Here is a 922,746-nt window from a genome sequence, read left to right as displayed (position 1 = left end):
GCTGCACAAGCTGGGTGAACCCTTCTACACGAACAAGGAGAAAGGAACCGGTCTCGGTCTGATGGTAAGCCAGCGGATTATCGAGAGCCATCGCGGAACAATGCTGATCGAAAGTGAGTTGGGCAAGGGGACGGTCGTCACGATTACGCTGCCGCTGGCTTCCGCAGAGGAAGCTGCGGACTCCGGAGAAATGACGGATTTGGCCGATTAGCCGCAGGCAAGGCGGCTTGAATTTACAGAGGCGGGTGGATAAGATAACAACATGAGAATCAACAAATTTATCAGTGAGACAGGATATTGCTCCCGGCGCGAAGCGGACAAGCTGGTGGAGTCGGGGAAAGTGACGATTAACGGCGTCACCGCCGTGCTGGGCAGCCAGGCCGAAGCGGGAGACGATGTGCGAGTCGAGGGAAGGCCGATTGCGCCTAAGCCGACCAAACACGTCTATATCGCGCTGAATAAGCCGGTAGGGATCACGAGTACGACGGAGAGTCATGTTAAAGGCAATATCGTCGATTTCGTCGGACATCCGGAGCGGATCTTCCCGATCGGCCGCCTTGATAAAGACTCTGAAGGGCTGATTTTGCTGACGAACGACGGGGATATCGTCAACAAAATTTTGCGGGCCGAAGGCAAACATGAGAAGGAATATATTGTGACGGTGGAGCGTCCGATGACGCCCGGCTTCTTGAAGGCGATGAGCGAAGGCGTGAAGATTTTAGGCCAGATGACCTTGCCCTGTAAAGTGACCCGGGTTTCGGACCGGGTGTTTCGGATTATTTTAACGGAGGGGAAAAACCGGCAAATCCGCAGGATGTGCAGCGCGCTAGGTTATGAGGTGCGCAAGCTGCAGCGGATCCGGATTATGAATATCCACCTGGGCGGGCAAAAGACCGGCACTTGGCGGGACCTGACCGAGCGGGAGAAGCGGGAGCTCGGCGAAGCGCTGAACTATACGCTGACCTAAAAAACGAATCAAGAGCGAACGAAGGCAGACCCTCTGACGTGAGGGTCTGCCTTCGTGGTTTGCGCGTATGCCGCCGCTTAATGCGCCGCAGTAACGCCAAGCTGTTGATTCCTGTCCACATATTTGCGGATGATCGAGACTTCAACCCGGCGGTTTTGGGCTCTTCCTGCTGCCGTATCGTTGCCGGCGACGGGGTGATATTCGCCGTAGCCGATCGCGCTGAATTTCTTCGGATCCAGGTTGGAGTTCAACAGCAGGATCTTCATGAAGTTCAAGGCGCGCTCCGCGCTCAAATCCCAGTTGGACGGGAATTCATAGGTGGAGATCGGGACGTTGTCCGTATGCCCGGAAACGATCACCTCATAGTCCGGAAACTCCTGCAGCATCGTCGAGATCGCTTTGGCGAGCTGACGGGATTCCGGCTTGACCTCGGCTTTACCCGAAGCGAACAACGCTTTGTCGCTAATGGTGATCATTAATTGCGATTGGTTGAGCTTTGTATCGAGATCGTCGGTCAGCCCGTTTTGTTTAATATAATTGTCCAGCTGCCGCTTTAGGGCCTCCAGGCTTTCCTGTTCCTTGCGCATCAGCTCGCTGTTGTTCTTGATCATGGAAGAGGATTCCGGCTGCTTGTCCAGTCCGTTGGACGAATCCTGTTTTTCGGTCATGGACGTTTGGTCCAAAATGCTGACGCTTCCGGTAAGGATACTATTGAACGCCTGGCTCATTTCTTCAAATTTCTTGGCGTCGATCGTACTCATGCCGAACAAGACGATGAACAGCGCCAGCAGCAGCGTCATTAAGTCGGAATAAGGAAGCAGCCAGCTTTCGTCGGCATGCTCCTCGTGATCCTGGTGTTTATTCTTTTTGCTCACCTTCATTTACCCCCTTTTCTAAAATTTCCGCACGTTCGGCAGGGGTTAAGAACACGGCCAGCTTCTGTTGAATGGCGATGGTGGATACGCCGGATTGAATCGACAGCAGTCCCTCCACCATCATTAATTTCACTTCCATCTCTTTTTTGGAGAGACGTTTCAATTTATTGGCGATCGGATGCCACAGCACATAACCGGTAAAAATACCAAATACGGTGGCGATAAAAGCGCCGGAAATCGCGTGGGACAATTTTTCGATATCACTCATATCCGAAAGGGCCGCAATCAGACCGACGACGGCGCCGAGAACGCCTAGGGTCGGCGCATACATCCCAGCCTGGGCAAAGATCTGCGCCCCGACTTTATGCCGTTCTTCGGTAGCCGCAATGTCTTCCGTAAGCACGTCCTGAACGAATTCCTGGTCGTTGCCGTCGATGATCATGCGCATGCCTCCGCGCAGGAAGTCGTCATCGATTTCTTCGACTTTCGCTTCCAAGGCCAGGAGTCCTTCGCGCCGGGTAATCGTGGCCCACTCCGTAAACAACGTAATCAATTCAGCTTTGGTGATCATCTTCGGTTGAGAGACGATCAATTTAAGCAGCTTGGGAAACTTTTTCATATCCGCCATAGGGAAGGCCATGAACAGCGACGCCGCGGTTCCGACGAATATGATGACGAAGGCCGCTGGGTTGGAGACCAAGCTTCCAATAGGCGCACCTTTTAGAAACATCCCTACAATGAGCGCAACGAATCCAAGAATAAGTCCGATAATCGATGAAATTTCCATTGTACACCTCGTCCTTGAGTTAAATTGAATCCTTTCTTTCTTTCCGCATCCTTGCGGAAAAGACGTTACTGCTGCCTAAAAAAAGATTTATCTATTTTATCGACAGTTTTCCCTTTTTTTTTAAGTGGTTTTTTCAGGTATAATAAGATCATAGCCTGAATACCAGGGCTATCAAGGGAGGATATCACGGTGGGAGTAAAGCACGGAAGAGATTATGAATATATTTTGGCCGACCTGACAAAAGCGGTGGGCCGGATTTCCGATAGCTACCTTTTCTTTGATATGGAATCGTCGGAGTGGGCGGGATTGGCGGACGAGGAGCGGGCCGAAGTGCAGGAAGCGCTGGCTGAAGACCTGTTTTTTGCGTTAGGAGCGGAACCCGTTCTTGAGGTGGGGAGCGCGATCGTTATTTATGATCCTGAGGGGCACCGCATCAATTTTCTGATCGGGGACGAAGAGCTTACTTCCGTGGCTTTGATCTAGAGAGATTTGGTTTGGCACGGGATTCCGTGGTAAAATAGTTAGTCAGGAAGCATTACGCATGTTCAGGTTGTATGTGGAATAAAATAGTTGAGGACGGGGCCGGAAGCTTAGGTCCCGATGCGCCAGGGGATGCTTACATAACTAGGAGTTCTTGAAGAGAACGGGGAGGATAAATGATGCCGTTTACACCGCAAGAAGTACAAGCGCATTTGGAAAAGCTGGAAGGCTGGGAACTTGAGGAAGGACGATGGATCTTCCGCAAATATACGTTCTCCAATTTTATGAAAGGCATTGCTTTCGTGGATGAGGTGGCTGCGATTTCGGAAGCGTTTAATCATCATCCGTTTATTACGATCGACTATAAAACCGTGACTCTTCGGCTGACTTCATGGGAAGAAGGCGGAATTACGGCAGTGGATATTAAAGAAGCGCAGCAATATAACGAGGCGTTCGAGAAAATGCGCGCCGCGGATTAGGCTAGGCAAAAAACGCCCGCCGGAAACGCTCAAGTTTCCGGCGGGCGTGCTTTTCATGTGCCGTTATTTTTGCCGTTATTTTTTCTCCGCGAGCCACATCGCGACGTTGGCAATTTCTTCATCCTTGAGCCGATCCTTGAAGGAAGGCATCATTCCGCCTTTGCCTTTGGTGATAATGCCGTAAAGCTGGTCTGCCGTCAGTTCTGCGCCGATCTTTTGCAGATTCGGTCCCGCGCCCCCTTGCAACTGATCGCCGTGGCAGGTGATGCAGTTTGCTTTTACGGTGGCTTCGGCTTGTGCCGCATTCATCGTAATTTCAGGCAATTGCGGTTTGGCTTCCTTGGCGGCCTGCTCCCGGCTCGGCAGGGTGAACATCAATACGATGGCCATAGCGCAAGCCACGAAGAACAATCCGCTCATGATCCACTTTTGCATTCCAATCGCCCCTCCTATGTAAGCTACCTTTTCCATTATAACGGAACATGCCGCTCGATCATAGTCTTTGTGTCAAAAATAGGAACAATTCCGTCGTGATTGCGGTAAAGTTTGTAATAAACTTCATAGCAAGTCCGATCTAATGGATCGGGAGCATTTTTAGGATGAGGGGTGAGACCCTCGATACACCATGCAATAAAAAGGCTTGGAGATGCCGCCAGGGGTCATTTTGTCGTAAAGGTCCGTGATGGTGAAGCCGGCCTTTTGATAAGCGCGAATCGCCCGGGTGTTCCACGTCAGCACTTCCAAATCGATCTCATGGCCCGGTTTCCGCCGCAGCGCCTCCTCGACGATCGCCGTTACAAACCGTTTGCCGAGCCCTTGTCCGCACAATTCCGGCTTCATACCGATACCGAGCCGCGTAACCCTTTCCAACGGGAAATATTGGGCAAATCCGGCGAGTTCTCCGTTCTCGTCCAGCACGGACACGTATTGCTCCGCTCTGATCGCCGGGTTGCCGAATTCGACATCGAGCGCTTTCATTTGTTCCCAAGGAAGCCAGCTGTAAACATCATAGGGAGAATCGTACCGCCAGGTGCAGATTTCTGCGCCGTGGCTCTCTTCCATGGGAACGATGCGAAACTGAACAATCGGTTTATCCATTGGGATCCTCCTTTAAAAACGGCATTCCTATTACCCTCACTCTAACGGGATTTACTTGACTTGTAAAGGTTCTGCCGTCTCTCGGACACCTGTGGATTTATGGAAATCAACAAAAAATCGGTAACCTTTTGGCGTGTCGCTTCGTTATATAGATAGGGATGAAAAAAACCGCAAGCCAATTCCGAAGATAAGCTTACGGCTGACAGGTCATGCGGAGCGAAATTAAGCGCCGGCGGAGGTTCAGGATTCCGCGGCGTATACGGAATAACCGTATTTGCTGAGCACCCGCTTCGCGCCAACGAAGCGGTTCTGGTAATAACTGCTGCTCAATTTGTCGATCCGGATTCCTTTGGATGAAGAGGCATGGGCAAATTCTCCGTCGCCAACGTAGACGCCCACATGCGATACTTTTCCGCCACCCAGGGTGTTAAAGAAGACAAGATCGCCGGCTTGCAGCTTGCTTTTTGATACCGGAGTTCCTACCTTGTATTGGGCCGTGGATACGCGAGGAAGCGTAACGCCCATTTGTTCGAACACATACCGCGTAAACCCGGAGCAATCAAATCCGGCCGTACTGGTGCCGCCGTATTTGTAAGGCGTGCCGTACACGGAATTGACGATGTTGGAGAGCGACGTTTCCTGCTCGTCCGCAAAGGCGCTTCCCGTTCCCAGACTGAAACATAGAGCCAAACTCGTTACCGCTGCTGCTAAAGTCTTTCTCAAGATGTCTAACTCCTTCCAAGGCCTGCGAGGTTAGCTTAAGGATTCGGTTGAAGGCTCCCTATGATCCCTTTGAAGCGGGATCAATTCACCCTGACTGATGTGGTTCCCCCGTTTCCCGGGTGCGGGGAATTCGGCAGTTTCATGTAGTATGCACCCAAAAACGACGTCACAACAAAAATTACAAAGTTGTTACTATTTCTGTTGGTCATTTTACCAAAGTGGGCCAACATTGGCAAGTTTCCCGGCAAAAAGGATGCTTTTGGCCTGTGTGAGGAGCGGAGTGATCTGGGTATTGATTCCTAAGGGGGATCATCCGTAGACAGGAAAAACCCGCAGGAGACGTGGTATCCCAATCATCCCTGCGGGTTTGTCGAATTCGTTATGGATTGCGACTACTGTTCGGCTGTCACAGCTTCAAATTTCTCGGAGCTCATAATGCGCTTAGCTCCAACATACCGCTTCTCGTAGTAACTTTCGCTCAGTTTGCTGATGACAACTCCTTTGGAAGAAGAGGCATGCGCAAATTTGCCGTCGCCGACATAAATACCAACATGAGATATGCCATCGCCGGAAGTGTTGAAGAACACCAGATCGCCTGCGATTAATTCATCCTTGGAAACGCTTGTTCCCATCTCAAATTGGGAGCCCGATTGATGAGGAAGATCGATGCCGAGCTTGTTAAATACATACATCGTAAATCCGGAGCAATCAAAACCGGACGTTGTTGTTCCGCCTGCGGAGTAAGGAGATCCGAGGCCTTCTTCAATGGCGCTGTCCAGTTTGGAATCCGCGAAAACGCTGCCGGTTCCGATCGTGAAAAGCAATGCAAAACTTACTGCTGTTACGGTCAAACGCTTTTTCAAGAATTATGCTCCTTCCAATGCCTACGAGGTTAGCTTAAGGATTCGGTTGAAGGTTCCCTATGATCCCTCGCTTACGAGATCAATTCACCCAAAGTGGTTCCCCCGTTTCCCCGGCGCAGGGAATTCGGCTTTGATTTCTCACCTGATAAGACTTATTCGACGTAACTTGCTATTTTCCTGCCAAAGATGACAAAAATAATTACAAAACTGTTACTGAAATTGTGTTGCTGTTATTTTAACAAAGACAGGGATCATTTGGCAATGGTTAATTCGCGAGACTAAGAGGGGAAAACCTGACACAAGGCCTTCGCAAAGTCGCGGAGGCCTTGTGCCGTAAAGGTTTCAGAGAGATGAAAAAATTTTAACTTTTCTCGGTTTTTGTCTGCCAGAGGCGATATTGCGAGGTGACCTGCCAAATTTTAAAAGCGCTGCGACAGAGAGGATAGGTTTGCTGGAGGATCAGCGCCAGCATTCCGGTCCAGATCCAGGAGACCGTTCCGAACAGCAGGAACACGCCCAGCCCGAATGCGCCCAGTATGCAGGAGATCCCGATGCCCTGAAGAAGGTGCCGGAAGCAGACGAGGAGGGAACCCCAGACGCTTGATTTGAACAAGTACCCAAATTGTACGTAGAGAATGCATTGTCTCACCAGCCAGCCGTATACGAACCAGCCCAGGATGTAGATGAGACCCTTCAGCAGCGGGGCCATCTGTCCTCCGGCCCCCAGCAGATGCGGCCATAAAACAAGGAGCTTGGGAATAACCCAGAAGGCCGGGATAATGATTAAAATAAGTTCAATGGCATAAAACAGGACAACCGGCTTCCAGAATTCTTTCATTCCGCGGAACAACGGCAGTCCGTGTCCACGGCTCTCGGAGGGGACAAGCCCGTATAGAATTCCCGCTTGAATAAGAGGCGTGAGCAGGAGGCGTAGGACCGCCATGCCGATCAGCAATCCTAAATAGAGGCGGACGTCCGGATTGCTCCCCAAATGGATACGCCCTTCCAGCAGGAACAGAATTCGGCTGAGTTGCGTGGGCGGCGGATCCGGATGCCTTTGCAGTAGCGCGGTAACGGCGGTATCGACCAGGCGGTACAAAAACAATCCCCACAGCAGTTGATACAGGAACAAAATGATGACGGAGGGAAACTGGCTTTTCAGCAGGCTCCACCCCTGACGCACATAAGTCATATTTTCACCTCTTAAAAGTTTTGCGAGCGTTGCTTTACTCGATATGCTTCGAGCAAAACTACTTCAGAAGCATAAGCTGAGTTCTGCCGGCGTTTACCATATAAGTGTTCCGAGCAGGGCTTCCAGCAGCTTGGTCACGCTCATATTGGAGCGCGAAAGAAGGGGCTCGGGTACTTCCGTCTTCAAATAATTGTTGATGTGTTTGTTTTCGACCACCAGCGAATAGTCGGGATCGATTTGCACCCAAGCAAGCGGTTCCTTGTATTGCAGTTTAAGCTCGACGCGGCTGTCCTCGCCTCTCCATTGTTTTCGCACCGTATGGCCGTCCTTGAACGTGAACTGCAAGGGTACCTTCGGATAGGTCGCCCCTCTGCGGGAGATGACGACGGTGGATTCGTAAACGGCGGTCCCGTCCTGGAGGAGCGGATTCACCGTGATTTTGTCGACGGAGAAGTCGGCCATTTTGCCATCGTATACATACTGCGAAAAATAGTTTTTCCAGCTGCGCCCGGTGACCTGTTCGACCACCCGCTGGAAATCGGCCGTCGTTGGATGTTTAAAGCGGTACTTGTGGGCGTATACCGTTAAAATGCGCTTCATCGTTTTGCTTCCCACCTGGCGTTCAATATCGAGCAAAATAAGCTTGCCGCGGTAATAGACATTTTTGGTATAACCGTCGCTGGATCCGTACTTCCAGGCGTTCTGGGTCAGCGGAGCCGGTGAGGAAATCAGGGCGGCCTGGATCGGGAGCGCCGGGGTGATGCCGAACTCCTGCTCCATTAATTTGTCCTCCGCATAGGAAGCGAAGCCTTCATCCAGCCAAGCCTCTTCAAATTCATTGCTAGCGATCATGCCGTAAAAAAACTGGTGCGCGATTTCATGAATGACCGTCCGCTCCAGCTCATCGTAACCGGGAGAATCGCCGCTAGCGCCAAAAGCGGTCACAAGCGTCGGGTATTCCATCCCGCCGGCTCCGTTTCCGTCCGCGGGGGGCACCACGATGGACAGGGTGGAATAAGGATACCGTCCGTACCACCTGCTGAAATTGGACAAAGCCGATTTGGCCGCATAGAAGTAGCGCTCTTTCAAATCCTGATGGGCGGGGTCCAGGTAAAGCTTGATCCGCACGCCCGGCACCTCGGAGGAGGAAAAAGGCTCTTCCGCGTAAATGAAATTGGGGGAAGCCGCCCAGGCGAAGTCATGAACATCGTCGGCGTAAAACTGCACCGTTTTCCGTCCGCCTTTGACGGCGGCTTTTTTCGTCTGAAATCCGGTAGCGGCAACGGTATAGGCTTCAGGCACATTAATTCTCACGCTGTATATGCCAAAGTCGGCATAGAATTCGGAATTTCCGTGGTATTGATGGAGATTCCAGCCTTCCGCCGCGCGCCCCCGGGTGCCCGCAGGCTCATACACGCTGATTTTCGGAAACCACTGCCCGGCCATCACGAAATTCCCCGCCGTCCCCATCCGCGCAAAAACCTTCGGCAGCTTGACGGTGAACTTCATCTTCAACGTAAGGCTTTCCCCGCCTTGAACCGCTACGGGCAGACGGACTTTGGCCAAAGTTTTGTCCTTCGCGTTGCCGTCATCCGGCTGCACATACTGCAGCCGGTGGAGCAGGGAAATGCCGTCCGTCGTCCGCAGCTCGGTGATTTCCATGGAGCCCCAGCCGTCCTTAGGCATGATATCTCCGCGCAGCTTGCCGCCCGATTCTTTCATAAACGTGGTGTCCGGTGAGGAGAAGGCGTTAGGGTACAAGTGCAGATAAATTTCGTTGACCGTTTTTTTTCCGGGATGGGTCCATGTCAACGTCTCCGTGCCGATAAGCGTTCCGTCCCGTTCATTAAGCGCAACGTCGATGTGGTATTCGGCGACCCGGTTGCTGAGCACCTCCGCCTTCGGCTGTTGAATGCTTTCGGCCTGCGGTGCGGCCGGGGTTTGTCCGGTTTTTTGGACGACCTTGGGCTTGCCCTTTTCCGGGGCGAACGAAGCCGCATTTTCCGGGCCCGCGTGGAGGGCATACCCAGCCGTTCCGAGAATTAAACACAAAGCAAGGATGGAAATGCCATAGATCTTAGTACGTCGGGTCATACAATGGATACCTCCCGTTGACAAGCATCTACAGCATGTATATGTTTGCTTTTGGCAGATTATTAGCTAAAATTGAATTAATCAATAAGGCCCCAGATTCACGATAATGGAGGACATTATGGATCAATCACCAAAAACGGGTAAAAAAATCTTCGCCCTGAATATCATCAGCAACGATGAGAAAAGTAAGCATAAAGGTTTTGGCGCAGGCTCCATCGATTTGAACAGCATGTCACCGGTCATCATCGACGGCGATGAAGCGTACATCGATGTCGGGGCGATGCACGCCAAAAGTAAGGTGGAAAAAGGCATCAAATTTTCGATGAACCGGGAGGATGTCCCGAACGGACGGCAGGTTTGGATCGTCTGGGTCGCGGTCGACCGCGGACCGGAAGGGCAATTTTACGGCGGGATGACCGCCTGCGAGATGTGGATCGATACAGAGGCGCGGCGCGGCTGGAAAATCCTTGCCGACCACGTCAATAAAATGGACTACGCCCTGAAGCGGCGGGTCATCCTGGAGGGATTGACGGCGGCGCAAAAAGCGGCGCTTAAAAACCTGTTGATCGATACCAACGCCGAGTGGTGGGAGCGCACGCCGGAAGAGCTGAAGAGCGCATTGAAAGCTTAAAAGTCCGTGAGATGCAGATAAAAAACAGTGAACCCTTGCCGTCCAGCCTGCGGCAAGGGTTCACTATTTTTTTCGGCATATATGGAACCTATACCTCAACTTTCGCAGAGCAAAAATTAGCTTGAGTCCCTGGGTTGAAAGCTTGAGGATAGGGAAGTGGGGGTGGACGGTAGATCAACACTCCCTGTCCGGAGACTTTGCACGATTATCCCGTTTGATCAGGTAGCAGAGAAACAGACAAGCTCGGGAGAAGATATATTTGGTGGAGAAGCAGATAGGTTCGAGATAATTTAGACGGCCTTAGGAGAAGAAATCAGGTTTAGAGGGGTGAAGCAGACCGGACAAGAGATCAAGACAGGAAATCAAGAGAGGAAATCAAGACAGGGGATCAAGGACAAGACGCAAAGGAAACGAAAAGACCGTGATTTTGTTGTAGCCTGAACTCCTTCCATCTGCAGCAACGCCCGCACTGTTCATGGTAACCCCTACCCATTAAATTGATCTTCATCAAGTACCCCTACCGTTCCAGCGTCCTGATCAGGCTGCTGCCCCAAGAGGCTGGTTCGGTTGGCGTGCGATCAGCCGGCGGTAAGGGATCGCCGGAATCGCCACACAAATGCGCAGCAGCTTCTGCCGCATTGTTTCTTCCTCTCCTTGCAGGCGCAGCCGACGGCGCCCGGTGTATTCGTTCAGATACGCCTGCAGATGCTTCAGTCCCAAGGCTCCATACGTACTCTTCAGCGATTCCCACGCCTCTCTTACCACTTTCCGCAAGGGCACATACAGCCGAAAGGCCTGAGGGAACGACTGCACCGCCGATGTATGGACATCCACATGCCCGCCAATAAACGCGATTAGATCGTGACGGTTTGCCCTTTTTTCGCCTCCCCGCTTATGCGGTACCAGGCGGATTTTGACCTGCTCCGGCTCGCCCGACTCCGTGACTGTGCATCCCGCTACGACCGCCGAGGCATACGGATGTGAAAGCTGACACCGGGACGGATTACGCCCATACTGATCGCTGTTCACCTTCACGTCTCCGGAAAGCAGCTCCCGGGCATCGAACTCCCCCACGGCATGGCGTATTTTGTGCAGCATTGACCAAGCGGTCTTGTAGGTGACCCGGACCACCTTACTCAGCCGCAGCGCCGAGATGCCTCCCTCAAGCAGGAATAAATCCAGGGCCTCGAACCACTTGAGCAAGGGCAAATGCGTTCCTTCAAAAATCGTGCCGACCAAAGGCGACGTTTGATGCTTGCACTTTCCGCACTCGAATAAGGGGATATGCCGGGAAGTCAGACGGCTGCACCAGGTGTGATCACAGCGCGGGCAGACAAAGCCGCTTGGCCACTTCATCGCGATTAGCGCCTCCATGCAGTCCTGTTCGCTGTTAAAACGGTTGCTGAATGGCTGAAGTTCCGTTCCCGCATTGATCTCCATGTTTGCTCGCCCCCGAATCAAGAATACACGAACATAAGTTCCGTTTATTTCATTATACCAAACACACGTTCCCTTATCAAGCTAAAAATTTCACCTTAACCGCCTCATTTTTTCCTCAGCTTTTTTGTGTTTTTTCTTCTCTTTTTTTGGAACCCTTGACTTGCTCTAGCCCCACCCCTGCTCCCTGTTCCTTAACGAAGGGGATAATCGTGCAAAGGCAGACAGCAGGCAGGGACACCAAGACACGAACGCTTTAGACAGTCCTTTTGGACAGCCCCCTCACCTGGCGTCGATTTGTGACACTCCTCGAGACGGCCACGGTGCAAAAGGTAGATACACTAACCTCGCCGAATCGTGAAGCCTCTACATCGTTGACGTTTCCTCAACGAAGTAGCCCAAAAAGCTGTGAAGACACTGTCCGCCAATGATTCAACGTCACTTAAACCCGGCCAATTTTGCTTAGACAAATAACGCCTCCTCACAACCATTAGAATGGGGAATAGGTCTTTTTTTGTAAAATAGCCGCAGCTACAACTGTTAAATCTCCGGTGGGCACAATTTCGATTTCGAAAATCTTTTATTAATCGGTTTTCTTAGAAAGTACTGGTAAGATCAAACGATTTGCCGCCTTCTGGGCTTAAATTGAAACCCTCTCAATCGAAATGGAGAATGGAGCCGGTCCGCCCGGTGTAGGCCAGCCCGTCATCAGCGTTGAGACCGTTGATTTGAATCCATTGGATGTCGTCCTCTTGGCGAATGATTTTGCGTGTTTCATCGGTTGATCCTCCTACTGAACAAGTAGATACGTAGAATTAAACGGATGAAACACGCCAAAGTTGTGGGATAAAATGGAATCCAGTCCTATTCCTAATTCGTCCAAACAACGGCCTGCTTATCAACGACCGAAACGTACGGGTTATCGCGGAGATAAAATCGCCATGGCTTTTCGGTATATTCCGCGGCGTAAGCGATATTGATCCGCGGCGCCTGCATAACGGCGCCGCCGGGCGCGCCGTCTCCGGCTTCCAGCCACAGCGCCGCCCCGGGCTCGCGGAGCGGCACGCCGTTCAGCGACTTGTCGATGTCCAGGGCACGGCACAGCCTGCCCGGTCCTCCCGACAAGTCGACCGGACGGCGTGCGTTCGTGCCGCGGCGCTGGCGCATCAGCGCTTCATCGGCCGGGGACAGCGGCTCCACGGCGCGGATCAGCACCGCCTGCGGATCGTCCGGCACGCCGGTAACCACGTTTAGGCAGTTGTACATGCCGTAAATCAGGTAAATATAGGCGATGCCACCCTCGCCGAACATCACCTCGGTGCGTGCGGTGCGGCGCCCGCCGAAGGCGTGGCTGCCTTTATCCTCCACGCCTCCGTAGCTCTCGGTTTCCACGATGCGGCAGCGGATGTCGCCGTCCTCCGTCCGGCGGACCAGCGTGTGCCCCAGAAGCAGAGGGCCGGCTTTCAGGGCGGTGAGCCGATAAAACTCCGGAGGCAGCGGGCGGCCGGGGATGATTTTTTTCGCGATTTGGTTCATATCCAAGGGAGTCTCCTTTAAAGAGGTGTTTGAAGTTGCATTTTAAGCTTTGCAGTTACAAACTAAACTCCTTTTTATGGTATAGAACCGGGCGCGTTTCGTCCACACATCATGAGAGTGCCGCCTACCCGCTTCAGTCCATCCACCAGCGTTTCAAATCGTTCCACCAGGAATGGGTTTCCCGCTTCTCCGTCTGAGCCGGTTCCGGGAGCGGCTCCGGCTTTCCTTCCCCGTGCGCTTCGCAGTATTCCGTCGGTTCGGTTCCCTGGATGAACACCTCCAGCTTCTTGTCGGGGCAGTCCGTCGTCGCCAGCTTGCCGGTCTCCGGGTCGATATAGACGCTGACGACACCGTCGGGAATCGGAAAAATTTTCGGCGGCACTTTCTCCAATGCTTTTTCCGTATATTTGGCAAAAATCGGCGCAGCCTTTCGCGATTCCGCGGTGCCGAGCGTTTTGCCCTTGTCGTACCCGACCCAGACGGCGGTGGACAGCTCCGGCGTAAAGCCGACAAGCCAGGCGTCCGTGCCGGTCGTGCCGGTTTTGCCCGCCACCGGGCGCTTGATTTCGCCCGCCACCCGGTTCCCGGTGCCCCCGGTTTCAAATACGCTCTCCATTAGGCTGGTTAGCACGTAAGCCGCCGCCGGATCGACGATTTGCTCGGGCTTGGGCGTTTTGGCCTCGTACAGTACGCGCCCGCTGGAGTCGGTGATTTTCAGCACGGCCACCGGTTTAACGCTCCGGCCCTGATTGCCGATCACCGCAAAAGCGGTGGCCATTTCGAACGGGCTGACCGGGGATGTGCCCAGCGCCAGCGACGGCACCGGCTGCAGCGGGCTGGTGATCCCCATTTTCCGGCCCAGCTCGATCACCTGTTCGGCGCCGACGGTCAAAATCGTGTTGACGGCGTAAATGTTGTCCGAGTGGGCGATCGCCTGGCGCATGTCGATTTCTCCCAAATATTTGTCCCCAAAATTTTTCGGACTGTAGGTTTTGCGGTTGTCGTCATAATGAAACAGCGTGGGCTGGCTGCTGAACTTGCTGGCGCTCGTCATTTTGCCGGAGGCCAGCGCGGACAAGTACATGATCGGCTTAAAGCTGGAACCCGGCTGGCGGGTCGTGGCAAAGACATGGTTGTATTGGCTCTGCTTGTAATTGGCCCCGCCGACGAGCGCCTTGACGTATCCGTTGCGCGGATCGATGGAAATCAGGGCGGCTTCCAGCTCCGGCGTGTTCCCCAGCTCCGAGGCCACGGCCGCCTCCGCCGCCTGCTGGGCGTCCGGATCGAGCGTCGTGTAAATGTTCAGCCCGCCATGCTCCAGCAGCGTTTCATCGAACCCCAGTTCATCCACCACGACGCTGCGGATGTAATCGCGGAAGTAAGGAGCTTTGTCCACGGGATTTTGCTGCTTCGGCGACTGAAAGGCCAGCATCTCGTCATAGGCGCGATCCGCCTCCTCCCGGGAAATGTCCCCGGTAGCGACCATGGCCGAGAGTACGGTGCGCTGCCGGTCTTTGGCGTTTTTCATATGATTAAAAGGCGAATAATACGTGGGCCCCTTGGGCACTCCGGCCAGCATGGCGCTTTCGGCCAGGCTCAGGTCTTTGGCGGGCTTGCCGAAGTACATTCGCGCGGCGGCCTCGATTCCGTATGAGCCGTGGCCGTAGTAAATTTCGTTCAAATACATGCGGAGGATGTCGTCCTTGTCGTATTTCATTTCCAACTGGGCCGTGTATAAAGCCTCTTTAATTTTTCGCGACCAGGTCCGCTCATGGCTGAGAAACAGATTGCGGGCGAGCTGCTGCGTCAACGTGCTGGCCCCTTGAACATTGCCCATCTCCTTTAAATTTACAAGGGCCGCACGGGCCATGCCTTTCAAGTCAAAGCCGAAATGATCGTAAAAATGCCGGTCTTCGGTTGCCAGTGTCGCCTTGATCAGCCAAGGTGAAATCTCCGGGAGATCCACGCTTTCGCGGTTTTTGCCGCCGTCCGAAAAAACGGCGATCGTGTTCCCCTTGCTGTCGATCAACTGCGAGTTTCGGTCGGAATCCGCCAGGGGCAGATCGGCCTGATACAGGTATAGCAGCAGGATGCCAGCGGCGCATACGCCCAGCAGTCCGGCGCCGAGCGTAAGCTTGAACAGCAGCCGCCAAGCCCGGCGGGGCTTGCGCTGGTGGTATCTGTCACTGCGAGCGAGTTTCTGCACGGAAGGGCTCTCTCCTTTCAAAGCTCTATACTGAACCGTTGCTGCGGTGTTCCCGAACCGTTTCTTTTTAGTATGGGAAAGTTTGGGGGAGATCATTCATCGGAGCCGTTTCAATACGCTAGTCATTGCCAATCGGGCTAATATCCGAGTTGCTTTAAGCGCTTAGGCGGATCGTGTGTTATTATCTTTTTGTTTGGTACAATATAGGAAGTGAGCTTTGCTGCAGCGCGAACTGGAAAACGGCCCCGGCCGAACACTATTCTGGCGGAAAGAAGGTTGGTACGATGGAACTGTGGTTTACGGAGAAGCAGACGCCGGTCTTTGGCATTACGGCGAAAATACGCGAAACGCTGGTCACGGAAAAAACGGAATTTCAGGACCTGGCGATGATCGATACCGAGGAATTCGGGCGGATGCTGGTGCTGGACGGCATGGTGATGACGACGGTCAAAGACGAGTTCGTTTATCATGAAATGATGGCCCATCCGGCGCTCTGCACCCATCCAAACCCGAAGCATGTGCTAGTGGTTGGCGGCGGCGACGGCGGGGTGATCCGCGAAACGATCAAGCATCCGGAAGTGGAAAAGGCGGTGCTGGTGGAGATCGACGGCAAGGTCATCGAATATTCGAAAAAATATTTGCCGGAAATCGCCGGCGCGCTGGACAACCCCCGGGTTGAAGTTCAGGTGGCCGACGGCTACATGCATATTATAGAAAGCAAAAATAAGTACGACGTCATCATGGTTGATTCTACCGAACCGGTGGGACCTGCGGCGCCTTTGTTCGAGCGCGGATTCTACCAAGGCATTTACGAAGCGTTGAAGGACGACGGCATCTTCGTTGCCCAGACGGACAACCCCTGGTTTAAGGCGGATTTGATCCAAAGAGTGAACAAGGACGTCAAGGAGATTTTTCCGATCGTCCGCGTATACGGAGCCAACATTCCCACCTACCCGAGCGGATTATGGACGTTCACAATGGGCAGTAAGGTGCATGACCCTCTGGAAGCGAAAGAGTCGAAAATCCCCGAGCTGGATACCAAATACTACACGCCGCGGATTCACAAGGCCGCGTTTGTGCTGCCGAAATTCGTGGAAGACCTTGTGAAATAGGGACGCCGCATGAGACCGATCTCTTGCCAATCTCGGCAACGTGTTCATTTGCAGCTTTTGTGAAGCAGACAAGGAAAGCATCCGTTCGTCCTGCCTTGGGCGGCGGATGCTTTTTTTGTTGGCGTGGGACTTTTTGAATAGGTCAGGGGTTGGGAAAACATGCCATTCGTACCATGAGCAATGCAACCTGAGTATGATAGTATGAATTATGTCATTATTTGTTGAATTAAGGCGGGATGGCAATCAAATGAACAGAACTCTACGAAACGCAATGGCATACGCGATGATGATATTGGTGGTTCTCGTTGCCGGATGGTTATTTTACGGACTGCCTGGGAATAAATCGCACTCCTCCGACTACGGACAAAGGGGGGATCAGGCGGCGGAAATGCCGGCCGACCCGGCGGATTCCGCGGTGAAGCAGCCGGACGCGGCCGAATCTCCTTATTTGCTGGATCATCTTCCTTTTAAGGAAGAGGATGTCACCGCGGTTACGGCCAAGTCGGACAGCGGCAGCGTGCAGGTTCCCGCGGAGCGGCAGGCGGCGCTGCTGCAATCGCTGCGGCTTACCGATATGCAGGGGGCGGCGGTGAAGGAGAGCCCGGAGGCCGAGCGGAAGCCGGTAGTCTTGCAATTTGCGTTAAAAAATTCAAGCTACGAGCTAACCTATGACCTGGCGCTGAATGCTTTTCAATATGACGGACACGCCTATTACGCCGATGATCAAGTGCTGCTGCTGATGCAGGGGCTTTTCCGCGAAAACGGGCAACTGGCTTCGCTCGATGCGCTGCTGGAGCAGGCGCGAGTAGAGCAGGAACAGGCCGGCGCCGCGGAGCCTCAGGCGCTGGAAGCCACCCGGGCCGAAGTGGACGGGCTGGACTTCGATGGCTGGGAGCGGCGGCTTGCGGAGGAACCGGCGGAGAATGTCCTGTGGGAAAAGCCGTTTTACGATGACAGCGCGGGGCGGGTAAAACAGGCCAGACTGTATAAGGATGGCGTGCTGGCGCTGAACCGGATCATCGTTTTCACGGCGGCGGACCATCAAACCGCGGACGGAGTCAAAGCCGGCATCGGAGAGGACGACGTGATGGACAAGCTGGGGCCCCAGGCGCTTAAGCTGGTAAGCCGCTGGAGTTACAAGGTCGGGGATTATTATCGGTTCCATGTGTACTTCCAGGACCGAAAAGTAAAATACGTCGTGTTAAGCCAGCCTTTGTAAGGCAGGACGAGCCGCTGATGAAGCGGCTTTTTTAGTTGTTAAGAAGGACGGGCGCCAAACGCGGGCATACTGTGCATATTGAATTGCCGGGACGAACTGGATATAGTAGTACAGTAAGAAACGATGTAATATATAGAGTACGGAATGAGGGTTTGATGCGTATGCCGGAGATGCGCCCGGTCAAGCTTGTGTTGACGAGCCGGCAGGGACAAGACGAGACGGTGCAGTCCCTGACAGGAAATGCGATGATTCGGGACGGAGCGGTCTACATCCGTTATAATGAGCCGGTGACGGAGCCGGCCGGCGGGATAACGCGAACGATGGTTAAAATTACCGGGGAAGAACTGAAGATCATGCGGCACGGGGACGTGGAGGCGGAGCAAACGTTCCGCGCCGGACAACGGCTGCCGGGTTTTTACCGCTCCCCATTTACCCGTTTTAACTTGTCTACCGATACCGTAAAAGTGGATTCCCGTCTGAATGGCGTGGCCGGCCTGGTCACCTGGGAATACGATTTGTACGTATATGAGGAGTTATCGGGACATTTTGCAATCAGTTTACATATACAGGAGGAAGTTTGATATGCCACACAATCCGTTGGAACAAATGAACCAGGCGTTAAAGGAAGCGATTCTGGAGGCGATCGCCGCCGCCGGGCTGGCGCAGCCTGAGGAAATCCCGGCCATCGTGCTGGAAGTGCCGAAGGACAAGGCGCACGGCGACTTCGCCACCAATGCGGCTATGCAGCTGACGCGCATCGCGAAGAAAAACCCGCGTCAAATCGCCGAAGAAATTTTGGCCAAGCTGGATTATTCGAAAGCCGGGATCGAAAAGGCGGAAATCGCCGGTCCCGGGTTCATCAATTTTACGCTGGGCAAAGGGTATCTGTACCCGATCCTGCTGGAGGTTTACCGCGCGGGGGAAAACTACGGCCGCATCCAGCAAGGCAATGGGCAAAAGGCCCAGGTCGAATTCGTCAGCGCCAATCCGACGGGCAGCCTGCATTTGGGCCATGCGCGCGGCGCGGCGGTCGGCGACGCGCTTTGCAACTTGCTGGATTTCGCCGGATACGAGGTAACGCGGGAATATTACATCAACGACGCCGGGAACCAGATCGCCAACCTGAGCAAATCGATCGAAGCCAGATACCTGCAGGAGCTTGGACAGGACGCGGAAATGCCGGAAGACGGGTATCACGGCGAAGACATTAAAGGCTTCGCCCGGGAACTGGTGGCGGAACAAGGCGATAAGCTGCTGTCGATGGAGCCGGAGGCGCGTGCGGCTTTTCTGCGCAAATATGGGCTGGAGAAGGAACTGGCGAAAATCAAACGCGACCTTGAACGTTTCCGGGTCCGCTTTGACGTATGGTTCAGCGAAACTTCCCTTTACGAGGACGGGCAGGTGGAAGCTTCGCTCGCCGAACTGCGCGAGAAAGGCCAAACCTACGAGCAAGAAGGGGCAACCTGGCTCAAAACGACGGATTACGGCGACGACAAAGACCGCGTGCTGGTGAAAAACGACGGCACCTACACTTATTTGACCCCGGATATCGCTTATCACCGGAACAAATACGACCGCGGGTTCGACCGCATCATCAACATTTGGGGCGCCGACCACCATGGCTATATTCCGCGCGTCAAGGCGGCGATGCAGGCGATCGGCAAGGATCCGGAGAAGCTGATCGTGCTGATCGCCCAGATGGTCAGCCTGTTCCAGGACGGCGAGAAGGTGAAAATGTCCAAACGGACCGGCAAAGCGGTTACGATGGTGGACCTGATGGACGAAGTGGGCGTCGACCCGATTCGCTATTTCTTTACGATGCGCAGCATGGACTCGCATCTTGATTTCGATATGGATCTGGCCGTTTCGACTTCGAACGAAAATCCGGTCTACTACGTGCAGTATGCGTATGCGCGGATCTGCAGCATTTTCCGCCAGGCCGAAGAACAGGGCATCAGCGTACCGGCGCCGGAAAACGCTGACCTAACCAAGCTGACGGCGGAGCATGAATTCGATCTGCTGCGGAAAATCGGCGAGCTGCCGGAGGAAATCGGCGTCGCGGCCGCCAACTACGCGCCGCACCGGCTGGTGCGCTACGTGTATGACCTGGCTTCGCTGTTCCACAGCTACTACCGGGCGGAGCGCGTCATCACCGACGACGCGGAGCAAACCGCGGCGCGGCTCGTGCTGCTCGGCGGCGTGCGGACGGCGCTCGCCAACGTGCTTGGCTTGATCGGCGTGTCCGCGCCGGAAAAGATGTGATTGTTGCGGCCCGGCCTTGGCTCCCGGGCGAAATGCAAGCCGCCTCTCCACGGTGCTACGGGGGAGGCGGCTTTTTGGTGCGCGGCCGCGCCTGTCCGCTCTGCCGGGCCGGCCATGCCCGTGCCGCTGCACCGGCCTCCCGGCGCCGGGCCTAGCTCCGCCGGGGCTTGGCGCGCAGCAGGCGGGCCGCGCTGACCTCGCCGGCGCCCTTTGCCTTGGCGCTGCTGGCGGAAGGGAGCGGGCGCGCGGTACGGCGCAGGCGGCGCTTGATCTCGCCCGGCTTCAGGTCGGGCTTCAGCGCCAACAGCAGGGCCACGGCTCCGCTGACGTGGGAGGTGGCCATGGAAGTGCCGCTCATCTCGCGGTACCCTCCGCCCAGCCACGAGGACGTTATTTTTTCGCCGGGGGCGTAAATGTCGATGTACGGGCCGTAATTGCTGAAGGAGGCGATGCGGCCGTCCCGCCCGGTAGCCCCGACCGAAATGGTCAGAGGATACCGGGCCGGGTAATCGGCGCTCCGGCCTTTTTTATCGTTTCCGGAGGAGGCCACGACAACGATCCCTGCGTTATGGGCTTTGCGAATGATGTTCTGCAGGGCTTCGCTGTTGCTTTTCATTCCGAAACTCATATTCACAATATGCATCCGGTTGCGGACGCACCAGTCGATCCCCAAAATAATATCGGAAACGTACGCGGATCCGTTATGATCAAACGCTTTAACAGGAAAGATCAGCGAGCGAGGGGCCACGCCCATCATGCCTTGCGATCCGCCCGAAGCGGCGATGGTGCCGGCAATATGCGTGCCGTGGCCGTTGTCGTCGTAAGGAAGGCTAATCCGATTCAGCAAATTGATCCCCCTTGCCAAAGAGTGGCGCAGGTCGGGATGGGCGAAGTCGGCCCCCGTGTCGATCACGCCGATGCGAATCCGGTATCCGGTCGAGACGGACCACGTTTCCGGCGCGCCGATGCGTTTTACTCCCCAGGGAATCCCGGAATTTTGCCCTTTGCCGGAAGGAGCGGGACTATGAACGCTGACTCGGGAATCCTCCTCGACGGAAAGGCCGAATCGGGAGCGGGCCGCTTCCCCTCGCAAGCCAAGGGGACAAATCAGGGCCTGCAGCAGCGGCGAGGTTCGGATTTGCCGCAGCGCCGGATGCTTTCGCTTATGCTGAAACAACTGACGTACGCATTCGGCGTATTCGGCCGGATGCGGGAAGCGGATGATGTAGCGTCCGCTTTTTCCGGAGGTGTCGACATGTTCGTTCAAATAACGCAGAAATCCGGAATAGTCCATATTCAAGTAGCCCCTCCTGACGAAGCGTGTTGCAGTATAGTATGACAATCCTCTCTCCAGCGAGTGGGGAAGAGTCCTGTTTTGCGGGAAATGGGCCTCTGACGGAAGTTAGGCTGCAACATGGCGTGTCAAAGCGGGAATCTGGACATAGGATGAAGGGAAGGCCGTTTTGGCGGCTTTCACCAACCTTGGGAGGGCCGCCAAGCCTTCTTTAGGGGAGGGTACAGTCAAGGGGCGGAGAACCGCGGGTTCTTCGCCTCCTTCCATTTTGCGGCCAAGACGCCTCGGAGGGCGGGCAACATGGCGGATGCGCTTCCGGTCCTGTTTTTAAAACTTGCAATTTAGTGGCAAATAGGTTTTACTAATGTGTGATATGGATATGTTAGTGAAGGAAAACGATCCGCGAGGGACGGTTTCGCCTTTGCTTTATAGTGAACTATTTGCGTGAGAGGAAGTGTCCGTAACGTGAGTACCCCGCTCAATTTGAACATCGACCCGGAGAAGGTTCAGGAAATCCCTATGGTCGACTTGGCCTTTATGATTCTGAAAGCGGCGAACACGCCGTATTACTACCGCGACCTGATGAACGAGGTTGCCAAGCTCCGCGGTATGACCGAGGAACAAATCAACGAAGCGATTGCTCAACTCTATACGGAAATTAATATCGACGGACGGTTTGCTTGCGTAGGCACCAATCTGTGGGGCCTTAAGCGCTGGTACCCGATCGACCGCTCGGAGGATCCGGTGGCCAGCTCCAAACGTCCGCGCATCATTAACGATGACGACGACGATCTGGAAGACGAGGATTTCGTGGAGGAAGAAGACGGATACATCTCCGACGAGGACGAAGACTACGACGCCTTGGACGAGGATGGGGACGACGAATTGTTCCCGGACGACGACGAAGACGATGTGGATGACGTCGAGGACGACACCCTGCTGGATGATGAGGAATTGGAGGACGAGGACGCCCTCGTCGACGAAGAAGACGAAGTGGAAAGCGAAGACGAGTACGACGACAGCGATGACGACGACTTGTAATGGGCTAGGACGTTTTTTTACCCGTTTTCCATGCGATAAAACGCCTTGAATTGTTCAACGCGTTCCCGCGGCGCCTCACTTGACACGGACAGGGGTAACGGGTAAACTATTGCATGGGCTTATGATTCAAACTTATAAAATAACGAATTTTCAAAAAAGTGCCCCGATTAACTCGGGTGTCACTTTTTTGTTTTTTTTATGCGCATTTGGCTATGCCGCCGTTTGTTGGGTTACGCTAATGATCGCTAACGATCCAAAGTTCCCGAATTTCTGGAGTCCAATTTTTTTGAAACATGTACTATCTTTAGGAGGTTTTTAGCTGTGGCAAAATACATTTTCGTGACAGGCGGGGTCGTATCCTCGCTAGGGAAAGGAATTACGGCTGCGTCGCTGGGCAGGCTGCTTAAGAACAGAGGCTTGAAGGTAACGATCCAGAAATTCGATCCTTATATCAACGTCGATCCGGGGACGATGAGCCCCTATCAGCACGGCGAAGTGTTCGTCACCGACGACGGGGCCGAAACGGACCTTGATCTTGGCCATTACGAACGGTTCATCGACATTAATTTATCGAAGAACAGCAACGTAACGACGGGGAAAGTTTACTCTTCGGTCATCGGCAAGGAGCGCCGCGGAGAGTATCTCGGCGGTACGGTGCAGGTGATTCCGCACATTACGAACGAAATCAAAGAGCGCGTGTTCCGCGCCGGGCGCGAAGCGGGTTCCGACGTGGTCATTACGGAAATCGGCGGCACCGTCGGCGATATCGAAAGCTTGCCGTTCCTCGAGGCGATCCGCCAGATCAAAAGCGATATCGGACGCGAGAACGTCATGTATATCCACGTGACGCTGATCCCGTACATTAAAGCGGCCGGCGAAGTGAAGACAAAGCCGACCCAGCACAGCGTCAAGGAGCTGCGGAGCATCGGCATTCAGCCGAACGTGATCGTCTGCCGGACGGAGCATGCCCTGTCGGACGACATCAAGGGGAAGATCGCCCAATTTTGCGATGTCGACCCCAGCGCAGTGGTGGAATGCCGGGATGCGGATACGCTGTATGAAGTACCGCTGAATCTGCGCGACGAAGGGTTGGACGAAATCGTCGTCAACCATCTCAAGCTGACGACGCCGATGCCGGATATGCGCGAGTGGGAAAGCCTTGTCGAGCGGATCAACAAGCTGGAGAAGACGGTGGAGATCGCCATCGTCGGCAAATACGTCGCGCTGCACGACGCTTATTTGAGCGTGGTCGAATCGCTGTCCCACGCCGGATTTGACGCAAATAGCGACGTGAAGATCCGCTGGGTGAACGCGGAAGAGGTGACGGACGCCAACGTGGCCGAACTGCTGCAAGGCGTCGGCGGCATTCTGGTGCCGGGCGGCTTTGGCGACCGGGGGATCGAAGGCAAGATTACGACGATCCGTTACGCCCGGGAAAACAAGATTCCGTTCTTCGGTATTTGCCTCGGCATGCAGGTGGCGGTGATCGAATACGCCCGTGCCTTGGCCGGCCTGCAAGGCGCCAACAGTTCGGAAATCAATCCTTCCACCGAGTATCCGGTCATCGATTTGCTGCCGGAGCAGAAGGATATCGAGGATCTGGGCGGAACGATGCGGCTCGGTTTATATCCTTGCAAGCTTGCGCCGGGTTCCCTGGCCATGCAGTGCTATAACGATGAGCTGGTGTACGAAAGACACCGTCACCGGTATGAGTTCAACAATGCCTACCGCGAAACGCTGGAACGCGTGGGGCTGCGCATTTCCGGCACTTCCCCGGATGGGCGGCTGGTCGAAATTATCGAACTGCCGGATCATCCTTGGTTTTTGGCGGTACAGTTCCATCCGGAGTTTACGTCCCGTCCGAACCGGCCGCAGCCGTTGTTCCGCGAGTTTGTCAAAGCTGCGATTACCCATTTGTCCTAAGCCCTGTTGGGCGTGGCTCCGCGTTTGCCGGTTAGGCGGCACGGCGCGGAAATAGGCCGGGTTGTCCCGCTCTTCCCTCCGGCCCGAGGCACCTGTCTGAAATCCGGCCTGCGAAATTTTAAGTCTCTTTTTTCCAGTAGAGAAGGGATTTCCAAATTAAGGGCGAATATCTTAGTATTACCAGGATTACAGGGTTGATTCGGTGGGAGGGTTTTTCCGTGGAAGAGAAGAAAGTGTTAATTGTCGACGATCAGAACGGTATCCGCATTTTATTGATGGAAGTCTTCAGCAGCGAAGGGTATAAAACGTTTCAGGCGGCCAACGGCAAAATGGCTTTGGAAATCGTCCGCAGCGATTCGCCGGATTTGGTGCTTCTCGACATGAAAATCCCGGGAATGGATGGAATTGAAATCCTCAAGCACATCAAAGAGGTCAATCCGGACATCAAAGTCATTATGATGACGGCGTACGGCGAGCTGGACATGATTAAGGAAGCGACCGATCTCGGGGCCCTGATGCATTTTACGAAGCCTTTTGACATTGATGAAATGCGAGTGGCGGTGAACATGCTGCTGAAAGGCGGCGCCGTCATTTAGTTGGTAGTGAACCTCCTTGAGGAGTTCTGGGCGATTTACGCTTGGGGTCCGCGAAGGGAGGTTCTTTTTTTTCATGCAGGAGGGCATCCGCTTGGGTGGTGCAAGGCCGGATAACGCTCGAGGGACCGGTTGACTCGGGATATGGTTGGTGGCGGTACGGCTGACCAAATGCAAAAGTGCAGGCGATTATTGTCGAAACAGTTCAATATGGCCGGTTCAAATGCAAAGATGCATTTCATTTTCGCCGATTTGATCAAAATTCCCCCCAGGCTCCATTTTCAAATACACTTTTGCATTTTATCGCTCTAAGTATCCGAATTCGGCACATTTCGAATGCACTTTTGCATTTCGTGAGAGTTGGTATATTCTGATTCGCATAGCCGGATTTCCGTTCCCCTATATACATGGGCCTTGCCGCTTCTCCCGGCGAAAGTGCTTGCTCCCGCAACCCGGAAAGCTCCAATAGTAATTTTGACAAGTTGTGGTATAATAAAAAAGTGTGTGAATGTCGGCTAAATAAGATAAAATCCCACATCCTTAGGAGGATTGAAACCAATGCCATTAGTATCGATGACAGACATGTTGAACAAAGCGCTTCAAGGCAAATACGCAGTGGGTCAATACAACATCAACAACCTGGAATGGACCCAAGCGATTCTCGCTGCCGCCGAAGAAGAGAAGTCCCCGGTAATCCTTGGCGTATCCGAGGGTGCAGCCCGCCATATGAGCGGCTTCTACACCGTTGTTAAAATGGTGGAAGGCTTGCTGCATGACATGAAAATTACCGTTCCTGTAGCCATCCATCTTGATCATGGTTCCAGTTTTGATAAATGTAAGGAAGCGATCGACGCCGGATTTACTTCCGTTATGATCGACGGCTCCCACCATCCGATCGACGAAAACATCGCCATGACGAAGAAAGTCGTTGAATACGCTCATGCCAAAGGCGTTTCCGTAGAAGCGGAAGTCGGTACCGTCGGCGGTCAGGAAGACGATGTTTCCGGCGGGATTCAATATGCCGACCTCAACGAATGCATCCGCATCGTAAATGAAACTGGAATCGACACGCTGGCTCCGGCACTTGGCTCCGTGCATGGCCCTTACCATGGCGAACCAAACCTCGGCTTCAAAGAGATGGAAGAAATCCGCGACGCGGTCAAGCTGCCGCTCGTATTGCACGGCGGGACAGGCATTCCTACCCATGACATCCAAAAAGCGATTTCGCTCGGCACTTCCAAAATCAACGTAAATACGGAAAATCAAATCGAGTTCACCAAGGCGGTTCGCGAAGTGCTTGCCGCAAAACCGGACGTATACGATCCGCGTAAGTACATCGTTCCGGGCCGCGACGCCATCAAAGCTACGGTTATCGGGAAAATCCGTGAGTTTGGTTCCAACAACAAAGCCTAAGGGCTTTTGGTAGGCTTGCATACCTTCCTGTACGGGGAGCGTTGTCCGGTGTCATCGGACCGCCCCGGGGAACTGGCTGGTCCAGCTGAATAAGGTGACTTGGAAAGTACACCGCTTGTCGGTGTCTTTCCATTTTCACCGCAAATAACGTGGCTTAGGTTCGTTTGCCGACGCAAATACGTAGGGGGATCCTTGAACTTATGGAGAAATTAATGATCCGTGGCGGACGTCCGCTGCGCGGCAGCGTCTCGATTAGCGGCGCTAAGAACAGTGCGATCGCGTTGATTCCGGCTGCGATTCTGGCGGAATCGGAGGTCGTGCTCGACAACCTGCCGGTTCTGAGCGATGTGGCCGTGTACGCGGAAATTTTGGGAGAGCTCGGAGCCCGAGTTCAGTGGGAAGGCAACCAGATGCGCATCGATCCCGCCGACATCAGATCGATTCCGATGCCCAATGGACCCGTCAAGAAGCTGCGCGCTTCCTACTATATGATGGGAGCCTTGTTAGGACGATTTAAAGAAGCGACGATCGGTTTGCCGGGCGGCTGCAATTTTGAGCCCCGTCCGATCGACCAACATATCAAAGGATTTGAAGCGCTTGGCGCAACCGTGACGAATGAGCACGGATCGATTCACCTGCATGCCAAGGAGCTGCGCGGAGCCAAAATTTATTTGGATGTCAGCAGCGTCGGGGCAACGATCAATATTATGCTGGCGGCTACGCGAGCCAAAGGCGCAACGATTATCGAAAACGCGGCCAAAGAGCCTGAAATTATAGATGTAGCCACCCTGCTGAATTCCATGGGGGCGATTATTAAAGGCGCCGGAACGGAAACGATCCGGATCGAAGGCGTCACGGAGCTTAGAGGCTGCCGTCATTCCATTATTCCCGACCGAATCCAGGCGGGCACCTATATGATCGCGGCGGCCGCCACGCGCGGCGACGTCCTCATCGACGGGGTGATCCCCAAGCATCTTGAGGCGTTGACCGCCAAACTGCTGGAAATGGGCGCTGAGGTCGAAGAGTTGGATGAGAGCATCCGCGTTATCGGCCAATCCGCTTACGGACATGTCGATGTCAAGGCATTAGTCTACCCCGGTTTTCCTACCGATATTCAGTCCCCGATGACAAGTCTGCTAACTCAGGCCAACGGCGTAAGCGTGCTGAGCGACTTTGTTTACAGCAACCGGTTTAAGCACGTCCCGGAGCTGGTGCGTATGGGAGCGAAAATCCGGGTGGAGGGCCGTTCGGCGATTATCGAAGGTTCCAAGCTGAATGCGGCTAAAGTGAAAGCGGCCGATTTGCGCGCCGGTGCGGCGCTCGTAGTGGCCGGTTTAACCGTAGAGGAAGGGATTACCGAAGTATCCGGCGTTGAACTAATCGACCGGGGCTACGACCATCTCGTTCCTAATTTGCGGGCTTTGGGGGCGGACGTTTGGCGAGAGGCGGAATAACTTTTTCGCCCCTTGCATAAGTTCCCAAAGAACGGGAATAATAGGGTCAGAAGTCTATTATTTTATTTTTACTTCATAGATTCCAAAAAAATTGAATAGGTGGTTATTTTATTATGGATCTGCAAATCGCCGATTTGGAAGGGATGAAACTGACCGAGCTGTACAAGCTTGCGAAGCAGTATCAGATTCCTTATTACGGCCAGTTGAAAAAGAAAGAATTGATTTTCGCAATTTTAAGGGCGCAGGCAGAACAGAGCGGGCTGATGTTTATGGAAGGCGTGCTCGAGATTTTGCCGGAAGGGTACGGTTTCCTAAGGCCGATCAATTATTTGCCCAGCACGGAAGACATTTATATTTCCGCTTCCCAAATCCGCAAGTTCGATCTGCGTACGGGGGACCTCGTCTCCGGGAAGTGCCGGGCTCCGAAAGAAAATGAACGGTATTTCGGACTCCTTCAAGTCAACGCCGTCAACGGAGAGGATCCCGCCGCTGCCTCCGAACGGCTGCATTTCCCGGCGCTTACTCCGCTTTATCCGCAGAAGAAGCTCGTGCTGGAAACTTCCCCAACCCACTTATCCACCCGCATCATGGATTTACTTGCCCCGGTCGGACTCGGACAACGCGGTTTGATCGTGGCGCCGCCAAAAGCAGGGAAGACGCTGCTGCTCAAAGAAATCGCCAACAGCATTTCCACCAACAATCCCGATATCGAGTTATTCGTATTGCTGATCGACGAACGTCCGGAAGAAGTGACGGATATGCAGCGTTCGGTAAAAGGCGAAGTCATCGCTTCGACGTTCGACGAGCTTCCGGAGAATCATATCAAGGTGGCGGAGCTGGTACTGCAGCGCGCATTGCGGCTGGTGGAGCACAAGAAGGACGTCGTGATTCTGCTGGACAGCATCACGCGGCTCGCCCGGGCGTACAATCTGGTCGTTCCGCCGTCCGGCCGCACGCTTAGCGGGGGGATTGATCCTGCGGCTTTCCATCGTCCGAAGCGGTTTTTCGGCTCGGCCCGGAATGTGGAGGAGGGCGGCAGTCTGACGATTTTGGCGACCGCGCTGGTCGATACGGGGTCGCGTATGGACGATATCATTTACGAGGAATTTAAAGGCACCGGCAACATGGAGCTGCATTTGGACCGCAAGCTGGCGGAGCGCCGTATTTTTCCGGCCATCGACATCCGCCGTTCGGGAACGCGCCGCGAGGAAGTACTGTTGACCAAGGAAGAGCTCGATACGATCTGGTCGATCCGCAAAAACATGAACGATTCCTACGACTTTGTGGAAGGATTCCTCAAGAAGCTGCGGGATTCGAAGACAAACGCGGAATTTCTGGCTTCCTTCGATACGGCGGGCGGCTCGCCATCCGCAAGCGGAAACGGGGGAGCACGCCGTCCGGTACGGACCGGTTCCGCTTCATCTTCGCCGCGGATGGGTTCGTCGTAGGCGAAAGCCGGTTCGGCGCACGGTTGGGGCGTATAATGTTTAATATTGCCTAGTGAAGAGGAGAACATCATGCATTTAGTTTATGCCGACGCTGAGGGACAGGTTTATGATCATCCGGCGCTGTACGGGCTTGCCCGGAGCGGGGATATGGTCGTGGAAATTTTGGAGGATGAGTTGATCCCGCTGCCGGAGGGCGCTACGCTGGTGGGCCTGCCTTCCACACGGCCGATCGGGATGGATCCGGACACGGGCGAGATGAAACCGCTCCCCGGCGATGTGCAGGCCGTGGGGGCTTTGCTGCCGCAAGGATACACGCGGCTATGTCTTCCCGGTTATATCAAAACCGATAAAGAATACAAGCTGCCCTTGTTCGGTTACTCGGCGGTGGTCTGGAAGGACGGGCAATTTTATGTGACGGCCCGGCAGTCGGACGATCCTGAGAAATGGAATCCGCTCAATTGCGATCCGCTTGAGTTAAAAAATCAGGTGAAGGCTTTTAAAACGCGTTATCCGGAGAATCGGCTGTACGAGCATTTGTCGAACTGTGCGCTCGGCTATGAGTGCCTGACGGCTTCCAATACGTTTTTGAACCGGTGGGAAGGGGCCGTTCCGGTATCTTACTCTTGCAATGCGGGCTGTTTTGGCTGTATTTCCGAGCAGCCGGACGACAGCGGATTTGTGGCGCCGCAGACGCGGATGAATTTTCGCCCGCGCGTGGAAGAGCTGGTCGAAGTGATGCTGGAGCATTTGAAAACGCCGGAATCGATTATCAGTTTCGGCCAAGGCTGCGAAGGCGAGCCTTCCACGCAAGCGAAGCTGATCATCGATGCGATCCGCGAGGTGCGGCGGCAAACCGATATGGGCTACATCAACATCAATACGAACGCGGGGCTCTCCGATCATATCCGCGGCATCGTTGACGCCGGGCTCGATTTGATGCGGGTCAGCACGATCAGCGCGCTGGACGGCCATTACAACGCGTACTACAAACCGCGCGGCTACACGCTTGCCAACGTGGAGAAGTCGCTAAAGTACGCGGCGGAGCAGGGAGTATACACCTCGATCAACTATTTGATTTTTCCCGGCGTCACCGACCGGGAGGAAGAGGTTGAGGCGATGATCGAATTCGCCCGCCGCACCAAGCTGAAGCTGATTCAGCTCCGCAACTTGAACATCGACCCGGAAAGCTATCTGGAGCTGATCCCGAAAGCGCAGAGCGAGATCCTTGGAATGAAACAAGCGATTGAAATTTTTCAGGAAGAATTGCCTGACGTGGTGATCGGCTCGTATACTCATGTGCCTCCGGCCGAGCTGGCCCGTGTCAAAGCCAAGGTGCATGGATAAAACAGGTAATTGCGCTGGCGGTATTAGCCGTGCTATAATGCTTTTATGTGTCATTATAACTCTGGGCACGATCTGAGGCTCAGGGCGGAAAGAGGTGAAAGTGATGAAAGAAGCTATTCAACCCAAATATCACGTGACTACGGTTACTTGCGCTTGCGGCAACACCTTTGAAACGGGTTCCGTTAAACAAGAACTGCGCGTTGAAATTTGCTCCAACTGTCATCCATTCTTCACAGGGAAGCAGAAATTCGTGGATGCCGGCGGACGTGTGGATAAATTCAAAAAGAAATACGGCATCTAAGTTCATACAACTGGAATTTAGAAACTATGACGAGGAACGTCTCTCTCCATCATCTGATGGCGGGGGGCGTTTTTTTATATTTAGTGAAGTATTTTTGTTGGAGTTTCCGCTTTTGAGGAGTAAGAAAACCTGCAGCTTAGCGCGGCATTACTTCGGAGGTTTGCTAGTTTATGGCGGCGGGAAGGGCGGGAAGATTACAACATGCGCCAGGAGGTGCTGATAATTCTTAATAAGGTGGAGGTGCTGTGTGGTGGAGTTTGAAGCTGTACATAAGGAGTGGCTTAAAGCGCATATGAAACTCCGTTCCGGCGAACGCAAAGCACGCTTGGAACGGGGGCACGGGCATGGTGAGGAATGTTTTGGCGTAATGTGTGGTGGCCGCTGCGGAGGAACCTGGACGGCTTGCATCCGGAATATGAAATTATGGATTGGAGGGGCAGATCTTATTTTGCCGATTTTGCATGGCTGACCGAAGCGGTAAAGTGGGTCATCGAAATTAAAGGCTACGGCCCGCATGTTCGCGATATGGACCGAGGCGGTTATTGCCGTGAACTAAATCGGGAGCTTTTCCTGCAGGCGTTAGGGTTTCGAGTGATCTCATTCGCTTACGATGACGTAGAACGGCATCCCGAATTGTGCATCACGCTGCTGCGTATGCTGCTCAGCCGATACGAGGCGACTCGTTTGGCTGGTTTGGGAAAGATAGCCTTAAAATCTACGCTGCTGTTTGCCGCGCAGTTAGGCAAGTCGGTACGGCCAAAGGATGTGGCGGAGCATCTGGGTGTTAGTCATCGGACGGCAGTCCGCTATTTGCAGCAGTTGTGCCAAATGGGCTGGCTGATCCCGCAATTAAGCGGGTCGTCAGGGCGGGTATTGATGTATGAGGTCATACGGAGAGACTGGGATGCATTTGAGTGGTAGATGGTAGATGGTAGGCGTTAGTTCGAGGCAGGTGGTAGAGGGAAGAGTAGTATAAATGAATGAGTGAGTGATGAGCGGTGACGCGGCTGGATAATTCGAAGGGATGGTTTATTTGCTCCAGCTCCAGCTTCGGCCTCGGTTGCAGGCTCAAGTGCAAAAGTGCAGTTGAAATGGCCGAATTCGAGTTATTTTTAGCTATGAAGTGCAAAAGTGCATTTGAAAATGGGGTCTGGAGACAAATTTGATCAAAATGACGGAAATGGCCTGCACTTTTGCATTTGAATCGTGTAAACGGGTCCGTTTGGAGTGAATGAACTGCACTTTTGCATCTCGCAATTTTGAAATAAGGAGATAATGTATGGTAACAGCGGAATTTTGGCACGGCGTGTATAGCCCGGAACAGTGTGGATATCGGAACAAGGTGTTGTGCACCGGAACAGTGTGGACATTGGAACATGTAGGCATCGGAACAAGATGGGCAACTCTAAACAACATTGGCAACTCTAAACAACATTGACACAATTCTAGACAATATTAACAACTCAGAACAACATGGTCGACTTAGCGCGACGTGTTCAACCTGGCACGGCATGGTCCCAGCCGACTGCAGCCGATAGCCTTGCCGCTGCGGACATGCAGCGCAGTCCTAAACCAAAAACAGGCTGGAGAGCAGGGGGAGGCCCCCCTTCACTACAGCCTGTACTTAAGACGTTTGTTTTGTTAGACACGCTGCACCGCTTACTTCTTAAATTCAACGCTTTGTTTGAGGCTTGTCCATTCCTCGCTGCTGATCAGCCCCAGCCGCCATAGGGCGATGCCTTTTAAGTCATAGCGCTTGGCCAAACCGGTCAAGGTTTTGACGGAGTTTTTATTTTCGCTGTTGAGGTTCAGCCCGAGGAGAAGCTTGCTCTTGCTCGTTTCCTTCAGTGCCAGCCGAATCGCTTCATCCACTTTATCCGCCGGTTCCGGGTTGCCGGTAGTTTGCCCTGCGCGATAATCATAAGCCATAATAATGAGTTCGTCGGCGATTTTTCCTAGCTCTTTATAATCATAACCTTGGTAAGACGAGTTCAATGGATGAAGCGCCAGCGAGAGCTTTAAACCGGCCGACTTCGTTTCCGTTGACAGCTGTTTGACGAAGGCGGTAAAAGCTTTGCGGGTGGCCGCTTTGTCGGTTGTCAGCCCCAATCCCTCAAAGTCGAGTATGATGCCTTGAAAAGCTTTATCCTGCGCAGTGCTGACCATATCGGTTATCGCCTGCCGGCGCATCTCCGGATCCTCGACTACTTTGGTCAGTTCCCCTTTGGTATCGCCTGCGTAAACCATCAGGTACGGTATAGTGCGGGAGGCGGCAGCGTCGGCGATCAAACTGTCCGGCGTGGTGTCGCCGGCAGCTTCCGGCATTCTGAAGTCCTTGCCGGAGAGGGTGAAATTACCGGTCTCGTCGATCCGGCTCCAGCCGAACGCAACGGCATCCAGGCTTGGAATCGCCGCAACGTCCGAAAAGGACGATATCGCATAGAAACCCAGCGTGTACATCCTTTCCTGCGGCGAGGTAATAGATACCGTTCGCGTAGATTGATCCCAGTCGACATTCGCTCCAAACTGCTGGCTAAAGAAGCTGAGCGGAATCAGCGTATTGCCATCGACGGAGCGGGGGGCTACCGCCAGCGTCACGGAGGAACCGTTAACCTTGGCTGTTTTATTATCCAACGTCAGCTGTACGCGGATTCCTTCCGGACCCGTGCCTTTGACGGCGGTAATCGTTTTGGCGGCCTGATTCCATGTGACTTGAATTCCTAGAGATTCGGATATTGAACGAAAAGGAACCATGGTCGTGCCATCAACGATGATAGGTTCGCCGGAAAAAGCCAGCGGGTATCCGTCCAGCATAATTTGCACCTTTGCGGCTGCGTTTGCCTGAGGAAGTCCAGCCCCGGTTATGCCTCCGGCCAAAATGGCAGCTGCAAGGAAAAGTTTCCCGATCGGTTTCATTCGTTTCTCCTCTCGTTTTCTAAAACTTTTCTTCCATTCTACTAATATATCAGAATTATACCAGAATAGGAGAGAAGTTGCATGGGCGGATGGCGGTATCGGTCCGTGCGGGCGGTTTGGCAGCGCCGCCAAGTTCTTCCCCTTGGTTGCATTTTATACAGGCATGAGATATACTTATTCTCACCGTGCTAGATGGGGAGGTAGCGGTGCCCTGTAACTCGCAATCCGCTGTAGCGAGGTTGAAGTCCTGTTAGAGGTCTTGCCGATGTGAGGTCCGGTCTTTACGACAGACGTTGACGGACGGGTCCTCCGCAAAGAGTACCTGTGAACCTGGTCAGGTCCGGAAGGAAGCAGCCATAAGCAGCACCACTCTTGTGCCGGAGGGTTGCCTGTCCCGAGTTATGCCGTAAAGGTGCCGCTCGGATCGCAATGATCAATAACAGGTGCACGGTTTACATAGCGCATAACGAAGACACCTTTTGCCTGCGGGTTGGGGTGTTTTTTTATGTAAAAAATGGTTGATCCCGGTTGATTGCGGATTAGAAGTTTTGCTCGTCCCGGGAGTATAGTATAATAAGGAAACGACAAACGTCGCTTACTGGAAGGAAAGAGGTGCCGCATATGGAGCATGTTGCGCTGTACCGCGCTTGGCGGCCGCAGTCGTTTCAAGACATGGTGGGGCAACAGCATATTATCCGGACGCTGCAAAATGCGATTCGCGAACAGCGGTTGTCTCACGCCTATCTGTTCAGCGGTCCGCGGGGGACGGGTAAAACCAGTGCCGCCAAAATTTTGGCCAAGGCCGTGAACTGCGAAAAAGGGCCGACCGCAGAACCGTGCAACGAATGCGATGCATGCCGGCGAATTACCGCCGGAGCGGTCATGGATGTGCTTGAAATTGACGCCGCTTCCAACCGGGGGGTCGAAGAAATTCGCGATCTGCGCGAGAAAGTGAAATATGCCCCGACGGAAGTGCGGCAGAAGGTTTATATTATCGATGAAGTTCACATGCTGACCACGGAAGCGTTCAATGCGCTCCTCAAAACGTTGGAGGAGCCGCCGCCGCACGTCATGTTCATTTTGGCGACGACCGAACCCCATCGGCTGCCGGCTACGGTTATTTCCCGCTGCCAGCGCTTTGATTTTCGCAGGGTTTCCTTAGAGGAGCAAAGCGAGCGTTTGAAACTGATCTGCGAAAAAGAAGGCATCAACGCCGAAGATGAGGCTATCCAGTATATCGCCCGATTGTCCGACGGGGGGATGCGCGACGCGCTCAGCATTTTGGACCAGATTGCGTCCTTCTCCGGCGGACAGGTTTCCTACCGGCAGGTTCTGGAAATGACCGGGGGAATCGCCTCCCGGCAGTTTGCCGAACTCGCTCAAACGCTGTTGGCCGGCGATGTCGGCGGCATGCTGCAAATGATCGACGGATTTATGCAGGAGGGCAAAAGCGCCGATAAATGCATGGAGAATCTCCTTTACTATTTCCGCGATTTGCTGATGGTGAAGATGGTGCCGCAGGCGGACAAGTTGACGGAGCGCGTGCTGGATCCCCGGGATTTTGCGGAAATCGCGGAATCTTTTTCGAAATCGCAGCTGTTTAAGATCATCGATACGTTAAATCACTATCAAACGGAAATGAAATATGCGGTTCAACCGCAAACGTTGTTCGAGGTGGCGCTCCTGAAAATCTGCACGATTCCTAAGGAGGATGCCGGCGGGACTTCGGCGGGCGCGCGCGGCTCCGCGGCGGACGCTTCGGAGGTCGGCCAGCTGAGACGCCAGCTTTCCGAGCTTGAAGCCAAGCTGGAACGAGCGCTGCAGGGAGGATTGCCGGCGGGAGCCGGAGGAGGCGGCGCATCCGGGGCGGCGGCGGGCAACCGTCCGGCTGCCCGAAGTTCCGCTCCGCGGGTCGCGTCTAAAGCCAAGATCCCGTCCAATTTGGACCGGTATATCGCCGAGCGGCATAGTCCGGCTTTTATGGAGGTTCAGAATAAATGGAATCAGATCCTGCAGGCCGTTAAAGAGGAGAAAGTCACCATCCATGCCTGGTTTATGAACGGCGAACCGGTTTCCGTGCTGGAAGACTCTGTTTTGGTCGCTTTCAAGAACGATATTCACCGCGAAACGACGGAGAAACCCGCTAATAAGCAGCTCATCGAAAACGTGATGGCGCGCCAGCTTGGCAGCTCTTGCCGCCTGGTGACGATGATGCTGAAGGACTGGAACGATGCGATTCAGGGAGCGGCGGAGCCGCCCAAGGAAGCGTTCGAGCTGGAGCCCCCGCCCGAGGATGGCGGAAGCAGCAACAGCAAGGAGCCGTGGGTAGACGAAGCGCTGAATTTGTTTGGCGATGATCTGGTCGTGATCAAGGAATGATTTTGCCGGAGAAGCGCATCGTATTTTATGGTATGTTTACAGTGTTGCAATCCCGAAATTCTGACCAATTAAAGGAGATGTGAATCGCGTGAACAATATGAATCAAATGATGAAACAAGTGAAAAAAATGCAGGAGCAAATGCTGAAGGCGCAAGAGGAACTCGGCAGCAAAACGGTGGAAGGCAGCGCGGGCGGCGGTGTCGTTACGGTCCAAGCGAACGGACATAAAAAAGTGCTGTCCCTGACCATTAAACCGGAAGCGGTCGATCCGGATGACGTTGAAATGCTGCAAGACCTCGTGCTCACCGCAGTTAACGATGCCCTGAACAAAGCGGAGGAGCTTGCCAATCAGGATATGGGCAAGTTTACGGGCGGCATGAAGATTCCCGGCCTGTTCTAATTTTTCAACTGAAGGAGAAAGCCCAAATTGTATTATCCCGAACCGATCGCGAAGCTGATCGACGCTTTTACCCATTTGCCCGGAATCGGCCCCAAAACGGCCGCAAGGCTTGCTTTCCATGTTCTGCACATGAAGGAAGACGATGTGATCGATTTCGCCAAAGCTTTGGTGAGCGTGAAGCGAAATCTTCACTATTGTTCTGTTTGCTGCAACATCACGGACACCGATCCTTGCCGAATCTGCCAGGATAAGACTCGCGATCCGTCCGTCATTTGCGTGGTGCAGGAATCGAAGGATCTGGTGGCGATGGAACGCACAAAGGAGTTCGATGGCTATTACCACGTGCTGCAGGGAGCGATTTCGCCAATGGAAGGCCTGGGTCCGGACGATATCCGGCTAAAAGAGCTGTTAAACCGCTTAAGCGATGAGCGCGTCAAAGAGCTGATTTTGGCGACGAACCCGAATATCGAGGGCGAGGCTACCGCCATGTACATCTCGCGGCTCGTTAAGCCGTTTGATATCCGTGTAACCCGAATCGCTCACGGCTTGCCGGTCGGCGGGGACCTGGAATATGCGGATGAGGTAACGTTGTCCAAGGCGCTGGAAGGCAGACGCGAATTAAATTGATGCCGGCATCATGAACAAAAGGACTTTGTACCCTGAATTTACGTTCGGGGGCAAAGTTCTTTTTTTATTTCGGAATTTCCTCTAACGCTAATCGCGTTCCTGCTGCATGGAGAGTGTGCCGGCAGACATTTTTTATGCCGGTTCGAGGTTCTAAGTTTGTCCGCTTGCCTATAGACATGAAATAAACCGGATTGAGGAGGCGATCGGACTTGAAGCTGTGGGGGATCTGGAATGCGGATCGCGAAGCTGTTTTGCGGATGGACGAGATGATGAAGAACAAGCAGCAGATCTATATGGAAGTGGTCAAGGCGCATAAGGAATGGGAGCGGGCTTATACCGCGTTCCAGGAGGCGATCGGCACGGATGAGGTGGACGTGGCGATCTACACGCTTGAGGCGGCGGAGAGGAGATATCAAATTCAGCTAAGAACGGCAAAACAGGCAAACGTGGATTGGAACGTATTCCGGAACGGATCGTTTTGGACGAATTAGTCTATAATCGGTTCTTATTCTAATGGGGGATGAGTTATGAGGCTTGTATTGACCTGCGTTCTTGTAGCTTCGGCTGGGCTGCTTTTGTACGTTTTGCTTTCGCGAAAACCGGGTTTTGTCTGGTTGACGCGTTTAGGGCTACACATGGTTCTTGCGGCGTTGGGCATTTACGTCATAAATTTTTCGGGTTTGCTGACGGAAGTATACATTCCCTTAAACCCTGTAACCATAAGCACTGTACTTGTCCTAGGTTTGCCGGGCGTCGCATTGCTGGTGGGATTGAAATTAACCATGATCTAACAGTTGACTCCGCTTTGTTTTGTATGGTACATTATTAATCGCTTCTTCACGAGGTCAGGCTGGACAAGGTTGTTGAGCAAATAACTTTTAAAAAAAGTGTTGACTAAAGAATGAAGAGTATGATATATTAAAAAGGTCGCTGCTGAAATGAAATTAGCGACAAAATAAGATGATATTGAGCATGGCGTTATGCCGAATTGAATATCATCGTGAATGGTTTGATCTTTGAAAACTGAACAACGAGTGAGTATTAAATGAGAATTAAAATTCTCGTCAGTAACTGATTGAGCTAATCGCTCTTTCGAATAAACTTGGATGATTCGTTCATCCAACCTTTATTGGAGAGTTTGATCCTGGCTCAGGACGAACGCTGGCGGCGTGCCTAATACATGCAAGTCGAGCGGACCTGATGGAGTGCTTGCACTCCTGATGGTTAGCGGCGGACGGGTGAGTAACACGTAGGCAACCTGCCCGTAAGACCGGGATAACTACCGGAAACGGTAGCTAATACCGGATAATCAAGTCTTCCGCATGGGAGACTTGGGAAAGGCGGAGCAATCTGTCACTTACGGATGGGCCTGCGGCGCATTAGCTAGTTGGTGGGGTAACGGCTCACCAAGGCGACGATGCGTAGCCGACCTGAGAGGGTGAACGGCCACACTGGGACTGAGACACGGCCCAGACTCCTACGGGAGGCAGCAGTAGGGAATCTTCCGCAATGGACGAAAGTCTGACGGAGCAACGCCGCGTGAGTGATGAAGGTTTTCGGATCGTAAAGCTCTGTTGCCAGGGAAGAACGTCCTGTAGAGTAACTGCTACAGGAGTGACGGTACCTGAGAAGAAAGCCCCGGCTAACTACGTGCCAGCAGCCGCGGTAATACGTAGGGGGCAAGCGTTGTCCGGAATTATTGGGCGTAAAGCGCGCGCAGGCGGCTGTTTAAGTCTGGTGTTTAATCCTGGGGCTCAACTCCGGGTCGCACTGGAAACTGGACGGCTTGAGTGCAGAAGAGGAGAGTGGAATTCCACGTGTAGCGGTGAAATGCGTAGAGATGTGGAGGAACACCAGTGGCGAAGGCGACTCTCTGGGCTGTAACTGACGCTGAGGCGCGAAAGCGTGGGGAGCAAACAGGATTAGATACCCTGGTAGTCCACGCCGTAAACGATGAGTGCTAGGTGTTAGGGGTTTCGATACCCTTGGTGCCGAAGTAAACACATTAAGCACTCCGCCTGGGGAGTACGGCCGCAAGGCTGAAACTCAAAGGAATTGACGGGGACCCGCACAAGCAGTGGAGTATGTGGTTTAATTCGAAGCAACGCGAAGAACCTTACCAGGTCTTGACATCCTTCTGACCGCTGTAGAGATATGGCTTTCCTTCGGGACAGAGGAGACAGGTGGTGCATGGTTGTCGTCAGCTCGTGTCGTGAGATGTTGGGTTAAGTCCCGCAACGAGCGCAACCCTTGACTTTAGTTGCCAGCAAGTGAAGTTGGGCACTCTAGAGTGACTGCCGGTGACAAACCGGAGGAAGGTGGGGATGACGTCAAATCATCATGCCCCTTATGACCTGGGCTACACACGTACTACAATGGCCGGTACAACGGGAAGCGAAGGAGCGATCTGGAGCGAATCCTAGAAAAGCCGGTCTCAGTTCGGATTGCAGGCTGCAACTCGCCTGCATGAAGTCGGAATTGCTAGTAATCGCGGATCAGCATGCCGCGGTGAATACGTTCCCGGGTCTTGTACACACCGCCCGTCACACCACGAGAGTTTACAACACCCGAAGTCGGTGAGGTAACCGCAAGGGGCCAGCCGCCGAAGGTGGGGTAGATGATTGGGGTGAAGTCGTAACAAGGTAGCCGTATCGGAAGGTGCGGCTGGATCACCTCCTTTCTATGGAGTACCTCGTTCCTGTTACGGAACGGTACAAATACAAAATCAGGTCTTAGGCCTGTTACTCACTCGTTGGTCAGTTTTGAGAGTTCAAACTCTCATGCGTTTGGTGATGATGGCGGAGGGGTTCCACGCGTACCCATCCCGAACACGACCGTTAAGCCCTCCAGCGCCGATGGTACTTGGACCGAAGGGTCCTGGGAGAGTAGGACGTCGCCAAGCGCAGCCCATTTTTGGGTGCATAAATAAATATTGTTATGGGCCCTTAGCTCAGTTGGTTAGAGCGCACCCCTGATAAGGGTGAGGTCGGTGGTTCGAGTCCACTAGGGCCCACCATAAATCCCATAACATGTGCTGCGTGTTTTTTTTGGTGGAAGTCACCGATGATTCATTCGGAATCGCCTTCACAGCAGGTGTTAATTTTTGGGATAAATATATGGGGCCATAGCTCAGCTGGGAGAGCGCCTGCCTTGCAAGCAGGAGGTCAGGAGTTCGATCCTCCTTGGCTCCACCATAATTTATTATTTCCAACACTTACCGGTTGAACGGTAAGGCAGGAGATGATAAGATATTATTCTGCCGGTAAAACGGCGAAGAAACTTGATCCTTGAAAACTGGATAACGAAACGAAATTTGCGTTTTAGAACAATCCTTTTAGCTGAACTTGTGTCAACACAAGTGAAGATATTAGTGGTTTGATATTTTCCTTCGGGAAAAATCATGGTTAAGCTACTAAGAGCACACGGAGGATGCCTAGGCGCTAGGAGCCGAAGAAGGACGTGGCGAACAACGAAACTGCCTCGGGGAGCTGTAAGCAAGCATCGATCCGGGGATGTCCGAATGGGGAAACCCGGCTAGGGTAATACCTAGTCACTCATCACTGAATCCATAGGTGGTGAAGAGGCATACCAGGGGAACTGAAACATCTAAGTACCCTGAGGAAGAGAAAACAATAGTGATTCCGTCAGTAGCGGCGAGCGAACGCGGATTAGCCTAAACCGAAGAGCTTGCTCTTCGGGGTTGTGGGACGTCTCACATGGAGTTACAAAGGCGGAGGTTAGACGAACAGGTCTGGAAAGGCCGGCCAGAGAAGGTAAAAGCCCTGTAATCGAAAGTCTCCGCCCTCCGAGACGGATCCCGAGTAGTGCGGGGCACGTGAAACCCCGTATGAATCCGCCAGGACCATCTGGTAAGGCTAAATACTCCCTAGCGACCGATAGTGAAGCAGTACCGTGAGGGAAAGGTGAAAAGCACCCCGGAAGGGGAGTGAAAGAGAACCTGAAACCGTGTGCTTACAAGAAGTCAGAGCCCATTTTAGGGGTGATGGCGTGCCTTTTGTAGAATGAACCGGCGAGTTACGTTTGCAAGCAAGGTTAAGCTGAGAAAGCGGAGCCGCAGCGAAAGCGAGTCTGAATAGGGCGAATTTAGTTTGCAGGCGTAGACCCGAAACCGTGTGATCTACCCCTGTCCAGGGTGAAGGTGCGGTAACACGCACTGGAGGCCCGAACCCACGTACGTTGAAAAGTGCGGGGATGAGGTGGGGGTAGCGGAGAAATTCCAATCGAACTCGGAGATAGCTGGTTCTCCCCGAAATAGCTTTAGGGCTAGCCTCGGTGTGACAGTCGTGGAGGTAGAGCACTGATTGGGTGCGGGGCCCGCAAGGGTTACCAAGCTCAGTCAAACTCCGAATGCCATAGACTGATTCACCGGGAGTCAGACAGTGAGTGCTAAGATCCATTGTCAAAAGGGAAACAGCCCAGACCATCAGCTAAGGTCCCCAAGTGTGTGTTAAGTGGGAAAGGATGTGGAGTTGCACAGACAACCAGGATGTTGGCTTAGAAGCAGCCACCATTTAAAGAGTGCGTAATAGCTCACTGGTCGAGTGACTCTGCGCCGAAAATGTAACGGGGCTAAACACACCACCGAAGCTATGGCTTGAATCGACTTCACTGCTTCTTTGAGGCGGTGATAACCAGGTACATTTTTGCCGAAAGCAACCGATGAATATTGTTCAAAGGTTTCGGCCAAATGCACCTCGGGGTTAAACACAGGACTTCGAAGCAGGAGTGAAGTCGATTCAGGGGTAGGGGAGCGTTGTATGAGGGTTGAAGGTGTACCGGAAGGAGCGCTGGACTTCATACAAGTGAGAATGCCGGTATGAGTAACGAAAAGATCAGTGAGAATCTGATCCGCCGAAAGCCTAAGGGTTCCTGAGGAAGGTTCGTCCGCTCAGGGTAAGTCGGGACCTAAGGCGAGGCCGAAAGGCGTAGTCGAAGGACAACAGGTTGAAATTCCTGTACCACCGTAATCCGCTATGAGCGATGGGGTGACGCAGGAGGGTAGTGACGCGGGGCGATGGAATGCCCCGTCCAAGCAGTGAGGCTGGTGTGTAGGCAAATCCGCACACCGTAAGGCTGGGCTGTGATGGGGAGGGAAAATTTACAGTACCGAAGGTCATGATCTCACACTGCCGAGAAAAGCCTCTAGCCAGGAGAAGGTGCCCGTACCGCAAACCGACACAGGTAGGCGAGAAGAGAATTCTAAGGCGCGCGGAAGAACTCTCGTTAAGGAACTCGGCAAAATGACCCCGTAACTTCGGGAGAAGGGGTGCCCCGGTAGGGTTTATAGCCCGAGGGGGCCGCAGTGAAAAGGCCCAAGCGACTGTTTAGCAAAAACACAGGTCTGTGCGAAGCCGCAAGGCGAAGTATACGGGCTGACGCCTGCCCGGTGCTGGAAGGTTAAGGGGAGCGGTTAGGAGTAATCCGAAGCTGTGAACCGAAGCCCCAGTAAACGGCGGCCGTAACTATAACGGTCCTAAGGTAGCGAAATTCCTTGTCAGGTAAATTCTGACCCGCACGAATGGCGTAACGACTTGGGCGCTGTCTCAACGAGAGATCCGGTGAAATTTTAATACCTGTGAAGATGCAGGTTACCCGCGACAAGACGGAAAGACCCCATGGAGCTTTACTGCAGCTTGATATTGGACTTTGATACGATTTGTACAGGATAGGTGGGAGCCTAGGAAGTGGGAGCGCAAGCTTCCATGGAGGCGCCGTTGGGATACCACCCTGATCGTATCGGAGTTCTAACCCGGTACCGTGATCCGGTACGGGGACCGTGTCAGGCGGGCAGTTTGACTGGGGCGGTCGCCTCCTAAAGAGTAACGGAGGCGCCCCAAGGTTCCCTCAGAATGGTTGGAAATCATTCGCAGAGTGCAAAGGCAAAAGGGAGCTTGACTGCGAGACTGACAAGTCGAGCAGGGACGAAAGTCGGGCTTAGTGATCCGGTGGTACCGCATGGAAGGGCCATCGCTCAACGGATAAAAGCTACCCTGGGGATAACAGGCTTATCTCCCCCAAGAGTCCACATCGACGGGGAGGTTTGGCACCTCGATGTCGGCTCATCGCATCCTGGGGCTGAAGTAGGTCCCAAGGGTTGGGCTGTTCGCCCATTAAAGCGGTACGCGAGCTGGGTTCAGAACGTCGTGAGACAGTTCGGTCCCTATCTGTCGTGGGCGCAGGAAATTTGAGAGGAGCTGTCCTTAGTACGAGAGGACCGGGATGGACGCACCGCTGGTGTACCAGTTGTTCCGCCAGGAGCACAGCTGGGTAGCTAAGTGCGGACGGGATAAGCGCTGAAAGCATCTAAGCGTGAAGCCCCCCTCAAGATGAGATTTCCCAATTAGTAAGACCCCTTGAAGACGACGAGGTTGATAGGCCTGAGGTGGAAGTGCAGCAATGCATGGAGCTGACAGGTACTAATCGGTCGAGGGCTTATCCAAAACTCTACCCACCAAAGTGACGTGAAGCTTCGAAGCTGAGTCCGAGTACTTTGGCGGGGCCCAAAAATATACCCCAAAAAGTGACGCGAGGCTTCGAAGGTAATTCCGATTACTTTTCGGGGACCCCGGGAACTGAATAGGGCTAACACGCAAATCAAGTTTCGTATCCAGTTTTCAAGGATTAACCTTGAATTTATGGCTTGGAGAGATACCCAAGTGGCTATAAGGGGACCCTCTGCTAAGGGGTTAGACTGCGTAAGCGGTGCGAGGGTTCGAATCCCTCTCTCTCCGCCATTTGTACAAGCTTATCATATGGCGGCGTAGCTCAGCTGGCTAGAGCGTACGGTTCATACCCGTGAGGTCGGGGGTTCGATCCCCTCCGCCGCTACCAATAATTTGATTTGGAGGCTTAGCTCAGCTGGGAGAGCATCTGCCTTACAAGCAGAGGGTCGGGGGTTCGATCCCCTCAGCCTCCACCATGAACTATTTAATCGTTATTTTAGACCGTGCCGGTGTAGCTCAATTGGTAGAGCAACTGACTTGTAATCAGTAGGTTGGGGGTTCAAGTCCTCTCGCCGGCACCATGTGATTCCTTTTTACTGCGGAGCCGTGGTGTAGAGGCCTAACATGCCTGCCTGTCACGCAGGAGATCGCGGGTTCGAATCCCGTCGGCTCCGCCATTATATTCTTGAATATTTCCACAATAAAGTGGGAAAGTTATCAACTTAACCGCTTTATTTTTTTGGCTAATTACGTAAGGCTCGGTAGCTCAGTCGGTAGAGCAGAGGACTGAAAATCCTCGTGTCGGCGGTTCGATTCCGTCCCGAGCCACTTTATGCCCCCTCTTTGGATCGTATTCGGGCAAAAAGGGCAGCATATACTACAGTATGGAGGCTTAGCGAAGTGGCCAAACGCAGCAGACTGTAAATCTGTTCTCTTACGAGTTCGGTGGTTCGAATCCATCAGCCTCCACCAGTTTTTATGAGCCATTAGCTCAGTTGGTAGAGCACCTGACTTTTAATCAGGGTGTCGAAGGTTCGAGTCCTTCATGGCTCATCAAAAGTCGTTGACCTTTGGGTTGGCGGCTTTTTTATATTATTGGGGTTTAATGGGCCCCATTCTGAGCATTAATTGCAAATCATACAACTAACCTTATAGCCATTTGCCCCATCATTCGTTTACTTGCATTTCATGCAAGTAATTCCTCTTTTTTTAGCTTCTTCTTCGAGAAATGGCGGAATTATTGCAGGTTTTACACTTAAACAAGCACTACGGCATCATTTCCGAATAGTAACCGTATATTTTGCAACTATTCCACTCGACCGCAGACCTCAAGAAAGCAGGAGCAGGAAGCAGGTACGCACTGGATTTCTATTCTATTGGATATTTCCAACCAGTGCGTTGCGCCCGTCGCGAGAACCATTCACCTAAACATCGTCAAATTTATAGTTAAAAGCCCGGTTGTGATAAAATAAAATGAACGAACGTTAAATATGGATAGATGGGAAAGGCGCAATATGGAGATTAAAAAGCTGAAGCAGCAGGTGGAGAGTATCATCGGCGCTCCAATTACGGAGTCGACTTGGGATGTTCAAGTCTGGCGCGAGACCGTGCAGGCGAGTAACGCAGGGGAAAACGGGCCTTTACGCAAGGATGGACGGATTGTTTGGCTTTGGAACATGAAGGCGGACGCCGTTCAGGTGATGCTGGCGGACGCGGGACAAGTGACGGAAGCGGAAGCGATGCTGATTCAGTTGTTGTTATCTGTGGCGCGTGATCAGCGGTCTAAAGGCGCCCCTTTAAAACAGGACGACGAATCCCGGAGTATCCAGCTTGGAGAATGGTTGCTTGAGCGTATGGGCCGCCATGAAATCAATTTTTCTGTTCCGAATGAATTTCCGATTAAGTCCCGGTTAAAAGGACAGATGCTCCCCTTTCTGTTAAGTTGGGATCACATAGGTCAGGGACAGACGGTTTCTTTTGCAAAGCTCCATAAACTGCTGCGCAGTTATTTTGGCGGGGATGTCGTGTTAGTTCCGCTAAAAGAGGAATGGCTGATCCTGCTCGGGGAGGAGCTTTTGACGAACCTGCGCGAGGAAAGCGAAGAGGGGGCCGAGACGGAAAAGGATATGCTCGGAGCGTTATGCCAGGGATTGTACGAACTTATTACGAATGAATGGGTCGGCGGCATTCATATCGCCGTAGGCAACGCGCTGGTTGAGGAAAACGGGCTGACGTCGGCCGCATTGGCGTTGCACCAGACCATGACCCTGGGACGTATTTTTAATATTACGAAAAAAATTCACCTGCCGTGGGAGCTAAAGCTGGAGCAGCTGGTGTACAGCATTCCGGAAGAAGAGAGGCTGCATTTCATCAAAGAGACCGGGGATCACGCCAAAGTATTCGAAGATGAGGAGACGCTGACCACGCTGGAAACTTTTTTTGAGCTGGACTGCAACGTCAGCGAAACCGCAAAGCGTCTATATATTCACCGGAATACGCTGCTGTACCGGATCGATAAGTTCAAGCAGGAAACGGGATTGGACGTCAGGACGTTTCGCGACGCCGTTTTGGTGAAATTGGAGCTCTTATTGTATAAAGTGACGAAAACCCGGTAGTTTTTTTGTGCAGTTTGTGGATGGATGGGTTGCCCCCTATCGATTAAGATATAAATATAAAATGTATCCGATTACATGAAGTCGATAAGCATCATACCAATTCATTTAACGGGAGGCAAAAATCCATGGCAGGCGTACGCTTAGAACACATTTTCAAGAAATATCCGGGTGCCGAGAAGGCAACAGTGGCAGACATCAACCTCGACATTAAAGATAAAGAATTCCTCGTGCTGGTTGGACCGTCCGGTTGCGGTAAATCCACGACCCTTCGTATGATCGCCGGGCTTGAAGAAATTACCGACGGCAAACTGTACATCGGCGACCGCGTCGTCAACGACGTAGCTCCGAAAGACCGCGACATCGCGATGGTATTCCAATCTTACGCTTTGTATCCGCACATGAACGTTTATCAAAACATGGCGTTTGGTTTGAAATTGCGTAAAGTGAAGAAAGACGAAATCGACCGCCGTGTTCGCGAAGCGGCAAAAATCCTCGATATCGAGCATTTGCTCGACCGCAAGCCGAAGGCTCTGTCCGGCGGTCAACGTCAACGGGTTGCCTTGGGCCGCGCTATCGTCCGCGATCCTCAAGTGTTCCTGATGGACGAACCGCTTTCCAACTTGGACGCTAAATTGCGCGGTCAAATGCGCGCCGAAATCACGAAGCTGGTTAAACGTCTGGAAACGACTTGCATCTACGTAACACACGACCAGATCGAAGCTATGACGATGGGCGACCGGATCGTTGTTATGCATGACGGCATCATCCAACAAGCCGCTTCTCCGGAAGAACTTTACAACCAGCCGGGCAACATTTTCGTAGCCGGATTTATCGGTTCGCCTACGATGAACTTTGTAAACGGTAATTTGGTGGAAGAAGCCGGTGCCGTTCGATTCAGATCAACTAATTTGGATGTTGTTGTGCCTCAAGGCAAAGCTACCATTCTTAAAGATAAAGGTTATATCGGCAAAGACGTGATCATGGGGATCCGTCCGGAAGATATCCATGAAGAGCCGGTATTCCTGGAAGCTTCTCCGCAAACGGCGTTCACAGCCAACGTGTACCTGACGGAAAACCTGGGCCACGAAATGCAGTTGTACCTGAACGGCGCAGGCAGCGACACTTTGATCGCCCGCGTAGACGGCCGCTCCAATACGCGTGAAGGCGATAACGTGAAGCTGGCCATCGATATGAACAAAATCCATATCTTTGACAAAGAAACGGAACGCAACGTATTTTTCAACTAATTCGTTAGCAATGAAGAAACCGCCCCGAAGGGCGGTTTTTTGCTGTGATGTGAGAAACCCGTTTGCGAAATCGGGGCAAAAATAGCGGGCATCGGATGAAAGAGAATAATCTGAAAATGGTATATTGCTCCGAAGATTGATTTACGTTGCAATTTCCATTACGATGAATACATTGGAAGATCTAAGCGTATGGTGAATTTGTGTTCTTTTACACCGGATAATGGTGCTGGAGACTAGGACAGACTGTTTAGTCTGGATCGCTTGTAGGGGAAAGGAAGAACAACATGGCTAAAAAAGTAAAAGTGTCGGAATTGGTCAACCAATTCGGGCTCGAGGTCGTTTCCGGAGAGCAGGGATTAAAACGGGCGATTACGGTAGATGATCTGTACCGCCCGGGCTTGGAAATGGCCGGCTATTTTGAATACCATCCGCCGGAGCGGGTGCAGATTTTGGGGAAGACGGAATTAGCCTTCTACGAAATGCTTCCGGTAAACGAACGGAAGGAACGGATGGAACGATTGTGCAGCAGCGATGAGACGCCCTGCATTATTGTCACCCGCTCCTGGGAAGTACCGGAGGAGCTTATCCAAATCAGCTCGATTAAGCAAATCCCCGTACTGCGAAGCAGCATGGCGACAACGATCCTGTCAAGCCGGATCACCAGCTTCCTGGAGCGGAAATTGGCCCCCACGGCAACGATTCACGGGGTGCTTGTCGATGTGTACGGGGTGGGCATGCTTATCACCGGCAGCAGCGGCATCGGGAAAAGCGAAACGGCGCTGGAGCTCGTAAAGCGCGGCCACCGCTTGATTGCCGACGATGCCGTGGAAATCCGCCAAACGTCCGACAACCAGCTGCACGGTTCGGCGCCTGAGCTGATCCGGCATCTGCTGGAAATCCGCGGCGTCGGCATCATCAACGTCATGACGTTGTTTGGCGCCGGGGCGATCCGCAACAACAAACGGATACAGCTGGTCGTTAAGCTGGAGGCTTGGCAGCAGGAGAAGCAGTATGACCGGCTGGGGCTTGATGAGGAAACGACGCGCATCATCGACACCGACGTGCCGCTGGCAACGATTCCGGTGCGTCCCGGGCGGAACCTCGCCGTGATCCTTGAGGTGGCCGCGATGAACTTCCGTCTCAAACGGATGGGGTATAACGCGGCGCTGCAATTTACGACGAAGCTCACGGAGACGATTGCGGAAGATATCGACGATTTGGATTAGGAGCGTGAACGATGGGTACCTTGTTATTGGACCCGATAGCTTTTTCTATCGGTGCTTTGAAAGTGCATTGGTATGGCCTGATTCTGGGAAGCGCCGCTTTGGTCGGACTTCTGCTGGCGATCCGCGAAGGGAAGCGCTTTGGCATTTCCCAGGAGTTTTTTATGGACTTGCTGCTCCTCGGCGTACCGTCGGCCATTATCGGCGCGAGAATTTATTTTGTCGCGTTTATGTGGGAAGACTATAAGGACAACCTGTGGGATATTTTTAAAATCTGGAACGGCGGCATCGCGATCTACGGCGCCCTGATCGGCGCCATCATCTGCGCGGTCATCTTTGTACGGCGGCGCGGGTACAACTTTTGGCGGATCGCCGACATTTGCGCGCCTTCCCTGATCGTGGGGCAAATGATCGGACGCTGGGGCAACTTCGTCAACCAGGAAGCCTATGGCGGACCGACGACGGAAAGCTTTTTGCGGGACCATTTGCATCTCCCGTCCTTTATCGTCAATCAGATGAACGTGGCCGGGACCTATCATCATCCCACGTTTTTGTATGAATCTTTGTGGAACTTGGCGGGCCTCATTTTGCTGCTGATTTTGCGCAGACAGAAATTTTTGCGGGCCGGGGAGCTGTTTGCCTCCTATTTTATCTGGTATTCCATCGGCCGCTTCTTCATCGAAGCATTGCGTACGGACAGCTTGGCGTTTCAGGGTGCGGCCTGGCTGGCGGCGTTCGTAAACGGATTGTGGACGCCGATGACTTGGCTCGGCTTTGAACAGGGGTATCTTGCCCCTTCTTACGGCAATGTGAGAATTTCGCAGCTGCTTGCTCTGTTTATTGTGGTGGCCGCCGTGGCATTTATGATTATTCGCCGCCGAACCGTACGTGCTTTGCCGCATTACAGCGATCCGATCGTTTCGACCAAAGCGGCTGCAGCGGAAAAATTGTCGGCGATGGAGTCGGCCGAACCGGAGCAAGCCGAGTCTATTTCCGATAAAACGGAGGAACTGCCGGACAGCCCAGAAGAGAAGAAGGAGTAGCTGCTGCATGATTGACACGGTGTTATTTGATCTCGATGGAACGATTATCGATACAAATGAATTGATCATTACGACTTTTTTGCATGTCATTCAGAAAAATCAATTGCGTCCTCACACGCGGGAGGAAATCATCCCGTACATGGGGATGACGCTTGAGCACCAGCTGCAAGTCTTCTCGGGCCGGGAAGAGGTTGCGGACCTGGTCGCCGATTACCGGAAATACAACCGGGAGCGTCACGACGAACTGGTCGGGGAGTTTCCTTATGTCAAGGAAGTGCTCGGCAAACTCCATGACCGGGGGATTACGCTTGGCGTGGTGACGACGAAGATCAGGGAAACGGCCATGCTCGCCTTGGAACGGTTCGGGCTGCTGGAGTATATGCAAGCGATTGTGACGGTGGAGGATGTCGAGCATCCGAAGCCTCATCCCGAACCGATTTTGACGGCGCTGGAGCAGCTCAAGGCCAGTCCGGACCGGACATTAATGGTCGGCGACAGCGCAGCCGATCTGCAGTGCGCGCATGCCGCCGGAGTTCTTTCGGCAGGCGTGGCCTGGTCGCTCAAAGGCGTGGAGGAGCTGCAAAAATACGAGCCTGATTTTATCCTGAAAGACATGACCGATTTGTACGGCGTGTTAGGCTGGGAGCCCGTGAATCCGTGAGAAAGGTGAAGCGTTATCCGGTCGAAGGACCAAACGCATTGTGGCAGCTTTACCGGACGGTGAGCCCGTGGAAGGGCGTACGGAATTTTATTTTTATCCAACTTTCGCGTTATTGTCCGGTATTGTCCTTAAAAAACGCGATTTACCGCCGCGTTCTCGGCATGAAGGTCGGAGAGCACACCGCTTTTGGCCTGATGGTGATGGTGGACGTGTTTTTTCCGGAATTGATCACGATTGGCCGGAATTCGGTTATCGGCTATAATACGACCATTCTGGCGCACGAGTATTTGATTAAAGAGTATCGGCTGGGCGAAGTGCAAATTGGCAACGAGGTAATGATCGGGGCCAATTGCACGATTTTGCCTGGCGTAACGATCGGAGACGGCGCGGTGGTCGCCGCCGGGTCGGTTGTACATAAGGATGTGCCCGCGGGCGCTTTTGTCGGCGGCAACCCGCTGCGGGTGCTCGAGCGGAAAAGCCCGGAGGGAGCGGACCCTGAGGGTAAGTAATGCTCAAGGAAATCCATGATCGAAAAAGGCCGCCTCAAGGTCAGATAACCATCTGCCTAGGCGGCTTTTTCGGCTGTTATTTTGGCTCAACCATGAAATATGGCCTCTGCATCCCGGTTCTCCAGCCTTTCGCTAATGGTTGTAATCACGCTTATTTGGCTGAAAAGACGGGAATTCAATTTCTAACGGTTGCAGGTGCGCTTATTGGGGTGAAAAAGGCCCGGATTCATAGAAATAAGGCAAAATAAGCTCTATAGCAACCGTTAAATTTGGTTCCCCTTACATTTTATCGAAATAACGTCGCTGGCAACCGTTACAACGACGGCCCCGTTAAAGGGCGGCACTGTTGGTTATTTTAATTTAAGTTTGAACTCCTTGGGCTGATAATCGCTTGTCCCCCAGCCATCAACTTGCAGGGTGACTTCGTTCCAATCCTCGTAATATAGACTGTCAAATACGATGGCTGAGCTTGCATATTTGCTGGCGCATAAATGCTGAATCTTTGGACTCGCCTGAACCTGATAAATTTTCCAACGTATAGAATACGATCATGGTCTGGTTGTCCGCCAATACCCCGTCCACGGTAACCTTATAACCCCCTCTCTCTTCCACAACCGGGCTCCTTCCCTTTCTTAGCATAGTTCGTGGAGCGCCGAAGCAATCCCGGCCGGGGAATTCAACGCTCTATATAAAGACGCCGCAAGGATATAAACGGTTTTATTTAAAAATTGAAGTGAAGGAAATAGTTTGACAATTTGAAAAGAGGTTTTGAAAACAAAAGGAGATGCGAGTATAGTTAATAAGGCGGTGCATGTAACCTTTTCATGGAAACGAGCGTCTAATTTCATGGGTAAACGTAATTTTTACATAACGATTAGGAGTTGATCTAGTGAACAAAGTGGTCAAGGAGCGATTGCCGCAGCTCGACATATTTCGCGCAATTGCCATTTTTGCAGTCATCCAGGTGCATTCTTCTTCATTTGCGGCTGCGGAGCAAGCGCTGACCTCACCGATTTATTATTTTTATAGTTGGATGAACATCTTTTTTAAGTTTGGCACTCCTACTTTCATATTTTTGAGCAGTTTCGTCCTCTTCTATAATTACTATGACCGGCCAATCAATAAAGAGCTTGTCGGCGGGTTTTACAAGAAACGGCTGCTTAATATTATTCTGCCGTACATTTTGGTTTCTTGTTGTTACTTTCTGGTGGTAGCGATCCAACGTCATGATTTAATCGCCAACTCCAAAATGTATGAATTGCAAAAACTGGTCAAGGGACTGTTAACGGGCACGTCTTACACCCATTTATATTTCGTATTTATCAGCATTCAGTTTTATATTCTGTTCCCGCTTTTGCTTTGGCTGTTTAAATCGTTCCGCAACAGCAAAGTGCTGATCGCGTTGATTTTGCCGGCGGGACTGGCCATTCAGTGGGCTTTCGTGTTCTTGAACAAATACCATCTTCATTTGCCGAATAAGGGAAGTTACGCCCCGACTTATATGGCGTACTACTTTATGGGAGCCGCGGTCGCCATCTGCTTCGACCGAATCAAGGGTTGGCTGCAGACCGACTGGCGCGACATGTCCCCAAAACAGCGGATATTGACGGCCGCAATGTGGATCGGTTGGTTAGCGGTCGCTTTTACCCATATTCAGCTATGGCATACCTACCGTCTAGGACTAAGCAGGCCCAACACATTTTGGTTCGAACTGGCCTGGAACGTGCAGGCCATGTTCTCGGCAATGGTGCTGCTGAGGGCGGCCTTTTTCATTCACCGTAGGGGTTCGGCATTTTGGAAAAAAGCTCTGACCCGGTTGGGCGAACTGTCATTTGCCATCTATTTGTTCCATCCAGCGGTTTTGCTCGTATACCGGGTATTCCGCACGAATAAAAATCTGCCCGGAGATTCTCCGCTCTACTTGCCGTACATCATCGGCGGGTCGTTGTGCGCGTTGTTTATCTCCTGGGTGTTCGTGCAATTTTGTTTTCGCAGGTTGCCTTTTGCCTGGCTGTTCCTGGGGAACGTCCCGGCTTCCCTTCGCAAAAAGAAACTGCCGAAACAGCCTGACGGCGGTCAAACTCCGTCGGTTAACGCGAATTTGTAATACGTTTCAAAGACCCGGCCCGGGACGGCCGGGCTTTTCTTTTTGTTCGGGTTCGGGGAATAATAAAAAGAGGGGCATATTGGCTTGTACCGCGTTTCGGCGCATTGACGGTTTCAAAATAAATATGATAAGATAGGCCATATCCTTTAATTTGGTAGTATGGTAGCACTTTAATATATTAAAGTAAATAAAGCAACCAATGAGCGGGTGAGGTGAAGGTTTTGTCTAAACCAAAAGGATTTGAAAAACCGGCGGGCGTCCGGGATTATCTGCCTTTCGCCGTGGATAAGCTGAGGGCGATCGAGCGGCGCATCCTCGATTGCATGGAGGGCTGGGGATACCGGCAAATCATGACGCCGACGATGGAATATTACGATACGGTGGGCGTAGCCAGTTCAACATCGGATCAGAAGCTGTTTAAACTGTTGAACAACCGGGGGACGACGATGGTCCTCCGTTCGGATATGACCGCCCCGATCGCTCGGGTCGTCGCTTCGCTGCTCAAAGAAGAGCCGCTGCCTTTAAGATTGTCTTATCATGCGAACGTATTTCGGGCGATCGAAGAGGAGGCGGGGAAGGAAGCTGAGTTTTACCAAACCGGCGTGGAACTTGTCGGCGATGACTCGCCCGATGCGGACGCGGAGGTGGTCGCGCTGGCGGTGGCCTCCTTGCAGGCGGCCGGGGTCAAATCGTTCAAAATCGCATTAGGGCATGTCGGGTTTCTGAACGGGCTGCTGGAAGAGGCCATGCCCGGGCGCGAAGACATCCGCGATGTGCTCAAAGACGGGCTGCTGCACCGCGATTTCGTCGGCTACCGTGAAACGCTCGCCGGGCTTGCTTTGGAGGAGCGGCAGCGCGATGAACTGGAAGGGATTTTACGGCTGCGCGGAGGCAAGGAGATTTGCCGCCAGGCGCTGGAGCTGAGCGAAAATCCGACCGCCAAAGCGGCGGTAGAGCATCTTAGCCGGGTTTGGGACGCGTTGGAGGATTTCGGTGTGGCCGAGCATGTGATGATCGATCTGACGATGATCGGGGATTTTTCGTATTATACGGGCATGACGTTTGAAGGATATGCCGCCGAGCTCGGCTTTCCGGTATGCAGCGGCGGGCGGTACGACAATTTGCTGCAGCAATTCGGGCGGCCGGCTCCGGCGACGGGCTTCTCGCTGAAAACGAACCGGATTTTGGACGGCGTCGACGGGATTTCGGCCGAGCGGGAGCTGCCGATCTTGCTGCAATACGATGCACCGAACCGGAAGCGGGCTTTTGCCGAAGCGGAGCGGCTGCGCCGGGAGGGGCGAAGCGTGCTGATGCGGCATGCGGGCGCCGTGAATGAGCTGCTGCCGGGGGGCGCCCGTACGGGGCCGCTTGGACCGTTGTACGGCGAAATCCTCACGATCACGAGCTTTTGACCGGACTTTACTTTGCAAGCAAGGGTACGAAAGGAGGGCTACGGGCTTGGGACAAATTATTAAAGTAGCGATGCCCAAAGGGCGCATTTATAAAAAAGCGGCGGCCCTGTTCCGCGAAGCGGGGATCGATATCCCGCACGACGTCGACGAGACCCGCAAGCTGGTCATTCCGCTGCCGGAGATCGGCATGGAATTTATTTTGGCGAAGCCGGTGGACGTTCCGACATATGTGGAGTACGGGGTGGCCGATATCGGCATCGTCGGCAAAGACGTGCTGATGGAGGAGAACCGGGATGTGTACGAACTGCTTGACCTCGGGATCGCCCGCTGCCGGATGTCGGTGATCGCGCTGCCCGACTGGAAGCCCGGCATTCAGCAAAGAGTGGCGACGAAGTATCCGAACGTGGCGTCGCAGTTTTTCCGGGAGCAGGGACAGCAGGTGGAGGTTATTAAACTGAACGGCTCGATCGAGCTGGCGCCGCTGATCGGCCTCGCCGACCGCATCGTCGATATGGTGGAAACGGGGCAAACGTTAAAGGAAAACGGGCTGGTCGAGCTTGAACGGATCTTTGACATCACCAGCCGCCTGATCGCCAACCGGGTAAGCTACCGGATGAAAAACGCGGAAATTCAGGCGGTGTGCGACGCGCTGGCCCAAGTGATCGTACGGGATCAGGTAAAGGCGTAAGCAGCGCAGGCTCGAAAGATATCAAGACCAATCTAAGTTGAGCTAAAGAAGGGAACGGGAATTAGTCAAGAAGGGCCAATATTATAGAAGGATGAACGAGGCGGGGGGAATGGCGAATGAAAATAGTGTCGGCGCAGGAGTTTGATTTGCGGCGGGAGGTCGAATACGGATCGCCGGAGCAAAACGAAGCGGTGCGCGCGATCGTCAAAGCGGTCAAAGAGCAGGGCGACGCGGCTTTGCTGGCGTATACGGAAAAGTTCGACGGTATGAAGCTTGAGGCCGCTTCGCTGAGGGTGACCCAGGAGGAGCTGAAGGCGGCGTACGACGCCGTGGAACCGTCGTTCGTTCAGGCAATCGCGGCGGCGGCGGACAACATCCGCCGTTTTCACGTCAGGCAGAAGCGCAATTCGTGGATGGACCTGCAGCCCGACGGAAGCTTGCTGGGCCAGATTATCCGGCCCTTGAAGCGGGTCGGCGTGTACGTTCCCGGCGGGAAAGCTGCGTATCCTTCCTCCGTGCTGATGAACGTCATCCCGGCGCAGGTGGCCGGCGTGCCGGAGATCGTGATGGTGACGCCACCGGCGACGGGCGGCAAAGCGGGCATCGACCCGTACATCCTCGTCGCCGCCGCCGAGGCCGGCGTGCACGAAATTTACCGGGCCGGGGGGGCGCAAGCGATCGCCGCGCTCGCTTACGGCACGGACACGATCGCGCCCGTCGATAAAATCTGCGGGCCGGGCAACATCTACGTCGCGCTGGCCAAACGCGAAGTGTACGGGGCCGTCGATATCGACAGCATCGCCGGCCCGAGCGAAATCGCCGTGCTGGCCGACGACAGCGCCGATCCCGCCTATGTGGCGGCGGATCTGTTGTCCCAGGCCGAACACGATGAAATGGCGTCGGCGATCCTGGTGACGCCGTCGGAGGCGTTTGCGCAGGCGTGCCTAGCGGAGATTCAGCGGCAACTGGCGGAATTGCCGCGGCGGGAGATCGCCAGTGCAGCGGTTGAACGGTATGGGGCGATCATCCTCGTCGATTCGATCGAAGATGGCATTCGTGCGATCAACCGGCTGGCGCCGGAGCATTTTGAGCTGATCGTGGAGAATCCGATGAATTACCTCGGTTTGATCGAAAACGCCGGGGCGATTTTTCTCGGTCCGTACAGCTCGGAGCCGGTCGGTGATTATTACGCCGGTCCGAACCATATCATTCCGACGAACGGGACGGCAAGGTTCTCCTCGCCGGTCGATGTGGACGATTTTATTAAGAAATCGAGTTTGATTTATTACAGCAAAGAAGCGCTCCTTTGGAACGGGGCGACGATTATGGAGCTGGCGCGCCGGGAAGGGCTGGAGGGCCACGCCCGGGCGATTGAAATCCGGCTGAATAAGGAAGGAAAGGCGGGAAACCAAGATGGCGGCAAACAATGAGGCAGGAACGGTACGGAAATCCGGCGTGAGCCGGAAAACGAATGAAACGGACATTCAGTTGGAATTTGCCCTGGACGGCAGCGGCCAGACCCGTTTGGAGACGGATGTGGCGTTTCTGAACCATATGCTGGATTTGTTCACGAAGCATGGCCAATTCGATCTGTCGGTACGGGCTAACGGCGACATTGAAATCGACGACCATCACACGGTCGAGGATATCGGCATTTGCTTGGGACAGGTGATCCGGGAAGCGCTGGGCGACAAAAAAGGAATCAAACGCTATGCCAGCGTTTTTATTCCGATGGACGAAGCGCTTGCCCAGGTCGTGATCGATGTCAGCAACCGTCCGCATTTTGAGTACCGGGCGGAGTATCCGTCGGACCGGGTCGGCAGCTTTGAGGTGCAGCTTGTTCACGAGTTTCTGTGGAAGCTGGCGCTGGAAGCGCGGATTACGCTGCACGTGATTGTCCACTATGGGCAAAATACGCATCATATGATCGAAGCGGTGTTTAAGGCGCTCGGGCGGGCACTTGACGAGGCTACGGCCATCGATCCGCGCGTCAGCGGCGTGCCGTCGACGAAGGGAGTGCTGTAGCGATGCGGATCGCAATCGTCGATTACGGCATGGGCAACCTGCACAGCGTGGGCAAAGCGGTGGAGCGCCTCGGCTACGAGGGGATCGTCACGGGCGACGAGGCGCGAGTTTTGGCAGCGGACGGCGTGCTGCTGCCGGGCGTCGGCGCTTTCGGCGACGCGATGGAGCATCTGCGCGCGTCGGGCCTGGACGCGGTGGTACGGCAGGCTGCTGCGAGCGGCAAACCGCTGCTCGGCATCTGCCTCGGGATGCAGCTGCTCTTCGACGAGAGCGAGGAGCATGGACGGAACGAGGGCCTGGGCTTGCTGCCGGGCAGGGCGGTGCGCTTTGCGGGCGGCGCGGGGTTGAAGGTGCCGCACATGGGCTGGAACCGGCTGGAATTCTTACAGCCGGAAAACCCGCTGCTCGCCGGGCTGGAGGAAGGGCACGTGTACTTCGTGCACTCCTACCATGTGCTGCCCGAGCGGCGGGAGGACCTGCTGGCCGTCACGGACTACGGCCACCCGGTCACGGCGATCGTCGGCCGCGGCAACGTGTACGGGATGCAGTTCCATCCCGAGAAAAGCGGCCAGCTTGGGATGGCGCTGCTGCGGAACTTTCTGGCGCTCGTGGAGCGCCGTGCCGGCAGCGGGGCGGGCAGCTTGCGGCGGTAGGCCGTGGTGAGGCTGGCGGAGACGGGCCGGGCGGGCGGTGAGCTCGGCAGGCGTCTGGGAGAGGTGAGCCGGCGGCCGCACGGCGGTAGTGGGCGGGGAGCGTGCAGCCTGAGGCGGTAGGCCGTGGTGAGGCTGGCGGACCCGGGCCGGGCGGGCGGTGAGCTCGGCGGGCGTCGGGAGCGGAGAGCCGGCGGCCGCACGGCGGTAGTGGGCGGGGAGCGTGCAGCCTGAGGCGGTAGGCCGTGGTGAGGCTGGCAAACCCGGTCCGGGCAAGCCTGCTCGGTGGCAGTAGCGTTGCAGAAGATGATTCTAACGGTTGCCACAACCGCTATTTGTGCCCAAAACGTTGATTTCAAATTGTAACGGTTGCCATGGCGCTTATTTCGCTGAAACCCGGTCATTTTCACTAGATTAAGGGAAATAACAGCGCTCGCAACCGTTAGAGTTTGGAAAAGGTCTTTTTTCGTAAAATAGCGCCTGCTACAACCTGCTACAACCGTTATTTCCGGCGGGCGTGGGTGATAGTCGATAGTATCGGCTCGAAAACCTGAGCTTTGGCGAAATCCGGAAAGTACGTATCAGGGCAACAAGTTGTCCTTCTGTAAGAGTTAATGCAGCGCTAGTGGATCACTGCTGGCTCATTAGCGGTAATTTTTGGCCTTATATGGACTCGATTTCCGGCCTGGCCGTAAATAGCGGTAAAAAATGGTCTTATTTTCACCAGAGCGCTCCCAAAGGCCCCCCAATCGCTCCCGTTTGAGAAAATAACGACAAAAATGTCCGCTATTTCGGGCCAGTCTCGGAAAAGTGCCAATATAGCGCCATAAATTACCTTTATTTTTCAAGGAAATTTATTTGCGGCGGGAGGAGCAGAATCCGATGTCATCATTTACAATATATCCGGCGATCGATATCCGGGGCGGCCAGTGCGTCCGTCTTGTGCAGGGCGATTACGACCGGGAAACTGTGTATAACGCCAATCCGGTGGAGGTGGCCAAATCCTGGGAAGCCCAGGGCGGCGCGTTTATCCATGTGGTCGATTTGGACGGGGCCAAGGCCGGTCATCCCGTCAATGACGAATTGATCGGCGAGATCGCCCGCAGCGTGCAGGTACCCGTGCAGGTAGGCGGCGGGCTGCGCACGCTAGAGGACGTGAAGCGGCTGCTGGCGCTGGGCGTCAGCCGGGTCATTCTCGGCACGGCGGCGATCGAGGACCGGGCCTTTACGGAGGCGGTGCTGGGCACCTACGGGGACAAAGCGGCGATCGGCATCGACGCTCGAAACGGGTTCGTGGCGACGCGCGGCTGGCTGGAAACGTCGGAGGTTCAGGCCGAAGCGCTGGCGAAGGAACTGGCGGGCAAAGGGGCGGAGACGTTTATTTTTACCGATATTTCCCGCGACGGGATGATGCAGGGGCCCAACGTCGAAGCGATTTTATCGCTCGCCAAGGCCTCCGGCAAAACGGTGATCGCCTCCGGCGGCGTTACGGTGCAGGACGATTTGCTCCGTCTGGCCGCACATGCGAACGAGGGCGTAGGCGGCGCGATCGTCGGCAAAGCGCTGTATACCGGCAACTTCGAGCTGGTGCAGGCGATTGCCGCGATTCAAGCTTTGAAGTAGAGTGAGGCCAGGTTCTAGGGCCATCCGATCCAATTTTCCAAGCTGGATCCAAGTTGAAGCAGAAAGGAAGTCGAATCACCATGCTCGCAAAGCGAATTATCCCCTGTCTGGACGTCAAGGACGGCCGGGTCGTCAAGGGCGTCAATTTTGTGAACCTCCGCGATGCCGGAGATCCTGTGGAGCTGGCGGCGCTGTATGACCGCGAGGGAGCGGATGAGCTCGTGTTTTTGGACATTTCCGCCTCGCATGAAGGGCGGGCCACTATGGTCGAGGTCGTAAAGCAAACGGCTGGAGAAATCGCCATTCCGTTTACGGTAGGCGGGGGGATTTCCCAGGTGGATGATATGAAGCGCCTGCTGCGGGCCGGGGCCGACAAGATCGGGATCAACACGGCGGCGGTGCTGAACCCGCAGCTGATCTCGGACGGCGCACGCCGTTTTGGCTCGCAGTGCATTGTGGTGGCCGTGGACGCCAAATTCAACCCCGACTGGGGCGAATGGGAAGTGTACACCCATGGCGGCCGCAAGGCGACCGGAATCCGCGCGCTCGCATGGGTGCGGGAAGCCGAGAAGCTTGGCGCGGGAGAAATTTTGCTGACCAGCATGGATGCCGACGGCACCAAGGACGGATTTGATCTGCCGCTGACCCGGGCGGTTGGCAGGGCGGTGGGCATTCCGGTGATCGCTTCGGGCGGGGCCGGGGACATCGACGATTTTTACGAGGTGTTCACCGAGGGGCAGGCGGACGCGGCGCTAGCGGCGACGATTTTTCACTATAAAGAAATTGCGGTTCCGGATCTGAAAAAAGATCTGAAAGCCAAAGGGGTGGAGATACGATGACGGAAAATCAACCGTTGCAATATACATGTTCGATCGAAGAACTGGAGAAAACGATCAAATGGGACAGCCAGGGGCTCGTTCCGGCGATCGTACAGGATGCGGCCGGCAAAGAGGTGCTGATGCTGGCGTATATGAACCGCGAGTCGCTGCGCAAATCGCTGGAGACGGGGCAAACCTGGTTTTGGAGCCGGTCCCGCGGAGAGCTGTGGAACAAAGGGGCGACTTCGGGCAACACGCAGCGGATTGCCGCGCTTCGCTACGACTGTGATGGCGATACGCTGCTGGTGGAAGTTCATGCGAACGGTCCGGCTTGCCATACCGGTGAAAATACTTGCTTTTACCGTACGGCGGCAACGGCGGACGTAGGTGGAGCAGTGGCGTCAGTAGCAGGAGCGGGGACAGCGGAGGGTGCAACAATGTCAGCGGTGTCCGGGGCAGCTCCTCAGTGGGCAGGCTCCGGGGAAGGCTCTAGCGGGCCCGGTGACAGCCTTGCGTCCCAGGCGAACGGCTTAGACCGTTTCGCGGTGCTCGCCGAGCTGGAGCAGCTGATCGCCGAGCGCTACGAGCAGCGGCCGGAAGGGGCTTACACGACTTATTTGTTCGAGAAAGGGCTCGACAAAATCCTTAAAAAGGTCGGCGAGGAAACGGCCGAGTCGATCATCGCGGCGAAAAACGGCGACAATGACGAGCTGCGGTACGAGGTGAGCGATTTGATTTACCACTTGCTCGTTCTGCTGCGTGAGCGGGGTTTGCCGCTGGACGAAATCATGCGGGAACTGGAGCGGCGCCATGAGCGTCCGCGCCGCGACTAAGCGGGGGGAGGAAGGCCTTAAGATGCTGATCGATTACCATACGCATCATGACCGCTGCGGACACGCCGTCGGCAAGCTGGAGGAATACATCCGGCGGGGGATTGAAATCGGCTTATCCCAGATCGGCGTATCGGATCATATGCCGCTGCTGCATGTCGATCCGGCCGATTATTATCCGGAGATGGCTATGCCGCTGGACGAGCTGCCGCGTTACGTGGAGGAGGCCTTGGCGCTGAAGGAGAAATACCGCGGCCAAATCGAGGTAAAGGTCGGGCTGGAGGCCGATTACATCGAAGGCTGGGAAGAACGTATCGAAAGCATCGTTCGCGGTTATCCTTGGGATTATGTGATCGGTTCGGTGCATTTTCTCGGGGAATGGGATGTTTCGGATTTCCGTCAAGTGCACCATTGGGAAGGCCAGGACGTTTTCGCGGTCTATGAACGGTATTACGATGCTGTAACCAAGGCGGCAAAAACGGGCTTTTACGATATTATGGGCCACTTGGACGTCATCAAGCGCTTTGGATATAAACCGGAACCTGCGCTCCAAGAGGAAAACGTACGGCTGGAACGTCAGGCGCTTACTGCCGTGGCGGAAGCCGGGGTGGCCATGGAGCTGAACGCCTCCGGGCTGTCCAAGCCTTGCGCGGAAATGTTCCCGAGCGAGCGGATATTACAAATGGCGATCGGGCTGGGGATTCCGCTGACGTTGGGCTCGGATGCGCATGATCCGAACAAGCTCGGCGAACATCTGGATACGGCGCGGGCGGCTCTGTACAATCTGGGGGTTCGTGAGCTGGCGGCGTTTGCAGGGCGGCGAAGAACGATGGTGCCGCTTCACCCGTAGGAGGGCTTAATAGAGGTTGTTCAAAAAGTCATCTTTCCATGACAAAGCCGTTCATGAAGTGGATCGGGCGTCGAATCTTGAATTCAGCCGGGTGGGGATATGCTTCCGAAGCATGTTCCCTACGGAAACATTTCAGTTGCTCACGTAGGCTCACTAAGCTTATGCTTCCGAAGCCGTTTTCTCCGAAAACGTTTAGCTCCGCTACTCAGTCCCTAGCTTCATCCGACTAAAGCGTTTTGAAAAAACGCATATCGGAAGCATACGCTTCGGTCCTGAAAACCCGACTTTTTGAACACGGGTTTAAAGCCAACCGGAGCAGGAATTAGGCATGTATGTCGCGAAAATGGAACACTATAGGAATCAGAAGCTCGGGCGCTTCAGCCTAATTTATCGATATTCCGGGAGGATGTTATGGAAGGCAAAATGCGAATTTTCTCCGGTTCGTCCAATCCGAAGCTGGTGGCGGACATTTGCGGGCGGCTCGGCGTGGAGCCTGGGAAAATCAAGCTTTCGCGGTTCAAAAGCGGGGAAATCTACGTCCATTATGAGGAGAGCATCCGCAATTCCGACGTGTTTCTGGTTCAGGCGCTGTCCCACCCGACCAACGAGCTGTTCGTGGAGTTGCTGGTGATGATCGACGCGGCCAAGCGGGCTTCCGCCCGGACGGTTAATGTGATCCTGCCATATTACGGCTACGCCCGCCAGGAGCGCAAGTCGGCGCCCCGGGAGCCGATCTCGGCCAAGCTGGTAGCCGATGTGCTGACGACGGCGGGGGCCAGCCGGGTGGTCACGATCGACCTGCACGCCCCGGCGATCCAGGGCTTTTTCAACATCCCGGTCGATCATCTCACTGCGCTTGATTTGATGACCGAATATTTGAAATCCCGGAATATCCCGCGTCCGGTAATCGTATCGCCCGATGCCGGCCGGGCTTCGATGGCCGAAAAGCTGGCGAATGGGCTTGATTCTCCGTTTGCGATCATGATCAAAAAGCGTCCGGCCCACAACCAGTCGGTGATCACGCACGTGATTGGCGATGTGGCGGGACATACCCCGATCATTATCGAAGATTTGATCGACACCGGGTCGACCATCGTCAACGTCGTGGAAGGGCTGAAGGAGAGGGGGGCGGAGGATGCATACGTGTGCGCCACGCACGGATTGTTTTCCGGCGAGGCGCTGCAAAAGCTGCAGCACGAAAACATCCGCGAGGTCGTGGTGACCGACTCGATCGCGCAGCCGGAGCATCTCCCCCACTTTAAGGTGCTCTCCGTTGCCCCGATGCTGGCGAAGGCCATCCATTTTATTCTGGAGGGCGGGTCTATCGCCGCTTTGTTTAAAGATCGCGGGATTTGATTTGTAATAAGCGTAAAACTGGAACGGCGGACCGTCGGCCTTAAAAATAGCGGCACTTTATGTACTTATTATCGGGAGCCTTGCCATGTTCACCTCATTAGGGGCATTTTTTGCCCTTATATTATTTCGTAAGGAGGACCGCCGGCTTATCGGCGGATTTTCCTGCATCTACCGCATCTACCGCACCTACCAGCTACCACAGCTACCACAGCTACACTACCACTTCTATCGCTTAACCGCCTCCACCACTTCTATCGCTTCTTCTGCTTGGCTGCGGCCTGTTCGCGGTTTTCGGCGGCCCGGAATCGGACGATCCGGCCGATGAGTTCCAGCGGCAGTGGTTCGTCCAAGGGGAATTGCACAGACCCTTTGGCATTTTTATACCCGGCCAGCTCGGCTTGAAATTCCTCAATCCCGCTGGGGGTGGGGTAAAAACCGATATGGTTTTTGAAAGCGGCAAAATGCACGAGGTTTTTGCCGGCCAGCGCAAAGGTGGGCATTTGGTAGCTGATTTTCTCGATAGCATCCGGCGCGGCTGCCTGGATCGTGCTGCGAATTTGCTGCAGCTTGCCGCAAACGTCCGCCGGAAACTGGGCGATATATTCATCGATTGTGGCAAATGTCCGCTTGCTTTCTTCCATAAGTCCTCCTTGGGCGCCCTTTCCGGGGTTTTATTTTTTCTTCCTAATCGACCTAACCGCCGTCCATATCACAATCACCAGCAATATGATAAACAGCAGGCTGATGATCGTATTTTCCCAGACAAAAGTCATCGATTATCTCGCCCCCTTATCTTCGGCCGGCTTACTTCACCGCCCGCATAAAATCGTCCAGTTTGTTGCCCTTTACGTAAATGTCCGGCTTAATGTGCGCGTTCATGATATTGTTCTGCTTGACGTTCCAATAGTGGTTTACGACATAGACTATGATGCGGTTTCGCTTGTCTTCAAAAACTACCTGGCCCACGCCTTTGCCGAAGGTGTCGCGGCCGACGACCGTGACGTTGTTCAGGTACGTTTTGAGCCCCAGGGTCAAAAGCTCGGCGGCGCTGGCCGTATTTTCGTCGACGAAAATATAGATCTTCTTGAATCCGGTATGGGACGCGTCGGAATAATAGCTGCTGGTGTAGCCGTCCTGGTAAATGATCGTGCTGGTCACCAGGTCGGGCAGCAGCACGTCCAGCATGGCATTGGCGCTATAGGACAGGCCGCCGCCGTTGCCGCGCAAATCGAGGACCAACGTTTTGTCTTCAGGATTCGGAATCCGGTCCAGGAGCTGAATGAATTGATCATCGGTCGTCTCCGTAAAGCTATCGAAGGCAAAGTAGTACGTATTTCCCTTTTCTTTATAAGTGATATTGTCGTCCCGAGCCGCCGTCATTTGGTCGTACGCGTCTCCATAGATCGCAAAGGTGAACCTGTCGTCCGCCAGCTTGGCGTTGTTAATCGTCCGTCCGATCTGTTCAACGGACAGGCCGGGTTGTTTCAGCTTCTCCAAGGCCTGCTCCAATTGATCGCCGCTCTTCCGGTACAGGTAATTGTCCAGGAAAAATTGGCGGACCCGTCCGCCTAGCGGTTCCTGCTTCTCTTCGAGCGAGCTTTGCACATAAAGGGCCGTCGAGTCTTCGTCGTAGATTTTCAGCGCCCGGTTGCTATACTCCTTGGCCTTCGCATCGTCCTCAAGCAGCAAATAAGCGTAGGCGATCTGCGCCAACGATTCATAATCTTCGGGGTTGAGGTGTACCGCTTGTTCGAAATAGGGGATGGCCTCCTCATAATTTTCCAGCTCAAGCTGGCATTGTCCGATGTACCAAGGAATATCAGGGTGGCTGAACGCCAGATCGGCAAGCTTTTGGCCGAACTCGACGCACCGGTAGTATCTTTTTCCCCAATCCAGCGCTTTGAGCTTGTAAATATAGCCGGTTTCGTCGGCCGGATCCAGCTTGATCGCCCGTTCGAAATACGGGAGCGATTCGAGGTATAATCCTTGATCCAGATAGGCGTTGCCCATGGCATTATGAATTTCCGCCGCGTCCGGGCTCTTCGCGTACACCGCCTCGGCCTGGTCCAGATCCCCCTGGGCGCTGGAAGTCCAAATCAGCCATGTGTATACTTCCGGTTCGTCCGGGAACTTATTGAGCAGCCGGTTAAAATGGTCCGCCGCCGTATCGTAATCGCCGTTATCGTAGTACAGTTCGCCCAGCTTCAGCTGAGCTTCCGGAAGATCGGGGAATTTCTCCCCGGCCTGTTTGTAGAACCGCTCGGTTTCTTCGAACTCCGCGGTTTCTTCCAGCAAATATCCTTTGATCATGTACCCTTCGTAGCTATCCTCATACTTCTTGAAAAAGGAATCGGCAAACTTCACCGCTTTTTCATCCCGGTCCAGCGCCAGAAGGGAGTCGATAACCATTTCCGCCGCGTCGGTATCGGACGGCACGAGCTCCAGATACTTTTTGAATTGCGCCAGCGCTTCCTCGTAGTCGCCTTCCTCGTAGGAAACCAAACCCATGCCGTAAATGGCGCTTTCGCTCCGGCTGTTCAGCGCAACGGCCTGCTTATAGCTGGCCAGCGCCTCCTCGTTCCGGCGCAGACCGTTCAGCGCGTTCCCTTTGTTGACGTACTCCACATCGGTATTGGGGAGAATCAACAAGGATTTCTCGATATAATCAAGCCCTTTGGCATAATCGCCCAATTCGTTGTAAGCCCAGCTTATATTGTTAAAAGGAGAGTCGATCAACTCCGAACGCTCGACCTCCCGCTTCAGATCTTTAAGCTCCGGATCGAGTTTATAGACGTATTCTATGGCTTTGTTCAAAAACGGCAAGGCGTCTTCGTACGCGCCCTCTTCGATCTTCTGGTAGCCCTTTTGGTTATTGTCGGAAATCTGCTTCTCCAAACCGTTAAGCGCGGACGGGCTGTCCTGATCCAGGCATCCCCCCAGAATGCCGCCGCCCGCCAATACGGCAGCCACTACAAAAGCTCTGATTCTGCTTCGCAAAAAATCCCCTCATTCTGCCTCATTCTAAATAATAATTCTGCTAACTAATTCTGCGCTTTTTTCCGATTTTCCTCTTGCCTCCAAAAAACCGTTATTTTCCGCACGGATTTCCCATGGGAGGACAGCTTTACCTATGGTATACTGTGTGTTGGAGAGTTTACGACCACGTACTAAGCTGACGATATGATCTTATAACATAGAATGCATCAATTAAAAACCAGAGGAGGTGCCTTGCTTGCACGAGAAAAAACAACCGTCCGGGGATATGCGCGGGAAAGTGCTGCCGCTCTCGATGGATGCGGGCTTTTTCTTTGAGAGAGCCGTCTCTTCGTTAGACCGCTATCACTACGACAAGGCATTGAAATATTTTCGCAAAGCCGTGGAGTACGAGCCGGAAAACCCGGTGAACCACTGCAATATGGCGGGAATTCTTTCGGAGATGGGAGATTATGAGGCATCCAACGAGGTATTGGCCACCGTGCTTCGGGATATCGATCCGACCATGACGGAATGTTATTTCTACATGGCCAACAATTACGCCAATATGGACTTGTTTGAAGCGGCGGAGGAAGCGCTGGTGACGTATTTGGAGGAGGATGCCAGCGGCTATTTCCTGACCGAAGCGGAAGAGATGATGGATCTGCTCCAATACGAGCTGGATCGTCCGACCAAGCTGAAAAGCATCAAGTCGAGGGAGGGCTTGTACGAGCACGATCAGGCCAGGGCCCTGCTCGAGGAAGGCAAGTTCAACCAGGCGGTGAAGCTGCTGGAGGAACTGGTGCAAGGCCGCCCCGATTTCCTGGCCGCCCGCAACAACCTGGCGCTTGGCTATTATTACCTCGGGCATTTTGACAAGGCGATGGGTATGGTGCATGAGGTGTTGGCGCAGGATCCCGGCAACCTGCACGGGCTGTGCAATTTGGCCGTGTTTTATCAGCATGAGGGGAATCGGGAAGCGATGGAGGAACTGGCGGAACGCTTGAGCAACATCGTGCCGTTTCACCAGGAGCATGTGTTCAAGCTGGCTACGACGATGGGCATGTTGGGCCGGCACGAGGCGGCCTTCGGGCACTTCAAGCGGCTGCTGCAGAACGAAGAGATGCGCCGTGAACCCAGCGTTTCCCACTATGCGGCGGTAGCCGCTTATTACACCGGGCGGTACGCCGAGGCGCGGAGGCTGTGGCAGCACGTGAAAAGGCTCGATCCCGGCTCCTCCGTGGCCGGCTTTTATCTGGCGCAGCTGGATCAAAGCGGCGGCGGGGATGAGGCATCCAAGCCGTTTTCGGTCAATTACCAGTACCTGCTGCCGTTTGAGGAGCAGCTTAAGCGTTGGGAGACATCCGAAGACGGCTTCCCTGCCGATCTCAAGGACAACCCGCTCGTCCGCTCCTCGTTCTTCTGGGCGCTGCGCCACGGGGATGCGAAGACGAAGCTGCAGGTCATTCAGGCGCTGGGCCTGATCGCCGACCAGGAGGTTGAGGAAGCGCTGCAGGCTTTTTTGCTGGAGCCGGAGGAAGATGAGTACTTGAAGGATATGGCTCTTTTTGTGCTGCGTAGTCTGGGCGTGAGCAAAATGCTTCCGGTTCGCTTCGGGGCGGCCACAACGATGGTCGATCCTAGCCGCGTGACGACGAAGCTGCCGGTTTGGGAGCGCGAGTGGCAATCGGTGATCAACCTGGCGATGAGACAGATGCGGCCCAGCTATGATCTCCAGCAGCAGCATGATATGGAGACGCTGTGGGTTGATTTTTTGACCCGGCTCTATCCGGATACGCCGAAAATTACGCACTTGGAAGGCTGGGCGGCGGCGCTGGAGTATTTGACGGCCAAAATGCACCGCCGGCCCGTAACCTATGAGCAGGTGGCGAGCAAATACAATATTTCCGCTTCGACGGCCCGCCGGTATGCTTCGCGGGTCGATGAAGTGTGCGGCGTGAAAGAGAAAATCGAGGCGATTTTTCCATCGGTACGGTAGTTGCGGGGGTAAGTCGGTCCAACTTGGGGAAAACTTGTAATGGCGAATCAATGGCATGAATGGCAAGCATGGCGGATTGATTTTTATTTCTAAGGGAACCAAGGAGGTAGACATGATGCGTAAAACGATGGTGATCGGCACCGGTCCGGCCGGACTGACGGCGGCGATTTATTTGGCGCGGGCCAATTTGAGCCCTATTGTGATTGAAGGGACGCAGCCGGGAGGGCAGTTGACCACGACGACGGAGGTGGAGAACTTCCCCGGCTTTCCGGAGGGTATCATGGGTCCCGAGCTGATGGACAATATGCGCAAGCAGGCGGAACGCTTCGGCGCCGAGTTCCGAAACGGCTGGGTGGAAGGAGTCGATTTCTCGAAACGTCCGTTTAAGGTGAAGCTTGAAGGCGGCGAGGAACTGGAGGCGGAGTCGGTCATTATCTCCACGGGCGCTTCGGCCAAGTATCTGGGCATTCCGGGCGAGCAGGACAACGTCGGGCGCGGCGTAAGCACCTGCGCGACGTGTGACGGATTTTTTTTCCGCGGCAAAAAAATCCTCGTCATAGGCGGCGGCGACTCCGCGATGGAGGAAGCGAATTTCCTGACCCGGTTTGCCACCGAGGTGACGGTGGTGCATCGGCGGGAGGAACTGCGCGCTTCGAAAATCATGCAGGATCGCGCTAAGGGCAACGGGAAGATCAGCTGGGCGCTGAACCGGACGCCGCTTGAAGTGGTCACGGACGAAACCGGGACCGTGAAGGGATTGAAGGTCCGCAACAACGCAACCGGCCAGGAGGAACTGTTGGAGGCGCAAGGGGTGTTTGTAGCGATCGGCCATACGCCGAACACGAAATTCCTGGGCGGGGCGGTCGAAACCGATGATCACGGCTACATACTAGTGAAGCCGGGGACGACGGAGACGAATGTGCCGGGCGTGTTCGCCTGCGGCGACGTGCAGGACATGCGCTATCGCCAGGCGATTACGGCGGCGGGTTCGGGCTGCATGGCCGCGATGGACTGCGAGAAGTTCCTCGAAGGCAGCATGGTGCACGATTGGAGCGGAAACTAAGGGAATTGGAAGCTAAGGAGCGATGAACTAAGAGAAGTGGGATGTAAGAAAACGGAGTTTAAGATAGCGGATTTAAGAAGAGGCGCCGTTAGGGCGCCTTTTTTGGCGTGTATAAACGGGGGAGTGGCTTGAAGGAAGGGCGGCTTGACTGGATCAAATGCAAAAGTGCATCTCATTTGAGGGTATTCGATAAAAAAGGTGTTTTGGCCGAAAATGAACTGCAATTTTGCATTTGACGAACCGTTTTTGGGGCATATGGGCGCATATGAAATGAACTCTTGCATTTCGTGGGGGAGGGGCTTCGCATAATTTCAGATGGTAAGATACACCTTATGCAGTCCGCCGGCCCTTAGACCGGCGGACGCATTGGCGGCCAAGCGCCGTATTGGTGTATCAGTCGGAAATGGTTGCAGTCGAGCGGAACGTTATCTTGCCGTTCTCCGCTGCAAATTCATAAATTTTACCGCGGTATTTGATGCCTTGCACGCGGCAATCGCCCCACGGCGGCAGTTTAGGGGACATTTCCCCGTTCAGCGGCGGATACAGGTTCAAACCGCCGAACAGTACGGCGGCGGCCGGCATGCCGCTCCATCCCTGCAAATCCGAACCTTTTCCGTAGACCGGGTCATAATACTCCACCGGCGTCAACCAGCCGCGCTCCAGACCATAAGTGAACCAGCGTGTCAGCGGATACTCCCAGTCGTCACGGCGATGGCGGAGCTTGGCCCAAGCGTACATCCCGCTAAGGTAAGGCCAATCGCTCCCGTTGTGATAACGAAACGGGTAGGCGGATTTTTCGACCAGATGCTGCGCGTGCGAATATTGCGGGAATACGGTCATTACTCCCCAGTCTCCGAACGGCTGTTCATCGTTGTTGCGGCTTTCCAGCCGCGCGGTCAAAATGTCCAACACCCGGCGCTGATCCGTCTCGGCGCCTATGCCGAACAGCGGAGCCAGCGACTGTTCGATGGAGACGTTGTTTTCCGTCAATCCCTCGCCGCCTACATTCAAATAATTTAGGTACCCGGTTTCGTCGCTCCAAAGATACTGGCGCAGCCCAAGCTCGAGCCGCTCTGTCTTGGCGTCCCACTGCTTGCGATCGTCTCCGTTGGCCGGCCAAGTTTCAACAAATTGCATGATTTCCGCATAACATCGGCGGGCGCGAATGTACAGCAGTACATCGTAGGCAACGATGCCCTGGCGAACCACGTTGTCGCACCAATCGCGGCGGTTGTCCGGTTTGATCATCTGCGGCAGCGCCTCATCGGTGATGCCCTCCAGCTTGCCGAGACAGAGGCTGGCCAGTTCCAGAACGGTCCGCCCGTTTACCTGTTCGCTGAGCAGGCCGGCATCATGCGTCCAGGCCAAATAGTCATGCAGCATCATCACAAAGAAGGAGGGAGAGTCATAGTGGTCCGGCCAAAACTGCTCGTAGGCTTCTTTCAACACATTGTAGATCACTGCGCTCGGGCAGGATCCGTCGGGGCCGATGCCTTGGGCTAGCGTGACGATTTCGTTTCTGACCCATTCCGGCTTAAATGGCAAAAGCGGCAGCACCGTCCAGTAACCGTCCCGGAAATAAGTCCGCGAAGGACTCTGGTAGTTCACCCCGGCATAAAAAGCGGCGAAACGCCCCCCGCTTTCCTTGTACATGGAATGAGACACGTTCAGGCAAGCGGCGACCAATGAATTGAGCGTCCGCTGGCCGCTGGCCGTAAAGCTCTCCCGCAGCCAGGCGCGGTATGACTCTGCCGCCAATTGGGCCGAGTCGGCTCCTTTGGCCAGAACTTCCGCCGCCAGCGGCTGCATACCGCCGGAAAAGGTCAGTGTGAATACGGCCGTCGCCCCGGGCTCGATCTCGTCCTTGAAGTCCAGAATCATACGCGGACCTTCCTGCTCGATATACTCAGCCTTGTGGCTGGAGGCCAAATGAATCCGGTAGTCGTCGCCAAGCTGGGCCTCCCACTGTGTCCGCGCCTCATTCCAAACTTCCTTTATCTCCATCGCCCGGTAGGTTCCGTTTTTGGCGGCCATTGCCGCCATATGGCTTTTGAGCTCCCACAGCATTCCGTGGCGCAGGTAAAGCCTGGCCGCGGCGTTACCTTCGTTTCTGAATGTAAACCGAACATACACCGCGTTGTCTTCGTCATTGCAGAATTGCTGCGCCGAGACGGCCACCCCGTCAAGCTCGGCTGAGGACCGGAAATCGATTTCCATCATTCTCCCCAGGACGCGAACCGTTTTGCGGTGTTTCGCCGGCAGCCTTCGCCCGTTAACTGACCAGGCCGTAAACCAACTGTTCTCGTTCAATATCGACCATTCGCCGGCCACTGAATACTTGGACACGCCGCCGTTGCCGTCAAACTGGGCCAGCAGGCGGCGGTTGGACACATCGTATTGGGTGATGCCGTACCAATAATGTTCCGTAACAATCGCGTGTTGGTCTGAATAAGTTCTAATTGACACTGCAAACATCTCCCATCAAATTTAATCGAAATTACTTGGAAGAACCTTGAGACAGTCCTCCGACGAAATGCTTCTGGAAAAAGAGAAACAAAATAATAATCGGCACGATGGCGATGATGGTGTAAGCGGCCATCGGCCCGATCTCGCCCATTCGTTCTCCCAATGCGCTGCGCAGGCCCACGGGGATCGTCCGCATTCCGTCCGAGGAGGTCAAGGTCAAGGCGATCAGGAATTCGTTCCATGTACGGACGAATACCAGAATCGCTGCGGCGGCCAAGCCGGGCCGAACCAGAGGCAGCAAGATAGTAAAGAAAATCCGCATCCGCGAGCAGCCGTCAATCATTGCCGCTTCTTCAATCTCCTTGGACAATCCTTCAAGGAAATCTTTCATGACGAAAATGACCATCGGAATGCCGGTCGCCGTATAAACGAGGATGATGCCCGCCAGGGAGTCAAGCAGACCGAGGGAATGCATCAGCACGTACAGCGGGATCACCGTCAGCAGAGCGGGAATCATCCGTACGGAGAAGATCGCCATGAAAATCGCGTTGCGGAACGGGAAGCTGAGTCTTCCGAGCGCATACCCTGCCAGGGAACCGACCAGCAGCGACAAAATCAGGGACACGCCGGTCACGATCAGGCTGTTCGTAAAATAAGTCACAATCGGCGAATTGACGGCAGCGCTCATATAGTTGCTCCCGGTTGGATCCTTCGGGAAAAGGGTAGGGGGAAAGCTGTTCCACTCGATCTGCGGCTTGAGGGACAGCATCAGAATCCAGAGCAGCGGAGCCAGCGAGATGATTGCCCAAGTCACGGCAGGTACATAGGTGAGCACGGCCCAAGTGCGGTTTGATCGACGTTTCATTTGTCAGCCCTCCTTCCTTCTCAGCATTCGGTAATACACGACACTCATGAACAAGTTGATCAGGAACATCAGCACGGCAATCGTCGAGCCTTTTTCAAATTGCCCTATCTTGAACGCCGTATTGTACATCTGAATGCCCAGCAGATTGGTCGATTCGAGCGGGCCGCCGGCCGTTAGGGCATACACCAGGTCAAATTCGTTAAAGGTACTGGTGGTAATCCATACCAACGTCACGAGAATCGTCGGCTTCAGCAGCGGCAGCGTAATGTACCAGAGCTGCAGCAGTTTGTTGGCTCCGTCAATCATGGAAGCTTCATAAACGTCATTTTGGATGGATTGCAGTCCGGCAAGCAGCATGATCATCGAAAACGGCATGCCAAACCACACGTTGGCGACGATGACCATATTCATGGCATTCTCCACGCCAAGCCAGGGAATCGGCTCGGAAATGACGCCGACGGACATCAGCATGTAATTAAGCAGACCGGTCCGGTCGGAGATGTAGAACAATTGGAAGATGACGGCGACCACGATCGGCGACAAGATCCATGGAATGACAATCAGGCTGCGCAGAAAACCGTTGATTCGAAACGTCTTTTTCAAACTGAGCGCTAACAGGAGGCCGAGCCCGAACTGAAAGACGACAGACCAGAACGTAAACACGGCAGTTTTCCACAGCGGGAGCCAGAATACGGAGCTTCCTAGAACTTCTGCGTAATTTTTCAGACCGACAAACGTGCGGTCGAATACAAGAAATTTGCTATTGTAAAAGCTGAGGTACACGGCATAAAAAGTCGGGTAAAAAGCGAATACGCCGATAAACGCCAGCACCGGGAGCAGAAAAATGAGCGCTATCGTCCATTCCTTTTCCCATCTCCACTTCTCGGGCTTTAAAGAGGATTGTATATTGGCTTGCCTGTAAGTCCGCTCCTCCATCATGGGTGGCTCCTTTCGCTTCAAAAATAGAAGGGAGGCCCGGTTCCGGATGTCGCCGGACCTCCAAACGCGCCGTTAACGACTATTGGGGAATCTTTTTCTGCGCGTTGTCGAGCGCTTCCTGCGGCGACAGTTGACCGCCAAGGACTTGCTGAACCGCTTCGCGGTACGCCTTGGATATGACTTCGTACTTGTCCGTTTTGGCGCGCGGACGGGCGTAAGGCATAATATCGACAAAGCTTTGAAAGATCGGGTCGGAGGTGAAGACCTCGTCCTGATAAGCGGACAAGCGCATCGGCATGTTGCCGGTGCCGTTTTTGAAGATTTCGATTTCATGCTCCGGCGAGGTTACCTTTTCAATCCATTTCCAGGCCGCATCTTTGTTTTGGGAGTTGTCGAACACTACCCAGGTCCCATAACCTACCGCCGTGGCCGGACTATCGGCAGATGCGCCGTCAGGCACCGGAATGGCGGCGGAGCCGAGCTTGTCCGTCAAATTGCTCTGCCCGAGGAAATTGGCATCGCTGCGCCATTCCCAGGACCCGACGATCGCCATGGCCGCCTGACCGCTGATGATGCTGGAGGCTACTTCCTTTTTCGTTTTCATGTAGCTATCGGGAGGTGCTACTTTCTCCTTCGCCACCAGATCGGACATAAACTGCACGGTTTGCACGACCGGAGCGCTGTTCAGTGTCGGCTTGCCGCTATCGTCGACGAAATCCCCACCCAGAGCCCAGATCCAAGGCAAGGAACGCATGGACGTGTGCTCCGAGTCGCCGCCGTTCAAGGCAAAGCCGTACTGAATTCCTTCCGATTTGCCGGCTTCCATCAGTGCTTTGGCGGCAGTTACAAGGTCGCTCCAGGTTTTCGGCGGCTGTAGTCCCGTCTTTTCCAACAGATCTTTTCGATAAAGCAGCGTTCTTACGTCGCCGTCGCCGGGAATTCCATAAACCTTCCCGTCGAATACGACGGAATCCCACACTTTTTCTGGAAAATCGCTGGACCCGTCCCATCCGTTGGTATATGAGCTTAGATCCGCCAGCATGCCGGTTGCCTGGAATTCGGCCAGCCATTGTCCATCCAGGAAGGCAACGTCCGGCAGGTTGTCTGCAGATACGGCCGCGAGCAACTTGGTGCGGAGCGAATCATTAGTGATCTTTTCGATTTTCAGCTCGACGTCCGGGTTTTCGGCCTTATAATCGGCGATGACCTTGTCCATCGGTCCGCTAATTTCGGCTTTGTATGGGTCCGCCCAATCCCAAATCACAAGCTCTTTCTTGTTATCCCCAGCCGAACTGCCGGGGTTTCCAGAACTGCCGGGATTGGAACCGCATCCCGTTAGGGTCAATGAACCTGCCAAAATGAGACTTGCCAAGGTGATCCATAATCTTCTTTTCATCCTTGATTCCTCCCTAGAATGGATGTTTTCAATCTCTTCACTGCACCAGCAACGGCGCCGATCGCGCCCGCTTCATTGCCCAGCTTGGCCGGAACGATCGTCGCTTCGATCGGCGTAAACCCCCTGACTTTCGAACGAACGGCATCTAAATAGACATTGCCCGCTTCTGCTACACCACCTCCAATCACGACTAAAGCAGGATTTAATATGGAAATGGCATTGGCGATGCCGATAGCCATATGGGTAACCGGCTCTTCCAGAATGCTCCAGGCCACCTCATCTCCTTGCGCCGCTGCTTGGAGAACATGCTTCGCGTCGATACGGGATATATCGCCCTGCACCAGATCGAGGATGGGCGATTTTCGCTCCCGGGCGGTGAAAAATTGCCGCGCCCGCTGGCCGATCGCCGTTCCCGAAGCCGTCTGTTCAAAATGACCGAATCGGATTTCCGGTTTCGCTTGTGTTGCAGCGGATTCTGGAGCGGGAGCTTCAATCACAAAATAGCCCAGTTCACCGGCCGAATGCGCGGAGCCTTTGTACAACTCGTCGTTCAACACCAGCGCGCCGCCGATTCCAGTGCCGACCGTGACCATGAGAAAGTGTTGAGCACCGGCCGCCGCACCGCGCCATTTTTCCCCCATCGCGGCTACATTGACATCATTGTCCAGATACAACGGGCCCTTAAAAAACTTGCGGATGCTTTCCTTCACATTGGCACGGACCCAAGGGAATGCCGGAGCATTGGTTAGAACCCCTGTCTCCTCGTCCACAACTCCCGGGAAACCGAAGCCCATGCCCGCGATCGCTTCGCTGCCTTGTCCCGTTTCCTTCGCCATCGCTTCGATCTCGCCAATCAGCCTTTGAAAGAAAACATCGGGATCGGCATCCGGCGATGTGGCGATTTTTCGTTTTGACAGCACCTTGCCCGTCAGATCGGACAGGATCAGCAAGGTTTTAGTTCCGCCGACATCAATGCCGGCAATCAGTATTTCCGGGGTGGATTCATTCAGCAACATTATCCCTCGCTTTGTTCGCTAGTAAGTTGTCTTTAATGTATTCCAGGGTATGGGCAACCGCTGTTTGGATCGCTCCTTTCAGCACCGATTTGCTGCGCAGCGCCGTGCATTTCAGTTCGGGCTTATCCTTAAATTCCGCCGCGATGATCTCTTTCAGAAAAGGAAGCATAACCTCGCCGTTCTCTCCGACTGAACCGCCGAGCACGACCAGCCGGGGAGCCAAAACAACGCAAAGGTTATGGATCCCTCTCGCTACGATTCGGCTGTACTCCCCGATGATTTGCAGTGCCGCCGGGTCTTCGCTCCGCGCTGCCGCGAATATATCCGCCGTCTCCATCTGCGCATGCCCCCGCAGTACGGATGGAATATCGTCCCGGCGCAACACGGCTTCGGCGAGCGAGAACAGCCCGGCTTCGGAGATGCGTTCCTCCAGCCTGACATCCGGCTCGATCAGCATCTCGCCGAATTCGCCAGCTGCCCCGCCGAGCCCGCGCAGCAGCTTGCCGTCAATCATCAGGCCGGCGCCGATCCCGGCATCGAGTGACAAATAAGCGAACAAGCTGCTTCCCGCCGCTGCCCCTTCCTTAAATTCCGCGAGCGCTGCCAGGTTCACGTCATTTTCCAAAATAATGCGGCAGGGAAACACCCGAGCCAAGGAAGCCTTGCTGAGATGCTTCTCAAGTCCGCGGAGCTTCGAAACCATAATCGACAGCTCGCCTTGTTCGTCCACCACGGCGGGGACGCCAATCGCCATATGGATCACTTTATTCCAACCGATCCCTTGACCGGACAAGAGCGCCTCGGCCTTAGCCTTCAGTTCTGCCGTCAGTGAAGCTGGCTCATTCGTGTCCCGAATAGCGTACTGGTGCTCCGCCATCGTTTCGCCAAGGAGGTTCGATAGGGCTAAGTGAATGTGATCGGCGGCGATCTCTGCGGCCAGCGCATAATGGCTTGAGCCATTAAATTCGATCAATGTCGGCTTTCTCCCAGGTCCACTCTCGCCGTGGCCCACCTCCCTGATTAAACCGGAAGCGAGAAGGTTGGCGATGGCCGAGGACACTGTAGGCTTGCTGAGCCCGGTAATTCGACTGAGGTCCGCTCTGGAGAGCCGTCCATGCTGAAGAATAAATTCCAAGGCAATCGTTTCGTTCATGCTTCTGATTAATTGCGGATTCCCGATCGTCGCATTTTTCATCGTGTCTAGCTCCATTTCTTTTCACTTTAATTAGTAATATTTACTAACTAATATGGATTTCGATCAGTTAGTAAAGAAACTTTACTTATTGTACAAAAAAATATACTTTTCTCTTGGCCTTTTTTAATTTTAAAAATATTATAGAGGCCAAAATTTCATTATGTCAATATATTTTACATGATAATCTTTAAAACAATAGATTTTCAGAAAATTGGGTGAAAATATGTTAGAAAACATTACATTATTTCTGAAATTTCATCTTTTTTTCAAAAATGAATGCGCATACAAATTAAAGACCTTCCTTCGGGCGTACGGCATGTCTTTCTTGGTCACAATCCTCGGGACAGTGGACGGATTCCTGATGTCTAGCATGCTGGCTTACAGGCGCTATGAAAAGGCAAGGGGTAGCTGCAACGGACCTGAATAACGCTCCAAAACAGGGGGAGTAAAAATTGTAAACGGACCGAACAGACCTTATTTCCTTCAAATTCGCTCTAGTGGCCTCAATTGGAGCCCAATAAAGGCTGCTGAGTCCGTTTCAGCGGGAAATCCCGGGAAATGAGGGATAAGGTTGTTACGGCCCGTTAGCGGTTGACACGTGGATGCAGACGGGGGCCGAAGCCGTCTTTTCGAAAAGCGTGTTGGTGTCTGAGGCCTTTACAAGTAAGAGCGCCGTTAATAGTTGGCCGTTAAACGGCCTTCCGGCGGAAATACAGGATGCCCGCGGCGAGAAAAATCAGGAAGCTGCCCAGCACTGTGATAAGCAGGTTTTCTATGGGCAGATTAAACGCCCCGTAGTCGGCTTCCCCTTTCGGCATCATCGCCAGAATCGGCTGGGCCCACGGATAAAACGGAGCGACTTTGTCCGAGTTGACGATCAGCATGTTCGGAATCGTCAGCGAGACGTTGACGGCGAGCGGGGCGGCAAAGCTGGACCAGGCCAGCGAGACGCCGAGCTGCAGCGCCACCAGCGGCAGGCAGGCGACCAGGCCGCCGATCAGGCTGACGGCGATCATGCTCCACGGAATCGGCCAAGCGAGGCCTTGCACCTGAGAGACGATCAGCAGCATGACCAGAAAGATAAGCTGGGTCGCCGCCAACAAGGAAATCACGACGGTAAATTTGGCCATATAAACGGCCGGGCGTGAAACGGGCAGGACGAGCAGCTGTTTCCAGCCGCCACCGGTATGCTCGTAGCGGCAGATGAACGAAGCGAACAATCCGGCCATGATCGGCAGAAACAGCATAGCGTGCAGCATGGACATCCCGCCGAGGAGCGCCGGCCAGGCGTCGGCCCCGTCCGGCAGGTTCATGAGAAGGCCGATCAGGGTGGATAGCAGGGGGCTGGCGAGCAATACCAGCCAAAGGCGGGAACGCGACATTTTGAGCCGCTCCGCGGCAAGCACGTTCAGAAACGTTTTCATGTCAATCCACATCCTTTCGGTTGAAATGAACGAGTCCGGCCAGCAAAATCACCGCGCCGACGGCGATGCCTAGCGCCACGAACCATTCGCGATGCGGACCAAGATACCCGAACACCGGCCAGTTGAGCGGGAACCACTCGGACAGGTCCAGCGTAAACGGGGATACGAGCGACAGGACCACGCCAAGCGATACGGGCAGCGACGGGTTGCGGTAAGTGAGCGAAAGCCAGAGCTGCAATGCGAGCAAGGGCAGCGCGGCGAACAGCGGGAAAAACCCGATCCGCGCCAAATCCGCCAGAGGTATTCCATTCAGGGCGAAGCCAAAAACAAGGCCGAGGATTATCGTGGCGATCGGCAGCAAAATGCAGGAAACGGACAGCAGCAGCAAACAGAGCAGGAACTTGGCGCCGAATACGGCCGTGCGGGAAATCGGCAAAGCCAGCAGCTGTTTCCAGGAGCTTAGTTGATGCTCGACATTCGCCACCAGGGAACTGACCAGCGTGCAGCCGAGAAACAGGGCGATCGGGACGAACCCGGAAATGTTTTTTAACAGTCCTCCCCAAGGGTCGTCGGCGTACCTCTTCATCAAATAGTCGAAGCGGAGTCCGAAATTCAGCGCCTGCATGGCTACGAGCCCGAGCGGGGCGAGAAAGATCAGGAACCATATGCCTTTGCGGCGGATTTTCAGAAAGTCCGCCGACAATGCGCGCAGCATCATAGGGAGCTCCCCTCCCCGACGATCCGCATGAAGATGTCCTCCAGGGACTTTTTCTTTTGCTCGACCCGGTAGACGGCGTGCCCGTTCTCCACCAGGGCTTTCACCAAACGGGCGACCTGCGCGTCAGCCAGGCCGGGGAACTTGAGCGTACCGTCCTGTAGTTTCCCGACCGTCCCCAAATCGCGGGCGATCCACAGGGCCGCATCGGGCTCGGAGACGACCAGCTCCATATCGTGCGCCGCAGTGAGGCGCAGGTTGTCGATCGTGTCCTGGAACACCATCTGGCCCTGACGGATAATGCCGACCGTATTCGCCATCAGCTCCATTTCCCCGAGCAGGTGGCTGGAGACGAGCACGGTGATGCCGTACTGCTTCGGCATGTTTTTGATCAGCTCGCGGATTTCGTGGATCCCGGTCGGGTCAAGGCCATTCGTCGGCTCGTCCAAAATAAGCAGCTCGGGGCTGCCCAGCAGGGCGGCGGCGATGCCAAGCCGCTGCTTCATGCCGAGCGAGAAGCCCTTGACCGGGCGGCGCGCTTCGCCGCGCAGCGAGACGATGTCGAGCACTTCGTCGATGCGCGATTTCGGCACCTCGAGAATGCGGCGGATCGCTTCCAGATTGTCGATCGCGCTCAAATGCCCGTAATAGGACGGCGATTCCACCAGAGACCCGATCTTGCGCAAAATAGCCAGTTTGTCTTTGCGCAGGTCTTTGCCGAACATGCGGATCGTCCCGGCCGTCGGCTGGATCAGCCCGAGGAGCATCCGGATCGTCGTCGTTTTCCCGGCCCCGTTGGGCCCAAGGAAACCGTAGATGTCGCCTTTGGCGATTTTCAGACTTAAATCGTCCACCGCGGCGCGGCCGCGGTATTTTTTCGTTAAACCTTCCGTTTGAATGATCAGTTCATTCACGATTTATCACCTCGGGAAACATGATACCGCGATGAGTTTAAACGGGAAGGTGGGGCAAGTTTAAGTTTTGTTTAAATGTTGCGGAAGCGGCCGGCCGGGAAAAATGTATACGCGCGTGCCCGCGCTCGAAGACTCCGTCTCCCGCGCCAGGCCCATTTCCCGGAGCAGCAGGTCGACGATCTGCAGGCCGAGACCGGCCCCTCCGGAGGGCGAATCGGCGTTCATGCCGGGGCCGCGGTCGCTGATCGCCAGGGCGATGGCCTCCCCGCGCGGCTGCAAGGAGATGCCGACATAACCGCCGGAGCGGGCGTACCGCACCAGGTTCTGGAACAGGTTATCCAGGACGCGGCGGAAGCCCTGAGCGTCGATGTTCCAATATAAAGGCTGATCCGGCAGCTCGATGTCGGCGGCGATGCCTTCTTTTTCCCAAAGCGGATACCAGGCCGCCGCGCTTTCCCGCACGAGCCGCAGCACGTCGAGTTTTTCCGGCGACATGGCGTACCTGCCCGAAGAAAGCAGGCTGTAAGACAGCAAATGATCCATCAGGCCGGACAGGTCGCCTAGTTTGGCTTCCATCAGAGCCAGCGATTGCCGGCCTTGTTCCGTCAAAGGCTCTTTGCGCAGCGTGTACAGATGCCCCCCCAGCACGGTCAACGGTGTCCGCAAATCGTGGGACAACTGGCTGATCAGGTTTTTGCGCAGCTCCTCTTCTTCGCGCTCCCGCTGGCGGCTGTCCTGAAGCTCGTAGACCATATGGTTGAAGGCCTGCTCGAGCCGCCCGATTTCGTCCGGCCGTCCTTCCTTGACCGGGGACGGCAGCCCGGAGGGCCCGGGGTACGTCATGCCGGCTTCCAGGCGCAGCAGTCTTTTGCGGATATTGCGAAAAAACAAATACGACAGCAGCACGAAACAGGCCAGCATGATTCCGAGGAACGCGCCGTAAAACCGTCCGTCGTTCCGGTCCGAAATGTCCCTGGTCATGAATTTGCGCGGGAGCTCGAACACCATAAATCCCTGGTTCGCCCGCTCGTCCCCGCCAATAAAGGCCACAACGGTAAACGGGTCGGCATTGACCCGCTTTTTCATAAAGGCGATCGCATCTTCCAGCGTCCACTTTGCCGGCACATTTGCTTGCTTGGGGACTTGCAGCCGGGTTGTTCCGGATGAATCCACCCAATACAGCGCGGCGTCCGGATACTGCCCTTTCCATGCTTTGAGCCGGGCGTCGATCGTCTCCGGGCCGGCAGCCCGCAGCGCTGCCGCTTCCTTGTGCCAGGCCGTTTCAATATCAAGCCCGCTGCCGTAATAGGGGCGCGTGGTATCGCCGGTTTGCGGGGGGTACAGCAAAATGTTGACGCCCCAGGAAGCGAAAAAGCTGATCGGAATGAGAACGGGGATAAGAACTAACGCCATCATCAAGATCAGGACGTAACCGGTAAGCAGCGATTTCCGGTATTTTCGGACGGGGCGCAGCTTCATGCTCTCACCCGGTAGCCGATGCCGCGGACCGTCTCGATGACTTCGGGATTGGCCGGGTCGCGTTCCAGCTTCTCGCGCAGGTGGCGGATATGGACCATCAGCGTTTTATCTCCATCGAAATACGGCTCGCCCCAGACAGCTTCGTAAATTTGTTCCTTGGTCATAATCTGCCCGAGATGGCGCAGCAGGTAGGTGAAAATGTGAAACTGCTTGCCGGTAAGAACGATTTCTTCGCCGTTGTCCTCGTTGATGATCCGATTTTCTTTTTCATACACGAGCAGATGTTTGATCTGCAGCGTTTCTTCGGCCGGGCTGCCGCTGCGGCGCAGCAGTACCTCGATCCGGGCGGCCAGCTCGTCCGGGTGGAACGGCTTGGTCAAGTAATCGTCCGCGAACCGCAGCCCCTGCAGCTTGTCGTCGATCGAGGTGCGCGCGGACAACATCAGCACCGGCAGGTTCGGGAACCGTTCTTTGATCCGGCTGCCGACGGTGAAGCCGTCGAGCCCCGGCAGCATGACGTCGAGAATGACGAGCTGGCAGTCCGCGGCTTGCTCCACCGCCCCCTCCCCGTTAGTTAGCCAAGTGACTTTAAAGCCCCGCTCCCGCAGGTTTTGGCTGACCCACTCTCCGATTTCGATATCGTCTTCTATGTATAACAAATTGACATTTGGCATCAAAACCCCTCCTGTCTCTATTGTGGCAAAATCGCTTCAAAAAAGAAACAGCGCGAAATCCCTTGAAGTTTGTGATCGGAATCACAAGACCCGGTATGGCCTCGTGTTACTTTTTAGTTGTGAGAATGTTTATCACTAAAATTTGAAACAGCCAAGCTGATCTAAATAAAAAAAGAGGAGGAACCGGAGATGAGCGAGTTGATCAACAACCGGGAATACGGCGCAAACCGGGGGGATGGCGAGCCGGAGCAGCGCCGCCGCCAGGAACTGCTGAAGCAAATCATTAAAGAGCTGCATCAGGGGAAAAGCGTGGATGAGGTGAAGGCGCGGTTTGAAGAGGCGGTCGGCGACGTGACAGTCGCGGAAATATCGGCGCTGGAGCACGCCTTGATGGAGGAAGAAGGCATTCCGGTGGCGGAGGTGCAGCGCCTTTGCTCGGTGCATACGGCGATTTTCAAGGGCTCGATCGAGGAAATCCACCGTTCGGCGAAGCCGGAGGAGCAGCCCGGGCACCCGGTGCATACCTTCAAGCTGGAAAACCGCGAGGTTGAACGGCTGGTCAATTTCAAGCTGCGGCTCCATCTCGATAAATTCCGCAAGGAGGATAAGGAGGAGCTCGTTTTTAAGCTGCTGGACGATTTAAACCTGCTGTTGGACCTGGACAAACATTACAGCCGCAAGGAAAATCTGCTGTTCCCCTATCTTGAGAAGTACGGGATTTACGGGCCGACCAAGGTGATGTGGGGCGTCGACGACGGCATCCGCGCCATGATCAAGGAAACCAAAGCCAAGCTGGCCAGCGGAAGCGCCGATAAGAACGGGTTCGCCGATGCCGATAAAGAAACGGTTTGCATCGACCTGGAGCGGATCATCACGGAAGTAAATGAGATGATCTTTAAGGAAGAAAATATTTTGCTCCCGATGGCTCTGGAGAAGCTGACCGAAGACGAGTGGGTCAAAATCGCCCGGGAAAGCGATGTGATCGGGTATTGTTTGACGGCGCCCGAGCAGGAATGGGTCCCGGAAAGGGTAACGCTGGAGTCCGGTAACGGCGATGCCGGGGAAGGCGGTCTGGAGGGCGGCGCGTTGGCGGAGCAGGGGCATGGCGTACCGCAAGGGTACGTCAAATTCGACACCGGCATCCTGTCCATGGAGCAGCTGGAAGCGGTGATGAACCATTTGCCGGTTGACCTGACGTTTATCGACGAGAACGACGTGGTCCGGTACTTTTCCCACGGTAAAGAGCGCATCTTCGCCCGGACCAAAGCCGTGATCGGCCGCACCGTGCAGAACTGCCATCCGCCGCAAAGCGTGCATGTGGTCAACCAGCTGCTGGAGGATTTCAAGGCCGGCCGTAAGGACGTCGAGGATTTTTGGATTCCGGTCAAAGACAAGTTCGTCTATATCCGGTATTTTGCGGTGAGAAGCGAGGACGGCCGTTACCTGGGCACGTTGGAGTTTACGCAAAACATCGCCCCGATCCGCGCTTTGGAAGGGCAAAAACGGATTTTGTCCTGACCCGTCTCGGGTAAAGTTTGTTCATAAATAGCTTGACGGTGAAGCCCCTGATGTTCGCGCCTTCGCGAATGCCGGGGCTTTTTGCTTGGAGGGGAGCATGCGGCCTGCGTTTTTGTGGAGGAGCGGCCGGTTCTTGTTAGGGTGAAACATCGGCCTTCAAAAATAGCGACATTTTATGTACTTATTATCCAGAGGCAGGTTTGTCCACCCCCATTAGCGGCATTTTTTGCCCTTATTTTCCTAAGAATGGTCCGGAACGCGGGTATTTCCTTGCGATTCGGGAAAATAGCGGCATAAATTTCCTTTATTTCTCATTGAACGGGGATATTGGCGGAATAACGACATTTTTGGTACTTATATTTTTGGGAGGAGTTTTCTTAGGTGCGTTACTCGGTTTCCATGAGTTATGTCACACCGGAATCCCTTGTCTCGACAGGGGTTTGGCGTTTCTTGCCTTCACTTGACCGAAAGGAAGGGTTCGCTTATAGTTGGTACGTAGGAGTATACTACGGGGCGGCATGCGCGTACCCGTTGTTCTGGCAGCATATTATTTATGATAAAGGTGGCTTGTGAAATGTCTGAAAAAATCTACATTGGTGTCGACCTGGGCGGTACGGCCATAAAAGTCGGCATTTGCAATGAAGAAGGACAGCTCCTTCATACCTATGAAGGCCCGACGGAAACCGAAAAGGGCGCCGATACGATCGTAAACAACATTGAGCGTTATGTCCGGCTGGTCGTGGAGCAGTCTCCGTTCTCCTGGGATCAAGTGGCCGGCGTCGGCGCAGGGGTCGCCGGGTTTACGAACGTCCGCGAAGGCATCATTATTCTGGCGCCGAATGTAGGTTTGAGAGATTTCCATATTCGCGAGATTTTGGAACAGCGATTGGGCAAGCCGATCAAAATAGACAACGACGCCAACGTGGCGGCGCTGGGCGAAGCCTGGGGCGGCGCGGGGAAAGGCGTCGACAACTGCGTCTGCTATACGCTGGGAACCGGCGTCGGCGGCGGCATCATCATCGACGGTAAAATTTATCAAGGCTTCTCCGGCATGGCCGGCGAGCTGGGTCATATGTCGGTCGTTCCCGACCTGGAAGCGATCGGCTGCGGCTGCGGCCAAATGGGCTGCCTGGAGACGGTCTCCTCGGCGACCGGCATCATTCGCATGGCCAAGGACGCCGTAGCCCGCGGCGACCGCACCTCGCTGGCGCAGGTGGAGAACATCATGGCCAAGGACGTGTTTGACGCGGCCAAGGCCGGCGACGAAGCGGCGATCCGCATCGTCAACCGCGCCGCTTTCTATCTGGGCAAATCGCTGGCGGCGGTGGCCGTGGTGCTTAATCCGGAGCTGTTTATCATCGGCGGCGGGGTGTCCAAGGCGGGCGATATTCTGTTTAACGAAATCCGCAGCGTGTTCGCCAAGCTGACGCCGGAGCCGGTGCAGCGGGGCGTGAGAATCGTCCCTGCCACCTTGGGGAACGATGCCGGCATGGTTGGCGCCGCCGGCCTGTTCCTGCGTTCATAAGCGGATTTGGTTGTTAAGCCGATATAGATTTCAGGACTTTAGGATATGGAGAATTTGCGGGAGGGAATAACGATGCCGGATATTGAAACGAGTCCAGTTGCCAACCTGATCATTATTACGGGCATGTCGGGTGCGGGGAAGTCGCTTGCCGTACGGAGTTTGGAGGATCTCGGTTTTTTCTGCGTAGACAATCTGCCTCCGGTACTGATTCCCAAATTCGCCGAATTGATTGAGCAATCCAAAGGGAAAATCGCCAAGGTAGCGCTTGTGATCGACTTGCGCGGGCGGGAATTTTTTACGGCGCTTGAAGAGTCGCTCGGTTACATTAAAAACCACTTCACCATCAAGTGCGAAATCCTGTTTCTGGATGCCACCGATTCGGTTCTCGTCCAAAGATACAAGGAGAGCCGCCGCCGTCACCCGCTGGCGCCGGAAGGCATGCCGCTCGACGGGATCAAGCTGGAGCGCAAGATGCTGCATGAGCTGCGGATGTCGGCCACCCAGGTGATCGATACCAGCAACATGAAGCCGGCCCAGCTGAAGGAGAAGATCATTTCCCGATTCTCCCATTTGGAGAGCAGCAACTTATCCGTCAATATTACTTCGTTTGGATTTAAATACGGCATCCCGATTGACGCCGACCTGGTATTCGACGTTCGCTTTTTGCCCAATCCGCATTACATTGAGCAGCTTCGCCCACACACGGGACGAGACAGCGACGTATATGAATATGTTATGAAGTGGCCGGAGACGCAGCAGTTTTTGAGCAAGCTGCTCGATATGCTGCATTTCCTTATGCCGCAATACCACAAAGAGGGCAAAAGCCAGGTCATCATCGCGATCGGCTGCACCGGCGGCAAACACCGTTCGGTGGCGATCGCCGAATATTTGGGCCGGATGCTCGGAACCAGTGAAACGGAATCGGTTCGCGTGAGCCACCGGGACGAAGGACGGGATCGGCATTAAGAGAGCTCCCACTGGCGTGGACTCAAGTTAAGAGGTGAACCATTAGTGATACATCGGGCCAAGGAAGAAAGGGTTCCGCGGATCGTCGTGATGGGCGGGGGAACCGGTTTATCCGTCATGCTTCGCGGATTGAAAGAGAAACCGCTCGATATCACGGCTATCGTAACCGTAGCCGACGATGGGGGCAGCTCGGGAATTCTTAGAAGCGAACTGCAGATGCCGCCTCCGGGCGACATTCGCAACGTGCTGACGGCGCTGGCCGACGTTGAACCGCTGCTGTCGGATATGCTGAACTACCGGTTTGCGGCCGGTTCGGGACTAGCCGGGCACAGCCTGGGCAATTTGATTCTAGCGGCGATTACGGACATATCCGGCGATTTCGTGACGGCCGTGCGCGAGCTCAGCCGCGTATTCGCCGTCCGCGGGCGCGTGCTGCCTGCCGCCGGCCAGGCCGTCGTGCTGCATGCGGAGATGGAGGACGGTTCGATCGTCACCGGCGAATCGAAAATTCCCGAGGTTCGGGGGAAAATCAAGCGTATTTTTCTGGAGCCGGAGGAAGTGGAGCCGCTGCCTGAGGCGGTCGAAGCGATCCGGGAGGCGGACGCTATTTTGATTGGACCGGGAAGCTTGTACACCAGCATTATTCCGAATCTGCTCGTGCCGAAGCTGGCGGAGGCGGTATTGGAAAACACATCGGCGATCAAAATATTTATATGCAACGTCATGACCCAGCCGGGGGAAACGGACGATTATACGGTGAGCGATCATCTGCAGGCGGTCTACAATCATGTCGGGAAGCACTTATTCGATTATGTCATCGTAAACGACGGGGAGATTCCGGCGCAGGTGCAGGATTTTTACGCCGAGAAAGGGGCTAAACCGGTGCAGGTCGACTGGGACAACGTCACCGGTCAAGGCTATAAGGTCATCGCGGACACGCTGGTGTTGTTCCGCCGGTATTTGCGGCATGATGCCGACAAATTAAGCCATCATATATATCAACTGGTCCAAGACTGGATTTTGCGAAAGAGGTGAGTCCCTTGTCATTTGCGGCGCAAACCAAAAAAGAGCTGACCATGGTCGAAGCCTCCGCTTGCTGCGAGCAGGCCGAGTTATCGGCGCTGATCCGGATGAACGGTTCGGTCCAGGTCTCCAACAAAAAGGTCGTGCTGGACATCTCGACCGAAAACGCCGCGATCGCAAGGCGGATTTATTCTTTGCTCAAGAAGCATTTTCAGATTCACACCGAACTGCTCGTGCGCAAAAAAATGCGTCTCAAGAAAAATAATGTGTACATCGTGCGGATCCCCGGGCGAGTGGAAGAAATTTTGAAGGAACTGAAAATCGTTTCCGAAGGATTTGTTTTCACGCCGGGGATTAATCCGGAGCTCACCCGGAAAAACTGTTGTAAGCGGGCTTATTTGCGCGGCGCGTTTATGGCCGGCGGTTCGGTAAACAACCCGGAAGGCTCCTCCTACCATCTGGAGATCTCCTCGATGTATGAGGAACACTGCAAAGCCCTGGTCGAGCTGGCCAACGAGTTCCATTTGAACGCGCGCTGCATCGAGCGCAAAAAAGGTTTTATCCTGTACATCAAGGAAGGCGAGAAGATCATCGAGCTGCTGAACATCATCGGGGCTCACCAGGCGCTGTTCAAGTTTGAAGATGTGCGGATCATGCGCGACATGCGCAACTCGGTCAACCGTATCGTCAATTGCGAAACGGCGAATCTGAACAAAACGATCGGCGCCGCCGTCCGTCAGATCGACAACATCAAGCTGCTGCAAAAGGAAGTAGGCCTGGAGAATTTGCCGGATAAGCTGCGCGAAGTCGCCGAGATCCGCTTGGCCCATCCCGACATGAATTTGAAAGAAGTGGGCGAGCTGCTGAAGGGAACGGTCAGCAAGTCCGGGGTGAACCACCGGCTGCGCAAAATCGACGAGCTGGCGGAAAAAATTCGCGGGGGCTAAAGCGGTTTTGCTAGTGTGTAGCACGTTGTGTATGATATAATGATATAAATTATAATGACCACGAATTTGTAACTGATGATTGAATTCGTATAGGGGGTAAGTTTTCATGGTTAGAAACCCGGTTACCGTTCGATTGAAAACGGGACTGCACGCTCGGCCGGCTGCGCTTTTCGTTCAGGAAGCGAATAAATATTCTTCGGAAATTTTCGTTGAAAAAGACGATAAAAAAGTGAATGCCAAGAGCATTATGGGGATTATGAGTCTGGCCATCAGCACCGGTACTGAAATTTACATTAGTGCGGAAGGCGCGGATGCAGAACAGGCTGCAAACGCTTTAATCAATTTGGTCAGCAAAGAGGAATTGGAGAACCAGTAATCACCGGATTTTCATCGGAAACAAAAGGATGGTTCCGCTTCGCGAAGCGGATTCATCCTTTTTTGTCGTTACGTTAGAAATCGGCGTTTGGACTGAAAAATCAGTTGGCCAATCACTTGTTTGGAGCTAAACACGCTTATGCATCCCGGATCTGCAAACAACATGTCGCTTTGGCGCTAACGGTTGTAATGGCGCTTATTTAGCCAAAAAGCCGGGATTCCAATTTCTAACGGTTGCAATCACGCTTATTCGGGCGAAAAGGGCTCGAATCCGCAGCAAAAAGGCAAAATAAGCTCTGCCGCAACCGTTAGATTTATTTCCCCTGCATTCTAACGAAATAACGGCAATCACAACCGTTGCTATGAACGTTTTTGTCAAGCCCTCCGTGTGAGAGGTGCCTGAGCACGTGGCGCGAGAGCAAAAATGCGAGCGACGGTCGGCACGCTGCTATCCGTGGGTTGGTACCACATGTTATGCCTTCGTCAAGGAGAGCTCTTGCAAGCTAGAAGCGCACGTTCAGTTACTCACCTAGTGCAAACGGTTGACGCAAATTCTCTCCCGGAACCTTCGTTTGCTCCCGGGCCTCGTGCTCAGGCGTGAGCTTGTCAAGCGCTTTTCTTGACAAGCGGTTAGGTTCAAATCAACACTTTTCCTATTCCTCATTGGAAATGAGGAACGCCTCACGGCGAGTGTGGGGGTGCAGGGGGCAACGCTCCCTGCGTCTCCCCAAAGGGGACGGAAGGGGCGTTAGTTAGCCACCGGTTGTTCCACCGTTCGAGCAACAGCCCATATGAACCCGGTTAGCTCCCTGGCCACCGCGCCTACGGCCACATTTTTGTGTTTGTTCTTTCCAAAAATGAGATGACGGTATTTGTAATGCAATCTTTCTTGCGCTTTCCACGACAACAGTTGTATATCGGCCGGCATGCCATCCAAACGCTTGGCGAGATCTCCTTTCACCGCAGGCCGATGACGGTAGCTCCAGGCGGATTCCACCAAGGATCGGCGCAAGCGCCCGTTACCGGCTTTGGTCATACTTCCGCGCCGAGTACTCAGGCCGGTTGAACTCTCACGAGGAACCAACCCTAAATACGCCATGAGTTGGGCCGGGGAGCGGAAGCGAGTAAATGAACCGATCTCAGCAGCTAGAGTGACGGCCGTCAGTAGTCCAATCCCACGCAGGGACTGAAGCACCCGAATCAGAGTTGCCTTGGAGCCGACCGTGGCTTGCTGAACCAAGGCTTTTTCCAAACGCCCCATCCGCTGCTCGATCTCATTTAAGGTATGGAGCATCTCGTCGAAGGCTACTTGCATGGGCTCATAAGGGAATGTCAGTTGCTCCAGCCAGGAACGGTACTTCCGGGTCCAACGACGCTTTATCGTAGCCGGCGGTTCGATGTGATGGCGGAGCAGGAACTTCAATATCCGCTGGCGTGCCCGATGCGCGTCCTCTTTGGCGGCCTCCCGGGCGCGAACCAACTCCCGCAAAGCCTCGTCTTCCCGCTCCGGGACGTAGACAGGAGTCAATTCTCCTGCACGAAACGGACGGGCAAGCTGCTCGGCGTCCCGTCGATCCGTCTTCACGTGATCGCCAGGGCGTTTGGGAATAAGCGACGGAGCAATGACAACGCAATGGGCTCCCATGGAGGTGATCCAGCGATAGGTTTCGTAACCTGTCGGACCTGCCTCATAACAAAACGATAGCGTTTCGGCCGGTCCCAGTTCTTTGATCAGCTTGCGCAGCGCCGCCGGAGTGTGAGGAATGCTCCCGTAATAGCGAGGAGTTTCACCGCTTGCATCTGCAATAGCAACCGAAATTTTTTCTTTGGATACATCTAAACCGACGAATTTTGTGGTAGACTGCATAGTATCAGCTCTCCTTTGCTATGTAGCTCTGAAATGGTTTGGTTTTCACTATCCATTTTAACCTACGAGATGTAGCAATATGGAGGGCTGTCTTTTGTTTACGTTCATCATAGCTAGAATGACGGCCTCGCTCGACCTCGTTTAAAGGAGCTGCACTTATATCCGCAAAAGTAAGGGTTTTCAAATCAAAGGGCAGCCGGAGCGAAATTTATCCGCCGATTATTTTCATATGCTGCAACATTTGTCCGCGGGGCGCGTTTAGTAGTTAAAATCCACCACCATTGGAGGTCATGAGTTATGAAAATGTGGTTAAAGCCTGCTGCGTCCATTTTGATTGCCGGTTCCCTGTTGATGGGAGGGGCATACGTCAACGGTTCATGGGGGTTGGTCGGAACGGCCAATGCCGCCGAGAGCAATTTTCAAACCAACGTAGTCAGCGTTCAAGGAAAAGGCGAGATTACGGTGAAGCCGGATGTGGCTTATTTGTCCATCGGCGTCGTCACCAAAGCGAAAACGGCCCAGGAAGCGCAGAAAACGAACGGCGAGAAAGCGGCCAAGCTGACCAAACTGCTTAAGGAAACTTGGGGCATTAACGAAAAAGATATCCAAACCGGTCAATTCTCGGTCCGCCCCGATTATACGTATAACGATAAAACAGGAGCGGAATCCATCAACGGGTATACGGCCCGTTATTCGCTGGATGTGACCTACCGCAATCTGGATAAGGTGGGAGAACTCCTGGATGCGGCTTCCGCTGCGGGGGCCAATCAAATCGACGACATTCGCTTTGGCGCCGAGAAACCGGAGCAATACGAAGAGGAAGTCATCCAAAAGGCAATGGCCGATGCGGGCCGGAAAGCGAACATCCTAGTCAAAGCGGCCGGCCGCACGTTGGGCCAGGCGGTAAGCATTAGCCTGGAGAACGCCAGCATGCCGAGCATTTCGGTGCAGTACAAGGCGGTTAACGAGGTTGCCATGGACAGCGCGGGAAGCACGCCCGTAGAAGCAGGAGAAATCGAGTTGCGGACGACGGTCAACGTGGTTTATGAGATGAAGTAAGGCTGCGATAGCTGGAGCCGCCTCCGTGTGTTTGACGGAGGCGGCTCCACTTTATGCAAATCTCTTGGTATATGCAAGCTTTAATCTTGCTTATGCACAAGCTCGGTCTCTCCGGTCGTCACTTCAATCATGATCCATAAGGCAAGCTTAAAACCGTATACAAAGGACGCTTCGGCGTACATGGAATCCGATTGGGAGCGTAAGTCCAATAATTCTTCGAGCTCTTGAAAATCGTGTTCAGACAGCTTGTCTTTCCACATAAGTATTGTATCGGATATTTTACGATTTAAAGGACGATACTCTGGATTTCTGAGAGAGAGTGCGCCGCTTCCTTTTATTTTTTGAGGTCGTCATGGATCTTATGGATACCTTTTCGGATGATTTCAGAACGTGAAGTATTTAACTCTTTTGCGCTGTCATCCAGTTTTTCCAGTGTAATCTTATCTACCCGAACACGCAGCATAGTATCCATAGGATTGTCCGTTTTCGGCCCCGGTTTCTTCTTAGCTACCAACATATCACCTCCAATTCGTAGCTACAAGATAAGTGCAGATCTGTAGCTACGAATTGTCAACTTTGATATTAAATATAAATTGGGAATTTTTATGACAAAAAACAACCGTCCATTCATTCTTGGTCCATGGTTGAATGGAATAGTTGCAAAATGTACAATTATTTATCCGGATTGCTGCTACAGCGTCTGATTAAGTGTAAAACCTGCAGTTACTCCGCTATCTTTCGAAGAATGAGGCTAAAAATGAGAAATAAATGTATGAAATGCAATTAAACGAATGAATCAGGAGATGGATGTAAAGTTAGTTGTATGATTTGCAATTAATGGTCAGTGCCCAGCCCGTCAAGTATGCTTTTGCCCGCCATCTGAAAGGGCGAAGAAATAAATAAGCCGCAGTGGTTTGCAGCTTTGTCAAGGCTAAGATTTTATTCGTACTCCGTCTGTAGAATTTCAAAAAAGATCGGAATCCATATAGAAAGTCCAAATCACTCTAACCCCGGAGCGGAAGCTCCGCCGGTCAGGGTGATTTTTTTCGATTTGGGGTTATTTGTATGAGGCTGGGTTAATTTACCGGAGGATATTTCCGAAATATAGGGATAGATGGTCTAATTTCACAAAATTGATGCTTCGGAAGCAGAAGGAGGAACAGGGATGTCGTTTATGGATGAAAAGATTACCCAACTGATCAATGAAGTGGAGCAATCCATGGTTCCCCGCTCGATTACGGACGGAACGGTAAAAATCGGCAAGCGGTATTATGAATTTACGTTGCAGTCTTATTATGAGGATAAACTTTCCCTCTACCTTCCTGCTGACTTTGAAGAGATGCCCCAGGAATTCCGCTCCATCAAGTATCCGTATGAGCAGCGGCCCGAAATTATAAGAAGCGACGAGGCGGGGGCCGTAAACTTTACGCTGAATCGGGTCAAAGTTGACCTCAAAGATGAGATGGTCGAAGAGCTCACAGCAGACATGAAAACGATGATTCAAAAATCGAATCCTTCCCATATTTTCTATAACAGCGGGGTAGAGACCGTCGGCGGGAAAACGTTGGGATACTTTGAGTTCAAAAATATGGTGATTGACGGTGCCCTGTTTAATATCATGTATTTCCTGGAATTTGCCGGCAAGATCCTGATGGGAACTTTTTGCTGCCGGTATGAGGACTACCCGGATTGGCGAGATATCGCCTATCAGGCTGTTCGCAGCATTACGGTCAAGGCGGAGGATGAGGGAGGGGCGCAAGTATGAGTGAAGCGGTTTATACGTCGGCCCATATCGTGGTGTCCCATTACAAGTTCGAGAGAATTACGGAGCTCGTCATCCATAAATCGATGAACGACCATGGGAAGCTGCTCCTCAGCGGCATTATTTCCGAAGACCTGAAGGATAAGTACATAGAACAAGCGGAGGCCAGCGATACCATTCAGGTGGCGGTTCAGGATCAGGACAAACCGATCCCGCTGTTTTACGGAGTCATTACGAATATTTCCGTTCAGGCCACCCGGGGAGTAAGAAGCATTACCATAGAGGCGCATAGTCTCTCAGTCCTGATGGACATTCGCAAGAAGACCCGATCTTTTCAGAACAAAACGTTAACGTATAAAAGTTTATTCCACCGCTTGATCGCAAGCTATCCCGATTCGGACCTCATCGATGAAGCGTCTCAAGGTAAAACCATCGGCGGGTTGCTGGTTCAATACCAAGAGACCGACTGGACGTTTTTGCGGAGATTGGCTTCGCATTTTCATGCTTCTCTAGTTCCGGTCAGCTCCCAACCTGGCGTTAAGCTGTATGTGGGAGTGCCGGAAGGCGATAATCCCCGGAAGCTGGATGAATATAACTACTCCATGAAAAAAGATTTGCAAGATTACAAACTGAAATCCGAGAACGGTGTCGAGGATATTTCGGAGCAAGACAGCATCTGTTACACGGTAGCCAGCCACAAGCTGCTGGAATTAGGTGATGCCGTAACGTTTCAGGGGCGGACATGGTATGTCGGCCGGGTGGAGACGAAGCTGGAGAACGGCGTGCTGAGCAGCTTATATGATTTAAAAGATGCCAAAGGCTTGCGCTGCCGCACGGAATATCCTTATGTGCTTGCGGGAACGTCGTTATTCGGGACGATCCTTGACGTGGCCAAAGATAAGGTGAAGGTGAAGCTGCATATCGATCAGGATCAACCGGTAAATGAAGCGATGTGGTTTGCTTATTCGACGGTTTATTCCTCACCGGACGGGAGCGGCTGGTATTGCATGCCGGAAGTGGGGGATGAAGTGCGGCTTTATTTTCCGGATGAGCAGGAGAAACATGCTTTTGCCGCAAGCTCGGTCGATACGGATTCGGCAAATCCGCAGAATCGAAGCGATCCGGCGGTGAAGAGCATCAGCACCAAATACGGGAAAGAAATTGTGTTTAAACCCGGCGCGGTTGAAATTATCGGCGGGGGTCAGCTGTTGATGAGGCTCACCGACGATGGCGGGATTGAAATTAACAGCGACAAGAAAATTTCGCTATCGGCCATGGAGGATATTGAAATTACCGGCGGCGCCAAAATTCTGATTCAGGGGGAGTCGGGTATTGAATTCATTCAAGGAAACACGTCGCTGAAAGTGGAGGACGAGGTGACGTTTACCGGGGGCCGGGTGAATATCAAATGAGTTCGGTCATGAGCCGTGAAGAGGCGCTGGGTTTGTTTTTGGAGAATCATGTGCTGGATCGTTGGCAGGGAGACTTGGAGACGATTTCAGAGACCTTTATTAAAAATCAAGATTCCATTAAAGCGGGATTCGTCGGCGTCATGGACGCGGTTTGCCGAAACGGCGCCGGGTTTCAAGATACGGGAGTGAAGGGAGAAATCCAGTTTATTTACCTTTCTATACTGCGTACAAGTGTAAAGGAGCATCGGGCTGACTACCGGATCGACCTTTATGATGAACGCTGGTTTTTTGATCCGGTAGAGTGTTCTTTGAACTGGCAGGCCGATTTCATTTTCGCTCCATTATTTCACAGAATGCGGGAGCTGGACCAGCTCAAATCAGGCTATGCCCGGAAAGTATCGTCAATGGACATTGAGCGGATTTTGCAAATGGAAGCGGCGCGCTATCATCTGGTCGCTATCGAGTTTATGCGAAGTATGGTTCCGGCCGTTCTCGATTGTGAAGGCTGCAAGCTGCTGGCGAAGAAGCCAAATCTTTGCATCTTCGCGGGAGAATATCGGGATCGCAGCGAGATCATTTACGGGCAGCCGGAAGCAGGACAAGCAGGAATCGCGGAGGAGCCGTGATAGGAGGAGGCAAGCCATGGATTACTTTGTGATGCAACAGGATGAACGTTATGCTGATGTGCCCGTCTTACAACATATTCGGCAAAAAATCGATATCCGCCATATGAACCGCTTGCAAGCCCACCACATCGCGGATACGACCATCTTTCAGGTGAAGGCCACTTCCGAGACCGAGTACCCGGATCTGCTCAGCGATCAGCTTTTCCTGGTGTCAGAGCCATTGAAGAAGCTGATTGCCATGTACGAGCCGGATTGCATGTTCAAGCATATTCCGCTCATGGATCATTTTAACGGCAAGCAGACCCTGTACTTTCTGCCTTTTTTTGAGGAAGTGGAAGCGCTAAGTCCACGTAGTGAATTTAACGCAGATCGCAGCGTGATCAAGAAGCTGGTGCTTCAAGGCGAAAAAGTGGCGAAGAAACGGATATTCCGCGTGCGGGAAAGCGAGAAACCTCTGATCATGGTCCGCTTGGATGTGGCAGAGAGCATCATGCGACGGGATTTGGTCGGGGTCAGCTTGAAGAAGGTTGCTGTAGAGTGAACTAAATACTGGTGTGAAAGGGGCGAGAAATGATGGATAAGTACGAGTATGCGGTTCGCGGCGCAAAAATTTTTTGCGAATGCGGTTCGCATGTCCGGAGGCTGAATTTACCGCAAAGCCATGGGGCCTTTGTTAACGACAAGCCGATGATGAATGAAGCGGACTGCGTTCCCGAGGTGAATATTTCGAGCTTCGGGACATGCGACAGTCCGAAAAATGAGAGTGGCGAGACGGTTTATTTGATCTCAATGGATGGTAAAGAAATTCAAGGGACACCTTGTAAATTTGCTTTATTGTCTGGTGGGAAATGGGAGAAAACCAAAGAGCAGGCCAAGGTCGATGAGAAACCGGCGTTGACTACGGAGTCGGAATTACACTGCTCGTTAGGCGGGACGATCCGGTTTAACAGCAGCGGCCAACAGGAAGCGGATTAATATAACGCAGCAAACATTCAGCGTACAAGCGGAGGCGACGGACAGCATGACAAGTTATGCGATCGGGGGCTAGTGGATATGGTAGGGTATGAAAGCATAAGCGTTGCATCACCGTACCGGATTAAGGTCGTTCAAGATATTCAAATGGAATGCAAGCCGAATGAGCATGGGCGGTTGTTCATCCGTGGTGTTGCCGATGATCAGGATCAGACGAATGCGGTGCTCAAAGCCTCTGCGGAGGATCGGATTGAGGTTTTTGCAAGCCAGGAATCGGGGGAGGGCAAAATGTTTAGCGGCCTGATCTCCGCCGTACAGACCAAGCATCACAACGGGGTTTATGTGGTCGAGGTGGAGGCCGTTTCCGGCACAAGCCAACTGGATGTCCAGAAGCGGCGCAGGTCTTTTCAGGATTCCCGGATGACCTATGGCGAGCTTGTACGAAATGTGTTGAAAGGCTATGCCGGGTCCGATGTGATTCAATTGATCGGCGATAAAGAACCTATTGGCCAACCTATTGTCCAGTATGACGAAACGGATTGGGAGTTTCTGAAACGGATGGCGAGTCATTTTGAGACGGTTTTATTCAGTGACATTTCCGAAGCCAAACCGCGGCTTTACATCGGGGTGCCCAGCAGGAACAGCTTTCGGCTTCCGGATGATTTGCCGTATACGGCAAGCAAAGATTTGCTCGCCTATCAGGAGGCTATGGCGGCGGGTTCATCTCCGTTGCATTCTACGGACTTTTTTACTTATGAGGTAAGAACGGGGGAGCGTTACTCGATTGGCGATGGGGTTCTTTTTCGCGAGAAACCGCTGGTGATTAGCGAAATAAAAGCCGGCATGGATCAGGGCCAACTGATGTATACTTACCGATTATCGAGAAGCGAAGGGATTCGCCAAAACCGGATCCGGAATCGTCAACTGGTTGGCGTCTCGCTGAACGGCAAGGTGCTCGATGTCAAAGGCCAGCAGGTCAAGCTGCATCTGGAAATCGATGAAGAGCAGCCGCCGGCCGCGGCTTATTGGTTCCCTTTTGCTCCGCCAACGGGGAATGTGATGTATTCGATGCCCCAGAAGGGTACGACGGCCAGTCTTTACTTTCCGAATGATGCCGGAAGTAAGGCGAAAGTCATCGGGTGTGTGCGTACCAATGGAGAGGACTGCAGCAAAACGGGGAATCCGCAAAACCGCTACTTTGGTACCGAACATGGCAGCGAGCTTGAAATGACGCCGACTGCGATCAATATCGTGAGCGGCTCTAAAGAGCCGTTAAAGATTAGCTTTGACGACGCGGCAGGCGTTACCCTGACGAGCCATCGGAAGCTTATGATGAACGCCGGTGAGGAGATTTCGCTATATACGCCCAAACGAGTTGTCTTCCGGACGACCAATATGATTTTGGTCAAGAAATTAAGCAAGCAGAGCGGGTTTACGCTGGAAAGCGAGTACCATGTATTGGGAAGCCAGGTCAAATTGGTTGGAGCTGACCGGACAACCTATTCCAAATATGATGACGATATTCAGACCTATACGCCGCCGAAGGAAGAAAAGAAGGGCTGGGGCCTCTTCGATACAGTTTTGGCCGCCGTGGCCGTTGTCGTGGTCGTCGCTTTGGTGGTCGCCGCTACTGTGGTGACCGGTGGAGTCGCCGGAGCCATATTAATGGGCGCGGCTTGCGGAGCCGTTGCCGCCGTGGGTGCAACCGCCGTCGGCGACTTGGCCCGCGGCGAACTGAGCAGCGGCGCTACCTACTTGAGGAGCGCGGTAACCGGGGGGATTGTCGGAGCCGTAACCGGCGGACTCTTTGGCCCTATTGGCGGGGCCTCATCTAGTTTGGCTCCGATGACCGCAAGTCAGCTAACGAGTGCATATACAGGCATGCTTGCTACCGGTTTTGCCAGTGGATATACTGACTATGTATTGACGGAATCCATCAATGGAAGAAGACCAACTTTTTCGGGTGCATTAACTGCTGGCGCTTATGGCGCTATGTTCTCCGGCGCATTAGTACTCTTCAAGCCTATTAAGAACGCGATGCAAGGCCTTTTCCAAAAGGGAATTAAGCCTAATACGGCCACATTGAACAGGCCGACTCCTATCGAGGAGTTGGAGGTTAATAATAATCGTAAACCGGAAGTGGAGGATGGGCCGAACCGGGGGCCTAGGGGGACAGGTGATCCTTTAAACGACTATCAACGATTGATGAGTAAAACAGATGCAGCAAGAAACTCATTACCACCTAAATATCAAGAAGTGGATTTGACAGGATTTAAAATCGGTAATATTGCATATGCCGAAGTGAATATTCCAAACCATTTTGAAGGAGAAATAAAGTCATTCAGCAAATATGGGAACCTTAACAAAAAAGGAGAGGTGACATCAGTACCTGGCTGGGTTTCATCGAAAAAAATAGAAAATAGGAAATACCATGAAGATGTACTAAAAGTAAACTCGGACAATCAAATTGATTTGACGAATGGATATTTAAGAGATAAAGATACAGAGTATAAAATAATAGAGGAAATAAGTGATAAACTAAAGGATAATTATAATGCTGAAGGAGTTATACATTTATCTACTGAAAGAAATGTATGCTTGAGTTGCGACAACGTACTAAAATCATTTAGTAAAGATTATAAAAATATTACGCTTTATATCTATGATTCTCTAGGAAATGTATATAAACTGAAAAATGGTTCTGTTATTACGGAATGAAATAATTGAAGAGAGAGGGGATACATATATGGAACATGGATCATTTATGCAATACGAATTTGAGTTTCCGAATGAATATACTCATGAGCTAGTAATGAATATAGGCGACATAATGCAGATTCCCGTTGATTTAACTAAAGACAATAAGATGAAACATATACAAGATTATGAATCTGATACAGAGATTATTCGCTTAATAAAGGATCCTAAGGACCCACACAGTTTTATTTTAATTAAATTTAATAAAAAGGACTGGTATTACGCAATTGTGATAAGATGTCAAGAAAGTATACATCAAAGAGTAAAGCAGGTTTTGATTGACTTGAATGAACAGATTGTAGAAGAGTATGGTGACTCACCATATGAAAAAATTGAAAATGTCATCTCTAATAAAAACACTCTATTAAGTAAATTTCTTGAAAGGTACCCTTTGCCTATTTAATTAAATGAGAACGATGGGACTAGATGAAGGGAAAATTAATCATTAACAATAAAGAGATATTTCATGGAATGAGTAGCGGAAGTTTTATAAATATATTTTCATCTGAAGTAAATAGCTATGTCAATGGAGATATTGAAAGATATAATTTTAAAAATCCACAAATTATTGATGGATTACAATTGTGGTTGAGAATTGTATTTAAAAAGAAATGTATATCATCTATTGAGTTGAAAAATGCCGACCCCAAACTAAAAAATTCTTATGACAATTGGTCAGAAGATAAAATAGAATTAAAAAGAAAAAGTCATGATGAATGGTTAATGAATCAATTAGGTGAACCAACTGAAAGAAAGCTGGCATGTATAAAATATGATTATACTTGGGGTGAGATATTATCATATTTTGATCCAAAAGGTGGGGATACTGGGATAGCAATAAATTATCATAAACAGGATGCATAAAGTGTCTATATAAGTTGAACCAAAAAACATTTAGTGTGTTTGGTCACTTTCTAAGCAAGGCAACGACGAAGCGAAATTACTTGAGGATATTTCCATGGATCAAAGGCTCATTCCGACTTGACTACAAGTTAGGAATGAGCTTTTTTGAAGAGAATAAGCCTTTTTACATTTTAGAAAACAAATGATAGTACGGATTTTTTCTTCAAATAATAGCAAAAGGGGCGGTGTCCATGAGTCAAAAGTTAACTTATGAAGAAATAACCGATTTATTTGATGAGACTTTTCAAGAGTATAAAGATAAAAATTTGAGTAATCTTGAGGCATTGGCCAAAACATACGAGGATCTTGAGTTAATCATGAGTAAGGGGGACCTTGAAAAAGCTACGGTATTAATAAGATATTGTGAACTGGTATTAAAGCAACCTTATGTATTTTATAAATCAAAAGACTACTTGTTACAATATTTAAACGAAATAGACTATGACTCTTTAGAACAAGAACTATCGAGTATCCAATATCAAGACTGATTACACGAAAAGTTCAGGTTTTATACAATCTCAACAATAAGCCTGTAACTAATAATGCGAGAGCCATGTGGTACTATGATGAAATGACCAATGAAGTTAATCGTTACTATAGTTCTATTTCTTCAGATAGTGAAACAAAGGATGTAATAGCTAAAGTCGTCCTTGACCGTTTTAAAAGGGATTGTAGAAATACAAAGAGTGAAAAAATTGTGGTTTACACTACGCTTGCTGAACGTTTACTAAATGATAGTTTGACGGAGTCCATTGAATATCAGAATATTAAAAATACTCTAAAGGAATTTAATGTTGATGAGGTAGGCGAACAACTTTCTAATGATGAAAAACAAAAGCTTCAATTGCGAATTAGGAGAGTATTAAATCATCTTTCGGACGATACTCATTAGGAGGCTAGGGCTGATATTTTTGATCCTGCTACTCGGCCAAATCCTGATGTTGACAAATTACTAGGAGATTTAAAAAATGATTACGTGCGAAAAATGGTCTATAAAAGAAGGTTATCTAAGAAATTTCAGTGAGTATTTAAAGCTTTTTAATGTTGAACTTTGCGAGGAAATGATATTTAGCAAGTAAGAAGCTGATAAGAAGGAAATAATTGGTTCACATGTTTTTAAGGATGGTAGTATTTTTGCTGTGTTTTCTTATACTGATGAGATTCAAATAGTTTTACATAATAATATCTACAATCTCAGTAACTCTAAATTTACGATGGATTTTGAAAATCTTAATGATGAAGCTCGTGTATTCAGACTAAGAAATAACGGTAAGGTAGTATACGAGGTAGAATATCAGCGGGAAAAGTAGTTGATTTCGACCCATGGAGTAATGAAGATGATGTTGACTTCTTTGCATGGCTAACAAAAATGCACACTCAAGGAAGGTTCGAGGTTCTTTATAACAGATAAGAAAACCGGGGATTTATTATAAAAGAGTATAAATTGTGAAACAGAAGATACAGATAATATTTGCATGCGTTTTGCGATAGTCGAGCCGCCTCCGTGTGTATGTCGGAGGCGGCTTTATTTTATCAAATCTCTTGGTACGTGCAGGCTTTAATCTTACTAACGCACAAGCTCCGTATCTCCGGTCATTACTTCAATCATGATCCATAAGGCAAGTTTAAAACCGTATACAAAGGACGCTTCGGCGTACATGGATCCGCTTGGGAGCGTAAGTCCAACAATTCTTCGAGCTCTTGAAAATCGTGTTCAGACAGCTTGTCTTTCCACATAAGTATTGTATCGGATATTTTACGATTTAAAGGACGATACTCTGGATTTCTTGGAATAATTAGTTCAGCCGGGTTAATATTCCCGTCAAAAAGTTCTTCCAAAATGCTTTTCATATACGACATCCTTTCAGTCTCTTATATTTGCAATTCCTTGAAAGGACCGACTGCACATGATAGGATATTTATGCAGTCTGCCTTTTAGGTGATTGCAGGTGGGAAGTGGCGTGGTTCTTTGTCGAGAGTGCGCCGCTTCCTTTTATTTTTTATCGTCCAACTTATGAATAGCTTGCCTAACACCCTCTGAACGCTCAATATTATTGTTTTTGCAGTACTTATCCAGTTTTTCAAGCGTATCGTTGTCCATTCTAATGGTAATTTTGTTAGGCTTTGGATTGTCTGTTGGACGACCCATTTTCTTGTCGGCCAAACACTCACCTCCTACTTTTGCCGGACATAAGTATTGTACATTTATGTCGGACATAAGTCAACGGATAGATTCAGTGTTAAATAACTAATGAAGGAAAGACGATGGAAGACATGGCACTTATGAAAGTGGACCAGCAGCAGAAGGACCAACTCCTCAACAATTATTTGTGAAAAATGGTTCTTGGGAAGAGTTCATTTTTGGGTCGGTAAGAACCAGTCCAGCTATGGATGTACTTACAGGATTATACAAACAATAGGAGGCTACAAATTAATGTTTGAGGAAGTGTGGCATTATAAACCTCGACGACAAAGAAATAGTGTAGTTGATTGATCAAAATTATAACCGGAGTGTTAAAAATGACTGAGTATTTCAGAGATTTCACCTTTTATTCTCTTCATCATTTTGAAAATGCACAAAACATTGGATGGATGAATAAAGCAAATGATTATAGCAAAGGGAATGTATCAAGTGAGTTTATTGAAAACTTGTTGTTGTACGTAAAAAATCCTTTTAACGAAATAAGAATGGTTCCCATAAAATCAAACTCAACTGACTTCACTGCATTAGGATCATTTGAAATTCGAGTAATCACTAAAGATGGTAAACAGAAATTCGCAGCCCCCAGCATGATACTTCATTATGTAATTGAGCATAACTATTGCCCTCCAGAAGAATTTATGAGTGCCGTAATTAATGGACCCAAGCCAGGATCGAACGAGTATGAAGCATATGAGAAACGTTACAATATTGATTGTTTATGGGGGGAACAAGATGATATAGTGGTTATCTCTGAAAAACTAAGGAACGGTGTCTTAAATAATGATAGAAAATTAATTTATGATCATTCTGCTTTTTGTAACATAATCACAAAGGACGGATCATTATTAAATGTTGCAATTAAATCAAGAAATGTAGAATTGGTAAAAGATTTAATTTTATTAGGGGCCGATTTGAATAAATTCAGTGGCATTGAATTGAATAATGCAGTTGCTGAATCTGAAAATGAAATTGTTAGACTGTTGTTAACCCATAATATTATGATTGATGTGAGCACTCCTAAATCAAATCCGCTTTTTACTGCTATTCGCAAAGGTAATTATGAAGCATCTAAGATATTGTTGGAATATGGAATAGATGCTAATGTAAAATATACAAATGAATTCATGAAAAATATGGATGCATTTACTTTGGCGGAACGCTGTAAACAAGATCGTATTGTTGAATTACTTGAGGGATATATTGTTCAATAAGCATCATGCAGAAGCTCCATTTAAAACTTGACAAACATACCACCAGCATTGGAGGTTCTTGGTCCGCCCTTATTGGCTAGCCCGGATCAACTGAGGATTCTTGAGTCCATGTCTACAGTCGAAGCTATTTATACACAACCTAAGAGTGACTCAGAAGTCTATATTTTGTGAATCATAACAACGGCTAAGCCCCCCTTCTTCCCGATGCGGAGAGGGGGCTTTTTAGCATGCATGGGAACACAAGCGGCGAAAGAGCGGGGACAATCCCGTAGTCATCCCCACCATGTTCCTGTACAATGGAGTGAAAATAAACAGGACCGGCGGAAGGAGTGTGGACAGCGTGTCTTTCCGGTTCAAGCCGCTTAAATCTTGGAGTCTTCGCGCTAAAATTTTGCTGATCTTTCTGCTGCTCATTTCGATTCCGCTTAGTCTGCAGGGCGTGGCGACCTACGTGGATTTTTCCAGCTCCATTGAACGGAGAACCTCCGATTATACCGCGCAATTGGTGGATCAGATCAACCGGAATTTGGACCGGACGCTGATGGAGATGCAGAGATTAACGCTGATGCCTGTATACGATTCGGGGGTATTGTCCATCTTGCGCAAGTATGGGGGAGAGGACAGCCTGCATCAGCAGCCCACGGTGGAGGAGCGCTCCAAAATGCAGCTTTATATCGCCAGCATGACCTTCGACAGGCCGGAAATCGACAGCATCCAAATTTTTGCGGGAAGCGGTTACACTTTCTCGAGCCTGGCGCCAAGTGCGATCGCTGCTTACACGGACGTGGAGGGGCAGCCCTGGTACTCCAGGGTGGAGGAAGCGAGGGGCGCCTGGGTGCTGCTTCCGCCGCACCGGCCCTCTTACTATCTGGACGGCAATCAAAGCTATTTTTCCGTAGCCCGGCTGATCCGTGAGCCCAATACAAACCGGACGCTTGGGTTAGTCAAAATCGATCTGAAGCAGACGCTGTTCAAGCAGCTTGTCGATAATGCCAGGATGGAGGAAAACGGCGGGATCGTGGTGCAAAACAGCCGGGAAGAACTGTTCTACACGGCGCCTGCGGAGAAAGATACGGAGACGTCCAAGCTGCTCCCGGATCGTATCCGCGAGCTTTCCGGACGTTCGGAAACGGCCAGTCAGCTTCTCAAAATGGAAGGGAACGAGTATTTGGTCGTCTCCAACTATTCAAAATATTCCGATATCAATATCGTCAGCTATATTCCGGTGGCGTCCTTGCTTGTGGAGACCAAGGAACTTCGCAATTTTACGCTTCTCGCCGGTATGGTCTGCCTCGCTTTGGCCGGGGCTTTTGCCACCTATTTCTCCTATCGTCTAACCAAACCTCTTGGAACGCTGGTAAGGAAAATGCGGCTTGTGGAGCTCGGGGATTTCAAACAGAGCGTGCCGGCGGTGACCGAGGATGAAATCGGCCGGCTCGGCTCCGGTTTTAACCGGATGGTGGAAGAAATCGACCGGCTCGTTCATGAGGTGTACGTACTCGGCATGAGGGAAAAAGAGGCGGAATTGGCCGCCCTGCAAAGCCAGATCCATCCCCATTTTATTTATAATACGCTGGAGTCGATCAGCATGCTTGCCCGGCAGCATGGTAATGAGGACGTCTCGGAAATGACCACGGCTTTGGGCAGGCTGATCCGCAGCGCGGTTGAGCAGGATCAAAGCCTCATCCGGCTTGGCGAGGAGCTTGAGACGGCCGAATCCTATATTCACATCCAAAAAATGCGTCACGGTTCCAGGCTGCGGGCCATGTTTGATATCGAAGAAGGGCTGGACGATTTCCTGGTCCCGAAACTGCTGCTCCAACCGCTGATTGAAAATGCGATCATGCACGGGATCGGAGACCGTGAGCAAGGGGGAACGGTATATGTAACCGCCGCACGCTTTGAGGATGAGGTGCTGCTGACCATCGGAGATGACGGGCGGGGCATGTCGGAGGAGGAGTTGGCAGCTCTGCGGGGTTTATTGGAGGAGGCTGGAGCTGCTGCTGCAAAAATGCCGGCGACGCCGTTACACGGTCATGGAGTGGCGCTTAAAAATATCAAGCAGCGCTTGCTGCTGATTTACGGCAGCGACTGCGATTTCGAAATCGATGGAAGCTTGGGGCAAGGCACGGCTTTTACCATAACACTGCCGTTCGTGACACAAAAGGAGCAGGAGGTCGGCATCGGATGATCAAGCTTATGCTGGTGGAGGACGAGGATATTATCCGTAAAGGAATTCGCGATTTGATCGGCCGCGCGGCCCCCGATTTTGAGGTCGTATGCGAAGCCGCTCACGGGAAGGAGGCACTTGCTTACCTGGAACGCAATGTAGTGGATGCAATCATTACGGATATCCGGATGCGGGAAATGGACGGGCTGCAGATGGTGGAAAAGCTGCGGGCCGCGGGTCATAGGATGCCGATCGTCATTGTCAGCGGCTACGGAGATTTTGTTTATGCGAAAAAGGCGCTGCAATTCGGGATCGCCGATTATCTGTTGAAGCCCATAGACCGTAAGGATTTTGCGGCTGTTTTGGACAAGATTCGGCTAACCTTGAATCCTTCAAATGGAGATGCGGGTGGAGCCGGGCCCGAAAGCGAGCCGGGCGGAGGGCCGTCAAGCAGCGAGGGGCGCAGGATTATCCGCAAGCTGAAGACTTATATCGCCGAACATCCCGACGGCGATTTGCGCCTGCAGACGTTAGCGGGTATGGTGCACCTTAATCCCTCTTATCTTAGCCAGCTTTTTAAGCAAGAGGAAGGCGGGAATTTGTCCGATTATATCGCCGAAACGCGCATCCGGCGCGCTTGCAAACTGCTGGAGACAACGAAACTTAAGGTTTACGACATTGCCCGTTTATCGGGATATCAGAGCCCGAAGCATTTTATGCTAGTGTTTAAACAGCATACCGGAATGACGCCCGGAACCTATCGGGAACAGAAAGGAATGTAAGACTACATAACATTATACGTTATGTAGTCCTTTTTTTTATGGGCAAAAACCAGAAAAACCTAAAAAAATCGTACCTTTTCTGAAGGTTTGGTGATTTTTTATAGGTTCACATGTCAATATAATTAACCTTAGAACTTGAATATGAATATGAACCATGCAGAGGGGGAAGCGGTATATGAAAAAATGGTTGACCGGATTGTTGACATTGACACTTGGGGTGGCGCTGATCGGCTGCGCCGGACAAAAACAGCCGAATAACACGGCTGAAGAGGCTGGAAGCGCCGGCGGCGAGAAGGTCCTGCTCAAATTCGCGACTTGGGGAAATCCGGCGCAGCTCGAGCTGTACAAAGGGTTGACCGACGCGTTTACGCAGCAGCATCCGAATATTGAGGTGCAAATCGACACGATCCCGTTTGCGGACTACCAGCAAAAAATGTCCGTGCTGGCGGCAGGCCGGGAGCTGCCCGACATTGCCTGGGTATCGGAGCGGATGGTGCCGCAATTTATGGCTAACGACATTCTGGCCGATGTCTCGGATATCGTTCAGGATGAGGCTTTTGACAGCGCTGACATTATCCCTTCGACGCTTGAACTGTTCCGTCAGGACGGCAAGCTGTACGGGTTGCCGTTTTCCACTCCGCCCAGCGTGGTGTTCTATAACGAAGATTTGTTTAAGCAAGCGGGCTTAAGTACGCCAAACGAGCTTGCGGAAAAAGGAGAATGGACGTGGGAAAAGTTCGAAGAAGCCGCAAAAGCGATCAAGACGAGCGCTGCTTCGCCGAACGTTTACGGGGCTAACTTTTTCCGCGACTGGAAGACATGGATTATCCTCGCTTCGTATTCCTGGTCCAACGGAAGCGGGCCGTTTAATCCGGAGATGACGGAATACACCTGGAACGACCAATACGGGGTTGAAACCCTGGAGATGCTGAAGCGCATGATGTTCACGGACGGTTCGCATCCGAAGGCGGGAGAGCAGGTTAATTTCGAGTCCGGGCAAATCGGCATGATTTTCGACAACTACAGCTTTGTGTCCAAGGCCAGAGAGATTCAAAATTTCCAATGGAGCATCGCGCCGATGCCGGCGGGCTCCAAAGGCAGCGTTCCGATGATGGGTCAGGCCGGCTACGTGCTGTTTAAAGACGGAAAACATCCGGAGGAAGCCAAGGAGCTGCTGAAATTCCTGGCCGGCAAAGAGGGCGTGCAGAAGACTTCGGCTTTCTTCGTGCCGCCGCGCCAATCGGTGCTGAATTCGGAGGAGTTCCTGAACGTGGAGGGCAATCCGGACGCCGGGCACATCAAGCAGGCGGTCATCGACGAAATGCCTAAAGCGGTCGTGCAGCCGGGGCATATCCGCTGGCAAAACATCGACACGGAGATTTTGACGGGCTTTGACGCGCTGTTTGCCGGGCGGAGCGAACCGCAGCAAATTCAGGATGAGGTAAAAAGCAAGGTGGATGCCCTGCTGAGCAAATAGAGGCAGTTTTTGAGCATAGGGGGAACGGGCATGAATCGTTTGGATCAAGCATTAAACGGAAAGCCGGGGCTGCAGCTGTTCGTCAGCCTCCCGGCCAACGACATCAAGCTTGCGGAGGCAGCGTTGGCCGCAGGGGCCGACGGTCTGAAGGTGCATATCAACGTGGGGCACCGGGCCAGCGGCAATCGCTTCGGCGCGTTGGAGAGCTACGCCGGCATCTTCAAGGAAATCCGCTCCCGCTTTGACGGGCCTTTCGGGATCGTCCCCGGAGGGGCGGTGGAAGAGGTAAACCCGGAGGAAATCGCCCGACTGCCGGAGCTTGGTATTGATTTTTACTCAATCTACGCCTTTCACCACCCTTCTTTTCTGCTGCGGGTTCCGGGGTTGGCAAAAACGTTTGCGATCGACAGCGGGTTCGACCGGGGTATTGTGGAAGGGGGAAGGGCTTTCGGGGTGAGCGCGCTTGAGGCTTCCATCGTTCCCGGCAATGAATACGGAACCAGGCTGACCCTTGCCGATCTGCTCCATTACCGCTGGCTCGCGGCACACGGCGGATTGCCGGTCATTGTGCCGACCCAGCGTAAAATCGCCCCGGAGGATATTCCGGCTTTGGCCGATAGCGGCGTCAAGGTGCTGCTGGTTGGGGCGGTGGTTACGGGCAATGAAGCGGAAGGAATTCGCCGGGAAGTTGCCGCTTTGCGAAATGCGATCGATCGTCTGTAGAGGGCGCTCATCCTGCGGCTGCTATGCACGAGGCTCCGAAAGACAGGAGGAAAAGCGACATGACGACACTTGAAACGATAAAACCGGCAAGGCCCGGCCGTCCGTTCGGAAGGAAGGAGAGGAAGGCCGGTTCCTTAAACCGGGGGGACAATTTAACGGGCTGGCTGTTTGTGCTGCCGATGGTGCTGGGGTTCGTCCTGCTACTGTTTGTCCCGTTAATTATGGCGCTTTATATGAGCTTTACCGATTGGCCGTTGTTGGGCGAGGCTAACTTCATCGGGTTCGAGAACTACCGCGCTGTCGCGGGGGACGCGGAATTTTGGCGGGTGCTGGGCAATACGCTTTACTTTGCCGCCGGGCTTGTTCCGCTGAACATTATTTTGGCCTTGCTGCTTGCGCTTCCGCTATCGAAAAATATTCGCGGGGCGGGCTTTTTCCGGACCTTGATCTTTATTCCGGTCATGACCTCGCTGGTGGTCTGGTCGATTGTCTGGAAATATATGTTTGCCACGGATTCCGGGTTCATTAACCAACTGCTGAGTATGATCGGCATTACCGGACCGGCCTGGCTGTACGATACCCGGCTTGCCATGCCCGTGGTCATTGTGACCAGTCTGCTGAAAAATGTCGGTCTGAACATGGTGCTGTTCATTGCCGCGCTGCAGCAGGTTCCGGCCCAGCTCTACGAGGCCGCCAGGATCGACGGGGCCGGGAGAATGCGGATCTTTTTCCGGATTACCGTGCCGATGATTACGCCGACGATTTTTTTGACCATGATGATGACGATTATCGGTTCGCTGAAGGTGTTCGGACAAATCTATGTGATGACGCAAGGAGGACCGTCCGGCAGCACCAAGGTGCTGGTCTATACGATTTGGGAAAGAGCCTTTAAGCTGTTCGAATTCGGATATGCTTCGGCGCTGGCTTATGTGCTGTTTGTCATCACCCTGCTGCTTACGCTGGTACAATGGCAGATGAGAAAAAGGTGGGTTCTGAATGAAAGCTAGTCTATTCGCCAAAAAAAATAGCGCGGCAGGCGGGAACCTGTTCCATTATGTGCTGCTGCTCGCCGTGTCGGTGGTGATGATGACCCCGTTTGTCTGGATGGTTTCCACTTCGCTCAAGCAGCCGGCCGACGTGTTTGTATTTCCGCCGCAGCTGATACCGTCGCCGGTACGCTGGGCGAATTATGCCGATGTGCTGGAGACGATCCCGTTTCATCTGTTTTACGGCAACAGCGTGTATATCGCCCTTCTGGTCACGGCGGGAACCGTGCTTTTCTCCTCCATGGCCGGATATTCTTTCGCCCGGATTCCTTTTTGGGGGAGAAGCCTGGTGTTTCTGCTGCTGCTCAGCACGATGATGATTCCGAACGAGGTCATCGCCATTCCGATGTTTCTGTTTATGCGGGAGCTGGGATGGATCAATACGCATTTGCCGTTGATTATTTTGCCTGTGTTTGGCGCGGGCGGCGTGTTTGGGGTGTTTGTGATGCGCCAGTTTTTTCTAGGGATTCCGAAGGAGCTGGAGGAGGCGGCGATGATTGACGGCTGCTCGCGGCTGCGGATTTATTCTACGATCATGCTGCCCTTGGCGAAACCCGCGATCGCCACACTGGTCATTTTCACGTTTTTGACGAGCTGGAACGATTTTTTTGATCCGCTGATCTTTATCAACGACCGCAAGCTGATGACCTTGCCGCTGGCATTATCGCTGTTTACCGACGAGTCGGGGACGTCGTGGCATCTGCTGATGAGCGCTTCGGTCATGGCGACCTTGCCGCTGCTGATCGTGTTCTTTTTCGCGCAGAAGCAGTTTATCGAAGGAGTGTCGATGACGGGGCTGAAGGAATAGCTCGGGGAGGCCGGTTCAGTATACTAAAAACGACTACAGGGAGGCAGAAAGAAATGGATAGCAGGACTCGGATGATGGAAGCGGACGTAGTGGTTACCGGAGCGGGACCGGCGGGGATTGCCGCCGCCATCGCTGCCGGCAGGCAGGGGGCCAGCGTCATCCTGATCGAACGGTACGGGTTCGTCGGCGGGATGTCTACGGCCGCCGGGGTTTATCCTTGGATGACCTTCCACACGCAGCGCGGGGAACGGGTCATCGGCGGCATCGCCCAGGAGATCGTGGAACGCCTGATGGAGCGCGGCGGCTCGCCCGGCCATCTGCGCGATACCGTTGGCTTCGTGCACACGTTGACGCCGTACCATCCAGAGATATATAAGGTGCTGGCCGTTGATATGCTGCGCGAAGCGGGGGTGAAGCTCGTCTCGCATAGTTTTGTCGACGAGGTGGAGCGTGAGGGCGAACATATCCGGTCCGTGACCCTTACCGGAAAATCGGGGCGGATCAAGGTGAGCGGTGCGATGTTCGTCGACGCGTCCGGAGACGCGGACGTCGCTTATCTGGCGGGGGCGCCGACGCTTCAGGGGCGCGAGGGCGACGGGCTGTCGCAGCCGATGACGATGAAGTTCCGGATGCGGGGCGTTGACGTGGAGGCGATTCGGAAGGCGATGCTGGCCGATCGCGAAAATTTTTACCACAAGACGCCGTTTGCCGAGCTGGAGATGGGAAGTATTCCGCTCACGGGGGTTTCCGGCTTTTATAAGGAGTGGAAGGCTGGCGGGGTGCCGATCAACCGCGATCAGGTCCTGTTTTTCATCGGACCGGAGAAGGACGAGGTGCTGATCAACTGCACGCGGGTTCAAGGCTTAAGCGCAACCGATGTCGAGGAACTGACCTTGGCGGAGGAGGAAGGGCGCAAGCAGGTGCTGATGATGGCGGAATTTTTGCAAGCGCGGGTGCCTGGGTTCGCCAAGGCCTCTATTTCTTCGGTCGCGCCCCAGATCGGCATCCGAGAGTCGCGCCGGATCGACGGTCTGTACCGGTTGACGATGGAGGACGTGGTGGCGGGACGGCATTTTGAAGACGGTATTGCGAAGAGCGGTTATCCGGTCGACTTGCATGATCCGTCAGGCAAGGGGGTCATGGCGGCTGCCATCGAAAATGACGCTTCCTACAGCATTCCTTACCGCTGCCTCGTGGCGCGAGGTCCGGTGAATCTGCTCGCGGCGGGACGCTGCATATCCACCACGCACGAAGCGCTGGCGACCACGCGCTTGACGCCAAGTTGCATGGCTACGGGAGAAGCGGCGGGTACGGCGGCGACTCTAGCTTGCAAAGCGGGGATCGCCGCGGCGGAAGTGGATACATCGCAGCTCCGGGAGATGCTGCAGGCCCAAGGGGCAATTGTGTAAAGGGGACGGGGGCTGGCGCCCCCCTTCTTATACCATAGGCGGCTTCGCGGGAGGCTGGATGCAAAAATCAGGCTGCCCGAGGCCCCGCTGGGACCCCTTCACCAGAAAATAGCGGCGCTTTATGGTCCTATTTTTCGGGTTGGAGCCTGATCATCGCCATTAGCGGCATTTTTTGTCCTTATTTTTCAATGGATAGTGCGAAAAGCGGCTATTTCCCGACGATTCGCAAAAATAACAGCATTAATGTCCTCTATTTCGCTCGAAGTGGGAATTTCGCCGAGATAGCGCCATTTTTTGCTCTTATATTTTTCGCTGAGTATTTCGACAAGCTAAATCAATACGCGAATGAGCTTCCTATTTTCCCCTCTGTGTAAAATCCCTAGAAAAGTGTTGTAACCCGCGCCAAAACAAGGTATAGTGAATATGCAAAAAATGAATCGGTGAACCTGCTAAAGCCATACCAATGGATATGGCTTTTTTTTCTTAAGATAAATATAAGTGTAAACTTCGAAGTTGCCGCGTCTTTTTATCATAAGAAAAACGCCGCTAAACGCGGTTATACTTCCTGTGGGAGCGCGCCGTGGGGCGTCTTCCCATGACAGAATGACTAAAGGAGTTGATGCATCGATGATTGAACTGGCTGCGGTGGAAAAACACTTTGCGGGTCAGGTTGTCGTGCATCCGCTATCGCTCACCATAAAGGAAGGGGAATTCCTGACCTTGCTGGGCCCGAGCGGCTGCGGCAAGACGACGATTTTGCGCATGATAGCGGGTTTTGAACATCCGACGTCGGGGAAAATCCTGCTGGATGGGACCGATCTGACGAATCTGCCTCCCAACCGCCGGGATTTGAACCTTGTGTTCCAGCATTATGCTTTGTTCCCGCATATGACGGTTGAGGAGAATATCGCGTTTGGTCTGAAAATGAAAAAAATGCCGGCAAAACAGCAGAAGGAACGCATTCAAGAGGCGGTGGAGATGACCCAGTTGACCGCACTCGTCAAGCGTTACCCGCACCAGCTGTCCGGCGGGCAGCAGCAGCGCGTGGCAATCGCCCGGGCGATCGCCAACAAGCCGCGCGTGTTGCTGCTGGACGAGCCGCTTGGAGCGCTGGATCTGCAGTTGCGCAAAAGCCTGCAGGCCGAGCTGAAGCAGCTGCAGCGCAGCTTGGGCATCACGTTCGTATATGTAACGCACGACCAGGAGGAAGCGATGATGATGTCCGACCGGATCGTCATCATGAACAGCGGCCGGGTGGAGCAAATCGGTACGCCGCGCGAAATTTACGCTTCCCCGGCGACGCTGTTTTCGGCCACTTTTGTTGGCGAGAACAATATTTTTTCGCTGGACGGACGGCTGTTTGCGGTGCGGCCGGAGAAACTCCGGACCGTCTGCGGCAGCGGCATGGCCAGCGCCAAAAGAACCGGCGAAGTGCAGGATGTACTTTATTTGGGGAGCGTTCATAAATTGATCGTCCAGCTGGATAACGAGCCGATGACCGTTTCAATCGTGCTGGACGCGGCGGATGACCATCCGTATCAAGTCGGCGAGCAAATCGGGGTGGATTGGAAGCCGGAGGACGAGGTGATCATCGGGTCATGAAAAAATCGAGCCTGAGCCTGCTCCCGGTTCTACTGTGGCTGAGTTTGTTTCTGGTGGTTCCGATGCTGATCGTCGTAGGCATTTCCTTCATGGGCCGCGACAGTTTGGGCAATGTGGTGCTGGACTTCAAATTCGACGCCTACGCCATGTTTTTCGATCCGCTTTATTTGGGGATTTATTGGGATACGATCGTTTTGTCCGTCCTGACGACCGTCTTCTGCCTGCTGCTCAGTTACCCGTTGGCTTATTATATTGCGAACGCCGGTCCGCGCATGCAAACCTGGGGACTGGTGCTGATTACGGTGCCTTTTTGGATCAATTTCCTGATCCGCACTTACGCCTGGGTGCTGCTGCTTCGTACCCAAGGGGTTGTCAATGAACTGCTGCTGGACTTCGGTTTGATCGCCGAACCGCTGCAGATGCTATATACGCGGGGCGCGGTGCTGCTCGGCATGGTATACACGTTTATTCCGTTTATGGTGTTGCCGATCTACGTTGCCCTGGAGCAGATGGATAAGAAGCTGCTTGAGGCCGCCAGTGATTTGGGCGCTTCGCGTTGGCGGGCGTTTTGGCATATTACGCTGCCGCAGACGAAATCGGGGATTATGACCGGATCGGTGCTGGTTTATGTGTCGACGACCGGCATGTTCGTCGTCACGGACATCCTGGGCGGCGCGAAGTCGGCGATGATCAGCAACATCATTCAAAGTCAGTTCCTCGGGGCGCGCAACTGGCCGTTCGGCTCGGCGCTGTCGGTGATCTTCGTCATCACCTCGCTGATTCTGATCGGACTGTTTAACCGGGCGATGACCTCAAGGTACCAGACCGTGCGGGAGGTGCGCTCATGAAGACGAAAAGCCATCCGCTGCTGGGCATCCATTCCCTGATCATGATGATTTTCATTTATGTGCCGATCGCGTTTATCGTCGCCTATTCGTTCAACAGCTCGAGGCTGGCCGCGGATTGGAGCGGGTTTACGTTCGATTGGTACGTGTCCTTGTTCGACAACCGGCATGTGATGGAGGCGCTTAGCAACAGTTTGACCGTAGCGGTCGTTTCCACGATCGTTTCTACGCTGCTGGGCACTTTGGCCGCGCTGGCCATGCGCAAGGTCGGCAGAAGGACCAAGGCCGGTATGGGCGGGCTGCTGTATATGCCGATTATCGTCCCGGATATTATTATGGGTTTGTCCTTGCTGGTGCTGTTTACTCAGCTTCATATGCCGCTGGGCAAAATAACGATTATGATCGCACACATCACGTTCAGCTTGTCATATGTTTATGTGGTCGTCTCGACCCGGCTGTCCGGTATGAGCAGCCAACTGGAAGAAGCCGCCCAGGATTTGGGCGCCGGGACCTGGCAGACGTTTCGTCACGTGACCCTGCCGCAAATTTTGCCCGGCATTGTCTCCGGGGCGTTGATCGCTTTTACGCTGTCGCTGGACGACTTTATGGTTAGCTTTTTTGTCAGCGGACCAAATTCGACAACGTTGCCGATTTATATCTACGGCCAGGTGAAACGGGGTATTTCCCCGGAAATTAACGCGCTTTGTACGATTTTGATCCTGGTCACGGTAACGCTGATCTTCTTGGCTCAATTTGTGCTGAACCGCGGCAAGGGGCAAAAGAAACAGTCGGTGTTGCCGTTTTAGGAAGCGCTGGACGTGCTGGCTGATGCACTGGACAAAGGGGCTGGCTGGTGCGGACACATCCTGCCCCGGCGAACTTTGGAGGCGAGGGCAAAACACCTCAATTGGAGCGTAATAACGTCTGCGTCTGCGGAGACCGTTAGGGCCAATACTATTAGGCCAGATCTAATCTGACAAGATACATTTTCTAGCTAACACCAATATTCTAACGGTTGCCACAAGCGCTATTTGTTCCAAAAACGTTGATTTCAAATTGTAACGGTTGCCATAGCGTTTATTTCACTTAATTCCGGCTATTTTTGCTTGGATTCAGGCAAATAGCTGCGCTCACAACCGTTAGAGTTTAGAAAAGGTCTTTTTTCGGAAAATAGCCGCTGCTACAACCGTTAGATCCGTTCCGGGAAGCTCTTTCGGGAATCTTGGGCAAAAGTGAATGCAACGCAACAATATCATGATGAAAGAAGAGGAAAGGAGACTGAGAATTGAAAAAAATGAAATGGGCCGGCTTGCTGCTGGCGGTAACGATGATGGTGGGGCTGCTGGCTGGTTGCGGCGGCGGCTCGTCCAAGGAGACGCTGAACATTTACAGCTGGGCGGACAACTTCGATGAGGAAGCGCTGGCGCAATTCGAGAAGGAATACAACGTGAAGATCAATTACGACGTGTTCGCCAACAACGAGGACCTGCTGGCCAAGATCAAAGCCGGCGGGGGCGGCTATGATTTGATTCAGCCTTCCGACTATATGGTGGCCACGATGATCAAACAAGATCTGCTGGCTCCGCTGGACATGGCCAATATTCCGAATTTCGCAAACGTAGCTGACGCTTATAAAAATCCATCATACGACCCCGGGAATAAATACTCGATCGTGTATACTTCCGGCGTAACGGGGATCGCCTACAATAAGAAGTATGTGAAAGACGAAATCGACAGCTGGGAAGACCTGTGGAACCCCGAATACGCGGGCAAGGTGATCCTGCTGGACGACAACCGTGAAGTCATCGGCATGGCGCTGAAAAAGCTCGGTTACTCCAACAGCTCGACCAATGAAACGGAAATCACCGCGGCTGTCGACGAGTTGAAAAAACTGCTGCCGAGTGTGTTAGCCTTCGACACCGACAACATCAAGCAAAAGATGATTCAGGAAGAGGGCTGGATCGCGACGGTATGGTCCGGGGACGCTTCCTACATTGCCAAGGATAATCCGGATGTCGCTTATGTGGTGCCGAAGGAAGGCGGTACGATCTGGTCGGACAACTACGCGATTCCGAAGGACTCCCAGCACAAAGAGCTGGCTGAGAAATTCATCAATTTCATGCTGGATCCGGAAGTCAGCGCGAAAAACTACGAAGCGATCGGCTACAGCGACCCGAACACGAAAACGGCGGAATTCCATAGCCAGGAATATATGAACGACAAAATGATCAATTTGACCAGCGATGAGCTGTCCCGCACCGAGTGGCTCGGCGATGTGGGTGACAAGCTGCAGGTTTACGACCGCTACTGGACGGAATTGAAGAGCGGCCGCGAGTAACGGTTGACATAGGAACAGTGTCATGGATTTCCCGAGGCGCGGGACATGGCACTGTTCTTTTTTTGCGGCGGCAAGCTTAAGCAGGACTTTCACCCGGCCAGGTGATAATGGGGGTATCCTAGCAAAGGGGCGGCTAAATCAAATGAAACCGAACAACATGAGAGTTATGGGCACGCTCTTGACGATTGCAAGTTTGTGCATGAACGGCATGGCTGCCGGAGTTCCGGCACCGCCTACAACTGCGGTTAAGGGGCAGACCATGCGTCCCGCGTCTAAGGCGTCCGGCAAAGCGCACATCACGAATCACACACCCAGTTGCTGCCGCCGGGCGCGAATCCACTTGAATAATCATAATCGAGTTTTGTTCTTGCGTTTCGGGATAAAACGGTTACAATTAAATCAACTAGTAATGTTAACGTTAACATGCATTTGATATTATGGAATCTATCAGGCTGAAAAACGAAGGGAGCACGGAGAAATGGCCAAAACGTTTCTGGGGAAAAATTTTTTGCTGAACAGCGATACGGCGAAGGAGTTGTATCATCAATATGCCAAGGAGCTGCCGATCATCGACTATCACTGCCATCTGAGCCCGCAGGAGATTTACGAGAACAAGAAATTCCGCAACATTACCGAGGCCTGGCTGGGCGGCGACCATTACAAGTGGCGGGTGATGCGCGCCTGCGGCGTTGACGAGGAACTGATCACCGGCGGGGCGGGCGACTACGACAAGTTCCTGGCATGGGCGAAAGTGGTGCCGCAGTTGCTCGGAAATCCGCTGTACCATTGGACGCATCTGGAGCTGCAGCGGTTTTTCGGCATCGACGAGCTGCTGAACGAACGGACGGCGCCGGCGATTTGGGAGCGGGTCAATGCCCTGCTGCAGGGCGAAGGGTTTGGCGCGCGGGATCTGATCAAGAAATCGAAGGTCACCGTCGTATGCACCACCGACGACCCGGCGGATTCGCTGGAATATCATTTCAAAATCAAAGAGCTGGAGGATTTCGACACGAAGGTGCTGCCAAGCTTCCGGCCGGATAAATTTTTGGAGATCAACCGCGATACGTTCAAACCTTGGCTAAGCAAGCTGGAGGCGGCGGGCAAAGCGGTGGACAGTTATGGCGCGCTGCTGGAGGCTCTGCGGGAGCGGATTGAATTTTTCCATCAAGCTGGGGGCCGGGTGTCCGACCATGCGCTGGATACGATGGAATACCAGGAGACGACGCTGCGGGAAGTGGAGGCGATTTTCGACAAGGCGCTCAAGAAAGGCAGCGTCACCCCGGCGGAGGAGCGGAAGTACAAGTCCTACACGATGCGTTTCCTAGGTAGGGAGTACGCCGAGCGTGGCTGGGCGATGCAACTGCACATCCATGCGCTGCGCAACACGAACAGCGCGATGCTCAAACGCCTCGGACCGGACACCGGCTACGACGCGATCAATGACGGTCCCGTCGCCGCCGCGCTGGCCGGCTTGCTGAACGCACTGGAACGTGACGGGGCGCTGCCGAAGACGATTTTGTACTCGCTGAACCCAAACGATTATCCGGCGCTCGCCAGCATTACGGGCTGCTTCCAAAGCGGCGGCGTCCCGGGTAAAATCCAGTTCGGCACCGCCTGGTGGTTCAACGACAACAAGGACGGGATGATCGAGCAAATGAAGACGCTCGCCAATCTCGGCGTGCTGGGGCAGTTCATCGGCATGCTGACCGATTCGCGCAGCTTCCTGTCCTATACGCGGCATGAGTACTTCCGCCGTTTGCTCTGCGATGTACTCGGCGATTGGGTGGAGCGGGGCGAAGCGCCGAAGGATTTCGAGCTGCTCAGCACCATGGTGACCGATATTTGTCACGATAACGCCAAACGGTATTTTGCGTTTCCGGAGTAGAAAATGAAAGGACGGCCGGATGGGCTGTCTACGGTGAATATTTAGGGGAAGGCTGACGGCAGTGCAGCCTTCCCCTTTGTTTTGCTGCGGCACCTAGGCAGGAATGAGGCGGATTTCGTGATACTGCCGGATGGATGATTCAACCAGTATCGATAAAAGGAAGTGGCTATTCAGGCAGTTTTATTTTTGTAAAATAATAAAAGGGAAAATATAGTATAAAATTACCAACATTTATGATATATTTATATATGTTAGAAAAAAAATTATAAGGAGTGATTCTATGAAAAAGGTTACAAGTTTAGTTTTGTCAATTGTTTTTTTGCTGACTCTATTTGGGGATACCAGTTTTGCTCAGTCTGCTTCCTTGGATGGGAAAATTATCTATAGGGCCGATGAAATAACCGATATCGATTTGCTTTTTGAAAGAGCCAAAAATGGAGTCACTGATGAAACAGATAATAACTTCAAGGAGCACATGTCAATACTTGGGGCGGTATCGGATAATGATGTGATAAGACACTTTTCTACAACTCAAAAATTATTAGAGGTGAAAAAGAATAATGAGACAATCGAAAACTTTAAAATTGTCTCATTTGTTGTTGTCTCTGAGAATGATGATAGTGGAATTATTCGACCTTTCGGTAGTAAAGATGAGGAGCAATGGGATGGAACATACGGTATAAGAGCTTATTCAACTGTATACTTTACTAGATCTAGAAATGGAAATTTATACACTTACACGCTAGATTCTGTTTCTGGTGGATGGGATAATATTGACAGCCAATACAGATTGTCTGACCGTCATGTTAGATATGGTGTAACAGGAAATAGAGCAGGGGGAGGGGTTGTGGTGAAGCACGCAGATAAATATCCGACTGGCAATAGTTTCTCATACGATGCTACTTCTGCTATGTCCTATCCCGTTGAAAGTAAGGTTGTAATGGGCCTAAATTCCTACATTACAATTAAACGTGGAACTGACTCAACATGGGAACTAGCTCATCAGAATAATCTTGAATATAATAATTAAGCATAAAATGTTTCGTAGATAATTTTTGAAAAAACTCCAATCTTGGGATGATTAAATATCTTCCTAAGATTGGAGTTTCTTTTCTTCATTTATGCTATTTTAAATTAAAGGTTTCCTCAGTATTATCCCATTTTATTGTAATTTTTATTGAATTATTTTTGCTTGATATTGCGCAACCTGAGCAGGTCACTGGTACTTTTATTGTTCCTTTTTGTAGAGAGATTTCTGTTATTTTGGTATTTTTACCATTATTATCTATTAACAACTCATCAACAGTATTATTTTTCATCTTTTTACCTTTAAAGCGGAATTCATAAGTGCCCTGTTCACTACTGGTTTTAGTATTAATTGTCGATTGATAGCTCCCTTTCCAATTGGTACTCTCACCACTAAAGTTAAGAGTTGTACTGCAACTTACCAGCAACATTAAAACTGAAAAAATAAGAAAAGTTTTTTTTATTGTATCTCACTCCTTTCCTTATACCTAATTTTAACTCTCCTACATTAATTATGCAATTCATAAAACCTGCGTAGGAATTATTGGGAAAATATTCAATTCGAGCATTCTCATGCTATCAGGCGGGCCCCAGTCTTTAACGGTTTTTTTATGTTTAGACATCTAGGACAGATTTCAAAAAACTGATTCCTTAATTACGATTTCCACCGGGATCAGCCGGAATTCGTTTACGTCCGCGAGCCCGCGGTTAGTAATGCGAAGCTCCGGAATGACCGGCAGGGCGATCAGCGAAAACGTCATGAACGGCGCGTTCAGCGGGCATCCGAGCTGCTGCCAGGCGGCCCCCAGCTGCTTGACCTGCGCGGCCACCGTTTCCAGCGGCTGCTCGGACATCAGGCCGGCGATCGCCATCGGCACGGCGGCCAGCACCTGCCCGTCCTGCACGGCGATCATGCCGCCGCCCAGCTTGGCCAGCTCGTTCGCGGCGAAGGCCATGTCCTCAGCGTTTGCGCCCATCACGAGCAGGTTGTGGCTGTCATGCGCCACCGTGGAGGCGACGGCGCCCCGTTTCAGCCCAAAGCCGCGGGTAAACGCTAGCGAAATATCGCCGGAGCCGTGATGGCGGTCGATGCAGGCCAGCGTCAGGACGTCCTGCGCCGGGTCCGGCTGAATGAATCCGTCCGCCACTTTCAGGCTGGCGGTTCCTTTTTGCGTGCGCGCGCTGTTTTCGATGACGTCGATGACATGAACTTTCGTCTCGGCCTTCCCGCTTTGGCTGGCGAGCAAGAAATCGCCCGGCTTCAAAGGGCGGGCCAAATGCACTGAATTTCGCGCGCGTTCCGGATACGGATACGCCGGGAAAGGCACGCGCAGCTCTCCGCTATCGTAAACGACGGTCCCGTCCGCAATCACGGTGGACGGCTCCATCCGCTTTAGATCGGAGATCAGCAGCAGGTCGGCGCATTTTCCCGGGGCGATGCCGCCCACATCAGCGTCCACCTTGAAATAACGGGCCGTGTTGATCGTGCTCATCTGAATCGCGGTGACTGGCTCCACGCCTTCCTCAATGGCCCGGCGCACGACATGGTTCATGTGGCCTTTTTCGATCAGCGTCTGCGGGTACACATCGTCGGTGACCAGCATGATATTGGCCGTATCCGCATGGTCTTCGGTCACGACCTTGATCACTTCCTTGACGTCATGCCAGGCGGAGCCCTCGCGGATCATCAAATGCATGCCGAGGCGCAGCTTAAGCAGCCCCTGCTCCCGCGTGACCGTCTCGTGGTCGGAGGTGACGCCGGAGGCGATGTACGCCTGCAGCATGAGCTTGTCATCGCTGGGGAAATGGCCTGTGACCGTTTTTCCCGCTTCCATCGTCGCTCGGATCTCTCCGCTCATTTTCGCATCTCCGTAAACGACACCAGGGAAGTTCATCACTTCGCCCAGCCCCTCTACACCGTCCCAGGTCATGCCTTCGGCGATGTCCTTGGCTTCCAGCGCCGCCCCGGCGTCCTCCAGGTGGTCGGTGGCCGGCACGCAGGACGGGAACGTGGTGAACACCTTGAGCGGCAGTCCCCGGCCTTCCTCATGCATCCAGCGCACGCCTTCGGCGCCAAACACGTTGGCGATTTCGTGCGGATCCATAAAAACGCCGGTCGTCCCTTTAGCCAAAGCGGCCTTGGCAAACTCGGTCACCGACAGCATCGTGCTTTCCACATGCATATGGCCGTCCAGCAACCCCGGGGCGATGTAACGTCCCGCGGCGTCGATCACGGCCGTCTCCTCGCCGATCGTATGCCCGGCGTCCCCAACGTAAGCGATACGTCCTTGGGCCACGGCGACATCCGTATGCGGCAGCAGTTCCCCGGTGTATACATTAACTAAGGTGCCGTTTTTGACGACCAAATCGGCTTTCTTTTTCCCGACGGCCACTTCCGCCAAAACCCGGCTTACCTCGTACAGCTTTTTTCTTGCAGCAGGTTTCATTCCCCGGTTCACTCCTTTACTGTTCGCTAAAATAGCGCCTTAAAACTCTTCAGTTCTTACGCCTAATCATAACAAAAAAGGCCGCCCTTAGAACAGTGGAGACTGTTCAGGGCAGCCCTTGCCTTTAAGAGGTTGTTCAAAAAGTCCGCTTTTGATCACGAAGTGAATCAAGAAGTAGTTCGGCATCGAATCTTGAATTCAGCCGGGCCTTCCGGTGCTCACGTACCCAAAACGTACGCTCCGCTCCTTAGTCCCTAGCTTCATCCAATCTTCTCGGTGCTTAAAACCGAACTTTTTGAACACACATTTTAAGGCTCGGCTTTAAGCTTTCGCCGGATTTACTTTTTCGATGACTTGGTCGACCAGGCCATACTCTTTGGCTTCGAGAGCGCTCATGAAGTAGTCGCGGTCGGTGTCTTTTTCGATCCGTTCCAGCGGTTGGCCGGTGCGCTCCGCGAGAATGTGGTTCAACTTGTCGCGCATCTTCAGGATCCGGCGGGCCCGGATTTCAATGTCCGTTGCCTGGCCTTCCGCGCCGCCGAGCGGCTGGTGGATCATGATCTCGCTGTTCGGCAGGGCGTAGCGTTTGCCGGGAGCGCCGGCGTTCAGCAGGAACGCGCCCATGGAAGCGGCAAGGCCGACGCAGATCGTGGAGACATCCGCTTTGATGAATTGCATCGTATCGTAAATGGCCATGCCTGCGGTAATCGATCCGCCGGGGCTGTTGATGTAGAGGGAGATGTCCTTCGTCGGATCTTCCGCATCCAGAAACAACATTTGAGCGATGATGGAGTTGGCCACGACGTCATTGACTTGCGAGCCCAGGAAAATGATCCGGTCCTTAAGCAGTCTGGAATAAATGTCGTAGGCGCGTTCGCCGCGGTTGCTTTGTTCAACGACCATAGGAATATAACTCACCGATAAAACCTCCTTAAATTTGGATTCGGTTCGATCAATCATCAGAATTGACGGAAACGATCGATAATAACCTCATCATAAACAATTTATTCGCAAAAGTCAAAGATAGTCAAACTCAAGGGATAAAAAAAGCCCGATGTCATTTATGCAGTCATTCAGGCGATGAAACTCAGCGTTCGGTTATTAGGCAGTTAGTTAAGTATGGCGCGCCCGCGAGGAATCGAACCTCGATCTCAGGCTCCGGAGGCCTACGTCATATCCATTGGACCACGGGCGCAAATCACAAATTTAGCGTGCAAAATTGATTATATGGTATCGTCAAAGGAAATGCAAGTGGTATTTATTAGCATGGGCAAAATTCGCAGCAGACTAGCGCTGGCTTATTATGCGCTGAACCATCTCAGCAAAATTATTTGCCCCGAGTACGCTGCGTATTACTTCTGCTTCAAGCAAGGAACGCCGTGCACACGGCCGTTTAAAAATACGGACGGCTCGACTGAACTCCAGATGGCCCTACCCCTACTTATTTACGGTCGCTGAACCGCTTTTGGATAATCACCGCCGTGCCTGATGCGCTCTCGAAATTCAGGTTTATTTAGCTTCTTAATTCAGTAATTAAAGTAAAAGTAAGGGAAGTGTAGCTTTCAATATGCCTAAACTGGCAAGAACAACAAATAGCGCTATAATGGGTGCAAATATTTTGGAATAAAGAAACTTATCTTTTTTCCCATATTCGACCCCCTTAAAATGATATGGAGTATAAAAATTTTATACCCATATCATATAGTCCTTATTTCATTTTCTGTATAGTTATAAGCAGGAACAGAAAACGCTTTTTCAAATAGAACTTCAGCCTCATTAATAGAAAGTGCTTGAATTTGCTGAATCTCTCGAGCAGAAGAATTTCGAAATGTGTTAAAGCGCAGGGAAATCCTCTTCTCAATGTCGGCATTATTGAATGTCACCTTGGCTGCTTTTCCTTTTTTGCTCAAGAGTAAGGACCGCGGTATCTACGGCTTCTTGTCCCTTCACTTCCACCTCGGCAAGTGCCTCATCCAAGGTTATTTCATTTTGCAGAAGCTTGTCCAATGCGCCTTGGGCAGCGTCCTGAAAGGCATCGAGGATCTCGGCATCAACTTGGGTATACAGGTCTGCATAATTAGGATTTGCTTTAAGGGAGTAAAGAGGAGACAAATCATGATCTCCAACCGGTTCCACGTACTCGGTTACAGCAGGCAGCCCGTAATTTGGCTGGTTCTTGGCCAATAGTTGGCTGTTTACCGGATCTCCGGCTATAAATTTAACAAGTTTCATCGCTTCGGCTGCATGTTCTGTGCTTGAAGAAACGCCAAAAAAGTCAAATATTTCGTAGAAATTCATATAATCCGGATTCAAAGGGTCCACCGGAGCTGTAACCATTCCCCAGTCGATCAAGGTAGCTCCTTCAAAATGGGAGAACGGCTCGAAATCATATGCAAAAGCATTGGAACTAATGGTCATAGCGGCATTTTCAGTTAAAAACTTGGGGTGTTCCATCGAATCGGCTTCTTCTCCCTGATCATAAACTGCCCCGGCGCGAAAAGCTTTCACCGCGGCGGTCCAGATGGACTTCCATTTATCCGTATTCATCGTGACCTTCATGGTTTTTGGATCGAGATAAGTCAGGTTTTCCGTTTGACCGGCTTTTAAAATAAAGTTCATGGTAACATTGCGATAATAGTTCATTTGTATTCCATAAAGGGATTTTCCTTGATCATCTTCTGTCGGGAACCGTTCGGCTAATGCAAACACCTCTTCCCAGGTCATTCCGTTTTGCGGGTATGGGATATGATAAGCATCAAATAGCTTCTTGTTATAATAAAGCGCCTCGCTATGAAAAGTAGGCGGAAGAGCATAATACTGGCCGTTATCCGACGCAGCTTCCAAAAGCGACGTAACAATCGGAGAAAGGTCGCCGGATTCCGATCCATTGGTGAACGGGGGAGAAATCGGTTTTAAAATCCCCTTTTCAATAGCCGTCTTATACTGCTCCATACCATTGATGTAAATAACATCCGCTTCACGATTCCAACCCGTTTCTTCGGATACCGGATCACTTGGAATCACTTGAACATCGATATTGGGATATCTGTTTTCAAAAGCATAACCAAAATTAACATAAAATTGCTTGGCGGACGGATAAGCAACTTTGAGGACGACAGGCTCCTCCGGCTGACGCGTTTGGCAGCTTGATAATAAGACTGTCATAAGCGCCAAGCCTATAAATGTACGCGTTATTTTATACATGTTCTGATCCCCTTTATTATAAACGGGTGCAGTTTAGGAAAGCTTGTTCCGCCGACTCCCGACCTTCCCGTACTAGAAATTCACTCGCTGGACAGCATGCGATCAACGTAGGCATTGATCAGGTTATACGCCTGCTCGGAAACGGCATTTTCTTCTTTTGAGGGCTGCAGCATGTAGAAGGCTTCGATATTTTTGTCGGCATTCCCTAATGAAATATAATCGGCCAGCGAAGAAAACCCGTATACGGAACGGTATTCCCACTCCGCCACTTTGCCGGACAAGAAAAATCGGATCAACTCCCAGGCCGCCTCAGTTTGCGTCGAGTTGGCGGGAATCGCCCAAAGTCCCCCTAACGAAATATGATGACTGATTTCCGGAGAGCCTGGACTGACCGGCATGGTGGCCAGTTTCCACTTGATATCGGAGCCTTGCTGCTCTACAACTTTAAAATCTTCGTAATTAACCACGGCCATCGCGTAGTTTTCTGTAATAAAGGCGTTTTGGTTTATATCGTTGATGGCGATATTTCCGCGTTTTAACGGTTCCTTCACCAATTTTAAAATTTTGCCCCATGACGGACTATCTAAAGTGAGCCTGTCCGTATGTTCGTCGTATGCCTGAAGGCTTTCGGTTCTCCCTATATCAATCAACCAATCGGCCGCAGACGGATAGGGTAAGGTTAGGCCTTTCGGAAATCGGTTGGCCAACATAATCGTATCCTCCCAGGACATTTGGTTGCCGGGATATTCCACACCGTATTGATCAAACAGTTGTTGGTTGTAAACTATAGCGCTGCTGAAAAAGGAAGGAGGCAGTCCGTACAGTTCGCCGTTGCCGTAATGTTTCGTTAACTCGACGACACCGGGGATCAGCGTATCCAAAGGAAAGGAATCTCGGGCAACATCATCGTCAAGCTTTAGGAGCAATCCGCTTTCAGCGGCTTCCCGAAAATCATCGTCAGACAAATAAAGCAAATCTACTTCGTTGTTTTTCATCCATTCTTGTAATGTCGCTTTTCCTTTGACGAGATCGTTCGTCGGAACGACGGTATAGCGCAAATTTGGATATTCCAGCGCCAATAGAGAGGCATATCTGTCATCGAAATGTTTTTGCGAGAAGTAACCGATATTTAAACTAAAGCTAACCTCTTTATCTTTAAGAGAAGACGTGTTCCCGGCACAACCCGATACAATCGCCAAATTTAAAGCCATGAAAAATAACAGCAATCCGCGCAATTCCCGAACCTCGTTTCCAATAAATTCTATATACTATAACTATTTTATAGTAAATCCGAATGCAATACCTGTAAATTAAAAAAATCCGGCTCATGCGTTGTCTAATTTCATTCTTAGAGTGGTGTTTATTGGACAACCCTACCGACAAAACTAAAACGGGATGGACAAGAAGCATAGCGATAAAACGGTTTCTTTACTTACCGCCGTATAACCATACCAAAGTTTGAGAATTCTACGGACGTTAGGCTTGCAACCACGCTAAAAATTGGTTAAAATAACGGTGGGACTTAAAAAGTTAACCCGGGACATTTTAAGGCCAAGGAGATGGAGAGAAGAAGGAGCTTGCAGGAATGGAGATCATGCGTAACCTTTTGGAAATTCAGAAGCAGCTTCTGCCTGATCTCATGGACATTCTCAAGAAAAGGTACACCATACTTCATCAGATCATGTTATCTGACGTAATTGGCCGCAGAACCTTGGCAACTTCACTGGATATGACGGAGCGTGTGTTGCGGGCCGAAACGGATCTTCTGAAGGCTCAGGGCCTGATTGAAATCGAGAATATCGGCATGAGAATCAGCGATGCGGGCAGGCTTCTGCTTGAGGAATTGGAGCCGGTGGTCAAGGAGTTGTTTGGCCTCGCCAATTTGGAAGAAGCGATCCGTCAGAGCTACGGCCTGCGCAAAGTCGTGGTCGTCCCTGGAGATTGCGACGCTTCGCCGCTGGTAAAGCGGGAACTGGGGCGCGCGGGAGCCAAGGCGCTCTTAAGCTCCATGAGCGAGGGCGACGGGGTTGCCGTTACCGGCGGAACAACGCTGGCGGAGGTTGCGGAGCAATTGAATCCGCCGCATAACGTGACGATGAAGGACAGCTGGTTTGTGCCTGCGCGCGGAGGATTGGGCGAGAGCCTGGAAATTCAGGCGAACACGATCGCATCCGGGATGGCGAAACGAGTGGGGGCAGGTTACCGCCTGCTGCACGTACCTGATTTGCTCGGCAAGGAAGCTTATGAATCGCTTGTCCACGATCCGAACATCGAAGACATCGTCAATATGATCCGGCAAGCGCGAATCGTGGTGCACGGCATCGGCGACGCGATGGAGATGGCGCGGCGGCGCAAGCTGGAGCCGCAGGTGACCGAACAGATCCGGAAGGAAGGCGCGGTCGCGGAATCATTTGGTTATTATTTTAATGAAGACGGCGTCGTCGTCCACAAAATGCGGACTCTGGGCCTTCGCTTGGAAGACATCATGGAGACGGAAACCGTAATCGGGATTGCCGGGGGCAAAAGCAAAGCCAAGGCGATTCACGCCGTGCTGCGCTTTGGCCAAGAGGACATCCTCGTCATTGACGAGGCCGCCGCTTCGGAGATCGTAGCCCAACTCGGGCAGGATGCCAAGCAAGAAATCAAGTGAAGCTAACGATGTTTACTCATGGCGGGCTTTTAGCCTGTCTTGATTAATAAAAAAACCAACACTAGGAGGAACTATTCATGAGTGTAAAAGTAGGTATTAATGGTTTCGGACGTATCGGACGCCTGGCTTTCCGCCGCATTCAAAACGTGGAAGGCATCGAAGTAGTAGCGATCAACGACTTGACGGACGCCAAAATGCTGGCCCACCTGTTGAAATATGATACAACTCAAGGCCGCTTTGACGGCGAAGTAGAGGTTCATGACGGCTACTTCAAAGTGAACGGCAAAGAAGTAAAAGTTATGGCTAACCGCAATCCTGAGGAACTTCCTTGGGGCGAGCTTGGCGTTGACATTGTTCTGGAGTGCACCGGCTTCTTCACGACGAAAGAAAAAGCCGAGCTTCACCTGAAAGGCGGCGCGAAGAAAGTCGTTATCTCCGCTCCGGCTACCGGCGACATGAAAACGGTCGTTTACAACGTTAACCATGAAATCCTGGACGGTTCCGAAACGGTTGTTTCCGGTGCTTCCTGTACGACCAACTGCTTGGCTCCAATGGCTAAAGCGCTGAACGACAAATTCGGCATCGTTGAAGGTTTGATGACGACGATCCACGCTTACACCGGCGACCAAAATACGCTGGACGCTCCGCATGCGAAAGGCGACTTCCGCCGTGCTCGCGCTGCTGCATCCAACATTGTTCCTAACACGACCGGTGCAGCTAAAGCGATCGGTCTGGTTATTCCAGAATTGAAAGGTAAACTGGACGGCGCGGCTCAACGTGTTCCGGTACCGACCGGCTCCCTGACAGAGCTCGTAACTGTTCTTGAAAAAACCGTTACCGTTGATGAAGTTAACGCAGCGATGAAAGCCGCTTCCGATCCGGAAACGTTTGGTTATACCGAGGAAGAACTTGTATCTTCCGATATCGTGGGCATGACATACGGTTCCTTATTTGATGCGACTCAAACAAAAGTGATGACTGTGGGCAACCAACAGCTCGTCAAAACCGTGGCTTGGTACGACAACGAAATGTCCTACACCGCTCAATTGGTCCGTACTTTGGAATTCTTCGCAAAAAAAGTTAAGTAATATCCCGGCCAACCTGATATAAATCCCAAAGAGGAGCAACCTGTCAATAGGACTCCTCTTTGGTCTTGAAGCAAGAACGATATTCACACACACGCATGTTATAAATAAAAAAATAGAGATACAGACTTACGCTTAGGAGAGAAATCAGAATTATAGCCGTGGATGCGCGGTTTTCAAAGCTTGGGAGAACCTGCGCACACCTTTAGGAGGAACGTGGAGATGAACAAGAAAAGTGTACGTGATGTGGAAGTAACCGGAAAACGCGTATTTGTCCGCGTCGATTTCAACGTGCCGATGCAAGACGGGAAAATCACCGACGATACCCGGATCCGCGAAACGCTGCCGACGATCAACTATTTGATCGAAAAAGGCGCGAAAATCATTCTCGCCAGCCACTTGGGACGTCCGAAGGGTCAAGTGAATGAATCGATGCGCCTTACCCAGGCTGCAGAACGCTTGTCCGAGCTGCTCGGCAAGCCGGTAGCCAAAGCCGATGAAGCGGTTGGCGACGTGGTTAAAGCAAAAGTAGCTCAATTGAACAACGGTGACGTACTGGTGCTGGAAAACGTCCGTTTCTATCCGGGCGAAGAGAAAAACGATCCGGAACTGGCCAAACAATTCGCGGAGCTTGCCGATCTGTTCGTCAACGACGCGTTTGGCGCGGCTCACCGGGCGCATGCGTCGACCGAAGGCATCGCGCATTACCTGCCAGCCGTATCCGGCCTGCTGATGGAAAAGGAATTGTCCGTTCTCGGCAAAGCATTGTCGAACCCGGACCGTCCTTTTACGGCCATCATCGGCGGATCGAAGGTGAAAGACAAAATTGACGTCATCGACAACCTGCTGAACATCGCGGACAACGTGCTGATCGGCGGCGGTCTGGCCTATACATTCTTCAAGGCGCAAGGCTATGAAATCGGTCAATCCCTGCTGGATGATAGCAAACTGGATGTTGCCCTCGGCTTCATCGAGAAAGCGAAGAAGCTCGGCAAAAAGTTCCTGCTTCCTGTGGACGTTATCGTAGCCGACGATTTCAGCGCTACGGCCAACCATAAACCGGCCGACATCGACAGCATTCCGGCCGATTGGGAAGGCGTGGACATCGGACCGAAAACGCGGGCAATGTATGCCGACATCATTAAAAACTCCAAGCTGGTCGTTTGGAACGGACCGATGGGCGTATTCGAAATCGACATCTTTGCGAACGGAACGAAGGAAGTAGCCGAAGCTTGCGCCGAGACGAAAGGCTACACGATCATCGGCGGCGGCGATTCCGCGGCAGCAGCCGAGAAGTTCAACCTGGCGTCGAAAATGGACCACATCTCTACTGGCGGCGGCGCGTCCCTCGAATTCATGGAAGGCAAGGCGCTTCCGGGCGTTGTAGCATTGAACGACAAGTAAAAGACAATGAAATTGTTCAAAAATCGGGTTTTCAGCACCCAGCACCGAGAAGGTTGGATGAAGCTAGGGACGTCAGGAGCGGAGCGTACGTTTTGGGTACGTGAGCACCGGAAGGCCCGGCTGAATTCAAGATTCGATGCCGAATAAACTTCGTGGTTCACTTCGTGATCAAAAGCTGATTTTTGAACTACCTTTAAGAAGTGAAGGAGTTGGCTCCATGAGAACACCTATTATTGCCGGGAACTGGAAGATGTTCAAAACGGTTTCCGAAGCAAAAGCTTTTTTTGAAGAGGTAAAAGGAAAAGCGGAAGTTGCGGGCGTAGAGAGCGTGATTTGCGCTCCGTTCACCAACCTTCCGGCTTTGGTGGAAGCCGCAAAAGGAACGTCGATCAAAATCGGCGCGCAAAACATGCATTTTGAAGACGAAGGGGCCTTCACCGGCGAAATCAGCGGACGTATGCTGAAAGAACTCGGCGTGGACTACGTCATCATCGGGCATTCCGAGCGCCGGGCTTATTTTAGCGAAACCGACGAGATCGTAAACAAAAAAATCCATGCCGCGTTCAAACACGGTTTGACTCCGATCCCTTGCGTCGGTGAAAAACTCGAAGAGCGCGAAGCCGGCAAAACGAAAGACGTCGTAAAGGTGCAAACCGAAGCGGCGCTTCAAGGACTGACTGCGGAGCAAGCAGTGCAGGTCGTCATTGCGTATGAGCCTATTTGGGCCATCGGCACAGGCAAATCGTCCACTTCCGCAGACGCGAACGAAGTTATTTCCTACATCCGCAGTTTGGTTAAAGGATTGTATGGCGATGATGTAGCAAGCAAGATCCGCATCCAATACGGCGGCAGCGTGAAGCCGGAGAACGTGAAGGAATATATGAGCCAAAGCGACATCGACGGCGCGCTCGTCGGCGGTGCCAGCCTGCAGCCGGCTTCTTATGTTCAACTCGTTGAGGGGGCGAAGTAAATGGCTGCTCCAAAACCTGTAGCATTGATCATCATGGACGGTTTCGGACTTCGCGACACGGTGGAAGGCAATGCCGTGGCGCAAGCCCATAAGCCGAACTACGACCGTTATCTGAAGCAGTATCCGAACACGACCCTGACGGCTAGCGGCGAAGCGGTGGGCTTGCCGGAAGGCCAAATGGGGAACTCCGAAGTCGGACACCTGAACATCGGCGCCGGCCGGATCGTGTACCAGGATTTGACCCGGATTTCCAAATCGATTCGCGAAGGCGAATTTTTCCAAAACGAAACGTTGGTGAATGCGGTTCGCAGCGCCAAATCCAAAGGCAAGAAGCTCCATTTGTACGGGCTTCTGTCCGACGGCGGCGTGCACAGCCACATTGACCACTTGTTCGCGATGCTCGAGCTGGCCCAAAAAGAAGATATGCACGAAGTATACGTGCATGCCTTCCTCGATGGCCGCGACGTGGCGCCGGACAGCGCGAAAGGCTTCCTGGAGAAGCTGATCGCCAAGATGAACGAAATCGGCATCGGCAAAATCGCTACGGTGCAAGGCCGTTACTACGCGATGGACCGCGACAAACGCTGGGACCGCGTGGAGAAATCGTACCGGGCCATGGTTTATGCCGAAGGACCGAAATATACGGACCCGATTAAGGCCGTCACCGAGTCCTACGAGAAATCGGTATTTGACGAATTCGTTATGCCGACCGTGATCGTCGACGACAAAGGCGAGCCGGTTGCGCAGGTGGAATCCGGAGACTCCGTCGTCTTCCTGAACTTCCGTCCGGACCGGGCGATTCAGCTCTCCAACGTGTTCACGAACAAGGATTTCCAAGGCTTCGACCGCGGACCGAAATTCCCGACGGACCTGCACTTTGTGTGCCTGACTCTGTTTGCGGAATCGGTTCAGGGCTACGTAGCCTACAAACCGAAGGATCTCGACAACACGTTTGGCGAAGTGCTCGTGCAGCACGGCAAGAAACAGCTGCGCATCGCCGAAACGGAAAAATATCCGCACGTGACGTTTTTCTTCAGCGGCGGACGCGACGTCGAACTTCCGGGGGAAACGCGCATCCTGATCAATTCGCCGAAGGTCGCGACCTATGATCTCAAGCCGGAAATGAGCGCCTATGAAGTCGCCGAGGCTTGCGTGAAAGAGATCGAAGCGGATAAACACGACGCGATCATCTTGAACTTTGCCAACCCGGACATGGTCGGCCACTCCGGCATGCTGGAGCCGACGAAGAAAGCGGTCGAAGTGACCGACGAATGCGTCGGCAAAGTCGTTGACGCCGTTAAGGCGAAAGGCGGAGTCGTCGTGATCATCGCCGACCACGGCAACGCCGACATGGTGTTCGACGAGCAAGGCCGTCCTTACACCGCGCATACGACCTTCCCGGTTCCGTTTATCGTGACCGACGAAAACGTTGTGCTGCGCGACAAGGGCATCCTCGCCGACGTGGCGCCGACGCTGCTTGACCTGATGGGGCTGCCGCAGCCGCCGGAAATGACCGGCAAGTCGATGATCGCCAGCCGCAAGGCATAAGCCAAACTGGTACAACAAACTGTATACTTAAAATATTAAATTAAAATGCGTGTTCAAAAAGTGCGGTTTTCAGCACCGAGATTCGATGCCGAATTACTTCTTGATTCACTTCGTGATCAAAAGCGGACTTTTTGAACTACCACTAAAAAAGGAGACTGTATACCTATGACAATTATTTCCGAAGTATACGCACGCGAAGTCCTTGACTCCCGCGGCAACCCTACGGTTGAAGTTGAAGTTTACCTTGAGTCCGGCGCCATCGGACGCGCTATCGTTCCTTCCGGCGCTTCCACCGGCGCGCACGAAGCCGTTGAGCTTCGCGACGGCGACAAATCCCGTTACCTGGGCAAAGGCGTATTGAAAGCCGTTGAGAACGTCAACGAAATCATCGCCCCTGAAGTAATCGGCATGGACGCGCTTGACCAAATCGGCATCGACAAATTGATGATCACTTTGGACGGTACGCCAAACAAAGGCAAACTCGGCGCCAACGCCATCTTGGCGGTTTCCATGGCCGTTGCCCGCGCGGCCGCTGACGCTCTCGACCTGCCGCTGTACGCATACCTCGGCGGATTCAACGCGAAGCAGCTTCCGGTTCCGATGATGAACATCGTAAACGGCGGCGCGCATGCCGACAACAACGTCGACGTGCAAGAGTTCATGATCCTGCCGGTTGGCGCTCCTTCTTTCAAGGAAGCTCTCCGTACCGGTGCGGAAATTTTCCACAACCTGAAATCCGTGTTGAAGGATAAAGGCTTGAACACCGCGGTTGGCGACGAAGGCGGCTTCGCTCCGAACTTCGCTTCCAACGAAGACGCGCTGTCCTCGATCATGGAAGCTATCACGAAAGCCGGCTACACTCCGGGTAAAGACGTATTCCTGGGCATGGACGTCGCTTCCACCGAGTTCTACAAAGACGGCAAATACCATCTGGAAGGCGAAGGCAAATCCTTCACTTCCGCGGAATTCGTTGACCTGCTCGCTTCCTGGGTAGACAAATACCCGATCATCACGATCGAAGACGGCTGCGCCGAAGACGATTGGGAAGGCTGGAAATTGCTCACGCAAAAACTGGGCAGCAAAATCCAACTCGTCGGCGACGACCTGTTCGTAACCAACACCGAGCGTCTGGAAAAAGGCATCAACGAAGGCATCGGCAACTCGATCCTGATCAAAGTAAACCAAATCGGTACGCTGACCGAAACGTTCGACGCGATCGAAATGGCGAAACGCGCAGGCTACACCGCGGTTGTCTCCCACCGTTCCGGCGAATCCGAAGACAGCACGATCGCCGATATCGCCGTGGCTACGAACGCCGGCCAAATCAAAACCGGTGCGCCTTCCCGTACGGACCGCATCGCCAAGTACAACCAATTGCTCCGCATCGAAGACCAATTGGCCGATTTGGCTCAATACAACGGCTTGAAATCCTTCTACAACCTGAAACGTTAATCGCAGAAGTTGCGAAAAGACCCGCCGAACCGATCGGCGGGTCTTTTTGTTCTCAAGTCTGGATTTCTTCGTGATTCCAACGCAAAGCAAATTTGCGGAGCGGCTTGATGACGATAAGGTCCATCCCCAGAATCGCCACGATGCTCACGAACGTCCAGGCGAACACTTTGGCGGTGTCCAGGTTCACTCGCGCAAAAGCGAGCGAGTAGCCGATCCCGTTGTCGGAGCCGAGCAGCTCTGCCATGATCGTTGTCCGGACGGCGGACCCTGCGGCCAGCGAAACGGCCGTAAAAATCGGCACGGCCAGTCCAGGAATGACGATGTGACGCAGTTTTTTCATAGGACCGATTTGATAAACCTCCGCCATTTGCAAGAGCTGCCGGTCAATCCCGCGCCATCCGTCGGCCGTGTTAAGGTAAATGCTGGGGAAAACCAGCAAGGAGACCACAAATACGGGCACCGTCGCTCCCGTGCCGAACCAGACCATGGCAAGCACCACGAGAATGATCGGCGGGATGCCCATGAGCAGGGATAGGAAGGGACGCATCGCCTCGTAAACGATACTGAAAATTCCCGCCAGCAGCCCAGCGGCAATCCCCGCGGCCGTTCCGCAGAAGAAACCGGCCAACATCCGGCCTCCCGAAGTTAGCAGTTGCCGGGCCAATTCGCCGCTGCGGGCCATTCGCGCAAGCGCCCGCAGCGTTTCCAGGGGTGAAGCGAACAAAATGTCCGGCAGGGATAAAGAAATCCACTGCCAGACGCCGATGATGACGAGCACGGCTAAGCATTTTACCCCAAACGAGCGTTTGCCCGGTTTATTTATCGTAATAGAACGCATCATCCGGCAGCTTGCCTCCTATGATGTCGGGGGAAAGCGAAGACAGCTCGGTGAAGAAAAACTCCAATTCCTCCCTCGCGTCCTTGGCGGAGACGAATTCAAGATTCAGGGCAGGGATCAATGATTCGATGAACGCCGGCTCCAATCCTTCCTGGTACTCGGCGATCATTTTCGCGGCTTTGTCCGGGTGTTGGTTGAGAAAAGTCACCGATTCTTGAAACTGCCGCTGCAGGCTTTCCACCAGTTCCGGCTGATTTTTCACCAGTTCGCCCGACACCAGAATGCCGGCTTGCGGAATTCTGGCCGGTTTTCCGGTTGCTTTCGCCCATTCCTCCTGCAAACTCATGATTTTGGCCGTTCCCTCGACTTTCTGAACGGCCATCGTGGCCAGGTGCTCCGGAATGACCGCATATTTTGCCTTCCCGGCGGCCATCAGGCCGACCAGTTCCTGCGTTCCGGCCACATACTCGATCCGGATGTCCTTCTCCGGGTCAAGGTTGTTTTTGCGAAGCAAATAACGGAAGACGAGGTCCGGCATGTCTCCTTTCAGCGGCACGTGGATCGTCTGTCCGCGTAAAGTTTCCCAGCCTCCTCCCGTTTCATTTTCAGGGCCGACGACATAGAGAATGCCCCAGACCAGCGTGTTCAGCAGCTTGACGTCTATGCCGCGGTTGTACAAATTGCTGCCGACATAGGTAGGCACGGCGGAAATATCGGCTTGCCCGCTGGAAATTCTGGCGCGCAGCTCATCCGGGGTTTTCCAGGGGGTATAAACGACCTCATCCGCGAAGGATGCCAGAGCTTGATTCTCCAAAATGTTGTAAATCGGTGCGGATATGGTAATCCCCAGCGGTCCCTGAACGGTCAGTTGTTGCATTTTCTGGGCTGCCGGTCCGGGCGGTTCCACTGCGGCAGTTCCGGCTGCCGATTGCTGTTGTCCATTTGCGTCTGGTTGCGAAGGAGCAGCGGACGGGCCTGAACAACCCGTGAAAATCATGGTTCCGGCAAGGAAAAGCGCCAGCAATGGATAAATGGCGGTAAACGTTTTTTTCATCAGGACCTCCTAGGATATTGATATCATCTTGTTTTTATACTGCCGGATTTGAGCCTCCGTGCGCTCCAGTCTCGGCACAGGGAAAATTTCTTCGTTTGCAAAAGCACGGTCCGGCGGCGAAAAGATCAGCACTCTATCCGCCAGCCGCGCCGCCTCCTCGGGGTCGTGCGTCACGTACATTACGCCGATCTCCCGTTCGCCGATCAGCCTTGCCATGTCATCCATCAGCTCACGTTTCAAGGCGGCGTCCAGGGCGGAAAACGGTTCATCCATCAAAATCATGTCCGGCTGCAGCGCCAACGCCCGCGCGATGGACACACGCTGCTTCATGCCGCCGGAGAGCTGCCGGGGATAGCGGTTTTCCGCTTGCTGCAGGCCTACTTTCCGCAGCGTGTGGCCAATGATTCGCTCGACGTCCGCTGTGTCAGCGGTTTGCAGCACAAGCCCGATGTTCTCCCCGGCGGTGCGCCACGGAATGAGCCTTGGCTCTTGAAAGATGTAGCCGATATGATCCGTATGCAGCCTAATGGAGCCGCTATCCGGCTGCGCCAGCCCCGCTGCCAGGTTAAGGAGCGTTGTTTTTCCGCAGCCGGAGGGACCGAGCAGGGCGATGACCTCTCCCCGCTGCAGCCGGCAGGAGAAGCCGGTGAAGACAGGCCGGCCGCCATACGTTTTTGCGACATTTGTAAACTCAATCAATGTGGTCATCCGGTGGCCTTTCCGCTAGGCTTTGGTCGAAACGCAGGTGATGTGGCCGTATAAGTCGCTGCTCTCGTCAAACAAGTTTATTAGGCGGAACAGGCGCTGCCGGTCGTCTTCGCTTTGCATCGCATTGGACAGGATGCGGATCATGCCTTCCCAGCCTTCGTCGACAATCAGCCCCTTCAAAGACAACAGGGACATGTTGCCCGTGACGCAAACCACTTCGCCAAAACCCGCTTGTCGAAACAGCTCTTCCCACTTGGCCGCCGTCATGGGCTGCGCGTTAACGTATATCGCTTTGCGCAATTCGTTCAGGCGTTGCTTCACGGTTTCCGTATCCGGTTCTTGCTGCAGCAGCAAATCGTGGGTCGCCAGCCGGCCTCCGGGTTTCAGCACCCGCAAGTACTCCGAGACCGCTTGCTGTTTCTGTTCATAGGTCAGCATGGTGAGCATCGCTTCATTAATAACAACGTCGAACGAGTTGTCGGGGAACGGCAGTGCCATGGCGTTGCCGATGACGAGCCGGACTTGTTCCTCGAGGCCGTGCTGCCTAACGTTTTCCTTTGCTTTATCTAAGCTTGGAGCGTGAAGATCAACCCCCGTCACCCGGCAGCCGTAACGAGAGGCGACTTCGATGGCGGTTGTGCCCATATTTGGCGCTACTTCGAGCACATGCGAATGCTCCGTAATCCGACAGGACGTTAAAATTCGCTCGGTTGCGGTTTTGCCGCCCGGACGAAGCCTGGTTTTACCGAGGGAAGCCAAAAAAAGATGGCCTGGAGACATATGTGGTTTCAATGTAGAAACACCCCTTTTGCGAAAATACAATTGATATTGATAATCATTATCATTAATATAGCGAAGAGGGCACCTTTGACGTGTGAGCTGAGTCACAATCAATGCGTCAGAGAGAAAAGTTTCGAGATGAGTGTTATCGCCAGAGACGAAAAAGGACCCTTGCAGGTAGATCTGCGAAAGGGCCCTTTGTACTCATATTCACATGTATTGCTATGTATATCATGTTGGCCTTCGCGATTCAGGCCTGAAATACTTTGATTTGTTCTTTGAGCTCGTTCATCAGCTGATGCAGCGATCCCGCCGATGTTTCAATGCTTTGCATAATGGCCGCTTGGTCCGAAGCGGAACCGGCTACGGATTGGGCGTTGTCCGCCGAATCTTTAGCGATGGTCAGCATATCCCCGATCGAGGCGGCGATTTCTTCGGTACCCGCAGAAATTTGCTCCGTCGTGGCGGAGACATCCTGGATTTGCGCCGATACCTGGTAAATGGATTGGCGGATTTGGCCAAACGAAACGCCGACTTTCTCCATGCTCGCGATGCCGTCGTTAATCTCGCGGACGCTTGTCTGCACGGAATTGGCAGCCTGGGATGTAGAGCCTTGGATAAATTGGATCAGCTCGGCGATATGGGAAATCGACTCACTGGTCTGTTCGGCCAGTTTTTTCACTTCTCCGGCGACGACGGCAAATCCCCGGCCTTCCTCGCCCGCACGGGCGGCTTCGATCGAAGCGTTCAGCGACAGCAGCGCGGTCTGGTTGGAGATGTCCGAGATGACATCGACAATCTCGCCGATTTCCTTGGAATGCCCGGCCAGCCGATCGATATCCTGCGCTGTTTGGTTGGCGGTGGTTTGAATTTGCGCCATCTGCTTGATCGCCGCCTGGATTTCCTCGTAGCCGCGCTCAACTTCGCTTGAGACGTTTTCGGCCTGCTCGGAAACGCTGCCTGACGCTTCGGCTATTTTTTGCACGCCTTCGGCCATTTCCTCCGTCGCTCTCGCCGACTGTTCGGCCCCGCGGAACTGGGTCTCCGTTCCTCCGGCGACCTCCCGGATCGCGGAAGTGATCTCCGCCGTCGCCTGCGACGATTGCCGGGTTGCGGCCAGCAGCTCGTCCGAAGCGGCGGCCACTTGGCCGATCGTGAGATCGATCTGTTTAACCATGCCGGCAAGCGATTCGATCATCAGGTTGATGTTTTCGCTCATCTCGCCGATCTCGTCCTTCGAGTGGACGGTTACCCGCTCGTTCAACTGCCCGCTTGCGACCTTTTTCATAACTCCAGAAATCGCCAGGATCGGCTTGACGATCAGGCGCGCAAGCAGGAAAGCGATGACTGATACGATCAGGGCCGTAACGACGACGATCGCGATGGATAACGTGCTGGCCCGATTCACTTTGGCGAAAATCTCGCTGGTCGGCACGGTGATAACCATTTTCCACCCGGTGCTCGGAATCGTGCCGAAGTAGGTGATCACTTCTGTTCCCGTCTCGTCTTGATACGTAAGGGAACCGCCCGGTTGGCCGAGAATCGCTGCGGTTGCATTTTTTAAAGCGGGGGTTTCGGCGTAATCGTTGATGTTCTTGCTGAAACGTTCGGCATCCGGGTAACTGAAATAAATCCCGTTGTTCGAGACGACGTAGCCGTAACCCGTATCGGCCATTTTAATGTTGTTGCTAAGCTGGGTCAGCACATCTGGCGTTATCGAAAAAGCGACGGCGCCGATAAACTGCCCTTCCTTATCATGAAGCGGCACGACTGCCGTGATGAAATATTTGCCCAGTGCCTCCAGGTAGTTCATTTCGGAAAAAGCCAATTTGTTTGTTTCTTTTGCTTTCAGAAAATAATCGCTTTTCGACATATCCGCGGTCATCCCGAGGTTGTTGGTGAGCTGGCCGTTTTTGTCGATGAGGCTGTAGCCTTCGGTTTGACTGTCGCTTTGCTCCAGTACGCTTAGAATCGGAAACATTTTCTCCGGATCATAGGACTGGAATTGCGGGTTCTGCTGGATGAGCTGCTCCACCGCCGATGTTTTGGACAAAATCCATTCATCGATCTTGGAGATGTTCATGTCCAGCGTCGTTTGCGCCAATTCTTCGCTGTCTTCTGTGGTCACGCCGCTGAAATAACGGATGAAGAACGAACTGGCGGCGATCAGGGGGATCAGGGAAGTGGCCAGAATAATGATCAGCAATTTCCGCTGAAACGCCCCGGATTTCCCCCGTGTTTTGGTTTGTAGTGCTTTGGTCTTCGACATAATGTCCCTCCCATACGTTTGAACTAGACTTACTTAAATCAATCGTACCACGGTTAAAAGTCGGAATTTGGCACAATTTCAAGAATATTGGGGAATTTTGGCCCAATTCACTGTCGCCTATCATGAGAAAATACATTGACGTGCCGCGAAATTTTGATCACATAAGCATTGTAGAAACATAAACCGCCAAACGGTTGTTATTCCTGTTACTCTATGGTAAAATGATAATGATTTGTTTATATATCAACTATGTAAGTCTTGGAATAGATAAGGATGTTCTCGCTTAGGAGGTGGATTGAATGGAAATTTTGTTGAAGGTTTTGCTCGTGATTTTCTCGATTGCCTTGACTGCAGTCGTATTGTTGCAGAAAGGGAAAAGCGCGGGTCTTTCCGGCGCCATCTCCGGGGGTGCTGAACATCTGTTTGGGAAAACAAAAGCTCGCGGCATGGATCTGGTTCTGGAACGCATTACAGTAGCCTTGGGGGCCGGATTTTTTATCCTGTCGATCATCGTCGCAGTAGTTCTTAGATAATTAACGAATATGCTAGGAGGCCCTTGTTTCCGCTTAGGAAACAAGGGCTTTTTTGCGTTTTAGCGAGGAGTAACGTACGACTTGCGAATTATATATTATTTGTCTATGTTTGGAATAAATAGTATAATAGTACTAAATACAGGGATTGGAGGTAGAAAAATGTACAAGCTGGTGACAACTCTTCAGGAAGAAGCGCTATTTCACACGATTTGGACGGAAGTTTGGATGGAAAAAGGGTTTGGGCTCGAATTTGCAAGCCAAATATTGGGCCGCTGTCTGGTGTATGATGAGGATGGAGTCCCGATCGGCACGGCGGAGATCAAACCGTATGATCCCGCCAAAGATCAGGGCCTAAACCGGCTCGTTGCGTTTGCGGAACACCCGGCGATCCTCGCCGAACCGGAGTACACCGCCGAAGTGGACAAGGTAGCTCTGCTGAAGGAGCACCGCGGTAAAAATCTGAACCGTCTGCTGTCGTCGATCGTGCTGTTTGCCAGAGACCATCATATCCGCCACTATGTGACGCTCCTGGATCCGATTTTGTCCCGGGCTTTGAAAATTTCCTTCCATGTTCCGATGTCCAAGGTGGGGACAAGCTTTTTTTACAAAGGAGCGAACGTGATCCCCGCAATCATTCATGTGGCTGAAATCTACGAAAACAAACCTCGCTTTGATTGGTATTTAGATACGCTTCCATTGTTAACTGCATAATCAGGAAAAGTCAAAGGCTTGCCCCTGGGGGCAAGCCTTTGGTTGTTTATATGAGGGCCTGGGCCTAATTATTGGAAAGCGTAACAATCAACCGGTCGAGATCCTGATAATGCTGTACAATCTCATGGATTTTGTTGTCCTGGGCTTCAAGGCCGGCCAAAATTTCCTCCGCGGCGGCCATATTTTGCTCGGTGCCGCCTGCGACGAGCAAAATTTCTTCCATGATGCTGGCGTAGCGTTCTTTCATATATCGTACCGACCGATCGACCTGATCCGATTGCTGATTTACGATTTCCGCATTGCCGGCAACTTTCGCCACATAGCTTTGCAGTTCTTTCGCTTCTTCTTTTCCGGCATCGATGGCGGTGAAACCGATGGAAATTTGCTCGGCAACGTTGTTGACTTGCTCCATGACGTCCTCAAGAATGTCGTTAATTCGGTTGGTTGATTGCCGGGAATTTTCCGCCAGCTTGCGAATTTCCGCGGACACGACGGCAAATCCCTTGCCGTGCTCCCCGGCGTGGGCCGCCTCAATCGCTGCATTCATGGCGAGCAGATTCGTTTGCGCCGATATCCCGTGAATCGTATCTACGATTTGTCCGATCCGCTCGCTTTGATCGCGAAGCCGCTGCATCTGGGCAACCGTGCCGGCTATCACCTGCTGCAGATGCCCCATATTTTCGGACAAAGCATTCATTCGGACGCCTGCGTCCTCCGTGGAATCCTGCATTTCCGAAGAAAGCTGCTGCAGCCTGGAGGCTATTACGGCTGCCTGTTCTACGGCATCATTCACCTCGTGCACCGATTGCGACGTCGCTTGGAGCCCCTGTGTCTGCTGATCCAGCGTCGCGGTAACCTCGCCGAAGGTAGCGGTGATCTCCTTGGAGATTTTCCCGGTGGTATTGACATTATCGCGCAGTCCGGTGCTGAGGCGGCCGAGCACTTCGAGCGAACTTCTCAAATGAGCGAGCAGCTCATCTCCGCGCTGTTTGGCTTCCTCCGTATCCTTCTGTTTGTGCAAGACTTCCTGCTGCAGCCGTTCGCTGAACCGTGCCGCAAAGGAGAGGGCGACGATGATGAAGATAAGGTATAAGAGCAGGTAGGTCAGCGGTTCGCGAGGGAACATATGATCGTGGTAAAACGGGATACTGTAAAAATAAAGCGTGAGGGCAATCCCGAGTATGCCGGAAAATACAATCGGCTTGTAGTTGGCATAAAGCGTCATCAGCCCGATATTGACATATACAAGCAAATAGGAGCTCATCAGCGGATTCGGGTCATGGTAAATGATCAAAAACGTGAGCAGCGAAATGACGGCGGGGACGATGAACATGACGAAGCGGGTGCCTTTGTTGGCGTAACTCATATAGGTGGCGATCGAGCAGCAGATGCCGCCGACCGCAATCAGGGAGATCAGAACGGTGCTGTCTACCCCGATCATCAGGTCGGTCAGCGCCCCAAAAGCGACCATAATCCAAATGATTTTGACGAATAGTTTGTTTCGTCTCTGCAAAATGAGGTTGCTATCCATGAATTTTTCATCTCCTAATAAATGGTATTACTATATTAATTTCGGAAAATTATGCTATGAAATGAAGAGTTTTGATAAATTTCGACCGTATAACTTGTGTGAACGTCGGCTATTTCTGCAACTAGAGTAAAGAAGTTGGGGGATTCGGCCGCCAACGGATGCAAACCGCTAAATTCGTGTATACTAGGGTATATACCATGTATGAGGCATTTCATGGAATTCATTTGCAAATAACATCCCGGTAAAAGGACAGGCCGGGCCTGAGGTGAAATCATTTGAATTTGATTACAGAACAAGAGCTGCTTGCCTTTATGCGGGAAAAGGCTTATAAACCGATGACGTATCAAGAGCTTGAGGAGCATTTCGGGATTGCCGATGCCGCCGACTTCAAAGAGTTTCTCAAGCTGCTGAACCGTTTGGAACAGGAAGGGCAGATTATTTTGACCCGTACCCACCGGTATGGTGTGCCGGAACGGATGGATTTGGTGCGCGGGCGTTTGCAGGCGCATGCTAAGGGGTTTGCGTTCCTCATCCCCGAGGATAGGGATCATCCGGATGTGTACATTCATGCGAACGACTTGAAAAGCGCGATGAACGGCGACACGGTTCTCGTTCGCGTCAGTTCCAAAAGCGCCGGAGGCGGCAAACTGGAAGGCGAAGTCGTACGCATCGTACACCGGGCGGTCACCGAAGTGGTCGGGGTGTTCCAGAACCATGAATCGTACGGGTTCGTGATTCCGGACGACAAGCGGATTAACCGTGATATTTTCATTACGCAGGAAGGTTTTGGGGGCGCGGTGGATGGCGAAAAAGTCGTCGTTCAGATCGTGGAATATCCGGAAGGCCGGGCCGCGGCCGTCGGCCAGGTGAGCGAAATTCTCGGCCACAAGGACGATCCGGGCGTCGACATCCTGTCGATTATCCGCAAGCACCAGCTTCCGGAGGCTTTTCCGGAGGATGTGCTGGCGGAAGCGCTTGAAGCGCCCGATGTGATCGAAGAAGAGGAGATCGCGCGTCAAGGACGGCGCGACCTGCGGGACAAAGTGATCGTGACGATCGACGGCGAGGACGCCAAGGACCTGGACGATGCCGTTCATGTGGAGCGGCTGCCAAGCGGCAATATCCGGCTGGGTGTGCATATCGCCGATGTCGGTTACTATGTGCGCGAAAACTCCAGGCTGGACCAGGAAGCGTACAACCGCGGCTGCAGTGTGTATTTGGTCGACCGCGTCATTCCGATGCTGCCGCACCGGCTGTCCAACGGGATTTGTTCGCTGAACCCGAAGGTGGACCGGTTCACGCTGTCCTGTGAAATGGAATTTAACGATCAGATGAAAGTGGTGAACCACGATATTTTCACCAGCGTGATCCGCACGAAGGAACGGATGACGTATACGAACGTCCGCAAAATCCTGCAGGAGGAAGATCCGGAGGTGACGGAGCGCTACGCCGACCTGGTCGAGACGTTCCGGTTGATGGAGGAGCTGGCTTTGAAGCTGCGGGCGAACCGGATGCGCCGCGGCGCGGTCGACTTCGACTTCGAGGAATCGAAGGTGATCGTCGACGAAAACGGCAAGCCGGTCGATATCGTGAAGCGCGAGCGCTCGATCGCCGAGCAGATCATCGAGGAATTTATGCTGGCGGCGAACGAGACGGTGGCGGAGCATTTTCACTGGCTGAAGGTGCCGTTTATCTACCGGATTCACGAGGACCCGGACCAGGAGAAGCTGATGAATTTCCTGGCGTTTGTCGCCAACTTCGGCTACACCGTGAAGGGCGGCAAAGGCAACAAGGTGCATCCGCGGGCCCTGCAGACGCTGCTGGAGGACATCCGGGGGACGAAGGAGCAGACGGTCATCAGCACGATGATGCTGCGTTCGATGAAGCAGGCCAAATACGACGCCGAAAGTACAGGGCATTTCGGACTGGCGGCGGAGTTCTACACGCATTTCACGTCGCCGATCCGGCGCTATCCGGACCTGGTCATCCACCGGGTGATCCGGGAGGTGATCGAAGGCGGCGGGGCGTTGAGCGAAGCCCGGCTGGAGTACCTGGCCAGCCGGATGCAGACAATCGCCCAGCAGTCGTCGGAGCGGGAGCGGATTGCGGTCGAGGCGGAACGCGATACGGAGCAGCTGAAGAAAGCGGAGTTTATGCTGGATAAGGTCGGGGAGGAATTCCCGGGCATTATCAGCAGCGTGACCAGCTTCGGGATGTTCATCGAGCTGGACAACACGGTCGAAGGGCTGATCCGGCTCAGCGCGATGACGGACGATTATTATCATTTCCACGAGCAGCATATGGCGCTGATCGGGGAGCGGACGTCGAAGATTTACCGGATCGGCGACGAGGTGAAGATCCGCGTGGCGCGCGTGAATATGGACGACCATACGATCGATTTCGAGATGGTCGATATGAAGCCGCGGCAGCGGGGCGGCGAGCTGTTCGGCGGCGGCGGGTTTGACGGCGGCCGGGGCGGCGGTCGCGCAGGGAAAGGCGGCAAGGCCGGTAAGGGCGGCAAGGTCGGCAAGATCGGCGGGGCCAAGGGCGGCGGAGCCAGAGGCAGTGAAGCTCAAGGCGGCGGCAAGGGAGCCAAGGGCAAGAAAGGCAAGCCCGGCCGGGGCGTCGGCGGCAGCGGTGCCGGCAGTGCCGGCGGCGTGGCGCTTGACGCGGCCGCCGGGGCGGGCGCGGGCGAAGCCGCGGAAGCGGCGGGGACGCCCGCGGCGAGCTTTGGCTTCGGCTCCGGCAAGGGAGGCTATGCCTCCGGGACGGTGGCCGTCGCCCGCGACGCCGGGGGCGGATACCGCGCCGGCGGTGGCGATGGCGGCTCGCGGCGGAAGAAGACGTCCGCGAGCGGGATTTTTGTCGGCGCCCGGGGGGATGGCGCCGGGGAGCCCGCGCCGCGCCGCAAGCGGGGCGGCGGCAAAGGCAACGGCACCGCGGCGTTCGTGCGCAAGAAGAAAAAGTAAACGCAAAAAGGGCGGGCATTTTGGTAAAAATGCCTGCCCTTTTATTCTGCTTCGCTCCGTACGTCAGCATGTGCAGAATGGATCTGTTGTCGATCGCGCCCGTCGTGTGGCGCCTGCCGAACTTTCGCCGTATGTCCTATGCCGTGGGTTAATAAAATTTTGCAGAGACTGCTATGTAAACCCCTACCAAGGCCGATACAAAAAGGGATCCCTCGCCTGTCGATTCCAGGGAAGGATCCGCTGCTCGTTTACGCCACTTTGGATGTGGCTTCACGGATATATTCTTTTGCTTTTGCCTGGTCGAACTGGCCTTCCCAGCGGGAGATAACGACGGAGGCAAGAGAGTTGCCAATGACGTTTACCACTGTGCGGGCCATATCCAGCAAACGGTCGATTCCGGCGATGAAGGCGAGGCCTTCCAGCGGAATGTTGACGGAGCCAAGGGTCGCCAGCAGTACGACAAAGGATACGCCAGGCACGCCCGCGATCCCTTTCGATGTGACGATCAATACCAGCATCAGCGTAATTTGCGAACTGATCGGCATGTGTATGCCATACATCTGGGCGATAAACAGGGCAGCCAGCGCCTGATAGAGCGTGGAGCCGTCCAGATTGAATGAGTAGCCCGTCGGTATGACGAAGGATGTAATGGCTTTTGGACAGCCAAGACGCTCCATTTTCTCCATGATCTTCGGAAGCACCGACTCTGAGCTGGCAGTGGAATAGGCCAGGAGCAGCTCGTCCTTCAAGATCTTGATGATGGAGAAGATTGAAACCCCGCTCATCCGGGCAACGCCGCCGAGTACAACCAAAATGAAGAACAGCATCGTTATGTGTACGAGAATGACCAGCTTCCCCAGCGGAACGAGCGAAGAAAGACCGAATTGGGAGACGGTTACGCCAATCAATGCAAAAACACCAAACGGCGCAAACTTCATGATCGTATTCACGACCCAGAACATGGCGTCCGCCACACCCTGGAAGAAACGAAGTACAGGCTGGCCCTTTTCTCCAGCTGCAGCAACCCGAGTCCAAACAGGACAGAGAAGAAGATGATTGCCAACATGTCTCCTTTGACAATCGCTTCGAAGACGTTATTCGGCACGATGTTGACAAAGGTATCGACAAAACTGTGGCTTTGCGTCGCTTCTGCCGCCTTCACGTACTGATGGATATCGGTTTTGGTCAAATTCGTCATGTCAACCCCGACACCTGGCTGGAACAGGTTGGCCGCAACAAGGCCGACGATAATCGCAATCGTGGTAATGATTTCAAAATACAATATCGTTTTTCCACCGATCTTCCCCAGCTTTTTGAAGTCTCCCACACCCGCGACCCCAACGATCAACGTGGAGATGACGGTAGGAACGACAATCATTTTAATCAGCCGGATAAAAATGTTGCCAATCGGCTGCAAGTAGCTCGCCACCTCAGGATTGCCGTAAAAGATAGCACCTACCAAAATACCAAGGAATAGACCGATTACAATCTGAATGGCTAACCCGAACCGTTTCATGCTGACACCTCGCAGTCCTTTCTGAAGTTTGTATATATCGGTACACAATCGACAAAAGTTAGTCGAAATTTGTCAAAAATTCATATAGTAGTCAATCCGTTTTTTTCTCAATGTAAAGAAATTCCTTTTCACACTTTTTGCGCAGATCTAGGGCCTTTTAGGAAGATGCTGACCGTTTACAGGGTTGTCCTGTATATTTTTCGCTACGTTATCATAGCACATAACTTTTACAAAATCAGCAATTTTTTGTATTGTTTATTTATCCGAAACTTTGATATGACTGAACTTGTAATCCGCATTTGGGATGCTCTCTCTCCTTGGAAAAGAAATAAACCGGAGCGGTTTCCTTTGGTTTTTGTGCTATCGACTTATTTTGATGTGCCTTGTTTTTTTCATGCGCAGATGGGATAATTTCAGCTTTTTGGAGCGCGGAGTCAACGACCCCGGCGGTGAAGCTGGAAAAGACGATTTCACAGATGGATTCGGCCAGATTGCCGCTGCAGAAGCTGGAGCAATCGCTGGTCCATTTGCGGGAAACGGCGGAGCAGACGCGGACCCGGAGGAGCTGAAGCTCGCCGGCTCGCTCATGGCCGGGGCCCGGCGGATTTACGTGTACGCCCCGGGGCCCGCGGTGGCTTTGGGGGACCTGCTGTTTTACCGCTTGTCCCGGTTCGGCATGTCGGTGCGGATGATGGCGGCCAGCGGGCATGAGCTGTTGGAGTCGCTGGCACATGTGCAGCGGGAGGACGTGGTGCTGCTGTTTAATTTCACCCGGCTGCTCCCCGAAACCGAGGTAATCCTGGATTGCGTACAGCGGGTGGGCTGCTCAGCCGTGATGATCACGGATCGCGAGGAGTTCCGGTACGGGGCCCAGGTGGAGGCGGCTTTTTACGTCAGCCGGGGCGAAATGGGAGAATTCCACTCCATGGTCACGCCGCTGTTGTTGATCGAACAGATGATTTTGAGCATCGGCCTGTTTAATAAGGAAAAAGTGCTGTCCAAGCTGGAATATCTGGGCGAGCTGCGGGCGAGATATGCCGGCAAGCTGCCGCGGGGGAAGGCGTGAAGGGGAAGTTATGAGCGTAGAAGGCGGCGAAAAATAAAAAAGCACTCACCCTGCCGGATGAATGCATTTGTTGTGTTAAGATTGAAAGCCCCTGATTCCCATCAGCGGGCCGCTTTTGTTTTCGTGTGAATTTCGTTAAGGACTTCGGCGGTTGAACTGACTTGACCGAATTCGTAAGCGATAACGGTCAGCGTTACGCGCTGGATTTCCTCGGCGGAAATATCCCCCCAGCCCATGTCCGGGTAATCCATAGGCGCGTTCGCGTCGCTCAGAAAGATCACTTTATATTCCCGGTGCGCGCCGTCTCTGACGGTCGTTTCGCAGCACACGTTGGTCACGGTGCCGCAGATGATGATCGTGTTAATATCTTTTGCCCGCAGGACCGTATCCAAATCGGTATCGTGAAAACCGCTGTAAAACAGCTTGTCGACGATAATATCCTGGGCGAGCGGGGTTAATTCTTCAATAATTTCCACGCCGGGGGTGCCGCGTTTCAGGATCTCGTTCACATTCGGATACATATTCGGATACATATCTTTCATTCTTCCGGTGTCGCTGCCGTCGCCCCGGACGATATGGCGCAGGTAGATCACGGGCATGCCCGCTGTTCTGGCCGCGCCGGTGAGATGGCGGATGTTGTCGACGATCCCTGCGGTCCGCGGCACATACAGCGCTCCGTCCGGTTTGCAGAACACGTTTTGCATATCCACTACGATAACGGCCGTTCTCGCGGGATCAATCTCCCATTTTACTTTGTTTTTCAAGCTCATATAGAAACACTCTCCTTATAAGTCGGAATGAATATGCCGCGTCAGGCGGCCTCTGTAGGAATGGAGTCCTGTGAACCGCCCCCCGACGCCCGCCGTTCGAGCGCAGGACGAATCCATACATTAACCACCGTGTTTAAAACGATCAGCATAACTACACCTACCAGCATCGGCTGGGTGACGACGCTCTGGATAGCCAGCGGCAAGCCGGCCGTGAGCTCGGCGGGCAAGTACATCGTCCCCAGCGAGATAATAAAGGAGGAGCCGGCGACGGCGAGATTCAGTTCATCCCACTTGACCTTGCTGACCATTTGAATCCCGCTGATGGCGATAATGCCGAACAAAATCGTGGAGGCCGCGGATAAAACGGCGCTGGGCAGGGAGGCGATAAACAAGCCGACTTTGGGAATGAGGCCTAAAATCACGGCCATGATGCCGGCGGTCATGGTGACATAGCGGCTGCCGATGCCCGAGACGCGGACGATGCCGATGTTTTCCGGGTAAGAGGTCGTGCCCAGCCCGCCAAAGACAGCGCCCAGGGTACAGCCGAGAAATTCACCGAACAAACCGCGGTTAACCCGGGTGCTGTCGAGCTCTTGGTTCCCCCATTTGGTCAGCAGGGTATACATGCCTACCGCCTCCGCGGAAGCCTGCAGGAAAGCCAGCAGCATGAGAATAACGACGGGGATGGAAACGCCGAAGCCAAACGGGAAAACTTCCGGCAAACGGAACCAGCCGGCCGTGGCTACCGCCGAGAAATCGACGCTGCCGAACACTGCGAAAAACAAGGTTCCGGCAATAATCCCCCACAGGAGTGCGCCCCGGCGCAGGATCGTGTTGCCGCCAAAAATCATAAGGGCGAGCACGCAGACGACCGTGACGATGGAAGCGGCGAAATTGACGCCTATATTCGCGCTGCCGAACCAATTTTTAAGGCCGATATCGGCGAGCTGCGCACCGATGATGATCAGCAGCGTGCCATAAACGATCGGCGGGGCGATGAATTTGTTGATATGGCCGATTAGGCCGAATTTGCGGATCGGAAGGGCCAGAAGCATAAAAATGACGCCCGCCACCGCCATCGATCCGAAGGCCGTTCCCAATCCGACGCTGGCGCTTGCGGAAAGCACGGCCACGAAAAACGCGGCGGTCGGCCCTTGCACGACGGGGAGCCGCAGCATTTTTCCCGATTGCAGAATCGTCACGAGCCCGGTCGTCAAGAAACAAGCTTGAATCAAATAACCGATCGTTTGGAACTCCAGATGCAAAGCCTGGCCGATTAATACCGGGAAAAGAAAAATGCCCGTAAGCGCCAGCAGATGCTGAAAACCGTAGGTCAGGTTGGCGCCGGTGGAGAGCTTGTCCTCGATGCCGACGTGCAAAGTTTCGTTATTCTCGTGCTCATGATTCATAGCTGTTCACCCAAATTATATTTTCGAGCAGAGCATTCAACATATCATCGGATGTTTACAGTTAAAGAAGAGATCATCAGATGTTTAGAAATGGTAAACTTGAGAGCAAGGGAACACGTGAGCGATGGACCGCGTCGAGATTTTGGATGGCGGATTTTCTGGCTTCATCGCTATTTCCCGCTTCAATGGCGGCATAAACCGCATCATGGTAAACCGTGTTATCTTCGTACTGCCGTGTGTCCAGAAGCAATTGGCTGAGCATTTCCTTCAAGCTTTCGGCCACGACCTTATACATTTCCAGCAGCACTTCATTTTTGCCGGCCTGGGCTACCGCGATGTGAAAGGAAATATCCGCTTCAACGTATTCCGCGTACCGGCCCTTCTCCAAAGCTTCGTTCCGTTGATCCAGAAAAGAGCGCATCGCTTCAAGATCCGCATTCGTCCTTCTTAAGGCGGCCAGCCCGGTTACTTCGATTTCGAGAATCCTGCGCGCCTCAAGTATATGAGCGTAGTTCTTCGGAGTTAGGGTTTGGCTTACCGCGGCAAGTCCTGCGGAAGAGGCGCGAATATAGGTTCCGTCTCCTTGGCGCACTTCCAGCAGACCGGCATGCGTCAGCACCTTGACCGCCTCCCTGACGGTGGATCTTCCTACCGCGAGCAGCTTCATCAATTCGGGTTCCGGCGGCAGTTTGTCCCCGCTTTTGTAACGGCCTGACCGGATGAGCGTTTGCATTTGATCCAACACTTCATCGACCAATTTTCGCCGGGGTATGGCTTTGAATTCGGTGTAAGTAATGATGTGCCACCTCCTATTATGTTATATAATATCACACGAAATGAAATTTTTACTGCTCATTTTCATTTGTTGGTTCACATTATATGCGGAAAAATGTCGAAACACAAGAACTTTTTTGTATTTATGTCATATAACCTAACATAATATCCTTGACATGAACTCTAAAACGGGCGTATTCTTAATTACGATCCCACGATCAAACATCTGATGATCTACTCATTTTCATTATTTTTGAAAAATAGGAGCACCTATGAAAACTAAAATGGATAACCCGCCATGGGTTCACAACAATTACCCGCTGATCCGGTGGCTGTTATTTGGGGCCGCCTTGCTCATCCTGTCTTCCTTATATGTTACGGTCCCCCTTCTTCCCGTGTTTGCCGGTGCATTTCACGTCGGGACAAGTGAATCGGCTTTGGCGGGGAGCGCTTTTTCCTTGTTTTTTGCCGCCGGGTGTCTGGTCTATGGCCCTTTATCGAACCGGCTTGGCCGAAAAAGGGTAATCGTTGCGGGGCTTGGCGTTCTGGTTCTGGCCACCGCGTGTCTGGGGTTTGCGGGGAGCTTTGGAGGATTGATCGCGTTGCGATGTTTGCAGGGGGCGGCGGCCGCGACATTTTCGCCCGTGGCCTTAACTTATGCGGGAGAAGTTTTTCCCGTGGAGCAAAGAGTGACGGCTATAGGATTTATTAGCTCGGGCTTTTTAATGGCGGGGATCTTTGGGCAGGTCTGGGCGAGCTCGCTTGCCGCGCTGCTGGAATGGCCTTGGGTGTTTAGGCTGCTGGCGGCAGGTTATGCTGCGCTATTATGCCTTGTGATCGTGTGGCTGCCGCCGGTTCCGGCGGAACAGGCGCGGCAGGGCCGGGTTGGGCAGGATCGCCGCTGGTACGCGGTGCTGTCAAATCGAAATCTTTTGTTATGTTATGGCATTACCGTGACGATTCTGCTCTGCTTTGTGGGCATGTACAGCGCGATGGGCGCCTTGCTCGGCCAACCGCCGTATTCGCTGAGCGAGATGGAGGTTCTGGGCGTGCGCTCGCTGGGCATGATCGGGATGTTTCTTTCCTTCTTTGCCGGGCGAATATGCCGAAAATGGGGCATGCTGCCTGTGCTCCGCACCGGACTCGTTTGCTCGATCGCGGCATTGGTGATGATGTCTTTTGTTCAGTCGGCGGTAGTTTATGCCGTAATGAGCATCCTGTTTGTGGCCGGCATTGCCGTGATCGTGCCTGCGCTGATTTCGCTGATCGGGGAAATCGGGAGCGGGAACAGAGGGGTTGCGACATCCTTGTATACTTTTGTTTTATTCGCTGGAGCGAGTGCGGGTCCGATTCTTACGGCCAATTTGTTGGGGATGAATCACGCTTCTTTACCTTTTCAAGTGTTTGCCGGCCTTCTTTCGCTCGCCTTGTTGTGTTCGGCATTGATTCGCAAGGGACAGGGGATACAGGAGAGAAAGGATCACTCCTAGTCCTCATAAACTACCCTGCCGATAAAGCGCACGGAATACTGGCTGTTTTGGACAACCGGAACCGTTCCGTCGTAGCTATAATCGTACAATAATATGACGGCGTTCATGCCCTCGAGCTCCGGCGGTTCCGGCCAGCCTGATGCTTCAAATTGGGAGATTAATTGGTCGTCATACGAGCAGCCTTCCAGCCAGTTCGCACAATTGCTTTGATCCGTCTCTACCAGGAAAGCCTCGCGGAAGTCTTCGTCAAAAGACTCCATTCTGAAATCCCGGCAAATTTGCGGATCGCGCTGCTTGGCTTCATCGGAATAATCAAACCGAAGATACTCGTCCAGGGCTTCCTCCGAAGCGAATCGGCCGATCCAAAGCGATACTTGGTCCGGGTATGGACCGGAAGCGGGACGAAGTTCCTTGTCGTCTGCGTTATGGGGCATCTCGGGCTTAACCTCCATATTGTTCATATGTTTTCTTCATCATAACCTGGAACGCCGCAAGATGAAAACGGGTTGGCGCATTCTTGCTTTTAACCGCTGGAGTTGATACAATAAATGTCTGGTAAACACTGCCCCGCGGGGCTTCAGAAGGAGGATGAACATGGGCAAGAAAAATGATGGCAAGGTACTGGCGCAAAACAAAAAAGCTTCCCATGATTATTTCATCGAAGATACCTATGAAGCGGGCATGGTCCTCACCGGGACGGAAATCAAGTCGGTTCGTAACGGCCGGGTGAATATCGGGGACGCGTTTGCAACGATCCGAAACGGCGAGATCCATATTCACAACATGCACATCAGCCCGTTCGAGCAGGGCAACCGGTTTAATCCGACCGATCCGACACGGACGCGCAAGCTGCTGATGCACAAAGCGCAAATCAGCAAGCTGCTCGGCTTGTCCAAGCAGGAAGGCTATACGATCGTGCCGCTGAAGATATACATCCGCAACGGCTACGCCAAGCTGCTCCTGGGCCTGGGCAAAGGGAAGAAGCAATACGACAAGCGCGATTCCGCCGCCAAACGCGACGCCCAGCGCGATATCCAACGCGCGTTGCGGGAGAAGCAGAAAGTGGCTCGTTAGTAACCTTATAAATGATGATAACCTCAGATTTAACCATGGATTTATGGTTAGTCTGAGGTTTTTTGGTTATATCCAGAAATCTAACGGTTGTATTAGTCGTTATTTTGCCCAAAAAGCCCCTTTCTAAATTTTAACGGTTGTGAGCGCTGTTATCTGCTCTAATTCGAGCCCAAATAGCCGGGTTTTAGCTAAATAAGCGCTATGGCAACCGTTGGAAATTGAAAACGGCGATATTGGAGCGAATAGCGGCTGCGGCGACCGTTAGAACCTGATGGGGAGAAAATGTATCTTGTCGGATTAAATGTAACGCTAGTGCCGTTTGGCTGGGAAATAACCGGGAAATGGGCGGATATGGTCGCTGGTGTTCGTTAGAGAAGCGTCCACTGATCGGAAAGAGCCGAAGTCCTCGGTGCTTCGGCCACTTGCCTTTGCCCCGGAACAGTTTTAATACCCATGCAAACGGAACAATGATCAAAAATCAGAATTTCTTGAGAAGGACCGCTATGATGGAGCAATCCTGCTTTTTTGGCCACGGCCAGGCCCGCGCCGCCAAGAATGAGGCCGGTTAACCCTGCGGAAGGCTTTTTGCCGGTAGCCGGGTCATAATCGTTGTACGTTTGTCCTGCATTGACAGTCAATACCGGCAGGGTTTCCGCTTCCATGACTTTACGGTCGGCGTTCAAATTTGCCGGATCGGACACGAGAATGCTGTTTAGCAGAACGGGCTACCCAAGAATCTCGTGGCTTTAGCCATGAGAGGTTCAATATATCCTGTCCCTGGTGATCCTGGAGCAGCAACGCCTACAAGTCCCTCCGTTTGTTTTTTACTCCTTTATATCGGGTGTATTTCCAAAATTATCAGCATAATGCACCTCTGTTTATGATGGGGGGATGGAGCTTGCTTTCCTTACGGTGAATTGGTACAATAAAATTCCCTAACTTAGTTGAGTTTCCAGCAACCCACAAGTCATTTAGTGCTCAAAATGTGCTATACTAAGTTCGTAACATAAAATGTAGTTCGTATCACAACAGTGTGATTACAGTACTCCATGCTCAGCCGTTTAATTCAAAATTCGGGGGCGTTTTTTGGATTCGACGGGGGTAGATCGAGCATGGGTAGCGGGTAGTGGGGAGCGTCCGCTTTATCAACGCTAACGCCAAATTTAAACGGCAAAGCTAAACAACCAACTCTGGCTCTGGCCGCCTAATAACGGCCTCCAGGCTTCTACCCTGCATCGCCCATGTGCCGGGATAGAAGCTCAACCTATAGTGGGATACGCTGTCTAGTCTCCGCCTGCGGCTAGCTGAAGAAGACAAACAGGCTGACCCGAAGAGAATCCGGTGACGGGGAGTCTCTAGGGTGACATCAAAACTGTCACTACACCCGTAGAAGCCTATGTGGCGTTGCCTTCGGACAGGGGTTCGACTCCCCTCGCCTCCATAATTAGCATGAGAAAAAGCGACCGTGATTGGTCGCTTTTTTGCATCCTCATATAAATTACGCAATGAAGATTACTCATGGTTCAGGTAGTGACTTATAAATTTGGGACGAGAGAAAGGCAAAATATTGAAAAAAATGAAACTCAGGAACCAAAAAACTCGTAATATGTGGTAATATGTAGAAAAGGGGGAGTAGATTTTGAGAAAGACTAGTTTGGGAGTATTACTTTTGGCACTGTTATTACTGGTTACTGCATGTGGAGGTGCTGCGTCTACATCATCAGGAACGCAGAATGCCAATACTTCCGTAAAGGATCAAGGCACTGCAGAGAACGTAAATAATGAGCAAAAAGGTGAGGCTGATACAGCAGAACCGGCTAAGGAGCCTGAAAAGCCGGAAGAGGTTGCTTACAAAGTAGGGGACAAGTTCAAATTGAGCAATTGGGAAGTTGTGCTGGACTCCTTTGAGTTCAATCAAAAAGTCAGTGATGAATACTTTTCTTCTAGTGCGGATGAGGGCAATAAGTTTTTAATTTTAAATTATACGGTTTCCAATGAAGGAACGGAAGCAGACAACTTTACGTCAATGATTGGCGGAGTTGAGATGAAGGCGATATTTAAGGACAAATATGAATATAAATATACGATCACGATGATAGATAAAGACCTTAGCAATGAAAGTATTAAGCCATTATCTTCAAAAACCGGATTTGTTGTAATGGAAGTTCCTGACGAAGTAGCTAAATCAAAAGATGGTTTGATTTTAAAGCTGGCAAAAGATAAGGACAAGGCCACTATTAATTTAAGATAGCCGAAGTTGCTACTATCTATGAAAGAAACCGCAAGCGTAAGGGATTTCTCCCCGGGGCTTGCGGTTTTTTTTTGGAGTTAACCATCGCTTCAAAGGAACTTGCCTCCCTCTTTCGTTCGCTAGTGAAGAACCTATACAGAGAATATCCCCCAGCCCTAGCCTAAAGTCCAGGTTCAAACACCCCCCTAAGACGGTTATGCCGGGTAAATAAGGCAGTTATAATGGATTTATAACTCAGAGCGTGACTTATGAAGCCAAAGGAGTGTTTGAATTGAAGGCAGTAGAAGCGACGACAATGGCGCGGGCGGGTAAGGTGAATTGGGTGCTTTTTAATCCTAAAACCTATGCAACGATCCTCTATTTATTGCTCTCGCTCCCGTTAGGGATAATCTATTTGACACTAGCGATCACGGGGCTTGCCTTATCCATTGGTTTGACTCCGATATTTATCGGGATACCGCTGTTTTTTGGAGTGGCTAAGCTGTTAAATGGGATTGTAAATTTTGAACAAGGCCTAATTCGACATATTTTAGGTTTACCGGTCCCTCCTGTTTCGGTTCCAAACCAACTACAGCCTGAAGTTGGGCAGAATTGGTTGAAGCGAATGGTGAAGGGGTTTGACGGTGGACAATTCATTAGAAATCTGATGCTCGTATTACTTAGATTTATAACAGGCATTGTTTTCTTCGTTGTGATGGTGACGGCAATTGCACTAGGACTCGGATTTATTGCGCTTCCCGTTGTGCATATCATTTTGATGAATGAGATGCAGCTGGATATTCTAGAGAATAACTTGTTCCGTTATTTTCATGTCGATTGGACTTATAGTCAGCAATATCTGCTATACGTAGGCGTTGGTCTTGTACTATTTTGGATCGCGCTTCGCGTTGTGAATGGGCTCATGCAAATTCAGCGTAGAATCATGTATGTGGACGAGTCCTATCAGCCGCCGTCAATGCCAGTTGAAGCACAATTCCATGCACCCGTTCAGTCCGATTATGATGGGTACCAAGGAAATCAGCCGGCGCAAGAGAAGATGTGGCTCGCATAAAAGAGAGCTTTAGGAGCTAGTAATAAGACTCGGCAGTTATAGGTTTCTCCATTTTGGTTAACAATCTCAATATGGATGGATGTGAACTTGGATATCCTACTTGCTTGCGGTAAGTGACGGTTATTTTTGATGTGGTATAATCGTATGTAGTTCCGAAAGTGTGTGATGGCATTATTGACTAATCTATCGCAATTAAGCTACATCATGTCAATACTTCGCGAGAAAGCGCGGGAGCTAGATTTGAAGCCATAGGTGGGGCAAAGGTCCAAAGCAACCGCTTCGTTTCTCGAAGTCCGGCGACCCGAAAGTTGAGCGGCACTACGCCACCCATTATGTGGCGAGCAAGCACAAAATGCCGCCGCAGTTGCCGACAGTTCCAGAGAGCCTTCAGCAAAATGGCGCTTTATGATGAGAAAGGGAGATGTTTATGTTCCATCCTGAACAAGTAAAGAGTTATATCCTGCATCCGGAGCATATTGTAAGCAATACCGCTCTTCGATATTTTGAAGACAGCTTTTTATATGAAAATGATACTGCTTTAATGCCGCTTTTGTTAGAAAAACTGAAGCAATCTAAGCAGGCCAAAATTCATTTGTTCCGAGGATATAAGTTCCCGCAAACCGAAGAGACGATCCGCGAGTTGCTGGCTTTGTGTCAGTCACCGGCATACGATAATAATACGAAATTCCACTTGAAGAATATGTTGTATCATAGCGATCCCCAGTTGTTGGACCCCTTTGTGGAGTTCATCGAGAAAGATCCGGTTTGGAAAAAACGGGTGCAGCAAAAGCGCAATCTTTCGATTATGGACGATCAGGAACTAGTAAGTGCCTTCCAATTGTTTATTGAGCAATCCGCCGATAAATATATAAATGAGCTCGATACAACGTATGGTGACGAAATCGTGAATGAGCTGTCTCGCCGAAAGTGTATCGACCCCGATACCGTACTGCAGAAGCTGGATGCTTATAATCCGGATGACTTAAGTTATGAAACCTCCTTTTTTGCTCAGCTGGCAGGTGCAATGAAGCTGGAAGCGGCCATTCCTTTGCTGTGCGGCTTATTGGGAGCGAAGGATGAATGGCTTCCGGAAAAGGCCATAGAGGCGCTTGTACATATCGGTACAACCTCGGTTGTGACGACGCTGGCCGACCGGTATTTTGCTGCTAACGGGGAATATTTCCGGTTGTATGCTTCCGATGTGTTCGGTAGAATCAAGCTGCCCGCCTCGGAAGAGGCATTGTTAACGCTGCTGCCGGAAGAACAGAATCTTACCTTTGCGACCAGGTTGGCGGATGGTCTATGCGAGCTAGGATCAAGCAAGGGCCTTCCGTTGGTCCAGGCGATGGTGGAAGAAGGTTACGACCGGGGACTAATGAGCCTTACGGAGTCGATTTATGGTTACTGCGTAATCTCAAACACGCCGCATCCTTCATTACCGCAATGGAAGAAGGAGCTTGATATGGAAGAAGCGCGGCAGGCCAGGCGTCAGCAGGAACTGGAGCGAATGTTCGCCATCCCCGGACTCCAAGGTGGTCTGAACACACCTTATACTAACCCGAATAAAGTAGGACGCAACGATCCTTGTCCTTGCGGAAGCGGGAAGAAATACAAGAAATGCTGCGGCGCGTAGGCGGATACAATAGAACCTATGGAGATGCGAATTGGAGGGAACATCCAAGTAAAATAGTTCCCTGTGGCGAATTATGGCTTTGCTAAGCCACGGTTTCTTCACTTTCATATGCAGTAACAGAAAAGCGACCTTAACAGGTCGCTATTTTCTGTCTAAAAACATGTAAATGACACAATTCTTCTTAGATCGACTCCAGTAAACACCCATGTTCGACCGGTCCATCTAAAACCTGCAACGGATGTACGCCCTACAAAGGTTGGGAAGAACCAGAACGCGTTCCCATTTCTCAGCCATACAAATGTGTTGCGGAATAAACAACCGGCAATAGCTCCGGGGTCGATGGCGAACGCTGCAGCCGCGGGTTGCGGTGGTATGAATTGTGGAGGAGGGGAGGAGGGTGGCCGCTGTGTTCCTTGGGGTCCAAAAGGCGGTGTAAATGCCATAAGATTTCACTCCTTAATTAGAGGGTTAGGCTTGATCAGGCCTATAATAATGAAATGGCGAGTAAATTGAACAGCACTAGGGGTAAAACGAAATCATTATAGAAGCCAGGAACAAAACCTCGACTAGTCTCATGGCCGGGTAGTCTTAAGTAAAGAATTCCCCTTTCGCATCGGATAAGTAACCCTTCAAAAACATCGCCATCTACGGTCTCCACTCGAACAAGGGCATTAACATGGTTGTTACATATATTTGCTATATGATCTTGAATGGATTTTAAGTTATGCATAGTGGTTGGATCCATTCGATACAGTGTTTGTTCTTGTTGCCCCTGCTGTTGCAAGTTCATGGTCGTGACCTCCATTTTAAGTTCATTCATTTTCTCCATTGTATGCAGAAGCCTATAGGGGAGTGACTTTGAAGCCCAGTTGGTACCCGTTATAGCTAATAGCTATAGCTAGTTATGACTTTTGAGTGTTACGTAGGAACCCCCCTTCCATGCTACAATCAAAGCATTACGATTTAACATGAGACAGATCGGGGAGGTTTTTTGAATGAGCAGTAAATTCCATATCGTAGGTAGCTTGTTGCGACCGTCTGAACTATTAAAATATAAAACGCAAATAGAACATCGTGATGATATCAGCTATCCATTTTATCAAGATTTTGAGGGCTATGAGCAGTGTGAAACGGAGGCAATTCAGGCTGTAGTCGAAAAAGAAATCGAGCATGATTTGTCAGTTATTACTGATGGTGAATATTCCAAATCCATGTGGCATCTGGATTTCGTTTGGGGATTTCAAGGAATTAACCGCTATATTGCGGATCATGGATATTTTTTCCGTGACGTTGATGGAAGTTCGAAATATGAGACGCGAAAGGATATTGGTTTGCGCATTACAGGCGAATTGAGCGGAAAGAACCATCATTTCATTGGAATATTCAAAAAACTCCAAGCTCTTGCTGGCGACCGTGAAACGAAGCTGTGCGTACCTTCTCCATCACATATTTTTGGTGAGTTGTCATGGTCGGATAACATTGGCGGCAAAGATGCGGTTTATAAAAATAGACATGAGCTTAAAAACGGCCTCGTCAAGGCATATAAGGAATTTGTTGAGGAATTTGCTGCTGCTGGCGGGAAAATTCTGCAATTTGACGATTGCTTATGGGAGCTGTTTGCGGATGACAACCCGAATTCTCCGTATACCGGTGAAAATATTAATCAAGAGGAAGTACAAGCTCTTGCTACCGAATTTATTGACATTAACAATACATTGATTGATTTTGGTCATCGTTTAGGTTTGAAAATGTGGACGCACAATTGCCGTGGCAACTATGATTCCCGTAATATGGGGGGCGGCTCCTATGTGAAGATTGCTAATCTGTTCTTGAAGCAGCTTAAATATGACCGTTTCTTCCTTGAATGGGATGATGAACGTGCAGGATCACTTGAGGCGCTTAAAGTCTTCAAGGATAAGCCGGAAACAGAAATTGTACTTGGCTTGTTGTCATCTAAAACGAATACGCTTGACGATGAGGAGCGTGTATTCAGATTGCTTGATGAGGCATCGAGCATTATTGACAAGGATAGATTGTTGCTATCCCATCAATGCGGATTTGCCTCTTGTGACGGGGGTAATGAATTAACCGAGGCTGAGCAGTGGGCGAAAATTAATCAAGGACAAAGAATTGCCCGGCAATATTGGAACAAATAATGTCGTCGCTGAACTGGATATATATATTCCAATAAAATAGGTGATGCAGTACAGTCCGTTCGAAGTGAAGGTTTTCGGGTGATATCAGAGCTGTCACTACACCCGTAGAAACCTGTGTGGTGTTATCTTCTGACTGGGGGTCGACTCCCAAGCGTCTTATCATTAAAAGCGTGAGTATCGTCAGTGCATCTTAGTGACGCTTTTGACGGTACTGACGCTTTTTTTGGTTAGCTGAATCATTATGGCAGTTTTATAAAAAGAAGCATTTTGCTGATAAACTCGAGGAATTAAAAGGACAACTATCAATTAATAATATAGATGATGATTTGAAATCAAAGGAGTTCCTTTATGGCAGAGTATACCAGGAATTATTGATAGAGTTTAATGAGATTGTAGTTGAATGCTTACACGAAAATTAGAAAACATCACATCGAAAACAACCTGCAATTGAAAAATTGAAATTGTTAGAAGATGAATCCTTCCAGTCAATAGTAACGACTAATTACGATGAAAATTTTAGAAAAGGAGATATTCATAGGGGCAGATATTGTTTTTCCTGGGCGGTACAAATATCTACCCGAGCGCGATCGCCCGTATTGCTTACCCATTCCTTGCTGACGGGCAAGCCTAGTCAAACCAGCGATAGGCCACGTTAAGTTAAACCTCTTGACTCAAGCTGACGTTCAGAACGAATGCCATACAGATAGCCGATAAACATCATTTCGAAGAGTATGATCGGATCGACCAAGGGGCGTCCGTTATCCTCGCAATAATAAGGCTTAACTTTTTCAAGAATAAAGGAAAAGTCGATGTTTTTATGGATCTTGCGAAGCAAATTATTTTGAGGTAAAAGTTCTTCTAAACAAACGAATAAGAAAATATATGTAAAAAAGTATATTAACAATTGGAATAAAAAGGGAGATGATTAACGAGATCTTAAATAAGAGAAATAATGAAAGTCAGACTAATTTTGGGAAGGGGGGGCTGTCTGGAATCACTGCGCATTATACTTCAATCACATGATTATATAAAGGGCTACATGAAATGGATTTTAGCGATTTTATTTATCGTAATGGTCAATGTAGTCTTGAATATCGTCCAGCCGATTTTATGGGGAAGTATGCTGGAATCGGTCATAAAGCTAGAGATCAATCAATTTGTATGGCTAATTTTCTGGTTGATGGCCTTGTATATTGTCGAGGCAATCGGTCTATATATTCAGTCCTATTTAAGCACTTCTGTGAATGAGAATTTAACCTATGCTATGAAAGAACGATTTTTTCTGAAAATAGCTAACTATCAAATGCGCCGTATCAATAAAATGGGTATCGGCGATGTGCTTTCTCATTTGGAAGGCGATGTTCAAGCGATTATTGACGTGTATACCAATCAATTATTAAATGTTGTAATCGGAGTATTTAAGGCGCTAATTATAGGGACAATTGCTTTTGCAATAAGTTGGCCGCTTGCCATCGTAATTGTCATCATGGTGCCTCTTAATTACATCATTATGAACAAATTCGGCGAGCTGTTAAAAGGGATTCAGATTAAACTGAGAGGAAATATGGATAACTACTATTCAAGTACACAGGAATACCTAATCGGTATTAAAAGTGTGAAGAGTCTTGGAGCCAAAACGTTTATTTCTGAAAAGTTTAAGGAACTTATACGCAATAATAAGTTTGTCGGAATCAGAATAGGCAAGCTTGCTGCGGCGTCTACAGGGCTGTCTGGATTTGTGAATTTTTTCACACAATTACTTGTTTTCTCGCTGGGTATGTATCTATTGGTTAATGGGCGTCTTACATTTCCTTTATTTGTGGCATTTTCCTCATATTCGGTTATATTGTCGGGGGCATTGCTGGAAATTACACAGATTAATCCGAAACTCCAGCAGGCGGTTGTTTCTATTCAGCGTATAAATAAAGTTCTTCATGATATGGAAGAGCATCAGGAGCACTGGGGTAAGCGCGATGTTGAGAACATACAAGGAAATGTAACGATTAGAGATGTATCGTTTGGCTTCGAGGAAGAGCTGCTGCATCAAATTCAGATGAAATTTTGTGCAAACCATAAATATGCCATTGTTGGATCAAGCGGATCCGGCAAATCGACCCTTTTTAACCTGCTGCTTAAAATATACGAAGTGGATTCAGGCCATATTTATATCGACGATATCAACATTAATGACATCAGGGAGGATAGTTTTAGGAACATCATAAGTGTTGTAGAGCAGGAACCTACTATGTTTCATATGTCTATCAGAGAAAATATCATTATGGAAAGAAAGAATACGACATTCGACGAAATTCGAAATGCTGCTCTTAAGGCCAATATTGATGAGGAGATTCTGAATATGCCCGAAGGTTACGACACAATTATCAATGGTAGAGGGGACAACTTGTCGGTTGGTCAAAAGCAAAGGATTGCTCTGGCCCGAATATTGCTGAAGAATCCCAGAATCATTCTTTTCGACGAAGTTACTTCAGCATTGGACAACATCTCGCAGGAACTGGTTAATGAAACTATTAATAATCTGAGGAAGGATCACACTATTATTGTGATTTCCCATAAAATTTCCAACATAATAGACAGTGATGAAATCTATGTAATGAACAACGGAAGGATCATAGGGAATGGTACTCATAGCCAATTGCTAACACGATGTGAGCACTACAGGGATTTATTTGAGAAAGAAATGAGAGTTGCGATGGAAAGTTATTTATAAGTGCAGAAATGCACTTTATAAATAAAATTTTTTTCAGGAAGGAGGAACTACGATGACAAAGTTGGTTAGAAAAAACTATAACCAGGAGCAATCTCTTCACGGCTATTACATAGCCTGTACTTGCCTGTGTGCTGTATGTACATGCAAAGTTGTTAATGCCTTGAGCGTTGGCTCCAACAGTTCGAGCAATGGCTTGAACGTAAGTAATGCTACATCTACGGCGCAACACAGTCCTTCTTGCTAATTTAATATCGGCAACTGCACATAAGCTGCAGGGGAGACAATCTTCCCTGTAGCTTATCATCAATCTAACCAGTAGAGGGTGGGAACATGGGAGCCTCCAATATTCATCTTTTTGAGTATCTTGAGAACAAGTACGTATATGATGTCAACAAAAGCGCCATTTTGCTGATTTCAGATGAGGCACATTTCCAACTAGAGCATGAGCAATCATGCGATGAGGAAGCTGCCGACTTGGAGGAAATTAAGCGGCTCCGACAAAAGGGGTATTTGTCGCCAAATAGGCCAAAGGCTATTAAACATCCTAAGACTTCGATGGTAGAGCATTTGTTGGACCGTAATCTTCAAAGATTATGTTTACAGGTTACCCAAAGCTGTAATTTCAGATGCAGCTATTGTGTATACTCGGATATATATACGCATAGATCACATACAGTTCAGAAAATGGACTGGGAGACCGCCAAAAAATCAATGGATTTCTTAATCGAACACTCTCAGGATTCTTTAAGCATTGGACTGGGATTCTATGGCGGTGAGCCTTTACTTCAATACGAACTTATAAAAAAATGTATGGACTACATGGCAGCAAATGTTAACGGAAAGATGCTTTCCTTTAACCTGACGACAAATGCAAGCCTGTTGAACGAGGAGATGGTTCAACAATTCTTAAAATACAATACAAAGATTACAATTAGTCTGGATGGGCCTCAAGAGATTCAAGATGCGAACAGAACCTTTGCGAATGGAAAGGGTACTTATGATATTGTAACCGGGCGAATCCGCAACTTGTGTAAGAAGTATCCTAGTCTCAAAGAAAATCTTAACTATTCAATGGTTTTTGATCCTCAAAATAGCTTTTCCTGTATCGATAATTTTGTAAATTACGATGAGGAGTTATTTGACGGTACTTCGGTTATGGGTAGTATGGTAACCGGCTATTATCGCAAGGACAACTTGAAATATACAGAGGATTTTTTATCCGAATGGGAGTACTCAAAATTTACATATATGCTTCACTTAATCGGCAAGCTTTCAGAGAAGTATGACTCTAAAATTATGAAGATGCCCTTCTTGGATATCATATCCATTATGAAAACAACACGCGAGAAGTTCTCTCCATTAGGAGATACCGAGCATCACTCGGGCCCTTGTGTGCCGGGGCAGCTACGACTATTCGTCAATGCCAAAGGTGAGTTTTATCCATGCGAGAAGGTCAGCGAAAATTCCAAAGTAATGAACATCGGTAGTCTCGACAGAGGATTCGATTACGAAAAGGTTAAACAGTTACTGAATGTAGGGCAGTTGACAGAGAAGGAATGCAAGGATTGCTTTGCAATACGAAATTGTGGGTTATGCGCAATGACAGCAGATACAGGGGAGGACGAAGAAAATACCTTGTCCAGAGAACTGAAGCTCAGCGCATGCCGGAACATGCGAGCGCAGTTTGAAGATAAGCTGAAAGACATTTGCGCATTGAAACGCTGCGGATTCAATCTAGAACAGTTTCAGGTTCAGGGAGGTAAATATGCAGCTCGATAATTCAATCCTGATCTATCCTTTTAACGCTGAGGCAATGCCTTTAATAAGAAGCAAAAAGTTTGCTGCGTCTTACAAGCGGGTGATATTGTGCGCACTGAAGGGCTCCGGCTTTAATGGAAAAGATGCGAGTGAGGTTGATGGCGGAGAAACGGTCGGTATCCAGGTTAGGGAAGACTTGATAGAGTGTTTGGACGAATGCTCCACTGTTTTGTTTATTGAGTCCCAGTATATTCAGTCTGATGATGAGGACTTTAAACAGATTGCTAATCAAGCTGCTCTTAGAGGAAAGACTGTAATTAATAATCGCGGCGGTTATCAGGGCACATCCAGGGCCTATCGGGTGGATAATGTGCAGGATGCGTACGGACTTTTTGGCAACGTGACGATCGATATAAGCAAAGACATCAAGTACGAATTCAATTACGGAGACTTGCTTCAAAGCGAAGGGCTCGTCGATATTACAACTCCTATCATCACTGTGGTGGGGACGGGCAAAAATACAAACAAACTGGCGTTACAAATATCAATAATAGAGGAGCTCGAACAACAAGGATACAAAGTGAGCTGGATCGGATCCAATAAAATGTGCGAGCTTTTGGGAGAACGCTCTTTTCCGTCTTTTATGTTCGAAGATGGAATAACTGATACGGAAAAGGTGTTGCTGTTTAATCGCTTTGTGAAGAGCGTGGAAATGAGCGATCATGCGGATGTGATCTTGATTGGAGTACCTGGAGGCATAATGCCTTGTTCAAAAAATATACCAGGCGATTTTGGAATCTTATCTTATAAGGTATTTCAGGCGGTCTCTCCGGACTATTTAATCTTAAGTATTTTTTACGATGACTATCAAGATGAATTTTTCACCGAAATCAAATCGCACATCAAATATAAATTTAGCAGCGAGTTGAATATGATCCATATATGCAACCGTCGCATTGATTGGGACGAGGTACGGGTATTGAATCAAAATGTAATTCCTTATTACGTTATAGGAAGTCAAGCTGTAAACAATTTCATAAGAGACAAACAGGGAAAAGTACCGGTAGAACTGGTCAATATTATGCGAAAGAATGAAACAGCCGCAATCGTAGAAGATATTATTGCACGGCTCGCTGACGACGAGCCGAACTTGGTGTTCTAAGGAGTGAGTATAGTGGGGAATGAAATTACAGAAAAATTGCTTCTCCTCGTAAATAATACGCTAAAGCGAACGGGTCACACCTTCACCGCTCAGGATCTAGATAAGGATCTATTCGGCAGAGAGCTGAGATTGTTGGCAAGAGATATCATGGTGTTATTTTGCGAAGTCGAGAAAAGCTTCAATATAAAAATAAAGGAAGAAATGTTTAGTCGTTATGGATTTAGAACATTGAGAAATATTGCCAAAATTTTGGAAGAAAGCTTAGTATGAATGTAGCCTTGATTGATGATGGGGTAAACATAAATCATTATACGCGGGAGTATATAATCTCTTTTCTTGAACTGAACGAATCGCTTACGGAATTTGTTGAACAAACCTCTTATGTTGATCCCGCAAGCCACGGCAGTATTTGCGCGGGTATCATCAGGAACTTCTCGGATAGAGTAAATTTAATCAGTCTTAAAATTCTTGATGAGAATTTGTGTGCGAGTGTTGGGAAATTGATCAAAGCATTTGAATGGTGCCAAGAAAATTATATAGATATAATTAACCTAAGCCTGGGCACCACCAACTGTAAGGATTTCATAGAGATCCAACGGTGCATTAAACATCTGGCTTCCAAAGGGGTTATCGTGGTGGCTGCATTAAATAATGATGATACTTACACAATTCCTGCTTCCATGCCTGAAGTTGTGGGGGTATGCACCCATCACAGTGAAGATATAAAGGTTATCGAGAACTCCATCATTGGAGTCAATGTTGCCGCCTGTTCAAATCATTGGATCCAGCTAGACCATGATAGGAGGATACATACTCCCTATTGCAATAGCTTTGCAGCGCCTGCTGTAACGGGAGGAATATGCCAATTATTAAGTGGTGGAGAAAGCGGCAGTGAGGTCCTTTCGAACCGATTCCTTGAGAAAATAGCTCAAAATATCCGGATTTCAGCCGCTAGCATCTCAGATGAATCCATGGTCAAGCTTAATTTTACTCCACAAACCTTTCAAAATTTGACTGATGTAAAGTTGACGAAGAAGGTTCCCCTTATCGGGATATCTTGTAGGGATAAAGATTTAAAAGCGTTTAATCAATTGTTTTACAATGACAATCTGTTCCCTCTAGCTCTCGGTGGAGATACAGCGATTGATAATCTTACAAAAAAGCAACTACATCGTCTTGTTCAGAGGATAGGCGGTATATTTGATTGCGATTTGATTTTCTTGCACCATCTACAAATGAGGACCGGCAGAGAAGATATAATTATGAGAGTGAGCGGGTCAGATGTCTGTTTGGCTTATAAGAAGAGATTCCAGAAGCGTGAGGTAACTCTTCGATCTTTTGAAGAGGCCTATCAAGCGATCCTAAATTTATTAGCATGAAGGATGATGATTATGAACGCTTTGGAAATGAAGCAGGTCTCCAAGAAGTATCGGATCCATGGGAACCGGAACACCATGGCTCTAAACCATGTGGACATGATTCTGGGAAACAACGAATTTGTAGGAATCATGGGAACCTCGGGCAGCGGGAAAACGACCTTATTGAACGTGGCATCCGGCATCGACAAATGCGATGAAGGAGATATCCTCATCAGCGGCCGCAATATCTGTGCGATGAAGAAGAATGAACTCTCTTTGTTTCGGAGAAACCATATCGGTATGGTGTTTCAGGATTTCAATCTACTGAACAGCCTGACGGTTCGAGAGAACATCATGGTTCCGCTGATTCTGGACAAGAATACGGAGAAATTGGAAGAGGGGGAGGCAGAGGTAGAGCATCTGGCGGAGATGCTGGATATTGACTCGATTCTCGATCAATATCCTTATGAGATTTCCGGCGGGCAGCAGCAGAGGGCCGCGATATGCCGCGCGATCATCAAAGATCCCGAGATTCTGTTTGCCGATGAGCCTACGGGAAATCTGGATTCTAAGTCCTCTGAAAAGGTTCTTTCCTATTTCGAGTTGATCCATCGGACCCGCAAGGCGAGCATTCTTATGGTTACGCATGATCCTTTCTCCGCCCGCCACTGCCAAAGGGTGATTTTTTTGCAAGATGGTTGCGTGGTGGGAGAACTTAGCAGACAGAGCGACGATAAGGAGAGATTTATGAATCGAATTCTGGATGTGCTGCAGGGAGGTCGCGTATGAGAACGATTGCTCTTAAAATGTTCAAAGCGAACATTCGGCAATACCGTCTGTTTATCCTGTGCAATTTGGCGTCGGTTGCGATTCTATACAGCTTTATCGCCATATCTGTCAATAAATCCTTTAAGAACCCTACAATAGTCGATTCCATGATTTCGAGCAATATCTACGCCCCGACGGCTCTGGTGGTTCTGTTCAGCTGTCTGTTTATTCCGTATACCCACAGTGTATTTATGAAGGTTAGGTCGAAAGAGTACGGGATATTGCTGACGCTTGGCATGACGGAGAACGAGGCTAGGGTTCAGGTTCTGGTCGAGAATCTGGTGCTGTGCATCCTCTTTCTGGTATGCGGGCTGGGCGCGGGCACCCTGCTGCTGTTGTTGTTTTGGGGATTTATCCGGTATGGAATTGGAATTCACGGCATCCCGATTACGGTCTCTCTCTCAGCGTATAAGCTGACGGCGCTGTATGCGGGAGGGATATTTATGCTGTCGTTGGCCGTAAATCTGCTGGGCATGCTGAAGAGCACCATACTAGAGAAAATCAAATATACCGATAAAACGGAGAGCGGCGGGCGTGCCGGGGGCTGGCTGTGCACGGTCGGCGCAGGGTTAACGGTGGCTTCCTTTGGCATCATGGTTTTCTTTTATCATATTCACAGCAATATTTGGTTCGTCAGCTTACTGGTGTGCGTGCTGGGCTCGCTGTTAATTTTTTTTAACGGAAGTGCACTGATCGATTACTACAAGCGGAAGCACCCTAAGTCCTATCTAAAACAGCTCTTTCTGCTGTCGGACATTAAATATTATTATCGCAAAAACCGAACCATCTTTTTTGTGACGAGTTGGATTTTCTTTGCTATTCTGTTCTTTATGATGTTCAGTCTGGTGACTTACCCCAACTTCACCCATAATGCGGTGACCTATCACCCGTACCATATGGTCTACACGGAGATCCAAGGCAGCTATCAGCCGCTGGGGGATAATGAAGTCCGGAAAATTGCAGAAGCTCACGATAATCGGATTGTCCGTGAGGATAACATAAAATTTGTCAGGAACAATGACTACACGGTCTTTGACGTTGCTGATATCAACAAACTGTTGTTGAAGAGCTACAGGGTTCAGAAAGGTTCGGTCCTTTATGTATATCCCTACGATGTCAACGATGGGTATGAACATGTAACGAATAGAAATATTGCCGATTTTCGGATGGATTCTTCCGAAGGGGCAAGGACTTTCTCTGTTCAGGACACAGTAACGGACCCCTTGTTTGGACAGATCAACAGCATATCCGACCAAGTTTTGCTGGTCAACTCGCAGGATTATTCCTGGATTGCAGCGCACAGTGACAGCTACAAAATCGGCGGGTTTTTGCATGCTTTTGATTTTGCCGATTGGCGGCATTCGAAGGGCGTTGTAGAGGATGTGGTGAAGAAGCTGAACGAACTGAATGGGGGCGATCCGCAGGATCGTTTTTATCAGGTAAGTTCCCGAATAGCGGCTTACCGAACCGCGCAGCAAAGCTCCAATTTCCTAACGTTTGTGGTGTTATATGCCTGTCTGCTGTTATATCTGTCTGCTATCGCTATGATTCACTTCAAATTGAAGATGGAATCGTTAAGCGACAACAAACAGTACCGAAGCTTACATCGAATCGGATTGTTGGAAGAAGAACTGAAGACGATGATTGACCGGAAAATCCGCGTTATTTTTGGAGTCCCGTTTGTTTATGCCGCAGTCCTTACGATTGCATATAGCTATTATATCAACAGCTCTTATGGCTACGGTCTAATCGGCCTGGCCAGTGCCGCTGTAACCGTATCGGCCTTTCTTCTTCTGCATGTTGCGGTATATCGATACTATTCTCGCGGCTCTTTCCGTCAGGCGGCGGCTGGGATATCGCAGTTTAAAGTATAATGGAAAACGAAGCGGGCAAGATATGAAAGAAAAGTTGTAAACCAACTTCAGATGTGTTATAGTTAATTCATTGAAATTTCAACCTGAAGTCACATATTATAGAGGGTTAGGATTTTAATGGGCTTAACCTTGTATAATATGTGATTTTTTTTGGAAATTTTAAAGGATATCAAAAATGAACATGTGGAGGTAATGAATCATGGAAACAGGAACAGTAAAATGGTTTAATGCGGAAAAAGGCTTTGGTTTCATCGAGGTTGAAGGCGGCAGCGACGTATTCGTGCACTTCAGCGCGATTGTTGGCGACGGCTTTAAATCGTTGGACGAAGGACAACGCGTTGAATTTAACGTGGTACAAGGCAATCGCGGCCCGCAGGCCGAAAATGTTGTTAAACTGTAAGTAAGACTGCTATTGCAAAGCCCCAAACCTCGTGTTGGGGCTTTTTTTTCGCACATTATTCCTGGAGAGAAAGAAGGATGCCGCTTGTACTATTCACGGAAAAAACTAACGGGTGATCTTCCAGAAGAAATGACAATAATATGGTCATGCACCAATGAAAAGTGTAACGGATGGATGAGGGATAACTTCGTTTTTTTGGCTCAGCCAGTGTGTGCCCAGTGCAATTCCTTCATGGAGAAAGGCGAGAAGATGCTGCCAATCTTAGCGAATACAAGCCCTAATCAGACGAAAAACTAGATAGAGCGAGGATCAGTCTTGTATTCTTATTCCAATATTGCCCAATTGCTCCCCCTGCTGCATTCGCTGAAAGGCGCGAAAGGTGTCCTGTAAAGGATACACACTATCAATGATAGGGCGTATCGAGTGAAGTTCCATAAATTGAAGCATAGCCATAAACTCTTCGCTGCTGCCCATTGAGGTGCCGATGATACTGATTTGGGGGTAAAATATGGATCGTACCGCTAATTCCACTCGGTCGCCTGAGCTTGCGCCAAACGTGACGATCCGGCCATTCGGCTTAATGATATCAAAGTAATGTTGGAACGTAGCCGGCCCGATACTGTCCAGGATGAGATCCACTTGTTCTCCTTTCATACTGTCCTTCCAATCACTATGACTGTCAAAGGCATGATCTGCCCCATATGCAAGAGCGGCTTGCCTTTTTGTTTGACTGCGGGATGTGACACTGACGCGTGCACCCGCGGCTGAAGCCATAAGCATAGCGTAGGTTGCCACACCGCCACCAATCCCTGGAATAAGGATATGTTCGCCTCGCTGTAAGCGGCCTCTCGTGAACAAAGCCCGATAGGCCGTCAAGGCAGACAAGGGCAACACTCCAGCTTCTTCCCAAGACAAGTAAGCTGGTTTGCTGACGGCATTTTGTTCGGGGATGATGATAGACTCGGCGAGTGTGCCACTCGAAGGACCGCCTACTATAGCCGGAACGGCCGGGACATTGTGGGTGAATTCCCATCCGATACACGGATTAATGATTACATCGGAACCTACTGTAAGGTTCGTTACGCCTTCACCTACCGCTTCAATTCTTCCCGCGCCGTCCGAACCCATAATCAGGGGTGCATCCTCATTTGTTCGATCCTCCATGAGAAATAAGTCCCGATGATTCAACCCTGCTGTTTTCAACTTTACTTTTACTTCACCGAAGCCTGGCTGTTTATCAATCACATTTTCATATCTCAAGCCCTTTAAGCCGTTCATCCCAGCATGTACGATTGCTTTCATCCTAAATCCTCCAGTCATTCGTATTTTGATGAATCTCTATATTTTGAATTGTACAGAGCGGGAATCATACAGTAAAATGAACAAAATCGAATGTGAGTATCAAAACTGATCATACCAAGCAGGTGATATGGAAATGGAAAGCGGAGACTTGAGAATATTTCAAGCTGTAGCTCGAGAGGGGAGCATAACCAAGGCGGCGCAAATGTTGAACTACGTACAGTCTAATGTGACGAATCGTATTCAGTACCTCGAGGCTCAACTAGGAATCCCTCTTTTTCGGCGATCCAATCGAGGGATGACGCTAACTCCGGCTGGCGAGAATTTACTGGGATATGCGGATAAAATACTGACTCTGCTGGACGAAGCTGTGAAAACTACACAATACTCCGACCATCCTGCAGGGCCTCTTAGGATAGGTTCTATTGAAACGACTGCGGCCATTCATCTGACCCCCCTATTGGCCGAATATCGATTACAATACCCGGATGTGAACTTATCGCTCACTACGGGTGTTACACATGCTCTCGTGCAAAAAGTGTTGAATTACGAGCTTGATGGAGCGTTTGTTTATGGTCCGGTTGACGATCCGGATATAGAACATGCCGCGGCTTTCGAAGAGGAGTTGGTGCTGATCTCGGAGCCGGGAAAAAGCGACATGCACGAGTTGCTTGCGAAGCCGATGTTGTTTTTCGATGTTGGTTGTACGCATCGGGCAAAAGCAGAGAGCTTTCTGAGAGGGACTGGCCTGACCGCATATCAGATTATGGAGTTTGGAACATTAGCAGTTATTCTGGATGGGGTTTCCGCTGGGCTCGGCGTGTCTATGTTGCCGCGATCGTCGATTGCTAAAGCGGAAGAGGCAGGCAAAGTCGCTTTCCACAGTTTACCTGAAGAGTACCGAAATTTGGAGGTATGGTTTGTGTATAGACAAGGCTCAATATACTCTAGTGCGTTGTCAAGATTAATACAACTTATTGAAACGAAGCAATAATAGTTAACCCACAACGATCAATAGCGGCTAGTGTACCAATTGAGAAAGCAGCTATCGCAGAGTCTCCTCTGTGATGGCTGCTTTTTCTATTTCCGACTGAGCCGCCAGCAGCTTCCGCTTTGCGCTGCACTAGAATGTCACAGAATGAATCGCATCGTCGTTATATTTTCGAGTGTGATTAACAAAGGAGGCTAAGATCCATGGCGAAAGCGAGCTGCGCCTTTACCACATCTCGATTTGGCGCGAATCAACGCTGTTTAGCCCACGCGAACGGGCTGCGCTGGCATGGACCGAGGTTCTGACCAAACTGCCGGAGCATGGCGTACCTGATGACATCTATAACCACGTTCGCGAGCAGTTGTCCGAGAAAGAAATTTCAGATCTTACCTTCTCGATCATGGCGATCAATGCCTGGAACCGTATTAACGTCGCCTTTAAGAACGTACCGGGTTCTGCTGACGCCGCATTTGGTTTGACTAAAGCCGGCCTGAGCTAAGCAGTAAGAGCAAAGGTGATTTCTGCCAACATCGATGTTAAAAGCAGAAGCACAAAGAACCCTCCGAAGGTTCTTTGTGCTTCGTTTTATTCTCCAGCGTGCTTCAGCTTGTCCGGGTTTCTAACAATATAAATGCTGCGGATTTGATTCTTCTCCACATGAAAAATCCCGACGGTTTGGATTCCTTCGCCAGATCGAACAATAAACGCAGGCTGTCCGTTCATCCGAATGACTTCGATATGAACGCCATCGATCGTTGATGCTTGCCGGAATGGACCGAGCAGGAACTGGGCAACAAGTTCTCTTGTAGAGATAGGTTCGACAACGGCCGGGACTTTGCCTCCTCCATCGGCGACAAGGACAACTTCTTGATCCAGGATGGATAAGATTTGATTGAGGTTGCCTTGTTTGAGAGCGTTCAGGAAATCATGGACGAGCTCGGGAGTAACTCCTTCCGAATGAACGAGTTGTTCAGCTGTAATTCCCATTTTTGCGTTGGCCCGACTGAACAGTTTACGACAGTTCACTTCGCTCTTTTCCACCAGTTCGGCAATTTCAGGATAGTCAATACAGGGTGTTTTTGTGACATTCCCTAGGCTTTTATTTTGCTTACCTCAAATGATCCAGCAGCCCTAAGCGGTTGGTGGCAAATTTTTACGCATAGGGATTTTTAACCAATTATAACCAGGAAATATTTCGGAGCACATGCTACAATCTAGGATGTTGAAAGGAGGCGGATATTGACGAATACTGACGAATTAGTTTGAATTAATCGATTAGACAGGGGAGGTGAATTAAAGAATTTGCCGGCTATTTAATAACGGTTCAATGGTGTACGCATCAAATCAAACTTGGGAGGATTGTAAATGAAGAACAGGGTTACAAAAGCATGGAGTATGGTTTTATTTTTTTCTCTGGCAATTTCTTTAATAACAGGAGGACTGCAAAATACTAAAACTTATGCTGCCGGTCTTTCGATCATCGGCGGTGGAGGCTGGAATGAAACGGCGCATGTAGAATGGTCTCCTGTTAGCAATGCGGAAGGATATAATGTATACGTTAAACCTGAAAGTGCATCGGATTCTTCCTATCAGCAAATTGATAATGAACTGATCCGAAAATACCCTTCTTTTTGGAGAGCGGATGCCTTAGGTCTTGCAGCCGGAGATTATGTCATGAAAGTTGAAGCAAGACTAACAGACGGTTCAACGGTGAGTGCAGTTTCAGATAAGCTGTCCGTAGCGTCGCATGACAGATCCGGGTTTGCTTTCTCATCAGACTCGCTATATGGCACAGGCTCAGGTGCTTATAATGATGATGGAACACTTAAGGATGGTGCCCAGGTTTTGTATGTCACATCCGAGACTGCACAAACCGTGACCCTTGATGTGCAAATCAATAGCTCGGGGCGCGTTCAAACAGGTGTTGGCATAGGCGAGATTTTGCAATTAAGACAAAAAGGTTATGATACTACACCTCTTGCCATCCGGTTTATTGGAAAAATTACGGCTGATGACATGAAAGGCCAACTTAATAGCAGCGGCTATCTGCAAGTCAAAGGCAAAAAAAATTATTCGGAAATGAATATGACGGTTGAAGGGATTGGAGACGATGCCTATGCTTACGGATGGGGAATCCTGCTTAGATATACCGGAAATGTGGAAGTGAGAAACCTGGGGCTGATGTTGTTCCCTGACGATGGTATTTCGTTGGATACGGGGAATGCCAATGTTTGGGTGCATAACAATGATCTATTCTATGGAACTGCAGGAGGAGATGCTGACCAAGCCAAGGGCGATGGTTCCACGGACCTTAAAAAGGGATCGACAAATATTACGATCTCTTATAATCACTACTGGGATTCAGGAAAAGCGGCTCTGGTCGGCTTGAGTGAATCGGCTGAATTTTTTGCCACCTTCCATCATAACTGGTTTGATCATTCGGACTCCCGTCATCCGCGGATTAGAGTGGCATCCGTTCATATCTATAATAACTTCTATGATGGAGTCTCGAAATATGGCGTCGGTGTTACTACGGGAGCTTCAGCCTTTGTGGAATCCAATTATTTTAGACATACTAAATATCCAATGATGAGTTCCTTGCAAGGTACGGATGCTTTAGGGGAAGGTACGTTTTCAGGCGAAACCGGAGGTGTGATCAAGGCCTACAACAATATGATTGTTGATGCGGCCAGTCTGATTTATGCAAACTCCAACAACGGGACAGCTGCGGCAAATGAAAAATCATTTGATGCGTATTTAGCTTCGTCAAGAAATGAAACCGTACCAAGCACATACAAAGCATTAAAAGGAGGAACGGCTTATAATAACTTTGATACAAGCGTCGATACGGGCGTAAATGCTGCAGACATTGATAACGCAAGCGATGTTGAACAAATGGTTACTGCCAAAGCGGGACGCCTGAATAACGGAGACTTTGCATGGAAATTTGATAATTCCGTGGATGACAAGTCGTATGCAATCAATTCAGCTCTAATGGCTAAAATAAGAAGCTACACAACTCAACTTGTATCTGTGGGCGGAAATTCAATCCCGCAAGAACCTGCACCAGGACCCGCACCAGAGCCAACACCGGAACCTACACCGGAACCCACGCCAACACCAGAACCTGCACCGGAGCCTACACCAACACCAGAACCTACACCAGAGCCGACACCGACACCCATTCCGGACCCGACAACCGGAGAACAAGTTCATAACTTTACCGTAGCCGGAACCGCCAGCGACTTCTTTGATATTGAAGGGAATCTTTCGGCAAGCAAGGGAACTGTGGAGTATAACGGTCTGACTCTAACGCAATGTTTAAAAATCGAGACCGCGACCCGTATCGGTTTCACCACAACGGAAGATTCAACATTAACACTAGTGTTTAATTCAGAAGACGGAAAGAAGATCAAGATCGATGGAACCAGCTATCCAATAACTGATGGTATTGTCAGTGTACCGCTTACTCCTGGCGCACATACTATTACAAAAGATAATCCTGTAAATCTTTATTATATGGAACTGAAATAGATGATCTGATGTTTTATGTGACCAGTTGCCGGAATTAAAGCGGCGACTGGTTTATTTTTATATTATAGAATTTTATAAAATTTCGGACATGGTAGATCGCAAGAAAAACTAGCTCTAAATGAGGTTTGTAATCTATCGAAGATCAACACATGTTGCCCGGACGCTTTGCATGATTATCCCTTTTGATCAGAACGGAGAGAAATGGACAAGAGCTCTCCTCACTGAGGTCCCCTGGGGCCCCTGAAAGAGAGGGATAATCGTGCAAAGGTAACATGAGGGACACCAAGGTACGCACCCTACAAGGGGGCAGTTCGGGTTGGATTGGCGAAAATAAACTGCAGAATCACGTCTATATCTTGATCTGATGAAAAAGTAGAAAGGCACTCGTAGATCAGTAACAATCCTGGATTTTCCCGTCCTATTACATATTCTTTTAGGTTATCGGCAATAAATGACTTACTTCGACATGAAGTTAAGATTATTATGTATACAAATCTAGTTTTTGCCAACAATATAAAAATTATGGATGGAAGGGGTGATAAGCATCCTAAACCGATGTCATTCTATTCATATTTGAAAGCGCTTAACAAATTATGAAGGGAGAATATTTTATGTTGCATCTGATTCGAAATGTGTGGGGCAAGCTGGGCACCCTGACTATCATATTTATGCTTCTTGCAGCCAGTATAAGCAGTGGAAGTGCATTTGCTGCAGCCAGTTCATCGACCACCTCAAACACAACGCGGGTCTCCGTGCACGATCCATCCATTTACTACGATTCATCAACGAACAAATATTACGTTTTCGGTTCCCATTTGGCTCAGGCCAGCAGTACGGATCTAAGAAATTGGTCTTATGTTGGAACCCAGGGCTATGCCAATCGGAGTTTGTATGCACCGTCTACCTTTGAGGGCTATTATTATATTAAAAATAAAAACAGCGGATTATATCTTGATGTAGCTGATGGGTCGGCGGCCGACGGAACGAATATTCGGCAATGGTCTTATAATGGCTCTGATGCGCAGAAGTTCAGAATCGTGCATCACAGCAACGGAGATTATTACATTCTGACGGCCAACTCTTCCTATAAGAGCAGCATTGATGTCAACGGCGGATCCCCCGCCGATGGCACCAACATTGAGCAATGGGCATACTGGGGCGGTCCCATGCAATTGTTCCGGATTCAGCAGAATGAGGATGGAACGGTCGCTTTCCTGACCAAAGCATCGGGGTACACGTCTGCGTTGGATGTCGCTGATGGGAGCACGTCTGCAGGCGCCAACGTCCAGCAGTGGAATTACTGGGGCGGAGACATGCAAAAATGGAAACTGATCAAAGCGGGCGGCACGGGGAATGTATCCAGAAGCTCGGGCGCGGCACTGCTCTCTGCGCTGGCACCCTCTTTCGCATGGGCGGGTTATAATGATCAGGATAGCTCGGGCGGCCACGCGGTATGGGCGCCGGATGTGATTTATAACCCATCCTATGTATGGGCGGATGGTTCCAAGGGCGCTTATATGTTGTATTACAGTACATCATCGACCTACATTCGTTCCGCCATTGGATTTGGTGTGTCCAAGTCCATAACAGGTCCGTACGAATATGTAGATACCATTATTTATTCCGGATTTACCCGTGCCAGCAACCCCATTACCACCACGTCGCCGCTCGGGACAAAAACCGTGAATACGTGGTATCAAAATACCAACATCCCCGATCTGATCGACAACGGTACCCTATCGGGAGTCCGAAGCGGCTGGTTCACAAGCAGCGGCGGCTATAACAATTCACTGTTCCCGAACGCCATCGATCCTTCCCTGATTTACGATGCTTCAGGCCGACTATGGATGAGTTACGGGTCCTGGTCCGGCGGTATTTATATGCTTCAGCTTAATCCCGAAACGGGTAAGCCTTATTATCCCGGAGCGGACAGCGGCAATACGGACCGTTACTTCGGCAAACGCATCGCAGGGGGATACGGAAAATCGGGGGAGGCCCCTTATATTGTCTATGACAAAGCCGCAGGTTATTGCTACCTGTATGTAACGTACGGCGGTTTGGCGAATGCGGGCGGTTATCACATCCGGTTATACCGGTCCACCGCGATTGACGGACCGTATACGGATGCCGCCGGCAATCAAGCCGTGTATGCTTCCGCTTCAATTAATCAAGCCAATTACGGCATTAAACTGTTCGGAAATTACCAACTCTCGGGAATCCCGTTAGGTTACAAATCGGGAGGGCATAATTCGGCACTGATTGATACGGACGGCTTGCGCTACCTGATTTACCATACCCGCTTCAATAACGGAACCGAAGGGCATGAGGTTCGGGTGCATCAGCAATTCATGAATGCGGATAAGTGGCCTGTCACCGCGGTATACGAATTCCTGGGAAGCAGCATTTCTTCTACGGGATACAGCATGAATGATATGACGGGGACCTATCAATTCGTCAAAATGGGGCTTGACGCTTCGACATCCGGTGTGGGGATGCTGCCTACCCAAAGCGTGACTTTGAATGCAAACGGCACCATTACGGGGAATGTGACCGGCACTTGGTCTTCTACTGCCGGGACTTATTATTGCACCATGGTCATTAATGGAGTAACTTATAAAGGCGTGTTCTTCAAGCAAAGAAATGAGCTTTCCAGCCACAATGAAGTAATGACCTTCTCATTGGTCGGCAGCAATAACGAATCGATTTGGGGCTCAAAATAGAAAAACCGTTAGGTTATTATAAGATATTATAAGAAATCCATGTTGACGCTTTCAAAATCCTGATATATAATGCAATTAATCGAATACACCCATTAGACATGTGACTGGTAAAGCAGGCAGGATCTAAAATGACAAATCTTTTATTTGTCGTTTTAGGTCCTTTTTTATTTGCAGAAAAGCCTGTCCCCTTTCACAAATTTGCAAAAGGAAGGAGCATTGGACATGGATTACAAACAGACCGCCGCGGAAGTTCTGAAATATGTGGGCGGCAAGGAAAACATCGCCCATTTTGAACACTGCTCGACAAGACTGCGTTTTTCCTTGATCGACAACGCTAAAGCCGATGTCAAACGGCTCGAAAGCATTCCCGGCGTGATCGCCGTAAAAATGACCGGCCAGTGCCAGGTCGTGATTGGGAATGAAGTGGTTGAAGTTTATGATGCGGTCAATCAGTTGTTGGGGGGGTCGCCGAATCCTGACTCGGAATCCGCTGAGGCATCCGCCGCTAAACCGAAAGAAAAGAGAAAACTCGGCAGCGTTATTTTGGATTTTATCGTAGGCGTGTTTCAGCCGCTGATTCCGGCGATTGCCGGGGCCGGGATGTTAAAATCGTTGTTGCTGCTGCTCGGATTAATGAATGTTTTGGATCCGGACGGCCACACTTATAAAATCTTGGTGCAAATTGGCGACGCGGCGCTGTACTTTCTTCCATTACTAGTGGCCGTTACCACCGCCAACAAACTGAAAGTAAATACTTTGGTGGCCCTGGCTGCCGTCGGCGCTTTGCTGCTGCCGAACATGACGGCCATGCTCGGGGAAGGCGCCCAGTTGTTCGGCCTTCAGATCAAAAGCATCGCCTACGCCTATCAGGTCTTTCCGGCGATTCTGACCGTATTGCTCTACGCCCAAATGGAGAAATGGTTCACGCGAATTACGCCGAAAGTGATCCGGATCTTTTTTGTCCCGATGATGTCGCTGCTCATTACCGTTCCGGTGTCGTTGCTCGTTTTGGGCCCGCTCGGTTATACGCTCGGCGAAGGTTTCTCAGCTATCATCTTAACCTTGTTCGATAAGGTGGGGTGGATTGCCGTCGCGCTCTTGGCCGCCGTTTTGCCGCTGATGGTGTCCGTCGGCATGCACAAAGCGCTCATTCCTTACGCTCTTTCCGCGATGGGAAGCACCGGTAAGGAATTGCTCTATATGCCTGCTTCGCTGGCCCACAATATCGCCGAAAGCGGGGCCTGCTTCGCCGTTGCGGTGCGGACCAAGGATAAGGCGTTAAGAGCCACGGCCATCTCCGCAGGAATTTCCGCTTTGTTCGGCATCACGGAACCGGCCTTGTACGGGGTCACCCTGCAAAATAAAAAAGTGCTCGGCAGCGTCATGTTCAGTTCGCTGATCGGCGGGGCGTTTACCGGCATTGTCGGCTTGCAGGCTTATGTGCTGGTCGGACCCGGATTAGCCAGTTTATCGATGTTTATCTCGGAAGATTTGCCGCGGAATATCATCAATGCCGTCATCGCGCTTGTTATTTCCTTTGTGGTTGCCTTCGTTTCGGCCTTTATTCTCGGCAAGGACCATAAGGCCAAAGCGGAAGAGCGCCAAGCGGTTAACCAGCTTACCATGGCAAAAGAGTTCAAAAGCCCGGTGATCGGGGACATGATTCCTTTGTCCGAGGTGAAGGATGAGGTCTTTTCCAGCAAAGCGATGGGTGAGGGGGTTGCGGTCATTCCTGCGAAAGGTGAATTGTACGCGCCCGTGGATGGCAAAATTGAAGTCATTTACAGCAGGAACCATGCGATGGCCATGCGTACGGCGAACGGCATCGAGCTGTTGTTCCATGTAGGGATCGATACCGTCCGCTTGCGGGGCAAATATTTTGAGCCTCAGGTGCAGGCTGGAGATGAAGTGAAAGCCGGCGATTTATTGCTGAAGTTCGACCTTGAGAAGATTATTGAAGAAGGCTACGATCCGGTAACCATCGCCATTGTGACCAATAAGGACAAATACGCGGTCGAGGTTGCGGATTTAAAACAGGTGAACCGTCAGGATACATTGATGGTTGTAACCGCTTTAGAAAATTAAACCAAGGGAGAGAATAGACATGAGCAAAGGATTTCCGAAGAACTTTTTATGGGGAGGCGCCATTGCCGCCAATCAGGCGGAAGGCGCTTGGAACGTGGATGGGAAAGGTCCGTCCGTAGCTGACATAGCCATGTACAGACCCCATTTAAATGTCGAGGATTACGAAGCGCACCAGGTCGTTACCACCGAAATGATCGAACGGGCGATGCAGGATCCGGACGTCAAAAAATATCCGAAACGCAGAGGGATCGATTTTTATCATCGGTATAAGGAGGATTTGGCCCTGTTTGCCGAAATGGGCTTCAAGGCGCTGCGCGTTTCGATCGCCTGGAGCCGGATTTTTCCGACCGGTGAAGAGAGCGAGCCCAATGAATTGGGGCTGAAGTTTTATGACGGTTTGTTCACCGAAATGAAACGGCTCGGCATCGAACCGATCGTCACGCTTTCCCACTATGAAATGCCCCTTGCTTTAAGCGTCAAATACAACGGCTGGGTGGAAAGAAAGGTCATTGATTATTTCGTGAAATTCAGCAATGTCTGCTTCTCGCGTTATAAGGACCTGGTGAAATATTGGCTGACCTTCAACGAAATCGACAGCATCATCCGCCATCCTTTCACGACCGCGGGCATTGTCCCGGAGCGTTGTCCGGAGGGCAAGGTGGAGGAAACCATTTATCAGGCGCTGCATCACCAGTTTGTTGCCTCGGCGCTGGTGACGGCGGATTGCCACCGCATCATTCCGGGCAGCCAGGTAGGCTGCATGCTGACGATGCTGACGACCTATCCGAATACTTGCCACCCCAAAGATGTGGAAATTACGCTGATGAGGAATCTGCACACTTATTTTTACGCGGATGTGCAGGTATTTGGAGAATACCCGCCCCTGATCGAAACCATGCTCGAGCAGAAAAATATTCATCTGCAAATGGAACCGGGGGATAAGGAGATTTTGCGGAAGCACACGGTCGATTTTGTTTCGTTCAGCTACTATATGTCATTAACCGAGTCCGCCAAAGAAGGACTTGAGCGGACGTCCGGCAATACGATCACAGGGGTGAAAAATCCTTATTTGCCCGTAACGGATTGGGGATGGCAGATCGACCCGGTGGGCCTGAAAATTTCCTTGATCGAGTTGTACGACCGCTACAGAAAACCGCTGCTCATTGTGGAAAACGGCATGGGCGCCGTGGACCGGGTGGAAAGCGACGGTTCTATCCACGATGACTACCGGATCAATTATTTTAGGGAACACTTTAAACAAATGAAGGAAGCGGTGGAAGCCGGCGTTGACCTGTTTGGTTACACAAGCTGGGGACCGATTGATATCATCAGCGCTTCCACGTCCCAGATGTCCAAAAGATACGGCTTTATTTACGTCGATCAGGATGACGAAGGAAACGGCACGTTGCAGCGCAGACGCAAGGATTCTTTTTACTGGTATAAAAAAGTGATTGAAAGCAATGGCGAAGATTTGGATTAGTTCCCCATCTTTCGATTAGGGAGGTGACCCGTGTGATCAAAATCAAAAAAGTGTTGAATTCCAGCGTAGTTTTGGTGGAGGATGAGCAGAACAAGGAGTACATTATGTTTGGCAAAGGCATCGGCTACGGTCAAAAAGCGGGCAATACCGTCGAGGAGCACCAAGCCGACCAAATCTTCATGCCCATCGAAAATGTCAAAGTCAAAGAGTATCTTGGCGTATTGGACGCCATTCCTCCGGTATACGTGGAACTGACCGGGCAGATTGTGGCTTACGCGGAAAAGAAGCTGCAAACCAAGCTCAACACGGGGATCTATTTTACCCTTATGGACCATTTGCATTTTGCGGTGGAACGGTTGTCTAAAAATATCGCGATTGCCAACAAAGTGTTTTGGGAGATTAAAAATTACTATGCCGAGGAATTTGCGATCGGCCTGTTCTCCTTAGAGCTGATCAAAGAAAAGCTGCACGTCGATATGCCCAAGGAGGAAGCGGCCAACATCGCTTTTCATTTGATCAATGCCCAAAGCGGGGAGAAGGAATCCAAGGACGGCATGAAGATGGCCAAAATGATCGGCAGCATCGTCAACCTGGTGAGATATTCGATGAATATTGATATGGATACGGAAAACGTTCATTATACCCGTTTTGTAACCCATGTGAAGTTTTTTGTGGAGCGGTTTTACACGGATAAGATGCTGGAGAATACGGACAACATCCTGTTTGAGCAAATCGCCAGCCTGTATCCGCAGGCGATGGACGGGGCGTTCAAGATCAAAGAATATATTCACCAGGTGTACGGAAAAACCATTCCAAACGAGGAGCTCACCTATCTGGCCGTGCATATTCACAGGCTGATCTCCTATAACCAGTTGGCTTAAATTAGACGGAGGAACTTTAACATTGAAAGCGGGCAATATCATTATTTCGTTCATTGGGTGTTTTATTATGGGGTTAGGCGTAAACGCAGGATATGTTCCCGCTCACTTATTCAGTACAGGATTCCCGGGAATCGGGATTCTCACGCTCTATACTTTAAATTGGAGTCCGGGGATCGTCGTGTTTGCTCTTAATATTCCTTTGCTATTGCTGGCTTGGAGACGGATTGGCCGCTCTTTCGTGATCCAGACCGTGCTTGTTGCAGGGGCTTTGTCCGCCTTCCTTGACCTGCTCGATCCGATCCGAAATTGGGTCCACCCTCCTCTATGGTTAGGCATTCTGATTGGCGGGGCATGCTTGGGATTAGGGTCGGGAATCGTTTTTAGCCAAGGGTTGACCAGCGGTGGGGTTGGCCTGTTAGGGCGATTAATTCAGCTTCATTTTCCTAATCTTAAGATGGGCACGATTCATATTGCCTTTGATTTTGTTGTACTTATACTTGGCGCTATCATCATGGATATCAAGACGGCATTTTTCACATTTCTGGCATCCCTCATTATGGGACGTACGATGGACTTTACAAAATCGGTGCCTAATCTTTTTGCAAGATTCCGCCGCACATAACCGATTGTATTGGCAAACTTCTGCCCGCAGCAAAAATAGAAAAAGCGAAAGCGCATCAGTAGCATGCGTTTTCGCTTTTTGATTGTCAAGCAAGTTGGTCAACATTTCCGCACAACGCGTTCAAGCAACCTATACTTGTTATTTCGAAATAGCCTTAAACGCGGCCGACTGCTCCCGGATGCCCTTCTCTGCGGCAAAACGCTCGATGCTGGAAGCTCCGAAGAAGCCGTCGATGTCGGGGATATTTTGCATGATATAAGCGGCATCCGTCGGCTCGGCGATTGGGCCGCCATGACAAATGACCATGATGTCCGGCCGGACGGCACGCCCTGCGGCAATGATATTCTTAATTTTCACAACGCAGTCATCCAAGGTGAGCGCTGTCTTCGCGCCGATCGTGCCCTTCGTGGTAAGACCCATATGAGCCACCAAAATATCCGCACCGGCTTCTGCCATCGCCTTGGCCTGATCTGGATCAAATACATAAGGGCAAGTCAGCATGTCCAGTTGATGCGCTTTGCGGATCATTTCCACCTCTAAGTCATACCCCATATCGGTTTCTTCCAGGTTCTGCCGGAACACACCGTCGATGAGGCCCACCGTCGGAAAGTTTTGCACGCCGTTAAAGCCCATATCCTTCAATTGCTTTAAGTAAATGTCCATGACGCGGAACGGGTCGGTACCGCAAACGCCAGCCAGCACCGGGATATTCTTTACAACAGGCAGCACCTCGGAAGCCATTTCGACCACGATCGCATTGGCATCGCCATAGGCGAGAAGCCCGGCTAAAGAACCTCTGCCGGCCATCCGGTAACGGCCGGAGTTATAAATAATCAGCATATCCGCGCCCCCCGCTTCGCTGCTCTTCGCGGTAATGCCGGTGCCGGCGCCTACGCCCAAGAGGATTTTTCCGCCGGCAACTTCCGCTTTAAATTTGGCAAGGATTTCACTTCTGGTCATCGTATTCATGTTTATATCTCCTTTTCCTGTGAATGATTAAGCTTTGCCCTCCATCATGGCAATGAGTTTTTTGGCGGCGTTAAGCGCGAACGAGTCATCGTTGATATGCGCATCCAATTCGTAAAGCTCCACCTTGCTGCGATCCAGGTTGGCTCTTAAAGCATCAAACAAAGCCAGGTCCTCCTCAGGCCCATGGAAGGGCTGACCCTCGGCGTCAATCATGGAGACGCCCTTCAGCGGCATAATTAAAACGCTTTCACCACTGGCTAAATTCAGCTTCTCCGCCAATTTCTCGCCAACGGCTCTGTTTTCCTGGGCGGTGGTGCGCATCAGGGTGACCGATGGATTATGCTTGTACAAGGTTGCGATGTTTGTAACGCTCGGGCACGGTGTCAATGGGGCCAAAGTTAACCATATCGCAAGCTCCCACAGAAACTACTTGCGGTACACCGCAAAGTCCGGCGGCTTCGCTGCGATTAGGCCCGGCATTCAGCACGCCGCCAAACAGCTCGTCACACCATTCGGTCGTCGTCAAATCCAGTACGCCTTGGAAATAACCGCTTCGCACCAAACCCTCCATCGTACGGCCACCGGTACCGGTTGCATGGAAGACCAGCACTTCATAACCCTGCTCCTCCAAATAGGCCTTCGCTGTTTCTACGCAGGGTGTCGTGACCCCAAACATAGTGGCGGCAACCAATGGTTTTTTCTCAACTTTCGTAACTTCATGCTCCAGCATACCCGCCATGGCAAAGACCGCATTGCTGAAAATCTTGGTGGAAATAGAGTTGAGTCCAGCCACATCCACAATCGAAGGAATCAAAATCACATCGCTTGTGCCTACATACTGTTCGGTATTCCCGGAAGCCATGGTAGAAACCACAATTTTCGGTACGCCGATGGGCAGAGCCCGCATCGCTGGTGTGATAACCGAGGTGCCGCCCGAGCCGCCCAAGGAAATGATGCCTTGGAATTTGCCTTCCTGATAAAGCCGGGGAACGATCTTTTCGGTACCCTTTGCCATAGCTGCTGTGGCACGAGCCCGGTCTTTTTGGCCTACCAGTTCCCGAAGATTTTCGCCGACCTCGGCAGCAATTTCTTCGTTGGAGACATCGGGAACAAAGTAGGATTCAAAGGTTCCCGTATGCAAGGTCAAGGTGTTAAGGCCGATTTCCTCAAACAGCTCTTTCAAGTAAAGGAATTCCTTCCCCTTGCTGTCGAAGGTCCCCGCGATGGCTACGGTTTTCATTGATTAAGTACACCTCCTGGAATTATCTTTTCTGCCGCCCCATGGCTTTGTAACAGCTTTCAGAAATGATAATTCAATTGTACGGCTTGGCGGAAATTTTGATATTGTTTAAAGTAAGCTGTTTTTGTGCTTATGTTAGATTTCGCTCCGTCGGCCGTATTTCTTGCGAGGTTCCGCTTTTTCGATAACCGGTAGGCGTCGTGCCTTTATATTTCTTGAAAATTTTAGTGAATTGGATATAATCTCCATAGCCAACCAGCTCCGCTACCTTCCCAACGGGCATGGCTGGTCTCCCTTAGGAAGTCCCCCGCCTTGTTCATCCGGAAACGGATTAAATATTCCGTAAAGCTGCAACCGACGATCCGTTTGAATTTGGCACTCAAATAGGAGGGCGACACATGAGCCGCCAAGGCTAGCTCGCTGAGGTATATGGGCTCATCATAGTGGTTGATGATATGTTCTTTGATAAACTCCACATAGTCGTAGTCTTGGGCTTGTCCATTCAGCACCTTCATGAGGCTGTTCTCTTCCTCGGCGCTTTGGGAGATTTTAAAGGATTTGGTCGTGTTCAAAATGGCCTTTTCCGCCGGAATCCGTTCGAAGGAAGAGCCGCCCACAAAGCCCTGGCAAGCAGAGTTGTCGTAGAAGTACCGGGCATCGATGGAAGATTTGATCGGGCCGCCGTAGACCATTTTAATCGCCCCAGGACGAATCTGATTGCAAGTATCAAAAATCTGCTGAGCAAACCTCCGCCCTCTGTCCAAGGACTGCACTTTCTTCGCGCCCAAAACGCCGCCGGTCGTCAGTCCCAAATGAGCGCAGATAATGTCTGCTCCGGCCTTTAACATCTGTTCCGCCTGCCAGGCATCAAAGACGAAGGCCAGGGTAAACAGCCCCTGCTCATGGGCTATGCGGATCGCCTCGATTTCCTGGCGATACGAAATCCCCTCTTCCTCCAGCGCCTCGCGAAACTTTCCGTCAATGAGTCCGACGGTGGGCCAATTATTGATCCCGTCAAAGCCGGATTTTTTGATATGCAAAATGAACTCTGGAAGGGAAAGGCAAGGGTCCGTAGCGTTCAGTCCAAATAAAATCGGGGTATCCTGCAGAAGAGGCATCAACTCGCGCGAGGCAAAATCCATAACGATTTCATTGCTGTTGGAATAACAAAGATAACATCCCAAAGACGCCCGTCCCATCTGCCGAAAGCGTCCGGCACTGAGAGCCAGAATAATATCCGCCCCGCCCAAAACGCTGTATTTGGTCGTCATGCCGCTGCCGGCAGCGACACCTATAATATGTCCATTGACTTTGATTTGCGCATTCAGCCTTTTGAGTATTTCCTGTCTTGATATTTGCATGGCGAAACCTCCCTTATGCAAACTATACAAAACCAACAGGTCATTCAACAAATTCGTATGAAAATATCTCGTAAAATCTGTTAAAAATTTGGAAAATGTCCATGAATAGCAATGAAAGAACATTTTGGGAGCTCGAACTAGTGATAAATGTCACAGAAGACGGATGTTAAAATTTTAGACAATAAAGAGGGTAGCAATCGCTATAAAACAACGTTGGAGGAGCATGAGATCGTGGCAGTTAGTCGTGGACCCGTGGAGCAAGATTATATTATTGAACGTGTTCAAGCCCTTTTTCAATGCAGGGTTTTATGGAACGAAGGGCGTCCATGCCTGGAGTATGATAACAAGGAAGAGTTGGGCAAAATCTCTGAATACGTAAAAGCTAATTTTGCTACGGAGCTTCTAGATGTATTTTTTACAACCGTTGAAAGCCTGCCAATAGAGTAACAATTCGAATGTTTGGAAAGCGACCTTAATCGGTCGCTTTTTGCTTGCTCGTATTCGAAGGTGAACAAACACACCTAAAACGCTCTAGCGTTGCATCAAATCCGGTCTGACAAGATACATTTTCTAGCCACAAGTATTCTAACGGTTGCCACAAGCGCTATTTGTTCCAAGAACGTTGATTTCAAATTGTAACGGTCTGACGCCCCTAAACTAAGTGATGCATTAAAGGAAATGCTCAGAACTGGTGATATGGTTGGACCATTACAAATGCCTGATGGAAGAACCTCAGCTTCGATCACAGCAGCAACTAGCCTTCCAGGTCAAACAAATAAAAAAGAAGAAAATTGGCCATTCCAAGTCCCTGATGGTTATGTGCGTTTCAGTGGTGATTTTAGAACTGACAGACATTCTGGTGACGTTGCTGAATGTGGTTGGGCAAATGGTAATCCTGCTGATGGAACGGTACATGCATATGTTAAAGCATCACAGACTAATGGTTACGCTCATGCTTCAGCAAGTAATGTGTATGCAATAAAACCTGAAGCTGCAGCAAAAATGTACAAGTTTAGTCTTAATCGTAATCAATAAGCAGAGTATCTGTACGGAGCCGAGGGAAGCTCGTTGCCGCTGCGAGAGCTGATGTAGATTGACACAAAAGTACCCTTTTAAGAAATTCTTATTTTATAAGGGTTCTTTTTGTTTAAAAGGGGAGAATTGTGTCATTTTTTTGTGACACAATTCTCCCCTTTTACTTGAAGATTGACACAAAACTCCCCTTATGATTAGCGATAATGACACAAAATCCCCATTAATGCAAGCGGGGTTACCCAAAACCTTCCCCAATGAATAGCAATTGGATTGATTCTTTACTTTTATTGAAGGGATAACGATTAATTAAGAGATATTTTTTCTATTCCGTAGTTAATAAGGGGAGTTTTGTGTCAATCAACAGTTTCTATCCGGAAACCGACCAGATGCTCAATTAGTCAAGACTAATGTACAAAATACGACTTTTGTGAAATAGCATAGTAAAGCGTTAATGCAAAAAAAGCAAATATGGATCTTACGTGCCCAGTAACAGATATCTTTCTCGTCTGGATCCTACTAGTCAAACGCTCGGGCGACCTTCATTCAAGGCCTAATTTGTCAAGCTTTGATGAACAATGTAATGAAAGAGAACTGAATAATCAGTTCTCTTTCATCTGTTCACAACAAAGGCTATTCCAATTCATGTGATACTTATTAGGTTTATGGTACTCTCAATCTGAGCAAAATGCTAATTGATTAACATATCTTTTGCCCTTATAGCTTACACCAACATAGTTTTCCTGAATGCCAACAATCACCAAAAATAAAAACTCTTGATCCAAAATGGAGTCTTGTATCATTCCAATAATCAATTTTCGATCTGTGGGAGACGGTTTAGGAATCGCTTCAGGATGTGTGTGCCACTCTCCAAGGTAACGAACTTCTCCGTCAGATTTTTCCCATGCGCCGCTTGCAATTTCTTGCGCACGTTTAACATCCCTTTCAAAGAAAAAACGACCGGACTTGTCTCCTTTCCCGGGTACAGAGATCTGATCGATGATTATACGATTGTCCGTGTAAATCCGCCCTAACAAAATTCCACCTGACTCGGGCAGTCCTTTACTTATTTGTCGATAAGAATGCATAATCCCCATAACTTCTTGTGTAAACATTAGTCTATATTTTCCAAATCGATACATCATGGATCACACCGATCACACAAGCCGAATTCTTCAATGGGTAACCGCCAAGAAGAGTATGGCTGAGAAGCCTTCCACCTGCCGGCGATTTCCCTCCCCTGTTCTTGATGAGCTTTTAGATTTCCAATCCATGTGAAAACCGTATTCTTTCGTACTTCTCCTTTCATTATCTCATCTATAAATACGTTGAGATCGTAAATAAAACGTTTCAAATCTACCACACTATAAGGAGTATAGGATGTCTGACAGCCTGCCTCGCGTTTTAAATATCGATCTGGATGTCTAAGTATACCTCTTTGATATCGGCCTAAAGAATCAAAGAGACAATCAAAGCATCCAATACGTTTTGGATCTACATAAATAGCATGGCCACCAACTGCAAAAGGTTCTACCCAAACGAATAACATGGGGGTAGTGCTGCTAGACTAAAAAGTAGACATGGAGAACCGAGAATCGGGTAAAATGAATCTATCCAAATTCGAGGTGCTACCATGACGAAAAAATACGATAAAGAATTTAAACTGCAAACGATTCAGATGATCCAGGAAGAAGGGAAAGCGGTGGCGCAGGTCGCCCGCGAACTGGGGATCAGCGACAACACCCTGTATCGTTGGATGGCGGAATACAAGAAAGACGGCGCACAGGCCTTTCCAGGCAGTGGGCAACTGAAAGCCGACGATAAAGCAATGAGAGATCTTCAGAAACGCCTTCGTGATCTGGAAGAGGAGAACGACATCTTAAAAAAGGCGATGCACTACTTCGCCAAAGACCGGCGCTGATCTATGCCTTCATCCACGATCATCGCTTCAAGTGCCGAGTCTCGAAGATGTGCGAAGCCTTTGAAGTATCCCGAAGCGGCTATTACAAATGGACCCAGCGAAAAGCCAGCAAACGTGAAAAGCGACGTCGCAAGCTGGAGCGGCGGATCCGTCGTATCTTTCTAGAATCCCGTCGATTATATGGAAGCCCCAAAGTAGCAAAAGAACTGCACAAGCAGGGCATACGAGTGTCCGAGAAAACAGTCGCTCGGATCATGAAGGAGCTGGGTTTACGTTCTCGCACGGTGAAGAAATACAAGGCCACAACCAACTCGAAGCACAACCTGCCTGTCCAAGAGAACGTGTTGAACCGCGAGTTTAATCCGTCCGCTCCAAACAAGGCCTGGGTGGCTGATATTACGTATATCCCGACCGATGAGGGTTGGCTATACCTGGCAAGCATCATGGACCTGTACAGTCGTAAAATCGTTGGATTTCACATGGATGAGCGAATGACGAAAGAACTCGTGTTAACGGCGCTGGACCGCGCCCACAGCCAGCAGCGACCGTGCGAAGAGGTTCTGCATCATTCGGATCGCGGCAGCCAGTACGCTTCTCATGACTACCAGGCGCGGCTGCGCACCTACAAGATGAAAGGCAGTATGAGCCGCAAAGGGAACTGCTACGATAATGCGTGTATTGAATCGTTCCACAGTGTGCTTAAGAAAGAACTTGTCTACTTGGAGAAGTTCAAAACACGCAAGCAAGCCAAGAAACGCATTTTTGAATATATTACCTGCTTCTACAATGGAAAACGAATCCATTCCGCGATTGGGTATTCTACGCCCAATGAGTGCGAACGTATGTACCGATCTGCCGCATAATTTTCTCGATTCTTTGTGTCTACTCTATTGACAGAGGTACATTCTCCTCTGCAACGCCTGTTTTTTATTTTGGTATAATCCTTGCCAAAATTCCTTTTCTAAGTGAATTGGATAGCGAATTAAAGCGTAAAAGTCATATTGACTTTATAGCTATAAGTGGAATACGATGATCTGGTTGTGAGGATAGAATTGCTGGAGAGAGGATCAGAGTAGTTATGAAAAAGAGAATGGCGGATATCGCTACTATAATTGTGGGTGCCTTTTTATTTGCGTTGGCCGTCAATTTGTTTGTCATCCCGAATGAGTTTGGCGAGGGGGGCGTTACAGGGGTCACCATTATTTTGTACTACTTGTTTCAGTGGTCGCCTTCCATCGTCAATATCGTGATCAATGGCCTGCTGCTGACTGTCGGCTACAAATTTCTGGATCGGCAAACAACGGTGTATACCGTGATTGCGATCGCTTTTAACTCGCTGTTTCTGCATTTGACGGAAAGCTGGAGGATCAATTCGCATGAGCTGACCATTAATGCGGTCTTCGCCGGCGTGCTGGTGGGGGTCGGAATCGGCCTGATCGTGCGGGCCGGGGGAACGACGGCGGGAACGGTGATTTTAGCCCGGATCGCCAATAAATATCTCGACTGGAATATCAGCTATGCGCTGTTGTTTTTCGATTTGATCGTGGCCTTTTCCTCCTATTTTATCATCGGGGCGGAGAAGCTGATGCTGACCATCGTCAGTTTGTATGTGGGGACGAAGGTGATGGACTTCCTGATTGAGGGGCTGAATCCCAAAAAGGCCGTTACGATCATCTCGGAGAAGCAAAACGACATCGCCGAAATGGTCATTACCCAAATGGACCGCGGCGTTACGGTGCTGTCCGGCCATGGCTACTATACAAAAAATCCGAAGGAAGTCCTGTACATCGTCATCAGCAAGCAAGAGGTATCCACACTTAAAAAGATTGTCAAATCCATCGACAAAGCCGCGTTTCTCACCATCCACGATGTGCGGGATGTGTTTGGCGAGGGGTTTTTGGATATTTCGAAGTGAGGGCAGCACTTTATAATTTGTCCGTCGAGTTAACGAATTACCCGTAATCCTTTTATTCGAAACTGCATTTCCGATTAAAGGATTACGGGTTAAGTGAGTTCTAGAAGCGAGGGGATTTACTCATTTGCGGTTGATTCGACGATTTGTATGACCTCGCGATCGGGGCCATAAATAAAGATAAACCGAGTGCCATTAAAGCCCGTACGGATCATTGACTTCTCAATGACGATGTCTTGCTGCTTCAAGTGGCTGATCGTTTCCGGTAAATCGCGGGTCAGGAAGGCAAGATGATGCGAATCGCGACCTTCCGGGGGCTCCTCTTGATCCGTTTGAATCAATTCGATCTTGGGTGTTCCCCCCTCTTTATGCTCCAACATGGAGATTTGCCTGTGATTGAAGTAGACGCGTTCGATATCCTCGAATCCAAACTTTCTATAAAAATGAATAGACGCTAGCAGATTTGAGACCTTTATGGCAATGTGATCTATGCATTCGATCATACTTTTTCTCCTTTGGTTAACGTCGTGGATAATCCCGAAGTCTGCTGTTTGCGCATACCGACCAGCCAGTAAAGACCGCAGAGAAACGAGATGGAACCGATCAATACTCCCGTGAACGGGATGCCCATATTGACGAACAACAGGCTGGAGGTCACGTAAGACAGCTGCATGAAACCGCTGTATGTGGATCCGTGCAGGGCGAATACGCGGCCTCGGACATCCGGCGGCGTATTCATCTGCATCAGAGATGTATCGAGCGGGATGATGATTCCGGAACTGACCCGCATGCAAAGCAGCATTAAGGCTGCCCAATAAATATTGGCCGATAACGCGATTCCGGCAAAAAAGACCGCTTGCGTGACATAAGCGATGCCATAAGCGAGGTTCATTCTTGTAATACGGTGTTTAATGTAGGATTTGACCAGTAGTGAGCCTGTAATCACTCCTAGGCCGTCGACGGCATAGAGTAAGCCAATCCCGAATCCCTCTAACCCGATTAATGAATCGCCGATTAGTGGAATAAGAATATAATATCCGCCGCCGGCAAGTCCCCAACTGATACCGATAATGATAATCATGCGGGCGACGGTATTTTGCTTGACCTCCTTGAACCCTTCGGATAGCGAGCGGAAATAACTGAAGGATTTACGCGCTGACTGGGTGCTGGATGTGGAAGTCAGTTTGGAGACACAGAGTGCAGACCATAGATAGGAAGCAGAGTTAATGGCAAAACAGAGCACAGGGCTGACTAAAGCTGATACGATACCGCCTAGTATGGTACTGATTACACTTACAAAGCCGGAAGTCGTAGAACTGATGGCGTTAGCTTCCGCGAGTTCTTCCTGTTTGACAATGTGCGGCAAGTAAGCTTGCGAGGCAGGATTGAACATAACCCCGCTCAACCCTAGAAGAAAGGCGCCTGCATAGAGGAAGAAACTCTGATCCGCAGCAATGGCGGCAATGAAGCTTAAAGCAAACAGCGCCCGTAACAGATCGGTTGCGATCATAATCTTCTTTTTGGGAAGATGATCGACAAGCGGGCTGATCAAGGGGCCCAGAATAAACCCGGGAAATGACCGGCAGAGCAGTACAAGCCCCATGCCGGCCGCCGAGTTGGTGAGCGCCAGGGTGGTCTGCGCAAGCGCGACTTGGTTGAACCAGTCGCCTATCGTGCTTCCGGTCTGCGCAAGCCATAAGTTTCTAAAGCTGCGGTTGTCTCTAAGCAGACTTTTTTTTCTAGGCATAGCAAGCCTCCTCTAGATTTGTGATTAAGCTTTCGAATATTCTTAAGCCGCTGCCGTACAGGTTCGGGTCATCAACATCGATATCGATGGTCCGCAGTAAGTCAACTGCAGGCGCAGCGTTTCCCGCTTTCAACATACGTGTATACTTTTCTGCGTAACGAGCGCCTTGCTCATGAATGTTCTGGACGATTTGAAGGGCAATCAGATAACCGACGGGATATTTGAACATATAAAAATTTTTATAGAGATGCGAGGCTCTGATCCACTCCGAGCCTTGCAGATCTTCAACCAGCAATCCGTCGCCATAATAAGAACGAGTGAGCGATTTGTAGGTTTCGCACAACAAGGAAGCGTTCAGCGGCTGCTCCGCGTCCAATGTGCTGTAGATGAAGTGCTCGAATTCGGCGAGCAGCGATTGTCTGAATACCGTACTCCTAAACATTTCTATATAGTAGCTCAAATAATACAAGCGGCTTGAGCTGTCCTCAGCATGCTCAAGGAGGTGACGGATGAGCAGACATTCGTTCACATTTGACACAATCTCGGACAGGAAAACCGGGCAGTCGGCGTAAATGTATGGCTGGTGCCGGTTCGTGAACATATAGTGGACGGCATGGCCCAACTCGTGAACAAGGCCAAAAAGGCTGTCTGTGTTGTTATTGTAATTCAACAATATATAGGGATAAACATCATAAACATTCCAGGTGTAGGCTCCGTCCGTTTTACGGGAATCCGGATAGAAGTCGATGCAATTGACGCCGATAAGGTAGGCAAGATAATCGTAATATTCCTCGCCTAAAGGTGCAAGGGAACTTTCGATAAGCGCCAGTCCCTCCTGTACCCCGACAACCGGTTCGCTCTGCGCGGGTAAAGGTGCAAGCAAGTCGTAGGAACCCAGCTGTGTTACGCCCAGAAGCTTCTTCCGCAAATTTATGTAATGGTGAAGGGTATTGAGATGCAGGTGAACGGCGTTTATTAAATATCCGTAAATCTCTGGATGTATTTCCTCCTCGAAGAGAGCGGCTGCAAAGGAAGATTCGTGCCGGCGAAATCCGGCATTTAGACTTAGCTGCAGAGCATAGGTTTTCAGCAGACTGGCAAATGTTTCGCGCTTTTGATGCAAGGCGGACATAACCCCATAATAAGCTTGTTTCCTGACATTGCGGTCCGGATGCTCCATTAGCAAGGGGTAATTATTGTCTAGAAGTACTATATTTTCTCCCGAGGCATCGGTGATATCAGGATAGACGGTCTCCTGTTCCCTTAATATCCTATACGTTTGATACACATGTCCCGTAATCTGATGCAACTGGGCTAGGATATCCTCCTGATCTGCATCCAGCATATGAGGCCCGAAGCGTTTAAATTCTTGCAGCAGCCGGCGGTAGTTTGCTAAGGAATCAGCGGATGTTTTTGTTAATAAGGATTCGTCCAAGCTTCGCAGTTCATCGGCTAAAAAAGCGATATCGCTTAGAATGCGACGGCTGGCGTGACTCGCCATATCACACATTTGCCGGGCCTCCTCATCCTGATAATCGAGATCGAGCCTGAGCTTCGGATAAATATACAGTTTATCCAGCAGCATAAAAATACGGCTCTGCAGCTGCAGTGCTGATTCGAGCGCTGCAACGGTCAATGTAGAGATACCCCGGAAGTGAAGTAATTTCTGGGCAAGCTGCTTTACTTCCGCCAAGTCTTCCGACCACGCGCCCCGGTTTTTATAAAGCGGTGAGAGGTCCCAATGATAGACGATGGGAGAAAGGGTGGCTTGTTTCATACGGTGCATCTCCTCGATTCCAAAGTGATTTTGCGGCCTGTAGGCTGTTCCGTTTGTATAACGTTGTTGGCATAGACCACGGTGCCGTTAAGGAAGACCATCTGAACCTCTCCTCGTAAAGATTGTCCCGTATATATACTCCATTTGCACTTGGAAAAAGCTTTCTCATCGGTCATCACGAAGGTTGCGAAGGGTTCCAACACGGTCAGATCGGCATCGAATCCCTGGGCTAGTCTGCCTTTGCCTGGAATGTGAAATAGCTCGGCCGGACGCTGAGACAGATACTTCGCAATCAGGGCGGCAGCTTGCTCAGGATTAAGACCTCTATCTATGAAACCGGAAAAAATAACAGATACCATCTCTTGAACGCCAGGCATGCCTGCAGGGGGAGAAGAACTGTTCTTCTCAGTTCTTGTGTGAGGCGCATGGTCTGAACCGATGGTATCGATATATCCGGTTATGAGATGTTCCCACAGGCAGGCTGCATCCCGTCTAGTCCTTAGTGGTGGAGACAGCTTAAAATCCCATCCTTTGCGGAGCAGATCTTCATTCGTAAAGACAAGGTGGGGCGGAATGACTTCGCAGGTGACCGGAATCCCTTTCGATTTGGCCGCTATAATTAGCGAAGCTTCTTCCTCAGTGGAAGTATGGACGATATGAATCTGGCATCCTGTCTGCCGACTGATACCGATCATCATCTCCACGGCACGAATCGCGGCATCCCGCCTGCGGTCTTCCTCATATCCGCTGGGAGCCATGGATGCTGTCCGCTTGAGCAAGGGCTCATACTCTGCATGCACGGTCATCAACATGCCTTTAGCCGCCAGAATACCGGCCGCTTCTAATAAATAGTTGTAATCGTAAACCGTGTGTTCCGCCGTTTCATGCCCTGCCATAAAAACTTTAACCGAAGCGACGTCACCGGCCTGCAAGCACTTAATCTCTTCTAGGTTGCGCCTGGTTAGTAGGAAATGGTGACCATAATGCACGTAAGAAAGTTTTTGAACGGTTTGTTCTTTCTCCTGCAATGCGGCACGGGTACTGATCTCGGGTTTTGTATTGGGCATATCCAGAACAGTTGTTACCCCGCCGGCCAGCGCTGCCATGGAGCCATGCCGATAGTCTTCCTTATGATCGAGCCCGGGCGTGCGGAAGTGGACATGCGAATCAATCAAACCCGGCAGCACGAAGCGCCGTTGCATATCTATAAACGCAGTTTCTGCGGTTCCGTCGGGTTTCTGAGTTCCTACGTAAGCAATGGTTCCGTTCCTTATGCCGATGTAGGCTTCGGGCAGCGGCTCGGGCACAAAGGCTGTGCAATTAAATAAAACAAGGTCGCAGGCGATTGTCATTCTGCATCTCCTCCAGTAAAATTTGGGCAATATATTCCTTAGCAATCTCGGTGGTCGGACCCATAAGACCGATGGCTTTGGCGTCTCTGCATAATCGCTCAAGCGCATGTCCCTTGGTGTACGCCCGGGCACCGGCCAAGTGAAGCAGTTTATCGGCTGCTTCCACGCAGACTTGTGCGGCAAGCGTCTTGGCCTGCATGGCTTGAAAAGCGGACTGAGCTTTCCTGTCATCAGCCGATCTAGCGGCAAGGTAGGTAAGTGCTTCCAGCGCATCGACAGAGGTGGCGATATCGCTTACGGTCATGCGTGTATTTTGATAGCCCCACAGTTGAGGCCTTTCTTGAATTTCCGTCAAGAAGGCGCCTAAAGCTGCACGTGCGACGCCCAAACCGATAATGCCTGGATGAATCGCATTTTTTTTGTTTTGTTCCATAATCCGGTGCCCATCGCCAACAGCGCTCAAGATGCGATCATGGGGAAGCGACAATTCCGCGCATATGATTTCCCGGGTCGATGAACCGCGAATCCCCATTCCGTTCCACGATTGCCCGAACGATACGTTGAGGTCTTCTTTCTCGACCAGGACAAATGAAGTTTGCGGCCCGTCCTCGCCTTCGAATTTAACCAGAACTGAATAGACATCAGCTTCTCCGGCACTGGTGCAAAATGCCTTGCTTCCGTTAATGAGCAGGCGGGACCCTTGTAAACGGGCGGTTGTGCTCAGGTTGTTCTTGCCGGCACCTGCCTGCAGTTCGCTCCAAGACGAAGCCCCGAGGTAACCATCGGCGAGCCGCGGGAAGTACTTTGCCTGCTGTTCAGCGTTCCCAAAGTCTTCTAGCCTCCGCACGAACTGGCCGTGGAAGAAGAAGACGGCGGCAGTTGAACTGCACGCCCGCGCGATCTGCTCGACCGCATATGTGAACTCGGTAATGCTGCCGCCCAGACCTCCGTACGGTTCGGGGACGAGCAGTCCCAATAAACCGCCGCGTTTTAGCGCTGCGAGCGCTTGTACTGGGAACCTCGCATGTTCATCGACTGCGGCGGCTTCCGGCCGGATGTCTTCCTCTATGATCTGTGCCAACTGTTCTTTAAACCACGACCTTTTTATCGAGTTCAACGGTTATACCTCCAATATATTCAACGTTTTGTTCCATTACTACGGCTGTCTCGCCAAACTCGGGGACAAGAATGCCGTCCGGCAGGTATAGTGCGAGCCTTCGGGTATCCGGGAAAGCCAGCCGGATCAGTGTGTCGGGCGTGAAAAGAGCGGCGGCGAAATTCAACAGTCCGGTTAGAGCAAAAGAGGGGTGCCAGTCATCCACCGATATCATTCGCAGGGCGGCGCTTTCGTCCGATAAACGGGCAAACGCCGCGATTTTCGGGAAAACCGAGCCTTTGGCAATGCCCAGCCTGGGCTGAATACTTGCCCTTAACCGCGCTAGGGACAAGAGCTCGACCTCATCCCACTCTTTCAGGGCTTTAGGTGAAATGGACTCGGCTTTTACCCAGATGTACGGATTCCCTGCATCGACGATGGAGGCTTCAATAGCATGGCTTTCCGATGATACAAGGCATCGTGCTTCCCCAAGCGGTAACACCTGGCGGGGCTTAGGACCGCATGCGTATAGCTCGGCCCAAAGCGAGTACTCCCGCTTCGTCCGTGCCTGCAGCTCCTTGATGCGGATAGCGAAGTCAGAGTGGGAAGAGCGCATTTCGCTCACCGTGTTGTCAGGATGAAGCTGGTATAGATACACATAAGCAGCCATAAGCGCATTGCCGCAGTTTCCGCCGGCATCGAAAGTGCCCGAGCCGGGGATATACTGATAGAACTGCAAGCTTTGACGATTACGGAACAAGCTGCCGATCGTGACGACCTTGGTTGTAGGAAAGCCTAATTTAAGCGTGATTAAGTATATATTCTGCAACAACTCGGTAACTTTCCCCGAATCCCGGGGCAGATCCTGGTCGATAACCGCAATGTTGGATTTACCGCTTCGTAGAAGCGCGACTTGTACGTTCATTGACTTCACTCCTCAGTTTTGCTTTAAGTAAGCATCCATCACCAGTAATGACCAGATTTTATGACTATGATCGGCCTGCGCGGCGTGATGTTGATCGATTAAGCAGGCTACATAGGTCCGGTCGACAAATGCGTGAACGGGGGAGGCGCTGTATAGCAGCGTCTCTTTACTCCATTCCTGCAGTTCGGTACGAAGCCAATGGGAGATAGGGAAAGTGAAGGGCTGCTTTTTGCGTTCTAAGAGCCAGGCAGGCAGTCTGCCACGAAAGGCCTCCTTTAGCTTTACCTTCTCGGTTTGCTGATTCCGAAGCTCATGGGCGCTTAATCGCAGCGCGTAATTAGTAACGGTTGGCCTAAGAAAGGGGACGCGGGCTTCGACGCCCCAAGCCATAGACAGCTTGTCAACTCGATTTAGATGGTACGCTGGGAGGCGGTATTGTCTCTCCCATGCCATACAGGACTGAAGACTATGGATTTGCGGGAAGGATTGCTCGGATGCCAGACGCTCAAAAGCGTCGCGATAAGCTTCCGTGAAGTCTTGCCGCAGTTCCTCAAGACGGAATAAGAACAACTCGTTTCCGTAGGCGTCAAGATTGGAGGAGCTTTCCGCATCCCAGACGGCAAAACGCTGGTACCCTCCAAAAAATTCATCCGAGCCATCGCCGGTCAGCACAACAGAAACCGATTCTTTGACTTGCCGCAGCAGCAGGAAATAAGGGACGGTAATAGGATCCTGATTAGGCTCGTCCAGATGCCATACAATTTCATCAAGGTTCGCGGGAACATCTGCCGGCCCGACGCAAACCTGACAGTAATCCATACCAAGCTCCTTGCATAATTTCGCGGCAAAATACGTTTCATCTGCCTCCAGCCGACCGGGATACCCGACGCCGAAGATAGGAGCATTCGGTAGTTCATTTGCGATTACAGCGGCTACAATGCTGGAGTCCAGGCCGCCGCTTAGCAAGCAGCCGACGCGTTTGTCCGACATGGTGGTGGTCTTGATCGCAGTCTCCAACAATTCCGTAAGATCGCCTCCGTCTGAATGACCGATTGGTATGCTGCCGCGATCAGCAACAAGCCTGTTGTCCTCCCATACAAGGGTCTGGCCGGGCATCATTTTTTGGATGCCTGTATAGGGTGTACACGGGGCAGGAATGAATTTATATTTTAAATAACTCAGCATGGAGACGGGGTCGATGGGGGGGCGAGCGCCGCCAATGCTGAACAGGGCTTTCAATTCAGAAGCAAAGATAAGACGTTTTTCTTTTTGTGTATAATAAAGAGGCTTGATTCCTGCTTGATCGACGGTAAGAATGAATCGTTTGCATGTCGTATCCCAGAGGGCAATCGCAAACATGCCGTCCAGCCGGGACATGAAATCGGTACTGTACTCTTCATACAGATGGGGGATGATTTCGCCATCGCAAGCGGAGTACAGTTTATGCCCTTTGTTTGCCAGCATCTTTCGAAGGGCAGGGGCATTGTATATTTCACCGTTATAGATGACTACAACGGTCCGGTTTTCATTATAAAAAGGCTGTGATCCGTTGGAGATGTCCACAAGGCTTAATCTTCTGCTGCCTAATGCTATACGCTCATCCAGGTACAGGCCTTCGGCGTTGGGGCCTCGATGAAACAAGCTCCCCGTCATTCGGTGCAATTGGGAGACGCTTGTATATGGGTCATCTTGTTCAAGGATGGTGAATCCCGCTATACCGCACATGGAAAAACGCCCTTTCTTATATAATTGTAAAAAGAGGAATTATGGACTAAAGACCACAATTCCCCTTTGGAAAGAAAATGAATTACTTCGTGTTCTTGGTGGATTTGTCTTTATCCACTGGGGCGGATGTCGTACGAACGATCACTTTTTTCATTGTTTTCACCTCCTTTCAAGGTATCATCGGCATCGTCCAATCCCAGAATGCCTTCCTGGAACAGATATTCGATGCTGTCTGCCCAGTTTGCCCGGGTTTCCTTATTCGGCGCGTGGAGAAGAATCGTATTGAAACTGAGGCCTTCCTTTAGCAGATTCAGTAGGGTCTCGTCGTCAACTTCCAAAATGACGCACGAAAGAGCATTCCTGTAGCTTTTCTGGAAGAACAAGAGACAATCTTGAGCCGGGAAGGCTTCCACATCGTCTCGTGATTCCACGGTCTCAAGAAAACGGACAAGGTCATAGCGGAATTTACGGACCGCATACGGCTCCCGCAAGTAAAGCCTCTGGTTCCGTGGCAGAATCAAAGGACCGGCAGCACGTGGGGATTGCTTGGACGAATATGTCATATCCGCCGCGAGCCTGGAATATTCCATCAGCTCAAGCAGGATATCCGGCAGGCTGCGCTTACGTATATACGCGGCTGCGAAAGCCGATAGCCGCTCAGCTTCCGATTTCCTGGAGAGCGACCCTTGCGGATACTGAACTGCGAACTCATAGACAAATTCCTCGTATTCATCCAACAGGCGGAGAATGCGGAAGAACTCCTGAAACTCGCTCTCCCGGCGGTCAATCCGGTCCTTTAGCATTTTCTCGGCAGTCACCTGTAAGATGGAGTAATCGATTTGTTCGGCTAGTTTACGTTCGGAAGAAGTGAGTTCGAACTGGGCATAATAGGCTTCTTTGTTCTGAGTGAACTGGTTTCGGAGCGTAATATCGCGTACATAAGCAACCATAAACCGCTGTAAATTAATAATCGCCATATTTCCTCCTCATTGAAAAAATAGTTGTTTGACCCATTGAATTTTTTCCTTAAGTTCATCTGCTTCCGGAAAATGCTCAAGCCCGTCTTCCAATTCCCAAATGAAAGCTTTGGGCCGTACTTTTTTTGTCTTGGCCAAGTATTCAATGAGTTCCATGTGGAGCTGCTGATCTGCTCTCAGATCCTGATGTTCTTCTTCTTGATATTTCTTATCGCTGCCGACCGTACAATGAATTTCCACAACTTTGTCCAAATCCAGACTGTCAATAAAGGCATAGTGGTCAAGCGGATAGTAACGCTGACACGAGTTGGTGATATTCTGAATGCTTAGCAGCAGACCGGCGTCAGATTCGCTGAGAATTCGGTTAATATATTGCGGATAGGTCATTGTACCGATGGGATTGTAATGCATAACAGTATTTTCAAGAACGAGCGGCTTGCCGACGAGCCGGGAAGTTTCATGCAGCCGCGTTAGGAAGATTTGCAGCGACTCCTCTGTCAAGATAGGTGGAAGCAGCGCATTGGATGGATTTCCGGGCACCTCAGTGAAGCAGATGTGATCCCCGTACCAGGGAGAATCAAGTATGTTCAAAAAGCGGTTGACTCTACTTATACTGGCCGTATCCACGGGGGCATCCGTACCAAGCGAAAGAGCGATAGTATGCAGAATAATCGGCTTATTAAGCTGCGCTTTCAAAATTCGAAGTTCTTCGGGTTCTTCGATAAATTGTCCCATGACTACTTCGTAGGCATCCACATCATCGTCAATCTGCTTAACGTATTCTTCATACCGATGCGAGTTATGAATCAACACGCCTACACCGATTTCATTAAACATTTAGAGCTCCTCCTTACGATCAGGAAATAGGCTTTTGGGAAAACTTAGTGTTGAAATGGAAGGTCTTGGGTACCAAGTATATATGCAAGATGATAAATAAGGGGCAGCACCGACAATAAATTATTTTTCTGCACTCATATAACCTCCTCGTGGGAATTGAGCTAGGAAGTAATAAGCTTGTGCATAGGGCTGTAAAAGAAATGGATGGTTATCTGGTATTTGCAAAAAGCTTGCGCTTTCTCTTAGTTGATAATATCCTATATTTAAAAATTGTGAATTTAAGAAATTCAGTAATTTTTTTCTAAAAAGTCCGGGTTATATCAATTATTCTTAAACAAATAACCATCAATATAAAAATAGTTATATTTTATAGATTCTCAGAGTTGAGTACATTAAAAAAAATGCTAGCTTGATTGCTGCAAGATTTTAATTCATATGACCAGTGAGCGACTGGAAGGAGTTGAATGCAATGGAGGAGAACCTTGGGGCATTAATTCGTGAGCTTCGAATATCTTTGCGGATGTCCCAGCATGCATTGGCTGAAGGTATATGCACACAGGCTTTCATCAGCAAAGTCGAGACGGGAATGGTAATCCCTTCGCTGGAGATTGCATTTAAAATTGGCCAGAAACTCAATATTCCGCTCGATTATATATTGGAGAAGCTTCAGTATCCGAGTTTTGATCATTATCAGGAGCTAAACTATCAGATTAACCGGCTGCTTCGCGAGCGTAATTATGAGGAGATTTATGAACTTGTCAAGGCCGAGAAGAAGAACCGTCAAATGGCCCGGAATATCCCGTTCAAACAATTGCTCCTTTGGCTCGACGGGATTTGCCACTATTACATATTAAAGGACTATGAGGCAAGCATTGCACTTTTCGAACAGGCGCTGGACCTGACCGCCAATCCTTACACTCATTCCGAACGGGAAATCGAGATCATTAACAGTATGGGTATCATTTATTGCGAGCACGGCAATTACGATGATGCCTTGGCTATGTTGATGAAAGCAACAGAATATGTAAATAAACGGATAGTGTTGAAGGAGAAGACGTTAAAAATAAAAGTCCTTTACAATACCGTCAAGGTATTGGCCAAACTGGAACGTTATGAAGAATCCAACTGCTTGTGCGATCAGGCCGTACAGTTATGCCGGGATTATGAAATATCTTATTTATTAGGAGAGCTTTACTACCAGTTAGGTTATAACCATGAGCACTTGAAAGAATGGAGCGCGACCCTGGATTACTTCGATAGGAGCGCCCGGATATTTGAGCTTCAGCAAAATGAGCTTTTTCTCGAACAAGCGGTCAAACGATTGAAAAATATTCAGTCCTTAAATAGCGGGGGATAGGGAGGAAAAGTACGGGCGGGGGAATGACGGAGGAAACGGAAGTCCTGTACATCGTCATCAGCAAGCAAGAGGTATCCACACTTAAAAAGATTGTCAAATCCATCGACAAAGCCGCGTTTCTCACCATCCACGATGTGCGGGATGTGTTTGGCGAGGGGTTTTTGGATATTTCGAAGTGAGCCAATATAGCATCCTGGGCTAATGCGCGGCTTGTAAAAGCTCCAGGCGCTCTGGACATATGATGATGTACACCGCGAGCTGATCGTGAAAGCCGCATAGATAGCAGGAGGCATCCCCCAAGCCATTTGTCGTTATATTCCATGGGTGATTCAAGCCTTTATCGTTATGTGAGGACACTTTCCATTACTTTTATATCGCCTTGTGGCGAATATAACTTAGGCTCGGACATAACGGCTTTAGCAGTACCTGCATGCTGAGCGCCACTTTCTTAAAAAGTTTCGTGCTGAATTTGCGGCCTTCCGCACTAATTTCTATAGTGTCTGCGGGTGGTGAGGCGGCCGGTGCTCTATTTTCCTCCTTCGCCTCCGCAGCCTTTTGACGGCGCACTTTCTCCAGAGATGCTTCCTGTTCCGCTTTGGCTTGCTTTTTGGCCTCTGCTTGTGCTTGCTTTTAAAGCTTCACCCGCCTCTGGGCTGGATTCGGCAGCTCTATTCATGGAATCCATAGCATAGCCTAAAGCCCCGTCATTATGATTCGTTTTATAAAGATTGCCGCCCAGATCAAGGCTTCCGGCCGGTAAGCGGCGCCAGCCGTCGGCTGTTTGAGCTTGTTATTTCGTACCGGGAGGAATTCATCGTGAAGGAACGCAATGCTGGCGAGCTGCGCAATCCGGCGCACAAAGAGGGTTATGCAGCCCGGGAGAAGCCGGCGCATCGCCCCTGGCTGGCGATGGGGCTGTCCATTCTGTTCGCCGGATTAGGGCAGTTGTACAACCGCAGTTATATCAAAGGGATCATTCTAATTATTTTAGAGCTTGCGTTTATCATCACCTTCGCGGATTTTATTGGACTAGGTCTGTGGGGGATGGTCACGCTGGGGACGATTCCCAAAGTGGATCATTCGATTTTTTTACTGGTGTACGGGCTTTTGTCGCTTATTTTGCTGGCGATAGCCGCCATGATCTACATTGTCAACATCAGGGATGCCAAAAAAGAGGCCGAGCTCATCGCCGGCGGCTGGCAGCGGCCGAAGCGGCATCTCCCATGATGCCTATGAAGCGGCCGATGTGGACGGCGGGACGCGCTGGCAGAAATTCCGCTATATTACGCTGCCGCATGTGCTGTTTGCCACCGCGCCGTTGCTCATAATTCAATATACGGCCAACTTTAACAATTTTAATATCATTTATTTGTTCAATGGCGGCGGCCCCGCGGTTCGCGGGCAGACGGCCGGCGGGACGGATATTTTGATTTCCTGGGTGTATCAGCTTACCTTTAAGACAAACAACTACAATATGGCGGCGACCATTTCCTTGATAATCGGAGTCATTGTGATCGCTTTCGCCTTTTTTCAATTCAGACGGACCAAATCGTTCAAAGAGGAGCGTGATCATTAAATGGTCTTTGCCGTAAACCAGCTTATCATTAATAACGCTTATATAGTATGCCCCTACTTTCACCCCCGCTTGTAATAAACATAGGAAAAGGGCTTGTTCAGGTCGTTTTTTATTGCGACATCGAGGATTTCAATGTGTTCTTTTTCACTTAGCTGTTTAATATGAAGATCGGAAATTTTACTATAAGAGTCTTTTTGAGAGAGGTGAATCAGGGCCGAAAGGAGAAAAGCAGAGGGAGGGCCAATCCTTGAAGGAACCATTTGTTTTTCAGCATCGGCGTCAAACAAATCTCCCCATTCATTACAGTTCTAAGTACGGTTAAATTATACTATTACAACTGGAGAAGTGTATAGCTAAGCGACTGGCTTGTTGGGATTGCTTTTTATTATAATGAAGCCGTATATTGGTGAATTATGACAAATCTTGCGGTAAAATAGAACTAGGTTGTATGCTGATCGTAATATTTCCATCCCCTTCTTGACACAAAGCGGGAGATTCTTGGCAAGAGTGATCGGTGAAAGCCGGGGGAAATGTCGTTTTGCGAAAGATGCAGCCGAATTTCTGATAATGAAGAGGAAGCAACGAAGATCTATAACCACAAATCTTATTACTGGCCCGTTTCTTGCGCGGCGATTTAGATGAGTACCCGCCATTTTTATGGCAGTAGGTGAGTCGGGATGCTTGTACTCATTACTTATGATGTTCAAACAACAGGCGTGGGAGGGGCCGCGCGGCTCCGGAAAGTGGCTAAGGCATGTCAGAACTACGTGCAGCGGGTGCAGAATTCCGTGTTTGAGTGCATTGTGAATGCAGCCCAGTTCACTGCTCTGAAATTGGAGTTAACCCAGTTAATTGATGAAGAAAAAGATAGCTTGCGATTTTATCGGTTGGGCAATAACTACAAAACCAAAGTAGAGCATATTGGGGCCAAGCCATCGATAGATTTAGAGGAGCCGCTTATCTTCTAGCGGTGCGAACCCCAAGCGCACATAAAATCCCTGGGAGGTTCGCACCCCGCGTCATTAAAGGATTTGTAGAGATTTTGGTTAAAATTAATGGAAAAATTTCGTGCTCGCAAAATGGGTTCGCACTTTTGGGCTTACGAGGCCTTGTGCCACAAGGATTCGCATGGCCCGCTGTCGCACTCCATGTGAGTGCGTGGATTGAAAGCAACAACCTGGAAGACCTGCCGAACAGCATTTAGTCGCACTCCATGTGAGTGCGTGGATTGAAAGGGCGCGCGGCTAAGAAGGGCTATATCGCGGTCATCATGTCGCACTCCATGTGAGTGCGTGGATTGAAAGAGACGAAAAGCTTAAAGATCACGTGGATTTCGGCACGTCGCACTCCATGTGAGTGCGTGGATTGAAAGTGTACTTGGGGAAATCAACATTATCAAAAGTCAAAGTCGCACTCCATGTGAGTGCGTGGATTGAAAGTTCCCATCCACCATCAATGTTTCCGTTCCAAAGCCGTCGCACTCCATGTGAGTGCGTGGATTGAAAGATTGTCACTCGTAATTCTTTGAATCATGGCAGGTGTCGCACTCCATGTGAGTGCGTGGATTGAAAGCAATCAAATTCATCTTCTCCACAAACCTCAACATAGTCGCACTCCATGTGAGTGCGTGGATTGAAAGATAAATACCGATCTAAAAAATCGCGGCGAAGGTGACTGTCGCACTCCATGTGAGTGCGTGGATTGAAAGACCGTTAATTTCATGGGTCACGGTGATTGTAAAACGTCGCACTCCATGTGAGTGCGTGGATTGAAAGTGCGTGGGCCAAACATCATTGATCCGGCGGACCGCGTCGCACTCCATGTGAGTGCGTGGATTGAAAGCGGCGTACATTTCCCGACCTCCAGCGGTCGATTATCGTCGCACTCCATGTGAGTGCGTGGATTGAAAGAGCGATTTGACGCCCGATCAAGCGCGGAGAAAAGCGTCGCACTCCATGTGAGTGCGTGGATTGAAAGATAGTACGTTGCGATATTACGCGCATTGATAAGGTCGCACTCCATGTGAGTGCGTGGATTGAAAGCTTGGGGCGGACTTAGCGACTACGTGAATGAGGCGTCGCACTCCATGTGAGTGCGTGGATTGAAAGCGCGGCGAGCCAAGCATTTAAATGTTGCTGTGCAACGTCGCACTCCATGTGAGTGCGTGGATTGAAAGAAAAGATAAAGGAGAGACAAGGACAATGAGATTTAGTCGCACTCCATGTGAGTGCGTGGATTGAAAGGGCCAAATGACCGGCTTAGTGAACGATGTTATCGCGTCGCACTCCATGTGAGTGCGTGGATTGAAAGCGCCAACACGTCAATTTCGTCCTGAATGCGCTGCAGTCGCACTCCATGTGAGTGCGTGGATTGAAAGGCCGAGCTCGCGGAGATATTTTCCGAAGTCCGCCGTCGCACTCCATGTGAGTGCGTGGATTGAAAGTCGTAGTCGTAGCGTTATGTAGTCGCCGGGTCCGTGTCGCACTCCATGTGAGTGCGTGGATTGAAAGACCGCGTATCACCAATATGGTTCTAGCGGAGGAAGCGTCGCACTCCATGTGAGTGCGTGGATTGAAAGTCGGTTGCGATCCCTAACATCGCAGACAAGGAATAACGTCGCACTCCATGTGAGTGCGTGGATTGAAAGTCGGCCAAGACAGCCGCAGGATTTCGTTTGGCCGTCGCACTCCATGTGAGTGCGTGGATTGAAAGGCCCCTCGCGGACCTACGACACGTAAAACGTGACATCGTCGCACTCCATGTGAGTGCGTGGATTGAAAGCGTAGCTTTTATGGCGTCTTCCACGTCTGGACAAGTCGCACTCCATGTGAGTGCGTGGATTGAAAGCTTTACCTTACATATGGCGCATGGGTTTTCAAAGTCGCACTCCATGTGAGTGCGTGGATTGAAAGAGAAAGATATTGGCGCAACTTTTACGGTGCTCTCGTCGCACTCCATGTGAGTGCGTGGATTGAAAGCAGGCTCGGATATCCTCGTTCCCGTCCTTACCTTGTCGCACTCCATGTGAGTGCGTGGATTGAAAGGTCTCGCCCGTCTCCGGGTCAGCGAAGCCCTTCAAAGTCGCACTCCATGTGAGTGCGTGGATTGAAAGCCAACATGATTCGGCATCCTGTTTAATATATTTGTCGCACTCCATGTGAGTGCGTGGATTGAAAGACATCAGGACAGCGACCCGGTAGCAGACGGGCGTACGGTCGCACTCCATGTGAGTGCGTGGATTGAAAGATCCCGGCGCTTATCAAACGCCTTCCCCACGTCCGTCGCACTCCATGTGAGTGCGTGGATTGAAAGTGCGAAGACGGATCGTCGACGATAACGAGGTCTGGCGTCGCACTCCATGTGAGTGCGTGGATTGAAAGAAATCTCGAAAGCTGACGACGAACGCACAATTCCATCAAGTCGCACTCCATGTGAGTGCGTGGATTGAAAGCGCTGGCGGAAGCCGAACACGCAAAACGCATAAAGTCGCACTCCATGTGAGTGCGTGGATTGAAAGTTAAGCAACTTTATCTGGCAGCTGGCCAAGCGGTCGTCGCACTCCATGTGAGTGCGTGGATTGAAAGAACACAAGTCGGCGAACATCATACCCATGCTTACGTCGCACTCCATGTGAGTGCGTGGATTGAAAGTTATGCGACGCTCACGGCGGAATACCCGGACATAGTCGCACCAGCAAAATGAGCTTTTTCTCGAACAAGCGGTCAAACGATTGAGAAATATTCAGTCCTTAAATAGCCGGGGATAGAGAGGAAAAGTACGGGCGGGGGAATGACGGAGGAAACGGAGGTCCTATACATCGTTATCAGCAAACAAGAGGTGTCCACGCTTAATAAGATTGTCAAATCCATCGACAAATCCGCCTTTATCACCATTCACGACGTGCGGGATGTGTTTGGCGAGGGGTTTTTGGATATTTCGAAGTGAGTGACAAAAAAACGCAACCTTATTTGGTTGTGGTTTTTTGTTTCTCAATAAGTAAGTTGGCAAGACGCTGATAGCACTGTGTGCTCAAGTTCGACCTGGTATAATTTGTTTATGGAGCAACAAGGAGATGGTTACTATTAAGAGTTTTGTGAAAATCAATATAATGAGTTTTGGATACGCGGTAATGTTATCTTTCCCTATACAACTGCTAGCAAATATCTACCGGATCGGCAGAGTACTCAGTTGGGACTTTCTTAGTTAACCAAGTTGTTTATTCTCTTATTTTCATCATGTTTATTTTATTTACGATTGTATTCGTTATCTTGACCAGAAAATACTTTGCTGAAAATAGTACTTGCGCCGCTGAAATTGGATAATGAAAAATCAAGTTAAGGGCTATACGCGCATCAGTTTATAGAGGGAGGAGGTCATAGGATGGGGACTCATTATTACTTGGCAGCTATCGAAGACAGAAATCTTTTTAAAAGATATTGAAGAAGTAGGGTTTGATGAAACGTACGGAGGCGAAGAAAAAAATGCAATTAGAATCGGAACCCCTTACGGTACTACGGATCGGGTATTTATCAAAACAACTTAAAAAAGCTTGCCCCAAATTGGACAAGCTTTTTTCTATTTTTCAATAGGCTTAACTTCACTTTGATCCGCGACGAATTCATTCTTTGTGCTATCGAATTTATATGTGACTTTGAAATCACACACATATGCGGTAGTTCCGGGAACGGCTCCCGAGAGGTTTAATGTTATTTTTTGATTCTCCAATACATAAATAAATATACCGCCGAAGCCAAGCTGATCTTGATTGTCATCCGGCGCTGGATCAAAACCAAAATCGAAGCTATATTCTTTTCCTTGCGTTTTAACTGTAATCGCTAACGTACCATTATCATTTTTAGCAATATGCGTTTCAATCTGATTGGCAACAATGTCCTCATAACTTTGGACTTTAATTTCAGATAAATCCTTAGCATGAACTACATGAATATCATAGTTATTTAAGCCTAAAGCCTAACTTTATATACACTATTTGGAATCTATAGAGGATATTGCAGGCGAAGGAGAACGTTGAGGTTGGCCCGAGCCATTGTAATGCCAGCAGGCATTTATTCTTATCCCTGTACTTACCGAAGGCCAATAAGTCCCCAGCCCGCGGCAGTGGCTTATCGCGGCTGGTTTGTGAACGATGAGGTCTGCTTGATTGGATGGAAAACCGAAATGTGAAAGCCCTGCGCGCAGCTGAGTCCGGACATTGGGAGCACTTCTACCGCGCTGACTGGCTGACCAATATCAGCAACACCATCTATCATGCGTCCACGCTGCGCTCGTTCCTTCGTATGCATGGGGATAGCCCGGATCTGTTTCTTTGGTACAAAGAGTACTTAATGCCAGAAACGGAGAAACACATTTATCTGGAAAATACGCACCGCAACCCGCTACCTGACGACCGGCTTGCCGAATTGTTAGAGAAGAAGCTGATTGAACTGGGGGTTTTGGATCCGCAGCGGGTGGTATAGCTTTTCGGGTGATGCGAAAGGAGGTTCATTGCCTTAATGGAAATAGATATTTTTGTCATTCCGATTCCGTGAACAGAAACTTGCTTGTTCTTCTTGATGATTGCCCAAAGCCCGCCAACCAAGTAGGCTTTTTTCATTGTTGGATTTTTTACAATGATTTATGATCTATATGTTATAATTAGGGGGAGAGAGTATACTTATAAACATGGAAGTAGATTTGTATATTATATTATTTTACGAGGACGAGAATGGGAACAAGCCAGTTGAGGACTTCATTGATGAGCTTGATGCTGCCGCGCTCAATAATAAGAATGCAAGGGTTCAATTGGAACAGATTATCTACTGTTTGAATCGATTAGAAGAGAGCGGAACGCGAGCTGGTGAGAGGTTTACTAAAGGATTTCAGGTGATATATGGGAGCTACGCCCATGTCATAATCGAATTCTCTTTTTTGGATGGAAGGGAAATCATTTGGTTCTTCTACACTACTTCACTAAAACAACGCAAAAGACACCTCCAAAGGAAATTGCGGTTGCTAAAAAACGAATGGACAGTTGGTTATTGAGAAAAGGGAGGAGCGATTGATGATGAAAAACTGGAGTGAAAAAAAGAAGGAGTTACAGTCTATAGATCCAATACGGATGAATGAGCTTGAAGCGGTTGCCCAACTCGTGAATGCTATTCATCAAAGACGAATTGAACTCGGATGGACACAAAAGGAACTGGCCGATAAAGTAGGGCTCCATCAGGAGTCTATTGCTCGTATTGAAAATGGCGGATCTATTCCCCGCTTAGATACCGTATTTAAATTAGCCATGGCTCTGGGGATGAAGCTAAGCTTGCATGGAGCGGAGGAGGCCGCAACTGTAAGTATAGGCTAATAGGTAATGTTTTTCATACGTTCAACTCAATATCTTAACAAGCAGCCCGGAACAGTCTGGGCTTTTCGCTTTTATTTTCCGGAGGAGATATGAACAGTATTGAACATAAGCTTCAGCTGGCCTTGTTGGAAATTGAACGATTAAAACAAGAAAACGAAAACCTGAGAAAAGAATTATCCAAGTACCAGACGACCTCGTCAATTGCTGAAACTGTGGATGATGGAACTAAGGATGCCGTGCTCGATGACAACACGATTAACTCGGTTCACAATTATTCATCACCGTCTGAGAAGATCGGACTGTTTCGCAGTTTATTTAAAGGACGGAAAGATGTTTACCCTATACGCTGGGAAAACAAAGCGGGGAGATCGGGGTATTCTCCTGCTTGCGGAAACGAGTGGACAGCGGTTTGCAAGAAGCCGCAGGTGAAATGCTCGGAATGTCAGCATCAAGATTTTTTGCCTGTGACCGACGAAGTGGTTAGTCAACATTTAGATTCGAGAGTTAATCGAACCATTGGGGTCTACCCCATGCTCCTAGACGAGACATGTTGGTTTCTGGCCATGGATTTCGATAAGCAAAAATGGCAGGAAGATGCTCTGGCTGTTATGGTGGTGTGCAGGGAACATGGCATCCCCGCGGCTTTAGAACGTTCTCGTTCGGGAGAGGGAGGGCATATTTGGATCTTTTTTGAAGAAAATATAGACGCCAGTCTGGCCAGAAAGCTTGGATGTGCTATTCTAACGTTAACTATGGGCCGGAGATATGAGGTAGGCTTAGATTCCTATGACCGTCTTTTTCCAAACCAGGACACCCTTCCAAGAGGAGGATTTGGGAATTTAATTGCGCTTCCCTTACAGGGGGCTCCTAGAAAGAAGGGTAATAGCGTTTTTGTCGATGATCATTTTCGGCCTTATGAGGATCAATGGAAGTTCTTGGCTCAACTAAAGAAAATGGATCGGCAACAAGTTATGGATTTCGTCCAAACGGCTGCACGCAATGGAACTATTCTAAACGTTGGATACGTGGACACGGATGCGAAAGAAGAGAATCCTTGGGAACAGCGGCAAAGCTTCCAGGCCGATGAACGGATTAATGGGCCTTTGCCTGCAACTGTTAAGGTTGTTTTATCCGATATGATCTATATCGAGAAAAATGGCCTGCCGCCAGCCATGGTCAACAGAATCTTTCGCTTGGCCACTTTTCAAAATCCCGACTTTTACAAGACCCAGGCGATGAGACTGTCTACTTTTGGTAAGCCGCGTGTGATTAGCTGTGCGGAGGATTTTCCAAAACACGTTGCGCTTCCGAGAGGGTGTATGCAGGAAGTTCTGGAGCTTCTGCGTCAACACTCCATTGAACCGATGATCACGGATGAGCGAGTTGCGGGAAGCTCTACTGATTTCGAATTCAATGGAACTCTGACGATGCTGCAAGATGCGGCGGCAAGGTCGATTTTGGCTCATGAAACGGGAATTCTTTCAGCGACAACGGCTTTTGGCAAAACCGTCGTGGCTGCGTCGATCATAGCCAGGAGAAAAATAAACACCTTGGTGCTTGTTCATCGTCGTGAATTAATGGACCAATGGAAAGAACGGCTGAGCACTTTTTTGAATATCGATCCCAAACAGATTGGTATAGTTGGCGGCGGTAAAGAAAAGCGGACTGGCCTGGTTGATATTGCAGTCATTCAAAGCTTGAATAAAAAGGGAGTAGTTAAAGAATATATCGGCGAATACGGACAAATTATTGTTGACGAGTGCCACCATGTATCGGCTTTTAGCTTCGAGCAGGTGCTAAAAAGGGCGAAAGCAAAGTATGTATTCGGGTTGACTGCAACACCCATTCGACAAGATGGACATCATCCCATTGTTACTATGCAATGTGGTCCGGTTCGTTTTCGGGTAGATGCAAAGTCACAGGCAGCCTCCCGCGGAATGGAACATAAAGTCATCCCTAGATACACAACTTTCCGGTTAACAGAACAGCTATCAAATCCCGGCATACAGGATATCTATCAGATGCTGGTTACTGACGAAGCGAGGAACGAAATGATCTTTGACGATCTGCTGAAATGTCTAGACGAAGGCAGATCACCAATTCTGCTAACTGAACGTACGAGCCATGTAGAATATTTTCAAGATCGGCTTGAGAAGTTCGCCAAGAATGTCATTGTACTGCGCGGAGGAATGGGGAAGAAGCAGCGTGAGGCTCTGCGGCAGAAAATCGCCAGTGTGCAAGATCATGAAGAACGGGTGCTGATCGCGACAGGAAAACTCATTGGCGAAGGATTTGATGATGCACGGCTGGACACCTTATTTTTAGTGCACCCCATTTCATGGAAGGGAACGCTACAGCAATACGCAGGCCGCCTTCATCGCTCACACTCAAATAAAACGGAAGTCCGGATATACGATTATGTAGATCTGCAGGTTCCGATTTTAATGAGTATGTTCAAGAAAAGAGTTAAGGGGTACAAGGCGATGGGGTATACGGGGATTGAGCTTTTGTAGGTGTTAAACTACCCACCAGATATATTCAGCGTCACCATACTTCGGCGAATTGTGGATTTGTGAGTTTAAATGTTATACTGAAGCAAAACAGGTATCTTGAGTAGGAAAGGTGGACAAACTTAATGCATATAAATGCGGTAAGAAAGAGCAGAAAAGGGATGACTGTGATGAAAAGATATTCCCGTAACCAAAGTAAAATTGCTCTAATGAACGCCAAGGCGTCCTTAAAAATTGAGGGTATCCATTTCACTGCGCAAGAAGATCTCTTGTTATTGGAAAGGGCAAATGGGCGGCTTAGTAATTCTGAGTTTTTGGCCCGTGCTTTAGAGATTGCTAAGAATGTATGAGCTAGGGGAATCAAGGTATTGTTATCCAGGTAGTGATGTATTAATTAACATTCCTGGATTTAAAGAGCAAAAGCAGCTTGATGCATTTGAGCGGTTGGTGACAGCAGACCGCTTGAGAATTCTAGGCTTGAGGCCATTAAAAGGAAACTATGATCTAAAGCACTTGTGTGATATCCATAGGTTTATTTTTAAAGATGTATATCCTTTTGCAGGCGAGTTACGTGAAGAAGATATTGCAAAGGGTAATTTTCGTTTTGCTACAGTTAAATTTTTGGTTAATCAAACCAATCAACTGCTTAATGAACTCAAACAAGATAATTATTTAAAAGGTTTACCCTTTGACGGTTTTGTAAATAAATTAACATATTATCTCACGGAATTAAACGTACTTCATCCTTTTAGAGAAGGCAACGGTAGAACTCAACGCGAGTTTATTCGTTGTCTGGGGCTCGAATCCGGATATTTAATAGATTGGACCGCTGTAGATCCTAAAACGATATTGTCCGCTATGATTCTGTCTCCTATTAATAATACTGAGTTAAGAAATGTTTTAAATGTATTGTTGAAAAATAGATCCGATTAGCTGAGACTGTTCTTAAAGAAGAATTTATATCTGAGGTTAATCTCATAGAAAAGCGGCTTTTAGTTCAACTTTTACAGGGCTCTCCCTGTAGTAGAGTTTTTAGTTGGCCCTGTTTTTTTAAAATTTCATTTCTAATGATATTAATATGCATCAACATTTCGTGGAAATTTGTTATGTTTTCTAGATTTGTTTGGTTTAAACATGATGTAATATTACGAAGATTTTGTTGAGATGGTTGACTTTTTGTTCTTATAGTTAAATGATTATTATCTTTTATTTCAAGGAAATAGTCTGACAATTTCTTTTTATTGTCTAGTAAAAAACTCTTCAGTTGCTCGTCGCTAGACTCTCGAATGAATCCTTCATTTTTCAAATCCGAAATATTAACTAATCTATTTTCAATCTTTTGCAACATGGTGGATCTAATCAAATCAAGATTGAAAAAAGCAACTAATTCTGGCTTTTGAATTGATAATTTTTCCAACCATCCGATTAAACGATATAACACTTTCAAACTGAGGGTTCTTTCTATCAGCCCTTTTTCTATTTCATGATGAGGATAATATTGGAGTACCCGTACTCTTTCAGCAACCCATCTATTTTTTCTTCTCATTTTTTGGGAGAGCTCTTCAAATGAACACTTGCCCCAAGTGACCCACATTTCATAGGTATACTTAGCCCATTCGTAGTCTGTCCAATCTTCTTTTCCTCCCTGTACACTTCCTAAACGTTTCAATTCCTCATCATCTGATTTTGGAGCCTCAACTATGATAACGGGAACCTTTTTAATCTTTAGTTTTTTTGCAGCATACCACCTTCTATGTCCTGAAAGAATGATATATTTTGAATCTTTTTCATAACAGGTGATGCCGGTTTCCCAACCTTTTTGTTTAATAATCTGTTGCATTTCTGCTGCCTTGACAGTAAGATTGCTTCTTGGATTTTTGGGATTTGGAACGACCTCATTTATACTTGCCCAGGTCATCATTTTAATGTTCTCCAAATTTATTCACCTCAATCCTATGAATTTTAGACTCAAAATATATCTTCATTTGATCAAAACAGGTCAATAACTTGTCTAATTCAAACAATATCTCTTCGGTTTCATCATTTGTTCCCATTCGAATACTTTTTATTTCAGATATGATTAATGAATAATTGATTTTATCATTACGAAAATATGTCAATTCTAATTGGCAATCTTGCAGCTTTTTATTTGCATCTGTAAGAAATTCACGTATAGCATCAGGAGTTGCGATTCTAACAAATGTTTTATCATTAACTAATTGACTGTTAAAACATCTATGCTCATATTTTTTTAGCATCAATCGCCTTATATAATGCTCTCCTAAAGATTCCACGATATCAGGATGATAATTCTTGAGTCGCTTGATCCAAATATAGATGTAATCCAACATTGTTATAGAGTACATTCGATTGTTAAGCTTTTCTTCGACCTCATCTTCGGGATAATATTCATAAACATGAATTCTTGATTTTACCAAGCCTTTAGAAATACCCAGTTCATTAGCAAGATCATGAAAAGACATTTTTCCAGAAGCAATCCACCTATCATGAGTATATTTAATTTGATCAAACGGACTCCATTCTACTTGTCCCCCCTGTACTGAGCCAATTCGGTCCATTTCTTCTGCTTCGCTTTTAGGGGCTTTTACAATATATATAGGTATCCTGTTTTGTTTTAACTGTTTTGCTGCATACCATCTCGGATGGCCTGATAAAATAATAAAGTTATTTCCAGATTCGTAACAAGTGATAGGTTCTTCCCATCCGATCGTTTCTATGGTGTTTTGCATTTCTTTTGTCCTGACAGATGGGTCTCTTCTTGGGTTTTTCGGATTCGGTAATACGCGGTCTAAGGATACCCACTCAAGTTTGCTTTTCATTCTCACTGTTTCTTCTTCAACCTCTTCTAAATCCAACCTGTTCAGATTCATTAGCCATCCCCCATTTCTACCTAGGAATTACTTGGCAGCTATCGAAGACAGAAATCTTTTTAAAAGATATTAAAGAAGTAGGGTTTGATGAAACGTACGGCGGTGAAGAAAAAAATGCAATTAGAATCGGAACCCCTTACGGTCCTACGGATCGGATATTTATCAAAACAACTTCAAATACTTATATCTTGTTTACCACAAATGGCGAGACACTTATAAATAGGATTAAAGGGTATTTGTAAAACTCGAATGCAGCTCATCTCCATAAAAAGATGCAGGATGCACCGACCTGCCAAATAACTAAACACATTAAATGGGTTGTCCCAAACGGTCATAAACTTGACCCTCGGGACAACCCCTTTTACTATACGATTCACCTGTAAATAGGGAGTGAGCGGGCCAGCTTCTTTTTTTATTCATCAGGGGTAACTTCAATTTGATCTGCAACAAACTCATTTAGAACTTGATCATATTTATACGTTACATGAACAGTGCACACGTGATCAGGAAGCGCGCGATTAATTGGATATACATATCCGCCTATGTTAACTATCAGTTGCTGATCCTTTAAATCATTTAAAATCATATCACCAAAGTAAAGTTTGTTTTCAAACTTATCATCCGCCTTATGTGCTAGCGGTAGCTCGCTGACATTCTTGCTGAATTTGTATTCTTTCCCTTGAGCTTTAGCTTTAATTAGCAGTTCATTACCATTTTGTTTAACTTCATTTTCTAAATCCGCAAGAATTTCCTCAACATTTTGTACCTTTATTTCGGAAAGGTTTTCTCCGTTTAATACATGAGCTTCATTAGTACCTAAATTAGTACCATGTCCGGTAACAAGAATGACGACCACTTCTTCTTTACCATCCCCTGTAAGATCAACATAGGACACCCTTGGTTTAGATACTCCTTTCAATATTCTCCAATCAAATTTCTTTTGGCTGCCGTTAACGTCTACAATTACTCCATCTGTTGTTTCATAAAGCTTTACATTTTTGTTCTCGGAAGACCCAAGCAATTTCGCATTAGTCTCTTGTTCCGGCTGAGTTGTTACTTGTTTACTGGGGGACTCGCCAGCACCTTGCGTAACCGTTGCAGGCTTATCTGAACTACATCCTGCAAGCAAAACAACACTGGTTATCAATACACCAATTTCTTTTTTCAACTCTTTGGACTCCTTTCAATCGGTCTGCCAGAAATTATATCAAAGAACATAAAAATGAGATTTACATTATCTTAACTGAGGAAACTATTAATTGCAGGTATTGGTATCTTTTTATTATTCGTTGTGTCCGGTTGCGCTTTGTCTGAGAACAAAGCACATGAAGAATCGGTTGCAAGAACTCCTGAACGACTTCATGAGGATCTCTTTGTTCCCATCAGTTTTGCTTCCCAAGTACTTGGGGGGAAATGTTCACTATTATGACGGAACTGACGCCGATGCATTACGCATTGTGGAAAGAATGCCGCATGTAATGATCAGCCGGTATCCCGAGAATGCGGCAAAGTTGTCGCTAGAAGAGGCAGTGAATAAAGCGAGAGAGCAACTGATCGCCGCATTTGAGAAAAAATACGGGACCTATACTCCCCTTGAAGAAAATGTGCAAGTTGAACAAGATGATGATGAAGCTATGCTTCGGAGGATCATAGCCAATTTGAAGGTTAAAATGGAAAATGATCGCTACTATGTGCTGCCGGTCGTTATGGTTGTCATCCCGAATGATTGATCAATGGCTTGCTGTTGAGAGGTCTGCTCGGTAATTGCAGGTCCAAGACCCCATATCATTTGATAACAAGGTCTTGGACCAACACGATAAAGGCCACTTTGTCGTCCTTTATGGAAAACTGGAGCATATATTTGTTGTCCGTTGATTTTTGGATTAAAATTCCTTCATCTAATGGCGAGGTTTCAATAGCGGGGTAGGCTTTTTTTACTTCATCCACCGTGCTGCCTATACCAATGTTTCTGGGTGTGACCCCCGAGAAGGGACTTGTCGCGTGGATCCCCCAGACATATCCTCCTCCATCGATCTCGACGCCTTTATCTTTATAGATCCATTCGGGATCTCCGATGCCATGCGCTATCGTTTCCTCGGAAGGTTCACCCAACAATTCCCGGACCTTGTCCATCGTCTGCCCAATGGCCAGTTGGCCCAGCTTCATATCTTGCTCGGTCAATTCGTTTCCGGGTGCTTCGCTTTGGGGATTGTTCGCCGCGCTCCCGGTCGTTTCCTGGCCGACAGGGCTTGGATTCGAACACGCCGCCAACAGGATCAAGCAAAAAGCAAAAGACAAACCAACAATCGATATCCGGCGCACTATAGCATCTCTCCTTTCAAAAGCGATCCGATACTATTCTTCATAAGTTTCAAATTTCATTTGATCTACAATAAACTCGTTCTTCACATTATCGAATTTATATGTGATTTGAAAGCTGCATACGTACATAGGAACCCCGGTCGCCACAATACCCCCAGGAATTCTCAAAAATATTTTTTGATTCTCTAATGAATACGTTACTACACCACCGAAAAAAAGGTGATTTTGAACTTCCATATCTGGATCTGGTAAAGCATGAGTGAATTCATAATCTTCTCCGTTTGCTTTAACTTTAATCGTTACATTTCCTTCATCATTTTTAGTAATATGCGATTCAATGTAATCAGCAACGATTTCTTCGTCACTTGGAACTTTTATTTCTGATAAATTCTCACTGTTCAGTACATGTATTTCATCAATACTTGTCTCAGTGCCTCTTCCTAAATTCGTAATTATGACTGCTTCCGGTTTACTATCACCCGTTACATCAGTATAAAAAACTCGTGGTTCTTCAGCAATATCCCAGTTAAACTCTTTCTTCACACCATTGACTTCCACAGACACAATTTCTGTCGTACCGTATTTATTGACCTTAATAGGCGATATTTTAACCTCATTATTCTCGGAAGACCAGCTTTTATTTTCCTGCCCTGACTCGGTAGTATCCTGAGTGGTCTCTTGTTTGGGCTGCGTTGTTACCTGATTACTTGGAGACTTACTCAGCCCTTGCTTAGCATTTCCACTGTGATCCAAACTACATCCTGAAAGCAAAACAACACTTAATAACATCATTACACCAATTTCTTTTTTCAATTCTTTGGACTCCTTTCACCTTGCCTAACAGAAATTATATCTTAGAAACTAAGAAGAATAATCACATAGTGATAACAAAATTCGACAGAGAAGTTAAATTAATGTTATCAAACGGCGGCTCATTCGAACCGCCGTTGGGCTATTTTCACTCAATTTGGTATATCAATTCAGCGCGGTAACAACGGTTTTTTCTTCATGGCGTTGGACGATCATTCGCATACAAAGAGGGTATAGGGTTAATTCAAATCATAAATCTCTTTTGATTGGGGGAACGCACGAAAAAACTGCTCATTTGCAGTTTCTATCTCTGCAAGATATTCTGCATAATGGGGGCTAAGCACTTTCATATTATTGACTAACCGTTCATAATAGCCGCTCTGTTTTTGGAAGTCGCGCAGCTTTTTTTGCATGGTTGCTATGGGAGAATTTAAAAATTCGCCTGACTTCAGATAAGCATGATATTCTTCTATATCTTGATGGTGTTGGGATAAATAATTTTCCGTATTATTTAACATTTCAGCCATAGCTTTATTTGTTGTGTTCTCAAGTTGTACAACATCAAGTCTTTCGTTCAACGTGAAAATTTCTTCTAAGTACTCAGATAATTCTGGAGGCATATGCAATTCCAAATCATCAAGATAGTTGATGATTTCATTGTAGGCTTTGCGCTTTTCATCGGTATCAATAATTCCGTCCAAGAACCTGCCAAAGTGCAAAGACAAGAATAGTCCATAGTTACCGGGAAAAGCCAATACAAGTCTTTCTTTTATAGTGAGCAAATTTTCATCATGAGCTTGCAAATAATCAAACTCTCTTTCAACATCGTAACTACGAATCAGATTGTCCATACATTGCTGAATCGTTTGAAGCCGTTGCAACCTAATTTCTGTAACATACTTGCACTTTGCCAATGCAGCGGATTTATTTTTGCTACACAATATATTCTTAATATCCGTAACGCTTATCCCGCACTTTCTCAACACCGATATTTCTTTGAGAGTAAGTATGTCTGCTTCGCTATAATCCCGATAACCATTCTCAAGAATTTCAGGAGAAATTAGCCCCTTGGCCTCGTAATATTCTACTGCCTTTTTCGTAAGATTGCTTTTTTTACAGGCATCATTTATAAGCATTTTATCACCTCACAACAATAATCGGCTAACCCCTAAGGGGGGAGTCAAGTCTTTTATAAGCAATTTGAAAAATTATATACATTCCCTGTCTGTTGGATGTCTATCTCGTTTTCGTAGTTTTGGTATGCCGCGTGTACCATTCCCTACGGCGCCCATGAGGACGAAAAAGCGGGGGAGGAAAAATCGACGGAAATTATGCAGAAGAGTGAGCCAGGAAAGTAAGATATCGTCCACAGTGGCGTCAGAATAGGGGCGGCTGCAGAATCTTGTGCTTTACCCCAACTGCGCCAGACTGTAAAAAACCACAACCTTATCCGGTTATGGTTTTGTTGTTCTTGTTTATTCAATATGACGCCGCTATTGCAGTGATAGCACGTTTCGAATAATGCTCCGTTCGGATGTCCTTAAGATAATGCTTCTTCACCCATACACCCTAACCTCGATCACCTCCGCGTACTCGGACCCGTTGGTCTCCTCCACGATCAGCCGGAGCGCCTTCATCTGAATGGCGGCCTCCAGGCGGTGTACCCGCTTCCGCCGGCGGTTGCCGGATTCCGCGATCAGCGTGCTCCAGCTCCCGGACGGGTCGAGCATGTCGATCCGGTAGTTTTTGACCAGTTCAGGTATGATCTCAAAAGGCGTGCGGTGATGATGCAAGTTGATCAGGTCTTCATTGACGTCGTCGTTAAAGATCAGGTGGATTTCGCGGACGGTTTGCTCGTTCTCCCACTTCAGCGTTACCCAAGGCTCGGCGTCTTGCGCCATTGGCTCCGACAGCCACATATGGGGCCCGCCGTACGGGCGCTTATAGCCGTCTATAATCTGCTCGGGGCGGTAGGCGTCCGTCGCGAAGTCCGCGCGGAAGCAAAAGACTTTGCGCACCAGCCGTTTCATGCTCCATTCCACCACGGGCTGGCTGTAATCATGATCCTCCAGGTCTTTGGAGACGCCACGGCCTGCGCCGCGTTCGAAGGCGAGCAGTCCGGTCAACGGAGTATGGGAGAGATACAGCCGGACCGACGGGTTGCTGCGGACGATGATAAAAGCGTTCTGCACTGCAGAAACGTTCTGCGTTTCGGAAGCATACTCCGCTTCGGAAGCATACTGCACTTGGGGAGCATTTTGCGCTTCGGCAGGCGTCCAGTCTAGCGCTGCAGCGATCCATTGTCCCTCGCCCTTGGTCACGGAAACGGTGGTTCGGTATTCCAGGGCGGCGGGCACGTAATTTTCCGGGCGTCCGGTACTCCACACTTCAACGGTAAGTTCCGTGTCCTCCAAGGCGTCCAACAGCCATTCGATGTTCCCGGCGATGCCAGGATCGGCCGGAAGCAGGATGGCGACGTCGTGTTCCAGAGGGTATGCCTCGTCGGCCGATTCCACCGCCAGCCTGGACAGGAAGGAGGAGGCGCTGATTTTGGCCTGGCGGGCCAAGTCTCCGGCGTCTTCGTTCGCCAGGCCGAGCACGGAAGCGTCCTGTTTCAGCAGCGTTTGCAGCAGCAAAGGAGTATGCTCCCGGGACAGTTCCCGCGGCGTGACGCCTTTATCCGCGCATAGGGCTGCGGCGGTACCGGCGGCTTCGCCGATTACGGCGCAGGTGGCCATGACCCGCGTCGTGCCGAACGCGACGTGCGTTGCGCTGATGTTGCGGCCCGCGAACAGCAGATTGGACACGTTGACGGAATACAGCGACCGGAACGGGATGTGGTAGTTGCCGTCCGCGTGCAGGTGCTTTGAGCCGCTTTCTGCGGCGTACATGCCTTGCGGCGGGTGCAGATCGATCGACCAGCCGCCGAACGCCACCCGGTCCTCAAACGGCTCCTGGGCCAGGATGTCGTTTTGCGTAAGGACGTAATCGCCGATAAACCGGCGGTATTCCCGTTTGCCCGGCACGGAGCCGACCCATTCCAAGGTCATGTTGTCGGCGTCGAATAGCCCGGAATTTTTGATATAATCCCAAATCCCGTAAATCACCGCCCACAGCTCATCGCGGATCCGCTCGTTGTCATGCACGGTATCGAGCTCGCCGCCCCATTCGATCCACCAATAATGACAGCCCGAATCGCCGCTGCGGATGACCCGATTCAGCGGGATCGGCGTCTGCGTAATATCCTTGGCAAAAGAGGGCGGGACGAACTTCACCGGATGCCCGGCGTCTTTCGTATAAAAGAGCAGGGTACTGCCGAGCGTGATGTTGTCCGGCTGCCCCGGCGCCCAAATTTCGCCGTACTCGCCGCGGCCTTCGCGCCCCAAACGGTATTTGGCGCCCGCGAGTAAACCGATCAGCCCGTCGCCGGTGCAATCCAGGAACAGCGGGCTTTCGAAGCGGATCCGCCGTTCCGAGCCCATCATCCAGCCGGTCACTGATCGGATGCGCCGCTCCTTGGCCGCACCTTCCGTTTTGATTTCCGAGTTACCTTCCGGTTCGTCCCCCGCCAAGTCTTCAGCTTCCACCTCGTGTACGTCGGTATTGAGATATAACGTAATATTGGGCTCGGCCAGCACCGTTTCCAGCACGACCGTATCCCATAAATAAGGATTGCCGTCGGGATTGCGGTACTGGTTCTCCACGAACATTTCGTCCATAATGCCGGTCTCCCGGGCATACCGGTTCACCCCATGCGCCGTAGCGCCGCATACCCAGACGCGTACCTCGCTGCTGGAATTGCCGCCAAGCACCGGGCGGTTCTGCACGAGCGCGACCTTTTTGCCGAGCCTTGCCGCCGCCACGGCGGCGCAGACGCCCGCCAGCCCGCCGCCGACCACCGTAATATCGCTTTGCACCGTTTCGTTTCGCATGTTCAAATAACTCCTTTCCAATGGTTAGAGTAAACGGAGATCAACCCTTCACCGCCGAGCTGGATACGCCTTGAATGATGTATTTCTGGCCGATCAGGAACACGAGGATCATCGGGATGATGCCCGCGGTGGCCGCCGCCATCATGCCGTTGTAATCGACGGTGTTCTCCAGGATGAAATTTTGCAGGCCGAGCGGTACGGTGAACAGATCCTGGTCGATCAGGAACACCAGCGCGTTCTCGTAGTCGTTCCAGTGCCAGGAGAAATCGATGATCGCCAGCGTGGCGAGCGCCGGCTTGGCCAACGGCAATATCAGCCGGAAGAAGATGCGGAAATGGCCGGCGCCGTCGATGAAGGCGGCTTCGGAAATTTCCTGCGGCACGGACAGGAAAAACTGCCGCATCATAAACACTCCGAAAATGGTGAACATTCCGGGAAGAATAAGCGCCCAATGCGTGTTGTAAATCCCGGCCCAGTCGAACATGATGAATTTCGGGACGAACAGCACCTGCGGCGGCACCATCATCATCGACAAATACACCATGAACAGGGCGTTCCGGCCCTTGAACTCAATCCGCGAGAACCCGTAAGCCGCCAGGGAGGACAGCAAAACGGCTCCGGCGACGCTGATCAGCGATATTTTCAAGGAATTCAGGTAATAGTGCGTAAAGCTGTTGTTTCCGGTCCATACCTTGACATGGTGCTCCCAGTTGAAGTGAGCGGGAATCCACCGGATCGGATACTCGAACACTTCCGCCGGCGTTTTGAACGAGGTGCTGATCATCCACAAGAACGGAACGATCATCAGCATCCCGAAGAAAAGCATCAGCACAGTCGCGATAATTTTAACGGCCCCGGTCGTTTTCATGGTTATTCCTCCTTAATAGTGATAGTTCAAAAAGTCAGGTTTTCAGCACCGAGAAGGTTGGATGAAGCTAGGGACTGAGTAGCGCAGCATAGGTGAGCCTACGTGAGCAACGGAAGGCCCGGCTGAATCCAAGATTCGATGTCGAGTCCACTTCGTGATCAAAAGATGACTTTTTGAACAACCTTTAATAGTGCACCCAGCGTTTTTGCCCGACCCATTGGACCACGGTAAAAATCAGGATGATCAGGAACAGCGCCCAGGAGATCGCCGAAGCGTAGCCCATCTCGTAATAGCGGAACGCGTTCTGGTAAATGAACAGCGACAGTACGGTCGTGCTGTTCCCGGGGCCGCCCTGCGTGATCGCCTGAATAATCCCGAACTGTTTGATCGACATGATCAGGCCGGTTACGAGCAGCAGGAAGGTGGTCGGGCTGACGAGCGGCCAGACGACGCTGCGGATCGTTTGCCAGGTGCGGGCCCCGTCGATTTTGGCGGCCTCCAGCAGCTCTCCGGAGATTTCCTGCAGGGCGGCGAGGTAGATGATCATGTTGTAGCCGAGCATAAACCAGATCCAAATGATGTCGATGGCGTACATCGAGGACGCCGTGGTCGACAGCCATCCCGGCGGGTGGGCGATGCCGACCGCCCGCAGCAGGCCGTTGATCGGCCCGTTTGACGGCTGAAAAAGTAGCATCCAGACGAAAGCGACGGCCACGCCGCTGGTGATGTAAGGCATGAAGTACAACGCGCGCAGCAGCTTCTTCAAATGCACGGAGCGGTTCAGAATCACGGCCACGACAAAAGCCAGCCCAATCGATACCGGCACCGACAGCAGGAAGATCAGGGTATTTTTGATCGCGATATAAAACACTTCGTCCGTAAGCATCCGGCGGATATTGGCCAGTCCGACGAACCGGGTGTTCGGGTTCATGAACTTGTAATCCGTAAACATCAGGTAAAACGAATAAACCGCCGGCAAAATAAAAAACAGCAGCACGCCGATCATGTTCGGCCCGATAAAGACGTATCCCAGCAGCTGCTGTCTTTTCATCCAGGATGTTTTCACATGGCTCCACTCCTCTTGGTCTTGAAAGTTAAGCTTCGTCTCCAGCATAGCAGGGGGAGACGGGCCGTTTAAGGAACATAACCACCGACCTGATGCTACAGAATTACGCAATTTCGGCCGGGAACAGGGCTGGCGGGCGCGAACAGATTTGTTCTATGGCCAAGCGGCCACCATCAAAACCGCAAGCCGTCGAACCGCCAAACGGTCAGATCGCCAAACCGCAAAAAAGGCCCGGCTGCCTCAGCCGGACCCTAAATCCCAAATAGCGACTATTGATTTTGTTTCAGAAAATCGTTGTGGCGTTTTACCATCGCCTGGACGGTTTGCTCCGCGGTTTGATTGCCGAGAAAATATTTTTCGTATTCCTGGGCGCGCATATCGACCATTTCCTGCGGCAGCTTGCGGACAAACGTCGGCGTTTGATCCCCGTAAAGCACGAATTCCAGCGATTCCTGGTCATACGTATCGGCATGTTCGCCAAGCAGGCTTTCGATCGCGGCGGCCTGGTCGACCGCTCCCGAAGCGGGCAGCCGGCCCCCGGCGGTCATCGGCAGCATACCCTCATCGGCATACCACTTGAGGAACTCCCAGGCGGCTTCCTTATGTTTCGAGTTGGCATTAATCGAAATAAAGTCGCCTAAGCCTCCGCTGGTAATGAAATCCTCTTCGTTTTCGATCAGCCTTGGCACGGGCGCAAACGCAATTTTGAAATCGCGCGGGAAGTCCTTCATGTTGTTGGAGCTGCGGAGCAGCCATTCCCCGATATTGATCATCGCCGCTTCGCCGCCGAGGAACATATTTTCCACCGGCATTTTGCTCGTCAGCTGCTCGCCGAGCGGAGGTGTCGTCTGATCTTCCTTCATCATGGCATTCAGCGTTTCCAGCCATTTGCGCACGAGCGGATCGTCCATGTTGGAAGTACCGTCCTCTTTGATGTACCCGTGCTTCTCCATAACGGAGTCCATCGGATCGGAAAACGTCTCCGTATGCTGGACCAGCCCGTATTTAAAGCCCGCGGCTTTCAGCTTTTTGGCGTATTCCCGGGCTTCGTCCCAGGTCCATGCCTTGGGCACCGCAAGTCCGGCCGCATCCAGCGCGTCTTTGTTGAGCGCGAAAAACTGGACGTTTTTCTTGGTAGGAATGCCGTAATATTTGCCGTCGATTTTCCACGTGGCCGCGTCCGGTCCCATTTTCCCGTCAATGTCGTAATCGGTAAAAGAGCTTAAATCGAGCGCCGCGCCGGATTCGACGCGTTTGGCCGCCTGGGTGACCGAGTAGTTTACAAAAAGATCCACGGCCTGCCCCGTCGCCAGCGCGGTGTCCAGCTTCAAATTGCCGTCGTCGTCATTGACGAAGCGCACGTATTCGACTTGAATGTCGGGATGCTCCGCGTTCCAGGCATCCGCCACCGCCTGCGGTCCGGCCTCCGGCGGAACCCCGCCCCACATCGTCAGCTTGACGGTTTCGCCCGATGAAGACGCTTTCGCATTATCGGTTGCCGCTCCCTGGCTTCCTTGCGCCTCGCCGCCGCTATTGCCGCCGCAGCCGGCCAGCAGCCCGATCAACAACGCGCTGAGCAGCAGCGCGGCCCATCCTTTTTTGTTTCCCACGGGTAAAGACCTCCCTATATCGTTGATGGTTGAATCCCCCTCATCGTAGCAGGGGCCGGGAGCGGAAATGAACATACATATCCATTCAGATCACGAAACAAAACGATGCATTTAAACGTGTCCGAAAGCGGTGTTTTGGGGCCATCGATTTCTTCTATTTTGCGGGTTTGTTCCATTGCCGGTATTTGCTGGGCGTTTGATGGGTCAGGCGCTTGAATATTTTGATGAAATAGTTGTCATTGATGAAGCCGACCCGGTGCCCGATTTCATGTACCGGCAGATCGGTGTGCAGCAGATAGTCCATCGCTTTTTCCACCCGGACCCGGTGCAGGTAGTGAATCAGCGTTTGTCCGGTTTTTTTCTTGAACAAGGCGCTGACGTAGTTTTCGCCCATCATCACGTATTGGGCCATCGACTTGACCGTGATGTCCTGCGGATAGTTCTCGGCGATATACTGTAAAATTTTACGCACCTCCGGGTGCGAGACGGCCGGCTCGGCTTGAGCCGGGACGGCGCTCGGGGAGGCCGGCGGGCCGTTGTGGCCGCCGTGGGAGGAGGCGGAAGCTCCCGCGTCCGTTTGCACCGGCGGGAACGGCGGTTGAAGCCGCTCCTCCTCTGGAAGGAGCCGGCCTGCCTGCGGGGAAGCCGCTGTCTGGGGGCCATGGTCATCCGCCTGCCGCCCAGCGGCGCCGGTCTCTTGCGCGGCTCCCCCAGCACCGCCTGCCACTCGCGTGGCGGCCGCATCGTCTTTGGCCAGCTCCGCGCTCATTTTGCGCAGCGTATCCCGCAGCGAATTGACGCTCATCGACAGCTTGAGAATATAGTTGGAAGCGCCGTATTCCATCGCTTGCCGCACATATTCGAATTCGCCGATGCAGGTCAGCATGATGAAGCGGGAGCGGTAGCCTTCCTCCCGGGTCCGCCGGAGCAGTTCCACGCCGTCCATCTCCGGCATCACGATATCCGCGAGCACCAAGTCGGGCGGATCGCGGCGGATCATCTCCAGCGCCTCGCTGCCGTTGCCGGCTTCCCCCGCTACGGTAAACCCGAGCTCTTCCCAGGCGATGATCTCCCGCACCGATTCGCGAACGAACACCTCGTCTTCGACCAGAAGTACTTTCCACATGTTTTCGTCCTCCCATCGCTTAGGTTGCTGAAATTCCGCCCGGCGGCAGCGCCGGCAAATCCGCTTCTCCGGCACTCCCCCGATCCCGATCCTGATCTTGATCCCGGCCATAAGGCGTTGCCAGCAAAAAAGGAATCGTAAACCGCACCCGCGTGCCCCGGTCGGAAGAAATCACGTCCATCCGGCCGTCGTTTTTAAAGAGCAGGCGCAGCCGCTCCCGGACATTGTCCAGGCCGATCCCCGGCCTTGTTCTCGTTCTTCGCATTTGCGCCGAGCGCGCCATGCCGATCCCGTTGTCCTCGATTTCCACGACCAGCTTGGCCGCTTCTTCCCGCCAGACGCGAATCTGGATCAGACCTTTTTCCGCAAGATGGCTCACCCCGTGCAAAATAGCGTTTTCGACGAGCGGCTGCAGGCTTAGCTTGGGCACCAGCGCAAACACGATATCCTCGTCATAGCGGTATATGACCTCAAACCGGCGGTTGTGGCGAATTTGCTGAATATGCACGTAGGCCTGCACCAGCTCGATTTCGTCCTGGAGGTGCACCAGGTCTTTTTCCGTATTCAGGCTGGCTTCCAGCAGTTTGCCCAAGGACAAGGAGATGTCGGTGATATCGTCGTTGCCCTGCCGGATCGCGCTCCACTTGATCGTATTTAACGTATTCAGCAGAAAATGCGGGTTCATTTGCGCCAGCAGCATATGAAAATGAACGGCTTCCTTTTGCCTTTCCTCTGTCTTCAGACGTTGAATCAACACGTCCATGTCGTCGAGCATCACGTTGAAGGTGCGGGTCAGCTCCAGAATCTCGCCGCTGAATTTTTGCTCCGGCAAGCGGATTTTCAAATTTTTGCGGACGACCGACTTTATCTTGTCCTGCAGGCGGGATAACGGCCGGGTAATCGTTGAGGCGATCACGAAGGTCATGACCAGGAACGCCCCCATCAGCATGAAAAACATCGTAAAATACTGCCGCTTCAGGCCTTCGATCTCGTTATACAAAATCGGCAGCGGAATCCGGTTGACGATATACCAGTCCAAGGATTCCACATAGATGTAATTGATCAGGGAATTGGAGGCCTTGTCGATGAAATACTGCCGGTCAGGCTGCTTGGCGATTTCCGCTTTCACCTGCTCCGGCAGCACCGTGTCCGGCACCGACTGGGAAATGTCCTCCCCTTCGCGCGTCATCAAAAAATACTGCTGCTGCAGATCCGATTGATTATGGATGGAACGCAGCCAGGACGAGTAATCGATGCTGATGCGGGCCAGCCCGTAGGGCTTGTTTTGGCTGTCGTTCAAAGAAGCGTACAGGGACAGCAGGTAAGTGCTGGTGGATACGTCCCGCTGCACGTAGTTCGGGTCATTGGGCACCCAATGGTAGGAGCCGGCGTTCATCGCCTGCTGATCGAATCCGGGGAGGCTCCTGAGTTCGCCGTAAACCAGCGCTTTTCTGGGCCGATAGGACGTGTACGCGCTTTCATTTAAGTCCAAAATCATGAAATACACCGAGGGATTGTACAGGAAAAAGCTATTGTTCAGGTTCATGAAAATACTTTCCATGACCCGTTTGTTCTCGAGTTCATCGCGCTGCTCGGGGGACCGAAGCACCGATTTGACCGTGTCGTCCTGCTTTAGAAAAATGAGCGTTTTGAACGCGATGCTGATCTGATCCTCCAGGGTCCGGTACATCTGCTCCAGCTGGTAATGGCTTTGCTGGCTGATCTTCTGCTGCACCAGGGTTTCGATGCGCTGGTAATTGTATAAATTCAAGGCACAGAAGGGCAAAAGAACCACACAAACGAACGCCATAAACAGGCGGTACTTCAATTTCTGCGGAATCAGATAACGCATAAGTTTGGCCACGCGGACACGCCCCCCATGCTGCTGCGGTGTTGTTTTTTAAATTATAGCATAGGAGAAATGGCGGCGAGGGTGTTGAGGGAAATTGTGTGGTTTTGTTGCAGAGGGGGGAGGGGGAGATTAAAGGGGGTGTAGATTTGTTCTATTGGGGGTACTATTAGGATAAACAAAAACCGCCTACTGGCGGCGGATTTGGGAATAAGGTGAAGGGCGCGCCCGCCCAAGAACAGTTCGGCAAAGTTGGGAAACAGGCCGATGTAGGCATTAGTTATTAGATTTTACAAAAAAAACAACTGTTTCAAACTCAGTCATAATATTGAATTAATAAGATTATTTTAAGAATATTTTTGTATTTGGAGGGGGGAGAATCATCAGCAGTTATGTAAATCCTCACCTTGGAGAATTTGAGAAGATTTTGGAAGAGCATGTACAGCGTATATACTTTGAAGGGAAGAAATTTGTAAAATATTATAATAAAGAGTACTTTGAAGAGGTAATACAGGAAGGAAAAATCGGGTTGTTTGAGGCGTATAAAAAATATGATCCACATCGATATAATGTGAAGTTTTGGAGCTTTGCATGGCGGCGAGTACAGGGACGTATGATTGACTATATTGATAGGCATTCTAATTTTCTCAAGCCAGGTCGAACTATTGCAAGATTAGCAAATAAAATTAAAAAATTGGATATGGTTAATTGGAATGCTATAGAAATCGCAGAAGCTATAGATGAGTCTACTATTCAAGTTAATAAAGCTCTAGAATTCCTTAGAATAAAATATGTTGATTCTTTAAATCGGATTGTAAACGACGATCGTGGAAAAAACTTAGAATTAGGCGATTTACTTCCAACTCCATTTAATTATTTTGAAACAACGGAAGATAATTTATGGAATAGTCTCAATGAAGATGAGCAACAGTATTTAAACTATAAATTACAAGGGTACGACGTTAAAAAGTTACAACGCGCAATGCATCTTACATATGAGAAACAAAATGAAATCGAGACATCCTTAAAATATAAAGCGAGAGAATTATTTAATAACTTGGAGAGTAATGCGGAGGAGGTTAGATGCATGTCAAGTAGTCAAGATAAAGCAATTTTAACAAAGGCGCTATATTTAAAACATAAGAAAAGTAAAATGCACGACAAAGATGTTTGTGAAAAATATAGTATTTCAAGGGGGAATTTGGTTAAACTTAAAGCTAGTTGGGGTGTTTCTGATCCTAGAAGTGCTAATATGAAACAAAAGACATTAGCTATAGCATCTCCTCCCAAGAATCCAGTAATTCATTTGAGCACTATAGATGGAGATACCAATACAAATCAAATTAACGCACTGAAAGAAAAGATTTCTCAGTTAGAAGGACAACTAAGGGAAACCGAAGAAAAGTTGAAAATGTGTGAAAATGAACGAGAGGCATTATGGAAGATTCAAGACATTTTAAGAGCAAGATTCATTGTGTGATTATGAAATAAGTTAACCTAGCATATAAAATATGGTGTATACTTTATTGTAACAATAATTAAAATAGGATTGATCAGATTGGCAAAGCATGCCCATAAACGTGGGTGTGCTATTTTTATTTTTTGGAGGGATTTTATGTTAACAAGTATCTTATCCTACTCAAACAGAGGAAAGTGGGGAAAGGCCGACTATCCTGGCAACTGTTCGGGGCATGTAATTTATGAGTTGCTCGAACACTATAAACCGAAGCAATTTGTTGAGGTGTTTGCAGGGGGCGGAACAGGTAAAGATGTCGCAATCGAGTTAGGTTTTTGGAATTCCGTTCATTTGGATCTGAATCCACTGTGGGGTGGTTGGAACGCGTTAAAAGATGAAGTTCCCATTAATTCTGACTTTATTTTTAGTCATCCCCCGTACTACAATATCATTTTGTATTCCGGCTCAGTTTGGGGCCAAAAATCAGAAGATGATCTTTCTCGCGCATACAGCTATAAAGATTTCATCAATAAGCTGGATCTTGTGAATGAGAAACTATTCAAAAGCTTGTTGCCTGGGGGAAGGCTAGCGGTCCTTGTAGGTGATTTCAGAAGGAATGGTATCTACTACTCCATTATTAAAGATATGAGATATTTCGGGCAACTGGAAGCGCATTTGATCAAAATACAACATAACTGTAATTCATTCAGAAGAAAGTATAAAGGCAATTTCATTCCTATTGTTCACGAACATCTGTTGATTTTTCAAAAGTGAATCATCCCTGATGCGAACATTTCTTCGCCTATGACTTTATGATACAATGAATTATCGGCTGTAAACAGTTAGGAGGTTGCTAGCATGGCAATCATGAATGTCCCTACACTTACTAACTTCAAGGAACAAGAGCTACATAGGACGTTGAGTTATCCAAGACTTCGGTATATGGGGTCAAAATACAAGTTGATCCCATACTTAGCTTCGATATTAGCCAATCTTCCTTTCCACACCGTGTTGGATGCGTTCAGTGGAAGTGGCGTCGTTTCGTATGCTCTGAAAGAAATGGGAAAGCAAGTTACTTCAAACGACTTCTTGTCCTTTTCTTCTACCATCGCAAAAGCCGTTGTGGAAAATTCCAATGTCACACTGAGCAATGAGGATATAGACCTTCTGATCGCACCAAACCGGGATGGCCGTCATTTCATAGCAGATACATTCAAGGGACTTTATTTTCCACAAGAAGATCATGAATTTCTGGACTCTGTTTGGTCCCATCTTGACCAAATGCCTGAATATAAAAGAGAGCTTGCCATCTCAGCCATGTGTCTGGCGGCTGCGCGGAAGCAACCGCGTGGGGTATTCACCATTACTGATTTCCGCTATGACGATGGGCGCAGGAATCTGCGTACTCCGCTGAAGGATTTGTTTTTAGAGGCTGTGGACGAGTACAATCAGGTGGTTTTTGATAACGGGCAAAAAAATGATTCCATATGCTCCGATATCTTGGAGGTAGAAAATACGAATTATGATCTCGTCTACTTCGATCCTCCTTATGCACCACCTAAGGATGATGCTGACTATATCAAACGATACCACTTCTTGGAGGGGCTTTCGGTCTATTGGCAAGGGCTTGAAATCATGGAGAATACGAAAAGCAAAAAGATTCCTAAGCGTTATACTCCTTTTGCATACAAGCGGGCTGTTAGCGATGCACTGCTCAAGCTGTTTACAAAATTTAAGGATAGTATCATCGTACTGTCTTATAGCTCAAATTCCGTACCTTCTGAAAAGGAATTATATGATATTTTGAAACAAGTTAAGAACGATGTTCAGGTTTTTTCGGTTCCTCATACTTACTCCTTTGGCACCCATGAGAGCGCAACTCGACGAAAGGTAGAGGAATACATTTTTGTTGCGCGGTGATAACTTATGGCTATAGACTATGATAGATTTTTGAACTCCTTAAGTAATTTACAGGTGATCGCTCCCAGAAGAGATCCTGAAATGCAAGAGAAAGTATTCAAGATCGTAGATGAACTGAGAAAGATTGAAAACATAGACCGGTCCTCCTTGGCAAGGTTCATCCAAAGTAATCCCGATGCAGTTCCAGAGTTATGTACCTCTGCTGGACTGGGGCAGGAGCAACTCAAGAATCAATTGAGGCACCATTTGGGGACACAGGGTTGGGTAACAAAGGCTAAGCAGAAACCCGAGGAGCTAATTGAATTCTTGGATTCGCAATTTAACTTGGTGAATGTGCTCAAAGAAGAGATGGCCAGGTCTTGGACTTACAGTGATGTCCTTTTGGAACGGCATTTATGGTCCAAAAAATCAGGCGCTCAATCTGTCGGACGTGGAAGAACGGTAGAGGATGAGGTGGAGAATTTGGTTCAATCCCTCGGACTACCATATCAAATGCGTACCCGCTTCATTGGCCGCGGGGGCGAGACCGCGCCTTGTGATCTGGCTATTCCTTCGGGCGGCGATCAATCCATGATCGTAATCGGTATGAAGGGTTTTAATAGTACCGGAAGTAAATTAACTGACGCGGTCGTGGAGATCGAGAAAATGGCCTCAGTCCGGTTGCCTCGGCAATATGTTTATGCCGTCATCGACGGGATAGGCTGGCTCTCCAGACAAGCCGATCTAAGACGTATTTTTACATTGTGGGAAACTCAAGCAATAGATGGGCTGTTTACGCTTAAGCATTTGGATCTGTTTAAGGAAGAGCTTAGGCTTGCAGCTAGTCGTTTGGGTTTTTCATGAAATGATTCTCTTTTGCTATCCATTCCTCTAAACCTTATATTGAGATATAAAAGGCACCACGTAGGGTGTCTTTATCGCTTTATTTTGGTGCTTTCTGCTGTCTTTTTAGTCTCATATTGGTAAACGAGCTCCGTACAGGTAATAAAAATGATCTTTTCTGTGTATGGCTAGAAAAATGAGGTTAAGATTTCATATTCAATCAAAAATATTTGCGAAAAAGGTTTACCCTTAGAGTAACTGTGAAGTAACATTTCAATATACATTGTTTGTACTTTAGCTCAACTCCATATTCGGTGCGAATATAAAGTGAACATAAAAATCCCGGGGGATTCGCACCAGATTAATCGTGCTAAATACCCTTTTTTTCAATAAATACCCATATATAACTTTCAAAAATCCTTAAATTTGGGTTTATATAGATAATTAACTCTAAGATTTTACTAATATATGTTAAAAAACGCTGTCGCACCCTACGCGGGTGCGTGGATTGAAAGTTCCTGCATCCGTAATCACCTCGCCTCCAAGGTAACGGTCGCACCCTACGCGGGTGCGTGGATTGAAAGAGAACAACATCAACAACTGGATAGGCCGGCGGAGTCGCACCCTACGCGGGTGCGTGGATTGAAAGCGAAGCGGTTGCGCGGGAAGACCGCCTTATGCGGTCGCACCCTACGCGGGTGCGTGGATTGAAAGAGCGACTTGGTCATGAAATTTCGGAGCTCTGCGCGTCGCACCCTACGCGGGTGCGTGGATTGAAAGACGCCGTTATTCCCGGGACTTACGAATTTCGGGGCCAGTCGCACCCTACGCGGGTGCGTGGATTGAAAGTTGAGTTGGTCGAATTGGTCGCGCTGTTCCTGCGTCGCACCCTACGCGGGTGCGTGGATTGAAAGGGGTTAGGCAGGGCAAAGGCTGAGGCGGAACGCGGTCGCACCCTACGCGGGTGCGTGGATTGAAAGCCTTGCGCAATATCCCACGCGCCCGAAACCGTCAACGTCGCACCCTACGCGGGTGCGTGGATTGAAAGAAAGACTTGATCTCTTTTAGTTGGGTTAATTGTAGTCGCACCCTACGCGGGTGCGTGGATTGAAAGTCCGGGCACGCCGGACGTTGAAACGTAGCAAAGTGTCGCACCCTACGCGGGTGCGTGGATTGAAAGACGGCGCCGTCCAACGGATTATAAGCGAAGGTCTCGTCGCACCCTACGCGGGTGCGTAAAAGCGAAGGGCGCCTTCCTTACAGAGTTTATAAGTCATATCTCAATGGACAGTCCATACTGGGCTGTCCTTTTTTAGTTGAAGCTGTACTTTGTTGATATGGGGGCATAAGAGCATATGATAATTCTCTAAACTAAGATGAAAGTAATATTACCCAGAAAATTGTAGAATATTGGAAGGAGATTAGAGGGGGGGTGAAGAAATAAAAAAGTTGTAGTTCTTTAGGCGTGTTTCAAGCTTTAAACTAGAGAGTCGTTTGGATTATTTTTCAGCGACAGGAGGCAGGCAATGGAATACATAGCCCATATACGTGAGAGTGACCGGGAAAACCAATTGCTTGAAACGCATTTGCTTGGGGTCAAGAATTTAGCCGAATCTTTTGGTGCTAAGCTTGGAATCGGGCATATTACCGGCCTGGCTGGAATCCTTCATGATATGGGGAAGTTCACGAAGGCATTTCTGGATTATCTCATCGAAGCGGTGAATCATCCGGAGGCTCCGCCAAAGCGAGGAAGCGTGGATCACTCCACAGCAGGCGGGCGGCTTCTGTACGACTTATATCATAAAGGCCGGATTGAACGGGAAAAAGGAATCCTAGCGGAAATCGTAGGCAACGCGATCATATCCCATCACTCTTATTTACATGATTATCTGGATCCGAATTTGGAATTTCCCTATTTGCGACGGGTCAGAGACAAGGGTGATATTACGGACTATGACGAGAGTGTTCGGTTATTCTTTGAAAAGGTCATGAGCGAAGAGGAGTTTCAGCGCTATGTTGATCGGGCCGTAAAGGAACTAAAGGAGTATTTATCGGTCCCCTCTTCGTTTAGTACGGAAGCCAAATGCATGTTTCTAACCAAATTCGTATTCAGCGCTCTAATTGACGCGGATCGCACCGATACCCGGCGCTTTGAAGACAAGGTAGAGGACCGAGAGGAGGCGTCTTCTCCGGCCAAAGAGCTCTTTCAAAGCTATTACAATAAATTGATGGCTGAGATCCAATCTTTGGCCAATCGATCCGGATCCAACTCCCTCATTAATCAACTAAGAAGCGAAATGTCCGAGCAGTGTGACCGATTTGCGGACAAACCATCCGGTATTTACACGTTATCCATCCCTACGGGAGGCGGGAAAACCTTGGCCAGTCTCCGGTATGCCTTGAAGCACGCGATTACTTTTGGCAAAAAACATATCATTTATATACTTCCATATACCACGATTATTGAACAGAACGCTGCCGAGGTGCGAAGAATTTTGCAGGATGACGCCCATATCTTAGAGCATCATTCCAACGTGATCGAAGAAACGGATCAAGACGATGAGGTGGACGATGGGCTTATGAACATACGGCAAAAGTTGAAGTTGGCCAAGGATAACTGGGATTCCCCGGTGATTTTCACCACCATGGTGCAATTTTTAAATGTGTTTTATGCCAAAGGCAGCAGAAATATCCGGAGACTGCACAATCTTAGCGAGTCTGTGATTATTTTTGATGAAGTACAGAAGGTCCCTGTGTCCTGTGTATCTTTATTCAATGAGGCATTGAATTTTCTCAAGGATTTTTGCCGTTCCAGTATGGTGTTATGCACGGCCACCCAGCCTGCTCTAGATTTTGTAGAGCACCGGCTCCATATCAATCCGGATGCGGAGATAATTCAAGATCTGAACCTTGTAATTGAGTCATTTAAGCGTGTGGAAATCAAGGATGAAGCTGCTAATGAAATATACACGAACGAAAAGCTGACCGATTTTATCCTGAGCAAACTGGATGAAAAACGTAATGTTTTGATCATTTTAAACACGAAATCCGTGGTAAAGGACTTGTACCGGAAGCTTCTTGCAACGCTTCAAGATATACCTGTTTACCACCTGAGTACGTCAATGTGCGCGGCACACCGGAAGCATATCTTGGGCAAAATTAGAGATCACCTCAAGCATCACGAGAAAATCATCTGTATCAGTACGCCTCTAATTGAAGCGGGGGTCGACGTCAGCTTTGAATGCGTGATTCGTTCGCTGGCTGGATTGGACTCTATTGCTCAAGCGGCCGGAAGATGCAACAGACATGGGGAAGATCCCTTGCAGCAGGTTTACGTGATAGATCATGCGGAAGAAAACTTAAAGCATTTGAAGGAGATCAAGAAGGGGAAGGAGATCACCAAGCAGATGCTTGTTGACTTGCAGCGTGAATCAACAAGCCACGGTGGACACCTTTTGTCGGTTCAAGCCATGACCTATTACTTTCAGCGTTTTTACTCGGACGTCAAGCCATTATTGAATTTCCACGTTTCAAAGTTGGATGTGAGCATGACGCGATTGCTTTTCGCAGGACTTCAAGAAAATAAATTTTTTCAGGAGTATTACGGCAACCATCGTAACCGCCCTCCACTGTTCCTGTTAAACAGCTATCGAACAGCCGCGGAGCATTTTCAGGTCATTGAAGATTTAACTAAGCCGGTGATTGTACCCTATGGAGAAGGCAAAGAGATTATCGCCGAGTTAAACGGGGCCGAGCGTATTGATGATTTTGGTAGATTGATGCGGCAGGCGCAGCAGTTTACTATTAATCTCTTTTCTTATGAATTGGAGAAACTTGACAACAACAGTGGTCTGGAAAGTTGTCTCGACGGACAGATACGGGTACTGAAAGACGGCGCTTATAGCGAAGAGTATGGGCTGGACCTGGAAAATGAAAGTTGGACGGGTGTAGATATATTTTAATGACAGTTAAATATCCCAAGCCACGAAAGGAGGTGAGTCCATATGATCCGAAACTCGGTGGAATTCTCCGTATACGGGAATTACGCGTTGTTTACCGATCCGCTTACGAAACTTGGCGGTGAAAAGTTAAGTTATCAGGTTCCTACCTACCAGGCGCTCAAAGGGATCGTAGAGAGCATTTACTGGAAGCCCACCCTCATCATGATCGTTGACGCCGTCCGGGTAATGAATCCGATTCGAATGGAGTCGAAGGGGATCCGCCCCATTGACTATAGTGGCGGCAATACACTCGCTAACTATACCTACCTTAAAGATGTCCATTATCAAGTCAGATGTCACTTCGAATTCAACCTTAACCGCCCGGACATGGCCTTTGACCGTAACGAACATAAGCACCATAACATATTAAAACGCAGTGTTCAGGCGGGAGGCCGGCGAGATATTTTTCTTGGAACGCGAGAGTGCCAAGGATACGTTGAGCCATGCGTGTTCGGTGAAGGCGAGAGCTTTTACGACAACTACGGCGAAATTCACCTGGGTACGATGGTGCATGGCATTAACTATCCGGATGAAACCGGCAGAAATCAACTGGAGGTCCGATTGTGGCAACCGGTGATGAAAAATGGAATCATTGATTTCTTAAGACCGGAGGCATGTACGCAGGTTCGCGTGATTTCGGAGATGCACCCAAAAGCTTTTGATGCGAACAATGTAGAATCGGCAGATCAATTGTTGGCCAGTTGGGGAGAGGAGGGAAAACAATGAGCTGGCTGCTCAGTTTGTATGAAACCTATGAGTCCAACCGGGATCGTGTAGGCGAGGTCGAACTAAAAAACGACCGGGAATATACACTCCTCCCCGTATCGCATACGACCCAAAAAGCGCACATTGAAGTGCGTGTCACGGAAGAAGGAGAGTTCCACTCCGCCTCAGTGATCGACGAAATTACTTTAATTCCCTGTACGGAGAAATCAGCGAGCAGAGCCGGTTCCGTCATTGCCCCTTATCCGCTGCATGACAAATTAAGCTATGTAGCGGGGGATTTCGTGGCTTACGGTGGACAAGTCAAGGGGGACGAGCCTTTTGAAACTTACATACAAGAACTGCAGAATTGGGCGGAATCCCCATACGCCCATCCTAAAGTGGTGAGCATTTACCGTTATCTCAGCAAAAGAACGTTGATTCATGATTTAGTGAATTATAAACAAATTGTTGCCGTTGATGAGGATAACCGTCTTATCGATAAATGGGACAAGAAATACGAAGTGCTTTATCCCGAAAAGCCCGCTATTTTCGGAGTGGTTGCAGGAGATCAGACCAGCGCTTTTGTGCGGTTTAATGTGTATTCGCCTGACCGGATTTTAACCGACGTGTGGAAGGATCAGGAAGTATTCGATTCCTTCATCGCCTATTATGCGGAGCGGTTGGGGGATGAAGACATTTGCTATGTCACGGGAAAGAAGCTTCCCAGTACGGACAGACATGCGAACAAAATTCGTAATCCGGCAGACAAGGCCAAGCTCATTTCGGCGAACGATACCACCGGATTTACCTTCCGTGGGCGGTTTATTCAGAGCAGGGATGCCGCAAGCATCAGCTACGAGGTTTCGCAAAAAGCGCACAATGCCCTGAAGTGGCTCATTAACCGCCAAGGTAAGATGATCGATCAGCGGGTTTTTTTGGTATGGGGCAACGATGCATTGTATATTCCTGACCCGTCGGAGGACACGTTTGCGTTGGATCCGGAGGCCATACCAACCGTGGTTCATAAGTCCAATACCCATGAAGCGTTGGCACGCGAAGTGGCTAAAGCCTTGGACGGATACAAAAATAAATTGGGAGACGGAGCGGAAGGCCGGTTCCAATCGGCCGTCAATATCCTGGTGCTCGATTCGGCAACGACCGGCCGCATGGCTGTACTTTATTTTCGGAATATGGATAAGGAATTGTATCTGGACCGCCTTGCCGAGTGGCATACCACTTGTGCCTGGCTGCACCGGTACCGGAAAAACAACAATAACGAATTTGTTGCTTTTTATGGAGCTCCGGCTACCAGGGACATCGCTTTGGCCGCTTATGGCCCCCGGGCCGGGGATAAAGTCGTCAAAGGGCTGATGGAGCGTATGCTTCCGTGCATCGTGGATGGTGCGAGGGTTCCGATAGATATCATTACAAGCGTATTCAACCGGGCTTCCAACCCTGTAGCCATGGAGAACTGGGAATGGGAGAAGACGCTTAGCATCGCTTGCGCTTTAATTAATAAACATTTAACGGATCAACGGGAGGGGATCGGATTGGCACTCGATGAAAACAACGATGACCGCAGTTACTTGTTCGGACGTTTGCTGGCTGTAGCGGATGTGCTCGAAAGACGTGCGCTGGGAAAAGAGGAGAAACGGGCCACCAATGCCATCCGTTACATGAACTCGTTCTCCAAGCATCCTGAGCGGACCTGGCGAGTGATTCAGGAAAGCTTGCAGCCTTACCAGGCCCGATTGGGTGTATACGCCACGAAATGGACTAAAATCATCGATGAAATCGGATATAAGTTCAAGCCGGAGGATTTTAACAACAGGCCGTTAACCGGTAAGTATTTGCTCGGATTTTACAGCCAAAGACACGCTCTCTATCAAAGTCAAAATCACGATGATGCCGCTGAAGCGGAAGTATCAAATCATGAGGAGTGATTGAAAATGAGCAGTTTAGATCATAAAATCGACTTTGCCGTTGTCCTGTCGGTCACCTGTGCCAACCCTAACGGGGACCCGTTGAACGGAAACCGTCCGAGACAAAACTATGACGGTTATGGTGAAATTTCGGATGTGGCGCTTAAACGCAAGATTAGAAATCGGTTGCAGGATATGGGGGAGACTATTTTTGTGCAATCGAACGATCGCAAGGTGGATGAATATGGAAGCTTAAGAGAGCGGGCCGAGGGCAATGCCAAGCTCAGTCAAATCTTGAAAGCGAAAACGAGCTCCAGTGATGATGTTGCCAAGGCGGCTTGTGAGGAATGGATCGATGTACGCAGCTTCGGACAAGTATTTGCTTTTAAAGGATCAGGAAACGGCGGGGGTGTCTCGGTCGGGGTAAGAGGTCCCGTATCCATTCATACGGCCAGAAGTGTGGATCCCATCGATATTACGAGCATGCAGATCACCAAGAGCGTGAATTCGGAACCAGGCAAAGACCGGGGTTCGGACACGATGGGGATGAAGCACCGCGTTGATTTTGGAATTTATGTTTTTTATGGAAGCATCAATACGCAGCTGGCGGAGAAAACCGGCTTTACGAATGAAGATGCGGAGAAAATCAAGCAGGCGCTCCTAACCCTCTTTGAAAATGATTTGTCCTCCGCCAGACCGGAAGGCAGCATGGAGGTCCATAAGGTGTTTTGGTGGGAGCATAACTCTAAATTGGGACAATACTCTTCGGCCAAAGTGCACCGTTCATTGAAAGTAAAAGCGAAGGCCGAGGAACCGAGATCCTTTGCGGATTATGCCATCGAACTAGACGAATTAGACGGGCTAAAGGTTGAAGTTCTGGATGGACGCTAATCGGGATGACGATTATTTGATGCTGTCCGGCATTCAACATTTTCAATTTTGCAAACGGCAATGGGCATTAATTCATATCGAACAGCAATGGGAAGAGAATGTCGGAACCATCGAAGGCCAGCATCTTCACCGTAAAGCCGATCAGCCATTTGTGAGAGAAAAGCGCGGCGATAAGCTGGTCGTACGCGCGCTCCCGGTAAAATCCGAGGAGCTGAAAATCACGGGGATCTGCGATGTGGTTGAGTTTGTCCGGGATGATGACGGAGTTGAAATCCGTGAGGCCGAGGGGAAATACAAGGCTTGTCCTGTAGAATATAAACGGGGCAAGCCCAAAAAGAATGACGCGGATATTTTACAGCTTGCGGCGCAGGCCATTTGTTTAGAGGAAATGCTGCTTTGCTCCATTCCGGTCGGTTATATGTTTTACAATGAAATCAAACATCGGGTTGAGGTGCCTCTAACCGTTGAGCTGAAGAACAGTGTGAGGAGCATCGTGGCAGAAATGCGAAATTATTATGATAGAAGGTATACGCCCAGAGTGAAAACGGGGGCTTTTTGCAATAGTTGTTCTTTGAAATCGGTTTGCCTGCCGGAAGTTCTGAATAAGCGTTCGGTGAAAAGCTATATTGAAGGGAAAATGAAGGAATGAAGAAGCTGCTGAACACGCTGTTCATTAACCAGCCGGACGTTTATTTATCGCTCGATGGCGATAACATTGTGCTTTTGAAGGAGCAGGAAAAACTGGGGCGATTGCCGCTGCATAATCTGGAATCAATTGTGGCCTTTGGCTATACGGGGGCAAGTCCTGCCCTTATGGGTTATTGCGCGGAGAGGAACATCTCCATCGTGTTTATGACGATGAATGGGAGATTCTTGGCTAGAGTGATCGGCGCCAGTCGTGGAAACGTGGTGTTGCGCAAGAAACAGTATGCCGTTTCGGAGGATGAGGCTTTATCCGCTAGAGTGGCTCGTAATTTTATTTTAGGCAAGGTATTTAATCACAAATGGATGCTTGAAAGAATGACTCGGGACTACCCTTTGCGGATCGATGTCGCACAGTTTAAGGAAGCTTCGTTTCAATTGTCGGAGTTAATGAATGATATCCGTGAATGCGAGGACTTAGAGCGGTTGCGAGGGCTGGAAGGCCAGGCGGCGCTAAGTTACAATAAACTGTTGGATTCGATGATTTTGCAGCAAAAAGAGGATTTTTACTTCCATACACGTTCTCGCAGGCCTCCGCTGGATAACGTCAATGCCATGATGTCGCTCGCATATACCTTGCTGGCGAATGATACGGCCTCCGCGTTGGAAGGTGTTGGGCTAGATGCCTACGTAGGATTTCTGCATCGTGATCGCCCGGGACGAGCGTCCCTGGCCCTGGATGTGATGGAAGAGCTTCGCGGTATTTATGCCGACCGTTTTGTCCTATCCCTCATCAATAAAAAAGTCATGAACGCTGACGACTTTGTGCGTAAAGAGAATGGAGCTGTGCTGCTGACGGAGGAAGCCCGAAAAAAGTTCCTAACCGCATGGCAAACCAGGAAGCAGGAGAAGATCACTCATCCTTATCTGGGGGAAAACATTGCATGGGGACTGGTACCGCATGTTCAGTCTTTGCTGCTGGCACGATACCTGCGCGGCGATCTCGACGAATACCCTCCATTTCTGTGGAAGTAGGTGATTATGAATGCTGGTATTGATTACTTACGATGTGAGTACGGTGAATGCCGCGGGACAAAGACGGCTTCGCCAGGTTGCCAAGGCCTGTCAGAATTACGGGCAGCGCGTGCAGAACTCCGTATTTGAATGTATCGTAGATGCGGCGGAATGGGCCGCGCTTAAAATTAAGCTGATCGAATTAATCGATCCGGAGCAGGACAGCCTGCGATTTTACCAGTTGGGCAACCAGTATAAAAACAAGGTGGAACATGTAGGTATCAAAGCCTCTCTTGATTTGGAGGGGCCTTTGATTTTGTAGTGCGAATGTGAAGCGAACATGATTTTCCCGGGGGATTCGCACCAAAATGATTGCATTACATTTGAATAATAGTAAAATAAATCCATTCTATTTGTTTAAAACTAGTCGGAAAATTAGATTTTAATACAGAATATGTAATTTATAATCCATATTCTGTTAGAAATCGGAGTCGCACCCTAGGTGGGTGCGTGGATTGAAAGTTGCTCAAATACTACGGCAGCGGCGACAGCGGTCAGGTCGCACCCTAGGTGGGTGCGTGGATTGAAAGGCGTTGCTGCATCTCCTGCTGCACCTTTTGGTCGGTCGCACCCTAGGTGGGTGCGTGGATTGAAAGTTTTGGCGTCACCGCTGTATCTGCTGCTTTAGGCGTCGCACCCTAGGTGGGTGCGTGGATTGAAAGCTCGCTCTGACTTATCTGATGTAGTCGTGGAAGGGGTCGCACCCTAGGTGGGTGCGTGGATTGAAAGTGGAAGTAAAACAGCATTTAGACGGCTGGACAATAGTCGCACCCTAGGTGGGTGCGTGGATTGAAAGCTTGTGACTTATACCCATCAAGCCGGGATTGACCGCGTCGCACCCTAGGTGGGTGCGTGGATTGAAAGCCCTGTTTGCGGCTTGATTTTGCAATATATATCAAGGTCGCACCCTAGGTGGGTGCGTGGATTGAAAGTTGGATTTCTTCCACCACGTCTTTTAGGAGCATGTCGCACCCTAGGTGGGTGCGTGGATTGAAAGCGGACGGACTCCAGCGTGATGCGAAACATTGCTGTCGCACCCTAGGTGGGTGCGTGGATTGAAAGGGTGAATCCCGTTGCCGGGAATCTTAAAAACGCTGTCGCACCCTAGGTGGGTGCGTGGATTGAAAGAGCGGATGTGCGAGGATGGCCGACTTAAAGCCAAGGTCGCACCCTAGGTGGGTGCGTGGATTGAAAGAGATATTTGGCGTAAGGCAGGTTGGAACCGACCTCAAGTCGCACCCTAGGTGGGTGCGTGGATTGAAAGGCAATTACGGGACCAAACTGGCGCGGTCGTATTGAGTCGCACCCTAGGTGGGTGCGTGGATTGAAAGATTAATGGCAGCGTGATTGAGCTTGCCTATTGGGTCGCACCCTAGGTGGGTGCGTGGATTGAAAGAAATGCACATGCTGCCGAAAAGGCCGATCTATCGTCGCACCCTAGGTGGGTGCGTGGATTGAAAGGTTGATGATCTGCAATTGACCGAGATCAAGCGCCGTCGCACCCTAGGTGGGTGCGTGGATTGAAAGTCCGTTTGTAGTCGTTCTACTTCGGATAGGAGATAGTCGCACCCTAGGTGGGTGCGTGGATTGAAAGCATGTACTTGATGAAAACGGCTATCTGATTTCAGTCGCACCCTAGGTGGGTGCGTGGATTGAAAGCGAATAAACGGAACAGCTGTCGAGTATTCGACTGGTCGCACCCTAGGTGGGTGCGTGGATTGAAAGTACGGTTGGAATCGCAAAAAGGGCGCACACAAACCGTCGCACCCTAGGTGGGTGCGTGGATTGAAAGATCGATATCATAAAGAAGCTGCCGAAAGACTCCGGTCGCACCCTAGGTGGGTGCGTGGATTGAAAGTTCCCGGACGATGTGTTTACGCTTATTCCAGATGGTCGCACCCTAGGTGGGTGCGTGGATTGAAAGAGGAATTAATTAATTTTGCTGACAATGAAGGTGTAATGTCGCACCCTAGGTGGGTGCGTGGATTGAAAGTGCCGGCTGGTGGTTAAACATCGGGGCGGCAAGGCGTCGCACCCTAGGTGGGTGCGTGGATTGAAAGCCATAAGCCTTGATAACCCTGTCTTCCAGATCCGTCGCACCCTAGGTGGGTGCGTGGATTGAAAGGAACACGACGGATCGCCGTCACTAGGCGATGCCTTGGGTCGCACCCTAGGTGGGTGCGTGGATTGAAAGATCGTATTATTTCGCCTCCTTAAAGATTCCCGCGTCGCACCCTAGGTGGGTGCGTGGATTGAAAGCCCGTCCATCCTTCAAAACATAACGCTTGATGTAGTCGCACCCTAGGTGGGTGCGTGGATTGAAAGCCCCGCGGAAGCACCCGTAGCCGCTTTAATTTGGGTCGCACCCTAGGTGGGTGCGTGGATTGAAAGTTCGATTGGGTCAAGGGAGAGTATCTGACCCCGAGCGTCGCACCCTAGGTGGGTGCGTGGATTGAAAGTAAGCGTCCGATCCAAATTCCCTCTTCCATCATGTCGCACCCTAGGTGGGTGCGTGGATTGAAAGAGGGGATCGAAGGACCGAACGCTTTGAGCTCCAGGTCGCACCCTAGGTGGGTGCGTGGATTGAAAGCATCCGTCCAACTCCTGTCTAAAAGCGCATAAAAAGTCGCACCCTAGGTGGGTGCGTGGATTGAAAGAGGAAATTATCCGCTTTACTGGACTGCCGGTCACGTCGCACCCTAGGTGGGTGCGTGGATTGAAAGCAAGTTATCTTACAAAAATTTTTAGCAAAATTTATCGTCGCACCCTAGGTGGGTGCGTGGATTGAAAGATCGCGAGTTCGTCGGCCACTACTGCCATAGTAACCGTCGCACCCTAGGTGGGTGCGTGGATTGAAAGCCTGAAACTCTGCATATGCTTTGTCAAAGGCTTCCGTCGCACCCTAGGTGGGTGCGTGGATTGAAAGGGAAAATGCTGGAGCAATTAAGGGCGAAGCGTGGAGGGTCGCACCCTAGGTGGGTGCGTGGATTGAAAGTGGATGCATCTGCAAAGCTGGTCAGTATCGTTACTGTCGCACCCTAGGTGGGTGCGTGGATTGAAAGCGGTATTTGTAGCAACTTCACGGGCAGCTCTAGCAGTCGCACCCTAGGTGGGTGCGTGGATTGAAAGTGCTGTAACTGCGCCGCCTGTACCTCTAGCGCCGTCGCACCCTAGGTGGGTGCGTGGATTGAAAGTGAACATCCTTGTCAGCGGTGATCATCTCGACCTTGTCGCACCCTAGGTGGGTGCGTGGATTGAAAGTCATATTTGACCATAGCCAGCCAACAACGCACCGTCGCACCCTAGGTGGGTGCGTGGATTGAAAGTAGGCAAACCAAATAGCCAAGATAGCGGAAATGGTCGCACCCTAGGTGGGTGCGTGGATTGAAAGGATCTAGACCCACGCACTGCAAAAAAATACATGGTCGCACCCTAGGTGGGTGCGTGGATTGAAAGTTGGAAAATAAGCGAAGAAAAGCGCCAAGAAAAAGTCGCACCCTAGGTGGGTGCGTGGATTGAAAGTGGAGACGGCGCCCAGAGAACGGAACAATCACAGTCGCACCCTAGGTGGGTGCGTGGATTGAAAGCATACACCAAGACCCAACACTTTAGAGCCGATTGCGTCGCACCCTAGGTGGGTGCGTGGATTGAAAGAAAAAGCACGTGGCAAAGCGGGCTTTGAAGGGGCAGTCGCACCCTAGGTGGGTGCGTGGATTGAAAGCGGTCGGAATGATCGGAGAGCAAAAAAAATTGAAGTCGCACCCTAGGTGGGTGCGTGGATTGAAAGGCTTCGGGAGTTGGGCTACGAAGTGGAATGGAGGGAGGTCGCACCCTAGGTGGGTGCGTGGATTGAAAGTGTAAGCCCGCCGTGATCCCGTCCAGGTCGCGGAAGTCGCACCCTAGGTGGGTGCGTGGATTGAAAGTGGACGAATATGCGTCGAAAGAGCCGCCGCACAAATGTCGCACCCTAGGTGGGTGCGTGGATTGAAAGGCGAGTACGCGCCGCAATTTAAAGGCTTGGGCTATAGCGTCGCACCCTAGGTGGGTGCGTGGATTGAAAGCGGGAAGCAAACGGGATTGCAAAGGGAGAATCTATCCGGTCGCACCCTAGGTGGGTGCGTGGATTGAAAGCAGTAACATCGTTTGCGAGAACAGTTCCTCGAAATTGTCGCACCCTAGGTGGGTGCGTGGATTGAAAGGTTAATCTCAAAATCTTTGTGGTCCCGAAACTTCTTGTCGCACCCTAGGTGGGTGCGTGGATTGAAAGGGGACGTTGAAGGCCGAGTAAAGGCTGCTGCCCCGGTCGCACCCTAGGTGGGTGCGTGGATTGAAAGGCCGCTGGGAATTATCCTGCGGCTTTTTGCTTGGTCGCACCTACGCGGGTGCGAGGATTGAAAGCCTATGTCTTGAAACTATTTTTAAATGAGCTCTATGTCGTACCCCACGTCGGAGCGTGGATTAAAAAACGTCCAGCAGAATCGGGAAAGGGCGAGACAGTATTCCAGGAGGGCCATCCCCCTCCTCGCACTTAAAGTAAGGGTTGAACAAGCCGCTAGAGCAATTTACTCCGGCGGTTTTGTTAACTTATAAATCACGGAAGTCAATCTCAATTCCCGCTCACTTGAACAACATAGCCGGCCCTCGATTCAGCAAGTCTGTTTTTTAAAACATAATAAGTAGGTTTATCGCATTCCGCAAAAAACAGGTATCCTTTTAAATAGATTCAAAGCAGGTATAATTACGGCAAAGGAGACAGATCGCATGTTGATCAGGAACGTATATCTGCGCCTGTCGGTCAAGTGGAAGGTCATCCTCATTTTTACCTCGCTGTTGGTGTTCATGAGCGGTTTATTTATCATTGGCTTTAATTACATCAACAAGCTCTATGATCGCCAACTGCTGCATAGCTCTTCGGAATTGTTGAACCTATACTCTACAAATATTGAGAATGAACTGCGCAAGATCGAAAACATGACGTTTACTTTTTTAACGGAAAACAACATTCAAACCGACTTGGTGCGGATCAACGAAAGCGGATCTTCCTATGAAAAAAGCCTGGCCTTGGAGTCGTTTCGCCAGACGCTGCTGGCCGCGGCGCAATCCGAGACTTATATTTCATCCGTGAGTTACTTTACCCTTGATGGGGGAGAGATTACGGTCGGCAACAGCGTGACTCCGTTTGCCGCAGACTACTTGCGGACATGGTTTGCCGATTTGAGGGAACTGAACGGGGGAATCCGTTGGGAAGAACCGCTGAATGGCGATCAGAGCTTTGTGTTGGCCCGGCAAATTCGCAGGGTAAATAATCTGAAGCCGTTAGGGTTTATTGTGATCCGCATACATCCGCGGCTGCTGATGAAGTGGATTGCCGACACCTGGCCGAATTATGAAGGGCGGATGACGATCATGGGGGCGGACAACCGACCGATCTATGTCGATCCGCGCGTTGAATTATCGGCTTTGTCCCTGGAACGGCTGATCCATCGAAAATATGATGTTCAAACGATAAAAAGCGACAAATATTTGCTGACCCAGCTTAGTTCCTCCTCTACAGGCTGGAGTTATGTAAATCTCGTCCCGTATAAAAGCATCTTCAAAACCATCCAGGCGATTCGCACTGGATTTATTGGCGTTTTCGCACTGCTGCTGGTCGTATTATTGGCGGTTGGGGTGAAGTTTGCCTCCGCGATTACAAAGCCGCTGATCCTGCTAAGCAAGCAAATGAGAAGGACGCAGAGCGGCGAATTCGGCTTGGCGTCCGCCATGGCCCCGCCTCCGGAGACCGGGGACGAAATTGGCCAACTCCGCCGGGATTTTGCCGTGATGGTTTCATACCGGTATTTCTGGATCATCAAATACGCGTCCAGCATTTCCATCTCTTCTCTTAGCGTTGTTAAGTGCTCCTGGGTGCTGGTCGAACGCCGCAGCAACATGCCGAGCGCCTTCACCATTTGAGCGATTTTGGCCTGCCGGTTCAGCTCCGCCTCCCATTGAATGGATTGCAGCGTATTGTACAGGAAGTGAGGGTTCATCTGGGATTGCAGCGCCTTAATTTCCGCTAGCGTCTGTTCTACGTCAAGGAGATTGACCCCGCAGCACTTGAGGCCAAAATCATGAAGATGAGCCTGCAGCCGCTGGTGGAAAAATGAAGCTGTCCGGTTTTATTCTTTGGCGAACTCCGTGCAAGCGCCTTGACTGATTTTATGTATGAAAAAAATAGTAAGGTGGAGCAGAATAGAAGAGGGGGATTAAGAAAATCCCCCGATTTACTGTTATTTATTTAAATGTGAACGAACTATTTTAACTTAAGGAAGAGGATATCCGATAGTCTCGCTAACGCTAGGCCGATATATATATGAACCTTTATAAATGTCAGCACTAGCTTCAATATCAGTATCAAAAATCAGAAAACGTGATTTTCCTTCCGCTCCACGGGATGGGGTTGAAACATACCATTCATCCTCAATAGGATCTGAAGTCCAATAAACCTTGGAACTTGATTTTTTCAAAGTAGGAGGGTATGAAAGGTCTACTCCAGTTCCATTGAAAGTGTATGAATAACTAACTATAATCTTATCTGCATTTCCAGACCCTGCGTAAGAAGCTAAAATCAAGCCATCGTTTATAACTGCTCTATTCTGTGTTACTGGGTACAGATAAGCTTCTTCATTAAATCCACTAATGCTCCATTGGATTTTTCCGTCCCTATCCCAATCTTCGTAACGCTCACTCCAATCGTTTTTAAATCCTTGTACAGAAAACTCTTTTCCTTTAATGTAATTATTCGTATATTCGGCAATCTTTTCTTTGTTTTTAACTTTGGTAGGTATAGTGTAATAAATTGATCCGTCGTTGTTTTTCCAAGTAACAAGTTCAAAATCTTCACCTGCATAATTTAAGCTTTCTGTTTTAACTTTAGCGGGTGCTGATTCTTGGCTCTCCGCTGCAGAACCAACGCTTAATGGGACTAAAGAAACGAATAATGCCAGCGCTGCAAAAACTTTAAAAAATTTCATGAAACACTACCATCCTTTCGTTTTTTTTATATCAATTTTCACATTGATATCAGGATTTGAGAGATTTGACTATTTAACCATTCTGTTAACTCATCCTCTTTTGTTAATTTAATACCTAATTTTTTTATCGTTTTTATGCAAATGTAGGTAGTTAAGGCATCAGGAGTTTTTTCGCTCCCATATAATGAGAATGCACCATTTTTTAATTGAATAGAATGCAGATAATCTTCGATTACTTTATTATCTAATTCAAAATCAGCAGACAACAGATCATTTATGTTAATTGCAGTATCAAACTTCTCAATACTGTCCGGGTATATAGAATAATTTTTTTTAAATCGATTAATATAATTCAAATACTTGGCATCAGTTAGAATATCAAAGTTATATAAATTTTCCAAATATCCAATTATATACAAAAAACTACCATCTGAAATGAAGTCAGGATTCTTGCTGTTAATAATGCTATCAACATTCTGTTTTATCCATCGTAACGCTGTATCAGTTTTTTGATTTCTAATATTGAAATAGTAATAAATATCAAGTGCCATCTTAGTACTCATTAAGTAACTATTCTCATTGCCGTTAATTTTCTCAGACAAATTAGCTCTAAAGAAACCTTCCTTACTCTGTAAATCTTCTAATAAACCAAGCAACATATCTTTAGTATTTTCAGAAATTTCAAAGTTGTGTTCATTTGAAAGCTGTATGTATAACCACATATCATACAAAAGTCCAGGATTATTTCTTTGTACTATATTGGCGGTAGAAATTTCTTCTACTTTTGTTGATATTATTTGTTTATTCCTGTCGTCTAATAGATACAATGTTTGCGTTAGATAATAAAGGTTATATAGCTGTAAGCTTGATATTTGGTTTTCATTGCTCTCCTGTTGATTGGAAGGACGTGAAAAAACAGACTGTTCGGATAAGTGGAATAATAACAAAACAAAGGACACTAAAATACAAGTAGTAATCAAAATGATTTTATTTCTTTTCACTACGACCGCTCACCTACTCTCAAATATCAATTCTTTTTTCTCATTGTATATTTGAACAGATGATCTTCCTGTTGATGCTTCATCATAGTCGCCAGAAATTATATAACTCCTCTTCAAGTTTTCCAGGTTTAATTGATGCCATTTTTTTTGATTGAATGAGGCATAAATATAGTTACCTTTTTTGAGTAGATTATCATCGTTTATTTGAATCATTAGATAAGGAAAACCAGTTCGTACTCCAAAAACTTGAACAGGTTTGTTATTATCAGCATTAATTATGAAATCCATATCATAGTTTAGCTTGTTATTAATAACTCTTACTGTATAAGCTCCTATTTTGTAGCCTTTTTTGTAAAAAACAAAAGCAAAAGGTTTATCAAGATCGTTATTTTTTTTGACATCCAGTATTTCAATACTTTCTTTTTCCTTTAGTTGCTCAATATGAATGTCAGAGATCTTACTATAAGATTCCTTCTGTGATAGGTAAATTAGAGTAAAAAGCGATAGAAGAAGTAGCAGTATGAATCCTCTGAGGTACCGAGTGTTTTTGACCATTTTCAATAAATCATCCTCGTTTTACCATGAAGTTCTAATATATTCCAATTATACATCTGTTAGGTTTATATGTAAAGCATTATGGTATATCCCTGTATAATATAACTACTATCAGTTAACCAAATAAGAGATGGAAGGCCCAGGCCCTGTGGAGTTGTTGGACTTCATCAGGTGAAGGGAGTCTTCATAGGATTCCGATTGTACCGCAAAATTATTTGCAGGTGCATTTACAAACTAGAAAAATTTCATCATAATATTCAATTGTAGGATGCGTCGACCTACCGAATAACAACACACATTAGGGGCTGTCCAAAAGGTCATAAACTTGATCTTAGGGATAGCCTCTTCTTATCTTATCATTTACCTGTTTTAACGATTAATGAGAGAGAAGACGAAAGGCAAAAAGCTCCCTAAGGGATATACTCTTTTCGCATACAAGCAAATTGCCAGCGAAGCACTGTCAAGCTGTTTACAAAATTTCAGTACAGTATCATCACCAAGTCTGTTTTGTAAAATAAAATAAGTAGGTTTATCGCATTCCAAAAAAACAGGTGTCCTTATTAAATAGATTAGAAGCAGGTATAATTGCGGCAAAGGAAACAGATCGCATGTTGATTAGGAACATATATCTGCGCCTGTCGGTCAAGTGGAAGGTGATCCTCATTTTTACCTCGCTGTTGGCGTTCATGAGCGGTTTATTTATCATCGGCTTTAATTACATCAACAAGGTCTATGATCGCCAACTGCTGCATAGCTCTTCGGAATTGTTGAACCTGTACTCCACCGATATTGAAAATAAACTGCGCAAGATCAAAACATGACGTTTACTTTTTTTAACGGAAAGCAACATTCAAGCCGACTTGGTACGGATCAACGACAGCGGATCTTCCTATACCGATTACAATCTGCTGAATAAGCCAAGCTTTATCGGTTTATCAAACTATACGCGCATGTTTTTTGCGGATGAAACGTTTTGGAAATCATTGCGGGTTACTTTTACGTACGTCTTGTTTTTGGTGCCTTTGCGGCTCATCTTTGCGCTGCTCGTCGCCATGCTGCTGAATAGCAAGCGCAAATTTCTTGGGGTGTACCGGACACTATTTTATATTCCGTCCATTGTCGGCGGAAGTGTCGCCGTTTCCGTGGTATGGAAGCAATTGTTCGGCAACGACGGGGTGGCTATGGCGCTGCTGGCTTTAATCGGAATTGAACAGAAAGTTTCTTTTGTCGGCAATCCGGCGACTGCGCTGGGTACGATTATCGCCCTCGGCGTATGGCAGTTCGGATCGTCGATGCTCATCTTCCTGGCTGCGCTGAAGCAGATCCCCGCCAGTCTGTACGAGTCGGCGATGATCGACGGGGCCAACCGCTGGGTGCGTTTTTCCAAAATCACGCTCCCGATGCTTACGCCCGTCGTCCTGTTTAATCTGATCCTGCAAGTCATCAACGGTTTTCGGGCCTTTACGGAAAGCTTCATCATTACGCAAGGCGGACCGATGGACAGTACGCTATTTTATGTGTTGAACCTGTACCGGCGCGCGTTTACTTATTTCGATATGGGCTATAGCAGTGCGATGGCCTGGGTGCTCGTGCTGATCATCGGCATCATGACACTGCTTATTTTCAAAACGCAATCCGCTTGGGTTCATTATGAATCAAAGGGGGGGAGGTCATGAGCCAGGCCGCAAGACGCTGGTATGCCATATCATTTCACTTTTTAATGACCATCCTTGGCATCCTGATGATTTACCCTTTAATTTGGTCCGTGGCCAGTTCATTCAAAGACAATAGCGAAATCTTTGTGAACTCGTATTCGCTTTTTCCCCGTGATTGGGGAGTCATTGAAAATTACCTTTCAGGCTGGAAAGGGGTGGGCGGCGTTTCCTTCGGCCGGTTTCTTTGGAACTCCGCCGTCGTTGCCGTCATCGGCACGCTCGGAGGGGTCATGTCTTCGCTAATGGCCGCGTACGCGTTCGCCAGAGTGCGGTTTGCGCTTAGCTCCTTCTGGTTTGTGTGTGTCATGACGACGCTTATGATCCCGAATCAAGTGATGATTGTTCCGCAGTACATTTTGTTCAAAAGACTGCATCTAATCGACACGCTAACTTCCTTGATCATCCCTTGGTTTTTCGGCAGCGCCTTTTTTATCTTTTTGATGGTACAGTTTATCCGCGGTCTGCCCCTGGATCTGGATGAAGCCGCCGAGATCGACGGTTGCGGCAAAATGGGTATCTTTTTCCGCATTGTATTGCCGCTCGCCACGCCGGCCATTATTACTTCGACGATTTTCTCGTTTTACTGGATCTGGCAGGATTTCTTCCAGCCTTTAATTTTTATCAGTTCGACCCGCATGTTTACAGTTTCGCTGGCATTAAATTTATATTTTGACCCCAATTCATTCAGCAATTACGGCGGATTGTTCGCCATGTCCGTTATTTCCCTGATTCCGGTCGTGGCCGTCTTCCTCGTCTTTCAACGATACCTGGTTGAGGGCGTGGCGACGACCGGTTTGAAAGGATAGGCGGATCTGATTTGCATATGCAAAAGCGTACAAAGATTCGGCTGACATTCTATATAAGTTGAAACCCGGCTGCCCCTATCCCGCTTAATCAATAGTTCAACTTAAATAGGCAGAGGAGGAGGTAACATGCATTATATTGACGGAAATACGGTTTATCTTGAGCCGGAAACGGTATCCAGTCCGGTTCGTTACGCTTTGGAGATGATCTACCGCGATCATGAAAAAGTATTCGGGCTTAAGCCTTCGTCCGAACGGGCGGATAACTCGCGGCAGTCGAGCTTGCACCACGGCGAAACGGACGGTCGAATCGCTTGCATCTGCGTTCGATACGCGGCAAACGAGGTGGAGTGCCCGGACCGGCCGGAGGCTTATGCGGTCATGCTGGGACAAGACCGGTTCCTGCATATCGTGGGCCGGGACGACCTGGGATTAGTGTACGGCCTGCTTCATTACAGCCGGGTTTTCCTGGGGGTGGATCCGCTCTGGTTCTGGGCGGAACTTTCGCCAGCCAAAAGGGATCGGATCGAGATCGCCGATGTTCCGTATGTTTCTGTCCCGGCGGCAGTGGCTTATCGCGGCTGGTTTGTGAACGATGAGGTCTGCCTGATTGGATGGAAGACAGAATATCCGCCTACGGCGGAAGTGTGGCAGCCGGTATTCGAAACGCTGCTGAGGCTGGGGGGAAATATGGTGATCCCCGGTACGGACCTGCCGAGAAGCGGAATCCATCATCGTTTGGCCCTGGACATGGGGCTGTATGTTACGCATCATCATGCCGAGCCGCTGGGGGCGGAAATGTTTCTGCGGGCTTTTCCGGGCAAGACGGCCAGCTATAAGGAACATCCGGCGCTGTTCGAACGGTTGTGGATGGAGGCCATTGAGCGACAGAAGGGCGAGCGGGTCGTCTGGGTGCTGAGCTTTCGCGGGCAGGGCGACCGGCCTTTCTGGGAGAACGATCCCGAATTCGATACGCCCGCCAAACGCGGCGAGCTCATTTCTGCGGTGATTGAGAAACAGTACAACATGGTTAAGGCCAGGGTGGAGCAGCCCGTTTGCTGCATGGCCCTGTATGGGGAATTGGCCGAGCTGTACAAAGAAGGGTATATCCGTCTGCCGGAAGAGATCATTTAGATCTGGGCCGATAATGGTTACGGGAAAATGGTTTCGCGCCGGCAAGGCAACTTGAATTTGCGGATTCCGGCACTTCCGGGTCCCCGTGAGGGCGGAAAGCACGGGCTTTATTATCATGTTACGTTTCATGATTTGCAGGCCTCCAACCATCTCACGATGTTTCCTTCGCCTGTAGAGCTCATCAAGCAGGAGCTGACCAAGGCATTCAAGGCGGGAGCAAAGGATTATCTGCTGGTTAACAGCGGCAATATCCTGCCCCATCTCAACGCGCTTGATTTCACGGCGGAGATGTGGCGGAACGAGGATGCGGATGCGCAGCGGCATTTGACTGGGTTTATCAAGCGGATGTACGGCGAAGAACGACCGGACATCATAAGGTTGTACGAAGATTATGCCGCCTGCACCATTCCCTACGGCGCCCATGAGGACGAAAGAGCTGGGGAGGAATTCTATCATCATCCCACAAGACAGATGATCGGGCATTGGCTGCAGGGACAAACCTGCACCCATGAACGGCTGATTTGGGCTACGGGAGATGTAAGCTTCGCAGATCAGGTTCGCTGGTTTCGAAGCCGCGCAGAACAGGCCATCCCGGGCTGGGAAGCGCTGCAGCAGCGGGGACGCGCGGTGGCGCAAAGACTGTCGGATGAGAATAGCCGCAGACTATATATCCAAATGCTGGTGCAAATCGAGCTTCACCTGACAGGCTGCCGCGGGCTGGCTTCCATCTGCAATGCATACGCGGACTATTGCTCCTGGGCTTATCCGCAGGCGTTCGTCCATGCCGCGCGTGCGGTACGGCATTATAGCCGGGGGCTGGAAGCCTTGCGCGCAGCCGAGTCCGGACAATGGGAACACTTCTACCGCGCCGACTGGCTGACCAATATCAGCAACACCATTTATCATACCTCCACGCTGCGCTCGTTCCTTCGGATGCATGGGGATAGCCCGGATCTGTTTCTTTGGTACAAAGAGTACCTAATGCCAGAAACGGAGAAACATATTTATCTGGAAAATACGCACCGCAACCCGCTACCTGATGACAGGCTTGCCGAATTGTTGGAGGAGAGACTGATTGAGCTGGGGGTATTGGATTCGGGGCGGTTGGTGTAGCTTCTTGGGCGATGTGAATGGAGGTTCAGCATTATTGAGGGAAACTCAAAAAATCGGTTGTACATAAAGATTCGAAACTTGGTTATTCTTCTTGATGATCGACTAAAGCCTGCTGATGAAGCGGGCTTTTTCATTGTTGGATTTTTCACAACACTGGAGATATATAATTTATGATCTATATGTTATAATAAGGGGGTAAGAGAGTATACTTATAAACATGGAGGCAGCTTTGTATAATATATTATTTTACGAGGACGAGAATGGTAATAAGCCAGTTGAGGACTTCATTGATGAGCTTGATGCTGCCGCGCTCAATAATAAGAATGCAAGAGTTCAATTGGAACAGATAATCTACTGTTTGAATCGATTAGAAGAGAGCGGAACACGAGCTGGTGAGAGGTTTACTAAGAGGATTTCAGGGGATATATGGGAGCTACGCCCAGGTCATAATCGTATTCTCTTTTTTGGATGGAAGGGAAATCATTTGGTTCTTCTACATCACTTCACTAAAACAACGCAAAAGACACCTCCAAAGGAAATTGCGGTTGCTAAAAGACGAATGGACAGTTGGCTATTGAGAAAAGGGAGGAGCGATTGATGATGAAAAACTGGAGTGAAAAAAAGAAGGAGTTACAGTCTATAGATCCAATACGGATGAATGAGCTTGAAGCGGTTGCACAACTCGTGAATGCTATTCATCAAAGACGAATTGAACTCGGATGGACACAAAAGGAACTGGCCGATAAAGTAGGGCTCCATCAGGAGTCTATTGCTCGTATTGAAAATGGCGGATCTATTCCCCGCTTAGATACCGTATTTAAATTAGCCATGGCTCTGGGGATGAAGCTAAGCTTGCATGGAGCGGAGGAGGCCGCAACTGTAAGTATAGGCTAATAGGTAATGTTTTTCATACGTTCAACTCAATATCTTAACAAGCAGCCCGGAACAGTCTGGGCTTTTCGCTTTTATTTTCCGGAGGAGATATGAACAGTATTGAACATAAGCTTCAGCTGGCCTTGTTGGAAATTGAACGATTAAAACAAGAAAACGAAAACCTGAGAAAAGAATTATCCAAGTACCAGACGACCTCGTCAATTGCTGAAACTGTGGATGATGGAACTAAGGATGCCGTGCTCGATGACAACACGATTAACTCGGTTCACAATTATTCATCACCGTCTGAGAAGATCGGACTGTTTCGCAGTTTATTTAAAGGACGGGAAGATGTTTACCCTATACGCTGGGAAAACAAAGCGGGGAGATCGGGGTATTCTCCTGCTTGCGGAAACGAGTGGACAGCGGTTTGCAAGAAGCCGCAGGTGAAATGCTCGGAATGTCAGCATCAAGATTTTTTGCCTGTGACCGACGAAGTGGTTAGTCAACATTTAGATTCGAGAGTTAATCGAACCATTGGGGTCTACCCCATGCTCCTAGACGAGACATGTTGGTTTCTGGCCATGGATTTCGATAAGCAAAAATGGCAGGAAGATGCTCTGGCTGTTATGGTGGTGTGCAGGGAACATGGCATCCCCGCGGCTTTAGAACGTTCTCGTTCGGGAGAGGGAGGGCATATTTGGATCTTTTTTGAAGAAAATATAGACGCCAGTCTGGCCAGAAAGCTTGGATGTGCTATTCTAACGTTAACTATGGGCCGGAGATATGAGGTAGGCTTAGATTCCTATGACCGTCTTTTTCCAAACCAGGACACCCTTCCAAGAGGAGGATTTGGGAATTTAATTGCGCTTCCCTTACAGGGGGCTCCTAGAAAGAAGGGTAATAGCGTTTTTGTCGATGATCATTTTCGGCCTTATGAGGATCAATGGAAGTTCTTGGCTCAACTAAAGAAAATGGATCGGCAACAAGTTATGGATTTCGTCCAAACGGCTGCACGCAATGGAACTATTCTAAACGTTGGATACGTGGACACGGATGCGAAAGAAGAGAATCCTTGGGAACAGCGGCAAAGCTTCCAGGCCGATGAACGGATTAATGGGCCTTTGCCTGCAACTGTTAAGGTTGTTTTATCCGATATGATCTATATCGAGAAAAATGGCCTGCCGCCAGCCATGGTCAACAGAATCTTTCGCTTGGCCACTTTTCAAAATCCCGACTTTTACAAGACCCAGGCGATGAGACTGTCTACTTTTGGTAAGCCGCGTGTGATTAGCTGTGCGGAGGATTTTCCAAAACACGTTGCGCTTCCGAGAGGGTGTATGCAGGAAGTTCTGGAGCTTCTGCGTCAACACTCCATTGAACCGATGATCACGGATGAGCGAGTTGCGGGAAGCTCTACTGATTTCGAATTCAATGGAACCCTGACGATGCTGCAAGATGCGGCAGCAAGATCGATTTTGGCTCATGAAACAGGAATTCTTTCAGCGACAACGGCTTTTGGCAAAACCGTCGTGGCTGCGTCGATCATAGCCAGGAGAAAAATAAACACTTTGGTGCTTGTTCATCGTCGTGAATTAATGGACCAATGGAAAGAACGGCTAAGCACTTTTTTGAATATCGATCCCAAACAGATTGGCATGGTTGGCGGCGGTAAAGAAAAGCGGGCCGGCCTGATTGATATTGCGGTTATTCAAAGCTTGAATAAAAAGGGAGTAGTTAAAGAATATATCGGCGAATACGGGCAAATTATCGTTGACGAGTGCCACCATGTATCGGCTTTTAGCTTCGAGCAGGTGCTAAAAAGGGCGAAAGCAAAGTATGTATTCGGGTTGACTGCAACACCCATTCGACAAGATGGACATCATCCCATTGTTACTATGCAATGTGGTCCGGTTCGTTTTCGGGTAGATGCAAAGTCACAGGCAGCCTCCCGCGGAATGGAACATAAAGTCATCCCTAGATACACAACTTTCCGGTTAACAGAACAGCTATCAAATCCCGGCATACAGGATATCTATCAGATGCTGGTTACTGACGAAGCGAGGAACGAAATGATCTTTGACGATCTGCTGAAATGTCTAGACGAAGGCAGATCACCAATTCTGCTAACTGAACGTACGAGCCATGTAGAATATTTTCAAGATCGGCTTGAGAAGTTCGCCAAGAATGTCATTGTACTGCGCGGAGGAATGGGGAAGAAGCAGCGTGAGGCTCTGCGGCAGAAAATCGCCAGTGTGCAAGATCATGAAGAACGGGTGCTGATCGCGACAGGAAAACTCATTGGCGAAGGATTTGATGATGCACGGCTGGACACCTTATTTTTAGTGCACCCCATTTCATGGAAGGGAACGCTACAGCAATACGCAGGCCGCCTTCATCGCTCACACTCAAATAAAACGGAAGTCCGGATATACGATTATGTAGATCTGCAGGTTCCGATTTTAATGAGTATGTTCAAAAAAAGAGTTAAGGGGTACAAGGCGATGGGGTATACGGGGGTTGAGCTTCTTTAGGTGATCTGCAAGGTTAGCGGCAATAGAACGAGCGGCGTGTAGGAATTCCCTCTAGCATCGCTCGTTTTTGATTTGGTCGATGATCCTTGCACAAAGCCCTTTTTCAAGTGAATTGGATAGCGAATTAAAGTGTAAAGGTCATACTGACTTTATAGTTGGGAATCGGCCTGATCGTACGGGCCGGGGGAACGACGTAGGAACCGTGATTTTAGCCCGGATCGCCAATAAATATCTCGATTGGAATATTAGCTATGCGATGTTGTTTTTCGATCTGATCGTGGCCTTTTCCTCCTATTTTATTATCGTTGCGGAAAAGCTGATGCTGACCATCGTCATTTTGTATGTGGGGACGAAGGTGATGGACTTCATGATTGAGGGGCTGAATCCCAAAAAGGCCGTTACGATTATCTCGGAGAAGCAAAACGACATCGCCGAAATGGTCATTACCCAAATGGACCGTGGCATCACGGTGCTGTCGGGCCATGTCTACTATACAAAAAATCTGAAGGAAGTCCTGTACATCGTCATCAGCAAGCAAGAGGTATCCACACTTAAAAAGATTGTCAAATCCATCGACAAATACGTTTCTCACCATCCACGACGTGCGGGATGTGTTTGGCGAGGGTTTTTGGATATTTCGAAGTGAAAGGATCGGCTTGCTGTTTTCCAACCGCTACAGTTAACAAACCACAACCGAATAAGGTTGTCTTGGTTAGCGCCATAACGAATTTCGCCAATTTGTTTATCGCTTTATTTAAACCATCGTCACTTGCTTTTACCATCAAAGTCATTGATATTATAGAGGTCGTCAAGATGGAAACCGCTCCACATATCGTTACTTGGAGATGTTGTATCATTTATTTTAATTATTCTCATGAGTGATGGCTTCTACTTTCTTGTCTTTTCAGTAGAAGCAAGTCATTGTTAAACTTAATTGATTTTGCTATATTATCAAAATCACCATAAATACTTTCTAGGTTTACACCTAAGAAATTTAGCTCCTTCAGTATATTGTCATAATTTTCAACCTTAATGGTGATATCTGGAATAATGGACTGGTAATTCAAAATACCATATTTATATACATCTTCTACATCATACAAATAGGGTTGGTAAATAAACAGTCCCTTTTGGCTTGCTATCCTATCGAACAACTCTGGGGGTTGATAGGTAAAATATATATCCAGTCTTATATCGATCCTCTCTTTTATATTAATAAAGATTTGTAAGAGATTTATCAATAATGCCGTGTATATTTTTGCACCTATAGATTCATTGCAATGGTAACCATATTCCCAATCTTCTAAGTAATAATAATCATTGTGAGTGATAGTTTCATCTTCAATCTCATTTAATACATAAATATATAGTTCATTTAGGGCTTTTGTTGCATCATTTTTAATTTTATCTTTAAAATCAAGAAGACTATAGCATTCTCCCGAGATTTCCTCCGAATCAAGTTCATCATCTTCATCTGTATCTAAGCTAGAGTCACCATAAATATCTAAACGATTATTTTCATAGCAATCGATAAGATTGTTGATCCAATGTATAGATTTTCCTTTGTTCTCAAGAAATAATTGTTCAATTTTCATAAGTATTTCTTTTTGGACATCTACATTCTCCACAAGAACTTCAATAAAATTCTGATTGTTATATTTTACAAGTAAATCTGTAATATCAATCAACCTATTTTTATCAATTAAATATATTTCAGCATAAGCATCTGTTTCATTTTTATCAGGTTGTTTTTTTCCGTTACATGCAAAAAATAAAGCGACTAACGGTGATCTTGTGAAATCAACTACATTAGTAGGCAATCCATGATGTTGGCAAAAAGCTAAAAAATGCTGTCGTTCGTCTAAAGAAAGTTTTCTTATCACTTTGTTGTAATACTCTTTCTTCATACCCTCAATATCATAAAAAGTGTCTGTAAACCACCCTCCTTTATACGGTCTAAAACCGCTTGCTTGTATGCCTCCATAAGCTTCATTTTGCCCACGGAATATAAAATGATAATAGTCATTTTCTCTAATGAGTTCTAAGTATTGTGAAACAGTAGATATTGTGTGTTCTTCCATGGTTTCGAGCCTCTCTACAAAAGAATAAATTTAATAAAATTATATCGTAATAATGGGAGTTAACAATGCCTGAGTTCCTTGATTGGGAAGATGAGAACACTTGTTACGTTTTTTCATCGTTAAAATAGTCACTATCACTATATTAGGAACCCATCGACTACAATTATACCGTTGAATGAAGCGGGCTTCTCATTTACCAAGCCGTGATCTACGTTTAGGCCAATGATGGTAACGGAAGCAGAATTACAGACTAGGTCCATGATGTTTGTAAAGCTACTTGAGATTACGGTCTGTTTGTTAGCCGTAGTCAAGAACAGAAACACTAAGTTCAATCTTTTCTTTTTTAGTTGAACCATCACTGGAAGGCCAAGAAAGGTTAATAAAGGTGAGTTTCTTGAAATTCTCAGAATTTATTTTATTAAAAATATAAAAATCCGAAGTTGGCTTTGAATGCTCTAAAGTAATCTTATCTAGGTTCGGCAGCTCGTATGCTATCTTTACGGTATTACTAGAATTTGTTTTTCTAATAACGCCGCTATACCATAATGTATTATCTCTATAAAATACGCTGACATTAACACTCCAATTCTCTGACTTACCCGAAAAAGTCATAAGTTCGTTGGGTTTTGTTATTTGTATAGAGGCATCCTTACTTACCTCAAGAAGGGTTCTCGAGGTTGTTGAGATGTATAGGTATTTGTTATCCTCAGCGACTAATTTTCCATCTACTAAGGTGTTTTTAATTCGTATGTCCTCACTTGTTGTCAAACCAATTACAGATAAGGTTGAACCGAGATAATTTCCAGTTGAAAATATAATATAGCAAAGCAATGGGACAGCTACTACAACAGACAGAGAGGCTAAGAATAATACAAAGAACCAGAATTCACTAAAGGAAAAAGTGTGCTTAGAACGATTCTGTTTCCTATTTCGTTTCTTTTTTTGTTGTTTTTTTCAATTAATTTTATTACTAGGGCGTTTAGTGATACAACTATCAATAAATATATTGTTAATGACAACTTGAGTCCAAGTTGCCTTGTCATAAATATTGGAAACAAAGATGAGATAACTATCACTAACCCTATTGCTTTATAGTGTTTAGATAAGATAGTGATAAGAAAAGAAGCTGATATTATCAATACAGCGGTCAGAACAGGGAGAAGCCAGACTAGAAGAAACTTAATAATGACCGAAAATTCAAAGGCAAAATTCGCACTGAATAGAATTATTAATAAACTGACGGTGGGAGCAAAGAAAAAATAGAGTAACCCAAAAATTAGGAATGCTTTACCTAAACCTTTTAATTTATAAATAGAAATAAAAAAGGTAACTATTCCTGAGAAAATAAATCCTGCGATATAGCACGAGGACCGATTAATAGGTACACTTCTCATTACAACATCTAGAAATGAATGATCCGTTCCACCGAAAAAATAGCCATAGAGTAATAGATACCCAATAAAGTAGAAAATGGGAATAGAACCTATTAGTCCTAATGCAGCTTTTAATAAATATACAAACATATTTCCCATCAAAAATTGCAGCCACTCTTTAAATTTTAGATTTTTAATTATTGAATATGACTTTAAATGAAGAAGAAGTTGGTTCTCTTTTAAACCGATGAACTTGGCAAGTTCATTCGTATTATTATTGTGATTTTTTAGTTCTAGTTCTAAAAAATCTTTATAAGCAATACCAAACTTACTGACGAAATTTGTTTCGAATTCCTCGGTAATTTCGCCTGCATAAATTTCAAGAAAGAGATTCTTGTTAAATGTTGAGTTTCCCACTAATATAACCCCTTAATTACAAGTATGTATAAGTAATTCCAGATAATTTTACCATCCAAAGTAATTTTTTTGTATGATAATTGGCTCCTTGTGAAGTTTAGTATCATACGTTTTAATATTTAAAAAAGGGAAAGATCATTGCAATGATAATAGATTGATAAGACCTAAGGTTAAGAAAAATCTGAATGGAAAATTCATTTATCATATAATGTAAATAAACATAATATTACCTGGGGGATCGGAAATGTCATTACCCGCTGAAGTAGCAACTATTTTTCGCATAAAACAAAAGTCATACAAAATGGTACTCGTTCTATCGATGATTGAAATTTGGGATGAAACCAACCAAAGAATTCTTTCAATAGACTATGTTGCAGAACGATTTTTGAAATACTACAGGGATAGGGAAGCAAATAGTTTACTGGTAGATAATCCACCAAAAAGCATAGCGTCCAGTTGGGAAGAAGTTAGCACAGGTCAGGCAAAAGCAATTCTAGAGACCCCAATTGATGCCCTTCGAACTATCCTTATTAAGGACAATAAGAATGTGCTAACTTTCACCGATGCCATATGGCAAGGTGGGGAGGAAGTACTTGTTGAACTTCAAAGATATGCAAATCAGGAGCTAGAGGCGTATTACGCACAACTTCAGTCGAGCCACTTTTCCCTGAAGGAATCGCTTAGTCATATATTACATACATATACAGCGGCCAAACAAGAGGCATTCGCGAATCATCCCTTAGGGAAATTGTTCAGAAAGACGATACCCGAAGAAATTCGGGCGCTGTCGTTTATCCCGAATCATATTCGCGTTCAAGGATCTGTTGGGCAAGGAAAATGGGCTACGGTTCCGTGGATTGCCTTAATGGATAAACGTGTTACCGAATCAACACAACATGGCGAATATCTGGTTTATCTTTTTGCGGAAGATATGAGTGCAGTATATTTAACTTTTAATCAAGGTGTTACTGACCCTATTCGTGATTATGGAAGAAGGCAAGGTTACGCCTATTTAAAAGATAAAGCCAATCGAATAAGAGAACAGTTGCCTTTAGCGGGGTTTAAAAAGGACGAGCATATTGAACTGACCATAAGTAGATTGGGACATGACTATCAAGTATCCACCGTTGCCTACATCCGTTACGATAGTGACAACATCCCAGAAGACGAACAGCTTGTAGCTGATTTAAAACGGCTGATGGAAAATTACCAAGAATATGTTCATAGTCAACTCCAGATGACAACTAATGAAGAGGAGCATGAAATTGAATTTGAGGAGTTGGAGTTAGTGGACACATTGTCCGTAACAGAGCGGCTATCACAGATAAGAGCGTTTATTCAGAATAGAGGGTTCTCATACCCAGACCGACTAATAGAGAACTTTTATCTTTCGATGAAGACGAAGCCTTTTGTTATCCTCGCAGGAATATCGGGTACTGGAAAAACGAAGTTGGTCGAACTATTTGCTGAAGCGGTAGGGGCCAACAAGGACAATGGACAGTATACTCTTATTTCGGTGAGACCGGATTGGAGCGATCCTTCAGATTTATTAGGGTTCAGGGATTTGTCAGGCACTTTTAGGCCTGGCCCATTAGCTGAGGTGCTTTGTGAAGCATCGAAGACGAAAAACCGATCCAAACCTTATTTCGTCTGTTTTGACGAGATGAATTTAGCTCGGGTAGAGCACTATTTTAGCGATTTGCTTAGTGTATTGGAGACTAAAAAATGGCAGAACGGGAAGATTATAACCAGTCCATTAATTCCCAAAGCTTCTCTATTCTCCACAGAGGATCAACTAAAGTATGGGGATTTATCTTTACCCGATAATGTGTACTTGATCGGTACAGTGAATATGGACGAAACAACTTACCCTTTTAGTAAAAAGGTACTTGATCGGGCTAATACGATTGAATTTAATTACATTAATTTATTGGAGCTTCCAAATGAAGTGGATTACGAACAGATGTCGCCTGTGGCGGCTCCGAATTCCTTTTTAAGAAGCGAATTTCTACAGCTGATTGATGCGATTAAAGAAAACAGGGAGTTAATTACGGACATTACGGAAAGATTGGTACAAATTAATGCTATTTTAGACGGCGCACATGCTAATGTGGGGTTTCGAATTCGTGACACCGTTTGCTTCTATATGATTTACAATAGCCGTGATCATCTAATGACTAACGATGAAGCGTTTGACCTTCAATTCCTTCAGAAAATACTACCTCGCATTCAAGGCAGCAGTGCAGCAATTAGACGGGTTCTGTTAGAGCTGTTGAAGGTGTGTTTAGATAGGCCTCTTGCCATAAACGAACTTATGGATGACTTATCCTCATTATTTACTGATTCGGAACTATTTAATGGGGCGGTCCAATCCCAAGCAAAATATCCTCAAAGTGCACGAAAGATTATGTTTATGTTACGGAGGTTAGAAGAGGATGGATTTACCTCATACTGGTTATCGTAATGAAACTGTAGAACTTCTGCGGATAGAAACGAATCTATTTAATTTATATATTCAAGGCAAGCCGTTTCATCCGACGGTAGAGGTATTACAGTTACACCGGGATGAGGATGGTTCTATGGTAGATGCCCATTTCCGTGTAGATAAATCCTCCTCAAATTTAGAGATCAGCTCTATACTAGTCTTTTCGCCGGAGGAAAACGGTTTACAGGAATGGAAACAGGGCCAAACATGTGCCCCTCTTTTCTTTGAAACACAGGCTTATGAAATCGTGGTTGAGAAAAAACAAGCAGACCCTATTCAGTTCTACCATGAGAACAGATATCTAAGGGAAGCTGTAAAGCCCCTTGGGGCTAGGATTTTATCCGGAGTTCTAAACTTCCAAAATGAGGTGGGGTTTACGGAATTAGAGCTTCGTTTAAATGGACGATCGATATTACAATTGCAGTTAGAAATTTTTCCGTCAAAAATGGATTACAAACGGGATTATGAAGCAATACTGCGCGATATTAATAAACAAATTTATAATCTGTCATTTGATTTTTTGCGCAAGACTTATCATTTGACGGGGCTACAGGATACTACGCAGCAAAGCATGACGGAATTTTTTGCGATATTAAAATATTTGTTTCAACAACTTGTTCAGGCAGTGGAGCGGATCAAAAAAGCCCCCAATATGAAAATGAATATAGTAAATCAAAAAACAACCACCAGTAGGGCAAAGCATGTTGGGAAAGGTAATTTAACATATCTTTCAAAACATCCTGAACTGTTTGTTAAAGACGCTAAGCATGGGTTCATTAATATTCAAGGCCAAAAAATGTACCCAACACACGTGTTGGAATCAAAGCGATATCTGGACTTTGATACTGGGGAGAACCGCTTTGTCCGGTGGGTTTTAATGAGGGTTGTGGGAAAATTACAGATTCTTCGTACTCGTTTAAAGGCTGCAGAGCGTACTTCGGATCCGCAACTGTTAAAAAGCTTAGATCTAATGGATGCACAATTGCAACGATTACTAAGGTACGACTTTCTTGCAGTTGGGGATATGACGAATATGTCAGTCACTCTTGTCTTACAGATGGCTCCTGGATACCGAGAGGTATATCGTTGCTATCTAATGCTTATGAAAGGGCTGTCGATTCAAGGCGATCTACTGCGCATGTCTCTAAAGGATTTAGCCCAACTTTATGAGTACTGGTGTTTCCTAAAAATCCACGATTTATTAAGTCGTAAATATGAACTAATCAAACAAGACATTATCAAAGTGAATCGTTCTGGGATTTTTGTCAAACTGGATAAAACTCAAAAATCGAAAATAGTATACCGGAATCCACGGGATGGTGAAGTATTTACACTATACTACAACTCACTACCCAGCGGAGAACGGACACCTACGGTGGGGCAGAAGCCGGATAATGTACTAACGTTGAAGAAAAACGATTCAGCTGTTGAATATAGATATATTTTTGATGCCAAATATCGCTTGAATCCCGCTTACGATGGAACTCCTTATCAAAAGACGTATACCATTCCTGGACCCGAGGAATCAGATATTAATACGATGCACAGGTATCGGGACGCAATTGTCTATGGGGAGGGAAAACAGGAATTAGAACGTAGTATGTTTGGTGCATATGTTCTTTTCCCTTATCCTAATGAAAAGCAATTCCGTGAACATAAATTCTATAAAAGTATTGAGTTAGTTAACGTTGGGGCATTTCCATTTCTCCCTAATTCCACAAGCCTTATGGAGAAGTTTCTGGATGAAATCATTATGGATAGTCCGGAGAAAGCGTATGAGAGATCTACACGTCCCCGTGGAACGAAAACTTATTATCAGAACAAATTGACCGGCAAAAACGTAATGGTAGGTGCATTAAGACAAGCTTCACAATTGGAAGTCGCCTTAAAACATGGCTTTTATCATACTCCGTTAAAAAATATTTCCAACCATCAGTTATTAACGCAGATAGAATATGTGGCCATGTACCAATCCATTAACAATTTTGGGAGATCCGGAGAAAACGGAATCCATTGGTATGGGAAAGTTAAAGAGTGGAAAGTATTGCGCCGCAAAGAAATAATTGAGCGTCCCGCGAGACCTGGGTCTGGTGAGGAGTTATATGTTAAGTTTACAGTGGAAAAATGGCTGCGAAAGGAACCCCCAATTGTTCCGGGCGGTAATGGAATAAGGACTCTGTTGTTTACTACTAAGTACATTTTTGACCGTGCAAGGGAAATAGCAGAACTACGGCTGGAGACGGAAGAGGATATGATTAAGTGGCGGGAACAACGAAGAAGAGGAGCAGTCACGGTGAAGCTTAATCATGACCAGGTGGATTTAGCTAGTGCTGTTGTGGATGTACGGTTTCGGGAGGGTGAGGGGGACACTTGATTAGATTAATTCTCGTAGTAACTCGACTTTTTTAGCGTTTTATGGCGTCGGTCGAATTGAAATATAAGATTTTACAAATTATTAATATGGTATGTTTTTACCTATTATGGTATACTTGACTTAACAGTTATAGAGGAAGCACCTCTTTTGCAAAATGCAAGGGGGTGCTTCTCTGTATTCTAATACAATATTTATGTGTTATGATACTAGTTCTAATAAGTAAATGTAGCGTGGGAGTTCCGAGGGGGGAAGATTTTGAGTAAGAGGTATACAGCCATCGACCTTTTTGCCGGTGCAGGGGGAATGTCGCTTGGTTTTGAACAAGCAGGGTTCGATGTTCTTGCAGCGGTTGAATACGATCCGATTCATGCATCAATCCACCAATACAATTTTCCTCAAACTAAAGTTATATGTGCCGATGTTAGTAAAATTACCGGTCACTCTATCCTCGAACAGCTTGGGAAGAAGCCGGGTGAGATTGATGTTGTTTTTGGAGGACCTCCGTGCCAAGGCTTCTCTATGATTGGTAGAAGACTTGCCGACGATGAACGTAATATTCTTTTGTTTCATTTTTATAAAATTATCAGTGAGGTGCGTCCAAAATATTTTGTAATGGAAAATGTATCCGGGTTGACTGTGGGAAACGCAAAAAATCTACTTCAAACCGTTATCAATGAATTCCAAGGTATAGGTTACGAAATAACTTTACCTTATAAAGTACTGAATGCCTCCTCATTCGGAGTCCCACAGAGTAGAAAAAGATTGTTTCTTTACGGGGCGTATAAGGGGAATCCTGTTATTGAGTATCCAGAACCTACAGTAATACCTAGAGAAATAAAAGGAACGCCGCCGACTGCTAAAACCAAGGGGTTACCTATAGGTCCTTCTGTGTATGATGCCATAGCAGATTTACCCAATGTAGATTTATTTGAAGAGTTATTAACTCAAGACTGGATTGAATTTATAACAGAACCGAAGAGTGACTATGCTCGATATCTAGCAGGACTTTTAACTGACAAAGAGGATCTTTCATTACCGAGAATTTTTAATCGAAATATTTTAACTTCTTCAATGCGAACTAAGCATAATGATGAATCAAAAAAAAGGTTTGTGGAAACCGAGCAAGGACAAGTCGAGCCGGTTAGCCGCTTTCTTAAGCTTCACCCGGAAGGTGTAAGTAATACATTGAGAGCGGGAAGCGATAGTAAACATGGCGCCTTTACAAGTCCACGGCCTATTCATTATATATATCCTAGAGTAATTACGGTTAGGGAAGCTGCCCGACTGCATTCTTTCCCTGATTGGTTTAGATTTCATGTAACAAAGTGGCACGGATTTCGAGAAGTAGGAAACGCAGTGCCTCCACTCTTAGCAAGAGCGGTAGCCAAACAAATTTCTAAGGCTTTGGGGGGGAATGTAAAACAACCCGTACAAAAAATAAGTCTTTCGAATGAGGAATTGCTCTCCTATAATATGGCGGCGGCTGCAAAAGAACATAGCGTATCTAAAGATGTTATAGGAAAAAGGGATCGTGAAGCAATCATTGAAGGAGGAAGTAGGGTGGCTTCAAAGTACGATAAAATTATAAGCGACATTTTTTTTAGCAATTATAGGGATGGATTACGCGAGTTCAATTTTGTCCGCGAAGACATTGAACGTTCTGCAACTAAGCTTGGTATTAAACTTCCGAAAAATATAGGTGACGTAATTTATTCATATAGGTTTAGAAAAGCTTTTCCCAAAGAAATACTTGATACTTGTTCAGGCAACGAAGAATGGACAATTGAGGGGGCAGGGGACGCAAAGTATAAATTTAAACTTTTTTCATCGGGAGCAAAGGTTGTACCCAGTACTAATTTATTTGAAATAAAAATTCCAGATTCTACTCCTGAAATTATTGCAAAATACGCAGTTTTGGATGAGCAGGCACTTTTGGCTAGAGTACGTTATAACCGTCTTATTGATATCTTTACTGGGATAACCACGTACTCTCTTCAAAATCATCTGAGAACAAAGGTTCCTAGTATAGGCCAAATTGAAATTGATGAAATTTATGTTGGCGTTAATAAAAAAGGTGAGCACTTTATTATTCCTGTACAGGCGAAAAGTGGAAATGATAGTATCGGTATTACTCAAGTAAAACAAGACCTTGAGTACTGCAATTATAGGTACCCTACACTTAAACACAAGGCTATTGCGGTGCATGCTAAAGAGCCAAATTTAATTGCAATGTTCGAACTAATTATTCAGAATGACGAACTTAAAGTTGTAGAAGAACGTCATTACAGACTAGTCCCTGCATCCGAAATATCCGATGATGATCTACGAATGATGAGCGATATAGGTCAAAACTAAACTTTCTTATGTCCCGAGGTTTTCAACTCGGGATTTTTTTTTTGCCTCCATAATAAACTCGTAAATTGTATTTATGCATGCTTCAAAGTCATCTCTTAGTTCGTGTTCCCAAACTCTTAAAATACTCCAATTGTTTTCTTTATAAAATTGCGTAGTAATTAAATCGCGTTCTCTATTGCGTATTAATTTTTCCATCCAAAACTCAACGTTTGATTTAGGTATCTTACAGTGCACTGGGCACATATGCCAAAAGCAGGAATCAATAAATATAACTATTTTATCTTTTTTAATAGCGATGTCAGGTTTACCTTTGAGTTCGCTTACATTCCTCCTAAATCTAATTCCCTTTTTCCATAGCTCGTGGGTCACAGAGTTCTCTATAAGAGATTTCTTGCTTTTTACTGCCCTCATTAGTTCGCTTCTTTTTTCTTTCGATAGTTTATCGGTCATTATTTTTCACCTCGTTTTCTAGACTATAATATTTTACCTCCTTGTCTATAAAATAATACTCATATGCGATAATTAGCTATTGCACTAAACTAATTAAGGATTTTAAAAACGAAGATTTTTACTGGGTGATTTCCTTATTTTCTTCCACTAAATCAACAATCTCCCGAATATCACTGATATCCAAGGCCTCCGCAATCCGTTCAATATGACCAAAACTAATACTATCCCGTTTACCGTTAGCAAGTTCACTTAATGCCGCGTGCCGAACATCGGAAAGTCTGGATAACTCCCGCAAAGAAATGTTACGCTTTTTGGTCAGCTCCTTGATTTTTACGACAACCTTTTTCGCCAACTCACTCACCTCTATTCGGATCATATTTCGCTTGACTATACGTAAAAGCGTACCGTATAATAATTTTATGAGTGGTACGCAAATGCGTAATACGGGCAAATTTTATCTACTTACATTGGGACATGGGTACTGCTCATCGATTGAAAAAAAGGAGGAAACACCCATGCCAACCCTTTTAGAATCCCTATACTACGGCCACCTGGCTCCCGAGGGGCAGGTGGTGCCCAGAGATCCCGAATATCGCCGGATGTGCGGGGAGATGTCCGAGGCGATGGAAACTTGGAAAGAGAAGCTGTCTGGTGAGGAGTTTACTGAACTGGAGGCGCTGATTGATTTGCAGCAGGAGATTCAGGGATTGGAGTTGACGGAGACGTTTACGTATGGGTTTAAGCTGGGGGCGGCGCTGATGATTGAGGTTCACTCCGGGTACGGGGCGGAGGGGCAGTTGCTAAGTCAACGGGCGGATGAAGGATGAAGCGAACGTATAAGTATAGCCTGTATAAGTAGCCTTATAAGCATAGCCGGTCCCTATCGTACATGGGCTAGTCCCTATCCTAGATGGTATAGAGCATGCATCGAATAGAGCACGCGGCCACCCTGCTAACCTCTAAAATACCCGAAAGGCATAATAGCCCGCCGGGTATTTTTATATGGTATTTTCCTGCTTACTCTGGCTTATCTGCGCGATGTTTGCTTCTTTTTCTTTCCATCCGATGTCTGCCCCTTCTTCCTTTCCGTCCTTTTCGCCTCCTTCATCCGATCCCCCATTCCTGCAATCAACAACACCGATACAATCACCATAATAAGCAATGTTACTACGCAAGCAGCCACATTATAATCCGAACCGCCCTCGGCTTGATAATTGATCAGGCCTAAGCCTGCGGTAATCGGGTAAAGATCGCCCAGGCCGTGGCCTCCGGCGAAGATTCCGATAAATCCGTAGAAAAAGGCGAAGCCGACGCCGGCCATGAAGCCGTTTGGGTTGCGGCTGGTTAAGACGATGATGGGGAGGACGGCCAGGTAAATGCATAAATTCATGACCATCATTTGGATCAAGGATTTGACCATCACCGCTGCGCTGCCTGCTTGGAAGCCGCTGATCAGCACGGCGACGAGCGAAAGTACAAAGGTCACCACGGCCAAAAATAGGGCGAGCAGTCCGGCGGTGATGAGCTTTCCGACCAACAGACGCCGGAAGGAGAGCGGGATGGTGAGGATGTTTTTTAGCGTGTCCTCCGTGTATTCACGGCTGATCATATATCCGGCAATTAAAGTAATCGTAGCGGGGAAGAGCAAGCTGAAATTGTTCCAGATCACGGTATTAGAGAAGTTCTCCAAATTACGTGCTGTTCCGTCTTCCGCCGTGGCCATGAATCGGGTTAAGAGGACAACCAGCAGCGCCGCGGCAAAGCCAACCCAAACGATCGAATACCGTTTTAGTTTGATGATTTCGGTTTTTATGATTTTCACCATGGTCCCCACCTTAATCCTCCCGCTTATTGTAGATTCGCACAATGGCCATATAAGAAATCAAAGCGATGATCGCAATAATGATAATGACCTGCGGCAACGGCAAAATTTTCGGTTCAATAATCGCGTAGAACGAATTGGCCGGCGATGTAAAAAGGCCCAATAACCAGCGGTATATGATCGGCGTCGGCAAAATACTCGTCAGCAATTTCATCATCGGCGTATCATATTGCAGGCCTACAAAGGCCATGGAAAAGTTAAGAATGGTGTAGAAAAAGGCCAGGATAATCGAAAAAATATAGCTGCGGTTAAAATAGACAATCACGATGACCACCGGCAGGGTTCCGGCCGTGAGCAGCATGCCGTCGGCCGCGCTAATGTTGAGCTTCGCAAACACACCCTGGATATTTCCGACAAAGGCTCCGCCAAGCATGGAAGCGGCCACCGAGGCTAGCGAGAAAATCAGCCCAAGGATAAACAACACAATGATCTTCGCCGTAACCATCCGTGTGGCCGAAACCGGAATCGTCCGCAGATTTTTCAGCGTATCATTGTCCCGCTCCATAAAAAACAGCATGGAAGCCACGATCCCTAAAATGCTGGGCAGCAGCAGCGCCTGTCCATAACTCACGATCATCCCAAACAGTTTATCGTAGACATTAAGGCCTCCGAAACCTCCATTCATCGCCAGCATCGTAAAGGGTATGGGAAAAAGAAACGCGGCAACAATCACCAATAGAATGAATTTTTTACGCTTCAGCTTGGTGAATTCGCATCTAACGAGTTTAAGCAATCCCCACGCCTCCTGTGATCTTTTTGAAATAATCCTCGAGCGTATCTTCACAGGTGTGCGCTTCCGAGACGTCGATTCCGTTTTCGATAAACAGGCGGGTAATCGCCGAAACGGGCAATTCCATGTCATGCAAGCGCAGGCTTTGCTGGTCTTCAACATAGAAGTTGAACATGTTCAAGTGCTTCTCCAACAGACGCGCCGCCCTGGCCGTATCCGAAACGATAAAGTGAACATACTTGCTGTTTTTCTTTTCCAGTTCCTTGAGGCTTAGCTCCTCCAAAAGAACGCCGTGATCAATAATGCCGATGTCATCGGCCAGCAGAGCGATTTCGGATAAAATATGGCTGGAAATCAAAATGGTTTTCCCTCTTTCCGTGCAAAGCGCGCGAATAAAGCTTCTGACCTCGGCAATACCGATCGGATCCAGCCCGTTAATCGGTTCGTCGAGAATCAGCAGTTCAGGATCATGCATGACCGCCAAGGCAATGGCCAGGCGCTGCTTCATCCCAAGCGAATATTGCGCGAACAGCTTTTTGTCCTTATACGGAAGGCTGACTAGCTCCAAGGTGTTTTTGACGGCATTTCGCTGCGGGACGCCGCGCAGATCGGCAAAGAGCTTGAGGTTTTCCGTTCCGGTCAAATTCGGATAAAAACCCGGGGATTCAATCAAACTGCCGATGCGGGGCAGAATTTTTTTAGCCTCGGTCCGCATATCTTTGCCGAAAATTCGCACTTCGCCGGAAGTCGGCAACGTCAGGTTGAGCAGCATTTTCAAGGTGGTCGTTTTGCCCGCGCCGTTTCGCCCCAGCAGGCCGTAAATGCGTCCTTGGCGGACATGGATATTCAAATGGGCGACGCTTTTCTGCTCCCCGTATTGTTTCGTAAGATTGTTGGTTTCAATGATATAATCGCTCATCCCCTGAATCCTCCTTTGTTTGACAAGGCCATGTTAGCACGCCAACCTTGCATCAACCTTGCGCGAACCTTGCATCAACCTTGAAAAGACCCCCATGAAAGCAAAAAATCCCGCCTGTTAGCCGGGATTCTCACTGACGAGTGGAAACTGAACTTGAAACACGGTTCGCTTAAGCGGCGAGCTTTCCACGTTAATGGTACCGCGCATCTTTTCGGTAAGCTGCTGCACGATCGATAACCCTAAGCCGCTGTCTTTTTTCGATCGGCCTTTATCGCATTTATACAATCGTTGAAAAATATGCGGCAAATCCTCGTTAGAAATCCCGATGCCATTATCCATAACCGAGATAACGATCCGGTGATCCTCCATTGAAACGCCGACTGCAATCGCCGTCGCCTGGCTATGCGCAAGGACGTTCTGAATCAGATTGTTCAGGATCCGCGAATAGGCGTTGGTATCGAGGTGTGCTGCGAGCTTTTTTTCAGGGATGTCAATGTCAAAGGAAAGGGACCGCGTCTCAAAGACAGGTATCCAGTCCTTCAAAATCATTCTGGTTAATTCGCAGATGTCGACGGTCCGGATGGCGAAGGTTTCCTCGTCGGAGTTTAATTTGGACCATTCGAACAGTTTATCTACATAGTCCTTCAAGTCATGGGCTTTTCGGCGGGCGGTTTCCATATATTCCTCCCGTTCGCGGCCGGTAACGATGTGCTTATGCACGGCATCCAGATACCCGATCAAGGTGGTCAGCGGGGTGCGGACATCATGCGAGAAACTCGTCATCAACTGCTTATTGGTTTCCGCTGTCTTGTTTAAGGCGATGATCTGCTCTTGAAAATGCAGGACGATATCGTTCATTTTGTAGCTGATCGCAGCGGTCATATCATGGGGATCGGCAAGAATCCGGTGGTTTGCATTGCCTTGTACTATATCGTCCAGTATTTCGGATATCTCACGAAGCCTTCTGCGGACATGCAATAGCCTTCTGAACAGTGCAAAAGCCAGTACGGCAGCCCCTAGAGCAATCAATAACAGTATGATCCATGCGGGCTCTATATCCATCCGCTCCATGTTCACACCTCCCGGTTGAAACGATAGCCGACTCCTTTTACCGTTTGCAGGTAAGTTGGATGGCTTGAATCCTGTTCTATTTTTTTGCGAAGCCGGCTGATGATCGCCATAATGTTGCTGTCGTCGTAAGCATAAGGTTCCTTCCAAACTTCCTCATAAATTTGCTGTTTGGTTAAAATCTTCCCCTGATTCCTGGCGCAATAATAGAGAATGTCAAACTCTTTGCCGACCAATTCAACCGGTTCTCCGTTAACGGATACCGATCTGGTTTCATAATCCATGCTTAAGCCTTTAAAAGATAATACCTGATGGTCGGCGGTGTGGTTCAACATCGTATATCGGCGAATTAAAGAAACCACGCGAGCGGTGAATTCTTCGATATCAAACGGTTTGGTCAGATAGTCATCCGCTCCAGAACGCAGTCCGCGGACTTTATCGCCGCTTTCCGTCCGGGAGGTCAGCATTAAAACAGGCACGCGGCTGATTTCCCGAATGGCTTCCAAAGTGGCAAAACCATCCATCCCCGGCATCATGACATCCAGCACGATTAATTGAAATTCGTCTTGGGAAAGGGCGGCTAACCCACTTGGGCCGGATGAACAAAGCACCGCGTCGATCTTTTCCTTGCTTACGCATTTTTTAAGCAGTTGGCCTAATTCCAGATCATCATCGATGATCAAGATCTTATGATTCATGCGTTTCTCCCTCCAATTGATTAAAAAAGAGCGCCTCGGCACGATGGGGTTACGCACGAGGTCATCGCCTCAAAAAGCCCATCCGGGAGGTCGCTCTACAGTTTAAAGCTCAGAACGAGCAAAATCAACTCATTCGATATTTCCAATAAAGCAATTTTTCGTCTTTGTGATCGATTTCGAATCCTAACTACAATAATAAATTTTTTGAGCCGGTATTGTATTGTCATGCCCCGAAAATTACCCAATCTACACTCGTTTGTATTGTATACTATTCATAGAATAACAGTAATTTGTCGGGGGTGAACGAAGTTGCGTTGGAAAGAGGTTCGTGAACAATTTCCTGATGAGTGGGTGGTCTGTGAGGCGTTGAAGTCATTTTCAAAGGAAGGTTACTGGTACATTGAAGAAGTGGTTGTCATTGATCGCTTTGATGATTCTACGGTGGCCATGAAGCGCTATTATGAGTTGCACCGGGAACAGCCGCATCGGGAGTATGGCTTTTTTCATACCTCCCGGGATCAGCTGAAGCTTCGTGAAAAGTGGGCGGGAATACGAGGTCCCAGATGAAGATCAATGTGTACTATGGATTGCCTTTCGTGGAAGTTGAACTGCAAATACGGGATTCAACGGTCGCCCATTCCCCGACCGGGAAGCGGGGGACCGAAATTTTTCCATAAATCCGGGTAAAGTACTGCTCCTGCCAACGCCGTTCCCACCATAAGGCTCAGGCGTTTTTTGTTTCACCCGAAGCGTCATAACAAATAAATCATGCATGGATTTCTTTCAGATTGCTCTTTAGTTGCTTAACCCCCTTGTGTGAGAAATACCGGGCGACGGTTATCAATCTGATAAACGAAGATCAATATACCGGGTCAAGCCATTAGCGCGCCTTTTCACGATGATGGGCAGGACGGCCAGATAAATACATGATTTCATCACCATCATTTGGATCAAGGATTTGACCATTACTGCCGCGCTGCCTGCTTGGAAGCCGCTGATCAGCACGATGATGAGCGAAAGTACAAAGGTAACCACAGCCAAAAATAGGGCGAGCAGTCCGGCGGTGATGAGTTTTCCGACCAACAGCTCCCGGAAGGATAGCGGAATGGTGAGGATATTTTTGAGCGTGTCTTCCGTGTATTCACGACTGATCATATATCCGGGATTAAGGTGATTGAAGCGGGGAACAGCAGGCTGAAATTGTTCCAGAGTTTCGCAAACACGCCATGAATATTTCCGGCAAGAGCTCCGCCAAGCATGGAAGCGGCCACGGAGGCCAGCGAGAAAATCAGCCCAAGCATAAACAACACAAGGATCTTCGCCGTAACCATCCGTGTGGCCGAAACCGGAATCGTCCGCAGATTTTTAAGTGTATCGTTATCGCGCTCCATAAAAAACAGCATGGAAGCCACGATCCCTAAAATGCTGGGCAATAGCAGCGCCTGTCCATAACTCACGATCATTCCGAATCTTTTTGAAATAATCCTCGAGTGTATCTTCACAGGTGTGCGCTTCCGAGACGTCAATTCCGTTTTCGATAAACAGGCGGGTAATCGCCGAAACAGGCAATTCCATGTCATGCAAGTGCGCTTTGGCCGAACCGAATCGTTTAGACATCGTCGAGCTCCTGCGCGATGGTCCTCTCACCGTGGGTGAAATCGCTAACCGGCTGGGGCTGCGTCAGCCCCAGGCCTCGAAGCATTTGAAGATACTTAGCGATAGCGGAATTTTGGAGACGAAGGCCGATGGGAACCGCCGGATCTACAGGCTTCGGCCCGAACCTTTTCAAGCGATGGATGCCTGGGTGAAGTCTTTTCGGCAGGTCATGGAGGACCGATTCGATCGACTGGAAGACTACTTGCGGGAATTGCAAAACGAAGAACAATCCTAAAATTCGTTCAATGATAAAGGAATTTATTTTTTACGCGAGGCATGAGAAGGAAGCCGATCAAACAATTAAAAAAATCAGTAAGAACCTGCGCAAAGCTTTAAGAGAGGAGTATAAGGCGTTTACTGAACGGAAGGCAAAAATTGAAGGATATCTGAAGGGAGTAAAAGATCATGGGAACGAATAAATTCGTTTTGTGCTTCGATGATTGCGAGCTTTGAATATACCTCCAAAGACTTGCGGCTTTCGTGGCCGGAGTACGTTGTATGAGAGCGTCGTCGATGCCCTGCTTTTTCAGCCAGGTCAGCAGGAAGTGGCGTAGCTTGTGTGGCGAAAGGTCTTGTGCAAGGCCGGCTTCTTCCGAATATTTGGACAAGATTTTTCGCATTCCCCGATCCGTATATTTTTTCTTCCATGACGATTCAAACAAATAAACCGCATGTTTTTTCTTCATCGCATCAGCATGCATGGCCAATAGCTCTTTGAATGATTGCGGGAACGGAACAATTCGTTCTTTTTTGCCCTTTCCATTATTGATGCGTATTTTTGGCAGTAGTGAAAATCAATTTCCGAAAGTCGTACATTGGCCAGTTCGCTTACCCGGATACCGGTATACATGAGCGTCTTGACGATCATCATTTCCTGAAAATTTTTCGACCTCCAGACCACCTCGTAATACCGCTTGAGTTCTTCCTCAGTCGGCACGTAGGTCAGCTTTTTGGATGCCTTTGGAACCTCGATTTCAAGCTCCGTTCGCAAGTGCTGGAACAAACTTTTGCCAGCAGGGTGTTGAAAAAAACTTGATATCATTCCCTCTATCTTCGAACTTTTTTACCTTCTCTAACCTTAATGAAAAATATGCTGTTTTATTATCTAAGCTTTTAAAGCGTCAATGACAATACTTACTTGCTGCATTTTCAGAAGACGAACGGGAAAGGGAATCGTAATCTTTAAGTCCCTTTAATACTATCTTCAGATGGATAACATTCGTTTCCATCTTTTCTGTAGTAGCGCGTGGTTATGTTACCGAAACGAATACCGTCGGAAACTCCTACAATAAGGTCAGTCCGTTTTTCTGAAAATTTTTTTAATTGAAGAAAATATTTTTACTATTATTTTATCAAAGAAGTCACTTAGATATTTTTTGACTAGAAAACCTACCAAAGCAAAGAGTAGTGAAATAACTATTATCAACACAAATAGTTTTAGTCCTGTTTCTATAGATTCCATTTAGATACAGCGCCTCCTTTTTATTTATAATTATATACATAACATCCACTTTTAAGCCAGTACCAGGCTGTCGTGTTGGAGGCGACGGAGTATTATCATCGTGGCTTGGTGACGTATTTGAAGCGAGAGGAGTATAGTCATTACATTGTTAATCCGCTGCAATCCAAACGTCTATCACAATTTTTTCACAATAAAAGACTAAAAATATACTGGAAAATATGTATATAGTGTGGTAATGTGGTAAAAAAAGGAGGTAATAGAATGGTAAGAAAAAAAGTTACTAGTTTATGTGCCGCTCTATGTCTATCTATCGCTCTAATTTTACCGGTTGGTGCACCGGCGAGCGCAAGCGGAGCACTATCACCGGACACAATTGTAACTGAAGAGAATGTAAACCAAGTTATTGAATATCTAGGATTAGATCCTAGAAATCTAGAAAAAGCTGATGCTTTTTCAGATGATTCCGTTACTGTTACTGTCGGGGAATTGCAACAAGCCCTTAATCAATTAAAACAAGCTCCCAAAGAAGTTACATCAACAGAAAACCTTGAAGTTACACCAACAGAAAACCTTAATGAAATAGCTCCGTCTGATTTTTGTTCTGGATTAAAAATGTTATATTATACAACTAATCTTGGTGGATCGTTTGAATTATCTTATGAAGTAGCTGCAAATTACTCATGGAATAAATTTACTTCTGTAAATAATGCGACCGTTGAAGTAATAGATAACGATCAAAATCCATTAACAACTTTCACAATAGCTAGTAAAGATGTTGGAGCTAAAGTTACTAGTGACGGCGAAAAAGTTGAATTGAAAGCTAAGGTTGAAGTAGATTCGTGGATATCAATTGGAAACATGGGACTTATTAAGGTAACGACAACAACAGTTAGAACAACAAAGGAATGGAATACTATACAAGCAGGAATTCCAGGTTGCATTTAGTAGAATATCTAGCCTTTCTTTGAATCATGTCTTCATCTTAGATCTCATATTTTTTTGTAACCCTCAGCGAGCAGCGCTAATACCGTTGCTCGACTTTTATTTTTGGAGACAGAGGTAAAATGGTTGTTTTGTTGTATGGGACACTTAGATATTTTTAGACTATATAAACCGCAACTAAGATCAAAAACCTGACAAGTAGACGATCGATCGTTTCCATTGGATTCTTATTGATTCGCTTCATAAATTGAGACACATGAAGTTTAATTTTATAGAACTTTTCAAAAAAGAAGTTGTTAACTACATCGGCTTTGAGACATAACCATAGCCCTTCGACCGGATCGAGGTTTGGGCTGTAAGGCGGTAAAAAGACCACCTGCAGACGAGCATGTTTACCGTACGTCGGCACTTTGCTTGTTTGCCACGCGGAAACCAGTTGTATTTGTAGTGCCTGATAGGAACGAATCATCTATTCATCTTCAAAAAGAAAGACCGAGCTTTTGATCGTTCTGCCAATAACCGCTGATGGTTTGACGAACACGACCGAGTGGATCGTCGATTTCAGTAAACGAGAGTCCTTCCTGGGGATGCTGCAGGGCATCACCGAAACGTGGGATCGTTTGGAAGAGCACTTGAGTGAAGTGAAATAAGAAGATACAAGAAACAGCCGCACGGACTGGAGAGCCGGCGGCTGTTTCGTTGGGGAGCTTTGGCTTTACCCGGTTTGCCCGTTAGCGGTGGAATGGGGGCAAGGGGCAATCGGGGCGGTCCCTTAACCCTCCCTATGTGAGAAATAACATGGAACTACATGGAAATGAAAGCGCATAATATTAAATGTAAGCGAATTTGTTTCGGCAATTTTCGCGAATTTTTTTCACTTATATTGTGAAAATTTGCACAAATGCAGAAGAGGAGCAGATAACATGAGACATCCAAGTTGCAGGTATGTAAGAACGGGATTTTTGGCGGCACTGGTATTTATTCTAATTATAGGTGTAATCGGATGCAGCGGCAGTAATAAGGAAGCAGCGCCTGATGCGGCGGAGCCCCAAGGGATTTACACGCCGGGGACCTATACGGGGGAAGCGCAAGGCCTACATAGCGTTATTAAAGTGGAGGTAACGGTGGATGCCAACACCATTCAAGCGGTGAAGGTGCTGGAGCAGAAGGACACGGAGGGAGTAAGCGATGCCGTATTTGAGACCATTCCCCAGAAGGTAGTGGAGGGGCAGAGTCTGAAGGTAGATATCGTATCGGGGGCATCCGTATCCAGCAACGGTCTGATTGACGCGATCGCGGCCGCTTTGGCCAAGGCCGGGGCCGACATCGACGCATTGAAGAGCAAAGAACCGCTGAAGGCGGCCGCCAAAGAAGCGATTACCAAGGAAACCGAAGTCGTGGTTGTCGGCGGGGGCGGAGCGGGTCTGGCCGCTGCGGTATCGGCCGCTGAGAACGGGGCAAAGGTGATTTTGATCGAAAAATCGCCTGCGCTTGGCGGGAACACGATTCGTTCGGGAGGCGAGTTCAATTCCTATGACCCGGCTAGACAGCCGAAAGTGGCCATGACGAAAGCGCTGAGCAATGAGTTGAAAGAGATTCTGACCTACGATGAAAAAGAATTCGGCGATTACGCCGATACACTCAAGACGCTCAAGGAACAGATCAAGGAATACTTCGCCAAAGGGGACACCACCAAGCTGTTTGATTCGCCTGAACTGCATATGATTCACACCTATATCGGCGGGAAGCGAACCGATCTTGACGGGAAAGAAATCTCCGGCAAGTTTGAACTGGTCAAGACGCTGGCGACCAACAGCTACGGCACGATCCAATGGCTGGAGAGCCACGGAGCTAAGTTCCAGGATGGGATCGGTACCGTTCTTGGCGCCTTGTGGCCCAGAACCCACCATAATACCGAACCGCTGGGAACCGGGTATATTAACGCGATGGAAAAAAGCGCAAAAGAGCTTGGCGCAGAAATTATGCTGAACACGAAAGCCACCAAGCTGATCGTTGAGAATGGCAGAATTGTGGGCGTGACCGCCGAGCAGTCTGACGGCACTCCGGTCACCTTGAAGGCTTCCAAGGGTGTGGTCATGGCCACCGGCGGTTTCGGAGCCAACCCTGAAATGGTCGTTGAATACAATAACTATTGGCCTGCTCTGGATGCAAACATCAAAACAACCAACACGACGAATGCTACCGGCGACGGGATTGTGATGGGTAAGGAAGTCGGGGCGAATCTGTGGGGCATGGGCTTTATCCAACTGATGCCGAGCGGTCAACCGGGAACGGGCGCTTTGTCCGGCGGCGTATGGGGCAGCGCGGAAACGCAAATTTTCGTCAACAAGGAAGGCAAGCGGTATGTGAACGAGTACGCCGAAAGAGACGTTTTGGCCGCCGCTGCCCTGGAGCAGACGGATCAGACCTTCTACATCATCAGCGATATGACCTCACTGGGCAATCCGGATCTGAACGGGAAAAATGTATGGGGCGACAATTATCAGGATCTGATTGCGAACAAAAATATATTCATGGCGGATACCCTGGAGGAACTGGCCGAGCAAATGGGCGTACCGGCCGATGTCTTTGTGGCGGAAATGAAGAAATACAACACTTACGTCGAAAATCAGCTTGATCCTGAGTTCGGCAAGAAAAATTTTGGCGCAAAACTCGAAACACCGCCTTTCTTTGCTGCGCCAAGAACCCCCTCCGTGCATCATACGATGGGCGGTCTGGAAATTAACGAAAAGGCCCAGGTATTGAATACGGAAGGCAAGCCTATTGACGGCTTATTCGCGGCCGGCGAGGTTGCCGGCGGAGTTCATGCGGGTAACCGGCTTGGCGGCAACGCCATCACGGACATTTTCACGTTTGGACGGATTGCCGGAGCCAGCGCGGCCGGTAAATAGCCGCCGATACTAAAAAGCAAAGGCTCCTGCTTCTCTCCGCCGTCAAGGCGGCAGGGACGCAGGGGTTTTTGCTTTTTCTTTGATTATTGCCGGAATGCTTCATGCTACCGACACTGACATGAAAAAAGCTGGGCAGATCAGGATTATCCTAAATCCACTCAGCTATAGTGTGTAAAGTAAGAGGGTTACATCGGTTGATCTAAAGGATCATGTAGTACATAGATTGGAAAATATCGAGGCGTCATGGTAAAACTAATTAATTGACCGTTTTTCTCTTTGTACGTAACAAAATACTCTCCAAAATGTGCATCATACTCTACTCTTTCGAATTTTAAATCTTGGTTGTGATATTTCACCTTAACATATACTGATGAAGAAGCTTTTGCGACACTTTCTTTGACAAAGTTAATTTGAGACAGTAGTAAAATCAAAATTATGATAAATAGCACTATAAGCCATACTTTTTTTATTTTCATTTTTCACCTCACGCAATTATATATCTCACCCCTTCAACTATTGTATATTTTACCCTTATAGTCCAAATTATTCAAATAAAATACTAACCACGAAACATTATGCTCGCGGTTAGTATTTTTCAAACAATATTAGTCAATGCAGAAAAACTCTACTTGTGCATATGCTTCTATTGCATCAAGGAGGGGATATGCCTGTCTTTCATTAGAATGGCCTGCGAGTTTAAAATCTTCATTGTTCGTATCATACGCAGAAACTATCATAATATGCGTAGGCATTGTTAACACGCCAGAAACACCTTTCGAGAAGACTACTACATCACCTTTGTAAATATGTTTATAATAAATAGTTTCATGATTCGATACATAGTAATCATGGGAGAAGGCATAGACTGTTGATCTAGATCTCCAATAGTCATAGAATGCTTGTACGCTAATAAATGGGCTTGGATCTGCTAAATCCCAGCTGTAATCCAACTCTTCAGCACTCGTTGGAACCAAATATTTTGAATTTTTTTTGTATACATACCAGTCACCTTTAAAGGGTAAGCCTCCACCAACATGCATTGCTTGAGATACAAAGTTGGTACAATCACTTCCCCATCCACCAGTAAAAGCGGGGTAATCTGTACTGTATTTATTGTAATTTTTATAGGCCCATTCTCCGGCGGCAGCTCTGTCATAGCTCGCAAAAGGAGATATTTTAGCAGAATCGTAATTTTTCTTGTTTTCATGATATAGTTCTATTGATGCTTTATCTCCAACATTTACAGCATATCTTTCCATGTATCCTAAGAGAAGATCTTTTTCACTTTCATCCACTTTGAAAAAGTTATCAACGATGATATACAAAACTTCAATTATTCGGTCCCTGTTTAATGAAGTTGCCTTCTTTATCATTTCATCATTTTCTGTCAATTTAGCAAGCAATTCCCCAACTTTGATATCCTCTTTGTAAATTATGTTTAGAGCCTCTAATGCAATTTTCTCTTCTTCTTCCGGATTTCCCAAATAATTCTCATTTGGGTCTGCTTCTTGTTCAATTAGATACTGCTCAATGTATGGATTATTTTCAGCGGCATAAACTGCCTGTGTTACACTAGTTTCTAAAATAGAATCTAGTTTTTCCTTAGTACTAGCTGAATCCTGCTGTAAAACCTGTTCATCTAGAGGGATACTTATACTCTCGGCAGCATTGACAGGGGTGATAGATAGAACGACTACTGAACAAAGCAGTGTTACAATACTTTTTTTTCACCTTGCCATTTTAATCCTCTCCTTCTAAAAAAATGATTTTACACTATAATTCTACGCTTATTGGAATTTAATATCAATATTTCCCAGTATATTAGTATGGACTTTTTGTGAAAACTATAACAATGTATTGTTTGTATTTTCCGATTGTACCGTTAATACACCAACCACAGCCTAAGTACTAGACAGAAAAAGTTTTAGCCTAAAAATGGAGACTCTTGCTTAAAGAAGATCATAAAGTGTTTGAGTAAACGTTTCGTTATACTTGTCATCACCATTTTGGACGGACTCCCTATATCAATCTTTGCGTTTGATATCTTACGTTTCTTAAACGTCCAATCATAGCAAATAAATAATACATGGATTGCTCTCTTGAATAACCCGATCATTATTGACTTTCCCCTTAGGGGAAGGTGCATAGTTGAATAGGAAGGAGGTGCCCCCTTGCTATCCATCGGCGAATTCTCAAAAATCTGCGAAGTGTCCACCAAAACGCTGCGCTATTATGCGGAAATTGGATTGCTTACACCGGAGGAGATTAATCCCGAAAACGGGTACAGGTATTATTCCATCGGGCAGCTCACAACCATGCTGTTGATCAACCGGTTGAAGTCGTATCATTTTTCGCTGGAAGAAATTAAAGCGCTTCTGGAATCGGACGCGGATCAATCCGAAGAGGTGCTTCGTTCGGCGCTTCACCGCAAACGAAGGGAGGTCCAGGAGAAGCTGAAAGCATTGGAGTATACGATGGGCCAAATGAGCCGGGATATTTCGAATTTGGAGCAGGGTGTGCCGATCATGTCGTACCTGGATCAGATCGAGGTGCAGCTTGTGGAAACCCGGCCGCTGAATATCCTTTCGCTGCGCCGGATGTTGAGCCGTGACGACTATGCTCTGGGATATGGGGCGTATTTTGGCCGGTTATATGAAAAAATTGCCACGGAAAAACTCACCATGCTGGGCACGCCGCTGACGATTTATCACAGTCCGGAATACGATCCGGCGGGCAATGATACGGAGTTTGCCATTCCGATTGCGGAGGCGGTAAAAGGAACGCGGGATTTGCCCGGAGGCCTTTGCGCGAAGTCTGTGTTGAAGGGTTCATATTCGGAATTGACCTCGGTTTATGCCAAGCTGCGGGAATGGATCGAACATGAAGGTTATGCCTTGGTGAACTCGCCTTATGAAATCTATGTAACCGACCCCAATCAAATCAGTGCTGACGAGGAACTGGTTACCGAGGTGTATTTTCCTGTTAAGAAAAAATAGCGGCAGGAGGAATCGATCATGCCAAGAAACTACTGGCCAACCACGCAGTGGCAAGCCGCAGACCCGGCCACCATGGGAATGGACGCGGCCAAGCTTGCGGAGCTTGAACCTGCAATAAAATCCGAATACAGCAATATCAACGGCGTCGTGGTTGTGAGAAACGGGTATATCGCTTATGAAAAATACTTTAACGGCTATGGCCCGGAGGATGCCCACCATGTGGCTTCGGTAACGAAAAGCATCCTATCTGCCCTCATCGGGATTACCATTGATGCGGGTTATATTCGGAGTGTGGATCAGAAGGTGCTGGGCTTTTTCCCTGAATATGCTCCGGGTGCGGCGGATGGACAGAAACGGGAAATCACGCTGCGGCATTTGCTCACGATGACGGCTCCTTATCCGTTTGCGGACTGGCAAGAACCGCTGGACCAGCTGTGTATGCAGCCCGATTGGGTGAAATATACGCTGGATATGCTCGGCCAGGGAGGAAGTATCGGAGCCTTCAAATATTCCACGGCAGGGGCGCACCTGCTTTCGGCTATCCTTACCCGCAGCACGGGCCAAAGCGCCCGTGAGTTTGCGAACGAACGCTTGTTTAAACCGCTCGGCATGCAGGAAATCCCGGACTATAAAATGAAGGCATTTGGGTTTGACGACTTGTTCGGGAAAAATGTGAAAGGCTGGGTTCATGATCCCCACGGGAACTCCACCGGAGGATGGGGGCTTACCTTGACTCCCCGGGATATGGCGCGTTTTGGCCTCCTATATTTGAACCGGGGCATGTGGGACCATCGTCAGGTCGTTCCGGCGGCGTGGGTTGCCGCATCCACAGCGACGAACCCCAACCATTACGGTTATCTTTGGTGGTTGCGCGAAGAAGATGGGGTTTCCGCCTACATGGCGCTGGGGGATGGCGGCCATGTCATTTGCTGTATTCCGGAAAAAGATCTGGTCGTCGCCATAGCCTCGGAATTCGTCATGAACCCTCGCGATCGGTGGGAGCTGATTAAGGAGCATATTATCCCGGCTATAGTAGACTAAACTTATTAACACCATGACTGCGGCACAGTTGGCGGCGCTTTCAGGAACGCTTCAGGATGTGCCGTTTTTTGGTGAAGTAGAACTTAGCCGGCAATTGGAACAATAACCAACCGTCGGACTTCAAAAATAGCGGCATTTTATGCACTAGCGTTGCATAAAACCTAACGCGAATAATCAAATATTAGTTAAATATGGGTAATTATGATCATTTTTCATGGAAAAAGCATAAAAAATCTCCTATTGTAAAGAGGTAGGTACGTTGTCCATAACTCTCTACAAAAGGAGACCAACCATGGATAACGTTAAAGCTAAAACGGTCATTTGTCAACTGATTTCCTTACTGCCCATCGATGTGCATCAACGTTTACTCTTCGACCATTACACCAAGAAACTTACCACGATGAAAGCGATCATGCTCTTCATCAATGCTCAGTTGAAACAATGGTCATCTTACGGTGAAATGGAAATTGCACTTCGTGCTGAGCCGAAACTTCAGCAGCTTCTACAGTTGGAGAGTATCAGCGGCTCGCAATTATCCCGAAAACTCGATCAGATCCCAACGGAGCTGTTGGAGTGGATGTTTCAGCATCTGGCATCACAAACACAGCAACGTGCTTGCCACCAGGGCCAGAGCGGGAAATTGCACATCATTGATTCTTCCAGCATTCGACTGCCGCTTCAACTTGGAAGTTGGGCCAAGATGTCAAATAAGAGTAGCGGCGTCAAGATGCATCTGCGCCTCGTTGTTACAGCTCCCGACAAGCTATTTCCTGATGCCATGATCCCCAGTTCGCTCAATGTAGGGGATCGTGCGGGGGCCGTTGAACTGGTCGTCCCCTCGGATGCGATTTATGTGATGGATCGCGGTTATGATGATTATGCCCGGATGGATCAATGGGTCCAGGACAACATCCAGTTTGTGATCCGTATGCGAGATCGCGCGCTTGCCACCGTCATTGAGGAGTATCCTGTTCCGGAAGGCTCGAACATCACGCGGGACGCCAAGGTTTGCGTGGGCAGTTCCTTCCGATCCATGGAACATTCCGTTCGTTTGGTGGAGTTTTATGACGAGCAGGAACGGACTTATCGTATTTTTACATCGGTATGGGATAAGACCGCTGAAGAAATCGCGCAGATCTACAAAAATCGCTGGCTCATCGAGTTGTATTTTAAATGGCTGAAGCAACATTTGCGATTGAAGAAGCTGCACAGTCATAAACCACAGGCTATTTGGAACCAGTTATTCTTGGCTTTAATTACTGCCTTGCTCGTGGAGCACATCCGGCACAGCACCCAAACGGCAAAAACAAACTGGCAAGTGCTCCGGATTCTCCGCGAGTATTTGTACCGTTCATGGCGATCCTTTCGAACCGAACTGGATCGGAAACCCAGTCGAAGTAGTCCGGGGAGACGTCCGGGGTCAGGTCCCAAAGCGTTATCGGTGCGCACAATGGTTGGGATAATTAAGCCAAGCAAGTTCAAGGAATAATATCCATTATATACATTTAATGGGACATCGCGACCTACGCATTAGGTAACCTTGGCTTTTTGGTCTTAAGCTTAAAAAATGACTGTAAAAAAATCCATTTATAGTTTCAATAATCCAAATGTGGGTTTTGCTGAAAATTGATGTTAGTGTTCTTGCAACGCTAGTGCATTTTATGTACTTATTATCCGAGGACAAGCCTGTTCATCCCCATTAGCGACACTTTTTGCTCTTATTTTCCTATACATGGTCTTAAATACAGATATTTCCTTGCGATTCGAGAAAATAGCGACATAAAATGCCCCTATTTTTCTCAAATGGACAGAATCGCCGGAATAGCGACGTTTTATGTTCTTATTTTTCTCTGGAGTTTCTCAGACAGTCTGGTTTTTGCAGGTTTTCTCGGCGTAATCCCATAGAGCCATGAGCTGTTGGGGTTATTATATCTATTTTTTGAGGACACTAACATTTGAAACACGTTGGTGTCCTTTTTCGTATTTAATTCTCTTTTTTAATTGTTATGTTACTCAATATATGCTAATCTATAATTAAGTAACATATCCGGAGGGGTCCTTTGTGCAGTATGTGCATCCGATTCGAGACATGGAAACCATTCAAGCGATGAAAGAGGAGCTGAGAAAGCACTCGGTCAGGGACTTATTGCTTTTTGTCCTGGGAATTAACACGGGGATTAGTCTTTTCGAATTGCTTAACCTTACTGTGCAGGATGTTTGGGACGGTCAGGGTGCAAAGGAATTTCTCTATATTAAGGATGAAAGAACCGGAGAAGAACAGGCCTACTACTTGAACAGCAAGATCGGGGAGATATTAACCGAATATTTGTCCGGCGGCGATTGGAAGGCGGAGGATTATTTATTCCGATCCAAAAAGGACGGCCGTCCGATCACCCGTCAGCAGGCCTACCGTATTATCAACCACTCGGCAAGGGAGGTAGGAATAGCGGAGAAAATTGGGACGCATACGCTGCGCAAAACTTTTGGTTATCACGCGTATCATAAGGGAATTGCCATTTCCATCGTAAAATCGATCTTGCATCATCAGTCGACGGCGGAAACGCTGAAGTATTTAGGCATTGATAAGAACGAGAAGCAGCCGATTAAGGTGGATGTGAATTTATAATAAAATGCTTGTTCTGAAATGAAAAAAACTCCCCACATAAAACATGCGGAGAGTAGCGGAATTCACTTGATCACTGGCCGGCGTCCGGTCATTGATCCTTATTCGTCAGCGTCGTCCAAATCCAGCGCTGGATTCATATCCACGTTTTTAAATTCGGTGACGATCCCGTCATGGACCGGGACCTGCAGCGTTTCAGCGTCCTTCATAAAACGGAAAATGCCATTATCGAAATCCGTATCGATTTCTTTGAAGAAGATGCCTTCATATTCGGTATTTTTCTCGTGACAGAAGCTTAGTTTATACTGTTCCCCATCTTTAATCAAATAAGCGCGGATTCCATGCTGGTACATTCCTTCCCCGTCGCGGATATAACGGGAGACCGAAATGATATGCAGGTCAACAAAAGGGATCTCACGCACCAACGAATTAATAATCGATCCCTTCGTAATTTGTTCCCATCGGCTTTGCGCCGTCTGACCCAGAATAATCTGTGTGACATTTTTTGCTCTGGCCACTTCCGCTATGACCTTGGAGACAGGACGGCTTTCATTGTCCTTCATAATAAACTGAGCCGACGGATTGGAGTTGGCCCATTCTTTCCATTGTTCAATGTAAAAAGTCTTCTCGGCGTCCAATTCATCAAACGGCTTGGAGTCAATGGTCAATATATAAAGCGGGGCCTTCATCATATTGGCGATTTTACAACCGCGTTTGATTAGTCTTTCGCCGTTCGGTCCATAATAAACGCAGACTAAAATGCATTCATTATTTACGTTGTCCATGTTAAGCATTTCACCTCAAGGTTAAATAGTAGAGCCGGGCTAAACTATGTAAGACTATAATGGATGTCGCGGAAAGAGTCAAATCGTTGAAGACCGCAAGATTCGTATATGAGGAGGGGTGCGTTTGGCTACATTCTTTATCTTCATGTTTCTTCCGTTGATCAGTGCACTTGCGGTTCCCTTTCTGTATAAGTATTTGAATCGTCAAGTGCATACGGGCTGGTTCGTTCTGCTCGTGCCTCTAACTATCTTTATCTATTTATTACAATATATACCCCATGTTGCCGCCGGGGAAACCTACAAATACACATTGTCCTGGATCCCGTCCTTCAACATCAATATTACCTCGTATGTGGATGGGCTTGGTTTATTGTTTGGCCTGCTCATTTCCGGTGTCGGTACCTTAGTCATTATTTATTCTATTTTTTATATGTCCAAAATCCGTGAGGCGCTCCATAACTTCTACGTTTATTTGCTTATGTTTATGGGGGCCATGCTGGGATTGGTATTCTCTGATCACCTATTAGTCCTGTATGGATTTTGGGAATTGACAAGTGTCTCTTCCTTCTTATTGATTTCCTATTGGTACGAGCGCCAGAGCTCCCGTCAAGGCGCTTTAAAGTCGTTATTGATTACCGTCCTTGGCGGCTTCGGCATGCTGGCCGGATTTATTATGCTGATCATCATCGGAGATACCTACAGCATTCGGGAACTCATGGCGAATGTGAACATGATCCAAGGCCATGCCTTGTTTATTCCCGCCATGTTATGTATTTTGCTGGGAGCCTTTACGAAATCGGCGCAATTCCCGTTTGGCATTTGGCTCCCGGATGCGATGGAGGCGCCAACTCCGGTGAGCAGTTACCTCCACTCCGCCACGATGGTCAAAGCCGGCATTTATTTGGTGGCCCGGATGACTCCGATTTTTGGCGGCAGTGCCGTGTGGTTTTGGTTAGTAGCCGGAATCGGCATCATTACGCTGCTTTACGGTTCTTTGACGGCGCTAAAACAGACTGATCTCAAGGCGCTGTTGGCTTACTCGACCATCAGCCAATTGGGAATGATCATGAGCCTGCTTGGGGTCGGTTCTTTAGCGGTCTATTTTGGACCCGGCGAGAGCGGTACCGTCTTTACGGTGGCCACATTTGCCGCCTTATTCCATCTGTTTAATCACTCCACCTTTAAAGGAAGCTTGTTTATGGTCGTCGGCATTATTGACCACGAGACAGGCAGACGGGATATCCGCTATTTGGGCGGGTTGATGCAGGTGATGCCGATTACGTTTACGATCGCTTTGATCGGCGCCTTTTCGATGGCGGGGCTGCCGCCGTTTAACGGTTTTTTGAGCAAGGAAATGTTCTTTGGGGCCGTGACGGAAGTATCCCATGCCGGTATTTTCGGTCTGGGCCACATCGGCATGGCGTTCCCGATCATCGCTTGGGTGGCCAGCATTTTTACTTTCGTCTACTGCATGATTTTCGTATTCAAGACGTTTGGCGGAAGATTCCGCTCGGAAAAGCTGACGCGAGAAGTGCATGAGGCCCCGCTGGGTATGCTGATTTCACCCATTGTTTTAGGTTTGCTGGTGATCCTCATTTTCTTCTTCCCGAATGTTTTGGGGAAATATATTCTTGCCCCCGCCCTAACCGCGGTTCTGCCGATGATGTCCGTTTCCGCCTACGATCTGAAAATCAGCGCGTGGCATGGATTGAATATGGAATTGCTCATGACGATCGGGGTAGTGGCCGTCGGCATCTTTCTGTTCAAAACCGCGAAGCGGTGGATCAAGGCCGTGCGAAATTATCCTCAGCGGCTGACGCTGAATCATTTATACAATCAAACCTTACGGGGTACGGAAAAGCTTTCGGCCTCGCTGACTAACCGGTATATGACAGGTTCGCTGCGGCATTATCTAATCTACATTTTTGCCTTCTTTACCATTTTACTAATGGGTTCGCTGCTGCTGTTCTACGGGATCAGGTTCGATTTCTCCAATAACGCTAGTGTTAGTGTTTTTGATGCTGGGCTTGTGATCGGGATGATCATCGCCGCGTTAACCGTGTTGTTAACCAGTCATCGGATCCTGGCTATCGTGGCCTTGGGGGCGTTAGGTTATATGGTTTCCATGTTCTTTGTCATCTTCCGGGCTCCCGATCTGGCCTTGACCCAAATGGTGGTGGAGACCGTGACCACGGTGTTGTTCTTGCTGTGCTTCTATCATCTGCCGAAGCTTGCGAAGGACATCGAACGCATTCCTTTCAAATTAACGAATCTGCTCATCTCGGCGGCTGTCGGGCTAACGGTGACGGTTTTGGCGTTATCCGCAAACGGTCATAAATTGTTCGAGTCTATTACCTCATTTTTCGAAAATGCCTATGAACTGGCAGGGGCCAAAAATATCGTCAACGCGATCTTAGTGGATTTCCGCGGCTTCGATACGATGCTGGAAATATCCGTATTAACCATTGCCGGATTAGGGGTATATATCCTGATCCATCAGCGTTCCAAAAGAGCCGATGCTTCCGAAGCGAGTTTGCTTGAAGCCGATTCAAGAAGCAGCGCTCACCAAACATTTAGGAGGGGGCAAGATGAAACCGAATAATGTGATCCTGAAAAGTGTAACCCGGGTAGCGGTGGTCATCATTTTTACCTTTTCGATCTATCTGTTTCTGAATGGTCATCATCAGCCGGGCGGCGGATTCATCGGGGGGCTGAGCACGGCGGCGGCGATTGTTCTGCTGTATCTTTCTTTTGGCATCGAGAAGGTGCGGGAAAATATCCGCATCGATTTCAAGAAGCTCGCGGCCATCGGCGTGTTGATTGCTGTCGGAACGGGGATGGCGGGAGCCATATTTGGCAAACCGTTTCTATTCCAGATCTTCGGCCATGTCGACCTGCCGATTTTCGGGGATACCGAGCTTGCTTCCGCGATGATTTTCGATACGGGAGTTGCCTTGGCTGTGATAGGTACCGCGGTCGTTATTATTTTGGGCATAAGCGAGGACCGCTAATATGGAGACATTAATCGTTATCCTGGTCGGCATTTTGGTATCCATCGGAACCTATTTGATTTTATCGCGGCGGCTGCTGCGGATTGTGTTGGGGTCATCGATTATTGGCCATGCCGTGAATTTATTGCTGATTACTTCCGGCGGTCTAAAAACCGGGGCGCCTCCCCTTCTGCATGAGAAAACAACAGCAGGTTTCACGGATGCGATTCCCCAAGCCTTGATTTTAACGGCGATCGTCATTAATTTTGCGGTCACCGCGCTAGTATTAGTTTTATGTTACCGCGCCTATCAAAACTACGGGACGGATGACATGGAACGATTAAGGGGAAATGAGGATGAATAACTTATTAATTACGCCGGTGGTCATACCTCTGCTCACGGGAATGGTGCTCATTATTTTTCAGAAAAATATTCAGCTTCAAAAGGTTCTTAGTCTGGCTGCATTGCTGGCTACGGGGGTCGTCTCCGTCCTATTGATAAATCAGATCAGAAATGACGGGATTCAAACCCTGCAGCTGGGCGGTTGGGAAGCGCCGTATGGCATCAGCTTCGTTGGCGACATGTTCAGCGCTTTGCTGCTGCTCGCTACCTCGGTGGTCTCGGCAGGCTGTCTGCTCTACGCCTTTCCGTCGATTGGCCGAAGACAGGAGAAGCTTTATTTTTATCCGCTGGTTTTGTTTTTGGTCACGGGGGTCAATGGCTCGTTTTTAACGGGCGACTTGTTTAATTTATATGTCTTTTTTGAAGTGTTTCTGTTTGCTTCTTATGTCATGATCAGCTTGGGCGGCACCAAAAGGCAGCTGCGCGAGTCGCTCAAATATATTTTTACGAACATCATTTCATCCGCCTTTTTCCTAATGGGCGTTGCCTATTTATACTCGATCACGGGCACATTGAACCTCGCCCACATCTCGATCCGGATCGCTGAGGTCGGCCAGGATGGACTTATTACAACGGTTGCGTTTCTGTTCCTGATTGTCTTCGCTTTAAAGGCGGGGCTGCTGCTTTATTTCTGGCTGCCGGGCTCCTACAGTGTGCCGCCGACGGCCATCGCGGCTATCTTTGCGGCCCTGCTCACCAAGGTGGGGATCTATGCGATTTTTCGGATGTTTACGCTGATCTTTTATCATGAGCCGCAGATCACCCATCTGTTTATAGGGATACTCGCTGCCGCCACGATGGTTCTGGGCGGAATCGGAGCGATTGGTTATTGGGATTTGCGCAAAATATTAACCTACAATGTGGTCCTAAGTGTCGGGTTTATTATGCTCGGGCTCGTCTCATTCACACACACCGGCATGATGGGTTCCATCTATTATTTGATTCACGATATGGTGATCAAGGCGCTCGTCTTTTTGATCGGCGGCACGATTATTCATCTGACCGGAACAAGTAATCTAAAAGATTCCGGTGGGGTGATCCGCCTTCATCCCCAGCTCGGCTGGATGTTCTTTATCGCCGCGCTGTCCATGGTCGGCATTCCGCCGTTAAGCGGCTTTCTTGGCAAAGTGTTCATTACGCAAGGCGCCTTTGCGTCCGGTTATTTCTGGCTGGGGGCGGTCGGGCTGCTGGCCAGCTTGTGCATTCTATATTCCATGATCAAAATGTTCATGAACGCTTTTTGGGGCGACCGGCTCTTAAGTGAAGAGGAGGAGAAGGGGACGGCGAAGGGCTTGCTGTTGCCGATTGCTCTGTTGACTATCGCCAGTCTTGCCCTGGGAATCGGCGCCGAAGGGCTTGCAGGTTATGTGGCTCAAGCTGCCGAGGAATTGCTGAATCCAAATCTGTATATTGATGCCGTGTTTGAATAAAGGGGGGAGACAGCCATGCCCGTTCAGGTGCTTCTCAACATATTTATCGCTTGCTTATGGATGTTTCTGCAGGATGAAGTGAGCGTATTGAACTTTATCAGCGGTTACTTTGTCGGCATGTTTATTTTACTGTGCATGCGCCGCTTCTTTAAAAGCCCGTTTTATGTGTTTACGCTGGCTGCGATCGGCAAGCTGTTCGTGCTGTTTATCAATGAGCTGATTATTTCTTCGATGATGGTCGTGAAGCATGTTCTTCGTCCCAAACTCGATGTGAAGCCGGGAATTTTTAAGGTGGAGACGGATTTGGAGGGGGATTTGGAGATTACGCTCCTTTCCTTGCTGATTTGCCTCACGCCAGGCTCGGTCGTGATGGAGCTGAGCTCCGATTCCAAGGTGCTGTACATTCACGGGCTGAATATGCCGGAGTCCAAAGAGGCCGTCTTAAAGTCAAAATCCGTGTTTGAAAAAGCGATAAAGGATGTGACGAGAAAATGATCTTCGAGACGATGATGGTCATCGCCCTATGTATCTTAATGCTGGCGATCCTGGCCAATTTATATCGGGTGGTGAAGGGACCGTCCGGTGCGGATCGCGTTCAAGCGTTGGATACTATTGGGATTAATCTCATTGCCAGTATCGGCGTGTTCTCCGTATTAATGCACACCCATGCCTTTTTTGATCTTATTTTGCTAATCGGGATTCTGTCGTTTATCGGCACCGTTGCTTTTGCCCGGTTTATAGAAAGAGGTGTTGTTATTGAGCGGAAGCGGTGAAGTCGTCGGAGCGGTTCTTATTCTATTCGGGGCGGTGGTCAGCTTGATCAGCGCGATTGGCATTGTTCGCTTGCCCGATGTGTATACCAGGTCTCATGCTGCATCTAAAAGTTCTACCCTTGGCGTGCTGTGCGCGCTCGTCGGCACCTTGCTGTATTTCATTATTACCGACGGCTACTTCAGCATCCGCCTCATCTTGGGAATCTTCTTTGTATTCTTGACCGCCCCGGTGGCTGCCCATGTGCTCTGCCGGTCCGCCTACCGCAACCAGGTGCCTTTGGCGGAGGGGACAACCGAAGATGAATTGCAGGACTATTATATGGAGAATGAGAAGCATGACGCGGCAAACAAAGCCAACCTTATCGAGAAGGACACGAAGCTTCAGGTTACGGAGTAAACCGGCGTTTCCTTGGAGAAGAGGGAACAATCGACTATTGTTGAATGCAAGATTGCCGATCAAGACGTTTTGCCATGGAGCGTACAGTCGATCGACTTTTTCAGCGGCGGCGCTAACGGACCTGAGGAACGCTATTTGTTCCAAAACAGGAGAGCAAAAATGGTCACGGACCGAGATGACCTTATTTCTGCCCAAGTAGCCTCAATAACCTCATTTGGAGCCAGATAGCGACTGTTGAGTCCATTAGCGCGGGAAATATCCGGGAAATAGACGATTTAAGGTCATTCAGGTCCGTTGCTAGGGGTTGCGCCAAGCTAGATTCGGTTAAGGTCTGCTGCCGAGTTTATCGTTTTTCCTGGGAAAAAGGACGGCCCGTTGGGATCAACTGCAAAAGTGCATTCTATTTTTCCGCAAATCACCACTTTAGAGCGATTGAAATGCAAAAGTGCATCTCATTTAGGGCTATGCGATCAAAAAATAACTTTTGACCCGAGATGAACTGCACTTTTTGCATTTGAGCAGCCCGTTTCGGGGACTTTCGACGGAATTCGCCTGCACTTTTTGCATTTCGTGGGATTTCCGGATTTCCCTCTCGCAGAGCGATTCTAGAATCGTAAATCGCTATACACTTTGTAGTCGGGTTGACTGACGATACGTTCCGGTTCGCTGGAACCACATGCCGTTATGCTCCCATGCGAGAGCCGCTCCCAACACAACACCGGCAAGTGTTTTAAACAATGATTTTCCTGCCGCCACGACCGGAAACGCTCCCTTCAAGTGCTTATACGTGAAGCTTCCATCGATATGACCACTCTAGCCGCGATTACATCCTAACTGACGGTTGTATCCGTAAAAAGTTCCAATTGATGCTGGTCAAAAATTTTTTAAATATTCCTTTACAGGAATATTCCCTATAGTGTATATTTGAATCACCGGAAGAAAACCTGGGCGATAAAGGAGTGAGGCGATATCAAGTAAGTATCCCTTAATGAGGTGAACGGGATGTCAAGGAAAAACAATCCGGGCATGGACAGGACGATGATGATAAGCGTGTTGGCCGAACCGAATCGTTTGGCGATCGCCGAACTGTTGCGCGAAGGTCCCCTGACCGTGGGCGAAATCGCCGGCCGGCTGGGACTTCGTCAGCCCCAAACCTCGAAGCATTTGAAGATACTTAGCGAAGGCGGAATATTGGAAATGAAAGCCGAAGGCAATCGCCGGATCTGCAAGCTCCGGCCCGAGCCCTTCCAAGAGCTGGATGTTTGGGTGAACTCTTTCCGGCGCGTGATGGAGGATAAGTTCGACAATCTGGATAACTATTTGAGGGAATGGCAAAATAGGGAAAAATCATAAAGATCGCTGAGGAGGATGTTACAATGGCAGATCAGGCAATGGTTTCAAGAGTAGAGAATGAGAAGGTGTTGGTGCTGGAGCGCGTCTTCAACGCGCCGCGTGAGCTGGTGTTTTCGATGTTTAAAGAGGCCGAGCATTTAAAGCACTGGTGGGGACCGAGAGGCTGGGAGGTTACGGTGTGCAACATCGATTTCCGGCCGGGCGGCGTTTGGCACTACTGCATGAAGTGTATGGATCGGAATCAAGGTGAATTTTACGGCATGGAATCCTGGGGCAAAGGCGTATATAAGGAAATCGACGAGCCGGATCGCTTCGTCTACACCGATTACTTCTCGGATGCCGAAGGCAATGTGAACGAGGAGCTGCCGGCAACCGTGGTCGCGATGGAATTCATCGATCTCGGCGGCCGGACGAAACTGGTCAGCCGCAGCGAATACGTATCGGCGGAAGCCCTCAAAACCGTTATGGACATGGGCATGCTGCAGGGTATCACCGAAACCTGGGACCGTCTGGAAGAGCGCTTGAACGAAGTGAAATAAGGAGCAGGGGAACAAACAGCCGCCAGGCCCAAGAGCCGGCGGTTGTTTTTTTGCGTTTGGGGGATAAATCTCGGGAAGAAACTAAGGTCTTCTTCTATTTGCAAAATATTTTACAATTCGATTCTTCATGATAATGAACAACATTTCAGGAATCAGCACAGCAAAGATAAATGAAATGATGATAAAAGTCAATGAAGAGATAAATATGGCAGCACTCTGGCTTTCGCTTGTGTTCTTCATGATGATCCACCAATGGGTACTGCGACCGCCCAGGCTACAATAGTTCCCGCAAATAAATAACTCAATTTACTCCATAATAAGCAAAAGAGGATAGTAACAACGATAGGCAACGTCCAGGAATGCAGCAATTCCCCAAAACTTAGCAGGCAGAATACGGCAATAGGATAGATACATGTCACTGCAAATTGAAATTTTTTATCATAAAGGTTCATATAATGCACTCCTCTATTACAATTATATCTTTTAATCCTATTTATCCGGGTACAAGAAGAGTTTGGCTTTGACCATTAGTTGCAAATCATACAACCAACTTTCCATCCATTTACCTCATCATGCGTTTAACTGCATTTCGTACAACTTGTTCTCCGGCCCTTTGCCTTTTCTTCCAAAAATAGCGGATCAATTGCGGGTTTTGCACTTAATCAAGCGTTGTGGCAGCATTTCCGGATAAGTAACTGTACATTTTGCAACTATTCCATTCACATTACCGTGTGGGCGTGGAACCTACTGCTTGCGGGGGACACTACTGGCTATTTTTATGGGGACCGCCCCTTTTAATAGAGTAGCGTTTACTAGTGATTTTGCAGGAATGCGCCGAACTTTGTCGAATTCAATTCCTGACAAAAAGGAGGTCATGGCATGAAATTGGATAACAGGAAGGGCCTGTTTGCCGCTCGTATTCGCGGGAGGAGCGTGATCGCGGGCGCGGGGGCTCTTTTGTTATTGCTGACGGGATGGTTTGGAGGAGGGGCTTTTGGCGCGGCACCGCACGCGTACGCGGCGGATAGCGGGAAATCGGGGTATACGAGCGACCAATTGGAAGCTGTGGATTTTCTCAATGAAGTGCGCGCCAAGATAGGGGTTCAGCCGGTAACGCTCAATCGGGAGATTACGCAAGCGGCGGAAGCCCACGTTAAATACTATAATGCGAATAAGGAGGGTCATCCCGGCCTAGACGCTCACTCGGAGAAGGAAGGGAACGAAGGTTTTACCGGAGCCTCCGTGAAGGAAAGAATTCGGGCCGCAGGGTGGAGTTCTGGGAGTAATGGAGCCGCTTATGGCGAGGTTATGCATTTTAAGCAAAACAGCAGCTCCTCCGCGATCCAGGGCTGGCTCGATTCGGCCTACCACCGGGATATTGTTTTAAGCCCGCGCTATAGTGAAATCGGCATCGGTTTGGTGGACGGAACGGCCGTGGTTGACATGGCGGGAAAGGGATTCGCTTCCGCGATTTCCGGCGGCATATCCGTTTACCCCTATGACGGGCAGACCGAAGTGCCGGTGGGGTTCTATGGCAATGAAATTCCGAACCCGCTCGATCAGTTTGGCGCGGAGTACTCGGGTTACATCGTATCCGCGACCGCGGCAACGAAGATCACTTCTTATGAAGCCGCGATCAAGGATGAAAACGGAGAAGAAGTCGCTTATTTTGATGAACTGTATTCGGAAAAAACTTTGTTTTTGTTCCCCAAGAAGGTTTTAAAAGGGAATCATACATACACGGTAACTTTGAACTACCGGACCGAGGCATCCTCGGGGAATCAAACCCAAACCTGGTCTTTTACGACCGGAAAAGGGTCCGCCTTGATCGCTCTCAAGCCGGAGTTCCGCGAAATTACGCTGAATGAAGGCGGTCCGTACCGGTCAAGCTTCCAAGCTGTACTCGATGACGGGAGATCGGAGGCGGTAGAGAGCGGCATCACATTCGTGAGCAGCGATCCCAAGGGCCTGCAAATTTCCGCGGATGGCGTCTTGACCGGGCTTAAAGCCGGCGATTATAAGATAAAGGCAACCCTGGACGGAAATACCACACAGCTTAAAGTAAAAGTTTATCCGAAATGGAAAACCAAAACGTACAGCGCAGCCGCGGCGAATTTACCTTCCGACATCTCCGGCCACCCTTTGCAGGCCAGCCTGGAATGGGGGCTAAAGGGCGGCATGATATCCCCGGCGAAAGACGGGCTGCTTCATCCCGATGAGACGGTCAGCGAAGCGGAATTTTGGACGATGCTGCTTAAATCGTACAGCGTGAATATTGATGCGTACCAGTCGGCCAAAGCCACCCATTGGGCCGATGGCGCCTACGCGATCGCAAAAAGCCGCAATTACCCGCTCGCCGGCATCGCGAACGCGGCCGCCCGCAGCAATCCGATCACCCGGAGGCAGGTTGCCGAGATCGTCGCGGCGGCGGATGGCGTAAACGCGAAAGGTTCCAACGCGATCACGTATGTTTTGGCCCAAGACTACGTTCAAGGCGTTACGGAATTGTCCATATCGGGCTTTGAAAGCTCTAAGCAGCTGACGCGGGGCGAAGCCCTGCAAATTTTGCAGCATTTGCGGCAAACGCTGGGCGAACTTCGCGGGCGTCCGCTGAATGAAACGCCGGCGTCTTCGCTGCCCGAGCTGCCGCAGAGAAAATTGTACGCGAAGCCTGCCGAACTGGAGGACCGGAGCTTGTACGCCGAGTTTCGCGAGGAACGCAAGCTGATTGTAGAAGGCAAATTCAAGGAATTTGCCGGGCAAAGCATGGTGCTCAAGGTTCAGGAGAAACAAGGCGGCATCTCCAAGCATATTGAAGATGTAAATGTCACCTTCGACAATGAAGGCAAGTTTCATGTCGAAGCCGGACCCTATACGCCGGATGCGCTAAATCTGTACTTATACGCGCCTGAAATCACCTATTTTATATCGGTGCAGTATAACACATTCGTCGACAACCATTACAGTGAGTAAGTAAGAAGACAACCTTGCTAAGCTTAAAAGCACCCCTAGGTTTCGACCGACTGGTAAGATTATGCGTGATCGGCTTGGCTCTGACGATTAGCTGCAAATGATACAACTAACTTTCTAACAATCTGCCAAAGCATTCGATATAATTGCATTTCATGCAATTATATCCCCGTCTCTTTGCCTTTCTTTCGAAAGAAGGTAGATTAATTGCATGATTTGCACTTAAACAAGCGCCGTGGCAGATTCCCGGATAAGTAACTGTATTTTTTGCAACTATTCAATTAGACGATAGAAAAAACTTTCCGCTCTGGTTCAGCGTCAAATCCGTAAAGGATTTGCGAAAGTTGAGTTTCTTATATTTAAAAAAGAGGACTCCAAGCTTACGGAAGCGTTGGGGCCCTCTTTTTTTATTGTGGCGGACTGCTTAGACGACATCCAAAATAACCGCCGATTTGTCGTCCGACACTTTATGGCGGGGATGCCGCTCGCAGGAGGGGTCCAGCGCTTCCTGGGCGCAGAGATCGTCTATGTACGGTCCGATGCCCAACGCGTCCAAACGATCAGCCAATTTCCGCCATTTCTCCGGGTCCGGGGAGTTCTCGATGAAATGATACATGCCGTCCGACACCAGGTAAATTTTCAGGACCCCCGCCAGCGAAATACGACCGGATTCCATAAAAGACTCCAGCGCGGGATCTCCGTTCATGACCGAATATCCTTCCAGGGTGTTGGCTTTTTGGCGGTTGCGCTCGGAGTACGGACGCAGCATTTGGCTGATTTCCGCCTTGGTCCAAGTCCCCGCTTCTTCAAGCTCCCGCTTGGCGTGTAAAGTCTCGAGATCCAGTCCGGCGACTTGATTCCGGGTGACGGTGCGGACGCTTCCATCCCGGTAGCGGACGAGAATCATGCAGTCGCCGCTTTGCACAAATTCAAAATAGCCGCTATGGACCTTCACCACGGCAAAGACGGCCCCCCATCTCGCCGCGGCGTTTGCAGTCTCAACCCCGGCCTCCCGCATCCGCTCAAGCAGCAGGGAATTGGCCCGCAGCACCGTTTCCCTGAGGTCCGCACGCGGATCGGCGGCAAGCAGCTCCGCCGCCAGCAGCCTGGAAGCAATGTAACCGCCGCTTTGCTCCGATTCACCGCGATAGGCGTCGATGGCGGATACACCGTCAATGACACTGTAAACACGCCCGCTAGGATGGATCACCAGCGCGTCTTCATTGGGAATCGCCGGATTTCCCGGGCGCGTTTCAGCCTGCATAAACGGATAATTCAAGGTTTGACAGACTTTTTTCCATCTTTCCCGCTGCACTTCATCCCGGGCTTCCGGCTGAAAGCCCAGCTTAAAATAAGTGACGATCGCCGGCAGGCGGAAGTCGTCCGTTTCAAGAACCGCCTGCCGCCGGCCCTCTGCTCTCATCTGCCGCAGCGCCGCCAGGCTCACCGCATAGCCCAGCCCCATCCCGGCATAATCGGGGTCCACGGCAACCATATGCAGATAACCGCTGTCCGTTCCCCAGCCCGGTTCATGCCAGGCGCAGGCTGTTGCAACCGGTGCGGCCCCGGCGCAAATAAACAGCACCCGCTCGGGCTTAAAGCAAGCATGTCCGGCAATCTCCCGCCCAAAGTTTCTTTCCCAGCCGAATGCCCGGCGAATGATCGACTCCCATGCCGCGTCGTCTCCCGCCTCGTAGCTTCTTAAGTGAAATCCGGACGGCAGCTGGCTTTCCGCCATGTCCGGCAGATCGGACAAATCGCTCCTGCGCATCACCAACTGCGGCAATGTTCTTTCTTCCGTTGGATTCATCAGGGATTCCCCCTTTTTGCCTCAATATTCCACGTTGTACCATATTCTTTATAGCAAGATTGTTGCGTTCGAAGCAATAATTTTCCGGCATCCTATAGACCCGCCTCTTGTCATTTTGGAATTTCTATTTGCCGGCGTAGCGGATTTTTTCATTCAAACCTTGACAAAAACGAAGGTCGGCTGATAATCTATATATGAGCATATGCTCATATATTAAATTTACATAGCTGGAGCGGGTTTCGCCATAACTGCCAGAGATCGTTCCAGTTTTTAACCAAGCTAGACCTGGACAGGAGGTTTTTGAAATGAGTAATAAACACGTTCACAATCACAATCACGAACACGGCGAACATGAGCATGAGCACGATCACGACCACAGCCACGGCCACGATCACCACGGCCATGGCCACCACGGTCACCATCATCATTTTGATCCGAGCGGCAATAAAAAGGGCCTGACCATCGCCTTAATCATCACCGTCGGCATTATGTTTTTGGAATTTTTCGGCGGGCTGGTCACGGGCAGTCTCGCGCTTTTGTCGGACAGCGGACATATGCTGAACGATGCCAGCTCGCTCGTTCTAAGCCTGGTTGCCGTCTGGTTTGCGGCCAAACCGGCTTCGCCCAACAAAACGTACGGCTTCTACCGCTTCGAAATCCTGGCGGCGCTTTTTAACGGAATCACCTTGTTTGTCGTGGCCGGGTTTATCCTCTGGGAAGCTTATGAGCGGCTTTTGGAGCCCCGCACGGTGGCCAGCGGCTCGATGATGCTGATCGCCTGCATCGGTCTGCTCGCGAATATACTCAGCGCATGGTCGCTCATGAGAAAAGGCGACGTGAAAAACAACATCAACCTGCGCAGCGCGTACCTCCATATTCTCGGCGATGCCTTGGGTTCAGTGGGCGCGATCGTGGCCGGTTTGATCATGATGATCTTCGGCTGGTATATCGCGGACCCGATCATCAGCGTGCTCGTTGCCCTCCTGATTCTGAAAGGCGCTTGGGGCGTGATCAAACATACCGTTCATATTCTCATGGAGGGAACTCCGGTCACCGTGAACCAGGCGGAGGTCAAAGAGACGCTGGAGCGCATTGAAGGCGTAGTGGACGTGCATGACCTGCACATTTGGACGATCACTTCCGGCTTGGATTCGCTGAGCTGCCATATTTTGATCAAGGACAATCAGGACAATCAACGCATTCTCCAGCAAGCGATCCGCTTGATCCAGGAGAAATTCAAAATCCAGCACACCACCATTCAGATCGAAACGCCGGAGATTCATCATGAAGTCATGAAAGTGTAGGGAAGGGACAGCGATGACAACAACGAAAACGGACGTGCTCATCATCGGGGCAAGCCAGGCGGGATTGGCCGCAGGGTACTATTTGAAGAAAAAGAATGCGGATTTTCGGATCATCGGCCAGGAAAAAAGAATCGGGGACGTATGGAGGAACCGCTACGACTCCCTGGTTCTTTTTACTCCGAGATCGCACAGTTCTTTGCCGGGGCTTCCGCTCACGGGCGATCCAAACGGGTATGCGGCCAAAGATGAAATCGCGGACTATCTGGGGCGGTATGCAGCCCACTTTGACTTGCCTGTTCAATTGGACACGGAGGTCCTCTCTCTTGCTAAAGAGCAGGGGAAATTTAAGATTCAAACCCGCACAGGGGGATATTTGGCGAGCAACGTCATTGTAGCTGCCGGACCTTTTCATAAGCCGTTTGTTCCTAAATTCCGGGAGGCGCTGGCGAGCGATGTCCACCAAGTCCATACGTCGCAATATTTGAATCCTTTATCTTTGAAAGAGGGGGCGGTTTTGGTTGTCGGCGCGGGAAATTCGGGCGCGCAAATAGCGGCGGAGCTGGCCGGGGAACGGGAAGTTTATCTTTCCGCGGGACATAAGATGAAGTTCCTCCCGCTCCGGCTTTTCGGGAAAAGCATCTTCTGGTGGGGAGACAAGCTTGGCGTGATGAAAGCCAGTGTCGACGGCAAGGCGGGCCGATTCTTGAGCCGTCAAGGCGACCCGATCTTCGGGTATGAATTAAAAGCGCTGATCAGACAGGGCAAAATCAAGCTTAAACCGAAGACCGAAAGCGCGCATGGTCATGAATTTACGTTTCAGGACCGCAGCAAGCTCACCGTCCAAAACGTCATATGGGCCACCGGCTTCAGGCCGGATTACGGCTGGATTCGAATTCCGCGCGTGCTGGACGATCAGGGAAAACCGCTCCATCATCGCGGCGTTTCGCCTGTCCAAGGTCTGTACTTCCTGGGGCTGCCGTGGCAGTATCGCCGAGGTTCGGCGCTGATCGGCGGGGTCGGCCGGGACGCGGAATACATTTCCGAGCTTTGCCGCTGATGGGGCACCTCTATCTGATCTGACAAGATACACTTTCTAGCCACACAAATTTTCTAACGGTTGCCACAAGCGCTATTTGTCCCAAGAACGTTGATTTCAAATTGTAACGGTTGCCCTGGTGCTTATTTCCCTGAAAACCGGCAATTTTGCTTAAAATCAGGCCAATAACGGCGATCACAACCGTTGCTATGAACGTTTTTGTCAAGCCCTCCGTGTGAGAGGTGCCTGAGCACGTGGCGCGAGAGCAAAAATGCGAGCGACGGTCGGCACGCTGCTATCCGTGGGTTGGTACCACATGTTATGCCTTCGTCAAGGAGAGCTCTTGCAAGCTAGAAGCGCACGTTCAGTTACTCACCTAGTGCAAACGGTTGACGCAAATTCTCTCCCGGAACCTTCGTTTGCTCCCGGGCCTCGTGCTCAGGCGTGAGCTTGTCAAGCGCTTTTCTTGACAAGCGGTTAGGTTCAAATCAACACTTTTCCTATTCCTCATTGGAAATGAGGAACGCCTCACGGCGAGTGTGGGGGTGCAGGGGGCAACGCTCCCTGCGTCTCCCCAAAGGGGACGGAAGGGGCGTTAGTTAGCCACCGGTTGTTCCACCGTTCGAGCAACAGCCCATATGAACCCGGTTAGCTCCCTGGCCACCGCGCCTACGGCCACATTTTTGTGTTTGTTCTTTCCAAAAATGAGATGACGGTATTTGTAATGCAATCTTTCTTGCGCTTTCCACGACAACAGTTGTATATCGGCCGGCATGCCATCCAAACGCTTGGCGAGATCTCCTTTCACCGCAGGCCGATGACGGTAGCTCCAGGCGGATTCCACCAAGGATCGGCGCAAGCGCCCGTTACCGGCTTTGGTCATACTTCCGCGCCGAGTACTCAGGCCGGTTGAACTCTCACGAGGAACCAACCCTAAATACGCCATGAGTTGGGCCGGGGAGCGGAAGCGAGTAAATGAACCGATCTCAGCAGCTAGAGTGACGGCCGTCAGTAGTCCAATCCCACGCAGGGACTGAAGCACCCGAATCAGAGTTGCCTTGGAGCCGACCGTGGCTTGCTGAACCAAGGCTTTTTCCAAACGCCCCATCCGCTGCTCGATCTCATTTAAGGTATGGAGCATCTCGTCGAAGGCTACTTGCATGGGCTCATAAGGGAATGTCAGTTGCTCCAGCCAGGAACGGTACTTCCGGGTCCAACGACGCTTTATCGTAGCCGGCGGTTCGATGTGATGGCGGAGCAGGAACTTCAATATCCGCTGGCGTGCCCGATGCGCGTCCTCTTTGGCGGCCTCCCGGGCGCGAACCAACTCCCGCAAAGCCTCGTCTTCCCGCTCCGGGACGTAGACAGGAGTCAATTCTCCTGCACGAAACAGACGGGCAAGCTGCTCGGCGTCCCGTCGATCCGTCTTCACGTGATCGCCAGGGCGTTTGGGAATAAGCGACGGAGCAATGACAACGCAATGGGCTCCCATGGAGGTGATCCAGCGATAGGTTTCGTAACCTGTCGGACCTGCCTCATAACAAAACGATAGCGTTTCGGCCGGTCCCAGTTCTTTGATCAGCTTGCGCAGCGCCGCCGGGGTGTGAGGAATGCTCCCGTAATAGCGAGGAGTTTCACCGCTTGCATCTGCAATAGCAACCGAAATTTTTTCTTTGGATACATCTAAACCGACGAATTTTGTGGTAGACTGCATAGTATCAGCTCTCCTTTGCTATGTAGCTCTGAAATGGTTTGGTTTTCACTATCCATTTTAACCTACGAGATGTAGCAATATGGAGGGCTGTCTTTTGTTTACGTTCATCATAGCTAGACTTTTCGCCTTCCGCCTATCGTCGCCTCTGTCAAGTAGCTGTTCGGTTTTGACCCGAGACATCTGGCCGTACTAGCCGGTCCGTCAAGGTTTCCGGCAATTTGCTTTGCGTCTGGGCGGCGGCGACAACGCCAATTTGCTGATTAAGCTACTTACGATGATTGGCGGTTCCGCCCGCCCCCCTTCACAACATCAGCCACACAACCACCGGCGCCAGCACGGAGCCGCATACGGCGCTAAGGGTCAGGGCCACGGTGCTGGTGGACACGACGACCGGGCCGAATTCCGCGGCTTTGCTCGTTCCGAGCGCATGGGAAGCGGCGCCGAAGCCGATCCCCCGCCCGATGTCGCTGGTGATTCCGCAGCATTTGAAGATGATGGGCCCCAGCACAACGCCGGTAATTCCGGCAATCATCACAAAAGCGGAGGTAATCGGCGCATTGCCCCCCAAGCTCGCGGAGATTTCCATCGCTACCGGTGTTGTAATCGATTTGGGCAGGAGCGAGATCAGCAGTTCCCGGGGATATCCCAGCCATAAAGCAAACCAAATTCCGCTGATCATCCCGGCGGCTATGCCGACGATCGCGCCGGCGAGCACCGCTTTCCATTCTTTCAGCAGCGCGTCAAGCTGCTTGTACATCGGATAGGCGAGCGCCACTACGGCGGGGCCAAGGCAGTATTGCAGCCACTGTCCGCCCCTCATGAACGTTTCGTAGGAGGTTCGCGTCCCCATCAATAAGGCGATCACGAGCGCCGAGCAGGTTAAGGTCGGGACGAGAATGGCCCATTTTAGCCGGCGGTACAGAGCGCTCATCACCAGGAACAACAGGACGATCCCTAAGGCAACGCCTGCTTCGAAAAGGACTTCACGCATGCAGCCGCCTCCTTGTTTTTCGCTGTGAGCTTGCCCGCCGCCTGTGCAACCGCTCCGCCCAGAATCATCGTCAGCAGCGTGCTGAGCACGACAATCGCAATCAGCCATTGTCCGCCTCCGGTGAACACGTGAAAATAGTCCATGACACCAACCGTCGCAGGTACAAGGAATAAGGGAATGTATTTTTGCATAAAAGTGGCTCCGTTTTCCAGCCATCCGGCGGGAACGATCCGCAGCTTCAGTGCCAGAAACAGCAGCACAAGTCCGAAGATACTTCCGGGAATCGGGGCCTTACTGAGCGTCTGAACCAGCACGCCCGCACCGTAAAATGCAGTGAGTACGGCAATTTGCAAGAAGAAGTGAATGATTTTCATAGTTAACCTCCAAAATGTAAGGCTATCTTATCCCAATCTGCGGCGCTCTTACAAGAGGCGAAAAAAGGAACAAAAAAGAAAGCGTTGACATAAAAATGATTCTATGCTAACTTGATGGTGCAACAACTTAACCGAATACGGGATTGTTACTGGTGATGCAGGCAAGACCTAAATTGTAGAGCTTGGGATACGTACGTGTATTCCGGGGACTCTTACGATTTAGGTCTTTTTGTGTTTTCCGGGGAACTCCCAAAGACAACAATGAATGTTAAGGGGGATGAACGATGGGCAAGTTTACGGAGCTCTCCAACCGCATCGTGGAACATGCGGGCGGGGAGAAAAACGTTACCGAGCTGTATCATTGCATGACGCGGCTGCGGTACAGGGAGGCCTTCGCCTGCGTGGAGCGGATCAAGGTTTACATCCGTAAAAACTACCATCGCGAGCTGACGAATGAAGACCGTCAGGGTGATCTTCCCTGGCGGTTTTTCTTTGACCTTACACGCCAGAATTTATAAAATTTCGCTCATGCGGGCGATGCGCGGTAGAGAGTGAGGGGAGGGGGAGGAGAAGAGGAACTGGGGGCTAAGGGAGACCAGAGCCGTTATCTGAGGAAAAACGGGTGTTTGCAAAATGTAACTGACATAGGTGACCTTATTTGCCTCAATTCGGACGGGAACTGAACTGTTTTTGTGCCAGAGTCATGTGGGTCCGTTAGGCCACTAGCATTGCATTAAATCTGACAAGATTCATTTTCTAGCCACACCTATTCTAACGGTAGCCACAAGCGCTATCTGTTCCAATACCGTTGATTTCAAATAGTAACGGTTGCCATGGAGCTTAGTTCGCCGAAAAACGGTAATTTTTGCTTGGATTCAGGAAAATAACGGCGCTGGCAACCGTTAGAATTTCGAAAAGGTCTTTTTTCGCAAATAGCCGCTGCTGCAACGGTAGATTTCCGGCGGGCGGACAGTATCGATTCGAAAGCCAACGCTTGTAAAGAAACCTTGAGCAAAAGTTAATGTAATGCCAATGCTTAATACCTCAAATCTTCCTATTTGAACTGGTTTAGCGCGAAATAGGGCCGTTGGTGTCCGTTGTTAGAGAAAGTGTCCATAAATATTGCAAGAATCCGAAGTACTCGGTGCTTCGGATCATGAAAGAAGGGAAAGATGAGCAAGTGTAACTGATTGGCTCAAGTAAACGTTTTTTTGCTAGTGGAACAATGTATTCCAAAAGAGAATTTTCGAAAGGCGGGATAGCGCATGGAGTTCCAAGGGGAGGAAGCCCGGGACGCCAGACTGGGTGAACCGGGGAATGCCGGCAGCGTTCTGCGTGGCTTATTTTACTTGATGTTTACGGTTTACACCGTGTTCTTGCTCAAAATCATATTGTTCAAAACCATCCCATTGTCGGCGATACTTCGGGGCAAGTTTATGCCATTAAGAAGCTTGAATGTGATTCCTTTTCGAACCATTATGGAATATTTCACGAATGAAGCCATTGAATTCGACAGAGTGCTCGCGAATGTCGGCGGGAACATCGCCATCTTTATTCCCCTGGGCATGTTCGCGGCTTTTATGGCGGAACGGAAGCCTTTGCGGCTTCAGGTCCTCTGGCTGCTGGCCATCTCTTTATCGTTGGAAGTCATTCAGTATGCCCTGGCCTTGGGCAGCAGCGATATCGATGATATTTTGCTAAATGTGACAGGAGGGGTCATCGGTATAGGCCTTGTTGCGCAACTGCGTAAGCTAACGCGCTCCGGGAATGCGCTGCTTAGCGCTATGGTAGGCGCTTATTTGCTCATGGGGATTTGCGGATTCGCGGCCGTAGCTTGGGTTGACCCGGGGGTATTGCCGTTTACCCATTCACAGGTGGTGTTCATCGAGGAGAACGCGAAAATTCTGACGGGATGGGATGAAGTGAAGGCGGATCTGTCCGGGAAACTGGCGGCGATGGGGACGGACGGGATCACGGTAAGCCCGAACGCTAAGGTTGCGCTCACGGCTGCGCCGGCGGAAGAGAAAAAGGATGTGGAAGCGGGGGATGTTCATGTTCTAGTGGATGCCTCGACGAAAATCTTCATTAGATATATTCGCTCCGATGGAAATCAGGTCATTAACCGGTATGAAGAAGGGACTTGGCCGGAGTTGAAAGAGACTTTGGGGAAATCCGGAGATACCGATCCTACGATCAGAGTATGGCTTTCTGAAGAGAATAAATCGCAGGCGAAGGGGCTGCTCATTAGTTTGGTGGAAGAGTAACAAGCTCAAGCGCCAATGACGCCAACAAACTGCATAAAAACGGGCTTCCCCACAAACACTGGGTAAAAACGGCGAGGAGCGTGTGTCATGCGGCAGGATTATGTTTTTACCGACCTGGAAGGCAAGGAACATCTTGTTGAGGAGATCCGCAAGCTGGAGAACAAGCTGGAGCAGTCTACGGGGGAAAAGGTGAACCTGATCGCCTATTCCCACAAGAATGCGAAGCCGGAGGGCTGAGCGGATTCCGTAAATGTTCCTTTGAAAAAAACGCCGGCGTCACTTAACCAAGTGCAAAAGTGCAGTTGGAGGGGGCCGAATTCGAGCAGTTAGAGCGATGAGATGCAAAAGTGCAGTTGAAAATGAGGATTGGAGGCGATTTTGAGCGAAGTGGCGAAAACGGCCTGCACTTTTGCATTTGAATCGCTCAAATGACCTGTTTCGGGGGAAATGAAGTGCACTTTTGCATTTGACGGAACGAGCTATTTTCGGGGCTTTGTATTGTTCATAATTTTGCAAAATGCATATGTGATTTTAGGAAGCGGATGGATAGAATCAAAACGAAACTTCCGATATATTTATGGTACAAATTACCTATAGGAATGAGGTTTTGGTTCTTGAAAGATTTTTATAAGAAAGCATGGTTTTGGGTAATTGTCGCTTGTTTGGTGGTGGGATTTATCGGGAGATGGATTGGAGAGCTGGCTCCGGCAGTATTGATTTTTGTTATCACAATAATTATCATCGGCTTCAAGCAATCCAATAAAAAGAAGAAAGAAGCGGCCATGGGGATCATCGCCAGCTTCTCGGGAAGGCACATACGCGGTCTTCCTCTATCAAGCGGCCATTCCGTGCGGGCCAACTTGTTAACCGATGCCATTATAATTGTCGGCAAAGATTTTGCGGGCGAGATCAAAGCTGGGCAGATAAAGAACGTTGTTGCCATGTCATATAATGAGTACGTGCAGACCCAAAGGGGGATGGGGCATGCCAACGTTGCGATCCCTTCAAACACGGCCGGAACTTTCCTGGCATTCATTATGTCAACAGCACAGGCTTTTTGGATTCGGTAGTGCTGAGGGGCAGCCCTACAGACGCTGTAGGCTTCGCGCAGAGCGCCGGAAGAAGCTCAAGCTCCCATATCGTCAATCTTTAAACACAACAATATAACTGCTTCCCGGCGCAAATCAGGACAAATCCCGCGAGGGAGGCGTCTTTTTTTGTTTTGGACATTTTTTCCCGTTGACCACTTTGAAACCAATGGCCCGCTTTTCATGTATTATAGTACATATAGATCGATCGAGGGAGGAACAGGGTATGGGAATCTTGTCGAGGTTTCGGGATGTGATGAGAGTGAATATCGGCGGTTTGCTGGAACGGGCGGAGGACCCGGAGAAAACGATTGATGAATACATGCGCCAAATGCATCGCGATTTGGGCCAGGTGAAGGCGGAGACGGCCGCGGTGCAGGCGGAAGAAAGCCGGGCGAAACGGGCGTTTGACGAATGCGCCGCGGAGGTCCGGAAGCTGCAGCGGTATGCGGAAAAGGCCGCAGAGTCGGGCGACGAGGAGCGGGCGCTTAAGTTCCTGGAGCAAAAAGCGCAGCAGGCGGAACGGCTCGGCGAATTGCAAAACGCTTATGAGCAATCCGCCGCCAACGCCGCCCAAATGAAGCAGATGCAGGATAAGCTGGCCGCCGATCTAAGCGAGCTGGAAACGCGGCGCACCACGCTAAAAACCAAGCTCGCGGAAGCGGGGCGGCTGCAACAGACCCATGCGGGCGCATCCGCCGGCGGGGTGGAAGCCGCATTTCGCGCGGCGGAAGAGCAGGCCGACCGCGCCTTGAATGAAGCGGAGGCTCTTGCCGAGCTGCGGGACGGCGCGCGGAAAGACGATCTGGATGAACTTATCGCGCAGTTGGAGAAAGGAAAAGACGCCAATGCCGGTGATTGAATACAAATGTCCGAACTGCGGCAGCGGCATGACGTTTGACAGCGAGACCGGGACGCTGGCCTGTCCGAGCTGCGGCAGAAAGGACGAGATCGAGCAAATCCCCGATCCGCTGAAGCAGCAGGTGTTCACGGAAGATGAGGTGAGGGAGTACCACTGCGAAAGCTGTGGTGCCGTGATCGTCACCGAGCCGGAGACCAGCGCGACGACCTGCAGCTTCTGCGGCTCCGCCGTGGTGCTGAGCGATCGCCTGACGGGCAAACTGGCTCCGGCGCAGGTGATTCCTTTTACGATCAGCAAGGAAGAAGCGATGGCCGCATTTAAGAAATGGTGCGGAAAAGGACTGCTCACGCCGAGAGGCTTCATGACCGCGGACCGCATCCAGGGCATTACGGGGATCTACGTGCCGTTCTGGTTGTATGATTTACATAACCGGATCGAGGTCCAAGGCCACGGGACGAAGGTGAGAAGCTACACGCGCGGCGAATATCAATATACGGAAACGGACCATTTCGAGATTTACCGGAAAATCCGCCTTGATTATGTCCGGCTGCCGATCGACGCTTCGGCGAAAATGAACGATGAGCTGATGGATAAGCTGGAGCCTTTTCCTTACGAACAGCTCAAAGCCTTCAAGACGCCTTATCTTGCCGGATACATTGCCGAAAAATACAGCTACACCGATGCGGAGCTCACCCCCCGTGCCCAAGAGAAAACGCGGCCTTATATCGACTCTTATATATCTTCAACGGTTTCCGGGTATGCCACGGTAAGCTATACGGACAAACAAATCGATACGACGGTAAAACGGGCGGATTACGTGCTGCTGCCGGTCTGGATGGTGTATTACGACTATAACCGGAAGCAGTACACTTTCGCTATGAACGGCCAGACAGGCAAGGTGGTCGGCAAGCCGCCGATCAGCAAAGCAAAGGTGGCGGCGTGGTTTGCCGGGATTTTCGGAATCTCCTTCCTGTCGTTAAAAATCGTGGCATGGATGATGGGAGGCGGATTCCTATGAAAAAGCGCTTTTGGCTTATAACGGTCTGCTTGCTGACCGCCTTCTGCCTCATGGTGCCTGCACCGGCCATAAGGGCCGCAGCGGCAGCGGAGCCTAAAACTTTAATTTATGACGACGCCCATCTGCTGAGCCAAGCCGATTACGATGAGCTGAACACCATGGCCAACGAATACGGGGCCGAACGCGAGACCGATATTATGATCATCACGACCGATAATCCGGAAAATGAGGACGTCGTCAAAATGACCGAGGATTTTTACGACGAACAGGCACCGGGTTACGATAAGCCTTTCGGCAATGCCGTTATCCTAACGCTGGACATGCGAAATCGCGACATTTATTTGGCCGGATTTTATAAAGCCGAGCAATACCTCGATGATGCGAGGTTGGATAAGATTAGGAACAAAATCACGCCCGATTTGACGGAAGGCGATTATCGCCAGGCCTTCGAGCAATATATAAAAACGGCAAACCGGTACATGGGATACGAGCCTGGCGTCAACCCGGACAATATTTTGTTCAACCTCTGGTTCCAATTGGGCGGAGCTTTGGCGATCGGCGGCATTGCTGTCGGCATCATGGCTTACCGCTCCGGCGGACGGGTGACGGTGAGCGGCAGAACCTATGAGGACGCCGGAACTTCAGGCGTTCTGCAGCGGCAGGACCGGTTCATCCGCACGACGGTCACGAAACGGAAAATCCAGAAGAGCAGCAGTTCCAGCGGCGGAGGCGGAGGCGGACGGACCGGCGGCGGGCATTCGCACAGCGGCAGCCGGGGATCATTTTAACGAAAGGGACGAGGGACAACGATGGGATTCTTTAGAAACCAATTTGCGAACGTAGTGGAATGGGAAGAGTTCAGAGACGACATGATTTTCTGGAAGTGGAGCAACCGCGAGATCAAAAAAGGAAGCAAACTGATCATCCGCTCCGGCCAGGACGCTATTTTCATCAACAACGGCAAGATCGAAGGGATCTTTAAGGATGAAGGGGAATTTAATATCGAATCGGATATCGTTCCTTTTTTGTCGACGTTAAAAGGGTTTAAGTTCGGCTTCAACAGCGGCATGCGGGTCGAGGTGCTTTTCGTCAATACGAAGGAATTCACCGTGAAATGGGGAACGCAAAATCCGGTTCTCATTCCGACGCCTCAGCTGCCGGGCGGCATGCCGATTCGCGCCAACGGCACGTTCAACTTCAAGGTAAATGACTACGTGACGCTGATCGACAAGATTGCCGGGATCAAGCCAAGCTATCTTGTGGAGGATGTGAAGCTGCGGATTACGTCCGTGCTGGACCAACTGCTGATGAAGTGGATTAGCCAGGAAGGCAAGGATATGTTTAATCTGCAGGCCAACGCCGCGGACATCGCGAGGGGCATCCGCGAGGATCTCGATATGCAGGTGCTGGACGACGGGTTTACGATAACGGGCTTTCAAGTGATGAGCTTCAATTATCCAAAAGAAATCCAGGATATGATCACCAAAACGGCGTCGCATGAAATGATCGGGAATCTCTCCAAATACCAGCAGGTCAGCATGACGGACGGCATCGCTTCCGGCAAGGTGCAGGGCGGCGGGGCCGCCGCGGACATGGCGAGCATGATGATGGGGATGAACCTGGCGAACGAAATGCTGAAAAATATGAACCAAAACCAGAGCCAAAGTCAGAACCAGAATCAGCATCAGAACCAAACGGGGAATCCGAGTTCAAAGCCGGCAGCCGGGAATCATGGGGAAACCGCGGCGCCGTCTGCGGCCGGAAAGGGTTCGGAACCGGCAGCTCCATCCGCCCCGCCCGCGCCGCCGGCATCATCCGATGCGCAGCCCGCACCATCCGGGCCATCCGCCCCGTCCGTGCCGGAAGGCGGCAAACGCCCCAACTTCTGCCCAAACTGCGGCACGAAAATCTAAGGCGCGAACTTTTGTCCGAACTGCGGGCAGAAGCTTGCTTGATACAGGGTTTGGCGCGCTGGGGACGGGCGTTGCTGCTATAACCTGCCTGCCTCCGCGCGTCAACGGCTTGGTGCCATGTGCGCCAGGCCTCTTTTTGTGGGTCATTCGCCGGAAATAGCGGCAAAAAAGGCCGTTATCCTTGCCGCTTCAGGCAATCCGGCCGAAATAGAGACATTTTATGGCGTTATTGTCCCGCGAAGGCGGCAAAAAGTCCGGTTTCCCGGGCGATGCCGGGGAATAGGAACATAAATGTCCGTTATTCTCGGGCAAAGCGCCGAAACGGCAAAATAGCGGCAAAAATTGCCGCTAAGGCCCTTGCCGCTAAGGTCGGACCCCCTTTTTACAATTCGTCCGCCAACCCCAACAGAGCGATTCCGATCATCACGAGGACGATCACGCCGTACTGCAGCTTGCCGAGCCGCTCTTTGAGGAAGATCCGCGACAGAATCACGGAAAAAATGCTGTAAGAAGCGATCAGCGGCGCCGAGATGATGGCGTTGCCGGACATGGCGAACACGTAGAAGAACTGGCCGGTCGTTTCGAAGATGGCGGCGTACCCTTTGACGCGCTCGCGGAAAAGATTAAACCGCTGCTTCTTCACAAAAACAAGATAAACGCAGGCGATCGCGGCGCAAATGAAAAAGGTAAACTCATAGGCGAGCAGGGCGGCGTCTTCGCCGATCAGCTTGAGCTCGTCCAGATAAATCCCGTCGGCAAAGGTGCCGAGACCGTCGAGGATACAATAAAGAATCGGGAACGTAATCGCCATCACGCCGATTTGGTATTTGACATCGACCTTCGCGAAGCTGGCCTGGAGGGCTTGGCGTTCCGCCCTTTTTTCCAATACGGCCAGGCTAACCACGCCGCAGGTAATGATCGCTACGCCCATCACTTCAAAGACGCCGAGGTCATGGGGGAAAAACAGGTACAGCAAAATGGCCGTGACCGCGCCGGAAGAGTTTTGCACCGGCGAGGAAATCGACAGCTCAATGTATCTGAGGCCAAAATAGCCGATCGCCATCGACAGGATATACAGCGCGGACACCGGCAAATACCGGATCATGTCGGCGGGATCGAACCGCAGCCCTTTGATCAGCAGGTAAGCTGTGCCGTGAATTCCCATTACCAGGCCGACCATGATGACGATTTTAATATGGCTGAAACGGTCATGGCTGTCGCTGCCTTTTTTATAGAACAGATCCGCGCCGCCCCAAGCGAACGCAGTGAGTAAAGCAAACATAAACCACATGCTGAAAATCTCCTTTCATTTAGCCTTATGATTATAAAGGCTCCGTTACCGGATATGTCAAGGACAAAGCTAACTACGGTCTCAGCGGCTGATAACGGAAGTTGTCCCGGTTGAACCCGGCGTGGAAGACTTAAATGATTGATTTTTAATCATATATTTGTTTATTTATTGTAAATTTTGCCGATTTATTGATAAATTTTTGGTTATGCGTTATATTTTTTGAGAGATGACTTATTGAAGGAACGGAGTAGAATCGGATGAGGGAGAGACGTTTGCAGGAACTGGAGGAGCATATTCATGCTCTGGGAACGACATCGCTGGATGAATTGTGCGAACATTTCAATGTGTCGAAGAATACGATCCGCCGGGACATTCAGGTTTTGCTGGAGAAGGGAACCATCCAAAAAGTATACGGAGGCGTAACTTCGCTGTCCCAGGAACTGATCCCTTTTGAAAGCAGAGATATTACCAATCAAGCGGTGAAACGGGCCATCGCGAAGAGAGCGGCGCAATTCGTGGAAAGCAATGAGCTGATTTTCATCGATTCCGGAACCACGACCCGGAGTATCGTCGAATATTTGCCGCGAACGGGCAAACTGACGATTATGACCACCAGCCTGGATGTCATTAACGCCGCTTCCCACTTGGAGAATGTATCCCTGCTCGTTCTGGGGAATATCTATAAGCGGGATACGAAGTCTTTTGTCGGCAGCGATGAACTGTTCCTGCTGGACAAATACAATATCAACAAGGCGTTTATGGCCGCGACCGGGGTTTCCGTTGCCAGCGGCTTGACAAACTCCGACGTGATGGAATACGAGATCAAGAAGCGGGTGGCCGAGAAGGCGAAGCAGGTTTACCTGCTGGCCGACGCTTCCAAATTCGGCCGTTCCACGCTGCTGACCTATTCGCCGCTGGACAAGCTGGACGCGATCATCACCTCGCAGGGGATTCCGGAGGAATACGAAAAGTACTGCGCCGACAAAGGCATTTCCGTCTATTTTGCGGAGGAAACGTAAAGAAAGCTAAGTAGAAGCCCCCTCAACACGCCGTTGAGGGGGTTTGTTCATAATAAGAACTGCAATTCTGAGGGAACCTTGTGGTTTTATGCCAACTGTATGAATCTTTACAGAGTCCGGCCCGTAGTAACGGTTATAGTGGATATTAATCCGTTGCTGAACAATCATCTGAAGGAGGGCTATGCGATGAGAGGAAAAATCATAAGCATCAGCGGGCTCGACGGGGCCGGAAAAAGCACGCAGCTTACGCTCTTGCAGGAAAAGCTGGAACGGAACGGGATGAAATGCGCCAGTCTGCAGTTTGAAGCGGAGGATTATGGAGAACGGGCCCGGCAAAAAGTGGAAGAACTCAAGCCGTTCGACGCGGTTTTTACCAGACTGTGCATCGATTGGAGCAACCGCTTTCCGTTAATGCATGATTTTGTATATACGGAAACGCTGCAAAATGCCGGAAACGCCCTGGCCGTCACGTCCGTGTTTGCCGGCGGGTGCCTGCAGGTCTACCACGAATGTCTGAAGCCGCTGATAGAGGCAGGCGTTCATTTGGTCGTGGACAGATACTGGTACGACGATATCGTGTACAGAAGTTTCTGGGTCGATGAGGCTGTCGTTCGTATGCTGTACCGCTCGATTCCGGCGCCGGACCTGGCCGTTTTTTTAAATACGCCCCCGGATGTGAGTTATGAAAGAAACCGGCAGCGCATCGACGGACGGAGCCCCTTGATGGGAAATCTGCAAAATGTCCGCGCCGTTGCGGAAACGTTCCGGGAGCTGGCCCAAAAGGAAAACATGCGTGTGGTCGACGGGGCGCTGGAGCTTGAGGAGAAGCACGCGCTTATCTACCGTGAAGTCGCCTCTCTACTGCAAATAGAACCTGTCACTTGAAAATATATTTCGCCGGGGCTTTATGATAAAGTAGGGGTAATAGAATTGTTCCGATATGAAAGCGCTGTCTAAACCGAAAAAAGGAGAGTGTTGGATGAGAGGATACAACTTATGGAGGCCGATCTTTTTGATTCTGATCGCGCTGCTGACGAACAGCCTTGTGACCAACCTTTGCATGTTGCTGGGGATGACCAAGGATTGGGCGAGCAACCTCGGCTTCATCGCCATGATGATTGCGGCCATCATTACATTTACGCGGTTTACGAAAAATCGGCGGAAGTAATCCGGAAAAGGTAGGCGCGAGACCGGGAAAAACCTTGGCTCGCGCTTAAGTTTTTTTACGAAGACAACTCTCCCGGAATATCCTCATCCTTCGCCGGATCGAGATCGAGGGCCTCGTATCTCTCTAGCGCCTTAGAGGAGGCCTCCAGCATTCTGCGCTTTAAATAGCCGCCTTCGATGACCCGGACGCGCTTTCCGAGGAAGCGGATTTTGGAGAGCAGGTATTCGGCTTCATCGCCCAAAAAGCATACCCGGATGCGGTACGTGCCGCGGTTTTCGTCATAGTCGACGGTCTTCTCGAAACACGAGAAGGCGTAGAGGATGCGGGACAGCTCCATATGATACTCCCGGCCGACTTCGATCAACGCCTCCGTCTTCCGCGCCTCCAGCGTCCGCTTGATTCCGGCGTGCGCCCGTTCCAAAGCGGAAGGCGCGGCCGGTTCGGCCGCGACGGCGATGATTTTGGCCAGCCGGGTGCTCATCAGCGCATGATGCCGCAGATTGTACCAGAGCAAATACCATTCCCGCTTGACCATGGAATACTCCAATTTGTAAGGCACGCCGGAATGGTCTTCGTGAACCCGCCCGCCTTTTACCTTATAAGTGACGCGAATGCCGTTTCCGTCCGCGATACTGCGGCGTAAAGGGCGCAGCAGCGGGTGATACACCTGCTTCTCCACGCTTTTAGCCTTTTCGATCAGGTGGCCGGAGGTCTCTATCGCCGGATCCTTTTCCAGGAGCGAAAGCAATTTGTCCCTGGTTTCCGCCGTAAAGGCTTCGCCCGCCGCGGGATGATCCAGCATCTTTTTCAGCCAGGCCCGTTCGTGCGCGGTGATCATAAACGTGCCGGCATCGTCCAGCCGGGAGATGATCTGATAGTTGAAAATTTTCTCAAACGGATTCATAGTACGCCCGGATCTCCTTCCATTCGGCAATCATTTCCCGGCGAAAATAACGCGGCTCCAGCACCTCGCAGCTCGAACCGAAGCTCCGCAGCCAAGGTTTGATTTCGGTCGTTCCGTTCACCGTGATTTCGTAAATGAAGGCTTCCTCGTCTTCGGACACGATCCGCCCCCACTGCCCCTGCAGCAGCACGCGTTCTTTGACAAAATTCGGTTCGGACGGCCCCGGGTTAAAAAACCTTGCCCGCACGGTCACCGGTGCGCCCGTATCGATCAGCCAGCTGCACCTCATTTTCTCCTCCAGCTCGGCTGTCTTCTCTTCGAATAAAGCCTCGGGCACTGCGTCCGCTTCCTCGATTTGCGTCATGCCTTCCATGCGGTATTTGCGGATGCCCTCCCTGCCGTTCCCCAGCAGGTACCAGCGCCCGTACTGATGGTCGTAAACGACCTTTAAAGGCAGCGTTTGCTCGGCCTTGCCCGCCGTTTCCCGCTCGAACAAGGGATTTGTATTTTGCGAGGCGTAGCTCTTGTCGGCTTTGGGCGAAAAGTACAGAAAGCGCACCTTCCGGCGGTGCCGGATGGCCTCCAGCAGCGTGAACAAATGCGCTTCGTCCAGAATCCGCGAATAATAGTGGTACTTGTATAAAAAAGGCTCGATCGCTTGCGGCTCGGCCTGCCCCCGCAGCAAGTGCTTCTTCAGTCCGTCCCGGAGCAGGTAGCCTTGGACGGAGGGAACCTGCGTACTTGCCATCACGTCGACGAAATCGTACAGATCGTAGAGTTCCTCCTCCGACAGTTCCCTAACAAGATCGTTGTCCATCCGGTAACGGTAGGGGCGGGAGGCCGATTCCTTCTTGATGACGCCGACCTCCTCCAAATACTTCAGGTCCGACCGGATCGTTTTTTCGTCGGGGAGCGGAACGTTTGGAGGGAGGCTGCCGCAGCAGATGTCCATCAGCTCCATCGCCGTCAGCGCCTGCTCGTTCAGCGCGGCAAGGAGCAGCGAGATCCTTTGCGATTCCGATTCCTTCAGCGATTTGGCGCGGAACAGGAAAAGCAGCATCGGATCGGTTGACTCATAATAGTTGAAGCGGATCGCCTCCGCCAGTTCCTTCCCCTGCTCCTCCGGCAAATGCTGATGCATGGTGCTGACGATCTCCTTCAGCCGGCGGATCGTCTTGTCGAACGTATGCACGGAGATGCCGAGACGCTTCGCGAACTGCTGCCTGCTGTAAGCTCCGCTGGTCAGCACAAGCATGCGCAGAAACTGGATTTCCTTATCAAAGCTTTCCTTGGCCATTGCTGTTCCATCCCCCCGTTTCCTAAAAGATGCTTTTTCCTAATTGTAGCAGGGGATGGGAAAGGGGGAAAGGAGCTGATCGGCCGGGATAAGGCAGGGGGGCCTTTTTCAGCGGAGCCGCTGGCGAAATATCTGTATTAGTGTTGCTGGCTGACCCCGCTTAATAAACTCCCTCATGTCCCCGACTTATGCCCCATTTCATGATCCCACCTCACTCTCCCATCTCACTCTCCCATCTCACTCTCCCATCTCACTCTCCCATCTCACTCTCCCAACTCACTCCCCCATCTCATACTCCCCTCTCATGCCCCACCTAACGCTCGCCCTCAAAATAGCGGCATTTTATGGTCTTATTTTCCCGAGTTAAACCTGTACGTGACCATTAGCGACATTTTTTGTACTTATTTTCCAATGAACGTTATGAAAAGCACCATTTCCCCTACGGTTCGAGAAAATAGCGACATAAATTACCTCTATTTCACTCAAAAGGGGTGATACCGCCCCAATAGCGACATTTTTTTCCCTTATCTACGGTACCGACGGCATCGTCGTTGACATCCATTGGGCAATTTTTTCTTTGTCGTAATACTTTCGCCATGTTCGCGGGCCGTAAAATGAGCGAAGATAGGTTCACAAGGTCATCGCTGCAGGGCGAAGGCCGGTAGGTTAAAGATCGCCGAGGCGCCTGGACGGGATACTTCGCCTGTTAAGCGACTGGTCGTTGGTTCGAATCCAACTTCCGCCGGTTGGCGGAATAGCTCAGGGGTAGAGCAGTTTATGTGCCTGTCCGCCTTATTCTTCGAGCGAGCTTTAACCAAACGGGCAAAAATAAACGCGAGGCGCCAGAAAGGGTTACTTCGACTAGTTTAGGGGATTAGTATCCGATTGTGCCAAGCGGCACAAGGCAACCTTTTCGAAAAGCAGTTTCCCTTGCGTGCGTTTTGCCAAAACCGTATAACACCGGTGAGGCGCCGGAATGGGTTACTTCGCATCCATAGCGACCATTGGAATATCCGGGCATTACGGCAGGTTCGACTCCTGCGCCGACCTATTCCACCCATTCCTCGCCGGTGTTATCTATTTTGATTTGCCGTTTTCCTATGAAAACGGGCAGGAGGTTATAACCATGAGTTTCGCGCAAAAATTGTTCGGTTCCATGCGACCGACGACACGCAACAAAGACCATTACCCGGCTTATACGCGGTCTGCCGAAGAGCAATACCTGCAGATCCTGCTGACCAATACAATGAGCAACACGTTTTATGCCGACCAAAACGAACTGCTGAATGAAGCGGAGCAGATGCATCACGAGATGGCGGCGGCTAACCCGACCTTTATGGCAAAAGCGATCGTGTATGCGCGCACCGCAGGCCTAATGCGATTGCAGCCGCTGTTTGGCCTGGCCGTGTTGTCCGCCTATCGTCCGGACCTGTTCGCGGAGATATTCCTTCGGGTGGTGCGCATCCCGTCCGACCTGTCCGACTTCTTGACAATCCTGAAGGGACAGGGCCGGGGCGAAGGCGGCCGCGCCGTCAAGCGCCAGGTGAACCGCTTCCTTACCGGAGTGAGCGAATATTGGGCGGTGAAGTACAACGGCCGCGGCCGGGGCTACAGCCTGGGCGACGTGATCGCCACCGCCCATCCGAAGCCGGCGGACCTGAAGCAGCAGGCGCTGTTCCGTTACCTCCGCGGGCTGGAAGCCAACCTTGGGCTGCTGCCGCAGGTGGAAGCACTGGAGCATTTGAAGCGGGCCGAAGGCGAAAGCGAGCAGATCGCCTGGATCGAACGCGGCAAGCTGCCGTACGAAACGGTGACCGGCGCGATCAAGCCGTCGAAGGCCGTCTGGGAGGCGCTGCTGTACCAGCTGCCGACCTTCGCGCTGCTCCGCCATTTGAACACGCTAGACCGGGCGGGCGTGCTGGATGAGCAGCGGCACCTAGATTACGTGATCGCGCGGCTGACCAACGAGGAGGCGCTGCGCAAAGCGCGCATCCTGCCGTTTCGCTTCGCTACGGCGTTCCGCCAAATCGAGCATCCGGAGCTGCGCGAGGCGTTGCGGGACGCGGCCGATCTGACCTTCGGCAATCTGCCGGAGCTGGGCGACAACACCGCGATCTTTTTGGATATCTCCGGTTCGATGCAAGGACAGTATTTGGAGATCGGCGCGGTTTTTGCCTTGGCGCTGTATAAGAAGACGCAGGGGAACTCGCTGTTCTGGCTGTTCAACCACGAGGTTCACGACGCGAAACCTTCGAAGCGCGACAGTATTCTCGGGCAAGCCGAGCACATCCGCGCTAGCGGCGGGACGGATACCGGTGCGCCGGTCCGCAAGCTGCTGCAGGAGCGTAAGCGCGTGGATCAGATCATCATCATCACGGACGAACAGCAGAACAGCGGCAGTCCTTTTTATCAGGTACTGGCTCAGTACCGGGCCAAGGTGAACCCGGAAGTGAAGGCGTTTATCGTCGACATCGCCCCGTACCGCCATGCCATGGTCCCGCAGACGGACCGCAACACGTTCTACATTTACGGCTGGAGCGACACGGTGTTGTCCTATATCGCCCAATCCGTGCAGGGATATGCCTCCATGACGGAGCAGGTCGCAACACTGGATTTGGACGCTTTGAGCAAACATAATAAATAGGTGACCGTACCTATAGAACGGCCATGGACCATGGAGTCCATGGCCATACATATCAGTAATAGCAAGGAGAGTGACCTCCCATGACCAACCCATACGACTTCCATCCAACGATTCTAAACGAGCTGCATAACATTGAGCGGGAAGAAGGGGTGCGTATCCTCTACGCCTGCGAATCGGGCAGCCGGGCCTGGGGTTTTCCTTCGCGGGACAGCGATTATGATGTTCGCTTCCTCTATATCCGGCCGGCCGATTGGTATTTGTCGATCTACGAAGGCCGGGACGTAATCGAGCGGCCGATCAGCGATCGGCTGGATATCAACGGATGGGATTTAAAAAAGGCGCTGGTTCTGTTTCATAAATCGAACCCGCCGTTGCTGGAATGGCTGCATTCACCGATACAATATATGGAGCAATATTCCGCCGCCGAACAAATTCGCCGGATTTCCCCGTTAACCTTTTCGCCAAAATCCTGTATGTATCACTATCTCCAAATGGCAAAGGGGAACTTCCGGGGTTACCTGCAAGGGGAACGGGTGAAGCTCAAAAAATACTTCTACGTCCTGCGGCCGGTGTTGGCCTGCGGCTGGATCGAGAAATACGATACGATGCCGCCGGTGGAGTTTGAGGACTTGGTTCAGGACCTGGTCCCCGCGAATAGCGAGTTAATGGACACGATCCAACACCTGCTGGCCCGCAAGAAGTCCGGGGATGAGCTTGATATGGAGCCGAAGCTGCAGCCGATCCACACGTATTTGGAAGAGCGCCTGGCTTATTTCGAGCAAGCGGCCGCCAAGTTGCAGGCCCGGCAAGCCCAGCCCGACGTTGAACAACTGAACGGCATATTCCGCTCCACCCTGCATGAGGTCTGGGGGTAGCCGCAATTTACTGAAGTCAGGAGGGATTCCCATGGCGATCATCCAGGTGAGATCCACGAATCCGCAATTTTCTTTTTTGATCAAAAAAAATCCGCACTCCGGGATGCTGCTCCGCTCCATCCGCAAAGGCATGGCGTACGGCTGGTATACCGGCGAGCACACCTTTAACGTGTACTTTAAAGATGCCGACAACGACATTTCATATAAGCAGCACGAACAGGAGAACTTCGAGTATTTGAACGTATCGCGGTACAACACCCCGCTGTTTCCGCTGAACGCAATCGGCGAGTTTTTTTCCGCCCCGTTAAAAGCGCAGGATACACGGGATACGGAAGGCTATGAGCATACTTTTTTCATCAATATGATTCATATCGAGCGGGTCCGGTACATCGAATTTTTTGCCAAGCATCTGAAGGAATTTACCTTTGACATCACCCATCAGGCCGATAAGAGTTACTCGCTCATCGTGAAGACGGAGAAAAGCCTGTACCTGCTGCTGCACACCGTCAGCGTATTGTGCTTGTTCCTGTCCATGTTCGGCAATGAGTATATCGATATCTCGGACAGTATTCTCGATAAGTACATCAAAAGCTTGAATGTGATCGATGCGCCGTTTTACATCCGCAGTTTGTTCGTACGGAACTTTCTTTCTTCCAGGGACCGCTTCAACAGGTACAAGGCGGAGCTGGAGAAGACGGACCGTTACGACATCCAGTTCGCCTACGGCGGCACGGCGCTGCAGCGGCGGAACTATATCGGAAACGCGCTGTCCTTCGACAAGTCGATTTTGGACGTGGGTTGCGGAGAAGGGTTCTATGCGATTCCTTTTGCCGGAAAAATCGAGGGAACTTACTATGCGGTCGATATCAACGAGGAACTGCTGGAGCAGGTCAAACGCAAGGCCGCGCGAAAAGAGCTGGATAACCTCGTCACGTTCGCCTCGATCGATCACTTCCTGGAAAGCTACAATGGGGAGCAGGTCGATGTCATCCTCACCGAAGTGATTGAGCATATGAGCCGGGACGAGGCGGGGCGGCTGATCCGGCAAATCTGCGCCAAAGTCGACTTTGAGCGTTTCATCATCACGACGCCGAACGCGGATTTCAACCGGTTTTACGAGCTGAGCGAATTCCGGCATGACGATCATAAATGGGAGATGGGGGAGGACTCGTTCCGGCAGTGGATCGGCGAGGTGCTGCGGGACACGGAGCTGCATTTCGAATTCGTGGCTGTCGGGGACGGGGTCGACAATATCAAGACGACGCAGGGCGTCATTCTTAAGAAAAAGGGGGCCTAAAGCGATGGAAATCCAAACGAAGGTCCATACGATTTTTATGCTGGTCGGTTCGACCGAATGCGGTAAAACCACCTTTGCCAAGGAGGTGCTGGTTCCGGGATTGCGTTTCGAGGACGGACGCGGGAATATCAAGGCTAACGTGCAGTATCTGTCCTCCGACGGGATTCGCCAGGAGCTCCTTGGATACGAATACGATAAATACGATCAAGTGATGCTGGAGGCGAGCGAGCAGGCTTTTCGCCTGCTGTTTGAAAGACTGAAGCTGGCCACCTCTTTTCCGATCAACGCGGAGTTTGTAGTGGTCGATACGACCGGTTTGTCCGAGGATTTCCGGGCAAAGGTGAAAGACATCGCCGTTCAGAACAATTACAACCTGGAGGTGATCGTCTTCGATTATCGCCGGCGGGAGGACTATTATGCCTCGGAGCGCTCCAAGAAGCTGATCACCAACCACATCAACCGGCTGAAAAAAGACGTTCTCGGCTCGCTGGCCCGCGAAGGCTACGGCAAAGTTCACAAGGTCCGTGCTAAAGATTTCTACCTTCCGGTTGAAGGAACAGCGAATCCGGAGTACCGCGTCGTGATCGAGAACCTTGACGATTACTTGAGCACCGTACTCCCGCAGGATCAGCAATATATCATCATCGGCGATGTGCACGAATGCGTGGACGATCTGCAGGGGCTGCTGCGCGATCACGGGTACCGTCTGGAGGACGGCAAGCTGGTGGCGGCGGAGAAGCTGCGGCATACGAAGCTTATTCTAGCGGGCGACTGGATCGACAAGGGCAAGCAAACGGAGGAAATCATCCGGTTTCTGTACGAGAACCGGGAGCATTTTTACTTTGTGCTGGGGAACCACGAGAACTTCGTCGACAAGTATTTTAAAGGCGAAATCAGCGGCGTCGATCAGGAGCTGCTGCAGACGTATTTCGATTCGGTTCAGGCGCTGCGGCAGGATGCGGAGCTGTTGGAGCGATTCCGGGAGCTGGTGTCGATGGCGCAGCCGTTTTACCGGTATGTGGGGACCAGGGGATCATCCTTCTATGTTACTCATGCGCCGTGCCGGAACAAGTATATCGGCAAGCTGGACACGAACTCCGCCCGGCATCAGCGGAACTTCCGGATTGACCGGGAGGCGCCGCTGGAAGGGCAGTTGGCTTTTTTGCAGGAGGAAGCGGTGAAGAACCACCCTTACCATATATTCGGGCATGTGGCGGCCAAACAGTCTTTTCGCATCCGCAACAAAATCCATATCGACACCGGCAGTGTGCATGGCAACCTGCTGACTTCCGTCAGCATCTCGTACAAGCCGTTTTTGAAGTCGCGGAAGTCGGGGCGGGCGGCTATATTCGAGGAGCTTCCGACGCTGTTTAAAGAGGAGCGGAAGGTGTCCGTCGGGGAGCTGGGGGAAGAAGAACTGCGCCGGCTGCATTACTGCTCGCGGCACAAAATCAACTTCATCTCCGGTACGATGTCCCCGGCGGACAAGGACGAAGCGGCAGACGAGCTCGAGTCCCTGGCGCGCGGGCTGGATTATTTCAAGGAACGCGGCGTGGGGCAGGTCGTCCTGCAGCCGAAATATATGGGTTCGCGGTGCAATGTTTATTTGTATAAAGACCCGGAGCAATGTTTTGCCGTCAGCCGGAACGGCTACAAGGTGAATCGGGCGGACCTTTCGGCCATTTATGCTAAGCTGCTGGATAAATTCGGCGGGTATATGGAAGAGCAGGGGATCGCCATGCTGATCCTGGATGGAGAGCTTATGCCGTGGAAAGCGCTGGGCGAAGGGCTGATTGAGCGGCAGTTTAAACCGATCGAGAAGGCCTTGGAAACGGAGCTTGCGTTCCTGGCGCAAACCGGGTTTGAACAGGCCTTTGCCAAGCTGAACGCGGAGTATGAGGCGAGCGGTTTTGAACGGGATCAGTTCCGCATGGCGAAGAACGACCTCAGCGAAAAGTATGGAGCGAGCGTATACCAGAACTATAAGCATATGCATGACATTCGCGAAACCCATGTTCCGCTGGCGGATCATTTGGGGGCTTATGAAACTTACAAGCGGCAGCTGGAGCTTTATGCGGAGGACGGGGCGTTGGAGTATAAGCCGTTTGCCGTGCTGAAAATCGTCTATGAAGATGGTCGGGAGCAAGTGCCGGAGTGGAAGACGTCCGAGATGTACGGTTTTCTTTCCGAGGATGAAGCGCTTTTGCTCGATCTGTCCGATCCGGATTGCTTGGCGCGGGCGGAGCGGTATTTCGCCAAGCTGACGCTGGAGCAGCATATGGAGGGAGTCGTCATCAAGCCCGAGGTATGGAACGGCAGGACCGTGCCTTATATGAAGGTGCGCAATCCCGAGTACCTGTCCATCATCTACGGGTATGACTACAAGTTCCCGCACAAATACCGCAAGCTGCTGAAGCAAAAGAACGTCAACCAGAAGCTGCGCACTTCGCTAAGCGAGTACCGGCTCGGGATGCAACTGCTCGGTGTATCTTTCGCCGACATAACCCCGGACCATGCCGCGTATAAGGAAATTGCCGCCAATCTGCTGTTTGAGGTGGCGCAGGAGCGGGAGATCGATCCGCGGTTGTAACATGACAAAAGAGTGCCCGAGCCCGACAGGTTGGTTGCGGCTCAAGGCACTCTTTTTCGGCTGCATCTATTCGACCTGTCGCTGTTTCAGCAAATCCCGGATTTCCGTCAGCAGCAGCTCTTCTTTGGACGGCGCCGGCGGCGCTTCGGGCTTCGGATCTTCTTTGCGTTTCAGTTTATTGATACCTTTGACAAACAAGAAAATCGAGAAGGAGACGATAAAGAAGTCGATGATGGTCTGAAGGAACGCGCCGTATTTCAAGATGGTGTCGCCATATTGGAATTGCAGTCCTTTAAGGTCAATGCCGCCCATCAAGAGGCCGATCACGGGCATCAGCATGTCTTCCACCAGGGAGGTGACGATTTTCCCGAAAGCCGCACCAACGATGACACCGATGGCCAGATCCAGCACGTTGCCCTTTAGGGCGAAGGCTTTGAATTCTTTCCACATGGTTACCAAACCCCCCTTTTCCGCATATTACAGGCAGTATACCATGAGGGGGCGAGCGGTTGTCCAGCACAAGACACTTTGCAGCCCGGATACATTCGCGATTTCCCGCCAAAAAGCTCAGGTTTCGAGCGGGTATTGCGCCAGCCCGCCGGAAATCTAACGGATGCAGCAGCCGCTATTTTACGAAAAAAGCCCTTTTCATGCCTTAGGCATTTCGTTGAAGAAAGCGACATCCTGAATCGGCAATCTTACCGTCGGGTGTCCGGGCTTCGCCGCCTTACCGATGGCGATAAGCATAACAGGAGCGTATCTCTCCGGAATATCGAACGCTTCTACAAATTTAGCCTGGTCATAGCCGCCCATCGGGACCGTATCATAGCCTTTAGCGCGGGCGACAAGCATAAGCTGCATGGATACCAAACCACCGTCAATAGATACGGATCGGCGAATAGTCTCCTTAGGCATGCTCGCGAACATCCCTTGATAACGTTCCACGAACGATTTAGCCGTCTCTGCAGGCATGTAACCCGCATCGACCGCCATTCCGTAAATTTTCTCGGCCAATTTATAACATTCCAAATCTCCGAGTACCGCAATGACAGCCGAAGCCTCAATCACTTGCTGCTGATTGAAGGCGATCGGAAGCAGTTTTTGCTTCAGCTCTTGCGAATCGATTACGAGAAAACGCCACGGCTGCAGATTGGCGCCTGAAGGAGCCAGCGTAGCTTGCTGCAAGATTTCGTTCATTTCCTCCCGCGGAATCTTTACCTCGGGATCATAGCTGCGGACGGACCGCCGATCCTGAATAACGTTGAAAAACTGCTGCTGCTCCACCGTTTGGGACGATTGTGAAACGGACATGCTTCTCTCCTCCTTATAAATACTGTGCTCAATTTAGGCACAGTATTTTTTGAAATAAAATGCAGTCGAATTATCAACTGCAACTTAACTGAGTACAGTATATAACGTTCCGGCTCACATTGCAATCCGGTAATTATTCTTGCATCAAATCGGCTAACGTATGCTGCTTGAGCAGTTCGACAGCCTGCTTTTGCACTTCTCCCATAATCGCTTCGAGCTTTTGTTGGCCCGAGGTGCATTCCTCTTGAACCTCTTGTTCGCAGCAATCCGATTTTACAGCTAAAAATATATCCGCCAGTGTAATTTGATCCGGACGGCGCTTCAGATAGTAGCCCCCATTCCGCCCTTCTCTCGCTTCGACAATACCGGTGTGCGTGAGCTGCGCCAATACCCTGCGGAGGAATGTGGCATGCGATTGGACGTTGCTGGCAATGGCCGCGCTGGAAAGCGGTCCCTCGCATTTGGCAAGCAAGATCAGGGCATGTACGGCAATGCCGAAACGCGGCGGACCGATCTGGACGCTCCGGTTAGATATCATAAAAATCCCTCCTGTTTACAGTGTATCGCAATCTCACAAAATATTTCTACATCACAGCACTAACTTCTATCTCCGAAGGTCCCACGTTTCGTTTGCGTATTTGTCCCGCGATTAGCGGCTTGACGAGATGTTTCGTCACAAAAAGTGAAAGAAGCAATCTCTTCGGCCCTTGCAAAGCAGGGAGATTGCTTCTTTTGGACTATATTGAGCTATCGCATACGCCCAGTTGATGAGTTTTATTATACCCGCTATGTAGATTCGTTTCAAAATATTTCTTAGCTTACGCAGGTTCATGCCATTATGCTTTGATTTTCACTTAGCGTACGTTTTACGCGATTATCTTGGTGTCACCTGCCTGACTTCCTCGTGGGAATGTTGTGTTAAACCAAACTTTCCTGACCAAACCGTCCTGGAAAGGTTATAATGCAATAAATGGAAACGGCTAGAAAGTGAAGTGATAACGATGTTAAATCCGGCAACGGAAAAAAGCTTAAGCAAGCTGATGAGCAAAATGCTGCGCCATACCCCCGAGGATTTCAGGCTTGTCCTCGATCCCGCGGACGGTTCATGTCCGGTGGATTCCCTTCTGAAAGCCATCAGGGCACAGGCGAAGTGGTCATGGGTAAGCCGCGAAGATATCGAACAGGTGGTCCGCAACTCGGATAAGCAGCGTTTTGTGATCGAGGACGACCGGATTAGAGCAAGATACGGCCATAGTCATGACCGGGTAACTTACACCCCGGGTGAGCCTCCTGCTGTGCTGTACCATGGAACCAACAAGAATGCCCTCCCGTCTATACTGAAAGAAGGGCTTCATCCGATGAGCCGGCAGTACGTGCATTTGTCGGAAGGGACCCATTTCGCCACGCTTGCGGGCAGCCGCAGAGGTGAGCTGGTTATTCTTAAAATAGACACACGAGGCGCGGAGCGGCTTGGAGTTACATTTTATTTTGCCGGCAATGAAGTATGGCTGGCCGACCGGGTGCCGCCGGAATGCTGCAGCATTTGAAATCTACGGGAACAGGGGGAAAAATGAGAAGCGGGGAACGAACCAGGCTGGATTCTTTTCAACTTAGAATCATGCATGCTTCCGGCATTCGGGGGACGCTGATCGTCTTTTTGTTTTTGGTCTATCTTTGCGCCTTCCCGACTCTTGCCCCGCCCATGTTGACATGGGAATTTTACATCGCGGCGGCCATAACCGCAGTACTGACGGTTTGGGGCTTATGGATCGGCGCCAATCCTTACCGCTGCGAGCTGCAGTTCGTCCTGTACGCCGGTGTGCTTGGGCTGGGGATGGCGGTTGCAAGCCATATGAGCATGTATAAAATCATGTACTCGATCGTGCACCTGCACGGATCGTGGTTCATCTGGCTGGCGGGGAGCGGAAATGTGCTGCTTATCGGCTTTATGGCGTTTTATTACGATAAGGCGTTTCATGACGGGACCTACTATCGGCTGGAACAGGGCTCTAAAAGTCCCAAAGGGTCTAAAGAACCTAAGGATTCCAGCAGCTAAGAGTCCGAAAGCCATCATGGGGCGCGATATTTTCGCGGCTTAGGGTATATGGCGTACAACTTGTCCGCAGCCCTCTTGGGTGACGCGGGCCGGAACGCCGCGGGCGTGTTGGTATTTTCGGGATTCGCGCTGCTGGGGTCGTTTATGGGCGTCATTTTTTTGCATAAATATTTTTTTATCCGCCAAAGACTGGATCGAATGCTTGAAATATACCCTTTGCTTGCTGAACCGCCCCAAACGGGAAAGAATCGCGGAAGCGGGGCGGGAAAAACGGGGGAGTTAATAATATCCGGCTTAAGGCGGACGAGGAGGAATCAAACAGTGAATCCAACAATAAATCCAACAATGAATCAACCTATGAGCACGATCGATATTGGCGTGAATTTAATGCACCGCTCGTTTCAGCGCGACCGGGAGCAGGTGGTGGAGCGGGCGGCCGCTAGGGGCGTCTCGCCTTTGATCATTACCGGGACGAGCCTGCGAAGCAGTGCAGAGGCGGCGCGTTATGCCGGAGACTTTCCGGGGAAGCTGTACGCTACGGCGGGCGTTCATCCGCATGATGCCAAGGGCTGCAACGAAGAGACGATAGACAAGCTTAGGGAATTGGCGCAGCTTCCCCAGGTGGTCGCTATTGGGGAGTGCGGGCTCGATTACAACCGGGATTTCTCCCCGCGCGACGTGCAGCGCAAATGGTTTGCCGAGCAGATCCGCTTGGCGCTCGACCTGAACCTGCCGCTGTTCCTGCATGAGCGGGAAGCCTCCGGCGATTTCACCTCGATCTTGAAGGAGCATGGGGTAAAAAGAGCGGTGGTCCACTGCTTTACGGGAACTGAAGCGGAGCTTAAAACGTACCTGGCGATGGGTTTCCATATCGGGATCACCGGCTGGATTTGCGATGAGCGGAGAGGACGCCATTTGCTGGATCTCGTCCCCATCATTCCGCCGGACCGGCTGATGATCGAGACGGATGCGCCGTTCCTGACCCCGCGGGATATGAAGGACAAGCCGGCGGACCGGCGGAACGAGCCCGCCTTTCTGCCGCATATTGTGGAGACGATCGCCCGCTGCACGGGCAGAACCGCGGCGGAAATCGCCGAGATGACCACGCAAACCGCGCGGGAATTTTTCGGTATATGAAAAAAAGCAGAAGCGCCGGGCTTCCCAATCCGGCGCTTTCTTGCATTATTTTCTTTTGTAGTGCTTCTCCCAGTCGTTGACGGCGTCCGCTCGGGGAAGCGAACGGCTCTGCAGCCACCGGCAATTTTCCCATTCATGTATCGCTTCTTGTTGGGGCTTATAGAATTTGTAATCGCAAATATCCCAGGAACAGTACAGTTTGCGGTACCATCCGCCGTTTTGCATATCGCCTGTAAACCGTCGCACCGCTTTACCGGCTTGGCGTTTGGACCAGCGTGTCCCGGGCGTGGTATGATCTGTCCATACCGGTTATTTTTTCACACTTCTGCTCATTTGGGCTCTCTAACCTCCTAACGGGAAGCTAGAGACCGTCCAATGTCTTCATGTGTCACCTCATTTGAGAATTTATGCTTTCATTGGATTGACGTTTGCGATCGCGAAAAGTTTCAGACTAAACTCGGACAAAACGGGGGAGTTGCCGTGAACGAAGAAGTTTTATACAGCAAAATCAAAGGCGGGTTGTACGGCGTGGCCGTGGGCGATGCGCTCGGCGGAACGACGGAGTTTATGAGTCAACGGGAGATCAAGGCGCAGCACGGTTATTTGCGGGAGATCATCGGCGGCGGGGTGTGGCGGCTTGCGCCGGGGGAAGTGACCGACGATACGATGATGACGCTTTGTGTGGCCGAAGGCATTCTGGAAAATCCGGCCGAGCCGATGGAGCCCATCGGGCGGCTGTTCCTGGAATGGTACAATTCGAGGCCGAAGGACATCGGCAATATTATCCGCCACGTCTTCGAAAGTTACGAGGGCAACTGGTTTGAGGCCGCTTTTTACGCACACGCTGATCTGGGGCAAAGCGCCGGGAACGGTTCCCTGATGCGCTGTCTGCCCGCAGCTTTGGCTTACGGGGACAGCGCCGACATGGAGCGGGTGACGCTCATGCAGTCGAAGATGACGCACTACGATCCGCGCTGCGGCGAGGCCTGCCTGATCTATAACCGGATTGCCGCCCGCCTGCTCCGCGGTGAAGATTTAAGGTCCGCCATCTTCGCCGAAACGGCCGGGACGGAATATGAAGGACTTTTTGAAACGGCCCCCGACTGCGAGCCGAGCGGTTTTGTCGTGCATACGTTCCGGTGGGTTCTCCATATTTTGCTGCATAGCGCGGACTTTAGCGAAGTAGTGCAGCGGGCGGCCAATTTGGGCGGGGATTCCGATACGATTGGCGCCATCGCCGGGGGACTGGCCGGGATCCACTACGGCTACGAAGCGATTCCGGCCCGATACGCCGAGTCGATCCTGATTAACGATAGACTGGACCGGGCCATCTCCGGGTTATGGTCCCTGCGGACGTCCGCTTCCGAACGCGGCAAGGAGAAATAAGAAAACGACGCCTGCGGATATGAAGGTTTTCTCAGGGGCTCGGACCATTAGTTGCAAAACATACAACTAGATTTCAACGAAGAAGCGGGTTCATATGCTTTAATTGTATTTCCTGCAACTAACATCCCAATATCTGCACCAGTTTTTTGAATCGCGCGGATTTAGTTGCAGGATTCGCAATTAAACAAGCGCCCCGCTCCATTTTCCGATCAATAAATGTATCTTTTGCAACTATTCAGCACCACACTCCTAGGCCCGAAGCAGGATCCCACATTTCCATGAAAAAAGCAGGGGGCCTTCCCCCTGCCTTGAGCAACCGCTGTTAATATTGGATCTTCAGGCTGTCGCCTTCGACATACACGCCTTCGGAGCGGGTTATCGGCAGCTTCTGCTCCGCCGTAAAGCCGATCGTTTCTCCGTCCCTAAGCGTGACGTCCCGGTCGATCACATACCCGGCGATGTCGATCAGGAAATCGCGCAGCTCGGCGGGCGAGGCCTGGCTGTCCAGCACTTCGATCTCATCCTTGCCGAACGATGCCAGCCCGTTCGTGTAACCGCTGACTCCCGCTTCGCTTCCGACCAATCCGAAGTGGATCAAATTAAGCAAAGGAACGATGTCCTCCGACTTCATCACTTCCGCCAACTCCACATAGAACTCCGGCTGAAAAACGGTCCCGGACATGTAGATGCCAACCGCGTTCGGCAGCTTCAAGCAGCTTGCCGCCAGTTTGGCGTACATTTTGCCGCTATCGAGCGAGGAGCCGGAGCGGGGAAATGTAGCCACGATGATTTGGGCCACATGCGTTTTGGTCACCTCCACCGCCTCGCGCCACAGATAGTTGCCTTGGGCATGAAACTCGGCTTCTCCGTCCGGCACGGGAGCGTCGACAAAGCTGACGGCCAAGGTGCAGCCCTCCGCTTCAAAAACCAGGATGCTTTCCTTTTCTTCTCCGGGGTGTTCTTGTTCATCCTCGTCCCGTGAGTAGGCGATATTCCAATCCTGCAGCAGGTTGGCCTTAATCAACTCCAGGTCGCATTCATGGGTATTGAGCAGCACGAACCCGTTAAAAATCCCGGAGGATTTCCCGTCTTCTTCATTGCCGGCAGAGCCATCCGCCTGAGTCTGAGTCTGAGCCTGCGCTTCCGCGGCCTCCAGTTCCGCCGCCCGCTTCATCCAGTACTCGCGGATCATTTCGACCATGGCGATCGCTTCCTGCTCGGCCGTGGCCGGATCATAGGGCTGCATTTCACTGAAAATATGGCCGCAATGCTCGGTGTCGGACGGATCTTCATAACCTCCGCATACGCCCAGGAGCCACTTGCCGAGCAAGTTCTTTTTGTACTTGAACATGTAGTAGTGCATGCCGTGCAAATCAAATTCCCCGGCGATTTCGATTTTTCCGGGTTCCCGGCCAAGTTCGTTTTCATGTGCCAGCCAACCCACCATTGATGCCATGGCCGCCTGCTGTTGGGATGTCATTAATTCCTCTCCTTCGTGAGTGAAAATACTCTTTAAAGGTATATTCTACCAACGTTAGAGAGGCAGTTCAATGCTCCCTCAGACCTCCATTAGAACTATGGAATTTCATGGGAGCGTATAGTATCCTAACTTTGGCAATCAACCGCTTTAAAAGTGGATCAATGTTCGAAATTATACATGGACATTTCCCCAAGAAGGTGTAACCGATTGCAGAACGCATGGATTGAAAAGGGAGGAAACGCAAGTTGTTCAAAAAAACGATCGTGATCATGAGTTTGCTATTGGGTTGTATAAGCGGCGGCCTGTCGGCGGCAGCTCAAACCTCGGCAGCGCAAACCCTGGCTGCGCAAATCCCGGCTGCGCAAATCCCGGCTGCGGAAGAGGGGGGCTTAATCGTAACGGAAACGGGCAGCGATAATACGGCGGAAGAGACCGGCGGAACAACGGGCCAAGCAGCGGATGGCCGCCCCGAATCGGAGCTGAGCGATGCCATCGTTTTATCGGTCGATAGCTCCAAGGCTTACGTCAAGGGCCAAATGACCCGAATCGATGGAATGAATTCCGGGGTCGCCCCTTTTGTGGAGAAAGGAAGTGCTTTAGTCCCATTACGCTTTTTGGCGGATCAGGTGGGGGCGAAAATGTCGTTTAACGCAAAGACAGGGGACATCACGATTACGGCTGGCGGCCAGACGGCCAAAACGCGTATCGGTGAACGGGTGCTCTACATCAATGACCGGAAGATCGTCATGAGCGCTCCGGGCCAAGCGGTGAACGGCACGACTTATTTGCCGCTGCGGAACGCGGTCGAAGATCTTTTTCAGAAGAAGCTGTTTTTTAAAGACGGGATCATTGTGATCAGCGACAGTGAACAAAACATTTCCGGCGATGTGCTGGCATCTCTAAAGAAAAGTTTGCAGCCCAAAGCCATCTATGCCGGTAAATTAATGATGTACTATATGTACAGCGACGGGACGGTCGAGAAAGTCGATATTGACACCCGCCCTTCCTCGGAGATCCGGTCGCAGGAAATGAATCGGGTGGAATATACGGATGGCCGCTTTTTTTACATAAAGGATTTTTTGGGGACGGTGGATAATGATTATTTTTACCGAACAGATCTCAATGGGAATCTGATAACTTTCCATTTTCCCCAGGGTGAGCAGTTGGGTCTCGTGATGGGCCAGGACGGGGATCTCTATTTCAATCGGCCGAACGGCGACATCGTGAAGATCGGCTATGACGATGATACGGGCGCACGCCATGTGATCGGCAAGGGCTATTTAATGAAAGACAACGCCTATATCAAAAACGATGTTATTTGGTTCACCGACGGCGAAGCCAATTATGCCATTTACAAGCTGCAGAACGGAAAAAAAACGAAACTGTCCAAGGCGAATTGCTTCATCCGCTATGTTTACAATAATTGGATTTATTATGGCTATTACGAAAACAAACGCTGGACGTTGTACCGCATGGGGATGGACGGAAGCCATCAAAAGAAACTGTCCGGAGATGCCGATGTAAACGATTCAATGATCTTCAACAACAAAATCTATTATCTGGACAACCGCGCTAAAATGCTGCGCGAAATGAACCTCGACGGATCCGGCAAAAGGGCTGTCGCCAAACTGAACGATCCCGGGATGCAGATTTTCGACATGGTCGGGGGAACGCTTTATTACACCGAAGAAAATCAGTTGAAGTGGACGCAATCCTTATGGAAGGTCGACGTTTTGACAGGCGCGAAAAAACGGCTGGCCACCGAGGAACTCGATTTTGATTCCGGCTGGCTGCGGATTAGAAACGTCAAAGCGTTGGGGGATTACGTATATTACACGTTCGCAGACGGGGTGTATGCCGTTAAGAAGAACGGGGGCGCTCCGAACAAGCTTGGGAGTTTGCCAAATGCCGGCAGGGATGCCGTCAGCATTAAGGAACAATGAATATTTTCGTCAAAGGACACCGGCTCACGCCGAGTGTCCTTTTGTACGTAATCCCGTTAGAATAATCAGTGCGTAGGCCCAAAGCAGCCAAGCCGCCAACAACGGCATGCTGCTGTCGCTTATCCCCGGGAAAACGAAGCGATGGAAGGGGAGCGATACTACGTCAAGCAGCATCCCGGGCAAGGCCGTGCACGCGGCGGGGACCAAGCGCTCCAGCGGTGAAAGGCGAACCATGGAATACAACGGCGTCATACATCCCCAAATCAAAGGGATCGCGGCAATGAAACAAATCCCCGTAATAAGCGGCTTCTCCACATCGATCAACAAGCCTCCGAAGAAGTGAAAAACAAGGGTGGCCGCGAGCCAGAGGAGGAATCCCCACAGCAGGAAAACCTTGTTCCCCGTCCTGGTTGTTGTTCCGGTTTTCATTTGCTCACTCCTTTAGAAATAAAATGGAACATGGCCTGAAGCGCATCAAATGCTTTTTCTTTAGGAAAATCCTCGTCCAGCAAAGCTTGCACGGCCAGCCCGTCAATGATCGCGTTCATCAGCATGCCCCATTGGTCCATCGAGATTTGCTCCACGGGAGAGCTTCCCCAGCGGTCCTCAAGAATTCCGGCGAGGTGTTTGTTTTCTTCGCGGATCATCTCGCCCAACCGCCGGCGGTTGGGTTCCAGATGCAGGCTGGCCGCCAGCGAAGCGAAAAACAACCGGTGATAGGTGGAGTCGTACCCGCACCTTTCTTTGGCCGATTGCAGCGCCTCTTCCACGCTGGCATGGCTCTGCCGCAGAGACTCCCAGGAGGAATCGCATAGGCTCTGCACCAGCTCGATCATTAACTGTTCCTTCGTCCGGAAATGATAAAAGACGGTTCCCTGGCTCACCTTCGCCTGGTCGGCGACCGCCTTCAGCGTCGTTTTTTCAATCCCTTTTTGTACGACGCATTCCTGGGCGGCCCGCAAAAGCTCCTCACGGGTCACCACATTGGGTTTTGCCATAGGTTTATTTCCCTCCTTCACAGTAAGTTGGTCAAATAACTAACTCTTCGTTGTAAGTATTATCCTACATGCCGGTTTTTGGTTTGTCAATTGCAGGTAATCATAACAGTTGCAAAGACAAGGGAGCAACCCGACCTAAGGGATGGCCTCTTTTGTATAATAGAAAAATAAGCTTGCAATTAACAGCGGAGGGAAGCGGATGAATGAAGCGATACTGGTCATAGAAGATGAAGTGAAAATTGCGCGCCTGCTTGAAATCGAACTGGAGTCCGAAGGCTACCGCGTAGGCAAGGCAAATAACGGAACCGAAGGCTTGGAAGCTTACCGTCGCGGCCATTGGGATCTGATCCTGCTCGACATTATGCTCCCGGAGATAAGCGGCATTGAAGTTCTCCGCCGCATACGTCAGTCGGACGAGCGGATCCCGGTCATTTTGCTTACGGCCAAGAGCTCGGTCGAAGACAAAGTTTCCGGCCTCGATCTTGGGGCCAACGATTACGTGACCAAGCCGTTCCGGATCGAGGAGCTGCTGGCCCGAATCCGCGCCGCTTTGCGTTTGCGCAATACGGTGGGCTTGGCTCCTCAGGTCGAAGTTTCGTCCGAAGAAGCGTGGCTCGGCGCCGCCGGTTTAAGGCTGAACGAGCAAACCCGGGAAGTCCTCCGCGACGGCGATCCGGTGGAATTGACGCCGCGCGAATACGACCTGCTGGTGTTTCTGCTCAAGCATCAGCGGCAGGTGCTGAGCCGGGAGCAGATTTTACAAGCGGTCTGGGGATACGATCATTACGGCGATACCAATATCGTTGATGTATATATCCGGTATGTCCGCAAAAAGATCGACCGCGGCCGGGCGCAGGAACTGATCCACACGGTCCGCGGGGTCGGATATGTCCTGAAGGAGCAGCCATGAAGCTGAGAAGCAAAATTTATTTATATACCTCCGCTCTGTTCGCCGTGCTGCTGATCGTGGTAAATTTGTCGGTGTATATTTTGTTCGAGCGTATGTCGGTCGGCCATGAAATCAAGCGGGTCGAAGCGGAAGCGGAGGCGATCGTCAAAGGCGTGCGGCAGTCGGCGGGCTTGATTCCGCCGGACGATCTCCTGCGGGCGTACGCTCCGCTGAACGGAATGCTGAGGATCGTAAAGAGCGACGGCACAAGCACGCCTCCGGTAACCACCTCCTCCGAGCAGCAACTGAGCAAGCTCAAGTATGCCTTCGAGGAGGAGCGGAAGACACGGCGCATAGACGTCGGACGGACCGGTTATGTTTGGGTTTCGGTCCCGGTAATCTGGCCCGACGGTGAAGTCGTCAACGTTCAGGTCATGGAATCGATTGCCGACACGGAGGGCCGTCTTGCGGTGCTGCGCACGGTGCTCGTCGCGGTAACCCTCATCGCGTTGATCCCTGCTTTGGTGTCCAGCCGGATTTTGGCGAACCGGATGATGACGCCGGTCTCCTCGATGATCGGAACGATGAAGGAGATTATGCGCAGCGGCCGGTTCAAGCGGCTGAGCCAGAGCGGTTCGTCCAGAGACGAGCTGAAGGAGATGGAAGAGACATTTAACGGGATGATCGACATGCTTGAAGCCAACTTTGAGCGCCAGGAGCGCTTCGTTTCCGACGCTTCCCATGAGCTGAAGACGCCGCTGACGATCATCGAGAGCTATGCGAGCCTGCTGCGGCGGCGCGGCCGGGAGCGCCCGGAAATCTTTGACGAGGCGGTCGAAGCCATCTTGTCCGAATCGCTCCGCATGCGCGAAATGACGGAACAGCTGCTGATGCTGGCCAGGGGACCCGAGCACTGGCAATTGAAAGTGGAGCGCGTTGATCTGGCCGGGGCGGCGGAAGAATCGGTCCGTGCTTTTCGCAATGCCTATAAGCGGGATGTATCATTATTCGCCGAAGGACCTATTTGGCAAAATACGGATGCGGGCATGCTAAGGCAGCTGTTGTTCATTTTGCTCGACAATGCGCGTAAATACAGTGAAACCGGCATTGCCGTGCGCGTTGGGGCGGATGAGCGTGAGGGGTGGATCACGGTGGAGGACCGGGGGGTCGGAATCCCCCGGGAGGAGCTGAACAAAGTATTCGACCGCTTCTATCGGCTGGACCCGGCAAGAACGAGGCGGTCCGGAGAGGGCGGTTTTGGACTGGGGCTGGCGCTGGCCAAGGAGATCGCCGGGGCCCTCGGAGTGCGGATTAAGCTGGACAGCCAAGTAGGGCAAGGGACAACCGCCTCCCTGATTTTTCGCAAGGAGCAGGCCGGTGAATAGTTCTCATGGAATTCTCATTTTCACCGGATATACTGGGGGGAGCGGCAATGATGAAAGGTGATGGGAGATGAAGCTGCGGTTTGGGCTGAGATTTTGGATGGCGGGGATCGTTGTGCTTGCGGCTGCTGCCGTACTGCTCATGGTCTGGCAGCCCTGGAAGAGCGGTGAACCGGCGTTGACCGCGCAGGATGCCGAACAAGCCGTGCTGGAGCAATATCCCGGCAAAATCGAACAATCCGTTCTTGAGGACGGTCAATATAAACTGCGGCTCCGCTCTGAATCAGGATTGTATCAGGTTGCCGTCGACGCCGGTTCAGGCAAGGTGAATTCGATCGAGCGGATCGAAGCGGCAGCGGATACGGAGCGGAAAACGCTGCTGAGCCGGGAGCAGGTTAAAGCGGATTTGCAATCGCGCATCGACGGGGAAATCGCCAAGCTGGAGCTTGTTGAACTGGAGGGCAAGCAGGCTTATCAGGCGGTAATTGTCCAGCAGAACGGCACCAGCCGGGAAATGACGCTTGACCCTTATACGGGGGAAACGCTGGTTTCCCGCACGATTTCTTCTCCAGGGCGGAAAGAGGGCACAAAAAGCCGGCTGCTGACGGAAGACGAAGCCGCAAAGCTTGCCCTTGCCGAGATTCCTGGAGAAGTCGACGATGTAGAGCTGCGCGGTGCGGACGGCAGCACGCCTTATTATTTGGTGGAGATCGACCTGGCGGACGGCCGGGAGGCGACGGTGGAGGTCCAGGCGATCTCCGGGGCGATCCGGACGGTAACCTGGGATGATGATGAAACCGATTCAGATGATTGATGGACGCAAAGCTTCACTTCATTTTCTCAGCAAATTCTAATGTTTCTCTTTCCGGCTTCTCATTTGAGAAGGGTAATCTAATTGGGCAGGCACAAAGCGAAAGCGAAATATTAGAAGGAGGCATTTTTATGATGATGAAGCGAAAAATGTGGGTTGGTGCCATGTCCGCGGCGCTGCTGCTGGGGGCGACCACGGCGCTTGCCAGCGCGGGGGCGGCGGGCCAAAGCACAGGAAATACCGGAACCGGGGCAACCGCAAAAACGGCGGCTCAGTCGGGAAAAAGTTCCTACATCACGATTGAGCAGGCGAAAGCCGCGGCATTAAAAGCCGAGGCCGGGCGTGTCGAGGATGTGGAATTGAAGCGCAAATCGGGCAAAGTATTCTACGATATCGAAATCGAGCAGGCCTACGGTGATGTGGACGTACATGTTGACGCCGTAACGGGGAAAGTATTGGCGGTCAAGGATAGAGAACATGACGACGATGATGATGACCGTGACGACCGTGACAACCGTGACAACCGTGACTATATTGCGGGATCGAATAAAGGGCTGCCTGCCGGGGCGAAAATCACCTCCGATCAAGCTTCCGAAATCGCGGTCAAGCAAGTAAACGGGGCTACGGTCACCAAAGTTGAGCTTGATTACGACGACGGGCGGTACGTTTACGAAGTCGAGCTGAAGACCGAACTAGGCGAAGCCGATGTGGACATCGATGCCGTTACGGGCAAAGTGTATTCCGTGGACGAGGATTTTAAGGATTGGGATTAATCGTTTTTAGTCAGTGATTTGTGCCGTAAGGGCAGCGCGTCAGCAATGGATGCCGCTGCTCTTTTTTTCGCCCGCATATTCAATGTTCCGTTTATTTTATCTGCAATAATGCCATGGAAATTTCAAAACGAATCGGTTACGGTATAAATAATTGGATTAAAAAAACAAGTGGGGAGAGAAGGCATTGAGTTCAAAAGTGGGAGTACCTTTGGAAGGGTTTGCTGAATTCAGCAGGAAGGTGGCCGCGGAAGGCGCGGTGCTGCTGAAAAATGAAGGACAAGCGCTGCCGCTGCGAAGCGGCGAAAGCGTTTCGATTTTCGGGAGAATTCAAGTGAACTATTACCGCAGCGGCACGGGTTCGGGCGGCAGCGTCAACGTGGCCTACACGACCCATCTATTGGACGGCCTGCGGAGCAAAAAGCAAATTCGGGTGAATGAAGAGCTGGCGTCCGTTTATGAAAAGTGGATCGCGCAAAACCCGTTCGACAACGGCGGAGGCGGCTGGGCCGCGGAACCTTGGCACCAGAAGGAAATGCCGCTCACCGATGAGCTGGTGGCCGCGGCGAGAGCCAAGTCGGACAAGGCGATCGTGGTGATCGGGCGCACCGCCGGCGAAGACCAGGACAACGCTGACGCGCCCGGCAGCTACCGGTTGACGGACGATGAAATTGCGATGCTGCGGCGGGTTACGGCTCATTTTGAACAGACGATCGTCGTCCTGAACGTCTCCAATATCATCGACATGAGCTGGCTCGACGATGAAGCGTACGCGCACCCGATCCCTTGCGTCATTTACGCCTGGCACGGCGGGATGGAAGGCGGCAACGCCATCGCCGACGTGCTGGCCGGGGACGTCCATCCGGGCGGCAAATTGACCGATACGATCGCCTATTCGATCGAGGACTACCCGTCTACCCGCAACTACGGCAACGAATTCAAAAACCTGTACCAGGAGGATATTTATGTGGGGTACCGGTATTTTGAGACGTTTTGCCCGGATAAGGTGCGGTTTGAATTCGGCTATGGATTGACTTATACGGAGTTCGGCATCAAGCCGGAAGAGGCGAAGCGGGTCGTCAAAAATGGCGGGGAGCAGCTTGAAATCGGCGTGACCGTGCAAAATATCGGCGTAACCTATCCCGGCAAAGAGGTGGTTCAGGTTTATGTTGAAGCGCCCCAAGGCCAGCTGGGCAAACCGGCCAGAGCGCTCGTGGCTTTCGCCAAAACGCAGGAGCTGAAGCCGGGGGAATCGCAGCGGCTGACCATAAGCTTCCCGGTGAATGCCCTGGCTTCCTACGACGACGGCGGCTATACCGGTCACCGTTCCGCTTACGTGCTTGAAGCCGGGATGTACTATTTTCATGTAGGGAACAGCGTCAAAAATACGGTTAGGATCGGCGTGGACGGACAAAACGGGTACGAGGTGCCGGAGCTGCGGGTTGTGGAGCAGCTGGAAGAAGCGCTGGCGCCGACGGAAGATTTCACCCGCATGAAGCCGGGGGCCCGCAAGGAAGACGGATCTTACGAAATCACCTACGTGGAGGTGCCGAAACGAACCGTATCCTTAGCGAACCGGATTGAACAAAGGCTTCCCGAAACGATCGAGCAAACGGGGGACCGCGGCTATAAACTGAAGGACGTGCATGACGGCAAAATCAGCCTGGAAACCTTCGTGGCCCAGCTTGGCGACGAGGACCTGGCCGCGATCGTCCGCGGCGAAGGGATGAGCAGCCCGCTGGTGACCCCGGGTACGGCTTCGGCGTTTGGGGGAGTGAGCGACAGCCTGTTCCGCTTCGGCATCCCGATCGGATGTACGGCGGACGGCCCGTCCGGGATCCGCATGGATACCGGGGAAAAGGCGACCCAGGTGGCGATCGGCACCCTGCTTGCGGCGACCTGGGATCCTGAGCTGGTCGAAGAGCTGTATGTGCTGGAAGGCAAGGAGCTGCTGAGAAACAACATCGACACGCTGCTCGGACCGGGCCTCAATATCCGGCGCAGCCCGCTGAACGGGCGGAATTTCGAGTATTTTTCCGAAGACCCGCTGCTCACCGGAATTTTTGCAACGGCTTGTACCGCCGGCATTAAGAAAGGCGGCTCCCATGCGACGCTCAAGCATTTCGCCTGCAACAACCAGGAGCAGTACCGCAGCAAGGTCGATGCGGTCGTTTCCGAACGCGCGCTCCGGGAGGTGTATCTCAAAGGCTTCGAAATGGCGGTGAAGCGGGGCGGGGCCAGCTCGGTCATGACCGCGTACAATCCGCTGAACGGGCATTGGGCGGCGTCGAATTACGACCTGAACACGACGATTCTTCGCGGAGAATGGGGCTTTACGGGAATCGTGATGACGGACTGGTGGGCGATGATGAACGATGTGGCGAACGGCGGTCCGGCGGATAAGAAATATACGAATTTTATGGTGCGGGCGCAAAACGATCTGTACATGGTCGTCAGCAACTACGGCGCGGAGGTCAACGCCATGGACGACAACACCATCGAATCGCTGGGGAACGGGTCATTGACGCGAGGGGAACTGCAGCGCTGCGCCATGAATATTTGCCGGTTCCTGATGAACGCGCCGGTATTTTCGCGGAAACAGGAGATCGTGGAAACCGTTCATAACTTCAAGGCGAATCCGGCGCTGGTTTCGGAGCGGATTCCGGAGCAGGTTCAGGATCTGTCCGTGAACCCGCAGGTTGAACCGGCTGCTCACGGATCGACCTTCATCAAGGTGGACCGCGCCGGCCAATACCGGATCATCGTCAACTTAATGTACGCGGACACCAATTTGGCCCAAAGCGCCTGCAACCTTATGCTGGGCGGTCAACTCGTAACGACGGTGCAAACGAACGGAACGGACGGCAATTGGATTCGGCAAAAGCTGGTGAAGATCGGGCTGGAAGCGGGAATTTACGAGCTGAAGCTGGAATTCACCAAGCCGGGGCTGCAGATCGGATGGATCGAGTTTAAGCAAGTGTAATTTACGGAGCGACACGGCCGTTTCCTGTTATGCAGCGGGGAACGGCCGTGTTGTTTCCTTAACATAAAACAAGACACCGCAAAGGGTGCCTTGATGGCCGCCGCCCGTTCTACATAAACATGCCGCCGGACGGCTGCTGAGTTCCCTGGGGAACCGTACCGTAGGCGTGCACGAACGTATCGGTCGTATTTTCCTGAAGCGTAGGCACCTGGTAGTACCCTTTTTGGTTGGCGTATTGGAAACATTCGTAAGCCATGTCCGCGCATCTATTGGCGCTGGTTTGCACAAAATGACGCAGCGAAGGGTTGGCCATTTCAAGCGCGGCTTTCATTTTTAAGGCGGCCGACTGCTTATGGCAGTTTAAGAGAGCCAGGGCTACGTCCGCATCGTCGAGTTGATCCGTGCTTTGAGCCGGCGTTTGCGTTTCCGGTTGACGCAGTCCATACATCGGTTGATACGAAGAGCTTGCATAGTTCGGCATGGTTTCATGGGTCCCCATTGTTCCCCCCGCAGTCGGCATGGTCCCGCCGGAAGTAGCCATCGCTCCGCTGGCGTGCGCCACCGTTTTTTGGCCGCGGGCCGGTACGGCTTGAGATGCCCCCGTTTGCTGCGCCAGCTGTACAAGTTGATTGTAATCCATGGTACAGGCTTGCATTTGATGATTCATCATCATTTGCAGCTGCTGGTCTTTTACGTAAGGGCGGTAAAGCATCATCGCATTCAATCCGGAGATTTCGTTGCTTAAAATCTCGTGGACTTCCATAACTTCATGTGCGCCAAGCTTATTCATCGTTTCAATTCCCTCCAAGCAAAATTTGTCATTCCCCCCTTAATTGTGCTCCGGGATGTTTTTAAGTATGCATACAAGCTCCTTGATTTCTCTTGTTTGCCAGTGCTGCATAATTTCAGGGAATTTTGGGAATTTTGTTAATAAAAACGATTTTGACAAGGAGTTGCCGTTCATGAAAACATTGAATATTATTGCGCTGGCTCTGCTGATTATCGGCGGGATCAACTGGCTGTTGGTGGGACTGTTCCAATACGATCTGGTGGCGGGCATTTTCGGCGGGCAAAATTCCGCTTTGTCCCGGATCATTTACGTTATCGTTGGAATTTGCGCGTTGTATTCGCTGAAATTTTTTAATGATGTGAGCGAGGATCGAGTTTCCAGATAATCGTTCGCCATGGAGCAGTATGTGAAAAAAATCCCCTTCGGTCGGGTGGCCAATAAGTCCGTGCGGCAAAGGCAGACCCGGAAGGGGATATTTTTTTGAAGAGGTGTCCCGTTGTATAGTTGTAAAATGCAAATCTTACAATTACCGTTTGCGGCGCTTTATGCTATGACGCTTCACGCTGTGGCGCTTTACAGGCTTGGGGACAGGCTGGATGTACGGGGCCAGACCCGCGGCGATCGCCCGATGCCCGCGGTCGTTTGGATGTATGGGCAGCGATCCGCTTAACACATCCTGAAGTCTCCCCGTTTTATAACCGGCAATGAACTCCGCTTGCCTGCCTTCGAACCACTGATGCGCAGGCGCGACCCTGGCCCCGTGCCGAACTGCGGTTTCTTTAATGACCCGGTTCAGCCGCCCGATCCACTCCTCCGCGGCGGGGCTGTTCGGAAACGGGTTGTACTGCGTGCAGCATACCAGGTTTGCCTGGCTTAGATTGCGAATCTGAAGCAAAATTCCGTTCAGATTTGCCCGATAAGAGCTCAAAAGCCGTTCGTCCGGCTGCAGCTTTCCGGTCAATAGCGAAGAAATCGCCGTGCTGGCCAGGTCTACCCCGCCGATCCATACGGATACGACATCGGACATACTGATCATGGACGAATCCCGCCATAAGACGGCGTCCAGCAGCTCATGGCTGCTCCAACCCGGCCGGGCCAGCACAAATCCGCTGACCTTGCGGGAGTTCGCGGCATTCAGCGACGATACGACAAGCTGGGGATAGGCTTTGGCCGGAGAGGTGGCATTTTCTCCGAACGTAATCGAATCCCCGAGCGCGGTATAAATCATTTTTGTGTCACCCACCCGACGTTAGTATTACCGTATCATATGGCAATCGCCTAGCGGGTGTGCGGGCATTTCGGTGCGCAGCGCCATTATTATCGGCCGTGAGCCGGCCTTGGCAGCCAAAAGTACCGGCTTTGAGCTTCGGCATGTGCCTGGCGTTCACCGGCCGTGCGCCAGATCGGCTGCCGTGAGCCGGCTTAAGCCGTCACGCCCGGTTCGCCCCGGGAGTGGCGGATGAGCTCGGCGTAATAGCCGCTTTGCGCCAGGAGCTGTTCATGCGTCCCCTGCTCCGCGATGCGTCCGCTTTGGATGACGATGATGCGGTCGGCATGCTGGACGGTGGACAGGCGGTGGGCGATCACCAGGGTGGTCCGTCCCTCGGAAACGACGTGCAGCGCGTTTTGGATCAGCAGCTCCGTTTGAGAATCGAGGTTGGCGGTCGCTTCGTCCAGGATCAGGATCTTCGGCTTAAACGTAAGGATGCGGGCAAAAGAAATCAACTGCCGCTCCCCGGCGGACAGCCCGCTGCCCCGGTTGGACAGCAGCGTATCGTATCCGTCTTTGAGCCGCTTGATCATCGGATGGGCGCCGACCCGCTGGCACGCCTCGATCACCTCTTCGCGGCTGATCTCTTGCCGGAACAGGCGGACGTTGTCGACGATGGTACCGGAGAACAGGAACGGGTCCTGCTGGACCAGTCCGACCATGCGGTGCAGGGACTCTAACGGCAGGCGCCGGATGTCGATGCCGTCGATCTCGACGCTTCCCTCGCTTACATCATAGAAGCGGGTCAACAGGTTGACCAGCGAGCTTTTGCCCGCGCCGGTCGTGCCGACGATGCCGATGAACTCCCCCTCGCGGATATGTAATTCCAGGCCGTGCAGCACTTCCTGGCCTGCGGTGTACGAAAACCGGATGCGGTTGAAATCGATCCGGCCGCGAACGGAGGCGAGGTCGGCGGGCACGGCATCCTCCGGCTCCGGATCACGCACCTCCGGCTCGACCGAGAAGATGCGCCACAGCCGGTCCATCGATACCATCGTCGATTGCAGCGTGTTCCACTGCTGCGTGATGGCGTTGATCGGCTGGAAAAACTGGCGGATATAGCTGATGAACGCGTAAAGCACGCCGAATTCGATGCGCTGTCCCAGCACCGCGATCCCGCCGATCCACACGACAAAGGCGACGGACAGGTTGCCCAAAATATCGAAGGAACGGTTGAACAGCACCGAAGCCCGCACCTCCTGCAGGTTGGCCTGCAGGTAGACGGTGTTCCGCTGCGTAAACCGCGACGCCTGCTCCTTCTCCTGATGAAAGGACTGAATCAGGCTCATGCCGGTCAAATTTTCCGCAGTGAAGGCGATCAGCCGGGACAACAGGGCGCGGGCCCGCTGGTAGCAGGTGCGCAAATATTTGCGGAAGGCCAGGGAAATGGCCGTAATAATCGGAAACAGGATCATGCAGTACAAGGCGAGGCGGGCATCCAGGGCGAACATGAAGACGACGATCAAAATGAGCGACAACCCGTCGCGTACGAGGCTTAACAGCACTTGGGTGAAAAACTGGTTAATCGTCTCCGTATCGCTGGACTCATTGGTGACAAGCCCTCCCGCGGAGCTGCGGTCGAAGAAGGACATAGACTGTCCGGTGATGTGGCGGAACAAATCCTTGCGCAAGCGGGCAACGATGCTCTGGCCGGCGCGCTGCAGCATATTGGCCTGGAAATAAGAAAATATGCCGCTGATAGCCTCCAACAGCAAATACGTGATTGCAAGCGTTAACAGGATACCAGCTCCGTGTGCTCCGAACAACACCTTTTCGTCGATGGCGTATTTGATCAGCACCGGCTGCAGGAGGTCGGCGGCGATCGCCAGGAACGCAAAGGCGAACACGCCAAGGAACGCCTTGCGGTGAGGTTTGGCGTAAGCGAAAAGGGCGGCGAACGCCTTGCGCCGGTTTTCCGGGGATAGCTCGTATTTTTTCGGACTTTGTTCCATGGTTTTAGCCGGCATCGCTTTCCCCTCCTTCCTGAATGGCGTGCAGCGCGGCGTATAACCCGCCGGCATTCAGCAATTGGTCGTGCGTGCCCTGCTCGGCGATCCGGCCATCCTCAAGCACGAGGATATGGTCGGCGTGTTTAACGGCGCTGATGCGATGGGCGATGATCACCGTCGTTTTGCCTTCGCGCGCCAAGCGCAGATTGGTCAGGATTTTCGTCTCGGTTACGGCGTCCACCGCGCTGACGCTGTCGTCCAGCAGCAGGATCGGGGCGTCCTTGATCAGCCCCCGCGCCAGGCTGGTGCGCTGGCGTTGTCCGCCCGACAAGGTCAGCCCGCGTTCCCCCAGCTTAGTTTCGAACTTGTCGGGGAAGGCGGCGATGTTGTCGTACAGGTCGGCGAGCTTTGACGCTTCCACGACTTTTTTCAGCTCTGAATCCCGGTCGAAAAAGGCGATGTTGTCGCGGATCGTCGTGCTGAACAGGAAGCCGTCCTGCGGTACGTAGGCGATCTCCGAGCGCAGGCTCTCCAGCGACAAGTCGAGGACGTCGTCGCCGCCGATCAACACCGTGCCCCGCGGCGGATCGTAAATCCGCAGCAGCAGCTTGACGAGCGTCGTTTTGCCGCTGCCCGTCCGGCCGACGATGCCTAAGGTCTGGCCCGGCTTCAAGCGGAGACGGATGTCCGTAAGCGACGGTCTGGCCGCTTCGGGATACGAAAAGGTTAAATTCCGGATTTCGATGCTCAGCGGCCGGTCTTCGAGCTGCAGCGCACTTTCGGCTTCGCGGATGTCCGGCTTCACGGCAAGCAGCCGGTTCAACCGGTCCAGCGAAGCCCTGGAGCGCTGCATCGCATTGATGACGTTGCCGATCAAGCGCAGCGGATTCATGATCATGCGCAAATACAGCGTCAGCGCCACGAAATTGCCAAGCGACAGTTCCCCGCGCGTCACCAGCATGCCGCCGTAGGCGATGGCGATGGCCATCGCCATCGCGCCGGTGAACGGCAGCAGCACCTGAAACAACGAGGTGATGCGGACCAGAGACAGCTGATTGCCTAAGATCCGGTCGACGGTTTCGCCGAACCGGCGGTAGGCGGTGTCTTCGGCGGCGAAGCTTTTGGTCACTTTGACGCCCTCAAACTGCTCTTCCGCCGACTCGGTCATGGCCGCCAGCGACTCCTGCACCTTCCGCGAGCGGTCGCGAATCAACGGGCCGATGCGGACGACCAGGAACGGGATGGCGATGAGCGGCAAAATGCTGACCACGATCAAAAGCGCCGGAATATCGCTCACCGCCATCATCACGATGACGGAAATCAGCAAAACCGACGCATTGGTCATTTGATTTAATCCGTTAGCGATCGACTCTCGCACGCCGGTGACGTCATTCATCACGTAGCTCAGCAGCTTGCCGATGCCGTTTTTGGAAAAGAAGGATTCGCTTAAGCGGGTAAAGTGCCCGAACAACTGCTGGCGGGCGCGGAATTCGAAGATGCGGCCGAGGCGATGGTTAATGTATTGGCCGATTCCGAAGCAGCCTCCGTAAACGAGCGCGATCAAGGCGAGAATCGAGGCGTGGTAAACGACGCCGTTTCTCGTCAGATTGCCGGTTTGCAGGTTATCGGTAAACTCTCCCAGCACTTTCGGGAAATACGAATACGTGATGTTGGCAACCGCCAGGAACCCGACGGCCGTCAGGTAAAACAGCAAATGCGATTTGATGTGATCAAGCAGCAAAGTTTTTCCCCGCACGAAACATCCCGTCCTCTCCCCATTATTAATGCCATTTTATCATATGGCAAAATGTCCCGGCCATAAAGCCGGCGCCTCCCGCAAAAAGAAGAGGCGGCCCGGGTTTACCGGGCGCCTCCGGATAAATATTTTTCGGTCAGGATCGCCAGCATTTGGATGCCGACTTCGTTATGCCCGCCTTCGGGGATGATGAGGTCGGCGTATTTTTTGGACGGCTCGATGAAGGCTTCATGCATCGGCTTTACAGTGGCGAGGTACTGCTGGTGGATGGAATGGATCGAGCGGCCGCGTTCCTCGATATCCCGCAACACGCGGCGGAGGATGCGGACGTCGGAATCGGTGTCCACGAACACTTTAATGTCGAGCAGGCCCCGCAGCTTCTCGTCATACAGCACGAACAGTCCCTCGACGATAACGATATTGTTGGGCTGCAGCATGATCGTTCTGTCGGACCGGGTATGGATCGTGAAATCGTACACCGGCGCGTAAGCGGCTTGTCCGTTTTTCAGAAGGGTGAGATGCTCCACAAGCAGTTCATTGTCGAAGGCGAAAGGGTGGTCGTAGTTGGTCTTTTCCCGTTCGGACATCGTCAGATGGGTTTGATCTTTATAGTAATTATCCTGCGAGATGAATGTCACTTTATCCGTATCAAGCTGCTCTATAACCGAGCGGGCCACCGTGGTTTTACCGGAGCCGGTTCCGCCGGCGATACCTATAATCAGCATGGTGATTGAAATACCCTCCTAAATAAATTCCCGTTAACACATTCAAGTATTGTAGCATAGCGCCGGTTTTTTTTCATCTTGATGCTGGCAAATGGCGCGCTTTTAAATCATGGCAAAATTGTGGCGTGATTCATTCAATTTCATGTGCGTACTCATAATTATGGATGGAACAGGTTTACAATAATGGGGTAGGGTCCATTTTGAATATATCCTGAATAAGAGGTGCTGCCGATGTGGCATACAAAATCCCGGGAAGCCGTGCTGCGGGAGCTGCAGGCCGACCCGGCGCCGGGCTTGACAAGCGCGGAAGCCAAAGCCCGGTTAAGCAAGTACGGACCGAACAAGCTGAAGGGCAAACCGAAAAAAAGCATGTTGTCTCTCTTTTTGGCCCAGCTCAAAGATATGCTCATTTACGTTTTACTGGGTGCTGCCGTAGTGACCTTGTTTGTCGGGGAATACATGGATGCAGTGATCATCCTGGCCGTCGTGCTCCTGAACGCGGTCATCGGCGTGATCCAGGAGCAAAAGGCGGAGAAAGCAATCGAAGCGCTGCAGCGGATGACGACGCCCAAATCGCTCGTCCGCCGCGACGGCGAGGTGAAGGAAATCGACTCCGGGGAGGTTGTGCCCGGGGACATCGTCATCCTCGATGCCGGGCGCTACATTCCGGCTGATCTGCGCCTGCTGGCGAGCGCCAACCTGCAGATCGAGGAATCGGCTTTGACCGGGGAATCCGTGCCGGCGGATAAAAACGCCGACGACATCCACGAGGACCCGAAGATGCCGGTCGGCGATCTGACCAATATGGCGTTCATGTCGACGCTGGTCACCTACGGGCGCGGCGAAGGAGTTGTCGTGTCGACGGCCATGGACACGGAGATGGGTAAAATCGCCAAAATTCTCGACGAAGACACCCGGGAGTTCACGCCCTTGCAAAAAAAGCTGGAAGAGCTCGGCAAAATACTCGGTTACATCGCCATCGGCATCTGCGTGCTGATTTTCGTGATCGGGCTGATCCAAGGACGCGACCTGTTCGAATTGTTTCTTACCGCGATCAGCCTGGCGGTGGCGGCGATTCCGGAAGGGCTTCCGGCCATCGTGGCGATCGTGCTTGCGCTTGGCGTTACCCGCATGTCGCGGATTAACGCGATCGTAAAGAAACTGCCTGCGGTCGAAACGTTAGGTTCCGTGAACATCATCTGCTCGGACAAAACGGGAACGCTGACGCAAAATAAAATGACGGTGGTCGAGTATTTTACCGCCGCCCCCTTAAATGAAGAACCGCCTTTGGAGATGATCAAAACCTTCGTCCTCTGCTCTGACGCTACCTACGAGAACGGCCAGGGAACCGGCGATCCCACGGAAATCGCCCTGGTTGCCTACGGCGAACAGTATAATATTCAGAAGCGTTCGCTGGAAGCGGAATATAAAAGGGTAAACGAAAAGCCCTTCGATTCCGACCGCAAGCTGATGTCCACCTTAAATCAGACCCGGGAGGGCTACCGCGTCCATACGAAAGGGGCGATCGACCAGCTCCTGCGGATTTCGGTTTCGGCCGTCGTCAAGGGGGAAGTGGTGCCGCTGACCGAGGAACTGAAAGGCCAATACTTGCAGGCGGCCGAAAAAATGTCGGACGACGCGCTAAGGGTGCTTGGCGCAGCCTATAAGGACACCGACCGCCCACTGCCGCCGGAGGAAATGGAACAGGATTTGACGATCCTCGGCTTTGTGGGAATGATCGATCCGCCGCGCACCGAGGTAAAGGACTCGATAAGGGAGGCGAAAATGGCCGGGATTACGCCGGTGATGATCACGGGCGATCACCGAAATACCGCGGTCGCCATCGCCAAGGAGTTGGAGATCGCCAGTTCCCTGGAGCAGAGCATGACGGGCGCGGATATTGACGAGATGACGGACGAAGCATTTGCCCGGCAAATCCCCAATATCCGCGTGTTCGCCCGCGTGTCCCCCGAGCACAAGGTCAAGATCGTCAAAGCGTATAAGGCCCAGGGAAATATCGTCTCGATGACGGGGGACGGGGTGAATGACGCGCCGTCCTTGAAAACCGCCGATATCGGGGTGGCCATGGGCATTACCGGTACCGACGTATCGAAGGGCGCCGCCGATATGATCCTGACCGACGATAACTTTACGACGATCGTCCATGCGATCCGGCAAGGCCGGAATATTTATGCCAACATCCGCAAAACGGTGACGTTTTTATTGGCCTGCAACTTTGGGGAAGTCGTAGCGATTTTGGCGTCGATCGTCTTTTTCTGGCCTTTGCCACTGTTGGCCACTCAGCTTCTCTGGATCAATCTGGTGACGGACACGCTGCCGGCGATCGCGCTCGGGGTTGATCCGGGCGAAGAAGATGTGATGAAACGCAAGCCGCGGGATCCGAAGGAGGGCTTCTTCGCCGGCGGCGCCGCGGTACGGGCCGTGATCGGCGGCCTGCTGATCGGGGCGCTGACGCTGGTTGCTTTTTACGTGGGCCTACGCGAATACGGCTATGGACTAAGGTCTGAAAATATTCCCGCAGACGCGATGACCTATGCGCGGACGATGGCGTTTGTCGTTTTGGCGGCTTCGCAGCTGTTTTACTCTTTTTCGAAACGCAGCGCCACGAAGTCGATTTTTACCGTTGGCCTGTTCTCCAACAAGCTGTTGGTCGGGGCGGTCCTCGCGGGTTTGTTTTTACAGTTCGTTTCCATCACGGTTCCGTTTTTGGCCGCGGCCTTCAAAGTGCAGAATCTGAGTTTTGCGGATTGGGCCATCGTCATTGGGCTGGCGCTTATCCCGCTGCTGCTGAGCGAGGTGATCAAAGTATTCACGCGCATGGTGAAACCTAAGGAAGCTTAGCCCTTAATAATAGAACAAATTCCGAAAACGTGCATAACCCCTCAATTGGAAGTGTTTTTCCAAGGAGGGGTTTTTATTTGCGGCACGGTGTCTCCGGTTGGGCATAAAGAACTATATGTTTTGCAGATTCCTCTCTCATTCCAGATTCCTACTTCCGATATATAAATAAGGCACGGGATACAGGAAAAGGGAATCGGATTGGACAAGAGATCAGAGTACGTGGGACGGGCTAACGGACCGAAATAACCTTATTTCGTCGAATTGCATTAAGGCCCATTTTAACGGTTGCCACAGCCGCTATTTGCTCCAATAACGCCTTTTTCAAATTCTAACGGTTGCCATGGCGCCTATTTAGCTAAAAATCGGCTATTTGGGCTCAGATTAGAGCAGATAACAACGCTCACAACCGTTAAAATTTCGAAAGGGTCTTTTTTCGCAAAATAGCGACGGATACAACCGTTAGACTTACTTTGTCTCTAACCTTGGTATTTGGGTTCATAATTGTGCGTTACAAATATGTATATAAATCAATTAAGGATGCTCCTCTCTACCCACAAGGTTTTTCAGCTGCTAGAAACGGAACTGTGAAGAATAAGGTCAACAATACAGAATTACTTAAGGAACTACGAGCTATAGAATTCGGTACTTGGCACAAAATTTACAAGGATGGAATGAATGCAAATGGTAAAAAAATCTCAATCCACTACTTCCAAAGCCAATTAGGTCAAGTTTATAATGTCAAGGTGAAAAACGGGTGGAGTAACTCGTCAAGTCAAATGCCCAAATAAAGGAGTGGTACATTGAATTTACAAATTCAATTGAAGCATTCAGATGAGATTCAAAAATTTTTATGTATATTAAATCTTGGTATGCTTGATTCCTTACTTGAAGGGGCATTAACATTTGAAGATGCATATGCATATGCATATGCATATGCATATCTATACCGTCCTTATGTGGCACAACTTCTAAAACAAAATGATGCGAACAAGGAAATAATTGAAATGTTTGAAGAATGCTGAATGTTGGAAGATATACGAGACATAGCTCCCGAAAAGCTAAAAGATGCACTTAAGGTGAAAAAGAAAGAAACATTAGATTTACTTAAATCCATGTCTAGTACACAAAAGCCGATGTATTGGCTCAATAAATTTGACGAATGATTTAAAGACCTTGAGGGCAACCTATTCCCGGTGGTTTTTTTTCTCGCGCCTGTTTGCGGGCGGTAAGCAACGTGCTAATTCCGGTCAGAACCCCGACCAGCCTCGACACCCCGTCCAACAGTTTCAAGCACAATTCAAGAATGGACACGGCCCCACCCCCCTTCGGGTTAGCTCCACCGCGTCCACCCACCGATGCACCTCGTCCACTTATATTCCAAATTCTCGAAAATGATAGAAGCTAATTCAGAAGGCCGATACTCTTGTACTCCTGGGTCCGTCGCTATGTGTGTCTGTATACATAAACGGGTTAAGCCGGCGAGTTATCTCGATTTAATCGTTGCAGTAGTTGCAAAATGTACAATTATTTATCCGGAAATACTCCATAGCACTTGATTAAGTGCAAATCCTACAATTACTCCGCTCTTTTTTGAGGAAGGGGAAAGAAACGGGAATGTAATTGTATGAAATGCAATTAAAACGAGTGATTGGGCAGTTGGGTATGAAGTTAGTTGTGCAAAATACAATTAATCGTCGTAGTAGGTAAAGCTGATCAAGCGCATTTTTGCCAGTAAGTCGAACAGGTTTTTTATTACGATTGAGCGTTTATTTTATCGGCTATAAATATAATTTTTTCAAAAATCCCTTGTTCTAAGCGCAATGTGGGTATGGTGACATCACTTTGATGTCAATGTGATCGTATAAAAAATTTATTCACGTTGATATAATATGGGCATCACTTGGGGATGGAGTGTGATGGTCCATGGAAACGATAAGAAGCTATTTGAATGAGCTGATAGAGCTGCGGACTGATGAAATTGGGAATGGCGTGTCGATCCAAGATGAGTATCGTGGTAAATCGAAGAGATTGCAATTGTTATTCAATGAAATGCTTCAATGTTTGCCTAAGGACAAGCAATCCAAGTTGTATCAATACGAGGAACTGCAAAATGAAAGAATTTCAAAGGTTTATTCGATCATGTATAGACAGGGACTAATGGATGGGATACATATAACCGCTTTGATAGATGAGGGGAGAAAGTTTGATAACGAGTTATCACAAAAATGCGACTTTAGTCATGAGTAAGAAAACTCCGGTTCAAAAAAAGCAGGCCGTCCATAGGTCCGGCCTGCTTTGCGGCGTTATTCCAGGTTTAGTGTTATTCGAGGTCTACGCGCTATTCCAAGTTTGCGTGCCTGCCGTACATCTCGCTGCCCGTGATTCCTTTGCGTTCCATGCATTTTAGAATGACCGCGTCATAAAAAATCAACAGCGTTTGTTCGAACAAGGAGGCCATGGGCTGAATCGTATTGTAACGGCTTTGCTCCTTATCCTTCGGAGAACCCGGCAGGCGTACGATCACGTCGGCCAGTTTCCCGATAGCGGATTCGGGGGAGATGGTGACGAGCGCTACCCCGGCTTCCAGCGTTTTCGCCTTTTGCGCCATGCTGACCAGTGCTTTCGTCTCTCCGGAGCCGGAACCGATGACCAGCACGTCGTTCTTGCCGATGCTGGGGGTCACCGTTTCACCGACGACGTAAGCGTCAAGGCCCATTTGCATCAGCCGCATGGCAAACGATTTCGCCATAAACCCGGAACGGCCCGCCCCGGCCACAAACACTTTATCGGCCTGGAGCAGCCGGTCTACCAACCGATCGGCTTCGGCTTCCTGAATAAAAGAGACGGAATGCTGCAGCTCTTCGATAATTTTTGCGGCATATTGCACGGTATCCATCCGCACCGTTACCCCTGAGCGACCAATCTTTGCATTTCTGCGGCCACGGCCTTTTTGTCGGCCTGTCCGGTAATTCCTCCGCCAACGATGACAAGATCGGGATTGGCCTTGACTACGTCGGGCAGGGTGTCCAGCTTGATTCCGCCGGCCACCGCCGTTTTGGAATTTTTCACGACGTTCTTGATGATCCGCAATTGCTCAAACGGACTTTGGCCTTCCGCCTGCAAATCGTAACCGGTATGAACGCAGATGTAGTCTACGCCCAATGCGTCGATTTCCCGGGCCCGGGTTTCGATATCTTTTACGTTGATCATATCCACCAATATTTTGGTGTTATGTTTTTTGGCCTCTTCCACAGCGCCCCGAATCGTGGCGTCGTCCGTCGCCCCCAGAATGGTTACGATATCCGCGCCGGCTTCCGCGGCTTTCATCACTTCGTATGCGCCGGCATCCATCACTTTCAAATCGGCCAGCACTTTTAATGACGGAAACTGTTCCTTAATTTCTTTGACCGCGCGGAGACCTTCGTTAATGACCACGGGGGTTCCGATTTCCACGATATCGATATGCTCCTGCACCTCGGCCACGATTTGTTTGGCTTCAGGGATGTTGACAAGATCAAGCGCCAACTGCAATTCCATTATAATCACTCCCGATGATTTAGAATGTGGTGAACGTAAGCCCATCATAACCGTGAACTGCTAACGATGTAAGTACGCACTTTAAAAACATATAGTTACTTGAAAATGACTATATGTACTTGATTAGCACCTATTGCCCTAAAGTATACTGTGCTCCCCTTTTTGTGGTAGGATGGGATTGGAGGTGAGATAACGTGGGAAGATTTGATGAAAGAACGTTTAACTGCGAAAAAGAGCTGACCCTGCATATCATTGGCGGGAAGTGGAAAATGCTCATCATGTGGCATCTTGGCAAGGAGGGGACCAAACGGTTCAACGAGCTCCGTTCCCTCATTCCCGGAATTACCCAGCGCATGCTCGTCAATCAGTTGCGGGAGCTGGAGGAGGATCTCATCGTCCATCGCGAGGTGTATCCCGTGGTTACGCCCAAAGTGGAGTATACGCTCACCGAACACGGCCAAAGCCTGATGCCGATCTTGGAGTCCATGTATGAATGGGGCATGAATTATAAAATCAATGTATTGAAAAATCAGGAGGTTATTGCGGAGTAAGCGCGATCCCTGCCGCCAAAATTTAATAAACTATTCCGGGCCGTCCCGAAAGCAGTTTGTTTTATGCGAAGCTGCCTTTGGGGCGGCTTTTATTTTTTAGGGACATTCCAATATATTTCATTTTGCATAAATATTCGCATTTTTAAGTCTTAGGACTTAGCTAATTTCTCCAGAACTAGCGCAAAGGCACCAATAAATCAAGACTTCCAGCCCTCACCGGAGGTATTTTTTGCCGTGTATAATTTTGGTAGCCCAGGTAGCTGGAATATGTTGGTATTATAGTCATGCCCCTTAGGATGCAAGAAATAAATTTAACGCGGTTAAACACGTATTTTAAGCTTTAGGAGGGTTTAGCAAAATGAAATTCAGCAATATGAAAAAAACGATAGGGGTATTGGCATGTTTTATTTCTGCGCTGGCATGGGTGCCGGGCGCGGCTTCGGCAGCGGTAGAATTGCCGCTTCGCGTGGAATATCAGGGGAAGCCTCTCGACTTTCCGGATGCGAAGCCGTTTATGGATAAGGCGCAGCGGGTGCAGGTCCCGGTCCGTTTTGTCAGCGAAGCGTTAGGGGCCGATGTAAAGTGGGCTCCGGAGAGCAAAACGGTGACGATCCGGCTGAAAAACAACGAAATTACTTTGGTGATCGGCCAGACGCTGTATAACGTTAACGGGGAAGCAAAACAGATGGACACGTCTGCGCGCCGGATCAATGGCCGAACGTTCGTGCCGATCCGCTTTGTCAGCGAAGGGCTGGGCGCCTATACCAAGTGGGACGGCGCGGTGCGTACGGCGTACATCAGCGATACCGCGTTTGATCCGAAGCAAGAGAAGGAGCCGGGCGGCAACAAGGTCGTGGAAGAAAACATGCACGGCTTTATCGTGAAGCATAATACGGGATCTCAACTTTTTATAGATAAGGGAACAAATGAGCCGGAAACTCCTGTATTGTCATTATTAATATCGTTCCCGGAGATGAGGGGGGCCGATTATAAAATGCAGGTCAAGGAAGTAGAAGAAATTCTCTTGCAGAAGGTGGATAAAAAAACCGTTGAAGCCATTATGCAGCACATTCAAAAGAAAACCAATTGGAGAGAAGAACTTGAGGGTAAGGTGTTCAAAGACAGCAATTACGTCATTTCGGTCGGGTCGAATACCTCCGATCCGATTGCGGTACAAGTCTACGAAACCAAGAATTATATAGTTGAATAAAAAGCGGGTATCGAATATGAAAAACAGCGTGAAATGGTTTGGTTTGATATTAGTTTTAATACTTCTGACGGCAACGTTTCCCTTTCCGCCTGCCCAAGCTGCGGATAACCCGGAAGCGGCGGAGAATACGCGGCCGACGACGGTCGAGGAAGCGATTCAAAGAATTAATCGGGATATGAAGGAGTACTATGGCCTCGACAATTACTTTCCCGAGAGTATACCTAAGGACGGGCAGACGCTCAAGCTACGGAAGGATTTGATCGAAAAAAGATTGAATCCGCCGCCGGTACAGACTAAAAGAGAAGCGCGAAAAAACAACACGTTTCAAATGGTTTACGGCTCGAACCATGGAGACGAATTGGTCCATAAAGGCAGACTGGTCGTCCGGTACAGCGGGTTTAGCGTAAACGGGCAATCCGTTTCTTCCGACGATTTTCCTTGGGATGCTGGTTGGAGCGGGACCCAAATTCAGGATTATAATTTAATTCCTGAACCTTGGAATAAAACGAGGGTTACGGAAAAGTATGGGATTCGGCCAAATCGCTTTGACAAATACAAAGACCCTGCCAACAAATATCTTAGCGACGGAACTTTTGAACAACTGATCATTCAAGGACTAAATACGGAGTACGCGGGGATACCCTACTCCGAATTTATGTACGACAATCAAGACTCTGATTATGCAAAAGTTGATGTATATAAAGAGGGCGCCAAACCGAGTAAGGGCGGCAACTGGATCGATTATGTCCATGTCTTGCAGCCCCCGACCATGTTTTCTTGGGGGTTTGGTACCGTCTATATGGACAACAGCAATATCGGCGTGACGTATTTGGACATCCCGATCGCCCCTTACGCTTTGTTGGAGTCCGATTTGTCGGCATCGTTTGAAAAATTGCCGCATGAAGCGGCTAAGGGCGAACAAGTCCAGGTGGCGGTAAGGGTGAATTCTACCTTCGCCGATCCGGTAACGACCAACTATTCGTGGACTTTGACGCAGAAAAACGGAACAAAGCTGACCGCACAGGACGACAACCTGTCGTTTTCCGGTCATGCCAATCAGGAATCCGGCGCTTTCGAAATCAAGAATCGAACGGGTGTTGTTCTTTACGCCACCTTTACGATGCCGGACAGCGACGTCCGCATTCAGTTTAAGGTCAATGAAGACGGGAAAATGCCCAAAGAAACGATCCTGGGCAACAATGTGCTCGATTCCAACCCGCTGGCAATAAAACTATTGAAGCCGACACCGCTGAATTACGACGTGCTGTCCACCAAGGTGAAGTTTCCATTAAACAACGGGAATCCGATTGCCGCCGCCTTGACGCTGCCGCGGCCGGACGCTTACTGGGTTAGTAATGCGACGGGTGAACTTAAGGTGAACAACGAAACGAAGGATTTGTTTCGCGATTTCGAAGTCGAAGGTAATCCATTGGTCGACGAACCGAGTGCATGGATTTCGCGAAATCCGATTGTTCACGCCACCATTAAACGCGAGGATTTCGGGGACGATCCGGTAAACCGCAAGTGGTCGCCTCACAGCAATCCTAAAGTGCCGATCCGCAGAAGCGGGACGGTGTCCTATGAAGGTTCCGTCAAAAGGGACTATGAATATAAGGTTGAAGTCTGCAGTAATGGCGTATGCCGTACCGAGGTCAGAAGGGAAACGGCCCACGCCGACTTCGATTCCGGGGAGGACAGGGAAGTCTACGACGTCTACGTCTACAACGGGACTAAAGAACTTGGAAAACATACGTACAAGAACGAGATCGAGAACAATACTTCGGACTCCAAAACCAAAAAGATGTTCTGGGAAAACGAACCCTATGAGTATGACGTCATCCGCTGGATGAAGCACCTCGACGAGAACGGTCAACCGTACGACTGGACGGCCGTCCCCGGCCGGTTCCGGCGCACGTTCACCCAGCAGGCCAGCGGGGACATCGCCTGGAAAAGCGAAAGCACGATGGCGCAGGAATACCAGAAGGCCCGGGAAGCGGCCGGCAATAAAACGAACAGAAAATCGCTGTACGACAAGGCGGTATTCGCCACCGACCGGCAGCTGCAAAAATATGCGTATCCGATCAAATCCGGGTACTATTTCAACCCGGCTGGAAAGTACACGTTTACGGTTAAAACCGTCATGTACAAACAGTCGGATAACGATACGCAGGATCACAAGGACCTGGTCAAAGCGTTGATCGATTCGTTCCGTTACGAAACGAACTTGATTTATATCAACAGCAAGAAGGACGCGGTCAATATCGCAAACGAGCCATTGGCCTCCAAGGGCGGAGGGTTCAGAGCGGAAGCCGGAATTCTGACGGCCGAGCAGCCCAAAGGCGTGGATGGCAAAGTGCTGCTGAACGTGCTGGACCGGGAAGACGACGAGTCGCGATATAGAAAAGTGGTTGAGCCAATCTATTACTCCCAGGATAAGGACGAAAGCAAAACGCATCAATACTGGAAACGGGTGCTCGAAGGTTACAAAGAGTCGAATACGCAAGGCAGCAAGGACAACTACCAGTATCGGGAGTACGTTGCTGACAAACAACCAAAGATGTACGAAATTACCGAAACAACGACCGTCACGATCGAAATCAACCCGGACAATATCCCGGTCTATACTCACGCCAACATGCAAAACGGCAAGTATTACGTCAAAGCTTGGATCGACGACGCGCCGCTCTCCGGAGGCGGCCATACCTACAAAAAGCTCGGCACTTTGCAGGGCGTCGATGTGCTCGATAACATCGAGGTCACGGTCGTAGGGTCCATGTTTGACGATTTGAACGACTGACGGAAATGGGACAAAGGAAGGGAGGCCGGCATGTCCGCCCGCGGCTTTCCTTTAATGCCTTCAGACTCTTTTTTATAGGAAGAAAGTCCATAAAAAGGCTGAGGGGACCATATTAGGTATTGTATGTAAACCATGCTGTTGCTAAAATAGCGACAAACAAGGGAGGAAAATATTACTAATCTATGGTAATTCTCATCGTTTCCGGCGGATTTTATCGAATCGTGTCGGGCTATTTGCCGGACAGGCTTGAAGCTGTCCAGGCCGATGCGCTGACGCTGCAGGATTTGCCCGGCTATCTTCAGGAGAACAACCCGGCAGTGGATGGCGTGCTGTTGACCGACGAGGCGTTTTCAGGGAGTCAGGAACCGGATCTGGGCCATCTTAACGCGGCCTTGAACTGGTTCAGCGACCGCCGGGGGGCGGAGGTCCCGGTCTTTTTACTCACCAGAAACCCGCTCAGGTCCCAGCAACTGGAGCCGCTCCTGCAGAAGTACGCCGGCCTGCGGATCGTCGTTTGCGACGAACCGCGAATCCCGCTCGGCCTGATCCGTTCCGTGCTGGGTGAGCTGGCCGCGGGGCGACACGGACGGTCCCCCAAACCACAGCGCGCTCCCGTGGACACGCCTGTGGAGGAGGCGAAGCCGGAGAAGAAAAGATCCTTCTTCAGCCGCTTCCGCGCCAAAGCCGAAAAAGGCGAAGCGCAGCCCGAGGCCACCGATCCTCTGACGAAACGGATGGCGGGGATCAGCCGGGGCATGAGCCGGGTCGTGGCCGTTACCGGACACCGCGGCAGCGGGCTGACCAGCACCGTGGTGAATCTGGCGCATGAAGCCAGCAAACGCGGGCTGAGCACGATGATCATCGACATGGACGCGGAGTACCGGAGCATGAACATGTACTTCGGCAGGTTCCATGAACAAAGCAATAAATACGACGAAATGAGCGCCTCCCTGATCCGCACGCTAGCCCGGCCCCAGGATTACATGACGACGGCCTGCAGCATCAAGGACAATTTGTGGCTGACCGCGCTCGGCTACTCGTTCCAGGACCATAGGCTGATGGACCAGTTCTACACCAGCGACAAGCTGGTAGGCCTGCTTTCTTTGCTAAGAACGAAGTTTAACCTGGTCTTGCTTGATATGCCGCTTGACTTGTTCCGGGAGTTCCGGGAAACGATGATTCACATCGATATTTTTGGATTGTGCGTCCCGAACAACCTGCACGCGGTGCTCAGCACGATCCGCAACGTCGAGGTCGTGCTGGACGCGGAGAAGGCGGCCTATCTCAACGCCAAGTCGAAGGTGATCGTGACCAAATACAACGACCGCTCCCGCTTCCAGAACGCTTTGTTTGCGCCGGAGCGGGTGGGCGAAGTGCTGGCCAGCGGACTTAGCGAGTGTTTTCGTTACGAAATGAACCTCGCGGGACATGTCCCGTACAATAACGGCTTCGACTCCCAGATCGAGACGGAGATCGCCTTGACGAATCTCGCGCCGGAGTACGAGCAAGCTTTCGGCCATATGCTTCTAAGACTGATGGAAGGTGCGTAACACTCGATGGATTTAACGACGATCAAAAGCGTTTCGCCGAACCGCAAAATTTTCAAAAAAATCATGGCCCTGGCCGTTAGCGTTACCGTGATCATCGTCTCGTTCATCGTGCTCAACAACGCCAACGAGGCGGCCAAGGACACGGTGGAAATCCTTCGCGTAGATCACGACGGCGGCATTCCGGCCGATCAGGTGATTACCGAGAAGATGGTCCGCAAATACGCCCTCATCCGCAAGGAATATACCGAGGATATGGTACTGGCGGCGGATCTGGAAGCGGTGGCGGGCAAATACGCGGAGTATTACTTGCGGGACGGCGGCATTTTGTATAAAGACCAGCTGCGGGAAGAAAAACCGCTCAAAAACGAATGGCTGTACCAGCTCGATGAGAAGCACGAAGTGCTGACCCTGCCCTACAACTTCCTGGAAGCCGGCGGCGACATCCTGATGCCGGGGGACACCGTCAGAATCCGCGTCTCCTATGAGAAGGAGGAAAGCACGTCCTCCGGCAATCCCAATTTTGGGGGAACGAGCACAGCGATCAAGACGGAAGTATTATTCGATCAAATCACGGTGAAGGATATGCTCAATGCGAACAGCCACTCGATTTATGAAGTGTATAAAGAGGTGCTCAAGCTGAGCGAGGACAAACGTCAGGAAGTGATGAAAAGCGAGGACTTCATGAAGAGCATCCAGCCGCGGGCGCTTTTGCTAGAGGGCTCCAAGGAGCAGATCGACAACTTTGCCAAATATAACGGCTATGACGGGAAGAAATACCTCATCACGATCCTAAGCCGCAAAAACAGCGACGTGATCCTGGATCAGCTGCCGACGCTGCAAAATGAGGTGGAGTCATGGATCAAAGAGAAGAACTAAAGCTTGACCGGATTTTGCAAAAAATTTCGCCGAAGGACTACCTTGGCGGGGCGGAGCTCCAGGAGAGCAAGCTCATCTACAGCGTCATCGGCTTCATTCCGGCCTGCGATCTCGCCGACAACGCGATCCTGATCAGCAATTTGGGATATTTGCTGGCGCAGAAGGGGCTAAATACGTGCATCGTCGATTTAAAGGCTTTTCAGCCGAACCTGTTTCATTACCTGGACGTGGAGCCGCCCAAGCAGGGGAGAGGATTGCTGCGGGTCTTAAAAAGCGACAAGATCGATTTTCGCGAGGAAATGACAAGCTCGAAATATGAGCGGCTGTATCTGCTGGCCCCCAGTCCCCACGATCTGATCGAGGAGTATCTCGATTTCGAATTCGAGCATTTGGAGCGGGTGATCGGCACCTTGAAAGGGATGTTCGACATTATTCTGCTCGACATCCCGAACAATCCGCCGCTCGAGCTGTGCCTCGGGGCGATGAAAAGCTCGCATATCGGCTTTTTTACCGCGTCCGAACGGGTTGAGGCCTTGAGCAACATGGTCCGGCTGCTCGATTTCGCGGCTTCGGTCGGGATCAGCACCGCCAAATTCACAAGTGTCATCCTGATGAACATGCAGGATCTCAAATACGATTACAAGGGCCTGCGTGAATACGGCTTTAACATCGCCGCGGCGATGCCGCTGGTGAAAGCCGCTTATGCCGCGTCGCTCGAAGGCAAGCTGTACGTCAGGGACAGCGCCCTGGTGAACAAGTACTTCATGAAGGAATTGAAGCGGCTCGCGGATATTCTGGGCAAGCAGTAAGGGGGTGGAAGGATGCTTACGCGCGCCAAAGTCAGCGAAATGCAGCAAAAAGTGTCGCAGCAGAGCGGCGGCAAAAAAGAAGATTTGGAAGAATTGAAAAACAAATATACGACCATTCAATTCGAAGAGGCGCTGGAACTCTGCCAGAAATACATCACGAAGGTCGCCACCCACGCCTTCCGGCGGGAAACCGACCCGGCCCGCAAGCGGGAAATGACCAAAGCCTTCATCAACGAGTTCGTCGATTCGCAAAAGCCGGTCGTGGAAGGGTATTACGAGCTTGCCGCGCTGAAGCACGCGCTGACCGACGAGATCACCCATTACGGCCCGATCACGAAGGCGATGGAGGACCCGGCGATCGACGAGATCCGCATCAACGGACCGGAGCAGATTTTTGTCGAAACCGGCGGGAAAACCTTGCCCTGGGAGCCGCATTTTATCGACCGCGAGCATCTGGAGCGGATCATTTCCAAGCTGCTTGGCGTCTCCAAGGTCCGGCTGACCCCGAAGGTCCCGATGGTCAACGCCCGGACGATCGAAGGGTACCGGGTGAACGCCACCCATGCGGATATTTCGCCGTACGACATGCCGGCTGTGGTGATCCGGAAATTCAGCAAGAAGAGCATTACTCCGGAAACGATGATCAAAAACGAGTCGTTTTCGGTCAATATGTTCAAGCTGCTGTCCCTGCTGCCGAAGGCCGATTTGTCCTGGATTACCGTCGGCCCGACGGGGAGCGGGAAGACGACCCTGAACGAGATTCTGGTCAAGGAAATCAACCCGCTGTCGCGGATCATTACGATCGAAAATCCTTCCGAAATGCGCCTGCTGCGCCGGGAAGGCGGCGGCGAGCACGGCCGGGTCATCAACGACGTGCTGCAGTACGAATCCGTCCCCGACGAGGACGATGCCAGCCCGGCGACGATGGAGAACCTGCTGATCAATGCGATGCGCCAGTCGCCGCACTGGATCGGTCCGGGCGAGCTGCGGACGCCGGGGGAATTCGCCACCGCGCTGCGGGCGGCGCAGACGGGGCACTTCTTCTTCACGACGCTGCACGCGGAAGGGGACCGGGAAGCGATTTACCGCTTCCTGACCGCCTACCTGATGGCCTCCAACGAGCCGGCGGAACTGGCTTTGCGGAACATCTGCAGCGCGGTCAAGTTTATTATTTTTCAGGAAAAGCTGGCCGACGGCACCCGGAAGGTGACCTCGATTTCGGAGGTGCTCGGTTCCGAAGGGCTGGAGCCGATCGTGAACCCGATCTACAAATTTATTTCCGAGGACGTGCTGGAAGAAGAGGGCACGCACCGGGTGCTGAAAATCGTCGGCAAGCACAAGCGCGTGGGACAGCTGTCGGAGAAGGTGCAGCAGACGATGATCAAAGCCGGGATTAAGCGCAGCCGTTTCGCGTTTTTGACCCGGCCGCCGGAAGACGACGAAATAGAGGAGTATGCGCCCAATGGATACGATTTCAGCCATTAGTCTGCTGCTGGGCATCGCCGCTTTCATCGTATTCAACGCCGTGTTTGAGGTGCGTTTTTTTGAAGGCACGGGACGTTTTTTCCTCGGGATGCTGGATACGCTGGCGGAATACCTCGGCAGGTACAACACCAAACGTTATGTGGAGCGGATCAAAAAAGAGCGGATCGTGAAGCGGAAGGAGAACATCTACGCCAAATACAACCGGCTGGTGGAAGGGCTTATTCTCGACTTCAACTTGCCGTTGACGCTCGAAAGCTTCACCTCCCTTTTGTGCATCGCGTTTGCCGTCATGGTGCTGGTGATCATTCTTTTTATGGAGAACGTCACCTTATCGGTCGTTATTACGATCGCCATATTCGTTGGCCTGCTCACGTATTTCACCATGCAGTCGAAGGCGATCAAGGCGGAGAAGCTGGAGAGCATCATGGATGCCGAGGACATCATCTGCCCGCTCGCCCGGGAAGGGGTGCTGGTCGCGATCAAAAAAGTGATGGAAAGCGACGAATACATTCGCCCGAGCATCCGGCCCTACTTTCAGCAGTTTATCGACAACTGCGAAAACAACGGCTATTCCTTCAAGCAGGCGATCACCGTGCTGAACCGGCAGCTTGGTCCGAAATTCGACAACTTCACGAAAAAAGCCATCGTGTTCGAATACAACGAGCGCAAAGGGATGGCCGACATCTTCCTCGACATCGTGGACGAAAACGCGGTGCTGCGGGAAATCAACGCGCGCAAGGACCGGATTTTCCGCAAGATGAACCGGGATTTTCTGCTGAAAACCGCGATTATCGTGTTGTTTTTCATATATGCCTTGTCCGTCAAAGACTTTCGCGAATTTATGCTCTACGCCAGCTACGGAAAGGTCATCAATACGGTGATGATCAGCATCATCTGCCTCAGCTTTGCCCGGACGCAGACTTTGCAGGGGGATCTGGGGATTGGCGGTGAGCTGAAATGACGCTTTTGGCGAAGCTGGCCGCGCTGGTGTCGATCATTTACCTAGTCAAGGTGTTCGCTTACCCGATTTTCAAGCCGGTGCAGGCCAAGCAGAAGAAGCGCAACCGCAAGTATTTGAAGGAGCGGAAACACGCCCGGTTCCGGGAGAAGCTGCGGACATGGAAGAAAAACGCCGCGGTAAAATACGTCAGGCCCCTGCTAGGCGGCGCGGAGCGGCTGCGGTTTAAAAAAATGCTGGACAGGCTCGATCTGACGATGACCCCGGAGGAACTGCGGCTCGAGCAGATTTTGTATACCGGCGGCGCGGTGCTGGTGACCGCGGTCGTCCTGAGCGCCAACCGGCTGCTCGGCTGCGTGGCGGCGATCTTTATCATTTTGGGCTGGCTGTACCCGGTGTCGGAGATGGAGAAAAAAATCGAGCGCAAAAACCGCAACATCGCCCGCGATTTCCCGGGGTTTTACAGCATGGTGTACTACCAGTATTCGAAGTCGATCAACATCTATTTGGCCGACGTGATCCGCGATTACCTGCCGAACGCCAACGCCGACATGGCCGAGGAGCTTGGGGTGATGCTGGACAATATCGAATACGGCGAGGAATTCGCGCTGAAGCAGCTAAAGCGGCGGGTGCCGATTCACTATATCATCAAGTTTTGCGATTTGATGGAAACCCGGCTAAAGGGGTATGACAACATTTCGCAGATGGTGTATCTCAAAAACGAAATCGACAGCTTCCGGATTCGTTTTTTGGAGGAGGAGCTGGAGCGGCGGGAGCGGACCAACGGCCGGATTCAGTTCGTGCTGATCGGGATTCTCGCGCTGTATATCGGCATCTACTATCTATTTACGATCATGGATTCCATTCAAATGTTTCAATAAACATCTAAAAATAAGGAGTTAAGGGGAGGTTGTCACGATGAAACAGGTGGAAAAACAAGCGAGTCCAAAGAAAGGAATCCGTGCGTTTTGGGAGGATGAGACCGGGGAATTCGGCATAAAGCAGATTGCTGCTACCGTGGCAGTCATCATTATCATCGGAATAATCGTCGGCATCGTTAGAGGAAACCTGCCCAATTGGGTGAACGATACATGGGATTTCTTTATGAGGCTGATCAATGAAATGACGGGAGCCTCGGCATAATCTCAATTTCGGACAGACAGGAGAACTGACATGCGAGCTTTTGCCAAGTCGATCCTCGTATCCATACTGGTTACCGTCTGCATCCTGCTGTTCACGAACCTGATCTACTTTTTTCCCTGGTACATGACGCTGGTGATCGAGACGTTTAACGTGTCCCAGGTGGCGGCGAGCGACAATTATTTGAAGCAAACGTACTATGACGATGCGCTGGAGCGGCTGCGGGAACGCCCGATTTACAGGCAGAAGGCGGACGACGTGGAAATTATCGCGAAAAATGCGGACGGCGACGACGCCATCGGCTACGACGATGCGTCCTATTACGAGGATCTGACGGAATACGAAAAACCTTACCGCCAGCGGGGAAAGCCGGTCAAAGTGACGATCGAGGCGGTATATCCGCTCAGCATCGAGCTTTGGGGCAAAAAATACGAGCGGGAAATTCCGGTTTCGTTTTCGCTGACGGCGACGGGGCTGAAGCATTACAAGGACCTGGAATATTACGAATACCTCGATCAGTGGGGCGATGAGCCATGAAAAACATAGCGATCGGCGTACTCGTCGTCATCCTCGCTTCGGTTTTGCTCGAACCGCTGGTGGAGCTGCTCAATTTGGGCCGGGAAAACATCATCCTTGGCACGGCGCTGTCCAACTCGGCCCGGTCCGCCAGGGACCGCAGCCTGGAATACGAATTCCAGCGGAATTTGGATGCGAAGGTGAACGAGGATAAATTTGCGGAGTATTTCTCCGATGCGTTTGAAGCGGCGATGAACGTCACCCGAAAAAATCCGGGGGCAAGCAACACGGAACTGGAGTTTAGATCCAACGACGGCAAGTACAACGATTTTACCGTTAAGCTCGATTTCGACGAGGAGACCGACCCGAAGCGCGAGCAAGTCGTGACCAAGGTCACGCTGGAGGCCGTTTCCGATTATAAATTCAAGACCAAATACTTGAAGCTGGCGGCGGCGGCCGGGGAAGATGTCGATTACCAGCTCAAGGAGGAACGGGTCCTGGTGCTGACGATCACAAACTGACGAGGAGGAAGGGCTTCGGATGGATGAAATAATGCTGGTGACCTTTCAGGCGCCCCATTTCCGCAAGGAGCTGTGGGTTCCGCCGTTCGTCACCTCGGCGGAGCTGCTGGAGATGCTGGCGGACGCTTACGGACTTGCGGTTTCGCCGGGGCATCGTTTGCAGGCCGAGCCGCTTGGGCGTATTCTGGACCCGGTCCGGACGCTGGAGGAGGAAGGCGTGGCGGCCGGGGCGCTGCTGACGCTGGTGTAGAAAGGGGGAGTATCGATGGGCGATCATTTTGGCGGCAGCGGGCTTGTGCTCGCGGCGGGCGGCAAGCTGCTGCTGACGGACATTTGCCATTACTCCGGCACGTTTTGGCTCGATCCCGCAAGCGGGGAAACGAAGCTGCTGGACGGCGTTTTCTGGTTTATGAACCCGGCCGATGACGGCATATACGCAAGCGACCAGCAGCGCGGCCATCGGCTCTGCCGGATCGATCCCCGGACGGGGGCCGTGGAGCCGGTGTCGCAGGCCCCTTGCGGGGGGCTGATCCGCCAGGGAGATTGGCTTTACTATATCAACGAAGAGGACCGCAAGCTGTACCGCCTCCGGATGGACGGCCGGGGAGAGAGCCGGATTGCCGACGAGGCGGTCGAGGCTTTTGCCATGGACGGGGACGAAATTTATTACGCGACGAATCTGGGGATTCGGACCTGCCGCCCCGACGGCAGCGAGCGGGAGATCGTGTCCGACGCGGCCGCCACCGGGCTGTTTCTGCTTGGGGAGAAGCTGGTTTACGCCGACAAGAAAAACCGTCGCCTGCTGACCGTGTTCGACCTGCGTACGGGGAGTGCGCGGGCGTATGACGATCTTGTCCCCGGCAGCTTGTGCACGGATGGGCGTTACCTGTACTGCAGCAACCGGATGCATGCCGATACGATCTACCGTATCGATTTGGAATTGGGGAGCAAAATCCGGATTTGCGGCGACAGCGCGGATCATCTGCATGTGATCGGCGGGGAAATGTATTTCAGCAGCCGCTTCGAATGGCACAAAATGTCGTTGTCGGGCGGGCAGGCTGCCAAAGTCATAACGAATTCGCGAGGCCAATATGATGAATGAAAACCATTTGTTTAACCGCCAGCCCCGGTTCCTGCCGGAAATGCCGGGCGGGGAGCTGGAGATTCCGGGGCCGCCGCACGCCTATGAAAAGCCGGAAATTTCCTGGTTTACGCTGCTGGCGCCGCCGGCCGTCATGCTGGTGATCACGGGCCTGCTGGCGCTCACATCGCAATCGATGTTCATGATGCTGTCGATCGCCATGACGGTGATGACGCTGATCGTGTCGCTCACGAGCGCCACGGCGCAGATCCGCAAATACAAAAACAAGAAAAAGGAACGGGAGAAAAAATACCTGCAGTTCATTGCCGACTGCCGGAGCGAGCTGACGCTGGCCCGCGAGCAGCAGATCAAGGCGATGAACGAGCTGAACCCGGAGCCTGCCGCTTGCCTGGAGCGCATTCAGCAGCTCGACCGCCGGCTGTGGGAACGGACGCCGTCGTATCCGGACTTTCTGTCCCTGCGCCTCGGCGTAGGCAGCGTGCCGGCGGCGCGGCGGATCCAATACACGAAGCAGGCGATTATTCTGGAGAGCGATCCGCTCCTGATGGAGCCGCAGCGGTTGGCGCTGGAGTTTGAACGCGTGCCCGACGTGCCGGTTTCCGTCAATCTGATGAAGGCGGAAATATGCGGTATCGCCGGCGAAGAAGAGTTGGCTCTGGACTTGGTGACCAAGCTGGTGCTGCAGCTGGTGACTCATCACGGATATGACGACGTGCGGGTTGTCGTGCTCGCCTCCGAGGAGACACTGGACCGCTGGAACTGGCTTAAGCCTTTGCCGCACGTCTGGTCCGGCGGCTTCGATTCGCGGTACCTGCTGTGCGGGCCGGCGATCGCGCACCAGGTGCTTGGCGAGCTGTACCAAGTCCTCAAGGATCGCGAGCTGAAAACGGTAGGCGGGGCGATGCTTCCGCATTATGTATTTATCGTTCAGGATCCCGGCTTGCTCGAAAACGAACCGATCCACAAATATTTGTACAACAAATGCGCTTCATTGGGCGTGTCGTCGGTGTTTATCGCCCAGGGCGCGGCCTATCTGCCGATGAACTGCCGTCAGGTCGTGCTGCTGCAGGGCAAAACCGGGGAGCTGGCGGATCGGGAAACCGGGGAGAAATCCACCTTCCTTCCCGACAAGGCCGACTTCGCCCAGCTGGATCAGGCGGCCCGGAGGCTAGCGCCGCTGCGCATCAAAAACACGGCCGCCCAGTTTTCGCTGCCCGTCTCGCTGACGCTGCTCGAGCTGCTTGGCGCGAAAGCGGCGGGCGAAGTGGACGTGGCCTCGCGCTGGATTCGCAACAAGCCGTTTAAGGGGATGAGCGTGCCGATCGGCGTCAAAGCCGGGGGGAACCCGTTTTACCTGGACATGCACGAAACCGGGCACGGCCCGCACGGGCTCGTCGCCGGCACGACCGGTTCGGGGAAAAGCGAACTTTTGCAAAGCATCATCATCTCGCTGGCGCTGAACTATCATCCGCATGACGTTGTGTTCGTGCTGATCGACTATAAAGGCGGCGGGATGGCCGACGTTTTCAAAGGGATGCCCCATCTCGTCGGGACGATCACCAACCTCGGCGGGAACGAGACGACGCGGGCGCTGCTGTCGATCAAAAGCGAATTGATGCGCAGGCAGCGCGTGTTCTCGGAATACGGGGTCAACAACATCGACCGCTATCAGAAGCTGTACTACAGCCGGAGCCGCTCCGAGCAGGCGAGCATGCCGGCGATACCGCACCTGATCATGATCGCCGACGAGTTCGCCGAGCTGAAGCAGGATCAGCCCGATTTCATGAAGGAGCTGGTCAGCGCGGCCCGGGTCGGCCGAAGCCTTGGCGTGCATCTGATTTTGGCCACGCAAAAACCGGCCGGCGTCGTCGACGATCAGATCTGGAGCAACTCCAAGTTCAAGATTTGTCTCAAGGTGCAGGACGAGACGGACAGCAAAGACGTGATCAAGCGCCCGGACGCGGCGATGATCAAGGAGCCGGGCCGGGCGTATATCCAGGTCGGGCACGACGAAATTTTCGAGCTGTTCCAGTCGGCCTACTCCGGCGCGGATTATGATCCGGAGGGCGAATTGCTCAAACGGGAAAACCGGGCCAAGCGCATTTACGAAGTATCGCTGCATGGCCGGGCGGAGCAGATTTATCCGCGCGAAGAAGAGAAAATCGCCAAAAAGGAAATGCCGACCCAACTGAAGGCGATGGTCGATCATATCATCGCGGTGTCCGGCGCGAACGGAATCGAGCCGCTCAAAGGGCCGTGGCTGCCGCCGCTGCCGGATACCGTCTACCTGGACGATATTTACGGTCCTGAGGAAGGCTTCCGGACGGACCTCGGCCGCTGGGCCCCGAGCGGCGACCTGCTCAGCGTGCCGATCGGCCTGCTCGACGATCCGCGGGGCCAGCGCCAGGAGCCGCTGCGCATCGATTTCGCCCAAGAAGGCAATCTGTTTGTGTACGGCGCTCCCGGTACGGGAAAAACGTATCTGCTGAAAACGCTGTGCCTGTCCCTGGCGCATAAATATTCGCCGGAGGACGTCCATCTCTACGTGATGGATTTCGGCGGCTCTTCGTTCCGGGCGCTGGAGCAGCTTCCGCATTGCGGCGGCGTGATGACGCTGGAGCAGGAATCGCTTATCCAGCAATTCATGCTGTTTGTGTTCCGGACCATCAAGGAGCGGAAGAAGCTGTTCGAGGACACACGGAGCGACGGGTTCAACGATTACCGCCTAAACGCCGCTGGCATCCGCGAAAGAGGCGTCCAGGGCGGCGGCGGGGCGGGAGGTATCGGCGGAACGAATATCGCTGGGGCGGTTGCTACAAGCGGGACAGGCTCCGTAGAACTGAATATCGTCGGAGCGTTTGCCGCCAGGACAAGTGCCACCGGTTCAAGTGCCGCTAGCTCGAATGCCACTAGCTCCCCCGTTTCGCTGCCGGCGATCGTGCTCGTCATCGACAACTATTTCGCCTTGTCGGAAACGTATGAGTCGGTCGACGAGAAGATGGTGATGCTGGCCCGGGAAGGGGCAAAATACGGCATTTACATGGCCGTTTCCGCCACCAATGCTTCGCTTGTCCGCTACAAATTCGCCGTCAATTTCAAAATGGCGGTGACGCTGCAGCTGACGGACAAGGGGGAATACGACGGCATCGTCGGCCGCACCGAAGGGCTCGAACCGGCCAAGCTGGCCGGCCGCGCGCTGGTGCGGGGGAAGCCGCCGCTGGAGTTCCAGACCGCCGTGCCGGAGTACAAAGCGGCCGATCTGGAGCAGACGCTGGAGCGCTACGCCGCCCTTGTCCGCAGCGGGACGGTCCGCCCGGCAACGCCGATCCCGGTCATGCCGGCCCGCATCGACATGGCGGAAATCAACCGTGGCGCCAGCGGCAGCCGGATCGCCATCGGCCTTGGCGACCAGGATCTCCAGCCGGTGCTCGTCGATCTGACGGCGACGCCGGTGCTGATGATCGCCGGGGATCCGCTGAGCGGCAAAAGCACGCAGCTCGTCTCCTGGATCCGGGCGCTCGCCGCGAACCTGGGCGAAGAAGGGCTCGCCGTATACGCGCTGGATTCCGGCGCGATGGGGCTGTACTCGATCATGAACGAACCGTATGTGACCGATCTGGCGCAGATCGAAGATATGTATTCGTTCGTGGACGGCGTCAAGGAAGAGCTTGACGCGCGCCGCTCCAAGCTGCTGGAGACGCGGAGAGCCGGGGGTGATCCTGAGACGCTGGTCCGCTCCTGGAAGCAGCTCGTGTTCGTCTTCGACAAGCTCAGCGAGCTGACGGAGGGCGACCAATACTCGCTGAAGGAGCTGCTGGAGCGGATCGTGAAGCAGGAACGCGGCCTGAAAGCCGCCGTCCTGGCCGCCGACTTGACCGGCGAGCTGGCGAACAATTGGGACGGTCTGGGCAAAGCGATCCGCGAAGAGCAGTGCGGACTGCTGCTCGGCAGCTTGAAGGAGCAAAGCCTGTTTAACGCCAGACTCCCATACGGCGCCCAGGAGAAGGAGTTCGAGCCGGGAGACGGTTATTTTATCGTGAAGAACAAATTTATCGGCCTGCGTACCGGCGTTTACGAGAGCAAGCCGGAGCTTGTGCTTGAAAGGAGGTGAGATAATAAATGGCAAATTTGACGTTTAGCCCCGAACAGGCGCGCAGCGTATCCAAGTCCATCCTGAACAAAGGGAATAATGCCCGCGATCTGATCAACCAGCTCGACCGGGAGATCAAATCGGTGGAAGGCTGGTGGCAAGGGGACTCCGCAAAAGCTTTTGTGGATGAATTCAACCAACTCAAACCAAGTCTGGATAAGCTGGTGGAATGCGTAACGAACATCAGCAACAACCTGAACAAAATCGCTGATATTAAGGAACAAAGCGAAAGAGACATTGCGAGCGCACTACGTAAATAATCGAAGCAGGCGTGAAGAACAGCATGATAACCAAGCTGTTCTTCACGCCTTTTCGCCTATGACGGATCAATTAAGGGGGGAGAGTTATATGGCTTCGCCGGGGGAAATCAGCAGCGCGGCCAGAAAAGTGCACACTAAGGCGATGGATCTGAAAAATGCGGAGCGCAGGTTTTCGAGCACGCTTGGCGGCATCGATACTTGGTGGAAGGGGCAGGCGGGCAAAGCTTTTGCCGAGGATTACAACCAGCAGGCCAAACGGGCGATGGAGCGCCTGTGCGCGGAAATGGAAAACATGAAGTCCGCTCTTGACCGGCTCTCGTCCGAGATTCGGAACGCCGATGAGGAGAGGCGGAGAAAAGAACTGCTGGAGCGGCAGCGAAAAGCGGCGAGATAGAGCTGGAGCTGCCCAACGATTCTCCCCGCAGTGTGGGAGCATTTTTTTTTCGGAAAAGCTGAAAAGGACGGGCTGCTGTTGGACTTTGGGCTGTACAGCGTTTTTTTGCAGGTGCATAGATTAAATGAGGAGAAAATAACCCGCTCTTTGGACGCCGTGCTGGACGATGTCGGCAGTGTGCTGGAGCAAAGCTGGGGCTGCGTGACCATTGAGCTGGAGCATATAGAGACCCCTTAGGTAACGTTTAGATAGCTTTAGATAAATTTAGTGATCCTAGATAAAGTTAGTAATCTTAGATAAACTCAGTAATCTTAGATGAGGTTGGTGATCTTAGATAACCTGAGCCCGCCAGAGTTAGCGGCAAAAAATGTCGTTATTTCAGCGGTACCACACATTTTGATGATAATAGAGGCATTTTATGCCGCTATTTCTCCGAATCGTTAGGGAGTGACCGCCCTTTGCACCGTTCATGGGGAAAATAAGTACAAAAAAATCCCTTATTGGCGATGATCAGGGGCCGATCCGGAAAATAAGCACATATAAGTCCGCTATTTTTTGAAGGACCGGAGGATCAGGCAGATTTCTCAACAAAATAAAAAGCAGACGCCGCTCTGGACGTCTGCTTATTTACTTGCTTAAGGATTCCAACGAAAGCTGTGCATTGGCCTTAAGCTGCTCAAGATTCCAACGGCAGCTGTGCATTGGTCTTACGTTGCGCTTTCGCGGCTTTGCGGGTTTTCAGGTAATGCGCCAACGTGAAGTACAGCAGGCTGCCGGTCAAGCTTGCGGCCAGGAATACAGCCAGGCGGTCCAGGCTGGACCACATGAAGGCGTAGTCGCCGCTGGAGATAACGGCCCGGAAAGCTCTGACCGAATACGTCATCGGCAAATACGGGTGGATTTGCTGGAAGAACTCCGGCGTCAGCTCGATCGGGAACGTCCCGGCCGATGCGGACAGCTGCAGCACCAGCATGATGACGATCATAAACCGCCCGACATTGCCGAACAGGCTGGACAGAAACTGGATGATGGCGTAAAAGGTGATGCTTGAGAACAAGGCCACCGTAAAAAATACCGGCACGCTTGTAACCTCCAGTTTGAGACCATACAGCACAAAAGCTACGAGAATGATCGTTTGCAGCAGGCTTTCCGCCAGCATGAACGCGAATTTGCCAAGGAACCAGACCGGGCCGTTCGGCGGAACGATCGTCGTCTTTTTGAGCGGGTAAAACAACGAGAACATCAACGCGCCGACAAACAGGCCAAGCGCCAGGAAGTAAGGGGCCATCCCTTCTCCGTAATATTCCACGTCATGGTTGCTGACCTGGCTGCTTTCCACGGGCTGGGCGAACATGTTGTACGTCTGGTCGGTCGGGTCCAGGGTCGCTTTTTCCGCGCCTTTGCGCAGCTCGTCTTTCAGCAGCTGTTCGCCGTCGAGCAATTGCTGCTGCCCGTCCAGCAGCTGGTCAAACGCGTCGTTCAGCGTGCCCTGGGCATCCGTGGCGATGCCTTTGACTTCGTCCAGCTTGTCATGGGACAGCTCGGAAACCTTGCCCTTGGCCTCATCGAACTTCTCGTCCGCGGCTTCGTGCAAGCGCTGCTGCAGCTCCGGCAGCAACGCTTGATACTTGTCTTCCGCGACCTGGTGCAAGCGGTTCGTTACTTCCGGCAGCAGCGCGTTAAACTTATCTTCGGCCGTCTCATGGAGCTTCTCCCGCAGCTTCGGCTGCAGCTCGTCGAATTTTTCATCCGCCTTGGCATGGAGCTCGCTTTGTACCTTCGGCTCCAACTCATCCAACTTGGTGTCCGCGGCCGAATGGATGCGGCTGACGATCTGCGGCAGCAGCTCGGCGTATTTGTCGTCGATGAGGTTGTTCATCTTTTGCTCCAGCTGCGGCAGCAGTTCATCGAATTTATCGTCGACGACGCTGTGGATTTTATTCGTGATTTGCGGCAGTTTTTCGTCAAACCGCTTGCCGATGATCTGGTTGACGCGATCGTTCAGCTTCTGCTTCAGACCGGGCAGCTGCGAATCCATCCAATCGACGATTTGCTGCTTCGCTTTCTCCAGTTCGGCCAGCCGGGCCCGGATTTGCTCCTGCTTGTCGGCCGGCAATTGATCGATCACCGGCTCCAGTTCTTTCAGCACCCGGGCAAACGTATCGTCGAGCTGTTTCGCTTTTGCCTTGGCGTCCGACACGATTTGATCGATCTGCTGATTGATTTCATCGTCCACGCTGGCGATAATATACGTCTTGACGGCGTTACTGTATTCGTCGATCGCCTTGTCGATTTCCGAATGAATCCGGCTGCGGGTTTTACCGCTGTACTCGTCGATCAGCCCATTCGCTTCGCTGTGCAGCTTGCCGCGGATTTGCTCCGAATATTCGTCCACCGCCGAATCGATCTCCTTGTGCATCCGCGCGCGGACATCGCCGCCGTATTCGGCAAAGGCCTTGTCGATTTGCTCGTGCAGCACGCTGCGCACCGATTCGGCGTTGTTTTGGACCGCGGCGTCGATTTCGTCATGCATGCGCTGCTTCACGGTACCGGCATTGTCCGCGATCGCCTTGTTCACTTCCTCGTGCAGGCGCGTATCGATCGGGTCCTTGTTTGCGGCGATTTCCTTGTCGATCTCTTCGTTGATCCGCTCGTGCAGCTTGTCGCCGTATTCGTCGATGACCGAATCGAGCCGCTGATCGGCGGAGCCCATCGCCGCGTCGATTTTGCCGTTTACTTGCTTTTTAAACTCGGAAATGCCGTCGCCGAGCTGCTTCAGGCCCGATTCCAACTTGCCCGCGCCGTCGCTGGCGTCGCGCAGTCCGTCGGACACCTGGGTCAAGGCTTCGAACATTTCCTCCGTGAACGTTTCGGTCACTTCCGCCGAAACTTCCTTCTGGATTTTTTCCACGACTTTATCGGAAATCGAAGCGGACAAAAAATTGTAGGCGCTGTTTTCCTTGTACACCAGCTCCATTTTCTGCGGTTTCGGGTCAAGGATCGTGGTCGCGGCCTGCGACGTGTCCGGCGGAATTTCAATCAGCAGGTAATAGTCGTAGTTTTTTAGGCCCTGCTCGGCTTTTTCCTTGGAAACAAACTGAAAATCCACGCTGTCGTTATGCTGCAAATTGTCGACCAAACGGTTCCCGATATCAATCGTTTTGCCCTGAAATTTAACGGGCTTATCCAAATTGACGACGGCGACCGGAAGATTGGATACTCTGCCGTACGGGTCCCAGTTGGCGATCAGGTAAACGCCGCTATACAGCAGCGGAATCAGCAGCAAACCGAGAACGGGCACGATGACCTCCCGGTTTTTGACGGTATTCAAGGTTTCCGTCTTCAGGTAGCCGCCCTGGCGGGCGAGAAATTGCCGGCTTCGCTGAAGGGCAAGGCGGGTTTTAACGCCGCAATAGCGGAGGGCGCGCCCGATTCCCCGGCCTGCGTTTGCCGCCAAGCTCGCCATCGAAGCCTGGAACCGGCGCAAACTATCGATGCTTTTTTTCCACCACGTTATGAGGCTTCGATATTTTTTCATCAGGCATACTTCCTTTATCGAAAAATGACTAAATGACTAAAATGTTCATTTTGTATTATACGCCGGATTTTCATCTTTTTCAAGAAAGTTTTCAAGAAATGCCGCCTGGCCGCCCGAAGACACGAAAAAACAAGGCATCCTGCCGGAGGAAGCCTTGTTATGCGAAAATAACGCGATCAAAACCTAAAGCGCGGCGAGCGTCAACAGACTGAGCAGCAGCGAGGCGGTCAGCATGGCGAAGAGCGGGCGAAGCGCCTTGGCGCGCAGCTGCCGCAGGTCGACGTTCAAGCCGAGACCGGCCATAGCCATCGCCAGCAAAAACGTCGTCAGCGAGGATACCCCGTTTATTACCGCTTGCGGAATGAGAATATATTTGCCGATGAGGAAGCTTCCGAGACAACTCATGGCGATAAAACCGAGGAGAAACCATGGGAATGCGATTTTGGCGTCCGTCCCCGTTTTGCCGGTCCGTTTCATCCAGACCATCAGCAGAAGGCTGAACGGGATCAGCAGAAGAACGCGCCCCAGCTTGGCCAGCAGGGCGACCGCGAGCGCGTCCGGTCCGGCCGGTTCCGCAGCCAGCGCGACGTGGGCGAGTTCATGCAGGCTGGCGCCGCTCCATATCCCGTAATCTACCCCGCTCAGCGGGAGAAACGGGCGAATAACCGTGTAAGCGACGGCGAACAACGTGCCGACCAATGCGATGATCCCGGCGCCGATGGCGGTGTCCTCCTCTTTGGATTGAAGAATCGGGGAAACGGCGGCGATGGCCGCGGCCCCGCAAACGCCGGTCCCGATGCCAAGCAGCAGGGAGAGGGAGGGGTCCCCTTTCAGCCATTTGGCCAGCAGCATCGTCGCCAGGATCGAGAAAACGATAACCGCGGCGTCGCGGAGCAGCAAGCCCGGCCCTTGCTGCAGCACGACGCCGATGTTCAGCTTCAAGCCGAACAAAATGATCGCGAGCCGCAGCAGTTGTTGCGAGGAGAAACGAATTCCTGCGCGCAGTTTCTCCGGGTATCCCCAGAGTTGCCGGTAGAGGACGGCGAGCAGGATGGAGCAGGCCAACTGACCGGCCCGGTCCAACCCGGGCAGGCAGGCCAAACCGTAGCCAAGCAAGGCGATGATCAACGTAAAGGCGATGCCGCTTCCCCAAGCGCCCGCCCGCGTGCGAACCGCAAATGCAAAAGCGGCTTTGCCGGTTTGGGCGAATCCCCGGGGGGGGCGGCGCAATCCACGGGATTTTGCCGCCGCGCGGCGGCCGCTGTCTGTTCGAATAGTCACAAAATCACCTCCGTCTGGTTTGCGTAACCAGCATAAATCGGTTTTAATAATAAGTAAAATTACTCATTTTAATTATTATAATAAGTAAATATTTATTGTAGGTTCATAGGGAGGGAATGCGCTTATGGATTTGTCCTTAAAAGTGTTCATAACGGTGGCCGAAAAACAAAACTTTACGCGCGCCGCCGAAGCGCTGCATATGACGCAGCCGGCTGTCAGCCAGCATATCGGGGCGCTGGAGCGGCAGCTTGGGACCAAGCTGCTGGAGCGAAGCAATAAATTCGTCCGGCTGAACAAGGCGGGGGAGATCGTCTACCACCATGCGCGGGAAATTTCCGGGCTGTACGGCCGGATGCAGTATTTGATCGATGATTTGAAGCATACCGCGTACGGGAATCTGTCGATCGGTGCAAGCTATACGTATGGAGAATACGTGCTGCCGCATGTGGTGGCGGAGATGATGAAGCTGTACCCTGGAATCCGGCCGGCGATCACCATCGGAAATTCCAGGGAGATCGAAGCGAAGGTGGGCGGACATGAGCTGGATATCGGCATTATCGAAGGCGAGTTTCGCGACGCGCAATTCCGCATTGAGCCGATCGCCGATGACGCCATGGTGATCGTGATCCCGGCGGGGCACAAGGCTGCGGGGCGCGTCGGCTTGAAATTTTCCGATTTGCGGGAGGAGACGTGGATTATCCGGGAACCTGGTTCGGGCACGCGCGAGGCGACGGACAAAATGTTTGTCGAACAGGGGTTTTATCCGGAGCGGCTGATGGAGTTCGGCAGCACGCAAATCATCAAGGAATCGGTCGAGGCGGGGCTGGGCATCAGCTTCCTGTCCCGGGCCGCGGTGCGCAAGGAAATTGCCCTCGGAACGCTGCGGGAGCCGGATGTCGAAGGTTTTCCGTTTACCCGCAAATTTTCCTTGATCACGCGTACGGCGCCATTTTACACCAAAGCGATGGAAGTGTTTATGGAGCTTCTGCGTAGGTCCCCCTCCATTTAGACAAAATAAAACGGGCAATGGTATAATGGCACTTTATTTAGCCGGGAGGTGTCTAATCTATGAACTTTTGGGAGGGGTTTGCGGATAATATCGGCAAGATCAGGTGGGCGGATATCGGGATCGCCGTCTTGATCATCGCGTTTTTTGCGCTGTTCAACAAAGTGCTGGTGAAGTATATCTTTGCCTTGCTGAACCGACGATTCGGAGCATCCGACAAGGGGGAACTGTGGAAGCAGGTGCTTGAGCGGCCGTTCAGGTCGTTTTTCGTGCTAGCGGGCGTTTATTTGGGCGTCAAATATTTGCTGCCGCGCAGCTGGGAGCTGGCCATCGGCCTTGACCCGCTGTTCCGCAGCGCCGTCATTGCTCTAGCAGGCTGGGCTTTGTATATTTTATCGGCCCAATCGTCCGTGCTGCTTGAAGGAATCGGCAAAAAAATCCGGCTGGACGATTCCAGCATGCTGATTCCGTTCCTGTCCAAGGTGCTGCGGTTTGTCGTTATCGTCTTGACGATCGCGTTAATCGGTTCGGAATGGGGCTTCAGCATCAACGGCCTGGTGGCCGGCATGGGGCTGGGGAGCCTTGCCGTCGCCCTGGCGGCCAAGGATACGCTCGGCAATATTTTCGGCGGCATCGTGATCATTTTGGAAAAGCCTTTCGCCAAAGGGGATTGGATTCTAACGCCCGCCGCCGAAGGGGTGGTGGAAGACATTACTTTCCGCAGCACCAAAATCCGCACTTTCGCGGATGCTTTGATTACGGTGCCGAACGCCGCGCTGGCCGATCAGCCGATCACCAACTGGAGCAGGATGGGCAAGCGCCGGGTCAGCTTTACGCTCGGCGTGGCGCTGGATTCGGACCGCGCGCGGCTGGCTGCGGCCATTTCCCGGATCGAGCGGCTGCTGAGGGACAACGAGCAAATCGACCCCGGCACGATTCACGTCAAGTTCACCGATTTTAACGAGAGCAGTTTGGGCATTTTTATATATTATTTTACGAAGTCCACGGTTTGGGCGGAATATTTGTCGGCCCGGCAGGGAATAAATTTGGCCTTGCTGCAGGTGCTGGAAGAGGAAGGCATTAAGCTGGCGTATCCTTCGCACCGGGTGTTTCTGGAAGGGGCGCTGGCGGATGGCGGAGGGGAAGTTTCCAGGGCATACCGGCCGTACGAGTAAACAAGATCTGAAGGTTAAAGGACTCCGGAGCCGGTATTTACCTCAAATCGGCCTGGATGAACTGGTCTGGAGCGTAATAGGAAGAGGGAATGGGTATGGGGGTCCACCCCATATCCATCCCTCCAATCGCTCTTACGTAAGTCAGAGTCAGAAAGGACGCCGTCAGGCGTTCTTCTTGCGCTCCAAAGCGAATACTGAATCCGAGAGTTGACACCCGGCGGCGGAATAAGGTTTACTGACAGGAAAGAAACCGTTTACGGGGGCGAGGATGCCATGTCCTTGATCAAGCGAAGTTTATTTACCAAAATTTTATTGGGCCTGCTGACTGCCACCATTGTGCCTTTTTTGATTTCCAGCTACATGTCCTACCAGATTATCGGGCGTTCGGTGCAGGATCAACTCGTTCAGCTGAACCAAAAATCGATGGCGATCACGATGTCGAGCGTTCATAAATACATCCATGACATCATGCTGCTCACGTTGTCCTACTACGGCGACCCCGAACTGATGCGCCTGCTGACCAAAAAGGAGATGCAGACTCCGGCGGAGGCCGTGTACATCAATCAAAAAATGCAGCGACTCTACGGCAGCTATACGGAAATCCGCTCGGTGACCTACAAGAGCGCGCTGACCAACCGTCAGTTTAACGTAAAATCGGGGCTGAACGAGCGGCAGCTCATTCCCGATTTTGTCCACCGCCGGCTCCCCGCGGAAGGGCAACGCTATAACGAGGAGTACGCGGTTATTGAAGTAAACGGGGAGAAGCGGCTGCAGATCAACAAGCTGTTTGCGGACATCTCCAGCCGCGAAACGCTGGGTTTGACTTCGGTTACGGTGCGGAATATAGAATTAAAGGAACTGGTCGAACCGTTGTCGACGTCCGAGCAAGGGGATGTATACATTCTTTTGCAAAACGATTTGCAGCTGTTGTATTCGACTGCTTCCGCGGCCGGCGATAGCGAATGGATTCAGGAATTGCGCGGAAAAATCGCCGCTGTGGACGGGGATGCCAGAGGCTTGATCCATGACCCCAAGGGAAAGGGAATATACATTTACTACACGGACGTTTCCTACGGGTTGCCCATTACGCTGGTGAAATTCATCCCGAGCTCCGTCATAGAGCAGGCGGGCAGGCAGGCGCTGAACCGATCGCTGGCCCTGCAGGTGGCCGTGACCGGTTTTGTCGCCATCATGGCGGGAGTCATCTCGTATGTGATTTTGCTGCGGATCAAACGCATCCTGGGCCAGATCAAAAAAATCCAGATGGGCAATTTCAACATTCAAGGCGGTTCGCAAGCGACCGACGAGCTTGGCCTTCTGGAGGACCGTCTTCAGGACATGGCCGCGGAACTGGACGCGCTTTGGAACCAGCAGTACCGCTACAAGCTGGAGGTCGCGGACGCCCGGCTGAAAATGCTTCAGGCGCAGATCAACCCGCATTTCCTGTACAATACGCTGCAATCGATCGGCACGCTGGCGATCAAGAAAAACGCGCACGAGGTGAGCGACAAGCTGGCCGAGCTGGGAGCGATGTTCCGCTACAATATGGATATCGATCATGAAGAGGTTCTTTTGCAAGACGAGCTGGAGCACTTGAACCATTACATTTCGCTGCAGGTAGGAAGGTTTAAGCATAAACTGGATTACTCGCAAAGCTGCCCGGACGAGGCGTTGTTCCTGCGGGTGCCGAAAATGGTGCTGCAGCCCCTGGTCGAAAACAGCATCGTGCACGGCATTGAAAAAGGGAACGGTACAGGGACCATCCGTGTGGAAATCGAGCTGAACGACCGGTTGATCATCCGCGTGATCGATAACGGGCGCGGCTTCGCCCCGGACATGATCGGCGACATCCGCCGTGCGTATACGGATTCTTCCGCCAAGCTCGAATCGCGGGTCGGCATCGGTTTGGTTAATGTATTAAAGCGGCTGCAGTTGTACTATGGACCAGGATTTGCCTGGGACATCGAAAGCGAGCCTTATGCGCAGACGACCGTTACTTTGTCCATTCCCTATCAACCGGAGAAGGAGCGTGAGCCGCATGAAAGTACTGATCGTGGATGATGAGGAGCATGTCAGGGAAGGCGTTGAATTGGCCATCGACTGGCCGAGCTATCAAATGACCGCAATTTTGCAGGCCGAGGACGGCGTGGAGGCGCTTGAAATCGTGCGCCGCGAGGCGCCGGAACTGATCGTGTGCGATATGAGCATGCCGCGTATGGATGGACCGACCTTTCTGGAAAAATTGCGGGCGGAAGGATGGGACTCCAAGGTGATCGTTCTGAGCGGGTACCAGGAATTTCGTTATGCCAAAGCGACCCTGCTGGCGCAGGGAGTCGATTATTTGCTGAAGCCATTCAAGATCGACGACTTGAACAAGGCCGTTTCCAAGGCGGTCGGGGAGATTCTGGAAAGCCGGGAAAACCGGAGCGAGGAGCTGCGCAGGAACCTTCAGGTTCATGAAGCCAACACCCTGCTCCAGGAGCAGAGGATGGCCACGTATTTGCAAGCGGAATCCGTCAATCATGCGGGCGTCCGCCAAGTGCTGCAGGAGGCGGGCTTTCCCGTTAAGGACTTTTATCTGCTGCTCTTTTTGCCGAGGAACCTGACGGAGATCGTCGACCGCAGCTTTATGGGGGACGAAGCGTTGTTTATGTTCTCCGTACGCAACATCATCAAGGACGTTCTGCGGCCATTGGGCCGGTATTATTTTTTTCGGATCGATTCGTTTTTCTGCATTCTGACCGAGGGGGAAGCTCCCGCCGCGGATGTGGAACATTACAGAGCCAAGCTGGAGAAGTCGTGGCTGTCCGCGATCAAGCTGGACGTCTTCTCCGGGTTTGTGCGGAAAAAGTACGACAGCGCTGAAATTTTGTCCGCCATCAAAGAGGCCAGAACGGAAATTCTTCAGGCCAATGTTTTGGATGGCAGAGGGGGTGCGGGCAAGCCAGGCCATGCCGTTACGTTTATCGACCGGGAAATTCTTCTGCTGGAGGCTTTAAGAAAACGCGACAAGGAGCACATGGCCGAATTGATCGGTTCTTTTGTGCGGGAGCTCCGGCAGCTCGGGTATTTGTCGTTAAAGGACCTGCAGCATTACACGATGGAAATGAATTTGCTGATCGCCCGCATTTCCCGCCAGCTCCATCAGGAGCATCAGACGGAAACGCTGTCGCTTTGGATCGGCGATTTGGAGGAATGGGGGCAGGAACTGACGCATATTTTCTGGCTGATGATCGAGTCGGAAGGGGAAGGGTTGGCTTCGCTCCAAAGCATCCATGCGATTCAGCACTACATCTCGTCCAATATCGGGGCCGACATCAGCCTGTCTTCGTTGGCGGAACGTTTTCATTTCAGTCCCCAATATATCGCCAAGAAATTTAAGGAAACTTATGGAACCACGGTGATGAACTATTTGACCGGGCTAAGAATGGAAAAAGCCAAGTCCCTGCTCAGCCATTCGGACCAAACCGTGCTTGAGGTGTCCCGGATGCTGGGGTACGAGGACGATAATTATTTCGGCAAAGTGTTCCGAAAGTTTACCGGCGAGTCGCCGACGCAGTACCGCAAGCATCATAAGGCCCCCCGGCCGCGGATGGACGGCTAAAGTGCATAACCTGCCGCCGCGAATGGAATAACAAAGGAAGGAAGAAGCTGCCGCAGCCTCTCCTTTCCTTTTTTGTTTAGTTTCAAATTTTACTCCAAAAGGCGATGATATCCCCTGTATTGCCCAGGTTCATAACCAATATAATGGACGTGTAAGGGGTTTCATCACTACAACGACATCATAATCGGGGGGACAGGAATGAAAAAAACGAAAAAAGCGCTTGGTTTGATCGCGACGATGGCGTTAGTTGTTGCTTTGACAGCTTGCGGAGGCAACGCAAAAAACAATGCGGGCAATGCCGCGAATAATGCCGGCGGTGCCGGAGGCGGCAATCAACCGGAAAAACAAGCGAAGATTTCGCTGTTCCAAAACAAGGTCGAAATCGCCGAAGCCCTGGAGGGGTTGGCGGAAAAATATAAGCAGGAAACCGGCAACGAAGTCGACGTTTGGGGCTCTGCCGGCGATGCTTACATGACTCAGCTCCAAGCCAAGCTGGCGGCGAAGGAAGGCCCGACGATCTTTAGCGTAGGCGCCGGCGCGGAAGCGGAAAAATTCAAGTCCTATTACTACGATATGAGCAATGAAGAGTATGTCAAAAATATCGCGCCGAACATGGCCCTGGAAGTCGACGGCAAAGTGGTCGGCGTGCCGACGGGCGTAGAAGGCTTCGGTCTCGTATACAACAAGAGCCTGGTCGATCTGGGCAAAGTAACCGACTTCGACTCTTTCAAGACCACGATGGAAGGCCTGAAGGCCAAAGGTGTTAACGGGCTGAGCCTTTCCCAGGAAGCGTACTTCCTGATCGGACATATCATCAATACTCCGTTCGCCCTCCAGGAAGATCCGAAAGCGTTCGTCGAGAAGCTGAACAAAGGCGAAGTGAAACTGGCCGACACCAAGGAATTCCAAGAGTTCGCCAAGTTTATGGAAGTGATTCGGGCCAACTCCACAAACCCGATGGAAGTAACGTATGACACGCAAATGGGGGATTTCGCCACCGGAAAAACGGCGATGGTTCACCAAGGCAACTGGAGTTACTCGATGCTCGCGGACTACGGCGATCTGGACATCGGCATGATGCCGTTGCCGATTGCCGGCAACAAGAAGCTGTCCGTGGACATTCCGGGCGGCTGGGTCATTAACAAGGAAGCGGGCGAAGCGGAAATCAAAGCGGCCAACGCTTTCCTGAACTGGATGTTTACGAGCGAAACGGGCAAAAATACGATCGTGAACGAGTTCAAATTTATCCCGGCGATGACCAACATCGAAGCGACGGGCCTCGATCCGATGTCGCAAGCGGTATTTGAAGCTACGAAGAGCGGTGAAACGATTCCTTGGGCTTTTAACTACTTCCCGCAAGGGATCATCGTGAACGACCTGGCTCCGGCGACGGCCGAGTTCTTCCTGAATCCGGATATGACCGGCCAGCAGTTCCTGCAAAACCTGGATAAAGCTTGGGCCAATGCGGCAAAGTAACATTTAGCTGACGTTTAGGAAATCATCACACTAAAGCCTAACTCTGCTTCGATGGCGTTAGGCTTTAGTTTTTTACAGCAAATTCCCGAAATGGGGTGGACCTATGCGCAGTAACAAAGATAAGCTCTGGTACGCGTTGTTTACCATGCCGTTATTCATCATCTTTACGACAGTCGTGATCATACCGTTTATCATTGGGGTGTACTACTCGTTTATTAGCTGGAACGGGATTCCGGCCGATCCGAAAGTGTTCGTGGGCTTCGACAACTATATCCGTATTTTTCATGATGAGCGGTTTTATTCTTCGGCTTGGCATACGATCAAATTCACGATTTTGGCGCTGATCTCCGTCAACGTCTTTGGGCTCTTGTTCTCCTTGCTGGTGACCAGCGGGCTTCGCACGAGCAACCTGGCGCGGACGCTGTTTTTTATGCCGAACCTGATCGGCGGGCTGATTTTGGGCTACATTTGGAAGTTTATTTTTACTGATATTTTTAAGTTTCTCGGGAACAACACGGGGCTTGATCATCTCTTTTTCAACTGGCTGATCAATCCGGAATTCGCGCTGTATGCGATGGTGATTGTGTTTACGTGGCAAATGGCCGGTTATACGATGATCATCTATATCGCGGGGATTCAGGGGATTTCGGACGAAACGCTTGAGGCGGCGAAGGTCGACGGCGCGAATATGTGGCAGCGTCTGACCAAAATCGTGTTTCCGCTGCTTATGCCGTCGTTTACGATCTGCTTCTTTATGACGCTCTCCGGCGCGTTTAAGATCTATGACGTAAACCTGTCTTTGACGAACGGCGGTCCCGTGAACTCCACGGAAATGTTCGCCATGAACATTTTTAACGAAATCTTCGGGTACGGCCGGTATGGCGTCGGCCAAGCGAAGGCGATCGTGTTCTTCCTCGTCGTGGCTGTTGTGACGCTGACACAGGTCATCATTACGAAAAAGAAAGAGGTGCAAATGTAATGAAGCGTGCCGGCAAATGGATTCCTTCCGTCTTACTGCTCATTCTTGCACTTGTTTTCTTGTCCCCGATCTATATCATGCTCGTCAACTCCTTCAAAAACCGGGCGGAGCTGTATACCAACGCGCTGGCGCTCCCGCAAAGCCTCAACTTTGAGTATTACGCGAGCGCGATCGACAAGATGAACTTCTTCCGGGTGCTCGGCAATTCGCTGCTGGTCACTATTTTGACGGTGATTTTTGTGGTGATTTTGTCGTCGATGACCGCCTGGATGCTGGTGCGGCGCGACACGAAAATCAGCAAATGGATGTTTATGGCTTATGTCGCGACGATGCTGATCCCCTTCCAAACGCTGATGATGCCGCTGATGCAGGTTATGGACTGGATTCGCACCTACCTGCATCTCCCGATGCTGAATACGCACGGCGGCTTGATATACATGAACATCGGCTTCCACGCCAGTATGGCGGTGTTTTTGTACCACGGGTTCATCAAATCGATTCCGATCGCGCTGGAGGAAGCCGCGACTCTGGATGGCTGCACGAAATTCGGCGTGTTTTGGCGGATCGTGTTCCCGATGCTGAAGACGATCACCATTACCGTAGCCATTCTGGACGTTATCGCGACGTGGAACGACTATCTGCTGCCGTCGCTGACGCTGTCGGATAAAGCGCTGCGCACGATCCCGCTGTCGACGTTCTACTTCTTCGGAGAGTTCACGATCGTGTGGAACCAGGCCATGGCCGGCCTGACGCTGACCATCATCCCTGTCGTCATTTTCTACGCGTTTGCCCAAAAGTACATCATCAAGGGCATTGCGGCGGGGGCGGTGAAGTAACTAGAGGTAGTAAAGTAACAGGCATTTGGCACAATAAAGCGTTCAACCGGTGTTATGCGTACCCGCCTGCGATAAAGTAGCCGGTCGGCCGATGCATGTCAAAGTAGTAAAGTAATCGGCGGTTAAAGACAAATATCCCCTTCGTTTCCGTTGATCAGTTGAGTTCAAGTGCAAAAGTGCATCCGATTTTTTGCCAATCCCTGTTTCCGAGCGGATGAACTGCAAAAGTGCATATGTTTTGAATTGAATTGTAAAATTATGTAATATACAAAGGTGGTGAACTGCACTTTTGCAGTTGAGCTGCCTGTTTCGAGAAGTTTCGACGAAATTCGCCTGCACTTTTGCATTGCGTGATTTGCTTCTGCCCCAGAGGCTTTATTTCCGCCCAACCTGGGGAAAATTGCCGTATAAGATATAAGAAGCCTGAAAGCGGCGATGGTGTCAACAGAAGCTGCGGCAGCAGCCATAAAGGCGGCTGCCCATCCTTTTGCGGACGGAGCCGCAACCCGCTACACGGCCGAGTTACGGCCGTTTTTTTGTTTGCGGATACTGTTGACGAGAAGCGGCAGTTTGATAATCCCAATCGCTAGCAGCGCAATCGACGCGTAATACATGAAGTGGCCCAAGCCCGCGAGAAATACGAAAATGACAGGCCACGGCACGAGGACCTTGGGCAGCACGAACAGGATTGCCAGCGGGATGAACGCATGGATGAATGTAATCGACAGCACCTGGATGGCGATGCGCAGCTTAGTCGGCTTAAAGCGGGTTTTCCACCGGAAAAGGCCGCGAACGGACAAAACCAGATACAGCAGGACGGCCAGCGCAACGGCATCGACGATCAGGAAATCCTTCCGATAGCTATCCATTCCGGCAGTGATGGGCTGCTCACCGTGAAGAATACGGTCGATTCCCGCCGTGATTTGATCGTAAGCGTCGATATGGAAGAAATCCATCGAGTTGGCCAGAAAAATGATGCCGTAGTCGCCGTCGATGATCATTTTGGAATATGTATTTTCCGTCGAGCCGTCGTGATAAACCCAATTGCGGTTCTTGTCGACGCTCCAGCCCATGCCGTAATATTGGCTGCCCCACATTTGGACCGCCGGGGCATGCATGAGCGCGGCGCTCCGCTCGGATACGACGGACGTATTTCCGAATCGCCCTTGGTTGATTTGAGGGATCAGGTATTTGGACATGTCCTCGGCGCTGGAGACCAAATATCCCGAAGGAACCGTACCTTCGTGGTTGATCATTTTCGTCGGCAGCATGAGTCCGAACACCGGCTGATAGCCCGCAGCCAGCTCCTGTGCGGAGTTCGGCGAGGCATAGCTGTGCGTCATGCCCAGCGGCGCGTAAATATTTTGCTTGATATAGTCCCCGTAAGACATCCCCGAAACGGCTTCGATAATGCCGCCCAAAATATCGTAATTCAGATTCGAATATTGGTACGCCGTGCCAACGGGTTCGGTGAGCTCCACCTGCTTGAGATTGCGGATATGCTGCTCGATCGGCAGGCCGCCTTGCGTCAGCGACACCTGGCCGTCATAGGTGGATATCCCGCTTGTCTGGTGAAGCAAATGCTTAACGCGGATTTGCGCGGACGCGGCTTCGTCGGCAACCCGGAACCAGGGCAAATACTGGCGGACCGGAGCCTCGAGATCGATTTTCCCGGCATCGGCCAATTGCATGACGGCCAGGGCGGTGAACGATTTGCTGACCGATCCGATGACAAACGGGGTTTGCGCCGTCACCGGCGTGCGGTCGGGCCCGGAAATGCCGTAGCCGTTTTGAAAAAGCACCTGGTCCCCCTTGACGATTGCCAGGGAAGCGCCGGGAATTTGCAGCTTCTTCATCGAATCCTGCATGAAAGCATCGATTTGCTCCTTGTCGATTTCATCGCTTTCGGCCCCCGCCTTCAGCGGGATGGCGCATACGATGAGAGCCGCGGCCATGGTTAGCAGCAAGGTTTTTAGAAACGATGCGGCGGCCTTCTTTTTATATGAAACGGAATTCATATGGTTACTCCTCCTAATTATTGGTACGGGACTTATTGTACCTGCGGAAACCGGTGCTTTGCGCCGGCAAATGGTCGGATTCGAGGCTGGGCTTGGGTCTGGGGAAGCTGCCCAACTCCGGCAAGGGGCGGTTCGATTACGTTGGCGTTTGGAGCTATAATAGCTTTAGCTTGGCAAGCGGGCGAGAAACGTGAAAAAAGACCGCGAGGGGAGATGGAACGTTTGAACGATCTTGAACATCATTCGGAGCCCAAACCGGGACCGGAACCGGAACGGAAGACACTGAAGGAGGTCTTTGACCGGGCTGAATACCCGCTTACTGGCCACGGCAGAAGAGAAGTCGACGTGCTGAAGGCGGCGCTCGCCGGAGTGGACGGCGGAGTGGAAAGCGATATGTACGGCGCGGGTAAAGTGATCGAGGATTTTGAAGCAAAGATGGCCGGCGTTTTGGGGAAGGAAGCGGCGGTGTTTTTTCCCAGCGGGACGATGGCCCAGCAAATCGCTTTAAGAATTTGGTGCGACCGGCGGGGTGTGGCCCGGGTGGCCTACCATCCGCTTTGCCATCTGGAGATCCACGAAAAAGACGGGCTCAAGGAGCTGCACCAAATCGAGCCGATTTTGTTGGCGGACCCAAACCGGCTAATCGGCCTGGCCGACGTCATGAATTTGCCGGACGATATCGCCTGCCTGCTGCTGGAGCTGCCGCAGCGCGAGATCGGCGGGCAGCTGCCGGAGTTCGCCGAGCTTGAAGCGATTTCGGCGTACTGCCGGGAGCAGGGGATCAAGCTGCATCTGGACGGGGCCCGGCTGTTCGAGACCCTGCCCTACTATCGGAAATCCGCCGCAGAGGTTTGCGGTCTGTTCGACAGTGTGTATATTTCCTTCTACAAAGGGATCGGCGGCGTTGCCGGAGCGATCCTGGCGGGGCAGCCGGAGTTAGCGCAGGAGTCCAAGGTATGGAAAAGACGCCACGGCGGCGATTTGATCAGCCTTTATCCATATATCCTCAGCGCGGATTATTATTACGAGCAAAGAATCGGGAAAATGGAGCTCTATTACGAGCAAGCGCGGGAACTGGCCGGAATGTATAACCGCTGCCGCGGCATCACGACCCTGCCGGAAATCCCGGTATCCAACATGTTCCACGTCCATGCCGGGCTGTCCAGCCGACGGATGGAGGAAGTGCTGGTCGAAATTTGCGGGGAGACCGGAGTCGGTTTTTCTCATTATGTAAAGGAACGGACGGCGGGAGGAAGCTATTTTGAAGTCAGCATCGGCGACCGTTACGATGCGGTTCCCGGGGATAAGCTTTTGCAAGCCTTTGAATTGCTGGATGAGAAGTTGAAAGGAGAGACGGAGATTTGAAAAACAAAGTGATTTTTCTTACGACGGACAGTATAGGCAGCGGTGAACGGGAGCTTGGCGCGCAGTTGCTGGAAACCTTCGCGACGCTGCTGAAGCAGCGGGAGCAGCTGCCGGCCGCGGTTTTTTGCGTAAACCGGGGCGTGCTGGCTTTGACGGAGCAATCGTTCGCTTCGCTGCATCTGAAGGAGCTGGAGGCGCGCGGCGTGCCCGTGCTGGCCTGCGGCACCTGCGTCGACTATTACGGGATTCGGGATCGGCTGGCAGCCGGCGAGGTGTCCAGCATGGGGCGTTTCCTGGAACTGGCGGAACAATACGAGGTGATCACGATCGCTTAAGGCCCCTCATCCGCGACTCGGATTCGTACGGTCTCGTTTATTGGAAGGACAAAAAAAGCATACTATACCTTACTGGAAGAAGAATGTGAAATTCGAAGGAGGGTTAGCATGCTGCGGACTAAAATCATTTGTACGCTTGGCCCGGCTAGCGATGCCGCCGGGGTGCTGCAGGACATGATTCGGGCGGGAATGACGGTGGGCCGGCTGAACATGGCGCACGGAGAATTGGAGGAGCACGCGCGGCGGATCGCCCAGGTGCGCGCGGCGGCGCGAGAGTTAAACACGTTTGTCCCCATCATGATGGATATTAAGGGGCCGGAGGTCCGGATCGGCAAATTGCGCGAGGCGTTCGCAGAGCTAAAGGCCGGCGAGGAACTGGTTTTGACGACGGAGCAGATCGCCGGGGATGCCGCGCGGATTTCGGTCAATTATCCCGATATGCCCAAGGTGGTGCGGGAGGGCGGCCGGATTCTGATCGACGACGGGCTGGTGGAGCTGCGCGTCCTGTCCGCAGCAGGCTCGGAGATCCGCTGCCGCATCGTCAGCGGCGGTAAGCTCAAGCCGAACAAGGGCGTGAACCTGCCCGGCATCAAAACGACGCTGCCCGGGGTGACGGAACGGGACATCCGGCACATTCATTTTGGACTGGAGCAAGGCGTGGAAATGATCGCCGTTTCGTTTGTGCGGAAAGGGGATGATATCCGCGAAGTGCGGCGGATTTTGCAGGAGCAGAATGCCGGCCACGTGCAGATCGTTTCCAAGATCGAAAATGAAGAAGGGATTGCCGACCTCGACAACATTATCGAGGCGTCGGACGGGATCATGGTCGCCCGCGGGGATATGGGCGTGGAGGTGCCGGTCGAGGAAGTGCCGGTGAGGCAAAAGGAGATCATCGATAAGTGCAATCTGGCGGGGAAGCCGGTGATCGTGGCTACGCATATGCTTGAGTCGATGCAGGTGAACCCGCGGCCGACGAGGGCCGAAGTGAGCGACGTGTACAACGCGGTGATGCAGGGGGCCGACGTCGTAATGCTGTCCGGGGAGTCGGCGGCCGGCAAATACCCGGTGGAGTCCGTACGCACGATGGCGGCGGTGGCCCGCAGGGCGGAGTCGATGATTGACTACGGCGAGCAATTCAACCGCAGAAGAAGGCTGCATGCCACCAACATCACGGAGGTAATCAGCCAAGGTGCGGTCAGCGCTTCCCTGGAGCTGGACGCCAAAGTGATCCTCACCTCCACCGAAAGCGGCTTTACCGCCCAGATGGTGTCCAAATACCGGCCAAAGGCCCCGATCGTGGCGATCGCGCATCATCCGCATGTGCTGGTCAAGTTATGCCTTTTGTCCGGGGTCTTCCCTTATTTGGGAGGGCCGGTGACCACCACCGACGAGATGTTTGATTCGGCGATTCAAAGCGCGGTGAAGTCCGGGTATGCACAGGAAGGGGACATAGTCGTGCTGTCCGCGGGTTTGCCTCTTGGGCAGGCGGGAACCACCAACTTAATCCAAATCCGGCAGATTTAAGAGGAACGGAACCGGTTTGCCACTTAGAAGGGGCTAGCCGCTCGCTTCTCTGACATAACGTGACGTAGCGGACATATCGTACGTAGCTGATGTAGCGGAATATTGGACATAGCGGATATAGCGGACGTAGCGGACATGGTGAACATAGTGGACGTAGCGGATTTAGCGGATATTGCACATAGTGAACATAGCGGACATAACGGATATAGTGAACACAGTGGACGTAGCGGATATAGCGGACGTAGTGGATACAGCAGACATAGCACATAGCGCGTTGCGGCACTAGCGTGGCATTTTTACTCAAGGTTTCTTTAAAAGCGTTGGTTTCGAACCGTACTATCGCCGCCGAAAATCTAACGGTTGTAGCAGCGGCTATTTTCCGAAAAAAGACCTTCTCTAAATTCTAGCTATGATGAACGTAAACAAAAGACAGCCCTCCATATTGCTACATCTCGTAGGTTAAAATGGATAGTGAAAACCAAACCATTTCAGAGCTACATAGCAAAGGAGAGCTGATACTATGCAGTCTACCACAAAATTCGTCGGTTTAGATGTATCCAAAGAAAAAATTTCGGTTGCTATTGCAGATGCAAGCGGTGAAACTCCTCGCTATTACGGGAGCATTCCTCACACCCCGGCGGCGCTGCGCAAGCTGATCAAAGAACTGGGACCGGCCGAAACGCTATCGTTTTGTTATGAGGCAGGTCCGACAGGTTACGAAACCTATCGCTGGATCACCTCCATGGGAGCCCATTGCGTTGTCATTGCTCCGTCGCTTATTCCCAAACGCCCTGGCGATCACGTGAAGACGGATCGACGGGACGCCGAGCAGCTTGCCCGTCTGTTTCGTGCAGGAGAATTGACTCCTGTCTACGTCCCGGAGCGGGAAGACGAGGCTTTGCGGGAGTTGGTTCGCGCCCGGGAGGCCGCCAAAGAGGACGCGCATCGGGCACGCCAGCGGATATTGAAGTTCCTGCTCCGCCATCACATCGAACCGCCGGCTACGATAAAGCGTCGTTGGACCCGGAAGTACCGTTCCTGGCTGGAGCAACTGACATTCCCTTATGAGCCCATGCAAGTAGCCTTCGACGAGATGCTCCATACCTTAAATGAGATCGAGCAGCGGATGGGGCGTTTGGAAAAAGCCTTGGTTCAGCAAGCCACGGTCGGCTCCAAGGCAACTCTGATTCGGGTGCTTCAGTCCCTGCGTGGGATTGGACTACTGACGGCCGTCACTCTAGCTGCTGAGATCGGTTCATTTACTCGCTTCCGCTCCCCGGCCCAACTCATGGCGTATTTAGGGTTGGTTCCTCGTGAGAGTTCAACCGGCCTGAGTACTCGGCGCGGAAGTATGACCAAAGCCGGTAACGGGCGCTTGCGCCGATCCTTGGTGGAATCCGCCTGGAGCTACCGTCATCGGCCTGCGGTGAAAGGAGATCTCGCCAAGCGTTTGGATGGCATGCCGGCCGATATACAACTGTTGTCGTGGAAAGCGCAAGAAAGATTGCATTACAAATACCGTCATCTCATTTTTGGAAAGAACAAACACAAAAATGTGGCCGTAGGCGCGGTGGCCAGGGAGCTAACCGGGTTCATATGGGCTGTTGCTCGAACGGTGGAACAACCGGTGGCTAACTAACGCCCCTTCCGTCCCCTTTGGGGAGACGCAGGGAGCGTTGCCCCCTGCACCCCCACACTCGCCGTGAGGCGTTCCTCATTTCCAATGAGGAATAGGAAAAGTGTTGATTTGAACCTAACCGCTTGTCAAGAAAAGCGCTTGACAAGCTCACGCCTGAGCACGAGGCCCGGGAGCAAACGAAGGTTCCGGGAGAGAATTTGCGTCAACCGTTTGCACTAGGTGAGTAACTGAACGTGCGCTTCTAGCTTGCAAGAGCTCTCCTTGACGAAGGCATAACATGTGGTACCAACCCACGGATAGCAGCGTGCCGACCGTCGCTCGCATTTTTGCTCTCGCGCCACGTGCTCAGGCACCTCTCACACGGAGGGCTTGACAAAAACGTTCATAGCAACGGTTGTGATCGCCGTTATTTGCCTGAATCTAAGCAAAATTAGCCGGTTTCCAGTGAAATAAGCTCCATGGCAACCGTTACAATTTGAAATCAACGTTTTTGGAACAAATAGCGCTTGTGGCAACCGTTAGAATAGTTGTGTGACCAGAAAATGTAACTTGTCGGATAAGACTTGATGCACCACAAGTGACATAACGGCCAAAAATGTCCCTATATTTGAGGTTTCCGGAAAGCTCGCCGAAATAACGGATTTTTGTGTCGCTATTTTCCATTGGACTGGCGCAAATGGGGGGGATCGGCGTAATGGCCGAGGCATAGCGACATAAATTGCCGCTATTTGGCGAGCCAAATGTCCAACCCGGAGAATAGGGACACATATTGCTCCTATTCCCAATCGTTCTCCGATCCTGCAAAAAAAGGCACTCTCCGGACAGCTAGCTGTATCGGGGGTGCCTTTTGCTCATTATTGAATCTCATCCAGAAGCTCGTAGGCCGATTGCTTGGTTTTTACGTTCAACAAGCGCTCTCTAAAGCTGTCGTCCATCAGCTTTCGGGACAGCATCTGCAAAATTTTTAGATGCTCGTTGCCTTTATTTTCGGCAGGGACGGCGATCATAAAGATCAGCTTCGCCGGCGTTCCGTCCGCGCTGTCCCAGTCGACGCCTTCCGGCTTCATCCCGAATACGACCCGCGGCTTGAGAACGGCGGATGATTTCCCGTGGGGAACGGCGATATTCATTCCGATTGCGGTGGAGCTTTCCCGCTCGCGGTTTAGAATTGCTAGTTTAAACTCCTCCCGCGAGGTTAGCGCGCCTGCCGTTTCCAATTTGCCGATCATTTCATCGATGACGCCGTCCCGCGTCGATGCGGTCAATGAAGTCTCGATCAGGTTCAAATCAAGGATGTCCGTCAGCTTGCTGACTGCACGTTGTTCCGGTGGTCTATCGGCTCCGGTTCCAGCCTTGGCTTCACGGCTGGTTATGACGGGCAAGTCCAGCTGCTGCGGCTCCTGCTTCTGCTCGCTCCGCTGCTCGTGCTGCCATTCCAGATGCCGTTCCAACTGCTGCTCGTGCGGCTGCTTCTGCGGCTGCTCCTTCGGCTCTTCCAACCGCCGTTCCAGCCGCTGCTCCTTCGGCTCCTCTAACTGCCGTTCCAGCCGCCGCTCCAGCCGCCGCTCCTGTGCCCGTCCCCTCAGCTCCGCGGCCGGCGCGGCCTCTTCATAAGCTTCGGAACCGCCGGCCAACTGAGGGGCAACCTGGTCCTTTTTAAGCAGCTTGATCATCAGCGCGGTCACAATCGCGCCGATAATCACGGCGACGAAAAACATCAGCACGTTATCGACCGCACCCAATACCGCCACGATTGGCCCGCCGTGAGCTACCCGGTCGCCGACGTTCCCGAGCATGGCGATCACGGAACCGGCCATGGAGCCGACCATAATGCTCGGAATGACGCGCAGTGGGTCCTGCGAAGCGAACGGAATCGCGCCTTCGGTGATGCCGAACAAGCCCATCGTAAAGGCCGCTTTTCCGGATTCGCGCTCGGCGTCATGGAATTTCCGCTTGAACATAAACGTGGCCAGGCCGAGACCGATCGGCGGAATGCAAATCGCCACGGCGATCGGGCCCATAACGTGATAGTTCCCCTCGGCGATCATCGCGGAGCCGAACATAAAGGCAACCTTGTTGACGGGGCCGCCCATATCAAAGGAGATCATGGCGCCCAGAATAAGTGCGAGCAGAATGGAGCTGGTCCCCTGCATGCTGGCGAGCCAGGCGGTCATCCAAGCGAATACCTGGGCGATCGGGCCGCCCAGCAGATAGATAAAGGCCAGGCCGACGATCAGCGAGGAAAGCACCGGGATGATGATGATCGGCATGATCGGGACGATCGGTTTCGGCACTTTCCATTTCTTGATCCACAAGGCCACGTAACCGGCGAGGAAGCCGGCGATAATTCCGCCGATAAACCCGGCGCCGGCTTCGCTGCCGTAGAAGCTGCCGTTGGCGGCGATGTAGCCGCCGATCAGACCCGGCGCCAATCCGGGCCGGTCGGCGATGCTAAAGGCGATGAACCCGGCTAGAATCGGCACCATAAACGTAAAGGACGCGGCCCCCAGCTTCTCGATCGTTTTCCAGAACGAATCCTCGGGAATTTGCAGGCCGCCCGGCGTCGGTACGCCGCCGATCGACAGCGCGATGGCGATCAGCAAACCGCCGACGACGATGAACGGAATCATGTAAGAAACGCCGCTCATCAAATGCCGGTAAAACTGGTTTTGCTGTTTGCCCGGCGCGGCCTTGGCGGGACGATCGTCCGCCTCGTTGCTCCCCCGGTACACGGCAGCTTCGCCGCGGAGCATTTTTTGGATCAGTTCTTCCGGGGTGCGGATTCCTTCCTGTACGCCCGCCACCAGCAGTTTTTTGCCGATGAACCGGCTTTTGTCCACGTACTTGTCCGCCGCGATGATGATCCCGTCCGCCTGGCGGATTTCCTCCTCCGTAAACTGGTTTTCCACCCCGATCGAGCCCTGGGTTTCCACTTTCATGTCAATGCCTAATTTGTCCGCGGCTTTCTGCAAGTTTTCCGCCGCCATATACGTATGGGCAATCCCGTTTGGGCATGAGGTGATGGCCAACAATTTCATGGTTTTGGTCCCCCCTGTATCGAATAGTAATCGCTTACAACCTCATCTTAGCGCAGAAAAAGGGCGGAAAAGATTTTAATTCTTACCGCAGGTTCCGGAAAAACAGATTTTTTCTATATAAGCTGAACTATTGATTGTACGTAATGGGGCAGCCGTGAGAAACGTTCTTACGATCGCTGTTGTTCGCAGATTTCTTAATTAACTTAATTCAGATGCTGTAGAAATCCGCTCCCGAGGGCGACCAAGCCTATGCTTCCGAAGCAGCTTTCTTACAGAAAGCTGTTAGTTTCTTCAGAATCATTTCGCCTAGGTTCAATTTCTAAAATGGACATTTCTTTTAGAATGTTGAACCCTCTTGCCTAACTCTTACATTTCATTAGTTCAACTTATATGGGCTGCCCTACCTACAGGCATCCCAGCAGTTCCTCGGGGGTGTCCGCCCGGATTATACGCTCGACCGCGGACGGCTGTTCGCTGAGCAGCGACAGGCGCTGGAACAGCTTCTTCATGCTGTCCTGATCCCGATGGTCCAGGGCGAGCATAAATACGACGGACACTTTCTCCTGGTCCCAATCCAGCGGTTCTTTTAAGGTGGCTACGGCGATTTGCGAACTTCGGATCAGCTTGGGATCGCCATGGGGAATGGCAATGCCGCCGCCGATCGTTGTCGCCGAGACGCGTTCCCGGAGCAAAGCCTGGTGGGCATAATCCTGCTCCACAAAACCTTGCTCATGCAGCCGGTTCGCGAGATATTCGATGATTTCAAAGCGGTGGCCAAAGCAGGCCAGCGGGAAAACAAGGGAAGGCCGGGTAAACTGCCGCAGGATGGAGCCCGAATCGGAAGGATCGCTTTCCTCGTTCATCCGGCCGATGAACCCTTCGAGCTTCCGGATATCCCTCGAATCGAGCAGCGGCGATACAACGATATGCGGTGGTTTGACGTTCTCCAGCGGCGTCGTGGACACGATAAAATCGACGGTCTCCCGGGCGAGATAAGCGGGCAAATCGACCTTGCGGACGGAATCCAGCACCTTCAGCTCCGGGAATTTCCGCTCCAGCTTGGTACGCAAAATATGCGACACGCCGATCCCCATATGGCAAACCGTGATAATCTGCTTCGGCTTCGCCGCGGGTTGGCTTAATCGTTCCACCGCGGCCTGAAAATGCAAGGTCAGATACGCCGCTTCCTCTTCGGGAATCGCAAACGGGAGATCGTCACCCATGCGGCGGGTGGCGTCGATGACCATGTCAAACATATACGGATACATCTTCTTGATATCCGGAAGCATCGGGTTGGTTACGATCAGTCCATAGCTTAGGCGGTTTACCGCCGAATGCAGGTGAATGCGCAGCCCTTCCATCAGAATCGGGTCCCGGGCAAAATCGACCAGGGTCAGCGCGGACATTCTCCGCACGAGCGATTCCGCCAAGCCGGAGACATGGTCCCGCTGATCGGAAGCACCGGTTGGGCCGCTTTCGGGGATGCCCGCTTCGATCCGCGTCTGGGAGCGGATTTTTCCGCCGAGGATATGGGCGGTTAAATAGGCCACCTCATCTTCAGGGAAGCGGACGGCGAAAACCCGCTCCAGCCTCCGGGCGAATGCTTCCGTCCAGGGGAATTCCCGCTTTTCCCGAATGAGCGACCTTTCCTGCTCCGAAAAAGAGATCGGCTGCTTCAGCTTCGTTCTCCGCACCATCAGCAGCGTATGCACGAGCAGATTGTCCATAGCTTCGTCCGTGAAAGAAAGCCCGGCCTCCGTTTCCAGCCGCTTCAACTCGCGGGTAACGAGCTCGATTTCGTGGGGCGCAAACCTGTTCTTGATGAAATGGTTTCCGGCTTGGCCCGTCAGTTGGGACAGTTTGGACAAAGCGGCCCGTATATTCCGCTCCTCGCCTTCGGCGGTGACGCCGACCCTTTGTTTGGAGACGATGGCGAGGTTGTATTTTTTGAACCATGGCTGAAGCCGCTCCAGATCTTTTTTGATGGCGGCCTTGTTTACGAAATGCTGGGCCGCGAGCTCCCGTATCGTTGTGGGCCGGCTTTCCATCAGCAGCCGGTAGGCGATCGCCGCGAACCGCTTGGCGTCCGTTTTATATTCCTGATCCGAAGCCGACCAGACGAGCGTGGCCAAGAGCTCCTCTTTTTCCCGTTCCCCGATCGCGAGCGATACGCCAATCCCGGGTTTACGCAGCAGCTCGGCCGTGGTGTGCTCCGCCAAATACCGTTCGATCTCATCGAAATCGTTGCGGATCGTTTTCTCCGAACAGTTCAGCTCTGCCGCTATATCCTGAACCCGAACATGGGAGCGGTTTTCTTTTAAAAGCATGTGAAGAATTCCTTTTTGCCGATCGTTCATGCCGTCCTTCAACATCCTTCGAATAAAATGGCTTTAGGCTGTAAAATTGCTCAAATCGCTCTATATTATAGCATTGCCTGGGGGCCGATATTCAATCGAATCATCACCAAAACGCTTCTTTGCACGTACAATAACCTAACCAACCCCAAAATAATGAACACGGAGGGGAAAAAATGATTGTTTTACCGCCCGGAGACAGAATCCGGTTAGGCCAGGTGGCGCTCCCCGAGCTGGGGCGATCCATCGTGCAAGCCAAGGAAGCCAGCCCGGTCACTTACGCGTACGTATCGCTGGAGGCGCTCTTGTTCGAGCTTGACCTTCGCAGCCGCATCGTGGAGTCGGCGCGGGCGCTGTATGCCAGCGGGGTGAAGTTTGCCACGTACACCAATTCCCGCTGCAACGAAGCGTATTGGCTTCGCACCGCGGAAGGGGGGTTCCGGCTGCGAAGCGGGGTGGCTTCCGCCGATGCCATCCGTGATATTTTTGTCAACGGTTCGCTCTACGCCTTTGAATGTTCCATGGCGATGGTTCTCGTTGTGTACAGAGCGGTGTCGGAACAAATCCCGCGTTCTGCGTTCAACACTTACTTTAACAACCTGTACTTGTATGATTGGCAATATGACAGCGATCTCGGGTTTATCAAGGGAAGCCGGATGCTTGGAGCTTACCCGGGGGACATTTTCTATTTCAAAAATCCCGATCACAATCCGGCTACCCCGGAGTGGCAGGGCGAAAACGGCATCATGCTGGGACCGGACCAATTCTACGGCCATGGCGTAGGCATTCGTTCTTCGGCCGGAATCATCGAAGCGCTGAACCGCAGAAGAAGGCCGGGCAGCACAGTCTCGGCGTATATGCTTGACGATGTGGTCTATCCGAACTTCGAGCATATCCGCAGCCTGAGCGGCGTATTCGCGAGAATCGGCAGCTGCGTGTACCGCAAGAATGCCGTTTAATTAAGAAGGAGGCGCCAACGCGCCTCCCCCCGGTTTATTCCCGCAAAAATGCGAAAACCACTGGATCGCACCATCCAGTGGCCGTGACTTCGATGTCGCAATCAATAAAAGAACGGGAAGAAAAATCTTCTCAGTCCGAAAAACGGGAAAGGCCGGCGTATAAAGCGGCGGAATCTCCGGGGGTATCCGTAAAAGGGATAGCCATAGAAGGGGTAACCTCCGAAGCCGCCATAAGGGAAACCTCCGTACCCAAAAGTGCCGAACGGATAACCTCCAAAAGCGCGATCGTCGCCGTCCGTTTCGCCGATCGGAACGAGCAAATACACGTGATCGTCGTCGATGCCGTCAATGATTCCTTCGTAGACTCTGCCGTCGGTGCCTTCGAGGTGCATGAAATGATGATGATATTTCCTGCACATTTCCTTCATATGTCTTTTGTGGCCGTGCTCTGCCGGCTCATAATACGCGGGGCTGACCTGGCTGATGGGCGCGGTCGGGTTGGCCCCGTAAGACGAATAAACATTAGGATTGGGTTGCATAAGCTCAATTCCTCCTTTTTTTCATGATGCAGTATATTCGCGTATATGGGCATTTGTGCAGTGCGGACAAGCACAGGGCCAAAGAATCATGACCGGCTTGCCACTTTTTGGTTACGAAACGGCGCACCGTGTGCTAAGATGAGGGTGAGTTAATCGCCGGAAAAATCGACAACCAAGCGAACTGAAAGCGGATTCAAATTTTAAATTTAATATGATTCGAATAGGAGGCGCTGTTGATATCATGAAAATAATCGTTACGGGAGCGGGCCGGGGGCTAGGCCAAGAAATCGTCAAGGAAGCGGTGGGACGAGGTCATGAGGTGGCCGCGGGCCTCCGGTCGCTGGATACGGACTTGGATCCGCTAAAAGAGCTGCAGGTCACGGCGTCAGGACGTCTGACGCTTTTGGAGCTGGATGTGGATGAGGAAGAGTCGGTGCTTAAAGCCCGAGAGGCGATGGTGGTCAGGAAGTCAAGTTACATAGGGAGGGGGCTTCCACTTTGCGCGGAAACAGAGGGGGCGGGAGCCTCCTTTTTTTTGGTGGGTATAGCCTTTTTGGGGATATAGCCTTGATCGGCCGGGGACTGACTGTTAATTGTAAATCATACAACTAACTGGATATCAATCGCCCCAATCCTTCGTTAGCTGCATTTCATGCAGTTATTTCCCGTATATTTCGCCATTCCTACGAAAGATAGCAGTTTAATTGCAGATTTTGCACTTATCGAGCGCTATGGGAGCATCGCCGGAGAAGCAATTGTATATTTTGCAACTATTCCATTCAATGCATAGACCATGAGAGCGCTGAAGCAGGAAGCAGGCACTTTTGCTGACGGGATGGCTTTGCAACAACTGCGGACCTGGTCTGCGAAGTCGCCTCGAAAGCCGTGAAAATTGAATGTTTAAAAACTTACTTATTAAAATTATGATATATGTGATTTAAATCACATATATTGTGAAAAAAATCACTTATAATAAAGACATCAAAGATGATCATCCTTAAAAAACAAAATCAACCGAACAATCACCTTAAGGAGTGGTAAATATGTTTAACAACTTCCTGAGAACCAATAAAATCGCCATGTGGCTGCTGACCGTCATCCGGGTTTACCTCGGGTACCAATGGATTGAAGCAGGGTATCATAAAATTACCGGCGGCTTCGACGCCGCGGGCTTCCTTACCGGCGCGATCGCGAACAGCACGGGCGATCATCCCGCTGTCCAAGGCTGGTGGGCCACCTTCCTGGAACATTTCGCCCTGCCTAACGTAGGTATCTTCAACGTCCTTGTTCCTTACGGCGAGTTCCTGGTCGGCGTGGGGCTGATCCTCGGCACCTTCACCACCTTCGCCGCCCTGATGGGCCTGGTGATGAACGCGGCGTTCCTCTTCAGCGGAACGGTAAGCACGAACGCGCAAATGCTGCTGCTTGAAGTACTGGTCGTCGTCGCCGCTGCCAACGCCGGCAAAATCGGCCTCGACTACTACGTGCTCCCTTACCTGCGCAAACTGTTCCGCAAACCCGGAGCAGGCGGAACGGAACTTCCGAATCCGGAGCAACCACGCAACATAAAACGCACGGCTTAACCGCAATTATGCAGGATATGAACGCGAGCCCCGAGGGCAACAACCCCGGGGCTCACGTTTTTTAATTGGCGTCCTCTAAATCATGGCTCACTAATGATTTTAACTCAAAAGCAAGGCCATCCCTCAGGTCAAGTTGATAACCTTTAGAACGGCCTCTTCTAATTGACATATTAAATAGACTATTGATAATTCTATAAATTAACGTGCGGCTTTCAATGAAGTACTCAAAGGCAATTGAGAATGAACAGTAATTGTATCAAGCATACCAGGGTCACTTCCATTAAGCTCCTTTTTTGCAAAGGAAAATCCAACGTTGGAGGTCCAAGGAGTATAAGTGGAACCATCGCCTGTTCGCAACTGGACATTGGAGAAACTTGCCTGAGTATAGTTACAATGACCTTGATCCTCAACTCCATGAACCATTTTTACAACGTCTGTTTCACCAACTGCAGAATTTGTAGCAGATGTGAATTGGCTTGTATGTTGTACAACATCATTTACAAGAATATCAACATAACGTACTCCGTTTTTAGCGTATTGGTAAAGTTTCAATCGAACCCGTTGCCCATCTTTGAGTGAGATAGCCTTCGATTTATACGTTAGCCCCACGCCACCAAGGAATACTTGATATCCTTCCCCTGTTTTTTTCGAAATGCCACTTTCAATTGCTGCTTCTCCTAATCCCAAGTACCAGTCAATATAACCATAAACAGTAGCATTAGCTGTAGATGGGAGAACAATTTCTGCTTGAATACCGTTCCACTTTTTGGAGGTAGTCTTGGTTACCATACCTAAATGTCTATACATAAATAATAACACCTCAATTTTTAATTTTTTATTTTCCATAGGATAGGAATCATAGTAGTGTATCCCGCACTAATGTGATTTCAATGGATTGATATTACTATACCATAATACGTAACGATACGCAATATAACATTTGAAACTTTTGATAAATGGTTCTAAAAATTTCATTATTAGAATATTATCCCTGTAACTTTTGGTGTTTTTTTACGTTTTATATATAGGAATTGAAAATATTTGGGAGGGATAACCATGAGGAAATTGTCACTAGGATTTACTGCATTAATATGTGCCGCAACGTTAATTTTTTCAAACGACATCAGTCTTGCTTCAGCCTCTAATAAGGAAACAAATGTAATTATCAACAATTCAAAGCTTGCTTCTGCTGAAATACTTTTAAAAAATGGCCAGGTTTTCATTAGCTTAACCGGGGCAAAAGTCTTGGATGATTTAACTTTTAAATGGAACAACACAACAAAACAAGTATCTGTAAAAGGAAAGGAAACTAATCTACTGCTAACGATTAATAAAACAACTGCAGAAAAGAACGGTGTTACCGTTAAACTTAGCACTGCACCATTTATTCATAATGGAAAAACCATGATTCCTTTACGTTTTGTGACGGAAGCAATGAACAGTTCTGTTACCTGGAATCAGTCGACCCAAACGGCATTTATCACAAAAGCAAGTTCGAAACTGATTAATGATTTTAAAAGTGATCAGTTAAGTACTGCAAGAAATGCAGTAATTAATATGCCTAGAGTTTCTCAGTTACCCAAAAACTTTGAGCCATCGGAGGATACTTCAAGTATCCAATATTATTTTCCAGAGAAGGTATCCAATCAATTTCTTGAGGTCTATAATAATGTAATTAGTTATTATCAAATTTCAAATAATACCGCTTATCTAAAATGGCAGGGCCTTATTGGAGATAAAACTAGCACACAAAATGATCTTTATTTTATTAATAGAAATATAACAAATGAAGTTGGGACGCTTCCATCATTTAAAAACACTACTTTTGCAAGTTTCCGTTGGATGCCTCATATTGTGGCAACAGGTTATAGCTTAATAAATAATGAAAACTGGAACGATGTCCTTTTTAAGGAAGAGGAAGTTGAACAAAATAAAGTAAATGAGAACTATATTATTGTTGACATTCCGGAAGAATAAGTTTCAAATACAGCATCATTGCTTTAAAAGGGCAGTGGTGCTGTTTTTTTAAACTACAGAAGAACAATCGTAAAAAGTCCAACTCCACTGCTCCTTCTTGGTATGTAGCTTGAAGGCAAAAAAATCCCCTTCGGTATAACAGTATCTTTAACCTCCATAACCAAAGAAGTCCTTTTTCACTGTTTGCCTTACAGGGGATTGTAACAGTTTTTAGCTATCGTCATTTTTCTTATCTGGTTTAATTACTGGAGTTGAAGAATTATTTTGATGAACTTCTCTAATCAAAACGTTAATAGTTTTATCAAGCTGTGCTAAACGTTTCTCTAAACCATCCAAATGTTTGTTAAATTTTACGAGAATGGTTTGAAGGAGTATTAGTGATAAAGCGATGGGGAAGCTGACGTTTCCGACTAGTTGAATAATAGACTGTAATTCCATGAATAAGACCCCCTTTCATTTTGGGTTTACTTATATTATATTACATAACGTGACGATACGCCATATAATATTTTCGAAGAAGCCTGCGGTATAGATGGAATAACTATAGTAGAGCTACAATCTTACCTGAAAACACATTGAAGCAGGGTGAAAACCGAACTCCAGAGATCGGTATTGGTTACTCAAGGATGGCTGCCGGATCATTTTCCAGACGTTTTTCAAAATTAAAGAGCAGCCCATCAGTAATAGCTACTCTTTAAGGGAACATTATTTTTGAACTTGTTCAGGAATATCAAGCAATCATCAAATATTCCATTTGTCGATAAGACTCATCCGTGAGCCGAAAGCAAAGCTTATGATGCGAAAAAGAAATGGTGTCATTTTGGACTTTTGGAATTGAAAAACGGCACCGTATGACTTATTTGCCGTATTATATTTCGACTCTGGACGAATTATTTCACCGATACCACCCACCACTTTCCATCCTCATCCTTAGATAACTGAAAAGCGCCGCTCATATTGAAAAGAATTCCATTGGGTCCTGACTCATCTGCCATTCCATCCACAAGAACTACATAATCGTGTCCTGTACCTGTTGAATGATAAGCAATGTCTACTGCTTGTATATCGTATAACATAATCTTATTATCTTCATTAAAAAAGGTAGCTACCCCAGGTACTTCTTCCTTTCGCATATCCTCCCTCATTGTGCTCAAAAACCCTTCATAATCTTTCTCAACAATGGCCTCTAAGCTTTGGAAAAGTGTGTCAAAGAGACCTTCTTCCAAATCCAGCTGTTGCTTATATTTAGCAAAGTCAACAAATACCCCTTCTTTGAAACTGGGTTCTTCCGTTTCCTGTGAAAAAATAGTTTCAAAGGCCATGGTTTGAGAATAAAGGGTATCAATCTCCTGCGAAGAAGCATCTTCCTTTTCTTTGTTCTCTACATTAGTTTTAGCAGGAGTTTCGGCAGGTTGAGTTTCTTGGTTGGCGTTTTGTGTACATCCACTAATGAGGAAAATAGTAGAGAGAAGGATAATAATCCTTTTTTTGGTTCCAGACATAATAATCCTCCTTATATTAATTAGAATCCAATAACTTAAACGCCATATAAATCCAAAAGTTGCAAACTTTTTTAAAATATATATTGCGTAACGTGACGTAATATATTATTATTGAAGTACAAAGAGTCACTGCTCAAAATGTTGGGGTGCATTTTGAGCAGTGAGTACCCTCTCTTTGACATAAATTTAAAGGAGAGTAGAAAAATATGGCTCAAGCGACTTTTGTTGATGGAACTAAATTCTCTGGTATTGCTGGCACTGTCTATTATATTTCTGCAGATGTTCGTGATGTTTCAGTAAAAAGTATAGCTGGTACTGTTAAAGACTCTAGCTATTCTGGAGTGAACGGAACTTTTTTTAATTCGGATGGCAGCTTATTGGGTATTGCACTTGGTCCTGATGGCGTAGCCGTCCGTGCAGGCGGAGATAAGACACCTAAAGGGTATAGCCGCGGCACTTTATTCTGTTATGATCCTGAAGATGAGCCTGATAACGTAACGTGCTCGGCACATGTGGTAACAAAGCCAAGTGAATACCCCGGCAAAACAGGGTGGATCAGATGGGCTATCGGGGGCTTAAGCTTGCATCTAAGATCAAACTTTAGTTCTTCAGATGCGTACTATGATAAATTGAACTCTGAAGAGAGTACAAGCAACATTGGTGATCCTAGCAGTTCTCGAGAGCGCACATTTATTGGGTATAAACCTTCCAATAAACGAATTGTAATGGGAATCCTTCTTGATGGAGAAGCTTGGGAGGTTCGAACTATTTTAAAGAATCTAGGTTGTACTGAAGGTGTAATGCTCGATTCCGAAAGTTCCACTTCTATGAAAGGGAAAAAGGGCAGCAGCAATACAGCGATCACCCGTGGCAATACTGGTACAAGAGTTTATAATATGGTTGCTGTAACCCCTACTTCCTGGGCATGATAATTCTAGACAATGAAATTAAACTATCTTAGGGATGAAAAAGAGCGAGTGTTGGTGGTCAGATTTTCACTAAACGCTCGCTCTTTGTGTCTGGTCATTTCCGTCTGGCCTCAGTCCAAAAACCATTGTGAAAGATTCGATAAATGAATTCGAAAAAGGCCTTAGGAACCGGAGGTGTAGTAGCATGAGAAGACGGAGGTTAACTTCTCTATATACATTGAATATAAACAGAATAAACAAGACAGAATATATTTATGTTGTATAACGACCCGAAACACTATATAATAACGAAAGGTGATTTTTATCTCGTTCAGTTTGAAGAAGGAGGGAGCTTATGAAATATTCGATTAATCTGTTTGGCTATAATCTTGATTGCCAATTAAAGATTGATGGAGAGAGTTTACACATCGAAATTCCCGAAGATAATCAAAAAGCACTGAAACAATATCTTATTCGCGTTTTACCCAAGTATGGGAGAGAGTCATCTAGCGCCTTTTCTTTGCAAGAGTTGGTTAAGCTAGCAATAGATGCGGAAAAAACGCTAGAGGGCCATATGGCCGAACCTAAATTGAAATTGCCTTATGAGTTTCAACCAGAAATCAAAGAAAAGTTGGTTGAAGCAGCGGCTTTGCAGGATATGTCGGCGACTCAATTACTGATTCGATTAATCGAAAAAAAATACCAGGAAGTTATGGGATAGGAGGAATCATAATTGGCGTACGGTAATAAAGTAAAATTTCATTATGATGTTCCGGCCTATATCAAAAAACAATTGGCTGAAGCGGCTAAAAAACTAAATATGACGGCAACTGAACTGCTATCCAAAACGATTGAGGAAGAATATGAACGCGTTATGAAGGAACAAGAGTCTTCAAACAAGTGACAAGTGGGAAGCGAATTGCTCGAAGGCATGTATATGTTCCAAAGGAATGCTTTGATGCAGATAATCGTCTCCAATTCTATCGGTCGAAAAAAAGTGGCATAATGTATAGGCTTCGGCTTGATTATGTTCGATAAGATAAATATATGTATTGGGATCCTTGTCATCTATCTGACAACAAAACCGAGATGTTGGATTTGATTCGACTATATCCAAGATCTCTTGACGTACATAATCGGAAAATAATCCATCCAACAAAGTGAAAGTGCTTACGGAAAACTCTTGATCATAAATTAACATCATTGCTTCCCTCCTTTTTTTGAATCAATAAACCTATCATTATTGTATATTGAAATTAATTTCTTCTTCAGAGACAAAAATATCCTTTCTGCATTATATTTTACATCATTTCACTGATAAATTGTGTATTTTTGTAAATAACAGAGTTACATTTATTAACGCTACATAAAATTGTAAAATACTTATTAAAAATAATATACATTATTTATCGTAACAATATGAAATGTTCAGTTAATTGAAGTTACTTGATTCTTGCTTTATAGCGATCGCGATTTCGTGTAAAGTAATGTCGGCGTTGAAACGCTTTAATGCGATTATGTCAACTTTCTATTGTAGATAATCCCTTTAAGAAAACGATTAATGAGCGTGCATATACGTTAAACAATAATTTGTTTGTGTATCATGAAGGGGATATTGTTGTATCAGTCCATCGATACTCAAAAAGAAAATAGGGACTGCCAGAAGCTATCGTTAGTCTGTTGAAAGAGGGGGGGAATGGTTCCGCCCAAATTAATATTGTGAATCTTGAAGGTAGAACCAGGCTAGATATTTTTACGATGATCGACCAATATCATGTGAAAATCATCTTTTATATTCATAACATTGAGTAATTAGATGATTATTTTAATGATTGGATTTAATAAAGTTGGCACACTTCATCTAGATGTCTCCCTAATTCAGAGGCTTGATCGTTAATGAAAGGAGTCCCTATAAACTCGTACTCCATCTCGTTCCCAAGAAGGAACATATGATTGTCGACAGAAATTTCAGAATTAAAGCCTTTCCGGAGGAATGGAAAATCTGCAAAAGAATTTAAAGGTATTTTAAGTAATTTAGTTACCTAAAATCGAAGTAAATCGAAAGTGCAAAACTCCAAAAAATAAGCTGCTTAGAAAACAAGAAAAAACAGAGTAAAACGAAGATCTCGACTTTTAGATTTCGACCTAAAAAATCGAATGTTCCACGAAAGCAAAATGGGCCGCCATCGTTGAAAATGGCAAAATTTCAGGATCGAGCGGCCGGACTTACAAAAAAAATCAGGATTTCGAACATATGTCATTACTTTAAAGCGATAAATTCAAGCAGATCTTCGCTAGATATTGTGTTATAAATTAAATGCTATTCTTTCTTTTTTTATAATATGATTTTAAAAATTTAATTGTTGTAATTAAAAATAAGATTAGATTTGTAGTAATTCCAAGTGTATTAATATTGTAAGGATTAGTAGTGTTATAAGACGCAAGGATCCATACCAATGAGCTTGCAAAAAATAAAACGCTGGGAAAAAACAGTTGGACCTTTGATCTAAAGAGAAATAAAATGCTTGCAGAACTTAATGCAAGATATCCAATTGATACGCTTAGAAAAAAAATAAATTCGGTGTTTGTAACTTGAGGGGGAATTTCAGATAAAAGGAACATGCGTACAATTAATTGAAAAACCGAGAATAAAATTATAAATGGAAAGACAACAAATAAACTAATTCCAAAAATTATCCGATCTAATTGTTTGTCTTCTTGTTTTGTCAAAAAATTCTCTCCTTTCCCTTTTTTATTATTATATATAATGTTTTTACAGTAGTAAATTATAGAAGACCTATCCCTACAAGGATAGGTCTTTTTGATAAGATTACAAAAGATCGGACAATATATTTGCTCCAACAAATGTAGATAGGGCATCCCAAACCCATCTGTTACTATCCTGACTGCTAATGCCACAATCAATCCAGTTAGTATGCGAAGAAACAATTTTTCCAACAGACTCAATTACAGAATCTGGAATTACTTGTGTTCCTGTCATTGGATTACGTATTAATTTGAGGGCCAATGCAAAATCATCGGCCATAATATGACCTACAATTTCAACACCTAAGGAATTTGTATCAATATCAAGTTCTTTATCAAATGATGCTTTAAAATATACCTTTACATCATTTGCTGTCCGATATGCACCACCGGCTTTAACTGCTTGCCTACATTCATAATCATTTCTAAGAGAAACAATTCCAGTATCATAAAACTTGCCATGAATACCATGTCCACCAATAAAAAAGCTAAGTTCTTTCATCGCCATAGCCTCCATTTTTAAATTTTTAATTCTGACCAGAATAGCTTCTTCACATATATTATATTATACTACGTAACATTACGAAATATAATATAAAAAATATTTTTTAAGGTGATATGGGTCAATTCTTAACTAGCGGACATTTTTCATTATTTTTCCTCTTAACCTTAAGCGCGCCAAAATTCTTAGGCCTCCCATTTTTAAGCAAATAATTATAAAATAACGGAGGCCATTAGAATGTTTTTAGTGTTTTTACTAAAAGAAGAATTGAGATTCAAAGAAGTAGACAATAGAGGATAATTTTTTAAAATTTCTACACATAAAGATGAGAAATATACGGAATGAAATTTTTAATTTACTCACCATGAAGACTATGGAAAGAGTAATTGCTACCAATCAAAATCATTACGTTCAACAAGTTATATCGACTTTATGAATCAGTTTACTAGGAATTATACTAATGCTGCATCTGGACCGGAAATTCCAAATGAATAATCGTATCCTCAAAAGGAACCATTTTTTATAGCTTTGATCAGTGTGGAAAAGGGTGAGCGATGGATAATCTTTAGAAAAAAAACAGCAAAATGGTAACCCAAGAACTCTTATTCCCGGCTTCCCATTTTGCTCATAATGAGCTATTGAATTTCCTTAATTTTTGTCGGATCCCCGCTGCATAGAGTTTCAAGATGATCAAAAATTTTACGCGCAGGCCAATCCCACCATTTAATAGTAAGGAGATGATCGATTAGCTCGTCATCAAATCTTTTCTTAATAACTTTGCAGGGATTCCCGCCCGCAATATGGTAAGGGGGAACATCTTTGGCCACGACAGAATTGGCTGCAATGATTGCTCCATCACCAATATGCACACCGGGCATTACGGTTACATTTTGACCGATCCACACGTCGTTTCCAATTACAGTGTCACCTTTAAGGGGTAAGTCTGCCAAATTCATAGTGATGTGTGACACGCTCTTCAAATTTTTCAGCACCGTTTATGTCGTCATAATACGTGTAATCACCGACAATAATATTTGGGCGTGTTACAACGTTTTTAATATAGCATATGCTTTTGATTGCCTCATTTGGGTAGATTGCATTAGGATCAGGCCCATATTGCATATAAAAATCCCTCCTTTGATGATTCCTAATATTTTATTACATCTCGATTCCGTATTAAAGCGAATGAATTTTTATAATCAATTCACAACATCTCACAATTTTCCAAAAAGAAGGATATTGTGACTTAAATTACATTTATAACCGGGCTTATTCGATAAAATTAGGAAAAAATTGAGTATTGGGGGAATTAGTAATGATTCAACAAAAGGCGGGTAAACAGCCGAAAGTTTCAAACCGGGTATATTTACTTTTAATTGTTCTCTTAAGCCTGGCGATCATTGCGCTTGCCGTGATTTTTCTCAAAGATTCGGCGGCCTCTGCCAACCTTAACGATCTGCCCAACTATACTGAAATTAAGGGTAAATTCGTCGCGGAAGGGCTGAAATACGAAAAGCAGCCGCATCTCGGAAGTCCTGACGCCAAGGTGAAGGTCATGGAATTTGCCGATTTCAAATGTCCTGCTTGTAAAACATGGGAAGAAGAAAATATGGAGCGTTTTCAAAAAGATTTTATCGATACGGGGAAAGTCGAGCTGTTCTTTACCAACTTTCCTTTCATAGATCGGGATTCGATTATGGCCGCCAGTGCGGGAGAAGCGATTTTTGCGCAAAGCAACGAGAAGTTTTGGGAGTTTAAGCGCGAACTTTACGCGAATCAAGGGAAGGAATCGGAAATTTGGGCCACCTCCGAGTTTTTGCTCGATTTTGTCAAAAACAATATCGACGGCATCGATTACGAGCGTTTTGCCAAGGATTTGAAAGACCGGACTTATATGCTCCCGGTGAAGGAAGATTTTAAGACGGCGGGATACTACGGCGTTAACGGAACTCCGCAGTTTATGGTGAACGGCGAACTGCTTCCCAGTTCTTCTTATGAAGATCTAGTGGCAGCCATCGAGGCGCAGTTGTCTACGGAAAATGAACAGCCATGAGTTATGATCGACAATTTTTCTGTTTTTTCGACAAAGTGGTATTTATAAAATGACGTGATTTACCGATTTAAAAAATAAACCAGTCATTTTGAGGAGGCAAACAAACACATGAAAAAAAGCTGGATCATCACACTCTCCTGTATTTTGGCGGTAAGCCTGTCGGCGGGAACCGCTTTGGCCAAGCCGGGGCAAGCAGGCGGCGCAAGCGGGACGGACAAGAAAGCGGAGACCGGTTCTCAGGCCAAATCGGGCGGGGGACAAGGAAACCAAAAAGCCGACAATGCAAGCGATGACAAGGGGGCAAATCAAGCCAAGGAATCCAATCAAGCCAAGGATCAAGCCAAGGAAACGGTGAATTCGGACAAGCCGCATGGCAATGACGGCAAAGACGGAGACAAGGGAAATAGCAATAGCAATAGTAATAGCGCCTCCAAGGCAAACAAGGAGACTAAAGGACAGCAAGGGGGTAAGGAAAAGGAAAATAAACCGGAAACAGTCACTTCGGAAACGTATGGTCCAGGCCACAATGGTTACAAAGGGTTGCTTAAAGCGGTCGAAAACGTGAAGGACAAGCCGGCGGGTGCGGTGCTGGCCGATCTTTTGCTCACCAAATACGACGCTCAGCTGACGGATGAAATGAAGACAGAACTGGAAGGGATCAAGGAGGCGGCGCAGGCTTTGACCAAAGCGGCGGATATGCTGGAGCAGGACGGCAGCGTGACCGATGCGGTTTACGTCCAGAAAGAAGCGGTATTGGCCGACATAACCAACCTTGAATCTTACAAAAAGCTCGGCAAGTTGTATGACAAGTTGGGCAAAAAGGGCGTTAAGCTGTATGTGAACGGGGAAGAGCCCGCGACGGAGGTAGCGCCGATTGTAAAAGATGGCAGCACGTTGGTACCGTTCCGCGCCATTTCCGAAGCTTTGCAGGCGGAAGTAACCTATGATCCGTCGGATAAGTCGATTACCGTAACCAAGGACGGAGTTACCTTGAAACTGATCATCAACAGCAAAACCGCGTACAAGAACGGCGTGAAGCAAACGCTTGACGCGCCGGCTACCGTAATCGGCGGGAGCACCGTCGTGCCGGTTCGTTTCATTGGCGAGGCGTTTGAAGCCACGGTGAAATGGGAGCAGGAAACACAGTCCGTGATTATTTACAATGAAGTGAATGAGACAAGCGAAGAATAACAAGATCAAAGCGACCCTTCGGGGTCGCTTTTGTCGTTTATTTCTCCACGGCTCGCTTTACGATTTTCACCAGCTCGTTGCTGTAGGTCTCCAAGTCCGTTTCTTTGTTATGGGCTGAAGTAAGCATGTATTCGCTGATCGCCCCTTGAATCATCTTGCACATGACGCCCGTATGGAAATCTCCGAATACGCCTTGGAACTGGCCCTCCTCCAGGATCGTCTTCAGTTCGCGGGCAAGCGGCTCTTCCTCTTCATCCTCGTCGTTTAACTTATAGTAAGGAATATTGTCAGGGGTCCGAGCATTAAAGACGATCTCGATCAGAGCGGTATTATGGGCGGGATGGGTTCCCTGATAGGCCAAGCTGGCGTTGATAAAAGCTTCCAGCTTTTCTTCCGGCGTGTTTGCCGGGCGCACCCTGTCCAGGACATAGGCGGTCGATAATTCTACCAGCTTCGTCAACAGATGATTCATCAAATCGTTCTTATCCGCAAAATGGTAGGAAATGAGCGCTGTGCTGATCCCCGCGCGTTTGGCGATTTGGGCCAGGCTCGCGTGAACATAGCCGATTTCGTCCAACGTCCGGATTGCAGCCTCAATGATCTGCTCGCGTCTTGCTTCCGCAATGAAAGATTGTTTTGTTTCCGGTTTGTGATTATCGTTCATATGATTACTCCAACTATTCTTCGTTTTTAGGGGCTTTTTTGCTTAATGCCCCGAGCAATGCCAAGGCCAAGATGATCCCGGGAACGGCGATCGACTTCGGGTCGCTGATGATCTTTTCAAAAAAGGGCAGCGTTTTTCCTTGGAAGGCGCCAATAACCGCTCTAATGATCACAATGATCAAATTTGACGCCAGCATGACGGGAACCAGCATTAAACCGGTTTGAAATACGGACCATCCGGCACGCTTTCCCATGATAAACAAAAGGGCCGCCGATAAGCAGAAAACGCCGATAAGCAGCATAAAGGCAATACGAATCCAGCCATACCAAGGAACTCCGGTGCCGGCCATCCAGTCCTGGTAACTATACCAAGTATACCAAAATGCCCCTGCGCCTAGAAGAGCGCTTAGAAAAGCCAGCGTTTTGCCGAGCCAATCGGGCGAATCAGGGGCCAATTTCTCCTTTCTGTCTTGATGCATGATGACTCCTCCTTCAGCAAACTGATTGAATGATCAAATTTTTATTTGATTGATTAATCAGATTATAGCGTGCGGAATTTTTGCCGTCAATCCGGGTCATGATATAAATACATACAATTCGGGGAATGAACAAGGGGATGTATAAAGGTCGAAGAAGGTCAAATGGACAGGCTGGTCTGCAGCTCCCTTAAAAATTGGCCTAAAATGCTCCGCAATCGGGTTTTTTGGCCGGAGATCGCTTTTGTCATTCTCTGACCGCAAGCATATAATGAGGGTGTAAGGTCAAATAAGGTCAAAGAAAGGGGAATAAATGATGTTTGATTTGATTCCTTTTGGAAGACACAGAGAAGATGCGTTGAGTCAATGGATGAAGTCTTTTAACGATGCGTTTAACGACGATTTCTTCATGCCGCTGAAAAGCCAGGCAATGTCCTTCAGAACGGATATTCGCGAGACGGAGAACGCTTATCTGGTGGAAGCCGAGCTTCCGGGATTTCAAAAAAATGAAATCGAAATCGACTACGTGAGCCCTTACTTGACGATCAAAGCGGTGCGCAAGGAAGACAACAACGTGGAAGATTCCAAGCAGCAAATCGTCCGGAAGGAACGCCGCTACGGTGAATACGTGCGCAGATTCTACGTTCAGGACATCGACGAAGAAGGCATTCGCGCGTCTCTGAAAGACGGCGTGTTGAAACTGGAAGTGCCGAAACGCGGGCAAACGAAATCGAAACGCATTCAAATTGAGGACTGAGTTAAAGGACTAGGTTAAGAGGTCCAAGTTAAGAGGACTAGGTTAAGAGACTGGTTTAAGAAGACAGAGTTAAATATAGGGGCTGGACAGGAGGTTCCTGGCGCAGCCCTTTTTGCGTTTGGCAATTCTAACGGGGTTTTGATTGGAAATATCCGACTTGATCTGGAAATTATGCGGGAAATACTACTGCAGGCTGACTGGATATTTCCAATAGATTTGACTTGGCAGGCGTAAAACGGGCGATTGGACACTGGCGTTGCATTAACTTTTGCTCAAGCTTTCCCGTGAAAGCTATCCGAAATCTAACGGTTGTAGCAGCGGCTATTTGCCTGAATCCAAGCAAAAATTACCGGTTTTCAGTGAAATAAGCACCATGGCAACCGTTACAATTTGAAATCAACGGTATTGGAACAAATAGCGCTTGTGGCAACCGTTAGAGCATTGGTGTGCTCAGAAAATGTATCTTGCCAGATTTAAATGCAACGCTAGTGGCGATTGGAGCGGATTCTGTTGGATATTTTCCAATGAGAGTTCAAAAATGGCGTTTGGTTTCCGTCAATCTATTGGATTTTTTCCAATTGTTCCGTTTCGGGAACCTCCGGGTCATTCACAGGTTCAACCCGTTCCATGCGCACGGCGCAAATTTTGAATTCCGGCATCCGGCTGATGGGGTGCAGGGCATCGTTGGTCAGCCGGTTGACCGCCAGCTCCCCGCCCCAATGAAACGGGACAAACACGGTTTTGGGGTGGATGCCGGGGGCCAGCCTGGCGGTCAACTCCAATGAGCCTCGGCGGGTCGTCAGCCGGACGCGTTCGCCTTGGCGCAGGCGAAGCTGCTCGGCCAGGGCGGGGTGCAGCTCCGCCACCGGCTCCGGCGCCTTCTTCGCCAGCGCCTCCGTGCGGCGGGTTTGCGCGCCGCTCAGGTAGTGGCCCGCCAGCCGGCCGGTCGTCAGCAGATACGGGTAGTCCGGATCTGCGCTCTCCGCCGGCGGCCGGGGCGTGATCCCGTGCAGGCGGGCGCGGCCCCCTGCGCGGGGGAAGACGCCGCCCGCGAACAGCCGCGGCGTCCCGGGGTGGCCCCCGCCGCGAAGCGCAGCGGCTGCGGGCACCGCTCCGGGCTCGGCGCCGATGGCGGCTTCGAGCCCGTTCCCGTTCGCGGCCTCGGCAGCGGCTCCGGCTCTGAGCCGGGCTTTGTCGCCGAAGGCGGATCCGGCGCAGTGGCTGCCCTCGCCCTCGGCAGCGGGCCCGGCGCAGTGGCTGCCCCCGCCCTCGGCAGCGGGCCCGGCGCAGTGGCTGCCCCCGCCCTCGGCAGCGGGCCCGGCGCAGTGGCTGCCCTCGCCCTCGGCAGCGGGCCCGGCGCAGTGGCCGCCCCCGCCTTCGGCAGCAGCCCCACCGCCCGCCGTCTCTGACGCGCCGCCGGCTCTGCGCTCCTCGGGCTGGCCCGCTGGCTTCGCCGCCTCCTCTTCCCCGGCTGCCGGGCACGGCCAGAACAGCCCCTGCGCTTCCTTCAGCCGCGAATAGCTCATGCCGCTGTAATCGGCTATGCCCCCGGCGGAAGCGCGGCAGAGCTCATCGAACACGTCCGAAACCGACGTGTACCGGAAATACCGCCCCCGGCCCAGCCGCTCGGCCAGGGCGCAGAGGAACCGGTAATCCGGCAGACTGTCCCCTGCCGGAGCAAAAGCCTGGGGCCGGTGAAACACCCGGCCCTCCAGATTGGTCAGCGTGCCTTCCGCTTCCAGGAAGGACGTGCCCGGCAGCAGCCAATCCGCGTAAGCCGCGGTCTCCGTTTCGAACAGGTCGACGACGACGAGCAGTTCGAGCTTGCCCAGCGCCTCGGCGACCCGGGCGTTATTGGGGCTGGAGACGACCGGATTGGAGCCGAGGATGATCATCGCCTTGATGCCGCCGTCCAAAATTTTGCCGAACAGCTCATAGGCGGAGACCCCTTTGCCGGGCAGTTCGGCCGGATCGATCCCCCAGACGCGGGCCACATGCTCCCGGGCCCCCGGATCTTCGATTGACCGGTAGCCCGGAAGCTGGTCGGCCTTCAGGCCGTGCTCGCGGCCGCCCTGCCCGTTGGCCTGCCCGGTCACGGAACCGAACCCGCTGCCCGGCTTGCCGATGTGCCCTGCGAGCAGGCACAGGTTAATGTACTGCAGCGTATGCTCGACCCCGTTGACCTGCTGCTCCAGCCCCCGCGCCGTCAGGACGATCCCGGTTTCCGCGGCGGCAAATCCCCGGGCCACGGCACGGATCGTCTCTTCGGCCACCCCGGTCAACGCGGCCACCCGCTCCGGCGGAAAAGGCCGCACGGCTTCGCGCACCTCCTCCAGCCCTTCCGTGCGGGCCGACACAAATTCCGCGTCGTATAGGTTCTCCTCAAGCAGAACGTGCAGCATGCCGCCGACGAGCAGCGAGTCATGGCCCGGCTGCAGCGTGATGTGGATGTCGGCGATTTTGGAGGTCAGCGTTTGGCGCGGATCGATCGTCACGAGCACGGCGCCCTGCTTCTTCGCCGCAAGCAAATACGGCATCATGGTCGGCTGGCACTCCGCGATGTTGGTCCCGGCCAGGATGATATATTTGGCCTTGGGGATATCGTCCAGCGGAAAATTCAGCCCCCGGTCGATGCCGAAAGCTCTTTGCTGCGCGGCGGCGGCCGAGGACATGCAGTAGCGGCCGTTGTAGTCCACGTACCGCGTGCGGAGCGCCACACGGGCGAATTTGCCGAGCAGATAGCAAACCTCATTCGTCAGCGATCCGCCGCCGAAGACGGCAACGCTGTCCGGGCCGTGCTGCTCCTGCAGGCGGAGAATCCGGGAGGCGATGTCGTCGAGCGCTTCCGTCCAGGATGCGGGCCGCCACGCCGGGGACGGTCCCGCCGCGCCAGGCGTAGTTCGCCGCCGCGCAGCACCAGCAGACCTTCCAGCCGCGCCAAATGCGCCCCCTGGCAAGAACCTGCCGCCATCCCCGCTTTCCTCCTGTCTACGGTGCGGAACTAGAATCCGCCCGGGATGCGCTGCGTGAGTAATGGAGTGCAGGCCCTTTTGGCACAACTTCCCGGTAGCCACGGGGAAATCGGGACTTGGCTTCGCCTCGTACCCGAGCGCATCGGCCGCCTTGCCCGCCGGATGCAGGTCGATGCCGCATTGCATGCTGCAGAAGCAGCAGTGCGTGCGGAGGCGCCCGTCAGGATTGGCGGCCGTAGGTATAAGCGTCATATGCCCCGCTCCTTTCGAGGAAGGTTCGTTTCCACTGGCCTTGGATCAGCAGCACTGTGACGATGCAGACGATGGCGATGCTGCTTAAAATCAGGAAGCCGGGGGTATACGAGCCCGTGTATTCCTTTAAAATCCCGAGGATATTCGGTAAAAAATACCCGCCGAGCCCTCCGGCCGCGCCGACGATCCCGGTAATGACGCCGATTTCCTGTTGAAAGCGCTGGGGGACGAGCTGGAATACCGAGCCGTTGCCCATGCCCAGGCACATCATGCAAATAAACAGCAGCACCGTGACCACCGGCAGCGGCGGCAGCGAGGAGATCAGCGCCATCATGGCGGCGACGCCGCCATACAGCGTGAGCAGCATGCTAATGCCGCCCACCCGGTCGGCCAGCCAGCCGCCGACGGGCCGGAAAAAGCTGCCGGCGATCACGCAGAGCGTCGTAAAGTCGGCGGCTCTGACGGCGCTCAGCCCATATTCGGTGTTGAAAAAAATCGTCAAATAGTTGGACATGCCCACAAAGCCGCCGAAGGTGACCATATACAGCATGCAGAACAGCCAGGTGTCCCGTTGGCCGAGCACAGCCGCGTAATCCTTCAGCCGCTTGGGCTCGGGTTGGCTTGGGCTGTCTTTGGCCAGCAGCGAGAAAACGATAAACACGACGGCGATCGGAATCAGCGCCAATCCGAACACGACCTCCCAACTGCCGTAATGCTGGGCGATCCGGTTGGCGAACAGCGTGGAGAACACCGTGCCGCTGTTGCCCGCTCCGGCGATCCCCATCGCCAGGCCCTGATACTGCGGCGGGTACCAGCGGCTGGCGAGCGGCAGCGCGGCGGAGAAGGAGGCGCCGGCCACGCCGAGCAGCAGGGCGACGACGTAAAGCTCGCCGAGCGAGCTGACGAACTGCCAGCCATAAATGAGCGGGATCATGGTGACGATCATGCCGATCTGGCCGGTCCGTTTCGGACCGATGCGATCGGCCAGCACGCCGAGCACCAACCGCAGCGCGGAGCCGCCGAGCACCGGCAGGGCGACCAAGTTGGCCTTTTGCGAGGCGCTCATCGGGTAATCCTGCATCATAATGACCGCCAGAGGTCCGATCAGCACCCAAATCATAAAGCTGACGTCAAAGTAAAGAAATGCGCTCAGCAGCGAGGGCTTATGCCCGCTTTTCCAAAATCCGCTTCGTTCCATCCCACCAAACTCCTCTCCGTGTTCGTGCCCTTCAAGGGCATTTCTTTTTTTGAAATTGCATCCTGCAAAAAAACAGAAAGAGCCGCAGGAGCAATCGTTAGCGATTGCCCGTGCGGCTCCGTTGCCACCGGCCGGCACAGCGTTGTGCAAGGACCGGAATATAAGCGTCACGACGTTGTGAACGTAGTTAAATTATATGAGGCAGAAAAATATTATGTCAATATAAATCACAAAAAACATTCATAATTTTTACAGAAAAATACTTTTATACATAAATATAAGTAAAATTTTCGGAGGTATTTAATGTATTTACAAAATATATATCATATTTACGTTATATATAATGACACAAACCTGCGTTGACTTACTCGGCTTCCCACAAGTATCGCGCTTAATTTTCGCATCGTTTAAGATATCCGGCAAAAACTCATGTTTGTAGGCAGGCATTGCAAGCCGGAAATTCCATGGATACAGCGGCCGCTATTTAACGGAATAAGCATGGCGTTGCATTAACTTTTGCTCAAGAATTTTTAAAAAGCGTTGGCTTTCGAATCGATACTGTCCGCCCGCCGGAGGTCTAACGGTTGCAGCAGCGGTTATTTGCCTGAATCTAAGCAAAATTAGCCGGTTTTCAGTGCAATAAGCTCCATGGCAACCGTTACAATTTGAAATCAACTGTATGGGAACAAATGGCGCTTGTGGCAACCGTTAGAATATTGGGGTGCCCAGAAAAGGTATCTTGCCAGATTTAAATGCAGCGCTAGTACGAACAGGCCTCGTTCTAAACTTTAAATATTGGGAGCGCCGTTTCAATTTGAAAGCGGTGTTTTGAGCGAAAATAACCTTCGTTATTCTAGCTCCATTGCCGCCATTAACCCGTGGCGGCCGCTAAAACGAAAGAGAATATGCATTTTACCATTGTTAATACACATACTTGCGCTGCGCCCAGTAACTGAACAGAAACAGCGAACCTTCGGTCAGCAGCTTCGCCCCGATCAAAGGGATGCGGGCCAGGTCGTGATATACGTGCATCAGGCCCATATTCAGCAGCAATACGATCAGAACCAGCGAAAAATACCGCGGTAAAGAGGCGTTCAGCTTGGCCGCTCGGCCGTGGCCGCGGGCAAACACGAACCTGCGGTTCATCGCAAAGTTGGCGGTGCAGCTGCAAATTCTCGCCCCCGCGACTGAAAGCGCGAGGTTTTTGCTGAACGCTTGAAGCAGGAACAGCAGCGCGAAGTCGATGCCCGCCGACAGGATGGACGAGGCGCTGAACAGCAGAATCGGCAGGTAAATCCGCGCGGAATCGGCCAAGGGACGGAAATGGGAGGACTTGTTGTCGTCCAGATAAACCGTGTCGATAAACACTTCCGCCAGAGTGCAGCCTTTTCGTTTGGCTCCGAGCAAAAGGTTCATTTCATATTCAAAACGTTCCCCCGGAACCGAGCACAACCATTCCAGCATGCCGGAGGAATAGCCGCGAAGCCCGGTTTGGGTGTCGTAAATTTTCGTCCCGGTCGTAAAAGCGAAGACAAATCGCGTCACCGCGTTGCCGAACCGGCTGCGCAGTGGCACCTTGCCGGTAAAGCGGCGGCTTCCGAGCACAAGGCTGCAGCCCTGCTCCCGCACCGCGGCGGCGACCCGGCCGATATCGGCGGGCAGATGCTGGCCGTCGCTGTCGGCGCAGACCACGGGGCCGCGCTCCCCGGCATCGAGCAAATAGCGGAAGCCTGTTTTCAGGGCCCGGCCTTTTCCGCGATTGACCTCATGCCGCAGCACAATGCATCCCGCCGCCCGGGCCGCGTCAAAAATCGGGCGGTACGCCTCGCCGCTGCCGTCATCGACGATCACGATCCGGGTATCCGGCATTTTTTTCAACTGTCCGATCAAATTCAACAGACGCTCGTCCGGTTCATAGGCGGGGATCAGAATCGTCGTCATCTCAGTTCACCTCTTTCACGTAGAGGATATCGCTGACGCCGCGCTCCCGCCCTTTGCCCTGGGGATTGTTGACCACCCGGCCCATAAAATACATGGTAGACGAGCCGCCTCCGTCCAGATTGTAAGCTTCGGTGCAGCCTAAATCTTGAAACACCCGGGCGAACTCCGTCAACGTCATGCCGCGGCTGTAGCCTTCCTTGCGCCCGTCGACGACGACAAACACGTAATGGTTTGGCGCGATCAGGCCGATGCCGGTGCGGGGATTGGCGCCTTGAATCGAGCGGTTGCCGAAATTGGTATCGATTTTCACGTTGTCCAAATCGGTGTTCACTTTCCCGTCCTCGATCAGCGCCGGCCCGAACGATAACGTTTGGACCGCCCCCTGCTCCAACAATGCCGACGAAGAAACCTTTGTTTCATCGTAAGATTTCATCGTCCCGTCGTGGAATAACGCCAGCCCCGTTCTTGCCGGCTCATCCCGGTACAACGTTCCGTTACGGATAATCACCCCGTCGCCCCGGAATCCGTAATAATCGCCATTGACGGCAAAAATCGCGCCGTTGTTGGAGGCGATCTCCGAGGTGTTCTCCGTAATATTGCGCCCGAAGCTGTTGTCGGCGAAGGCGGACAGCAGACTGCCAGGGTCCTTCACCTGCACGTCGGCCACATAGTACGTAATTTTGTCCGTTCCGGAACCGGTTTGCACTTGATCGATATGGATTTGGAGATCATTGCTCGTATAATTCCACTCATCGGATTGAGCGCCGGCCTCCGAAGATGTGGTGTTCTCCTGCGGGTTCGATCCGCTCGGCGGCGCGCCTTCCCCGGACACCACCTTCTCCACATGTTTAATTAAATAACGGTCCGCCAGCCCGTACAGCGTTCCTCCGACGATCAGTAGCGGAACGATCACGGCGATGATCCGCTTTTTTTTCGATTTCCGGCGGCCGGTTTCTTGTTGTAGGCTCATCTTGTTCACCCTCCCAGCAACTACATGATAAGCGGGCAAACTGAAACGCAACTGAGCGTCAGTTGAAGGTTTGGTGAAAAGGGGGGCAAAAAAAGAAGCCGGCTTGACGGCCGGCTTATCGACGAAAGTGGTGCTTCAGGCCTGCTTCGTCTGTTTTTTCTTGAACAGGCGGCGCAGCCCATGAATGGTCAACAACAGAAGGGGGAGCAGCAGCCCGACGGTTAAAATGTACGGCGGCCAGGTACGGGCGTCCCAGGCTTGTCTGAAAGGGACGTTGGGGTAAACGACGAACGACATGACGATCAAGAGCATCCCCAGCGGCCAAACGAGCGGCCGGTAATCCTTCAAATTGAAAATTTGGGCAAGGGATACCGTAATGGAACTCATGTAAAGCGTAATCCGGAAATACAGCGAAAAAAACCACATGACGGCCACGATGGTTTCAACCCGCTGCAAAAAGTGGCCGATGTCGATCTTTTGGGCCAGTACATAGCTTGGGAACAAGCTTTTTGACGTAATTTCCACCCCAAGGACGAGAATGGACAGGATAATGACGATCACCAGCATCAAACTGCCGACCAAGCTGCCCAGAACGATGCCTTTGCCGAATTGGGCAGGCCGGTTCACGGAGGCCGGAAGGATTAAGAGCAGCGAAATATGCGGCAAAAAAGCGACGCTGATAAAAGTAAGCACAGCCTGCCAGATCGGGGGGAAGCCGTTTTCCAGGACGGGTTGCAACTGACGCGGGTCTATATTGAAGGAGACCAGCAGGACCAATAGAAGATAAAGAAGGACGAACCAGGGAAACAGCAGCTCCGCAGAACGGGCTACTACTTCGATTCCCAGGCGGACACCCATGAGAATCACGGTTCCGAACAGGATGATGATGGCTTCGATCGGGGTTTCCGGCATCATTTGTGTCGTCATAAAATCGCCCAAATCGTTTAGTACCGCGGCAGGGGCACCCAGAAACAACGAGCTTATGAAGAGCAGGGAAACGGTTTTTCCGACCCATTTTCCCAACAAGGTTTCCAGGATCTCAATCAGGTTTTTTTGCGGATACAGGTTGACAAGCTTGCACATGAACCAGACGGTCAGAAGACCCACTCCGATTCCGATCAGACCGGCGATCCAGGCGTCCTGTCTGGCTGACTGGACCATGCCGGAAGGGGTGATTAAAATAGCGCTGCCTACCGTAAAAAAGATTGTGATAATCGTCAACTGGCGTACGGAGATCTGAACTTCGTTCAACAGATATTCACCTCGGATACTTTCTTAAACGAGCGATTCATTTTTGCTCATGAAATTAAGCCTATTGCGGACAAAAGCTCGCTAAACGGTTCGAATACGACCGTCAGTACGAGCAGCGGACTGGGAAAATGGCGCAATATCAGCGCCGGAATAGATATCCCTACGGCTACTACGAGCAGAATGCAGAAGGCCCACAGGTCTTTTTTTTGCTGTTGTTTCCAAAGTGCCGGCAACTCGAACCAGACGATGATGCCGGCAATGATCAGAATGCCTGTACTCCATAACATGGCCTGTCTACTCCTCCATTTGCTCCGTGACCGGGTTCGCTATCATTCCAATGCGGCGAATGATAAAATCCGTTTTGATGTTTACCGGCAGACTGGTAAAGTACTCCTCATTCCAATTTTCTTTAAGCGTTTTCCAAGCCCGAGGGTCGGCGCGGCGAACGGCTTCGCCAAATCCAAAAATGTCGGTTTTGAACTCGGTTTGCGCTTTTTCTATGGTTGTTTCCATAAATTCGATAAGTTTTTCCTCGATTTTTTTCTCCAGATCGGGTACCGCGCGCGGATCGGTCAGATTCAGATTTTTGGAACCGGAGGCGCCGACATTGCCCTCTGCTGTGAACTGAATTTCGATCTGCGGCCTCCCGTCGACCACCTTGCCCTTCACTGTCGTTTTGCTGCGGAGGAATTCAATGATCACCATGCCGTTATCCGGGGAGCGGACGAACATGACCGTGCTTTTCATGCCGCCGTGGATACTGTGATATCCTCTGCTTTCCCGTTCGCTCAACCAGCCGATAAGCTTGTCCTTATTGAATGCGGCCAGACCGGAAAATTTCAGTTGGGTCGGCGTGTAGATACTGGAGATATTCTTTTTGCTCTCTCCGATTTTCGGGTCTCCGGTGATTTCCAATGCGGTTAATACGGGACTTTGCCCTGTGCTGGACAGGTTGTCGATCAACTCGTCAAGCGTGACCGCAAGGCTGGGGGACCAGTTGACCTCCGAGGTTTCCAGCGACGAGAACAGCTTGTTGGCCGGAACGGGTTCGAGCGGGGTCATGATCTTGAGCATTTCTTGAGCGCTTGCCCCCTTGGCGACAACCAAGTAGAAATTGGGGCGGAATTCATGATCCCGAAACATAAAATCGAGGCTTTGCCCGATACCCTGCCGGGCCAGCGACTCGCCGACCAGAACTATGCGAAGATGGGAGAAATAAATCTTTCTCGGGCTGATTTGCGTCAGTCTCCGCGCCGCTTCGAAAACGGAATCCCCTTCGGCGGTATACAACGTGGCGGGGGCGCCGCCGCTCGCCCCCTTTTGCGCGGTGACCTGTCCAGGATCCACCACCTGTACGGTAAGACGGTAGCGGCCTCCTTCCATATCCACGCCGGCCGCGGCGGCGATGCCGAGTTCGTTGAGCTCTCTGCGATTCCAGCAGCCGGTAATCAGCAGGACGATGGAAAGCAGCAGGATCAGAGAAGCCATGTTTTTTCTCATGGATAAGTCTCCTTTGCATGCGCTGCGGGATTTGCTTGTTGCGGTAGCGCGTTATTCCCGCGATTTTTTCGGCGGGGTGCTGTTCCGGCGCGTAATATTGCTCTGGTTGATGAGACGGACCCGGGAGCCCAGCATCCAGTGGGGAAGCCGGATGATCGAATCCTTGTTATCCGCCGGGATGAGCGGAGCGAACGGGGCCATGTACGGAATTCCGAAAGAACGAAGGCTGCACAGATGTAAAACCAGAACGATAACCCCCGCGATGATGCCGAACAAGCCGAAGGACGCGGCCAGCGCCATATAAGGAAACCGCAGCAGGCGAAAGGCGATTGACATATTATAGGACGGCAGAATGAAGCTGGAGATCGCCGTAAATGACACGACAATGACCATCGCTGCCGACACGATGCCCGCTTGAACGGCGGCTTGTCCGATGACCAGCGTGCCGACGATGGAGATCGCCGCGCCTATATTTCTGGGCATGCGAATGCTGGCTTCGCGCAAAATCTCGAAGGTCAACTCCATCAGCAGCGCTTCGATAAAGGCCGGAAAAGGGACCTGTTCCCGCTGCGCGGCCAGGCTGATCAGCAGTTGCGTCGGCAGCAACTCTTGATGAAAGGTCGTGAAGGCGACGTACATGGATGGTCCGAACAAGGAAACGAGGATCCCAAGGTAACGAAGCAGCCTGACAAAGCTGCTGATATCCGCGCGCTGGTAATAATCCTCCGGGGCTTGGAGAAAGGAAGAAAACAATGTTGGGATAATCAGCGCAATCGGCGTTCCGTCCACCAAAATAGCTACCCTGCCCTCCGCTAACGCGGCCGCGATCACGTCCGGCCGCTCGGAATTGAAAATGGTCGGGAACGGGCTGAACGTTTCGTCCTGAATGGATTCCTCGATATATCCGCTTTCGAAAATACTGCCCACATCGATCCGATTCAGGCGGTCGCGTACCTCTTGCACCAACTTGTCGTTGGCGATGCCTTTCATGTACATGATGGCCACGTCAGTCCGGGTGAGCCGGCCGATTTGCATGGTCTCCAGCCATAGATTCGGGTCTTTGATTTTTCGCCGGATCAGCGCCGTGTTGGTGCGCAGCGATTCGACGAAGCTCTCCCGGGGGCCGCGGACGACGTTTTCGGCGGACGGCTCGGTGACCGCCCGATCTTTCCAGCCGGGAGTGCTGCAAACAATGCCCTGTTTATGGCCGTCGATCAGGATGATTGTGTCTCCGGACAGCAGCGCCTGGTATAAGGCGTCAAAATCGCTGACGTCCTTGATGTCCCCGATTGTCAGCGCATAATTTTTCAAGGCCTGTATGGCATCGGAAGGAAGGGCGATTTTACGGTCGGCGCGGTCAAACAATTTGATATCCAGCATGACGGACTTCATGATGAAATCGGTGATGATATTCTGATCGGCTAATCCGTCGGTATATAGAATGGCTATGGATTGATTCCCTTCATAACCGACCGGCAGGTTGCGGATAATGATATCCGTACTATTGCCGAGCGTCTCTCGGATGGCCTGTAAATTTGTCTCCAGCTCTTCGAATAAAGCGGTAGGCTCAGGCTCGGACTCAGCCGAAGCCGAAACCCGGTCGCCGGAGTCCGTGTTTTTCTTGAATAAACGGGCGGACTTATTATGGAATTTTCTGCGGTAACGCATCGCTGTTCTCCCTCTCAAGGGTGTTTTTAGCCTCATTATTGCCGAAGGAAGAGTTATCCAAACGGGAGGTGCGGCACGCTTGGGATGAAATAATTTAAATGCCGGTTATCGGCCGAGCCGCTTGATTTCTCGCCTTTGCATATCGCCGAATGGACGGGATTATATTAGAATAGAGCTATCCGACACCTCCGGCAGAATGTTTCCGGGGGTGTTTTTTCACGGTTTTCGAGTTTCAAGCTAAGACAATGGAGGGGATTTTTATGGAACAAAGCGGGAAATTCGCCTGGACCTGGCGCGTGAAGGAGGAACATTTGAACGCCTATGTGGAAATGCATTTGAACCCGTGGCCGGAGGTGCTGGAGGAGCATAGCAAGGCGGGCATCCGCAATTATTCGATTTTTCAGCAGGGGAACCAGTTTTTCTATTGCTTTGAGTGTGACGACGTGGACGCGGCGTTCGACTATATTGCCCAAAGCGAGGCGTGCCAGCGCTGGAACGCGATTACGTCGGGGATGGTCGAAGGCTCGTTTGATTTCAACGAACCGAACCCGATCGTTCCGATGCGGGAAGTTTTTTATTTGAAGTAATTTGAAGTAATAGGTACCGCGGTTAATCTGCCTTCCGCCGACATTGGATATATCCAATAGAACTTGTTTGTTGTCCGGAAAACCGGCGGTCTGATTGGATATATCCAATAGATTTGATTTTTTTGCTTGGCAAAAGAACGTTTTGTCTGAGATCTATTGGATTTTTCCGATTGGAGGCCCGCTTTTAGGATGGTTTCGGTAAATCTATTGGATATTTCCAATGTGGGGCTGAAGTAAGAGGGAGGGCCGTTGAACCAACTGCAAAAGTACATTTGGAGCTCCCGCAAATTTCTTTCTTTGAGCTCATGAAATGCAAAAATGCATCTGTTTTGCGACCATTTGATAAAAAAGTATCTATTGACCGGAAATGAACTGCAGATTTGCATTTGGCGAGCTGTTTTCGGGAGGTTTTGACAAAAATCGCCTGCACTTTTGCATTTCGTCGCGGGAGTTGATTCCCCTGAAGTCCGTCCCCTGGAGTCTAAGCCCCGGGTTCCATGCCCCGGAGTCCGTCCCCTGGAGTCTAAGCCCCGGGTTCCATGCCCCGGAGTCCGTCCCCTGGAGTCTAAGCCCCGGGTTCCATGCCCCGGAGTCCGTCCCCTGGAGTCTAAGCCCCGGGTTCCATGCCCCGGAGTCCGTCCCCTGGAGTCTAAGCCCCGGGTTCCATGCCCCGGAGTCCGTCCCCTGGAGTCTAAGCCCTGGGTTCCATTACCCGGTGTCCATGCCCAGAGTCCGTACCCGGAGTCCGTGCCGGGAGTCCATGCCGGGAGTCCATGCCGGGAGTCCATGCCGGGAGTCCATGCCCCGGAGTCCATACCGGGAGTCCATGCCCGGAGCCCATACCCGGAGTGCATGCCCCGGAGTCCATCCGCCAGAATTTATGCCCCAGATTTCATTCCCTCTGAAATCTCATAACAATCTCATGAAACAAAGCGACCCCTTTTTCGATATCCTCGGGTTCCATATGGCCGTAACCAAACAGCAGCTTGTCCGCATGTTTCCCTTTATGGATACAGTGGTACTCTACCGGCGTGACGCGGACTCCATGGTTGATACAGTTCTTGGCGAAGGCCTCGTCGAACTCCATTCCCGGGAACTGGACGGCCAGATGCAGTCCGGAAGCATCGCCCCAAGCATGCCAAATATCCCCGAAATGAGCCTTCAGCGATGCAAGAAGAGTCTGGCGGCGCTCTCCGTATTGTTTTGTCGCCGTACGAATATGCCGGTCGAACTTCCGGCGGTGCAGAAACTCGGCCAAAACCGCCTGCTCAAACGGAGGGTTTTGCACATCCGAATGGGTGCGCAGCTGCCGCCAGCGCTGGTGCAGTTTGCCCGGCAGAATGACATAGCCGATCCGCAGCGCCGGGACGAGCACTTTGCTGAACGTGCCGATATGGATCACCCGCTCGGGATCCATGGCGTACAACGGGGCTACCGGGTCGCCGTAATACCGGAATTCGCTGTCGTAATCATCCTCGACGATGTAGCAGTTTTTTTTCCTGGCATACCTGATCAAGGCGGTGCGGCGGCTTGCCGGCAAAACCCCCCCCAGCGGGAACTGGTGCGAGGGCGTTACATATACCGCACAGCTGGGCTGACCCTGCAGATATTCGGTCTGAACCCCCAGCTTGTCGACCGGGATTGGATTGACGGCATATCCCTTGTTCAACAAGATCTGCAGCATCCCCCGGTTGCAGGGGTCTTCCATGCAGATCGGCTTTCCTTCCTCGTACAGCAGGTCGGTGACCAAATTCAGCGCATGCGTGGCGCCCGCCGTAATAAAAATATCCTCCGGAGCCGCGTATAGGCCTTTGCTGCGGAGCAGATGCGCGGCGATTTCTTCGCGCAGCCTCGGCAGCCCTTGCGGTCCCGTGTATCCAAGGAGATCGTACGGCATTTCCTGCAGCGTCCGTTTCGACAGCTGCTGCCAAAGATACCGGGGAAACAGCCGCAAATCCGGATGGCCTGTCCGGAAGTCGGCCAAAAGCGGCACCGGAGCAGGCCGTACCTCTCTCGACGATTCCGCCGGCGGAGTCAGCGGTTCGAGAACCAGCCCGCCGGCAACCCGCGCAACCGAACCGGGGCGGTTTAGAATGAAACCTTCGACCGCCAACATGTCATAAGCCTCCACTACAGTATTGCGGGATATTTTCAGCTGCTGGGCCAGTCCCCGGGTGGAGGGCAGCGCTTCTCCCGCTTTGATCGCGCCGTTCAAAATCCGCTCGCTCAGCGCCATATAAAGCTGCCTTTTCAAAGGCATTTCACCGTCTTTTTGCAACTCGATTCCCCACATAGAACCTCCAACTGGACCGCTTATTTTTGCGCCGAACCGGTTCTTTACGGGATGCCGGCCGCTTTTTTAAGATAAGACTACTTCCGATTGTATCATGATTTCCGGTTTGTACCATCGCTCAAAACTTCATAAGGATGTGATCCGTTGGAACGGTTAAAGGGAATGGCATGTTTGGCCGGAGCGTTTTCGCTGGCCGGCACTTCCGTGATTGCGGCCCGTTTTTTTGGCGGCCAGCTTGGAATTTTCACGATTACCGGGGTCAGTTTATTGCTGGCGCTGTGCCTGATGCTTCCGCTCGGCTGGAAAGAGCTGAAGGATACTTGCCGCCGCTTGCGGCTTAGAGACGGGGGCTTGTTATTCCTGCAGGCGCTGTTCGGTATTTTTTTGTTCCGCCTGTTTTTGCTGACCGGTCTTGAAAAGACGAGCTCCGGAGAGGCGGGGATCCTGACGGGGGCAACGCCTGCCGTTACCGTTCTGCTCGCTGCGTTCGTGTTGAGGGAACCGGTCGGCCGGCGCGCGCGGCTGGGTATCGTTAGCGCCATCGGCGGCGTTGTTTTGATTCAGTTGTTTTCGGCGGGGAAACTCGGGGCCATGAGTTTGGATCATCTCGCCGGCAACGTCTTGGTGCTTTTGGCGGCGATCAGCGAATCCTCGTTCAACATTTTGTCGCGCGGATTTGCGCTGAAATCCGAAGGCTCGCAGGGAGCGGCCATTCCGCCCATTCCCCAAACCATGCTTGTTACCGCCATGGCCATGTTCCTATGCCTTATCCCGGCCGCTTTTGAACACCCGCTTTCTTCGCTGCGCACGATCGGATGGCAGGAATGGCTGGCTTTGGTCTGGAACGGTCCGTTTGTGACGGCGCAGGCTTTCCTGTTATGGTTTGCCGGCATCCAAAGATGCCCGGCCGCGACGGCGGCCGCTTTCTCGGGACTCATGCCGTTTACCGCTTTGCTGTTGTCCGTTCTCGTTCTGGGCGAATCGTCGTATTGGCTGCAGTGGGTCGGAGGACTTTTGGTCATCCTGGGGATTATCCTGATTGCGGGAAAATCCCAGCCTGAACCGAAAAAGGAGCAGGCGGAAAACTCATGGAGCGAGCTGCCTAATCGGATTTAATTGAACAGCTGATCATGTCGGCAGTCCTTCCCGAGCCCGGGAGGGACTGTTTCCCGTTTTGACCGATCCGCAAAGTTAATCAAAAAATTCACTGTGATGGAATTAAATTGGTGTAAAGTGTATTTAACGGAAAAAATTCAGCTACAGATTTGGAAGGGTGAAGCATAAGGATGTTCCGCATGAAATTGAAATTTTTACTTCAGAACAAGCAAACGAGGCTGATTCTGCTGCTTACGGTTTTTGTGCCGGTCTGCATCACCTCGATCGGGCTCTATTCCTATTCCCAGTATAGGAGCGGACTGGACACGAAACTAAACGCCCCGAATGTGGAATTGCTGCAAATCAACCTGGACGTGACCAACCGGGCGTTCCGCGAAGCGGATAACGAGGCGGTGGACATTTCCTTCGATCAGGGGGTTTTGGCGTATATCTTTGGGCAGGCCGGCGGGCGTGAACCATCGGTGCAGGAACTGCGCGCTTATTTGCACGGCCGCCTTAAAGAGCCGGATATTCATTCGATTCACCTCGTCAAGTTCCGGGGGCGGACGGTAATATCCACCCAGTTTGAAGGGAACCCGGCGTGGTCGAATGCCCCCGATTCGGAGTGGTCCGGTTGGATTCAGGAAATCCGGGATAAACCGCTGCTGATCAAAAGAAGGGTCTACGGCGGCGGCGGGGAGGAGGAGGGCGCGAATCCCCAGCGTCTCGCCGGGCAGACGGAGGTCCTGTCCCTGGTGCGGCCGATTGCGCGCGGCGGCGAAGCCGGCGGGGCGGTGATCGTCAATCTGGACTATGACAGCCTTTTTTCCAAAACCTACACCCATTTGTCGGATTTTCAATTCGTGTTCAATCTCGATGACGAGCTGATTTATCCCAAACTGAATCTTCCCTTTACTCCGGAGGAAATGAGAGAGGTTATCGCGGATCTGGACGTCCGGCCGTTTGGTTACGTCAAGGTGCACGGGCAGGATTATATGGCGAATCAGGCCTTCTCCGACGCGACCGGCTGGCGGCTGGTGTCCCTGGTCCCTCTGGAGGAGCTGCTGAAAAGCGTCACGCTGACGCGCAACATGCTCCTGCTGTTCTCCCTCATTTCCGCCGGGGTCGGCTGCGCGGCCATGTACTACTACAATTATGCCGCATTCCGGCCGTTGAAGCGGATCAACGCCCTGCTTCAGGCCGGGCAGGAATCGCCGGGCCGCGGCAGCTTGTACGAACTGGAACATGTTCTCGACCGGTGGGTGGGCGATTTCCGCATCAAATCGCTGGTTGCCGAGCAAAGCTTGCCGGAGCTTCGCACGAAGCTGATCGGGGAAGTGTTGAACCGGGCGATCGGCTCAAGGGAGATGCAGGCCAAATGGGGGCGTTATTTTCAGGATTGGAAGGCCGCTCCGCTCGCCATGCTGATTATATCCATCGACCGTTACCAGCGGTTTGCCGCCGAATATCGGGAAGAGGACCGCATGCTGCTGAAATACGCGATGGACAACATTGTCCGCGAGAAGCTGGAGCCGTTTTGGCGCTATGTGACGATGCCGTCGCATCACGAGGACATGGCGGTGTTGCTTCAGCCAAAAGGGAAGGCGCCGGAGGCCTGTTCGTACAAGGACGCGGCCGATCAGCTGATTCAAGCTATTCGCGAATTTTTGCACTTGTCGGTATCGATCGGGATCGGGGGAGAGGTGTCCCATCTCCCGGAAATCAACCGTTCCTATGCGGAAGCGAAGGAGGCGCTGTCCTACCGTCTGTACGCAGGGTATGGCCAGGCCAGGGATTATCGGGAATGCAGCGTCCGAAGAGACGGCGTCCCGTCAGCCATCCGTGAAGGCTGGAAGACGGAAATGGCCGAAACGCTGCAAACGTCCGGAGAAGGACAAAGCAAACAGCTGATGCATCGTTGGATGCAGGACATAGGCGGCAGGAGAATCCATCCGGAAAGCGCCTATAAATTCATTGACCGGCTTATGGCGGAAATGCTGAGCATGGCGGAGGCGCGCGGCCTGCCCGTCCCGGCCGAGGCGGACGATTATACGTGGTCGAAGCTGACCACCATGGAATTGGCCGAGGCGGAAACGTTGCTATGCCTTCTGGCCGGTACGCTGGCCCGGGAGTTTGCATGCCGGAAGCAGACGAAGGAATTTATTTTGGCACGGAAGATGATTGAATTTATGGAGCAAAATTATCAGGCGAATATCGGGCTGCAAGAGATTGCCGACCATGTAAACATGGGGATTTCCTCGGTAAGCGCCATATTCAAAACGGAGACAGGCAGCACGATTTACGATTATTTGACAAGCCTAAGGATGGACAAGGCCTGCGAGCTATTGCGGGATACGCCGCTAAAGGTGGCCGATATCGCATTGCGCGTCGGATATCAGAACGAAAACAGTTTTATCCGGGCTTTTCGCAAAAACAAATCCATGACGCCGGGAAAATACCGGGAAACCAACAAATTTTCCGGCGGATATGCAGATCCGGCAAATGCGCGCAAATTCGGAATATTTGAAGATTCGTAAGGAGATTAACCGATTGTCCCGCCGCGGCTCTTTCGACTACACTGCCATTGAGAAATAAATCACGTACTAGGTGCGCTCACGTACTTAGGTGCTGATTTGGCTGCTTTGCAATCGGAGGTGACCGCCGCAGGGGAACAACACTAGCTGAACTAGCGGAAAAGAGGAATGGCATGAACGGAAAAAACGGAACAGCGACCGGTTCACGACGGCCGGCGATGGGAGCGTACATGATCGGAATAGCGGTAGTATTGAGCATCATGCTGGCGTACGTCCTGTCTGACCGCCCGAAATCGGCAAACCTGCCGGCGGATTTCCCGCAGAAACCCGTTACTTTGATCGTACCTTACGCCGCCGGAGGCGGTACGGATCTTACCGCAAGGGCACTCGCGCAAGCGGCCGAAAAGCATCTTGGTCAACCGATTGTCGTGGTCAATCGCACGGGCGGCGGCGGGGCTATCGGTTTGACGGAGGGAGCGCAAGCCAAACCGGACGGCTATACGGTAACTTTTCTTGTCGCCGAGCTAACGACCCTTCCGCATCTGGGGCTGCTTCCGGTGACGTACGAAGACTTCATTCCCATCGCGCAAACGAACCGCGATCCCGCCGCGATTACCGTCAGAGCGGATGCTCCCTGGCGAAGTGTCCGCGAATTTCTCGATGATGCGCATGCCCATCCCGGTGAAGTGAAAATGGGGAACGCCGGCACGGGAAGCGTCTGGCATTTGGCTGCCGCCATGCTGGAGAAAGAAGCGGGCGTAAAGTTCACGCATATTCCTTACGAAGGAGCGGGCCCCGCCATATCGGCGCTGCTTAGCGGTTTCGTCGACGCCGTGCCGGTGAGCCCGGCCGAAGTCAAAAGCTATGTTGAGCAGGGAAAACTGCGTACTTTGGCCATCATCGGAGATGAGGAGGCGGCAGCCCTCCCGGGAGTTCCGACGCTGGCGGAAGAAACCGGACTGCATGTGGAGTTCGCGGGAACATGGCGCGGTTTGGCCGTACCGAAAGGAACTCCCGGACCGGTCAGAGATTCGCTGACCAAAGCTTTCATTGAAGGAACCAGGGAGCCTGAATTTGTCGGTGAGATGAGCTCCATGGGGCTTGGTCTGCTGGTCCGGGACGGCAAAGAATTTAGCCGGCATTTGAAAAAAAGCCATGATTTGTACGCGGCGCTGATTCCGGAGCTGGGACTGGGCCGCAAGTGAAATGAAAGCGCATTCTATTGTGCGCGAAAGGTGGAATTGACATGAAAATCAAAAAGACTCTGGAACGGATTCCCGGCGGCATGATGTTGATCCCGCTGCTGTTGGGAGCGGTTGTACACACATTTTTCCCTGGGGCCGGAGACTATTTCGGTTCATTTACAAACGGGCTTATGACGGGGACCATCCCTATTTTGGCCGTATGGTTTTTCTGTATGGGGGCGGCCATCGATATCAGAGCGACGGGGACGGTGCTGAGAAAATCCGGTACGCTGGTGCTGACCAAAATCATTGTAGCCTGGGTCGTGGCCCTCGCCGCTTCGCAATTTTTGCCGGCCGGGGGGATTCAAAGCGGATTTTTTGCGGGCTTGTCCACGCTTGCGCTGATCGCCGCGATGGATATGACCAACGGCGGTTTGTACGCTTCGATTATGCAGCAGTACGGAACCAGGGAAGAAGCGGGCGCTTTTGTGCTGATGTCCCTGGAATCGGGGCCTTTGGTCACCATGATGATTTTGGGCGCCACAGGTTTGGCCGCATTCGAACCGCAGGTGTTCGTCGGCGCGGTGCTTCCGTTTTTGATCGGTTTCCTGCTGGGCAATCTGGATCATGATCTTCGCGAATTTTTCGGAAAAGCTACCCATACGATGATCCCTTTCTTTGGTTTTGCTTTGGGCTGTTCGATTGATTTAGGGGTTATTGTGCAAACGGGGCTTCTGGGCGTACTGCTTGCCGTTTCCGTCATCATCATCACGGGGATTCCGTTGATCCTGGCCGACAAATATGTGGGCGGAGGGAACGGTACGGCCGGACTTGCCGCATCCAGCACGGCGGGCGCCGCCGTGGCCAATCCGATGATCGTCGCCAATATGAAACCGGAATTTATGCCGGCGGCCCAATCGGCCACCGCTTTAGTCGCCGCTTGCGTTGTCGTGACCTCCATTCTGGTGCCTATTCTGACCGCCTATTGGTCGCAGTATATGAAGAAGAAGGCGGGGGCGGCTTTATCCGATGGGACGCCGCCTCAGGTCAAGGTCTAAATGAAGCCGGGAACGGCCGGTAAGCGGTATAAAGTCCGGCAGAGAAAGGGTAACCAGGAAATCTATGCTTGACAGCGGGCTGCTGGTCTGGCGAACCATCGGCTCGGCTGGGGTTCAAAATAGCGGCCCTTTATTCTAGCCCTATTTTGGCGCTTGACGGCCAGCCAAATGGAACGACAAACGATAAGGCGTCGGCGTGTTTAATAGCGGTATTTTATGTACTTATTATCCGGGGCCAAGCATGTTCATCCCCATTAGGAGCACTTTTTGTTCCTATTTTTCTATGAATGGCCCAAAACTCGTAAATTTCCAATGATTCCCGGAATTAACGACATAATTTGCCTCTATTTCTCTCGAACGGGCGGATATCTCTGGAATAGCGACATTTTTTGCTCTTATGTTTTTGCTGCAGTTTCTCCGGCAGCCTGGCTTTTGCAGGTTTTTCTGATTGTTTTGAGTCAAGCACCGCTTTATGGTTTCGAGTCAGAAAAGGCCTTGATTTGACATATTTAATGTTTGCCCGCAATCTAACCAATAAGTAGAATTTATAAAAAGTAATCATCCCAATCTTAGAGTCCAGCTATCTTAGCGGATACGATGAAATTATAAAATTTTGGTATTTTTTTATATTCTGCAGTAGGTGACGGTATGTAATATTTGGCAACATCTCCTAATATGTTCATGGGGTGAGAGCTATGAGCAATTCGGAGAGAATGAAACTCCGTATAGAGATGGAGAGAAAGGAATTAAATCGCTTGGCCCAGCGGTACGGGCTGCGGCACAAACGGGTCATTCATCAGTCGGTCCTGTTGGACGGACTGCTCAATAAGTACAACAACGTCAATTTAACAGATGTACGAAGAAAGCAGCCGATTGCTTAGTCGGCTGCTTTGTCCTTTGGTCAATTTTTTAGCTTTTGAATTTCTTCGATGGGCACCTCTATCGTTTCAGCGACTTCCTCCACGGAGAAGCCTTTTGAAATCAGCTTGCGCGCGATGGAATGCCTTCCCGAGATATCGTTAAAATTTGGCGGAAGGAGACTTAAATATGCTTGTTCAGGAATTCTTTAACTTCCGTACTTCCTCAATCGGCAATTTGATAGTTTCGGCTACTTCCTCCAAAGAAAATCCTTTGGCAATGAGCCTGAGAGCAATGTTCTGCCGTTCGGTTTGAACTCCTTCCTCCCGCCCTTTTTCATACCCCAGGCGCATCCAGGCCGGCATAAGTTCCATAATAGCTTCCCTCTCTTCCGGATATTGATTGGTTAATTCATAGAGCATCGCTTCGTCCTGTTTCGGATCAGGCACGAAGTATAAGTCGGCAAAGGACACAATGAGCTTTATTCTTGCGCTGTTTAACCTTTTTCTTAGTTGTAAAATCATCCGTAAATACGCCAAGCGCATTTCTCTTTCTTCCCCTCTATTGTACCCCATTTTAGCCAGTAAGGCAGCAGCAACGGGGTTGTTGGAATCGACAAATTTTCGCCAGTGATGATTCTGCAATTCCACTTTCAGAAATTGAAAATGCAGGATTTCCTGACCGGGGATATCCATGCTAAGAGAGTTTCGCTCATCATGCATACTATCGCCGGTAAATACGGCAATCGGAATGATCAGCTTATGTTCTTTCCGGTGGCGTTCGAACAATCGGCTGAAGTAGATAAACATTCTCTCGTGGAAATCCGGCTGTTTATACGATTGCGGCTCAAGATGAATAAGGATGAAAGCATCTGTTGTTATGTACTTTGTTTCCAGCAGCAAGTCGAGCGTTCGCGCTTCTTCACCGACCAAGTCAACGAGTTGCTCCTGCATAAGAAAGCGGGTCTGGCGGTGATCCAGCAGTTTGTCGAGCTCGGGGAAGAACAGCGCAATAAACTCGGCGAAAAAAGTTTGCAGCAGCTTTTTAAAGGCTTCATCGTGCGGGATGTGGTCTTTGCGATAATCCGGTGCGAACGGTTTTTCACGTACTTCTTGCGCATGGGCGTTCATGAAATCACTCTTCCTTTCTATACGAGGTGAGATAACCGAAAACACAAAAAAGCACACCGCGAACGCCTAATAAGCGCATCGCGAGTGTGCTTCACTCGTCTTGTATCCTCTATCATTAGTGTAAACCCGAATAGGGGTTTTGGCAATCGTTCCCTCTTGATTATGCCGTTTTTACAGGCTCTGCGATGTAGGGCGGACAATCAGTTCGTTGATCATCACGTTCGCCGGTTGCTGAATGGCAAATAACACCGTCTTGGCAATATCGTTCGGGTCAAGCTGCTGCCATTCTTTGCTTCCTAATTTCTCTAGTTCCGGATAAATCGAATTGTCGGTAATAGTGCCGTACAGCTCGGTTTCAACGGCGCCGGGGGAGATGAGGGTTGTCCGAATATTTTGATGCGCTGCCAGCTCGGTCCGCATGCCCTCCGTTAACACCCGTACCGCATGTTTGGTGGCACTGTAGACGGAACTGGAAGGGAAGGTCAGATGTCCTGCAATAGACGAGAAATTAATAATATGTCCCTCGTTGCGTTCCTCCATATGCTTGTATACGGCCGCCATCCCATACATGACGCCCTTAATGTTTACATCGATCATCCGCTCCCATTCGTCAACCTTTAAATTCCGGAAAAAAGAAAGCGGCATGATCCCCGCGTTGTTTATCATGATGTCGATTTGTCCGAAGGTTTTAATCGTTTCGTCGGCCAATGCTTCAACGTCCGCGCGCGAGGTGACGTCCGTCACCTTGTAACCGGCTTCGCCTCCGGCGTCCCGGATTTCTGTCTGCAATTGCTTCAACCGTTCTTCCCGGCGAGCAGCCAGCATGACCTTGATCCCGTGCTGGGCGAGGAGCTTGGCTGTAGCCGCCCCCATTCCGCTGCTGGCGCCTGTGATGATCGCTACTTTTACATTCATGAGGTGTTTCCTCCCTGGATAAGATTTAACCAGACTTTGCTGGCCCAGAGTTTATATTAATAAGTGGAGTTAACTATAAGTCAAGTGTCGATATGCAGCGCATTTCTTTGCTAACGGTTGGCATAGCGCTTATTCGGCCGAAAAAACGAAGGTTTCTTTTATAACGGTTGCATGCACGCTTATTTGGGTGAAACAGTCCGTTTGCTTGCGCTCACAACCGTTAGAATTTAAAGGAAAAATAATCCAAATAACCTTACACTAAACTCTAACTATGGATTCCAAAAAAATCGTGCCCCCGCAAGGGGACACGCTTGGTTTCCTGTCACAAAGAGCCTGCGGCTGCTTCAGGGCAGCTTAAGAAATGCTCCCTTTTCCTGCAAGTCGTACAACGCCAGCTTGTAGTTGATTTGCTCCAAATATCTATACGTTTCCGCAAGATCCTTTTCTACTTTTTTCTTATGCTCGAGCATCATTTGTTTGCGTTTTTTGAGCGTGCTCTCGCCTTCCCGGTACAAATCCACATATTCTTTAATTTTGGCAAGCGGCATGCCCGTCGACCGCAGCGCCAAAATAAAATTCAACCATTCAAGACTTTCTTCGTCGTACAGCCGATTGCCGCTCGGATCGCGCTTAACGCCCGGCAGTATACCTTCCCGTTCATAGTAACGAAGCGTATAGGGCGAAATACCGCTCTCCGCCGAAACCTCCTTAATCGTAGACATGATCTTCCCTCCAAAAAAAGAGTTGACTCCAATATTTTGAGGATCATCCTAACACACTGCCGCCTACAAAATCAATCACCAGAGCATTGCTTGACAACCGCATAATCGGCGGGTTACTTTAGAGTTAAAAAAATTACCAATAAGTAAATTGGAGGGGGATATTCAGATGAAAGGACGTTGCTTATGGCTAACGATAGCGGCGATGTTCACGCTGTCTTTAACCGCATGTTCTTCAGGAAGCAATGGAGAAACCGCTGCAGCGAACGCCGACTCGGCAGTCGTTGAGGTTGTAAAGGTGAAACAAGAACCTTTAAACACGGTCTATGACTTGTCAGGCACGCTGCAATCCGCAGATTCGGCGACCGTTACGTTCCAAGCATCCGGAGAAATCAAACAGACGTTGGTGGAGGTTGGCGACAAAGTCAAACAAGGAGATGTCCTGGCCGTGCTGGATGACGCGCAGGCGCGGATTGGGGTGGAACAGGCCAAAAGCGGCGCAGCCCAGGCCAAGGGCCAAGTCAGCGCCGCCGCGGCGGGGCTTGCTCAGGCCGAAGCGCAAATCCAAAGCGCCGAGGCTAATTTGTCCGCAGTGAGGAAGGGAGCGTCCGAGGAGCAGCTAGCCCAAGTCCAAAATCAGGTGAAGCAAGCGGAAGATGCTTATAACAAAGCAAAAACCGATGCCGAGCGTTACCAAAATTTATATGGGCAAGGGTTAATTTCGCTTAATGATTACGAGCAAGCGCAACTTCAGCTCAAAAATGCGACGAACACACTGGACAGCGCAAAGCAGCAACTGAAGGAGTTGACCGACGGCGCGACGGCTGAGCAGCTAAAAACCGCCAAAGCCACGCTTGAACAAGCCCAGTCCGGCAAGCAATCGGCCTTGGCCGCCAAAACGCAAGCCGAGGCGGGGTATCAAAACGCGCTGGCCAGCCAGGAACAGGCCGAGCTGGCCCTGTCCAAAACGAAATTGACGGCTACCGTATCCGGTACAATACTGGAAAAAATGGCTGTGTCCGGCCAGGCCGCCGCTGCGGGAAACCCGGCTTTTGTCATCGGGTCGACCGCCGAACTGCAAGTGCTGCTCCCGGTTCCGGACAGCGAAATTTCCGCTTGGAAGAAAGGGCAGAAGGTTGATGTGGCGTTGGGGAACGAAACCCGGACCGGAACCGTAACCCGCGTTTATCCGCAAACCAATGCGGGGACGGGCACGATTTCCGTGGAAGTGAGCGTTCTTAACCCGAACAAAGATTGGTTCCCGGGACAGGTTGTGAAGGCGGGGCTTCAAATTTCCGATCAAAAGGGGATCCTCGTCCCGGCTGAAGCCGTGATCAGCAAGGGCCAGGAGCCGTACGTGTTCCGTGACGTGGGCGGAAAAGCGGTGAAAACGACCGTCGAACTGGGGGATGAAATCATTGAAAACCGCTTCCGGATTTTGTCCGGTTTGCAGGAGGGAGATGTCGTCGTGACCGCCGGAGCCGAAGGGTTGTTTGACGGGGATTCCATTGTAACGGCGGAGGACACGGCCAATGATTAATTTTCTGGTCAGAAAACGCAAAATCACCCTGTTGTTTTTCATTATGCTTATTTTAGTCGGCGTGTACAGCTTTACGGGGCTGGCCCGTCAGGATATGCCGGATGCAGTGGTGAAGACCGCGCTGGTGACGACGGTTTACCCGGGGGCGACCCCGGAGAAGGTGGAGCAATCCGTCACCAAGGTGCTGGAACAGGCGATCAAAAAGGTGGATAGCGTAGAGAACATCATCTCGACTTCGGGAAGCGGGTATTCCAGCATTACGGTGGAGGCCTACGCGGACGCAGACGCCGAAGCGGCCTGGGACGAGCTGCGCAAGAATGTCCAGGACGCCGCTGCCGATTTGCCGGACGACGTAAATCAGCCGGTCGTCAATGATAACCTGGCCTCCGCTTTTGTCGGCTCCTATGTGATTTACGCTGATAACCGGGAGGACCTGTACACGCTGAACGATACGATGATCGAATGGCGCGACCAGATCCAGACGGTAAAAGGCGTGGCCGGCGTGGAAATCCAAGGGATTCCCGACCGGGAAGTCGCCGTGCAGATCGATACGCAGAAATTGCAGCAATACGGAATTCCGTGGGGAATGGTCGTTCAAGCCGTACAAAAGATGAACGAGCGCGTACCGCTGGGCGACCTGAGTTACGATAGCCGCAATTATCAGCTGATGGTCAAAAGCCTGGATGACGTTAAGAAACTGAATGACGTTTTGATCACGAGAACGCGAGACGGGTTCCCGGTTTATTTAAAAGACGTCGGCGAAGCCAAGCTGGGGTACAGCGATCCGGAATATTTGCCTTATTATAACGGGAAGCCCGCCATTCTGGTCAACGTCAACGCGCAGACGGGCTCGGACGTGCCTTCGATGGATAAGCTCATTACGGCGAAGCTTGGCGATTTGGCCGCAGGCCTGCCGAAAAACGTGATGTTTAAGACGGCATTTGCCCAACTGGAAATCGTGGACAAAATGTTTAATGATTTGACCCGGGAGATGCTGATTGCGATCGTCGCCGTAATTATCGTTTGTATGCTCGGCCTGAATCTGCTGACGGCGGCTTTTGTAGCCTTGGCCATTCCGGTCTCGATCGCGCTGGGGCTAATCGCCTTGCCGCTGGCCGGGGTAACCTTGAATGAAATCACGATCGTCGGTCTGATTATCGTTCTGGGGATTCTGGTGGATGACGCCGTGGTCGTCAACGATAACATCGAGCGGCGGCTCAGCGAACTCGGAGAAAGCCCGTCCGACGCTTCCGTAAAAGGAGCGAAGGAGGTTGCCATTTCGATTCTGACGGCCACGTTGTCGACCATCTTTGCCTTTATGCCGCTGCTGTTCCTTACGGGCGACGTCGGCTCCTTCATCAAGCCGATTCCGATCGTGATTTCCTGCTCCATGTTGGCGTCCATGGCGATGTCGCTGACGATCATCCCGATTTTCCGCGAATGGCATGAGAAGCGCAGAGTCCAGCGTCAAGCGAAAAAAGGCGAGGGAAAGCCGCCCGGTTTGCTTGGTAAACAAATTCATACCGCAACGCAGTGGTATTCTGGTAAAATGATTCCAAAGGTGCTGAAGCGGCCTCTGCTTACCGCGCTGACCGGACTGTTGATCGGCACGGCTTCGTTTGGTTTTGCGCTGCTGACGCCGATCGACCTGTTTCCGCAGGCGGAAGATCCGAACGTGAACATCAATGTGGAAATGCCGGTCGGAACGTCGTTCCAGGAAACGGATCGCGTGCTGTCAAGTATCGCCGAGTGGGTGCTGAAGCAGCCGGAAGCGGAGACGGTCAGCTACGGCGTTGGCGGAAAGGCACCGCAATTATTTTCGGACATCACGAACATGGTAAGCTCTTCGCCGACGGTCGGCCAAATCGCGGTTGCCGGCAAAGAGGGGGAATATAACTGGGAAAAGACGGTGCAATCCTGGCAGGAGAAATTGAAGAAACAGCACCCTGGGGCCACCATCACGACGAACATTCCGCGGCTTGGGACTCCGGTTGGAGCGGCCGTATCCGTGCGGATTTCGGGCGAGGATTTGGCTGAACTCCAGACCCTGTCCCAGCAGGTGAAGGAGAAAATTGCCCGGGTGGACGGCACCTCGGGAATCAAAGACAATTTTGGAAACCAAAGTTATACGCTGGAGTTTGCCGTTAACGAAGAGGCTATGAAACAGCATCAGGTGGATTACCAGACCTTGACCCAAACGCTGAGGCTGATGGGCGACGGCCTCGATATCGGCGATTTTGACACGGGGAAACAAATCATCGATGTCAATTTGTATATGAAAAACAAGAACGGCAACCCTAGCGATCTATTCCAACAAATTAACGTAACCAATGACCAAGGCGTGCAGGTGCCGTTGTCGCAGCTCGCGGAATTAAAGCCGTCGTTCTCCATCCAGAAAATTCAGCACTACAACCTGGTGCGTACCGTTACGGTGGAGGCTGATGCGACAGGCGGCAAAACCGCAACGGAGCTTAATGCGGAAATTAGCGCTCTGCTCGGCGACATGCATTTTCCGGAGGGCTACACTTGGACGCTTGGCGGCGAAACGTCCGATCAGGCCGAGATTTTCGCGGATTTGGGCAGCTTGTTCATTATCGTCATCTTCTTGATTCTGCTGCTGATTACGGTGCAGTTCTACTCGCTGTCGGCGCCGGTCATCATTATGACGACGGTATATCTGGCTGCGGCGGGCGGAGTCATCGGCATCTTTATTTCCGGCTCGTCGATCGGCTTCATGAGCATCATGGGGATTATCTCCCTGGCGGGGATCGTCGTGCGTAACGGGATCGTACTCATCGAATTTATCGAGGATGCGCGCCGCGAAGGCGTAGAGCTTAAGGAAGCGATCATCGGAGCGACCTCGGCGCGTTTCCGGCCGATCCTGCTGACCTCGCTGACCGCCATCATCGGTTTGTTGCCGCTGGCCCTTACGGGAAGCATCCTGTTCCGGCCGATGGCCTATACGATTATTTTCGGGCTGATGTTTTCGACGTTGCTCACTTTGATCGTCGTTCCGTCTTTGTATATGGTGGTAGCCTTGTATAAAGAAAAACGCCAGAAGCGGAAAGCAAAACGGGATGCCGGACCGGGGGAACCTTCGGGCCATCTTCCGGAAGGTCCGAATAACCCGCTGACCATGTAAGCAGTCCGCTCGTTTAGCGGGCAGGTCTTTTACGGAGTGCGTTTTTTCGCAGATCAATCCCTGAAGAAAGGATCATACGGTGTGAGTAAGAAAACAGCGATCATTGACGCGGCGTTTCAACTCTTTCAGGAGAAAGGGTTTGTTTTAACGACGATCGATGAAATTGCCAAGGCAAGCGGAATGACCAAGCCGTCGTTTTACAAGTATTTTCCCAGTAAAGAGGATCTGCTGCTGGAAGTGCTTGAGATTTTTACCGAGGAGCTGGAGGAACAGGTCCAGCGGCTCTATCGCAAAGTGGATTTATCGAAAAGCGACCGGATCATTGAGTTATGCCTGATTTATCTGGAAGATATTTTTAAATATCACACTTATCTCGACTTTTTTCTGGATCCATCGCAACATTTTTTTGAAAATGAACACATCCAAAACGCAGTGATGACGGTTGAACGTAAAGTATTTACATGGTTGCAGGACAGTATTGTCGATCTGTACGGCGAGCAAATGGACGGATTTGCCGTGGACGTGTCATTTATCGCGGTCAGCATCATGTTTGTGTACACCCGGGTGTGCGGTCCGAATCTGTCCCATGACCAAAACCGTAAGTTAGCGGTTTATATTGAATACTTGGTCGGTGTAGTGGTCGAAGGGCTGAAGTTCAAAAAACCGGATATGCCGCTGTTGTTTGAGACACCTTCCTGGATCATGAACTGCTGGCCGGAGGACGTTACGCCGGTGATGAGATCGCGTCAGCTTCAGCAGGTGTATCGCAGAATGGAGTCGATCATCCAAGATCACGCATCCCTGAGCGATTCCGAAAAGCAAGATTACCTTCAGGCCATTGCCCAAATCAAAACAGAGTCAAAGGACTCCTTAAACCAAAACATCGTCATCAAAGCGCTGCTGTATTACCTTGAGCAGCTTGACGAGCTGCGTGACGAATGCGGGCAGTTAAGGCGGATTTTTGAACCGGAGACATCTCCGCCACAAAATTGAATCTTTACAGCGTTGCCGCCCGGATCTTGGATCCGGGCTTTTTGGCCTTGTAGAATTTATAAAAGTTTGGGCATGGTACAGGGCGATGCGCAGGTAGAGAGGCGGGAGAAGAGGAATCAGGGGGCTAAGGGACACCAGAGCCGTTATTTGATGAAAAACGGAGGATTGCAAAATGTAACGGACACAGAAGCCCTTATTTACCCCATCGGCCTGGATGAACAGGTTTAGAGCGAAATAGGGCCGCCTGTGTCCGTTAGCCTTGGAAATACCCGGGAAATGGGCGGATAAGGTCGCTGGTGTCCGTTAGAGCAGCGTCCAAAGTTTAGGAAGAGCCACCAATCGCTCCAAAGTAGAAGTCAGAGCCATTAAAGGACGCCGTCAGGCGGTTTTCTTAATTTCATAGTATGTGTAAAATTTACATAATGTAATGCGAAACTTACGAAAATAAATCACGGTGCGACAAACTCTTATTTTATAAGGGTTTATGGGATTTTCAAGGTATTAAATGAAAAACTATAAATAAAAATAGCTTGATAGAAACGCTTTCATTTGCTATGATAGCGCTATAAAAAGCGGAGAATGATGTAAAATTTACATATTATTATCATTTTGTATGGTAGATTTTCCGTCTTGCTCGCTTTTTGAATCCTATGAAAGAGGTGGTAAGGATAAGACGGATCGTCATAGACACGGATATCGGCGACGATATCGACGACGCGCTGGCGATTGTGTTGGCTCTGAATTCCCCGGAACTGGACTTGGCCGGATTAACGACGGTGTACAGAAACACCGGCCTGCGTACGAAGTTGGCCCTGCAATTGCTCAAAGCTTACGGGAGATTGGACATTCCTGTGGCGACCGGTATCGGCAGCCCGTTAATCAACAAGACGGATACCGCCAGCATTCCGTGCCAGTGGGCGGAGGAATACAAGGACATCGATCACAACTGCGAGCAGCATGCGGCGGATTTTCTGATCGATCAGGTGCGGCGCGACCCGGACTTGACGATTGTCGCCATCGGCCCGCTGACCAACGTGGCCTGCGCGGTGATGAAAGCTCCCGAGGTGATGCGGGGCGCCAACATTGTGATGATGGGCGGGATGCACTCGGCTTTTTACCCGGAGTGGAACATCGTGTGTGATCCGGAAGCGGCGAGAATCGTCTTTGATGCGGGGCTGAAGCTGACGATGATCGGCCTCGACGTCACCCTGCAGTGTCGGTTAACCCAGGCCGATGTGGATCGGATCAAGCGCGCGGGGAGAATGGAAACCGATTTTTTGTCGCGCCTGATAACGATGTGGATGGATTCGTCGAAACATCTCCCTATCCTGCATGATCCATTGACGGTTGCTTATCTTAGTCATCCGGATTTGTTGGACCTTGCGCCAAAAAAGATTTCCATAGAGTGCAAGGGGGAGTTTACAAGGGGGATGACGATCGAACACAGAGACGTATTCTTCGAGAGGCCGATGGAGACCAATGTGCTGGCTGCCGTAGAGGTAAAAAGCGAAGCTTTCATTCAACTGTTTTTGCAAAGATTGCTTAAATGAACAGGGGGGCTCTATATGAAAACAAAGAAAATATTGGGGATTTCGATGCTGGCTCTGATGCTTGTCGTGGCGGGTTGCGGAGGCAAGTCGTCCGGCGGAGGCGCAAGTGAAGGCGCAAACGCAAAACAAGGTTCGGGGGAGCAGGTGACGCTGGAAATCTTCAACCAGAAGTCCGAAGTCAAGGACTATCTGAACCAGATCATCGCCAATTTCGAGGCGGAGAACCCGAACATTAAAGTCAATCAGGTGCAGGTTCCGGATTCGCGAAAAGTGTTGTACAACCGGCTGGCCAGCAGCGATGCGCCCGATATCATGTCCATATTTCCGAATGAATCCGATTTCAAAACGCAAGCCGAGTCCGATTACTTTATGGATTTGACCGGCAGCGATGTGCTTGCGAACATCAATCCGCAATTTTTGGACGGCGTCAAAGTGAACGGCAAAGACTACAGCGCGCCGCTTACAGTAAACGCTTACGGCATTTTTTACAATGCCGGTAAATTTGCCGAGCTCGGCTTGAAGGTACCGGCAACCTGGGCGGAACTGGAACAAACTGCGGCTGCGATTAAGGAGAAGGGCGCTATCCCGTTTGCCACCAGCTTTAAGGCGGCCTGGTCCGCGGGCCATCTCACCGAAGCGCTGCTGACCAATGCCGTGGGCTATGAAGCGGCCAACGGATTTTTCCAGGACGCTTCGGTCAAGGCGGCAGATGATCCCGGCGTTCAGAAGCTAATAGCGCAAATGGATTTTATTCGCGACAACAGCCAGCCTGACGCTGCAGGGGCGGATTATCCGGATGCCGTAAATCTGTTTGCCACGGGACAAGCGCTCATGCTTCCGCAAGGCATTTGGGCTGTCCCGGTGATCGAACAAGCCGGCATGGAAGATGCATACAAGATGTTCCCTATTCCGAATGAAGGCGGTAACGGGGCTGTCGTAGGCGGCATCGATTACGCGCTGGCGATCTCCGCTTCCACGGAACACCCGGAAGAAGCCAAAAAGTTCGTGAAGTTTATGGCCGATCAGCAGACGGCGCAATATTTGGCGGACAATGAGAAGTCCCCTTCCACCATCACGGGCGTCAAAGCGGACGCTCCGCAAACGGAGGATGTCACAAAGCTGATTACGGAGGACGGGCGTTATTATCCATGGCTTCACTTTAACTGGAAGGCGGGCCTCGATTCCAGCTGGGGCACAGAAACCTCCGCGTATCTGATCATGAAAGACAAGGACGCCTTGCTCAAGTGGATCAACCAGGAGTTTGGCAAGTAAGATAAAGGCGGACTGGAGAGGATGAATGCATCATTCTCTCCGGTTTCCACATTTATTTTTGAAAAGAGGGGGATTGTGATGAAAACATTCAACAGATATGCCCATTACTTGTTTACACTGCCGGCGCTTCTGTTGTACGCCGTTTTCTTCCTTTACCCGATGGTGAACGGATTTTTGTACAGTCTGAGCGATTGGGACGGGCTGAGCAAGACGAGTCATTTCATTGGGGTGGACAACTATGTGCGGCTGGTTCAGGATGACCGGATTCTGAGCAGCCTAGGCTTTACCTTTAAATATGCACTGGGCCTGATCGTCCTGACCGTGGTGCTTGCCGTAGTGATCGCTTTGCTGCTCAATCGCGTTCGCCGCTTCCAATCGTTTTACCGGACGACGTATTTTTTTCCGGCCGTACTCAGCATGATTACCGTCGGCTTGATTTTCAACCAGTTGTTCTCCCAGGCCCTTCCGGCTTTTGGCAAAGCCGTCGGCTCGGACATGCTATCGCGGAATTTGCTGTCCAATCCGGATTTGGCCTTCTTCGGCTTGTTGTTCGTCAGCCTGTGGCAAGGCTTGGCCATTCCGACGCTGCTGTTCCTGGCGGCTCTGCAGAGCGTGCCCAAGGATTTGCTCGAAGCGGCCAGCCTTGATGGCGCCACCCCTTGGCAGCGGTTCCGCTCCGTCGTCATTCCATTTCTGATCCCAACCTTAAATATCGTCGTGATCCTCTCGGCCAAAAGCGGGCTCACCGCTTTTGATTACATTATGGCGATGACGGGAGGGGGACCAGGCAGAACAACGGAGAGCGTAGGATTGCTCGTCTATAATTTTGCCTTTCAGGAATTTAAATTCAGTTACGCGAGTTCGCTGGCAATTGTCTTGTTTGTTATCATTGCCATCGTATCGATCGTACAAATCCGCTCCATGAGCAGACTGGAGGTGAATGCATGATGAATGGCAGCAGTGAAAAGCGATTGTCCGCGGTCAGCTATATTTTGTTGTCCGCCGGCTTGGTTGTCATTTTTCTGCCCCTCTATTTGACGGTGATCACGGCATTCAAAACAAGCAAGGAAAGCGCCAGAAACTTTTTTGCTTTCCCATCGGAGCTGTATTTGGGCAATTTCCAGGAAGTGCTGTTTAACAATAATTTCTTTCAATTTTTCTCCAACTCCGTTTTGATTACGCTGGTTTCTATCTTGTTGATCCTGCTGGTTGTGCCGCTTACGGCCTACGCCATCAGCCGCAATATGAACAAATGGTATTTCAAAACATTGTACATTCTGTTTATTATGGGAATTATCATTCCTTTCCAGGTGATCATGCTGCCCGTGACCCGACTGATGACGGAGCTTGACCTGCTGAACCGTTTCGGGCTGATTTTGCTTTACGTGACTTACGCGCTAACGCAAGGCGTATTCTTATATGTTGGCTACATTCGTACGACGATTCCGAAAGAATTGGAAGAGGCGGCGGAGGTGGACGGCTGCTCCAAATTCAGAACGTACCGTTCGGTCATTTTTCCGCTGCTGGCTCCTTTGACCGCCACGGTGATTATCGTCAATTCCTTTTGGATCTGGAACGACTTCCTGCTGCCGCTGCTGATTTTGAACAAATCGGAAACGTTTTGGACGCTTCCGTTATTCCAATATAACTTCAAATCGCAATATTCGTTTAATTACAATCTGGCCTTTGCATCGTTCGTCATGACGGTGATCCCAATCATGCTGGTGTACGTCTTTTTCCAAAAGCAAATTATCGCCGGTTTAACGGGCGGGGCTGTTAAAAGCTAATAACGGGGTGATACGGATGGCATTTCCTAAAGACTACATGGAAAAATTGTATGGAGGCTGGTTAGGCAAGGTGATCGGCGTGGTGCATGGCGCCAATATCGAGGGCTGGTCTTACGAGCGGATCGGGCAAACCTTCGGGGAAATTACGGACTATCCCTATTTATTCAAGCATTTTGCGGCGGATGATGATATCAATGGTCCGGTATTTTTTATGCGGGCGTTGGCCGACTTTGATCCGAACCGGCTAACGGAGCGGGAAATGGCCCATACGCTGCGTAACTACGCGGGGGAAGGGCACGGCTTCTTCTGGTGGGGAGGCTACGGCGTTTCGACCGAGCATACGGCTTACCTGAATTTGAAAAACGGCGTTCCCGCTCCGCTGTCCGGTTCCATTGAGCAGAACGGCAAAACGGCGGCCGAGCAGATCGGCGGGCAGATTTTTTCGGACTGCTGGGGGCTGGTATGCCCGGGTGATCCGTTCAAAGCGGCGGAGCTTGCGGGGATGATGTCGAGCGTGACGCACGGCGGGGACGGCATCCGCGGCGGGCGTTTTATTGCCGCCTGCATCGCATCAGCGTTTGTGAAGGGTAAGGTGGAGGAGATCCTTGCCGACGGATTATCCGTCATTGAGGAAACCAGCGATTACGCGCGAATGGCGCAGGATGTCATGGCCTTCCACCTTGAGCATCCGGAGGACTGGCGTGAAGCGTTTGCTTATGTTCAGGAAAAATACGGGTACCAGCATTATGAAGGGGTCTGCCATATTATTCCTAACGCGGCCGTAATCGTGTTATCCTTATTGTACGGACAGGGCGACTTCAGCCGGACGATCAATATCTGCAATATGTGCGGGTGGGATACGGACTGCAATGTGGGGAATGTGGGAACGATTCTTGGCGTTCTGAACGGCCCCGGCGGAATCGAGGCGAAGTGGAAAGACCCGATCAACGATTTCGTCTGCTGCTCCGGCATTTTGGGCAGCTTGAATTTGCAGACGATCCCGCAAATCACCGCCGATACGGCCAAGTTGGCCAGCAAGTTAAACGGGGGGCCGATCCCGGAATGGGAGGAGATTTTGCGGGACGACAGCGTCCATTATCTGCATTTTGAACTGCCTGGCTCCACGCATGCACTGGAATGGAAATACCGCGGGAATGAGCGGATTCTGCTCGCCAATACGGACCGCGAGGCTTACAAAGGACGGCGATCCTTGCAGCTTACGGCGCCTTCGGTGTTTACCGGAACGACTTTCGACGTGTTTTTCCTGACGTACGGCTCGCCGAGCGATTTCGACGACAGCCGCTATGATCCGGACATCTCACCGACCGTATATCCCGGACAGACCGTGGAAGCGTGGCTCAAGCTCGATGAGACGGTAGGCACCGGACTCCATGTGCGCTTGTTTGCGGAGGACGTTTTCACCGGACGTCGCCTGTACAGTGCCCCGCTCATTTTGAATGGGGAATGGCAGCGGATCGGCTACCAAATTCCGTATGCCGAGAACGCGGTGATTGGCAAGGTCGGTATGGAGTACACAGTGAGCGGAGATTCCAGCCTGCGGGAGAAGTCTTTTTCCTTGAAATGGTTCCTGGACGAGTTCAAAGTGTATGGGTCTGCGGATTATGCCGTCGATTTTGCCTCCCAGCGCATGGAGAAATGGAACGCTCTGCACCAGACGGTGTCGCAGATGACTTACCTGCGGGGGATATGGAGATTGGAGGAAGGCCGGCTGGCCGGCGGCCACGGATTCGAACCGGCCGAATGCTATACGGGTTCGCATTTGTGGGACGATTACCGGTTCCGGGTCAAGCTGAAACCGCTCAAAGGCGAGCAGCATTCCATCCTGTTCCGCGTGCAGGGAGCGATGCGGGGGTACGTTGTCGGACTGGCACCAGGGCAAACGATTGCTTTGTACAAAAACTTCGAAGGCTACCGAACGCTGCAATCCCAAGCGTTCCCTTGGAAGCATGGATTGGAATATGAACTGGAAGTCAGCGTGCGGGGCTCCCTGATCGAGGTTTCGGTCGACGGAAGCCCGGCGATTCAGTATCGCGATGAAGACGCGCCTTATTTGCGCGGCGCCATCGGCTTCGGCAATGACGGAGGAAGCCGTACGGCCTATTCATCCTATCAAGTAAAGCCTTTACTGTAAATTTGCTGTAAATATATATAGAAACTATGTGGTGGTGTTGAAACTTGGCGACGATCAAAGATGTGGCGGAACTGGCGGGAGTATCGATTGCAACGGTATCCCGCATGATTAATCAAAATGGATATGTCAGCAAGCAGGCGGAACAGCGGATAATGGATGCTATGGAGCGGCTCGAGTACGAGCCGCTGATATTCCGCCGGTTGGCGGATCGCAGCATGCCTACGATTGCTCTAATTTTGCCTGATATTACAAACCCGTTTTTTTCCGAACTGGCCCGGGCCGTGGAGGATATTTGCCAGCAGCGGGGTTACACCGTGTTCTTCTGCAATTCCGACAACCGTGACTTTAAGGAAAAAAGCTATCTGGAGGCGCTGCGCAAGCGGCGCATCGACGGGATCATCTATGCCTCCAATTATCTGACGCAGGAGGAACTGAACAAGCTTCGCCGGGACAATATTCCCGTGGTAGTGCTGGACCGTTCGTCCGATACGGAAAAATGCACGTTAATCCGCTGCAACAACTACGAGGGAGCTCAGCTTGCCGTAAAGCATCTGCTTGACATAGGCTGCAAAAAGATCGCCCACATCTATGGTCCACAGGAAATCGTCACCGCCCAGGAACGGTTAAACGGTTACGAAGACTATGTTAAATCTTTTTCTTGGTACACCCCTTCATTAATGGCGCCCGGCCACTTTCAACTGGAGGGCGGGATGCAGGCGGTCGAAACGCTGCTGCTGCGGCATCCCGACATTGACGGCATTTTTGCCGGCAACGATTTTATGGCAATCGGCGCGCTTAAGGCGCTTCACCGGAAGGGTGTGAAGGTGCCGGAGGACATCGCCGTATGTGGATTCGACGGCATTAAGCTGGCCGAAATGATCGAACCCGAGCTGACGACCGTCGCTCAGCCCATTTACGAAATGGGGGAAAAGGCGGCGCGCACGCTGGTACAACAGATTGAAGCCCGGGATACGAAATTCGACGCCGAGGTCATCGAGATCAACGTGTCATTAAACATCAGGGATTCAACGCGAAGGGATAGTGAGTAGCAATGACAGGCACGCAAAATCCAAATATTGTCGTGATCGGCAGTATGAATATGGATATTGTCATAGAGACCCCGGTTCTTCCCGAAAAAGGAGAGACGATCATGGGCGCCGGGGTCAAGCTTCTGCCCGGAGGAAAAGGGGCGAATCAGGCCGTGGCGGCTTCCCGGCTCGGCATGGAAACTTCTTTTATAGGTGCGGTGGGAAAAGATCGCTTTGGCGAGCAGATGCTGCAGGAATTAAAACAGTATTCCATTGTTCAGGCGCTGAACGTGATGCCGGAGGAGAAGACGGGGATCGCCTCGATCTGGGTCCACGACCGGGACAATCGGATTGTGGTCATCCCTGGGGCGAACGGAAAAATCACCTGGTCCGATATCGAACAGCGCAAGTCGCATATCGACCGGGCGGATGTTGTCCTGCTGCAACTGGAGATTCCGCTGGACACGGTGGTGGCAAGTATTAAATATGCGCATGGTAGGGGGAAGAAAATCATCCTGAATCCGGCTCCGGCCCAGCCATTGCCGGAAGAAATTTACCCGATGCTGCATTTGTTAACGCCAAACCGCCAGGAACTGTCCATTTTGGCGGGCATGCCGGAGATTTTGAAAGCAACCGATTTCTCTGCGCTTTATGCCGCCATGCGGAGGATGATTGATAAAGGGCTTCCCTCCATTATGGTTACGCTTGGGGCGGACGGCGTGGTGCACATGAATGCGTCCGGCCATACGTTCCATATTCCCGGCAGAAAGATGGAAGTCTCGGACACGACGGGAGCCGGGGATTGCTTTAACGCGGCGCTTGCGGTGTCCATCGCCAAAGGCTTGGGGCTAAAGGAGGCGGCCGAATACGCCGTCGCCGCCTCGGCGCTGGCGGTCACCAAATTCGGGGCCCAAAACGGGATGCCCGAAGCTTCGGAGGTTGACCAGTTCCTCGCAAACGCGTTCTGAATATTGGATAAAGATGTTATGGGGGGAACCAAAAATGCGAAAAGTATGGTGGAAAGAAGCGGTCGCGTATCAAATTTATCCGCGGAGCTTCATGGATTCGAACGGCGATGGCGTCGGCGACATTCCCGGCATCATCTCCAAGCTGGATTATTTGCAAGAGCTGGGGATTGATGTTATCTGGATTTGTCCGATCTATAAATCGCCCAATGACGATAACGGTTATGATATTAGCGATTATCAGGACATTATGGACGAATTCGGCACGATGGAGGATTTTGACCGGCTGTTGTCCGGTATCCATGAGCGTGGGATGAAAGTTATTATGGACCTGGTGCTGAACCATACCTCGGACGAGCATCCGTGGTTTATCGAATCCCGTTCTTCCCGCAACAACCCGAAGCGCGACTATTATATTTGGCGGGACGGCAAGGACGGGGGCGAGCCGAACAACTGGGAATCGATGTTTAACGGTTCGGCCTGGGAATACGACGAGACGACCGGACAATATTTCCTGCATCTGTATTCCCGGAGACAGCCGGATCTGAACATGGAAAATCCCCAAGTCCGGCAGGAACTGGTCAACATGATCCGCTGGTGGCTGGACAAGGGTATCGATGGGTTCAGGGTCGACGCGATCACGCACATTAAGAAGCTGCCGGGGCTGCCGGACATGCCCAACCCGCACAAGCTGCGGTATGTGGATGCTATGGACGGGCACCGCAATGTGGAAGGAATCCATGATTTCCTGCAGCTATTCAAGCGCGAAGCTTTTGCCGACTACGATATTATGACGGTGGGGGGAAGCTAGCGGCGCGCCGATTTCCGAAGCCGACCGCTGGATCGGCGAAGAGAACGGGGCTTTCAACATGATCTTCCAGTTTGAACACGTCAATCTCGATTTCGGTCCGGAAGGCCGCTGGGATTTCGGGCCTTGGGAGATGGCGAAGCTGAAGAGAATCATGGGGAAGTGGCAGACGGGGCTGGAGGGCATCGGATGGAACGCGCTCTACCTGGAAAATCACGATCAGCCGCGTTCCGTCTCCCGTTTTGGCGATCCCGAGAACTACCCGAAGGAATCCGCCAAGATGCTGGCGACCTTTTTTATGCTGATGCAAGGCACGCCGTTTATTTATCAAGGACAGGAAATCGGCATGACCAACGTCGTGTTTAAGGAACTGACCGATTACCGCGATGTGGAAATCTACAACTTCTACCGTGAGCGCTTGATGGACGGCAAAGACGTCGAGGAAACGATGCGCAGGATCGCTTTCCGGGCCCGCGACAACGCCCGCACGCCGATGCAATGGGATGATTCGCTGTTTGGCGGGTTTACAACCGGCGTGCCTTGGATCAACATTAACCCCAATTACCACGAAATCAACGTAAAACGGCAGCTTCAGGAAGCGGATTCAGTCCTGAATTATTACAAAGCACTGATTTGCCTGCGTAAGGAAAACGAAGCGCTGATCTACGGAAGATACGACGGCTGGCTGGACGAGCACCCGGAAATTTTCGTCTATTCGCGCACATTTGAAGGACGGGCGTTCCTGATCGTGTTGAACTTCTACGGCAATGCTCCGGAATTTACCGTTCCGCCGGAGTTTGCAGGTTTTAAACGGGAGGTTGTACTGTCCAATTACCCGGACCGTCCGGACCGAAAGCAGAGCAGGTTCACGATGCATCCTTATGAAGCGGTTGTGTTTCGGCTGGAGCGATAGTTAAACTAGCTTCCATTTAGGAGGGATTTGCGGCTCGGACGTGCATTATTACGAGCATGGGCGGATCGGCCGCTATGAAGTGAAGCAGCCGCTGGTCTTGGGTCACGAGTTGGCCGGCGTGGTGGTGGAGACGGGCGAGCGGGTGACCAATGTTCGCGTGGGCGACCGGGTCGCCGTTGAGCCGGGCGTCACTTGCGGGAAATGCGCGTATTGCAAAAGCGGGCGCTACAATCTTTGCCCGGAGGTGGCGTTTATGGCCACCCCGCCGGTGGACGGGGCCTGGGCCGAATACGCGACCGTCCGCAGCGATTTTTTGTTTCCGCTGCCGGCGGAGATGTCCTTCGAGGAAGGGGCGCTGCTCGAGCCTTTGTCGGTCGGGTTCCATGCCGTAAAGCGGGGGCGGATTCAGCCATACGACCGGGTGCTGGTCCTCGGGCTAGGCCCCATCGGGCTGCTGGCGCTGGAGGCGGCTAAAATGTTCGGCGCCTCTCAGGTTTTCGGCAGCGACGTGGTGGAGTTTCGCCGTAAGCTGGCTTTGGATATGGGAGCTCAGGAGGCGTTTGATCCGTCTGCCCCGGGGGGCTTGGAGGAGCGGCTGGCGCCCTTGACCGGGGGAGAAGGCTTCGATCTGATCATCGAGACCTCCGGGAATCCCGGCGCCATCGCCGACACCATCCGGTTCGCGAAGCGCGGGGGGAGGATCGTCCTGATCGGCTTGCCGGCCAAAGATGCCGTGCCCGTCGATATCGGGGCGTTGATCGACGCCGAGCTTGATGTGTCCGGCGTTTTCCGCTACGCCAATACGTACCCGGCCGCTATCGAGATTTTAAGCCGTGCCAAGCAGGATATCCGCAAAATCATTACGCACAAATTCCCGCTGAGCGACATCAAAAACGCGGTTGAACTGGCAAGGACGAACAAAGAAACCAGCGTCAAGGTGATGATTTACCCCAGCGGCGGGGAGCTTGGGGAGAACTAATATCAGTTATATGGGCATACCACAGTAGAGAGAAGACCTCTTTGCTGTGGTGTTTTTTGTCTGTTGAAAGGGGGCTCGGCCCACTGGAAATCGCCGGTTTGCAGCCGGCTGCTGCACGATGAAGACGATCCCGCCGTTGGCTGCAGGAATGACAAAGCTGCCGGCCGTCAGCCTCTGGAACGACGATAGCGGCCCGTCGCCGGCTGTGCCGTTAAAAATAGCGGAAATTTATGTTCTTATTATCCGGAGCCAGGCATGTGGATCCAACTTAGCGGTACTTTTTGTCCTTATTTTCCTAAGAATGCACTAGAACGCATGCATTTCCTTGCGACCGGGGAAAATAGCGACATAAATTTCCTCTATTTCTCTCATATGGACGGATGTCGCCGGAATAACGACATTTTTTGTCCTTATGTTTTCATTAACAGGTGGATGCGAAAATTCTAACGGTTGTGAGCGATTGTGAGCGCCGCTAATTGGGCAAAAACGGGGATCTGCAAGATGTAAGGTTGCGGTCGAGCTTATTCCCCGTGTTTTCTTAGGGAAAAGGGCTGCTTCGCCCAAATAAGCCCGAGCACAACCGTTAGCGCGACAATGTACATTACCGGATCGTTTCTACCTCGACCACGGGAACCGATATTTGATTGGCTCCAGCAAGGCTTTGCAGCAGTCCATTCGACGCTCCTTCACCCGTTCCTGCAGCCTGCCCCTCAATCCGCCCGGCACCCTTTCCGTCAACTTGTTCTGCAGCCTGTCTTGCAATCTGCCCATCAGCCTGCCCATCAACAGGCCCGTCATGCTGCTCTTCAGCTTGGCTCTCAATCTGTCCGTTGCCTGATCCTTCACTCTCCCTATTAACCTGATCCTCAACTTGCTCCTCAATCTGTCCTTTATCCTGTCCGCCTGTTGGTCCGCCGGTCGCCCCATTCAGCACTGCTGCGATTTGTCCTATTAACTGCTCATCCACAGTTTGTTCGGCGTACTGCTTAAAGCGTCCCGTGACGGTGACATTAACCGCTTCGGCGGAAGGAGGGATATCTCCACTTAACAGGATTAAGCTATTGCTGCCCATACATAGCGCTTCTCCCGCTCCGGAACGGATGACGGTGCAGGTGAAGCGGACCAGCGAGTTGGGATACTGGCTGACGCTGTCGGCGGAAATATCCAGGATATCCTGCTTGACGCCTGCGAACTGATAAATGCCGCCGGAACGGGCGAATATCGCCGTTTGTCCTTCCCCTTCGCCAACCGGATTAACCACCAGAAGCGTTCCATCCGGCTGGACGGTCAGGCTGTCTCCCTCTATGGAGTAGAGGAGCGCAATGCTGCTCTCGCGCACTTCAAATGCGGCATAACGGGCGTTCCTCGCCTCGGATGCCGCTTCGATGACGATAACGGGAATGGTATCCGTACTTAAGTCCCGATCAACCGCAATAGTGCGGATCTGCTCCTGCGGAGCGAGGTCCTGATTGGACAAAATCTGCACGCTTTCCTCCGCGTTCATGCGGCCAAAATATAGTTTATTGTTTTGGTCTGTCGCCGCTACATAAAGCTTCGCTCCAAACCGGTCGCGTCCGCTCACGATATGCGCATAGCCGCTTCCACCCGCCGGGGAAGGAAGCATCCGGGCCGGTTCAGCCAAAGTCCAGGCCAATTCGGCCGCCCTGATTTCCGCCTGCGTATCCTGATAGTGGCCGATGGCCGTGTAAAGATCGATCGCCTCCTGGTAATCGCCGTTTGCCGCGTTTTTTCCAGCACGCAGCATCAACTCTTCCATTCGGCTTTTAGCTAAAGAGAGTACCTTAGACTCCGGATAGGCAGAGCTAGCGAATGTTGTGAATTGCCGAGCGTGCATGGCGAAAGCGGCGTAGTCGTCATTGTCCCAGTCATTTTTCAGCAGCGCTTCAATCAAGCTGTCCGCTTCGGAAATGATCCAGGGGGCTTCCAGGTTATTGGACTTGTATTCCGCAAGCATGGCGGTAGCATCGCTCAGCATGGGTTCGACGAGACCTTCGGCGGCCATCCGCGTCAGCTTGGTTTCGTCGTACCTCCGGAAGGCTGTAATTAGTTCATCAAGCCATTCCTGCTCCGTACCGAACAAGCCCCCGGGAATGCGCAGCAGATTCCGCCTAAAAGATTCATCCTCATAACTCGAAGCGGTCAGATTTTGGTCCATTTGCTCCAGAAACATCGTTTTAAAACTTCTGAAATAACCGGTGAAGTTTTGCGGGAAGCGGTAATGCTCGGACAACTGACGGTAATAGTCGCTATAAGGCTCTTCCGGCGTCAAATAACGGCTTTGCGCCTGCTGAAGCTTGGTGTAAGCGTCCATAAGCAGTTCAAAATCACGCTTGCTATCCGCGCGGGAAGCTTGTTCGGAAATATTCGCCAAGTCTTCCTTCATGGAGGAAATGGGGGCGAGCTCCTCCAGCCGTGAGGATATAAGTTCCTCCTTGTAGCGTATGCTCCTGTTAATCCGCGCCTTCCGGTACCAGTCCTCGGCTTCTATAAGCTGCTTCCCGTGGTATAAACGTTCCGCCGTTTGAATGGCGGCAAGCTTCTGGAATATCCCGATGCCTTTGTGGACCAGCAAAGGCATCGTCAATAGACATAACAGCATGAGCAGATAATGCAGGGTGAACCATCTTCTAACCGTCATAGGCGGCAGACCTCGGCTTTATTTGTTGAAAGTCGGCATCCCACTGGTATTTCTCCTTATGAATTCGGGCGGTTTCGGCCATAAGCTCTCCCCAATCCAGATCGGGCGAATCGGCGATCATCCGAAATAACCGGAGGAAACGGTCCTTGGGAAGCTTGCGGGCATATCGGGCAATGAAGTCCGAATAGGCTAGAACGTAGCGTTTCAACCTAACGGCCGCTCCGGCCACGCCCGCCAGGATGTCTTCCCCGCGCTCCATATCCAGGATTTGCCGCTCATACTTGATAACATATTGAAAAGCTTTGTCTTTAATGAGCTCGCGCTTAATTTTGGCAAGCTCGCCAATATACGCGGCCAGATCGGAATCGAAATCTTCCAGCAGGAGCGGCGTAAGCTCCAGATCCATATCTTTCCTCAGCACAAATGACTGCAACAGGATCAGCTGCAGCTTGCGGATGTGGTCGTTTTGCACGATCCTGGCGACTTCCCGCATCATCTCATAGGAGCGCCCTTCATCCTCTTGGGCAACAGCGGTCTCAAGGTTACGTACAAGGCCTGCGGCGATTGTATCGCGATCGCGGTGGAACAGCTCGTTCAGCTTGATTGAAATGCGGCTGTGGAGCGTTTTACGGTGAACAAAATAGAGCAGCCCAAGAAGCATAATCCCCGCTGCGGCTGATATGGCCATAAGCTGAAGGGTCTGGCTGAACAGAATAGCGAGCAGCGTGAGAAACAAACCCAGCAGCAGATCATTGTGCTGGGCGCGCCGCGCTGCTTGACGCGCTTTTTCCGTCACCGGAATAAGACCGGTTTTGCCGCAGGCGGTGCATTTCTCCTCATTTAGCGCGGTATAGCTTTGGCAATATTTGCAGCATCTTAACTTTTCGTAGGCATATTTCGTTTTTAATGGAGGGTGCAGAATAACCGTTTTTTTCTTGTTCATGGCTCTCTCTCTTCACTGTTAATTAATTGGAGAAGTCTTCTATCGAGCTCCGGCGGTGCAACAATTCGGTTTCTGCGAGAGTAATATATACAGGACTTAATGATGGCAAACAAAAACAACAGGACGAGGCATCCGTATGTAACCATATCCCATTTCCTTTCGTAATTAATGTGAGGATGACGACGTAAGACGGATTTTAGCGAATAATGGCGGTGCGATCTGGTTTTTTCGTAACCTTTTCTTAAGGTTTATCTATTATCATTAGTATAGTATATAACTGGAACTGCTTCTATTTTCATTTTGCGAGGCCGTTCAGAAAGTCATCTTTTGACCATGCATTTATATCTAAAAATAAAGGGGCAATATTATGCAGCATCGATATAAACAATCCGCACGTATATTAACGGTTTTGATGGTCATTTGGTTACTGGCGTCCTTTGCCGGCGTCGCTATGGCCGGCGCTGCGGCGGCCGCGCAAGGAGCCGCGGCTCAGCAGACTTCGTCGATCGATGCCGTGCTCGTTGTCGATATAAGCAACTCGATGAATACGAGCGACACGAATAAAGTCGGAAATGAAGCGATGAAGATGTTCATCGACATGCTGTCCGCGAGAGGCGACAAAGTGGGGATTGTGGCTTATACGGACAAGGTCCAGCGGGAAAAGGCGCTGCTGAAGATTCAGTCTCCGGAGGATAAGCAGGATTTAAAGAACTTTATTGACGGACTGGACAGAGGCCCCTACACCGATATCGCGGTGGGCGTTCGGGAGGCGGTGAAGGTGCTGCAAAACGGGGCCGAACCGGGGCACGAGCCGATGATCGTGCTGCTGGCCGACGGCAACAACGATTTCAACAAAAACTCGGGACGGACGCAAAGCGAATCCGACCGGGAGCTTGGCGAGGCCGTTGATCAAGCGAAGGCCGCGGGCATTCCGATCTATACGATCGGGCTGAATGCGGACGGCAAGCTGAACAAGGCGCCGCTTGAGGATTTGGCCGATCAGACGGGGGCAAAATCGTTCTCGACCAGCTCGGCGGACGATCTCCCGCAAATCCTTAGTGAAATCTTCGCCAGTCATTTGAAGCTCAAAATCGTACCGATCCAGAGCATGACAGGCACCGGCAGCTTCCAGGAAGTGACGGTGAACGTGCCGAACGCCAATGTGCTCGAAGCGAATATTTCCATTATGTCGTCCAAACCGGTTGAAGCCGAGCTGGTGAACCCCTCCGGCGACAAAGTGGCGGTGCCTTCGGACGACGTGATTTTGTCCAAGTCGAAGAGCTATTCCCTCATTAAGCTGTTGACTCCCGCCGAGGGGGATTGGAAGCTCAGAGTGAAGGGCGCGGCCAAGGACAAAATCGACATCAATCTCGTCTTTAACTACGATCTCAAGCTGGAGATGGACAAGATCGCCGCGAAGAGCTACAAGCCGGGCGATAAGGTGGACATCGGAGCGTATCTGACGAGCAACGGGCAGAAGCTGCAAAATGACGAGCTGTACACGAACATGAACGCGGTGCTCATCGTGAAGGACCTGGATAGCGGCAAAACGGAAGAATTGAAGCTGAACAACACGGGCGAGCGATTTGAAGGAACGTTTCGTTTTGCCGAAGCCCACGATTATGAATTAAAGGTCCGCGCCGAGGAAAAAAGCTTCTACCGGGAAACCGATCCGGTGACGCTGAGCGCCAAAGATAACGCCGGCGGAGCGGCGGCTACGCCGGCCGGTCCCCCGGCAGGGAGCGCAGAGAAGCCGTTCCCTTGGCTGATCGTTGCCGGTTCGGCGGCGGCTCTAGCCGTGCTCGCCGCGGCCGCCTACTTTATCGCCGGCAAGGTCAAGCAGGCGAATCGCGGCTTCGTGGGCCAGATCGTCATCGAAATTCGCGACGAGAACACGAGCGAGAAATCCTTCCCGCAATATAAGAAGCTTACCGCGTTCAAGGGCAAGTTTAATCTCCATCAACTGCTGCAGCTGGCGCCCGAACTGAAGGAAACGGAGAAAGTCGTGTTCACCCCGGCCAAGGGAGACCGCATTACCCTGCGCAACGCTTCGGCCGCGCGCCTCGAGAAATCCGGACGGGCCGTGGATGCCGCCGCCGGGCTCGAGCTCAAAAGCGGGGATCGCGTGTCCTTGTCGCTGCAACAAATCGACAAAACGATTTTCATCGAGTATCTGGTGTGACTGCTTAATCAATATAAGTTGAACTAAAGAAAGGGGGGTGTAAGGCAAGAGTGTGAAATGATTCTGAAGAAACGGCAGTGGTCGCCTTTGTGAGCGGATTTCTACCTTGTATGAATCTACTTAATTATAGAAATCCGGGAACAACAGCGATCGTAAGAACATTTCACACGGCTGCCCTTATCCGTACAAACTATAATTCAACTTATCGACCCTATTCTAGGAGGAAAACAAATGAAGCCGATCGTTAGAGAGCATATTCAGCAACTGGACGTTTCGCTTGGCGGAGGGATCGTCAGCGACAAAATTCGAGTGGATCCGATTGACAATCCGATCCTCATTATCGGCCTTGGCGGAACCGGGATCGACGCCCTGCTGCGCCTGAAGTATCAAATCAACCGCCGATTCAAGCTGCCGGAAGACCCGCTGTCCAAGAAAAAACGCGATAAACCGGACAATGTGGAATTTCTCGCGTTTGAGACCAATGAGCAGGACCGCAGCAAACGGTACAAAGGCATCGGCCTCGATCCGATCAATGAATTCGTGCTGTTGTCCAACCCGGAAATCGGCGGCCTGCTGCAAAACCGCAGCATTTTGGAGCCGTATATTACGGATTGGTTGTCGCCCGAGCTTAGCATCACCGACGGCATGAACGGCGCGGCCGGTGTCCGTCAGGCCGGACGGCTGCTGCTGTTCACGAAGATTAACCAGGTCGTGCAGGCGATCGACAAGAAAATCAAAACCTTGTCCGTTGGCACCAACAAGAAGCTGATGGTGTTTCTGCTTACCGGCTTGTCCGGCGGGACGGGCAGCGGCTGCTTCCTGGATATCGCATATATCGTGCGGGGGATCATCGAACGCGATCACGGCTCCGCCGGGGTTGACCGTGTGAACACCCTGGGGTATTTGTTTACGCCGGATATCAATCTGTCAAACAAAAGCCTTAGCGAGCACACGCGCGAATATATCAAGAAAAACGGCTATGCCGCGCTGAAAGAGCTCGATTACTGGATGAACGTCGATCATCGCGGCGAAAGATTCAAGCAGCAGTACGGCAATATTTTGAACGTCAACTCTCCGCTGCCTCCGTTCAACCTGTGCCATTTGATCTCGGCGACCAATACGGAGGGCAAGCTGCTGGAAAACGCCTATGACTACTGTATGAACGTAACCGCCGAGAACATTACGAACTTTATGGCCAATGAAGAAAAGCAGTCCGGCGAGGAATTCGCCATCCATGACTATATCAGCAATATCCGCACGAATATTGCGCAAATGAACAAGGTCTATCCGGCCAACTATGAATACAACATTATCGGGGCCTCCTCGGCGGTACTGCCGATTGAAGAGATGACGACCTATTTGGCCTACCGTCTGTTTGACAAGATGGAGAAAATGTTCCATCAGGCTCCGACCCAGGAGGAAGTGGAGAAGTTTGCCCGCAAGCTGGGCGTCGATCTGGACAGCATCGTCAAAACCTTCGAAGCCCGCGTGCCCGAGCCGCTTCCGGGTTACGAAAACAGCGAGCGGCTGAGCTATGCCAACGTCGTGAAGTCCCAGGTCGTGAACCTGGATACGGAGCTGGAGCAATCCTTCCTGGCCCGGGCCAGAGAAGAGTACATCAAGGCGAAAAAGCAGCTTCCGGGCGAGCTTCTGGAGCAGTTCAGCGACCAGATTCGCCGGCTGTTCCTGCATCCGGAGCAGGGGCCGTTTTATGTCTCCAGGCTGATTCATACGGAAAAAGGCTTCTGCCTGCTGAAGATGCTGCTCTCCTATATCGAGACGCTGCGCGAGAATCTGCTAAGGATTCCCCGCGAGATTGAAGCGGCGCAGGATCATGCCCAGGAGAAGCTGGGCGACGCCAAAAGCGCGTTTGTATCCAAGGAGAAGAAGAAAAACGCCTATATTGAAGCGAAAATCAATGAATACTGGCTCCACGCGGATGTGGAGCGCACCGAGCAAATGATCGAATTTTACGAGGACCTGTACGACCTGCTGAACCGGGAAAACAACCGCATTTACAGCGTATTCACGGAAATCTTGAACGCGCTCAGCTCGATTTTCTCCAAGAACGGGGACATTTTGACGAGCGGAGAAGAGCAGGTGGACCATAAAGGCAACAAAACCTACTATTGGAACATCGTCAGCGTGCCCGATATTTCCAAAGTGGTCAGCGGCATTATGGAACAAAAGGATGTCGACGATCTCATTCGCGACTTCGCGGCGGAATTGCTGGACAATTCGAACCAGTGGGTCAAAGAGCAGGAAATCGATATCGTCAGCTCCATTTCCGATTTCCTTTCGGAAAAATTCGGCGATCTCATTACGAAATCGATGGAGGATTTCCTGATCATCAAATACGGACAGGATGAACCGATCGAAAAATTCGTCGAGCGCCATATCGCCAGCAAGCTGGATGAAGAGGCCGTGCCGGTGTTCCATTTGTCGAACAGCACGGGCAACCTGCATTTCCCTTCCTGGGGGTTTGTATCCGTTCCGGTCAAGGCGCCGAGCATTCTGAAGGGGATTCGCAATTACCAGAACAATGCGATCGGCAAGTCCCATTTCACGGTGAAGGAAAGCGAAGTGAAGAACCGCATTTTCTGGTTGAACACGCGCAACGGCGTGCCGCTTTTTGTCTACACGCCGCTTAAGGTTTACGAGGAAAGCTACGAACGGACGATTCTCGATAAAGAAGGCATCGGCCGCCACCTGGTGCAGACGGAAAAGAACAACTGGACCTACCTGCCGTCGCCGATTCCTGAGAAGTCCTGGGGCGAAACTTACGTCAACCCGCGGGTGAAAACCTATAATGGCCGCGTGCGTGAAGAGTTTGCCAAAGCGTTGGCGTTAAAGGTTATCGTGGAAAAGGACGCCGATCAAAACACGAGCAGCCGTTATTCGGTCGTGTTCACGAAGCCGTTCTCCCTGCAGGATAAGCTGGCGGCGTACGATATGCGCCTTGAGGCCGCAAAGCCGAATTTGGGCGAAGTGAAGCGGGCGGCCGTCGAACTTAAGCGGCTGCTTGCGGAGGGACTTCCGCAGGAGAGCGTCAAGGATATCTTCGGCAGCATCAACGAAGAGATGGCCAAGGAGAATTTGATCCGTTCGCCGCAGCTGACGGCCGCCGTACGGCAGGAAATCGCCAAGTACGATGAAATCGCGGCGATGGCGGCGAAGCTGGACGCGGTGCTGGAGCAGCATCAGGATGAGGAGAAGTGGCTCGAGCAGTTCATTGAGGCGCTGTATACCGGCACGGTGACGAAGAAAGGCGCGCTGTATGTGTACGATCGCGATCCGGAAGAAGAGGCCTGGGAGCCTTTTGCCAACCTGATGAAAAGCCAGAATTATGTGGAATATGAAGTGTTTGTCCATTTCAGAGGCCTGGATGAGAAGAGCCACAGCACGCTGATGCGCAAGGCGTCGCGCCGTGCCGCGGAGCTGACGGCGTCCGAAAATATCGATCCGCTGCTGCAAACGCTCGATGAGCTGGCCGCACGATTCCTGGAGGGGCGGGACTCGCTGGAATATGAAAGAGCGGCGCTGGCGAACGGTGACGAAATGTATCAGTTCTACAAGCAGGTTGCCGCGAAGCTGAACGACATCCGCAGAAGGCTGAAATAATGGTCAGACGGAAGCTTACGCAGTTCGCCGCCGAGTATGACCGGTCCGAAGAGCGGCTGACCGGGGGCGATGACCAGAGCAGCATTCATTATCCCGCCGTGTTTCTGTTTATCGGAGACAAAAGCCGTGAGGCCATCCAGCCGATCATGCGGATGAACGAGAAGAAATGGGAAAACAGCGAGGGATTGATTTATTTATACGCAGGCTCCGCGGGCGAGCCTGCTGACGCTCGTCTGCTGGAGTATCATTTTCCGGTGGCGGCGCAAGAAGAGGCGAACCCGCAAACGCTCCGTCCCGGCCTATACCGGCGGTTCTATGCGGATGCGCAGGGCTTGCCGGAGCTTAACCGTGTTTTACGGCAGGCCAGCGGAGCTCTGGCGGAGTACGGAAGGCTGTACCCGGCCTTTGACCGGGTGCGCCTCTCGATCGTAACGCGGGTCGACGATCCGTTTAATGTACTGGTTCCGGAAATATCGCTGCTCGCGGAAGCGATATTCCGCCAGTCGTTCAAGGCGGTGCAAATGGATTTGTACGCCTTGATCAACGAGCGCGAAGGGGCCGAAGCTTTTGGATACAGCAGCTCGCTTGGCGTCGCATTTTTGCGCGAGCTGAACCTGATGCAGCAGCCTGATTTCGCATTGACCGCCCCGCTTCACGTTACCGAGGACGGGCTGGCGATTCCGGTTTCGCATCCGCCTTCGCCATTGTTTGATCTCGTCTATATTTTATCGGATCGCGACGAACGGGGAATTGCCTCAAACCAGGGAATGCAAGGCTGCTATGAGGCGATATCCCATATTAGTTTGCTTAAGAACAGGCAGTACAAGGAGCAGATGTTCCACGCAAACAATGCGGCTTACAACAATACTTCCTTCAAAAACAATATCATGACCGAATCCGGACGGCAGGGTTTTGTTTCGGCCGGATTGTCCAAGGTGAAGCGTCCGAACCAGTCGATTGCGCTGGCCGTTCTGTATCATTTTTACAGGGGGTTGCTCACGAGGATGAAGCAGGAGCCCGCGTTATCGGCGGCGGAGAAGCTGGCCTTTTTCGGAGTGGACGCAGCAGCCTTGGATCGCGCCTCCCTGCAGTTGACGCCTTCGGAGGAACGCTTAAACGAAATGCATGGTTTGATGACGAACGATATTAGCTACGCGGCAATCCGCAAGCTGCCTTTGAAGGAAGCCGAGGAAGCCTTGTTCGGCGGCGGCGGGGAAGCCTTTTTCCGCAGCAACTTTCAAGAGGAGGCGGCGCGCCGTCTGCAGGAATTCCGGGCCGCTGAATGGCTGGACGCGGCGATCAAGCAGTCGCTTTCGCAGCATCCCGATGTGGAGATCTATTCCTTGGCGGCCTGGACCGCGGATGAGGCGTCCGATGGCTCTTCGGGCATTATGGATCAGCTTAGGAACGGCCGCAGGGAAACGGAGATGCTGCTGGCATCGGCTAAAGCCGAGCTGGAGCAATTCCGTCAGGGCCGGGTGGAGGAGCAGAGCTTTCCGCGCCTGCCGATGATGGACCGGCATAATTTACGCAGCTTGATCCGTTATTTGTTTGACCAGGTTTATTCCAGAAGGAGGGAAATCCTGCTGCTGGAAACGAAACTGACGCTCATCGCCAAGTTCGAAGAAGCAATTCGGCAATTGCATGACCGGTACCGCGCCGTGATCAATCAGCTTGAAGCGATGGAGCAATTGCTTTTCGACACGGCACTCGTCAGCACCCAGACCGCGGACGATTATATCGGCCAGAATATTATGGAGTACTACGAGCGAGTCACCGCCGAAATTATGGAGCAATGGGAAAGCAAACGGGGAAAGCAGGCGTTTTTTGCGGACAGTATGATGGGGGATTCCCGCCGCTTGCTTGAGCGTGGGATCGAGGGGTTGGCGGACCGGCTCATCGGAGTATGCCGCACCGCGATTTTAACGTCGCCGATGTTTTCGCGCGCGTTCGAGGAGGAACTGCTGCAGCGCGCCAATGTGACGGTAGAATACGGCAACAGGTCCGTGCTTACCAAGGAAGAGCTGTTCAAGAAGCTGTACCGCATTTTGGAGGATAATGCCGCGATCCAACTTCGCCTGTACGATTACACCCAGGAGCACCGCTATGAGGAAAAATATGTGTTCGGCGATTTTACGAGCGAGTTTGTGCAGCATATTTTTCAGGCGGATGAGTCGTCGAGGGTTTACAAGCTTGGTTGTGTGCACGAGAAGCGCAGCAGCGGCGTAGAGAAGCTGAATCTGATGGGGGGCTTCCACCTCGAAGATCTGATGTATTACGTAAACGGGAAAGTGTACTATGAAACTTATGTCAAAAACGGGTACGAGTTTCACGGAATCGACCAATCCAGGCTGCCAGAGCTCTGTTGACCTGCCCGCCCCCAAAATTATGATGAGAGTTCAACAAGTCAGGCTCAAGATGACTTTTTGAACTACCGTTTCAATAAAGGTTCAAAAAGACAGGTTTTGAGCACCGAGAAGGTTGGATGAAGCTAGGGACTGAGTAGCGGAGCGTAGGTGGGGCTACGTGAGCAACGGAAGGCCCGGCTGAATTCAAGATTCGACGCCCGATCCTTTTCTTGACTTGACTTCGTGATCGGAAGATGACTTTTTGAACTACCGTTTCAATAAAGGTTCAAAAAGACAGGTTTTGAGCACCGAGAAGGTTGGATGAAGCTAGGGACTGAGTAGCGGAGCGTAGGTGGGGCTACGTGAGCAACGGAAGGCCCGGCTGAATTCAAGATTCGACGCCCGATCCGCTTCTTGACTTGACTTCGTGATCGGAAGATGACTTTTTGAACTACCGTTTCAATAAAGGTTCAAAAAGACAGGTTTTGAGCACCGAGAAGGTTGGATGAAGCTAGGGACTGAGTAGCGGAGCGTAGGTGGGACTACGTGAGCAACGGAAGGCCCGGCTGAATTCAAGATTCGACGCCCGATCCGCTTCTTGACTTGACTTCGTGATCGGAAGATGACTTTTTGAACTACCTCTTAAAGGAAGGAAGTGCAAGAATGCAGCGTAAAATAAACTGGCTCCTGGTGCTGTTCAGTCTCATCGGCGGAGCGGTTGGGGCCGTGGCCGGCGAACTGCTGCTTGGCGAGCTATTGGGCAGGCTGCCCGGATTTGTCGTGGTGGGGCTCTATTTTGGCATCCTGGCCTTGTCCGTCGGCTTATTCTGCCTGATTGCCGAAATGATCTCCCCGCGATTGAGCGGGGCGTCCTGGAGGCAGCGGTATGTCGGTACTTCGTGGAAACTGCTCGTTCCGGTAACCTTGGTCATGCTCCTGCTCGCGGGAGCGCTTTTTGAGTTTTTGTATGAGCTGAATGTAGGACGGGCGCGAACGGTGAAAGATATCGTCCTGATAATTGATAATTCCGGGAGCATGCAGGAGACCGATCCGGATGACCGCCGTTATGAAGCGGCGAAGTCCCTGGTTGGGCAAATGGATAGCGGCAAGCAGGTTGCCGTTATCAGTTTCGATGACCGGCCCGTGCTCATTCAGCCTTTCATCCGGGTCCGTGATCAGAGTGCAAAAAACGAAGTCAACGCTGCGATCGATGCGCTTGAACCGACGAATGCGGGAACGGATATCGGCGAGGCGCTGCAAGCGGCGATGGAACAGATCAAGGGGCAATCCGGCTCCAGAGGCGCAATGGCGATTCTGCTGTCGGACGGGGTCAGCTCCGTTAATCTGCCGCAAGTGCTTGCCGATTACCAGGATCGCGGCGTAGCCGTAAATACGATCGGTCTTGGCCTCAGCGCGCCGGGAGGCAACATTGAAGGGGCGGCGCTGCTTCAGGAAATCGCCGCTCAAACCGGCGGGCAATATTATGATGTGGCCGATGCGTCTAACCTGACCTTTGTGTTCCAGAAAATATACGACAACAACCGGGATGAACGCACTTTAGTGACGGAGCGTACCGGAACGATGGAAAATAGCCCGTATTACATGATTCTGCGAATCGTGTTTGTTCTCGGACTGGGCGCGCTGCTTGGCCTCGCGCTCGGCATGATGTTCGATAACCGGCATTTGGCCAAAAGCTTTACGATAGGCGGAGCTGTGTCCGGGCTGCTTGCGGGCGTCCTGCTGGAGCAAGGCCTCGGCGGATGGCAACCGGGAGACGCGCTGATCCGGCTGCTTGCCTGCCTCGTGCTGGCCGCCGTGATGACGATGTTCACGCTTGCCGTACCGGTCCCGGCGGACGGTGTCCGGTCTGCTATGCGCCGTAGAGGAGCTGCTGTTCAGAACGGCGCGGCCGGATATCAGGAGCCTGCCCGAAACCGGCGCAATAGCGGATTTTAAAGGGCAAAGGGGGCATTGCGATGCGATTCGTCGAGGCGGAGGAAGGCTTGCCGCTCATCACGCAGCTTAGTTACAAGATCGATGAGGATCGCTGTAAGCTGCAGTGGCAGTGGCCTGAAGGAATACAGGCGGTTTATATCGACAAGCGGTCCGCAGAGCGGGAGCGGCAGGGGGAGTGCCGCAATCCCCCTTCTGCCGCCGGATTGAAGCTCTACACCCGTGAAGAGTATAAGGCGGCGGGAGGTTATGCGGACCGGATCGACACGATTGGACTCGTCGCCTATACGGTTTATGCCTGCATCATGGATGACGGGGACAAACGTTTGGTCTATCAGCCTGACGGGCGGAACACCGTGGAGTTCAGTACGGGGCGGGCCAAAATCCGCTATTCCGTCTCTCATAAGAGCGGTCTGCTGCGAAAATATAAAACGGTGCAGATCTCGGTGCTCGCGGAAGTGGAGATTCCGAAAGAGGCGCTTTGTTATGTGAAAAAGCAGGGCAGTTATCCGGTAAGTATCGATGACGGGACCGTATATCCTTTTCTCAGGGATTTCCCGCCGGGCAGAAGCACCTTGCCTCCGATCGAGGTAGGGAAAAACGATTACGTAAGGCTGTTTTTTACCGACGGCCCTAAGTACGGGAGATTGTACGAACTGATTCCGGAATAATTGCGCTACTATAATAAGTTGAACTAAAGTAGGGAACGAGTAAGGCAAGAGTGGGAAATGATTCTGAAGAAACTAAAAGCTTTCTGGAAGAAAGCTGCATCGGAAGCATACGCTTGGTCGCCTTTGTGAGCGGATTTCTACCTTGTTTGTATTTATTGAATCAAAAAAATCCGCGAACAACAGCGATCGTAAGAACATTTCACACGGCTGCCCTACCGCATCCAATCCATAGTTCAACTTATATAGTGAGAGGAGGAACACGATGGGTCTGTTTGATTTGTTTAAAAAGAAATCCCCGGCCGAAGAGCGGCCGTTGTTTTACGATATTGTCTGCCCCTATTGCTTCAGTAAATTCGGACCGGATGAAGTTGTATTCAGGGCGACGCATTACCGTGAAGACGATGAGGACTACGCGCTTGGCGAGGACGAAGCGCTGAATAAATACAGGGAGCGATTCGGTCTCGATACCGTCTATGAAATTGAGGCGATTTTGCGCCCCCAGGACGTTCCGGAAGAGCATCTGATCTATTCGGATCATGTCCTGACCGGACTAAACGACCGCTATGGGGAAGTGACCCGGCGCAGATTATGCCCGCACTGTCATAACGAGCTGCCGGTAACGGCGGGCAAAGTGCCCAGCAATATTATTTCCATCATCGGAGCTTCCCAGGTGGGAAAATCCGTTTATATGACTTCATTGATTCATACGCTGCAGAATACGACGGCCGATCATTTTGACGCGGCTTGTATGCCGCTTAACGCCGAAATCAGCCGCAAATTCCGGACCATCTATGAAGAGCCGCTGTTTGAGCGCGGTGAACTCTTGCCATCGACCCAGAAAGAGAAAATGCAGGAGCCTTTCATTTTTCAATTTGTGTTCAAGGATGAGTCGAAGCCGCCGCTCACGCTCGTTTTCTTTGATGTAGCGGGCGAAGGCATGGTGGATCAGGACTATCTTGGCTTGCAGGGACAGCATATCAAAAACTCTTCAGGACTATTGTTCATGGTCGATCCGCTGCAAATCCGCTCCATCCGCGAGAAAATCCGCATCAACGCCGGAGACAAACCGGGCGAGTGGGTGTCGCAATATGATGAACCGCGCGATGTGGTACTGACGATGTTCGGGGATTTTATCGCTTATGAGGATAAGGGGAAAACGGACATCCCGACCGCGGTTGTGCTGACGAAAAGCGATATGCTGCACGCCTTGAAGGATGAAGAAGGAGAGTACATCAAGTCGAACAGCAATATTTTTAACCATGTGGTGCATCGTAAATATTTTAATGTGACCGAATTTGAAAATATCGACGGCGAAATCCGCCGTTTTATTGAGAAAGTGGATCGGCCCTTTAAAGGTACGATGGACGTTTACTTCAAAAACACGGGATATTTTGCGGTATCCGCGCTCGGCAGCAATCCGGTCGACCAGAAGCTGCAAAACGTCGTGCAGCCGATTCGCGTGGACGAACCGTTCATTTGGCTGCTGTACAAATTGAACTACATCGAGGGGAGAGAATGATCGTGAAGCAAGCATCTCCCGCAATGATTCAGCAGCAAATCTATACAAGGGAGCGGAGCGGGTTATTTCGCGGAACGGAAGGTTTTGATACGGTTGCGGCCTCGGACGGGCTGGACTCCGTGTTTATCAAGAAGCAGCTCCATCCATTCTGCGTATACGACGCTCCCGCGGAACTGGCTTCCCGGGGCGAGAAGGAGGCTGCCGGCTATCCGCCGGCGATCCATTTATTCCATACCGATGGCGGAGATACGGTGCTGGGACGGAGCATTTATCAGCCGGTGGATTTTACCGGCCTGCGCAGCGCGTTCCTTACTCATAACTACGTGATTCCGGCGGCGCGGCGGGATGAGATCGTCATCGACTACAGCCGTTATTTTGAAGCGGATTATGCCGAAAAATATTTCCAGGAAATCGGCCGGGTGCTGCCGGAGCTTGAGCATCTCCCGCAGCGGAAGCGGAACCCGCTGCTCCGGCAAAGCGGTCCATCCGGTTTGCCGGCGGGCGAATTGCTGGATGAACTGAAATTGGACGAGAAAAGCTTTAAACAGCTGCTGTTTGCCGTTATGACCGCGGTTGGCGAAGGCAGAAAAAAAGTATATGTTGCGCTGGATGTTCCGGCGGAGCAGATTACGCAATACGCCGCGGCGCTGCTTAAAGTGTTGTTCGCCTGTCTGCCGTTCGAGCAACGCCGGCGCTTTGGATTCCTTACTTACGCCAAGGAGCCGCAGAGCCGCAAACATATTCACCTGCAATTCGTGGAGCGCGGAAGCTTGCGGCCGGGTGACCGGGAAATCGAAAAGGAATATGTGTTCGATCTCGCTGCCGGACGGCTGCCGCAGGATGAGGTGGATGACGGCAGGCAGCCTTATCTCGAATTTGTATGGCGCGCGGTGGGTGAGCTTGAAAGCTTGGAGGATTTCCATCGCTTCGCGGATGATATGCTTGCAGCCAAGGAGCCGCAGAGCCGGGGGGTGTTGTCCGCTTACCACGAGCTGTGCGTGTTTTACCAGGTGGAAAAAGGCCGCTGGGATTTATACGAAAATCATAAATTAACGGTGCTGCGGGGGCTGCTCGGTTATTTGGAGCCCGCGGACGCCCCGGACTCAAGCTTGCGGCTGAACGATATATTTCTCGCCGCCTTCGACCGGGAGTTTGACCGGATAAAACAGCGGAATATCCCCGAGCTGGCGGTCGTGGAATGCTTCAGGGATTATTACCGGCTGGATGGCCGGAATTACGGTCCCAAGCTGGTCAATTATTTGATTCATGCGATTAACAACGCGCTGACGGAAGGACAGACGGAGCTTGCCTATGGCTTGTACGCCTTGGCCGAGAGCCAGCCCGAGCTGAGCAAAGCCTTTTTTGGCACGGTCCTGAAGCTTGACGGGCTGTCCGACAGATTGTTTGAGCCTTACATCCGCAACAAACTGGCGGAAGCGCAGGGGCCCAAGGAAGTTCTGAACATCGTGCATAGCTGGGCGGTCGCCCAGCCGGATTTGCTGCGGAACGCTTCTTTTCAGGAATATGCCGTTGAGAGTTTAACGGACAAGCTTCGCAAGCAGCAGCGCTTGCTGTCCGCCGTACACATGGTGCTGGAAAATATCCGCAAATGGGAACGAACGCCTCTATCTGACAGCGGAATGACGATGGCCGATTCGCAGTTGGCGGAGCTTCTTTCGCTGGCCGCCAAAAACCTGCTGCTGAATGACCTGGAAGTGGACAAGCTGACCCAGGACCAAGTGGTGTCCGCCGCCTTTTTAGGCAGAGCGGATGCTTTTGCCGGTTTGCAGCTTGAGGGCCGGCAGCGCAATCATGCCGATATGCTGCAGACGCTGTACGAATGGTTTACCCGGCGTGAGTCTATGGAGGATATTTTTCAAGCTTTGTCCGCAAGTGACATGAAGCGGGTACAGCAGTTGGGACGCGAGTGGCTGCAGTCCGGCATCGAGCTGGTGCAGTTTGGAAAAATCGTGCTGGCGTTTTATCAAGACGCCGATTCCGGGTTTGCCGATTATGATGAGGTGCTGGAGTATCTCCATCAGCATGCCAAGGATAAGGAAACGATTTACGAGTTCATGCTGTGGTCGCAGGGCCATCCGTATTTCGCCGGGTCCAAGGGCCTGGTTCCAGCCTACGCCGCGGCGCTGTTAAGGTATTTTGACAAGTATGACAGAAGCGCATTTAAAAGTAAGGAGTACCGGACCCTTTATTTCGAGAAAGCGGGAGCGCCGCTGGCGAAGGTGTTTGCTGAGGCGCGTCTGGCGCTCTCCTCGCCGCTGAAGCGGTTTTTGGCCCAAAACGGAAAAAAAGTCGGAGCGACCATAATCGTTCTGGCCTCCGGTCTGGTTGTGACCGCCGGTATTTTGTTCGTGATGCAGCAGCAAGGGATGCTGGGGCCCAAAACGCCTGTTGAAGCAAACCAGCCGCCTGCTCAGGCAGAGAAACCGGAGGCGCTTGTCTACGCAGACAACGTTGCAGGTGCCGATGCTACGGCTACGGAAACGACTTCGCTTGTATTTCTGTTCCCCGGGGCGGAGCAGTGTACTGCCTTTGTTCCGTCAGCCTTGACGATCGAGTCTTCGGGAGGCTCCGCTCAGCAATTTACGAATTTGAAATACGAAAGCAATTGTACCGCTGAAAGTTCCGGTGCCGGTGATTTGGGGACGGCGGGGACGACCGGACCGAGCGGCGCGGCCGGCGGAGCAGGAACCGACGATGCGAAAAGTGATGATGCGGCTGCAGGGGGAAATGAGGGAGATACCGCTAAAGATACGAAGGAAAATGTGAAGGAAAATGGGAAAGAAAATGTGCAGGGAAATGCCGAGGGAAATACGAAGGAAAGTAAGGAAAGTGTAAAGAAAACGGCAGAGAACCAGGACTCTGGACAATCCGCAGATAAGAAAGACGATTCAACCGGCGGAACCAATGCAGCGGACGCGACCAAAGCAACGAATACAACGGGTGCAGGCAATGGAACCGAGGGAACCAAAGGAACCGATGCAGCCGACGCGGCCGATGCAACCAAAACGAATGACAAAACCAATACGAATGACAAAGCCAATACAAGCGATAAAACCAGTAAAACTGATAAAACTGCTGCAACCGGCGCAACCAATAAAACTAATAACACCGAGACCGATCCGGCCGGCAAAACCAATAAAGCCGGAACAGATTCAGCCGGTGCATCCGGCACCGGTCAGCTTAACGATGCTTCCAATCCCAAGTCCGCTAAGTCAATCGGGGCCGGGGGCGAAGGAATGAAGGAGTCGGCGTACCCGTATCGTGTTGCGGTTTCATTAGGCATGAAGCTGGATGTCCCGGCAGGTAGCCTGATCAAGTTGGGCGATCAACAGTTTACGGTCATCTCTCGCGAAGAGGCCCAGTCAATGATGAGTCCGGTAGAATCTCCAGTAGAATCTCCGAAACAATAATCGTATGCGGCGGGTGCGCTTAAGAAGTGTGGCCGGATAGCCAAGTTGACGATAGTGATGGGGGGGGGCGTGACCAAATCAATTGCAAAAGTGCAGTTGATTTTCCGCCAAAGGCCCTTAAAGCGCAAGTGAAATGCAAAATGCAGTTGTTTTGTGTGGAATTGGAAGGATATGCTACTATGGCTGGGGGTGAACTGCACTTTCGGCTTTTGCAGTTGAGTCGCTCGTTTCGAGTCATTTCGACGGAAGTCGCCTGCACTTTTGCATTTCGCCGCCTTTCGCAGGCCTCGATCCATCGTACTCCCCATGCCAGACGGGGAGTAGGAAAAGTCCTCGCCGCAGGCCAGGGCAATAGCGGTAAAAAAGGGCGATATAATCGGCAATGTAGGGAGCCCAGATAAAATAGAGGGTTTTTTTGCCGCTATTTTTGGTGGAAGGGGGCCCAGTGCCCCCTTTTTCCATCTTGGCCCCCAAATAGGAACAAAAAGTTCCGCTATTTGACGAGAGTGGGACAATATGATCAAAATAACGACTTAAATTACCGCTATTTGGATGTAAACTAGTCAAAGTAGACACGCAGTAACAGCCATTTCCCAGCAAGGAGTGGGGGAGAGGTAATTTTTACAAAAAGCGAGCAGGCCCCCGTCCGGATTTCCGAGATGGGGGCCTGCTCGTTTTGCAGTAGCCTGACCGATCGTATCAATTCGTCTTCGACTTATTGTAAATGTCGAATGCGACGGCGAGAAGCAGGACGAGCCCTTTGATGCCTTGCTGCCAGTCGACGCCGAGCCCGATGAGCGACATGCCGTTGTTCATCACGCCCATGACGAGCCCGCCGATGATCGCGCCGACTACGGTGCCGATACCGCCAGAAGCGGAGGCGCCGCCGATAAAGCAGGCCGCGATGGCGTCCAGCTCAAAGTTCGTGCCGGCCTTCGGCGTGGCCGAGTTGAGCCGGGCGGCGAAGATGAGGCCGGAGAGCGCGGCCAGCGCGCCCATGTTGACGAACACCCAGAACGTCACTTTTTTCGTCTTGACCCCCGACAGCGTGGCGGCCTTCTCATTGCCGCCAAGCGCGTAGATGTGCCGTCCGGCGACCATGCGGTTCATTACGAAGGAGTAGATGACGATCAGGAAGAACAGGATGATCAGAATGTTCGGAATGCCGTTATAGGTGGCCAGCACCAGCGTAAACAGATTGATCACCGCCACCAGCACGGCGATTTGCAGTACAAACGTCCACATCGGCGGCACTTCAAACTGATACTTTATCTGCGTCCGGCGCTCCTTCCATTCCTGCCAGATGTACAAAATGGACAGCAGGATGCCGAGCACGACCGTTAATACGTGCAGCCCGCCGCCGCCGAACCAGTCGGGGATAAACCCGGAGCTGATGCGTTGGAACGATTTCGGAAACGGTGCGATCGACTGCCCGCCCAGCACAATCATCGTCAGGCCGCGGAACAGCAGCATGCCGGCCAGCGTCACGATAAACGCCGGGATTTTGACGTAAGCGACCCAGAAGCCCTGCCAGGCTCCGATCAGCGCCCCCATGATCAGCGCAAGGATCACCGCCAGAAACGTGGGCACCTGCCAGTTGACCATCATGATCGCCGCCAGCGCGCCGATAAAGGCCGCGACCGAACCAACGGACAAATCGATGTGTCCGGTGATGATGACGAGCACCATGCCGATCGCCAGCACGAGAATGTAGCTGTTTTGCAAAATCAGGTTCGTGATATTCAGCGGCTTCAACAGAATCCCGTCGGTCAAAATTTGAAACAACACCGTAATGAACACCAGTGCGATGATCATCCCGTACTGGCGGATATTTTTGCGGAAAAGTTCGCTAACTGCTTGCATCTGCCTACCCCCTGCCTCGAGTCATCGATTTCATCAACACTTCCTGCGTCGCATCCTTGCGAGCGACCTCCCCGGTGATTCGCCCTTCGCTCATGCAATAGATGCGGTCGCACATGCCGAGAATTTCCGGCAGCTCCGAAGAAATGAACAATATCCCTTTGCCCTCGTCCGCGAGCTGATTGACGATCGAGTAGATTTCGTATTTGGCCCCAACATCGATGCCGCGCGTCGGCTCGTCGAGAATGAGAATTTCCGGCTGCGCGTAAATCCATTTGCTGAGCACGACCTTTTGCTGGTTGCCGCCGCTGAGGTTGACCGTTTTTTGCAAAATGCTTGGCGTCTTGATATTGAGCTTCTTCCGGTACTCCTCCGCGACAAGCACTTCCTCCTGCTCGTGAATGACGCTGCGGCGGGACAGCCTGCCGAGACTGGTGAGTGAAATGTTCCGCTTGATATCGTCGATCAGAATCAGTCCGTACTGCTTGCGGTCCTCGGTGACATAAGCGACCCCGTGCGCAATGGCCTGGCTGATGGAGTCGAACCGGACCTCTTTTCCGTGCAGGAACAGCCGGCCCTTAATATGTCTGCCGTAAGAACGCCCGAAGATGCTCATCGCCAGCTCCGTTCGGCCCGCGCCCATCAAACCGGCGATCCCGACGATTTCGCCGCGGCGGATCGTCAGGTTGATATCGTCCAGCACTTTTCGCTCCTCCTGCTGCGGATGGTAGGCTTCCCAGCCGCGAACCTCGAAGATTACTTCGCCGATACGGGGTTCGCGTTCAGGGTATCGATGGGTCAAATCGCGTCCGACCATGCCTTTGATAATCATGTCCTCGGTCACCTGATCCGCCTTCATATCGAGCGTTTGGACCGTTTTGCCGTCCCGCAAAATCGTGATCGAATCGGCCACCTTGCTGATTTCGTTTAATTTGTGCGAGATGATGATCGAGGTGATGCCTTGTTTTTTCAGCTCCAGGATGAGCGCCAACAGGTTTTCGCTGTCGCTTTCGTTGAGCGCCGCCGTCGGTTCGTCCAGGATGAGCAGCTTGACCTGCTTGGCCAGCGCTTTGGCGATCTCCACCAGCTGCTGCTTGCCGACGCCGAGATCGAGCACCCGGGTGGCCGGCGATTCGTCCAGCCCGACGGTTTCGAGCAGCTTCCGCGTTTTGATCGTCGTTTCGTTCCAGTCGATAAGCCCGCGCTTTTTTTGTTCGTTGCCGAGAAAAATATTTTCCGCGATCGACAGATACGGGATCAGCGCCAGCTCCTGATGGATAATGACGATGCCGAGCTGTTCGCTTTGCTTGATATCTTTAAACTCGCAAATCCGGCCGTTAAACAAAATGTCCCCCTCATAGGTGCCATGCGGATAAACGCCGCTTAACACTTTCATCAGGGTGGATTTTCCGGCACCGTTTTCCCCGCAAAGCGCGTGGATTTCACCTTCCGCTACCTGCAAATTGACGTCGCTGAGCGCCCTGACGCCGGGAAACGTTTTGGTGATGCCCCTCATTTCCAATATAAGTTTTCGCAAGTGCCGCCACCTGCCTTTCTGCCGCGTTGATGTAGAACGGCGGCGGCCGGGAAAGCCGTCCGCCGCGGGAGCCGGTTTGCCGCTGTACCGGCTTGCTGTAATGCCATTTCCGTCAGTCCGCGTATCTCCGGCCGCGGGGCTACAAGCCAAGCTCCTCTTTGGTGTAATAACCGGTCTCGACCAGCGTTTTCTCCACGTTGTCCTTATCCACGGAGACCGGCTCCAGCAAATAGGAAGGGACAACCTTCACGCCGTTATCGTATGTTTCCGTATCGTTCACTTCGGCCTCCGTGCCTTCGAGGATGCTTTGCGCCATGGCGACCGCTTTTTTGGCGAGCTCGCGCGTGTCTTTAAATACGGTTTGCGTTTGTTCGCCCGCCAAAATCGATTTGATCGAAGCGAGCTCGGCGTCCTGGCCGGTCACGATCGGCAGCGGCTTGTCGCCGGTGCCGTATCCCACGCCTTTGAGCGAGGAGAGGATGCCGATGCTGATGCCGTCGTACGGGGACAGTACGGCATCGACGTTTTCCGTCGAATAATGGGCGCTTAGCAAATTGTCCATCCGCGCCTGAGCGGTGGCGCCGTCCCAGCGCAGCGTGGCGATTTGCTCCATTTTCGTCTGTCCGCTGCGCACGACCAGTTTGCCCGAGTCGATATATGGCTGCAGCACCGACATGGCGCCGTCATAGAAGAAATAAGCGTTGTTGTCGTCCGGCGAACCGCCGAACAGCTCGATGTTGAACGGGCCTTTGCCGTCCTTGAGGCCCAGCTTCTCTTCAATGTAGGCGGCCTGCTGCACGCCGACCTTGAAGTTGTCGAAGGTGGCGTAATAGTCGACGTATTCGCTGTTCATGATCAAGCGGTCGTAGGCGATGACCTGAATGCCTTGATCATGGGCTTTTTGCAGCACATCGGTCAGCGAGCCGCCGTCGATCGCCGCGATCACCAAAATTTTCACGCCTTTTGTGATCATATTTTCAATTTGCGACACCTGATTTTCGATGACGTCTTCCCCGTATTGCAGATCCGCAGCGTAACCAAGCGCTTCGAATTCCTTCGCCATATTCTGGCCGTCACCCACCCAACGCTCCGACGATTTCGTCGGCATGGAGAGGCCAACCGTGCCTTTGTTGGCGCCGGAGTTTCCGCCACCGCCGTTGCCGCCGTTGCCGGTACTGCTTCCGGCCTCGTTGCCGCCGCCGGCTCCGTTGCCGCCAGTTGCTCCGTTGCCGCCGGCCCCGCCGTTTCCGCATGCCGCCAGCGTCAGAACTACGACCAGCGCCAACAGGATTGTCGTAAATTTCTTCATGACCCAACCTCCCGATTGAAAATTCGATATAAGCTGAACCAAAGAATTGTACTGGAGTAGGCAAGAACAGTTCATCCGGTTGCCTCCAACCGCACAATCATAAGTTCGGCTTATATGGTTTGAGTGCGTTTGCAAGGTGAGTATAGCAAGGGACAGGGGAGGGCGTATTTACAATGAATCTACTCTTTTTATAAAAATCCAACTAAAGTTTTGGCACAGCTTTGAAATCGGTGTGCCGGGGGAAGGACGCCGCCGAAGGTGATGTAGCGTAAAGGACACTAGGGACTCTATTGCCGCAGAAACAGGAGATCACAAAATGTAACGGGAAATCAGCAAATAAAGTCATTTGAGTCCGTTAGCGTAGAATACACGCGGTATACACCCGGACAAAAAAGGGAAGAAACCGAAAGAAGAAGAAACCGGGGGTCACTCGGTTCCTTCTTCTTTGAGGTTGAACGCGCCTTTGCGGTACTGGAGCGGGGAAATGCCGGTGGCCCGCTTGAACGCCGTGCTGAAGTAATGCTGCGTTTCATAGCCGGCCTGTTCGGCGATTTCCGCGATCGTCAGCTCCGTCGCGTTCAGCAGCTGAGCCGCCCGGCGGATGCGGATTTGCGTCAAATAGCTGTTGAACGAGGCGCCTAGTTCCTGCTTGATCACCCGGCTTAAATACACGGGGGAGGTTTGGAGCGCCCCGGCCATCTTTTCCAGCGTCAGCCGGCGGTCGGAGAAGTGCTCCAGCATGTACTGTTTGGCCCGGCGCACCAAAGGCGAGACGGGGGTCTCCTTCATCACCGCGGCTTTGCCGCTGCGGTAAACGGCGGGCAGGTCCGTCACCCCGCCGCAGCCGCCGCCTTCGGCCAGATGAACGTCGACGGCGATTTTCAGGTTGGTGCGCACCGCGGTTTCAATGCGGTGGAAATCCGCTTCCGCCTCCAGGCTCCACAGCAGTACGACGATGAGTCCGAACGGGTCGCGGAACATCGCCTTGGGGGAGGAGGAGAGCAATTCGGAAGCGATATTTTCGATCGCAAACAGGTACAGCTGGCGTTCGGACTCCTTCATGGCCGCCGGCGCCCCAGCCGGCTCGCGCAGACGGATCACGCCGAGCCAGTCCGGGCAGGCGGCCGGCAGCTTCAGAAACTGCAGCTGCTCCAAAATCTCGGCTTCCGTCATGCTGCCGTCCATCCATTCCTGGCAAAATCGTTCCCGCAGCAGCGGATAGCTGCGGGAAATTTGCCGGGAGGCGGCCTGCCAGTGGAGCTGCCGGGCCGCCTCCTCCTCAAGCTCCGTCCGGACCTGCAGCAGCACCTTTTCGAGCTGTGCCGGGTTGGCCGGCTTGAGAATATAATCTTTGACCTGAAGGCGGATCGCTTTTTGCGCGTAGGCGAATTCGTCATGGCCGGTAATAATGACGATTTTGCAGCCCGGGAGCTGCTCACGGACGCGCTTCATCAGCTCAATGCCGTCCATGATCGGCATGTTGAGGTCCACGAGCAGAATGTGAACGCTGTGCCGGACGGCCAGCTCCAGCGCTTCTTCACCGTCTTCGGCTTCCGCGGCAACCGCTAACCGCAACTGATCCCAATTGATGCTGTCCCGGATGCCCTCCCGAATAATCATCTCATCGTCGGCAATCAGCACTTTCCAGCGGAAGGCGGGGGACAGGCTGTTTTCGTTCATGTTTTTTTCCATACGATCACTCATGGTTTACCCTCTCCCAACGTACGTTGTTATCCCGGATCAGCGGGTGCGTCACCGTTACGACCGTTCCCCGTCCTAATTCGCTTTGGATGGCGATTCCGTATTTGGCGCCAAACGTCAAAGCGATCCGCGCCTGCACGTTCAGCATGCCGTACCCTTTGCCGTCCGCGGAATCGGGGGAGGGTTCTGGCTTCTGCCCGGGCAACTCGGCCGCGGCTGACCCCGCAGACTGCAGCTGCCTTTGCAGCTGAGCTAACTGATCAGGGGGAATGCCTTTACCGTCGTCACGGATCGTGATCGCAAGCGCGCCGCCGTCTTCGGCTGCCTCGATCACGATATGACCGGGCCCCCGGCGCTCCTTGATTCCGTGATAAATCGCGTTTTCCACGATCGGCTGCAGGATCAGCTTCAAGACGTAAACGCCTTGAAGTTCCGGGGCGATATGCAGGGTATAGTCCAGCTTGTTTTGGTACCGGACATGCTGGATTTGCAAATAGCTGCGGACATGCTCGAGTTCGTCGCTCAGCGGAATGATGTCGTTGCCTTTGCTGAGCCCGATCCGAAACAGCTTGGACAGCGATTCCGCCATCTCGGCGATATCGTCCGCGCTTTTGCGGCGAGCCATCCAATGGATCGTATCAAGCGTGTTGTACAGGAAATGCGGCTTGATATGAGCCTGCAGGCTGCGCAGCTCGGCTTCGCGTTTTTGCCGCTCCTGCAGCTCGGTCAGCGAAATCAGCCGGTTGATTTGCAGCAGCATGGCGTTGAACTTGCGGCCCAAATGGCCGATCTCGTCGGTGCGGTCGCTCCAGTGGCGGATCGTCAGGTCGCCGGACTGCGCTTTCTGCATGAAGGACGTGAGCTGGGCGATCGGCCTGGAGATCGAGTGGGCCAAATAAAAGGAAGCGGTCATGCCCAGCAGGCAGACGACAAACACGAAGCTGACGACGTAAAAGCGGATTTCCCGCATTTCCGCGGCCGACTCCTTCATCGTAAAAACGCCGACCGTCGTCCAGCCGGTGAAGGGGGAGACGCGGTAAATGAACTGCAGGTCGCGTCCGCCGGCCCGCGCCGAATACGTTCCCGAGCCCTCCAGGTTCATCCGGTCCAGCGGGATGTTGTCGGTGTAAGGCTCTGGCGGGGCGTATATCGGTTGTCCTTCCTGATCGAGCACCGTCAAATATCCGGTTTTGCCCAACCTGATGTCCTGCGCGGTTTCGGCGATCACGCGGAGCTTCAAATCGATCAGCACAACGCCTTTGACCTGCTGGGTGTCGGGGTCGAGAATTGCCCTGACGGCCGAAACGACCTCGCTGTCCTTGTAGCTCACGTGCGTCGTTACATTGCGCTGATGCGGGTGGCCGATCACCTTGAAGATGCCTTTGCTCCGCACCGCCTCCTTGTACCAGTCTTCCTCGGTCAACTTTTCCGGAGTTCTGGCGTACATTTCGTTGCTGATGTAGTCACCCTGGCTGTTGACGACCAGAATGCCGGCCACTTCAGAGTACAATGTCGTAAAGCCCTGCAGAAATTTGCGGATTTCGTAATGGTCCGTACCCGCCGCCTCACCCCGATCGGCAAGTTTGCTCGAACCCGAACCTGTACCCGAAACGCTCCCCGTCTTCGCAAGTGCCCCGGCTCTATCGCTTTCCCCGGCCGCCGGGGTCTTACCCCGCCCCACGGCTCCATCGTCACCCCACGCTTCCGCGAAGGCCATGCCCTGTAACTTGGCTCCATCGCCCTCCACTCCCGCCAAGGCATCAACCCGCGTACCGTCCCCGGCCCTCGCTTCGGATTGCCCCTCAAGAAACCGCAGCACCTCCGGGTTAAACGAGATAAAGTAAGTCATGTTTTGCAAATTTTCCACGTAGGTTTCCAGCGATTTGTTCACTTTGCCGATCAGTTGCAGCGTATTGTCGGTAATTTGGCGCTCGATGATGCGATCGACCGTCCAGTTGGTCAGCAAGCCCAGGCCGAGGGAAGGAAGGATGCTGATCAGCAAAAAATGCACGATCAATTTGTAGCGGATCGGCAAGTTGTTCAGGGTGAAACGGCGCAACTCCCAGCTTTTCCCGTAACGTTTATTTGGCATAGTAATCGTCCACATTCTGCTGCGTCACGACGGTGATGCCGGTGTCCGCCTGCTTGGGAATCCGCGGAGCCCCGGGATTGGAGGAGCCGCCCAACCCATGCTTCAGCGAAAACAAAAACTGCAGGGACCAATACCCCATGTTCCAGGTGCCCTGGGCCATGGTCGCGGCGATATCCCCGCTTTTGACAAGGTCGAGCGTGCCTTTGTCGGTGTCGAAGCTGATGATCCGGGGGCCGCTGCCCGCGTTAGACCCGCCTCCGGCCGCCCGCACCGCTTCGGCCACGCCGATGCCGCCATTCGCCTCCGTGGCAAAAATGCCGCCGACACCGGGATGCGCCCGCAAAATTTCCTCCGCGGCCTGCCGGGAAGCGAGCTGATCGCCTTTTCCGTTTTTGACGTCGACGATCCGAATCCTGGGAAATTCCGCGGCAATCGTATCGGCGAACCCGTTCGTGCGCTCCTGATGATTTTGCTGATTCGGCGTGGTGACGACGGCGACTTCCCCTTGGCCCCCCGTCAGCTCGGCCATTTTGCGGGCGGCTTCGACCCCTGCCGCGTAATTGTCGGTGCCGAGGAAGGAATACGCTTTGCTCCCCGGCGCGTCGGAGTCGAACAATACGACCGGGATGCCGGCGTCGACCGCTTTGTTGATCGTGGCCGTCAGCAAGGAGGGATGGATGGCGGAGATGGCGATGCCGGCCGGTTTTTTGGCGATGACCTGCTCCAATACGGTGATTTGCTCATGGACGTCGCGCTGGGTGGAGCCGCGGTATTCTACCGATACGTTTAAGGCCTGGGCCGCGTCCTCAAAGCCTTTCAGCCCGCTTTTCCAGTAATCGATGCCCATTTGAAACGTTACCATGACGTATTTTTCGCCGATTTCCCCGCGCAGGCCGCCCGTTCTCCACTGCTCGTTCATGCGGCTCTGCTGCGCCCGGAAATCCAGCACGTAAAGCGCAAAGCAGGCGATCAGCAGCAAATAGACGATCCAAATCTTTTTCATATGAAACCCCTTTCAAAAGATAGGTCCGAAAAAGGAGATGAACTTCGACAACATCATACTATGTTTCGCCGGAAAATATCATTATGTTTTTGCGACGCTGTTAAGCTGCCGGGTTAGTTCAGTCACAATATTGTTATTTTAAATCGTGGTAAGCTAAATTTAAGTTTCTGAGCCCGGGGGAAGAATAGAAGGAAGTCAAGTCTTAAAAGGCGGGGATGGTTAAGTATGTTAAGGGTGATGGACGAAAAGATCAAACACCTGTTTCCGGGTTATTTTTCAATGGCGATGGCCACCGGGGCTTTGTCCATTGCGGTGCATTTGCTGGGGGCTCCGTTTGTATCCGGGCTGCTGCTGCATTTGAACACCTGCATCTATGTCATGTTGTGGGTCCTGACGCTGATCCGGCTCATTAAATATTTTCCCCGGGTCAGCAAAGATCTGACCAGCCACAGTCAAGGGCCGGGCTTTTTTACCTGCACGGCGGCCACCTGCGTGTACGGCAGTCAATGGGCGATCGTGGCGCATAACGGCAACATTTCCACAGGGCTTTGGATCTTCGGCATCTTGCTTTGGGCTGTTATTATGTATACTTTTTTTACGGCCGTGACCGTGAGAAAAGAGAAGCCCACGCTGGGCGAAGGCATTAACGGAGCCTGGCTGATCGCCGCCGTCGCCACCCAATCCGTTTCCGTTCTCGGCACGTTAATTTCCCCGCACATGGCGGAAGGACGGGAGATCGTCCTGTTTTTTGCGCTGTGCATGTATTTGCTCGGCTGTATGCTGTACCTGAACATCATCACATTAATATTTTACCGGTTTACTTTTGTCGACCTGAAATATTCGGCGCTTACTCCGCCTTATTGGATCAACATGGGAGCGGTGGCGATCACGACGCTTGCCGGCTCCACCCTGATGCTGCATGCGGCGGATTGGCCGTTTCTGACCGAACTGCTTCCTTTCTTGCGCGGGTTTACTTTGTTTTTCTGGATTACGGGAACATGGTGGATTCCGCTGTTGTTTATTTTGATGGTGTGGCGTCATGTTTACCACCGTTATCCGCTGAATTACGATCCGCAATTTTGGGGGATGGTGTTCCCGCTGGCGATGTATACGACCAGTACTTACCAGTTGTCGCAGGCCTTAGAACTGCCCTTTTTGGTCATGATTCCGCGGATCATGGGGGTTATCGCGATCATCGCCTGGTTAGCCGTGATGGCCGGCTTTATTTACCACCAATTTCGCTCGTTTCAAGCCCGGAGATGAGAAGACGGGAGGCAAGCGGAACCTTGTTGTTTCCTGATCGTCCCGCCGGTTTTAGCCGAGCTTTATAAGATGGGCGGGACCTGCAATAATGGAAGTACATAACAATATTCACTGGCTAGGGAGAGCTTTTCCTGCCGGAAAACGCCTTTGAGTTCGGAGGGGGAACGTCTATGACCAAATTGTTTTTGGGGTGCACATCGCTGTTGGCGGGAGTCATCGTTATTTGCACGGGGTTTATCGTCTCGGCTTTGGAGGACCTCAGACCCGGAAGCGGGAATTTCAGTTACAGCCTTTTTGACCTGAATTTATGGTGGGTCATTATACCATTGGTTTTGTTGGCCGCAGGAGGGGGGCTTGTCTACTCCTATCAAAAAGATGTCAACTACGAGCAAGCGCAATAAGCTTGTTATTCCGTAAAATAGCGGACAGCCTGCGCTTCGGTCCGGTATTGCACTGAAACGGGCGGAACCGCAGGCTGTGATACGACCTTATCTTACTGCGATATCCTTTTGTACTCGTTGGGCGTCACCCCGACCATGCGCTTGAACAGCTTGTTGAAATAGGCCGGATCGGGATAGCCGACCTCGCAGCCGATTTCGTGGATTTTCAGCTTGCTTGATTTGCGCAGCAGCAGCTTCGCTTTTTTGATTCTTACCTCGATCAGGTAATCGGTGATCGTCATGCCGGTTTCATGTTTGAACAGCTTGCTCAGGTAGCTGGGCGTCAAATAGACCATACGAGCGAGCTGGCTTAGTTCGGCCGGCTGGTTGTAATGCTCGGCGATCCAGCGCTTGACGGTTTCGACCGATTTCCCCGCCTGCGCCAGGCGACCGGCCCGGACCTGTTGTAAAGCGCCGGTCAATTCGTCCACAAATTTTTGCCGGATTTCATCAAAGCTAAGGCAGGACAACAGCTCGGCTTCCAGCTGTTTGGCTTTGGCGCGGGGCCATATTTTGCCCCATTCGTGCAGCTCGGCGGAGATGGTGTCCAGCACGAGACGGCACAGTAAAATGACCGATTCAAGCGGAGTCCGATCTTTCCTTACCTGCTCCAACATTCGCTCCAAACAGGCGGCCGCCCGAGGAACGTTTAAAATTTGCAGCTGCTCGACCCATTCATCGCGGCAGGCGGCAAACCGTTCGCCGATATCCGGACTGCCGTTGTTAGGTCCGGCGCTGCCGCCGGCCTTACGGTAATTCCACGTCTGGTTTCCGTAAATGCCGAGCTCGCAGGCGCTTTTCGCTTCCGCGTAAGCTCTGCCCAGCATGGCAGGATCGCCATATACGAAGCTGGAGCCGGCAAGCGTGCGGCGGGGCTTGCATATCGCTTCCAAAACCGCGGTCAATTGGCGGAGTTCTTCCTGGTCCGTCTGCTGATAAAAATAACAGATCCAAGCGAGAACCGGTTCGCCGGTGTCAACCAGATCCCAAAAGCGAACGGGGAGGCGTAGGGTTTGCTCAAGCCTGGCGCGCAAGGCTTCCGGATGCCAGCCCTTGATCGCATATACGGCAAAATAAGGCTCCGGCAGAGAAAGCTCCGGCAGCTTTGCGCCGGGTCCAACAAGGCCGGCCCCTCCTGCGAAGCTTTTGAAATGAGAGAGCAACAATCCCGAACGGATTTGCCGCTCCTTGCCGCGGGCCGCCGACTTCTCCTCATCAAGCGCGTAAAGCAGGGCAAACAGCTGCTTCTTGTCGATCGGCTTGAGCAGATAGTCCACCGCGGAACACCGGATGGCCTGCCGGGCATATTCGAAATCCTTAAACCCGCTCATGATGATGCAGCGGATTTCCGGCTTGATGGCCTTTACCTGTTTGCTCAGCTCCAGTCCGTCCACCACGGGCATACGGATATCGGTGACGATGACGTCAAGGTCGGCTTCCCCGAGATAATCGAGGACGTCCTGCCCATTGGAGAACAAACCGTCGACGACGAAACGGCCGCTCTCCTTGCCGATCATCTTACCCAGCCCTTCCCGAATCGAAGCCTCGTCGTCCACGATCGCGATTCGCAGCATAGGATTTCCCCCTTTGAATCATTCCGTTTACTCCGGATCAAACCTAGTAGCTCCATCCTTGATAACGCCAGCTTTCCATTTCTGCAGGTCAGGCGTGCTGAAATGCCAAATAAGGTCTGTGGTGTCCGTTAGGGCCGGAAGTACGGCATTACGGCCGGAAAGTACGGCATTGCGGTCAGCGCCTCGGCAATATGGCTTTACGTCCCGGCATTTCGACTTGGTCGAAGCCGTGGTCAGGCCTCCAAGCCAGCCATGGTCATCCTTTAACTGGCTCATCCAACTCCCCCCGCGCCGTTACGGAGCAAGCCGGCGATTCTCACCGTGACCGTCGTGCCTTCGCCCGCCCGGCTGCTGACGGTCAACCGGGAGCCTGCGCCGTAATGAAGCCGGATCCGCTCTTGGACATTGCGCAGCCCGATTCCGAATTTGTCCGTTCTGCCGTCCGTCAGGCTATGGTTCAGGGAGGCGAGGCGTTCTTCGGTCATCCCGACGCCGTCGTCACGCACCGTGAAGATGGCGTCGCCAAGTTCATTCCACGCCCGGATCGTAATGGTGCCGGACCCCTCTCTTTTTTCCAGACCGTGAAACACCGCGTTTTCCACAATCGGCTGAAAAACCAGTTTAACGATCGGCAGCGGATAAAAAAACTCCGGAATCTCCACACGGAAGCTGAATTTGTCCGGGAAGCGGATTTGCAGCAGCAGCAGGTAGTTCCGCACATGGTCGATTTCCTGGGCCACCGTCACCTGCTCGTCGGCGCTCCGGGTAATGCTGTAGCGAAGCAGCAGGCCCAGCAGATAGGTCAGCTCGGCGACCCGGTCATCATCGTTCAGCTCGGCGAGCATGCGGATCGCTTCCAGCGTGTTGTAGATAAAATGCGGGTTGATCTGATTTTGCAGCGCCAGCATATCGGCTTTTTGCTTGCTCTTTTCCGTTTCGGCCACCTCATGGAGCAGGTCCTTCACGCGGGCGATCATCCGGTTGAACTGGCTGCCCAGAAGGCCGATTTCGTCATTGTATTTGACGTTGACCCGAACGTCGAGCTTGCCGCGCTGCACCTGCTTCATTAGCTGCACCGTCCGTTTCAGCGGCTTCGTGAGCGCGTAGGAGATAACCATGGCCACAAGCAGGGCGAAAAAAATAACGGACAACGTCGTGATTATCAGTTTATCGCGGTTTTGCTTCATCGGCGCTAGCAGTTCGGTCAAAGGAATGTAGACCAGCGTTTTCCAGCCGGTTTGCGCGGACGAAGTGTAGACGCAAATGTAAGGCCGGCCGCCGATAGCCAGCCGGAAACTGCCCCGCGCGCCTGCGGCCGGCGCCAGCAGAGGGCTGCCGCTTAAATCCTCGCCCAGCTTGCCGGGATCGGCGCTGTACACGACCTTTCCGTATTCGTCCACGATCAGGGCGTCGCCGTGGGTCACGGCATTCAGCGGCTCGATGATCCCGTCGAACAGCTTCGCGTCGACATCGATCGCGATCAGACCGATATCGCGCAAGGAGCTGACCGAACGGATAGGGCGGACGACGGTGAACACCTGGCGGCTCTCCGTTTCGTTCACGCGGATCGCATGTGTGCCGGCGAGGGCGGGAGACGAACCGGACTTACGCGCCAATGCCTTCCACTCGCTGAGCCGCGTTTCCGGGTACAGTACGTTGATGCCCGGCTTCCGGTTGTAATAAACCATATCGTAACGGTCCACCAGGTAGGCGGACAAAATCTCATCCTTGGTATTGTTCAAATACATCAGAAAAATATCGATGGAGGTGCTCTTGTCCCAATCCGTTCCCCGCTGGTCCAAATATTTTTGCACCTCTTTGTTGTACAAGGGCAGGCTTGTGTACCGCTTCAAATCGGCGATATAACGGTCCGCTTTGTCCATCGCGTTGTCCGTCATCAGACGGGCGGCCTCGGTCGTGCTGCTTTGCACCAGTCTGAAGCTGGAACGGTACGAAGTGTAGCTGAAATAGGTGACCGGCAGCGAAATGAGAAAGACGAAGACGATCACCAGCTTTTTTTGCATGGATAAGTTGGCGAATAACAACCAGGCTTTTCGGAACAAGGCTCGCAAGATCATACCTCATTTTACCGCACCGCTGGTAACGCCTTCAAAGATATATTTTTGCAGGAAAAAATACAGCACCACGGTAGGCAGCAGAATCAGCAGGATCGCCGCGCAAATCAGGTTCCAGTCGGCCACGTTGACGCCCTGGAAGCGCATCAGCACCGTCGTCACCACGCCCAGGCTTTGCTTCGGCATGTAAAGGTACGGCGTGTACATATCGTTGTAAATGCTGATTGTCTTCAAAATGATCAGCGTGGCCGTCGCCGGCGTCAGCAGCGGAAAAATGATCGAACGGTAAATCCGGAACAGGGAGGCGCCTTCGGCCATGGCGCTTTCGTCGAGGTCGACGGGAATGTTGCGGATAAACTGCAAATATAAAATGATCTGGATCACGTCCGCGCCGACGTACAGGATGATCGGAGCTCCCAGCGTATTGTACAGGCCCAGCGATTTGATGATGCCGAAGGTAGCGACCTGGGTCGTAATGCCGGGAATGACGGTCGCGAACAGATACAGGCCGAAAACCGCTTTTTTCAGCTTAAAAGAAAACCGCCCCAGCACGTAAGCCACCATCGTTCCGAATAGGATATTGAAGACCAGGGACACGCAAATAATGACCAGCGTATTACCGAACCCGCTCAATAGGCCGCCCCGTTCAAACACGATCTTGAAATTTTCAAAATTGAAAAAGCTTTGCGGCAGCGCCATCGTGCTGGCGGTATTAAATTCATTGCTTGATTTGAAGGAGTTGACGATGACGACGTACGGAGGGAACAGCACGACAAAAACCCCGATCAGCAAGGTCAGGTATTTCAGCGCATCCGGGAAAGTGAATTTGCGTCTGCTCATTTGCCGTTTCCTCCTCTGCTAAGCACAAACTGTTGAAGCCCCACGACGATGATCACGAACATCAGCAAAATAATGCTCATCGCCGAAGCAAGCCCGTAATGGTTGTAAGCAAAAGCAGTCTCCATTACCCGCTGCACGTATGTTTGGCTCGCGCCGGCCGGCCCTCCTTTGGTCAGGACGAACGGAAGATCGAACACCTCCAGCGCGCCGGTGACGGTCAGGAACAGGTTCAACTGGATGACCGGCTTCATGTTCGGCAGCGTAATCCGCCAAAACGTTTGCATGGCCCCGGCGCCGTCGATTTTGGCCGCTTCGTACATGTCGCGGGGGATCGCCTGCAAAGCGGCGATGTAAATCACCATGTTATAGCCCATGAACCGCCACAGCCCGGTCGAAGCGAGCGAATAGTTGACCAGGCCGGCCGTGCCGAGCCAGCTCGTTTCGCCGAGTTTGGCCAGCCCGATGCTTTGCAGGAACAGGTTCAGCGAACCCTGGGTCGTATCGAAAACATAGCCGAACATAAAAGCGACGGCCACGGCGTTCATAATGTAAGGCAGGAACAGCAGCAGCCGGAAAAAGTTCCGGCCGCGCAGCCTGCTGTTCAAAATCACGGCGAAGTAAATCGCGATGATATTTTGGATGATGCCCATAACAAAATAGGCGAAGTTATGGGCGAATACGCCGAATATGTCCGGGTTGGTAAACACTTCCCGGTAATTGGCCAGCCCGACCCACGGCTTCTCCGGGCTGTACCCGTCCCAATCGGTGAAGCTGAACATGACCAGCTTCAGCGCGGGATAGTAGGTAAACAGCAGGAGCAAAGCGAGCGGGACGAGTAAAAACGAGACGATAATGATATTTTTCTGCGCTTTATAAGACAGCGTTCCAAACATGCCGTTCCCCTTCTTTCTTAGTAGCCCAGCTCCTGCTTCGCTTTGGCCCAGGCTTTGTTCCATTTGTCGAGCACGGCCTGCGGGTCTTTGGCCAAGACGAATTCCTGGGCGATTGCCGGCAGATCGATTTGCGCCTTGTTGCGGATTTCGACTACCTTCGGATCATCGGGCGTGCCTTCCTGCAGCTCCACGCCGCTCGCCTGGAACTCGGCCAATTGGGACAACTTGGATTCGCGGCCTTCCAACGGAGAGATAAAGCCGGCGAAATCCTCGTAACCGGAATCCTCGAGCATCCATTTCAGGAAAGCCTTCGTCGCCTCCAGGTTTTTGCTGTCTTTGTTGACGGCGTAGAAGAAATCGGGGCTAAGCGCGGCTCTGCTCGCGCCCGAGTCATCGAACGGCAGCGGGAAAAACCCGATGTTGTCGGACTCCGCGCCGACGCCGATCACCTGGTTGATCACCCAGTTGCCCAGGAAGTACATCGCCATTTTGCCGTTCGCCAGGTCTTTTTTGGATTGCTCCCAGTTGGTGGAGTTGATGTCTTTTTCCAGGTAGCCTTTGTCGGCCAGCTCCTTGATGAGGGACATCGCTTTGCCGTACCCGTTATCCATCGTGAACGGAGCGTCCGTATTGATCACTTCGTTGGGGAAGTTGCTGTTGTTTTCAATCACCCTCGGCAAATCGAATACCCAGTTGTTCAGCGGCCATTTGTCCTTGAAGTTGGAGGCCAGCGGAATGACGCCGGTTTGCTTCAGCTTTTCGCAGGCGGCCAGGAATTCGTCCCAGGTTTTCGGGATTTCCGTAATGCCGGCGTCGGCGAACGCCTTTTTGTTGTAAACGATCCCGGACGTGGAGTTGCCCGTCGAAATGCCGTACAGCTTGCCGTCGTAAGATTTGAAATCCTTGAACGTAATTTCCGCGCTCAGTCCCAAATCGTCCAGCGGCGCGAAATATTTCGGCAAATCGGAGTTCGGAATGTCCGGGACGAACATCAGGTCCGGCAGCTCGCCGCTGGCCATGCGGACTTTGGCCTGCTGGTTGTAGTCCGTCTGGCTGGCTTCGAATTCAATTTCGATGTTCGGATACTTCTTGTGGAACCGTTTGACGTATTCGTCGTATTCCTTGCCGATCATGTCGGTGCGGTTGGTCAGAAAGGTCACCTTGCCGCTAAGCTGTCCGCTTGTGCCGCCCGATTTGTTATCTGCGGCGGTGGTTCCGTTATCCGGCGGCGGAGCTGTGTTCCCGCCGCCGTTCGCGCTCCCTCCGCCGCCGCACCCGGCCAGTACGGTTGCGAATGTAAAGATCAGCATGAAAGTCATCAGGAGTTGTTTTTTCAATGTGATCGCCCCTTTTACAAAGATATGTTAGCGCTTACAGATTGATTGTATCGCTTTGTTATAATAATGAAAATGTATTGTGTTATTATTTATTGTCTTTGTTTTGCTTGTTTTCGGCGGAGGAGTGGATGACAATAGATTATTTATATGATAGTTTCGGAATAAACATGGCGGTTATGTTGCTAACAAATAATATAACAAAAAATAACGATTATCGACTATAATAGGGTTCATAACTTACAACTTGAGGAGGGCTTATGAACAACCAACGATATGTGCTCGGCGATTGGCAATTCAAGGCGTTCGATGAAGCGGAGTGGCTGCCGGCGCGGGTTCCGGGAACGGTGCATACGGACCTGCGGCTGAACGGGCTGATTCCCGACCCGTTTTATGGCACGAATGAGCATGAGCTGCAGTGGATCGACAAGAAGGATTGGGAATATCAAACTTCGTTTGAACTGCATGAAGGGTGGGCGAAGCTGCCGCGAATCGAAATCGTGTTTGAAGGGTTGGACACGTATGCGGACGTTTCGGTGAACGGCCGGCATGTTTTGTCGGCCGACAATATGTTCCGCTCCTGGCGGGCGGACATTAAAGCGCTGCTCAGCGAAGGAACGAATACGGTCACGGTGCGCTTCCGTTCCCCGATCGCCGAAGATTTGCCGAAGCTGGAGCGGCTAGGTTACGATTTGCCGGCTTCGAACGACCAAGCGGAGCTGGGCGGGCTTGGGGACCGCAGAGTCAGCGTATTTGCCCGCAAAGCTCCTTACCATTACGGCTGGGATTGGGGACCGCGGCTGGTGACGTGCGGCATTTGGCGGGAAGCCCGGATCGAAGCGTGGGGCGGTCCGGTCATCCGCGATGTGTTCATCCGCCAGGACCGCGTTGCGCCGGAGGCTGCCGAATTGGCGGCGGTTGTGGAGGTGGAAGCGGCCGCCGCGTGGGAAGGCCGACTGCGCGTCTCCGCCGGGGAAGCGGTATGGGAGCGGCAGGTTGCTCTGAAGCCGGGACTGCAGGAGGTGGAGCTGCCGCTGACCTTGGCGCAGCCGAAGCTGTGGTGGTGCCGGGGCTTGGGGGAGCCGGCGATGTATACGTTTAAGGCGGAGTTGATCGGCGCGAATGGTACGCTGGAAGCCGACGCGGCGGTGCGAACGGGCTTGCGCGAAATCAAGCTGGTCCGCGAGCAGGACGAGGCGGGAGCTTCCTTCCGCTTTGAACTGAACGGCGTCTCCGTGTTCGCCAAAGGCGCCAACCATATTCCGAACGATAGCTTCGTGACGGAGGTGACGGCGGAGCGCTACCGGCATGAGATCGCTTCGGCCGCCGCAAGCGGCATGAACATGCTGCGCGTCTGGGGCGGCGGGATTTACGAGCAGGATGTTTTTTACGAATTGTGCGACGAATACGGGCTTTTGGTGTGGCAGGACTTTATGTTTGCTTGCAGTATGTACCCGGGAGACGCGGAGTTCCTGGAAAATGTCGCCCGGGAAGCGGAGCATAATATCAAACGGTTGCGCAATCATCCGTGCATCGCTTTGTGGTGCGGCAACAACGAGATCGATTCGGCCTGGTCGCATTATGCGGAAAATGCCGGCTGGGGCTGGAAGGAAACCTATGCGGCCGATGTTCGCGAGCGGATTTGGGCCGATTATGAGGCCGTATTCCACGATATTTTGCCGCGGGCGGTGGAACGGCTGGCGGGCGGGATCGCTTACTGGCCGTCCTCGCCGCTGCGCGATCTGACGGGCGACGCGGACCAGCACGCCTATAAGGTGTCCGGCGAAGGCGATATCCATTATTGGGGCGTGTGGCACGCGGTCGAGCCGTTCGCCAATTACAACACCCGGATCGGCCGGTTTATGAGCGAATACGGTTTTCAATCGTTCCCCGAGCTGGATTCGGTACTGAAATACGCGCCGGAAAGCGCGCTGGAGCTGGAATCGGACATTATGCTGGCGCATCAGAAAAACGGCCGGGGCAATCAGCTCATCAAGGAATACATGGACATCTATTTGCCGGTGCCGCGGGATTTCAAGGCGTTCCTGTACATGAGCCAGGTGCTGCAGGCGGAGGCGATCCGCACGGCGATCGAGGCGCACCGCCGGAACAAGCCTTATTGCATGGGCACGCTGTATTGGCAGATGAACGACTGCTGGCCGGTCGCCTCCTGGGCGGGCATGGATTATTACGGCCGCTGGAAAGCGCTGCAGTATGCGGTGCGCCGCAGCTTCGGAGACGTGATGCTGTCGGTGTACGAACCGGAAGACGGCAAAATTGCCGTTAGCATCGTTTCCGACAAACGGGAAAACGTTTCGGGAAAGCTGCGCCTAACGCTTTACGATGTGGGCGGCGGAGTGCTTAAAGAAACGGTACAGGAGGTTAATATTGCGGCGGATTCCGCCAAGGAGGCGGTCTCTTTCGCAAGGGAAGCTTGGCTGGAAAACCGCGACCCGCGGCAGGTTGTCCTGCTCGCCAGCCTGGAACTGGACGGGGCACCTGCGGACAGCAAGCCGTTTTACTTTGTTTCCGGCAAAGACCTTATTTTGCCAGCGGCGCAAATCGAGGTGCGGGAAACGCCGGGCAGCGGCGGCGGCAAGTATACGCTTGTGAGCGGCGTACTGGCGCGTCAGGTTTGGATCCAAGCCGAACGGGAAGGCATCTTCTCCGACAATTACTTTGATATGATGCCTGGCGTGCCGGTGACCGTGGAGTTCCACCGGCGCGGCGCGGCCGCGGATGATGAGGCGTTTGTTCCGGGAGCTCCGGGGGAAATCCGGATCCGGTCCATGGCCGATTTTGTATAGGTACGGCTATCTTACAATTTATAGAAGTTCGACTCTCGATTTTACCGTGCTATAATAAACAGATAGAAAACCGTGCTTTTGTAAAACGGGAATAAAATCGAGGTAAAAAGATGCGAAACATATTTTCATCCAGTCGCTACAAAATCGTTGAAACGTTCGTGCTGATCGGCGTGAAATTGCTGTTGCTGCGGTACTTTTTTTACGGCGGCTTCCATCCGGCGGGACTGCCCGGCGAGCTGCTGTCGGTGCTGGCCCTCCTCTGCCTGGTGGAGCTGGTGACGCCGGCCAAAGGCAAATGGTGGACATTTTTCGGATTTAATTTTGTCCTGTCGTTCATTCTGTTTGCCGCCACGGTGTACTTCGCCTACTTCGGGACAGTGCCGACTTATAAGGTGCTTAGCGGACTGGGCCAGGTGCCCGAGGTGAAAGCGAGCATCGGCGCTTTGCTTCGGCCGGGGCAGTTTCTGTATTTTGCCGATCTGGCGGTGTTGCTCCTGATCAAAATCATCGGGCTTGTCCGCCGCGGCGGGGCATTCCGTTCAGGGCGGCCGCAGGGAACTTTAAGTTTCGGCACCCGGACTTCGCGGGGAGGGCTGAACTTCCGCACCGACCGTCCGCGAGCAGGGCTGGTTTGGAAGGTGGGAGTCGCCTTTATCCTGATCGCCAGCCTGCTGCTGTCCGGGCTCTACATCCGCGCGGGCAAAGGGATCGATAACGAGCTGGTGCGGGCCGAAAGCGTCGGCTTCCTCAATTTCCAGGTGGACGCGGCCATCCGCGACCAGGAAGAGGAACGGATGATCGCGGCAGGAAATTTGCAGGAGACGATCGCCAAGATCCGGCAGCTGCAAAGCACGTACCCTTACCGGGCGGATACGGGAGAAGCGGGGGGATCGGCTGGCGCTGGCGCTATGGGTGCTTCGGATAAAGCGGGAACCCCGGCTACCGGCGGAACGGGCGTTGCGGGAACCCCAACTGCGGAAACTACGGACGTAAAAAGTCCGGAGGCTACGGGCAATACTGGCGCTACAGGCACTGCAAACACTTCGGCCGTTGCGGCTTCTTCGAAAGCGGCTCCCGACTTTTTCGGATCGGCTCAGGGGATGAACCTGATCGTCGTGCAGATGGAGTCGTTCCAGAACTTCCCGATCAACCTGACCCTGAACGGGCAGGAGGTCACGCCGGTGCTGAACAAGCTGGCCAAGGAAGGGTTCTACTTCCCGCACGTATTCCAGCAGATCGGGCCGGGCAATACCTCGGACGCCGAGTTCATGTCCAACACGTCGATTTATCCGACGGCCGCGGCCGCGATGTCGACGAGCTTCGGCGACCGCCAACTGCCGAGTCTGCCGCGGCTCTTGCAGGGGCACGGGTACGTGGCGAATACGTTCCATATCAATAATGTGACGTTTTGGGACCGCAACAAGCTGTACCCGGCGCTCCATTTTGACAAGTATTATGACAAGCCGTACTATACGAACGATCATTTTAACGACTTCGGGGCCTCCGACGAGGAGATGTACCGGGTGGGCGTAGAGAAGCTGGCGGAAATCAAGGCGCAGTCCAAGCCGTTTTACGCTCAGTTTGTGACGACGTCGAGCCATTCTCCGTTTGTCGTGCCGCAGGACCGCCGGCATATCCAGCTGCCCGCCGACATGGAGGGGACGATGCTGGGCAATTACATCCAGGCCGTCAACTATACCGATTACGCGATCGGGACATTGATCGACCGTTTGAAGCAAGCCGGCTTATGGGACAATACGATGCTGGTGTTTTACGGGGATCATTTCGGTTTACAGCCGAATGACGTCAGCGCCGGGGAGATCCGCGAAAAGCTCGGCATCGCTTATGACGAGCGGATCAGCCGCTTCAACATTCCGCTGATCGTCCATGTACCCGGAGCGAAGAGCGGGCAGGTCGTGGAGCGTACCGGCGGCCAGGTCGACATTCTGCCGACGATCGCAAACCTGCTCGGCGTTTCGCTGGCGGACGAAGGTTTTACCGCATTGGGCCAGGATCTGCTCAACATCGACCGGAACGTGATCGGCATGCGCTATTATTTGCCGACCGGATCGTTTTTCAACGATGAGGTGATGTTCGTGCCGGGTCAAGGCTTCGACGACGGCACGGCCGTGTCGCTGAAGACGCTGCAGCCGGTGACGGATATCTCACCTTACCGCGGCGACTACGATTATGTCACGGAGCTGATGAAGCTCTCGGACGAATACGTGAAGCTGCTTCCCAAGCGGGGGCAGTGAGACGCAAACAGCCCTGAGGCATATGCCTCAGGGCTTTCCTGTAAAAGCTGACCGGAAATCTAACGGTTGTAGCAGCGGCTATTTTCCGAAAAAAGCCCCTTTCGAAATTCTAACGGTTGTGAACGCCGTTATTTGCCTGAATCAAGGCATAAATAGCCGGATTTCAGTGAAATAAGCGCTATGGCAACCGTTAGATTTTGAAATCAACGTTTTTGGAACAAATAACGCTTGTGGCATCCGTTAGAAAATTTGTATGGATAGAGAATGTATCTTTGTCAGATCAGATTTGATGCAACGCTAGTGCCTAACCGCTTAATTTTGACGAAATGCCGAAATAAGGTTGGTTACTTCGGTCCGTTAGCCCGCCCCGGGTACTTCGAATCGTTTTGTCCAACAACTGTCCAGCCCCTGTGCAACACCTGTGTAATACTCGTGCAATACTCGTGCAATACCCGTCTAGCCCCGATTCCGGTTTTTGACCCCCAAAATAAGCGCAAAAAAGGGCGTTATTTCCTGCGGTTTTGAGGTTTTGCACACAATAGTGGAAAATTATTCCTTTATTTGCGTGGCGGGTAAGGCCATTTGCCGGTTATTCGCTCCGATAGAGAAAATAAGAATAAAAAATTCCACTATTGCCGTCAGCGCGCACCCAATTGCCGAAATAGGAGCAAAAAGTTCCTCTATTTTCCTCGAATGAGTTTAGACAGGGGGGAGCTTTAGACGATGGATTTAAACGGTGCGCCGCCCCGCCAAAGTGACGGTTAAGTCAATATCCTGTACTTGCTGTGCACGCTGCCCGAGATGAGCTCGGGGAGTTCCCGGAGCTGCTGTTCGTACGCTTCCTGCGTCAGGCTCCCCTGCTCCAGCCGCTGCCGCAGCTGCTCCTGCATTTCCTTGACTTGCAGGGCGATGACGCTGTCTGCGTCCTGGCCATGGGCTTCGGCGATATCGGCCAGCGACCGGCCTTCAAGCAGGGAATCGTAGATCTCCTTGTCCGAAGAGACGCCAAGCACATCGTTCAACTCACTCTGGGGGCTCAGCGTTGCGGTGCTAAGACTGGACGCCTTGGAGGCTTGAGCCGCAAAGGCGATGCTGGCCAGGTAACCGGACAAGCTTGGGGTGATGGTAATGACAACGGCCATGGTGCCGACGATGACGACTTTTTTCAGTTTCATATGAGAGATCCTCTCCGATCGGGTAGTTGGATTGCTGTTTGAATTTGTCATAACTATTATTATTACGAATAAGCCCTTCAAGAAGTTTCAGCTGCTTTTCCGGATTCAGGGTGGTGTTGGTGCAAGAGTAGTCGGTATAATGGGTTTCATGAGCTGTCCGGACAGAGGCCAAACGGCAGGGGGAAGCGGATTTATTTTCAAAGCAGGAGGGAATGGTGCGGTTATGACGGAACAAATGACGGAACAAATGATGGTCCGGTCGATCAATGTGGGAAAACCGGTGCAGGTGGAGCATCACGGCAAGGAAATCGCGACAGGGATATACAAAACCCCGGTTTCCGGTCCGCTGTATCTGTCGGCGATGAATTTTGCGGGGGACGGTCAGGCCGATCTCGTTCATCATGGCGGTACGGATAAAGCCGTTTGCGTTTATCCATTCGAAAGATACGCGTATTGGGAGCGGGAGCTAGGGAAGACGCTGGCTTTCGGCGCTTTTGGCGAAAATTTAACGACGGAGGGGATGCTGGAGGACGATATTTGCATCGGAGATATGTTCCGGCTGGGCGAGGCGGTCGTGCAGGTCAGCCAGCCGAGACAGCCATGCTTCAAATTGGGCGTCAAACATGGAATGCCCGAGCTCCCCTTGAAAGTCCAGCAGACCGGTTATACCGGCTACTACTTTCGGGTGGTACAGGAGGGACAGGTCGTTCCCGGCGATTCGCTAATATTGACCGAAAGGCATCCTGCGGGCGTGACGCTGTCTTTTGCCAATCGGATCATGTTTTTGGACAAAGAAAATGCCGATGGTCTGAAGCGCATTTTGGAGGTGGACGCACTATCGGCCAGCTGGCGCGAGACGTTGACCGTCCGGCTTCAGCGGGCAGAAGCCTAGTGAACGGACGGAGCGGAAAAATACATATGCCGATTTAACCCGCCGAGGAAGATCCGCTTTCCCTTTTTTGAAAAGGGAGGGCGGATCTTTTGCTTCATCTAATGCCGGTGAAACCGAACCATACCGCCAAAATTTTTTTTTGGCAAAAACCCAAAAACGGAAACTTTTTTCCGTTCCGGTTCGTCTTTGATTAGTGAGGAATGATTTTCCATATGATGATTAGGAGTTTGGAGGATGAGTTCGTGAAAAAAATCTGGACTGGAATTTTTGCTGCGATAATAGCGGTTCCGCTGCTGCAACCGCCGCCTGCTCAGGCGGCCAAACCGATCTCCGTCTATATTGACGGCAGCCGGCTGGCGACAAAGCAGGCGCCGATTGCCATTAAAGGCCGGGTAATGCTGCCAATGCGTGCTATTTTCGAAGCGCTGGGCGCATCGATCAATTGGAACCAGAAATCGCAAACGGTAACGGCGAAAAAGAACGGAAAGACGATCAAGCTCAAAATCAAAGCGAAAACGGCGACCATCGGCAACAAAACCGTAAAACTTGATGTTCCGGCGCAAAACTTAAGGGGCACAACGATGGTTCCCGTACGTTTCGTCACCGAGGCGCTGGGTGAAAAAGTGGGTTATACCAACAAAACGAAAATCGTCACAATCACCACGTCGGGCTCCCGCGGAAGTGGCGGCAACGGTGGCAATAGTGGCAACGGTGGTAACGTCGGAGGCGGCGGCAACGTGACCTTGCCGAGCCCGGTAGCCAACGTTTCAGCGCGTGACATCGGGGACAACGGGGACGGCCGCGACTTGGAAGTCCGTTTCTCCAAAGCCTACAACGAATCGAATATAGACCATTACCGTGTTCTGATCGTTAAATCGGCCAATTCGTCTCAATTCGGTCTGGCTGCGGCGCGAAACGTAACTTCAGGAAACTATACGACCCTGTATCCTAACGGTTCGGATCAGGTGCTCACGCTTACGTCCAACTCGCGGGATGTGGACGGTGATTATATCCGGGAAGACCAATCTTATGTCGCGATCGTATTGTCGGTAGGAAAAACGAGCGGCCAAATTGCCATGTCGAGCACTTCACAGGTCGTTACGCTGCAGCGTGACTCGTCGGTAGCGGCGCCTACGAATGTCAGAGTCTCCGATATCGGCGATTACGGTGACGGCCGCGATCTGCGCGTCGAGTTTACCCGGGCGCAAAATGAGAGCGACATTGCGAACTACCGTGTGTTCGTCGTGAAGACTGCGGACGCGAACAAATTTGACCTAAGCAAGGCAAACAACGTGTCAAATTCTTATTCAACGGTCGTATACAAGTCCGGGAGCAGCCAAACGCTTAGCGTGGATCTTACTTCGTCTTCCCGCGACACGTCCGGGGATTATATCAAAAACGGAACAGCGTACACCGTATTTGTGATGTCGGTCAGCAACAATACGGGCGTTAAAGCCAACAGGCTGTCGGCGGCATCTTCTTCAATCAGGCTGGATAGCGGCTCCTTGAATTACCCCGTAGTCACCGATGTGGAGGACGTGAACGATTATGGGGACGGCCGGGATTTGCAAGTGAGCTTTTCAAAAGTGAACGATGAGGCCAAAATCGGCTCTTACCGGATTTTTGTCGTGAAAAGCAAAAACTACAGCGACTTTACCCTGTCGAAGGCGAATAACGTATCGAGCTCCAATTATACCCAGGTCAGCAAAACGGGGTACAACATTAACGATTACCGCTTGTCCTCCAGCGCCAGGGACGTCGACGGAGATTATATCCGCAATGATGTAAATTACCGGGTGTTCGTCATGGCGGTAGGAAACGGGTCAAACGCCAACGTCCTGTCCTCGGCATCAAGCTCGATAACGCTGGTTAACGGCTACAGCGGAGGCAATAACGGCAGCGGCAAAAACGGTAAGGTTGATATCGTTTCGAATCTGACGGTCAGTGACGTGGACAATTATGGGGATGGCCGCGATCTGCGGGTAGAGTTCTCCCGGGCTTCGGATGAGTCGTACATCGACCAATACCGGATTATGGTCGTCAAATCGTCGAATGCGAGCAGCTTTACTTTGTCCAAGGCGAATGATGTTTCCAGCAATAACTATACGCGCGTCTACAAGGGCGGAAAAACGTTGTCGCAGGTGCTGAGCTCAAGCGCCCGTGACGTCAACGGAGATCTGATTAAACAGGATGTAAGTTACAAGGTGTTTGTCCTGTCGGTAGGCAAAAGCGGTTACTCCAACGCGCTGTCCTATGCATCCAGCGAGATTACGCTGAAGAATGACAAAAGAGCGGGGACCGTTTCGAATCTGAAGGTCAGCGATGTGGCGGATAACGGCAACGGCAGTGACCTGCGCGTCGAGTTCACCCGGGCTTCGGATGAATCGTACATCGACCAATACCGGATTATGGTTGTCAAATCGTCGAAGGCGGGCAGCTTTACTTTGTCCGATGCGAATAACGTTTCCAGCAATAACTATACGCGTGTCAACAAAGGCGGAACTACACTGACGGAAGTACTAAGCGCAAGCGCCCGTGACGTTGACGGGGATCTGATTAAAGAAGGCGTAAGCTACAAGGTGTTTGTCCTGTCGGTAGGCAAAGGCAGCTCGGGAACGAACGCGCTGTCGAGTGCATCGAGCGACATTACGCTGACGAAGCAAGTTACCATTGGGGCCGTTTCGAACCTGACGGTAAGCGACGTGGGCAATAATGGCAACGGCAGTGACCTGCGCGTCGAGTTTACCCGGGCCTCGGATGAGTCGTACGTCGATCACTACCGGATTATGGTCGTCAAATCATCGAAGGCGGGCAGCTTTACTTTGTCCAATGCGAATAACGTTTCCAGCAATAACTATACGCTTGTCAACAAAGGCGGAAATACGTTAACCAAAGTGTTGGATTCGAATGCTCGTGACGTTGACGGGGATCTGATTAAAGAAGACGTAAGTTATAAGGTATTCGTCCTGACGGCAGGCGGCGGCAATTACTCAGGCACAAACGCGCTGTCCGCAGCATCCGGAGAGATCACGTTACCTAAGAAAGCCAATATTGAGGCTGTTTCGGACCTGAAGGTCAGCGATGTGGGAGATAAGGGGAACGGCAGTGACCTGCAGGTATCGTTTACCCGGGCCTCGGATGAGTCATACGTCGATCATTACCGGATTATGGTCGTCAAATCATCGAAGGCGGGCAGCTTTACTTTGTCCAAAGCGAATGACGTTTCCAGCAATAACTATACGCGTGTTATCAAAAGCGGAAATACACTGACGGAAGAACTGAGCGCAAGCGCCCATGACGTTGACGGGGATCTGATTAAAGAAGGCGTAAGCTATAATGTGTTCGTCCTGACGGTAGGCAGCGGCAATTACTCGGGCCCGAACGCCTTGTCTTCGCCATCCAGCGCGATTACTTTGAAGACTGAAGTTAAAGTCATAGAGGCCGTGACCGGATTGCATTTCGACATCATCGGGAATAAGGGCACAGTTAACGATATCTCCGTTGGATTCAATAAGTTGAACGACGAAAGCAAAGTGGAGGAGTACCGAATTATGGTCGTGCCGGCAGCCAAAGCCGCAAGCTTTAAAGTGGCGGATGCCAACGACGTAACGCTTACGGACAATTACACCCAGGTAAAACCGAACGGGTCCAATGTCCAGCTCACACTGCAGAAAGACAAAGACGCATCCGGCGATCCAATCAAAGCAGGGACGAATTATCGGTTGTTCGTGCTCACGGTAACGAAAGCGGGCTCCGGATACGAAAATGCTTTGTCCGCCGCGTCAAATCAATTTACTTTACCAGCGAATTCGGAGGAGGTAACGGTTCCGAAAGTAAGCCAGGCGTCGGTACAAGCCGATGGTTCCGAGATATCGGTGAGCTTCACTGCGCCGCAAGGCGATGAATATATCGCTTCCTACGTTATTTTCGCCGTTCCATCCGGCGGTTCCATCGATCTTGCGTCGGCTAAGGCGTCTATGGATAAAGGCACTAAGGTACTCAAAGCAGGACCGTTTACCAACATTAAGCTTACTCAGGATTTCGCAGGTCAAGCGATTAACAGTCAGTCGGCCTACAGCATCTATTTTTTGTCGGTACCCGATATGACAAATGCGAAGCAATATAATTTATCCGCATCTTTTGCCTATCCGAAGGTCCAGGCAGCCCAGCCTGCAAGAACGGCGAAGCCGACCAAGCAAGCGAAGTGATGCCGTGCCAGGCAGGATAATAATCAAGACCAAAGAGCGGCCCAATATTTTGGGCCGCTCTTCGTGCGTTGGATTAAACTTACGGAATTTGCGGCAACCGTTTGACATTCTTTTCAAATTTTATGTACCCTAGTAAGAAAAACACCTATCGCTATACCTTCAAAGAAGACAGACCGCGTTCAGCGATAGTTTGCGATTGTATTTTAAGGACACGCAGGGAAAAGAAACGGGAGCCGCATGATGGGGAATTTGTACGAATATGTTCGGGCGGAAGGAACGCTCGACGACAGCAAAATACGGAGAAGAGAGCCGCTTTACCGGGGGATGAACGGCAGGTTTGTGGAGCGCTTTTATCCGGCGAAGGGGCAAAGCTGCATTTTTAAGCCGTTAACGAACGGCGAGTCGATCGATCGTGAAATTTGGGTGTATAGACATGTGCTGCCCTTTTTCCCGCCGATTTATCCGCAGATGCTGGCGACCTCCGGGGAGGGCAAGGGAGCGGCCGGCTGGGCGATTTTTGAGGATCTCGGCGCCCTGGGACACGCGTATCGATTGGAGAATGCTTTGAAGGTTGCACAGCGGATGGCGTGGTGGCATAGCCTTCCGGCGGCCGAATGGAGCGGTTTGTCCATGCAGGGGCCCAAGCCCGGCATCGAGACCATCGCCGCCGAGCTTTTGGACCGGCAAAACGAGGCCGCCGCAGTTTTAAGCGAGCTTGGGCTTGGCCAGCCGGCGGGAATATTCGCCGCGGCCCGCGCGGCTCGCGCGGGGGAGCGGTTTGGCGGACCGCGGGTGTTGTCGCACGGCGATCTCCACCAAGGGAATTACGCCGTCACGGACGAGGGGCGGCTGTATATTTTGGATTGGGAACACGCCCACCTGAGCTCTCCGTTTTGGGATCTCTTTCACCTGATCGATATGTCGCATCCGATGTTTGCCAAGCGTATGACCGCTTCCGACCGGGAGCGGATTCTTGGCGAGTACCTGGGACAAGCCCGGCTTTACGGGGCCGAGTGGGAGCGGGGGGCGTTCGTCCGCGAATACGGGAGCTTTGCCGCGCTTTTCGCCCTTTGGATGCTGCTGCTGATTCAAAGCGATCTTAAGCGGGCGGAATGCGTTTGGCCCCGGGAACGGCTGCTGGCGCAGCAGGAAGAAACGGCGGCCAATTTGGCCGGCTGCATGGTTCTTATGGGCAGTTAGCGCAAGCTTGGATAGATGGAAGTTTGCAAGCATCACAACACAAGGTAATTGACACAGAAAATAAGGCGGGATCATATGAAAAAAGTCGGTTTGGTCATGCGGAAAATCCAGTTTACGGAAGCGCAGGGGCCTCGCGTGTTTGCGGAACGGCTGCGCAACATCGCGGCGGAGCTTGGCGTCGAGATCGTGTTTATTTCTCCGGAGCGCCATGTCAGCGGACATGACTGGATTCCGGGTTACGAGCATGAAAAAGGGGATTTGGTCAACTATGACATCGTGCTGGACCAAATTTACGCAGAGGGGATCGAGCACGTGATCTATACGGTCTCCGGGTTTACGTTTCTCAAAATGTTCATCAAAAACAGCGTGCTGTTCCCGCACAGCTTTCCCGATCCGGCGCTGACCGGCTACGAAATGATGAAGCCGTTTTACGGGATCGTGGACAAGGCGGTCGTGCAGACGGAGTTTTTGTGGCGGCAGCTTCGTGACGTGTTCGGGGTGACGGACGTCGACGTGATCCCGATCGGCTTTGACGAGACGCTGGCGCGGAAGCATTTTGATCCGGCGGCCATCGTGGACAACCGGGTGCTTTGGATCGGCCGGGACGAGGAGAACCGGCGCCCGGATCTGGTGCTGGAGTATGCGCGGCAGAACCCGGACAAAGATGTCGTCATGGTTTTCGGCGGGGCGCGTTACCGGGAGAGTGTGAAAAAATACGACATCCCCGGCAACGTAACCCTGAGGTTCGCTTTGTCCCAGGATGAGATTTTCGCCTTGATGAATTCAGCCAAGGTGTATTGGAGCTGCTCGAAATTCGATACCTTTGCCATGCCGCTGACGGAAGCGCTGGCGATGGGGAAAATCGTCGTCAAACCCGAACATCCCTGCTACGACCATATCAGCTCCCGCCACGCCTTTGCGGGCAACGAGCAAAACTGGTTCGAGCTGGTCAATATGGCGGCGGCCGCGCCGCAGAGATTCTCCGCCGACAACCGCGAGTACGCCTTTGCGAAGTTTTCGGCCACGGTGATGAAGCGGGGCTACCGGGACTTTTTTGCGGGGTGGTTGAAATGAGCGGACGGATGGCACATAGCGCCCTGGGTCACCGGCTTGAGGAGTTGGCTGCGAGCGGCTGGCCGCCGCGCGAATCGCGGCGTCTAGGCTCCTGGCAGCTTCGAGCCAATGGCGGCGTAACGAGGCGGGCCAACAGCGTGCTTGCCGCAGGCCCGTTCCCGGAAGGGGATTGGTTGGAGGAGGCGGAGCGTTTCTATCGCGACCGGGGGCTGCCGCCTTGCTTTCATGTGAGCGATTTTTCGCCTCCGGAGTTGGATATTCTGCTCGCGGCTGCGGACTATGAAGAGGCGATGCACTGCCTGATGCTGGCGGCTTCCTGCCGGGAAATCATAAACCGCGCCGCAGACTTGGGGCTTGTTTGCTCCGCTATGGCCGCGGCGGAAGGGACAGAGGAATTCCGTTTCCCTGGAACCGGGGTCATCCTTGCGCCGGAGGTGAGCGAGCCGTGGTTGGACGATTTTTTACGGATGGAAGGGTTTCCCGAATCACGGCGTGAAGGCTACAGGTCGATCTTTGCCGCTATGCCTTCCCCTAAAGCGTTTGTTGCGATCGTAGATCAAGCGGAGCCCATAGCGGTGGCCACGGCGGTGGTCGAGGCCGGCTGGGCCGGAATCAGCAATGTTATCGTCGATCCGCGCCACCGCCGCAAGAGAGCGGCCGCCCGGATGCTGCTTGCCCTCGCGGCCTGGTCGGCCGAAGCGGGGGCGGAAGGCATGTATCTCCAGGTGCTTGAGAAGAACGCCCCGGCGCTGGAGCTCTACGGGAAACTCGGTTTTGCCGCCGTGTCGGGATATCATTACCGGATTGGCAAATAGCGGGAAAAGGGAGAGTTCGATCGTGCGATCTTTTGGCCGCTCATTGCGAGCATCCGCTTGGGGGCTGCAAGCAGGAATGTTCGGGTGGGCGGACGAATACATTTTCAGGAAGAGCAGACTTGATCTAAGGGTATCCTTGGAACGGCAACCGTGATTTCCACTCACAATGTAAGCGCTTCGACAAAATCCACTGACGAAACGGAGGCTTTGCGATGACATTGGCCGAGCAGTTGGGATATGAACCGGGAGCGAAGCTGCTGATCGTTAACGCCGATGACTTCGGCATGTGCCATGCCGAAAACGCGGCTATCATGCAGCTGCTTGAGGAAGGGGCCGTATCCTCGGCCACCGTGATGATTCCTTGCGGCTGGGCCAAGGAGGCGGCGGCCTGGAGCGCCGCGCGTCCCGAACACGATGTCGGCGTGCATTTGACGTTTACCAGCGAATGGAGCGGCTATAAATGGGGACCGGTCACGAGGAACGGCGATGTCAGCACGCTTGTGACGGAGGAGGGGTATTTTCCCGCCGATATCGCCGCGTTTGAACGGCAGGCCGCACGCCATCACGTGCGCCTGGAGATGGTCAACCAGGTTGAAACGGCGCTGGCGCTGGGGCTTGCGCCAACCCACCTCGACAACCATATGGGCAGTTTGTACGGCCTTGCGACCGGACATCATTTCCTTGATGCAGCGTTTGAGGTTTGCGCCCGCTATGAGCTGCCGTTCCGCATGCCTCGCGCGCTGCCCGATCTCGGCAAGCTGCCGGCGGAAGCCGCCGCAATGGCCCGGCAAGCCGCCGAGCTCGCCGACCGGATGGGCGTCGTGATCCTCGACCATTTGATCGGCCTTCCCTTCGGCAAGCAGCCGGGGGAAACGTACGAAAGCTATAAACGGGACATGATCCGTGTGTTGCGGTCCCTGCAGCCCGGCGTTTCCGAGTTGATTATTCATCCGGCTTTGGCGTCGGAGGAATTGAAGGCTATTCACGGGGAATGGGAGAAGCGGCAGTGGGATTTTGACTTGTTTCGCGATCCTGAGGTGCGGGAAACTATCCGTTCGGAAGGGATCGTCATGATCCGGTGGCGGGATTTGCGGAAGCTGCAGCAACGACGTTAGGGCGGGTGAACGGCCCGGAACGGTTGAAGCGCATTAACCCAACGGGGAGGGGAACGGATGAAGCGATCCAACGCCAGGGCATCCGGACCGGAGCTGCGGATAGTGGCCTACAGCTCGGGCAATCTGGCCGTGAATCTGCTGTCGCAAGCGTTTGCGGCCTATCTGGTCTATTATTATGTGGATGTGCTTGGCGCGCGCCCGGCGTGGATCAGCCTGGCCATGGTGGCGCATGGCGCCCTGAACGCGGTGCTGAACCCGCTCCTCGGCCATATGTCCGACCGGACGCGGACGCGCTTCGGGAGGCGCATCCCTTATATCGCGTTCGGGCTGCTTCCGCTGGCCGCGGTTTTCGCCGCCCTTTGGATCCCCCCGGCGGCGGGCGACGCCGTTCTTCCTTATTTCGTCGCGACCGTCTTTTTGTACGATGCGCTGTTCGTAACGGTTGTGCTGAATTATTCCGCCTTGTTCCCGGAAATGTTCCCAACGATGGAGGAGCGCGCCTATGTTTCGTCATGGCGGCAGATGCTTGGCATCGTCGGCATGATCATCGGCGTCGCGCTCCCGCCGCTGGTGTACTCGCAAATCGGCTTCGGGGCCATGGGCGCGGTGTTTGCCGCGGTCGCCGCCGCCTTTTTGGCTATGTCGCTTTGGGGAAGCCGGGAGACGAATCCCGGCTCCCTCCAGGCGTCGTTCCGCCTGCCGGCGGCCATTCGCCATACGCTCACCAACCGCGCTTTTATGCTGTACGTCCTCGGCAGCTTTCTCGTCCAGTTTACGTTTGCGCTGCTGCCCGCCGGGATTCCGTTTTTTACGAAGTATGTCCTGGAACGGGAAGAAAGCTTCAATACCGTGCTGCTCGGCGCCATATTCCTAACGGCCGTCCCGTCCGTATTCGCGTGGGGGCGGATCACGGCAAAATCGGGGCCGCGGCGGGGAATTATGGCGGCGGCCGGCTGCTATTTGATCGCTCTGCTCCCGTTTAGTCTCGTAACGGGAAACGTTAGCGTTATCGTTGCCGCCGCCGTCGGGTTCGGCCTGGCCGGGCTGCTGGTGCTGCTGGACGTGATGCTGTCCGAGGTGATCGATGAGGATGAGCGAAGGACGGGGGCCCGCCGAGAAGGAATGTATTTTGGAATGAACGGGTTTATCGTTCGCTGGGGGGTGTCCCTGCAGGCCGGATGCTTGGGCTTGATATTGGAGATGAGCGGTTACGCCGCGCATCAAGCGACGCAGCCCGGTTCCGTGATTTCCGGCATCCGCTGGATGATGAGCGGCATTCCCGCCGCCTCCATGCTGCTGGCCCTCTGCCTGTTTTACTTCTATCCAATCGGGAAAAGCCGGACCAAGCGACGCTGATCATAGACTCTACGCGGACTCTAACCGAAAGACGCTGACCGTTCCCCGTTCTCATCCAAATACGCCGAAGTATAAAAAAACGGCAAGGCCGAGAGGAACTTTATTCCGCCCGCCTTGCCGTTATCTTTTAAATCTAAGCCGAATCCATGTGATCCAGCGGCTTTATTTTTCGCTCCTTCAACAATTTTTCCATATCGGAAACGTTTAAAGGGCGGCTGTAATAAAACCCCTGAATTTGGTCGCAGCCATGCTTTTGCAGAAAATCGAATTGTTCCTTCGTTTCCACCCCTTCGGCCAAAACCGTCATGCCCAGCGACTTCCCCAATTGAATGATCGAGAGCAGCAGCAGGCTGTCCCGTTCGGAGAAAGGGGTTTCCTGGATGAACGCCCGATCGATTTTCAGTACCTGCAGCGGCAGGGACTTCAAATAGTTGATGGAGGAATAACCTGTGCCGAAATCGTCGACGGAGAGGGAAATTCCCCGCTCCTGCAAGGCGACCAGCGTTTCTTTGATGATCACCGGATTGTTCAGCAGCGACTCCGTGACCTCCAGCTCCAGATACTGCGGCGCCAGCCCCGTTTCCTTCAGCACGTTCTCGACGGTGCGCAAAAACTGGGGATGCCTGAATTGGACAGCGGATACATTTACGGAGATCGGCAGCTTCGGAAAGCCGTTGTCCTGCCATTGCTTGTTGGCCCGGCAGGCCTCGCGCAGCACCCATTCTCCCAACTCGACGATAAACCCGGTATCTTCGGCGATCGGAATAAACGTATTCGGCGGGATATAGCCCTGAACCGGGTCATTCCAGCGGATCAACGCTTCGTAACCGGTAAGGTTCACGGTGGCGGAGTCCACCTTGGGCTGGAAATGCAGTTCAAACTGCCCTTCCGCGAGCGCCCGGGCCATTTTTTGCTCTAAAGAAACACGTTCCAGCAGCTTGTCCATTAAGTAGTAGTCAAAATAGTGCGGTCCGTTAAGCGCTTCCTCCTTAGCTTCCTTAAGAGCAAGCTCGGCATGCTTTAACAATTGGGTAACATCGGGACCGTCGTCCGGGAAAAGGCTGATGCCCATGCCGAAACCGATTTGAATCTCTTCCCCGGCCAAAACGTAAGGCTCATGCAGCGCATCGCTCAGACCGAGCGCTAAAGTATGTATAAACAAAGGATCGGATATGTCGGAAACAAGCACGATAAATTCGTCGGCAAAGCTGCGGCACATCAACGTTTCTTCGGCGAAGGAGCTCCGCAGCCGGTCGGCGACCTGCCGGAGCAGTTCGTTTCCCGTGCTTTCCCCGTAGCTTTCATTGATATACCGGAACCGGTTCAGGTTGACGTGAAACACGGCCGCGGTTTTCTTCTCGGCTTCCGCCTTGAGGAGTTCAGCGTGCATCAATTCCCGGAAGCGGCTCATATTCAACAAATGGGTGATAGGATCCAAATTCGAGAGTTGGCGGATCTGCTCCGTAGAGGCTCTTCGTTCTTCTATCTCCTGGGTGACGTCTAACTGAAGCCCAATAAAATAGAGGGGTTGCCCATCCGAATCGAAAATGGGGCTAATGGTAAATTGGTTCCAAAAGGTGCTGCCGTCTTTCTTGTAGTTTTTGATCGTGACGGTTGACGATCGGCCGCTTAAGATCGCTTGGCGTATAACCTCCAACTGCCCTTTGTTCGTTTCCGCACCCTGAAGAAACCGGGGATTCCGCAGCAAAACTTCCTCGCGGGAATAACCGGTGATTTCCTCGAAGCCCCGATTTACGTATACGAGAGGGTTGTCCTGCAAACGAGGATCGGTAATCGCAAGCCCCACACCCATCAAATCGATGGCGCGCAGCAGCGCCGAGGCGTCGATGATTGACTCAAAACTGGATTGAAAGGCTAGCTGGTCGTCCACTTTTAAAAGCCTCCTCGAAATGAACCGCAAATGGTGTTAACAAGAACTCTGACGATGTCCGGCATACGGGAGAATATCCGTAACAAAACTTATATACTCATCATACATGCGTCATAAGGAGGAAAGCAATGGATTTCTTTAGTTACGGAAGTTCAGTCCATAAGCAGCTTTAGCAGCTGCGTCCGGTTGCTGGCCCCGACTTTTTGGAAAATCGAGCGCATATGTTTTTTGATCGTAACCTCGCTCAAAAACAACCTGGAAGCGATATCCCGATTGGTCAATCCTTCGGCGGCCAGCGCCGCAACCTCCTTCTCCCGGCGGGTTAAATCGGTGCGGGCGTAAATGACCTCCTCGGGCTTCGCTTTGGGGAGGTGCTCCAGGGAAGATCCCGGAGAAAGGAGGAGGTCTGCGGCAGACGGTTCCCCTAGTCCGGCCTCCGGTTCCCCGCCGTTTTCCCGGCCGCCGTATAAAGCCGTCAGCGCCAGCGGGTGTCCGTCGGTCTGTTTCCAGAGCCGGAAGATCAGTTCCTGGTCGGTGATGCCGCATCCGCGCAAATACGCAACAACGCTGCAGTAGTCCAAATTCCCCAAGGGCATCCGGTAAATGCTGCGTTTCCAGACCATGGAGTTCAGCCAATGCTCGGATAGCGGATTCCTCCCGGAGATGACGGTAAGACAGCCGGCTTTAATCTGCGGAAAAAAGAAATCGCGCAACCAGTCGTCCAGATCCTCTAGCAGTTCGTACGAATCGAGAAAGAGAATGGTCGGACCCGTTTCCGCTCTCCGCTGAATGGCTTCGATGGCGGCTCTGACGACAAAAGCGGGATCGGAAGAGGGAGGAAGCGTACCCAGAAGCCCGAGCTGCTTCAGTATTTGCCGGCAGAAATCAGCGGGCTTTGCCTTAAAACGGGCGGCATCCAGGGCAACGGTAGCGGCGCCTTGCCGGATGGCCTGTTTTTGGAATTCCTCGGCCAGGGCGCTTTTGCCGACCCCGGCGGCCCCATAGATGCTTATGATCCGTTCCATTTTCAAGTAGTGGCTCAAATAAACGGAAAAAGTCTCCAACTCCCATTCCCTGCCAAGCAAACGGGAGCCCCGCGCTGTGTCCGCCCTCTCATGCATTTGCATACTCATGGCTATTCACCCTCAAATTTCGTAGATATTTTCCATTTATCTTTAAGGATATCGTTGAATTATGTAAAGGAATAGTGACTTTTTGTATAGTCTTGTCGAAAAAGCGGGCTCTGAAAGTATACTTTGGGGTAATGTTCTCGGCTGTTATGACCATGATAAATTTGAATCTGTCGAATAGGAAGCTTCTGTGGTCTGGACTGCATTTAGCGAAACCTGAAGGGAGGCTGGATTTCGCCGCTTGCTGGCCGGCTTAGCTTGTTTAATAAAGAGGTGTTGCCATGAAACAGGTTCATATCGCCATGCTTGAGCCGGGGGACGTTTTGGCCGAGCCGATTTTGAATCAACGCGGAATCGTCATGTTGGGCCCGGGAACGGCGCTGACCGAAGTCCATATCAACCGTTTAAAAAAACTGGGGATCAAAGACGCGTGTATCGTCAATAAAGAGCCGCAGGAGAAAGGGCCTACAGCCAAAGCCGAGCTCCAATCTGCGCCAGCCGCCGAAGGCTCGCACACTCCCGTGCCTGTTCAGGAAATCAGAGATAAGTGGGAAAAGCGCCGGGAAATGAGGCAGGCCTTGATCCGGCTGGCCGACGCGGAGCTGGGGATCGGCCGGCCGTCGAGCCCGCAGATGGAGGAGCCGTTTCGCCGGATGTTCCGCAACACTTTATATGAGATTACGCGCCATGACGGGGTGGTTGACGGTTTGCTCCGCCTGGAGAGAGCCGACCCTTACTTGCTGGAGCATTCTTTTCACGTCACGGCGTATGCGGCTATTCTCGGTTTGGCAAATGGCTATGCCGGCGCCGAAATGCTCGAGCTATGCGTCGGATCGCTGCTGTTCGACATCGGGATGACGGAGCTGCCGGCCCATACTTTTAGCAGCACCGGCAGTCTGACCGGAGCCGAGCGGGCCGCGGTCAGGCTGCATCCGGAGGCAGGCCACCGCATCATCAGCCGGATGGAAGGGGTCTCCCCGCGCTCGGCATTATGCGCGCTGCAGCATCACGAACGGTTTAACGGCACGGGGTATCCCTCGCGGCTTAAACACGGGGAGATCGATGAATACGCGGAAATCGTGGCGATCGCCGATACGTACCACGCGCTGATCTCCCGCAGAAATTACCGGCTGGCTTATACGCCCGGAGAAGCGGTCGAATACTTGCTGGCCGCCGGAGACCGGTATTTCAGCCTCGATCTGATTCAAACCTACTTAAAGCATATCAGCATTTATCCTCTCTCCAGCGTAGTCAGGCTGAGCAGCGGCCAGTTGGGGGTCGTAACCTCCCTGGAAACGAGTCTGGTGCACCGGCCCGTGGTCAAAATTATCCGCGAAGCCGACGGCAGCCTCGTAAGCCCCCCCTACGAAGTGGATTTAATGCGCAAAACCGATCTGGTGATTTCCGGCTTGGTGGAAGAGACTGCGGGTGAGACCATCAAGGCGTAGCGGAGGATCATCAAAGCAAGAAGCCCCTTGATCAAAGGGGCTTCTTGCTTTGATGGGCCAATTCCTCTTTATACCTACCTTCGTTGATCAGTTCCAGCAGTGGGCCGTTTTTCACTAGGAAGAAGGGCGGTCCGATGAGATCAACTGCAAAAATGCATTTTGTTTTCCGTGAATTTGCGTTTTAGAGCGGTTGAAATGCAAAAATACATCTCTTTCAGGGCTATCTGATAAAAAAGTAGCTTTTGACCCGAAATGAAATGCACTTTCACATTTTACATCTGAACCACCTGTTTCGAGGAATTTCGACGAAAACCGCCTGCACTTTCGGCTTTTGCATTTCGTGGGATTTCCCCTCAGCGCGGTGTCGCGCTGCATGACGGCGGTCGACCACTCCTTATATCGCAACGTCGCAGGTCTCCGCCTGCATCATTTCCAGCTTCCGGATGATTTCCTTTTGCCATTGCTTGTCGCCTAGTTTAATGGCGAGATTCAGCAAATCGAGGTAATCGTCGGTGCACAGCGCTGTTTTTCTCCGAGCGGATAATCTCATCGCGGCCTTCAGCTCCTCCATTTATTATCTAATAATGATAATCATTATCATATGTCCTGATATCATTATGCATATTTGCCGGCCGGTTGTAAATACGCTATCGGCTGGGAACAATTCCCCGGAGCGTTAGGTAGTTAAGATTTTGTTTTGACCGGCACCGGACAAAATATTAAGATATATAAAAATTGAAGGAAATCGACTGGAGGCGCTATGGAGACCGAATCGTTATTAAAAGTGGAAGAGCTGGCACTCAAGAAGTACAAAATTTTTCGCCAAAGTCAAATCCGTTATATCGCCAGGGCGATGCTGGCCAGCATGTTTATCGGCTTTGGCGTTATCGTTGCCTTCAAAAGCGGCAACTATTTCTATCTTGAGCATTCTCCGCTTACATACCCGATGGCGGCCATTACGTTCGGCGCGGCCATCATTCTGATCGCTTACGGCGGAGGGGATCTGTTTACCGGGAATACGTTTTATTATACCTTTGCCGCGTTAAGGAAGAAGCTGAAATGGTCGGATGTCGGCCGGCTTTGGGGGCTTAGCTATATCGGGAATATCATGGGAGCCGCCGCTTTTGCTTTGCTGATTTATTTGACGGGCCTGTTTACCGATCCCTCGGTCAACAGCTTTCTGCTGAGCGTTGTGGAGCATAAAATGGCCACGCCTACCCTTGAGCTGTTTTTTCGCGCGATCTTGTGCAATTGGCTTGTTTGCCTGGCCTTCTTCATCCCGATGTCGCTGCAGGGCGACGGCGCCAAGATGTTCGCCATGATGCTGTTTGTTTTCTGTTTTTTCATCTCCGGATACGAGCACAGCATCGCGAATATGTGCACGTTCGCCATCGCGCTGGTGCTGAACCATCCGGGGACGATTTCTTTTGCCGGCGTGGTTCACAATTTAATCCCGGTGACGATAGGCAATTTGATCGGCGGGGTGATGTTGATGGGCTTTATGTATTACTTCGCGAACAAGCCTTATTTGGATGCCCAGGAGGCAGGCGATCTTCCGCAAGACAAACATTGATTTCGTTGCCTAGAAAATATTTCGTTCGAAGCGCAATATGAGGTTGCAGGTGCGGGGGAGGCGTGAAACCGCGGAGCAGCCGCAGCATTTGAGGCGGGCGAAGGGCAACGAGATTCAAGGTTATTAGGCTCCGGAGGATGATGGATCCTCCGGATTGTATTAAACCTGCGCTAGGATTCCGCCGGTTCGATATGCGGGTCCGCCAAAAAAGCGGTGATCGGCATGGATGCGGCGCCCAAAGCGGTCGAGCGGATGCCGAGATTGGCGAAGGCGACATGCGATTTTTTGCGATGATAGGAAAGGCTGCGGTTTTCCAGCGTTTCGAGCATCGCGTCCTGCAGCAGATCGCCGGCCAGCGACAGCCGGTTGCCGATGACGATCAGCTCAGGGTTCAGGATGTTGACAAGGTTGGCCAAACCGACGCCAAGCTGGGCTCCGGTTTCGTCCAGGAGGCGGATCGCTTCAGGGGCGCCCTCGCGGGCCAGCCGGACGATCTGCTCCAGGTCGGGAACCGCGCGGCCCCACAGCTTGCCGGCCCGGTCCAGCAGCGCTTTTTCGGAGGCCAAGGTCTCCCAGCAGCCCCGGTTGCCGCAGCGGCAGAGGGGCCCGTCTTCGGCCACGGTCATATGGCCGACCTCGCCGGAGAAATTCGAGGTGCCGCGGTACAGCTCCCCGCCTACGATGATCCCCGAGCCGATGCCGATCCCGATGCTCAAGTAGATCAGGTTGAGGGCGTCCCGGCCGGCCCCGTACAGTTTCTCCCCGATCGCGCCGGCGTTCGCCTCGTTATCGATATGGATGTTGCCGCCGAATTCGGCGGCGAGGGGGCCGAGCAAGTCGACCTGGTTCCAGCCCAGATTGGGGGCGGACACGACGCGGCTGTTCTCGTCGACGAGCCCGGGAACTCCGATGCCGATCCCGACGATGCCGTAGGCGGAATCGGGCAGTTTTTTGGCCAGCTGGCGGATCGCTTTGCGGATTTGCTCCAGCACGCTGTCCGGGGAAGAGTCGGCCAGGGCGGCGGTTTTCTCCTGCAGGACGTTGCCCTCCAAATCGACGAGCACGGCCAGCAGATCGTTTACGCGAATATCAATGCCGATCGCGTATCCGGCGCTGCGGTTGAACAGCAGCAGGGTCGGCTTGCGGCCGCCGCTCGATTCGCCGGGGCCGATTTCGGCGACGAGCCGGCTGTCGATCAGCTCGGACACGAGGGACGACACCGTCGCCTTGTTGAGTCCGATCGCGGCGGAAATATCCGCCCGGGACAAGGGCTGGCGCTGCCGGATCGTGTCGAGGACGATCGTTTTGTTCATTTTTTTGATCAGCTGCTGGTCGCCTGTTATTTTCATCTTTTTCCTCCACAGTCACGTTGCGTATATTCCGTATACCTTATTTACGTACTTTATACGCATCATACACAACAGTCCCCCGAAAAATCAACAAAAAACAACAACTTAGTTTATTGGCTAGACAAACTAAGTTGAACGTGATACGATCTAGTTGTGCAGGGCATGCTGCCTGGAAACGGCGAGCATGCTCCTTATAAACCAATGGATGTAAAGGCTTACTTAAAAACCAAACCGGTTGGGAGGACTTTATTGTGAGTTATTTTAAAAACGTGAACAAAATCCAGTATGAAGGCGCAGAATCAACGAATCCGCTGGCGTTCAAACATTATAACGAAAACGAAGTCGTGCTTGGCAAATCGATGAAAGACCATCTGCGTTTCGCGGTGGCTTATTGGCACACGCTGACGATGAACGGCAGCGACCCGTTTGGTCAAGGCAACATGATCCGTCCGTGGGAAACCGTAAGCGGACTGGACCTCGCCAAGGTGCGCGTGGAAGTCAACTTCGAGTTTCTTGAAAAGCTCGGCGCACCGTACTTCTGCTTCCATGACGTGGACATTGCGCCGGAAGGCGAAACGCTGAAGGAATCGAACGAAAACCTCGACGTGATCGTCGCAAAAATCAAGGAAGGCATGAAAGCGACCGGCGTGAAGCTGTTGTGGAACACGGCCAACATGTTCTCCAACCCGCGTTACGTTCACGGCGCGGCAACGACCTCCAATGCCGACGTGTTTGCTTACGCTGCGGCGCAAGTGAAGAAAGGCCTGGAAACGGCGCTTGAGCTGGGCGCGGAAAACTACGTGTTCTGGGGCGGACGTGAAGGTTACGAGTCTCTGCTGAACACGGATATGGGCTTGGAGCTCGATAACCTGGCGAGATTTTTCAACATGGCGGTTGATTACGCCAAAGAAATCGGCTTTAAAGGCCAATTCCTGATTGAGCCGAAGCCGAAAGAGCCAACCAAACACCAATACGATTTCGACGCGGCCACGACGATTGCATTCCTGCAAAAATACGGCCTGCAGGATCATTTCAAACTGAACCTGGAAGCGAACCATGCGACGCTGGCCGGCCATACGTTTGAGCACGAGCTGCGCGTAGCCCGCATCAACAACATGCTCGGGTCGATCGACGCCAACCAGGGCGATCCGCTGCTGGGCTGGGATACGGACGAATTCCCGACCGATCTCTACGCCGTTACGCTGGCGATGTACGAAATTTTGCAAAACGGGGGACTGGGCTCCGGCGGCGTGAACTTTGACGCCAAAGTAAGACGCGGATCTTTTGAGCCGGAAGACTTGTTCTATGCGCATATCGCCGGTATGGACAGTTTCGCCAAAGGATTGAAGGTGGCCGGCAAGCTGATCGAGGACAAATTCTTCGACAAGCTGATCGAAGAGCGTTACGCCAGCTTCAAAACCGGCATCGGCGCCGATATCGTATCCGGCAAAGCCAACTTCAAAACGCTGGAAGCTTACGCGCTGCAAAACAGCAAAATCGTCAACAAATCCAACCATCTTGAACTGATCAAAGCCCGCCTGAACGAATATATTTTCAGCGCGAAGTAATCAGGTTGTCCGGACACCTGTCCGCCTTATATGTATGAAAAGGGACGCATGCCGTCCCTTTTTGTGGTCGTACGCCCCTGCCTGCCGGGGAAATATGAAAGGAGAATCGTACGGATGAAATATGTGATCGGCATCGATCTTGGCACGAGTTCGGTCAAAACGCTGCTCGTCGGCCAAGACGGCGAAATCAAGGGAGAAGCCTCCGCGGCTTACCCGCTCATTCAGGAGCGTCCCGGGTACAGCGAGCAAAATCCCGAGGAATGGGTAAATGGCACGATCGATTGCTTGAAACGGCTGCTTGAGGAGAGCGGCGTTTCCGCGGCGGACATCGAGGGCGTGTCGTTCTCGGGCCAAATGCACGGACTGGTGCTGCTGGATGAGCAAAACAACGTGCTGTGCAACGCGATTTTGTGGAACGATACGCGCACGACCAAGCAATGCCGGGAAATCGAGGCGAAGCTGGGCGATCGGTTGCTAGAAATTACGCGCAATGCGGCACTGGAAGGATTTACGCTGCCGAAGGTTTTATGGGTGCAGGAGCATGAACCGGAATTGTTCGCCAAAGCGGCGCGTTTCGTGCTGCCGAAGGATTATTTGCGGTACCGGATGACCGGCAAAGTGCAGATGGAAATCTCCGACGCCGCCGGAACGCTGATGCTGAACGTGCCGGAAGGAAAGTGGAGCGATGAAATCGCCGCCGCGTTTGGCCTTCCGGAAGGCTTTTGCCCGCCGCTCGTCGGCAGCACCGAGGAGACGGGGACGCTGCTGCCGGAGTTTGCGGCGCAGACCGGCCTGTCCCCGGCGATGAAGGTGTTCGGCGGCGGCGCGGACAATGCCTGCGGCGCGGTTGGCGCGGGGATCGTCCGCAAGGGCGACGCGCTGTGCAGCGTGGGGACTTCCGGCGTTGTCCTGACTTACGAAGAGGACAAAAACAAAGACTTCGGCGGCAAGGTGCATTTCTTTAACCATGCCCATCCGGGGGCGTTTTACGCGATGGGCGTGACGCTGGGCGCGGGGTACTCCCTGAGCTGGTTTAAGGAGTCGCTGGCGCCGGAGCTGAGCTTCGACGAGCTGCTGAAGCCGGTGGGCGGCATCGCTCCGGGCTCGGAGGGGCTGCTGTTCACCCCTTACCTGGTCGGGGAACGTACGCCGCACGCGGACAGCGTCATTCGCGCCAGCTTCATCGGCTTGTCCGGCACGCACCGTCGCGAGCACCTGGCCCGCGCCGTCATGGAGGGGATCACGTTCTCCCTGCAGGAGTCGTTTGATCTGATCCGCCAAGCCGGCATCGCGGTCGAGCGCGTCATTTCCATCGGCGGCGGCGCGAAAAATCCGGTCTGGCTGCAAATGCAGGCCGATATTTTCGGCAAGCCGGTCGTCGCGCTGAAGAACGAGCAGGGCCCGGCGATGGGCGCGGCGATGATGGCCGCCGTCGGCAGCGGCTGGTTCGCCAGCCTGAAGGAATGCGCCGACGCGTTTATCGGCTACGCCGCCACGTACGAGCCGATCTCGGCCAACGTGGAAAAGTACGCCCGGCTCTTTAAGCTGTACCAGCAAGTTTACGCGGCCACCCGGTCGCTGAATGAAGGGCTGCAGGAATTCCGGGGGTAAAGTGCATATGTGTTTTTACCTCCCGTCTGCTTGCAGCGGCGCCTGTTCCTTCGGGAACGGGCTTTTTTTTCAACCTTGTAAAATTTCGGGTGTGGTAGGGGGGCGATGCGCAGGTAGAAGGGGAGAGAAGAGGATCTGGGGAGCTAAGGGACACCAGTGCCGTTATTTTCGGAAAAACGGAGGTTTGCAAATTGTAACGGAAACAGATGACCTTATTTACCTCAAATCGGCGTGGATGAACGGGTTTAGAGCGAAATAGGGTCATGTGGGTCCGTTAGGCTGGGAAATACTCGGGAAATGGGTGGATAAGGCCGCTGGTAGTCCGTTAGAGCAACGTCCAATGTTTAGGAAGAGCCTCCAATCGCTCCAAAGTAGAAGTCAGCGCCATTAAAGGACGCCGTCAGCACTGGCGTTGTATAAACTCAAACTCTTCACAAGACAACTTGTTGCCTTGATACATTTCAGGTTTTCCGCAAAGGCTTAGGTGTCTAAATAAAATTGAGCTTGCAGAAGGAAATCATAGCAACGGTTGTAGCAGCGGCTATTTTACGAAAAAGCCCTGTTCAAAATTTTAACGGTTGGGGGAAGCGTTATTTGCCTGAATCTAAGCAAAATGAGCCGGGTTTCAGTGAAATAAGCGCTATGGCAACCGTTACAATTTGAAATCAACGTTTTTTGAGCGAATAGCGGTGGTGGCAACCGTTAGATTAGTTGTGGCTAGAGGTGTATCTTGTGGATCTTGTCGGAATTAGTGCAACGCTAGTGCGCCGTCAGGCGTTTTTCTGATCGTGGGTAAGCCGGACGCCGGTTTCCGCAGCCTGACGGACTGTTCAGATTGGAAATATCCAATAGAACAGACATCCAGTGACAGACACAGCGGTTTAATTGGATATTTCCAATAGATCAAGCTTGGCAGGGCGCAGAATGGGCCATTTGGGCGAAATCTATTGGATTTTTCCAATGAGAGTTCACAATGGAGTTCGAGGTTCGGTAATCTATTGGATATTTCCAATGAGAGGTAAAAGGACGACTGGGTAGCGGGGAGCTCATCAGGTGTGTGGTGCGTGAAAATCACGCCAAGATGTACTTTAAATTTCAGCCTCGGCCTCGCGCCCCTCGGCCTGCTCACGGCAGCCCCGCGTCCGCCGATGGCAGCCTAGAGCCGCCAAGGCCAAGCTCTCCCAGGCCAAGCTCCTCCCGGGCCAGGCCCGCTCCCAGGTTATGCAAATCACATGCTCCGTTCGGCATGATATAATTAACCTATGCGGGAGGAGGGGCGTCATGATGATCCGCAGCATTTACCGCAATTATTTCAAAAACAATTTGTTCATGAAAATCATTCTGGTTTTTTCGGTCATTACGATCGTTACGATCATTACGTTCTCCTACCTGATGTTCAAATTCATGTCGGAGTCCGCAGTGCAAAGACAGCTGGATATTCAGAAACGGGCGATTGAAAGCGTAAGCAATTATATCGGCGGGAAATACAATTCGGTGCAGGCGATGGTGCGGGACATATACCGGGATAGCGAGCTCGCCTCCAATACGTCTTATTTCCTGGAGCACCCGTATCAGGATTACGTACGGTACCGGTTGGATCGTTTTTATACGGAGAACAGTTCTTTGACGGATACGGTGCTGTATTTCCGCAATCAGGTGGAGGATAATCCGGATATCCGCAGCCTGATGCTGTACAGTGCGGATCAGCAGCACTTGTATGCCTTTGGCAACGACAAGCAGTTCAAAATCATCTCCACCAACGCCGCCCGCTCGTACGTTCCGGATGTCATGTATCAGCAGGACAGCTCAAACGTAGCGGCGGCCAACATTTGGGTGCGCAAAGCGGTGGGCTTGCCGGCTGATCCGCCGATGTATTCCGTTCGCGTGCCGGTCAACAATAACCAGTCGCTGCGGAATATCGGGCAACTGGTCGTTTATTTCGATACGGACAAGATTTGGAACAGCATGGCTTTTTACAAACAAGACTTGAAAGGCTCCATTCTGGTCATCTCCGCCAACGGGGACGTGCTGTTCGATTCCTCCGGCATATACTACGGCCGGAAGTATCCGTACAATGAGCAATTGAACTCGATTTACGACAGCGGCGTGTTGGGCGGGAAGACGATCGTCACCAAGCTGACGCAAAGCCAGGGCGGATTTACGGTGCTGAGCGCCGTGCCGAAACAGGAACTCGCCGATACGTACGTTGGGCTAAGAAATACGATTCTCACCATCAGCATCATCTGCATCTTTTTTGCGATTATGATTCCTTCGCTGTTCATCAGCAATTTCGCCAAACGGATGTACGGGATCATCCGGTTTACCCGCAAGGTGCGCGGCGGGGATTTGGCGGCGCGGATCGCCGATCCGCGGGAGGACGAGCTGGGGCAAATCTCCCGCAGCTTCAACGAGATGCTGGATGAGCTGAATCAATACATCGAAAGGGTGTACAAGGCCGAAATCAAGCAGCAGCAGACCGAACTGGTGGCGCTTCAGGCCAGGATCAACCCGCACTTCCTGTACAACACGCTGGAAGTGATCCGCATGCGGGCCGTCTCCCAGGGGGCGAGGGACGTCGGCGAGATGATCTACAGCTTGTCCGTGCTGTTCAAAAGCCTGGTGCAGCAGAAAAAAATCTACACCCTGAAAGACGAACTGGAGGCCTGCCGGCTTTACTTGGAGCTGTTCAGAATCCGCTATAAAGATAGATTCAATTACAAGATCGTAGCCGATCCCGCCCTATTCGGCAAATCGGCGATGAAGCTTTCGCTGCAGCCGATCATTGAAAATTACATCGTCCACGGCATCAGAACCGACCGGGACGATAACCGCTTGACGGTCAGAGTTCAGGATGAGGTCGATATTATCACAGCCGTGATTCAAGATAACGGGAAAGGCATTGAGCAAAGCAGGCTGGCCGAAATCCGCGAAGCGCTGGAGAGCAAGGAAGAGCCTGGGGAAATGTTCGGGCTGCGCAGCGTTCACAGCCGGCTAAGGTTCTTGTACGGGCCTGCATACGGGATTGAAATCGAAAGCCGGCCTGGAGAAGGGACGACGATTGTAGTACGTTATCCAAATCGGGAAGGATCGGATGCAGAAAATGTATAAAGTGTTTATTGTCGATGACGAGCCTTTTATTATAGAAGGGCTGTACGATATTTTGGATTGGCCGGCGTTCGGCCTGGAGATTGTCGGGCACGCGGAAAACGGGCGGCAGGCGCTGGACGCGCTGCAAACCACCCCCGCCGACGTGCTGATCACCGACATTTCGATGCCGGTGATGAACGGCTTGACCTTGATTTCCGAGGCGCGCAAGCGGCATAAGGATCTCAAGGCGATCATTCTGAGCGGCTTCAATGAGTTCGATTACCTGAAGGAAGGCATGCGGCTGGGCATCGAAAACTATTTGCTGAAGCCGATCAACGTGGAGGAGCTGGAATCCACGCTGCGCAATACGGTGGAAAAACTGGAAAGCCAGCGGTCCGAGGAATTGTACGACGCTTACGACGTGCAGATTCTCAAAGACAACACGTTATACCGCTGGCTGAACGGGCAGATCGCGGCCAGGGAATTTGCCGAGCGGGCCGAACTGCTGAGCCTTTCGTTAAACGGCCCTTTTATGGCCGTGGCTGTGCTGCGAACGGGCGGCAGCCAAAATGAAGCTTTTGAGGAAACGGCCAAGCTTCTGGAAGCGGGTAATGACATTACGCCTTTCCGCGACGTTGACGGCGATATCGTGCTGATCGGCATGCTGGGGACCGAAGCCGAAGGGAAGCGGGATTTTCTCGCCAAGCTGCGAGAGCTCAAGGAAGCGCTTGCCGCCCGGAATATACCGGTGCAAATCGGCGTCGGCGGAGTCTGCCCATTGCGGCCGGAGGGTCCGCCGCCGTGTGAAGAAGGCGCCGCAAGCTATAAAGAGGCCAAACGGGCGCTGGAGTATTTTATGATCTATCCGGATCGCCCGCTCATGGAGTACAAGTCGCTGGAGCTTGATAAGGGCGGCGAAGGCGGCGTAATATCCCTGCCTTGGGACGAGTATGCCAAGCTTATTTTGGCCCGGGACGCGGAAGGATTAAAGCAGCGGATCCAAACCGGCTTCGCGGAGCTGCAGCAAACGCCGGGCATCCGCCCGGAGGACCTGCACAACGCTGCGCTCGAACTGGTAGTCAGATTTAAAATGGAGCTTAAAGAGATCAAGCATACCGACGAGACGGACATCTTCCGCAAAGGGTTGGACCGGGTGCAGGGCAGCGCCGCGTTCTCCGAGCTGGTGCGGCATCTTCAGGGCGTGGCGGAGGAAACAGTCGGCTCGCTGCTGCAGGATGCCAAAAATCCGGTGGTGAGCCAGGTGCTGGAGTACATCCATGGCCATTATGCCGACGAGCTTTCCTTGAAAACGCTGGGGGCGCAATACCATATCCACCCCGTTTATTTAGGCCAGCTGTTTCATAAGGAGACGGGGGGTTCTTTTGCGGAATATATCAATAAATACCGGATCGAAAAAGCAAAGCAGCAGCTCAAAAACACCAATCTGAAGGTGCATGAAATCGCCCGCAATGTGGGATATTGGGAAATCGGCTATTTTTACAAACAATTTCGGAAATATGTCGGCATATCGCCCACTGATTTCAAAGCCCTTCATTAACAGGTGATACAACGGGAAAAATACCCGGGGTAAAGAAAAGGAACTAACTCCTTATGTAAGGGATTCCATTCTTTATCCCGGGGTATTTTTTTGCGGCCGATCTTTTCTTTAATTTGTACCCTGATTTATTAAATTTAGCTTCTTTTTGAAATGGCTTTCATTCGGTAAGGTTGTATTAGATAGATTACAGAAATTCATTCGAAAGGGAGGATCCAGCATGAGCAACAGCAAAAAAAGCTTTTCCTTCGCACTCGCGATGCTAACGGCTCTGGTGTTTGTGTTAAGCGCTTGCGGAGGAGGCAAAAACAGCGCCGAGGAAGGCTCGCCGGAAGCCGGAGGGGACTCGGGCAAAACCGTAAACCTCATTTGGTACACGATCGGCACTCCGCAAAAAGACGTGGACAAAGTTATGGAAGAAGTCAGCAAGTACACGAAGGAAAAAATCAATGCCACGGTTACGATGAAAATGGTCGACTGGGGCGACTACTCGCAAAAGATGCAGGTTAACGTCGCTTCCGGGGAGCCGATGGACATTTTGTTCACCGCTTCCGGCTCCGGTAGCTTTGATTATGTGCAAAACGCCAGAAAAGGCGCGTTCCTGGAGCTCGACGATCTGCTTGAGCAATACGGAAAAGACCTGAAAAACACGATCAATCCGGCGTTCCTGGAAGGCTCCAAGGTCGATGGTCACAACTACGGCATTCCGGCCAACAAAGAGCTTCCACAGCTGGAGGCATGGTTCTTTAATAAGAGCCTTCTTGACAAATACAATTTGGATATCGAAGGTGTCCGGTCTTTGGATAGCCTGGAACCGCTCTTGAAAACGATCAAGGAAAAAGAGCCGGGCGTAACGCCGTTTGCGATGGATAAAAAATATATTCCTTACGTTCCATATGATTACATTATTCAAGACCTGCCGATGGCGGTAAAACTGGACACCACCGACTATAAAATCGTCAACATTTTGGAAACTCCGGAAATGCAGGAAGCCCTGAAAACGATGCACAAATATTATAAAGCGGGTTATGTGGCCCCCGAAGCGGCAACGACCGGATCCATCGAGGATTTGAAAAAGTCCGGCAACTGGCTGTTATTCCGGCAACAAACCCAGCCGCTCGCAGACAATATGTTGTCCGCAAGTTTTGGATATCCGGTCGTATCTACGCCGGCGAGCGACGCCATTGTTACGAATACTTCGGTTCAAGGTTCGATCATGGCCATTTCCGCCAACTCCGAGTATCCGGAGAAAGCGATGGAATTCTTGAACCTGCTGAATACCGATCCGGTACTGCGCAACATGATCGACTCCGGGATCGAGGGCGTGCACTACAAGAAAGTCGACGACAAACATATGGAAAACCTGGACGAATCGAAAAACTACGACATGCCGTCTTATTCCTTGGGCAACAACATGCTGCTCTATTTGAACCCGAACGATCCCGACGACAAATGGGAGCAATTCAAGCAGTTTAACGCTTCCGGCGTCAATTCGCCTACCTTAAGCTTCAACTTCGACAGCACAAAAGTGGCTACCGAAATGGCTGCTGTTCAAAATGTGAGAGAGCAATTCTGGTCCTCGCTGATGACCGGGACCGTCGATCCGGAAGAATATCTTCCGAAAGCGATTCAAAAATTCAAAGAAGCCGGTCTTGACAAGGTTATGGCCGAAGCCCAAGCCCAGCTCGACACCTGGAAAGCTGAGAACAACAAGTAACATTTAGGGAAACTGAACATTTGAGGATCGGGCGGGTGAACGTTGCGCCCGATTTTTTTTCATGATGAAGACAGGAGGGGAACACAAAGATGGCCGCATTTTTCAAAAATGTACTCAAAAACAAAGTCATGTTATTTATGGTGTTGCCGGGGGCCATTTGGTTTTTCTTTTTCTCATACCTCCCCCTGGTTGGCACCGTGGCCGCCTTCAAGCAGTACCGTTTCAGCCGTGAAGGGTTTTGGGCCAGCCTTGCCAAAAGCGAATGGGTCGGCTGGGACAACTTCAAGTTCCTGTTCATGACGGACGACGCTTTTACCATAACGCGCAACACGCTGCTGTATAACCTTGCTTTTATTTTTATCGGATTGGTGCTTTCCGTGGCGATGGCGATTATCCTCTCCGAGCTGGCCGGCAAAGTGATGGCCAAAGTGTATCAAACCGGGATGTTTCTGCCGTATTTTCTGTCCTGGGTTATCGTCGGCTATTTTGCGTTCAGCTTCCTGAGCATGGACCGGGGGATGCTCAATCAGATCCTCGGCTGGTTCGGCGCCGAACCGATCAATTGGTATTCGGAACCGAAGTATTGGCCGTATATATTGGTGTTCGTCAATTTGTGGAAAATGGTCGGCTACAACAGCGTCGTGTACCTGGCTTCCATTATGGGCATCGATAAATCGCTGTACGAAGCGGCCATGATCGACGGGGCGAGCAAATGGCAGCAGGTCCGCAACATCACGATCCCGCTGCTTTCTCCGATCATCATTATTATGACGCTGCTCGCGGTCGGCAAGATCTTTTACGCGGACTTCGGTTTGTTCTATCAGGTGCCGAGGGATTCCGGGACGCTCTACGCCGTGACCAACGTCATCGACACTTACGTGTACCGCGGTTTGAAAACGACCGGGGAAATCGGCATGAGTACGGCGGCGGGGCTGTATCAATCGGTCGTCGGTTTTATGCTCGTCCTTGTTTCCAACTTCATTGTGCGCAAAATCGACAAAGACAGCGCCCTATTCTAAATCAAGCTGAAAGGAGTGTCAGGTTATGGCGGAGGTTGTTAGAAAACACAAGGATTTTCATCATGTCTCGCGCGGATGGAACGCGGTTTTGCACCTGATTGCGGGCCTATTTTCTTTCATGTGCGTATTTCCGTTTTTGTTCGTCGTCATTATTTCATTTACCGATGAAAAAACGCTGGCCACGGACGGGTACCGGTTGTTTCCGGCCAAATGGAGCCTGGAGGCTTACCGTTTCGTGTTCGAAAGCGGGGACTCGCTGCTCCGCTCTTACGGGGTGACGATTTTGATTACCGTGGCGGGCACGATCCTCAGCTTGGTGCTGATCGCGCTGTACGCTTACGCGATTTCGCGGAAAAGCTTCCGCTACCGGCGGTTTTTCTCCGTGTTTGCAATCGTGACCATGCTGTTTAACGGCGGGATGATTCCGACTTATATGGTCGTGTCCCAACTCATGGGCTTGAAGGATACGCTTTGGGCGTTGATTTTGCCGCTGGCGATGAACGCTTTCTATATCATGATTCTTCGTACGTTCTACAGCACCAGCGTGCCTGAAGCGGTCATCGAATCGGCGCGGATCGACGGGGCGGGCGATTTCTATATTTTCCTGCGCATCGTATTGCCGCTGTCGCTGCCGGGCCTGGCCACGATTGGCCTATTCAGCACCTTGGGCTACTGGAACGACTGGTTTAACGCCCTGCTGTACATCGACAATCCGAACCTTGTGCCGCTGCAATCGATGCTGATGCGGATCGAATCGAGCATCCAGTTCATTCAGCAAAACTCGCAAAACAGCTCGCTGAGCTTGCAGGCGCTGTCGTCGATTCCGCAGGACACGGCGCGCATGGCGATGGTCGTGCTGGCGACGCTGCCGATTATTTTCGCCTATCCGTTTTTCCAACGCTACTTTGTGCAGGGGCTTACGGTAGGGGCCGTTAAAGAATAAGAGAGGCCAGGAACCGGCTCGACCTAGATATGAGGATGAGAATCGGCAACCTATATATGTTGAACTAAAGAAATGCGGAAGTAAGGCAAGAGTGCAAGGGTGGGAAATGATTCTCGTACAATCCATAGTTCAGCTTATATAGAAATCGGTGCTTGATAGCGGGTTACCGGAACGACTGGCCGTCGGCCTGCAAAATAGCTGTACTTTATGTACTTATTATCGGGAGCCCTGGCATGTTCAGGCCCATTAGCGGCATTTTATGTACTTATTTTCCTGGAATGGTCCAGAACACGGGCATTTCCTTGCGACGAGGGAGAATAGCGACATAAATGTCCCCTATTTCTCGCAAATGAACTGATATCGACGATATAGCGACATTTTTTGTTCTTAACACCTCAACTTTCGCAGCATGAAATTGGCAAATAAGCGTCGATGTAACTGGGCGAAGCGGCTATCCGGAACTTTGGATCAAAGTAAAACGGGGTCCATCGTTGAATTAGTTGTAAAATGTACATTTACTTATCCGGAAATGCTGCCACAGCTACTAATTAAGTGTAAAACGTGCAGTTATTCCACTATCTTTTGAAGAAGAGACAAAGGAACGAGAAAATAGCTGTATGAAATGCAATTAAACAAATGATTGGGCAAATGGAAGTAAAGTTAGTTGTATGATTAGCAATTAGCGGTCAGAGTGGAGCCGGTCAAGCACACTTTGCCCGCCATCCGACAGCGAAATAAATAGGCAGCGGTGGTTTGCTATTTTTGTCAAGGCTAAGATTTTATTCGTTATTCTGTCTATACAGCATCAGCGGTTAAGCCGATTTTGGTTCTGCGAAAGTTGAGTTAACACGCATTTAAAATGAAGCGAGGTGGAGATGTTGCTTTACAAGGACAGCACGAAACCGATTCCGGAACGGGTCGAACATCTGCTTGGGCTGATGACCGTGGAAGAGAAGGTCGGGCAGTTGGTTCAGCCGTTCGGCTGGCAAACCTACGAGCATGTGAACGGCGAGATCCGGCTGAAGGAGTCGTTTAAGGAGCAGGTGAAAAACGGCGGGGTTGGCTCGCTGTACGGCGTGCTGCGGGCCGACCCGTGGACGGGCGTCACGCTCGAAACCGGCCTGTCGCCGCGTGAAGGCGCGGAGGCCGTGAACGCGCTCCAGCGTTACGCGATCGAGCACTCGCGGCTCGGCATCCCGATCCTGATCGGGGAAGAATGCTCGCATGGTCATATGGCGATCGGCGCGACCGTGTTCCCGGTGCCGCTGTCGCTCGGCAGCACCTGGAACGTGGACCTGTACCGGGAGATGTGCCGGGCGGTGGCCCGGGAGACGCGCAGCCAAGGTGGCGCGGTGACGTACTCGCCGGTCCTTGACGTCGTGCGCGATCCGCGCTGGGGCCGGACCGAGGAATGCTTCGGCGAAGACGCTTATTTGATCGGCGAGATGGCCGTGGCTGCGGTGGAAGGGCTGCAGGGCGAAAGCCTGGACGGCGCCGACAGTGTGGCCGCGACGATCAAGCATTTCGTCGGCTACGGCAGCTCCGAGGGCGGCCGCAACGCGGGCCCGGTGCACATGGGGCGGCGCGAGCTGCTGGAGGTGGATATGCTGCCGTTCCGCAAGGCGGTGCAGGCGGGAGCGGCATCGATCATGCCGGCCTACAACGAAATCGACGGCGTGCCTTGCACGACCAATAAGGAACTGCTGGACGGCGTGCTGCGCGGCGAGTGGGGGTTTGACGGCATGGTCATCACCGACTGCGGCGCGATCGACATGCTGGCTTCCGGCCACGATGTGGCCGCGGACGGCCGGGACGCGGCCGTTCAGGCGATTCGCGCAGGCATCGATATGGAAATGTCCGGCGAAATGTTCGGCAAACATCTGCTGGAAGCGGTGCGTTCCGGCGAGCTGGAGGAAGCGGTGCTCGATGGGGCGGTTCGCCGCGTGCTGGCGCTGAAATTCCGGCTGGGCTTGTTCGAGAACCCGTACGGCGACCCGGACCGGGCGGAGCGGGTGATCGGCAGCGCCGAGCATACGGCGTTGGCGCGGAAGCTGGCGGGCGAAGGCATCGTGCTGTTGAAGAACAGCGGCGTGCTGCCGCTCTCCACGGACGCCGGGAAAATCGCCGTGATCGGCCCCAACGCCGATGTGGGCTACAACCAGCTCGGCGACTACACCTCGCCGCAGCCGCGGTCCAAGGTGACCACCGTGCTCGGCGGCATCCGCGGCAAGCTGGCGGCTGCGCCGGAGCGGGTGTTGTATGCCCCGGGGTGCCGGATTAAAGGCGATTCCCGGGAAGGCTTCGAAACCGCCTTGTCCTGCGCGGAGCAGGCGGATACGGTCGTCATGGTCGTCGGCGGCTCCAGCGCGCGCGATTTCGGTGAAGGCAGCATCGACTTGAAAACAGGGGCTTCAAAGGTCACCGGGAACTCCTGGAGCGATATGGACTGCGGGGAAGGCATCGACCGCATGTCGCTGGCATTGTCCGGGGTTCAGCTCGAGCTGATTCAGGAAATCCACAAATTGGGTAAACCGCTGGTAGTGGTTTACATTAACGGGCGGCCGATCGCCGAGCCGTGGGTCGACGAGCATGCCGCCGCCATTTTGGAGGCGTGGTATCCGGGGCAGGAGGGCGGACACGCCGTGGCCGACATTTTGTTCGGCGATGTGAACCCGTCCGGACGCCTGACGATCTCGATTCCGAAGCATGTCGGGCAGCTTCCGGTGTATTACAACGGCAAACGTTCACGGGGCAAAAGATACCTTGAGGACGATTCGCAGCCGCGCTATCCGTTTGGATACGGGTTAAGCTACACGGAATTCAGTTACGCAGGGTTGACCGTTCAGCCGGAGGCGATTTCGCCGGATGAAACGGTCAAAGTAACGGTGGATGTCACGAATACCGGTGATCGCGCCGGTGCAGAGGTCGTGCAGCTGTACATCACCGACGTGGCCAGCACTGTAACGAGACCGGCGAAGGAGTTGAAAGGATTCCGCAAGGTGTGGCTTGCTCCGGGGGAAACCCGGAGGGTCGAGTTTACGCTCGGCGCGGAGGAGCTGCAATATATCGGCCCCGGCTACAAACCGGTCGTCGAACCTGGAGAATTCCATGTCCATGTAGGCAAAAACGTAAACGATACGCTGAGCGCCAAGTTTTTTGTGCGGGAGGGTTAATGAAAAATGGAACGGATCAGACGTTTTATTCGGGAGCTGTCGGACGCGGCGTGGCTGGAGCAAATCGAGCTGCGCAATTGGAAGATCACGAAGTCGGCATATTTGGTTCCCGGAAAGTACACCGAGGAAGCCGGCTACCCGGAAGGTCAAGGGCTTGAGCGGTTTCCGAGCACGCAGGGAACGACGTATTTTTTTAGGAACGAGTTAACGATCCCGGACCGCTGGCAGGGCGGCCATGTCGGCCTCGTATTTGCTTCCGGGGGCGAAGGGCTGCTGAGAATCGGGGGAAAGTCGTATCAAGGACTCGACCGGAACCATACTTTTGTGACTTTGCCCCGGGAGCAGGGGAATCGTCCGCTTCAGCTTGAAATCGAACTGTTTGATCCGATTCCGGAGCCGATCGATCCGCTGAACCGGCAGGCGGTCATTCAGCCGCCGATTTCTTCGATCCAGAGCAAGCTGGTGCTGGTCAACCGTCCGGTGCAAAGCCTGATGTATACGGCGACCGTTGTCCGCGATTCCGCCGTGCTGCTGCCGGAGCAGGATATGCGGCGCACGCGGCTGATCGAGGCGCTGCACGCCGCGATGGACGAGTTTGTGGCGCTTGATCCCGATGCGATTCAAGATGGCGGCGGGATCGCCGAAATCGAGCGGCGGCTGGCGGAGCGGGTCAAGGCGATCGGCGGCAACGCCGAAGGCCTGATCCATATGATCGGCCAGTCGCATATCGATATCGCCTGGCTGTGGCCGGCGCGCGAGACGGTGCGGAAAACGAGCCGCACGTTCGCGACGGTCGACGCTTTAATGCGCGAATACCCGCAGTACCGGTACGCGCAAAGCCAGCCGCAGCTGTTCGCTTATTTGAAGGACAACGACCCCGAGTTGTACGAGCGTGTCAAAGGGAGAATCAAGGAAGGGCGTTGGGAACTGGTCGGCGGCATGTGGGTCGAGCCCGACCTCAACCTGCCGAGCGGCGAGTCGCTGATGCGGCAAATGCTGTACGGGCAGCGCTTCTACCTGGAGGAGTTCGGCCAAACCTCGGACATCGAATGGCTGCCGGACACGTTTGGCTATTGCGCTTCCTTGCCGCAAATTTTGCGGCATGGCGGCATCCGCTATTTTATGACGACGAAGCTTGGCTGGAACGACACGAACGTGTTCCCGTACGACCTGTTCCATTGGGTCGGCATCGACGGCACGCCGATGTTGTCTTACCTGAACCACGGCGTTAACGAAAATACGCTGCCAAAAGACGTGCACGACCATTGGCAGTCTTACCGGCAAAAAGCTGTGCATCCCGAGCAGATGCTGCTGTACGGGCACGGCGACGGCGGGGGCGGCGTAACCCGCGAAATGCTGGAGTACATCGGCCGTTCCGGGCTGATGATCGGCCAGCCGGCCAGTGAATACAGCACGGCGGCGGCGTTTTTTGCCGGGATTGAAGCGGCGGGGCCGCAGTTGCCGTCGTGGCACGGAGACTTGTACCTGGAGCTGCACCGCGGAACGTACACGACCCATGGCCGCAACAAGCGGAACAACCGGAAAGCGGAAATTTTGTACCGCGAAGCGGAAGTGTGGAACACGCTGGGGGCTTCGTCGCTGCCGGCGGAACGTCAGCGCGAGGTGCAAAGCACGCTGCATGACGGCTGGAAGCTGATTTTGCTGAACCAGTTCCACGACATCATCCCGGGTTCGGCGATTACGGAAGCTTACGAAACGTCGGAAAAAGAATATACGGAAATTTTCGCAAAAGGGGATTCCGGATTGCGGCATGGCCTGACGGCGCTGGCCGGGCAGATCGCCACGGCGGGCGAAGGCAAGCCCTACATCGTGTTTAACAGCCTCGGCTGGTCCCGCGACGCGGTGATCGAGGTTTCCGGGCACGGCTTCGGCCGCTCCGTCGCCGCCTATGACGAAAACGGCGCGCGGCTTGCGCTCGACTTGCTGCCGGGAACGGGCGGAAATGCCGAGGCGGCTTGGGTGCGCGTACCGGAGGTTCCGGCGTTCGGTTACAAGACGATCTGGCTGAGAAGCGAAGCGGGTTCGATGGCAGCGGCGTCAGTTGGAGGAGCGGCAGACGGAGGGGCGGATAAGGCGGATATCCTTGCTGCCGTCGGCCAGATCCTGCAGGAGAAGGGCCTTGCCGCCAAGGAACGGATGTTCACTGACCGTTGGGAAACGGAGCACTACCGCTTAACGTTTAATGAGTGCGGCGAAATCGTTAGCCTTTGGGACAAAGCGGCGGACCATGAAATCGTGAAACCGGGCGAAGCGGCTAACCGGTTCCACTTCTTCCATGACCGCCCGACGCTGTGGGACGCCTGGGATATCGACAGCCGCTACGAACAGCAGCCGGCCGGGCAAACGAAATTGCTGGAAAGCCGGCTCGCCGCCCGCGGTAAGATCAAGGATGTGCTGCAATTCCGCTGGCGTATCGGCCAGTCGGAAATCACGCAGGACCTGATCCTGTATCATCATGACCGGCGGATCGATTTCCGGACGAAGGTGAATTGGAACGAAGCTCACAAGCTGCTGAAGGTCGGTTTCCCGATCGATGTGGTGACCGACAAAGCGACCTACGAGATTCCGTTCGGCGCGCTTGAGCGCGTCACGCACCGCAATACAAGCTGGGAGCAGGCGCAGTATGAAGTGTGCGGTCACCGTTTTGTGGACGTATCGGAACGGGGGTACGGCGTGAGCCTGTTGAACGACTGCAAATACGGCTACGACGTTCAGGGCAGCACCATCCGCCTGTCCCTGCTGCGCGCGCCGAAATGGCCGGACGTCACGGCGGACCTGGGCGAACACGAATTCACGTATTCGCTGTACCCGCACCTCGGCGATTGGCAGACGGCTCATACGGTGCGCGCCGCGGCCGAACTGAACCACATCCCGGCGGCCCTTGCCGTAGAGGCGCATCCGGGAACGCTGCCGCCCGCTCAATCGCTGATCGGCTTTACCGGCGAGCACGTCGTGCTCGATACGGTGAAACCGGCCGAGGACGGAAGCGGCGTTATCCTGCGGTTCTACGAATCCGCCGGCGGACGCGAACGCGTGGAGCTGAGATGGAACCAGCTGTACAGCAAGGTATACGTATCGAATGCGCTCGAACAGGAGCTTGATCTGCTGGCGGCCGAAGCGGGCCCGATCCGGCTCGATTTTGCCCCGTACGAGATCAAGACGATTAAAGTAATGGATCCTATTTCGTGCAATTAATAATTCAACTCATGAAGAAACCAGACCATTAAAGGAGCGAGACTGCTCATGGAACAATTTAGACTCCCGAAAATCCCGATGCCGAAGCTGGAGCTGCCGCAGGCCGTTCAGGATGTGCTGGCCGAAGCCGAGGTGAAGCTCGCGTTTCGTCCGAAGCTTTTGCAGCTGTTCAAAAACTGCTTCCCGAACACCCTGGAAACGACGACCAAGCTGATGGACGACGGCACGACCTTTGTCATCACCGGGGACATTCCGGCCTCCTGGCTGCGCGATTCGGTGGAACAGGTCATCCACTACGTGCCGCTGGCCAAAAACGATCCCGAGTTGCAGCGCATCATCGGCGGATTGATCAAGCGCCATATCCAATACGTCCATATCGACCCGTATGCCAACGCTTTTAATGAAACGGCGAACGATTGGCACTGGAACACGACGGACGAAACGGAGATGTCGCCTTGGGTGTGGGAGCGGAAATTCGAAATCGACTCCCTCTGCTTCGTCGTCCGGCTCGCTTATGCGTACTGGAAAGAGACCGAGCTGACCGATATTTTCGACGCCGGCTTCAAAGCGGCGATGCGGAAAATTTACGAGCTGTTCAAAACCGAGCAGCGCCATTTTGAGCAGTCGCCGTACCGGTTCACCCGCAACAACGGCATTCCGGCCGATTCCTTGCGGAACGGCGGTCTCGGCATGCCGGTCAATTACACCGGGATGATCTGGTCGGGCTTCCGCTCCAGCGACGATGCCTGCGATTTCCATTACAACATCCCGGGCAACATGTTCGCCGTCGTCGCGCTGCGCCAGATGCAGGAATTCGCCGAATGGGTGTTCCGTGACTTGGATTTCCTGGCTGAGCTCAAGGAGCTGGAATTCGAAGTCGATCACGGGATTAAGTTGTACGGCATCTACCGCCACCCGGAATTCGGCCCGATTTACGCTTATGAAACCGACGGCTTCGGCAATTACTGCCTGATGGACGACGCCGGCACGCCGGGCCTGATGTCCATTCCGTATCTCGGTTATGTCGGCGCGGACGATCCGGTTTATCAAAATACGCGGCGTTTTGCCCTGAGCAAGGAAAATCCGTTCTACTTCGAAGGCAAAGCGGCAAAAGGCATCGGCAGCCCGCATACGCCGAAGGATTACATTTGGCATATGGCTTTGTCGATGCAGGGCCTGACGGCGCGGACGAAGGAAGAAAAGCTGGAGATGATCGCGATGCTGGAAGCGACGGACGCCGGCACAGGCTACATGCACGAAGGCTTCCACGCCGACGATCCGAACACGTTCACGCGCAAATGGTTCGCCTGGTCGAACAGCCTGTTCTCGCAGCTCGTGTACCGGGCCATGCAGGAAGGCATTTTGTAGGGGGTTGTCCGATGGGCATGTCAGTAGGGCATGGTCAGTAGGGCGTGTCGGTAGGACATATTTGTAGGGCGATCTGACAAGATACATTTTCTAGCCACACCAATGTTCTAACGGTTGCCACAAGCGCTATTTGTTCCAATAACGTTGATTTCAAATTGTAACGGTTGCCATGGCGCTTATTTCACTTAAATCGGGCTATTTTTGCTTAGATTCAGGCAAATAACGGCACTCACAACCGTTAGAATTTAGAAAAGGTTTTTTTTGGAAAATAGCCGCTGCTACAACCGTTAGATTTCCGGCGGGCGACAGTATCGATTCGAAAGCCTAAGCTTTTAAGGAAATCTGAGCAAAAATTAATGCAACGCTAGTGCCGAAAACCCGGCGCTGGGGCCCGTTAGGATGAGACGCAAGCCGGCGGACCGGACTCGATCGGACTCGATCAGACCGGAACTGGCATCATATCTGATAAATAACCTTTTATACAAGAAGGAGACATGACGACGATGAGCAAAATTATTGGCGAAGCGCTGAAAAACATCCCTTGGCAAGACAAACCGGCCGGCCTGAACGCCCCGGTTTGGCGTTACTCGCAGAACCCGATTATCGAACGCCACGCGATCCCGAGTTCCAACAGCGTGTTCAACTCGGCCGTTGTGCCTTTTGAAGGCGGATTTGCCGGCGTGTTCCGCTGCGATTCCCGTTCGGTGAGCATGGACATTTTTGCCGGATTCAGCGACGACGGGATCAACTGGAAAATCAACCACGATCCGATTCAGTTCGAAGGGGACGAGGAAGTGACCAAGCGGGAATACCGCTACGATCCGCGCGTCTGCAAAATCGGCGACCGCTATTACATCACCTGGTGCAACGGCTACCACGGCCCGACAATCGGCATCGCGTATACGACCGATTTCAAAACGTTCCACCAGCTGGAAAACGCCTTTTTGCCGTATAACCGCAACGGCGTGCTGTTCCCGCGCAAGATCGGCGAACGTTACGCCATGCTCAGCCGCCCGAGCGATACCGGGCACACGCCGTTCGGCGATATTTTTTACAGCGAAAGCCCGGACCTCACGTTCTGGGGCAAACACCGCTATGTGATGGGGACGATTAACGGCGACGCGTCCGCATGGCAGTCCAAAAAAATCGGCCCGGGGCCGGTTCCGATCGAAACCGACGAAGGCTGGCTGCTCATTTATCACGGCGTTATCAATACGTGCAACGGATTCGTTTACCGCATGGGCTGCGCCCTGCTGGACATCGACAAGCCCTGGATCGTTAAAGCGCGCTCGCGCAACTACATCCTCGGCCCGGAAACGCTGTACGAATGCGTGGGCGACGTGCCGAACGTCACTTTCCCGTGCGCGGCTTTGACCGACGCCGAAACCGGCCGGATCGCCATTTACTACGGCTGCGCCGACACAGTGACCGGCCTGGCGTTCACAACCGTGGACGAACTGCTGAGTTACATGGAAGAATATCCTTTAGAAACGGAAGCTTGAACGTACCGAACCGCCGAATAACTGCAAATGTTAGTCTGTTAAACAAATAAAGGGAAAAAATGTCGCTAATATGGAAACATCACCCACTAGAGTGCAATAGAGGAATTTTAGGTCGCTATTTTTTCGAATCGCAGGGCTATGGCCGCATTTTGAGCCGTTCGTTGGAAAATAAGAACAAAAAATTCCGCTAATGGTGATAAATCAAGCTCAAATTCGAAAATAAGACCATAATTTTCCGCTATTTTAATGAGGGGGTAACGGAATGAAGAAGAAAAGAACGGCGCATATCATTTCCCATACGCACTGGGACCGGGAATGGTATCTGCCTTACGAGAAGCACCATGTCCGGCTCGTTCAGCTGGTGGACGCGCTGCTCGACAAGCTGGACGGCGATACGGCGTTTAAAAGCTTTTACCTCGACGGGCAAACGATTATTTTGGAGGATTACCTGCAGGTACGCCCCGAAAACAAGGAGCGGCTGGAGAAGTATATCCGCAAAGGGCGCATTTTGATCGGGCCGTGGTACATTTTGCAGGACGCTTTTTTGACGAGCGGGGAAGCGAATATCCGCAACATGCAGATCGGCCATCAGGACGCGAAAAAATACGGCGCACCGGCGAAAATCGGCTATTTCCCCGACACGTTCGGGCTCGTCGGCCAAACGCCGCAGCTGATGCGGCAATCCGGCATCGACAACGCCTTTTTCGGCCGCGGCGTGAAGCCGACCGGCTTCAACAACACCGTTTCCGACGGCGGGTATGAGTCCTCCTTCTCCGAGCTGATTTGGGAAGGGCCGGACGGCTCGAAAGTGCTGGGCATTTTGTTCGCCAACTGGTACTCCAACGGCAACGAGGTGCCGGTGGACGAAGCGGAAGCGAAGGCGTTCTGGGACCGCAAGCTGGCGGACGCGGAAAAATACGCGGCGACGGATGAACTGCTGTTCATGAACGGCTGCGACCACCAGCCGCTGCAGCTTGATTTGCCGGAGGCGATCCGCACGGCCGAGAAGCTGTACCCGGACACGAAGTTCGTGCATTCGACCCTGCCGGACTACCTGCAGGCGCTGGAGGGGGCGCTGGGCGGCCGCGAGCTGTCCACCGTCAAAGGCGAGCTGCGCAGTCAGCGCACCGATGGCTGGGGTACGCTGGTTAACACCGCTTCTTCGCGCGTGTATTTGAAGCAGATGAACCAGGAAGGCCAGACCTTGCTGGAAAAAGTCGCCGAGCCGCTCGCTGCGGTGGCGAAGATGCTGGGCAAAAACTACCCGCATCATCTGTTCACCTATGCTTGGAAAACGCTGATGCAAAACCATCCGCATGACAGCATCTGCGGCTGCAGCGTGGACGAGGTGCACCGCGAGATGGTCACCCGCTTCGCCAAAAGCCGCCACGTTGCCGAGGCGATCATCGACGACAGCAAGCGGGCCGTCGCCGAGGCGGTGAACACGTCGATCTTCGCCGGGTACGGCAAGGATCCGCTGCCGCTGGTCGTCATGAACACGACCGGTTGGAACCGCACCGGCACGGTGACCGTGGAGCTGGACGCCGCCCGCCTGTATCTGCGCGAGGAGCTCGGCCTTGAGGAAACCGCCCGCCGCATGAAGGCGGTCGACTTGTCCGGCCGCGAGCTGGTGGACGAGGCGGGGAACGCCGTGCCTTGCACGGTGGAAGACCTCGGCTTGCTGTTCGGCTACGACCTGCCGGACGACAAGTTCCGGCAGCCGTACATGTGCCGCCGGGTGAAGCTGACGTTCCAGGCGGAGCAGGTACCGGCGCTGGGGCACCGCGCGTACGCCTGGGTGCGCCCCCAAACGGCCGCCGCGGCAGCACCGGCCTCGCTGTTTACCGGCGGCCTGGTCATGGAAAACGCCGGGCTGAAAGTGGAGATCGCCGGCGACGGTTCGTTTGCGCTGACCGATAAAGCGACCGGCCAAATCTACCGCGACCTCGGCATCTATGAGGATACCGGCGATATCGGCAACGAATACATGTACAAGCAGCCGGAAGGCGAACAGCCGCTGACCACCAAAGGTCTGCCGGCGCAGATCCGCGTGCTGGAGGATACGCCGTACCGGGCCGCGGTGGAAGTGTGCCGCGCATGGGAGATCCCGGCCTCCGCCGACGACAAGCTGGACGAGGAGATGCGCGAGCTGGTGTATTATCCGCAGCGCAAGGCGCAGCGCAGCGGCAAGCTGACGAAGCTGAAGCTGCGCACGGTCATTTCGCTTGAAGCCGGCAGCAGAGGTGTAGAGATCGAAACGACGATCGACAACACGGCGAAAGACCACCGCATTCGGGTGCTGTTCCCTACGGACCTGGAAGCTTCCGTGCATCGCGCCGATTCGATGTTTGAAATCGCGGAGCGCGGCAACGTTCCGGCGCCGGAGTGGGAAAATCCGAGCAATACCCAGCATCAGCAAGCTTTTGTGGACGTAAGCGGGGAGAAGGCCGGTTTAACGGTCGCCAATCTCGGACTGAACGAATACGAAGTGCTGCTTGATGGCCGGAACACAATCGCGGTCACGCTGCTGCGCTGCGTAGGCGAGCTTGGCGACTGGGGCTTGTTTCCGACGCCGGAAGCCCAGTGTCTCGGTACCCATACGATGCGTATGGAGCTGATCCCGCATACAGGCGACGGCATCGTTTCCGGAGCATTTGCGGAGGCGTACCAGTTCCAGGTGCCTTGGACCGTGTGCCAAACCGGCATACATGAAGGAACGCTCGCTCCAAGCTCAGCGCCGTTCCGCTGGGAAAGCAAAGAGCTGGCCTTTTCTTCGCTGAAAATAAACGAAGAAACCGGCGACCTGATGTTCCGCTGGTACAATATGAGCCGGCAGCCGGGAGAGCTGACATTTTGCGCGGATTTCGAACATGAGCATTTTTACAAAACGACGATTCTGGAAGAGGAGGGAACTCCGCTGAGCAAAGACGCCGTCGGTTGTCTGTCCCTGATGACCGGACCCTGCGAAATCGTCACGATCGGGATTCGGTGCTGACGCTGCCGGACGAAGGTTTTTAGCGGACAAACAATACGGGCTACGGTCCCATCGGTCAGGCGCCGAATTGGGACGTAGCCTCTTTTTTCTCCAAGCTATACCCTTACCGAAATCGCCGGCGATACATTTATGTCTGCGGATACTGTGAAGGCCGTACCGTCGGATGTGTATATTTTGGGCTCAACTGCGGGTTGGCTCTTGATCTCAACAGCATCCGGATTTTGTTGCGCGCCGGCCGGATCGTTGCCATTGAGTGCTAACTGCCCTTCTTTGCTGATCTCTACCGTATCGGCAGGTTGGTTTGCATACTCTTGCTGCGCCTTTATTTTCGCTTCCATATCCTTTTGCAGTTTTGCTTCCTGCTCGGCCTTTTCTTGCTTTTTTGCTTGTTCCTGTGCCTTTTCCAATTCCTCCGCCGCAGTATCGCTTTCGCTTCTGGCCGAGTTGAGAGCGTTGCCGGCAACGCCTAAAGCCCTTCCCATTTTTTCCGTATCGGGATTAATTTTCGCCGCTTCCTTATTGTAAACCGCCATAGGCGCATTGGACGCATGCATATAGTTGGAAGCTCCTATCAATCCGCTGATCACTCCCGGCGTAAGTATATTCATCGATTTCACCCCCTTTCTGCCTAATGATTGTGGTGCTGCCATCATATTTATCGCCTATGAGAGGTGAACAATTAATACAATTGTATTAAAAACATTGACTATTTTATTAACATTTCTGCGCTTAAGAGATAGCCGCGTTCATAACTGCCGCGCTTATTATCATACGATCCGGCCCGCTTCATATTGCCCGCTTTGGATATGGGCGTTAGTCAGATCATGCCGGGAGGCAATTTGCATTTTTACATGAATATGGGAATAAATTTACGTTATTCTAATATACGTCCTCTATACTGAAAAATGTAAAATATACGAATTTCATGGGATGGAGGATGGTTCATGCTTGGACAAGGTTTGAAAAGGGTGGCAAGTTTGTTAATCGCCTCGGCGCTCGTTTTGACGGTTTCGACGGGTGGAAGCGGTACCGCCGCAGCGCAGGAGACGGGGGCGGCTATCAAACATGTCATTATTCTTATTCCGGACGGGATGGCGAATGACGCTACGGCGTTGTCCAGATGGTATAAAGGCAGCAGTCTGACGCTGGATCAAATGGCAAGCGGTCTCGTACGTACCCATTCGGCCGACGCGGCGATTGCGGATTCGGCTCCGGCGGGAACCGCTTTTGCGACCGGGCATAAATCGCATACAGGTTATGTTGGCGTGCTGCCGGACAAAGCGACGATGCCGGGACAAGCCAAAATCCAACCGGGGGACGAGAAAAAACCGGTGGCTTCGGTGCTCGAGGCGGCGAAGCTGTCCGGCAAAGCCACGGGGATTATCGCAACGTCTGAAATTATGCACGCCACTCCGGCGGACTTTTCCGCCCATTATCCGGACCGTAAAAATTATGACGCGCTAAGCATGCAGCAGGTATATAACGGAATGGACGTTGTGCTGGGCGGGGGCGCCGAATATCTGAGCCCCCAAGGCCGCAAAGACGGGGCCGACCTGATTGCATCCATCAAAGCTCTCGGTTACGATTATGTAACGACTCCGGCCGCGCTGAAGGCTTCCAAATCAAACAAGATATGGGGAGCTTTTGCGCCTGCCGGGTTGGCCTACGACATGGACCGCGATCCTTCCACGGAGCCGAGTCTGGCCGAGATGACCGCCAAAGCGATTGAAGTTCTGTCCAAAGACGAGGACGGTTTCTTCCTCATGGTGGAAGGCAGCAAAGTCGACTGGGCCGCCCACGCCAACGATCCGATCGGAGTCATTAGCGATGTACTGGCTTTTGACGAGGCGGTCAAAGTTGCGCTCGATTTCGCCAAAGACGACGGGCAGACCGCGATTGTGGCCGTAACCGACCATGGCAACGGCGGATTGACGATCGGCAACGCGTCGACAACCGGAAGCTATGACAAGGAACCGCTGTCCACGTTCATCGGCCCGCTCCAAAAAGCGAAGCTGACCGGCGAAGGACTGGAAGCCAAGCTGAACGCGAAGCGGACCAACATCAAAGAAGTGATGGCCCGATATTTCGGCATTGCCGACCTGACGGCGGAAGAAATTAAAGCCATAAAAGAGGCCGAAGCCGGCAGCCTGAATTATACGGTAGGTCCGATGATCAGCAAGCGGTCGGGGATCGGCTGGACGACGGGCGGACATACGGGCGGCGATGTGGTTCTGTACACCTACGCGCCGAACGGCGACCGTCCGACGGGCGTGATCGACAACACCGGCGTGGCCAAATACATGGCGCGCGTGATGGGGCTTGATTTGGACGCAGCGACGGACAGATTGTTTGTTAAAGCCAAGCCGGCCTTCACGGCCAAGGGCGCAACTTACACACTGGATGACAAAAACGGCAAGATCATCGTTACTAAAGGCGGCGACAAGCTGGAACTGCCGCTGCACCAAAGTATCGCTGTCCTGAACGGCAAGAAAACGCAACTGGAAGGTGTGGTCGTGTACAACGGGGTTGAAGCTTTTGTGCCGCAGCAGGCGCTGGACCTGATTCCGTAATCGCCCCGGCGTTAACCGTTTCACAGCTTTGGACAGGCTCAACCGCCCCAAGCCGGACTTAGTCGTCACGGACATCACGGTTGACAGTAATTTTATATTCGTTTAATATCTAATCTGTTGCGAAAAAAATCATACTTTCTCGTATAACCCCGTAATCGGCCAATGCCGACAGGGCGGGGGTTTCTACAGGGAGCCTTTACTTCCTAACTACGATGACAAGGAATTCAGAACTTCTTCCTTATCGCGTGGTTAGGATTTTTTGCGTTGTTCATAAATCGATACAATTTGGTGCAGGAGGATCGGGTTTTTATGAAGTATTGGATTTCCGTTTTAGCAGGAGCCATGAGTTACGGTGTGTTATCGACCATTGTCGTGTTGGCTTACGGCGAAGGTTTTAAACTAGGGGAAGTGGTAGGAGCGCAGCTATTGATCGGTTTAATTTTATCCTGGTTGATGGCCTTGTACACGAAACGCAAGGCGTTGCGTAAAAAGCGGAGGCAACCGGAGACTTTTTCCGCCGTCATTGCGGATAAAGGGTTAACGTGGAAGCAAAGATTGCTGCTTATGTTGGCGGGGGCCCCAACAGTTGTTACGGGATTGCTTTACTATCATTCCCTTCAGTATATCCCCGCTTCGCTGGCGATTATTTTATTGTTTCAATTCACGTGGATCAGCGCACTGATCCAAGCGGTAAGCAAGCGGCGGCGTCCCGGAAAGATGATGGTGGCGACCCTGTTCGTGTTGTTTGTGGGTACTTTGCTGGCGGCCGGCCTAAACGCGCAAGGTTCGGCAAACATCGAGCGAACCGGCATTATTTTCGGTTTATTTTCGGCAGTGAGCTATTCCATGTTTCTTCTGTTCAGCGGAAAAGCGGTTCCTTCCGTTCATCCGGCATACCGGAGCGCTTGGATGGTTACCGGCGGATTTATTTTACTTATCGTGTTATTCCCGCCTTATTTCTTGTTTAACGGGTTGCTGTTCGGACCGCTGCTAATGTACGGATTTCTGTTAGGCTTATTTGGAGCGTTTATTCCGCCGCTGCTCTTCGCCATCGGAATACCTCATATCGGAGAGGCGATGGGAGGGATTTTGGGCGCTGCCGAATTGCCGGTTGCCGTAATGCTTTCTTCGATAGTGCTTCATGAAAACGTCAGCCCGGTACAATGGTGCGGTGTTATACTGATTCTAATTGGAGTGGTTCTTCCCGAAATGCACAAGATAGGAAAAAGGACAAACGCTCTTATGACCAGGTGATGTGGCGGCTGTGGGCCGAATTTCTGAAGTCCGGAGCCGCCATCCCGGCGGCCATGTACCGCCCAAAAAACGAGGTATACTAAAGTATACCTCGTCCGTATAAACGCAAGTTCCAATGAAGTTTGCGCTTTAATCCGCCGAACACGGACCAAGCGGGCGGCTACACTTCCTCCCAAATTCGCCGCACATTCTCGAAGGCGATTTTGGTTCCTTTGCGGCACTCCTCCATGCCTTCGTATTCGATGGACAGGAAGCCGTCATAGCCGGAGCGCTTGACGATGCGGAGAATCTCCCGCAGATCGAGGTCGCCCTGGCCGGCGATCGCGCCGCGCAAATACCCGCCGCCCGCGCTGCGGAACCAGCCTTCTCCAGGGTTGCGGTCCGCCGGACGGATGTAGAAGTCTTTGACGTGAACCATCGACGCGTAGGCGATGTTTTTCTTCACCGCGATCACGGGCTGTTCGTCCACGCACACAAAGTTGCCGACGTCCAGCGTCGTCTTGTAATTCGGCCGGCCGACCGCGTGGAGCACCGCCTGTACCCGGTCGCTGGCCTGAACGTAATAGCCGTGGTTCTCCAGGCTGGTCGTAATGCCGTACTGCGCAGCGTAATCGGCGATCCGCCGGCAGGCTTCGGCGATGCGCGGAAGATCCTCCTGAAAGCGTATGATCGAGGTGTCCTGCCGGGAAGCGACGTCATGGCGCATCAGCTTGACGCCGAGGGCATGGGCAATGTCGACTTCCCGCATGACCCGGCGGATTTCCGACTCGTAAGCTTCTTCCGTGTCCGTAATGAAGTTGGCGCCGATGGCATAGTTGGAAACGGCGATTCCCGCTTTGGCGGCCCGCTCGCGGATTTGCCCGATGAGTTCGGGGGTTTGCTTCAAATCGAAACCCAGCGGCACGATTTCGACATGCTCCCCGCCGATGCCGGCGATCCAGTCGATCGCCTCCAGAATAGTCATGCCGTCCATCTGCATGGCCTGATAAAGACTATAAGAGCTTATTCCGAGTTTCATGTTTTACAGCGCGTCTCCTTCCATCCTAAGATCGTTCCGGCTTAAGGCCGCTGTGCGCGGCTCGGCTCTTGCGGCTCACGGCTCTTGCTGCTCTTGCGAATCACATCCGCTTTGCCCTCGGGTCATCCCCGGAAAGACCGGATGAACTCGACCGCTTTTCTGATGTCTTCCTCCGGCTTGTCGCCGACTTCCCGCTCGATCGTCAGATAGCCGGTGTAGCCGATCTCCTGCAGGGCGGCAAAATAAGCCGGGAAATCCACCCGGCCTTCGCCCAGCGGAACCTCCGCAAACCCGGCGCCGCCGGAGGAAGCCATGTCGGCGATCTTTTCGTGATCCATCGCCTCGTAGCCGAGGAAGCCGTATACGTCCCGGGGATCGACCGGGCGCAGGCGCACCCCGTCCTTTACGTGCGTATGCACGATATAGTCCCGCAGCGTCTTGACGCCCTGCACCGGATCGTCGCCCGTCACCATGACCATATTGGCCGGGTCGAAATTGACGGAAACGCCGTTTGTGCTCAGCGTGTCCAGGAAGCTTTTCAAATGAGCGGCCGGTTCCGGCCCCGTTTCGATGGCAAAATAGGCGTTCAAGCTTTTGGCGTAGACGCCTAGCTCCTCGCAGGCCTGCTGCATAGCAGCGTAGATCGGGCTGCTTAGGTCCTCCGGCACGATGCCGATATGGGTCGTCACGATGTTCGTGCCGAGCTCAACGGCCAAATCGAGTATGCGCTTCGACTTTTCGATTTTGGCCGGATTGGCGGCGGCGTCCTGAAATCCGTGGCCGCCCAGATCGCCGCAGAGGGCGGATATTTCCAGGCCCAGCCCTTCGATATAGCTTCGCAGCTCTTTGCGTTTGGCCGCGGTCAGCGCGGCCGGGTCCATTTCGCCGGACACGGCGTAGATTTGCACGCCTTCGGCGCCCAGTTCCTTCGCTTTTTTCAGGCCTTCCGTGACGCCCAGGCCCAAACTGTCGACGATGATACCGATCTTATTGTTCAGCTTCATATGCCAGCGCCCTCCTAAAACCGGATTTCTCGGCCTTCCTCGGCCGATTGGTAAATCGCGTTTAATATTTTGATGATCTCCACACCGTCCTCCACCGGGCTGATCGGCGGCACGCCGTCCAGACAGCTGTCCACAAAATGGTTGATTTCGTTCTGGAAGCTGCCTTGGAAATCGAATGCGGGCGTGCTGATTTGCGGATCGATATTGATGATCGTATTATGGCGTTCCGTAACGATCGACAGCTCCGGTTCAATCTCGGCGCCGCCTTTTTCTCCGTAAATGTTGACCAGGGCGGAATTCTGCTTGGCATGCAGCGAAAAGCTGACGTCCACCAGCAGGGAGGCCCCGTTTTCGAAGCGGATCAGCGCATTGGCCATATCCTCCACCGTGTTGAGGGATGCGTCGTAGTCCGCTGCTTGGTAAAACGCGTAATTCTCGATGTTGGAGCGGTTGCCGAGCTTGTAATAGGTGTTGCCGCTAACCGACTTCACTTTGGGCCGGCCCATCAGATACCAGCACAGGTCGATCACGTGCACGCCGATATCGATCAGCGGGCCGCCGCCGGAGCGGGCTTTGTCGGCAAACCAGCCGCCGGGATTGCCGAGGCGCCGGACCAGGCTCGCTTTGGCAAAATAGATCTCCCCGATGTCCCCGGCAGCGATGAATTTTTTGAGCACGGCGATGTTCGAGGCATAACGCCGCACGTAGCCGACCTGCAGCAGCCTGCCGGTCCGCTCCACCGCTGCCTGTACCTGGAGCGCTTCGTCTACGGTAATGCAGAGCGGCTTCTCGCAAAGGACGTTTTTGCCCGCTTCGAGGGCGGCGATGCTGATTTCGGCGTGGCTGTTGTTCCAGGTGCAGATGCTGACCGCCTGTACATCGGGGTTCGCGAGCAGGTCGCGATAGTCAGTGTACACATGAGGAATGTTGTACTTCCGCGCCATGGCCCGGGCTCTGCTTTCATTGAGGTCGCAGATGGCCCACAGCGCGGCTTTCGGGTTGGCCTGATAGGCCAGCAGGTGGGATTCCGAGATCGATCCGGCGCCGATCAGTCCGATTTTGAGTTCGCTCATATTCCGCACTTCGCTCCCTTTCGTCAGCGGCGCGAATTTGCTACAATGAAGCAAAATTCGCCGCGAGTTTGTTTTATTTGTTCAGGCACCCTTAATTTAGCACAGGAATTCCAAAGGGAGAATGTGCAGGATGACAAAATATCTGGATTATATGATCAGTCCGCATCCGATCCGCGTGTTCAACCCGGTCGTCGACGCCAGCAAGCGGAAAATCCGCTCGCTGACGGTGGTCAACGCCGGCCATTTACCCGGCAGAACGATGCGGCGCGTTCAGGCGAAGTTCAGCTATTGGGCTTTTGTGGTGATTACCGGCGGGGGCGGGTATTACCAGGTTGACGGCGGGGAGAAGCAGAAGGTTCCCGCGGGCTCCTGGTTTTGCCTGTTCCCCGGTGCCGAGTTCAACTATGGCCCTCATGCGGACGGGTATTGGGACGAGTATTATTTTACCGTCGAGGGGGAGCGGGTTGGAGAATGGCTGGGCAGCTGGCTGCAGCATCCGGCGCAGGTCCAAAAGGCGGCGATCGACGATTCGGCGGTAAACCGGATGGAAATGATGTTCATGCTTCTGGAGAGCGGCGTACCGAGCAATCTGGACCGCGCCTCGCTGCTGCTCGAAGCGTTCCTGTACGAGCTGGTCGCCCAGGCCGACCAGGCCGAAACGGGCAACCGGGGGCGGTTCGTGCTCAAGGTGATCGAGGACATCTCCGGGTCGCTGTACGCCCGCCGGGAGCCGGAGGAACTGGCGGCCAGACATCATATTTCCGTGTCGACGCTGCGCAGGATCGTCCACGAATACACGGGGTATCCGTTAAATGAATTCATACACCGGCTGAAGGTGGCCGAAGCGAAAAACATTTTGCTCAATACGGAAATGAGCATCAAGGAAATCGGGGAAGCGCTCGGCTATCACGATATGTTTTATTTTTCCCGGGTGTTCAAAAGAATTACCGGCCATTCCCCCAGCGGCTACCGGAACCGGGGCGGGCAGTGAAACCGCGGCTCCGCATGATCATCGTGTGCGATCAGGCCGCCTGAGGAGCACCATATCACAAGAATAGCGGCACTTTATGTACTTATTATTCGGATACGGGCCTGCTTGTCCCCATTAGCGGCATTTTTTGTGCTTATTTTCCTATGAATCGTACAAAAGGCGGCCTTCACTCTGCGGTTCGAGAAAATAGCGGCATAAATTGCCTTTATTTTAATTAAAGTGGGTAATCTCGCCGGGATAACGCCATTTTTTGTCCTTATGTTCTTGCTTGAGCTCTGAAAGTTCAGCATGGTCCAGTATGGTCCAGCGTGCACCAGTATGGTCCAGCGTCACCAGTATGGCCCAGCGTGATCCAGTATGATTCAGCGTGATCCAGTATGGTCCAGCATGATCCAGCATGGCCCAGCACGCTCCAGCGTGCTGGTTCAGCGGCTCACCCGGGTTTTGCGCTCAGCTGTATTGATCCAGCAGTTCGGTCAATTTGCGCTTGATCGCCGCGATAAGCTCCGGCGGCCGGATGACGGTCGCTTCCCGCCCCAAGCCGATGAAAAAGGCGGCCATAAAAGGAATTTCCCCCGGCGGAATTTGCCCCCGCAGCAGGCCCGTGCCATCCTCGCGAAGTTCAAGCCGGAAGTGGCGCAGCATCTCGCCCTCGCAGGCCTCGATCCCCAGCGGAGTCAGCTCGATGGTGCAATCCGCGTACATCGGCTTTCTCCCGATGAACGATTCCCAATTGCCGAGATGGACCTGCCGCAGATCAAGCGGCTTCAGCGCGGCGTCCGCTTCCTCGATGACGGCCGAGCCGATGCGGTCGCAGCGGAACAAGCGGAAATCTTTGCGCTCGAAGCAATACGCCGGGCAATACCATAAACCGCGGCTGGCGTAGATCCCGATCGGCTGAATGTGCCGGGTGCTCGTTGCGCCGGAACGCGAGGCGTAGCCGATGCGGAGCACTTTTTGGCGGACGGCGCCGTCCAGCAGAACCGCCAAATAAGGAAAAGCCGACTGCCTTTCCGGCGTCACGAAGTCGACCCGGTTTTTCATCTGATCGATGCGGTCCCGGACGTCTCCGGGCATATAATGATAAAACTTGCTGAGCGCGGAGGATGCTTCCGTTTCAAACGGGAGAAAGCGGTAATGGCGCAAGGCATGGCTGGCGAAAAAGATGGACACCGCCTCCTCTTCGGTAAAAGCGATGGGGGGCAGCACTCTTTCGTTCAGCACCTGGTAGCCGCCATGCGGTCCGACCTCGGAGTACAGCGGTACGCCCAGTTCGCTCAGCTCCTGCAGGTCCCTGAGGATCGTGCGCGGAGAAACGCCGAATTCCCGGGCCAATTCCTTCACGGTGAATTTTCGCTTGCGGTTGACGGTCATCATCAATTCCATCAGACGTTTCGATTTGGACATGGGGGAGCGCTCCGTTTCTTTTATTGGGCATAAAAAATCAAAAAAACGCCGGTATGCGTTTCTTATTTATGACAATACTTGTCACTATTATCGGCTACAATAAGAATCGAATCAAGCGGAAACGGAGATCGCCTCTTTCGCTTTTCGGGTTCCGCCAATTTGATCCTTAAGGAGTGTGTTTACATGATTCTGTTGACAACCCCCCTGATTGCCCTGAATGGACAAGCCGAAGAAGCGATTGCTTTTTATGAGCAGGCGCTGCAGGCCAAGGTGGCGTTTAAGCAAACCTTCGGCGAAATGCCCGAACCCCAGCAGCCGATGACTGACGAAGTGAAGAAGCGCATCGCGCATTCCATATTAAAGCTGGGGGAAACGGAGCTTTATGTGTGCGATATTTTTCCGGGCGAGCCGCATCAACCGGGCAGCCAGGTTACGGTGTGCCTCACGTCGAGTACGGCGGATTATACGCAGCAGCTTTACGAGGCCCTAAAAGAGGGCGGACGCGTCGATTTGCCGCTGCAGTCCATTTATTTCAGCCCGGCTTACGCTGTAGTTACCGACAAGTTCGGAGTAACTTTCCACCTGTTCACCAATCGCCCGGCTTAAAGGACGGGTTATCCCCGCTGCCGGATTGCCGAAAGGAGCGGCCCGTTCGCATGCAGATGCGAGCAGGGCCGCTTTTTGTGGTAAGATACGTCTATCGACGGTGTTTTCTCGAAAGCTTGGCCGCATTGGCGGCAGTTTTTTCGCGGCAATTCGCGGTATTAGATTGTTGTTTAACCTGCTGAAAATTTAATCCCCTAAAGGAGAGGCGGCTTATGGCGATTCGCGAAATTACGGAACAGGAGTGGCTCGACCGCGCGGAACCAGCCTCCGGCAAGGAGGCGTTGTTTTTCTTCACGGCGCTGTGCGGAACCTGCAAACTGGCGGAAAAAATGCTGGATATCGCTTTGGCGGCCGGTCCGAGCATCCCGGTATCCAAGCTGAATATTAACTATAGTCCGCGGCTTCGCGATCAATGGGAAATTTCCAGCGTTCCCTGCCTGATCGTCCTGCGGGACGGCCAGCCGGTACAAAAGGAGTATGCGATGCGGTCGGTCGTCGATTTGCGGGAGCGGCTGAAGGTTTAGGAAGCCCCCGGACTTCAGCTATAAAGCGGCCGGGCTTTTTGGTAAGATGGAAAGGAGAAAGGAAGAAATCGGTAAAGGCGGTGTCGGTACTTATGGAACTGCGGGAAGCGATGGATTTGACCGGGCGGATTCGCCGCAATATCGGCGAGGTGGTCGTCGGCAAGGAGGAGGTGGTCGATCTGCTGCTTGCTGCGCTGCTCGGGGACGGTCATGTGCTCTTGGAGGACGTGCCCGGCACAGGCAAAACGCTGCTTGCGAAAGCGCTTGCTAAATCGCTCGGCGGCGGGTTCAAGCGAGTCCAGTTTACGCCGGACCTGCTGCCTTCGGATCTGAGCGGCATTCATTTTTTCAATCAGAAAACGGGGGAGTTCGAGTTTCGCCCGGGTCCGGTGTTTACGCACGTGCTGCTGGCGGACGAGATCAACCGGGCGACGCCGCGCACGCAATCCAGCTTGCTGGAATGCATGGAGGAGCGCCAGGTGACGATCGACGGCGTCACGCACGAGCTGGCGTCTCCGTTTTTTGTCATGGCCACGCAAAACCCGATCGACCAGCAGGGGACCTTTCCCCTGCCGGAGGCGCAGCTGGACCGGTTCCTGATGCGGATTGCCATGGGATACCCGTCGCACGGCGAAGGGGTCGCCATCCTGCAGCGGTTTAAGGAGCGCCAGCCGCTGGCGGAAATCGGGGCGGCCGCCTCGGCCGAAGAGGTGGCGGCGGCCCAGCGGTATACGCGGACCATCCGCGTCCAGGACGATCTGCTCGGCTACATCGTGGCCGTTGCCGAAGCGACCCGGAAGCATCCGGAGGTGAAGCTGGGGGCCAGCCCGCGGGCGAGCGCGGCGCTGCTGCGCGCTTCCCAGGGCCTGGCGCTGATTCGGGGCCGGGATTACGTCACCCCCGACGACATCAAAGCGGCGGCCGTGCCGGTGCTGGCCCATCGGCTGGTGCTGCGGCAAGGCCTTCGGAGCGCGCAGGAGCAAGGCAGCGAAGTCGTCCGCCAGGCGCTGCAGCAGGTGGAGGTGCCGGCCGAGCCGCTGTTGACCGGGCTCCCGCCGACTGAGCCTCCGCTGACCGAGCCGCTGCTGACGGTCCGGGGAACGCGGGAGGATTGAACCCATGCAGCTGCCTTGGCTTATTATAAGCGCGGTTCTCCTTATCGGGCTGGTTGCCGCGGTATACCGCCGGCGCGCGCTGAAGGGGATCCGGTATGAGCGGTATTTTTCCAAACGGGCCGCATTTGAAGGCGATGAAGTCGAAATGATCGAGGTCATCGCCAACGCCAAGCTGCTGCCGCTGCCTTGGCTTCGCCTGGAATCGAGCATTCCCGCCGGGCTTGCGTTCGGAAAGCAGAGCAACCTGGCGATTCATGCCGGGGAAATCTATCAGAACCACAGCAGTCTATTTCACCTTCGTCCGTACCGGCAAATCACAAGGCGCCATAAGGTCGGGTGCGCCCACAGGGGGCTATACCGGCTGGAATCGGCCACGATGACGACGGGCGATCCGCTGGGACTAAACTCGGAGGTCAAACGCTTCCCGCTGGATCTGGAGCTGCTCGTCTATCCGCGGGCGGTTCCGCTGGAGGAGCTGCCGCTGCCGAACCACAGCTGGCTGGGGGAAGTCACCGTCCGGCGCTGGATCGTGGAGGACCCGTTTCTGACCGCAGGGATCCGCGCCTATCGTCCCGGCGATCCGCTGAGCCAGATCAACTGGAAAGCGACGGCCCGGACCGGGGAGCTGCAGGTGCACAAGCGGGATTACACCGCCGACCACCGGCTGGTGATCTGCCTTAATGCGGAGGTTAGCGATTCGATGTGGAAAACGGTGACCGCGCCGGAGCGGATCGAGCTGGGGATTCGTTATGCCGCATCGGTGGCGGAGCATGCCCTGCGCAATGGGCTGAGCGCGGGCTTTATATGCAATGCTCGGCTGACGGACGGCCCGGCGGAGCCGGTCCGCATTGAGCCGCAGGCGGCAACCGATCAACTGGAGCTGTTGCTGGAAACGATGGCGCGGCTGGTGCTGGACCGAACGGTTTCGATGGTTCGGCTGCTCGAACTGGAGCTTGAGGCGGGGGCGGCCGATACCGATTATTTGATCATTTCCTGCCACTGGGGCGAGAAGCTCGCGGAAACGGCGGAGCTGCTGCGGCGCGGCGGCAACGGCGTGGAATGGATGGAAATTCCCGATTGGGCCGATCAAGGTTCGGGAGAAGCGGGCGAATTTGATGAATGGATGAGCTTCATCAGCTCATAACGGCAGCTTGGGCGAAAACATAAGGACAAAAAATGTCGCTATTTCGGCGATATCACCCCTTTTGAGTACAATAGAGACATTTTATGCCGCTATTTTCTCGAATCGCTGCCGAAATGCCTGCGTTCATGACGAATCATAGGAAATAAGGACAAAAAATGCCGCTAACGGGGATGAACAGGCCTGGCTCCGGATAATAAGTACATAAAGCGCCGCTATTTTAACGGTCTGGTGTCTGAATCTAGACGAATTAACAGCAGGGTATCTGGATCTAGACGATTAACAGCCTAGTGTCTGGGACTGGCGATTAATGGCCTGTTGTCTGAATCTAGACGACGGTCGACGGTCGACTTTGCATCATCGTTCCAGTAGCCGGCCGGACGTCAAGTGCCGATTCCGAGGTTGAGGTGAAAAAATACCGCTATTTTAGAAACTATCTCCTGCCCCTCCCCCTGACAAAGGACAGCCAGTTCCGGCCGGCCCGCAAAATTTCCTTATATCCCGGAGGTCTGACGAGGTAATACGGGGTGATCACGCCGCCCCAGTTCGCTTTGGAACTGGCGACCGAAGGGATGTTGGCCCCGGCGAAATCGAACGTTTTCAGCCCGTTGTCCGATAAATCGCCCAGCTCAAAGCTTTGCAGCAGCTGCACGACGCCTTGATTCAAATGCTCCGTCTTGCTGGCGGCGATCCAGCCGAACGCTTTTTGATCGTCAAGGCAAATCGTGATGCTGGCGCTGACCGGCTCCCCGGAGGGCGCATAACAAACATACGCGCGAAAGGCCTCCGGCCCGAGCAGGCTCCGGGCCAGCCGCAAATCCTCCAGGCCCAGCCGGTGGGTGAAGCCTTGGCGGGCTTCCGTTCCGGCGAGGCATTGGTGCACCTCCGCCATATCTTCGGTTCTGGCCGCCCGGTAGCCGGCCGTGCCGGCCTTGCGCACCTTCGCCCGGACGTCCGCGCTGGCGCGATCCAAGCTATAAGGCAGCTCCATTACATACGTGTATTTGATATCCGCGATAAATCCGCTCCACAAAAAAGGGCGGATGTCCGTAATGTCCGTAGGAAAAACGAAGCTGGCGCTGCTGGGCGATTTCAGCATATCCGCCGCCACCGCTTCCGCCACCTCCCGCCACTGCCGGTCGATTTTGAACGGCTTGTCCGTCGGCGTGGAATGAAACACAAACGGATGATAGGGGTTCAGCGGCGGGAGATACAGCTTGCCTTTTGCGTTATAGAAAAACAACCCTTCCCCCCGGGCCGGGGAATTGGGCGCCTCGAACTCGGCAAGACGCGCCCGGCAGCCCCATTTTCGCTCGTTGAACTCAGCCCACTGCATCAGCAGCTCGCGGCGGTTTAACTCCATGATACAAAGCCTCCTTCGACTTGTTCCCTTTACCAGTTCTAACGTATGATCTTGTCCCCGCGAATATGAGCAAGGGCGGATCGGGCTTTTTGCCGGTATCCCTTCTTTGCTCCCGGCCATTTAATATATTGTGAGAAAAAATATACCTTCTATCATTAGCTCAACTTATATCATTAGCTCAACTTCTATCATAGGGGATTCGGCAGCATAGTTTTTTCGTCGAAGGAGGGATTACCGTGATACAAGTTACAAAATGGGGCGCCCGGGGCGACGGAGCGGCCGACGATACCGCCGCGATCCAGCAAGCGCTGAACCAAGCGGCCAAAACCGGGGAGACCGTATATTTTCCCAGCGGCGTTTACAAGGTGAATCCGGCCAAAGCGCTGATGGTCGGGGGAAATACGCTCATCAAAGGCGACGGCCGTTCCTCCGTCATCAAGGCGGCGCCGGACAGCTTCGGCTGGGAGCTGATGCGAATCGCCGGCAAGGAGGTGAACGTCAGCGGGATCGTGCTGGACGGCAACGAGCGCGTAAACCGCGTTCTCGCCATCGGCGGGGGCAGCTCGCGGGTGACGGTCCGCGATACGCTCGTGACGGGCGCAACCCACGACACCGACCGGCGGAGCGAATATTACGCCGGAGTCGTGGCCGGCATCGTCGTCTACGGAAATACGGAGTCGATCACGATTGATAATACGGAGGTTGCGAACGTTGCCGCCCGCAATTTGGTGGGAAGCAGCCTGGTGGCCCGGGGCATTTTCGTCACCACGACCTGGGGGAGCAAAGAACTGGCCGCGAAAAAAGTATCCGTCACGAACTGCTACATCCATCATATCAGCCCGGCCGATGACGGCGACGGGATATACTACGAGGACCCGGCGATGGAAAACAACCGGGGAACGGATGTCGACAGCGTCATTGCCGGGAACCGGTTTGACTATTGCGCCAAGCGGGCGATCAAAATTTTTGCCCAAGGCATCACCGTTAAAGGCAACGACATTCATAATCCTTATTTAAACGACAATTACTTTATGGGTACGCAAAAAGGAAAGCGCGCGCCGGACATGTACGCGGCGATCAGCGTTTACGGCGGCGGCAACACGGTGGAAGGCAACCGGATTTACGGAAACGGCAGCTATTATGCCGCGATCGAAGTCGGGGCCGGAGCCGAAGTGGCGGACATCGTGATCCAAAACAACAACATCGCCATGGGGGAACGCAGCAACGTCAAGGGTACGACCGCCATCCGGCTCGGCAGTATCCGCGATTTCCGGGTTTTGTCCAATACGATCAACAACGGGGAACGGGGAATTTGGACCTGGCAAAACGCCGACCAAGGGCTGATCAAGGATAACGTCATCCGCGTGCGGCGGGGGGGAGGCATCGACCTCACGACGTATCTCCGCAGCTACGTGCAAAAAAACATCACCTTGGCAAACAATAGAATTTCCGCCTCCTCCTACACCATCAAGACGTCGTCCGCGACCAATTCCGGCGTCGTCATCAAATAAATCCGGTTGACAAAACCACTTAAGGAGCGCCCCCCGGGCGTTCTTTTTTGCATTTGACTACTAAAACGGCGGCGCCCTGAATATAACACAATATAGCAAAACGTTATGCGGACGATAGGATGCGGATTATTCCAACAAAGGAATGGTAGGTATGGAGACTAAACGGGGGATTTTGGTGGTATCGCTGGATTTCGAACTGTATTGGGGCGTCCGGGATCTTTGCAGCATTGATGAGTATGCGGAAAAATGGGGCGGCGAACGCGAAAGAATTGCCGAAATACTAGATTTATTCCGCGATCGCGGCATTCATGCCACTTGGGCGACCGTGGGGCTGCTCTTTTTTGCCGGCAAGGAAGAGATGCTTCAGGGGCTGCCCGCGCTTAAGCCGGCATACTCGGATCCCCGTTTGTCCCCTTACGGGCATATCGCGGGCGGCGGCGTCGGACAAGGGGAGGACGATGATCCCCATCATTTTGCGCTGTCGCTGATCGAGCGGATTCGCTCCACCCCCGGCCAAAGAATCGGTTCCCACACGTTTTCGCATTATTATTCATTGGAAAAAGGACAAACCGAACGGCAATTTTACAGCGACCTGCAGGCCGCGGCGGACGTTGCCGCTAAACGGGGAATCCCCCTCGAAAGCCTGGTGCTGCCCCGCAATCAGATCCGCCGCAAATACGTCGGCCGGCTTGCGGAGCTTGGCATCAAGACGTATCGCGGCAACCCGCAGCACTGGCTGTACCGGGACGGATATTCCGTTTCCGATCCCCCGCTGAAGCGAGCGCTTAGGCTGGCGGACAGCTATTTCAACCTGACCGGCCACCATACCTATCCGGCGGAGTCGCTCGCCCCCAAGGCGCCTTTGAGCTTGCCGGCCAGCTTTTTCTTCCGCTCGCCGCCGCGTTGGCTCGGCTGGCTGGAGCCGCTGAGGCTGTACCGGATGCGGCGCAGCATGACGCACGCGGCGAAACACGGGCAGGTGTACCACCTGTGGTTTCATCCCTACAACGCCGCGGAGGAGGCGGGCATGCGGGCGCTGAAACGGCTGGCGAACCATTTTCGCCGGCTTGCCGAACGCTACGGCATGATCAGCCTGAACATGGAGGAGCTTGCCGAGGCTGTGCTTGCCGGCCGGCCGGCAGCGGAGCAGGGAGGAAGGCCGGCGGAAGGAGCGGGGGCCGAGGCTGATGCTTTCCCGGCGCGTGCGGAAGAAACGGTGTCCGCTTGCCGGACTTCCCCCGGGCCAAGTTATTCCGCAAATGAGGTGAAGCTTCATGGACATTGAGTTTTTGGGCAGAGCGGTCAAACGCCATTGTATCGCTTTTGCGGCCGTAATCGCGCTATGCATCGGCGCGGCCGTGCTGGCGAACGAGCTTGTAAGCCCGGCTTACCGGGCCGACGTCAGCCTGGTGGCCAATATCGTATCCAAGCCGGATTCCAGTACATATAACGAATTTTTGGCCAGCCAAATGCTGACGAAAACATACGAGGATACGATCCAAAGCCGGTATATCGCCTCCGAGGTCAAAAACAAGGTTTCCGCGCCGCAATCCGCCACCGAACTGCTGAAGAAAGTCAGGGTGCGGACCGATCCGGGAACGCTGGTCATCTTGCTGTCTTACACCGGGAGCGACCCCAAAGAAGCGGTAGCGATCGCCAACGCTTTTGCGGAAACGTTCGTGGCCAGATCCAAGGAAATCATCGCGGACGCCAACGTCTCGATTTTGGATTCGGCGAGCATGGAGGAGGCGGCGATCCCGGTCAGCCCGCGCAAAATGCTCAATATCGCGCTGGCGGCCTTCGCCGGTTTGTTTGCGGCGTTAAGCCTGGCGTTGGCTCTGGAAAAAAGGGACGAGCGAAAAAAGGCGCGGCGCTATTTGCCGGAAGATTACCCGGGCACCCTGAGAGACATTGGTCCGGATGGAAGAAATTATAGAGGAGGGGCGATACGATGAATTTTGCGATCGCGGGATGCGGACATATCGCGGGCAAACATATCGAGGCGATCGAGAATACGGAGGGAGCCCGGCTGGTTGCCGTATGCGACCCGAATCCGGGGCGGCTGGCGGAGATGCGGATGCGACTGCCGGACGCGGCCTGCTATGCCGAGCTCGGCACGCTGCTGGAACGGGAGCCGGACGTGGACGCGGTGTGCGTCTGCGCGCCGAGCGGGCTGCACGCGCAGCTGGCGCTGAAAGCCGCGGCCGCCGGCAAGCATCTGGTGCTGGAGAAGCCGGTGACGCTTGATCTGGAGGAAGCGGAGCGGCTGCGGCAGGCCGTGCGCGCCGCCGGGGTACGGGCGGCGGTCGTGCACCCGAACCGGTTCAGGCCGGCGATCCGGCATTTAAAAAACGCGCTGGCGCAAAACCGGTTCGGCAAGCTGAGCCACGTAAACGTCACGGTCCGCTGGAACCGCAGCCAGGCGTATTACGATCAGGCCGCCTGGCGGGGAACCAAAGCGATGGACGGCGGCGTGCTGATGAATCAGGCGATCCATGGCCTCGATTTGCTGCAGTGGCTGTTCGGCCCGGTGGCCGAAGTCAAATCGCTCGTCGCCACGCGCGTCAGGCGGATCGAAGCGGAGGACGTGGCGATCGCCGCGATCCGGCTGGAGAGCGGGGCGCTTGGCGTGATCGAAGCGGCCACGACGGTGTACGGGCACAACCTGGAGGAGACGATCGCCGTCTTCGGCGAAACCGGCTATGCCGTCATCGGCGGACGGACGGCCAACTGGATCCGCCATTGGGCGTGCGCGGGCATGTCGGAAGAGGAGACGGCGGCGCTGATCCGCGAGGTGGAGCAGGACCCGTACGGCATTCCGGGGCATCAGTGCATCATCGCCGACCTGGTAGGCGCGGTAGCCGAAGGCCGCGAGCCGGCGGTCACGCTGGAGGACGGCATCCGCGCCGTCGAGCTGGCGCTGCAGATGACCGGGGGCGGCCGCGGCGGAGATTTCCGTCTGGTTCCCGAAGGCGCGGGAAAGGGGGAAGTTTGAATGCGAACGGAAGTCTTGAGAGCCGGGTCTTCCCGTTATGGCCGCATGGAGCTGCTGCGCAAGCTGGAGGACAAAACGGCGGTCATCGGCGTGATCGGCCTCGGTTACGTCGGGCTGCCGCTGGCCGTGGAAAAAGCGAAGGCCGGCTACCGCGTCATCGGCTTTGACGTGCAAGCCCGGAAAATCGACATGTTAAACAGCGGGCATAACTACATCGGCGACGTAGTCGATGAGGATTTGCGGGAAATGGTGAGGGACGGACGGCTTAGCGCGACGGCGGACTATTCCTTTTTGAAAGGCGTGGACGCGGTCGCCGTCTGCGTGCCGACCCCGCTCGATATTTACCGGCAGCCGGACACGAGCTACGTGGAGAACTCGGCCCGCGAGATCGCCAAATTCCTGCATCCGGGGATGCTCGTCGTCCTAGAAAGCACGACCTATCCCGGCACGACGGATGAACTGGTCAGGCCGATTCTCGAAGCGACGGGGCTGCGCTGCGGCAGCGATTTTTTTCTGGCTTATTCGCCGGAACGAGTGGATCCCGGAAACAAAACGTTTAATACGAAAAACACGCCCAAGGTGGTCGGCGGCGTAACTCCGGCCTGCTCGGAGGTGGCGGAAACGCTGTACCGGCAGGTGCTCAACGGGGACGTTCATGTCGTGTCCAGCCCGGCGGTGGCGGAAATGGAGAAAATTTACGAAAACACGTTCCGCCATATCAACATCGCGCTGGCCAACGAAATGGCCGTCCTTTGCAGCCGCATGGGGATCAACGTATGGGAAGTCATCGACGCGGCGAAATCCAAGCCCTACGGGTTTATGGCTTTTTATCCGGGACCGGGGCTCGGCGGACACTGCATCCCGATCGATCCGTTTTATTTGACCTGGAAAGCGCGGGAATACGGCTACCATACGCGGCTTATCGAACTGGCCGGCGAAATCAACAACGCAATGCCGGAATTCGTCGTGCAGAAAATCGCCGAGATCCTGAACCGGGACGGCAAGCCGCTGCGCGGCTCGACCGTATATTTGCTGGGCGTGGCTTACAAAAAAGACATCGACGATTACCGGGAGTCGCCGGTGTTGACCATGATCGGCCTGCTGGAGGAACGGGGCGCGAACGTGCGGGTCAGCGACACGCATATCCCCGAATTCCACTGGCGCGGGAAGCGTTACGTGTGCGAGGAAGTGACGGAGCGGCGGGTCGGCGAGGCGGACATTGCGGTGATCACGACCGATCACTCCGGATTTGACTACGACCTGATCGGCAGAGCCAGCCGTATTTTGCTCGACACCCGTAACGGTATGCGGGGCCGGCGGAAGCCGGACAATTATTATTTGCTCTGATTTTAAAAATTTAAGTTGAGGAGTCAGTGGAATGGGAAACGGATATGTGCATTCAACCGCGGTAGTCGATCCCGGCGCGCAAATCGGGGAGGGGACGAAAATATGGCATTTCACGCATGTGTCGGCCACGTCCGTGATCGGAAAGCGCTGCAGCCTCGGGCAAAACGTGTATGTCGCCGACCGCGTGACGATCGGGGACGGGGTGAAAATCCAAAACAATGTTTCCGTTTACGAAGGAGTCATTTTGGAGGATGAAGTGTTTTGCGGGCCGAGTATGGTGTTCACCAACGTGCTGACCCCGCGTGCGGCTTTTCCGCGCAACCGCAGCACCGATTACCAGGTAACCCGGGTCGGGCGGGGCGCTTCGATCGGCGCGAACGCGACCGTCGTCTGCGGGGTGGCGATCGGGGAATGGGCTTTGGTGGGCGCGGGGGCCGTCGTCACCCGGGACGTCGCGCCGCATGCGCTGGTCGCCGGGGTGCCCGCGCGGCAAATCGGCTGGGTCTGCCGCTGCGGGCAAACGCTTGGCTTTAAGGCGGGGCTTGCGGCCTGCGGGGACTGCGGCAGGGAATACCGGCTGGAGCAGGATCGCATCGCCATGTTGAAGGAGGCGAATCCGGCATGAATCAGGCGCAGGGCTTAAACGGTTACGGGACAGGTGATGGCGATCAAACCGCCGATCCCATTCCCGTGTTGGATCTGAAGCGGGAGGTCGCCGAGCTGAAGCCGCGGCTGCTGGAAGCGATTGAGGCCGTATTGGACGAAGCGGCGTTTATTATGGGGAACCAGGTGAAGCAACTGGAGCGGGAAGCCGCCGATTACCTGGGCGTACGGCACGCGATCGCCCTGAATTCCGGCACGGACGCGCTCGTCATCGCCCTGCTGGCGGCCGGAATCGGCCCCGGCGACGAAGTGATCACGACGCCGTTCACGTTTTTTGCCACCGCGGAGGCGATCAGCCGAGTGCAGGCGGTTCCGGTGTTTGCCGACGTCGATCCCGCGACGTTCAACCTGAACCCGGACAGCCTGGAGGCGGCCATCACGCCGCGGACAAAAGCGCTCCTCCCGGTGCATTTGTTCGGCCGTCCGGCGGAGATGGGCCGGATTATGGACATCGCACGGGCGCATGGGCTGATCGTCATCGAGGACGCCGCTCAGGCGTTCGGCGCGGAAACGGGCGGACGCAAGGCGGGAACGATCGGGCACGCGGGCTGCTATTCCTTTTTTCCTTCCAAAAATCTCGGCGCCTACGGCGACGGCGGCATGCTGGCGACGGACGATCCGGCGCTGGCCGAGACGGCGGCGATGCTGCGGACGCACGGCTCGAAGCGGAAGTACTACAACGAGCGGATCGGCTTCAATTCCCGGCTCGACGAGCTGCAGGCGGCCATATTGCGGGTGAAGCTCCCGCACGTCGACGCCTGGAACGAGCAGCGCCGACTTGCCGCGGACCGCTACGGGGAACTGCTGCATGGGCTGGATGGGCTTATTTTGCCGGAGAAATGCGAGGGCGGTGTCAAGCACGTATATCATCAATACACGATCAGGGTGCTGAACGGGAAAAGAGACGAGCTTAAGGCCGCCCTGGCCGCCGCGGGGATCAGCACGATCGCGTATTATCCGCTGCCGGTCCACAAGCTTCCCGTTTATATGGCCGATAACGGGGGGACGCCGCTGCCGATGGCCGAACAGCTGTCGCAGGAGGTGCTGTCGCTGCCGATCGGGCCGCACCTCGGAGAGGATGCGCAGCGTTACATCGCCGGGCATATCGAGCGTTTCATGAAATCAAGTAAGGATTGAGAAGCGAAACATGTTCAAAAAGTTACCCTTCGCGCGGCAAATTTACGGCCTGCGGGAGCTGTTTCATGTCCGCCATGCCGTCAGTTTGTTCCGCAAGCTGGCCGGCGACGGCTTTTTGCGCAACGTGTTCGTGCTGGCCAGCGGAACGATCGTCAGCCAGGTCATCATTCTGGCGACGCTGCCGATTTTAACCCGGCTTTATTCGCCTTCGGAATACGGGACGTATTCGATGTACCTGTCGATCATCGGCATTCTGCTCATGGTCATTTCCTTTTCGTACGAAAACGCCATTACCTTGCCGGAGGACGACCGCACGGCCTCGAGCGTGCTAAGCCTGTCGCTTAGGATTTGCATCGGCGTCAGCATCGCCAGCGGCATCGGCATTCACATTTTGGAGGGGCCGCTGGCGGCTTGGATGCATGAATCCTACGTTGCCCATTATTACCTGCTGTTTATCGTCAGCCTGTTTGGCGCCGGTTTTTATCAAATTTTGAATTATTGGTCCATCCGCAAAAAATATTTCCGCGAGCTGGCGCGAACGAAATACACGCAAAGCATCGCCCAGGTATCTTCGCAGATCGGGCTCAGCCTGTTTCAACTGGGCCCGCTTGGCCTTATCGTCGGCGACATTATCGGCCGCTTCGGTGGCCTCGTTCCGCAGTGGAAGCTGTGGCGGCGCGATGTGAAGCGGCAGCAAATCGTCTCGGGCTGGGCCGATCTGCGGGACAGCGCGTACCGGTACCGGAGGTTTCCGCTGCTGTCGATGTCGTCCAACGTGTTGAACAGCATCGTGCTGTACATACCGGCGATTTTGCTGGCCTCGTTGTACGGGACTCAAGTGGCCGGGTGGTTTGCGCTGTGCCAGCGCATTCTCGGGTCGCCGATGACGCTGATTATGACTTCTGTCCGCAATGTGTATTTGTCGGAATCATCGGACTATATGATCAATGATCCGAGCCGGCTTTACCCCTTGTTTCGCAAAACGGTCCGCAATGTTTTCCTTGTCGGTCTGCTGATTATTCTGGCGCTCGTTGGCGTCGGCCCTTTTCTGTTTCCGTTTCTGTTCGGCGGCGAATGGGCCGAGTCCGGCAGCTATATCCGCATCTTGTCGGTCATGTATTTGAGCCAGTTCGTCGCCAATTCGGTCGGCTCGACGATCGACGTGATGGAGCGGCAGGACCTTCACCTGTACCGGGAAATCATCCGTACGTTTCTGATTCTCGGTTCCCTGACGTTCGCCTGGTTCACCCATCAGACGGCGGAAACGGCGATCTGGCTGTTCAGCGGCGCTTCGACGCTTGGCTATGTGCTGCATCTGATGCTCTCCTGGCATTCGGTGCGGAAATACAAGGCGCAGGGCGAAGCGGGGAGCGAACCAATACAGAGCAAGGAGCGAGGATAAGGGAATGTTGACGGTATACTCTCCCCTGTCACGCCTGCCGGAAAGAGAATACATCTACCGCGTGGTTTTGGGGGAATTTCTGGGACTTGAATACAACGTGGTTTACGGGGACGGCAAACAGATCGAACTGGTCATGATTGAAGCTACGGCGGCTTCGGATATTTCGAAAACTTCGAAAACATCGGAAACTTCGGATATTTCGGGTGCCTCGGGTGCCTCGGGGGCCTCGGGGGCCTCGAATGCCTCGAATGCCTCGGATGCCTCGGGGGCCGCAGGTTCGGGCCGCTCTTCGGACACGCGCACTGTAACGCCGGTGTCCGCCAAAAGGCTGCGGATGCCGGACGTGCTGCTGCAAACCCCCGATGCGCTCTGGCTAAAGGAGGCTTCCCTGCCGCGCCTTCCGTTGGACCGGTTTCGGCCGCCGGGCAGCGGCGAGGCGGAACCGCCGCTCCCGGTTATTTACGGGCGGAAAGGCGGGAAGGGCGAATATGTCGAGGCGGACGTAGAGGGATTTTACCTGGGGATCGATGTGTTCGGCAGCAGCCTGTTTATGCTGACGCGCTACGAGGAGCTGGTCATCCGCGAGCGCGACCCGATCGACCGGTTTCCGGCCACGGCGTCGCTCGCCTACCGCGAGTCCTTCCTGGACCGGCCGATCGTCAACGAATACGTGGAGGTGCTGTGGCGGTTCATGAAGCGGCTGTGGCCCGGTCTGACCCGAAAAGTGAGAACGCCGGCGGTCCGCATAACCCATGACGTCGATTTTCCCTTTTACATCTATGGCCGCAGCCGGCTGCGCGTGTTTCGGGATATCGTCATGGATGTGCTTCGGCGGCGGGATCTCGAATCCGGCCGGAAGAAGGCCAGAATGCTGTACCGGGGGCGGGAGAGCCTGGCCGGAGATCCGTACAACACCTTCTCCTGGCTGATGGACCAGAGCGAACGGGCCGGAATCCGCAGCGCTTTTTATTTCATCACCGAGAAGACCAAACCGGGCATTGACGGCAATTATGCGATCGAGGATCCGAGGATTCAGCAGCTGCTGCGCGAAATTCACGCCCGGGGCCATGAAATCGGCCTGCATCCGAGCTACAACACCTACTTGAACCCGGCCCGCATCCGCCAGCAATTTCAAAAGCTGGTGGAAATCGCCCGGGCCAACGGCATCAGGCAGGACCGCTGGGGTGGAAGACAGCATTATTTGCGCTGGCAGGCCCCGGATACGTGGCAGTTTTGGGAGGACGCGGGACTGCAGTATGACAGCACGCTCAGCTATGCCGACCGGGCGGGCTTTCGCTGCGGCGTCTGTTACGAATTCCCGGTGTTTAATCTGAAAACCCGGAAGGCGCTGGCCTTGCGGGAACGCCCCCTGATCGTCATGGATCAGACGATTTTGCATCCGGAGTACATGGGGCTGGACCATGAGCAGGCTTATGATGCAATCCGCGGCTATTATCGGGAATGTATGAAATACAGCGGGGACTTTACGATGCTGTGGCATAACAGCCAGCTGCTGAAAACTTCGGAGCGCGCCGTTTACAGCAAATGCCTGGAGCTCATCGCCGCTTCACCGTAATCGTTAGGAGGAAGCCGTTTTGAAAATTGCCTATTTGATCCACTGGAACGAAGGACCGGACAGCGGGGTGTACAAAAAAGTGACCGGCCAGGCGCTCGCTTGGGCATCGCTGGGCCACGAGCCGGCGCTGTTTCTGTTCACCAGCCGGCATGGCGAAAGCTGGGAGGAAGCGGCAGGCGGCGGAATCCCGGTCATCGTGGAAACGTATCGGGGAAAGCCCGGCAGGTTGGCGCGTTTTCGGGCCTTGCTTGCAGACTTGCGCGCCTGGGGGCCCGATGTCGTTTACCATCGCTTCGATCTGTATTACCCTTCGCTCCCCCGGCTGCTTCGGGAATTTCCTTCGGTGCTTGAAATCAACACCAACGATGTGTCCGAACTGGCGCTGGAGCGCGGCCCGGGCCGGCTGCGTTATTACTACCACCGGCTGACGCGCCGCTTCGTGCTCGGGGCCGCCGGCGGGTTCGTGTTCGTCAGCGGCGAGCTGGCGGAAGCCCCGTGCTTCCGCCGTTACGCGAAGGACAAGGCGGTCATCGGCAATGGGATCGACCTGGCGCGGTACGCGTTGGCACGGGAGGGCGGCGAAGTGCGGCCCGTTGAAGCGCAAGCCGCTGAAGTGCAGGTTGCTGAAGCGCAGGCCGTTGGGGCGCAGGCCGCTGGAGCGTGCAACCCGTCCAGCCGGGAGGTTGGCCAAGCGGCGAGCCCCGCAGAAGACGGAAGTGAAGCTGAACCTATGGCCGAAGACGCATGTTTTACCGATTCGCGCGCATCTTCGGCCGGCCCGCACGCGCCAGCGGCTGGCCCGCACTCGGCGGCTTCCCTAGCCGGAGCCGAAGACGCCGTCCGCTTCGTGTTTCTCGGGTCGGCCGGGCAGGCTTGGCACGGGGTGGACCATATCGCCGAGCTGGCCGCGGCCAAACCGCATTGGCGATTTGACATCGTCGGCGTGGAGCGCGGGGAGCTGGCGCTGCCGATTCCGCCCAATATGACGTTCCACGGCCGGCTGCTGCAGCGCGGCTACCAGCCGCTGCTCGACCGGGCCGACATCGCGATCGGCACGCTGGCGCTGTACCGCAAAGGGATGGAGGAAGCGTCCCCGCTGAAGGTCCGGGAATACCTGGCCAACGGGCTTCCGGTCATTACGGCGTACCGGGAGACCGATTTTCCCGATCCGGTTCCGTTTGTCCTGCAGCTGCCGAACAGGCCGGGAAATGTGCTGGAAAACCTCCCGGCGATCGAGCGGTTTGCGCGGAGCTGGAAAGGACGCAGGGTGGAGCCGAACGGCATCGGGCATTTGGACACCGCCGTCAAGGAGGCGGCCCGGGTCGGATATATGGAACGGATCAGGGAACGGAAAAGAGGGAGTTAAGGGATGCCGGTGCTGACCTTGTTTTGGCTGGCGCTGCTTGTCGGGGCTGCAGCCGTGTTCTTTTTGCAGTGCCTGCTGGTTCTGAAAATGAAAGTGGATGCCGCGTACCTGTTTGCTTTCTGCATCTACTTCGACCTGTTCGGCTACTTTTACAAGCTCTTGGCGCCGGGGCAAGCGCTCGTGCTGCTGATCGCGCTTCCGCTTTTGCCGGTGCTCGCCGCCCTGTTTCATAGGCCTACTTCAGCGCGAGATATTTTCCGGGACCCCGGGGTTTGGCTTTGGGCGATTTTTTTCGTTTACGCGCTGGTCTCGCTGGCCTGGGCGCCATCCGATTCGGCGGGCCTGACGAAAGAAATCGTGTTGTTTGCCCACGGCGTGATCCCGGCGGCATACATTTACATTGTTTATAAAAAATACGGCAAGTTCTCCTGGACCGCCGTCGCCTGGGTTGGGTTGGCGTTTGCCGCCGCCCATCTGCTGCTGGGCGAATACTCGGGGGAATATCCCGGCAGGCTGACGCTGCCCGGCGGCAACCCGATCTTCCACGCGCGGGCTTCGCTGATGACGGCAACCGTTTGTTTGTGGGCGAAGCCGATACCGCTGCCGCTCCGGTTGACGGCGCTGGCGGCGGCGCTCGTTTCGGCCTTTGCCACGCAGTCGCGCGGTCCGGTGGTCGTATTCGCGGCGGCCAACGCCGTCATGTTCGCCGTGTGGCTGATCCGGAAATACCGCAATAAACGGTTCGGGCTGTCCCGGCTGCTGGTGCCGCTGCTGCTCCTGCTTCCCCTGGCCGGCGCGGCCTTGTCCGCTTACGGACCGCAGCTTGCGCAGTGGATCGGCGGCAGCCGGTTTATGGTGCTTTTCGACGTCAATCAGCTCTTTGGCGACGATAATTACATCGGGCGGCTGGAGCTGCAGGCGAAGGCGCTGGAAAAGTTTGCGGCATCGCCCTTTTTCGGGGCCGGACTGGGGAGTGTGACGCAACCGCTGGCCCGGGATTTTCCGCACAATATCGTGCTGGAAATCGCCGCCGAAGGGGGAATCGCCGGGCTGACGTTATGGACCTTCGCCGTTTTATTCGCATTGGGGGCGGCCGTCGGACGGTCGCCGCTGCTTGCCGTCCTGCTGCTGCAGACGGCCGGGTACGCGCTCGTGAGCGGGGACTTCGGATTCAACTACGAATACGTCGTGATCGCGTTTACCGCCCTGTCGCTTATGCCGCAAAGACAACCGAAAGGAGCCGTTAGTACGCTATGAAAATCCTGTTTCTTATCACCGGGTTTGACTATGCCGGCGCGGAAAGCCAGGTCGTCCTGCTGTGCCGGGATTTGCGGGCCAGAGGCTGCGAAGTCAGGCTCGTCACGATGATTCCGCCGGTCGCGTACCTTGACGAATTGCGCGGGCTTGGCGTGGACGTGCGCTCGCTGAACATGAAGAAAGGCGTCCCCGATCCCCGCGCCATTTTCCGCCTGGCGAGGATCATCCGGGAAATGCGGCCGGACGTCGTCCACAGCCATCTGGTCCACGCCAACCTGCTGGCCCGGGCCACCCGCTTGTTCGTGCGGATTCCGTTCTTGATTTGCTCCGCCCACAATATAAATGAGGGGGGAAGATGGCGGGAATTGCTGTACCGGCTCAGCGACCCGCTCGGCGATTTGCTGACGAACGTCAGCCGGGAAGCGGTCGAACAATATATTAAACGGAAAATCGCGCCCCGCCGCAAAATCGTTCTGATGGAAAACGGGATCGATCTTAGCCGGTTTGCACAGGATGAGCGGGAGTGCGCGCGGATACGCGCCGAGATGGACATCTGCGGCTCGCCGAAGCCGTTCGTTTGGCTGGCCGCCGGGCGTTTTGTCCCGGAGAAAGATTACCCGGCCATGCTGCTCGCCTTCGCGAAGGTGCTGCAGGCTTATCCGCACAGCCGCCTGTGGATCGCCGGAATCGGCCCGGAGCGGCCGCGCGCCGGACAATTGGCCGTGAAGCTGGGGATCGAAGACCGGGTGCGGTTTCTCGGCATTCGCACCGACATCCCCGCACTGATGAACGCGGCCGACGGTTACGTGCTTTCCTCCAAATGGGAAGGATTGCCCATCGTGCTGCTGGAGGCCGCCGCCAGCGGTCTGCCGATCGTCGCCACCCGCGTCGGCGGAAACGCGGAGGCCGTACAGGACGGTGTGAGCGGCTATATCGTTGAACCGGAGGCTCCCGATGAGCTCGCCGGAGCGATGGAGCGCATCATGGCCCTGGCCCCGGAAGACCGGGAGGAGATGGGCGAGCGCGGCCGGATCCATGTGGCGGAGCATTACGAGATCGGGCGCGTCGCGGCGAAATGGGCGGAGCTTTACGGCCAAGCCGCAGGGCGGAGCCTGGCGCCCGCGGAAGCGGCGCTCGGAAGCGGGGTGGGGGAAGGATGAGCGGCAAAGCGGCTTATGTCGCGACCGTTTACGCCCACTTGGCCGCGTTCCACCTGCCGTTTATGCGGGATTTGGAAAGCCGCGGCTTTGAGGTGCACGCCTATGCGGCTCCCGATCACTGCCGCGACGAATTGCTTGGGGCGGGCTTTGTCTGCCGCGATCTTCCGTTCAGCCGCCGGCCGCTTACGTCCGGCAACTTCAAGGCGCTGCTTGAACTCGCGAAATGGATGCGGCGTGAGCGGTACGAGTTGGTCCACGTCCATACCCCGAACGCCGGCGTCATCTGCCGGCTGGCGGCGGCTTGGGCCGGCGGCGGCAAGGTTCTGTACACCGCGCACGGGTTCCACTTTTACAGCGGCGCGCCGTGGCGGAATTGGCTGCTTTATTATCCGCTGGAGCGCTTGATGGCTCGTTTTACGGACGTGCTGATTACGATCAACCGGGAGGATTACGAACGCGCCGCCCGTTTTCCGGTTCGCGGAAAGGCTGCGTATTTGCCGGGCGTCGGCGTCGATCTTGGGGAGTTTGCCCCGGCCTCCGCCGCCGAGGCGGCGCGGCTGCGCCGGGAGCTGGGCCTTGCGCCGGGAGACTTTGCGATTCTTTGCATCGCCGAGCTGAACGGCAACAAAAACCAGCGGCAGCTGCTGGAGGCTTTGCGGGAGCTGCGCGGGCGGGCGGTTCCCGCCGTCCTGCTGCTGGCGGGAACCGGCGGCCGGGAGCGCCATTACCGGCAGCTTGCGGAGGATCTCGGACTGCGGGAAGCGGTTCGTTTCCTCGGTTACCGCAAGGATATTCCGCAGCTGCTTCAGGCCGCCGACGTGCTGGTGCTTTCGTCCCGCCGGGAAGGGCTGCCGCGCGCGCTGCTCGAAGGCCTGGCGGCAGGCAAACCGCTGGTGGCCACGGACGTGCGGGGCAGCCGGGATTTGGCCGTCCCGGGGCACAACGGCTATCTCGTTCCGGTAGGGGACGCCCGGGCCGCCGCGGAGGCCTTGGCCGAGCTGTATGAGCATCCCGGGCTGCGGCGGCGGATGGGCGCAGCCAGCCGGATACTGGCCGCGGAGTACGATCTGGATAGGGTGCGCCGGGAACTGGCCGGAATTTATGCTGAAGCGGAAGGAAAAGGGAATGGGAAAGGGAATGTCCGCGTCCCCGCACGGCATGATGCGCAGCCGCTGCGGACCGGCGCCGGGGAAAAGGAGGGGAGCCTTTGATTAAACTGTATCGGAGCAGGGGAATGAAGGTGGTGTTATGGCTGCTGGACGGCCTGATGGTTTATGCCGGCTGTTTGCTTGCCGAGCGGCTGCTGGTACTGGCGGGCAGAGCCTTCCCGCTTGTTGCGGTCCAGGAGGCCTTTTTCCGCAATGCCCCGTGGCTTGTGCTGTTTACGATCGTGACATACTATTTTTTTAATTTGTATGATTTGGCCGGGCGGCGCAAACCATCGCAGTTTTTGTTCAATCTCGTATTGGCCCAGCTGTTTATCGCGGCCGAACTGATCGTTTTCGGGTATGGGACGCGGTCGTTTTTTTTGCCGCCGTGGCTGCTGTTTGTGACTTTTTTTGTACAATTGCTGCTGTCGTTTGGTCTGAGGCTGCTGTTGTTTTTTGTACAGAGTCAGGGCATCGGCCGCAAACGGACGTTGGTCGTCATCGGCCCCGGCTCGCCTTCGGACTTGACCACTCTGCACAAAATCATGCTCAAAGGCAAACCTTGCTTCCACATTGAACGGATCATCCAAAGTGCCGAGGCGGGGGAGAGGCTGCCGGAGCACGTCTGGACGGGCATCGAAGCGCTGATCGTCGGCCCCGGTCTGCCTTCCCCGGCGAAAGCGGAATGGGTCCGACTGGCCGGGCGGAGAAATGTGGAGGTCGTCATGATTCCGGACTTTTATGAGCTGTATTTGGCCGACGCCGAGCCGCAGCAAATCGACGATCTGCTTGTCTATTCGCTGATGCCGCCGCATCTTTCGCTGCCGGAGCGGCTCGTCAAGCGCCTGTTCGACCTGCTGGTCTCCGGGCTGCTGCTGCTGGCGGCCTCCCCCGTCATGCTGTTCATGTTTGCGGCGATTCCGCTGACATCCAAAGGCAAAGCGCTGTACGTGCAGGAGCGCGTCGGGCTTGCGGAAAAGCCTTTCCCGCTCTATAAATTCCGCAGCATGGTGGAAGACGCCGAGGGGATGACCGGCCCCGTGCTGGCGGGGCGGGACGATCCCCGGATCACGCGGCTGGGCCGGTTCATGCGGTCTACCCGCATCGACGAGCTGCCGCAGCTGTTCAACGTGCTGCTTGGGCAGATGAGCCTGGTTGGCCCCCGGCCGGAGCGGGCGTTTTTCATCAACCGGTTCAAGGAGGAGCTGCCCCACTATACATACCGCATGATGGTCAAACCCGGGCTGACCGGTTACGCCCAGGTGATGGCCGGCTATGCGTCCACGCCGTCCGACAAGCTTCGCTACGATCTGATGTACATCAAACGATACTCGCTGCTGCTCGATATCCAGATTTTGTTCCAGACGATCCGGGTCATTCTTCAGCGCGAGCAGGCAAAGGGGGTGGAGCATCCGGCGCCGTCGCCCGCTCCGTTGCCGGTGGCGCCGCCGCCTATGGCTTCGTCCTCATCGTTTGAGGGAACTTCATAGACCGCCGCCGCGGCCCCCGCCATCGAGGACCCCGCATCGTCCTCCCATACCAGAGAGGAGAAGGTTTGCGGCCGGCTAAAGAAAAACAACCGCTAAACGCACTTCAGCTTTATTGCGCCAGCGATCGGCGCTTTTTTGTTGTTGAGACTAGCCTACCGGCATGGCCATTGGATATATCCAATAGAATTGGAAATCCAATGGTAAATACGACCGCCTGATTGGATTTTTCCAATCAAACTTCCGCTCTCCGCCTGAAATCGGGTCATTTGTCCTGGAATTTCACGTATGAATAGCCTGACTAACCTGGAAATCGGCGCTTGGCGGTTGGCTCCTGGAACGGCGAAGAGGACCAACCATCGGCTGCAAAATAGCGGCACTTTATGTACTTATTATCCGGAGCCAAGCCTGTTCATTCCCAATAGCGGCAATTTGTGTACTTATTTTCCAGGTATGGTCCGAAACGCGGGCATTTCCTTGCGACGGGGGGAAATAACGACATAAAATGCCTCTATTGCACTCAAACAGACGGATATCGCCGGAATAGCAACACTTTTTGCCCTTATGTTCTAAGTTTCTCGCTGGAGTTTCTCGGGCAGTCCGGATTTTTGCAGGTTGAGTTTGAGTCGCTTTCTCCTCTTTTTCCGGCAGAGGCTTGGTTGGCTGCGCATTTAAAAAAAGCCGCAGCAAACTCCCCAGGCGGTGTTTCTCGTACGCGATCTCTCTCTTGATGTTTCTGAAATGATGCTTTATGCTGGGGGAGATATTGAACTTAATTGAAGAGGTGATCGCGCATGGCTTTTCAGGCGAAGAGTACATTTATTAACCTGCCGGTAAAAGATTTGCAGAAAACGATGGATTTCTTCGGAAAAATCGGATTTGAGTTCAACTTGCAATTTACGGACGACAAGGCTACCTGCATGATCATCAACGACACCACCTACGCCATGCTGCTCGTGGAGCCTTATTTCCAAACATTCATCAAAAAAGAGCTTGCCGATGCGGCGAAAACCTGCGAAGTGCTTGTTTCCCTGGCCGCCGACAGCCGCGAACACGTGGACGAAATCGTCAATAAAGCCTTTGCCGCCGGGGCAGTCCCGTCGAGTGATCCGCAGGATCACGGCTTTATGTACCAGTGGGGTTTTCAGGACATAAACGGGCATATATGGGAAGTTTTCCATATGGCCGATCCTTCGTCCAACCAAGCGTAACCGGCGTAGGCGTAAACGAGATTAAGCATTGTTCATCTTTTGAGATAAAACGGTATTAAAAAGTTGGGCGGCCGACGGGAAAGTCGGCCGCTTTTTCGTTCGTTCCGCCTTTTCGCCCAAGCCGCCAGCTATTCCGGGGGTTCCGCGACATTATCGTCTGCGATGCTATTGTCCGCAATTTTTCCCGTTCCCTTGCGCTTTTCCGCTTCCGCCTCCGGGGACAGGCGGATTCCCTTTTCCACCTGGCTGATCGTGTTCCCTGTGATGCGGAAGCGGCGGACCTCGCCCAGGCGGATTCCGCTCGTATTTTGCCGGAAAGCCGCGGTGCCGCCGGAAATTTTGTTGTTTTCGATGACGAGATCATGCAGCGGCCCGGCATCGGCTTCAATCGCCGCGTAGTAGCTGCCCGTTCCGCCGATCGAATTGCCCGACACGGTCACATAGCTGGCATAAACGGAAATGGCCGAATACATATCCTGCGGAAGCGGATCGTCCGGCGGAAACAAGTAGCGGTTATCGCCGGAAAAAGAATTGGTTATACGGTTGCGGGTGACGGTTACCCCCGGTGCGGAGATTTTTATCCCCCGTTTGGCGGCGTGGTGGATGAGGTTGCCTTCGATGACGGAGCGGGATAACGGCGATTCGGCGGGCGGCTTGTCAAAAAATATTCCATCCGCGTCCTCCCGCGGCGTAATATGCGAAATGACGTTGCCGGTGATGTTGACGAACCGGGCAAACGGCTTGCCGGGTTCGCTCCAGACCATGATCCCGCGCGCCACCGGAGGATGGTGGGCCGCTGCGATGCCGGTAATCGTGCAGCCTCGGATTGTGATCTGTTCGGTGCCGCCATAAATCATCAGGCCGGAAACAACGGAGTTGAAAAGCGGGCTTTGCGGATCGTCCGAAGGGCCGAAATGCCGAATGACGCTGCCGGTGATCCGTACGTCGGACGAGCCGGTATGGATGCCGATGCCGCGGTTGAGGCGGTAACCGCCGTCGATAACCAGACCTTCCAGGCGGATGTCCCGGCCGGCAATATTGATGGCTTCGAAGCCGTGTCCGGCATCGGGCGCGGCGGCGAATTTCAGCACCGGACTCCCCTGTCCGCGTACGGACACATGGTTGCCGAGCGGCAGCGGTTGATCCGGCCGCAGCAGGTAGGTTCCCGCCGGAACGATCACTTCGGCGCCGCGACTTAAGTCAGCGGCCAAACGCAGCGTTTGCCGAAACGCCTCGGTATCGTCGGCGATACCGTCTCCTTTGGCTCCGGCATCCTTGACGTTCAATACGGCCGTAGGCGCAGTGAACGTTGCTTGCAGGCGGCAGATCGCCGGCGCCAGGCAAACGGCCAGGCCAAGCAGCGCCAACACGGCCAATTTCGTATTCCATCGCGGCCGTTTGCTTCGGCGGCTGAACCGGCCCGGCTTGCCCCCGTTCCCGAAAGGCATCGCTTAATCCCCCAAAACTTCGCCGGACATTTGCTCCCAGGCCGCCATATCCGGCATCCAATAATACAGATCGGTCTTCACAAGCGGATCGTAGGCTTTGCCGCTGTTGCCCGGAAACTGAGTATAGCCGATGTCGGCGGCTTCGATATTTTTGGCCATCCAGGCGAGGCTGATCATATCGCTTTTGGTGAGATTCGTGTCGAGAAAGTCCTTCAGCGCCTGGTTGGCCAAGTCGGGCAGCCGGGACAGGTTGTCGGGGACGAGCAGCTTTTGCGCGATCGCTTTGAGCACCAGCGCCTGGTTTTGCTGGCGGGCGTTGTCCCCGTCCGGCAGCGATTTGCGCTCCCGGACGAAGCGAAGCGCCGTTTGGCCGTCCCAATGCTGGTTGCCGGCGGGCAGCGTCAAATGGTGATAGGTCAGCCGGACGGGGGAATCGAGCTCAATGTCGATGCCGCCGATCGTGTCGACGAAATGCTCGAACCCTGCAAAATCGGTTTTGACGTAATAGTTGATGGAGCATCCGCAAAGATTGCTAACCGCTTGGATCGCCGCTTCGGTGCCGGCGTGAGCGCTTTTGCCGCGCGCTTCCGCCATCGCGTGGGCGTGGTTGATTTTGGTCAGGCCGATGCCCGGCAGGCGGACCCGGGTGTCCCTGGGAATCGACAACAGATGGACGGAACCGTTTTTCGGATTGACGTGAACCAGCATTAGCACATCGGTCCGGGAGGCTTCTGCGGCTCGCGCATCCGTCGCCAGCAGCAGGATGTTGAAGCTGCCGGCCGCTTTTTTAACGGCCCCTTCGTTTTGGGCGTTTCCTTCGTTGCCGCCAAGGCCGCCGGCTTCCGGGCGGCCATCTGTGCCGGAAAGGCCGGCGTTTGGATTTACGCCTTCGTTCGCTTTCGCTTCCGGGACGGACGAAGGCGAAGCCAACACCGGGATATCAGCGCTGCGAAAATGCCGGGACGGCTCGAATTTCAAGTACAGCCATAGCGTGCTTCCGCACAGGACAAGCACCAGCATCAATATCGATATGACCAGTTTTTTGGGTATTTTCATAGTTCCTCTCCATCTCCGGAATAGGTATATTTGCGGGCTTCTTTGCTAGCTTCATAGCAGTATATTTGCCATTGGCGCCTTCTATTCTATGGGTGCGGGAAAAAGGCGGGGAAAACTGCGCCGCACGAGTTTGCGAGCCGGGCTGCGATCGCCGGCCTGCGATTATCCGGCACCGCGGAGTATATTCCGGAAATTGCTGACATATGGTGTTTGAGACAGTGAAATCTGGCGGAAAACCGTGGAATGGGAGAGTCGGAACAATGAAAGTGTTAGTAACTGGGGGAGCGGGATTTATTGGGCGGCATACGGTAGAACTTCTTGTGGCGCAAGGAGACCAAGTGGTGGTGGTCGACCGGGCCGCGGCGGTCAGGAACCTGGGCAGGGACAAGTCGGTGACCGTGTATCAGCTGGATATCGTGTCGGAGGAGCTGGAGCATGTTTTTGCCTTAGAACGGCCGGACTCCGTCATTCACCTCGCGGCGCAGATCAGCGTCCAACGCTCCTTGCAAAAACCGCTGGACGATGCGGAAACGAACATTATGGGGACGATCCGGCTCCTTCAGCTGTGCGCGCGTTACGAGGTGCGGAAAATCATCTACGCTTCATCCGCCGCGGTTTACGGCAATCCGCGGGAGGTTCCCGTCAAGGAAACGCATGCGACGGAGCCGTTGTCCTGTTACGGCGTCTCCAAGCTGGTCGCGGAAATGTACATCCAGTCTTTTGCCGGGCGGTACAATTTGGATTATTCCATTCTCCGGTATGCCAACGTCTACGGAATACGCGAAACCCGGACCGGGGAGGACGGGGTGCTCACGGCGTTCGTGGAACGCATGATAGCGGGGCTGCCGCTCGAAGTGTACGGGGACGGCAGCCAGACGCGCGACTTTATTTATGTAAAGGATGTGGCGGCGGCCAACGCGGCGGCGCTGCGCACCGGGTCCCGGCAGGTCATGAACATCAGCAGCGGCACCGGGATTTCCCTCCTGGAAGCCGTCGACGTTCTCAGGGAGCTGAGCGGGAGAAACGTATCACCGCAGCACCGCCCCCCGCAATCGGGCGATATCGAGCATAGCGTGCTGGATAACGGCAAAGCCCGCGACGTGTTGTGGTGGCAGCCGGCTTACTCGTTTTATGCCGGGCTGCAGGAAATGGTGGAGTTCGAAGCGGAAGCGCGCAAAAACCCGCTGCTCGTTCAACGCGTCGGCACCGCCGCCGAGGATGGCGCCGAGTATACCGAAACTTCGGTTGGCTGACTGTTGGGAAAGACGTCTTTTTGCTAGCTTGGTTGTTTAATCGTTCATATGCTGAGAGCTGACCCGCCGTTTTGAGTGGAAATATCCAATAGAATTAAAATTTGCCGGTAAATATAGCCGCTTGATTGGATATTTCCAATGAGATCTCAAGATGGCGCGCACTTTCCGTCAACCTAATTGGAATTTTCCAATGGACCTTACCTTGGCCGTCCGGCTCGGCGGCGATGTAAGCATGAAATGGATATCGGCGCCAAGGCAACAAAGCGACAAAGCGGCCGTTCTCCGGAATAGCAACCGGGGAGGCCGCCTTTCTATGTGATGAGTGACGATGCACGGACAGAAATGGCGCCGGATCCGCCACGGTTATGGTATGATGATTTTATCGGTGAATGAGTTGATATACATGTTCTGAAGAGCCGGTTCCAGTTATAAAATAATGGAGGTTATTGGCGTGAAACCAGATGCAAGCCAGGGGAAAGCGATTGGCGCGAAACCCAATGGTTCCGCTTACATATACAGCTCGTTAAAGCTTTGGCTGTCCTGCCAAGTCGAACTGGGCCTGCTGCTCCCGGTTTGGCTCGCCGCTCAGGCCTATTTGCTGGGGCCGGGGGAGGCGGTTTGGCTGGGAGTGCTGCCGCTGGCATCGCTAGGGGGCGTGCTGCTGCGCAACCGGCTGCGCAGGGTGTGGCAGCGGTGGGCCGCCGCCTTGCTGCTGGGAGCGGTGCTTGCCCTGGCAGCGGTTTGGGCAGGCGCCGGCGCCTGGGCAGAGGCTTGGAGCGGGACGTGGACCGGCGCGGTCGCCAACGCGGATGCTGGTGCTACTACTAATGTCAATGCCATTGTTGGCACTGGTACCGGCGCGGCTGCGGCCGCGGGTTCCATCGCTGGCCCGGCCAAGCCCATGGCCCTCGCGCTTGCGATGGTGCGCGCCGGCTTCTGGTTTGCCGCCGGCGCGTTCAGCTGCCTCCAGGGGCTTACGGCCGCTTTGCGGATCGGCAATTTCCGCCTGTACTGGTCCGGCATCGCCTTATACTTTGTCGCCGGCATCGTCTTCCCGCGTATTCCCGGGCTCGAAGGAACGGTCCCGCTGCTCACCTGGTCGGGGGCGGCCTGCTTGGCGCTGGCCTTGTTCGTTACGAACGACAGCCTCCTGCGCTACAGCTTTCTGTCCGGCGATCCAGCGGAGCGGCTTCCCGGCGGCTTGAAACGCCATAACCGCCTGTTCATCGGCGTTATCGTCATCGTCGCCCTGGCGCTGGCGGCCGGGGCGGGCGGGTGGCTCGGGCGCCAGCTGTGGGGTATGGTGAAAACGTTTGTCCAATGGCTGGCCCGCCCGGGGAAGCAGGAGCCGCCGCCGGAACAAGCGGTAGAACTGCCGCCCATGCAGCCGATGCAGCCGGCGGCGGAGGCGCACGAGCCGGGAATCTGGTCGCGGCTCTTGGACATCGCTTTTTATTCCATCGGCATCCTTGCCCTTGCGGCAGCCCTTGGTTTCGGCTTGTATTGGCTTTACCGGAACGCGGGCGGAGTATGGCGCCGGGCGATCGACCGCCTGCTGGATTTGCTGCGCCGGGAGAAGGCCGTGGAGGAAAACGCCGCCTACCGCGACGAGGAAGTCCGTATTTTCACATGGGAAGCTGCGCTCAAAAAGTGGAAAAAAGCGGGGACGGCCCTGCTCCGTCCCGGAAAAGCCGAACGCTGGGAAGAGCTGCGGGACAATCGGGAGAGAGTCCGCTATTTGTACCGCCGTATGCTGCAGGCGGAGCGTAAAGGCGGGTATCGGATCAAACCGCATCTTACGCCCTATGAAACGGCCTTGGATATTAGGCGGGAACGCGCCGTAAAAACGGGACGCGGCAAGGCGGCGGGCAAGGTGAAGGAGAAAGCGGAAAAGCCGGGCTACGCCAGCAAGCTGGCCGCGGCCGCGGCGGAGGCGGAGGCCGCCAAGGCCGCAAGGGAGGCCATATTCGCCAAACCCGCGGCTGCCGGCGAGGGCGCAAAGCCTGCCGGGCCTAAATTGTTTGCAGCCCGCGCGGCCGATGGGCCGGGACCGGCGCCGCTGGCGGCAGCCGGCGTCAAGGAGCTGCAAAATACGGGGGCGGGCCTCCTTGTCCGCTTGTACTATAAAGTCCGTTACGGCGATGAAATGCCCCGGGATGATGAAGTGGCCGAAGTCCGGCGGCAGCTCCCGTGAGTCTAAGCTTCAAAGCCTTCCTCCCGAAGAAACCGAAAAGGCTGCCGCAAGTTTTGGTTAACCTGCGGACAGCCTTTTTTATCCTAAAGCGATCCGGCTCCCGATTATCCGGCTATCTGGCCTCTACCGCGGCCCTTTTTACGATTTCCAGCTTGCGGAACCGGTGCGGTTCTTTTTCCAGCAGCTTAAAGGTCAAATCCTCGTGCTCCAGCGTTTCGCCGACGTCCATGCCGGGGTTCATCCCGAACAGCCAGCCGCCGATCGTATCGACTTCCTCGGTGCTGAGATCGGTGAGCAGCAGCTCGTTAATCTGGTTAACCGTTACCGTTCCCTGGGCGATGACATGGGTGTCGCTGAGCTGCACGACCGGCTCTTCTTCCTCTTTATCGAATTCGTCGCGGATTTCCCCGACGATTTCCTCGAGAATGTCCTCAATCGTTACCAGTCCGGCCGTACCCCCGTATTCGTCGATCAGTATGGCGATGTGAGTACCTTCCTGCTGCATTTTTTTGAGCAGCTCGTTGACCGGCATCACTTCCGAGACGGCCATGACCGGCTGCAGGATCGAAGCGATATCCAGATTCGGGTTGCTCTCGTGGGCGAGGAAAAACTGTTTCGTATTGATGATCCCGATGACGTTGTCTTTGCTTCCTTCGACGACAGGGAATCGGGTGTATTGCTGCTCTTTGATAATTTCGAGATTTTCCTGCCGCGACTTGTCTGTATATAAGCACACCATGTCGGTGCGGGGGACCATAATTTCTTTGGCCAGCAAGTTGTCGAAGGCAAAAATCCGGCTTACGTAGCCGTATTCGCTTTGATTGATTTTGCCGCTTTCAAAGCTTTCATTAATGATGATTTGCAGCTCTTCCTCGGAGTGGGCCTCTTCATGCTCGGAAGCCGGTTTGATGCCGAACAAGCGCACGAGCTGGTTCGCCGATCCGTTCAAGGCCCAAATAAACGGGCGCATGATTTTGGTAAACAGGATCAACGGTTTGGCCGTAAGCAAGGCGATTTCCTCGGATTTGCGGATGGCCATCGTTTTTGGCGCCAGTTCACCCACAACGACGTGCAAATAAGTGATAACTACAAAAGCGATGATAAAAGATAGCGCACTGCTTAGTGTATCAGGTACATGGAGGCTGTGGAACAGCGGATGCAGTATCTTCTCCACCGTAGGCTCCCCGAGCCACCCGAGTCCGAGCGCGGTGATCGTAATCCCCAATTGGCAGGCGGATAGATAGCCGTCCAGATGGGTCGTTACCGTTTTGACCGCGAGCGCGTTTTTGCGTCCCTCGGCGATCAATTGATCCACCCTGCTGCCCCGAACACGAACAATCGCAAACTCTACCGCCACGAAAAATGCCGTTAAAGCGATAAGGATTACGACCAATACCAAATTCAACACCAAAAGCCTGTCACTGTCCATTCTTTGCATCTACTCCTTATGATTTAAAATAAAATAAATTACTTTACTATTATACAATATGATCCGGAAGCAATGCTAATCAGCATTGTTTAGATATAAAGAAGGATTTTCGAGAAATGTTCGTGTTTTGCAAAATTTATGACGGCATTAAAAATAAAAAACATCACAAATACTTCGAAAACCGAATAATAAAAAGGAATTTCCCTTGACTTATACGTTTGTTTCTCATATACTCGGATTGTTGCTGGAAACCGAATATGTTAATATTTTGATTTCGTATATCCCCGGTAATACGGATCGGGGGTCTCTACAAGGAACCCTAAATTCCTGGCTACGAATAGGAGCTTTCGCATACCTATTGGATAGCCGGGATTTTTTGTTTTTTCCGGGTTTGTTCGCCCGTTGACTATTATTCCTATCAGGAGGAAGCAGATGAGTAAATACGATGCAATTGTGGTTGGGGCCGGGCCGGCGGGGATTTTTGCCTGTTATGAACTGACGCGGAAGGCGCCTCACTGGAAGGTGCTTCTGGTGGATAAGGGGCACGATATTTACCGCCGCCGCTGTCCGATTTTGGAGGAGAAAATTACGCTTTGCCCGCCTCCGGCCGGAAAAAAAGAGTACGCCGGCTGCCTGCCGGCCTGTTCGATTACGGCCGGGTTTGGCGGAGCGGGAGCGTACAGCGACGGAAAGTTCAACATTACGACCGAATTCGGCGGCTGGCTGAGCGATTATATCGCTCCTTCCCAAGTGCTGGAGCTGATCAAATACGTCGATGCGGTCAATTTGGAGCACGGCGCCACGACGAACATCACCGACCCGCTGACCGAAGCGGTGCGCGGAATCGAGCAGCGCGGATACGCCGCGGGGCTGAAGCTGCTGCGGGCGCAGGTCCGCCATTTGGGGACGGAACAAAACCTCGAAATTCTGAAATCGATCTACGAGTATTTGAACACCCGGATCGACATGATGTTCAAGGCGGAGGTGGAGGACCTGATCACGGTTAAATCCGACGGGGGCCATCAAGTTTGCGGAATTCAGCTTAAATCGGGGGAGACGCACGAGGCCGATCTGGTCATGGTCGCTCCCGGACGGGACGGCTCCGCCTGGTTGACGGACATTTTGAAGAAACGCCGCTTGAAAATGACCAACAACCAGGTGGATGTCGGGGTGCGCGTGGAAACGTCGGACGTGGTCATGCTCGAGATTAACGAGCATCTGTACGAAGGGAAATTCATTTACAACACTTCGGTCGGCACGCGGGTGCGCACGTTTTGCAGCAATCCGTCCGGGCATGTGGTCGTCGAAAACCACAGCGGGGTTATGGCCGCCAACGGCCATTCGTTTAAAGACCCTGCGCTCGGTTCGCAAAACACGAACTTTGCCCTGCTCGTTTCGCACAAGTTTACCGAACCGTTCGATAAGCCCAACGAATATGCGCGGGAGATTTGCCAGCGGGCCAACGACCTGTCCAATGGCGGAGTCATCGTGCAAAAATACGGCGACATTCTCCGGGGCCGCCGCTCTACCGCCGGCCGCATTGCCGAAGGTTTTCTCGAGCCGACGCTCAAAGAGGCCGTGCCTGGCGACCTTGGCCTCGTGCTGCCGTACAATACGATGAAAAGCCTGATCGAAATGGTCGAAGCGCTCGATAAAGTAACGCCGGGGATCGCCTCCGAGCATACGCTGTTTTACGGCGTGGAAGCGAAGTTTTATTCCGCCCGCCCGAAGCTGACCGAGTCGCTGGAAACGGAAATCGGCGGCTTATTCTGCGGCGGCGACGGAGCGGGCATCACCCGCGGGCTGGCTCAGGCCGGCGCGGCGGGCGTCTGGATCGCGCGCGGCATGCTGAAAAAGGCGGGGGTTTAGAAACGCGGCTTTCGGGCTTCTTCGCTAAACGAAATGCAATAGGGCTGTCCTGAAGGCCATATGTATGGTCTTTGGGACAGCCCTTTTTCGGCGCGGCGCGGGTTAAGTGCCGTCGCCGCTGACGCGCCGCAATGCGGTCTAACGGACCGAGGGGACCTTATCTCCTCCAAACCGTAGAAAATCTCCCGCCAAGAAGCCGATTAGCGGCATTGGAGTCCGTTACAGCGGGAAATATCCGGGAAATGAGCGAATAACGTCTTTCCGGTCCGTTACGTTAAGTGAACCGGAACCAACATACTGCCGTTATGCCCCTCGATCACACCGTCAAGGATACCGGCTTTCCTGAACTTCGGAGTCGATCACTTGCTGGATTTGCTGATACGTATGCAGGAAGGAGAACAGCCCGTAAACCACCGCCAGCAAAAAAGGCAGCAGGGCCAAGGCAATCGGGATGTAAAGGCTTGTCTCACCCGCTTGTGCGATTTTTGTCTCCCGGGTTTCCCGGTCGTTTGGGTACCTGTAGCCCAAAGCCTTTATTTTGCGCCGGGCATGATGCAGATAGATGGAATTGGCCGCCACGGCAAAGGATATTTTTAAGGCAAGCTGCAAGGTTAACATCGTGATGACCAGGCTGAAAGAGACCTGATAACCCGGAAATACAAGAGAGCCGACGATGTTGATAATAAGCGAGCATACGATCAGATAGATCAGCCAGTACAAATACATCCCCCGATACAGCAGCCAAAAGCCGCCGAACAGAAAAGCGGGCCAATTCCAGCGGTGGTCTTGGCGCCATTTTTGAAAATATGCGCCCGCGCGTTTGCCTATGAACAGTTCAAGCTCCTCGGCAGGAACTCCGAATTCTGACGGAGGTTGGCTTTCTCCGGCCTTCCCTGGGGTCTTGCCTGGCTCGGCAGGGGGGAGGGGAACAGCGGGCTCATTTTGCCGAGGTTTGGCCGGTGCTCCGCATCCCGCGCAAAATTTGTCCTCTTTTTCCAAAAGTTTTCCACAGTTTGAACAATACATATGTACCTCCGTCCGCATCTCTTGATGAAAGTAGTTTTCATGAAAAGTCATGAAATAGTTCCAAAGAACTAACTTGCTTATATATCGGACTGTCGGAATATCTATTTAATAGCCGCCGCAAAACTCTATAAATAAGACAATAAGCCTATATATTAGTAAAAAATACAATTTTACAATACTTTAACAAAACGTAAACAGTCTGTTTTTGATCCATCTCTATGATGAGGAGGTAGTTCATCTTAAATTTGAGGAGGAGTCGATCCATGATGAGGAGGCGTTGGAGCAAGAAACTGCTTGGCCTGATATTGGCCGGCGCTTTGGGCATAACGGGAGTACCGGGTTTGGCCGCGGAAGCGGCGGAGCCGGCAAATGCAGCGGAACAAGAGTACATCACAGCGGAGGCGGCCGCGGGCAACGAAGCCGTCACGGAGCCAACGACTTCCATGACAACGGAGAAAGGCGAATCTGCAGCTGCAGGGATCAGCGTAGCCGAAGCTATCGCCAAAGGAAACAGCGGCGAATCCGTTACGGTAACCGGTTATATCGTCGGACATGCCGCCGGGTCGCAGACCGCCGATTTCGAAGCGCCGTTCGGCAATGATTATAACTTTTTGATCGCGGATACGGCCGGAGAGCGGGATAAAGCCAAACTCGTCGATGTGCAGATTCCGTCCGGACCGAGAGCCGAATTCGGCCTGCAAAGCAACCCGGATATCATCGGCAAGCAGGTTTCGGTGTCCGGCATGCTGGCCGCGTACAACAATTTTCCCGGATTAAAAAGCGTGACGGCGCTTGAGTTTGCCGCAGCGCAGCCGGGCGAACCAGGCGAACCGGAAAAACCGGGGGAACCGGGCGAGAACCCCGGAGAGCCGGAAAACCCGGGCGGAAACCCTGGTGAGAATCCAGGAGAAAATCCTGGCGAAAATCCGGGAGACCCGGGCCAACCTCCGGGAGATCCGGGACAAATCCCAGAATTGCCGGACGGCACCGGCAAAAAAGTGCTGTTTGACAATACGCACGCCCAAACCGCCGGCGCGGCCGATTGGGTGATCGACGGCGCGTTTTCCGATTTCGCCGACGGGCTGCGCGGGGCGGGCTTCACGGTCGAGGCGCTGGAGCGGCCGATCCCGTATACGTTCGGTGAAACAGCGATCACGTACGACGCGCTTCGTGACTACGATGTCTTCGTCATTCCCGAAGCGAATGTGCCTTTTAAAGCCGCGGAGCAAGAGGCGCTGGTGGAGTATGTCGAGGACGGCGGAGCGGTATTTTTCATATCCGACCATTATAATGCCGACCGCAACAAAAACCGCTGGGACGCCTCCGAAGTGTTCAACGGCTTCCGCCGCGGAGCATATGAGAATCCGGCTAAAGGCATGAGCGCGGAAGAAGCAGCCTCTCCGGCGATGCAGGGGGTAACGAGCTCCGATTGGCTGGCGGACAATTTCGGCGTGCGGTTCCGCTATAACGCCCTTGGGGACGTTAATGCGAACGACGTCGTCAGCCCGTCGCAGTCGTTTGGCATCACGAAAGGCGTTGGGGCCGTGGCCATGCATGCCGGCTCTACGCTGGCGGTTTTGAATCCGCAACAAGCAAAAGGCCTAGTTTACGTTCCTGAAGGCGTTCCGGCCTGGGGGAACGCGGTAGACGAAGGCGTCTACAACGGCGGGGGCAGAGATGAAGGAGCGTATGCGGCGGTGTCCAAGCTTGGGCTCGGCAAAGCGGCCTTTATCGGCGATTCTTCGCCCGTGGAGGATGCAACTCCAAAATATGTAAGAGAAGAAAACGGCCAGAAGAAAACGACGTACGACGGCTTCAAGGAAGTCGACGACGGGCTGTTCCTGGTGCAAATTGTGAAGTGGCTGGCCAACGACGAAAGCTACACTTCCTTCGCCGAGGTGCCGGGGCTTGAGCTGGATGAACCGACCCAGTTGAAGCCGTCCGAGGAGCCGGCCGCCACCACCGAGCCGCAGCCGGAGCCTTGGGCCCAACCGGCCCCCGGCTATAAATGGTACGACCCGGCGACGTTCAAGCCGGGCTCCTACGGCTCGGCGCAAGCGCCCGCCGCGGAGCCTAAGTACGCGTTCGTGCACCAGGCGCAACTGCCAAGCGCGCAGGAGTTCCAGATCCGCTTGACAGCCGACGGCCTAACGCCTGGCCAGACGGTATCGGACCTTAAAGTCGGCATTTACCTGGCCGGCGGAGAACAGATCGCCCGCTTCAAAAACGCTGACGGCACCTGGTCCGACTACAATTACAGCCCGGCGTTTTCACTGACGGGGGATGCCCGGGGGCACGCGGCAAAGGACTTGGCCGTCCAGCTCAAGCCGGGCGTGACGGCCGCGAGCGCCAACCTGCGGCTCAAGCAGGGGAGCGGCAACGCGCTGACGAAGACGGTGGCGATCGCCGACGTCGCTGCCGAGCCGCTGCCGGGCGACCATCCGCAGGTGCCGGAATTGGCCACGATCGCCGCGGCCCGTTCGGCGGCCGACGGCACGGTCGTTACCGTGGAGGGCGTGATTACGTCCGAGCCGGGGCTGTTTGGCGGACAAGGGTTTTACCTCCAGGACGATACGGCCGGCGTTTACGTGTTCCAAACGGCCTCCGGCTACCATGCGGGCGATCTGATTCGCATCAGCGCCACCCGGACCTTGTACAACGGGGAGGTTGAGCTGGAAAATCCGCTCACGATCGAAAAGAAAGGGACCGCTCCGCTTCCGCAGCCGATCGAGCAGGAGGCGGTCACGGACGGCAATCAGGGACAGTTCATCACGTTAACCGATGTGGCGGTTCAAGACATGGCCGCGGCTTCTCCGGCCGGTTCGTTTGAATTTAACGCCGTCAAAGGCGGCGGCGCTGCGACGCGCGTCCGTTTCGATGGCCGAACCGGCGTGGACATGGCGGCATTCAGCGCGCTTTTCCCGGCGGGTTCCAAGGTGGACATCACCGGCGTCGCTTCGGTTTTTCGCGGGACGTACCAGCTGAAGCCGCTCTCTCTGGATCACGTTGTGCTTAGCGGTGCGGAAGAAGATACGCTGGCTCCGGTGACCCAGGCGAACGCTTCGGGTGCCGCGGGGCAGGAGCTGTACAATCCGGAGGACGTTACGGTCTACTTATCGGCACAGGACGAAGGCGGGAGCGGTTTGGAACGGACCGAATACCGGATCAACGGCGGGGAGTGGCTCGCCTATGCCTCACCGATTCTGCTGACCGAGGACGGCAAATACGTGATCGAATACCGGTCGTGGGATCGGGCCGGGAATAGCGAAACGGCAAAAACGCTATACATTAATATCGACCACGGATCGCCGGTGATTCATTTTTCCGGGGAACGGCAGTTTTTGCAAATCGAAACCGAGCTTCCGATTCAAGTTGACGTCGAGGACGCCGTCAGCGGAGTGAAAAATACGGTGTATCAATTGGACGGCCGCCAAATCGCCAGTTTGCACGAAATTACGCCGCTTTCTTTGGCGGCGGGCAAACATAAACTGGTCGTCAGCGCGACGGATGCGGCCGGGCTCCATTCTGCGGGGCAATTCGACTTTACGGTTACGATCGACATCGCCCATCTGGACGAGCTGGTTGATGCCGGAGAAGCGGCAGGCTACGTGAAGAAGGGAATCGCCCAAAGCCTGGACGCCAAGATCAGCTCCCTGCAAAAGGCGAAAACAGACCGTGAGCGCAAGCGAAAAATCAATGTATTGAAGCAGACGATCAACGCGCAAGGCGGAAAAGGCATCAACTCCAGCTTTGCCAAGCTGATGCTGGGCGATTTGGAGTATATCGTCAAACAAGCGGGATAAAACAGCTGCCGAAAGTGACGGAGAGAAGAACCGGTCCTCAAAGGACCGGTTTTTTTTGAAAATTTATAACTTCAAAATTCGCAGCAAAACATCGGCAGACAAGCCTTGATGTAGCTGGGTAAAGCAGTAATCCATTGCCGGAGTTGACGCCGAATCAAAGGCGGACAGTGTCCTCCCGGCTTTCTAGGCTGCTTCGTTGAGGAAGCGTCAACGATGTAGCAGCGTCACGATCCGGTGGGGCCAGTGTATTTGCCTTTTGCACCGTGGCCGTTTCGAGCAGTGTCACATCGATGCTAGGTGAGGGGGTTGTCTAAAGGGCTCGTGATCTTGGTGGCCCTGCCTGTTGCTTGCCTTTGCACGATTATTCCTTTCGTTCAGGAGCAGGGAGCAGGGGGGGAGAGGGCTAGAGCAAAGGTTCCAAAAAAGAGAGAAGAAAAAACAAAAAAGATGAGGAAAAAATGAGGCGTTTCAGGTGAGATTTTCGGCTTGATAAGGGAACACATGTTTGTTATAATGAAATAAATGGAACTTATGTTCGTAAATTATTGATTCGGGGGCGAGTAAACATGGAGATCAATGCGGGAACGGAACTTCAATCATTCAGCAGCCGTTTTAACAGCGAGCAGGACTGCATGGAGGCGCTGATCGCGATGAAGTGGCCAAACGGCTTCGTCTGCCCGCGCTGCACTTACACCCGGTGCAGCCGCCTGACCTCCCGGCATATCCCCTTATTCGAGTGCGGAAAGTGCAAGCATCAAACATCGCCTTTGGTCGGCACGATTTTTGAAGGAACGCATCTCCCCCTGGTGAAGTGGTTCCAGGCGCTGGAGTTGTTCCTACTCCCTGATGGGATCTCGGCGCTGCGGCTGAGCAAGGTGATCCGGGTCGCCTACAAGACCGCCTGGTCGATGCTGCACAAAATACGCCATGCCGTGGGAGAGTTCGATGCCCGGGAGCTGCTCTCCGGAGACGTGAAGGTGAACAGCGATCAGTATGGGCGTAATCCGTCCCGGTGTCAGCTTTCGCATCCGTACGCCTCGGCGGTCGTAGCCGGCTGCACGGTCACGGAGTCGGGCGAGCCGGAGCAGGTCAAAATCCGCCTGGTGCCGCATAAGCGGGGAGGCGAAAAGAGGGCAAACCGTCACGAACTCGATGCGTTCATCAATGGGCATGTGGATGTCCATACATCGGCGGTACAGTTGTTTCCTCAGGCCTTTCGGCTGTATGCGCCCTTGCGGAAAGTGGTGAGAGAGGCGTGGGAATCGCTGAAGAGTACGTATGGAGCCTTGGGACTGAAGCATCTGCAGGCGTATCTGAACGAATACACCGGACGCCGCCGACTGCGCCTGCAAGGAGGACTGCCTGAAACGGAAGAAACGATGCGGCAGAAGTTGCTGCGCATGTGTGTGGCGATACCGGCGATTCCTTACCGCCGGCTGATCGCGCGCCAACCGAACCAGCCCCTTGCGGCTGCGGCCTAATCGTGGAGCTGGAACGGTAGGGGTTACTTGATACGGATCAACTTGATTTATGTGGGTTAGCATGAATGGTAGGGGCGTTGCTGCAGATGGAAGAGTTCAGGCTACAGCAAAATCACAGTCTTTTCGTTTCCCTCTCCGCTAAATATTTTTTTCTCTCGAGTTTGTCTTTCTCTCAGCTACCTGATTAAACGGGATAATCGTGCAAAGTCTCCGGACAGCGAGTGTTGATCTGCCGCCCCTCCCCCCCACTTCTCTATCCTCAAGCGTTCAATACCCTTCCGCGTTTCTTGCCACGATCGGTTTTCGATTTGACTGGTAAGGCATTTTTGTGCAAACGATTGCCTCCCTTAGATTTCGATGATATAATCCAGCACATAAAGATAAGGTAAACGTTTAAGCAACCGCGCAGCGGGAATAACGGGGCGGGAGGCTAAACGAAAGCGAGGCGGAAGGAGAAATCGGGATGAGTCAGGTTCGAGAGCAGGTGCAGGTACAGGTACAGGCAAAAGACAGAGGCGCTGCGGACAGAGCTTATATCCTGGGACGGAGCGCCTGGCGCACTCTTGAGGAGGGCAATGAGAAGGAGTGGCTGATCGGCAACGGGATCGGCGGATATGCCAACCATTCCGTCCCTGGCGGCGGCTTTCGGATGTCGCACGGATATTTGGTTGCGTCGGCCAGAGCGCCGGTGAACCGCATGCTGGTGTTTACCCGCATCCAGGAGCAGGTGTGTATGGGCGGGCAAACCTATGAGCTTGCCTCCCAGCAGTATATCAACTGGCGAAAAGACGGACACCGATATTTGCGGCGGTTCAAGCTGGACACGGTGCCCGAATACGACTATCAGGTCGAGGACGTGAATATCCGCAAAACGATTTCTCTGGAGTATGGGCATAATACGGCGGCGGTCTGCTACGAGATTGCCGGCGGGAAAGAGCCCGCGGAAATCAAGCTGGTCCCGCTGTTTAACTACCGCTCTCCCGGGGACGTTTCGGAAAAAGGGAGTCTGCGTTTCGAAACTAAGCTGGAGGGCAATGTACTGCGGCTGACGCCGGAGAGCGGGCCGGACGTAACGATATCGTTCATGGCGTCGGCGGGCGAATATCTGGACCGTTCCGCGCTGCCGGTAACGATGGCAACGCCGTCTCATATGTACGAGGAAGGGCATTTTTACGCTTTCGAGAACCGGAACGGTTTTTTGGGCGTGGATTGTCATTATACCCCTTATGAAATCAATGTAACGATCGAGCCTTACGAGCGGAAAGCCTTTTATTTCAAATGTTCGACGGAGCCGCTTGACGGCAAGGACGGCTTCGCTATCGTTCGCGAATACAAGGAGCGGATGAACAAACTGGTGGCGGCGGCCGGTTACGGCGACAGACTCGCGGACCGTCTGGTTGAAGCGGCGGACCATTTTATCGTGGACCGGGAGTCAACCGGACTGAAAACGGTGCTGGCCGGTTATCCGTGGTTCACCGATTGGGGCCGGGATACGATGATCGCGTTGCCCGGACTGGCTTTGGCCACCCGCAGATTCGCGGAGGCGCGCGAAATTCTGGAATCGTTTTCGCGTTATGTCCGCGGCGGGCTGATTCCGAACATGTTCCCGGACGATGGCCAAGAGCCCCTGTACAACACGGTGGACGCTTCGCTTTGGTATGTTCACGCCGTCTATGAATATTTGAAACATACCGGTGGGGAAGATGATTACAGGTTCATTCGCGCGGCGGTCTATCCAACGTTAAAAGAAATCGTCGCCGCCTACCGCGGCGGAACCGATTTTTCGATCGGGATGGACGAGGACGGGCTGATTCATGCGGGCGGCGGCCTGGATCAGGTCACCTGGATGGACGTGCGGGTAGGCGATTGGGTCGTGACCCCGCGGCACGGCAAGCCGGTGGAGATCAACGCCTTGTGGTACAACGCGCTGTGCATTATGGCCCGGCTGGCGGAACGTTTCGGGGAAACGGAGCCATATGATGAATTGGCGCGGAAAGTGCGGGAATCTTTCCGCAGCCGTTTTTGGAACGAGGCGGACCAATGTCTGTACGATGTTGTTGATGTGCCCCAAAAGGACGGGGGATTCAACAATGATCCTTCGATTCGGCCGAACCAGATTTGGGCGGTGTCGCTGCCGTTTACGATGCTGCCGCCCAACCAGGAGAAGGCCGTCGTCGGCACGGTATATAAGCATTTGTACACGCCTTACGGGCTGCGGTCGCTTTCCTTCCAGGACCCGCGCTTCCGGCCCCGCTATACCGGCAAATTGATCGACCGGGACGGCGCTTATCACATGGGGACGGTTTGGGCTTTTCCGCTAGGGGCGTTCATCACGGCCTATTGCAAAGTGAACGGGTACAGCCAACGGGCCGTCCTGGCGGCGAAAGAAATGTGCGCCGTGTTTGAGGATCACCTCCAAGATGGGGGCATCGGCGGAATCGCCGAAATTTTTGACGGGGAATTTGCCTGCACCGGGCGCGGCTGTTTTACGCAGGCCTGGAGTGTGGGGGAAATATTGCGCGCATATACGGAAGATGTGCTTCCGCATTTACGGAATTTGCGGGGAAAGGAGTGAAGCCGTTTGTCCGTTCAAAAAAAATTCGAAGGTACGATAGATTACGGCGATTTGGCGGTTACCGGGGGAATTTCCGTATTCGACGCGGAATTCGACGCGAAGTTTTATTATGAGGGCGACGACTTGGGGGCCGTCTATACGCCGGAGCAAACCCGCTTCCGCTTGTGGGCCCCTACGGCTTCGGAAGTGCGGGTCGTCCTGTACGAAACCTGGGACGGCGCGCCGGTCAAAGAACTGGCGATGCAGCGGGATGCGCAGGGGACGTGGACGCTCTTGATCCCGGAGGATTGCCATGGATTGCTGTACACTTACCGCGTAAAAGTGGGGGAGCAATGGAACGAAGCCGCCGATCCTTACGCCAAGGCGGTAGGCGTCAACGGGGATAAAGCGGCGATCCTTGATCTGCGGAGCACCGATCCGGAAGGGTGGGACGAAGACGTGAAGCCGCCGCTGGCTTCAGAGACCGACGCGGTGATCTATGAGCTGCATGTCCGCGATCTGTCGGTTCACCCGCGGAGCGGCATTCGCGAGAAAGGCAAATTCCTGGGTCTGGCCGAAGAAGGAACCCGGGGGCCGGACGGCATACCGACGGGACTCGACCATATCGCCGGGCTTGGCGTTACGCATGTGCAGCTGCTGCCGGTGTTCGACTACTCCAGGGAGAGCGTGGATGAACGCCGTTTGAATGAACCCCATTACAACTGGGGTTACGATCCGAAAAACTACAATGTGCCGGAAGGCTCCTATGCCACGGACCCTTACGATCCGGCCGCGCGCATCGCCGAACTGAAACGCCTTGTGCAAACGTTGCACGTCCGGGGACTCCGGGTCATCATGGACGTGGTTTACAACCATGTGTTCGACGGGTACCTGATTCATTTCACCAAGCTGGTGCCGGGTTATTACTTGCGCTACAAGGCGGACGGCACCTTCTCGGACGGGGCGTTCTGCGGCAACGAATGCGCCTCGGAGCGGCCGATGATGAAGAAATATATCGTCGACTCGGTGCTGCATTGGGTACGCGAATATCATATCGACGGTTTCCGGTTCGATCTGATGGGCTTGCTCGATGTCGATACGATGAACGAAATCCGCCGCCGGTTGGATGAGATCGATCCTTCCCTAATCATGGTGGGCGAAGGCTGGATGATGGACACCGTGCTGCCCGCGGAGCGGCGGGCCAATCAGGCCAACGCCGCGCGGATGCCGCGCATCGGCATGTTCAACGACGGGCTGCGGGACGCGGTCAAGGGAGATATTTTTCATCCTGAAAAAAGAGGCTTCATCAGCGGCAGCGACGGCTTCGAGAACGGAGTGAAACGGGGCGTTGCCGGGGGCATCGATTACGGCGGGGAATTCCGCCAGTTTGCCGCGGAGCCGGCGCAGTCGGTCAACTACGTGGAGTGCCACGACAATCACACGCTATGGGACAAAATCATGCTGTCCACGGACGGAGAGGCGGACGAGCGGCGGCGCGCCATGCACCGGCTGGCCTCGGCGATCGTGCTGACCAGTCAGGGCATCCCGTTTGTCCATGCCGGGCAGGAGTTCATGCGAACAAAGGGCGGCGTGGAGAACAGCTACAACGCTCCCGTCGAGATCAACTGGCTCGATTGGGAGCGCTGCGCGGCTCATCGGGATGACGTGGCCTATATGCGGAGCCTGATCGCGCTTCGCCGCGAGCACCCGGCGTTTCGCCTGCGCACGGCCCGGGACATTCGAACGCATCTGCGCTTCGAGGCGGCGCCGCCGCATACGGTGGCGTATACGCTGCGCGAGCACGCCGGCGGCGATCCGGACCGCCATCTGTACGTCTTGTACAACGCCAATCCCGGCGCGGTGACGCTCGAACTGCCTGCGCTGGGGGCGTGGGAGGTACGTTTCGGCGGCGAGTACGTTCAATCGCTGGGAGACGGCAAACTTGCCGCTAACGGCATCGGCCTGATCGTGCTGGGCGTTCGGGCTTAGCAAAGGGCTTCTAGAACGTGGAGGCGAAGCAAAAAGCGCTGGATAACTGCGCATATATTTTGTACGTTTGGCAACGCCGAAGAGGATACAAAGGCGAGCTTTCGTGACTAATCTGAAATAAGCTACAAGAGGCCCACGTAATTGCACATGGGCCTGTTTTTTAGATGCAAGCGAAGCGGAAACAAGGGAGATTCCCTGAAAGACTTGATTTTCAGTCATTTTGTGAAAATGAAGAAAGTGTTCGACAAGATTTTCCTTACTTTTACAAAAATCAGTGATATGATGGGTTTAAATGATCTGCGCAAACGTTTGAACAAATTATAATCCTGACTTTACGCTGCTTCGTTATTTAAAAGCGGTATGAGCGAGGGAAAAGAGGTATCGCAAAGGATGAACCGGCCATCAAAAGACTTCTATAAAAACGTATATCAAATCGCTCTTCCGGTCACGCTGCAAAGTCTGATTATGGCTTTGTTTACGTTGGCGGACCAGCTGATGGTCGGTCAATTGGGCGAAGTGGCCATCGCTTCGGTCGGAATGGCCGGGAAAATTTACGCGGTGATTTCCGTCGTGCTGGCCGGCCTTGCCGCAGGAGTATCCATTTACGTGGCCCAGTTCTGGGGAAAGCGGGACGGCAAGAACATCTCCCGCTTGCTGGGTATCGGGCTGATGGCGGGGTTTACGCTCTCTTTCCTGTTTACCCTGCTCGTATTTCTCAATCCGCAGCTTTGCCTTGGCGTGTTCACTACGGATAAGCGGGTCATCGGCGAGGGGGGCGTTTTTCTGCAAATCGTATCCCTCAGTTACGTTCCGGTCATGCTGACTATGCTGTATTCCGCCGTATTGCGGAGCACGACGCATGTAAAATTGCCGATGTCCGTCAGCCTGTTTGCGGTAGGCCTTAACATCTTGTTGAACTATATGCTGATTTTTGGGAAATGGAGCTTTCCGGAATTGGGGTTAGAAGGAGCGGCGATTGCGACATCGCTCTCTAGAGCGGTAGAGTGCGTAATGATCGTTGGAGCGGTATATTTGTTCAAGCTTCCGGGCCGGGCGCGCTTTGGCGATTTATTCGAAGGTTCGGGGGTTTTGTTGAAAAATTTTATTAAAACGACGTATCCCATTGTTTTGACTGAATTGATTTGGGTACTGGGGGAAACGGTGTACGCAGTCATTTACAGCCGGATGGGCACCACCGAAATGACGGCCATGACGATCACTTTTCCCTTGCAAGGGATATGTATAGGACTGCTGTCAGGTCTTTCCGGTGCAGGCGGGGTCATGGTCGGCAACAAGCTTGGAGCCGGAGAGGAGGAGACCGCGATGCAGTATGCGCTGCGCTTCCTCAAGCTGGGAACGATCGTTTCCGTTGCGGTCGGACTCCTGATCGCGGCGATATCCCCTTGGTATGTGTCAGCCTTTAATCTTTCCGGGGAAGCGCATCGTCTGGGCGTTTATCTGGTATGGGTTTTCGCGGCTTTCCTTTGGGCTAAGGTGGGAAATATGATTATGGCCGGAGGGATTTTAAATAGCGGCGGAGACAGCAAATTCGTATTTGTCATGGAATCGGCGGCAACGTGGTTGATCGGAGTGCCTTCGGGCTTGATACTTTCCTTCGTGTTCAAGCAGCCGATTTACCTGGTATACTTCGCTTTGTCTTTGGAGGAAGTCGTTCGGTTCGGCTTCGGCATCGCGCGAATCCGGTCGAGGAAATGGCTTAGAAATTTGGTGCATGACATCGCCGCATGATGGACGCATGATGACCCGGAAAAGCCCAAAAAGCTGCTCACCACGGCGTTTACGCCGGGGAGCAGCTTTTTGGGCATGGCTTGCTGGAGGTGGATCATCAGCTCAGCGCTGCCGGAGCGGCCGAACGCTGCGCTTGCACCTCGCCCATAGCGCCGACCGTAAAGCTTTGATCGTAAATCCGAATAGCCGCCGGCACATCCGTTTCGTTAACGACGATGATGCTGTCTTCGGTAACGTTCACCTGGAGGCGGGAGCCGCGGAACATCACTTTGAACGAAAACGACTTCCAATGGGACGGAATGAACGGGCGCAGCACCAGTTCGCCGCTTTGCACGCGCAGCCCGCCGAACCCTTGGACGATCGACATCCACGTCCCGGCCATGCTCGTAATATGGCAGCCGTCCTCAGTATCGTTATTGTAGTTGTCGAGATCGAGGCGGGCGGTGCGCAGGTACATTTCGTACGCTTTCTCCTGGTATCCCAGCTCGCAGGCGATGATCGCGTGCAGGCAGGGGGATAGGGAGGATTCGTGCACCGTGATCGGCTCGTAGAAATCGAAGTTGCGTTTTTTCGTTTCCAGGTCGTAGCGGTCGCCTAGGAAGTATAGGCCCTGGAGAACATCGGCCTGTTTGATGTAGCAGGAGCGCAAAATCCGGTCCCACGACCAATTCTGGTTCAGCGGCAGGTGCTCCGGAGCCAGTTCATTAACCGGAACGATCTCCTTGTCAAGGAAGCCGTCCTGCTGCAAAAATACGTCGCGTTCTTCATCGTACGGGTAGTACATGTTATCGATAATATGCTGCCATTTTTGGGCTTCCTCATCCTGCAGATTCAGCTTGCCCGCCAAGGCTTCATAGTGGTCGGGCTCGTTGTTTTTCAAATCGTTCAGCACTTCCAGCGTATATTCCAGCGTCCAAGCGGCAATCCGGTTCGTGTACCAGTTGTTGTTGACGTTGTTTTCGTATTCGTTCGGGCCGGTCACCCCAAGAATGACGTATTTGCCTTTGGCCGCCGAGAAGTTGACGCGCTCCGCCCAGAAGCGGGAGATTTCCGCCAGCACTTCAAAACCGTATTGACTGAGGTATGATTTATCCCCTGTATAATTCACGTAATTAAAAATAGCGTAAGCAATGGCGCCGTTGCGGTGGATCTCTTCAAACGTAATTTCCCATTCGTTATGGCATTCCTCGCCGTTCATCGTCACCATCGGATATAGCGCGCCTTTGGAGAAGCCCAGCTTCCGCGCGTTTTCCTTCGCTTTTTCCAGGTGCTTGTAACGGTAGATCAACAGATTGCGGGCGATGCCGGAATCGGCCGTGCTGAGGTAGAACGGCACGCAGTAGGCCTCCGTGTCCCAGTAGGTGCTGCCGCCGTATTTTTCCCCGGTGAAGCCTTTCGGACCGATGTTGAGCCGGTCGTCGTCCCCGCTGTAGGTTTGATTGAGCTGAAAAATGTTAAAGCGGATCGCCTGCTGCGCCGATACGTCGCCTTCGATGATGATGTCGCTCGTTTGCCATTTTTCCGCCCAGGCTTCGGCCTGCTCGCGCAGCAAAACGTCAAAGCCGGCCTCTTTCGCCGCCAGCAGCAGTTTTGTCCCGGCCGGGGCCAGCGCGGCCAGCCCGTGATCGCGGGAGGTCACGTTCGCGACGTATTTATAAAGCGTTACGGCTTCGCCTTGACCGGCCTGAACGGCCACCTCGGCGGCCACATATTTCTCCCGCTCGCTGAGCGCCGGGGAAAGCTCCAGCGTTTGCCCGTCCTTCAACACATCAAAAGCCATGGCGGACGTCACATGGAAGTCCAGCTTTTTCGTCTTGACCGTCAGGTAGGATAGGTCGGCCGCGGCCTTTTTTTCCACTTCGACCCAAAACTTCTCTTCATAGTTGGAATCCTTGTTTTTTACGTCGCCGTCCAGGTAAGGCATAAAACGCAGCTCCCCGCTGAAATTGAGCGGAGTTACCGTATAGCGGATCGCGCCGATTTCATGGCGGACGACGCTGACGAACCGCTTGGCCTCCACGGCGACTTCCTTTCCGCCCTCCAAAACGGCGGTAAAGCGCCGTGAGAGCCAGCCTTCCTTCATGTTCAATTCGCGGACGAAATCCTTCACTTCGCAAGCGGCCAGGTCAAGGGCGGCGCCATCCACCCAAACGTCGATCCCGATCCAGTTGGTGCTGTTCAGGACTTTGGCAAAATATTCGGGATATCCGTTTTTCCACCAGCCTACGCGGGTTTTGTCCGGATAATAGACGCCCGCCATATAACTGCCCTGCAGGGATGGGCCGCCGTACCGTTCCTCGAAATTGGCCCGCTGCCCCATATATCCGTTTCCGATGCTGAAAATGCTTTCGGAAATCTCGTGGTTTGCCGGATCGAACCCTTCCTCGATGATCGACCAAGCATCTTCTTTTAAATATTGTTTCACTATAACCGGCTCCTTTGGACATACTAATTTTGAAAGTGAAGGTTTAGCGACACGTCCCCCAGCGAAGGGACGACGAGATCGGCCGCGCCGAGCGTATCCGGCGATCCGATGCCGACGCAGCGCATGCCGGCGCGGCGCGCCGCCTCGATCCCGGCCTCGGCGTCCTCAAAGACGACGCACGCCTCCGGCGGGACGCCAAGCTCCTCCGCGCCGAGCAGGAATACCTCGGGATCGGGTTTGGCGCTGGAAGTCCGGGTGCCGTCGATAATCGCGTCAAAATACGGCGTCAGCCCCGTATTCTGCAAAATGACCGAGGCGTTTTTGCTGGCGGAGCCGAGCGCGGTTTTCAGGCCCCGCTCCCGGCATTGCTTCAAGAAATCGAGCGCGCCCGGCAAAATTTCCGAAGCGTCCATTTTGGAGATGTATTCGACATACCAGCCGTTTTTGCGTTCGGCCAGTTCCCGCTTCACGCCGTCTTCCAATTCCAGCCCGCCGACCTTCAGCAAAATATCGAGCGATGCCATGCGGCTGACGCCCTTGAGCTTCTCATTGTCCTGTGCGGTGAACTCGAAACCGAGCTCGGCGGCCAGCCGTTTCCAGGCCAGAAAATGATATTTGGCGGTGTCGACCAGTACGCCGTCCAGGTCGAATAAACATGCCTTGATTGAATCCACAAACATTCCTCCTTTGTAGCGCAAACGTTTGAATAAAACTCGAAAAATAAAAGAAGCGGTGAGCTTCCGTTATTTTTCGAAGGCGTTTCTGGTTTTACTTTTTGGGCACCGAATACATCGACGAGTCGCGGACGATCAGACGGTGCGGAATGATCTGCCGCTTCGGATACACTTTGTCGCTGCTGCCCTGAACCGCCTGGATCAACACCTGGGAAGCGGTGTAGCCCATGTTGTAAATGCCGATATCCATGCTGCTGAGCGGCGGCGTCGAGAGTTCCGACAGCGGAATATTGTTAAAGCTGACCAGACACAAATCTTCGGGAACCTTGTATTTCAGCTCGTGCAAGCCGCGAAGCACGCCGAACGCCACGACGTCGTCGATCGTGACGAGGGCCGTGGGGCGATCCGGGAGATTCATGAAAAACGACATGGCCCGATACCCGCTGTCCTGCAAAAACTCACCTTCGACAATCCATTCGGGCCGGCTTTCCAGTCCTGAATCCTTCAGCGCGTCCTGGTACCCCTTCATCCGATCCTTGGACACGACAAGCTCCGGCGGCCCGCTGACGAACCCGATGCGCTCGTGCCCCAGCGCGATCAAATGCTTCGTGGCGTCGTACGATGCCTGGATGTTATCATTATCCACCGATAAAATATCGGGATATTCCTCGCTGCGCCCGATCACAACAAACGGATGTCCGCCATTATGGAGAAAATCGATCACAGGATCGTTTTGCCGCGAATACAGCAAAATGACTCCGTCCACCCGGCGTCCGTTGATCAGTCTGGAGACGTTTTCGACTTCCTCTTTCTCGTTGGCGCCGGAGCTGATGAGCACGTCGTAACCGAGGCGGCTGGCCTGCGTCACGATCCCGCGGATCAGTTCCATGAAGAAGAAGTTGGAGAACAGTTCTTCAGCGGACTTCGGCAGCATGATGCATATGCTGTTTGTCGTTTTGGAAACCAGGCTTTTGGCCATAATGTTGGGATGATAGCCAAGCTGGTCCATAATGAGTTTTACTTTCCGCGATGTTTCCGCGCTGATTCTGGGATGATTGGACAGCACCCGGGACACGGTAGAGGGCGATACTCCGGCCTTTTTTGCAACATCCTTGATGGTGACAGCCATATAAACCTCCTCTGTGGAACCGTTTGCTTTACACTGTAATATTAATCGAAACGCAGCGGAAAGTAAATAGAAGCGCGGACAAGGCTTACCCATTACAATAGCGAGAATATAAACTTGTTGGGTGAAAAAAGAATACAGAGTTTAAAAGATAAAAAATTCGCCATGAAGCCGCGTTTTTTCTCGGATCAAAGGGAACCGCAAACGTTTTACTCGCAGAGCTGTTCATACTGTCCGGAGTGTTGCCAACTTCCGGATTTTTGCTCAGCTGACGGAAATAAGGGAATAAAAGGGCGTTATTTTCGCGGTGGTAAGGGTTCTTCGGAGAATAGAGTCCTTTTATGCCGCTATTTTGGCGCGTGCACGGTGAAAAGAAGCTTTTTCCGCGGAGGCGAGTGAAATAGGGACAAAATTTACCGTTATTTCCCCCGAAGGCTAGAAAAGCACCCGAATAACGCCCAAAAATTTCGCTATTTACTTGCCTTCTAAGTCTACACGGAGGGTCAAGGCGTGAGCATGTGCCCGGAATGAGGGCGGAAACGAGCCGGGGCCGGCCCGCCCATCCCCAAGGACAAGCCGGCCCCAATTTTATGCACAGCTATTTGTTTTCCGTAAGCACCGCGTACCCGTAGGCGGGCAGTTTCACGGTCAGCTTTCCGCTCTCCGTTTTGTAGGTTTGCCCGCTCATCCGGTCCTCCCAGGAGGCTCCGGCCGCGCTGACCTCAAACGTTTGACCGGCATCGTAATTGTTGAGCAGCACGAGCACCGTCTCCCCGTCGAGCTTGCGCTCGTAAGCCAGCTTGCTGCCGCCCGCCTCGGCAATCAGGAACCGGATCGAGCCGGTGCGGAGCGGGGCCAGCACTTTGCGGACGGCAATCAGCTCGCGGTAGAACTTAAACAGCTCCCGGTCCTGTTTGTCCGCATCCCATTCCATGCATTTGCGGGAGTCCGGGTCCATTGCTCCGTCGAGACCGATCTCGTCTCCGTAGTAAATGCAGGGCGTACCGGCGTATGTGAACTGGAACAGGGCGGCCAGCTTCATTTTGGCTTTGTTGCCTTCGCAAAGCGTCAGCAAGCGCGGCGTATCGTGGCTGTCCAGGAGATTGAAGGCGACCTCGCTTGCCTGCTGCGGATAACGGGACAGCTGCTTGCCGATCGCATGAGCGAATCCGGCGGCATCCAGCGTGCCGCGGACGACGAAATCAAGCACGGCTTCGGTGAACGGATAGTTCATGACGGCGTCGAATTGGTCGCCCTGCAGCCAGCCGGAGGATTCATGCCAAATTTCGCCGAGGATGTAAGCGTCCGGGTTCGCGGCTTTGACCGTTTTGCGGAAATCGCGCCAAAAGTGATGATCCACTTCGTTCGCTACGTCCAGCCGCCAGCCGTCGATCCCGACTTCCTTGATCCAGAACTCCGCCACCTTCAGCAAATACTCCTTGACTTCCGGGTTCTCCGTGTTGAGCTTTGGCATCAGCGGCTCAAAAGCGAACGTATCGTAGGTCGGCACCCCGTCCTTGACCTGCAGCGGATATTCGCGGACGTGAAACCAGTCTTTATAGCGGGATTTTTCGCCTTTTTCCAGCACGTCGACAAACGGAGCGAACGTTTTGCCCGAATGGTTGAACACGGCGTCGAACAGCACGCGGATTCCCCGTTCATGGCAGGCGTTTACGAGCTTCTTGACCGTGGCGATGTCGCCGAAGTGCGGATCGATTTTCATATAGTCCGCCGTATCGTATTTATGGTTGGTCGTCGCTTCAAACAGCGGCGTAAAATATATGCCCGTGATTCCAAGCTCGCTCAAATGGTCGAGATGATCGATGACGCCCTGCAAATCGCCGCCGAAAAAGTTGGTGCGCTCCGGCTTGCCGCCCCAGGGAAGAACTCCCTTCGGACTTATGCTCGGATCGCCGTTGGCGAAGCGTTCCGGGAAGATCTGATAGAAGACCGCATCTTTCACCCAAGCCGGAGGGGCAAACACATCGATCGGGTTAATGAACGGAAATTCAAACAAGCGTTCCGGCCCGGCAGGGCGCTCCCGGGTAAATTCGCTTTCGGTCATCCAGATTTCCTCGTCGCCGGATTTCAGCAAAAAGCCGTATCTTGTTCTGCGCAGCGGCGGCTGATAGGCGCATTCCCAGTAATCGAACAGCTCGTCGCTGGCCATGCGGGACAAGGGAAGCAGCTCCTTGCTTTGATCCCACATGTATTTATCCCCGACAAAAGCATAAACCTCAGTAAGATCGTTTTTTTTCGAGCGCAGGCGCAGATGGAGCGTACGGTAGTCGTAAGCATAGGCCCAATTGAGTTTCGGACGATGATAAATCGCTTCAAGCAGCATAAGATTCCTCCTAAAAGTTTTGTGAGCATCACTACGTCAGCACAAGCTTCGTACAAAACCGCCTCGGAAGCAAAAAAAGCACATCCGGGCCGGAAAAAAGGGCCGAGGATGTACCTTTCGATAGCAGAGCCTTCGAATTATGAATGATGGAAAGAGGGAACAGACGTAGTATTCGTCTCATCGTCCCAGATTATAACACTGTTCAAACCGTTGCACAAGATGGAAATAAAACGCTTTAAATAAAGCGGATTCGCGGATAAAAAATCCTTTGAGTGAAATGAGCAAACCTTTGATCTTAAGGGGGAAGCGGGTACGAGCAAGTACGGAATCGGGAATCGAGAAGAAGTATTGAAGAGATATTTTGTGATAAGGGGAGGAAAACAAAGAAAATTAAAGATATTGGTGCATTAACATTTAAAAATGACCTGTGCAAACGTTTTTGCGTAGTCTATACCTTGTTGTATGATGATCCCTGAATAAAGCGCTTCCGAAAAAGGAAAAATCTGAAATTTACCAGTTGGGAAGAGGGGGTCATAAAAATTTCAGCATTTTCAGAAAACGTTTGCGCAAGATTTATGACGGTATTCCACTAAAATTTTAGGAGGGGTTAATGTGACGAAGTCCAAAAAGATATTGACTTTGATTGCCGCGTTGACGCTGGCCGTCTCCATCACCGCTTGCGGACCAAGCAATAACGGGGGCACGGCTGCACCGCCAAACCAAACCGGAAATACGGGAAATACGGGCGCTGGCGAAAATGTGACGGCCGATACAATCGTTCCGGAAGATGGCGCCGAGCTTGTCATTTGGGAAAGTAAGGAAGAGCTGGCGTTCACGGAGGAAATCGCCAAGCAATTCACCGAAAAATACGGTGTTAACATAAAAATCGAGGAAGTGGCTCCGACCGACCAAATCGGTAAACTGACGCAGGACGGACCCGCCGGGCTGGCCGCCGACGTGCTCATTGTACCGCATGATCATTTGGGCAACGCCGCAACCTCCGGGCTTATATTGGCCAATGACGTGTTCGGCGAAGAAACGGCACAGAGCAATACGGAAGTTGCGGTTCAAGGCGCCACCTATGACGGCGTGCTTTACGGCTATCCGAGAGCGGCGGAAACGATGGCGCTGTATTATAACAAGTCGCTGGTTCCCGAAGCGCCGAAAGATTTCAAAGATGTTCTGGCCTTTGGTAAAACGTTTACGGACAAGGCAAAAAATAAATTCGCAATCATGTGGGAAACCGGCAACATGTATTTCAACTATCCGTTTATTGCCAGCGGGGGCGGTTACCTGTTCGGCGAGGGCGGCACGAACCCGGATGATATCGGATTGGCCAAAGACGGCGCGATCGAAGGCTTGAAAGTATTCCAAAGCCTGAGAGAAATTTTGCCGATCAACAGCGGGGACATCAACGCGGACGTCAAACGCAGTTTGTTTTCTGCAGGCGATATAGCCATGGATATCAACGGTCCTTGGGAACTGGCCGGATACAAAGCGGCGCTTGGCGACAATCTTGGCGTGGCTCTGTACCCGACGGTGGACGGCAAAACCGCCATTACGTTCTCCGGAGCGAAGGTATGGGTCGTCAATTCGTTTACCCAATATCCGAACGCGGCTAAGATGTTCGCGCATTTTGCTTCCACGAAGGATGCCCAGCTTCTGCTGTACGAAAAAGTAGGCGCGGTTCCGACGAATCTCGAAGCCCTGGCAAGCGATCAAATCAAAAACGATCCGTACGTGTCCGTCTTTGCGGAACAAGCGAAAAACTCGCAGCCGATGCCGTCCATTCCGGAAATGTCTAATGTTTGGGCTCCGATGAACGCGGCGCTCCCGGAAATCTGGAACAACAATGCCGACCCGAAAACGACGATGGAAAAAACGGTTGCTCAAATTACGGACTTGAACAAAGGTGTGGCCCAATAAGTCCGGGATGCTTTGGACAATGAAACCGGAACGGCCCGCCGTTTAACAGGCGGCGGACCGCTCCGGCGGTTTCTCGAGGAGAGGAGAAGGAAGGTTAATGGACCGACACAAGAGAAACGCAAGCGTACTGTCGATCGTTTGCATGGGACTTGGGCAACTCTATAACCGCCAATATATCAAGGGCTTGCTATTTTTGGCGGTGGAGGCGCTGGGACTCGCTTATTTGATCAAAAATTTGGGAACGGCGATTTGGGGGATTATTACGCTCGGTGAAGTGCCCAGAATGCTCGTGAAAGGAAAATGGGTGGACGGGGACCATTCCATTTTCATTATGATTCAAAGCTTGATTACGCTGCTGTTTCTGGCGGTTTTTATCATTGTTTATATATTGAACGTGAAGGACGCCCGTAACATTGGACAGGAAAGAGAGCGGGGCAAGAAGCCGAACAATTTCAAACAATCGGTTCGGTACGTGCTCGATTATAAATTCGCCGTCGCCTTTTTAAGTATTCCCGCCGCAGGCATTTTATTTTTTACCGTGATGCCGATCATTTTCATGGTTATGCTTGCGTTCACCAACTACTCGGCTCCCAAACACATCCCGCCGGCGATGCTTGTCGATTGGGTCGGATTCGGGACGTTTAAAGAATTGGTTGTCCTTAAAACCTGGAGCCATACTTTTTACGGCGTATTGACCTGGACGATCATCTGGGCGGTATTGTCCACGATAACCACCTATTTTGGCGGTTTGCTCGTGGCTTTGCTGATCAATCAGAAGGGCATCCGCTTTAAAGGGGTGTGGAGAACGATTTTAATTCTTCCTTATGCGGTTCCGCAGCTCATATCGCTGCTTGTTATGAAAAATATGTTTAACGGCCAGTTCGGGCCGATCAATCAGTATCTCGGTTATTTCGGACTTGGGGGATTGCCGTGGCTGACCGATCCGTTCTGGGCCAAAGTCACCGTTATCGTCGTCAACATGTGGGTAGGGATCCCGGTGTCCATGCTGCTTATTTTGGGCGTGCTGACCACCATCCCGAAAGATTTGTATGAAGCAGCCGAGGTGGACGGGGCTACCGGATTCCAAAAATTCAAGATCGTCACGCTGCCGATGATTCTGTTCACGACGGCGCCGACCTTGATCGCGCAGTTTGCCGGAAACATCAACAACTTTAACGCCATCTTCCTGCTGACGGGGGGAGATCCGGTGAAGGGGGACTATCAATACGCCGGGGCAACCGACCTGCTCGTGACTTGGCTCTATAAGCTGACGCTGAACCAGAATAAGTACAACATGGCCTCTGCTATCGGGATCATTATTTTCGTCATTATCGCCTCGTTCTCGATATACAACTACCGCAGAACCAAGTCGTTTAAAGAGGAGGATATGATCCAATGAGCACACGGAAAATAAGAAACGGGATTCGGCTTGGCGCCAGTTATCTAGTGCTTGTCCTGCTGTGTATCGCCGCGGTATACCCCGTGCTCTGGGTCGTATTCGGCTCGTTGCGGCCGGGCAAATCGCTCTACAGCAAAACGCTGATTCCGGAAAAATTTACATTAGTTCATTATGCTGAGCTCTTCACCTCGAAAACGTATCTGTTCGGCACCTGGTATTTGAACACGTTGAAAATTGCCGCCTGCTCCATGGTGCTGGGTGTGCTTCTGGTATTGCTGACCAGCTACGCGCTGTCCCGCTTCCGCTTCCGCGGCCGCAAAACGGTGCTGTCCGGCCTGCTCGTGCTCGGCATGTTCCCGGGATTCATGAGCATGATTGCGATTTATCTGCTGCTGCGGGAGCTGCATCTGCTCGATACGCATTTTGCATTGATTATCGTGTACGCGGCGGGGGCACCGCTCGGCGGGACGTTTATCGCCAAAGGATTCCTCGATACGATTCCCCGCTCGCTGGATGAAGCGGCGCGGATCGACGGGGCCAGCAATTTTACCATTTTCTCACGCATCATTCTACCGCTGTCCAAGCCAATGCTGACGTACATCGCGTTGACTCAGTTCGTCGGTCCTTGGGTCGATTTTATCTTTGCCCGGCTCGTTTTGCGGACGAAGGAAAACTGGACGCTGGCCGTAGGGATGTGGGACATGGTAAGCAGCATCCAAAATAGCAATTTCACGCTGTTTGCCGCGGGCGCGGTTCTGATCGCGCTCCCGATCACATTATTGTTTATGTTCCTGCAGCGGCTGCTTGTCGACGGCTTGACTTCGGGCGCCAGCAAAGGGTAACGGCGTTTATCTTCTTACGAATATCGACACCTGGGTATAGCCTCAGTTTTTTTCTGAGCGTCTGTACCTTTTTTTGTATCGGGTTTTCCAATAAAAGGCGTTGCATCCATGAAATTTCATGCCCGAAATCGGCCAAACTCAGTCAGCGTGAACTATCCATGAAATAACATCAATAGAAAATTAAATTAAAAGGAGGAAAAAACGTGAAAAAAGTTGCGCTGTATCCGTACAACAAAATTACGCAAGGCATTGTGAGATTTAGGGATTTAACCGATTTTTCGATCCAGGCCGTCATTGACTTTGTTGTTCACCGCGGTGAAGATGTCGGCCAGGTCATGGAAGGGAAACCGTACGGTATTCCGATCACGGACAATTTGGAACAGGCCCTTGGTTCCGTCAGCACGCTGATTTTGAACGACCCCGGGACTGCCTTCGGGAACAACGAGGGGGTTTACAGCCGGTATAATCTGAAGGATCTTTGGAAACTTCTGGTGCAAACGGCTTACGAGAACAACATCCGGGTGGTTAGTGTTCACGAGATTATCGACCAGGACACTCTGGCCTGGCTGAAAGAAAAACAAATTAACATCCATGTTGACCCGCAAATTCCCGCTTCTTTGGAACAACGCCTCGATGAAGAATACGCTATTCCTCCAAACGATGAGGTTTCCGTCTATTTAAACTACTTTGCTCTCGATCACAAAATATTGAATTTTAACCGGAACATATGCAAGATCGGCATTTTTGCCACCAGGGGCTGCTTGGGCAAATTTACGACTCAGATGACCCTGCTTCGCGAATTGCGGCGGCTGGGCCAAAAGACAAAAGCCATGATCACCGAGCCGACCGCGACGCTGTTCAATCAGCCGGGCGGCGATATTATGAAATTCATCGCCAAGCGCCGCCTGGCGCAATATCCCTACTACATCCACGCCGCCGTTCGCGAGGCGGAGCTGGCGGGAAACGACTTCTTTCTGCTGGCCGGGCAAGGTTCGCTGCTTCCGAACGAGAATTTCGTCATTGCCTCCACAAAAGTCTCTTATTTACGGGCCTTCCAGCCGGATGCGGCCCTCTTGATCGCAGGTTATGACGATGACGAGCAAATCCGGGATTGTATGGATCTGCTCCGTATCTACGGAAACGGGTCCCGGCCTTTTGCCCTGTTGATTCCCAATAAGGTTGAAGTTGGTTATGACAAATATCTGGTCAAGACGGAAGAGGAGATTTCCCTGCGCAAGGAACAACTCAAGCGCAAATTCGGGATTGAGCATGTCGAATGCGTGCTGGACGCCCATAAATTGGCGGGGCCATTGATACAATTCCGTGCGTTGTCCGAAGCCAAAAGCCGTTAGCGGCACGAAAGGAGGTAGCTCCATGAAAAAGGTCGCCTTGTACCCTTTTAACAAAATTACGCAAGGGCTGATCCGTTTCCGCGATTTATTGGACTTCCAAATTGTGTCCGTAATCGATTTCGTGTTTCATTCCGGTGAAGACGCGGGCCAGGTTGTGGAAGGGCAGGCTTGCGGCATTCCTATTCATCGTTCTATGGAAGAGGGGTTGGATCAGGCCGACACCTTGATCCTGAATGATCCGGGGACCTCCTTTGGGGGGAACAAAGGCGTGTTGGAGGAGCATAACCTGGCGGTGCGGTGGAGGGAACTCGTGCGCAGCGCTGCCGCCAAAGGGATTAAGGTCGTCAGCGTCCACGAAATTTACGATGCCGATACCATTGACTGGATCCATGATCAACGGATCAGCATTGAAGTAGGGGATGGCTTTAGCCGGCAGCTTTTAGACGAGCTCGACCGCAAATTCGACACCAGCGGTACGCGGATCGAAAATTATTTGAAGCAGTTCAAGAATGAAGCGCTGATGTTTGCCGCGCCGAAGCGGATTAAGCGCGTTGGCGTTTTTGCTACGAGAGGCTGTATCGGCAAGTTTACGGCGCAGATGAATTTATACCGGGAATTCAGAAAATCCGGGATTCCTGCCGCGGCTCTGATCACCGAACCGACAGGTTTTCTCTTCGGGCAGCCGGAAGGGGATATTTTCAAATTTTTGGCGCATCAATCTTTGGAGAAATACCCGTATTACATCGATGCGGTGGCGCATCAGGCGGAGCGGGACGGGATGGAATGGATCGTCATGGCCGGGCAAAGCTCGATTTTGCCGACGACGAATCTCGTCTTTAACTCGGTACGCTTTGCGATGCTGCAGGCCTTTGATCCGCAATACAATTTGCTGATTGTCGGTTACGAAGACGATGCGCAAATCGAAGCGGCGATCCAGCTTTTGTCGATTTACTCCACTCCCCCCGCAGCCCTGCTGCTGCCGGACAAAATGGAGACATCCTACGGGCGGTACCAAGTGTTCGACCGGGAATTACGGGAGCGGCGCAAGGACGGCCTGCGGAGCAAATTCGCCGTTTGGACGGAGTTCATCGAGGATGCGGCCCGAATCAAAGAATGGCTGCTGAAGTTGGACAGAGCGAGGGGTCAATGGGAACATGCCGGATTTTGAAACCAATAAACAGTTTGGCGTAAAGCGCCTTCGTCCAACCCGAGCGGATTGCCGCGAAAATATCCGGAGATGGTCGTCCGCTCACCTTTTTGTGCAAACGTTTGCTGGTTATAGGAGGAATGTACATGGCATCATTCTTAAATTTAAAGGAGAACATTCTCGATCAGGATCTGTGCACCTCATGCAGCCTTTGCGTCGCGGCGTGTCCCCGTGAACTGCTGGCCATGAGCGATAGCGCCGCTCCCCTGCCCGTATTCCGGGCGAATCCGGGGGAGGCCGCGGACATTTGCCGGGATTGCAATTTATGCTCCGAGGTTTGCCCGGGATACGACACCGGGACGAAGCAATCGGAGCTGCGGATTTTCGGAAGAAACCGGACGGAGGAGGAGCGCTGGGTAGGCATTCATCAAGGAGTCTACCAGTTGGCTGCGACTGACCGCGAGATCGTCGGCAAAGCGGCGGCCGGGGGAGCGGGAACTGTACTGGCCATTACGGCTTTGGAAGAGCGGCTGGCGGATGCGGTAATTGTTGCGGGACGGGACGAAGAGCGTCCCTGGATCCCAAAGGCATATATTACGGATTCGATAGACAAGGTGCTCGAATGCGCCCAGTCCAGTTACTGCTTGACTCCTAACCTCGAGCTATTGAAGGACCCGCGATTCGAAAAAATCGGCGTGATCGGAATGCCTTGCCAGATCCAGGGGGTGCAAAAATTGCTGAATCTCGAAGGGAATGCGGAGGCCGCCCGGCTGGCCGGCAAAATCGCCTTCACGCTGGAATTGGGTTGCGCATCCAGCACGACCAGGGCCGGTACCGAACATCTGATCACCGACATATTGAACCTGGATTTGGAGGACGTGGTTTACATGCGTTACCGCGACGGCGAATATCCGGGGAAATTCGTCGTGAAGACCAAAGACGGGACAACGCATGCTTTGCCGTTTTACCGGCTTGTGGAAGAGTTTAAGAAATTTAAAACCTTCCGGTGCCTGACCTGTCCGGATTGGTGGTCGGGGATCGCCGACATTTCGATTGCCGATGGAGATCCCAATATATTCGATTCCAGCAAAACGGGGAAACCTTCAAAACCGGCCTCGACGGTCATGATTCGCACGGAAACGGGGAGCAGGCTGATTCGGCTGGCGCGGGAGAAAAGCTATATCGAACTGTATCCTTACGTTTTCGAGAATAATCTGGGCCTTGAACGCAAACGCCAGCGCTACCGCAGCTACGCGGCAACGAGTACCCGCATCATCCCCTTGCCCTCCGGAGCGGATGCCGGATACTCCAAAATCATGTCGGACGATGAGGTGATCGCGCGTGGGATCGGAATGGAAAATGCCAATCGGCTTAAATAAGTATCCGCGAAACTTCGATATTCGGGTCAAGTCCAACCGCAAGCGGCAAGATTTTGTATTTGCCAAGCTGCCGGGCGACAAGTCGATTTCCCAGCGGGCCATCGTTTTAAACGCTATAGCCGAGGGCAGAGGAGTGGTCCGCAATATATTAAGGTCGGCCGATACATGGAGCTGTATACGTGCCTTGCGGCTTCTCGGCGTGAAGCTGGTCTGGGACGGTGAAGACTTGTGGATTGACGGCGTGGGGTTGACCGGCTTGCGGCCGCCGGGCGGGAAACTTGATATCGGCAATACGGCTACGTCGGCGCGATTATTAATGTCGCTGCTTGCAGGCAGCGCATTTTCGGCGGAATTGTCGGGGAACCGGCTGCTGTCAAAGCGGCCGATGGATTGGGTGGTGAAACCTCTGATGGAGATGGGGGCTGAAATCAAATATCTCGAGCGGGAGGGAACCCTTCCGATCAAAATTACCGGAACCTATCCTTTAAGAGCGATCGAAGTTGACGCAACCGTGCCAAGCGCTCAGGAAAAATCCGCCGTTCTGTTCGCCGGCCTGTTTGCCGACGGAACGACCCAGTATCGGCAGCAATGCCAAAGCCGCGACCATACGGAGAGACTGATGCGGTATTTCGGCATCGATATCGTCACCAATGGTCAGGTTACCTCCATTACGGGCGGTAGGCCTTTTGCCGGCAAGGAGGTGCAGGTCCCCGGGGACATTTCGTCAGCCGCTTACTTATTAACCGCCTATGCAATCCGCCGGAATGAGGAGAAGGGGGACTTGAAGATCAACGATGTCGGAGCAAACCCGACCAGGCTGGGCTATGTGAACGTTCTAAGGGAGCGAGGAGTTCATGTAACCCTGGAGAACTGCCGGATGCTGGCTTCAAATGAGCCTGTGGCCGATATTTGCTGCCGTCCGGGGCCCCTCCCCGCTGCGGGACAAACCGAAGGAGTGGAGCTCATCCAAAGCCTGATCGATGAAGTGCCCTTGCTGGCGGCCATTTCCGCCTTTGCCTCCGGGGTCTCCATCATTAAGGATTGCGGCGACTTAAAGGATAAAGATACCAACCGGCTGGATACTACAGCCAAAGCCTTGGTGCAATTTGGAGTGGACGCCGCGTCTGACCGCGATCAAATCAAGGTGGTCGGGGCCGGGAGCGGGCCGCTGCAGCCAGCGGTCGTGGACAGCTGTGGAGACCATCGCATCGCGATGATGGCGGCGGTGTTGGCCAGCAGTCTGGAAGCACCCTCCGTCATCCGGAATTGCGGCTGCATTTCCGTTTCTTATCCAAGCTTCTTGAAGGACTTGTCCCAATTTGCCGACATCGAGATACTGGTTTAGCCGAGAGAACGTTTGGGGTTCGGCAGCCTCGCTCGTACGATCGGATTATGAATACATTCAATGCGAAAGACGCGGGTGAGAGGGTTGGAGAAGAAGAAAGCAAACAAGCTTACGTTATTTGCTTTGACCTGGCCTATTTTTATCGAAATGCTGCTCGGCATGCTGATGGGGAACATCGATACGTTGATGCTGAGCCGGTTTTCCGAAGAAGCGATGACGGCTGTCGGCGTGGCGAATCAAATTCTGTTTTTTGTGAATTTGATGTTCAATGTTGTGTCCGCGGGTACGAGCGTGCTGATCTCCCAGAGCCTGGGGGCGGGCCGGAATAAGTCCGCGCTGGAGGTGGTTTCGGTAGCCATCGTGCTCAATTTGCTGTTTGGGCTGCTGGTCAGTTTGCTGCTGCTGGGAGGCGGCCGCCTGATCTTTGGATGGATGAATCTCCCGAAGGAGCTTGCGCCTTCGGCATGGACGTACCTGATGATCACCGGAGGATTTGTGTTTGCCGAGGCGGTCCGGCTCACTTTATCGACCATTATGCGGAGCTACGGATTTACGCGCGTCACCATGTACGTCGCCTTGGGAGTGAACGCCGTTAATTTGGGCGGAAATTTCGCCGTCCTGTACGGCTCCCTCGGCTCGCCTTTTTCGGGAGTTTCGGGGGTAGCCTTGTCAACTGTGCTGTCGCGGATGGCCGGCCTGGCGCTTCTCTTCATCATGTTAAAGGCCAGGACGGATTTCAAGTGGCGGATAAAGGGAATGCGGATAGAGGACGTTCGGGCACATGCCGGAGGATTGTTTAAAATCGGCATCCCGACGGCGGGGGAAAGCTTCTTTTCCACCATGGCGCAAATCTGCATCACTTCGTTTATCGCCCTTTTGGGAACCCAGGCCTTATCGGCCAAAATATACGCGCAAAATCTCGGGATGTTCAACAATTTGTTTACGTTGTCTTTGGCTTTAGGCACGGAGATCATGATCGGCAGATACATCGGCGGCAAGCTTTATGATGAAGCCTACAAACGCGGAAAAAATTACGCCTGGCTCGCTGCGCTCGTTTCCGCGGGTTCGGCCCTGCTGATCGCTTCATGCTCGGGTTTTCTGGTCGGTTTGTTCACCAGCCATGGGGACACGATCCGGCTTACGGTTCATTTATTATGGCTTGCGGTGTTGCTGGAGGCCGGGCGCGCCGGGAACCTTATTCTTATCAATGCGCTGCGCGCCGCGGGCGATGTCAAGGTTCCGGTCTATATCAGCGTCGCGTCGGTCTGGCTCGTCAGTGTTTCCCTCTCCTATGTGCTGGGCGTGTATTGGGGCTGGGGCATGGTCGGCGTGTATGCCGCGTTTATCGCGGATGAGTGGGTGAAAACAATTTTGCTCCGGCTGAGGTGGAAATCGCGCCGCTGGGAAAGCATGAGCCTCATTGAGCGGGAAAAGCCGCCGGGATATGTACCCTTTTAGAGATGCTAGAAGTTGAAAAAGAAAGGAGAGAGGCAAGAGGGGGAAATGATTCAGGACCACATTGAATGCATATACTATGCCTGTCCGCCTTTGTAAGCGGACTGAATTTAATTGATAACATTACCTGGAAAAATTATTCCTATCAAAATAGTCGTGTTTATGATATTATAACGTCTGTAAATTGTTGCCGGCTCCATATCTTCCGGACGGTATTACGATACTTTGTACTATTTTGAGGAGGAGAGACGTTGTATGGATACCTTGCGTATCATCATTAACGTAGTTGTTATGCTGGTTCTGATCGGCCTATTGGTCTGGATGCAGAAGAAGCATGTTTCTTTTACAAAACGGGTGTTTACCGGACTTGGGCTCGGGCTTGTGTTCGGGGTCATCCTCCAGTGGGCGTACGGGGCGGGCTCGGACGTTATTTCCGGGTCCAGCGACTGGTTTAACCTGGTGGGCCGCGGTTATGTCGGGCTGCTGCAAATGGTGGTCATCCCGCTGATCATGGTGTCGATCATTTCCGCCATCATGAAATTGAAAGGGAGACAAAACCTCGGGAAAATGAGCGCCCTGATTATCGCCGTGCTGCTGATTACAACGGCGATCGCCGCCACGGTCAGCATCGTGACGAGCCTTAGTTTCGATCTGAAGGCGATCGAAATTCAGGCCGGCGAACGCGAACAACAACGCGGCGCGGCGCTTGAGGAGCGTCTCGGCGATGTGGCGGATAAAACGATTCCGCAGCAGATGCTGGACTTTATCCCGACAAACCCGTTTGCGGACATGACCGGAGCGCGCAGCACTTCAACGCTGGCGGTCGTCATTTTCTCCGCTTTCATCGGGGTGGCCGTACTTGGTTTGGATAAGAAAAAACCGGAGCAGGCCGATACATTCCGCAAAATGGTGGATGCCGTTTACGCGGTCGTCATGCGGATCGTTACGCTGGTGCTGCGATTGACCCCGTACGGGATTTTGGCGTTAATCACGAACGTGACGGCAACGACCAGCGCGGAGGAAATCCTCAAGCTGATCAAGTTCGTGGGCGCGTCTTACGTAGCTCTTATCGTCATGTTCATCATCCATTTGATCCTGCTGGCCCTGTTCGGGTACAACCCGGTACAGTATGTGCGCAAGGTGCTGCCAACGCTGGTGTTCGCCTTCACGTCGCGCTCCAGCGCCGCCACGATTCCGCTTAACGTCGAGACGCAAACGAAGCGCCTGGGCGTACCGGAAGGGGTGGCCAACCTGTCGGCCTCTTTCGGAGCGACGATCGGGCAAAACGGCTGCGCCGGAATTTATCCGGCGATGCTGGCCGTCATGATCGCCCCGACCGTCGGGATTAATCCGGCGAGCTGGGATTTCATCCTGACGCTGATCCTGGTCGTCGTCATCAGTTCGTTCGGCGTTGCCGGCGTCGGCGGGGGCGCGACCTTCGCTTCGCTCATCGTGCTATCGACGATGAACTTGCCGGTCGCCCTGGCGGGTCTGCTTATCTCCGTCGAACCGCTCATCGATATGGGACGGACGGCGCTGAACGTCAACGACTCCATCGCCGCCGGCGTCATCACCGGCAAAATTCTTGGCGAAAACGACCCCGAAGCGTTCAAGCGCTCGGTTGATCTGGATGCCGTGCAGGCGTAATATAGCGCTGATAAAAGCCGCTCCCGGTTTGTGAACAGGCCCCTTTTGATGGGGCGGTTCCATTCCGGGGGCGGCTTTTTTTAAGCCACTGCCGTACGTTGCAATATGCCCTTGTTTACTAGGAACGATGCCATCGGAAATAGGTATAATATACTATCGAATGATAGCGCCCGATAATTGAAAGGTTTATAATCGTAACTATTAGGACTTAAGGACTGGTTTTGCTGCGGAATTTCGTGCATGCAGCTCATAAAGAAAAAACATAATAAATTTTCCATGGAGATGGGGTAAGCCATGTACACAATCAAAAAAAGATTGGGTGAACTTCTTCTGGAATCCGGCATGATTACGGAAGCGCAGCTGCAAACCGCGCTGGAAGAGCAGCGGCGTTCCCGCAAAAAGCTCGGCGATGTGCTGCTGGAGCAGGGGGTCCTGACCGAGCATCAGCTCATCGAGGCGCTGGAATTTCAGCTTGGCATCCCGCACGCCACCTTGGCAAGGCTTGAGACCGACCCCAAATTGACCGAGGTCGTTTCGGAGCAGATGGCCAAGCGGCACCAGGTGCTGCCGATTCGCGTGGACGGCCGGAAGCTAATGGTCGCCATGGCCGATCCCCTGGATTTATTCGTTATTGAAGACTTGCGGATAAGCACTGGTTTTACGATCGAACCGGCTATTATTTCAAGGGGGGAACTGCAGCGGGGGATCGCCCGGCTGTACGGGCAGCAGGATTCCGGGCACGAAGGGGCGGGGAGCAGCCAGATCGAGGTGGAAGACTCGATGATACTGGACGAAGACTCCCCGGTAGTCCGCCTCGTTCAGCAAATGATCGAACAGGCGGTGCGCCTTGGCGCCAGCGATATCCATGTCGATCCGATGGACGCCCAACTGACGGTCCGCTACCGCGTGGACGGACAACTGCGCAAAGGGCGCTCCATTCCGAAATCGATGCAGAGCGTCATCACCGCCCGGCTGAAAATTTTGGCCCATTTGAACATTGAAGAACACAGGTTGCCTCAAAGCGGACGCATCAAGCTGTCGGTCGGCGGCAAACCGATCGATGTCCGCCTGTCATCGCTGCCGACGGTACACGGGGAACAAATCGTGATGCGGCTGTTTGACCCATCCGGAGGGATACAAAGTCTGGACAAGCTGGGCATGACCGGGGAAAATCTCGAATTGTTCCGGCGCATGGCCGGAAAGCGGCGTGGCATGATTTTGCTGGCGGGGCCGGCGGGGAGCGGGAAAACGGCGACCCTTTACTCCGTGTTGCAGCATCTGAACCGCGAAGAGACGAGCGTGATCACGCTCGAAGACCCTGTGGAATACATACTTGACGGCGTTAATCAGATGCAGGTTTATCCCGCGGCCGGATTAACGTTCGCCAAAGGCCTTCGCTCGATTTTGCGGCAGGATCCGAACGTTATCATGGTTGGGGAGATCCCCGATCCGGAAACCGCGGAAATCGCCATCCGCGCTTCATTAACCGGCCAGCTCGTGTTATCGGCGCTGCATACAAGCGATACGGTCGGCGCGGTCGTCCGGCTGCGGGAGATGGGGATCGAGCCGCACTTGATCGCCTCCTCGCTGATCGGAGTCGTCGCCCAACGGCTGGTCCGCTGCGTTTGCCCCGATTGCAAAACCGGATACGCGCCGGATATGCAGGAGCTTCTATACCTTGAGCGTTTGGGCTTCAAAGCGGACAAGCTGTATCGCGGAACGGGCTGCGCCGCTTGCGGAAAAAGCGGTTACCGGGGCCGGATGGCAGTGCATGAAGTGCTGTTTGTCGGCGACGAGCTGCGCTCCGGGATCGCAAGCGGAAAATCCGCAAAGGAACTGCGGAGGCTGGCGCGCGAAACGGGCATGACCACCTTGTTGGCGGACGGTATTGGAAAAGTGCTGAAGGGACACACCACCCTTCAGGAAATTATCCGCGAAGCGGAAGAAGAGAGATGACAATGGGCCGATTGAGGCGGAGAGTGAATTGGTTGTGACTCGACTTGACTTGACTTGACTCGACCTGACTTAACTTAACTTAACTTGACTTGACTTGACTTGACTTGACTTGTTGCCTTCGTTTGCCGTGCTGCTGTATGATCATACTGTTTATACCGATGTTTAACTTATAGGGAATTTCGGCTCAAAACCACCAACGGTGCTTGACGATCAGGAAGGCGCAGCCGCGGGGGGGAGGCAAACCGTCGAACCGTCGAACCGTCGAACCGTCGAACCGTTAACACCAGGCGAATGTGGTGGCCTAATCGCTGAACCTAGAAATCGGTGCTTGATAGGCGGCTACTGGTGCGAACAAAGCGTCGGCCTTCCAAAATAGCGGCACTTTATGTACTTATAATCCAAAGCCAGCCATGTTCATCCCCAATAGCGGCATTTTTTGTCCCTATATTCCTAGGAATTGTTTGGAACGCGGGCATTTCTTAGCGATTGGAGAAAATAGCGACATAAATTACCTCTATTTTTCTCAAGAGGATGGATATCGCCGGAATAAAGACATTTTTTGTCCTTATATTTTTCACTGGAGGATTTAATGATGGTGTGGACGAGCTACGTTTTTTGGTTTGAGCCTATTTTAGGGGGTTAGTAAAATATGCTGGCAGCCATGGCGCATACGGCACTGTTTTGGGAGAGGTTATGGAAACGATAATATTGGCGGCGCTTAACTTTATCGCCGGGCTGGCCGCGGGCGTTGGACTGGCGCGGCTCGGGCGCCGCTTGGTGGCGCGGCGGGGCTTGCTGCCCGCCGGCGGAGGCATCGCTGGCGGAATCGTCGCGAGCGGAAGCAGCGCGAGCGGAGGCGGCGCGAGCGGAGGCAGCGTGAGCGGAGGCGTCGCGGGTGGAGGCAGCGTGAGCGGAGGCGTCGCGAGCGGAAGCAGCGCGAGCGGAGGCAGCGTGAGCGGAGGCGTCGCGGGTGGAGGCAGCGCGAGCGGAGGCGTCGCGGGTGGAAGCGTCGCGAGCGGAGGCAGCGTGAGCGGAGGCGTCGCGAGCGGAAGTGGCGCGAGCGGAAGCAGCGCGAGCGGAGGCAGCGCGAGCGGAGGCGTCGCGGGCGGAAGCGGCGCGAGCGGAGGCGTCGCGGGTGGAGGCAGCGTGAGCGGAGGCGTCGCGGGCGGAAGCGGCGCGAGCGGAGGCGTCGCGGGTGGAGGCAGCGTGAGCGGAGGCGTCGCGGGCGGAAGCGGCGTGGGCGGAGGCAGCGCGAGCGGAAGCGTCGCGGGCGGAAGCAGCGCGAGCGGAGGCAGCGTGCGTGAAAGCGGAAGCGCACGCGTGAGCGCTGCGGCAGTGGCCGGCGGCGGCGCCACCCCCTCCGGCCGGCTGCGCCGGGCCGGAGACATCGCCGCCGCCCTCGCCACGGCGGCGATGTTCGCCCTGATGCACCTGCGTTTCGGTGCGTCGGGCGCATGGGCGGTCGGCCTGCTGCTGACCGCCCTGGCCGTGCTGATCGCGGTCACCGACCTGACCGCGAGAATCATCCCCAACGGCGCCCTGCTGTGCTTTGGCGCCGCGCTGCTCGCCGCCGTGCCGCTGGCCGGCAGCGGCCCGCTGTGGAGCCATGCGCTGGGCGCGCTTGGCGGCAGCGGCCTGCTGCTGCTTGTCGGTGCCCTCACCCCCGGCCGGGGGATGGGGATGGGCGACGTCAAGCTGCTGGCCGTGTTCGGCTGGGCCGTCGGTTTCCCCGGCGTGCTCCTCGCTTTATTGGCGGCGGCTGTCACCGGCGCCGTGGCGATTCTGCTGCAGCAGGCTTTGGGCCGCAGGCAGCGCGGGCAGACGTTGGCGTTTGGCCCCTATCTGGCCTTCGGTACCTTGTTCGTGTACTTGTACGGCAACGAGATCATCCATTGGTATGCCGCCAACGCCGTTTTTTCCGGGTAGACGGGAGGGCCGACGGGAGGGTGAGCTTCACCGCGAAGAGCTGGTTTTCCCGTCAGGGAGCCGGCCTTTATTTACCTTTATCTGTCTTTAACAGCACTAGCGTTGCATTAACTTTCGAACAAGACAGCTTGTAGCCCTGAAACTCCAGATTTTCCGCAAAAGCTCAGGTTATCGAGTTGGCATTTGGGCCCGCCGGGAATCTAGCTATGATGAACGTAAACAAAAGACAGCCCTCCATATTGCTACATCTCGTAGGTTAAAATGGATAGTGAAAACCAAACCATTTCAGAGCTACATAGCAAAGGAGAGCTGATACTATGCAGTCTACCACAAAATTCGTCGGTTTAGATGTATCCAAAGAAAAAATTTCGGTTGCTATTGCAGATGCAAGCGGTGAAACTCCTCGCTATTACGGGAGCATTCCTCACACCCCGGCGGCGCTGCGCAAGCTGATCAAAGAACTGGGACCGGCCGAAACGCTATCGTTTTGTTATGAGGCAGGTCCGACAGGTTACGAAACCTATCGCTGGATCACCTCCATGGGAGCCCATTGCGTTGTCATTGCTCCGTCGCTTATTCCCAAACGCCCTGGCGATCACGTGAAGACGGATCGACGGGACGCCGAGCAGCTTGCCCGTCTGTTTCGTGCAGGAGAATTGACTCCTGTCTACGTCCCGGAGCGGGAAGACGAGGCTTTGCGGGAGTTGGTTCGCGCCCGGGAGGCCGCCAAAGAGGACGCGCATCGGGCACGCCAGCGGATATTGAAGTTCCTGCTCCGCCATCAAATCGAACCGCCGGCTACGATAAAGCGTCGTTGGACCCGGAAGTACCGTTCCTGGCTGGAGCAACTGACATTCCCTTATGAGCCCATGCAAGTAGCCTTCGACGAGATGCTCCATACCTTAAATGAGATCGAGCAGCGGATGGGGCGTTTGGAAAAAGCCTTGGTTCAGCAAGCCACGGTCGGCTCCAAGGCAACTCTGATTCGGGTGCTTCAGTCCCTGCGTGGGATTGGACTACTGACGGCCGTCACTCTAGCTGCTGAGATCGGTTCATTTACTCGCTTCCGCTCCCCGGCCCAACTCATGGCGTATTTAGGGTTGGTTCCTCGTGAGAGTTCAACCGGCCTGAGTACTCGGCGCGGAAGTATGACCAAAGCCGGTAACGGGCGCTTGCGCCGATCCTTGGTGGAATCCGCCTGGAGCTACCGTCATCGGCCTGCGGTGAAAGGAGATCTCGCCAAGCGTTTGGATGGCATGCCGGCCGATATACAACTGTTGTCGTGGAAAGCGCAAGAAAGATTGCATTACAAATACCGTCATCTCATTTTTGGAAAGAACAAACACAAAAATGTGGCCGTAGGCGCGGTGGCCAGGGAGCTAACCGGGTTCATATGGGCTGTTGCTCGAACGGTGGAACAACCGGTGGCTAACTAACGCCCCTTCCGTCCCCTTTGGGGAGACGCAGGGAGCGTTGCCCCCTGCACCCCCACACTCGCCGTGAGGCGTTCCTCATTTCCAATGAGGAATAGGAAAAGTGTTGATTTGAACCTAACCGCTTGTCAAGAAAAGCGCTTGACAAGCTCACGCCTGAGCACGAGGCCCGGGAGCAAACGAAGGTTCCGGGAGAGAATTTGCGTCAACCGTTTGCACTAGGTGAGTAACTGAACGTGCGCTTCTAGCTTGCAAGAGCTCTCCTTGACGAAGGCATAACATGTGGTACCAACCCACGGATAGCAGCGTGCCGACCGTCGCTCGCATTTTTGCTCTCGCGCCACGTGCTCAGGCACCTCTCACACGGAGGGCTTGACAAAAACGTTCATAGCAACGGTTGTGGCAGCCGCTATTTTGCGAAAAAAGGCCTTTTCCAAATTCTAACGGTTGTGAACGCCGCTATTTGCCTTAATATAGGTGGAAATAGCCGGTTTTAAGTGAAATAAGCGCTATGGCAACACTAGCCATGCAAACAATCTGACATGAAAAGTTAAAATTATGGTTCAATTACTATTTTAGTAATTAATTAAATATATTTACAGGTTTATTTCGGTCTTAGATTCAAAAAGGAGAATGTCCGCGGAGAAGTGGCACAGTTTTCCTTTTAATGGAAATATGCAGTTCGACCTATCGCACGATAACTTTCTTTTGAACCGGTTGCGGCTCACGGGGAGCCGGCAAGCGCTGCCTGCCCTTAGAGGTGCGCGACGGCTTTCGTTCTAGCGCCTGTAGTAACGCCGCCCACGGATAATGGGCATAGATGCGTATCAGTTTAAGGACCTCCCATGCAGTCTTTGAGGTCGCGGTCTGAAGGCGAACGAGCGTGCAGAGCGCAAATGCAATGAGCACTAAGTACAACTGATTCCAGATGCCCTGTGGTGAGTAGCTAAACACCTTCACCATCCGCAAGTGCTGCTTGATCCATTTGAAGAACAGTTCGATGAGCCAGCGATACTTATACATCTGTGCAATTTCCACTGCGGGGACCTCAAAGCAATTGGTAATCAGGAAATACTCCTTCTCTTCTTCGTCGCGAAAGACGATGAGCCGCAACCGGCGACTGCATTTGTTGAGGAGTACTTTGCGATCCGACACGATGAAGCTCCGATCGGCTTTGGGGATCCGGAAGTCCCGTGTCACGACGAACTGCGTATTCTCGCGAATGCGGGAGACAAAGTTGATTTTGTTCGCCGGCTGGTCCCATCGTTCAAAGTGTTCATGCTTTTGGAACCCGCGGTCCATGACGTGAATGGCCTCGGGGTCGGTCACGAGCTCAAGCGACAATTCCGTCTCATTTACATCTACGGTGCTGGCGATTATTCGGTCGGGATAGACGAGTTTCGCCGGATCCGCGACCACCACGCGCGTATGCATTTTGACTCCGTGTTTGCTTTTGGAGTAATTCGCCCAACTGGCCCGCTGCAAGGGCAGCGTCAGCTCGGTCGCATCCAGAAGGCATAGCTTTTTCCCACCGGGCAGTTTGTCTAGTCGATCCGGATGGAGATGCTGAATCGCTTGGACCAATTTCACAAATACAGCTTGTAGCGTATCGGTGCACAGGGTGTTCGTTTTCCGGGACAACGTCGATGGGCTGATAGACGAAAGCCCGGTAATTGCTTGCAACGGCACATGCGCCTGCAGTTGTTCGGTGATCATGTCGTACGACGTGGCGCCGAGCAGTTGGCCCGCGACATGCAGTTGAATGGTGTTGCCGGTGAAGAGCTTCTTTGCCCAGTGATCGCCCAGAAGTGAACGGAAATCTTGAAGCTCCAGCAACTTTAGGCATTGACAAATGGTCGATAAATTCGGTACGTTATCCATGGGAATTTCTCCTTTTGTGAGTGTGACGGATAACGTGTGCCACACTTCCACATTAGGAGAATTTTTTTTACTTGGGAAGACCAAATTCTGGAAAGTGCTTGAACTTTTTCGTTCCCTTTAATTCCTAACGTTTTATGTTAGATTTTACGCATGGCTAGTGCTATGGCAACCGTTAAAAGTTGAAATCAACCTTTTTGGCACAAATAGCGGTTGTGGCAACCGTTAAAATTCGATTTGTGGTTGGAAATGTTATCATGTCAGATATCAGATGTCAGATTTGAAGCAGCGCTAGTGCTTTACCCGCCATTACCGGCCTTACCGACTTCACCGTCTTCATCCATCGATATCCATCCATATCCATCGATATCCATCCTTATCCATCCTTATCCATCTTCATCCTCATTATCTGCTTTTAGCCGTCCTTATCCGTAATGACGGACCAGCGCCCCCGCCCGCTCGCGGATTCGCTCGACGATTTCGCGCGGCTCCAGCACTTTGGCCTCAGGGCCCAACTGGAAAAAATACGCGGCGGTGAACTCCACTTCGCTCTCGTCGATCACAGCATAGATATAGCCGTGGTCCGGAGCGGCCGCCGTGATATACGGTTCCAGCCAAGGCTGGCTGCGGCACTGCCGCATGCCTTCCCGGGTCAGCTCGACGTATAGCCGCACCGGCGTTTTCAAAGGCTGGCCGGAGAGCTGCTCCAACCAGTCGGCCAGACTAACCGGCGGGTCGAACGTTTCCGGCAGCACTTCGGCAAACAAAAGGCGATCTGTCCGAAACTGGCGGATATCGGCGGTGCTCCGGTCGACGGCGGGCATGTACCAGAAGCCGTCGTGGGCGTAAATCCCTAACGGCTCAACCTCTCGCTCCGTGTCCCCCTTCTTCGAAGCATACCCGATTTTCAGCACATGCCGGTCCGCGGCCGCCTCGATGATTTCCTTCAAAAACGGCGAAGCGACGCTGCGCCTATGGTTCCAAATCGCGGTCACCGCCTCCAGGCGGTCCACTTTGCGCTTCATGTCATCGGCCAGGTTCGCGTACAGTTTGCGGGAAACGGATTTCACATTGATGTCGAACGGCAGCGATGGGTAATACTTCAACGTTTGGAATGCGAAAAAAACGGCAAACGCTTCGTCTTCGTCGAACATCACGGGCGGCAGCATTCTGCCGCGGAGCAGTCGGTACCCTCCGGTTCGGCCCGGCTCGGTGTAGAGCGGGACGCCCATCTCGCTCAGTTCGCTCAAATACCGGTGCGCCGTCCGCACGGAAACCCGGAATTCGTCGGCGACCTCCTGCGCCGTAAAGCTGCGCTTGGCGTTCACATACATGATCAGGTCGAACAACAGCCTTGTCTTGGACATCCAATCTCCTCCATTTGCAAAACCATGACAGTTTTTGTCATGGTTTTAATTTATTCTATTTTAAGCGAATCATTCAGAGGAGGGAAAGGAAATATGCACAAGGACGATTTCATTCATGTCATCGGAGCCAGAGAAAAAAATTTGCGGGACGTTTGCGTCTCCATTCCCAAAAAGCGGATAACGGTGTTTGCCGGCGTATCCGGTTCGGGCAAGTCGGCGCTCGTGTTCGATACGATTGCGGCCGAATCGCAGCGGCAGCTGAACGAAACTTACTCCAGCTTCATCCGCAACCGGCTGCCCCATTACGGGCAGCCCAAGGTGGAGAGCATAACCAATTTGCCGGTATCGATTGTGATCAATCAGAAGCGGCTCGGCGGCAACGCCAGATCGACCGTCGGCACGGCCACGGACATCTATGCGCTGCTGCGTTTGCTGTTTTCCCGGCAGGGAGAGCCTTTCGTCGGCTATTCCGACGTTTTTTCCTTCAATAATCCGCAGGGGATGTGCCCCGAATGCGAAGGGCTGGGCAAAGCGAAAACGATTCTAATCGACCGCTTGATCGACAAGGAAAAATCGCTGAACGAGGGAGCGATCCTGTTTCCCACCTTTCAGCCCGGCGATTTCCGCTGGAAAAGATATACCGCCACCGGCCTGTTCGACAACGACAAAAAGTTAAAGGATTACACCGAGGAAGAAATGGATACGCTGCTGTACAAAACGGGGTTCAAACCGGCGAATCCGACGAAAGAGTGGCCGCCGACTTCGCTGTACGAGGGCGTCGTCCCCCGTATCAAACGGTCTTTCCTGGACAAGGATGGCCGGGATAACGCCCTTTACAAGGATGCGATCAAACGGATCGCGTCCGAGGGGATATGCCCGGCGTGCCGCGGGGGCCGACTTAAGCCCGATGTGCTGACATGCCGAATCAACGGCAAAAACATTGCGGACTGCGCGAACATGCCGGTCAGCGAGCTGATTGATTTTGTGCGTACTGTCCGCGAACCGCTGGTCCGCACGGTGACCGAGGCGATCGTCAAACGGCTGGCCGACATGATCGAAATCGGGCTCGGGTATTTGAGTTTGAACCGGGAAACGTCCAGCCTGTCGGGCGGGGAATCGCAGCGGATCAAGCTGGTACGCCAACTCGGCAACAGCCTGAGCGATTTGCTTTATATTTTGGATGAGCCGAGCAGCGGTCTGCATCCCCGCGATGTCGGCCGGATCAACCGGCTGCTGCGGCAATTAAGGGATAAAGGCAACACGGTGCTGATCGTGGAGCATGACCCGGACGTGATCCGGATCGCCGATCATATCGTGGAAATGGGGCCGGGCGCCGGAACGGGCGGGGGAAGGATCGTCTACGAGGGAGAACTCGGCGGGCTGATGTCGGCGGATACGCTGACCTCCCGGTTGCTGAAGCGCCGGCTTTCATTCAAAAGCGAGGTCCGGCAGCCTGCCGGATGGCTGGAAATTCCGCGCACGAGCCTCAACAATTTGAAAGAGGTAAGCGTCCGGGTCCCCGCAGGGGTGATGACCGCCGTTACCGGAGTGGCCGGATCGGGCAAAAGCACATTGATCCGCCGTGCGTTTGCGCAGGCTTATCCCGAAGCGATCGTTGTCGATCAAGGGGCGATCGGCGCTTCGAACAGGTCCAATATCGCCACCTTTACGGGCATATTCGATGCGATCCGGGAGCGGTTCGCCAAAGCGAATCGGGTCAGTCCCTCGCTTTTCAGCTTTAATTCGCAAGGGGCCTGCCCGGCCTGCAAGGGGCTCGGAACCATTTACACCGATTTCGCTTTTATGGATACGGTGGCGACCGTGTGCGAAGCTTGCGGGGGGAGACGCTTCAGCGAGGAAGTGCTGTCCTACCTGCTGCGCGGCCGGAATATCGGCGACATCTTGGCTATGACCGTCGCCGAGGCGCTGTCTTTTTTTCAAGAAAAAGAGATCTTGCCGGCGCTGGAAAGGCTGCGGGAAACCGGGATCGATTACGTTGCGCTGGGACAACCCCTCAGCACTTTGTCGGGCGGAGAACTGCAGCGGGTCAAGTTGGCGGCTGAACTGGAGGAACGGGGCAATATTTACGTATTGGATGAACCGACCACCGGGCTGCATCTGGCGGACGTCGACCGGCTTATCCGCGTGATGAATCGCCTTGCCGACCAGGGCAACACGCTGATCGTCATCGAACATCACCCGGAAGTGATCTGCCAGGCCGATTGGATCATCGACCTGGGCCCCGGCGCGGGAGCGGAGGGAGGCAGGGTATTGTTTGAAGGCGTGCCCAGGGATATTGCGGCTTGCGGCGAATCTTTAACCGGACAGTATCTCAGAACCTCCACAGCACCTGACGGGAATTAGACTTAGGAAGCGGCACGGCGTATTATGACAAAAAAGCAACAATTTCCTCCAAAAAACCGGAAATTTCCTCGATTATGCGCAAAATTGCTAAATAACCATTCCATTTCTTGATACTTTTTGGTATGGTCGCCGTATATATAATTATAATGCGGAAAGGTGGTGCAACAGGGGGATGGAAATGTGGGCCATTTGGCTGATCGCCGCCGGAGCTTTGCTGGTGTTCGAGATGATGACGCTGACGTTTTATTTGCTGTGGTTATGCATCGGGGCGCTGGTGGCGGCGATTGTGGCTTGGATAGCCCCCGAGGCTTATGTTTTGCAGGTGGTGGCCGGCTGTCTGGTCGCTTTAGGGTTGACCATATTTACCAAGCCGCTGTCGCGAAAGTTTCGCGCATCGAAAGGGTTTAAAGATGTCGGCACCGAGCTGGTAGGCAAACAAGGCATCGTCGTGGAACCGATTGAAGAGGGGCAATACGGCATCGTCAAGGTTGGAGGAGACACGTGGAGCGCCAAGTCCGCCGTGCCGATCGGCAGGGATGAGCGGGTGCGGGTGCTGAAGCGCAGCAGTACGATTATCGAGGTAGAACGATGGGAGGAAATTTCTTAATGCCGTGGGTTATTCTTGTAATTATTGTTGTCGTCGTGGTCGTTTTTATTTCGCTAACGATCAAAATTGTGCCGCAGCAGCGGGTGGGCGTCGTCGAACGGCTCGGTAAATTCCACCGGCTGTTGACGCCGGGGTTGAACATCCTGATTCCGGTGATCGACCAGGTTCGCCTGTATCATGATTTGCGGATTCAACAGACGAATGTGCCGCCGCAAACCGTGATTACGAAGGACAACGTTCAGGTGGAAATCGATACGATCATTTTCTATCAGGTGGTCGATCCGGAACAAGCTACGTACGGAATTTCCGACTACGTATACGGGGTTCGGAACATCACCACCGCCACGATGCGGCAAATTATCGGTAAGTTGGAGCTCGATGAAACGTTGTCCGGCCGGGAAAAAATTTCGACGGAAATCCGCATTGCGCTGGATGAAGCGACGGAAAAGTGGGGCGTGCGGATCGAGCGCGTCGAAGTGATCGACATCAAGCCGCCGATCGACATTCAGGAAGCGATGGACAAACAAATGAAGGCGGAGCGGAACAAACGGGCGATCGTGCTCGAAGCCGAGGCTGCCAAGCAGGACATGATTTTGCGCGCCGAAGGCGACAAGCAGAGCAAGATCCTCAAGGCGGAAGGCGACAAGGAAGCGCGCATTCGCGAAGCCGAAGGCTTGCGGCAGGCGCAGGAACTGGAAGCGCTGGGGGAAGCGAAGGCGATTCAGGCGGTTGCGGAAGCCGAAAAAGCGCGGATCGAAATGCTCCGCGACGCCGCATTGACGGAAGAGGTGCTGGCTTACCAGTCCTTCGACGCTTTAAAGGAAGTGGCCAAAGGACCGGCGAACAAAGTGTTCATCCCGTCCAACGCGATCGAAACGCTTGGCAGTCTGGGCGCGATCGGCGAAGTGTTCAAGTCCGGCAAAGAAGGGAAATAATCTTGCAGGCGCCGAATCGAAAAAAAACTGGCAGGCATTCAAGCCTTGCCGGTTTTTTTCTTTTAAGGCAGCGCGTTTTGCCTCCCGCTTGTTTCTTTGGCGGTAACGCTGCTTTACTGGATCAATACGGGATCAACCGCAAAAGTGCAGTTGATTTTCCCGACATACGCCATTTTGGAGCGGTTGAGATGCAAAAGTGCATCTGTTTTCGGGCCGTGGGATATAAAAGCATCTTTTGGCCGGAAATGAACTGCAGTTTTGCATTTGGCGAACCATTTTCGGGGGAGTTCGACGAAATTCGCATGCCTTTTTGCATTTCGCGGGAGTTGGCTTGTCCAACGCGCAAAAACCGCCCGGGTGATTTCACCGGGCGGTTTTCTATATGAACGGCTCAGGAGTGCCGGGCCGATAGCTGCTGCTTGAGACGTTCCAGCTCCGCGTTGACGGCGGGGGAAGGAATGCCGGCGTCCGTGCCGGCGGCAGGGGAGGTTCCGGAACCGGAACCGGAAAGCTGGCCGCTTGCTTCCCATTCCAGGATCTTCTCTTCCATGCGTTCGAAGCCGCGGGCCGCTGTGCCGCTTTCGATGCCGCGGCTGATGCTGGGCTGCTGCTCCGCTTTCCGCTCCTGCGCTTTGCGGGCCCGTGCGGCCAACTCGTTGCGCTTCTCCTTCAGGCGGGCGTATTCCGCCTTGCCTTCCTCCAGGCGAAACTCCAGTTCCTTCACGCGCTCGCGGGCTTCGCTGGCGGCGGCGGCGTATTGCTGCGCCTGCTCCTCGTAGCGCAGCTTCTCCGCCGCGGCGTGCTGCGCCGTAGCTTCGTCGCCGCTCTCCAGCGCGGTCAGCGCGCGGATTTCACTTTGCTTGGCCAAATGGGCGATGTCCGCGCTTTTTCTTTCCTGCACGGCAGCGTTCATTTGCTGCTCCTTGATCATTTTTTCCATATTGTTCAGGTCGTCTTCCAGGTTGCGCAGGTACTGTCCGGTCATGACCACCGGGTCTTCCATTTTGTTTAACACTTCGTGTATGGATGCTTTGGCTAAGTTGGCGATTCTGTCAAAAATGCTGCTCATGATCATCTCTCCTTTTGATTAGTTGTCGTTTAGTAGTTGGTGAACGGTTCGTCGTATCCTAGTCCGGCAAACGGTTCTCGCGGCACGATTAGGCTGGCGATCAGGTACAGGGCGACGACGGTTCCGGCGCTGAAAAAGACCGTGATCAGGGCGACGAGCCGCACGACCGTTGCGTCGACCCCCAGCCATTGGGCGATGCCGCCGCACAAGCCGCTAATTTGTCTGTCCGTGGAGGAACGGTAAAGTTTTCTCATAAATAACCACTCGCTTTCTTTTATTTGAGGGGATTCAAAAAGTCGGCTTTGGATCACGAAAGCAGTAAGGCTGCAAGCCGGCTTTTTGAACATTAATTTTAAAATCGGGTTGGCGGTTCGTGTTGCTTCCGCTGTTCATGCTTTTATTCTAGCGGGATTTGCGGCCGGACATAACGGGCCTGAGACGGTTTGTGAACTGGACCTTGGTCGGGTTGGCTCCTCGGCGCAAGGTCGGGGATTATATTGCGGAACGGGGCGGACATCCTTCATTCAGAATTCGTGAAAAAGCGCCAGCAATTGCAACTCAATGTCATAAAGATGTAAAACATCGTATAAAAATAGGGTGGGCGTTTATTCGGAAAATGAGCGGATAGGCTGAAAAGTAGATAGGGAAAGGAAGTGTGGGCATGCGCATCGCTGTTTTGCAGGGCAGCACCAGGAGTGGGGGCAATACGGAGCAATTAACGAACAAGGTATTAGAGGGGATTCCCTATACGAATATCGTTTTGCGCGCCAAACAGATCAAACCGATTCACGATCAACGGCATACGGAGGGCGGGTTCGATCCGGTCGACGATGATTATGAAGAGGTGATCCGAGAAGCGCTGGAACACGACGTGCTTGTGTTTGCCAGCCCGGTGTATTGGTACGGCGTTTCCGGCATTTTGAAAAACTTCATCGACCGCTGGTCGCAAAGCCTGCGCGATCCGCGCTACGATTTCAAAGCGGCCCTCGCGGGCAAAACGGCTTACGCCGTCGTGGTCGGCGGGGATAACCCGCGAATCAAGGCGCTGCCGGTCATCCAACAGCTGCAGTATACGTTCGACTTCGTCGGCATGCCGTTTGTGGGGTACATCATCGGCCAAGGCAGCAAGCCGGGAGACATACTGAACGATCAGCGGGCGCTCCGCGACGCCGAGGCGCTGAACGCCGAATTGCGGGCGTGGGTGAACGGGCAATAGAACATGCGGGCGAGGGCATATCATGCCCGGAACGAAAACCGGAGAAGGGCTGTTGATTGGAAGGCGGCGGGGTTCTCCGGTTTTTTCGTCGCTGGTGTTGGCGCCGGTACCCTTTGTTTCGCATCGTCATTGGAAAAATCCAATAGATCGCCGGATATCAAACGCAATTTGGCACTCTCATTGGAAAAATCCAATAGATTTCGCTCAAGCTGCCCATTTTGTATCCTGCTGAGCCGTATCTATTGGAAATATCCAATCAAACCGCTGCAGTTGCCATTGAATCTCCATTCTATTGGATATACCCAATCAGGCCGCGCATCTATGCCAAATTTTCAACTTTAGTTGGATATTTCCAATCGGATCGCCATGGGTGGCGCCCATTTTAATATAGGTATAACAATGCAGGATTATATTGGGAGGATGGATTATAATAATTTTAAGTTAATATCCCAAGGAGGAATCACCATTGGCCGAGATCATCAACTTTGCGCACCGCGGGGCGGCGGGGCATTGCCCGGAGAACACGATGGCGTCTTTTGCCCGGGCGCTTGAACTGGGGGCTACCGGAATCGAAACGGATGTGCAAATGACCCGGGACGGGAAGCTCGTGCTCATTCACGACGAATCGCTGCAGCGGACGGCGGGGACGCCGGAGTGGATCAAGGACATCACGCTGGAGGAAGCGAGGCAATGCGAGGTGGGCTCCTGGTTCCACAAGAACTACGCGGGGGAAAGCATCCCGACGCTGGAGGAGCTGCTGGAACTGGTGCGCGGTACGGATACGATCATCAATCTGGAATTGAAAACAGGCGTTGTGCTGTATCCCGGCATCGAACAAAAAGTCATCGACGCCGTGCGGCGTTTTGGCCTTGCCGAGCGGACGATCATTTCCAGCTTCAATCATTATTCTTTGGTCGAGTGCAAAAAAATCGCTCCGGACATCCGCACCGGCATTTTGTATATGGAAGGGTTGTACGAGCCTTGGGATTACGCGAAGCGGATCGGGGCGGACGCGCTGCATGCGTACCAGTATGCGCTCACGCCGGAGCTGGTTGCGGCGGCCAAAGAAGCCGGGGTCGCTTATCACCCGTTTACGGTGAACGATCCCAAAGTGATGCGCGCGCTGATTCAGGCCGGGGTGGCGGGCATCATTACGGACTATCCCGATGTCCTGGCCGAACTGCTGCCAAACTAGGAGTGTGAGCGGATGAAAAAAACATGGCTGCTGGGACTGGGCTTCTTCAGCATCAGCTTGACCTGGGCGCTGTATAACGCATTTGTGCCGCTGTTTTTGGACGATTATGCGAAAAGCGCCGCTTTGATCGGGTTCATGATGACGATCGACAACTATTTCGCCATCGTGCTGCAGCCATGGATTGGACACCGCAGCGACAAAACGATTACCAGGTTCGGGCGCAGAATGCCTTATCTGTTGATCGGCATGCCGCTCGGCGCCGTATTTGCGGCTTTGATACCGCTGCATACCGGCTTTGTTACGCTCGTTTTGTTTATGGTGCTGATGAACTTGTCGATGAGCTTGTTTCGAGCCCCGACGGTCGCTTTGATGCCGGACATCACGCCGGAGCATTTGCGGACGAAAGCGAACGGGATCATCAACTTGATGGGCGGCATCGGTTCGGTGCTCGCTTTTGGCCTCGGCTCCAAGTTGTACGGAATCGGCTCTTACGTGCCCTTTTTGTTTGCCGGGATCGTGATGCTCATCTGCCTGGCGGTGCTGAAAGGGGTGATTCGGGAGCCGGCGGTTTATGGCTTGGGGACCGGGGCTGGGGATGGGGCCATATCTGCCGTATCCGCCGACTCAAAACGCCCTGTGCGGATCAAGGACCAGCTGGACAAAACGACCGTCCTGATCCTGGCGGCGATTTTTTTCTGGTTTGTGGCGTATCAAGGCGTGGAAGCGCTGTTTACGCTGTACGGCACCAAGCAGCTCGGCATGAGCGACAGCGAAGCGTCGTTTTCGCTTACGTTTTTCTCGCTGGCGTTCCTGGCGTTTGCGCTGCCGAGCGGCTGGCTGGGCGCCAGGTTCGGTAAGAAGCCGGTCATTTCGCTGGGGGTGGCCGGGCTGTTCGTCGTTTTCGGTGCGGTCGTTTTCGTGGAGTCCGTGTTTTGGCTGCGGATACTGCTGATCGTCGGGGGGATTTTTTGGGCGTGCATTAACATCAACTCGTATCCGTGGGTGGTGGCGACCGGCTCGGAGGAGAGCATCGGCACCCGCACGGGGATTTATTATTTCGTATCATCGCTGGCCGCCATCACCTCGCCGCCGCTGCTCGGCTGGCTGATCGACGCGTTTGGTTACCCGGCGCTGTTCGTCAGCGCTTCGCTGGGGATGCTGCTTGCGTTGCTCTGTCTGCTGGGTGTGGCGCCGGAACGAAAATCCGCCGGAGGCGGGCCGGTGGACAAGAGGCCGCTTGGCGTGAAGTAACGCGGTGGTTTGCCGGATTATCGCCCTTTGCCACCAAAGAACAGCGGCATCCAGGCTTCGGGCATGAAGTCTTGGAATACCGCAGTTTTTGCTTTATTTACCGTGATGCAAGCCGAGGGCGGCTATCCAGGCAATAAACAGGCTGGCGGTCGCCGCCAAAAAGGCGTCCGAATAAGAGACGGTGTCCAGCAGGTACAGGGGATTCAGAGCATACACGGCTTCCCGGCGGGCGGAAATAAAAGCCCCGATCATGCCGGCTCCCACACCTGCCCCAAGGTATACAGCCCCCTGGAATATGCCCATGCCCACACCGGCCTGTTCTTTGGCCAGCGCGGATAGGACCGTGTCATTGGCGGGGGAATTCGTAAGCGCAAAGGCGATTCCCACGCCCATAACGCCGAGACAAACCCAAACGGAAGAAGCACCTGCGGCAAAGGCGGACAAGTAAAAGGTTGAAATCCCCATCACCGTCACCCCGGAAATAATCACCCGTTTGTTGCCCCAGATAGCTGAAAGACGGCCCGCTAACGGCGATAGAACCGCCACGGCCGCCCCTCCAGGCAATAGGATCATCCCCGCTTGTCCCGGAGAAAGTCCGTTTACCTCCACAACCAACAGCGGAACGAAAACCAGTACGGCAAAATAAGCGAACATCGCAAAGAAAATCACAATTACCGCGCTGACATAAAACCTGTTTTTAAACAAGGCCGGCGGTACAAATGGATGCTCTGCGGCGGCAATGCGCCGGATAAATCCCGCTAAAGCCAGAAGCGATCCCCCCCAGGCTGCCGAAGGAAGAAAACGAAGCAAAACCGGCAGCTTCACCTTGGGTCACGCCAAAAAGAAGCAATCCGGCCGAAAGTCCAAGCCATATTCCTCCGATCAGGTCAAAATTTCGCCGCGGTGCGGCTTCCGTCTCCGGTTGGATCGCCGGGAATACGCGGAGCGTACCGATCACGATCATTGCGGATAGCAGAAACGTAAACCAGAACAGCGACTGCCAGCCTAGCCATTGACCGACGACGCCGCCGAAAATCGGGCCTCCCGCGGTGCCGACCCCAATGGATCCGGCTATGACGCCAAGCGCCGCCCCTCGTTTTGCCGGTGAAAACACTTTTGAAATGGTGATGGCGGACAGAACCGGGATAGCCGACATCCCGGTGCCTTGAACCATCCGCCCCAAAACGAGGAGGGGCAGGTTCGGGGCGAGAGCGCAAAGCAAACTTCCCAACGACAGGACCGATACGGCGAAAGCAAACAGCTTCTTGAGCTCGAAGTAATCCGACATTCGCCCGTAAAATGGCACTCCGATCGCCAGTATTAGCGCTTTTTTTGCTCAGGTCTCTCACTCCAATATGTTAATATGCATACAAAAAGGCGCCGTAAGCCGGCGCCTGGTTTTGCTTCCGCGTTTATTCGGATTTACAGCAAGGCGGCAAAAAGCGATCCCGGCCCGGGCTTGGTATAAGGTTGGACGTAAAAACGCTGCTGGAAAATGGGCAGACGGGTCCCGTTAAAGCCCGATTTGCCGGATTTTTTTACAGATAATTCCGTATAAGCAGGTGCAAATACCGTTCTCATCGCTTTTCGCCTCCTCTCCATATTGTTAATACAAAATTATAGTGACTGCTTCATGAGAATACAACTAAATTATCTGGCCGTGAAGCAGCAAAGGTTCATGGCGCAGCGCCAACGGTCAAGCCGGTTTCCGCTTAGAGCGGAGGGTGAGCCACAATGCGGCCAGCGATACGAGCAGGGCGGCGATGGAGACCACCAGAGTTGCCGTTTCAAGCCCGGACGTGCCGGAGTTTTGCGCCGCGGCGGAGTTGGCGGCGGCTGCGTCCGCGTTGGTGCTGCCGCTTTGGGCGCCAGCTTTCCCGGCGTTCGCGTTCCCGGCACCGTTTGCACCGTCGCCGCTTGCCCCAGTGCCTGCGCCTTCAGGCGCGCCGCTCGCGCTGCCCGCGTTGCTGTCGTGGCCGTGACCGGCATCGGCGTTCGCCGCGCCTCTAGCTTCCGCGCTGATTACCGTCAGCGAATGCGGATAATCGGCGCCTTCGCCGCCGGTCCATTCCACCACGCTGCCGTCGCTATAATACTGGAAGGCGTCCCAAGCCACTTCGGCCGCCTTGTCGGGGTTTTTGGCCACGAAGTCGAATTGCTGGAATTCACCGGGCCCGATTCCGCCGTCCTCGGCGGACCAGGTGACCGCCGTCACGGCGCCGGCATCGTTTTTGGTCAGTTCAACGTCCCAATCCGGAATTGGCCGGTATTGCTTGAACTCAACGCCGTCCGGTATTTTTAGCGCAACCTTGACCGTGGGGATGTCCTTTTCGACGGGGACCTTGATGGTGTAGGTTTGCCAGGCCCCGGGGGCGGATGCTCCGGGACTGACGGTCACATGCGCGCTGGCGACGCCGCCGAAAAGCAGGGTGGCCGCGGCCGCTGAAGCGACAGCGAACCATAGACGGTTTATACGTAATGGAATGGCTCTAAACATGTTGATCCTCTCCTTTTGTTCATTGCATTAATGATTTAGTGGATTATTTACTACCGACCCGCAGCTCCGTATCGTAATCCAGGGTGTCCAGCGATTTCAGCAGGATATGGACGCGGACATTCCAGCGGCCGCCCATCGTAATGATCCCGTCAGCCTGAGCTTGGGGCGGATCGCTGCCAAGCTGCTGGCCGGAGAATCTGATTTCCCGGGCGCCCATATCCATTTCTTTGGAGGTTAACGTCAGCGTAACTTGTTCAATATCCCGGCGGGGCTGGCCGTCAGACCCGACGATTTCCGCACGGAACGTATTGGCTCCCACAAGATTGGGCGTAATGTTGATCGTCACGCGCGACCCGTCCGGGAACTGGTTCGTCAGCTTGGCCGGTCCGGGGTTGGCCGCGGCGGTCGGCAGATTGGCCAGCAGCGCCGCCAGCACGAGAACGGCCAAGCCGAGGGCGAATTCCGTCCAAACCCCGGCTCCCAGCGGCCGGGAGGGCTTGCGTCCGCGCAGAAAGGCCGACAGCCCCAGCGCCAGGCAAACCAGGGTCAGCAGTATTTTCGCCAGCAGCACCTTGCCGTAGTCCGTATGAAAAAGCGCGTACCAGGTAGGCACATGAAGCAGGCTTCCGTATACGGCGGTAACTATCAGGACGGCGACGCAGCCGGCGGCCAGCATTGAGAAGCGCCGGACCGCGCGCCAATAAAGCGGTTGTTGCGGCGAATCCGCGGCGGTAGCCGAGGGCGGGGCGTCCGACCTGCCGAACAAGCCGCCGGTTGCCGCGCCCGGGTCCGGCGCTGGCGCAGGTTCGCGTGCCGTTCCGGCGAGGGCCTCCGCCGGCAGCGGCTTCGGCCGGGCGGCAGCGGCCGGCAGCAAAAACGCCAGCGCGCCCACGCCGCCGAGCCAGATCAGCCCGGCGGCCAAGTGCAGAAAGTCCGCCGTGACGGCGGCGGACTTCACCGAGGCCGTGGCCGCATGGCCGATAAAAGCCTTGGCGAGCAGCAGGCCAAGGCCGGCCGCGAAAGCGAGGGCAAGGAGCAGCCTGCCCGGGCAGGCCTTGTTGCTGAAGGTGCGCAGGAGGAGTATAGTTGCCGCAAGCAATACGGCGAGCAGCACGGCCTGGTACTCCCAGATCTCGCCAAAGCTCGTGTAAGTCAGCGCCTCCCGCAGTCTGTCGGGATCGAACGCATTGCTCCAGCCGCCACCGGCATCGCTGGCGGTTTGCTGCGGCAGGCTAAGCAGAACGCCGGCCGCGGCCGCGGCGTATCCGAGCAGCAGTGCCATACGGCTGCGCCGTTTTAGCCGTTCCGGCACCACACTTGTTCGTTTTCCGGCTGGCAGCAGCCATAAGTGGAACGCAAGAGTTCCCAAATACAAGGCCATGCCGCCGTAAAACAGCCAACGGACCGCCAGCAGGCTCCAGCCGGGAAAGCTGCGCTGATCGGCTGCGCTGTGCTGGGGTACGCTGTTTGCAGCCCCTTGCCCGATTTGAAAAGAAATCGTCCCGGAGACGGGGTGTCCATCGCCGGAAACGACTCTCCATTTGGCCGCGTACACTCCCTCCGGCAGATCCGGCTTCAGCTCAACGCTTAGCCGAGTCGGCTGCTCCGGATCGAACACAGGCTCGCCCGCCGCCTCGCTAATGCCGGACGGCCCGATCACGTCCAACTCGTAAAAGCTTGCTTCGATCGGCTCGTTAAACTCGATCCGGACGGAGCTTGGCGCCTCGTCCAGCGTCTCATCCGCCGCAGGCGCCGAGGAAACGACGTAGGCATGGGCCAGCACGGCGGAAGGGCGGATGCCCAGCACAACGAAACACGCCAACCCCATAAGCAAGGCCCATTTGCACCATCGTGATTTCAACTTCATCCCCCTGCCTTTATCAAAAAAAGTCAATGATAAATTTCACAATAAATACTATTTTACAATAGTTGTCAAAACTTGAATATGACTATAACGGGCTATATGGGACTAACCCTGACCTGATTTTTTGTCGATTGTGTGAAGGTTCAAGTGGGCCTGTTCTCCAGTCTAAACGATGGGTCAAGCTCCAAATCAGCGTTTACCAGCCTGACTGCCTGCTAATTGGAACGGCTAACCGTCCCCCTGCAAAATAGGGGCACTTAAAATAGCGACACTTTATGTGCTTATTATCCGAAACCTAGCATGTGTATCCCCATTAGCGGAATTTTATGTACTTATTTTCCTATACATGGTCCATAATGCGGGCATTCCTTGCGATCTTAAGAAAATAGCGACATAAAATGCCTCTATTTCTCTCAAATGGACGGGATCGCCGAAATAAAGACACTTAATGTCCTTTTTTTTTGTTGGAGTTACTTTCTGGCAACCTGGTTGTTGCGGATACTCTTGCGTAATGCCACGTAATACTTTGCAATACGGCAAAATACGGCGCAAAACAAGAGCACCGCCGGCTGATCGGCGGACTCTTGTTTTGGTGTTCGGCGGCGGCCCGCTGGCCTGTGGAAGTTCGGTCCAAGTTTCACCCGTGCCGTAAGGCTGAACGGATCAGGGCGAGGAATTACGCCCGATTGTTTTGTGAAGCGCCGTTCTAGTTTTGAGCCGGAACAATAAATTACATGCTAACTTTACGTGTTAACTATTTAAAATAGGCCAAGGGTAAGCTACAATGGGTAAGAGTCTACATTTGGAGGAGGAAGGCAAGTGGCAACGAAGATCAAAGCGGGTATCGTAGGATACGGAAATTTGGGACGGGGTGTGGAATTGGCGCTAAAGCAGAATCCCGATTTCCAACTGCAAGCTATTTTTTCAAGAAGAAAACCGGATGAGGTGGCGGCGGCCGGCGGCGTCGTGCACATTTCCGAAATCGAAAAATATAAAGGCGACATTGACGTGCTCATTCTTTGCGGCGGTTCGGCCACGGATTTGCCGGAGCAAGGACCGGAACTGGCGGCCTTGTTCAATACGGTCGACAGCTTTGACACGCATGCCAAAATCCCTGAATATTTCGAAAAAGTCAACGAAGCGGCGACGAAGGCCGGAACGGTCAGCGTGATTTCCACGGGATGGGATCCGGGCTTGTTCTCCTTGAACCGGCTGCTTGCCGAAGCCGTGCTGCCGGAAGGCAAAGAGTACACGTTCTGGGGCAAAGGGGTTAGCCAAGGCCACTCCGATGCGATCCGGCGCGTTGCGGGCGTCAAAGATGGCAAGCAATACACGATCCCGGTAGAAGCGGCGGTCGAACGTGTCCGCAAAGGCGAGAATCCGGAACTGACCACGCGCGAGAAGCATTTGCGCGAATGCTATGTCGTTGCCGAAGCAGGGGCCGACCTGGCCAAAATCGAGCATGAGATCAAAACGATGCCGAACTATTTTTCGGATTATGACACTACCGTTCATTTCATCAGCGAAGAAGAGCTTAAAGCAAACCATTCCACGATGCCGCATGGAGGTATGGTGCTGAGAAGCGGACGGACGGGCAAGGACAGCACCCAGCTGATTGAGTTCGGTCTGAAGCTGGACAGCAACCCGGAGTTTACGGCCAGCGTGCTCGTAGCATATGCCCGCGCGGTGTACAAGCTGTCGCAAGCCGGGGAGTCGGGAGCGAAAACCGTATTCGATATCCCGTTCGGTCTGCTGTCGCCGAAATCGCCGGAGCAGCTTCGCAAAGAATTGCTGTAGTGCGTTAAACAAAAAAAGTACGAAAAATAAGAACAGGCTGTCCTTGCGGATCTTGAAAGATCCTGAGGGCGGCCTTTTTTTGCGGCGTTAGCAAAGAAGGCAAAAGCGAGAATAATGTGAATAAAATCACGAATAATCAAAACTATTATGACAATTTTGCGAACTATTCGAGAACAAGCCCCCATTGTGAACATTTATCAAAATCGCGTTTTTTGCCGGAATTTCGCCGAAAACGAGCTTTAATTGGGATTGCTAGAGGTGTAAAGGACTATTATCACACTCAAAAATAGAAATATTTTACATAATTGACTATCTCTATGAATTGTTATTCGCTGTTCCCTTCCCTAACATTAAATTAGCTGAAAGACGATAGCTGTCACGGTTTGTTCGTGATGGCGTTCACAACGTTCAAAACGTTCATAACGAAGGTTCACAATGAAGAAAGGGGTATCGGTGTCCTATGAAAAGGAAAGGGTTGCTGCTCGTAGTATTTTCAGCCCTTCTTGCGCTGCTGACCGGATGCGATTCGTTAACGGTTTTGAATCCGAAAGGGCCGGTGGCCAAGACCCAATCTGACGTCATTATTTTCTCTATTATTACGATGGCGTTTATTTTGCTTGTTGTTTATGTTCTGTACATCTACATGCTGTCGAAATACCGTGCTTCCAAATTGCCTGCGGATTATGAGCCGCCGCATGAGGAAGGCAGCAAATGGCTGGAAATCACCTGGATCACCATCCCGATCATCATCGTTGCGGTGTTGTCGGTCGTGACGGTCCGCAGTACGGCCGCCGTGGAAAAGGTGCCGGCAGGCTATGAGGATCAGAAACCGCTGGTGATCTACGCGGCGTCCTCCAACTGGAAATGGCATTTCAGTTATCCGGAGGAAGGCATTGAAACGGTAAACTACGTGAATATCCCGACGCACCGTCCGGTGGAATTCCGCCTGTATTCTTACGGGCCGATTACAAGCTTCTGGGTTCCGCAGCTGGGCGGCCAGAAATACGCGATGAGCGACATGGTCAACAAGCTTAACCTCGTTGCCGAGCATGAGGGCTCTTATATGGGCAAAAACTCCAACTTCTCCGGCGAAGGCTTCGCCCATATGGAATTTGAAGCATTGGCGATGTCTCCTTCCGAGTACGACAAATGGGTGGAGGAAGTAAAAACGACGGCACCTGCGCTGACGGAACAGGAATTTGATTCCTTGCTGAACACGGAATTTGTCGGCCGCAAATCGTATTCGTCCACGCATCTGTCGTTCAAACCGGCTCCGGAGGGCGAAAACGCCGGGCATCATCACGGCGGCTCGGAGGAAGGTGCGACGGGTTCCGAAGAAATGGACCACTCCGGGATGGATATGCCCGGCATGGACATGTCGGACATGAACGACTCTTCGATGGATCATTCGACGCATAACTAATCAACGGGAAGGGAGTAGCTTATCATGAAATGGGACGAATTTTTCGTCACTGGGGAACCGATGATTTACGGCGCCATGGTCAGCATCGTTGTCGCGTCGCTGGCAATTCTCATCGGGTTAACCTATTTTAAAAAGTGGGGCTACCTGTGGCGCGAATGGTTGACGACCGTGGACCACAAGCGCATCGGGATCATGTATATCATCTGCGCCCTGCTGATGCTGTTCCGCGGCGGCGTGGACGCGCTCCTGATGCGGGGGCAGCTGGCAGTCCCGGAAAACGGACTTCTTGACGCGCAGCACTACAATGAAATTTTTACGACGCACGGGGTTATCATGATCCTGTTTATGGCGATGCCGTTTGTCATCGGGCTGATGAACGTCGTGATACCGCTGCAAATCGGCGCCCGCGACGTCGCGTTCCCGCGGCTGAACGCCGTCAGTTTTTGGCTGTTTTTCGCCGGAGCGATGCTGTTTAACATCTCCTTCGTCATCGGGGGCTCCCCGGATGCCGGCTGGACCGCTTATTTCCCGCTGGCCAGCATCGAGTTCAGCCCGACGGTAGGGAATAACTACTACGCGATCGCCTTGCAGATTGCCGGTATCGGTACGCTGGCAACCGGTGTCAATTTTGTCGCCACGATTTTGAAAATGCGCGCCCCAGGCATGACGCTGATGAAAATGCCGATGTTTACCTGGTCGGTTCTGGTTACCTGCGTCATTATTATGTTCGCTTTCCCGGTGCTGACCGTGGCGCTGGCGCTCATGATGTTCGACCGGCTGTTCGGCTCGCAGTTCTTTACGATGGCCAACGGCGGGATGGATATGCTCTGGGCCAACCTGTTCTGGGTCTGGGGCCATCCGGAAGTATATATCGTTATTCTGCCCGCATTCGGGATTTATAGTGAAATCATTTCGACGTTTTCGCGTAAAAACCTGTACGGCTACAAATCGATGGTCTTCAGTATGGTCGTCATTTCGCTGCTGTCGTTTATCGTATGGGCGCACCACTTCTATACGATGGGCCATGGCGTGATGGTCAACGGCGTGTTTTCGATTACGACAATGGCGATTGCGGTTCCGACCGGGGTCAAAATCTTCAACTGGCTGTTTACGCTCCGCAAAGGGCGGATCGAATTTACGACGCCGATGCTGTATTCGCTCGCCTTTATTCCGATCTTTACGATCGGCGGCGTCACCGGCGTCATGCTGGCGATGGCGAGCGCCGACTATCAATACCATAACACGATGTTCCTGGTGGCCCACTTCCACTACGTGCTGATTCCGGGTACCGTGTTTGCCGTGATCGCGGGCTTCTACTACTGGTTCCCGAAATTGTTCGGGTTCCGGCTGAACGAACGCCAGGGCAAGCTGGCCTTCTGGATTATCGCGATCAGCTTCAACGTCACTTTTATGCCGCTGTTCTTCCTGGGACTCAAAGGCATGACGCGGCGGATGTACACGTATTCGGAAAGCACCGGCTTCGGTCCGCTGAACTTGATCGCCTCGATCGGCGCCGTCGGTTTGGCGATTGGCTTCATCGTGCTGGTCTACAACATTTACTGGAGCTTCCGGTACGCCGAAAGAGACAAAACCGGCGACCCTTGGAACGCGCGCACTTTGGAATGGAGCACGCACAGTCCGGTGCCGGAGTACAACTTTGCGGTGGTGCCTGAAGTGGACGATCTTGATCCGTTCTGGAAAGCGAAGAAAACCGGCAAGCCGCTGTACAACGGTAAAATTGAAGAGATTCATATGCCGAACAACAGCGGGCAGCCGATTATTTTGGGGATTATCTTCTTCTTCTTCGGATTTTTCATGGTATTCAGCTGGTGGATTCCGGCGATCATTGCCGGCCTTGGCGTAATCGTCATGCTGGCGGTGCGTTCGTTCGAGCGCGATCATGGACGCCACATTCCGGTCAAGGAAATCAAAAAAACCGAAGAAGCCTTGATGCGAAAAGAATCGGAAGCAGGATTGCGGGGTGAACACGCATGAAAATAGATCATTCTTTGCCGCTTGAATACCAGACGGAAGAGAACAGCAATCGGATCTTCGGCTTCTGGCTGTTCCTGGGCGCGGAAATCGTGCTGTTCTGTACGTTGTTTGCCGTTTACCTCACGCTGTGGAACCGTACGGGCAGCGGCCCGGACGGGAAAGAAATTTTCGAAATTGGGCCGGTGCTCGCCGAAACGTTCCTGCTGCTGACCAGCAGCTTCACCTGCGGGCTGGCGGTACACAGCATGCGGCTCGGGATGAAAAAGGCGTTTATGTCCTTCTTCATCATCACGCTGCTGCTAGGCCTCGGCTTCCTCGGCGTGGAAATTACCGAGTTCGTGACGTACGTTGGTGAAGGGGCGACGCTGCAAACGAGCGCCTTCCTGTCCAGCTTGTTCGTTCTGCTCGGCACGCACGGCGCCCACGTGACGCTGGGCCTCTTGTGGGGCACCGGGTTGATGATTCAGGTGAAACGCGAAGGCTTTACGCTGGATACTGCGAACAAATCGTTTATTTTCTCGCTGTATTGGCACTTCCTCGACGTCGTCTGGATCTTCATCTTCAGCTTCGTTTATTTGAAAGGAATGATGTGACATGAAAAAGCTCTTTCCTGTTCAGCACGTCATGGGATATGTATTTTCGCTGATTCTGTCCGTTGTGGCGTTGTCGGTAGTTTTCTGGGATATGCCGATGGCGGTGGGACTCACGATCCTGCTCATTTGCGCGGCGATCCAAATGTCACTGCAGCTGTTCCTGTTCATGCATATCAGCGAGGGCGGCACAAAAACCGCGCTGTTCACCAACATCGGTTACGCCCTGTTCGTCGGCCTGGTCACCGTTTTCGGCACCTTGTTTGCGATGATTTGGGGTTATCAATAAAAAGATGAATGAAGAAAAACCCGTTTGCCGCTTTACAAGTGGCGGCGGGTTTTTTGCTTGTTATTGCGGGAATAGTAAGCGCAGGCGACGGGTTTAGCCGGGGCGTCGTCAAGCGGTTGGCATTGATAAGGAGCGCTTAGTGATGATGAGAAACGCTAATGATGATAAGAAGTCTTTGCCGTGACAAGAGTCGCGTTACGAGGTTCAAGTGCAAAAGTGCACTTCATATTGCGCATGATCTTGCTACCAAGGCGCATGAGATGCAAAAATGCAGTTGGTTAAAGCGAATATGGTAAAATATGGTTGTATAGCTGGGGATGAACTGCACTTTCATTACATTTGAGCCACCTGTTTCGTGGAGTTTCGACGAAATTCGCCTGCACTTTTGCATTTCGTGAAGCTTTGATCGAACGTCCCCTTTTTGCCGGTAGCAGGCTTGAATTATGAACAAACTAGGAAATGAGCGTGAAGTGCAGCGGAACAGGGCAAGCCGGAAAATTTGCAACCACCTCTTTACATACCCCGTGGGGGTATATTATAATGAGTTTGCCACAACAAGTTATGCTGGTTTGAAAGGAGAAGACGTATGGCGGACAATGTTCAGGAACATACACACCATTGTGAAGACCACGGAGTGCAGAACGAGGGCAAAGCTGAGGGCAAAACCGCGGGCAAAACGGTTCGGCGAAGCCACCATTCCGAAGCCTTGAAAAGCAACCTGACCAGCCGATTGAACCGGATCGAAGGGCAAATTCGCGGAATCAAAGGGCTGATCGAAAGAGATACTTACTGTGACGATGTTCTGAATCAGATTGCCGCCGTCCAGTCCGCGCTCAACAGCGTCGGCCGGCTGTTGCTCGAGGGACATATGAGAAGCTGCGTCATCGAACGGATTCAAGCCGGCGAGACGGAAGTGGTGGATGAGCTGCTGGTGACGGTCAATAAGTTAATGAAGTAAATTATCAAAAATTTAGGAGGCAGGAATCATGCAAAATATTACGTTGAACGTGGAAGGCATGTCGTGCAATCATTGCGTCAAGTCGGTGGAAGGAGCCGTTGCGGGATTGGGCGCCACAGGCAAGGTCGATCTGGCGGGCAAAAAAGTCGAAGTTTCTTTTGATGAAAGCAAAGTGACGGTGGATCAAATCAAGGAAGCGATTGAAGAACAGGGATACGACGTTGTTTAATTCAAAAGTCTAAGTTGAAGCAAACCGCTGCGAGTCTGATGCGGAAAACCCGTACGATCAGGCTCGGAATGGGCGGGACACTTTTCTGTCGCCGAAATATACCCCATGGGGGTATTTCGAAGGCGAAAATGCAAACAAACATGGAGGAATCGCTATGGAAAAAGCACTGTCGGCCCCAAACGATCAAGCGACGCTGCAAATCACCGGCATGACCTGTGCCGCCTGCGCGGCCCGGATCGAAAAAGGGCTAAACCGGCTTCCCGGCGTGGAGCAGGCGAACGTGAACCTGGCGCTGGAGACGGCCCAGGTGACATATGAGCCGGGGGAAGTATCGCTGGAGCAAATCATCGATAAAGTTAGCAAACTCGGATACGGAGCCATTCCCAAACCTTCGGAGCAGGAGTCGGAGGACATCCGGGCCCGGGAGATCCGCAAGCAGAGAAACAAGCTGATCGTGTCGGCAGTGTTGGCCTTACCGCTGCTGTGGGCGATGGCCGGGCATTTTTCCTTCACCTCGTGGATCTGGACGCCGGAGCTGTTCATGAACCCCTGGTTCCAGCTGGCGCTGGCAACTCCGGTACAGTTCATTATTGGGCGAGGTTTTTACGTCGGCGCGTACAAGGCGCTGCGCAGCCGCAGCGCCAACATGGATTTGCTGGTCGCGCTCGGCACGTCGGCGGCGTATTTTTACAGTCTATATTTGAGCCTGGACGCCTTGAGTATGCCGCACGGGCATACCCCCCAGCTGTATTATGAGACGAGTTCGATCCTGATCACGCTGATCTTGCTCGGCAAATGGTTCGAAGCGCTGGCTAAAGGGCGTTCCTCGCAGGCGATCAAAACGCTGATGGGGCTGCAGGCCAAGACAGCGCTTGTCGTCAAAGACGGCGTGGAGACGGTCGTGCCGATCGAGGCGGTTGTTCCGGGCGACCTGCTGATCGTAAAGCCGGGCGAAAAAATACCCGTAGACGGTATCGTGGCCGGCGGCTCGTCTGCGGTGGACGAATCGATGCTGACGGGGGAGAGCATTCCGGTCGAGAAAAAAGCAGGCGATCCGGTTATCGGGGCAACCGTGAACAAACACGGCGTGCTGCGTGTTGAGGCCTCCAAGGTCGGCAGGGATACGGCGCTGGCGCAAATCATCCGCGTCGTCGAAGAGGCCCAAGGGTCGAAGGCGCCGATCCAGCGGGTGGCGGACGTGATCTCCGGGATTTTCGTGCCGATCGTCGTCGGGATCGCCGTGGTAACGTTTTTGGTGTGGTTCTTCCTGGTGGCGCCGGGCAGCTTTGCGGAAGCGCTGGAAAAAGCGATCGCCGTGCTCGTGATCGCCTGCCCTTGCGCGCTCGGACTGGCGACGCCGACGTCGATTATGGCCGGTTCCGGGCGGGCCGCGGAGTACGGCATCCTGTTCAAGGGCGGCGAGCATCTCGAGACCGCCCAAGGGCTCGACGCGATCGTGCTGGATAAGACCGGCACGATCACGCGGGGGCAGCCGGAGCTGCGGCAAATCGTCCCGGCCGGGGGCTGGGACGAGGCGAAACTGCTCCGGCTCGTGGGCGCCGCCGAGCGCAGCTCCGAGCATCCGCTCGCGGATGCGGTCGTTGCCGGGGCGCGGGCGCGCGGCCTGGATCTGCCCGAGGCGACCGCCTTTGAGGCGGTGCCGGGGCATGGCATTACGGCGGCCGTACTTGGCCGCCGGGTGCTCGCCGGCACGCGCCGTCTGATGGCGCGGGAAGGCGTCGATGTCTCCGCCGCGCTGCCGGAGATGGCGGCGCTCGAAGCCGCCGGCAACACCGTGCTGCTCATCGCGGCGGACGGCGTCTACGCCGGCATGGTCGCCGTGAGCGATACCGTGAAGGACACGTCCAAAGCCGCGGTGGCGCGGCTGAAGGCGATGGGGCTTCACGTGGTCATGATCACCGGCGACAATGAACGCACGGCGAAGGCGATCGCCGCCGAGGTCGGCATCGACGAGGTGCTCGCCGAGGTGCTGCCGGAAGGCAAAGCCGCCGAAGTCAAAAAGCTGCAGGAGCGCGGCCTGAAGGTGGCGATGGTCGGCGACGGCATCAACGACGCTCCGGCGCTGGCCGTGGCCGATGTCGGTATCGCCATCGGCACGGGCACCGATGTGGCCATGGAGGCGGCCGACGTGACGCTGATGCGCGGCGACCTTGAGGGCGTGCCGGACGCGATCGCGATGAGCAAGCGCACGATGGGCAATATCAAGCAGAACCTGTTCTGGGCGCTCGCTTACAACACGATCGGCATCCCGGTGGCGGCCGCGGGCTTCCTCGCTCCTTGGCTCGCCGGCGCGGCGATGGCCCTCAGCTCGGTCTCCGTGGTGCTGAACGCGCTGCGCCTGCAAAGAGTGAAGCTGTAAGCCTGGGCAGTTGGCTGGGCCAAAGCAGGAAACTGAAGGAGATTGGTATTAACAAGCCCCAAGCGATAGCCGTTCCATATCGGCTTCGCCTGGGGCTTGTTGTTCAGTATCCGCCAATCTATTGGAATTTCTCCAATGAGAGGGGCGCGGGTAATAAGCTTATGCCGCTTAGATCGCTGGAATCTAGCGAATACGGTGAACAAGCTGCTATAAAACATGAAGACATGCAACCGGGGGAGCGGAGGCGCCGCCGGCGTTATTTTCTATGGTAATCAGGTTATGGTTTTTCATAAATGACCCCTTGCTCATAAAGCCCTTGGATAAGCAGTTTCATGAGCTGCACACTGCTGGCGAGCGCAGGCACATCGGGGTGTTTGACACTTTCCGAAAAACTTAGCGACGCTTCGTGCGCTTTGAGCCGGAGCTTGATGTGCGTACCCGGATGCAGTTCCAGCGCCTCGGCCAGGCCGTCCTGCTTGAGGACGGGGCGCAGCAGGCCGGGGTGCGACGCCCGCGCGCGGAACCGCTTGTTCAAGGCGGAATCGGGCAGCGCGGCAGGCCGCAAACGCCCGGAAAGCAAGCCGGGCGCCGGGCGTTTGGCGGAGCAAAGATCGAACTCCAGCTTGCGGCGGGGCCGGTAGCTGTATTTTATGCCGATAACATGCGCTTGGCCGGAGGAACTGGAGCTGGGGTCGGCCAAGGTGACGATGCATTGCCCAAGCTCGTGGGGAAGTCTAACGCGCACATGCTGTCTCGTATATTTCAGCCCATGAAGTTTCGCGGCCGCGTACGTGCCTCCGCCGGTTTTGGCAAATTCCTTCAAAAGCGCTGCCGATTTGGACTCCCACCACGGTTTGCGAATCTGTTTAGTCTGCGTCATGCTTCTCCTCCTCTTTGCCCGGCGCCCGGTTTGAGGGCAGCCTGCCTTCACGGCGCAACGCTTCCCGCAGCAGGTATTCGATATGACCGTTTACGCTTCGGAATTCGTCCGCTGCCCAGCGTTCCAAAGCTTGATACAGGATCGGGTCAAGGCGAAGAGGGAAGCTTTTTTTGCTGGCCATTATGATTGGCGCCCTTTTAGTAAAGCGTGCTTGTGTTGATGACCGGCTGGGCGGAACGGTCGGAAACGACGGCAACGAGCAGGTTGTTGATCATCGCGGCTTTGCGCTCATCGTCCAGCTCCACGACCTGGCCCGCCTGCAGGCGTTCGATCGCCATCTGCACCATCGTGACGGCGCCGTCGACGATTTTCTCGCGCGCGGCGATGATGGCTTCGGCCTGCTGCCGCTGCAGCATGGCGCTGGCGATTTCGGTCGAATACGCCAAATGGGTGAGGCGCGTTTCAATCACTTTAACGCCGGCGATCGCCAGCCGGTTTTGCAGTTCATCGGTCAGCTCCACCGCGATTTCTTCGGTATTGCCGCGCAGGGAGAAGCTTGCCGTGTCCGGCTGGTCGTAAGGGTACTTGCTGGCGACGTGGCGCAGGGCCGCTTCGCTCTGAATTTCCACGAACGTTTCGTATTCATCGACCTCAAACAAGGCTTTCGCCGAATCGACGACCGCAAAAACAACGACGGTTGCGATTTCGATCGGGTTGCCGTTCACGTCGTTGACCTTCAGCTTCGCGCTATTGAAATTGCGTACGCGCAGCGAAACCTTCCGGCGGCTTGAGAGCGGGACGGCCAGGTATAATCCGCTTTTGCGAATGACGCCGAGATAACGTCCGAAAAAAGTCACGACGGCCGCCTGGTTCGGCTGTACAATCGTAAGGCCGGTGAGCAGCACGAAGGCGATGGCGCAGGCGGCGATTCCGCCAATCACGGGCAGCGCGCCGGAAAGCGAGATCAAATAGACGCCGGCGGCCGCGAGTGCCAGGATAAACAGCAAGGCGGCAAAACCGTTCAAATAAGACATTTCTTTTTCCTTATACATACGGGAACACTCCTTCAAAATAATAGAGTCATATTGTATCGATATTGTTATGATATCACTTTTACAATAAAATGTAAATTGCGCATTTTAAAAAAGGGCTGATAACAACAAGTATCCCTGATAATTTCCAGAATTCCCGAAAAGTTCTGGTTTTCGAGCGATACTATCGCCCGCCGAAAATCTAAGGGTTGTACAGCGGCTATTTGCCAAAAAAAGACCTTTTCTAAATTCTAACGGTTGTGATCGCCGGTATTTGCCTGATTCTAAGCAAAAATAGCCGGATTTCAGTGAAATAAACGCTATGGCATCCGTTACAATTTGAAATCAATGCTTCTGGAACAAATAGTGGTTATGGCAACCGTTAGAATCGCTAGTTTTATCAACGCCTGCTTGTCAATCTCATGCCGTAAAAGTTGGGCCGCTAAACTATTTAGTTGTTTATCCTTGTATATATACTTAAATTAAGGAATAATGATTGACTAATCGTCGTATTAATTGTATTTTTAGGTCGTAATTATGTTTTGAACTAAAATATGTGGTTTTGTTTAGTGTTGAATGGGCTGTTTGGTTTAGCTTTTTAGCCCTCAGCATGGGGGATAACATGCTGGAGGGATCGGCTCGGGAGTATCGTTGTTCCTTTTCTATGATAAGATCGGGATATCTTTTGACAGCTGGGGGTTGAAGTCATGTTTTGGAAGCGCTTATCTTATCAAAGAAAATTGTTGCTCGTGCTTATCGTCGTCAGCAGCCTGCCGGTGCTTCTGGTGGGAACGATCGCCTACCGGAAGTCTTCGGAAACCTTGATGATGCGGACGGAGCAGGATCTGCAGGTTATTGCCGGACAGTTGATTTCGGCGATTCAGAAACAAGTCAGCGATTTCGACCGTTTCAGCATTTTGCCTTACTATATGCCGGAAGCGTTTACAATTTTTAATCGGCCTTACGTTCCCGAAGAGGACTGGGGGTCGGCCGAGCTGAACGCGCAGCGGCAGCTGATTCGTTTAATGAGCGCGTATCCTTCGATTAACAAATCGATTAAAGCGATGGTTCTGTACGGCAACAACGGCCGGATCAGCGGGTATCAGCTCAGTGGAAGTTCCTCGATCAACCGGGCCTACGACGTGAAGCAGGAAGACTGGTATCAAGAGGCGTTGGAGAAGAAAGGCGGCTTCGTCGTTTCGGGCTTGCATGAGGTGGGGCAATTCGAAGGGGGATCGTTCGAGGCCGTCACCGTATCGAGAATGCTGCTGGACGAGGAAATGCGTCCGCTCGCGGTGATCGCCATTCATATTTCTCCCGATTTCATCGAAAATATCATCGATTCCTCCGGGCTGCAGGATACCGCTGTGACCGTCGTCGACGCGAATCATCGGCTGATCTACGCTTCGGATGAACAAGTTGCCGCGCGTCTGCTGGAACGTCCGCTTGACGCAGGCGCGAGCGGCGGCGTCTGGACGGCGGAGAGCAAGGTCGATAACCGGAGGGTAAAATACAGCGGTGTGGTGAGAAAAAACAATTATTTGGGCTGGACGATCTACGTGGGCAAAAACCAGCAGGTGATCCTGCAGGGCAGCAACACCATACGCAAATATACGCTTGTGATCGCCGCCCTTTTGACGGTGGCCTCGGCGCTCGTATCCTGGCTGCTTGCCGGCAATCTTTCGCGCCCGATCAACCGGCTGATCCGCTCCATGCGGAGCGTCGAGACCGGGAAATTCGAGGTTCTGGAAGCGCCGACCCGGTATGACGAAATCGGGCAGCTGCACTTGAGTTACGCGCGTATGGTCAGGCGGCTGGACGAGCTGGTCCAATCGATCGCGGAGAAGGAGCGGCAGAAGCGAAAGGCCGAGCTGTACGCGCTGCGGGTGAGGATTCAGCCGCATTTTTTGTACAACACGCTCAATTCGATCCGGATGCTGGCCATGTTGCAGCAGTCCCCGCAAATCGCCAAGCTGATCCATGCCCTGAACCGTTTGCTCCAATCCTATCTAAAGCTGAACGATGAGCTCATGCCCTTGTCCAAGGAGATCGAACTGCTGCGGGATTACGAGCAATTAATGGATCTGCGCTACACCAATACGTTTGCCGTCGAGTGGGACGTGCCTGAAGAATTGCTGGACGCGGGGGTACCGGCGATGCTGCTTCAGCCGATATTGGAGAATGCCATTTTTCACGGTTCCCGGGGACTGGACCGCAAGCTGGCGATCCGCGTAACGGTTTCGCTGCTGGAGCGTGACCGCCGCAAGCTTTGCCTTGAAATCAAAGATGACGGAGTCGGGATCGCGGAGGAGCAGATCGCGCGCCTGCTGGAGGAGCGGTCCGGGGACGAAGCCTCCCATATCGGCATCAACAACGTCAACGACCGCATCCGGCTGTGGTTCGGCAGAGAATACGGCCTTGCCGTTCAACGCTTGGAGCCGGGGACCGCCGTGATCATGACAATACCCTATAAACCGTTGAAGCGCGAGTTCAAAAAGCCGGGTTTTCAGGACCGGGAAGGCTGGATGAAGCCGGGGACTGAGTAGCTAAAATGGGGGACTTGAAAAGGGGGATTAGAAATGTGGAATCTGCTAGTTGTGGAGGACGAACCCATCGTCAGAATGGGGCTGCGGTATATGGTGGATTGGGAGGCGCAGGGCGTGTGCTGGAAAGCTGAAGCCGCCAACGGCGAGGAGGCGGTGAAAGTGCTGGAGTCGGAGGAGATCCATATCGTGATGACCGATATCCGCATGCCGGGCATGGACGGGATCGAGCTGGGGCGCTATATCCGCAGCCATTGGCCGCAGCATATCCAAATGATCTATTTGAGCAGTTATGACGATTTCCCTTATGTCAAGGAAGCGATTCGCCTAAACGCGCTCGATTATCTCCACAAGCCCACCATGGACGAGGAGGAAGTGAAAGGGGCGCTGCAAAAAGCGGTCAAGCTGCTGGAGCAAAACACGTCCAGGACGCTCCCGGCATGGCCGGAGGAGGAGCGCAACGCTTGGCTGATTTCCCTGCTTGATACGTACACTTATCCGCGGGAAATGCTGGTGCCGGAGCTTGCGCCGGAAGGATCGCTGTCCCAAGGGCTGTGGCTTGCCGCTATCCGCCTGCGGGGCGATGCCGCGGATCAAATCGCTGCGGGGGAAGCCAAGGATCATCTGAAATTCATCTCGATCCGATATCTGATCGAAGAATACGTGGGCCGGGACTTTGGCGGACTCGTCTTTCACCGGGGCCGCCGGGAAATCATCTGGCTGGCGCCGGCCGTGCCGAAGTCGGGGGCGGGCGGCCGCTGCGGCAGGGAGCAGTACCTGGAGCGGCTGCGGAGCAAAATCTTCGAGCTGCTCAACGCCTCGATCGTCTATTCCTTTAGCTCCGTTTACGGGGACCCGCAGCATATTCCCGAGGCTTACCTGGAAGCCGAATTGAAGTTTCCGGTGAACCAGCAGAGCGACAGTTTGCATATCCGCCTGGCGAAGGAATATGTGGATGGCCACCTGCTGGAGGATATTACGCTGCAGAAGGTGGCGGACTCCATTCCGATCAGCCCGGGTTATTTAAGCCGCATTTTTCTGAGGGAAGTGGGCGAAAGCTTCAGCGAATACGTGATCCGCAACAAAATCATCTACGCCCAGAAGCTGCTGCGGGAAACGAACAAAAAGGTGTATGAAATCGCCGAAATCCTCAGCTACACGAATCCGCATTATTTCAGCAAGCTGTTTAAAGAGCGGGTGGGGATGACCCCGTTGGAATACCGGAACCGTTAGTTAGTGCAAAAAAAGATACCAAAAAACAGGATTCGTCTATCGGACCGTCATTGAAAGGCGGCGGACGGCCATAATGCGTACGCGAAGTGTACGAAATGACAAACGCCGCTTATACCCGGCTGCGGCCCTCGGATAGTAGACTTAAAGCAGGTAAACAAGCGGAGTGCTGGTTTACTTAGAGTGCGAGTTCAAAAAGTCAGGTTTTCAGCACCGAGAAGGTTGGATGAAGCTAGGGACGTAAGGAGCGGAGCGTACGTTTTGGGTACGTGAGCAACTGAAATGTTTCCGTAGGAAACATGCTTCGGAAGCATTCGCTTGGCTCGGCTGAATTCAAGATTCGATGTCGATTAAGCTCCATGAGTCTACTTCGTGATCAAAAGATGACTTTTTGAACAACCTCTTGAAACTTACATCACATATAACGGGGGGACGCTTATGCAAAAAAAACGCTTAACTGCGGTACTGGCGGCGATGACGGCGATCGTATTGATGTTATCGGCCTGCGGAGGAGGCGCCGGATCGAAGAATGCCGCCGCGGGAAACGGGGCGGGAGGCGAGAAGCCCCAGACGGCCGTGACCATCTGGGTGCTGAATGATCAACAGGCTTATTTGGAACCGATCATCAAAGAGTTCGAGAGCAAAAATCCGGACATCAAGGTGGAGCCCACCTTCTACGGCACCGATCCGCTGAAGGAATCGTTGAAGGTGGCCGCCGCTTCAAAGACGCTGCCGGACATGTGGTTTACTTGGGGCGGGTCGCTTGGTTCATTTTATCCTGAAAACGGTCTCACCATGGATTTGACCCAAATCGCGGCCGAGCATAAATGGGACGAAATCTACAACCCCGCGGCGCTCGACCTGGTCAAATTCGACGGGAAAATCACGGGCGTACCGTTCCATCTTGCTTCGCTGGGGGTATTTTATCCGAAAGAGCTGTATACCAAATTAAACCTGACTCCGCCAACCACGTTCGCCGAGTTTGAAGGCCAACTGCAAACGATGAAGGAGGGTGGGATTACACCTTTTGCCGTCGGCGGCAAGGGCGGCTGGATGCTGATGCGTTGGGTTGAGCAGCTGATCGAACTTTACGGCGGCGCGGAACTCCATGACAAGCTGAACGCCTTGGAAGCTTCTTGGGACGACCCGGCCGTGGTGCAAACTTTTGCCAAGCTGAAGGAATGGTCCGATAAAGGTTATTTCGAAAAAGGCTTCATTACGCTGGACCCGCAGGAAGCGGAGACGCCGCTTTACAGTGCGCAGCAAGGTTTTGCGCTGGAGGGGGCATGGGTTGATCTGAGCTTTGCCCAGGCGGGGGCCGATCCGAATCAGTTCGGCATCTTTAAATTCCCGAACGATCAGCAGCCGGTGCGGATGTCCAGCTTTGCGGAAATGTTCCAAATCAACGGAAGCTCCGATCCGAAGGTGCAGGAAGCTGCCGTAAAACTGGGCGAATATATTACCGGTCAAGAAGTTGTGGATCAGTATATCGACCAGTACGGTTCGCCGGCCCTGAAGCAGTTCAAAACATCCGCGCAGTCGCCGCACACTTCCGAAATGGCCGGGATGATCGGGGAAGGCAACTTCCTGATCGCGGACCAGGCTTTGCCGCAGACGGTGGTGCAGAAGCTGTTCGAAGCCCAGGATGCCGTCGTGCTGAACGAATGGACGCCTGAGCAGGCGGCCAAGGAAATTCAGAAAGCCGCCGAGTCGTATAAAAACAACTAGAACAATAGGCGTTTGGTGACAAGCTTTCAGGGAAGCGGCCTGCCGGCCGCGCCCTGAAAGCCGTTTACCAGACTTGGAGGGAGGCGCTTATGAGACTGAAGGCTTGGAAGCCGTGGACATTTTTGCTGCCGGCGCTGCTCATTTATCTTGTGGTTATTGTCATACCTTCTCTATACACACTGCAGCTTAGCTTGTACAGCTGGAACGGAATTTCTCCCGAGAAAAAATTTGTCGGCCTGCAAAACTATATTTATCTATTAACGGAAGATACGGTATTTGGAACCGCGTTAAAAAATAACGTGCTATGGCTGATCGGTTCGCTGACGATCATTATCGGCCTCGGCTTGCTGCTGGCGCTGCTGCTCAACAGGAGTTTGAAGGGCAGATCGATTTTTCGCAGCGTATTTTATTTTCCCTTTGTTTTGTCGGGCATCATCGTTGCGCTCATGTGGACTTGGCTTTACCATCCGACGAGGGGGTTCATCAACACGGTGCTTGAGGGGATCGGGCTTGGCAGTCTGGCCCATCCTTGGCTGGCCGATCCGAAAACGGCGCTGTACGCCGTGTTCGTCGCCGCGGTGTGGCAGGGCGTGGGGCTGCCGATGGTGCTGTTTCTCGCCGGGCTGCAGAGCATCCCGAAGGACTGCTATGAAGCGGCGCTCATCGATGGGGCGAAGCCGTTCCAATCTTTCCGCTTTATCACGATTCCGCTGCTTAGCGAAACCTTTGTGATCGTTTTTGCGACCACGATGGTTAACGCCATGAAAGTATATGACATCATCTACGGCATGACGGCGGGAGGACCGGCCCAAAGCACGCAGGTGCTGTCTTCCTGGATGTATTATCAGACCTTCAAATTCAACAACATCGGCGTGGGCTCGGCCATTTCCTGGTTCCTTGTGTTTGTCGCGATGGTCGTGATCATTCCTTACGTATATTACACAAACCGGAAATCTCACGTATGATTTTCACGGAAAGGGGGGGCTCCGATGGAAGAAACGCAAAAGTCCGCCGCTTCGCGAGCAGTTTCCTATATATTGCTGTTTGGCCTGGCGGTGATCTTTCTGATTCCGATTGTTTTCATCGCCATGACGGCTTTGAAATCCAATGCCGATTTGATGCAAAATCCCGTGTACGCTTTGCCGGAGACGCTGGCGTGGAGCAATTTTGCCGAGGCCTGGGATAAGATGAAATCCTATATCGGCAACAGCCTGTTTATCTCGGTCGTGAAGGTGCCGCTCGGCATTCTCGTCGAGGCGCTGGCCGCGTATGCGTTGACCCGGATGGGGTTTAAATGGGCGAACGCGCTGTTTGCCATGTTTCTGATCGGGATGATGATCCCGTTCCAGGCTACGCTGGTGCCGCTGAACATGATGCTGAACCACTTTGGATTGGCAAATACGTATCCCGGCATTTTTATCGTATATATCGGCTTCGGCATTCCTTTCGGCATCATGGTGCTGCGGGGCTTTCTCCGCTCCATTCCCAAGGAGCTGGACGAGGCCGCGTATATTGACGGGTGCGGGGAACTGGGCAAGTTTTTCCGCATTATTCTGCCGATTGCCATGCCGGCTATAGCCACGCTGGTGATTCTCGACTTCCTGTCCACCTGGAATGAATTTTTGCTGGCGCAAATATTTATCACGAAGGATTCGATGCAGCCGGTTACTGCGGGCTTGCTTACGTTCCAGGGGCAGCATTCCACGAACTATACGCTGCTTAGCGCGGCGGTGCTGATTTCGATCGTGCCGATTTTGGCCGTGTATTTATTTTTCCAAAAATACTTTGTGTCGGGGATGGCCGGAGCGGTGAAGGGTTAGAAAGCGGGGCGGAGGTAAGAAAGCAAGCGAGCGACCGGATCGGAACGGATTGGATCTGAACGGATCGAAACGGATCGGAATGGGACGGGATGGGATGGTCAAACTGAGTTGCCCGCCGAGACCCGTAAAACCAGAGCCTATGTTTCCGCAGCAAGTTTTGCTCGAAGCTTATTCAAAGAAGTAACGCTCACAAAACTTTTAGGAGGTTGCATATGAAGATTATGGAGCAAACCAGCATGGGACGGATATGGTCCGACAAGCCCGCCAAATCGGTCTTGTTCAAGTATTTTCCGTTTCTTGCCGAAGAGGAGCATATCGCGTTTACTTATAAAATGATGACGCTGGGGCAGTTTCTGGAGCGGCGGATGGAGCTCGGGTTTTCGGCCGGGGAACGGGATGCGCTGCTGCGGGAACTGGCTGGGGTGCCTTCCGGCGATGCCGCCGCGCCGAGTCGCGAGTCGGGGAGCGGGAAGGACCGGCTTGCGGACGTGCGGGTCGAAGGGGGCGGCGTGGTCAGCTCGCCGGAGCGCGCGGCCAAGTGGGACGTGTTTGAGCTGGAGCTTAAAGGGCCGTCGCAGGGCAACCCCTATACCGATGTGGAGTTGGCCGCAGTGTTCAGTTATGACGGTGGGAGCCGCTTTGTGCGGGTTCCGGGGTTTTACAACGGGGACGGAAGCTATAAAATCCGCCTGATGCCCGACCGGGAAGGGGTGTGGACGTACCGGACCGAGAGCACGGTCAAGGCGCTGGACGGGCTGGAAGGGACGTTTGTTTGCGACCCCCCTGCCGCCGGCAATCACGGTCCGGTGCGCGTGCAGGATACGTTCCATTTTGCTTATGAAGACGGTACGGCGTATTTGCCGTTCGGCACGACCTGTTATGCTTGGACGCACCAGGGAGAAGAGCTGGAACAGGAGACGCTGAAATCGCTGGCCGGATCGCCTTTCAACAAAATGCGCATGTGCGTGTTCCCCAAGTCATATTTATACAACCGCAATGAACCCCAGCTGTATGCGTATGAAGGTTCTTTGGAGAAGGGCTGGAATTTCAGCGTGTTCAACCCGGCCTTTTTCGAGCATCTGGAGCAGCGGATCGCCGATTTGGGGCGGCTGGGGATCGAGGCCGATCTAATTCTGTTCCATCCGTACGACCGCTGGGGATTTTCGGAAATGGACCGGGAGGCGGACGATCTTTATCTGCGCTACATTGTGGCCCGCCTGGCGGCGTACCGGAACGTCTGGTGGTCGCTGGCCAACGAATACGACCTGATGTGGGCGAAAAGCGCGGAGGATTGGGAACGTTACGCCCAAATTATCCAGGAGAACGATCCCTACGGACATTTGCTGTCCAATCACAACTGCCTAACCTTCTATGACCACAGCAAGCCTTGGGTGACCCATTCCAGCCTGCAGCGTATCGATGTGTACAAAACGTCGGAAGCGACCCTGGAATGGCGGGAGCGCTGGGGCAAGGCCGTCGTCATCGACGAATGCGCCTACGAAGGCGATATCGACCAGGGCTGGGGCAATATCACCGGCGAGGAAATGGTGCGCCGCTGCTGGGAAGGGATGATCCGCGGCGGATATGTCGGCCATGGTGAAACGTACCTGAACGATGAAGAGATATTATGGTGGTCCAAAGGCGGGAAGCTGGTCGGCGACAGCCCGGCGCGCATCGGCTTTTTGCGCCGGCTGGTGGAGGAGGCGCCGGGGCAGCGCTGGGAGCCGGTGAAGTCCGATTGGGACCTGCCTTGCGCGGGAATCCGCGATGAGTACTATATGTATTATTTCGGCTTCAATCGGCCGAAGTTCAGAATATTCCAATTGCGGCCGGGCGTCCGGTATAAAGTGGACATTATCGATACGTGGAATATGACGATTACCGAAGTTCCCGGTTCGTTTGAAGGCACGTTCCGCGTGGACCTGCCCGGCAGACCGTATATGGCCGTTCGGCTGACCCGGACGGAGTAGGACCGATTAGGGCGGCAGGCTCTTCCCATTCAGGCAAGGGCCTGTTTGCTTTGCCGCCGGCCTTGGTAAGTGTTGAAATTTCTGCGGGAATACAGGCATTTGATGATCCGCTGCCGGCCGCTGGAACGACGATGACTACCAACTGTCGGCCTTCAAAATAGCGGAACTTTATGTTCTTATTTTCTGGAGCCAGAAATGTTCATCGCCATTAACGGAAATTTTTGTCCTTATATACCTGCGAATGGTCCAGACCGCAGGTATTTCCTTGCGATTCGAGAAATAGCGACATAAAATTCCTCTATTGTACTCAAAATGGGTGATATCGCCGAAATAGGGGCATTTTTTGTTCTTATCTTTTTCGCCGAGGTTTCTCGGCAGCCTGGTTTTGTCCATTCCATTCTATTCCTTGCTGAATTCAAGCCGCGTCCTGCTCATCAGCGCAACAGCGATCTGACGATCCTCGCTAAACGTGAGATGCCCTCCTCAAGCTGGCCCGGCGCAGCGTAGGCGTAAGAAAAGCGCAGCCGGTCGTTGGCTTCCCGGTCGTAAAGATGCCCGGGGTTGATCAGGAGGCCCGCTTGCAGCGCGGCGTCGAACAGCCTACGCGGCGCCAGGGAAGCATTCAGCTTCAGCCAAATGTAGAAGCCGCCGCGCGGTGCTTCCCAGGTGGCCAGGCCGCCGAAGTGTTTCTCCAGCGCGGACAAGGCTTGATCCCTTCTGGTCCGCAGCGCGGAGCGGAGCCGCTCCAGCCTGGCGTCGTACATCCCGCTTTGCAGCCATTCCGCGGCGGCCTGCTGCGACAGGGCGCTGGAGCCGTAATCGCTCTGCATCTTGATGTCGGCGAGCCGCTCGACGACGGGCGGGGGGCCGGCGACCCAGCCGATGCGCAGCCCGGGGCTCAGCGTTTTGGACAGGCTGCCGACGTACAATACGCCGCCGCTTTGGTCCCGCGCCTTGAGCGGAAGCGGGGGCGGCGCATCCAGCCACAGGTCCCGGTACACGTCGTCCTCGACGATCGGCAGCCGGGCGGCCTCGCAGCTTTCCAGCAGCAGCCGGCGCCGTTTTTCGCTCATGACCGTGCCGGTCGGGTTGTGGAACGTCGGGATTGTGTACAGCAGGGCTCCATTATACTGTTTGGCATAGGCGGCGACCAGATCGGTCCGCAGCCCCTCCGCGTCCATCGGGATGCCCCGGAGCTTCATGCCGGCCGATTGGAAAACGGGAACCGAATACAGGTAGGACGGCCGCTCCAGCAAAACGGTGGCCCCCCGCGGCAGCAGCCCTACCGAAATGAGCTGGAGCGCCTGCAGCGCGCCGGATACGATGAGCAGCGATGAGGGGGAGGCGGCGATTCCGAGCTTTTTCAGCCTGGCGGCGATGACTTCGCGCAGCCGCAGATCCCCGGCGGGCTCCCCGTAGCCCAGGCCGGGCATACGGTCCGCCATGCGCCGCAGCAGCTCGCTCATCTCCGCTTGCGGCAGCAGTTCGGGCGACAGCTCCCCCGTCCCGAGCCGGATGATGCCGGGCTGGAACTCGGCCCGGTTGATCTCCTGCACGGCGGGAAGATTCGGGCGCTGCGTCCCGGCGCTTACGTAGCTGTTCCAATCCGGGGGAGGGGCCGCGGCCAGCACGCCCCAGGTTTGGTTGATGACGCGGGTTCCGCCGCCTTTGCCGCCCTGAATCATCCCCGCGGCCGCCAGTTCGTCCAATGCGGCGACCACGGTGCTGCGGTTGACGCCGAGGCTTTTGGCGAGCTCGCGCTGGGAAGGGATGCGGGTGCCTACCGGCCATTCCCCGCCGGCGATTTTATCGCGGAAATGCTCCATGATCTGCCGGTGCAGCGGAACGGGCGAATGGCGGTCCGGCTGCCATAAAGGTTGCTCCATCGCGTTTTGGTCCTCCTATCCGATTAGAATCGCTTGTCCTCCTCGTTGTTTCTTACTCTCCATTATACTCTTTGGTTGGTTGTATAACCAACCAAATGGATGGAGCCATATGGCGGGTTACAAGGTACAATAAGTTTCGTCGGTCAAGTCTGAGAAGATAGGAAGGGGGTGCGCCTTATGGTGGGAGCTGCTTTGCACGGCCTGGTGCTGGCGTTGGGACTGATTTTGCCGCTGGGCGCCCAAAATGTGTTCGTGTTTAACCAAGGAGCTTCGGGGCGCAAGCTGGTCCGGGCTTTTCCGGCTGTTTTGACGGCGGCCTTATGCGATACGGCGCTGATTCTGCTGGCAGTGCTGGGCGTGTCGGTGATCGTTCTGTCGGCCGTTTGGCTGAAAACGGCGCTGTTTGCGGCAGGCGCCTGTTTTATGGTCTACATGGGCTGGTCGATCTGGCGGACCGCGCCGCGTCAGACTGATGACAAAGGTTCCGGCTTGCCTGCCCGAAAGCAGGCGATGTTCGCCATGTCGGTATCGCTGCTGAATCCGCATGCGATCCTCGATACGGTCGGTGTGATCGGAACGAGTTCGCTCGGATACGCAGGAAGCGCCAAATGGTCGTTTACGCTGGCGACGATTCTGGTGTCCTGGATCTGGTTTTTCGGCCTGGCTATGGCGGGGAGGATGCTCGGGGGCCTCGATCGCGGCGGGCGGATTCAAGCGGTCATTAACCGGATCTCCGCGCTGATTGTGTGGGGAATGGCGGTGTATTTGCTGTATAGCACGGTCTCGATGTTTCTGTAAATACCGCTCGATGGTCTTAATTAGATGCTGCCGCTAGTTCAATCTTTTGGCACGGCTTGTCTTTCGACATGCGTCCCGGGACGAGGCTCCTCCGGCTTGCTTATCGGTCATGAAAGTTTCATAATGGGACTGGAAAATAGATGCAGGCGGTTCAGTTTATTAAAACAGGATGGGGAGTGAAAAAGCATGAATAAGTCGAACGAGACGATATCGCTGCTTATGGCCCACCGTTCGATCCGGAAGTTCAGCGGGCAGCCGGTGAGCCGGGAGCAGGTCGAAACGATCGTCGCCGCGGCGCAAATGGCCTCCAGTTCGAGCAACGTGCAAGCATACAGCGTCATCGCGGTGAACGACCCGGAGCGAAAAAAAACGCTTGCCGCATTGTGCGGCAACCAGGCTTACGTGGAGCAGTGTCCCGTATTTTTGGTCTGGTGCGGGGATTTGTCGCGATTGAAAAACGCGGCGGACCGCCATCTTCCCTCACAGGAAACGTATGAAGGTTCGGTGGAAAACTTCATCGTCGCCACGGTAGACGCCGCGCTGGCGGCGCAAAATGCCGCCGTAGCCGCGGAATCGCTCGGTCTGGGCATCGTGTATATCGGCGGAATCCGCAACCGGAGCGCCGAAGTGGCCGAGTTGCTCGGATTGCCGGATTTGGTTTCCCCCTTATTCGGGATGTGCCTTGGGGTTCCGGACCAGGAGCCGGGAAGGCGCCCGCGGCTTCCTCAGGAAGCCGTATTGCATTGGAACGGGTATGACGCCGCCCGGGAAGAAGAGCTCGTTGCCGCCTATGACGAAACCATGTCCAAGTATTTGCGCGAGCGGACAGGCGGGGCCAAAGATACGCCTTGGTCCGTGCTGATAGCGGAAAAACTCGCGCAACCGTCACGTCTCCACATGCGTGAGTTTTTACAGGAGCGGGGATTTGAATTAAAATAGTTTTCCATGAAAAAACCTGCAGAGTGTTTGCAGGTTTTTTCGTGTTTTACTAGCGATTTGCCGAAGGCATTGCTGTGGTGTGGCGAAAATGCGCACGGGAATCTAACGGTTGTATTAGTCGCTATTTTGCCAAAGAAGACCCTTTCTAAATTTTAACGGTTGTGAGCGCTGTTATTTGCTCAAATCTGAGCCCAAATAGCCGGGTTTTAGCTAAATAAGCGCTATGGCAACCGTTGCTATGAACGTTTTTGTCAAGCCCTCCGTGTGAGAGGTGCCTGAGCACGTGGCGCGAGAGCAAAAATGCGAGCGACGGTCGGCACGCTGCTATCCGTGGGTTGGTACCACATGTTATGCCTTCGTCAAGGAGAGCTCTTGCAAGCTAGAAGCGCACGTTCAGTTACTCACCTAGTGCAAACGGTTGACGCAAATTCTCTCCCGGAACCTTCGTTTGCTCCCGGGCCTCGTGCTCAGGCGTGAGCTTGTCAAGCGCTTTTCTTGACAAGCGGTTAGGTTCAAATCAACACTTTTCCTATTCCTCATTGGAAATGAGGAACGCCTCACGGCGAGTGTGGGGGTGCAGGGGGCAACGCTCCCTGCGTCTCCCCAAAGGGGACGGAAGGGGCGTTAGTTAGCCACCGGTTGTTCCACCGTTCGAGCAACAGCCCATATGAACCCGGTTAGCTCCCTGGCCACCGCGCCTACGGCCACATTTTTGTGTTTGTTCTTTCCAAAAATGAGATGACGGTATTTGTAATGCAATCTTTCTTGCGCTTTCCACGACAACAGTTGTATATCGGCCGGCATGCCATCCAAACGCTTGGCGAGATCTCCTTTCACCGCAGGCCGATGACGGTAGCTCCAGGCGGATTCCACCAAGGATCGGCGCAAGCGCCCGTTACCGGCTTTGGTCATACTTCCGCGCCGAGTACTCAGGCCGGTTGAACTCTCACGAGGAACCAACCCTAAATACGCCATGAGTTGGGCCGGGGAGCGGAAGCGAGTAAATGAACCGATCTCAGCAGCTAGAGTGACGGCCGTCAGTAGTCCAATCCCACGCAGGGACTGAAGCACCCGAATCAGAGTTGCCTTGGAGCCGACCGTGGCTTGCTGAACCAAGGCTTTTTCCAAACGCCCCATCCGCTGCTCGATCTCATTTAAGGTATGGAGCATCTCGTCGAAGGCTACTTGCATGGGCTCATAAGGGAATGTCAGTTGCTCCAGCCAGGAACGGTACTTCCGGGTCCAACGACGCTTTATCGTAGCCGGCGGTTCGATTTGATGGCGGAGCAGGAACTTCAATATCCGCTGGCGTGCCCGATGCGCGTCCTCTTTGGCGGCCTCCCGGGCGCGAACCAACTCCCGCAAAGCCTCGTCTTCCCGCTCCGGGACGTAGACAGGAGTCAATTCTCCTGCACGAAACAGACGGGCAAGCTGCTCGGCGTCCCGTCGATCCGTCTTCACGTGATCGCCAGGGCGTTTGGGAATAAGCGACGGAGCAATGACAACGCAATGGGCTCCCATGGAGGTGATCCAGCGATAGGTTTCGTAACCTGTCGGACCTGCCTCATAACAAAACGATAGCGTTTCGGCCGGTCCCAGTTCTTTGATCAGCTTGCGCAGCGCCGCCGGGGTGTGAGGAATGCTCCCGTAATAGCGAGGAGTTTCACCGCTTGCATCTGCAATAGCAACCGAAATTTTTTCTTTGGATACATCTAAACCGACGAATTTTGTGGTAGACTGCATAGTATCAGCTCTCCTTTGCTATGTAGCTCTGAAATGGTTTGGTTTTCACTATCCATTTTAACCTACGAGATGTAGCAATATGGAGGGCTGTCTTTTGTTTACGTTCATCATAGCTAGAATTTGAAAACGGCGATGTTGGAGCAAATAGCGCTTGTGGCAACCGTTAGAATATTAGTGCAGCTGGAAAACGTCAAATCAGATGGGGTGCGACGCTAGTGGGATTTTGCGAATAGCGGCTTTCCGGTCCGTTGCGAGACAAAAGTGCGCCTAACTGCAGCGAGGCGGGAGCCCGCCCGTCCATGGCCCCTGGGCCAACGCTAAACGGCGCCGGAAGAACGCCGCCGCGGAAACGTCATAGTCATATCCCGTAAAAACGGCGGGTATTCCGGTAAAGTCCTGCGGCGGCTTCCTCCGGGGCAATCCCGTGAATGCCGGCCCAGGCGGCGGCGACGTGCCCCACCATCGCCGGCCGGGTGAGCCGGCCGGAGAAAGGCCCTTCAAAAGGCCAAGGGCCATCGGTTTCGGCCATGACCAGGTCTGCCGGATAGACGCCGGCCAATTCCTGAATGTCCCGCTCATACAGAATATCCGGCGTAAACGAGATGTAGTAGCCGCGATCCGCCATGCGGCGGACCGTATGCTCCGCCCCTTTAAACCAATGGAAGTGGGCCCGAGTCAGCCCATGGCGTTCCAGCATGTCGCAGACGAGCTCGGCGTCTTCGTAAACGGCGTGCAGCACAACGGGTTTATTCCAGCGTTTTGCCGCAAGCATCAGCCTCTCCAGCAGCTCAAGATAAGGTTCAAGATCGAAAGGCCTGCCTTCTTCTAAAGCTTCCTTGCGCAGATAGTAGGGGAGCCCGATTTCGCCGACGGCGATCATTTCGCGGGCATGCTCCTCCATCCAGTTCAAGAGCCGGTCGGCTTCGTCTTCGGTCGGCACGGGCTGTTCGGGATGATAACCGAACGCCGGATAAACGAGGCCGGGATATCGCTCGGCGAAAGACAAATTGAGCCGGGAGGAAGCCAGGTTCATCGATACGGCGATCACGGCCTCCACCTTGTCTTCAGGCATCTCCTGCAGCAGCTTCTCCCGGTCTGCCTCGTCATACAAATCTATATGAACGTGAGCATCAATTTTCGGCCACTGCGCTTCCAGCGGTAAACCCGGCAGTTTGGAGGACATTTTATCTCCTTCTTTCAAGCGGTGGTATATGCCCCTAATTATACCTCTTTATGTAGGCATGTGTCAGCGCGGAGCACCGCTTTGCAATCCATGAAAACTACCTTGCCGACCGGATTTTACCGTGATCTCACATATTTTCTTATGACAAGATTATTCATGTCGTACAATAACAATTATGCGACACTATACATCGCCAACAGGAGGTACACAAGATAATGCAACAGAATTTTTTGACGGCAGTTACTGAACAATATCCGTTCCATTTTTCAAATCAAGACTATCACGACGAGCAGATCATCCAAATGTTTTTGACCGCTTGCTCAAACGCGCCGAATACACGTAGGAATTACTATCGTGCGTTGGAACAATTCAGGCGTTTTTTATCGGGCATGCCGTTTAAGGATGTGACCTGGAGGGAAATCGAAGCTTACAAAATTTATTTGACGCACGGCATTTACCGCGAGTCCGGAAAACCGTTGGCCCCCGCAAGCGTCGCCGCATTCATAGCGCCTTTGAAGTCTTTTTATAAATGGGGAAGCGACCGGGGCATAGGAATTTTTGATCATAATCCGACTCTAAACATCCGCATCCCGACGACGGTGGTAACGAGCCGGAAGCATTATTTGACGCGGAACGAAGTAGGCAGGCTGCTGAACAGTTTGCGAAAAGAGAGCCTACGGAATTACCTCATCGGCCTGTCCCTTGTGCTGCTTGGCCTGCGCGTTTCGGAACTCACCGGGATCAAGTGGGGAGACTTTCATACCGATCCGATGGAGACCTCGATCTGGTTAACGATTTCCCACGCCAAAAGGGGAAAAAGCAGAGAGGTCAAAATTCCCCCGCAGTTATGGAGATTGTATCAGCAACACGCTCAAAATTTGTCGAATTGTGACGAACCAGAAGCGGAGTTGCGGCTTTTTCCGATTACGCCAAGGCAAATCGAACGCATCATTAAACGGGCAGCTCAGCGGAGCAACATCAGTAAAGAACCGACACCGCACTGGCTGCGTCATACGAATGCAACGCTGGCGCTGCTTCAGGGCGCGTCGCTGCAGCAAGTGCAAGAAACGCTCGGACATGCGCATATAAACACGACACAGCGCTATCTTCACACCGTGGAGCAGATGAAAAAAGCGGCGCCTGACTTCGTTCAGGACTGCCTGATGGAGTTTATAGAACAAAAACAATAGTTCTTTTTCTCTATTTTCGGACTAATTTTAATGCAAATTTCGCTCTTTTGTCCTATAATGTAACATAAATGAATTACAATCCTTGCCACATTTCGACCAGTTTCTTCCTGATTGATGTCGCATAATTGTTATTGTACGACATTTACCGTTTTTTGACCGTTGGCTCTGAAATTATGAGGTGATGCGCGGTGAAAGTTGACGGAAAATCGTGATTTTTTCTTATTGACCTGTAGCGTTGATGTTAGAAAAACCACCTAGGAATATGACGGGCAAGTGACGACACAGGGTTTAGGGGGCAAAACTTGTTGATTGGTCCGAATGAATTCGTGGATGACTTGTATACGGATAATAACCCCGATACGGTGAAGTGGTTTGACATGCTCATGCGAAAACATCCAGAAACCTATCATCACTGCGTACGGGTAGCCATGCTTGCGGAGAAGATTGCGGAGCCGCTGGGCATCGGCGGGGCGGAGAAGGACAGTTTAATACGGGGCTGCTTCATGCACGACATCGGAAAAACGATGATACCGCGCGACATTATCGAGCATTGCGGGCCTTTGACGCAGCGGCAGTGGAATATCATCAAGCTTCATCCGGTGGTTGGCGCCGAGTTGGTGGAGGTGAATCCGGCCTTTGGGCCGGATATTGTCGCTGTCGTTCGATGGCATCATGAGCGTTGGGACGGAGGCGGGTATCCCGACGGCTTAAAAGAAGAGGAGATTCCTTTTAACGCGCGGGTCTGTTCCGTGGTCGACGCGTTCGATTCCATGACATCGGACAGGCATTACCGCCTGAAAAGGCTGACGATGAGCGAGGCCAAGCTGGAGCTGCTGCGGCACAGCGGGACGCAATTCGACCCCGACATCGTTCACGCATTGATGAAGCTGTCCGACGACATGCTGAACATTTATTCGATGCTTTAATTTTGGCGCTGCTGTTCCGCGGCCATGCGCTGGGCGATGTCGCGCTTCAGCTCGAGGAACAGCGGGTCTTCGGCCACATCCTCGCGGCGCGGGCGCGGAAAGGGGACTTTGACGGTATGCAGCACCCCGGCCGGACGGCCCGAAAACAGATAAATCGTATCCGACAACATCAGCGCTTCGTCTATGCTGTGTGTGATCAGCAGGACGGAGCGTTTGTTTTCCTCCCACATTTCCAGCAGCCAGCGCTGCATGTCGCTGCGCGTCAAGGCGTCCAGCGCGCTAAACGGCTCGTCCAGGCACATCACCTCCTGGGGAGCGAGCAAGCCCCGCAGGAAGGAAGCACGCTGCTGCATGCCGCCGGACAGCGTATGGGGATACGCTTTTTCAAAGCCGCCCAGCCCCGCTTTCTCCAGCCATTCCCGCACTTCGCTCCGCGAGCCCGCGCGCTTCATTCCGGCGATCTCCCGCGCCAGCACGACGTTGTCCTCGATGCTGCGCCACGGGAACAGCGCCGGCTGCTGCGGCACATAGCTGATGTGGCCGCGCTGTCCGGTCACCTTGGCGCCCTGCAAATAGACCTCTCCTTGACCGGGGGCGGTCAAACCGCCGACAATGTGGAACAAGGTGCTTTTGCCGCAGCCGGACGGGCCGATGATAGAGACGAATTCGCCGGCGCGCACCTCCAGCGAAATATCCCGCAGGACGGGAACTTCCTTGCGACGTTCACGAAACGTTTTGTGGATATGGCGCACCTCAAGCGCTAACGGGGCAGCCGTTTGTTCTCCGATATGAGCATTCATGCGGGCACCTCCCCTTTCTTCCGCCGCACGGACGATGGTTGTTTTTTTACGGCAGCTTTAACGATCTTTCCCGTTCGCCGGCTTGTAACGGACCAGCCATTTTTCCAGCAGGGCGACGCAGACGAACATGGCCAGGCTGATGGCGACGATGATGGCGATGGCAACGAAAATTTTATCCGTGCGAAACGACGATTTTTGCAGCAGCATATAGTAGCCGATCCCTTTGTCCGCGCCGATCCATTCGGCGATAACGGCCCCCATCACACTATAGGTCGCGGCGATTTTTACGCCGGAGAGGATGGCGGGAAGGGCATGGGGGACTTCCAGTTTGCGAAAAATCTGGCCTTTGGACGCCCCGATCATCCGCATGTAGTTCAGCATCACCCGGTCCGTGCGGTCCAGTCCGTCCATGGCGGCAACGGCCACGGGGAAAAAGCAGACGAGCGTAATGACGATGATTTTGGGCAGCATGCCGAAGCCGAACCAGATCATAAGCAGCGGAGCCAGCGCGATGCTGGGCACGTTTTGGCTCAAGATGATCAGCGGGTAAAGCGATGCTTTCAGAAACGGCACATAATGCAGCGCAAAAGCGACCAGCAGGCCGACCAGCGTGCCGATGGCGAATCCGGCCAGCATCAGGCGCAGCGTAGCGAAGGTATGCTCCCTTAAACCGGCCGCCTCGGCAGCCGCTTCGCGGCCGATGTCGAGCGGGCTGGGCAAAACCCATTTATCAATATTGAAGAAGATCGTAGCCCCTTGCCAAACAAGCAAAAACAGGATGACCGCCGCAAGCGGCGGCCATACGCTGTTCCACAGGCTGCGGAAATTCATGGGCGGTATTTCGCGGTCAGCTTATCCATGCTGACGCCCTGCGGGTTGTAGGAGATTTTAATCTGCGAAATGATTCCGGTGCTGCCAAACTCGATAACGGCTTCGTTCATCTTTTTGACGATGGCCAGCAGCTCGTCCAAATCGCCCTCCATCGTGGTCTCCAGCGGATTCACCTGATATTTGACCCCGGAGGCCTGAATGACCTCGATTGCGCGGTCGACATACGGAATGACGTCTTCGCCGTTTGGCGTTTTCGGAATGATCTGAATGCTAAGCAGTGCATTTGGCATAAAATTCAGCATCCTTTCTTGGGTTTATTTTTCTTTTTACTCGGCAGGCAAAAAATCGTTTGTAAACGCGGCGCCGACATCAAGCGGCTTCTCCAGCAGCCCGCGCTCGTGCATCCAGTCGGAGTAGTTCTGCCATACTTCCTTTTTCTGCTCGCCCCAGCGGGCCGCGTCATCGCGGTATTTCGGGCTAAGCCACTTCTGGCTGGCGACGACCAGGTCATGGTCCAGTTCAGGCACCGCCTTCAGCAAAATTTGCGCGGCTTCGTCCGGATGATCGGCGGCGTAATTGTATCCTTTGGACACGGCGCGCATAAACGATTTGACCAGCTCCGGATCGTTTGCGATCGTTTTCTCGTTCGTCACGATAACCGGCGTGTAATAGTCGAGCTTATCGGAGTAGTCCTTGACGTACAGCATATCGAGCGGCTCGCCCCGGAGCTCCGCTTCAATGCCGGTCCAGGCGTAGAAAATCCAGGCGAAGTCGATGTCGCGCTTCACGGCGGTGAAGTAGTCGGCATCCCCGATGTTGAGGAATTTGACTTTGCCGACGTCGGCGCCTTCCAGGTCCATGATCGACTTCATGACGGCCTCTTCTACCGGAGATCCCCAACCGCCGTACGTTTTGCCTTCAAAATCCTTCGGCGATTTGATGTTTTTGCCGGCCGGAGCGGCGAAGCCGGAGGTGTTGTGCTGAATGACGGCCGCGATCGATACGAGCGGAACGCCTTGCGTCCGGCTCTGCGTGACGTTCTCCTGCACGCTGACGCCAAACGGCGCCTCGCCGGAAGCGACCATCGCTTCCGCGCCGCCGGAGCCGGGGAGCACGATATCCACGTTCAGGCCTTCCTCCTTGAAATATCCCAGCTCTTTGGCGACGTATAAACCGGTATGGTTCGTGTTGGGGCTCCAGTCGAGCACGAGCTTAACGTCGCGCGGCGCCTTGGCCCCTCCATTGTCCGCGGCGGCACCCGCGGCCGGATTGCCTTCGCTGCCGCCGGCGGCTTGGCCGCCGCAGCCGGCCAGGACCAGCAGGAGGCAGGATAGGGCCGCCGCCAGGGAAGTCCGTTTTTTTCTTTTCACAGCCATTCTCTCCTTCATTTCGTTAAATTTCCGCTAGTTGTGTTCATCTATAACCTGAAGGCGCCCGAAAGCTTTATGGCCATAAGGTCCGGACAATAAAAAAGCGTCCCGGATTCGGGACGCTGATCGGCGGGCGGAATTTAAAACATCCAAAATCATTCCATCCATGACGGCTCCCTACGCTGGCATTATCCAGATCAGGTTTAAGGGTCAGTATCTTGGAGGGATACAATCTCAGCCGGCCGATTCCAGCACCCCTGAACGATTCAACTGCAGAGTTCAATAGTCATTATAATTTTCTCCGGCGCGTCTGTCCAGCCCGGCAAAGGGAGGAGGTTTGAAATATCAGGAGATTTGCTTTCTATTTGGAAAACCGTTATAATTGAACCAATAGATGGTTTGAAAACGTGATATTTCACGTATTGAAAGGGTGCCGCTTTTGCGGATGGAACTTTTTTCAATGTGTGATTTTTTTTGATAGGCTCAACGCTCTTGGTGTGCCCCAATAGCGCCAGGAGCCGTTTTTATTCAGCTCATACAAGCGGCGTTTGGCTGCTTGCCGAATTGGTTGACCAACATCCATTTTGAGGAGGAAAATGATGAGCTACCGTAAAAAACCGTTGGAGGAAATTCCCGAGGAGAACACCCCGGTCTGGTCATGCACCAGCGAGGATTGCAACGGCTGGATGCGGGACAATTTTACGTTCGACTACACGCCGGTATGTCCTTTATGCTCTTCGGAAATGGAGAAGGGGATGAGGATGCTGCCTCAACTGAAAAATCCCACCTTCGATCCCAGAACGTCTTCCTAGGCTAATCCGATTTTTGTATAAATACCGTTGCTTGCCCCCAAACAGCCGTGTTCGCCCCAAAGCGAATGCGGCTGTTTGCCGTTTTGCGGCAGCCGGGAGAAAAAGATTGCATCTCCATTTAAAATCCACTATGTTGGAGGTACTACACGAAAAACAACCAGAAGGGGGGAATTTGCCCGCCTATGCATGGAAATTACAAGGTGGCATCGCAGGTTTTCGACATTCCCTCCGGAAGCAAGCAAAGAAAATTCGCGGTTTTTCTGGCCATTTTGATCGTGGCCGTGTCGATGGCGGCGATTCCGCTCGGTTTGAGAAATTCGCCCGGGCTGGAGCTTTTTTTTGCCGCCGCCATCGCCTGGCTGATCTTCGGGGATCTGCTTACCGCCTTTATCGCCTACAGCCAATACCGGGCGTCCGGGATTCCGTCGCTGCTGGTCTTGTCCTGTACCTATCTGTTTACCGGAATCATTACCGCCGCACATATCATTACGTTTCCGGGCCTGTTTTCCGATGCCTGGTATTTTGGCGAGCGCAGCCAGGCCGCGGGATGGTTGTGGGTGTTTTGGCATAGCGGTTTTTCTTTGGGTATATTATTGTACGTGCTCACGCAATCGATATGGCCGAAGCCGATCGGGAAAAAGGAGCATATTTTCAATTGGGGCGTGGCAGGGATTTCGTTTACTCTGCTGCTTGCGCTTGGGCTCATTGATTTGTCGATCTTTGGGGAGCGGGCCTTGCCCGAAATTATTCGATACAGCGATTACCGGCAGTTAAATTCGACCGGACTCGGCCCTGCCGTATGGCTGCTGAACTTGGCGGCACTGCTCGTGATGGCCTTGCGAAACAAAGGCCACACGGTCCTGCACTTATGGCTGACGGTGGCGATCATTGGGCTTCTGATGGACGTGACGCTGACCTTGCTGGCCGGCACCCGCTTTTCGCTCGGCTGGTACATGGCCAAAATCAACTCGGTCGTAGCGGCAACGGTCGTAATCTGCTCGGTGGTTAACGAAGTAAACCGGCTTTTTATCCGGCTTTCGGAACAGCATCGGCAATTGATTGCGTCCGGCATCGAACTGGAGAAGGCCAACGAGAAATTAACCCGGCTGACCCAATTGGACGGGTTGACCGGAATTCCGAACCGCCGCCGGTTTGATGAGATTTTGTCGCGGGAAATGGTATCGCCGGGGGATAGATCGACGTCCTTGTCGCTGCTGATTATCGATGTGGACTGTTTTAAAGCCTACAATGACCACTATGGACATCAGGGCGGAGACGAGGTGCTGCGTTCCATCGCCCAAGCGATCCACAAGAGGGTGCAAGCGATGGGCGGATTTGCGGCGCGTTACGGCGGGGAGGAATTTGTCGTGATCTTGCCGGATTGCGGCGCCGGGGAAGCCCGGAGTATAGCGGAGAGGCTTCGCAGGGCGGTGTCCGGGTTGGCCATCCCCCACGAAGTTTCCGCGGTTTCCGGCTCAGTCACGATCAGTATCGGGGGCTGCTGCATTCAGCCGTTTGATCCGGTCGACGGGCAGGAATTGATCGGCAGCGCCGACCGCTCCTTGTACAAGGCCAAGGAGGCCGGCCGCAACCGGTCTGTGGTCGAAGGCTGGACGGAATCGCAGCCCGCGGAGCTTTAAGCGGAATCGGAAGGGTTGTCGAGGCTTGCCGTCATGGCGCGGTATTGCTTCAGCATAAACAGCCGCCAGCGGACAATCATTCCGTAGGCCAGCAGAAAGAAGACGGCGCCGGTCTGAATCACGGAGATATATTGCTCCACCGCTTCGTGCAGCAGCATGCGGACAGCGAGCAGGCCGATCAGAATAAAAATAAAGCTGCGCGAGCGCTGGGCATAAACCTGCCCGTTCACCTTCTCGAATTTCGTGGTCCGGATGAGCGGATAAGAGAACAGCAGCCAGCCGAGAGCAAAGGCGATGATTCCCCAAGTGACGGGAATATGCGTCTCGGGAACGATGAACATCATGAACCCGGTCGTCATGCCGAGCGGGGGGATGATGATTTTCTTGATCGTCACGGGCCTGCGGCTTGCCTTAAGGCGGATAAACAGCACGGCAATCGCCATGGCCATGGCGCCGAAGGTAAAGGCGATTTGCATGTAAGACGGATTAATCGCATGCATGGGAGATCGATCCCTTTCTATATAAGGAAGTTATTGTTTGACAAAACTAAATACTTGTTAATAGTGCGTGTTCAAAAAGTCGGGTTTTCAGCACCGAGAAGGTTGGATGAAGCTAGGGACTGAGTAGCGGAGCGTACGTTTTGGGTACGTGAGCAACGGAAGGCCCGGCTGAATCCAAGATTCGATGTCGAGACCACTTCCTGACCTGCTTCGTGATCAAAAGACGACTTTTTGAACAACCTCTAATAGTATTTCGCGAGAACATTATAACATAATCGGCCGCTCATGTTTCAAACCTGCAAGGTAAGGGGGAAGGAAAATGAATAGCGAATTTACGGTTGCGGTCCATTGTCTGTTGTTTCTGGACAATCAAGGAGAGCAAATGGCCAACAGCGAGCAAATCGCCTGCAGCGTCGCGACCCATCCGGCCCGCGTGCGCAAAGTGCTTAGTTCGCTGCGAAAGCACGGATTGGTGACCACGAAGGAGGGGGCCGGCGGGGGATACCAGCTCAACACGGAACTTGCGCGGGTCACCTTGGGCGATTTGTACCGCCTGTTTGCCCGCGGTTCGCTGCACCCGGGCTGGTGCTCCGGCAGCGATAAGTCCTCCTGCCAAATATCGTCCAACATGCATACGGTCATGGACCGGATTTTCAGCGGCGGAGAGCAGCGACTGGAGTCGTATTTCGATGAGCTTTCCTTGTCGGAGGTCAAACGGATGGTGGACGAAACCGGCAGCCAGGCCGGAAGAGAGCGCTGCACGGGGAAATATGAGAAACGGGTAAATATGAGAATATGAAGAGTATGCAGGATATGCAGGGTCTGAAGGATACGAAGGGTCTGGAGGGTCTGTTGGAAGCGCGGGAAGCCAAAGGGGGAATGATGGGGTGAGTATTTTTAAGCGAACGGATTTCAGGTTGTTTTTTGCGGGCGCTTACGCGGAGATGGGCGACCCGGGGATTCATTTATGCGAACTGGACTTGCGCAGCGGCGCAATGCGTATTCTCGGGCAAACGGACGGGATTGCGAACCCGTCTTTCCTGGTCGCGGATATGGAGGCATGGCGGCTTTATGCGGTCAGCGAACAGAGTGAAGGGAAAACGGTCAGTTTTGCGATCGACCCGGCGGATGGCGGCTTGACCAAGCTGAACGAGCTTCCGACGCTCGGGGCGGATCCCTGCCATCTCGCATTGGCGAAGGCTCGCAGGGCCTGCCTGCTCGCCTCCAATTATTCCAGCGGCAATGTGAATAGCTTTGCTCTGGGCGAGGACGGAGCGCTGGCGGGGATACGATCGAACGTTCAGCACGAAGGCGGCGGCGTTCATCCGGAACGGCAGGAGGGGCCACATGCCCACAGCGCCGTTCCCAGCCGGGACGGGAAGTACATTTACGTCTCCGATTTGGGAATCGACCGGATCGCTATATACCGGCTGGAGGACGGAAAGCTTGCTAAACACGGGGAGTTGCGGCTCCCGGACGGCTCCGGACCGCGCCATTTTGCCATTCATCCTTCCGAGCGGTACGCCTATGGGATAAACGAATTAAACAACACGCTGACCGTATACGCATACGATCCGGGGCAAGGGCGCCTGGAGCCCTTGGAGCATGTCGGCACTTTGCCCGGGGATTTCCGGGGCGAAAACTATCCGGCCGACGTTCACCTGTCTCCGGACGGCCGTTTCCTGTACGGCTCCAACCGGGGGCACAACAGCCTCGTCCGCTTCCGCATCGATCCGGGCAGCGGCAAGCTTAACGACCCGGAATGGACCGGCACCGGCGGGAACTGGCCGCGGAACTTCGCCGTGCTGGACGGCTATGTGCTGGTAGCGAACCAATACAGCGGCAATATCGCGGCATTCCGGCGGGATGCGGAAACGGGCCAGCTGTCGCCCGCGGGCCGGGAGCTGGCCATCGCCAAGGTTGCTTGCATCGAGCCGCTGAACCCGGGAGCGTTGTAGAAGCAGGGACTGGGGATGCCGACAGAAGCGTGGCGCGTACTGCGTTCGGAGGCCTTTTCGCGCGCCCCGTCGCCATGTTAGTACACCCGTTTACGCCCCTTTCGGCCTCCTTTCACTGGCGTTGCATTTAACGGAGGTAATTAGGCAGGGATCCGCTCCCGCCGGAAATCTAACGGTTGTACCAACCGCTATTTTGCGAAAAAAGACCCATTCTAAATTCTAACGGTTGTGAACGCTGCTATTTGCCCTGATTTGACCCCAAATAGCCGGGTTTAAGCGAAATAAGCGTCATGGCAACCGTTAGAGTTTGAAAATGGCGTTGCAGGAGTAAATAGCCGCTGTGGCGACCGTTAGAATGCAAAAGAGAAACGCGTCTTGTCAAGTTTGATGCAATAGTAATGCCCCTTGTCTGAGAATAGCGGCAATTTATGTCGTTATTTCCTTCGGTTTACGCTGGATTGTTGAGATAGGGGGAAAAAATGTCTCTATTTGTGCGCAGATCGGCTGAAATCAAACAAATATACGTGTCGGACAAACAATAGCGGCAAAAAAATCCTCTATTTTTCCGGATGAATGTACAAAGCGAGATATAGCGACATTTTTTGCCGTTAACTTGGCCTAGCCTGACCTGATCTAACCTGATCTAACCTGATCTAACCTGATCTAACCTGATATAACCTGATCTAACCCGATATAACCCGATATAACCCGATATAACCTGATCTAACCCGATATAACTTGATCCGACCTAGCCTGATTTCATCTAACCCGACCTAACTTGACCTAACCCGGCTAACCCAGCTAACCCAACCTAACCTCCTGACGTTGCCCTACTTGCCCCAATTTGACCCCAATCACAACTGACCACACTTATCCGAGCTATTCTGCAGTACGCCGCACATCCGCAAACCTGACGGTCCGCCCACGCCAAACTCGTACATTTCAACGAATAACCCCCCCCCCCATTTTTGCGGCTCGTACATTCGCTTTTCGCAATATAAGGGGAGATTATAAATAATTTGGTTTTTTTGAATAAAATGTTTGACAATTTTAGGCTCCCGATAATAAAATATCACCATAGCATACTAAACAGGTAGGAATAATTTAAAATGTTCTAACCGTACGGACGGAGGAACGCTCTACTTGCCTTGGCAGACACGGGTAGCGGCTCGGTTTGACCGTAGGGATTGGGGCGTTTCTCCGTCCTCCTTTTAGGGCTGTGCCGGAGGCATAAAGCTTGCCGGCGTTTCAAGAAAATATCAGGAGAGCAAGGGGAGTGATACGATGATCAAACTGTGGAAACAAGGGGTTCTAGTGGGTTTGGTGCTGGCGATGCTGACGGTGATGACGGCCTGCTCGGCGGATAATAAGCGGGGCGAGGAGGCCAGTGCGCAAGCCGGTTCTGCAGGCGGCGGGGAGAAGCTTAAGGAAGTGGAACTGCTGAACGTATCCTATGACCCGACCCGGGAGCTTTACGAAAAATACAACACAGCCTTTGCCGCTTATTGGGAGAAAGAGAAGGGTCAAAAAGTTACGATCAAGCAGTCGCACGGCGGCTCGGGCAAGCAGAGCCGGGCGGTGATCGACGGCCTGGGGGCGGATGTGGTTACGCTGGCGTTGGGTTACGATATCGACGCCATTCAGCAAAGCGGACTGATTAACGAGGGCTGGCAGCAGAAATTTGAGCATAACAGTTCTCCTTATACCTCGACGATTGTGTTTTTGGTGCGCAAGGGAAATCCGAAAGGGATCAAGGACTGGGACGATCTGATCAAAGACGGGGTGGAGGTTATTGCGCCGAACCCGCAAACCTCGGGCGGCGCCCGCTGGAACTACCTGGCGGCATGGGGATACGCCCTGCACCATAATAATAACGATGAGGCCAAAGCGCAGGAATTCGTTAAGGAGCTGTACCAGCACGTTCCCGTTCTGGACAGCGGCGCCCGCGGGGCGACGACGACCTTCGTCGAACGCGGACTCGGCGATGTGCTGCTCGCTTGGGAAAACGAAGCCTGGCTCTCCGTAAAAGAGCTCGGCCCGGACAAATTCGATATCGTCTACCCTTCGGAAAGCATCCTGGCCGAACCTCCCGTGGCGATCGTGGACAAAAACGCCGACAAGAACGGAACCCGGGAAGTCGCCGAAGCTTACCTGAAATACCTGTACTCGGAGGAAGGACAGACGATCGCGGCGGAAAATTATTACCGGCCGACGCTGGAAAGCGTGAAAGCCAAGTTTGCCGACCAGTTCCCCGATATCAAGCTGTTTACGATTGACGAAGAGTTTGGCGGCTGGGCGCAGGCGCAGCAGAAGCATTTTAACGATGGAGGCATTTTCAGCCAGATTTACGTACCTAAGTAACCGACCGTACCAAGCGGAGGATAGGTCCCGGGAGAGGCGGGCCGAATAAACCGCCGAGCCGCATCCCGGGCCTGAAACAGGAGAAAGGATGAAGTAAACATGCACAGTAGCGCCACAAAGCGCGGAGTACTGCCCGGATTTGGGCTGACCATGGGATACAGCGTGCTTTATCTGAGCTTGATCGTGCTGATCCCGCTCTCCGCCTTGCTGCTGAATTCTACGGGACTTACCTGGGAAAAGTTTTGGGATGTCGCCACGGATCCGCGGGTCTTGGCCTCTTATCGGGTCAGCTTCCTGACCGCGGCGGCCGCCGGCCTGATCGATGCCGTGCTGGGGCTGCTGCTGGCTTGGGTGCTGGTCAGATACGATTTCCCCGGAAAAAGATTGTTCGACTCCATGATCGATCTTCCCTTTGCGCTGCCCACCGCGGTGGCGGGAGTATCGCTGACGGCGATTTACTCGTCGAACGGCTGGATCGGCTCCTTGCTTGAGCCGCTGGGCATCCGCATTGCGTTTACGCCGATAGGGATTACGCTGGCGCTGATGTTTATCGGCATCCCTTTCGTCGTCCGGACGGTGCAGCCGGTGCTTCAGGACCTCGACGCCGAAGTGGAGGAGGCCGCGGCCACGCTGGGCGCCAGCCGGTTCCGCACGTTCCGCAAAGTCGTGCTGCCCGAGCTGCTGCCGCCGCTGCTCACCGGGTTTGCGCTGGCATTTTCCCGCGGCATCGGGGAGTACGGCTCCGTCGTGTTCATTTCCGGCAACATGCCGATGAAGACGGAAATCGCCCCGCTGCTGATCATGTCGAAGCTGGAACAGTTTGACTACGCCGGTGCGACGGCGGTGGCGCTGATCCTGCTGCTCATCTCGTTCGTGCTGCTGCTGCTGATTAACTCGCTGCAGCGCTGGGTGCGCAAAACCGCGAGATAACGGGTCAAACAGGAGATTTCAGTCATGGAGGAGGAAATCATATGGCGGGTTCTGTACCGTTAGCTGCCCATAAGCCTACGGCGCCCGATCGCCAGACCCGAAAAGGGTCGGGCGCCGTGAAATGGGTGCTCATCACCCTTGCGGCGCTGGTGCTGATTTGGCTGATCGTGTTGCCGCTGGCCGTCGTAATCACGGAAGCTCTGAAAAAAGGCTGGGGGGTTTACGTGGAAGCCATCCGCGATCCCGACGCCTTGTCGGCGCTGCGGCTGACGCTGCTCGTCGCCGTCATCACCGTTCCGCTGAACACGATTTTCGGCGTGGCGGCCGCCTGGGCGATCACTAAATTCAAATTTCGCGGCAAGCAGTTGCTCGTGACGCTGATCGACCTGCCCTTTGCCGTTTCGCCCGTCATCGGCGGCCTCATTTACGTGCTCGTCTACGGGGTTCACGGCTGGTTTGGGCCATGGCTGCAGGAGCATGACATAAAGATTATTTTTGCGCTGCCGGGCATCATTTTGGCGACCTTGTTCGTCACCTTCCCCTTCGTCGCCAGGGAACTGATTCCGCTTATGGAGGATCAGGGACAGCAGGAGGAAGAAGCCGCGGTAACGCTGGGCGCGCGAGGCTTCCGGATCTTCTGGAAAGTGACGCTCCCGAACATTAAGTGGGGACTGCTGTACGGTATTATTTTGTGCAATGCGAGAGCGATGGGGGAATTTGGCGCCGTGTCCGTCGTATCCGGCCATATCCGTGGGGAAACCAACACGCTGCCGCTGCACGTGGAAATTTTGTATAACGAATACCAGTTTTCCGCTTCGTTTGCGGTGGCGTCCCTGCTGCTGATGCTGGCGCTCGTCACGCTGCTGCTCAAAAGCTGGTTTACCCGCAAAAGCAGCCATTAAAACAAGGCGCGAGTCCCAAGATTCGCTAAAGAACGGGAGGGCGATAAAAATGGCAAGACCACTAAAGGTAGATGATGTCTGGTTGGAACGAATTGCCGGACTGTTGGGCGGAATGGAATTCGGCTCCCTGAACATCGTCGTTCACGAGGGGCAGATCGTGCAAGTCGAACGCACGGAACGCAAGCGGTACGAATTAAGCTCGGGCAGCTCGGGAAGCTCGGCCGGTTCGGCCAGAACTGCCAAATCGTCCCGCCACGCAGTCAAGTCTTTACGCGAATCGGGATCCGTGCCGAACTGATATTGTTAAACAACCCCGCTCCAGGCAGCGAAGGCCACGCGCCGTGCTGCTTCAGGAGCGGGGTTTTTAAGTATAAACTTCGTGCGATCGGTTGCCTGATACCGCAAGAAAAGCTACCGCTAAGCTCGGTCTGGTTTCCTTGAGAATACGTCGATAGATGTTTTTCTTAAGATTAAAGAATTATAACTCAACTTTCGCAGAACGAAAATCGGCTTAACCGCTGTTAACTGTACAGATGGACTACGAATAAAATCTTAACCTTGACCATTAACTGCAAATCATACAACTAACTTTACATCTTTTTACCCAATCACTTGTTTAATTGCATTTCATACAACTACATCCTCGTCTCTTTGCTTCTTTATCGAAATATAGCGGAGTAATTGCAGGTTTTACACTTGATCAAGCGCTGTGGCAGCATTTCCGGATAAGCAACTGTACAATTTGCAACTATTCCTTTCAACAATAGACCAAGAAAGCTGGAGTACGAAGCAGGTACGCTCGGATGGAGCGATCGCTTTGCCACAACTGCTGGAACTGATCTACAAAGTCGCCTCGACAACCGGGAATAGTTTTTCAGTGTCAACGCCAGGTCTGGATAGCTGCTTCGTCCAGTTATATCAACACTTACTTGCCAATTTCATACTGCGAAAGCTGAATTATAAATTCTCGGCGGAGCTGAGCAATTCTATAATCGCAAGAAAAACTACCGCTAAATGCGGTCTGGCTTCCTTGAGGGTACACCGGTAGATGATTTTCTTATACACGTCTCATACGTATCTGTTGCGCGTCGCCTCTTTATGTTGCAGCCAACTGCAAAAGTGCAGTTCATAGGGTGTAATTTCCCTCTCGGAGGCGAATGAAATGCAAAAGTGCATCTGTTTGGAGTTGGTATGGAAAAATGTGGTCATATAGGCGGATGTGACATGCGCGGATTTTGCATTTCGAGTGTCCATTTCGGGGCGTTTTGACAAAAATCGCCTGCACTTTTGCATTTCGCGGAAACTTGTTTGCGGCCTGGCTCTGACGGTGTATTCTGACGGCATCCCGACGCCGTGAGCGCCGGGAGTTGCCCATACACTTTTATCGGTCACGCGGTTCGTCGTCTTTTTTGACGTTCGAGTGGCTGCCGCCGCTGCCACCGCTGCCGTCGCCGGAAGCCGCCGGTGGATGGCCGGCATACGGGCGCGATTTCCGCGGTTTGCGGCCGTTCAGGCGATAACCCCAGCCGAAAAGCAGCAGCTGCAGGCCTAATATATAAGGAGCGAACACGTATCCGCCCAGATGGAACAAGGCCAATACGCCGATCAGCGCGGCAAGAATCCGGGCGAGCGCCGAGCTTTCGTTTTGGCGGCGGAGGCTCATCACTGCCGGATAAAACACTCCCAGCGCAAGCCAGGTTGAAACGAGCTGGATCCATGACGCCCAAAGACGCCAGCGGTCAGCCTCTACGGCCGGGGCCGGAAAGGACTCGTCCACCAGCCGCAGCAGCCATAAGAAGGTGAAAAACAACCCGGCCGCAAATAGAAACGGCAGCGAAGGGCGAAAATAACGCCACAACCACTGCCCCCACCCCGGCTGCTCCATCTGGCGCAGCAGCTTGTCCCGTTCGGCGATCAACTGCTCGCTTTCCCTTTCCAGCGTCTTCAGCAGCAGTTCAAGCCGGGCGGCGTCGCCGTCGGCGGCGTAGACCGAAATTTGCGCCAGTGCGTTTTCCGTCGCATAAGGAGCGGCGCGCAAGGAGAGCAATTTGTTCAACAATAAGCGTTTTCCCGCTCCCGAGAGTGCGGGTTTGTCCAGAGCGCGCAGCAGCGCCGCGACCGCGGCCGCGTACAATTCCAGGCTGATCTTCAACTGCTCGAGCCGTTTATGTTCTTCAAACGCCGCTCTGCGGCGGGCGGTTCCGTACAACCAGAGAAAAATCACGAGCGCCAGGAAGGCGGTTACAGCGGACCCCTGATGCAGCCGAAACCAAGCTATCCACTCCGAAAAGGACACCGTGATCCCCCTTTCCATTTTCCTCCTTCCACTATTGCACAGGAGCATGGCGAATTTCAAGGCGCTTCGTCAAAAAAGCGGCAATTCCCGGAAATTGAGGGTGAAGTCTGAAAAGCAAAGTGTTATACTTGGTAGCTGACGATAGGAGCAGGCGTTTTTTGGCGGTTATCGGAAGGAGTGTACATATGGAATTGAACCAGGAGAACCAGGAAAGCCAGGAGATCCGGGTCATCCGGGACGCACCGAGCGTACAAGATTACGTCAAGCTCAGGGAGCAAGCGGGATTAAGCCCCCGCAGCGCGGAAGGAGCGGAAATCGGGTTAAGGAACTCACTGTTCGCCGTATCGCTGTATGATCCGGAAGGATTGGTTGGCATGGGACGAGTGATCGGTGATGGAGGCTGTTTTATGCAGGTCGTCGATATCGCCGTCCACCCGGATGCCCAGGGGCAAGGGCTGGGAAGTAGAATCGTGGGGGAAATCGTCGGTTACTTGGAGACAAGCGCGCCGCCGCTGGCCTATGTGAGCCTGATCGCCGATCCGCCGGCGGACCGCTTATACCGGAAGTTCGGTTTTGAATACACGGCGCCCCAGTCGCACGGCATGTTTATGCAAATCGGCAACCGGGCGTAAAATATTAAGAAAGACCTGCTCAGCACAGAAGTTGCTTATCGGCCATTCCCCGCGCGCATCATACGCCGGTTAGCGCCAACGTTGCGCATCGTGGTCAGCATTTCTGCAAATCGTCACGGAAAAATGATCAGCAAAGGAGATGCAGTTTTGACAACGATCGTTATTGAAATTTTTCTAATCGCCATATTGGCGGGGATCGTGGGCTCAATTCTGGGCCTTGGCGGGGGCATTATCGTTACGCCGGCGCTCACCCTGCTGTTTGGCGTCGACATCAACCATGCGATCGGGGCGAGCATTATATCCGTCATCGCCACGTCCAGCGGCTCGGCGGTGGCTTACCTGCGCGATCGGATCACCAACTTGCGGGTCGGCATGTTTCTGGAGATCGCCACGACGGTCGGCGCAATCACGGGGGCTTTTGTCGGGGCGTTGATCGCGCCGCGGGTTTTATTTTTCATTTTTGCCTTGTTGTTGCTTTATTCGGCTTATTCCATGATCAAAAAAGGCAAGGAGGAAGTGCCGGAGGGCGTCCGGCTTCATCCTGTCGCGAAAAAGCTGGGGCTGCAGGGAGAGTATTACGACAAAGCGATCGGCAAAAGCGTAGCCTACAACATCGACCGGGTCTACGAAGGCTTCGGGGTCATGTACGGGGCGGGCGTCGTTTCCGGCTTGCTCGGGATCGGCAGCGGCAGCTTCAAGGTGATGGCGATGGACGTGTTTATGAAAATGCCGCTGAAGGTGTCCACGGCCACCAGCAACTTTATGATGGGGGTTACGGCGGCGGCCAGCGCGGGCATTTATTTGCTGCGCGGAGACATCATTCCGACCATTTCCGCCCCGGTGGCGCTGGGCGTTCTCGTCGGGGCCACCGTAGGGTCGCGGATCATGCAGCGGCTGAAAAGCAAAACGATCCGCAAGCTGTTTATTCCGGTCATGATTTATATCGCCTGCCAAATGATCTACCAAGGATGGAGGGGGTAATATGAACGAAGGTCATCCTGCGGAAAAAAACCGCGCCATCGAAGCGGAGATCGTCGTCAGCAAAATGCTGCGGATCGGCGTCATCGTGGCCGCCGCCGTGATCATCGCCGGCCTGCTGCTGTTTTTGGTGACGGGGGACAGCGGCTACCCGGGAGACACGTACCCGACAAGCTTTGGGGACATCGCGGGCGGGCTGATCGCTTTGAAATCGGCCGCCATCATTCAGGCGGGGCTGCTGCTGCTGATCCTGACCCCGGTGCTCCGCGTGTTTGTTTCGCTGTTTGTGTTTTTGGCGGAAAAAGATTACCGCTTCGTGCTGATTACGGCGGTCGTTTTCGTCATTTTGATCGCGAGTTTTTTGCTCGGCAAAGCAGGTTGAAGGGAATGGCAAGAACGGCCGGTTGAACGGCCCCGCGAACATATAGACTGGTTTATGGTCAAGCTCCCGGCAGAAGTGCCGGGGGCTCTTTCTATAAGGCCGATAGGACAGCCGGTGTTTTGAACTGCCGTTTTGGGATGATTATAATAAGAGCAGCCAAATTGGGTTAACGACAAGCGTAGAGAGGACGGAATGGATATCTGATGAATATCGCATTGTTTGGGGCCACGGGCACGATTGGAAAAAGAATTTTGGGTGAAGCGCTGCGGCGCGGTCATGATGTGACGGCGGTGGTGCGCGATCCGTCGCGGCTTGCCGAAGCGGACCTGCAGGAAACGGGAACGGAAATGGGGACGGCGAAAAGCAAACGGGGAACGCTGCGCGTGATCGAAGGGGATATTTTGATGCCCGATTCCATCGCCAAGGCGGCGGAGGGGCAGGATGCCGTCATCAGCGCTTACGGTCCGCGCTTCGGGGATGAGGATGAGCTGCAGGAGGCGACGCGCTGCCTGATCGAAGGGACGAGACGCGGCGGCGCCCGCAGGCTGATCGCCGTTGGAGGCGCGGGAAGCCTTGAGGTTGCGCCGGGCGTCCGGCTGATGGATACGCCGGAGTTTCCGGAGGAGATCCGTCCGCTGGCCAGGGCCCACAACGAAGCGCTGGCGTTGTATCAAGCTTCTGACCTGGGCTGGACGGTAATTTGTCCGCCGGCGGTCATTGAACCCGGCATACGGACGGGGCAGTTCCGGATCGGCCTGGATCGTTTAATCACGGATGAACGGGACCAAAGCCGGATCACCGTCGAGGATTACGCGGTGGCGCTGCTGGACGAGGTCGAAGACCCGCAGTTCCAGGGCGCAAGGTTTACCGTTGCTTATTAAGAGAGGAACTAGTTAAAGCTTTAAGTGCGACGGAAATCGGAATGCGATTAAAGCTTTAAGCGCTGCATGGAAATTGGAATGCGATTAAAGTTTTAAGCGCGGTATGGAAATCGAATGCGATTGGAGTGCTGGGGAGCACTGGCATGCGGGATGGATGGCGGAAAGAAGACGAACCGGAAAAAACTGTGCATAAACGGGATGTTGCTAAAGAGTTACGCCAGAGTTACGCTGGCGATGGGCAGTGATTCGGGGAAGGCGGCCGATTCCGTTGATCGCGAATTTGGCGGCTGGATGTGAGGGGAGGAGCAGGGATGAGATTTGTGACAGCGGAGCAAATGCGGGAGATTGACCGGCATGCGATTGTACATATGGGAATTCCGTCGGCCGCGTTAATGGAAAACGCCGGACGTGCGATCGCCGAAGAGGTGCTGGCGTTTTGCCGGGAGCGCCGGCAACAAGCCGGGAAATGGTCAAGACAGTGGAGCGTGGATCAGGCCGCTGCTGAACGAATTTACGATGACGGATGGGACATTGGCGTGAACAAGCCTTTGCAGGCATTTGGACCGGACACCCGCGAGAGTGGGGCCAGACACGGAGACGGAGGTAACGCTCCTATTCATCAGCTTGCGCGGGCGGGCCAATCGGGTGTCCGCGTGGGCGGGTCCATACGGGGAGACGTACGACGGCATGGAAAAAGTGCGTTTGAGGGCATCGAGCCGCCTTTTGGGCCGGTTTGCCCTAACGCTGGAGGCTTTGGCGAACTGGGCGCGACGGACGGGTATCCGGAGCATTGGCTGATCCTGGTCGGCAAAGGGAACAACGGCGGCGACGGCCTGGTGTGCGCCCGGCATTTGGCCGATGCGGGCGTAAGGGTAGGCCTGGTGTACGCCGAAGCGCCGGAGAAGCTCGGCGGCGAAGCGGCTCTGCAGCAGCGCATTGCGGAAGCGCTGGGGCTTGCGGGCGCGGTGTACGCTCCCGGTGCCGTGGCGTCGGCCCGCTCACGAGGCGTGACCGGGATCGTTGACGCGCTGCTCGGCACCGGCGCCAAAGGCGCGCCGCGCGGCGCTTACGCCTCCCTGATCCGGGAGGCGAACGAAAGCGGGCTGCCGATCGTCGCAGCCGACATCCCCAGCGGGCTGGACGCCGATACGGGCGAAGCGCACGACCCGTGCATCCGGGCCCGGATTACGGTATGCCTCGCCTTTTTGAAGGCGGGGTTGACGCAGTATCCGGCGGCCAAGATGGCAGGGGATGTGATCGTCCGCTATATCGGCATCCCCCGGGAGCTGCCGCAGGGCGTGGAGGCAGCGGGATTTGTCCTCACCGAGGAGACGCTGCGCGGCGAGCTCGGGGTGGACCCCGGCCTGCGGCGCGAAGCCGACGGCCACAAGGGCACGTACGGGCACGTGCTGCTCGCTGCGGGCAGCCTGCCGCTGAGCGGCGCCGGCCTGCTCGCCGCCAAAGCCGCGCTCCGCGCCGGCTGCGGGCTGGCGACGTGGGCGCTGCCGGCGGCGCTGCTGCCGCATGTGCTCGGGGCCGTGCCCGAGCTGATGCTGGCGCCGGCCGCCAGCGGCGACGCCGGCGCCTGGAACGCAGCCGCAGCGGGCGAAGTGCTGCGGCTGCTGGCGGCGCGCGATGTGCTCGCGGTCGGCCCGGGGCTGGGCCGTTTCCCGGGCGAGGACGCCTTCCTGCGCGCCTTGTGGGAGGGCGCTCAGCGTCCCCTGGTGGTGGACGCGGACGCTCTCAACATTCTCGCCGCGGCCGGCGGCCTGGCGGCGTGGAAGCGCCGGGACGCGGCGACGGTTCTGACGCCGCATCCCGGCGAAATGGCCCGGCTCGCAGGGCTGGCGACGGCCGAAGTGCAGCGGGACCGCATCGGCCTGGCGCGCCGCTTCGCCCTTCAGCACGGCGTCACGCTCGTGCTGAAGGGAGCGCGCACCGTCGTGGCGGCCCCGGACGGCCGCGTCTTCGTGGGCGTCACCGGGCACCCCGGCATGGCCACTGGGGGATCGGGGGACGTGCTGACGGGCATCATCGCCGGGCTGCTGGCCCAGGGCCTGGACGCCGTTCAGGCGGCGGCGCTTGGCGTGCACCTGCACGGCCTCGCCGGCGAACGCGCCGCTGCCGCCCGGCCTGGATATCCCGCCTCTTTGCTGGCCGGAGACATCATCGAAGCGCTGTAAGCGGCCGAATCTATTGACTCTTTTGGCCTTCCGGAAGATCATTTGTCATTAGTCGAACGGCTCCCCAGGACCGCGAAAACTCGGGGAGCCTGTTGCGCTCTCGTAGAATCGTAGCCCCGGAAATAGCCATAGAAAGCCGCAGCATCGCTCAACCGGGATAGACTGAAGTAGAATAGCCGTAGCATCGCCTACCTGGGACATAGCAAAAGAAAGTTACGGTATCACCTACCTGGATATTGCAAAAGGAAAGTCACGTCATCGCCCTACCCAGAATAACGACAAAAAACGCCGTTATTTCTGACTTTTTACGGTATTGGCGCAAGATAAGGGACATATTGGTCGTTATTTATCCGATGCAGGCGTGGGGAGCCCATTTTTACCAGGAATGGAGAGAAATAAGTACATAAATTGCCGTTATGGGGGACCGGATAATTAAATTTTTGAAAATAACGGCATAAAATGCCGCTATTTTGGTCGAGCTGTCCCCTCGGCGCCCTCTTCTCGGCGTTCTCCCCCGGCACGCCCCTGGGCGTTCTCCCTCGGCGTTCTCCCCTGGCGCGCCCCTCGGCGCCCTCTTCTCGGCGTTCTCCCCCGGCGCCCCCCTTGCGCCCTCTCTCGGCGCCTCCCCTTGGCGTCCTTCTATCTAGGCCGTTACCATATCGCCGCCGTTGACGTGCACGGTTTCGCCGGTGACGTAGGAGGAGTCGCCGCTGGCCAGGTACACGTAGGCGGGAGCCAGCTCATACGGCTGCCCGGCGCGGCGGATCGGGGTATCCGTTCCGAACGTGGCAACTTCCTCGGCGGAGAAGCTGGAGACGATGAGCGGCGTCCAAATGGGGCCGGGGGCGACAGCGTTGACGCGGATGCCGAAATCGATCAGGGAAAGGGCCAGGGAACGGGTGAACGAAACGACAGCACCTTTGGTAGCGGAATAATCGATCAGTGTTTTGTGCCCTCTGTAAGCGACGATGGAAGCGGTATTGATGATCGAGCTGCCGCGCCGGAGATGGGGCAGGGCGGCTTGCACGAGGAAAAAGTACGGAAAAATGTTTGTTTGAAACGTATGGTACAACTGCTCTTCGGAGATGTCGGCGATGCTGAGCTGCGGGTACTGAACACCGTGGTTGTTCACCAGGACATCGAGCCGCCCGAAGTGGCGCATCGTTTCATGGATCACCCGCTCACAGTTGGCTTTGCGGCGCAAATCGATTTCGATGAGCTGGCAGCGCCGCCCCAGCGCTTCAATTCTCCTTTTCGTTTCCTCCGCGTCGGAGGTTTCCCATAAATAAGGGATGACGAGGTCTGCCCCTTCCTTGGCGAACGCCACCGCCACGGCGCGCCCGATGCCGCTGTCGCCGCCGGTCACGACGGCTACTTTCCCCCGCAATTTGCCGCTGCCGCGGTATTCGGGATTTTCGAAAATCGGCCGCGGACGCATTAAGCTTTCCAGACCGGGCTGTTTTGCCTGATGCTGCGGCGGAAAAGCGATCGGCTGCTCCTTGCAGACCGTTTTTTTGCCGATATACGGATACGCGGGATTCATGATTACTAACAAGCCCCTTCCTAAAAACGGTAATTTTGCTTCATCGTATGCAACCGCCCATGGGGATGTGCCCAGACGGCAGCAGCCCCGAAGCGCTTCATTGACTTTTTCTTAAAATATTGATAGCATTTTTTTAAACCTAGCAGGTTCATCGGAATTTGACAGAAGGCTTGGTGTGACGGACCGCCTGGTGCGGTAGGACACTTATTGCGACAGTACACATGGCGGCAGTAAACCTAGTGTGCAGTATACTTAGCGCGAGTACGCATAGCGCGAGTACACATAGTGCGGCGGCAGTACACATAGTCCACAGTATACTTAATCCGAGTACACTTAGTGCACAGTACCCCTAGCACGCAGTACCCCTAGCACGCAGTACCCCTAGCACGCAGTACCCCTAGCACGCAGTACGTTATTACGCAGTACACCTAGTGCACATTACACTTGATGCGGCAGGCCGTTTGGCCTGACGGCGGTCCGTATACCGATTTTGAAAATAAACCATCTGTTGCATAAAGGAGAGAATCCATATGGCAAAAGTTACGATCATTAACGGCAGTCCCACGCCGGGCTCCCGGCTGACGGCTGTCCTTTCCCTGACGGAGGAGCTGCTGGGTAAGGAAGGGTTCGAGGTCCGGCATTTGAATGTCGGCGAGCTGCCGCCGGAAGATTTGATTCATACCAAATTCGAAAGCGGGGCGATCGTCAAGGCGAATGCGATGGTGGCCGAGGCGGACGCGGTGGTTGTGGCCAGCCCGGTATACCAGGCCTCTTATACGGGCGTGCTCAAAACTTTTCTCGATCTGATCCCGCAAAAGGGGCTGGCCGGCAAGGTTGTACTGCCGCTGTTCATCGGAGGCAGCCTGGCTCACCTGCTGACGATCGATTACGCTTTAAAGCCGGTATTGTCCGTGCTGGGCGCCCGCTACATCCTGGGCGGGGTGTATACGGTCGACTCGCAAGTGGTCCGCAAGGAAGAGGGCGGATACGAAATCGCCGAGGAGTTAAAGCTAAGACTGGAGGAGAACGTGAAGGAACTGGTGCGGGAAACGAAGCTGCGCCAGCAGTCGTCTTAGCCTTCCGGTTCACGGGCCGAAGCCGCGTACCCGGCTTTCTTTGGTTGACATCCTCCCCGAATGATTGTTAAAGTTGAAGCATAATCAAAAATGACACGGGGATGTTACCACTCGGGCATAACCTGAACGCTCCAGTACGCACCGATCGTGCGGCCGGGGTTGTTCGGGTTTTTTTGTTACGACAGGTCCGTCCCTGCAATGCCAGCAAGAAGAAAGGAGCATGAACATGACCGGTTTTAGATTCCCGGACAACTTTTTATGGGGCGGGGCAATTGCCGCAAACCAGGCTGAAGGCGCTTATCTGGAGGGCGGCAAGGGCCTTACCCTGGTGGATTTGCTGCCGACGGGGGAGCAGAGAAGAAGCATCATGAAAGGCAGCGTTCCGTCGTTTAAGCCGCTGGACGGCGAATTTTATCCGTCCCACGAAGCGATCGATTTTTACCATCGTTACAAGGAAGACATTGCTCTCTTCGCGGAGATGGGCTTTAAGGCGCTGCGCGTCTCGATTGCCTGGGCGCGTATTTTCCCTACCGGGGAAGACGCCGTGCCGAACGAGGCCGGCTTGAAATTTTACGACGACCTGTTCGACGAACTGCTGAGAAACGGCATTCAGCCCGTTGTCACCCTGGCCCATTTTGATGTGCCGGTGGCTTTGATCGAGAAATACGGCAGCTGGAGAAACCGCAAAATGGTCGAGCTGTTCGAAAGATATTCCAAGACGGTGCTGGAACGCTATAAGGACAAAGTGAAATATTGGATGACCTTTAACGAGATCAATATGCTGCTGCACCTGCCGTTTTTGGGCGCGGGCCTCGTATTTGAGGAAGGCGACAACGTCAAGCAAATTCAATATCAGGCGGCGCACCATCAGCTCGTTGCCAGCGCGCTGGCGGTCAAAGCCTGCCATGAGCTGATTCCGGACGCTAAAATCGGCTGCATGCTCGCGGCCGGCAGCTTTTATCCGTATACGTGCAACCCGGAGGACGTGTACCAGGGCATGGAAAAAGACCGCGAATCCTATTTCTTCATCGATGTGCAATCGCGCGGTGAATACCCGGGGTACGCCAAACGCTTTTTCCGCGATCACGGCCTGACTATCGAGATGGAGCCGGGCGACGCGGAGCTTCTGAAAAAACATACCGTCGACTATATCGGCTTCAGCTACTATTCGAGCCGCACGACGAGCACGGATCCCGAAGTGAACAAAAAAATGACCAGCGGCAATGTATTCGGTTCCGTCGCCAACCCTTATCTGGACAAATCCGAGTGGGGATGGACCATCGATCCGCTCGGCCTGCGCATTACGGCCAACCAGCTCCACGACCGTTACCAGAAGCCGCTGTTTGTAGTGGAGAACGGGCTCGGCGCGCACGACGAGGTCACTCCGGAAGGAGAAGTGAACGACGACTACCGGATCGACTATCTGAAGCGCCACCTGGCCGAGCTGGGCGAAGCGATCCAGGACGGATGCGAGATCCTCGGCTATACGAGCTGGGGGCCGATCGACATCGTCAGCGCCTCCTCCGGGGAAATGAGAAAACGCTACGGCTACATCTACGTGGACCGGGACAATGAGGGCAAAGGCACGCTGAAACGGATCAAAAAGAAAAGCTTCGGCTGGTACAAAAACGTCATCCAATCGAACGGCGAAAATCTCGGCGAGTAACGCGCCGGTTTGATGAAAATGGAAAATCGGAGGTCCCGGGTGCCCGGGGCTTCCCTTTTTACGCTGAAAGCGTTGACAATTCAAGGTTCGCCAGCTACACTTGAGTTGAATCCAAGCCGAATAAAGATCTTTTAGGATTGTTACTGCGCCGCAGGCAAAACCTAAGCCGCCAAAGGTCAAGATCGAAGCGATCTTGATTCGTTTTGACGTGCCGGGGTTTTTTCTGTTTTTACCGGAGAAAATGATATAACGAAGAGGGCATGAGCCGGCTGTCGGCCGGCTATAAAGGACGGGGGGTCATATGAAAATAGCCAAGGTCATTAACAACAATGTCATCAGCGTGCTTCAGGAGGACGGGGCGGAGCTGGTGGTCATGGGCAGGGGGATCGCCTTTAAAAAGAAGCCCGGCGATAAGGTCGACGAGAGCCGGATCGAGAAGGTGTTTGCGCTCAAAAACAAGCAGACCTCCGATAATTTCAAAATGCTGCTGCGCGAGGTGCCCATCGAACTGATCGTCATCGTCGAGGAAATTATCGATTATGCCAAGAAGAACCTCCCCAAGAAGCTGAACGAAAATATCTACGTGTCCTTGACCGACCACATCAACTTTGCGGTGGAACGGCATCAGCAGGGGCTAGAGATCAAAAACGCCCTGCTGTGGGAGATCAAGCAGCTGTACAAGGAAGAATTCAGCATCGGCCTGAAGACGCTGGAGCGGATCAAGCTTAAACTGGGCATCGACCTTCCGGAGGACGAAGCGGCCTTTATCGCCATTCATATCGTCAATGCGGAGATGAACGAAGAAGTCGGCACCACGATGGACATCACCAAGTTCATCCAGCAGATTATCAATATCGTCAAATATCATTTCGGGACGGAATTTGAAGAGGATTCGCTGAGCTATTTGCGTTTTATTACGCATCTGAAGTTTTTTGCCCAGCGGGTGCTCAAGGGAACGCACTATAGGGAAGACTATGACAATCTTTTCGATTTGATCAAGGAGAAGCATAGGGAAGCCGCGTTCTGCGCCGAGAAAATCAAAAAGTTCGTGGAAAAAGAGTACAGCCACAAATTAACCAACGAGGAAATGCTTTATTTGACGGTGCATATCGAACGGGTCGTAAACCGTTAATAAAGCGTTGACAAAGAGAAGAAAGCGGTATATTATAGAGTCATCAAAACCATATATCAGCATCTTAATGGGATTGTTACTGGTGATGCAGGCAAAACCTAAGTCGTGAAAAATAGCGAGACATTGCGGTCTACTATTTTTCAAGGCTTAGGTTTTTTATTTGCCAAAAATCACCAAATTATTGCTTTTATTCAAAATAGTGGGGGTGCACAGCATGAATTACGAGAATGTAGCTAAAGAAATTGTTCAGGGCGTAGGCGGCGAAAAAAATGTCGTTTCGCTCGTCCACTGTGCGACGAGACTGCGTTTTACCCTGAAGGACACATCGAAGGCGGACAAAGCCAAGCTGGAGAAGACCGACGGGATCATCACGGTCAAGGAAAGCGGAGGGCAGTTCCAGGTGGTCATCGGAAACCGGGTGCCCGAGGTTTACAACGCTATCGGCCGGGTTTCCAAGATTTTGAGCGACGCCAAGCCCGAGGAGACAACGAAGGGCGGCAAAAAAGGCTTTGGAGCCGTGATCGACGTCATTTCCAGCATCTTCGCTCCGCTGCTTGGGGTCATGGCGGGAGCCGGTATCCTCAAAGGGCTGCTGCTGATCGCCAGCAATTTCGGCTGGCTGCAAACGACGGATACGACCTACATCATCCTGTACGCGGCGGCGGACAGCCTGTTCTATTTCCTGCCGGCGCTGCTCGCGGTTACAACGGCCAGAAAGTTCGGCGGCAATATGTTTACGGCGCTGACGATTGCCGGAGCGCTGCTCTATCCCCAGATCATCCAGTTGAAAACGGAAGGAACGGAGACGCACTTCTTCGGCATCCCGGTGATCATGATGAGCTATTCGTCGACCGTCATTCCGATTATTTTGTCGGTTATCGTGATGAGCAAGCTGGAGAAGTTCTGCAACCGCGTGATTCATGAAAGCGTCAAAAACTTCGTGACGCCGCTGATTTCACTCGTCGTTATGGTTCCGCTGACCTTGATCGTGTTCGGGCCGTTTGGCGTGTATGTCGGCAACGCCATCGCCGACGGACTGTTGGCCGCCTTCTCGTTCAGCCCGCTGATCGCCGGCGCCATTCTGGGCGCGTCCTGGCAACTGCTCGTTATTTTCGGCGTTCACTGGGGCTTGGTCCCGGTATTCATTAACAACATCGCGGTTTATGGCAAAGATGGCATCAAGCCGGCGGCTACCGCTTCGGTCTTCGCTCAGACGGGCGCGGCGCTCGGCGTTATGCTGAGAACGAAAAACAAAAAGCTGAAGGCGCTGGCCGGTTCCGCTACGCTGTCCGCGCTGTTCGGCATTACCGAACCGGCGGTGTACGGGGTAACCCTGCCGCTGAAGCGTCCGTTTATCGCGGGGCTGATTGGCGGCGCCGTCGGGGGAGCGATCATTGGCCAGGCGGGTACGCAAGCTTTCGCTTCCGGGGCTCCCGGCCTGCTGACGCTGCCGATTTTCTACGGACCGGGCGGCCAAGGCTTCCCGGGGTTGATCATCGGGATTACGACTTCGTTCCTGCTGTCCGCAGTATTGGCTTATGTGCTGGGCTTCAAAGACCCGGTTGAAGAAGAAGACAAAGGCAAAGCCGGCGCTTCGGCCGAACCGGCCCGGGATCAGGAACAAGGCCCAGCTTCCGATAAACCCAGCGACATGGCGCTCAGCCCGTTAGGCGGTACGGTGGTTCCTTTGTCGGAGGTGCCCGATCCGGCCTTCGCCGCGGAGGCGATGGGCAAGGGCGTGGCCATCGAGCCAGCCGCGGGCCGGGTCGTCGCTCCGTTCGACGGAACCGTCACCGTGGCGTTCAAGAAGAAGCACGCCTTGGCGGTCGTCTCGGATAACGGAGCGGAAATTCTGGTCCATGTCGGGATCGATACGGTCAAGCTGGATGGTCAATACTTCACTTCGTATATCAAAGAAGGCGATCGTGTAGCGGCCGGCCAACTGCTGCTGGAATTCGACCTGGACAAGATCCGCGAGGCCGGCTACCATACGGTTACCCCGGTAATCGTCACCAATACGTTCGATTATTCCGAGGTGCTCCCGCTTCGGCAGGGAGAGATTAGCGAAGGGGACGAACTGCTACGGATCGTCGGCAACGACGCTGAAGCGTAAAGGGAGCCCGGCAAGGTTTTTCCGGGAAAAAGCTAAGGGATAGCCTTGGTAAATCCGGGAAAAAGCCGAGGGATATCGCCCAGGTAAATCCGGAATAGGTCGAGGAGGATCGCCCCAGTGAATTCGGGAATAGGCTGTGGGAAAGGCCCCGGTAAAATTTCCGAGAACAGGCCGGGCGCTTGCTCCGGCAACAAGAAGTAAGGCTCTCCTCGCTGTTGCGTTGGCCTTGCCCGCTGGTCTTGTCCGTTTGTCTTGCCCGCTGGCGTTTCACTCGGATGCCTTGCCTTGCGGGCAGACCGTTGCATGTCGCCCGTCATGTCCCGTCCAACTGCAGGTGTGCCGATTCAAAATTGTATAGTACAATGGGATTAGGCAATAGGCAGACACTTAAGGAGGATCGCTACATCATGCAGAAGTTGGTTTTTTTTGTGGGCGTCGCCGGAACGGGGAAAACGACGGTGGCCCGCAAGCTGGCGTTTCGCATGCCGGCGGCTTTTTTGGACCGCGATACGGTCGGCGGACGTTTCGTCGAAAAGATACTGGAGATGAACGGGCTGGACGTTAACGACCGGGACTCCGATTTTTACAAACATCATCTTCGCGATTTGGAGTATGACACGACCAAGGACATTTGCATCGAAAATTTGGCTGCGGGCCAAAATGTGTTTATGATCTCCCCGTTTACGGCGGAGCTTAAAAACAAAGCTTGGATTGAAGAGGTGCTTCAGGCGGCGGGGTTAAGCAAACGCGAGGTGGACGTCAAGGTCGTTGTCGTCACTTTAAAGGATATGGAGACGCAAAAAGAAAGGATCATCGAGCGGCAAACCGAGCGCGATACGTGGAAGCTGGAGCACTGGGACGACTTCAAACACCGCGTCCAATTCTTGCCGGAAATCAACTGGGATATCCCGTCCTCATCGATTTATGTCTTTGACAACAGCGGCGACCTGACGGAAGAGAAGCTCGAAACCGTATTCCAATTCGTGCAGGGCGTCGGCGTCGAGGTTTAGAGTCCGTAAAACCCTAGGGAACTCATATAACATACTAATAGCAGCAACGCCTGTCCGGCGGCCTTTGGCCGTTTTTGGGACAGGCGTTTTTAGTTGTGGATTACACTTGAACCGGTAATGGGGCGATTACAATAGCCGTCGGATCTGTTTTATAATGGAACGGCATAGTGTTGCAGGCATGCTGATTAAATGTGAAAAATGGATGAGTCTGACGCATTCGGACGGAGGGGGAGAATGGTTTGGATATGAACGCTTATTTGCGAAAAATCGCCTTGCGGCGGGAGGAAGTGCCCTCGTTTGAGCGGTATCCGTTTCACCTTCCCGCGGTGGCTTCGCTGGATCAGATGGAGTTCCATCCCAAGGTCACATACATTGTCGGTGAAAACGGGATGGGAAAATCGACGCTGCTGGAAGCGGTGGCGGTCGCGCTCGGCTTCAATCCGGAGGGCGGAACGCTGAACTTCAACTTCGCGACGGCGGAGACGCACTCCGAGCTCCACCGCTACATCCGCACGGTGCGCGGGGCGTTCCGGCCGCGGGACGGGTTCTTTTTTCGCGCGGAGAGCTATTACAACCTGGCCACGGAAATCGACAAACTCGACCGTGAACCGGGCGGGGGCTCTGTGATCGCGTCTTACGGCGGGAGGTCGCTACATATGATGTCGCATGGGGAGTCTTTTTTCGCGGCGTTTATGAACCGTTTCGGGGGCCGGGGCCTTTACATCATGGACGAGCCGGAAGCGGCGCTGTCGCCGTACCGGCAAATGGCGATGCTGTCGCGCATCCACGATTTGGTCCGTGCGCATTCCCAGTTTATCATTTCCACCCACTCGCCGGTTCTAATGGCTTATCCCGACAGCGCGATCTACCAGTTGACGGCGGACGGCATCCGCACGGTCAAGCTTGAAGACACCGATCATTACATCATTATGAAGGAATTTTTAAACAACCGGGAAGGGATGCTGCGGGAGCTGCTTAAGGATTAGGGGGCCGGATCTTAAGGCCAAGGGCTAAGCGTCGTCTCGGGGGTGACCGCTTAAAGGTCTAAGTAACTCAACTTTCGCAGCAAAAAATCGGCAGGCAAGCCTGGATGTAACCGGATAAAGCAGAGCAATCCATTGCCGGAGTTGACGCTGAATCAGAGGTGGATGTAGAGGCGTCACGACCCGGCGCGATCAGCGTATCTACCTTCTGCACGTAGACGTTTCGAGCTGTGTCACAAATCGACGCCAGGTGAGGGGGACTGTCTAAAGAGGTTGTATCGTGGTGTCCCTGCCTGCTGCCTGCCTTTGCACGATTATCCCCTTCGTTAAGGAGCAGGGAGTGGGGTTAGAGCAAGTCAAGGGTTCCAAAAAAAGAGAAGAAAAAACACAAAAAAAGCTGCGGAAAAAATGAGGCGGTTCAGGTGAGATTTTCGGCTTGATTAGAGAACGTATGTTTGGTATAATGAAATAAACGGAACTTATGTTCGTATATTCTTGATTCGGGGGCGAGTAAACATGGAGATCAATGCGGGAACGGAACTTCAGCCATTCAGCAGCCGTTTTAACAGCGAGCAGGACTGCATGGAAGCGCTAATCGTGATGAAGTGGCCAAACGGCTTTGTCTGTCCGCGCTGCGCTCACACCCGGTGCAGCCGTCTGACCTCCCGGCATATCCCCTTGTTCGAGTGCGGAAAGTGCAAGCATCAAACATCGCCTTTGGTCGGCACGATTTTTGAAGGAACGCATCTGCCCTTGCTCAAGTGGTTCGAGGCCCTGGATTTATTCCTGCTGGAGGGCGGCATCTCGGCGATGCGGCTGCGCCAGGTGATCCGGGTCGCCTACAAGACCGCCTGGTCGATGCTGCACAAAATACGCCATGCCGTGGGGGAGTTCGATGCCCGGGAGCTGCTCTCCGGAGACGTGAAGGTGAACAGTGATCAGTATGGGCGTAATCCGTCCCGGTGTCAGCTTTCGCATCCGTACGCCTCGGCGGTCGTAGCCGGCTGCACGGTCACGGAGTCGGGCGAGCCGGAGCAGGTCAAAATCCGCCTGGTGCCGCATAAGCGGGGAGACGGGAAAATGGCAAACCGTCACGATCTAACCGCTTTTATTAGCGGGCATGTGGATGTCCGTACATCGGCGGTACAATTGTTTCCTCAGGCCTTTCGGCTGTATGCTCCCTTGCGGAAAGTGGTGAGGGAGGCGTGGAAATCGCTGAAGAGTACGTATGGAGCCTTGGGACTGAAGCATCTGCAGGCGTACCTGAACGAGTACACCGTACGCCGCCGGCTGCGCCTGCAAGGAGGACGGCCCGGAGCGGAAGAAACGATGCGGCAGCAGTTGCTGCAGATGTGTGTGGCGATTCCGGCGATCCCTTACCGCCGGCTGATCGCGCGCCAACCGAACCAGCCCCTTGCGGTTGCGGCCTGATCGAGACGCTGGAACGGTAGGGGTTACTTGATGCGGATCAACTTAATGGGTCCTTAATCTCCTGTCTTGACCTCTTGTCCGGTCTGTTTCACCCTCTAAACCTGATTTTCTTTCCTAAGCCCATCTAAATTATCTCAACCTATCTGCTTCTCCACAAATATTTTTTCTCCTGAGCTTGTCTTTCTCTCTGCTACCTGATCAAGCGGGATAATCGTGCAAAGCGCCCGGACAGCGAGCGTTGATCTAACACCCACCCCATTTCCCTATCCTCAAGCTTTCGGGCGCCCTTCCGTGGTTCTTGCCTCGATCGGTTTTCGACTTTGCAAGAATGAATTTGCTGACCGTATCTCTGTATAGTGCAGGCTGTTCCTTATGCGGCGTATGCCCGCAGCCCTTCATCATAATGATCTCGCCTTGCGCGGCTTCCTTATACGCCCGAATATGACGCTCGCATGTGACGGGATCGTGCTCCCCCAGAATAAGGAGGGATGGAACCGACAACCGGGACAGAAGCGGAACTGCAGATTCAAATATTTTCCCTTCTTCCCTTAGCCGGCTGAGGTGAATATCCGTTCTTTCTCCGAATTCGTCCCATTCTTCTTCTGTGTACAAAGAATCATCCGTCAGCGTCTCATATGGGGAGTAAATGAGCTCTTTCTTTTCGCCCAGTTCTTCTCCAAACTGAATGTACCGGTCAAAAAGCTCCCTCGCGGAAAGGTTACTCGCCGTCAATCGCAAACATTGTTCGGAACGCTCCGCATCGCCCAGAGTTTTGAAAATAGAAGCTGCTTTCGTCAACAGGCTTAGCGCAGTCCATTTAAAATCGAACGTGGGACATTCAAAAATAACGTTCGCAACAGAGTCCGGATGGTCCGCTGCATAGATCAAAGCCAAATAACCGCCGAACGAGTGGCCGATCACCGACCATTGCTTGATGCCGAGTTGCCGCCTGAGATTTTCGCAATCGTCAATGAGATCCTTAAGGCCAAAAGGCTCGTCTTCCAAAATCTTGTCGGAACGGCAGACTCCCCGTTGATCGATGGCAATGACAAAAAGTTCTGCCACAAGCTTCTCCGCTTGGTGATACACAAATTCGTAACTGCTCTCGCCGGGCCCGCCGTGCAAAAAAAGTACTGCGGGCGAGCCTGTTTTGCCGAAAATCTCGACATGCAATTTTTTTCCGCGGACAACGCATGGTTGAATCATTTTTTAGCGCCCCTTCTGTTCCAGCTTTCCCTCCAGCGCCTCGCCCGCCAGCAATGCCATAACCGCATCGTCCATCGGCGGATTGTGCAGGCCGGCGCGGACGTCGCGGTAGTAGCGCTCGAGCGGATGGCTTTTCGACAAGCTCGTTCCGCCGACGATACGCATCGCCAGATCAACGATCCGGATCGCGCCGTTGGTGGCGGCCAGTTTGGCGAGCCCGAGGTCGGATCGCAGCTTTGGCCTTAGCTCAGGATGGCGGTCCCAACGGTTCGCCGCGGCGTACAGCATCTGCCGGGCCGTCCGCTGCTCCAGTTCCATCTGGCCGATGAGCTGGCGAATGTTCGGCAGTTCGGCGATCGGGCCTTTGATGCTGTTCGGGCGGCAGGAGGCGGCAAAGCGCAGGGCGAATTCACGCGCGGCCAGAGCGATGCCCATATAGCAGGCCGGAATGTGCAGCAGCCATCCGCCGCCGTCGTCGATTGCAGCGCCGCTGGGTTTCAGCAAATGGTTTTCCGGTACAAAAACATGGTCGAGGATGACGTCATGGCTGCCCGTAGCCCGCATGCCGAGGGTGTCCCAGGTTTCCTCAATCGTTACGTCCTGCATCATGACGAGGAACTCTTCGGTTTTACCGGTCGTTTCACAATAAGCGGTGACGATGCAGCGGTCGAGCGCGGGTGACAGTGTGCTGAAATTTTTCCGGCCGCTCAGCACCCAGCCGCCCTCCGCCGCTATAGCCGTCGTCGAGGGCCGGCCGCCGCGGCTCGGGCTTCCGGTCGCCGGCTCGCTGGCGAACGCGTTGATCATGACGCCTTTTTTCACAATGTCCCGGCATAGCTCCGCCCATAGCGGTTCAGGCCAACTGCGGCTTTCCCGCAAGTTCAGCACCTTGCCGGCATGCCAGCCGACAGCCAGCGCCGTGGAGCCGTCCCCCATCGCCAGCCGTTCCTGCAGTTGTACCATTTCATATAAAGAAATGCCGTCGCCGCCAAACGCCTCAGGTACGGTCAGCTTCATATAGCCAAAATCGCGCAAATCGTCGATGTTCTCGTGCGGAAATGTACCCAGCCGGTCATGCTCCGCAGCCCGGTCCGCAAACCGCGCCGCGAGCGCCTCCAGCCTGAGCAAGCGCCCACGCTCCCGATCGCTGCGAATATACGGATCATATTGAATATCCATTCGCGTGTCGCCCCTTTTTTCGGAGTTATATGCCCTTGCCGCCGATAGGGCGGATTTGGATGGATTCCACGCCGGCGATCAGCGGCATGGCCCGCTGGATGGACGCTTTCGCCGCTTCTTGTTGGAGTGAGGCGTCATGCGCCTCCTTATTGCTCCAGACTTCCGTCACCCACACGGTATCCGGTTCCGTATCGGAGATGTTGACGATATATAATTCGCATTCCTGGACCGGCTCGGCCCCGGCGGCGGCTTCCAACAAGATGTCGGCCAGTTTGTCGCGCTCCCCGGGTTTGGCGGTAAACCTGGCGTACATTCCGTATTTGCTCATAGCAAATCCCTCCGTTATCGTTGTGGCTGTAATCCGGACAGCTTAAATTATCGCTTAAAATTTAATGATTAGCAATGTTTGGCAAAGCAGAACCGATGGGTCTGGCGGACCATTTTGCGCGGTTGGCGGCTTTGGGCAAATTCAGCTCCGAAACCATGGTATAATGACGACAATATAGCACGGACTTTTCCATTTTATCGCGACAGGAGTGGATTACGATGCCCAAAGTGGTGCTGGCCGGAGGCACGGGGTTTGTCGGAAGCGCTTTCGAGCGCCGGTTTAGGGAAATGGGGTATGAGATCGGCATGATTTCCAGGCAGGCTTCCCACATTTCCTGGGATGACCGGACGGGAATGACGCAGGCGCTGGAAGGGGCCGATTTGCTGGTCAATCTTGCTGGCAGATCGGTAAACTGCCGTTATACTCTGGAAAACCGCCGGCTGATCCTGGAGTCGAGAACGGAGACCACGCGCTTGCTCGGGGAGTGCGTTTTGGCGTGCCGCCGTCCTCCGGCGCTGTGGATCAATTCAAGTACGGCAACGATCTACCGGCATGCGGAAGATCGTCCCATGACCGAGGAAGGCGGCGAAATCGGCGCGGGATTTTCGGTTGATGTGGCCAAGGCGTGGGAGCAGGCTTTCTTCGCTTTTGACCTTCCGGCCACGCGGCAGATTGCGCTCCGCATTGCCATCGTGCTGGATGACGGCGGGGTGATGGGGCCGATGCGCAATCTGGTCCGCTTCGGGCTCGGCGGGCCGCAAGGTTCCGGGCGGCAGCAGTTCAGCTGGATTCATATGGAAGACTTGTTCCGGATCGTGATGTTTCTGCAGCAGCATCCCAAGCTGGATGGTGTCTTTAACGCTTCAGCGCCGCATCCGGTCACCAATCGGGAGTTGATGGCCGGCTTGCGCCGGGCGATGGGCATCCCCATCGGGCTGCCGGCGCCGCGCTGGATGCTGGAGCTCGGGGCGCGGCTTATCCGCACGGAGACCGAACTGGTGCTGAAGAGCCGCTGGGTCCTGCCGGAACGGCTGCTGCAGGCAGGATACACGTTTAAGTACGATACGCTGGACGCGGCATTGAAGGAGATCTTGTCGCGTTAGCGGACAGCTGCGGCCGGCAGAGCTGGCTGAGCTGGCTGCACCGGCTGCACTGGCTGCACCGGCAGAGCTGGCTGTTGCTGGCCCCGGCGGTTTCACGGATGGGCTTTTTTCGCTTTGCGGATTTTGTAATATCTATTGGATTTTTCCAACGAGAGGGTGGAGAACGAGGGGGAGGATCATCCGGGAATCGAGAGTGAATCCAATAAAGTTATGGACAACAAGAAGTGGGGATGGGGAAATTGCAGCTTAGAAAAGTAAAAATACTCGGCACGGGAAAATACATGCCTTCGCGGCGCGTCACGGATGAGGAGCTGGACCGTCTGCTTGGCGTTCCGGCCGGATGGACCGGCAAAATCACGGGGGTTGGCGAGCGCCGCTATGCGGCCGAAGGGGAGACGTCATCCTATATGGGAGCGAGGGCGGCGGAAATGGCGCTGGAAAGCGCCGGGCTTAACTTCGCCGACATCGACTGCCTGGTGTGCACGAGCGGCACGAAGGAGCAGCCGCTGCCCAGCACGGCCGTTTTCATCCAGCAAGCCATGGGCGAGGAGGACTCGGGGGTACCGGCCTTTGATATGGACGCCACCTGTCTAAGCTTCCTGAACGGGCTTGACGTTATGTCGTACCTGGTCGATTCGGGCCGGTACCGGCGGGTGCTGCTGGTGGCGACGGAGATTGCTTCGGCCGGGCTGAATTGGGCCGATAAGGAAAGTGCGGCGCTGTTCGGCGACGGGGCGGCCGCCGTGGTGATCGGCCAGGCCGAACCCGGGGAGGCCTCGCGGATCGTATACGCCTCCATGAAAACATACAGCCGCGGCGCCCGGTACTCGGAGATCGCTGGCGGCGGGACGCGCCGCCATGCGTCGCAATATTCGGCGGATCGCCCCGAGCCGTTCCTGTTCAGCATGAACGGGCAGGCGATTTTTCGCATGGCCTCCAAGCTGCTTCCGGAATTTCTGGACGGTTTGCTGGCTCCGTCGGGGACACGCTTGGAGGATATCCGGCTCGTAATTCCGCATCAGGGCAGCGCGATGGCGATGCGCCTGCTGCGCAAGAAGCTAGGCATTGCGGAGGACCGCTTCTTCGATAATACTCGGAACCATGGGAACACGATCGCCGCTTCCATTCCGATGGGGCTGCATGAAGCGATCGCGCAGCGGCGCATCCGTCGCGGCGACCGGGTGCTGATGCTGGGGACGGCGGCAGGCCTGTCACTGGGAGGGCTGCTGCTTGACTACTAGGCCGCTGCGGATTTTGCTTACGGGAGGCCGGGCCCCGATTGCGCTGGAGCTTGCTCGCCTGCTGCATCGCGCCGGGCACCGGGTATTCGCGGCCGAGAGCGCGCGTCATCACCTGTGCCGGCGATCCGCGGCGGTGGAGCGGAGCTTTCACGTTCCTCCTCCGCGGCAGCAGCCGCAGGATTACCTGGCCGTGCTGGAGACGGTGATCGGGCAGTGGGACATCGACCTGTTGATTCCGCTGTGCGAAGAGACTTTCGTTATCGCCGGCGGGGCAGAGCGGCTGAAGATCCGCTGCCGTGTGCTGGTATCGCCGCTGGAGCTGCTGCACGAATGGCACCATAAATACCGCTTTATTCAGCGCGCCGCTTCCCTGAGGTTGCCCGTCCCGCGTACGACGCTGTTGAACAGCCGCGAGGCATGGCAGGCGACGATGAGCCTTGCTGCTGCGGAAGGCAGGAGCGTGGTGCTGAAGCCGGCCTATTCGCGCTTCGCCTCCCGCGTGATCCTGCCGGCGGCTGCGGGAGCGGGGCCGTGGAAGAGCCCAGCGGCGGCGGAGCCGCCTGGGGAGCGCCCTCGCGGTCTTCGCGAATGTGACGGGTCAGACGGCCGTGGCGGGCCAGGCGGTCCTGGCGGGACAACGCCGCTAGAGAGCGGCAGGGCTATACCATCACGGAGCGGCGGGAGTATACCGCTAAGGAGCGGCAGGGCAATGCCCCCAAGGGGCGACCTGGCTATGCCGCATAGGAGCATACAGCCGCCGCCTCCGGGAGGAAGCGAGCTGTCGGAGGCGGCGCCCTGGGTGGCGCAGGATTATATTGCCGGCCGGGCGGTGTGCACCTACAGCGTTGTGCACGACGGACGCATCGTGGCCCATGCCGCCTACGGCAGTCGTTACCGGACCGGGAAAACGGGGGCGAGCGTCCATTTTGAATATATGGAGCATGAAGGGGCCCAGGAATGGGTTCGCCGCTTTTTGAACGGAACAGGATTCAGCGGGCAGATCGGTTTCGACTTGATCGAGCAAAACGGCGGCAAACTTTACGGGATCGAATGCAATCCCCGGGCGACCAGCGGCATTCATCTGTTCGAGCCTGGCATCGGCCTGGAACGGGCGCTGCTCAGCCCCGGGGAGCTGGCGGCCGAAGGCGCCGTCATCCGGCCGCGCCCGGGGAGCAAGGCGATGCTGGCTCTGCCGATGCTTGGCTGCGGATGGCGGGAGCTGCTGCGCGGAGACCCTCGCTCCTGGCTGGCGGCGGCCCGGGGGAGCCGGGACGCCGTCTTCCGGACGGATGACTTTAGGCCATGGCTGGAGCAGGCGCTGGTCGTATACGATGCCTTCCGCAGTGCCCGCAGACTGGGGATTACGCTGACAGAAGCGTTAACTTACGACATAGAATGGAACGGTGAACCGTTATGAAAGCATTGGTAACTGGGGCGACGGGGTTTTTGGGAGGACATCTGGCCAGGCGGCTGCTCCGGGAGGGCTGGGACGTAACCGGCATCGGACGCAATCCCGAACAGGGCCGGCGGCTCGAGGCTGAAGGCATCAGGTTCCGCAATCAGGATTTGCGTGACGAGAGCGGCACTGCCGCCGCTTGCACTGGGCAGGATGCGGTCTTTCACTGCGCGGCGTTATCCTCGCCATGGGGCAAATACCGCGACTTCTACGGCTGCAATGTGGAGGTAGCCCGGATACTCGCCGAGGCCAGCCTGCGAGAGGGAGTGCGCCGCTTCATTCATGTATCGACTCCAAGCGTATATTTCGATTACGCCCCCCGCCTGGACATCCGCGAGTCCGAGCCGCTGCCGGTGAAAGGAGCGAATCATTATGCCGTCACAAAACGCCTGGCGGAGCAGGTTGTGGAGCGGTATCACGCCATGGGGCTGCCGTCGGTCATTATCCGGCCGAGAGCGGTATTCGGCCCCAATGACCAGGCGCTGTTCCCGCGCATCGTCGCCGCGAGCGGCAAATCCGGCGTACCGCTGATCGGCGGGGGGAAGGCGCTGATCGACGCGACCTACGTGGACAACGCCGTGGACGCGCTGCTGAACGCCTGGAACGCCCCCGAAGATGCGGCGGGCCGGGCCTATAACATTACGAACGGCGAGCCGCGGGAATTCGCCGCGCTGGTGGAGACACTGTTCCGCATGCTGGACCTGCCGCTGAAAACCCGCGTCATTTCCTACCGGAAAGCCTACGGAGCGGCTGCGGTGCTGGAAGGGCTGCACCGGCTGATCCCGGCGCTGGGCGAGCCGCTGCTAACGCGTTATACCGCCGGGACGCTCGCCCTCAGCCAGACGCTTGATATTACGGCTGCGCGCGCGCTGCTCGGTTATGCTCCGCGCGTCAGCCTGGACGAAGGGCTGCGGCGTTTTGCGGAATGGTGGAGGGGACGGTCATGTTGAAGAGCATCCAAACGACCGCTCCGGCTAAGGCGGCCGGGGTCCTGACAAGCCTCCCGCCTGGGGCGCCTAAGGCTCAAACAAGCCCTCCGCCTGAGGCGTCCAAGGCTAAAGCAAGCCTTCCGCTTGAGGCGTCCAAGGCCCAAGCAAGCTCTCCGCCTGAGGCGTCCAAGGCTAAAGCAAGCCTTCCGCCAGAAGCGTCAAAGGCTCAGTCAAGCTTCCCCGCAAAGGTCAGGGTGCAATTGTATTTGGGTGCGGCCGGGTACTGCGTTCATCCGGAATTTTTGACCCTGCGCGGCGGACGGCTGCGCCCGGTCCGGTTCCCGGCGGGATTTGCCTGCATCGTCCATCCGCGGCACGGGCCGGTGATGGTGGATACGGGGTACAGCTTCCGCTTTTTTGAGGAGACCTCCCGGCTGCCGAATGCGCTGTACCGGTATATTACGCCGGTGGTGTACGAGGAGCGCGACAGCGCCGCAAACTGGCTGCGGGAGAGGTTCGGCATGGAGCCGGAACAGATCAAATACGTGATTTTGACGCATTTTCATGCCGATCATATCGCGGGCGTCAAAGATTTTCCGCAGGCCAAACTGATTTATTTGCCCCAAGCCTACGAGGCCGTACGCTCGCTGCGTCCCCTGGCCGCCGTTAGAGCCGGGTTCCTGCCCGGCCTGCTGCCGGACCCCGAGCGGTTCGCCGCAAGATCGGAGCCCATTGACACGGGTGCGCAGCGATTCCGCTTGGGGCCGGAGTTTCCTTTTGCCGAAGGATTCGACGTCTTCGGGGACGGCAGCGTGATCGCCGTGGAAGTATCCGGCCATGCGGAGGGGATGATCGGACTGTTCGCGAGTACGGAGGAGGCCGACTATTTTCTCTGCGCGGATGCGGTCTGGTCTAGCCGGGCGTTCCGCGAAGGGCGCAGGCCGCATCCGGCGGCGGGGATCATCATGTCGGACAGGCGGGAATACGGACGCAGCTTCGACCGGTTGACGGAGCTGCACCGGAAGTATCCGGACATCCGGATCGTGCCCAGCCACTGTACCGAGGCGCTTAGGTTGTGGGGATCGGAGGCGATGGAACGTTGAGCATCTTGGGTACGCTGCGGATCGTATATCATTACTGGCTTACGCGCCGGAGACGAAAATGGAGCAGCCGGGTCCGTCTTGAGCGTTGGCAGGAACGCCGGGTGATTCGCCACATCCGGTGGGTTCGGGCTAACTCTGCTTTTTACCGCGAATGGTGGAACGGTCTTGAGGATTCGGCGTGGCGAAGCTTTCCCCTGATGGACAAGGCGCTGATGATGGAGCATTTCGACCGGATCAATACGGCCGGCATCCTGAAAGAGGAAGCGCTGGCGTTGGCCGCCGCGGGGGAGGCTACCCGCAATTTCAGCCCTGTGATCAAAGGCATCACGGTCGGGCTGTCGTCCGGAACGTCGGGCAATCGCGGACTGTTTCTGGTGAGCGGGCGGGAGCAGAATGCCTGGACCGGCACGGTGCTGGCAAAGCTGCTGCCCGGAGGGCTGCGGAAGCCGGCGAAGATCGCCTTTTTCTTGCGGGCGAACAGCAATCTGTACGAATCGGTGCGGCGCGGCAAGCTGGAATTCCGGTATTTTGACCTGCTGGACCCGGTCGGCAGACTGGTGGAGCGCATGGAGGCGTACCGGCCAACGGTGTGGGTCGCCCCGCCCTCCATGCTGAGAATGCTGGCGGACGAATTCACGGCGGGCAGACTGACGGCGCGGCCGTCCAAGCTGATCTCGGTCGCCGAAGTGCTGGATCCGCTGGACCGGAACGTTATCGAGAGAACGTTTGGGCAAACCGTCCACCAGGCCTACCAGTGCACCGAAGGTTTTTTGGGGGCGACGTGCGAGCGGGGGACGCTGCACTTGAACGAGGATGTCGTCCACATTGAAAAAGAATACCTCGACCCGGCCACCCGGCGCTTCGTGCCGATCGTGACCGACTTCTCCCGCACCACCCAGCCGATCGTGCGCTACCGCCTGAACGATGTGCTGACCGAAGCGGCGGAGCCCTGCCCCTGCGGCTGCCCCTTCACCGCCATCGTGCGGATCGAAGGGCGCTGTGACGATATCCTGTATTTTCCTCATAGCCGTACGGGGGAACCGGTCGCGGTGTTTCCGGATTTTGTGGCGCGGGCGGTGATTGCCGTCTCGGCTGCGATCGAGCATTACCGGGTTGTCCAGCTCGCCGGCGGGGAGCTCGATATCTCGCTGCAGCTTGCGGCGGACAGTTCTCGCGCGGACGTTGAGGCCGAAGTAAGCAGGCAGCTTCAGGAACTGAGCCGCAGGCTGGAAAGCGACTTGCCCGAGGTCCGCTTTAGCCCGTACCGCTTCGTTCCGGGGGTGACCAAGCTGCGTAGGGTGGAACGAAAGGCTGCTGAATAGGCATTTGGAGAGAATAGAGCAACAGCGATGCATTGCATCGAATGTTTCTGACCAACATTGTTATTTCTAACGGTTGCCACAACCACTATTTGCTCCAAAAACGCCGATTTCAAACTCTAAGGGTTGCCATCGCGCTTATTTTACTGAAACCCGGCTACTTTTACCCAGATTGAGGCTATTAACGGTGCTCACAACCGTTAGAAATTAGAAAAGGTCATTTTATGCAAAATAGCGGCTGACACATCCGTTAAATTTCCGGCATGCGATCGTATCGGTTCCAAAGCCTGCGCTTTTGCGGGAAAGCTCGAAGGTATCGGGCTATAATCATTTATTTCCGGAACGTGTTATGTTAGCGGTTCGTAGCAATGGGTGGATAGACCAAGACAGGGGGAAGATTTATGGCGGAGCAACTAGCTGAGCGGGGTGACGGTGCCGTCCTGGTAAGCGGCGGCCTGCCGGTCGCTCTCGTTACGGGGACGTCCAGCGGATTTGGCCTGCTCACAGTTCTGACGCTTGCCCGTAGAGGGTACCGGGTCGTGGCCGCGATGCGCGACTTGGAGCGCAGGCATGAGCTTGAGCAGCGGGCGGCCCGCGAGGGGACGGCGGAGCGGATCCGCTGCGTCCGTCTCGATGTGACGGAGCACGCGTCGATTGGACCGGCCGTGGACGAGATCGTCCGCCGGTACGGGCGGTTGGACATGCTGGTGAACAACGCGGGCATGGCCGTCGGGGGCTTCGTCGAAGAGGTGCCGATGGAAGACTGGCGGCGCCAGATGGAGACGAATCTGTTCGGAGTCATTGCGGTGACGCGGGCGGTGCTGCCGGTGATGCGCGCGCAGCGGCGGGGGCTGGTGGTCAACGTCTCCAGCGTCAGCGGATTAGCCGGTTTTCCCGGTTATGCGCCTTACGCCGCTTCCAAATTCGCCATTGAGGGCTTCTCGGAAAGCCTGCGTCATGAAATACGGCCGTTTGGCGTCCGGGTCGTGCTGGTGGAGCCGGGGGCTTACCGTACCCCGATCTGGAACAAAGGAATCGGCGAGATTCGCATTGATCCCGGATCACCCTACCGAGCGCAGCTTGAGGCGGTGCTGCGGTATTCGCGCAAGGCGGCTGAGACGGCGCCCGATCCGCAGGAGGTGGCCGATCTGATCGGGCGAATCGCCGGCATGCGCGCTCCGCGCCTGCGGTATGCGCTGGGGCAGGGCTCTCGCCTGCTGATTTGGAGCAAAGCGCTGCTGCCGTGGAAGTGGCTGGAATGGATCTTCGCCAAAGCGCTGCGTTAAGGTCGTGCCAGAGCGCTGTGTTAAGGCCGTGCCAAACCCGTACCAAACCCGTACCAAGGCCGTACCAAAGCGCTCGATGACTGTTGCTCCCCATCGCGGGCATGGTATGATTAAAACGGTACATATGGAAGGCGTTGCCGGTGGGACCCCATGATATGGTTGAAGTAAGCGTCCGGGGCAAAGGGGATAGCCCATCGGGCCGCAACAAGTGGTCTGGGCGCAAGGTTCAAGGCCTTGGGAATACTTTCTGAGAGGACAAGCGAGGTGATTTGACGATGAGATGTAAGCTCTGCGGTAATTGCCCGGTGCAGTTGACAAACTGGTAACCGGTTTCACCGGGCTTAATTGATGGGTTATCAGGCAAATGCACCGCTCTGTTTTTTTAAAATATTCAAAAAAAGAGAGGGGCAATTGTTCGATGAACGCAATGAACCGAGACGAATTAAGAAAACTGTGGCAAGCGGAAGAAACGAAAGGCTTTCAAGGTTGGGATTTCTCCTATCTGGCCGGCCGGATGGAGGAAGAAGAGCTTCCTTGGGATTATAAAGCAAACGTACAGGCGCGAATGAGCGGAGATACGGTCATGCTGGATATGGGCACGGGCGGCGGAGAGTTTCTGCTGTCGCTGTCGCCGCCGGCGGACTATAATTTATCCCAAACCGCAGGCGAACTGAAGGCGGCCGGGTTTGAGGTGCTGGAGCGCCGGGAATACTTCCCGGAGCTGCGCTTTAAGGATGTCGGCGCGTTTGTTTTTTTCGCCAAAATCATTGAATGGGAATTTGCCGGCTTTTCCGTGGACCGCTGCTTTGAACGGCTGCTTGAACTGCACGAGGCTGTTGAACGGGACGGGCACGTCACGAGCCGGGAGCATCGCTTTTTTATTTTAGCGCGTAAACCGTTTATATGATGAACGATACCGCCGCTTTTGTAAAAGGAGAGGAAGCTTTTTGCCTTATTTTACGATTTTTGCCTCCCGGAACGATATCCGCGATATCGGCGGGCTGATCCACGAGGCGTTTGGGGACGGTTTTAAAATAACCGGTGGAGGTCCGGGCGAAACGGAGTTTTCGCTCCTGCCGAAAGGCTGGTTCAAAAGCAACAAAATCACGATTCGCGTGGCCTCGGAGGATACCGATCCGGATTATTTCGATAACAACATTCCGGGGATGATGGGATTTTACGACAGCATTCCGTTTGAAGACGAGGAGTTGAAGCGCCGCGTGCTGCTCCAAATCTCCGTGATCAACACGATGCTGGCGATCGAAACGGAAAAAGAGTACGGCCAGGACTCCCTGGAACGCTTCATTAAGCTTGCCGCGAAGGTCGACGGGATCGGGTTTATCCCCGACGGTACGCTGCTGGACCGGGACGGCCGGGTGATCGTGTATCCGGACGGCCGGTCCGATGCCGCGGACTTCAGTCCGCGAGCCTGCACGCGAAAAATTCGGGGCGAAGATCGCTCCACCCCGGAGGGAGCGGAAAGAAAGCAAAGTAATTTGGCTTATCTCAAAGAAAAGCAAATTCCGTATTTGGAGCATCTGCCTGAGCTCCCGCCGTTAAGCGAGCTTAAGGTCAAATCCAGGGAGGAGATCGCCCGCCGGGCGGCGGCTCTGCTGATCGTCATCCAATATGCGTGCGATGTCGCCCAGGAGAGCGATCTGGCGGAGTCAAAAGCTTTTGTGACCGGCCTGCTGGATCAATTCGGGGTGGCGGATGAACTGACCGAAGCGGAGAGAGAGCTGTTGGAGCAAGCGGAGCCTGCCCGTCAGGACGCCATCAACCTGACCTGGCAGTACGAAGCCTATTGGGCGCTGCTATGGGCGCTTGGGGTGGTGGATTCGCTCGATTTTCCGGACCATACGTGCGACTGCGATTTTGCGATTAAGGCGGTTTCAAGCTGCGGCGGCTTTGCGGAGTTTCTGGAGCGGACGTCGCTGCGCCGGCCGGAAGAGATTTTGGACGAGGCCGACCGAATCTACCGGCTGCATTGGGCCTGCGTTAACGACCGGATTCAAGGCCGGGAGCCGGCGGGCGGCCTGATCGAAAGCGTCGTGATGGAACGCCGCCGCGGCCTATTCTGGATGATCGGCCACCGGAATGAAGCGTGGGACGACATTAGCATGGATACGTGATGTGTGATTAGCTGTACATGAACTCATTTGGAACTGCTGGACCTGGACCTGCCCCTGGGGCGGGTCCTTTTTTGTTAAACTAGTTTTCCTGGCTAGACCAGGCGGGGGAAATAGCGGAACAAAAGGGCGTTATTTACGCGATATGTCGGTCCTTTCGCAAAATAGGGCCCTTTTATGTCGTTATTTTAGTCGTGGGCGGTAAAAAGGCGGTACTTCCGGAGGGCAGCGGGGGGAATAAAGACATTTTTTGCCGTTATTTTGCGCGCAAAGGGGAACAATGCCAGAATAACGCCCAAAAAGTACGCTATTTCGGGGCTGGCCAACGCTATCCTGTGATTTTTGCCGCTCCCAATTGCAGAATCCAAACTGTTCATATGCGCGGGCATCTCCTACTTTAGAGCTATAACCAACTGAGTTGCTTCATCAGATACTAGTATCGCACATGAGGGATTGCATCATGAGGGAACGCAAGATTGTCGACCTTCTGACCGGCAGTCAGGTCCCGGTAAAAATGAACGAGCTGACACATCAGCTCGGACTGGCGGAACGGACGGTCAGAGAGCTGATCCGAGGCCTGAACAAAGACGGCGAGAAAAACGGCTTTCGCATCCGGATGATCCGCGGTCTAGGTTACCGTCTGGAGATTACGGACGGCCTACCGGCTGCAAATGAAAAAACAACGTGAAAACAACTTCGATTTGAACAACAAGGGCCAGGGAAGTGGCCGACTGGATCGCCGTCGAATATGCCATTTCGCTGCCGCAGGACGAGGTCGAGTATTTGGCGCTGCATTTGTCCGGCAAAACGATCGCCCAGCATATCGGGGACGAGGAAAAAGCGGAGCTCCGCAGCGGGATGAGCCGTATTTTACAAAGGCTGGACGAGGAGTTTTTGACCGGTTTCAACCGGGACGAGGAGCTGCGGGAAGCGCTGCTGATGCATATGTTTCCGCTGGTGGAGGATGTGTACAGCGAATACGCCAACGTCTTCGTCATTTCGTTCCGGTTCGCGGGAATTATCGAGGAGAAATACGGCTTCAAAATCTCCCGGGACGAGGCGGGTTATGTGGCCCTTCATTTTGCGACCCATCTGGAGCGGATGAAGCAGCAGCGGCTCGAACAGTTCCGGCGGATCGCCGTCGTGTGCTCTTCGGGCGGGGGCAGCGCGCACTTGATCCGGCTGAAATTGGAGTCGATTTTTCCCAAAGCTTCGGTGATTACGGCTTCCATCACGGAGCTGGACAAGCTGCAGGACCAGCCGCTGGACTTGATTCTGACCACGATCCCGCTGTAGGACGAGATTACGAAAAAACCGGTCATCCACATCAAGCAGTCATATCGTGACGCCGATCATTACGAGCGGACTGGCCATCCTGCTGACCGCTTTGGGTATCTTGTCCGTCCTCAACGGGGTACAGGTTCCGCTGGGCATTCCTATCATTTTCAACGGCTGGATGACCGGCGGCTGGCGCGTCGGCTTGTTCCAAATCGTGCTGATCGCGATCAGCGTGGCGATGTACTATCCGTTCTTTAAAAAGGCCGATGCCGAGGCGCTGGCCGATGAGCAAGCGGCCGAGGCGAAGGAGCGGGAGCAGGCGGCGGTGCAGGCTTAGAACTTTTAGATGATAAGGCGGTGAGGTTCGTTTATGGCGAGTGTTTTTCCGAAACATTTTTTGTGGGGCGGGGCGGTTGCGGCCAACCAGGTCGAAGGTGCTTATAACGTAGCCGGAAAAGGGCTGTCGACCGCTGATGTCGTCCGTTATGTTCCGCCGGAGGAGCGCGGGAGCCTGGAGGAACTGCTTGGCATGACCCGCGCCCGGCTGGAGGAGGCGATCGCGGATACGGAAGGCAACTACCCCAAACGGCGGGGGATCGATTTTTATCACCGGTATAAGGAAGATATCGCGCTGTTGGCGGAGATGGGCTTTAAAGTGTTCGGCTTGTCGATCTCCTGGCCGCGGATTTTTCCGAACGGGGACGATGAGGCGCCCAACGAAGCGGGGCTGGCGTTTTACGACCGGGTGTTTGACGAGCTGTTGAAGCACGGGATCGAGCCTTTGGTGACGATCTCTCATTACGAGATGCCGGTTGAGCTGGTGCGGCGCTACAACGGCTGGGCTTCCCGGGAACTGATCGGACTGTTCGTCCGCTATGCGGAAACTTTGTTTATGCACTACAAAGGCAAGGTTAAATATTGGCTGACTTTTAACGAGATTAATTGTACTTTGAAGGCGCCTTTTTTGGGAGCCGGCGTACTTGTTGAAGGTGAAGTTAATCCGAAGCAGTTGGCTTTTCAGGCTTGCACGGACGTGCAGGTGCGCGGGCGTTTACCCGTCGTTCATCAAGCGGTACTGGGAGGAACCGGCGTGGCGGTCGAGATGCAACCTGGGGACAAAGCGATTTTGCGAGACAATCTCGTCGATTATCTAGCGTTCAGCTATTACATGTCGGTCACGACCAGCGCCAATCCCGAAGGCGCGGTGCGCGGCGGGGCGGGACAGGCGGCGGGCAATCTGTCGTCCGGGCTGGCCAACCCTTATCTGGAATCCTCGGAGTGGGGCTGGCAGATCGACCCGGTTGGCTTACGCATCGTTTTGAAGGAGATGTACGACCGTTACCGGATTCCGCTGTTCGTCGTGGAAAACGGGCTTGGCGCGGTCGACCGGATCGAAGCGGACGGCAGCATCCGGGATGATTACCGGATCGAATATTTTGCCCGCCATATCGAGCAGATGGGCGAAGCGATCAAGGATGGGGTGGAGCTTTGGGGCTACACCAACCTGGGGCTGCATCGACCAGGTCTCCGCCTCCACCTCCGAGATGCGAAAAAGATACGGATTCATTTACGTGGATCAGGATGACGAGGGGAACGGAACTCTGGAGCGGGTCCGCAAAAAAAGCTTTTATTGGTACAAAAAAGTCATCGCTTCTAATGGGGAATATCTTGGCAACCCTTAGGGGAAGAACTCAGCAACCTTTATTCGAAGGCGTGGCTGTCCGGAGCAGTGTTGAACTGCGTTGGGGCGGCCTTGTTTTTTCACCTTAGAATTTATAACTCAACTTTCTGAGAACAAAAATCAGCTTGAGTCCCTGAGCTGAAGGTGTTCAAAGAATTAAGATAGGCGGACGGAAGAGGTGTCTGGCTCAACCTTATAATCCTTGCTTGCCAGTCAAGTCGAAAGCCGATCGTGGCAAGAAACGCGGAAGGGTGTTGAAAGCTTGAGGACAGGGAAGTGGGGGGGCGGCAGATCAACACTCGCTGTCCGGAGACTTTGCACGATTATCCCGTTTGATCAGGTAGCAGAGAGAAAGACAAACTCGGGAGAAAAAAAATTTGTGGAGAAGCAGATAGGTTCGAGATAATTTAGACGGGCTTAGGAGAAGGAATCAGGTTTAGGGGAGGTGAATCAGATCAGACAGGAAATCAAGACAAAAATCAAGACAGGAGATCAAGGACCCATTAAGTTGATCTGCATCAAACTCCCCCATCGTTTCCAGCGTCTCGATCAGGCCGCAGCCGCAAGGGGCTGGTTCGGTTGGCGCGCGATCAGCCGGCGGTAAGGGATCGCCGGAATCGCCACACACATCTGCAGCAACTGCTGCCGCATCGTTTCTTCCGCTCCGGGCCGTCCTCCTTGCAGGCGCAGCCGGCGGCGTACGGTGTACTCGTTCAGGTACGCCTGCAGATGCTTCAGTCCCAAGGCTCCATACGTACTCTTCAGCGATTTCCACGCCTCCCTCACCACTTTCCGCAAGGGAGCATACAGCCGAAAGGCCTGAGGAAACAACTGTACCGCCGATGTACGGACATCCACATGCCCGCTAATAAAAGCGGTTAGATCGTGACGGTTTGCCATTTTCCCGTCTCCCCGCTTATACGGCACCAGGCGGATTTTGACCTGCTCCGGCTCGCCCGACTCCGTGACCGTGCAGCCGGCTACGACCGCCGAGGCGTACGGATGCGAAAGCTGACACCGGGACGGATTACGCCCATACTGATCACTGTTCACTTTCACGTCTCCAGAGAGCAGCTCCCGGGCATCGAACTCCCCCACGGCATGACGTATTTTGTGCAGCATCGACCAGGCGGTCTTGTAGGCGACCCGGATCACCTTGCTCAGCCGCAGCGCCGAGATGCCGCCCTCCAGCAGGAATAAATCCAGGGCCTCGAACCACTTGAGCAGGGGGAGAGGCGTTCCTTCAAAAACCGTGCCGACCAAAGGCGATGTTTGATGCTTGCACTTTCCGCACTCGAACAAAGGGATATGCCGGGAGGTCAGATAGCTGCACCGGGTTTGAGCGCAGCGCGGGCAGACGAAGCCGTTTGGCCACTTCATCGCGATCAGCGCCTCCATGCAGTCCTGCTCGCTGTTAAAACGGCTGCTGAATGGTTGAAGTTCCGTTCCCGCATTGGCTTCCATATCCGCTTACCTCCCGAATCAAGAATACACGAACATAAGTTCCGTTTATTTCATTATACCAAACATACGTTCTCTAATCAAGCCGAAAATGTCACCTGAACCGCCTCATTTTTCCCCTCTCCTTTTCTTCTCTCTTTTTTTGGAACTCTTGCTCTAGCCTCCATCCCCTGCTCCATGAACGAAAGGGATAATCGTGCAAAGGCAGGCAGCATGCAGGGGCACCAAGGCACAAACTAGGTAAAGTACAACGCACGCTCCTTCAGCGGCGTGTTTTATTTGCTGTGCGACGAAGTCGGCACATTCGATTGGCTGGTTGCCTTACAACAGTTGCTTGGGTTGATCGATAAGAACCTGACTCTACTCGCGGGTAGAAACCGCATATCAATCGCTCCAATCGCGCGGGGCCCCATCCGAAATTTTTCACCCCTCATGCCGCGAATCGTCACCTTACAAAATTGATAGCGCTAACATTACAATGGGGTTAAGCATAAAACGAGGGGGGAACTACCGGATATGAAAAAGAGACTGACCCAAAAATGGATCGCTATGATATGCAGCGCCGCCATGCTGGCGCTTTTGCTGGCCGGGTGCGGCGGAGGAGGCGAAACCGCCGGGAGCGGCAGCGGGAATGGCGGGGAGAAGGTGAGCATCTCGATCTGGCATAACTGGACCGGGCAGGACGCCAAGGCGGTAGCGATGCGGAAAATCATTGAAGATTTCCGGGCGCAAAACCCGGACATCGAGGTGGTCGACGAAGGGCTGCCGACCGACGGGCTGAAAACCCGGCTGCGCACGGTGGCGGCGGCCGACGAAATGCCCGACTTGTTCGTGATGTGGCCGGACGCCATGACGAAGGAGTTCGTCAAAGGCGATCTGCTGCAGCCGATCGATGACGAACTGAACGCCAACCCGGACTGGAAAAACGGCTTCATCCCGAACGCCTTGGACGGTTACACCGTGGACGGCAAAATCTACTCCGTACCGATGAACCTGGCGCCGAGCTCTTTTATTTTTTACAATGATACACTGTTCAAAAAATACAACGTCAAGGTGCCGGAAACGTGGGAGGAGCTGGAGGCGGCGATCCAAACGTTTAACGACAACGGCGTGATTCCGATCGCGCTGGGCAACAAAGCGAACTGGGTGGCGCAGTCGACGTTTTTCAGCACGGTGGCGGATCGGATTACGGGGACGGACTGGTTTCTGAAAGCGGTGGAGCAGAATGGGGCCAAGTTTACCGACCCTGAATTTATCGAGGCGCTTAAGACTTTCCAAAAGCTTGGGGAAATCAACGCGTTCCAGGAAGGCTTCAACAGCCTGGACGAAACGCAAATGATGCAGCTGTACTTCCAGGGCAACGCGGCGATGGTCGTCAACGGCGGTTGGGCGCTGGCCAACCTGGTTAACAACGCGCCGCCTGAGGTGCTGGACAACACGCATATCACGATCGTTCCGGCGATTGCGGGCGGCAAAGGCGATCCGGCTACGACCTCCGGCGTCGTGGGAACGGGTCTTGGCGTCAGCAAGAAGCTGGATGGCGGCAAAAAGGAAGCGGCGATGAAGCTGTTTTACGCGCTGGCCGGGCCGGACGGGCAAAAGGCGACGCTGGACAGCAGCACCCTGGTCAGCTACAACATCGAGCTGGACAAGAGCAAAGCGCACCCGCTGTTCGTGGAACTGTACGACTTGGTACAGGGGATCAAAATTGTGCCGGTCTATGATTCCAAGCTTGGCTCGGCCACGGTCGAGGTGGTCAACAACGGGCTGCAGGAGCTGCTGATGGGCGGCAATCCGGAGACAATCGCCCGTAAAATCCAGGATACGCAGGCTGCCGTAGCGGCGAACTAAACTTAGACCCCTTCCCCTTGAGGGGAGGGGGTTATTTTAATCAAGGGGAAGTGAGACTTATGAATGCGCTGCGTAGCAGGCGTTTTATCTTCACGGGCCTGGCGCCCGCCGTGATTCTCTATGCGCTGTTCGTGTTTGTACCGGTCGTCTGGTCGGCGTATTACGGTTTTTTCAACTGGTCGGGCATCGGCGAGGCGAAGTACAACGGGCTCGGCAATTATGCGGAAATTTTGCGGGATCCTGTCTTTTGGCGGGCGCTGAAAAACAACATTATTTTCGTGCTTGCTTCGGTGTTCGGGCAAATTCCGCTGGCGCTGGCATTGGCGGTGCTGCTGCATAAGGAGAACGGGGTGCAGCGGTTCCTGCGCTCGGCCGTTTTTCTGCCGATGGTGCTTTCGACGGTGGTGATCGGGATGATTTGGCAGTACATTTACCATCCGCAAATCGGGATTCTTAACTTTTTGCTGGATGCGCTTGGACTGAAGAGCTGGAAGCTGCAGTGGCTGTCGGACGGGAATATCGCCATCTATTCGCTGCTGCCGCCGCTGATCTGGAGTTATGCGGGCCTGTATTTGATCATTTTCATATCCGCTTTGCAAAATATCCCCGGGGAAATCCACGACGCGGCCAAAATCGACGGGGTGTCCGGGGGGCGCAAACTGGTGGCGATCTCGCTGCCGATGATCAAAAACACGGTTCAGGTCGCGGTCGTCCTGTGCATTTCCGGGAGCCTGAAGTCGTTTGACCTCGTGTACATCATGACGAAAGGCGGACCGGCCCACGCCACCGAGCTGCTGGCGACGTATATGTACAACTCGACGTTTTCGACCTACCGCTACGGCTTTGGCAGCGCGATCTCGACGACGATTATGGTGATCAGTTTGCTGCTGATCGGAACGAGCCAATGGCTGACGAGCCGTAGGAAAAGCGCGGCGTGAGAGCACGGCGTAATCAAGAAGGGAGGATTCAGGGATGCACACGGCTACGCCGATATCCGCAGAAGCGCCGCCGCGAGACGGACATGGCGTTCTGCGAAAAATAAGGAATGGAATTCTATGGACGGGACTGACGATCTATGGCATTTTAACGTTGTACCCGTTTTTTTGGCTGGTGATCAGCGCCTTTAAAACGAATGCGGATTTTTATGCCCGTCCCTTCGGGCTGCCCGAGGTGTGGCGCGGGGACAACTTTTTGCGGGCATGGGAAAGCTCGCGGCTGGGATCGGCCTTCGGCAATTCGCTGGTGGTGTCGGCCGGATCGTTGGCGCTTACGCTGTTTATCGCGGCGCTGACATCCTTTGTGCTGGCCCGCTTCCAGTTTCGCTGGAAGGGCGGGGTGCTCGCCTTTTTCGTAGTCGGCATGCTGATCCCGATTCACAGCACGCTGGTGCCGCTGTTTATCCTGATGAAGCAGATGTCGCTGCTGAACACCTATTGGGCGTTGATATTGCCCTATACCGCTTTTGCGCTGCCGACGGCGATTTTCGTGCTGACGGCGTATTTGACGAGCGTGCCGCGCGAGCTGGAGGAGGCCGCGTTTATCGACGGGACCGGGCTGTGGGGTCTGTTTTTCCGCATCATGCTGCCGATGTCGGTGCCGGCGCTGGCCACGGTCACGATCATCAGCTTTTTGCACGCTTGGAACGATTTCTCGTTCGCCCTCGTGTTTATCAACAAAACGGTGCTCAAAACGCTGCCGCTGGCCATCGCCAACTTTGCGGACGGCTACCAAACGGATTACGGCTTGACGCTGGCGGCGATGATGCTGTCCGTGCTGCCGACGATCGCGCTTTATTTGCTGTTCCAGGAGCAGATGATGAAGGGGATGACCGCCGGCGCGGTGAAAGGATAGGGGGCAGGTAAGAGCATTTCGCGCGGCTGCCCTGATCCGTTCAAATCAATAGTTCAACATCAATTGTTCAGCTATATGGTAAGCGGCGTTTGGTTTGACAGTCGGCTGCTGGGGCGAGCGATCGTCCGGAAATGGCGGTCAACTGGAACGAGGATTAACTGGAACGAGGATTAACTGGAATGGCGATCGTCTGGAACGGCGGTCACTGGAACGACAGTCATCTGGGACGACGAACATCTGGAACGAGGACCATCGCCCTTCAGAATAGCGGCACTTTGTGTACTTATTATCCAAGCTCTAGCGTGTTTACTTCCATTAACGGCGTTTTATGTACTTATTTTCCTGTGAACGGACCAGAATTCGGGAATTTCCTTGCGAGTCGAGAAAATAGCGACATAAAATGCCTTTATTTTTCTCGAATGGAAGGATATTTCTGGGATAACGACAATTTAAGTCCTTATTTTGGCTCAAAACCGAAGTCCGGGCCTTGGCGGGGGGCCAACAAAGCAAGTCAGAGTAGACGGTTTCCATATCACCTTAGAGAGAAGGGGAGGGGCATCATGCGAGGTTGGCTGACTTCATCGCTGCAGCGGCGGCTGTCGGTAGTGATCGCGGGGTCTATGATCGTGCCGATGCTGGCGCTTGGTCTGTTTGCCTTTTTGATCTCCTCCAACATCACCGAGGAAAAAACCAAGCTGACCGGCAGCGACATGCTGAAGCAGATGGACGCCAACCTGCGGTTTATGCTGGAGGACATCGAGACGCTGTCGATCTTCCTGATCGGGGAGCGCGATTTACAGGCCTATCTAAGCAGAAACGAGGATGTGGAAGCCGAACGGACGGCGCTTGTCGGGCGCATGACGAATCTGGCCGCCTCCAAGCATTATATCGCCAATATCGCCGTTTACCCGGAGCGGTTTGACGTCGGTTTGTCCACGGCCACTTGGTACGAAAGCGAGCTTCCCGCGGCCGCTAAGGAAGCTATCGCCGCCGGCGGAAAAAGGTGGTCGGACGTTTACCGGATTCGTGATTATGCCGGGGATACGCAGGTCATTACCTTGTTTCGGTCGATCCGCAGCATCTACGATTTCCGCCGTCTCGGATGGCTGGCGATCAGCCTGGATGAGCGGGAAGTATCGCGGAATTGGAATGCGCCGGATTTCGGCCAGGGGGCGGGCAGGATTGAACTGATCAGCGCGGAGGGAACCATTCTCTCCTCCGCCGACAAGTCGCGGCTGGGCCGGCCGTTGGCCGCCTATGCGCCCGGCCTGCTCGCACTGCTGACGGAAGACGCCGGCCGGCAGCAGAACGGGAGCGGCAGCGTCATATACGGCGAAGGCGGGGGAAAGTCGACCGTCCTGTACCGCCGGGAGCCGCTCACCGGCTGGATTTTGCTTGGGACGGTGCCGTATGAGCAGTACCACGCCGAAAACCGCTACATTCTGACGCTGACGGCCGCTGTCGTAGGGGTGTCCGTGGCGGTCTGCGCTGCGCTGATCTGGCTGACGGTGCGCCGGATCACGCGGCCGCTGCGCGTTTTGACCCGCCATCTGTCGCGGATCGATCCGGAGCGGCCGCTGCCGCGTTTTCCGGTTGCCACGGACGATGAAATCGGCCGGCTCGGCCGAAGCTACAATATGCTTGGCGCGCATATCGAACGGCTTAAGCGGGAGGTCATCCGCGGCGAAGCGCGCAAGAAGGAGGCCGATCTGCGGGCGCTTCAAGCGCAGATCAACCCGCATTTTTTGTACAACACCTTGTCCTCGATCCATTGGATCGCCCTGATGGCGGACGAGAAGCGGATAGCCGAGATGGTTGAGGGGCTTAGCGACTTTTTGCGGATCAGCCTGAATCAAGGCAAGGAGTACTGCCCGGTGGAGCAGGAACTGGCGCATATCCGGAATTACGCGCGGGTGCAGTCGATCCGTTTTCCCGACAAATTTGCCGTCGACTATATCGTTGATGAAGGGCTGCTGGACAAATGGATGCTGAAGCTGCTGCTCCAGCCTCTGGTGGAAAACGCGCTGATCCACGGCATTCAGAAACGCGAAGGTCCCGGAACGATCACCGTTCTGATCCAGCGGGAAGGAAGGCGGATGAAAGTGGCGGTCCTGGATGACGGACCCGGCATGACCTCGGAGCGGCTGGCCGAGGTGCGCCGGGTGCTGGAGCTGCGGACTCGGGGGGGAGCTGTTCCCGCTGCGGTTCGGGAGACTCGTGAAAGAGCAGCTGCCGCTGTGGCCCAAGGAGCAGTTGCCGCTGTGGCTCACGGAGCAGCGGGCGCTGCGGTCCGAGGAGCTGCTGCCGGCGGGGGCCTGGAGACTCGTAGCGGAGCTGCTGCTCCTGCTGTGCGGGAGACTCAGGAGGAGGCTGGTTACGATGGGGGGCAGATGGCTCGGAGTGAGGCTAATCCTGATCCTGATCCCGATCCCGATACCGTGCGGGACGCTCCGGGAGAAGCCGTCCCCAACACCGGATACGGGCTCGGCAATGTGCACGAAAGGCTGCTGCTGCATTACGGCCGGGACTCGGGACTGGAAGTGGACAGCCGGGAAGGCGAGGGGACGGAGGTTTCGTTCTCTATTCCGATCATGGAGGTATCGCCATGAAATTGTTGATCGTTGACGACGAGGTCATTATCCGGACCGGACTGGCGAGCGTTATCGCCTGGAACGAGCTGGGGCTGACGCTGCTGGCTCCGGCGGCTTCGGCCGAAGAAGCGCTGAAGCGCATCCGGGAGGAGAAGCCGGATATTCTGATGACGGATATCCGCATGAGCGGCAAAAACGGACTCCAACTGGCCGAGGAAGCGAAACGGATGCTGCCCGCGCTGGAGGTCATCATCCTGTCCGGTTATGGGGATTTTGCCTATACTCAGCAGGCGATCCGCCAAGGGGTCGGCGACTACTTGCTCAAAACGAGCAAGCCGGAGGAGATCATCAAGACGGTGCTGCAGGCCAAGCAGCGGATCGCGGAGCGCCGCGCCGAAGATTCGCGGGCATTGCGGCTGGCCCGCGAGGAGCGGCAGCGGCTGCTGCTTAAGTGGATCGTTGAGGGCGAGCCGTTAGCCGGGGACGTTTTTGCCGCCGGAGATGCGGAAACAGGAGGAAGAAGGGCGGCAAAACAAGCGGACCGCTGGCAGGTGCTGCTTCTGTGCGCCGACGGCTGGGGGACGAACGGAGCGGCCGGCGGACTGCTCCGGTTTGCCGTGCAGAACATGCTGGAGGATTTGATCCCTGGCGCCGCGGTGCTGATCTACCGGGAATTCATCGTCTGCGCCGTCCCGCTTACCGCCGGTGAGCCTTCCGGGGTCCAGCGGTTTAAAGGCGCCTTCGAGCGGATTGAAGGCTTGCTCAAGTGCCGGCTGCGGGTGGCCGCGGGAGAGACGGTGGCGGGGGAGGAGCAGGCGCATCGGAGTTACGTCACGGCAGCCGCCGCATTCAGATACCATGATTTGCTGCCGGGGACGATGTTTGATTATGCCGATTTGGCGGGACGGAAAGGCGGAAAAACGGTATTGACCCAGGAGGAGGAAACCGCCCTGGGGATGATTTTGCTGGACCATGACCGGATGACGTTAAGAGCGTGGACGCAGGAATTGGCCGATACGCTTGCGGCGGACCCGGAGTGCACGCCCGAATCGTTCCGGGCCTGCCTTCATTCGGCCGCGGCCATCGGGCATCGCTGGCTGGAGCGGACGCTCCGCGCCGTCGGCCGGGAGGAGAAGGTGCGCCTCCAGCCCTGGCTCCAGGAACAGCCGGAAGACGGAAGGCTGAAGGATGAGCTGTTCCGGCATCTGCTCGGCATTATGAATATGTATCATACGTCGCTCGGCGGCAGTCAAATGTCCCACGTTCAACGGGCCAAAGCGTATATGGCGTCCTGCCCGGCGGAGGCGCTCAGCCTGCAGCGCGTGGCCGCGTACGTGCACCTTCACCCCGGCCATCTGAGCGAGCTGTTCAAAAAGGAAACCGGGAGCACCTTCGGCGACTTCGTCACCGGGATGCGGATGCGCCGGGCGATGAACCTGCTGGCGGTGACCCCGGCCAAAGTGAGCGAAGTCGCGGCGATGACCGGGTATGAGGACGTGAAGTATTTCAGCCGCCTGTTCAGAAAGCACACGGGAAAAACGCCCAGCGAGTTCCGCGAGGAGGCGCTGGACGGCGGTTTGCTGTATGGGGAAGCATAAACCAAATTTTTTCGGGAAGTAGGGAAGCAGCATGGAATTGTCGGGTCCTTGGAAACTGCAGCATTTTGAAGTAGGGGAAAAGCCTGCCCATGAACTGGCGGCACGGGGGTTGGACGACCGCTTTTGGATCGACGCCGCCGTGCCGGGGGACGTGCATTCGGCGCTGCTGGAACGGAGCATCATCGATCCTCCGTATTTTGGGCATAACGATGCCAAATGCCGCTGGATCGAGCACAATGAATGGTGGTACCGCACACCGTTTACATTGGACGCCGCGCCGGAGCAAGGGGAGCGAATCGAGCTTAAGTTCGAGGGGCTGGATACGTTTGCGGCGGTTTACGTCAACGGGCATGAAATCGGCAGGACGGCCAACATGTTCCGGGAGTATGTTTTCGATGTGACGCGGATTGTGCGCGAGGGCTGGAACGTGCTGGCCGTCAGGTTCGATCCGCTGCATCTGCATCACCGGGATAAGGAGCAGCTCGAGTGGTCCTCCTATACGAAAGAACGGCCCTGGATCCGCAAGGCGGCGATGAATTTCGGCTGGGACTGGGGACCGAGAATCGTGACTGCGGGCATCTGGGGCAAGGTGCGCCTCACGCGCCGCAAGCTGGCCAAGCTGACCGGCGTGTACGCTTGCACGCGGTCCGTGGAGTCCGGGGAAGCGGTGCTTCATTTTAGCGCGGAGGCCGAAGCTTTCCGGAAAGGGACGCAGGCCGAGGTCGTGGTCCGCTTGCTGGATGCCGAAGGGCTGGAGGCGGCATGCGCCGTCCTGGCGGTCCCCAAGGACCGCCAGGCGGGACAAGGCGGCGCTGCCGAAGGCGCAGGTAGTCTCGTTGGTGAAGGTGATGACGGCGGTAGTGGCGTAAGCAGCACAGGCAGCGATGGCGGGGCAGGCAACACAAGCGGCGCAGGCAGCAGCGACGGCGGCTTGAGATGCGCCGGTGATAGCGGGGGCGAGAGCAGCCTGGGAAGCGCCGGTGCTAACAGCGGCGGGACCGGCAGCGGAACCGCCCACACCCATGGGGCCGGCAGAGCTTTTGGCCGGGCCGAGACCGAGCTGCGGGTCCGCGCTCCCCGGCTGTGGTGGACGCACGATTTGGGCGAGCCGTACTTGTACACGCTGGAGGTCGTGCTGCGCGCCGAAGGCGAGGAGGTTGACCGCTGCATACAGCCGTTCGGCATCCGCACGCTGGAGCTTGCTCTGCGGAACGGCGAAGGCGGCAACGCGTTTGCTTTTATCCTTAACGGGGTTAAGGTTTATGCCAAAGGCGCCAACTGGATTCCGGCCGACAACCTGATCGGCTCGATTTCGGAGTCCACCTATCGCGGGCTGATCGATCTAGCGGTAGAAGGAAATATGAACATGCTGCGCGTCTGGGCGGGAGGCATTTACGAAAAAGATGTCTTTTACGACGAATGCGACCGGCAGGGCGTGCTGGTGTGGCAGGATTTTGCCTTCGCCAACGCGTTGTTCCCCGATTTCAACCAGGACTTTATGGACAACGTGCGGCACGAAGTCATCGATAACGTCAAAAGATTGCGCAACCGCGCGTCCCTCGCGCTCTGGTGCGGCAACAATGAAATCGACTGGCTGTACGACATGAAAAGCGCCGCCGGGGACATAACCGGGCCCTTCTTCGGGGAGCGCATTTATCATGAGCTGATTCCGGAGGTGCTGGCTGAGCTGGACCCGGCCCGCCCGTATTGGCCTTCTTCGCCTTACGGGGCAAGCGGCGGTTACGACGCCAACGATCCGCACACCGGAGACCGCCATAACTGGCAGGTGTGGCACGGTTCGGTGTATCCGCGGATGCAGGGGGAGAAGCCGCGGCTCGATTACAGCGTCGAGGGCGTAACGTTCAAAAAATACAAGCAGGATTTCGCCTTGTTCAGCAGCGAATTCGGCATGCATGCCGCGGCGAACCGCTACACGCTGGAAAAAAACATCCCCGCCGGCCAGTTTGTCTGGGGGAGCGCGGAGATGGCTTACCGCAACAAGGATACGAACCACCGCAAAGGCATTTTGCTGATGGAAGGCTATACCGGGATTCCCCGCGATATCGAGGAATACATGGATTTTTCGATGCTGACTCAGGCCGAGGGGTTGAAGTACGGGATCGAGCATTTCCGGCGGAACCGACACCGCAATAGCGGCGCGCTCGTCTGGCAGCTTAACGACAGTTGGCCGGGCACGAGCTGGTCGATGATCGATTACGAACTGCTGCCGAAGGCTTCTTTTTATTATGCCAAAACGTTTTATAACCCCGTGCTGCTTTCATTGGAGCATGAGCCGGGCGAACCGCTGAAGGTGTGGGTGGTCAATGACACGCTGGAGCCGCTGCGGGGAACGGTGGAGCTGACGGTGCACGCCTTGAGCGGCGGGGGCGTCTTGTCCCGGGCCGCTTTTGCGGCGGACATTCCGCCGCAATCCACGGTGCGGATCGGCGCGCTGGAGGAAGCGGCCGCCTTGCGCGGAGCCGCTCCGGAAGAGGTCGCGGCGGTGCTGACCGCCTCCGGTTTTGCCGCCCCGGCGAACCGCTACTACTTGCGCGACCCGAAGGATTTGCGCCTGCCGGAAACGCGGCTGGACGTGCGGGTGGACGAGGCGGCGCAAACGGCGACGGTAACCGCGGCGGGGCCGGGGGCCGCGCGGTTCGTGAAGCTGGAGCTGCCGCTGGGCCGCGTCCGCTATAGCGACAACTACTTTGACCTGCTTCCCGGGGAAAGCCGGACGGTGCACATAAGCCATCCGAAAGGGCAGCTGCTGCCATGGGCAAAGCTGCGGGTTTCCGCTTTGAACGGCAAACGCGGCACCTGCGGGATCTAAGGCTTAATCCGCATCTCCGGCGAGAACGCGGTCGCGGTATTGTTTTACCGCGGGGATATCGGTTTGCATGCCTTTTTCTTTGGTGAACACCTGCCAATCCGTACTTTTCATCACGTTCAGAAAGCCTTGCACGGCTGCGGCCGTTTTTGTGCTCGGGTACGTTTTGACCGTGTGTTCGTAACTGGCTTTGACTTCGTCGGTTAACTTGAAGGTGTCGAAATCGAAAATCGGCGTATTGTCCAGCCCGTAAAGATAGGTGGTCAGATAGCGGGTATAAAACAGCTTTTTAGCTTGCTCGGCCTCAGGCGTACCTGCATACTGCGTAAAATATTGTTCGGCGGCGGCGGTCCGCTTGGCCAATTCATCCCAAGTGATGACGAGCCCGCCGTCGCTGGCCATTTTGGCGTCCGAATCCAGGGCGAGCAGCGCGATAAAGTCCTGCATTTTTTCGCTTAGCGCCGAATTGTATTTTTTAAGCGCTCCGTAGTCGACCACGGGAAACACCGTGCCTTCGGCCGTTTCCAGCTTGTAGCCGCCGGCCAGGGCGCCCAGGACGGTTTGGCGGACGGCAGCGTCTTTGATCTGCTTCAGCTGTTCGTCCGAAATGGGCCAGCCAAGTTCGCCGAGCGCCTGGAGGACGGCTTCTTCGGCGAATTTATCCTGCGTTTTGAGCAGGTCTTCCCCGTAAAAAGCGAGCAGTTTCTGCATCAGCCGGTCGGCGTCGTCCTGGGGCAGGGCGGCCAAATGCTCATCGAAAAAGGCCAAATAGTCCTTGGCCTCGGATTGGCCGGCTTGCAGACGCTCAAACTGTTCAAGGATGCGGTTTTGTTCGGAGCCGGATGCCGCCGCAGCGCCACTTCCGCCACCATTTCCGCCATCGCTTCCGCCGCCGTTTTCGCTTCCGTTAGCGTTGTTTGCTTGTCCCTGCCCCGGCGCGTTTTGCTCTGTACCGGTTTGCCCGGGTCCCGGGCCGGCAGCCCCTTTTTTATCGGCGCACCCCGTTAATAAAGCTCCCGCCAACATCGCGGTTACCGACAGTGACAGCATGATTTTTACAGCCCATTGCGGCATTTGCAGGTACACTTCCTTCCGTAATATATCTTGTTTACTTGACGAACGAGCGGGAGAAAAGGTTCCTTACGCTGAAAAAAAGGGCCGCTCCAAAGGTTGGTAAGGCCAACCGGAACGCCCCTTGTTTGCCATTCTTTTTATTCCGCGTGTTCGATCAGCGTGACGCTTTCGACCTGGTTGACCATTCTTCTGAGCTCCCTGGCCTGTTCCCAATTGATGCTGCCGGCTTCGTACATGTTGTGGATTTCCGCGCGTTCGGCATCCATCACCTGGATCCGCAGTTCTTCTTTTTGCGCTTCCATCTGTTCGCTGAATTGCGGCCCTGGACCGGTCAATTGGGCGATGACCCGCTTGTACTGGAGAATCACTCTTTGCAGGGCGGGGTCCTGTTCGTTTTCCCGGGTTAGGCCCTTCAAGTACTCAAGCGCCGCTTGCAGCGCCTCAACCTGGATTTTCTGGCCGGGGTGAAGCCCGGCGAACTGCCGGTATTTGCGGGTGGCCCGCCGCCAGTCGCGGACGGCGCTGCCGATCAGGAACGAAATCCGGGCGCGGGCGGTTCTGCAGAGCCCTTCTTCGCGAAGGTCCAGCGCCTTCTCGAAAGTTTCGAACATTTCTTTGCTCATTCCGCCGCTTTGCATCGTTTCGTGAATGTAATTCCGCTCGGCTTTTAACGCCCCAAGCTGGATTTCGGTCATTCTCCCCAAAGCTTCCGACCGCTCCAGCCTGTGAGCGTCCTGCTGAAGATACATGGGGCGGAACAGCATTTTGTATTCGTCCATTAATTGATAGGCGGCGGTTTTATTGTAATCGTTCATTTCGGCCTTGATCTTCTGCAGCGCGACCCGCAGCAGCCGGCTTCGGGCTTCGGCCATATCGATGTACTCGCCCGTTTCTTCGCCCTCGGCCGCCCCTTTGCTGAATAGCGGCAGCAAGAGGGTGGCCGCGATCAGGGTGAATAAAATCACGCCCGCGGCCAAAAACAGGATGAGCGACCGTTCGGGAAAAGCCTGTCCGCTGGCGACCACGTACGGAATGGACAACACCCCGGCCATCGTAACGGCGCCGCGAACGCCCGTCAGACTAACCAGGAGGCTGTTTTTAACGGAAGGCTTGGGGGTTTCCTGCGACTTGGAGACTTTGTAATCGTACAGCGAGAAGAAATAAGACCAGACAAAACGAATCGCCAATATGGCAATCCCGATGGCCAAAACGTAGCCGATCGCCTGCGTATTGCCGATGTTGGGATTTTCCACCGTGGCGCGCATGGACGAGGGGATGATCAGCCCCAGCAGCAGGAAGACGACCCCGTTCAGGATGAACAGCACGGTTTGCCATATATTTTCCGTCAAGACCTGCTCCTCGGCGAGCAGCGTTTCCGTTCGTTCCCGCAGCAGGGAATGGAGGATGCCGCCCACGACGACCGCAATGACGCCGGAAGCGTGCAGGAGGTTTTCGGTGACGATAAAAATAAGAAACGGAGTCAGAATCTGCAGCAGCGAATGCAGGGTGGCGTCCTGAATGCCCTGTTTGCGGAGCGAAAACCGCAGCCAGGTCATGACCAGGCTGAGCACGAGGCCCAAAACGGCCCCGAGGATAAACATGTATGTAAAGTCGTAAACGGCTTCCCTTAGCGAAAAATAGCCGGTTACGACCGCCGCGACCGCATAGTTGAAGGCAACCAGACCGGAAGCGTCGTTGATCAGCGACTCGCCGCGGACAAGATTCAGCACTTTGTCCGGAATATGAATCCGCTTGGCGATCCCGTTTACGGCGACGGGGTCGGTCGGCGACAGAATCGCGGCCAGCGCGAAGGCGGCGACGAGCGGGATTTCCGGAATGATCGCGTGGATGAAATAACCGCCGCCGATTGTGGTCAGCAGAACGAGGACGATGGCGTTGCCGAAAATGGGCCCCTTCATTTTCCACAGCTCTTCGCGGGGGAAGTGCCTTCCGTCGTTGTACAGCAGCGGGGCTACGAACAACAGCAAAAACCATTCCGTTTCGATCTTCAGATGAATCCCGTTGAACGCCAGCGCGATGGCGATGCCAAACACGATTTGGGTGAGCGCGGTGGGGATAAACGGAATGTAGTGGCTGATGATGTTGGAAACGACTAGACAGATAAGCAGTAAAATAACCGTAATCAACAAATCCATGTATCAAACTTCCTTCCCGAACGGATTGCATTGCAAGTCGACATTATTCTATTATATCCCACTTTTTAAACTGAAGATTAACAAGCGCTTGGGGAGGCGTTCGAAAAAAAAGAGCGCAGCCATCTGCGCTCTTCGAGGATTATATTTATCGCATGAACGGGAGGCTTGGCTCCCAAAGAACCGCTTGTCCGCTGTCCAGGCTTCGCCGGATATCGATCAGCCGTTGGTTCGAGCTGCCGCAATAGAGCAGGGCAGGGTCGCGAAGCTCTTGGACGAAACGCCCGTCCACCAGCACCTCGCAGCGCCGCAGCAGCTCATATTCGGGGGAACCGGGATGCTCTGTCAATTCCTCATACGTATACCCGCTGTAAATCCAAATCGAAATCGGCCCGGTCTCCGCCACAAGCCGGTCGATAAACCCGCTGACCTCGGCGGCGGAGAAAAAGGGGTCTCCGCCGAGGATCGTTAGACCGCTCAGCAGGGGATTATTTTTAATGTCATGAATGATTTCCGCTTCCCGCTCTGGCGTAAACGGCTCGCCGTAATTGAAATTCCACGTCTCCGGGCTGAAGCAGCCCTTGCAGTAATGGCGGCAGCCGCTGATGAAGATTGCGGCCCGCAGGCCTTCGCCTTCATTGATGGATTCCGGGTAGTAGCCGCAAATATTCATGCGTCGTGTTTGACCCGGTCGCGGACTTCCGCTTGTTTGGCGGCGTTGAACCGCGTTTGGTAATCCCCCGTCAGATACCCGGTGACCCGGCGCAGGCGGCGGATGTGCACGTCGTTCTCATGGCTGCCGCAGGAAGGACAGGTCGCCCCGATGATGCCTTCGTAGCCGCAGGCCGAGCAGCGGTCGATCGGATGGTTGATGCTGAAATAGCTGACTTGCTGCTGCAGGGCGTATTGAACGATTTTCAGAAAAGCGGCCTGATTGTTCCGGGCATTGCCGTTAAGTTCGATGTACGAAATTGCTCCCGCGTTGCAAAGCCCGTGGAACTTGGCTTCCAGCTCGATTTTTCTTGCCGCGCTGATGTTGTAATACACCGGGATGTGGAACGAATTGGTGTAGTACTCTCTGTCCGCCACGCCGGGAATCGGACCGTAAACCGCGCGGTCGCGTTTCGTGAATTTTCCGGACAAGCCTTCCGCCGGGGTGGCGAACAACGTGATGTTCAGGTTGTGGATTTCACTTTGGCGGTCGCAGTAATCGCGCATGTAGGCGATGATTTCGTACGCTTTTTGATAGACCGCTTCATCCTCCCCGTGGTGCTTGCCGTACATCGCCTTCATGCATTCCGCCAGCCCGATGAACCCGATCGACAAGCTGCCGTGCTTGAGCAAATCGCCGACAGGGTCCTCCGGTCCAAGCTGTTCGCCGCCTTCCCACACGCCTTCGCGCATCATAAAGTCGGATGCTTTGGCTTTTTGAGCGGCTTGAATTTTGAAACGGTGCAGCAGCCCTTCCAGCGCGATGTCCATATAATGCGTCAGCTCGCGGTAGAAGCCGCGCTCGTCCGCCTCTGTCCGCCGTCCCAGCGCAATGCCGTGCTCGAGGCCCAGCTTGACCAGGTTCAGCGTGTTGAACGACAGGTTGCCTTTGCCGGAAAGATGGTTCCGGCCGAACCGGTCGGCCAGCACCCGGGTGCGGCAGCCCATCGTGGCGAATTCCGTGTCCGGATCGCTCGGATCGTAATGCATCAGGTTGAGCGGGGCGTCCAGATTGGCAAAATTCGGATACAGCCGCTTGGCCGAGCATTCCACCGCTTTCAGGAACAGGCCGTAATTCGGTTCGTCCGGGTTCTGGTTGACGCCTTGTTTGCATTTAAAAATCTGGATCGGGAAAATCGGCGTTTCCCCGCTGCCCAGCCCCCGCATCGTGGCCGTCAGCAGGGAGTTGATCACCATTTGCCCTTCAAGCGATGTGCAGGTGCCGTAGTTGATGCTGGTGAAGGGGATTTGCCCGCCGGCCCGGCTCGACATCGTGTTGAGGTTGTGGATCAGGCTTTCGGCCGCCTGCAGCGTTTCGGTTTCGGTTTCCTTCAGCGCAAATTTAAACGATTTCGGATAACGCTCCTGCAGGTCGCTGCGGCTCATCGAGACGTCCCCATTCCCGGCCAATTCGGCATCGCGGGCGCCTTCTTCGAAATATTCCAGGCCTTTGCGGAAATATTTCTCGAACGATTTGGCCACGTAGGGAGCGAGGTCGAAATCCAGCTTGTTGGCCGATACGCCGCCGTACTGGGAGTTTTGCTGGGATTGGAAAATGATCGCCACCAGCGCCATCGCGGTCATGATCGAATTCGGCGGTCTGACGCTGCCGTTGCCGGTGTTGAAGCCTTCGCGCAGCAGCTTTTCGAACGGGATGAAAATGCAGTTCGTCGTTCCGATCGCATATTGATCAAGATCATGCACGTAGACGATATTGTCTTGAATCGCCTGCACCACCCGTTTGGGCAAGATGAAATGCGTCGCATACCATCTGGCGTACTCGCTGCCGAATTTGCTCATTTTCCCCGAGAAGCTTTCGCCGTTCAAATTCGCGTTCTCGCGCAGCACCTCCAGGTTGCGGCTTTGAATGATTTCCTCGCCCATTTGAATGACTTCATCCAGCATGGTATCCCGGCCGGTGAAGGTTTGGTTTAGCAATGCCATAATCTAAATGCTCCTCCCCAAAAGCTAATTTATTTAACGCTAAGTAAAAAGGCATCTCCAACCTGCCCAGGTTGAACATGCCCGAATGCGCTGCCTAATGAAGACTCTTCTACAACTACAACGGCTGTCGATCCAATAAGGCATATGTAAAAGCTGCATACGGACATCCTGCCTGTTCCTCGCAGGTTTTAGTGGTTCACACTATATTTTGATTCTCTGAAACAAGATTAGCACAATATATTGTGTTTAAAGTGTGACTTGCATCACATGGACAGGCCGGAAGCCGGGACAAAACCGCCGGAGCCCACAGGTGATGCGCGGAGCGGGGAACGAAAAAATTTTTTTAATTTTTTTGGTGGTTCAACCTAGAAATCGGGGCTTGACAGTCGGTTATTGGAACGGCGAACCTACTGACCGACCATTGGCAAACCGGCGGTTACTGGGATGGCAAACCGCTCGTCGGCTAACCATCGGTTACTGGACGGCCGACCGCCAGCCTTCAGAATAACGGAACTTTATGTACTTATTATCCGGGGCTGAGCATGTTCATCCCCATTAGCGGTATTTTTTGTTCTTATTTCCCTATGAACGGTACAGATTGCGGGTATTTTGTTACGGTCCGAGAAAATAGCGACATAAATTGCCTTTATCTCTCTTTCAATAGGGGATAGCGGCGGAATAACGACATTTTTTGCCCTTATGTTGTTGAGCCCTTTTTTGTTTGTATTTGCCGGCGGGGAATTGATAAAATAATATAGGAATAAATACAGTAAAGTGAGGGGAACGGAAATGGCGATTGCGGAAGTAACGGTTATTCCGATTGGTACGGGCAGCACCAGCCTCAGCTCCTACGTTGCCGAGCTGCAACGGGTATTGGAGAAGCAGGAAGGCATTAAGTTCACGCTGACGTCGATGAGCACGATCATTGAAGGAGCGCTGGACGACGTATTCGCGGCGATCCGGGCGATTCATGAAGCGCCGTTCCAGGCGGGCGCCGGCCGGGTGTCGACCTCAATCAAGATCGACGACCGCCGCGACAAAGCGAGTTCGTCCGAGCAGAAGCTCCAATCCGTGAGGGAGAAGCTGTAGTGCAAGCGGCTTGGTTGTGGCAGCACCACGTGTGTGGTAGGACCACGTGGTTGTGCCGTTGCGCGGCACGCAATGTGCGCCGGAAGCACCACAAATTCCGGGCAAAACGGGTTTGCGTAAAATTTCCAAACTTTAGGGCTTGCATTTTTTTTAAAACGCGGTATAATAATTTTTGTTCGCTAAAAGTGAACTTGCTGGTGTAGCTCAGCTGGTAGAGCAACGCATTCGTAATGCGTAGGTCGGGGGTTCGAATCCCTTCACCAGCATCTCCATAATGTAAAGCACGGCGCGGCTTCCGAGGTTTTCGGGGGACGTGCTTTTTTTCGTAAAAAGCGAAACTTCCACCATTTTTCTACCCTTAATTGCTTTAAAACGTTAATCGTTAAATTATTGCAGGTTATATTTTAGAATGCTATGGAAAATTGCTATTAGCGTACAGTCCATTGAGGAAGTATTTAAACAATATGCCGCTCAGGCAGATACGATTTTGCAGGAGGTTCCAGGCTTCCGCAACTTGTCCCTCGATGATCGGCCCAAAATGCTGGAGGGCACCTGGAAACCGGCTATGATTGTCGTCCATGAATTCCCAGATTACGAAATTGCTCAGAAACTTTACTACTCAGATGCTTACGCCCCCCTGATTAAATTACGCCAATCCGCAACGAAGGCCAACTCCCAACTCTCGCGGAAGCTGCGGGAGCTTGGTCCCGCCGTATTAACGATTCGTAAAAGTGTTCCGTTAGTTGAATCAATTATGAATCCAACCTTAGTTCATTGAGCAAAAAATCGCCTTGCTCAATTTTCACTATTCTTTTCTCTTTTATATAATCCCAGCCGTTGTTTATTGCATATTTAACTAGTCTCGCACAAACACTTGGTTTACATAAGTTAGTGGACCAATTAACTTCCCAAGAAAACAATATTAGGAATTGCGATGTTTTAGTATTTGATGGATATATTTTAAAACTTAATGAATCATTTGAAGGCGTTTGATCGATGATGCAAATGAATAAGCACTGATCTATTACAATTTTCTTTACTTCCTTCGTGGAAAGCTTCATTAATTATTCTCCTTGGCACATCGCCTGTAGCTGGCCGTATCCAGGTATGCGAACGGCGCCAGCTAGATTTTTTATGAATAGGCTAAACAGTTTTATTCCCCTCCTCTATAGCGAGAACCTCCCTTGCTGCTGCAATGAAAGACAACATGATTGGTGAAAGCCACTTGTCTTTATGCCATGACATCTGCGTATACACGTGCAAGTCGGGAATTTGCCATGGAAGAGCAACAAGTTTGCCCCGTTCAGCTTCGGCTTCCGCTACGATTTCAGGAAGAAAGGCAATACCGATTCCGGAAATTGCACATTGTTTAATGGCCTCAGCGCTTTGAAACTCTAAATACGTAATACTATCAATGCCCTCTTTCTCAAATGACCGGTCAAACATGGTTCGATAGGGACAACCCTTTTCATTTGTCATGAACACTTCTCCGTGGAAATCTTCCAGCTGCAGCTCAGTTCGTTTGGCAAGCGGGTGATCTGGAGCAGCGAACAAGCGGAAAGTTTCTTCCACCAACGGTTCCACGGCAAGTCCGCTTGAGCGAATGGGTTCGTCCAACATAAAGACAACATCCGCGGTTCCCTCAAAGAGTGTTTGCTTGAGCTCTTGATTTGGAACGGAGCGGAAGATCAAACGAACTCCCGGATGCTGCGAACGAAATCGTTGAAAGACAGCTGGAAGGCGATAGGCGCAAATAACCTCATTGGCGCTTATCGTTAGGGTGCCGCTTAGCACTTCATTGTCATGAACGGCGCTGCGAGCTTCGTCCAATTTGTTTAGAACGCCTTGGATATGAGTTAAAAAGCGTTTGCCCGCAGCTGTAAGAACGAGCTGCTTGCCCAAGCGGTCAAAAAGACGAACACCAAGCTCATCCTCCAATGCTTTGATTTGCATCGTGACGTTGGAGGGGACATAGCCCAGCACTTCAGCAGCCCGAGTGAAATTTAAAGTTGATGCAACCGTGCGGAACGTAATCAATTGGCGTAATTCCATCATATTTGCCTCTTTTACTTTCAATATTATTGAATACTGCTTTGAATTCTATTCACTTTTATTGAGGGTATCACAGATCTATACTAACAACAAGAAATACATCTAAATGCATGGGTTCATTTTGAAGGGAGCAAACAATACGATGGATTATGAGATTTTTGAATTGGGTGACGTAAGCTTGCAATCAGGAGTGACGTTGCCGGGCGCTTTTCTAGCTTATAAGACCTATGGCAGATTAAATGAAAAGAAAGATAATGTCATCGTCTATCCAACTGCTTTTGGCGACACGCATGTTCAGAATGAATGGTTGATTGGAAACGGCATGGCATTAAATCCGCGGGAATATTTCATTATCGTTCCTAATCTGCTGGGTAACGGATTATCTTCATCTCCCAGTAACACACCGCACCCTTTCGACCGGGCTAATTTTCCGCAGGTAACCATCTATGACAACGTTAAATTCCAGCATCGGCTGGTGACCGAAAAATTCGGGATTCAAAAGATCGCTCTCGTCGTTGGCTGGTCAATGGGAGGCATTCAAGCATTCCAATGGGGGGCAAGTTATCCGGACATGGTGGAACGAATCGCGCCTTTCGCCGGAGTTGCCAAGACTTGGCCACAAACGTTTTTGGTCTTGGACGGAATGAAAGCTGCGCTCATGGCTGCCGCCCGCTTCGATTCAAGCAAGCTAAACCAGTTGACAACCGCAGACATGCGCGCCGTTGGCCGTGTCTATGCGGGCTGGGGCTTATCGCAGGCCTTTTACAGAGAGGAACTTTATCGTGAACTGGGATTTGACTCATTGGCGGATTTTGTGGCTGGCGTCTGGGAAAATAGCTTTATGAAGATGGATCCGCACAATGTCCTGGCTATGTTATGGACAGGCCAACATGCAGATATTAGTGCAACCCCCTCCTATAACGGAGATTTCGATGAGGCGCTGGGAAGCATTAAGGCGCTTGCCTGCGTCATGCCGGGGAGCACGGACCTCTTCTGCACGGCGGACGATAACGAATACGAGGCTAAACTTATGCCTAATGCTGTTTTTAACCCTATTAAGTCGATTTGGGGGCATTTTGCCGGTCGCGGAATCAACAGTGCCGACAATCAATTTATTGATGACAATCTAAAACGCTTGCTCACGCTTAGTACAAACGGATAGATCATCGTTAGCCTTAGAGTGTCCTGTCAGGAATAGCCAGATTTGCGATTAACACACCTCATCCAAACCAGGAAGAACACTTGCCCCACTATTGAGCGGGACGGGTGTTCTTTTGTTATTGTAGAGTAGTTGAATATTCTTTTCGTTCTTAATTGAATAGTTTTTAAAAAAAATGAACCCTTTTCAAGGGTCATCTGTTTATAAGACATAACGCAAAGAAAGGAGTGCAGCAATTGACGGAACGCGAGCTGTTTGATCGCTACAACAAAGACGTCTACCGAACCTGCTACTATATGCTCCGGAACGCGCAGGACGCGGAGGATATATGCCATGACGTCTTCGTCACCGTGTTTCGGCAGGACTGGCAGCGGATCGAGCATGTGCGGGCCTGGATTATGCGCATTACCATGAATCACTGTCTGAACCTGCTCCGAAAAAACCGGACGAAGCGGGAGAAGCAATCCGAGGTGCAGCGGCTGCATGAGCACGCCGTCGCAGCAGCGGTTAAACCTGTGGACGCGGTCGTGCTCGAGAAGGAGGCCTCCGCCGAATGGGAGAGGCTGCTGAAGCAGTTGCCCGATAAGCTGCTGGCGGTTGTGACCCTCCGCTATATCGGAGAACTGTCGATGTCAGAAATCGCCGAAACCCTGCGCATTCCGCAAGGAACCGTAAAATCAAGGCTTCATAAAGCGTTGAAAATGATGCGCAAGAAACTGGAACAAAACGACCCCATATGGTTGAAGGGAGAGGAACGAATTGGAACGTATTGAAAGCCAGTTAAAAAAACAAATGAAACACGCGGACACGATGCCTTATCCGGATTTCGAGCGGATGTGGAGCAGCATCCGCCAAGACGAGCTGCGGATAGCCGCCGGCGGGGAAGCGGCAATTCCGCGTCCACGCAGCCGGAAACGGACCGCCATCGCCGTCTCGTTGTCCGTTGCCCTTATAGCTACACCAGTATATGCAGCGGTTACGTACGACTGGTCGAACCTTCTATCTTACAGAGCCGGGATTCAGACGGCCCTGGAACAGGGCCTTGGCCAAACGATCGAACAGTCGGTCACCCAGGACGGCATAACGTTTACGCTGCATACCGCTTTTACCGATGAGAACCGGACATTCCTTCTGTACAGCCTCGATCCCGGTCCGGCCCGGAAAGGGGAGACTATCAGCTTTGAGAATATCGGACTTCGCGATGGCGACGGCCGGGTGATTGAGGGGAACCACAGCTATCATTGGAATGAGGAGCTTAAGGTATATCAAGGGTATTTCGAAACGGATTGGGTGCTCAATGAGCCTCAAGCCGATGTGGAGTTTTTCGTGGAAAACATCCGCTTCGTCGGAGACGGCAGCCAAGCCATCGATTTTCGTCCCGACCGTGCGGAGACCCAGACATTCACCATCCAGAAGGACGGTATCGGCACCGTTACGCTGCAATCCTTCGAGCAAGCCGAGGGGCAGGTGCTGCTGAAGTCCGTTATTTCCTTCACCGACTCGTGGCTTCAGAATAACAGCTGGGTTCGTATTGAAGCCGTCAACGCTAAAGGCGAGCGAATCCGGGAATCTAAGCCCTCCGTATTCGGAACACCTGAAGCCTCTGACGAATATTCGAACCAGCAGATATATTCGGCAGCTGACTTACGGGCCGAAGGAACCTCGTTCCAGCTCAAATATGACCGTACGCTGGGAACGGCCGCTGGAACCTGGAGTCTCCATACCGCCCTCTCAAAGAAGCAACTGGAACGCAGCTCGTTTAAGGACCAGCTGAACATTCCGCTCAAGGAGGTGCCGGGAGGAACAAAAATCGCTGAAATGATCGTTACACCAACCCAGGTTCGGCTTGTGTTGACCCATGAAGAGAAATACGCGGGGGTGCCTTATACGGAATATCAGCTGGATGTTGGGGGCAAGCTTCTCGAGGGCGGACTCTGGCCCGTTTCCAATGAACCGGCCCAAACCGAACTGCGGTTCGAAATGGCCGGCCTTACACCGGAAGCGTTGGCCAATGAGCCGATAACACTGATTGCGAAACACCGTGTCGACGAGCACAAGGGCGATAACCAGCCGATCCGGCTAACCGGCATCTCGACGAAGCGGCAAACCGCGAGCTCCAGCATCGCGGGGTATCCGATCACATGGACCTATTATATGAAGGACGGCAATTTGTATGTAGAATCCCGGAGCAGCGATCCGGCCTTTGGCGGGGTGAATCAAACCTATTATCTCGACGGCGGGGAGCGAAATTACGGGAAATCTGCGCTCATCCGCATGCTTGGGGACGAGGGTAATGAGAATATAGACGTGTACGAGAACTTTAACAAAACCGAGCAGGACATTTACATTTATAACTATACGACCAATCAGCCGGAGGACGAGCTGCGCGTTCAGGTCAAGCCGAGGAAGTAGTGTTATGCAGCCGCTTTGACAATTCGACAGAACCCAGCCGAGATTACAGGGGGTCTCCTAGTCCGGATAAAGCCATTTCCCTGTCCCTATGTTGTTTGAAAGTGCACTTAGTTTTCGGATAGCCGCATAACGGGGCAGCCTCAACCAAAAGGGCGTAATCGATTGTGGAGCCCATCAATTTTCGACACAAAATAGTGAAACAGAGAAATGGATCTGTAGTTGAACGTACAAAAGAAGAGTGGGCTGGATATCGATATAGCCCCACTCTTTTTTGTTATTGTTTATTATTTCCTTTGACCAAAAGTATTGCAAAAATGATTGAGAGTAGAATAATTATGACCAGGCCTATTGGCTGAACAATATTTTCATAAGGTGACGGTATATTGATTTGTCCGAACATTAATTTTTTGGTATATAATAAAAATTTGAAATACTCCCCAGAAAACTAGTGCTATAACTGCCCAATTTTTTACCCTATTGATAATATCACCTTGTTCTTTATTTAACTAAGTTTTGTAAATCTTGATTTGTTAGAAAAAAAGTCCACATTTTTTTATGCCGATATCATATTGGAACAAGCCAATCCCATAAAATCTGTTATTAAGCCAATGTATTATAACCGGATTCTGAATGGAGTGATATTGATGTCGGATCCTTTTGTTATACGTTCATTAGATGAGATACGTTTTTGGTCACGCATTATGAAGGAACATTCCTTCTTCCTTCGCTTAGGTTTTAGGTGCGAGGACACTCAATTAATTGATGAGGCCAATCAATTCCAGGCGATCTTTGAGGATATCGAAAGAAGGGCTCATGCATATCCAGAAAATACTGATCCCCAAACCATCAGACAGTTCAACTCAGAAGTTCACAATGCAGCCACACACATTTGGGCGTTTAAGAGGAAAGTACTCGGGCTGATATTACGGTGCAAACTTCCCGGAGGCAACAACTTTCCTCTGCTTGTAGATCATGTTAGCCGGGAAGCAAGATATTTCAGTAACCGATTAGATGAGCTTAATAACGGAAGGCTTGAACCGTTAGCTGATGCGATTATTGATGAGAATGTATTTTTTCTGAAAATTATGGCCGACCACGCAAAGTTTATAGGTCATTTGCTTGATCCGTCTGAAAGAAAACTGGTAGAGCAAGCAAGAGAGTTTAGCCACGAATTCGACATGCTGATGTATCAGGCTATCGATTTAAGCTCAATGCGCCCTGAGTCGCAAACACATCCGCTTTTGAGTCAATTTGTTGATGAAAATCGCATTTCAGTAAAATCATTGCGTGATTTTAAGAAAACTGCACGTGACTTAATTGAAGAGTGCCGAATAAAAAGCATCATTCATCCTTTGTTAGCGGATCATGTTTTCCGCGAAGCAGAAAGATTCTTGTTTATTCTTGACATGTTTGATCGGTCATTGTCCGGTATGAAGGTAAACAGGAAAGAAATTTTACATTGAAATTGACTGAATAGTGATTATAAACGGAATGTCAGGCCGGCGCGGTTTCCGAGGTTTTCGGAGGCCGCGTTTTTTTGCGTTAATAGTAACAATCAGCGAGTCAACAGCAACAGCATTTCATCCAAATGACGTTCCAATGTCAACGCATCATAAAGGCCCCAACGATGTTCTACGATGTAAGAGCACTTATTGCCGACGGCCGGGAGGTTGCCCCAGGCTTCGCTTTGCAGCATTTCCTGGAATTCATTGCTGTGTCTGTCCTTATTCTCGACGGCCATGAATACCCGGTCTCCGGAGTAACGGGAAATGTCCTCAAGCGCGATTTTTTTCCACTTTAGCGACTTCGTCATTAACATCCTGACCCGGTCCGGAGGGACAAAACCGAGTCCTTCATATAAGGTGTGGCCGAAATTATGACCGCCGTAGACGTAAAGCTCGTTGCGATGGTATACAAAAGCTGCGGCGCTTTCCCCTTTTTGCACGTAAGGTTTCAGCTTTTGGCGTATGTTCCGCGCTTTGTTCCGATACGATTCGATCCAAAGTTTGGCCTTATCGCCCCTGCCGAGCAGCCGGCCCAGCTTGTACAGCCGCGCGTAAATGTGGTCATGCCAGTCGAGCAGAGCGGTTGGAGCAACCGCGGCCAAACGGTCATATTGCGGTTCGGGCATATAACTGGGGCATATGATCAGGTCGGGCTGCAGGGAGAGCAGCTTCTCCATATCGAGCGGCTCGTCCAGCGGCTGAATATCACGTGCTTCTTCGCCATAAAGATCGGCCAAAAAACGGTTCGCACCTACGGGCACGACGCCGAGAGGCAGCAGATCGCCGAGCGTATGCAAGGAACAGATCCGGATATCCCGGGACTGCAAACGGACAAACTGGGTAGGGGACACGCCAACGGCTTGCTTGAATCGTCTGCTGAAGTAATACTCGTCCCGAAAGCCTGTCTGCTCGGCGATTTCCTTCAAGCGTTGATCGGAGCCGATCAGCAACTGCTTGGCCCGGTCTATTCGCAACTCGGTCAAATATTGTACCGGTGTTTTGCCGGTCATTTTCTTGAACATGTCGTTATACTTCCAGCGGCTCAGTGCCGTTTGCTCCGCCAGTCTTTCGATCCGGATATCCTTCGAATATTCGCGGTGCAGGTAATGAATCGTTTCCTCCACTTCCCGCTCTACGCCGAATTTGGAGCTCCTGTCCCGCTGTTCAAGCAGCAGTGTCACCAGCTCCTGAAAACGGACTTGAAGCCGGAGCAGCGCAAGCCCGCGGGCCGCGCCCCATTGATCCAGCACGGCGTATAAGCCGGAAACGCATTCCCCACTGACGGAAAAGACCGTTGTGACATATCCGATAAGCGCCGCAGCCGCCTCATTGGACATGAACACAAACTCATACGCCTGCAGGTTTCCGGCAACAGGGGCGGCAGGGAGCAGGCCGGCGATCGAACGGGGAGGGACCAGCACGCAGCCGTTAGGACCGAGATGATGCGTTGCTCCATCAACCTCCAGGTTCGCGGAACCCTGTTTGATCCACCATATAGAATAATGTTCGCTTCGATACTTTTGCGTATTGCTCCCGCCGGCAATGTCAAATTGGCGGATATTAAGAAGGGATAGGATAGGGATCGATGGGGAGGAGGGATCGGATTGCTCATGCTTCATCGTCGAAGAACTCCAATGTTTCCAAATTTATTATCCATGATTTTATCAAATTATCCATCCGCCAGCAACGCGGCCATTTTAGCGGGATACCGTGCACATATAATAAGAAGAGGCCCCGCATGGATGAATGCGGAACCTCTGCCGGCGCTGCTTTACGATTGTGGCTTCAATACTTTGGGCATTTCGTCCAAAAGCCACTCTAGTGTAACCGAATCATTAAAAGCCCACCGGTTGCTCACGACATAGGCTTGTCCATTTTGGACAGCGGGCAGACTTTTCCAGACGGAGTTTTGGATTAATTCCTCGACACCTTTACGGGAAGCTTCGTTGGCGTCCTGCGTGACTAGAAAAATATGATCGCCGGCCAGCTCCGGCAACTTCTCCAAAGAAATCGTTAACCACATCTTATCTTCATTTTCTTTTTCGGCAAACAGACGTTTCAACGCTTCCGGAGGCTTAAAGCCGAGCGCATCGTACATCGTGGGCCCGAGCCGCTGCGGTCCGTATATATAGAGCTGCTTGTCCTGAAAAACAACGAAGGCCGCTGCGGTTTGTCCTTTTTCAACGAGCGGAGCCAGCTCCTTTTTCTTTTGTTCCGACTTGTCTTTGTAACGTTTGATCCAAGCCGCGGCCTCGTCTTGCTTGCCGATAATGTCGCCCAGCGCCGTGATTCGGCTGAACACATCGCCGCTGTAGGGCATTGTCACGGTAGGCGCAATTTTCGACAACCCCTCCAGTGCGGCCGCATCCAGGAAATCCGGCACGATAATCAGATCAGGGGCAAGCGCGAGGACTTTTTCCAAACTGGGAGCCGAACCTTGACCGCCAATATCCTCTACGCCCTTCAGTTGTTCCTCTTCTAATACCAACCGGGCGTTGGCAAAGTTTGTCCCTACCATTTTGGTGTTCAACGACACCATTTCCGGCGCATAGAAGTGGGCCACAATTCGCTTTGGCTCTGACGGAATCTCGACCTTGCGGCCTAAAGCGTCGGTGTACGTATGACTCGCAGGAGGTTGCCCCTTATTCGTGCTGCTGCCCGGTGTGCCGTTCGCGGCCTCTTCCTTACTCGTACCGCAGGCCGCCAGCCCCAACGTGAGCGTCACCGCCAGCAACAGCGCCCCAAATGATCGTTTCTTCGGGATATACATGCTAGACGCTCCCTTTCGATGAGAATGATTATCAACACAGGGACCATTTTACGCGAGTTTCGGTTGATCAACAATGAATATTTTTTTGGTTATTTGGACTTTTTTTGCAACCTGTCTTCCTACTTTAAATTGTGCAAAAAGAGAGAAGCGTTGAGGAAACGTTTGGCCAAAGTTTGAAAATATGTGGTTTGAACGGATAACATGGCGATCACGATCGTATTGCTGACCGCTTCCTGCTGCTGGGGATTTAAGCCGGCAAGGCCATGGGCAAATTCATCCGCTTTTTTCTTCACGGTCGTTTCCATGAGATGATCCTGTTTTTTGTCTCTGTTCAAGTGGCCGGATTGCAGATCGAGCACCTGGTCGTTGTTCTGGTCGAGCTCTTCGAAAATCCCGGAATAACCCGCGTAGAGATCGATGGGGCTGATGAGATCTTTGGCTTGATCGTCAAAGTTATGGAAGATCAGCAAAAGCAGCTTCCTGATGGACTCCAGATCCAACGCGGCCCGTAAATCCTCAATAATGAACAGAATTGCCGCCTGTTCGATCGAATATTTCTTTCCTAACCTCGGAGTACCGATAATCTCTTTCAAATCGCGTTTCACCCAATTTTGCACCGCTGTCAGCGCAAAATGGTTGTATTCAATCTGGGAACCCAGGGCCACGATTTCATTAAGCGACAGTCCTATATCGTTTGGATTCATGTTCATCAGCTTCTCAAAGATCGGGGGCAGAGCCGTGGAGATAAAAGCGCCTAATGAGTTGCCGCCTTCGATCAATTCCTTGTGCGATTTCGCCCATGCTTCCTGGAGGATGTTTTTGGGCGCTTTTTGGCTTTGACCGCTCAGGCTAAGCAGGAGCTGCGACATTTCACTGCGGGTGAGATGGAATGTTTCCATGTTCAATTCCTCCATATAAGTTCTTACGAACTCATCTTACGACGGTGGCGAGAAAAAGTCAAAGAAGAAGCAAATCGGGCATTACGGGTTAAAGAGGCGTGGAGAAGTTCGAATTTGGAGCAATTTGCTCCAAAGCAGGCAAAGTCGGATATTGATATCGACATATGAACTTTGATATTATAAGTTCATAAGAACTCATAAATAAAAAGTTCCAAAGAATTGATCAAACAAGGAGTGTTTGCATGTACGCTTTGAATTTGTTTCTGGTTGCTTTGCTGATCTTGGCTACCGCCTTTTTCGTGGCGGCCGAGTTCGCCATCGTGCGGCTGAGATCAAGCCGGGTCGATCAAATGGTGCTGGAAGGCCGAAAAAATGCATTGGCCGTGCAGCGGGTTACGAGCAATCTGGACGGATATTTATCCGCCTGCCAGCTCGGCATCACGATCACCGCGTTGGGACTTGGATGGCTGGGGGAGCCCACCGTGGAGAAAATCCTGCATCCTGTCTTTGACCGGTACGGATTGCCCGCGGAAATCAGCAGCATTTTATCCTTTGGCATCGCGTTCGCTTCGATTACCTTTCTTCACGTCGTGCTGGGCGAATTGGCCCCTAAAACCTTGGCCATTCAAAAAGCGGAAACGGTCTCTTTGCTGACGGCTAAGCCTTTGATCTACTTCTATAAAGCGATGTACCCCTTTATCTGGGCTTTGAACGGTTCCGCCAACCGGCTGGTGCGCATCTTCGGTATTAAGCCGGCCAAAGAACACGAAGAGGCCCATTCCGAGGAAGAGCTGCGCATTATTCTTACAGAAAGCTACAAGAGCGGGATGATCAACCAGGCGGAATACGGGTATGTGAACAAAATCTTTGCTTTCGACGAGCGGCTGGCCCGTGAAATCATGGTGCCGCGTACGGATATGATGTGCATCGACGTTCATGCCGGCAAAGAAGCGGCGCTGCAGATCATGAAATCCGAGCAATACACCCGGTTTCCCGTATTGGAGGGGAACAAGGACCATATCCTTGGTATTATCAATACCAAACAATTTTTGATGCAATTAAGCGATGATCCGAAGGTGGAAATACGCAAGCTGGTTCAGCCGATCCTGTCTGTCTCGGAAGCTATGCCGGTAAAGGATCTGTTGCTGCGCATGCAGCAGGAATCGGTGCATATGGCCGTTTTGGTCGATGAATATGGAGGAACCTCCGGTTTGATCACGATCGAGGACATTTTGGAAGAGATTGTCGGCGAAATCCGCGACGAATTCGATACGGAAGAGAAAGCCGAAATTGAAAAGCTGGGAGAAAACCATATTCTCGTGGACGGTAAAGTTTCGCTGGAGTCGGTCTGTTCGCTGCTGGGGATCGAATTGCTTGACGAAGAACTGGATACGATCGGGGGATGGGTCTATACGCAAAACCCGGGTTTAAAGAAGGGAAGCGAATGGACGTACGGCCCGTTGAAGTTTACAGTCCGGGAAAAAGACCGCCATCGGATTCGCAAGCTGGAAATTGTTAAGCTGAAAGCAATGGTGTCCGGCCATGAAGATTAAGCCCGATCGCCTGATTAAACGTTCGCTTGCCGGTGAAATCCGCGCTTTCAAGAAGCTGATAGACATGTACAATAAACAGGTTTTCGACTTATGCTTCCGGATGGCCGGGAATAAAACCGCGGTTCAGGACCTGGTAGTCCGTACATTTGTGACGGCCAGGCAGCGGCTCGGCGATTACGATTTCTCCGTGCCGTTTCATGTATGGCTGTATTCGCTCGCCGTATCCTGCTCAGTGCAGGCCGGTACTGAAGCAGAGCGCGTCGGCGAACCGGGGGATGAGGCGGAAGAACTGCTGCGCCAGGTACCTTTCTATCCCAGGATCGCGATGATTCTCAAGTACGCTCATCGGCTGACGCCCGAGGAAACGGCTTACGTCTTGAACTGCCGGGTGGAAACGATCAAGTCCTATTTGCGGCAGGGACGGGAATTGTTGCTCGTGCAGCGCCCTAATATCGCGAAGCCGGATTTATTGCTGGGAACCTAGCCGGCAACCCTTGTCTTGTTTTACGGGGCAAGGGTTGTTTTTTGTTCGCAAATTTTAAAAATTCTTGTAGAATAGAAAGGCCGCCTTTAAGGCTGTTTTCATTTTTACGGAAATAAGGTGATGAATATGAATAAACAAGGGCATGTTGCTTTGGCGGTGACAGCGGGATCGGCCGCTCTGCTGATGATGCCGTCATTGGCCGTGCAAACCGATGCAGGAATAGCAGCGGCGCTCGTGGCGGCAGCGGGAGTCGGCGGAGTGTTCCCGGATTTTGATCATAAGACAAGCACGGTGAGCAATCGTATCCAGTTTCCCCTCCGCTACCGGCGTCTCTTTCGGACCTTGTCCGGATTTCTGGGAGCGCTAGGTGTAGGGTTAGTGGCTTATCGCCAGTTCGGACACGTCCCCGAACCGCTTGAGGAATGGGTGAAGAGCGGGCCGTTATGGCTCGGCGCCGCCATCCTGTTCTGGCTGCTGGCAAGGCTGCGCAGCTTGGTTTTGATCGGCATTGGCGCTTTGCTGCTGGCGGGATACGCGATGTATGACCTGCATTGGATCGCGGCTTTTGCCGGCTTTGCCTTTCTCATTCTTCCGCTGGTTAAACATCGCGGGGTGATTCATACCCCGGAGTTTGCGGCCGTACTATCCATAGGTCTGCTTAATTTTTCCGCTCAGCAACCGGAAATTATCAATATGGCGGCGATCGGGTTTGTCATCGGCTGGTGGGCGCACCTCGCCGGCGATATATTTGGGGACGAAGGGATTCACTTCCTGCTGCTGCCGAAGCTTAAAATCGCTCTCCGGTTGTTTAAAAACGGGGGGCCGGCCGAGCGCTGGATTTCGCGAACATGCTGGGGAGGCAGCCTTCTGATATGGGGAGCCATGTTGCTTCAAACACAAATCCTGCTGAAATAAAAGAAGGAGATGGCGCCGGCCATTACAGGAACAAACGAACAAGCGCTGCTATGCGGCTCAGCATATACCGTTATTGATTGACTTGGAGGTGAGAGGGAGTTGGGCCAAACTTCTAGCTCGTTAAAAGGGATATCAATCATAACAAGCACGAACCGCCCGCGTTTTTTCGATAATATTCTTGAAAATTACAGAAATCAGCTTTACCCGGTAAAAGAACTGGTTATTATCTTGAATAAAGATAGCATGGAATTAGATAAGTACCGAAAAATTGCCCGGAAGTATAAAAATGTCTCCGTCTACAAGCTTCCTGAAAAAGAATCCTTAGGCAGCTGCCTTAATTATGCCGTCAGTAAAACGAAATACCCGTACATCACCAAGTTTGACGATGACGATTTCTACTCGCCTTATTATCTAACCGGACAAATGAAGGCTTTACATCGGTCAAATGCCGATGTGGTGGGGAAACGAGCGTACTTGGCGTACCTCGAAGCCAAGAAATTGCTCGTTCTTCGCTTTCCCAAACAACAGAATAAGTTCGTCGGTGTAGTTGCGGGAGGGACCATCTTATTTAAAAGACGTGTGTTCGACCGCGTCCGATTTCCCCATGTGTCGCTAGGAGAAGACGTCTCATTTTTAAGCAGATGCTGGGCTAAAGGATATAAAGTATATGCGCCTGATCCGTATAACTATGTGCAAATTAGAAGAAAAAATAAAACATCGCATACATGGAAAGGCAGCGATCAATATGTCCTAAAGGGGAGCCGGATTTTTGCGCGAACCGATCAATTTAGGAAAGTGGCTACTCAAAATCGCTAATCCTCGTTGTAATTCCTCCAGAGAATTGGTGGAAGAAAGGGCTATTCGTAAATATTTGTCCCGTGTACTGGCCCCGCTTAAAAAGCGATCGGAGTGATACACGCGAATTCCTTTGTTCAGAAAATAATTCTCCATGTGCGTTCCATCGGCATCATCCGATATGGGAAGCCATCTATAGAAGCTTAGTGGATGGCCAGTACGAGGCAGCTGCGGGAAAAACTCCGTAAACAACCGGTTTGCGGATTCCGCCAGCTGTTTTTTTTTCGCTGCAATTGCACTTGCTTTTCCGGATAAGATCAGTTCGCTGATGATCTCGGCATCCAATGAAGAGGTTTTCACATTAATATTAAAAATGGCCTTCACGATCTTCTCTTTAAAAGCCTCGCTAAACACGATATAAGCCACTCGAAGGCCCGAGCAGATGGACTTGGACGTGCTGCAAATATACACCGTTTGTTCCGGGAGAAGCTGAAACATAGGTTGTCCGTAATCTGCCATAATACCGGCTGACAGAAAGGCGTGTATATCGTCCTCAATTAAAATCAACCGATGCTTTCGAATGACGGCCGCCAGTTCGCGTTTGCGGTAGTCGGGAATCATGACCGTCGTGGGGTTGGAACAAGAAGGCATCAGAAAAACGCCGTGCACATCCATTTGAAGGCACTGATTGTCAAGCTCGCCCGGCAGCATGCCATGTTCGTCACCGGGAATCGGGACCAATTTAATACGGTACAATTTCGAAATCTCGATAAAATTAGAGAATGTATACATATCGACCGCGATCCGGTTGCCTGGTTCGAACAGAGCTAATAACGTGATCGCCAATGCATTTAGCGCCCCGGAAGCGATCGCCATATTGTCTTTGTCCGCATGGATCCCAAAATCCGCCATCCAGTTTAGCGCCGCTGCTTTTTGATGGGGGATGCCTGTAGGGTCATTGTAATTCAAGAGCTGTTCCAAATAACCTTTCTCCGTCACCTTCTTAGCTGCTTCAGCGACAATATTGTTGCTTTGCTCAAATGAGGCGACAAAACCAAGATCGATGATTTCATTTGAAATTTTGTCTTTCGAAATAGTAATGGAGCGTGCCGCGTTGGCTGAAACGAATGTGCCGCTGCCTGTTACCGCATATATTAGGCCTTTGAGTTCGCATAGTTTGTAGGCACGTGTTATGGTCGTAAAATTTATGTCCAAAAAATCGGCCAACTCCCTTTGCGGTGGCAGTTTTGTACCCGGGGCTAAAAATCCGTTTGTGATGTCATGTTCCAGCAGTAGGGCGAGCGAACGATAGAGTGGACGTTTCAAAGCGTCTCTATCGGGTTTCCATGACATGGGGTAATCGGTGAAGGAATTGATCGGCATATTTGCACACCTCACAAAATTGTAATCCATACAATTATATCGTTGATTGTATGGATTTGCACTGCTAAAATGGCATGGATAAGTAATCGTACGAGGAGATGCAAGTAAATCATGACTAACAGAAGCGAACTTCAATTGGCGTTTCGTGCCGCCTTTCCTGCTACGATCCCCATTTTGGCAGGCTTTTTATTCTTGGGGATTGCCTACGGCATCTTTATGAACATATCGGGATTTGGGGCAGGGTATGCTTTCCTGATGAGCCTGCTTATTTTTGCCGGGTCGATGGAATTTGTCGCTGTCCATCTGCTGCTGGGCGCTTTTAACCCATTAGGCGCTTTTTTCCTCGCTTTAATGGTTAACGCGCGCCATCTTTTTTACGGGATATCTATGCTTGAAAAATTTAAAGGGAGCGGGTTAAAAAAGATCTATCTGATTTTTGGCATGTGTGATGAAACGTTCTCCATTAATTACACCGCCCAAATACCGCAAGGGGTGAATAAAGGGTGGTACATGTTCTTCGTTACCTTGCTTAATCACATCTATTGGGTGCTTGGCGCTACCATTGGGGGACTGTTTGGGTCACTAGTTCAAATAAACATGGAAGGACTTGAGTTTGTGATGACGGCTTTATTTGTGGTCATCTTCATCGAACAATGGCTGAAAGAAACAACACATCACAGCGCGTTACTGGGGTTGGGGCTATCTGTGTTATGCCTCTTTATTTTTAACGGGGACAACTTTATCATACCTTCCATGATTTTGATCCTCTGCGTGCTTACTTTGATGCGGAGGCCACTGGAAAAGAAAACGGGTGAAACTACATGACAATGACTTTATTGGAACAAGTGATTACTATTGGAATAGTCGTTTTGGGAACCATGCTGACCAGATTTATTCCCTTTATGATTTTCCCTCCGGGCCGGCCCGCTCCGCGTTATGTGCAATATCTCGGGAAAGTGCTGCCCGCGGCGGCTTTAGGATTATTGGTTGTCTACAGTATCAAAGACGTGAATTTTATATCCGGCAACCATGGAGCGCCAGAATTGATTTCGATGGCCATTGTTGCTTTCTTGCATTTTTGGAAAAGGAATATGCTGTTATCGATCCTAACGGGTACCCTGGTCTATATGCTGTTGGTTCAATTTGTTTTTTAAAATGTTTAAAAAAATAGCGTCAGTCATTAATAAACGTTGATTTGGAGAGCATTTTTGAATTGTAAGCGATTAACATATGATCTTTTGTATGATTCCGGCAGTTCACCTTCCTTACTCCTGCTTTACAAACTTTTACACTGAACGTATGATTTATTTTGTTTCCACTAAGAATAAATCAATTCATTATCGCTGAATTTCCTTAAGGAAAACGGGGGACCCGTTAAAAACTTACCTGCCTTTCAGGTGAGTTTCTCTTTTGGGGTGAATCTTGGCAGTTGATCCAGCGATCCGCCAGGTAGGGCGACTCTTGCCGCCCGAATCCGACAGCTAACCTCGTAAGCGTAGTCAGGAGTGGGTTGTATGACTTGTGAAGTTTAGCACAGGGGCCCCTGTGTTTTTTTATTGCCTCGAATTGGCCTATTTGCCCTTAATCTTCAGTTTGTATTTGAAATAATACTTATTTCTGCCGAGCAATATAAAAAAACAACGTAATTTAGGCGGTGACCCCCTGTGCTTTCTTATATAAAGCGATTTCTTATTGGACGGCCGTTAAAATCAACGGAACTGGGCGAACAGAAACTAAGCAAGACCAAAGCGCTGGCCATCCTTTCTTCCGATGCCTTGTCATCGGTGGCTTACGGGCCGGAACAGATCCTGCTTGTTTTAATGGTCGTGGGAGCGGTAGCCTATTGGTATTCGATTCCCATTGCTGCCGGTGTTTTGGTTTTGCTGGTGGCGCTTATTTTGTCTTACCGGCAAATTATTTTTGCTTATCCTCATGGCGGTGGGGCTTATGTGGTTTCCAAGCAAAACCTGGGTGTAATTCCCGGACTGATTGCCGGCGGTTCATTACTTGTTGACTATATCTTGACCGTTGCGGTAAGCGTTTCGGCCGGTACGGACGCCATTACTTCGGCTTTTCCGGGCCTTCATCCATACACGGTGCCCATAGCCGTAGGTTTTGTATTGTTAATTACCATTCTCAATTTGCGTGGTGTCACCGAATCGGCTACGATTTTTGCCTTTCCCGTTTATTTATTTGTTCTGGCCCTGGTGATTTTGATTTGTTCCGGCCTTTATAAAATTATGACCGGCCAAATTTTGCCGGAGTTACACGCTCCGCTTGGTTCTCCAGTGGCTGGAATTAGTTTATTCTTGCTGCTTCGTGCCTTTGCTTCCGGATGTTCCGCTTTGACAGGGGTAGAAGCGATCTCAAACGCCATCCCCAACTTTAAAGAGCCGGCTCCGCGCAATGCGGCAAAAACCTTGCTGGCCATGGGGGGCATATTGGCTGTATTGTTCACGGGAATTGTGTTTCTGGCTTATTATTATGGCATAGGCCCTCTCGCGGAGGTTACCGTGCTTTCCCAAATCGCGGAACACACTTTCGGAAGAAATATCATGTATTTCTTCATTCAGGGAACGACGGCTTTGATTCTTATTCTGGCTGCCAACACCGGATATTCCGCCTTTCCGTTGCTTGCCGTTAATTTGGCCAAAGACAAGTTCATCCCAAGAGCGTTTACGGTTCGCGGAGACCGGCTGGGATATTCAAATGGCATTATTTTCCTGGGGCTGTTTTCGATTTTGCTGATTATCGTTTTTGAAGGGAAAACCGAACTTTTAATTCCGCTTTATGCGATCGGCGTGTTTATTCCTTTTACACTGTCCCAGTCAGGCATGATGGTAAAGTGGTTACGGGAAAAACCTCCAGGTTGGATCAAGAAATTTTTGGCCAATACCATCGGGGCCTTGATCAGTCTGTTGGTCAGCGTGGTGTTTTTCATCACCAAGTTCCATAATGTCTGGCCGGTCCTTATCTTTTTACCTTTAATTATTTACTCCTTTTATCGGATTCATAAGCACTACGAAGCGATTGCGGAGCAGTTGAGAATTTCAACTTGCGAGCGGGCTATACCGATCGAAGGAAACGTGGTGATCGTACCCGTTGCAGGAATCACGCGCGTGGTGGAGAATTCGCTGAACTATGCCAAGTCCCTGCTCCCGTATCAAATCATTGCGGTGCACGTCCCTTTTGAGAAAGCGGACGAAGCGGTGTTTGAAGAGAAGTGGAAAAAATGGCAGCCGGACGTTAGATTGGTGACATTGTACTCTCCGTATCGAAGCATAATTCACCCGTTGATTAAGTTCGTGGATACGGTGCAAAAAAAGGCGCACGAAGCAAATTATCAGGTGACTGTGGTCATCCCGCAATTTATTCCGAAAAAAGGATGGCACAATATCCTGCACAACCAATCGAGCCTGTTGATTCGCGCGCATCTGCTTTACCGGAGAGATGTCATCGTCGCCACGGTTCCGTATCATTTGAAAAAATAACCGAATCAAAGAGCCAGAGGGAGTTCCCCTCTGGCTCTTGCAGGATGCGCTCTTACACGCTGTCCGATCCCGCGCTGCTTTCCTCGTCGGGCGGCACGTCGCCGATCAGCTTCCACGGACCCCATTCTCCGGTTGTTCCCGGTTCCTGTCCTCGTGTCCACCACAGGGCTTGCCAGAATTGCCCGTTATGCACAACGATTTCACCTTCGTTATAGACCCTGATCGGATTCCAGATGAGGTACTTTCCGAAACGGTTAGGGTCTCCCGGGAAACCGGGCTCGGGCGTGGTGGGCGCCGACGGATTGATGCTGAGGTTCACATCCATCACCTGATAGAAGGCATTTGGGGTATCGGCGATATCCCAAACGGCCACGATGACGTGGTAGCCTTCCCGGTCGTTCGGCACAAAGCAATCGTTATAAACGTCGATTGGCGGAATCGCGCCGTCATCGATATAGCGGCAGAACAACTCAAGATCCGCCCGTTTTAAAGGGGAATCGGGGTCCCAGTCTTTTTTCGTAATATAATAATCCCATGTATTCGTGCTGTGATTGGCTGTAAGCTTCCAATGGAACGTATGCTCTCCGCCTACCATATCTACCTTGGTCCAGCGATCGGCCGTTTGCTCGTCGAGTTCAAAAAACTTCCCGCCGCTGGCGATCTGGCCGTCAGGGACACCGAATTCAGGGAAATCTCCCCGGCCCTCAACACTGAAAGGCTCCCATTTCACCGGCCCGCAATCGGAGTTTTGGCCAATGGAACATAGATGGGCGCGGCTGTCCGTCAAATATCCGTGCGCGGAAGCGCTGTCCGCAAACACAAACGAACCCGCCAGCATCAGAAACAGGGTACCCGCCGAAGCAACAAACCATTTCATCAATGACTTATGACGATACACAAAAGTCCGGGCTGTCATGATTCTACTCCTCCTTGCATTTTTTAATAGAATTTTCCGCGAGCTTTCCAAGCTCAATTTTGACAACGCTTTCACTGACTTGAGACGCGGGTAATCGGAGCCTGCAGATCCCTCCCTTCAATGAACTTTTTATGAATCAATTCCAAAGAAGCCTGTCCATTCTTATGGAAATTGATCCCCAAACGATAAATAATCCATATATTGGATTTATTTACTACATACTATATTATGACCCCATAATTGTCAATGAGATTATAATATATATTAGGTAATAATATTTACATATATGTCGAAGTTTTGAATAATTTGTTGTACCAGTAGAACTATAGTATCCGTTTGAATATGGTTGGTAAGATGCATTACATCAAAATGGGTAAGGAGTATAATGATCAAAAAATAAATGTTAAGAGGGTATAGTATGAAGAAAAATTTCATTGTATTCGGATTTACGGCTTTTATATTGTTGGCGGGTTGTTCTGCGAGTCACGCGGCAACCAACTTAACTACGGATTCTCAGAAAGAAAATCCAACGGTTAAGGAAGCAAGCCACTTCACGTATGACCATCAGGAGGAGTGGGAATTTGTAGCGGGGAAAATGCAATCTCCAATAGACATTGTTACATCCAAGCTTATTGATTATGAGGGAACTGATTTGGCATTAAGCTATGATCAGGTGGGCACTTCCATTGAGGATAACGGGCATAGCATACAGGTGGGGTTACGCGGTACCGCAGAAATAAATGATCGGACGTTTACGCTGTCCCAAGTTCATTTTCATGCCGAAAGCGAGCATACGATCGATGGCAAGCACTTTCCGCTTGAAGGGCACTTTGTGCACCAAGCTCAAGACGGCCGGATCGCCGTGATCGGGGTTATGTTTGCTGCAGGAGAAGAAAATAAAGCCTTCGGGCAAATTTTGGACGCGGCAAAAGCGAATGCAGAAGGGGAAAAGGGAATCACGATCGACAAACTGGAGATCGGTCAACTGCTTCCTGCTCATTTGAGCTATTATCATTATTTGGGGTCCTTGACGACACCCCCGTTAACCGAAAATGTGGAGTGGTATATTCTAACGGAACCTGTTGAACTTTCCCAGGAGCAACTGAATGAATTTTATAAATACTACGACAACAATCATCGCGACATCCAAGAATTAAATGACCGTAAAGTTTTTATGAAATCTTAGTTCTTCCTAAAGATGTATGCAGTCTGCCACATTCGCCTGCCGCAGTCGGAGGAGTACCGGAATCTCTTTGGACTCCTCCGTACAGCAGGCCTCCTGATGAGGAATCCCGCGGGCAGAACCTCTTTACCGGCCGTCCCGAACGAACGATTCGATTCTGGCCTTAATAGCGTCCCGAACAGTTCGGAACTGTGCCATGATTTCTTCTTCGGTGCCGGTTGCTTTGGCCGGGTCGTCGAAACCCCAATGCCATTTGATCGCCTTTGGATTTGAAATCGCAGGACAGTGCTCGTCCGCATGTCCGCATAACGTAATAACGTAAGTGGCGCGGTTTAAGACGTCCTGATCGATGACATCGGAACTGTTTCCGCTGATATCGATCCCGGCTTCCCGCATCACTTGAACGGCGCGGGGATTAAGCCCATGTGCCTCAAGGCCGGCGCTTTTTACTTCGTATTTGTCTCCGCCAAGAGCGCTCAGAAATCCGTCGGCGATTTGACTGCGGCAAGAATTTCCCGTACACAAGAAGTAAACAAGCGGTTTTGTACTCATTTTCAAATTCCCCTTTACATTCATTATTTTTTGAACTAGCCTATTATTTTTAGCCCAATGAACATACCGCAGAGCGTTAAAAATAAGACGGGAACCGTCAAGACGATACCCGTCTTAAAATACGCGCCCCACGTGATTTTAACGCCTTTGTTTGATAGGACATGGAGCCAAAGCAGGGTGGCCAGCGAACCGATTGGCGTAAGTTTGGGCCCCAAATCGGAACCAATGACATTCGCATAGATGAATGCTTCCCTTATGAGGCCGGTTGCGCTTGTCCCGTCAATGGCCAGGGCGTTGATCATGACCGTAGGCATGTTGTTCATGACGGACGACAGGATTGCCGCAATAAATCCGGCCCCGATGGTTGCGGCGAACAGGCCTTGAGCCCCGATCCATTCGAATATCTCCGCGAGTTGATCCGTTAAACCTACATTTCGGAGCCCGTAGACGACCACGTACATCCCGATGGAAAAAACCACCACAGACCAAGGAGCGCTTTTGACGAGCTTCCAGGGATGGAATCCCCGGCTTTGTTTTACGAACAGCAGAAAAATCAAAGCTGCCGCGCCGACAATGATGGAGATGGGGATCTGAATAAATTCGCTGGCGAGATAGGCGATAAAGAGAACCCCCAAAATAACCCAGGAAATCTTGAACAAACGAACGTCTTTGATCGCTTCAACCGGATTTCTCAGCTGCGATACGTCGTACTTCTCCGGAATGCTCCTCCGGTAAAACAAGTATAGGACCAGCAGGCTCGCGGCAACCGAGAAGAGGGTCGGGATGATCATGCGGCTTGCGTACTCCAAGAAACCGATCCCAAAAAAATCGGACGAAACGATGTTCACAAGGTTACTGACAACGAGCGGCAGCGATGCCGTGTCGGAGATGAAGCCGCTGGCCATGATGAAGGGAATGATCATGCGCTCATCCATATGGAGCGCCCTGACCATGGCCAGGACGATCGGTGTAAGAATAAGGGCGGCGCCATCGTTGGCGAAGAAAAAAGCGACAACGGCTCCGAGCAGGATCACGTAGATGAACATAAGTATGCCGTTCCCGCGCGCAAAACGAGCCATATGCAGCGCGGCCCATTCGAAGAAGCCGATTTCGTCCAAAATAAGGGAAATCAGAATAATTGCAACAAACGCTAATGTAGCGTTCCAAACGATTCGGCTTACGTCCCACACATCCTGGAGATTTACAACGCCGGAGATTAAGGCGGCAATGGCGCCTCCGCATGCGGACCACCCGATGTTTAACCCTTTTGGCTGCCAGATGACGAAAATCAAAGTAACAAGAAAGACCATTGTGGCGATAATAAGCATAGGAGACCTCCCAGGTTAACAACAACGATTAGGATGATGGGCTTTCATTTTCTCCTTCATGGAAGGGAGTTGATTTAAGATATCGTTCAAATAAGGTTTGTCGCCGACGTTTAGTGCGTAATAAATCCATTGGCTGCGGCGGGTTTCGTTCACAATTCCGCCCGTTTTTAATTTCTTTAAGTGCTGACTGATATTAGGCTGCGTCGTTTCAAGAATATCCACGATATCGCATACGCACATCTCTTGTTCTTTCAAAAGGGCGACGATCATTAAACGCGTCTTATCCGAAAGCAACTTCAGCGTTTCCGCCATTTCAGCGATGGAGGTTTCGGGTGTGGTCATATGTTAACTCCTTTCATTAAAACTGGCGAACTCAGCAAAACAAATTATATAATCAATCAATTATATTATCAAGCACTTATATCGTACGAAATAGAAAAAATCAAACTATTTTGATTTAATGTTGAAATTTCCAGTTGGCCGTGATATGATTTGTACATCAAAAATATTTGATGAATGGTGGGGGCACGATGATGAATCACTACGTCATGGAGAAACTCATGCAGTTCCAGCAAAATGAAATTGAACAACACGCGCGCCGGGCATGGATGTGGCCGAACCGAAAAGATCGGAAACAAGCAAAAATTTTCCAAACGCTGGTTGCGAAATTGGCCGCACCCTGTTGCCCAGCCTGCTGCTAAAGGAGCGTGTTGATATGATAAGAGAGCTGCCCGTCATTTCGAAGGCGGATGAAACGGTTGATTTTGCAAAATATGAAGCTAAGTTCAAGGCGCTGGCCGATCAAAAACGCCTGCAAATTATGTATGAACTGACGCAAAAAGGAAGTGTGTGCGTTTGCGATTTAATGGATATCGTGGATATGCCGCAATCGAAACTTTCGTATCACTTAAAGATTCTGTTTGAAGCCGGATTAATCACCAGAGAGACAAAGGGCACATGGAGCTATTATGAATTAAACCATGCCGAAGTCAACCGGCTGCTGTCTCCGGAGCTATGCTGTGTTTTTCGAAAGGCAGACAAACAACCTGGCGGATGCTGTTCATGAAATCCGCTGGGTTTTAAGTTGTCTAATTAATCAAAATATTTTGATATATTCGGAGGAGATTACATGAATTCATTGCAAAATGATAAGGTTCGCCAACATGTGCGTAACCGGTACAAGCAAATAGCTCAAGGCAGCCGTTCTAATGCGAAGTGCTGCACGTCAAGTTCTTCTTCATCTTCTTACTGCGCTACCCCTGATGAGGTGTCCTTCAAATTGGGCTATTCGGCTGAGGAGATGGCGGCTGTCCCCGAAGGTTCAAACCTGGGGTTAGGCTGCGGCAACCCGCAAGCGATCGCTTCTTTGAAGCCGGGAGAGGCCGTGCTCGATCTTGGCAGCGGCGCCGGTTTTGACTGCTTCCTGGCATCGAAGCAAGTTGGGGAGCCGGGGAAGGTTTATGGGGTCGACATGACCCCTGAAATGGTTAACCGTGCCCGTCATAACGCGCATAAAAACGGCTACCGGAATGTGGAATTCCGGTTGGGAGAAATTGAATATTTGCCTATACCTGATCATTCGATCGACGTGATTATCTCGAACTGCGTCATTAATCTGTCTCCGGATAAGCAGCAGGTTTTTGATGAAGCTTACCGTGTCTTGAAACATGGCGGCCGCATCGCCGTATCGGATATTGTAACCACCGCGGAACTTCCCGTCGAGATCAAAGGAGATCTCGATTCGCTGGCGGGTTGTGTATCCGGGGCGTCAACCGTCGAAGAAGTTAAGGAAATGCTCCGGAACAGCGGATTTCAGGAAATTGCCGTTGAACCGAAAGATGAATCCCATGAGTTTATTAAGGATTGGGAGCCTGACGGTCATTTGGAAGACTATATTCAATCGGCAGTTATCAAAGCAATAAAACCATATAACTAATATGCGCTGCAAATCCGTGAAACGCTACTGACATGCTGTTGTCAGCAGCGTTTTTGTATACTTTCGTTATACAAATCAAAAGGAGGCCACGATAAAATGATCGACAAGTCACCTGATTTGGGGTTTGCCGGGAACGATATAACTAAAGGGAGCCGCTATTGGATTGGCGTAGTCTCCGCATCGCATGTCAGCCGCGGGGTTAGGGAAGGGATCGCCCAGACTTGCCATGGGAAAGCCCGCCCGCTCGGAAGAATGCGGCCAGGCGATTGGCTCATCTATTACTCGCCGCGGACAGAGATGAAGGGCGGGGAAGTTCTGCAGGCGTTTACGGCGATTGGCCAGGTGGCAGACGATATCGTATATCCATTTAAAATGAGCGATGACTTTATTCCATATCGCCGGAATATGCATTATTTCCCCTGCCGCACCGTTAAAATTGCCGCTCTGTTGGACAAGCTTACGTTCACTAAGGGGAAACGCAACTGGGGATACTCCTTTCGCTTCGGACAATTCGAAATCAGCCGCGAAGATTTTCTGACCATAGCTAATGAGATGCTGGGGAACGGTGGAGTTGAACGCTGAAAGCCGAGTTTAGCGTTTTTCACAGGAAGAAGGACGACATGATGGGGGCGATGGTGGTCAACTGCAAAAGTGCATCCTATTTTTCGCCAATAACCATTTTAGAGCGATTGAAGTGCAAAAGCACATCTCATTTGAGCTTATCCGATAAAAAAGCAGCTTTTGACCGGAGATGAACTGCACTTTTGCATTTCGTGGAACTACCCTTCTTGCTAGGCGGCTTCATGCCCCGCATTCTATCGCGGTTTAGAACTGCCGCTTAATGCGGTCTGGCTTCTTAGGGAGTACGATCGAGTACGTTTTTCTTATACCACAAAATACTCGCAGTCAACCAGCACCCGCTAACGAAATAACCTCCGAGGACATCGCTCGGGTAATGCACCCCTAAATAAATTCGGCTGATTCCGATGGCCAAAATAAACAGGGTACTCAGAACGATCATCAGCGAGCGGCCCAATGAAGCGGGTACATGTCTCCAAATCAGAAAAGCAAGGGCGCCGTAAAAACTGAACGCGGCCATGGAGTGTCCGCTCGGGAAGCTGTAGCCTTCAGCTTCGATAATCCGGTGAATGACGGGGCGTGCGCGATGAAACAGCGTTTTTAGTGCCCAGTTCAGTACGGTTGAACCAAGCATAACACCGGCCAAGAAGACAAGTTCTCCCCGGTGCCCCAGGACGGTATATAAAACTGCCATGGCCGTGATAATCACAAGAATCAGCGGCAGACTCCCGCCGATCGTCGTAAAAAACTTCATAAACACCGTCAAAGCCGGGGTCTCCCAATGCTGAATCCACGAGGCGATAACCTGATCGAAATGGCGTATTTCGTTGTCTTGTACGAACAAAGAAATCGCTCCGAACCCCAGAGTACATATAATTAGTACAATCGGTGCCAGGGATAATTTGATTTTGAACATGTCGCAAATGTTTCCTCCGTCTAATCCAATTTTGAGCAAGTATTTACACAATACAGCATTTGAGTTAACTTAAAAAGGAAAATATATTATGAATATGGAGTTGTAGATATGAAAGAAAGGTTATATGCTCTGGCAGCAGCACTTCTTTTGATTGCGGTTACCTCTGCATGCTCAGCATTTACCAATTCCGACGATCTGATAACGCTCCACACAAAACAAACAAGCGAATCGGCAGTGGAGGTTCCAAATGTTCAGATCATAACTGAGCCCGAAGACGAAACAGGCATTTCCTCGGTTTTATCGGATCAAACGATAGCTTTTAATGGACAAGGATCATCCGGTTTTAATTACAAGAGTGGCGGAGACAGTGAAACGGTTCGGGTCCGTGTCAAAAATTCCAATAAAAAGCCGGTCAACTATAAACTAATTTCTCCAACGGACATAACCTGGGTACAAGCTAAGCTTGGTGCCGGAGAAAACACGACATATGAGCACATTTTTGGCCCGCATCTGGAAGGGAACTGGGAGATGAGGTTTGATACCGATGACGGGTCGAAAGCAACGGTAGAATTAGAAGTTCAAACGGCAAAAAGCCCGTCCATTTAAAAATGGACGGGCTTTTGCGGTAAGCGGCAGCGTGGCCTTACTGGTCCAAATCCTCAAACACTCTAAAGTCGTCAAAGTCGTCCATCACACCGGGCGGTGTATACGGTTTGACGACGAGAAGGGTGGACGTATAAGCATGGCCTTGGTAGACGGCGGTCACGGAGGTGAGTCCCGGGCTAATGCCGGTGATATAGCCGCTTTCGTCAATTTGGGCGATCTTCGGGTTAGCCGTCGTAAACTGGGTTTCGCGGGTGACGTTCAACGTGTTTCCGTCCTCGTCGGTGAACAACGCCTCGATATCCAACTCACTGCCGACAGTTACTGAGTAGTCTTCCGAATCCAGGTAGAATTGTCCGGGGCCGGGCTGGGGTTCACCTGAGCCGTCATTAACCGTAACCGATAGAACGGCTCTAAGTCCGCCGTATTCGCCGACAATATCGGCGGTTCCGGAGGATATGCCCGTGAGCACGCCTGCCTTATCCACGTCGGCGATCTCCGGATTCAGAGAACTGAAGCCGGCAAAATACGTCACATCGGTAACGCTTCCGTCCGTATAAACGGCTTCGAGGACGCTTGGCTTACGCTCGCCGATCTCCAGCTTCACGGCCGGATCGGCGAAGCGAAGGTCCGCCAATTCCAGATCACCAGGCTCTTGTCCAGTTCCCGAGAGCTTAACCAACTGCATGCGGTATTTTCCCTCTTCCTTCACTTGGCCCGACAGGACGAAGCCGCCGTCCGGAGTGGGGGATCCTTTTCCTACGGCGGCAAGTCCCGGAGCCGCATATTGCAGCTTTTCGGTCAGCTCGCCATCCTGGTTGATGAAGGAGATCTGGTATTGATACTTCGAATCTTCCTTGCGGGTCGAACTGCCTAAAAGCGCGTATCCGTCCTTTGTGGTCACTAATTGTCTGTAAGAGCCGTTGTCGTCGCGGGGAGAATAGTTTTTCTCCCAAACGATATTGCTATCTGCATCCGCTTTCAGGAGAAAAGCGGTTCGTTCATCGTTTGGATACATCAACCCGTATACGATATAACCTCCGTCCGCCGACAATTGAGCCGAATAGGCGGAGCGGCCGGTCTGCGGAGCGGGTTGCTTCTGCTCCCATTCGACTTCACCTTGGGCGTCCACCTTCACGATCACGGAGGCGTCCGCGTCCGAGTTGATCACGCTGTCGATATAGCCTACCGCCAATAACCCTCCGTCGGGCGTGTTGATAACCTCGTTAAAAACCTGGTTATTCCCTTCCCCAAAGCGGTACGTTTTAAACCAAAGCTGGTTTCCTTCATTGTCGACCTTAAGCAGGTAGGCGGGGGCTTCCCAATACGAATTGACGCTGTACCCGGTAACGGCAAAACCTCCGTCCGGGGTTTCCGCCACGGATCCCGCATATAAATGCGTTCCGATATATAGGTCTTTATAATAGCGGGCCCATTCGATTTGTCCTTGGCCGTCAAGCTTGGCCAAATAAGGAAGGGTGATCGGTCTCTCGGTTCGGTCGGTGATCGCACCGGTTACGAGATATCCTCCATCCTGCGTCTGGATAATTTGGCGGGCCTCAACGCCCTCCTTGGTGTAGTCTCCGGTGATCTGCAGCCGTTGCTCCCACTCCACGGCACCATCCTCGTCCGCCTTGACCACATACCCTACCTCTTCGCCGCCGTTATCGGCAGCGCCAACCGCGGCATAACCCCCATCAGTAGTGGGGATCACCGAACGCCCCTGGGGAGAAGCGTAGCTTTCGCCGTACTCTCTGCTCCACTCCACCTCAGCTTCGAGAGCCTTCTCCGATAGAGAAGCGGCGGCCTGGCTGGAGCCGGCCCATCCGGTCCAGGCTAACAAGCAGCTCAGTGATAATAGGGCCATTCCTTTTAAACGGTGCAACATCAACATTCCCTCCCAATTTTGTTTTTTTAAGGGATATTTCTTTCTTTTATTATCCCGGAAGAGGGAACCGGGAGGGAATCCCGCTTTGTCCTTAATTTTGGCGGATTGGAGAGCGCCAGTTAGGGCGGGACGACTGGGAGAAAAGGCTGTGAAGTTAAAAGAACTGTAGCGATCCATCAAAGCACAAAGAAATAGACTGCCCTCCAGACAAAGGATGCGGTCTATATAAGTCTACTGCTCATTACGTCTCTTTACAGGCACCCATACTTCCACTTCTGCGTCTGCCGGATTTCCGTTAAGCAAAATTTCTGCGACTGGAGCGCCGGAATATTCCCACTCATAAGTATCCGTTAAGATGGTCCCAAAAGCCTGATCCTCCAGTTTATCAAAAGCCAGGCGCGACAAACCGCCGCCGCCCGATAGAACCAAATATTCGCTTTCCGGGAACCATACTTCTTCTGCCCCGTCCGGCAAGGGCCGGGAAGATTGGACGCCGGCATAATAAAACGCAGTGTCGTGATTCATGGCCACGGCAGCGTAACCGTAGAGGCTTTCTGCCAATGGACGCAATGCCGCCATTTTCCCGTTGTCTACGGTGCTTTTGAAAAACGAAGTCTTCTGGTTGGAAAAATACGGCGAGTGGACGCTTGCTGCGCCTGTCAATGCGGTTTTAAATCCGATCATACGGAAAGATGCCTTTTTTTCAATTTTGAAGTTGCTCATTTTTAACTTGCCTCCCTAAGGTTTATTTTGAATACGCATATAGCGTAGCATGTCAAATATGACAGCAGTATGGCATACTTGAGGAGGAGGTGCGGCATGAAAATAGACCGTTTAATTGCGATAATCGTCATATTGTTGGAACACGAGGTTATCAGTGCGCGGGAACTGGCCGAGAAACTTGAGGTTAGCAGACGAACCATCTACCGCGATATCGATACATTGACGTTTGCCGGGCTGCCCATCTTCACCCATCAAGGAGCAACGGGCGGCGTTGGCCTGATGAAATCGTATAAAGTGGACAAAAAATTATTCACGCGTGCAGACGTTCAAACACTGGTAACCAGTTTAAAAAGCTATAAGCAGCTGTTTAATCATAAGGAAATTGTCCATGTCCTGGAGAAATTGAGCGCTATTGGTCATGAAGGCGGGACACCGATTCCGGAAGGAAAATTTGTTGTCGATTTATCGTTGAATCAGGGAAATGAATCGTTGCGCACGCTGCTGAGCCATGTGGAAACGGCCTTGAATGAAGATCGCTGCCTGATCTTTGATTATGTTGATAAGGCGGGCCATGTAAGTTCCCGAAAAGTCGAACCTTACCGGGTCGTATTCAAAGAAAGCAGCTGGTATCTGCAAGGTTATTGTGTTGAAAAAAGGGATTACCGGATATTCAAATTGGCTCGTATGAGCAAATTGGAAGTTTCTCGGGAAACTTTTGTGCCGCGGGATTTTTCACCGCTTCCGATGGATGGAGCGGATTGGATGAATCAAGATTGGATTTCGGTTACGATCCGTATTGACCGCTCTATGATGGACAAAGTGATTGAGCGATTTGGCGAAGGAAATGTAATCAAGGTAGAGGAAAATACTTGCTTGGCTGCGTATCCTATCATTCCTAATGAATTTGGTTACGACAAGCTGCTCGCTTTTGGGGATAAATGCGAAATTGTGGGGCCATCCGAAGTGCGGGAGGGTTTTCGGCAATACGTTGGGAGGATTCTGGCAAAGTACGAGCAATAATAATAAAATTGTTAAAATCATTTCTTACCCGGCTGCCAAATTCTGTTACAATATAGCATGTACAAGAAACTGGCTTATAAGGGCGGTCGGCTAATCTCCCGGAAGGGAGGTGATGCCTGTGGCGATTAAAGACACTTTGATGATCATGATCAGTTTTGGCGCGCTAATCATTGCGCTGTTGACGCTGGTTGTGGCCATTATCGTAGCGATTAATCAAAACATAAAGAAATAGACCGCCCCGGGTAAGGGAAGCGGTCTATTTCCGTTACTATTTTACCCTACAGCCGACCGCTCTTTAAAGCGGCAAGTGTACAGGGAGCCCGTGTTGCGAGCACGGCTCCTTTACTATTTTTATCGTAGCACAAGCTTTACTATACCTCAATGCTTAAAATTCGGATTTCATCTGTACGAGCAAATGGAATGGTTATATCACCCAAAGATGCAATAATCAATATGAACCGCTGCCGCTGCAGGAAGTGTTCATTCCTGGAAAATATATGTAAAGGACGATGTGCTGATCGTGTTTGAACTGACCGGATTAGAGGGGACGGATGAACCGTTGGCCGCATATCTGGCGTCCTTTCAGCAAGCGAGCATGGAGAATCTGCTGAACGAGATGGGAAAAGCCGCCAACTTGCCTGCGTTTCGAACGAATCTGTCGGCGTATGAATGAATTGAGGAGGCAAGCAGGAACGACTATGACCAACCCTTGTTAAAATCATCTCTTACCTGACTGCCAAATTCTGCTACAATATAGCATGTACACGAAACTGGCTTATAAGGGTGGTCGGCTAATCTCCCGGAAGGGAGGTGATGCCTGTGGCGATTAAAGACACTTTGATGATCATGATCAGTTTTGCCGCGCTAATCATTGCGCTGTTGACGCTGGTTGTGGCCATTATCGTAGCGCTTAATCAAAACACAAAGAAATAGACCGCCCTCCACGCAAAGGATGCGGCCTATTTCGATCGTAGCACCTTAGCACAGCCGACCGCTCTTTAAGGCGGCAAGTGTACAGGGAGTCCGTGTTGCGAGCACGGCTCCTTTACTATTTTTATCGTAGCACAAGCTTTACTATACCTCAATGCTTAAAATTCGGGTTTAACATATAATGGGAATCAGCTACTGTGGTTACAAGCGTGTTATTTGAATCATGAAGAAACCGATCTTTCTCCTGCTTTTAGGAGCGCCGGCTCTTTTATTGCTGCATTGGAACAAAATCCGAATCACGACTGGGACGATCTGAAAAAAGATTATCCGCAAGGTCAAAATAACAATAACGAGTCGAACGCTGCTGACCTTCAAAGTATTGAGCAAATCAATCATATGCTGCAAACCCCCGATTTGGACGATGATGTAAGATGCCAGTATATTTACAGTGTTTTGGCGTTAACGCCGTATAACCACTTGGATACTCTGCTGAAGTTTTTGGATGACGAGGATATGTATGTGCAAGAACGGGCATGCGACATTTTGGGTTATCACAAATATTTGCCGGCTAAAGAGAAATTAAAAGAGCTCTCAGAACATGGAATGCATAATGGAAAACTTGCCGCCAAGCGCGCGCTGGCCCGATTAGGGGAAGGGTAGGCTAAGGAGGGAATCGAATGAAGGATAAGAAATCCAAGCCCGCTTCATTTGGAGTTTTTAGTTATGACGAGGATTTCAAATCCTATTAAAAGAACCGAAAGTGGGTATGGGGATGGGGAATAGTATTTCATTACCCGAAGATCCGGCTTATTCCGTTGAAGATTTGCATATGTCCAATGGATTGACTTCCGTTTTTATTGAGGTCCTTGCTTTAAGCGGGTCGATCTTAGCTACAACAAACCGAGAGAAAGAACTGGTCATCTGGCTGGCCCAGAGAGATCAAGCTTGCGTTGGAATTGGAACGGTGGGTTTTGATATTGATGAAATGCCATGGAAAATCGACTCTTTTGAAGCGGAGAAAGAATTTATGCTTAGAACTATTGCATCAGCTATGGACGGGTTAGGATGGGAACGGCTCAATTATGAACCTAATCAAGAAATGGTCCAGAGATGCTTACAACAATTTGAATTAATGATTAGTGCTTTTGAAAAAAAAAGTGTCGATATAAACAACTACTTGGAATGGTCTGAGATTGAAGAAGGAGATGACAGCCCCACCATTCCATACGGTTATCCGAAATGCGATAAGCATGGTGTCTATCTCTCGTGTCATGGATGTATACTTTGCAATAATAGTTAATTCATATCGCAATGAGGTGGTTTTATGGGGCTAGATTACAGTTTTGTTGTCGTCACACATAAAAGGGAACAGGATAGAATATTCGAATACATAAAAACCAAAATCAAAAGTGATCATCACTTAGCAGATTTTCGTCAAAATTTCTTTGATATGATAACGACTTTTTGTACTCGATACAGTCATTATTTAGAATGAATCTGGTGCACTCTCCGGGAGAGGAGCGGTTTGCAAAATGAATTTAATATACGATACTTTATCCGTTGAGATTGAGATGGAGGTCAGGAAGGAGTACAAAAAGATCTCCAAGCATAAAAGAGTGTTAATGCCGGTGCTGGATTATAAAAGATGACGACGTATTAGCCGGAACGGGCGCTGTAAAGTAAATGCATTGCCTGAATATTTTCAATGTGATAACATAAAAATAGAAAAAGGACCGGTTGGCGCCGGTCCCCTGTACAACCACCGCTAAAAGAGCGGGCAGCCAGATTCAGGTCATTGGAAATGAGCCGTTATCCTTGCCAGGGCGGCTCATTTTCGTTTATGGAAAGACAGCACGGCAATCACAAACATGCCGAATGCGAGCATCAAGGATAATGCTTCATATACTGTCATAGCCTCACCTCCCTTCCGGGAGATTTGGCTGCCGCCCTGTTAGCTGATATGTTGTACAAACCAAATTATACCATGGATACTAATGGTAGATAACTGAAATGATAGAAGAAGCTCTAATGAAAATAGCGATGAACAAGGCGATTCTGTGGCCATCACCCAAGAATCATCAAGTACTAGGGAACCAAAAATTACAGTTTTCAGATTATTCGCCGGTCAGACTAGGAGGTTTTGCGAATGATCGGCCCTTGCTATCTACATGGGGCATTAATTCCCAAGTTTAGAGATCACCTCATGGAGTTTGCATATTATCGAGTGATACGTCATGGATTAAGCAACCTGAACGTTGGGCCTAAAACTCTTACCTTAGAAGAGGCCGAGACTACGGTAAATGATTTTACCAATTGGCGGTTCCCGATTGTGTGTTTTGCCGGAAGCAAGAGTTCCATTCCCTTTTTCAATTATCATATTGCCCTCGGATTTGGTGAGAACGAAAGGGAGGTTACCATTAGCGAGTTGCTGGTGCGTGAACCTGTTCACGAAAATACCGTTAAAGGCATTTTATTGGCTTATTACACCTTAGTAAATGACAAAACGGGAATCGAAAAGATGCGGGTTCCTTTTGTGCTGCCCGGTTTGAAGGAGGAAGGGTTGAAGATTAAGATCGATCTTCCTAAAATGTAAACTTGTATAAAACAAAAGACTTGTTAAGACTATAGTGAATGTACAACGAAAAAAACGGGGTTGTCCCTCAGGTCACTTTCGTGACCTTGGGACAGCCCCTTCTTATTTTGCGAATCGGCCCAGTCTATTGTCTGCTCCGATCTCCGCCTTCCAGCATATCGAGCAGCAGACCGGCGAGCGGAGCGGGGAATTGCGCGTTTTGCGCCGCCGCCAGGAAGAGGCCGACATCCTTCTGCGGAATTTTACTTTGGGAGATGGTTGCCGTCTTCTCGGCGATCATTTGGCCATAGGTTTGATAGATTGGGGCGGGGAACAGCGTGCTCGTAAGCATGTCGACCGCCGCTTTGGGATCGACCCCGCTGCGCTCGGCTATTCCTAGTGCTTCCTCCAGCGAGCGTGCGGCGGAGACAATGAGGAAGTTACCGATCAGCTTGACGAGCACGGCCGTACCGGCTTCTTCGCCGAAGTCAAAAATCCCTCTGGCTCCCATCGCCTCCAGCACCGGCCGCAACCGCTCCTTCGCTTCCTGCGGACCCGCTACGGGAATCCACAGCTGCCTGGCAGCGGCCGCCTCGGGCCGCCCGAAGACGGGTGCCTCGACATAGACGGAGCCGTGCCGCGCGTGCAAGTCCGCCAGCTTCCTGCCCGTATCCGGTGACACTGTGCTCATCGACACGTGAATGCCGCCCGGCCCGAGACGCTCCAGGAAGTCCTCGCTTCTGACGACGCTTTCCAATGCTTCATCGTCCCACACCAAGGTGACGACGATGCCCCCGGCCGTCACGGCGTCGGCGGGACGGGCCGCCTGTACCGCGCCCTGGGCAACGAGCGGCTCCGCTTTGTCCGCGGTGCGGTTGTATACGGTCAACGCATACCCCGCTTGGAGCAGATTGGCTGCGACGGGCAGCCCGAGCAGGCCGAGTCCGATAAATCCAATGTTTTCTCTCATTAATAAAATTCCTCCTTCGAAGTTTTATGAACATGACGTTAACGTCATGTTTATGGCAAAAAAATTTAGGCTCGATCATTGGTCTCGAGCCACCGCTCGAAGCGTTCGATATGGGACTGCAGATCGGCGCGGAACTGCCCCAGTGCTTCGAGCTTCTCGTCCGTGTCGGCCAGATGCTGGCGCAGCAGGCCAAGAACCTTCCGCTTCGGCTGAACTCCGCTAGGGTCCGTGAAATAGAGCTCGATTACGTCCCGAATTTCCTCAAGGCTTAAGCCCAGTTTCTTCAACTGATCGATCTTCCGCAGACGGGCGACCGTTTCTTCCGTGTAATAGTGATGACCGTTGCCCTCGCGCTCGCCTGAAGGAAGCAGTCCGATGCTCTCGTAATAACGGACCGTGCGCTGGGTTACCCCGGCACGTTTTGTCAACTCGCCGATACGCATACGGTCCATGATCGATCACTCCTTTCACAATAAAATATAACGTTAACGTCATGTTTGTATCATAGCACTTTTGATTGGGCGATGTAAAGGCGAACAGGATAACTCCAGACAAGCTTATATCCGTACTCAGATGCGGACGCGGATGGATCTTCAGATCGCGAAGCTACTTTCGGGAAGAGCAAGAATAGACTACATTGATTTAGAGCATCGATAATCAGTTCTGTTTCATCATTGGTGTTGGTTTGGTCCGAACTGCCGAAGAGAAGTTGATTGGGGGACAGCTTATTTCGGGAGTTCCAGAGAATACTCTTAAAACTATCAAAAATAATACCCTCAAAACTCATTAAGTTCAATTATAAACTCCTCCATAATAGAGCTAAGGTTATTTTGAGAGGAGGGGGAGAAACAATGCAATTTCCAGCATGGCTGCAAAGCGCAATTCAGCAAAGGCTGGATGACGTGTCGGCACGGATCGCACGTGATCCTGAGATGCGTAAACTTCGTGCCGAAGAACATTCGGCTTTTGAGGCGATGTTTCCCGACGAGGATAAAAAGAAGCTGCCGGAGTATATGGATTGGGAGGATAAGCATCACTTCAGGCGGGCTTTAGAGAATGAGCTTTTGTACATGCAAGGCATGAAGGACGGAGTTCAACTTGTCATTACCTTGCTGGACGAAACTGCCGAATATCAGTAAAACTCTCAAGTGAGCGCCTTCGTATTAGCGATTTCGCCGGCATCTGGAATTCTCAAAAAGACGGATTTCCGGAGAGCGATGTCACCCCATCGTATCCTGCGATCCGTCTTCTTTTATCAGTGTTTGTTTACCGGAAATTTTAGCGTAACCCTGGTCCCCTGATTCACTTCACTTTGTATCGATAATCCGTATTCCGGGCCGTACATCACTTTTGTACGATCATGCACATTTTTAAGTCCATAGCCTGTAGGTTTGGATTCAAGCAATTGAGCAAGGCGTTCCGGTTCTATACCGATTCCATTGTCTTCTACCTGAAAAACGATACAACCATCCTCCAATCTGCCCGATAGTTTAATCTCTCCACCCTTGCCCCTGTTTTCGATTCCATGAATTATCGCATTCTCCACAAGCGGCTGAAGCATCAGGTTAGGCATATGATAGGCGAGAATGGCTTCGTCTATTTGATACTCTACATCGAAGCTGTTGCTGTGCATAATCAATTGGATCTTCATATACGACTGCACATTTAAAATCTCATTCGCTACCAGTATCATATTGTCGCCCTTATTGAGCGTCGTGCGATAAAACGTAGATAAGAGTTGGGCCATTTCGCTAATGTCGGTTGCATGGATCCGCAGCGCACGCCAATTGATCAGCGAGAGCGAGTTGTAGAGGAAATGAGGATTGATCTGGGCCTGCAGAGCTTTCATTTCGTATTCCTTACGCGCTATTTCTTCTCGGTACACTTTATTGATCAAGTCCTCCGTTTTGAAGACCATGTTTCCGAAGCCCCGGATCAGATCCCCGATCTCATCCTTGGAGTCACTATATACAGTCACTTCCAACGATCCTTCCTCAACCGTCTTCATATTATTTCGCAGATGCTGAATCCTGGATATAAATTTGCGCGAGAACAGGGAGCCAGCTACAGCTACAGCGGCTATGCAGGCTATAATCATGAGCAGAACGGTCGAGACGATCCGCCAGGCTGAATTGGTAATCAGATCTGTAGGTTTGTACAGGAATACCGTCCACCCTGAGGTAGAAATGCTTGAATGCAGTACGGTATTTTTCTCTCCATTCCAATCCAATTCCTCTACGGACGGTTCCGTGAAAAGAGAAGCAGGGTACTCTTGTTCCGAGGAATAGACAGCTTGCCCATCACCATCCAATACAAGGAGCTTCGCTCCCTGAGCCTCCAACGTTTCAAAAGGCTGCATAAGACTCTCATAGTTGATGCAAGCATACAAAATATTATCTTTCGGGTTTCTCTCTTTCGTATTAAGAATCCGGGTGACGCTAAAAATTTTATCGTTGTCAGAAAACCACAATACATTGGTGGAGTTCATGACCTGCGGATACCAGTCAGTATTCTTGATTTCATCAATAGGGTGTACCGTTTGCCCATGCTGATGGAGATTGCTTCCCGTATATAGCGTAAGCTGTTCGATGCTTGTGTTCAAATTGCGTGCGGTATAGAAATTCTGATCGATCACGTTGACGAAAGTGTCGTACATTTCAAAAGTACTGGTATACGTATGATTGGCGGCATTTACGATTTCCCGATTGAATCTCAGAAAGTTTACGATTTTATTGTACGCTTCCAGTTGACTGTTAAGGGTTAAAGCGCTTTGATTCAGGGCGGCGTTCAAATCGGATTTCGACTGATTGATGAGCAGCGATCTTGTCTCCGAGAAACAGAAGCTCCCCAGTACGATGACCGGAATCATGCTGATTAGCAAAAAGGCGAGTTTGATTTTCGTCTGAAAGTTCAAGTCATGGATATACTTCTTGAGAGATCGCCAGATTTGCATGTTAGTCCTCCACGGATTCAAGGTCACCTTGGTTATACTGTCTGAATTTCTCGGGGGTATGGCCATAGAAATCCCGGAAATTCTGACAGAAGTAAGAGATGTTGCGGTAACCCACAGCGCTACATACATCGGATATCTTCAAATGGGTGTTTGTCAGCAGTTCCTTTGCCTTCTGCATGCGTACGTTTTTAATGTACTTGTTGATCCCGCAGCCGGTCGTTTTCTTGAACATCGAGCTTAAATAATGGGGGGACAAATATACTCTCGAGGCAAGAAGCTCCAGACTCAGATCCTCGGCGAAATGATCCTCAATATACTGTCTTATAGACATGATATCCTTATTCTGGGCAGGCTCCGCATTCCCGAAGCTGTGTTCAAGGTGGACGACTCCTTCCCAAACAATGCTCTTGATATCTCTCAAATCGTCAGCTTTATATATTTTATCAATCCCCAGATGGATTTCCCGCTCCGATGCTTTTATGGAAGACATCATACTTTGATATACCGTTGAAAAGGTATGCTTGACATACAATTGCGAAAACTGAATCTGTCTTAAGTATTTCTGATAGAGCAACTCTATGTTGGCTTTCAAGCTAAAAATATTTCTGTCCTTTATATTGCTGCGGATTTGTTCAATAATCTGGGTGTCGGACAGGTCGGGAAATAGCTGCTCGGAGAACAGAAGTTCATTCTTCGTGTCAAACACGAAGGTATCCGGCAGGAAGAAGCGGTATTCCATCAATTGCTCCAATTCCGGCAGAATCTCGGACAGGTCCTGTATGGCGGTTAACCCTTTTTTAATGCCAATGTAACAGGTTGCTCTATATTTCATCAAAATATGATCATGAATACGCGTTGCCAGCTTTTGATAGGAAATACTTGAATGAACACCGCTTTGCTCAGGGAACAGCAGCAGACTCTGGCAGCCGTTCATGTTTAAATAGTCGGCTGGGGTATCGAGCAGGGAGAGCAGAAATTCCTCGAATTCCGGATCAGCGTTCTCAAAGAAATTTTTCTCGAATTCCAGCAGGAGCATTCCTTCATAGTAGGTAGGGAAGTCATGCCACAATCCTTGCATGGACGGCGGTTCCCCGATGCCGTTAACCAAGGTAAAGAGAATATGTTTCTTTACATAAGCCTGTTTCATCTGCGAGGCTTCGTCCTGCTGCTGCCGGTCAGTCAATTCGTCTATCACTTTTTTTATCGTCGTTTGGAAAGCTTCGACATTGATCGGCTTGAGCAGATAATCGGAGACTCCCAAAGCTAAAGCCGTCTTGGCATATTCGAATTCAGCGAAGCCGCTGAACAGAATGACCTTGAGCCCGGGGTGAAGCTCCAGAGCCTGTCTCGTTAGCTGCAGACCGTCCATCTGCGGCATCCTTACATCGGTAAACAAGATGTCGACGGATTGCCGCTTCAAGTAATCGAGTGCTTTGGGGCCATTGTCTGCCGTCTCCAGCTGAAGAGGGAGACCCAACTCTTTAATAAGGAAGGCGATCCCTTCGCGTTCTTCTTTATGATCGTCTACCACCAGAATCGTTAACATTATATCCTCCTGCTTCATGTACAGCATGATTTTGCTTTACAGCATGATTTTACTTTACCGGTTATCGAACGGGCAATTTGACCTGGAGAATGCGAGTATTTTTTGATATAAAACGTAATTTTTTTTCGTTTACGTTTATTCATGTCAATCATAGAATAAATTTGTACTTATGGAATTCAGGTTTTTTAGCAAGCCGGCGCTTTGAAACCGTTTTAAAATCGTGTGAGTTAAACGCTATTAAATTTAATAAGATAAAAATAGGGAGGTCTATCGATGTTATCAAAAACAAAGCGTGCAAGTTCACTTGTGTTGGCAGCGCTACTGGTGGCAGCGTCCCTCGCCGGTTGCCAAAACTCCGACAAGGGAAATAACAGTTCTGCAGCAGCTACTGCGAATGCTCCTGCTTGGGAAGAAGCGATGACTACTCCTTTTGGGAAATATCCCGAGACCGTAACTTATACAGTGGGTCAAACGGCATCGAACTATTCGATGCTGGATGGAACTCCTTATGAGAAGGATAACGCTACGGACAATGTCTGGACAAGATACTTCAAGGAGAAGCTTAACGTACAGAACATTGCAAAGTTCGAAGCCAATGACGGAACAGACTACAACCAGAAAGTATCGATGGCGATCGTCAGCGGCGAAATTCCGGATATTATGGTCGTTCCTGATTATTCAACATTACAGCAGTTGTATGAGAACGATTTGATCGCTGATCTTACAGAAGCATATAACAATACGGCAAGCGACCGGATTAAAGAGATCTATGATTCCTACGGCGGACGTGTACTGGAGAATGCCAAATTCGACGGTAAATTGATGGCGATTCCAACTACGGAAATTTCTCACGGTCCGGGGGTCCTCTGGCTGCGGAAGGATTGGATGGACAAATTAGGACTTAAAGAGCCTAAGACGTTGGAAGATGTGGAGAACATTATTACGCAGTTCATTGAAAAAGATCCGGGCGGTAACGGACCGGGAAAAACGGTTGGACTCGTCGTTGACAATGAGAACGTTGCCGGTATTTCCGGCGGCCAATATTCGTTGAACAACATCTTCTCCTTATACGGAGCGTACCCGAAACAGTGGATTGACGACGGCAGCGGAAATGCGGTATATGGTTCGATCCAGCCCGAAATGAAGCCTGCGCTTACTAAAATCGCCGACATGTACAAGAAAGGCCTGATCGACCGCCAGCTCGCGGTTCGTACAGGGGATGACCGTAAAGCGCTGCTTACTGGCGGCAAGAGCGGTTCCTTCCTGGATAACTGGTGGGGAAGCTGGACAGTAGCGGATACGCTTAAGCTTAATCCGGATGCAGAGTGGGTATCTTATGTAGCTCCGCAGTCCGAGGATGGTTCGCTTACGATGTTCACCGGAAATCCTTCCAGTAGCTACCTGGTTGTGCGCAAAGGCTTCGAACATCCTGAGGCAGCCGTAAAAATGGTCAGTCTCCAATTTGATTATCAGCGCTATCAAGAGAAGGACGAAGCGACTCTGAAAGAGTTCGAGGATTATAGCAATCTTAACGTGGGTGGATCTCCGATTATGGTTAATATCGACTACTATGACGCTTTCTACCGCAACGTTGACATTATGAAGGAAGCCCTGGAAACAGGCGATGCCAGCAAATTGATCAGCAACAATGATATCAACGCGTATAATTCTTACAAGAGATATCTTGACAGCGTGAAGAAAGGCGAGGCTCCGGATTCGGTAGCATGGGCAGGTTATGCATCCAGCATTAGTACAGCGAGCATGGTGAAGGAGGCGAATATCAAGGAGGTCAATCCGGTGTTCTTTGGAACGACGCCTTCCATGTCGTTGAAATGGCCGACCTTATCCAAAATGGAACTTGAAATGTATTTGAGAATTATTACCGGCGATCAGACTCCCGATGCCTTCGATAATTTTGTCGACAGCTGGAAGAAGACCGGTGGCGATATCATTACCAAGGAAGTTAATGAAGCGCTCGCTTCCAATTGAAGTTGAAAGAGATGATCCTTAATGAAGAATAAAAAAGATCAAGCAGCCTTCCACTTCATGATGCTGCCTGGCATGATCTTTCTGATTATATTCTCGTTTATTCCGATGTTTGGAATTGTAATGGCATTTCAGAACTATATTCCTGCCAAAGGGATCGGCGGCTCAGCCTGGGTAGGCCTGGATAACTTCAAGTTTATGCTGCAAATTCCCGACAGCAAACTGATCTTTGCCAATACCATTATCATTGCTGTGTGGAAAATTGTTGCGGGAACGTTGGTATCCATCATTTTTGCTCTCTTGCTGAATGAAATGCGCGTACGTTTTGCCAAACGTTTTATGCAAACGGTTGTTTACTTGCCGAACTTTCTGTCCTGGGCGATTCTGGCTACCGTAGTGATGAATATTTTCTCTTATGAGGGCCCGATCAATACGTTCCTCGGCTGGTTCGGCATTGACCCGATCCTGTTCATGGCCAGCAACGACTGGTTCAGACCGATGCTGGTTCTAACGGATGTATGGAAGGGATTCGGATATGGATCGATCATCTACCTGGCCTCATTGACGTCGATTGATCCGGGCCAGTATGAGGCAGCCTCCATTGACGGAGCAAATCGCTGGAAGCAGCTGTGGCATATTACGCTTCCGGGCATGATGCCTACGATTATTCTCGTTACGACCCTGAACCTGCCTAATGTACTGAATGCCGGGTTTGACCAGATCTTTAACCTGTACAATCCGCTGGTTTATGAGACTGCGGATATTATTGATACCTACGTATACCGGGTAGGTCTCGTGGAAAGACAATATAGCTTGGGAACGGCAGTAGGCCTTTTACGGTCGGTAGTCGGTATTATCTTGATTCTTTCCGCGAATAAGATAGCTCAAAAACTTACTGATTATCGCATTTTCTAGAAGAAGGGGGTGGCTCCCATTACCGCTCAAATCGTAAAAAGCCGCATTGCAGATATTATTATTTGGATATTATTGCTGGCGTTTACCTTATCCTGTCTAGTTCCTTTGCTTAACCTGGTAGCTATATCTTTCAGTGATAACGCGGCAGCTTCCGCGAATCTGGTCAGTATTTTTCCGGTCAATCCGACGTTAAGTTCCTATGAGAAATTGCTATCGGATTCCCAGTTTTGGCGTTCGTTCATGATCTCGGTCGAACGGGTAGCCTTAGGTCTGCTCGTCAATATGACGCTAATGATTCTTACCGCTTACCCGTTATCGAAGAGCCCGAGGCAGTTCGGCGGCCAGAAGGTGTACATGAACATCGTTATTTTCGCCATGCTGTTCTCTGGCGGTCTGATCCCTACATTTATGGTGGTCAAACAGCTTCATTTGCTCGATTCCATTTGGTCCCTGATTTTGCCAGGGGCCGTTCCGATCGGCAACGTCATCCTGCTAATGAACGCATTTCGCGGGGTGCCGAAGTCGCTTGAAGAAGCGGCCACGATTGACGGGGCTTCGCAATGGAGAATCCTGATGCGCATTTTTCTTCCCGTTGTGTTGCCTACGTTGGCGACGGTCATGCTGTTTACGATTGTTGGCCATTGGAACGATTATTTCGGCGCACTGGTCTATATCAACAAAACTTCAAACTATCCGCTGCAGACCTATATTCAGCAGCTGAGCGTAGAGGTTCAGAACATTACCGATCCGGAGAAACTAATGGAGCTTGCGAAGATCTCCGACCGGACCTTGAACGCAGCCAAAATCGTAGTTTCTACTTTGCCGCTGCTCATGATTTATCCGTTCATGCAGAAATATTTCGTTTCAGGGATTGTAGTGGGTTCTGTAAAAGAATAGACTTGAAGTAAAAGAATGGGACTGTTTACCAGGGGCCGCTGTGATCTTTCATGGCGGCCTTGTATTTAAGCGATTAAGGCGAATTCAGGAGGTTAATTATGAGCAGTCATCAACCGAACAGCAACATTCTGGATGCAATGAGAATATTCGTACCCGCAGAAGCGAATCGGGCTGTTTCTTTTACGAATAAAGAGGCGGCATATTATTTTACGCAGTCTCATGATACGAATCATGCGGAGCACTCTTTCTTTGCGGGGATGAACATCGCCAAGAACCGGATTTTTGGCGGCTATGCCCTGACTGCGGATCATAAAGCACTGGACAACCGAAAGTCCGAGGTTTGGGTTTATCCTTACAAAATGGAACGGATTCACGAAGGAGGCCTCAAGGAAGAACTGTGGATGTTCGACTACAAGAACATACTGGAGATTCAAGTTGCCGGAGCCGAGCGTACGATCGGAATTCATTTCACGGGGGAGAAGCTTAAGCTGCTGAGCCAGCAAGAGACAAATGTCTTCTTCCAGTCGATGGAGGGGGATTGGATCATTGCCGTAAGCTCCAAGGACGGGCAAGCCGTTCAACTTAAGCAGGACATTTTAACTACCGGGGCAAATGCCGGCGGATTCTATATCGCGGCGGGGAAGACGGCAGATGAAGCGGTAGCCTTGATTCATGGTACCAGAGACGATAGCCTCCAATGGAAAACTGCACGTATGAAACGGATGGAGGATTTTCTGCGGCACAATGTTCATCTGGAGAGCGATGATAAGGACCTCGCTCTGGCGCTGGACTGGATTCATATGACGATGGATCAGTTGGTTACCAGACAGCAGGGCGACGGCATATATGCCGGTCTGCCCTGGTTCAATGAATATTGGGGAAGAGACCAGTTTATATCTCTGACCGGGGCCTGTCTCGTTACCGGACAGTTCGAGAAGGCCAGAAATATATTGCTGTCCTTTGCCGAGTTCCAGAATACGGATAAGAATTCGGTCTTTTTCGGTAGAGTGCCAAACATCCTGGCTCCTCAAAATATCGATTACCATACGACGGATGGTACACCGCGATTTATTATCCAGTTGCAGGATTATGTGAAATACTCCGGGGATACGGATGTTATCAAGGAACTATACCCTGCCGTATGTAATAGCATCGAGGGCTCCATTAAATATTGGGTGGATGAAAAGGGCTACCTGATGCACGCCGCTAATGAAACTTGGATGGATGCGAGGGATGCCGACTTGAACTCGTATTCACCGCGTGATACCCGCGCTAATGACATTCAAGCGCTTTGGTACAATCAATTGCGTGCAGGCGTTTATTTCGCCGAATTTATGAACGACACGGAGAATGCCGTCAAATGGAATGGCATCGCCGAGAAATTGCAGCATCATTTCGGCATCGACTTCCGGGATCAGGCGCATCCATTTTTGGCGGATCGTTTAGACGCGCATGATCAGGCGGAATTCTCATTAAGGCCGAACCAATTGTTCGCCTTCGAACTGTTTGAAGACCATGAGTTCAAATGCCAGGCAATCCGCACGGCTTGGGAAGAACTCGTCTACCCATGGGGCGTTTCTTCTCTGGAACGGCATCATCCGTTGTTCCATCCCTTTCATTTGACGCCTCATTACCATAAAGACGCGGCTTACCATAATGGTGCCGTGTGGCTCTGGTTGAACGGCATAGCCATGCAGCGCATGATTGAACTTGGACAGGAAGAGACGGCGTACAAGCTGTTCAAGAACATGAACTGGCAGGCCTTGAATCTCGGGGTAGTCGGGGGATTGTGTGAAAATATGAACGCCTACCCGCATGAAGGCCAGAGCTGGGCCAAGCTGACAGGTGCCTATTTGCAGGCCTGGTCGAATGCCGAGCATCTTCGCGTATGGTATCAGTATTTCTTAGGCATGCGTCCTGATTTGATTCATCATACCTTGACGATCGCGCCTAGAATTCCTGGTGAATTACAGTCGCTGAATTACTTGGTGAAGGCAGGCAAAGGCGTTATAGAGGCAAGCTACAAGAAAGATGCAGTTAACCGGGCATACCGCTACGTTTTTAAGCATATCGCACTGCAGGCCATGATCGACATATCCCCATTCGAAATCGTAAAAGTTGATGTTGAGCCGAGCTCGGTGTTGACTCTAAACGTTGGCGCCGACAGCTTAAAGATCACTTTGCAGGATTCGTATGGTAAATTCGTTGAACTTGACGTATCTAAGTCTGAAGACCGTGCTAAGCACGCAGCGCAGAACAATCGGTACTTTCACAATGTGAAGTTTGCAGAGCCGTTAAGTTTGGAGCATCACCCAGTAATTGGAGAAAACGATATAAGTTGAATCTAAAGCTATGACGATGGCCGATGTCCACGATGATATGGAGCAGATAAAAACAGCGGCTTGCTTCCGAAGAAACAAGCCGCTGCTTTATTGCCGGCCTTGTTATGGTGTCATATGCTCCCACAACGCTTGAAACGCACCGGATTCGACCTCGAAAAAGACCGGCGCATTGCCGTAGCGTACCAGTCCCCGGCCGAATAGCGTCAGTTCCACGCGGGTATGGTCCTCCAGCGTCAGGTAGAGGGATATACGGTTCACGTCATCGTAGATGCCCTGATTTATCAGCGGTTCTGCTGCCAGCGGTTTGGCGTCCTGAAGGGCCGCTAGGAAGCTGCCTAGCGTTTCGTCGTTTTCCAGTGGCGTATACTGCTGCAGGCCGTTGTTCCAGCTGTCGAAGCTCTCCCATTCGGCTGAGGCGATCCGGCCTTCCAGATTCAGTTTACCGAGCAGATCAGCTCCGCTGCTTACGGTGATGCCGTTGGTATGCTCGAACAGCTCGGCATATACTTGGCCGTCGATCTCGGTGTAAGACATAATGCGGAAATCGGTATCATACCCCTTCACGGCGTAGATGTCCGTTTCACCGATGTTGGAGGCTAGCTCGATATACTCGTCCTTGCCGCTCCATTCATCGATGCCGCCCGTCGTCCGGCCGAGCTTATCGCCGCGCAGCGCAGTCGCGTCGGCGGCGTCGATGCGGGTTGCCGCCTGAGTAAATACATTGCCTTTATAGACGACCAGAGGGATCATCTTCGCTTTGACACCGGAGTTCATATTCGGCAGCTCCATCTTGGGAATCACAACACTATCGGATGAGCTTGGGGGAGGCGTGTCTGGATTCACCCGGGCTACCTCGGTGCTTGGGGATGTCGGTTCGTTTGCTTGCTTCCAAAAGCCGGACGCAGTCACACCGATACCGGCAGCGAGTACGATGCTGGCGGCGATATAGGCCATTTTGCGCGGACGTTTCCGTTCTTGCTGCAGCTCCTGCAGTTTGTCTTCCATCCGTTTTTTCATCGCTTCATTCGTTGTCATCGTATCCACCGCTTTCTTATATTTCATCCGGAATTGTTCTTCATTCATGGCTGTTCTTCTCCTTCCAGCTTGAGTTTTAACAGCTGTCGTCCCCGCTGGAGCCTCATTTTCACCGCAGACTCGCTGATCCGCAAAATCTTGCTGATCTCCTGGACTCGGTAGTCCTCGTAATAGTACAAATGAATGACCGCTTTATACTTCACGGGCAGCGCCATTACAAGATGGAGCAGCGCCGAATCTTCGGCAGCACCGGCCGTAACCGGCTCGGCGCCCTCCAGCTTAATCTCCCGCTTGCGCCAGCCTCTGCGAAGCAGCGTTTTGCAATGATTGGTGATCACCCGGATCAACCAGGCCTTTTGATGCTCGGCATCCTTGAACTCGGGTGCTTTTTCCATTAGTTTGATGAAGGCATCTTGAGTGGCTTCCTCCGCATCCTCACGGCTGCCCAGATAAACCATGGCAATCCGGAACAGCATGTTGGCGTAAGCTCTTCATCACATGATTTCCCGGCCGGGTCATGGATCGCTGCATGGTAGCACTGTCCTCCTTTTACCAATAACACAGTTATGGACGGCAATCGGTCACATTTTGTTAGGAATAAAAATAAAAGGATGGGAGATTCTTTTACCTTCACTCTTAAAATTCATGTGCTGTATTATGAACTAGAATCTCTTTTATAGAAGGGAAAATGAGGTGCCCGCCTATGAACATTTACCATTTCGAGGATGACCTAACTGATGCGATTTTAGATAAAGGGTATGACTATTATTTAAATGAAGCCGCCGGAGCTGAAAGAAGTGTTGCAGCAACTCCCCAAAGAGGAATTGATCGTAATTATCATGGATGTTGCACGGAAGGATGCATTCTTAAGAAATTCTCTTTTGCTCAAATATGCCAAGGTTGATGAGCAGCAGGAACTGGAAAATTGCCGCAGGCTCATTCAATCCATTGTCCGAAAATATGCGGGCCGGGATGGGTTTATCCCGTACGGGTCAACCGCTGATTTTACGCGTGAGATGGGTGAAGTATTTGAGAAGGTTGGAAATACGGGGACAACCCCTTGCTGGCCGTGGATATCGCCCTTTTGCTTATGGAGGAAGCCATAGAAGCATTCGGGTATGCCGACGACTCTGACGGAGATATTGGCGTTATGGCAGAAGAAGCGCTGGAACTAGTCGGGGAAATCGCCGAGGAAAGCCGCGACCTGGATGTGGAGCAAAGACAGCGGGTATTCGAGAAGTTGATGGAGCGGAGCGATGGCGAGATTTTTGAGGGCTGGGATGAATTCCGCATTGGATTGCTGCGAATCTGTGCCGGCTTTGCCGATGTTGAAGCTTTGAGGAACAAGTTAAGAATGAAAATCGAACAATTGATTAGCCAAAACGCCGGCAACGAGCATAAAGATTATAGCAATGAAGGGATGCTGAGCATCTGGTTTGAAATGATCCAGAAATACGGCACGCCGGAAGAAGTCGAACAATTTGCTGTGGAGAATCTCCGGTTTTCTTTTTTTCGGGAATGGTATATCAAGAAGTTCATGCAGAAGGGGAATTTTCAGAAGGTCGTGGATCTGGCTTTGGAAGGGGAAGCCCAAGCTCAAGATCAAGCTCTCCGGGGACTGGTAATCCAATGGAAAAAGTTGCGATATGAGGCTTATAAACGGTTATCGCTTAAGGAAGAGCAGAAAACCTTGGCTGAGGAGCTGTTGCTGGACGGAGATTTTGGATATTATGAAGAACTGAAACAATTGGCCGGCGGTGATACGGCAGCCCTTTATCATCACCTAAAACAAGAGCTGCAAGCGAAAAAGGATTGGCAAAGCAAAGGGTTGTATCTAAGGCTGATTGAAGCGGAAGACGACCTGGACGAGCTCCTGGCGTACGTGAAGGAGTATCCGGGCGAAATTGAAAGATATGCCGACCGGCTGGCGAAGCGGTTTGAGATCGAAGTGATCGCTTTGTATCAGCAGCGGATTCGCTTGGAGGCCAGCGCCGCTTCCAAACGCAAAGAATACCAACGCGTATGCGGCATCATTAGAAGATATCAAAAAAATAGCCGGCAGCGCCCATCAACGCCAAATGATCGAGGAATTAATGGATTTATATAGCGGCAAACCGGCCTTTTTGGACGAGTTGAGCCAAATCCATGACGGGTTAAATTAATGAGATCCTCCCTTGGGGAGTTTTTTGTTCAATTTAGAAGTCGTCGCCGCTTGGCTATACGGCCAAATTGACCGATTATTCATGGATGGATATTAGGAAATTTGTGGGGGAAAAAGGTTTTTGGGCGATTGGGATCGAAATAGGTGCGTAAGGCTATGTACCTTTAACGAGAAAGATACGACGATGTAGCCTTGAAGTAATGAAGAGTAATCAATTGGTTGGTAAAAGCGGGAAAGAACAGCGGTGCGAACCCCAAGCTCACATAAAATCCCCGGGACATTCGCACCTCTTGTCTGGCGTGGGATTGCGGGATATTGCGGCTTTGTTTAACTTGTTTTTAAACCATAAAAAGGGGATTCGCACTAAAGCGTTTCCAAACCTTTGCTGGATGCGGGGGTTAGGTGGACGGAGTCGCTCCCTATGTGGGAGCGTGGATTGAAAGCAACAATCAGGTCTTTTACGAAGATATCGACGAGGTCGCTCCCTATGTGGGAGCGTGGATTGAAAGCGCCAGACTGCACCTCCACCGTGGTTGCGTTATACAGTCGCTCCCTATGTGGGAGCGTGGATTGAAAGACAGGACGGGATGGTCAATCTCGCACCAATAACCGTCGCTCCCTATGTGGGAGCGTGGATTGAAAGATTAAATCCACCTCACGTTGTGCGAACATTTGTTGTCGCTCCCTATGTGGGAGCGTGGATTGAAAGGTTACGTTATTCAAACGGGGCGGATGGAGCCGATGTCGCTCCCTATGTGGGAGCGTGGATTGAAAGCGATGGATACGCCAATCATCACGCGCTGGGCTGATCGTCGCTCCCTATGTGGGAGCGTGGATTGAAAGGGATCATCTTTCTTGTAGTAAACCGGCACTGCGAGTCGCTCCCTATGTGGGAGCGTGGATTGAAAGACCTGATCTTGGTATATGGTGCCCTGGTACAAATGTCGCTCCCTATGTGGGAGCGTGGATTGAAAGTTTCAGGACGAAATGCTTGAAAGACTTACACCAGAAGTCGCTCCCTATGTGGGAGCGTGGATTGAAAGCGAAGTTTTATGCATTTTCGCTGCATAATCGTAGTCGCTCCCTATGTGGGAGCGTGGATTGAAAGCTCACAATCAACGTGTAAAGGGCGGTGAAATAGATGGTCGCTCCCTATGTGGGAGCGTGGATTGAAAGGCCGCTTAGTAGGCGGTTGAATACCGCGCGTGCCGTCGCTCCCTATGTGGGAGCGTGGATTGAAAGAATAATGCTGCCATTGACGAACGTCCACTCGTGCGTCGCTCCCTATGTGGGAGCGTGGATTGAAAGTGCCGCCACCCATAGCGGATTAGGAGGATAACCATGGTCGCTCCCTATGTGGGAGCGTGGATTGAAAGCGCTTCTGACCGATTGTATGTTCTAACCGTCTTAAGTCGCTCCCTATGTGGGAGCGTGGATTGAAAGTACGCGGACGGCGTCGGCCTGTTTCGCGGCGTTATCGTCGCTCCCTATGTGGGAGCGTGGATTGAAAGTAAAATTTTCGTGCCACGGAAAAGGGGCGGGGGAGTCGCTCCCTATGTGGGAGCGTGGATTGAAAGTTGATACCAATATTACACCATAATTACACCAATGTCGCTCCCTATGTGGGAGCGTGGATTGAAAGAGTGATCTCGTCCATCGTCTCCTTGGTCATGTCGAACTGGTCGCTCCCTATGTGGGAGCGTGGATTGAAAGTCCCTTGGCTCCCTTTGACCCCTTCGGAAGTGTGTCGCTCCCTATGTGGGAGCGTGGATTGAAAGCGACGCGATCCGGATGAACGACTTTTATGACCAGCGTCGCTCCCTATGTGGGAGCGTGGATTGAAAGTGTCCCTGTGCAGGAAGCCGGGAGGGTTTGCCGTCGTCGCTCCCTATGTGGGAGCGTGGATTGAAAGACGTGGATAGAGTTTATCTTTGATCTCGTTATAGGGTCGCTCCCTATGTGGGAGCGTGGATTGAAAGATCTTTGAATGCGGATATTAACCTTGAAGAACACATCGTCGCTCCCTATGTGGGAGCGTGGATTGAAAGTATATCCGTATAGGGGCTAGCCCCGCTCACGCTTTGTCGCTCCCTATGTGGGAGCGTGGATTGAAAGATGATTTTGCCGCCAGTTACGCGGATAAAGTAACGGTCGCTCCCTATGTGGGAGCGTGGATTGAAAGAATATGGTTGTTTACGGCGTTTATGGCAATCAAGGTCGCTCCCTATGTGGGAGCGTGGATTGAAAGCAAGCGGAGCGCGACCGGATGCTCGAATTACTTGCCGTCGCTCCCTATGTGGGAGCGTGGATTGAAAGCTCAAACTTAGCGTCAAGTTCTGCGGACATGTCGTCGCTCCCTATGTGGGAGCGTGGATTGAAAGCAAGACAATGCGGCTGATTGTAAACCTCGTAAATCGTCGCTCCCTATGTGGGAGCGTGGATTGAAAGCAGCCCGCTATATGGATTACGGTTTGGCAAAGGCGTCGCTCCCTATGCGGGAGCGTGGATTGAAAGTTCGGCGTTTGTGCAAGAATATTGAACTTGATTGTCGCTCCCTATGCGGGAGCGTGGATTGAAAGATCTGATTTCTTTATCGGGAGCACCTATCGAGACAAGTCGCTCCCTATGCGGGAGCGTGGATTGAAAGCGCAGCGCTCACAACGCCCTCCAGACCGTTCTAGTGCGTCGCTCCCTATGCGGGAGCGTGGATTGAAAGTTGAGCACTCTTTTGGGATTGTGCTTTGCGTGCTGTCGCTCCCTATGCGGGAGCGTGGATTGAAAGTTAAGAAAGTCTTAGAGGAATCGTTGGTGCACAGTCGCTCCCTATGCGGGAGCGTGGATTGAAAGGATGTAAACGGCCCTGCGCTCATCATGACGAATGTCGCTCCCTATGCGGGAGCGTGGATTGAAAGGGTTTGTCCGCCATTTGCAAACGCTTCCTTATAGTCGCTCCCTATGCGGGAGCGTGGATTGAAAGTACCATGGTATCACCCCTCTATAAAATCAAATAGTCGCTCCCTATGCGGGAGCGTGGATTGAAAGTCGACGAGATCGAAGAGAAAGCGCCGGAAGCGCCGCAGGTCGCTCCCTATGCGGGAGCGTGGATTGAAAGATCGAAAATAACCACGCTGCCATGCACATCCGCGAGTCGCTCCCTATGCGGGAGCGTGGATTGAAAGATTGGCATGTTTTAGCCCTCCTTAACCTATAGCAACGGTCGCTCCCTATGCGGGAGCGTGGATTGAAAGGTCGATATTGGCCGTGATGTTTGTAGCTTTACCGGTCGCTCCCTATGCGGGAGCGTGGATTGAAAGTGATTTGGCCAGCAAGAAAAAGTATTCATGAGCCGTCGCTCCCTATGCGGGAGCGTGGATTGAAAGTTCTGAAGATCATTACCCTCATGTGATTGGAGTGTGTCGCTCCCTATGCGGGAGCGTGGATTGAAAGGTAGCTCTAGGGCTAATTACACTGGTAGCCAAAGTCGTCGCTCCCTATGCGGGAGCGTGGATTGAAAGAGGTCAAGCCACACCAAACCTTTGCTTAAACATCGTCGCTCCCTATGCGGGAGCGTGGATTGAAAGTTGCCGGGATCATTGTTTTTTGACCTATTACACCAGTCGCTCCCTATGCGGGAGCGTGGATTGAAAGGTTAATAATCTTGATGTTGCGTTGCTTGAGATCGTCGCTCCCTATGCGGGAGCGTGGATTGAAAGGAGTAGGGTTTCCGCACATTACAGCTTATTGAATTGTCGCTCCCTATGCGGGAGCGTGGATTGAAAGATCCATACTGAATGCACCGAGAAAGTCTGTATAGTCGCTCCCTATGTGGGAGCGTGGATTGAAAGGCCGACGGTCGCATATGTATGCCCATCCCCAAGCGGTCGCTCCCTATGTGGGAGCGTGGCTTGAAAGATGTAAAATCAATACCAAGTTGCCCCTTAAGATAACGCCACTCTCAAGCCTCAGCGTTCCTCTCTGCACGAGAGGGTGGAATGAAAGAAGGTCTGATTCTTTGCGATTACCAGGATCAATAGCCACTTCCCACATAGGAGTATCTTAATGAAAATTGCCTTTGGTTAAAGGCTTTTTTTGTACACTCAAGGAATGTGGAAATGTTCGCGTGTTTAATGTGGAGTGATTTTAGAGTGAAGCCCCCTCCTTATCAATTGCCTAGATGATTACTCCTTCGCTTAGAGAGAGGAGATAGATAAAGTTAAGGGAGGTTATGGAATTAACGGATTTATAAACGGCAAACCGGCCTTTTAGATGAATTGAGCCCAATCCACGATTAGACAAATTATTGAGCTCCTCCCTCGCGGGGGGAGTTTTTTGCTTAACTTGGAAATCACTGTAGAAATCCGCCCACAAAGGCAATCACAACCCTCAGATTCGTTTCTCACTCTTGCTTTAAGCCTATAACATATTGGGAAATTTGTGGGGAAAAAGGGTTTTGGTCGATAGGGGTCGAAATAGGTGGAACAAGGCGAATGGTTCTTTTTTCCTGGGTCGTAATCAGTCGAATTAGAAGAGGGGTGGAAGCCAAGTGCGGACGTTAAAAGCTCCCGAATTGAGGCCGCCAGAGGTTCAATCGCTACTGGATGACGCAAATAAGAAAATGGTTCGCGACTGCTTCACTATCCGAGTGGTGACGCCGATGGTCGGCGGAGGGGTGAAGCCGCAGTGGATTGACAAGCTGCGTCCGGTAAGAAGTAGCGCGATCCGCGGTCAGCTTCGTTTTTGGTGGCGGGCTACTCGCGGGGCCACTTATCAAAACGTAGCGGAATTAAGAAGCCGGGAGGTAGAGATTTTCGGTAGTACAGAAAGACCGAGTGCGGTGAAAATATGGGTTGAAACCGATTCGTCGAGAATTAAATCTACTCCAATGTTTGATGAAAGTAAGAAAAAAATGGTCAGAGAGCCGTGGGAAGGTCAGTACGCACTCTTCTCATTCCTGGGAATGAAGCAGGAAGACCCGCAATATTTGAATAACTTCTATTTCACCTTGCATGTTGAGTATAACCTGTCCGAATCCGATGTAAAGACGTGGGCCCGGGACTTGGAAGAACTCAAGCTCGATGTGGAATGCGCTTTATGGGCCTGGATCAATTTCGGCGGTATTGGTTCACGAACCCGAAGAGGTTGTGGGAGTCTGTATTGCAGTAAGTTCTCCCCTAAAACAGCAAGGGCGGATGAACTACGAGCATGTTTTCAGGAAAAAGTGGAGCAATACAAATTAAATCTGGTTTCGCATGAAGCGAATTTTCAGCAAACGCACCGCGAATGGCCAACTTTAAGCACCACGATCAAATTTGGTGGTGGCGAAACAGAGCCTGTCAAAGCGTGGAGTATGGCCGTCAGGGAGCTGCAGAAGTTTCGCAATGCTCGAAATGAGTACAAGGAAGGAGGCACCAAGCGCTTTTCAAGGTCATTTTGGCCGGAAGCTGACTCAATCCGCCGCATTACGAAAATTGGCGTTAAAGATCATCTGAAGTCGACTACGATCAAGGAAGGCCCGGACTATGTCGCTTTTCCGCGTGCTCAACTAGGGTTGCCGATTATTTTTCATTTTCAGAACGACACCCAAAAGCATCCGCCTAAAGATCAGGGATACGAGCCGTCGGATATTGAGCTTGTGCCCAAAGACCGTGATCGCCTGGCTTCGCCGGTAATTGTGAAGGCCGTTGCCGTCGAAAACGGTTTTAAAGCGATTAGTGCGGTGGTTGTGTTAAACCAGCCTAGACTTGGTCATTTACGTCTGCAGTTGATACAAAAGAAAGAGTTTAAGAAATATATAGAACGCAAGCAGTACGAAGCGAGCAAGCGATTCAACGGGAAAGATATCCACCCCAGCGCCGTTTACATAGCCCCGGAGTATCTTCCGGAACACCGGGCGAAAAACCCGATGAGGATTCACAGCAATGGTCAACCTACCAGCCGGCAGGATGTGACCGCCTCGGCGGTTACTGCTTTTTTAAATTCGGGGAAGGTGAGGGAATGGCAGTGGCTGAACGAAAACTGATGCTGTTCTCAATCGGGCCTGTGCAGGATTTCATCGCCCAGGCAAGGCGGACGGGAGATCTGTGGTTCGGTTCTTTTCTTCTCTCCAGGCTTAGCCGTGCGGCGGCAGAGGCTTTTCGAAGAAAGAACGGCAAGATCGTATATCCGCATATCGATTGGGAGGCCCCGCCGGATCGGGCTAAAGTGACGAACAAGCTGCTCGGCTATGTGGAATCCGATTGCCCAGAGCAACTTGCACTAGATATTCGTATTGAAGTGGCCAGGGCCTGGAAGCAAATTTCAGATGAGGCATTGGAGCGGTTGCGGCCGTATGTTAATGAAAATCTGTGGGATCGGCAAATCAAGGACTTTATCGAGTTCTATGCGGTCTGGGTTCTGCTTCCTGACTTGAACGATTACGGAACAGCGCTGAGACGCGCCGAGCAATTGCTGACCGCCCGTAAAACCTTGCGTGATTTCAAACAGAACGAACCGGCAAAAATGTTCGGCGAAAAGAAATCGAGCCTTGATGGCGGCCGCGAGTCGGTGCTGCTGATGGACAAGCAGAACGACTTGGCCCGTTTCGGCATCAAATCGCATGAAACGCTGGATGCCATTTCGGCGGTAAAGCGGCTCTCTTTGTACACGCGTGCCGGAAGCCGTTTTTTGTCCGTCTGCGATGTGGCGTTCAACAACTTCCAGCGGCGGCTGCGGAAGGATGAGAACCTGCGCCATCAAGTGGAAGGCTACTTTTCTAGGCTGCGGGAGATTGACCCGGTGTTCGGCAAGTTGAATCCGAACGGTGAAGGCCAATTATTCAGGCTGTTTTACGAGAGCCGGATCGAGGATTTTGTGGACGAACATGCCAATCCGCCTATACAGGATGAAAAAAAGCGGAAGCTCGTGTCCCAGGCTGCAGCGGAGCTCGAGGCGCTGTATCGGAAAATCGGCATTCGCCCGACACCGTATTATGCGTTTCTGCTCTGCGATGGGGACCGAATGGGCGAAGCTCTAAACGAGCTGTCCACATTTGAGCAGCATGGCCTGTTCACGGAACGCCTGTCGCGGTTCGCCGACAGTGCGGAAAACATCATCAACGCCTGCGAAGGTCGGCTGGTTTACAGCGGCGGCGATGACGTCATGGCCTATTTGCCGATCGACAAGTGTCTGGAAGCGGCGGCAAGCTTGCAGCAATCTTTTGCCTGCGTTATGAAGGAAGCGATGCCTGAAGACGGAAGACGGCCTACGCTGTCCATCGGAATTGCGGTCGTACATATGATGGAAATGCTTGGAGACGTTCGGCAACTGGCGGCGGAAGCCGAGCGTTTGGCCAAACAGGAGCGGAACAGCCTGGCTATTGTTTACCGCAAACGCAACGGCGGCGATCAGATGCGGATACGCCTGTCTTTTGACGAGCAGCCGGTGGAACGTCTGCAGCGGATACAGCAATGGTATCGGGATAAGTTATTTTCGTTCTCGTTTGCATATGAATTGCGTGGCTTGTATGAGGAGTACAGCCGGTTGAGCCAAGGTTCGCTCTGGCTTTCCGATCAAGAGCGGACGCGCAGATTGATTGAAAAGGAACTGGAGCGGCTGGCCGTTCGTAAAAAGCCCGAGCATTTAACAGCGGAAGCGGTGCAGCGCGAACTGCTCGCGCCCATGCTCGATATGCTGGGCGGGAAGGGCGCGCTGCTGGAGCGGTTGCGTATGTTGGCCGAGCAGTTTATCATTGCCGTCAATCTAGAGAAAGCGGGTGCGATCTATGAAACGATGGCTGAAAATTCGCCCTCTTGAACCGGTGATGCTGCGGGATGGCCGTCCGTTCGAGGCGAATCCCGGCGCCAAGGCGCACAGCATGAGCGAAGTGCCGCCCAGTGTTGTCGCCGGCACGCTCCGTACGCTGCTGGGGAAGAAGCTGGCGGAGGAACACGGTCATACAACCGCGTTCGGCGAGAAAGAAAAGCTCGAGGTAGCCAAGCTGGCCGTACGCGGTCCTCTTTTGCATTATAAGGAGCAACCTTATTTCCCGGTTCCTCGGGATCTGCATTTTCGGCAGGCCGGGAACCGGTTGGAAGTGGACAGGATCGTCCCCCGCAAGCCGGGAGAAGGGGAAGGGTTCCTCGGTACAGGCAGAAGCGGTTGGCATGGAGACCGGCTTTGGCCCGCTGCGGGTGCCTCAGGCAAGGGCGCGGCCGCAGCGCCGCAATATCTGTCCGCCGAATGGATGATCGATTGGCTCGGAACACATGCGCTAACGGAAGATTGGATGAAACCGCTGGATAACTGGTATGCGGATGAGACACGCTTGCCGGAAAACGTCCAGGGTGGTTTGACTTACGTCAAGGAAGCCGCATCTGAACCGTTCCTGCGGGCGTTCCCCCGGGATGTCCGCACGCATGTAGCCATTGACAAGGCATCGCACACAGCGATGGAGGGGATTTTGTTCGACACCGAGGCGCTGGTGTTTCCTGAGGATGCGTATCTGCTGGCAGAAGCGGATTTGTCTGAGTCGAACATCGCTTGGCCGAAAGGCTTGTCGGCGATCCACTCGTTTGGCGGCAAACGGCGTCTAGCGCATTTCAGTGAAACCGAAGCTGGCGAGGTCTGGTCCTGTCCCGACTCGATTCTCCAGGCTTTGGACGGGGCCTGCTATATTCGAATGGTGCTGGCAACCCCGGCGTATTTTACGAAAGGCTGGCTACCGGGATGGCTTGATAGCGACTTAAGAGGAAAACCGGAAGCAATGGGTGAGGAAGATATCGTTTTGGAACTCAAATGGGCTTGTGTCCCTCGCTGGCAGCCCATTTCCGGTTGGAGCTATGGTAAGCGGGAGGAAAAGGCCATCCGGCGTATGGTTCCAGCCGGGAGCGTCTACTTCTTCAAAGTCGAGCGGGGGAACCCGCGGCTGCTCGCGGAAAAGCTGTGGCTGCAATCCGTATCCGACCGCAACCGGCGAACGGCCATGCTTGACAGAAACGACGGGTTTGGACTGGCTTTATGGGGCGTGTGGGATGAAAAAGCGTACAGCGGAGATGAACGAAATCAGGAGGTGGAATCTCGATGATTGCTGGCAGCAAGATGTATTGGATTCATTGTCTGTCCCCGGTCCATATCGGGACCGGTCAGGGTGTAGGCGCGATCGATATGCCGATGATGAGAGAAAGAATAACTGAATGGCCCTATATCCCGGGCAGCAGCATAAAAGGAGTGCAGCGTGAATCGCTGGCGGCGGAACTGGAGAAGAGGGAAGGCAACGCCGCTTCGGTTCCGTTGAAGAAAGAGGAGTGGCTGAATGCCGCTTTTGGAAAGGCGGATCAAAGAGATTCCGGGGGCAAGGGAATTGAGGGAAATGCGGGTGCGCTCGTCTTTTCGGACAGCCGGTTGTTTGCGTTCCCGGTAGCCAGCTTTTATGGAACTTTTGCGTATGTCACTTGCCCGCTTGCCGTCCGGCGGCTGGCCCGCGATCTGGCGGCCGCAGGTATGGTTGCCTGTCCGGATATCGGGGAGCTGGAGCAAGAACTAACCGATTCCCGCGCCTGGATTACGACCGGGAGCGCATTGACCAACTCGGCATCCGGGGATGGTAAAGCTCCGTCGGTTCATTCGGCGGCTGACTGGAAGGATGAAAACACGCTTCCTCTTTTCCTCGATGAATTTGAATGCAGGGCCTTGAAGTCGGATAAACTTGATCTTTTGGCCACATGGGCAGGTGAGCGGATTTTCGCAGACGACGTGTCTCGTCGTATGTTTAAAGAACGTTTAGTGCTCGTTTCCGATGAGAGTTTTCAGTACTTTGTAACCATGTGCTGTGAAGTGACGCCGCGGATTCGCATTTCGCCCGATACGAAGACCGTACAGAACGGGATGTTGTGGTCTGAGGAATATTTGCCGACGGAGTCCATCCTGTACGGCATTGTCTGGTGCGACCGTCTGTACACCAGGATCGAAGGACTGACGGAGCAAAGCTTGCTGAGCAGACTGTCCGGTACAAAAATGCTGCAAATCGGCGGCAATCTGACGGTAGGCAAAGGACGAGTGCAATGTCGTTTTTCCGGAGGGGAACGCGCATGAACTCGTATGAACACCGATATGCCGAAGTGGCTTTTCGTCACATCAGCAGCATGGATCCGGATTCCTCGGATGCGGCCGAATACTTCCGGCGAAGCCGCGAATTCCCGTCACTGTTGCTTCAGAACGGCTTGCGGCTGACTGTGGCGTTTTACGAAGCAAAGTCCGTCTCTGGGGAAGATTCCGAATCGATCGTAAGAAAAGCTTATGCAGACTATTTGTGTCATATGGCGGAAGCGCTCAATCGGGGGGAACTAACAAGTAAGAGCCTTCCTAAGGACAGCGGGCCTTATCGATATTTATCCCGCCGTGCTCTGCATGCCGCAACCTGGTTCAAGCGTTACAGCGAAACGCTGCTCCGCCAGCCGGAATCCTGACCCATGAATCAAGGAAAGGAGGGGAAGCCGTGAATCTGCATCAGATGTTGAACAAATACCGGGGTTTTCAGGAGGATTCCGACCTCGGAATGATCGTGGACAAAAATGGGGAGACCAAAGGTGTTTTTTACGATCGGGTTGTGAAAGAGTACGAAACTTATTGGACCGAGTCAATCGATTGGTATAGGAAACTGTATCAGCGACACTATCAGAAAATGGCCGGGCGGCATAGACCTTTCTTTGTCTCTAGCGAGTCGCCTTGCATTATCGGCCAAGGCCAGCAAACGGTATTGGAAACAGGCATGGCGCTGCACAAGACTTATGGCGTGCCGTACATTCCGGGAACAGCGCTCAAAGGGCTGGCTGCTCACTACTGCCACCGGTATCTTGGGGCGGAGCACCCGTCTTTTCGGATGGACGGCGACAGCTACAAGGTACTGTTCGGTACGCAACAGGAAGCGGGATATATCCGCTTTTTCGATGCGCTTCCAACGCCCGAAACGGTCCGTACGGCTCTTTTGCCGGATGTGATGACGCCGCATCATCAAAGCTACAACAGTCTGTCGAGTGATGCCTCGAAACGGCTTCGGCCGGAAGCGGAGTATGCGCCGGTAGAAAGCGGAGCGAATGCTCCTCGTGACGATGATTCGCCGATTCCCGTTCCATTCCTCTCGGTGGTGGCTGATTTCCGAATTATGTTGTTCTGTGAGTCGGACAGTGAGGAAGCCGATGCGTGGTTGGAGATTGCGGAGCAGCTTGTGCTTCGGGCCTTGAAACTGGAAGGTATCGGAGGGAAGACGAACGCCGGATATGGAAGAATGACTTTGAAACAGGCGAGGTTAAAAGATGAGCAAAGAAAGCAACAGTAATGAAACTGCGGATGAAAACAGGCAGAAAGCGATTCGCCATATCGTGAACAACTACGCCGAACTGGAGGCATCGATCGTCAGCCAACTTAGTTTTCAGAGCCAGCATCCGGGAACATCAGGCGGTTTCCGGGAAGAAATCTGGAAGGCCATGTTCGAGCAGCTGATTCCGAAGAAGTTTTCCATCGCCCGTTCCGTGTTTATCATCGATTCCGCCGGGCGGGTATCCAATGAAGTCGATCTGGCTATTTACGACGAACAATACACTCCCTATATTTTTCGGCATGGAACCTTAAAATATATTCCGATCGAGGCGGTTGCTGTCGTGGTGGAATGTAAGAGTAAAAGTCCGGATTTTGGAGCGTTGGAGAATTGGCTGAATGGAATCAGGGGGCTTAAAACGTCTCAAAGAGCCGTTGCCAGAATGAATCCTTACGTTTTTTTTGGCGATGACCTGCAAGAAAAGAAACATACACAGACTTCTACGCGCCCGCTTCGGATATTGTGTCATACCAGCGAATCGGAACTGAAGATACCGGACGGTTTCGATATGATTATCCACCCTAAGGGGAAGCGCTTGACTGTTGCATTGACATCCGCTCAGCAGAATCTGGAATATTGGTATAATGAATTAAATCATAACGATAAAGAGCAAGAGGCTTATCGTAAAGCATTTAACTGGCCGAAGCCAAAGAATTCCGAAAAAATAAACGTAGAACAGACGGCAGCAACGGAAATTGAGGACATAAAGAAGCAGTACGATTTGCAGAATTATCGGGTGTGCGTTAACCTGGACAGCAAGAGCGGGGAAAAAGAAGAAATCTCGCTGCTTTCTCTAACGTTTCAACTAAATCAGCTTTTGATGCTGATTAATAACCCGATGTTATTCCCACATAAAGCCTATGTAGATATGTTTAACGAGCGGTATACGAAGGAGTAGCCTTGGAGCATGAACCGGGAAGTAATCGTTCTCTAGCAAAACGGAATATAGTGGCGGTGCGAACCCCAAGCTCACATAAAAATCCCGGGACATTCGCACCTCTCGCCCAGCGCGGGATTTCGGGATTTTACGTCAATACTTACCCCATTTATTAACCATAAAAAAGGGGATTCGCACTAAAGCGTTTTCAAACCCTTGCTGGATGCGGGGTTGAAATGATCGCGGTCGCTCCCTATGCGGGAGCGTGGATTGAAAGATCGTCTCCCTTATTTGTCGTATGTACGACTTGGTCGCTCCCTATGCGGGAGCGTGGATTGAAAGAGCCCGGCAACCGATGGAGGCTATTTGGCGACAGGTCGCTCCCTATGCGGGAGCGTGGATTGAAAGGGTTAATCCGGAAGCAATATCACAACTGGAACGAAGTCGCTCCCTATGCGGGAGCGTGGATTGAAAGGCGTCAGCATACAGCAGTTCGGACGCGCGGTCCCAGTCGCTCCCTATGCGGGAGCGTGGATTGAAAGGAGAATGGGCGCGTTCCGTTCGAAGTCCCACTCGTCGTCGCTCCCTATGCGGGAGCGTGGATTGAAAGTTGCGCGGCAATAGGGGAGGCGTATGACAATGAGTGTCGCTCCCTATGCGGGAGCGTGGATTGAAAGCGACATATGGCATTATTTGATGGGGCAAGGATTTGCGTCGCTCCCTATGCGGGAGCGTGGATTGAAAGCCGTAATGCCGGTTCAAATAGCACATAAACCTCGGTCGCTCCCTATGCGGGAGCGTGGATTGAAAGCAAGTAGCCTATCGCCTGCATCTGTGCAGGCGTAAGCGTCGCTCCCTATGCGGGAGCGTGGATTGAAAGGGGGCATTTCGATCCCATCCCCTTACCAACCATAAGTCGCTCCCTATGCGGGAGCGTGGATTGAAAGAGATCATCGACGACATAGGCGGTGAGTATGATGGGTCGCTCCCTATGCGGGAGCGTGGATTGAAAGGGAGCAGTTGCGGCGTCAGGTGGTCCATCTGCTCAAAAGTCGCTCCCTATGCGGGAGCGTGGATTGAAAGGGATACTTCGGATAAAGGGTACACCTATACACCCGGGTCGCTCCCTATGCGGGAGCGTGGATTGAAAGTGGAGAATGAACTGTCAGCTCCAGTTTTGCCTGATGTCGCTCCCTATGCGGGAGCGTGGATTGAAAGGAAACCGAGTGTACCGGGTAATTTCGGAGTCGTAGGTCGCTCCCTATGCGGGAGCGTGGATTGAAAGAGGAAGGACTAAATCCTGCGGGTGTTTAAGGAGACAAGTCGCTCCCTATGCGGGAGCGTGGATTGAAAGTTTGACTGTGGTGATAGCTACTCCAGTGTTTACAGTCGCTCCCTATGCGGGAGCGTGGATTGAAAGACGCGGTTTGCAGAAATAGCGATCTTCCCAGTCGGTCGCTCCCTATGCGGGAGCGTGGATTGAAAGTCCAAACTCATGAACGGCTTGCTGTGGCTTCTCCGTCGCTCCCTATGCGGGAGCGTGGATTGAAAGGCAAACGTCATTGTCCCCTTTTTGCAGTTCTTCGGTCGCTCCCTATGCGGGAGCGTGGATTGAAAGCAAGCAACACTCATTAAGTTTCTCATTCCGATCATGTCGCTCCCTATGCGGGAGCGTGGATTGAAAGATCAAACGGGCGTCTATGGGAAAAGAAATCAAAATGTCGCTCCCTATGCGGGAGCGTGGATTGAAAGGATTTGATTTCGAGACCAACGCGAATCGTCCGGCCGTCGCTCCCTATGCGGGAGCGTGGATTGAAAGCCGACTTAAAAATATACCCTGTGTTCTCGATCATGTCGCTCCCTATGCGGGAGCGTGGATTGAAAGCGAAGTCCGCCGGCGGAAGCTGCGCGAATTTCTCCGCGTCGCTCCCTATGCGGGAGCGTGGATTGAAAGCCGGAACCGCCCCACCAGTCACTGATTGTCTTTTGTCGCTCCCTATGCGGGAGCGTGGATTGAAAGAGCTGATTCCGTCCGGGATGAAGTTCCCGAACCGAAGGTCGCTCCCTATGCGGGAGCGTGGATTGAAAGTCTGAAATACTTGTTATCGCAATAATATCTGGTATAGTCGCTCCCTATGCGGGAGCGTGGATTGAAAGTTAATAGGAGGACTTATGTATGAATCTCGTACCGAGTCGCTCCCTATGCGGGAGCGTGGATTGAAAGAAGCAGCCTTAGAAATGCTGCATCCGACCGGGAGTCGCTCCCTATGCGGGAGCGTGGATTGAAAGCGTAATTGAATCCGTTTATGATCAGCCGATTGTTCGTCGCTCCCTATGCGGGAGCGTGGATTGAAAGCTAATTGGGAGAAACACCAAAATACTGAGGCTCTTGTCGCTCCCTATGCGGGAGCGTGGATTGAAAGTAATAGTTTCACGCGCTCCCCTCCCTTTACTTCTGTCGCTCCCTATGCGGGAGCGTGGATTGAAAGGCTTGATTCTCTGGACTACCGGGTAAATGATCTGTCGCTCCCTATGCGGGAGCGTGGATTGAAAGCTCGATCTGTTTGGTCATGGCCTGGGCGATTTCCTGTCGCTCCCTATGCGGGAGCGTGGATTGAAAGAGAATGGCGGCGTGGTTCCGGCAGATTTGGCCGGTGTCGCTCCCTATGCGGGAGCGTGGATTGAAAGATCGTGTCATGCACCTTTAAGACAGTGCTGACCAGCGTCGCTCCCTATGCGGGAGCGTGGATTGAAAGGTCAGTGCAGGCAATCATCCAGTTTACGGGCATGGTCGCTCCCTATGCGGGAGCGTGGATTGAAAGCGGCGATAGCGGAAGAGGCGGTTTATCCGAAAAGGATCGTCGCTCCCTATGCGGGAGCGTGGATTGAAAGCGTACGCCCCGTATACCTATGTAGAACCAGCAAGCGTCGCTCCCTATGCGGGAGCGTGGATTGAAAGTCTAACGGCAAAATCCGAACGGAAGTATTCGAAGCAGTCGCTCCCTATGCGGGAGCGTAGATTGAAAGCCGAACATGTTGCCCGGCATCCGTATGCCGCGAGTCGCTCCCTATGCGGGAGCGTGGATTGAAAGAAAGGTCGTCAGGCTATCGCTGTACCAGTTCTTGCCGTCGCTCCCTATGCGGGAGCGTGGATTGAAAGGTCCTTAGCGTGGCCCAGTTGCTTTCGGATGTCATGTCGCTCCCTATGCGGGAGCGTGGATTGAAAGGAAAGTGTTCGGGTTTATTGCTGACGATGTAGTCCCGTCGCTCCCTATACGGGAGCGTGGATTGAAAGTTCGATCAATTCTTTAAAACTCCAAAACCGTATTGTGTCGCTCCCTCTACGGGAGCGTGGATTGAAAGTTTATCCGGAGCACAAGAAATTTCAAACGATAATTCGTCGCTCCCTCTACGGGAGCGTAGATTGAAAGAATTTTACGCTGCTCATTTCTTCCATTTTGTGTCGCTCCCTACGAGGGGCTAGAATGGGATTTACTTTCCCAAGAAAGAAAAAAGACTCGCTAACTGGGTACGTAAGAACGAGCCCATAGGTTAATTTTGTACACATGAAGGAGAACCAGCTCACCTACTGTCCAAAAATTCTGAAGAGAATTTCTGGACAGTGAGCCCTTTTACATAAAAATAAGGAATTGCATTTTCGTATAAATTTAAAAAGAAGAACTACGAGTCTGCCTAAAAATCGATGCTTGACTGACGGGTTAGCCTCGAATGATCGATCCATCCGAAATATTTTCTACGCTAACGGTTGTCAGCGCGCCTATTCGGCCGAAAATCGGGGGGTTTCTTTTCTAAGGGTTGTATATGCACTAGCGTTGCAAGAACACTAACATCAATTTTCAGCAAAACCCACATTTGGATTATTGAAACTATAAATGGATTTTTTTACAGTCATTTTTTAAGCTTAAGACCAAAAAGTCAAGGTTACCTAATGCGTAGGTCGCGATGTCCCATTAAATGTATATAATGGATATTATTACTTGAATTTGCTTGGCTTAATTATCCCAACCATTGTGCGCACCGATAACGCTTTGGGACCTGACCCCGGACGTCTCCCCGGACTACTTCGACTGGGTTTCCGATCCAGTTCGGTTCGAAAGGATCGCCATGAACGGTACAAATACTCGCGGAGAATCCGGAGCACTTGCCAGTTTGTTTTTGCCGTTTGGGTGCTGTGCCGGATGTGCTCCACGAGCAAGGCAGTAATTAAAGCCAAGAATAATTGGTTCCAAATAGCCTGTGGTTTATGACTGTGCAGCTTCTTCAATCGCAAATGTTGCTTCAGCCATTTAAAATACAACTCGATGAGCCAGCGATTTTTGTAGATCTGCGCGATTTCTTCAGCGGTCTTATCCCATACCGATGTAAAAATACGATAAGTCCGTTCCTGCTCGTCATAAAACTCCACCAAACGAACGGAATGTTCCATGGATCGGAAGGAACTGCCCACGCAAACCTTGGCGTCCCGCGTGATGTTCGAGCCTTCCGGAACAGGATACTCCTCAATGACGGTGGCAAGCGCGCGATCTCGCATACGGATCACAAACTGGATGTTGTCCTGGACCCATTGATCCATCCGGGCATAATCATCATAACCGCGATCCATCACATAAATCGCATCCGAGGGGACGACCAGTTCAACGGCCCCCGCACGATCCCCTACATTGAGCGAACTGGGGATCATGGCATCAGGAAATAGCTTGTCGGGAGCTGTAACAACGAGGCGCAGATGCATCTTGACGCCGCTACTCTTATTTGACATCTTGGCCCAACTTCCAAGTTGAAGCGGCAGTCGAATGCTGGAAGAATCAATGATGTGCAATTTCCCGCTCTGGCCCTGGTGGCAAGCACGTTGCTGTGTTTGTGATGCCAGATGCTGAAACATCCACTCCAACAGCTCCGTTGGGATCTGATCGAGTTTTCGGGATAATTGCGAGCCGCTGATACTCTCCAACTGTAGAAGCTGCTGAAGTTTCGGCTCAGCACGAAGTGCAATTTCCATTTCACCGTAAGATGACCATTGTTTCAACTGAGCATTGATGAAGAGCATGATCGCTTTCATCGTGGTAAGTTTCTTGGTGTAATGGTCGAAGAGTAAACGTTGATGCACATCGATGGGCAGTAAGGAAATCAGTTGACGAATGACCGTTTTAGCTTTAACGTTATCCATGGTTGGTCTCCTTTTGTAGAGAGTTATGGACAACGTACCTACCTCTTTACAATAGGAGATTTTTTATGCTTTTTCCATGAAAAATGATCATAATTACCCATATTTAACTAATATTTGATTATTCGCGTTAGGTTTTATGCAACGCTAGTGTTGTATATGTGCTTATTTGGACGAAAACAGCCCTTTTACCGCCGAAAATTGGGGAATAAGCTCGCTGGCAACCGTTACATTTTGCAAACCCCCGTTTTAGCTCAAATAGCGTCGCTCACAACCGTTAGAATCGCGCTAGCGCTCTTCTACGCTTTCGCACCTAGTCCCCCTGGATGGCCGCCCCGGTACGCCCGCTCACCTGTTCCTCGTTACGCCCGCCCTCCACCCGCCAGTTCTTCGGTACTACTCCCCCTGGTTCACGTTCAGCAAAGCCAAATTATAAATATAAAAATAAAAAGACGCACATTTATATTTACAATTAAAACAATTCATTTAAAATAATAGTCATAACTTCTAAGCACGACTAGAGGGGAAACGAAAATGAGGCGTTAACTGCGGTAACCCACTGAATTTACTTAATCGATAGGAGGGATCACATGAGCGATCAAATCTTGAACGGTCTTCATGAGACCATCGAAAAGGCGATGTCCGACCTGAACGTTCCCGGTGCTCAGGTGGCCATCATCAAGGATGGAGAGGTCATTTATTCCGAGGCGTTCGGGTACGCAAACCTGGACGAGAACATTCCGATGACCAAGGAACACTTGTTGCCGATCGGCTCCTCCAGCAAGTCGTTTACGGCGGCAGCCGCCGCGATTCTGGCCCATGAAGGGAAGCTGAAACTGGATGCGCCGATACGGACGTATATGCCGGAATTCAAACTGTCCGATCCATTAGGCTCCATACAGGCCACTACGCGGGATCTGCTGTGTCACAGAACCGGAGTCCCGAGACACGAACTCATGTGGTTCAATTGGGATGATTTAAACCGTCAAGACTTGGCGGTTAACCGTATCCGTCATTTGAAGAACAATATCCCGTTCAGAAGCGGCTTTCAGTACCAAAATCATATGTATGCGGCCGTAGGATACTTGATCGAAAAAATCAGCGGCATGACCTGGGAGAAATTCGTAGAGGAGCGAATTTTCTCGCCTCTGGGTATCCAAGAATACAGCTTCCGTATTCCGTATCCGGATCAGAGCGGCAAGTACGCCAGATTGTATACGCCGGACGAAAATGGCGTCAACAAGGAAAACGTCCCATTAGTGATCGACGCGATGGGGCCGGCCGGCTCGATCAATACGACAATCGATGATTTGGCGAAATGGGTTGTTTTTAACCTGAACGGCGGCAAAGCGGGAGAGCAGCCATTAATCGATACGGCTCTGTTTAAAGAACTTCATAAACCGAACATCCCGTATCAGATCCTGCCTTTTGAATTTCCGGAGCGCGTCACGATCGGTTATGCGCTGGGGTGGACGGTCGATTTGTTCCGGGGGCGCAAAGTGGTGGATCACGGGGGAAATGTAAACGGGGGCTCCGCCTTAATTTCCTTTATGCCGGATGACCATATCGGCTGCGCTGTCCTCACCAATGCGAACAGTAATTTGTTTACGACGGCGTTATCCATGGAAATATATGACCGGTATCTTGGACACGCAGGCGAGAAGGACTGGTTCACGGCATATCAAGACGGCATGGATACCTTGTTGGCCGCAATGAAGGGACAACTTCGCGCAATTTACGGTACGAAAATCGAAGGCAAACCCTACAGCCACGACTTGGAAGAATACGCGGGAGAGTATACGAACCCCGGCTACGGCGATATATGCATCACGGTGAAGGATGACGCGCTGCATATGCAATTCCATAACAATTCCATGGATGTGAAACACCTGCATTACGATATTTTTACGTTCGAACTGCTCGGCGGCCCGCATCCCGTTTCATTCGCTACAGGCGTGGACGGCCGGATCACCTCGTTAAGCATCCCGTTTGAACTTACAGTGGAATCGATCCTGTTCACAAGAAAATAAAACAAAAAGGACTCATTAGTATGTTGGGAGATATACTGCGAGAAGCGAGAAAACAGAAAAATCTCACCCTAGCGGAATTGGCGAAGCGGATTGGAGTCACCACGGGTTATCTGTCCAACCTGGAAAATAACCGTCAAGAGCCCTCGCTGCCGGTACTGAGAGAGCTTTCCGAGGAGCTGGACATCCCGGCCACTCTGATGTTTGCCGAAGAGCCCGATGAAGAGGTGATCGTGCTTCGCAAAATCGAGCGGGCAACGATCAAATTCCTGAACCTGCCCGGGGAGTGCGTGGTGTTGACGCCGATGGCCTGGAGAAGCGCCCAACCTCCGGAAATCGAGGTGCTCCGTTTGGAGATTCCTCCCCATGAACGGATCTCCACCGAGGATTTATCGATGGATACGGACGAAGGCATCTATGTCCTGGAAGGGCAGCTTGAGTATCGATACGGAAATGACAGCGTGCGGATCGAAACAGGCGGCAGCATTTTTATTCCCAGGAAAACAGGACATTATCTTTTTAATCCGAACGAAGAGCCGGCGACCATTCTATGGATTGTCAAATCCACGATAGGAGGTTAGCGCCATTAGCAATAAGGAAGTTTCTTTTAAGCTGAAGGGTGAAAAAATCAGGGACTTAAGGCGGGAGCAGGGGCTGTCGTCCATGGCTTTAGCCGATTTGGCCGGCGTCACGCCCGCTTACATTTCGCAAATTGAACGCAATTTGGCGGAACCCTCCCTGTCCGTCCTTAGAAAACTCGCCAGAACGCTGAATGTTGAGCTGCTGTTTCTATTGGAATATGAAGTGCCGGCGGATGTTTTTATCGCGGCCGGGGAAGGGGCGGCAGAGTTGACCTTTCCGCAGGCGCATGCCAAATATCGGCTGCTGTCGCCGATCCGGTTGAAAAATGGCGAGAAGCCGGATATGTCGTTTATGCTGGTGAGGATTGAAGCGGGGAAGACGGACTATGATGAAATGGTGACTCATGATTTTGTGGAATTTTGTTATGTGCTCGAAGGGTGCATCGAATACCGGACGGATAAACGGACCTATCGCCTGGAAGAAGGGGACAGCCTTTATATGAAGAAAAATGTGCCCCATCTGGTGTATAACCCCGGTACAAAAGAGGCCAAGGTTTTTGTCGTGCTCGGAAACATGCATCCCCATTGGCAAAAAAATGAACAGGGAGGAGGGCGCATAACTCGATGAAAATCAAAGAGATTACGGCGAAAAAGCTAAGGCTGGAATTGCGGCAGCCGGTCGTCATTGCCCTGGGCACCATTGATTATAGCGAAACCGTCATCGTCAGGATTGAAACGGATGAAGGTCTTGCCGGTTACGGAGAAGGAACCGGGGCCACGTTTGTGACCGGCGAATCGGCCGACACGATCGTAAATGCGATCCTCCTTTTGAAGCAGGCATTAATCGGACTGGACCCGTTCAGCATTGATTCTATTCACTACTTGATGGACAAAACGCTGGTTCATAATGCCGCCGCCAAGGCGGCCATCGATATCGCCCTTTACGATATTATGGGCCAATATGCGAAGCTGCCGTTGTATCGCCTGCTCGGCGGAATGGCCAAGCAAATGGAGACGGACAGGACGATCGGCATCGGCGCTCCGGAAGACATGGCCAAGGAAGCGGTCCGGTTGGCGGAACAAGGATTCCGCCAGATCAAGGTCAAGGCAGGCCTGAATCCGGATGACGATATTGAAGCGATCCGGCGGATCAGGGAAGCGGTCGGCGGGGCCATCCGGTTAAAAGTGGACGCCAATCAAGGCTGGTCCGCCGGCGATGCGATCCGCGTCATTCACAGCTACGCCGAATACGGTGTAGAGGCGGTGGAACAGCCGGTCCCTCATTGGGACATCGACGGGCTTAGCTACGTCCGCGCGAAATCGCCTCTGAAAATCATGGCCGATGAAAGCTGTTTTTCTCCGCAGGATGCAATCAAGCTGGTGAAGAAAGAGGCGGTGGACCTCATCAATATTAAATTGATGAAATGCGGCGGCCTTTATCGAGCATTGCAGATCAACGCCATCGCGGAAGCAAGCGGAATAAAATGCATGCTCGGCTGTATGATGGAGAGCCGGATCGGGATCGCGGCCGGCGCGGCTTTGGTGGCATCCAGACCGAACTTCATCTATGGAGACTTAGACAGTTTTATGTATTTTAAAGAAAACGAAAAAATCCGGGGCGGCTTCACCTGCGACGGACCTTATATAACCTTGTCGGATGAATATGGATTAGGGATTGAAGTGGATTGAGCCAAAAACCCGAACGATGTCTATTCTACAACGTTCGGGTTTTTTCGTCTTCGGAACATTTCATTCACTTGGATTGAGTGACCCGGATCAGCGTCAAAAAACTCTTTAATCTTTTTCGATCAGTTCGAGCTTTTCGAGGATTTTCACGGTCGTCATCGCCGACAACCGGACGGCCAATTCCACACTGGCCTTGGAAACTCCTGCGCTATCCAGGGCTTCACGGTTGCTCGAGAGCACTTCGTCCATCACTTCGTCAACAAGCTTATGTACGATCGTTTTTTCCATGATTGCACCCCCCTTCATTTCGAGCATTTTCGAGCTATCTCCTATAAATTTCGACAAAAGATACTTTTTTCCTTCCATGACTCTATCGTGAGAATTCGTGTGCTATATTAGAAATAAACTATCAATATTAGGGAAAACGAGGGAATAGCCATGAATATCAACCATTTCGAGAACGATATAGCCGAAGCGGTTTTAACTAAGGGATACGACTACTACATAGATGACCGTGTTGTTGACGTCTATCACCAAGGGGATCGTGAATATATTATCCAAGTGGAAGGCAGCGACGATTACGAGGTCGTCGTCAAGCTTGGCGAGAACGGGGACATTCTCTATTCCCATTGTGATTGCCCTTATTCTTACGGTCCTATTTGCAAGCACAAAGTGGCGGCTTACTATGAACTGTCGGATATGTTAAGCAGTGAGGAAGAGGAGCGTAACGAAACGGAGCAACCGGGGACGGAAAGGCAGCCGGTGTTGAAAGAGGTGCTCGATCAGCTTCCCAAGGAAGAGTTGGTCGGGATTATCATGGAAGTTGCCCGGGGGGATGCGATGCTAAGAAATTCCCTTTTGGTCAAATATGCCAAGGGGGACGACAAACAGGAACTGGAGAATTGCCGGAAGCTGATCCAAGCTATCGCCAGAAAATATACGGGCCGGGACGGCTTCATTCCGTATGGGGAAACCTATGATTTTACGCAAGAGATGAGTGAAATATTAGAGAAGGCAAGGGGGACGGATAACCTCCCGCTGGCTTTGGATATCACCCTTTTGTTACTGGAAGAAACTATGGAAGCTTTTGAGTATGCCGACGATTCGGACGGGGACATCGGCGTTTTGGCCGATGAAGCGCTGGAACTGATCGGGGAGATCGCCGGGGAAAGCCACGATCTGGATGCGGATGGGCGAGAGCAGGTTTTTAATAAGTTGATGGACCGGATCGAAGGCGGGCTCTGCGGGAGATGGGATGATTACCAAAACGGACTGCTTGAAATATGCGCCGGTTTTGCCGACGTTGAAGCGTTCAGGAGCAAGCTGAGAGCGCAGATCGAACACTTGATCCGCCAAAATGCCGACAACGAGTACAAGAAATACAGTAATGAAAGTATGTTACGCATATTGTTTGGGATCATACAGGAATACGGCACACCTGAAGAAAACGAACATTTTATCACGGAAAATCTCCGGTTCCCTTTTTTTCGGGAATGGTATATGGGCAAGTTTATGGAGGCGGGGGACTTTCATAAAGTCGTGGACTTGGCTTTGGAAGGTGAAGCTCAAGATGAAGCCTCCCGGGGCCTCGTTTTCCAATGGAAAAAAATAAGGTATGACGCCTATCAACAACTATCGCTTAAGGAAGAACAGGTCAAACTGGCCAAAGAGCTGCTGCTGGATGGACATATTGAATATTACAGCCTGCTGAAGCAATCGATTGGCGGAGATAAGAAAGTATTTTATCGTCAATTAAAGCAAGAGTTGATGGAACAAAAGGGCTGGCGCGGCGAAAGGCTGTACCTTAAGCTGGTTGAAGCGGAAAACGATCTGGACGGACTCGTGGAGTATGTAAGGCAGCATCCGGACGAAATTGAAACCTATGCCGACAGGCTGTCAGAGCGGTTTAAGGACGAGGTGCTAACGTTGTATCAGGAGCATATTCGCTTGGCGGCGAAAGCTTCGTCCACACGAAAACATTACCGGAACGTATGCGGCATTCTTACGAGATACAAAAAGATAGCGGGTAAGGCTCATCAACTACAAATGGTCGATGAACTAATGACATTGTATAGTGGAAGACCGGCCTTTTTGGAGGAGTTGAGCAAAATCTAAGCGGGTTTTAAGCCGATATTCCAGCTCTAATATAGCCGGGAGTCAGGTTGCTGCGGCCTGGCACAATGTTCTGAGCTCAAAATGACGTTCGCTATCCACCAATCTATTGGATTTTTCCAATGAGGGGGGGAGGACAAACGTTTGGGGGAGTTGTTGCCCCTAAAACCGGGCTCAACCTAGAAATCGGCGCTTGACAGCCGGCTGCTGGAACGACCAACCAGCTGACTACCTACTGACTACCTACTGATCTATCTGCTGACCTATCATCGTCGCCCTTCAAAATAGCGGCACTTTAGGCGCTTAATATCCGAAACCTAGCCTGTTTATCCCCATTAGCGGCATTTTATGTACTTATTTTCCTCTGAACGGTTCAGTACGCGGGTATTTCCTTGCGACGAGGGAAAATAGAGACATAAAATGCCGCTATCCCTCTCAAATGGGCGGGGATCGCCGAAATAACGACACTTTAGGTCCTTATGTTATTCGCTGAAGTTTCTCAGGCAGTCTAGTTTCTGTTAGTTTTATCGGCGAATGAAAAAATCCCCGCGACTTATCGGCGGACTCCTGCTTTGATGCTCAGCAGCGTTTCGCTCGCCTGGGGCCCTTCGTTCAAGGACCACCCGTACAAGAAAGCTGAACGGGTTGGGGGTTAGAAGCGCCTTGGAGCAGGGCGGCTGATATCGCGCCTCACATCTTTACGGATGACCTCGATCGGCAACCCCGGGAATGCCCATGAACCAGCCAGTCGCGTTCGGCTTCGTGTACCAAAATGCTATCGAATTCGCCATGGCTCCCGATATGATCCCAATGGACATGCGTCGTGATGACAATGATCGGCAAGCGGGTCAGCTTATCCGCAATTCTTTTAATATTGTCTATGCCTAGCCCTGTATCTATAAGGGCGGCTTTGTCTTCACCGATCAGCAAAAAAGAGTGGGCCTTCTCCCAATGGCCGTATTCACTAATGGCGTAGGTTCGGTTGTCAATCGTTTCTACGGTAAACCAGGTACCGTCAACTAAGCCCATCATCTGTCCCCTCTCACCAAACTTCAAATCTACATTCAAACCATATTATACCTTTGCCTTTTCGAAGCGGACAATGGAATCAACAAGAAACAACACAAAACAACATTTAAAAGTCCGATATTGCGTTGACAACAAAAAAGCATGGGGATACGATTGAATCGCTAAATCAAATTGTGCAATTAGGAAGGGGGAGGAACCTTGCCCCGCTGGGGTACAGAAATGCGGCTTATAAATATGCGGCTTATAGAAATGTGGATGATAAGAATGTGTATTATAGGAAAGCGGATGATAGGACAATGGCCTGCAGGAAAACGACTTAAAGTACAACGGTTTGCAGAACTGAGGTTTACAGAACTGAGGTTTGCAGGACCGAGGTTTGCAATGCTGCGGTTTGCCGGGCTGCGATTTACAGGACAACGGTTTGCAAGGGCGAGGTCCGCCGGGCTGCAGTTTGCAGCGCTGCTACTGCTTGCCGTCGTCATCGGCGGCTGCCGAAACGGGGATGCGGCCATCAAATACGACGTCATATATTCCAACGAGAAGGAGACCCATAGCCAAGCGGCCCCGGTTGCCCAGGAAACTTACACGATCGGCATGGTACCGAAAGCCACGGAGAATTCTTATTTCAATCTGGTGGAGGACGGGGCGCGCGAGGCGGCCGAAGATCTGGGGGCGAACCTGCTGTATGAAGGATCGCCGGTGGCGGACACCGGGCAGCAAATCCGGGTCATCCGAAGCCTGATTTCGCGCAAGGTCGATCTGATCGCGGTGTCGGCCAACGATTCGGCCAAGCTGCTGCCCGTACTGCGGGAAGCGAAGCAGAGCGGCATTAGGGTGATCACCTGGGACTCGGATACCGAGCCGGAAGGGCGGGAGCTGTTCGTCAATATGGTCGATCCGGAGACGCTCGGGCGCCATTTGTTGGATGCGCTTGCAATGCAAATGGATGAAACGGGGCAATACGCCGTTTTGGCCGGGGCTTCCACCGCCTCCAACATGAACGAGTGGATGAAATGGATTAAGGTTCAGAATGCGCAATACTATCCGGACATGAAGCTAGTCGAGACCGCCGCGGCCAATGACGATCCGCAGCTCGCCTACACGGAGGCGATCAGGCTGATGGAGAAGTATCCCGATTTGGCGGGAATCATCGGCACCTCCTCCGTCGCGCTGCCGGCGGCGGCCAAGGCGCTTGAAGACAAGCGGCAGGCCGGAAGCATCCACGCGGTCGGATTGTCCACGCCGAATCTGATGCGGGAATATCTAAAGAACGGGACCGTCAAAAACGCCACCCTCTGGAGTCCGAAACGGCTGGGGTATTTAACGATCGTGCTGGCGGTGAACCTGCTTGACGGCCAATCTCCCGTCAACGGCCAGGTTGTCCGCAATGTCGGGGAGATTCGGGTGAAGGGGGATTCAGTGATTATGGGGGAGCCGCTCGATTTTACCAAGGATAATGTGGATGAGTATGTTTTTTAGGCGAGGAAGGCGGCGGTTCCGGGATTTTCGGCTCAGCTCCAAGCTGTTGATCGTCTATGTGGCGCTCACCGTACTTCCCATCTCGCTGCTCGGCGTCATTTCTTACCGGCAATACGAAAAATCGATTGTACAGCAAATCGGCGAGTACATGCCGAAGTTCCTTGATCAGGCCAACGGCTCGATCGATCAGCATATCGGCAAGCTGGCCGTGCTTCCCGAGCAGTTGTTCAGCTCAACCGACGTTGTGCGCATTTTGCGCAAAGATTCCTACCAGAGCAATTCCGATCTCAATACGGATACCTATGTAATGAACAATTATCTGTCCAAGACGTTTCTCGAAGGCAGCAATTCGGAAATTCTCGGGGTGTTCATTTTATCCAAAAACCGGCTGTTCTCCGCTTCCCGCCTCGATTTTACGGGCCTGGACAGCAAGGGCTTGCTGATTCCCTACGGGCAGGACTTGGAGCTAAGGGGCGGAGCGAAGCTGCTGCTGTCCAGCGATTTCGGGCTAAAATTCAGCAGCGGCGAGCCTTACCTCATGATCACGAAGCAAATTGACGACGTGGACAACCGCACCAGCCTCGGCACGATGTTTATCGCGGTGCAAATGTCGTTTATCGATCGGATTTTGCAAAATTTTGAGCGGAACGAGCAGGCGGAATTTTGGCTGCTGAACGGGCAGGGCGAAATTTTCTACCATACCGACCGCGCGCGGATCGGCGGCTACGACGCCGAAATCCGCGAATATCCGGTGCAAAACGGCAGCTTCCGCAAGCAGGCGGGCGGGAAAACCTGGATTATGAGCAGCTCGCGTTCCGCCGGATACGGCTGGAGGCTGATGTACAGCATCCCGCTGAAAGAACTGACGAAGCAGGCCGACATCACCCGGAATATCGTCGGTTTGCTGTTTGCCGGGTTCGCGCTTGTGACCTTGATCCTCTACACCGTTTTCTCCTACCGGGTGACGAGGCCGCTCATGAAATTGGCCCGCCTGATGAAGGAGGTCGGCAAAGGCCGGTTTGACGTCGATCCGGGGATTCAATCCCGGGATGAGGTGGGGATGCTGGCGCGGAGCTTTACCTTCATGGTGTCGATGATCCGGGAGCTGATCGCCAAAAACGTGCAGACCGAGTTAAGCCAGAAGGAAGCGGAGCTCTACGCGCTGCAGTCGCAGATCAACCCTCATTTTATGTACAACACGCTGGAAAGCATCAGCATGGCTGCGGAAGAAGGGGAGCAGGAAGCGGTTGTGAAAATGGTGACCCTGCTCGGGCGCATGCTGCGGTTCTCGGTGTCCAACAAATCGAGATGGGTTACGATTGCCGAGGAAGTGCAGCACGTCCGCGATTATTTGACGATCCAGGCCTTCCGCTTTGAAGAACGGCTGGCTTTTTCGATTACGGAAGAGGTGAACACCGCTTGGTACACGCCCAAGTTTATTTTGCAGCCGATCGTGGAAAATGCCGTGAAGTACGGAATGGAGAGCCGCCGGAGTCTAAAGATCGGACTGCATATCGCTGAAGAACCAGGCACGCTCCCGGGTGAGCGGCAAGTCGTCTTCCGCATCCGGGACAACGGCCCGGGAATCGGCAGCGAGCGGCTTGAGGAGCTGAACCGTGAGCTGCAAAACGTGTCCATGGAGCGGAAGGATTCCGGTTTTGGCCTGAAAAATGTAAACGCGCGCATTCATTATACACTGGGAAGCAGGTACGGTCTGCAAATGGAAAGCATGGCAGGCGAGGGCGCCACCGTTATCATTCGCATTCCGGCGATCGATCGGGCGGGTGCGGAAGATCTGAAGGAATCGTCAAAGGAGGGACAGGTATGAGGCCTATCAAAGTATTGATCGTGGACGATGAACCGCGAATTTGCCGGGGGCTTAAGCGGCTGGTCGCCTCCTGCGGCGAGGAGTGGGAAGTGCTGGCCGCTTTGGGGGACGGCAGGGAGGCGCTGGACTTCCTGCAAACGCGGGACGCCGAAATCGATCTGCTGATCACCGACATCCGCATGCCGGAAATGGACGGGCTCGCCCTGATCCGGGAAGCGGGCAAAGTCCGTTCGTTTCTGGCCGTCGTGCTGACCGGTTATAACGATTTCGAATACGTCCGCACGGCGCTGAAGGAAGGCGCGGCCGATTATTTACTAAAGCCGCTCGACCGGGAGCAGCTAATGGCGGTGCTCGCGGAGATCAAGCAAAAAGTGGAGGAGCGGCGGCTGCAAAATTACCATTGGAGCGCGCTGCGCCAAAAGGAGGCGATGCTCAAATTCACGCAGCAGACGCAGGCGCTCGCCCGGATCACGGCGGACGAAAGCGATCTGGCCCGCTTGGGGTTCTGGGTGGATTCTTTTCCGAAAGGAGAGTACATCCTGCTGTATGTCTCTATGGACACGTTGCCGGTCAAAGCGAGAAGCTTTACCGCTCAAGATTGGCAGGCATATTTTTACGCATTGGAAAATATGACCGGTGAAATCGTCGGCGCGGCGGCGGAAAAACACCGGATGAGCGGCTGGTGGTGGCGGGGTACGGGCGCGGATTTCTGGGCGCTGCTGTGCCGGCCGGGGCCGGACGCGGCAAGCGACGGCGGCGAATGGGAAGAAGCCGCCCTGGAGACGGCCGGACGAATCCGCGAAGCGGTAAGAACGTACACGCCGTTTACCGTATCGGTCTCATTCGCGGAGCCGATCGGCGATTTGTATTTGCTGCCTTACGCGAAGCGGCAAGCGCTTTCCGCCATGCAGCACCGCCTGCTGGAAGGGGGAAACCGGGTGTTTCCGTACGGACGCATCCACCACAGCGGCGGCGAGACTGGCGGGGAACAGCCGGGCGGCCTTCTCCCTTCGCTGCTGCAGCGGATGAAGCGGGCGGTCGGACAGGCCGATGCCGCCGAGGCGGAGGCGGTGTGCAGGCAGCTGTTCGAGCATATCGGCGGGTATTCCTCCCCGGCGCGAATCCGCAAAGTTGCGGAAAATGTGCTGCTTCTGATACAGTCCACCCTGTTTGAAACGTGCGGGGAAACGGCCGGGTCCGCGGGGGCCGAAGCGGCGCTGCGGGAGGCGCGGGAAGCGGTGAACCTGCAGGAGCTGAAGCTGTTGGCGCTGCGGATGATCAGGCGGGCCGTGACGGCGCTGGAGCAGGCGCGGTCCGGGTCCGCGGCCAAGCCGGTTGAAGCGGCCAAGGACTGGATCGGCCGGAACCTGGGAAGCCCGATTACGGTGAAAAAAATCGCCGAGCAGGTCCATATGAACCCTACGTATTTCTGCCAGTATTTTAAGCTGCAAACCGGGGAAACGGTGCTCGAATACGTGACCCGCGCCCGTCTGGAGCAGGCGCGAAGGCTGCTCGCCGACCCTGCGGCAAAGCTGCGGGACGTCAGCCGGGCCGTCGGATATCAGGACGTCCGCTATTTCAGCCGGCTGTTCAGGCAGCATTTCGGCCAGCTCCCGTCCGAGTACCGGGGGACTGCAGGAACCGGCTAAAGGCGTCACGCGGTTTCCCGTCATGTTCCGAAGAATGTCTACCCGATCCGAAGAATCTCTCCTACAGGCGAAAACGCCCCGCTTATATAGTGAAAGGTGTAAGCGCCAACATACAAGGCGTGAAAATTTTGAGGATCGGGAAGGAGCTGTAACATGATACGGAAAGCCTCGATCATGCAAGTTTTTGCAGGCTGCCATGAGGAATACCAAAGACGTCATGACGAACTGTGGCCGGAGATGAAGGAGATGCTGCTAAGCCACGGGGTTCGCACGTATTCGATTTTTTTGGATGAAACGACCCATACCTTGTTTGCTTACCTGGAAATCGAGGATGAAGCGCTCTGGGCCAAAAGCGCGGATACGGAGATCTGCCGCAAATGGTGGGATTACATGAAGGACATTATGCGGACCAATCCCGACAACAGTCCGGAATCCCGCGAGTTGACGGAAGTGTTCCACCTGGAGCCGGAATCCGGAAAGGGGCGGGTGTGATGGCTGCCGCTCAAGCAACGAAGAAGAACGGCCTCAAGTCAACCATCACCGTCGCCATGTCGAATTACCTGGAGGCCGGTTCCATCGTCGCCGGCGCCGGAGGCCTTACCTTGTGGGTCGAATACCTGAAGCTGGACGACGTGAAGCTGGGCCTGCTCGGCGCGCTCAGCGCCAACGGATTCGGGTCGGCGATCGGCGCGCTCATCGGCGGATTTCTGGTCGACAAATACGGCCGCAAGCTGATTTACAAATACGATCTGCTCGTGTACATGCTGGGGGTTTTGCTCGTCGCCCTTTCGTTTAATTTTCCGATGCTGCTGGCGGGTTATGTGATTACCGGCATCGCGGTGGGCGCGGCGATCCCGGCCGCCTGGACGTATATCTCGGAGGAAGCGCCGGCGGGCGAACGGGCCGCCCGGGTAGGCTGGGGGCAGCTCGCCTGGTCCATCGGCCCGGCGATATCGCTGCTGCTGTCCGTGGCGCTGGCTCCGCTTGGCCTGCTGGGCAGCCGGTTGATCTTCGGGCAGTTGTTCGTCATCGCCCTGATCACCTGGATCATGCAGCAGCAGATCAACGAGAGCAAGATCTGGGAGGAGGAAAAAGCCAGGGAAGCCAAGGCGCTGGCGGGCGGCCAGGCGGCGAAAAGTTCGGTTGCCGAGCTGTTCAAGAGCCGGGCCAATCTGCGCTCGATCGTTCTGCTCTTGGGCATTTACTGCTTCTGGAACCTGGTGGCGGGCGTGATGGGCTACTTTATGCCTTACATTTACCAGCGGGTCGGCGGCCTTACCTCCGCCCAGGCCAATTTGCTGCAGGCCTTCCTCTGGATTCTGACCGTAGCCTCGACGTATTTCGTCTTCATCAAGTTCGGCGATAAAGCCAACCGGAAAGTGCTGTACGGGATCGGCGCATTCATGGGGATTGCTGCCTGGGCGATCCTGTCCTTCGGCGGCATGGGCATGGCCGAGCTGCTGGCCTTCGTTGTGCTGTGGGGCGTCGCCGCCGGCTTCGGAGCGCAAGCCTTCTACGGCTTGTGGGCGGGCGAGCTGTTTCACACCAAATACCGCGCCAAAGCCCAGGGCTTTCTGTTCAGCACCGCCCGGGTAGCGGTGGGCCTGATCTCGCTGGTGGTGCCGTCCATGCTTACTTCCATGGGTTTTGCCGCTTCCGGTATGGTGATGATCGGTTTCCTGGTCATCGCCGCGGTGATCGGCGTGGTCATGGCCCCGGAAACCCGCGGCAAGACGCTTGAACAAATTCAGGAGGAAGTGTACGGACGGGACTTTGTGAGCCATCCGGACGAATCCATGTCTCGAACCGGGTAACAACGAATCGATGTCCCGGACGGGGCCGCCGCGAAGGGTGGAGTTTAAAAGAGAAAAGCGCGGGATATAGAGGGTATTCATGGGCTCAACCTTATAAATCGCTGATTAACACAGCCGGCTGCTGGAACGACCAATCAACTGACTTACCTGCTGATCAACCGTCGAACCGTCGGCCTTCAACATAGCGGTACTTTATGTGCTTATTATCGGAAACCTAGCAGGTTTATCCCCATTAGCGCCATTTTATGTACTTATTTTCCTAAGAATGGTCGGGAACGAAGTCATTTCCTTGCGACGAAGAAGAATAGCGACATAAAATTCCTCTATTTCGCTCAAATCGACGGATGTTGACGGGATAACGCCTTTTTATGTCCTTATTTTTTTCTCTGAAACAATCTGCCCCGCCCTGCCTGGGATTCCGCAAACAGGCAGGCAGGGCGGAGCTATATCGCTTAATCCAAATAAGACTCGGCCAGTTCAATCAACTGGTCTTTGTTCATTTGCAAGCCGGTTTCGATCATGTAATGAACGGCCTCCTTGCTGCCCGGAATATCATAGACCCATTGAATATTCCGGCCGGTTGCAAATTCGGTATACAGCATCTTTATACCCTTAACCTCAAGGGTCTCGCGCGGATTGTCCTTGTCTTCTTCGGGCAGCATAACCGTCTGCTTTCCGGGGGTTTTGGAAATCGTTACGAGAATGCCTGTTTTGCCGTTTCTTTGGTAAGAGCTCATAATAATCCAGTAATTTTTCGAGAGCTCAATCGGCATCATCGCGTAGCCCTTGCCCGATTCCTCCGCCTGCTTCCGCAGTTTGTCGGCGATCTCCGCCTCTTCTTTATCGGTTAGCGGATTCTCATAAAGGGCCGGGTAGAAGGAGACCGTGGCATGAGCAAACTTATAATCACCCTCGAAACGGTCAAACAGCTTTACCGGCTGCCCCGCCATGCGGGAACGAAGCTCGGTCAAATCGTGGAAGGGAACCCGCTTCCATTCGATGTCGATTTCATGATCCGGATTGTTCTCAAGCACGTAAAAAATCGCGGCCTCCCCATCCTTCAGCAGATCGTTAGATAAACCGGTGCTGTTCAGCGAACGCAGTTGCTCATCCATGGAAGGCTTTTTATACTCGGGACTGCTCTTATCCAATATCTTTTCTTCCCAAACAATGTCGCCGTGCTTACTTTTCAAGGCATAGTAGTAGTTAGACGCCGCAAAAGCGGTGGAGGCCGCCAGCAGCATTCCGGCCATGACCAGCAAACCTACTTTACGTTTCCCGATCAATTGCGCCTTTGTTTTTTTTTCGGCGCGCAGCTTGCTCATCACTTTGGGGGTCAGGTCCACCTCGGGAAGCTGAACTTCACGAAAAAGTTGTTTCAGATCCTGATCCTTGTCCGATATCATAAGCACACACTCCTTTCGCCTGAGCGTAATACTGGCGGAATTTCGCCGCCGTCCGCCCGTATTTCTTGCGGAGAGCGGCGTTGCTGCGGCCGAGAATCTGGCTGATCTCCTCATAGCTCTTCTCATCAACGCACCGCAAAATCAGCAAGTTCCGTTCCTCCGCCGATAACTTCGACAGGGCCCGATGCACGAATTCATCAAAATAATGGGCTTCGATCCGCAAATCCACCGGTTTGTTCTCTTTGTCATCCCGGTAGAAGAAGGGGAGGTACTTGGCCAGCTTGCGCTTGCGGATCATATCGATGCAATGATTGTAGGCGATTTTGTACAGCCAGGCCCCAAACGGAACTTCGCGTTTATATTTTCCCAATGAACGGTAGGCTTTTAAAAACACTTCCTGACCGCTGTCCTCGGCTTCGGCATAGTTGCCTAACATATGGTAGCAATACAGGAAAATCGATTTTTGATAGACTTGCATGATTTCCGCGAACTTTTCGGTGTCACCCTCCAGAATGTCGGTTATCGTTTGCGACAGATCGACATCGTCCACATTCTCACACCCTTTCCCCTAATACAACGTATCACTGGCCCGCGGATGTGACAAATCCGCAAAAAAAAGAACCGGGGCTACCGGTCCTTGATCGAGACACATTCTTCCGCCCAGCTCTCATCCGCCGCAACCGTCCGGTTGCGCCCGTCGCCCTTGGCTTGATAAAGCGCTTTATCGGCTAAGCGGAACAACTCGCCCAGATCATCCGACTGAACGGGAAACTCGGCGACTCCTATGGAAACGGTGACCGGCCGGCCGGCCGGGCTTACCGTGCCTTCCAGTTGGCCGCGAATCCGTTCCGCCGTTTGAAAGGCAACGGCCAGCGGGGTATCGGGAAGAATGACGATAAACTCTTCGCCTCCGAAGCGGAAGCAGAAATCTTTCTGCCGCACGGCCGATTGAACAAGATCCGAAACAAATTTCAGCACTTCATCCCCGGTTTGATGACCGTACGTGTCATTGATCTGCTTAAACCGGTCGATATCCAATATGAGCATCGAAAAAGAATGCTTGGCGAAATCGAATAAAGCCAATACCTCATTCAGCGCCCTGCGGTTTTGCAGGCCGGTCAGCGGATCTTTGCGGGTGCTGTCGGTAAGCCGTTCATTTTGATCCTGCATCGTCTTCAGGGAGTTCAGCACGGTCTTCGTCAACAAATCGGCCTCCCAAATCCAATGGCTTGTCCGGATCGGCGGCAGTTTCCTGGCATTGCGGACCGAACTTCTCGCAAACTGGGCAAGCCATACGATCGGCTCGGTGACCTTATGCGCCATATAGATCGTAGCCGCCATGATCAGGATGAAAGGAAGGGCCATGATCAGCAGCATTTTGCAAATCTGCTCTTCTTGTTGTTTTTCCACCATGCTGATCGGCGTTTGCATGATAATGCCCCAACCGACCTCAGGGACCGTGGCGTACCCGGCCAAAAAAGATACCTTTTTCGTGTTGATCACGGGTTTTCGGCCGCTTTCGCCGTTTTTTACAGCTTGGACTACAGCGTTTTCACTAACGTTTTCGCCGCGCCGGCTGGTGTCGGGGTGAAAGATCAGCTGGCCGCTGGAATCCACGATATAATAATAAGAGCCCGTCTTATCCGCCAGGTTTTCGCTGAAAATACTGTCGAGGATGTTGTTTTCCTCCAGGTAAATCGTCCCGCCTATGAACCCATGATAGACGCCGTTTCTATCGAACACGGGTTCCGTCATCAGGATGATGAGGCGTCCGCTTGTGCCGGTATAAGGCTTCGACAACGTTGATTTCCGGGTTGCCAGGGCTTCCAGCGCCGGCGTTGACACCAGCTTGGTTCCGGCCAAATTATAGTTCGGCGAAGCGATGCTGCGAACGACGCCTTTGGCGTCCGCCCAAAACACCGAATTGAAATAGTCGTTGCTGTTCTTGAAGAAATCCAGTTTGGCTTGAATGTCGGCGGATTGCGAGGCCTCGTCCGCGTCGAAAAGATGAATGGATACGGTATGCAGCCCCAGCCGCATCGATTTGAATAAAGTGCCCAAGGTGCGGCTCATCTGCAGCGAAGTGGAATAGTTCATTTCCAGCGTCCGGTTGTATAAAATGCTTCTTTCGGCTTTATAGGATGAAGCCGCGGAAATAAACGTAGTTATAATTACGGCGAGCCCGACGATCAGCGAAAAGAGGACGGCCAGGCGGATTTTGGGGTATGTGCGCTTTTTGCTGTTCATATTTAAGCGATTCCTCTATGTTGTTTCTAGCGGTTTTGCATCCTGCGGGAGGATGGATATGAGGTTAAGCATACCAAAACTTCGCGGCGTTGAACAGAGTTTTTGCGGCATCCCGGGCTGCCGGTTTAAAATCGTCCACCCCAAAGGCTTAATTTCGTCCAATGAAGGGGGGAGCTTTTTTTAATACGATGAAAGCGTAATCATTTTGTGATCACTTTCGGGAGGTAACTTATGGAAAAGCTGCTTTACGGTGTCGCTTACTATGACGAATATATGCCTTGCGAACGTCTGGACGAAGATATCCGGATGATGAAAGAGGCGGGGATCAACGTGGTGCGGATCGCCGAATCGACATGGAGCACGCACGAGCCCCAAAACGGGGTGTTCGACTTCACCTCGGTGGATCGGGTGCTGGACGCGATGCATCGGGCGGGGATTCATGTCATCGTCGGTACGCCTACGTATGCCGTGCCGACCTGGATGGTCAAGGAGCATCCGGACGTACTGGCGACAACGGCCAAAGGCCCCGGCAAATACGGCGCCCGGCAAATTATGGACATCACCCATCCTGCTTACCTGTTTTATGCGGAGCGGATCATCCGCAAACTGATTTCCCGGGTCAGCGGCCACCCCGCGGTCATCGGTTACCAGACCGACAACGAAACGAAGCATTACCACACGGCGGGCGCCAACGTCCAGTTGCTGTTCGTCAAATACATCAGAGAGAAATTCAAAACGCTGGACCGGCTGAACCGGGCGTTTGGCCTGGATTATTGGAGCAACCGGATCAACAGCTGGGAGGACTTCCCCTCGGTCGTCGGGACGATCAACGGCAGCCTGGGCGCGGAGTTCGCCAAGTTCCAGCGGAAGCTGGTTACCGATTTTCTGAATTGGCAGGTGTCGATCGTAAACGAATACAAGCGGCCGGATCAGTTCGTCACGCAAAACTTCGATTTTGAGTGGCGCGGGCATTCCTACGGCATCCAGCCGGACGTCGACCATTTTGCGGCCGCCCGCCCGTTCGACATCACCGGGGTGGACATCTATCATCCTTCCCAGGACGATCTTACCGGCAGCGAAATTTCCTTCGGCGGAGATGTGGCCCGCTCTACCAAAGGAACGAATTATTTGGTGATCGAGACGCAGGCGCAAGCTTTCACCCATTGGACGCCGTATCCCGGGCAGCTGAGATTGCAGGCGTTCAGCCACCTGGCCTCCGGGGCCAATATGGTCGCCTATTGGCATTGGCATTCGATCCACAATTCCATCGAAACGTACTGGAAAGGCCTGCTCAGCCACGATTTCGAACCTAATCCGGTCTATGAGGAAGCCAAAACGATCGGCCGCGATTTTGCCCGGTTATCGCCGCATTTGACGAACCTGAAGAAGGAGAACAAAGTCGCCATCCTCGTCAGCAACGAGTCGTTGACGGCGTTGGAATGGTTTAAGTTTAATTTTACCAGCGCCAAAAACTACAACGATGTCGTCCGGATGATGTATGATGAGCTGTACCGGATGAATGTCGGCTGCGACTTCGTGTCGCCCGCCACCCCAAGCTTTGAGCGGTATGACCTGCTTGTGGTGCCGGCGCTGTACTCGGCTTCCGACGAACTGCTGGAACGCCTTAACCGGTTCGTGTATGACGGCGGGCACATCGTTTATACTTTTAAGAGCGGATTTACGGACGAAAATGTCAAAGTCCGCACCGAACGCCAGCCGGGGGTGATCGGGAAGGCTTGCGGCGTTTCGTACAGCATGTTCGTTGAACCCCGAAACGTATCGCTGAAAGACGATCCGTTCCGGGTCGGGGCGGAGCACAACCAGGTGCATACGTGGATGGAACTGCTCACGCCGGCGGAGGCGGAGGTGCTCGCCTATTACGACCATCCGCATTGGGGGAAATACGCCGCGGTGACGCAAAACCGGTACGGCCAAGGGCAGGCCGTTTATATCGGCTGCATGACCAGCGAAGCCATCATGGGCAAGATCCTGGAGCATGCCGTGAAGCAGGCCGGTTTATGGGGGGCCGATCAAGACATCCGTTTCCCGCTCATTGCCAAACACGGGATTAACGGGATGGGCAAAACCGTCCGCTACTATTTTAACTATTCCGATTTGCCGGCATCGCTAAATTACCCTCACCGGGAGGGGACTGAACTTCTCTCGGGCGCGCCGGTAAGTCCCGGTGAGACCCTGACCCTGGAGCCCTGGGGATTCAAGATTATTGAAGAGCAATAGATTGTTTCAGACGCCTCCCGCATCTGCGAGGCGTTTTCTACTATATTTTCCGGCAGCGGGGGGATCGCATGTTTGGCAGACTGCGGCAGCGGGTCATCGATCCGTTTAAAACGAGTATCCGCAACAAGTTGATTTTGACGATGATGTTGATCGCGGTCGTCCCCGTCGTGGTCGTTGCCGCGCTGGCGGCGGAGAACAGCAGAACCTCGATGGAGGAGCAAGTGATAAGCACCAATCTGTCCAACATGAAATGGACGGGGATTTATCTGGGCGAGCAGTTCGCCAGGCTGAACAATCTGATTTACTCCATCCAGATCAGCCCGGGGCTGACCGATTATTTGAACCGGCCCGAAGGGGAAACCCCGGCCAGTCATTTTACGGCGCAGCAGAACGTTTTTAATACGCTGAACAGCGTGTATTACAGCGGCGGAAATCATCTCGTCGGCGTCATCCTGTACCTGCATGACACAGGCACGCTGTTTACGATCAATTCGATGCGAAACGACGTGGAAACGGTCAGCGGCATGCCGCGCGCGTATCGGGATTTGCTTGTGCAGAACAAAGATTTTATCGTCGAGACGCCCCCGTCCGCCCCCGACAAATTACGCTTGATCCGCAGCATTAACCGTTTTGAAAACCAGGAGAAGCTCGGGTATATCTCCTTGGATGTGCTTTGGTCTTATTTCGATCAAACGATGAATTTGCTCGGCGAAGGAAAAGAGCAGTCCGTGTTCGTCACGGATTTGAACGGCCGCGTTCTTTACGGCAAAGGCGGCGTCCTGCCCGAGAATGCGGCCGCGGCGCTGTCCAAGTCCAAGGAAACCGGGCCGGGCTATTTCAAAACGGACGGAGAGTTCGTCTTCTACAATACGGTGGACCCGGCCGGACTCCGATTGGTGAAAGTCGTCCCGATCGCCGTCATAAACGAAAGCGCCCGGGCAACGATGAATTACGGGTTGATCGTCGGGATGATTTCCGTGGCCGTCTCCGCGCTGTTCGCCTTTTATTTTGCCTGGAAAACGACCAAACCGATCATCGGCCTGGCTAGGGCGATGCGCAAGCTGGATCTGACCAAGGGGCAGGCGTTTCCCCGGAGCAGGCGAAAGGACGAAATCGGGCTGCTTGAAGCCAATTTCGCCACGATGGGGGAGCGGATCAGGGAGCATATTAATACGGAATACAGAATCCGCCTGGAAAAGAAAACGGCCGAGCTCAAGGCGCTGCAATCGCAAATCAACCCGCATTTTTTGCAAAACACGCTGCAGTTGATCGGCGGGATGATCTTCTCGCAAAAACCGGCGGAAAGCTACGAAATCATCCGCTCTTTAAGCGAAATGTTCCGTTATATCGTGCGCGATCCGAATACGCTGGCAACCGTCAGAGCGGAGCTTGAACATCTGCATCATTACATGAATATCCAGCAGCGGCGGTTTGGCAAAAGGCTTCATTACGAGCTGGGCGTTTCCGATGACGTGCTGGACTGCCGGATTCCCAAACTGACTTTGCAGCCTTTGGTCGAAAATGCGTTTGTCCATGGCCTGGATCATAAGGCGGGGGAGTGGCGCCTTGAGGTGGCGATCCGCCGCGAACCTGCCGCGGGAGTGCTCATCATGATCCGGGACAACGGAACCGGCATGGCGCCCGAACAGCTGAACCGGCTGCGGTCGCAGCTGGATCAAGATCTGGAGCAAGTGTGGACGCAGGGGACGAGTATCGGGCTCATCAATGTGGCTTCGCGGATTCAAATGTATTTTGGAGCGGAATACAAAGTGGACATGAACAGCCAAGCGGGCCAAGGAACTTGCGTAACGCTGCATTTTCCCGATCAGAAGGAGGGATGAAACATGTTCAAAGTGTTGATCGTCGACGACGAGGAGTGGAACCGGGACATTATCAAAAACCTGGGCCGGTGGAATGAATTGGGCATGGTGGTTGCGGGGGAGGCCGAGGACGGACTGGAGGCGCTGCGGCTGATCGAGCAGCTTGGTCCGGAGCTCATCATTACCGACATGCGCATGCCCGGTTCGGACGGCGAAGAGCTGATGCGGAACATCCATGACCGTTTTCCCGGCAAGCAGGTGATCGTGGTGAGCGGGTACGACGATTTCCATTACGCCAGACAGGCGATTCGCTACAATGCGGCCGACTATTTGCTGAAGCCGATCGATCCCCAGGAATTGAACGCGGTGTTGGCCAAATGCGGGGAAGCCTTGCGGCAGCGCGGCGGCCGTCAGGGGATCGACCTGGAGATGTCCGCGAAGCTGGCCGCTTACAAGAAGCGGCTGGGGCCCTACTTTAATAAATTGAACGGCGAGGGAATCCGCAAAGTGTTCGGCGAACTGCGGTCGGATACGCAGCTTGCCGCGGCCCTGAAGCCGGAGACGATCCGCTATTTTGTGCATGAAATTCTGTTGTATTTAAAGGAACTTTGCGCGGCCAACGCGCTGGCCGCCGAGCCCGGACGTTTGGTGGAGCATACGGAGGTGCCGGACTTTTTTCACGAAGCGGCCGGCTTGATGGAAGGCTGCTATATGGCCGCATTGGAGGAACTGATCAAACAGCGGAAATTTAAAAACAAGCTGCATTTGGGCGAGGTGAAATCCTATCTTGAGCATCATTATGCCGAGCAGATCGGTTTGGAGCAGTTGGCCAAGCTGTTTTTTGTCAGCAAAGAGTATTTGAGCAAAGCGTTTAAGCAGGAGTACGGCATTACGGTTACGGACTATTTGCTGCAATTAAGAATGGAGAAGGCGATGGAGTGGCTGGGAGCGGACGAAGAGGTCGCGATCAAGAGCGTGGCCGAGATGGTGGGGTACGAGGACGTGTCCTATTTTCACCGGGTGTTTAAAAAGCATTTCGGGCTTTCGCCGGGAGAAGCGAGAAAAGCTTCACAAGGTTTAAAAATATCCAATGAAGGAGTCTAATCCCGTCCAATGAAGCGCTTACATGTTTTGATTAAAATGAAAGCGTAAACAAACTTAATCGTTCAGGAGGTCATAAATGATGAAGATTTGGAAGGGGATCGCCGGAACCGCTTTAATCGCTGCATTGCTCGCCGGATGCGGATCGGGCGGCGGAAGCGGCGCGGCGAACAACGAAACGCCGGGGGCAGGCGGCGGAAGCGCCAGCGGCAAAAGCGTCAGTTTGAAAATGTTTATCGCCCAGCCTCGTTTGAAGGAACATTACGATAAGTATATCGACGCCTTCGTGGCCAAGGAAAAGGCGGATAAAAACATCGACGTTACGGTTCAACTGGAGATGCCGCCGGCCGATACCGCTCCGCAAATCCTGAAAACGAGACTGGCTTCGAACGACGCTCCCGACGTGTTCGCCATTCACGCGGTTAATGAAATTCCGCCCTTCTATAAAGCCGGTTATCTGGAGGACTTGTCCGATCAGCCGTTCGTGGGCAAGCTGCTGGATAGCGTAAAGCCTTCGGTCACGACGGAGGACGGCAAAGTCGTCGCGGTGCCGCTCGAAACGTTATCCTGGGGGTATTTGTACAACAAGACGATTTTTAAAGAACAAGGCCTCACTCCCCCAACCACGTTAACGGAAATGAAGGCGGTCGTCGAAAAGCTCAAACAAAGCAACATCACGCCGTTTGTTCTGTCCGACAAAGAGTCGTGGATTCCCCAGCTGTTCCTGCCGCTGACCGTAGGAGCGACGGTCAATACGGAAACCCCGGATTTCATCGACCGGATGAACAAAGACGAAGGCTCCTTCTCGGAACTGAAAGGAATGTTCAACATCATCGATTTGGTCTACGCCAACGGCACCAAAAACGGTCTTGAAGTCGGCGGCGACGACGGAGCGGCGATGTTCGCCACCGGAAAAGCGGCGATGTGGGTGCAAGGTCCGTGGTATGCCGAGACGATTTTGAAATCCAATCCCGATATCGATTTTGGCGTGGCGGCTTTGCCGATCAACGACAATCCGGACGCTACGATGATCAACTTGAGCACGTCCACCTCCCTGGCCGTGTCCAAAACGAGCAAAAACAAAGAAGTGGCCCTCGATTTCATCAACTACATCCTGGACGACAAGGATTCCAGCGCGTTCTACCAGGCGTTGAAGTTTAACCCGGTCGCCACCGTGCACGACTACAGCAGCTATCCATGGGTGGACGACGCCATGGTTTATGTGAAAGCGGGCAAATCGTATCAAGACCCGCGGATTCCGCAGGCGGTTAAAGACGAATCCGGCAAAGCCCTGCAATCCTATATCGCCGGACAAATCTCGCCGGACGACGTCATCACCGCTCTGGACAAAGCTTGGAAGTCCTATAACAAAGTCAATAAGTAACGCGGCGGCTGAACGATAGGAAGGGACATGTTGTTCCTTCCTTCTATATAATCGTAAGAACATTTCACCCGGCTGCCTTTTTTCGTTACAAGCATCAGTTCAACCTTCGGCGAGCCGCCGCATCCATAGACAATGACAGGAGGGGAGAAGAACATGCCGTCCAAGATCTATAAGAAGTATTTTTCCCTATTGGCTTTTACGGCCCCGGCCCTCATTATATACACCATCTTTCTGCTTATCCCGACGTTCGGCGGAATGTATTATACGTTTACCGACTGGAACGGCTTGAATCAGGACTACAGCTTTGTCGGGATCGCAAATATCGTGGAAGCGCTCACGGAGGATCCGGATTTCATCAATGCGCTGCTGTTTACGCTCAAGTACGTCGTGTTTATGGTTATTTTGCAAAACGTAATCGCCTTGCTGCTGGCGGTGCTGATCGAAACGCGGACCCGCAGCAAAGGGTTTTTCCGGACGATCTTCTTCATGCCGAACATGATCAGCTTAATCATCAGCTCCTTTATGTGGACCTTCGTGTTTTCGCAGGTGATCCCGCAGCTCGCCGAAAAAGCGGCCTTCACCTTCCTGGACCATGCCTGGCTGGGCGATCCGAAATACTCGTTCTACTCGATCCTGATCGTTTCGCTGTGGAACGGGGTCGGGTACATGATGATCATCTATCTGGCCGCCCTGCAGGGTGTGCCGCAAAGCTTGAAGGAAGCGGCCATTATCGACGGCGCAAATTCGTTCCAAACGCTAAAAAGCGTAACCCTGCCGATGATTACGCACGCGGTGACGATCTGCTTTTTTCTGACGCTGAACGGCGCTTTCAAGGTGTTTGACGTCGTGTACGGCTTAACCGGGGGCGGCCCGGGGCGCAGCACGCAGGTCATCACGATGAACATTTACGAGGAGGCGTTCTCCAACAACTTCCGGTACGGGTATGCCAGCGCCAAATCGCTGATTTTGTTCGCCATCGTGCTGGTCGTCACCTTGATTCAGATGAACGTCATGAAGAAAAAAGAGGTGGAAGCATGAGCATGAAAAAAATCAATTCCCTGCTGATTGGGCTGATTTTGTCCGTTGGCGCTCTGTTCACCTGTTTCCCGATCTATATGGCGGTCGTCAACTCGTTTAAGACCCAGGGAGAGATGTTCGCTTCGTTCGTAGCGCTTCCGACCAAGCTGCATTTCGAAAACTATACCCAGGCCTTTGAAAAAATCCACCTGTTAAACAGCTCCATGAACTCGGTGATCGTATCCGTGCTTGGGATCGGCGGGATCGTCTTCTGCTCGGCTTTGGCCGGCTATAAGTTATCCCGTACCCGGGGCAAATTAAGCAATTTCATTTTTCTGCTGTTTGTCGCCTCGATGCTGGTGCCGTTTCATTCCATTATGATTCCGCTCACTCGGATGGCCAAAACGATGCAAGTGCAGGGCAGCACCTACGGGTTGGCGCTCATCTATATCGGCCTTGGCGTCAACATGGCGATTTTTCTGTACCACGGTTTCGTCAAATCGATACCGCGGGAGCTGGAGGAGTCCGGGCAAATCGACGGCTGCAACGAATTCCAGACGTTTTTCCGGATCATTTTGCCGCTGCTTCTGCCCATTACCGTCACCATCGCCATTCTCGACTTTTTGTGGATATGGAACGACTTCCTGCTTCCGCTGATGATGCTGACGGACGTGGACAATTACACCTTGATCCTGTCCACCAACATGCTGTTCGGGGAGTACAACAAGGAATGGTCGCTGATTCTGGCTTCGCTCGTGCTGACGGCGATCCCGGTGGTGGTCATTTACGGCTTCTTCCAGCGATTCATCATGGAAGGCATCGCGGAGGGAGCCGTGAAGGGCTGAGCGAAACATATGCTTATATTTGGCTCAGCCTGAAAGCGGTGCTTGATCGCCGGCTGGCCCGGCTGCTGCCTAGTGCCTAGAGCGAACCAAGCGTCGGCCTTAAAAATAGCGGAGCTTTATGTACCTATTATCCGGAGCCCTGGCCATGTTCACCCCATTAGCGGAATTTTATGTCCTTATTTTCCTATGAATGCTCCAGAACGCGGGCATTTCCTTGCGATGCGAGAAAATAGCGGCATAAATTTCCTCTATTACTCTCAAATGGACGGATATCGCCGGAATAACGACATTTTTTGCCCTTATGTTTTTTGCTGGAGATTTTTCTCAATTTAAAGAATAAGGAGGTTCCTATGGGACAACCGAAACGATGGATATCAAGCTCAAGGGAGCGGCAATGGGTGGAAAAAAACGCGCCAACCGCGATCGCGGGTGAAAGGGCAGCGGACCTGACGCTGACGGAGGAAGTTTTTCAAAACGTGGAAGGCTTTGGCGGGTGCTTTAACGAGCTGGGATACGTGGCGTTAAACGGGCTCCCGGAAGAGGAACGAAAGCGGGTATTGTATCATTTGTTCCACCCCGACGGGGAGCAGAAGTTCAGCATCTGCCGGCTTCCGATCGGGGCGAGCGACTATGCTCTGGAATGGTACAGCCATAACGAAACCGACGGCGACTATGCGATGGAGCATTTTTCAATCGAACGGGACCGCAAGTATCTGATTCCTTACATCAAGGAGGCGTTGGCCCTAAACCCCGAGTTAAAGCTGTTCGCTTCGCCTTGGAGTCCGCCGGCGTGGATGAAGTCTCCGAAGGCTTATAACTATGGAACGCTGCGTTGGGAAAAAGAAAACCTGGAGGCGTACGCCCTATACTTCGTGAAGTTCGTTCAGGCGTACCGGGAAGAAGGCATCACGATCCACCAGGTCCATGTCCAAAACGAGGTCGTGGCCGATCAAAAATTTCCGTCCTGCGTTTGGACCGGCGAGCAGCTTCGCGAATTTATCCGCGATTATCTTGGCCCGGCCTTCGACAAACACGGGCTCGATACGGAAATCTGGCTCGGCACGATCAATGCACCGGAACCGTGGGACGAGTGGCTGAAGAAAAAAGCCGCCGACCACGACGCGTATGCGCATACGGTGTTAAGCGACCCGGAGGCCTACAAGTATGTCAAAGGCGTCGGGTACCAGTGGGCCGGCAAATGGGCGATCCAGCGCACGGCCTTGAGCTATCCGGAACTTCGCTACATGCAGACGGAAAACGAGTGCGGCGACGGCACGAACACTTGGGAGTATGCCCAATACGTATTCAATTTGTATCAGCACTATTTCACGAACCGGGTCAACGCTTATATTTACTGGAACATGGTGCTGGAGCCGAAGGGCCGCAGCACCTGGGGCTGGGAACAAAATTCGCTGATTACGGCCGATCCGGAGCGGAAGGAAGCGATCTTTAACCCCGAGTATTACGTAATGAAGCATTTCTCGCATTTTGTCGCGCCGGGATCAAAGCGCATCGGCCAGCGCGGGCATTGGTACGGCAATGCGGTCAGCTGCGAAAGGCCGGACGGCGGCCGCGTTATAGTGATCGCCAACCCGTTCAAGGAGACGAGAACGGTGCGGATCTCGGACGGCACGGAAACGTACGGCTTCGAGCTGGAGCCGGAATCTTTCAACACGATTTGGTTTTGACAGATGATTAGGCCGGAAGACTAGTGAAATACGCCGATGCCCGAAGAACAAAGCCGGACAGAAACCTTGGCGAGCGGTCCTCGAAGATTCGGGGGATCGCCTTTTTTTTCAAATCCCGCAATTGGTCTAGTCCACCGGGACTCTACTATCATATGTTAGTCTATAAACTACTTTTAGTTTAGAGACTTTATGATGGAGGGATATTTCATATGCCCAAAGTTTCGGTCATTATGCCGGTATACAATAACGCCCCTTATGTTCAGGAAGCTATCAGCAGCATACTGAATCAAACCTATACCGATTTCGAATTTATTATTATCGATGACGGGTCTACGGACGGATCCGCTCATCTGATTTCGCTGGTCGAGGACCCCAGAGTCCGCAAAATCTTTCATCCCCAAAACTACGGTCTGGTCGCTTCGCTAAATGAGGGTTTAAGTCTGGCAACCGGGGAATATGTCGCCCGGATGGACAGCGACGACCTGTCTACGCCGGACCGGCTGGGCGTTCAGGTGACGTTTATGGATGAGCATCCGTCCATCGAATTGTGCGCCTCCGCGTTTACTTATTCCATTGGCATGAGACCGAAGGTGAACCCGGTGGAGCACGAAGAAATCCGGACCTGGCTGCTGTTCCATTGCTGCATTTGCCATCCGACGGTAGTGATGCGCAACAGCATGATACACCGGTTGGGCGTCCAATACGACAGCAACTATCCCCATGCCGAAGACTACGAGCTTTGGAACCGGTTGGCCCCGCACATAAAAATGGCGAATATCCCGATGAACCTGCTGTATTACCGTATGCATACCGGACAAGTATCCCATGTGCATAAAGCCATCCAGGACGATTCCGCGCGGAGAGTCCGGCAGCGGCAATTTTCGCAGTTGGGCTTGCAGCTGTCCCATGAGGAAGACCGGATTATGCAGGAGCTCATGTATTTTCAGATCAATGCCGCCGACCAGCATCAATATGCCCGGGCGTTCGGTTTTGCCCGCTGGGTGCTGGAGCAGAACCGGAAATATCGGGTTTACGATCAGCAGCTGTTGAATCTGGCATTTTCCCGCTGCATCTCGCGTATTCCGTATTAAAAAACCGGCGTCGGCAACAGCCGACGCCGGTTTATGGTTATTGTTTACCCCTGTCTCCATGTACACTTGAAGACTTAAGCGGGCGTTCCTTCTTCGACTACAACCAACAACGGTTTCCAAAACAACAAATGCCCTACCTCTCATTTGTCCTTGCGGCTCCGATGACCGCGCCAGTGTGAATCAGAAAAACACTAAATTCTTACTTTATTGGGTCATTAAAATAGGAATTTCATACCGAAAGGTATAAGGAGAGTTATAATCTTTTGAGGAACTGCGATACGGGTAGTAACAATCTGATTAATAATTATAACTCAAGCTTGAAGAAAATGCAATAAAACCGATAAGGCCCCCTTTTTTCATTAGAGCCGGGGGCTTTTTATATTTCCGGCGGATAGAGGAAGAAATGCGGACGCGGATAAAGGACGAAACGCGGGTAGAGAGAAGGAGAAGAGGGGACGGAGCCCCTCCCCTTAATTGGTAAATGTGTAGCTGTCGTTCGTTTTATGAAGCAGTTGTTTGAAGCCGGAGGTAGCATACAGCTTTTTATCTTTTGTTATGAACAGGGCCTCCGTATTCGGCGTGTTTTCGATGAATTCCAGGCCCTTGTCGATCCCCAGCACGAACAGGGTCGTGGAGAGGGCGTCGGCGTCCGCGGATTTATCGGTCACAATCGTCACGCTGCTGATCCCGTTGTCTACCGGATAACCGGTTGTAGGGTCAAGAATATGCTGGTACAGCTTGCCGTTTTCGATAAAAAACCGCTCATAAATGCCGGAGGTTACAATCGTTTTGTCTTTCACCCGAATGGTGCCGATCGAGTTCCCGCGCTCTTTGCCCGGATCTTGGATGCCGATGTTCCATTCGTCGCCGTTCGGCTTTGCGCCCATCGCGTAGACGTTGCCGCCAAGATCGATGATCGCGCTGTGAAAGCCTTGATCCGCCAAATAGTCGTAGATCCGGTCAGCCGCGTACCCTTTGCCGATCGAACCAAGGTCGACGGACATGCCTTTTTCTTGAAGATAAATTTCCTGCGCCGCCTCGTTCAGCTCAATTTTGCGGTAATCGGTCAAGCGTCTCGCCTCGGCGATTTCTTCCTCCGGCGGGACATGGGCGCCTTCATGGCCGATGTTCCACAAGCTAACCAGGTTGCCGATCGCGGGGTCAAACTTGCCGTCCGTCCGCTTGGCGTAATCGAGCGCTTTCGCCACAAGGTTAAACGTCTCGGGTGACACCTTGACCGGGGCGATGCCGGAGTTTGCGTTCACTTTATAGATTTCGCTGCTGCTGTCCGTACGGCTGATACGGCTGTCGATTTCTTTGAGCAGGACATCCAGGTCTTTGAAGTTTTGCTCGGCGGCCCGCTCGTCGTAGATCCGTACGGTCACTACCGTGTCGAATATAAAATACGTCTGCGATTTCGGCTGGACTGCGCTGGCTTTTTGCGCCGGTTCCGCGCCTGCAGAGCCGCCGGCAGTGCGGCCTGCTCCGTCAGCCGCGCCTCCGGCCGCGCTGCCGGCGCCACCGCAGCCGCCGAGCAGCGCGGCCAGCAAAACGAGGGTGAATAGCAGAATGGGCGTCTTGTTCTTTTTCATGGTCGCAGCCTTCTTTCGGTCCGGTGGTTATGTCGCCTTGAGTGTAGCAAATACCGACATGCTGCAAAAGTGATATTTTTCACAATGTTGCTGATCTTTTTCACACTAATTCAACCGGCAAATTCCATAAAATGTATGACCAAGTGATGATTTTGTGAAATGCGGGAGGCAAGGGCAGGGAAGAGACATTTGTCACATTTGAAGACGGAGGGCAGCATGTATAATGGGTTCATCTAAGATTTATATAATCAAAAAATAAGGAAGTTTGGGGAGTTTGCCATGAAGCGCGGAGATATCCTGTTGATCGGATTGGTTGTCGTCATCGCACTGGCTTTTCTCGTGCCAAGGTGGCTTGGCGGGGATTCAAGTGAAAAAGTTCACAAAAATGGCGAGCGCGTGGCCAACATTACGGTTGACGGGAAGCTGTATAAAACCGTGGAATTGACTAAGGAAGAACAAACCGTAGAAATCAAAACCGAACACGGCTACAACCTGCTGAAAATCCACGATTACGGCATTGAAATGATCGACGCCGACTGTCCGGACAAATTGTGCCTGACTTTCGGGTTCATCGACCGCAACGGCGGGACGATCGTCTGCCTGCCGCACAAGCTGATGGTCGAAGTTGTGAACGCCGGGGAAGGGGGCGATCTGGATGCCGTCGTTAAATGAAACATCCAATCTGATCTTAAAAAGAACGGTGATCGTGGCGATTTTTGCCGCGGTGGCGGTCGTGCTCAGCCTGGTGGAATCCATCATTCCCGTCAATATGGGCGTTCCGGGCGCCAAGCTGGGCCTCGCCAACATTATGGTGCTGACGTGCCTGTATTTCCTCAGAACCCGGGACGCGTTCATGATGGTGCTGCTTAAAACGCTGCTCACGGCGTTTATTTTCGGTTCGTTTTCCAGCTTTTTGTTCAGCATCATGGGGGCTTTGTTCAGCTTTGCGGCGATGTGGTTTCTGCTCCTTATCGGACGGAAGCGGCTTAGCCTGATCGGCATCAGCACGGTCGGAGGGATCGCCCACAATATCGGGCAACTGACTGCGGCCTCCCTCTATTTTCACACGACGAACATCTACTATTATTTACCGATGCTGCTGCTTATGGGCGTGCTCACCGGCATAGCCGTCGGGATCGCGGTCAAGTATCTGATTCCGTCCCTGTCGAAGCTGGAGCTGTTCAGCGGTTTTGTGCCGGAATAACGTTTGGCCTGCCCTAAGTCTGCCGGTCTGCGTGCCGGATCAAAGGAGAAGGGAGCGGAGAGAAATTGGAGAAAAACGGATTCGCTTATGAGGTGCGTCAAGTCTCTTTCGCTTATGATCCGGCAAGTCCGGTGCTTGACGATGTAAGCTTAAACATCCCTTGGGGCGGCTGGGTATCCCTGGTTGGCGCCAACGGCTGCGGCAAATCGACGCTGGCCAAACTGCTCGGCGGTTTGCTGGCCGCAAACGCCGGCGTCATCCTAATAGGAGGCGTGCCGCTGAACCGGGAGACGGCGCATGTCCTGCGGCCGCGCATTGGCATGGTTTTTCAGAACCCGGACAATCAGTTTATCGGCGCGACCGTGGAGGAGGACATCGCCTTCGGTTTGGAAGGGCGGTGCCTGCCCCGAGAGGAAATGCGGCGCCGCGTCCGGTCATATGCGGAAAAGCTGCGGATCGGCCATCTGCTGAGCAAACACCCTGCGGAATTGTCCGGAGGGCAGAAACAGCGGGTGGCCGTCGCTGCGATTCTGGCGATGGAGCCGGACATCGTTATTTTTGACGAGGCCTCGTCCATGCTCGATGAGAAGGCAAGGGGGGAACTGCTCGGCATCCTGCGGGAAATGCGGGAGAGCGGACAGTATACGATGGTATCGATCACTCATGATGCCGAAGAAATTTTGGCCTCCGACCGGGCGATCGTGCTTGGCGGAGGGGCGGTCGCCGCCGATCTCCCGCCGGAGGATTTGTTCCGGGACGAGGCGCTGCTCGGCTCCTGCCGCCTGATCCCCCCTTTCCGGATGAAGCTGAGGCGGGAGCTGGAGCGGCGGGGGATTTCCGTCTCGGAAGACTTGGCGCGGGGCGGCAAAGAGGAGGCATCCTGGTTATGGCCATTGATTTCGAGCAAGTAAGCTTTGCGTACGACGATCGCAGCCTGTGGCGGCACAGCGCGCTTGAGGATGTAACCCTGTGTGTGGCGCGCGGGGCCTTCGCGGCGATCGCCGGCGCTTCCGGTTCGGGGAAGTCGACGCTGATGCAGCTTTTCAACGGGCTGCTGAAACCGACGGGAGGAAAAGCCCGGGTGCTGGATGTTACGCTGCAAGCCGGGGGAAAGGCGTCCGGGCTGCGGGAACTGCGGCGCAGGGCAGGGCTGGTGTTCCAATTCCCGGAGCAGCAGCTGTTTGAAGATACGGTGGAGAAGGATCTGTGCTTCGGACCGCTAAATTTCGGCTGCCCGGCAGCTGAAGCCAGGGAACGGGCCAGCCGGGCGCTGAAACTGGTCGGGCTGGACGATTCGTTCCTGGCGCGCAACCCGTTTCATCTGAGCGGCGGGCAGATGCGCAAAGTGGCGATCGCCGCGGTGCTGGCGATGGAACCGGACGTCATTGCGCTCGATGAGCCGACGGCGACGCTTGATCCGCAAAGCCGGGCCGAACTGGCCGGGATGTTGGCCCGGCTGCATCGGGAGCAAGGCAAGACGGTGATCGTCGTCACCCATCGTATGGAGGAAATGCTTCCGTACGCGGAGCGGTGGATCGTCATGAAGGAGGGGCGGATTTCGTTTCAAGGCACGCCGGGCGAATTGGTGCGGGAAGCCGCGAGACTGGAGGCGGAAGGGCTGAAGCTGCCCGACAGCATCCACTGTTGGAGGGCGGTGAGCGCCCGGTTTGGGCTGGAGGCGGAGGAGCCCTGCCTGACGGCGGAAGCGCTGGCCGAGCGGCTGGCGCGGCTGCTGCCGCTGCCGCTGCCGCGAACAGAGCTGGCGGGGGGCGCGGTGATGGATGCGGCGGGAGCCGCGCCGGAGAACGCCGGAGCGTCTCCGGTGATGCCGGAGTTGGGCGCGGCGTCTTCCGCTGTGGGAAGCAATGCCGCAGCGTCTCTGGTGGAGCCGGAGTTGGGCGCGTCGCCTTCCGCCGTGGCGGGCAATGCCGCAGCGTCCCCGGTGGAGCCGGGGAAGGGCGCGTCGCCTTCCGCCGTGGCGGGCAATGGCGCAGCGCCGACCGCTGTGCCGGATACAGAGAGCCAGCGTCCGGTTCCGGACGCGGCTGTCCTAGGGCTGGAGCCGGAAGCCGTCAAAGCCAAGCCGCTCCAGGAAGAAAAGGCGGTTCAGCCAAACGCGGTTGGGCGGCCGGGCCCGGAAAAGCTGGCTTTTGCAGTCCGCGGCGCGGCGAGAGAGGGGGGCGGATGACATGCGGAACAAATTGCTGTTCGGACGCTGCATCGACACCGGCTCGTGGGTGCACGGCGTTGATCCCCGGGCCAAGCTGACCGGGATGCTGTTGTACCTCGTCGCTATCGTGGCCGTCGGCTCGTGGGCGGCGCTTGGCGCGGCGGCGGCGTTTTCCGCCGCATACATGCTGGCGACAAAAATACCGCTCAAATATTACGTCAAGGCGGCGAAGCCGCTTTGGACGCTGATGGCGTTCATCTTTGTCGTTCAATGTTTGACGGTGCATGAAGGAGCGGAGTTGTGGCGCGCCGGCTCCTGGACGCTATATGCGGGCGGGGTAAGCAGCGGGTTGTTGGCGGCCGCCCGGATGGGGCTGCTGGTTTCTTTTACCGCGCTGTTGACGTTTACCACGACGCCGGGCCTGCTGAACCAAGGCCTAAGCGGCGTGCTGAAGCCGCTTGGGCACATTGGCATAAGATCCGAGCGGCTCACGCTGATGATGAGCATCGCGCTGCGGTTCATCCCGACGATTCTCGATGAAACGCACAAAATTCTTAAGGCGCAGGCGGCCCGCGGCGCGGACCTGAAAGAGCTGCCCTGGAAAGAGAAAGGGCGGCTGCTCGTGTCGCTGCTCGTGCCGGTCACGGTCAGCGCGTTTCGCCGGGCGGAGGAGCTGGTGCTGTCGATGGAGGCCCGGGGGTTCGCCGTTGGCGCGCCGCGCACGGAATACCACCTGCTGACGTGGAAGAGCCTGGATACGTGGTTCGTGGTATCCTACATGCTTTTGGCCGCTGTTGTTATTGGCTGCCACTTTTTGTAAATGACATATCCATTAGAGTTAACCATGCAGTGTATTGGATAGCCGAAAAATTACTCTAGTTGGACTTAAGAAAGGGCGGGAGTAGTTTTAACTTATACAGGGATGAGGGGGAGGACGCGGTGGCGCGTTATTTTAACGGAAGAGAAGTCGAATTGTTGGCACCGGCGGGAACGTTCGAAATTTTCAAAAAGGTGATCGACGCAGGTTGCGACGCGGTTTATTTTGGGGGCCCCAGCCTCAATATGCGTCTGATGCGCAAAGGCTACAATTTCAGCCTGGAGGAAATTACCGAAGCGGTGCGGATGGCTCATGAACGCGGCAAAAAAGTGTACGTCACGGTCAACAATCTGCTGAACGAAAGCGAGCTGGACGAGGCGCGGGCGTACTTGCGTTTTCTGGAGAACGCGGGTCCCGATGCCATTATCGTACAGGATTTTGCCGTCCTAGCGCTGATTAAGGAGATGGGGCTTGGAATCGATGTCCATTCTTCGGTCATGATGAACGTGCACAATGTGGAGATGGTTCGGGCTTTGCAGGAAATGGGGGTAACCCGGGTCGTCACGTCCCGCGAAATGGATCTTGCGGCCACCCGTTATTTGCAGCAGGCGACCGGAATGGAGCTGGAATATTTCGTGCATGGGGACATGTGCTCGGTGCATGGCGCGAACTGCTACTTCAGCTCGATGGTATTCGGCATGAGCAGCAACCGGGGCAAATGCATGAAGCCGTGCCGCTGGGATTACCGCGTTAAAAAAGACGGCTACGTGTATCCCGCGGAATACCCTTTGGCCGTGAAAGACATGTTCATGTACGAGCATATCCCGGAGCTGATCCACGGCGGCATCACCTCCTTTAAAATCGAAGGCCGCATGCGCGACGCCGATTTCGTTCTCATGCTGGTGGGCGCCTACGGCGACGCCATCGACCGCTACATCGCCGATCCGGTCGGCTTTGAACGCAACCGCGACACGGAGCTGCTGTACCAAAACCGCAAACGCGATTTCTCCACCGCTTACGCGTTTGGCCGGCCGGGGTTAGCGAACATCAACCGCCGCTACGAAGGGACCGGCAAGTTTTACAGCACCGGCAAAGTGTTCAGTACGCCGACGCAGGAGCGGGAGCTTAGCGCGGTGCGGATTGCGGCGATTCGGGAAGGGCTGGATAAAGCGCGGCATGGGGAGCCGGGGGAAGGCGCTTGCCGCCGCTCAGGGAGCGCTACCGTATCGGATGCCGGCTCTGCGGAGGTCTCCGTACACGTAAACAACACGGAGCAGGCCAAAGCCGCGCTGAAGGCCGGAGCCGACCATGTGTATTTGTCCGGCGACGTGTTTGAACCGGACCGCCCGTTTACGAAGGCCGACGTCAAGGAGCTCGCTGCGCTCAAAGGCAAGGCGAAGCTGTACCTGTGCCTGCCGCGAATGATGAACGAGCTGCAGTTTGAAATTTACGACGCCCTGCTGTCCGGGGAACGCCTGCCGATCGATGGCTTGATGGTGACGAATCTGGGCGCGATCCGCAAATTTGCCGGCAAGGGATATCCGTTGATCGGCGACTTTAATCTGAACGTGTACAACAGATTGTCCGCCGATTTTTACCGGGGGCTGGGCTTGACCCGGATGACGGCGTCCATGGAGATGCCGTTAAACGATCTGGCGGCGCTGCTGGCCGAGGCGCCCGCAGCGCTGGAGGTCATTGTCCACGGTTCCCCGGCGATCATGTACATGGAGCATGACCTGTATGAAAATACGGAGGTGTTCGAACCGATTGCCGAAGAAGACAACCATTACGTCGGCAACCACATCCTCGTATTGAAAACCGACAAGGGCGAAAACCCGGTTTACCGGGACGTATACGGCCGTAACCATCTGATGCTCGCCAAGGAGCTGTGCCTGCTGCCGGCCGTCAAAGAATTGGCCGCCGCAGGGGCGTCCGTGCTGCGGATTGAAGGGGCGACCTACCGCGCGGAGGACCTGGAACGTATCGTACGGGCATATAAAAACGCGGCGGCGGCGCCGGATACGGCTGAAGCGGAGTTTGCCAAGCTGCCCCCGGTTTATGCCGGCTATACGCTTGGCGCGCTGCAGTTCGACGGAGGCAGCGCCAGTGCGGCGAAGGCGGAGGCGGAGGCGGCAGCTGCAAAAGGGGCCGCGGTAGTAAATGAAGCTGCGGGCACGAATGAGGCGAAGGCTGCAATAGAAGCCGCGGGCCCAAAATGAGGCAGCTTCAAATGAATTGGCACCAAATGAATCGGCAGCTGCAAGTAAGGCCGTAGGAGCAACAGTGGAGGCAGGTACACATTAGGAGACGAGAACCAAAGAGGTTGCGGGCCCCAATTAAGCGGTCGCTACTCAAGCAAGGCAGCCATTACACAAACGGCACCCGCAGCTGCGGTAAGCGAGCGGTGTTTTGCGGGGCAGGTTGGGCGGCTCGCTATACTTGCTCCTTTACAAGACTTACTCAACAGAAGGGAAGCGGAAAATTATGCGAACGTATATCGGACCGGAGGGTGTGCTGCAAAAGCGGCAGCGGTATTTTTATCCATGCACGAGCCATTTTTATCGCAATCCGCCGCAGCTGGTCAAAGGGGAAATGCAGTATTTGTACGGGCATGACGGGACGCGGTACACCGACTTTTTCGCCGGCGTTTCCGTCGTGGCCACCGGACATTGCAATCCGGAAATCGCCGAGCGGACGGCGGAGCAGCTGCGTACGCTGCAGCATACGTGCACGATTTATCTGACGCAGCCCAATGTGGAGCTTGCCGAGAGGCTGGCCGGGGTATTGCCCGGGCGGCTTCGCCGGACGTTTTTTGTAAACAGCGGGTCGGAGGCGAATGAAGGGGCGCTGCTGCTCGCCCGTTTGCATACGGGACGCCGCGGCTTTCTGGCGCTGGAGCAGTCTCTGCACGGCCGGACGTATCTGACGATGAGCGTCACCGGCCTGCAGATGTGGCGCACCGACTCGCAGCTGGCGGAGGCTGCGGATGTGACGTTTATCCCCCGCCCCTACGAGCGGGGGATGAGCGCCGATGAAGCGGGCCGGCGCTCCATCGCGGCGCTGCGGGCGGCGCTGGCGGCGAAAGGCGGCGAGATCGCCGCGATGATCGCCGAGCCGATCCAGGGCAACGGCGGCATCATCGCGCCGCCGGACTGGTATTTCGCTGAAGTGAAGCGGCTGCTGGAGCAGCACGGGGTGCTGCTGATCGCCGATGAAATTCAGACCGGGTTTGGGCGTACGGGCCGGATGTTCGCCATGGACCGCTACGGCGTTGCGCCGGACATCGTGACGATGGCCAAAGCGCTTGGAGGCGGCATCCCGGTGGCGGGCTTCGCCGCCACCGACGAAATCGCCGCCAGCTTCACGCGGCCATCCGCCTCCACGTTCGGCGGCAACCCGGTTTCGTCCGTGACCGCGCTTGCGGTCTTGGACTACATCGAGGCGCATCGCCTGCCCGAACGGGCGGAGCGCCTCGGGGCCCAGCTGCGCGGCGGGCTTGAGGACCTCGCCGTGCGGTTCCCTCAGCTCGCGCTAGACGTGCGCGGCGCGGGGCTGATGCTCGGCGCGGAGCTGTGCGCCGATGAGCCGCAGCGCGGGGCCGGGCTCGTCGATGACGTGCTCGAGGCGATGAAGGACCGCGGCTATCTTATCGGCAAAAACGGCGTCAATCGCAACGTTCTTGCCTTCCAACCGCCGCTCGTCATCGCCGAAGCCGACATCGACGGCATGTTGTCCGCGCTGGAAGCGGTGCTGGCCGGCTTGGCCTAACCGCCGGCCAGCACCGTCAGCCCGGCCAGCCGGGCTCGCCCGGTCACTCGGTCAGCCGGCCCGCAGGTACCGGCGCACCGGGCCCGCCGCCCCCGGCAGCGTCTCGGCCCGTGGCTGACCCCCGCCAGCGTCCCGGGCGGAGTGCCCCGGCCCGTGGCTGATCTCCGCCGGCGCCCCGTGCAGAGCGGCCCGGCCTATTGCTGATCCCCGCCGGCGCCCCGGGCGGAGCGTCTCGGCCCGTGGCTGACCCCCGCCAGCGTCCCGTGCAGAGTGGCCCAGCCCATGGCTGGTCCACACTGGCGCCCCGTGCAGAGCGGCCCAGCCCATGGCTGATCCCCGCCGGCGCCCCGTGCAGAGCGGCCCGGCCTATGGCTGATCCCCGCCAGCGTCCCGGGCGGAGTGCCCCGGCCCGTGGCTGATCCCCGGCCGTCCCCGTTCCCGTTCCCGGCGGCTCTTGACCTATACGTCGCCGGAGCGGAGAAATAGCGGCAAATTATGCCCTTATTTCGCGGCGCGGGCCACCCTGCGGAAAGATAACGGCACAAAAGGGTGCTATTTTCGGGCGGAGATGGAAAAAACGGCAATTTGGTGGGGGTTCCTCGGAAATAGAGACATAAAATGTCGCTATTTGCCATAATACGGCCAAAGAACGGCGAATAGTGGCATTTTTTGCCGCTATTACAAACCTCGGTACTAGCGTCGGCCCATAGCGTCGGCCCAAGACGTCGGCCCATAGCGTCGGTGTTTATTTTATCCTGGGGCGGGCGCTGGAAAGTGATAGGCAGCGGGAACAGGGAATTCGTGGCTGCGGCAGTTTCTGCGGCCGGTAAGGACGGCGGCGTTTTTTTCGTCCAGCCCTTGAGACCCCGGGTATTGAACGGATCCTCGGCATACCTGCTGCCCGGCTATTCGGGGACAGCCAGGCGACGGCAGTGGATGGCCGCATGCCTTACGCCCAACTCACCCTGCCCGTTCAAAGCCACCTTGCCCGTCCAAGCCACCCCGGCCCTATGCCTAACGCAACGAAGGAGAGTGACTATGTCATGGAAGTAGCTAGAAAAATCGGCTCCAAAATCAGGTTGTACAGCGAATTGGTGATGTTTTCGCACACACTGTTTTCGCTGCCGTTTGCGATCATATCGATGGTGTGGGCGGCGGAAGGATTCCCGTCGTGGCGGGTCATACTGTGGGGGCTGATCGCCTTGGTCGCCGCCCGGAACGGGGCGAACGCCTTCAATCGTGTCGTCGACCGCACCTTTGACGCGCAAAACCCGCGCACTGCCCATCGCCATTTACCGCGGCGGTTGTTGGAGGCGAGGGAGGTGCTCGTTTTTGTCATAGTCAATTATGCGATCTTTATTTTCGCGGCGGCCATGCTGAATCCGCTTTGTTTCGTGCTGTCGCCGGTGGCGATTTTCCTGATCTCGTCCTATTCCTATACGAAACGGTTCACTTATCTAAGCCATTTGTACCTTGGCTTCACGATCGCTTCCGCCCCGATCGGCGCGTGGTTTGCCGTGACCGGGAAGTTCGCTTTCACGCCGTTTATTCTCGGCACGATCGTGATGTTATGGATTGCCGGTTTCGACATCATTTACGGCTCGCAGGATATCGATTTTGACCGGAGCCATGGGCTGTGGTCGATCCCCAGCGCTTTTGGCCTCAAAAACGGCCTGAGAATTGCGGCCGGCCTGCATTTGATTATGGTGCTGCTGCTGATCGCCCTGATCCCGATCCGGCATCTCGGTTGGATGTACACGGCGGGGATTATCCTTGCGGTGATTTTGCTGCTGACGGAGCATAAGATCATCAAACCATCGAACCGCAAACGGATGAACGTGGCCTCGTACAATCTGAACCAAGTAATCAGCATGGTTATATTGTTCTGCACGCTTGGAGACTATTTCTTGTTGTGAGGTTCTTGCTGTGTTCCTGCTGTAAGATTCGCTGCAAGCTTCTCGCGGTGAGAATGCTCTCCGGATTATAAACGGATATCGATTTTTTGCGAGTAATCGACTTCGAACGATTCAAACACTTTAGCGATCGGCCGGAGCGATTGGTCCAGAAGCTCGAGTTCCGCTTTCCCCGCCTCGGAGTTCGGATCAAACGCCGGCTTGCCGCCCGCTTCCCCAGGGGTTATACCGGATTTTTCCTCCAACCGCACTTTATACTTCGCAAGCGTGTCCATCGTGCGATGATACAAATCCGCAATCTCGGAGGTGCTTTTATCGGCGAGGCCATCAAATCCCAGCCCGGAAGCGCTGAGGTTGCCGTATTCCGAAGGCAGCAGCGGCGCGTCTTGGCGCATACGGCTCTGGACCATGTAAAATTTGCCGTAAAAATCCGTGATCAGGCTGAGGTTCTCCTGAATTTATCCTTCACGATCCGCACGCGTCCTTCCAGCTCCTGAAGCTTCTCCTGGCTGGCGTTGGGATCGTTTTTGGCATCCTGCAAAGCTGTATATTATCGGAAAAATTGGAATGATGTTTAGTGTGAAAGCGTAAACATTTTTGCTTGCCAAATAATATGTTCGATGGTATTCTGGATTTGGGATTGTTACTGAAAAGGCGAAACCCGGGACATGATTTGTCATGTTTTTGGGTCGCCTTTTTTTGGTTTTAGTCGGCTAAGCAAGTGACAATCGCTGCGTTTCTTGGGGGCAGGCCACTGTTGCCCGGCATGTACGAATTTCGAAATGTATTCGTTTACATTTGATGCGCCGTTTCCCGCTACACCCGGCACAGGCTTTCCGCCCAGCGTTTAACTGGTTGCTTAACTCATTTGCTTAAAAGGGGAGGGGGCAATTTTTCGATGATCATCGAAAAAATATTCAACAATAACGCCATCATTGCCAGAGATGAGGAGCGCGAGGAATTCGTCGTGATGGGGCGGGGCATCGCTTTCAAGAAAAGCGCGGGAGACGAAGTGGATAAGGGGCTGATCGAGAAGGTGTTTATCCTTAAGCAGACGGAAGCTTCCGAAAAATTCAAGCTGCTGATGGACGACATCCCCACCGAATACGTATCGCTATGCTACGACATCATCGAGTACGGAAAAAACATGCTGCAAACCAAACTAAGCGATTTTATCTACGTTGCCCTGACGGACCATATCTACAACGCGTTCCGGCTGCACGACCGGGGGCTGGCCAACGCCAACCCGCTAATCTGGGAGATCCGGAAGTATTACCCGAAGGAATATAAGGTCGGGCAAAAAGCGCTGGAGTTCATCGAGGAGGTGACGGGAAAGCGCTTGCCCGAAGATGAGGCGGGAAATATCGCGCTCCATCTGATCAACGCCCAAATGAACGACGGGAAACGCCAAGTAGCCGATGCGGCCGGTCATACCCAGAAGATCCGCGATATTTTGAATATCATCAAATATTCGTACAATATCGAACTTGACGAGCAGTCGGTGAGCTACGAAAGGTTTATTACGCATTTGCGCTATTTTTTCCAACGTTTAAACAAACGGGAAAAGGTCGAGACGCTGGATCATTTTTTGCTGAAGCAGGTTAAAGCCAAGTATAAGCAAGCTTACGATTGCGTGCTGAAGATCGAGAAATATTTGGGCATGCCGCTTTCCGACGAGGAAAAACTGTACCTGACGATTCACACGCATCGCGTAACGCAAAGAGAAACCGAATAACCGGAACGGATCGTTACTGGTCATGCAGGCGAAACCAAACGGGGCGGCGAAGCTGCCCGTATGGTTTCGCCTTTTTTATAAATACTAGCAAATAATTAAGGAGGAGCAGCGATGAAATATGAAGCATTGGCGAAAGCCATTATCGAAAACGTAGGCGGCAAAGAAAACGTAGCCAGCCTGACCCACTGTATAACCCGGTTGCGTTTTAAGTTGAAGGATGAGAGCAAGGCCAACACGGAAGTGTTAAAAGCGATGGACGGTATTGTCACAGTCATCCAAAGTGGCGGGCAATACCAGGTCGTTATCGGTAATCACGTACCCGAAGTATATGCGGATGTGGCCGCAATCGGCGGCTTTCAGGAAGCGGCGGCGGAGCCGTCCGGGGAAAAAATGAGCTTGTTCAACAGATTCATCGACATCATCTCGGGAGTGTTTCAGCCGACGCTGGGCGTCTTGGCCGCCACCGGGATGATCAAAGGGTTCAACGCCTTGTTCTTGGCTCTGGGCTGGCTCACGGCCGCTTCGGGAACATACCAGATTCTAAACGCTATAGGCGATTGTCTGTTCTATTTCTTCCCGATTTTCCTCGGGTATACGGCGGCGAAAAAATTCAACGCCAACATTTTTATCGGCATGGCTATAGGGGCTTCACTCGTGTATCCGACGCTCAGCAGCATTATGGGGTCGGGCGAGCCGCTGTATACCTTGTTTAGCGGCACGATCTTCGAGTCGCCGGTGTACATTACTTTCCTGGGCATTCCGGTTATCCTGATGTCCTATTCGTCAACCGTTATTCCGATCATCGTCTCCACGTATGTCGGAGCGAAGCTGGAAAAACTGTTTAGAAAGATTATCCCCAGTGTCGTCAGAACGTTTCTGGTTCCTTTCTTCACCTTGCTGGTAGTTGTTCCGCTGTCGCTCATCATCATCGGTCCGCTTTCGACCTGGGCCGGCCAACTGCTCGGGCAAGGCACATTGTTCCTTTACAACTTAAGCCCGGTGATCGAAGGCTTGTTGATGGGTGCGTTCTGGCAAATATTAGTTATTTTCGGGCTGCATTGGGGAGTTGTGCCGATTGCCATCAACAATCTGGCGGTGCTCAAGCATGATCCGATTCTCGCCGGCACGTTTGGCGCTTCGTTTGCCCAGATCGGCGTGGTATTGGCCATTATGCTGAAAACGAAAAGCGCGAAATTAAGATCGCTGACGATCCCGGCTTTTATCTCAGGGATTTTCGGAGTTACGGAACCGGCGATTTACGGGGTTACTTTGCCGCGGAAGAAGCCGTTCATTTTAAGCTGTATTGCGGCGGCGGCAGGCGGCGCTATTCTTGGCGCCATGGGCAGCCAAATCTATATCATGGGCGGTCTGGGTATATTCATGCTTCCCAGCTTTATTGGTCCGCAAGGCATGGATGCCGCATTTTATGGGGCCATCATCGCTATGGCCGTCAGCTTCGTTTTGGGCTTCCTGCTGATGTTCTTCGGCGGTTACAAGGATGAAGAGGATGATGCCAAGCCAAAAGAGGCCTGCAATACCGAAACGCTGGTGAAGCAGGAGACGATTGGCAGTCCGCTCAAGGGAACGGTAAAACCGCTGTCGGAAATCGCGGACGAGGCGTTTTCTTCGGGGGCCATGGGCAAAGGGATCGCCATTGAACCGGCCGAAGGCAAAGTCGTCGCTCCGGCCGACGGGGTGCTGACCTCGCTGTTTTCGTCGGGACACGCGATCGGAATCACCAGCGACCACGGCGTGGATATCCTGATCCATGTGGGCAAGGACACCGTAAAGCTGAAAGGCAAATATTTTGCTCCCAAAGTCAAACAAGGAGATCAGGTCCGCAAAGGCCAGGTACTGATGGAGTTTGACGCCGAAGCGATCAAAGCGGAAGGATATGATATAACCACGCCTGTGATCATTTCCAATACGGGCGATTATTTGGATGTCATCGAAACGGAACGGAAAGCGGTCGATTATCAGGACGATTTGCTGACGGTGGTCATTTGAGGCGGCGGCCTTAAGGAAATTGGGAAATTCAATAATTGGGGAGGAACGTACGAATGGCATATACGGCTAATACGGCTATAGCTTTTCCGGAAGGTTTTCTGTGGGGAGGCGCTACGGCGGCCAACCAGATCGAAGGCGGATACAACGAAGGGGGCAAGGGGCTGAGCACGGCTGACGTAATCACCGCCGGCACCCATACGACGCCGCGGCGGATTACGCCGGTACTGGAGCCGGACGCCTATTATCCCAGCCACGAAGCGATCGATTTTTATCACCGTTATGAGGATGATATCAAGTTGTTCGCCGAAATGGGCTTTAAGGTGTTCCGCATGTCGATCGCCTGGTCGCGGATTTTCCCGCACGGCGACGACGCCGAGCCCAACGAAGAGGGCCTGCGGTTTTATGACCGGGTGTTCGCGGAGCTGAAGAAACACGGGATCGAGCCTTTGGTGACGATATCCCATTACGAGGCCCCGCTGCATCTGGCCCAGCAATACAACGGATGGACGAACCGCAAACTGATTGATTTTTACGTGAAGTATTGCGAAGTGATTTTTAACCGGTATAAAAACGTAGTCAAGTATTGGCTGACCTTTAATGAAATCAATATCCTGACCATGCCGTTCGGCTCCTTTATCGCCGGCGCCATCATGCCGGAGGAGGGGGCCGAGCTGGGGCAAGGGGCCAAAACGGATCAGCGGCTCTTGTATCAGGCGCTGCACCATCAGTTTGTCGCCAGCGCTAAAGCCGTGAAGCTGGCCCATGACATCAATAAGGATTTCAAGGTCGGCTGCATGATCGCCTATATGTGCTCCTATCCGCGGACATGCCACCCCGACGATATCCTGCTGGCCCAGCAAAAGGATAACCTCAGCAACTTCCTGTGCTCGGACGTGCAGGTGCGGGGAGCCTACCCCGGGTTCGCCAAGCGGTATTTCCGGGAAAACAACATCGAGATCGTGATGGAGGATGGGGACGAGGAGATTTTAAAAGCGGGCTGCGTCGATTTCTACACTTTCAGCTACTACTCCTCGGTTTGCGTTAGCGCCGACCCGGAGCATGAACAGGTGGGCGGAAATTTATCGCTGGGGCTCAAAAATCCCTACCTGCAAGCCAGCGCCTGGGATTGGCAAATTGACCCGACCGGCTTGCGCTGGTCGTTGAACAACATCTACAACCGTTACGAAATTCCGCTGATGGTGGTGGAAAATGGTCTTGGCGCGGCCGATACAGTGGCGGAAGACGGCTCGATTCACGACGATTACCGGATCGAATACCTGCGCGAGCACATCAAGGCGATGAAGGAAGCGATCGCCGACGGGGTGGACCTCATCGGCTATACCCCCTGGGGCTGCATCGACCTGGTCAGCGCCGGAACCGGCGAGATGAAGAAGCGCTACGGCTTTATCTACGTCGATAAAGACAACGAAGGCCGGGGCACGCTGGCCCGCTCCCGCAAGCAAAGTTTCCACTGGTATAAGCAGGTAATCGCCTCGAATGGAGAGCGGCTGGAGTAAGGACCGGGCGCTGCCGGCAGGTGGCGTGTAAATGGGTTGCAAGTGGCGTGTAATTGGTGTGGAGCATAACAGGCGACTTGCAGCGTATTCTATTGGATATTTCCAATGAGAGCTGTCTTTATCTTGACCTGTATCGTCGATCAAAAACCGTCTCAAGACTGCATCGAAAGTCTCGGGACGGTTTTTTTGAGATTCTGGAATTTATAACTCAACTTTGAAAGCTTGAGGTTAGGGAAGTGGGGGGGCGGCAGATCAACACTCGCTGTCCGGAGACTTTGCACGATTATCCCGTTTGATCAGGTAGCAGAGAGAAAGACAAGCTCGGGAGAAAAAATATTTGGTGGAGAAGCAGATAGGTTCGAAATAATTTAGACGGGCTTAGGGGAAGGAATCAGGTTTAGGGAAGGTGAAACAGCCTAGACAATAGAGCAAGACAGGAGATCAAGGATAAGACGCGAAGGAAACGAAAAGACCGTGATTTTGCTGTAGCCTAAACCCTTCCGTCTGCAGCAACGCCCGTACTGTTCATGCTAATCCCACCCATTAAATTGATCTACAACAAGTAACCCCTACCGTTCCAGCGTCACGATCAGGCCGCAACCGCAAGGGGCTGGTTCGGTTGGCGCGCGATCAGCCGGCGGTAAGGGATCGCCGGAATCGCCACACACATGCGCAGCAACTTCTGCCGCATCGTTTCTTCCGCTTTGGGCAGGCGCAGCCGGCGGCGTACGGTGTACTCGTTCAGATACGCCTGCAGATGCTTCAGTCCCAAGGCTCCATACGTACTCTTCAGCGATTCCCACGCCTCTCTCACCACTCTCCGCAAGGGCGCATACAGCCGAAAGGCCTGAGGGAACGACTGCACCGCCGATGTACGGACATCCACATGCCCATTGATGAACGCGGTTAGATCGTGACGGTCTGCCCTTTTTTCGCCTCCCCGCTTATGCGGCACCAGGCGGATTTTGACCTGTTCCGGCTCGCCCGACTCCGTGACCGTGCAGCCGGCTACGACCGCCGAGGCATACGGATGCGAAAGCTGACACCTGGACGGATTACGCCCATACTGATCGCTGTTCACCTTCACGTCTCCGGAAAGCAGCTCCCGGGCATCGAACTCCCCCACGGCATGGCGTATTTTGTGCAGCATTGACCAAGCGGTCTTGTAGGTGACCCGGACCACCTTACTCAGCCGCAGCGCCGAGATGCCTCCCTCAAGCAGGAATAAATCCAGGGCCTCGAACCACTTGAGCAAGGGCAAATGCGTTCCTTCAAAAATCGTGCCGACCAAAGGCGACGTTTGATGCTTGCACTTTCCGCACTCGAATAAGGGGATATGCCGGGAAGTCAGACGGCTGCACCGGGTGTGAGCGCAGCGCGGGCAGACAAAGCCGCTTGGCCACTTCATCGCGATCAGCGCCTCCATACAGTCCTGCTCGCTGTTAAAACGGCTGCTGAATGGCTGAAGTTCCGTTCCCGCATTGATCTCCATGTTTACTCGCCCCCGAATTAAGAATATACGAACATAAGTTCCGTTTATTTCATTATACCAAACATGCGTTCCCTTATCAAGCCGAAAATCTCACCTGAACCGCCTCATTTTTTCCTAATCTTTTTTTGTTTTTTCTTCTCTTTTTTTGGAACCCATGATTTGCTTTAGCCCCACCCTTTGTTCCCTGAACGAAAGGAATAATCGTGCAAAGGCAGGCAGCAGGCAACAGGCAACAGGCAGGAACATCAAGACACGAACCCTTTAAACAGTCTCTTTAGACAACCCCTCACCTGGTGTCGATTTGTGACACGGCTCGAAACGGCTACGGTGCAAAAGGTAGATACACTGACCCCGCCGGATCGTGGCGCCTCTACATCGTTGACGCTAGAGCCGAAGTACTCAGTGCTTCGACTCTGAAAAAAGGGGAAGGGTTCTCGGAGTAGAACCGAAGAGGGAATAGATAAGGACACGACTTTAACGGAGGGTGCCCCCCATACAACATTCCCTCAAGTCGATCCAAAGTCGAAGTTAGAGTCATTAAAAGGGGCTGTCAGGCGGTTTTCTTAACCAGCCGCCTCGCACCTATTGATCCCGGCCGCCAAAATAGTCGAGCAAGGCCTGAAGATCGCGATGCGCCGGGTAGCGGGCCAGGCGGCCGATGATTTCCTGCGCCTCGTCTAAGTAGCGGCTGCTTAGGCGTTCGGTTTGCTCCAGCGCGCCGCTCGCCTGGATGGCCGCGACGACAGCTTCGACTTCGGCGGCTGGGCTTGCCGCCGTGATCGCCCGGATGCGGGGGGCGAGCCGTTCGTCCTGCAGCGCAAACAGCACGGGCAAGGTGATCTGGCCGCTGCGCAGGTCGCTGCCGGCCGGCTTGCCGAGCTGCTCCGCCGATTGGGTGAAATCGAGCACATCGTCGCGGATTTGAAACGACATGCCGAGCTTCTCCCCAAAGGCGTACAGCAGCTCGGCCGTTTCCGCGTCCGCCCCGGATGCCTGGGCACCGGTCTGCAAGCAGGTGGCCATTAGCTGCGCGGTTTTGTTTTTCGACTTTTCCAAATACTGCTCGATCGTCACGCTGTAATCGTAAAGATGAGCCAACTGCTGATATTCGCCCAGGCATAACTGCGTCGTAACCAGGGAAGACAAATTGTACGCGTATTTGTCCCGGTCCGCCGAGTAAACGGAGATCAGCTCGATTACCCTGGCCGACATGTAGTTGCCCACATGCAGCGCGCCGCTCACGCCCAGCTTTATATGCATCGCCTTCTGCCCGCGGCGGACCGGGGAATCGTCGATGATGTCGTCGTGAATCAGGGAGGCGGCGTGGATAAACTCGGCGGCCGCGGCCAAACGCCAAATTTTTTGCTCATCCGGGGCGGGGCCGAAGCGGCTGCCGACGATGACCATCAGCGGGCGGACACGCTTGCCGCCGGAGCGGATAAGTTCGATGATGCTTTTGGCAAGCTGCGAGGCGCGGGGAACGTCCCGGTCAAATTTGACCATATTTTCGATTTCCCGGTCTACCGCTTTTAAAGAAATGTCAAGCGCCTCATGAAGTTTCATGGAAAGCCCCTCCTTGTTGTCGTTTCCCGTGAACTCGTATTCTCAAGGCTAAACCGCAATGTCAATCTAAATCGCCCGGCCGGTCGTGGTCCGGTTCAAATCCAGCTGCAGGAACAGTTCCCAGCCCTTAAGCAGCCGTTCGTCTTCGGCGCGTCCTTCCGCGCGTTTGATTTGAATTTGTTTGATAATGGGGGCCAGATGGGACAGGAGATCGTATTCCTCCCACTTGAGGCATAAACCTACGTAAAAACTGTATAGATAGTCGCCGTCCAGCACCAAACGGGTCAACTCTTCGCCCGCAGCCGCATGATCGCACCGGCTGTGGCGCTGAAGGGCGAGCTTGATTGCGATGTAAATGGTCAACAAACGGCGCTGGCGCACCCTAGGTATATCGTATTGTTCCAGGAGGTTCGCCAACGGTTCGACTTCTTCTGCCGTTATATCGGGATGAATGCCGGCCTCGGGCGATAATTCGCCTTGCAATAAACGACAAGCGTCTTGGAAGAGTATAGGTTTCATAAGGACACACTCCTTGGTATGCGGTAAGCTTGCAGGGAACAAGGGCCACTGACTCGGCAATAATAGAAAAAGGGGAGTAATGCGCGGCTTATGCGCCCATTACTCCGGATTATTCGTCAAGGGGGTGAATTGCTGGTTGTCACTTGCTATGGTTGCTATTCGGTGTACAAATACCATCTTCGTACCAGCGGGATTTTCTTCCACTGTTTCTTGAGCCAAGGCAGAACGTAGTAATCCAGGCCAAACGCGCTGCCCGAACCGCCGATTAGGGCGACGCCGGCCGTCATGTACCACAGCATTTCCGCGGAAGCCATGCTGGAGGACCAGATCATGACGCCGAGGGCGACGGTGGCCGCCGAAGCGATCGCGGTGAAGAGGCCTACGATAATCATGACGCCAAGCGCGATTTCCATGAATACCATGAAGAACTGGAACACGGTGGCCAGCGCCGTATATCCGCCGTCGGAAGTATAGAAGAACACGTCCATAAACCAGCTGACGATGGATTTGATAAATCCCGGCACAGGCAGCGCCGTGACCGCGGTCGAAGCGCTCTCTACGGCCGATGCCGCAGCTTGGGCGTCAACCGTTTCCGTAACTTTGCCGGCGGCTTCGCTGGCCGCGGATACGACGTCGCTGGCCTGCGGTGGAGCCGGAATCAGGAAGATTTTCGAAGGTTCCTTCATAATTTTCGGCAGCTTGTCGAGACCTTCTTCCAGCCATTTGTAGCCGACGAAAAGGCGCAGCGGCAGCAGCCAGAAGTTCGGCGAACGTTTGGCGAAATGGCCGCCGACGAAACTTCTGCGGTTGTTCACATGGAAAAATTCATGCATCATATAAGTCCAGACTTTCGCAAAGCCGGCCACGGTGAACAGATAATACATATTGATCATGTGCTTGCTGAGCATGGCCATAAAGCCGCTTAACATAAACATTTTATTCGGCAGGCCGACATTCGCCACACCGTAGCGGCTGCCGATGCACACCATCGTCCCGTGGAATCCCGGCTTATAGGACTTCTTCGGTTTGCCGTGGACGTCCGCGTAAATGTTATGCGCAATCAGCGGGCCGGCCTGCTCGGCGTTTTCCACCATTTGCGGCACCGGACGGGTTTCTCCCTCCGGAATGTAAAAAATGTTGTCGCCGACGACGTACACATCTTCGTGATCGATGCTTTGCAGCTTGTCATTGGTGACGATCCGCTTGCGGCCTTCCTGCTTCACGTCGAGCTTGCCGACGAGTTCGGAGCCTTCGACGCCGGCCGTCCACACGATTGTGTCGGCTTCCAGCTCGCCGCGGTCTCCGAGCTGTACGCTGGCTGGCGTTACGCCGGTGATTTTCGCGCTCGTGATGATCTCCACGTTCATTTTATGAAGGCGTTTGGCCGCTTTCTGAATGAGCTTGTCGGGCAGGATCGGCAAAATCTTCGGCGCCATATCCGCCACGACAAGCCGGACTTCGCCCGCGTCGATGTAAAATTCCTTGCACAGCTCGTCGCGGAATTCCGCCAGTTCGCCGACCAGCTCGACCCCGGTAAACCCGGCCCCGACAACGACGAAGGTAAGCATCTTCCGCCGTTTGACCGGATCGGTCACTTTGGCCGCTTCGCTGAACATGCGGCGAACTTGCTCTTTAAGCCGCACGGCATCCTCGTAGGACCACAAGGTCAAGGCATGCTCCTCGGCGCCCGGAATTCCGAAAAACGTCGGTTTACAGCCGGTGCCGATCACGAGGTAATCGTAGCTGTACGTATTTTTCGCCGAACGCAGCTTCTTGGCGCCAAAATCGATGTTGTCGATGGAATCGAGCACCACGTCCACCTTTTGCCCGGCAAAAATCTTCTTGAGCTCGATTTTGACCGAGTCCTCCGGAGCCCGGTTGGCCGCGACCTCATGCAATTCGGTCAGCAGCGTGTGATAGGGGTTTCGGTCGATGAGCTGGATTTGCACGTCCTTGTCTTTCTTGAACAGTTTGGCCAGATGCTTGGAAGTGACGACACCGCCGTAACCGCCGCCCAAAACGACTATCTTTTTCAAGAGGTTCACCTTCTCGTATAGGTTGGTTGTAGTTATTTCGCTTGTTCAAGTGCCTTGGCAACCAGATCGAAATAGGATTTCAAGCTGATCGATACGCCGGAAATCGCGTCGGTTTTGCCTTCTTCATTAAAAGTAAGGGAAGCCGGGTCCTGTTTTTCCACGAGATACGCTTCCGCTTTGGCGGCTTCTTCGTGCCATTCCGCTTGGGCGCCGCCGGCTTTCATGCCGTATTTGCCGTCGATCGAGTTTTGTTTCTTGTCTTCGCCTTTGTCGTTGACGCCGCTGAAGTTGACTTTAATGATTTTGCCTGCGGCCACCACGACGTCCGCGGTTTCCTTCCAGCCGGAATGCGGATCGAACGCGTCGCCTTCGGCGTGGTAGGTGCCGTCTTTGTAGATGCCCGGTTCCACCGGTCCGGCGGCGAGCGCTTTATCCGCGAGGTTAAAGAAGTCGCTCACATGAATGGAAACGCCGGAAATCGCGTCGGTTTTGCCTTCATCGTTCAAAGCGGCCGCTTTGGGATCCTGTTTTTCGAGCAGGAATTGCTCCGCCTTTTCGGCTTGTTCATGCCATTCGGAGGAAGCGCCGCCGGCTTTCATGCCGTATTTGCCTTCTTTGGAATAAGTCGCTTTGTCGACCGGAGCCTTTTCGCTGATCGCGTTCCATTTCGCGTCGGTGATTTTGCCGCCGGACACGGTCAAAGTCACGTACGATTGCCAGCCGGAGTCCGGATCGACCTCGCCGATCGCGTAATAGACGCCATCCTGATGTTGGCCTTGTTCGGACGAAGCCGCGGAGCCGTTGCCGTTTGCGCCGTTTTCCGCCGTTGCCGGGGCGGTGTCCGCAGGTTTCGCACTGCCGTTCCCCGCCGGGGCGCCGGAGCCGCAGCCTGCCAACAGCCCTAGTACAAGAGCGCTGCTGAGTAAGAGTGATGCTTTTTTCATGATAGAACCCTCCATTTAAAAGATGTTATATATTAAAATGTGAAGACATTTTAATAACGAATAGGGTTGGAAGCCCGCCGGATAGCCGATCGGACTAGGCCTAAAGGAGTCTTATAACCTTTGTTCGAAGGCATTTTAGCATATAAAAAAATAGGTTAATGTGAAAAAAATCACGTACATTGTGACATAAAATAACCTTGCAAAATGGCGTATGTGCCATCATGCAAGGCTTCGCAGGTTTAAGAGCAATTTTCAATAATTTGAAATATTTATTTTTAAATTGCCAAAGTGACGTTTGATCCGTTCGTGCGTTTGGGGTCCTAGAATATACAGATACAAAAAGAAAGGAGTTTTAAACAAAAAGTTCCAGATAATATCTGAAATGCGGTCCGGTTCATGCCGATAATACAGGAAGCGGGCGTTACCCGACAATTTGCGAATGGAAGGCGGAACACGCCGTGACGGTATACAGAACTTTTATTCGTCGTCTCATGCTTAATTATGCGGCCGGCTCCTTTCTGGCGGGCATTGCGATTGCGAGCTTGATTTTCGCTGCGCCGCTGGATGTTTCCCGGGAAGAGTACATCTGGCTTGCAGGAGTGCTTTGCGTATCGGTCTGCGTCATGCTCCTGCTGGAAGGCGCCGTCTTTTATCTGCAGCTTAAACCGGTCAGAAGCGCCTTTCTCGAGGAGATCGGAAGCTTTCAGGTTCTGCAAAACGTATATATCAGAGTGCACCGGATGCCTTCCCTGGCCGTAAAACGCATTCTCGGGCCGCATCTGCTCGGCCTGGTCGTGCCCGGGGCTGTGTTGTCGCTGGAGCTTGCGGCCGCCGGCCGGATCACGATTCCTTCCTATTATGTGCTGCTCGCCTCCCTGGGCTGCGTTCTCGTCTGCGGCATGCACGCATTGATCGAGTTTTATTTGACCTCCTATGCGGTGCGCCCGGTTTTGAAGGAGCTTAGCGCCTGGAGCCGCAAATTGTTCGGCAGGGAATTGACGCTGGGCGGAAGGGTATTTGTTCCCGTATCGCGAAAGTTAAAATGGAGCTTTTTTCTGATCGGCGCCTCCCCGCTGCTGCTGTACAATCTCTCCGTCCAGTTCCGGCTTCAGGACTGGGGGTACGGCGCTTACGCATACTGGCAGTGGGCGGGATATATCCTGGCGGTCGGCCTTGGCTTCGCCTTCATTGGCTCCAGGCTGATGGCCCGGGAAATCATGCTGCCGATCCAGCATCTGTACGAGCGCATGGCCGAAGTAAAAACGGGGGATCTCCGCTCGGAGGCCGCGGATTTGTATTCCGATGAGTTTTCCCGGCTCGTGTCCGGGTTTAATCATATGCTGCGGGGGCTTAGGTCCGAGGCGGCGCGCAACAGCCAACTGGTCGACAGCTATTTTGCCACCTTGGCCGCCGCTTTGGACGCCCGCGATCCGTATACGGCCGGGCACTCCTTGCGGGTGGCCGAATACGCGGTGAAAATCGGCCGGCTGGCCGAATTGCCGGAGGAGCGCATCGACGAGCTGCGCAAGGCGGCGCTTCTGCACGACATCGGCAAAATCGGCATCCGCGACGCCGTGCTGCTGAAGGAGGGCCGGCTGACGGATGAAGAATGGGAGCAGATCAAACAGCACCCGGTGCTTGGCGAAGCCATTCTGAAGCAGATCGAGCCGGCGGATGCCATGGCTCCTTTTTTGCCTGGGGTAAGATCGCATCACGAGCGGTATGACGGCAAGGGCTATCCGGACGGGCTTGCCGGGGAAGATATCCCGCTGTTTGGGCGGATTATCGCGGTGGCGGACGCTTTTGATGCGATGACCTCGGACCGCCCTTACCGCAAAGGTTTGGAGCCCAACCAGGCGCTCGAGATCCTCGAGCAGGGCCGGGGAAGCCAGTGGGATCCGCATTATGCCGAGCTGTTTGTAAATGCTTACCGGAGAGGAATGGAGAAGGTCAATCCCGGGTAATCGCTTATACATACATTGAACCGACGGGGGTGGGAAGCCTGTGAGCCTGGGGAACACGCTTCTGATCAATTTGGGAATGCTGATTGCAGTCGCTTATGTGACCAATGTGATGCACAAATATGTATTCAGGAATCTTTCGCCGCGCTTCAAGTACATTCTGTCCGTTCTGGTGATGATTTTGGCGGGCTGGATTTGCATCAAATTCGGATTCTCGCTGGATGACCGGATCATTTTCGACCTCAGGATCGTTCCGTTGATCATTGCGACGCTGGTTTATCCGCACCCGCTTACCCTGCTGACGATCGGGCTCGGGATCGGCTTGGTGCGCTTATCGTTTGGCGTAAGCGACGCCGCGCTCTTCGGGTTTGTGAACTTGACGGCGCTCGGAGCGGTTTGCGCCGGCCTGCGAGTTTGGTTTAACCGCGCCAAGCAAAGCTTTGCCTTTATGGGGATTGTCACGATCCTGGCCGTTAACGGCATAAATTGTTTGAACACTATTCTTTTCGGGGTTACCCCTATACATACCTATCTGTTTAAAATTATGCCGATCATGCTCCCGCTCGCCGTGCTCTTTAGTTTTGTATTTGCCTTGATTCTCCGCGATTTTCAGATGGGACATCGGCAAAATTTGGAGTTGAAGCACGCCAACGAGCTGCTGCGAAAGCAGACGGACGAACTGCATAAAGCGAAAATCGGGCTGGAGGACCGGGCCAAGCAGCTGACGCTCGCCAACGGCTATAAATCTGAATTTTTAGCGACGATGTCGCATGAGCTGCGGACGCCGCTGAACAGCATTATCAATCTGGCGCAAATCATCGCCGAAAGCGAGGACGTCGGGGACGAACTGCCGGAGTATGGACGAATCATCTACAAATCGGGCCATGACCTGCTGCAAATTATCAACGACATCCTCGACTTGTCCAAAGTGGAGGCAGGACGGCTCGAAATCATGGACGAGGAAGTGGTGCTGACGGAAGTGGCGGACTGGATGCGGGTTCATTTTGAACTTATTGCCTCGCAGAAAAAGCTGGACTATGAGGTGCGGGTGGAAGAAGGGCTGCCGGAAACGATCGTTTCCGATCCTCACCGGATCGCGCAAATTTTGCGGAACCTGCTCTCCAACGCTTTTAAGTTTACGCATCAAGGAAAAGTGACGCTCAACATCCGGCGGGCCGCGCTGGGCGAAGTCCCGCAAGGGGAATGGCTCGTGTTTGCCGTAGCCGATACCGGGATCGGCGTTCCGAAGGATAAGCAATCGGCCGTGTTCGAATCGTTCCGGCAGGCGGACGGATCGATCAGCCGCAGATACGGCGGGACGGGGCTCGGCCTGCCGATCAGCAGCAACCTGGCCCGCCTGCTCGGAGGATTTCTGCGCATGAAGAGCGCCGAAGGGGAAGGCAGCGTGTTCGCCCTTTATCTGCCCCTGCAGCCGGCGGAGACACAAAGAATGGAGACAAGTCTTGCCCAAGGCAGATGAACATCGCTACAATAGATGAAAGTATAGAAGTTGAATTATTGATTGTGCGGATAGATGCAAACGGGTAATTCAACTTGAGAAAGGGATGGATATAAATGGACAAACAAGCGATTTCAACAACTTCTGCCCCTGGGGCGATCGGGCCGTATTCGCAAGGGGTCGGGCTGGGCGATCTGGTCTTTACTTCGGGCCAACTGGGCCTTGTGCCGGAAACCGGACAATTCGCGGAAGGCGTCCAGGCGCAGACCGCGCAGGCGCTGCGCAACGTCAAAGCCGTGCTGGAAGCGGCCGGCAGCGGGCTGGACAAAGTCGTGAAAACGACCGTGTTCCTGAAAGATATGAACGATTTTGCCCAAGTAAACGAGGTATACGGATCGTTTTTCGCCGAACCGTATCCGGCGCGCAGCGCCGTCGAGGTGGCCCGCTTGCCCAAGGACGGTCTCGTCGAAATCGAAGTCATCGCCGTAAAATAAAACAGCAAGCCGAGGGAGCCCGGGCATATGCGGGTTCGTATCCGCCTTGCCTGAAGCCGCCGGAGGAGAAGCGAATCTCCTTATGGCGGCTTCAGGTTTTATATAACCCGGTTTTCGTATAAGATGGTAGTAGAAAAAATTGGCTGGAAACAGGAAATCGACGGGAGACCATCATGAATCAACGTCTATATGGAATATGGCTGGGGGACGTTCTGTTCTGCTTCTCCGGTGAAATATCTGAAGCTAAGGTGGATGCATGGACCTCGGTGATGAGGCGCGTGGAGCCAGAGCCGGGCGTCCGCCCGTTCGGGCATGCCGCGCTGCGCCTGGCGGAGGTCCGCTTTCCGGTTTCCTCCGTCCGCAAATCGTTTAAGTCCGGAGATCGTAAAAGCCTGATCGGCCGCACGCTTGAAGGTCTGGCGCTGCCCGTCCCGGAGGCCTGGAGGCTTCTGCTGGGCTGGGAGAAGACCGACTGGGAAGGGCAGGGGATCAAGCCCGGGGCGGAGATGGGTTATTGGAGCAAGGCGGCGCAGTTTGCGCTGGAACTGCTATGGCGGGGACGGATCGCGCCCGGAAGCAGGCCGGTGCCGGCCGCCGGCCGGCGCCGCGGCGCCCAGGCCCAGCTGCGTCCGGCCTGGGGGCCGCTGCTGACGGCGGAGCGGGATGCGAAGCGGTTCCGCCAGCTGGCCGGTTCCATGCCTCCCGTCTGCCTGGCCGCGGTGCAAACCGGCGCCGCCGAAGAAGACGGTCCGCTCCTCGACCGGCAAATGTCGGTGCTGCATTCTTTTCTGATGGCGATGATCGATCATGAGACCAGGGCCGCGGCCGGGGAGCTTGGCCGGAAACTGAATCCGAGCCGCGCGGATTACCGCAGGGGCTATTCGCCGCTGGCCGAGCTGTGGTGGAACGGGCTGCTCAGCGGCGGACAACCTGCGGACGTTCAGGGAAGCGCGGCGGAGCTGGAGCAGTTGACGGAGGAGATCGCCGAGGCCGGAGGCGGCCGGCCAAAGTCCCCCGAGCGGGAAGCCGGCGCGCCGGAGACGGGGAGCTTCCGCTTGTGCCTGCGCATCGAACCGGCGGGGGAATACGGGCAAGGGACGGAAGACGGGGAGCCGGACCATCCGCAGTGGCGGCTGACGTTTTGGGCCGAAGGGGCCGAGGATGCCGAAGTTCTTCTGCCGCTGCGGCTCATTTGGAGTTATCCGCAGCGGGATATGGAGATTCGCGGCCGGCTCTACCGGAATGTTCAGGAGCATGTGCTGCTGCGGCTGGCCAAAGCGGCGGAGGCGTCCCCGGAGATCGCCGCCGCGCTTGAGGGGCCGCGCCCGGAAGGCTTGCTGCTGGCGCCGGAGCAGGTGTTTTCATTCCTTAGCAAATCGGTGTCAACCCTTCGTAAAACCGGGGTCACGGTGCAGATGCCCTCGCGCTGGACCCGGGAAGGCCGCCGTACTTCCGGCGTCCGCCTCAAAGCCCGGGGCTGGGCGGGTATGCCGGGGGACGGCGCGCAGGAAAAGCCCCGGATGGGCGTTGAGCAGCTGGTCGCGTTTGAGGCGGCGGCGGTCCTGGACGGCCGGGAAATTTCGCGGGAAGAGCTGGCCGAGCTGGCTGCGGCGAAAACGCCGCTCGTTTTTTTTCGGGGTGAATGGATCGAGATCGATAACAAGGAAATCCGCCAGGTTCTGAAATTTATGAAACGCCATGAAAACGGCGCGCTGACGTTCCGCGAATTGATGCACCTTTCGAGCGGAGCCGGGGAAGCGCTGTTTGAGGGTGTGGAAGTCGAAGGCATCGAGACGGCGGGAATGCTGTCCATGCTCATCGAAGGGGGCTTGGCCCGCAGCGCCGGACACCTCCGGCCGGTCCCCCCCGGGCTTAACGGCACGCTGCGGCCGTATCAGGAGCGGGGCTACCAGTGGCTCGCCGCGATGCGGGAGCTGGGGTTCGGCGCCCTGCTTGCCGACGATATGGGGCTCGGCAAAACCGTGCAGGTTATCAGCGTATTGCTGGACAATGCCAGCCGAGGGGGCGGTCAATCGCTGATCGTTTGCCCGACGTCCCTGCTCGGGAACTGGCAGCGCGAATTAAGCCGGTTCGCCCCAAAGCTCAGATTGTACGTCCACCACGGCAGCGGCCGCTGCCACGGGGAGCGGTTCGTCGCGGCGTGCCGCGGCTGCGACGTGATCCTGACCACCTATCAGCTTGCCGGCCGGGACGCCGGGGAGCTGCGGGCGCTGGAGTGGGGCACGGTGGTGCTGGATGAAGCCCAGTACATTAAAAATTTCGGCACCAAGCAGGCCCAAAGCGTAATGAAGCTGAGCGCCGTCCATCGGATCGCCATGACCGGAACGCCGGTGGAAAACCGGCTCAGCGAATTGTGGTCGATCTTTCATTTCCTCAATCCCGGTTATTTGGGATCCCATGCGTCTTTTCGCGCGCGTTACCAGGCCGGTTCCGGCGAACAGACCGGCGAGCTGCAGAAGCTGCGCCGATTGGTCGCGCCGTTTATGCTGCGCCGCCTGAAAAGCGATCCGGATATCCGCAAGGATCTGCCGGAAAAAATCGAGCTGAAATCTTATTGCCCGCTTTCGGCGGAGCAAGTCCGTTTATATCGCTCGGTCACGGAGGAACTGATGGCGAACATCGGCAGGCGGGACGGTATCGCCCGAAAGGGGCTGGTGCTGTCGTCGCTGACCCGGCTGAAGCAAATTTGCGATCATCCCGACCTGGTTGCGGAAAGAGCCCGCGCCGGCAACCCGGCCCTGCGGTCCGGCAAATTGGAGCGGCTCGGCGACCTGCTGGACATCATTACGGACAGCGGGGAAGCGGCGCTGATTTTTACCCAATATGTGCGGATGGGCGAGCTGCTGCAGGAGATTTTGGCCGACCGTTACGGGGAACGGCCGTTTTTCCTGCACGGCGGCGTGGCGAAAGCGGATCGGGACCGGATGGTGCGCCTGTTTCAGGAGGGCGGCGGCTCGCCGCTGTTCGTGCTGTCGCTGAAAGCCGGCGGCGTGGGGCTGAATCTGACGCGGGCGAACCATGTCGTCCACTATGACCGCTGGTGGAATCCGGCGGTGGAGAACCAGGCCACGGACCGGGTGTTCCGGATCGGGCAGGAGAAAAACGTCGAAGTGCATAAGCTGATTTGCCAGGGGACGTTGGAGGAACGGATCGATGAGTTGATCGAGCGGAAAAAAGCGCTGTCGGAGCAGGTCGTTGGCTCCGGCGAGCAGTGGCTTACGGAAATGAGCGACGACGAGCTGCGCAGCCTGATTGCGCTGCAAAATGACGGCATCTTGGAAGGAGGGATCGGATGAGCCGCGCGGGATCGTTAACGGAGGGGAGGGGATGCTCCCTGAGCCTTACGGCAGACGGGCTGATCTGCCAAATCGATGGGAAGCATGCGGTGACGCTGCCCTTGGCTCCGGCGGCGGAGCGGGAGCGGGCGGGCCGCGCCCTGCTGCGGCGGCTGCAGGAGCGGCCGCGCGAGCTTGCCGCGCTGCTGGAGCGCGGGGCCGCCGGAATCGCGGCGCTGCTGCCGGAGCGCCCGCCCTGGCGCGAAGCCGCGGGGCGGGATGGCGGCGGTGGCAGCTATGGCGACAGCGACGGCGGAAGTAGCGGAGGCAGCGACGGCAGTGATAGCAGCAGTAGCGGTGATGGCGGCTATAGTGGCGGTAACAGCGGTGAAAGCGGTAGCGATGGCAGCAACGAAAGCGGTAGCGATGGTGGCAGCGGAGGCAGCAGCAGCGGCAAAGGCGGAGGCAGTAGCGATGGCAGCAGCAACAGCGGCGGAGGCGATGGCAGCAGCGGCGTGCGCTGCGCCTGCGGCGTGCCCGGCTGCGCTCGGGCGGCCGAGGCCGTCGCCGCCGCCGAGGCGGCCTGGGCGCGCAACGCCGTGCTGCGCCTGAAGGCGCTCGGCTGGACGACCGAGACGCTGGCCGCCGCCGTGTGGGACGCCTGGGCGGCCGCCGCGCCGCTGCCGGACCCCGAGGCGGCGCTGCGCCGGGCCGCCGGGCCGCGCGAAGGCGAGCGCCGGGCGTCCGGGCCGGGCGGCGGCGCGGCCCTGGCCGAGTGGCTCGCCGAAGCGGCGGAGCAGGGCCGGCTGCACGAGCCGGGGCCGGAGTTCCACGACATCGGCGTGGAACTGGGCCGCCCGGACGCGGCCGGCGAGCCGCCAGGTGGCCCGGACCCGGCGGCGTGGGCGGCGCTGCTGCCCGGCGTGCCCGGCGCGGCCCAGGGGCTGGCGCTCGTCGCCGCCCAGGTGCGGCAGCGGGCCGAGCGGCTCGCCGCACCGCTGCGCGGCAGGCCGCGCTGATGCGCCGCCCGGCCTACACTGACGGGCCCGCCCGCAGCGAGCACTGACGTGCCACCCGCGCCCAGCCAGTGAAAAGTAGCCGGTACCGCCGCGGTAAAGTGCATCGCTAACCGCGATGAAGCTGCGGCTGTTCAGTCCCCCCCAGTTAAGGACAAAAAATGTCCTTATTCCAGCAATATTCGTCTATTTGAGAGAAATAGAGGCGATTTATGGCGCTATTTTCTCGAATTCCCAGGAAATTACTGATTTCTTGACCATTCCTAGGAAAATAAGGACCAAAAATGTTGCTAATTAAGATGAACATGCCTGGCTGCGGATAATAAGTACATAAAGTGCCGTTATTTTGCAGGCCGACGGTTGGCAGTACTAGCAGCCGACGGTTGGCAGTACTAGCAGCCGACGGTTGGCAGTACTAGCAGTCGACAGTCGGCAATTCCAGCAGCCGGCAGTCAAGCGCCAATTTCCAGGTTGAGCCCATTTATGGTGCTATTTTTGCGACTGGGCTTAAAACGGAAGGGCATGCGCATAGGTGGTTTGGCTGCTTTTACACGCGCACTAGAAAACGGCGCCTACTGGCGTCCCCGGCCCGCAGGCGTCCACAGCCCGCAGGCGTCCACAGCCCGCAGGCGTCCACAGCCCGCAGGCGCCCTCCGTCCGCTGAAGAACCTTCAACAGGCGAACCGATCCGAATGGGTCGGTTTTTTATTAACTTGATAATGTTCTAAACAGGAGTGCTTCTTCGGCGGGGGGGCATCACCATGAGAACTTGACAGCGGGGGGTAAACTAATTCATCTTTTATTTATTCCGACTAGTCAGTATAAAAAGAAACAGGTGAAAAGATGCCCAAATTAGGAATGGAGCCAAAGCGCCGCGCGGATGTCATCAATGCCACGCTGACCCGCATCAGCAAGCACGGAATGGATGGACTTACGCTGGATAAGGTTGCAGAGTACGCAAACTGCTCGAAGAGGTGTCACATACTACTATAAAAACAAGGATCATCTGACGATCGAAGCGTTTAAGGCGTTTCTGGCCTACTATGGCGTCAAAATCCAAGCGGAAATCGACAGCTCCATGAACGCCCATGAAATGTTGAACATTACATAAAAAAACATTTTGCCGCCGCTGCAGCCTCTTGATGAGGGGCAAAGGAAAATCAAGGTTTCGGCGATTGACGGGGTCGGTCAGATGCATATCCCCTATGACGATCAAGCCAGGCTGTTTGTGCAGTTTTTTTCGAAAGCGGCGATGGATCACCGACTGCAGGAAATTTTGTCGAAAAGCTAAACGGCTGACCTGCGGGGAATTGCCTGGATTTTTGAACGCGGTCATGAATCGGGGCATCTTTCAGCCCTAGCCCTGGATGCGGTCGGCGCTGCTTATGGGCTGCTTGCCATGGTTGTAGGTCTAAGCCTTTTTAGGGTCACTGAAATTCCGACTCCGAACGGTGAAGATAATCGCTTAATTTGTCATGATTATATTCAAAGGTTTATCGCTGAAAAATAAGAAAGTCCGAAAAGGAGGAGGATCGCTGTGCAAATCAAAAAGGTGGAAGCTAACGGACGCGATATCGCTGTCGTAAGCAGCAACGAAGTGGTTATACATGACGTTCAGTCGGCACTGGACCTTATGGCCACCGTACGATATGTAACTGGCTGCGACCGGATTGTGATGGATCAATCCCTGATAAATGAAAGCTTTTTTGACCTAAAAACCCGCTTGGCTGGCGAAATTGTCCAGAAGTTTGTTAATTATCAAGTGAAGTTTGCCATCGCGGGGGATTTTTCGAGGTATGCCAGTCAAAGCCTGCGCGATTTCATCTATGAATCCAACAGCGGAAACGATCTCTTTTTTATGCCGTCCGAACAGCAAGCGATTGAAAAGCTAAGCACGGCAAAATAAAGCGTTCTGATGCCGTCCGGGCACGAACGGCAGGATTGCCGAAAACGCCGGATGCAACAGAAGCGGGTATACATTTATTTAGAAAAAAGACGCGGCAAAATGACAAACCGGCCGAAATAGCTGCAAAAATTACAGTTACTTTGGCCGGTAAAGGTTGGAGAATGCTTAATAGACGTAAAAAGTGCAGTTATTAATCGTTGTCTGGAAAGAGGGTAAAGTTTTTGGAGTAAATACTTGCGCTTTTTGCAATTATTTTGGAGAGAGCGGGCAGATCATCGAAAATAGTTGTACTTTTTGCGGTTATCCTCCGCTCCGCACAGAGCTGCGCCACCGGCTCGCCACGTCCGCCCCCGGCGCACTCGCCTGCATCCGGCGCACCCGCCTGCACCTACCGCACTCGCCCGCCCCCGCCGCACCCGCCTGCACCTACCGCACTCGCCCGCCCCCGCCGCACTCACCTGCACCTACCGCACTCACCTGCACCTACCGCACTCGCCTGCCCCCGGCGCACTCGCCGCCCCCGGCGCATCCGCCTGCCCCGCGGCGTGCCTACTCGGGCAAAGCGGCTTCGGATACGCCCATGATTTCTTTGCGCAGGCCGTGCATTTTTTTGTCCAGGGCGTCGGCGGCCTTGGCCGCTTCGGAAAGCTCGCGCACGACGTGCGGCGGTACTTGTTTGTCGTATTTGTAGTACAAAATATGCTCCATGCTCGCCCAGAAATCCATCGCCAGGGTGCGCATCTGGATTTCGACCTTCATCCACCGTTGGCCTTCGAACAAGGTCAGCGGTACGGCGACGATGACGTGCAGGCTCTGGTAGCCGTTGGGCTTGGGATTTTCAATGTAATCCTTGACCTCCAGGACGGTGATGTCTTCCCGGTGCTTCAGGTGGTCCAGCAGGCTGTAAATGTCGCGCGCGAAGGAAAAAACGATCCGCATCCCGGCGATGTCGTGGATTTGGTTCACCATATTGTCGACGGTCAATTCCAGGCCTTTACGTTCAAGCTTTTGAAGAATGCTTTTCGGCTCTTTGATTCGGGATTTGATATGCTCGATCGGGCTGTACCCGTTGTGGATTTTCCACTCCGTTTGGATCAGCTTGATTTTGTTCCCCAGCTCATCCAGGGCAAGCTCGTACAGGAAGGGCAGCTTCTTCCATTCCTCCAGCTTGCGCAGCTCATCCTCGCCGATCTCCCACTGGTACAGCTCCCTTAAATCCAGTTGCTTCAGCACGCTGTCATCGGAATTCGTATCTAATACGCTCAAGGCTATCTACTCCTAATCAAGTTCAGGTTTTCCCTTTAATTGTACCGTGAACGCCCTCCCGAATCAAAAAGAAAGCGCATTCACCGGAGCAACAAAACGGTCAAATACCGCGTCATAAGCCTGGGGACAGTTTTCACCGGGGTGAAAAATCTGGTATGATAATGAATATTTCGCGGGGAGGAATCATCATGAATTTTTTACAGCGATTAAAAGATGGTGCGGGAAAGGTGACCGATCGCGCGCAAAACGTCGTTGAAATCGGAAAACTTAACACGCAAATTTCAAATATCGAACGGGAACTCGGTTTGTATTACCAAAAGATGGGAGAAATTTTTTACGAAGGCTACCGCAAAAAAGATATGTCCTACGCCGAGAAGGAGATGCTTGATCTGGCCAAAACCTGCGACTTGCTGGCTGAGGAGCGGGACGAGATCCGGGCGAAAGTCGCCGAGCTAAAAAACGAGCGTTTGTGCGGAGCGTGCGGGCGGACGGTGTCCGAGGACGCTGTTTTTTGCCAGTATTGCGGACATAAGCTGGTCAAACGGAAAAAAGCGGTCATTCCGGAGGATTTGATCGAGCCGGTAAGGGCGGCGGCGCCGACGGCGGAGGATACCCGAATTGCCGCCAGCCCGGAACCGCCGGGGAAGGAAACGAAGAGAACCATCGACCTGGAACAGCTGCTGTTTTCGGCCAATTTGATCGAATCCGCGGAGAAGAGGGACAGCGAGGCGGTCCGCGAACCGGCCGATCCCGAAGAGGAGGAGCGGCTGCTCCGCAATCTGGAACGGGAACGCAAACGGCAGGAGGAGCTTGACCGGCGAATCCGCTCATGGACGCAAAAAGCGGAGCAGCCTGATGAAGAGAAGCCTTCGCAAGAGAAGCCTTCGCCGGGCATCACGATCGCAACCGTCAAATGCCAAATCTGCGGGTCTATGCTCGTCAAAGGCACCAAGTGGTGCCCGCATTGCGGTTCGGAGCAGGTTTAGGTTCGCGGGTGCGCGGGCTTGCGGGTGCGCGGGAAATTTGGCGCAGGTGATTCAGGGGCACTGGATAATTTCACCGGAATGTCACAAACGCTTCCTGCCGACCTGAGAGATGGTACGTAGTAATAATTAGGCGGCGGCGCCGTTTTCAGTCACGGAAACCGCGGGGCAACTCCCCGCTTGGCGCGGATGCCCGCTGAAAACGCGGGGGATGCTATACGCATCAACCGTAAGAGATTAGGGAGCGTGAATTTGCATGGAATGCATCGTCCATTTTGAAGTCATGCATAGCGAGGGACCGAAGGAATTAAGGGGGCTTATCTTTTTGGACGAAGGCAAGCTGCCGACGGAAGCGGATTTTTTGCAAATGTTCGAGGAAATGGGGTATAAGCTGCGGCTGACGGATCGGGAAAACTTGGTCTTTGAACCGACCGACTCTAGCGCGGATTACAGCAGAATCCGGGTGCGCCGCCTCGATACGGGAGAGAAAAGCTACAAGGAGGACGGCGAATTAAGATCGCTGCTGACCAACCTCATGCCGCGCGAATTCCGGCCGATCTAAGCTGTTATAAGCCGTTTTTTTCGGTCCTGGCAAGGGGCCGGGTCTGAATTTCTACAAAATATTCAATAAAGGGACGAAATCCCTCTTTATTTCCCTGGGCGATTTGCGTTATACTTCTGACATTGCTTAAAAGAGGTTCGATGTTTTTCTCGTATAAGTGCGGGGATTGGCCTGCATGTTTCTACCTGATCACCGGAAATGATCGGACTACGGGAGGAGCTCTATTTTTCGCGTCTTTACGCGTCCCAGGGGTTAAGCAGGCCAAGCGACTGTTCAAGCAGATCCGAAGGCTTGCGGCGTTAAGTTGAAATTTAGAGCGGCTTACCTGCGCGTAGTCCATTTTCCGATTGTGGAAAATGGGCTTTTTGTTTTTTGCGGCAACGAAAAATTAAGGGGGAAGGTTTGCAATGAAACTGCTTAAGGAGAAGGTTATGACCGAAGGCATCGTGCTGAGCAATCAGGTGCTCAAAGTCGATTCCTTCCTGAACCACCAAATGGACCCGGAGCTGATGCGGGAGATTGGGGGAGAGTTCGCCCGGCGTTTTGCCGGAGAAAAGATCACCAAGGTGCTGACGATCGAATCCTCGGGCATCGCCCCGGCGATCATGACGGCGCTGGAGCTGAAGGTTCCGATGATCTTTGCGAGAAAGCATAAATCGCTGACGCTGAAGGACGACATTCTCGTGGAGAAAGTGTACTCGTTTACGAAGCGGGAGACGAATGAAATTACGGTGTCCAAAAAATTTCTGTCCCCGAGCGACAGGGTGCTGATCATCGACGACTTCCTGGCCAACGGCGAAGCCGCCTTCGGCCTTGCCCGCATCGTTGAGCAGGTTGGGGCGTCCGTCGCCGGCATCGGCATCGTCATCGAAAAATCGTTTCAGCCGGGGGCCCGCCTCCTGGAGGAAGCGGGATACCGCGTCGATTCGCTGGTCCGGGTCGCTGCGCTGGAAGACGGCGTGGTTACCTTTGTTGAAGAGCCTAATTAATAGGGGAAACAAAACGCAGATGCAATTATTTATGGCATGAATGAATTTCGGGGGGAACGGTTCAATATGGAACGAGAACGTATTTTTCAGCATCACAGGCATCCGCTTAAAACATTTTCGCTGGGCATCCAGCATGTGCTGGCGATGTATGCCGGCGCGGTCATCGTGCCGCTGATCGTCGGCGGCGCGCTCAACTTCACGCAAGCGCAGCTTACGTATCTGATCGCGATCGATTTGCTCGCCTGCGGCGTGGCGACGCTGCTGCAGGTATGGGGCAACCGCTTCTTCGGCATCGGGCTCCCGGTGATGCTGGGCTGCGCTTTTCAGGCGGTTTCGCCGATGATCGCCATCGGCTTGCAGGACGGGATGGGGGTTTCCGCCATTTACGGAGCAATCATTGCCTCGGGTGTGTTCGTTTTCCTGTTTGCCGGTTTGTTCGGCAAGCTTATCGCCCTGTTTCCGCCGGTGGTGACCGGCTCGGTTGTAACGATCATCGGGGTCACCTTGATTCCGGTGGCCATTTCCGATCTGGGCGGCGGCAGCCCGGGCGAAAACCCGGACTTCGGCAGCCCGCTTAATCTAGTGCTCGGCTTCGGGGTGATGCTGTTCGTCATCCTGATGAACCGTTTCGCCAAAGGGTTTCCGCGTTCCATTTCCGTCCTGCTGGGCTTGATCATCGGGACGCTCGTGGCCGCGCTGGCCGGCAAAGTGGACCTGACGCCGCTGAAGGAAGCGGGTTGGTTCCATGCGATCCAGCCTTTTTATTTCGGCAAACCGACCTTCCACGCATCGGCGATTTTGACGATGATTCTGGTGGCGATCGTCAGCGTGGCCGAATCGACCGGGGTGTTTATGGCGCTCGGCAAAATCGTGGACAAAGACATCACATCAAAGGATCTGACGCGCGGCTACCGGGCCGAAGGGCTGGCGATCATCCTGGGCGGGATCTTCAACTCGTTCCCGTACACCACGTATTCGCAAAACGTCGGCCTTGTCCAAATGAGCCGGGTCAAAACCCGCGACGTGATCGTGGTCGCCGGCGGGCTGCTGATCCTGATCGGCTTCGTACCCAAAATCGCCGCGCTGACGCAGCTTGTGCCGACCTCGGTGCTCGGCGGGGCGATGATCGCGCTGTTCGGGCTCGTGCTCTCCTCGGGTATCCGGATGCTGGGAGATCAGGTCGATCTGAACCGGCACGAAAACCTGCTGATCATCGCCTGCTCCGTCGGCATGGGGCTGGGCGTAACGGTGCAGCCGGATATTTTTGACCGGCTGCCGGCCTACTTGCGCATTTTGGCGGATAACGGCATCGTGGCGGGCAGCGTCACGGCGATCGTCATGAACCTGCTGTTCAACGGGCTGGGAGGACGCCGCAAGGCCGAGGCCGGGGCCAAGGAAGCGGAGCAGGGCTAATTGGCTTGCATTCAGGCCTATGGCCTGGTCCTGGCCCGCGTTTGGTCTGCAGCCGGGGACAAGCCCTGGGCCTTGTTCTAACCCTAGCCCTAGCCCTGGTTACATCCGCTGCAGCTGCTTCTCCGCCAGTTCGCCGAGCCAGGGGAGCTTCAGCCATTTGCCCTGCAGCGCGGCCAACATCAGCACGGCCCAAAGCGTGACGCCCAGAACGGTCAGCAGCAGGTTGACGACCACGCCGATCACCGGCAGGAAGCCGGAAAGCGCGTGGGCCAGCATCAGCCCGCCGAACACCATGACCGATTGCAGGGCGTGAAACAGCACAAACCGGCTTCTTCGTTCGAGGGCCAAAAATGCGACGCCGCCCACAAAGGCGAACAAATAGCAAAGAAATCCGGCGACGTTCTCGTACAGGCCGGTGGAAGATTTGAAGGGAGACACGGCAGCACCTTCTTTCACAAAGCTGGATTCTTACTACCCAATGTATGACGAGCCCTCGGCGGTAAGAACCAGCTCTCCTTCCGGCGGCGTAAACCATTGCCGCATAATATCGTTCACGATCGCCTCCGCGGCCTCCGGCTTGCGGAGGTTTTCGATTTTCCGGGCGACGGCGGCCTGGCGCTCCTCATCGCTTAGGAGAGCTTCGATTTGCCCCGTCAGCGTTCCGGGATCCTCGGCGACCATAGCCACGCCTTTTTTCTGCAGATACAGGGCGTTGTTGAGCTCTTGCCCGGGGACCGGGCGATACAAGAAAATCGGCAGCCGGCAGGCCAGCGCTTCCGACAATGTGATTCCGCCCGGCTTGGTGATGATGCAGTCGCAGGCTTGCATCAGCGCGGCCACCTCGCTGACGTAGCCGTAGACATGCACGTCCGGATGCTCGCCCAATTGCTTGCTCAGACCGCGGTGCAAATTCCGGTTGCGGCCGCAGACGACAACGACCTGATGGCGCCCGGAGGACACGAGCCGGTTGCAAATATCGCGGATGCCCGTCATCACCCCGTAAGCGCCGGCCATGAGCAGAACCGTTTTCTTTCGCGGATCAAGCCGGTTCGCGATTTCGCCGCCCGGAGACGGCTCCTTGAAGAAATCGGGCTTCAGCGGAATGCCGCTGACAACGACGTTTCCCGCGGGAATGCCCCGCGACGTCATCTCCCGCTTCAAATCGTCGGTTGCGACGTAATAGCGGTCGACGCTCGGGTGAATCCAGCGCCCGTGCAGGTCAAAATCGGTGACGATATTGACCAGGGGCAGCGATTTGCCGGTCCTTTTGTTCAGCTTGGGCATCGCCAGTTGGGGGAAGGTGTGGATGATGATATCGGGCTGCAGTTGGTCGATGGTCTGCTGAAGTTTTCCCATGCCAAACGAATTGATGACGCCGAGCGGCGAGGTCTCAAACTGCATTTCTTTGGTCGCGTTGTACACCCAACCATAGATAAGCGGCAGCGTGCGGAAGCTTTGCATGTACACGAATTTGGTCAGCTCATTCAGCAGCGGATGGGCTTCGGCCATTAAATCCAGCAGGACGATATCCGCAATGCCTTTGCTGCGGAAGCTGGCTTCGAGGGCTTTGGACGCTTGATAGTGGCCATCCCCGTAGCTGGCGTACAAGATCATGATTTTAGGCGTTTGATAAGTCATGAAGATAATATCACTCCTGTTTAAGTCGAGCTGACTTTTTTGCGGTTAAGCCTTATTTTAACCTACGGCCAGACATATAAATATAATTAATGTGGGCGCAGGGCAAAAAATGTATGTTTGGAAGAAGCTGAAACCTGATGCCGAATATGCTACAATGAAAAAATAGGAGGTCATCCAAAACTAGCCCGCAGCGACTGCATAAAAACATGGATCAAGACATTTCGCGTTCTCTGGCATCGGAGCATTTACCTTTAAACGTTCTGGGAGGGAATTCATATGGCAACGAAAGGTCACGATGAAGTTAAAGAAAGTTTACGGGAAATGACCCGAATCTTCAAACCGAAAGATCCGAAAAAATTCGTGAAAGAATATGTTCGCAAGTATCGCATCATGGGCGGCTACGAAGAGGAATTGACCCACCTTGTTGAGCTTGAGCTGGGCAAGCTTGATTCATCCGTATCCTAGCCATTTGAGATTAGTCTGTGTTCGTTCCGGCGCGGGACCCGCGTCCGGGACGTTTTTTTTCTTCTCTATCTACATATAATAAATGGAATTGTCATCGTCAAATTTTCGTTCATCATGAGGGGAGAATCTGATAAGCGTGAAAATACAATTAAAGACGAAAGAGGAAATATTGCGGATGCGGGAAGCCGGCCGCATTCTGGCGGAGTGCCACCAAGGGATTGCCCGGCTGATCGGTCCGGGGATCACGACGCTGGAAATCGACCGCTTTGTCGAGTCGTTTCTGGCGGAGCGCGGCGCCACGCCGGAACAAAAAGGATACCGCGGTTTTCCGTTTGCGACCTGCGCTTCCGTCAACGACGTCGTTTGCCACGGGTTCCCGAACGACCGCAAGCTGCAGGCGGGGGATATCGTGACGATCGACATTGTGGTCAATAAAAACGGCTGGCTGGCGGATTCGGCCTGGTCCTACCGCGTCGGAAAGGTCGGGCCGGACGCAGAGAAGCTGCTCCAGACGACCGAGAAGGCGCTTGACGCCGGGATTGCCCAGGCTTACCCGGGCAGCAAAATCGGCGACATCGGCTACGCCGTGCAGCGCGTGGCAACGGCGGCGAACGTCGGCATCGTCAGGGCGCTGATCGGACACGGGATCGGGAGATCGATGCACGAACCGCCGGATGTTCCGAATTTCGGGCGGCCGAAGAGCGGGGTGACGCTGCGGCCGGGCATGGTCATCACCATTGAGCCGATCTTTACCGGCGGGGATACGGGGGCCGTGCTGTGGGAGGATGACGGCTGGACGATCCGCTCGGCGGACGGCAGCCTGGGGGCCCATTATGAGCATACGCTGGCCATTACGGAGGACGGTCCGCTGGTGCTGACAAAATAAGGGAGAGCGTTGGCTCTCTTTTTTTTGCTAAAATGAAATAATGTTTAAAGAAATGTCAAAAATGAAGCAGAGCCGGAAAACGCTCTCGCACGGCGGGGATTACGCAAAATTTGGCAGCTCTTTCGACCTATGCCGAAACCTAGAAAACGCTAACAAATCCTTTGGTGACGGGCCTTTTCGGGTTTTTGAACAATTTGTGAACTCCCCTTCAATCATTGACAAAACAGGGGTTCGATCATATATTTAATAGGTGATTGTTGTAATTGACAGAAATGTAGTTTCCGTGATAGGCTTGTGGAATTTTTGAGCGCTCGCTCTCTGGAAACTGTATGCCAGATCGGAAGAAAACGGAAGAAGTGGGGTAGATGAATGATGAAACCGTGGAAGGCTGTAAAGCGGCTGTTGCCTTTGTTTGCCGGACTTTCGCTCCTCTTGTCCGCATGCGGCCGCGAGGACCTGTCCGTGCTCAGACCGCAGGGACCGGTGGCCGAAGGGCAACTCGGACTTATCAAGCTGTCGATTTCGATCATGATCGTCGTCATGTTGATCGTGTTTGGCATCGCCGCTTACGTCTTGGTGAAGTACCGGCGCAAACCGGGACAAACCGAAGTGCCGAAGCAAGTCGAAGGCAACTTTAAATTGGAGATTATTTGGACGGCCATCCCGTTAGTTCTGGTACTTATCCTGGCCGTGGCTACGGTGCAAAAGGTGTTCGCGATCGGCGAAGACTACTCGAAGGATAAAAATGCCGTCAAAATCAAAGTAACGTCGCACCAGTTCTGGTGGGAATTCACTTATCCCGATTACGGCATTACGACGGCCCAGGACATGGTTATTCCAACCGGCAAGAAAATCGCGCTTGAGCTGAAAACGGCCGACGTGCTGCACTCCTTCTGGGTACCTTCCCTGGCGGGGAAAATCGACACGAATACGGACGGGACGATCAATAAAGCCTGGCTCGAAGCTTCCCGCGAAGGCGTTTTCTTGGGGAAATGCGCCGAACTCTGCGGGAAATCCCACGCATTCATGGAATTCCGGGTTAAAGCGGTGAGCGAGGATTCCTTCAACAAATGGGTGGACTCCATGAAAGCCCCGGTTCAGACGATCGCCGATCCGGAAGTCGCGGAAGTGTTCAAGACGCAATGCTTGAGCTGTCACGCTGTCGGTGATCAAGGCGGCCCGGTCGGACCGAATCTGACGGGGATCGGAAGCAGAGAAACCGTTGCCAGCATCTTACATAATTCGGAAGCGTCGGGCAAGCCGGTGGACGGAAAACCGATCAAGGATAATTTGGTGGAATGGCTGACGGATCCGCAAAAGGTAAAACCCGGCAACAAAATGCCGAACCCGAAGGAAGACCTGGGGCTGACGGATGACCAAATCGACGCCATCGCCGACTATTTGGCAAACAGCAAATTATCCTACTGATGGATGGATAGCAATTTAAAGGGGGTACAAACCTTGGCTCATGCTCACAGTGTCAAGCGGCACAAGGGGTTGATGGACTGGTTAACGACGGTCGATCACAAAAAAATCGCCATATTGTATTTGGTGGCGGGCGGATTTTTCTTCGGGATCGGCGGGATTGAGGCGCTGCTGATCCGCGTGCAGCTTGCAAAGCCGATGAACGATTTCGTGTCGGCGCAGCAGTTTAACGAATTGATTACGATGCACGGCACGACGATGATTTTCCTCGGCGTCATGCCGGTCATTTTCGCCCTGATGAACGCGGTTATCCCGCTGCAGATCGGGGCTCGGGACGTGGCGTTTCCGTTTTTGAACGCGCTGGGATTCTGGACGTTTTTGTTCGGCGGTCTGCTGCTGAACCTCAGCTGGCTGATGGGCGGCGCTCCGGATGCCGGATGGACGTCTTATACGCCGCTGTCTTCAAACACTTACAGTTTGACGCATGGCGTGGACTTTTACACGATCGGGCTGCAGATCGCCGGTTTGGGGACGTTGATCGGCGGTCTGAACTTCCTGGCGACGATCATTACGATGCGCGCGCCGGGCATGTCCTTTATGCGGATGCCGATGTTCTCGTGGACGACGTTTATCACTTCGGCCATCATTTTGTTCGCGTTCCCGGCGATTACGGTCGGCCTGGTGCTGCTGACCTTTGACCGGATTTTGGGCGCCAATTTCTTCAATGTGGAAAGCGGCGGGAACCCGGTGCTTTGGCAGCATATTTTCTGGATTTTCGGCCACCCGGAAGTGTACATTTTGATTTTGCCGGCTTTCGGCGTGATTTCCGAAGTTATTCCGACGTTTGCGCGCAAGCGGCTGTTCGGTTACAGCTCGATGGTGTTCGCGACGATTTTGATCGCCTTCCTCGGCTTCATGGTTTGGGCTCACCATATGTTTACGACGGGGATGGGGCCGGTCGCAAACGCCCTGTTCTCCATTTCGACGATGCTGATCGCCGTCCCGACAGGGATCAAAATCTTCAACTGGCTGTTTACGATGTGGGGCGGGCAAATCCGCTTTACGGCGGCGAACCTGTTCGCCTCCGGCTTTATCCCGACGTTCGTCATGGGCGGGGTTACCGGCGTTATGCTGGCTTCGGCCCCTGCGGACTATCAGTATCATGACACGTATTTTGTCGTGGCGCATTTCCACTACGTAATCGTCGGCGGCCTGGTGCTCGGCTTGTTTGCCGGTCTGCACTATTGGTGGCCGAAGATGTTTGGACGCATGTTAAGCGAGAGATTGGGAAAAGTCGAGTTTTGGACGTTTATCATCGGTTTCCATATGACCTTCTTTGTGCAGCATTTCCTCGGTTTGATGGGGATGCAGCGCCGCGTGTTTACGTATTTGCCGAACCAGGGCTTTGACCTGCTGAACCTGATCAGTACGGTCGGCGCGTTTTTGATGGGCGTGGGCGTCATCGTGTTCCTGATCAACGTCGGAATTACGGCAAAACAACCGAAAGGTGCGGCAAACGATCCTTGGGAAGACGGACGTACGCTGGAATGGGCGATTCCTTCGCCGCCGCCGGAATACAACTTCAAGCAAATTCCGCTGGTGCGCGGGCTCGACGCTTTCTGGAAAGAGAAAATGGCCGGCAACAAGGAGATGACGCCGGCGGAACCGGTGGGACCAATTCACATGCCTTCGCCGACGATCCTTCCGTTTGTGATGTCGGTGGGCTTGTTTATCGCCGGTTTGGGTTTTATGTTCACCAATGACGATTTCGGCAACAGCTTCCTGAATTTGCTCTTTAATAAGTACATTGTAGTCATCATCGGTTTGGCGATTACGTTTGGATGCATGCTGCTTCGTTCGCTGTATGACGATCATGGCTGGCATATCGAACCGGAAGAGCCGAATGAGAAGGAGGTTACGGCATGACGACACCACATGCGCATCAGGCTGCGGGCGCTTTGCCTCATGAGCCGGAGAAGGCGACGCTGGAAGGACGCAATAAAATCCTGGCCTTCTGGTTGTTTCTCGGCGGCGAGGCGGTCCTGTTCGGCACGCTGTTCGCCACCTTCCTGACTTTGCGGAACCAAGTCGCCGACGGACCGTCGGCGGCCGAATTGTTCAGCCTGCCGATGACGGCGGCCGCGACGTTTATCCTGCTGGTGAGCAGCTTGACGAGCGTATTTGCCATCCAGGCGATGCACCGCGGCGATCAAAAGAAGCTGGCGACCTGGCTGGCCGTCACGGTCGTGCTCGGCTTGGCGTTCCTCGTCCTGGAAATTTACGAGTTTTACGAATACGTACATCGCGATGAATACGGCATGACGACGAGCGCGTTCAGCTCGGCCTTTTATACGCTGGTCGGGTTCCACGGGGCTCACGTTTTGTTCGGTATTCTTTGGATCTCGCTGTTGATCGGTCAGCTGTTCAAAAAAGGCCTCACCGTCGTAACGGCGCCGAAGGTGTACGTATCGGCCATTTACTGGCACTTTATCGACGTTGTATGGGTGTTCATTTTCACGGTCGTCTACCTGCTCGGAAAGGTGGTATAACAGATGGTGAGCCAGGAAACAAACGGCACGCAAGCGGTCAAACGCCATCAGCGGCATGAGGGCCCGCAGAAGCATATCATCGCTTTCGTGTTCTCCATCGTTTTGACCTTGATCGCTTTCGCGGCGGTCGCCGCCGGCGGAGTGAACGCGGCGTTTACCGTCATTCTGCTGCTGGTGATGGCGGTGCTGCAGGTGCTTGTGCAACTGGGATACTGGATGCACATGAAGGATAAGGGCCACATGATCCCGATCCTGTTTATGTTCGGGGGATTCTTTGTCGCTTTTACCGCGGTCATTGCCGCTTTATACTGGATGTGGTGGTAAGATGAAAAAGAGGCGGGTCTGATCCGGAGATCATGGCCCCCCTCTTTTTTTCACAATTTAGACAGAAAATCCGGCGGCGGAGGGAGGTTTTACGATGCTTGGATTAGAATATTTTAAATTTGCGGATGTTTGGAGTCCGGTATTTCTGGCCTTTATGCTGCTGATTACGGCGGGATATTTCGTGCTGATCGGTCCGGGCGGCGGGAAATGGGCCGCGGAGGAACGCGTGCCGGCGGGGCGGAAACTGCTGTTCGCGGCCGGGATGGCGCTGCTGTACCTGGCTCAGGGCGGTCCGGTCGAACTGCTGGGGCATATGATGTTCAGCTTCCATATGATAAGCATGGCATTGTCTTATCTGGTTGCTCCGCCGCTGCTGATGTTGGGTATCCCGCCTTGGGTATGGCGGAAAGTCGCCGTGTTTCTGGCCGGAAGCCCGCTGCGCCAGTTGCGGTTTTTGGTGAAGCCGGTGGCGGCGGCCGTGGTGTTTAACGGACTGTTTTCGTTTTACCATATCCCGGCGGTTCACGATTACGTGATGCTGCATTTCGGCGTGCACCGGCTTTATTACATCGTCCTGTTTATCGCTTCGGGGCTGATGTGGTGGACTTTGGTGAACCCGCTGCCTGAACGCCCGGGGGCGCAGGGGCTGAAGAAAATGGGGTTTATTTTTCTGAACATGGTGCTGCTTACGCCGGCCTGCGGCTTGATTATCTTTACGAAGGAGCCGCTTTACGCGACCTACAGCGATCCGAACGTGTGGGCGAGAGCGATGGGGTACTGCGTTTCGGGAAATCCCGCGATGCTGTTAAGCCAATTCGGCGGTCCGCAGTTTTTCGGGTTCTTGGAACCCGGCATCGATCAGCAGGTGGGCGGCATTTTGATGAAGTTCATCCAGGAGTTTATCTTCGCCTCGATGCTGGCGTATGTCTTTTACCAGTGGTACAAGCAGGAGAACCGCGGAGGCGACGATGAGGAACTGGCGGTTCAGCTTGCCGGGGCTCATGAGCCCTCCGGGGGGCGTGAGCAATCTGAGGTGCGTGAGCATACCGAGGTACGTGGGCAATCCGAGGCGCGTGAGCCTTCTAAAACTCGTGAGAAACCCGAGGCACGGGTTATTCAGTAATCGCGCTTGATCGATGGGGTTGCTCGAATGATCGATTTATCCGGTTTTTCTTGTGCTAACGGTTGTCATCGCGCTTATTTGGCCGAAAAAACGAAGGTGCATTTCTAACGGTTGTATGCGCGCTTATTTGGGCGAAACAGCCCCTTTACCTGCGAAAAAACGGGAATAAGCTCGTTGGCAACCGTTACATCTTGTAATCCTCCGTTTCAACCCCAATAGCGCCGCTCACAACCGTTAGAAATTTCCTGCTCTTTTACACTTTCTTTTTACGCACTCGCACCTGTTCCCGCTAGGTCAAGCCAGATTCGCGGTTTTGAGGCGAAACAGGCCAGCTATTGGATTTTCCAACGAGGGCTGGGGGGGAACGATCGGGTTGCCGGGTACGAAGCGGTATGAAGCAGGTTTTATTGAAGCAAAGTCAAGGATACAGTCCTCACAAAACTTTTAGGAGGTTCGAAATTGGATCTGTACACGTTGTTCCCGACGATCAGCACGTCGTTTATCGTCATTAGTGCGGTGCTGGTTGCCATCGGGTGGCGATTGATCATTAAGGGCAAGCGGGAAGCCCACAAGAAGACGATGATCGCCGCCGCGGTCGCGGCGCTGCTGTTTTTTGTGATTTATATGTCCCGTACGGTGTTTATCGGGAATACGTCCTGGGGCGGTCCGGACAGCCTGAAAGGATATTATCAGACTTTCCTCATTTTCCACATCGTTCTGGCGACGGTGGCGGCCGTCTTCGGCCTCACAACGCTGGTGCTTGGATTCCGGGAAAAGTACGCGAAACACCGCAAATGGGGCAGAACGACTTCGGTGATCTGGTTTTTTACGGCGATTACCGGCGTGGCCGTCTACGTGCTGCTGTACTTGATGTACCCGGGCGGCCATACCAAGCCGGTATGGGAAGTGATTCTCGGCGTCTGACGATGCGGGGAACGAGCTAGCTGAGCGCTAATCAGCGCTAATCAAGCGCTAACCGAGCACTAGCCGAGTGCTAACCCAGCTCTAGCCGGCACTAACCAAGCGCTAATCAAGCATTACCCAAAGCGCTAACCGAATCCCATGTCCCGCATATGGAAACGTCCTGAGTTATAAACTCGGGGCGTTATTTTTTTGCTTGCAGAAGTGTGTTGAGCAGGGGGGGGTTTGACGGATTCATCCCTAGTCATTATACTGTATATAAAGATATATACAGTAGGCACAGTTCAGTTTGACGCAAAATTCGGCGCACGGTTCGGAGTTTGCTTTAAGCCGTATCCGGCCCCAATTGGGTAGAAGTTTTACGGCTCAACCTAATAATCGGGAGATCAATATCCGCTGTCCGGACGCTTTGCACGATTATCCCGTTTGATCCGGGAGCCAAGAGGAAGATAAACTCAGGAGAAGTAAATAGGTTTGGGAGAAGCGGACATGTTCGAGAACGTTAGACAGGTTTGTTGAGAATGAGGTTTAGGAGAAGTGAAGCAGACCCGACGGGAGGAATGGGGCGCGACACCGGGAAAAATGAAAGGACCGTGATTAGCCCCCACCCTCTACCCTCTGAACCAAAGGGATAATCGTGCTAAGCAGCATGCAGGGATATCAAGACAATTTATTTTGTCATGCACTGATTTCGGTTTTGAGCCAGTTTACATTTTGAAAAAGAAAGGTTGAGTGTATTGAACAGGTGGAAAGACGCGTGGGTCATCTTCATAAGGGATCTGCGCGGGGACCGGTTGTACCTGATCTGGAACGTCTTGTTTATGCTGTATATGGCGCTGATGATGAGCTTTATGTTCCGAAACGACGAACGGGGGGCTTTTTTGCTTGAGTCGATGGCGGATTTTCTCATGCTGCTGTTGATTCCGTTTACCGGTTTTTATTTTTCGCGGCGCTCATTTAACTACCTTAAAGAAGATTCATATACGCAGATGCTGCGGTTTTACCGCACGCTTCCCATCCCGGCGGACGCGGTGATGCTAGGCCGGATTATACAGTTGGTTACGGCGATCTTTTTTAATGGCGTGCTTTATTTTGCGGCGCTTTATCTGCTTTCGGCAACCCTGCGAAGCGAGCTGAGTCTGGCGGGATACATTGCTTTTGCCTTAACTTGGTGCGGCTACGGATTGCTGCTTAACGGCGCTTACATTTACTTTGAATTTTTAAAGAAAGGCAGCACATATCTTTGGATGTCGATGGCCTCAATGGTGCTGGTCGCTTTGCTCGCTTTTGTCGTCAACGGCTTCGGGGGGAATCTGATCAAGCTGACGGTGGATTACTCCGGGCGATATGCGCTCCTGTCGCCGCTGATGTGGGGAACCTTGGTCTGCGGAACACTGGGCTTAAACCTGTTTGCCGCCGTCACGAAGCGCAAGCTGGCCGTGCGGGATCTGGCATAATGGGAACCTTGGGAAAAGCGCTGGAAGGCGGAGGTGACGAAAGCGATGTGGATTCCCATTCAGCTGAATGAGGAGAGCGGAGCGCCGTTGTATCATCAGATCGAAACGCAGCTCAAATCGCTGATTATCAGCGGGCAAATCGAAGAAGGAACATTGCTGCCTTCAATCCGGGAATTCGCCGGAAGCCTGAACTGCAGCGTAATCACCGTTCGCCGCGTCTATCAGGATCTGGAGAACGAGGGACTGCTGCGGACGAAGCAAGGAACCGGGACCTTTGTGGCGAAGGTGGGAGCCGCGGAACGCGGCGAGTACCGAAAAACGGTCGTGCAGCAGGCCATCGCCGCGGCGGTAGATACCGGGAAATCGATGAATTTCGGAGAGGAAGAGCTGACACAGCTGTTTTTGCAAGTTTTGCGGATGAAATACGGATCTGAGGGCAAAAAGGGGGAGGAGAGCTGATGGAATTCGAGCTGGCTATAGAGCTGATTGGGGCCGTAAAGCGGGGGCGCAGGAAAACGATCGGCCCGCTGAATTTGCAAATTCCCGCAGGCTATATCGTCGCTTTGGTCGGACCCAATGGAGCGGGAAAAAGCACGATCATGCAGATGATTTTGCAGATAATTGCACCGGATGAGGGAGAAATCAAATGGTACGGCCACGTTCCGGCCGGTGAACTGCCGCTTGAAATTCGCCGGCAAATCGGGTACGTTCCGGAAAACCCGGCGGTGGACGAGAACTTTGTGACCCCGGAAGAAGCGGCGAAATTCCGCTCCCATTGGTACCCGGATTGGGACGCGAAGCGGTTTGAGCGGTTAATGGACCGTTTTGATGTGCCGCGGCGCGAACGTTTAAACCGGATGTCCAAAGGCGAACGGCGCAAATTCGAAATCGCCGCCGCGCTGGCGGCCAAACCGAAGCTGCTGCTGCTTGACGAGCCTTCGTCTGGGCTTGACCCGTTCGCTTGGGGTACGATGATCGAGGAACTGAAAGATTTTATGGATGAGGGTGGCGAAGCGGTGTCGATCGTGCTCAGTACGCACATGGTTGAAGAAGTGAAGCGGCTGGCCGATTACATCGCCCTCGTTCATGAAGGCAAGGTGCTCGGCATGGCCGAAAAAGACCTGCTGCTTGGAAGCTGGAAAGAATTTTGGCTCAAAGGGGAAAACTTGACGCCGGGTGATTTCCCCGGCACCGTAATTTTCCGGGAGAATGGCCCCGGCATCAGCAAGCTGGCCGTTAGGAACAATGGCGATTTTACGCAGTGGTGCGGGGACCATGGACTGCAGGTGATTCAAAGCCGGAGTATGGAGCTGGAGGAAATTTTGAAGTTATGGATGCAGGGTTATCCTCCGGGCGATTTTTTTACGAAAGAAGGGGAGAAATGATGGCATATCCGTTGGTTTTGGAAAACGTGGTAAAGCAGTTCGGGGAAAAAACGGCCGTTAATCATATTTCGCTTCGGGTGGAGGAAGGGGAAATTTACGGTCTGCTTGGCGCAAACGGGGCCGGCAAAACGACGACGATGCGGATGGTGCTGGGGCTGATCTATCCGGACAGCGGACGCATTTTGTACCATGGCAAGCCGTACGGCCGGGAGCTCCAACACGAGATGGGGTATTTGCCGGAAGAAAGGGGTATGTACCCCAAGGTGAAGGTCAGCGACCAGATCATTTATTTGGCCCGCCTGAGGGGGATGTCGGCGGCGGAGGCCGACAAAAGCCTGAAATATTGGCTCGACCGTTTTGAAGTGCCGGAATATTACGACAAAAAAATCGAGGAGCTGTCCAAAGGGAACCAGCAAAAAATGGGCTTTATCGCCGCCGTCGTCCACAAGCCGAAAATCGTCATCATGGACGAGGCGTTCAGCGGTCTGGATCCGGTTAACGTCGAGCTGCTCAAGGCCACGGTGAAGGAGCTGCGCGACCAGGGCACCAGCATTTTATTTTCCACGCACCGGATGGAGCATGTGGAGGAGCTGTGCCGCAACATTACGATTTTGCACCGCTCCAACACGGTACTGCAGGGCAATTTGCAGGAAATTAAGAAACGTTATCCCCGCGAAGAGGTGCTGCTGAAAACGGCGGGGGAAGTGAACGGCCTGGAGAGGTTAGACGGCGTTAAAGCGGTGGAGCGGACGGATAACGGTTATTTGCTCCGGATCAAGGATGCGTCCGCTGCGCAGGCGATTCTGAAAACCGCGATGGAATCTGCCGAAGTGGAGCATTTTGAGATTAAGGAACCGACGCTCAACCAAATCTTTATTCGGGAGGTAGGCGAGTCGAATGAATAAAATGCGTACGGTGATCGGCTTTACGTTTATGAACAAGGTGCGGACGAAAGCCTTTATCATCACGACGGTCGTGTTGGCGTTGCTCGTTTCTGTCGGCCTCCATGTGCCTTATTTTATCGATAAATTTGCCGGGGGCAACGATCAGCCGTCGAAGATCGGCGTCGTCTATGCCGGCCAGCCGGAGTTGGCGAAAGCCTTAACGGCCTATGCGGAAAAGCAGCCGGCAGCTAGTTTTACGCTGATCCCCTACGAAAACGCGGATGAGGCCGCGCTGGGTCAAGAGCTCGAAGCGGGCAAAATCGACGGTTATCTGCGGTTTGCATCCGGGGCGGATCGCGGTTTTCCGGCGGTGACGTATACGTCCGAGTCCGGCCAGATGAAGGCGGATCTGCAAAACGCCCTGCAGGCGGCGCTTCAGCACGTCAAGGTGCAGTACATTACGAAGGGCATGCTTAGTGAAGCTCAAATCGCCGCGCTCAACGCGCCGGTTCAGATCGAGGCGGTAAAGTCCGCCGCGGAAGACGGAGCCAAGGAAGGGCCGGGCGGCAACGGCGGGGCGGAGCCCGGCGCGATCAACTATGTCGTCGTATACGCGCTGATCATTTTGTTCTTCATGACGATCACGATGACCGGGAATATGATCGCCTCCGAGGTGACGGCGGAAAAAAGCTCGCGCATCATGGAAATTCTCATTACGAGCGTATCGCCGCTGGCGCAGATGTTCGGCAAAATCATCGGCATGTTTTTTATCGGCTTGCTGCAGATTTTCGTGTTCGCCGCGGTCATTGCGGTCAACGTAACGCTGCCGTACAACCAGCCGGTGCTGGCCGATTTCAACCTCGATTTATCGCAGATCCGCGTCGAGGTGCTGGTGCTTGGGCTAGTCTTCTATATCCTCGGCTACTTTCTGTACGCGACGCTGTTTGCCGCCATCGGCTCGCTGGTGAGCCGGACGGAGGAGCTCGGCCAGGCGGTGATGCCGATTACGATGCTGTCGCTGGTCGCTTTTTACATCGGGATTTTCAGCTTGAGCAGCCCCGATTCGATGCTGCTTAAAATAAGCTCCTATATCCCGTTCGTTTCGCCCGTATCGATGATCGTCCGGATCGGCGTCGGAACAACGCCGGTGTGGGAGATCGCGCTTTCGCTGCTTATCCTCGCCGCCGCAATTTTCCTGTTCGGCTGGCTGTCGGCGAAAATTTACCGTACGGGCGTACTGCTCTACGGCAAGCGGCCGACGCTGAAAGAGCTGCGCAAGGCGATGAAGGCGTACAAAATTTGAACCAATTGCGGGCCAAACTTGTTGTACGGTGTCATCATTACCGAGAATATTTTCGAAATTAATGAGAGATAACTTAAAAAGATGATTCCTGTATTGTACAGGAGTCATCTTTTTTTAACCCTCGTTGGTATCCGTAATTATTCGTCCAATGCAGTTACTTGCCTACTTGCAGCGTTTGATCCAACCATTCGAAGAGCCGGTGATTGAACAGCAGCAATGCTCCAAATTGACAATGTTCCTCAGCGCATTCTTCGGCGGTGAATTTCATATAGGTTTTAGGACAAGCGAGCGCGTCATATAACATCTGGGGCTGGCCTGCGAAAAAGTGATCATGTTCAGCTTCGCACACGAGCGTGGGACACTGGATTTTATCGGCCACGCCTTCCAAGGTGTAGGCAGCTGTTTTCGCGACGAGTTCACTAATGCTTTTAGCTCTGTACGTGAACATGCCGTTTTCGATCGCCCAGCGGATATTGACGTTCTTCTCCATTAATATACGTATGAATTTTTCCATATTAATAGGGTCATCCAAATCGCCATGAAACCCTTGCTGAAGTTTCCGGCCCATCTCGCCAAATTGAAAGGAGAATAAACCATCGTTTGCGATACAAGCGGCAAGGCGATGTTCGAAAGCGGCTGCACGAGGCGCTAAATGACCGCCGAAACTGATCCCCATAAGGGCGATCCGTTGGGGATCGACCTCAGCCCGATTCCACAAAAAATCGACCACAGGCGAGACAACGTTTTCCCAATCGTTGCGAAACGGCAGGTGCTGCTCCCGAATAACCGCGCCTTGCCCCGGACCCTCGAAGGTAAGGCAGTTGTACCCACGCTGCAGTGCCGCCGCCGCCACTTCCCAATAAAGCTCTTCCCCTGTAGAATCATAGCCCCCGTGAACAATCAAGGTAGGCCGCCGCTCGTCATCTACGCGGTAAAAATATCCCGGTAAACGGGTCCCCTCATACGGAATTTCCACTTGCTCCACGAAATCCATGAATTGAATGGCTTGGCGGAATGCGGACCGGCTTTTATCCCAAGTCTCCAGGATACGTGGATCACCCGGCGCGCCATGCAGGAAAAATTCCGCTGTGCGGTAGTAATTGGAGGCTCTCATATAAAACTCCTTCGCACTGATTCGATTGCCCCGCTTCAGGCTGTCGTCAGCCAAAGCTTGAATTCTTTCGGCGGTTTTATACCATTCGGTGTACCAGCTTTCAAAATCCCCTTCTTTGATCCGGTAGGCGGTTGACAGACATTCGCCAATATCGGCTCCTCCATAAGGGGCATAGCTGAGCGTTCTAAGCAGCTCAAAGGAAAAAGTTTGATCATTAAAGACAAGACGCATGGTAATCGCTCCTCATTTTCTTGGATTGTAGTTGTGTGCTTTATAGGTTAATATTAACTTATATCAAGAAAGTTTATATGTCAATAATAACTTATGTTAAAATTAACTTATGTATATTTTGAAGGAGGATAATATCCAAGTGAGTTCCATTAAATTTGTATTGCTTAGTTTATTGGCTCGGGAACCTTTAAGCGGGTATGACATCAAGCAGCAGATGAAAGATAGAATTAATTTTTTCTACAAAATCAACAATAACCAGCTCTATCCGTTGCTTTCCAAACTGGAAACGGAAGGGCTGGTGCAGCTGCAATCGCATGAACGGGAATCGTACAGACCGGCACGGAAAGTTTATAAAATAACGGACCAAGGGATTGAACATTTAAAGGAATGGGTCATGGAGCCAAGCGAGCCGGGGAATTGGGATGAATTCCTCCTCAAGCAGTACAACTCATGGTTGATTGCCCCGGAAGTTTTGATTCCTCACTTGAAAAAGAAAAGGGCTGAGCATGAGCAGCGGGTGGAGTTGTATACGGACAAGATCGCTTCGATTCGCGAGCAGAATCAGGAATTAACCAGCGACCATCCGCTTTTCTCGTCCATTGCCATTATCGAAATGGGGATAAGTTTTGAGAAGAGCTGCAGTGAATGGTGCGATAAAATGATTGGCTGGTTGAAGAGCAATCAGATTGGGTAGGACCTCTTCAAAAATTCATCTAACTTATTCAAACAAACTCAAAAAACAGAGCTTTATCAACATCCTGCAGTCGCTCAAATGAGCGGCTTTTAATTTTGCTCAAGAAACATCTCCTACCAAAGAGTTAACCTTGATATCAGCCGGAGGCCATCGTCTCGAGTGAATTCCTCCAGCAAAGCGGCAGCTGAAATAATTTATTCGGTATTTGGTAAAATATCACTATATGAATTATCGCTATATTTGCATCGTAAGGGTAATCACATCAATAGAAGAGAGAGCCCTGAAAGAAAGATGTCTCATCTGACCGAATAACAGTGATACTGTCGAAATATTAAATCAAGAGTTTGTAGGTGAATTTGATGATTGGTTTGAACTTGATGAAGTCCCTCAACTATAGTTTCCATTAAATCTATCCCCTCTACAACCTCTTAGGGATGCAGCAACTTCCCTGAGACCCGGGTGTGGAGCTTTTTTTGTGCAAAATGAACTTTTATAACCTCTGCGGTCTCTTACTTATGAAAAGGGGGGAGGACATGAAAGTAAGCCATCTGGTCAAACAAGCCCAAAAAGGCAACAAGGAAGCCTTACTGCAGCTAGTCATAGCCGATCAGGACGCTTATTATCGTCTTGCCTATGCATACATGGGAAACGAGCACGACGCGATGGATGCGATGGAAGACATGATTGTTACACTGTATGAAAAGATTGATCAATTGCGAAAGGGCGAAGCCTTCTACAGCTGGAGCAAAACCATTCTCGTCAATCGGTGCAAAACATTACTCCGCAAAAAGGCGCGGTTTCTTCCGCTGGAAGACGAGCGAGGACCATCACTTGCCGCATTGGCTGACAATCATCCATATCGCTATTCGGAGTCCGAGATGGACATGCAGGTGCTGCTATCTCATTTGAACGCACAACAGCGGGAAGCGATCGAACTTCGATATGTTCATGATCTCCCGTATCAGACGATTGCGGACATAACCGGTGCGCCGCTTGGAACCATCAAATCAAGAATCTCGCAAGGCATCCAAAAACTAAAAGTCATGATCGGAGGTGATCGTTATGAACACGATCGAAGAGAAATTACAGGAGCATAAGCAGTTTTTGAATAGGGTGCAGGCTCCGCCGGAACTTGAAGGCAGACTTCGCAATGCGCTTCAGAATGTTCCCGCTAAGAAAAGAAAGAAGAATCCAGCTTTGACATGGGGTATATCAACTGCCGCGGCGCTCCTTCTGATTGTTGGAATGTATGAATATCCTGCCTTCGCTTATTACGGAGGCAAGCTGCTTAATCAAAGCGAGTTGACCTCCCTGAGTTTTTCCGAAGTGGCCGAGCAAGGATACGGACAGCAGGTAAACCAAAGCAAAACGCTTGATGACGGTACTGTCATTACCATTAACGGTGTTATTGCCGACGATAACGCATTTTTAATGTATTACACCATTAATCGGCCCGCAGGCTCCGTATTGGATGACAATGGTTTCGTTCGTTACGGTGTAGACCAATTGCACGGGTTCTTGACTAATTCCAATCCGACTCAAGGAAACGGCAATTACAGCAAAGATGAAACCCGGTTCGAAGGAGTGTATAAATTCGAGCCGGTTAGTCCATTCTCCAGAACATTGACAGCTACATTCAGTGAGCGGCTGGGTAATGGGGAACAGGCATTGTATCCTATTTCCTTCAAGTTTGACCCTACTCAAGCGATGAAGAGTATCATTAAAGAGAATATTTCCAAATCCGTTCCTGTTGATCAGGGCGCTGTCCACTATGACTCCATTACCGCTTCGCCATCTTCAACCATCGTGAAGGCGCATTATGAATTAAAGGAACCCCCAAGATATCCAGCCAATACTAAGCTTTATGTTAATGGAACAGAAGTGAAAAATTGGGGATATAGGGGGGCGGTTGGTTCGGGATTTGAAATTGAATTTGATGTGCTTCCAACAGACAAGATTAAGACCATTGAACTTGTACTGGAAAGTTTCCCAGGATATCAGAAAGTAAAAGAACCCGTCTCCCTTGCCGCACCATCAGACCGATCCATCAAAATAGGAAATGAAAAGATATGGATTCGCAGCGTAACCAAAACCGACACAGGCTATGATATCGTGATCGCCAGAAAACAATTTGTACACTTGGAAACGGACCATTTATCCATACAAGCCGGCGGTAACGTAGTTCCCGTATCATCGATTTCCGCATCCCGCCCTTGGGATTTGAAAAATGGCAACATTCTGTGGGAGAATACGTATTCTTTTAACACCACGGACAAACCGGAGCTCCTCATGGTGGACGGGTTCGATTATATTAAAACCTACAATAAGACCATATCTGTAGATATAAAAAAATGAAACGAGCAAAGAGGTCCAAAACCAGCAACGGCGCTTGACCAAACCATCAGGCGCACCTCTGCATCCTAACCCGGTCAGCCTTTCAGTGCCATGGCACTTGGCCGCTTGGACCGAAGGGCCACAGGCGAGCGGGACGCCGCTGAACATCAAAGAGGAGCCCGCCGATAAAGCGGCGGTGCTCTTTTGTATTGTGCCGGGGCAACCTGCCAAACAGATTGCTCTTAGAATCTGCTTTGATAAATTGCTTTGAAAAACTGCTTCGAAAAACTGCTTCGAAAACATAAGGGCAAAAAATGGCGTTATTCCGGCAGTATCCGTCCATTTGAGAGACATAGAGGCATTTTATGCCGCTATTTTCTCGAATCATCAAGAAATGCCCGCGTTCTGGACCCTTCATAGGAAAATAAGGGCAAAAAATGCCGCTAATGGGGACAAACATGCCTGGCTCCGAATAATAAGGACATAAAGTGCCGTTATTTTGGGCTCAACCCAGAAATTTTTGGGCTCGACCCAGAAATCGGCGCTTGATTAACGTGTTATCTCGAATGATCAAGCTGTACGGTACATTTTCTACACTAACGGCTGCCACCCGCGCTTATCCACACTAATGCGCTTATCCACACTAATGGGCTTATTCACACTAATGCGCTTATCCACGCTATTGCACTTGTCCCGCAATCAAGCGACGCTTGTTGTTTTGAGCCCTATTTTTGGAGGCCGATCACTTAATAAACACGCCGCCAAAAGGGATCACCTCGCGCAGGAAACGTTTGACGATGCCGTCCTCCGCCTGCAGATCCCGTACCAGTTCACCGCTTCCGGGGCCGCCGGATTGGACCAGCACCGAGCCTTGTCCGGTCATTTTCCATTGGTAGCGCATATGTTGGCTGGCCAAGTGATTGCCGTAAACGGAGAGCTCCAGCTTGGCGCGCTCGGGATAAGCGAGCACCCGTCCGGCTTCCACGTAAAGCGGCTCTTCAGGATGCAGCGGCAGCTCGATCACCTGTCCTTGGGTCAGAATCCCGATTTGCCCTAGGCCGGAAAATTTGACTTTTACCGCGTCACGGGTGATCATCATGTTTTTCATGCTGAGAATGCGGTTCTCCATACGGATGCCTTCGGTATAAAAAAAGAGATGCCGGAAGTCGTACAGCAAGTCGCTCTCCCCGGCAAACTCGAGCACTTTCAAACCGATGGCGGGAGGGAGGGAGGCGGTTACCCGGCAGGGCCCCGTGAAATCGGCCCGCAGCAGCTTGCGTTTCCGGTAGATGCCTTTCATATTCATCAGTCTGTCGGTCCGGTGATGGGCCGGGCCGCGGTAAGCGATGACTTGCCCGGGGTGCAGCAGATGCAGCTTGTCGGCTTCGCGCAAGTCGAAGGTGACCGTATGCCCGCCCAACCCCGCCAGGCCGTCGTTGTGCTTTAGAATATCCATCATGGACTCCTCCTCTCCGTAGCGGCAAATCAGCGGCGGAGCGCCAACCGGACGAGCCGCAGCACGACAAAATAGCCCGCAAACAGCACGAGGCCGGCAAACGCCATCACCCGGATTTTTCGGGCATTGGCGTCACGGATCTGTTGCGCCTCCGTCAAAGCCGATACGGTAGCGGCGAGCTCCCTGTTGCGCGCCATTAGCTCCTCGTTTTGCCGGCGGAAGCTTTCCAGCGTTTCCTGCGTCGCATCGAGCTTGTCCAAAGTGTTCTGGTAATCCGCCTTTAATTCACTCACCTCGGAGGGGAGTTGCGACAGTTCATTGACCCCGCTCCAAAAATCGTTCCAATAGCCCGCCTCGGCCGGTTTTCCGCCCCCAAAGAGCAGTTCGCCGGCGAGCGGGACAAGAATAAGCAAGAGCAGGGACCGGTTCCGGTTTCTTATCAATTCCCCCACCTCCAAACATCAACAAACATCGTCATATATCAACTTTTACGTAATAGGGGGATGAAAAGTTTCTGAAGGGCTAATTCCTTCGGTTATTTCGGCATCCGTCTCTCGCTGCGCACGGCCACGCGGGCTGAAGCGGCCGCCATTCCCGCCTCGGCGATTTTCCCGTTTTCGACCCGGTAGACGGCGCTGGCCGGGGCTGGCCATTTTTATGAGGGGTTTGCCGGTCGGCAGGAAGACTGTCCGCTTTCCCGATGTGGACGCCGGCCTGGTCTAGTCTGCCGGTCTAATCTGCCGAAGGGTCAAAGCCCAAAACAAGAGGGCAATGGCGCTCACGGCGGCGCCGAACAGGCATACCCCTCTCCAACCGGAATAAGCGTAGATATGGGTTGAAGCGATAGCTCCGGTTGCGCTGCCGATGGAATAAAAGATCATGTATCCCCCAGTGAGCCGGCTTCGCGCTTCGGGACGCACGGCAAAAATTAAACTCTGGTTCGTGACATGCACCGCTTGCACTGCCGCGTCAAGGAGGAGGATGCCGATGACCAGGACAGGCAAGGAGTATTCGGTATAACTGATCGGCAGCCAAGATATCAGCAACAATACCAACGCCAAGCCCGTCGTTCTCTGCCCCAGGCCGCGATCGGCAAGCTGCCCCGCTTTAGACGCCGCCAACGCTCCGGCAACGCCGGCCAGGCCAAACGCCCCGATTGCGGTATGCGATAACGATGCCGGAGGCGAGCTCAAAGGCAGCACCAGGGATGTCCATAATGTGCTAAACGCCGTGAATATGAGTAAAGCCAAACCTGCGCGGATGCGCAGCACTCTTTCTTGTACGAATAATTGAACCACCGAGCGCAGCAATTGCGGATAGGATAATGGTTCCTTTTTGCCGTGATATTGCGGGAGTACCCGGTATAAAGTTACACCCATGATCAGCATTAAAGCTGCAGAGACCAGATAAACCGAGCGCCATCCGGCGATATCCGTTAAAATCCCGGCAAATGTTCGCGCGAGCAATATTCCGATCACGACTCCGCTGGTCACTAACCCGACGATGCTTCCCCTTTCGGACGGGGCGGCTAAAGTGGATGCGTACGATACCAACACCTGCGTTACGACCGCAAGCAATCCTACAACCGCTAAACCGGCAAACAGCACGGTGACGGTATTGGCGATGCCAACAACGGCAAGAGCCCCTGCGGATATTAGCATCATCACGATGATAAGCCGGCGCTGATTAAGAAGATCGCCGAGCGGCACCAGCATAAATAGCCCTAGTGCATAGCAAATTTGCGTAACGGTAATGATGCTTCCAACGGACGACCGGGTGATATCGAATTGTTCCGCCAGTGAATCGAGCAGCGGCTGTGCGTAGTAAACGTTGGAAACCGCCAGGCCGCAGGCGATGGCGAACAACAGAGCTATTTTGTACGACATAAAAGAAGAGGCAGCAGGTGCGGACGTTAAGGCGGCTCCTTGAGACGCAGCCTTGCCAGTACGGGCGCCAGCGCTTGCTTTCGCTTGGGATTTCTCCATCTTTTACCCTCCATCGCTAAAAAATGAATTTTATATACCGTTCGGTACATAATTTAACATAAACTATACTGCCTTGAAACTTTTTTTGTCAACAAATTTCATTGTGGTTACAGCGATCATTGACAATGAACACTTTGAAAAATAGAATTATTTTATACCAATCGATACTTAACGAGGATGATGGAGGTAACGATGGCCAGACTTCGCGAATTTGATAAGGAAAAGGCATTAGAGGCCGCCATGGAATTGTTTTGGGAGAAGGGGTTTGAAGCAACGTCTTTAACCGATTTAACTTCGAGAATGGGGATTCAGCGGCCAAGCCTATACGCGGCTTTTGGAGACAAAACGGAGCTGTTCGAAGCTGCCCTGCGTAAATACATGGGGTCCCACGCTTCTTATGTCCGCACCAGACTGCAAAAGCACGCAACCGTCAAAGAAGCGTTTCGCTCCTACTTTGAGAGTCTGGTGGAGGCGGAATACCAAGGAGGGGAGAATCGCGGGTGTTTTTGCATCAATACGATGGTGGAGCTGGCGCCGCATGACAAGAAATTTGAAGTTCTTACGAGAGAACATGAGATGTATCTTGCCGTAATATTCCAGGAGAAGCTTGAACAAGGCGTACAATCCGGCGAGCTTAAAGCGGATTTGAATGCGCAAGCTCTAGCTCAGACATTGGTCGTATCGCTCATCGGCCTTACCGTGCTGCTGAAATCGCGTCCTGAACGGTCATTTGCCGACAATTCCGTATCGGTTATATTGTCTTTATTGGATTAACGCGCATTCCTTTAGGCGCGAATGAGAGAGCAACATAACAAAATCCGCCCTATGCCATAATCTATTTGAATTTAAACTTAAATTTTCGGAGGTTATGGAACATGGGGAAATTGACAGGAAAAACCGCGCTGGTTACCGGAGCCGGCCGAGGCATCGGCAGAGCCATTGCGATCCGTGTGGGGCAAGAAGGGGCCTTGGTAGCCGTCCATTACGGGCAAAGCCGGGAAGCGGCCGAAGAGGTCGTCCGCGCCATCGAGCAAAGCGGAGGAACCGCATTTGCGATAGGTCAAAAATTCAGCGATGCCGGAAGCGTGGGGGCGTTTTATGAGGCATTGGACGAGGCGCTAAAAACACGCACGTACGACACCAGGTTCGATATTTTGGTGAACAATGCGGGGATCGCCTCCACGCTGCCGATTGAGGAAACTACGGAAGAGGTGTTCGACGAACTTATGGACATCAACGTGAAAGTCCCGTTTTTCCTGGTCAAGCAAGCTTTGCCGCGGCTGCGGGACGAGGGGCGGATCATTAACCTGTCGTCGGCCGTGACGCGGATCTCTTTGCCCGGCGTTGCCGCCTACAGCATGACAAAGGGGGCGATCAACGCGCTGACGTTGTCCTTGTCCGCCCAGCTTGGCCCGCGCCGCATTACGATCAACGCCATCCAGCCGGGCTTCGTGGAGACGGAGATGAACGCCCCGATGCTCCAGGATCCGGACTCGCGTCAATTTGGCGCGGACTATTCCATCTTCGGAAGATGGGGGCAGCCGCAGGACGTCGCGGATATCGCCGCATTTCTATCTTCCGAAGACAGCCGCTGGATCACGGGGCAGTTGATCGACGCCAGCGGGGGATCGCATCTTTAAGACACTGTATACTTGTACACCCGGGCTTCGTAAGGCCGCAGCGTCAATAGTCCCTGATCCGGCAGCGGCTCGCGCGCATAATTGCCGATGAGCAGCTCCGCGTCCGCTGCGGCAACCTCGGCGGGGAGGGCAAAGCTGGTCTCTTCGCCGAAGAAATTCAGGATGACGAGCAGCCGCTCGTTTCCGAACGCACGCACGTAGGCGAATACCCGGTCGTCATCTTCCGCAACCAAGGAGTAATCGCCGTAAACGATGATTTCGTGCTGTTTGCGCAATTCGATGAGACGGCGGTAATAGTGGAAAAGGGAATCCGGATCCGCCAAGGCCGCCTCCACGTTGATCTCCTTGTAATTCGGGTTGACGGCGATCCAGGGCGTTCCCGTCGTAAAACCGGCCTGCGCTTCCGCGTTCCACTGCATCGGCGTGCGCGCATTGTCCCGTCCTTTAACGTAAATGGAGTTCATGATCTTTTCTTCCGGATGCCCCAAGGCTTTATATTCCCTGTACATGTTGATCGTCTCGATGTCCTTGTATTCGCCGATCGAAGCGAATTTCACGTTGGTCATGCCGATTTCTTCGCCTTGGTAAATGTATGGCGTACCCTGGAGCGTATGAAGGAGCGTGGCCAGCATTTTCCCTGATTCTTTGGGATAGCGGGTTTCGTCGCCGAACCGGGAGAGCAACCGCGGCTGGTCGTGATTGTTCAGGTACAGGCTGTTCCAGCCTTTTCCGTTCAGCGAAGTTTGCCATTTGGTAATGTTCGCTTTGATATCGGCAAGCCTCCAGGGTTTGACGTCCCATTTGCCGCCGGGACCGGAATCGACATCCATCAGCTCAAAATGGAAAATCATATTGAGCTCGCTGCGGTCCTCGCCGACATAATGCAGCGCATCCTCGGGGCTGGCGCCGATCGCCTCGCCGACGGTCATCACATCGTATTTCGACAGCACTTCCCGGTTCATTTCCTGCAGATATTCATGGACCCGCGGGCCGTTGACAAAATATTTTCCGCCAAAATGATAGCTGCCGTCCCGTACGTCCGTCCCCGCATCCGGCAGTTCCGGAACTTTGGAAATCAGGTTGATCACGTCCATCCGGAAGCCGTCGATCCCCTGATCCAGCCACCAGGTCATCATCTCGTAGACTTCGCGGCGGACCACCCCGTTATCCCAGTTCAGGTCGGGCTGCTTGCGGGAGAACAGGTGCAGGAAATATTCATCGGTCGCCTCGTCATACTCCCATGCCGGCCCGCCGAAAAAAGAACTCCAGTCGTTTGGTTCCCGTCCGTCCTTGCCCGGGCGCCAGATGTAGTAATCCCGGTACGGATTGTCCGGCGATTTGCGGGATTCGGCAAACCAGGCATGTTCGTCGGAAGTATGGTTTACGACCAAATCCATGATCAGCTTCATGCCCCGCGCGTGCAGGCCGTCCAGCAGCTCCCGCCAATCGGCGAGCGTGCCGAATTCGGCCATGATTTCCCGGTAATCGCTGATGTCGTAGCCGTTGTCATCATTGGGCGACCGGTAAACGGGGCATAACCAGACCACATCGACGCCAAGCGTCTTAAGGTAATCGAGTTTGGACACGATGCCTTGCAGATCCCCGATGCCGTCGCCGTTGCTGTCCATAAAACTGCGGGGGTAAATTTGATACACTACGCTTTCTTTCCACCATTTTTTTTGCATGATGAGCTCTCCTCTATATTTAGTTGAGTTTGCAACCGGTTAAACTGCAGCCTAAGCTTTGACCGCGCCTTGCGTAATGCCGTTGATGATCCATTTTTGCAGAAACAGGTAAACGACAACCATCGGCAGCAGGGCCAGCAGATAGGAGGCGAACGCCAGGTTGTAGTCCGTGCTGAACTGCCCCTGGAAGACGTACTGCACCAGCGGCAGCGTATATTGCGTCGGTTCGGCCAGCAGGATCAGCGGCAGCAGGAAGTCGTTCCATGTCGACAAGCTGGACAAAATCACCACGGTCGCGCTGATCGGCGCGAGCAGCGGGAAGATAATCCGCCAGAACGTTCCCCACGTCGAGGTCCCGTCGACTCTGGCCGCTTCTTCCAGTTCAATCGGCACGGACCGGATGTATCCGACGTAGACGAACACGTTAAACGGCAGGCCGTAAACGATGTACAGCATGATGAGGCCCGGAATGTTGTTCATGCCCAGATCGGTCGTCACTTTGACGACAGGCAGCATGATGATCTGAAACGGGATGAACATCGCGCTGACAAAGTACAGATACAGCAGCTTGAAAAAACGGCGGTTCATATTCCGCGCAATCGCATAAGAAACCAGTGAATTGGTTAGCAGGATGCAAACGACGGATACGACGGTAATGACGGCGCTATTGGCCAACGCGTGAAAAAAACCGGTCGCTTCGATGGCCCGCGCAAAGTTGCTGAAGTGCAGTCCCGTAGGCGGCGAGAAGATCGACTTCGCCATTTCCTCCGGATTTTTGAGCGCGATGCTTACCGTCATATAAAGCGGGAACAGAATAAACAGCGAGCCCAGGGCAATGAGAACCGTAGCCGGCCAGTTTGTAGGTTTTCTCATAGTTGATCCAACTCCCGTCTTTGCAGAACTTTGATTTGGAACAGGGAAATCGCCACGATGACGATAAAATAAATGACCGCGTTGGCCGACTGGTAAGCGAATTCGCCGCCGGTAAACCCGCCTTGGTAAATCAGCAGCGCGATCGAGCGCGTGGACGTGCCCGGGCCGCCTCCGGTCAGCGCGATGATCTGGTCAAACACCATGAGCCCGCCCTTCATGGCCAAAACCATGTTGATGGTAAAAAACGAAGCGAGCATCGGGAACGTGATCTTCCAGAACTCTTTCCATTTGGACGCGCCGTCCAGGCTCGAGGCTTCGTAAAGATCGTTTGGGATGGTCTGGAGCCCGGCCAGGTAGAGGATCGTATTGTAGGCGATGGACTGCCAGACGCCGACGATGACGATGCCGGCCCAAGCCCAGTCGGCGTTCCCGAGCAGGTTGGTCGAGAAAAATTCGCTGCCCAGCTTTTCGCCCCAAACGGGAAAGGCGTTGGAAAACAGGTAATTGAAAATGTAGCCGATAATCAAAACGCCCAGCACGTTCGGCAGGAAATAAACGGCGCGGAAGAAGTTTTTCGCTTTGATTTTCGAATTTAGCCCAAGCGCGATCACCAGGCTGATGACATTGATGAGAATCGTCGCAGCGATCGCGTACTTGAATGTGAAGATATACGATTCGAGCACATTGGAGTCTTTGAATACGTTGATAAAATTTTTCAGCCCGACGAACTCATAACCGTCGCTGAAGCCGTCCCAGTTCGTAAAGGCGTAAAATATCCCCTGCAGGGCCGGATAGGTGTGAAAGGCGAAAAACAGCAGCAAAGCGGGCAAAGTCATCAAATAAAAGGCCGTGCGGCGCTTGGTCATGGATGATCCTCCTTAAAACGGAATGAAGTGTGACAACCGAACGTAAACGTTTACGTATTGTGGGAAAAAAGACATCAGGCATAGGGTTTTACCGTCTGTCTTTCCACGATCGAATGGGCCATAATCCGGCTGCTTTCGGCTTCGCCGGTTTTGATCATGCGGATCAGCTTCTGGGATGCCAGATTCCCCATGTCATACAGCGGCTGGCGGACGGTGGTCAAAGGAGGAACCACCATTTGGGCCAGCTTGAGATCGTCATACCCTATAATCGACAGGTCCTCCGGAACCTTGATCCCATGCTTGGCGGCCACGGATAGGGCGGCGATGGCCATCTCGTCGCTGGCCGCGAACACCGCGGTCATATCCGGAGCCTTCCGCAACAAGCTTTCCATCGCTTCGCAGCCTCGCTCAAACAAGAAGTCCCCGTAAGCGATATAAGCGGGGTCAACAGGTATGCCGTGCGTTTCCAACGCCTTCTTGTAACCTTCGATTCTTGTGACCCCGGCGATTTTGTCATGTTTCGTCCCGCCGATCAAGGCGATTTTTCGGTGGCCGATCCGGATCAGATACTGGACGGCGTCAAAAGCGGCCTTAAAATCGTCGACCTTTACGTACGGTACGTTCTTGTAATTCGACTCCGTCGAGACCAGCACGAACGGAATTTGCATTTTCTTTAATGCCTGATAGTACTCCTTCTTCAACACTTCGCTTGAAAAAATCACGCCGTCAACCTGCTTCTCCCGCAGCACCTGCAAATATTTGAGCGTCCGCTTCCCGTCGGAATCGGTATTGCACACCACAACGCTGTAGCCGTTGTCCTGGGCGTAGTCTTCCACCCCGCGGAGAATTTCCGAAGAGAAGAGACTGGACACGGTGGGAAACATGACGCCGATCGTATGGGTCCGTTTATTGATCAGACCGCGGGCGATCGCATTGGGCTGATACCCGATTTCTTCGATGGCTTTAAACACCTTATCTTTCGTCTTTTCCGAGTATCCGGGCAGGTTGTTGAGCACCCGCGACACAGTCGCGATAGAGACATTGGCTTTATTGGCCACGTCCTTGATGGTTGGGTTCATTTTCTTTACCAGTCCCGTCTGCAAAAAATTTTGCTTACGCAGGAACGAGCGGCATCCAACGTAAACGCTTACCCAAATCTTAGAACGCGCCTTTTATTTTGTCAACTTTGTTTTTTTCATGGTGAGAAGGGGCTTTCCCAAAGGGCATTGACAAACAAAAATCGCGGTTATATATTTGGGGTAAGCGTTTACGTAATGCGTCTTGTTTTTTTGGACATCAGGAATCGGCTAAAATGGGCGAGCGACGCCCGAAAGCGGGGCCATTTACGTAAACGTTTACGTTTCTCATTCCAATTTGATCAGGGGGATTTAAGACGATGAAGAAAATAATAGCACCCGTATTGACTGGCCTGCTGGCAGTGTCCCTGCTTGGCGCCTGCGGCAATGGTTCCGGAAACGGCACGGGAGCGGCAGCGGGCCAAACCTCTGGCGGTTCCTCCGGCAAGAAGGTCGAAATCGAATTTTTCCAGAACAAAACGGAAGCCAAAGCGACGTTCGACAAGCTCATCGCCAAGTTTAACGAAGCCAATCCGGACATCAAGGTGACCCAAGTTAATCCGCCTGACGCCGAAACCGTGCTGAAAACCCGCGCGGCGAAAAAGGACATTCCGGACGTCGTAGGGCTCGGGGCCACCGACACGTTCAAGACGCTGGCCGCCGGCGGCATGTTCAAGGATTTCACGGACAATCCGCTCGTCCAGACGATTCAACCGGCCTATATTAAAATGCTGAACGACCTGACGGGCTCCGCGGAGCTGAACGGGCTTCCGTTCTCCGCCAACGCCAGCGGCGTGATTTACAATAAAGCGATCTTCAAGGAAGCCGGCGTCGAAGTGCCGAAAACCTGGGACGAATTCATCGCCGTGGCCGAGAAATTCAAAGCGGAAGGGAAAAACGCTTTTTATCTCACGTATAAAGATTCCTGGACCACGCTGGTGCCGTTCAACGCCCTTGAGCCAAGCATCGCCGGCACCGATATTTTCAAGCAGCGCCAGGAAGGTACGGTGAAGTTCGCGGATACGTTAAAAGAAGTGGCCGAGAAGCAGCTGAAGCTGCTCGATTACGGGCAGAAGGATATTTTCGGCAAAGGTTACAATGACGGCAACACCGCTTTCGCCAAAGGCGAATCCGCGATGTATCTGCAAGGGGTATGGGCGATACCGGAAATTCAGAAGGCCAACCCGTCGATCGAACTCGGCGTGTTCCCGCTCCCGGCGACCAATGATCCGGCGCAAAACAAAGTGATTTCCGGGGTGGACACGCTGCTGACGGTATCGAAAAATACGAAGCATCCCGAAGAAGCGATGAAATTCGTTCAATTTTTGCTGCAGCCCGATAATGTGAAGCAATATATCGACGAACAGAAGGCGTTCCCGGCGATCACCGGGGTTACGCAGGACGATCCGGTCATGGACGGCTTCAAGGAAGCGTTCACGGCCGGGCAAATTTCCGACTTCGCGGACCATTACATTCCGGGGGCCATGAAGCTAGACTCTCTGATTCAGGGGTTCTTGCAAAAGAAGGATGCCGCTGCCTATTTGAATCAGCTGGACACGGAGTGGGATAAGGTCGCCGCCCGGAAGTAAAAAAGTGTTGCCATCGGGCAACGTGCGGCAGGGCCGCCCAGGCTAACTTGCGAATTGGATTGCGGACATGCGTTTCTACCTCCTATAATTAGGATGGAATCGTGCTAAGAACGGGACAAAAGCGTGGCAATTATGAGGTTACTGAAACTTTCATCCCGGAGAATTCGTTATATTAGCATCATTCGATCATAGACAAGGTAAGGGGAAAATCGACATGCCCACAGCATCTTTGCCCAGCCGGACCTCGGTTAAACGGGGGAAACGGGGCCAAAAACGCAAGAAAACGCCAAAAAGACGAAAACGCGGCTTTATCTATTTTTCCTCTTTAACGTTTCTGGTGATGTTATGGATCGGAATGGCGGCCATGATATGGCTGTTCTTTACGCCTTCCGGCAATAACGTCCGGTTCCTTATGGCCGATACCTTGATTACGACGCAGCACCGCCATTGGGCCAAATACATTATCGGGCAAGCGGAGCTGGACAAGCGGGTGGCCGCCTATCAGGCCCAGTTTGAGCAGATGGGCGAAGAGAAGGATACCCATACGATCGCAGCCCCGCAGCAGGAAGAAACCAAAGAAGAAAAACCGCTTGTCGAAATCGAAGAGGTTTCAGGCAGCGGCTATCACGGATACGTCTTGACCGTCAACGATCCGACGAAAATCCGGCTTGGCGTTCCGGCCAAACGCGGCAAAGGCGAGAAGGTCTCCAGCATGGTGCAGCGGACCGGAGCCGTCGCCGGCGTCAATGGCGGGGGATTTGCCGACCCGAATTGGAAAGGCAACGGCTTTAAGCCGATCGGGGTCGTGATTTCGCAAGGCAAGATTTATTACAACGGCCTCGGCTCCAAAACGTCCACCCAGGTGGTGGGGCTGGACAAGCAGGGGAAGATGATCGCCGGAAAATATACACTGAAAGAGTTGGAAGAGCTTGGGATTCAGGAAGCCGTCACGTTCCAGCCGCGGATCATCGTCAACGGCAAGGGACAGATCCGCAATCAAAAAGAAGGCTGGGGCATCGCACCGCGAACGGCGATGGGGCAAAGGGAAGACGGGGCGATACTGTTCGTCGTGATCGACGGGCGCCAGCCGGGCTACAGCATCGGTGCAAGCTTGTACGACGTGCAGCAGGTCATGCTGGAGCACGGCGCGGTCATCGCCGCCAATCTGGACGGCGGGTCGTCCACCGTGTTGGTGAAAGAAGGCGGGGAAATCGTCAACAAGCCGTCCTCGGAATACGGGGAACGGTATCTCCCTACCGCCTTTCTCGTCTTCGAGCACCCGGAACAGGCCGACATCCCCAATATTTGGGAAGGGCTGCGGCCGCAGGATATCGACCCGGGCAAAAAATAAAATCCGGCGTCTAGGCTGTCCAAGCAGACAAATCTGCTGTTGGGCGGCCTTTTTTTGTCTTAGAGAGAAGCCCCCCTCATAAAATAGCGGAACTTTATAGTCTTATTTTCCGGAATGAAGCGTGTTCATTGCACTTAGCGGAATCTTTTGGCCTTATTTTCCAATGAACAGTGAAAAAAGCAGCCATCTCCCTGCGGCTTGAGAAAACAGCGCCATTAAACTCCTCTATTTATCTAAAAATGGGTGATACCGTCGAAATAGCGACATTTTTTCCCTTTATGTTTTCGCTTGAGTTTTAAAACCGTCAGCTAATGCTTGTTCCAAAAGAAGCGCTGCCGGTATTTTCGCGGCGACAGGCCTTCCATTTTCGTGAAGCAGGCGGTGAAATAGGAGGCCGTGTTGAAGCCAACCTGCTCGGCGATCCGCTCCACGGTCAGGTCCGTTTGCAGCAGCAGCAGCTTGGACTGCTGGATGCGCAGGCGCAGCAAATATACGGCCGGCGGGCAGCCGAACACCTTTTGCATGCAGCGGGCGATATAGACGGGATGGAAGTTGATGCTTTCGCCCAGCTTTGTCGCGGAAAAGGGCTCGCGGTAATGCTTGCGCAGGTAGGAGGCGGCCGCATCCGCGCAAACCGATTGCGGGGACGGCGCGTCTCCGCCGGCGGAGGCGGAAAGCTGGACGATAACCTCCTGAAACAAGGCCTGCTGCCTGAGCCGGACGCCGCTTATATGGATGCTCCGGTTCATCTCCGTCAACTCGCCGATCGCGGCGGCCAGCTTTTGCGGTTGAGCGAGCTTCATGAACTGGGGGAGCGGAACCGTATAAGGCGCCACGGAGAAAGGGCGTAAAGCCGGCGGCCCCGGCGTTTCCTTGTCCGCATAGCTTCCCTGCTGCTGCCGGTATTCCTCCTCTTCGACGACGCGCCAATCGCCGAGAATTTGAAAATGCAGCCAATGATGCAGCGTCTCTTCCCGGCAGCCCTCCACGGCGTAATGATAGCAATCCGGACGGAGGATCAAGGCGTGGCCGGATTCGACTTCATAATCTCTGCCCTCCTCCCCGACGTACAGGCAGCCGGAAACGACGACGAGCAGGTCGAACGCGCCGATATTTTGCCGGCTGGGATGTTTGCCCCCCACCGGCAGCAGCGTAGAGCCGCTGACGATATAATGCGGCAGGGGAGGCGCGGTAAATTCGATGATCGGAGGCATAATACGCCAGCTCCTCTGAGGTTGGAATATTGAAAGTTTGAGTTGATTCGTTGATACATTAATTACAATATAGCATTTATAATGTGTTTCATGCTAACAAGACAGAAGTGAGCGCGATTATCCGCTCCCCGTACTACAGGAGGTTGTAATAATGAAGAAAATCAAGGGCGGCGAAAGAGACCGGTTCTCCCTTTGGCTGCTCGCCTGGCCGATTTTTATCGAGCTGTTTCTGCAAATTTTGCTCGGCACCGTCGATACGCTGATGGTCAGCCGGATTTCCGACAACGCGGTTGCCGTCGTCGGTTTCTCCAATCAGCTGTTTAACGCGCTTACGACGCTGTTTGCCACCATCGCCAGCGGCGCCGGCATCGTGATCGCGCAAAAAATAGGCTCCGGCCGGGAAGAGGACGCCCGGACCGTAGCGATTATCGCCTTTAAAGTAACGGCGTATATCGGCATCTTCCTCAGCGTGTTGCTGATCGCCGTGCCGAAACCGATCGCCCGGGCGCTGCAGCTTCCGGAAGAATTGCTGCCGATGGCGGAGGTGTACATTTCGATCGTGGGCGGCGGCATGATCCTGACCGCGATGATCTCCATGCTCGGAACGGCGATCCGCAATACCGGAAACACGAAAGGACCGATGTACACGGCGGTGGGGATGAACATCATCCATATCGCGATGAACTATTGCTTTATTTTCGGCGCCTTCGGTTTTCCGCAGTGGGGATTGACCGGGGTGGCCATCTCGACCGTGATCAGCCGGCTGATTGCAACGGTAGTCCTGCTGCTGATTTTCCTCGGCACCTTTCAGCGGCGCATCGGCTTTAAAGATTTGCCGGTTTTCGACCGCAAGCTGTTCAAGGAAATTTTAGTCATCGGTTGGCCGCTGGGCGTCAATTCGGCCAGCTGGGTATTTTCGCAGCTTGCGATCTTCTCGTTCCTCGCTATCCTCGGTTCCACCGAGCTCGCGGCAAGGACGTATATGAACACGCTGGAATCGTTTTGCTTCATGCTCGGCTTCTCTCTGGCGATGGCGGCGCAAATCCAGATTGCCCACCTGTACGGCGCAGGCAAAACAAAGGAGGCTTACCGGGCGGTCTACCGCGTGCTGGCCTTCGGACTTCCGCTGGTGATCGTCAACGCTTTTATTCTCGTATTGATCGGCCCGGCGCTGATGGGCGTGTTTACGAAAGATCCGGAGATTTTGGCGCTTTGCGTTTCGCTGCTGTGGCTGAATTTGTTGCTCCAGCCGGGCAAAATGGTCAACATGGCGATCGGCAACTCGCTGAACGCGGTCGGGGATACGAAATATACGATGGTCATCTCCCTGATTTTCATGTGGCTGATCGCCACCGGCTGCTCCTATTGGTTTGGCGTTTCCATGGGCTGGGGCATCATCGCGATCTATCTTAGCATGATCACCGATGAATACGTGCGCGGCATCCTCTCGTACTTCCGCTGGCGGGGCCGCAAATATTTGCGGATGAAGGAAGCCGACCTGAGCCGGGAAGAGCAGCCGCCGGGAGGCGCCCCGCTGGACGGCGTGGAGAGCCCGGCATTGTGAAGCGGCGCTGGTGTCCGTTAGAATCCGCAGCTTCGCGAAGATATAGCGCCAAGCCGAGCCCCAAACCCGGGCGAAACAAAAAAGCTGCCCCAGCCTGGAGCGGCGGTCTCCTGTTTTACAACAGAGGCAGCTCGCCTAGCGCCATGGGGCAGCTTTCTTTTTATAAGTTATTGCTTCTCTTCCTTAACACGGTCCGGGAGCTGCTGGACGTAGCTGTCGGAGAGGCGGAGCAGCTCCAGCGCCCGGTTGTATTCGTCTTCCGTCGTCAAAGCTTGGCTTACGCCGTCTTTGGCCAGCGGGTATTGGGTCCCGTCGTTGTACCAAACCCCCGGCATAAACAACGCCTTGTTGTTGAGGAACGAACCGGAAGGCAGGTAGTAACGCTGCGGCAGCAGATTGTATTCCGTTTGATTCAGGATGTCCTCGCCGAAATGAATGTGATCGTGGAGCGAAACCCCCAACAGGTTGGCGACCGTCGGCAAAATATCAACCTGGCCGCCGACGTTCTCCATCTCCTTCGGAGATTGGCCGGGGACGGAAATGATCAGCGGGATGTTGATCATGTCGATATAGCTGTATTCCCGGCCATAGATTTCCTGCATCAGCTCCAGGCCGTGTTTGTCCAGGGAATACATCGGCAGGCCGAGGTGGTCGCCGTAAATGACGACAACGCTGTTATCCCAAATGCCTTTTTGCTTCAGATCGTCGATAAACTGGCCGAGGGCGTAATCGGCGTAGCTTTGCGCCCGCAAATAGTCGCCGACCATATTGTCCTGATATCGTTCCGGCAGCTGGATTTTGTCCTTTTCATGCGGCGTCGTAAACGGATGGTGCGCCGTCATCGAAATGACTTGAGCGTAGAATGGCTTGCCGCCCAGCTGCATTTTATCCAGCTCATCCGCGGTTTTCTTGTACAGCACTTCGTCGGAAGGGCCGAAGAAAACCGTATCCTCCGTGCCGAAAAACTTCTGGTCGTAGTAACGGTCCCAGCCTAGAGCGGCGTATAGTTCCCCGCGGTTCCAGAAATCGACCGCATTGGTGTGGAAGGTAGCGGTGTCGTACCCCTGCGACTTCATCAATTTCGGCAGGCTGGGCAGCTCCTTGTCCGGATAGTTTTGCGTGGCCGCCTCATTATAGGGAATGTAGAACGAGGTGTTCACGACGAATTCGGCGTCCGAGGTGTTGCCTTGTCCGACCATTTGATAAAAATGCTTGAAATAGGTATTGTCCTTCACGAGCCGGTTCATGACCGGCGTCACTTCCTGGCCGTCGACTTTCAGGTTGATCAGGAAGTTTTGGAACGATTCCAGTTGGATGATGATCAGGTTTTTGCCTTTGGCCGCGCCGAAATATTTCGGGTGGGCCGGCTGCGCAATCCCTTTAAGCTGGTCGATTTTGGTTTGGTTAATCTGTTTGCTGTCGACGAGATCTTCTTTTTTGCCGGAAAAAATCGTGTACGCTTCGTAGTTCAGGATGCCCATTTTCTCCGCTTGCTTAATTTCGTTCATGCTGGCGCGGTTAGGCCATACGTTGAAGATACACAGGAGGACCGAAGCAGCAAAAATACCCGCGATTACGCCGGTGCTGGTCTTTTTTAAATTGAAAAAGCTTTTGAGCTGCTCGGCTCTTTTTTTGCGCAGCAGCCAGTAGCTGATGATGACGATATCGAGAAAAATCAGCAGATAGTACGGCGCCAGCAAGGAAAATACGCTGTGTTTGACCGCGGTAACCTGATTGACCTGCTCCAGGGCATGGTAATTAACAATGACCCCGTAATATTTATGATACATAACTGCGGCGAAAAATATGGCGGTGACGATGAAGTTGACGGTCAGATAGAGGCCGATTTTACGCTTGGAAGAAAACCATTCGATCAGGCAAAACAGCGCCCAAATGAAAGGAATTTCCCTCAGCAGAGGCCCCCAGGCGGGAACTTCGTCAAAGATGGTGATCCAAACGACGTAAATTTTCAATATCATGATGACGGAGAAAAAGACAAACGGCTTAATGTTGGCCAGCCGGATACGATTGAATTGTAACACGACGTTTCCTTCCTTTCCGCTTTGTTACGTAGTTCGCTATTTAATACTGGCTTTACATTTTTACACCCCTAATATAATACATGAATTAGGAGAAAGAATAAAATAATTCAATTCACTCATTTAACAAGATACCCCAAACATGGCTTCGTTAACATCGCGTTAGTTCTCATTATTGACTTGTTACGGCGGTTTTTGCTAAATTAGAGGTATCCTTCTGACGGGAGAGATTTTAATGTCGGTGAATGTTCTTAACTAATCAATTTCATATGGACCGAAAGCAGGTTTTCAGGGACGCATTCAGGGCGACTTCGCGGCCGTTTGAGCTTAGGAGCATACGTCTGTTTGAACGTACTCTTGTTTCGGTCTGTTGAATTTAGTTAAGAACACACGCGGAACATCATGCAAGCGCCTTTGGCCGCTGCCTGCTTGTGGAATGTAAAGCCGTGCTGTATTCAGCGCGGCTTTTTTGCATTTTGCGGGAACGCAGGCATATAGCGGAAGAGGTGTGGGCAAAGGATGGCATTCGTGCTGTCCTTTGCCTTTTTTTGTGCTCTCGGATAGAAGGATGAACCGAAAATGAGGAGGTTTTGGACATGGAAAAATTTTCGCTGCACATGCTGGAATACGAAAGCATCAAACAGGAGCTGATGAGCTACGCCGTATCGTACGAAGGGCGAAACCGGATCGCGGAGCTGACGCCGCTGGAGGAGAAACGGCTGATCGAACGGGCGATCGCGGAAACGGCGGAGGCGCTTGCGCTATATGGAAAAGGGGCCAGCGTTCCGCTCCCTTCGCTGGATGGAATCGAGCTGGTAGCCTCGCTGCTGGGCACCGGCTACCTGTTCACCGAGCAGGACTTAACGGCGGTGCAAACCTTTCTTCACAGCTGCGGCCAACTGAAGAAGTATATGGCCTCCAAAGGCGAGCTGGCCTGGCAAATCGGCGTTTACGCGCACGATCTGCGGGATTTGCCCGCGCTGCAGCAGGAAATTTTGCGCTGCATCCGGCACGGGGTGATCACGAATGAAGCGAGCCGGGAGCTGGAGAAAGTCCGCAAACGGATCGCGGTCGTGAAAGAGCGGATTCAGAAGAAGCTTCAGTCCGTGATGGCCCGCCATGCCGCGATTTTGCAGGAAAACATCGTCAGCGTGCGCGGCGGCAGGTACGTCATCCCGGTCAGGAAGGATTACTACAAGCAGGTGAACGGCCGTATGCTGGACCAGTCCACCAGCGGGCAAACGGTGTTTATCGAGCCCCAGGAGGTGTCGGCGCTGCAAAGCGAGCTGGAATTGCTGCAGGGAGAAGAGGCGCGGGAGGAAGCCAAGGTGCTCGGCTACCTGGCGGAGCTGGTCGAGCGGGAAGCCGAGGCGATATACCGGAATATTGAAATTACGGGGACGTACGATTTCATCTTCGCCAAAGCGAAATATGCGGCGGCGATCGGCGGCAGGGCGGTGGAGATCTGCGAGGACGGTTACACCGTGATTCGCGAGGCCAAGCATCCGAAGCTGCTGCAGGCGATGGTTCCGCTGGACGTGGAGATCGGCCGGTCATACCGGACGCTGATTATCACCGGACCGAATACGGGCGGCAAAACCGTCGTGTTGAAGACGTTCGGACTGCTGGCCCTGATGGTCCAGTCCGGGCTGCTCGTGCCGGTGGCCCCCGGCAGCCGGTTCGCGGTGTACCGCGGCATTATGGCCGTGATCGGCGACGGGCAAAACCTGGAGCAGTCGCTCAGCACCTTTTCCGCGCAAATCAGCGCGCTTGTTACAATGCTGCGCGAAGCCGGGCCGTCCACGCTGCTGCTCATCGACGAACTGGCGGCGGGAACCGACCCCGGCGAAGGCATCGCCCTGTCGATCGCCATCCTTGAGGAGTTCGCCCGCAAAGGGGCGACGGTGCTGGTGACGACGCATTTTAACGAGCTGAAGACGTTTGCCTCCCGGGCGCAAGGCTTCCAGAACGCGCGCATGGAATTCGACGCCGAGACGCTGCGTCCGCTGTACCGGTTGACGATCGGCCAGGCCGGCCGCAGCTACGCGCTGGAGATCGCGAGCCGGCTGGGGATCGCCCCGGGCATCGTGGAGCGGTCGCAGCATATCGTCAGCCGCCAGGCAGCCGAAGGGACCGGAGGCTCGGTGCTATGGGACGACATTTTGCCGGAGCCTGTGCCGCCACCGGAGCAGGAGCTGGCGCATGGGATGGAGCAAGGCTCGGCGACGTGGTCGATGCAGACGCCGGCGCAGGAACTTGCGCTGGACTTGGCGCAGAGGCCGGTACGCCCCGTGTCACCACCGGAGCCGCCGCAGCCTATGCGGGCCGATGCTGTGAAAGCGGCGGGGCCTAGAGGGGCTGCGGCCGGCGCGGAACCCGGGCCTGCCTCACCGGGGGATGCCTCACCCGGGCAAGCTGCCTCCGAGCCAGGACCGGAACAAGCCGGGCCGGACAAGAGCGGGCTGCAGGGCCAGCCGGAACTTGCCTCTTCTGACCCGGAGCAGCCGGCGAAAAAGAAACCCCAGGCCTTCGAGGTGGGCGATGCGGTGATAGTCACTTCGATCGGGAAGGTCGGTATCGTCAGCGCGCCGCAGGACAACCGGGGCATCGTCGAGGTGCTCGTGCAGAAGCAGCGGATCAAGGTCAACCATAAACGGCTCAAGCCCTACATCAAAAAAGAAGAACTGTATCCCGACGATTACGATTTCGATATTGTGTTCGACACCAAGGAAAACCGCAAAAAGCGGAAGCTGATGGGCAAACGGCACGTAGAAGGCTTGGAGATCGTCCGGAGACCGGGCGAGAACTAGGTTGAACTAAAAAGAAGCATCCCAGTCCGCCGTATAGCGGTGAGGATGCTTCTTTCGTTTTGCAGGGAGCTCCTTGGAAAAATCCAATAGATTGAGGCAAATCCATTCCGGCCTGAAGCTCATATTGGAAAAAATCCATTAGAATTCGCTCAAACCATCCGTTTTGCGCCCCGTCAAGCCCGAGCTGTTGGAAATATCCAATCCGGCGGCTGTATTTTCCATTAAATTTCGAGTTCTATTGGATATATCCAATCAGTACGCTGCGTCAGGCACAGTCGGGACTTCCAGACGCGGTAATCACTTCAGGAACTGTCAAACAGCTTGGTGCAATCAGAGCAGCCAGGCACAGTCAGAACAGAACAGCTAGAACAGCTAGAACAGCCAGGTACGATTAGGTACAACCAGGTACAATGAAGCGCAATGATGCACGGTTACGAATTCACCCCGGGCGAAACGGTGAGCTGCTCGGCCAGCGTGGCCACGAACTGCTCGAGGAAAGCCCGATCGGCCTCGTCGAAGCGCCGCTTGATCGGGCTGTCGATGTCGAGCACGCCAAACAGCTGCCCGTCCTTGACGATCGGCACGACGATTTCGCTGTTGGAAGCCGCGTCGCAGGCGATGTGCCCGGGGAATTCGTGCACGTCTTCGATCCGCAGCGTTTCCCGGCGCTGTGCACTGGTACCGCAGACTCCTTTGCCCAGCGGTATACGGATGCAGGCCGGCAGCCCTTGAAACGGTCCGAGCACCAGTTCCCGGCCATCATACAGATAAAACCCGACCCAGTTGATATCGTCCAAATAAAAATTCAGCAGCGCGGCGGCGTTGGCCAAATTCGCCACGTTGCTGCTCTCCTCATAAATCAAGCCCCGAAGCTGCGACAATACGGCGTTTTGCCGCTCTTCCCGGGAGCCCGAGTATTCGCTTGCGTGAAACATACGGGTATTCCCTCCTTGACTTCGCTTCCGGATCAAGCCCGGAAACGCGCTACGCGATAAAGCTATTATAAGCCAGCTCGCGTCCGAAGGGTAGGTGCGTTCATTTTACAAACTCCGACACGGTGTGCTATTTTTTATCAATTTTGCAAAATATGTTTTTTGGCATCATGAGGTAAAATAGGGGAAAGATCGTAGAAAAGGTGATTTTATGGCGACATCAATGTATAGGGAAACCCGACCAAAACATAAAAAAGTAAGCAACGAGCTCAAAGCGACGATCGAAAATCTGCGCTCTGAGCTGATGAACGCCGCGGTGGAGGACAACTTCAGCAGCGGCGCTATATTGGAGTTAAGCCAGCGTCTGGATCATTACATCGTGATGGCCCAAAATCAGATGCTGGGCAAATAAGCCGCCGTTACTGCTTCCGCCGCCATTTCCGCGCCAAGAACTTCATGAATAAAGGAATGAACCTCCGCTTTGTAGCGTTTCGGATCAACGCCGTAGGCGTTGGCATGGACCGCGCCTTCGATTAACAGCAATCTTTTCGGTTCCGGTTTATGCCGGAACATTTCTTTGCTCATGTAGGTGGGAACGTAGTTATCATCCGTCCCGTGAATGAATAAAACGGGCAGGCGGCTTTTTTCCACCGCTTTGATCGGACTGACCTGATCGAGCCGGAAGCCTGCTTTGCGCTGCAAAAGCCTGTTCACCAAAGGCAGCAGCGGATACGCCGGCAGCTTGTTCAGCTTCGTGAATTGATGCCGCATCAACTCCGTCAAATCGGAGTAAGGGCAATCGGCAATGACGAACTTCACGTTCGGATGCGCGATGCTTAGATATTCCAGCACGGTTCCACCGCCAAGGGATTGGCCATGCAGACCGATTTCGGTTTGTTCCCCGTAATGTTCCAAAATCCAATTTACCCAGGTTTGCACGTCATATTTTTCATAATACCCGTAAGTCGTGTATTTACCTTGGCTGCCGCCGTGACGCCGCTGATCGATCAGCAAAATGTTGAAGCCCGCGTCGCGAAACATGTCGATATATTGCGTTGAGGCGTGGAGCGAAACCGTATAACCGTGAACGATGATCATCCAGCGGCGGCTTTCCGGAAAAAATTCCAGCACATACCCGCTGAGCAGCAGGCCGTCCTGAGACGTGGCCTGCACTTGGCGTTTGTTCAGACGGTCAAACCGTTCCATGGAATAGACGCCCGTTTTCTCCAAATATTCATAGATGCGCTCTTTCGTCTGCAGTTTCATTTGGGTGATCTGACGAAGGGCGTAGCGCGGCAGGCCGCCGGAGATCAGCGCGGCCAGCAGCAGTATGGCGATGCCGAAAGTGTAGATCATCCGGGTGTTCCCTCCTTATTTTTGAGCTGATACCTATCCGTAAATGCTCTATCTGTAGACCATAGTATCACCGAAAAGACGGCAAGAAAATCATAGTCTGCAAAAATTGCCTTTTACCTTTGACGGGATCGCTTCGATATGATTAGCTATAATCATACCGGGGAGGGGGCGTTTGCCGAATCCTCCGGTTTTGTGTTTCAAGTAAAGAGAGGAGAATAGCATATGTACAAATGCGGCGGGAATATCCCTGTCCTGGAAAGCGAAAGGCTGAGGTTAAGGAGAATGGAGCGCGGCGACGCCGAGGTGATGTTCCGTTATTGGAGCGATCCGGAAGTGACCCGGTACATGAACGTATCAGCGTTTGCCTCCGTGGAGGAAGCCTGGGACATGATCAATTTGCTGAACGGATTGTCCGAAAGCGAGGATGCGATGCGTTTTGGCATCGAGCTGAAGGAAGAAGGGAAGCTGATCGGCAGCTGCGGATATAATGCTTGGGAACAGTCCGGGGCTTATCGCGGCGAGATCGGATATGATCTCGGACGGGAATACTGGGGGCGCGGATATATGTCGGAGGCGCTAAGGCTGCTATTGGCCTATGGCTACGACACGATGGGGCTCAACCGGATCGAAGCGCTTGTGGAGCCGGAAAACGCCGGATCGCTCAAGCTGTTGCTATCTTTTGGGTTTAAGGAGGAAGGGCTGCTGCGGGAATACCAGCAGACGGAAAAGGGGTTTGTCGACCTGCTGATGTACTCGTTGCTCAAAAAAGAGTACGTAAAAAGTATTTAACGGACGAGGTGATAGCTGTGAAAAAGCTGTGTTCGGCAGGCGTGCCGTTTCAGGGGCTGGACCCGCTGAGCAAGCTGGTCGCGCTGCTGTGCGTTGCGGCGCTGAGCATGCATTGGGACAAGGCAGCGCCGTTAAGCGTCATGCTGCTTTTTTTGGCAGGGGCCGCCAGGTTCGGGGCCGGGATGCCTTGGGGCAAGCTGGGAAGGCGAATGGGGTATATCGCCGGCTTCGGCGTTCCGTTGTTTGCCGTCACCGCCTTGGCCGCCCCTTCCTCCGGGGAGCAGATTTCCGCCGGATTCCTGTCAATCCCGTTAAACTCGGTCTCTGCGGCGGCGGCGGTATGCTTGCGGATGTTCTGCCTGTTTATGTCCTCGCTGATTTACATTGAAACGACGGACCCCAAACAATTCGTCGTTATGATGACGACCCGGCTCAAGCTGCCTTACCGCTTTGTGTTCGGCGTGTCGATGGCGTTGACGTTTTTGCCGCTGCTGGCCGAGGAGGGGCGGGTTGCCGCCGATGCGCGCAAAATCCGTTCCGCCAGAGCGCCCAGAGGGCTCACGGAACGTCTGGCGCAGCTTCGGGGACGGTTGCTGGCGGTGTTCGCCGGGGCGATCCGCCGGATCGAGCAGACTGCCGGGGCGATGGACGCCAAGGGCTTTGGAGCTTATCCGGAGCGGACGTTTTTGCGGGAGGCGGCTTTGTCCCGGGGCGGGGTGTGGCTGATGGCGGTCAGCGTGATCTGCGGCGCCGGATTATGGTTTATTTAGGTTAGGTCCGAAAAAAGGACTTGACGCGCCATGATTGTTAACCTAAATTTTAAATTATGGTTAACAATTGATTGCGAGAGGATGACGAAGCAGACATGAACGAATCGACGAAAAAAAACGCTTTTGCCAAATTTACCACGCTGGATATCGTGCTGATGGCTATGCTGGCGGCGGCGAACGCGGTGATGACCGTGTATTTGTCGCCGGTTAATCAAGCTTTGAACGGGCTGGGGGGACCTATCGCCACTTCGACGATTACCGGTTTGTACATGATTTACGGATTGCTGGCCTATTACATTATCCGCAAGCCGGGGACAGGGCTGATCACCTACGGGATCGGGGCGGTGGTGCAGTCGTTTATGGGCTCCGCCTACGGCATCGTTTCCTGTTTTGCCGCCGCGGCGTGTTATCTTGTGATTGCCGAGGGGATTTTTGCGCTGACGCGTTATAAAAATTGGGGCTGGCCGGTGATGCTGGTGACCGGAGGCGCGATGGTGCCGGTTTGGTTTTTCTTTGCCGCGCAGATGTTCGGCTATACGAAATGGGGAACCGGGGTGCTGTTGATTGCGCTCGTGGTCCGGACTTTGAGCGGAGTTGTTTTTTGCGGGCTGCTGACGAAACTGATCGGCGATGGGTTGGCGCGCAGCGGACTGCTGCGCCGGTTTACGGCCGGCCAAGGGGCGAAAAGTCTGACATGACGGCCCCGGCCTTTGATTTGGAGCGGGTCGGCTACAGCTTTGAGGCGGGGGCAAAGCCGGCGCTGCAGGAGGTAACGCTCCGCGCGGAAGCCGGGGAATGGATTGCCGTAGCGGGAGCAAGCGGCAGCGGCAAATCGGTGCTGGCCCAGTTGCTGAGCGGGTATCTCCCGCGCTCCGGGGGCGGCGTGCGGACGGGCCGGCTGCTCGTCTTCGGCGCTGACCCCGCGGAGGCGGACATCGCCGCCGTAGCCCAGCGCATCGGGGTCGTGTTTCAGGACCCCGACGCACAGCTCGTGCAGGGCCGGGTCGAAGACGAGGTCGCCTTCGGCCCGGAAAACCTGCGCGTGCCCGCCGCCGGCATCGAGCGGCGGGTCGCGGAGGCGCTGGCGGCGGTGCAGCTGACGCCGCAGCGGATGGCGCGCGTGCACGCGCTGTCCGGCGGCCAGCGCCAGCGCACCGCGATTGCAGCGGCGCTGGCGCTGGAGCCGCCGCTGCTCGTGTTTGACGAGCCGGCGGCCAGCCTGGACGCCGCCGCGAGGACGCGGCTGCTGGCGCTGCTGCGCCGCCTGCACCGCGAAGGCCGGACCGTCGTGACGCTGTCCGGCCGGATCGACGAGCTCGCGGCGGCGGCGGCGCGGCTCGTCGTGTTGGACGCCGGCACCGTCGTCATGGACGGTCCGGCGGGCGAGCTCATCCGCGGCGAACGCGCGCGGATGGAGGGTTTGGGGCTGCTGCCGCCAGGTGCAGCAGCAGCCCCGGGCGCGGGCGCGGCGGACCTTGTACCGCTGCTGGCGGCATCTAAAGCGGCCGGCCTGCCGCCCCCGCCGCTTGCCCCCGCCCCGCAGACTGCCCCCGCCGCGCCGCCCGTGCCCGCCGTGCCGCCCGTGCCCGCTGCGCCGTCCGTGCCTACCGCGTCGCCCGCCCCCGCCGACCCGCTGCTCGAGGTGCGGGGCCTGACCTTCGCCTACGCTCCAAAAAGCGCGCCGGTGCTCACAGGCATCGACCTGACGTTAGGCCCGGGCGAATGGCGGCTGCTCTGTGGCGAAAATGGCTCCGGCAAAACGTCCTTGTCCCGGCTCCTCATGGGGCTGCTCCGTCCGCCCAAAGGCGCCGTCTTTTGGCAGGGCAAGGATGCGGCCAGACTGTCCCTGTACAAGCTCGCGGCGGACATCGGCTACGTCTTCCAGCAGCCGGAGCAGCAGTTCGTTGCCGCGACCGTGTGGGACGAGCTGCTGTATGGGCCGCGCTGCCAGCTGCGCCTAAGGAAACGCGATCCGCTGCCGGAGGAGCTGCGCCAAAGGGCGCTCGAGCTGCTCGAAACGATCGGGCTTCGAGATAAGGCCGACGTTTCGCCGTATCTGCTGAGCGGAGGGGAGAAGCGTCTGCTCAGCATCGCAGCGTCGATGATCAGCCCCAAAAAACTGTATATCCTCGACGAGCCAACGGCCGGCATCGATTATAACGGCGTGCGTATGCTGATCGCTCTTTGCCGTCAGGCTCTGACCGGCGGCGCTTCGCTGATCGTAATCACCCATGAGCCAGGGCTTTTCGCCGGGAACCCGGTCCATCAGTGGTCGATGTGCGAAGGTAGATTGGAGGCAGCGGATTGAACCGTAACGGCATCAGGCAACTGCAGAAATGGTGTGATTCGAAGTTAACCGTGCTATTTTGACAAACCGCAACTTTTGGATTACTGTACCCTGTGACTTGATCCGAAAATCGGCACTTGACTAATGTGTTAATCTCGAAGGATCAAGCTATCCGGTAACATTTTCTGCGCTAACGGTTGCCATCGCGCTTATTCGAGCTACAAAGCAGAGGTTTCTTTTTTAACGGTTGTCATCGGGCTTATTTAGGCAAAACGCCCTATTTTTCCCGGAAAAACGGGAAATAAGCTCGCTGGCAACCGTTACATTTTATATCCGTTCGTTTTTGCCTAAATAGCTTCGTTCACAACCGTTAGATTTTTTCGTGCTCTTTTACGCTGTTGCACTTGCCTCACAGTTAAGGTCCATGTTTGTGTTGTGACACCGTTTTGGCTAAAACAGAAATAGATGCTTTACCCCCGGCTACTTTAACGACTACTTAACGCCCCCTAGCGACCATCTAGCGACCACCCAGCACAGCCTAGCGACTACTTAACGACCAGATCACATAACCTCCACCTAGCAACTACCTAACGACTACCTAACGACCACTTAACAACCACTTAAATACTACTTAACGACTACCTAACGACTACTTAACGACTACTTAACGACCAACTTAGCGACTTACCTAACAACCAACCTGCTATCCGATCGTCCTCTCTCAAAATAGCATCACTTTATGTACTTATTATCCAGAGCTTGGCTTTTTCATCTCCATTAGCGGCATTTTATGTACTTATTTTCCTGGGAATACCCCAGAACAGGGGCATTTCCTGGCGACCAAAGAGAATAGCGACCTAAAATGCCTCTATTTCTCTCAAATGGACGGTTATCGCAGAATAAGGACAATTTTTGCTCTTATGTGCCATAGGCCGTCCGCGGTTAACTGTGGCTCAATATCCTGTGGCTCATGTTTTCGCTGGAATTTCTCGGGGGCAGGCAGCCTGGTTGTGCATGTTTTCTCGGCGCAATTACAACTTCCGTGAATCCACAGCAAAAGGAACAAGCCCGAACCAGACTTGGGCTTGTTGTCCTGGTTCGGGCTTGTTGTCCAGGCTGGACGTATTAAGCCGTCCGCCGTTTCAGGGGCCACGGGCGTCGCCGAAGCCCCTTCTACAGGAGACTCGGCGGGCATCCCCGGCTCTTCATCCACTACAGGCAGTGTGCACACTTTAGCTCTTTACTCACCACCGTCTCTTTACTCACTACCGTCTTTACTCACCACCGTCTTTACTCACCACCGTCTCTTTACTCACCACCGTCTTTACTCACCACCGTCTCTTTACTCACTACCGTCTTTACTCACCACCGTCTTTACTCACCACCGTCTCTTTACTCACCACCGTCTTTACTCACCACCGTCTCTTTACTCACTACCGTCTTTACTCACCACCGTCTTTACTCACCACCGTCTCTTTACTCACCACCGTCTTTACTCACCACCGTCTTTACTCACTACCATCTCTTTACTCACCACCGTCTCTTTGCTCACTGCAGGCTCTTCGTCCACCTCAGGCCCATCGTTCACTTCCGGCTCCAAAGCCGCCGGTTCGGCCGGCGCTGGCATCGGCACCGGCGTGGGCTCCGGCACTGGCACCGGTGCATACGGCTTCACGACCAGCACGCTGGCCGTAAAGGTATGCTCCCGGTAAACGGCTGTCACGGAAGTGGACCCTGGCTTAAGGCCGAGAAGATAGCCGTGCTCGTCCACCTGTGCGATGTCGGGATCGGCGATCGTAAACCGGGTTTCCCCGTTGACGATCGAGGTTTGGTCTGCCTCGTCGGTGAAGAGGGCTTGGATATCGAGTTCACCGCCTGTCATCAGTGAGTAATCTTCCGAATCCAGGTAAAACCGCCCGGGCGTTTCGGAAGGGTTATCCGTCACAGCCACCGTCACCGGCAGCCTTGCGGAGAAGCCTGCATATTCGGCGACGATTTCCGCCTTCCCAGGGGACAGTCCGGTAATAAATCCGTCACTATCCACGGCGGCGATCTCTGGATTAAGCGAGGTAAGTACGGCCTGGTTCGTAATGACCACCGCGGTTCCATCCGCATAAACCGCTTGAACGACGCTAGGCCGGCGTTCGCCGACGCCAAGCTCCAGGGCCGGTTCGCCAAACCGGAGTTCCTGCAAATCTGCCGGAGGCTGCTGGCCTTCGCCCGCCACCTTTATTAGTTGCATCAAGGGAAGGCTGTTCTTTTCTCTAATTTCACCCGTCATGAGAAAACCGCCATCCGCGGTGTACGTACCTTTCCCGACCGAGTCCAATCCCGGGCTTGCAAACCGAAGATCTCCGGTTACTTCCCCGTCGTTGTCGATCCGCAAAACTTGATACTGCGTCTGCTGATCCGGATAGTCGCCGGTGGTGTTACTTCCCAGCAATGCATAGCCATCCGGGGTCGAAACGAGCTGCTCAAAGAAATGTCTTCCCTCCGCAAACGGGTAGGTTTTTTCCCATAGGATCTCTCCGCTATTATCCATTTTGAATACGAACTGAACCTGCTTTCCGTCTTGACGCATCGTCCCGGAAATGATAAAGTTCCCGTCCGGCGTCATCTGTGCGGACCAAGCGGAGCGGCCGCTGCCGGGAAAAACTTGCTGTTTTTCCCATTCCACATTGCCGTTCGCGTCCACTTTAACGACCAGGGAGGCGTCGGAATCCGAAGTTGCCGTACTGTCGATTCTTCCGACTGCCAGTACCCCTCCGTCCGAAGTGCTTAATACTTCATTAAAAAACTGGTTGTCACCAATCCACCAGGTTTTATGCCACACCTCATTTCCTTCCCTGTCCACTTTCAGCAGGTAAACCGGAGCCAAAAACCCGGAATTGGCGCTGTACCCCGTAACAGCGAACCCGCCATCCGCAGTCTCGCTTACGGATCCAGCATAAAAATGAGTGTAGTCCAAAAGGTGGTAGTAGCGGGACCACTCGACGTTTCCCTGGTCATCCAGCTTGGCCAAATAGGGAATGGTGGTTGCCGGTCTTTCCGTCCGGTCCATCGTTGACCCGCCTACCAAATAACCGCCATCGCGTACAGGAATGATCTCAGAGACCGAAACGTCTTCTATATCGGGATCTCCTTCAACATCCAAGGTTTTCTCCCATAGGGTGCGGCCATGTTCATCCACTTTTATGACGTAACCAAAAGAATTGGAAATGGTGGATACATCCCCGACAGCAACGTATCCTCCGTCCGCAGCGGAGACAACCGCTTTTCCTTTCGCCGTTCTAAAAGCTTGTCCGTAATCGAAGCTCCACTCGACTTTCGGCGTCCCCGGATCCGGCTGCTCCGCAGACGCGGCGGCCATACCGCTCCAGGGCCAACCGCCCCAGGCCAGCAGGCAGCTGAAGGATATCGCAGTTAGTCTTTTCAAAAATAGCGACATCAGTAATCTCCTCTCAAAATGGTTTTCAAGGAATATTCCTCCATTTTATTATCGAGGAAGCCAGATGGACAGGGAATCCCGCTAAACGCTTATTTCCAGAAAGCTGTAAAATGGTCATCCGGACATATAAGGGTAATGAGGCCGGGACTAAACAACCGGGCGGGAACGGGCTCGCTGTCCGGCTCGCTGTCCGAGCTCCCTGTCCGAGCTTCCTGTGGCCGTAAAGCAAGCCATATGATGTTAGAAGCCGGGCGTCCGCCTGCACCAAACCGGGCGGCGGAGCGGAGAAAATCGCTGTGGACCGCTGTCCTTTTCTTTTCCAGCGTGTTCCACTATAATTAAAGATTACGGATTAATGACACGTATTGTAAGAAGAAAGGAAGTTTTATCTTTGAAAACCGGGTTGCAACGCAATTATATTTTGCTGGGGCTGCTGCTTTCGACATTTCTGGCGGCGATCGAAGGAACGGTGATTGGGCCGGCCGGGCCGAGAATCGTCGGCGATCTGGGCGGGGCGCATCTGCTGAGCTGGGTGTTTACCGCTTATTTGCTGACGATGACCGTGGCGACGCCGATTTTCGGGAAAATCAGCGACCTTTACGGAAGACGGCCGGTGTTCGTCATCAGCTCGCTGCTGTTTTTGGCCGGTTCGGTATTGTCCGGGATCGCCCAAAACATGGAGCAGTTGATCGGCTTCCGGGCCCTGCAGGGGATCGGCGCGGGCGGGCTGCTTCCGGTGACGTTTACGATCATCGGCGATATTTTTTCCATCGAAGAACGCGCCAAAATCCAGGGCTGGATCAGCTCCGTATGGGGGATTTCCTCGCTCGTCGGGCCGCTGCTTGGCGGGTATTTCGTCGATTCGCTCAACTGGCGGTGGGTGTTCTACTTTAATATACCGTTCGGCTTGCTGTCGTTATTTTTTATCATCAAATATTTGCGGGAGCGTGTGGAGAAGAGAAAGGTCAAAATCGATATTGCGGGCGCGATAACGTTAACGATCGGCGTCGGCGCTTTATTGATCGGACTGGCGACCGGCGGCCAGCAGCTCCCCTGGAGTTCGCCGTGGATGATCTTCATTCTGGCGCTTGCGGCTTGTGCGCTGATCCTCTTTTTTATCGTCGAGAAAAAAGCCTCCGAACCGCTCGTACCGCTGAAGCTGTTCCGGGTGCGGGACATCGCTTACTCGAACCTGGCCAGTCTCGTGGCCAGCGCCTTGCTGATCGGGCTGACCTCCTATTTGCCCTTGTGGGTGC

Annotated in this window: 749 protein-coding genes, 13 tRNA genes, 3 rRNA genes, 2 other RNA genes, 19 pseudogenes, 5 CRISPR repeat arrays and 7 riboswitches (2 of these 798 cut by a window edge); of the genes and pseudogenes, 521 read left to right on the top strand and 265 right to left on the bottom strand. The window is 52.7% G+C overall.

The window, feature by feature from the left end:
• Together DYE26_RS22590 and rluF are read left to right on the top strand one after the other, a co-directional pair.
• A protein-coding gene (locus DYE26_RS22590) for an ATP-binding protein (protein WP_036618044.1) crosses the window boundary here: on the top strand, positions 1-211 show its end. It extends 1,694 nt beyond the left edge of the window; only the last 211 of its 1,905 coding nucleotides appear in the window; its start codon lies beyond the left edge, outside the window; the stop codon is at positions 209-211.
• A gap of 51 nt (positions 212-262) precedes the next feature.
• The gene (gene rluF, locus DYE26_RS22585; RefSeq protein ID WP_036618043.1) at positions 263-967 is read left to right on the top strand and encodes a 23S rRNA pseudouridine(2604) synthase RluF; all 705 of its coding nucleotides are present in this window, start codon (positions 263-265) and stop codon (positions 965-967) included.
• A 77-nt stretch (positions 968-1,044) separates the two neighbouring features.
• Here rluF and motB read toward each other — a convergent pair whose 3' ends face one another.
• Both motB and motA read right to left on the bottom strand, forming a co-directional pair.
• Positions 1,045-1,848, bottom strand: coding sequence for a flagellar motor protein MotB (gene motB, locus DYE26_RS22580; protein ID WP_155621386.1), 804 nt, complete (start codon positions 1,846-1,848; stop codon positions 1,045-1,047).
• Positions 1,826-2,629 carry a flagellar motor stator protein MotA gene (gene motA, locus DYE26_RS22575; protein ID WP_036618041.1) on the bottom strand — a complete coding sequence of 268 codons (804 nt, stop codon included), beginning with the start codon at positions 2,627-2,629 and terminating at the stop codon, positions 1,826-1,828. The genes motB and motA overlap by 23 nt, the downstream gene beginning before the upstream one ends.
• Positions 2,630-2,818: 189 nt before the next feature.
• Between motA and DYE26_RS22570 the strand changes: the two genes are divergently transcribed.
• Together DYE26_RS22570 and DYE26_RS22565 are read left to right on the top strand one after the other, a co-directional pair.
• On the top strand, positions 2,819-3,112 hold the full coding sequence (locus DYE26_RS22570; protein ID WP_036618040.1) for a hypothetical protein: 294 nt from the start codon (positions 2,819-2,821) through the stop codon (positions 3,110-3,112).
• Between the two features lie 176 nt (positions 3,113-3,288).
• Complete coding sequence (locus DYE26_RS22565) at positions 3,289-3,588, top strand: 4a-hydroxytetrahydrobiopterin dehydratase (RefSeq protein ID WP_036618039.1); 300 nt, start codon at positions 3,289-3,291, stop codon at positions 3,586-3,588.
• 75 nt (positions 3,589-3,663) lie between these two features.
• Here DYE26_RS22565 and DYE26_RS22560 read toward each other — a convergent pair whose 3' ends face one another.
• The 6 genes from DYE26_RS22560 to DYE26_RS22535 form a co-directional block, all read right to left on the bottom strand.
• Entirely contained in the window at positions 3,664-4,023 is a 360-nt protein-coding gene (locus DYE26_RS22560) for a c-type cytochrome (protein WP_036618037.1), read from the bottom strand.
• Positions 4,024-4,182: 159 nt separating this feature from the next.
• Positions 4,183-4,686, bottom strand: coding sequence for a GNAT family N-acetyltransferase (locus tag DYE26_RS22555; RefSeq protein ID WP_036618036.1), 504 nt, complete (start codon positions 4,684-4,686; stop codon positions 4,183-4,185).
• A 240-nt stretch (positions 4,687-4,926) separates the two neighbouring features.
• Positions 4,927-5,409, bottom strand: coding sequence for a C40 family peptidase (locus DYE26_RS22550; RefSeq protein WP_036618034.1), 483 nt, complete (start codon positions 5,407-5,409; stop codon positions 4,927-4,929).
• A gap of 4 nt (positions 5,410-5,413) precedes the next feature.
• Positions 5,414-5,555, bottom strand: a riboswitch (cyclic di-AMP (ydaO/yuaA leader).
• A gap of 246 nt (positions 5,556-5,801) precedes the next feature.
• Positions 5,802-6,272: a C40 family peptidase gene (locus DYE26_RS22545; RefSeq protein WP_036618032.1), complete on the bottom strand. Its 471-nt coding sequence runs from the start codon at positions 6,270-6,272 to the stop codon at positions 5,802-5,804.
• Positions 6,273-6,275: 3 nt separating this feature from the next.
• Positions 6,276-6,412: riboswitch (cyclic di-AMP (ydaO/yuaA leader) on the bottom strand.
• A 221-nt stretch (positions 6,413-6,633) separates the two neighbouring features.
• The gene (locus DYE26_RS22540) at positions 6,634-7,464 is read right to left on the bottom strand and encodes a hypothetical protein (RefSeq protein WP_036618029.1); all 831 of its coding nucleotides are present in this window, start codon (positions 7,462-7,464) and stop codon (positions 6,634-6,636) included.
• A 93-nt stretch (positions 7,465-7,557) separates the two neighbouring features.
• Positions 7,558-9,558, bottom strand: a complete 2,001-nt coding sequence (locus tag DYE26_RS22535) for a M1 family metallopeptidase (protein WP_036618027.1) — start codon at positions 9,556-9,558, stop codon at positions 7,558-7,560.
• A gap of 118 nt (positions 9,559-9,676) precedes the next feature.
• On the opposite strand from DYE26_RS22535, the gene DYE26_RS22530 reads away from it, so the two are divergent.
• A complete protein-coding gene (locus tag DYE26_RS22530) occupies positions 9,677-10,189 on the top strand; it encodes a YwhD family protein (protein ID WP_036618025.1) in 513 nt (170 codons plus the stop codon).
• A 537-nt stretch (positions 10,190-10,726) separates the two neighbouring features.
• Here the strand turns inward: DYE26_RS22530 and DYE26_RS22525 are convergent.
• The 3 genes from DYE26_RS22525 to DYE26_RS22515 form a co-directional block, all read right to left on the bottom strand.
• Positions 10,727-11,629 (bottom strand): transposase, encoded by a 903-nt coding sequence (locus tag DYE26_RS22525; protein WP_115311268.1) that lies wholly within the window; start codon positions 11,627-11,629, stop codon positions 10,727-10,729.
• Positions 11,630-12,496: 867 nt separating this feature from the next.
• The gene (locus tag DYE26_RS22520; protein WP_036618022.1) at positions 12,497-13,162 is read right to left on the bottom strand and encodes a DNA-3-methyladenine glycosylase; all 666 of its coding nucleotides are present in this window, start codon (positions 13,160-13,162) and stop codon (positions 12,497-12,499) included.
• A gap of 133 nt (positions 13,163-13,295) precedes the next feature.
• Entirely contained in the window at positions 13,296-15,368 is a 2,073-nt protein-coding gene (locus DYE26_RS22515; protein ID WP_036618020.1) for a transglycosylase domain-containing protein, read from the bottom strand.
• A gap of 284 nt (positions 15,369-15,652) precedes the next feature.
• On the opposite strand from DYE26_RS22515, the gene speE reads away from it, so the two are divergent.
• From speE to argS, 4 genes are all read left to right on the top strand, one after another.
• Positions 15,653-16,480, top strand: coding sequence for a polyamine aminopropyltransferase (gene speE / locus DYE26_RS22510; RefSeq protein WP_036618018.1), 828 nt, complete (start codon positions 15,653-15,655; stop codon positions 16,478-16,480).
• 247 nt (positions 16,481-16,727) lie between these two features.
• A complete protein-coding gene (locus DYE26_RS22505; protein ID WP_051985141.1) occupies positions 16,728-17,699 on the top strand; it encodes a hypothetical protein in 972 nt (323 codons plus the stop codon).
• 161 nt (positions 17,700-17,860) lie between these two features.
• Positions 17,861-18,280: a YwiB family protein gene (locus tag DYE26_RS22500; protein WP_036618016.1), complete on the top strand. Its 420-nt coding sequence runs from the start codon at positions 17,861-17,863 to the stop codon at positions 18,278-18,280.
• 1 nt (position 18,281) lies between these two features.
• A complete protein-coding gene (gene argS / locus DYE26_RS22495; RefSeq protein WP_036618014.1) occupies positions 18,282-19,961 on the top strand; it encodes an arginine--tRNA ligase in 1,680 nt (559 codons plus the stop codon).
• A 151-nt stretch (positions 19,962-20,112) separates the two neighbouring features.
• On the opposite strand, the gene DYE26_RS22490 is transcribed toward argS, so the two are convergent.
• Positions 20,113-21,255, bottom strand: a complete 1,143-nt coding sequence (locus DYE26_RS22490; RefSeq protein ID WP_036618012.1) for a S8 family peptidase — start codon at positions 21,253-21,255, stop codon at positions 20,113-20,115.
• Between the two features lie 465 nt (positions 21,256-21,720).
• On the opposite strand from DYE26_RS22490, the gene rpoE reads away from it, so the two are divergent.
• From rpoE to DYE26_RS22445, 9 genes are all read left to right on the top strand, one after another.
• A complete protein-coding gene (rpoE, locus tag DYE26_RS22485; RefSeq protein ID WP_036618010.1) occupies positions 21,721-22,296 on the top strand; it encodes a DNA-directed RNA polymerase subunit delta in 576 nt (191 codons plus the stop codon).
• Positions 22,297-22,617: 321 nt separating this feature from the next.
• The gene (locus tag DYE26_RS22480) at positions 22,618-24,219 is read left to right on the top strand and encodes a CTP synthase (protein ID WP_036618008.1); all 1,602 of its coding nucleotides are present in this window, start codon (positions 22,618-22,620) and stop codon (positions 24,217-24,219) included.
• Positions 24,220-24,437: 218 nt separating this feature from the next.
• A complete protein-coding gene (locus DYE26_RS22475; RefSeq protein WP_036618007.1) occupies positions 24,438-24,815 on the top strand; it encodes a response regulator in 378 nt (125 codons plus the stop codon).
• A gap of 555 nt (positions 24,816-25,370) precedes the next feature.
• On the top strand, positions 25,371-26,225 hold the full coding sequence (locus DYE26_RS22470) for a class II fructose-bisphosphate aldolase (protein ID WP_036618005.1): 855 nt from the start codon (positions 25,371-25,373) through the stop codon (positions 26,223-26,225).
• A 200-nt stretch (positions 26,226-26,425) separates the two neighbouring features.
• Positions 26,426-27,679, top strand: a complete 1,254-nt coding sequence (locus tag DYE26_RS22465) for a UDP-N-acetylglucosamine 1-carboxyvinyltransferase (RefSeq protein WP_036618003.1) — start codon at positions 26,426-26,428, stop codon at positions 27,677-27,679.
• A gap of 113 nt (positions 27,680-27,792) precedes the next feature.
• Complete coding sequence (rho, locus tag DYE26_RS22460) at positions 27,793-29,127, top strand: transcription termination factor Rho (protein WP_036618001.1); 1,335 nt, start codon at positions 27,793-27,795, stop codon at positions 29,125-29,127.
• A 69-nt stretch (positions 29,128-29,196) separates the two neighbouring features.
• Positions 29,197-30,471 (top strand): radical SAM family protein, encoded by a 1,275-nt coding sequence (locus tag DYE26_RS22455; RefSeq protein WP_036617999.1) that lies wholly within the window; start codon positions 29,197-29,199, stop codon positions 30,469-30,471.
• A 103-nt stretch (positions 30,472-30,574) separates the two neighbouring features.
• Positions 30,575-30,772: a 50S ribosomal protein L31 gene (rpmE, locus tag DYE26_RS22450; RefSeq protein ID WP_036617998.1), complete on the top strand. Its 198-nt coding sequence runs from the start codon at positions 30,575-30,577 to the stop codon at positions 30,770-30,772.
• A gap of 354 nt (positions 30,773-31,126) precedes the next feature.
• A complete protein-coding gene (locus DYE26_RS22445; protein ID WP_227872978.1) occupies positions 31,127-31,693 on the top strand; it encodes a hypothetical protein in 567 nt (188 codons plus the stop codon).
• A gap of 738 nt (positions 31,694-32,431) precedes the next feature.
• On the opposite strand, the gene DYE26_RS22440 is transcribed toward DYE26_RS22445, so the two are convergent.
• Positions 32,432-33,688, bottom strand: a complete 1,257-nt coding sequence (locus DYE26_RS22440) for a stalk domain-containing protein (RefSeq protein WP_036617996.1) — start codon at positions 33,686-33,688, stop codon at positions 32,432-32,434.
• Positions 33,689-33,871: 183 nt separating this feature from the next.
• Here DYE26_RS22440 and ffs point away from each other — a divergent pair.
• From ffs to DYE26_RS22310, 26 genes are all read left to right on the top strand, one after another.
• Positions 33,872-34,139: signal recognition particle sRNA large type (ffs, locus tag DYE26_RS22435), an RNA gene on the top strand.
• Positions 34,140-34,309: 170 nt separating this feature from the next.
• Positions 34,310-36,067 (top strand): DNA polymerase III subunit gamma/tau, encoded by a 1,758-nt coding sequence (gene dnaX / locus DYE26_RS22430; RefSeq protein ID WP_036617994.1) that lies wholly within the window; start codon positions 34,310-34,312, stop codon positions 36,065-36,067.
• Between the two features lie 88 nt (positions 36,068-36,155).
• Positions 36,156-36,467, top strand: coding sequence for a YbaB/EbfC family nucleoid-associated protein (locus DYE26_RS22425; RefSeq protein WP_036617993.1), 312 nt, complete (start codon positions 36,156-36,158; stop codon positions 36,465-36,467).
• Positions 36,468-36,494: 27 nt separating this feature from the next.
• The gene (gene recR / locus DYE26_RS22420) at positions 36,495-37,094 is read left to right on the top strand and encodes a recombination mediator RecR (protein ID WP_036617992.1); all 600 of its coding nucleotides are present in this window, start codon (positions 36,495-36,497) and stop codon (positions 37,092-37,094) included.
• A gap of 257 nt (positions 37,095-37,351) precedes the next feature.
• A complete protein-coding gene (locus tag DYE26_RS22415; RefSeq protein WP_051985801.1) occupies positions 37,352-37,585 on the top strand; it encodes a DUF2508 family protein in 234 nt (77 codons plus the stop codon).
• 36 nt (positions 37,586-37,621) lie between these two features.
• Positions 37,622-37,885 (top strand): pro-sigmaK processing inhibitor BofA family protein, encoded by a 264-nt coding sequence (locus DYE26_RS22410; RefSeq protein ID WP_036617990.1) that lies wholly within the window; start codon positions 37,622-37,624, stop codon positions 37,883-37,885.
• Positions 37,886-38,220: 335 nt separating this feature from the next.
• Positions 38,221-39,774, top strand: a 16S ribosomal RNA gene (locus DYE26_RS22405).
• Positions 39,775-39,879: 105 nt separating this feature from the next.
• Positions 39,880-39,996, top strand: a 5S ribosomal RNA gene (gene rrf / locus DYE26_RS22400).
• A gap of 37 nt (positions 39,997-40,033) precedes the next feature.
• Positions 40,034-40,110: transfer RNA gene (locus DYE26_RS22395), tRNA-Ile, on the top strand.
• A 102-nt stretch (positions 40,111-40,212) separates the two neighbouring features.
• Positions 40,213-40,288, top strand: a tRNA-Ala gene (locus DYE26_RS22390).
• 208 nt (positions 40,289-40,496) lie between these two features.
• Positions 40,497-43,555: ribosomal RNA gene (locus DYE26_RS22385) — 23S ribosomal RNA — on the top strand.
• The 16S, 23S and 5S rRNA genes sit together here with 10 tRNA genes alongside, the layout of an rRNA operon.
• Positions 43,556-43,757: 202 nt before the next feature.
• Positions 43,758-43,849 (top strand) — tRNA-Ser (locus tag DYE26_RS22380).
• Positions 43,850-43,869: 20 nt separating this feature from the next.
• Positions 43,870-43,946: transfer RNA gene (locus DYE26_RS22375), tRNA-Met, on the top strand.
• Positions 43,947-43,958: 12 nt separating this feature from the next.
• Positions 43,959-44,034, top strand: a tRNA-Val gene (locus DYE26_RS22370).
• A gap of 29 nt (positions 44,035-44,063) precedes the next feature.
• Positions 44,064-44,139: transfer RNA gene (locus DYE26_RS22365), tRNA-Thr, on the top strand.
• Positions 44,140-44,158: 19 nt separating this feature from the next.
• Positions 44,159-44,235 (top strand) — tRNA-Asp (locus tag DYE26_RS22360).
• 78 nt (positions 44,236-44,313) lie between these two features.
• A tRNA-Phe gene (locus tag DYE26_RS22355) sits at positions 44,314-44,386 on the top strand.
• A 58-nt stretch (positions 44,387-44,444) separates the two neighbouring features.
• A tRNA-Tyr gene (locus tag DYE26_RS22350) sits at positions 44,445-44,530 on the top strand.
• A gap of 8 nt (positions 44,531-44,538) precedes the next feature.
• Positions 44,539-44,611 (top strand) — tRNA-Lys (locus DYE26_RS22345).
• A 461-nt stretch (positions 44,612-45,072) separates the two neighbouring features.
• On the top strand, positions 45,073-46,173 hold the full coding sequence (locus DYE26_RS22340; RefSeq protein ID WP_036627186.1) for a PucR family transcriptional regulator: 1,101 nt from the start codon (positions 45,073-45,075) through the stop codon (positions 46,171-46,173).
• 125 nt (positions 46,174-46,298) lie between these two features.
• Positions 46,299-47,420 (top strand): ABC transporter ATP-binding protein, encoded by a 1,122-nt coding sequence (locus DYE26_RS22335; RefSeq protein ID WP_036627185.1) that lies wholly within the window; start codon positions 46,299-46,301, stop codon positions 47,418-47,420.
• A 284-nt stretch (positions 47,421-47,704) separates the two neighbouring features.
• Positions 47,705-48,646, top strand: a complete 942-nt coding sequence (hprK, locus tag DYE26_RS22330; protein ID WP_036627183.1) for an HPr(Ser) kinase/phosphatase — start codon at positions 47,705-47,707, stop codon at positions 48,644-48,646.
• 11 nt (positions 48,647-48,657) lie between these two features.
• Positions 48,658-49,686: a prolipoprotein diacylglyceryl transferase gene (gene lgt, locus DYE26_RS22325; RefSeq protein WP_036627181.1), complete on the top strand. Its 1,029-nt coding sequence runs from the start codon at positions 48,658-48,660 to the stop codon at positions 49,684-49,686.
• Between the two features lie 7 nt (positions 49,687-49,693).
• On the top strand, positions 49,694-50,347 hold the full coding sequence (gene ppaX / locus DYE26_RS22320; protein ID WP_036627180.1) for a pyrophosphatase PpaX: 654 nt from the start codon (positions 49,694-49,696) through the stop codon (positions 50,345-50,347).
• Entirely contained in the window at positions 50,344-50,856 is a 513-nt protein-coding gene (locus tag DYE26_RS22315) for an acyltransferase (RefSeq protein ID WP_036627179.1), read from the top strand. Before ppaX ends, DYE26_RS22315 begins: the two co-directional genes overlap by 4 nt.
• Positions 50,856-51,104 carry a hypothetical protein gene (locus DYE26_RS22310; protein ID WP_036627178.1) on the top strand — a complete coding sequence of 83 codons (249 nt, stop codon included), beginning with the start codon at positions 50,856-50,858 and terminating at the stop codon, positions 51,102-51,104. The genes DYE26_RS22315 and DYE26_RS22310 overlap by 1 nt, the downstream gene beginning before the upstream one ends.
• Before the next feature lie 202 nt (positions 51,105-51,306).
• Here DYE26_RS22310 and DYE26_RS22305 read toward each other — a convergent pair whose 3' ends face one another.
• Positions 51,307-51,468, bottom strand: coding sequence for a DUF4179 domain-containing protein (locus DYE26_RS22305; protein ID WP_115311267.1), 162 nt, complete (start codon positions 51,466-51,468; stop codon positions 51,307-51,309).
• Between the two features lie 277 nt (positions 51,469-51,745).
• Between DYE26_RS22305 and DYE26_RS22300 the strand changes: the two genes are divergently transcribed.
• The 11 genes from DYE26_RS22300 to DYE26_RS22250 all read left to right on the top strand — a co-directional run bounded on the left by DYE26_RS22300 (position 51,746) and on the right by DYE26_RS22250 (position 63,215).
• Positions 51,746-52,963 (top strand): acyltransferase, encoded by a 1,218-nt coding sequence (locus DYE26_RS22300; RefSeq protein WP_036627177.1) that lies wholly within the window; start codon positions 51,746-51,748, stop codon positions 52,961-52,963.
• Between the two features lie 221 nt (positions 52,964-53,184).
• Positions 53,185-54,375 carry an ATP phosphoribosyltransferase regulatory subunit gene (locus tag DYE26_RS22295; RefSeq protein ID WP_036627176.1) on the top strand — a complete coding sequence of 397 codons (1,191 nt, stop codon included), beginning with the start codon at positions 53,185-53,187 and terminating at the stop codon, positions 54,373-54,375.
• Between the two features lie 70 nt (positions 54,376-54,445).
• Complete coding sequence (gene hisG / locus DYE26_RS22290; protein ID WP_371861014.1) at positions 54,446-55,063, top strand: ATP phosphoribosyltransferase; 618 nt, start codon at positions 54,446-54,448, stop codon at positions 55,061-55,063.
• 116 nt (positions 55,064-55,179) lie between these two features.
• Entirely contained in the window at positions 55,180-56,493 is a 1,314-nt protein-coding gene (hisD, locus tag DYE26_RS22285; RefSeq protein WP_036627173.1) for a histidinol dehydrogenase, read from the top strand.
• Positions 56,477-57,088, top strand: a complete 612-nt coding sequence (gene hisB, locus DYE26_RS22280; RefSeq protein ID WP_036627170.1) for an imidazoleglycerol-phosphate dehydratase HisB — start codon at positions 56,477-56,479, stop codon at positions 57,086-57,088. The genes hisD and hisB overlap by 17 nt, the downstream gene beginning before the upstream one ends.
• Positions 57,089-57,090: 2 nt before the next feature.
• Positions 57,091-57,741: an imidazole glycerol phosphate synthase subunit HisH gene (gene hisH, locus DYE26_RS22275; RefSeq protein WP_036627167.1), complete on the top strand. Its 651-nt coding sequence runs from the start codon at positions 57,091-57,093 to the stop codon at positions 57,739-57,741.
• A gap of 879 nt (positions 57,742-58,620) precedes the next feature.
• Complete coding sequence (gene hisA, locus DYE26_RS22270; protein WP_036627165.1) at positions 58,621-59,361, top strand: 1-(5-phosphoribosyl)-5-[(5-phosphoribosylamino)methylideneamino]imidazole-4-carboxamide isomerase; 741 nt, start codon at positions 58,621-58,623, stop codon at positions 59,359-59,361.
• Between the two features lie 80 nt (positions 59,362-59,441).
• Positions 59,442-60,200 (top strand): imidazole glycerol phosphate synthase subunit HisF, encoded by a 759-nt coding sequence (gene hisF / locus DYE26_RS22265; RefSeq protein ID WP_036627164.1) that lies wholly within the window; start codon positions 59,442-59,444, stop codon positions 60,198-60,200.
• A complete protein-coding gene (gene hisI, locus DYE26_RS22260) occupies positions 60,197-61,012 on the top strand; it encodes a phosphoribosyl-AMP cyclohydrolase (protein ID WP_051985800.1) in 816 nt (271 codons plus the stop codon). Before hisF ends, hisI begins: the two co-directional genes overlap by 4 nt.
• Positions 61,013-61,034: 22 nt before the next feature.
• Entirely contained in the window at positions 61,035-61,859 is an 825-nt protein-coding gene (gene hisJ, locus DYE26_RS22255) for a histidinol-phosphatase HisJ (protein WP_036629020.1), read from the top strand.
• A 411-nt stretch (positions 61,860-62,270) separates the two neighbouring features.
• A complete protein-coding gene (locus DYE26_RS22250) occupies positions 62,271-63,215 on the top strand; it encodes a ribose-phosphate diphosphokinase (protein ID WP_036627163.1) in 945 nt (314 codons plus the stop codon).
• 251 nt (positions 63,216-63,466) lie between these two features.
• On the opposite strand, the gene DYE26_RS22245 is transcribed toward DYE26_RS22250, so the two are convergent.
• On the bottom strand, positions 63,467-63,856 hold the full coding sequence (locus tag DYE26_RS22245; RefSeq protein ID WP_036627162.1) for an iron chaperone: 390 nt from the start codon (positions 63,854-63,856) through the stop codon (positions 63,467-63,469).
• Positions 63,857-64,019: 163 nt separating this feature from the next.
• Positions 64,020-66,212 carry a tetratricopeptide repeat protein gene (locus tag DYE26_RS22240; protein WP_082207991.1) on the bottom strand — a complete coding sequence of 731 codons (2,193 nt, stop codon included), beginning with the start codon at positions 66,210-66,212 and terminating at the stop codon, positions 64,020-64,022.
• A gap of 235 nt (positions 66,213-66,447) precedes the next feature.
• On the opposite strand from DYE26_RS22240, the gene DYE26_RS22235 reads away from it, so the two are divergent.
• Together DYE26_RS22235 and trxB are read left to right on the top strand one after the other, a co-directional pair.
• The gene (locus DYE26_RS22235) at positions 66,448-68,187 is read left to right on the top strand and encodes a tetratricopeptide repeat protein (RefSeq protein ID WP_036627159.1); all 1,740 of its coding nucleotides are present in this window, start codon (positions 66,448-66,450) and stop codon (positions 68,185-68,187) included.
• Between the two features lie 115 nt (positions 68,188-68,302).
• Complete coding sequence (gene trxB / locus DYE26_RS22230; RefSeq protein ID WP_036627158.1) at positions 68,303-69,250, top strand: thioredoxin-disulfide reductase; 948 nt, start codon at positions 68,303-68,305, stop codon at positions 69,248-69,250.
• 393 nt (positions 69,251-69,643) lie between these two features.
• On the opposite strand, the gene DYE26_RS22225 is transcribed toward trxB, so the two are convergent.
• The 11 genes from DYE26_RS22225 to DYE26_RS22170 all read right to left on the bottom strand — a co-directional run bounded on the left by DYE26_RS22225 (position 69,644) and on the right by DYE26_RS22170 (position 82,333).
• On the bottom strand, positions 69,644-71,716 hold the full coding sequence (locus tag DYE26_RS22225) for a glucosidase family protein (RefSeq protein ID WP_051985799.1): 2,073 nt from the start codon (positions 71,714-71,716) through the stop codon (positions 69,644-69,646).
• Between the two features lie 31 nt (positions 71,717-71,747).
• Positions 71,748-72,581 carry a carbohydrate ABC transporter permease gene (locus DYE26_RS22220; RefSeq protein WP_051985798.1) on the bottom strand — a complete coding sequence of 278 codons (834 nt, stop codon included), beginning with the start codon at positions 72,579-72,581 and terminating at the stop codon, positions 71,748-71,750.
• Positions 72,582-72,584: 3 nt separating this feature from the next.
• Positions 72,585-73,517: a carbohydrate ABC transporter permease gene (locus DYE26_RS22215; protein ID WP_036627157.1), complete on the bottom strand. Its 933-nt coding sequence runs from the start codon at positions 73,515-73,517 to the stop codon at positions 72,585-72,587.
• An 82-nt stretch (positions 73,518-73,599) separates the two neighbouring features.
• A complete protein-coding gene (locus DYE26_RS22210; protein ID WP_036627156.1) occupies positions 73,600-74,916 on the bottom strand; it encodes an ABC transporter substrate-binding protein in 1,317 nt (438 codons plus the stop codon).
• On the bottom strand, positions 74,913-75,929 hold the full coding sequence (locus DYE26_RS22205; protein ID WP_164815259.1) for an ROK family protein: 1,017 nt from the start codon (positions 75,927-75,929) through the stop codon (positions 74,913-74,915). Before DYE26_RS22205 ends, DYE26_RS22210 begins: the two co-directional genes overlap by 4 nt.
• On the bottom strand, positions 75,919-77,127 hold the full coding sequence (locus tag DYE26_RS22200; protein WP_036627155.1) for an ROK family transcriptional regulator: 1,209 nt from the start codon (positions 77,125-77,127) through the stop codon (positions 75,919-75,921). The genes DYE26_RS22205 and DYE26_RS22200 overlap by 11 nt, the downstream gene beginning before the upstream one ends.
• A 689-nt stretch (positions 77,128-77,816) precedes the next feature.
• On the bottom strand, positions 77,817-78,551 hold the full coding sequence (locus DYE26_RS22190; RefSeq protein ID WP_036627153.1) for an ABC transporter permease: 735 nt from the start codon (positions 78,549-78,551) through the stop codon (positions 77,817-77,819).
• 1 nt (position 78,552) lies between these two features.
• Complete coding sequence (locus DYE26_RS22185; RefSeq protein WP_036627152.1) at positions 78,553-79,269, bottom strand: ABC transporter permease; 717 nt, start codon at positions 79,267-79,269, stop codon at positions 78,553-78,555.
• Positions 79,266-80,180 (bottom strand): ABC transporter ATP-binding protein, encoded by a 915-nt coding sequence (locus tag DYE26_RS22180; protein WP_036627151.1) that lies wholly within the window; start codon positions 80,178-80,180, stop codon positions 79,266-79,268. Before DYE26_RS22180 ends, DYE26_RS22185 begins: the two co-directional genes overlap by 4 nt.
• A 60-nt stretch (positions 80,181-80,240) precedes the next feature.
• Positions 80,241-81,659 (bottom strand): sensor histidine kinase, encoded by a 1,419-nt coding sequence (locus DYE26_RS22175; protein WP_051985796.1) that lies wholly within the window; start codon positions 81,657-81,659, stop codon positions 80,241-80,243.
• Positions 81,656-82,333 carry a response regulator transcription factor gene (locus DYE26_RS22170; RefSeq protein WP_036627150.1) on the bottom strand — a complete coding sequence of 226 codons (678 nt, stop codon included), beginning with the start codon at positions 82,331-82,333 and terminating at the stop codon, positions 81,656-81,658. Before DYE26_RS22170 ends, DYE26_RS22175 begins: the two co-directional genes overlap by 4 nt.
• A 189-nt stretch (positions 82,334-82,522) precedes the next feature.
• Here DYE26_RS22170 and DYE26_RS34925 point away from each other — a divergent pair.
• From DYE26_RS34925 to DYE26_RS22140, 7 genes and pseudogenes are all read left to right on the top strand, one after another.
• Positions 82,523-83,200, top strand: a pseudogene (locus tag DYE26_RS34925) (DUF438 domain-containing protein); the annotation flags it as partial.
• Between the two features lie 9 nt (positions 83,201-83,209).
• Positions 83,210-83,851: pseudogene (locus tag DYE26_RS34920) on the top strand (PAS domain-containing protein); the annotation flags it as partial.
• Between the two features lie 574 nt (positions 83,852-84,425).
• Positions 84,426-85,376, top strand: a complete 951-nt coding sequence (locus tag DYE26_RS22160) for an ROK family glucokinase (RefSeq protein ID WP_036627146.1) — start codon at positions 84,426-84,428, stop codon at positions 85,374-85,376.
• 72 nt (positions 85,377-85,448) lie between these two features.
• The gene (gene rapZ, locus DYE26_RS22155; RefSeq protein ID WP_036627142.1) at positions 85,449-86,342 is read left to right on the top strand and encodes an RNase adapter RapZ; all 894 of its coding nucleotides are present in this window, start codon (positions 85,449-85,451) and stop codon (positions 86,340-86,342) included.
• A 90-nt stretch (positions 86,343-86,432) separates the two neighbouring features.
• The gene (locus tag DYE26_RS22150) at positions 86,433-87,377 is read left to right on the top strand and encodes a gluconeogenesis factor YvcK family protein (RefSeq protein WP_051985939.1); all 945 of its coding nucleotides are present in this window, start codon (positions 86,433-86,435) and stop codon (positions 87,375-87,377) included.
• Between the two features lie 5 nt (positions 87,378-87,382).
• Positions 87,383-88,312, top strand: coding sequence for a DNA-binding protein WhiA (gene whiA, locus DYE26_RS22145; protein ID WP_036627140.1), 930 nt, complete (start codon positions 87,383-87,385; stop codon positions 88,310-88,312).
• 106 nt (positions 88,313-88,418) lie between these two features.
• A complete protein-coding gene (locus DYE26_RS22140; RefSeq protein ID WP_036627138.1) occupies positions 88,419-88,688 on the top strand; it encodes an HPr family phosphocarrier protein in 270 nt (89 codons plus the stop codon).
• Positions 88,689-89,435: 747 nt separating this feature from the next.
• Here DYE26_RS22140 and DYE26_RS22135 read toward each other — a convergent pair.
• Positions 89,436-90,554 (bottom strand): IS110 family RNA-guided transposase, encoded by a 1,119-nt coding sequence (locus DYE26_RS22135; RefSeq protein ID WP_115311266.1) that lies wholly within the window; start codon positions 90,552-90,554, stop codon positions 89,436-89,438.
• Positions 90,555-90,851: 297 nt separating this feature from the next.
• On the opposite strand from DYE26_RS22135, the gene DYE26_RS22130 reads away from it, so the two are divergent.
• On the top strand, positions 90,852-91,613 hold the full coding sequence (locus DYE26_RS22130) for an SIMPL domain-containing protein (protein ID WP_036627134.1): 762 nt from the start codon (positions 90,852-90,854) through the stop codon (positions 91,611-91,613).
• Between the two features lie 80 nt (positions 91,614-91,693).
• On the opposite strand, the gene DYE26_RS34705 is transcribed toward DYE26_RS22130, so the two are convergent.
• A complete protein-coding gene (locus DYE26_RS34705; RefSeq protein WP_051985795.1) occupies positions 91,694-91,951 on the bottom strand; it encodes a DUF6809 family protein in 258 nt (85 codons plus the stop codon).
• On the bottom strand, positions 91,948-92,127 hold the full coding sequence (locus DYE26_RS22120; RefSeq protein ID WP_051985938.1) for a ribbon-helix-helix domain-containing protein: 180 nt from the start codon (positions 92,125-92,127) through the stop codon (positions 91,948-91,950). Before DYE26_RS22120 ends, DYE26_RS34705 begins: the two co-directional genes overlap by 4 nt.
• Before the next feature lie 651 nt (positions 92,128-92,778).
• Between DYE26_RS22120 and DYE26_RS22115 the strand changes: the two genes are divergently transcribed.
• The 10 genes from DYE26_RS22115 (at position 92,779) to DYE26_RS22070 (ending at position 100,937) form a co-directional block, all read left to right on the top strand.
• The gene (locus DYE26_RS22115) at positions 92,779-93,378 is read left to right on the top strand and encodes a hypothetical protein (RefSeq protein WP_036627128.1); all 600 of its coding nucleotides are present in this window, start codon (positions 92,779-92,781) and stop codon (positions 93,376-93,378) included.
• Complete coding sequence (locus tag DYE26_RS22110; protein WP_036627125.1) at positions 93,375-94,787, top strand: phage baseplate assembly protein V; 1,413 nt, start codon at positions 93,375-93,377, stop codon at positions 94,785-94,787. The genes DYE26_RS22115 and DYE26_RS22110 overlap by 4 nt, the downstream gene beginning before the upstream one ends.
• Positions 94,784-95,413, top strand: a complete 630-nt coding sequence (locus DYE26_RS22105) for a hypothetical protein (RefSeq protein WP_036627124.1) — start codon at positions 94,784-94,786, stop codon at positions 95,411-95,413. Before DYE26_RS22110 ends, DYE26_RS22105 begins: the two co-directional genes overlap by 4 nt.
• A 16-nt stretch (positions 95,414-95,429) precedes the next feature.
• Positions 95,430-95,954, top strand: a complete 525-nt coding sequence (locus DYE26_RS22100; RefSeq protein WP_036627122.1) for an imm11 family protein — start codon at positions 95,430-95,432, stop codon at positions 95,952-95,954.
• Positions 95,955-95,986: 32 nt separating this feature from the next.
• A complete protein-coding gene (locus DYE26_RS22095) occupies positions 95,987-96,388 on the top strand; it encodes a DUF4280 domain-containing protein (RefSeq protein WP_036627120.1) in 402 nt (133 codons plus the stop codon).
• A gap of 78 nt (positions 96,389-96,466) precedes the next feature.
• Positions 96,467-99,103, top strand: coding sequence for a deaminase domain-containing protein (locus DYE26_RS22090; protein ID WP_051985794.1), 2,637 nt, complete (start codon positions 96,467-96,469; stop codon positions 99,101-99,103).
• 28 nt (positions 99,104-99,131) lie between these two features.
• Complete coding sequence (locus DYE26_RS22085) at positions 99,132-99,545, top strand: hypothetical protein (protein WP_036627118.1); 414 nt, start codon at positions 99,132-99,134, stop codon at positions 99,543-99,545.
• A gap of 23 nt (positions 99,546-99,568) precedes the next feature.
• Positions 99,569-100,006, top strand: a complete 438-nt coding sequence (locus DYE26_RS22080; protein ID WP_036627115.1) for a hypothetical protein — start codon at positions 99,569-99,571, stop codon at positions 100,004-100,006.
• 230 nt (positions 100,007-100,236) lie between these two features.
• On the top strand, positions 100,237-100,533 hold the full coding sequence (locus DYE26_RS22075) for an Imm3 family immunity protein (protein ID WP_036627113.1): 297 nt from the start codon (positions 100,237-100,239) through the stop codon (positions 100,531-100,533).
• Positions 100,534-100,598: 65 nt separating this feature from the next.
• Positions 100,599-100,937, top strand: a complete 339-nt coding sequence (locus tag DYE26_RS22070; protein WP_082207988.1) for an Imm3 family immunity protein — start codon at positions 100,599-100,601, stop codon at positions 100,935-100,937.
• A 713-nt stretch (positions 100,938-101,650) separates the two neighbouring features.
• Here the strand turns inward: DYE26_RS22070 and DYE26_RS22065 are convergent.
• Both DYE26_RS22065 and ccr1 read right to left on the bottom strand, forming a co-directional pair.
• Positions 101,651-101,896 carry a DUF6809 family protein gene (locus tag DYE26_RS22065; RefSeq protein WP_307719342.1) on the bottom strand — a complete coding sequence of 82 codons (246 nt, stop codon included), beginning with the start codon at positions 101,894-101,896 and terminating at the stop codon, positions 101,651-101,653.
• 142 nt (positions 101,897-102,038) lie between these two features.
• Positions 102,039-102,209: an aCcr1 family cell cycle regulator gene (gene ccr1 / locus DYE26_RS22060; protein ID WP_115311264.1), complete on the bottom strand. Its 171-nt coding sequence runs from the start codon at positions 102,207-102,209 to the stop codon at positions 102,039-102,041.
• 356 nt (positions 102,210-102,565) lie between these two features.
• Here ccr1 and DYE26_RS22055 point away from each other — a divergent pair, with 356 nt between their 5' ends.
• The 14 genes from DYE26_RS22055 (at position 102,566) to DYE26_RS21990 (ending at position 119,574) form a co-directional block, all read left to right on the top strand.
• A complete protein-coding gene (locus DYE26_RS22055) occupies positions 102,566-103,459 on the top strand; it encodes an ankyrin repeat domain-containing protein (protein WP_051985793.1) in 894 nt (297 codons plus the stop codon).
• Between the two features lie 340 nt (positions 103,460-103,799).
• Positions 103,800-105,650 carry a cache domain-containing sensor histidine kinase gene (locus tag DYE26_RS22050; RefSeq protein ID WP_036627112.1) on the top strand — a complete coding sequence of 617 codons (1,851 nt, stop codon included), beginning with the start codon at positions 103,800-103,802 and terminating at the stop codon, positions 105,648-105,650.
• Positions 105,647-106,411 carry a response regulator transcription factor gene (locus DYE26_RS22045; protein WP_036627111.1) on the top strand — a complete coding sequence of 255 codons (765 nt, stop codon included), beginning with the start codon at positions 105,647-105,649 and terminating at the stop codon, positions 106,409-106,411. The genes DYE26_RS22050 and DYE26_RS22045 overlap by 4 nt, the downstream gene beginning before the upstream one ends.
• A 175-nt stretch (positions 106,412-106,586) precedes the next feature.
• Entirely contained in the window at positions 106,587-107,888 is a 1,302-nt protein-coding gene (locus DYE26_RS22040; protein WP_036627108.1) for an ABC transporter substrate-binding protein, read from the top strand.
• A 30-nt stretch (positions 107,889-107,918) separates the two neighbouring features.
• The gene (locus tag DYE26_RS22035) at positions 107,919-108,611 is read left to right on the top strand and encodes a hypothetical protein (protein WP_036627106.1); all 693 of its coding nucleotides are present in this window, start codon (positions 107,919-107,921) and stop codon (positions 108,609-108,611) included.
• Between the two features lie 59 nt (positions 108,612-108,670).
• Positions 108,671-109,618, top strand: coding sequence for a carbohydrate ABC transporter permease (locus tag DYE26_RS22030; RefSeq protein WP_036627105.1), 948 nt, complete (start codon positions 108,671-108,673; stop codon positions 109,616-109,618).
• The gene (locus DYE26_RS22025) at positions 109,608-110,465 is read left to right on the top strand and encodes a carbohydrate ABC transporter permease (RefSeq protein WP_036627103.1); all 858 of its coding nucleotides are present in this window, start codon (positions 109,608-109,610) and stop codon (positions 110,463-110,465) included. The genes DYE26_RS22030 and DYE26_RS22025 overlap by 11 nt, the downstream gene beginning before the upstream one ends.
• Positions 110,466-110,518: 53 nt before the next feature.
• Positions 110,519-111,874 (top strand): FAD-dependent oxidoreductase, encoded by a 1,356-nt coding sequence (locus DYE26_RS22020; RefSeq protein ID WP_036627101.1) that lies wholly within the window; start codon positions 110,519-110,521, stop codon positions 111,872-111,874.
• Between the two features lie 627 nt (positions 111,875-112,501).
• Positions 112,502-113,476 carry an ABC transporter ATP-binding protein gene (locus DYE26_RS22015; protein WP_036627099.1) on the top strand — a complete coding sequence of 325 codons (975 nt, stop codon included), beginning with the start codon at positions 112,502-112,504 and terminating at the stop codon, positions 113,474-113,476.
• Positions 113,473-114,324, top strand: a complete 852-nt coding sequence (locus DYE26_RS22010; protein ID WP_036627098.1) for an ABC transporter permease — start codon at positions 113,473-113,475, stop codon at positions 114,322-114,324. Before DYE26_RS22015 ends, DYE26_RS22010 begins: the two co-directional genes overlap by 4 nt.
• Positions 114,321-115,127, top strand: coding sequence for an ABC transporter permease (locus DYE26_RS22005; RefSeq protein ID WP_036627096.1), 807 nt, complete (start codon positions 114,321-114,323; stop codon positions 115,125-115,127). Before DYE26_RS22010 ends, DYE26_RS22005 begins: the two co-directional genes overlap by 4 nt.
• Positions 115,128-115,606: 479 nt before the next feature.
• Positions 115,607-116,659: an ABC transporter substrate-binding protein gene (locus DYE26_RS22000; protein WP_036627095.1), complete on the top strand. Its 1,053-nt coding sequence runs from the start codon at positions 115,607-115,609 to the stop codon at positions 116,657-116,659.
• Positions 116,660-117,137: 478 nt separating this feature from the next.
• Positions 117,138-118,544 (top strand): glucuronate isomerase, encoded by a 1,407-nt coding sequence (gene uxaC, locus DYE26_RS21995; RefSeq protein ID WP_036627094.1) that lies wholly within the window; start codon positions 117,138-117,140, stop codon positions 118,542-118,544.
• Positions 118,545-118,824: 280 nt separating this feature from the next.
• Entirely contained in the window at positions 118,825-119,574 is a 750-nt protein-coding gene (locus tag DYE26_RS21990) for a hypothetical protein (RefSeq protein WP_036627092.1), read from the top strand.
• 94 nt (positions 119,575-119,668) lie between these two features.
• Here DYE26_RS21990 and DYE26_RS33185 read toward each other — a convergent pair whose 3' ends face one another.
• From DYE26_RS33185 to DYE26_RS21965, 6 genes are all read right to left on the bottom strand, one after another.
• Positions 119,669-119,863, bottom strand: a complete 195-nt coding sequence (locus tag DYE26_RS33185) for a hypothetical protein (protein WP_124333556.1) — start codon at positions 119,861-119,863, stop codon at positions 119,669-119,671.
• A gap of 342 nt (positions 119,864-120,205) precedes the next feature.
• A complete protein-coding gene (gene ade, locus DYE26_RS21985; RefSeq protein ID WP_036627090.1) occupies positions 120,206-122,017 on the bottom strand; it encodes an adenine deaminase in 1,812 nt (603 codons plus the stop codon).
• A gap of 321 nt (positions 122,018-122,338) precedes the next feature.
• Positions 122,339-122,935 (bottom strand): ATP-dependent Clp endopeptidase proteolytic subunit ClpP, encoded by a 597-nt coding sequence (gene clpP / locus DYE26_RS21980; RefSeq protein WP_036627089.1) that lies wholly within the window; start codon positions 122,933-122,935, stop codon positions 122,339-122,341.
• Positions 122,936-123,137: 202 nt separating this feature from the next.
• A tRNA-Arg gene (locus tag DYE26_RS21975) sits at positions 123,138-123,212 on the bottom strand.
• 674 nt (positions 123,213-123,886) lie between these two features.
• A complete protein-coding gene (locus DYE26_RS21970) occupies positions 123,887-125,221 on the bottom strand; it encodes an extracellular solute-binding protein (RefSeq protein ID WP_036627085.1) in 1,335 nt (444 codons plus the stop codon).
• 80 nt (positions 125,222-125,301) lie between these two features.
• Positions 125,302-126,456 carry an ABC transporter substrate-binding protein gene (locus tag DYE26_RS21965; protein ID WP_036627083.1) on the bottom strand — a complete coding sequence of 385 codons (1,155 nt, stop codon included), beginning with the start codon at positions 126,454-126,456 and terminating at the stop codon, positions 125,302-125,304.
• Between the two features lie 359 nt (positions 126,457-126,815).
• On the opposite strand from DYE26_RS21965, the gene DYE26_RS21960 reads away from it, so the two are divergent.
• The 6 genes from DYE26_RS21960 to eno all read left to right on the top strand — a co-directional run bounded on the left by DYE26_RS21960 (position 126,816) and on the right by eno (position 134,330).
• Entirely contained in the window at positions 126,816-127,871 is a 1,056-nt protein-coding gene (locus tag DYE26_RS21960; RefSeq protein ID WP_036629008.1) for a sugar-binding transcriptional regulator, read from the top strand.
• Positions 127,872-127,948: 77 nt separating this feature from the next.
• Entirely contained in the window at positions 127,949-128,959 is a 1,011-nt protein-coding gene (gene gap, locus DYE26_RS21955) for a type I glyceraldehyde-3-phosphate dehydrogenase (RefSeq protein ID WP_036627081.1), read from the top strand.
• A gap of 219 nt (positions 128,960-129,178) precedes the next feature.
• Positions 129,179-130,360 (top strand): phosphoglycerate kinase, encoded by a 1,182-nt coding sequence (locus DYE26_RS21950; protein WP_036627079.1) that lies wholly within the window; start codon positions 129,179-129,181, stop codon positions 130,358-130,360.
• Between the two features lie 217 nt (positions 130,361-130,577).
• Positions 130,578-131,330, top strand: a complete 753-nt coding sequence (tpiA, locus tag DYE26_RS21945; protein WP_036627077.1) for a triose-phosphate isomerase — start codon at positions 130,578-130,580, stop codon at positions 131,328-131,330.
• On the top strand, positions 131,331-132,878 hold the full coding sequence (gene gpmI, locus DYE26_RS21940) for a 2,3-bisphosphoglycerate-independent phosphoglycerate mutase (protein WP_036627075.1): 1,548 nt from the start codon (positions 131,331-131,333) through the stop codon (positions 132,876-132,878).
• A 165-nt stretch (positions 132,879-133,043) separates the two neighbouring features.
• The gene (eno, locus tag DYE26_RS21935; protein WP_036627073.1) at positions 133,044-134,330 is read left to right on the top strand and encodes a phosphopyruvate hydratase; all 1,287 of its coding nucleotides are present in this window, start codon (positions 133,044-133,046) and stop codon (positions 134,328-134,330) included.
• Between the two features lie 52 nt (positions 134,331-134,382).
• On the opposite strand, the gene DYE26_RS21930 is transcribed toward eno, so the two are convergent.
• The 5 genes from DYE26_RS21930 to DYE26_RS21910 form a co-directional block, all read right to left on the bottom strand.
• The gene (locus tag DYE26_RS21930; RefSeq protein ID WP_051985792.1) at positions 134,383-135,171 is read right to left on the bottom strand and encodes an ABC transporter permease; all 789 of its coding nucleotides are present in this window, start codon (positions 135,169-135,171) and stop codon (positions 134,383-134,385) included.
• Positions 135,146-136,222 carry an ABC transporter substrate-binding protein gene (locus tag DYE26_RS21925; RefSeq protein ID WP_051985791.1) on the bottom strand — a complete coding sequence of 359 codons (1,077 nt, stop codon included), beginning with the start codon at positions 136,220-136,222 and terminating at the stop codon, positions 135,146-135,148. Before DYE26_RS21925 ends, DYE26_RS21930 begins: the two co-directional genes overlap by 26 nt.
• A 9-nt stretch (positions 136,223-136,231) precedes the next feature.
• Positions 136,232-136,930, bottom strand: a complete 699-nt coding sequence (locus DYE26_RS21920; RefSeq protein WP_036627072.1) for an ABC transporter ATP-binding protein — start codon at positions 136,928-136,930, stop codon at positions 136,232-136,234.
• Positions 136,931-136,945: 15 nt separating this feature from the next.
• Positions 136,946-137,710 carry a class I SAM-dependent methyltransferase gene (locus DYE26_RS21915; RefSeq protein ID WP_036627070.1) on the bottom strand — a complete coding sequence of 255 codons (765 nt, stop codon included), beginning with the start codon at positions 137,708-137,710 and terminating at the stop codon, positions 136,946-136,948.
• A gap of 250 nt (positions 137,711-137,960) precedes the next feature.
• Positions 137,961-139,979, bottom strand: coding sequence for a methyl-accepting chemotaxis protein (locus tag DYE26_RS21910; RefSeq protein ID WP_036627068.1), 2,019 nt, complete (start codon positions 139,977-139,979; stop codon positions 137,961-137,963).
• Between the two features lie 299 nt (positions 139,980-140,278).
• Between DYE26_RS21910 and secG the strand changes: the two genes are divergently transcribed.
• Positions 140,279-140,512: a preprotein translocase subunit SecG gene (gene secG / locus DYE26_RS21905; protein ID WP_036627066.1), complete on the top strand. Its 234-nt coding sequence runs from the start codon at positions 140,279-140,281 to the stop codon at positions 140,510-140,512.
• 159 nt (positions 140,513-140,671) lie between these two features.
• A complete protein-coding gene (locus DYE26_RS21900) occupies positions 140,672-141,223 on the top strand; it encodes a GNAT family N-acetyltransferase (protein ID WP_036627065.1) in 552 nt (183 codons plus the stop codon).
• Between the two features lie 64 nt (positions 141,224-141,287).
• Here DYE26_RS21900 and DYE26_RS21895 read toward each other — a convergent pair whose 3' ends face one another.
• The gene (locus DYE26_RS21895) at positions 141,288-142,754 is read right to left on the bottom strand and encodes a methyl-accepting chemotaxis protein (protein WP_036627063.1); all 1,467 of its coding nucleotides are present in this window, start codon (positions 142,752-142,754) and stop codon (positions 141,288-141,290) included.
• A gap of 281 nt (positions 142,755-143,035) precedes the next feature.
• On the opposite strand from DYE26_RS21895, the gene rnr reads away from it, so the two are divergent.
• The gene (gene rnr / locus DYE26_RS21890) at positions 143,036-145,723 is read left to right on the top strand and encodes a ribonuclease R (RefSeq protein ID WP_036629005.1); all 2,688 of its coding nucleotides are present in this window, start codon (positions 143,036-143,038) and stop codon (positions 145,721-145,723) included.
• Between the two features lie 248 nt (positions 145,724-145,971).
• Here the strand turns inward: rnr and DYE26_RS21885 are convergent.
• A pseudogene (locus tag DYE26_RS21885) lies at positions 145,972-147,239 on the bottom strand (cation:dicarboxylate symporter family transporter).
• Between the two features lie 394 nt (positions 147,240-147,633).
• On the opposite strand from DYE26_RS21885, the gene DYE26_RS21875 reads away from it, so the two are divergent.
• Positions 147,634-148,305, top strand: coding sequence for a MurR/RpiR family transcriptional regulator (locus DYE26_RS21875; protein ID WP_227872967.1), 672 nt, complete (start codon positions 147,634-147,636; stop codon positions 148,303-148,305).
• Between the two features lie 101 nt (positions 148,306-148,406).
• On the opposite strand, the gene DYE26_RS21870 is transcribed toward DYE26_RS21875, so the two are convergent.
• From DYE26_RS21870 to DYE26_RS21860, 3 genes are all read right to left on the bottom strand, one after another.
• On the bottom strand, positions 148,407-149,075 hold the full coding sequence (locus tag DYE26_RS21870; protein ID WP_115311263.1) for an isochorismatase family protein: 669 nt from the start codon (positions 149,073-149,075) through the stop codon (positions 148,407-148,409).
• Positions 149,076-149,116: 41 nt separating this feature from the next.
• A complete protein-coding gene (locus tag DYE26_RS21865; protein WP_036627060.1) occupies positions 149,117-150,484 on the bottom strand; it encodes a uracil-xanthine permease family protein in 1,368 nt (455 codons plus the stop codon).
• Between the two features lie 76 nt (positions 150,485-150,560).
• Positions 150,561-151,229 carry a FadR/GntR family transcriptional regulator gene (locus tag DYE26_RS21860; protein WP_255310102.1) on the bottom strand — a complete coding sequence of 223 codons (669 nt, stop codon included), beginning with the start codon at positions 151,227-151,229 and terminating at the stop codon, positions 150,561-150,563.
• Positions 151,230-151,530: 301 nt separating this feature from the next.
• Here DYE26_RS21860 and DYE26_RS21855 point away from each other — a divergent pair, with 301 nt between their 5' ends.
• Positions 151,531-152,748, top strand: a complete 1,218-nt coding sequence (locus tag DYE26_RS21855) for an MFS transporter (RefSeq protein ID WP_227872969.1) — start codon at positions 151,531-151,533, stop codon at positions 152,746-152,748.
• On the opposite strand, the gene DYE26_RS21850 is transcribed toward DYE26_RS21855, so the two are convergent.
• Positions 152,745-153,182, bottom strand: a complete 438-nt coding sequence (locus tag DYE26_RS21850; RefSeq protein WP_051985789.1) for an immunity 22 family protein — start codon at positions 153,180-153,182, stop codon at positions 152,745-152,747. The genes DYE26_RS21855 and DYE26_RS21850 overlap by 4 nt on opposite strands.
• 160 nt (positions 153,183-153,342) lie before the next feature.
• On the opposite strand from DYE26_RS21850, the gene smpB reads away from it, so the two are divergent.
• Entirely contained in the window at positions 153,343-153,822 is a 480-nt protein-coding gene (smpB, locus tag DYE26_RS21845; RefSeq protein ID WP_036627059.1) for an SsrA-binding protein SmpB, read from the top strand.
• A 368-nt stretch (positions 153,823-154,190) separates the two neighbouring features.
• Here smpB and DYE26_RS21840 read toward each other — a convergent pair whose 3' ends face one another.
• Positions 154,191-154,523 (bottom strand): DUF2167 domain-containing protein, encoded by a 333-nt coding sequence (locus DYE26_RS21840; RefSeq protein WP_036627058.1) that lies wholly within the window; start codon positions 154,521-154,523, stop codon positions 154,191-154,193.
• Positions 154,524-154,897: 374 nt separating this feature from the next.
• Between DYE26_RS21840 and ssrA the strand changes: the two genes are divergently transcribed.
• The 4 genes from ssrA to DYE26_RS21820 all read left to right on the top strand — a co-directional run bounded on the left by ssrA (position 154,898) and on the right by DYE26_RS21820 (position 158,757).
• Positions 154,898-155,266, top strand: a transfer-messenger RNA (tmRNA) gene (ssrA, locus tag DYE26_RS21835).
• 195 nt (positions 155,267-155,461) lie between these two features.
• Positions 155,462-156,073, top strand: coding sequence for a DUF4352 domain-containing protein (locus tag DYE26_RS21830; protein WP_036627056.1), 612 nt, complete (start codon positions 155,462-155,464; stop codon positions 156,071-156,073).
• Positions 156,074-156,344: 271 nt separating this feature from the next.
• On the top strand, positions 156,345-157,124 hold the full coding sequence (locus tag DYE26_RS21825) for a sensor domain-containing protein (RefSeq protein WP_036627054.1): 780 nt from the start codon (positions 156,345-156,347) through the stop codon (positions 157,122-157,124).
• 427 nt (positions 157,125-157,551) lie between these two features.
• On the top strand, positions 157,552-158,757 hold the full coding sequence (locus DYE26_RS21820) for an SEC-C metal-binding domain-containing protein (RefSeq protein WP_036627052.1): 1,206 nt from the start codon (positions 157,552-157,554) through the stop codon (positions 158,755-158,757).
• Between the two features lie 484 nt (positions 158,758-159,241).
• Here DYE26_RS21820 and DYE26_RS21810 read toward each other — a convergent pair whose 3' ends face one another.
• Entirely contained in the window at positions 159,242-159,547 is a 306-nt protein-coding gene (locus DYE26_RS21810; protein WP_036627050.1) for a hypothetical protein, read from the bottom strand.
• Positions 159,548-159,752: 205 nt separating this feature from the next.
• Between DYE26_RS21810 and DYE26_RS21805 the strand changes: the two genes are divergently transcribed.
• On the top strand, positions 159,753-160,913 hold the full coding sequence (locus tag DYE26_RS21805; RefSeq protein WP_036627049.1) for a cobalamin-independent methionine synthase II family protein: 1,161 nt from the start codon (positions 159,753-159,755) through the stop codon (positions 160,911-160,913).
• A gap of 633 nt (positions 160,914-161,546) precedes the next feature.
• Here the strand turns inward: DYE26_RS21805 and DYE26_RS21800 are convergent.
• A pseudogene (locus DYE26_RS21800) lies at positions 161,547-161,817 on the bottom strand (transposase); the annotation flags it as partial.
• Positions 161,818-161,865: 48 nt separating this feature from the next.
• Here DYE26_RS21800 and DYE26_RS21795 point away from each other — a divergent pair.
• From DYE26_RS21795 to DYE26_RS21755, 9 genes are all read left to right on the top strand, one after another.
• A complete protein-coding gene (locus DYE26_RS21795) occupies positions 161,866-163,641 on the top strand; it encodes an ABC transporter ATP-binding protein (protein WP_036627047.1) in 1,776 nt (591 codons plus the stop codon).
• Positions 163,642-163,971: 330 nt separating this feature from the next.
• Positions 163,972-165,420, top strand: a complete 1,449-nt coding sequence (gene ccpM, locus DYE26_RS21790) for a Cys-rich peptide radical SAM maturase CcpM (protein ID WP_036627045.1) — start codon at positions 163,972-163,974, stop codon at positions 165,418-165,420.
• The gene (locus DYE26_RS21785; protein WP_036627042.1) at positions 165,407-166,561 is read left to right on the top strand and encodes a TIGR04066 family peptide maturation system protein; all 1,155 of its coding nucleotides are present in this window, start codon (positions 165,407-165,409) and stop codon (positions 166,559-166,561) included. Before ccpM ends, DYE26_RS21785 begins: the two co-directional genes overlap by 14 nt.
• 12 nt (positions 166,562-166,573) lie before the next feature.
• The gene (locus tag DYE26_RS21780; protein WP_036627039.1) at positions 166,574-166,831 is read left to right on the top strand and encodes a hypothetical protein; all 258 of its coding nucleotides are present in this window, start codon (positions 166,574-166,576) and stop codon (positions 166,829-166,831) included.
• Positions 166,828-167,940, top strand: coding sequence for a S8 family serine peptidase (locus tag DYE26_RS21775; RefSeq protein ID WP_051985788.1), 1,113 nt, complete (start codon positions 166,828-166,830; stop codon positions 167,938-167,940). Before DYE26_RS21780 ends, DYE26_RS21775 begins: the two co-directional genes overlap by 4 nt.
• Before the next feature lie 9 nt (positions 167,941-167,949).
• Positions 167,950-168,708: an ABC transporter ATP-binding protein gene (locus tag DYE26_RS21770; protein WP_371860999.1), complete on the top strand. Its 759-nt coding sequence runs from the start codon at positions 167,950-167,952 to the stop codon at positions 168,706-168,708.
• The gene (locus DYE26_RS21765) at positions 168,705-170,621 is read left to right on the top strand and encodes an FtsX-like permease family protein (RefSeq protein WP_082207985.1); all 1,917 of its coding nucleotides are present in this window, start codon (positions 168,705-168,707) and stop codon (positions 170,619-170,621) included. The genes DYE26_RS21770 and DYE26_RS21765 overlap by 4 nt, the downstream gene beginning before the upstream one ends.
• A gap of 199 nt (positions 170,622-170,820) precedes the next feature.
• Positions 170,821-171,021 carry a cold-shock protein gene (locus tag DYE26_RS21760; protein ID WP_036627035.1) on the top strand — a complete coding sequence of 67 codons (201 nt, stop codon included), beginning with the start codon at positions 170,821-170,823 and terminating at the stop codon, positions 171,019-171,021.
• An 84-nt stretch (positions 171,022-171,105) separates the two neighbouring features.
• Positions 171,106-171,318: a cold-shock protein gene (locus tag DYE26_RS21755; RefSeq protein WP_036627034.1), complete on the top strand. Its 213-nt coding sequence runs from the start codon at positions 171,106-171,108 to the stop codon at positions 171,316-171,318.
• A gap of 12 nt (positions 171,319-171,330) precedes the next feature.
• On the opposite strand, the gene DYE26_RS21750 is transcribed toward DYE26_RS21755, so the two are convergent.
• Positions 171,331-172,323, bottom strand: a complete 993-nt coding sequence (locus DYE26_RS21750) for a zinc-binding dehydrogenase (RefSeq protein ID WP_036627032.1) — start codon at positions 172,321-172,323, stop codon at positions 171,331-171,333.
• A gap of 133 nt (positions 172,324-172,456) precedes the next feature.
• Between DYE26_RS21750 and DYE26_RS21745 the strand changes: the two genes are divergently transcribed.
• Positions 172,457-173,314, top strand: a complete 858-nt coding sequence (locus DYE26_RS21745; protein WP_036627030.1) for a LysR family transcriptional regulator — start codon at positions 172,457-172,459, stop codon at positions 173,312-173,314.
• 582 nt (positions 173,315-173,896) lie between these two features.
• Here DYE26_RS21745 and DYE26_RS21735 read toward each other — a convergent pair.
• Positions 173,897-174,352 carry a sigma-70 family RNA polymerase sigma factor family protein gene (locus DYE26_RS21735; RefSeq protein ID WP_124333699.1) on the bottom strand — a complete coding sequence of 152 codons (456 nt, stop codon included), beginning with the start codon at positions 174,350-174,352 and terminating at the stop codon, positions 173,897-173,899.
• Between the two features lie 324 nt (positions 174,353-174,676).
• On the opposite strand from DYE26_RS21735, the gene DYE26_RS21730 reads away from it, so the two are divergent.
• The 6 genes from DYE26_RS21730 to DYE26_RS21705 all read left to right on the top strand — a co-directional run bounded on the left by DYE26_RS21730 (position 174,677) and on the right by DYE26_RS21705 (position 184,633).
• Positions 174,677-176,845 carry a pectate lyase family protein gene (locus tag DYE26_RS21730; protein WP_036627029.1) on the top strand — a complete coding sequence of 723 codons (2,169 nt, stop codon included), beginning with the start codon at positions 174,677-174,679 and terminating at the stop codon, positions 176,843-176,845.
• A 593-nt stretch (positions 176,846-177,438) separates the two neighbouring features.
• Positions 177,439-179,565, top strand: a complete 2,127-nt coding sequence (locus tag DYE26_RS21725) for an RICIN domain-containing protein (protein WP_036627028.1) — start codon at positions 177,439-177,441, stop codon at positions 179,563-179,565.
• Between the two features lie 222 nt (positions 179,566-179,787).
• Complete coding sequence (locus tag DYE26_RS21720; RefSeq protein ID WP_036627027.1) at positions 179,788-181,650, top strand: beta-glucoside-specific PTS transporter subunit IIABC; 1,863 nt, start codon at positions 179,788-179,790, stop codon at positions 181,648-181,650.
• A 19-nt stretch (positions 181,651-181,669) separates the two neighbouring features.
• Positions 181,670-183,130, top strand: a complete 1,461-nt coding sequence (locus DYE26_RS21715; protein WP_036627023.1) for a glycoside hydrolase family 1 protein — start codon at positions 181,670-181,672, stop codon at positions 183,128-183,130.
• Positions 183,131-183,162: 32 nt separating this feature from the next.
• Positions 183,163-184,011: a PRD domain-containing protein gene (locus DYE26_RS21710; protein ID WP_036627020.1), complete on the top strand. Its 849-nt coding sequence runs from the start codon at positions 183,163-183,165 to the stop codon at positions 184,009-184,011.
• Positions 184,012-184,033: 22 nt separating this feature from the next.
• The gene (locus DYE26_RS21705; RefSeq protein WP_036627018.1) at positions 184,034-184,633 is read left to right on the top strand and encodes a YitT family protein; all 600 of its coding nucleotides are present in this window, start codon (positions 184,034-184,036) and stop codon (positions 184,631-184,633) included.
• 138 nt (positions 184,634-184,771) lie between these two features.
• Here the strand turns inward: DYE26_RS21705 and DYE26_RS21700 are convergent, their stop codons facing one another.
• The 5 genes from DYE26_RS21700 to DYE26_RS21690 all read right to left on the bottom strand — a co-directional run bounded on the left by DYE26_RS21700 (position 184,772) and on the right by DYE26_RS21690 (position 188,203).
• Positions 184,772-185,602, bottom strand: a complete 831-nt coding sequence (locus DYE26_RS21700; RefSeq protein WP_036627016.1) for a phosphoenolpyruvate hydrolase family protein — start codon at positions 185,600-185,602, stop codon at positions 184,772-184,774.
• A gap of 27 nt (positions 185,603-185,629) precedes the next feature.
• Entirely contained in the window at positions 185,630-185,953 is a 324-nt protein-coding gene (locus DYE26_RS34700) for a Tm-1-like ATP-binding domain-containing protein (RefSeq protein ID WP_306308163.1), read from the bottom strand.
• A complete protein-coding gene (locus DYE26_RS21695; RefSeq protein ID WP_306308162.1) occupies positions 185,940-186,842 on the bottom strand; it encodes a Tm-1-like ATP-binding domain-containing protein in 903 nt (300 codons plus the stop codon). The genes DYE26_RS34700 and DYE26_RS21695 overlap by 14 nt, the downstream gene beginning before the upstream one ends.
• Positions 186,843-186,972: 130 nt before the next feature.
• The gene (locus DYE26_RS34325) at positions 186,973-187,125 is read right to left on the bottom strand and encodes a helix-turn-helix domain-containing protein (RefSeq protein WP_227872996.1); all 153 of its coding nucleotides are present in this window, start codon (positions 187,123-187,125) and stop codon (positions 186,973-186,975) included.
• Positions 187,067-188,203, bottom strand: coding sequence for a phosphoenolpyruvate hydrolase family protein (locus DYE26_RS21690; protein ID WP_227872995.1), 1,137 nt, complete (start codon positions 188,201-188,203; stop codon positions 187,067-187,069). The genes DYE26_RS34325 and DYE26_RS21690 overlap by 59 nt, the downstream gene beginning before the upstream one ends.
• Positions 188,204-188,434: 231 nt before the next feature.
• Here DYE26_RS21690 and DYE26_RS21685 point away from each other — a divergent pair, with 231 nt between their 5' ends.
• Together DYE26_RS21685 and DYE26_RS21680 are read left to right on the top strand one after the other, a co-directional pair.
• Positions 188,435-188,650: a hypothetical protein gene (locus tag DYE26_RS21685; protein WP_036628994.1), complete on the top strand. Its 216-nt coding sequence runs from the start codon at positions 188,435-188,437 to the stop codon at positions 188,648-188,650.
• A gap of 231 nt (positions 188,651-188,881) precedes the next feature.
• Positions 188,882-189,238, top strand: a complete 357-nt coding sequence (locus DYE26_RS21680; protein ID WP_124333635.1) for a hypothetical protein — start codon at positions 188,882-188,884, stop codon at positions 189,236-189,238.
• A gap of 671 nt (positions 189,239-189,909) precedes the next feature.
• Here the strand turns inward: DYE26_RS21680 and DYE26_RS21675 are convergent.
• Together DYE26_RS21675 and DYE26_RS33180 are read right to left on the bottom strand one after the other, a co-directional pair.
• On the bottom strand, positions 189,910-190,350 hold the full coding sequence (locus DYE26_RS21675) for a Mov34/MPN/PAD-1 family protein (RefSeq protein WP_051985786.1): 441 nt from the start codon (positions 190,348-190,350) through the stop codon (positions 189,910-189,912).
• 26 nt (positions 190,351-190,376) lie between these two features.
• Positions 190,377-190,784: a hypothetical protein gene (locus DYE26_RS33180; RefSeq protein ID WP_144245278.1), complete on the bottom strand. Its 408-nt coding sequence runs from the start codon at positions 190,782-190,784 to the stop codon at positions 190,377-190,379.
• An 84-nt stretch (positions 190,785-190,868) separates the two neighbouring features.
• Here DYE26_RS33180 and DYE26_RS21670 point away from each other — a divergent pair.
• Together DYE26_RS21670 and DYE26_RS21665 are read left to right on the top strand one after the other, a co-directional pair.
• Positions 190,869-192,019, top strand: a protein-coding gene (locus tag DYE26_RS21670) for an IS3 family transposase (protein WP_248931314.1) whose coding sequence is annotated in 2 segments (ribosomal slippage) — positions 190,869-191,124 and positions 191,124-192,019 — 1,152 coding nt in all. Because the reading frame shifts where the segments join, the coding sequence is not laid out codon by codon here.
• A gap of 215 nt (positions 192,020-192,234) precedes the next feature.
• Entirely contained in the window at positions 192,235-193,071 is an 837-nt protein-coding gene (locus DYE26_RS21665; RefSeq protein WP_036627010.1) for a YitT family protein, read from the top strand.
• Positions 193,072-193,187: 116 nt separating this feature from the next.
• Here the strand turns inward: DYE26_RS21665 and DYE26_RS21660 are convergent, their stop codons facing one another.
• The 9 genes from DYE26_RS21660 to DYE26_RS21620 form a co-directional block, all read right to left on the bottom strand.
• A complete protein-coding gene (locus DYE26_RS21660; RefSeq protein ID WP_036627008.1) occupies positions 193,188-193,571 on the bottom strand; it encodes a VOC family protein in 384 nt (127 codons plus the stop codon).
• The gene (locus DYE26_RS21655; RefSeq protein ID WP_036627005.1) at positions 193,568-194,815 is read right to left on the bottom strand and encodes an MFS transporter; all 1,248 of its coding nucleotides are present in this window, start codon (positions 194,813-194,815) and stop codon (positions 193,568-193,570) included. Before DYE26_RS21655 ends, DYE26_RS21660 begins: the two co-directional genes overlap by 4 nt.
• Complete coding sequence (locus DYE26_RS21650; RefSeq protein ID WP_036627003.1) at positions 194,808-196,592, bottom strand: M3 family oligoendopeptidase; 1,785 nt, start codon at positions 196,590-196,592, stop codon at positions 194,808-194,810. The genes DYE26_RS21655 and DYE26_RS21650 overlap by 8 nt, the downstream gene beginning before the upstream one ends.
• Positions 196,589-197,944: a dihydroorotase gene (locus DYE26_RS21645; RefSeq protein WP_051985785.1), complete on the bottom strand. Its 1,356-nt coding sequence runs from the start codon at positions 197,942-197,944 to the stop codon at positions 196,589-196,591. Before DYE26_RS21645 ends, DYE26_RS21650 begins: the two co-directional genes overlap by 4 nt.
• A complete protein-coding gene (locus tag DYE26_RS21640) occupies positions 197,913-199,061 on the bottom strand; it encodes an acyl-CoA dehydrogenase family protein (protein ID WP_036627001.1) in 1,149 nt (382 codons plus the stop codon). Before DYE26_RS21640 ends, DYE26_RS21645 begins: the two co-directional genes overlap by 32 nt.
• Positions 199,033-199,965: a 2-methylaconitate cis-trans isomerase PrpF family protein gene (locus tag DYE26_RS21635; protein WP_036627000.1), complete on the bottom strand. Its 933-nt coding sequence runs from the start codon at positions 199,963-199,965 to the stop codon at positions 199,033-199,035. The genes DYE26_RS21640 and DYE26_RS21635 overlap by 29 nt, the downstream gene beginning before the upstream one ends.
• Positions 199,966-199,977: 12 nt before the next feature.
• Positions 199,978-201,690 (bottom strand): asparagine synthase (glutamine-hydrolyzing), encoded by a 1,713-nt coding sequence (asnB, locus tag DYE26_RS21630; RefSeq protein ID WP_036626998.1) that lies wholly within the window; start codon positions 201,688-201,690, stop codon positions 199,978-199,980.
• Between the two features lie 110 nt (positions 201,691-201,800).
• Complete coding sequence (locus DYE26_RS21625; protein ID WP_036626996.1) at positions 201,801-202,667, bottom strand: hypothetical protein; 867 nt, start codon at positions 202,665-202,667, stop codon at positions 201,801-201,803.
• Between the two features lie 9 nt (positions 202,668-202,676).
• Positions 202,677-203,504, bottom strand: coding sequence for a multinuclear nonheme iron-dependent oxidase (locus DYE26_RS21620; RefSeq protein WP_036626994.1), 828 nt, complete (start codon positions 203,502-203,504; stop codon positions 202,677-202,679).
• A 469-nt stretch (positions 203,505-203,973) separates the two neighbouring features.
• Here DYE26_RS21620 and DYE26_RS21615 point away from each other — a divergent pair, with 469 nt between their 5' ends.
• The 3 genes and pseudogenes from DYE26_RS21615 (at position 203,974) to DYE26_RS21600 (ending at position 206,437) form a co-directional block, all read left to right on the top strand.
• Entirely contained in the window at positions 203,974-204,861 is an 888-nt protein-coding gene (locus DYE26_RS21615; protein WP_036626993.1) for a helix-turn-helix domain-containing protein, read from the top strand.
• A 29-nt stretch (positions 204,862-204,890) separates the two neighbouring features.
• A pseudogene (locus DYE26_RS21610) lies at positions 204,891-205,040 on the top strand (YitT family protein); the annotation flags it as partial.
• A 730-nt stretch (positions 205,041-205,770) separates the two neighbouring features.
• Positions 205,771-206,437, top strand: a pseudogene (locus DYE26_RS21600) (carbohydrate ABC transporter permease).
• A gap of 59 nt (positions 206,438-206,496) precedes the next feature.
• Here the strand turns inward: DYE26_RS21600 and DYE26_RS21595 are convergent.
• Positions 206,497-206,724, bottom strand: coding sequence for a hypothetical protein (locus DYE26_RS21595; protein ID WP_036626986.1), 228 nt, complete (start codon positions 206,722-206,724; stop codon positions 206,497-206,499).
• Positions 206,725-206,887: 163 nt separating this feature from the next.
• Between DYE26_RS21595 and DYE26_RS34915 the strand changes: the two are divergent.
• From DYE26_RS34915 to DYE26_RS21545, 10 genes and pseudogenes are all read left to right on the top strand, one after another.
• Positions 206,888-207,039 (top strand): annotated as a pseudogene (locus DYE26_RS34915) (CRISPR-associated endonuclease Cas1); the annotation flags it as partial.
• A gap of 75 nt (positions 207,040-207,114) precedes the next feature.
• Positions 207,115-207,405, top strand: a complete 291-nt coding sequence (gene cas2 / locus DYE26_RS21585) for a CRISPR-associated endonuclease Cas2 (RefSeq protein ID WP_036626985.1) — start codon at positions 207,115-207,117, stop codon at positions 207,403-207,405.
• Between the two features lie 170 nt (positions 207,406-207,575).
• Positions 207,576-210,087: direct repeats of the CRISPR family, unit length 32 nt; unit sequence GTCGCACTCCATGTGAGTGCGTGGATTGAAAG.
• 145 nt (positions 210,088-210,232) lie between these two features.
• Positions 210,233-210,382 (top strand): annotated as a pseudogene (locus tag DYE26_RS21580) (DUF2179 domain-containing protein); the annotation flags it as partial.
• Between the two features lie 430 nt (positions 210,383-210,812).
• Entirely contained in the window at positions 210,813-210,980 is a 168-nt protein-coding gene (locus tag DYE26_RS34320; RefSeq protein ID WP_227872977.1) for a SunI/YnzG family protein, read from the top strand.
• A gap of 643 nt (positions 210,981-211,623) precedes the next feature.
• Positions 211,624-211,914, top strand: a pseudogene (locus DYE26_RS21570) (glycosyl hydrolase 115 family protein); the annotation flags it as partial.
• A gap of 399 nt (positions 211,915-212,313) precedes the next feature.
• A complete protein-coding gene (locus DYE26_RS34910; protein ID WP_213511137.1) occupies positions 212,314-212,499 on the top strand; it encodes a type II toxin-antitoxin system RelE/ParE family toxin in 186 nt (61 codons plus the stop codon).
• On the top strand, positions 212,499-212,795 hold the full coding sequence (locus DYE26_RS21560; RefSeq protein WP_227877173.1) for a helix-turn-helix transcriptional regulator: 297 nt from the start codon (positions 212,499-212,501) through the stop codon (positions 212,793-212,795). Before DYE26_RS34910 ends, DYE26_RS21560 begins: the two co-directional genes overlap by 1 nt.
• Positions 212,796-212,884: 89 nt before the next feature.
• Positions 212,885-215,308: a TOTE conflict system archaeo-eukaryotic primase domain-containing protein gene (locus tag DYE26_RS21555; RefSeq protein ID WP_115311261.1), complete on the top strand. Its 2,424-nt coding sequence runs from the start codon at positions 212,885-212,887 to the stop codon at positions 215,306-215,308.
• A gap of 122 nt (positions 215,309-215,430) precedes the next feature.
• The gene (locus DYE26_RS21550) at positions 215,431-215,655 is read left to right on the top strand and encodes a hypothetical protein (protein WP_036626983.1); all 225 of its coding nucleotides are present in this window, start codon (positions 215,431-215,433) and stop codon (positions 215,653-215,655) included.
• The gene (locus tag DYE26_RS21545; protein ID WP_036626982.1) at positions 215,648-216,238 is read left to right on the top strand and encodes a Fic/DOC family protein; all 591 of its coding nucleotides are present in this window, start codon (positions 215,648-215,650) and stop codon (positions 216,236-216,238) included. The genes DYE26_RS21550 and DYE26_RS21545 overlap by 8 nt, the downstream gene beginning before the upstream one ends.
• A gap of 64 nt (positions 216,239-216,302) precedes the next feature.
• On the opposite strand, the gene DYE26_RS21540 is transcribed toward DYE26_RS21545, so the two are convergent.
• Both DYE26_RS21540 and DYE26_RS21535 read right to left on the bottom strand, forming a co-directional pair.
• Positions 216,303-217,226 (bottom strand): ParB/RepB/Spo0J family partition protein, encoded by a 924-nt coding sequence (locus DYE26_RS21540; protein WP_036626981.1) that lies wholly within the window; start codon positions 217,224-217,226, stop codon positions 216,303-216,305.
• 1 nt (position 217,227) lies between these two features.
• The gene (locus tag DYE26_RS21535; RefSeq protein ID WP_036626980.1) at positions 217,228-218,196 is read right to left on the bottom strand and encodes a ParB/RepB/Spo0J family partition protein; all 969 of its coding nucleotides are present in this window, start codon (positions 218,194-218,196) and stop codon (positions 217,228-217,230) included.
• A 5-nt stretch (positions 218,197-218,201) separates the two neighbouring features.
• Between DYE26_RS21535 and DYE26_RS34310 the strand changes: the two genes are divergently transcribed.
• Entirely contained in the window at positions 218,202-218,438 is a 237-nt protein-coding gene (locus tag DYE26_RS34310; protein WP_082208123.1) for a SunI/YnzG family protein, read from the top strand.
• Positions 218,439-218,608: 170 nt separating this feature from the next.
• Here DYE26_RS34310 and DYE26_RS21525 read toward each other — a convergent pair whose 3' ends face one another.
• Positions 218,609-219,364, bottom strand: coding sequence for a hypothetical protein (locus tag DYE26_RS21525; RefSeq protein WP_036626978.1), 756 nt, complete (start codon positions 219,362-219,364; stop codon positions 218,609-218,611).
• Between the two features lie 91 nt (positions 219,365-219,455).
• On the opposite strand from DYE26_RS21525, the gene DYE26_RS21520 reads away from it, so the two are divergent.
• Complete coding sequence (locus DYE26_RS21520) at positions 219,456-219,926, top strand: hypothetical protein (RefSeq protein ID WP_036626976.1); 471 nt, start codon at positions 219,456-219,458, stop codon at positions 219,924-219,926.
• A gap of 55 nt (positions 219,927-219,981) precedes the next feature.
• On the opposite strand, the gene DYE26_RS21515 is transcribed toward DYE26_RS21520, so the two are convergent.
• The 9 genes from DYE26_RS21515 to DYE26_RS21475 all read right to left on the bottom strand — a co-directional run bounded on the left by DYE26_RS21515 (position 219,982) and on the right by DYE26_RS21475 (position 231,794).
• On the bottom strand, positions 219,982-220,518 hold the full coding sequence (locus DYE26_RS21515; protein ID WP_036626974.1) for a hypothetical protein: 537 nt from the start codon (positions 220,516-220,518) through the stop codon (positions 219,982-219,984).
• 33 nt (positions 220,519-220,551) lie between these two features.
• Positions 220,552-221,331 carry a YajG family lipoprotein gene (locus DYE26_RS21510; RefSeq protein WP_036626972.1) on the bottom strand — a complete coding sequence of 260 codons (780 nt, stop codon included), beginning with the start codon at positions 221,329-221,331 and terminating at the stop codon, positions 220,552-220,554.
• A 236-nt stretch (positions 221,332-221,567) separates the two neighbouring features.
• A complete protein-coding gene (locus DYE26_RS21505) occupies positions 221,568-222,464 on the bottom strand; it encodes a MerR family transcriptional regulator (protein WP_036626970.1) in 897 nt (298 codons plus the stop codon).
• Positions 222,465-222,884: 420 nt separating this feature from the next.
• The gene (locus DYE26_RS21500; protein WP_036626968.1) at positions 222,885-225,260 is read right to left on the bottom strand and encodes an FAD-dependent oxidoreductase; all 2,376 of its coding nucleotides are present in this window, start codon (positions 225,258-225,260) and stop codon (positions 222,885-222,887) included.
• Between the two features lie 40 nt (positions 225,261-225,300).
• Positions 225,301-226,128, bottom strand: coding sequence for a carbohydrate ABC transporter permease (locus tag DYE26_RS21495; RefSeq protein WP_036626967.1), 828 nt, complete (start codon positions 226,126-226,128; stop codon positions 225,301-225,303).
• A 184-nt stretch (positions 226,129-226,312) separates the two neighbouring features.
• The gene (locus tag DYE26_RS21490; protein ID WP_036626965.1) at positions 226,313-227,194 is read right to left on the bottom strand and encodes a carbohydrate ABC transporter permease; all 882 of its coding nucleotides are present in this window, start codon (positions 227,192-227,194) and stop codon (positions 226,313-226,315) included.
• 269 nt (positions 227,195-227,463) lie between these two features.
• A complete protein-coding gene (locus DYE26_RS21485) occupies positions 227,464-228,804 on the bottom strand; it encodes an ABC transporter substrate-binding protein (RefSeq protein WP_036626962.1) in 1,341 nt (446 codons plus the stop codon).
• 154 nt (positions 228,805-228,958) lie between these two features.
• Positions 228,959-229,930, bottom strand: a complete 972-nt coding sequence (locus DYE26_RS21480) for a response regulator (RefSeq protein ID WP_036626961.1) — start codon at positions 229,928-229,930, stop codon at positions 228,959-228,961.
• Positions 229,931-229,949: 19 nt separating this feature from the next.
• Positions 229,950-231,794 carry a cache domain-containing sensor histidine kinase gene (locus DYE26_RS21475; RefSeq protein ID WP_115311260.1) on the bottom strand — a complete coding sequence of 615 codons (1,845 nt, stop codon included), beginning with the start codon at positions 231,792-231,794 and terminating at the stop codon, positions 229,950-229,952.
• 412 nt (positions 231,795-232,206) lie between these two features.
• Between DYE26_RS21475 and DYE26_RS21470 the strand changes: the two genes are divergently transcribed.
• The 12 genes and pseudogenes from DYE26_RS21470 to DYE26_RS34905 all read left to right on the top strand — a co-directional run.
• Positions 232,207-233,259, top strand: a complete 1,053-nt coding sequence (locus DYE26_RS21470; protein WP_036626959.1) for a sigma-70 family RNA polymerase sigma factor — start codon at positions 232,207-232,209, stop codon at positions 233,257-233,259.
• Positions 233,260-233,394: 135 nt separating this feature from the next.
• Positions 233,395-234,009 (top strand): DNA modification methylase, encoded by a 615-nt coding sequence (locus DYE26_RS21465; protein ID WP_115311259.1) that lies wholly within the window; start codon positions 233,395-233,397, stop codon positions 234,007-234,009.
• An 84-nt stretch (positions 234,010-234,093) separates the two neighbouring features.
• Positions 234,094-235,155 (top strand): DNA adenine methylase, encoded by a 1,062-nt coding sequence (locus DYE26_RS21460; RefSeq protein ID WP_213511285.1) that lies wholly within the window; start codon positions 234,094-234,096, stop codon positions 235,153-235,155.
• 6 nt (positions 235,156-235,161) lie between these two features.
• Complete coding sequence (locus tag DYE26_RS21455) at positions 235,162-235,998, top strand: hypothetical protein (protein WP_036626957.1); 837 nt, start codon at positions 235,162-235,164, stop codon at positions 235,996-235,998.
• A 462-nt stretch (positions 235,999-236,460) separates the two neighbouring features.
• Positions 236,461-237,224: direct repeats of the CRISPR family, unit length 32 nt; unit sequence GTCGCACCCTACGCGGGTGCGTGGATTGAAAG.
• Between the two features lie 279 nt (positions 237,225-237,503).
• Positions 237,504-239,939 carry a CRISPR-associated helicase/endonuclease Cas3 gene (locus DYE26_RS21450; RefSeq protein WP_036626956.1) on the top strand — a complete coding sequence of 812 codons (2,436 nt, stop codon included), beginning with the start codon at positions 237,504-237,506 and terminating at the stop codon, positions 239,937-239,939.
• A 45-nt stretch (positions 239,940-239,984) separates the two neighbouring features.
• Positions 239,985-240,704, top strand: coding sequence for a type I-C CRISPR-associated protein Cas5c (cas5c, locus tag DYE26_RS21445; RefSeq protein WP_036628987.1), 720 nt, complete (start codon positions 239,985-239,987; stop codon positions 240,702-240,704).
• Complete coding sequence (gene cas8c, locus DYE26_RS21440) at positions 240,701-242,626, top strand: type I-C CRISPR-associated protein Cas8c/Csd1 (RefSeq protein ID WP_036626955.1); 1,926 nt, start codon at positions 240,701-240,703, stop codon at positions 242,624-242,626. The genes cas5c and cas8c overlap by 4 nt, the downstream gene beginning before the upstream one ends.
• A 6-nt stretch (positions 242,627-242,632) precedes the next feature.
• Positions 242,633-243,496, top strand: coding sequence for a type I-C CRISPR-associated protein Cas7/Csd2 (cas7c, locus tag DYE26_RS21435; RefSeq protein WP_036626954.1), 864 nt, complete (start codon positions 242,633-242,635; stop codon positions 243,494-243,496).
• On the top strand, positions 243,486-244,145 hold the full coding sequence (gene cas4, locus DYE26_RS21430) for a CRISPR-associated protein Cas4 (RefSeq protein WP_036626952.1): 660 nt from the start codon (positions 243,486-243,488) through the stop codon (positions 244,143-244,145). The genes cas7c and cas4 overlap by 11 nt, the downstream gene beginning before the upstream one ends.
• The gene (gene cas1c / locus DYE26_RS21425) at positions 244,142-245,173 is read left to right on the top strand and encodes a type I-C CRISPR-associated endonuclease Cas1c (protein ID WP_036626951.1); all 1,032 of its coding nucleotides are present in this window, start codon (positions 244,142-244,144) and stop codon (positions 245,171-245,173) included. Before cas4 ends, cas1c begins: the two co-directional genes overlap by 4 nt.
• A 10-nt stretch (positions 245,174-245,183) precedes the next feature.
• A complete protein-coding gene (gene cas2, locus DYE26_RS21420; protein WP_036626950.1) occupies positions 245,184-245,474 on the top strand; it encodes a CRISPR-associated endonuclease Cas2 in 291 nt (96 codons plus the stop codon).
• A gap of 168 nt (positions 245,475-245,642) precedes the next feature.
• Positions 245,643-249,546: a CRISPR direct-repeat array (repeat unit 32 nt; unit sequence GTCGCACCCTAGGTGGGTGCGTGGATTGAAAG).
• 427 nt (positions 249,547-249,973) lie between these two features.
• A pseudogene (locus tag DYE26_RS34905) lies at positions 249,974-250,642 on the top strand (cache domain-containing protein); the annotation flags it as partial.
• Between the two features lie 131 nt (positions 250,643-250,773).
• Here the strand turns inward: DYE26_RS34905 and DYE26_RS34900 are convergent.
• The 4 genes from DYE26_RS34900 to DYE26_RS21395 form a co-directional block, all read right to left on the bottom strand.
• Positions 250,774-251,244: a histidine kinase gene (locus DYE26_RS34900; protein ID WP_371861016.1), complete on the bottom strand. Its 471-nt coding sequence runs from the start codon at positions 251,242-251,244 to the stop codon at positions 250,774-250,776.
• A gap of 273 nt (positions 251,245-251,517) precedes the next feature.
• Entirely contained in the window at positions 251,518-252,228 is a 711-nt protein-coding gene (locus DYE26_RS21405) for a hypothetical protein (RefSeq protein WP_036626948.1), read from the bottom strand.
• A 38-nt stretch (positions 252,229-252,266) separates the two neighbouring features.
• Positions 252,267-253,229 (bottom strand): hypothetical protein, encoded by a 963-nt coding sequence (locus DYE26_RS21400; protein ID WP_036626947.1) that lies wholly within the window; start codon positions 253,227-253,229, stop codon positions 252,267-252,269.
• 9 nt (positions 253,230-253,238) lie between these two features.
• Entirely contained in the window at positions 253,239-253,790 is a 552-nt protein-coding gene (locus tag DYE26_RS21395; protein ID WP_124333673.1) for a hypothetical protein, read from the bottom strand.
• Positions 253,791-254,392: 602 nt separating this feature from the next.
• Between DYE26_RS21395 and DYE26_RS21390 the strand changes: the two genes are divergently transcribed.
• The 8 genes and pseudogenes from DYE26_RS21390 to DYE26_RS21355 form a co-directional block, all read left to right on the top strand.
• The gene (locus DYE26_RS21390) at positions 254,393-254,605 is read left to right on the top strand and encodes a hypothetical protein (protein WP_036626943.1); all 213 of its coding nucleotides are present in this window, start codon (positions 254,393-254,395) and stop codon (positions 254,603-254,605) included.
• 39 nt (positions 254,606-254,644) lie between these two features.
• Positions 254,645-255,460 carry a carbohydrate ABC transporter permease gene (locus DYE26_RS21385; RefSeq protein ID WP_240534199.1) on the top strand — a complete coding sequence of 272 codons (816 nt, stop codon included), beginning with the start codon at positions 254,645-254,647 and terminating at the stop codon, positions 255,458-255,460.
• Positions 255,457-256,305: a carbohydrate ABC transporter permease gene (locus DYE26_RS21380; protein WP_036626941.1), complete on the top strand. Its 849-nt coding sequence runs from the start codon at positions 255,457-255,459 to the stop codon at positions 256,303-256,305. The genes DYE26_RS21385 and DYE26_RS21380 overlap by 4 nt, the downstream gene beginning before the upstream one ends.
• Before the next feature lie 126 nt (positions 256,306-256,431).
• Positions 256,432-258,549: pseudogene (locus tag DYE26_RS21375) on the top strand (glycosyl hydrolase 115 family protein).
• Between the two features lie 217 nt (positions 258,550-258,766).
• Positions 258,767-259,147 (top strand): type II toxin-antitoxin system RelE/ParE family toxin, encoded by a 381-nt coding sequence (locus DYE26_RS21370; protein WP_227877182.1) that lies wholly within the window; start codon positions 258,767-258,769, stop codon positions 259,145-259,147.
• A complete protein-coding gene (locus DYE26_RS21365; RefSeq protein WP_227877173.1) occupies positions 259,147-259,443 on the top strand; it encodes a helix-turn-helix transcriptional regulator in 297 nt (98 codons plus the stop codon). The genes DYE26_RS21370 and DYE26_RS21365 overlap by 1 nt, the downstream gene beginning before the upstream one ends.
• Positions 259,444-259,532: 89 nt before the next feature.
• Positions 259,533-261,956, top strand: coding sequence for a TOTE conflict system archaeo-eukaryotic primase domain-containing protein (locus tag DYE26_RS21360; RefSeq protein WP_115311258.1), 2,424 nt, complete (start codon positions 259,533-259,535; stop codon positions 261,954-261,956).
• A 155-nt stretch (positions 261,957-262,111) separates the two neighbouring features.
• Positions 262,112-262,602 (top strand): annotated as a pseudogene (locus DYE26_RS21355) (YitT family protein); the annotation flags it as partial.
• 226 nt (positions 262,603-262,828) lie between these two features.
• Here DYE26_RS21355 and DYE26_RS21350 read toward each other — a convergent pair.
• The 3 genes from DYE26_RS21350 to DYE26_RS21340 all read right to left on the bottom strand — a co-directional run bounded on the left by DYE26_RS21350 (position 262,829) and on the right by DYE26_RS21340 (position 265,827).
• Positions 262,829-264,037 carry an FRG domain-containing protein gene (locus DYE26_RS21350; protein WP_036626940.1) on the bottom strand — a complete coding sequence of 403 codons (1,209 nt, stop codon included), beginning with the start codon at positions 264,035-264,037 and terminating at the stop codon, positions 262,829-262,831.
• 297 nt (positions 264,038-264,334) lie between these two features.
• Positions 264,335-264,868: a tudor domain-containing protein gene (locus DYE26_RS21345; protein ID WP_124333720.1), complete on the bottom strand. Its 534-nt coding sequence runs from the start codon at positions 264,866-264,868 to the stop codon at positions 264,335-264,337.
• Positions 264,869-264,897: 29 nt separating this feature from the next.
• Positions 264,898-265,827, bottom strand: a complete 930-nt coding sequence (locus DYE26_RS21340; RefSeq protein WP_036626938.1) for a hypothetical protein — start codon at positions 265,825-265,827, stop codon at positions 264,898-264,900.
• Between the two features lie 244 nt (positions 265,828-266,071).
• On the opposite strand from DYE26_RS21340, the gene DYE26_RS21335 reads away from it, so the two are divergent.
• From DYE26_RS21335 to DYE26_RS21325, 3 genes are all read left to right on the top strand, one after another.
• Positions 266,072-268,291 (top strand): MrcB family domain-containing protein, encoded by a 2,220-nt coding sequence (locus DYE26_RS21335; RefSeq protein WP_036626936.1) that lies wholly within the window; start codon positions 266,072-266,074, stop codon positions 268,289-268,291.
• Positions 268,263-270,686 (top strand): DUF2357 domain-containing protein, encoded by a 2,424-nt coding sequence (locus tag DYE26_RS21330; RefSeq protein ID WP_115311257.1) that lies wholly within the window; start codon positions 268,263-268,265, stop codon positions 270,684-270,686. The genes DYE26_RS21335 and DYE26_RS21330 overlap by 29 nt, the downstream gene beginning before the upstream one ends.
• 255 nt (positions 270,687-270,941) lie before the next feature.
• Positions 270,942-273,041 (top strand): DNA cytosine methyltransferase, encoded by a 2,100-nt coding sequence (locus tag DYE26_RS21325; protein WP_063836343.1) that lies wholly within the window; start codon positions 270,942-270,944, stop codon positions 273,039-273,041.
• A 6-nt stretch (positions 273,042-273,047) separates the two neighbouring features.
• Here the strand turns inward: DYE26_RS21325 and DYE26_RS21320 are convergent, their stop codons facing one another.
• Together DYE26_RS21320 and DYE26_RS21315 are read right to left on the bottom strand one after the other, a co-directional pair.
• A complete protein-coding gene (locus DYE26_RS21320) occupies positions 273,048-273,491 on the bottom strand; it encodes a very short patch repair endonuclease (RefSeq protein WP_036626934.1) in 444 nt (147 codons plus the stop codon).
• Positions 273,492-273,609: 118 nt separating this feature from the next.
• Positions 273,610-273,843 (bottom strand): helix-turn-helix domain-containing protein, encoded by a 234-nt coding sequence (locus tag DYE26_RS21315; RefSeq protein WP_036626933.1) that lies wholly within the window; start codon positions 273,841-273,843, stop codon positions 273,610-273,612.
• Between the two features lie 163 nt (positions 273,844-274,006).
• On the opposite strand from DYE26_RS21315, the gene DYE26_RS21310 reads away from it, so the two are divergent.
• On the top strand, positions 274,007-274,318 hold the full coding sequence (locus tag DYE26_RS21310; protein ID WP_036626932.1) for a DUF6809 family protein: 312 nt from the start codon (positions 274,007-274,009) through the stop codon (positions 274,316-274,318).
• Positions 274,319-274,518: 200 nt separating this feature from the next.
• On the opposite strand, the gene DYE26_RS21305 is transcribed toward DYE26_RS21310, so the two are convergent.
• The 5 genes from DYE26_RS21305 to DYE26_RS21285 all read right to left on the bottom strand — a co-directional run bounded on the left by DYE26_RS21305 (position 274,519) and on the right by DYE26_RS21285 (position 278,788).
• Positions 274,519-275,313, bottom strand: coding sequence for an ABC transporter permease (locus tag DYE26_RS21305; protein WP_218032603.1), 795 nt, complete (start codon positions 275,311-275,313; stop codon positions 274,519-274,521).
• A 13-nt stretch (positions 275,314-275,326) separates the two neighbouring features.
• Complete coding sequence (locus tag DYE26_RS21300; protein ID WP_036626923.1) at positions 275,327-276,106, bottom strand: ABC transporter permease; 780 nt, start codon at positions 276,104-276,106, stop codon at positions 275,327-275,329.
• Positions 276,099-277,022, bottom strand: a complete 924-nt coding sequence (locus tag DYE26_RS21295; protein ID WP_036626919.1) for an ABC transporter ATP-binding protein — start codon at positions 277,020-277,022, stop codon at positions 276,099-276,101. Before DYE26_RS21295 ends, DYE26_RS21300 begins: the two co-directional genes overlap by 8 nt.
• A gap of 117 nt (positions 277,023-277,139) precedes the next feature.
• Complete coding sequence (locus DYE26_RS21290) at positions 277,140-278,093, bottom strand: sensor histidine kinase (RefSeq protein WP_240534198.1); 954 nt, start codon at positions 278,091-278,093, stop codon at positions 277,140-277,142.
• Between the two features lie 2 nt (positions 278,094-278,095).
• A complete protein-coding gene (locus DYE26_RS21285; RefSeq protein WP_036626918.1) occupies positions 278,096-278,788 on the bottom strand; it encodes a response regulator transcription factor in 693 nt (230 codons plus the stop codon).
• 309 nt (positions 278,789-279,097) lie between these two features.
• On the opposite strand from DYE26_RS21285, the gene DYE26_RS21280 reads away from it, so the two are divergent.
• Positions 279,098-279,355: a hypothetical protein gene (locus tag DYE26_RS21280; RefSeq protein WP_036626917.1), complete on the top strand. Its 258-nt coding sequence runs from the start codon at positions 279,098-279,100 to the stop codon at positions 279,353-279,355.
• Between the two features lie 273 nt (positions 279,356-279,628).
• Here the strand turns inward: DYE26_RS21280 and DYE26_RS21275 are convergent, their stop codons facing one another.
• Together DYE26_RS21275 and DYE26_RS21270 are read right to left on the bottom strand one after the other, a co-directional pair.
• On the bottom strand, positions 279,629-279,943 hold the full coding sequence (locus DYE26_RS21275; RefSeq protein WP_051985780.1) for an ABC transporter permease: 315 nt from the start codon (positions 279,941-279,943) through the stop codon (positions 279,629-279,631).
• Positions 279,940-280,251, bottom strand: a complete 312-nt coding sequence (locus DYE26_RS21270) for an ABC transporter permease (RefSeq protein ID WP_051985779.1) — start codon at positions 280,249-280,251, stop codon at positions 279,940-279,942. The genes DYE26_RS21275 and DYE26_RS21270 overlap by 4 nt, the downstream gene beginning before the upstream one ends.
• Positions 280,252-280,361: 110 nt before the next feature.
• On the opposite strand from DYE26_RS21270, the gene DYE26_RS21265 reads away from it, so the two are divergent.
• Entirely contained in the window at positions 280,362-280,679 is a 318-nt protein-coding gene (locus tag DYE26_RS21265; RefSeq protein ID WP_082207974.1) for an ArsR/SmtB family transcription factor, read from the top strand.
• Positions 280,680-280,776: 97 nt separating this feature from the next.
• On the opposite strand, the gene DYE26_RS34305 is transcribed toward DYE26_RS21265, so the two are convergent.
• Positions 280,777-281,184, bottom strand: coding sequence for a tyrosine-type recombinase/integrase (locus DYE26_RS34305; RefSeq protein WP_240534250.1), 408 nt, complete (start codon positions 281,182-281,184; stop codon positions 280,777-280,779).
• Positions 281,185-281,738: 554 nt separating this feature from the next.
• On the bottom strand, positions 281,739-281,906 hold the full coding sequence (locus DYE26_RS33600) for a hypothetical protein (protein ID WP_172531707.1): 168 nt from the start codon (positions 281,904-281,906) through the stop codon (positions 281,739-281,741).
• A 261-nt stretch (positions 281,907-282,167) separates the two neighbouring features.
• Between DYE26_RS33600 and DYE26_RS21255 the strand changes: the two genes are divergently transcribed.
• Positions 282,168-282,851 carry a hypothetical protein gene (locus tag DYE26_RS21255; RefSeq protein WP_036626915.1) on the top strand — a complete coding sequence of 228 codons (684 nt, stop codon included), beginning with the start codon at positions 282,168-282,170 and terminating at the stop codon, positions 282,849-282,851.
• A 154-nt stretch (positions 282,852-283,005) separates the two neighbouring features.
• Here the strand turns inward: DYE26_RS21255 and DYE26_RS21250 are convergent, their stop codons facing one another.
• A complete protein-coding gene (locus DYE26_RS21250; protein ID WP_051985778.1) occupies positions 283,006-283,317 on the bottom strand; it encodes a transposase in 312 nt (103 codons plus the stop codon).
• 31 nt (positions 283,318-283,348) lie between these two features.
• Here DYE26_RS21250 and DYE26_RS33595 point away from each other — a divergent pair, with 31 nt between their 5' ends.
• Positions 283,349-283,498, top strand: a complete 150-nt coding sequence (locus tag DYE26_RS33595) for a hypothetical protein (RefSeq protein WP_155619731.1) — start codon at positions 283,349-283,351, stop codon at positions 283,496-283,498.
• 273 nt (positions 283,499-283,771) lie between these two features.
• Positions 283,772-285,760, top strand: coding sequence for a flavocytochrome c (locus DYE26_RS21245; protein ID WP_051985777.1), 1,989 nt, complete (start codon positions 283,772-283,774; stop codon positions 285,758-285,760).
• 185 nt (positions 285,761-285,945) lie between these two features.
• Here DYE26_RS21245 and DYE26_RS21240 read toward each other — a convergent pair whose 3' ends face one another.
• Both DYE26_RS21240 and DYE26_RS21235 read right to left on the bottom strand, forming a co-directional pair.
• Positions 285,946-286,236: a hypothetical protein gene (locus DYE26_RS21240; RefSeq protein WP_036626914.1), complete on the bottom strand. Its 291-nt coding sequence runs from the start codon at positions 286,234-286,236 to the stop codon at positions 285,946-285,948.
• Positions 286,237-286,365: 129 nt separating this feature from the next.
• Entirely contained in the window at positions 286,366-287,244 is an 879-nt protein-coding gene (locus DYE26_RS21235; protein ID WP_036626911.1) for an amidase domain-containing protein, read from the bottom strand.
• A gap of 687 nt (positions 287,245-287,931) precedes the next feature.
• Between DYE26_RS21235 and DYE26_RS21225 the strand changes: the two genes are divergently transcribed.
• From DYE26_RS21225 to DYE26_RS21210, 4 genes are all read left to right on the top strand, one after another.
• A complete protein-coding gene (locus DYE26_RS21225; protein ID WP_036626908.1) occupies positions 287,932-288,756 on the top strand; it encodes a MerR family transcriptional regulator in 825 nt (274 codons plus the stop codon).
• Between the two features lie 18 nt (positions 288,757-288,774).
• The gene (locus DYE26_RS21220) at positions 288,775-289,797 is read left to right on the top strand and encodes a serine hydrolase domain-containing protein (RefSeq protein WP_036626905.1); all 1,023 of its coding nucleotides are present in this window, start codon (positions 288,775-288,777) and stop codon (positions 289,795-289,797) included.
• A gap of 292 nt (positions 289,798-290,089) precedes the next feature.
• The gene (locus DYE26_RS21215) at positions 290,090-291,286 is read left to right on the top strand and encodes an IS4 family transposase (RefSeq protein WP_115311256.1); all 1,197 of its coding nucleotides are present in this window, start codon (positions 290,090-290,092) and stop codon (positions 291,284-291,286) included.
• A gap of 573 nt (positions 291,287-291,859) precedes the next feature.
• The gene (locus tag DYE26_RS21210; protein WP_036626900.1) at positions 291,860-292,423 is read left to right on the top strand and encodes a tyrosine-type recombinase/integrase; all 564 of its coding nucleotides are present in this window, start codon (positions 291,860-291,862) and stop codon (positions 292,421-292,423) included.
• A gap of 98 nt (positions 292,424-292,521) precedes the next feature.
• On the opposite strand, the gene DYE26_RS21205 is transcribed toward DYE26_RS21210, so the two are convergent.
• Positions 292,522-293,205 (bottom strand): universal stress protein, encoded by a 684-nt coding sequence (locus DYE26_RS21205; protein WP_082207973.1) that lies wholly within the window; start codon positions 293,203-293,205, stop codon positions 292,522-292,524.
• Between the two features lie 124 nt (positions 293,206-293,329).
• Between DYE26_RS21205 and DYE26_RS21200 the strand changes: the two genes are divergently transcribed.
• The 9 genes from DYE26_RS21200 (at position 293,330) to DYE26_RS21160 (ending at position 301,089) form a co-directional block, all read left to right on the top strand.
• Entirely contained in the window at positions 293,330-295,807 is a 2,478-nt protein-coding gene (locus DYE26_RS21200; protein ID WP_115311255.1) for a Na+/H+ antiporter subunit A, read from the top strand.
• Entirely contained in the window at positions 295,794-296,216 is a 423-nt protein-coding gene (locus DYE26_RS21195) for a Na(+)/H(+) antiporter subunit B (RefSeq protein ID WP_036626895.1), read from the top strand. Before DYE26_RS21200 ends, DYE26_RS21195 begins: the two co-directional genes overlap by 14 nt.
• A 1-nt stretch (position 296,217) precedes the next feature.
• On the top strand, positions 296,218-296,559 hold the full coding sequence (locus DYE26_RS21190) for a Na(+)/H(+) antiporter subunit C (protein ID WP_036626894.1): 342 nt from the start codon (positions 296,218-296,220) through the stop codon (positions 296,557-296,559).
• A complete protein-coding gene (locus DYE26_RS21185) occupies positions 296,552-298,027 on the top strand; it encodes a Na+/H+ antiporter subunit D (protein WP_036626893.1) in 1,476 nt (491 codons plus the stop codon). Before DYE26_RS21190 ends, DYE26_RS21185 begins: the two co-directional genes overlap by 8 nt.
• Before the next feature lie 15 nt (positions 298,028-298,042).
• Positions 298,043-298,522, top strand: a complete 480-nt coding sequence (locus DYE26_RS21180) for a Na+/H+ antiporter subunit E (RefSeq protein ID WP_036626890.1) — start codon at positions 298,043-298,045, stop codon at positions 298,520-298,522.
• Positions 298,519-298,800: a Na(+)/H(+) antiporter subunit F1 gene (locus tag DYE26_RS21175; protein WP_036626889.1), complete on the top strand. Its 282-nt coding sequence runs from the start codon at positions 298,519-298,521 to the stop codon at positions 298,798-298,800. The genes DYE26_RS21180 and DYE26_RS21175 overlap by 4 nt, the downstream gene beginning before the upstream one ends.
• On the top strand, positions 298,784-299,197 hold the full coding sequence (locus tag DYE26_RS21170) for a Na+/H+ antiporter subunit G (RefSeq protein ID WP_036626888.1): 414 nt from the start codon (positions 298,784-298,786) through the stop codon (positions 299,195-299,197). Before DYE26_RS21175 ends, DYE26_RS21170 begins: the two co-directional genes overlap by 17 nt.
• 1,002 nt (positions 299,198-300,199) lie before the next feature.
• Complete coding sequence (locus DYE26_RS21165) at positions 300,200-300,550, top strand: ArsR/SmtB family transcription factor (RefSeq protein ID WP_036626886.1); 351 nt, start codon at positions 300,200-300,202, stop codon at positions 300,548-300,550.
• A gap of 23 nt (positions 300,551-300,573) precedes the next feature.
• Positions 300,574-301,089 carry an SRPBCC domain-containing protein gene (locus DYE26_RS21160; RefSeq protein ID WP_036626883.1) on the top strand — a complete coding sequence of 172 codons (516 nt, stop codon included), beginning with the start codon at positions 300,574-300,576 and terminating at the stop codon, positions 301,087-301,089.
• A 236-nt stretch (positions 301,090-301,325) separates the two neighbouring features.
• Here DYE26_RS21160 and DYE26_RS21155 read toward each other — a convergent pair whose 3' ends face one another.
• Positions 301,326-301,541, bottom strand: a complete 216-nt coding sequence (locus tag DYE26_RS21155) for a hypothetical protein (RefSeq protein ID WP_036626880.1) — start codon at positions 301,539-301,541, stop codon at positions 301,326-301,328.
• A gap of 427 nt (positions 301,542-301,968) precedes the next feature.
• On the opposite strand from DYE26_RS21155, the gene DYE26_RS21150 reads away from it, so the two are divergent.
• Complete coding sequence (locus DYE26_RS21150; protein ID WP_036626877.1) at positions 301,969-304,062, top strand: CAP domain-containing protein; 2,094 nt, start codon at positions 301,969-301,971, stop codon at positions 304,060-304,062.
• A gap of 421 nt (positions 304,063-304,483) precedes the next feature.
• On the opposite strand, the gene DYE26_RS21145 is transcribed toward DYE26_RS21150, so the two are convergent.
• A complete protein-coding gene (locus DYE26_RS21145; RefSeq protein ID WP_051985776.1) occupies positions 304,484-305,869 on the bottom strand; it encodes a GNAT family N-acetyltransferase in 1,386 nt (461 codons plus the stop codon).
• Positions 305,870-306,174: 305 nt separating this feature from the next.
• On the opposite strand from DYE26_RS21145, the gene DYE26_RS21140 reads away from it, so the two are divergent.
• Positions 306,175-307,173: a cation diffusion facilitator family transporter gene (locus DYE26_RS21140; RefSeq protein ID WP_036626874.1), complete on the top strand. Its 999-nt coding sequence runs from the start codon at positions 306,175-306,177 to the stop codon at positions 307,171-307,173.
• A 13-nt stretch (positions 307,174-307,186) separates the two neighbouring features.
• The gene (locus DYE26_RS21135; RefSeq protein WP_036626871.1) at positions 307,187-308,230 is read left to right on the top strand and encodes a flavin-containing monooxygenase; all 1,044 of its coding nucleotides are present in this window, start codon (positions 307,187-307,189) and stop codon (positions 308,228-308,230) included.
• A 574-nt stretch (positions 308,231-308,804) separates the two neighbouring features.
• On the opposite strand, the gene DYE26_RS21130 is transcribed toward DYE26_RS21135, so the two are convergent.
• From DYE26_RS21130 to DYE26_RS21120, 3 genes are all read right to left on the bottom strand, one after another.
• Positions 308,805-309,923: an IS110 family RNA-guided transposase gene (locus DYE26_RS21130; RefSeq protein WP_036622457.1), complete on the bottom strand. Its 1,119-nt coding sequence runs from the start codon at positions 309,921-309,923 to the stop codon at positions 308,805-308,807.
• Positions 309,924-310,224: 301 nt separating this feature from the next.
• The gene (locus tag DYE26_RS21125; RefSeq protein ID WP_036626864.1) at positions 310,225-310,914 is read right to left on the bottom strand and encodes an LrgB family protein; all 690 of its coding nucleotides are present in this window, start codon (positions 310,912-310,914) and stop codon (positions 310,225-310,227) included.
• Positions 310,878-311,288, bottom strand: coding sequence for a CidA/LrgA family protein (locus tag DYE26_RS21120; RefSeq protein ID WP_036626862.1), 411 nt, complete (start codon positions 311,286-311,288; stop codon positions 310,878-310,880). The genes DYE26_RS21125 and DYE26_RS21120 overlap by 37 nt, the downstream gene beginning before the upstream one ends.
• Before the next feature lie 284 nt (positions 311,289-311,572).
• On the opposite strand from DYE26_RS21120, the gene DYE26_RS21115 reads away from it, so the two are divergent.
• The 8 genes from DYE26_RS21115 to DYE26_RS21085 all read left to right on the top strand — a co-directional run bounded on the left by DYE26_RS21115 (position 311,573) and on the right by DYE26_RS21085 (position 318,433).
• A complete protein-coding gene (locus tag DYE26_RS21115; RefSeq protein WP_036626861.1) occupies positions 311,573-311,806 on the top strand; it encodes a PTS sugar transporter subunit IIB in 234 nt (77 codons plus the stop codon).
• Positions 311,807-312,553: 747 nt separating this feature from the next.
• Complete coding sequence (locus DYE26_RS21110; RefSeq protein ID WP_036626858.1) at positions 312,554-313,552, top strand: VanZ family protein; 999 nt, start codon at positions 312,554-312,556, stop codon at positions 313,550-313,552.
• A gap of 87 nt (positions 313,553-313,639) precedes the next feature.
• Positions 313,640-313,789 (top strand): hypothetical protein, encoded by a 150-nt coding sequence (locus DYE26_RS33590; protein WP_164815221.1) that lies wholly within the window; start codon positions 313,640-313,642, stop codon positions 313,787-313,789.
• 377 nt (positions 313,790-314,166) lie between these two features.
• Entirely contained in the window at positions 314,167-314,622 is a 456-nt protein-coding gene (locus DYE26_RS21105) for a hypothetical protein (RefSeq protein WP_127463429.1), read from the top strand.
• A 244-nt stretch (positions 314,623-314,866) separates the two neighbouring features.
• The gene (locus tag DYE26_RS21100; RefSeq protein ID WP_051985775.1) at positions 314,867-315,502 is read left to right on the top strand and encodes a PspA/IM30 family protein; all 636 of its coding nucleotides are present in this window, start codon (positions 314,867-314,869) and stop codon (positions 315,500-315,502) included.
• On the top strand, positions 315,489-316,520 hold the full coding sequence (locus DYE26_RS21095) for a TFIIB-type zinc ribbon-containing protein (protein ID WP_036626854.1): 1,032 nt from the start codon (positions 315,489-315,491) through the stop codon (positions 316,518-316,520). Before DYE26_RS21100 ends, DYE26_RS21095 begins: the two co-directional genes overlap by 14 nt.
• Complete coding sequence (locus DYE26_RS21090) at positions 316,517-317,308, top strand: TPM domain-containing protein (RefSeq protein ID WP_036626851.1); 792 nt, start codon at positions 316,517-316,519, stop codon at positions 317,306-317,308. Before DYE26_RS21095 ends, DYE26_RS21090 begins: the two co-directional genes overlap by 4 nt.
• 21 nt (positions 317,309-317,329) lie before the next feature.
• Positions 317,330-318,433: an SPFH domain-containing protein gene (locus tag DYE26_RS21085; RefSeq protein WP_051985774.1), complete on the top strand. Its 1,104-nt coding sequence runs from the start codon at positions 317,330-317,332 to the stop codon at positions 318,431-318,433.
• Positions 318,434-318,815: 382 nt separating this feature from the next.
• On the opposite strand, the gene DYE26_RS21080 is transcribed toward DYE26_RS21085, so the two are convergent.
• Complete coding sequence (locus DYE26_RS21080) at positions 318,816-319,724, bottom strand: EamA family transporter (RefSeq protein WP_036626850.1); 909 nt, start codon at positions 319,722-319,724, stop codon at positions 318,816-318,818.
• Positions 319,725-319,981: 257 nt separating this feature from the next.
• Between DYE26_RS21080 and DYE26_RS21075 the strand changes: the two genes are divergently transcribed.
• The 3 genes from DYE26_RS21075 to DYE26_RS21065 all read left to right on the top strand — a co-directional run bounded on the left by DYE26_RS21075 (position 319,982) and on the right by DYE26_RS21065 (position 321,911).
• Positions 319,982-320,743, top strand: a complete 762-nt coding sequence (locus DYE26_RS21075; protein WP_036626849.1) for a DeoR/GlpR family DNA-binding transcription regulator — start codon at positions 319,982-319,984, stop codon at positions 320,741-320,743.
• 186 nt (positions 320,744-320,929) lie between these two features.
• Positions 320,930-321,628, top strand: a complete 699-nt coding sequence (locus DYE26_RS21070; protein ID WP_036626847.1) for a dTMP kinase — start codon at positions 320,930-320,932, stop codon at positions 321,626-321,628.
• Positions 321,629-321,722: 94 nt separating this feature from the next.
• Positions 321,723-321,911 carry a hypothetical protein gene (locus tag DYE26_RS21065; RefSeq protein ID WP_036626846.1) on the top strand — a complete coding sequence of 63 codons (189 nt, stop codon included), beginning with the start codon at positions 321,723-321,725 and terminating at the stop codon, positions 321,909-321,911.
• A gap of 55 nt (positions 321,912-321,966) precedes the next feature.
• Here DYE26_RS21065 and DYE26_RS21060 read toward each other — a convergent pair whose 3' ends face one another.
• Both DYE26_RS21060 and DYE26_RS21055 read right to left on the bottom strand, forming a co-directional pair.
• The gene (locus DYE26_RS21060; RefSeq protein ID WP_036626845.1) at positions 321,967-322,815 is read right to left on the bottom strand and encodes a WYL domain-containing protein; all 849 of its coding nucleotides are present in this window, start codon (positions 322,813-322,815) and stop codon (positions 321,967-321,969) included.
• A complete protein-coding gene (locus tag DYE26_RS21055) occupies positions 322,802-324,112 on the bottom strand; it encodes a helix-turn-helix transcriptional regulator (RefSeq protein ID WP_036626844.1) in 1,311 nt (436 codons plus the stop codon). The genes DYE26_RS21060 and DYE26_RS21055 overlap by 14 nt, the downstream gene beginning before the upstream one ends.
• Positions 324,113-324,762: 650 nt before the next feature.
• On the opposite strand from DYE26_RS21055, the gene DYE26_RS33585 reads away from it, so the two are divergent.
• The 5 genes from DYE26_RS33585 (at position 324,763) to DYE26_RS21035 (ending at position 331,518) form a co-directional block, all read left to right on the top strand.
• Positions 324,763-324,857 (top strand) — tRNA-Ser (locus DYE26_RS33585).
• Between the two features lie 381 nt (positions 324,858-325,238).
• Complete coding sequence (locus tag DYE26_RS21050) at positions 325,239-326,756, top strand: TROVE domain-containing protein (RefSeq protein ID WP_036626843.1); 1,518 nt, start codon at positions 325,239-325,241, stop codon at positions 326,754-326,756.
• 80 nt (positions 326,757-326,836) lie between these two features.
• Positions 326,837-327,631: a nucleotidyltransferase domain-containing protein gene (locus DYE26_RS21045; protein WP_036626841.1), complete on the top strand. Its 795-nt coding sequence runs from the start codon at positions 326,837-326,839 to the stop codon at positions 327,629-327,631.
• Between the two features lie 31 nt (positions 327,632-327,662).
• A complete protein-coding gene (locus DYE26_RS21040; protein WP_036626839.1) occupies positions 327,663-328,928 on the top strand; it encodes a class I SAM-dependent methyltransferase in 1,266 nt (421 codons plus the stop codon).
• 4 nt (positions 328,929-328,932) lie between these two features.
• Complete coding sequence (locus DYE26_RS21035; protein ID WP_036626838.1) at positions 328,933-331,518, top strand: metallophosphoesterase; 2,586 nt, start codon at positions 328,933-328,935, stop codon at positions 331,516-331,518.
• 66 nt (positions 331,519-331,584) lie between these two features.
• Here DYE26_RS21035 and mscL read toward each other — a convergent pair whose 3' ends face one another.
• The 3 genes from mscL to DYE26_RS21020 form a co-directional block, all read right to left on the bottom strand.
• Entirely contained in the window at positions 331,585-331,968 is a 384-nt protein-coding gene (gene mscL / locus DYE26_RS21030) for a large conductance mechanosensitive channel protein MscL (RefSeq protein ID WP_036626836.1), read from the bottom strand.
• Between the two features lie 198 nt (positions 331,969-332,166).
• Positions 332,167-332,829 (bottom strand): nitroreductase family protein, encoded by a 663-nt coding sequence (locus tag DYE26_RS21025; protein WP_036626834.1) that lies wholly within the window; start codon positions 332,827-332,829, stop codon positions 332,167-332,169.
• Between the two features lie 133 nt (positions 332,830-332,962).
• Positions 332,963-333,367, bottom strand: coding sequence for an RrF2 family transcriptional regulator (locus tag DYE26_RS21020; protein WP_036626833.1), 405 nt, complete (start codon positions 333,365-333,367; stop codon positions 332,963-332,965).
• A 463-nt stretch (positions 333,368-333,830) separates the two neighbouring features.
• Between DYE26_RS21020 and DYE26_RS21015 the strand changes: the two genes are divergently transcribed.
• From DYE26_RS21015 to DYE26_RS20995, 4 genes are all read left to right on the top strand, one after another.
• Positions 333,831-334,376 (top strand): RNA 2'-phosphotransferase, encoded by a 546-nt coding sequence (locus tag DYE26_RS21015; RefSeq protein WP_036626832.1) that lies wholly within the window; start codon positions 333,831-333,833, stop codon positions 334,374-334,376.
• A gap of 23 nt (positions 334,377-334,399) precedes the next feature.
• On the top strand, positions 334,400-334,885 hold the full coding sequence (locus tag DYE26_RS21010) for a hypothetical protein (protein ID WP_036626830.1): 486 nt from the start codon (positions 334,400-334,402) through the stop codon (positions 334,883-334,885).
• A gap of 345 nt (positions 334,886-335,230) precedes the next feature.
• Complete coding sequence (locus DYE26_RS21005; RefSeq protein ID WP_036628961.1) at positions 335,231-336,022, top strand: TatD family hydrolase; 792 nt, start codon at positions 335,231-335,233, stop codon at positions 336,020-336,022.
• A gap of 480 nt (positions 336,023-336,502) precedes the next feature.
• Positions 336,503-337,408 (top strand): ADP-ribosylglycohydrolase family protein, encoded by a 906-nt coding sequence (locus DYE26_RS20995; protein ID WP_036626828.1) that lies wholly within the window; start codon positions 336,503-336,505, stop codon positions 337,406-337,408.
• Positions 337,409-337,730: 322 nt separating this feature from the next.
• On the opposite strand, the gene DYE26_RS20990 is transcribed toward DYE26_RS20995, so the two are convergent.
• Positions 337,731-338,888 carry a DUF4261 domain-containing protein gene (locus tag DYE26_RS20990; RefSeq protein ID WP_051985773.1) on the bottom strand — a complete coding sequence of 386 codons (1,158 nt, stop codon included), beginning with the start codon at positions 338,886-338,888 and terminating at the stop codon, positions 337,731-337,733.
• Between the two features lie 245 nt (positions 338,889-339,133).
• Between DYE26_RS20990 and DYE26_RS20985 the strand changes: the two genes are divergently transcribed.
• A complete protein-coding gene (locus DYE26_RS20985) occupies positions 339,134-340,831 on the top strand; it encodes a stalk domain-containing protein (protein WP_036626827.1) in 1,698 nt (565 codons plus the stop codon).
• A gap of 24 nt (positions 340,832-340,855) precedes the next feature.
• Here DYE26_RS20985 and DYE26_RS20980 read toward each other — a convergent pair whose 3' ends face one another.
• Together DYE26_RS20980 and DYE26_RS20975 are read right to left on the bottom strand one after the other, a co-directional pair.
• Entirely contained in the window at positions 340,856-341,260 is a 405-nt protein-coding gene (locus tag DYE26_RS20980; protein ID WP_051985772.1) for a DUF5367 family protein, read from the bottom strand.
• A complete protein-coding gene (locus DYE26_RS20975) occupies positions 341,257-341,829 on the bottom strand; it encodes a TetR/AcrR family transcriptional regulator (RefSeq protein WP_036626825.1) in 573 nt (190 codons plus the stop codon). The genes DYE26_RS20980 and DYE26_RS20975 overlap by 4 nt, the downstream gene beginning before the upstream one ends.
• A gap of 199 nt (positions 341,830-342,028) precedes the next feature.
• On the opposite strand from DYE26_RS20975, the gene DYE26_RS20970 reads away from it, so the two are divergent.
• The 5 genes from DYE26_RS20970 (at position 342,029) to DYE26_RS20950 (ending at position 348,664) form a co-directional block, all read left to right on the top strand.
• Positions 342,029-342,739: a response regulator transcription factor gene (locus DYE26_RS20970; protein WP_036626823.1), complete on the top strand. Its 711-nt coding sequence runs from the start codon at positions 342,029-342,031 to the stop codon at positions 342,737-342,739.
• A complete protein-coding gene (locus DYE26_RS20965) occupies positions 342,736-344,103 on the top strand; it encodes a sensor histidine kinase (protein WP_036626820.1) in 1,368 nt (455 codons plus the stop codon). The genes DYE26_RS20970 and DYE26_RS20965 overlap by 4 nt, the downstream gene beginning before the upstream one ends.
• Before the next feature lie 67 nt (positions 344,104-344,170).
• Positions 344,171-344,914 carry a PepSY domain-containing protein gene (locus DYE26_RS20960; protein WP_036626818.1) on the top strand — a complete coding sequence of 248 codons (744 nt, stop codon included), beginning with the start codon at positions 344,171-344,173 and terminating at the stop codon, positions 344,912-344,914.
• 128 nt (positions 344,915-345,042) lie between these two features.
• A complete protein-coding gene (locus tag DYE26_RS20955) occupies positions 345,043-345,684 on the top strand; it encodes a PepSY domain-containing protein (RefSeq protein WP_051985771.1) in 642 nt (213 codons plus the stop codon).
• A 184-nt stretch (positions 345,685-345,868) separates the two neighbouring features.
• On the top strand, positions 345,869-348,664 hold the full coding sequence (locus DYE26_RS20950; RefSeq protein WP_036626816.1) for a glycoside hydrolase family 3 C-terminal domain-containing protein: 2,796 nt from the start codon (positions 345,869-345,871) through the stop codon (positions 348,662-348,664).
• 109 nt (positions 348,665-348,773) lie between these two features.
• On the opposite strand, the gene DYE26_RS20945 is transcribed toward DYE26_RS20950, so the two are convergent.
• Positions 348,774-349,454, bottom strand: coding sequence for a spore coat protein (locus DYE26_RS20945; RefSeq protein WP_051985770.1), 681 nt, complete (start codon positions 349,452-349,454; stop codon positions 348,774-348,776).
• A gap of 172 nt (positions 349,455-349,626) precedes the next feature.
• Between DYE26_RS20945 and DYE26_RS20940 the strand changes: the two genes are divergently transcribed.
• On the top strand, positions 349,627-349,839 hold the full coding sequence (locus tag DYE26_RS20940) for a DUF378 domain-containing protein (RefSeq protein WP_036626814.1): 213 nt from the start codon (positions 349,627-349,629) through the stop codon (positions 349,837-349,839).
• A gap of 141 nt (positions 349,840-349,980) precedes the next feature.
• Here the strand turns inward: DYE26_RS20940 and DYE26_RS20935 are convergent, their stop codons facing one another.
• The 4 genes from DYE26_RS20935 to udk all read right to left on the bottom strand — a co-directional run bounded on the left by DYE26_RS20935 (position 349,981) and on the right by udk (position 355,154).
• On the bottom strand, positions 349,981-350,682 hold the full coding sequence (locus DYE26_RS20935) for an SGNH/GDSL hydrolase family protein (protein WP_063836342.1): 702 nt from the start codon (positions 350,680-350,682) through the stop codon (positions 349,981-349,983).
• 194 nt (positions 350,683-350,876) lie between these two features.
• Complete coding sequence (locus DYE26_RS20930; RefSeq protein WP_051985769.1) at positions 350,877-352,691, bottom strand: ABC transporter ATP-binding protein; 1,815 nt, start codon at positions 352,689-352,691, stop codon at positions 350,877-350,879.
• Positions 352,681-354,429 (bottom strand): ABC transporter ATP-binding protein, encoded by a 1,749-nt coding sequence (locus DYE26_RS20925; RefSeq protein ID WP_036626812.1) that lies wholly within the window; start codon positions 354,427-354,429, stop codon positions 352,681-352,683. The genes DYE26_RS20930 and DYE26_RS20925 overlap by 11 nt, the downstream gene beginning before the upstream one ends.
• 104 nt (positions 354,430-354,533) lie before the next feature.
• A complete protein-coding gene (gene udk, locus DYE26_RS20920) occupies positions 354,534-355,154 on the bottom strand; it encodes a uridine kinase (RefSeq protein WP_036626810.1) in 621 nt (206 codons plus the stop codon).
• Positions 355,155-355,385: 231 nt separating this feature from the next.
• Between udk and DYE26_RS20915 the strand changes: the two genes are divergently transcribed.
• From DYE26_RS20915 to DYE26_RS20905, 3 genes are all read left to right on the top strand, one after another.
• Entirely contained in the window at positions 355,386-358,016 is a 2,631-nt protein-coding gene (locus DYE26_RS20915; protein WP_036626808.1) for a cation-translocating P-type ATPase, read from the top strand.
• A gap of 800 nt (positions 358,017-358,816) precedes the next feature.
• The gene (locus tag DYE26_RS20910) at positions 358,817-359,038 is read left to right on the top strand and encodes a hypothetical protein (RefSeq protein WP_036626805.1); all 222 of its coding nucleotides are present in this window, start codon (positions 358,817-358,819) and stop codon (positions 359,036-359,038) included.
• A gap of 901 nt (positions 359,039-359,939) precedes the next feature.
• Positions 359,940-360,263, top strand: coding sequence for a hypothetical protein (locus DYE26_RS20905; protein ID WP_036626800.1), 324 nt, complete (start codon positions 359,940-359,942; stop codon positions 360,261-360,263).
• A gap of 91 nt (positions 360,264-360,354) precedes the next feature.
• On the opposite strand, the gene hxlB is transcribed toward DYE26_RS20905, so the two are convergent.
• Together hxlB and hxlA are read right to left on the bottom strand one after the other, a co-directional pair.
• Positions 360,355-360,912 carry a 6-phospho-3-hexuloisomerase gene (hxlB, locus tag DYE26_RS20900; protein WP_036626798.1) on the bottom strand — a complete coding sequence of 186 codons (558 nt, stop codon included), beginning with the start codon at positions 360,910-360,912 and terminating at the stop codon, positions 360,355-360,357.
• Between the two features lie 8 nt (positions 360,913-360,920).
• Positions 360,921-361,553: a 3-hexulose-6-phosphate synthase gene (gene hxlA / locus DYE26_RS20895; protein WP_036626796.1), complete on the bottom strand. Its 633-nt coding sequence runs from the start codon at positions 361,551-361,553 to the stop codon at positions 360,921-360,923.
• A gap of 194 nt (positions 361,554-361,747) precedes the next feature.
• On the opposite strand from hxlA, the gene hxlR reads away from it, so the two are divergent.
• The 18 genes from hxlR (at position 361,748) to DYE26_RS33580 (ending at position 380,109) form a co-directional block, all read left to right on the top strand.
• Positions 361,748-362,104, top strand: a complete 357-nt coding sequence (gene hxlR, locus DYE26_RS20890) for a transcriptional activator HxlR (RefSeq protein ID WP_036626794.1) — start codon at positions 361,748-361,750, stop codon at positions 362,102-362,104.
• 358 nt (positions 362,105-362,462) lie between these two features.
• Positions 362,463-363,314 carry a copper amine oxidase N-terminal domain-containing protein gene (locus DYE26_RS20885; protein ID WP_051985768.1) on the top strand — a complete coding sequence of 284 codons (852 nt, stop codon included), beginning with the start codon at positions 362,463-362,465 and terminating at the stop codon, positions 363,312-363,314.
• 16 nt (positions 363,315-363,330) lie between these two features.
• A complete protein-coding gene (locus tag DYE26_RS20880) occupies positions 363,331-366,111 on the top strand; it encodes an Athe_2463 domain-containing protein (protein ID WP_115311254.1) in 2,781 nt (926 codons plus the stop codon).
• 182 nt (positions 366,112-366,293) lie between these two features.
• On the top strand, positions 366,294-367,661 hold the full coding sequence (locus DYE26_RS20875; protein WP_036626790.1) for a CpaE/TadZ family protein: 1,368 nt from the start codon (positions 366,294-366,296) through the stop codon (positions 367,659-367,661).
• A gap of 6 nt (positions 367,662-367,667) precedes the next feature.
• Positions 367,668-368,537 (top strand): CpaB family protein, encoded by an 870-nt coding sequence (locus DYE26_RS20870; protein WP_036626788.1) that lies wholly within the window; start codon positions 367,668-367,670, stop codon positions 368,535-368,537.
• Positions 368,516-369,346, top strand: a complete 831-nt coding sequence (locus DYE26_RS20865; RefSeq protein WP_036626786.1) for a CpaE/TadZ family protein — start codon at positions 368,516-368,518, stop codon at positions 369,344-369,346. Before DYE26_RS20870 ends, DYE26_RS20865 begins: the two co-directional genes overlap by 22 nt.
• A gap of 12 nt (positions 369,347-369,358) precedes the next feature.
• Entirely contained in the window at positions 369,359-370,831 is a 1,473-nt protein-coding gene (locus DYE26_RS20860; protein WP_036626784.1) for a TadA family conjugal transfer-associated ATPase, read from the top strand.
• Complete coding sequence (locus DYE26_RS20855) at positions 370,809-371,792, top strand: hypothetical protein (RefSeq protein ID WP_036626782.1); 984 nt, start codon at positions 370,809-370,811, stop codon at positions 371,790-371,792. Before DYE26_RS20860 ends, DYE26_RS20855 begins: the two co-directional genes overlap by 23 nt.
• On the top strand, positions 371,789-372,670 hold the full coding sequence (locus DYE26_RS20850) for a hypothetical protein (protein ID WP_036626779.1): 882 nt from the start codon (positions 371,789-371,791) through the stop codon (positions 372,668-372,670). The genes DYE26_RS20855 and DYE26_RS20850 overlap by 4 nt, the downstream gene beginning before the upstream one ends.
• A 37-nt stretch (positions 372,671-372,707) precedes the next feature.
• Positions 372,708-372,932 (top strand): hypothetical protein, encoded by a 225-nt coding sequence (locus DYE26_RS20845; RefSeq protein ID WP_036626777.1) that lies wholly within the window; start codon positions 372,708-372,710, stop codon positions 372,930-372,932.
• 30 nt (positions 372,933-372,962) lie between these two features.
• Positions 372,963-373,466: a hypothetical protein gene (locus tag DYE26_RS20840; RefSeq protein WP_051985767.1), complete on the top strand. Its 504-nt coding sequence runs from the start codon at positions 372,963-372,965 to the stop codon at positions 373,464-373,466.
• The gene (locus tag DYE26_RS20835) at positions 373,463-373,966 is read left to right on the top strand and encodes a hypothetical protein (RefSeq protein ID WP_036626775.1); all 504 of its coding nucleotides are present in this window, start codon (positions 373,463-373,465) and stop codon (positions 373,964-373,966) included. The genes DYE26_RS20840 and DYE26_RS20835 overlap by 4 nt, the downstream gene beginning before the upstream one ends.
• Before the next feature lie 19 nt (positions 373,967-373,985).
• Positions 373,986-374,216: an EsaB/YukD family protein gene (locus DYE26_RS20830; RefSeq protein ID WP_036626773.1), complete on the top strand. Its 231-nt coding sequence runs from the start codon at positions 373,986-373,988 to the stop codon at positions 374,214-374,216.
• 15 nt (positions 374,217-374,231) lie between these two features.
• Complete coding sequence (locus tag DYE26_RS20825; protein WP_036626771.1) at positions 374,232-375,068, top strand: DUF5050 domain-containing protein; 837 nt, start codon at positions 374,232-374,234, stop codon at positions 375,066-375,068.
• On the top strand, positions 375,061-379,179 hold the full coding sequence (essC, locus tag DYE26_RS20820) for a type VII secretion protein EssC (RefSeq protein ID WP_051985766.1): 4,119 nt from the start codon (positions 375,061-375,063) through the stop codon (positions 379,177-379,179). Before DYE26_RS20825 ends, essC begins: the two co-directional genes overlap by 8 nt.
• Before the next feature lie 8 nt (positions 379,180-379,187).
• Positions 379,188-379,478 (top strand): WXG100 family type VII secretion target, encoded by a 291-nt coding sequence (locus DYE26_RS20815; RefSeq protein ID WP_036626770.1) that lies wholly within the window; start codon positions 379,188-379,190, stop codon positions 379,476-379,478.
• Positions 379,479-379,566: 88 nt separating this feature from the next.
• Entirely contained in the window at positions 379,567-379,872 is a 306-nt protein-coding gene (locus DYE26_RS20810) for a WXG100 family type VII secretion target (RefSeq protein ID WP_036626769.1), read from the top strand.
• A 78-nt stretch (positions 379,873-379,950) separates the two neighbouring features.
• Positions 379,951-380,109, top strand: a complete 159-nt coding sequence (locus DYE26_RS33580) for a hypothetical protein (RefSeq protein ID WP_164815223.1) — start codon at positions 379,951-379,953, stop codon at positions 380,107-380,109.
• 439 nt (positions 380,110-380,548) lie between these two features.
• Here DYE26_RS33580 and DYE26_RS20800 read toward each other — a convergent pair whose 3' ends face one another.
• Positions 380,549-383,410, bottom strand: a complete 2,862-nt coding sequence (locus tag DYE26_RS20800) for a YhgE/Pip domain-containing protein (RefSeq protein WP_051985765.1) — start codon at positions 383,408-383,410, stop codon at positions 380,549-380,551.
• A gap of 183 nt (positions 383,411-383,593) precedes the next feature.
• Complete coding sequence (locus DYE26_RS20795; protein ID WP_051985936.1) at positions 383,594-384,550, bottom strand: YeiH family protein; 957 nt, start codon at positions 384,548-384,550, stop codon at positions 383,594-383,596.
• 265 nt (positions 384,551-384,815) lie between these two features.
• Between DYE26_RS20795 and DYE26_RS20790 the strand changes: the two genes are divergently transcribed.
• The 7 genes from DYE26_RS20790 to DYE26_RS20760 all read left to right on the top strand — a co-directional run bounded on the left by DYE26_RS20790 (position 384,816) and on the right by DYE26_RS20760 (position 393,767).
• The gene (locus DYE26_RS20790; RefSeq protein ID WP_036626767.1) at positions 384,816-385,700 is read left to right on the top strand and encodes a LysR family transcriptional regulator; all 885 of its coding nucleotides are present in this window, start codon (positions 384,816-384,818) and stop codon (positions 385,698-385,700) included.
• 59 nt (positions 385,701-385,759) lie between these two features.
• Entirely contained in the window at positions 385,760-386,872 is a 1,113-nt protein-coding gene (locus DYE26_RS20785; protein ID WP_036626766.1) for a mechanosensitive ion channel family protein, read from the top strand.
• A 279-nt stretch (positions 386,873-387,151) separates the two neighbouring features.
• Entirely contained in the window at positions 387,152-388,933 is a 1,782-nt protein-coding gene (locus DYE26_RS20780; RefSeq protein ID WP_164815224.1) for a sensor histidine kinase, read from the top strand.
• A complete protein-coding gene (locus tag DYE26_RS20775) occupies positions 388,911-390,476 on the top strand; it encodes a response regulator (RefSeq protein WP_036626760.1) in 1,566 nt (521 codons plus the stop codon). Before DYE26_RS20780 ends, DYE26_RS20775 begins: the two co-directional genes overlap by 23 nt.
• Positions 390,477-390,674: 198 nt before the next feature.
• Positions 390,675-391,952 (top strand): sugar ABC transporter substrate-binding protein, encoded by a 1,278-nt coding sequence (locus DYE26_RS20770; RefSeq protein ID WP_036626757.1) that lies wholly within the window; start codon positions 390,675-390,677, stop codon positions 391,950-391,952.
• A gap of 103 nt (positions 391,953-392,055) precedes the next feature.
• Complete coding sequence (locus DYE26_RS20765) at positions 392,056-392,931, top strand: carbohydrate ABC transporter permease (protein ID WP_036626754.1); 876 nt, start codon at positions 392,056-392,058, stop codon at positions 392,929-392,931.
• Complete coding sequence (locus DYE26_RS20760; protein WP_036626744.1) at positions 392,931-393,767, top strand: carbohydrate ABC transporter permease; 837 nt, start codon at positions 392,931-392,933, stop codon at positions 393,765-393,767. Before DYE26_RS20765 ends, DYE26_RS20760 begins: the two co-directional genes overlap by 1 nt.
• Before the next feature lie 509 nt (positions 393,768-394,276).
• Here the strand turns inward: DYE26_RS20760 and DYE26_RS20755 are convergent.
• Positions 394,277-395,785, bottom strand: a complete 1,509-nt coding sequence (locus tag DYE26_RS20755) for a serine hydrolase domain-containing protein (RefSeq protein ID WP_036626740.1) — start codon at positions 395,783-395,785, stop codon at positions 394,277-394,279.
• 222 nt (positions 395,786-396,007) lie between these two features.
• Here DYE26_RS20755 and DYE26_RS20750 point away from each other — a divergent pair, with 222 nt between their 5' ends.
• The 4 genes from DYE26_RS20750 to DYE26_RS20735 all read left to right on the top strand — a co-directional run bounded on the left by DYE26_RS20750 (position 396,008) and on the right by DYE26_RS20735 (position 400,648).
• Positions 396,008-397,150 carry a threonine aldolase family protein gene (locus DYE26_RS20750; protein ID WP_227872885.1) on the top strand — a complete coding sequence of 381 codons (1,143 nt, stop codon included), beginning with the start codon at positions 396,008-396,010 and terminating at the stop codon, positions 397,148-397,150.
• A complete protein-coding gene (locus tag DYE26_RS20745; protein WP_036626738.1) occupies positions 397,147-397,485 on the top strand; it encodes a DsrE family protein in 339 nt (112 codons plus the stop codon). Before DYE26_RS20750 ends, DYE26_RS20745 begins: the two co-directional genes overlap by 4 nt.
• Before the next feature lie 108 nt (positions 397,486-397,593).
• Complete coding sequence (gene pyk / locus DYE26_RS20740; RefSeq protein WP_036626737.1) at positions 397,594-399,009, top strand: pyruvate kinase; 1,416 nt, start codon at positions 397,594-397,596, stop codon at positions 399,007-399,009.
• 520 nt (positions 399,010-399,529) lie between these two features.
• Positions 399,530-400,648 carry an IS110 family RNA-guided transposase gene (locus tag DYE26_RS20735; RefSeq protein WP_036622457.1) on the top strand — a complete coding sequence of 373 codons (1,119 nt, stop codon included), beginning with the start codon at positions 399,530-399,532 and terminating at the stop codon, positions 400,646-400,648.
• A gap of 854 nt (positions 400,649-401,502) precedes the next feature.
• On the opposite strand, the gene DYE26_RS20730 is transcribed toward DYE26_RS20735, so the two are convergent.
• On the bottom strand, positions 401,503-403,686 hold the full coding sequence (locus DYE26_RS20730) for a fructose-specific PTS transporter subunit EIIC (protein WP_036626736.1): 2,184 nt from the start codon (positions 403,684-403,686) through the stop codon (positions 401,503-401,505).
• Between the two features lie 404 nt (positions 403,687-404,090).
• Positions 404,091-406,043 carry a BglG family transcription antiterminator gene (locus DYE26_RS20725; RefSeq protein ID WP_036626734.1) on the bottom strand — a complete coding sequence of 651 codons (1,953 nt, stop codon included), beginning with the start codon at positions 406,041-406,043 and terminating at the stop codon, positions 404,091-404,093.
• Between the two features lie 173 nt (positions 406,044-406,216).
• On the opposite strand from DYE26_RS20725, the gene DYE26_RS20720 reads away from it, so the two are divergent.
• Complete coding sequence (locus DYE26_RS20720; RefSeq protein ID WP_036626731.1) at positions 406,217-406,999, top strand: hypothetical protein; 783 nt, start codon at positions 406,217-406,219, stop codon at positions 406,997-406,999.
• 101 nt (positions 407,000-407,100) lie between these two features.
• Here the strand turns inward: DYE26_RS20720 and DYE26_RS20715 are convergent, their stop codons facing one another.
• Complete coding sequence (locus DYE26_RS20715; protein WP_051985763.1) at positions 407,101-407,538, bottom strand: hypothetical protein; 438 nt, start codon at positions 407,536-407,538, stop codon at positions 407,101-407,103.
• A gap of 241 nt (positions 407,539-407,779) precedes the next feature.
• On the opposite strand from DYE26_RS20715, the gene DYE26_RS20710 reads away from it, so the two are divergent.
• Positions 407,780-408,103 carry an SDR family NAD(P)-dependent oxidoreductase gene (locus DYE26_RS20710; RefSeq protein ID WP_036626730.1) on the top strand — a complete coding sequence of 108 codons (324 nt, stop codon included), beginning with the start codon at positions 407,780-407,782 and terminating at the stop codon, positions 408,101-408,103.
• 478 nt (positions 408,104-408,581) lie between these two features.
• Entirely contained in the window at positions 408,582-409,121 is a 540-nt protein-coding gene (locus DYE26_RS20705; protein ID WP_036626727.1) for a DoxX family protein, read from the top strand.
• A 198-nt stretch (positions 409,122-409,319) separates the two neighbouring features.
• On the opposite strand, the gene DYE26_RS20700 is transcribed toward DYE26_RS20705, so the two are convergent.
• Entirely contained in the window at positions 409,320-409,967 is a 648-nt protein-coding gene (locus tag DYE26_RS20700) for a hypothetical protein (protein ID WP_127463473.1), read from the bottom strand.
• 210 nt (positions 409,968-410,177) lie between these two features.
• Here DYE26_RS20700 and DYE26_RS20695 point away from each other — a divergent pair, with 210 nt between their 5' ends.
• Complete coding sequence (locus tag DYE26_RS20695; RefSeq protein ID WP_036626723.1) at positions 410,178-411,098, top strand: copper amine oxidase N-terminal domain-containing protein; 921 nt, start codon at positions 410,178-410,180, stop codon at positions 411,096-411,098.
• A gap of 210 nt (positions 411,099-411,308) precedes the next feature.
• Here DYE26_RS20695 and DYE26_RS20690 read toward each other — a convergent pair whose 3' ends face one another.
• Positions 411,309-411,536, bottom strand: coding sequence for a hypothetical protein (locus DYE26_RS20690; protein ID WP_036626720.1), 228 nt, complete (start codon positions 411,534-411,536; stop codon positions 411,309-411,311).
• A gap of 452 nt (positions 411,537-411,988) precedes the next feature.
• Positions 411,989-412,600 carry a hypothetical protein gene (locus DYE26_RS20685; RefSeq protein ID WP_036626719.1) on the bottom strand — a complete coding sequence of 204 codons (612 nt, stop codon included), beginning with the start codon at positions 412,598-412,600 and terminating at the stop codon, positions 411,989-411,991.
• 206 nt (positions 412,601-412,806) lie between these two features.
• Between DYE26_RS20685 and DYE26_RS33175 the strand changes: the two genes are divergently transcribed.
• The 3 genes from DYE26_RS33175 (at position 412,807) to DYE26_RS33575 (ending at position 414,412) form a co-directional block, all read left to right on the top strand.
• Positions 412,807-413,529 carry a hypothetical protein gene (locus DYE26_RS33175; RefSeq protein WP_127463474.1) on the top strand — a complete coding sequence of 241 codons (723 nt, stop codon included), beginning with the start codon at positions 412,807-412,809 and terminating at the stop codon, positions 413,527-413,529.
• Between the two features lie 334 nt (positions 413,530-413,863).
• Positions 413,864-414,229, top strand: coding sequence for a hypothetical protein (locus DYE26_RS20680; protein WP_036626716.1), 366 nt, complete (start codon positions 413,864-413,866; stop codon positions 414,227-414,229).
• A 12-nt stretch (positions 414,230-414,241) separates the two neighbouring features.
• On the top strand, positions 414,242-414,412 hold the full coding sequence (locus tag DYE26_RS33575; protein ID WP_164815301.1) for a hypothetical protein: 171 nt from the start codon (positions 414,242-414,244) through the stop codon (positions 414,410-414,412).
• On the opposite strand, the gene DYE26_RS20675 is transcribed toward DYE26_RS33575, so the two are convergent.
• From DYE26_RS20675 to DYE26_RS20660, 3 genes and pseudogenes are all read right to left on the bottom strand, one after another.
• Positions 414,401-414,709, bottom strand: coding sequence for a hypothetical protein (locus DYE26_RS20675; RefSeq protein ID WP_127463475.1), 309 nt, complete (start codon positions 414,707-414,709; stop codon positions 414,401-414,403). The genes DYE26_RS33575 and DYE26_RS20675 overlap by 12 nt on opposite strands.
• A 1,629-nt stretch (positions 414,710-416,338) precedes the next feature.
• The gene (locus DYE26_RS20665) at positions 416,339-416,776 is read right to left on the bottom strand and encodes a hypothetical protein (RefSeq protein WP_051985761.1); all 438 of its coding nucleotides are present in this window, start codon (positions 416,774-416,776) and stop codon (positions 416,339-416,341) included.
• Positions 416,777-417,411: 635 nt separating this feature from the next.
• Positions 417,412-417,898: pseudogene (locus DYE26_RS20660) on the bottom strand (CatB-related O-acetyltransferase).
• A gap of 193 nt (positions 417,899-418,091) precedes the next feature.
• Here DYE26_RS20660 and DYE26_RS20655 point away from each other — a divergent pair.
• A complete protein-coding gene (locus DYE26_RS20655; protein ID WP_082207965.1) occupies positions 418,092-418,829 on the top strand; it encodes a DsbA family protein in 738 nt (245 codons plus the stop codon).
• Positions 418,830-418,937: 108 nt separating this feature from the next.
• Complete coding sequence (locus DYE26_RS20650; protein WP_036626710.1) at positions 418,938-420,020, top strand: copper amine oxidase N-terminal domain-containing protein; 1,083 nt, start codon at positions 418,938-418,940, stop codon at positions 420,018-420,020.
• 37 nt (positions 420,021-420,057) lie between these two features.
• Here DYE26_RS20650 and DYE26_RS20645 read toward each other — a convergent pair whose 3' ends face one another.
• Together DYE26_RS20645 and DYE26_RS20640 are read right to left on the bottom strand one after the other, a co-directional pair.
• A complete protein-coding gene (locus tag DYE26_RS20645; RefSeq protein WP_036626708.1) occupies positions 420,058-420,684 on the bottom strand; it encodes a TetR family transcriptional regulator in 627 nt (208 codons plus the stop codon).
• A gap of 13 nt (positions 420,685-420,697) precedes the next feature.
• Positions 420,698-421,162 carry a hypothetical protein gene (locus DYE26_RS20640; protein ID WP_036626706.1) on the bottom strand — a complete coding sequence of 155 codons (465 nt, stop codon included), beginning with the start codon at positions 421,160-421,162 and terminating at the stop codon, positions 420,698-420,700.
• Positions 421,163-421,475: 313 nt separating this feature from the next.
• Between DYE26_RS20640 and DYE26_RS20635 the strand changes: the two genes are divergently transcribed.
• Positions 421,476-421,916 carry an Hsp20/alpha crystallin family protein gene (locus DYE26_RS20635; RefSeq protein ID WP_036626704.1) on the top strand — a complete coding sequence of 147 codons (441 nt, stop codon included), beginning with the start codon at positions 421,476-421,478 and terminating at the stop codon, positions 421,914-421,916.
• Between the two features lie 560 nt (positions 421,917-422,476).
• On the opposite strand, the gene DYE26_RS20625 is transcribed toward DYE26_RS20635, so the two are convergent.
• The 8 genes from DYE26_RS20625 to DYE26_RS20590 all read right to left on the bottom strand — a co-directional run bounded on the left by DYE26_RS20625 (position 422,477) and on the right by DYE26_RS20590 (position 433,668).
• Entirely contained in the window at positions 422,477-425,140 is a 2,664-nt protein-coding gene (locus DYE26_RS20625; protein ID WP_227872884.1) for a molybdopterin oxidoreductase family protein, read from the bottom strand.
• The gene (locus DYE26_RS20620) at positions 425,109-426,338 is read right to left on the bottom strand and encodes a nitrate/nitrite transporter (protein WP_036626702.1); all 1,230 of its coding nucleotides are present in this window, start codon (positions 426,336-426,338) and stop codon (positions 425,109-425,111) included. The genes DYE26_RS20625 and DYE26_RS20620 overlap by 32 nt, the downstream gene beginning before the upstream one ends.
• A 921-nt stretch (positions 426,339-427,259) precedes the next feature.
• Positions 427,260-428,279, bottom strand: a complete 1,020-nt coding sequence (locus DYE26_RS20615; RefSeq protein ID WP_036626700.1) for a bifunctional glycosyltransferase family 2/GtrA family protein — start codon at positions 428,277-428,279, stop codon at positions 427,260-427,262.
• A 1-nt stretch (position 428,280) separates the two neighbouring features.
• Positions 428,281-429,249 (bottom strand): phosphodiester glycosidase family protein, encoded by a 969-nt coding sequence (locus DYE26_RS20610; protein ID WP_036626697.1) that lies wholly within the window; start codon positions 429,247-429,249, stop codon positions 428,281-428,283.
• A gap of 135 nt (positions 429,250-429,384) precedes the next feature.
• Positions 429,385-430,500, bottom strand: coding sequence for a GerAB/ArcD/ProY family transporter (locus tag DYE26_RS20605; RefSeq protein ID WP_082207964.1), 1,116 nt, complete (start codon positions 430,498-430,500; stop codon positions 429,385-429,387).
• 47 nt (positions 430,501-430,547) lie between these two features.
• Complete coding sequence (locus DYE26_RS20600) at positions 430,548-430,787, bottom strand: hypothetical protein (RefSeq protein WP_036626693.1); 240 nt, start codon at positions 430,785-430,787, stop codon at positions 430,548-430,550.
• 7 nt (positions 430,788-430,794) lie between these two features.
• Positions 430,795-432,000 carry a Ger(x)C family spore germination protein gene (locus tag DYE26_RS20595; RefSeq protein ID WP_036626691.1) on the bottom strand — a complete coding sequence of 402 codons (1,206 nt, stop codon included), beginning with the start codon at positions 431,998-432,000 and terminating at the stop codon, positions 430,795-430,797.
• A gap of 51 nt (positions 432,001-432,051) precedes the next feature.
• Positions 432,052-433,668, bottom strand: a complete 1,617-nt coding sequence (locus DYE26_RS20590) for a spore germination protein (protein ID WP_036626689.1) — start codon at positions 433,666-433,668, stop codon at positions 432,052-432,054.
• A gap of 260 nt (positions 433,669-433,928) precedes the next feature.
• Here DYE26_RS20590 and DYE26_RS20585 point away from each other — a divergent pair, with 260 nt between their 5' ends.
• Positions 433,929-434,255, top strand: a complete 327-nt coding sequence (locus DYE26_RS20585; protein WP_036626687.1) for an L-rhamnose mutarotase — start codon at positions 433,929-433,931, stop codon at positions 434,253-434,255.
• Positions 434,256-435,147: 892 nt separating this feature from the next.
• Here the strand turns inward: DYE26_RS20585 and pdxR are convergent.
• Positions 435,148-436,548: a MocR-like pyridoxine biosynthesis transcription factor PdxR gene (gene pdxR / locus DYE26_RS20580; protein ID WP_036626685.1), complete on the bottom strand. Its 1,401-nt coding sequence runs from the start codon at positions 436,546-436,548 to the stop codon at positions 435,148-435,150.
• 144 nt (positions 436,549-436,692) lie between these two features.
• On the opposite strand from pdxR, the gene DYE26_RS20575 reads away from it, so the two are divergent.
• The 5 genes from DYE26_RS20575 to DYE26_RS20550 all read left to right on the top strand — a co-directional run bounded on the left by DYE26_RS20575 (position 436,693) and on the right by DYE26_RS20550 (position 443,300).
• Positions 436,693-437,664, top strand: coding sequence for a DMT family transporter (locus tag DYE26_RS20575; RefSeq protein ID WP_036626684.1), 972 nt, complete (start codon positions 436,693-436,695; stop codon positions 437,662-437,664).
• A 179-nt stretch (positions 437,665-437,843) separates the two neighbouring features.
• Positions 437,844-440,180, top strand: a complete 2,337-nt coding sequence (locus DYE26_RS20570; RefSeq protein ID WP_227872883.1) for a helix-turn-helix domain-containing protein — start codon at positions 437,844-437,846, stop codon at positions 440,178-440,180.
• A gap of 257 nt (positions 440,181-440,437) precedes the next feature.
• Positions 440,438-441,382: a tripartite tricarboxylate transporter substrate binding protein gene (locus DYE26_RS20565; RefSeq protein ID WP_371861004.1), complete on the top strand. Its 945-nt coding sequence runs from the start codon at positions 440,438-440,440 to the stop codon at positions 441,380-441,382.
• Positions 441,383-441,423: 41 nt separating this feature from the next.
• Complete coding sequence (gene kdgT, locus DYE26_RS20560) at positions 441,424-442,419, top strand: 2-keto-3-deoxygluconate transporter (RefSeq protein WP_036626681.1); 996 nt, start codon at positions 441,424-441,426, stop codon at positions 442,417-442,419.
• Between the two features lie 695 nt (positions 442,420-443,114).
• Positions 443,115-443,300 carry an aspartyl-phosphate phosphatase Spo0E family protein gene (locus DYE26_RS20550; RefSeq protein ID WP_036626679.1) on the top strand — a complete coding sequence of 62 codons (186 nt, stop codon included), beginning with the start codon at positions 443,115-443,117 and terminating at the stop codon, positions 443,298-443,300.
• Positions 443,301-443,474: 174 nt separating this feature from the next.
• On the opposite strand, the gene DYE26_RS20545 is transcribed toward DYE26_RS20550, so the two are convergent.
• The 3 genes from DYE26_RS20545 to DYE26_RS20535 all read right to left on the bottom strand — a co-directional run bounded on the left by DYE26_RS20545 (position 443,475) and on the right by DYE26_RS20535 (position 446,044).
• Positions 443,475-444,407, bottom strand: coding sequence for an Rpn family recombination-promoting nuclease/putative transposase (locus DYE26_RS20545; RefSeq protein ID WP_051985759.1), 933 nt, complete (start codon positions 444,405-444,407; stop codon positions 443,475-443,477).
• Positions 444,408-444,578: 171 nt separating this feature from the next.
• Positions 444,579-445,322 (bottom strand): SDR family oxidoreductase, encoded by a 744-nt coding sequence (locus DYE26_RS20540; protein WP_036626677.1) that lies wholly within the window; start codon positions 445,320-445,322, stop codon positions 444,579-444,581.
• Between the two features lie 344 nt (positions 445,323-445,666).
• On the bottom strand, positions 445,667-446,044 hold the full coding sequence (locus DYE26_RS20535) for a MerR family transcriptional regulator (RefSeq protein ID WP_036626674.1): 378 nt from the start codon (positions 446,042-446,044) through the stop codon (positions 445,667-445,669).
• A gap of 166 nt (positions 446,045-446,210) precedes the next feature.
• Between DYE26_RS20535 and DYE26_RS20530 the strand changes: the two genes are divergently transcribed.
• The 12 genes and pseudogenes from DYE26_RS20530 to DYE26_RS20475 all read left to right on the top strand — a co-directional run bounded on the left by DYE26_RS20530 (position 446,211) and on the right by DYE26_RS20475 (position 463,170).
• On the top strand, positions 446,211-447,581 hold the full coding sequence (locus DYE26_RS20530) for an efflux RND transporter periplasmic adaptor subunit (protein WP_036626673.1): 1,371 nt from the start codon (positions 446,211-446,213) through the stop codon (positions 447,579-447,581).
• Positions 447,574-450,723, top strand: coding sequence for an efflux RND transporter permease subunit (locus DYE26_RS20525; RefSeq protein WP_063836341.1), 3,150 nt, complete (start codon positions 447,574-447,576; stop codon positions 450,721-450,723). Before DYE26_RS20530 ends, DYE26_RS20525 begins: the two co-directional genes overlap by 8 nt.
• 81 nt (positions 450,724-450,804) lie before the next feature.
• Positions 450,805-451,716: a TetR/AcrR family transcriptional regulator gene (locus DYE26_RS20520; protein ID WP_036626671.1), complete on the top strand. Its 912-nt coding sequence runs from the start codon at positions 450,805-450,807 to the stop codon at positions 451,714-451,716.
• Positions 451,717-452,375: 659 nt separating this feature from the next.
• Complete coding sequence (locus tag DYE26_RS20515; RefSeq protein ID WP_164815248.1) at positions 452,376-453,266, top strand: nucleoside hydrolase; 891 nt, start codon at positions 452,376-452,378, stop codon at positions 453,264-453,266.
• A gap of 15 nt (positions 453,267-453,281) precedes the next feature.
• A complete protein-coding gene (locus DYE26_RS20510; RefSeq protein WP_036626669.1) occupies positions 453,282-454,538 on the top strand; it encodes an extracellular solute-binding protein in 1,257 nt (418 codons plus the stop codon).
• A 78-nt stretch (positions 454,539-454,616) separates the two neighbouring features.
• Positions 454,617-455,486 carry a carbohydrate ABC transporter permease gene (locus tag DYE26_RS20505; RefSeq protein WP_036626667.1) on the top strand — a complete coding sequence of 290 codons (870 nt, stop codon included), beginning with the start codon at positions 454,617-454,619 and terminating at the stop codon, positions 455,484-455,486.
• The gene (locus DYE26_RS20500) at positions 455,483-456,325 is read left to right on the top strand and encodes a carbohydrate ABC transporter permease (RefSeq protein ID WP_227872881.1); all 843 of its coding nucleotides are present in this window, start codon (positions 455,483-455,485) and stop codon (positions 456,323-456,325) included. The genes DYE26_RS20505 and DYE26_RS20500 overlap by 4 nt, the downstream gene beginning before the upstream one ends.
• Positions 456,326-456,341: 16 nt before the next feature.
• Positions 456,342-458,477: an ADP-ribosylglycohydrolase family protein gene (locus DYE26_RS20495; RefSeq protein WP_036626665.1), complete on the top strand. Its 2,136-nt coding sequence runs from the start codon at positions 456,342-456,344 to the stop codon at positions 458,475-458,477.
• A gap of 44 nt (positions 458,478-458,521) precedes the next feature.
• Positions 458,522-459,526 carry a LacI family DNA-binding transcriptional regulator gene (locus DYE26_RS20490; protein ID WP_036626664.1) on the top strand — a complete coding sequence of 335 codons (1,005 nt, stop codon included), beginning with the start codon at positions 458,522-458,524 and terminating at the stop codon, positions 459,524-459,526.
• A gap of 2 nt (positions 459,527-459,528) precedes the next feature.
• Positions 459,529-460,473 carry a ribokinase gene (gene rbsK, locus DYE26_RS20485; RefSeq protein WP_036626662.1) on the top strand — a complete coding sequence of 315 codons (945 nt, stop codon included), beginning with the start codon at positions 459,529-459,531 and terminating at the stop codon, positions 460,471-460,473.
• A gap of 34 nt (positions 460,474-460,507) precedes the next feature.
• Positions 460,508-462,191, top strand: a pseudogene (locus DYE26_RS20480) (glycoside hydrolase family 13 protein).
• Between the two features lie 25 nt (positions 462,192-462,216).
• Positions 462,217-463,170, top strand: a complete 954-nt coding sequence (locus tag DYE26_RS20475) for an NAD(P)-dependent alcohol dehydrogenase (protein WP_036626661.1) — start codon at positions 462,217-462,219, stop codon at positions 463,168-463,170.
• A gap of 601 nt (positions 463,171-463,771) precedes the next feature.
• Here the strand turns inward: DYE26_RS20475 and DYE26_RS20470 are convergent.
• Both DYE26_RS20470 and DYE26_RS20465 read right to left on the bottom strand, forming a co-directional pair.
• Positions 463,772-465,829, bottom strand: a complete 2,058-nt coding sequence (locus DYE26_RS20470; RefSeq protein ID WP_036626660.1) for a hypothetical protein — start codon at positions 465,827-465,829, stop codon at positions 463,772-463,774.
• Positions 465,819-466,772 (bottom strand): hypothetical protein, encoded by a 954-nt coding sequence (locus DYE26_RS20465; protein ID WP_036626659.1) that lies wholly within the window; start codon positions 466,770-466,772, stop codon positions 465,819-465,821. Before DYE26_RS20465 ends, DYE26_RS20470 begins: the two co-directional genes overlap by 11 nt.
• Before the next feature lie 367 nt (positions 466,773-467,139).
• Here DYE26_RS20465 and DYE26_RS20460 point away from each other — a divergent pair, with 367 nt between their 5' ends.
• From DYE26_RS20460 to DYE26_RS20430, 7 genes are all read left to right on the top strand, one after another.
• A complete protein-coding gene (locus DYE26_RS20460; protein ID WP_036626657.1) occupies positions 467,140-468,954 on the top strand; it encodes a vWA domain-containing protein in 1,815 nt (604 codons plus the stop codon).
• A gap of 231 nt (positions 468,955-469,185) precedes the next feature.
• On the top strand, positions 469,186-472,575 hold the full coding sequence (locus tag DYE26_RS20455; RefSeq protein WP_036626656.1) for a tubulin-like doman-containing protein: 3,390 nt from the start codon (positions 469,186-469,188) through the stop codon (positions 472,573-472,575).
• The gene (locus tag DYE26_RS20450; RefSeq protein WP_036626655.1) at positions 472,575-474,944 is read left to right on the top strand and encodes a hypothetical protein; all 2,370 of its coding nucleotides are present in this window, start codon (positions 472,575-472,577) and stop codon (positions 474,942-474,944) included. The genes DYE26_RS20455 and DYE26_RS20450 overlap by 1 nt, the downstream gene beginning before the upstream one ends.
• A 642-nt stretch (positions 474,945-475,586) precedes the next feature.
• Positions 475,587-476,879 carry a vWA domain-containing protein gene (locus tag DYE26_RS20445; RefSeq protein WP_036626653.1) on the top strand — a complete coding sequence of 431 codons (1,293 nt, stop codon included), beginning with the start codon at positions 475,587-475,589 and terminating at the stop codon, positions 476,877-476,879.
• A gap of 20 nt (positions 476,880-476,899) precedes the next feature.
• Complete coding sequence (locus tag DYE26_RS20440) at positions 476,900-477,547, top strand: hypothetical protein (protein WP_036626651.1); 648 nt, start codon at positions 476,900-476,902, stop codon at positions 477,545-477,547.
• Between the two features lie 262 nt (positions 477,548-477,809).
• Complete coding sequence (locus DYE26_RS20435) at positions 477,810-479,066, top strand: TRAFAC clade GTPase domain-containing protein (protein WP_036626650.1); 1,257 nt, start codon at positions 477,810-477,812, stop codon at positions 479,064-479,066.
• Positions 479,067-479,068: 2 nt separating this feature from the next.
• Positions 479,069-482,497 carry a GAP1-N2 domain-containing protein gene (locus DYE26_RS20430; protein WP_127463468.1) on the top strand — a complete coding sequence of 1,143 codons (3,429 nt, stop codon included), beginning with the start codon at positions 479,069-479,071 and terminating at the stop codon, positions 482,495-482,497.
• 699 nt (positions 482,498-483,196) lie between these two features.
• Here DYE26_RS20430 and mmsB read toward each other — a convergent pair.
• The 6 genes from mmsB to DYE26_RS20390 form a co-directional block, all read right to left on the bottom strand.
• A complete protein-coding gene (mmsB, locus tag DYE26_RS20420; protein WP_036626647.1) occupies positions 483,197-484,360 on the bottom strand; it encodes a multiple monosaccharide ABC transporter permease in 1,164 nt (387 codons plus the stop codon).
• Positions 484,361-484,364: 4 nt separating this feature from the next.
• Complete coding sequence (mmsA, locus tag DYE26_RS20415; protein ID WP_115311253.1) at positions 484,365-485,894, bottom strand: multiple monosaccharide ABC transporter ATP-binding protein; 1,530 nt, start codon at positions 485,892-485,894, stop codon at positions 484,365-484,367.
• Between the two features lie 139 nt (positions 485,895-486,033).
• On the bottom strand, positions 486,034-487,203 hold the full coding sequence (gene chvE / locus DYE26_RS20410; RefSeq protein ID WP_036626646.1) for a multiple monosaccharide ABC transporter substrate-binding protein: 1,170 nt from the start codon (positions 487,201-487,203) through the stop codon (positions 486,034-486,036).
• 426 nt (positions 487,204-487,629) lie between these two features.
• Positions 487,630-488,907: a response regulator transcription factor gene (locus DYE26_RS20405; RefSeq protein ID WP_227872880.1), complete on the bottom strand. Its 1,278-nt coding sequence runs from the start codon at positions 488,905-488,907 to the stop codon at positions 487,630-487,632.
• Positions 488,900-490,996, bottom strand: a complete 2,097-nt coding sequence (locus DYE26_RS20400) for a cache domain-containing sensor histidine kinase (RefSeq protein ID WP_036626645.1) — start codon at positions 490,994-490,996, stop codon at positions 488,900-488,902. The genes DYE26_RS20405 and DYE26_RS20400 overlap by 8 nt, the downstream gene beginning before the upstream one ends.
• Positions 490,986-491,999, bottom strand: a complete 1,014-nt coding sequence (locus tag DYE26_RS20390) for a substrate-binding domain-containing protein (protein WP_036626642.1) — start codon at positions 491,997-491,999, stop codon at positions 490,986-490,988. The genes DYE26_RS20400 and DYE26_RS20390 overlap by 11 nt, the downstream gene beginning before the upstream one ends.
• Before the next feature lie 225 nt (positions 492,000-492,224).
• Between DYE26_RS20390 and DYE26_RS20385 the strand changes: the two genes are divergently transcribed.
• Complete coding sequence (locus tag DYE26_RS20385; protein WP_036626640.1) at positions 492,225-493,262, top strand: tellurite resistance/C4-dicarboxylate transporter family protein; 1,038 nt, start codon at positions 492,225-492,227, stop codon at positions 493,260-493,262.
• Positions 493,263-493,432: 170 nt separating this feature from the next.
• Complete coding sequence (locus DYE26_RS20380; protein ID WP_036626639.1) at positions 493,433-493,663, top strand: hypothetical protein; 231 nt, start codon at positions 493,433-493,435, stop codon at positions 493,661-493,663.
• Between the two features lie 92 nt (positions 493,664-493,755).
• On the opposite strand, the gene DYE26_RS20375 is transcribed toward DYE26_RS20380, so the two are convergent.
• From DYE26_RS20375 to DYE26_RS20350, 5 genes are all read right to left on the bottom strand, one after another.
• Complete coding sequence (locus DYE26_RS20375; protein ID WP_036626636.1) at positions 493,756-495,276, bottom strand: response regulator transcription factor; 1,521 nt, start codon at positions 495,274-495,276, stop codon at positions 493,756-493,758.
• A 272-nt stretch (positions 495,277-495,548) separates the two neighbouring features.
• Positions 495,549-497,348: a cache domain-containing sensor histidine kinase gene (locus tag DYE26_RS20365; protein WP_371861038.1), complete on the bottom strand. Its 1,800-nt coding sequence runs from the start codon at positions 497,346-497,348 to the stop codon at positions 495,549-495,551.
• A gap of 9 nt (positions 497,349-497,357) precedes the next feature.
• The gene (locus DYE26_RS20360) at positions 497,358-498,191 is read right to left on the bottom strand and encodes a carbohydrate ABC transporter permease (protein ID WP_051985756.1); all 834 of its coding nucleotides are present in this window, start codon (positions 498,189-498,191) and stop codon (positions 497,358-497,360) included.
• Positions 498,188-499,084, bottom strand: a complete 897-nt coding sequence (locus DYE26_RS20355) for a carbohydrate ABC transporter permease (protein WP_036626633.1) — start codon at positions 499,082-499,084, stop codon at positions 498,188-498,190. Before DYE26_RS20355 ends, DYE26_RS20360 begins: the two co-directional genes overlap by 4 nt.
• A gap of 17 nt (positions 499,085-499,101) precedes the next feature.
• The gene (locus DYE26_RS20350) at positions 499,102-500,421 is read right to left on the bottom strand and encodes an ABC transporter substrate-binding protein (RefSeq protein WP_036626632.1); all 1,320 of its coding nucleotides are present in this window, start codon (positions 500,419-500,421) and stop codon (positions 499,102-499,104) included.
• Between the two features lie 257 nt (positions 500,422-500,678).
• Between DYE26_RS20350 and DYE26_RS20345 the strand changes: the two genes are divergently transcribed.
• On the top strand, positions 500,679-503,225 hold the full coding sequence (locus DYE26_RS20345; protein ID WP_036626631.1) for a beta-mannosidase: 2,547 nt from the start codon (positions 500,679-500,681) through the stop codon (positions 503,223-503,225).
• A 110-nt stretch (positions 503,226-503,335) separates the two neighbouring features.
• Positions 503,336-505,480: an LTA synthase family protein gene (locus DYE26_RS34295; protein WP_036626630.1), complete on the top strand. Its 2,145-nt coding sequence runs from the start codon at positions 503,336-503,338 to the stop codon at positions 505,478-505,480.
• Positions 505,481-506,241: 761 nt separating this feature from the next.
• On the opposite strand, the gene DYE26_RS20335 is transcribed toward DYE26_RS34295, so the two are convergent.
• On the bottom strand, positions 506,242-506,655 hold the full coding sequence (locus tag DYE26_RS20335; RefSeq protein ID WP_036626629.1) for a hypothetical protein: 414 nt from the start codon (positions 506,653-506,655) through the stop codon (positions 506,242-506,244).
• Positions 506,656-506,878: 223 nt separating this feature from the next.
• On the opposite strand from DYE26_RS20335, the gene DYE26_RS20330 reads away from it, so the two are divergent.
• The 7 genes from DYE26_RS20330 to DYE26_RS20300 all read left to right on the top strand — a co-directional run bounded on the left by DYE26_RS20330 (position 506,879) and on the right by DYE26_RS20300 (position 517,315).
• Positions 506,879-507,547, top strand: a complete 669-nt coding sequence (locus DYE26_RS20330) for an MOSC domain-containing protein (RefSeq protein WP_230877180.1) — start codon at positions 506,879-506,881, stop codon at positions 507,545-507,547.
• Between the two features lie 242 nt (positions 507,548-507,789).
• Complete coding sequence (locus DYE26_RS20325) at positions 507,790-511,755, top strand: copper amine oxidase N-terminal domain-containing protein (RefSeq protein WP_063836340.1); 3,966 nt, start codon at positions 507,790-507,792, stop codon at positions 511,753-511,755.
• Between the two features lie 240 nt (positions 511,756-511,995).
• Positions 511,996-512,955: a phosphotransferase gene (locus DYE26_RS20320; RefSeq protein ID WP_036626628.1), complete on the top strand. Its 960-nt coding sequence runs from the start codon at positions 511,996-511,998 to the stop codon at positions 512,953-512,955.
• A 75-nt stretch (positions 512,956-513,030) separates the two neighbouring features.
• Complete coding sequence (locus DYE26_RS20315) at positions 513,031-514,029, top strand: glycosyltransferase (protein ID WP_036626627.1); 999 nt, start codon at positions 513,031-513,033, stop codon at positions 514,027-514,029.
• Complete coding sequence (locus DYE26_RS20310; RefSeq protein ID WP_063836339.1) at positions 514,026-514,844, top strand: GNAT family N-acetyltransferase; 819 nt, start codon at positions 514,026-514,028, stop codon at positions 514,842-514,844. The genes DYE26_RS20315 and DYE26_RS20310 overlap by 4 nt, the downstream gene beginning before the upstream one ends.
• Positions 514,845-515,056: 212 nt before the next feature.
• On the top strand, positions 515,057-515,959 hold the full coding sequence (locus DYE26_RS20305; RefSeq protein ID WP_036626626.1) for a polysaccharide deacetylase family protein: 903 nt from the start codon (positions 515,057-515,059) through the stop codon (positions 515,957-515,959).
• A gap of 57 nt (positions 515,960-516,016) precedes the next feature.
• A complete protein-coding gene (locus DYE26_RS20300) occupies positions 516,017-517,315 on the top strand; it encodes an MFS transporter (RefSeq protein WP_036626625.1) in 1,299 nt (432 codons plus the stop codon).
• A 133-nt stretch (positions 517,316-517,448) separates the two neighbouring features.
• Here DYE26_RS20300 and DYE26_RS20295 read toward each other — a convergent pair whose 3' ends face one another.
• On the bottom strand, positions 517,449-519,206 hold the full coding sequence (locus tag DYE26_RS20295; protein ID WP_051985755.1) for a putative bifunctional diguanylate cyclase/phosphodiesterase: 1,758 nt from the start codon (positions 519,204-519,206) through the stop codon (positions 517,449-517,451).
• A gap of 152 nt (positions 519,207-519,358) precedes the next feature.
• A complete protein-coding gene (locus tag DYE26_RS20290) occupies positions 519,359-520,339 on the bottom strand; it encodes a LuxR C-terminal-related transcriptional regulator (RefSeq protein WP_036626624.1) in 981 nt (326 codons plus the stop codon).
• 278 nt (positions 520,340-520,617) lie between these two features.
• Here DYE26_RS20290 and DYE26_RS20285 point away from each other — a divergent pair, with 278 nt between their 5' ends.
• The gene (locus tag DYE26_RS20285; RefSeq protein ID WP_036626622.1) at positions 520,618-521,784 is read left to right on the top strand and encodes an HD-GYP domain-containing protein; all 1,167 of its coding nucleotides are present in this window, start codon (positions 520,618-520,620) and stop codon (positions 521,782-521,784) included.
• 394 nt (positions 521,785-522,178) lie between these two features.
• Here DYE26_RS20285 and DYE26_RS33570 read toward each other — a convergent pair whose 3' ends face one another.
• Positions 522,179-522,334 (bottom strand): hypothetical protein, encoded by a 156-nt coding sequence (locus DYE26_RS33570; RefSeq protein WP_164815297.1) that lies wholly within the window; start codon positions 522,332-522,334, stop codon positions 522,179-522,181.
• Positions 522,335-522,544: 210 nt separating this feature from the next.
• On the opposite strand from DYE26_RS33570, the gene DYE26_RS20280 reads away from it, so the two are divergent.
• A complete protein-coding gene (locus DYE26_RS20280) occupies positions 522,545-523,357 on the top strand; it encodes a formate/nitrite transporter family protein (protein WP_036626621.1) in 813 nt (270 codons plus the stop codon).
• A 170-nt stretch (positions 523,358-523,527) separates the two neighbouring features.
• On the opposite strand, the gene DYE26_RS20275 is transcribed toward DYE26_RS20280, so the two are convergent.
• Positions 523,528-524,706 carry an ROK family transcriptional regulator gene (locus DYE26_RS20275; RefSeq protein WP_036626619.1) on the bottom strand — a complete coding sequence of 393 codons (1,179 nt, stop codon included), beginning with the start codon at positions 524,704-524,706 and terminating at the stop codon, positions 523,528-523,530.
• 251 nt (positions 524,707-524,957) lie between these two features.
• On the opposite strand from DYE26_RS20275, the gene xylA reads away from it, so the two are divergent.
• From xylA to DYE26_RS33565, 3 genes are all read left to right on the top strand, one after another.
• The gene (gene xylA / locus DYE26_RS20270; protein WP_036626617.1) at positions 524,958-526,274 is read left to right on the top strand and encodes a xylose isomerase; all 1,317 of its coding nucleotides are present in this window, start codon (positions 524,958-524,960) and stop codon (positions 526,272-526,274) included.
• A gap of 114 nt (positions 526,275-526,388) precedes the next feature.
• Complete coding sequence (gene xylB / locus DYE26_RS20265; RefSeq protein ID WP_036626615.1) at positions 526,389-527,885, top strand: xylulokinase; 1,497 nt, start codon at positions 526,389-526,391, stop codon at positions 527,883-527,885.
• A 498-nt stretch (positions 527,886-528,383) separates the two neighbouring features.
• Positions 528,384-528,548 (top strand): hypothetical protein, encoded by a 165-nt coding sequence (locus DYE26_RS33565; protein WP_170180017.1) that lies wholly within the window; start codon positions 528,384-528,386, stop codon positions 528,546-528,548.
• A gap of 462 nt (positions 528,549-529,010) precedes the next feature.
• On the opposite strand, the gene DYE26_RS34575 is transcribed toward DYE26_RS33565, so the two are convergent.
• On the bottom strand, positions 529,011-529,133 hold the full coding sequence (locus DYE26_RS34575) for a hypothetical protein (RefSeq protein ID WP_255310305.1): 123 nt from the start codon (positions 529,131-529,133) through the stop codon (positions 529,011-529,013).
• Positions 529,134-529,166: 33 nt separating this feature from the next.
• Between DYE26_RS34575 and DYE26_RS20260 the strand changes: the two genes are divergently transcribed.
• The 10 genes from DYE26_RS20260 (at position 529,167) to DYE26_RS20215 (ending at position 548,460) form a co-directional block, all read left to right on the top strand.
• Positions 529,167-530,993 (top strand): sensor histidine kinase, encoded by a 1,827-nt coding sequence (locus DYE26_RS20260; RefSeq protein ID WP_036626614.1) that lies wholly within the window; start codon positions 529,167-529,169, stop codon positions 530,991-530,993.
• Positions 530,986-532,530: a response regulator transcription factor gene (locus DYE26_RS20255; protein WP_036628909.1), complete on the top strand. Its 1,545-nt coding sequence runs from the start codon at positions 530,986-530,988 to the stop codon at positions 532,528-532,530. Before DYE26_RS20260 ends, DYE26_RS20255 begins: the two co-directional genes overlap by 8 nt.
• A gap of 217 nt (positions 532,531-532,747) precedes the next feature.
• Positions 532,748-534,244: an ABC transporter substrate-binding protein gene (locus tag DYE26_RS20250; protein WP_036626613.1), complete on the top strand. Its 1,497-nt coding sequence runs from the start codon at positions 532,748-532,750 to the stop codon at positions 534,242-534,244.
• 89 nt (positions 534,245-534,333) lie between these two features.
• Entirely contained in the window at positions 534,334-535,263 is a 930-nt protein-coding gene (locus DYE26_RS20245) for an ABC transporter permease (RefSeq protein ID WP_036626611.1), read from the top strand.
• Between the two features lie 25 nt (positions 535,264-535,288).
• Positions 535,289-536,206: a carbohydrate ABC transporter permease gene (locus DYE26_RS20240; protein ID WP_036626610.1), complete on the top strand. Its 918-nt coding sequence runs from the start codon at positions 535,289-535,291 to the stop codon at positions 536,204-536,206.
• Between the two features lie 875 nt (positions 536,207-537,081).
• Positions 537,082-539,379: a glycoside hydrolase family 3 N-terminal domain-containing protein gene (locus tag DYE26_RS20235; protein WP_036626608.1), complete on the top strand. Its 2,298-nt coding sequence runs from the start codon at positions 537,082-537,084 to the stop codon at positions 539,377-539,379.
• Between the two features lie 6 nt (positions 539,380-539,385).
• Complete coding sequence (locus tag DYE26_RS20230; protein WP_036626607.1) at positions 539,386-542,595, top strand: alpha-mannosidase; 3,210 nt, start codon at positions 539,386-539,388, stop codon at positions 542,593-542,595.
• 48 nt (positions 542,596-542,643) lie between these two features.
• Positions 542,644-543,963 (top strand): glycoside hydrolase family 125 protein, encoded by a 1,320-nt coding sequence (locus DYE26_RS20225; RefSeq protein WP_036626606.1) that lies wholly within the window; start codon positions 542,644-542,646, stop codon positions 543,961-543,963.
• 503 nt (positions 543,964-544,466) lie between these two features.
• A complete protein-coding gene (locus DYE26_RS20220) occupies positions 544,467-545,465 on the top strand; it encodes a glycoside hydrolase family 130 protein (RefSeq protein ID WP_036626605.1) in 999 nt (332 codons plus the stop codon).
• Positions 545,466-545,727: 262 nt separating this feature from the next.
• Positions 545,728-548,460 (top strand): alpha-mannosidase, encoded by a 2,733-nt coding sequence (locus tag DYE26_RS20215; protein ID WP_036626604.1) that lies wholly within the window; start codon positions 545,728-545,730, stop codon positions 548,458-548,460.
• Positions 548,461-548,555: 95 nt separating this feature from the next.
• Here the strand turns inward: DYE26_RS20215 and DYE26_RS20210 are convergent, their stop codons facing one another.
• The gene (locus DYE26_RS20210) at positions 548,556-549,068 is read right to left on the bottom strand and encodes a hypothetical protein (protein ID WP_036626603.1); all 513 of its coding nucleotides are present in this window, start codon (positions 549,066-549,068) and stop codon (positions 548,556-548,558) included.
• Positions 549,069-549,404: 336 nt separating this feature from the next.
• Here DYE26_RS20210 and DYE26_RS20205 point away from each other — a divergent pair, with 336 nt between their 5' ends.
• Together DYE26_RS20205 and DYE26_RS20200 are read left to right on the top strand one after the other, a co-directional pair.
• A complete protein-coding gene (locus DYE26_RS20205; protein WP_036626602.1) occupies positions 549,405-551,030 on the top strand; it encodes an alkaline phosphatase in 1,626 nt (541 codons plus the stop codon).
• Between the two features lie 119 nt (positions 551,031-551,149).
• A riboswitch (purine riboswitch) is annotated at positions 551,150-551,260 on the top strand.
• Positions 551,261-551,339: 79 nt separating this feature from the next.
• Positions 551,340-552,284 carry an EamA family transporter gene (locus DYE26_RS20200; RefSeq protein WP_036626601.1) on the top strand — a complete coding sequence of 315 codons (945 nt, stop codon included), beginning with the start codon at positions 551,340-551,342 and terminating at the stop codon, positions 552,282-552,284.
• A 160-nt stretch (positions 552,285-552,444) separates the two neighbouring features.
• On the opposite strand, the gene DYE26_RS20195 is transcribed toward DYE26_RS20200, so the two are convergent.
• The 3 genes from DYE26_RS20195 to DYE26_RS20185 form a co-directional block, all read right to left on the bottom strand.
• Positions 552,445-553,302: a sugar phosphate isomerase/epimerase family protein gene (locus tag DYE26_RS20195; protein WP_036626600.1), complete on the bottom strand. Its 858-nt coding sequence runs from the start codon at positions 553,300-553,302 to the stop codon at positions 552,445-552,447.
• Positions 553,303-553,424: 122 nt separating this feature from the next.
• Positions 553,425-554,306 (bottom strand): sugar phosphate isomerase/epimerase family protein, encoded by an 882-nt coding sequence (locus DYE26_RS20190; protein ID WP_036626599.1) that lies wholly within the window; start codon positions 554,304-554,306, stop codon positions 553,425-553,427.
• A 14-nt stretch (positions 554,307-554,320) separates the two neighbouring features.
• Entirely contained in the window at positions 554,321-555,379 is a 1,059-nt protein-coding gene (locus DYE26_RS20185) for a Gfo/Idh/MocA family protein (protein ID WP_036626598.1), read from the bottom strand.
• 130 nt (positions 555,380-555,509) lie between these two features.
• Between DYE26_RS20185 and DYE26_RS20180 the strand changes: the two genes are divergently transcribed.
• Positions 555,510-556,370: a helix-turn-helix domain-containing protein gene (locus DYE26_RS20180; protein ID WP_036626597.1), complete on the top strand. Its 861-nt coding sequence runs from the start codon at positions 555,510-555,512 to the stop codon at positions 556,368-556,370.
• Between the two features lie 210 nt (positions 556,371-556,580).
• On the opposite strand, the gene DYE26_RS20175 is transcribed toward DYE26_RS20180, so the two are convergent.
• Together DYE26_RS20175 and DYE26_RS20170 are read right to left on the bottom strand one after the other, a co-directional pair.
• Positions 556,581-556,769: a hypothetical protein gene (locus DYE26_RS20175; protein WP_036626596.1), complete on the bottom strand. Its 189-nt coding sequence runs from the start codon at positions 556,767-556,769 to the stop codon at positions 556,581-556,583.
• A 51-nt stretch (positions 556,770-556,820) separates the two neighbouring features.
• Positions 556,821-557,777, bottom strand: a complete 957-nt coding sequence (locus DYE26_RS20170) for a helix-turn-helix transcriptional regulator (protein ID WP_036626595.1) — start codon at positions 557,775-557,777, stop codon at positions 556,821-556,823.
• Between the two features lie 183 nt (positions 557,778-557,960).
• On the opposite strand from DYE26_RS20170, the gene DYE26_RS20165 reads away from it, so the two are divergent.
• The 4 genes from DYE26_RS20165 (at position 557,961) to DYE26_RS20150 (ending at position 561,166) form a co-directional block, all read left to right on the top strand.
• The gene (locus tag DYE26_RS20165; protein WP_036626593.1) at positions 557,961-558,383 is read left to right on the top strand and encodes a VOC family protein; all 423 of its coding nucleotides are present in this window, start codon (positions 557,961-557,963) and stop codon (positions 558,381-558,383) included.
• Between the two features lie 212 nt (positions 558,384-558,595).
• Positions 558,596-558,907 carry a thioredoxin family protein gene (locus DYE26_RS20160; RefSeq protein WP_051985754.1) on the top strand — a complete coding sequence of 104 codons (312 nt, stop codon included), beginning with the start codon at positions 558,596-558,598 and terminating at the stop codon, positions 558,905-558,907.
• A 92-nt stretch (positions 558,908-558,999) separates the two neighbouring features.
• On the top strand, positions 559,000-560,022 hold the full coding sequence (locus DYE26_RS20155; protein ID WP_082207959.1) for an AAA family ATPase: 1,023 nt from the start codon (positions 559,000-559,002) through the stop codon (positions 560,020-560,022).
• Positions 560,023-560,026: 4 nt separating this feature from the next.
• Positions 560,027-561,166, top strand: a complete 1,140-nt coding sequence (locus DYE26_RS20150; RefSeq protein WP_051985753.1) for a DUF58 domain-containing protein — start codon at positions 560,027-560,029, stop codon at positions 561,164-561,166.
• Between the two features lie 430 nt (positions 561,167-561,596).
• Here the strand turns inward: DYE26_RS20150 and DYE26_RS20145 are convergent, their stop codons facing one another.
• Positions 561,597-562,526, bottom strand: a complete 930-nt coding sequence (locus DYE26_RS20145) for a GNAT family N-acetyltransferase (RefSeq protein ID WP_036626591.1) — start codon at positions 562,524-562,526, stop codon at positions 561,597-561,599.
• 236 nt (positions 562,527-562,762) lie between these two features.
• Between DYE26_RS20145 and DYE26_RS34290 the strand changes: the two genes are divergently transcribed.
• The 15 genes from DYE26_RS34290 (at position 562,763) to DYE26_RS20065 (ending at position 580,786) form a co-directional block, all read left to right on the top strand.
• Entirely contained in the window at positions 562,763-564,037 is a 1,275-nt protein-coding gene (locus DYE26_RS34290) for a right-handed parallel beta-helix repeat-containing protein (RefSeq protein WP_036626589.1), read from the top strand.
• A 151-nt stretch (positions 564,038-564,188) separates the two neighbouring features.
• Positions 564,189-565,322 carry a polysaccharide deacetylase family protein gene (locus DYE26_RS20135; RefSeq protein ID WP_051985752.1) on the top strand — a complete coding sequence of 378 codons (1,134 nt, stop codon included), beginning with the start codon at positions 564,189-564,191 and terminating at the stop codon, positions 565,320-565,322.
• The gene (locus DYE26_RS20130) at positions 565,312-565,992 is read left to right on the top strand and encodes a YveK family protein (protein WP_051985751.1); all 681 of its coding nucleotides are present in this window, start codon (positions 565,312-565,314) and stop codon (positions 565,990-565,992) included. The genes DYE26_RS20135 and DYE26_RS20130 overlap by 11 nt, the downstream gene beginning before the upstream one ends.
• Positions 565,989-567,032, top strand: a complete 1,044-nt coding sequence (locus tag DYE26_RS20125; protein WP_051985750.1) for a Gfo/Idh/MocA family protein — start codon at positions 565,989-565,991, stop codon at positions 567,030-567,032. Before DYE26_RS20130 ends, DYE26_RS20125 begins: the two co-directional genes overlap by 4 nt.
• Positions 567,033-568,379: a nucleotide sugar dehydrogenase gene (locus DYE26_RS20120; RefSeq protein ID WP_227872875.1), complete on the top strand. Its 1,347-nt coding sequence runs from the start codon at positions 567,033-567,035 to the stop codon at positions 568,377-568,379.
• 31 nt (positions 568,380-568,410) lie between these two features.
• Entirely contained in the window at positions 568,411-569,004 is a 594-nt protein-coding gene (locus tag DYE26_RS20115) for an acyltransferase (RefSeq protein WP_036626586.1), read from the top strand.
• Positions 569,001-570,179, top strand: coding sequence for a DegT/DnrJ/EryC1/StrS family aminotransferase (locus DYE26_RS20110; RefSeq protein WP_051985749.1), 1,179 nt, complete (start codon positions 569,001-569,003; stop codon positions 570,177-570,179). The genes DYE26_RS20115 and DYE26_RS20110 overlap by 4 nt, the downstream gene beginning before the upstream one ends.
• A 10-nt stretch (positions 570,180-570,189) precedes the next feature.
• Positions 570,190-571,581 (top strand): lipopolysaccharide biosynthesis protein, encoded by a 1,392-nt coding sequence (locus tag DYE26_RS20105; protein ID WP_036626584.1) that lies wholly within the window; start codon positions 570,190-570,192, stop codon positions 571,579-571,581.
• A 4-nt stretch (positions 571,582-571,585) separates the two neighbouring features.
• The gene (locus tag DYE26_RS20095) at positions 571,586-573,157 is read left to right on the top strand and encodes a polysaccharide deacetylase family protein (RefSeq protein WP_051985748.1); all 1,572 of its coding nucleotides are present in this window, start codon (positions 571,586-571,588) and stop codon (positions 573,155-573,157) included.
• A gap of 19 nt (positions 573,158-573,176) precedes the next feature.
• Positions 573,177-574,523 carry a glycosyltransferase gene (locus DYE26_RS20090; RefSeq protein ID WP_051985747.1) on the top strand — a complete coding sequence of 449 codons (1,347 nt, stop codon included), beginning with the start codon at positions 573,177-573,179 and terminating at the stop codon, positions 574,521-574,523.
• A 3-nt stretch (positions 574,524-574,526) separates the two neighbouring features.
• Complete coding sequence (locus DYE26_RS20085) at positions 574,527-575,780, top strand: O-antigen ligase family protein (RefSeq protein ID WP_036626583.1); 1,254 nt, start codon at positions 574,527-574,529, stop codon at positions 575,778-575,780.
• Complete coding sequence (locus DYE26_RS20080) at positions 575,777-576,940, top strand: glycosyltransferase (protein WP_036626581.1); 1,164 nt, start codon at positions 575,777-575,779, stop codon at positions 576,938-576,940. The genes DYE26_RS20085 and DYE26_RS20080 overlap by 4 nt, the downstream gene beginning before the upstream one ends.
• Positions 576,937-578,151, top strand: a complete 1,215-nt coding sequence (locus DYE26_RS20075; RefSeq protein WP_051985746.1) for a glycosyltransferase family 4 protein — start codon at positions 576,937-576,939, stop codon at positions 578,149-578,151. The genes DYE26_RS20080 and DYE26_RS20075 overlap by 4 nt, the downstream gene beginning before the upstream one ends.
• A complete protein-coding gene (locus tag DYE26_RS20070; RefSeq protein WP_036626579.1) occupies positions 578,148-579,578 on the top strand; it encodes a sugar transferase in 1,431 nt (476 codons plus the stop codon). The genes DYE26_RS20075 and DYE26_RS20070 overlap by 4 nt, the downstream gene beginning before the upstream one ends.
• A gap of 791 nt (positions 579,579-580,369) precedes the next feature.
• Entirely contained in the window at positions 580,370-580,786 is a 417-nt protein-coding gene (locus tag DYE26_RS20065; protein WP_036626577.1) for a VOC family protein, read from the top strand.
• A gap of 128 nt (positions 580,787-580,914) precedes the next feature.
• Here the strand turns inward: DYE26_RS20065 and DYE26_RS20060 are convergent, their stop codons facing one another.
• Together DYE26_RS20060 and DYE26_RS20055 are read right to left on the bottom strand one after the other, a co-directional pair.
• Positions 580,915-582,234 carry a right-handed parallel beta-helix repeat-containing protein gene (locus tag DYE26_RS20060; protein WP_036626576.1) on the bottom strand — a complete coding sequence of 440 codons (1,320 nt, stop codon included), beginning with the start codon at positions 582,232-582,234 and terminating at the stop codon, positions 580,915-580,917.
• Positions 582,235-582,237: 3 nt separating this feature from the next.
• Positions 582,238-583,290 (bottom strand): LCP family protein, encoded by a 1,053-nt coding sequence (locus DYE26_RS20055; protein ID WP_036626574.1) that lies wholly within the window; start codon positions 583,288-583,290, stop codon positions 582,238-582,240.
• 260 nt (positions 583,291-583,550) lie between these two features.
• On the opposite strand from DYE26_RS20055, the gene DYE26_RS20050 reads away from it, so the two are divergent.
• Positions 583,551-584,543 (top strand): NAD-dependent epimerase/dehydratase family protein, encoded by a 993-nt coding sequence (locus DYE26_RS20050; RefSeq protein WP_051985745.1) that lies wholly within the window; start codon positions 583,551-583,553, stop codon positions 584,541-584,543.
• 451 nt (positions 584,544-584,994) lie between these two features.
• Positions 584,995-586,737 (top strand): hypothetical protein, encoded by a 1,743-nt coding sequence (locus DYE26_RS20045; protein ID WP_036626573.1) that lies wholly within the window; start codon positions 584,995-584,997, stop codon positions 586,735-586,737.
• A 112-nt stretch (positions 586,738-586,849) separates the two neighbouring features.
• Here DYE26_RS20045 and DYE26_RS20040 read toward each other — a convergent pair whose 3' ends face one another.
• The gene (locus DYE26_RS20040) at positions 586,850-588,166 is read right to left on the bottom strand and encodes a hemolysin family protein (RefSeq protein ID WP_036626571.1); all 1,317 of its coding nucleotides are present in this window, start codon (positions 588,164-588,166) and stop codon (positions 586,850-586,852) included.
• Between the two features lie 254 nt (positions 588,167-588,420).
• A riboswitch (purine riboswitch) is annotated at positions 588,421-588,520 on the top strand.
• A 78-nt stretch (positions 588,521-588,598) separates the two neighbouring features.
• Here DYE26_RS20040 and DYE26_RS20035 point away from each other — a divergent pair.
• Entirely contained in the window at positions 588,599-590,035 is a 1,437-nt protein-coding gene (locus DYE26_RS20035; RefSeq protein WP_036626569.1) for an NAD(P)/FAD-dependent oxidoreductase, read from the top strand.
• A gap of 324 nt (positions 590,036-590,359) precedes the next feature.
• On the opposite strand, the gene DYE26_RS33925 is transcribed toward DYE26_RS20035, so the two are convergent.
• Complete coding sequence (locus DYE26_RS33925; protein WP_227872873.1) at positions 590,360-591,061, bottom strand: DUF2628 domain-containing protein; 702 nt, start codon at positions 591,059-591,061, stop codon at positions 590,360-590,362.
• A gap of 443 nt (positions 591,062-591,504) precedes the next feature.
• On the opposite strand from DYE26_RS33925, the gene DYE26_RS20025 reads away from it, so the two are divergent.
• From DYE26_RS20025 to DYE26_RS20005, 5 genes are all read left to right on the top strand, one after another.
• Positions 591,505-594,864 (top strand): DUF6359 domain-containing protein, encoded by a 3,360-nt coding sequence (locus DYE26_RS20025; RefSeq protein ID WP_411831588.1) that lies wholly within the window; start codon positions 591,505-591,507, stop codon positions 594,862-594,864.
• 566 nt (positions 594,865-595,430) lie between these two features.
• The gene (locus DYE26_RS20020) at positions 595,431-596,345 is read left to right on the top strand and encodes a transposase (RefSeq protein ID WP_115311252.1); all 915 of its coding nucleotides are present in this window, start codon (positions 595,431-595,433) and stop codon (positions 596,343-596,345) included.
• A gap of 463 nt (positions 596,346-596,808) precedes the next feature.
• Positions 596,809-598,920 (top strand): amylo-alpha-1,6-glucosidase, encoded by a 2,112-nt coding sequence (locus tag DYE26_RS20015; RefSeq protein ID WP_082207952.1) that lies wholly within the window; start codon positions 596,809-596,811, stop codon positions 598,918-598,920.
• A 6-nt stretch (positions 598,921-598,926) separates the two neighbouring features.
• Positions 598,927-600,888: a type I pullulanase gene (gene pulA / locus DYE26_RS20010; RefSeq protein WP_036626562.1), complete on the top strand. Its 1,962-nt coding sequence runs from the start codon at positions 598,927-598,929 to the stop codon at positions 600,886-600,888.
• 390 nt (positions 600,889-601,278) lie between these two features.
• The gene (locus DYE26_RS20005; RefSeq protein ID WP_036626561.1) at positions 601,279-602,637 is read left to right on the top strand and encodes an MATE family efflux transporter; all 1,359 of its coding nucleotides are present in this window, start codon (positions 601,279-601,281) and stop codon (positions 602,635-602,637) included.
• Between the two features lie 97 nt (positions 602,638-602,734).
• Here the strand turns inward: DYE26_RS20005 and DYE26_RS20000 are convergent, their stop codons facing one another.
• From DYE26_RS20000 to DYE26_RS19985, 4 genes are all read right to left on the bottom strand, one after another.
• Positions 602,735-605,062 carry a glycoside hydrolase family 65 protein gene (locus DYE26_RS20000; RefSeq protein WP_036626559.1) on the bottom strand — a complete coding sequence of 776 codons (2,328 nt, stop codon included), beginning with the start codon at positions 605,060-605,062 and terminating at the stop codon, positions 602,735-602,737.
• A gap of 23 nt (positions 605,063-605,085) precedes the next feature.
• Entirely contained in the window at positions 605,086-605,736 is a 651-nt protein-coding gene (gene pgmB, locus DYE26_RS19995; protein ID WP_036626557.1) for a beta-phosphoglucomutase, read from the bottom strand.
• A 94-nt stretch (positions 605,737-605,830) separates the two neighbouring features.
• Positions 605,831-606,865 carry a LacI family DNA-binding transcriptional regulator gene (locus DYE26_RS19990; RefSeq protein WP_036626553.1) on the bottom strand — a complete coding sequence of 345 codons (1,035 nt, stop codon included), beginning with the start codon at positions 606,863-606,865 and terminating at the stop codon, positions 605,831-605,833.
• Between the two features lie 595 nt (positions 606,866-607,460).
• Complete coding sequence (locus DYE26_RS19985) at positions 607,461-609,206, bottom strand: alpha-glycosidase (RefSeq protein WP_036626552.1); 1,746 nt, start codon at positions 609,204-609,206, stop codon at positions 607,461-607,463.
• A gap of 612 nt (positions 609,207-609,818) precedes the next feature.
• Here DYE26_RS19985 and DYE26_RS19980 point away from each other — a divergent pair.
• The 12 genes from DYE26_RS19980 (at position 609,819) to DYE26_RS19920 (ending at position 627,016) form a co-directional block, all read left to right on the top strand.
• Positions 609,819-611,132: a sugar ABC transporter substrate-binding protein gene (locus DYE26_RS19980; RefSeq protein ID WP_036626551.1), complete on the top strand. Its 1,314-nt coding sequence runs from the start codon at positions 609,819-609,821 to the stop codon at positions 611,130-611,132.
• A gap of 97 nt (positions 611,133-611,229) precedes the next feature.
• Positions 611,230-612,531, top strand: coding sequence for a carbohydrate ABC transporter permease (locus DYE26_RS19975; RefSeq protein WP_036626550.1), 1,302 nt, complete (start codon positions 611,230-611,232; stop codon positions 612,529-612,531).
• Positions 612,528-613,373, top strand: coding sequence for a sugar ABC transporter permease (locus DYE26_RS19970; RefSeq protein WP_036626549.1), 846 nt, complete (start codon positions 612,528-612,530; stop codon positions 613,371-613,373). Before DYE26_RS19975 ends, DYE26_RS19970 begins: the two co-directional genes overlap by 4 nt.
• Before the next feature lie 203 nt (positions 613,374-613,576).
• Positions 613,577-614,725, top strand: a complete 1,149-nt coding sequence (locus tag DYE26_RS19965; protein ID WP_036626548.1) for a DUF1611 domain-containing protein — start codon at positions 613,577-613,579, stop codon at positions 614,723-614,725.
• Between the two features lie 22 nt (positions 614,726-614,747).
• The gene (locus DYE26_RS19960; RefSeq protein WP_036626547.1) at positions 614,748-615,893 is read left to right on the top strand and encodes a DUF1611 domain-containing protein; all 1,146 of its coding nucleotides are present in this window, start codon (positions 614,748-614,750) and stop codon (positions 615,891-615,893) included.
• Between the two features lie 125 nt (positions 615,894-616,018).
• Positions 616,019-617,251, top strand: coding sequence for a Coenzyme F420 hydrogenase/dehydrogenase, beta subunit C-terminal domain (locus DYE26_RS19955; protein WP_227872870.1), 1,233 nt, complete (start codon positions 616,019-616,021; stop codon positions 617,249-617,251).
• Positions 617,214-618,596, top strand: coding sequence for a 3-phosphoshikimate 1-carboxyvinyltransferase (aroA, locus tag DYE26_RS19950; protein WP_227872869.1), 1,383 nt, complete (start codon positions 617,214-617,216; stop codon positions 618,594-618,596). The genes DYE26_RS19955 and aroA overlap by 38 nt, the downstream gene beginning before the upstream one ends.
• 84 nt (positions 618,597-618,680) lie before the next feature.
• The gene (locus tag DYE26_RS19945) at positions 618,681-620,054 is read left to right on the top strand and encodes an MATE family efflux transporter (RefSeq protein ID WP_036626544.1); all 1,374 of its coding nucleotides are present in this window, start codon (positions 618,681-618,683) and stop codon (positions 620,052-620,054) included.
• Positions 620,055-620,306: 252 nt separating this feature from the next.
• A complete protein-coding gene (locus tag DYE26_RS19940) occupies positions 620,307-621,698 on the top strand; it encodes an L-cystine transporter (RefSeq protein ID WP_036626541.1) in 1,392 nt (463 codons plus the stop codon).
• Between the two features lie 294 nt (positions 621,699-621,992).
• Positions 621,993-623,654 carry a GspE/PulE family protein gene (locus tag DYE26_RS19935; RefSeq protein ID WP_036626540.1) on the top strand — a complete coding sequence of 554 codons (1,662 nt, stop codon included), beginning with the start codon at positions 621,993-621,995 and terminating at the stop codon, positions 623,652-623,654.
• 1,320 nt (positions 623,655-624,974) lie between these two features.
• Entirely contained in the window at positions 624,975-625,580 is a 606-nt protein-coding gene (locus tag DYE26_RS19925) for a prepilin peptidase (RefSeq protein WP_127463487.1), read from the top strand.
• Between the two features lie 317 nt (positions 625,581-625,897).
• Positions 625,898-627,016: an IS110 family RNA-guided transposase gene (locus DYE26_RS19920; RefSeq protein ID WP_036623922.1), complete on the top strand. Its 1,119-nt coding sequence runs from the start codon at positions 625,898-625,900 to the stop codon at positions 627,014-627,016.
• 684 nt (positions 627,017-627,700) lie between these two features.
• Here the strand turns inward: DYE26_RS19920 and DYE26_RS19915 are convergent.
• The gene (locus tag DYE26_RS19915) at positions 627,701-628,894 is read right to left on the bottom strand and encodes an IS4 family transposase (protein WP_051985743.1); all 1,194 of its coding nucleotides are present in this window, start codon (positions 628,892-628,894) and stop codon (positions 627,701-627,703) included.
• A gap of 422 nt (positions 628,895-629,316) precedes the next feature.
• Positions 629,317-630,258 (bottom strand): helix-turn-helix transcriptional regulator, encoded by a 942-nt coding sequence (locus DYE26_RS19910; RefSeq protein WP_036626539.1) that lies wholly within the window; start codon positions 630,256-630,258, stop codon positions 629,317-629,319.
• A 93-nt stretch (positions 630,259-630,351) separates the two neighbouring features.
• Here DYE26_RS19910 and DYE26_RS19905 point away from each other — a divergent pair, with 93 nt between their 5' ends.
• The 4 genes from DYE26_RS19905 to DYE26_RS19890 all read left to right on the top strand — a co-directional run bounded on the left by DYE26_RS19905 (position 630,352) and on the right by DYE26_RS19890 (position 634,550).
• Positions 630,352-632,622, top strand: coding sequence for an ATP-binding cassette domain-containing protein (locus DYE26_RS19905; protein ID WP_036626538.1), 2,271 nt, complete (start codon positions 630,352-630,354; stop codon positions 632,620-632,622).
• A gap of 172 nt (positions 632,623-632,794) precedes the next feature.
• A complete protein-coding gene (locus DYE26_RS19900) occupies positions 632,795-633,229 on the top strand; it encodes an NfeD family protein (RefSeq protein ID WP_036626537.1) in 435 nt (144 codons plus the stop codon).
• Positions 633,229-634,164 carry an SPFH domain-containing protein gene (locus DYE26_RS19895; protein ID WP_036626536.1) on the top strand — a complete coding sequence of 312 codons (936 nt, stop codon included), beginning with the start codon at positions 633,229-633,231 and terminating at the stop codon, positions 634,162-634,164. The genes DYE26_RS19900 and DYE26_RS19895 overlap by 1 nt, the downstream gene beginning before the upstream one ends.
• A gap of 2 nt (positions 634,165-634,166) precedes the next feature.
• Positions 634,167-634,550, top strand: a complete 384-nt coding sequence (locus DYE26_RS19890; protein ID WP_036626534.1) for a hypothetical protein — start codon at positions 634,167-634,169, stop codon at positions 634,548-634,550.
• Between the two features lie 5 nt (positions 634,551-634,555).
• Here DYE26_RS19890 and DYE26_RS19885 read toward each other — a convergent pair whose 3' ends face one another.
• Both DYE26_RS19885 and DYE26_RS19880 read right to left on the bottom strand, forming a co-directional pair.
• Complete coding sequence (locus DYE26_RS19885; protein WP_036626532.1) at positions 634,556-635,233, bottom strand: PspA/IM30 family protein; 678 nt, start codon at positions 635,231-635,233, stop codon at positions 634,556-634,558.
• Between the two features lie 29 nt (positions 635,234-635,262).
• Complete coding sequence (locus tag DYE26_RS19880; protein WP_036628883.1) at positions 635,263-635,487, bottom strand: PspC domain-containing protein; 225 nt, start codon at positions 635,485-635,487, stop codon at positions 635,263-635,265.
• A 407-nt stretch (positions 635,488-635,894) separates the two neighbouring features.
• On the opposite strand from DYE26_RS19880, the gene DYE26_RS19875 reads away from it, so the two are divergent.
• The 3 genes from DYE26_RS19875 to DYE26_RS19865 all read left to right on the top strand — a co-directional run bounded on the left by DYE26_RS19875 (position 635,895) and on the right by DYE26_RS19865 (position 638,895).
• Positions 635,895-636,449: a flavodoxin family protein gene (locus DYE26_RS19875; protein ID WP_036626530.1), complete on the top strand. Its 555-nt coding sequence runs from the start codon at positions 635,895-635,897 to the stop codon at positions 636,447-636,449.
• A 466-nt stretch (positions 636,450-636,915) separates the two neighbouring features.
• Positions 636,916-637,644, top strand: a complete 729-nt coding sequence (locus DYE26_RS19870; RefSeq protein ID WP_036626528.1) for a glycerophosphodiester phosphodiesterase — start codon at positions 636,916-636,918, stop codon at positions 637,642-637,644.
• A 12-nt stretch (positions 637,645-637,656) separates the two neighbouring features.
• The gene (locus tag DYE26_RS19865) at positions 637,657-638,895 is read left to right on the top strand and encodes an SLC45 family MFS transporter (RefSeq protein ID WP_036626527.1); all 1,239 of its coding nucleotides are present in this window, start codon (positions 637,657-637,659) and stop codon (positions 638,893-638,895) included.
• Between the two features lie 93 nt (positions 638,896-638,988).
• Here the strand turns inward: DYE26_RS19865 and DYE26_RS19860 are convergent.
• From DYE26_RS19860 to DYE26_RS19850, 4 genes and pseudogenes are all read right to left on the bottom strand, one after another.
• Positions 638,989-640,222 (bottom strand): annotated as a pseudogene (locus tag DYE26_RS19860) (MFS transporter); the annotation flags it as partial.
• 95 nt (positions 640,223-640,317) lie between these two features.
• Positions 640,318-640,476: a hypothetical protein gene (locus tag DYE26_RS33560; protein WP_155621402.1), complete on the bottom strand. Its 159-nt coding sequence runs from the start codon at positions 640,474-640,476 to the stop codon at positions 640,318-640,320.
• Between the two features lie 115 nt (positions 640,477-640,591).
• A complete protein-coding gene (locus tag DYE26_RS19855; RefSeq protein WP_036626525.1) occupies positions 640,592-641,392 on the bottom strand; it encodes a YcnI family copper-binding membrane protein in 801 nt (266 codons plus the stop codon).
• A gap of 43 nt (positions 641,393-641,435) precedes the next feature.
• Positions 641,436-643,253 carry a copper resistance CopC/CopD family protein gene (locus tag DYE26_RS19850; protein WP_164815283.1) on the bottom strand — a complete coding sequence of 606 codons (1,818 nt, stop codon included), beginning with the start codon at positions 643,251-643,253 and terminating at the stop codon, positions 641,436-641,438.
• 822 nt (positions 643,254-644,075) lie between these two features.
• Between DYE26_RS19850 and DYE26_RS19845 the strand changes: the two genes are divergently transcribed.
• The 8 genes from DYE26_RS19845 (at position 644,076) to DYE26_RS19810 (ending at position 652,917) form a co-directional block, all read left to right on the top strand.
• Positions 644,076-645,053: a diaminopimelate dehydrogenase gene (locus tag DYE26_RS19845; RefSeq protein ID WP_036626521.1), complete on the top strand. Its 978-nt coding sequence runs from the start codon at positions 644,076-644,078 to the stop codon at positions 645,051-645,053.
• Positions 645,054-645,513: 460 nt separating this feature from the next.
• Positions 645,514-646,476 carry a cytochrome aa3 quinol oxidase subunit II gene (gene qoxA / locus DYE26_RS19840; RefSeq protein ID WP_036626519.1) on the top strand — a complete coding sequence of 321 codons (963 nt, stop codon included), beginning with the start codon at positions 645,514-645,516 and terminating at the stop codon, positions 646,474-646,476.
• A 24-nt stretch (positions 646,477-646,500) separates the two neighbouring features.
• Positions 646,501-648,471: a cytochrome aa3 quinol oxidase subunit I gene (gene qoxB / locus DYE26_RS19835; protein WP_036626517.1), complete on the top strand. Its 1,971-nt coding sequence runs from the start codon at positions 646,501-646,503 to the stop codon at positions 648,469-648,471.
• Complete coding sequence (gene qoxC, locus DYE26_RS19830; RefSeq protein WP_036626515.1) at positions 648,468-649,064, top strand: cytochrome aa3 quinol oxidase subunit III; 597 nt, start codon at positions 648,468-648,470, stop codon at positions 649,062-649,064. The genes qoxB and qoxC overlap by 4 nt, the downstream gene beginning before the upstream one ends.
• Before the next feature lies 1 nt (position 649,065).
• Positions 649,066-649,350 (top strand): cytochrome aa3 quinol oxidase subunit IV, encoded by a 285-nt coding sequence (qoxD, locus tag DYE26_RS19825; RefSeq protein WP_036626514.1) that lies wholly within the window; start codon positions 649,066-649,068, stop codon positions 649,348-649,350.
• Positions 649,351-649,936: 586 nt separating this feature from the next.
• Complete coding sequence (locus DYE26_RS19820; RefSeq protein ID WP_036626513.1) at positions 649,937-650,308, top strand: metal-sensitive transcriptional regulator; 372 nt, start codon at positions 649,937-649,939, stop codon at positions 650,306-650,308.
• 28 nt (positions 650,309-650,336) lie between these two features.
• A complete protein-coding gene (gene copZ / locus DYE26_RS19815) occupies positions 650,337-650,537 on the top strand; it encodes a copper chaperone CopZ (protein ID WP_036626512.1) in 201 nt (66 codons plus the stop codon).
• 154 nt (positions 650,538-650,691) lie between these two features.
• Positions 650,692-652,917: a heavy metal translocating P-type ATPase gene (locus tag DYE26_RS19810; protein WP_036626511.1), complete on the top strand. Its 2,226-nt coding sequence runs from the start codon at positions 650,692-650,694 to the stop codon at positions 652,915-652,917.
• Positions 652,918-653,194: 277 nt separating this feature from the next.
• Here DYE26_RS19810 and DYE26_RS19805 read toward each other — a convergent pair whose 3' ends face one another.
• Genes DYE26_RS19805 through DYE26_RS19795 form a run of 3 tightly spaced genes read right to left on the bottom strand, consistent with a single transcriptional unit; the run spans position 653,195 to position 654,849 of the window.
• A complete protein-coding gene (locus tag DYE26_RS19805; RefSeq protein ID WP_036626510.1) occupies positions 653,195-653,797 on the bottom strand; it encodes a hypothetical protein in 603 nt (200 codons plus the stop codon).
• Positions 653,784-653,978 (bottom strand): type II toxin-antitoxin system antitoxin, encoded by a 195-nt coding sequence (locus DYE26_RS19800; protein ID WP_036626509.1) that lies wholly within the window; start codon positions 653,976-653,978, stop codon positions 653,784-653,786. Before DYE26_RS19800 ends, DYE26_RS19805 begins: the two co-directional genes overlap by 14 nt.
• A gap of 16 nt (positions 653,979-653,994) precedes the next feature.
• Complete coding sequence (locus DYE26_RS19795) at positions 653,995-654,849, bottom strand: SPFH domain-containing protein (protein ID WP_036626508.1); 855 nt, start codon at positions 654,847-654,849, stop codon at positions 653,995-653,997.
• Between the two features lie 686 nt (positions 654,850-655,535).
• On the opposite strand from DYE26_RS19795, the gene DYE26_RS19790 reads away from it, so the two are divergent.
• From DYE26_RS19790 to DYE26_RS19765, 6 genes are all read left to right on the top strand, one after another.
• On the top strand, positions 655,536-657,374 hold the full coding sequence (locus tag DYE26_RS19790) for a cache domain-containing sensor histidine kinase (protein ID WP_051985739.1): 1,839 nt from the start codon (positions 655,536-655,538) through the stop codon (positions 657,372-657,374).
• 33 nt (positions 657,375-657,407) lie between these two features.
• Positions 657,408-658,604 (top strand): response regulator, encoded by a 1,197-nt coding sequence (locus tag DYE26_RS19785; RefSeq protein ID WP_036626507.1) that lies wholly within the window; start codon positions 657,408-657,410, stop codon positions 658,602-658,604.
• 435 nt (positions 658,605-659,039) lie between these two features.
• Positions 659,040-660,329, top strand: coding sequence for an ABC transporter substrate-binding protein (locus DYE26_RS19780; protein ID WP_036626506.1), 1,290 nt, complete (start codon positions 659,040-659,042; stop codon positions 660,327-660,329).
• 89 nt (positions 660,330-660,418) lie between these two features.
• Positions 660,419-661,294, top strand: coding sequence for a carbohydrate ABC transporter permease (locus tag DYE26_RS19775; RefSeq protein ID WP_036626503.1), 876 nt, complete (start codon positions 660,419-660,421; stop codon positions 661,292-661,294).
• Between the two features lie 24 nt (positions 661,295-661,318).
• Positions 661,319-662,149, top strand: a complete 831-nt coding sequence (locus tag DYE26_RS19770) for a carbohydrate ABC transporter permease (RefSeq protein WP_036626501.1) — start codon at positions 661,319-661,321, stop codon at positions 662,147-662,149.
• Between the two features lie 212 nt (positions 662,150-662,361).
• Complete coding sequence (locus DYE26_RS19765) at positions 662,362-664,119, top strand: DUF5605 domain-containing protein (RefSeq protein ID WP_036626499.1); 1,758 nt, start codon at positions 662,362-662,364, stop codon at positions 664,117-664,119.
• Between the two features lie 434 nt (positions 664,120-664,553).
• Here DYE26_RS19765 and DYE26_RS19755 read toward each other — a convergent pair whose 3' ends face one another.
• A complete protein-coding gene (locus DYE26_RS19755) occupies positions 664,554-666,005 on the bottom strand; it encodes an aminotransferase-like domain-containing protein (protein ID WP_036626497.1) in 1,452 nt (483 codons plus the stop codon).
• A gap of 177 nt (positions 666,006-666,182) precedes the next feature.
• Here DYE26_RS19755 and DYE26_RS19750 point away from each other — a divergent pair, with 177 nt between their 5' ends.
• Positions 666,183-666,803, top strand: a complete 621-nt coding sequence (locus tag DYE26_RS19750; protein WP_036626496.1) for a LysE/ArgO family amino acid transporter — start codon at positions 666,183-666,185, stop codon at positions 666,801-666,803.
• A 186-nt stretch (positions 666,804-666,989) separates the two neighbouring features.
• The gene (gene nfsA, locus DYE26_RS19745) at positions 666,990-667,742 is read left to right on the top strand and encodes an oxygen-insensitive NADPH nitroreductase (RefSeq protein ID WP_036626494.1); all 753 of its coding nucleotides are present in this window, start codon (positions 666,990-666,992) and stop codon (positions 667,740-667,742) included.
• 624 nt (positions 667,743-668,366) lie between these two features.
• Here nfsA and DYE26_RS19740 read toward each other — a convergent pair.
• Positions 668,367-669,485 carry an IS110 family RNA-guided transposase gene (locus DYE26_RS19740; protein WP_036623922.1) on the bottom strand — a complete coding sequence of 373 codons (1,119 nt, stop codon included), beginning with the start codon at positions 669,483-669,485 and terminating at the stop codon, positions 668,367-668,369.
• A gap of 358 nt (positions 669,486-669,843) precedes the next feature.
• Positions 669,844-670,668, bottom strand: coding sequence for a TatD family hydrolase (locus DYE26_RS19735; protein ID WP_051985736.1), 825 nt, complete (start codon positions 670,666-670,668; stop codon positions 669,844-669,846).
• Between the two features lie 215 nt (positions 670,669-670,883).
• Here DYE26_RS19735 and DYE26_RS19730 point away from each other — a divergent pair, with 215 nt between their 5' ends.
• Positions 670,884-671,858: a tyrosine-type recombinase/integrase gene (locus DYE26_RS19730; RefSeq protein ID WP_036626492.1), complete on the top strand. Its 975-nt coding sequence runs from the start codon at positions 670,884-670,886 to the stop codon at positions 671,856-671,858.
• A gap of 302 nt (positions 671,859-672,160) precedes the next feature.
• Entirely contained in the window at positions 672,161-672,784 is a 624-nt protein-coding gene (locus DYE26_RS19725) for an HD-GYP domain-containing protein (RefSeq protein WP_227872867.1), read from the top strand.
• Here DYE26_RS19725 and DYE26_RS19720 read toward each other — a convergent pair.
• Genes DYE26_RS19720 through DYE26_RS19705 form a run of 4 tightly spaced genes read right to left on the bottom strand, consistent with a single transcriptional unit; the run spans position 672,781 to position 675,791 of the window.
• The gene (locus tag DYE26_RS19720) at positions 672,781-673,584 is read right to left on the bottom strand and encodes an ABC transporter ATP-binding protein (RefSeq protein WP_036626491.1); all 804 of its coding nucleotides are present in this window, start codon (positions 673,582-673,584) and stop codon (positions 672,781-672,783) included. The two genes, DYE26_RS19725 and DYE26_RS19720, sit on opposite strands and share 4 nt — an antisense overlap.
• Positions 673,585-673,641: 57 nt before the next feature.
• Complete coding sequence (locus DYE26_RS19715; protein WP_036626489.1) at positions 673,642-674,415, bottom strand: ABC transporter permease; 774 nt, start codon at positions 674,413-674,415, stop codon at positions 673,642-673,644.
• Positions 674,412-674,705: an MTH1187 family thiamine-binding protein gene (locus DYE26_RS19710; protein WP_036626488.1), complete on the bottom strand. Its 294-nt coding sequence runs from the start codon at positions 674,703-674,705 to the stop codon at positions 674,412-674,414. Before DYE26_RS19710 ends, DYE26_RS19715 begins: the two co-directional genes overlap by 4 nt.
• 36 nt (positions 674,706-674,741) lie before the next feature.
• Complete coding sequence (locus DYE26_RS19705) at positions 674,742-675,791, bottom strand: ABC transporter substrate-binding protein (protein WP_115311250.1); 1,050 nt, start codon at positions 675,789-675,791, stop codon at positions 674,742-674,744.
• Positions 675,792-675,943: 152 nt separating this feature from the next.
• Positions 675,944-676,054: riboswitch (TPP riboswitch) on the bottom strand.
• 330 nt (positions 676,055-676,384) lie between these two features.
• Between DYE26_RS19705 and DYE26_RS19700 the strand changes: the two genes are divergently transcribed.
• Positions 676,385-676,597, top strand: a complete 213-nt coding sequence (locus DYE26_RS19700) for a cold-shock protein (RefSeq protein WP_036626486.1) — start codon at positions 676,385-676,387, stop codon at positions 676,595-676,597.
• 182 nt (positions 676,598-676,779) lie between these two features.
• On the top strand, positions 676,780-678,237 hold the full coding sequence (locus DYE26_RS33920) for a GGDEF domain-containing protein (RefSeq protein WP_036626485.1): 1,458 nt from the start codon (positions 676,780-676,782) through the stop codon (positions 678,235-678,237).
• On the opposite strand, the gene DYE26_RS19690 is transcribed toward DYE26_RS33920, so the two are convergent.
• Positions 678,234-678,737 (bottom strand): CcdC family protein, encoded by a 504-nt coding sequence (locus tag DYE26_RS19690; protein ID WP_036626484.1) that lies wholly within the window; start codon positions 678,735-678,737, stop codon positions 678,234-678,236. The genes DYE26_RS33920 and DYE26_RS19690 overlap by 4 nt on opposite strands.
• A 319-nt stretch (positions 678,738-679,056) precedes the next feature.
• Here DYE26_RS19690 and DYE26_RS19685 point away from each other — a divergent pair, with 319 nt between their 5' ends.
• From DYE26_RS19685 to DYE26_RS19660, 6 genes are all read left to right on the top strand, one after another.
• Positions 679,057-679,536 carry an Rrf2 family transcriptional regulator gene (locus tag DYE26_RS19685; protein WP_051985735.1) on the top strand — a complete coding sequence of 160 codons (480 nt, stop codon included), beginning with the start codon at positions 679,057-679,059 and terminating at the stop codon, positions 679,534-679,536.
• A gap of 88 nt (positions 679,537-679,624) precedes the next feature.
• Positions 679,625-680,695, top strand: a complete 1,071-nt coding sequence (locus DYE26_RS19680; protein WP_036626483.1) for a lactonase family protein — start codon at positions 679,625-679,627, stop codon at positions 680,693-680,695.
• A 1,284-nt stretch (positions 680,696-681,979) separates the two neighbouring features.
• Positions 681,980-683,056 (top strand): sulfate ABC transporter substrate-binding protein, encoded by a 1,077-nt coding sequence (locus DYE26_RS19675; protein ID WP_036626482.1) that lies wholly within the window; start codon positions 681,980-681,982, stop codon positions 683,054-683,056.
• Positions 683,057-683,155: 99 nt separating this feature from the next.
• Positions 683,156-683,986, top strand: coding sequence for a sulfate ABC transporter permease subunit CysT (gene cysT, locus DYE26_RS19670; protein ID WP_036626481.1), 831 nt, complete (start codon positions 683,156-683,158; stop codon positions 683,984-683,986).
• 41 nt (positions 683,987-684,027) lie between these two features.
• Positions 684,028-684,888 carry a sulfate ABC transporter permease subunit CysW gene (gene cysW / locus DYE26_RS19665; RefSeq protein ID WP_036626480.1) on the top strand — a complete coding sequence of 287 codons (861 nt, stop codon included), beginning with the start codon at positions 684,028-684,030 and terminating at the stop codon, positions 684,886-684,888.
• Between the two features lie 49 nt (positions 684,889-684,937).
• Positions 684,938-685,186: a YezD family protein gene (locus DYE26_RS19660; protein ID WP_036626479.1), complete on the top strand. Its 249-nt coding sequence runs from the start codon at positions 684,938-684,940 to the stop codon at positions 685,184-685,186.
• Positions 685,187-686,269: 1,083 nt separating this feature from the next.
• Here DYE26_RS19660 and DYE26_RS19655 read toward each other — a convergent pair.
• Complete coding sequence (locus DYE26_RS19655) at positions 686,270-687,202, bottom strand: hypothetical protein (RefSeq protein WP_036626477.1); 933 nt, start codon at positions 687,200-687,202, stop codon at positions 686,270-686,272.
• Positions 687,203-687,369: 167 nt separating this feature from the next.
• Here DYE26_RS19655 and DYE26_RS19650 point away from each other — a divergent pair, with 167 nt between their 5' ends.
• From DYE26_RS19650 to DYE26_RS19630, 6 genes are all read left to right on the top strand, one after another.
• Positions 687,370-687,816 carry a GNAT family N-acetyltransferase gene (locus tag DYE26_RS19650; protein ID WP_036626476.1) on the top strand — a complete coding sequence of 149 codons (447 nt, stop codon included), beginning with the start codon at positions 687,370-687,372 and terminating at the stop codon, positions 687,814-687,816.
• A gap of 147 nt (positions 687,817-687,963) precedes the next feature.
• A complete protein-coding gene (locus tag DYE26_RS19645) occupies positions 687,964-688,797 on the top strand; it encodes a sulfite exporter TauE/SafE family protein (RefSeq protein ID WP_196427616.1) in 834 nt (277 codons plus the stop codon).
• A gap of 1 nt (position 688,798) precedes the next feature.
• Positions 688,799-689,176, top strand: coding sequence for a DUF1634 domain-containing protein (locus tag DYE26_RS19640; protein ID WP_036626474.1), 378 nt, complete (start codon positions 688,799-688,801; stop codon positions 689,174-689,176).
• Positions 689,177-689,379: 203 nt separating this feature from the next.
• Entirely contained in the window at positions 689,380-690,057 is a 678-nt protein-coding gene (locus tag DYE26_RS19635) for an NAD(P)-dependent oxidoreductase (protein WP_036626473.1), read from the top strand.
• Positions 690,058-690,207: 150 nt separating this feature from the next.
• Complete coding sequence (locus tag DYE26_RS33550) at positions 690,208-690,354, top strand: hypothetical protein (protein WP_164815296.1); 147 nt, start codon at positions 690,208-690,210, stop codon at positions 690,352-690,354.
• A 14-nt stretch (positions 690,355-690,368) separates the two neighbouring features.
• Positions 690,369-692,240: a bifunctional ADP-dependent NAD(P)H-hydrate dehydratase/NAD(P)H-hydrate epimerase gene (locus DYE26_RS19630; protein ID WP_036626472.1), complete on the top strand. Its 1,872-nt coding sequence runs from the start codon at positions 690,369-690,371 to the stop codon at positions 692,238-692,240.
• A gap of 643 nt (positions 692,241-692,883) precedes the next feature.
• Here the strand turns inward: DYE26_RS19630 and DYE26_RS19625 are convergent.
• Complete coding sequence (locus DYE26_RS19625) at positions 692,884-693,783, bottom strand: SDR family oxidoreductase (protein ID WP_036626471.1); 900 nt, start codon at positions 693,781-693,783, stop codon at positions 692,884-692,886.
• 530 nt (positions 693,784-694,313) lie between these two features.
• Between DYE26_RS19625 and ssuE the strand changes: the two genes are divergently transcribed.
• The 7 genes from ssuE (at position 694,314) to DYE26_RS19590 (ending at position 703,194) form a co-directional block, all read left to right on the top strand.
• Entirely contained in the window at positions 694,314-694,859 is a 546-nt protein-coding gene (gene ssuE, locus DYE26_RS19620) for an NADPH-dependent FMN reductase (RefSeq protein WP_036626470.1), read from the top strand.
• A 226-nt stretch (positions 694,860-695,085) separates the two neighbouring features.
• Positions 695,086-696,525, top strand: coding sequence for a 6-phospho-beta-glucosidase (locus DYE26_RS19615; protein ID WP_036626469.1), 1,440 nt, complete (start codon positions 695,086-695,088; stop codon positions 696,523-696,525).
• Positions 696,526-696,826: 301 nt separating this feature from the next.
• Positions 696,827-697,657, top strand: coding sequence for a BglG family transcription antiterminator LicT (gene licT / locus DYE26_RS19610; RefSeq protein WP_036626468.1), 831 nt, complete (start codon positions 696,827-696,829; stop codon positions 697,655-697,657).
• A 214-nt stretch (positions 697,658-697,871) separates the two neighbouring features.
• Entirely contained in the window at positions 697,872-699,770 is a 1,899-nt protein-coding gene (locus DYE26_RS19605) for a PTS beta-glucoside transporter subunit IIBCA (protein WP_036626467.1), read from the top strand.
• A gap of 407 nt (positions 699,771-700,177) precedes the next feature.
• The gene (locus tag DYE26_RS19600; RefSeq protein ID WP_036626466.1) at positions 700,178-700,780 is read left to right on the top strand and encodes a P-loop nucleotide/nucleoside kinase family protein; all 603 of its coding nucleotides are present in this window, start codon (positions 700,178-700,180) and stop codon (positions 700,778-700,780) included.
• Positions 700,781-701,025: 245 nt separating this feature from the next.
• Positions 701,026-701,766: an AAA family ATPase gene (locus tag DYE26_RS19595; RefSeq protein WP_036628873.1), complete on the top strand. Its 741-nt coding sequence runs from the start codon at positions 701,026-701,028 to the stop codon at positions 701,764-701,766.
• A 513-nt stretch (positions 701,767-702,279) separates the two neighbouring features.
• The gene (locus DYE26_RS19590) at positions 702,280-703,194 is read left to right on the top strand and encodes a transposase (RefSeq protein ID WP_036626465.1); all 915 of its coding nucleotides are present in this window, start codon (positions 702,280-702,282) and stop codon (positions 703,192-703,194) included.
• Positions 703,195-703,437: 243 nt separating this feature from the next.
• Here the strand turns inward: DYE26_RS19590 and DYE26_RS19585 are convergent, their stop codons facing one another.
• From DYE26_RS19585 to DYE26_RS19575, 3 genes are read right to left on the bottom strand one after another with little or no spacing between them, the layout of a single operon-like run.
• Positions 703,438-704,400: an alpha/beta fold hydrolase gene (locus DYE26_RS19585; protein WP_063836337.1), complete on the bottom strand. Its 963-nt coding sequence runs from the start codon at positions 704,398-704,400 to the stop codon at positions 703,438-703,440.
• 3 nt (positions 704,401-704,403) lie between these two features.
• Entirely contained in the window at positions 704,404-705,579 is a 1,176-nt protein-coding gene (locus tag DYE26_RS19580; RefSeq protein ID WP_036626464.1) for an acyl-CoA dehydrogenase family protein, read from the bottom strand.
• A gap of 25 nt (positions 705,580-705,604) precedes the next feature.
• Positions 705,605-705,907 carry a putative quinol monooxygenase gene (locus tag DYE26_RS19575; RefSeq protein WP_036626463.1) on the bottom strand — a complete coding sequence of 101 codons (303 nt, stop codon included), beginning with the start codon at positions 705,905-705,907 and terminating at the stop codon, positions 705,605-705,607.
• Between the two features lie 218 nt (positions 705,908-706,125).
• Between DYE26_RS19575 and DYE26_RS19570 the strand changes: the two genes are divergently transcribed.
• From DYE26_RS19570 to DYE26_RS19530, 9 genes are all read left to right on the top strand, one after another.
• Positions 706,126-707,010 carry a TIGR01777 family oxidoreductase gene (locus DYE26_RS19570; protein ID WP_036626461.1) on the top strand — a complete coding sequence of 295 codons (885 nt, stop codon included), beginning with the start codon at positions 706,126-706,128 and terminating at the stop codon, positions 707,008-707,010.
• 239 nt (positions 707,011-707,249) lie between these two features.
• Entirely contained in the window at positions 707,250-708,251 is a 1,002-nt protein-coding gene (locus DYE26_RS19565; protein ID WP_036628871.1) for a beta-ketoacyl-ACP synthase III, read from the top strand.
• A complete protein-coding gene (locus tag DYE26_RS19560) occupies positions 708,241-709,668 on the top strand; it encodes an ATP-grasp domain-containing protein (RefSeq protein ID WP_051985734.1) in 1,428 nt (475 codons plus the stop codon). Before DYE26_RS19565 ends, DYE26_RS19560 begins: the two co-directional genes overlap by 11 nt.
• On the top strand, positions 709,665-710,657 hold the full coding sequence (locus DYE26_RS19555) for an NAD-dependent epimerase/dehydratase family protein (protein ID WP_036626460.1): 993 nt from the start codon (positions 709,665-709,667) through the stop codon (positions 710,655-710,657). The genes DYE26_RS19560 and DYE26_RS19555 overlap by 4 nt, the downstream gene beginning before the upstream one ends.
• The gene (locus DYE26_RS19550; RefSeq protein WP_082207948.1) at positions 710,651-711,739 is read left to right on the top strand and encodes an MBL fold metallo-hydrolase; all 1,089 of its coding nucleotides are present in this window, start codon (positions 710,651-710,653) and stop codon (positions 711,737-711,739) included. Before DYE26_RS19555 ends, DYE26_RS19550 begins: the two co-directional genes overlap by 7 nt.
• A gap of 2 nt (positions 711,740-711,741) precedes the next feature.
• On the top strand, positions 711,742-713,061 hold the full coding sequence (locus DYE26_RS19545; RefSeq protein WP_036628864.1) for a F390 synthetase-related protein: 1,320 nt from the start codon (positions 711,742-711,744) through the stop codon (positions 713,059-713,061).
• A gap of 398 nt (positions 713,062-713,459) precedes the next feature.
• Complete coding sequence (locus DYE26_RS19540; protein WP_051985733.1) at positions 713,460-714,344, top strand: SDR family oxidoreductase; 885 nt, start codon at positions 713,460-713,462, stop codon at positions 714,342-714,344.
• Positions 714,345-714,762: 418 nt separating this feature from the next.
• Entirely contained in the window at positions 714,763-715,251 is a 489-nt protein-coding gene (locus DYE26_RS19535) for a hypothetical protein (RefSeq protein WP_051985732.1), read from the top strand.
• A gap of 40 nt (positions 715,252-715,291) precedes the next feature.
• Positions 715,292-716,476 carry a DUF4272 domain-containing protein gene (locus DYE26_RS19530; RefSeq protein ID WP_036626458.1) on the top strand — a complete coding sequence of 395 codons (1,185 nt, stop codon included), beginning with the start codon at positions 715,292-715,294 and terminating at the stop codon, positions 716,474-716,476.
• A gap of 185 nt (positions 716,477-716,661) precedes the next feature.
• On the opposite strand, the gene DYE26_RS19525 is transcribed toward DYE26_RS19530, so the two are convergent.
• Complete coding sequence (locus DYE26_RS19525) at positions 716,662-716,850, bottom strand: hypothetical protein (RefSeq protein WP_036626456.1); 189 nt, start codon at positions 716,848-716,850, stop codon at positions 716,662-716,664.
• Between the two features lie 83 nt (positions 716,851-716,933).
• Here DYE26_RS19525 and DYE26_RS19520 point away from each other — a divergent pair, with 83 nt between their 5' ends.
• The 4 genes and pseudogenes from DYE26_RS19520 to DYE26_RS19505 all read left to right on the top strand — a co-directional run bounded on the left by DYE26_RS19520 (position 716,934) and on the right by DYE26_RS19505 (position 719,433).
• The gene (locus DYE26_RS19520) at positions 716,934-717,161 is read left to right on the top strand and encodes an HTH domain-containing protein (protein ID WP_036626455.1); all 228 of its coding nucleotides are present in this window, start codon (positions 716,934-716,936) and stop codon (positions 717,159-717,161) included.
• A gap of 35 nt (positions 717,162-717,196) precedes the next feature.
• Positions 717,197-717,769, top strand: a complete 573-nt coding sequence (locus DYE26_RS19515; protein ID WP_036626453.1) for a BglG family transcription antiterminator — start codon at positions 717,197-717,199, stop codon at positions 717,767-717,769.
• A gap of 46 nt (positions 717,770-717,815) precedes the next feature.
• The gene (locus tag DYE26_RS19510; protein WP_036626452.1) at positions 717,816-718,088 is read left to right on the top strand and encodes a hypothetical protein; all 273 of its coding nucleotides are present in this window, start codon (positions 717,816-717,818) and stop codon (positions 718,086-718,088) included.
• A 33-nt stretch (positions 718,089-718,121) separates the two neighbouring features.
• Positions 718,122-719,433, top strand: a pseudogene (locus DYE26_RS19505) (family 1 glycosylhydrolase).
• A 548-nt stretch (positions 719,434-719,981) separates the two neighbouring features.
• Here the strand turns inward: DYE26_RS19505 and DYE26_RS19500 are convergent.
• On the bottom strand, positions 719,982-720,896 hold the full coding sequence (locus tag DYE26_RS19500; RefSeq protein ID WP_036626451.1) for a transposase: 915 nt from the start codon (positions 720,894-720,896) through the stop codon (positions 719,982-719,984).
• 513 nt (positions 720,897-721,409) lie between these two features.
• Between DYE26_RS19500 and DYE26_RS19495 the strand changes: the two genes are divergently transcribed.
• The 6 genes from DYE26_RS19495 (at position 721,410) to DYE26_RS19470 (ending at position 731,614) form a co-directional block, all read left to right on the top strand.
• Entirely contained in the window at positions 721,410-722,744 is a 1,335-nt protein-coding gene (locus DYE26_RS19495) for an extracellular solute-binding protein (RefSeq protein WP_036626449.1), read from the top strand.
• Positions 722,745-722,803: 59 nt separating this feature from the next.
• Positions 722,804-723,682 (top strand): carbohydrate ABC transporter permease, encoded by an 879-nt coding sequence (locus DYE26_RS19490; protein ID WP_036626448.1) that lies wholly within the window; start codon positions 722,804-722,806, stop codon positions 723,680-723,682.
• 34 nt (positions 723,683-723,716) lie between these two features.
• The gene (locus DYE26_RS19485; protein WP_036626446.1) at positions 723,717-724,595 is read left to right on the top strand and encodes a carbohydrate ABC transporter permease; all 879 of its coding nucleotides are present in this window, start codon (positions 723,717-723,719) and stop codon (positions 724,593-724,595) included.
• A 560-nt stretch (positions 724,596-725,155) separates the two neighbouring features.
• Complete coding sequence (locus DYE26_RS19480) at positions 725,156-727,204, top strand: sensor histidine kinase (protein WP_036626445.1); 2,049 nt, start codon at positions 725,156-725,158, stop codon at positions 727,202-727,204.
• The gene (locus tag DYE26_RS19475; RefSeq protein ID WP_036626444.1) at positions 727,201-728,784 is read left to right on the top strand and encodes a helix-turn-helix domain-containing protein; all 1,584 of its coding nucleotides are present in this window, start codon (positions 727,201-727,203) and stop codon (positions 728,782-728,784) included. Before DYE26_RS19480 ends, DYE26_RS19475 begins: the two co-directional genes overlap by 4 nt.
• 31 nt (positions 728,785-728,815) lie before the next feature.
• Positions 728,816-731,614 (top strand): beta-mannosidase, encoded by a 2,799-nt coding sequence (locus DYE26_RS19470; RefSeq protein ID WP_036626443.1) that lies wholly within the window; start codon positions 728,816-728,818, stop codon positions 731,612-731,614.
• Between the two features lie 3 nt (positions 731,615-731,617).
• Here the strand turns inward: DYE26_RS19470 and DYE26_RS19465 are convergent, their stop codons facing one another.
• The 4 genes from DYE26_RS19465 to DYE26_RS19450 all read right to left on the bottom strand — a co-directional run bounded on the left by DYE26_RS19465 (position 731,618) and on the right by DYE26_RS19450 (position 737,493).
• Positions 731,618-732,685: a hypothetical protein gene (locus DYE26_RS19465; RefSeq protein WP_036626442.1), complete on the bottom strand. Its 1,068-nt coding sequence runs from the start codon at positions 732,683-732,685 to the stop codon at positions 731,618-731,620.
• A gap of 137 nt (positions 732,686-732,822) precedes the next feature.
• A complete protein-coding gene (locus DYE26_RS19460; RefSeq protein WP_036626441.1) occupies positions 732,823-734,841 on the bottom strand; it encodes a Na+/H+ antiporter in 2,019 nt (672 codons plus the stop codon).
• A 145-nt stretch (positions 734,842-734,986) separates the two neighbouring features.
• Positions 734,987-735,511 (bottom strand): anaerobic ribonucleoside-triphosphate reductase activating protein, encoded by a 525-nt coding sequence (gene nrdG, locus DYE26_RS19455; protein WP_036626440.1) that lies wholly within the window; start codon positions 735,509-735,511, stop codon positions 734,987-734,989.
• Positions 735,508-737,493: an anaerobic ribonucleoside triphosphate reductase gene (locus DYE26_RS19450; RefSeq protein ID WP_036626439.1), complete on the bottom strand. Its 1,986-nt coding sequence runs from the start codon at positions 737,491-737,493 to the stop codon at positions 735,508-735,510. The genes nrdG and DYE26_RS19450 overlap by 4 nt, the downstream gene beginning before the upstream one ends.
• A gap of 789 nt (positions 737,494-738,282) precedes the next feature.
• Between DYE26_RS19450 and DYE26_RS19445 the strand changes: the two genes are divergently transcribed.
• The 3 genes from DYE26_RS19445 (at position 738,283) to DYE26_RS19435 (ending at position 739,360) form a co-directional block, all read left to right on the top strand.
• Complete coding sequence (locus DYE26_RS19445; RefSeq protein ID WP_036626438.1) at positions 738,283-738,582, top strand: MTH1187 family thiamine-binding protein; 300 nt, start codon at positions 738,283-738,285, stop codon at positions 738,580-738,582.
• A 193-nt stretch (positions 738,583-738,775) separates the two neighbouring features.
• Positions 738,776-738,848, top strand: a tRNA-Thr gene (locus tag DYE26_RS19440).
• Between the two features lie 143 nt (positions 738,849-738,991).
• Positions 738,992-739,360: a DUF1330 domain-containing protein gene (locus tag DYE26_RS19435; RefSeq protein ID WP_063836336.1), complete on the top strand. Its 369-nt coding sequence runs from the start codon at positions 738,992-738,994 to the stop codon at positions 739,358-739,360.
• A 365-nt stretch (positions 739,361-739,725) separates the two neighbouring features.
• Here the strand turns inward: DYE26_RS19435 and DYE26_RS19425 are convergent, their stop codons facing one another.
• Complete coding sequence (locus DYE26_RS19425; protein WP_036626435.1) at positions 739,726-740,634, bottom strand: LysR family transcriptional regulator; 909 nt, start codon at positions 740,632-740,634, stop codon at positions 739,726-739,728.
• Between the two features lie 142 nt (positions 740,635-740,776).
• Here DYE26_RS19425 and DYE26_RS19420 point away from each other — a divergent pair, with 142 nt between their 5' ends.
• From DYE26_RS19420 to DYE26_RS19405, 4 genes are all read left to right on the top strand, one after another.
• Positions 740,777-741,796, top strand: coding sequence for an alpha/beta fold hydrolase (locus DYE26_RS19420; RefSeq protein WP_036628857.1), 1,020 nt, complete (start codon positions 740,777-740,779; stop codon positions 741,794-741,796).
• A gap of 233 nt (positions 741,797-742,029) precedes the next feature.
• On the top strand, positions 742,030-742,566 hold the full coding sequence (locus DYE26_RS19415) for an RNA polymerase sigma factor (RefSeq protein ID WP_036626434.1): 537 nt from the start codon (positions 742,030-742,032) through the stop codon (positions 742,564-742,566).
• Entirely contained in the window at positions 742,553-744,205 is a 1,653-nt protein-coding gene (locus tag DYE26_RS19410) for a DUF4179 domain-containing protein (protein WP_036626432.1), read from the top strand. The genes DYE26_RS19415 and DYE26_RS19410 overlap by 14 nt, the downstream gene beginning before the upstream one ends.
• Positions 744,206-744,849: 644 nt before the next feature.
• A complete protein-coding gene (locus tag DYE26_RS19405) occupies positions 744,850-745,668 on the top strand; it encodes a DUF2935 domain-containing protein (RefSeq protein WP_036626429.1) in 819 nt (272 codons plus the stop codon).
• A gap of 92 nt (positions 745,669-745,760) precedes the next feature.
• On the opposite strand, the gene DYE26_RS19400 is transcribed toward DYE26_RS19405, so the two are convergent.
• From DYE26_RS19400 to DYE26_RS19390, 3 genes are all read right to left on the bottom strand, one after another.
• Positions 745,761-747,329: an AraC family transcriptional regulator gene (locus DYE26_RS19400; protein ID WP_036626427.1), complete on the bottom strand. Its 1,569-nt coding sequence runs from the start codon at positions 747,327-747,329 to the stop codon at positions 745,761-745,763.
• Positions 747,330-747,481: 152 nt separating this feature from the next.
• Positions 747,482-748,480 (bottom strand): ABC transporter substrate-binding protein, encoded by a 999-nt coding sequence (locus DYE26_RS19395; protein WP_036626425.1) that lies wholly within the window; start codon positions 748,478-748,480, stop codon positions 747,482-747,484.
• Positions 748,481-748,599: 119 nt separating this feature from the next.
• Positions 748,600-749,379: a DUF1836 domain-containing protein gene (locus DYE26_RS19390; RefSeq protein ID WP_036626424.1), complete on the bottom strand. Its 780-nt coding sequence runs from the start codon at positions 749,377-749,379 to the stop codon at positions 748,600-748,602.
• 242 nt (positions 749,380-749,621) lie between these two features.
• Here DYE26_RS19390 and DYE26_RS19385 point away from each other — a divergent pair, with 242 nt between their 5' ends.
• From DYE26_RS19385 to DYE26_RS19370, 4 genes are all read left to right on the top strand, one after another.
• The gene (locus tag DYE26_RS19385) at positions 749,622-750,932 is read left to right on the top strand and encodes a hemolysin family protein (protein ID WP_036626423.1); all 1,311 of its coding nucleotides are present in this window, start codon (positions 749,622-749,624) and stop codon (positions 750,930-750,932) included.
• The gene (locus DYE26_RS19380) at positions 750,922-751,416 is read left to right on the top strand and encodes a sigma factor-like helix-turn-helix DNA-binding protein (RefSeq protein ID WP_036626422.1); all 495 of its coding nucleotides are present in this window, start codon (positions 750,922-750,924) and stop codon (positions 751,414-751,416) included. The genes DYE26_RS19385 and DYE26_RS19380 overlap by 11 nt, the downstream gene beginning before the upstream one ends.
• Positions 751,417-751,542: 126 nt before the next feature.
• Positions 751,543-752,331 carry a metal-dependent hydrolase gene (locus DYE26_RS19375; protein ID WP_036626421.1) on the top strand — a complete coding sequence of 263 codons (789 nt, stop codon included), beginning with the start codon at positions 751,543-751,545 and terminating at the stop codon, positions 752,329-752,331.
• A gap of 99 nt (positions 752,332-752,430) precedes the next feature.
• Positions 752,431-753,147, top strand: coding sequence for a glycosyltransferase family 2 protein (locus DYE26_RS19370; RefSeq protein ID WP_082207945.1), 717 nt, complete (start codon positions 752,431-752,433; stop codon positions 753,145-753,147).
• Here DYE26_RS19370 and DYE26_RS19365 read toward each other — a convergent pair.
• Entirely contained in the window at positions 753,082-754,509 is a 1,428-nt protein-coding gene (locus DYE26_RS19365; RefSeq protein WP_051985731.1) for an aminotransferase-like domain-containing protein, read from the bottom strand. The two genes, DYE26_RS19370 and DYE26_RS19365, sit on opposite strands and share 66 nt — an antisense overlap.
• A gap of 111 nt (positions 754,510-754,620) precedes the next feature.
• Between DYE26_RS19365 and azlC the strand changes: the two genes are divergently transcribed.
• The 3 genes from azlC (at position 754,621) to DYE26_RS19350 (ending at position 758,000) form a co-directional block, all read left to right on the top strand.
• Complete coding sequence (azlC, locus tag DYE26_RS19360) at positions 754,621-755,334, top strand: azaleucine resistance protein AzlC (protein WP_036626420.1); 714 nt, start codon at positions 754,621-754,623, stop codon at positions 755,332-755,334.
• Complete coding sequence (locus DYE26_RS19355; protein ID WP_036626419.1) at positions 755,331-755,663, top strand: branched-chain amino acid transporter permease; 333 nt, start codon at positions 755,331-755,333, stop codon at positions 755,661-755,663. The genes azlC and DYE26_RS19355 overlap by 4 nt, the downstream gene beginning before the upstream one ends.
• Positions 755,664-755,840: 177 nt before the next feature.
• A riboswitch (cyclic di-AMP (ydaO/yuaA leader) is annotated at positions 755,841-756,020 on the top strand.
• 153 nt (positions 756,021-756,173) lie between these two features.
• The gene (locus DYE26_RS19350; protein ID WP_036626418.1) at positions 756,174-758,000 is read left to right on the top strand and encodes an APC family permease; all 1,827 of its coding nucleotides are present in this window, start codon (positions 756,174-756,176) and stop codon (positions 757,998-758,000) included.
• A gap of 52 nt (positions 758,001-758,052) precedes the next feature.
• Here the strand turns inward: DYE26_RS19350 and DYE26_RS19345 are convergent, their stop codons facing one another.
• Positions 758,053-758,916 (bottom strand): lytic polysaccharide monooxygenase, encoded by an 864-nt coding sequence (locus DYE26_RS19345; protein ID WP_036626417.1) that lies wholly within the window; start codon positions 758,914-758,916, stop codon positions 758,053-758,055.
• A 418-nt stretch (positions 758,917-759,334) separates the two neighbouring features.
• On the opposite strand from DYE26_RS19345, the gene DYE26_RS19340 reads away from it, so the two are divergent.
• Positions 759,335-760,102: a carbonic anhydrase gene (locus DYE26_RS19340; RefSeq protein WP_036626415.1), complete on the top strand. Its 768-nt coding sequence runs from the start codon at positions 759,335-759,337 to the stop codon at positions 760,100-760,102.
• Between the two features lie 123 nt (positions 760,103-760,225).
• On the opposite strand, the gene arsC is transcribed toward DYE26_RS19340, so the two are convergent.
• From arsC to DYE26_RS19325, 3 genes are read right to left on the bottom strand one after another with little or no spacing between them, the layout of a single operon-like run.
• The gene (arsC, locus tag DYE26_RS19335) at positions 760,226-760,651 is read right to left on the bottom strand and encodes an arsenate reductase (thioredoxin) (protein WP_036626413.1); all 426 of its coding nucleotides are present in this window, start codon (positions 760,649-760,651) and stop codon (positions 760,226-760,228) included.
• Positions 760,652-760,686: 35 nt separating this feature from the next.
• Positions 760,687-761,979, bottom strand: a complete 1,293-nt coding sequence (locus DYE26_RS19330) for an arsenic transporter (protein WP_036626412.1) — start codon at positions 761,977-761,979, stop codon at positions 760,687-760,689.
• Positions 761,980-761,994: 15 nt separating this feature from the next.
• Positions 761,995-762,321 carry an ArsR/SmtB family transcription factor gene (locus DYE26_RS19325; protein WP_036626411.1) on the bottom strand — a complete coding sequence of 109 codons (327 nt, stop codon included), beginning with the start codon at positions 762,319-762,321 and terminating at the stop codon, positions 761,995-761,997.
• Between the two features lie 373 nt (positions 762,322-762,694).
• Here DYE26_RS19325 and DYE26_RS19320 point away from each other — a divergent pair, with 373 nt between their 5' ends.
• The 3 genes from DYE26_RS19320 to DYE26_RS19310 all read left to right on the top strand — a co-directional run bounded on the left by DYE26_RS19320 (position 762,695) and on the right by DYE26_RS19310 (position 764,497).
• Positions 762,695-763,045, top strand: coding sequence for an ArsR/SmtB family transcription factor (locus DYE26_RS19320; protein WP_082207944.1), 351 nt, complete (start codon positions 762,695-762,697; stop codon positions 763,043-763,045).
• 63 nt (positions 763,046-763,108) lie between these two features.
• Positions 763,109-763,915 carry an arsenite methyltransferase gene (locus tag DYE26_RS19315; RefSeq protein ID WP_036626410.1) on the top strand — a complete coding sequence of 269 codons (807 nt, stop codon included), beginning with the start codon at positions 763,109-763,111 and terminating at the stop codon, positions 763,913-763,915.
• A 96-nt stretch (positions 763,916-764,011) separates the two neighbouring features.
• Positions 764,012-764,497: an EVE domain-containing protein gene (locus DYE26_RS19310; protein WP_051985730.1), complete on the top strand. Its 486-nt coding sequence runs from the start codon at positions 764,012-764,014 to the stop codon at positions 764,495-764,497.
• Between the two features lie 274 nt (positions 764,498-764,771).
• Here the strand turns inward: DYE26_RS19310 and DYE26_RS19305 are convergent, their stop codons facing one another.
• Positions 764,772-765,338 carry a phosphatase PAP2 family protein gene (locus DYE26_RS19305; protein WP_306308148.1) on the bottom strand — a complete coding sequence of 189 codons (567 nt, stop codon included), beginning with the start codon at positions 765,336-765,338 and terminating at the stop codon, positions 764,772-764,774.
• A 180-nt stretch (positions 765,339-765,518) separates the two neighbouring features.
• Between DYE26_RS19305 and DYE26_RS19300 the strand changes: the two genes are divergently transcribed.
• Positions 765,519-766,016 (top strand): hypothetical protein, encoded by a 498-nt coding sequence (locus DYE26_RS19300; protein WP_036626408.1) that lies wholly within the window; start codon positions 765,519-765,521, stop codon positions 766,014-766,016.
• Between the two features lie 37 nt (positions 766,017-766,053).
• On the opposite strand, the gene DYE26_RS19295 is transcribed toward DYE26_RS19300, so the two are convergent.
• Together DYE26_RS19295 and DYE26_RS19290 are read right to left on the bottom strand one after the other, a co-directional pair.
• Positions 766,054-767,901 (bottom strand): hypothetical protein, encoded by a 1,848-nt coding sequence (locus DYE26_RS19295; protein ID WP_036626407.1) that lies wholly within the window; start codon positions 767,899-767,901, stop codon positions 766,054-766,056.
• Positions 767,902-768,132: 231 nt separating this feature from the next.
• Complete coding sequence (locus DYE26_RS19290; RefSeq protein WP_036626406.1) at positions 768,133-768,624, bottom strand: GyrI-like domain-containing protein; 492 nt, start codon at positions 768,622-768,624, stop codon at positions 768,133-768,135.
• Between the two features lie 96 nt (positions 768,625-768,720).
• Between DYE26_RS19290 and DYE26_RS19285 the strand changes: the two genes are divergently transcribed.
• The 6 genes from DYE26_RS19285 to DYE26_RS19265 all read left to right on the top strand — a co-directional run bounded on the left by DYE26_RS19285 (position 768,721) and on the right by DYE26_RS19265 (position 771,874).
• Entirely contained in the window at positions 768,721-769,644 is a 924-nt protein-coding gene (locus DYE26_RS19285; protein ID WP_036626404.1) for a helix-turn-helix transcriptional regulator, read from the top strand.
• 118 nt (positions 769,645-769,762) lie between these two features.
• Positions 769,763-769,876 (top strand): putative holin-like toxin, encoded by a 114-nt coding sequence (locus DYE26_RS19280; RefSeq protein WP_115311249.1) that lies wholly within the window; start codon positions 769,763-769,765, stop codon positions 769,874-769,876.
• Between the two features lie 279 nt (positions 769,877-770,155).
• Entirely contained in the window at positions 770,156-770,317 is a 162-nt protein-coding gene (locus DYE26_RS19275) for a hypothetical protein (RefSeq protein ID WP_227877105.1), read from the top strand.
• Positions 770,318-770,463: 146 nt separating this feature from the next.
• Positions 770,464-770,577, top strand: coding sequence for a putative holin-like toxin (locus DYE26_RS34285; protein ID WP_221928477.1), 114 nt, complete (start codon positions 770,464-770,466; stop codon positions 770,575-770,577).
• A 213-nt stretch (positions 770,578-770,790) separates the two neighbouring features.
• Positions 770,791-771,234: a HEAT repeat domain-containing protein gene (locus DYE26_RS19270; RefSeq protein WP_124332773.1), complete on the top strand. Its 444-nt coding sequence runs from the start codon at positions 770,791-770,793 to the stop codon at positions 771,232-771,234.
• Between the two features lie 112 nt (positions 771,235-771,346).
• Positions 771,347-771,874: a hypothetical protein gene (locus tag DYE26_RS19265; RefSeq protein ID WP_036626403.1), complete on the top strand. Its 528-nt coding sequence runs from the start codon at positions 771,347-771,349 to the stop codon at positions 771,872-771,874.
• 528 nt (positions 771,875-772,402) lie between these two features.
• Here DYE26_RS19265 and DYE26_RS19260 read toward each other — a convergent pair.
• Positions 772,403-772,486, bottom strand: a complete 84-nt coding sequence (locus tag DYE26_RS19260; RefSeq protein WP_082207943.1) for a putative holin-like toxin — start codon at positions 772,484-772,486, stop codon at positions 772,403-772,405.
• A gap of 234 nt (positions 772,487-772,720) precedes the next feature.
• Here DYE26_RS19260 and DYE26_RS19255 point away from each other — a divergent pair, with 234 nt between their 5' ends.
• A complete protein-coding gene (locus DYE26_RS19255; protein WP_051985728.1) occupies positions 772,721-773,167 on the top strand; it encodes a hypothetical protein in 447 nt (148 codons plus the stop codon).
• Positions 773,168-773,291: 124 nt separating this feature from the next.
• Here DYE26_RS19255 and DYE26_RS19250 read toward each other — a convergent pair whose 3' ends face one another.
• Positions 773,292-774,116 carry an NAD(P)-dependent oxidoreductase gene (locus DYE26_RS19250; RefSeq protein WP_051985727.1) on the bottom strand — a complete coding sequence of 275 codons (825 nt, stop codon included), beginning with the start codon at positions 774,114-774,116 and terminating at the stop codon, positions 773,292-773,294.
• Positions 774,117-774,181: 65 nt separating this feature from the next.
• Complete coding sequence (locus tag DYE26_RS19245; protein ID WP_036626402.1) at positions 774,182-774,568, bottom strand: MerR family transcriptional regulator; 387 nt, start codon at positions 774,566-774,568, stop codon at positions 774,182-774,184.
• A 399-nt stretch (positions 774,569-774,967) separates the two neighbouring features.
• On the opposite strand from DYE26_RS19245, the gene DYE26_RS19235 reads away from it, so the two are divergent.
• Entirely contained in the window at positions 774,968-775,255 is a 288-nt protein-coding gene (locus tag DYE26_RS19235) for a hypothetical protein (RefSeq protein WP_036626400.1), read from the top strand.
• Between the two features lie 116 nt (positions 775,256-775,371).
• On the opposite strand, the gene DYE26_RS19230 is transcribed toward DYE26_RS19235, so the two are convergent.
• Positions 775,372-777,069: a cache domain-containing sensor histidine kinase gene (locus DYE26_RS19230; protein WP_036626399.1), complete on the bottom strand. Its 1,698-nt coding sequence runs from the start codon at positions 777,067-777,069 to the stop codon at positions 775,372-775,374.
• A gap of 1 nt (position 777,070) precedes the next feature.
• A complete protein-coding gene (locus DYE26_RS19225) occupies positions 777,071-778,615 on the bottom strand; it encodes a response regulator (RefSeq protein ID WP_036626398.1) in 1,545 nt (514 codons plus the stop codon).
• 273 nt (positions 778,616-778,888) lie between these two features.
• Between DYE26_RS19225 and DYE26_RS19220 the strand changes: the two genes are divergently transcribed.
• The 4 genes from DYE26_RS19220 to DYE26_RS19205 all read left to right on the top strand — a co-directional run bounded on the left by DYE26_RS19220 (position 778,889) and on the right by DYE26_RS19205 (position 784,755).
• Entirely contained in the window at positions 778,889-780,604 is a 1,716-nt protein-coding gene (locus tag DYE26_RS19220; protein WP_036626397.1) for a type 2 periplasmic-binding domain-containing protein, read from the top strand.
• Between the two features lie 21 nt (positions 780,605-780,625).
• Positions 780,626-781,516 (top strand): ABC transporter permease, encoded by an 891-nt coding sequence (locus DYE26_RS19215; protein WP_036626396.1) that lies wholly within the window; start codon positions 780,626-780,628, stop codon positions 781,514-781,516.
• 18 nt (positions 781,517-781,534) lie between these two features.
• Entirely contained in the window at positions 781,535-782,413 is an 879-nt protein-coding gene (locus tag DYE26_RS19210) for a carbohydrate ABC transporter permease (protein ID WP_082208111.1), read from the top strand.
• Positions 782,414-782,511: 98 nt separating this feature from the next.
• Positions 782,512-784,755, top strand: coding sequence for an amylo-alpha-1,6-glucosidase (locus tag DYE26_RS19205; RefSeq protein ID WP_051985725.1), 2,244 nt, complete (start codon positions 782,512-782,514; stop codon positions 784,753-784,755).
• Positions 784,756-784,857: 102 nt separating this feature from the next.
• Here DYE26_RS19205 and DYE26_RS19200 read toward each other — a convergent pair whose 3' ends face one another.
• On the bottom strand, positions 784,858-785,838 hold the full coding sequence (locus DYE26_RS19200; protein WP_051985724.1) for a hypothetical protein: 981 nt from the start codon (positions 785,836-785,838) through the stop codon (positions 784,858-784,860).
• Positions 785,835-786,266 carry an RNA polymerase sigma factor gene (locus DYE26_RS19195; RefSeq protein WP_051985723.1) on the bottom strand — a complete coding sequence of 144 codons (432 nt, stop codon included), beginning with the start codon at positions 786,264-786,266 and terminating at the stop codon, positions 785,835-785,837. Before DYE26_RS19195 ends, DYE26_RS19200 begins: the two co-directional genes overlap by 4 nt.
• A gap of 227 nt (positions 786,267-786,493) precedes the next feature.
• Between DYE26_RS19195 and DYE26_RS33915 the strand changes: the two genes are divergently transcribed.
• From DYE26_RS33915 to DYE26_RS19155, 9 genes are all read left to right on the top strand, one after another.
• Positions 786,494-786,694: a hypothetical protein gene (locus DYE26_RS33915; protein ID WP_196427581.1), complete on the top strand. Its 201-nt coding sequence runs from the start codon at positions 786,494-786,496 to the stop codon at positions 786,692-786,694.
• Between the two features lie 156 nt (positions 786,695-786,850).
• Complete coding sequence (locus DYE26_RS19190; RefSeq protein WP_051985721.1) at positions 786,851-787,897, top strand: hypothetical protein; 1,047 nt, start codon at positions 786,851-786,853, stop codon at positions 787,895-787,897.
• Positions 787,898-788,362: 465 nt separating this feature from the next.
• A CRISPR array of direct repeats spans positions 788,363-791,863; the repeat unit is 32 nt; unit sequence GTCGCTCCCTATGCGGGAGCGTGGATTGAAAG.
• 631 nt (positions 791,864-792,494) lie between these two features.
• Complete coding sequence (gene cmr1 / locus DYE26_RS19185; protein ID WP_036626394.1) at positions 792,495-793,970, top strand: type III-B CRISPR module RAMP protein Cmr1; 1,476 nt, start codon at positions 792,495-792,497, stop codon at positions 793,968-793,970.
• On the top strand, positions 793,946-795,742 hold the full coding sequence (gene cas10 / locus DYE26_RS19180; RefSeq protein WP_051985720.1) for a type III-B CRISPR-associated protein Cas10/Cmr2: 1,797 nt from the start codon (positions 793,946-793,948) through the stop codon (positions 795,740-795,742). The genes cmr1 and cas10 overlap by 25 nt, the downstream gene beginning before the upstream one ends.
• On the top strand, positions 795,711-797,012 hold the full coding sequence (gene cmr3 / locus DYE26_RS19175; protein ID WP_051985719.1) for a type III-B CRISPR module-associated protein Cmr3: 1,302 nt from the start codon (positions 795,711-795,713) through the stop codon (positions 797,010-797,012). The genes cas10 and cmr3 overlap by 32 nt, the downstream gene beginning before the upstream one ends.
• Positions 797,009-798,019: a type III-B CRISPR module RAMP protein Cmr4 gene (gene cmr4, locus DYE26_RS19170; protein ID WP_036626393.1), complete on the top strand. Its 1,011-nt coding sequence runs from the start codon at positions 797,009-797,011 to the stop codon at positions 798,017-798,019. The genes cmr3 and cmr4 overlap by 4 nt, the downstream gene beginning before the upstream one ends.
• Entirely contained in the window at positions 798,016-798,393 is a 378-nt protein-coding gene (cmr5, locus tag DYE26_RS19165; protein WP_036626392.1) for a type III-B CRISPR module-associated protein Cmr5, read from the top strand. Before cmr4 ends, cmr5 begins: the two co-directional genes overlap by 4 nt.
• A 29-nt stretch (positions 798,394-798,422) precedes the next feature.
• A complete protein-coding gene (cmr6, locus tag DYE26_RS19160; RefSeq protein WP_051985718.1) occupies positions 798,423-799,262 on the top strand; it encodes a type III-B CRISPR module RAMP protein Cmr6 in 840 nt (279 codons plus the stop codon).
• On the top strand, positions 799,240-800,199 hold the full coding sequence (locus DYE26_RS19155; RefSeq protein ID WP_051985717.1) for a DUF6602 domain-containing protein: 960 nt from the start codon (positions 799,240-799,242) through the stop codon (positions 800,197-800,199). Before cmr6 ends, DYE26_RS19155 begins: the two co-directional genes overlap by 23 nt.
• A 224-nt stretch (positions 800,200-800,423) precedes the next feature.
• Positions 800,424-803,609: a CRISPR direct-repeat array (repeat unit 32 nt; unit sequence GTCGCTCCCTATGCGGGAGCGTGGATTGAAAG).
• A 563-nt stretch (positions 803,610-804,172) separates the two neighbouring features.
• Here DYE26_RS19155 and DYE26_RS19150 read toward each other — a convergent pair.
• A complete protein-coding gene (locus DYE26_RS19150) occupies positions 804,173-805,366 on the bottom strand; it encodes an IS4 family transposase (RefSeq protein WP_036618208.1) in 1,194 nt (397 codons plus the stop codon).
• 587 nt (positions 805,367-805,953) lie between these two features.
• On the opposite strand from DYE26_RS19150, the gene DYE26_RS19145 reads away from it, so the two are divergent.
• From DYE26_RS19145 to DYE26_RS19130, 4 genes are read left to right on the top strand one after another with little or no spacing between them, the layout of a single operon-like run.
• Positions 805,954-807,393, top strand: a complete 1,440-nt coding sequence (locus tag DYE26_RS19145; protein ID WP_051985716.1) for a serine hydrolase — start codon at positions 805,954-805,956, stop codon at positions 807,391-807,393.
• A gap of 20 nt (positions 807,394-807,413) precedes the next feature.
• Positions 807,414-807,971, top strand: a complete 558-nt coding sequence (locus DYE26_RS19140) for a helix-turn-helix domain-containing protein (RefSeq protein ID WP_036626391.1) — start codon at positions 807,414-807,416, stop codon at positions 807,969-807,971.
• Positions 807,972-807,975: 4 nt separating this feature from the next.
• Positions 807,976-808,599, top strand: a complete 624-nt coding sequence (locus tag DYE26_RS19135) for a helix-turn-helix domain-containing protein (RefSeq protein WP_326068044.1) — start codon at positions 807,976-807,978, stop codon at positions 808,597-808,599.
• Positions 808,596-809,660, top strand: a complete 1,065-nt coding sequence (locus tag DYE26_RS19130; protein WP_036626387.1) for a mandelate racemase/muconate lactonizing enzyme family protein — start codon at positions 808,596-808,598, stop codon at positions 809,658-809,660. The genes DYE26_RS19135 and DYE26_RS19130 overlap by 4 nt, the downstream gene beginning before the upstream one ends.
• A gap of 105 nt (positions 809,661-809,765) precedes the next feature.
• Here the strand turns inward: DYE26_RS19130 and DYE26_RS19125 are convergent, their stop codons facing one another.
• Positions 809,766-809,945, bottom strand: coding sequence for a hypothetical protein (locus DYE26_RS19125; protein ID WP_124333582.1), 180 nt, complete (start codon positions 809,943-809,945; stop codon positions 809,766-809,768).
• A gap of 150 nt (positions 809,946-810,095) precedes the next feature.
• Here DYE26_RS19125 and DYE26_RS19120 point away from each other — a divergent pair, with 150 nt between their 5' ends.
• On the top strand, positions 810,096-811,772 hold the full coding sequence (locus DYE26_RS19120; protein ID WP_036626383.1) for an SWIM zinc finger family protein: 1,677 nt from the start codon (positions 810,096-810,098) through the stop codon (positions 811,770-811,772).
• Between the two features lie 652 nt (positions 811,773-812,424).
• Here the strand turns inward: DYE26_RS19120 and DYE26_RS19115 are convergent.
• Positions 812,425-812,798, bottom strand: a pseudogene (locus DYE26_RS19115) (MBL fold metallo-hydrolase); the annotation flags it as partial.
• Positions 812,799-813,179: 381 nt separating this feature from the next.
• Here DYE26_RS19115 and DYE26_RS19110 point away from each other — a divergent pair.
• The 5 genes from DYE26_RS19110 to DYE26_RS19090 all read left to right on the top strand — a co-directional run bounded on the left by DYE26_RS19110 (position 813,180) and on the right by DYE26_RS19090 (position 819,568).
• Positions 813,180-814,277: an autoinducer 2 ABC transporter substrate-binding protein gene (locus DYE26_RS19110; RefSeq protein ID WP_051985714.1), complete on the top strand. Its 1,098-nt coding sequence runs from the start codon at positions 813,180-813,182 to the stop codon at positions 814,275-814,277.
• The gene (locus DYE26_RS19105; RefSeq protein WP_227872972.1) at positions 814,261-816,105 is read left to right on the top strand and encodes a sensor histidine kinase; all 1,845 of its coding nucleotides are present in this window, start codon (positions 814,261-814,263) and stop codon (positions 816,103-816,105) included. Before DYE26_RS19110 ends, DYE26_RS19105 begins: the two co-directional genes overlap by 17 nt.
• Entirely contained in the window at positions 816,102-817,754 is a 1,653-nt protein-coding gene (locus DYE26_RS19100) for a helix-turn-helix domain-containing protein (protein ID WP_036626381.1), read from the top strand. Before DYE26_RS19105 ends, DYE26_RS19100 begins: the two co-directional genes overlap by 4 nt.
• Positions 817,755-817,907: 153 nt before the next feature.
• Positions 817,908-818,246: an L-rhamnose mutarotase gene (gene rhaM, locus DYE26_RS19095; protein WP_036626379.1), complete on the top strand. Its 339-nt coding sequence runs from the start codon at positions 817,908-817,910 to the stop codon at positions 818,244-818,246.
• Positions 818,246-819,568, top strand: a complete 1,323-nt coding sequence (locus DYE26_RS19090; protein WP_036626378.1) for an MFS transporter — start codon at positions 818,246-818,248, stop codon at positions 819,566-819,568. The genes rhaM and DYE26_RS19090 overlap by 1 nt, the downstream gene beginning before the upstream one ends.
• Positions 819,569-820,020: 452 nt before the next feature.
• On the opposite strand, the gene DYE26_RS19085 is transcribed toward DYE26_RS19090, so the two are convergent.
• From DYE26_RS19085 to DYE26_RS19075, 3 genes are all read right to left on the bottom strand, one after another.
• Positions 820,021-820,974, bottom strand: a complete 954-nt coding sequence (locus tag DYE26_RS19085; RefSeq protein WP_036626377.1) for a DUF4367 domain-containing protein — start codon at positions 820,972-820,974, stop codon at positions 820,021-820,023.
• Positions 820,931-821,524 carry an RNA polymerase sigma factor gene (locus tag DYE26_RS19080; protein ID WP_036626376.1) on the bottom strand — a complete coding sequence of 198 codons (594 nt, stop codon included), beginning with the start codon at positions 821,522-821,524 and terminating at the stop codon, positions 820,931-820,933. The genes DYE26_RS19085 and DYE26_RS19080 overlap by 44 nt, the downstream gene beginning before the upstream one ends.
• A gap of 77 nt (positions 821,525-821,601) precedes the next feature.
• Positions 821,602-823,221, bottom strand: coding sequence for a sensor domain-containing diguanylate cyclase (locus tag DYE26_RS19075; protein WP_051985713.1), 1,620 nt, complete (start codon positions 823,219-823,221; stop codon positions 821,602-821,604).
• Between the two features lie 231 nt (positions 823,222-823,452).
• Here DYE26_RS19075 and DYE26_RS19070 point away from each other — a divergent pair, with 231 nt between their 5' ends.
• From DYE26_RS19070 to DYE26_RS19035, 8 genes are all read left to right on the top strand, one after another.
• Positions 823,453-825,459, top strand: a complete 2,007-nt coding sequence (locus DYE26_RS19070; RefSeq protein WP_036626374.1) for a beta-galactosidase — start codon at positions 823,453-823,455, stop codon at positions 825,457-825,459.
• 68 nt (positions 825,460-825,527) lie between these two features.
• Positions 825,528-827,300 carry a cache domain-containing sensor histidine kinase gene (locus DYE26_RS19065; protein WP_036626373.1) on the top strand — a complete coding sequence of 591 codons (1,773 nt, stop codon included), beginning with the start codon at positions 825,528-825,530 and terminating at the stop codon, positions 827,298-827,300.
• Between the two features lie 3 nt (positions 827,301-827,303).
• A complete protein-coding gene (locus DYE26_RS19060) occupies positions 827,304-828,383 on the top strand; it encodes a response regulator (RefSeq protein ID WP_036626372.1) in 1,080 nt (359 codons plus the stop codon).
• 79 nt (positions 828,384-828,462) lie between these two features.
• A complete protein-coding gene (locus DYE26_RS19055) occupies positions 828,463-829,764 on the top strand; it encodes an ABC transporter substrate-binding protein (protein ID WP_036626371.1) in 1,302 nt (433 codons plus the stop codon).
• Positions 829,765-829,917: 153 nt separating this feature from the next.
• A complete protein-coding gene (locus DYE26_RS19050) occupies positions 829,918-830,802 on the top strand; it encodes a carbohydrate ABC transporter permease (RefSeq protein WP_036626369.1) in 885 nt (294 codons plus the stop codon).
• Complete coding sequence (locus DYE26_RS19045; RefSeq protein ID WP_036626368.1) at positions 830,799-831,626, top strand: carbohydrate ABC transporter permease; 828 nt, start codon at positions 830,799-830,801, stop codon at positions 831,624-831,626. Before DYE26_RS19050 ends, DYE26_RS19045 begins: the two co-directional genes overlap by 4 nt.
• A 350-nt stretch (positions 831,627-831,976) precedes the next feature.
• Entirely contained in the window at positions 831,977-833,314 is a 1,338-nt protein-coding gene (locus DYE26_RS19040; protein ID WP_036626366.1) for a glycoside hydrolase family 30 protein, read from the top strand.
• 209 nt (positions 833,315-833,523) lie between these two features.
• Positions 833,524-834,405, top strand: coding sequence for a glycosyltransferase family 2 protein (locus DYE26_RS19035; RefSeq protein WP_036626365.1), 882 nt, complete (start codon positions 833,524-833,526; stop codon positions 834,403-834,405).
• Between the two features lie 470 nt (positions 834,406-834,875).
• On the opposite strand, the gene DYE26_RS19030 is transcribed toward DYE26_RS19035, so the two are convergent.
• Complete coding sequence (locus DYE26_RS19030) at positions 834,876-835,997, bottom strand: FAD:protein FMN transferase (protein ID WP_036626364.1); 1,122 nt, start codon at positions 835,995-835,997, stop codon at positions 834,876-834,878.
• A gap of 279 nt (positions 835,998-836,276) precedes the next feature.
• Here DYE26_RS19030 and DYE26_RS19025 point away from each other — a divergent pair, with 279 nt between their 5' ends.
• From DYE26_RS19025 to DYE26_RS18985, 8 genes and pseudogenes are all read left to right on the top strand, one after another.
• A complete protein-coding gene (locus DYE26_RS19025) occupies positions 836,277-836,669 on the top strand; it encodes a NusG domain II-containing protein (protein WP_036626363.1) in 393 nt (130 codons plus the stop codon).
• Positions 836,653-837,201, top strand: a complete 549-nt coding sequence (locus tag DYE26_RS19020) for a Gx transporter family protein (protein WP_036626361.1) — start codon at positions 836,653-836,655, stop codon at positions 837,199-837,201. Before DYE26_RS19025 ends, DYE26_RS19020 begins: the two co-directional genes overlap by 17 nt.
• A gap of 65 nt (positions 837,202-837,266) precedes the next feature.
• Entirely contained in the window at positions 837,267-838,112 is an 846-nt protein-coding gene (locus DYE26_RS19015; RefSeq protein WP_036626360.1) for an ATP-binding cassette domain-containing protein, read from the top strand.
• A pseudogene (locus DYE26_RS34280) lies at positions 838,088-838,933 on the top strand (energy-coupling factor transporter ATPase); the annotation flags it as partial. The gene DYE26_RS19015 and the pseudogene DYE26_RS34280, both read left to right, overlap by 25 nt.
• 457 nt (positions 838,934-839,390) lie before the next feature.
• Complete coding sequence (locus tag DYE26_RS19005) at positions 839,391-840,191, top strand: energy-coupling factor transporter transmembrane component T family protein (protein ID WP_036626359.1); 801 nt, start codon at positions 839,391-839,393, stop codon at positions 840,189-840,191.
• A 119-nt stretch (positions 840,192-840,310) separates the two neighbouring features.
• On the top strand, positions 840,311-842,407 hold the full coding sequence (locus tag DYE26_RS19000; RefSeq protein ID WP_036626358.1) for a peptidase U32 family protein: 2,097 nt from the start codon (positions 840,311-840,313) through the stop codon (positions 842,405-842,407).
• Positions 842,408-842,672: 265 nt separating this feature from the next.
• On the top strand, positions 842,673-843,956 hold the full coding sequence (locus DYE26_RS18995) for an aspartate aminotransferase family protein (protein WP_036626357.1): 1,284 nt from the start codon (positions 842,673-842,675) through the stop codon (positions 843,954-843,956).
• 1,043 nt (positions 843,957-844,999) lie between these two features.
• Positions 845,000-845,872, top strand: coding sequence for a UbiA-like polyprenyltransferase (locus DYE26_RS18985; protein WP_036626355.1), 873 nt, complete (start codon positions 845,000-845,002; stop codon positions 845,870-845,872).
• Between the two features lie 65 nt (positions 845,873-845,937).
• Here DYE26_RS18985 and DYE26_RS18980 read toward each other — a convergent pair whose 3' ends face one another.
• On the bottom strand, positions 845,938-846,279 hold the full coding sequence (locus DYE26_RS18980; RefSeq protein WP_124333591.1) for a hypothetical protein: 342 nt from the start codon (positions 846,277-846,279) through the stop codon (positions 845,938-845,940).
• Between the two features lie 488 nt (positions 846,280-846,767).
• Here DYE26_RS18980 and licT (DYE26_RS18975) point away from each other — a divergent pair, with 488 nt between their 5' ends.
• The 3 genes from licT (DYE26_RS18975) (at position 846,768) to DYE26_RS18965 (ending at position 851,128) form a co-directional block, all read left to right on the top strand.
• Positions 846,768-847,604 carry a BglG family transcription antiterminator LicT gene (licT, locus tag DYE26_RS18975; RefSeq protein WP_036626352.1) on the top strand — a complete coding sequence of 279 codons (837 nt, stop codon included), beginning with the start codon at positions 846,768-846,770 and terminating at the stop codon, positions 847,602-847,604.
• A 111-nt stretch (positions 847,605-847,715) separates the two neighbouring features.
• A complete protein-coding gene (locus DYE26_RS18970; RefSeq protein WP_036626351.1) occupies positions 847,716-849,611 on the top strand; it encodes a beta-glucoside-specific PTS transporter subunit IIABC in 1,896 nt (631 codons plus the stop codon).
• Positions 849,612-849,664: 53 nt separating this feature from the next.
• On the top strand, positions 849,665-851,128 hold the full coding sequence (locus tag DYE26_RS18965) for a glycoside hydrolase family 1 protein (protein ID WP_036626350.1): 1,464 nt from the start codon (positions 849,665-849,667) through the stop codon (positions 851,126-851,128).
• A gap of 589 nt (positions 851,129-851,717) precedes the next feature.
• Here the strand turns inward: DYE26_RS18965 and DYE26_RS18960 are convergent.
• The 5 genes from DYE26_RS18960 to DYE26_RS18940 form a co-directional block, all read right to left on the bottom strand.
• On the bottom strand, positions 851,718-852,620 hold the full coding sequence (locus DYE26_RS18960; RefSeq protein WP_115311248.1) for a transposase: 903 nt from the start codon (positions 852,618-852,620) through the stop codon (positions 851,718-851,720).
• 582 nt (positions 852,621-853,202) lie between these two features.
• Positions 853,203-854,183 (bottom strand): polyprenyl synthetase family protein, encoded by a 981-nt coding sequence (locus tag DYE26_RS18955; RefSeq protein WP_036626347.1) that lies wholly within the window; start codon positions 854,181-854,183, stop codon positions 853,203-853,205.
• A 66-nt stretch (positions 854,184-854,249) separates the two neighbouring features.
• Entirely contained in the window at positions 854,250-854,702 is a 453-nt protein-coding gene (locus tag DYE26_RS18950; protein WP_036626345.1) for a hypothetical protein, read from the bottom strand.
• Between the two features lie 155 nt (positions 854,703-854,857).
• Complete coding sequence (locus tag DYE26_RS18945) at positions 854,858-856,738, bottom strand: FAD-dependent oxidoreductase (protein ID WP_036626342.1); 1,881 nt, start codon at positions 856,736-856,738, stop codon at positions 854,858-854,860.
• Between the two features lie 32 nt (positions 856,739-856,770).
• Positions 856,771-857,682, bottom strand: coding sequence for a hypothetical protein (locus DYE26_RS18940; protein ID WP_036626339.1), 912 nt, complete (start codon positions 857,680-857,682; stop codon positions 856,771-856,773).
• Positions 857,683-858,140: 458 nt separating this feature from the next.
• Here DYE26_RS18940 and DYE26_RS18935 point away from each other — a divergent pair, with 458 nt between their 5' ends.
• The 7 genes and pseudogenes from DYE26_RS18935 (at position 858,141) to DYE26_RS18905 (ending at position 867,814) form a co-directional block, all read left to right on the top strand.
• On the top strand, positions 858,141-859,646 hold the full coding sequence (locus DYE26_RS18935) for an HD-GYP domain-containing protein (protein WP_036626337.1): 1,506 nt from the start codon (positions 858,141-858,143) through the stop codon (positions 859,644-859,646).
• 40 nt (positions 859,647-859,686) lie between these two features.
• Entirely contained in the window at positions 859,687-861,123 is a 1,437-nt protein-coding gene (locus tag DYE26_RS18930; protein ID WP_036626336.1) for an ATP-binding protein, read from the top strand.
• A 95-nt stretch (positions 861,124-861,218) separates the two neighbouring features.
• Complete coding sequence (locus tag DYE26_RS18925; RefSeq protein ID WP_036626334.1) at positions 861,219-861,596, top strand: RidA family protein; 378 nt, start codon at positions 861,219-861,221, stop codon at positions 861,594-861,596.
• Positions 861,597-861,769: 173 nt separating this feature from the next.
• Positions 861,770-864,913 (top strand): DEAD/DEAH box helicase, encoded by a 3,144-nt coding sequence (locus tag DYE26_RS18920; RefSeq protein ID WP_036626333.1) that lies wholly within the window; start codon positions 861,770-861,772, stop codon positions 864,911-864,913.
• Positions 864,910-865,911 carry a hypothetical protein gene (locus DYE26_RS18915; protein WP_115311247.1) on the top strand — a complete coding sequence of 334 codons (1,002 nt, stop codon included), beginning with the start codon at positions 864,910-864,912 and terminating at the stop codon, positions 865,909-865,911. Before DYE26_RS18920 ends, DYE26_RS18915 begins: the two co-directional genes overlap by 4 nt.
• Before the next feature lie 840 nt (positions 865,912-866,751).
• Positions 866,752-867,418: pseudogene (locus DYE26_RS34275) on the top strand (TetR/AcrR family transcriptional regulator).
• A 27-nt stretch (positions 867,419-867,445) separates the two neighbouring features.
• Positions 867,446-867,814: a DUF4180 domain-containing protein gene (locus tag DYE26_RS18905; protein WP_036626331.1), complete on the top strand. Its 369-nt coding sequence runs from the start codon at positions 867,446-867,448 to the stop codon at positions 867,812-867,814.
• A 549-nt stretch (positions 867,815-868,363) separates the two neighbouring features.
• Here the strand turns inward: DYE26_RS18905 and DYE26_RS18900 are convergent.
• The gene (locus tag DYE26_RS18900; RefSeq protein ID WP_036628831.1) at positions 868,364-869,044 is read right to left on the bottom strand and encodes a GTP pyrophosphokinase; all 681 of its coding nucleotides are present in this window, start codon (positions 869,042-869,044) and stop codon (positions 868,364-868,366) included.
• A gap of 224 nt (positions 869,045-869,268) precedes the next feature.
• On the opposite strand from DYE26_RS18900, the gene DYE26_RS18895 reads away from it, so the two are divergent.
• The 4 genes from DYE26_RS18895 (at position 869,269) to DYE26_RS18880 (ending at position 873,027) form a co-directional block, all read left to right on the top strand.
• The gene (locus DYE26_RS18895; RefSeq protein ID WP_036626329.1) at positions 869,269-870,066 is read left to right on the top strand and encodes a zinc-ribbon domain-containing protein; all 798 of its coding nucleotides are present in this window, start codon (positions 869,269-869,271) and stop codon (positions 870,064-870,066) included.
• A gap of 253 nt (positions 870,067-870,319) precedes the next feature.
• Positions 870,320-870,625 carry a hypothetical protein gene (locus DYE26_RS18890; protein WP_036626327.1) on the top strand — a complete coding sequence of 102 codons (306 nt, stop codon included), beginning with the start codon at positions 870,320-870,322 and terminating at the stop codon, positions 870,623-870,625.
• 129 nt (positions 870,626-870,754) lie between these two features.
• A riboswitch (purine riboswitch) is annotated at positions 870,755-870,855 on the top strand.
• A 177-nt stretch (positions 870,856-871,032) separates the two neighbouring features.
• A complete protein-coding gene (locus tag DYE26_RS18885; protein ID WP_036626325.1) occupies positions 871,033-871,614 on the top strand; it encodes a xanthine phosphoribosyltransferase in 582 nt (193 codons plus the stop codon).
• Between the two features lie 66 nt (positions 871,615-871,680).
• On the top strand, positions 871,681-873,027 hold the full coding sequence (locus DYE26_RS18880; protein ID WP_036628830.1) for a nucleobase:cation symporter-2 family protein: 1,347 nt from the start codon (positions 871,681-871,683) through the stop codon (positions 873,025-873,027).
• A 99-nt stretch (positions 873,028-873,126) separates the two neighbouring features.
• Here the strand turns inward: DYE26_RS18880 and DYE26_RS18875 are convergent, their stop codons facing one another.
• Positions 873,127-873,465 (bottom strand): DUF4870 domain-containing protein, encoded by a 339-nt coding sequence (locus DYE26_RS18875; protein WP_036626323.1) that lies wholly within the window; start codon positions 873,463-873,465, stop codon positions 873,127-873,129.
• A gap of 33 nt (positions 873,466-873,498) precedes the next feature.
• Entirely contained in the window at positions 873,499-874,665 is a 1,167-nt protein-coding gene (locus DYE26_RS18870; protein ID WP_036626321.1) for an MGDG synthase family glycosyltransferase, read from the bottom strand.
• A gap of 276 nt (positions 874,666-874,941) precedes the next feature.
• Here DYE26_RS18870 and DYE26_RS18865 point away from each other — a divergent pair, with 276 nt between their 5' ends.
• The 13 genes from DYE26_RS18865 (at position 874,942) to DYE26_RS18805 (ending at position 887,387) form a co-directional block, all read left to right on the top strand.
• Positions 874,942-875,130 carry a hypothetical protein gene (locus tag DYE26_RS18865; RefSeq protein WP_036626318.1) on the top strand — a complete coding sequence of 63 codons (189 nt, stop codon included), beginning with the start codon at positions 874,942-874,944 and terminating at the stop codon, positions 875,128-875,130.
• Between the two features lie 136 nt (positions 875,131-875,266).
• Positions 875,267-876,016, top strand: coding sequence for a type I methionyl aminopeptidase (map, locus tag DYE26_RS18860; RefSeq protein ID WP_036626315.1), 750 nt, complete (start codon positions 875,267-875,269; stop codon positions 876,014-876,016).
• A 369-nt stretch (positions 876,017-876,385) separates the two neighbouring features.
• On the top strand, positions 876,386-877,444 hold the full coding sequence (gene coxB / locus DYE26_RS18855; protein ID WP_036626313.1) for a cytochrome c oxidase subunit II: 1,059 nt from the start codon (positions 876,386-876,388) through the stop codon (positions 877,442-877,444).
• Positions 877,445-877,516: 72 nt separating this feature from the next.
• A complete protein-coding gene (gene ctaD / locus DYE26_RS18850; RefSeq protein WP_172531729.1) occupies positions 877,517-879,367 on the top strand; it encodes a cytochrome c oxidase subunit I in 1,851 nt (616 codons plus the stop codon).
• Entirely contained in the window at positions 879,364-879,990 is a 627-nt protein-coding gene (locus DYE26_RS18845) for a cytochrome (ubi)quinol oxidase subunit III (protein WP_036626308.1), read from the top strand. Before ctaD ends, DYE26_RS18845 begins: the two co-directional genes overlap by 4 nt.
• A gap of 3 nt (positions 879,991-879,993) precedes the next feature.
• The gene (locus DYE26_RS18840) at positions 879,994-880,314 is read left to right on the top strand and encodes a cytochrome C oxidase subunit IV family protein (protein WP_036626305.1); all 321 of its coding nucleotides are present in this window, start codon (positions 879,994-879,996) and stop codon (positions 880,312-880,314) included.
• A 94-nt stretch (positions 880,315-880,408) separates the two neighbouring features.
• Positions 880,409-881,437, top strand: coding sequence for a cytochrome c oxidase assembly factor CtaG (gene ctaG, locus DYE26_RS18835; protein WP_082207938.1), 1,029 nt, complete (start codon positions 880,409-880,411; stop codon positions 881,435-881,437).
• Between the two features lie 459 nt (positions 881,438-881,896).
• Positions 881,897-882,361: a DUF420 domain-containing protein gene (locus DYE26_RS18830; protein WP_036626304.1), complete on the top strand. Its 465-nt coding sequence runs from the start codon at positions 881,897-881,899 to the stop codon at positions 882,359-882,361.
• 734 nt (positions 882,362-883,095) lie between these two features.
• On the top strand, positions 883,096-883,815 hold the full coding sequence (locus DYE26_RS18825; RefSeq protein WP_036626303.1) for a hypothetical protein: 720 nt from the start codon (positions 883,096-883,098) through the stop codon (positions 883,813-883,815).
• A gap of 45 nt (positions 883,816-883,860) precedes the next feature.
• Positions 883,861-884,274: a GntR family transcriptional regulator gene (locus DYE26_RS18820; RefSeq protein WP_036626301.1), complete on the top strand. Its 414-nt coding sequence runs from the start codon at positions 883,861-883,863 to the stop codon at positions 884,272-884,274.
• Entirely contained in the window at positions 884,274-885,200 is a 927-nt protein-coding gene (locus DYE26_RS18815) for an ATP-binding cassette domain-containing protein (RefSeq protein ID WP_036626300.1), read from the top strand. Before DYE26_RS18820 ends, DYE26_RS18815 begins: the two co-directional genes overlap by 1 nt.
• Positions 885,200-886,105 (top strand): ABC transporter ATP-binding protein, encoded by a 906-nt coding sequence (locus tag DYE26_RS18810; RefSeq protein ID WP_036626297.1) that lies wholly within the window; start codon positions 885,200-885,202, stop codon positions 886,103-886,105. The genes DYE26_RS18815 and DYE26_RS18810 overlap by 1 nt, the downstream gene beginning before the upstream one ends.
• On the top strand, positions 886,098-887,387 hold the full coding sequence (locus tag DYE26_RS18805) for an ABC transporter permease (protein ID WP_036626296.1): 1,290 nt from the start codon (positions 886,098-886,100) through the stop codon (positions 887,385-887,387). The genes DYE26_RS18810 and DYE26_RS18805 overlap by 8 nt, the downstream gene beginning before the upstream one ends.
• Before the next feature lie 154 nt (positions 887,388-887,541).
• Here the strand turns inward: DYE26_RS18805 and DYE26_RS18800 are convergent, their stop codons facing one another.
• Complete coding sequence (locus DYE26_RS18800; RefSeq protein WP_036626294.1) at positions 887,542-888,732, bottom strand: alpha/beta hydrolase family protein; 1,191 nt, start codon at positions 888,730-888,732, stop codon at positions 887,542-887,544.
• A gap of 139 nt (positions 888,733-888,871) precedes the next feature.
• Between DYE26_RS18800 and DYE26_RS18795 the strand changes: the two genes are divergently transcribed.
• From DYE26_RS18795 to DYE26_RS18785, 3 genes are all read left to right on the top strand, one after another.
• On the top strand, positions 888,872-889,426 hold the full coding sequence (locus tag DYE26_RS18795) for a PadR family transcriptional regulator (protein ID WP_036626291.1): 555 nt from the start codon (positions 888,872-888,874) through the stop codon (positions 889,424-889,426).
• A gap of 533 nt (positions 889,427-889,959) precedes the next feature.
• Positions 889,960-890,523 (top strand): RNA polymerase sigma factor, encoded by a 564-nt coding sequence (locus tag DYE26_RS18790; protein ID WP_036626289.1) that lies wholly within the window; start codon positions 889,960-889,962, stop codon positions 890,521-890,523.
• Entirely contained in the window at positions 890,489-891,781 is a 1,293-nt protein-coding gene (locus DYE26_RS18785; RefSeq protein ID WP_036626287.1) for a DUF4179 domain-containing protein, read from the top strand. The genes DYE26_RS18790 and DYE26_RS18785 overlap by 35 nt, the downstream gene beginning before the upstream one ends.
• An 82-nt stretch (positions 891,782-891,863) precedes the next feature.
• Here the strand turns inward: DYE26_RS18785 and DYE26_RS33540 are convergent, their stop codons facing one another.
• The 4 genes from DYE26_RS33540 to DYE26_RS18770 all read right to left on the bottom strand — a co-directional run bounded on the left by DYE26_RS33540 (position 891,864) and on the right by DYE26_RS18770 (position 895,102).
• Positions 891,864-892,220 (bottom strand): hypothetical protein, encoded by a 357-nt coding sequence (locus DYE26_RS33540; protein ID WP_124333272.1) that lies wholly within the window; start codon positions 892,218-892,220, stop codon positions 891,864-891,866.
• A gap of 282 nt (positions 892,221-892,502) precedes the next feature.
• Positions 892,503-893,216, bottom strand: a complete 714-nt coding sequence (locus tag DYE26_RS18780; RefSeq protein ID WP_036626286.1) for an AIM24 family protein — start codon at positions 893,214-893,216, stop codon at positions 892,503-892,505.
• A gap of 29 nt (positions 893,217-893,245) precedes the next feature.
• Positions 893,246-893,659, bottom strand: coding sequence for a hypothetical protein (locus DYE26_RS18775; RefSeq protein ID WP_051985711.1), 414 nt, complete (start codon positions 893,657-893,659; stop codon positions 893,246-893,248).
• A 276-nt stretch (positions 893,660-893,935) separates the two neighbouring features.
• Positions 893,936-895,102: an MFS transporter gene (locus tag DYE26_RS18770; RefSeq protein WP_227872942.1), complete on the bottom strand. Its 1,167-nt coding sequence runs from the start codon at positions 895,100-895,102 to the stop codon at positions 893,936-893,938.
• A gap of 291 nt (positions 895,103-895,393) precedes the next feature.
• Between DYE26_RS18770 and DYE26_RS18765 the strand changes: the two genes are divergently transcribed.
• Positions 895,394-895,975, top strand: coding sequence for a TetR/AcrR family transcriptional regulator (locus DYE26_RS18765; protein WP_036626281.1), 582 nt, complete (start codon positions 895,394-895,396; stop codon positions 895,973-895,975).
• A gap of 101 nt (positions 895,976-896,076) precedes the next feature.
• Complete coding sequence (locus tag DYE26_RS18760) at positions 896,077-896,841, top strand: SDR family oxidoreductase (protein ID WP_036626279.1); 765 nt, start codon at positions 896,077-896,079, stop codon at positions 896,839-896,841.
• On the opposite strand, the gene DYE26_RS18755 is transcribed toward DYE26_RS18760, so the two are convergent.
• From DYE26_RS18755 to DYE26_RS18740, 4 genes are all read right to left on the bottom strand, one after another.
• A complete protein-coding gene (locus tag DYE26_RS18755) occupies positions 896,838-898,526 on the bottom strand; it encodes a glycoside hydrolase family 13 protein (protein WP_036626278.1) in 1,689 nt (562 codons plus the stop codon). The two genes, DYE26_RS18760 and DYE26_RS18755, sit on opposite strands and share 4 nt — an antisense overlap.
• A gap of 51 nt (positions 898,527-898,577) precedes the next feature.
• Positions 898,578-899,399, bottom strand: a complete 822-nt coding sequence (locus DYE26_RS18750) for a carbohydrate ABC transporter permease (RefSeq protein WP_036626276.1) — start codon at positions 899,397-899,399, stop codon at positions 898,578-898,580.
• Entirely contained in the window at positions 899,396-900,265 is an 870-nt protein-coding gene (locus DYE26_RS18745; RefSeq protein WP_036626275.1) for a carbohydrate ABC transporter permease, read from the bottom strand. The genes DYE26_RS18750 and DYE26_RS18745 overlap by 4 nt, the downstream gene beginning before the upstream one ends.
• A 74-nt stretch (positions 900,266-900,339) precedes the next feature.
• Entirely contained in the window at positions 900,340-901,344 is a 1,005-nt protein-coding gene (locus tag DYE26_RS18740) for a LacI family DNA-binding transcriptional regulator (protein WP_036628826.1), read from the bottom strand.
• Between the two features lie 317 nt (positions 901,345-901,661).
• On the opposite strand from DYE26_RS18740, the gene DYE26_RS18735 reads away from it, so the two are divergent.
• Both DYE26_RS18735 and DYE26_RS18730 read left to right on the top strand, forming a co-directional pair.
• Positions 901,662-902,930, top strand: coding sequence for an ABC transporter substrate-binding protein (locus tag DYE26_RS18735; protein WP_036626274.1), 1,269 nt, complete (start codon positions 901,662-901,664; stop codon positions 902,928-902,930).
• Between the two features lie 214 nt (positions 902,931-903,144).
• A complete protein-coding gene (locus tag DYE26_RS18730; RefSeq protein ID WP_036626273.1) occupies positions 903,145-904,281 on the top strand; it encodes a phosphodiester glycosidase family protein in 1,137 nt (378 codons plus the stop codon).
• A gap of 308 nt (positions 904,282-904,589) precedes the next feature.
• Here DYE26_RS18730 and DYE26_RS18725 read toward each other — a convergent pair whose 3' ends face one another.
• On the bottom strand, positions 904,590-905,495 hold the full coding sequence (locus DYE26_RS18725) for a helix-turn-helix transcriptional regulator (protein ID WP_036626272.1): 906 nt from the start codon (positions 905,493-905,495) through the stop codon (positions 904,590-904,592).
• A gap of 151 nt (positions 905,496-905,646) precedes the next feature.
• Here DYE26_RS18725 and DYE26_RS18720 point away from each other — a divergent pair, with 151 nt between their 5' ends.
• The gene (locus DYE26_RS18720; RefSeq protein WP_036626271.1) at positions 905,647-907,059 is read left to right on the top strand and encodes an MATE family efflux transporter; all 1,413 of its coding nucleotides are present in this window, start codon (positions 905,647-905,649) and stop codon (positions 907,057-907,059) included.
• Between the two features lie 167 nt (positions 907,060-907,226).
• Here the strand turns inward: DYE26_RS18720 and DYE26_RS18715 are convergent, their stop codons facing one another.
• On the bottom strand, positions 907,227-909,101 hold the full coding sequence (locus DYE26_RS18715) for an LTA synthase family protein (protein WP_036626270.1): 1,875 nt from the start codon (positions 909,099-909,101) through the stop codon (positions 907,227-907,229).
• Between the two features lie 593 nt (positions 909,102-909,694).
• Here DYE26_RS18715 and DYE26_RS18710 point away from each other — a divergent pair.
• A complete protein-coding gene (locus tag DYE26_RS18710) occupies positions 909,695-911,908 on the top strand; it encodes an endonuclease MutS2 (RefSeq protein ID WP_036626269.1) in 2,214 nt (737 codons plus the stop codon).
• A gap of 431 nt (positions 911,909-912,339) precedes the next feature.
• Here DYE26_RS18710 and DYE26_RS18705 read toward each other — a convergent pair whose 3' ends face one another.
• A complete protein-coding gene (locus DYE26_RS18705) occupies positions 912,340-912,843 on the bottom strand; it encodes a GAF domain-containing protein (protein WP_036626267.1) in 504 nt (167 codons plus the stop codon).
• A gap of 208 nt (positions 912,844-913,051) precedes the next feature.
• Here DYE26_RS18705 and DYE26_RS18700 point away from each other — a divergent pair, with 208 nt between their 5' ends.
• The gene (locus DYE26_RS18700; RefSeq protein WP_051985710.1) at positions 913,052-913,252 is read left to right on the top strand and encodes an aspartyl-phosphate phosphatase Spo0E family protein; all 201 of its coding nucleotides are present in this window, start codon (positions 913,052-913,054) and stop codon (positions 913,250-913,252) included.
• Here DYE26_RS18700 and DYE26_RS18695 read toward each other — a convergent pair.
• Positions 913,234-914,196 carry an alpha/beta hydrolase gene (locus tag DYE26_RS18695; protein WP_036626263.1) on the bottom strand — a complete coding sequence of 321 codons (963 nt, stop codon included), beginning with the start codon at positions 914,194-914,196 and terminating at the stop codon, positions 913,234-913,236. The two genes, DYE26_RS18700 and DYE26_RS18695, sit on opposite strands and share 19 nt — an antisense overlap.
• Before the next feature lie 222 nt (positions 914,197-914,418).
• Here DYE26_RS18695 and DYE26_RS18690 point away from each other — a divergent pair, with 222 nt between their 5' ends.
• The 4 genes from DYE26_RS18690 to DYE26_RS18675 all read left to right on the top strand — a co-directional run bounded on the left by DYE26_RS18690 (position 914,419) and on the right by DYE26_RS18675 (position 918,063).
• Entirely contained in the window at positions 914,419-914,985 is a 567-nt protein-coding gene (locus DYE26_RS18690) for a GNAT family N-acetyltransferase (protein WP_036626261.1), read from the top strand.
• A 17-nt stretch (positions 914,986-915,002) separates the two neighbouring features.
• Entirely contained in the window at positions 915,003-915,755 is a 753-nt protein-coding gene (locus DYE26_RS18685) for an energy-coupling factor transporter transmembrane component T family protein (protein ID WP_063836334.1), read from the top strand.
• Positions 915,756-915,850: 95 nt separating this feature from the next.
• The gene (locus tag DYE26_RS18680; protein ID WP_036626260.1) at positions 915,851-916,453 is read left to right on the top strand and encodes an ECF transporter S component; all 603 of its coding nucleotides are present in this window, start codon (positions 915,851-915,853) and stop codon (positions 916,451-916,453) included.
• Positions 916,450-918,063, top strand: a complete 1,614-nt coding sequence (locus DYE26_RS18675) for an ABC transporter ATP-binding protein (RefSeq protein ID WP_051985709.1) — start codon at positions 916,450-916,452, stop codon at positions 918,061-918,063. The genes DYE26_RS18680 and DYE26_RS18675 overlap by 4 nt, the downstream gene beginning before the upstream one ends.
• Positions 918,064-919,534: 1,471 nt before the next feature.
• Here the strand turns inward: DYE26_RS18675 and DYE26_RS18665 are convergent.
• The gene (locus DYE26_RS18665; protein WP_036626256.1) at positions 919,535-921,490 is read right to left on the bottom strand and encodes an Ig-like domain-containing protein; all 1,956 of its coding nucleotides are present in this window, start codon (positions 921,488-921,490) and stop codon (positions 919,535-919,537) included.
• A gap of 355 nt (positions 921,491-921,845) precedes the next feature.
• On the opposite strand from DYE26_RS18665, the gene DYE26_RS18660 reads away from it, so the two are divergent.
• Positions 921,846-922,746: the 5' portion of an MDR family MFS transporter gene (locus DYE26_RS18660; protein WP_051985708.1), read on the top strand. Its footprint extends 665 nt past the window's final position; 901 of the gene's 1,566 nt are visible here — the first part of the coding sequence; its start codon is at positions 921,846-921,848; its stop codon lies beyond the right edge, outside the window.

The organism is Paenibacillus macerans (assembly GCF_900454495.1).
In the GTDB taxonomy this organism is placed as follows: Bacteria; Bacillota; Bacilli; order Paenibacillales; family Paenibacillaceae; genus Fontibacillus; species Fontibacillus macerans.
The sequence above is the reverse complement of the archived record's forward strand: the minus strand, read 5'-3'. Positions and strand labels throughout refer to the sequence as shown.

Bases quoted from the DNA above. Each gene is read 5' to 3' on its own strand.
- DYE26_RS21665 (WP_036627010.1), top strand. From the start codon at position 192,235: ATGAAAAAGAGAATGGCGGATATCGCTACTATAATTGTGGGTGCCTTT.
- DYE26_RS21455 (WP_036626957.1), top strand. From the start codon at position 235,162: ATGGCTATAGACTATGATAGATTTTTGAACTCCTTAAGTAATTTACAG.
- DYE26_RS19820 (WP_036626513.1), top strand. From the start codon at position 649,937: ATGGCGGACAATGTTCAGGAACATACACACCATTGTGAAGACCACGGA.
- DYE26_RS22185 (WP_036627152.1), bottom strand. From the start codon at position 79,269: ATGATGCTGCGCGCATTGTCGGCGGACTTTCTGAAAATCCGCCGCAAA.
- DYE26_RS19085 (WP_036626377.1), bottom strand. From the start codon at position 820,974: ATGATATCGGACAAGGATCAGGATCTGAAACAACTTTTTCGTGAAGTT.
- DYE26_RS19315 (WP_036626410.1), top strand. From the start codon at position 763,109: ATGAATTCATTGCAAAATGATAAGGTTCGCCAACATGTGCGTAACCGG.
- DYE26_RS21480 (WP_036626961.1), bottom strand. From the start codon at position 229,930: ATGTGGAAAGTACTTCTGGTCGAAGACGAGGTGTTCGTTCGCGAATCG.
- DYE26_RS22100 (WP_036627122.1), top strand. From the start codon at position 95,430: ATGGATTACTTTGTGATGCAACAGGATGAACGTTATGCTGATGTGCCC.
- DYE26_RS19045 (WP_036626368.1), top strand. From the start codon at position 830,799: ATGAGCATGAAAAAAATCAATTCCCTGCTGATTGGGCTGATTTTGTCC.
- DYE26_RS19540 (WP_051985733.1), top strand. From the start codon at position 713,460: ATGGCGGAGCAACTAGCTGAGCGGGGTGACGGTGCCGTCCTGGTAAGC.
- DYE26_RS21650 (WP_036627003.1), bottom strand. From the start codon at position 196,592: ATGAAACAAGCCACCCTTTCTCCCATCGTCTATCATTGGGACCTCTCA.
- DYE26_RS22190 (WP_036627153.1), bottom strand. From the start codon at position 78,551: ATGAAAACGTTTCTGAACGTGCTTGCCGCGGAGCGGCTCAAAATGTCG.
- DYE26_RS19535 (WP_051985732.1), top strand. From the start codon at position 714,763: ATGAACGCAATGAACCGAGACGAATTAAGAAAACTGTGGCAAGCGGAA.
- DYE26_RS33185 (WP_124333556.1), bottom strand. From the start codon at position 119,863: ATGAAAAATAATACTGTTGATGAGTTGTTAATAGATAATAATGGTAAA.
- DYE26_RS22095 (WP_036627120.1), top strand. From the start codon at position 95,987: ATGGATAAGTACGAGTATGCGGTTCGCGGCGCAAAAATTTTTTGCGAA.
- DYE26_RS22045 (WP_036627111.1), top strand. From the start codon at position 105,647: ATGATCAAGCTTATGCTGGTGGAGGACGAGGATATTATCCGTAAAGGA.
- rapZ (WP_036627142.1), top strand. From the start codon at position 85,449: ATGCCGGATATTGAAACGAGTCCAGTTGCCAACCTGATCATTATTACG.
- DYE26_RS20280 (WP_036626621.1), top strand. From the start codon at position 522,545: ATGGAGACCGAATCGTTATTAAAAGTGGAAGAGCTGGCACTCAAGAAG.
- DYE26_RS20530 (WP_036626673.1), top strand. From the start codon at position 446,211: ATGAAAGGACGTTGCTTATGGCTAACGATAGCGGCGATGTTCACGCTG.
- DYE26_RS21065 (WP_036626846.1), top strand. From the start codon at position 321,723: ATGAGAGGATACAACTTATGGAGGCCGATCTTTTTGATTCTGATCGCG.
- DYE26_RS19480 (WP_036626445.1), top strand. From the start codon at position 725,156: ATGCGAGGTTGGCTGACTTCATCGCTGCAGCGGCGGCTGTCGGTAGTG.
- DYE26_RS21760 (WP_036627035.1), top strand. From the start codon at position 170,821: ATGGAAACAGGAACAGTAAAATGGTTTAATGCGGAAAAAGGCTTTGGT.
- DYE26_RS21775 (WP_051985788.1), top strand. From the start codon at position 166,828: ATGAATGTAGCCTTGATTGATGATGGGGTAAACATAAATCATTATACG.
- DYE26_RS22490 (WP_036618012.1), bottom strand. From the start codon at position 21,255: ATGGACTATTCCGGATTTCTGCGTTATTTGAACGAACATGTCGACACC.
- DYE26_RS21310 (WP_036626932.1), top strand. From the start codon at position 274,007: ATGCCAACCCTTTTAGAATCCCTATACTACGGCCACCTGGCTCCCGAG.
- DYE26_RS20600 (WP_036626693.1), bottom strand. From the start codon at position 430,787: ATGTTATGGAGTACAGGCATTCTGATCATTGCCGGCATCATCGTCTGG.
- DYE26_RS22175 (WP_051985796.1), bottom strand. From the start codon at position 81,659: ATGAAGCTGCGCCCCGTCCGAAAATACCGGAAATCGCTGCTTACCGGT.
- ccpM (WP_036627045.1), top strand. From the start codon at position 163,972: ATGGGAGCCTCCAATATTCATCTTTTTGAGTATCTTGAGAACAAGTAC.
- DYE26_RS20650 (WP_036626710.1), top strand. From the start codon at position 418,938: ATGAAAAAAAGCTGGATCATCACACTCTCCTGTATTTTGGCGGTAAGC.
- DYE26_RS21360 (WP_115311258.1), top strand. From the start codon at position 259,533: ATGAACAGTATTGAACATAAGCTTCAGCTGGCCTTGTTGGAAATTGAA.
- DYE26_RS22440 (WP_036617996.1), bottom strand. From the start codon at position 33,688: ATGAAACCGATCGGGAAACTTTTCCTTGCAGCTGCCATTTTGGCCGGA.
- ade (WP_036627090.1), bottom strand. From the start codon at position 122,017: ATGAAACCTGCTGCAAGAAAAAAGCTGTACGAGGTAAGCCGGGTTTTG.
- DYE26_RS20150 (WP_051985753.1), top strand. From the start codon at position 560,027: ATGCAGCTGCCTTGGCTTATTATAAGCGCGGTTCTCCTTATCGGGCTG.
- DYE26_RS22445 (WP_227872978.1), top strand. From the start codon at position 31,127: ATGTTTTGGCGTAATGTGTGGTGGCCGCTGCGGAGGAACCTGGACGGC.
- DYE26_RS20170 (WP_036626595.1), bottom strand. From the start codon at position 557,777: ATGTCCAAATCGAAACGTCTGATGGAATTGATGATGACCGTCAACCGC.
- DYE26_RS21615 (WP_036626993.1), top strand. From the start codon at position 203,974: ATGGAGGAGAACCTTGGGGCATTAATTCGTGAGCTTCGAATATCTTTG.
- uxaC (WP_036627094.1), top strand. From the start codon at position 117,138: ATGGCCAAAACGTTTCTGGGGAAAAATTTTTTGCTGAACAGCGATACG.
- DYE26_RS21725 (WP_036627028.1), top strand. From the start codon at position 177,439: ATGAAGGGAGAATATTTTATGTTGCATCTGATTCGAAATGTGTGGGGC.
- DYE26_RS20260 (WP_036626614.1), top strand. From the start codon at position 529,167: ATGATGATCCGCAGCATTTACCGCAATTATTTCAAAAACAATTTGTTC.
- udk (WP_036626810.1), bottom strand. From the start codon at position 355,154: ATGCTGATTATAGGTATCGCCGGCGGAACCGGCTCCGGTAAAACCACG.
- rho (WP_036618001.1), top strand. From the start codon at position 27,793: ATGGATCTGCAAATCGCCGATTTGGAAGGGATGAAACTGACCGAGCTG.
- DYE26_RS21870 (WP_115311263.1), bottom strand. From the start codon at position 149,075: ATGAGCTTGAAAAACAAAGTAAAATGGGAGATTGATCCCGCGAGAACG.
- DYE26_RS33550 (WP_164815296.1), top strand. From the start codon at position 690,208: ATGGATGGCGGAAAGAAGACGAACCGGAAAAAACTGTGCATAAACGGG.
- DYE26_RS19230 (WP_036626399.1), bottom strand. From the start codon at position 777,069: ATGCAAATCTGGCGATCTCTCAAGAAGTATATCCATGACTTGAACTTT.
- DYE26_RS19005 (WP_036626359.1), top strand. From the start codon at position 839,391: ATGCGGAACAAATTGCTGTTCGGACGCTGCATCGACACCGGCTCGTGG.
- DYE26_RS21460 (WP_213511285.1), top strand. From the start codon at position 234,094: ATGGCAATCATGAATGTCCCTACACTTACTAACTTCAAGGAACAAGAG.
- DYE26_RS18750 (WP_036626276.1), bottom strand. From the start codon at position 899,399: ATGAGAAAACCTACAAACTGGCCGGCTACGGTTCTCATTGCCCTGGGC.
- DYE26_RS19450 (WP_036626439.1), bottom strand. From the start codon at position 737,493: ATGGCATTGCTAAACCAAACCTTCACCGGCCGGGATACCATGCTGGAT.
- DYE26_RS18865 (WP_036626318.1), top strand. From the start codon at position 874,942: ATGGCAACGAAAGGTCACGATGAAGTTAAAGAAAGTTTACGGGAAATG.
- DYE26_RS19155 (WP_051985717.1), top strand. From the start codon at position 799,240: ATGAGCAAAGAAAGCAACAGTAATGAAACTGCGGATGAAAACAGGCAG.
- DYE26_RS19330 (WP_036626412.1), bottom strand. From the start codon at position 761,979: ATGCTTATTATCGCCACAATGGTCTTTCTTGTTACTTTGATTTTCGTC.
- DYE26_RS22455 (WP_036617999.1), top strand. From the start codon at position 29,197: ATGCATTTAGTTTATGCCGACGCTGAGGGACAGGTTTATGATCATCCG.
- DYE26_RS20345 (WP_036626631.1), top strand. From the start codon at position 500,679: ATGAACAACCAACGATATGTGCTCGGCGATTGGCAATTCAAGGCGTTC.
- DYE26_RS21715 (WP_036627023.1), top strand. From the start codon at position 181,670: ATGAGCAAAGGATTTCCGAAGAACTTTTTATGGGGAGGCGCCATTGCC.
- DYE26_RS19790 (WP_051985739.1), top strand. From the start codon at position 655,536: ATGTTTTGGAAGCGCTTATCTTATCAAAGAAAATTGTTGCTCGTGCTT.
- DYE26_RS19395 (WP_036626425.1), bottom strand. From the start codon at position 748,480: ATGTATATCCCGAAGAAACGATCATTTGGGGCGCTGTTGCTGGCGGTG.
- DYE26_RS21330 (WP_115311257.1), top strand. From the start codon at position 268,263: ATGGATTTACCTCATACTGGTTATCGTAATGAAACTGTAGAACTTCTG.
- DYE26_RS20460 (WP_036626657.1), top strand. From the start codon at position 467,140: ATGCAGCATCGATATAAACAATCCGCACGTATATTAACGGTTTTGATG.
- DYE26_RS19195 (WP_051985723.1), bottom strand. From the start codon at position 786,266: ATGCTGTTCCGGATTGCCATGGTTTATCTGGGCAGCCGTGAGGATGCG.
- cmr5 (WP_036626392.1), top strand. From the start codon at position 798,016: ATGAACTCGTATGAACACCGATATGCCGAAGTGGCTTTTCGTCACATC.
- DYE26_RS18765 (WP_036626281.1), top strand. From the start codon at position 895,394: ATGGCCAGACTTCGCGAATTTGATAAGGAAAAGGCATTAGAGGCCGCC.
- DYE26_RS20840 (WP_051985767.1), top strand. From the start codon at position 372,963: ATGCGAGCTTTTGCCAAGTCGATCCTCGTATCCATACTGGTTACCGTC.
- DYE26_RS20940 (WP_036626814.1), top strand. From the start codon at position 349,627: ATGAAAACATTGAATATTATTGCGCTGGCTCTGCTGATTATCGGCGGG.
- DYE26_RS20210 (WP_036626603.1), bottom strand. From the start codon at position 549,068: ATGAATATACTTACGCCGGGAGTGATCAGCGGATTGATAGGAGCTTCC.
- DYE26_RS20180 (WP_036626597.1), top strand. From the start codon at position 555,510: ATGACAAAATATCTGGATTATATGATCAGTCCGCATCCGATCCGCGTG.
- DYE26_RS20865 (WP_036626786.1), top strand. From the start codon at position 368,516: ATGGATCAAAGAGAAGAACTAAAGCTTGACCGGATTTTGCAAAAAATT.
- DYE26_RS20080 (WP_036626581.1), top strand. From the start codon at position 575,777: ATGAAAATCCTGTTTCTTATCACCGGGTTTGACTATGCCGGCGCGGAA.
- DYE26_RS22535 (WP_036618027.1), bottom strand. From the start codon at position 9,558: ATGACCCGACGTACTAAGATCTATGGCATTTCCATCCTTGCTTTGTGT.
- DYE26_RS18885 (WP_036626325.1), top strand. From the start codon at position 871,033: ATGAAACTGCTTAAGGAGAAGGTTATGACCGAAGGCATCGTGCTGAGC.
- DYE26_RS21285 (WP_036626918.1), bottom strand. From the start codon at position 278,788: ATGAATCATAAGATCTTGATCATCGATGATGATCTGGAATTAGGCCAA.
- DYE26_RS18870 (WP_036626321.1), bottom strand. From the start codon at position 874,665: ATGACTTATCAAACGCCTAAAATCATGATCTTGTACGCCAGCTACGGG.
- DYE26_RS19090 (WP_036626378.1), top strand. From the start codon at position 818,246: ATGGCTGCCGCTCAAGCAACGAAGAAGAACGGCCTCAAGTCAACCATC.
- DYE26_RS19055 (WP_036626371.1), top strand. From the start codon at position 828,463: ATGAAGATTTGGAAGGGGATCGCCGGAACCGCTTTAATCGCTGCATTG.
- DYE26_RS18705 (WP_036626267.1), bottom strand. From the start codon at position 912,843: ATGTTTCACGCAAGCGAATACTCGGGCTCCCGGGAAGAGCGGCAAAAC.
- DYE26_RS19630 (WP_036626472.1), top strand. From the start codon at position 690,369: ATGAGATTTGTGACAGCGGAGCAAATGCGGGAGATTGACCGGCATGCG.
- DYE26_RS21915 (WP_036627070.1), bottom strand. From the start codon at position 137,710: ATGTCTCCAGGCCATCTTTTTTTGGCTTCCCTCGGTAAAACCAGGCTT.
- DYE26_RS21135 (WP_036626871.1), top strand. From the start codon at position 307,187: ATGACAACAACGAAAACGGACGTGCTCATCATCGGGGCAAGCCAGGCG.
- DYE26_RS22410 (WP_036617990.1), top strand. From the start codon at position 37,622: ATGAGGCTTGTATTGACCTGCGTTCTTGTAGCTTCGGCTGGGCTGCTT.
- DYE26_RS20285 (WP_036626622.1), top strand. From the start codon at position 520,618: ATGAAACAGGTTCATATCGCCATGCTTGAGCCGGGGGACGTTTTGGCC.
- DYE26_RS19120 (WP_036626383.1), top strand. From the start codon at position 810,096: ATGAATATCAACCATTTCGAGAACGATATAGCCGAAGCGGTTTTAACT.
- DYE26_RS20655 (WP_082207965.1), top strand. From the start codon at position 418,092: ATGATTCAACAAAAGGCGGGTAAACAGCCGAAAGTTTCAAACCGGGTA.
- DYE26_RS20765 (WP_036626754.1), top strand. From the start codon at position 392,056: ATGCGCAGTAACAAAGATAAGCTCTGGTACGCGTTGTTTACCATGCCG.
- DYE26_RS19915 (WP_051985743.1), bottom strand. From the start codon at position 628,894: ATGGATAACGTACCGAATTTATCGACCATTTGTCAATGCCTAAAGTTG.
- DYE26_RS21110 (WP_036626858.1), top strand. From the start codon at position 312,554: ATGGAGTTCCAAGGGGAGGAAGCCCGGGACGCCAGACTGGGTGAACCG.
- DYE26_RS19800 (WP_036626509.1), bottom strand. From the start codon at position 653,978: ATGGCCAGCAAAAAAAGCTTCCCTCTTCGCCTTGACCCGATCCTGTAT.
- DYE26_RS21545 (WP_036626982.1), top strand. From the start codon at position 215,648: ATGTATGAGCTAGGGGAATCAAGGTATTGTTATCCAGGTAGTGATGTA.
- DYE26_RS19420 (WP_036628857.1), top strand. From the start codon at position 740,777: ATGGATTATGAGATTTTTGAATTGGGTGACGTAAGCTTGCAATCAGGA.
- DYE26_RS20020 (WP_115311252.1), top strand. From the start codon at position 595,431: ATGGAGATCAATGCGGGAACGGAACTTCAATCATTCAGCAGCCGTTTT.
- cas1c (WP_036626951.1), top strand. From the start codon at position 244,142: ATGAAGAAGCTGCTGAACACGCTGTTCATTAACCAGCCGGACGTTTAT.
- DYE26_RS19660 (WP_036626479.1), top strand. From the start codon at position 684,938: ATGGCAAGACCACTAAAGGTAGATGATGTCTGGTTGGAACGAATTGCC.
- speE (WP_036618018.1), top strand. From the start codon at position 15,653: ATGGAACTGTGGTTTACGGAGAAGCAGACGCCGGTCTTTGGCATTACG.
- DYE26_RS21700 (WP_036627016.1), bottom strand. From the start codon at position 185,602: ATGAATACGATGACCAGAAGTGAAATCCTTGCCAAATTTAAAGCGGAA.
- DYE26_RS21990 (WP_036627092.1), top strand. From the start codon at position 118,825: ATGAAAAAGGTTACAAGTTTAGTTTTGTCAATTGTTTTTTTGCTGACT.
- DYE26_RS18970 (WP_036626351.1), top strand. From the start codon at position 847,716: ATGAAATATGAAGCATTGGCGAAAGCCATTATCGAAAACGTAGGCGGC.
- DYE26_RS22525 (WP_115311268.1), bottom strand. From the start codon at position 11,629: ATGGAGATCAATGCGGGAACGGAACTTCAGCCATTCAGCAACCGTTTT.
- DYE26_RS20195 (WP_036626600.1), bottom strand. From the start codon at position 553,302: ATGAAACTCGGAATAAGCTCTTATAGTCTTTATCAGGCCATGCAGATG.
- DYE26_RS19300 (WP_036626408.1), top strand. From the start codon at position 765,519: ATGAAAGAAAGGTTATATGCTCTGGCAGCAGCACTTCTTTTGATTGCG.
- DYE26_RS20095 (WP_051985748.1), top strand. From the start codon at position 571,586: ATGTTGACGGTATACTCTCCCCTGTCACGCCTGCCGGAAAGAGAATAC.
- DYE26_RS20665 (WP_051985761.1), bottom strand. From the start codon at position 416,776: ATGAAAGAACTTAGCTTTTTTATTGGTGGACATGGTATTCATGGCAAG.
- DYE26_RS19710 (WP_036626488.1), bottom strand. From the start codon at position 674,705: ATGCCAAATGCACTGCTTAGCATTCAGATCATTCCGAAAACGCCAAAC.
- cas2 (WP_036626950.1), top strand. From the start codon at position 245,184: ATGCTGGTATTGATTACTTACGATGTGAGTACGGTGAATGCCGCGGGA.
- DYE26_RS20915 (WP_036626808.1), top strand. From the start codon at position 355,386: ATGTGGCATACAAAATCCCGGGAAGCCGTGCTGCGGGAGCTGCAGGCC.
- DYE26_RS21795 (WP_036627047.1), top strand. From the start codon at position 161,866: ATGAAAGTCAGACTAATTTTGGGAAGGGGGGGCTGTCTGGAATCACTG.
- DYE26_RS21690 (WP_227872995.1), bottom strand. From the start codon at position 188,203: ATGCAAATATCAAGACAGGAAATACTCAAAAGGCTGAATGCGCAAATC.
- cas2 (WP_036626985.1), top strand. From the start codon at position 207,115: ATGCTTGTACTCATTACTTATGATGTTCAAACAACAGGCGTGGGAGGG.
- tpiA (WP_036627077.1), top strand. From the start codon at position 130,578: ATGAGAACACCTATTATTGCCGGGAACTGGAAGATGTTCAAAACGGTT.
- DYE26_RS20960 (WP_036626818.1), top strand. From the start codon at position 344,171: ATGAAGCTGCGGTTTGGGCTGAGATTTTGGATGGCGGGGATCGTTGTG.
- DYE26_RS18925 (WP_036626334.1), top strand. From the start codon at position 861,219: ATGGACAAACAAGCGATTTCAACAACTTCTGCCCCTGGGGCGATCGGG.
- DYE26_RS20050 (WP_051985745.1), top strand. From the start codon at position 583,551: ATGAAAGTGTTAGTAACTGGGGGAGCGGGATTTATTGGGCGGCATACG.
- DYE26_RS22015 (WP_036627099.1), top strand. From the start codon at position 112,502: ATGATTGAACTGGCTGCGGTGGAAAAACACTTTGCGGGTCAGGTTGTC.
- DYE26_RS21875 (WP_227872967.1), top strand. From the start codon at position 147,634: ATGCGCAGATGGGATAATTTCAGCTTTTTGGAGCGCGGAGTCAACGAC.
- DYE26_RS21450 (WP_036626956.1), top strand. From the start codon at position 237,504: ATGGAATACATAGCCCATATACGTGAGAGTGACCGGGAAAACCAATTG.
- DYE26_RS20880 (WP_115311254.1), top strand. From the start codon at position 363,331: ATGAAAAACAGCGTGAAATGGTTTGGTTTGATATTAGTTTTAATACTT.
- DYE26_RS22065 (WP_307719342.1), bottom strand. From the start codon at position 101,896: ATGAAAAGCATTTTGGAAGAACTTTTTGACGGGAATATTAACCCGGCT.
- DYE26_RS21820 (WP_036627052.1), top strand. From the start codon at position 157,552: ATGTTCCATCCTGAACAAGTAAAGAGTTATATCCTGCATCCGGAGCAT.
- DYE26_RS20250 (WP_036626613.1), top strand. From the start codon at position 532,748: ATGAGCAACAGCAAAAAAAGCTTTTCCTTCGCACTCGCGATGCTAACG.
- DYE26_RS22500 (WP_036618016.1), top strand. From the start codon at position 17,861: ATGCCGGAGATGCGCCCGGTCAAGCTTGTGTTGACGAGCCGGCAGGGA.
- DYE26_RS18710 (WP_036626269.1), top strand. From the start codon at position 909,695: ATGGAAAAATTTTCGCTGCACATGCTGGAATACGAAAGCATCAAACAG.
- DYE26_RS20705 (WP_036626727.1), top strand. From the start codon at position 408,582: ATGTTTAACAACTTCCTGAGAACCAATAAAATCGCCATGTGGCTGCTG.
- DYE26_RS20700 (WP_127463473.1), bottom strand. From the start codon at position 409,967: ATGGAAAATAAAAAATTAAAAATTGAGGTGTTATTATTTATGTATAGA.
- rhaM (WP_036626379.1), top strand. From the start codon at position 817,908: ATGATACGGAAAGCCTCGATCATGCAAGTTTTTGCAGGCTGCCATGAG.
- DYE26_RS20695 (WP_036626723.1), top strand. From the start codon at position 410,178: ATGAGGAAATTGTCACTAGGATTTACTGCATTAATATGTGCCGCAACG.
- DYE26_RS22520 (WP_036618022.1), bottom strand. From the start codon at position 13,162: ATGAACCAAATCGCGAAAAAAATCATCCCCGGCCGCCCGCTGCCTCCG.
- DYE26_RS20375 (WP_036626636.1), bottom strand. From the start codon at position 495,276: ATGCTGCGAATCGCGATCGTGGACGACGAGGCTTCGATTCGGGAAGGG.
- ctaG (WP_082207938.1), top strand. From the start codon at position 880,409: ATGCTTGGATTAGAATATTTTAAATTTGCGGATGTTTGGAGTCCGGTA.
- DYE26_RS20505 (WP_036626667.1), top strand. From the start codon at position 454,617: ATGAAAACATTCAACAGATATGCCCATTACTTGTTTACACTGCCGGCG.
- DYE26_RS19425 (WP_036626435.1), bottom strand. From the start codon at position 740,634: ATGGAATTACGCCAATTGATTACGTTCCGCACGGTTGCATCAACTTTA.
- DYE26_RS20035 (WP_036626569.1), top strand. From the start codon at position 588,599: ATGAGTAAATACGATGCAATTGTGGTTGGGGCCGGGCCGGCGGGGATT.
- DYE26_RS18760 (WP_036626279.1), top strand. From the start codon at position 896,077: ATGGGGAAATTGACAGGAAAAACCGCGCTGGTTACCGGAGCCGGCCGA.
- DYE26_RS20825 (WP_036626771.1), top strand. From the start codon at position 374,232: ATGGGCGATCATTTTGGCGGCAGCGGGCTTGTGCTCGCGGCGGGCGGC.
- DYE26_RS19260 (WP_082207943.1), bottom strand. From the start codon at position 772,486: ATGACAGTATATGAAGCATTATCCTTGATGCTCGCATTCGGCATGTTT.
- DYE26_RS19145 (WP_051985716.1), top strand. From the start codon at position 805,954: ATGAGCGATCAAATCTTGAACGGTCTTCATGAGACCATCGAAAAGGCG.
- DYE26_RS21730 (WP_036627029.1), top strand. From the start codon at position 174,677: ATGAAGAACAGGGTTACAAAAGCATGGAGTATGGTTTTATTTTTTTCT.
- DYE26_RS18880 (WP_036628830.1), top strand. From the start codon at position 871,681: ATGGAACGAGAACGTATTTTTCAGCATCACAGGCATCCGCTTAAAACA.
- DYE26_RS19100 (WP_036626381.1), top strand. From the start codon at position 816,102: ATGAGGCCTATCAAAGTATTGATCGTGGACGATGAACCGCGAATTTGC.
- DYE26_RS20440 (WP_036626651.1), top strand. From the start codon at position 476,900: ATGCGATTCGTCGAGGCGGAGGAAGGCTTGCCGCTCATCACGCAGCTT.
- DYE26_RS19215 (WP_036626396.1), top strand. From the start codon at position 780,626: ATGAAGAATAAAAAAGATCAAGCAGCCTTCCACTTCATGATGCTGCCT.
- DYE26_RS19340 (WP_036626415.1), top strand. From the start codon at position 759,335: ATGAAGAAAAATTTCATTGTATTCGGATTTACGGCTTTTATATTGTTG.
- DYE26_RS20055 (WP_036626574.1), bottom strand. From the start codon at position 583,290: ATGAAAATACCCAAAAAACTGGTCATATCGATATTGATGCTGGTGCTT.
- DYE26_RS20760 (WP_036626744.1), top strand. From the start codon at position 392,931: ATGAAGCGTGCCGGCAAATGGATTCCTTCCGTCTTACTGCTCATTCTT.
- DYE26_RS18800 (WP_036626294.1), bottom strand. From the start codon at position 888,732: ATGCGTCTTGTCTTTAATGATCAAACTTTTTCCTTTGAGCTGCTTAGA.
- DYE26_RS19740 (WP_036623922.1), bottom strand. From the start codon at position 669,485: ATGCAGTCTACCACAAAATTCGTCGGTTTAGATGTATCCAAAGAAAAA.
- DYE26_RS21050 (WP_036626843.1), top strand. From the start codon at position 325,239: ATGAGTTTCGCGCAAAAATTGTTCGGTTCCATGCGACCGACGACACGC.
- DYE26_RS22025 (WP_036627103.1), top strand. From the start codon at position 109,608: ATGAAAGCTAGTCTATTCGCCAAAAAAAATAGCGCGGCAGGCGGGAAC.
- DYE26_RS20105 (WP_036626584.1), top strand. From the start codon at position 570,190: ATGTTCAAAAAGTTACCCTTCGCGCGGCAAATTTACGGCCTGCGGGAG.
- DYE26_RS33180 (WP_144245278.1), bottom strand. From the start codon at position 190,784: ATGTTATTCGTTTGGGTAGAACCTTTTGCAGTTGGTGGCCATGCTATT.
- DYE26_RS22070 (WP_082207988.1), top strand. From the start codon at position 100,599: ATGTGGTACTATGATGAAATGACCAATGAAGTTAATCGTTACTATAGT.
- DYE26_RS19075 (WP_051985713.1), bottom strand. From the start codon at position 823,221: ATGAACAGCAAAAAGCGCACATACCCCAAAATCCGCCTGGCCGTCCTC.
- DYE26_RS19485 (WP_036626446.1), top strand. From the start codon at position 723,717: ATGCACACGGCTACGCCGATATCCGCAGAAGCGCCGCCGCGAGACGGA.
- DYE26_RS34900 (WP_371861016.1), bottom strand. From the start codon at position 251,244: ATGAACCCTCACTTCCTGTACAATACGCTGCAATCCATTCAATGGGAG.
- hisI (WP_051985800.1), top strand. From the start codon at position 60,197: ATGACGGAAAATCAACCGTTGCAATATACATGTTCGATCGAAGAACTG.
- DYE26_RS20645 (WP_036626708.1), bottom strand. From the start codon at position 420,684: ATGAACGATAATCACAAACCGGAAACAAAACAATCTTTCATTGCGGAA.
- DYE26_RS18725 (WP_036626272.1), bottom strand. From the start codon at position 905,495: ATGCCTCCGATCATCGAATTTACCGCGCCTCCCCTGCCGCATTATATC.
- DYE26_RS20800 (WP_051985765.1), bottom strand. From the start codon at position 383,410: ATGAAAAAATATCGAAGCCTCATAACGTGGTGGAAAAAAAGCATCGAT.
- motB (WP_155621386.1), bottom strand. From the start codon at position 1,848: ATGAAGGTGAGCAAAAAGAATAAACACCAGGATCACGAGGAGCATGCC.
- DYE26_RS33540 (WP_124333272.1), bottom strand. From the start codon at position 892,220: ATGTTTGTCCCCATTAGCGGCATTTTTTGCCCTTATTTTCCTATGAAG.
- DYE26_RS20885 (WP_051985768.1), top strand. From the start codon at position 362,463: ATGAAATTCAGCAATATGAAAAAAACGATAGGGGTATTGGCATGTTTT.
- DYE26_RS20455 (WP_036626656.1), top strand. From the start codon at position 469,186: ATGAAGCCGATCGTTAGAGAGCATATTCAGCAACTGGACGTTTCGCTT.
- DYE26_RS20610 (WP_036626697.1), bottom strand. From the start codon at position 429,249: ATGAGCCTACAACAAGAAACCGGCCGCCGGAAATCGAAAAAAAAGCGG.
- DYE26_RS21920 (WP_036627072.1), bottom strand. From the start codon at position 136,930: ATGACCACATTGATTGAGTTTACAAATGTCGCAAAAACGTATGGCGGC.
- DYE26_RS21350 (WP_036626940.1), bottom strand. From the start codon at position 264,037: ATGGAAGAACACACAATATCTACTGTTTCACAATACTTAGAACTCATT.
- DYE26_RS18690 (WP_036626261.1), top strand. From the start codon at position 914,419: ATGTACAAATGCGGCGGGAATATCCCTGTCCTGGAAAGCGAAAGGCTG.
- DYE26_RS19865 (WP_036626527.1), top strand. From the start codon at position 637,657: ATGAAAAAAACATGGCTGCTGGGACTGGGCTTCTTCAGCATCAGCTTG.
- DYE26_RS20510 (WP_036626669.1), top strand. From the start codon at position 453,282: ATGAAAACAAAGAAAATATTGGGGATTTCGATGCTGGCTCTGATGCTT.
- DYE26_RS19885 (WP_036626532.1), bottom strand. From the start codon at position 635,233: ATGAGCAGCATTTTTGACAGAATCGCCAACTTAGCCAAAGCATCCATA.
- DYE26_RS22415 (WP_051985801.1), top strand. From the start codon at position 37,352: ATGGACGAGATGATGAAGAACAAGCAGCAGATCTATATGGAAGTGGTC.
- DYE26_RS21010 (WP_036626830.1), top strand. From the start codon at position 334,400: ATGAGAAGCGGGGAACGAACCAGGCTGGATTCTTTTCAACTTAGAATC.
- DYE26_RS20225 (WP_036626606.1), top strand. From the start codon at position 542,644: ATGGAACAATTTAGACTCCCGAAAATCCCGATGCCGAAGCTGGAGCTG.
- DYE26_RS20775 (WP_036626760.1), top strand. From the start codon at position 388,911: ATGAAAGTACTGATCGTGGATGATGAGGAGCATGTCAGGGAAGGCGTT.
- DYE26_RS18805 (WP_036626296.1), top strand. From the start codon at position 886,098: ATGAATAAAATGCGTACGGTGATCGGCTTTACGTTTATGAACAAGGTG.
- DYE26_RS19590 (WP_036626465.1), top strand. From the start codon at position 702,280: ATGGAGATCAATGCGGGAACGGAACTTCAGCCATTCAGCAGCCGTTTT.
- DYE26_RS20615 (WP_036626700.1), bottom strand. From the start codon at position 428,279: ATGACGACGATTCTGATCCCCGCCTATGAACCGGACGAGCGTCTGTTG.
- DYE26_RS18960 (WP_115311248.1), bottom strand. From the start codon at position 852,620: ATGGAGATCAATGCGGGAACGGAACTTCAGCCATTCAGCAGCCGTTTT.
- DYE26_RS20785 (WP_036626766.1), top strand. From the start codon at position 385,760: ATGAACTTTTGGGAGGGGTTTGCGGATAATATCGGCAAGATCAGGTGG.
- cas7c (WP_036626954.1), top strand. From the start codon at position 242,633: ATGAGCAGTTTAGATCATAAAATCGACTTTGCCGTTGTCCTGTCGGTC.
- DYE26_RS20855 (WP_036626782.1), top strand. From the start codon at position 370,809: ATGGATACGATTTCAGCCATTAGTCTGCTGCTGGGCATCGCCGCTTTC.
- DYE26_RS19735 (WP_051985736.1), bottom strand. From the start codon at position 670,668: ATGTCCTCCAAACTGCCGGGTTTACCGCTGGAAGCGCAGTGGCCGAAA.
- DYE26_RS18950 (WP_036626345.1), bottom strand. From the start codon at position 854,702: ATGAAACCTATACTCTTCCAAGACGCTTGTCGTTTATTGCAAGGCGAA.
- DYE26_RS21060 (WP_036626845.1), bottom strand. From the start codon at position 322,815: ATGAATCCGTTTGAGAAAATTTTCAACTATCAGATCATCTCCCGGCTG.
- DYE26_RS22170 (WP_036627150.1), bottom strand. From the start codon at position 82,333: ATGCCAAATGTCAATTTGTTATACATAGAAGACGATATCGAAATCGGA.
- DYE26_RS21245 (WP_051985777.1), top strand. From the start codon at position 283,772: ATGAGACATCCAAGTTGCAGGTATGTAAGAACGGGATTTTTGGCGGCA.
- DYE26_RS20300 (WP_036626625.1), top strand. From the start codon at position 516,017: ATGAAGCGATCCAACGCCAGGGCATCCGGACCGGAGCTGCGGATAGTG.
- DYE26_RS19715 (WP_036626489.1), bottom strand. From the start codon at position 674,415: ATGAATTTCCGCAGCCTGTGGAACAGCGTATGGCCGCCGCTTGCGGCG.
- DYE26_RS20310 (WP_063836339.1), top strand. From the start codon at position 514,026: ATGAGCGGACGGATGGCACATAGCGCCCTGGGTCACCGGCTTGAGGAG.
- DYE26_RS20040 (WP_036626571.1), bottom strand. From the start codon at position 588,166: ATGGACAGTGACAGGCTTTTGGTGTTGAATTTGGTATTGGTCGTAATC.
- DYE26_RS19495 (WP_036626449.1), top strand. From the start codon at position 721,410: ATGAAAAAGAGACTGACCCAAAAATGGATCGCTATGATATGCAGCGCC.
- DYE26_RS21180 (WP_036626890.1), top strand. From the start codon at position 298,043: ATGCCCGTTCAGGTGCTTCTCAACATATTTATCGCTTGCTTATGGATG.
- DYE26_RS21765 (WP_082207985.1), top strand. From the start codon at position 168,705: ATGAGAACGATTGCTCTTAAAATGTTCAAAGCGAACATTCGGCAATAC.
- DYE26_RS22020 (WP_036627101.1), top strand. From the start codon at position 110,519: ATGGATAGCAGGACTCGGATGATGGAAGCGGACGTAGTGGTTACCGGA.
- DYE26_RS21950 (WP_036627079.1), top strand. From the start codon at position 129,179: ATGAACAAGAAAAGTGTACGTGATGTGGAAGTAACCGGAAAACGCGTA.
- DYE26_RS22540 (WP_036618029.1), bottom strand. From the start codon at position 7,464: ATGACTTATGTGCGTCAGGGGTGGAGCCTGCTGAAAAGCCAGTTTCCC.
- DYE26_RS18810 (WP_036626297.1), top strand. From the start codon at position 885,200: ATGGCATATCCGTTGGTTTTGGAAAACGTGGTAAAGCAGTTCGGGGAA.
- DYE26_RS19810 (WP_036626511.1), top strand. From the start codon at position 650,692: ATGGAAAAAGCACTGTCGGCCCCAAACGATCAAGCGACGCTGCAAATC.
- DYE26_RS22035 (WP_036627106.1), top strand. From the start codon at position 107,919: ATGAATCGTTTGGATCAAGCATTAAACGGAAAGCCGGGGCTGCAGCTG.
- DYE26_RS20245 (WP_036626611.1), top strand. From the start codon at position 534,334: ATGGCCGCATTTTTCAAAAATGTACTCAAAAACAAAGTCATGTTATTT.
- qoxC (WP_036626515.1), top strand. From the start codon at position 648,468: ATGAAAATAGATCATTCTTTGCCGCTTGAATACCAGACGGAAGAGAAC.
- DYE26_RS20355 (WP_036626633.1), bottom strand. From the start codon at position 499,084: ATGTTTGGAACGCTGTCTTATAAAGCGCAGAAAAATATCATTATCGTC.
- DYE26_RS21115 (WP_036626861.1), top strand. From the start codon at position 311,573: ATGGGCAAGTTTACGGAGCTCTCCAACCGCATCGTGGAACATGCGGGC.
- DYE26_RS20585 (WP_036626687.1), top strand. From the start codon at position 433,929: ATGGAACAAAGCGGGAAATTCGCCTGGACCTGGCGCGTGAAGGAGGAA.
- DYE26_RS20970 (WP_036626823.1), top strand. From the start codon at position 342,029: ATGAATGAAGCGATACTGGTCATAGAAGATGAAGTGAAAATTGCGCGC.
- DYE26_RS20465 (WP_036626659.1), bottom strand. From the start codon at position 466,772: ATGAACAAGAAAAAAACGGTTATTCTGCACCCTCCATTAAAAACGAAA.
- DYE26_RS19355 (WP_036626419.1), top strand. From the start codon at position 755,331: ATGACAATGACTTTATTGGAACAAGTGATTACTATTGGAATAGTCGTT.
- DYE26_RS19245 (WP_036626402.1), bottom strand. From the start codon at position 774,568: ATGGACCGTATGCGTATCGGCGAGTTGACAAAACGTGCCGGGGTAACC.
- DYE26_RS33600 (WP_172531707.1), bottom strand. From the start codon at position 281,906: ATGGAATCTATAGAAACAGGACTAAAACTATTTGTGTTGATAATAGTT.
- DYE26_RS21195 (WP_036626895.1), top strand. From the start codon at position 295,794: ATGAAACCGAATAATGTGATCCTGAAAAGTGTAACCCGGGTAGCGGTG.
- DYE26_RS19400 (WP_036626427.1), bottom strand. From the start codon at position 747,329: ATGAAGCATGAGCAATCCGATCCCTCCTCCCCATCGATCCCTATCCTA.
- DYE26_RS21025 (WP_036626834.1), bottom strand. From the start codon at position 332,829: ATGTCCGTTTCACAATCGTCCCAAACGGTGGAGCAGCAGCAGTTTTTC.
- mmsB (WP_036626647.1), bottom strand. From the start codon at position 484,360: ATGCAAGCAGTTAGCGAACTTTTCCGCAAAAATATCCGCCAGTACGGG.
- DYE26_RS21055 (WP_036626844.1), bottom strand. From the start codon at position 324,112: ATGGCCAAGGAAAGCTTTGATAAGGAAATCCAGTTTCTGCGCATGCTT.
- DYE26_RS18735 (WP_036626274.1), top strand. From the start codon at position 901,662: ATGAAGAAAATAATAGCACCCGTATTGACTGGCCTGCTGGCAGTGTCC.
- DYE26_RS20450 (WP_036626655.1), top strand. From the start codon at position 472,575: ATGGTCAGACGGAAGCTTACGCAGTTCGCCGCCGAGTATGACCGGTCC.
- DYE26_RS19225 (WP_036626398.1), bottom strand. From the start codon at position 778,615: ATGTTAACGATTCTGGTGGTAGACGATCATAAAGAAGAACGCGAAGGG.
- DYE26_RS19265 (WP_036626403.1), top strand. From the start codon at position 771,347: ATGGGGAATAGTATTTCATTACCCGAAGATCCGGCTTATTCCGTTGAA.
- DYE26_RS20075 (WP_051985746.1), top strand. From the start codon at position 576,937: ATGAGCGGCAAAGCGGCTTATGTCGCGACCGTTTACGCCCACTTGGCC.
- hisB (WP_036627170.1), top strand. From the start codon at position 56,477: ATGGCGGCAAACAATGAGGCAGGAACGGTACGGAAATCCGGCGTGAGC.
- DYE26_RS20845 (WP_036626777.1), top strand. From the start codon at position 372,708: ATGAAACAGGTGGAAAAACAAGCGAGTCCAAAGAAAGGAATCCGTGCG.
- DYE26_RS20125 (WP_051985750.1), top strand. From the start codon at position 565,989: ATGAATTTTGCGATCGCGGGATGCGGACATATCGCGGGCAAACATATC.
- DYE26_RS19520 (WP_036626455.1), top strand. From the start codon at position 716,934: ATGAGGGAACGCAAGATTGTCGACCTTCTGACCGGCAGTCAGGTCCCG.
- essC (WP_051985766.1), top strand. From the start codon at position 375,061: ATGAATGAAAACCATTTGTTTAACCGCCAGCCCCGGTTCCTGCCGGAA.
- DYE26_RS20185 (WP_036626598.1), bottom strand. From the start codon at position 555,379: ATGAGCGAACTCAAAATCGGACTGATCGGCGCCGGATCGATCTCGGAA.
- DYE26_RS22220 (WP_051985798.1), bottom strand. From the start codon at position 72,581: ATGAAACGTCGATCAAACCGCACTTGGGCCGTGCTCACCTATGTACCT.
- DYE26_RS19235 (WP_036626400.1), top strand. From the start codon at position 774,968: ATGCAATTTCCAGCATGGCTGCAAAGCGCAATTCAGCAAAGGCTGGAT.
- pyk (WP_036626737.1), top strand. From the start codon at position 397,594: ATGCTGCGGACTAAAATCATTTGTACGCTTGGCCCGGCTAGCGATGCC.
- DYE26_RS21645 (WP_051985785.1), bottom strand. From the start codon at position 197,944: ATGACAATCGCCTGCGACCTTGTTTTATTTAATTGCACAGCCTTTGTG.
- DYE26_RS22140 (WP_036627138.1), top strand. From the start codon at position 88,419: ATGGTTAGAAACCCGGTTACCGTTCGATTGAAAACGGGACTGCACGCT.
- DYE26_RS20545 (WP_051985759.1), bottom strand. From the start codon at position 444,407: ATGAACGCCCATGCGCAAGAAGTACGTGAAAAACCGTTCGCACCGGAT.
- DYE26_RS20955 (WP_051985771.1), top strand. From the start codon at position 345,043: ATGATGATGAAGCGAAAAATGTGGGTTGGTGCCATGTCCGCGGCGCTG.
- DYE26_RS22005 (WP_036627096.1), top strand. From the start codon at position 114,321: ATGAAGACGAAAAGCCATCCGCTGCTGGGCATCCATTCCCTGATCATG.
- DYE26_RS21635 (WP_036627000.1), bottom strand. From the start codon at position 199,965: ATGAACGTACAAGTCGCGCTTCTACGAAGCGGTAAATCCAACATTGCG.
- DYE26_RS19435 (WP_063836336.1), top strand. From the start codon at position 738,992: ATGCTATGGAAAATTGCTATTAGCGTACAGTCCATTGAGGAAGTATTT.
- nrdG (WP_036626440.1), bottom strand. From the start codon at position 735,511: ATGAATATTTGCGGCTACTACCCGGAATCCATCAATGAAGGCGAAGGC.
- argS (WP_036618014.1), top strand. From the start codon at position 18,282: ATGCCACACAATCCGTTGGAACAAATGAACCAGGCGTTAAAGGAAGCG.
- DYE26_RS19975 (WP_036626550.1), top strand. From the start codon at position 611,230: ATGGACCGACACAAGAGAAACGCAAGCGTACTGTCGATCGTTTGCATG.
- DYE26_RS20710 (WP_036626730.1), top strand. From the start codon at position 407,780: ATGAAAATAATCGTTACGGGAGCGGGCCGGGGGCTAGGCCAAGAAATC.
- DYE26_RS20435 (WP_036626650.1), top strand. From the start codon at position 477,810: ATGGGTCTGTTTGATTTGTTTAAAAAGAAATCCCCGGCCGAAGAGCGG.
- DYE26_RS21555 (WP_115311261.1), top strand. From the start codon at position 212,885: ATGAACAGTATTGAACATAAGCTTCAGCTGGCCTTGTTGGAAATTGAA.
- DYE26_RS20570 (WP_227872883.1), top strand. From the start codon at position 437,844: ATGAAATTGAAATTTTTACTTCAGAACAAGCAAACGAGGCTGATTCTG.
- DYE26_RS34325 (WP_227872996.1), bottom strand. From the start codon at position 187,125: ATGCCCGTTGGGAAGGTAGCGGAGCTGGTTGGCTATGGAGATTATATC.
- DYE26_RS19875 (WP_036626530.1), top strand. From the start codon at position 635,895: ATGCGCATCGCTGTTTTGCAGGGCAGCACCAGGAGTGGGGGCAATACG.
- DYE26_RS18785 (WP_036626287.1), top strand. From the start codon at position 890,489: ATGAACACGATCGAAGAGAAATTACAGGAGCATAAGCAGTTTTTGAAT.
- hxlA (WP_036626796.1), bottom strand. From the start codon at position 361,553: ATGGAATTGCAGTTGGCGCTTGATCTTGTCAACATCCCTGAAGCCAAA.
- DYE26_RS20735 (WP_036622457.1), top strand. From the start codon at position 399,530: ATGCAGTCTACCACAAAATTCGTCGGTTTAGATGTATCCAAAGAAAAA.
- DYE26_RS19615 (WP_036626469.1), top strand. From the start codon at position 695,086: ATGACCGGTTTTAGATTCCCGGACAACTTTTTATGGGGCGGGGCAATT.
- DYE26_RS19805 (WP_036626510.1), bottom strand. From the start codon at position 653,797: ATGACGCAGACTAAACAGATTCGCAAACCGTGGTGGGAGTCCAAATCG.
- DYE26_RS21505 (WP_036626970.1), bottom strand. From the start codon at position 222,464: ATGCTTATAAATGATGCCTGTAAAAAAAGCAATCTTACGAAAAAGGCA.
- DYE26_RS21495 (WP_036626967.1), bottom strand. From the start codon at position 226,128: ATGAAAACGACCGGGGCCGTTAAAATTATCGCGACTGTGCTGATGCTT.
- DYE26_RS19705 (WP_115311250.1), bottom strand. From the start codon at position 675,791: ATGGCTGTGAAAAGAAAAAAACGGACTTCCCTGGCGGCGGCCCTATCC.
- DYE26_RS21910 (WP_036627068.1), bottom strand. From the start codon at position 139,979: ATGTCGAAGACCAAAGCACTACAAACCAAAACACGGGGGAAATCCGGG.
- DYE26_RS21070 (WP_036626847.1), top strand. From the start codon at position 320,930: ATGAGAGGAAAAATCATAAGCATCAGCGGGCTCGACGGGGCCGGAAAA.
- DYE26_RS18745 (WP_036626275.1), bottom strand. From the start codon at position 900,265: ATGACCAAGCGCCGCACGGCCTTTTATTTGATGACTTTGCCCGCTTTG.
- DYE26_RS21380 (WP_036626941.1), top strand. From the start codon at position 255,457: ATGAGCCAGGCCGCAAGACGCTGGTATGCCATATCATTTCACTTTTTA.
- DYE26_RS19470 (WP_036626443.1), top strand. From the start codon at position 728,816: ATGGAATTGTCGGGTCCTTGGAAACTGCAGCATTTTGAAGTAGGGGAA.
- DYE26_RS20875 (WP_036626790.1), top strand. From the start codon at position 366,294: ATGGTAATTCTCATCGTTTCCGGCGGATTTTATCGAATCGTGTCGGGC.
- DYE26_RS19960 (WP_036626547.1), top strand. From the start codon at position 614,748: ATGAAAAAGGTCGCCTTGTACCCTTTTAACAAAATTACGCAAGGGCTG.
- DYE26_RS21205 (WP_082207973.1), bottom strand. From the start codon at position 293,205: ATGGACAACGTAAATAATGAATGCATTTTAGTCTGCGTTTATTATGGA.
- DYE26_RS20770 (WP_036626757.1), top strand. From the start codon at position 390,675: ATGAAAAAAACGAAAAAAGCGCTTGGTTTGATCGCGACGATGGCGTTA.
- DYE26_RS19785 (WP_036626507.1), top strand. From the start codon at position 657,408: ATGTGGAATCTGCTAGTTGTGGAGGACGAACCCATCGTCAGAATGGGG.
- DYE26_RS21850 (WP_051985789.1), bottom strand. From the start codon at position 153,182: ATGCCCCATAACGCAGACGACAAGGAACTTCGTCCCGCTTCCGGTCCA.
- DYE26_RS20065 (WP_036626577.1), top strand. From the start codon at position 580,370: ATGGCTTTTCAGGCGAAGAGTACATTTATTAACCTGCCGGTAAAAGAT.
- DYE26_RS20620 (WP_036626702.1), bottom strand. From the start codon at position 426,338: ATGGAACGAAGCGGATTTTGGAAAAGCGGGCATAAGCCCTCGCTGCTG.
- DYE26_RS20550 (WP_036626679.1), top strand. From the start codon at position 443,115: ATGAGCAATTCGGAGAGAATGAAACTCCGTATAGAGATGGAGAGAAAG.
- DYE26_RS18820 (WP_036626301.1), top strand. From the start codon at position 883,861: ATGTGGATTCCCATTCAGCTGAATGAGGAGAGCGGAGCGCCGTTGTAT.
- DYE26_RS20850 (WP_036626779.1), top strand. From the start codon at position 371,789: ATGACGCTTTTGGCGAAGCTGGCCGCGCTGGTGTCGATCATTTACCTA.
- DYE26_RS19385 (WP_036626423.1), top strand. From the start codon at position 749,622: ATGTACGCTTTGAATTTGTTTCTGGTTGCTTTGCTGATCTTGGCTACC.
- DYE26_RS21125 (WP_036626864.1), bottom strand. From the start codon at position 310,914: ATGCGTGAAGTCCTTTTCGAAGCAGGCGTTGCCTTAGGGATCGTCCTG.
- DYE26_RS20275 (WP_036626619.1), bottom strand. From the start codon at position 524,706: ATGAAAATAACAGGCGACCAGCAGCTGATCAAAAAAATGAACAAAACG.
- DYE26_RS20135 (WP_051985752.1), top strand. From the start codon at position 564,189: ATGGAGACTAAACGGGGGATTTTGGTGGTATCGCTGGATTTCGAACTG.
- DYE26_RS22340 (WP_036627186.1), top strand. From the start codon at position 45,073: ATGGAGATTAAAAAGCTGAAGCAGCAGGTGGAGAGTATCATCGGCGCT.
- DYE26_RS21215 (WP_115311256.1), top strand. From the start codon at position 290,090: ATGGATAACGTTAAAGCTAAAACGGTCATTTGTCAACTGATTTCCTTA.
- DYE26_RS19040 (WP_036626366.1), top strand. From the start codon at position 831,977: ATGGGACAACCGAAACGATGGATATCAAGCTCAAGGGAGCGGCAATGG.
- DYE26_RS20525 (WP_063836341.1), top strand. From the start codon at position 447,574: ATGATTAATTTTCTGGTCAGAAAACGCAAAATCACCCTGTTGTTTTTC.
- DYE26_RS20470 (WP_036626660.1), bottom strand. From the start codon at position 465,829: ATGACGGTTAGAAGATGGTTCACCCTGCATTATCTGCTCATGCTGTTA.
- DYE26_RS33920 (WP_036626485.1), top strand. From the start codon at position 676,780: ATGCATGGAAATTACAAGGTGGCATCGCAGGTTTTCGACATTCCCTCC.
- DYE26_RS20235 (WP_036626608.1), top strand. From the start codon at position 537,082: ATGTTGCTTTACAAGGACAGCACGAAACCGATTCCGGAACGGGTCGAA.
- DYE26_RS18815 (WP_036626300.1), top strand. From the start codon at position 884,274: ATGGAATTCGAGCTGGCTATAGAGCTGATTGGGGCCGTAAAGCGGGGG.
- DYE26_RS19130 (WP_036626387.1), top strand. From the start codon at position 808,596: ATGAAAATCAAAGAGATTACGGCGAAAAAGCTAAGGCTGGAATTGCGG.
- DYE26_RS19290 (WP_036626406.1), bottom strand. From the start codon at position 768,624: ATGAGCAACTTCAAAATTGAAAAAAAGGCATCTTTCCGTATGATCGGA.
- DYE26_RS21970 (WP_036627085.1), bottom strand. From the start codon at position 125,221: ATGTATAAAATAACGCGTACATTTATAGGCTTGGCGCTTATGACAGTC.
- DYE26_RS19140 (WP_036626391.1), top strand. From the start codon at position 807,414: ATGTTGGGAGATATACTGCGAGAAGCGAGAAAACAGAAAAATCTCACC.
- DYE26_RS21035 (WP_036626838.1), top strand. From the start codon at position 328,933: ATGGAAATCCAAACGAAGGTCCATACGATTTTTATGCTGGTCGGTTCG.
- DYE26_RS18695 (WP_036626263.1), bottom strand. From the start codon at position 914,196: ATGATCTACACTTTCGGCATCGCCATACTGCTGCTGGCCGCGCTGATC.
- DYE26_RS20380 (WP_036626639.1), top strand. From the start codon at position 493,433: ATGACCAAATTGTTTTTGGGGTGCACATCGCTGTTGGCGGGAGTCATC.
- hisJ (WP_036629020.1), top strand. From the start codon at position 61,035: ATGCTGATCGATTACCATACGCATCATGACCGCTGCGGACACGCCGTC.
- DYE26_RS21090 (WP_036626851.1), top strand. From the start codon at position 316,517: ATGAAAAAGCGCTTTTGGCTTATAACGGTCTGCTTGCTGACCGCCTTC.
- DYE26_RS18675 (WP_051985709.1), top strand. From the start codon at position 916,450: ATGACGGCCCCGGCCTTTGATTTGGAGCGGGTCGGCTACAGCTTTGAG.
- DYE26_RS19105 (WP_227872972.1), top strand. From the start codon at position 814,261: ATGAGTATGTTTTTTAGGCGAGGAAGGCGGCGGTTCCGGGATTTTCGG.
- DYE26_RS34295 (WP_036626630.1), top strand. From the start codon at position 503,336: ATGCGAAACATATTTTCATCCAGTCGCTACAAAATCGTTGAAACGTTC.
- DYE26_RS20120 (WP_227872875.1), top strand. From the start codon at position 567,033: ATGCGAACGGAAGTCTTGAGAGCCGGGTCTTCCCGTTATGGCCGCATG.
- DYE26_RS19125 (WP_124333582.1), bottom strand. From the start codon at position 809,945: ATGGAAAAAACGATCGTACATAAGCTTGTTGACGAAGTGATGGACGAA.
- DYE26_RS20685 (WP_036626719.1), bottom strand. From the start codon at position 412,600: ATGTCTGGAACCAAAAAAAGGATTATTATCCTTCTCTCTACTATTTTC.
- DYE26_RS20085 (WP_036626583.1), top strand. From the start codon at position 574,527: ATGCCGGTGCTGACCTTGTTTTGGCTGGCGCTGCTTGTCGGGGCTGCA.
- DYE26_RS18790 (WP_036626289.1), top strand. From the start codon at position 889,960: ATGAAAGTAAGCCATCTGGTCAAACAAGCCCAAAAAGGCAACAAGGAA.
- DYE26_RS20445 (WP_036626653.1), top strand. From the start codon at position 475,587: ATGCAGCGTAAAATAAACTGGCTCCTGGTGCTGTTCAGTCTCATCGGC.
- chvE (WP_036626646.1), bottom strand. From the start codon at position 487,203: ATGAAGAAATTTACGACAATCCTGTTGGCGCTGGTCGTAGTTCTGACG.
- DYE26_RS22030 (WP_036627105.1), top strand. From the start codon at position 108,671: ATGACGACACTTGAAACGATAAAACCGGCAAGGCCCGGCCGTCCGTTC.
- DYE26_RS19750 (WP_036626496.1), top strand. From the start codon at position 666,183: ATGGTGGGAGCTGCTTTGCACGGCCTGGTGCTGGCGTTGGGACTGATT.
- DYE26_RS19030 (WP_036626364.1), bottom strand. From the start codon at position 835,997: ATGAAAAAGAACAAGACGCCCATTCTGCTATTCACCCTCGTTTTGCTG.
- DYE26_RS19685 (WP_051985735.1), top strand. From the start codon at position 679,057: ATGAATAGCGAATTTACGGTTGCGGTCCATTGTCTGTTGTTTCTGGAC.
- DYE26_RS19255 (WP_051985728.1), top strand. From the start codon at position 772,721: ATGATCGGCCCTTGCTATCTACATGGGGCATTAATTCCCAAGTTTAGA.
- DYE26_RS21320 (WP_036626934.1), bottom strand. From the start codon at position 273,491: ATGACCGATAAACTATCGAAAGAAAAAAGAAGCGAACTAATGAGGGCA.
- DYE26_RS20720 (WP_036626731.1), top strand. From the start codon at position 406,217: ATGATTGTTTTACCGCCCGGAGACAGAATCCGGTTAGGCCAGGTGGCG.
- DYE26_RS19955 (WP_227872870.1), top strand. From the start codon at position 616,019: ATGGCATCATTCTTAAATTTAAAGGAGAACATTCTCGATCAGGATCTG.
- DYE26_RS20935 (WP_063836342.1), bottom strand. From the start codon at position 350,682: ATGATTTATACCGCGCTCGGGGATTCGATTACGTTCGGAGAAAATGCC.
- DYE26_RS20190 (WP_036626599.1), bottom strand. From the start codon at position 554,306: ATGAAGCTGAACAATAAGATCGGTATCATCGTCGACAGTTTGGGCCTG.
- azlC (WP_036626420.1), top strand. From the start codon at position 754,621: ATGACTAACAGAAGCGAACTTCAATTGGCGTTTCGTGCCGCCTTTCCT.
- DYE26_RS21810 (WP_036627050.1), bottom strand. From the start codon at position 159,547: ATGAACTTGCAACAGCAGGGGCAACAAGAACAAACACTGTATCGAATG.
- DYE26_RS20200 (WP_036626601.1), top strand. From the start codon at position 551,340: ATGAAGTATTGGATTTCCGTTTTAGCAGGAGCCATGAGTTACGGTGTG.
- DYE26_RS21550 (WP_036626983.1), top strand. From the start codon at position 215,431: ATGCATATAAATGCGGTAAGAAAGAGCAGAAAAGGGATGACTGTGATG.
- DYE26_RS20755 (WP_036626740.1), bottom strand. From the start codon at position 395,785: ATGAATTCCGTTTCATATAAAAAGAAGGCCGCCGCATCGTTTCTAAAA.
- gpmI (WP_036627075.1), top strand. From the start codon at position 131,331: ATGGCTGCTCCAAAACCTGTAGCATTGATCATCATGGACGGTTTCGGA.
- DYE26_RS21080 (WP_036626850.1), bottom strand. From the start codon at position 319,724: ATGTGGTTTATGTTTGCTTTACTCACTGCGTTCGCTTGGGGCGGCGCG.
- DYE26_RS21015 (WP_036626832.1), top strand. From the start codon at position 333,831: ATGTTAAATCCGGCAACGGAAAAAAGCTTAAGCAAGCTGATGAGCAAA.
- dnaX (WP_036617994.1), top strand. From the start codon at position 34,310: ATGGAGCATGTTGCGCTGTACCGCGCTTGGCGGCCGCAGTCGTTTCAA.
- DYE26_RS20230 (WP_036626607.1), top strand. From the start codon at position 539,386: ATGGAACGGATCAGACGTTTTATTCGGGAGCTGTCGGACGCGGCGTGG.
- DYE26_RS18730 (WP_036626273.1), top strand. From the start codon at position 903,145: ATGCCCACAGCATCTTTGCCCAGCCGGACCTCGGTTAAACGGGGGAAA.
- DYE26_RS19675 (WP_036626482.1), top strand. From the start codon at position 681,980: ATGATCAAACTGTGGAAACAAGGGGTTCTAGTGGGTTTGGTGCTGGCG.
- DYE26_RS19490 (WP_036626448.1), top strand. From the start codon at position 722,804: ATGAATGCGCTGCGTAGCAGGCGTTTTATCTTCACGGGCCTGGCGCCC.
- DYE26_RS22470 (WP_036618005.1), top strand. From the start codon at position 25,371: ATGCCATTAGTATCGATGACAGACATGTTGAACAAAGCGCTTCAAGGC.
- DYE26_RS20860 (WP_036626784.1), top strand. From the start codon at position 369,359: ATGCTTACGCGCGCCAAAGTCAGCGAAATGCAGCAAAAAGTGTCGCAG.
- DYE26_RS21335 (WP_036626936.1), top strand. From the start codon at position 266,072: ATGTCATTACCCGCTGAAGTAGCAACTATTTTTCGCATAAAACAAAAG.
- DYE26_RS20595 (WP_036626691.1), bottom strand. From the start codon at position 432,000: ATGAGAAAAAACATGGCTTCTCTGATCCTGCTGCTTTCCATCGTCCTG.
- hisD (WP_036627173.1), top strand. From the start codon at position 55,180: ATGAAAATAGTGTCGGCGCAGGAGTTTGATTTGCGGCGGGAGGTCGAA.
- DYE26_RS21140 (WP_036626874.1), top strand. From the start codon at position 306,175: ATGAGTAATAAACACGTTCACAATCACAATCACGAACACGGCGAACAT.
- DYE26_RS20165 (WP_036626593.1), top strand. From the start codon at position 557,961: ATGATTCTGTTGACAACCCCCCTGATTGCCCTGAATGGACAAGCCGAA.
- DYE26_RS20635 (WP_036626704.1), top strand. From the start codon at position 421,476: ATGTTTGATTTGATTCCTTTTGGAAGACACAGAGAAGATGCGTTGAGT.
- DYE26_RS20640 (WP_036626706.1), bottom strand. From the start codon at position 421,162: ATGCATCAAGACAGAAAGGAGAAATTGGCCCCTGATTCGCCCGATTGG.
- DYE26_RS20215 (WP_036626604.1), top strand. From the start codon at position 545,728: ATGAAGAAGAAAAGAACGGCGCATATCATTTCCCATACGCACTGGGAC.
- DYE26_RS19720 (WP_036626491.1), bottom strand. From the start codon at position 673,584: ATGAATGCTCATATCGGAGAACAAACGGCTGCCCCGTTAGCGCTTGAG.
- DYE26_RS21675 (WP_051985786.1), bottom strand. From the start codon at position 190,350: ATGTTTACACAAGAAGTTATGGGGATTATGCATTCTTATCGACAAATA.
- DYE26_RS21270 (WP_051985779.1), bottom strand. From the start codon at position 280,251: ATGATCGTGAGTTATGGACAGGCGCTGCTATTGCCCAGCATTTTAGGG.
- DYE26_RS22130 (WP_036627134.1), top strand. From the start codon at position 90,852: ATGAAAATGTGGTTAAAGCCTGCTGCGTCCATTTTGATTGCCGGTTCC.
- DYE26_RS19250 (WP_051985727.1), bottom strand. From the start codon at position 774,116: ATGAGAGAAAACATTGGATTTATCGGACTCGGCCTGCTCGGGCTGCCC.
- xylB (WP_036626615.1), top strand. From the start codon at position 526,389: ATGAAATATGTGATCGGCATCGATCTTGGCACGAGTTCGGTCAAAACG.
- rpmE (WP_036617998.1), top strand. From the start codon at position 30,575: ATGAAAGAAGCTATTCAACCCAAATATCACGTGACTACGGTTACTTGC.
- DYE26_RS21095 (WP_036626854.1), top strand. From the start codon at position 315,489: ATGCCGGTGATTGAATACAAATGTCCGAACTGCGGCAGCGGCATGACG.
- DYE26_RS22250 (WP_036627163.1), top strand. From the start codon at position 62,271: ATGGAAGGCAAAATGCGAATTTTCTCCGGTTCGTCCAATCCGAAGCTG.
- licT (WP_036626352.1), top strand. From the start codon at position 846,768: ATGATCATCGAAAAAATATTCAACAATAACGCCATCATTGCCAGAGAT.
- DYE26_RS22215 (WP_036627157.1), bottom strand. From the start codon at position 73,517: ATGGAGGAGCGGACTTACAGGCAAGCCAATATACAATCCTCTTTAAAG.
- DYE26_RS20015 (WP_082207952.1), top strand. From the start codon at position 596,809: ATGAGTCAGGTTCGAGAGCAGGTGCAGGTACAGGTACAGGCAAAAGAC.
- DYE26_RS20905 (WP_036626800.1), top strand. From the start codon at position 359,940: ATGGAAACGATAAGAAGCTATTTGAATGAGCTGATAGAGCTGCGGACT.
- DYE26_RS21250 (WP_051985778.1), bottom strand. From the start codon at position 283,317: ATGATTCGTTCCTATCAGGCACTACAAATACAACTGGTTTCCGCGTGG.
- DYE26_RS21190 (WP_036626894.1), top strand. From the start codon at position 296,218: ATGGAGACATTAATCGTTATCCTGGTCGGCATTTTGGTATCCATCGGA.
- DYE26_RS19295 (WP_036626407.1), bottom strand. From the start codon at position 767,901: ATGTTGCACCGTTTAAAAGGAATGGCCCTATTATCACTGAGCTGCTTG.
- DYE26_RS20220 (WP_036626605.1), top strand. From the start codon at position 544,467: ATGAGCAAAATTATTGGCGAAGCGCTGAAAAACATCCCTTGGCAAGAC.
- DYE26_RS19910 (WP_036626539.1), bottom strand. From the start codon at position 630,258: ATGTCCAAGACAAGGCTGTTGTTCGACCTGATCATGTATGTGAACGCC.
- DYE26_RS33915 (WP_196427581.1), top strand. From the start codon at position 786,494: ATGAACATTTACCATTTCGAGGATGACCTAACTGATGCGATTTTAGAT.
- DYE26_RS18965 (WP_036626350.1), top strand. From the start codon at position 849,665: ATGGCATATACGGCTAATACGGCTATAGCTTTTCCGGAAGGTTTTCTG.
- DYE26_RS18995 (WP_036626357.1), top strand. From the start codon at position 842,673: ATGCGAACGTATATCGGACCGGAGGGTGTGCTGCAAAAGCGGCAGCGG.
- DYE26_RS22530 (WP_036618025.1), top strand. From the start codon at position 9,677: ATGGATCAATCACCAAAAACGGGTAAAAAAATCTTCGCCCTGAATATC.
- DYE26_RS20005 (WP_036626561.1), top strand. From the start codon at position 601,279: ATGAACCGGCCATCAAAAGACTTCTATAAAAACGTATATCAAATCGCT.
- DYE26_RS20975 (WP_036626825.1), bottom strand. From the start codon at position 341,829: ATGGCAAAACCCAATGTGGTGACCCGTGAGGAGCTTTTGCGGGCCGCC.
- DYE26_RS21405 (WP_036626948.1), bottom strand. From the start codon at position 252,228: ATGAAATTTTTTAAAGTTTTTGCAGCGCTGGCATTATTCGTTTCTTTA.
- DYE26_RS20400 (WP_036626645.1), bottom strand. From the start codon at position 490,996: ATGCCAAATAAACGTTACGGGAAAAGCTGGGAGTTGCGCCGTTTCACC.
- qoxD (WP_036626514.1), top strand. From the start codon at position 649,066: ATGAAAAAGCTCTTTCCTGTTCAGCACGTCATGGGATATGTATTTTCG.
- DYE26_RS20160 (WP_051985754.1), top strand. From the start codon at position 558,596: ATGGCGATTCGCGAAATTACGGAACAGGAGTGGCTCGACCGCGCGGAA.
- DYE26_RS21155 (WP_036626880.1), bottom strand. From the start codon at position 301,541: ATGAACCTTTATGATAAAAAATTTCAATTTGCAGTGACATGTATCTAT.
- DYE26_RS19110 (WP_051985714.1), top strand. From the start codon at position 813,180: ATGCTGCGGTTTGCCGGGCTGCGATTTACAGGACAACGGTTTGCAAGG.
- DYE26_RS21930 (WP_051985792.1), bottom strand. From the start codon at position 135,171: ATGATGCGTTCTATTACGATAAATAAACCGGGCAAACGCTCGTTTGGG.
- DYE26_RS21720 (WP_036627027.1), top strand. From the start codon at position 179,788: ATGGATTACAAACAGACCGCCGCGGAAGTTCTGAAATATGTGGGCGGC.
- DYE26_RS19880 (WP_036628883.1), bottom strand. From the start codon at position 635,487: ATGAGAAAACTTTACCGTTCCTCCACGGACAGACAAATTAGCGGCTTG.
- DYE26_RS19465 (WP_036626442.1), bottom strand. From the start codon at position 732,685: ATGCCGCAATGGGCTGTAAAAATCATGCTGTCACTGTCGGTAACCGCG.
- DYE26_RS20305 (WP_036626626.1), top strand. From the start codon at position 515,057: ATGACATTGGCCGAGCAGTTGGGATATGAACCGGGAGCGAAGCTGCTG.
- DYE26_RS19220 (WP_036626397.1), top strand. From the start codon at position 778,889: ATGTTATCAAAAACAAAGCGTGCAAGTTCACTTGTGTTGGCAGCGCTA.
- DYE26_RS19635 (WP_036626473.1), top strand. From the start codon at position 689,380: ATGAATATCGCATTGTTTGGGGCCACGGGCACGATTGGAAAAAGAATT.
- DYE26_RS19065 (WP_036626373.1), top strand. From the start codon at position 825,528: ATGTTTGGCAGACTGCGGCAGCGGGTCATCGATCCGTTTAAAACGAGT.
- DYE26_RS22560 (WP_036618037.1), bottom strand. From the start codon at position 4,023: ATGCAAAAGTGGATCATGAGCGGATTGTTCTTCGTGGCTTGCGCTATG.
- smpB (WP_036627059.1), top strand. From the start codon at position 153,343: ATGGGCAAGAAAAATGATGGCAAGGTACTGGCGCAAAACAAAAAAGCT.
- DYE26_RS20175 (WP_036626596.1), bottom strand. From the start codon at position 556,769: ATGCTGGATCATGCTGGACCATACTGGATCACGCTGAATCATACTGGA.
- DYE26_RS21865 (WP_036627060.1), bottom strand. From the start codon at position 150,484: ATGAATCATGAGCACGAGAATAACGAAACTTTGCACGTCGGCATCGAG.
- DYE26_RS20290 (WP_036626624.1), bottom strand. From the start codon at position 520,339: ATGAGTATGCAAATGCATGAGAGGGCGGACACAGCGCGGGGCTCCCGT.
- DYE26_RS21005 (WP_036628961.1), top strand. From the start codon at position 335,231: ATGAATCAACCTATGAGCACGATCGATATTGGCGTGAATTTAATGCAC.
- DYE26_RS21255 (WP_036626915.1), top strand. From the start codon at position 282,168: ATGGTAAGAAAAAAAGTTACTAGTTTATGTGCCGCTCTATGTCTATCT.
- DYE26_RS20565 (WP_371861004.1), top strand. From the start codon at position 440,438: ATGCTGGCGTACGTCCTGTCTGACCGCCCGAAATCGGCAAACCTGCCG.
- DYE26_RS21175 (WP_036626889.1), top strand. From the start codon at position 298,519: ATGATCTTCGAGACGATGATGGTCATCGCCCTATGTATCTTAATGCTG.
- DYE26_RS22565 (WP_036618039.1), top strand. From the start codon at position 3,289: ATGCCGTTTACACCGCAAGAAGTACAAGCGCATTTGGAAAAGCTGGAA.
- DYE26_RS20730 (WP_036626736.1), bottom strand. From the start codon at position 403,686: ATGAAATTGTTGGCCATCACCTCATGCCCAAACGGGATTGCCCATACG.
- DYE26_RS19345 (WP_036626417.1), bottom strand. From the start codon at position 758,916: ATGACAGCCCGGACTTTTGTGTATCGTCATAAGTCATTGATGAAATGG.
- DYE26_RS19070 (WP_036626374.1), top strand. From the start codon at position 823,453: ATGGAAAAGCTGCTTTACGGTGTCGCTTACTATGACGAATATATGCCT.
- DYE26_RS20335 (WP_036626629.1), bottom strand. From the start codon at position 506,655: ATGAAACTGAAAAAAGTCGTCATCGTCGGCACCATGGCCGTTGTCATT.
- DYE26_RS20025 (WP_411831588.1), top strand. From the start codon at position 591,505: ATGACAACGGAGAAAGGCGAATCTGCAGCTGCAGGGATCAGCGTAGCC.
- pdxR (WP_036626685.1), bottom strand. From the start codon at position 436,548: ATGTGGGGAATCGAGTTGCAAAAAGACGGTGAAATGCCTTTGAAAAGG.
- DYE26_RS20990 (WP_051985773.1), bottom strand. From the start codon at position 338,888: ATGACATCCCAACAGCAGGCGGCCATGGCATCAATGGTGGGTTGGCTG.
- DYE26_RS22090 (WP_051985794.1), top strand. From the start codon at position 96,467: ATGGTAGGGTATGAAAGCATAAGCGTTGCATCACCGTACCGGATTAAG.
- DYE26_RS18720 (WP_036626271.1), top strand. From the start codon at position 905,647: ATGAAGAAAATCAAGGGCGGCGAAAGAGACCGGTTCTCCCTTTGGCTG.
- DYE26_RS21295 (WP_036626919.1), bottom strand. From the start codon at position 277,022: ATGAGCGATTATATCATTGAAACCAACAATCTTACGAAACAATACGGG.
- DYE26_RS18940 (WP_036626339.1), bottom strand. From the start codon at position 857,682: ATGAAAAAAGCATCACTCTTACTCAGCAGCGCTCTTGTACTAGGGCTG.
- DYE26_RS18680 (WP_036626260.1), top strand. From the start codon at position 915,851: ATGAACGAATCGACGAAAAAAAACGCTTTTGCCAAATTTACCACGCTG.
- eno (WP_036627073.1), top strand. From the start codon at position 133,044: ATGACAATTATTTCCGAAGTATACGCACGCGAAGTCCTTGACTCCCGC.
- ctaD (WP_172531729.1), top strand. From the start codon at position 877,517: ATGGACTGGTTAACGACGGTCGATCACAAAAAAATCGCCATATTGTAT.
- DYE26_RS22105 (WP_036627124.1), top strand. From the start codon at position 94,784: ATGAGTTCGGTCATGAGCCGTGAAGAGGCGCTGGGTTTGTTTTTGGAG.
- DYE26_RS33925 (WP_227872873.1), bottom strand. From the start codon at position 591,061: ATGTATTGTTCAAACTGTGGAAAACTTTTGGAAAAAGAGGACAAATTT.
- DYE26_RS19585 (WP_063836337.1), bottom strand. From the start codon at position 704,400: ATGATTCAACCATGCGTTGTCCGCGGAAAAAAATTGCATGTCGAGATT.
- cysW (WP_036626480.1), top strand. From the start codon at position 684,028: ATGGCGGGTTCTGTACCGTTAGCTGCCCATAAGCCTACGGCGCCCGAT.
- DYE26_RS19900 (WP_036626537.1), top strand. From the start codon at position 632,795: ATGGAAATGTGGGCCATTTGGCTGATCGCCGCCGGAGCTTTGCTGGTG.
- DYE26_RS21560 (WP_227877173.1), top strand. From the start codon at position 212,499: ATGATGAAAAACTGGAGTGAAAAAAAGAAGGAGTTACAGTCTATAGAT.
- qoxB (WP_036626517.1), top strand. From the start codon at position 646,501: ATGAAATGGGACGAATTTTTCGTCACTGGGGAACCGATGATTTACGGC.
- DYE26_RS21020 (WP_036626833.1), bottom strand. From the start codon at position 333,367: ATGATATCTAACCGGAGCGTCCAGATCGGTCCGCCGCGTTTCGGCATT.
- DYE26_RS18845 (WP_036626308.1), top strand. From the start codon at position 879,364: ATGACGACACCACATGCGCATCAGGCTGCGGGCGCTTTGCCTCATGAG.
- DYE26_RS21500 (WP_036626968.1), bottom strand. From the start codon at position 225,260: ATGCGAAACGAAACGGTGCAAAGCGATATTACGGTGGTCGGCGGCGGG.
- DYE26_RS19655 (WP_036626477.1), bottom strand. From the start codon at position 687,202: ATGGAAAGGGGGATCACGGTGTCCTTTTCGGAGTGGATAGCTTGGTTT.
- DYE26_RS22110 (WP_036627125.1), top strand. From the start codon at position 93,375: ATGAGTGAAGCGGTTTATACGTCGGCCCATATCGTGGTGTCCCATTAC.
- DYE26_RS21075 (WP_036626849.1), top strand. From the start codon at position 319,982: ATGAGGGAGAGACGTTTGCAGGAACTGGAGGAGCATATTCATGCTCTG.
- DYE26_RS19575 (WP_036626463.1), bottom strand. From the start codon at position 705,907: ATGAGCAAATACGGAATGTACGCCAGGTTTACCGCCAAACCCGGGGAG.
- DYE26_RS33590 (WP_164815221.1), top strand. From the start codon at position 313,640: ATGCGGCAGGATTATGTTTTTACCGACCTGGAAGGCAAGGAACATCTT.
- DYE26_RS20835 (WP_036626775.1), top strand. From the start codon at position 373,463: ATGAAAAACATAGCGATCGGCGTACTCGTCGTCATCCTCGCTTCGGTT.
- arsC (WP_036626413.1), bottom strand. From the start codon at position 760,651: ATGAGTACAAAACCGCTTGTTTACTTCTTGTGTACGGGAAATTCTTGC.
- DYE26_RS19205 (WP_051985725.1), top strand. From the start codon at position 782,512: ATGAGCAGTCATCAACCGAACAGCAACATTCTGGATGCAATGAGAATA.
- motA (WP_036618041.1), bottom strand. From the start codon at position 2,629: ATGGAAATTTCATCGATTATCGGACTTATTCTTGGATTCGTTGCGCTC.
- DYE26_RS21370 (WP_227877182.1), top strand. From the start codon at position 258,767: ATGGAGGCAGCTTTGTATAATATATTATTTTACGAGGACGAGAATGGT.
- DYE26_RS21900 (WP_036627065.1), top strand. From the start codon at position 140,672: ATGTACAAGCTGGTGACAACTCTTCAGGAAGAAGCGCTATTTCACACG.
- DYE26_RS21160 (WP_036626883.1), top strand. From the start codon at position 300,574: ATGGCAGATCAGGCAATGGTTTCAAGAGTAGAGAATGAGAAGGTGTTG.
- DYE26_RS18665 (WP_036626256.1), bottom strand. From the start codon at position 921,490: ATGTCGCTATTTTTGAAAAGACTAACTGCGATATCCTTCAGCTGCCTG.
- DYE26_RS19380 (WP_036626422.1), top strand. From the start codon at position 750,922: ATGAAGATTAAGCCCGATCGCCTGATTAAACGTTCGCTTGCCGGTGAA.
- DYE26_RS19985 (WP_036626552.1), bottom strand. From the start codon at position 609,206: ATGCTGCTTGAAGCGATTTATCATCGTCCGAAACTCAATTGGGCCTAT.
- DYE26_RS19640 (WP_036626474.1), top strand. From the start codon at position 688,799: ATGAACGAAGGTCATCCTGCGGAAAAAAACCGCGCCATCGAAGCGGAG.
- DYE26_RS21540 (WP_036626981.1), bottom strand. From the start codon at position 217,226: ATGATGACCTGGGCAAGTATAAATGAGGTCGTTCCAAATCCCAAAAAT.
- DYE26_RS20385 (WP_036626640.1), top strand. From the start codon at position 492,225: ATGTTAAGGGTGATGGACGAAAAGATCAAACACCTGTTTCCGGGTTAT.
- hisF (WP_036627164.1), top strand. From the start codon at position 59,442: ATGCTCGCAAAGCGAATTATCCCCTGTCTGGACGTCAAGGACGGCCGG.
- ssuE (WP_036626470.1), top strand. From the start codon at position 694,314: ATGGCAAAAGTTACGATCATTAACGGCAGTCCCACGCCGGGCTCCCGG.
- DYE26_RS18890 (WP_036626327.1), top strand. From the start codon at position 870,320: ATGGAATGCATCGTCCATTTTGAAGTCATGCATAGCGAGGGACCGAAG.
- DYE26_RS22080 (WP_036627115.1), top strand. From the start codon at position 99,569: ATGAAGGGAAAATTAATCATTAACAATAAAGAGATATTTCATGGAATG.
- DYE26_RS21040 (WP_036626839.1), top strand. From the start codon at position 327,663: ATGGCGATCATCCAGGTGAGATCCACGAATCCGCAATTTTCTTTTTTG.
- DYE26_RS19390 (WP_036626424.1), bottom strand. From the start codon at position 749,379: ATGGAAACATTCCATCTCACCCGCAGTGAAATGTCGCAGCTCCTGCTT.
- DYE26_RS21620 (WP_036626994.1), bottom strand. From the start codon at position 203,504: ATGTTTAATGAAATCGGTGTAGGCGTGTTGATTCATAACTCGCATCGG.
- DYE26_RS18755 (WP_036626278.1), bottom strand. From the start codon at position 898,526: ATGCAAAAAAAATGGTGGAAAGAAAGCGTAGTGTATCAAATTTACCCC.
- DYE26_RS19050 (WP_036626369.1), top strand. From the start codon at position 829,918: ATGCCGTCCAAGATCTATAAGAAGTATTTTTCCCTATTGGCTTTTACG.
- DYE26_RS21240 (WP_036626914.1), bottom strand. From the start codon at position 286,236: ATGAAAATAAAAAAAGTATGGCTTATAGTGCTATTTATCATAATTTTG.
- DYE26_RS20815 (WP_036626770.1), top strand. From the start codon at position 379,188: ATGGCAAATTTGACGTTTAGCCCCGAACAGGCGCGCAGCGTATCCAAG.
- DYE26_RS21220 (WP_036626905.1), top strand. From the start codon at position 288,775: ATGCCAAGAAACTACTGGCCAACCACGCAGTGGCAAGCCGCAGACCCG.
- DYE26_RS21085 (WP_051985774.1), top strand. From the start codon at position 317,330: ATGGGATTCTTTAGAAACCAATTTGCGAACGTAGTGGAATGGGAAGAG.
- DYE26_RS20255 (WP_036628909.1), top strand. From the start codon at position 530,986: ATGTATAAAGTGTTTATTGTCGATGACGAGCCTTTTATTATAGAAGGG.
- DYE26_RS19970 (WP_036626549.1), top strand. From the start codon at position 612,528: ATGAGCACACGGAAAATAAGAAACGGGATTCGGCTTGGCGCCAGTTAT.
- DYE26_RS20980 (WP_051985772.1), bottom strand. From the start codon at position 341,260: ATGAAAACCGGAACAACAACCAGGACGGGGAACAAGGTTTTCCTGCTG.
- DYE26_RS19935 (WP_036626540.1), top strand. From the start codon at position 621,993: ATGTACACAATCAAAAAAAGATTGGGTGAACTTCTTCTGGAATCCGGC.
- DYE26_RS21365 (WP_227877173.1), top strand. From the start codon at position 259,147: ATGATGAAAAACTGGAGTGAAAAAAAGAAGGAGTTACAGTCTATAGAT.
- DYE26_RS21150 (WP_036626877.1), top strand. From the start codon at position 301,969: ATGAAATTGGATAACAGGAAGGGCCTGTTTGCCGCTCGTATTCGCGGG.
- coxB (WP_036626313.1), top strand. From the start codon at position 876,386: ATGATGAAACCGTGGAAGGCTGTAAAGCGGCTGTTGCCTTTGTTTGCC.
- DYE26_RS19920 (WP_036623922.1), top strand. From the start codon at position 625,898: ATGCAGTCTACCACAAAATTCGTCGGTTTAGATGTATCCAAAGAAAAA.
- DYE26_RS22075 (WP_036627113.1), top strand. From the start codon at position 100,237: ATGAGTCAAAAGTTAACTTATGAAGAAATAACCGATTTATTTGATGAG.
- lgt (WP_036627181.1), top strand. From the start codon at position 48,658: ATGGGTACCTTGTTATTGGACCCGATAGCTTTTTCTATCGGTGCTTTG.
- DYE26_RS20315 (WP_036626627.1), top strand. From the start codon at position 513,031: ATGAAAAAAGTCGGTTTGGTCATGCGGAAAATCCAGTTTACGGAAGCG.
- DYE26_RS18985 (WP_036626355.1), top strand. From the start codon at position 845,000: ATGGAAGTAGCTAGAAAAATCGGCTCCAAAATCAGGTTGTACAGCGAA.
- DYE26_RS20145 (WP_036626591.1), bottom strand. From the start codon at position 562,526: ATGGAGTTAAACCGCCGCGAGCTGCTGATGCAGTGGGCTGAGTTCAAC.
- DYE26_RS20945 (WP_051985770.1), bottom strand. From the start codon at position 349,454: ATGAATAAGCTTGGCGCACATGAAGTTATGGAAGTCCACGAGATTTTA.
- DYE26_RS33570 (WP_164815297.1), bottom strand. From the start codon at position 522,334: ATGAGATTATCCGCTCGGAGAAAAACAGCGCTGTGCACCGACGATTAC.
- DYE26_RS20540 (WP_036626677.1), bottom strand. From the start codon at position 445,322: ATGAATGTAAAAGTAGCGATCATCACAGGCGCCAGCAGCGGAATGGGG.
- DYE26_RS33560 (WP_155621402.1), bottom strand. From the start codon at position 640,476: ATGAGAACGGTATTTGCACCTGCTTATACGGAATTATCTGTAAAAAAA.
- DYE26_RS22040 (WP_036627108.1), top strand. From the start codon at position 106,587: ATGAAAAAATGGTTGACCGGATTGTTGACATTGACACTTGGGGTGGCG.
- DYE26_RS33175 (WP_127463474.1), top strand. From the start codon at position 412,807: ATGGCTCAAGCGACTTTTGTTGATGGAACTAAATTCTCTGGTATTGCT.
- DYE26_RS20830 (WP_036626773.1), top strand. From the start codon at position 373,986: ATGGATGAAATAATGCTGGTGACCTTTCAGGCGCCCCATTTCCGCAAG.
- DYE26_RS19580 (WP_036626464.1), bottom strand. From the start codon at position 705,579: ATGGATATTCAATATGATCCGTATATTCGCAGCGATCGGGAGCGTGGG.
- DYE26_RS20115 (WP_036626586.1), top strand. From the start codon at position 568,411: ATGGGAAACGGATATGTGCATTCAACCGCGGTAGTCGATCCCGGCGCG.
- DYE26_RS19765 (WP_036626499.1), top strand. From the start codon at position 662,362: ATGAAGATTATGGAGCAAACCAGCATGGGACGGATATGGTCCGACAAG.
- DYE26_RS20130 (WP_051985751.1), top strand. From the start codon at position 565,312: ATGGACATTGAGTTTTTGGGCAGAGCGGTCAAACGCCATTGTATCGCT.
- DYE26_RS21165 (WP_036626886.1), top strand. From the start codon at position 300,200: ATGTCAAGGAAAAACAATCCGGGCATGGACAGGACGATGATGATAAGC.
- DYE26_RS19475 (WP_036626444.1), top strand. From the start codon at position 727,201: ATGAAATTGTTGATCGTTGACGACGAGGTCATTATCCGGACCGGACTG.
- DYE26_RS19020 (WP_036626361.1), top strand. From the start codon at position 836,653: ATGCCGTCGTTAAATGAAACATCCAATCTGATCTTAAAAAGAACGGTG.
- DYE26_RS19895 (WP_036626536.1), top strand. From the start codon at position 633,229: ATGCCGTGGGTTATTCTTGTAATTATTGTTGTCGTCGTGGTCGTTTTT.
- DYE26_RS21185 (WP_036626893.1), top strand. From the start codon at position 296,552: ATGAATAACTTATTAATTACGCCGGTGGTCATACCTCTGCTCACGGGA.
- DYE26_RS19285 (WP_036626404.1), top strand. From the start codon at position 768,721: ATGAAAATAGACCGTTTAATTGCGATAATCGTCATATTGTTGGAACAC.
- DYE26_RS21535 (WP_036626980.1), bottom strand. From the start codon at position 218,196: ATGAATCTGAACAGGTTGGATTTAGAAGAGGTTGAAGAAGAAACAGTG.
- copZ (WP_036626512.1), top strand. From the start codon at position 650,337: ATGCAAAATATTACGTTGAACGTGGAAGGCATGTCGTGCAATCATTGC.
- DYE26_RS21960 (WP_036629008.1), top strand. From the start codon at position 126,816: ATGCGTAACCTTTTGGAAATTCAGAAGCAGCTTCTGCCTGATCTCATG.
- DYE26_RS21390 (WP_036626943.1), top strand. From the start codon at position 254,393: ATGTTGATTAGGAACATATATCTGCGCCTGTCGGTCAAGTGGAAGGTG.
- DYE26_RS22135 (WP_115311266.1), bottom strand. From the start codon at position 90,554: ATGCAGTCTACCACAAAATTCGTCGGTTTAGATGTATCCAAAGAAAAA.
- hisG (WP_371861014.1), top strand. From the start codon at position 54,446: ATGCCCAAAGGGCGCATTTATAAAAAAGCGGCGGCCCTGTTCCGCGAA.
- DYE26_RS20930 (WP_051985769.1), bottom strand. From the start codon at position 352,691: ATGCCGGCTAAAACCATGGAACAAAGTCCGAAAAAATACGAGCTATCC.
- DYE26_RS18980 (WP_124333591.1), bottom strand. From the start codon at position 846,279: ATGGTCCAGAGCCGTATGCGCCAAGACGCGCCGCTGCTGCCTTCGGAA.
- DYE26_RS19770 (WP_036626501.1), top strand. From the start codon at position 661,319: ATGGAAGAAACGCAAAAGTCCGCCGCTTCGCGAGCAGTTTCCTATATA.
- DYE26_RS20360 (WP_051985756.1), bottom strand. From the start codon at position 498,191: ATGAGCAGACGCAAATTCACTTTCCCGGATGCGCTGAAATACCTGACC.
- DYE26_RS22245 (WP_036627162.1), bottom strand. From the start codon at position 63,856: ATGGAAGAAAGCAAGCGGACATTTGCCACAATCGATGAATATATCGCC.
- DYE26_RS20725 (WP_036626734.1), bottom strand. From the start codon at position 406,043: ATGAACGATCGGCAAAAAGGAATTCTTCACATGCTTTTAAAAGAAAAC.
- DYE26_RS20715 (WP_051985763.1), bottom strand. From the start codon at position 407,538: ATGCAACCCAATCCTAATGTTTATTCGTCTTACGGGGCCAACCCGACC.
- DYE26_RS19405 (WP_036626429.1), top strand. From the start codon at position 744,850: ATGTCGGATCCTTTTGTTATACGTTCATTAGATGAGATACGTTTTTGG.
- DYE26_RS19365 (WP_051985731.1), bottom strand. From the start codon at position 754,509: ATGCCGATCAATTCCTTCACCGATTACCCCATGTCATGGAAACCCGAT.
- DYE26_RS19035 (WP_036626365.1), top strand. From the start codon at position 833,524: ATGCCCAAAGTTTCGGTCATTATGCCGGTATACAATAACGCCCCTTAT.
- DYE26_RS21750 (WP_036627032.1), bottom strand. From the start codon at position 172,323: ATGAAAGCAATCGTACATGCTGGGATGAACGGCTTAAAGGGCTTGAGA.
- DYE26_RS21745 (WP_036627030.1), top strand. From the start codon at position 172,457: ATGGAAAGCGGAGACTTGAGAATATTTCAAGCTGTAGCTCGAGAGGGG.
- DYE26_RS18955 (WP_036626347.1), bottom strand. From the start codon at position 854,183: ATGAAACTTCATGAGGCGCTTGACATTTCTTTAAAAGCGGTAGACCGG.
- DYE26_RS18740 (WP_036628826.1), bottom strand. From the start codon at position 901,344: ATGAACCCAACCATCAAGGACGTGGCCAATAAAGCCAATGTCTCTATC.
- DYE26_RS20330 (WP_230877180.1), top strand. From the start codon at position 506,879: ATGACGGAACAAATGACGGAACAAATGATGGTCCGGTCGATCAATGTG.
- DYE26_RS21045 (WP_036626841.1), top strand. From the start codon at position 326,837: ATGACCAACCCATACGACTTCCATCCAACGATTCTAAACGAGCTGCAT.
- DYE26_RS21120 (WP_036626862.1), bottom strand. From the start codon at position 311,288: ATGAAAATCATTCACTTCTTCTTGCAAATTGCCGTACTCACTGCATTT.
- cas10 (WP_051985720.1), top strand. From the start codon at position 793,946: ATGGCAGTGGCTGAACGAAAACTGATGCTGTTCTCAATCGGGCCTGTG.
- DYE26_RS21855 (WP_227872969.1), top strand. From the start codon at position 151,531: ATGAAAACTAAAATGGATAACCCGCCATGGGTTCACAACAATTACCCG.
- DYE26_RS20535 (WP_036626674.1), bottom strand. From the start codon at position 446,044: ATGTCTACGATTAAGGAGGTTTCGGCGGAGAGCGGTATTTCGCCCTAT.
- DYE26_RS20625 (WP_227872884.1), bottom strand. From the start codon at position 425,140: ATGACGCTTATACCTACGGCCGCCAATCCTGACGGGCGCCTCCGCACG.
- hxlB (WP_036626798.1), bottom strand. From the start codon at position 360,912: ATGGATACCGTGCAATATGCCGCAAAAATTATCGAAGAGCTGCAGCAT.
- DYE26_RS18915 (WP_115311247.1), top strand. From the start codon at position 864,910: ATGAGCCGCGCGGGATCGTTAACGGAGGGGAGGGGATGCTCCCTGAGC.
- DYE26_RS20110 (WP_051985749.1), top strand. From the start codon at position 569,001: ATGAATCAGGCGCAGGGCTTAAACGGTTACGGGACAGGTGATGGCGAT.
- DYE26_RS19780 (WP_036626506.1), top strand. From the start codon at position 659,040: ATGCAAAAAAAACGCTTAACTGCGGTACTGGCGGCGATGACGGCGATC.
- DYE26_RS21805 (WP_036627049.1), top strand. From the start codon at position 159,753: ATGAGCAGTAAATTCCATATCGTAGGTAGCTTGTTGCGACCGTCTGAA.
- DYE26_RS20690 (WP_036626720.1), bottom strand. From the start codon at position 411,536: ATGGAATTACAGTCTATTATTCAACTAGTCGGAAACGTCAGCTTCCCC.
- cmr3 (WP_051985719.1), top strand. From the start codon at position 795,711: ATGAAACGATGGCTGAAAATTCGCCCTCTTGAACCGGTGATGCTGCGG.
- DYE26_RS22310 (WP_036627178.1), top strand. From the start codon at position 50,856: ATGCTCAAGGAAATCCATGATCGAAAAAGGCCGCCTCAAGGTCAGATA.
- DYE26_RS19690 (WP_036626484.1), bottom strand. From the start codon at position 678,737: ATGCATGCGATTAATCCGTCTTACATGCAAATCGCCTTTACCTTCGGC.
- asnB (WP_036626998.1), bottom strand. From the start codon at position 201,690: ATGTGCGGTATAGCGGGATTCACCATCCTTGAACAAGATGACCCATAT.
- DYE26_RS21625 (WP_036626996.1), bottom strand. From the start codon at position 202,667: ATGGCGATTATTAATTTACAGCGGTTTATGGTTGCTTATGTACGCGAT.
- DYE26_RS19905 (WP_036626538.1), top strand. From the start codon at position 630,352: ATGCACAAGGACGATTTCATTCATGTCATCGGAGCCAGAGAAAAAAAT.
- DYE26_RS19060 (WP_036626372.1), top strand. From the start codon at position 827,304: ATGTTCAAAGTGTTGATCGTCGACGACGAGGAGTGGAACCGGGACATT.
- DYE26_RS21895 (WP_036627063.1), bottom strand. From the start codon at position 142,754: ATGGATAGCAACCTCATTTTGCAGAGACGAAACAAACTATTCGTCAAA.
- qoxA (WP_036626519.1), top strand. From the start codon at position 645,514: ATGAAAAGGAAAGGGTTGCTGCTCGTAGTATTTTCAGCCCTTCTTGCG.
- DYE26_RS20680 (WP_036626716.1), top strand. From the start codon at position 413,864: ATGAAATATTCGATTAATCTGTTTGGCTATAATCTTGATTGCCAATTA.
- DYE26_RS19730 (WP_036626492.1), top strand. From the start codon at position 670,884: ATGCAACAGAATTTTTTGACGGCAGTTACTGAACAATATCCGTTCCAT.
- DYE26_RS20205 (WP_036626602.1), top strand. From the start codon at position 549,405: ATGCTTGGACAAGGTTTGAAAAGGGTGGCAAGTTTGTTAATCGCCTCG.
- DYE26_RS21785 (WP_036627042.1), top strand. From the start codon at position 165,407: ATGCAGCTCGATAATTCAATCCTGATCTATCCTTTTAACGCTGAGGCA.
- DYE26_RS20965 (WP_036626820.1), top strand. From the start codon at position 342,736: ATGAAGCTGAGAAGCAAAATTTATTTATATACCTCCGCTCTGTTCGCC.
- DYE26_RS20590 (WP_036626689.1), bottom strand. From the start codon at position 433,668: ATGCGTTACCGCAGAAAATTCCATAATAAGTCCGCCCGTTTATTCAAG.
- DYE26_RS19375 (WP_036626421.1), top strand. From the start codon at position 751,543: ATGAATAAACAAGGGCATGTTGCTTTGGCGGTGACAGCGGGATCGGCC.
- DYE26_RS19990 (WP_036626553.1), bottom strand. From the start codon at position 606,865: ATGGCTGTCACCATCAAGGATGTTGCAAAAAAGGCCGGAGTATCGCCC.
- rbsK (WP_036626662.1), top strand. From the start codon at position 459,529: ATGACAGGCACGCAAAATCCAAATATTGTCGTGATCGGCAGTATGAAT.
- DYE26_RS20155 (WP_082207959.1), top strand. From the start codon at position 559,000: ATGGAACTGCGGGAAGCGATGGATTTGACCGGGCGGATTCGCCGCAAT.
- DYE26_RS20810 (WP_036626769.1), top strand. From the start codon at position 379,567: ATGGCTTCGCCGGGGGAAATCAGCAGCGCGGCCAGAAAAGTGCACACT.
- DYE26_RS18770 (WP_227872942.1), bottom strand. From the start codon at position 895,102: ATGTCGTACAAAATAGCTCTGTTGTTCGCCATCGCCTGCGGCCTGGCG.
- DYE26_RS21145 (WP_051985776.1), bottom strand. From the start codon at position 305,869: ATGAATCCAACGGAAGAAAGAACATTGCCGCAGTTGGTGATGCGCAGG.
- DYE26_RS18780 (WP_036626286.1), bottom strand. From the start codon at position 893,216: ATGGATATTCTAAAGCACAACGACGGCCTGGCGGGGTTGGGCGGGCAT.
- DYE26_RS21925 (WP_051985791.1), bottom strand. From the start codon at position 136,222: ATGAAAAAAACGTTTACCGCCATTTATCCATTGCTGGCGCTTTTCCTT.
- DYE26_RS20495 (WP_036626665.1), top strand. From the start codon at position 456,342: ATGGCATTTCCTAAAGACTACATGGAAAAATTGTATGGAGGCTGGTTA.
- DYE26_RS21465 (WP_115311259.1), top strand. From the start codon at position 233,395: ATGTTAACAAGTATCTTATCCTACTCAAACAGAGGAAAGTGGGGAAAG.
- DYE26_RS34575 (WP_255310305.1), bottom strand. From the start codon at position 529,133: ATGCCGAACGGAGCATGTGATTTGCATAACCTGGGAGCGGGCCTGGCC.
- DYE26_RS18840 (WP_036626305.1), top strand. From the start codon at position 879,994: ATGGTGAGCCAGGAAACAAACGGCACGCAAGCGGTCAAACGCCATCAG.
- DYE26_RS19025 (WP_036626363.1), top strand. From the start codon at position 836,277: ATGAAGCGCGGAGATATCCTGTTGATCGGATTGGTTGTCGTCATCGCA.
- DYE26_RS20500 (WP_227872881.1), top strand. From the start codon at position 455,483: ATGATGAATGGCAGCAGTGAAAAGCGATTGTCCGCGGTCAGCTATATT.
- DYE26_RS22150 (WP_051985939.1), top strand. From the start codon at position 86,433: ATGGGCGGGGGAACCGGTTTATCCGTCATGCTTCGCGGATTGAAAGAG.
- cmr4 (WP_036626393.1), top strand. From the start codon at position 797,009: ATGATTGCTGGCAGCAAGATGTATTGGATTCATTGTCTGTCCCCGGTC.
- DYE26_RS19525 (WP_036626456.1), bottom strand. From the start codon at position 716,850: ATGAACAGTTTGGATTCTGCAATTGGGAGCGGCAAAAATCACAGGATA.
- DYE26_RS18700 (WP_051985710.1), top strand. From the start codon at position 913,052: ATGGCGACATCAATGTATAGGGAAACCCGACCAAAACATAAAAAAGTA.
- DYE26_RS19320 (WP_082207944.1), top strand. From the start codon at position 762,695: ATGATAAGAGAGCTGCCCGTCATTTCGAAGGCGGATGAAACGGTTGAT.
- DYE26_RS21695 (WP_306308162.1), bottom strand. From the start codon at position 186,842: ATGAAAACCGTAGCCATCGCGGGGACCTTCGACAGCAAGGGGAAGGAA.
- DYE26_RS19700 (WP_036626486.1), top strand. From the start codon at position 676,385: ATGAGCTACCGTAAAAAACCGTTGGAGGAAATTCCCGAGGAGAACACC.
- ppaX (WP_036627180.1), top strand. From the start codon at position 49,694: ATGATTGACACGGTGTTATTTGATCTCGATGGAACGATTATCGATACA.
- DYE26_RS21655 (WP_036627005.1), bottom strand. From the start codon at position 194,815: ATGCCTAGAAAAAAAAGTCTGCTTAGAGACAACCGCAGCTTTAGAAAC.
- DYE26_RS19570 (WP_036626461.1), top strand. From the start codon at position 706,126: ATGCCCAAAGTGGTGCTGGCCGGAGGCACGGGGTTTGTCGGAAGCGCT.
- nfsA (WP_036626494.1), top strand. From the start codon at position 666,990: ATGAATAAGTCGAACGAGACGATATCGCTGCTTATGGCCCACCGTTCG.
- DYE26_RS21275 (WP_051985780.1), bottom strand. From the start codon at position 279,943: ATGATCAGTCGTGAATACACGGAAGACACGCTCAAAAATATCCTCACC.
- cas8c (WP_036626955.1), top strand. From the start codon at position 240,701: ATGAGCTGGCTGCTCAGTTTGTATGAAACCTATGAGTCCAACCGGGAT.
- DYE26_RS19150 (WP_036618208.1), bottom strand. From the start codon at position 805,366: ATGGATAACGTTAAAGCTAAAACGGTCATTCGTCAACTGATTTCCTTA.
- DYE26_RS21290 (WP_240534198.1), bottom strand. From the start codon at position 278,093: ATGGAGCGGATGGATATAGAGCCCGCATGGATCATACTGTTATTGATT.
- DYE26_RS22085 (WP_036627118.1), top strand. From the start codon at position 99,132: ATGGAACATGGATCATTTATGCAATACGAATTTGAGTTTCCGAATGAA.
- trxB (WP_036627158.1), top strand. From the start codon at position 68,303: ATGCGTAAAACGATGGTGATCGGCACCGGTCCGGCCGGACTGACGGCG.
- licT (WP_036626468.1), top strand. From the start codon at position 696,827: ATGAAAATAGCCAAGGTCATTAACAACAATGTCATCAGCGTGCTTCAG.
- DYE26_RS19325 (WP_036626411.1), bottom strand. From the start codon at position 762,321: ATGACCACACCCGAAACCTCCATCGCTGAAATGGCGGAAACGCTGAAG.
- DYE26_RS20240 (WP_036626610.1), top strand. From the start codon at position 535,289: ATGGCGGAGGTTGTTAGAAAACACAAGGATTTTCATCATGTCTCGCGC.
- DYE26_RS19625 (WP_036626471.1), bottom strand. From the start codon at position 693,783: ATGAATCCCGCGTATCCGTATATCGGCAAAAAAACGGTCTGCAAGGAG.
- DYE26_RS20390 (WP_036626642.1), bottom strand. From the start codon at position 491,999: ATGAAAAAGATTTGGATCGTCTATTTGCTGCTGATCGCCTGCTTTGCG.
- DYE26_RS19550 (WP_082207948.1), top strand. From the start codon at position 710,651: ATGTTGAAGAGCATCCAAACGACCGCTCCGGCTAAGGCGGCCGGGGTC.
- DYE26_RS19650 (WP_036626476.1), top strand. From the start codon at position 687,370: ATGGAATTGAACCAGGAGAACCAGGAAAGCCAGGAGATCCGGGTCATC.
- DYE26_RS22115 (WP_036627128.1), top strand. From the start codon at position 92,779: ATGTCGTTTATGGATGAAAAGATTACCCAACTGATCAATGAAGTGGAG.
- gap (WP_036627081.1), top strand. From the start codon at position 127,949: ATGAGTGTAAAAGTAGGTATTAATGGTTTCGGACGTATCGGACGCCTG.
- DYE26_RS18895 (WP_036626329.1), top strand. From the start codon at position 869,269: ATGAATTTTTTACAGCGATTAAAAGATGGTGCGGGAAAGGTGACCGAT.
- rluF (WP_036618043.1), top strand. From the start codon at position 263: ATGAGAATCAACAAATTTATCAGTGAGACAGGATATTGCTCCCGGCGC.
- secG (WP_036627066.1), top strand. From the start codon at position 140,279: ATGGAAATTTTGTTGAAGGTTTTGCTCGTGATTTTCTCGATTGCCTTG.
- DYE26_RS19755 (WP_036626497.1), bottom strand. From the start codon at position 666,005: ATGGAGCAACCTTTATGGCAGCCGGACCGCCATTCGCCCGTTCCGCTG.
- DYE26_RS22335 (WP_036627185.1), top strand. From the start codon at position 46,299: ATGGCAGGCGTACGCTTAGAACACATTTTCAAGAAATATCCGGGTGCC.
- DYE26_RS21680 (WP_124333635.1), top strand. From the start codon at position 188,882: ATGCTCAGAACTGGTGATATGGTTGGACCATTACAAATGCCTGATGGA.
- DYE26_RS19445 (WP_036626438.1), top strand. From the start codon at position 738,283: ATGGCGATTGCGGAAGTAACGGTTATTCCGATTGGTACGGGCAGCACC.
- DYE26_RS21660 (WP_036627008.1), bottom strand. From the start codon at position 193,571: ATGATCGAATGCATAGATCACATTGCCATAAAGGTCTCAAATCTGCTA.
- DYE26_RS19940 (WP_036626541.1), top strand. From the start codon at position 620,307: ATGGATACCTTGCGTATCATCATTAACGTAGTTGTTATGCTGGTTCTG.
- DYE26_RS18920 (WP_036626333.1), top strand. From the start codon at position 861,770: ATGAATCAACGTCTATATGGAATATGGCTGGGGGACGTTCTGTTCTGC.
- DYE26_RS21265 (WP_082207974.1), top strand. From the start codon at position 280,362: ATGTCATGCAAGTGCGCTTTGGCCGAACCGAATCGTTTAGACATCGTC.
- DYE26_RS19555 (WP_036626460.1), top strand. From the start codon at position 709,665: ATGAAAGCATTGGTAACTGGGGCGACGGGGTTTTTGGGAGGACATCTG.
- DYE26_RS19595 (WP_036628873.1), top strand. From the start codon at position 701,026: ATGAACGCTTATTTGCGAAAAATCGCCTTGCGGCGGGAGGAAGTGCCC.
- cas4 (WP_036626952.1), top strand. From the start codon at position 243,486: ATGGACGCTAATCGGGATGACGATTATTTGATGCTGTCCGGCATTCAA.
- DYE26_RS22505 (WP_051985141.1), top strand. From the start codon at position 16,728: ATGAACAGAACTCTACGAAACGCAATGGCATACGCGATGATGATATTG.
- DYE26_RS20790 (WP_036626767.1), top strand. From the start codon at position 384,816: ATGGATTTGTCCTTAAAAGTGTTCATAACGGTGGCCGAAAAACAAAAC.
- DYE26_RS20320 (WP_036626628.1), top strand. From the start codon at position 511,996: ATGGGGAATTTGTACGAATATGTTCGGGCGGAAGGAACGCTCGACGAC.
- DYE26_RS22160 (WP_036627146.1), top strand. From the start codon at position 84,426: ATGTCTGAAAAAATCTACATTGGTGTCGACCTGGGCGGTACGGCCATA.
- DYE26_RS22055 (WP_051985793.1), top strand. From the start codon at position 102,566: ATGACTGAGTATTTCAGAGATTTCACCTTTTATTCTCTTCATCATTTT.
- DYE26_RS22200 (WP_036627155.1), bottom strand. From the start codon at position 77,127: ATGAAAAATGCGACGATCGGGAATCCGCAATTAATCAGAAGCATGAAC.
- DYE26_RS19310 (WP_051985730.1), top strand. From the start codon at position 764,012: ATGATCGACAAGTCACCTGATTTGGGGTTTGCCGGGAACGATATAACT.
- DYE26_RS19605 (WP_036626467.1), top strand. From the start codon at position 697,872: ATGAATTACGAGAATGTAGCTAAAGAAATTGTTCAGGGCGTAGGCGGC.
- DYE26_RS21130 (WP_036622457.1), bottom strand. From the start codon at position 309,923: ATGCAGTCTACCACAAAATTCGTCGGTTTAGATGTATCCAAAGAAAAA.
- DYE26_RS19500 (WP_036626451.1), bottom strand. From the start codon at position 720,896: ATGGAAGCCAATGCGGGAACGGAACTTCAACCATTCAGCAGCCGTTTT.
- DYE26_RS20060 (WP_036626576.1), bottom strand. From the start codon at position 582,234: ATGCCTTTCGGGAACGGGGGCAAGCCGGGCCGGTTCAGCCGCCGAAGC.
- cysT (WP_036626481.1), top strand. From the start codon at position 683,156: ATGCACAGTAGCGCCACAAAGCGCGGAGTACTGCCCGGATTTGGGCTG.
- kdgT (WP_036626681.1), top strand. From the start codon at position 441,424: ATGAAAATCAAAAAGACTCTGGAACGGATTCCCGGCGGCATGATGTTG.
- mscL (WP_036626836.1), bottom strand. From the start codon at position 331,968: ATGTGGAAAGAATTCAAAGCCTTCGCCCTAAAGGGCAACGTGCTGGAT.
- hisH (WP_036627167.1), top strand. From the start codon at position 57,091: ATGCGGATCGCAATCGTCGATTACGGCATGGGCAACCTGCACAGCGTG.
- DYE26_RS19600 (WP_036626466.1), top strand. From the start codon at position 700,178: ATGCAGAAGTTGGTTTTTTTTGTGGGCGTCGCCGGAACGGGGAAAACG.
- DYE26_RS22210 (WP_036627156.1), bottom strand. From the start codon at position 74,916: ATGAAAAGAAGATTATGGATCACCTTGGCAAGTCTCATTTTGGCAGGT.
- DYE26_RS19200 (WP_051985724.1), bottom strand. From the start codon at position 785,838: ATGAATGAAGAACAATTCCGGATGAAATATAAGAAAGCGGTGGATACG.
- DYE26_RS22465 (WP_036618003.1), top strand. From the start codon at position 26,426: ATGGAGAAATTAATGATCCGTGGCGGACGTCCGCTGCGCGGCAGCGTC.
- hisA (WP_036627165.1), top strand. From the start codon at position 58,621: ATGTCATCATTTACAATATATCCGGCGATCGATATCCGGGGCGGCCAG.
- DYE26_RS19855 (WP_036626525.1), bottom strand. From the start codon at position 641,392: ATGTTTAGAGCCATTCCATTACGTATAAACCGTCTATGGTTCGCTGTC.
- DYE26_RS19795 (WP_036626508.1), bottom strand. From the start codon at position 654,849: ATGTATAAGGAAAAAGAAATGTCTTATTTGAACGGTTTTGCCGCCTTG.
- hprK (WP_036627183.1), top strand. From the start codon at position 47,705: ATGGCTAAAAAAGTAAAAGTGTCGGAATTGGTCAACCAATTCGGGCTC.
- DYE26_RS20675 (WP_127463475.1), bottom strand. From the start codon at position 414,709: ATGTTAATTTATGATCAAGAGTTTTCCGTAAGCACTTTCACTTTGTTG.
- DYE26_RS19775 (WP_036626503.1), top strand. From the start codon at position 660,419: ATGAGACTGAAGGCTTGGAAGCCGTGGACATTTTTGCTGCCGGCGCTG.
- DYE26_RS22010 (WP_036627098.1), top strand. From the start codon at position 113,473: ATGAAAAAATCGAGCCTGAGCCTGCTCCCGGTTCTACTGTGGCTGAGT.
- DYE26_RS20870 (WP_036626788.1), top strand. From the start codon at position 367,668: ATGGATTTAACGACGATCAAAAGCGTTTCGCCGAACCGCAAAATTTTC.
- DYE26_RS22555 (WP_036618036.1), bottom strand. From the start codon at position 4,686: ATGGATAAACCGATTGTTCAGTTTCGCATCGTTCCCATGGAAGAGAGC.
- DYE26_RS21100 (WP_051985775.1), top strand. From the start codon at position 314,867: ATGGGAATCTTGTCGAGGTTTCGGGATGTGATGAGAGTGAATATCGGC.
- DYE26_RS19460 (WP_036626441.1), bottom strand. From the start codon at position 734,841: ATGGATTTGTTGATTACGGTTATTTTACTGCTTATCTGTCTAGTCGTT.
- DYE26_RS20405 (WP_227872880.1), bottom strand. From the start codon at position 488,907: ATGAGTGATCGTATGGAAAAAAACATGAACGAAAACAGCCTGTCCCCC.